Origin of the sequence: Ottowia sp. VDI28, assembly GCF_049532675.1 — a bacterium.
In the GTDB taxonomy this organism is placed as follows: domain Bacteria; phylum Pseudomonadota; class Gammaproteobacteria; order Burkholderiales; family Burkholderiaceae_C; genus Ottowia.
Map to the genome: position 1 here is coordinate 2,546,014 of NZ_CP149820.1, position 922,746 is coordinate 3,468,759.

The 922,746-nt window shown below is 62.4% G+C and carries 786 protein-coding genes, 3 tRNA genes, 1 other RNA gene, 54 pseudogenes and 3 riboswitches (1 of these 847 only partly in view); of the genes and pseudogenes, 462 read left to right on the forward strand and 382 right to left on the reverse strand.

Features of this window, described 5'->3' with window-relative positions; genetic code table 11:
• Positions 1-415 precede the first annotated feature (415 nt).
• Both WJU18_RS12195 and WJU18_RS12200 read right to left on the reverse strand, forming a co-directional pair.
• Positions 416-2,647, reverse strand: coding sequence for a hypothetical protein (locus WJU18_RS12195; protein ID WP_423460310.1), 2,232 nt, complete (start codon positions 2,645-2,647; stop codon positions 416-418).
• 1 nt (position 2,648) lies between these two features.
• Entirely contained in the window at positions 2,649-3,824 is a 1,176-nt protein-coding gene (locus tag WJU18_RS12200) for a hypothetical protein (protein WP_423460311.1), read from the reverse strand.
• A 540-nt stretch (positions 3,825-4,364) separates the two neighbouring features.
• On the opposite strand from WJU18_RS12200, the gene WJU18_RS12205 reads away from it, so the two are divergent.
• A complete protein-coding gene (locus tag WJU18_RS12205) occupies positions 4,365-5,504 on the forward strand; it encodes a zinc-binding dehydrogenase (RefSeq protein WP_423460312.1) in 1,140 nt (379 codons plus the stop codon).
• Positions 5,505-5,525: 21 nt separating this feature from the next.
• On the opposite strand, the gene WJU18_RS12210 is transcribed toward WJU18_RS12205, so the two are convergent.
• From WJU18_RS12210 to WJU18_RS12220, 3 genes are read right to left on the reverse strand one after another with little or no spacing between them, the layout of a single operon-like run.
• Complete coding sequence (locus WJU18_RS12210; protein WP_423460313.1) at positions 5,526-6,581, reverse strand: amidohydrolase family protein; 1,056 nt, start codon at positions 6,579-6,581, stop codon at positions 5,526-5,528.
• The gene (locus tag WJU18_RS12215; RefSeq protein ID WP_423460314.1) at positions 6,578-7,324 is read right to left on the reverse strand and encodes a TetR/AcrR family transcriptional regulator; all 747 of its coding nucleotides are present in this window, start codon (positions 7,322-7,324) and stop codon (positions 6,578-6,580) included. Before WJU18_RS12215 ends, WJU18_RS12210 begins: the two co-directional genes overlap by 4 nt.
• Positions 7,325-7,360: 36 nt before the next feature.
• Positions 7,361-9,472, reverse strand: a complete 2,112-nt coding sequence (locus tag WJU18_RS12220; protein WP_423460315.1) for an acetate--CoA ligase family protein — start codon at positions 9,470-9,472, stop codon at positions 7,361-7,363.
• Between the two features lie 148 nt (positions 9,473-9,620).
• Between WJU18_RS12220 and WJU18_RS12225 the strand changes: the two genes are divergently transcribed.
• From WJU18_RS12225 to WJU18_RS12260, 8 genes are all read left to right on the forward strand, one after another.
• On the forward strand, positions 9,621-10,805 hold the full coding sequence (locus WJU18_RS12225; RefSeq protein WP_423460316.1) for an acyl-CoA dehydrogenase family protein: 1,185 nt from the start codon (positions 9,621-9,623) through the stop codon (positions 10,803-10,805).
• 9 nt (positions 10,806-10,814) lie between these two features.
• Entirely contained in the window at positions 10,815-11,975 is a 1,161-nt protein-coding gene (locus WJU18_RS12230) for an acyl-CoA dehydrogenase family protein (protein ID WP_423460317.1), read from the forward strand.
• The gene (locus tag WJU18_RS12235; protein ID WP_423460318.1) at positions 11,972-13,642 is read left to right on the forward strand and encodes an AMP-binding protein; all 1,671 of its coding nucleotides are present in this window, start codon (positions 11,972-11,974) and stop codon (positions 13,640-13,642) included. The genes WJU18_RS12230 and WJU18_RS12235 overlap by 4 nt, the downstream gene beginning before the upstream one ends.
• Positions 13,643-13,906: 264 nt before the next feature.
• A complete protein-coding gene (locus WJU18_RS12240; protein WP_423460319.1) occupies positions 13,907-14,893 on the forward strand; it encodes a Bug family tripartite tricarboxylate transporter substrate binding protein in 987 nt (328 codons plus the stop codon).
• Between the two features lie 17 nt (positions 14,894-14,910).
• Positions 14,911-15,915, forward strand: coding sequence for a Bug family tripartite tricarboxylate transporter substrate binding protein (locus WJU18_RS12245; RefSeq protein ID WP_423460320.1), 1,005 nt, complete (start codon positions 14,911-14,913; stop codon positions 15,913-15,915).
• Positions 15,916-15,917: 2 nt separating this feature from the next.
• Entirely contained in the window at positions 15,918-16,673 is a 756-nt protein-coding gene (locus WJU18_RS12250; RefSeq protein ID WP_423460321.1) for an SDR family NAD(P)-dependent oxidoreductase, read from the forward strand.
• On the forward strand, positions 16,670-17,317 hold the full coding sequence (locus WJU18_RS12255) for an SDR family NAD(P)-dependent oxidoreductase (RefSeq protein ID WP_423460322.1): 648 nt from the start codon (positions 16,670-16,672) through the stop codon (positions 17,315-17,317). Before WJU18_RS12250 ends, WJU18_RS12255 begins: the two co-directional genes overlap by 4 nt.
• 32 nt (positions 17,318-17,349) lie before the next feature.
• Complete coding sequence (locus WJU18_RS12260; RefSeq protein WP_423460323.1) at positions 17,350-18,117, forward strand: enoyl-CoA hydratase/isomerase family protein; 768 nt, start codon at positions 17,350-17,352, stop codon at positions 18,115-18,117.
• A gap of 102 nt (positions 18,118-18,219) precedes the next feature.
• On the opposite strand, the gene WJU18_RS12265 is transcribed toward WJU18_RS12260, so the two are convergent.
• The 17 genes from WJU18_RS12265 to WJU18_RS12345 form a co-directional block, all read right to left on the reverse strand.
• Positions 18,220-19,023 carry an SDR family NAD(P)-dependent oxidoreductase gene (locus WJU18_RS12265; RefSeq protein ID WP_423460324.1) on the reverse strand — a complete coding sequence of 268 codons (804 nt, stop codon included), beginning with the start codon at positions 19,021-19,023 and terminating at the stop codon, positions 18,220-18,222.
• A gap of 23 nt (positions 19,024-19,046) precedes the next feature.
• Positions 19,047-19,820: an SDR family NAD(P)-dependent oxidoreductase gene (locus WJU18_RS12270; RefSeq protein ID WP_423460325.1), complete on the reverse strand. Its 774-nt coding sequence runs from the start codon at positions 19,818-19,820 to the stop codon at positions 19,047-19,049.
• A 16-nt stretch (positions 19,821-19,836) separates the two neighbouring features.
• Positions 19,837-20,796, reverse strand: a complete 960-nt coding sequence (locus WJU18_RS12275) for a branched-chain amino acid ABC transporter permease (protein WP_423460326.1) — start codon at positions 20,794-20,796, stop codon at positions 19,837-19,839.
• Between the two features lie 21 nt (positions 20,797-20,817).
• The gene (locus tag WJU18_RS12280; protein WP_423460327.1) at positions 20,818-21,702 is read right to left on the reverse strand and encodes a branched-chain amino acid ABC transporter permease; all 885 of its coding nucleotides are present in this window, start codon (positions 21,700-21,702) and stop codon (positions 20,818-20,820) included.
• A gap of 55 nt (positions 21,703-21,757) precedes the next feature.
• Positions 21,758-22,477, reverse strand: a complete 720-nt coding sequence (locus tag WJU18_RS12285; RefSeq protein WP_423460328.1) for an ABC transporter ATP-binding protein — start codon at positions 22,475-22,477, stop codon at positions 21,758-21,760.
• A complete protein-coding gene (locus WJU18_RS12290; RefSeq protein WP_423460329.1) occupies positions 22,470-23,234 on the reverse strand; it encodes an ABC transporter ATP-binding protein in 765 nt (254 codons plus the stop codon). The genes WJU18_RS12285 and WJU18_RS12290 overlap by 8 nt, the downstream gene beginning before the upstream one ends.
• On the reverse strand, positions 23,231-24,112 hold the full coding sequence (locus WJU18_RS12295; RefSeq protein ID WP_423460330.1) for an SMP-30/gluconolactonase/LRE family protein: 882 nt from the start codon (positions 24,110-24,112) through the stop codon (positions 23,231-23,233). The genes WJU18_RS12290 and WJU18_RS12295 overlap by 4 nt, the downstream gene beginning before the upstream one ends.
• On the reverse strand, positions 24,109-25,290 hold the full coding sequence (locus WJU18_RS12300; protein WP_423460331.1) for an NADH:flavin oxidoreductase/NADH oxidase: 1,182 nt from the start codon (positions 25,288-25,290) through the stop codon (positions 24,109-24,111). The genes WJU18_RS12295 and WJU18_RS12300 overlap by 4 nt, the downstream gene beginning before the upstream one ends.
• Before the next feature lie 27 nt (positions 25,291-25,317).
• Entirely contained in the window at positions 25,318-26,562 is a 1,245-nt protein-coding gene (locus WJU18_RS12305; RefSeq protein ID WP_423460332.1) for an ABC transporter substrate-binding protein, read from the reverse strand.
• Positions 26,563-26,639: 77 nt separating this feature from the next.
• Positions 26,640-28,976, reverse strand: coding sequence for an acyl-CoA dehydrogenase (locus WJU18_RS12310; RefSeq protein WP_423460333.1), 2,337 nt, complete (start codon positions 28,974-28,976; stop codon positions 26,640-26,642).
• Between the two features lie 63 nt (positions 28,977-29,039).
• Positions 29,040-30,686, reverse strand: a complete 1,647-nt coding sequence (locus WJU18_RS12315) for a 3-(methylthio)propionyl-CoA ligase (protein WP_423460334.1) — start codon at positions 30,684-30,686, stop codon at positions 29,040-29,042.
• 40 nt (positions 30,687-30,726) lie between these two features.
• Positions 30,727-31,500, reverse strand: a complete 774-nt coding sequence (locus WJU18_RS12320; RefSeq protein WP_423460335.1) for an SDR family NAD(P)-dependent oxidoreductase — start codon at positions 31,498-31,500, stop codon at positions 30,727-30,729.
• Between the two features lie 77 nt (positions 31,501-31,577).
• Complete coding sequence (locus tag WJU18_RS12325) at positions 31,578-32,549, reverse strand: tripartite tricarboxylate transporter substrate binding protein (protein WP_423460336.1); 972 nt, start codon at positions 32,547-32,549, stop codon at positions 31,578-31,580.
• A gap of 129 nt (positions 32,550-32,678) precedes the next feature.
• The gene (locus tag WJU18_RS12330; RefSeq protein ID WP_423460337.1) at positions 32,679-33,341 is read right to left on the reverse strand and encodes a TetR/AcrR family transcriptional regulator; all 663 of its coding nucleotides are present in this window, start codon (positions 33,339-33,341) and stop codon (positions 32,679-32,681) included.
• A gap of 116 nt (positions 33,342-33,457) precedes the next feature.
• Complete coding sequence (locus WJU18_RS12335; protein ID WP_423460338.1) at positions 33,458-34,231, reverse strand: enoyl-CoA hydratase/isomerase family protein; 774 nt, start codon at positions 34,229-34,231, stop codon at positions 33,458-33,460.
• A gap of 41 nt (positions 34,232-34,272) precedes the next feature.
• Positions 34,273-36,360 carry an acetate--CoA ligase family protein gene (locus WJU18_RS12340; RefSeq protein WP_423460339.1) on the reverse strand — a complete coding sequence of 696 codons (2,088 nt, stop codon included), beginning with the start codon at positions 36,358-36,360 and terminating at the stop codon, positions 34,273-34,275.
• A 14-nt stretch (positions 36,361-36,374) separates the two neighbouring features.
• Complete coding sequence (locus WJU18_RS12345; RefSeq protein WP_423460340.1) at positions 36,375-37,133, reverse strand: SDR family NAD(P)-dependent oxidoreductase; 759 nt, start codon at positions 37,131-37,133, stop codon at positions 36,375-36,377.
• A 99-nt stretch (positions 37,134-37,232) separates the two neighbouring features.
• Here WJU18_RS12345 and WJU18_RS12350 point away from each other — a divergent pair, with 99 nt between their 5' ends.
• Together WJU18_RS12350 and WJU18_RS12355 are read left to right on the forward strand one after the other, a co-directional pair.
• Positions 37,233-37,778, forward strand: a complete 546-nt coding sequence (locus WJU18_RS12350; protein ID WP_423460341.1) for a nuclear transport factor 2 family protein — start codon at positions 37,233-37,235, stop codon at positions 37,776-37,778.
• A gap of 28 nt (positions 37,779-37,806) precedes the next feature.
• Complete coding sequence (locus WJU18_RS12355; protein WP_423460342.1) at positions 37,807-38,583, forward strand: IclR family transcriptional regulator; 777 nt, start codon at positions 37,807-37,809, stop codon at positions 38,581-38,583.
• Between the two features lie 205 nt (positions 38,584-38,788).
• On the opposite strand, the gene WJU18_RS12360 is transcribed toward WJU18_RS12355, so the two are convergent.
• Both WJU18_RS12360 and WJU18_RS12365 read right to left on the reverse strand, forming a co-directional pair.
• On the reverse strand, positions 38,789-40,456 hold the full coding sequence (locus tag WJU18_RS12360) for a flavin-containing monooxygenase (protein WP_423460343.1): 1,668 nt from the start codon (positions 40,454-40,456) through the stop codon (positions 38,789-38,791).
• A gap of 149 nt (positions 40,457-40,605) precedes the next feature.
• The gene (locus WJU18_RS12365; RefSeq protein ID WP_423460344.1) at positions 40,606-40,920 is read right to left on the reverse strand and encodes a DUF2322 family protein; all 315 of its coding nucleotides are present in this window, start codon (positions 40,918-40,920) and stop codon (positions 40,606-40,608) included.
• Here WJU18_RS12365 and WJU18_RS12370 point away from each other — a divergent pair.
• The 7 genes from WJU18_RS12370 (at position 40,919) to WJU18_RS12400 (ending at position 48,853) form a co-directional block, all read left to right on the forward strand.
• Positions 40,919-41,068 carry a hypothetical protein gene (locus WJU18_RS12370; protein WP_423460345.1) on the forward strand — a complete coding sequence of 50 codons (150 nt, stop codon included), beginning with the start codon at positions 40,919-40,921 and terminating at the stop codon, positions 41,066-41,068. The two genes, WJU18_RS12365 and WJU18_RS12370, sit on opposite strands and share 2 nt — an antisense overlap.
• A gap of 10 nt (positions 41,069-41,078) precedes the next feature.
• The gene (locus tag WJU18_RS12375; protein ID WP_423460346.1) at positions 41,079-41,543 is read left to right on the forward strand and encodes a (2Fe-2S)-binding protein; all 465 of its coding nucleotides are present in this window, start codon (positions 41,079-41,081) and stop codon (positions 41,541-41,543) included.
• Between the two features lie 122 nt (positions 41,544-41,665).
• Positions 41,666-43,843 (forward strand): molybdopterin cofactor-binding domain-containing protein, encoded by a 2,178-nt coding sequence (locus tag WJU18_RS12380; RefSeq protein WP_423460347.1) that lies wholly within the window; start codon positions 41,666-41,668, stop codon positions 43,841-43,843.
• Positions 43,844-44,035: 192 nt separating this feature from the next.
• A complete protein-coding gene (locus WJU18_RS12385; RefSeq protein ID WP_423460348.1) occupies positions 44,036-44,629 on the forward strand; it encodes a TetR/AcrR family transcriptional regulator in 594 nt (197 codons plus the stop codon).
• On the forward strand, positions 44,626-46,299 hold the full coding sequence (locus WJU18_RS12390; RefSeq protein WP_423460349.1) for an MFS transporter: 1,674 nt from the start codon (positions 44,626-44,628) through the stop codon (positions 46,297-46,299). Before WJU18_RS12385 ends, WJU18_RS12390 begins: the two co-directional genes overlap by 4 nt.
• A complete protein-coding gene (locus WJU18_RS12395) occupies positions 46,296-47,426 on the forward strand; it encodes an HlyD family secretion protein (protein ID WP_423460350.1) in 1,131 nt (376 codons plus the stop codon). The genes WJU18_RS12390 and WJU18_RS12395 overlap by 4 nt, the downstream gene beginning before the upstream one ends.
• A 2-nt stretch (positions 47,427-47,428) precedes the next feature.
• Positions 47,429-48,853 (forward strand): efflux transporter outer membrane subunit, encoded by a 1,425-nt coding sequence (locus tag WJU18_RS12400; RefSeq protein ID WP_423460351.1) that lies wholly within the window; start codon positions 47,429-47,431, stop codon positions 48,851-48,853.
• Here WJU18_RS12400 and msbA read toward each other — a convergent pair.
• Positions 48,802-50,619 carry a lipid A export permease/ATP-binding protein MsbA gene (gene msbA / locus WJU18_RS12405; protein ID WP_423460352.1) on the reverse strand — a complete coding sequence of 606 codons (1,818 nt, stop codon included), beginning with the start codon at positions 50,617-50,619 and terminating at the stop codon, positions 48,802-48,804. The two genes, WJU18_RS12400 and msbA, sit on opposite strands and share 52 nt — an antisense overlap.
• Positions 50,620-50,823: 204 nt before the next feature.
• On the opposite strand from msbA, the gene tolB reads away from it, so the two are divergent.
• The 8 genes from tolB to dnaB all read left to right on the forward strand — a co-directional run bounded on the left by tolB (position 50,824) and on the right by dnaB (position 56,787).
• Positions 50,824-52,125: a Tol-Pal system beta propeller repeat protein TolB gene (tolB, locus tag WJU18_RS12410; RefSeq protein ID WP_423460353.1), complete on the forward strand. Its 1,302-nt coding sequence runs from the start codon at positions 50,824-50,826 to the stop codon at positions 52,123-52,125.
• A gap of 34 nt (positions 52,126-52,159) precedes the next feature.
• Positions 52,160-52,702, forward strand: coding sequence for a peptidoglycan-associated lipoprotein Pal (gene pal, locus WJU18_RS12415; protein WP_423460354.1), 543 nt, complete (start codon positions 52,160-52,162; stop codon positions 52,700-52,702).
• Positions 52,703-52,717: 15 nt separating this feature from the next.
• A complete protein-coding gene (ybgF, locus tag WJU18_RS12420) occupies positions 52,718-53,512 on the forward strand; it encodes a tol-pal system protein YbgF (protein ID WP_423460355.1) in 795 nt (264 codons plus the stop codon).
• 176 nt (positions 53,513-53,688) lie between these two features.
• The gene (rpsF, locus tag WJU18_RS12425; protein WP_423460356.1) at positions 53,689-54,054 is read left to right on the forward strand and encodes a 30S ribosomal protein S6; all 366 of its coding nucleotides are present in this window, start codon (positions 53,689-53,691) and stop codon (positions 54,052-54,054) included.
• A gap of 41 nt (positions 54,055-54,095) precedes the next feature.
• Positions 54,096-54,386, forward strand: a complete 291-nt coding sequence (priB, locus tag WJU18_RS12430) for a primosomal replication protein N (protein WP_423460357.1) — start codon at positions 54,096-54,098, stop codon at positions 54,384-54,386.
• A 10-nt stretch (positions 54,387-54,396) separates the two neighbouring features.
• Positions 54,397-54,678, forward strand: a complete 282-nt coding sequence (gene rpsR, locus WJU18_RS12435; RefSeq protein WP_423460358.1) for a 30S ribosomal protein S18 — start codon at positions 54,397-54,399, stop codon at positions 54,676-54,678.
• 14 nt (positions 54,679-54,692) lie between these two features.
• Complete coding sequence (gene rplI / locus WJU18_RS12440; RefSeq protein WP_423460359.1) at positions 54,693-55,145, forward strand: 50S ribosomal protein L9; 453 nt, start codon at positions 54,693-54,695, stop codon at positions 55,143-55,145.
• Between the two features lie 226 nt (positions 55,146-55,371).
• Positions 55,372-56,787 (forward strand): replicative DNA helicase, encoded by a 1,416-nt coding sequence (gene dnaB / locus WJU18_RS12445; RefSeq protein WP_423460360.1) that lies wholly within the window; start codon positions 55,372-55,374, stop codon positions 56,785-56,787.
• A gap of 170 nt (positions 56,788-56,957) precedes the next feature.
• On the opposite strand, the gene WJU18_RS12450 is transcribed toward dnaB, so the two are convergent.
• A complete protein-coding gene (locus WJU18_RS12450) occupies positions 56,958-57,824 on the reverse strand; it encodes an IPTL-CTERM sorting domain-containing protein (protein ID WP_423460361.1) in 867 nt (288 codons plus the stop codon).
• A gap of 503 nt (positions 57,825-58,327) precedes the next feature.
• On the opposite strand from WJU18_RS12450, the gene WJU18_RS12455 reads away from it, so the two are divergent.
• Positions 58,328-59,557, forward strand: a complete 1,230-nt coding sequence (locus tag WJU18_RS12455; RefSeq protein WP_423460362.1) for a DUF4382 domain-containing protein — start codon at positions 58,328-58,330, stop codon at positions 59,555-59,557.
• Between the two features lie 92 nt (positions 59,558-59,649).
• On the opposite strand, the gene WJU18_RS12460 is transcribed toward WJU18_RS12455, so the two are convergent.
• Positions 59,650-60,846, reverse strand: a complete 1,197-nt coding sequence (locus WJU18_RS12460) for an amino acid aminotransferase (RefSeq protein WP_423460363.1) — start codon at positions 60,844-60,846, stop codon at positions 59,650-59,652.
• A 128-nt stretch (positions 60,847-60,974) separates the two neighbouring features.
• On the opposite strand from WJU18_RS12460, the gene uvrB reads away from it, so the two are divergent.
• Positions 60,975-63,059 carry an excinuclease ABC subunit UvrB gene (gene uvrB / locus WJU18_RS12465; RefSeq protein WP_423460364.1) on the forward strand — a complete coding sequence of 695 codons (2,085 nt, stop codon included), beginning with the start codon at positions 60,975-60,977 and terminating at the stop codon, positions 63,057-63,059.
• Positions 63,060-63,085: 26 nt separating this feature from the next.
• On the opposite strand, the gene WJU18_RS12470 is transcribed toward uvrB, so the two are convergent.
• The 4 genes from WJU18_RS12470 to WJU18_RS12485 all read right to left on the reverse strand — a co-directional run bounded on the left by WJU18_RS12470 (position 63,086) and on the right by WJU18_RS12485 (position 67,050).
• Positions 63,086-63,952, reverse strand: coding sequence for a fumarylacetoacetate hydrolase family protein (locus tag WJU18_RS12470; protein ID WP_423460365.1), 867 nt, complete (start codon positions 63,950-63,952; stop codon positions 63,086-63,088).
• A 58-nt stretch (positions 63,953-64,010) separates the two neighbouring features.
• Positions 64,011-65,012 (reverse strand): Bug family tripartite tricarboxylate transporter substrate binding protein, encoded by a 1,002-nt coding sequence (locus tag WJU18_RS12475; protein ID WP_423460366.1) that lies wholly within the window; start codon positions 65,010-65,012, stop codon positions 64,011-64,013.
• A 32-nt stretch (positions 65,013-65,044) separates the two neighbouring features.
• A complete protein-coding gene (locus tag WJU18_RS12480; protein ID WP_423460367.1) occupies positions 65,045-65,935 on the reverse strand; it encodes a polysaccharide deacetylase family protein in 891 nt (296 codons plus the stop codon).
• Between the two features lie 188 nt (positions 65,936-66,123).
• A complete protein-coding gene (locus tag WJU18_RS12485; RefSeq protein WP_423460368.1) occupies positions 66,124-67,050 on the reverse strand; it encodes a LysR family transcriptional regulator in 927 nt (308 codons plus the stop codon).
• Positions 67,051-67,143: 93 nt separating this feature from the next.
• On the opposite strand from WJU18_RS12485, the gene WJU18_RS12490 reads away from it, so the two are divergent.
• The 5 genes from WJU18_RS12490 to WJU18_RS12510 are packed head-to-tail and all read left to right on the forward strand — an operon-like array spanning position 67,144 to position 71,019.
• Positions 67,144-67,533, forward strand: coding sequence for a RidA family protein (locus WJU18_RS12490; RefSeq protein WP_423460369.1), 390 nt, complete (start codon positions 67,144-67,146; stop codon positions 67,531-67,533).
• Positions 67,534-67,537: 4 nt separating this feature from the next.
• Positions 67,538-68,011 (forward strand): RidA family protein, encoded by a 474-nt coding sequence (locus tag WJU18_RS12495; protein ID WP_423460370.1) that lies wholly within the window; start codon positions 67,538-67,540, stop codon positions 68,009-68,011.
• A gap of 19 nt (positions 68,012-68,030) precedes the next feature.
• A complete protein-coding gene (locus WJU18_RS12500) occupies positions 68,031-69,002 on the forward strand; it encodes a Bug family tripartite tricarboxylate transporter substrate binding protein (protein ID WP_423460371.1) in 972 nt (323 codons plus the stop codon).
• A gap of 13 nt (positions 69,003-69,015) precedes the next feature.
• Entirely contained in the window at positions 69,016-69,789 is a 774-nt protein-coding gene (locus WJU18_RS12505; protein WP_423460372.1) for an SDR family NAD(P)-dependent oxidoreductase, read from the forward strand.
• 60 nt (positions 69,790-69,849) lie between these two features.
• Positions 69,850-71,019, forward strand: a complete 1,170-nt coding sequence (locus tag WJU18_RS12510) for an alpha-hydroxy acid oxidase (RefSeq protein WP_423460373.1) — start codon at positions 69,850-69,852, stop codon at positions 71,017-71,019.
• 76 nt (positions 71,020-71,095) lie between these two features.
• Here the strand turns inward: WJU18_RS12510 and WJU18_RS12515 are convergent, their stop codons facing one another.
• A complete protein-coding gene (locus WJU18_RS12515; protein ID WP_423460374.1) occupies positions 71,096-71,587 on the reverse strand; it encodes a BON domain-containing protein in 492 nt (163 codons plus the stop codon).
• Positions 71,588-71,905: 318 nt separating this feature from the next.
• Between WJU18_RS12515 and iscR the strand changes: the two genes are divergently transcribed.
• The 9 genes from iscR (at position 71,906) to WJU18_RS12560 (ending at position 78,340) form a co-directional block, all read left to right on the forward strand.
• On the forward strand, positions 71,906-72,442 hold the full coding sequence (iscR, locus tag WJU18_RS12520; protein ID WP_423460375.1) for a Fe-S cluster assembly transcriptional regulator IscR: 537 nt from the start codon (positions 71,906-71,908) through the stop codon (positions 72,440-72,442).
• 69 nt (positions 72,443-72,511) lie between these two features.
• Positions 72,512-73,732, forward strand: coding sequence for an IscS subfamily cysteine desulfurase (locus WJU18_RS12525; RefSeq protein WP_423460376.1), 1,221 nt, complete (start codon positions 72,512-72,514; stop codon positions 73,730-73,732).
• A 62-nt stretch (positions 73,733-73,794) separates the two neighbouring features.
• Positions 73,795-74,178, forward strand: a complete 384-nt coding sequence (gene iscU / locus WJU18_RS12530; RefSeq protein WP_423460377.1) for a Fe-S cluster assembly scaffold IscU — start codon at positions 73,795-73,797, stop codon at positions 74,176-74,178.
• Positions 74,179-74,181: 3 nt separating this feature from the next.
• Positions 74,182-74,505 carry an iron-sulfur cluster assembly protein IscA gene (iscA, locus tag WJU18_RS12535; protein ID WP_423460378.1) on the forward strand — a complete coding sequence of 108 codons (324 nt, stop codon included), beginning with the start codon at positions 74,182-74,184 and terminating at the stop codon, positions 74,503-74,505.
• Positions 74,506-74,699: 194 nt separating this feature from the next.
• Entirely contained in the window at positions 74,700-75,218 is a 519-nt protein-coding gene (hscB, locus tag WJU18_RS12540; RefSeq protein WP_423460379.1) for a Fe-S protein assembly co-chaperone HscB, read from the forward strand.
• Between the two features lie 42 nt (positions 75,219-75,260).
• Positions 75,261-77,123, forward strand: coding sequence for a Fe-S protein assembly chaperone HscA (gene hscA, locus WJU18_RS12545; protein ID WP_423460380.1), 1,863 nt, complete (start codon positions 75,261-75,263; stop codon positions 77,121-77,123).
• A gap of 14 nt (positions 77,124-77,137) precedes the next feature.
• On the forward strand, positions 77,138-77,476 hold the full coding sequence (gene fdx / locus WJU18_RS12550; protein WP_423460381.1) for an ISC system 2Fe-2S type ferredoxin: 339 nt from the start codon (positions 77,138-77,140) through the stop codon (positions 77,474-77,476).
• 8 nt (positions 77,477-77,484) lie between these two features.
• Positions 77,485-78,222 carry a DNA polymerase III subunit epsilon gene (dnaQ, locus tag WJU18_RS12555; RefSeq protein ID WP_423460382.1) on the forward strand — a complete coding sequence of 246 codons (738 nt, stop codon included), beginning with the start codon at positions 77,485-77,487 and terminating at the stop codon, positions 78,220-78,222.
• A 43-nt stretch (positions 78,223-78,265) separates the two neighbouring features.
• Positions 78,266-78,340 (forward strand) — tRNA-Val (locus tag WJU18_RS12560).
• Between the two features lie 126 nt (positions 78,341-78,466).
• Here WJU18_RS12560 and WJU18_RS12565 read toward each other — a convergent pair.
• The 23 genes from WJU18_RS12565 to WJU18_RS12675 all read right to left on the reverse strand — a co-directional run bounded on the left by WJU18_RS12565 (position 78,467) and on the right by WJU18_RS12675 (position 99,134).
• Positions 78,467-78,736, reverse strand: coding sequence for a head-tail connector protein (locus WJU18_RS12565; RefSeq protein ID WP_423460383.1), 270 nt, complete (start codon positions 78,734-78,736; stop codon positions 78,467-78,469).
• A 133-nt stretch (positions 78,737-78,869) separates the two neighbouring features.
• Entirely contained in the window at positions 78,870-80,384 is a 1,515-nt protein-coding gene (locus WJU18_RS12570; RefSeq protein WP_423460384.1) for a terminase large subunit, read from the reverse strand.
• Entirely contained in the window at positions 80,381-80,791 is a 411-nt protein-coding gene (locus WJU18_RS12575; protein ID WP_423460385.1) for a terminase, read from the reverse strand. The genes WJU18_RS12570 and WJU18_RS12575 overlap by 4 nt, the downstream gene beginning before the upstream one ends.
• A gap of 60 nt (positions 80,792-80,851) precedes the next feature.
• Complete coding sequence (locus tag WJU18_RS12580) at positions 80,852-81,316, reverse strand: HNH endonuclease (RefSeq protein WP_423460386.1); 465 nt, start codon at positions 81,314-81,316, stop codon at positions 80,852-80,854.
• 5 nt (positions 81,317-81,321) lie between these two features.
• Positions 81,322-82,530, reverse strand: coding sequence for a phage portal protein (locus WJU18_RS12585; RefSeq protein ID WP_423460387.1), 1,209 nt, complete (start codon positions 82,528-82,530; stop codon positions 81,322-81,324).
• Entirely contained in the window at positions 82,527-83,057 is a 531-nt protein-coding gene (locus WJU18_RS12590; RefSeq protein ID WP_423460388.1) for an HK97 family phage prohead protease, read from the reverse strand. Before WJU18_RS12590 ends, WJU18_RS12585 begins: the two co-directional genes overlap by 4 nt.
• Before the next feature lie 12 nt (positions 83,058-83,069).
• Complete coding sequence (locus tag WJU18_RS12595) at positions 83,070-84,296, reverse strand: phage major capsid protein (RefSeq protein ID WP_423460389.1); 1,227 nt, start codon at positions 84,294-84,296, stop codon at positions 83,070-83,072.
• Between the two features lie 158 nt (positions 84,297-84,454).
• A complete protein-coding gene (locus tag WJU18_RS12600) occupies positions 84,455-84,796 on the reverse strand; it encodes a hypothetical protein (protein ID WP_423460390.1) in 342 nt (113 codons plus the stop codon).
• Complete coding sequence (locus tag WJU18_RS12605; protein WP_423460391.1) at positions 84,793-86,334, reverse strand: YfjI family protein; 1,542 nt, start codon at positions 86,332-86,334, stop codon at positions 84,793-84,795. Before WJU18_RS12605 ends, WJU18_RS12600 begins: the two co-directional genes overlap by 4 nt.
• Complete coding sequence (locus WJU18_RS12610) at positions 86,328-86,735, reverse strand: hypothetical protein (protein WP_423460392.1); 408 nt, start codon at positions 86,733-86,735, stop codon at positions 86,328-86,330. The genes WJU18_RS12605 and WJU18_RS12610 overlap by 7 nt, the downstream gene beginning before the upstream one ends.
• A 10-nt stretch (positions 86,736-86,745) precedes the next feature.
• Positions 86,746-86,961 (reverse strand): helix-turn-helix transcriptional regulator, encoded by a 216-nt coding sequence (locus WJU18_RS12615; RefSeq protein ID WP_423460393.1) that lies wholly within the window; start codon positions 86,959-86,961, stop codon positions 86,746-86,748.
• A gap of 563 nt (positions 86,962-87,524) precedes the next feature.
• Entirely contained in the window at positions 87,525-87,917 is a 393-nt protein-coding gene (locus WJU18_RS12620) for a hypothetical protein (RefSeq protein ID WP_423460394.1), read from the reverse strand.
• 145 nt (positions 87,918-88,062) lie between these two features.
• Positions 88,063-89,232: a tyrosine-type recombinase/integrase gene (locus WJU18_RS12625; RefSeq protein WP_423460395.1), complete on the reverse strand. Its 1,170-nt coding sequence runs from the start codon at positions 89,230-89,232 to the stop codon at positions 88,063-88,065.
• A gap of 379 nt (positions 89,233-89,611) precedes the next feature.
• Entirely contained in the window at positions 89,612-90,178 is a 567-nt protein-coding gene (gene msuE, locus WJU18_RS12630) for an FMN reductase (RefSeq protein WP_423460396.1), read from the reverse strand.
• A 120-nt stretch (positions 90,179-90,298) separates the two neighbouring features.
• Positions 90,299-91,057, reverse strand: a complete 759-nt coding sequence (locus tag WJU18_RS12635; RefSeq protein ID WP_423460397.1) for a carboxymuconolactone decarboxylase family protein — start codon at positions 91,055-91,057, stop codon at positions 90,299-90,301.
• 11 nt (positions 91,058-91,068) lie between these two features.
• Positions 91,069-91,464 (reverse strand): hypothetical protein, encoded by a 396-nt coding sequence (locus WJU18_RS12640; protein ID WP_423460398.1) that lies wholly within the window; start codon positions 91,462-91,464, stop codon positions 91,069-91,071.
• Positions 91,465-91,468: 4 nt separating this feature from the next.
• Positions 91,469-92,272: an SDR family NAD(P)-dependent oxidoreductase gene (locus WJU18_RS12645; protein WP_423460399.1), complete on the reverse strand. Its 804-nt coding sequence runs from the start codon at positions 92,270-92,272 to the stop codon at positions 91,469-91,471.
• 23 nt (positions 92,273-92,295) lie between these two features.
• Positions 92,296-93,249, reverse strand: a complete 954-nt coding sequence (locus WJU18_RS12650) for a tripartite tricarboxylate transporter substrate binding protein (RefSeq protein WP_423460400.1) — start codon at positions 93,247-93,249, stop codon at positions 92,296-92,298.
• 9 nt (positions 93,250-93,258) lie between these two features.
• Positions 93,259-94,017 carry an SDR family NAD(P)-dependent oxidoreductase gene (locus tag WJU18_RS12655; protein WP_423460401.1) on the reverse strand — a complete coding sequence of 253 codons (759 nt, stop codon included), beginning with the start codon at positions 94,015-94,017 and terminating at the stop codon, positions 93,259-93,261.
• A gap of 14 nt (positions 94,018-94,031) precedes the next feature.
• Positions 94,032-95,003, reverse strand: a complete 972-nt coding sequence (locus WJU18_RS12660) for an acyl-CoA dehydrogenase family protein (protein ID WP_423460402.1) — start codon at positions 95,001-95,003, stop codon at positions 94,032-94,034.
• Position 95,004: 1 nt separating this feature from the next.
• Positions 95,005-96,207 carry an acyl-CoA dehydrogenase family protein gene (locus tag WJU18_RS12665; RefSeq protein ID WP_423460403.1) on the reverse strand — a complete coding sequence of 401 codons (1,203 nt, stop codon included), beginning with the start codon at positions 96,205-96,207 and terminating at the stop codon, positions 95,005-95,007.
• A 13-nt stretch (positions 96,208-96,220) separates the two neighbouring features.
• Entirely contained in the window at positions 96,221-98,359 is a 2,139-nt protein-coding gene (locus WJU18_RS12670) for an acetate--CoA ligase family protein (RefSeq protein ID WP_423460404.1), read from the reverse strand.
• 4 nt (positions 98,360-98,363) lie between these two features.
• Positions 98,364-99,134, reverse strand: a complete 771-nt coding sequence (locus WJU18_RS12675; protein ID WP_423460405.1) for an enoyl-CoA hydratase/isomerase family protein — start codon at positions 99,132-99,134, stop codon at positions 98,364-98,366.
• Positions 99,135-99,532: 398 nt separating this feature from the next.
• Here WJU18_RS12675 and WJU18_RS12680 point away from each other — a divergent pair, with 398 nt between their 5' ends.
• Positions 99,533-100,699 carry an SMP-30/gluconolactonase/LRE family protein gene (locus tag WJU18_RS12680; RefSeq protein WP_423460406.1) on the forward strand — a complete coding sequence of 389 codons (1,167 nt, stop codon included), beginning with the start codon at positions 99,533-99,535 and terminating at the stop codon, positions 100,697-100,699.
• On the opposite strand, the gene WJU18_RS12685 is transcribed toward WJU18_RS12680, so the two are convergent.
• Positions 100,581-101,537 carry a LysR family transcriptional regulator gene (locus tag WJU18_RS12685; protein WP_423460407.1) on the reverse strand — a complete coding sequence of 319 codons (957 nt, stop codon included), beginning with the start codon at positions 101,535-101,537 and terminating at the stop codon, positions 100,581-100,583. The two genes, WJU18_RS12680 and WJU18_RS12685, sit on opposite strands and share 119 nt — an antisense overlap.
• Before the next feature lie 110 nt (positions 101,538-101,647).
• Between WJU18_RS12685 and WJU18_RS12690 the strand changes: the two genes are divergently transcribed.
• The 7 genes from WJU18_RS12690 (at position 101,648) to WJU18_RS12720 (ending at position 108,135) form a co-directional block, all read left to right on the forward strand.
• Positions 101,648-102,727, forward strand: a complete 1,080-nt coding sequence (locus WJU18_RS12690) for an LLM class flavin-dependent oxidoreductase (protein WP_423460981.1) — start codon at positions 101,648-101,650, stop codon at positions 102,725-102,727.
• 70 nt (positions 102,728-102,797) lie between these two features.
• Positions 102,798-103,784 carry a Bug family tripartite tricarboxylate transporter substrate binding protein gene (locus WJU18_RS12695; protein WP_423460408.1) on the forward strand — a complete coding sequence of 329 codons (987 nt, stop codon included), beginning with the start codon at positions 102,798-102,800 and terminating at the stop codon, positions 103,782-103,784.
• A gap of 208 nt (positions 103,785-103,992) precedes the next feature.
• Positions 103,993-105,066: an LLM class flavin-dependent oxidoreductase gene (locus tag WJU18_RS12700; protein WP_423460409.1), complete on the forward strand. Its 1,074-nt coding sequence runs from the start codon at positions 103,993-103,995 to the stop codon at positions 105,064-105,066.
• 5 nt (positions 105,067-105,071) lie between these two features.
• Positions 105,072-105,854 (forward strand): SDR family NAD(P)-dependent oxidoreductase, encoded by a 783-nt coding sequence (locus WJU18_RS12705; RefSeq protein WP_423460410.1) that lies wholly within the window; start codon positions 105,072-105,074, stop codon positions 105,852-105,854.
• A gap of 3 nt (positions 105,855-105,857) precedes the next feature.
• Positions 105,858-106,241 (forward strand): VOC family protein, encoded by a 384-nt coding sequence (locus WJU18_RS12710; RefSeq protein ID WP_423460411.1) that lies wholly within the window; start codon positions 105,858-105,860, stop codon positions 106,239-106,241.
• Positions 106,238-107,206 (forward strand): flavin reductase, encoded by a 969-nt coding sequence (locus WJU18_RS12715; RefSeq protein ID WP_423460412.1) that lies wholly within the window; start codon positions 106,238-106,240, stop codon positions 107,204-107,206. The genes WJU18_RS12710 and WJU18_RS12715 overlap by 4 nt, the downstream gene beginning before the upstream one ends.
• 152 nt (positions 107,207-107,358) lie before the next feature.
• On the forward strand, positions 107,359-108,135 hold the full coding sequence (locus tag WJU18_RS12720) for an enoyl-CoA hydratase/isomerase family protein (protein WP_423460413.1): 777 nt from the start codon (positions 107,359-107,361) through the stop codon (positions 108,133-108,135).
• Positions 108,136-108,149: 14 nt separating this feature from the next.
• Here WJU18_RS12720 and WJU18_RS12725 read toward each other — a convergent pair whose 3' ends face one another.
• From WJU18_RS12725 to WJU18_RS12740, 4 genes are all read right to left on the reverse strand, one after another.
• Positions 108,150-108,728, reverse strand: coding sequence for a hypothetical protein (locus tag WJU18_RS12725; RefSeq protein WP_423460414.1), 579 nt, complete (start codon positions 108,726-108,728; stop codon positions 108,150-108,152).
• A gap of 200 nt (positions 108,729-108,928) precedes the next feature.
• Entirely contained in the window at positions 108,929-109,261 is a 333-nt protein-coding gene (locus tag WJU18_RS12730; RefSeq protein WP_423460415.1) for a four-helix bundle copper-binding protein, read from the reverse strand.
• 123 nt (positions 109,262-109,384) lie between these two features.
• A complete protein-coding gene (locus tag WJU18_RS12735; RefSeq protein WP_423460416.1) occupies positions 109,385-109,765 on the reverse strand; it encodes a low affinity iron permease family protein in 381 nt (126 codons plus the stop codon).
• 373 nt (positions 109,766-110,138) lie between these two features.
• Positions 110,139-110,582: a MarR family winged helix-turn-helix transcriptional regulator gene (locus WJU18_RS12740; RefSeq protein WP_423460417.1), complete on the reverse strand. Its 444-nt coding sequence runs from the start codon at positions 110,580-110,582 to the stop codon at positions 110,139-110,141.
• Positions 110,583-110,661: 79 nt separating this feature from the next.
• On the opposite strand from WJU18_RS12740, the gene WJU18_RS12745 reads away from it, so the two are divergent.
• Positions 110,662-111,489, forward strand: a complete 828-nt coding sequence (locus WJU18_RS12745; protein ID WP_423460418.1) for a phytanoyl-CoA dioxygenase family protein — start codon at positions 110,662-110,664, stop codon at positions 111,487-111,489.
• A 95-nt stretch (positions 111,490-111,584) separates the two neighbouring features.
• On the opposite strand, the gene WJU18_RS12750 is transcribed toward WJU18_RS12745, so the two are convergent.
• The 7 genes from WJU18_RS12750 to WJU18_RS12780 form a co-directional block, all read right to left on the reverse strand.
• Entirely contained in the window at positions 111,585-112,670 is a 1,086-nt protein-coding gene (locus tag WJU18_RS12750; RefSeq protein ID WP_423460419.1) for an IPTL-CTERM sorting domain-containing protein, read from the reverse strand.
• Between the two features lie 66 nt (positions 112,671-112,736).
• Positions 112,737-113,699: a Bug family tripartite tricarboxylate transporter substrate binding protein gene (locus tag WJU18_RS12755; protein ID WP_423460420.1), complete on the reverse strand. Its 963-nt coding sequence runs from the start codon at positions 113,697-113,699 to the stop codon at positions 112,737-112,739.
• A 63-nt stretch (positions 113,700-113,762) separates the two neighbouring features.
• Positions 113,763-115,250 carry a sulfatase-like hydrolase/transferase gene (locus WJU18_RS12760; protein WP_423460421.1) on the reverse strand — a complete coding sequence of 496 codons (1,488 nt, stop codon included), beginning with the start codon at positions 115,248-115,250 and terminating at the stop codon, positions 113,763-113,765.
• A 46-nt stretch (positions 115,251-115,296) separates the two neighbouring features.
• Positions 115,297-115,713, reverse strand: a complete 417-nt coding sequence (locus WJU18_RS12765) for an aconitase X swivel domain-containing protein (protein ID WP_423460422.1) — start codon at positions 115,711-115,713, stop codon at positions 115,297-115,299.
• On the reverse strand, positions 115,710-116,981 hold the full coding sequence (locus WJU18_RS12770) for an aconitase X (protein ID WP_423460423.1): 1,272 nt from the start codon (positions 116,979-116,981) through the stop codon (positions 115,710-115,712). The genes WJU18_RS12765 and WJU18_RS12770 overlap by 4 nt, the downstream gene beginning before the upstream one ends.
• A 3-nt stretch (positions 116,982-116,984) precedes the next feature.
• Entirely contained in the window at positions 116,985-117,443 is a 459-nt protein-coding gene (locus WJU18_RS12775; protein WP_423460424.1) for a MarR family winged helix-turn-helix transcriptional regulator, read from the reverse strand.
• Positions 117,443-118,402 carry a carbon-nitrogen hydrolase family protein gene (locus WJU18_RS12780; RefSeq protein ID WP_423460425.1) on the reverse strand — a complete coding sequence of 320 codons (960 nt, stop codon included), beginning with the start codon at positions 118,400-118,402 and terminating at the stop codon, positions 117,443-117,445. The genes WJU18_RS12775 and WJU18_RS12780 overlap by 1 nt, the downstream gene beginning before the upstream one ends.
• A gap of 339 nt (positions 118,403-118,741) precedes the next feature.
• On the opposite strand from WJU18_RS12780, the pseudogene WJU18_RS12785 reads away from it, so the two are divergent.
• Positions 118,742-119,115, forward strand: a pseudogene (locus WJU18_RS12785) (FAD-binding oxidoreductase); the annotation flags it as partial.
• Positions 119,116-119,190: 75 nt separating this feature from the next.
• Complete coding sequence (locus tag WJU18_RS12790; RefSeq protein WP_423460982.1) at positions 119,191-120,030, forward strand: FAD-binding oxidoreductase; 840 nt, start codon at positions 119,191-119,193, stop codon at positions 120,028-120,030.
• 37 nt (positions 120,031-120,067) lie between these two features.
• Here the strand turns inward: WJU18_RS12790 and WJU18_RS12795 are convergent, their stop codons facing one another.
• The 4 genes from WJU18_RS12795 to WJU18_RS12810 all read right to left on the reverse strand — a co-directional run bounded on the left by WJU18_RS12795 (position 120,068) and on the right by WJU18_RS12810 (position 124,712).
• Positions 120,068-120,700, reverse strand: coding sequence for a DUF4124 domain-containing protein (locus WJU18_RS12795; RefSeq protein ID WP_423460426.1), 633 nt, complete (start codon positions 120,698-120,700; stop codon positions 120,068-120,070).
• 92 nt (positions 120,701-120,792) lie between these two features.
• Positions 120,793-122,586, reverse strand: a complete 1,794-nt coding sequence (locus tag WJU18_RS12800) for a hypothetical protein (protein WP_423460427.1) — start codon at positions 122,584-122,586, stop codon at positions 120,793-120,795.
• 151 nt (positions 122,587-122,737) lie between these two features.
• Positions 122,738-123,703 carry a Bug family tripartite tricarboxylate transporter substrate binding protein gene (locus WJU18_RS12805; RefSeq protein ID WP_423460428.1) on the reverse strand — a complete coding sequence of 322 codons (966 nt, stop codon included), beginning with the start codon at positions 123,701-123,703 and terminating at the stop codon, positions 122,738-122,740.
• A 43-nt stretch (positions 123,704-123,746) separates the two neighbouring features.
• Positions 123,747-124,712 carry a Bug family tripartite tricarboxylate transporter substrate binding protein gene (locus WJU18_RS12810; protein WP_423460429.1) on the reverse strand — a complete coding sequence of 322 codons (966 nt, stop codon included), beginning with the start codon at positions 124,710-124,712 and terminating at the stop codon, positions 123,747-123,749.
• A 405-nt stretch (positions 124,713-125,117) separates the two neighbouring features.
• Here WJU18_RS12810 and WJU18_RS12815 point away from each other — a divergent pair, with 405 nt between their 5' ends.
• Positions 125,118-125,720, forward strand: coding sequence for an isochorismatase family protein (locus WJU18_RS12815; protein WP_423460430.1), 603 nt, complete (start codon positions 125,118-125,120; stop codon positions 125,718-125,720).
• A 138-nt stretch (positions 125,721-125,858) separates the two neighbouring features.
• Entirely contained in the window at positions 125,859-127,757 is a 1,899-nt protein-coding gene (locus WJU18_RS12820; protein ID WP_423460431.1) for a propionate--CoA ligase, read from the forward strand.
• Between the two features lie 93 nt (positions 127,758-127,850).
• Here the strand turns inward: WJU18_RS12820 and mdtI are convergent, their stop codons facing one another.
• On the reverse strand, positions 127,851-128,180 hold the full coding sequence (gene mdtI, locus WJU18_RS12825) for a multidrug/spermidine efflux SMR transporter subunit MdtI (RefSeq protein WP_423460432.1): 330 nt from the start codon (positions 128,178-128,180) through the stop codon (positions 127,851-127,853).
• A gap of 14 nt (positions 128,181-128,194) precedes the next feature.
• Complete coding sequence (locus WJU18_RS12830; protein ID WP_423460433.1) at positions 128,195-128,536, reverse strand: DMT family transporter; 342 nt, start codon at positions 128,534-128,536, stop codon at positions 128,195-128,197.
• Between the two features lie 253 nt (positions 128,537-128,789).
• Here WJU18_RS12830 and WJU18_RS12835 point away from each other — a divergent pair, with 253 nt between their 5' ends.
• The 5 genes and pseudogenes from WJU18_RS12835 (at position 128,790) to WJU18_RS12855 (ending at position 136,101) form a co-directional block, all read left to right on the forward strand.
• Positions 128,790-131,660, forward strand: coding sequence for a 2-oxoglutarate dehydrogenase E1 component (locus WJU18_RS12835; protein WP_423460434.1), 2,871 nt, complete (start codon positions 128,790-128,792; stop codon positions 131,658-131,660).
• A 95-nt stretch (positions 131,661-131,755) separates the two neighbouring features.
• Positions 131,756-133,017, forward strand: a pseudogene (gene odhB, locus WJU18_RS12840) (2-oxoglutarate dehydrogenase complex dihydrolipoyllysine-residue succinyltransferase).
• Positions 133,018-133,095: 78 nt separating this feature from the next.
• A complete protein-coding gene (gene lpdA / locus WJU18_RS12845) occupies positions 133,096-134,523 on the forward strand; it encodes a dihydrolipoyl dehydrogenase (protein ID WP_423460435.1) in 1,428 nt (475 codons plus the stop codon).
• 67 nt (positions 134,524-134,590) lie between these two features.
• A complete protein-coding gene (gene zapE, locus WJU18_RS12850; protein ID WP_423460436.1) occupies positions 134,591-135,691 on the forward strand; it encodes a cell division protein ZapE in 1,101 nt (366 codons plus the stop codon).
• Positions 135,688-136,101 (forward strand): hypothetical protein, encoded by a 414-nt coding sequence (locus WJU18_RS12855; RefSeq protein ID WP_423460437.1) that lies wholly within the window; start codon positions 135,688-135,690, stop codon positions 136,099-136,101. Before zapE ends, WJU18_RS12855 begins: the two co-directional genes overlap by 4 nt.
• A gap of 45 nt (positions 136,102-136,146) precedes the next feature.
• On the opposite strand, the gene WJU18_RS12860 is transcribed toward WJU18_RS12855, so the two are convergent.
• Complete coding sequence (locus WJU18_RS12860) at positions 136,147-136,923, reverse strand: PP2C family protein-serine/threonine phosphatase (RefSeq protein ID WP_423460438.1); 777 nt, start codon at positions 136,921-136,923, stop codon at positions 136,147-136,149.
• A gap of 334 nt (positions 136,924-137,257) precedes the next feature.
• On the opposite strand from WJU18_RS12860, the gene WJU18_RS12865 reads away from it, so the two are divergent.
• Both WJU18_RS12865 and WJU18_RS12870 read left to right on the forward strand, forming a co-directional pair.
• Positions 137,258-137,461, forward strand: coding sequence for a YdcH family protein (locus WJU18_RS12865; protein WP_423460439.1), 204 nt, complete (start codon positions 137,258-137,260; stop codon positions 137,459-137,461).
• Between the two features lie 194 nt (positions 137,462-137,655).
• Positions 137,656-139,598 (forward strand): annotated as a pseudogene (locus WJU18_RS12870) (ATP-dependent DNA helicase).
• Positions 139,599-139,695: 97 nt separating this feature from the next.
• On the opposite strand, the gene WJU18_RS12875 reads toward WJU18_RS12870, so the two are convergent.
• From WJU18_RS12875 to WJU18_RS12915, 9 genes are all read right to left on the reverse strand, one after another.
• On the reverse strand, positions 139,696-140,061 hold the full coding sequence (locus tag WJU18_RS12875) for a RidA family protein (protein ID WP_423460440.1): 366 nt from the start codon (positions 140,059-140,061) through the stop codon (positions 139,696-139,698).
• A 26-nt stretch (positions 140,062-140,087) separates the two neighbouring features.
• Entirely contained in the window at positions 140,088-141,533 is a 1,446-nt protein-coding gene (locus tag WJU18_RS12880; RefSeq protein WP_423460441.1) for an N-acyl-D-amino-acid deacylase family protein, read from the reverse strand.
• Between the two features lie 23 nt (positions 141,534-141,556).
• The gene (locus WJU18_RS12885) at positions 141,557-142,552 is read right to left on the reverse strand and encodes an ABC transporter ATP-binding protein (RefSeq protein WP_423460442.1); all 996 of its coding nucleotides are present in this window, start codon (positions 142,550-142,552) and stop codon (positions 141,557-141,559) included.
• On the reverse strand, positions 142,549-143,586 hold the full coding sequence (locus WJU18_RS12890; protein ID WP_423460443.1) for an ABC transporter ATP-binding protein: 1,038 nt from the start codon (positions 143,584-143,586) through the stop codon (positions 142,549-142,551). Before WJU18_RS12890 ends, WJU18_RS12885 begins: the two co-directional genes overlap by 4 nt.
• Before the next feature lie 20 nt (positions 143,587-143,606).
• A complete protein-coding gene (locus WJU18_RS12895) occupies positions 143,607-144,497 on the reverse strand; it encodes an ABC transporter permease (protein WP_423460444.1) in 891 nt (296 codons plus the stop codon).
• Between the two features lie 103 nt (positions 144,498-144,600).
• The gene (locus tag WJU18_RS12900; RefSeq protein ID WP_423460445.1) at positions 144,601-145,536 is read right to left on the reverse strand and encodes an ABC transporter permease; all 936 of its coding nucleotides are present in this window, start codon (positions 145,534-145,536) and stop codon (positions 144,601-144,603) included.
• Between the two features lie 28 nt (positions 145,537-145,564).
• Positions 145,565-147,151 (reverse strand): ABC transporter substrate-binding protein, encoded by a 1,587-nt coding sequence (locus tag WJU18_RS12905; RefSeq protein ID WP_423460446.1) that lies wholly within the window; start codon positions 147,149-147,151, stop codon positions 145,565-145,567.
• Positions 147,152-147,207: 56 nt separating this feature from the next.
• Positions 147,208-148,662 (reverse strand): M81 family metallopeptidase, encoded by a 1,455-nt coding sequence (locus tag WJU18_RS12910; protein ID WP_423460447.1) that lies wholly within the window; start codon positions 148,660-148,662, stop codon positions 147,208-147,210.
• 47 nt (positions 148,663-148,709) lie between these two features.
• The gene (locus WJU18_RS12915) at positions 148,710-149,858 is read right to left on the reverse strand and encodes an NAD(P)/FAD-dependent oxidoreductase (RefSeq protein WP_423460448.1); all 1,149 of its coding nucleotides are present in this window, start codon (positions 149,856-149,858) and stop codon (positions 148,710-148,712) included.
• Between the two features lie 212 nt (positions 149,859-150,070).
• Here WJU18_RS12915 and WJU18_RS12920 point away from each other — a divergent pair, with 212 nt between their 5' ends.
• Positions 150,071-150,739 (forward strand): helix-turn-helix domain-containing protein, encoded by a 669-nt coding sequence (locus tag WJU18_RS12920; protein ID WP_423460449.1) that lies wholly within the window; start codon positions 150,071-150,073, stop codon positions 150,737-150,739.
• Positions 150,740-150,792: 53 nt separating this feature from the next.
• Here WJU18_RS12920 and WJU18_RS12925 read toward each other — a convergent pair whose 3' ends face one another.
• Entirely contained in the window at positions 150,793-151,596 is an 804-nt protein-coding gene (locus tag WJU18_RS12925; RefSeq protein ID WP_423460450.1) for an outer membrane protein assembly factor BamD, read from the reverse strand.
• Between the two features lie 32 nt (positions 151,597-151,628).
• Here WJU18_RS12925 and WJU18_RS12930 point away from each other — a divergent pair, with 32 nt between their 5' ends.
• The 22 genes and pseudogenes from WJU18_RS12930 to hrpA all read left to right on the forward strand — a co-directional run bounded on the left by WJU18_RS12930 (position 151,629) and on the right by hrpA (position 179,262).
• On the forward strand, positions 151,629-152,642 hold the full coding sequence (locus WJU18_RS12930) for an RluA family pseudouridine synthase (protein WP_423460983.1): 1,014 nt from the start codon (positions 151,629-151,631) through the stop codon (positions 152,640-152,642).
• Between the two features lie 141 nt (positions 152,643-152,783).
• Positions 152,784-153,794: an SMC-Scp complex subunit ScpB gene (gene scpB / locus WJU18_RS12935; protein WP_423460451.1), complete on the forward strand. Its 1,011-nt coding sequence runs from the start codon at positions 152,784-152,786 to the stop codon at positions 153,792-153,794.
• On the forward strand, positions 153,770-155,113 hold the full coding sequence (locus tag WJU18_RS12940) for a pseudouridine synthase (protein WP_423460984.1): 1,344 nt from the start codon (positions 153,770-153,772) through the stop codon (positions 155,111-155,113). Before scpB ends, WJU18_RS12940 begins: the two co-directional genes overlap by 25 nt.
• Positions 155,114-155,240: 127 nt before the next feature.
• Positions 155,241-155,660, forward strand: coding sequence for a nucleoside-diphosphate kinase (gene ndk, locus WJU18_RS12945; RefSeq protein WP_423460452.1), 420 nt, complete (start codon positions 155,241-155,243; stop codon positions 155,658-155,660).
• Positions 155,661-155,860: 200 nt separating this feature from the next.
• Positions 155,861-157,066 carry a 23S rRNA (adenine(2503)-C(2))-methyltransferase RlmN gene (gene rlmN / locus WJU18_RS12950; RefSeq protein WP_423460453.1) on the forward strand — a complete coding sequence of 402 codons (1,206 nt, stop codon included), beginning with the start codon at positions 155,861-155,863 and terminating at the stop codon, positions 157,064-157,066.
• A gap of 85 nt (positions 157,067-157,151) precedes the next feature.
• On the forward strand, positions 157,152-157,901 hold the full coding sequence (pilW, locus tag WJU18_RS12955; RefSeq protein WP_423460985.1) for a type IV pilus biogenesis/stability protein PilW: 750 nt from the start codon (positions 157,152-157,154) through the stop codon (positions 157,899-157,901).
• Positions 157,894-158,814, forward strand: a complete 921-nt coding sequence (locus WJU18_RS12960; RefSeq protein WP_423460454.1) for a helix-turn-helix domain-containing protein — start codon at positions 157,894-157,896, stop codon at positions 158,812-158,814. Before pilW ends, WJU18_RS12960 begins: the two co-directional genes overlap by 8 nt.
• A gap of 9 nt (positions 158,815-158,823) precedes the next feature.
• Positions 158,824-160,122, forward strand: a complete 1,299-nt coding sequence (gene ispG, locus WJU18_RS12965) for a flavodoxin-dependent (E)-4-hydroxy-3-methylbut-2-enyl-diphosphate synthase (protein ID WP_423460455.1) — start codon at positions 158,824-158,826, stop codon at positions 160,120-160,122.
• Between the two features lie 95 nt (positions 160,123-160,217).
• The gene (gene hisS, locus WJU18_RS12970; protein WP_423460986.1) at positions 160,218-161,489 is read left to right on the forward strand and encodes a histidine--tRNA ligase; all 1,272 of its coding nucleotides are present in this window, start codon (positions 160,218-160,220) and stop codon (positions 161,487-161,489) included.
• Between the two features lie 16 nt (positions 161,490-161,505).
• Positions 161,506-162,177: a YfgM family protein gene (locus WJU18_RS12975; protein ID WP_423460456.1), complete on the forward strand. Its 672-nt coding sequence runs from the start codon at positions 161,506-161,508 to the stop codon at positions 162,175-162,177.
• Positions 162,177-163,319: an outer membrane protein assembly factor BamB gene (bamB, locus tag WJU18_RS12980; protein WP_423460987.1), complete on the forward strand. Its 1,143-nt coding sequence runs from the start codon at positions 162,177-162,179 to the stop codon at positions 163,317-163,319. The genes WJU18_RS12975 and bamB overlap by 1 nt, the downstream gene beginning before the upstream one ends.
• Positions 163,320-163,511: 192 nt before the next feature.
• Positions 163,512-164,852: a ribosome biogenesis GTPase Der gene (gene der, locus WJU18_RS12985; RefSeq protein WP_423460457.1), complete on the forward strand. Its 1,341-nt coding sequence runs from the start codon at positions 163,512-163,514 to the stop codon at positions 164,850-164,852.
• A 443-nt stretch (positions 164,853-165,295) separates the two neighbouring features.
• Positions 165,296-165,547 (forward strand): RNA chaperone Hfq, encoded by a 252-nt coding sequence (gene hfq, locus WJU18_RS12990; RefSeq protein WP_423460458.1) that lies wholly within the window; start codon positions 165,296-165,298, stop codon positions 165,545-165,547.
• A gap of 231 nt (positions 165,548-165,778) precedes the next feature.
• Positions 165,779-166,986: pseudogene (gene hflX, locus WJU18_RS12995) on the forward strand (GTPase HflX).
• A pseudogene (gene hflK / locus WJU18_RS13000) lies at positions 166,983-168,384 on the forward strand (FtsH protease activity modulator HflK). Before hflX ends, hflK begins: the two co-directional pseudogenes overlap by 4 nt.
• A gap of 9 nt (positions 168,385-168,393) precedes the next feature.
• A complete protein-coding gene (hflC, locus tag WJU18_RS13005; RefSeq protein ID WP_423460459.1) occupies positions 168,394-169,272 on the forward strand; it encodes a protease modulator HflC in 879 nt (292 codons plus the stop codon).
• 319 nt (positions 169,273-169,591) lie between these two features.
• Positions 169,592-170,779 (forward strand): ATP phosphoribosyltransferase regulatory subunit, encoded by a 1,188-nt coding sequence (locus WJU18_RS13010; protein ID WP_423460460.1) that lies wholly within the window; start codon positions 169,592-169,594, stop codon positions 170,777-170,779.
• A 69-nt stretch (positions 170,780-170,848) separates the two neighbouring features.
• Complete coding sequence (locus WJU18_RS13015; RefSeq protein ID WP_423460461.1) at positions 170,849-172,222, forward strand: adenylosuccinate synthase; 1,374 nt, start codon at positions 170,849-170,851, stop codon at positions 172,220-172,222.
• A 192-nt stretch (positions 172,223-172,414) separates the two neighbouring features.
• Complete coding sequence (locus WJU18_RS13020; RefSeq protein ID WP_423460462.1) at positions 172,415-172,939, forward strand: phosphoribosyltransferase; 525 nt, start codon at positions 172,415-172,417, stop codon at positions 172,937-172,939.
• A 119-nt stretch (positions 172,940-173,058) separates the two neighbouring features.
• A complete protein-coding gene (locus WJU18_RS13025) occupies positions 173,059-174,141 on the forward strand; it encodes a Dyp-type peroxidase (protein WP_423460463.1) in 1,083 nt (360 codons plus the stop codon).
• Between the two features lie 36 nt (positions 174,142-174,177).
• The gene (locus WJU18_RS13030; RefSeq protein WP_423460464.1) at positions 174,178-174,984 is read left to right on the forward strand and encodes a family 1 encapsulin nanocompartment shell protein; all 807 of its coding nucleotides are present in this window, start codon (positions 174,178-174,180) and stop codon (positions 174,982-174,984) included.
• A gap of 273 nt (positions 174,985-175,257) precedes the next feature.
• Entirely contained in the window at positions 175,258-179,262 is a 4,005-nt protein-coding gene (gene hrpA, locus WJU18_RS13035) for an ATP-dependent RNA helicase HrpA (protein WP_423460465.1), read from the forward strand.
• A 121-nt stretch (positions 179,263-179,383) separates the two neighbouring features.
• On the opposite strand, the gene WJU18_RS13040 is transcribed toward hrpA, so the two are convergent.
• The 6 genes from WJU18_RS13040 to WJU18_RS13065 form a co-directional block, all read right to left on the reverse strand.
• Positions 179,384-180,364, reverse strand: coding sequence for a Bug family tripartite tricarboxylate transporter substrate binding protein (locus WJU18_RS13040; protein ID WP_423460466.1), 981 nt, complete (start codon positions 180,362-180,364; stop codon positions 179,384-179,386).
• A gap of 35 nt (positions 180,365-180,399) precedes the next feature.
• Entirely contained in the window at positions 180,400-180,792 is a 393-nt protein-coding gene (locus tag WJU18_RS13045; RefSeq protein WP_423460467.1) for a VOC family protein, read from the reverse strand.
• 22 nt (positions 180,793-180,814) lie between these two features.
• Complete coding sequence (locus WJU18_RS13050; protein WP_423460468.1) at positions 180,815-181,804, reverse strand: fumarylacetoacetate hydrolase family protein; 990 nt, start codon at positions 181,802-181,804, stop codon at positions 180,815-180,817.
• 203 nt (positions 181,805-182,007) lie between these two features.
• Positions 182,008-183,276 carry an MFS transporter gene (locus WJU18_RS13055; protein WP_423460469.1) on the reverse strand — a complete coding sequence of 423 codons (1,269 nt, stop codon included), beginning with the start codon at positions 183,274-183,276 and terminating at the stop codon, positions 182,008-182,010.
• 10 nt (positions 183,277-183,286) lie between these two features.
• Entirely contained in the window at positions 183,287-183,766 is a 480-nt protein-coding gene (locus WJU18_RS13060; RefSeq protein WP_423460470.1) for a 2,4'-dihydroxyacetophenone dioxygenase family protein, read from the reverse strand.
• Between the two features lie 31 nt (positions 183,767-183,797).
• Complete coding sequence (locus WJU18_RS13065) at positions 183,798-186,113, reverse strand: sulfatase-like hydrolase/transferase (RefSeq protein ID WP_423460471.1); 2,316 nt, start codon at positions 186,111-186,113, stop codon at positions 183,798-183,800.
• Positions 186,114-186,253: 140 nt separating this feature from the next.
• Between WJU18_RS13065 and WJU18_RS13070 the strand changes: the two genes are divergently transcribed.
• Complete coding sequence (locus tag WJU18_RS13070; RefSeq protein ID WP_423460472.1) at positions 186,254-187,252, forward strand: AraC family transcriptional regulator ligand-binding domain-containing protein; 999 nt, start codon at positions 186,254-186,256, stop codon at positions 187,250-187,252.
• On the opposite strand, the gene WJU18_RS13075 is transcribed toward WJU18_RS13070, so the two are convergent.
• The 3 genes from WJU18_RS13075 to WJU18_RS13085 all read right to left on the reverse strand — a co-directional run bounded on the left by WJU18_RS13075 (position 187,249) and on the right by WJU18_RS13085 (position 191,023).
• Entirely contained in the window at positions 187,249-188,169 is a 921-nt protein-coding gene (locus WJU18_RS13075) for a LysR family transcriptional regulator (protein WP_423460473.1), read from the reverse strand. The two genes, WJU18_RS13070 and WJU18_RS13075, sit on opposite strands and share 4 nt — an antisense overlap.
• Positions 188,166-189,170: a fumarylacetoacetate hydrolase family protein gene (locus WJU18_RS13080; RefSeq protein ID WP_423460474.1), complete on the reverse strand. Its 1,005-nt coding sequence runs from the start codon at positions 189,168-189,170 to the stop codon at positions 188,166-188,168. The genes WJU18_RS13075 and WJU18_RS13080 overlap by 4 nt, the downstream gene beginning before the upstream one ends.
• Positions 189,171-189,355: 185 nt before the next feature.
• Positions 189,356-191,023 (reverse strand): FAD-dependent oxidoreductase, encoded by a 1,668-nt coding sequence (locus WJU18_RS13085; protein ID WP_423460475.1) that lies wholly within the window; start codon positions 191,021-191,023, stop codon positions 189,356-189,358.
• A gap of 441 nt (positions 191,024-191,464) precedes the next feature.
• Between WJU18_RS13085 and WJU18_RS13090 the strand changes: the two are divergent.
• Together WJU18_RS13090 and WJU18_RS13095 are read left to right on the forward strand one after the other, a co-directional pair.
• Positions 191,465-192,285 (forward strand): annotated as a pseudogene (locus WJU18_RS13090) (Bug family tripartite tricarboxylate transporter substrate binding protein).
• A 43-nt stretch (positions 192,286-192,328) separates the two neighbouring features.
• The gene (locus WJU18_RS13095) at positions 192,329-193,240 is read left to right on the forward strand and encodes a LysR family transcriptional regulator (protein ID WP_423460476.1); all 912 of its coding nucleotides are present in this window, start codon (positions 192,329-192,331) and stop codon (positions 193,238-193,240) included.
• 37 nt (positions 193,241-193,277) lie between these two features.
• Here the strand turns inward: WJU18_RS13095 and WJU18_RS13100 are convergent, their stop codons facing one another.
• Both WJU18_RS13100 and WJU18_RS13105 read right to left on the reverse strand, forming a co-directional pair.
• The gene (locus WJU18_RS13100; RefSeq protein WP_423460477.1) at positions 193,278-194,798 is read right to left on the reverse strand and encodes a tripartite tricarboxylate transporter permease; all 1,521 of its coding nucleotides are present in this window, start codon (positions 194,796-194,798) and stop codon (positions 193,278-193,280) included.
• A gap of 4 nt (positions 194,799-194,802) precedes the next feature.
• Positions 194,803-195,255 carry a tripartite tricarboxylate transporter TctB family protein gene (locus tag WJU18_RS13105; protein WP_423460478.1) on the reverse strand — a complete coding sequence of 151 codons (453 nt, stop codon included), beginning with the start codon at positions 195,253-195,255 and terminating at the stop codon, positions 194,803-194,805.
• 215 nt (positions 195,256-195,470) lie between these two features.
• Between WJU18_RS13105 and WJU18_RS13110 the strand changes: the two genes are divergently transcribed.
• Positions 195,471-195,890 carry a MarR family winged helix-turn-helix transcriptional regulator gene (locus WJU18_RS13110; RefSeq protein WP_423460479.1) on the forward strand — a complete coding sequence of 140 codons (420 nt, stop codon included), beginning with the start codon at positions 195,471-195,473 and terminating at the stop codon, positions 195,888-195,890.
• A 47-nt stretch (positions 195,891-195,937) separates the two neighbouring features.
• On the opposite strand, the gene WJU18_RS13115 is transcribed toward WJU18_RS13110, so the two are convergent.
• From WJU18_RS13115 to WJU18_RS13125, 3 genes are all read right to left on the reverse strand, one after another.
• Complete coding sequence (locus tag WJU18_RS13115) at positions 195,938-196,981, reverse strand: tripartite tricarboxylate transporter substrate binding protein (RefSeq protein ID WP_423460480.1); 1,044 nt, start codon at positions 196,979-196,981, stop codon at positions 195,938-195,940.
• 103 nt (positions 196,982-197,084) lie between these two features.
• Positions 197,085-197,774: a hypothetical protein gene (locus WJU18_RS13120; RefSeq protein WP_423460481.1), complete on the reverse strand. Its 690-nt coding sequence runs from the start codon at positions 197,772-197,774 to the stop codon at positions 197,085-197,087.
• Positions 197,775-197,905: 131 nt separating this feature from the next.
• Positions 197,906-198,286 (reverse strand): VOC family protein, encoded by a 381-nt coding sequence (locus WJU18_RS13125; RefSeq protein WP_423460482.1) that lies wholly within the window; start codon positions 198,284-198,286, stop codon positions 197,906-197,908.
• A gap of 187 nt (positions 198,287-198,473) precedes the next feature.
• On the opposite strand from WJU18_RS13125, the gene WJU18_RS13130 reads away from it, so the two are divergent.
• Entirely contained in the window at positions 198,474-198,647 is a 174-nt protein-coding gene (locus WJU18_RS13130) for a DUF1328 domain-containing protein (protein ID WP_423460483.1), read from the forward strand.
• Positions 198,648-198,721: 74 nt separating this feature from the next.
• Here the strand turns inward: WJU18_RS13130 and WJU18_RS13135 are convergent.
• The 3 genes from WJU18_RS13135 to WJU18_RS13145 all read right to left on the reverse strand — a co-directional run bounded on the left by WJU18_RS13135 (position 198,722) and on the right by WJU18_RS13145 (position 201,152).
• Positions 198,722-198,797: transfer RNA gene (locus WJU18_RS13135), tRNA-Ala, on the reverse strand.
• 58 nt (positions 198,798-198,855) lie between these two features.
• Complete coding sequence (locus tag WJU18_RS13140; RefSeq protein WP_423460484.1) at positions 198,856-199,425, reverse strand: hypothetical protein; 570 nt, start codon at positions 199,423-199,425, stop codon at positions 198,856-198,858.
• A 17-nt stretch (positions 199,426-199,442) separates the two neighbouring features.
• Positions 199,443-201,152, reverse strand: a complete 1,710-nt coding sequence (locus WJU18_RS13145; RefSeq protein ID WP_423460485.1) for an amidohydrolase — start codon at positions 201,150-201,152, stop codon at positions 199,443-199,445.
• A gap of 253 nt (positions 201,153-201,405) precedes the next feature.
• On the opposite strand from WJU18_RS13145, the gene WJU18_RS13150 reads away from it, so the two are divergent.
• The gene (locus WJU18_RS13150; protein ID WP_423460486.1) at positions 201,406-202,281 is read left to right on the forward strand and encodes an alpha/beta hydrolase; all 876 of its coding nucleotides are present in this window, start codon (positions 201,406-201,408) and stop codon (positions 202,279-202,281) included.
• Positions 202,282-202,358: 77 nt separating this feature from the next.
• Here WJU18_RS13150 and WJU18_RS13155 read toward each other — a convergent pair whose 3' ends face one another.
• From WJU18_RS13155 to WJU18_RS13195, 9 genes are all read right to left on the reverse strand, one after another.
• Positions 202,359-204,002, reverse strand: coding sequence for a GMC family oxidoreductase (locus WJU18_RS13155; RefSeq protein ID WP_423460487.1), 1,644 nt, complete (start codon positions 204,000-204,002; stop codon positions 202,359-202,361).
• 3 nt (positions 204,003-204,005) lie between these two features.
• The gene (locus WJU18_RS13160) at positions 204,006-204,344 is read right to left on the reverse strand and encodes an aldehyde dehydrogenase family protein (RefSeq protein WP_423460488.1); all 339 of its coding nucleotides are present in this window, start codon (positions 204,342-204,344) and stop codon (positions 204,006-204,008) included.
• Complete coding sequence (locus WJU18_RS13165; RefSeq protein ID WP_423460489.1) at positions 204,317-205,477, reverse strand: aldehyde dehydrogenase family protein; 1,161 nt, start codon at positions 205,475-205,477, stop codon at positions 204,317-204,319. Before WJU18_RS13165 ends, WJU18_RS13160 begins: the two co-directional genes overlap by 28 nt.
• A 124-nt stretch (positions 205,478-205,601) precedes the next feature.
• Positions 205,602-206,600: a TRAP transporter substrate-binding protein gene (locus WJU18_RS13170; RefSeq protein ID WP_423460490.1), complete on the reverse strand. Its 999-nt coding sequence runs from the start codon at positions 206,598-206,600 to the stop codon at positions 205,602-205,604.
• 36 nt (positions 206,601-206,636) lie between these two features.
• Complete coding sequence (locus tag WJU18_RS13175; protein WP_423460491.1) at positions 206,637-207,914, reverse strand: TRAP transporter large permease; 1,278 nt, start codon at positions 207,912-207,914, stop codon at positions 206,637-206,639.
• Positions 207,911-208,444: a TRAP transporter small permease gene (locus tag WJU18_RS13180; RefSeq protein WP_423460492.1), complete on the reverse strand. Its 534-nt coding sequence runs from the start codon at positions 208,442-208,444 to the stop codon at positions 207,911-207,913. The genes WJU18_RS13175 and WJU18_RS13180 overlap by 4 nt, the downstream gene beginning before the upstream one ends.
• 7 nt (positions 208,445-208,451) lie before the next feature.
• The gene (locus WJU18_RS13185; protein WP_423460493.1) at positions 208,452-208,739 is read right to left on the reverse strand and encodes a hypothetical protein; all 288 of its coding nucleotides are present in this window, start codon (positions 208,737-208,739) and stop codon (positions 208,452-208,454) included.
• Complete coding sequence (locus WJU18_RS13190; RefSeq protein ID WP_423460494.1) at positions 208,736-210,727, reverse strand: hydantoinase B/oxoprolinase family protein; 1,992 nt, start codon at positions 210,725-210,727, stop codon at positions 208,736-208,738. The genes WJU18_RS13185 and WJU18_RS13190 overlap by 4 nt, the downstream gene beginning before the upstream one ends.
• 18 nt (positions 210,728-210,745) lie before the next feature.
• A complete protein-coding gene (locus WJU18_RS13195) occupies positions 210,746-212,923 on the reverse strand; it encodes a hydantoinase/oxoprolinase family protein (protein ID WP_423460495.1) in 2,178 nt (725 codons plus the stop codon).
• Positions 212,924-213,062: 139 nt separating this feature from the next.
• Between WJU18_RS13195 and WJU18_RS13200 the strand changes: the two genes are divergently transcribed.
• Entirely contained in the window at positions 213,063-214,001 is a 939-nt protein-coding gene (locus WJU18_RS13200; protein WP_423460496.1) for a LysR family transcriptional regulator, read from the forward strand.
• A gap of 31 nt (positions 214,002-214,032) precedes the next feature.
• On the opposite strand, the gene WJU18_RS13205 is transcribed toward WJU18_RS13200, so the two are convergent.
• Complete coding sequence (locus tag WJU18_RS13205; protein ID WP_423460497.1) at positions 214,033-215,010, reverse strand: GMP reductase; 978 nt, start codon at positions 215,008-215,010, stop codon at positions 214,033-214,035.
• 157 nt (positions 215,011-215,167) lie between these two features.
• On the opposite strand from WJU18_RS13205, the gene WJU18_RS13210 reads away from it, so the two are divergent.
• Entirely contained in the window at positions 215,168-217,579 is a 2,412-nt protein-coding gene (locus tag WJU18_RS13210) for a UvrD-helicase domain-containing protein (RefSeq protein WP_423460498.1), read from the forward strand.
• Between the two features lie 194 nt (positions 217,580-217,773).
• A complete protein-coding gene (locus WJU18_RS13215) occupies positions 217,774-221,022 on the forward strand; it encodes a choice-of-anchor U domain-containing protein (RefSeq protein WP_423460499.1) in 3,249 nt (1,082 codons plus the stop codon).
• 74 nt (positions 221,023-221,096) lie between these two features.
• Here the strand turns inward: WJU18_RS13215 and WJU18_RS13220 are convergent, their stop codons facing one another.
• From WJU18_RS13220 to WJU18_RS13245, 6 genes are all read right to left on the reverse strand, one after another.
• The gene (locus WJU18_RS13220; RefSeq protein WP_423460988.1) at positions 221,097-222,110 is read right to left on the reverse strand and encodes a bifunctional metallophosphatase/5'-nucleotidase; all 1,014 of its coding nucleotides are present in this window, start codon (positions 222,108-222,110) and stop codon (positions 221,097-221,099) included.
• 220 nt (positions 222,111-222,330) lie between these two features.
• A complete protein-coding gene (locus tag WJU18_RS13225; RefSeq protein WP_423460500.1) occupies positions 222,331-223,011 on the reverse strand; it encodes a metallophosphoesterase in 681 nt (226 codons plus the stop codon).
• Between the two features lie 82 nt (positions 223,012-223,093).
• Positions 223,094-224,167: a PLP-dependent cysteine synthase family protein gene (locus WJU18_RS13230; RefSeq protein ID WP_423460501.1), complete on the reverse strand. Its 1,074-nt coding sequence runs from the start codon at positions 224,165-224,167 to the stop codon at positions 223,094-223,096.
• A gap of 5 nt (positions 224,168-224,172) precedes the next feature.
• Positions 224,173-224,952 (reverse strand): BPSS1780 family membrane protein, encoded by a 780-nt coding sequence (locus tag WJU18_RS13235; RefSeq protein ID WP_423460502.1) that lies wholly within the window; start codon positions 224,950-224,952, stop codon positions 224,173-224,175.
• On the reverse strand, positions 224,952-225,938 hold the full coding sequence (locus WJU18_RS13240; protein ID WP_423460503.1) for a homoserine kinase: 987 nt from the start codon (positions 225,936-225,938) through the stop codon (positions 224,952-224,954). Before WJU18_RS13240 ends, WJU18_RS13235 begins: the two co-directional genes overlap by 1 nt.
• Positions 225,939-225,944: 6 nt before the next feature.
• Positions 225,945-226,310, reverse strand: a complete 366-nt coding sequence (locus WJU18_RS13245) for a hypothetical protein (protein WP_423460504.1) — start codon at positions 226,308-226,310, stop codon at positions 225,945-225,947.
• A 67-nt stretch (positions 226,311-226,377) separates the two neighbouring features.
• Between WJU18_RS13245 and polA the strand changes: the two genes are divergently transcribed.
• Together polA and WJU18_RS13255 are read left to right on the forward strand one after the other, a co-directional pair.
• The gene (gene polA / locus WJU18_RS13250) at positions 226,378-229,197 is read left to right on the forward strand and encodes a DNA polymerase I (RefSeq protein WP_423460989.1); all 2,820 of its coding nucleotides are present in this window, start codon (positions 226,378-226,380) and stop codon (positions 229,195-229,197) included.
• The gene (locus WJU18_RS13255) at positions 229,197-229,640 is read left to right on the forward strand and encodes a PACE efflux transporter (protein ID WP_423460505.1); all 444 of its coding nucleotides are present in this window, start codon (positions 229,197-229,199) and stop codon (positions 229,638-229,640) included. Before polA ends, WJU18_RS13255 begins: the two co-directional genes overlap by 1 nt.
• Before the next feature lie 26 nt (positions 229,641-229,666).
• On the opposite strand, the gene WJU18_RS13260 is transcribed toward WJU18_RS13255, so the two are convergent.
• The 5 genes and pseudogenes from WJU18_RS13260 to WJU18_RS13280 form a co-directional block, all read right to left on the reverse strand.
• Positions 229,667-230,314, reverse strand: coding sequence for a GDSL-type esterase/lipase family protein (locus tag WJU18_RS13260; RefSeq protein WP_423460506.1), 648 nt, complete (start codon positions 230,312-230,314; stop codon positions 229,667-229,669).
• A 242-nt stretch (positions 230,315-230,556) separates the two neighbouring features.
• Positions 230,557-231,582, reverse strand: coding sequence for a class 1 fructose-bisphosphatase (locus WJU18_RS13265; RefSeq protein WP_423460507.1), 1,026 nt, complete (start codon positions 231,580-231,582; stop codon positions 230,557-230,559).
• 61 nt (positions 231,583-231,643) lie between these two features.
• A pseudogene (gene pepN, locus WJU18_RS13270) lies at positions 231,644-234,328 on the reverse strand (aminopeptidase N); the annotation flags it as partial.
• 32 nt (positions 234,329-234,360) lie between these two features.
• A protein-coding gene (prfB, locus tag WJU18_RS13275) for a peptide chain release factor 2 (RefSeq protein ID WP_423460508.1) occupies positions 234,361-235,465 on the reverse strand; the annotation gives its coding sequence in 2 pieces (ribosomal slippage) (positions 234,361-235,383 and positions 235,385-235,465; 1,104 coding nt in all).
• A gap of 55 nt (positions 235,466-235,520) precedes the next feature.
• The gene (locus WJU18_RS13280) at positions 235,521-236,504 is read right to left on the reverse strand and encodes a LysR family transcriptional regulator (RefSeq protein WP_423460509.1); all 984 of its coding nucleotides are present in this window, start codon (positions 236,502-236,504) and stop codon (positions 235,521-235,523) included.
• A 101-nt stretch (positions 236,505-236,605) separates the two neighbouring features.
• Here WJU18_RS13280 and ilvD point away from each other — a divergent pair, with 101 nt between their 5' ends.
• The 7 genes from ilvD to WJU18_RS13315 all read left to right on the forward strand — a co-directional run bounded on the left by ilvD (position 236,606) and on the right by WJU18_RS13315 (position 245,801).
• Entirely contained in the window at positions 236,606-238,462 is a 1,857-nt protein-coding gene (gene ilvD / locus WJU18_RS13285; protein WP_423460510.1) for a dihydroxy-acid dehydratase, read from the forward strand.
• Positions 238,463-238,481: 19 nt separating this feature from the next.
• Positions 238,482-239,255: a two-component system response regulator CreB gene (gene creB, locus WJU18_RS13290; RefSeq protein ID WP_423460511.1), complete on the forward strand. Its 774-nt coding sequence runs from the start codon at positions 238,482-238,484 to the stop codon at positions 239,253-239,255.
• 19 nt (positions 239,256-239,274) lie between these two features.
• Positions 239,275-240,744 carry a two-component system sensor histidine kinase CreC gene (creC, locus tag WJU18_RS13295; protein WP_423460512.1) on the forward strand — a complete coding sequence of 490 codons (1,470 nt, stop codon included), beginning with the start codon at positions 239,275-239,277 and terminating at the stop codon, positions 240,742-240,744.
• A gap of 265 nt (positions 240,745-241,009) precedes the next feature.
• Positions 241,010-243,025: a VIT and vWA domain-containing protein gene (locus tag WJU18_RS13300; RefSeq protein ID WP_423460990.1), complete on the forward strand. Its 2,016-nt coding sequence runs from the start codon at positions 241,010-241,012 to the stop codon at positions 243,023-243,025.
• A gap of 17 nt (positions 243,026-243,042) precedes the next feature.
• Positions 243,043-243,948 carry an exosortase Q gene (gene xrtQ, locus WJU18_RS13305; protein ID WP_423460513.1) on the forward strand — a complete coding sequence of 302 codons (906 nt, stop codon included), beginning with the start codon at positions 243,043-243,045 and terminating at the stop codon, positions 243,946-243,948.
• Positions 243,949-244,050: 102 nt separating this feature from the next.
• Complete coding sequence (locus tag WJU18_RS13310; protein ID WP_423460514.1) at positions 244,051-244,530, forward strand: hypothetical protein; 480 nt, start codon at positions 244,051-244,053, stop codon at positions 244,528-244,530.
• Positions 244,527-245,801 carry a biosynthetic peptidoglycan transglycosylase gene (locus tag WJU18_RS13315; RefSeq protein ID WP_423460515.1) on the forward strand — a complete coding sequence of 425 codons (1,275 nt, stop codon included), beginning with the start codon at positions 244,527-244,529 and terminating at the stop codon, positions 245,799-245,801. Before WJU18_RS13310 ends, WJU18_RS13315 begins: the two co-directional genes overlap by 4 nt.
• 2 nt (positions 245,802-245,803) lie before the next feature.
• Here the strand turns inward: WJU18_RS13315 and WJU18_RS13320 are convergent, their stop codons facing one another.
• The 8 genes from WJU18_RS13320 to WJU18_RS13355 form a co-directional block, all read right to left on the reverse strand.
• Positions 245,804-246,730 carry a catechol 2,3-dioxygenase gene (locus WJU18_RS13320; protein ID WP_423460516.1) on the reverse strand — a complete coding sequence of 309 codons (927 nt, stop codon included), beginning with the start codon at positions 246,728-246,730 and terminating at the stop codon, positions 245,804-245,806.
• 45 nt (positions 246,731-246,775) lie between these two features.
• Positions 246,776-247,132, reverse strand: coding sequence for a 2Fe-2S iron-sulfur cluster-binding protein (locus WJU18_RS13325; RefSeq protein ID WP_423460991.1), 357 nt, complete (start codon positions 247,130-247,132; stop codon positions 246,776-246,778).
• Between the two features lie 16 nt (positions 247,133-247,148).
• Positions 247,149-248,210 carry an NADH:ubiquinone reductase (Na(+)-transporting) subunit F gene (locus tag WJU18_RS13330; RefSeq protein ID WP_423460517.1) on the reverse strand — a complete coding sequence of 354 codons (1,062 nt, stop codon included), beginning with the start codon at positions 248,208-248,210 and terminating at the stop codon, positions 247,149-247,151.
• 40 nt (positions 248,211-248,250) lie between these two features.
• Positions 248,251-248,607, reverse strand: a complete 357-nt coding sequence (locus WJU18_RS13335) for a phenol hydroxylase subunit P4 (protein WP_423460518.1) — start codon at positions 248,605-248,607, stop codon at positions 248,251-248,253.
• A 41-nt stretch (positions 248,608-248,648) separates the two neighbouring features.
• A complete protein-coding gene (locus WJU18_RS13340) occupies positions 248,649-250,196 on the reverse strand; it encodes an aromatic/alkene/methane monooxygenase hydroxylase/oxygenase subunit alpha (protein ID WP_423460519.1) in 1,548 nt (515 codons plus the stop codon).
• Between the two features lie 29 nt (positions 250,197-250,225).
• Positions 250,226-250,495 carry an MmoB/DmpM family protein gene (locus tag WJU18_RS13345; RefSeq protein WP_423460520.1) on the reverse strand — a complete coding sequence of 90 codons (270 nt, stop codon included), beginning with the start codon at positions 250,493-250,495 and terminating at the stop codon, positions 250,226-250,228.
• 61 nt (positions 250,496-250,556) lie between these two features.
• Positions 250,557-251,555 carry an aromatic/alkene monooxygenase hydroxylase subunit beta gene (locus WJU18_RS13350; RefSeq protein WP_423460521.1) on the reverse strand — a complete coding sequence of 333 codons (999 nt, stop codon included), beginning with the start codon at positions 251,553-251,555 and terminating at the stop codon, positions 250,557-250,559.
• Positions 251,546-251,773, reverse strand: coding sequence for a phenol hydroxylase subunit (locus tag WJU18_RS13355; protein WP_423460522.1), 228 nt, complete (start codon positions 251,771-251,773; stop codon positions 251,546-251,548). The genes WJU18_RS13350 and WJU18_RS13355 overlap by 10 nt, the downstream gene beginning before the upstream one ends.
• A 265-nt stretch (positions 251,774-252,038) precedes the next feature.
• Here WJU18_RS13355 and WJU18_RS13360 point away from each other — a divergent pair, with 265 nt between their 5' ends.
• Positions 252,039-253,727 carry a sigma 54-interacting transcriptional regulator gene (locus WJU18_RS13360; protein WP_423460523.1) on the forward strand — a complete coding sequence of 563 codons (1,689 nt, stop codon included), beginning with the start codon at positions 252,039-252,041 and terminating at the stop codon, positions 253,725-253,727.
• Between the two features lie 68 nt (positions 253,728-253,795).
• Here the strand turns inward: WJU18_RS13360 and WJU18_RS13365 are convergent, their stop codons facing one another.
• The 8 genes from WJU18_RS13365 to WJU18_RS13400 all read right to left on the reverse strand — a co-directional run bounded on the left by WJU18_RS13365 (position 253,796) and on the right by WJU18_RS13400 (position 264,184).
• Positions 253,796-255,979 carry a molybdopterin-containing oxidoreductase family protein gene (locus tag WJU18_RS13365; protein WP_423460524.1) on the reverse strand — a complete coding sequence of 728 codons (2,184 nt, stop codon included), beginning with the start codon at positions 255,977-255,979 and terminating at the stop codon, positions 253,796-253,798.
• Positions 255,976-257,628 (reverse strand): FAD-dependent oxidoreductase, encoded by a 1,653-nt coding sequence (locus WJU18_RS13370; RefSeq protein WP_423460525.1) that lies wholly within the window; start codon positions 257,626-257,628, stop codon positions 255,976-255,978. The genes WJU18_RS13365 and WJU18_RS13370 overlap by 4 nt, the downstream gene beginning before the upstream one ends.
• A gap of 50 nt (positions 257,629-257,678) precedes the next feature.
• Positions 257,679-258,653 (reverse strand): Bug family tripartite tricarboxylate transporter substrate binding protein, encoded by a 975-nt coding sequence (locus WJU18_RS13375; RefSeq protein ID WP_423460526.1) that lies wholly within the window; start codon positions 258,651-258,653, stop codon positions 257,679-257,681.
• Between the two features lie 89 nt (positions 258,654-258,742).
• Positions 258,743-259,885, reverse strand: a complete 1,143-nt coding sequence (locus WJU18_RS13380; RefSeq protein WP_423460527.1) for an acyl-CoA dehydrogenase family protein — start codon at positions 259,883-259,885, stop codon at positions 258,743-258,745.
• A gap of 36 nt (positions 259,886-259,921) precedes the next feature.
• Positions 259,922-260,887 carry a tripartite tricarboxylate transporter substrate binding protein gene (locus WJU18_RS13385; RefSeq protein WP_423460528.1) on the reverse strand — a complete coding sequence of 322 codons (966 nt, stop codon included), beginning with the start codon at positions 260,885-260,887 and terminating at the stop codon, positions 259,922-259,924.
• Positions 260,884-262,092, reverse strand: coding sequence for a CaiB/BaiF CoA transferase family protein (locus WJU18_RS13390; RefSeq protein WP_423460529.1), 1,209 nt, complete (start codon positions 262,090-262,092; stop codon positions 260,884-260,886). Before WJU18_RS13390 ends, WJU18_RS13385 begins: the two co-directional genes overlap by 4 nt.
• Complete coding sequence (locus tag WJU18_RS13395; RefSeq protein ID WP_423460530.1) at positions 262,089-262,991, reverse strand: enoyl-CoA hydratase/isomerase family protein; 903 nt, start codon at positions 262,989-262,991, stop codon at positions 262,089-262,091. The genes WJU18_RS13390 and WJU18_RS13395 overlap by 4 nt, the downstream gene beginning before the upstream one ends.
• Positions 262,988-264,184: a CaiB/BaiF CoA transferase family protein gene (locus tag WJU18_RS13400; protein WP_423460531.1), complete on the reverse strand. Its 1,197-nt coding sequence runs from the start codon at positions 264,182-264,184 to the stop codon at positions 262,988-262,990. The genes WJU18_RS13395 and WJU18_RS13400 overlap by 4 nt, the downstream gene beginning before the upstream one ends.
• Before the next feature lie 36 nt (positions 264,185-264,220).
• Between WJU18_RS13400 and WJU18_RS13405 the strand changes: the two genes are divergently transcribed.
• Genes WJU18_RS13405 through WJU18_RS13415 form a run of 3 tightly spaced genes read left to right on the forward strand, consistent with a single transcriptional unit; the run spans position 264,221 to position 266,702 of the window.
• Positions 264,221-265,027, forward strand: a complete 807-nt coding sequence (locus WJU18_RS13405) for a FadR/GntR family transcriptional regulator (RefSeq protein WP_423460532.1) — start codon at positions 264,221-264,223, stop codon at positions 265,025-265,027.
• Positions 265,024-265,821: a CoA-transferase subunit beta gene (locus WJU18_RS13410; RefSeq protein WP_423460533.1), complete on the forward strand. Its 798-nt coding sequence runs from the start codon at positions 265,024-265,026 to the stop codon at positions 265,819-265,821. Before WJU18_RS13405 ends, WJU18_RS13410 begins: the two co-directional genes overlap by 4 nt.
• 11 nt (positions 265,822-265,832) lie before the next feature.
• Positions 265,833-266,702: a CoA transferase subunit A gene (locus tag WJU18_RS13415; protein ID WP_423460534.1), complete on the forward strand. Its 870-nt coding sequence runs from the start codon at positions 265,833-265,835 to the stop codon at positions 266,700-266,702.
• 88 nt (positions 266,703-266,790) lie between these two features.
• On the opposite strand, the gene WJU18_RS13420 is transcribed toward WJU18_RS13415, so the two are convergent.
• The 3 genes from WJU18_RS13420 to WJU18_RS13430 are packed head-to-tail and all read right to left on the reverse strand — an operon-like array spanning position 266,791 to position 271,631.
• Positions 266,791-268,461, reverse strand: a complete 1,671-nt coding sequence (locus WJU18_RS13420; protein ID WP_423460535.1) for an AMP-binding protein — start codon at positions 268,459-268,461, stop codon at positions 266,791-266,793.
• A 54-nt stretch (positions 268,462-268,515) separates the two neighbouring features.
• Entirely contained in the window at positions 268,516-270,666 is a 2,151-nt protein-coding gene (locus tag WJU18_RS13425; protein WP_423460536.1) for an acetate--CoA ligase family protein, read from the reverse strand.
• A complete protein-coding gene (locus WJU18_RS13430; protein WP_423460537.1) occupies positions 270,663-271,631 on the reverse strand; it encodes a Bug family tripartite tricarboxylate transporter substrate binding protein in 969 nt (322 codons plus the stop codon). The genes WJU18_RS13425 and WJU18_RS13430 overlap by 4 nt, the downstream gene beginning before the upstream one ends.
• A gap of 166 nt (positions 271,632-271,797) precedes the next feature.
• Between WJU18_RS13430 and WJU18_RS13435 the strand changes: the two genes are divergently transcribed.
• The 6 genes from WJU18_RS13435 (at position 271,798) to WJU18_RS13460 (ending at position 277,355) form a co-directional block, all read left to right on the forward strand.
• The gene (locus WJU18_RS13435) at positions 271,798-272,964 is read left to right on the forward strand and encodes a thiolase domain-containing protein (protein ID WP_423460538.1); all 1,167 of its coding nucleotides are present in this window, start codon (positions 271,798-271,800) and stop codon (positions 272,962-272,964) included.
• Between the two features lie 5 nt (positions 272,965-272,969).
• On the forward strand, positions 272,970-273,377 hold the full coding sequence (locus WJU18_RS13440; RefSeq protein ID WP_423460539.1) for a Zn-ribbon domain-containing OB-fold protein: 408 nt from the start codon (positions 272,970-272,972) through the stop codon (positions 273,375-273,377).
• The gene (locus WJU18_RS13445; RefSeq protein ID WP_423460540.1) at positions 273,374-274,549 is read left to right on the forward strand and encodes an acyl-CoA dehydrogenase family protein; all 1,176 of its coding nucleotides are present in this window, start codon (positions 273,374-273,376) and stop codon (positions 274,547-274,549) included. Before WJU18_RS13440 ends, WJU18_RS13445 begins: the two co-directional genes overlap by 4 nt.
• Complete coding sequence (locus tag WJU18_RS13450) at positions 274,546-275,706, forward strand: acyl-CoA dehydrogenase family protein (protein ID WP_423460541.1); 1,161 nt, start codon at positions 274,546-274,548, stop codon at positions 275,704-275,706. The genes WJU18_RS13445 and WJU18_RS13450 overlap by 4 nt, the downstream gene beginning before the upstream one ends.
• Complete coding sequence (locus tag WJU18_RS13455; RefSeq protein ID WP_423460542.1) at positions 275,663-276,517, forward strand: MaoC/PaaZ C-terminal domain-containing protein; 855 nt, start codon at positions 275,663-275,665, stop codon at positions 276,515-276,517. The genes WJU18_RS13450 and WJU18_RS13455 overlap by 44 nt, the downstream gene beginning before the upstream one ends.
• Before the next feature lie 64 nt (positions 276,518-276,581).
• On the forward strand, positions 276,582-277,355 hold the full coding sequence (locus WJU18_RS13460; protein ID WP_423460543.1) for an enoyl-CoA hydratase-related protein: 774 nt from the start codon (positions 276,582-276,584) through the stop codon (positions 277,353-277,355).
• 66 nt (positions 277,356-277,421) lie between these two features.
• Here WJU18_RS13460 and WJU18_RS13465 read toward each other — a convergent pair whose 3' ends face one another.
• The 8 genes and pseudogenes from WJU18_RS13465 to WJU18_RS13500 form a co-directional block, all read right to left on the reverse strand.
• The gene (locus WJU18_RS13465; protein ID WP_423460544.1) at positions 277,422-278,384 is read right to left on the reverse strand and encodes a Bug family tripartite tricarboxylate transporter substrate binding protein; all 963 of its coding nucleotides are present in this window, start codon (positions 278,382-278,384) and stop codon (positions 277,422-277,424) included.
• Positions 278,385-278,407: 23 nt separating this feature from the next.
• Positions 278,408-278,929 carry a hypothetical protein gene (locus WJU18_RS13470; RefSeq protein WP_423460545.1) on the reverse strand — a complete coding sequence of 174 codons (522 nt, stop codon included), beginning with the start codon at positions 278,927-278,929 and terminating at the stop codon, positions 278,408-278,410.
• Positions 278,929-280,134, reverse strand: coding sequence for a phosphotransferase family protein (locus WJU18_RS13475; RefSeq protein ID WP_423460546.1), 1,206 nt, complete (start codon positions 280,132-280,134; stop codon positions 278,929-278,931). Before WJU18_RS13475 ends, WJU18_RS13470 begins: the two co-directional genes overlap by 1 nt.
• Entirely contained in the window at positions 280,131-281,114 is a 984-nt protein-coding gene (locus WJU18_RS13480; RefSeq protein ID WP_423460547.1) for a DUF7064 domain-containing protein, read from the reverse strand. The genes WJU18_RS13475 and WJU18_RS13480 overlap by 4 nt, the downstream gene beginning before the upstream one ends.
• 16 nt (positions 281,115-281,130) lie before the next feature.
• Entirely contained in the window at positions 281,131-282,123 is a 993-nt protein-coding gene (locus WJU18_RS13485; RefSeq protein ID WP_423460548.1) for a Bug family tripartite tricarboxylate transporter substrate binding protein, read from the reverse strand.
• Positions 282,124-282,198: 75 nt separating this feature from the next.
• A complete protein-coding gene (locus WJU18_RS13490; RefSeq protein ID WP_423460549.1) occupies positions 282,199-284,367 on the reverse strand; it encodes an acetate--CoA ligase family protein in 2,169 nt (722 codons plus the stop codon).
• Positions 284,367-285,283, reverse strand: a pseudogene (locus WJU18_RS13495) (SDR family NAD(P)-dependent oxidoreductase). Before WJU18_RS13495 ends, WJU18_RS13490 begins: the two are co-directional and overlap by 1 nt.
• Before the next feature lie 143 nt (positions 285,284-285,426).
• Positions 285,427-286,224 carry a FadR/GntR family transcriptional regulator gene (locus WJU18_RS13500; RefSeq protein ID WP_423460550.1) on the reverse strand — a complete coding sequence of 266 codons (798 nt, stop codon included), beginning with the start codon at positions 286,222-286,224 and terminating at the stop codon, positions 285,427-285,429.
• Positions 286,225-286,389: 165 nt separating this feature from the next.
• Here WJU18_RS13500 and WJU18_RS13505 point away from each other — a divergent pair, with 165 nt between their 5' ends.
• Both WJU18_RS13505 and WJU18_RS13510 read left to right on the forward strand, forming a co-directional pair.
• A complete protein-coding gene (locus tag WJU18_RS13505; RefSeq protein ID WP_423460551.1) occupies positions 286,390-287,055 on the forward strand; it encodes a hypothetical protein in 666 nt (221 codons plus the stop codon).
• Positions 287,052-287,204 (forward strand): PaaX family transcriptional regulator C-terminal domain-containing protein, encoded by a 153-nt coding sequence (locus WJU18_RS13510; protein ID WP_423460552.1) that lies wholly within the window; start codon positions 287,052-287,054, stop codon positions 287,202-287,204. The genes WJU18_RS13505 and WJU18_RS13510 overlap by 4 nt, the downstream gene beginning before the upstream one ends.
• A 21-nt stretch (positions 287,205-287,225) precedes the next feature.
• On the opposite strand, the gene WJU18_RS13515 is transcribed toward WJU18_RS13510, so the two are convergent.
• Together WJU18_RS13515 and WJU18_RS13520 are read right to left on the reverse strand one after the other, a co-directional pair.
• Complete coding sequence (locus tag WJU18_RS13515; protein ID WP_423460553.1) at positions 287,226-288,812, reverse strand: class I adenylate-forming enzyme family protein; 1,587 nt, start codon at positions 288,810-288,812, stop codon at positions 287,226-287,228.
• A gap of 2 nt (positions 288,813-288,814) precedes the next feature.
• A complete protein-coding gene (locus WJU18_RS13520) occupies positions 288,815-290,047 on the reverse strand; it encodes a CaiB/BaiF CoA transferase family protein (protein ID WP_423460554.1) in 1,233 nt (410 codons plus the stop codon).
• Between the two features lie 79 nt (positions 290,048-290,126).
• On the opposite strand from WJU18_RS13520, the gene WJU18_RS13525 reads away from it, so the two are divergent.
• The 4 genes from WJU18_RS13525 to WJU18_RS13540 all read left to right on the forward strand — a co-directional run bounded on the left by WJU18_RS13525 (position 290,127) and on the right by WJU18_RS13540 (position 293,062).
• Positions 290,127-290,336, forward strand: coding sequence for an enoyl-CoA hydratase/isomerase family protein (locus WJU18_RS13525; protein ID WP_423460555.1), 210 nt, complete (start codon positions 290,127-290,129; stop codon positions 290,334-290,336).
• The gene (locus WJU18_RS13530; protein ID WP_423460556.1) at positions 290,333-290,992 is read left to right on the forward strand and encodes an enoyl-CoA hydratase/isomerase family protein; all 660 of its coding nucleotides are present in this window, start codon (positions 290,333-290,335) and stop codon (positions 290,990-290,992) included. The genes WJU18_RS13525 and WJU18_RS13530 overlap by 4 nt, the downstream gene beginning before the upstream one ends.
• 1 nt (position 290,993) lies before the next feature.
• On the forward strand, positions 290,994-291,848 hold the full coding sequence (locus WJU18_RS13535) for an enoyl-CoA hydratase-related protein (RefSeq protein ID WP_423460557.1): 855 nt from the start codon (positions 290,994-290,996) through the stop codon (positions 291,846-291,848).
• A 164-nt stretch (positions 291,849-292,012) separates the two neighbouring features.
• The gene (locus WJU18_RS13540; protein WP_423454084.1) at positions 292,013-293,062 is read left to right on the forward strand and encodes an IS110 family transposase; all 1,050 of its coding nucleotides are present in this window, start codon (positions 292,013-292,015) and stop codon (positions 293,060-293,062) included.
• 430 nt (positions 293,063-293,492) lie between these two features.
• On the opposite strand, the gene WJU18_RS13545 is transcribed toward WJU18_RS13540, so the two are convergent.
• Complete coding sequence (locus tag WJU18_RS13545; protein ID WP_423460558.1) at positions 293,493-294,434, reverse strand: alpha/beta fold hydrolase; 942 nt, start codon at positions 294,432-294,434, stop codon at positions 293,493-293,495.
• A gap of 98 nt (positions 294,435-294,532) precedes the next feature.
• On the opposite strand from WJU18_RS13545, the gene WJU18_RS13550 reads away from it, so the two are divergent.
• From WJU18_RS13550 to WJU18_RS13565, 4 genes and pseudogenes are all read left to right on the forward strand, one after another.
• Entirely contained in the window at positions 294,533-295,591 is a 1,059-nt protein-coding gene (locus WJU18_RS13550) for an aldo/keto reductase (protein WP_423460559.1), read from the forward strand.
• 6 nt (positions 295,592-295,597) lie between these two features.
• A pseudogene (locus WJU18_RS13555) lies at positions 295,598-296,088 on the forward strand (aminoacyl-tRNA deacylase).
• A gap of 64 nt (positions 296,089-296,152) precedes the next feature.
• Positions 296,153-296,785 carry a glycerol-3-phosphate 1-O-acyltransferase PlsY gene (gene plsY / locus WJU18_RS13560; protein ID WP_423460560.1) on the forward strand — a complete coding sequence of 211 codons (633 nt, stop codon included), beginning with the start codon at positions 296,153-296,155 and terminating at the stop codon, positions 296,783-296,785.
• A 29-nt stretch (positions 296,786-296,814) separates the two neighbouring features.
• On the forward strand, positions 296,815-297,144 hold the full coding sequence (locus WJU18_RS13565) for a RidA family protein (RefSeq protein WP_423460992.1): 330 nt from the start codon (positions 296,815-296,817) through the stop codon (positions 297,142-297,144).
• Between the two features lie 124 nt (positions 297,145-297,268).
• Here WJU18_RS13565 and WJU18_RS13570 read toward each other — a convergent pair whose 3' ends face one another.
• Entirely contained in the window at positions 297,269-297,844 is a 576-nt protein-coding gene (locus WJU18_RS13570; RefSeq protein WP_423460561.1) for a retropepsin-like aspartic protease family protein, read from the reverse strand.
• Positions 297,845-297,915: 71 nt separating this feature from the next.
• The gene (locus tag WJU18_RS13575; RefSeq protein WP_423460562.1) at positions 297,916-298,401 is read right to left on the reverse strand and encodes a YajQ family cyclic di-GMP-binding protein; all 486 of its coding nucleotides are present in this window, start codon (positions 298,399-298,401) and stop codon (positions 297,916-297,918) included.
• Between the two features lie 63 nt (positions 298,402-298,464).
• On the opposite strand from WJU18_RS13575, the pseudogene murB reads away from it, so the two are divergent.
• Positions 298,465-299,537, forward strand: a pseudogene (gene murB / locus WJU18_RS13580) (UDP-N-acetylmuramate dehydrogenase).
• A gap of 22 nt (positions 299,538-299,559) precedes the next feature.
• Here the strand turns inward: murB and WJU18_RS13585 are convergent.
• Positions 299,560-299,877 (reverse strand): pyrimidine/purine nucleoside phosphorylase, encoded by a 318-nt coding sequence (locus tag WJU18_RS13585; RefSeq protein WP_423460563.1) that lies wholly within the window; start codon positions 299,875-299,877, stop codon positions 299,560-299,562.
• Between the two features lie 78 nt (positions 299,878-299,955).
• Entirely contained in the window at positions 299,956-301,185 is a 1,230-nt protein-coding gene (locus WJU18_RS13590) for a hypothetical protein (protein ID WP_423460564.1), read from the reverse strand.
• A gap of 77 nt (positions 301,186-301,262) precedes the next feature.
• On the opposite strand from WJU18_RS13590, the gene WJU18_RS13595 reads away from it, so the two are divergent.
• The 14 genes from WJU18_RS13595 (at position 301,263) to cysE (ending at position 312,758) form a co-directional block, all read left to right on the forward strand.
• On the forward strand, positions 301,263-302,159 hold the full coding sequence (locus tag WJU18_RS13595) for a GntR family transcriptional regulator (protein ID WP_423460565.1): 897 nt from the start codon (positions 301,263-301,265) through the stop codon (positions 302,157-302,159).
• Positions 302,160-302,219: 60 nt separating this feature from the next.
• Entirely contained in the window at positions 302,220-303,386 is a 1,167-nt protein-coding gene (locus WJU18_RS13600) for an ABC transporter substrate-binding protein (RefSeq protein ID WP_423460566.1), read from the forward strand.
• A 52-nt stretch (positions 303,387-303,438) separates the two neighbouring features.
• A complete protein-coding gene (locus tag WJU18_RS13605; RefSeq protein ID WP_423460567.1) occupies positions 303,439-304,377 on the forward strand; it encodes a ferritin-like domain-containing protein in 939 nt (312 codons plus the stop codon).
• 30 nt (positions 304,378-304,407) lie between these two features.
• Positions 304,408-304,833, forward strand: coding sequence for a hypothetical protein (locus WJU18_RS13610; RefSeq protein WP_423460568.1), 426 nt, complete (start codon positions 304,408-304,410; stop codon positions 304,831-304,833).
• The gene (locus WJU18_RS13615) at positions 304,830-305,336 is read left to right on the forward strand and encodes a hypothetical protein (protein ID WP_423460569.1); all 507 of its coding nucleotides are present in this window, start codon (positions 304,830-304,832) and stop codon (positions 305,334-305,336) included. Before WJU18_RS13610 ends, WJU18_RS13615 begins: the two co-directional genes overlap by 4 nt.
• Before the next feature lie 5 nt (positions 305,337-305,341).
• Complete coding sequence (locus WJU18_RS13620) at positions 305,342-306,214, forward strand: branched-chain amino acid ABC transporter permease (RefSeq protein WP_423460570.1); 873 nt, start codon at positions 305,342-305,344, stop codon at positions 306,212-306,214.
• A 3-nt stretch (positions 306,215-306,217) separates the two neighbouring features.
• Complete coding sequence (locus WJU18_RS13625; RefSeq protein WP_423460571.1) at positions 306,218-307,276, forward strand: branched-chain amino acid ABC transporter permease; 1,059 nt, start codon at positions 306,218-306,220, stop codon at positions 307,274-307,276.
• On the forward strand, positions 307,257-308,027 hold the full coding sequence (locus WJU18_RS13630; protein WP_423460572.1) for an ABC transporter ATP-binding protein: 771 nt from the start codon (positions 307,257-307,259) through the stop codon (positions 308,025-308,027). Before WJU18_RS13625 ends, WJU18_RS13630 begins: the two co-directional genes overlap by 20 nt.
• On the forward strand, positions 308,020-308,733 hold the full coding sequence (locus WJU18_RS13635; protein ID WP_423460573.1) for an ABC transporter ATP-binding protein: 714 nt from the start codon (positions 308,020-308,022) through the stop codon (positions 308,731-308,733). Before WJU18_RS13630 ends, WJU18_RS13635 begins: the two co-directional genes overlap by 8 nt.
• Complete coding sequence (locus tag WJU18_RS13640) at positions 308,723-309,604, forward strand: alpha/beta hydrolase (RefSeq protein WP_423460574.1); 882 nt, start codon at positions 308,723-308,725, stop codon at positions 309,602-309,604. Before WJU18_RS13635 ends, WJU18_RS13640 begins: the two co-directional genes overlap by 11 nt.
• A gap of 45 nt (positions 309,605-309,649) precedes the next feature.
• Complete coding sequence (locus tag WJU18_RS13645) at positions 309,650-310,039, forward strand: RidA family protein (RefSeq protein ID WP_423460575.1); 390 nt, start codon at positions 309,650-309,652, stop codon at positions 310,037-310,039.
• Between the two features lie 4 nt (positions 310,040-310,043).
• Entirely contained in the window at positions 310,044-311,030 is a 987-nt protein-coding gene (locus WJU18_RS13650; protein WP_423460576.1) for an alpha/beta hydrolase, read from the forward strand.
• Between the two features lie 57 nt (positions 311,031-311,087).
• Complete coding sequence (locus WJU18_RS13655; protein ID WP_423460577.1) at positions 311,088-311,831, forward strand: RNA methyltransferase; 744 nt, start codon at positions 311,088-311,090, stop codon at positions 311,829-311,831.
• A 156-nt stretch (positions 311,832-311,987) separates the two neighbouring features.
• Positions 311,988-312,758 carry a serine O-acetyltransferase gene (cysE, locus tag WJU18_RS13660; protein WP_423460578.1) on the forward strand — a complete coding sequence of 257 codons (771 nt, stop codon included), beginning with the start codon at positions 311,988-311,990 and terminating at the stop codon, positions 312,756-312,758.
• A 23-nt stretch (positions 312,759-312,781) separates the two neighbouring features.
• Here cysE and mog read toward each other — a convergent pair whose 3' ends face one another.
• Together mog and yjgA are read right to left on the reverse strand one after the other, a co-directional pair.
• Positions 312,782-313,378 carry a molybdopterin adenylyltransferase gene (mog, locus tag WJU18_RS13665; RefSeq protein ID WP_423460579.1) on the reverse strand — a complete coding sequence of 199 codons (597 nt, stop codon included), beginning with the start codon at positions 313,376-313,378 and terminating at the stop codon, positions 312,782-312,784.
• A complete protein-coding gene (gene yjgA, locus WJU18_RS13670) occupies positions 313,375-314,061 on the reverse strand; it encodes a ribosome biogenesis factor YjgA (RefSeq protein ID WP_423460580.1) in 687 nt (228 codons plus the stop codon). Before yjgA ends, mog begins: the two co-directional genes overlap by 4 nt.
• An 81-nt stretch (positions 314,062-314,142) precedes the next feature.
• Between yjgA and pmbA the strand changes: the two genes are divergently transcribed.
• On the forward strand, positions 314,143-315,525 hold the full coding sequence (gene pmbA / locus WJU18_RS13675; protein ID WP_423460581.1) for a metalloprotease PmbA: 1,383 nt from the start codon (positions 314,143-314,145) through the stop codon (positions 315,523-315,525).
• A 97-nt stretch (positions 315,526-315,622) separates the two neighbouring features.
• Here the strand turns inward: pmbA and WJU18_RS13680 are convergent, their stop codons facing one another.
• From WJU18_RS13680 to WJU18_RS13730, 11 genes are all read right to left on the reverse strand, one after another.
• On the reverse strand, positions 315,623-317,590 hold the full coding sequence (locus WJU18_RS13680; protein ID WP_423460582.1) for a DUF6600 domain-containing protein: 1,968 nt from the start codon (positions 317,588-317,590) through the stop codon (positions 315,623-315,625).
• A gap of 320 nt (positions 317,591-317,910) precedes the next feature.
• On the reverse strand, positions 317,911-318,486 hold the full coding sequence (locus tag WJU18_RS13685; protein ID WP_423460583.1) for a TonB-dependent receptor domain-containing protein: 576 nt from the start codon (positions 318,484-318,486) through the stop codon (positions 317,911-317,913).
• On the reverse strand, positions 318,456-319,436 hold the full coding sequence (locus tag WJU18_RS13690; protein ID WP_423460584.1) for a hypothetical protein: 981 nt from the start codon (positions 319,434-319,436) through the stop codon (positions 318,456-318,458). Before WJU18_RS13690 ends, WJU18_RS13685 begins: the two co-directional genes overlap by 31 nt.
• Complete coding sequence (locus WJU18_RS13695) at positions 319,358-321,595, reverse strand: FecR domain-containing protein (protein ID WP_423460585.1); 2,238 nt, start codon at positions 321,593-321,595, stop codon at positions 319,358-319,360. The genes WJU18_RS13690 and WJU18_RS13695 overlap by 79 nt, the downstream gene beginning before the upstream one ends.
• A 7-nt stretch (positions 321,596-321,602) precedes the next feature.
• Positions 321,603-322,106 carry a sigma-70 family RNA polymerase sigma factor gene (locus WJU18_RS13700; protein WP_423460586.1) on the reverse strand — a complete coding sequence of 168 codons (504 nt, stop codon included), beginning with the start codon at positions 322,104-322,106 and terminating at the stop codon, positions 321,603-321,605.
• Between the two features lie 131 nt (positions 322,107-322,237).
• Entirely contained in the window at positions 322,238-322,684 is a 447-nt protein-coding gene (locus WJU18_RS13705; protein WP_423460587.1) for a GatB/YqeY domain-containing protein, read from the reverse strand.
• A gap of 92 nt (positions 322,685-322,776) precedes the next feature.
• Entirely contained in the window at positions 322,777-322,989 is a 213-nt protein-coding gene (rpsU, locus tag WJU18_RS13710) for a 30S ribosomal protein S21 (RefSeq protein ID WP_007833691.1), read from the reverse strand.
• Positions 322,990-323,157: 168 nt separating this feature from the next.
• The gene (locus WJU18_RS13715) at positions 323,158-324,435 is read right to left on the reverse strand and encodes an NAD(P)/FAD-dependent oxidoreductase (RefSeq protein ID WP_423460588.1); all 1,278 of its coding nucleotides are present in this window, start codon (positions 324,433-324,435) and stop codon (positions 323,158-323,160) included.
• Entirely contained in the window at positions 324,435-325,232 is a 798-nt protein-coding gene (gene cobA, locus WJU18_RS13720; RefSeq protein WP_423460589.1) for a uroporphyrinogen-III C-methyltransferase, read from the reverse strand. The genes WJU18_RS13715 and cobA overlap by 1 nt, the downstream gene beginning before the upstream one ends.
• 14 nt (positions 325,233-325,246) lie before the next feature.
• A complete protein-coding gene (ybiB, locus tag WJU18_RS13725) occupies positions 325,247-326,161 on the reverse strand; it encodes a DNA-binding protein YbiB (RefSeq protein ID WP_423460590.1) in 915 nt (304 codons plus the stop codon).
• A 48-nt stretch (positions 326,162-326,209) separates the two neighbouring features.
• Positions 326,210-326,542 (reverse strand): thioredoxin family protein, encoded by a 333-nt coding sequence (locus WJU18_RS13730; protein WP_423460591.1) that lies wholly within the window; start codon positions 326,540-326,542, stop codon positions 326,210-326,212.
• 163 nt (positions 326,543-326,705) lie between these two features.
• On the opposite strand from WJU18_RS13730, the gene WJU18_RS13735 reads away from it, so the two are divergent.
• Both WJU18_RS13735 and WJU18_RS13740 read left to right on the forward strand, forming a co-directional pair.
• On the forward strand, positions 326,706-327,137 hold the full coding sequence (locus WJU18_RS13735; RefSeq protein ID WP_423460592.1) for a tripartite tricarboxylate transporter TctB family protein: 432 nt from the start codon (positions 326,706-326,708) through the stop codon (positions 327,135-327,137).
• 69 nt (positions 327,138-327,206) lie between these two features.
• Positions 327,207-328,721: a tripartite tricarboxylate transporter permease gene (locus WJU18_RS13740; protein ID WP_423460593.1), complete on the forward strand. Its 1,515-nt coding sequence runs from the start codon at positions 327,207-327,209 to the stop codon at positions 328,719-328,721.
• Positions 328,722-328,862: 141 nt separating this feature from the next.
• Here WJU18_RS13740 and WJU18_RS13745 read toward each other — a convergent pair whose 3' ends face one another.
• From WJU18_RS13745 to WJU18_RS13755, 3 genes and pseudogenes are all read right to left on the reverse strand, one after another.
• Positions 328,863-330,245 (reverse strand): sensor histidine kinase, encoded by a 1,383-nt coding sequence (locus WJU18_RS13745; protein WP_423460594.1) that lies wholly within the window; start codon positions 330,243-330,245, stop codon positions 328,863-328,865.
• Positions 330,246-330,252: 7 nt separating this feature from the next.
• Complete coding sequence (locus WJU18_RS13750; RefSeq protein WP_423460595.1) at positions 330,253-330,921, reverse strand: response regulator; 669 nt, start codon at positions 330,919-330,921, stop codon at positions 330,253-330,255.
• A gap of 55 nt (positions 330,922-330,976) precedes the next feature.
• Positions 330,977-331,638 (reverse strand): annotated as a pseudogene (locus WJU18_RS13755) (substrate-binding domain-containing protein).
• A 134-nt stretch (positions 331,639-331,772) separates the two neighbouring features.
• Here WJU18_RS13755 and tsaD point away from each other — a divergent pair.
• Positions 331,773-332,819, forward strand: a complete 1,047-nt coding sequence (gene tsaD, locus WJU18_RS13760) for a tRNA (adenosine(37)-N6)-threonylcarbamoyltransferase complex transferase subunit TsaD (RefSeq protein ID WP_423460596.1) — start codon at positions 331,773-331,775, stop codon at positions 332,817-332,819.
• Positions 332,820-332,997: 178 nt separating this feature from the next.
• Here tsaD and WJU18_RS13765 read toward each other — a convergent pair whose 3' ends face one another.
• The 3 genes from WJU18_RS13765 to WJU18_RS13775 form a co-directional block, all read right to left on the reverse strand.
• Positions 332,998-333,402 carry a hypothetical protein gene (locus WJU18_RS13765; protein WP_423460597.1) on the reverse strand — a complete coding sequence of 135 codons (405 nt, stop codon included), beginning with the start codon at positions 333,400-333,402 and terminating at the stop codon, positions 332,998-333,000.
• A 33-nt stretch (positions 333,403-333,435) separates the two neighbouring features.
• Complete coding sequence (locus tag WJU18_RS13770) at positions 333,436-334,944, reverse strand: ATP-binding cassette domain-containing protein (protein WP_423460598.1); 1,509 nt, start codon at positions 334,942-334,944, stop codon at positions 333,436-333,438.
• Positions 334,945-335,210: 266 nt separating this feature from the next.
• The gene (locus WJU18_RS13775; protein WP_423460599.1) at positions 335,211-335,576 is read right to left on the reverse strand and encodes an Hsp20/alpha crystallin family protein; all 366 of its coding nucleotides are present in this window, start codon (positions 335,574-335,576) and stop codon (positions 335,211-335,213) included.
• A 264-nt stretch (positions 335,577-335,840) separates the two neighbouring features.
• Here WJU18_RS13775 and WJU18_RS13780 point away from each other — a divergent pair, with 264 nt between their 5' ends.
• From WJU18_RS13780 to WJU18_RS13805, 6 genes are all read left to right on the forward strand, one after another.
• Positions 335,841-336,614: a DUF2242 domain-containing protein gene (locus WJU18_RS13780; protein WP_423460600.1), complete on the forward strand. Its 774-nt coding sequence runs from the start codon at positions 335,841-335,843 to the stop codon at positions 336,612-336,614.
• A gap of 42 nt (positions 336,615-336,656) precedes the next feature.
• Positions 336,657-337,955, forward strand: coding sequence for a branched-chain amino acid ABC transporter substrate-binding protein (locus WJU18_RS13785; RefSeq protein ID WP_423460601.1), 1,299 nt, complete (start codon positions 336,657-336,659; stop codon positions 337,953-337,955).
• 181 nt (positions 337,956-338,136) lie between these two features.
• Positions 338,137-338,427 (forward strand): hypothetical protein, encoded by a 291-nt coding sequence (locus tag WJU18_RS13790; protein WP_423460602.1) that lies wholly within the window; start codon positions 338,137-338,139, stop codon positions 338,425-338,427.
• Between the two features lie 31 nt (positions 338,428-338,458).
• Positions 338,459-339,370: an intradiol ring-cleavage dioxygenase gene (locus WJU18_RS13795; RefSeq protein WP_423460603.1), complete on the forward strand. Its 912-nt coding sequence runs from the start codon at positions 338,459-338,461 to the stop codon at positions 339,368-339,370.
• A gap of 92 nt (positions 339,371-339,462) precedes the next feature.
• The gene (locus tag WJU18_RS13800; RefSeq protein ID WP_423460604.1) at positions 339,463-340,980 is read left to right on the forward strand and encodes an ATP-binding protein; all 1,518 of its coding nucleotides are present in this window, start codon (positions 339,463-339,465) and stop codon (positions 340,978-340,980) included.
• A complete protein-coding gene (locus WJU18_RS13805) occupies positions 340,977-341,660 on the forward strand; it encodes a response regulator (RefSeq protein WP_423460605.1) in 684 nt (227 codons plus the stop codon). Before WJU18_RS13800 ends, WJU18_RS13805 begins: the two co-directional genes overlap by 4 nt.
• On the opposite strand, the gene WJU18_RS13810 is transcribed toward WJU18_RS13805, so the two are convergent.
• From WJU18_RS13810 to WJU18_RS13835, 6 genes are all read right to left on the reverse strand, one after another.
• Positions 341,615-342,046 (reverse strand): Na+/H+ antiporter subunit G, encoded by a 432-nt coding sequence (locus WJU18_RS13810; protein WP_423460606.1) that lies wholly within the window; start codon positions 342,044-342,046, stop codon positions 341,615-341,617. The genes WJU18_RS13805 and WJU18_RS13810 overlap by 46 nt on opposite strands.
• Positions 342,047-342,153: 107 nt before the next feature.
• On the reverse strand, positions 342,154-342,432 hold the full coding sequence (locus WJU18_RS13815) for a K+/H+ antiporter subunit F (RefSeq protein WP_423460607.1): 279 nt from the start codon (positions 342,430-342,432) through the stop codon (positions 342,154-342,156).
• Positions 342,429-342,920, reverse strand: coding sequence for a Na+/H+ antiporter subunit E (locus WJU18_RS13820; RefSeq protein ID WP_423460608.1), 492 nt, complete (start codon positions 342,918-342,920; stop codon positions 342,429-342,431). Before WJU18_RS13820 ends, WJU18_RS13815 begins: the two co-directional genes overlap by 4 nt.
• Entirely contained in the window at positions 342,917-344,614 is a 1,698-nt protein-coding gene (locus WJU18_RS13825) for a monovalent cation/H+ antiporter subunit D (RefSeq protein ID WP_423460609.1), read from the reverse strand. Before WJU18_RS13825 ends, WJU18_RS13820 begins: the two co-directional genes overlap by 4 nt.
• Complete coding sequence (locus tag WJU18_RS13830) at positions 344,611-344,952, reverse strand: Na+/H+ antiporter subunit C (RefSeq protein WP_423460610.1); 342 nt, start codon at positions 344,950-344,952, stop codon at positions 344,611-344,613. The genes WJU18_RS13825 and WJU18_RS13830 overlap by 4 nt, the downstream gene beginning before the upstream one ends.
• The gene (locus WJU18_RS13835; RefSeq protein ID WP_423460611.1) at positions 344,952-347,846 is read right to left on the reverse strand and encodes a monovalent cation/H+ antiporter subunit A; all 2,895 of its coding nucleotides are present in this window, start codon (positions 347,844-347,846) and stop codon (positions 344,952-344,954) included. Before WJU18_RS13835 ends, WJU18_RS13830 begins: the two co-directional genes overlap by 1 nt.
• Before the next feature lie 77 nt (positions 347,847-347,923).
• On the opposite strand from WJU18_RS13835, the pseudogene WJU18_RS13840 reads away from it, so the two are divergent.
• The 4 genes and pseudogenes from WJU18_RS13840 to WJU18_RS13855 all read left to right on the forward strand — a co-directional run.
• Positions 347,924-348,574: pseudogene (locus WJU18_RS13840) on the forward strand (response regulator); the annotation flags it as partial.
• 369 nt (positions 348,575-348,943) lie between these two features.
• Positions 348,944-350,692 (forward strand): ABC transporter permease, encoded by a 1,749-nt coding sequence (locus WJU18_RS13845; RefSeq protein ID WP_423460612.1) that lies wholly within the window; start codon positions 348,944-348,946, stop codon positions 350,690-350,692.
• 22 nt (positions 350,693-350,714) lie between these two features.
• On the forward strand, positions 350,715-352,043 hold the full coding sequence (locus WJU18_RS13850; RefSeq protein WP_423460613.1) for an AAA-associated domain-containing protein: 1,329 nt from the start codon (positions 350,715-350,717) through the stop codon (positions 352,041-352,043).
• An 87-nt stretch (positions 352,044-352,130) separates the two neighbouring features.
• A complete protein-coding gene (locus WJU18_RS13855) occupies positions 352,131-353,519 on the forward strand; it encodes an ATP-binding protein (RefSeq protein ID WP_423460614.1) in 1,389 nt (462 codons plus the stop codon).
• Between the two features lie 8 nt (positions 353,520-353,527).
• On the opposite strand, the gene WJU18_RS13860 is transcribed toward WJU18_RS13855, so the two are convergent.
• Positions 353,528-354,439 (reverse strand): acyl-CoA thioesterase, encoded by a 912-nt coding sequence (locus tag WJU18_RS13860; protein WP_423460615.1) that lies wholly within the window; start codon positions 354,437-354,439, stop codon positions 353,528-353,530.
• 181 nt (positions 354,440-354,620) lie between these two features.
• Here WJU18_RS13860 and WJU18_RS13865 point away from each other — a divergent pair, with 181 nt between their 5' ends.
• From WJU18_RS13865 to WJU18_RS13990, 26 genes and pseudogenes are all read left to right on the forward strand, one after another.
• On the forward strand, positions 354,621-356,129 hold the full coding sequence (locus WJU18_RS13865; RefSeq protein WP_423460616.1) for a DegQ family serine endoprotease: 1,509 nt from the start codon (positions 354,621-354,623) through the stop codon (positions 356,127-356,129).
• Between the two features lie 72 nt (positions 356,130-356,201).
• Positions 356,202-358,688, forward strand: a complete 2,487-nt coding sequence (locus tag WJU18_RS13870) for a hypothetical protein (RefSeq protein WP_423460617.1) — start codon at positions 356,202-356,204, stop codon at positions 358,686-358,688.
• Positions 358,689-358,782: 94 nt separating this feature from the next.
• Positions 358,783-359,946, forward strand: coding sequence for a pyridoxal phosphate-dependent aminotransferase (locus WJU18_RS13875; protein WP_423460618.1), 1,164 nt, complete (start codon positions 358,783-358,785; stop codon positions 359,944-359,946).
• Between the two features lie 210 nt (positions 359,947-360,156).
• Complete coding sequence (gene rpsO, locus WJU18_RS13880) at positions 360,157-360,423, forward strand: 30S ribosomal protein S15 (protein WP_423460619.1); 267 nt, start codon at positions 360,157-360,159, stop codon at positions 360,421-360,423.
• Between the two features lie 204 nt (positions 360,424-360,627).
• Positions 360,628-362,875 (forward strand): annotated as a pseudogene (gene pnp / locus WJU18_RS13885) (polyribonucleotide nucleotidyltransferase).
• A 71-nt stretch (positions 362,876-362,946) separates the two neighbouring features.
• Complete coding sequence (locus tag WJU18_RS13890) at positions 362,947-363,963, forward strand: NAD(P)H-quinone oxidoreductase (RefSeq protein ID WP_423460620.1); 1,017 nt, start codon at positions 362,947-362,949, stop codon at positions 363,961-363,963.
• A gap of 28 nt (positions 363,964-363,991) precedes the next feature.
• Positions 363,992-364,738 carry a triose-phosphate isomerase gene (tpiA, locus tag WJU18_RS13895; RefSeq protein ID WP_423460621.1) on the forward strand — a complete coding sequence of 249 codons (747 nt, stop codon included), beginning with the start codon at positions 363,992-363,994 and terminating at the stop codon, positions 364,736-364,738.
• Positions 364,739-364,789: 51 nt separating this feature from the next.
• Positions 364,790-365,224 carry a preprotein translocase subunit SecG gene (gene secG, locus WJU18_RS13900; protein ID WP_423460622.1) on the forward strand — a complete coding sequence of 145 codons (435 nt, stop codon included), beginning with the start codon at positions 364,790-364,792 and terminating at the stop codon, positions 365,222-365,224.
• A gap of 125 nt (positions 365,225-365,349) precedes the next feature.
• Positions 365,350-365,434, forward strand: a tRNA-Leu gene (locus WJU18_RS13905).
• 59 nt (positions 365,435-365,493) lie between these two features.
• The gene (locus tag WJU18_RS13910; protein WP_423460623.1) at positions 365,494-365,853 is read left to right on the forward strand and encodes an NADH-quinone oxidoreductase subunit A; all 360 of its coding nucleotides are present in this window, start codon (positions 365,494-365,496) and stop codon (positions 365,851-365,853) included.
• A 58-nt stretch (positions 365,854-365,911) separates the two neighbouring features.
• On the forward strand, positions 365,912-366,391 hold the full coding sequence (locus WJU18_RS13915) for a NuoB/complex I 20 kDa subunit family protein (RefSeq protein ID WP_423460624.1): 480 nt from the start codon (positions 365,912-365,914) through the stop codon (positions 366,389-366,391).
• Between the two features lie 13 nt (positions 366,392-366,404).
• Positions 366,405-367,025 carry an NADH-quinone oxidoreductase subunit C gene (locus tag WJU18_RS13920; protein ID WP_423460625.1) on the forward strand — a complete coding sequence of 207 codons (621 nt, stop codon included), beginning with the start codon at positions 366,405-366,407 and terminating at the stop codon, positions 367,023-367,025.
• Positions 367,026-367,056: 31 nt separating this feature from the next.
• Positions 367,057-368,307 (forward strand): NADH-quinone oxidoreductase subunit D, encoded by a 1,251-nt coding sequence (locus WJU18_RS13925; RefSeq protein WP_423460626.1) that lies wholly within the window; start codon positions 367,057-367,059, stop codon positions 368,305-368,307.
• Complete coding sequence (nuoE, locus tag WJU18_RS13930; RefSeq protein ID WP_423460627.1) at positions 368,304-368,840, forward strand: NADH-quinone oxidoreductase subunit NuoE; 537 nt, start codon at positions 368,304-368,306, stop codon at positions 368,838-368,840. Before WJU18_RS13925 ends, nuoE begins: the two co-directional genes overlap by 4 nt.
• Positions 368,837-370,189: an NADH-quinone oxidoreductase subunit NuoF gene (gene nuoF, locus WJU18_RS13935; protein ID WP_423460628.1), complete on the forward strand. Its 1,353-nt coding sequence runs from the start codon at positions 368,837-368,839 to the stop codon at positions 370,187-370,189. The genes nuoE and nuoF overlap by 4 nt, the downstream gene beginning before the upstream one ends.
• Before the next feature lie 18 nt (positions 370,190-370,207).
• Positions 370,208-372,358: an NADH-quinone oxidoreductase subunit NuoG gene (gene nuoG / locus WJU18_RS13940; RefSeq protein ID WP_423460629.1), complete on the forward strand. Its 2,151-nt coding sequence runs from the start codon at positions 370,208-370,210 to the stop codon at positions 372,356-372,358.
• Complete coding sequence (gene nuoH, locus WJU18_RS13945; RefSeq protein ID WP_423460630.1) at positions 372,355-373,431, forward strand: NADH-quinone oxidoreductase subunit NuoH; 1,077 nt, start codon at positions 372,355-372,357, stop codon at positions 373,429-373,431. Before nuoG ends, nuoH begins: the two co-directional genes overlap by 4 nt.
• A gap of 17 nt (positions 373,432-373,448) precedes the next feature.
• A pseudogene (gene nuoI, locus WJU18_RS13950) lies at positions 373,449-373,957 on the forward strand (NADH-quinone oxidoreductase subunit NuoI).
• A 35-nt stretch (positions 373,958-373,992) separates the two neighbouring features.
• Complete coding sequence (locus tag WJU18_RS13955) at positions 373,993-374,667, forward strand: NADH-quinone oxidoreductase subunit J (RefSeq protein ID WP_423460631.1); 675 nt, start codon at positions 373,993-373,995, stop codon at positions 374,665-374,667.
• Positions 374,664-374,972 (forward strand): NADH-quinone oxidoreductase subunit NuoK, encoded by a 309-nt coding sequence (gene nuoK, locus WJU18_RS13960; protein ID WP_423460632.1) that lies wholly within the window; start codon positions 374,664-374,666, stop codon positions 374,970-374,972. Before WJU18_RS13955 ends, nuoK begins: the two co-directional genes overlap by 4 nt.
• A gap of 7 nt (positions 374,973-374,979) precedes the next feature.
• Positions 374,980-377,007, forward strand: a complete 2,028-nt coding sequence (gene nuoL / locus WJU18_RS13965; RefSeq protein WP_423460633.1) for an NADH-quinone oxidoreductase subunit L — start codon at positions 374,980-374,982, stop codon at positions 377,005-377,007.
• Positions 377,008-377,025: 18 nt separating this feature from the next.
• Positions 377,026-378,501, forward strand: coding sequence for an NADH-quinone oxidoreductase subunit M (locus WJU18_RS13970; protein ID WP_423460634.1), 1,476 nt, complete (start codon positions 377,026-377,028; stop codon positions 378,499-378,501).
• Positions 378,502-378,511: 10 nt separating this feature from the next.
• The gene (nuoN, locus tag WJU18_RS13975; protein ID WP_423460635.1) at positions 378,512-379,999 is read left to right on the forward strand and encodes an NADH-quinone oxidoreductase subunit NuoN; all 1,488 of its coding nucleotides are present in this window, start codon (positions 378,512-378,514) and stop codon (positions 379,997-379,999) included.
• Positions 380,000-380,024: 25 nt separating this feature from the next.
• Entirely contained in the window at positions 380,025-380,327 is a 303-nt protein-coding gene (locus WJU18_RS13980) for a DUF2818 family protein (RefSeq protein WP_423460636.1), read from the forward strand.
• Positions 380,328-380,407: 80 nt separating this feature from the next.
• Complete coding sequence (locus WJU18_RS13985) at positions 380,408-380,995, forward strand: NUDIX domain-containing protein (protein ID WP_423460637.1); 588 nt, start codon at positions 380,408-380,410, stop codon at positions 380,993-380,995.
• A 3-nt stretch (positions 380,996-380,998) separates the two neighbouring features.
• Positions 380,999-381,478, forward strand: a complete 480-nt coding sequence (locus WJU18_RS13990) for a DUF1178 family protein (protein ID WP_423460638.1) — start codon at positions 380,999-381,001, stop codon at positions 381,476-381,478.
• A 61-nt stretch (positions 381,479-381,539) separates the two neighbouring features.
• Here WJU18_RS13990 and fnr read toward each other — a convergent pair whose 3' ends face one another.
• Positions 381,540-382,250 (reverse strand): fumarate/nitrate reduction transcriptional regulator Fnr, encoded by a 711-nt coding sequence (fnr, locus tag WJU18_RS13995; RefSeq protein WP_423460639.1) that lies wholly within the window; start codon positions 382,248-382,250, stop codon positions 381,540-381,542.
• 210 nt (positions 382,251-382,460) lie between these two features.
• Here fnr and hemN point away from each other — a divergent pair.
• Both hemN and WJU18_RS14005 read left to right on the forward strand, forming a co-directional pair.
• Positions 382,461-383,842 (forward strand): annotated as a pseudogene (gene hemN, locus WJU18_RS14000) (oxygen-independent coproporphyrinogen III oxidase).
• Positions 383,843-383,904: 62 nt separating this feature from the next.
• On the forward strand, positions 383,905-384,510 hold the full coding sequence (locus tag WJU18_RS14005; RefSeq protein ID WP_423460640.1) for a sulfite exporter TauE/SafE family protein: 606 nt from the start codon (positions 383,905-383,907) through the stop codon (positions 384,508-384,510).
• A gap of 60 nt (positions 384,511-384,570) precedes the next feature.
• Here the strand turns inward: WJU18_RS14005 and WJU18_RS14010 are convergent, their stop codons facing one another.
• Together WJU18_RS14010 and ssrS are read right to left on the reverse strand one after the other, a co-directional pair.
• Positions 384,571-385,389, reverse strand: a complete 819-nt coding sequence (locus tag WJU18_RS14010; protein ID WP_423460641.1) for a sulfite exporter TauE/SafE family protein — start codon at positions 385,387-385,389, stop codon at positions 384,571-384,573.
• A 55-nt stretch (positions 385,390-385,444) separates the two neighbouring features.
• Positions 385,445-385,625: non-coding RNA, 6S RNA (ssrS, locus tag WJU18_RS14015), on the reverse strand.
• Between the two features lie 231 nt (positions 385,626-385,856).
• Between ssrS and WJU18_RS14020 the strand changes: the two genes are divergently transcribed.
• Entirely contained in the window at positions 385,857-386,906 is a 1,050-nt protein-coding gene (locus WJU18_RS14020) for an IS110 family transposase (RefSeq protein ID WP_423454084.1), read from the forward strand.
• A gap of 436 nt (positions 386,907-387,342) precedes the next feature.
• Here WJU18_RS14020 and WJU18_RS14025 read toward each other — a convergent pair whose 3' ends face one another.
• Both WJU18_RS14025 and WJU18_RS14030 read right to left on the reverse strand, forming a co-directional pair.
• Positions 387,343-387,672: a cell division protein ZapA gene (locus WJU18_RS14025; protein WP_423460642.1), complete on the reverse strand. Its 330-nt coding sequence runs from the start codon at positions 387,670-387,672 to the stop codon at positions 387,343-387,345.
• A complete protein-coding gene (locus WJU18_RS14030; protein WP_423460643.1) occupies positions 387,669-387,905 on the reverse strand; it encodes a DUF904 domain-containing protein in 237 nt (78 codons plus the stop codon). Before WJU18_RS14030 ends, WJU18_RS14025 begins: the two co-directional genes overlap by 4 nt.
• Before the next feature lie 62 nt (positions 387,906-387,967).
• A riboswitch (cobalamin riboswitch) is annotated at positions 387,968-388,219 on the forward strand.
• A gap of 87 nt (positions 388,220-388,306) precedes the next feature.
• Here WJU18_RS14030 and WJU18_RS14035 point away from each other — a divergent pair.
• From WJU18_RS14035 to WJU18_RS14085, 11 genes and pseudogenes are all read left to right on the forward strand, one after another.
• Positions 388,307-388,721 (forward strand): annotated as a pseudogene (locus tag WJU18_RS14035) (TonB-dependent receptor); the annotation flags it as partial.
• A 9-nt stretch (positions 388,722-388,730) separates the two neighbouring features.
• Complete coding sequence (locus WJU18_RS14040; RefSeq protein ID WP_423460993.1) at positions 388,731-390,137, forward strand: TonB-dependent receptor domain-containing protein; 1,407 nt, start codon at positions 388,731-388,733, stop codon at positions 390,135-390,137.
• Between the two features lie 51 nt (positions 390,138-390,188).
• Positions 390,189-390,767: a bifunctional adenosylcobinamide kinase/adenosylcobinamide-phosphate guanylyltransferase gene (locus WJU18_RS14045; protein WP_423460644.1), complete on the forward strand. Its 579-nt coding sequence runs from the start codon at positions 390,189-390,191 to the stop codon at positions 390,765-390,767.
• A 14-nt stretch (positions 390,768-390,781) separates the two neighbouring features.
• Positions 390,782-391,651, forward strand: a complete 870-nt coding sequence (locus tag WJU18_RS14050; protein ID WP_423460645.1) for an ABC transporter substrate-binding protein — start codon at positions 390,782-390,784, stop codon at positions 391,649-391,651.
• On the forward strand, positions 391,648-392,631 hold the full coding sequence (locus WJU18_RS14055) for a FecCD family ABC transporter permease (protein WP_423460646.1): 984 nt from the start codon (positions 391,648-391,650) through the stop codon (positions 392,629-392,631). Before WJU18_RS14050 ends, WJU18_RS14055 begins: the two co-directional genes overlap by 4 nt.
• Positions 392,628-393,419 carry an ABC transporter ATP-binding protein gene (locus tag WJU18_RS14060; protein WP_423460647.1) on the forward strand — a complete coding sequence of 264 codons (792 nt, stop codon included), beginning with the start codon at positions 392,628-392,630 and terminating at the stop codon, positions 393,417-393,419. Before WJU18_RS14055 ends, WJU18_RS14060 begins: the two co-directional genes overlap by 4 nt.
• 10 nt (positions 393,420-393,429) lie before the next feature.
• Positions 393,430-394,011: a cob(I)yrinic acid a,c-diamide adenosyltransferase gene (gene cobO, locus WJU18_RS14065; RefSeq protein WP_423460648.1), complete on the forward strand. Its 582-nt coding sequence runs from the start codon at positions 393,430-393,432 to the stop codon at positions 394,009-394,011.
• A 28-nt stretch (positions 394,012-394,039) separates the two neighbouring features.
• Positions 394,040-394,582, forward strand: coding sequence for a methylated-DNA--[protein]-cysteine S-methyltransferase (locus WJU18_RS14070; RefSeq protein ID WP_423460649.1), 543 nt, complete (start codon positions 394,040-394,042; stop codon positions 394,580-394,582).
• A 52-nt stretch (positions 394,583-394,634) separates the two neighbouring features.
• On the forward strand, positions 394,635-395,585 hold the full coding sequence (cbiB, locus tag WJU18_RS14075; RefSeq protein WP_423460994.1) for an adenosylcobinamide-phosphate synthase CbiB: 951 nt from the start codon (positions 394,635-394,637) through the stop codon (positions 395,583-395,585).
• Positions 395,582-396,613, forward strand: a complete 1,032-nt coding sequence (locus WJU18_RS14080) for an aminotransferase class I/II-fold pyridoxal phosphate-dependent enzyme (RefSeq protein ID WP_423460650.1) — start codon at positions 395,582-395,584, stop codon at positions 396,611-396,613. Before cbiB ends, WJU18_RS14080 begins: the two co-directional genes overlap by 4 nt.
• Complete coding sequence (locus tag WJU18_RS14085; RefSeq protein WP_423460651.1) at positions 396,610-398,136, forward strand: cobyric acid synthase; 1,527 nt, start codon at positions 396,610-396,612, stop codon at positions 398,134-398,136. Before WJU18_RS14080 ends, WJU18_RS14085 begins: the two co-directional genes overlap by 4 nt.
• Positions 398,137-398,279: 143 nt before the next feature.
• Here the strand turns inward: WJU18_RS14085 and WJU18_RS14090 are convergent, their stop codons facing one another.
• Positions 398,280-399,047, reverse strand: coding sequence for a methyltransferase domain-containing protein (locus WJU18_RS14090; protein WP_423460652.1), 768 nt, complete (start codon positions 399,045-399,047; stop codon positions 398,280-398,282).
• Between WJU18_RS14090 and cobT the strand changes: the two genes are divergently transcribed.
• From cobT to WJU18_RS14105, 3 genes are all read left to right on the forward strand, one after another.
• The gene (gene cobT / locus WJU18_RS14095) at positions 399,046-400,086 is read left to right on the forward strand and encodes a nicotinate-nucleotide--dimethylbenzimidazole phosphoribosyltransferase (RefSeq protein WP_423460653.1); all 1,041 of its coding nucleotides are present in this window, start codon (positions 399,046-399,048) and stop codon (positions 400,084-400,086) included. The genes WJU18_RS14090 and cobT overlap by 2 nt on opposite strands.
• On the forward strand, positions 400,083-400,904 hold the full coding sequence (locus WJU18_RS14100) for an adenosylcobinamide-GDP ribazoletransferase (RefSeq protein WP_423460654.1): 822 nt from the start codon (positions 400,083-400,085) through the stop codon (positions 400,902-400,904). The genes cobT and WJU18_RS14100 overlap by 4 nt, the downstream gene beginning before the upstream one ends.
• A 175-nt stretch (positions 400,905-401,079) precedes the next feature.
• The gene (locus WJU18_RS14105) at positions 401,080-401,661 is read left to right on the forward strand and encodes a histidine phosphatase family protein (RefSeq protein ID WP_423460655.1); all 582 of its coding nucleotides are present in this window, start codon (positions 401,080-401,082) and stop codon (positions 401,659-401,661) included.
• Here the strand turns inward: WJU18_RS14105 and WJU18_RS14110 are convergent.
• From WJU18_RS14110 to mutS, 3 genes are read right to left on the reverse strand one after another with little or no spacing between them, the layout of a single operon-like run.
• On the reverse strand, positions 401,658-402,464 hold the full coding sequence (locus WJU18_RS14110; protein WP_423460656.1) for an alpha/beta hydrolase: 807 nt from the start codon (positions 402,462-402,464) through the stop codon (positions 401,658-401,660). The genes WJU18_RS14105 and WJU18_RS14110 overlap by 4 nt on opposite strands.
• A gap of 33 nt (positions 402,465-402,497) precedes the next feature.
• Positions 402,498-403,325 carry a peptidase gene (locus WJU18_RS14115; RefSeq protein WP_423460657.1) on the reverse strand — a complete coding sequence of 276 codons (828 nt, stop codon included), beginning with the start codon at positions 403,323-403,325 and terminating at the stop codon, positions 402,498-402,500.
• Between the two features lie 8 nt (positions 403,326-403,333).
• Complete coding sequence (mutS, locus tag WJU18_RS14120) at positions 403,334-405,946, reverse strand: DNA mismatch repair protein MutS (RefSeq protein ID WP_423460658.1); 2,613 nt, start codon at positions 405,944-405,946, stop codon at positions 403,334-403,336.
• 190 nt (positions 405,947-406,136) lie between these two features.
• Between mutS and WJU18_RS14125 the strand changes: the two genes are divergently transcribed.
• From WJU18_RS14125 to WJU18_RS14155, 7 genes and pseudogenes are all read left to right on the forward strand, one after another.
• On the forward strand, positions 406,137-406,751 hold the full coding sequence (locus WJU18_RS14125; protein ID WP_423460659.1) for an IPTL-CTERM sorting domain-containing protein: 615 nt from the start codon (positions 406,137-406,139) through the stop codon (positions 406,749-406,751).
• A gap of 255 nt (positions 406,752-407,006) precedes the next feature.
• On the forward strand, positions 407,007-409,040 hold the full coding sequence (locus WJU18_RS14130; protein WP_423460995.1) for a TonB-dependent siderophore receptor: 2,034 nt from the start codon (positions 407,007-407,009) through the stop codon (positions 409,038-409,040).
• 23 nt (positions 409,041-409,063) lie between these two features.
• Positions 409,064-410,224 carry a PepSY-associated TM helix domain-containing protein gene (locus WJU18_RS14135; RefSeq protein WP_423460996.1) on the forward strand — a complete coding sequence of 387 codons (1,161 nt, stop codon included), beginning with the start codon at positions 409,064-409,066 and terminating at the stop codon, positions 410,222-410,224.
• Positions 410,221-410,406, forward strand: coding sequence for a hypothetical protein (locus WJU18_RS14140; RefSeq protein ID WP_423460660.1), 186 nt, complete (start codon positions 410,221-410,223; stop codon positions 410,404-410,406). The genes WJU18_RS14135 and WJU18_RS14140 overlap by 4 nt, the downstream gene beginning before the upstream one ends.
• Before the next feature lie 116 nt (positions 410,407-410,522).
• Complete coding sequence (otsB, locus tag WJU18_RS14145; protein ID WP_423460661.1) at positions 410,523-411,302, forward strand: trehalose-phosphatase; 780 nt, start codon at positions 410,523-410,525, stop codon at positions 411,300-411,302.
• Positions 411,299-413,101, forward strand: a complete 1,803-nt coding sequence (locus WJU18_RS14150) for a glycoside hydrolase family 15 protein (protein ID WP_423460662.1) — start codon at positions 411,299-411,301, stop codon at positions 413,099-413,101. Before otsB ends, WJU18_RS14150 begins: the two co-directional genes overlap by 4 nt.
• A pseudogene (locus WJU18_RS14155) lies at positions 413,098-414,479 on the forward strand (alpha,alpha-trehalose-phosphate synthase (UDP-forming)). Before WJU18_RS14150 ends, WJU18_RS14155 begins: the two are co-directional and overlap by 4 nt.
• Positions 414,480-414,505: 26 nt before the next feature.
• Here WJU18_RS14155 and WJU18_RS14160 read toward each other — a convergent pair.
• A complete protein-coding gene (locus WJU18_RS14160) occupies positions 414,506-415,453 on the reverse strand; it encodes an ROK family protein (RefSeq protein ID WP_423460997.1) in 948 nt (315 codons plus the stop codon).
• Between the two features lie 270 nt (positions 415,454-415,723).
• Here WJU18_RS14160 and WJU18_RS14165 point away from each other — a divergent pair, with 270 nt between their 5' ends.
• Positions 415,724-416,035 (forward strand): HU family DNA-binding protein, encoded by a 312-nt coding sequence (locus WJU18_RS14165; protein ID WP_423460663.1) that lies wholly within the window; start codon positions 415,724-415,726, stop codon positions 416,033-416,035.
• Positions 416,036-416,286: 251 nt separating this feature from the next.
• On the opposite strand, the gene WJU18_RS14170 is transcribed toward WJU18_RS14165, so the two are convergent.
• A complete protein-coding gene (locus WJU18_RS14170) occupies positions 416,287-417,879 on the reverse strand; it encodes an MFS transporter (protein ID WP_423460664.1) in 1,593 nt (530 codons plus the stop codon).
• A gap of 161 nt (positions 417,880-418,040) precedes the next feature.
• On the opposite strand from WJU18_RS14170, the gene WJU18_RS14175 reads away from it, so the two are divergent.
• From WJU18_RS14175 to WJU18_RS14210, 8 genes are read left to right on the forward strand one after another with little or no spacing between them, the layout of a single operon-like run.
• Complete coding sequence (locus WJU18_RS14175; protein ID WP_423460665.1) at positions 418,041-418,691, forward strand: TetR/AcrR family transcriptional regulator; 651 nt, start codon at positions 418,041-418,043, stop codon at positions 418,689-418,691.
• Positions 418,692-418,736: 45 nt separating this feature from the next.
• Positions 418,737-419,774, forward strand: a complete 1,038-nt coding sequence (locus WJU18_RS14180; RefSeq protein WP_423460666.1) for an ABC transporter substrate-binding protein — start codon at positions 418,737-418,739, stop codon at positions 419,772-419,774.
• A gap of 32 nt (positions 419,775-419,806) precedes the next feature.
• Positions 419,807-420,595, forward strand: coding sequence for an ABC transporter ATP-binding protein (locus tag WJU18_RS14185; protein WP_423460667.1), 789 nt, complete (start codon positions 419,807-419,809; stop codon positions 420,593-420,595).
• Entirely contained in the window at positions 420,592-421,422 is an 831-nt protein-coding gene (locus WJU18_RS14190; protein WP_423460668.1) for an ABC transporter permease, read from the forward strand. The genes WJU18_RS14185 and WJU18_RS14190 overlap by 4 nt, the downstream gene beginning before the upstream one ends.
• A gap of 26 nt (positions 421,423-421,448) precedes the next feature.
• A complete protein-coding gene (locus tag WJU18_RS14195) occupies positions 421,449-423,359 on the forward strand; it encodes an alkyl/aryl-sulfatase (RefSeq protein ID WP_423460669.1) in 1,911 nt (636 codons plus the stop codon).
• A 28-nt stretch (positions 423,360-423,387) separates the two neighbouring features.
• Positions 423,388-425,001, forward strand: a complete 1,614-nt coding sequence (locus WJU18_RS14200) for a GMC family oxidoreductase (protein WP_423460670.1) — start codon at positions 423,388-423,390, stop codon at positions 424,999-425,001.
• 11 nt (positions 425,002-425,012) lie between these two features.
• Positions 425,013-426,188 carry a sulfatase-like hydrolase/transferase gene (locus WJU18_RS14205; protein WP_423460671.1) on the forward strand — a complete coding sequence of 392 codons (1,176 nt, stop codon included), beginning with the start codon at positions 425,013-425,015 and terminating at the stop codon, positions 426,186-426,188.
• The gene (locus WJU18_RS14210) at positions 426,185-427,318 is read left to right on the forward strand and encodes a sulfatase/phosphatase domain-containing protein (RefSeq protein ID WP_423460998.1); all 1,134 of its coding nucleotides are present in this window, start codon (positions 426,185-426,187) and stop codon (positions 427,316-427,318) included. Before WJU18_RS14205 ends, WJU18_RS14210 begins: the two co-directional genes overlap by 4 nt.
• Here the strand turns inward: WJU18_RS14210 and WJU18_RS14215 are convergent.
• From WJU18_RS14215 to WJU18_RS14225, 3 genes and pseudogenes are all read right to left on the reverse strand, one after another.
• Positions 427,287-430,477 (reverse strand): annotated as a pseudogene (locus tag WJU18_RS14215) (efflux RND transporter permease subunit). The gene WJU18_RS14210 and the pseudogene WJU18_RS14215 sit on opposite strands and share 32 nt — an antisense overlap.
• 5 nt (positions 430,478-430,482) lie before the next feature.
• Entirely contained in the window at positions 430,483-431,835 is a 1,353-nt protein-coding gene (locus tag WJU18_RS14220; RefSeq protein ID WP_423460672.1) for an efflux RND transporter periplasmic adaptor subunit, read from the reverse strand.
• Positions 431,836-431,843: 8 nt separating this feature from the next.
• Complete coding sequence (locus WJU18_RS14225) at positions 431,844-433,154, reverse strand: TolC family protein (protein WP_423460673.1); 1,311 nt, start codon at positions 433,152-433,154, stop codon at positions 431,844-431,846.
• A gap of 127 nt (positions 433,155-433,281) precedes the next feature.
• On the opposite strand from WJU18_RS14225, the gene WJU18_RS14230 reads away from it, so the two are divergent.
• The 3 genes from WJU18_RS14230 to WJU18_RS14240 all read left to right on the forward strand — a co-directional run bounded on the left by WJU18_RS14230 (position 433,282) and on the right by WJU18_RS14240 (position 436,064).
• On the forward strand, positions 433,282-433,971 hold the full coding sequence (locus WJU18_RS14230; protein WP_423460674.1) for a heavy metal response regulator transcription factor: 690 nt from the start codon (positions 433,282-433,284) through the stop codon (positions 433,969-433,971).
• Positions 433,968-435,338 (forward strand): heavy metal sensor histidine kinase, encoded by a 1,371-nt coding sequence (locus WJU18_RS14235; RefSeq protein ID WP_423460675.1) that lies wholly within the window; start codon positions 433,968-433,970, stop codon positions 435,336-435,338. The genes WJU18_RS14230 and WJU18_RS14235 overlap by 4 nt, the downstream gene beginning before the upstream one ends.
• Positions 435,339-435,434: 96 nt before the next feature.
• Positions 435,435-436,064, forward strand: coding sequence for an acyltransferase (locus WJU18_RS14240; protein WP_423460676.1), 630 nt, complete (start codon positions 435,435-435,437; stop codon positions 436,062-436,064).
• Between the two features lie 450 nt (positions 436,065-436,514).
• Here the strand turns inward: WJU18_RS14240 and WJU18_RS14245 are convergent, their stop codons facing one another.
• The 4 genes and pseudogenes from WJU18_RS14245 to mutL all read right to left on the reverse strand — a co-directional run bounded on the left by WJU18_RS14245 (position 436,515) and on the right by mutL (position 442,640).
• The gene (locus tag WJU18_RS14245) at positions 436,515-438,770 is read right to left on the reverse strand and encodes an FUSC family membrane protein (RefSeq protein ID WP_423460677.1); all 2,256 of its coding nucleotides are present in this window, start codon (positions 438,768-438,770) and stop codon (positions 436,515-436,517) included.
• Positions 438,767-439,654, reverse strand: coding sequence for an inositol monophosphatase family protein (locus WJU18_RS14250; protein ID WP_423460678.1), 888 nt, complete (start codon positions 439,652-439,654; stop codon positions 438,767-438,769). Before WJU18_RS14250 ends, WJU18_RS14245 begins: the two co-directional genes overlap by 4 nt.
• Before the next feature lie 22 nt (positions 439,655-439,676).
• Positions 439,677-440,656 (reverse strand): annotated as a pseudogene (gene miaA, locus WJU18_RS14255) (tRNA (adenosine(37)-N6)-dimethylallyltransferase MiaA).
• Between the two features lie 25 nt (positions 440,657-440,681).
• Positions 440,682-442,640, reverse strand: coding sequence for a DNA mismatch repair endonuclease MutL (mutL, locus tag WJU18_RS14260; protein ID WP_423460679.1), 1,959 nt, complete (start codon positions 442,638-442,640; stop codon positions 440,682-440,684).
• Between the two features lie 66 nt (positions 442,641-442,706).
• Here mutL and WJU18_RS14265 point away from each other — a divergent pair, with 66 nt between their 5' ends.
• Positions 442,707-443,360, forward strand: a complete 654-nt coding sequence (locus WJU18_RS14265) for a DedA family protein (protein ID WP_423460680.1) — start codon at positions 442,707-442,709, stop codon at positions 443,358-443,360.
• On the opposite strand, the gene WJU18_RS14270 is transcribed toward WJU18_RS14265, so the two are convergent.
• From WJU18_RS14270 to tsaE, 3 genes are all read right to left on the reverse strand, one after another.
• On the reverse strand, positions 443,357-443,689 hold the full coding sequence (locus WJU18_RS14270) for a cupin domain-containing protein (RefSeq protein ID WP_423460681.1): 333 nt from the start codon (positions 443,687-443,689) through the stop codon (positions 443,357-443,359). The two genes, WJU18_RS14265 and WJU18_RS14270, sit on opposite strands and share 4 nt — an antisense overlap.
• A 217-nt stretch (positions 443,690-443,906) precedes the next feature.
• Positions 443,907-445,343 (reverse strand): N-acetylmuramoyl-L-alanine amidase, encoded by a 1,437-nt coding sequence (locus WJU18_RS14275; RefSeq protein WP_423460682.1) that lies wholly within the window; start codon positions 445,341-445,343, stop codon positions 443,907-443,909.
• Positions 445,340-445,849 carry a tRNA (adenosine(37)-N6)-threonylcarbamoyltransferase complex ATPase subunit type 1 TsaE gene (gene tsaE, locus WJU18_RS14280; RefSeq protein WP_423460999.1) on the reverse strand — a complete coding sequence of 170 codons (510 nt, stop codon included), beginning with the start codon at positions 445,847-445,849 and terminating at the stop codon, positions 445,340-445,342. Before tsaE ends, WJU18_RS14275 begins: the two co-directional genes overlap by 4 nt.
• Between tsaE and queG the strand changes: the two genes are divergently transcribed.
• Positions 445,850-446,926 carry a tRNA epoxyqueuosine(34) reductase QueG gene (queG, locus tag WJU18_RS14285; RefSeq protein WP_423461000.1) on the forward strand — a complete coding sequence of 359 codons (1,077 nt, stop codon included), beginning with the start codon at positions 445,850-445,852 and terminating at the stop codon, positions 446,924-446,926.
• A gap of 164 nt (positions 446,927-447,090) precedes the next feature.
• Here queG and WJU18_RS14290 read toward each other — a convergent pair whose 3' ends face one another.
• Entirely contained in the window at positions 447,091-447,996 is a 906-nt protein-coding gene (locus tag WJU18_RS14290) for an AEC family transporter (protein ID WP_423460683.1), read from the reverse strand.
• Between the two features lie 124 nt (positions 447,997-448,120).
• Between WJU18_RS14290 and WJU18_RS14295 the strand changes: the two genes are divergently transcribed.
• Positions 448,121-449,083: a tripartite tricarboxylate transporter substrate binding protein BugE gene (locus WJU18_RS14295; RefSeq protein WP_423460684.1), complete on the forward strand. Its 963-nt coding sequence runs from the start codon at positions 448,121-448,123 to the stop codon at positions 449,081-449,083.
• A gap of 428 nt (positions 449,084-449,511) precedes the next feature.
• On the opposite strand, the gene WJU18_RS14300 is transcribed toward WJU18_RS14295, so the two are convergent.
• A complete protein-coding gene (locus WJU18_RS14300; RefSeq protein ID WP_423454084.1) occupies positions 449,512-450,561 on the reverse strand; it encodes an IS110 family transposase in 1,050 nt (349 codons plus the stop codon).
• A 220-nt stretch (positions 450,562-450,781) separates the two neighbouring features.
• Here WJU18_RS14300 and WJU18_RS14305 point away from each other — a divergent pair, with 220 nt between their 5' ends.
• The 5 genes from WJU18_RS14305 to WJU18_RS14325 all read left to right on the forward strand — a co-directional run bounded on the left by WJU18_RS14305 (position 450,782) and on the right by WJU18_RS14325 (position 457,230).
• Positions 450,782-451,432, forward strand: a complete 651-nt coding sequence (locus WJU18_RS14305) for a DUF3348 family protein (protein WP_423460685.1) — start codon at positions 450,782-450,784, stop codon at positions 451,430-451,432.
• A gap of 8 nt (positions 451,433-451,440) precedes the next feature.
• Positions 451,441-454,083 (forward strand): DUF802 domain-containing protein, encoded by a 2,643-nt coding sequence (locus WJU18_RS14310; RefSeq protein ID WP_423460686.1) that lies wholly within the window; start codon positions 451,441-451,443, stop codon positions 454,081-454,083.
• A gap of 4 nt (positions 454,084-454,087) precedes the next feature.
• Positions 454,088-454,756 carry an OmpA family protein gene (locus tag WJU18_RS14315; RefSeq protein ID WP_423460687.1) on the forward strand — a complete coding sequence of 223 codons (669 nt, stop codon included), beginning with the start codon at positions 454,088-454,090 and terminating at the stop codon, positions 454,754-454,756.
• Between the two features lie 14 nt (positions 454,757-454,770).
• Positions 454,771-455,310, forward strand: a complete 540-nt coding sequence (locus tag WJU18_RS14320; protein WP_423460688.1) for a DUF2894 domain-containing protein — start codon at positions 454,771-454,773, stop codon at positions 455,308-455,310.
• A 171-nt stretch (positions 455,311-455,481) separates the two neighbouring features.
• On the forward strand, positions 455,482-457,230 hold the full coding sequence (locus tag WJU18_RS14325; protein ID WP_423460689.1) for an asparagine synthetase B family protein: 1,749 nt from the start codon (positions 455,482-455,484) through the stop codon (positions 457,228-457,230).
• Positions 457,231-457,353: 123 nt separating this feature from the next.
• Here the strand turns inward: WJU18_RS14325 and WJU18_RS14330 are convergent, their stop codons facing one another.
• The gene (locus tag WJU18_RS14330; protein WP_423460690.1) at positions 457,354-458,367 is read right to left on the reverse strand and encodes a Bug family tripartite tricarboxylate transporter substrate binding protein; all 1,014 of its coding nucleotides are present in this window, start codon (positions 458,365-458,367) and stop codon (positions 457,354-457,356) included.
• Between the two features lie 32 nt (positions 458,368-458,399).
• Positions 458,400-459,416 carry a ketopantoate reductase family protein gene (locus tag WJU18_RS14335; RefSeq protein ID WP_423460691.1) on the reverse strand — a complete coding sequence of 339 codons (1,017 nt, stop codon included), beginning with the start codon at positions 459,414-459,416 and terminating at the stop codon, positions 458,400-458,402.
• A gap of 86 nt (positions 459,417-459,502) precedes the next feature.
• Here WJU18_RS14335 and WJU18_RS14340 point away from each other — a divergent pair, with 86 nt between their 5' ends.
• The 3 genes and pseudogenes from WJU18_RS14340 (at position 459,503) to WJU18_RS14350 (ending at position 463,514) form a co-directional block, all read left to right on the forward strand.
• Complete coding sequence (locus WJU18_RS14340; protein ID WP_423460692.1) at positions 459,503-460,414, forward strand: LysR family transcriptional regulator; 912 nt, start codon at positions 459,503-459,505, stop codon at positions 460,412-460,414.
• 175 nt (positions 460,415-460,589) lie between these two features.
• Positions 460,590-462,133: pseudogene (locus WJU18_RS14345) on the forward strand (acetolactate synthase large subunit).
• Between the two features lie 100 nt (positions 462,134-462,233).
• Positions 462,234-463,514, forward strand: a complete 1,281-nt coding sequence (locus WJU18_RS14350) for a patatin-like phospholipase family protein (RefSeq protein ID WP_423461001.1) — start codon at positions 462,234-462,236, stop codon at positions 463,512-463,514.
• A gap of 51 nt (positions 463,515-463,565) precedes the next feature.
• Here the strand turns inward: WJU18_RS14350 and WJU18_RS14355 are convergent, their stop codons facing one another.
• Positions 463,566-463,874 carry a hypothetical protein gene (locus WJU18_RS14355; RefSeq protein ID WP_423460693.1) on the reverse strand — a complete coding sequence of 103 codons (309 nt, stop codon included), beginning with the start codon at positions 463,872-463,874 and terminating at the stop codon, positions 463,566-463,568.
• A 155-nt stretch (positions 463,875-464,029) separates the two neighbouring features.
• Between WJU18_RS14355 and xerD the strand changes: the two genes are divergently transcribed.
• Together xerD and WJU18_RS14365 are read left to right on the forward strand one after the other, a co-directional pair.
• A complete protein-coding gene (gene xerD / locus WJU18_RS14360) occupies positions 464,030-464,959 on the forward strand; it encodes a site-specific tyrosine recombinase XerD (protein ID WP_423460694.1) in 930 nt (309 codons plus the stop codon).
• A gap of 48 nt (positions 464,960-465,007) precedes the next feature.
• The gene (locus WJU18_RS14365) at positions 465,008-466,807 is read left to right on the forward strand and encodes a tetratricopeptide repeat protein (RefSeq protein ID WP_423460695.1); all 1,800 of its coding nucleotides are present in this window, start codon (positions 465,008-465,010) and stop codon (positions 466,805-466,807) included.
• Between the two features lie 51 nt (positions 466,808-466,858).
• Here the strand turns inward: WJU18_RS14365 and metE are convergent, their stop codons facing one another.
• A complete protein-coding gene (gene metE, locus WJU18_RS14370) occupies positions 466,859-469,150 on the reverse strand; it encodes a 5-methyltetrahydropteroyltriglutamate--homocysteine S-methyltransferase (RefSeq protein ID WP_423460696.1) in 2,292 nt (763 codons plus the stop codon).
• Between the two features lie 113 nt (positions 469,151-469,263).
• Here metE and WJU18_RS14375 point away from each other — a divergent pair.
• Positions 469,264-470,168 (forward strand): annotated as a pseudogene (locus tag WJU18_RS14375) (LysR family transcriptional regulator).
• A gap of 23 nt (positions 470,169-470,191) precedes the next feature.
• Here the strand turns inward: WJU18_RS14375 and WJU18_RS14380 are convergent.
• Complete coding sequence (locus tag WJU18_RS14380) at positions 470,192-471,607, reverse strand: short-chain fatty acyl-CoA regulator family protein (protein WP_423460697.1); 1,416 nt, start codon at positions 471,605-471,607, stop codon at positions 470,192-470,194.
• A 156-nt stretch (positions 471,608-471,763) separates the two neighbouring features.
• Between WJU18_RS14380 and prpC the strand changes: the two genes are divergently transcribed.
• The 5 genes and pseudogenes from prpC (at position 471,764) to WJU18_RS14405 (ending at position 479,016) form a co-directional block, all read left to right on the forward strand.
• Positions 471,764-472,930 (forward strand): bifunctional 2-methylcitrate synthase/citrate synthase, encoded by a 1,167-nt coding sequence (prpC, locus tag WJU18_RS14385; RefSeq protein ID WP_423460698.1) that lies wholly within the window; start codon positions 471,764-471,766, stop codon positions 472,928-472,930.
• Between the two features lie 124 nt (positions 472,931-473,054).
• Positions 473,055-475,711, forward strand: a pseudogene (gene acnD, locus WJU18_RS14390) (Fe/S-dependent 2-methylisocitrate dehydratase AcnD).
• Positions 475,712-475,719: 8 nt separating this feature from the next.
• Complete coding sequence (prpF, locus tag WJU18_RS14395; RefSeq protein ID WP_423460699.1) at positions 475,720-476,916, forward strand: 2-methylaconitate cis-trans isomerase PrpF; 1,197 nt, start codon at positions 475,720-475,722, stop codon at positions 476,914-476,916.
• Positions 476,917-476,927: 11 nt separating this feature from the next.
• A complete protein-coding gene (locus WJU18_RS14400) occupies positions 476,928-477,794 on the forward strand; it encodes an isocitrate lyase/PEP mutase family protein (protein WP_423460700.1) in 867 nt (288 codons plus the stop codon).
• A gap of 172 nt (positions 477,795-477,966) precedes the next feature.
• Positions 477,967-479,016 (forward strand): IS110 family transposase, encoded by a 1,050-nt coding sequence (locus WJU18_RS14405; protein ID WP_423454084.1) that lies wholly within the window; start codon positions 477,967-477,969, stop codon positions 479,014-479,016.
• A gap of 438 nt (positions 479,017-479,454) precedes the next feature.
• Here the strand turns inward: WJU18_RS14405 and WJU18_RS14410 are convergent, their stop codons facing one another.
• Positions 479,455-480,270: a ferritin-like domain-containing protein gene (locus WJU18_RS14410; protein WP_423460701.1), complete on the reverse strand. Its 816-nt coding sequence runs from the start codon at positions 480,268-480,270 to the stop codon at positions 479,455-479,457.
• 59 nt (positions 480,271-480,329) lie between these two features.
• Here WJU18_RS14410 and WJU18_RS14415 point away from each other — a divergent pair, with 59 nt between their 5' ends.
• The 12 genes and pseudogenes from WJU18_RS14415 to paaZ all read left to right on the forward strand — a co-directional run.
• On the forward strand, positions 480,330-480,854 hold the full coding sequence (locus WJU18_RS14415; protein WP_423460702.1) for a gamma carbonic anhydrase family protein: 525 nt from the start codon (positions 480,330-480,332) through the stop codon (positions 480,852-480,854).
• A 105-nt stretch (positions 480,855-480,959) separates the two neighbouring features.
• Positions 480,960-481,958: an Hsp33 family molecular chaperone HslO gene (locus WJU18_RS14420; RefSeq protein ID WP_423460703.1), complete on the forward strand. Its 999-nt coding sequence runs from the start codon at positions 480,960-480,962 to the stop codon at positions 481,956-481,958.
• Between the two features lie 18 nt (positions 481,959-481,976).
• On the forward strand, positions 481,977-482,744 hold the full coding sequence (trmD, locus tag WJU18_RS14425) for a tRNA (guanosine(37)-N1)-methyltransferase TrmD (RefSeq protein WP_423460704.1): 768 nt from the start codon (positions 481,977-481,979) through the stop codon (positions 482,742-482,744).
• Between the two features lie 170 nt (positions 482,745-482,914).
• Positions 482,915-483,298, forward strand: a complete 384-nt coding sequence (gene rplS, locus WJU18_RS14430) for a 50S ribosomal protein L19 (protein ID WP_423460705.1) — start codon at positions 482,915-482,917, stop codon at positions 483,296-483,298.
• A gap of 115 nt (positions 483,299-483,413) precedes the next feature.
• Positions 483,414-484,646, forward strand: a complete 1,233-nt coding sequence (locus WJU18_RS14435) for an MFS transporter (protein ID WP_423460706.1) — start codon at positions 483,414-483,416, stop codon at positions 484,644-484,646.
• 140 nt (positions 484,647-484,786) lie between these two features.
• On the forward strand, positions 484,787-485,524 hold the full coding sequence (locus WJU18_RS14440) for an NUDIX hydrolase (protein WP_423460707.1): 738 nt from the start codon (positions 484,787-484,789) through the stop codon (positions 485,522-485,524).
• A gap of 33 nt (positions 485,525-485,557) precedes the next feature.
• Entirely contained in the window at positions 485,558-486,544 is a 987-nt protein-coding gene (locus WJU18_RS14445) for a CobD/CbiB family protein (protein WP_423460708.1), read from the forward strand.
• Between the two features lie 259 nt (positions 486,545-486,803).
• Positions 486,804-487,901 carry an ABC transporter substrate-binding protein gene (locus tag WJU18_RS14450; RefSeq protein ID WP_423461002.1) on the forward strand — a complete coding sequence of 366 codons (1,098 nt, stop codon included), beginning with the start codon at positions 486,804-486,806 and terminating at the stop codon, positions 487,899-487,901.
• A gap of 245 nt (positions 487,902-488,146) precedes the next feature.
• Positions 488,147-489,175: a branched-chain amino acid ABC transporter permease gene (locus WJU18_RS14455; RefSeq protein WP_423460709.1), complete on the forward strand. Its 1,029-nt coding sequence runs from the start codon at positions 488,147-488,149 to the stop codon at positions 489,173-489,175.
• Positions 489,172-490,998 (forward strand): ABC transporter permease subunit, encoded by a 1,827-nt coding sequence (locus tag WJU18_RS14460; protein WP_423460710.1) that lies wholly within the window; start codon positions 489,172-489,174, stop codon positions 490,996-490,998. Before WJU18_RS14455 ends, WJU18_RS14460 begins: the two co-directional genes overlap by 4 nt.
• Positions 490,998-491,735 carry an ABC transporter ATP-binding protein gene (locus WJU18_RS14465; protein WP_423460711.1) on the forward strand — a complete coding sequence of 246 codons (738 nt, stop codon included), beginning with the start codon at positions 490,998-491,000 and terminating at the stop codon, positions 491,733-491,735. Before WJU18_RS14460 ends, WJU18_RS14465 begins: the two co-directional genes overlap by 1 nt.
• Before the next feature lie 91 nt (positions 491,736-491,826).
• A pseudogene (gene paaZ, locus WJU18_RS14470) lies at positions 491,827-493,380 on the forward strand (phenylacetic acid degradation bifunctional protein PaaZ); the annotation flags it as partial.
• A 155-nt stretch (positions 493,381-493,535) separates the two neighbouring features.
• On the opposite strand, the gene WJU18_RS14475 reads toward paaZ, so the two are convergent.
• The 3 genes from WJU18_RS14475 to WJU18_RS14485 form a co-directional block, all read right to left on the reverse strand.
• A complete protein-coding gene (locus tag WJU18_RS14475) occupies positions 493,536-494,474 on the reverse strand; it encodes an alpha/beta fold hydrolase (RefSeq protein ID WP_423460712.1) in 939 nt (312 codons plus the stop codon).
• Positions 494,411-495,022, reverse strand: coding sequence for a hypothetical protein (locus tag WJU18_RS14480; protein WP_423460713.1), 612 nt, complete (start codon positions 495,020-495,022; stop codon positions 494,411-494,413). The genes WJU18_RS14475 and WJU18_RS14480 overlap by 64 nt, the downstream gene beginning before the upstream one ends.
• A 108-nt stretch (positions 495,023-495,130) precedes the next feature.
• Complete coding sequence (locus WJU18_RS14485; protein ID WP_423460714.1) at positions 495,131-497,299, reverse strand: IPTL-CTERM sorting domain-containing protein; 2,169 nt, start codon at positions 497,297-497,299, stop codon at positions 495,131-495,133.
• Positions 497,300-497,740: 441 nt separating this feature from the next.
• Here WJU18_RS14485 and WJU18_RS14490 point away from each other — a divergent pair, with 441 nt between their 5' ends.
• From WJU18_RS14490 to WJU18_RS14525, 8 genes and pseudogenes are all read left to right on the forward strand, one after another.
• Positions 497,741-499,276, forward strand: a complete 1,536-nt coding sequence (locus WJU18_RS14490; protein WP_423460715.1) for a hypothetical protein — start codon at positions 497,741-497,743, stop codon at positions 499,274-499,276.
• Between the two features lie 68 nt (positions 499,277-499,344).
• On the forward strand, positions 499,345-500,136 hold the full coding sequence (locus tag WJU18_RS14495) for a hypothetical protein (protein WP_423460716.1): 792 nt from the start codon (positions 499,345-499,347) through the stop codon (positions 500,134-500,136).
• A 56-nt stretch (positions 500,137-500,192) separates the two neighbouring features.
• Positions 500,193-501,326, forward strand: a complete 1,134-nt coding sequence (locus WJU18_RS14500) for a hypothetical protein (protein WP_423460717.1) — start codon at positions 500,193-500,195, stop codon at positions 501,324-501,326.
• Positions 501,327-501,439: 113 nt separating this feature from the next.
• Positions 501,440-501,694, forward strand: a pseudogene (locus WJU18_RS14505) (glycosyltransferase); the annotation flags it as partial.
• 1,682 nt (positions 501,695-503,376) lie between these two features.
• Positions 503,377-503,868 carry a flavodoxin family protein gene (locus WJU18_RS14510; protein ID WP_423460718.1) on the forward strand — a complete coding sequence of 164 codons (492 nt, stop codon included), beginning with the start codon at positions 503,377-503,379 and terminating at the stop codon, positions 503,866-503,868.
• 42 nt (positions 503,869-503,910) lie between these two features.
• Positions 503,911-504,456: a DUF4256 domain-containing protein gene (locus WJU18_RS14515; RefSeq protein WP_423460719.1), complete on the forward strand. Its 546-nt coding sequence runs from the start codon at positions 503,911-503,913 to the stop codon at positions 504,454-504,456.
• Positions 504,457-505,140: 684 nt separating this feature from the next.
• Positions 505,141-505,470 (forward strand): hypothetical protein, encoded by a 330-nt coding sequence (locus tag WJU18_RS14520; protein ID WP_423460720.1) that lies wholly within the window; start codon positions 505,141-505,143, stop codon positions 505,468-505,470.
• A 35-nt stretch (positions 505,471-505,505) separates the two neighbouring features.
• On the forward strand, positions 505,506-506,300 hold the full coding sequence (locus tag WJU18_RS14525; protein WP_423460721.1) for a hypothetical protein: 795 nt from the start codon (positions 505,506-505,508) through the stop codon (positions 506,298-506,300).
• Here the strand turns inward: WJU18_RS14525 and WJU18_RS14530 are convergent.
• The gene (locus WJU18_RS14530; RefSeq protein ID WP_423460722.1) at positions 506,272-506,823 is read right to left on the reverse strand and encodes an Lrp/AsnC family transcriptional regulator; all 552 of its coding nucleotides are present in this window, start codon (positions 506,821-506,823) and stop codon (positions 506,272-506,274) included. The two genes, WJU18_RS14525 and WJU18_RS14530, sit on opposite strands and share 29 nt — an antisense overlap.
• Positions 506,824-506,975: 152 nt before the next feature.
• On the opposite strand from WJU18_RS14530, the pseudogene WJU18_RS14535 reads away from it, so the two are divergent.
• A pseudogene (locus WJU18_RS14535) lies at positions 506,976-510,571 on the forward strand (indolepyruvate ferredoxin oxidoreductase family protein).
• Between the two features lie 107 nt (positions 510,572-510,678).
• Here WJU18_RS14535 and sugE read toward each other — a convergent pair.
• The 4 genes and pseudogenes from sugE to dnaG all read right to left on the reverse strand — a co-directional run bounded on the left by sugE (position 510,679) and on the right by dnaG (position 516,916).
• Positions 510,679-510,993 (reverse strand): quaternary ammonium compound efflux SMR transporter SugE, encoded by a 315-nt coding sequence (sugE, locus tag WJU18_RS14540; protein ID WP_423460723.1) that lies wholly within the window; start codon positions 510,991-510,993, stop codon positions 510,679-510,681.
• Between the two features lie 201 nt (positions 510,994-511,194).
• Positions 511,195-512,408: pseudogene (locus WJU18_RS14545) on the reverse strand (multidrug effflux MFS transporter).
• A 123-nt stretch (positions 512,409-512,531) separates the two neighbouring features.
• On the reverse strand, positions 512,532-514,766 hold the full coding sequence (rpoD, locus tag WJU18_RS14550) for an RNA polymerase sigma factor RpoD (RefSeq protein WP_423460724.1): 2,235 nt from the start codon (positions 514,764-514,766) through the stop codon (positions 512,532-512,534).
• 314 nt (positions 514,767-515,080) lie between these two features.
• A complete protein-coding gene (gene dnaG, locus WJU18_RS14555) occupies positions 515,081-516,916 on the reverse strand; it encodes a DNA primase (protein ID WP_423460725.1) in 1,836 nt (611 codons plus the stop codon).
• A 165-nt stretch (positions 516,917-517,081) separates the two neighbouring features.
• Between dnaG and WJU18_RS14560 the strand changes: the two genes are divergently transcribed.
• The 5 genes from WJU18_RS14560 (at position 517,082) to WJU18_RS14580 (ending at position 523,014) form a co-directional block, all read left to right on the forward strand.
• Positions 517,082-518,725, forward strand: coding sequence for an acyl-CoA synthetase (locus WJU18_RS14560; protein ID WP_423460726.1), 1,644 nt, complete (start codon positions 517,082-517,084; stop codon positions 518,723-518,725).
• Positions 518,726-518,947: 222 nt separating this feature from the next.
• The gene (locus WJU18_RS14565; protein ID WP_423460727.1) at positions 518,948-520,234 is read left to right on the forward strand and encodes a mechanosensitive ion channel family protein; all 1,287 of its coding nucleotides are present in this window, start codon (positions 518,948-518,950) and stop codon (positions 520,232-520,234) included.
• A gap of 31 nt (positions 520,235-520,265) precedes the next feature.
• Positions 520,266-520,832 (forward strand): TetR/AcrR family transcriptional regulator, encoded by a 567-nt coding sequence (locus WJU18_RS14570; protein WP_423460728.1) that lies wholly within the window; start codon positions 520,266-520,268, stop codon positions 520,830-520,832.
• Between the two features lie 47 nt (positions 520,833-520,879).
• On the forward strand, positions 520,880-521,848 hold the full coding sequence (locus WJU18_RS14575) for a quinone oxidoreductase family protein (RefSeq protein ID WP_423460729.1): 969 nt from the start codon (positions 520,880-520,882) through the stop codon (positions 521,846-521,848).
• A 203-nt stretch (positions 521,849-522,051) separates the two neighbouring features.
• Positions 522,052-523,014 carry a glycerophosphodiester phosphodiesterase gene (locus tag WJU18_RS14580; RefSeq protein WP_423460730.1) on the forward strand — a complete coding sequence of 321 codons (963 nt, stop codon included), beginning with the start codon at positions 522,052-522,054 and terminating at the stop codon, positions 523,012-523,014.
• Here the strand turns inward: WJU18_RS14580 and WJU18_RS14585 are convergent, their stop codons facing one another.
• Together WJU18_RS14585 and WJU18_RS14590 are read right to left on the reverse strand one after the other, a co-directional pair.
• Positions 523,015-523,353, reverse strand: coding sequence for a P-II family nitrogen regulator (locus WJU18_RS14585; RefSeq protein ID WP_423460731.1), 339 nt, complete (start codon positions 523,351-523,353; stop codon positions 523,015-523,017).
• A 39-nt stretch (positions 523,354-523,392) separates the two neighbouring features.
• On the reverse strand, positions 523,393-525,057 hold the full coding sequence (locus WJU18_RS14590) for an NAD+ synthase (RefSeq protein ID WP_423460732.1): 1,665 nt from the start codon (positions 525,055-525,057) through the stop codon (positions 523,393-523,395).
• Positions 525,058-525,201: 144 nt separating this feature from the next.
• On the opposite strand from WJU18_RS14590, the gene WJU18_RS14595 reads away from it, so the two are divergent.
• The 8 genes from WJU18_RS14595 to WJU18_RS14630 all read left to right on the forward strand — a co-directional run bounded on the left by WJU18_RS14595 (position 525,202) and on the right by WJU18_RS14630 (position 534,893).
• Positions 525,202-526,410: a GNAT family N-acetyltransferase gene (locus tag WJU18_RS14595; protein ID WP_423460733.1), complete on the forward strand. Its 1,209-nt coding sequence runs from the start codon at positions 525,202-525,204 to the stop codon at positions 526,408-526,410.
• Between the two features lie 156 nt (positions 526,411-526,566).
• The gene (locus WJU18_RS14600; protein WP_423460734.1) at positions 526,567-527,394 is read left to right on the forward strand and encodes a formate dehydrogenase accessory sulfurtransferase FdhD; all 828 of its coding nucleotides are present in this window, start codon (positions 526,567-526,569) and stop codon (positions 527,392-527,394) included.
• A gap of 133 nt (positions 527,395-527,527) precedes the next feature.
• Complete coding sequence (locus WJU18_RS14605) at positions 527,528-528,643, forward strand: hypothetical protein (RefSeq protein WP_423460735.1); 1,116 nt, start codon at positions 527,528-527,530, stop codon at positions 528,641-528,643.
• Between the two features lie 110 nt (positions 528,644-528,753).
• On the forward strand, positions 528,754-531,279 hold the full coding sequence (locus WJU18_RS14610; protein WP_423460736.1) for an ABC transporter permease: 2,526 nt from the start codon (positions 528,754-528,756) through the stop codon (positions 531,277-531,279).
• 119 nt (positions 531,280-531,398) lie between these two features.
• A complete protein-coding gene (locus WJU18_RS14615; protein ID WP_423460737.1) occupies positions 531,399-532,022 on the forward strand; it encodes a glutathione S-transferase family protein in 624 nt (207 codons plus the stop codon).
• Between the two features lie 66 nt (positions 532,023-532,088).
• Positions 532,089-533,198, forward strand: coding sequence for a patatin-like phospholipase family protein (locus tag WJU18_RS14620; RefSeq protein ID WP_423460738.1), 1,110 nt, complete (start codon positions 532,089-532,091; stop codon positions 533,196-533,198).
• Between the two features lie 86 nt (positions 533,199-533,284).
• Positions 533,285-533,686, forward strand: coding sequence for a group II truncated hemoglobin (locus WJU18_RS14625; RefSeq protein ID WP_423460739.1), 402 nt, complete (start codon positions 533,285-533,287; stop codon positions 533,684-533,686).
• On the forward strand, positions 533,679-534,893 hold the full coding sequence (locus WJU18_RS14630; RefSeq protein ID WP_423460740.1) for an MFS transporter: 1,215 nt from the start codon (positions 533,679-533,681) through the stop codon (positions 534,891-534,893). Before WJU18_RS14625 ends, WJU18_RS14630 begins: the two co-directional genes overlap by 8 nt.
• 206 nt (positions 534,894-535,099) lie before the next feature.
• On the opposite strand, the gene WJU18_RS14635 is transcribed toward WJU18_RS14630, so the two are convergent.
• A complete protein-coding gene (locus WJU18_RS14635) occupies positions 535,100-535,744 on the reverse strand; it encodes a Smr/MutS family protein (protein ID WP_423460741.1) in 645 nt (214 codons plus the stop codon).
• A 170-nt stretch (positions 535,745-535,914) separates the two neighbouring features.
• The gene (gene radC, locus WJU18_RS14640) at positions 535,915-536,610 is read right to left on the reverse strand and encodes a RadC family protein (RefSeq protein WP_423461003.1); all 696 of its coding nucleotides are present in this window, start codon (positions 536,608-536,610) and stop codon (positions 535,915-535,917) included.
• 26 nt (positions 536,611-536,636) lie between these two features.
• Between radC and WJU18_RS14645 the strand changes: the two genes are divergently transcribed.
• Positions 536,637-537,083, forward strand: a complete 447-nt coding sequence (locus WJU18_RS14645; protein WP_423460742.1) for an FKBP-type peptidyl-prolyl cis-trans isomerase — start codon at positions 536,637-536,639, stop codon at positions 537,081-537,083.
• Positions 537,083-538,063 carry a 4-hydroxy-3-methylbut-2-enyl diphosphate reductase gene (ispH, locus tag WJU18_RS14650; RefSeq protein ID WP_423460743.1) on the forward strand — a complete coding sequence of 327 codons (981 nt, stop codon included), beginning with the start codon at positions 537,083-537,085 and terminating at the stop codon, positions 538,061-538,063. The genes WJU18_RS14645 and ispH overlap by 1 nt, the downstream gene beginning before the upstream one ends.
• On the opposite strand, the gene WJU18_RS14655 is transcribed toward ispH, so the two are convergent.
• Complete coding sequence (locus WJU18_RS14655) at positions 538,017-538,967, reverse strand: polysaccharide deacetylase family protein (RefSeq protein ID WP_423460744.1); 951 nt, start codon at positions 538,965-538,967, stop codon at positions 538,017-538,019. The two genes, ispH and WJU18_RS14655, sit on opposite strands and share 47 nt — an antisense overlap.
• 82 nt (positions 538,968-539,049) lie before the next feature.
• Here WJU18_RS14655 and WJU18_RS14660 point away from each other — a divergent pair, with 82 nt between their 5' ends.
• Positions 539,050-539,823, forward strand: a complete 774-nt coding sequence (locus tag WJU18_RS14660; RefSeq protein WP_423460745.1) for a fumarylacetoacetate hydrolase family protein — start codon at positions 539,050-539,052, stop codon at positions 539,821-539,823.
• Between the two features lie 9 nt (positions 539,824-539,832).
• Here the strand turns inward: WJU18_RS14660 and WJU18_RS14665 are convergent, their stop codons facing one another.
• The 5 genes from WJU18_RS14665 to hydA all read right to left on the reverse strand — a co-directional run bounded on the left by WJU18_RS14665 (position 539,833) and on the right by hydA (position 545,855).
• Positions 539,833-541,296, reverse strand: a complete 1,464-nt coding sequence (locus WJU18_RS14665; RefSeq protein ID WP_423460746.1) for an amidase — start codon at positions 541,294-541,296, stop codon at positions 539,833-539,835.
• On the reverse strand, positions 541,293-542,585 hold the full coding sequence (locus tag WJU18_RS14670; protein WP_423460747.1) for a TRAP transporter large permease: 1,293 nt from the start codon (positions 542,583-542,585) through the stop codon (positions 541,293-541,295). Before WJU18_RS14670 ends, WJU18_RS14665 begins: the two co-directional genes overlap by 4 nt.
• Positions 542,582-543,241 carry a TRAP transporter small permease subunit gene (locus WJU18_RS14675; RefSeq protein ID WP_423460748.1) on the reverse strand — a complete coding sequence of 220 codons (660 nt, stop codon included), beginning with the start codon at positions 543,239-543,241 and terminating at the stop codon, positions 542,582-542,584. Before WJU18_RS14675 ends, WJU18_RS14670 begins: the two co-directional genes overlap by 4 nt.
• A gap of 56 nt (positions 543,242-543,297) precedes the next feature.
• Complete coding sequence (locus tag WJU18_RS14680; RefSeq protein WP_423460749.1) at positions 543,298-544,359, reverse strand: TRAP transporter substrate-binding protein; 1,062 nt, start codon at positions 544,357-544,359, stop codon at positions 543,298-543,300.
• A 68-nt stretch (positions 544,360-544,427) separates the two neighbouring features.
• Positions 544,428-545,855 (reverse strand): dihydropyrimidinase, encoded by a 1,428-nt coding sequence (gene hydA, locus WJU18_RS14685; RefSeq protein ID WP_423460750.1) that lies wholly within the window; start codon positions 545,853-545,855, stop codon positions 544,428-544,430.
• Positions 545,856-546,090: 235 nt separating this feature from the next.
• On the opposite strand from hydA, the gene WJU18_RS14690 reads away from it, so the two are divergent.
• The 4 genes and pseudogenes from WJU18_RS14690 to serS all read left to right on the forward strand — a co-directional run bounded on the left by WJU18_RS14690 (position 546,091) and on the right by serS (position 549,574).
• Entirely contained in the window at positions 546,091-546,855 is a 765-nt protein-coding gene (locus WJU18_RS14690) for a maleate cis-trans isomerase family protein (protein ID WP_423460751.1), read from the forward strand.
• Positions 546,842-547,543 carry a GntR family transcriptional regulator gene (locus WJU18_RS14695; protein WP_423460752.1) on the forward strand — a complete coding sequence of 234 codons (702 nt, stop codon included), beginning with the start codon at positions 546,842-546,844 and terminating at the stop codon, positions 547,541-547,543. The genes WJU18_RS14690 and WJU18_RS14695 overlap by 14 nt, the downstream gene beginning before the upstream one ends.
• A 4-nt stretch (positions 547,544-547,547) precedes the next feature.
• The gene (locus WJU18_RS14700) at positions 547,548-548,201 is read left to right on the forward strand and encodes an aspartate/glutamate racemase family protein (RefSeq protein ID WP_423460753.1); all 654 of its coding nucleotides are present in this window, start codon (positions 547,548-547,550) and stop codon (positions 548,199-548,201) included.
• 63 nt (positions 548,202-548,264) lie between these two features.
• Positions 548,265-549,574, forward strand: a pseudogene (gene serS / locus WJU18_RS14705) (serine--tRNA ligase).
• 108 nt (positions 549,575-549,682) lie between these two features.
• Here the strand turns inward: serS and WJU18_RS14710 are convergent.
• Positions 549,683-550,540 (reverse strand): GntR family transcriptional regulator, encoded by an 858-nt coding sequence (locus WJU18_RS14710; protein WP_423460754.1) that lies wholly within the window; start codon positions 550,538-550,540, stop codon positions 549,683-549,685.
• Positions 550,541-550,730: 190 nt separating this feature from the next.
• Here WJU18_RS14710 and WJU18_RS14715 point away from each other — a divergent pair, with 190 nt between their 5' ends.
• The 8 genes from WJU18_RS14715 to WJU18_RS14750 all read left to right on the forward strand — a co-directional run bounded on the left by WJU18_RS14715 (position 550,731) and on the right by WJU18_RS14750 (position 560,372).
• Positions 550,731-551,735, forward strand: coding sequence for a Bug family tripartite tricarboxylate transporter substrate binding protein (locus WJU18_RS14715; RefSeq protein ID WP_423460755.1), 1,005 nt, complete (start codon positions 550,731-550,733; stop codon positions 551,733-551,735).
• Positions 551,736-551,759: 24 nt separating this feature from the next.
• On the forward strand, positions 551,760-552,227 hold the full coding sequence (locus WJU18_RS14720) for a hypothetical protein (protein WP_423460756.1): 468 nt from the start codon (positions 551,760-551,762) through the stop codon (positions 552,225-552,227).
• A 61-nt stretch (positions 552,228-552,288) separates the two neighbouring features.
• Complete coding sequence (locus WJU18_RS14725) at positions 552,289-553,887, forward strand: hypothetical protein (RefSeq protein WP_423460757.1); 1,599 nt, start codon at positions 552,289-552,291, stop codon at positions 553,885-553,887.
• A gap of 132 nt (positions 553,888-554,019) precedes the next feature.
• Positions 554,020-555,033 (forward strand): ABC transporter substrate-binding protein, encoded by a 1,014-nt coding sequence (locus WJU18_RS14730; RefSeq protein WP_423460758.1) that lies wholly within the window; start codon positions 554,020-554,022, stop codon positions 555,031-555,033.
• The gene (locus tag WJU18_RS14735) at positions 555,030-556,793 is read left to right on the forward strand and encodes an ABC transporter permease (RefSeq protein WP_423460759.1); all 1,764 of its coding nucleotides are present in this window, start codon (positions 555,030-555,032) and stop codon (positions 556,791-556,793) included. Before WJU18_RS14730 ends, WJU18_RS14735 begins: the two co-directional genes overlap by 4 nt.
• Entirely contained in the window at positions 556,790-557,857 is a 1,068-nt protein-coding gene (locus tag WJU18_RS14740) for an ABC transporter ATP-binding protein (protein ID WP_423460760.1), read from the forward strand. The genes WJU18_RS14735 and WJU18_RS14740 overlap by 4 nt, the downstream gene beginning before the upstream one ends.
• Before the next feature lie 13 nt (positions 557,858-557,870).
• Positions 557,871-558,950: a mandelate racemase/muconate lactonizing enzyme family protein gene (locus WJU18_RS14745; RefSeq protein WP_423460761.1), complete on the forward strand. Its 1,080-nt coding sequence runs from the start codon at positions 557,871-557,873 to the stop codon at positions 558,948-558,950.
• Positions 558,951-559,019: 69 nt separating this feature from the next.
• A complete protein-coding gene (locus WJU18_RS14750) occupies positions 559,020-560,372 on the forward strand; it encodes an MmgE/PrpD family protein (RefSeq protein WP_423460762.1) in 1,353 nt (450 codons plus the stop codon).
• Between the two features lie 73 nt (positions 560,373-560,445).
• On the opposite strand, the gene WJU18_RS14755 is transcribed toward WJU18_RS14750, so the two are convergent.
• On the reverse strand, positions 560,446-561,114 hold the full coding sequence (locus tag WJU18_RS14755) for a hypothetical protein (protein ID WP_423460763.1): 669 nt from the start codon (positions 561,112-561,114) through the stop codon (positions 560,446-560,448).
• A gap of 105 nt (positions 561,115-561,219) precedes the next feature.
• Positions 561,220-561,405: a hypothetical protein gene (locus WJU18_RS14760; RefSeq protein WP_423460764.1), complete on the reverse strand. Its 186-nt coding sequence runs from the start codon at positions 561,403-561,405 to the stop codon at positions 561,220-561,222.
• 210 nt (positions 561,406-561,615) lie between these two features.
• A riboswitch (TPP riboswitch) is annotated at positions 561,616-561,732 on the forward strand.
• Positions 561,733-561,836: 104 nt separating this feature from the next.
• On the opposite strand from WJU18_RS14760, the gene thiC reads away from it, so the two are divergent.
• The 10 genes and pseudogenes from thiC to WJU18_RS14810 all read left to right on the forward strand — a co-directional run bounded on the left by thiC (position 561,837) and on the right by WJU18_RS14810 (position 570,867).
• Positions 561,837-563,720, forward strand: coding sequence for a phosphomethylpyrimidine synthase ThiC (gene thiC / locus WJU18_RS14765; RefSeq protein WP_423460765.1), 1,884 nt, complete (start codon positions 561,837-561,839; stop codon positions 563,718-563,720).
• A gap of 25 nt (positions 563,721-563,745) precedes the next feature.
• A complete protein-coding gene (locus tag WJU18_RS14770; RefSeq protein WP_423460766.1) occupies positions 563,746-564,891 on the forward strand; it encodes an FAD-dependent oxidoreductase in 1,146 nt (381 codons plus the stop codon).
• A 31-nt stretch (positions 564,892-564,922) separates the two neighbouring features.
• The gene (gene thiS / locus WJU18_RS14775; RefSeq protein WP_423460767.1) at positions 564,923-565,156 is read left to right on the forward strand and encodes a sulfur carrier protein ThiS; all 234 of its coding nucleotides are present in this window, start codon (positions 564,923-564,925) and stop codon (positions 565,154-565,156) included.
• 38 nt (positions 565,157-565,194) lie between these two features.
• Entirely contained in the window at positions 565,195-565,998 is an 804-nt protein-coding gene (locus WJU18_RS14780) for a thiazole synthase (protein ID WP_423460768.1), read from the forward strand.
• Between the two features lies 1 nt (position 565,999).
• Positions 566,000-567,109 carry a bifunctional hydroxymethylpyrimidine kinase/phosphomethylpyrimidine kinase gene (gene thiD, locus WJU18_RS14785; RefSeq protein WP_423460769.1) on the forward strand — a complete coding sequence of 370 codons (1,110 nt, stop codon included), beginning with the start codon at positions 566,000-566,002 and terminating at the stop codon, positions 567,107-567,109.
• Complete coding sequence (locus WJU18_RS14790) at positions 567,082-567,714, forward strand: thiamine phosphate synthase (RefSeq protein ID WP_423460770.1); 633 nt, start codon at positions 567,082-567,084, stop codon at positions 567,712-567,714. The genes thiD (WJU18_RS14785) and WJU18_RS14790 overlap by 28 nt, the downstream gene beginning before the upstream one ends.
• 20 nt (positions 567,715-567,734) lie before the next feature.
• A complete protein-coding gene (thiD, locus tag WJU18_RS14795) occupies positions 567,735-568,697 on the forward strand; it encodes a bifunctional hydroxymethylpyrimidine kinase/phosphomethylpyrimidine kinase (protein WP_423460771.1) in 963 nt (320 codons plus the stop codon).
• Positions 568,698-568,827: 130 nt separating this feature from the next.
• Positions 568,828-569,271, forward strand: a complete 444-nt coding sequence (locus WJU18_RS14800; protein ID WP_423460772.1) for an Rrf2 family transcriptional regulator — start codon at positions 568,828-568,830, stop codon at positions 569,269-569,271.
• 2 nt (positions 569,272-569,273) lie between these two features.
• Positions 569,274-570,194, forward strand: a complete 921-nt coding sequence (locus tag WJU18_RS14805; RefSeq protein WP_423460773.1) for an NAD(P)/FAD-dependent oxidoreductase — start codon at positions 569,274-569,276, stop codon at positions 570,192-570,194.
• Positions 570,194-570,867, forward strand: a pseudogene (locus WJU18_RS14810) (class I SAM-dependent methyltransferase). Before WJU18_RS14805 ends, WJU18_RS14810 begins: the two are co-directional and overlap by 1 nt.
• A gap of 11 nt (positions 570,868-570,878) precedes the next feature.
• Here WJU18_RS14810 and WJU18_RS14815 read toward each other — a convergent pair.
• A complete protein-coding gene (locus tag WJU18_RS14815) occupies positions 570,879-571,412 on the reverse strand; it encodes a toxin (protein WP_423460774.1) in 534 nt (177 codons plus the stop codon).
• 171 nt (positions 571,413-571,583) lie between these two features.
• Here WJU18_RS14815 and WJU18_RS14820 point away from each other — a divergent pair, with 171 nt between their 5' ends.
• Complete coding sequence (locus WJU18_RS14820) at positions 571,584-572,693, forward strand: NAD(P)/FAD-dependent oxidoreductase (RefSeq protein WP_423460775.1); 1,110 nt, start codon at positions 571,584-571,586, stop codon at positions 572,691-572,693.
• Positions 572,694-572,720: 27 nt separating this feature from the next.
• Here WJU18_RS14820 and WJU18_RS14825 read toward each other — a convergent pair whose 3' ends face one another.
• Positions 572,721-573,584 (reverse strand): LysR substrate-binding domain-containing protein, encoded by an 864-nt coding sequence (locus WJU18_RS14825; protein ID WP_423460776.1) that lies wholly within the window; start codon positions 573,582-573,584, stop codon positions 572,721-572,723.
• Between the two features lie 183 nt (positions 573,585-573,767).
• Between WJU18_RS14825 and phnD the strand changes: the two genes are divergently transcribed.
• The 6 genes from phnD to phnY are packed head-to-tail and all read left to right on the forward strand — an operon-like array spanning position 573,768 to position 580,066.
• Positions 573,768-574,649 carry a phosphonate ABC transporter substrate-binding protein gene (gene phnD / locus WJU18_RS14830; protein ID WP_423460777.1) on the forward strand — a complete coding sequence of 294 codons (882 nt, stop codon included), beginning with the start codon at positions 573,768-573,770 and terminating at the stop codon, positions 574,647-574,649.
• On the forward strand, positions 574,646-575,458 hold the full coding sequence (gene phnC / locus WJU18_RS14835; RefSeq protein WP_423460778.1) for a phosphonate ABC transporter ATP-binding protein: 813 nt from the start codon (positions 574,646-574,648) through the stop codon (positions 575,456-575,458). Before phnD ends, phnC begins: the two co-directional genes overlap by 4 nt.
• Before the next feature lie 2 nt (positions 575,459-575,460).
• Positions 575,461-576,276: a phosphonate ABC transporter, permease protein PhnE gene (phnE, locus tag WJU18_RS14840; protein WP_423460779.1), complete on the forward strand. Its 816-nt coding sequence runs from the start codon at positions 575,461-575,463 to the stop codon at positions 576,274-576,276.
• Complete coding sequence (gene phnA / locus WJU18_RS14845; protein ID WP_423460780.1) at positions 576,276-577,517, forward strand: phosphonoacetate hydrolase; 1,242 nt, start codon at positions 576,276-576,278, stop codon at positions 577,515-577,517. Before phnE ends, phnA begins: the two co-directional genes overlap by 1 nt.
• Positions 577,518-577,526: 9 nt before the next feature.
• Positions 577,527-578,624, forward strand: coding sequence for an iron-containing alcohol dehydrogenase PsrA (gene psrA / locus WJU18_RS14850; RefSeq protein WP_423460781.1), 1,098 nt, complete (start codon positions 577,527-577,529; stop codon positions 578,622-578,624).
• Entirely contained in the window at positions 578,621-580,066 is a 1,446-nt protein-coding gene (gene phnY / locus WJU18_RS14855; protein WP_423460782.1) for a phosphonoacetaldehyde dehydrogenase, read from the forward strand. Before psrA ends, phnY begins: the two co-directional genes overlap by 4 nt.
• Positions 580,067-580,114: 48 nt before the next feature.
• On the opposite strand, the pseudogene WJU18_RS14860 reads toward phnY, so the two are convergent.
• The 4 genes and pseudogenes from WJU18_RS14860 to WJU18_RS14875 form a co-directional block, all read right to left on the reverse strand.
• Positions 580,115-582,606, reverse strand: a pseudogene (locus tag WJU18_RS14860) (TonB-dependent siderophore receptor).
• Positions 582,607-582,709: 103 nt separating this feature from the next.
• On the reverse strand, positions 582,710-583,663 hold the full coding sequence (locus tag WJU18_RS14865) for a FecR domain-containing protein (protein ID WP_423460783.1): 954 nt from the start codon (positions 583,661-583,663) through the stop codon (positions 582,710-582,712).
• A gap of 22 nt (positions 583,664-583,685) precedes the next feature.
• Positions 583,686-584,165 carry a sigma-70 family RNA polymerase sigma factor gene (locus WJU18_RS14870; protein WP_423461004.1) on the reverse strand — a complete coding sequence of 160 codons (480 nt, stop codon included), beginning with the start codon at positions 584,163-584,165 and terminating at the stop codon, positions 583,686-583,688.
• Positions 584,166-584,415: 250 nt separating this feature from the next.
• Positions 584,416-584,997, reverse strand: a complete 582-nt coding sequence (locus WJU18_RS14875; RefSeq protein WP_423461005.1) for a hypothetical protein — start codon at positions 584,995-584,997, stop codon at positions 584,416-584,418.
• Between the two features lie 270 nt (positions 584,998-585,267).
• Here WJU18_RS14875 and WJU18_RS14880 point away from each other — a divergent pair, with 270 nt between their 5' ends.
• Complete coding sequence (locus WJU18_RS14880) at positions 585,268-585,822, forward strand: dihydrofolate reductase family protein (protein WP_423460784.1); 555 nt, start codon at positions 585,268-585,270, stop codon at positions 585,820-585,822.
• Between the two features lie 15 nt (positions 585,823-585,837).
• On the opposite strand, the gene WJU18_RS14885 is transcribed toward WJU18_RS14880, so the two are convergent.
• Complete coding sequence (locus tag WJU18_RS14885; RefSeq protein ID WP_423460785.1) at positions 585,838-586,281, reverse strand: SRPBCC family protein; 444 nt, start codon at positions 586,279-586,281, stop codon at positions 585,838-585,840.
• Positions 586,282-586,337: 56 nt separating this feature from the next.
• Positions 586,338-587,498, reverse strand: a complete 1,161-nt coding sequence (locus WJU18_RS14890; RefSeq protein WP_423460786.1) for a DJ-1/PfpI family protein — start codon at positions 587,496-587,498, stop codon at positions 586,338-586,340.
• Positions 587,499-587,737: 239 nt separating this feature from the next.
• Between WJU18_RS14890 and WJU18_RS14895 the strand changes: the two genes are divergently transcribed.
• A complete protein-coding gene (locus tag WJU18_RS14895) occupies positions 587,738-588,724 on the forward strand; it encodes a GlxA family transcriptional regulator (RefSeq protein ID WP_423460787.1) in 987 nt (328 codons plus the stop codon).
• A gap of 41 nt (positions 588,725-588,765) precedes the next feature.
• Here the strand turns inward: WJU18_RS14895 and WJU18_RS14900 are convergent, their stop codons facing one another.
• Positions 588,766-589,929 carry an alpha-hydroxy acid oxidase gene (locus WJU18_RS14900; RefSeq protein WP_423460788.1) on the reverse strand — a complete coding sequence of 388 codons (1,164 nt, stop codon included), beginning with the start codon at positions 589,927-589,929 and terminating at the stop codon, positions 588,766-588,768.
• Between the two features lie 259 nt (positions 589,930-590,188).
• Here WJU18_RS14900 and WJU18_RS14905 point away from each other — a divergent pair, with 259 nt between their 5' ends.
• From WJU18_RS14905 to WJU18_RS14915, 3 genes and pseudogenes are all read left to right on the forward strand, one after another.
• Positions 590,189-590,743, forward strand: coding sequence for a DedA family protein (locus WJU18_RS14905; protein WP_423460789.1), 555 nt, complete (start codon positions 590,189-590,191; stop codon positions 590,741-590,743).
• Between the two features lie 89 nt (positions 590,744-590,832).
• Positions 590,833-591,932 (forward strand): annotated as a pseudogene (add, locus tag WJU18_RS14910) (adenosine deaminase).
• Between the two features lie 135 nt (positions 591,933-592,067).
• A pseudogene (locus WJU18_RS14915) lies at positions 592,068-592,964 on the forward strand (Bug family tripartite tricarboxylate transporter substrate binding protein).
• Between the two features lie 60 nt (positions 592,965-593,024).
• On the opposite strand, the gene gorA reads toward WJU18_RS14915, so the two are convergent.
• From gorA to WJU18_RS14965, 10 genes are all read right to left on the reverse strand, one after another.
• A complete protein-coding gene (gene gorA, locus WJU18_RS14920) occupies positions 593,025-594,410 on the reverse strand; it encodes a glutathione-disulfide reductase (RefSeq protein WP_423460790.1) in 1,386 nt (461 codons plus the stop codon).
• A gap of 140 nt (positions 594,411-594,550) precedes the next feature.
• Complete coding sequence (locus tag WJU18_RS14925) at positions 594,551-595,528, reverse strand: Bug family tripartite tricarboxylate transporter substrate binding protein (RefSeq protein ID WP_423460791.1); 978 nt, start codon at positions 595,526-595,528, stop codon at positions 594,551-594,553.
• A gap of 14 nt (positions 595,529-595,542) precedes the next feature.
• The gene (locus WJU18_RS14930; protein WP_423460792.1) at positions 595,543-596,283 is read right to left on the reverse strand and encodes an enoyl-CoA hydratase/isomerase family protein; all 741 of its coding nucleotides are present in this window, start codon (positions 596,281-596,283) and stop codon (positions 595,543-595,545) included.
• Positions 596,284-596,354: 71 nt separating this feature from the next.
• Complete coding sequence (locus WJU18_RS14935; RefSeq protein ID WP_423460793.1) at positions 596,355-598,454, reverse strand: acetate--CoA ligase family protein; 2,100 nt, start codon at positions 598,452-598,454, stop codon at positions 596,355-596,357.
• An 89-nt stretch (positions 598,455-598,543) separates the two neighbouring features.
• Positions 598,544-599,524, reverse strand: coding sequence for a Bug family tripartite tricarboxylate transporter substrate binding protein (locus tag WJU18_RS14940; RefSeq protein ID WP_423460794.1), 981 nt, complete (start codon positions 599,522-599,524; stop codon positions 598,544-598,546).
• 156 nt (positions 599,525-599,680) lie between these two features.
• Positions 599,681-600,448 carry an enoyl-CoA hydratase/isomerase family protein gene (locus WJU18_RS14945; RefSeq protein ID WP_423460795.1) on the reverse strand — a complete coding sequence of 256 codons (768 nt, stop codon included), beginning with the start codon at positions 600,446-600,448 and terminating at the stop codon, positions 599,681-599,683.
• Complete coding sequence (locus WJU18_RS14950; protein WP_423460796.1) at positions 600,445-601,107, reverse strand: cysteine dioxygenase; 663 nt, start codon at positions 601,105-601,107, stop codon at positions 600,445-600,447. Before WJU18_RS14950 ends, WJU18_RS14945 begins: the two co-directional genes overlap by 4 nt.
• 66 nt (positions 601,108-601,173) lie before the next feature.
• Positions 601,174-601,791 (reverse strand): molybdopterin dinucleotide binding domain-containing protein, encoded by a 618-nt coding sequence (locus WJU18_RS14955; protein WP_423460797.1) that lies wholly within the window; start codon positions 601,789-601,791, stop codon positions 601,174-601,176.
• A 2-nt stretch (positions 601,792-601,793) separates the two neighbouring features.
• The gene (locus tag WJU18_RS14960) at positions 601,794-602,243 is read right to left on the reverse strand and encodes a molybdopterin-dependent oxidoreductase (protein WP_423460798.1); all 450 of its coding nucleotides are present in this window, start codon (positions 602,241-602,243) and stop codon (positions 601,794-601,796) included.
• Positions 602,240-603,565: a molybdopterin-dependent oxidoreductase gene (locus WJU18_RS14965; RefSeq protein ID WP_423460799.1), complete on the reverse strand. Its 1,326-nt coding sequence runs from the start codon at positions 603,563-603,565 to the stop codon at positions 602,240-602,242. The genes WJU18_RS14960 and WJU18_RS14965 overlap by 4 nt, the downstream gene beginning before the upstream one ends.
• Before the next feature lie 117 nt (positions 603,566-603,682).
• On the opposite strand from WJU18_RS14965, the gene WJU18_RS14970 reads away from it, so the two are divergent.
• Positions 603,683-604,441 (forward strand): IclR family transcriptional regulator, encoded by a 759-nt coding sequence (locus WJU18_RS14970; protein WP_423460800.1) that lies wholly within the window; start codon positions 603,683-603,685, stop codon positions 604,439-604,441.
• A gap of 50 nt (positions 604,442-604,491) precedes the next feature.
• On the opposite strand, the gene pbpC is transcribed toward WJU18_RS14970, so the two are convergent.
• Positions 604,492-606,690 (reverse strand): penicillin-binding protein 1C, encoded by a 2,199-nt coding sequence (gene pbpC / locus WJU18_RS14975; RefSeq protein WP_423461006.1) that lies wholly within the window; start codon positions 606,688-606,690, stop codon positions 604,492-604,494.
• 115 nt (positions 606,691-606,805) lie between these two features.
• Here pbpC and WJU18_RS14980 point away from each other — a divergent pair, with 115 nt between their 5' ends.
• On the forward strand, positions 606,806-607,108 hold the full coding sequence (locus tag WJU18_RS14980) for a hypothetical protein (RefSeq protein ID WP_423460801.1): 303 nt from the start codon (positions 606,806-606,808) through the stop codon (positions 607,106-607,108).
• A gap of 17 nt (positions 607,109-607,125) precedes the next feature.
• Here the strand turns inward: WJU18_RS14980 and WJU18_RS14985 are convergent.
• Together WJU18_RS14985 and argH are read right to left on the reverse strand one after the other, a co-directional pair.
• Positions 607,126-613,148: pseudogene (locus WJU18_RS14985) on the reverse strand (alpha-2-macroglobulin family protein).
• Between the two features lie 177 nt (positions 613,149-613,325).
• A complete protein-coding gene (argH, locus tag WJU18_RS14990) occupies positions 613,326-614,774 on the reverse strand; it encodes an argininosuccinate lyase (RefSeq protein WP_423460802.1) in 1,449 nt (482 codons plus the stop codon).
• An 83-nt stretch (positions 614,775-614,857) separates the two neighbouring features.
• Between argH and WJU18_RS14995 the strand changes: the two genes are divergently transcribed.
• The 6 genes and pseudogenes from WJU18_RS14995 (at position 614,858) to WJU18_RS15020 (ending at position 621,015) form a co-directional block, all read left to right on the forward strand.
• Positions 614,858-615,910, forward strand: a complete 1,053-nt coding sequence (locus WJU18_RS14995; protein WP_423460803.1) for a sensor histidine kinase — start codon at positions 614,858-614,860, stop codon at positions 615,908-615,910.
• 127 nt (positions 615,911-616,037) lie between these two features.
• Positions 616,038-616,798, forward strand: a pseudogene (locus WJU18_RS15000) (LytR/AlgR family response regulator transcription factor).
• A gap of 54 nt (positions 616,799-616,852) precedes the next feature.
• On the forward strand, positions 616,853-617,779 hold the full coding sequence (hemC, locus tag WJU18_RS15005; protein WP_423460804.1) for a hydroxymethylbilane synthase: 927 nt from the start codon (positions 616,853-616,855) through the stop codon (positions 617,777-617,779).
• A 30-nt stretch (positions 617,780-617,809) separates the two neighbouring features.
• Positions 617,810-618,601 carry a uroporphyrinogen-III synthase gene (locus tag WJU18_RS15010; protein ID WP_423460805.1) on the forward strand — a complete coding sequence of 264 codons (792 nt, stop codon included), beginning with the start codon at positions 617,810-617,812 and terminating at the stop codon, positions 618,599-618,601.
• Positions 618,598-619,728, forward strand: a complete 1,131-nt coding sequence (locus tag WJU18_RS15015; RefSeq protein ID WP_423460806.1) for a uroporphyrinogen-III C-methyltransferase — start codon at positions 618,598-618,600, stop codon at positions 619,726-619,728. Before WJU18_RS15010 ends, WJU18_RS15015 begins: the two co-directional genes overlap by 4 nt.
• A gap of 6 nt (positions 619,729-619,734) precedes the next feature.
• On the forward strand, positions 619,735-621,015 hold the full coding sequence (locus WJU18_RS15020) for a heme biosynthesis HemY N-terminal domain-containing protein (RefSeq protein ID WP_423460807.1): 1,281 nt from the start codon (positions 619,735-619,737) through the stop codon (positions 621,013-621,015).
• Positions 621,016-621,057: 42 nt separating this feature from the next.
• On the opposite strand, the gene WJU18_RS15025 is transcribed toward WJU18_RS15020, so the two are convergent.
• The 4 genes from WJU18_RS15025 to WJU18_RS15040 form a co-directional block, all read right to left on the reverse strand.
• Positions 621,058-621,630 carry a TMEM165/GDT1 family protein gene (locus tag WJU18_RS15025; RefSeq protein ID WP_423460808.1) on the reverse strand — a complete coding sequence of 191 codons (573 nt, stop codon included), beginning with the start codon at positions 621,628-621,630 and terminating at the stop codon, positions 621,058-621,060.
• Positions 621,631-621,640: 10 nt separating this feature from the next.
• Positions 621,641-621,811, reverse strand: a riboswitch (yybP-ykoY riboswitch).
• Between the two features lie 35 nt (positions 621,812-621,846).
• Positions 621,847-622,311 carry an EAL domain-containing protein gene (locus tag WJU18_RS15030; RefSeq protein WP_423460809.1) on the reverse strand — a complete coding sequence of 155 codons (465 nt, stop codon included), beginning with the start codon at positions 622,309-622,311 and terminating at the stop codon, positions 621,847-621,849.
• Positions 622,311-624,053, reverse strand: coding sequence for a diguanylate cyclase domain-containing protein (locus WJU18_RS15035; RefSeq protein WP_423460810.1), 1,743 nt, complete (start codon positions 624,051-624,053; stop codon positions 622,311-622,313). The genes WJU18_RS15030 and WJU18_RS15035 overlap by 1 nt, the downstream gene beginning before the upstream one ends.
• 131 nt (positions 624,054-624,184) lie before the next feature.
• Complete coding sequence (locus tag WJU18_RS15040) at positions 624,185-626,647, reverse strand: EAL domain-containing protein (RefSeq protein ID WP_423460811.1); 2,463 nt, start codon at positions 626,645-626,647, stop codon at positions 624,185-624,187.
• Positions 626,648-627,089: 442 nt separating this feature from the next.
• On the opposite strand from WJU18_RS15040, the gene WJU18_RS15045 reads away from it, so the two are divergent.
• The 9 genes from WJU18_RS15045 (at position 627,090) to WJU18_RS15085 (ending at position 637,290) form a co-directional block, all read left to right on the forward strand.
• Entirely contained in the window at positions 627,090-627,455 is a 366-nt protein-coding gene (locus tag WJU18_RS15045) for an RNA-binding protein (RefSeq protein ID WP_423460812.1), read from the forward strand.
• A 130-nt stretch (positions 627,456-627,585) separates the two neighbouring features.
• Positions 627,586-629,103: a TolC family outer membrane protein gene (locus WJU18_RS15050; protein WP_423460813.1), complete on the forward strand. Its 1,518-nt coding sequence runs from the start codon at positions 627,586-627,588 to the stop codon at positions 629,101-629,103.
• Between the two features lie 52 nt (positions 629,104-629,155).
• Positions 629,156-629,404, forward strand: coding sequence for a hypothetical protein (locus tag WJU18_RS15055; protein WP_423460814.1), 249 nt, complete (start codon positions 629,156-629,158; stop codon positions 629,402-629,404).
• Between the two features lie 96 nt (positions 629,405-629,500).
• Positions 629,501-631,678 carry a type I secretion system permease/ATPase gene (locus WJU18_RS15060; RefSeq protein ID WP_423460815.1) on the forward strand — a complete coding sequence of 726 codons (2,178 nt, stop codon included), beginning with the start codon at positions 629,501-629,503 and terminating at the stop codon, positions 631,676-631,678.
• Positions 631,679-631,734: 56 nt separating this feature from the next.
• A complete protein-coding gene (locus WJU18_RS15065; RefSeq protein ID WP_423461007.1) occupies positions 631,735-633,048 on the forward strand; it encodes an HlyD family type I secretion periplasmic adaptor subunit in 1,314 nt (437 codons plus the stop codon).
• Positions 633,049-633,060: 12 nt separating this feature from the next.
• A complete protein-coding gene (locus tag WJU18_RS15070) occupies positions 633,061-633,711 on the forward strand; it encodes a helix-turn-helix transcriptional regulator (protein WP_423460816.1) in 651 nt (216 codons plus the stop codon).
• Between the two features lie 159 nt (positions 633,712-633,870).
• The gene (locus WJU18_RS15075) at positions 633,871-634,434 is read left to right on the forward strand and encodes a transglutaminase-like cysteine peptidase (protein ID WP_423460817.1); all 564 of its coding nucleotides are present in this window, start codon (positions 633,871-633,873) and stop codon (positions 634,432-634,434) included.
• Between the two features lie 24 nt (positions 634,435-634,458).
• Positions 634,459-636,447, forward strand: coding sequence for a LapD/MoxY N-terminal periplasmic domain-containing protein (locus WJU18_RS15080; protein WP_423460818.1), 1,989 nt, complete (start codon positions 634,459-634,461; stop codon positions 636,445-636,447).
• Positions 636,448-636,456: 9 nt separating this feature from the next.
• Complete coding sequence (locus WJU18_RS15085; protein ID WP_423460819.1) at positions 636,457-637,290, forward strand: 2OG-Fe(II) oxygenase; 834 nt, start codon at positions 636,457-636,459, stop codon at positions 637,288-637,290.
• A 678-nt stretch (positions 637,291-637,968) separates the two neighbouring features.
• On the opposite strand, the gene WJU18_RS15090 is transcribed toward WJU18_RS15085, so the two are convergent.
• Together WJU18_RS15090 and WJU18_RS15095 are read right to left on the reverse strand one after the other, a co-directional pair.
• A complete protein-coding gene (locus WJU18_RS15090) occupies positions 637,969-645,102 on the reverse strand; it encodes a retention module-containing protein (protein WP_423460820.1) in 7,134 nt (2,377 codons plus the stop codon).
• Positions 645,103-645,346: 244 nt separating this feature from the next.
• Positions 645,347-646,354 carry a LysR family transcriptional regulator gene (locus tag WJU18_RS15095; RefSeq protein WP_423460821.1) on the reverse strand — a complete coding sequence of 336 codons (1,008 nt, stop codon included), beginning with the start codon at positions 646,352-646,354 and terminating at the stop codon, positions 645,347-645,349.
• Between the two features lie 142 nt (positions 646,355-646,496).
• On the opposite strand from WJU18_RS15095, the gene WJU18_RS15100 reads away from it, so the two are divergent.
• Positions 646,497-646,748 carry a hypothetical protein gene (locus tag WJU18_RS15100; protein WP_423460822.1) on the forward strand — a complete coding sequence of 84 codons (252 nt, stop codon included), beginning with the start codon at positions 646,497-646,499 and terminating at the stop codon, positions 646,746-646,748.
• A 90-nt stretch (positions 646,749-646,838) separates the two neighbouring features.
• On the opposite strand, the gene ahpF is transcribed toward WJU18_RS15100, so the two are convergent.
• From ahpF to WJU18_RS15115, 3 genes are all read right to left on the reverse strand, one after another.
• Positions 646,839-648,446: an alkyl hydroperoxide reductase subunit F gene (gene ahpF / locus WJU18_RS15105; protein ID WP_423460823.1), complete on the reverse strand. Its 1,608-nt coding sequence runs from the start codon at positions 648,444-648,446 to the stop codon at positions 646,839-646,841.
• Between the two features lie 221 nt (positions 648,447-648,667).
• A complete protein-coding gene (ahpC, locus tag WJU18_RS15110; protein ID WP_423460824.1) occupies positions 648,668-649,237 on the reverse strand; it encodes an alkyl hydroperoxide reductase subunit C in 570 nt (189 codons plus the stop codon).
• A 292-nt stretch (positions 649,238-649,529) separates the two neighbouring features.
• Positions 649,530-650,492: a bifunctional helix-turn-helix transcriptional regulator/GNAT family N-acetyltransferase gene (locus tag WJU18_RS15115; RefSeq protein ID WP_423460825.1), complete on the reverse strand. Its 963-nt coding sequence runs from the start codon at positions 650,490-650,492 to the stop codon at positions 649,530-649,532.
• A gap of 103 nt (positions 650,493-650,595) precedes the next feature.
• Between WJU18_RS15115 and WJU18_RS15120 the strand changes: the two genes are divergently transcribed.
• A complete protein-coding gene (locus WJU18_RS15120; RefSeq protein ID WP_423460826.1) occupies positions 650,596-651,753 on the forward strand; it encodes a hypothetical protein in 1,158 nt (385 codons plus the stop codon).
• A gap of 109 nt (positions 651,754-651,862) precedes the next feature.
• On the opposite strand, the gene WJU18_RS15125 is transcribed toward WJU18_RS15120, so the two are convergent.
• Positions 651,863-654,793, reverse strand: coding sequence for an Rne/Rng family ribonuclease (locus WJU18_RS15125; RefSeq protein ID WP_423460827.1), 2,931 nt, complete (start codon positions 654,791-654,793; stop codon positions 651,863-651,865).
• 633 nt (positions 654,794-655,426) lie between these two features.
• Between WJU18_RS15125 and WJU18_RS15130 the strand changes: the two are divergent.
• The 5 genes and pseudogenes from WJU18_RS15130 to WJU18_RS15150 all read left to right on the forward strand — a co-directional run bounded on the left by WJU18_RS15130 (position 655,427) and on the right by WJU18_RS15150 (position 659,004).
• Positions 655,427-656,418 (forward strand): annotated as a pseudogene (locus WJU18_RS15130) (RluA family pseudouridine synthase).
• Positions 656,393-657,058: an HAD family hydrolase gene (locus WJU18_RS15135; protein WP_423460828.1), complete on the forward strand. Its 666-nt coding sequence runs from the start codon at positions 656,393-656,395 to the stop codon at positions 657,056-657,058. The pseudogene WJU18_RS15130 and the gene WJU18_RS15135 overlap by 26 nt, the downstream one beginning before the upstream one ends.
• Positions 657,051-657,425 carry a Rieske (2Fe-2S) protein gene (locus WJU18_RS15140; protein ID WP_423460829.1) on the forward strand — a complete coding sequence of 125 codons (375 nt, stop codon included), beginning with the start codon at positions 657,051-657,053 and terminating at the stop codon, positions 657,423-657,425. The genes WJU18_RS15135 and WJU18_RS15140 overlap by 8 nt, the downstream gene beginning before the upstream one ends.
• Position 657,426: 1 nt before the next feature.
• Entirely contained in the window at positions 657,427-658,392 is a 966-nt protein-coding gene (locus WJU18_RS15145; protein WP_423460830.1) for a S49 family peptidase, read from the forward strand.
• Between the two features lie 72 nt (positions 658,393-658,464).
• Positions 658,465-659,004 carry a hypothetical protein gene (locus WJU18_RS15150; RefSeq protein ID WP_423460831.1) on the forward strand — a complete coding sequence of 180 codons (540 nt, stop codon included), beginning with the start codon at positions 658,465-658,467 and terminating at the stop codon, positions 659,002-659,004.
• A 21-nt stretch (positions 659,005-659,025) separates the two neighbouring features.
• Here the strand turns inward: WJU18_RS15150 and WJU18_RS15155 are convergent, their stop codons facing one another.
• Positions 659,026-659,835, reverse strand: coding sequence for an SAM-dependent methyltransferase (locus WJU18_RS15155; RefSeq protein ID WP_423460832.1), 810 nt, complete (start codon positions 659,833-659,835; stop codon positions 659,026-659,028).
• Positions 659,832-660,446, reverse strand: coding sequence for a Maf family protein (locus WJU18_RS15160; RefSeq protein WP_423460833.1), 615 nt, complete (start codon positions 660,444-660,446; stop codon positions 659,832-659,834). The genes WJU18_RS15155 and WJU18_RS15160 overlap by 4 nt, the downstream gene beginning before the upstream one ends.
• Positions 660,447-660,473: 27 nt before the next feature.
• On the opposite strand from WJU18_RS15160, the gene WJU18_RS15165 reads away from it, so the two are divergent.
• The 22 genes and pseudogenes from WJU18_RS15165 to nagZ all read left to right on the forward strand — a co-directional run bounded on the left by WJU18_RS15165 (position 660,474) and on the right by nagZ (position 680,214).
• Positions 660,474-661,025: a YceD family protein gene (locus WJU18_RS15165; RefSeq protein WP_423460834.1), complete on the forward strand. Its 552-nt coding sequence runs from the start codon at positions 660,474-660,476 to the stop codon at positions 661,023-661,025.
• 207 nt (positions 661,026-661,232) lie between these two features.
• Positions 661,233-661,415, forward strand: a complete 183-nt coding sequence (gene rpmF, locus WJU18_RS15170; RefSeq protein WP_423460835.1) for a 50S ribosomal protein L32 — start codon at positions 661,233-661,235, stop codon at positions 661,413-661,415.
• 281 nt (positions 661,416-661,696) lie between these two features.
• The gene (gene plsX, locus WJU18_RS15175; RefSeq protein ID WP_423460836.1) at positions 661,697-662,740 is read left to right on the forward strand and encodes a phosphate acyltransferase PlsX; all 1,044 of its coding nucleotides are present in this window, start codon (positions 661,697-661,699) and stop codon (positions 662,738-662,740) included.
• Positions 662,741-662,831: 91 nt separating this feature from the next.
• Positions 662,832-663,812 carry a beta-ketoacyl-ACP synthase III gene (locus tag WJU18_RS15180; RefSeq protein ID WP_423460837.1) on the forward strand — a complete coding sequence of 327 codons (981 nt, stop codon included), beginning with the start codon at positions 662,832-662,834 and terminating at the stop codon, positions 663,810-663,812.
• Between the two features lie 127 nt (positions 663,813-663,939).
• Complete coding sequence (gene fabD, locus WJU18_RS15185; protein WP_423460838.1) at positions 663,940-664,905, forward strand: ACP S-malonyltransferase; 966 nt, start codon at positions 663,940-663,942, stop codon at positions 664,903-664,905.
• Positions 664,906-665,667, forward strand: coding sequence for a 3-oxoacyl-ACP reductase FabG (gene fabG / locus WJU18_RS15190; protein ID WP_423460839.1), 762 nt, complete (start codon positions 664,906-664,908; stop codon positions 665,665-665,667). It abuts the gene before it with no gap.
• Between the two features lie 152 nt (positions 665,668-665,819).
• Complete coding sequence (gene acpP, locus WJU18_RS15195; protein ID WP_028603046.1) at positions 665,820-666,056, forward strand: acyl carrier protein; 237 nt, start codon at positions 665,820-665,822, stop codon at positions 666,054-666,056.
• A gap of 6 nt (positions 666,057-666,062) precedes the next feature.
• A complete protein-coding gene (gene fabF, locus WJU18_RS15200; protein ID WP_423460840.1) occupies positions 666,063-667,307 on the forward strand; it encodes a beta-ketoacyl-ACP synthase II in 1,245 nt (414 codons plus the stop codon).
• A gap of 33 nt (positions 667,308-667,340) precedes the next feature.
• Positions 667,341-667,832, forward strand: coding sequence for a hypothetical protein (locus tag WJU18_RS15205; RefSeq protein WP_423460841.1), 492 nt, complete (start codon positions 667,341-667,343; stop codon positions 667,830-667,832).
• A gap of 28 nt (positions 667,833-667,860) precedes the next feature.
• A complete protein-coding gene (gene rpoE, locus WJU18_RS15210) occupies positions 667,861-668,493 on the forward strand; it encodes an RNA polymerase sigma factor RpoE (protein ID WP_423460842.1) in 633 nt (210 codons plus the stop codon).
• Between the two features lie 159 nt (positions 668,494-668,652).
• Positions 668,653-668,751, forward strand: a pseudogene (locus WJU18_RS15215) (RseA family anti-sigma factor); the annotation flags it as partial.
• A gap of 344 nt (positions 668,752-669,095) precedes the next feature.
• A complete protein-coding gene (locus tag WJU18_RS15220; RefSeq protein ID WP_423461145.1) occupies positions 669,096-669,218 on the forward strand; it encodes a hypothetical protein in 123 nt (40 codons plus the stop codon).
• Complete coding sequence (locus tag WJU18_RS15225) at positions 669,215-670,348, forward strand: MucB/RseB C-terminal domain-containing protein (RefSeq protein ID WP_423460843.1); 1,134 nt, start codon at positions 669,215-669,217, stop codon at positions 670,346-670,348. Before WJU18_RS15220 ends, WJU18_RS15225 begins: the two co-directional genes overlap by 4 nt.
• A gap of 90 nt (positions 670,349-670,438) precedes the next feature.
• A complete protein-coding gene (locus WJU18_RS15230) occupies positions 670,439-671,941 on the forward strand; it encodes a DegQ family serine endoprotease (RefSeq protein ID WP_423460844.1) in 1,503 nt (500 codons plus the stop codon).
• 495 nt (positions 671,942-672,436) lie between these two features.
• A complete protein-coding gene (gene lepA, locus WJU18_RS15235) occupies positions 672,437-674,245 on the forward strand; it encodes a translation elongation factor 4 (protein ID WP_423460845.1) in 1,809 nt (602 codons plus the stop codon).
• Entirely contained in the window at positions 674,245-675,210 is a 966-nt protein-coding gene (lepB, locus tag WJU18_RS15240) for a signal peptidase I (RefSeq protein WP_423461008.1), read from the forward strand. Before lepA ends, lepB begins: the two co-directional genes overlap by 1 nt.
• 47 nt (positions 675,211-675,257) lie before the next feature.
• A pseudogene (locus WJU18_RS15245) lies at positions 675,258-675,620 on the forward strand (DUF4845 domain-containing protein); the annotation flags it as partial.
• A gap of 45 nt (positions 675,621-675,665) precedes the next feature.
• A complete protein-coding gene (rnc, locus tag WJU18_RS15250; RefSeq protein WP_423461009.1) occupies positions 675,666-676,364 on the forward strand; it encodes a ribonuclease III in 699 nt (232 codons plus the stop codon).
• Between the two features lie 124 nt (positions 676,365-676,488).
• On the forward strand, positions 676,489-677,424 hold the full coding sequence (gene era / locus WJU18_RS15255; protein ID WP_423460846.1) for a GTPase Era: 936 nt from the start codon (positions 676,489-676,491) through the stop codon (positions 677,422-677,424).
• A 222-nt stretch (positions 677,425-677,646) separates the two neighbouring features.
• A pseudogene (gene recO / locus WJU18_RS15260) lies at positions 677,647-678,410 on the forward strand (DNA repair protein RecO).
• Positions 678,407-679,159: a pyridoxine 5'-phosphate synthase gene (locus WJU18_RS15265; protein ID WP_423460847.1), complete on the forward strand. Its 753-nt coding sequence runs from the start codon at positions 678,407-678,409 to the stop codon at positions 679,157-679,159. The pseudogene recO and the gene WJU18_RS15265 overlap by 4 nt, the downstream one beginning before the upstream one ends.
• Before the next feature lie 2 nt (positions 679,160-679,161).
• Positions 679,162-680,214, forward strand: a complete 1,053-nt coding sequence (nagZ, locus tag WJU18_RS15270) for a beta-N-acetylhexosaminidase (protein WP_423460848.1) — start codon at positions 679,162-679,164, stop codon at positions 680,212-680,214.
• Here the strand turns inward: nagZ and WJU18_RS15275 are convergent.
• Positions 680,206-681,189 (reverse strand): Bug family tripartite tricarboxylate transporter substrate binding protein, encoded by a 984-nt coding sequence (locus tag WJU18_RS15275; RefSeq protein WP_423460849.1) that lies wholly within the window; start codon positions 681,187-681,189, stop codon positions 680,206-680,208. The two genes, nagZ and WJU18_RS15275, sit on opposite strands and share 9 nt — an antisense overlap.
• Before the next feature lie 73 nt (positions 681,190-681,262).
• Here WJU18_RS15275 and WJU18_RS15280 point away from each other — a divergent pair, with 73 nt between their 5' ends.
• The 6 genes and pseudogenes from WJU18_RS15280 to WJU18_RS15305 all read left to right on the forward strand — a co-directional run bounded on the left by WJU18_RS15280 (position 681,263) and on the right by WJU18_RS15305 (position 684,517).
• Positions 681,263-681,466, forward strand: a complete 204-nt coding sequence (locus tag WJU18_RS15280) for a CoA transferase (RefSeq protein ID WP_423460850.1) — start codon at positions 681,263-681,265, stop codon at positions 681,464-681,466.
• The gene (locus WJU18_RS15285; protein ID WP_423460851.1) at positions 681,403-682,461 is read left to right on the forward strand and encodes a CaiB/BaiF CoA transferase family protein; all 1,059 of its coding nucleotides are present in this window, start codon (positions 681,403-681,405) and stop codon (positions 682,459-682,461) included. The genes WJU18_RS15280 and WJU18_RS15285 overlap by 64 nt, the downstream gene beginning before the upstream one ends.
• A gap of 48 nt (positions 682,462-682,509) precedes the next feature.
• Positions 682,510-682,683 (forward strand): annotated as a pseudogene (locus WJU18_RS15290) (GntR family transcriptional regulator); the annotation flags it as partial.
• A gap of 101 nt (positions 682,684-682,784) precedes the next feature.
• Positions 682,785-683,225, forward strand: a complete 441-nt coding sequence (locus WJU18_RS15295) for a UTRA domain-containing protein (protein WP_423460852.1) — start codon at positions 682,785-682,787, stop codon at positions 683,223-683,225.
• Between the two features lie 60 nt (positions 683,226-683,285).
• Positions 683,286-684,086: an enoyl-CoA hydratase/isomerase family protein gene (locus tag WJU18_RS15300; protein WP_423460853.1), complete on the forward strand. Its 801-nt coding sequence runs from the start codon at positions 683,286-683,288 to the stop codon at positions 684,084-684,086.
• 80 nt (positions 684,087-684,166) lie between these two features.
• A complete protein-coding gene (locus WJU18_RS15305) occupies positions 684,167-684,517 on the forward strand; it encodes a hypothetical protein (RefSeq protein ID WP_423460854.1) in 351 nt (116 codons plus the stop codon).
• A gap of 50 nt (positions 684,518-684,567) precedes the next feature.
• Here the strand turns inward: WJU18_RS15305 and lysS are convergent, their stop codons facing one another.
• The gene (gene lysS, locus WJU18_RS15310; RefSeq protein WP_423460855.1) at positions 684,568-686,118 is read right to left on the reverse strand and encodes a lysine--tRNA ligase; all 1,551 of its coding nucleotides are present in this window, start codon (positions 686,116-686,118) and stop codon (positions 684,568-684,570) included.
• 197 nt (positions 686,119-686,315) lie between these two features.
• Here lysS and WJU18_RS15315 point away from each other — a divergent pair, with 197 nt between their 5' ends.
• From WJU18_RS15315 to WJU18_RS15330, 4 genes are read left to right on the forward strand one after another with little or no spacing between them, the layout of a single operon-like run.
• Positions 686,316-687,644: a lipopolysaccharide biosynthesis protein gene (locus WJU18_RS15315; protein WP_423460856.1), complete on the forward strand. Its 1,329-nt coding sequence runs from the start codon at positions 686,316-686,318 to the stop codon at positions 687,642-687,644.
• On the forward strand, positions 687,641-688,243 hold the full coding sequence (locus tag WJU18_RS15320) for an acyltransferase (protein WP_423460857.1): 603 nt from the start codon (positions 687,641-687,643) through the stop codon (positions 688,241-688,243). Before WJU18_RS15315 ends, WJU18_RS15320 begins: the two co-directional genes overlap by 4 nt.
• Positions 688,240-689,295 carry a glycosyltransferase gene (locus WJU18_RS15325; protein WP_423460858.1) on the forward strand — a complete coding sequence of 352 codons (1,056 nt, stop codon included), beginning with the start codon at positions 688,240-688,242 and terminating at the stop codon, positions 689,293-689,295. The genes WJU18_RS15320 and WJU18_RS15325 overlap by 4 nt, the downstream gene beginning before the upstream one ends.
• Entirely contained in the window at positions 689,292-690,341 is a 1,050-nt protein-coding gene (locus tag WJU18_RS15330; RefSeq protein WP_423460859.1) for a glycosyltransferase family 2 protein, read from the forward strand. The genes WJU18_RS15325 and WJU18_RS15330 overlap by 4 nt, the downstream gene beginning before the upstream one ends.
• 194 nt (positions 690,342-690,535) lie before the next feature.
• On the opposite strand, the gene WJU18_RS15335 is transcribed toward WJU18_RS15330, so the two are convergent.
• The gene (locus tag WJU18_RS15335) at positions 690,536-690,976 is read right to left on the reverse strand and encodes a DoxX family protein (protein ID WP_423460860.1); all 441 of its coding nucleotides are present in this window, start codon (positions 690,974-690,976) and stop codon (positions 690,536-690,538) included.
• Between the two features lie 112 nt (positions 690,977-691,088).
• On the opposite strand from WJU18_RS15335, the gene WJU18_RS15340 reads away from it, so the two are divergent.
• The 3 genes from WJU18_RS15340 (at position 691,089) to WJU18_RS15350 (ending at position 694,936) form a co-directional block, all read left to right on the forward strand.
• The gene (locus WJU18_RS15340) at positions 691,089-692,249 is read left to right on the forward strand and encodes a DegT/DnrJ/EryC1/StrS family aminotransferase (RefSeq protein WP_423460861.1); all 1,161 of its coding nucleotides are present in this window, start codon (positions 691,089-691,091) and stop codon (positions 692,247-692,249) included.
• A 6-nt stretch (positions 692,250-692,255) separates the two neighbouring features.
• The gene (locus WJU18_RS15345; protein WP_423460862.1) at positions 692,256-692,867 is read left to right on the forward strand and encodes a sugar transferase; all 612 of its coding nucleotides are present in this window, start codon (positions 692,256-692,258) and stop codon (positions 692,865-692,867) included.
• A 146-nt stretch (positions 692,868-693,013) separates the two neighbouring features.
• The gene (locus WJU18_RS15350; RefSeq protein ID WP_423460863.1) at positions 693,014-694,936 is read left to right on the forward strand and encodes a polysaccharide biosynthesis protein; all 1,923 of its coding nucleotides are present in this window, start codon (positions 693,014-693,016) and stop codon (positions 694,934-694,936) included.
• Here the strand turns inward: WJU18_RS15350 and WJU18_RS15355 are convergent.
• Positions 694,854-695,486 (reverse strand): LON peptidase substrate-binding domain-containing protein, encoded by a 633-nt coding sequence (locus WJU18_RS15355; RefSeq protein ID WP_423460864.1) that lies wholly within the window; start codon positions 695,484-695,486, stop codon positions 694,854-694,856. The two genes, WJU18_RS15350 and WJU18_RS15355, sit on opposite strands and share 83 nt — an antisense overlap.
• Positions 695,487-695,551: 65 nt before the next feature.
• Between WJU18_RS15355 and WJU18_RS15360 the strand changes: the two genes are divergently transcribed.
• The 3 genes from WJU18_RS15360 to msrA all read left to right on the forward strand — a co-directional run bounded on the left by WJU18_RS15360 (position 695,552) and on the right by msrA (position 697,546).
• The gene (locus WJU18_RS15360) at positions 695,552-696,118 is read left to right on the forward strand and encodes a YggT family protein (RefSeq protein WP_423460865.1); all 567 of its coding nucleotides are present in this window, start codon (positions 695,552-695,554) and stop codon (positions 696,116-696,118) included.
• A gap of 170 nt (positions 696,119-696,288) precedes the next feature.
• The gene (gene msrB, locus WJU18_RS15365; protein WP_423460866.1) at positions 696,289-696,780 is read left to right on the forward strand and encodes a peptide-methionine (R)-S-oxide reductase MsrB; all 492 of its coding nucleotides are present in this window, start codon (positions 696,289-696,291) and stop codon (positions 696,778-696,780) included.
• A gap of 88 nt (positions 696,781-696,868) precedes the next feature.
• Positions 696,869-697,546 carry a peptide-methionine (S)-S-oxide reductase MsrA gene (gene msrA, locus WJU18_RS15370; protein WP_423460867.1) on the forward strand — a complete coding sequence of 226 codons (678 nt, stop codon included), beginning with the start codon at positions 696,869-696,871 and terminating at the stop codon, positions 697,544-697,546.
• Here the strand turns inward: msrA and accD are convergent.
• The 18 genes from accD to WJU18_RS15460 form a co-directional block, all read right to left on the reverse strand.
• Positions 697,543-698,415: an acetyl-CoA carboxylase, carboxyltransferase subunit beta gene (gene accD, locus WJU18_RS15375; RefSeq protein WP_423460868.1), complete on the reverse strand. Its 873-nt coding sequence runs from the start codon at positions 698,413-698,415 to the stop codon at positions 697,543-697,545. The two genes, msrA and accD, sit on opposite strands and share 4 nt — an antisense overlap.
• Positions 698,416-698,466: 51 nt before the next feature.
• Positions 698,467-699,276, reverse strand: coding sequence for a tryptophan synthase subunit alpha (gene trpA, locus WJU18_RS15380; protein WP_423460869.1), 810 nt, complete (start codon positions 699,274-699,276; stop codon positions 698,467-698,469).
• Complete coding sequence (gene trpB, locus WJU18_RS15385; RefSeq protein WP_423460870.1) at positions 699,273-700,556, reverse strand: tryptophan synthase subunit beta; 1,284 nt, start codon at positions 700,554-700,556, stop codon at positions 699,273-699,275. Before trpB ends, trpA begins: the two co-directional genes overlap by 4 nt.
• An 85-nt stretch (positions 700,557-700,641) precedes the next feature.
• A complete protein-coding gene (locus tag WJU18_RS15390) occupies positions 700,642-701,370 on the reverse strand; it encodes a phosphoribosylanthranilate isomerase (RefSeq protein ID WP_423460871.1) in 729 nt (242 codons plus the stop codon).
• Positions 701,367-702,149 carry a tRNA pseudouridine(38-40) synthase TruA gene (gene truA, locus WJU18_RS15395; protein ID WP_423460872.1) on the reverse strand — a complete coding sequence of 261 codons (783 nt, stop codon included), beginning with the start codon at positions 702,147-702,149 and terminating at the stop codon, positions 701,367-701,369. Before truA ends, WJU18_RS15390 begins: the two co-directional genes overlap by 4 nt.
• Entirely contained in the window at positions 702,146-704,335 is a 2,190-nt protein-coding gene (locus WJU18_RS15400; RefSeq protein WP_423460873.1) for a FimV/HubP family polar landmark protein, read from the reverse strand. The genes truA and WJU18_RS15400 overlap by 4 nt, the downstream gene beginning before the upstream one ends.
• A gap of 178 nt (positions 704,336-704,513) precedes the next feature.
• Complete coding sequence (locus tag WJU18_RS15405) at positions 704,514-704,822, reverse strand: type IV pilus assembly protein FimV (RefSeq protein ID WP_423460874.1); 309 nt, start codon at positions 704,820-704,822, stop codon at positions 704,514-704,516.
• Positions 704,823-705,077: 255 nt separating this feature from the next.
• Entirely contained in the window at positions 705,078-706,208 is a 1,131-nt protein-coding gene (gene asd, locus WJU18_RS15410; protein WP_423461010.1) for an aspartate-semialdehyde dehydrogenase, read from the reverse strand.
• Positions 706,209-706,482: 274 nt separating this feature from the next.
• Positions 706,483-707,193 carry a haloacid dehalogenase type II gene (locus WJU18_RS15415; protein WP_423460875.1) on the reverse strand — a complete coding sequence of 237 codons (711 nt, stop codon included), beginning with the start codon at positions 707,191-707,193 and terminating at the stop codon, positions 706,483-706,485.
• A gap of 8 nt (positions 707,194-707,201) precedes the next feature.
• Positions 707,202-709,010, reverse strand: a complete 1,809-nt coding sequence (ligD, locus tag WJU18_RS15420) for a DNA ligase D (RefSeq protein ID WP_423460876.1) — start codon at positions 709,008-709,010, stop codon at positions 707,202-707,204.
• Positions 709,007-709,780 carry a DNA polymerase ligase N-terminal domain-containing protein gene (locus WJU18_RS15425; RefSeq protein WP_423460877.1) on the reverse strand — a complete coding sequence of 258 codons (774 nt, stop codon included), beginning with the start codon at positions 709,778-709,780 and terminating at the stop codon, positions 709,007-709,009. Before WJU18_RS15425 ends, ligD begins: the two co-directional genes overlap by 4 nt.
• Entirely contained in the window at positions 709,722-710,624 is a 903-nt protein-coding gene (locus WJU18_RS15430) for a Ku protein (RefSeq protein WP_423460878.1), read from the reverse strand. Before WJU18_RS15430 ends, WJU18_RS15425 begins: the two co-directional genes overlap by 59 nt.
• A gap of 134 nt (positions 710,625-710,758) precedes the next feature.
• Complete coding sequence (leuB, locus tag WJU18_RS15435; RefSeq protein WP_423460879.1) at positions 710,759-711,829, reverse strand: 3-isopropylmalate dehydrogenase; 1,071 nt, start codon at positions 711,827-711,829, stop codon at positions 710,759-710,761.
• Positions 711,830-711,865: 36 nt separating this feature from the next.
• Positions 711,866-712,513 (reverse strand): 3-isopropylmalate dehydratase small subunit, encoded by a 648-nt coding sequence (gene leuD, locus WJU18_RS15440; protein WP_423460880.1) that lies wholly within the window; start codon positions 712,511-712,513, stop codon positions 711,866-711,868.
• Between the two features lie 162 nt (positions 712,514-712,675).
• Positions 712,676-712,864 (reverse strand): entericidin EcnAB, encoded by a 189-nt coding sequence (locus WJU18_RS15445; RefSeq protein WP_423460881.1) that lies wholly within the window; start codon positions 712,862-712,864, stop codon positions 712,676-712,678.
• Positions 712,865-712,933: 69 nt separating this feature from the next.
• On the reverse strand, positions 712,934-714,388 hold the full coding sequence (gene leuC, locus WJU18_RS15450) for a 3-isopropylmalate dehydratase large subunit (protein WP_423460882.1): 1,455 nt from the start codon (positions 714,386-714,388) through the stop codon (positions 712,934-712,936).
• A gap of 29 nt (positions 714,389-714,417) precedes the next feature.
• The gene (locus tag WJU18_RS15455) at positions 714,418-715,371 is read right to left on the reverse strand and encodes a LysR family transcriptional regulator (protein ID WP_423460883.1); all 954 of its coding nucleotides are present in this window, start codon (positions 715,369-715,371) and stop codon (positions 714,418-714,420) included.
• Positions 715,372-715,551: 180 nt separating this feature from the next.
• Entirely contained in the window at positions 715,552-716,412 is an 861-nt protein-coding gene (locus tag WJU18_RS15460; protein WP_423460884.1) for a helix-turn-helix domain-containing protein, read from the reverse strand.
• A gap of 348 nt (positions 716,413-716,760) precedes the next feature.
• Between WJU18_RS15460 and WJU18_RS15465 the strand changes: the two genes are divergently transcribed.
• The 3 genes from WJU18_RS15465 (at position 716,761) to WJU18_RS15475 (ending at position 719,516) form a co-directional block, all read left to right on the forward strand.
• Positions 716,761-718,155 carry an LssY C-terminal domain-containing protein gene (locus WJU18_RS15465; protein ID WP_423460885.1) on the forward strand — a complete coding sequence of 465 codons (1,395 nt, stop codon included), beginning with the start codon at positions 716,761-716,763 and terminating at the stop codon, positions 718,153-718,155.
• A 405-nt stretch (positions 718,156-718,560) separates the two neighbouring features.
• The gene (locus WJU18_RS15470; RefSeq protein ID WP_423460886.1) at positions 718,561-719,076 is read left to right on the forward strand and encodes a DUF3011 domain-containing protein; all 516 of its coding nucleotides are present in this window, start codon (positions 718,561-718,563) and stop codon (positions 719,074-719,076) included.
• On the forward strand, positions 719,076-719,516 hold the full coding sequence (locus WJU18_RS15475; protein ID WP_423460887.1) for a lysozyme inhibitor LprI family protein: 441 nt from the start codon (positions 719,076-719,078) through the stop codon (positions 719,514-719,516). The genes WJU18_RS15470 and WJU18_RS15475 overlap by 1 nt, the downstream gene beginning before the upstream one ends.
• 6 nt (positions 719,517-719,522) lie before the next feature.
• Here the strand turns inward: WJU18_RS15475 and WJU18_RS15480 are convergent, their stop codons facing one another.
• Together WJU18_RS15480 and WJU18_RS15485 are read right to left on the reverse strand one after the other, a co-directional pair.
• Positions 719,523-719,798, reverse strand: a complete 276-nt coding sequence (locus WJU18_RS15480) for a hypothetical protein (protein ID WP_423460888.1) — start codon at positions 719,796-719,798, stop codon at positions 719,523-719,525.
• A complete protein-coding gene (locus WJU18_RS15485) occupies positions 719,792-720,505 on the reverse strand; it encodes a 5'-methylthioadenosine/S-adenosylhomocysteine nucleosidase (RefSeq protein WP_423460889.1) in 714 nt (237 codons plus the stop codon). Before WJU18_RS15485 ends, WJU18_RS15480 begins: the two co-directional genes overlap by 7 nt.
• 102 nt (positions 720,506-720,607) lie before the next feature.
• Between WJU18_RS15485 and WJU18_RS15490 the strand changes: the two genes are divergently transcribed.
• Entirely contained in the window at positions 720,608-722,329 is a 1,722-nt protein-coding gene (locus tag WJU18_RS15490; RefSeq protein ID WP_423460890.1) for a ClcB-like voltage-gated chloride channel protein, read from the forward strand.
• Positions 722,330-722,551: 222 nt separating this feature from the next.
• On the opposite strand, the gene gltA is transcribed toward WJU18_RS15490, so the two are convergent.
• The 7 genes from gltA to WJU18_RS15525 all read right to left on the reverse strand — a co-directional run bounded on the left by gltA (position 722,552) and on the right by WJU18_RS15525 (position 728,591).
• The gene (gene gltA, locus WJU18_RS15495; RefSeq protein ID WP_423460891.1) at positions 722,552-723,847 is read right to left on the reverse strand and encodes a citrate synthase; all 1,296 of its coding nucleotides are present in this window, start codon (positions 723,845-723,847) and stop codon (positions 722,552-722,554) included.
• Between the two features lie 69 nt (positions 723,848-723,916).
• Complete coding sequence (locus WJU18_RS15500; protein WP_423460892.1) at positions 723,917-724,180, reverse strand: succinate dehydrogenase assembly factor 2; 264 nt, start codon at positions 724,178-724,180, stop codon at positions 723,917-723,919.
• A 13-nt stretch (positions 724,181-724,193) separates the two neighbouring features.
• Positions 724,194-724,898 (reverse strand): succinate dehydrogenase iron-sulfur subunit, encoded by a 705-nt coding sequence (locus WJU18_RS15505; RefSeq protein ID WP_423460893.1) that lies wholly within the window; start codon positions 724,896-724,898, stop codon positions 724,194-724,196.
• Positions 724,899-724,930: 32 nt separating this feature from the next.
• A complete protein-coding gene (gene sdhA / locus WJU18_RS15510; protein ID WP_423460894.1) occupies positions 724,931-726,736 on the reverse strand; it encodes a succinate dehydrogenase flavoprotein subunit in 1,806 nt (601 codons plus the stop codon).
• Between the two features lie 56 nt (positions 726,737-726,792).
• The gene (sdhD, locus tag WJU18_RS15515; protein WP_423460895.1) at positions 726,793-727,158 is read right to left on the reverse strand and encodes a succinate dehydrogenase, hydrophobic membrane anchor protein; all 366 of its coding nucleotides are present in this window, start codon (positions 727,156-727,158) and stop codon (positions 726,793-726,795) included.
• A 17-nt stretch (positions 727,159-727,175) separates the two neighbouring features.
• On the reverse strand, positions 727,176-727,607 hold the full coding sequence (sdhC, locus tag WJU18_RS15520; RefSeq protein WP_423460896.1) for a succinate dehydrogenase, cytochrome b556 subunit: 432 nt from the start codon (positions 727,605-727,607) through the stop codon (positions 727,176-727,178).
• Between the two features lie 174 nt (positions 727,608-727,781).
• The gene (locus WJU18_RS15525; protein WP_423460897.1) at positions 727,782-728,591 is read right to left on the reverse strand and encodes a GntR family transcriptional regulator; all 810 of its coding nucleotides are present in this window, start codon (positions 728,589-728,591) and stop codon (positions 727,782-727,784) included.
• A 185-nt stretch (positions 728,592-728,776) separates the two neighbouring features.
• Here WJU18_RS15525 and WJU18_RS15530 point away from each other — a divergent pair, with 185 nt between their 5' ends.
• The 16 genes and pseudogenes from WJU18_RS15530 to WJU18_RS15605 all read left to right on the forward strand — a co-directional run bounded on the left by WJU18_RS15530 (position 728,777) and on the right by WJU18_RS15605 (position 751,499).
• Positions 728,777-729,766 carry a malate dehydrogenase gene (locus WJU18_RS15530; protein WP_423460898.1) on the forward strand — a complete coding sequence of 330 codons (990 nt, stop codon included), beginning with the start codon at positions 728,777-728,779 and terminating at the stop codon, positions 729,764-729,766.
• A 102-nt stretch (positions 729,767-729,868) separates the two neighbouring features.
• Positions 729,869-730,840, forward strand: coding sequence for an HpcH/HpaI aldolase/citrate lyase family protein (locus WJU18_RS15535; protein ID WP_423460899.1), 972 nt, complete (start codon positions 729,869-729,871; stop codon positions 730,838-730,840).
• A 249-nt stretch (positions 730,841-731,089) separates the two neighbouring features.
• On the forward strand, positions 731,090-731,506 hold the full coding sequence (locus WJU18_RS15540; RefSeq protein WP_423460900.1) for a hypothetical protein: 417 nt from the start codon (positions 731,090-731,092) through the stop codon (positions 731,504-731,506).
• A 103-nt stretch (positions 731,507-731,609) separates the two neighbouring features.
• Entirely contained in the window at positions 731,610-734,201 is a 2,592-nt protein-coding gene (acnB, locus tag WJU18_RS15545; RefSeq protein ID WP_423460901.1) for a bifunctional aconitate hydratase 2/2-methylisocitrate dehydratase, read from the forward strand.
• Positions 734,202-734,507: 306 nt separating this feature from the next.
• Entirely contained in the window at positions 734,508-736,622 is a 2,115-nt protein-coding gene (locus WJU18_RS15550) for a 3-hydroxyacyl-CoA dehydrogenase NAD-binding domain-containing protein (RefSeq protein WP_423460902.1), read from the forward strand.
• 65 nt (positions 736,623-736,687) lie between these two features.
• A complete protein-coding gene (locus WJU18_RS15555) occupies positions 736,688-738,184 on the forward strand; it encodes a M20 family peptidase (RefSeq protein ID WP_423453679.1) in 1,497 nt (498 codons plus the stop codon).
• 50 nt (positions 738,185-738,234) lie between these two features.
• Positions 738,235-739,410, forward strand: a complete 1,176-nt coding sequence (locus tag WJU18_RS15560; RefSeq protein ID WP_423453680.1) for an acetyl-CoA C-acyltransferase — start codon at positions 738,235-738,237, stop codon at positions 739,408-739,410.
• An 18-nt stretch (positions 739,411-739,428) separates the two neighbouring features.
• Complete coding sequence (locus WJU18_RS15565; protein ID WP_423453682.1) at positions 739,429-741,264, forward strand: acyl-CoA dehydrogenase; 1,836 nt, start codon at positions 739,429-739,431, stop codon at positions 741,262-741,264.
• A 100-nt stretch (positions 741,265-741,364) separates the two neighbouring features.
• Positions 741,365-742,156, forward strand: coding sequence for an SDR family oxidoreductase (locus WJU18_RS15570; protein ID WP_423453683.1), 792 nt, complete (start codon positions 741,365-741,367; stop codon positions 742,154-742,156).
• Between the two features lie 11 nt (positions 742,157-742,167).
• Positions 742,168-742,599, forward strand: a complete 432-nt coding sequence (locus WJU18_RS15575) for a PaaI family thioesterase (RefSeq protein ID WP_423461011.1) — start codon at positions 742,168-742,170, stop codon at positions 742,597-742,599.
• Positions 742,600-742,631: 32 nt separating this feature from the next.
• Positions 742,632-743,648, forward strand: a complete 1,017-nt coding sequence (locus WJU18_RS15580) for an NADP-dependent oxidoreductase (RefSeq protein ID WP_423453684.1) — start codon at positions 742,632-742,634, stop codon at positions 743,646-743,648.
• Positions 743,649-743,690: 42 nt separating this feature from the next.
• A pseudogene (locus tag WJU18_RS15585) lies at positions 743,691-745,426 on the forward strand (acyl-CoA dehydrogenase family protein).
• A gap of 37 nt (positions 745,427-745,463) precedes the next feature.
• A complete protein-coding gene (locus WJU18_RS15590) occupies positions 745,464-746,363 on the forward strand; it encodes an SDR family oxidoreductase (protein ID WP_423453686.1) in 900 nt (299 codons plus the stop codon).
• A 113-nt stretch (positions 746,364-746,476) separates the two neighbouring features.
• Complete coding sequence (locus WJU18_RS15595; RefSeq protein ID WP_423453688.1) at positions 746,477-748,333, forward strand: ABC transporter ATP-binding protein; 1,857 nt, start codon at positions 746,477-746,479, stop codon at positions 748,331-748,333.
• Positions 748,334-748,447: 114 nt separating this feature from the next.
• On the forward strand, positions 748,448-750,832 hold the full coding sequence (locus WJU18_RS15600) for a Tex family protein (RefSeq protein WP_423453690.1): 2,385 nt from the start codon (positions 748,448-748,450) through the stop codon (positions 750,830-750,832).
• 7 nt (positions 750,833-750,839) lie between these two features.
• Positions 750,840-751,499 carry a glutathione S-transferase N-terminal domain-containing protein gene (locus tag WJU18_RS15605; RefSeq protein ID WP_423453692.1) on the forward strand — a complete coding sequence of 220 codons (660 nt, stop codon included), beginning with the start codon at positions 750,840-750,842 and terminating at the stop codon, positions 751,497-751,499.
• A 39-nt stretch (positions 751,500-751,538) separates the two neighbouring features.
• On the opposite strand, the pseudogene WJU18_RS15610 reads toward WJU18_RS15605, so the two are convergent.
• A pseudogene (locus WJU18_RS15610) lies at positions 751,539-753,625 on the reverse strand (heavy metal translocating P-type ATPase).
• 324 nt (positions 753,626-753,949) lie between these two features.
• On the opposite strand from WJU18_RS15610, the gene cadR reads away from it, so the two are divergent.
• Together cadR and WJU18_RS15620 are read left to right on the forward strand one after the other, a co-directional pair.
• Positions 753,950-754,438, forward strand: coding sequence for a Cd(II)/Pb(II)-responsive transcriptional regulator (gene cadR / locus WJU18_RS15615; protein ID WP_423453694.1), 489 nt, complete (start codon positions 753,950-753,952; stop codon positions 754,436-754,438).
• 2 nt (positions 754,439-754,440) lie between these two features.
• Complete coding sequence (locus WJU18_RS15620) at positions 754,441-755,598, forward strand: phospholipase (protein ID WP_423461012.1); 1,158 nt, start codon at positions 754,441-754,443, stop codon at positions 755,596-755,598.
• A 31-nt stretch (positions 755,599-755,629) separates the two neighbouring features.
• Here WJU18_RS15620 and WJU18_RS15625 read toward each other — a convergent pair whose 3' ends face one another.
• Entirely contained in the window at positions 755,630-756,766 is a 1,137-nt protein-coding gene (locus WJU18_RS15625) for an iron-containing alcohol dehydrogenase (RefSeq protein WP_423453696.1), read from the reverse strand.
• 155 nt (positions 756,767-756,921) lie between these two features.
• Here WJU18_RS15625 and WJU18_RS15630 point away from each other — a divergent pair, with 155 nt between their 5' ends.
• Complete coding sequence (locus WJU18_RS15630) at positions 756,922-757,845, forward strand: alpha/beta hydrolase (RefSeq protein ID WP_423461013.1); 924 nt, start codon at positions 756,922-756,924, stop codon at positions 757,843-757,845.
• A 44-nt stretch (positions 757,846-757,889) separates the two neighbouring features.
• The gene (locus WJU18_RS15635) at positions 757,890-758,753 is read left to right on the forward strand and encodes a YbgC/FadM family acyl-CoA thioesterase (protein ID WP_423453698.1); all 864 of its coding nucleotides are present in this window, start codon (positions 757,890-757,892) and stop codon (positions 758,751-758,753) included.
• A gap of 106 nt (positions 758,754-758,859) precedes the next feature.
• Here WJU18_RS15635 and WJU18_RS15640 read toward each other — a convergent pair whose 3' ends face one another.
• Positions 758,860-759,777, reverse strand: coding sequence for a YgfZ/GcvT domain-containing protein (locus tag WJU18_RS15640; RefSeq protein ID WP_423461014.1), 918 nt, complete (start codon positions 759,775-759,777; stop codon positions 758,860-758,862).
• Between the two features lie 54 nt (positions 759,778-759,831).
• On the opposite strand from WJU18_RS15640, the gene mltG reads away from it, so the two are divergent.
• The 6 genes and pseudogenes from mltG to WJU18_RS15670 all read left to right on the forward strand — a co-directional run bounded on the left by mltG (position 759,832) and on the right by WJU18_RS15670 (position 764,356).
• A complete protein-coding gene (gene mltG, locus WJU18_RS15645) occupies positions 759,832-760,842 on the forward strand; it encodes an endolytic transglycosylase MltG (protein WP_423453699.1) in 1,011 nt (336 codons plus the stop codon).
• On the forward strand, positions 760,842-761,486 hold the full coding sequence (gene tmk, locus WJU18_RS15650) for a dTMP kinase (RefSeq protein ID WP_423453701.1): 645 nt from the start codon (positions 760,842-760,844) through the stop codon (positions 761,484-761,486). Before mltG ends, tmk begins: the two co-directional genes overlap by 1 nt.
• Positions 761,483-762,489, forward strand: a pseudogene (locus WJU18_RS15655) (DNA polymerase III subunit delta'). The gene tmk and the pseudogene WJU18_RS15655 overlap by 4 nt, the downstream one beginning before the upstream one ends.
• 10 nt (positions 762,490-762,499) lie before the next feature.
• On the forward strand, positions 762,500-762,841 hold the full coding sequence (locus WJU18_RS15660; RefSeq protein WP_423453703.1) for a PilZ domain-containing protein: 342 nt from the start codon (positions 762,500-762,502) through the stop codon (positions 762,839-762,841).
• A 61-nt stretch (positions 762,842-762,902) separates the two neighbouring features.
• Positions 762,903-763,691, forward strand: a complete 789-nt coding sequence (locus tag WJU18_RS15665; protein ID WP_423453705.1) for a TatD family hydrolase — start codon at positions 762,903-762,905, stop codon at positions 763,689-763,691.
• The gene (locus WJU18_RS15670; RefSeq protein ID WP_423453706.1) at positions 763,688-764,356 is read left to right on the forward strand and encodes an ankyrin repeat domain-containing protein; all 669 of its coding nucleotides are present in this window, start codon (positions 763,688-763,690) and stop codon (positions 764,354-764,356) included. The genes WJU18_RS15665 and WJU18_RS15670 overlap by 4 nt, the downstream gene beginning before the upstream one ends.
• Positions 764,357-764,396: 40 nt before the next feature.
• Here WJU18_RS15670 and WJU18_RS15675 read toward each other — a convergent pair whose 3' ends face one another.
• From WJU18_RS15675 to WJU18_RS15685, 3 genes and pseudogenes are all read right to left on the reverse strand, one after another.
• A complete protein-coding gene (locus WJU18_RS15675; protein ID WP_423461015.1) occupies positions 764,397-764,840 on the reverse strand; it encodes a 4'-phosphopantetheinyl transferase family protein in 444 nt (147 codons plus the stop codon).
• Between the two features lie 17 nt (positions 764,841-764,857).
• Positions 764,858-765,262: pseudogene (locus tag WJU18_RS15680) on the reverse strand (4'-phosphopantetheinyl transferase family protein); the annotation flags it as partial.
• Positions 765,166-765,927, reverse strand: coding sequence for a metallophosphoesterase (locus WJU18_RS15685; RefSeq protein WP_423453708.1), 762 nt, complete (start codon positions 765,925-765,927; stop codon positions 765,166-765,168). The gene WJU18_RS15685 and the pseudogene WJU18_RS15680, both read right to left, overlap by 97 nt.
• Before the next feature lie 69 nt (positions 765,928-765,996).
• Here WJU18_RS15685 and WJU18_RS15690 point away from each other — a divergent pair, with 69 nt between their 5' ends.
• The gene (locus WJU18_RS15690) at positions 765,997-767,601 is read left to right on the forward strand and encodes an AMP-binding protein (RefSeq protein ID WP_423453710.1); all 1,605 of its coding nucleotides are present in this window, start codon (positions 765,997-765,999) and stop codon (positions 767,599-767,601) included.
• Positions 767,602-767,614: 13 nt separating this feature from the next.
• Here the strand turns inward: WJU18_RS15690 and WJU18_RS15695 are convergent, their stop codons facing one another.
• The 3 genes from WJU18_RS15695 to WJU18_RS15705 form a co-directional block, all read right to left on the reverse strand.
• Positions 767,615-769,099 (reverse strand): DHA2 family efflux MFS transporter permease subunit, encoded by a 1,485-nt coding sequence (locus WJU18_RS15695; protein ID WP_423453712.1) that lies wholly within the window; start codon positions 769,097-769,099, stop codon positions 767,615-767,617.
• A gap of 10 nt (positions 769,100-769,109) precedes the next feature.
• Positions 769,110-769,781 carry a TetR/AcrR family transcriptional regulator gene (locus WJU18_RS15700; RefSeq protein WP_423453714.1) on the reverse strand — a complete coding sequence of 224 codons (672 nt, stop codon included), beginning with the start codon at positions 769,779-769,781 and terminating at the stop codon, positions 769,110-769,112.
• A 241-nt stretch (positions 769,782-770,022) separates the two neighbouring features.
• Positions 770,023-770,982 (reverse strand): FHA domain-containing protein, encoded by a 960-nt coding sequence (locus tag WJU18_RS15705; protein ID WP_423453716.1) that lies wholly within the window; start codon positions 770,980-770,982, stop codon positions 770,023-770,025.
• 270 nt (positions 770,983-771,252) lie between these two features.
• Here WJU18_RS15705 and WJU18_RS15710 point away from each other — a divergent pair, with 270 nt between their 5' ends.
• The gene (locus WJU18_RS15710; RefSeq protein ID WP_423453718.1) at positions 771,253-771,597 is read left to right on the forward strand and encodes a hypothetical protein; all 345 of its coding nucleotides are present in this window, start codon (positions 771,253-771,255) and stop codon (positions 771,595-771,597) included.
• Between the two features lie 33 nt (positions 771,598-771,630).
• Here the strand turns inward: WJU18_RS15710 and WJU18_RS15715 are convergent, their stop codons facing one another.
• The 3 genes and pseudogenes from WJU18_RS15715 to WJU18_RS15725 all read right to left on the reverse strand — a co-directional run bounded on the left by WJU18_RS15715 (position 771,631) and on the right by WJU18_RS15725 (position 774,777).
• Positions 771,631-772,611 carry an LD-carboxypeptidase gene (locus tag WJU18_RS15715; protein ID WP_423453720.1) on the reverse strand — a complete coding sequence of 327 codons (981 nt, stop codon included), beginning with the start codon at positions 772,609-772,611 and terminating at the stop codon, positions 771,631-771,633.
• A gap of 110 nt (positions 772,612-772,721) precedes the next feature.
• Positions 772,722-774,119, reverse strand: a complete 1,398-nt coding sequence (gene tadA, locus WJU18_RS15720) for a tRNA adenosine(34) deaminase TadA (RefSeq protein WP_423453722.1) — start codon at positions 774,117-774,119, stop codon at positions 772,722-772,724.
• Positions 774,116-774,777 (reverse strand): annotated as a pseudogene (locus WJU18_RS15725) (FMN-binding negative transcriptional regulator). The gene tadA and the pseudogene WJU18_RS15725 overlap by 4 nt, the downstream one beginning before the upstream one ends.
• A 250-nt stretch (positions 774,778-775,027) precedes the next feature.
• On the opposite strand from WJU18_RS15725, the gene WJU18_RS15730 reads away from it, so the two are divergent.
• Entirely contained in the window at positions 775,028-775,942 is a 915-nt protein-coding gene (locus WJU18_RS15730; RefSeq protein WP_423453724.1) for a DUF72 domain-containing protein, read from the forward strand.
• A gap of 1 nt (position 775,943) precedes the next feature.
• Here the strand turns inward: WJU18_RS15730 and WJU18_RS15735 are convergent, their stop codons facing one another.
• Together WJU18_RS15735 and WJU18_RS15740 are read right to left on the reverse strand one after the other, a co-directional pair.
• Positions 775,944-776,540 carry a 2-hydroxychromene-2-carboxylate isomerase gene (locus WJU18_RS15735; RefSeq protein WP_423453726.1) on the reverse strand — a complete coding sequence of 199 codons (597 nt, stop codon included), beginning with the start codon at positions 776,538-776,540 and terminating at the stop codon, positions 775,944-775,946.
• Positions 776,541-776,598: 58 nt separating this feature from the next.
• Entirely contained in the window at positions 776,599-777,363 is a 765-nt protein-coding gene (locus WJU18_RS15740) for an SDR family oxidoreductase (RefSeq protein ID WP_423453727.1), read from the reverse strand.
• A gap of 84 nt (positions 777,364-777,447) precedes the next feature.
• Here WJU18_RS15740 and WJU18_RS15745 point away from each other — a divergent pair, with 84 nt between their 5' ends.
• Positions 777,448-778,512, forward strand: a complete 1,065-nt coding sequence (locus WJU18_RS15745) for a tellurite resistance/C4-dicarboxylate transporter family protein (protein ID WP_423453729.1) — start codon at positions 777,448-777,450, stop codon at positions 778,510-778,512.
• A gap of 12 nt (positions 778,513-778,524) precedes the next feature.
• On the opposite strand, the gene WJU18_RS15750 is transcribed toward WJU18_RS15745, so the two are convergent.
• Positions 778,525-779,388: a DMT family transporter gene (locus WJU18_RS15750; RefSeq protein WP_423453731.1), complete on the reverse strand. Its 864-nt coding sequence runs from the start codon at positions 779,386-779,388 to the stop codon at positions 778,525-778,527.
• A 181-nt stretch (positions 779,389-779,569) separates the two neighbouring features.
• Here WJU18_RS15750 and WJU18_RS15755 point away from each other — a divergent pair, with 181 nt between their 5' ends.
• Positions 779,570-781,297 carry a hypothetical protein gene (locus WJU18_RS15755; RefSeq protein WP_423453733.1) on the forward strand — a complete coding sequence of 576 codons (1,728 nt, stop codon included), beginning with the start codon at positions 779,570-779,572 and terminating at the stop codon, positions 781,295-781,297.
• Positions 781,298-781,320: 23 nt separating this feature from the next.
• Entirely contained in the window at positions 781,321-781,509 is a 189-nt protein-coding gene (locus WJU18_RS15760) for a hypothetical protein (protein WP_423453735.1), read from the forward strand.
• A 140-nt stretch (positions 781,510-781,649) separates the two neighbouring features.
• On the opposite strand, the pseudogene WJU18_RS15765 reads toward WJU18_RS15760, so the two are convergent.
• Positions 781,650-782,026 (reverse strand): annotated as a pseudogene (locus WJU18_RS15765) (carboxymuconolactone decarboxylase family protein).
• Positions 782,027-782,161: 135 nt separating this feature from the next.
• Between WJU18_RS15765 and WJU18_RS15770 the strand changes: the two are divergent.
• Both WJU18_RS15770 and WJU18_RS15775 read left to right on the forward strand, forming a co-directional pair.
• Complete coding sequence (locus WJU18_RS15770) at positions 782,162-782,518, forward strand: DUF1304 domain-containing protein (RefSeq protein WP_423453737.1); 357 nt, start codon at positions 782,162-782,164, stop codon at positions 782,516-782,518.
• 78 nt (positions 782,519-782,596) lie between these two features.
• Entirely contained in the window at positions 782,597-782,833 is a 237-nt protein-coding gene (locus WJU18_RS15775) for a hypothetical protein (protein WP_423453738.1), read from the forward strand.
• A gap of 48 nt (positions 782,834-782,881) precedes the next feature.
• Here the strand turns inward: WJU18_RS15775 and WJU18_RS15780 are convergent, their stop codons facing one another.
• The gene (locus WJU18_RS15780) at positions 782,882-783,676 is read right to left on the reverse strand and encodes an AraC family transcriptional regulator (RefSeq protein ID WP_423453740.1); all 795 of its coding nucleotides are present in this window, start codon (positions 783,674-783,676) and stop codon (positions 782,882-782,884) included.
• A 92-nt stretch (positions 783,677-783,768) separates the two neighbouring features.
• On the opposite strand from WJU18_RS15780, the gene WJU18_RS15785 reads away from it, so the two are divergent.
• The gene (locus WJU18_RS15785; protein WP_423453741.1) at positions 783,769-784,950 is read left to right on the forward strand and encodes an MFS transporter; all 1,182 of its coding nucleotides are present in this window, start codon (positions 783,769-783,771) and stop codon (positions 784,948-784,950) included.
• Between the two features lie 95 nt (positions 784,951-785,045).
• On the opposite strand, the gene WJU18_RS15790 is transcribed toward WJU18_RS15785, so the two are convergent.
• Positions 785,046-785,459: a DUF815 domain-containing protein gene (locus tag WJU18_RS15790; RefSeq protein WP_423453743.1), complete on the reverse strand. Its 414-nt coding sequence runs from the start codon at positions 785,457-785,459 to the stop codon at positions 785,046-785,048.
• Between WJU18_RS15790 and WJU18_RS15795 the strand changes: the two genes are divergently transcribed.
• From WJU18_RS15795 to WJU18_RS15805, 3 genes are all read left to right on the forward strand, one after another.
• The gene (locus tag WJU18_RS15795; RefSeq protein ID WP_423453745.1) at positions 785,458-785,679 is read left to right on the forward strand and encodes a helix-turn-helix domain-containing protein; all 222 of its coding nucleotides are present in this window, start codon (positions 785,458-785,460) and stop codon (positions 785,677-785,679) included. The genes WJU18_RS15790 and WJU18_RS15795 overlap by 2 nt on opposite strands.
• Before the next feature lie 13 nt (positions 785,680-785,692).
• Positions 785,693-786,526, forward strand: a complete 834-nt coding sequence (locus WJU18_RS15800; RefSeq protein ID WP_423453747.1) for a hypothetical protein — start codon at positions 785,693-785,695, stop codon at positions 786,524-786,526.
• A 66-nt stretch (positions 786,527-786,592) separates the two neighbouring features.
• Positions 786,593-787,354: a class II aldolase/adducin family protein gene (locus WJU18_RS15805; RefSeq protein ID WP_423453749.1), complete on the forward strand. Its 762-nt coding sequence runs from the start codon at positions 786,593-786,595 to the stop codon at positions 787,352-787,354.
• Positions 787,355-787,431: 77 nt separating this feature from the next.
• Here WJU18_RS15805 and WJU18_RS15810 read toward each other — a convergent pair whose 3' ends face one another.
• The 5 genes and pseudogenes from WJU18_RS15810 to WJU18_RS15830 all read right to left on the reverse strand — a co-directional run bounded on the left by WJU18_RS15810 (position 787,432) and on the right by WJU18_RS15830 (position 792,810).
• Positions 787,432-788,616 carry a PepSY-associated TM helix domain-containing protein gene (locus WJU18_RS15810; RefSeq protein ID WP_423453751.1) on the reverse strand — a complete coding sequence of 395 codons (1,185 nt, stop codon included), beginning with the start codon at positions 788,614-788,616 and terminating at the stop codon, positions 787,432-787,434.
• 11 nt (positions 788,617-788,627) lie between these two features.
• Positions 788,628-789,491 carry a TonB-dependent siderophore receptor gene (locus tag WJU18_RS15815; protein ID WP_423453753.1) on the reverse strand — a complete coding sequence of 288 codons (864 nt, stop codon included), beginning with the start codon at positions 789,489-789,491 and terminating at the stop codon, positions 788,628-788,630.
• A 901-nt stretch (positions 789,492-790,392) separates the two neighbouring features.
• Positions 790,393-791,175, reverse strand: a pseudogene (locus tag WJU18_RS15820) (TonB-dependent receptor plug domain-containing protein); the annotation flags it as partial.
• Positions 791,176-791,267: 92 nt separating this feature from the next.
• On the reverse strand, positions 791,268-792,293 hold the full coding sequence (locus tag WJU18_RS15825; RefSeq protein ID WP_423453755.1) for a FecR domain-containing protein: 1,026 nt from the start codon (positions 792,291-792,293) through the stop codon (positions 791,268-791,270).
• Positions 792,294-792,297: 4 nt separating this feature from the next.
• Positions 792,298-792,810 (reverse strand): sigma-70 family RNA polymerase sigma factor, encoded by a 513-nt coding sequence (locus tag WJU18_RS15830; RefSeq protein ID WP_423453757.1) that lies wholly within the window; start codon positions 792,808-792,810, stop codon positions 792,298-792,300.
• A 286-nt stretch (positions 792,811-793,096) separates the two neighbouring features.
• Between WJU18_RS15830 and WJU18_RS15835 the strand changes: the two genes are divergently transcribed.
• From WJU18_RS15835 to WJU18_RS15855, 5 genes are all read left to right on the forward strand, one after another.
• Positions 793,097-793,360, forward strand: coding sequence for a helix-turn-helix domain-containing protein (locus WJU18_RS15835; protein ID WP_423453759.1), 264 nt, complete (start codon positions 793,097-793,099; stop codon positions 793,358-793,360).
• Complete coding sequence (locus tag WJU18_RS15840; protein WP_423453761.1) at positions 793,357-794,706, forward strand: type II toxin-antitoxin system HipA family toxin; 1,350 nt, start codon at positions 793,357-793,359, stop codon at positions 794,704-794,706. Before WJU18_RS15835 ends, WJU18_RS15840 begins: the two co-directional genes overlap by 4 nt.
• 205 nt (positions 794,707-794,911) lie before the next feature.
• Positions 794,912-795,835, forward strand: coding sequence for a restriction endonuclease (locus WJU18_RS15845; protein ID WP_423453763.1), 924 nt, complete (start codon positions 794,912-794,914; stop codon positions 795,833-795,835).
• 27 nt (positions 795,836-795,862) lie between these two features.
• Entirely contained in the window at positions 795,863-797,470 is a 1,608-nt protein-coding gene (locus tag WJU18_RS15850; RefSeq protein WP_423453765.1) for a restriction endonuclease, read from the forward strand.
• Between the two features lie 62 nt (positions 797,471-797,532).
• Complete coding sequence (locus WJU18_RS15855) at positions 797,533-798,243, forward strand: hypothetical protein (protein ID WP_423453767.1); 711 nt, start codon at positions 797,533-797,535, stop codon at positions 798,241-798,243.
• Between the two features lie 199 nt (positions 798,244-798,442).
• Here WJU18_RS15855 and WJU18_RS15860 read toward each other — a convergent pair.
• From WJU18_RS15860 to guaB, 3 genes and pseudogenes are all read right to left on the reverse strand, one after another.
• Positions 798,443-799,167, reverse strand: a pseudogene (locus WJU18_RS15860) (tyrosine-type recombinase/integrase); the annotation flags it as partial.
• A gap of 301 nt (positions 799,168-799,468) precedes the next feature.
• Positions 799,469-801,085 carry a glutamine-hydrolyzing GMP synthase gene (gene guaA, locus WJU18_RS15865; protein ID WP_423453769.1) on the reverse strand — a complete coding sequence of 539 codons (1,617 nt, stop codon included), beginning with the start codon at positions 801,083-801,085 and terminating at the stop codon, positions 799,469-799,471.
• A gap of 25 nt (positions 801,086-801,110) precedes the next feature.
• Positions 801,111-802,580, reverse strand: coding sequence for an IMP dehydrogenase (guaB, locus tag WJU18_RS15870; RefSeq protein WP_423453771.1), 1,470 nt, complete (start codon positions 802,578-802,580; stop codon positions 801,111-801,113).
• Between the two features lie 84 nt (positions 802,581-802,664).
• Between guaB and WJU18_RS15875 the strand changes: the two genes are divergently transcribed.
• Complete coding sequence (locus WJU18_RS15875) at positions 802,665-803,183, forward strand: DUF4124 domain-containing protein (RefSeq protein WP_423453773.1); 519 nt, start codon at positions 802,665-802,667, stop codon at positions 803,181-803,183.
• Between the two features lie 33 nt (positions 803,184-803,216).
• Here WJU18_RS15875 and WJU18_RS15880 read toward each other — a convergent pair whose 3' ends face one another.
• Together WJU18_RS15880 and WJU18_RS15885 are read right to left on the reverse strand one after the other, a co-directional pair.
• Entirely contained in the window at positions 803,217-803,561 is a 345-nt protein-coding gene (locus WJU18_RS15880) for an RnfH family protein (protein ID WP_423453775.1), read from the reverse strand.
• Positions 803,562-803,569: 8 nt separating this feature from the next.
• Entirely contained in the window at positions 803,570-804,022 is a 453-nt protein-coding gene (locus tag WJU18_RS15885; RefSeq protein ID WP_423461016.1) for a type II toxin-antitoxin system RatA family toxin, read from the reverse strand.
• A gap of 133 nt (positions 804,023-804,155) precedes the next feature.
• Here WJU18_RS15885 and smpB point away from each other — a divergent pair, with 133 nt between their 5' ends.
• A complete protein-coding gene (gene smpB / locus WJU18_RS15890; protein ID WP_423453776.1) occupies positions 804,156-804,635 on the forward strand; it encodes an SsrA-binding protein SmpB in 480 nt (159 codons plus the stop codon).
• A gap of 107 nt (positions 804,636-804,742) precedes the next feature.
• Entirely contained in the window at positions 804,743-805,711 is a 969-nt protein-coding gene (locus WJU18_RS15895; RefSeq protein ID WP_423453778.1) for a hypothetical protein, read from the forward strand.
• On the opposite strand, the gene WJU18_RS15900 is transcribed toward WJU18_RS15895, so the two are convergent.
• The 3 genes and pseudogenes from WJU18_RS15900 to WJU18_RS15910 form a co-directional block, all read right to left on the reverse strand.
• The gene (locus WJU18_RS15900; RefSeq protein WP_423453780.1) at positions 805,701-806,702 is read right to left on the reverse strand and encodes a sterol desaturase family protein; all 1,002 of its coding nucleotides are present in this window, start codon (positions 806,700-806,702) and stop codon (positions 805,701-805,703) included. The genes WJU18_RS15895 and WJU18_RS15900 overlap by 11 nt on opposite strands.
• A 27-nt stretch (positions 806,703-806,729) precedes the next feature.
• Positions 806,730-807,544, reverse strand: a pseudogene (locus WJU18_RS15905) (polysaccharide deacetylase family protein).
• Positions 807,528-808,424 carry a YncE family protein gene (locus WJU18_RS15910; RefSeq protein ID WP_423461017.1) on the reverse strand — a complete coding sequence of 299 codons (897 nt, stop codon included), beginning with the start codon at positions 808,422-808,424 and terminating at the stop codon, positions 807,528-807,530. The pseudogene WJU18_RS15905 and the gene WJU18_RS15910 overlap by 17 nt, the downstream one beginning before the upstream one ends.
• 362 nt (positions 808,425-808,786) lie before the next feature.
• On the opposite strand from WJU18_RS15910, the gene WJU18_RS15915 reads away from it, so the two are divergent.
• A complete protein-coding gene (locus tag WJU18_RS15915) occupies positions 808,787-809,596 on the forward strand; it encodes an alpha/beta fold hydrolase (protein ID WP_423453781.1) in 810 nt (269 codons plus the stop codon).
• Positions 809,597-809,607: 11 nt separating this feature from the next.
• On the opposite strand, the gene WJU18_RS15920 is transcribed toward WJU18_RS15915, so the two are convergent.
• Genes WJU18_RS15920 through WJU18_RS15930 form a run of 3 tightly spaced genes read right to left on the reverse strand, consistent with a single transcriptional unit; the run spans position 809,608 to position 811,158 of the window.
• Positions 809,608-810,336: a pseudouridine synthase gene (locus tag WJU18_RS15920; RefSeq protein WP_423453783.1), complete on the reverse strand. Its 729-nt coding sequence runs from the start codon at positions 810,334-810,336 to the stop codon at positions 809,608-809,610.
• A gap of 19 nt (positions 810,337-810,355) precedes the next feature.
• Entirely contained in the window at positions 810,356-810,955 is a 600-nt protein-coding gene (orn, locus tag WJU18_RS15925; protein WP_423453785.1) for an oligoribonuclease, read from the reverse strand.
• Positions 810,956-811,014: 59 nt separating this feature from the next.
• Positions 811,015-811,158: a DUF333 domain-containing protein gene (locus WJU18_RS15930; protein WP_423461018.1), complete on the reverse strand. Its 144-nt coding sequence runs from the start codon at positions 811,156-811,158 to the stop codon at positions 811,015-811,017.
• A 239-nt stretch (positions 811,159-811,397) separates the two neighbouring features.
• Between WJU18_RS15930 and WJU18_RS15935 the strand changes: the two genes are divergently transcribed.
• Genes WJU18_RS15935 through rsgA form a run of 3 tightly spaced genes read left to right on the forward strand, consistent with a single transcriptional unit; the run spans position 811,398 to position 813,972 of the window.
• Positions 811,398-812,714 (forward strand): M48 family metallopeptidase, encoded by a 1,317-nt coding sequence (locus WJU18_RS15935; protein WP_423453786.1) that lies wholly within the window; start codon positions 811,398-811,400, stop codon positions 812,712-812,714.
• Positions 812,715-812,722: 8 nt separating this feature from the next.
• Positions 812,723-813,022: a 4a-hydroxytetrahydrobiopterin dehydratase gene (locus tag WJU18_RS15940; protein WP_423453788.1), complete on the forward strand. Its 300-nt coding sequence runs from the start codon at positions 812,723-812,725 to the stop codon at positions 813,020-813,022.
• Between the two features lie 38 nt (positions 813,023-813,060).
• On the forward strand, positions 813,061-813,972 hold the full coding sequence (gene rsgA, locus WJU18_RS15945) for a ribosome small subunit-dependent GTPase A (protein WP_423461019.1): 912 nt from the start codon (positions 813,061-813,063) through the stop codon (positions 813,970-813,972).
• An 18-nt stretch (positions 813,973-813,990) separates the two neighbouring features.
• Here rsgA and WJU18_RS15950 read toward each other — a convergent pair whose 3' ends face one another.
• The 3 genes from WJU18_RS15950 to WJU18_RS15960 are packed head-to-tail and all read right to left on the reverse strand — an operon-like array spanning position 813,991 to position 816,507.
• Positions 813,991-814,656 carry a hypothetical protein gene (locus WJU18_RS15950; protein WP_423453789.1) on the reverse strand — a complete coding sequence of 222 codons (666 nt, stop codon included), beginning with the start codon at positions 814,654-814,656 and terminating at the stop codon, positions 813,991-813,993.
• On the reverse strand, positions 814,653-815,699 hold the full coding sequence (locus tag WJU18_RS15955) for an MlaD family protein (protein WP_423453791.1): 1,047 nt from the start codon (positions 815,697-815,699) through the stop codon (positions 814,653-814,655). The genes WJU18_RS15950 and WJU18_RS15955 overlap by 4 nt, the downstream gene beginning before the upstream one ends.
• Positions 815,700-815,703: 4 nt before the next feature.
• Complete coding sequence (locus WJU18_RS15960) at positions 815,704-816,507, reverse strand: MlaE family ABC transporter permease (RefSeq protein WP_423453793.1); 804 nt, start codon at positions 816,505-816,507, stop codon at positions 815,704-815,706.
• Positions 816,508-816,756: 249 nt separating this feature from the next.
• Here WJU18_RS15960 and WJU18_RS15965 point away from each other — a divergent pair, with 249 nt between their 5' ends.
• Complete coding sequence (locus tag WJU18_RS15965) at positions 816,757-818,214, forward strand: polyhydroxyalkanoate depolymerase (protein WP_423453795.1); 1,458 nt, start codon at positions 816,757-816,759, stop codon at positions 818,212-818,214.
• Between the two features lie 7 nt (positions 818,215-818,221).
• Entirely contained in the window at positions 818,222-818,893 is a 672-nt protein-coding gene (gene rsxB, locus WJU18_RS15970; RefSeq protein WP_423453797.1) for an electron transport complex subunit RsxB, read from the forward strand.
• A gap of 119 nt (positions 818,894-819,012) precedes the next feature.
• On the opposite strand, the gene WJU18_RS15975 is transcribed toward rsxB, so the two are convergent.
• The 6 genes from WJU18_RS15975 to WJU18_RS16000 form a co-directional block, all read right to left on the reverse strand.
• On the reverse strand, positions 819,013-819,972 hold the full coding sequence (locus WJU18_RS15975; RefSeq protein ID WP_423453799.1) for an alpha-E domain-containing protein: 960 nt from the start codon (positions 819,970-819,972) through the stop codon (positions 819,013-819,015).
• A 19-nt stretch (positions 819,973-819,991) separates the two neighbouring features.
• Positions 819,992-821,464, reverse strand: a complete 1,473-nt coding sequence (locus tag WJU18_RS15980) for a circularly permuted type 2 ATP-grasp protein (RefSeq protein ID WP_423453801.1) — start codon at positions 821,462-821,464, stop codon at positions 819,992-819,994.
• Between the two features lie 93 nt (positions 821,465-821,557).
• Complete coding sequence (locus tag WJU18_RS15985; protein ID WP_423461020.1) at positions 821,558-823,660, reverse strand: TonB-dependent receptor; 2,103 nt, start codon at positions 823,658-823,660, stop codon at positions 821,558-821,560.
• A gap of 145 nt (positions 823,661-823,805) precedes the next feature.
• Positions 823,806-825,380 carry a PepSY domain-containing protein gene (locus WJU18_RS15990; protein ID WP_423453803.1) on the reverse strand — a complete coding sequence of 525 codons (1,575 nt, stop codon included), beginning with the start codon at positions 825,378-825,380 and terminating at the stop codon, positions 823,806-823,808.
• A gap of 303 nt (positions 825,381-825,683) precedes the next feature.
• The gene (locus tag WJU18_RS15995) at positions 825,684-826,046 is read right to left on the reverse strand and encodes a DUF2946 domain-containing protein (RefSeq protein ID WP_423453805.1); all 363 of its coding nucleotides are present in this window, start codon (positions 826,044-826,046) and stop codon (positions 825,684-825,686) included.
• Between the two features lie 90 nt (positions 826,047-826,136).
• Positions 826,137-828,599, reverse strand: a complete 2,463-nt coding sequence (locus tag WJU18_RS16000) for a DNA internalization-related competence protein ComEC/Rec2 (protein ID WP_423453807.1) — start codon at positions 828,597-828,599, stop codon at positions 826,137-826,139.
• A gap of 97 nt (positions 828,600-828,696) precedes the next feature.
• Here WJU18_RS16000 and WJU18_RS16005 point away from each other — a divergent pair, with 97 nt between their 5' ends.
• Genes WJU18_RS16005 through WJU18_RS16015 form a run of 3 tightly spaced genes read left to right on the forward strand, consistent with a single transcriptional unit; the run spans position 828,697 to position 832,753 of the window.
• A complete protein-coding gene (locus tag WJU18_RS16005; RefSeq protein ID WP_423453809.1) occupies positions 828,697-831,291 on the forward strand; it encodes a circularly permuted type 2 ATP-grasp protein in 2,595 nt (864 codons plus the stop codon).
• Between the two features lie 37 nt (positions 831,292-831,328).
• Positions 831,329-832,267 (forward strand): transglutaminase family protein, encoded by a 939-nt coding sequence (locus WJU18_RS16010; RefSeq protein ID WP_423453811.1) that lies wholly within the window; start codon positions 831,329-831,331, stop codon positions 832,265-832,267.
• A gap of 30 nt (positions 832,268-832,297) precedes the next feature.
• Positions 832,298-832,753: a RidA family protein gene (locus WJU18_RS16015; protein ID WP_423453813.1), complete on the forward strand. Its 456-nt coding sequence runs from the start codon at positions 832,298-832,300 to the stop codon at positions 832,751-832,753.
• Positions 832,754-832,759: 6 nt separating this feature from the next.
• On the opposite strand, the gene WJU18_RS16020 is transcribed toward WJU18_RS16015, so the two are convergent.
• The 8 genes from WJU18_RS16020 to WJU18_RS16055 all read right to left on the reverse strand — a co-directional run bounded on the left by WJU18_RS16020 (position 832,760) and on the right by WJU18_RS16055 (position 841,981).
• Positions 832,760-833,953, reverse strand: a complete 1,194-nt coding sequence (locus WJU18_RS16020; protein WP_423453814.1) for an MFS transporter — start codon at positions 833,951-833,953, stop codon at positions 832,760-832,762.
• On the reverse strand, positions 833,950-835,317 hold the full coding sequence (gene rmuC, locus WJU18_RS16025; protein WP_423453816.1) for a DNA recombination protein RmuC: 1,368 nt from the start codon (positions 835,315-835,317) through the stop codon (positions 833,950-833,952). Before rmuC ends, WJU18_RS16020 begins: the two co-directional genes overlap by 4 nt.
• 10 nt (positions 835,318-835,327) lie before the next feature.
• Positions 835,328-836,314, reverse strand: a complete 987-nt coding sequence (locus tag WJU18_RS16030) for a 2-hydroxyacid dehydrogenase (protein ID WP_423453817.1) — start codon at positions 836,312-836,314, stop codon at positions 835,328-835,330.
• Positions 836,315-836,328: 14 nt separating this feature from the next.
• Complete coding sequence (locus tag WJU18_RS16035) at positions 836,329-837,750, reverse strand: sodium:proton antiporter (RefSeq protein ID WP_423453819.1); 1,422 nt, start codon at positions 837,748-837,750, stop codon at positions 836,329-836,331.
• 93 nt (positions 837,751-837,843) lie between these two features.
• Complete coding sequence (pncB, locus tag WJU18_RS16040) at positions 837,844-839,034, reverse strand: nicotinate phosphoribosyltransferase (RefSeq protein ID WP_423453821.1); 1,191 nt, start codon at positions 839,032-839,034, stop codon at positions 837,844-837,846.
• A 149-nt stretch (positions 839,035-839,183) separates the two neighbouring features.
• Positions 839,184-840,005, reverse strand: coding sequence for an ABC transporter permease (locus WJU18_RS16045; protein ID WP_423453823.1), 822 nt, complete (start codon positions 840,003-840,005; stop codon positions 839,184-839,186).
• Between the two features lie 3 nt (positions 840,006-840,008).
• Positions 840,009-840,860: an ABC transporter permease gene (locus WJU18_RS16050; RefSeq protein WP_423453826.1), complete on the reverse strand. Its 852-nt coding sequence runs from the start codon at positions 840,858-840,860 to the stop codon at positions 840,009-840,011.
• 95 nt (positions 840,861-840,955) lie between these two features.
• On the reverse strand, positions 840,956-841,981 hold the full coding sequence (locus tag WJU18_RS16055; RefSeq protein ID WP_423453827.1) for an ABC transporter substrate-binding protein: 1,026 nt from the start codon (positions 841,979-841,981) through the stop codon (positions 840,956-840,958).
• 263 nt (positions 841,982-842,244) lie between these two features.
• Between WJU18_RS16055 and WJU18_RS16060 the strand changes: the two genes are divergently transcribed.
• The 5 genes and pseudogenes from WJU18_RS16060 (at position 842,245) to WJU18_RS16080 (ending at position 845,595) form a co-directional block, all read left to right on the forward strand.
• Positions 842,245-842,658: a RidA family protein gene (locus WJU18_RS16060; protein ID WP_423453829.1), complete on the forward strand. Its 414-nt coding sequence runs from the start codon at positions 842,245-842,247 to the stop codon at positions 842,656-842,658.
• 6 nt (positions 842,659-842,664) lie between these two features.
• Positions 842,665-843,335: pseudogene (locus WJU18_RS16065) on the forward strand (DUF1028 domain-containing protein).
• Between the two features lie 79 nt (positions 843,336-843,414).
• Positions 843,415-844,374 (forward strand): LysR substrate-binding domain-containing protein, encoded by a 960-nt coding sequence (locus WJU18_RS16070; RefSeq protein ID WP_423453831.1) that lies wholly within the window; start codon positions 843,415-843,417, stop codon positions 844,372-844,374.
• Between the two features lie 46 nt (positions 844,375-844,420).
• Positions 844,421-844,747 (forward strand): hypothetical protein, encoded by a 327-nt coding sequence (locus WJU18_RS16075; protein WP_423453833.1) that lies wholly within the window; start codon positions 844,421-844,423, stop codon positions 844,745-844,747.
• Positions 844,744-845,595, forward strand: a complete 852-nt coding sequence (locus tag WJU18_RS16080; RefSeq protein WP_423453835.1) for a M20/M25/M40 family metallo-hydrolase — start codon at positions 844,744-844,746, stop codon at positions 845,593-845,595. The genes WJU18_RS16075 and WJU18_RS16080 overlap by 4 nt, the downstream gene beginning before the upstream one ends.
• A gap of 72 nt (positions 845,596-845,667) precedes the next feature.
• Here WJU18_RS16080 and WJU18_RS16085 read toward each other — a convergent pair whose 3' ends face one another.
• On the reverse strand, positions 845,668-846,918 hold the full coding sequence (locus WJU18_RS16085) for a flavin-containing monooxygenase (protein ID WP_423453837.1): 1,251 nt from the start codon (positions 846,916-846,918) through the stop codon (positions 845,668-845,670).
• 213 nt (positions 846,919-847,131) lie between these two features.
• On the opposite strand from WJU18_RS16085, the gene WJU18_RS16090 reads away from it, so the two are divergent.
• The 5 genes and pseudogenes from WJU18_RS16090 to WJU18_RS16110 all read left to right on the forward strand — a co-directional run bounded on the left by WJU18_RS16090 (position 847,132) and on the right by WJU18_RS16110 (position 851,364).
• A complete protein-coding gene (locus WJU18_RS16090) occupies positions 847,132-848,283 on the forward strand; it encodes an ABC transporter ATP-binding protein (protein WP_423453839.1) in 1,152 nt (383 codons plus the stop codon).
• A 21-nt stretch (positions 848,284-848,304) separates the two neighbouring features.
• Positions 848,305-849,327 (forward strand): NAD(P)H-quinone oxidoreductase, encoded by a 1,023-nt coding sequence (locus tag WJU18_RS16095; RefSeq protein ID WP_423453841.1) that lies wholly within the window; start codon positions 848,305-848,307, stop codon positions 849,325-849,327.
• Positions 849,324-849,940, forward strand: a pseudogene (locus WJU18_RS16100) (glutathione S-transferase). The gene WJU18_RS16095 and the pseudogene WJU18_RS16100 overlap by 4 nt, the downstream one beginning before the upstream one ends.
• 5 nt (positions 849,941-849,945) lie before the next feature.
• Entirely contained in the window at positions 849,946-850,395 is a 450-nt protein-coding gene (locus tag WJU18_RS16105) for a type II 3-dehydroquinate dehydratase (protein ID WP_423453843.1), read from the forward strand.
• 12 nt (positions 850,396-850,407) lie between these two features.
• Complete coding sequence (locus WJU18_RS16110; RefSeq protein WP_423453845.1) at positions 850,408-851,364, forward strand: 2-hydroxyacid dehydrogenase; 957 nt, start codon at positions 850,408-850,410, stop codon at positions 851,362-851,364.
• A gap of 14 nt (positions 851,365-851,378) precedes the next feature.
• Here WJU18_RS16110 and WJU18_RS16115 read toward each other — a convergent pair whose 3' ends face one another.
• Positions 851,379-852,110, reverse strand: a complete 732-nt coding sequence (locus WJU18_RS16115; protein WP_423453847.1) for a nitroreductase — start codon at positions 852,108-852,110, stop codon at positions 851,379-851,381.
• Positions 852,086-852,550: an acyl-CoA thioesterase gene (locus WJU18_RS16120; protein ID WP_423453849.1), complete on the reverse strand. Its 465-nt coding sequence runs from the start codon at positions 852,548-852,550 to the stop codon at positions 852,086-852,088. The genes WJU18_RS16115 and WJU18_RS16120 overlap by 25 nt, the downstream gene beginning before the upstream one ends.
• Positions 852,551-852,770: 220 nt before the next feature.
• Here WJU18_RS16120 and WJU18_RS16125 point away from each other — a divergent pair, with 220 nt between their 5' ends.
• On the forward strand, positions 852,771-853,325 hold the full coding sequence (locus tag WJU18_RS16125; RefSeq protein WP_423453850.1) for a phasin family protein: 555 nt from the start codon (positions 852,771-852,773) through the stop codon (positions 853,323-853,325).
• A gap of 290 nt (positions 853,326-853,615) precedes the next feature.
• Here the strand turns inward: WJU18_RS16125 and WJU18_RS16130 are convergent, their stop codons facing one another.
• Positions 853,616-854,254: a TetR/AcrR family transcriptional regulator gene (locus tag WJU18_RS16130; protein WP_423453852.1), complete on the reverse strand. Its 639-nt coding sequence runs from the start codon at positions 854,252-854,254 to the stop codon at positions 853,616-853,618.
• Between the two features lie 86 nt (positions 854,255-854,340).
• Here WJU18_RS16130 and WJU18_RS16135 point away from each other — a divergent pair, with 86 nt between their 5' ends.
• From WJU18_RS16135 to WJU18_RS16145, 3 genes and pseudogenes are all read left to right on the forward strand, one after another.
• Entirely contained in the window at positions 854,341-855,564 is a 1,224-nt protein-coding gene (locus WJU18_RS16135) for an arabinose transporter (RefSeq protein ID WP_423453854.1), read from the forward strand.
• Positions 855,565-855,729: 165 nt separating this feature from the next.
• A pseudogene (locus tag WJU18_RS16140) lies at positions 855,730-856,778 on the forward strand (extracellular solute-binding protein).
• Between the two features lie 172 nt (positions 856,779-856,950).
• Complete coding sequence (locus WJU18_RS16145; protein ID WP_423453856.1) at positions 856,951-857,892, forward strand: pyridoxal-phosphate dependent enzyme; 942 nt, start codon at positions 856,951-856,953, stop codon at positions 857,890-857,892.
• Positions 857,893-857,911: 19 nt separating this feature from the next.
• On the opposite strand, the gene WJU18_RS16150 is transcribed toward WJU18_RS16145, so the two are convergent.
• The 3 genes from WJU18_RS16150 to WJU18_RS16160 all read right to left on the reverse strand — a co-directional run bounded on the left by WJU18_RS16150 (position 857,912) and on the right by WJU18_RS16160 (position 860,927).
• Positions 857,912-858,412 carry an HPP family protein gene (locus WJU18_RS16150; protein ID WP_423453858.1) on the reverse strand — a complete coding sequence of 167 codons (501 nt, stop codon included), beginning with the start codon at positions 858,410-858,412 and terminating at the stop codon, positions 857,912-857,914.
• A 122-nt stretch (positions 858,413-858,534) separates the two neighbouring features.
• Entirely contained in the window at positions 858,535-859,761 is a 1,227-nt protein-coding gene (locus WJU18_RS16155; protein ID WP_423453859.1) for an MFS transporter, read from the reverse strand.
• Positions 859,762-859,787: 26 nt separating this feature from the next.
• On the reverse strand, positions 859,788-860,927 hold the full coding sequence (locus tag WJU18_RS16160; protein ID WP_423453861.1) for a PQQ-dependent sugar dehydrogenase: 1,140 nt from the start codon (positions 860,925-860,927) through the stop codon (positions 859,788-859,790).
• A 283-nt stretch (positions 860,928-861,210) separates the two neighbouring features.
• Between WJU18_RS16160 and WJU18_RS16165 the strand changes: the two genes are divergently transcribed.
• The gene (locus WJU18_RS16165; RefSeq protein ID WP_423453863.1) at positions 861,211-861,831 is read left to right on the forward strand and encodes a C40 family peptidase; all 621 of its coding nucleotides are present in this window, start codon (positions 861,211-861,213) and stop codon (positions 861,829-861,831) included.
• A 38-nt stretch (positions 861,832-861,869) separates the two neighbouring features.
• Here WJU18_RS16165 and def read toward each other — a convergent pair whose 3' ends face one another.
• From def to WJU18_RS16195, 6 genes and pseudogenes are all read right to left on the reverse strand, one after another.
• Positions 861,870-862,406 (reverse strand): peptide deformylase, encoded by a 537-nt coding sequence (def, locus tag WJU18_RS16170; RefSeq protein WP_423453865.1) that lies wholly within the window; start codon positions 862,404-862,406, stop codon positions 861,870-861,872.
• Positions 862,407-862,439: 33 nt separating this feature from the next.
• Positions 862,440-862,793 (reverse strand): hypothetical protein, encoded by a 354-nt coding sequence (locus WJU18_RS16175; RefSeq protein ID WP_423453867.1) that lies wholly within the window; start codon positions 862,791-862,793, stop codon positions 862,440-862,442.
• 208 nt (positions 862,794-863,001) lie between these two features.
• Positions 863,002-865,089 (reverse strand): NAD-dependent DNA ligase LigA, encoded by a 2,088-nt coding sequence (gene ligA / locus WJU18_RS16180; protein ID WP_423453868.1) that lies wholly within the window; start codon positions 865,087-865,089, stop codon positions 863,002-863,004.
• Between the two features lie 108 nt (positions 865,090-865,197).
• Positions 865,198-866,270, reverse strand: a pseudogene (locus tag WJU18_RS16185) (cell division protein FtsZ).
• Positions 866,267-869,785, reverse strand: a complete 3,519-nt coding sequence (gene smc / locus WJU18_RS16190) for a chromosome segregation protein SMC (protein ID WP_423453869.1) — start codon at positions 869,783-869,785, stop codon at positions 866,267-866,269. Before smc ends, WJU18_RS16185 begins: the two are co-directional and overlap by 4 nt.
• A 250-nt stretch (positions 869,786-870,035) precedes the next feature.
• Entirely contained in the window at positions 870,036-870,899 is an 864-nt protein-coding gene (locus WJU18_RS16195; RefSeq protein WP_423453870.1) for a ferritin-like domain-containing protein, read from the reverse strand.
• Positions 870,900-871,017: 118 nt separating this feature from the next.
• Here WJU18_RS16195 and dapC point away from each other — a divergent pair, with 118 nt between their 5' ends.
• The 8 genes and pseudogenes from dapC to WJU18_RS16235 all read left to right on the forward strand — a co-directional run bounded on the left by dapC (position 871,018) and on the right by WJU18_RS16235 (position 879,993).
• Entirely contained in the window at positions 871,018-872,220 is a 1,203-nt protein-coding gene (gene dapC, locus WJU18_RS16200; RefSeq protein ID WP_423453872.1) for a succinyldiaminopimelate transaminase, read from the forward strand.
• Between the two features lie 15 nt (positions 872,221-872,235).
• Complete coding sequence (gene dapD / locus WJU18_RS16205) at positions 872,236-873,069, forward strand: 2,3,4,5-tetrahydropyridine-2,6-dicarboxylate N-succinyltransferase (protein ID WP_423453874.1); 834 nt, start codon at positions 872,236-872,238, stop codon at positions 873,067-873,069.
• Positions 873,070-873,297: 228 nt separating this feature from the next.
• Positions 873,298-874,494: a PilT/PilU family type 4a pilus ATPase gene (locus tag WJU18_RS16210; RefSeq protein WP_423453875.1), complete on the forward strand. Its 1,197-nt coding sequence runs from the start codon at positions 873,298-873,300 to the stop codon at positions 874,492-874,494.
• A 57-nt stretch (positions 874,495-874,551) separates the two neighbouring features.
• Positions 874,552-875,724: a succinyl-diaminopimelate desuccinylase gene (gene dapE, locus WJU18_RS16215; protein ID WP_423453876.1), complete on the forward strand. Its 1,173-nt coding sequence runs from the start codon at positions 874,552-874,554 to the stop codon at positions 875,722-875,724.
• 76 nt (positions 875,725-875,800) lie between these two features.
• Positions 875,801-876,669 (forward strand): annotated as a pseudogene (gene prmB, locus WJU18_RS16220) (50S ribosomal protein L3 N(5)-glutamine methyltransferase).
• Positions 876,670-876,780: 111 nt separating this feature from the next.
• Positions 876,781-878,934: an ATP-binding cassette domain-containing protein gene (locus WJU18_RS16225; protein ID WP_423453878.1), complete on the forward strand. Its 2,154-nt coding sequence runs from the start codon at positions 876,781-876,783 to the stop codon at positions 878,932-878,934.
• A gap of 183 nt (positions 878,935-879,117) precedes the next feature.
• Positions 879,118-879,366, forward strand: a complete 249-nt coding sequence (locus tag WJU18_RS16230; RefSeq protein ID WP_423453880.1) for a GlsB/YeaQ/YmgE family stress response membrane protein — start codon at positions 879,118-879,120, stop codon at positions 879,364-879,366.
• 36 nt (positions 879,367-879,402) lie between these two features.
• Positions 879,403-879,993: a hypothetical protein gene (locus WJU18_RS16235; protein WP_423453882.1), complete on the forward strand. Its 591-nt coding sequence runs from the start codon at positions 879,403-879,405 to the stop codon at positions 879,991-879,993.
• A 35-nt stretch (positions 879,994-880,028) separates the two neighbouring features.
• Here WJU18_RS16235 and WJU18_RS16240 read toward each other — a convergent pair whose 3' ends face one another.
• From WJU18_RS16240 to WJU18_RS16280, 9 genes and pseudogenes are all read right to left on the reverse strand, one after another.
• A complete protein-coding gene (locus WJU18_RS16240) occupies positions 880,029-881,255 on the reverse strand; it encodes a urate hydroxylase PuuD (protein WP_423453884.1) in 1,227 nt (408 codons plus the stop codon).
• A 253-nt stretch (positions 881,256-881,508) separates the two neighbouring features.
• Positions 881,509-882,663 (reverse strand): acyl-CoA dehydrogenase family protein, encoded by a 1,155-nt coding sequence (locus WJU18_RS16245; protein ID WP_423453886.1) that lies wholly within the window; start codon positions 882,661-882,663, stop codon positions 881,509-881,511.
• A 46-nt stretch (positions 882,664-882,709) separates the two neighbouring features.
• Positions 882,710-884,803 (reverse strand): acetate--CoA ligase family protein, encoded by a 2,094-nt coding sequence (locus WJU18_RS16250; protein WP_423453888.1) that lies wholly within the window; start codon positions 884,801-884,803, stop codon positions 882,710-882,712.
• Positions 884,800-886,644, reverse strand: coding sequence for an acyclic terpene utilization AtuA family protein (locus WJU18_RS16255; RefSeq protein ID WP_423453890.1), 1,845 nt, complete (start codon positions 886,642-886,644; stop codon positions 884,800-884,802). Before WJU18_RS16255 ends, WJU18_RS16250 begins: the two co-directional genes overlap by 4 nt.
• Positions 886,641-887,330 carry an enoyl-CoA hydratase/isomerase family protein gene (locus WJU18_RS16260; protein WP_423461021.1) on the reverse strand — a complete coding sequence of 230 codons (690 nt, stop codon included), beginning with the start codon at positions 887,328-887,330 and terminating at the stop codon, positions 886,641-886,643. Before WJU18_RS16260 ends, WJU18_RS16255 begins: the two co-directional genes overlap by 4 nt.
• A 146-nt stretch (positions 887,331-887,476) precedes the next feature.
• Positions 887,477-888,442: a Bug family tripartite tricarboxylate transporter substrate binding protein gene (locus WJU18_RS16265; protein ID WP_423453892.1), complete on the reverse strand. Its 966-nt coding sequence runs from the start codon at positions 888,440-888,442 to the stop codon at positions 887,477-887,479.
• A gap of 54 nt (positions 888,443-888,496) precedes the next feature.
• A complete protein-coding gene (locus WJU18_RS16270; RefSeq protein ID WP_423453893.1) occupies positions 888,497-890,497 on the reverse strand; it encodes an acetyl/propionyl/methylcrotonyl-CoA carboxylase subunit alpha in 2,001 nt (666 codons plus the stop codon).
• Between the two features lie 7 nt (positions 890,498-890,504).
• Positions 890,505-892,126 (reverse strand): annotated as a pseudogene (locus WJU18_RS16275) (acyl-CoA carboxylase subunit beta).
• 64 nt (positions 892,127-892,190) lie between these two features.
• A complete protein-coding gene (locus WJU18_RS16280) occupies positions 892,191-893,354 on the reverse strand; it encodes an acyl-CoA dehydrogenase family protein (protein ID WP_423453895.1) in 1,164 nt (387 codons plus the stop codon).
• Positions 893,355-893,590: 236 nt separating this feature from the next.
• On the opposite strand from WJU18_RS16280, the gene WJU18_RS16285 reads away from it, so the two are divergent.
• The gene (locus WJU18_RS16285; RefSeq protein ID WP_423453897.1) at positions 893,591-894,439 is read left to right on the forward strand and encodes a LysR family transcriptional regulator; all 849 of its coding nucleotides are present in this window, start codon (positions 893,591-893,593) and stop codon (positions 894,437-894,439) included.
• A 31-nt stretch (positions 894,440-894,470) separates the two neighbouring features.
• Here the strand turns inward: WJU18_RS16285 and WJU18_RS16290 are convergent, their stop codons facing one another.
• The 3 genes from WJU18_RS16290 to WJU18_RS16300 all read right to left on the reverse strand — a co-directional run bounded on the left by WJU18_RS16290 (position 894,471) and on the right by WJU18_RS16300 (position 897,893).
• The gene (locus WJU18_RS16290) at positions 894,471-895,448 is read right to left on the reverse strand and encodes a Bug family tripartite tricarboxylate transporter substrate binding protein (protein ID WP_423453899.1); all 978 of its coding nucleotides are present in this window, start codon (positions 895,446-895,448) and stop codon (positions 894,471-894,473) included.
• Positions 895,449-895,563: 115 nt separating this feature from the next.
• Positions 895,564-896,547: a Bug family tripartite tricarboxylate transporter substrate binding protein gene (locus WJU18_RS16295; protein ID WP_423453901.1), complete on the reverse strand. Its 984-nt coding sequence runs from the start codon at positions 896,545-896,547 to the stop codon at positions 895,564-895,566.
• 98 nt (positions 896,548-896,645) lie between these two features.
• Positions 896,646-897,893, reverse strand: coding sequence for a CaiB/BaiF CoA transferase family protein (locus tag WJU18_RS16300; protein WP_423453902.1), 1,248 nt, complete (start codon positions 897,891-897,893; stop codon positions 896,646-896,648).
• Between the two features lie 300 nt (positions 897,894-898,193).
• Between WJU18_RS16300 and WJU18_RS16305 the strand changes: the two genes are divergently transcribed.
• Entirely contained in the window at positions 898,194-898,352 is a 159-nt protein-coding gene (locus WJU18_RS16305; RefSeq protein WP_423453904.1) for a hypothetical protein, read from the forward strand.
• 176 nt (positions 898,353-898,528) lie between these two features.
• On the opposite strand, the gene xdhC is transcribed toward WJU18_RS16305, so the two are convergent.
• The gene (xdhC, locus tag WJU18_RS16310) at positions 898,529-899,353 is read right to left on the reverse strand and encodes a xanthine dehydrogenase accessory protein XdhC (RefSeq protein WP_423453905.1); all 825 of its coding nucleotides are present in this window, start codon (positions 899,351-899,353) and stop codon (positions 898,529-898,531) included.
• Positions 899,343-899,696, reverse strand: coding sequence for a hydroxyisourate hydrolase (gene uraH, locus WJU18_RS16315; protein WP_423453906.1), 354 nt, complete (start codon positions 899,694-899,696; stop codon positions 899,343-899,345). The genes xdhC and uraH overlap by 11 nt, the downstream gene beginning before the upstream one ends.
• Before the next feature lie 97 nt (positions 899,697-899,793).
• Here uraH and WJU18_RS16320 point away from each other — a divergent pair.
• From WJU18_RS16320 to WJU18_RS16340, 5 genes and pseudogenes are all read left to right on the forward strand, one after another.
• Positions 899,794-900,473: pseudogene (locus WJU18_RS16320) on the forward strand (GntR family transcriptional regulator).
• 21 nt (positions 900,474-900,494) lie between these two features.
• A complete protein-coding gene (puuE, locus tag WJU18_RS16325; RefSeq protein WP_423453907.1) occupies positions 900,495-901,451 on the forward strand; it encodes an allantoinase PuuE in 957 nt (318 codons plus the stop codon).
• 11 nt (positions 901,452-901,462) lie between these two features.
• The gene (gene uraD / locus WJU18_RS16330) at positions 901,463-903,238 is read left to right on the forward strand and encodes a 2-oxo-4-hydroxy-4-carboxy-5-ureidoimidazoline decarboxylase (protein ID WP_423453908.1); all 1,776 of its coding nucleotides are present in this window, start codon (positions 901,463-901,465) and stop codon (positions 903,236-903,238) included.
• A 36-nt stretch (positions 903,239-903,274) separates the two neighbouring features.
• Complete coding sequence (locus tag WJU18_RS16335) at positions 903,275-904,528, forward strand: M20 family metallopeptidase (RefSeq protein ID WP_423453909.1); 1,254 nt, start codon at positions 903,275-903,277, stop codon at positions 904,526-904,528.
• 59 nt (positions 904,529-904,587) lie between these two features.
• Positions 904,588-906,072 (forward strand): nucleobase:cation symporter-2 family protein, encoded by a 1,485-nt coding sequence (locus WJU18_RS16340; protein ID WP_423453911.1) that lies wholly within the window; start codon positions 904,588-904,590, stop codon positions 906,070-906,072.
• Between the two features lie 165 nt (positions 906,073-906,237).
• Here WJU18_RS16340 and WJU18_RS16345 read toward each other — a convergent pair whose 3' ends face one another.
• The 4 genes from WJU18_RS16345 to WJU18_RS16360 all read right to left on the reverse strand — a co-directional run bounded on the left by WJU18_RS16345 (position 906,238) and on the right by WJU18_RS16360 (position 911,089).
• The gene (locus WJU18_RS16345) at positions 906,238-907,038 is read right to left on the reverse strand and encodes a CsgG/HfaB family protein (protein WP_423453913.1); all 801 of its coding nucleotides are present in this window, start codon (positions 907,036-907,038) and stop codon (positions 906,238-906,240) included.
• Positions 907,039-907,078: 40 nt separating this feature from the next.
• The gene (locus WJU18_RS16350) at positions 907,079-908,341 is read right to left on the reverse strand and encodes a branched-chain amino acid ABC transporter permease (RefSeq protein ID WP_423453915.1); all 1,263 of its coding nucleotides are present in this window, start codon (positions 908,339-908,341) and stop codon (positions 907,079-907,081) included.
• A gap of 15 nt (positions 908,342-908,356) precedes the next feature.
• Complete coding sequence (locus tag WJU18_RS16355; RefSeq protein ID WP_423453917.1) at positions 908,357-909,391, reverse strand: branched-chain amino acid ABC transporter permease; 1,035 nt, start codon at positions 909,389-909,391, stop codon at positions 908,357-908,359.
• Positions 909,392-909,460: 69 nt separating this feature from the next.
• Positions 909,461-911,089 carry a 3-(methylthio)propionyl-CoA ligase gene (locus WJU18_RS16360; RefSeq protein ID WP_423453918.1) on the reverse strand — a complete coding sequence of 543 codons (1,629 nt, stop codon included), beginning with the start codon at positions 911,087-911,089 and terminating at the stop codon, positions 909,461-909,463.
• 146 nt (positions 911,090-911,235) lie between these two features.
• Here WJU18_RS16360 and WJU18_RS16365 point away from each other — a divergent pair, with 146 nt between their 5' ends.
• The 6 genes from WJU18_RS16365 (at position 911,236) to WJU18_RS16390 (ending at position 917,720) form a co-directional block, all read left to right on the forward strand.
• The gene (locus WJU18_RS16365) at positions 911,236-912,720 is read left to right on the forward strand and encodes a protein adenylyltransferase SelO (RefSeq protein WP_423461022.1); all 1,485 of its coding nucleotides are present in this window, start codon (positions 911,236-911,238) and stop codon (positions 912,718-912,720) included.
• Positions 912,717-913,124 (forward strand): peptide-methionine (R)-S-oxide reductase MsrB, encoded by a 408-nt coding sequence (gene msrB / locus WJU18_RS16370; protein WP_423453920.1) that lies wholly within the window; start codon positions 912,717-912,719, stop codon positions 913,122-913,124. The genes WJU18_RS16365 and msrB (WJU18_RS16370) overlap by 4 nt, the downstream gene beginning before the upstream one ends.
• A gap of 7 nt (positions 913,125-913,131) precedes the next feature.
• Positions 913,132-913,695, forward strand: coding sequence for a septation protein A (locus WJU18_RS16375; protein WP_423453921.1), 564 nt, complete (start codon positions 913,132-913,134; stop codon positions 913,693-913,695).
• The gene (locus WJU18_RS16380; protein WP_423453922.1) at positions 913,692-913,958 is read left to right on the forward strand and encodes a BolA family protein; all 267 of its coding nucleotides are present in this window, start codon (positions 913,692-913,694) and stop codon (positions 913,956-913,958) included. Before WJU18_RS16375 ends, WJU18_RS16380 begins: the two co-directional genes overlap by 4 nt.
• Positions 913,959-914,083: 125 nt before the next feature.
• On the forward strand, positions 914,084-914,902 hold the full coding sequence (locus WJU18_RS16385) for a peptidylprolyl isomerase (RefSeq protein WP_423453924.1): 819 nt from the start codon (positions 914,084-914,086) through the stop codon (positions 914,900-914,902).
• 19 nt (positions 914,903-914,921) lie between these two features.
• Positions 914,922-917,720, forward strand: a complete 2,799-nt coding sequence (locus WJU18_RS16390) for a glycosyltransferase (protein WP_423453925.1) — start codon at positions 914,922-914,924, stop codon at positions 917,718-917,720.
• Here the strand turns inward: WJU18_RS16390 and WJU18_RS16395 are convergent.
• The 3 genes from WJU18_RS16395 to WJU18_RS16405 all read right to left on the reverse strand — a co-directional run bounded on the left by WJU18_RS16395 (position 917,699) and on the right by WJU18_RS16405 (position 922,301).
• Positions 917,699-919,510: an alpha/beta fold hydrolase gene (locus tag WJU18_RS16395; RefSeq protein WP_423453927.1), complete on the reverse strand. Its 1,812-nt coding sequence runs from the start codon at positions 919,508-919,510 to the stop codon at positions 917,699-917,701. The two genes, WJU18_RS16390 and WJU18_RS16395, sit on opposite strands and share 22 nt — an antisense overlap.
• A 67-nt stretch (positions 919,511-919,577) precedes the next feature.
• Complete coding sequence (locus WJU18_RS16400) at positions 919,578-921,416, reverse strand: alpha/beta fold hydrolase (RefSeq protein ID WP_423453929.1); 1,839 nt, start codon at positions 921,414-921,416, stop codon at positions 919,578-919,580.
• A gap of 108 nt (positions 921,417-921,524) precedes the next feature.
• Positions 921,525-922,301: a DUF1624 domain-containing protein gene (locus WJU18_RS16405; RefSeq protein ID WP_423453930.1), complete on the reverse strand. Its 777-nt coding sequence runs from the start codon at positions 922,299-922,301 to the stop codon at positions 921,525-921,527.
• 91 nt (positions 922,302-922,392) lie between these two features.
• Between WJU18_RS16405 and WJU18_RS16410 the strand changes: the two genes are divergently transcribed.
• On the forward strand, positions 922,393-922,746 hold the 5' portion of the coding sequence (locus tag WJU18_RS16410; protein ID WP_423453932.1) for an AsmA family protein. Its footprint extends 1,782 nt past the window's final position; only the first 354 of its 2,136 coding nucleotides appear in the window; it begins with the start codon at positions 922,393-922,395; the stop codon falls past the right edge of the window.

A 922,746-nucleotide genomic window follows, 5' to 3' on the forward strand; every position in this document is an offset into this window, starting at 1 on the left:
CCCACTCCGATGACCGGAAGGAGCCCATCACCGGGCGTAGGACGAACGATGCCGATCGACAGAGAGCGCTGCAAAGCAGCCCTCGCGTTTTTAGGCCGATATCGGACATTCGATGTGGCCATCCTGCTGACTCAAAACGACCCTGAGCAGTCATTCGAATGGCAGATCAGCATAGCCCGATACCCATCGCTCAAGTGAGCGGGCCGTGTCTGTCACGGCAAAGCAGTTGTGTAGTGACTCTGGTGCCAATGATCGTCCACTCAGTCTTCGCAGAAAAGCGTGCTGTAGTAGTCACGTTCGAGTCGAATGAGCCCAAACCATTTCTATTCAAGGATTTGACAAGTGCTCGGCGGGACGAAAGTAGGCTCTATGCTGTCTATAGATATTCACTGCAACGCTAGTGCTCAGCCTAGCTTTAGTCAGTCTCGATTCTTCCAGCGAGCTGAACTAACCAAGCGGGCAGCCTGGCCGCACGCACGGCGTCAAGGAGCATCGGCATGTGAAATGCATGCAGCCGAAGCCGGTCGCAAGACATAGACATTAACCATTCTGGCAACGCGTTGCCTCGGCCGCTCGACCAACCAATGATTTCCGTCATGATTACATCGAGCACTTCTCGACTTATGTGTTCGTCGATCGAAAAGTCGAGCTCCTGCTTGAAAGCCATACGCAGGAATGCCGCGCGAAGAATCGAGTCGTTATAGTCACGCATGTTGCGCGCACAAAGCGTCGCAGGCGCGAGTACGACTTGGCCATACAGCGTCTGGTTCCACTGGACCTCTTCGCCGGAAGGCTTCGTATGCGACGGCGGTAAAGCGGCGTCGTTGCATCGAACCGATGCTAGCAGGTTACTCACAACGGCCAAGACGTCGGCTTGGCTGATCGCCGTCAGGTTCGTTTCAGTGTCCAAGTAAACGAAGTCGGCAGCAATCGCGAGATCGCCAGCCTTTCCAGGAAGTAAGAGGCCATCACTCTCGCAAGACATACTTTCCAATCGAGCGAGCCGCGTCGCGAGCTCCGGCTCCAGTGAGCCATCCGAAGCCATGCGCTGGAGCAACTCGACTTCTGCGTCCCACGCAGTCACTGGCTCGCGTTGCCAGGGCAACATCAAGTCGTAAGCGGACCGCACAATGAACGTCTCGCCGCCGTGTTGGCCATAGCTTAGGAACATTCTCAGGTCACCCAGGTTCCGGGGAGAATCCGCTAGCGTGATGACGCTCAAGTATGCGACGTTGCCCTGGGGGGCCTTCGTTCGCATCGTCGCGTTGATGCCTCGCATTCGCCCATGATCGTTCAGGCAACCCGCCAGAACCAGCATCGACCCGCGGTCGATCGGAGAGAGCGACTCGAGTTCCCCCCAGTCCGTGCGCAGCGCCTTGTCGAACTCATGGTGCATATCCGCAAGCTCAAATAGGCGTCGTGCCACGGTTTCATGAATATCAACGAGGACGATGACGTGCAACGGCGACGGTGTGAAGCGTCGCAGCAGCCTCACTACGGCTTGCGATACCTCTTCATCCTGCGTCAAGTGGTCGATGTCGAACTTGACGATATTCGCAGTCGCGTCAGCTGCGTATGGTTGGATCTGGATTTGTCTTGTCCGGGCGTGACGCTCAAAAAACGCGCGCGCGTCCTTCTTCTGAGATGCAGCGGACACGCGCAATCGCTTGATGGCGCGCTTTTCCAACAAGAACTGATCCCCCGCTAATTCAGCCAAGACGTCACCCCGTGCGCAGCTTGGGCAAGTCTCTGGAGGATAGCTTTCTATCGGTCGATATCCAAAGGTTCGGCTGGGCGCCGAAGTCAGATCACAAACGACTTTCCCCTGTTCGGGTGGTTTCAACGGATTTTTCAACAAAAAGAGCGTGACAACATTGTCTGCTGCAATGCCCATGTCGATCAATCGATCCGCAAGCGAGCCCGACGTCGAGGCGGAAACAAGCGCCAAGTCACCGTAGCCCATCGTCGGTGCCAGGTCGATTCCCCCATAGGAACTAAATGAGACGACCGGTTGGGAAAAATCCCATTGACCTAAGTTGTGAGCGATGCGTTGCATCGCTTGCGCTACCGCGACCAACGGCGCTGTGTCGACGAAGATGCGGCGGGGTTCCTCGGCTGGCAAGCGGGCCAATGTCGCCAAGCCAACAAAGCCGCAAGCTGCCGACGAAAGCAAGACGCTACTGGCGCGCAGGAAATGGCGTGCATGCTTGCCAGAACCCTTGCCGAAGTGGACACCCGCGGGCGCATCCACAAGAGCACGACTTTGATCAAACAGGTTGAACAACCAACCTTGGATCAACTCATCGTTAGCTGAACTTGAAGTGTAGACCTCGCCATCCACCTCATCGCGATAAAGGAATTGCAAAGTGAGTGGCTCGGCGGTCGCTGGGCGCCCAACGAGTACACCAATCTTGCCTGCAGCACGCTCGAAGGCGCTTCCCTGCAACGCTGCACGTATCACTGTCGCTTCGTCTAAGAAGGGGGCAACGACATAAATTTTCCAGGTATTGGGACGAGCGTTCAGGACATCTCGGACGTCACTGCTGACCATCGCCGCGCTGAGTTCCGTCTCGTCATAGACAAGGAGGCAGGCATCGCCTTCGAAAGCTCCTTCGCGGTATCGGGTAATGAGGGCGAGTGCTCGCATATCAAGCTAGCGGCACCACGATCCGAACAGCTGCGCCGATCACCCTGTCATTAACGGCGGGCCTTCGAGTTAGTCTATTTTGCACATCCAGCAAGACTGGCTTCGGGAGATTGATCCGAGCCCACGGCCCCGAAGGCGGACGCATCTGAGGCAGGAGTTCGCCCTCGAAGAAACTGCGATAGGCGAAAAGACGCCCCGTTCTGACCTCGATGCTGCCCTTGAGCTCCTGAAGGGCTCGCAGAACCTCGTACAAGCCCATGCCTCGTTGGCGCTGTCTATGGTCAGCTTGCTCTGGATCAAAGTGCCTAGAAAAGCACTTGTGCATAACTTTCCATTCCTCGTCGATCTCTGTCGAGGAATCCAGCGCCTGCTGGGTATACGATGCGTAAAAACCCAAGCCTGAGTCAAAGATCGACACCTCAAGGCCAGGCACCTCGCGAGCTGCAACGAACCGCCCCGATTTTTGGTGTGCAGGCAAGGTTACGTGAATGCGCTGGAATGTGAGGCCGCGCATCGCGTCGGGCCCTATGGGGGTGTTTGTCAAATCCAGTCGACCATGGAGGTGGGTATTCTCGAAAAGCTCTGCGACGATGACTGCTAGTGCGCCAGCCATCGCGAATTTCTGACCCATCGCCTCGGCGCTATTCAGCAGTGGAGAAAAGACGCCCAACACCGTAGTCTCGATGTCTTCGCGGCCCCTAAGCCCGTTGCTTGATCGATCGTACAAATCCAGTGGTCGACCGTGACCTCGGGTATCGACGCACAGCAGTATCTGGCTGTCGGTGAAGAAGTCACCGCGAAGCCTGTAGGTGAAAATTTGGCGTCTAGCGCGGGTTAGAAGATCGTTAACATCATCGGCGCCTATGTCTAAGGACTCGTGAGTTGCGCCGTGCAAGCAGGCAACAACAGCCAATAAGGGATATAACGAGGCCACTGTGGGCATGCGCTCAATCAGATTGGATGGCCACCAAACTTTGATTGGTGTCTTATTCCTGGCAAGGCTAAGCAGACGCTGAATTGCGAACACCTCTCCAGCGGAGCCTGACGATGAAGAAAGTTGCTCATAGTCCGCTGGAACTTCCAGCTCGACGCTTCCCTCGAGGGCGTCCTTCCACTGGCTTGGCTCAAAGTTAGCTAAGCCAATCGGAATTAGGATTTTCGTGACGTTGCTTTGCATGTATTGATGAACTGCTGTCTGAGTCTGGTTCACAGGATGTAACAGTTTCCGCGCAAGCTTACAGCAACCGCTGCGATGAAGCGAGATCGCTCCCTCTCCCGAGGCGTTTAGTTTGACAGGTGCTTGCGTGTAGCGGGATGCTTGAACATGGGTCAAATACGGCATCTCTGAAGCTATTGCAAAGGACTTCGAAGTCATTGATCGCATGTTCAGGCTCGGCTGTTGGTCACAAAGCAGTCATCAGCGAAGGGCGACTCTTGGCCGATAGAAGGCCCCGTGTTGGCAAGCTGATAGGCGCAACCGCTGCGACGCCGCCGGAGGCGAATGAGCTATTGCTTTGCAATGGGGGCTTTTCCACTAAAGACTCTGCCACTCCGTCCTACTGAAACACCTCGCAAGTTCACTGAAGATGCTTCCATCCACTATCAATGCCGTTTGATGAACAATAGGGGGTGTTAGTGGCAGAAACGCTTCACCAGTTTGGAGTGCTTTCCGCAAGATTTGCCGCCGTACGCGCGGCTCACTTTCCGAGAGACATTCATGAATCAGCCGATCCCCGCCACCGCACTCCAACTGCGTTCGCTTGTTCAAGCAGACGGCACCTTGCAGATCAGCCTGGAACCGACACCCGTCCCTGCTCCAGGGCCCGACGAGGTGTTGATCCAGATGCAGGCCACGCCAATCAACCCCTCGGACATCGGCCTGCTGCTCGGGCCGGCTGATCTGTCTACTGTGACGGTGGGTGGCAGCGCCGACCGGCCACTGGTCACGGCACGAATCCCTGAACGCGCGATGCCGAGCCTGGTGGCGCGTGTCGGCGAGAGCATGCCTGTGGGTAATGAGGGCGCTGGCCTGGTGGTCGCCGCCGGTTCTTCGCCGGCCGCTCAGGCGCTCCTGGGCCGTACGGTGGCGGCGATCGGCGGGGCCATGTATGCGCAGTACCGGGTCATGCCTGCTGCGCAATGCCTGCCGCTGCCGGCGGGCACCACGGCGGCAGAAGGCGCATCGTGCTTCGTTAACCCGCTGACCTCCCTGGGGATGGTCGAGACCATGAAGCGGGAAGGCCACACGGCGCTGGTGCACACGGCTGCCGCCAGCAACCTGGGGCAGATGCTCAACAGGATCTGCCAGAAAGACGGCATCGGCTTGGTCAACATCGTCCGCAAGCCTGAGCAAGCCACGCTGCTGCGCGAGCTTGGCGCCCAGTATGTCTGCGACAGCAGTGCGCCCGGTTTCTTGAGCGATCTGACCGGCGCATTGGCCGCCACGGGCGCCACGATCGCGTTCGATGCCACCGGCGGCGGAACGCTGGCCGGGCAGATCCTGCAGTGCATGGAAAGCGCCATCAACCGCAATGCGAAGGAGTACAGCCGCTACGGCTCGGCCGTGCACAAGCAGGTCTACGTATATGGAAGCCTGGACACCCGGCCCCTGGAGATTCAGCGCACTTTCGGCATGGCCTGGGGTGTGGGAGGGTGGCTGCTGTTCCCGTTCCTGCAGAAAATCGGAGAGCCTGCGGCGCAGGCGCTGCGTGCGCGTGTGGCTGCTGAACTGAAGACCACGTTTGCCAGCCACTACGCGCGCACGGTCTCGTTGGCCGAGGCGCTGAGTGCCGACGCCATTGCGTTCTATGGCCAGCGCAATACTGGCGCCAAGGTGTTGATCGATCCGTCTAGGTGACAGGACTGGGCAGAGCAGGGGTCAGGCAACGCCTTCAAGCCGGTAGACCTCTGCCGCTGTCCCGTGAAACAGCGCTGCTTGATCGGCAGCGCTGCTTCCTTGTGTGATGCGCTTGAAGGCATTCCATAGGACTGCATAGTTGCAGCCCACCTTGTCCACCGGGAAATTGCTTTCGAACATGCAGCGCTCGGGGCCGAAAGCCTCGATGCAGGTTTCGATCCATGGGGCCCAGGCCTTTGCCAGGACTTCGGAGCTGGCGGGGCGTTCGGTTCGTTCAAAGCCAAAACCGATGCGCGGCATGGTCAACCCGCCGAGCTTGAGGCGGACGTTCGGGAAGGCGGCCAGCGCCTTGATGCGGGCCCGCCAGGTGTCGAACACTTCATGGCGCTGCTCGGCGAAAGGGCCTATGCCCAGCGGGCCGCCGCAATGGTCTAGCACCAGCAGGGTTTGCGGGGAGCGCGCGGCCAGATGCTCCACGTCTTCCAACTGCGTGTGATAGACCCAGATGTCCAACGACAACCCCAGTTTTCCGGCGCAGGCTATGGCGCGCTGAACGTTGGCATCGCGGAGCACGCCTTCCTGCCCTTGGCCTGCGGGGTGCACCGTGGGGTCTCCGTGCCAGGTGGGCCGTGCGCGTATGCCGCGAAAGCGCCCTTGGCCTGCGTCGACATGCGCTTCCAGCACGGCCTGCACTTGGTCTCCGAGCGTCAGATCGGCCCAGCCGACGATGCCGGCGCATAGCTTGGAGGGGGTGGTGCCATCGGCGCCGCCGCTGGCCGCGGACTGCCCTGCGACAAAGCGGGTTTCGCCCACGGGGCGCAGGGCCAGGCGGCCTTCGGCATCGTAGTGGGAGTGGCATTCCACATATACCGTGGCCTGGATGCGGTGGCCCGTGGCCAAGTCCGCCATCAGTTCCTCGCGCAGATAGGTGGAGCCGGGCAGTTCCCACAGGTGATGGTGGGCGTCGATGATCGGCAGCTCGGGCTGTAGCGCATCTTCCGTATGGCCTGCCAGCCATTCCAGATTGGGCAGCGCGATGCCTTGGTGCGATGGCTGTGGCGGCGGCTTGGTGCTCATTTGCGGCTTGCCAGCGAGGTAGCGGCGGATTTGGCGCGGGAGCGGGCAGGGGTGCGCGCGGAGGGGCGCGCTGCGGTGGGGGCCTTTTGCGGCGCGCGCGTATTCATGCCCATGAGGGCCATGTCGACGAACTGGTCCATGACATCCTTGACGCTCAATCGGCCGTCAGGCGAATGCCAGCGCGTGACGTAGTTGAGTGCCGAGAGCAGGAAGCGCGTGGCCATGGCGGGATCCATGTCGCTGCGGAACTCGCCGCTGGCAATGCCTTCGCTCACGCAGCGGCGCAGCAGCTTCTCGTAGGTATCGCGCAGGTGCAGGGCCACGCCGCGGCGCTCGGTCTGGCCTGCTTCGCGGAAGGCGTGCGCGCCGGCCAGCCAATGTTCACGGTGATGATCGAGGAAGTTGGCCGACGAACGCATGAATGCCAGCACGCGCTCGGTGGGGGTGTTCGCGCGCGCCACGTCGGCGCTCACCATTTGCACCAGTGCGTCCAGCGACTGGATCACCACCTTTTCATACAGCTCATCTTTGTTCGGAAAATGGTAGTACAGCGCCGCCTTGGAGATCTTGGCTTCTTCTGCGATGTCACGCAGCGAAGTGGCGCGAAAGCCTCGTTTCGCGAACAGATGCCGCGCGATGTCCAGCAACTGTTCCTCGCGGTTGCCTGGCGCGGCGGCCAGATCGGCGTGCGGTTCGGCGTTCGGTTCGGCGTTCAGTTGGGGTGCGGGTGCACGGGGTGCCATGGAGGTGTTTTCTAGGGTAGCGGTAAACGTCATAGGTTAACTCGCCTCCAGGGGGATCTCTTCACGCAGTGTGATCAAGGCATCCAGGCACCAGCCGCCTTGCGCACGGACGACGAAGGGGTTGATGTCGATGCCCTGCAGTTGCTCCGCATGCGCCACGGCGAATTCTGATACGCGGCACAGGGTTTGCACCAGTGTGTTCATGTCTGCGGCCGGTGAGCCGCGCCAGCCGGAAAGAAGCGCGTTGGAGCGAACGGCTTTCACCATGCGCTCCGCGCGTTCCGGCGTCAGCGGCGCGGAGGCGAAGGCCACGTCCTTGAACAGCTCCACGGCCGTGCCGCCTAACCCGAACATCATCATGGGGCCGAAAACCGGGTCGCTGTGCACGCCGATGATGGTTTCTATGCCGTCGCGCACCATGGGCGCGATCAATACGCCGTCGATGCGGGCCCGCGACACATGCTCGGCCGCGCGTGCCAGCAGCAGCGCGTGGGCGTCGCGCACGGCGGCGGCGTCGGGCAGGCCCAGCAGCACGCCACCAATCTCGGTCTTGTGCGCGATATCGGCCGAGGCGATCTTGGCCACGACGGGGTAGCCCACGGCTTCGGCTGCCTGAACGGCTGCTTCAGGCGTGGTGCACAGGTGCTCGGGCGGCACGGGAATGCCGGCGGAAGCCAGCAAGGCCTTGGCTTCGTGTTCTCCGGCCACCGGGGCCAGGCGCGGGGTGCTGCCTTGGGCCTTCAGGCGGGGCACTTCGTGCAACTGGCGGCGCAGCTCGGCCATGCGGGCGGCCCCCGCTTGGGCGCGCAGGGCACGGCTGGGGTCTTCGAACACCACAATGCCGTCGCGCTCCAGGCCGCGCGCAAGCTCAGGTTGTGACAGCATCAGCGTCACGAAGCAGCACTCAGGATGGCGCTGCCGCAGCACGCGCAGTGCCTTGCCTACGGGTTCGAAGCGCTCGGGCGACATGCCCAGTGCCGACAGGTAGACGTACATGGTGCCGTAGCTGGAATCCTCCAGCATCGCTTCCATGGCGCGTGTGATGCCATCTTGCACCGCGGTGACCTGGGCGGTAGAGTCAAAAGGATTGGCGGGCGTGGCGAAGGGCAACAGTGCCTTGAGGCTGGCGGCCGCGCGCGGAGACACCGGTGGCAGCGGAAGGCCCAGATGCGTGGCTTCGTCGGCCATCAGCACGCCAATACCTCCGGAGGTGGTCATCACGGCGGCGGCATCGCTGGCGGGCAAGCCGCCCGCCACGGCGCAGAAATAGGCTACATCCAGCATTTCTTCGATGGTGCGGGCGCGGTAGGCGCCGCATTCGGCAAACACGGTGTCGAAGGCGGCGTCGTTCCCAGCGAGCGAGCCCGTATGCGTGGCCGCGGCTGCGGCGCCCAATTCGGTGGCGCCCACCTTCATCACGATCACGGGCTTGCCCGCGTGCGCGGCTTTCAGCAGAGCTTCGCGCAGGGCCTGGCCATCGCGGCAGCCCTCGATGCCGGCGCAGATGACACGGGTGTCCGGATCGCCGGCCATGTAGGCGATGCATTCGGCCACGTCGATGTCGGCCTCGTTGCCTGTGGCCACTACGCGGCTCAGACCCAGGCCGCGCAGTGTGGCCATGCCATAGGCGCAGGCACCGAAGGCGCCGCTCTGTGTCGCGACACCGATGGGGCCGGCCTTGGGCTGCATGCCCCAGAACACGGTGCCGAAGGTGGCATAGAGGCCAATGGAAGGGTTGAACAGGCCCAGTGAGTTGGGGCCCAGCATGCAGGCACCGGCTTCATGGCACATCGCCACCAGCTTGTCCTGCAAGGCGGCGCCCGCGGCGTCTACTTCGGCCAGGCCGGAGGTGAAGACCAGCAGGCTCTTCACGCCCTTGCTTAGACAGTCGCGCACGCTGGCTTCCAGCGCACCCACGGGGACCACGATGATGGCCTGATCCACTTCGCCGGGCACATCGAGGATGCTGCGGTACGCCTTGTACCCCTGGATTTCGGCGATGCCGCTCACGTTCACGGGGTAGAGCTCGCCCTTGAAGCCCGCGTCCACCATGTAGCGCAGAGGGCGTCCGCCAATGCGCTCGGGGTCGGACGAGGCGCCCACGATGGCGACGGAACGCGGGGTGAAGAGGGTGGCGAGATCGCGCATACGGATGTTTTTGTGGTTGGTTGTTCGGATTATGGGTTATATTACTTACCGACCGGCAAGTAAAAATTCTTGCCGAAATATAACACCGACAGGAGAGACAGCCTGTGAATGAACATCATTTGCTTGCCGATCGGCAGGTAATCAAAAAATGAGCATCGACAGCAGTGAAGAAGATCTGGCCTTCCGGCTGGAAGTGCGCCGCTTCTGCGCGCAGAACGTGCCCCAGTCCTTGCGTGAGCGGGTGCGGGCGGGCCTGAGACCCACACCGGAGGAATTCCGCCGCTGGCAGGACATCCTTTACAGGCAGGGCTGGGGAGCGCCCACTTGGCCGCGCGAATACGGTGGCACGGGGTGGTCGCCGGTGCAGTTCCATATCTTTGAGCAAGAGACGGCTGCCGCCGACGCGCCGCCGCAGTTTCACCAGGGGCTGGAGCTGATCGGCCCGATCATCTTTACCTACGGCACGGCGGAGCAGAAAGCGCGGTACCTGCCGCGCATCCTCTCGGGCGAAGATTGGTGGTGCCAGGGGTATTCCGAACCACAGGCGGGTTCCGATCTTGCCTCGCTGCGGACCCGCGCGGTGCGTGATGGCGATCACTACATCGTTAACGGGCAGAAACTGTGGACCAGCTATGCGTATGCGGCCAACCGCATGTTCTGCCTGGTGCGCACCAGCGATGAAACGCGCAAGCAAGACGGCATTTCGCTCCTGCTCATCGATATGAACACGCCCGGGATCACGGTGCGTCCGTTCCAGACCTTGGACGAGCAGGCCCATGTGACGGAGGTTTTCCTCGACAACGTGCGCGTGCCGGTGAGTCATCTGCTGGGCGAGGAGGGCCGCGGCTGGAGCTATGGAAAGGTGCTGCTGGACCGCGAGCGCGCGCTCACGGCCACATTGGGTGTACGTTTGACGCGGCAGTTGGGGTACGTTAGTGAGCGGGCCCGCGAGACGATCGAGGGCGACCGTGCGCTTTACCGGAACCCCGCGTTTCGCGCCAAGCTGGCGCAGTTGGAGATCGAAGTGCAGGCCATCGATCAGATGGGCCTGCGCATGCTGGCTGACAACGTCGCCGGGGTAGATACAGGGCCGCGCGGATCGATGATCAAGCTGCGCTGGTCCGAGCTGCTCCAGCGCACGACCGAGCTTTGGGTAGAGACGCTAGGTTACGACGCCATGCGTTTCAAGCCCGCGGGCAATGCGCCAGGTACCGTGGCCCAGGATCAATCAGGGCCGATGACGGCTTACCTGCACAGCCGGGTGACCAGCATCTACGGCGGCGCGAACGAAATCCAGCGCAACATCATCGCGCGCCGCGCACTCGGACTGTAGGAATACCGCATGCACACTCACTACACCCCCGAGCAGCAGATGCTCGCCGACGGCGTGGACCGCTTCGTGCGGGAGCATGGCCGCTTCGATCAATGGCGCAAACTGACGTCCGAGGGCGCGGCTTTCGACGAGGGCAACTGGCGCCGCATGGCGGACTTGGGTTGGCTTGCGCTGGCCATCCCTGAAGAAGATGGCGGCTTCGGCGCGACGACTGCCGAGACCATGATCGTGGCCGAGGGCTTGGGCCGCGGGTTATTGCGCGAGCCTTATGTGAGCACCTGCGTGCTGGCGGCGCGCATGCTGGCTCGCGGCGGCAATGCGGACCAGCGTGAGCTGCTGGCCGGCATCGCTGAAGGGCGCGTGCGCATTGCGACTGCCTTGGGCGAAGAGGGCGGACGTTTTCAGCTGAACCAGGTGCGGACTCGCGCGGAGCACACGGGCACGGGCTTTAGCCTCTCCGGTGCCAAATCCTGGGTGCCGGATGCCGACAGCGCGCAATGGATCATCGTGCCTGCCAGAACAAGAGGTACGGCGAACGCCTCGGACGGCATCTCGCTGTTTCTGGTTGCGGCCGACGCGCCTGGTTTGCGACGCACTGATTTTCGCAGCCCGGATCATCAGCACATCAGCCAGTTGCAATTGGAGGGCGTGGCGCTTCAGGAATCAGCGCTGCTCGGCTCTTTGCATGGCGGCTTGGAACTGCTGGAGTACGGCGTGGACCATGCCATCGCGGCGCGCCTGGCCGAGGCTTGCGGCGCGATGGAGACGGTAGCCGCCATGACGCTGGATTACCTCAAGGTTCGCAAACAGTTTGGCGCCACCATCGGCAGCTTCCAGGCGTTGCAGCATCGCATGGTGGACATGACCATTGCCTGCGAGGAGGCGCGCTCCATGCTGCAACTGGTGGCGGCCCATATGGACGCGGCACCCGCCGAGCGCCAGCGCGCGGTATCGGCCGCCAAGGCGCGCATTGGCCAGTGCGGCTATTACGTGGGCCATCAGGCTGTTCAATTGCATGGCGGCGTGGGGACCAGCGATGAGCTGGCCGTGAGCCACTATCTCAAGCGTCTGGCCATGATCGATATGTCTTTTGGCAATGCGGACTTCCACCGCGGCCGTTTCATCGCGTTGTCTGATGCAGTGATCGAAGAGGCGGAGGTGGCCGCATGAGCGCCGCCCGGCCGCCCGAAGGCGCTCGCTCCGGAGCCGTAGGCGAAGGTACACCACCCGACAGCGCTGTGCCCGGCTGGAACCTGGCCGATATCTTCGACGGCGTGGCCGCACGTGTGCCGTCCGAGCGGCCCGCCATTGTGCATGGCGGCACGGTGGTCACCTGGGGCGCGCTGGATGCGCGCAGCAACCGCGTGGCGCGCGCCTGGCTGGCGGCGGGGCACCTGCCGGGTGAACGCGTGGCTTTTCTCTCGCGCAATCATCCTGGCTACATCGAGGGCTTTGTCGCTTGCCTGAAAGCGCGCCTTATCCACGTGAACATCAACTACCGCTACACGGTGGATGAGGTGGCTGGCGTGTTTGAGGACGCTGGCGTCACCGCCGTGCTGTACCAAGAGGAGTTTGCCGGTCTGGTGTCTGCGCTGGCCATACGCTTTCCGGCGCTGCGCACGCGCATCTGCCTGGATGGCGAGGGGCAGGGCGAAGCCACCGCCGCTTTTCAGGCGCTGGCGGCCCAGGGCGATGGCAGTCCGCTGGCCATCGAGCGCTCCGAGCGCGATCCGCTGCTGCTCTATACGGGGGGCACCACCGGGCGGCCCAAGGGCGTGATCTGGCCAGGCAACCGTTATCGCGAGTGCCAACTGGAGTCTCCGCTGGTGCGGCAGCGGCCCGCCAATCTCCAGGAACATCTGGATCTGGTGGCCAACGCCGCGCCGGGCCGGGTGTTGCCGGCTTGCCCCCTGATGCATGGCGCCGGCATCAGCAGCACACTTGGTGAGCTGCTGAACGGCGGTACCGCGTTGCTGCTGGACGGGCGTAGTTTCGATGCCGGGGAGTTGTGGGCGTTGGCCGCGCGTGAACGCGCCACGCGCATTCTGATCGTGGGCGATGTCTTCGCACGGCCCATGCTCGAAGCGCTGGATGCGGATCCCGGGCGTTACGACCTCTCCGCGCTCAAAGTCATCAGCTCCGCTGGGCTGATGTGGAGCGAGGAAGTCAAAGCGAGTCTGCTGCGCCACATGCCGTGGCTGGTGCTGGCTGATATCTATGGGGCTTCGGAGGCTTCTGGCCTGGGCTATGCGATCACCACCTCGGAATCCAGCACGCCTACGGGCCGGTTCCAGCCCGGGCCCAAGACCGTGATGGTGGGCGAAGACGGCCGCATCGTACCGGCGGGCGTGGCGGGTGAGGGCTGGCTGGCGCGCGCCGAACCCCTGCCCGAGGGCTATTTCGGAGATCCGAAGAAGACCGCCGAGGTGTTTCGCATCATCGAAGGAGCGCGCTACGCCGTGCCGGGCGATTGGGTCCGGCGATACCCGGATGGCTCCATGCAACTGGTCGGCCGCGGCAGCCTGGTCATCAACTCCGGCGGCGAGAAGATCTACGTCGAGGAGGTAGAGGAAGCCCTGAAGCGCCTGCCCGGTGTGGCCGATACCCTGGTGGTGGGCGTGCCCGACGCGCGCTGGGGCAGTGCCATCACGGCGCTGGTGCGCATGCAGCCAGGGATTTTTCTCGACGAAGCGGCCGCGCGTGCCGGCCTGGCGCCCTATCTGGCGGGCTACAAGATTCCCAAGCACTTTTTCCTCGTGGAGCATCTACCGCGCGCTGACAGCGGCAAGGGCGACTACCGCGCCGCCCGCGCACAGGCCGAAAAGCTGTTGGCCTAGTGTGGGCAGAGGTTATGACGGTTTGTCCACGTCTCCTTCTTCGTCATTCCCGCGCAGGCGGGAGTCCAGGAACAGCCTCCAATGATGCGCAGTCACTGGATTCCCGCCTGCGCGGGAATGACGGAGGAAAAAGCAGCTGTTCATTGAGAACTTGTCGAAGCACCGCGCAAGGATTCGACAAGCTCAGCTCGACCGGATTTCATATCGCGTACCACTGACCAAGCGCGCCCTCTTTTTGCCTTTTCCCTTCTGAACGGAGACAACGTGAGACGAACATTCCTCAAAACCATTCCCGCAGCGGTTTACACCTCGGTCGCGGGTGGTGGACTCTTGTCGGCCCCGGTGGCGCGCGCCGAAGACAACTGGCCGAGCAAGCCTGTGCGCCTGATCATGCCGGCTGCGCCGGGCGGTGGCTCCGACACCGTGGGCCGCATCGTGGCGCAGGCGCTGAGCGACCGCATCGGCCAGCCCGTGGTGGTTGACAACCGTGCCGGTGCAGCCGGTACCCTGGGCGTGACGGTCGGCCTGCAGGCACCGGCTGACGGCTACACCTTCATCTGGTGCACCCCTTCGGCACAGATCACCACCCCGGGCAGCCTGCGGTACGACCCCGCCAAGGATCTGGCGCCTGTCAGCATGCTGGTGGCGGCCTCCTACATGCTGGTCGTCAACCCGCAATTGCCCTACCGCAACGTGCAGGAGTTGATCCAGGCGGCGCGCGCCAAGCCCGGCTCCTTCAACTACGCCACGGCGGGCACAGGCACCTTCGGCCATCTGATGGCCGCCTATTTTGGCCTTTCTACCCACACTGATCTGGTGCAGATCCCGTTCACCGGAGAAGGTCCGGCCATGGTGGCCATCATGGGGGGCGAAGTGCAGATGGGCTTCATCAGCGGGGCGGGTGCATTGCCGCATGTCAAGGCAGGTAAGGTGCGCGCGCTGGGGGTCTCGTCGGCCGCGCGGATGGAGGGCGTACCTGCCGAGATTCCGCTGGTCGCGCAAACCGTGCCGGGCTTCGACATGGTGGCGATCAACTACATGGCGGCGCGTGCCGGCACACCAAAGCCCATCGTCGACAAGATGAGCCAGGCCGTGCAGGCCGTACTGGCGATGCCCAGCGTGCGTGAGCGTATCGTGGCGCTGGGGGTTTCGCCTGTTTCCAGTTCGCCCCAGGAACTGGGGCGCCGCGTGGCGGCGGAGCGGGCCAAGGTGGTCGACGTCATGCAGCGCGCGAAGATCGTTCTTGAATGACTGGAGCAGGAGACAGCATGACGAAATCCCTGCTTCTTACCGGTGGCCTGCGCCGCCGCGATGCGCTGCTGGCCGCCGCTGGCGTGGCCGGTGCCGCCATCTTGCCCCGAGCCTCCTTGGCGGCCGAGAGCCATTGGCCGAACCGCCCGCTGCGGCTGGTGGTGCCGTTCCCGCCTGGCGGCGGTTCGGACACCGTGGCCCGTATCCTGTCGACGGTCATTTCGGAGCGCCTGGGCCAGCCTATCGTGGTGGACAACAAGCCCGGCGGCACGGGCACGGTGGGCGTGGCCTACGGGCTGCAGCAGCCCGCTGATGGCTACACCTTCATCTGGTGCACGCCTGCCGCGCAGTACCTGGCGCCCAAATCAGTGCGCTACGATCCTGTGAACGATCTCGCGCCCGTGAGCCTTACCGTGGCGGCGACCTACATCCTGCTGGTGGACCCCAAGCTGCCAATCCACACCGTGGCGGACCTCGTGGCGGCAGCGAAGGCCAAGCCCGGTACCATCAATTACGCCACGGCGGGAACAGGCGGGCAGGGCCATCTGATGGGGGCGTATTTCAACCTCGCGGCAGGTACTGACCTGACCATGGTGCCTTTCAGTGGTGAGAGTCCGGCCCTGGTCGGTGTGATGGGCGGGCAGGTGCACGCGGCCTTCATCAGCAGTGCCGTGGCGCTGCCGCAGGTCAAGGCGGGCAAGCTGCGCGCCATTGGCATGTCTTCCACAGACAGGCTGCCCGGCATTCCGGAGAACATTCCGCCGATTTCCGCCACGTTGCCGGGCTATGACGTCACGGCCATCAACTACATCGCCGCGCGCGCCGGCACGCCCAAGCCTATCGTGGAGCGCATGAGCAAGCTGATCAATGAAGCGCTTGCCACGCCCGCTGTACACGACAAGATCGCCGCCGTAGGCGTGGTGCCGGTGGGCAGCACCCCTGAGGAACTGGGCCGCCGCGTCACCGCCGAGCGGGTGAAGTGGGCGGAAGTCCTGAAGAAAGCCAACATCGTGCTCGAATGACCATGACCACCTCCACAAGCTCATCAACTCCGGTGCGGCATGCCGTCGTGACCGGCGCGGCGCGCGGCATCGGCCTGGCGATTGCGACCCAACTGGCCCGCGATGGTCTGCACGTGCTCGCCACGGACCGCGACGGCGACGTGGTGCAAGCCGAAGCCGCTCGCCTGTGCGAGCAAGGCCTGCAAGTGCGAGCCGCCACGCTCGATGTACAGGACCGTGCCGTTGTGGCCGCGCTGTTCGCGACCCTGCCCACCATTGACGTGGTGGTCAACAACGCGGGCATCGCCTCCGACATGCTGCCTTTCCGCGAACTGGATGCCGAGCGTTTGCGCACCATGATTGGCGTGAACACGCTGGGCAGTTTCATCGTGGCCCAGGAGGCCGTCCGCCGCATGCCCGAGGGCGGGCGTGTGGTGCAGATCGCCTCGCGCGGCTATCTCGGCGGTACCGGCGCCTCTCACTACGTGGCCAGCAAGGGTGCCGTGGTGGGCATGGTACGGGCCATGGCCATCGAGCTGCGCTGGCGCGGCATCACCGTCAACGCCGTGGCGCCGGGCATGGTCGACACCCGCATGCTGTCGGGCTACTCCCCGGAGATGCGCCGTGCGCTGGAAAAGCGCGAACCCGCTGGCGCCGCCGCCAATCCCCAGACCATTGCCGATGCCGTGTCCTTTCTGGCATCGCCGCGTGCTGCCTTCTGCAACGGCCAGGTGCTGTTCGTGGATGGCGGCAAGAGTGTAGGAATGCCGCCGCTATGAGCTCTTCTCATTCATCACCCCTGCCCACGCTGCTGCTGGTGGGCGCGCAATATCCCCTGGCTGCCGACGTGCTGGAACGCCTGAAGCAGGACGGTTATGAGGCGCACGCCATCGAGGGCGGCAGCGATGCCGCGTTGCAATCCGTGCTGGGCAAGCTGCCCAATATCGACGTGCTGGTGACGGTGACCCCCACCGCGCTCTCGCACAAGGAGTTTGAAGCCATTACCGACGACGATTTTGGCGCGGCGTTGGAGTCGCAACTGCTGGCCGTGGTGCGCACCGCGCAGGCGGTGCTGCCACAGTTGCGTGCCGGGGCGCGCATCGTGCACGTGAGCTCACGCGGCCATCAGGGCGCTTGGGGCGGTGTGCACCACATGGCGGCGGCCGCGGGGCTGGTTTCCATGACGCGCTCCATGGCGCTGGAGCTGGAGCCGGAGGGCATCTGCGTGAACATCGTCGGAGGAGAGTTCGAGCACGAGCGGCAGGACACACCGCGTAACCGCCAGGCCGTGGCCCATGCGGTCAGCAGCTTCGCGGCGGCGGGAGCGGGCATCACTGGCCAGTGCGTGGTGGTGGACGGGCTGACCTCGCTGCGCATGAACGAATCGCGCCGGCCGCGCCTGGCCCCGAGTTCAGCATCCTGAAATTTTTATCCCCTTCAATGACCGGAGAAATCATGCAATACGTGAAATTACAAGTCGAAAACTTCGTAGCCGTGGTCACCATGGATGCGCCGCCCGTCAACGCCGTATCCGCGGGCCTGATGGACGAGCTGATCGCGACGTTCGATCAGATGAGCGACCGCGATGATGTGCGCGTGGTCGTGCTGACCGGCGCGGGCAAGATCTTCTGTGCGGGCGCCGACATCAAGAGCCGGGCCGGCAAGACTTTCGAGCCCGGCGAACGCTGGACGCACTCCCGCCGGGCGCGCGAGTTGAGCTACTCGATCATCGAATGCAAGAAGCCCGTGATTGCCGCCATCAACGGGCCGGCCCTTGGCGCGGGCCTGGGTATCGCGGTGTCTTGCGACATTCTGATGTGCTCTGAAAATGCGTCGCTGGGCTTGCCCGAGATCGACGTGGGCCTGATGGGCGGCGGACGCCACGCCATGCGTGTCTGTGGCCACTCGCTGACCCGCCGCATGATGCTCACGGGCGACCGCATCACGGGGGCGGAGCTGTACCGCCGCGGGATCGTGGAAGCCTGTGTCCCGCTGGAGGAGCTGATGACCACGGCGATGGCCATGGCCACGCGCATCGCGGCCAAGAGCCCGGTGGCCAGCCGCACGGCCAAGCACGCCGCTGCCACGATCGAGAATATGACGCTGCGCGACGGCTACCGGTTCGAGCAGAACATGACGGCCGAGCTGGGGCAGAGCGAGGATTCACGCGAAGCCATGCGTGCCTTCGCTGAAAAGCGCCCGCCGGTGTTCACGGGCCGCTGATGTAGTAGCGCACCTTCCTTCCCCGTCATTCCCGCCTGCGCGGGGGCCGGCCATCCGGGAATGACGGGGAAAAATGCCCCAACGGCTGCTGGGAAAAGTCCTTCAGCGTTCTTGCCAGCCACCCATATTGAGGCTGCTCATCAGCCCATTGGAGAGCCCTCCATCCACGATCAGATCGGTGCCATTCACATACCCCGCATCCGGCCCCACCAGGAAAGACAGCGCATTGGCCATGTCTTCCGGCTGCGCGATGCGCCGTAGCGGCACGCGGGCTTCGCGCTGGGCGCGCGACTGAGGGTCCGCATAGACCGGCGCGGTGCCCGGCGTTTCAGTGATGCCGGGTGAGAGCGCATTGGCGCGGATACCATCTGGTCCCCATTCCAGGGCCATCTGGCGTACCAGCATCAAGGCGGCTGCCTTGCTGGGGCTATAAGCGGCCAACGGTGCCGTGGCGTTGCTGCCGGAGATGGACGTCGTGACCACGATGCTGCCGCGCGCGGCTTTCAGCAGCGGATGGGCCGCCTGCCCCAAAAGCCAGGCGGCACGCACATGTACGGCGAATACCGTGTCCCAGTCTTCCAGGCGCGCAGTGAGCAACGGGCTGGGTATGGCGAAACCGGCATTGCTGACCACGGCCTCCAATCCGCCGAAGGCTGCCGCGGCCTCCACCAGGCGCGCGGGTGCGGCGGGATCGGCCATGTCGGCCGTCAGCGCGATGACCTCGGCGCCTTCCGAGCGCAACTCGGCCGCTAATGTTTCAAGTTCGTCGCCGCGCAAATCGGCCAGCACCATGCGGGCGGGCGCGCCGTGGCGTTGGATCGAGTCGCGTGCCAGGCGCACGGCCATGGCGCGGCCGATGCCGTGCGCGGCGCCGGTCAGAAGGATGCGCATGCCTTGTGTGGTCATGGAGTGTTCCTTGCCAAGGGACTTCAGGTGGCCAGCACGCCGCCGTCGACGGGCAGGGTCACGCCATTGATGTAGCTGGCCATGGAAGAGGCCAGGAACACGGCGGGCGCGGCGATTTCATCGGGTTGGCCCACGCGGCCCAGCGGGGTACGCTTGAGGAAACCCTCCAGGCGCTTGGCATCGCCGCGCGTGGCCTCGGTCATGGGGGTATCGATCACGCCAGGGGCAATGGCATTGACGCGAATGCCATCGGGTGCCAGATCCACGGCCATGGTCTGCGTGAGCATCTTCACGGCGCCTTTGGAGCCGGAGTAGCCGATGCAGCCAGCCTGCGCGATGAAGGCCGCGCCCGAGGCGATATTGATCACGCAACCGTGTGTCTTGCGCAGCGCGGGCAGAAAGGCATGCAGCACGTTGAAGCCGCCCATGACGTTCACATCGAAGACCTTGCGGATCTTGCGATGCACTTCGGGCGTGTCGATGCCTTCACGGATCAGGATGCCCGCATTGTTGACCAGCGTATCCAGCGTGCCGATCTCGCGGCCCACACGTTCGGCCAGTGCGGCGCACGCGCCGATGTCGGTGATGTCGAGCGCGAAGGCCCAGGCCCTGCCGCCCGCAGAGGTGATTTCCTTCACGGTGGCGGCGCATTCTTCGGTCCTGAGATCAGTCAGGATGACCTGTGCGCCGGCCCGGGCGTATTGCAGCGCAATGGCCCGGCCGATGCCGGCGGCGGCGCCGGTCACCAGGGCCAGGCGGCCCTCGAGCAGTTTGGAGGGGAGGAGGTCTGGGGTCATATGAAAGTCTCCGGTATCAGCTTGTCTCGCGGGAGGCGCGGCGGGCAAGGTAGGCGTTGATTTCCCCCACGATGCCGCGGCGGAAAAGCATGACCACCACTACGAAGACCACGCCCTGTACGATCATTAGGGCCTCGGCGAAACTCGAGAGCGAGTTGGCCATGGTCACGACCACGAAGGCGCCCACCACCGGGCCCAGCATGGTCTGCAGGCCGCCCACGATGCCCATCAGCAGCGCTTCGCCGGACGTGGTCCAGCTAACGTCGGTGAGGGTCGCGATCTGAAACACGATGCTCTTCATGCCGCCGGCCAAGCCCGCGAGCGCGGCCGACAGCGTGAAGGCCAGAAGCTTGTAGCGGTTCACGCGGTAGCCCAGTGAAATGGCGCGCGGCTCGTTGTCGCGGATCGCGGTCAGCACCTGGCCGAAAGGTGAGTTCACGATGCGCCAGATCAGCCAGAACGCCACCACTACGACGACCATGATCACGTAGTACAGCGTCAGGTTGTCTTTCAGGTCGAGCAGGCCCAGCAGGTGGCCGCGCGGTACGTCCTGAATGCCATCTTCACCGCCCGTGAAGGGCGAGCGCAATGCGATGAAGTAGACCAGTTGCGCGCAAGCCAGGGTGATCATCGAGAAGGCGATACCGGCGCGCCGGATGGCGAGCAGGCCCGTGACGGCTCCGATCGCAGCCGCCACGGCAGCGCCAAAGAGCACGCCCAGCGCGGGATCGAAACCCCAGACCTTCACGGCATGCGCCGTGGCATAGGCGGCCGAGCCGAAGAACATTGCGTGCCCGAAGGACAGCAGGCCCACATACCCTATCATCAGGTTGAGCGAGGCGGCAAGCAGCGCGAAGCACATCAGCTTCATCAGGAAGATCGGGTACGCCATGAAGGGCGCGGCCAGCAATACGATGGCGCCAACGATCAACAGGGGGCGTTGATAGCGGGCCAGGCGAGTGGTGATGTCGGTCATGTCGCTCTATCCTTGTTCACTTCACTTCGTGCTGCCGAAAAGCCCGTTGGGCCGTACGGCCAGCGTGATGAGCATCAGCACGAACACCACCATGCCCGCGCCATCCGGATACACCACCTTGGTGATGCCCTCGATGACGCCCAAGGTGAAGCCGGCCACGATGGCGCCCACGATGGAGCCCATGCCGCCAATCACCACCACGGCGAACACCACGATGATCAGCTGTGATCCCATCAGCGGGTTGACCTGGTAGATGGGCGCGGCCATCACGCCGCTGAAGCCGGCCAGCGCCACGCCCAGGCCGTAGGTGAGCATCAGCATGCGCGGCACACGCACGCCGAAGGTGCGCACGAGGTTCGGGTTTTCGGTGGCGGCGCGCAGGTAGGAGCCGAGCTTGGTGCGCTCGATCACGAACCAGGTCGCGAGGCACATGGCCAACGACGCGGCGATCACCCACAGGCGGTACCAGGGGAAAAAGGCCATGGCCGTGTCGAGCCCGCCCGAGATCGGGTTGGGGTAGGGCTGGCCCGTGGCGCCGAACTTGTAGCGGAAGCTGCCTTCCATGATCAGCGCGAAGCCGAAAGTCAGCAGCAGCGCATAGACATGGTCCAGGTGGTAGAGCTTGCGCAGCAGCGTGCGCTCCAGTACCAGGCCGGTGAGGCCCACCACCAGAGGGGCGAACAGCAGCGCCCACCAATAGCTGAGGCCCAGGTATTCCAGCATGCCCCAGGCCACGAAGGCGCCCAGCATGTACTGCGCGCCGTGGGCGAAGTTCACCACGCGCAGCAGGCCGAAGATGATGGCTAGGCCCAGGCTCATGAGCGCGTACAGGGAGCCGTTGATCAAGCCCACCAGCACTTGGCCGACGATCGCGGCCATGGGAAATCCGAACAAGGTATCCGGCATCGGAAAAGTCTCCAGAGATTTTTGGTTCAGCGCGGAACGAGCGCGGGGTTGTGTACTAGACGCCCAGCAGGGTCTCGATGCGCGCGCGGTCGGCGCTGATGGCGGCCTGGTCAAAGGTTTCGACCACGCGGCCTTCCTCGATCACGTAGAAGCGGTCGCCCACGCCGGACGCGAAGCGGAAGTTCTGCTCCACCATGAGGATCGTGAAGCCACGCTGGCGCAGGGCCTGAATGGCCTCACCGATCTTGTCGATGATCACGGGTGCCAGGCCTTCAGTGCATTCGTCCAGCAGCAGCAGCTTGGCGCCGGTGCGCAAGATGCGCCCGATGGCCAGCATCTGCTGTTCACCGCCCGACAAACGCGTGCCCGGGCTCTTCCGGCGCAGCTTGAGGTTGGGAAACAGCGTGTAGATTTCCTCTACCGTCATGCCGCCGGGCATCAGCACCGGGGGCAGCAGCAGGTTTTCTTCCACATCGAGGCTGGCGAAGATGCCGCGTTCTTCCGGGCAATAGGCCACGCCCAGGCGAGCGATATCTTCCGGCACCATGCCCTGGGTGTTGCGGCCATAGACCGAAATCTGGCCCTGGCGCTTGGTGAGCAGCCCCACCACGGCGCGGAGCGTGGTCGTTTTCCCGGCGCCGTTGCGGCCCAGCAGGCAGACGACCTCGCCGGGACGGACCATGAAGTCGATACCGTGCAACGCCTGCGTTTCGCCGTAGTGGCCCGTGAGATTGCGCACGTCCAGCGCGAGGGTGTTCTGGTCTTTCTCAGGCATGCGCACCTCCTCCCACGTAGGCTTCACGCACCCGGGGATCGTTGGACACTTGTTCATAGCTGCCTTCGGCCAGCACTTCGCCTGACTGCAGCACGGTGATGCGGTCGCACAACTCGGCCACGACCTTCATGTTGTGTTCCACCATCAGCACGGTGCGCTGCTTGGCCACTTCTCCGATCAGGCGCGTGACCGGGCCGATGTCTTCGTGGCCCAGGCCCGCCATGGGCTCGTCCAGCAGAATCAGTTCGGGCTCAAGAGCCAGCGTGGTGGCCAGCTCCAGGGCGCGTTTCCGTCCGTAGGAGAGGTCGGCCGCCATGGTCTTTTCGTAGCGCTCCAGGTTCACCGCCGCCAGAAGCTCACGGGCGCGGGTGTTGTGACGGTCGAGCACCTTGTTGCTGCGCCAGAAGGCAAAGGTGCCGCCGGTATGGCGCTGCAGGGCCACGCGCACGTTGTCCAGCACGCTCATCTGGCCGAACACGGCCGAGATCTGGAACGAGCGCACCATGCCGCTGGTGGCGACGGTCGCGGGATCGCTCTTTGTAATGTCCCGGCCGTTGTACCAGATGCGTCCCCCGCTGGAGGGAATCGTGGTGGTGAGCAGGTTGAAGCAGGTGGTCTTGCCGGCGCCGTTGGGGCCGATCAGCGCGTGGATGCTGTGGCGCCGGATATTCAGCGTCACGTTGCGCACGGCGTGGAAGCCCAGGAACTGCTTGGACAAGCCTTCGGTGCGCAGAATGATGTCGTCGCCGGAGCTCATGCGAGGTTCCTGTCGTCGTAGAGCACTTCGGGCAGGCCGCGCACGCCCAGGCCATGGAAGGCGAAGATGGCGCCCGCATCGGGATGCTCGCTGCGCATCAGATTGCCGCTGTTGCTGATGCTGGTCACGTAGAGCACATCGAGGTTCTTGCCGCCAAAGCAGGGGCAGGTAGGAAAGGGGGCCGGCACATCCAGCAGCTGGAGCAGCGTGCCGTCTGGCTTGAAGCAACCTATCTTGGAGGCCTGTACCAGCGCTACCCACAGGTTGCCGTCGGCATCCACGGTGGTGCCGTCGGGCGCGGAGCCGTGGGGCCGGGTGTTGAACAGCGCGCGGCGCGGGCCGGCTGCGCCGGTGGCGGGGTCGTAGTCCACCGCGCTGATGGTGTCGCTGAAGCTGTCGGCGTGATAGAGCGTACGGCCGTCGGGGCTGAAGCAAGTGGCGTTCGCCAGGGCGATGCCATCGAAGAGTTGCGTGGCGCTGCCATTGGTGTCCAGGCGGTAGTAGGCGCCATCCGTGTCGTGGCGGCCCATCACCATGGAGCCCGCCACGAAGCGGCCTTGCCGGTCGGTGCGGCCGTCGTTCATGCGCATCGAGGGGCCTTTGTGCCGGATCTCGGCCAGCCGGCGCGTGGCGCCCGAATCAAGATCAAGCAAGTGGAAGCCGTCTTCCACGGACAGCACCAGCCGGCCGCGCTGCGTCAGCGCAATGGAGCCTACATCGCTGGGCGTGGCCCATTCGCGGTATTCACCGTCGCGAAGGCGGCGGACCAGGCGGGCCTTGGAGTCAATCCAGTACAGGGATTGATCGCGTGTGTCCCACAATGGGCATTCACCCAGACGATCGCGGGTAGTGCCAATGATCTCGGTTCTGATGCTCATGAAGAAGCCTCCGTGTATGGCGCGGCGGGGCGCGTGCTCTTGGTTGAATCAGCCTTGCGCAGCGCATCGGCGGCGGCGGCGCGGCGGATCAGGTACATGCGGTATTGCAGCGGCCAGGTGCCGTAGTTGTCGTTGGCGCCCAGCGCCACTTCGGCATGCACGGGCCAGTTGGGGTTGTAGAGGGCTTCGCGGCCCACGGCCACGAGGTCGGCTTGCCCGGCCTGGATGTAGTCCTCAGCAGTCTGTGGTTCCACCACCAGGCCTACACCCATGACCTGAAGGCCCGAGGCCTCGCGCAACCGGGCGGCCAGCTCGGCGCGGAACAGCAGGCTGTTGGAGACTGATTTGCCCTGCGTCGGATAACTGGAGATGCCACCGCCAGAGGAGCAATCGACGACGTCCACGCCGCGGTCCTTGAGGGCGCGCAGCAGGCCGGCCATTTCGTCGAATTCCAGGCCGCCATCGGCCACATCGGCCAGCGATACGCGCCAGAACAGCGGTTTGTCGTCCGGCCATTCCTTGCGGACGGCCTCGGCGACATCCAGCGCAAAGCGCCAGCGGTGTTGGCCATACCGGTCCGTGCGCTGGTTGGCGACGGGGGAGAGGAATTGATGGATCAGGTAGCCGTGGGCGCCATGGACTTCCAGCGCCTCGAAACCGGCCTCACGCGCCCGGCGGGCAGCTTCTCTCCAGCGCTGGATCAGTTGCTCGACATCGGCTGTTTCCAGTACTTGAGGTGTCGGCCAGCCTGGCCCCACTGGCAGCGGGCTGGGGCCTGCCACGGGCCAGGCGGGCTCTCCGCGTGCGGCATCGGCCTCCGTCAACGGACCGTGGCCGTTCCACCATTTCTGCAGGGCTGCCTTGCGGCCGGTGTGCCCCAATTGAATGGCGGCCACGGCGCCGTCGCGCCGAATCGCCTCCGCGATGCGCGCCAAGGGCGCGATCTGCTCGTCTTTCCACAGGCCCACGTCGCCGTGGGTGTTGCGTCCGCGCTCTTCCACTGCCGTGGATTCAACGAAGACGATGCCGGCCCCTCCCATCGCGAAACGCGCGAGATGGGCCAGGTGCCAATCCGTGGCCATGCCGTCCACGCCGGTGGACTGTTGCATGGGCGGTATGACCACGCGATTGCGCGCGCGCATGCCACGCAGTTGATACGGCGTGAAAAGCAGTGCCATGGACAAACCTTCCGCGTGCGCTTTGCTTTACTTCTTGATGAAGTCGCAGCCGCCTTCGGAGAGCGGACGGAAGATCTGCTCGGCGGGAATGGCCGCGCCGACCTTGTAGTAGTCGTACTTGTACTTGGACTCCGCGGCGGTTTTCACCTGCACGGGGTAGACCGCGCGCATGACCTGGCCGTCTTCGCGGATTGGCGCGTTTTTGGTCATGAAGTCATTGACGGGCGTGGCCTTCATCTTGGCCATCACAGCGGGGCCGGCGTCGGTATTGGTAGCCTTCACCGCCTTCAGGTAATGGGTGACGGCGCTGTAGACGCCTGCCTGGATGTAGGTGGGCACCACACCATTGTTACGTTCCATGAAGCGCTTGCTCCAGGCGCGCGTGGCCTCGTCCTGATCCCAATAGAAGGGCACGGTGATATGCAGGCCAGCCGCCGTATCCAGGCCCATGGCGGTGACGCTGTTGATGGTCATGCCGAAGACGCTGATGGCCTGGCCGCCGCGCGAGATGCGGAACTCGGCGGCCTGCTTGAGCGAGTTCGACAGGTCCAGGCCGGCGTTCAGGATCACGATGGCCTTGGCGCCGCTGGCTTGGGCTTGCAGCAGATAGGAAGAATAGTCCGTCGCGCCCAGAGGGTGGCGGACCGAGCCCACCACTTTGCCGCCAGCCGCCTTCACGAAGCGCGTGGCTTCAGTCTCCAGCGCGGTGCCGAAGGCATAGTCCACGGTGATGAAGAAGAAGTCCTTGATGCCCTTGTTGATCAGCAACTGCACACCAGCCTTGGGCAGCGAGTAGGTATCCACCAGGAACTGGATGCCCATGGGCGAGCAGGCCTTGCCCGTGAGGTCGGCCGACACGGTGCCGGCGATCAGGTAAGGTTTCTGCCTTTCCTTCATCAGCGTTTGCACGCCGAACGCGATCGAAGAAGCGGAGCCGCCCACGATGGTGTCGACCTTGTCCGTGTCCAGCCACTTGCGGGCGGCGTTCAGGCCCACGTCGGGTTTGTTCTGATCGTCCACCGACAGGATCTCGATCTTCTTGCCCGCCACGGTGTTGCCGAAATCCTCGACAGCCATGCGCGCGGCCAATACGGAGCCAGGGCCCCCGTTGCCGGAGTAGGGGCCGCTGATATCGGCCATGACGCCGATGCGAACCGCGTCATCGGAGATCTGCGCGTGTGCCTGGCCCGCGGCGAGCGTGAGCATGGATGCCGCGGCCACAGCCGTGAACGTGGCCCGCAAGCCGAAAGAAGAGTTTGCCTTGATCGTCATGTCTGTCTCCTGGATCATTGAAGGTTTGAGGGAAGGGAACACGGGGAAAAGCAGGGGGAAACTGGAAATTGGCGGAATCAGCTCCGGGGATTACCCGAGGGCAGCGCGAGGATCTGTTTGGCCAGGATGTTTCGCTGGATTTCGTTGGAGCCGCCGAAGATGGCGGGCATGCGGGAATCCAGGTACTGGTTCATCACATCGGACGCGATGCCGTTGACGACCACGTCATCCATCTGGCCGCCGTGATCACCGGCGAGCTGCACCAGCTCATCGGTGATGCGCTGGTAGGTCTCGGTACCCCACACCTTCAGGTAGGAGACCTCGGGGCCCAGTTCCTCGCCGCCGCGCAGGCGGCCCATGAACAACTCGAACGCCGATTTGAGATCGCGCACATCCAGCAGGAGCTGGGCGTAGCGGTCGCGGGCATCCGCATGGTCCAGCGCGCGCGTGGCTTCCGCCAGGCGGTCGAGCTGGGACAGCGCGTATTCGCACTGGCGCGGCGTGCCGAAGAAAATGCGTTCCTCGCGCAGGAAGGAGTTGGCGACGTTCCAGCCGTCATCGATCCGGCCGACCACGTTGGAAACAGGCACACGCACGTTGTCGAAGAACACCTCGCTGAACTCGCCTTCGCCCTTGAGGTTGACGATGGGGCGCACTTTCACCCCGGCGGTCTTGAGATCGATCAGCAGGAAGGTGATGCCGCGCTGCTTGGCGCCTTCTACCTTGCTGGTACGCACCAGGGCGAACATCCAGTCGGCGCCCGGGCCGAGCGTGGTCCAGATTTTCTGGCCGTTGACGATCAGGTCGTCACCGTCCCGGTCGGCGCGCGTGCGCAGGCTGGCCAGGTCGGAACCCGCGTTCGGCTCCGAGTAGCCCTGGCACCACATGATCTCGCCGCTCAGCACGCGGGGCAGGTGGTAGCCGATCTGTTCCGGCGTGCCATGCATGAGCAGCAGCTTGCCGATGGCCAGCCCGTGGTCAGGAATGCGCGCGCAGCCGTAGCGCGCGATTTCCTCGGCGTAGATCACCTGTTTGGTGGCCGACAGGCCCATGCCGCCAGCCTCTTTGGGCCATGAGGGCGCCAGCCAGCCTTTTTTGGACAGGGCCTGATACCAGTCGGAGATATCGGCGTAGTAGGCGCGCTTCTTCATGAAACGCTTCTCGGCCGGGTAGTTCGCCGCGATCCAGGTGGCGAGCACACGGCGGAATTCCTCGTCGGGCAACTCGGCCACGTCCACGTCGTCTGCCACCACCAGGGGCGCTGCATCGCCCTGGCGCACGCGCCCGGTCTTCAGCAGTTCCTGCAGGAACTGGCCGCGCTGCCACAAGGGGTTGCCCAGCCAGGCGGAAAGCGCCAGGCCGCGTTTGAGGAACAGGCCAATATCGGTTTCGTCGGCGATGCCCATGCCGCCATGCAGGTGGATGGCGGACTTTCCCACGAATTGCGCAGAGGCACCCGCCCGAGCGCGCGCGGCGCGAAGCGATTGGATGCGCGTGGTCTCATCAGCCGGGCGAGTCCAATCCAGCAGCGCGTTCTCGGCAGAGGCGCGAGCCAACTGGCAATGCATCCACATGTCGACCATGCGGTGCTGCAATACCTGAAAGGAGGCGATCGGTTTGCCGAACTGCACGCGCTGTGAGGTGTACGCCACGGTGGCTGCCAGCGCTCCCTCGGCAACTCCCGCGAGTTCAAACGCCGAAATCAGGCGGGCGAGTTCAATGGCTTGCGCGACGGCTTCGCGCACCTTGGGGCCTCGGGCCAGCAGCGCATCGGCCGGCAAGGTAACGCCATCAAAGGCCACATCACCGAAATTCAATCCGTCCACCGTGCGGTTGTTCCGCACGGACAGCCCAGGCAGGCCAGCCTTCACCCAGAACAGGGCCGGCGTGCCCGAGTCCTGCGCATAGGCCAGAAAACCATCGGCCGCGGCGGCCAGGGGAATGAAGCGCTTTTCCGCACCATGCAGCTTCCAGCCTTCGCCCTGCTTGCTGGCTTGTAGCTTGATATTTTCCAGATCCAGCGCGCCGGCCTCCTCTTGCCAGGCCACGGCCGCTACGGTCTCGCCGCTCACCACGTTTTCGAGCAGTTGCCGTACAGCGGTTGATTCCGTTGCCAGGGGAACCAGGGCCTGTACCACCAGTACGCCGCTCGCCACGAAAGGCTCGGGCGCCAGGCCTCGGCCCAACTCGCTGGCGATCAAGGCGGTTTCCGCCACGCCCAGGCCATGGCCGCCGAGATCTTCGGGCACCAGCACCCCGTGCCAGCCGGCTTCAGCCATCTCGCGCCAGATCGCGCGATCGAAGGGGACAGGGGTATCGCGCACACGGCGTACGCGGGCCGGGGCAGGGTGCCGTTCGTGAAATGCCTGCACGCTATCGCGCAGCATGGTCTGAGTTTCGTCGAGGGTCGTCATGAGGTCGTGAGTCAATGCATGCCGCCCGGCGGGCGGTATTGCTGGATAGGTGGAGGGGGCCGGTCAGCCCTTGTCGGTGGGCAGCGTGTAGCCGCGGAACTGCTCGCGCAGCTTGAGTTTTTGCAGCTTGCCGGTGGCGGTATGGGGCAGGGTGTCCACGAACACCACGTCATCGGGCATCCACCACTTGGCCACCTTGCCTTCCATGAAGGCCAGGATGTCCTCGCGCGTGGCTTTCTGGCCCGTCTTGAGCATGATCAGCAGCAGCGGGCGTTCCTGCCAGCGCGTATGAGCCACGCCAATCACGGCGGCCTCTTGCACGGCGGGATGGCCTACGGCCGCGTTCTCCAGATCGATGGAGGAGATCCATTCGCCGCCGGACTTGATCACGTCCTTGGAGCGGTCGGTGATCTGGACGAAGCCGTCCGCATCCAGCGTGGCCACGTCACCAGTGGCGAACCAACCGTCTGCGTCCAGGACTGAAGCGCCTTCGGCCCGGTAGTAGCCCGAGGCTACCCAGGGGCCGCGCGCCTTGAGGTCGCCGAAGGCCTTGCCGTCGTGAGGCAGGGGTTTGCCGTCTTCGCCGAAAATCTCGATGTCCACGCCATAGATGGCGCGGCCTTGCTTGGCCTGGATATCGAAGCGCTGCTGCAGGTCTATGCCCTGGTGCTTGTCCAGCAAGGTGCCGATGCTGGCCAGCGGACTGGTTTCCGACATGCCCCAGGCATGGATCACGTAGGCGCCGAACAGGGTCTCGAACTTCTCGATCATGGCGCGCGGGCAGGCCGAACCACCGACGACCAGGCGTTTGAGCGCGATCTCGGAAAGATCCAGCTTGTCGCGGTTGCGCTCGACATAGTCGAACAGGCCCAGCCACACGGTGGGCACCCCGAGTGAGAAGTTGCAGCGCTCCTCGCGCAGCAGGCGCCAGATGTTGTCACCCGCCAGGTTGGGGCCGGGCAGCACCAGTTTGGCGCCGCACATGGCGCCGGCGTAGGGGATGCCCCAGGCGTTGACATGGAACAGCGGTACCACCAGCAGCACGCTGTCCCGCGCCGACAAGCCCAGGCCATCGGTGGTGCAGGCCGTGAAGGAGTGCAGCACCGTGGAGCGGTGGCTGTAGAGAACGCCTTTCGGGTTGCCTGTGGTGCCGGAGGTGTAGCACAGGGAGGATGCCGTGTTTTCGTCGAAGCGCGGCCAGGTGTATTCGGGCGAGGCGGCTTCGAGCAAGTCTTCGTAGCACAGCAGGTTCGGCAGCGAGACCGCGGGCATCTGGTCGCGGCGGCACATGGCGACAAAGCCCTTGGCGTGCTGCAGTTGTGGCGCCAGGCCGGCGAGCAACTCGGCGAAGCTGGTGTCGAAGAAGATGTAGCCGTCTTCGGCGTGGTTCAGGATATAGACGATCTGTTCCGGGAACAGCCGCGGGTTCACGGTGTGCGTGATCGCGCCCATGCCCGAGACGCCGAAATACAGTTCCACGTGGCGGTGCGTATTCCAGGCCAATGTGGCCACGCGGTCACCGGGCTGAACACCCAGGGTGGTCAGCGCGTTGGCCAGGCGCTTGGCGCGCTGCTGCACTTCGCGCCAGTTGCTGCGGTGCGTGCTGCCGTCAACCAGGTGCGAGACGATCTCGCGTTCGCCGTGAAAGGCCGCCGCGTGATCGATGAGTCCGGAGAGCAGCAGTTGGTGTTGCTGCATCAAGCCTTGCATGGGGTACTCCTTGGAACCGTGAGAGATCAGTGATCAGTGGTCAGTGATAGCTACGGCCGCCGTCCACAGCGAGCACGATGCCTGTCACGAAAGATGATTCGGCGCTGCTGAGGTACAGCGCCGCCATGGCGATCTCCTGCGGCTCGCCGATGCGCTCCAGCGCGTAGCGTGGGCCTACCTGTGCGCGCAGCACCTCCGGCGTATAGCCGGCCCGCACCATGGGCGTGTCCACGGCGCCGGGGCAGATCGTGTTCACGCGTACCAGCGGTGCCCATTCCATGGCCATGCATTTGGAAAATGCAATCACGCCCGCTTTGGATGCGGCGTAGGCGCTGCGCTGCTTGAAGGGTTGCAGCCCTTGCCCGGAAGAGAGGTTCACGATGGTGCCGGTGCCGGCTGCACGCAGATGCGGCAGGGCAGCGCGGCAGACATTGAAGGTCCCCGTGAGATTGACGTCGATCACACGTTTCCAGTCTTCCAGCGAGATGGCGTCGGCCCAATCGGTGTTGGCGATGCCCGCCGCATTGACCACGCCATCCAATCCTCCGAAGCGGCTGACGGCTTGCTGCACGGCGCGTTCCACGGCCTCGGGGTCGGTGATGTCCGCCTCGCAGGCGATGGATTGGTCAGCGGTGCCCGCCAGTGCCTCGGGTTGCTTGCGGTCCAGCGCCGCCACTCGGGCGCCAGCACGCACGAAGAGCTCCGCGATGGCGCGGCCGATACCGGAGGCGGCGCCGGTGACGAGAATGCGGCGGCCGGCCAGGCGCTCGGCGATCTGGGCGTCTGTCGGGAGGAAGGGCGGGTGTGCGGTCATCGTGTCAGGCAGTCAGGTGAAATCGCGATGCGAATGAGGCAGACGGGGCAGGTGGGTTGAGCGGATGGGGCGGCCCCTCAATCCGGCCGGATGTTCTTCTCGCGGATGACGGGGCCCCACTTCTCGCCTTCGGCTTTGAGGTAGGCCGCGAACTCGGCTTGGGTCATGAGCGCGGGCTCGGTACCCGAGCGGTCGATGGCTTCCTGCATGGATTTGGTCTCCAGGATGGAGCGGATGTCCGTATACAGGCGGTTCTGGATCTCGCGCGGCGTGCCTTCGGGCACCAGCACGCCAAACCAGCTGCCGGTGGCGAACTTGCTGAGCGCGGGAACACCCGCTTGAGCGATCGGCGTGAGGTCGGGGGCTTGCGAGGATTTCTGCAGCGTGGCCACGCCGAGTGCCTTCAGGCGGCCTGCCTTGACATAGGACAACGAGGCCTTAGAGTCGAACATGGCCTGCACCTGGCCACCCAACAGATCGTTGATGCCTGGGCCGTTGCCGCGGTAGGGCACGTGCGTGATCGGCGTGCCCACCATGGACGCGAACAGCTCCGCCGCGATGTGGGGGCTTGAGCCATTACCGGAGGAGGCAATGGTCAATGGCGTTGGCGACGACTTCATGTAGTTCACCAACTCGGGAATGTTGTTGGCCGGCACAGAGGGGTGCACGAACAAGATGGAGGGCGCCACCGAAATCAGCGCCAGAGGTTCCAGGGCGCTTTGCTTGTAGGGCAGGTTGCGCACCATGAACTGATTCGTGGTGAAGCCGAAGCTGGTGACCAGCAGCGTATGGCCGTCGGCGGGCGCGCGGGCCGCGGCGGCGGTGCCGATGACGGTGCCGCCGCCTGCGCGGTTGTCGACCACCACGGGTTGGCCCCATTTCTCGGTCAGGCGTTGGCCTAGCGCGCGGGCCAGGTTGTCGGTCAACCCTCCGGCGGCGTAGGGCACGATCAGGGTGACCGGGCCACCTGGAAATGCAGCCGCCTTCGCTTGCGCCAGCGCCAGGGAAGGCGTCATCGTCATGGCGGCGGTGGCCAGCAAGGCTCCCATCAGGCCCCGCCGCAGCCTATTGGCAATAGGTGTTTTACCTGTCGACAAGTAAGTCGTAGAAGCCAAAGAAAAGGCGTTTGTCTCTTGCATAGGTGTTCTCTGGTGGTCTTCGGGAAGGTGCCGGCGGCCTCAGGCCGTGGCAGGCTTTCGTTTCCGGGCCGGCGGATGGGCAGCCGGACGGGCGGCGGAAGAAGAGGCCGCCGTGTCCTGCACCAGCCCGTTCATCAGGATGTCCAGGAACTGTTGCATGACCTCGGTGGCGCTGAGTCTGCCGCCGGGCTTGTGCCAACGGGGCATGTGGTTGAGGGCCGACAGCAAGAGGCGGCCGGTCATCGCTGGATCCACGGGGCGGAGCTCGCCGGAGGCCACGCCTTCGGTGATGCATTGGCGCAGCAGTTGCTCATAGCTGTCGCGCAGCTTGAGCGCCGCCAGCCGCTGGCCTTCCTTGGCACCCTGCCAGAAGGCGTTCGAGCCGGCAATCCAGCGGTCGCGGCCATGATCCTGCACATGGGCCGAAGCTTCCATGAAGGCGCGGATGCGCTCCGTGGGCGTTTGGGCCCGGGCGACGGCGGCCGAAGTCTCGTCGTAAAGCGACTGCAGCGATTCCAGCACCACGCGCTCGAACAAGGCGTCCTTGTTCGGAAAGTAGTAGTACAGCGCGGCTTTGGTGATCTTGGCCTCTTCCGCGATATCCCGCAGCGAAGTGCGGTCGTAGCCATGGCGCGCGAACAGTGTGCGGGCGATGGCCAGCAACTGGTTTTCGCGCGAATCAAGGGGATCGGGCGTTTCCATGGGGGCGGAAGAGGGGCTGCTGCCTTGCGCGTGGACATGGTCGTAGGTCTTCTGGTAGGTTAATTTTCAGTAGACCATCATAGAGAGGTAGCGGCTGAGGCTTCCGGGGCGGCGTTTCAGCGGCCTTTGTAGACAGGGGCGCGCTTTTCCAGGAAGGCCATCTGGGCCTCGCGCGCATCCTCCGTCTTGGACAGGGCCACCGTGTTGCCCTGCTCGTAGCGGTAGGCTTCGCGCTGGGGCATGGACAGGGTCATGCGGGCCGCTTCCTTGGCCAGCCGCAGGGCGACCGGGCTCTTGGAGGCGATTTCGCGTGCGATACCCATGGCATAGGGCATCAGCTCGTCAGGGGGCAGGCAGGCTTCCACCAGACCCAGGCGGTACAGCTCCTGTGCCGACACCTGCATGCCGGTGTAGAACATGCGGCGCGCGCGCGATTGGCTGAAGTACTTTTGCAGGTAGGTGACGCCGCCAGCCAGGCCCACATTGATTTCCGGCATGGAAACATAGGCGTTCTCGGAGGCGACCCAGATGTCGGCACCCATGACGAGGCCGAAACCCGCCCCTAGCGCAGGGCCGTTGATGGCCGCGATGATGGGTTTGGAGCACTCCACCATGGCGTAGTGGCACTCGCGCGTGAGGCGGTTGTGGCGGCCGTAGGCGCCCGGCTTCTCAGCCAGGTTGGGGCGCTCGCGGATGTCGGCGCCAGCCGAGAAAGTCTTGCCGGAACCCGTGATCACGATGCAGGCCACTTCGGCCATGTCGCTGAGCGTGTCGAAGCACTCGATCACGTCGGAGCGCAGTTCGGCATTTTGCGCATTGACGGGCGGGCGGTTCAGCGTCACGACGGCGATGCCGTCCGCGATCTGCACTTGGAGAGTCTTGAATTCCATGATGGTGGTCTTTCGGTTGGAAGGAGGATCGGTGCGTGGAGTCAGTGCGTGGAGATCAGGGCATCCAGGCACACGGCGCCTTTGATCTGCACGACGAAGGGATTGATGTCGATGCCGGTCAGGTGATCGGCGTGGCGCACCGCGAAGGCGGAGAGATGGCTCAGCGCCTCGGCCAGGGCCTGCACGTCATACTGCGGGCCGCCCCGCCAGCCTTTGAGCAGGGCGGACGCGCGCACCGAGTCGATCAGGGCCATGCCCTGCGCCGGGCTGATGGGCGCGGAGGCGAAGGCCACATCCTTGTACAGCTCCACTGCCGTGCCGCCCAGGCCGAACATGACCATGGGGCCGAAAACCGGATCCATGTGAATGCCAATGATGGTCTCCACCCCGCCGCGCACCATGGGCGCGACCAGCACGCCGTCGATGCGGGCTTGTGGCGCCCGCTCGGCGGCGCGGGCAAGCAGGGTTTCATAGGCCTCGGCCATTGCCGCGGCATCTTGCACGCCCACGATGACCCCGCCTACCTCGGTCTTGTGCGGAATGTCCGCCGAGACGATCTTGGCGACCACGGGGTAGCCCATCGCGTTGGCAGCGGCCACGGCATCGGCCGCGCTGGCGCAGGTTTTCTCAGGCAGCACCGGAATACCGGCCGCGCTCAGCAGCGTCTTGGCTTCTGTTTCAGTCGCGGCCGACAGCGGCGCATTCACCTTGCCGAGAGGCGCGGCCGTATTCAGGCTCATCTGGCGCCGCAAGCGTGCCATGCGCGCGGCACCGGCGACGGCGCGCACAGCGCGTGTGGGATCGGCGAACACGGCCACCCCGGCCGCTTCCAGGCGCTGCGTCACGGCGTCTTCGGACAGCATGACGATGACCAGCGTGCGATCCGGGTGGGCACGGTGGATTTCGATGAGACGATCTTCGGTGGATTGGAAGCGCACGGGCGAGAGGCCCACGTGCGCCAGATAGGCGAAGAGGCTCCCGTAGGGCGAGCCGGGAAGCAGCATGGCCTCGAGCGTGCGCGGCACGCCGTCGGGCACGGAGGTGACTTGCGCCGTGGTGTCGAACGGGTTGGCCGGCACGGCATAGGGCAGCAGCTCGCGCAGAGCGGCGGCGGCATTGTCCTTGAGAGCGGGGAGCTTCATGCCCAGCTCGGTGGCGTTGTCGGCCATCAAAATGCCGATGCCGCCGGAGCCGGTCATGATGCCGATATCCTCATTGGCGGGCAAGCTTCCGGTCACGGCGCACAGGTGCGCGATGTCCAGCATCTCTTCCACGGACTGCGCGCGGTGTGCGCCGCATTCGGCGAAAACGGCGTCGTAGACGGCGTCATTGCCGGCCAGAGAGCCGGTGTGCGTGGCAGCCGCGGCCGCGCCAACTTCGGTGCTCCCGATCTTCATGATCACCACGGGCTTGCCGGCAGCAGCGGCCTTGCACAGCGCGGCGCGCAGGCGCGCGCCATCCTTGCAGGCTTCCAGCGCGGCGCAGATGACACGGGTGTCCGCATCTTCGGCCAGGTAGTCGATGCACTCGGCGACATCCACATCGGCCTCATTGCCGGTGGCAATCACGCGCGACAGACCGATGCCGCGCAGCGTGGCCATGCCATAGGTGGCCGAGCCGAAGGCGCCGCTCTGGGTTGCCAGGCCAATCACACCGTGCTTGGGGCGTAGGCCGTTGAGCGCGGTGGAGAACGTGGCGAAGAAATTCTGGGAAGGGTTCAACAGGCCCAGCGAATTGGGGCCCACCATGCGCATGCCGGCCTCCCGGCAGATGCTGACCAGCCTTGCCTGCAGTTCGGCGCCGGCTGCATCGACCTCCGCGAAGCCCGCCGTGAGCACCTGCACCGCCTTGACTCCCTTGGCCGCACATTCCTTGAGCGCGGCCTCCACACCAGGAACAGGCACGGCAATGATGGCGTGATCCACCGGGCCGGGCACATCGGTGAGGCTCTTATAGGCGGGCAGGCCCTGGATCTCCGCCGCACCGCTGCGGTTGATGGGATACAGCTTGCCCGCGAAACCCGCTTCGAGCAGGAAGCGCAGCGGGCGTCCGCCAATGCGCTCAGGGTCTGAGGAGGCGCCGATCAGCGCCACCGCCGTCGGGAAGAAAAGAGGGTGCAGTGCGTGCATGGTGCGGGAAAAACTTACATGAAGGCGTGCGTCACGCCGCCGTCGACAAGCAGCGATTCGCCGGTGATGAAAGTGCTTTCGTCCGAAGCCAGGAAGGTCGCGGCGTTGGCGATGTCTTCGACCTCGCCGAGCCGGTCCATGGGCGTACGCGCGCGGCGCTTGGCTTCCATCTCGGCGTTGATGTTGATGCGCACGCCTTCGGTCAGCACAGTGCCTGGGCAGACGGCGTTGACACGGATCTTCTGTTTGCCAAGATCGGTCGCGGCGGAGCGTGTGAGACCCAACACGCCAGCCTTCACGCCGCAGTAGATCATGCCCTGCGTCGAGCCCAGAAAGGCAGCGGCAGACGCGATATTGACGATGGATCCGCCACCCGAGCGGGCCATGGCGGCCGAACCCACCTGAATGCCCCACACCACGGAATGGAAGCCCGTGGCCGTCATGCGCTGCAGGATCTCGGGTGTGATGGAGTCGATGGCGCCGTAACGCACCCAGATGGCATTGTTGACGAGGATGTCGAAGCGGCCGTAGGTTTTTTCCAGATCCGCTACGGCGGCCTCGAAGGTAGCGCGCTCGGCCACGTTGCCGGCATAGGCGTGGGCCTGGCCGCCTTTTTCGCGGAGCGCCTGTGCGGCGCTCTCGGCGTTCTCACCCTTGATGTCGAGCACGCCAACGGTGGCGCCTTCCGCGATGAATTGCTCACAGATCGCGCGTCCGATACCTTGCGCGCCACCTGTGACCAGGGCAACCTTGCCCTTCAAGCGTGTTCCCATTTCGGTCTCCTTAACTGTTGAAAAATTCTACCTGCCGGTTAGTAAAATGCAATAGGATAACGATGGATAGTGATCCAACAACTACCTAGGAGATACCCTATGTCGACGGAAGACTTCACCCGGCAGCTCGGGGAATTGATGGACCGCGAAGCGATTCGCGAATGCATGTTCCGCTACTGCCGCGGCATTGACCGCCAGGACGAAGAAGCGCTGCGCAGCGCTTACTGGCCAGACGCGACGGATCGGCACGGCCCCTATCAGGGGAGTGCGACCGGCTTCATCGACTGGGCGGTGAAGAAGCTCGCCGCCGATGGTGAGCGCTCCGTGCACAGCATCTCCAATATGTCCATCACGCTCGCGGGCGCGCAGGCCGCGGTGGAAACCTACTTCATGGCCTTGCAGCGCGACCGGGATCCGGAAGGTGTTTCGCGCGAGGTCTTTCTGGCGGGCCGCTATGTGGACCGCTTCGAGAAGCGGGACAATGAGTGGCGCATCGCGGCCCGTACCGTGGTGTATGACTGGCTGCGTCACATGGGTACGCCCGAGGGAACGGAGGCGGAGCGCTTTGGCATCCGCATGCCGGTAGGCTCCTTGAAGCGCAGCGATGATCCGGTCTATGCTCTGCTGGCTTCGCTGGGAAGCTAAGAACTGATCTTCAAGGGAGTGCGCCTGCATGAGCTCCGCCTCATCCACTGTGAAATCGGCGGCCCGCGCGCTGGAGCTGCTCGACTATTTCCGCTGCGAGCGCGCCCCGCGTTCGCTGGGGCAGATCGTGGCCGCGCTGGGTTATCCGCAGTCCAGCACCACGGCACTCCTGAAGAGCCTGACCACGCTGGGCTATGTGAACTACGACCGCGTGCGCCGCCTGTACTTTCCCACATTGCGGGTGGCCGCGCTGGGTGATTGGATCGGCCCTGCGCTGCTGGGCGGCAACGAGCAGTTGCTGGAGGCCATGCGGGATCTGCACAACGCCACAGGAGAGACGGTGTCGCTGGGGCTGCTGAATGATGTGTACCTGCAGTACATCCGCGTGATCCAGTCCACGCACCCGATGCGTTTCTACACGGAAGAGGGGATCATGCGGCCGTTCGTGCAATCGTCCCTGGGCTGGATGCTGGCGTCCACCCGCTCGCCTGAGCAGATCGAGCGGCTGGTGCGCAGGGCGAACATCGCTATCGCCAAACCCTCGGAGCGCGTGAACGTGCAGCAGACGGTGCGGAATATCGTGGCGCTCAAGGGAGAGCCTCGGGTCTATATCGAGGGCACGCCTTTTGCCGGCGGTGCCACCATGTGCTCGCTGGTTCCCGTAGCAATCAATGAGCAGCCCGTGGTACTCGGCTTGGGCGGCATCCTGGACCGGATGCGCTCTCACCGGGCACGCTACTCTGCCGCGCTGCGCCGCGCGGTGGCCTCGGTGCAGCGCCGAGGCCCCTTGCCCTGGGAGGCTTGATCTCAGGTAGCGGCGCTGCATTGCCTTCGGTTCTGGTTCTCTTACTCCCTCTCCCTCTGGGGGGTACGGCCATCCGGGAGGGCTGGGCGGGGCAGGCCATCCTGTGAGGGCTTTCACGGCGGCTAATTGAGGCAGTGCTTTTATTTGACCTTCTGCTCTTGATTGAAAGTCAAAGGCCGGGGTCGCCTCTCCCCGGCCTTGCCGCTCAGGCAGCCACTGCTTCCATTTGCGGTTCGAACTGAAAATCCCGATACCCATTGGCCGATGGCACGGCGCAGTACTCCCTGTATTTCAGGAAGCCGCCCGTGAACATCGTGAGGCCTTGTGGCTTGTCTTTCACGTTGGCGCCCACCCACCAGGTCTTGGCCTTGTTGATCAGCGAACGCTGGGCAATGCCCCTGACGATCTCCATCCAGGCGTCTTCGGCCTGCACTGTGGGCTCAATGGTGGCGAGGCCATTTTTCTTCAGGTGTGTGATCGCATCGGCAATCCAATCCACGTCATGCTCGCTGATGCGGATGATGTTGGCCAGCGCGGAAGGGCCGTTGGGACCGGTGGTCATGAAGAGGTTGGGGAAGCCCTCAAGCATCAGGCCGAAGGTGGAGCGCGGGCCGTCCTGCCACTTCTGGCGCACGGTGCGCCCGTCACGGCCAGTTACATCGAAGGCCATCATGGCACCTGTCAGGCCGTCGTAGCCGGTCGCCAGGATGAGGATGTCGAGTTCGGTCTCGCCCGACTCATTGCGCACGCCCTTTTCGGTGATTTCCACGATGGGGTCCGTGATGCAGTCCACCAGATGCACGTTGGGGAGGTTGTAGGTCTCGTAGTAGCTGGTGTCCAGGCAGGGGCGGCGCGCGAAGATCGGATACCCCTTGGGCTTGAGCGCCTCGGCGGTCTTGGGATCTTTCACGACTTCGCCGATCTTGCCGCGCACGAACTCGGCCACATGCTCGTTGGCCTCGGCGTTGACCATCAGGTCGGCGAAAGTGCCGAGCATGGACAGGCCGCCTTGCTTCCAGGCGTCTTCCAGCAGCACGCGGCGCTGGTTGGGCGTCACGCTGAAGAAAGCGCGCGTGGATTGCGGGCGCGAGCCGCCTACCGTGCTGGAGCGCGCGATCTCGCGGATACCAGCATAGTTGCGCTTGACCTCGTCTACATACTCGGGTGTGAGCGTCTCGTTGCGCATGGGCATGGTGAAGCTGGGCGTGCGTTGGAACACGAAGAGTTCACCGGCCTGCGGACCCACATCCTGCACCACCTGGATGCCGGTGGAACCCGTGCCGATCACACCCACGCGCTTGCCCGTGAAATCCACGGGCTCATGCGGCCAGCGCGCGGAATGCAGCAGGCGGCCCTTGAAACGCTTCACGCCGGGAATATCAGGCTCTTTCGGGATCGACAGCGGGCCCGTCGCCATGACGCAGTAGGGGGCCTCGTAGGTTTCGCCGCGGTCGGTTTTCACGACCCACAGTTGCCGGCTTTCGTCCCACGTCGCGCTGGTCACACGGGTGTTGAACTGGAAGTGCGGGCGCAGATCCAGCCGCTTGGCCACGAAGTCGATGTAGCGCAGTAACTCCGGCTGGGCAGCGAATTGCTCCGACCACGTCCACTCCTGCTCGATCTCAGGCGAAAAGGAGTAGCTGTAGTCAATGCTTGGCAGATCCACGCGCGCGCCGGGGTAACGGTTCCAGTACCACACCCCGCCCACATCGCCGCCCGCTTCGAAGGCCTGCAGCTGCAAACCCATTTCACGGAACTTGTAGACCGCGTACATGCCGCCGAAGCCTCCTCCGACGATGAGGATGTCGCGGCGCTGAGGGGAGGTGGAGGGGCTTTGCGGGGAAGACGAGGAAGGGGTGGACGCGAGCGCCATGTGTATCTCCTGAACTGTTGATGTACTTCGCCTCGAGGGGCTAGCTCAGGATGATGAAATGGCACTAGCCGGTCGGCAAGTAAAACGCGCTTATGTGCCCCAATATCACATACGTGGGTAAAGAGACAAAGGGATGAAACCGTGGGCGGTCAAGCCGCGATGGCTTTCACTGTATAGCTCTTGCCGCTGGCGATGACTTCCAGCAGCCGGTCGATATTGGGGTGGCTGCCGGGATGCTGGCGTGCGTCTTCCGTGTGCTCCGCGAACAGCTCCAGCCCTTCCTGCGCCGCGGCGGCATTGATGCTGCCATGTTTGGCCGCGAGCGCCGCGTACACGCTCAGGGATCCTGCTTTTCCGGGTTGATTGGGGATCTGGGCCACTACATGGCCTTTATCGTCGATCAGTTCAATCGCTGCCAGATGAGCGATGGATGGAAGTTGGCGCAGATTGTCGGCAAAAGCCATGGGAACTCCTGAAAGCAAATGGGAAAGGCCGCACCATACCTCAAGCGTGGTGGCGATCCCGGAAAGCAAAAAGAACGGTCGCCCGCCAACTGCCGGCAACACGAAAAAAGCGCACAATAAATTCGTGCAATCCCAAAAAGCCAAATAGGAAGCCTCCCATGCCTGTGCAGTTCACCCTCAACGGTAAGCCGACGTCTGTCGACGTCGATCCTTCAACTCCCATCCTCTGGACCCTGCGCGACACGCTCGGCATGACCGGCACCAAGTTCGGATGCGGCATGGCGCTCTGCGGCGCGTGCACCGTGCATCTGAATGGGCAAGCGATCCGCTCGTGCATCACCCCGGTTTCGGCAGCTGAGGGCCAGCAGATCAGCACCATCGAAGCGCAGGCCGCCGACAAGGTGGGCAAGGCTGTGGAAGCAGCCTGGGTCCGCCACGACGTGGCCCAATGCGGCTACTGCCAGAGCGGCCAGATCATGAGCGCCGCCGCGCTGCTCAAGAACAACCGCAAGCCGAGCGATGCGGATATCGATGCCGCCATGGCCGGCAACATCTGCCGTTGCGGCACCTACGCGCGCATTCGTGCGGCCATTCATGACGCCGCCAAGACGCTGGCCGCCTGAACGAGAGGGAGACCAATATGCATTTTCAAGCCTACCTTCCCGCTCATCCGTTTGATGATTCAGCCGATTTCCAGGGCACATCTGCAACCAACCCCGAGGGCTTTTCCAGGAGTACCGCGCCCATGGAGCGCCGCACATTTTTGAAGCTGGCCACGGCTTCCGGCTTTGCCTTGGGAGCGTTTCCCGCAGCCGTGCTGGCCCAGGACGGCGCTCAGGGGGCTGCCGCTGCGGGCGGTCTGAAACCCACGCAGCAGCCGGCCGCGTTCGTGAAAATCGATCGCGACGGCACGGTCACCATCACCATCAATCGCCTGGATTTCGGCCAAGGGGTGCAAACCGGTTTGCCCATGATCCTGGCTGAGGAACTGGATGCCGACTGGTCCAAGGTGCGCAGCACGCACGGCACCGCTGACCCTGCCTATGCCGACCCCGTGATGGGCTTCCATCTCACGGGCGGCTCCTCGGCAATCAAGAATTCCTACACGCAGTACCGCGAATTGGGCGCCCGTACCCGCGCCATGCTGGTGGCGGCAGCGGCCCAGCAGTGGGGTGTTCCGGCTGATTCGCTGCGTACGCAGGCGGGCCATGTGATCGGCCCTGGCGGCAAGAAGCTCGGCTACGGTGAACTCGCCGATGCGGCGATGAAGCTGCCGGTGCCGCAGCAGGTAGTGCTGAAGAACCCGAAGGATTTCCGCCTCATTGGCCATGCCACGGGGCGTATAGATGCGCAGGCCAAATCGAGCGGCGGGCAGTCCTACGGCATCGACACGAAGCTGCCAGGCATGCTCACGGCCGTGGTAGCGCATCCGCCCGTCTTCGGCAGCAAGATCCGCTCGGTGGACGATGGCCCGGCGAAGGCCGTGAAGGGGGTGCGTGCCGTGCTGCGAGTGCCTAGCGTGCATGGCGGCGAAGTCATCGCGGTGCTGGCTGAGGGTTACTGGGCCGCCAAGCAGGGGCGCGATGCGTTGAAGGTGGAATGGGATGCGTCGGCTGTTGGCAAGGTGGATTCCGCCCAGCAACTGGCCCAATACCGCGAACTTTCGAAGAAGACCGGGGCGCTCGCTTTCGACGCCGATGTGTCCAAGCTGGGCGCTGCGCCGCGCAAGATCAGCGCCGAGTATGTCTTTCCCTACCTCGCGCATACGCCCATGGAGCCGCTCAATTGCACCGTCCAACTCACGGGCTCGGGCGCTTCGGCCCGGGCTGAACTCTGGCTGGGCACGCAGGCTCCCGGATGGGAGGCCGCTGTCGCCTCGCGCATTCTGGGAGTGGCTCCGCAAAATGTGCGGGTCAATGTGCAGATGGCTGGCGGCGGTTTCGGACGCCGTGCCACACCAGCATGCGATTACGTGACCGAAGCCTGCCAGATCGTCAAGGCAGCGCACGCGGCAGGTATCGATGCACCTGTGCGCCAGATCTGGAGCCGCGAAGACGACGTGAAGGGTGGTTACTACCGTCCCATGCACGTGCATCGCGCGGAAATCGGGCTGGATGAGCAAGGCCAGGTGCTGGCCTGGGATCACGTCATCGTCGGCCAATCGATTGCCAAGGGCACGGCGTTCGAGGCGTTCATGATGAAGAAGGGGGTGGATAGCACCGCGGTCGAAGGCATGAAGGAGCCCTACGATCTGCCCATGCGCCTGTCCGTGCATCACCCGGAACTCAATGCGCCGGTGCTGTGGTGGCGCAGTGTGGGTTCCACCCACACGGCCTACGTGATGGAAACGCTCATCGACGAAATTGCCAAGGCCGCCAAGCAGGATCCGGTCGAATACCGCCTGCGCCAGTTCGGCAGCAAGCACCCGCGCCACAAGGCCGTGCTGGAGCTGGCGGTGGCGAAGTCCGGCTACGGCAAACGCAAACTCGCCGAGGGCCGCGCCTGGGGCGTGGCGGTGCACCAGTCCTTCAACTCCGTGGTGGCCTATGTGGTCGAAGCGTCTGTACAGGAAGGCAAGCCCAAGCTGCATGCTGTCACTGCGGGCGTGCATTGCAATCTGGCCGTGAATCCGCGCAGCGTGGAGGCCCAGGTGCAGGGCGGCGCGCTCATGGGGCTGGGCATGTGCCTCCCGGGTGCTGCCATCACGTTCAAGGACGGGGCAGTGGAGCAGAGCAACTTCCATGATTACAACGTCGCCCGCCTGCCCGACATGCCCGCGATTGCCGTGCACATCGTGCCCAGCGCCGATGCGCCCACCGGCATGGGCGAACCAGGCCTTCCGCCGCTCGCTCCCGCATTTGCCAATGCCATCGCGCAATTGACCGGCAAACCGCAGCGCGAGCTTCCGTTCAAGCTGGCTTGACGTACCCCCGGCGTCCAGCCGGTATTTGACACCTTCCCCCACGATGCCCAGGCGGCATTTGGCTCCCTCCCCTCCTGGGGGAGGGCTGGGGTGGGGGCTTCACAGCGGTAAAGCCCTTCACGGCTCTTTGTGCAGACCCGGGCAAGGAATTTTCTTTAAGCGTACAATTTTGTACGTTTAGAGAAGATTCCTATGCCACCCCGTCAACCTCGCGCCGATGCCCAAGCCAACCTCCAGCAGTTGCTGGACGCCGCGTTCGAGGTGTTCTCGGAGCACGGCGCCCAGGTGGCGCTGGATCTGGTCATAGAGCGCGCGGGTGTCAGCCGTGCCACGCTGTACCGCAACTTTGCCGACCGGCAAGCCCTCATGCGGGCCTTGCTGGTGCGCATGGTCGAGCAACTGCAGAGCGAGGCCGGAAGGCTCAGCCCCTTGGGGCCCGAGGCGCTGTTCCATTTCATGCCCTATTGGGCTCAAACCGTGGCCCGGACCACGCCGCTGCTTGACTTCTGGCGCACGCTCCCCGCCAAGGACCCCGCCTTGCTGGAGGCCCAGAAGCGGTTCCGCGTCATGCTCGGGCCATTGCTGGCCGAAGCCCAGCGGGCCAACCTGTGCCGTGCCGACCTGTCGGTCGAGGACCTGATCCTGGTCGGCGGCATGTTCGGAGCTGCCCGGCGTGGCCGTACCCGTGCCGAACAGCTTGCGCTGGGTAGGCGCGCATGGGAGCTTGTGGCCGACGGCTTGCGGCCGGCACCGATTTCCGAGGTGGCGGGAAAGGCCAAGCCATGAACGCACCGCGCTATGTCGTGCAGCCGCCCGCATGGGAGGAGCATGAACGCCCCACCATGCCGGGCTCGCCAGCCAAGCTGGCTCACTCCATGCCGCGGCGCGTGGCCTATTTCCTGGTCGCGCTCCTGATCGGCATCACGGGAGGCTTGGGCAACGGGCTCGTGGTGGCCAACCTGCAGGCCATTCAAGGGCAATTGGGATTGACGCCCGTCGAGGCCGCCTGGCTGCCGGCTGCGTATTACATGGTCAACATGACGGCGAATCTGCTGGTCTACAAGACCCGGCAGCAGTTTGGCCTGCGCGTGTTCGCTGAATGGGGCCTGGGGATTTATGCCGCGGTGACGGTGCTGCATCTGTTCATCCATACCTATGAGATGTCGCTGCTGGTGAGGGGGGTCAGCGGTATCGCGGCTGCGTCGGCTTCCTCGCTTGCCGTGCTGTACATGCTTCAGGCGTTTCCCCCTGCCAAGGTGCTCTCGGCCTTCATCGTCGGCATGAACCTGTCGTCCATCGCCGTGCCGCTGGCCTGGGTGCTGTCACCGTCCCTGGTGGATATTTCTCCCTGGCCTTCGCTGTATGCGTTCGAAGCCGGCCTGGCGTTGTGCAGCCTGGCGGCGGTGATCGTGCTCAAGCTGCCTTCAAGCGTGCAGATCCATGTGTTCGAATGGCTCGATTTCGTGACTTTCGCGTTGGTTACCCCGGCCATCGCGCTGCTGTGCGCCGTGCTTGTGCAGGGCGTGAATTCCTGGTGGTTCGATACGCCCTGGCTGGCCTGGGCGTTGGCGGCCTCCCTGGTGCTGTTCGCGGTGGCGGCGGTGCTGGAGTATTCGCGCACCACGCCGCTGCTGCACTTGCGCTGGCTGCTGCATCCCAGCACGCTGGCATTTGTGGCGGGCGCCATCCTGATGCGCTTCATGGTGGCGGAGCAGAGCTACGGTGTCGTGGGCCTGTTGCGGATGTTGGGCATGCAGCCCGCGCAACTGCAGCCGCTCTACGGGATCATCGCCATCGGGATGGTGCTGGGCACCATCACGGGGGCCCTCATTTTCAGTCCGCAGCGCGTGCTCTGGATGATCCTGGCCTCGATCGCCTTGATCGGCACGGGCGGCTACCTGGATTGGCATGCCACGAGCCAGGTGCGCCCGCATGATTTCTTTTTCAGCCAGTTTCTGATCTCATTTGCGGCCGCGCTGTTCATCGGGCCGATCATGATCTCCGGATTCATGCAGGTGCTCGCCAAGGGGCTGGATCACCTGATTACCTTTGTCGTGTTGTTTTCTGTCACCCAAAGCCTGGGCGGCATACTCGGTCCCGCCGTACTGGGGACATTCCAGGCGCAGCGCACGCAGCTCTACAGCCAGGCCATTCTTTCCCGAATGGAAGCCACCGATCCGCAGGTCGCCCAGCGCCTTTCAATTCAGCAGCAGGCTTTTGCCCGCACTGACACCGATCCCGCGCTGCGGGCCATCCAAGGCCGCACGCAGCTCATGCAGATCGTGCGGCGCGAGGCGGGCGTGCGCGCCTACAACGACGTATTCATGCTGATCGGCTTGCTGGCCTTCAGCTTCCTCGGCTACGCGATGCTGCGTTACGTCTATACCCGCTACCGCGAAGACGTACACCCGCGCATCACGGGCGCCGTGACCCAGAAACTCACTACAGAATCATGAACTCCCCAACTCCCGCTACGGCTCCATCTTCGGCCCAGCCTGCCGCAGCGCCTCCCAAACTGATCCGGCCATCCGCCAAGGCGGTCCTCTTTGCCATGCTGGTGGCGCTGGCCGGCGTGCTGGTGATCCTCTGGGCCTGGAAATTGCCTCCCTTTGATTCCAGCAAGGCCACGACGGACAATGCCTACGTTCGAGGGCAGATCACCGTACTGGCACCGCAAGTCAGCGGTTATGTGAGCGATGTGAAAGTCCGCGATTTCGATCACGTGGAGCGAGGCCAGGTGCTGCTCACCATCGATGACCGAATCTATCGCGACAAGGTGGCTCAGGCCCAGGCGCAACTCGACAATGCGCGTGCCCAGCTTGCCAACTCCGATCAAACCCAGGCGCAGAACCATGCCAACCTGGGTGCACGCCGCGCCAGCCTGGCCGCCGTGCGGGCGGAGGCGCGCCGTGCAAGCGCCGAACTGGAGCGCGTGGAGCAACTCGCCGCCAAGGGTTCGGTGTCCGTGCGCGAGCGTGATCAGGTGCGCGCCACAGCCGAGTTGGCGCAGGCCAACGTGCAGAAGGCGCAGGCCGATATCCACATCGGCGAACAAACAATCAAGTCCACCCATGTATCACGCGCCAGCCTGGAAGCGCAGGTCAAGGCGGCCGAGGCGCAGTTGGGCCTGGCGGAAATCGATTTGGCCAACACGGTGGTGCACGCCCCCCGGGACGGGCAAATCAGCGAAGCTTCGGTCCGTCTGGGCCAATATGTGACCGCAGGTACTCAACTTCTGTTTCTTGTGCCCAAGCAGCTTTGGGTGGTGGCGAACTTCAAGGAAACGCAGACGGCGCACATGCAGATCGGCCAACCTGCCACCTTCAAGGTGGACGCGCTGGAAGGCCAGGTCATTCACGGCCGTGTCGAGCAGATCTCTCCAGCCACCGGGTCGGAGTTCACCATCATCAAGACTGACAATGCCACCGGCAACTTCACGAAAATCGTGCAGCGCCTGCCTATCCGCATCAGCATCGATGAAAACCAGCCTCTTGCCGCGCGGTTGCGCCCTGGCATGTCGGTCGAGGTGAGCGTGGACACTGAGGCCCAACCAGGCCCGCCGGCGGCCAATGGAGGGAAATGAGCATGCGGGCGGCTATCACGATCGTGGCGGCAGCCACACTGCTGCTGAGCGCTTGCGCGCCGGCGCTGCGCACAATTCCTGCCGGCGCCCAGGTGCAGGCACCCTCCGCGTGGAGCGTCCAGGCCAGTTCCGCCACCATGCCGATGGCAGCACGCTGGTGGGAAGGTTTCGGCAATGCGGAACTGTCCCGCCATGTGGAAGCGGCGCTGGCATACAACGCCAATTTGCAGGTGGCAGGCGCTCGCGTGGCGGCGGCGCGTGCGCAATTGGCGCAGGCCGAAGGCGCGCTCCTGCCGGTCTTGAACGCGACTATGGTGGCCGACGCCAGCCATACCCTTACTGCGGCTGGCATTGGAACCAGCCGCATCATCGAGCCGCAGCTGCAGGCCAGCTGGGAGCCGGATCTCTGGGGACGCCTGTCCGACAAGAAGGGCGCGGTGGAGTGGCAACTGCGGGCCAGCCAGGCCGAGCGTGATGCCGTGGCCTTGAGCGTGGCGGCCTCCACTGCGCAGGCCTACATCGACCTGCTGGCGCGTGAAGCCCAGTTGATCCAGGCGCGCAAGACGGCGGATCTGCGGTTGCAATCCCTTGAACTGGTACGGGATCAGCAGGCGCATGGCTACATTTCCCGCCTGCAATTGACTCAGGCCGAGGCCGAGTACGAAAGTGTCCGCCAGCAGATTCCCGCCTTGCAGTTGGCAATCAGCCGCCAGCGCAATGCGCTTCAGCTTTTGACCGGCGAGCTGCCGTCCTCGGGCGCCGATCGCGATGCCGATGATGCTATTGGCGGGGCCGCGCTTGCCGGCCAGTTCAACGCGCTGACCTTGCCTGCGGTGCCGGGCATGCTGCCTTCCGAACTGTTGACCCGGCGCCCCGACCTGGCTCAGGCCGCAGCCCAACTGGCGGCCAGCGATGCCGCCTTGCGGGCGAGCAGGGCTGCTTTCCTGCCGTCGGTCCGGCTGAGCGCCAGCTTGGGCGGGCTCTATGCCAACGCGCTGCACTATGACCCGATCCGCATCTGGGACCTGGGAGGCAGCGTGCTCGCACCGCTATTCGATGGCCACCGGCTTGAGGCTGAATATGACGCCGCGACCGCCCAGCGCGACCAGGCGGCCTATGCCTACCGCGGCGCCGCGCTCAATGCCTTTACGGAAGTCGAAAACGCGCTGGTGGGTACGCTGCGCCTTCAGGAACAGCTGGATGGGGCGCAGCGCCGCAGCGAAGTCCTGACACGGTCGTTCGGTTATGCGCGCGATCGCTACGAGGCGGGTTACGCCTCCTATCTGGAGCAGTTGGACGCCCAGCGCAACCAGTTCCAGGCCGAGCTGGAGGTCATCAACCTGCGCCAGAGCCAGTTCCAGAACCTGATTGCCCTTTACAAGGCCCTGGGGGGCGGCTGGAGCGCGGCGTCAGCGCTCGAAGGGTGATTCTGCAGGCGCGCATACAAGCCGCCCGTGGCGAGCAGTTCCGCATGAGTGCCTTGCTCCACGATCTGCCCGCGCTCCATGACCACGATGCGGTCGGCGTGTTCGATGGTCGAGAGCCGGTGCGCGATCACCAGCGTGGTGCGCCCCGCCATCACACGAGCCATCGCCTGCTGCACCAGGCGTTCGCTTTCCGTATCCAGCGCTGAAGTGGCTTCATCGAGCAGCAGCACCGGGGCGTTCTTGTAGAGCGCCCGGGCAATGGCCAGCCGTTGCCGCTGGCCGCCGGACAACTCCGTGGCGTTGTGTCCCAAGACGGTGTCGATGCCGTTCGGCAGCGTGGCCACGTGTTCGGCCAGATTGGCGTCTGCCAGGCACGCCTGTACGCGGTCTCGGTCGATCTGCGTGGCACCCAGCGCCACGTTGGCCGCCACGCTTTCGTTGAGCATGGTGACGTCCTGGCTGACCAGGGCGAACTGTGCGCGAAGGGCTGCCAGCGGCCAGTCCGCGATCTCGGTGCCATCCAGCAGCACCTGTCCGGCGGCTGGGTGCACAAAGCGCGGCAGCAGATTCACCAGTGTGCTCTTGCCAGAGCCGGAGGGGCCCACCAGCGCCACCATTTCCCCGGCCTTTATCCGCAGGTTCACCCTGTTGAGGGCGGGCGCGGCATCGTCGCGGTAACGCACCTCCACGTCCCGAAGCTCGAGCTCGCCCTGGGCACGCGGGGGTACCGGAGCATCCTTGGCGGCGGCGTCGGGTTCCGGCAGCACGCTGTCCATCAGATCCAGGCCGCGCTCAAGCGCCGCCATGCCCCGCGTGATGGGGTTGACCACGTCGGCCAGCCGGCGTGTTGGCGCCACCAGCATGAGCATGGCCCCGATGAAGGCCACGAAGCCCCCCACGGTGACGGCGCGGCCGTCCGTACCCTGGCCTTGGGAAAGGGCAATGCCGATCATGGTCGAAAGCGCCACGGCGGCCACCATCTGTGTCAGGGGCGTCGTGGCGGCCGAGGCGCGTGTGGCCTTCAGGGCCAGATCGCGCAAGGTGCGGCTGAGCAGTTCGAATCGTTCCGATTGGGCTTCCTGGGCCCCATGAAGGCGCACCATGCGGTGGGCCAGCACGTTCTCTTCCACCACATAGGCCAATTCATCGGTCGCTACCTGGCTTTCGCGGGTGACCTTGTAGAGGCGCCGCGACATTACCTTGAGAATCCAGGCCACGCAGGGCACCAGCACCAGCACGATCAAGGTCAGAGACCAGTTCAGATAAAACAGGTAGGCCAGCAGGGCGATCACCGTGAAACTGTCGCGCGCGGCCGTGATCACGGCCTGCACCAGCTGCGAGGCTCCGTTCTGTACCTCGTAGACGATGGTGTTGGCGAGTTGGCTGGCCGATTGGCGGGAAAAAAGCGACAGATCGGCCGTGAGCAGGCGGTCGAACAGTTGGCGGCGCAGCACCAGCATGCCCTCGCCGGCAATGCGCGCCAGCGCGTACTGGCCCGCGAACTGTGTCAGCCCGCGAAGCAGAAACAGGCCGATGACCGTCACCGGCACGGTCCAGATTGGCAATTGCCCCTGTGTGAAGCCCTGGTCCAGCAGGGGCTGCAACAGGGCAGGAATGGCGGGTTCGGTAATGCCGGCGGCCACTGTGGAGAGGATGGCCAGCACCCACCCCGCGCGATATTTGCTGAAATAAGCCCAAAGGCGTCGAACGCGCTCCTTCATGGGGCGTAGGCTGGAGGGACTGGGCTGGGCGGCTGGAGAAGGCATGGTGGTGGAGTTTAGAGGGTGTTTCCCATGTCCTCGCGGGGCCGCTGCGTTTGAATTTTGGGGAACCTCCCCCTGTGCACTTGTGTCGTACGCGTGTCTTTTGCACGGATGCGCCCCTGTCCTACACAGTTTGTGACGAAGGGTCGCGCCGAGTGTGTAACATCCCATCTGTGCCTGGATTTGCCCAGTTCACCATTGCACCGCATGAAACCTGATTCCCGTGTCTGTCTTTCCCCTGGCTTGCGCCGCCGTGGCGTCGTAGCCGCTCTCGTGGCCACACCAGCCCTGCCAGCTCTGGCGCAATTTCGCGTCGAAGTCTCCGGTGTCGGCCTGACCCAGTTGCCTATCGCACTGGTGCCGTTTCGCGGCGAGGGCGCCTCACCGCAGAAAATCAGCGCCATCATCCGCGCCGATCTCGAACGCAGCGGCCGTTTCCGCGCAGTGGAGCCCGGCAGCGAGGCCATGGACGAAACCACGCGCCCCGATATGGGGGTGTGGCGCCAGCGCAGCGCGGATTCCCTGGCGGGCGGCAGTGTCACGCGCCTGCCTGACGGCCGCTTCGATGTGCGTTTCCGCCTCTGGGACGTGGTGCGCAACCAGGATCTTGGCGGTCTCGGCTATGTGGTGCCGCAGGCAGACCTGCGGCTGGCGGCGCACAAGATCGCCGACTACATCTACGAGAAGCTCACCGGCGAAAAGGGCGTGTTCTCTACCCGCCTGGCCTACGTCACGAAGGGCGGCAGCCGCTACACGCTCTGGGTGGCCGATTCGGATGGTGAAAACGCACAGGCCGCACTGGGCAGCCCCGAGCCGATCATTTCTCCCACATGGTCGCCCAATGGCACTCAACTGGCCTACGTATCGTTTGAATCCCGCAAGCCGGTGATCTACGTGCACGACGTGGCGACGGGCAAGCGCCGGCTGCTGGCCAACTTCCGCGGATCCAACAGCGCGCCGGCATGGTCGCCCGATGGCCGCAGCCTGGCAGTTACCCTCTCGCGCGATGGCGGCTCCCAGCTCTACCTGATCAGCGCCAGCGGCGGCGAGCCCAGGCGGCTCACGCAGTCGCAGAGTATCGATACCGAGCCGGTGTTTTCGCCCGACGGCAGCACTATTTATTTCGTGAGCGATCGGGGCGGCGCGCCGCAGATCTATCGCATGCCGGCCTCCGGTGGTTCCGCTCAGCGAATTACCTTCAGCGGCAATTACAGCGTGTCGCCGTCCATCAGCCCGGATGGCCGCTGGATGGCCTACATCTCCCGAAGTGGCGGCGCTTTCAAGCTCCAGGTCATGGAGTTGGCCTCGGGTAACGTGGCTGCGGTCACGGATACCACCGAAGACGAAAACCCCAGCTTCGCTCCCAACAGCAAGCTCATTGTCTATGCCACGCGGCAGGGCGGGCGCGATGCGCTCATGACCAGCACACTGGACGGCAAGATCAAGGCTCGTCTGGCGGGGCAGGGTGGAGATCTTCGCGAGCCCTCGTGGGGCCCGTTTCAGCGATAGTTTTTTCTCGGCGTATCTCGAAGGAGAATCATTCATGATCAAGCGTTATTTCATGCTGGCCGCCATTGCAGCGGCATTGGCTGGTTGCGGCACCAGTACCAAACTAGATCCTGCCATCCAGGATGGCTCCGCCACGTCCTCCACCGGCGCCGGGACAAGCGACGGTGCGCAAGGGCAGGGCGCGGGGCAAAGCTCCGTCGCTCCGGTGCAGGTTAACCCCGCCGACGGCGACAAGGCAGGGCCCGCAGGCATCGGCAAGGTCATTTACTTCGACTACGACAGCTTCTCCGTCAAGCCTGAATTTCAGTCGCTGGTAGACCAGCATGCGCGCTTCCTGCAGAGCAATCGTAGCCGCAGTGTGGTGCTTGAAGGCAATACCGACGAGCGCGGCAGCCGCGAGTACAACCTCGCGCTGGGCCAGAAACGTTCCGAAGCCGTGCGCCGCGCACTGACCCTGGTCGGCGCCAGCGATTCACAGATCGAAGCCGTGAGTTTCGGTGAGGAAAAGCCTGCAGCCGCCGGTTCCTCCGAAGATGCGTACGCGCAGAACCGCCGCGTCGAGCTGCGCTATCGTTAAGTTTTGAGAAGGTTCATGCCGATGCCCTATTTCCGTGCCACCGTGCTGGCGGCGGCCTGCTTGATGGCCCAAGGTGCCCAGGCGCAGCTCTTTGGTGACGATCAGGCCCGCCAGGCCATCCTGGAGTTGCGCCAGCGCCTGGATGCCACGGTGAATGCGCAGAACCGCCTGGTCGACGAAAACACGCAGCTGCGGCGTAGCATGCTCGATCTGCAACAGCAGCTCGAGACGCTTCGCGGCGACATGGCACGGTCACGCGGGCAGGACGAGCAGTTCGCGCGCGATCTGTCCGAATTGCAGAAGCGCCAGGCCAGTTCGCAGGATCTCGAGGAACGTTTGCGCAAGATCGAAAGCAGCGAGGCAGCGCGTGCGGCCTCTGCAGCCGCATCGGGCGCTTCGTCAGACGGCGGCACGGCGGGCGCCGCGCCCACCGGCGCAGGCGAGAAACAGGAATATGACGCCGCTCTGGCGGTTTTCCGCTCGGGTGATTTCACCGCTTCACAAACCGGCTTTGCCAACTTCATCAAGCGTTATCCGCGCAGCACGCTGGCGCCTTCTGCGCTGTTCTGGCTTGGCAATGCGCAATATGCCACGCGCAACTACAAGGAAGCCATCACCAACTTCCGCTCATTGCTGACAGCCGCACCCAATCACACACGGGCGGCAGAGGCCATGCTGTCCATTGCCAACTGCCAGATCGAGCTCAAGGACACGCGCGCGGCGCGGGCTACGCTGGAGTCGCTCACCAAGACCTACCCGCAATCCGAGGCGGCGCAGGCAGGGCGCGAGCGCCTGGCGAAGATGAAGTAATACGGCCTGCCTGGGCCTTCGATCAGAGAGGGTGGCAAACTGCCGCCCGACCGCGCTATAATCCTCAGTTCCCTTGCCGCATCCCATCTGACGCTGGGGCGGCTTTTTCAGGTTGCCGGGTGTTCATGAACCATTCATGAATCCGCCGGCGCCGTATTCATCCACAAGGAGTTTGAATGCGTCATTACGAGATCATTTTGTTGATCCATCCGGATCAGAGCGAACAGGTTCCGGCCATGCTGGAGCGCTACAAGGGCATGATCACCGCCGGCGGTGGTCAGGTTCATCGCGTGGAAGACTGGGGCCGCCGTCAACTGGCCTACCAGATCAACAAGCTGGCCAAGGCTCACTACCTGTGCGTCAACATCGAGGCCGATCAGGCCGTGATGAGCGAGCTGGAGCATGCTTTCCGCTTCAACGATGCCGTGCTGCGTCACCTGACCGTGCAGCGGCCCAAGGCAGAGACCGGCCCTTCGTCCATGATGAAGACGGTCGAGCGCGAAGAGGCACGCAAGGCTCAGCAGGCGGAAGCCAGCAACTAAGCCCAAGCCGGTAGGCAAGCCCCCATGGACACCCAGCGGGCGTGAACCGCACCGAACTCACGGCCTGTATCGCCGAATGCGGCGCTCTCAGGTACACACCAGCAGGATTGCCTGCACTGGATTTGCGGCTCGAACATGAGTCCAGTGTGGAAGAGGCTGGTGCCAAGAGGCAGGTGAAGGCGATGCTCAAAGCCCTCGCGGTTGGCGCGATGGCTGAGAGGCTAGGCAAGCAGGCAGTAGGGTCCCAATGGCGCTTTACCGGCTTTCTGGCAAGCCCCCGCAACGGCAAGTACGTCGTGCTCCATATCCAGGATTTTCAGCAAGATTTGTAAGGAGGCCCACATGGCCACGTTCAAGAAATTCAACAAGGACAAGCGCCCCAAGCGCAACACCCAGTCGCTGCTGTTCAAGCGCAAGCGTTTCTGCCGCTTCACCGTGGCTGGCGTCGAAGAAATCGACTACAAAGACGTTGACACCCTGCGCGACTTCATCGGCGAAAACGGCAAGATCATCCCCGCTCGTCTGACCGGCACGCGCGCTATCTATCAGCGCCAGCTCAACACCGCCATCAAGCGCGCGCGCTTCCTGGCGATGCTGCCCTACACCGACCAGCACCGCGTCTGAGGGAGAAAAGCACCATGCAAATCATTCTTCTCGACAAGATCGTCAACCTGGGCAACCTGGGTGAAATCGTCAAGGTCAAGGACGGCTACGCACGTAACTTCCTGATCCCTACCGGCCGTGCCCGCCGCGCGACCGAAGCCAACAAGGCTGAGTTCGAAGCCCGCCGTGCCGAGCTGGAAAAGCAAGCCGCTGACAAGCTGGCCGAAGCCAAGGCCCAAGGCGAGAAGCTCGCCGGCAAAACCATCAAGCTGACGCAGAAAGCCGGCGTTGACGGCCGTCTGTTCGGTTCCGTGACCAACCACGACATCGCCGACGAGCTGAAAAAGCAAGGCTTCGACGTGCACAAGTCGCAGGTTCGCATGCCCTCCGGCCCGATCAAGGTCGTGGGCGATTCCACCGTGGCCGTGTCTCTGCACACTGACGTGGTAGAAGAGATCACGGTGTCGGTGTACGGCGAAACGGCCTGATTACCAGCCAAGTGCTCGATCAGCCGCCAGCCCGTGAGGGCGGCGGCTTTTTTGTTTTTTGTGCACAGAGTTGTCCACAGGTGATGGGGCACTTTCCATCACTCTTTGCACTGCTCATGCACCGCTTGTCCCCAGGGTTGTCCAGTGACACCCAAGGCTGGCCAGCGTAGCATTCAGACTGCGCACTATCTCCCTGTTAACGCTCGCCGGGAAATTTTTTAGCCTCATGTCCTCAGTCTTCCCTCCCAGCTACCCAGATCTCGGCGACGATGCGCCACCAGACCGCCAGGTCGCGCAGCTGCGCATTCCTCCACACTCGATCGAGGCAGAGTCGAGCGTGCTTGGGGGCCTGTTGCTTGACAACAGTGCCTGGGACCGTATTGGCGATCTGCTGAGCGACTCTGATTTCTACCGCCATGAGCACAAGCTGGTCTTTGCGTCCTGCAGCAAGCTGATCAACGAAAGCAAGCCGGCAGACGTCATCACCGTATACGAAGAGCTGCAGCGCCTGGGCAAAGGCGATGAAATCGGCGGCCTGGCATACCTGAACTCGTTGGCTCAATACGTTCCCAGCGCTGCCAACATTCGCCGCTATGCTGAAATCGTGCGCGAGCGCTCGATTCTGCGCAAACTGGTCACCGCCAGCGACGAAATCGCCACCAACGCCTTCAACCCCCGTGGCCAGCCCGTGGCCAAGATCCTGGACGAGGCTGAATCCAAGATCTTCAAGATCGGTGAAGAAGGCTCCCGCATGAAGCAAGGCTTCCAGTCGATGGATTCGCTGGTGGTAGACCTGCTCGACCGTGTGCAGGAAATGGCTGATAACCCGGCTGACGTCACTGGCGTACCGACGGGCTTCTACGATCTCGACCGCATGACCTCAGGCCTGCAGGCGGGCGACATGGTCGTGTTGGCGGCCCGTCCTTCGATGGGCAAGACCGCTTTCGCCATCAACATCGCCGAGCACGTGGCGCTGAATGAGCAACTGCCGGTGGCGGTGTTCTCCATGGAAATGGGTGCCGCTCAATTGGCGGTGCGTATCGTCGGTTCCATCGGCCGCATCGACCAAGGCCACCTGCGTACAGGCAAGCTGACGGATGAAGAATGGCCCCGCCTGACGGAAGCCATTGAACGCCTGCGCACCATTTCCCTGCATATCGACGAAACGCCGGGTTTGACGCCCAGTGAACTCCGGGCCAACGCCAGGCGGCTGGCGCGTCAATGCGGCAAACTGGGCCTGATCGTGGTCGACTATTTGCAGCTGATGAGCGGCAGCGGTGGTGGTGAAGACAACCGTGCGACTGAATTGGGCGAGATTTCGCGGGGCTTGAAAATGCTGGCCAAGGAGCTGCAGTGCCCGGTGATTGCACTGTCCCAGCTCAACCGAAGCGTGGAGCAGCGCACCGACAAGCGCCCCATGATGAGCGATTTGCGTGAATCCGGCGCTATCGAACAGGATGCCGACATCATCATGTTCATCTACCGCGACGACTACTACAACAAGGAATCGCGCGATCCTGGTGTGGCCGAGATCATCATCGGCAAGCAGCGTAACGGCCCCACGGGTACGGTGCGGTTGGCCTTCATGAAGCAGCTCACGCGCTTCGAGAGCCTGGCGCCTGGCAGCCAGGAAGATTTCTAGAGACGATCTAGAGACGAGATAGGCGGCGGGCCTGGTGCAAAAAAACCGTCATACCGGCAAAAGCCAGTACCCAGCGGGGAGGCCTCGTCAACCACTGCCACTGGACTCCCGCTTGCGCGGAAATGACGGGGAAACCGAGCGATCTGTAGATAGATTGAGGAAGAGGCCTCTTAACCCTGGCGGCGACGGACGCGTGCCGCCGCGGCGCCCGCAAGCAGCAAGCCGGTAACTACCATGCCCCACTCAGACAGGGTAGGCACCGACGCCACGCCCTCAGGTGGCGGTGGACGTGTCGCTTCGAAGTTGGCGCTGACAGACGCAGCGCTGCCAGTGAGCAGAACGGTATCCGCGCCTGACACGAAATCACCATTCCAACCGCCTCTGCCAAAGCCGACTTCGACAGCACGCACGATAAGACCTTGCAACTCGGCGGCCTGTTTAGCAGCAGCGAATGTCATGGATTGGTTGTAAAACGGGCCACCTGACTTAAGCTGGATCACAGTACCACCAAGCACGTCGGCAGTTTGCCAAGCGGCGTCGGTCGCCGCATCGGTAACACCGTTGAGGCCGGAAGTCCAGACCAAGGTGGCGACATGGGTGTCTGTGCCGGGATTGAAAAGGAACAGACGCATCACCGGCGCGGGGTTGGCACTGGCTGAATCGCGCTTGTACTCGAACGACGCTGCGGTAATGCTGCTCAGGGGGCCGAAGCCAGTCAGGCCGGGCGGGTAATAAGCGACCCCACCTTTGCTGCTGGCGCCGCCGTTGGAGGCCAAACGCAGTGAGCCATTTCCATTTTGAGGGAAGTCTGCCGTAATGGCAGCGGTTCCGCTATCAAGCTGTTCGATCTGACCCCATTGATTATTGACGTCATCGCCTGTGTGATAGACGCCATCCCCTCCAGTCGACCAGTTGAACGTGGTTTCGGCGACCACCTGATCTGCATAGACCGTCGCAGCGTGAACCATGGGCGCTAACGCAAGTACACCTGCAGCCAGCGAGGCCTTCATTGAACCGATAACCAAACCCTTCTTCATGATTGCTCCTCTTCGAAAAAATTAACTACATCTTATGGTTACATTTGTGAGAATTGCAATCAATTTATGAGTGAAGAGATCTTTAAGCTAATTTAATTCATTTAACTTATTGATTTAATTGATATTTTTCTGGGTAAATTTGAAATTTTCCCAGCCAATTTCATGTTGTTTTGTTACAAAAATGGTGAGTAAAAAGGAATTCAGTAAAATTTTCAGTCCTCGGTTCAAGGCAGTCCAACCGGCTGCTAGATCAACCCCATCTGTTGAGATCCGTCCAAGTTCAAGTGTCAATTGAATGTGAAAATTTCACATTATTGTCAGTGGGCTAACGCGCGACAGCGTTCGGAGGACAGTGATGTCAGCTCGCCCATAGCGGGGGAGTGGAATCCGCCTGGGGCTGATTGGTCAAAGGATTGGCGCGAGATTGAGTCTACGAGTCGTAACATGATGCCCGCGCCAGGGCTCCTAGCATTGCGCTGTATTGACTGCAAAAGAGGTGTTTTATGAGCCAGGCATCAAGATTCAAGCCTGCCAAGACGCTATGCTGGGCTAGTTTCGGGTTGATAACAGCCGGTCTGGTGGCATGTGGTGGTGGCGGAGACAGTGGGAACTCTCAGCAAGGAACCCTCAAGCTGGCCATGACCGACGCGCCGGCCTGCGGCTATGACAACGTTTATGTCACGGTCACCAAGATCCGCGTGCACCAAAGCGCCACCGCGGGCGAAAACGAGGCCGGTTGGAGCGAACTGACCATTCCCCCTCAGCGGATCGACTTGCTGGGTTTGACCAATGGCGTGCTGCAGGAATTGGGCACCTTGCCTCTGCCAGCGGGCAACTACCAGCAAGTTCGCCTGGTGCTGGCCGACAACCCCGCGAATCCCTCGCCATCAAATCCCCTGGCCAATGCCTTGGTGCTGTCGGGATCCGCGGGTGAAGTGGCGCTGACCACGCCCAGTGGCCAGCAAAGCGGTTTCAAACTGAAGGCTAATTTCGACATCACAGGTGGCCAAGTGGCCGATATGGTGCTGGATTTCAATGCGTGCAAGTCGATCGTCCGGGCAGGCAATTCCGGTAAATACAATCTCAAGCCCGTGGTAGCAGTGATTCCGAGATTGACCACGGAGATCGTGGGTTACGTGGATCCTCTTCTGGCTTCGAGTGTGGTGGTGTCCACCCGCGATCCGCAGCACAACCTTCGCGCCACGGTACCGAACCCCACCACGGGTAAATTCGTATTGGCCTATCTGCCGGAAAACACCAGCTATACCGTGGTGGTTGCGGGCAGGGATTTGACCACTGCAGCGGTCACGAATGTTCCCGTGTCGATCGCGGCCGGCACGACTGCCCTGAACACTTCGGCAACACCCATTCCGTTGCTGGCATCTCCATCAGCGGCTGTCGCGGGGGTCGTGACGAATGCTTCCAATGTCCTTCTGCCGGAAGCCGCCGTGAATGCGCAGCAGGTGCTGAGTACCGGACAGACATTGGATGTGGCCCAGATGCTGGTCGATCCTGTCACGGCCGTCTACAGCTTGCCGCTGCCTCTGGCTGCTCCGGTTACAGCACCGTACATGGCCAATGGGCCATTGGTATTCACCGCGGATGCAGCGGCCGCAGGCAGCTACAACATCCTGGCCAGCGCGCCGGGCTACACCGTTCAAAACACGGCGCCGGCAGTCGTTCTGACGGTCGCCAATACCATCACCGCCAAGGATCTGGTGCTGGCTCCCTGAGCCGGGGCAAAGCCTGAATGCGGAAACGCCCTGCGCAAGGCAGGGCGTTTCCGGGGCAGCCTGAGCCAGACAGGCTGACTGGGAGGCAGTTGTCAGATCACTTTGGCGATCGACTGGCAGACGTAGTCGATGTTCTTGTCGTTCAGCGCGGCCACGCACATGCGGCCGGTGTCGGTGCCGTACACGCCGAACTCATTGCGCAGACGGACCATCTGGTCTTTGCTGAGGCCGGAGTAGCTGAACATGCCCACCTGGGTGGTGATGAAGCCCATGTCCTGCTTCACGCCGGCGGCTTTCAGGCCTTCGACCAGCTTCTGGCGCATGGCCTTGATGCGCACGCGCATGCCGGCCAGCTCTTCTTCCCATTGGGCGCGCAGCTTGGGGTCTTCCAGCACCATGGCCACCACCGCGCCGCCGTGGGTGGGCGGATTGCTGTAGTTGGTGCGGATCATGATCTTGAGCTGCGAGAGCACGCGATCGGCTTCCTCTTTGGTGTCGCAAAGCACGGAAAGGGCGCCCACGCGCTCGCCATACAAGCTGAAGCTCTTGGAGAAGGAGGTCGATACGCAGAAGCTCAGGCCCGCGGCCACGAACTTGCCCACTACCGCGCCGTCTTCGGCGATGCCATTGGCAAAACCCTGGTAAGCCATGTCCAGGAAGGGGGTGAGGCCACGGGTCTTCACCACGTCAATGACCTGATCCCACTGGGCGGGCGTGATGTCGTAGCCAGTCGGGTTATGGCAGCAGGCATGCAGTACCGCGATGGTGCCTGGGGCAGCGGCCTTCAGATCAGCCAGCATGCCTTCGAAGTTCAGGCTGCGGGTGGCGCTGTCGTAGTAGCGGTAGGTTTCCACCTCGAAGCCGGCCTGAGTGAACAGGGCGCGGTGGTTTTCCCAGCTGGGGTCGGAAATCAGCACCTTGGCACCGGGTTTGAGCTTTTTCAGGAAGTCGGCGCCGATTTTCAGCCCGCCGGTACCGCCCAGGCCTTGCACGGTCGCGATACGGCCAGCCTTGAAGACTTCCGAATCAGCACCGAAGACCAGTTTCTTCACGGCGGTGTCGTAGGCCGCAATGCCGTCGATCGGCAAATATCCGCGCGGCTTGGGCGCATCCATCAGCGCTTTCTCTGCCGTTTGCACGCACTGGAGCAGCGGCAGCTTGCCGTTCTCATCGAAGTACACACCCACGCCCAGGTTGACCTTGCTGGGGTTGGTGTCTGCGGCAAACTGTTCGTTGAGACCCAAGATGGGGTCGCGGGGAGCCATTTCGACGGCGGAAAAGAGAGACATGGCGGACAAATCCTGAGGAAAGGAAAAGCAACGAATCAGACGTAACCCAACACGGCCGAGCCACATGCGCTACGCTGGAGGGGGAAAACCCTTGAATTTTAGCGGTTCGCCCCGACCAAAACATCCATATGACCTCTACCGCTGTAGCTGAAGTGCCGAATGAGGGCCAATTCGTGTCCTTTCCCGACTCGCCTTTCCAACTTTTCCAGCCCTATCCGCCCGCAGGGGATCAGCCTGCGGCCATCGAGGCGCTGGTCGAGGGCGTGGAGGCCGGTGAATCCTTTCAGACTCTGCTGGGCGTGACTGGGTCGGGCAAGACCTTCACCATGGCCAACGTCATTGCCCGGCTGGGTCGGCCAGCCATTGTTTTCGCGCCCAACAAGACTCTGGCGGCGCAGCTCTACAGTGAATTCCGCGAGTTCTTTCCCAAGAACGCGGTCGAATATTTCGTCAGCTACTACGACTACTACCAGCCTGAAGCCTATGTGCCGCAGCGCGATCTTTTCATCGAGAAAGACAGCGCCATCAACGAGCACATCGAGCAGATGCGTTTGTCCGCGACCAAGAGCGTGCTTGAGCGGCGCGACGTGGTCATCGTGGGCACGGTGAGCGCCATCTACGGCATTGGCGCGCCTGACGACTATCTGCAGATGCGGTTGATTCTCAAGGTCGGCGGAAAGCAGCCCCAGCGCGAAACCATTGCCCAATTGGTGCGCATGCAATACCAGCGCAACGACACCGATTTCGCACGCGGCACCTTCCGCGTGCGCGGCGACACCATCGACGTGTTCCCCGCGGAACACAGCGAACTGGCGGTGCGCATCGAATTGTTCGACGACGAGACCGAGAGCATCCAACTGTTCGATCCGCTCACCGGCCGGGTTCAGCAGAAGGTGCCGCGCTTTGTGATCTACCCTTCGAGCCACTATGTCACCCCGCGCGAGAAAACGCTTGCCGCGGTGGAAACGATCAAGCTGGAGTTGGCCGAGCGCCTGAAGTTCTTCGTTCAGGAGGGCAAGCTCGTCGAGGCCCAGCGGCTCGAACAGCGCACGCGCTTTGATCTGGAGATGCTCACCGAGCTTGGCCATTGCAAGGGCATCGAGAACTACACCCGCCACCTTTCAGGGGCAGCGCCTGGGGATCCGCCTGCCACGTTGACCGACTATCTCCCGCGCGATTCGATCATGTTCCTGGACGAAAGCCACCAGATGATCGGCCAGCTCAACGCCATGTACAACGGCGACCGTGCCCGCAAGACCACTTTGGTCGAATATGGTTTCCGCTTGCCGAGCGCGCTGGACAACCGCCCGCTGAAGTTCGGTGAGTTCGAGCAGCGCATGCGGCAGGTGATTTTTGTGTCAGCCACGCCCGCTGACTACGAGAAGCAACATGCCGGCCAGGTCGTGGAGCAGGTGGTCCGCCCCACGGGCTTGATCGATCCCGAGGTAGAGGTGCGCCCAGCTACGCATCAGGTGGATGATGTACTGCAGGAAATCCGTATCCGGGCGGAGAAGCATGAGCGTGTATTGATCACCACGCTCACCAAGCGGATGGCCGAGCAGCTCACGGAGTATTTGACCGACAACGGCGTGAAGGTCCGCTATCTGCACAGCGATGTCGATACCGTGGAGCGCGTGGAAATCATCCGCGACCTGCGCCTGGGCACGTTCGATGTGCTCGTGGGGATCAACCTGCTGCGCGAAGGCCTGGATATTCCGGAAGTGTCGCTGGTGGCCATCCTGGATGCCGACAAGGAAGGCTTTCTCCGGGCAGAACGCTCTTTGATCCAGACCATCGGCCGGGCGGCGCGGAACGTCAATGGCAAGGCCATCCTGTACGCCGACAAAATGACCGAGTCGATGAAGAAGGCCATCGGCGAAACCGAGCGCAGGCGCAACAAGCAGATAGCCCACAACCTCGAGCACGGCATCAAGCCCCGAGGCATTGTCAAAGAAGTGCGCGACTTGATTGACGGCGTTTATAGCGAACGCAATGGGCGCGACGCCGAACGCGTGCGGGCGGGATCAGGCCCGGTGCAGGAGGAGGCGCTTTCCGAGAAGGATCTTGCCAAGGAAATCCGGCGCCTGGAAAAACTCATGCTGGAGCACGCGCGCAACCTGGAGTTCGAGCAGGCGGCCCGTGTGCGCGATCAACTGGCCGGACTCAAGAGCCGCGTGTTCGGCGCGGCAGGGGAGGGCAGCGCCGCTGCGTGAGCAACCTGACGGCCCTCTGAAGTGACTTAGCCTGCAAGTTCGGTGGCAATGCGGTTGCGCAGTACGCCGATCGCATCGACCTCGATCTCCACCAGGTCGCCGGGCCGCATGTAGACCGCGGGGTTCCGCTTGAAACCCACGCCGCCGGGTGTTCCCGTCACGATGACGTCGCCAGGCGAAAGTGGCGTGAAAGCCGAGATATAGGCGATAAGCGACGGAATGTCGTGGATCAGCAGTTCGGTGTTTGACCGCTGCATCTCCACACCGTTGAGGCGTGTCACCAGTGTCATTGGGCGCCCGGGCGGAATTTCATCGGAGGTCACCATCCAGGGGCCGAATGCGCCCGTGCGCCAGAAGTTCTTTCCGGCAGTCCATTGTGATGCGGCGCTTTGCCAGTCGCGAAGGGTGGCATCGTTGTAGCAGGCGTAGCCGCAGATGTAATCCCAAGCGTCGTCCTTGGAAATTCGGCGGCCGCCCTTGCCGATGATCACCGCGATCTCGCCCTCGAAGTCGAGCGCGGAAGACTCCGGTGGCAACGGGATATCCTGATCGTGACCCACTTGCGAAGCGGCAGTGCGCAAGAAAAGTGTGGGTGCGACGGGCGCCGCGGCGATATCACGGCCGGTTTCCTTGACATGATCGGCGTAATTCAGACCTACGCAGACAATCATCGCGGGATCGGGAATCACCGGGAGGAATTTCACCTCGCGCGGATCGAGCGTATCGGTGCTCGCGTCGGCCTGTTCACCCGCCTCATGCAGCAGACCTTGGGCGATCAAGGCGCGTAGTGAAGGCGCGCGCGCTCCTAGCCGGGTCCCCAGGTCCACAAGGCGGTCGCCACGAAACACACCATAGGTGTGGCGGCCCGCGTATTCAAAACTCGCGAATTTCAAAGGACGATTTCCTTCCGTTGCATGGTCATGGTTAAGATCGTGAACACGTTCTAAGGGCTCAGTTGAGGTCGAGACCCGCGGCCGCGATGGCTTTGCGCCAGTAAGTGAATTCGGCTTTCCAGAATGTGTCCATCGCGCTGGCGCCCATAGGAGCCGGTACGGCGCCTAGTTCGCGCAACCGCGTCACGGCCTCTGGTCGGGCACAGCCTTCGAGCACCCCCTTTTCCAGCGTGGCGAGCACATCGGGAGGCGTGCCGGCGCGTGCGAATACACCGAACCAACTGGAATTGGCGAAGCCGGGAATGCCCGCCTCAGCGAAGGTGGGCACGTCCGGCAGCGCGACGGAGCGCTGTTCCGTGGAGACACCGATGGCGCGTACGCTGCCAGAGCGGATGGCGCCCATCAAACCCGTGATGTTGTCGAGGACGGCCGCCAGATTGCCGCCCATCAGATCCTGTATGGCGGCGGCCGCACCTTTATAGGGCACATGAACCATGTCGAACTTGCCGTCGCGTTTGAGCAATTCACCAGTCAGGTGCATGACGCTGCCCGTGCCTCCTGTGCCATAGTTGGCGCGTTTGGGGTTCGCGCGCGTCCAGGCCACGAATTCCTGAAAATTGCGGGCTGGAATGTCCTTGTTGATGACCAGCACATTGGGTAGTTTGCACACCATGGCCACTGGCTGAAAGGCGCCGATAGGGTCATATGCAAGGTTCTTTCCCTGCGTGATGGGCATGATTACGGCCGACGTGACGATATTGGCGAGCAAGGTGTATCCGTCGGGTTGCGACCGCGCGACATCGGAGGCACCGATGGCGCCGGCAGCGCCACCCTTGTTGTCCACCACGACATTGCCGTGGATGGCGTCACCCAACTGCTTGGCTGCCAGGCGCGCGACGATGTCGGTCGAGCCTCCCGCGGGGTACGGCACCACGAGGCGGATCGGCCGAGCAGGGAAGCCCGCGGCGCGCGCGGATGGTGCGGCGAGCAGGGCTGCCAGCGCGCAACCGCCAGACAGCAAGCCGCGCCGAGTCAAGTCTGGGAGGGGCCGTTTTTCCATGGCTATTCCTTTTTGTGTCGTGAATGCGGAGATCAACCGGCAGCCTGTCCGAGCGTGGCCCGCAGATGGCGGATGCCATCGCATTGGCGGCCAATCCAGCCGTCATCCAGGGCGCGGGCGCGCTCGATCAGCGTCTCGAACACTCCGATGCCGCTCAGGCGGCCGAAAACGTGGCCGTGGATCGAAGGGTTGAGGCGCACAGCGCCTTGCTCGTGGCGGCGAACGTACTCGAGCCAGTCGTCAAACAGTTCCAACATCTGGCGCGGCGCATTGCCATAGCGGATCGCGTGGGGCGTGTCGTTCATTTCCATGCCGCCCGGAAAGGCGGCGATGTTGCGCCCGCCGAAGCTCACCAGGTAAGGCAGATCGTCGTTCATGGTGTCGCCGTGCCACTCGTAGCCTTCTTCGGCCAGCAGGCGCGCGGTACGCGGACTGGGCGTGGCCCGCGGGCTGATCCAGCCAATGGGCCGTACGCCGCAGGCATGCTCCAGCGCTTCGGTGGTGCGGCGTATATTGGCGCGCTCGGTTTCTTCATCGAGGTAAGCCGGGATCACGTCCATGCCCCACGAGTGCGCCACGATTTCGTGACCGGCATCGGCCACCCGGCGCAGCATGTCTGGATAGCGCTCGGCCAGCGCTCCGCAAACGAGCATGCTGCAGCGGATGTCCTGCCGCTCCAGCACCTCGAGCACACGGTAGATGCCCCGGCGCGCGCCATACTCGACCCAGCCCAGGGCGTTGAGGTCGGGCGTGCCGGGTTTGAGCGGGTTACCCATGGGGCCGAAGCTGGGCCAGGCGCCATCGGACCAGGCCTCCAGGGCCACGCGGAAGAAGATGCCCAGGCGCTTGCCTTCAGGCCAGCGGAAATCGGCTGGTGCAAGGGTTTCGGTCGCGCCCGCGTGGATATCGAGAAGATGCGTCATCGGAAGAAGCTCCGCAGGTTGGGTCACGTGCACGGCTTGGCCGTGAAAGAAAGTTCCGTATAGCTTAAGGAAGCGCTACCGCTGCGGCAAACGAAATTTCCTGAACACATCGTTGCCTGTTATGCAACGCTAATCTTGGACTGAACCGCACCAAAAAGGGGCTCTCTCAAAGGCGGGAGCAACGCTGCTCAGGCGTTCGCGTGTCCTGTGCGGATCAGGTGTTCGAGAAAAGCCGCGGCTGCGAGCGGCAGCTTGCGGTGGGTGAGGGTGCACACGTCGATGCCGCTCTGGCTGAGCAGAGAGTCATCCAGGGGAACGCCCACCAGTTGCCGTGTGACCAAGTCGTCGCGGATGGACATGCGGGACAGCATCGTGATGCCGCCGCCCGTGCGCGCGAAAGCACGCAGCACTGCCAGCGAATTGGCTTCGAGCGCCGGCGCGAGGCGTACCTTGGACATCTGGCTTTGCAAGTCTATGAGACGGCGCATGCCGAACGATGTGTCGGGCAGCGCCAGCCGCTGCGAGGCCAATTGCGAGAGCGTGAGGCTCTTGCGCCGCGCCAGCGGATGGCCTGGCGCCATCACCGCAAGCAGCGGCACATGCAAGTGCAGCACCGAATGCATGTCCTCGCTGGGCTGAAGATTGAATACGAGGCCGATGTCGGCTTCGCCGTTCGCGATGCCGCTGACCACTGCGCTGGCACCAGTGATGCGCAAGGCGAAGGTGATATTGGGGTAGTCGTCTTGAAACTGCGCGATCGAGGGCGCCAGGAAATCCGATGCATAGCCCTCGACCGACAGTATGGAGACGTGGCCGCGGTGCAGGTTCTGCAGCGCATCGAGCTCCGAGCGCATGCGTTCGATGCCGTTGAGGGAATCGCGCACGTGGTTGAGGTAGATCTTGCCGGCGGCGGTGAGCACCATCCCCCGGGCGCGCCGCTCGAACAACACCACGCCCAGATCGTCTTCGAGCTTTTGCAATTCACGGCTGAGCGCCGAGGGGGTCACGAACAGCCGCTCCGCGGCGGCGCGAATGGAGCCGCAGCGCGCGACTTCCTGGAAGCGCAGAAGGGAGGTTTGCAGGATCACGGCGCCATTGTAGAGCGAGCGGAGCATTGTGTTGCGCAATGAGCAACACAATGTTCGAAACTATTCGTTTGCTGAAGCGCTCCTGTCGAGGCACATTGAGGCACCAACAAAGGAGTTCGCATGACCAAGCAAGTGATCTATAGCCCGCGCGTGACCCGAACCAAGGCACCGCACGCGCATGCCGTCAAGACCGGCAACCTCGTTTTCGTCTCGGGTTGCCCAGCCTATTACGGTGAAATGCAACTGGCCAAGGGTGATTTCACCGCCCAGATGCGCCAATGCATGACGAACCTGCAAAACATCCTTGAAGACGCTGGTTCCTCGCTCGCCCAGGTAGTCAAGGTCAATGTCTTTCTTGATCGCCGGGCCGATTTCGATGAGATGAACGAGATCTACCGCGAGTTCTTCGGCAACGATCCGGCCACGTGGCCAGCCCGCACCACCGTTGAGGCACGTCTTCCTCGCAAGGATTTCCTGCTCGAAATCGAGTGCGTCGCCGAGTTGGGATGACCTCATGAGCGCGATCGAATCCCGCCTGCGCGAGCTGGGCATTGAGCTGCCTGACGCACCCGTCATCAAGGCCAATCCCGCACTGGTTCCTGGTGTCGCCGTGGGCAACCTGTTTTTCTGCCAAGGCGCCATCGGGCACACCAACGGTGTCTTTCCTTACCTAGGCAAGGTGGGGGACAAAGTGTCGGTGGACGAGGCCTATCAATCGGCACGCCTGTGCGCGATCAATCATTTTGCGCAGGCCAAGGCGGTGCTGGGTGACCTCGATCGGATCAAGCGCGTCGTGCAACTGCTTGTCTACGTCAACGGGGCGCCGGGCTTCGAGCGCGCGCCCTATGTCTCCAACGGCGCTTCCGATCTGTTCACCGAAGTTCTTGGGCCGGAGCGTGCCGCCATGGCTCGCGCGAGCCTGAGTGTGCCGGATCTGATCTACACGGCGCCGGTCGAGACGATCTGCACATTCGAAATCCATCCGTAACCCGGAAAGGCACACCACCATGCAAAGGCGCCATCTCATCCAGGCCATGGGCCTGGGCAGTTTGTTTTCATCCTGGCCGGCCCTGGCAGACGACTATCCCTCCAGGCCCATCACTTTGGTAAGCCCCTGGGCTGCGGGCGGAACAAATGATCTGTTGTGCCGCCTGCTCGCGAAGGAGGCCAGCCGCACGCTCGGGCAGCCCATGGTGGTGGACAACAAGGCCGGCGCCAGCGGTGTGATCGGTACGACGGCGGTGGCGCGCTCGCGCCCTGACGGCTATACGCTGACACTGGGGAGCACGCCCGGCTATGCCACCGCGCAAGCGCTTTATCCCAATTTGCCCTATGACCCCATGCGCGATTTCGTGCCGGTGATTGGCGTGGCGACCGTGCCCAATGTGTTGGTGGTCTCTCCTTCGCTGCCCGTGAATTCTGTGCGTGAACTGATCGCCTACCTGAAGGCGCATCCTGGCGAAATGAGCTACAGCTCGGTAGGGCCTGGTTCCACGCAGCATTTGTGCGCCCGGATGTTCGAGCGCATGACCGGTACCGAGATGATCCATGTGCCTTACAAGGGCACGGCGCCGGCGATGCAGGATCTGCTGGCCGGGCGTATCACGTTGTCCTTCGAGAATATGCCGCCGCTTCTTCCTCAGATCCGCAGTGGAGGACTCAAGGCCTTGGCAGTCACTTCGGCGCAGCGCGTAAGCCAGTTGCCCAATGTGCCTACCGTGGCTGAGTCAGGTTTGCCGGACTTCACGGCATCGGTATGGTATGCGGTGTTCGCACCCGCGGGTGTGTCCGCCTCTATCGTCGAGCGCCTGCAGAAGGCTTTCGAGGCCGCCTTGCGGCGACCCGAATCCATGGCGCAGTTGTCGAATCTCGGGCTGACCACATTGGCAACGGACGCAGCGGCTACTCGTGCCTTCATTCAGGCTGATGCTGCCAAGTGGGGTGGCATCATCCGCTCCGCTGGCATCAAACCTGAATGAATGGAGTGCTCCCATGACCGAATCTGTCTATCCCACCCAGAATCTCGCCGGCCGAGTTGCCCTGATTACTGGTGCGGGCAAAGGTTTGGGCCGTGCCATCGCCCTGGGGCTTGCCGAAGCCGGGGCCGATGTGGCGCTGCTCGCGCGCACGCGTGCCGACCTCGATGCCGTGGCCGGTCAGGTGCAGGCCTTGGGGCGGCGCGCGCTAGTGATGGTGGCCGACGCGACACGTAGCGACCAGGTCGATGCCGCCGTGGCCCAGGCGGTTGCGGAACTTGGATCCGTGCGCGTGCTGGTTCATGCCGCGGGCGGGAGCCTGCGCAAGCCCAGTGTCGATATCTCGGACGAAGAGTGGGACCAGGTCATCGCTGCCAACCTCTCATCGACCTTCAAGGTGTGCCGCGCCGTAGGCCGGCACATGCTGGCGCACGGCGGCGGCTCGATCATCAACATCGCGTCCACTGCTGGCGTGCGGGGCCGCGCGGGCAACGCGCCCTATTCAGCTGCCAAAGCCGCGGTCATCAACCTTTCGAGAGCGTTGGCGATGGAGTGGGCGCCGAGCGGAGTGCGCGTGAACGTGCTGGCGCCCGGCCGCTTCCTGACGCCGCTCACGCAGGCTGAAATGGATATCCCCGAAAAGTACGCCGCCTTCGTGCGCCAGGTACCGCTGGGGCGCATCGGCCGGCCTGAAGAGCTCAAGGACATCGCGGTCTGGTTGGCTTCGGACGCGTCATCCTACGTCACCGGCAGCACGATCACGCTCGACGGCGGACAAACGCTCGCCTGAGCTTCACTTTCTCTCTCGTTTTTCGTGGCGCGGGCCATTCGCGCCACCGTGGACACACACATGTCATCCAGGTTGTCGGGCGTGCTTGCGCTCAAGGATTTCGAGCCACTGGCGCAGCGAGCGTTGCCGCGTCCCATCCACGGCTATGTCGCCGGCGCGGCCGAGGACAATGCCTCGCTGCGAGCCAACCGAGCGGGTTTCGATGATTTCGCGCTAGTCCCCCGGACGCTGGTCAACGTATCGGGGCGTTCCCAGCGGCAGTCGCTGTTCGGCATCACCTACGAAAGCCCGTTCGGCATTGCTCCCATGGGCCTGGCAGCGCTGTCCGGCTATCGCGGTGACATCGCGCTGGCACAAGCGGCTCACGCCGCGGGTATTCCTGCCGTGCTCAGCGGCTCCTCGCTGATTCCCATGGAAGAGGTGGCTGCGGCTGCGCCGGGTACGTGGTTTCAAGCCTATTTGCCGGGTGATATCGAGCGTATCTTCGCGTTGCTTGGTCGTGTTCGAAGCTCGGGCTTCGAGACACTGGTCGTGACCGTCGACATTCCCGTCGGTGCTAACCGGGAGAACAACATCCGCACCGGCTTTTCAACCCCACTGCGTCCAAGTTTGCGCCTGGCCATGGATGGTTTGACCCATCCGCGCTGGCTGGCGGGCACTTTCGCTCGGACGCTGCTGCGCCACGGCATGCCTCACTTCGAAAATTCGTTCGCTGAACGCGGGGCTCCCATTCTTTCGCGCAATGTGCTGCGCGACTTCTCGGCTCGCGACCACTTCGACTGGGGCCATGTGGCGCGCATCCGTCAGGCCTGGCAGGGGCCGTTGGTGATCAAGGGGCTGTTGAGCGCGGCTGACGCCGCGCAGGCGGCCAGGCAGGGAGTAGATGGCGTGATTGTCTCCAATCATGGCGGCCGCCAGCTTGATGGCGCCGTGGCGCCCATGAGAGTACTCGAGCGCATTGTCGACGCCGCCGGATCGATGCCGGTCATGGTTGACAGCGGTTTTCGCCGAGGCACTGACGTTCTCAAGGCCTTGGCCCTGGGAGCACGCATGGTATTCGTGGGCCGTCCGTTCAATCATGCCTTGGCAGTGGCTGGCCGCGCCGGTGTAAGGCACGGCATCAAGCTGCTGCAGTCAGAAATCGACCGGAACATGGCGATGCTGGGGGTGGCATCCTGCGGCGACATCGACCGGACTTATCTTTTCAAGCAGTATCCGGCGCCGTCCTGAAACAGGACTGCCCGATTTCTTCCCGGCCGAAAGAGAAGTCATCCGGTTCCTGCCGCCGCTCTACTTCGAAGGAGGCTTATCCCTTCACTTCCAGGTTGTTGCGCACTTCCTTGACCCCTGTCACGCCCTTGGCGATGGTTTCAGCGCGTTCCTTGGCGGCGGAAGAGGGCGCCGGACCGCTCAGGGAGACGATTCCGTCCTTGGTACTCACATCAATCTTGATCGCGCTCAGATCCGGGTCTTTCAGCAGTCCGGCCGACACCGATGCCGTGATGGCCGCATCGCCGGCGCTGTCTGCCACGCGCGAAGCGGCGGCGCTGGCATCAGCGCTCATTTGAGCTGCGCCTTCCTTGAGCTGGTTACCCGCGCGGGCGGCGGCGTCCTTCGCTTCGTTGGCGGCTGCCGCTGCAGAAGCCTGTGCGTCGCGGGCGGCGTCCTCGGTTTTCGCAATCGCTGAGTCAAGCTTCTGGCCGGCTGTCTGCTCTTCGGTTTTGTTGCAGGCGGCCAGACCGGTGGTCAGTGCGGCCACGGCGGCCAGAAGCGTCAGGCGGTGAAGATGGCTTTTCATGTGAAATTTCCTTCCAGTATTCCCGGGGCTGATGTTCATATGCCCGGTGTACCCTGAATTTATGTCCATGTGTTCGCGCACTTTGTCAGCTACAGACGAAAGCTCTGTAGGAAAAGTTCTGCATGGTATGGGTGAGCGGCTAATGCGGCGCCCCCTCCCTGTCAATAGGGAAAAGAGTGTATACTTGAGAAAAACACTCGGAAATAGATTGGCGCAGCCCGCTGCATCAGTCGCTTACACCCGGTGGCTGGTATCCGGCTGCTGGCGGGGATGGTCCCCACGAGCCCAATTCAATCCCATACAGTCAAGGAGTTTGCCATGCGCCTTACAACCAAGGGTCGATTCGCGGTAACCGCCATGATCGATCTCGCGCTGCGCCAGGATAACGGCCCGGTGACGCTGGCGGCGATCAGCCAGCGGCAGCAGATCTCCCTATCGTACCTTGAACAGCTGTTCGGCAAGTTGCGCCGGCATGAACTGGTGGAGTCTACCCGCGGCCCGGGTGGCGGGTATTCGCTTGGACGCAAGGCGGCTGACATCACGGTCGCCGACATTATCGTTTCCGTGGATGAACCCATCGATGCCACCCACTGCGGCGGCAAGGAAAACTGCCATGGCGACGGCGGCCGCTGCATGACGCACGACTTGTGGACCTCCCTGAATGCCCGCATGGTCGAGTTTCTCGATTCCGTGACCCTGCAAAAGCTGGTGGACGACCAGATCGCCAAAGGCATCGAAGTCGAAGACAAGCCCGCCACCAAGCGTGCCATCTCCAGCGCGCCGGTGGTCAAACCTATCCGTGTGAACGCGCCCAATTCGGTCTTTGCGCTTGGCGGTATTGCCGTCAAGTCCTGAGGCGCATTTGAGCGCCTTGGCCGCGAGTTCTTCATTTCAATAACTAATTCATAGCCAGCAAAGCCAGCCATGAGCGAAACCCCACATTTCCCCATTTACATGGACTACGGCGCCACCACGCCGGTTGACCCCCGCGTGGTTGATGCCATGATCCCCTGGTTGCGCGAGCATTTCGGCAACGCCGCCAGCCGCAGCCATGCCTGGGGCTGGGAAGCCGAAGCAGCAGTCGAAAAAGCCCGCCAGCAGGTGGCCGACCTGATCGGTGCTGATCCGCGTGAAATCGTCTGGACGTCGGGCGCGACCGAATCCACCAACCTGGCCCTGAAGGGCGCCGCGAATTTCTACAAGGGCAAGGGCAAGCACCTTATTACCCTCAAGACCGAGCACAAGGCCACGCTGGACACCATGCGCGAGCTGGAGCGCCAGGGTTTCGAAGTCACCTACATGGATGTCCAGGAAGACGGCCTTCTCGATCTGGAAAAATTCAAGGCGGCCATCCGCCCCGACACCATTCTGGCCAGCGTGCTGTTCGTCAACAACGAAATTGGTGTCATCCAGGATATTGAAGCCATTGGCAACATCTGCCGCGAAAAGGGCGTGCTCCTGCACGTCGATAGCGCGCAGGCCACAGGCCGTGTCGAGATCGATCTGAAGACCCTCCCGGTCGATCTGATGAGCCTCACCGCGCACAAGACCTACGGCCCCAAAGGCATCGGCGCGCTGTACGTGCGCCGCAAGCCCCGCGTGCGGATCGAAGCACAGATGCATGGCGGCGGCCATGAGCGCGGCATGCGCTCCGGTACGCTCGCCACCCACCAGATCGTCGGCATGGGCGAAGCCTACCGTATCGCCAAGGAGCAGATGGCCGATGACAACGCCCATGCCGCACGCCTGCAAAAGCGGCTGCTCGACGGGCTGAAGGACATCGATCAGGTGTTCATCAACGGCACCATGGAGCGCCGTGTGCCGCAGAACCTGAACATGAGCTTCAACTTCGTCGAAGGCGAATCGCTGATCATGGGCATCAAGGGCCTGGCCGTCTCCAGCGGCTCGGCCTGCACCTCGGCGTCGCTCGAACCCAGCTATGTGCTGCGCGCACTGGGCCGCAGCGATGAGCTGGCGCACTCGAGCCTTCGCATGACCATCGGCCGCTTCACGACCGAGGAAGAAATCGACTACGCGGTGGAGACCATCCGCCAGAACGTTGCCAAGCTGCGTGAATTGAGCCCATTGTGGGAGATGCACCAGGAAGGTATCGACATCTCGACCATCCAGTGGGCCGCTCACTAACGATTAACTGAAATCGGCGCCGGAATGCCTGGTGCCGGATGTTCTACCTAGGAGATACAACCATGGCTTACTCAGACAAAGTCATCGACCATTACGAGAACCCCCGCAACGTCGGCAGCTTCGACAAGGGTGACGATTCGATCGGCACCGGCATGGTCGGCGCTCCCGCCTGCGGCGACGTGATGAAACTTCAGATCAAGGTCAACCCGGCTACCGGCGTGATCGAGGATGCCCGCTTCAAGACCTACGGCTGCGGCTCCGCCATTGCCAGCAGCTCGCTCGTCACCGAGTGGGTCAAGGGCAAGACGCTGGATCAAGCGGCTGAGCTGAAGAACAGCCAGATCGCCGAGGAACTGGCTTTGCCGCCGGTGAAGATCCACTGCTCGATCCTGGCCGAGGACGCCATCAAGGCCGCGGTCAACGATTACAAGCAAAAGCACGCCTGATCAATGTCGGTCTCCCTCACTGAAGCCGCAGCGCGGCACGTCAGCAAGTATCTCGCCAAGCGCGGCAGGGGCGTGGGGGTTCGGCTGGGTGTCAAGACCACCGGTTGCTCCGGCTTGGCCTACAAGCTCGAGTATGTGGACGAGGTCGCGCCCGAGGACGTTCTGTTCGAGGCGCACGGCATCAAGCTGATGATCGATCCCAAAAGCCTGGCCTATATCGATGGCACGGAGCTTGACTACGTGCGCGAAGGGCTGAACGAAGGTTTCCGGTTCAATAACCCCAACGAGCGAGACCGCTGCGGTTGCGGAGAGTCGTTCCGCGTTTGAGTTGATCGTATTTGAAGGCAGACCTCTTCCTTGCAGGAGCTGTCTCTGAATTTGCTCCCTCTTCCTATGGGAGAGGGTTGAGGTGAGGGCAAGCGGCGGCGCCAATAGGCAGACCGCTTGTTTTCACCTGTGTCCCTCCCCAAGCGAGGGGGATAAAAGAACAGCCAGCCTTTCAAGGCCTTGCATCCCGTCCCATGAACCTCCAGTCCACCGATTTCGAACTCTTCGGCGTGCCGCCGCGCTTTGCGCAGGATGCGGCTCAGCTGGACACCCGTTGGAAAGAGCTGCAGCGCCAGGTCCACCCTGACAAGTTCGCGACGCAGGGCGCGGCGGCACAGCGTGTGGCCATGCAATGGTCTGCCCGCATCAACGAGGCCTACCGCCGGCTGAAGGATCCTCTCAAGCGGGCGGCCTACCTGTCCGAGCTGAACGGCTCCCCCATCGGCGCCGAGAACAACACTGCCATGCCGGTGGAGTTTCTCATGCAGCAAATGGAGCTGCGTGAGCGCCTGGACGATGCCGCCACCGCCAGCGAATTGCATCAGATCGACGAACTGTCGGCATCCCTGTCGGACGAGATGCTGCGCAAGATCGCGCAGCAGGCTGATGACCTGGCCGACTGGCCGGGCGTGGCGCAATCCGTGCGGGCGCTGATGTTTTTGGACAAGCTGGCAGATGACATCGCGCGCAAGCGTGAGACACTGGCTGCTTGAAGTTTTTCAGCTTCGCTTTGCAAGATTTCTAGAAGTTATTCGATGGCGCTGCTCCAGATTTCCGAACCCGGCCAAACACCCGACCCGCATCAACGGCGCATTGCCGTGGGCATTGACCTGGGCACTACACATTCGCTGGTGGCCGCCGTTCGCCACGGCGTGGCCGAGTGCCTGCCGGACGACGATGCCCGTGTGCTGCTGCCCTCCGTGGTGCGCTACCTGGCAGGCGGCCGGCGCCAGATCGGCTATGCCGCGCTGACGGCTGGCGGACCGGAAGACGCCGAGAACACCATTCAGTCCGCCAAGCGTTTCATGGGCCGCGCATTGGCCGACATCGCGCATCCCGAGAAATATCCCTACCGGTTCATTGATCAGCCCGGCATGCTGGCCCTCCACACCGTGCACGGGCAGAAGTCTCCGGTCGAAGTCAGTGCCGAGATCCTGGCCACGCTGCGCCAGCGCGCCGAAGACACTTTCGACGACGATCTTTACGGCGCCGTGATCACGGTACCTGCCTACTTCGACGATGCGCAGCGCCAAGCCACCAAGGATGCCGCGCAACTGGCGGGCATCAATGTGCTGCGCCTGATCAACGAGCCCACTGCCGCTGCCATCGCCTATGGTCTGGACAACGCCAGCGAGGGCGTCTACGCCGTTTTTGATCTGGGCGGGGGTACCTTCGATATTTCCATCCTGCGCCTTACGCAAGGTGTCTTTGAAGTCATTGCCACGGGCGGTGATTCGGCTCTGGGCGGAGACGACTACGACCGTGCGCTGATCGACTGGGTCCTGGCCAAAACCGGCGCGGCCATGGCATCCGCCGACGCCAAGGCTGCCCTCAAGGCCGCAGCGCGCAGCGCGAAGGAGGCCCTGAGCGCTGCGCAGGAAACAGTGTTCCGAGCCGCATCCGGGGCTGAAAGCATTGAAACCACACTGACAAGGCAGGATTTCGAATCCGCCACCGCCGATCTCACCGCACGCTGCATGGCTGCTGTCCAACGCGCTCTGCGCGATGCCAAGCTGGCACCGAAAGACGTGCAGGGCGTGGTCATGGTGGGGGGCTCCACGCGCATGCCGCAAGTCCAGCGTGCGGTCGCCGAGCTGTTCGGCAAGCCGCCGCTCGTCAACCTCAATCCTGACGAAGTCGTGGCCTTGGGGGCTGCCGTGCAGGCCAATCAACTGGCAGGCAATGATGCCGCAGGAGACCTCCTGCTGCTCGATGTCATTCCGCTGTCGCTCGGTATCGAGACCATGGGCGGACTGGTCGAGCGCATCGTACCGCGCAACCAGACCATCCCTGTGGCGATGGCGCAGGATTTCACCACCTACAAGGACGGTCAGACGGCGCTTGCGCTGCACGTGGTGCAGGGCGAGCGTGATCTCGTGCAGGATTGCCGCAGCCTGGCCCGCTTCGAACTGCGTGGCATTCCGCCCATGGCCGCGGGCGCTGCCCGCATCCGGGTGACGTTCTCCATCGATGCCGATGGCCTGCTCAGTGTCGGCGCCAAGGAGCAATCCAGCGGCGTCGAAGCCAAGATCGACGTCAAGCCCAGCTACGGCTTGAGCGATGAGCAGATTGCCACCATGCTGCAGGAAAGCTTCACCACCGCCGAAGCTGACATCAAGGCGCGCGCGCTGGCTGAAGCCAAGGTCGAGGCCGACCGCATGCTCCTGGCCACGCAAAGCGCCCTGGATGCTGACGGCGCGCTGCTTGCGCCGGCAGAGCGTGCCAGCATCGACGCGCTGATGCTGGCGCTGCGCGGTATCGCCGCCAACAGCATTGACGCCCGGGCAATCGAAGAGGCTACTGAAGCTCTTGCCCACGGGACCGAGGCATTCGCGGCCGAGCGGATGAACCACAGTATTCAGCAAGCGCTCTCCGGCAAGCGGGTCGACACGCTTTAGAAAATTTCCAAGACATGCCCGTCATCAAGATTCTTCCCCACCCCGAATACGCTCCCCAAGGCGCTGAAATCCAGGCGACGCCTGGGCATTCGATCTGTGAAACCCTGCTCGAAAACGGCATTGAGATCGAGCATGCCTGCGACATGAGCTGTGCCTGTACCACATGCCACGTGATCGTTCGCCAAGGCTCTGAATCGCTGAACGAGGCAGAGGAAGAGGAAGAGGATCTGCTCGACCGGGCTTGGGGCCTGGAGCCGCAGTCGCGCCTGTCTTGCCAGGCCATCGTGGCGCAAAAGGATCTCACCGTGGAGATTCCGCGTTACTCGATCAACCACGCCAAAGAGAACCACTGAGGAGCGCCATGTCTCGCCAGATCGTCCTCGATACTGAAACCACGGGCCTTTCCGCCGAAGGCGGCGACCGCATCATTGAGATTGGCTGCGTGGAGCTGGTGGCGCGCAAGCTGACCGGCAACAACCTGCATTTCTACATCAATCCTGAGCGCGACAGCCATGAAGACGCGTTGAAAGTGCACGGCATCAGCAACGAGTTTCTGCGCGACAAGCCGAAATTCGCCGAAGTGGCCGATGAAATCCTGGCTTACCTGAAGGACGCCGAGCTCATCATCCACAATGCCGCGTTCGACGTGGGCTTTCTGAACAAGGAGCTGGAGCGGCTGCGCCTGCCCGGCATCGATTCCCATGTGGAGTCGGTGACCGACACGCTGGCCATGGCCAAGCAGCTCTACCCGGGAAAGCGCAACAGCCTTGATGCCCTGTGTGACCGCCTCGGCGTCGACAACTCAGGCCGTACCCTTCACGGCGCGCTGCTGGACGCCGAGTTGCTGGCGGATGTCTACATCAACCTCACACGCGGCCAGGACGCGCTCCTGATCGACGTCGGCAACGCCGACGACGAGAAAACCGTGGGCACCCAGCGCATCGACCTCACTGGCTACGTGCTCCCGGTCATTTCCGCCAATCCGCAGGAAATAACCGCGCACGAGGAGGTGCTCACGCAGCTCGACAAGTCGAGCGGTGGAAAAACTATGTGGCGCCAGATTGAATCTGCGCCAAATGCTGAAAAAAGTGTGGCATAATCCTATCTTTCAGCACTGAGACGAAAGTTTCAGTGGAGAAATCGGGTGATTAGCTCAGCGGTAGAGCACTGCCTTCACACGGCAGGGGTCACATGTTCGATCCATGTATCACCCACCAGATAAATAAACGCTCTGATGCTATCAAAATCAGAGCGTTTTTGTTTTGGTACGGCAAAAATACGGCAATCGTATTCCTATCAAGCTACCCGCTTGCACATCAACTGCAACTCCCGCTGGCCGCTTATCACGCCACCATCTGCCGATAAGGATCCAGCAGCCGAGTGAACAGCCTGTTCTCCACAATAGGCCGGTCTGTCTGGCTTTCGCGGTTCATGTACAGGCTGCCCACCAACATCAACACGGCGGCCTGCACTGGCGCGGCGTCGGGCAGTTCGTCCAGATTCAGATAGTCCAGCGCGGCAGTTTCAGCAGCATCGATCATTGCCAAGATAGCGGCGTCGTCTTCGTCGGTGTCAACGCGGATATGGTTTCTTGCTTCTTCCAGGGTCACCATGTCATTTCCTCAGTAGGGTGCCAGCCGCGCAGTGAAAGTCTGCCGCTGGCGGTCGGGGTTTCTTTGCTGAATGGCGCGACTCGCCGACTTAGGCGCCATCCGGGATTCACCTTGCGGTACCGCCCGGCCCGGTTTAAACAAACATGAACTGGCCATCGCTATAGCCCTCGCTCATCTCTTCGGCACTGGTGGCAATGCCAAAGGCCATAGCAAAGGCCTGCATGCCATCAATGCGGCCCGTGGTGCGGCTCTTGTCCAGCTTACGATTGCCCGCTGGGTCTTTCGTGGTGGTCGCGTTCGCCGCGCACATGGATAGCACCGGGTGCATGCCGTGGGCCACTTGCCCATTGAGCAAGGCACTTTCCAGCGCATCCAGTGCGGGGGCCATGCTCGCAAAGCCCTGCCCGAATGGCACCAGGGATAAATCAAGCCCCAGGCGATCCAGCTCCTTCTTGAGTACATCAATGCGCCAGCGGTCGAAGGCAATGGCCTGAAGGTTCTCCACGTCGCTCAGGATCTCGGCCATATCGGCGGCCACATGCTCATAGTCGATGGCTGCACCCGGCGTCGTGCGTAGAAAGCCCTGGCGGTGCCACACGTCATAGGGCACCCGGTCACGGCGTGCGCGGTCAAGCAAGCCAATCTCAGGCGTCCAGAAGTGCGGCTGCACTTGCCACACACCATCGTCATCCTGGCCGATCAGCACCAGGGCCGTCAGGTCGGTGCGGGCGGATAAGTCCAGGCCAGCGAATATCGGGCCGTCCACTGCGCCCAAATTTGCGCTCAGTCCGCAAGCCTTCCACACGTCCGGCGACACGAACGGGCTTTCTGTAGAAACCCTCTGGTTCAGCAGCAGGTTCCGAGCGCTGTTCTCCATGCTCGGCATGCGCTGGGCCTGCGTCATCTGCTCGCGTAGATCCGACTCCGAACGGAACAAGCCCAATGCCGGGTTGGCTGCTTTCCAGGCTTGTTCATCCAGCAGATCGCAGCCTTCCGGCGCGGCGTACAGGTGGCAAACAATCTTGGGATCACCCGATTTCAAGGCGTCGTCAATCTGCACACTGAGCCAATCGGCATCGGTGGCCGCTTGCGTGCTGATGACGATTTGCAGGGGATCGGCGTGGGCACCTTGCGAAGTCAGCAGCGCATCAATGAAGTCTGACTGCGGGCCTCTCACCTGGCCCCACTCATCGCCGATCACCAGCACCGGAGATAGGCCGTGGGCGGTCTTGCCATCAGCAGCCAATGCGCGGAACTCGGTGTTCATGGGTAGGCCGATCAGGCGCTTACCCGAAGGCACGATGCGCACAATGCCGGAGAGCTTGGGCGACTGCTGCACCATCTTGCAGGCCAGATTGAACACCAGGGCGGCTTGATCCCGGCTCATGGCACCAGACACAATCTGACTGTTCTGCTTGGCTTCAGGGCCTACCAGGTGCGCCAGCAGCAACCCGGCAATCAAGCCCGACTTGCCGTTCTTCCTGGCGATGGACAGGATCGCGCGGCGCGTGCCTGCCGGGTTGTCGTATACCTCGGTGATGAACCGCTTCTGGAAGTCAGCCAGCGCCAGCGGTTTACCCACATCCGCACCTTCGGGCGTCACACAGTAACGCTCGATGAACTCGATGATGCGGGCCGCTCGGCTCATACTGCGCGCAACCTCGGAATCAGGTCGTCATGCTCCTGGCGGGCTTCGCGTTCTGCCGTGGCCGCATTGACCATATCCGCAGCACGCCCTACAGTGGCAGTCGGATGAACCGCGACAGATCGAGCAAGAGCCATCGCCAGCCGGGTCAGCTTGGCATGCTCATCAGATCCGATTGCTACGGTTTCAATAGCATGCTGCACTCGCGCCAGATTCGCCGCCATCACCAGATCAGAGTCAGTCCACGTATCACGCGGGCGGCTGGTCACAATCGCATCCCAGAACGGTTTGCAGGCTTCGGGCAGGGTGACGTAGGCCGGGGGATCAATCGGGCCTTGTGCGGCGTTCTGCGCGGCCTGTACTGCTCCCTTGGCAGTGTCGGCGCGTTGGCGTTTGGGGGTGAGCTTCATGGTTGCCTATTTTTTAAGCAGTAAGCGTTAACGGAAGGGGTACAGGGCGGTCTAGCGCCATCAGCCCCCCGTGATTTCTGAGTCCTCGCGCGCGCGTGGATCAGGTCGCAGCAGCGCGGGCGTCTTGGCATTCCACGGGTGGCGCAGGTCGATTGGCCAGCCATCCAGGCCACACCCCAGGCTCACGCGCTTGCCCTGATCCATCGCGGTCTTGATCGAGTGACATCGATGGCACAGCGGGCACAAGTTATCCATGCTGTTGTCGCTCGGATCACCGCTGATATGGTCAACGTCAGTAGCTGGCTCGACCTGCCCACGCTGGGCGCATGCCCTGCACAGTGGCTCACCGGCCAGCACAGAAGCGCGCAGGCGCTGCCAGGCTGCGCCGTTAAGGGGTAAGGTGCGGCGCGGGTCTGCATCGCGTCCTGTGCGCTTGGAAAGGCGCAATGGCGGGGCCATCTTGATGCGGGTGTCTTCAATCATCTTGATGCGCGGCTGAAGCATCTTGAGCTTGGGGCGAGTCATGCGGCCTACTTCTGCTTGCTGGGGTACGGCTGGGGCGCTGGGGTGGAATCGGGTTCCACTGCCTTGGCATCGTCTATGCCCTCGATGGCGGGCAGGTTCTCCAGCTTCCTGGCCTCGCTCTTGAGCATCCAGCCGCTGGTAATGCCTGAGCTATAGAAGGCGGCGCGGTTTGTGGCATCGCCCCTCAACAGTCCTTCCACCTGATGCTCGGCAAAGTAGATCCGGCGTCCGGCCTCGGTCAGCAGCTTCTGTGCAATGCCCTGCTCCCACATGGTCAGGTGACGGCGCAGGCTCAGGGTCACGAACTGGCGGGCCAGCTCCACGCTGTTGCTGTAGTTGGCTGACTCCATGCTCTGCACGATGACAGGCGGTACGCGGAACAGGCGGCACACCTCCACCACTGAGAGCTTGCGGGCCTCTATCCACTCCGCATCCTCCAGCGTCATGGACACGGGCATGTAGTCCACGCCTTCTTCAAGGATAGCGGTACGGCCTGCATTGGTGCCCCCTGCATGCTGGCTAGACCAGGACTCACGGATGGAAGTGCGCTGCTCGGGCTTGAGCTTGCCGGGGAACTTCAGCACCCCCAGCAGCTTGGCACCGTTGCGGAAGGTGGAGACGCCATGCTCTTGCTCACTGATAGCCAGCTCGATCACACCCCGTGCAGCTTGAATCGGGCTGATGCCCATCACACCATCATCTCCCAGGCGGTGGCGCAGGTGCAGCACCTCATCAGCCAGCAGGCGGTGCAAGCGGCCTTCGGTGTCGGCGTACTCATAGCCCAGCTTGCTGTTTGTCAGCCTGAGTACGTTCATGCGATCCGGGCTGATGGGCCATAGCTCTCTCACCTGGCCGTCATAACCTCGAACAATCCGGGCATAGGCGTTGCCGCGAAGCAGGACAGCGGCCTGCATGTACTCGCGGAACTCCAGGGCGGTTTGCTCGGGGTTCGCCATGTCGTGCAGCACGCGATAGAGCGGATGGTCTGAGGCGCGTTCGCGGTCATCCTGGCTCCTGCGGTACAGGATCAAGGGTAAGGTGGCCGTGGTCTCGGCAATCGCCTGCACACAGGCATAGACGGCAGAGACGCCTTGCGCGGTCTGGTCGTTCACCGGGCCAGTGCGCAAGGCTTGGAAGTTGGCCCATGGATCATTCGGATTGGTGGCCCGGCGCTCCAGGCCCACCAGATTCAAGGCTCGGTCTATCAGGCTCACAGACAGGTCTCCAGCCACATGCGGCGCGGGTCAAGCACCGCCAGAACAATCGGGCGGCTTCTCAGGGCCACGGTGGTGTCGGTGTAGGCCGGATCACTGGTCAGAGTGATTTCGTGAAGATCCACGTTCAGCAGCTCGCGCACCAGTTGACCGCCTCTTTCCTCCCAGCGGTCGCCACCCTCGGCTACGCGAAAGCCGAAGGAGCAACCAGCCACATCACCACGATCGACCAGCACAGCCAGATCCCGGCCATGGGTGGTATCCGGTAGAGCCAACTCAAAAGCCAGTCCATGCGCATCCTCTTTGAGCTTCAGGCTGCCGCCTCGGGTGGTGCCCAGCAGGGCATCGCCTTGATGGTGATACAGGGCGCGAATATTGGAATCCGATTCCAGGGACTTGCGAAAGGCACCGTTGCGGATGACCTCAGAGAAACTCCCCAGGTTGGCTTCGCTGTTGAATATCGCGGCATACCCATGCAGCGTCTTGCCGTTGCTGCGAAGGTGACCAGTAGAGCGGACTTCCAACATTCGCAACTCTCCTTACAGGGCGATGTCGTCAGCCACCACAAACGCCTTGGGATGGCGCACTACGGCATCCATCGTGTGCAGGATGCGAAGCTGAACATCGCCTTTTTCGTAGTACCCGGCGGCGTAGGGGTTGGCCAAAATCTCGGTAGCTCCCCATTCACCAATCACCAACTGGCTGAAGTCACCAGCGATCAGGCGGCCCGTGTCGGGCGTGCCGGTCTTGGCGTCCAGTTGGTTGGTGACGTGGGCGGGAAGGTCAGCGACTCGGCCCCCTTGCATCAGGTACGCGGCACCAGCCACTGCATCCTTGAGCGTGGTTTGCAGCTTGGTCGACACCTTGGCATGCGTCACGATGGCATTGGGGGTGATGTTCTCCAGGCCCAGTTTTTCGAGCATGGCGACGATGGCATCCCAGTCCAGCGTTGCCAGTGATGCAGTTTGAATGCCTGCCACGTTCAAGATGCCCACGGGCTGCTTGGCGACTGCGGTGCCGTGCAGCAGGGCTTTGTCCACGGCCAACGAAACCACTGCGGCGAAGTCATCGCGCACCAGTTGTTCAATGGCCGGGTTGCTTTGCTGGATCAGTTGCCGAGACAGGGCAGTCAGTGCGCCTACGTGTTTCGGCTCCAGCTTCACGCTCGAATAGGTGGTGTTGCTTTCTGTGAGGCTGTCACCCTCGGCAACCCAGTACGCGGTCGATGCGCCGGTCTGCTTGGGCAGGACGGTATCACCGCGCAGGCCGGTCAGGACTCGGGCACCCAGGGATTTCACAATCAAGCTGTTGCGCAGCAGGCCAATGAACTGGTCTGCTTTGAAGTCGTCCGGCACGATGGCGGCGCTTGACGTAGTGGTCTGCGTGGCGCGTTTTTCGAAGATCGACGTAGGCACCAGAATGCCACCCTTGCTAGGCTCAATACCCATGCGCTTGGCTTCGGCTTGGAACTCAGCCAATGCACCCGTGGCGCTGCGGTTCTCGATCTGGCAGGCGATGGCGTCCAGCACGTTTACGCGGGACTCGGCATCCTGGCGGCTCTTGTCCACCGGAGTGCCCAGGGCGCGGCGCTCGGCATCCTCGATGAATTGGGCGCGGGCTTCGTCAGCTTCTAGGGCCACCACCTCAGATTTGAGTCGGTCGAAGGTGGTTTTCTGCTCGACAGTCAGTTCCTTGTGGGCTTCCACCAGGGCGCGCATCTCGGCAACTTTGAGGGCGCGTTGTTCGCGCAGGTCGTTGAGTTTCATGGGTTGTTTCTTTGCAAAGAAGTAAGAACAACCGATGATTTACATCACTTTAAAAACAATAGCAAGCTATCGAAAAGATAGTAAACGCGCTAGGACAGTGTTGGATTGAAAGCGTTGCTCGGACGTGAAAAAACCCGCACCGGGCGGGCTGGTTGTGGTTAATGCTTCGGGTACGTTCGCCGGAAGTAGTCCAGCAGTCCGGCGCGTTGATCGGGCGGAATTTCCAGGCATTCGATACGCATCTGTTCCCTGGCGGCTTCGCTGTCGTTGTAGTGGTTGCAGGCTCTCATGGCCGCTTCGATTAGTTCATCGGCAGATATGCAATTTTCAAAAAGGCCCGTCACCCCTACTGACGAAACTGACGAAACCCCCTTCGGAAATTCATAAATGCGCCCGGTTGGCACTGACGAAACTGACAAAACCTCCCTTTCGTCAGTTTCGTCAGTAGGGTTTGGGCGGTTTTCTGAAAAACGTGCTTTTGCAAGTGCAAGCCAACTCATGCCGTCCTCCGGGTGTGAGGGTTGATATAGAAGCGGGTGGTTGGCCTGCCGGTGGAGTTGTCTGTCTCCGCGCTGACGATCCAACCATGCTCTTCCAAAGTGGCGAGAGCACCTTCGACCTGCACGGCGGCGGTAGCGCCTGCCCATTGCTTTCTCACCACGTCACGCACGGTGAAGCCATCTTCGAGCTTGCCGTCTGCAATTCTTCGCCCTAAGGTGCGGGCGGTATTGACCTTGGCAGCCTCCACCAACCCATAAACTCGGCGGGCGTGATCGGCCAGATACTCGCACCAGGCGGCGGCGCGGATGGCGCTATCGGCCTGCACTGGTCCAATGCGTCCTTCGGCCAAGTGCAAGATCAAGGCGATGGCGCAGAACAGTTTCTCGAATTTCCCGAAGTGTTGGCGCATCATGGGATTCGACTCGCCGGGGATCAGCTTTGTGTTCAACTCGGTACACCACTCCACGAACACCGCCTGGGCGGCGTCATCGAAGTAAAAGTGGGGCAACTTCACGAAGTCGTCAGCAGGGGTTGCGCCGTCTTGAACCGGGTCGAAATGCGCCAGGCGGTCGAACAGATCGCGCACGGCCTCGCGGGCGCCCTTGACGGGGTAGCGGTCGCGCCATTCCCACTTCACCGACTCGGGAAACACCAGAACCTGAAAGCGTTGAATTCGCCCATCGTTATCGAGGCTACTCGCCATAGTCGCCAGGTAGCGTTCCAGCAGTTCAGGCTGAATGCCACCGAACACGCTCAAGCAAAGGTTCTTGATGTGCAAACTGCCGCGAGCGATCCGGTCAATGTTGAAGCTGCTAGTGCCGTTCCAGCCTTCCAGATAGAAAGCCCGATCACCCTCCCGGCCTTCCTTTTCCCAGCTTGCCAGCAGGCCGACAAGCTCATCGCGGAAAACCAGCATCCCTTGAGGATTACTTACCAGCATGTCGCCCAGCTTTTCGACGGTACTGTCGTTGGATTTGAAGCGGCGCTGGTGGGGTTCTTCCGGCGCTTCGATGGCCTGCATATCGGCAATAGCCAAAGCCATCTTGTCGCCATCACCCTTGCCCGTGGCGGCTTTCTTCATACTCGCCTTCACTGCGGCTTGGTGCGCTTCGTAAGCGGCCACCTCGGCTTCGTACACCTTTTGAGCTTGCTCCAAAAGCTCGGCCTCTTTAGCCTCCAACCGATCGAGAAACCGGGTCACTGTGCCCAGTGCCGGGGATTTCTTACTGCTGGGGTCTCCTACGATGCCACCGAAGAGGTTCGGCGTCACGATCCAATCATCGCGGCGCTTAGGTTTGATGGCGCAGCGGGCACCGATGACGGAACCAAGCGAGACGATAAGGGCGGCGGCGATGTAATCCGGCGCGCATGGCATTCGGTCTGCTTCGTCGAGTACGAACTCAGCGAGGGCCTTGGGTAGCATGGCCTCCGCGTCGAATTCCGGTGCATGGGGAAGGTCGGTCTTTATCTCGCGTGGCGTGGGCCACGTTTCGCTGATGGCCTCCCACACATTGGTTTCTTGAGCCTGAGTCAGCATCCCAACCTCCCTGCACTTGCGATACGTTGCTTGGCGATATCGGCGCGGGTCTTGTCCGCATCGCTCACAGGCATGCCCTTACGGCGGTCTGCGTTGACGATGAATATGATGCTGCGCTCGTGGTCGGTGGCTCTGCGCAATGCGCTGAAGCTCACTCCAGGGGCTGGCTTTGGCAATCCCCCGGTGCCGGGAAAAAAGTCAGCCACCGTCAGGCCAATGGCACTCACCACGGCCTCAAAGGTGCATCCGGCGTGGCAGTGCATCAGGATGCGGCCATCGTCGCCTTCGCGGATGCTCAGTGACGGGGATTTATCGGCGTGGGCGGGGCACCGGGCGATATGGCCGCGCCCAGCCTTGCGCACTGCCTCGAATCGAGACAGTAGGCTGTCATAAGCGATCATGGCGACCTCCTTACTTGGCGGCCAGGTCTTGAATCAACTTATTGATGTCGCTCTCGCGCCACGCAGCGGTGCGCGGGCCGAGCTTGATAGGGGCAGGAAATTTTCCGTCCTTGATGCCCTGATACCAGGCACTGCGGCTCACGGGAACACGAGACAGGACGGGGTTGATACGCAGGAGCTTTTCGCGAACTTGCGTTGCTTCGGTTGGAGAAGATGTTGCTGTCATAGGTCTAAACCTTTTTCAGTAAGGTGTAAAAAGACCTACGGGTAACCACGGACTAGCTCCAATGGGGCTAGTTCGGGTTAATATGCAAGGTACTCCGCCAAGAGTGCCATGCTTCCCGTAGGGTTGTGTGGCGGATCGGCCCGGTTGCCTGCAAGCTTCCGGGCCTTTCTTTTTGCTAGGCCACATTCATTGTGACAGCAAAAAACATCCAAATACGACCAAAAGGAGAATTCGATACGCTTTTGGACGATCGCCACGCGGCCACTATATATGGCGTTTCATTCATCTTCAAGCTACTACCTGTAGTGTATCTTTTACAAACTTGGCTATTCATTGGATATCAACAACTTATCCACGTTTTGCTGTGAATAACTAGCTCCTTATCCCATGGTTGTGCACAGCAGGCGAGAGGATATGAACAGCTGGTGTTGCATCCAGGTCACAGACTCCTATCCGTACAGGTCAAACACTTTTATCTTGTAGTAGTCGTGTGCCGTTTTTCTGGTTCAGAACGGTCGTGTGATCGTTGCCGTTCTGCATGTAGTCGAAGGGGATGTTGTAGATCAAGCCGGATGCTGGGCCTTGAACTTCTCCACACCGGCTTCGTGACCGTGGATGGCGATGCTGTCGAACACGTCGCTGCAAGTCTGATCCGGGGTCTGTCTGTCGAGCTTCCTGTTTTCACGGTTGGCAAAGTCTTCTTCTATTAGCTCGTTGACCTCGTCGGCGAGGTTCATGGCCAGGTACATCAAGTGCTGGCGCATGGTGTCATTCCATGGGAACTCTTCGTCTGCGACGACATGCTGGAGTGCAGCCAATTGCGGAACCACAATGTGCAACCGGTCAAAGGCGCTTGTGGTTGATCCGTTGCATCCGTTGATGTAGCCACGGCGGTACACCCAACGCCCATTCTCAAGCGCAACACTGGTTTGGTTTGCTACAGTCTCATTAGCCATTTTCAAAGTTCCTTTTTGAAGGTGGTTAGACGGCTCTCGGTGCTCTAACACCTTGAGCCGTCGCCTTTTGCCCTGCATGAACCGGCGCAGGGCTTGCCGGGGTTTCGTCAGTTTTGTCAGTACGGTTCTGGCAGTCTTATAAAAATCACAGTGCTACGCGCTCTAGTGCGGCGGCGGCAACTTCTTGCTGCAAGTGGTGGTAGTTGCGCTGGATCATCAGGATTGATGTTCCGCTGATCGAGGCGACGGTGGCCAGGTCGGTGCCCGCCGTCACCAGGTCAGTTATCAGGCTATGGCGCAGGGTATAAAGCGTGGCCTTGGCTGGAAGTCCGGCAGCGGTTACTGCATCTCGAGTGGGACATGTCCATTTATCCTTTACCCATTGGGCACCGTCGGCGCGGGTGAAAAGGCAGGCTCCTGGCAATTTGTCCTTGGCGGCGGCGGTGAACAATGCAGCGGTGGTGGCAGGTAGCTTGATGGTGCGTCCTTTACCTGCCTTGTCACTGCGGATCGTGAGCGTGTTCAGGCGCTTGTCGAAATCTGCTGCTGTGAGCGAAGCCATGGCACCAGGGCGAAGGGGGAGGGCGCACAAGGCGCGAACGAATAGCCCAATGTCGGGCGCAGCGGCGGCAATCAGGGCTTGGCGTTGTTGACGATCAAGGTATATATCGCGCCGGTTGTCCGCCCCCTCTATGGGTTTCAATTTCGACTCCCAAGCCTGCGCGGTGGTGACATGCCCATCTTCGAGCGCGAGATTCAAGGCGGCCCGAAAAGTCGTCATATCCCGGTTGATGGTGCTGGCGCTCCGGGGGCGGGTGGCCGCCTTCGTCTTATCTTGAGGTATGGCCTTGGTGTTGGTCAGCTTCGTTACCCAGCTAGAAATCGCTCCTTTGGTGAGCTTCAGCAATGACGTGTTAGCCAGCTTCTCATCAGAGAAAACCCAGCGATTGAATCGAGCTTCGGCATCGTCTGCCGTGCTGGTGCGCCCCTTGTCTCGCAGTGACTTGAGATAGTGGCGACAGGCGTCGGCTACCGTGACGATCCTCGTGCTTCCACCATGGCGAACATGCTCAAACCACGCTCTGGCGGCTTTTGCGGCGGCGTCGTAGCGGTCACTGGCCGGAAGGTCGCCGAAGTCGCCTAAGGCCTTGATGGTGCGCTCCCCGGTATCGGGGTTCCGGATTTTGGCAATCCACGTCCCAGCTCCGGTGGATAGGCATCTATAGCCCAGGTGCTGGCCAGCGGCTACGCGATCCCAATACGGCTCCCGTCGAGGGGGAAGGGATGAACGCGAAGCGACGGTGTTGATTTTCATACGGCAATTATGCGGCAAACATTGCCGTACTGTACCGCACTTTGATGGACTATAAAATCTGATATATAGAGGGAAAATCAGTTTTTTTTCGTCCAAGGAAATCCGTAAACGCTGCCTTCACACGGCAGTGGTCACATGTTCGATCCATGTATCACCCACCAGAATTCTTCAAAGTAATAAAGGGCCTAGGCATCGTCTAGGCCCTTTGTCTTTTGTCGGCGCGAAAAAGTCGTTTCGCGCGACTGGCAAGCGTGGAGTGCCCCTGTGGCTATGCATTCCTGCCTCTTTTTTGCTCCTGTTACCCCCTACGAAAAAACCCCGGACACTTGCGCGCCGGGGCTGTAAAGGCTCATGAAGGGCCAGGAGACAAAGGGTTGGATCAGGCAGCGCGCAGCAGCGGGCGGCGTTGGTTGGCGTCGAACAAAGGTACTGCGCGCTCGGCGGCCAGTTGTACGCGGGCTTTCAACGCGGGGCTGGTGACACGATAGTTGTCGAAATCGCTGTTGGCGCCATACACGCCGATCGGCAGCGTCAGCGACTGGAAGAAGCTGAACAGCGGGCGCAACTGGTGGTCCAGCATGAGCGCATGGCGGTCGCTGCCCCCGGTGGCCGCCAGCAGCACAGGCTTGTCGATGAGTGCATCCTGGCCGATCAGATCGAACAGGTGCTTGAAGTGGCCAGGATAGGAGCCACGGTACACCGGGGCCGCGGCAATCAGGAGGTCGGCCGCCTCGATGGCCTGCAGATGACCTTGGATGTCGGCCGGCAGCTCGTCGCGCGACAAGGCTTGTCCCAGGGCGCGCGCGAAATCGCCGACCTGCAGGATGCGCGTGCGCGCGACGAGGCGCTGCTCCAGCTCGGCGGCCAGCGCTTCGACCAAGGCGCGGGTACGTGAAGGCTGATAAGTGCTGCCGACAACGGCGACGATATCCAGGTGCTTGGTCATGGAAGGGCGCAATGAGTGCGAGAAAGGGCAGGAGAGCGTCACTCTAGGCGCGCCCAGAGCACCTACCAACGAACGAAAACCGATATGTATAGATGCTTTTTTCGCCGCGCCGCACAGAAACTATTTGGCCGCTAATTGCCGAAAGACATTGGCGCCAAGCGCAGTGCCATGCACAGCCAGATGGGCCCCGAGTTGAATGGCTTGCAACAACTCGGGAGAGGTCAGGCCTTGCGATAAGGCTGTGCCTATGATTTGGCGGATCGCACCGGGATTGAAGGCCGTGAAGCAGGCGTGCAAAGCCAGTTGTACCAGGCTGCGTTCCGCTTGGCTCAAACCATTGCCGGGTTGGCCTTCTTCTATGAAACCGAGCAGTGTTTCCACATACCCAGGGTCCAGCCGTGCCATGGCGGCCAGGGAAAGCGCATAAGGTGCACCGAGCCGGTCTATGCGGGATTGAAGTTTCCCCTCAATGGGCTCCGCCATGCTCAAGTCCGTCATTTCGGCCAGGATGTCCGCGGCTTGGCAGGTGTGGGCGATACCTTGAACTGCCACCAGATGCAGCACGTCAAAGATATCCGTTTGCGTGGCTCCCACTTCCAAGGCGCGCTTCATGTGGGTTTGCAAGCCAGCCTCGAACAGGTGGGACGATGAAGCGTCTAGCGCGACGTAGATGAGTTCGACCATGCGCGGCGTCAGCGGGCCCGTGCGTGCCGGATATCCGGCGTAGTGGGCGTACTGTTTGATGAAGCCTGGATTCGCCTCTAGCATGGTCTCAGTCCACGGGCGCCAGTAGCCCCGCTGCTCGATGAAGAACTCCTTGATCTGCGCGGGCGTCATATCGCCCATTTCGTTGCCCGTCTCGTCGCGTGTGTGGTCCATGGCGATGTCTCTCATTCGGCGCCGCACACCAGCGATTGGCCGGTCAGGAACTGGGCGGCGGGCCCGCAGACGAAGCGGAGCAGGGCATGCAGCGATGGAGGGGGCAGGTTCGGGGGAACTTCCAGCGCATTGATGCGAAGCGCACGGGCACCCCACTCACAGGCCAAGGTGGAGACCAGCATACGCGCGGCCGCGGTATCACCCGCGTCCTGCCAGGGGAGGGCTGTTTCGGCCGGCAGGAGTACCGTCAGGCTGGCCTTTTCGGCATGGGCGGCTGAAAACCGCGAGCCTGCCGCATGCACGGCCTGCAGGACATGCCCTGGCTTGCTGTACAACGGCGACAGATCAAGCGTGGCAGGGTAGTGCGGTTCGGCGGAGGGCCGAGGCGCTACGGCTTCCCAGGGCACAGCGTCACCTCCAAGCACCTCCAGTCCCGTTGGCAGATCCAGCGGGAGCGGCGCCAGCGTGGTGGGAGCAAAACGCTGGCTGCCACCGAAGATGGACGATCCGCCATTTACCGCCAGGATCTGCCCGCTCAAGGGCGCGCGCCCGCGCTGGCCAGGAAAAGATGCGCTTGCGCCATTTCAGGGGGCTCGCCATGCGGCCAAGCGGGATTTTGCTCACCGCATTGACCGGATCAAGCCGGCCGGCCTGGATAAGGCCGTCCAGAAGTTCCGTTCGTACGAAACCAGGCGCCAGCACAGTGACGCACCAGTCTGGCCTCGCTTGTGCCAAGGCCTTGGTCTGGGCGATGAGGCCGGCCTTGCTCGGGCTGTAGGCACCGCGCCATGGAATGGCATGCAGGCCGGCTCCGGACGCCACGTTCACAATCCGTGCGCCTCGCTTCAAGAGGGGAGCGCAGGCGTTGACCACGGCCGCCGGTGCCGCCAGGTTGAGGGCTAGAAGGCGCTCCAGTTGAGCGTAATCCTGCTCGGCCAGCGGCGTATTGGATGAGTCGGACATCCCCGCGTTGTTCAGGATGGCGTCCAGCGCCGGCGTGCCTTCACCCAGCGATGCAATCTGCTCCTGGCTGGTCAGGTCGATGGTGCGCAGCACGTGGACGGCTGAGGCCGGTGTAGGCAGGCTCCGCCCCAGTTGCTGCAGGGCCTCGGCGTTGCGGTCAACCAAAACGCATTGCCAGCCCGATTCGGCGAAAAGCTGCGCGGTATCGCGCCCTATGCCAGAGGCGGCGCCGGTGATGAGAACTGTCTGCATCTATGCAACCTGTGATGTCGTGATCAATACTTGATGTTGTAGGTATTGATCATGTTGCGCATGGCCACGAAGCCGTTGTCGATCAGTTTGGAGAATTCAGCGCTGCTGGCCGGGTAGCTCTTGATGCCGTATTCGTTCACAAGAAAATTCTTGTATTCGCTGCTCGAGACCACTTTGTGTGCCGCCGCTTCCAGGATCGCCTTGATCTCCGGGGGAGTGCCCTTGGGGGCGGCAATTCCGATGATGCCCGTGATACCGATGTCGTAGCCTTGTTCCTTGATGGTCGGCACGTTCGGGAACCACGGCAAGCGGAAATCGCTGGCGGATGAAATGAACTTGAGCTTGCCGGCCCTCACCAGTTCGGCATATTCCGAAGGGCCCTGCAAGGCGACATCGACGTGCTTGCCCATGACCGCGGTGATCGATTCGGCGGAGGACTTGTAGGTCACCTGATCGAACTTGCCGTCGGTCTTCTTCTGAAGCTGAAGGAACGGAAAATTATTGGGCGCACCCGTGACGCCATAAAAAACGCCCTTCGGTGTTTTCGCCTGGGCCACCAGATCCTTGATGTTGTTGATCGGGGAATCTGGAGCGGTCACGATGCCGTAGCTGAACTCCGCAACGCCTCCCAGCGGTTCGAAGTCATCCCGCTTATACGGCACCTTCATCAACTGAGAGGTAAAGGTGACAGTGCTGTAGGAGTAGAACCCGATCGTGTAGCCATCGGGTTTGGCTCTTGCGAGATTCCCGAGCTGGAGGGTCCCTGAGGCACCAGGCTGATTGACAATGATGACGGATTGCTTCAGTTCCGCTTCAAGCAGGTTGGCGAATTTTCTTGCGATACCGTCGGTCGAACCGCCCGCGCCGTAAGGAACGGTGATGGAAATGGTCCGCTGCGGATAGGCCAGGGTCTGCGCTTGGAGCCCGAAGCTTGTCAGAAGAAGCGAAGCGCCGCTCAGGAGAATCTTGGTGGTCATGTTCTGATTTCAGATGTTCGTCAGAGTGATGCCGCCATCAACGACCAGTGCCTGCGCCGTGATGAAGCCTGCTTCATCGCTTGCGAGAAAACAGATGCTCCGCGCAATGTCTTCCACGGTTCCAAGACGGCCAAGTGGGGTGCGGGCAATGCGGTTGGCATCTCGCTCCGCATTGCGGTTGCGTTGCGTGCCCTCGGTGGGAACGGCCGATGGGCAAACCGCATTGACGCGGATATTGCGCGCGCCGAGTTCCGCCGCGGCAGCGCGGGTAATGCCCAGCACGCCCGACTTGATGGCCGAATAGACCACGGAGTTGGCCGCCGAGCGGACAGCCGCGACCGACGCCACGTTCACGATGGAACCACCGCGCTCGGGGTCCATGACTTGCACCGCTTCCTGCAGGCTCCAGATGACCGACTTGAGGCCCACGTCGAGCATGCGGTCCACCGTCTCCGGCATGATTTCCGGGATCGACTGGTACCGCACCCAGGCGGCGTTGTTGACCAGAATATCCAGGCGCTTGCCCTGCTCGAATGCGCGTTGAATCGCTTCGCGGATACCCTCACGGCTGGCGATATTGACGGTAATGCCAAAGGCTTGGCCGCCCTGTACCTTGATCTCTTCCACGACGGGCGTGACCAGTTCCTCCTTGAGATCGTTCACGCAGACAATGGCGCCGCGCGCCGCCATCTGGCGAGCGGTTTCGCGGCCGATGCCCGCGCCGGCACCGGTAATGAGGGCCACGCGGCCGAGCAGATCCTGGTTCATGCGTATTCCTTGAATCAAACTGATTGGATGAAGTCCTGGCCTACCTGCTGAGCCAGTCCGCCCGAGCCGAAGGCGGCGTCGAATTTGCGTACTTCACGCAGGGCCCGATGCAAGGGCACCTCCCATGTGAAGCCCATGCCGCCATGCAGATGGATCGATTTCTCCAGCACGAAGGCCGCGCTGCTCAATGCGTTGGCCAGCACGGATTCCACCTGGCGTGCACGGCCGGATTCATCCGCTTCAAGTACCCGCTCAATACCCGCGTTGGCGGCTTCCTGCAGCAAGCGCATGCGTGCCAGCAGATGGCGGACGGCTTGCTTGGCCGACAGCGGGCGCCCGAACTGAACGCGGGCCGACAGGTACGTCGCCGTGGTGTTGAGCGCGTTTTCGGCCGCGCCGTTGACGAGACTGGCCACCAGGATATGCCCCTCGCGCTTCAGGGTTGCAAAGGCGGCGGCATCCAGCTCGGCCAATACTTTGGCTTTGTCCAGCACCAACCACGACTGGGGGTTCTCCGGGTCCAGCGCATCGTCGTGCTGGATTTCCACTGACGCGAGATCAAGCACGGCAGCACCCGACTCAACTCCTGCCCCTTTGGCAACCAATACCCAGTCGCTCTTTTCGGCATGGCGGGCTTGCCCGGCAAAGCTTTCCTGAAGGCTGCCCTGCAAGGCCCATGTCGCGATGCGCGCACCGCTGCACAGCTCGCTCGCCAGAGGAGAGTCGCCCAAGGCTCTGGCGATCAGAATGGTTTCGAGCAGTGGCCACTGCAGACCCAGCTTGCCTGCTTCCGCGACGATCGGCCGCGCAAACTCGATGCCTAAGCCAAGTCCGCCGGCCTTCTCGGACGCGCACACGCCGGAGAGCCCGGCATTGGCCAGAACTTCCGCCGCATCGCGGGGGCCGCGCTTTTGAGCATCGGAGACGGCCTCGCTCGCCGCCAGGGCGAATTCTTCAGGCTTGAGATCAATGTCTGTCGTGCCCATTTCACAGGTCCTTCGGCAAGTTCATGATGCGCTGCGCGATGATGTCCAGCTGCACTTCGGTGGTGCCGGCATAGATGGTTTCCGCACGGGCGTAGAGATAGGCTGTGGTGAAGGCCTGGCGAGCACGCTGGGCCAGGGGGCTGGAGCGCGGAGTCACGTGCGACACCAGGGACAGCGCCAGGCCCATGAATGCCTGATGGCATTCGGACCAGTACAGCTTGGTCAGTGAGCCGCGGGCGCCGATTTTCTCGCCGGCCATCATCTGATCGACTGTGCGCTCCACCAAACCCTTGAGCGCGTCGATTTCACCCACGATGTCGCCGATACGGCGCTGGTAGTAGCCGTCGTCCAGCAGCTTGGCCAGTTGCGGATCGGACTTGCAGGCCGCGATGAGCTGGCGCAATTCGCATTCGAAACGCCACGCCCGGTACATGCGGTTGGTGGCGCGTTCGATGGAAAGGACGCGGATGGCCGCGTTCCAGCCTTCGTCGGGTGCACCCAGGCGAGCGCTGTCGGGCACCACGACGTTGTCGAAGAATACTTCGGCGAACGATACTTTTCCATCGATCGACTTGATGGGCACCACCCGTATGCCGGGAGTGTCCATGGGTATCGCGAACATCAGCAGTCCCCGGTGCTTGTCGGCGACCGTGCCCGTGCGGGTCAGCAGCAGGCAGTATTGGGCCTTGGCCGCTCCACTGGTCCAGATTTTCTGGCCGTTGATACACCAGGTATCACCTGTTTGCACCGCCTTGGTACGCAGGCGCGCCAGATCGGAGCCCGCGTCGGGTTCAGAGAATCCCTGGCACCAGTAGTGGCGCATGGAGAGAATGCGCGGCAGGAAGAACTGCTTTTGCTCTTCGGTGCCGACCGTCTGGATGATCGGACCTGCGAGCTCCTTGCCGATCGAGCTCACGCTCTCGGGCATTGCCAGCGCCCCGATCTCCTTGTTGACCACCAGATGCTCGCGCAGCGTGAGGCCCAGGCCGCCGTAGGCCTTGGGCCAGGTCATGCCGGCGAGCCCGGCGTCATACATCGCCGCTTCCCAGTCGCGGCACTCGTCCAGCGTGGGCGTGCGGTATTGAAGGCTGTCCGAACGCATGTGCTCAGGCAGGTTGGCACGCAGCCACTCGCGCGCATAGCGGCGGTAAGCGGCCGAATCCGCCGCAGCGTCTGGTATGGCCGGGCTTGTTTTCATGTCCATGGATGTCTTCTTGCTAAGCAGGGGAGTGATCGGTGCTGGGGACCATCAGGGCATCCAGAACCAGGACGCCTTCGCCTTGCGGCCTCACGACAATGGGGTTCAGGTCGATCTCGGCCACGTCTGCGGCATGGCGGCACGCGAATTCCGAGAGCAGGGCGACCGTCCGGGCGGCGGCGGCCACATCGGCTTTGGCCTGGCCGCGAGCGCCGTCCAGCAGCGGAAACATCTTGAGGCCGCGCAGCATCTGCAAGGCCTCGTCTTCTGAAACAGGCGCGACTTGCACGGCCACGTCCTTGAGAATCTCCGCGTAGATGCCGCCCATTCCCACCATCACGACCGGGCCGAACACCGGATCGCGCGAAACACCGGCGATCAGTTCGACACCGCCACGGATCATGGGCGCCACCAGCACACCATCGAGGCGCGCCTCGGGGGCATGTTGGCGGGCATTGGCCATGAGGCGGGCATAGGCTTGCCGTACCGCTTCATCATCCTGCAGGTTCAAGGCCACTCCGCCGATTTCGGTCTTGTGGGCGATGTCTTCCGATGCAATCTTCAGCACCACCGGATACCCGATGGCGTGCGCGATCCGGGCCGCTTCGTCGGGAGTAGTCACGACCTCTTCACGAGGCACACTGATGCCTGCCGCCGCGAGTGCCCGTTTGGCATGAAATTCATTGCGGAATATGGCCGGATCGGGTTTGCCGACGGGGCCGTCATAGCCTTTGGGCGTCGCCAGCGCGGTGAGCTGGCCGAGCTTGACCAGCCCCGCGAGCCCGGTGGCGGCGGCGGGAATACTGGGAAACACGGGGATGCCGAGCGCGTTGATTTCGGCGACCGCATCTGGCGGCCCCTGGCTGATCAGCACCAGCAAGCGGTCCGGATGGCTTTCCCGGATTTTCGCGAGTGCTTCCAGGTAAACCCCGCGCAAGCGCGGGTTGTACAGGGACAAGGCGAGCAGCAGCACCAGCGTGCTGCCGTTCGTGTCGTTCTGCAAGGCCGTCAGCATTTTCAGCAGGATGTCGGGCCGTGCCGACATCTGAGCCGAGGCATCCACGGGGTTGTTGGTGCCGGCAGTGGGCACGGCTTCGCGAATGGCCGCCCTGGTGGAATCGTCCAGTTGAGGCAGTGTCATGCCGGCATCCACCATGGCATCCGCCATCATGATGCCGAAACCGCCTGAGGCTGCTACCAACGTGACCGCCTGCGTGGTGGGCAGACGCGCTGTACCCAGCAAGGCCGCTGCGTGACCTGCTTCGAGGAGTTCTTCGAAGGAACGCACGCGCAGCACGCCATAGCGGCGGAAGACGGCGTCGAACACCGCATCCGAGCCCATCAGCGCGCCGGTATGCGAAGCTGCCGCGGCCTGGCCTTGCTCGGTGGCGCCAATCTTGAGCACGATCACCGGTTTTTGCTGCTCGCGCGCCATGTTCAGCGCGGTGATCAGGCGGCCGGCGTTGCGGCAGGTTTCCATGCAGCAGAGGATGATGCGGGTGGTAGGGTCCATTGCCAGCGCGGCGATGCCATCCGCGACGTCCACATCCGCTTCATTGCCTGTCGCAATGAAGCAGCTGACGCCCAGGCCGCGATCGGCCATGTTGCGCATGGTGAAGCTGCCGATGTTGCCCGATTGCGAGACGATGCCCACCTGGCCGGCGGGTGGCATGCTCTGCTCCAGGGCAATGGAGAACGAGCCCACCAGCTTGTCCACGACATTCACGACCCCCAGGCAATTCGGCCCCAGCAGACGCATGCCGTGTTCACGTGCCGCGCGCACCATCTCGGCTTGCAGGGCCACGCCCTCCGGGCCCGCCTCGGCAAAGCCGGATGACAGCACGACCACGCCACGCACACCGCGGCTGGCGCAGTCACGAACCGCCTGCAGCGTGGCGCTCGCTGGAACGGCGAGGATGGCCAGATCGGGGGCTTGGGGCGTATCCAGGATCGACGCATAGGCCTGCAGGCCCTGGATGGTGCCCGCCTTGGGATTGATGGGGAAAATGTCTCCCGCATAACCGTACTTGCGCAGCAACTGGACCGGACGGCCCCCGATCTTGGTGATGTCGTCGGAGGCGCCGACCACGGCAATGCCTTTGGCCTGGAAGAAGGCGTCGAGTCCTGTTCCGGTCGCGATGTCCGCTTGAGTCATCATGTGCTCAGCGGCCTTTGAACACAGGAGGGCGCTTCTCGAGAAAAGCCATGCGCGCTTCGCGCGCGTCTTCGGTCTTCGAGAGAGCCACCGTGAACTCCTGCTCGAAGCGGTAGGCGTCGCGCTGGGGCATCAAGTCGACCATGTTGGCGGCCCGCTTGGCGTAGACCAGGGCCAGGGGCGCCTTGGAGGCGATCTCCCTGGCAAGCGCCATCGTCACCGGCAGCAGATCCTTCTCGGACAACACGTCTTCGATCACGTTGCGCTTGAGCAGCTCCTGCGCGGTCAGGCGTTGACCCGTGAAGAACATCCGGCGCAGGGTGGAGCGGCCGAACAAGGTCTTGAGCATCGAGGCTCCGCCCGCCAGGCCGACGTTGATTTCAGGCATGCCGACCGTGGCATTCTCGGACGCATACAGAATGTCGCAAGCGGCGGCGAGACCCAGTCCGGCGCCCAGCGCCGTGCCATTGATGGCGGCGATCACGGGCTTGCCGCATTCGCGGATGGAGTTGCCCGTTTCGCGGGTGATGCGGTTGTGATCGAGGAAATCGCCCGCGACCTCGCTATTGGGGCGGTCCTTCAAGTCGGCGCCGGCGCAGAACACATTGCCGGAGCCAGTCAGCACCGCGCAGCGGATGTCATCGCGGTCGGAGATGGCGTCAAAGGTTGCCACCAACTGACGGCGCATCTCGCGATTGAGCGCGTTGACCGGCTTGCGGTCCATGGCAACCAGGCCCACTCCATCGGAGACTTCCAGACGAACCCATTCATCGCTCATATATCCACCTTTAAGAAGCCGGCTTGCGGCGGCATAGATCAGAGAAGTAGCCACTTTCCAGGTAACCCGCCCGTTGCATCGGGGAGCGCCTTCACTTCAGCAGCCTCACTGGCGGCCGGTGATTGCCCTGGCGTCGATATGCTCGAAAGATTATAAAAATCGGCTACCAACTGATTACAAAATAAACTGAGAAAGTGTTCTGCGAAAAGTGCAGTAGTGGTCTATTGGTGGGGCAGGCAAGGGTTGCTAGTATTTGCCGGCCTTTTGTTGGTGCTTAATAAAAGGGTGGCTGATTTACTTGTGTTTCCGGGAGTGTTGGGGTTTATGGTTGGTTTCAGGTTTCCCGGAGTTAATTTATTGGATTGGTCCGGCATATGGTCAATAGCACGATCGAAAATATGAAAATCCAGCGCCTTGGCGATCTCAAAACAGCATTGGGCGAGTGCCCGGTCTGGCATGGCCAGCAACTCTGGCTGCTGGATTGCCGGCTTGGCCTGATACTGGCCCTTGATCCCGGCTCGGGCGAGATAACGGCGCGGCACGAAGCGCCAGCGCCCCTTGGCTCGTTTGCCTTCAATGGCGATCGCGGCGATTCCATCGTGCTGGCGCTCAAAGAAGAGGTGGCCAGTCTTGATCTGCGGACAGGCCAGCGGCGCACGCTGGCGCGGCTGGACGACAGCCATCCCCATTTGAGACTGAACGACGGAACGGCCCTGGCCGATGGCAGTTTCGTGGTGGGTTCGATGCACGTGTTTCGAGAGGCTGACGAGCCTCCGTTGGGCGGCTTTTACCGGCTGGATACGAACCTGGAATTCCGCAAGCTCGATACTGGCTTCGGCATCACCAACGGGCCCTGCGTCAACCCGGTCAATGGCCGCCTGCATGTGGCTGACAGCGCCGCGAGAGTGATCTATTCCTACGCCTATGGCGCTGATGGCTCGCTGGCCGACAAGCAGGTGTTCGCCCGGACCGATGCGTATGACACAGGTCCGGATGGCTGCACCTTCGACAGCGAGGGCGGGCTATGGACTGCGTTGGTGCGCGCGGGCGCGTTGGCGCGCTTCGATATGCAGGGTCACCTTACCCACAAGATCGAATTGCCCTTGGCTCATCCCAGTGCGCTGTGCTTCGGCGGGCCGGATATGTCGGACTTGTTCGTGACCAGTATCAGTGACAGCGGCCGGCTGAGCGCCTCTGGCCCGCTGGATGGCGCCGTGCTCAAGGTGACCGGCTTGGGCTTTCGTGGACACGCACGCCCCGTCTGTCGGATCCCCCCTGAGCCGCTTACGCGTCTTCCCCCCAAGGGGGACACACCCAACGGCCTGGCAAAGCCAGCTCCGCGGGTGCCCCGAGTGGCCTGCTCCGCGGCCTTTTGGGCTTTTTGCTCAATTTTTAGGGTGGGCAAGACACCCGGCGACCTAGCAGCTCCGCGGCCTTTTGGGTTTCTCAGGCCGAGGGCGGTGGATGAATGCCTGCGGCTTTGCCGTGGGCCTCGAAGCGTAGCTCGGGCCCGGCCACGCGGTCAGCCACGAAATCCAGGAACAGGCGGATCTTGGCTGGAATGATGGGGGTGTCGAGGATGGTGGCATACATGCCTTCCTCGAAGCCCTTGTTGGTGATGCAATAGTCAGTCAACACCCTGACGAGGCTTCCCTGGCGGATGTCGTTGTGCAAGGTGTAATCTTCCAGCAGCACCAGGCCTTCGCCCAGGCGCGCAAGCTCCAGCAGCGGGATGGCGTTATTGCAGAGATGGCGGGGCTTGAAGGCGATCTCCGTGAGCTGCTCCCCGCGCTTGAAGCGCCAGGTGTATTGCTCGCCAGGGAGTTGATAAGCCAGGCAATCATGCGCGAGGATGTCATCGGGCACGCGCAACTCCGGCCTGCCGGCCAGATAGGAAGGCGCGGCCACAAGGTGCCGCTCGCTTTGGAACAGCATGCGCCGTTTCACGCCGGCTTCCATGGGCGGAGAGATGCGGAAGTCGATGTCAAACTGGTTCTTCCGCAGATCCACCGCCGCTTCGGTCAGTGTGAGCTCCAGATGGATTTCGGGATAGAGCCTGCGGAACGCTGCGATCAAGGGCGGCAGCACACCCACGCCGAACATCACCCGTGAATGGACGCGCAGCAAACCCTGCGGCGCGGTGCTGATGGCCGTGATGTTGGTCTCGACCTCCTTGATGCGCCAAAGGATGTCCTCGAGCTGGCGAGCGTATTCCTGCCCCGATTCCGTCAGCGCGAGTTGGCGGGTGGAGCGCAGCAGGAGTTTGATCTTCAGCTCATCCTCGAGCTCGCTGATCATCCGTGACACCCCTGTGGCGGAGATGCCGAAGCGGCGCGCGGTTTCGGAGAAATTCTGAGTCTGGGAGATCGACAGAAACAGCTCCATGGCACGCAGTCTATCCATGAATCCTCCAGTTATTGCAGTTCAGAACTGCGGTTTCCGATGTGGCCGATCCGGTTTGTCTATCTAGAATTTGGAAATTCTTTCGGGTGCTACTTTTGTGGAGACGGTGCATGGAATTTGGCGTATTTATTCTGGCTCAGCAACGAGGCTATCACCAGACGTCGCAGCAGGTCATTAATAATTCAATTGAACAAACCATTGCGGCGGAACAGGCGGGATTTAATACCGCATGGTACGCGGAGCATCATTTCAATAATTATTCGCTTTCCCCATCTCCATTAATGATGGTGGCCCATATGGCCGGCCAGACGAAGCGCATTCGCCTGGGGACCGCAGTCTGCATCCTGCCACTCTACCAGCCGGCCCGGTTCCTGGCCGAAGTCGGGTTCGCCGACACCGTTTCTGGCGGCCGGCTCGATCTGGGCGTGGGGTCCGGATACCAGGAGTTCGAGTTCACCCGGTTTGGCGTGAAATTGGCCGAATCGGGCGCCATCTACAACGAATTCCTGGACATCCTGAACAAGGGTCTCACTCAAAAAGTCTTCGAGTACGACGGCCAGCACCTCAAGATGCCCCCCAGCTCCATCGCCGTGCGCTGCGTGCAGGACCCGATGCCGCCGGTATGGATCACCTCGGGGAATCCGGCTTCGCTGAGCCGCGGCGTGCAAGAGAACAAGAACCTGTTCGTGACCGCGCTGCTCAAAGGCAATGACGGCGTCCAGGATGTGCGCGACAAGCTGGTGAGGGTGGCAGAAGGCAACGACAAGGATCTGGACCGCGACATCAAGTTCGGCTTCCTGCGCTGCGGCTACGCGTCTGATAACCAATCGGAAATCGATGCCTACCTGGGCTGTGCGCTGTTTCAGCGGCGTATCTCCGAAAGCCTGAAGTTCCGGCGTGCCCAATCGGAAGACGGCTACATGATCAAAGAGGTGCCGTACGAGACGGATCCTACGCTGGAGCAGTTGCGCCAGAACCTGCCGGTGGGCTCGGTCAACCAGGTGATCGACAAGATGCTGGAGGAAATCAGCATCCTGCGTCCCAAGCACATCGCGCTGCAAACCCAACTGGGCGACTTCGATCAGAAGACCATGCTCAAGCAGATCGAGCTTTGGGGCGAAAAAATCATTCCGGCCATTCAGAAGGAACTCGGACGAAACGAGAAGAGCCCCGCGCCGGCGTCCGTCTAAGAGCATGTTCAAAGCAGCCAAGCCAGCGCAAGCACTCATCTTTCATACCGTTGAATAAAAGGAGACATGTATGACACACACGCCAATCAACCGGCGCACGGTATTGTTCGGCAGCATGCTGATGGGCACGGGGGTTCAAGCCTTTGCCAACACGGACAATTGGCCTTCCCGCCCCATCCGTATGGTGGTTGCGGGCTCGTCAGGCGCGGGGGGCGACGTATTCGCCCGCCTCATCTCTGACCCCTTGTCGAAGGTGCTGAAGCAGCCGATCGTGGTCGAGCCAAAGGCGGGGGCCAATGGTTTGATCGCATGCGATGCGGTGGCCAAGGCCCAGAACGACGGTTATACGCTGCTGTTCGCGCCGTCGTCCGCCATTCTCATCAACCCGGTGATTCACGCCAAGCTTCCGTATGACACGGAAAAAGACCTGACGCCCATCACGCAAGTCGGTGCGGCGGGCATTCTGCTGGTCGCGAATCCGAAAACGGGCTTCAAGAACTTGGCCGACATGGTGGCCTACGCCAAGGCCAATCCCGGCAAGCTGGCCTACGGTTCATGGGGCACCGGCTCGTCTGGCCACCTGGCCATGGAAGGTATCAAGGCGCACTATGGCCTGGACATGCCTCACGCGCCCTACAAGACGCTGGTCAGCGAAGTGACAGATCTGCTGGGCAACAACATCAGTGTCGGGTTCACCGACATCCAGTCGCCGATTCCGCACATGAAGGCTGGCCGCCTGGTCGGGCTGGGACAGACGGGTTCCCAGCGTTGGCCCGCCACACAGGATTTGCCCACTTTGTCGGAGCAGGGATACAAGTTCGAGGCCGATGGCTGGTACGGCGTTTTCGCGCCGGCCGGTACGCCGGTGGCCATCATCGACCGGTTGAACGAAGAGATCAACCGGCTGCAGAAAACGCCTGAAGTGCGCCAACGAATCGAAGGGCAGAACATGATCGTTCCCGTCGACCGCAATGCGGTCCAATTCGCAGCCTCGATCAAGAGGGATGCCGCGATCTGGCAGGGACTGGCGAAGGCGACAGACTTGAAAACCAAGTAAAGCGTGATTCGCTGCGACGTGCTCGTGTGCTGCGGGTGAGGGGCCTTCGGGCCCCTTTTCTTTGGCGTGGCCGGCGCGTTTCTTGAGTCATCTTCGCCATGAGTTCCGCATTTTCTGCAGGACTGAACCGCACTCTTTCTATATTCCGGATTGAGCCATCCCGCCGCAGAATTCTTTTCATCGCGTATAGCTTTCTGGAGAAGAAGACATGGAGTTCGGCGTATTTATTCTGGCTCAGCAACGTGGCTACCACCAGAGCTCGGAGCAGGTTATTCAAAACTCGATCGAGCAGACGGTGGTTGCAGAGCAAGCGGGTTTCAACACAGCCTGGTTTGCGGAGCATCACTTCAACAACTACTCGCTGTCGCCATCGCCGCTGATGATGATTGCGCACATGGCCGCCAAGACCAAGCGCATTCGCCTGGGCTCGGCTGTGTGCATTCTCCCGCTGTATCACCCCGCGCGCTTTCTGGCCGAAGTGGGCTTCGTGGACGTGGTCTCCAATGGCCGTCTCGAACTCGGTATCGGCTCTGGCTATCAGCAGTTTGAATTTGAGCGCTTTGGCGTGAAGATCGAAGAATCGGGCGCGATCTACAACGAATTCCTGGACATCATTCCGAAGGGTTTGATGCAGAAGATCGTTGAATACGATGGGAAATACATCAAGCTGCCTCCCAGCTCCATTGCCGTGCGCCCGGTCCAGAACCCGATGCCGCCGCTCTGGATTACTTCGGGCAATCCCGTCACCCTGGGCCGTGGCGTGCGTGAAGGCCACAATCTGTTCGTAACCGCGTTGCTCAATGGCAAGGAGGCCATTGTGTCCCTGCGCGAGCGGCTGGACAAAGTGGCGGAAGACAACAATGCGAATCTTGATGATGACGTCAAGTTCGGTTTCCTGCGCTGCGCTTACGCTTCCAACCATCAATCGGAAATCGATGCCTACCTGGGCTGTGCGCTGTTCCAGCGGCGTATCTCCGAAAGCCTGAAATTCCGGCGTGCCCAGTCGGAAGATGGCTACATGATCAAGGAGGTTCCGTACGAGACGGACCCCACGCTGGAGCAGTTGCGCCAGAACCTGCCGGTGGGCTCGGTCAATCAGGTGATCGACAAGATGCTGGAGGAAATCAGCATCCTGCGTCCCAAGCACATCGCCCTGCAAACCCAACTGGGCGACTTCGATCAGAAGACCATGCTCAAGCAGATCGAGCTCTGGGGCGAAAAAATCATTCCGGCCATCCGGAAGGAAGTTGAATCGATGAATGCGGCGGCGGTGGCTGCTTGATGCCCATGAGCGCAACCCCCGCTTTTGACAAGGACGCCTTGAGGGGCCGGGTGGCAGTCGTCACAGGTGCCTCGGGTGGCCTCGGGCTGGCGATCTGCCAGCGCCTTCGCTCGGCTGGCGCTCGAGTGGTGCAGGCTGATATCAGTTACCCGGCCGCTCCCGAGGATACCGATGATGGCCTGACCGTGCGCTGCGATATCGGAGACCCCGATTCGGTCACCGAGATGGCCCATCTCACACGCTCGCGTTTCGGGCGTTGTGATGTGCTGGTCAACAATGCAGCCATTTCTTCACCGCCGATCGGGCTGGAAGATATTCCGGTCGACACATGGGACAAGGTCTTTCGCGTCAACCTGCGAGGAGCCTTGCTGTGCGCGCAAGCAGTGGTGCCCATGATGTTCGGTGAACAAGCGGGCAGCATCATCAATGTGGCGTCCATCGCCGCGCGCTCGCCCACGCGCTTTGGCGCCTACGGTGCCACCAAGGCGGCCATCAGGGCGCTGACGCACCAGATGGCTGTGGAGTGGGGGCCGCGAGGCATCCGTGCCAACTCCGTCAGCCCAGGCATGATCCGCACGCCCCTCTCGGAAGTCCACTATCGCGACGAATCAACGCTGAAGAAGCGAACCTCCAGAATTCCGATGCGGCGGCTTGGCCTTCCCTTGGATATTGGCGATCTCGTGTGCTTTCTGGCCTCCGATGCGTCCACCTACATCAATGGCCAGGACATCGTGGTCGATGGCGGATTCCTGAAGGCCTCTCTCTCCAATCTCTATCAAAGCGAGTAGCCGATGAACCACTCAACCACGGAATCTCCGAAGCGCCTTCAAAATGTCTTCGTGGTGGCCGCGCAACCGGCTGCACTGCACGAGTTCTATCAAAACGCGCTGGGCCTGCAACTCAAGTTCCGCGACCAGGACCGTTGGATCCAGTACGGAGTGGGCAACACCAGTGTCGCGCTGGCTTGCCATGAGGAGGCCTTGCCTGCGACAAGCGGTGTCGTCATGGTGTTCGAGGTAGAGGGCTTCGAGCAAGCTGCGGAGCGCATTGCGGCATCCGGCGGTGAAGTACTCGGCATACGGGACATGGGCGCGCACGGGGCTGTGCTGTCATTGCGGGACCCTGAGGGCAATATCGTTCAATTATTCAAGCGCCAGGCGCTGCCGACATCGTGAGCCGTCCTGCATCGTGCGCCCAAACCATTGATCCCAAGCTGTTTCGGCAGCTATTGGGGTGCTTCCCAACCGGGGTGGCGATCATCACCGCCCGTGCTGCGGATGGCAAACCGGTCGGCCTGACGTGCAACTCGTTCAGTTCCGTTTCGCTGGAGCCGCCCCTTGTGCTGTTCAGCCTGCGCAAGGCCAGCAGCCTGCTCGGCGTTTTTGGCGAGGCCAGTACATTCGCCATCAATATCCTGTCTCAAGACCAGGACGCGCTCTCGAGCCGGTTTGCGTCGAGCAAGATCGCCGATAAATTCGAGGGTGTTTCATGGCGTTTCGGGCCGCTTGGCGCACCGCTGATAGATGACTGCCTCGTCAGTTTCGAGTGCAGCTTCCATGCGCGCCATGAGGCCGGGGATCATGACATTTTCATTGTCGAAGTGAAGGATATGAACACCAGCTCCGCCGGGAATGCGCTGGTGTTCTACAAGGGCGCGTACATGATGCTCGCCGAATCGCTTCGCAAGCTGGTGCTCGAAGGGCAGCTCGATACGCCGGATATCGACGAAGCTTATCGCGTGCTCTACGGTACGCTGCTCCGGTTGGCCTGCGATCGCGCCTCTGAGGAGGAGATTGACGCCATCGAAGCATCCGTCAACGAGATAGAACTGCATCAGGCCGTGGATGCGCTTCCCATGCGCATCGAAGCGACGGCAAGTTTCTTTTCATCGATTTCCGTGGCAGGCCACAACGAGGCGTTACGCCTGATGGCCCAGACCATGACCAAGGTGTTGCGCGAACGCATGACGCACGTCATCCCCATGCGGCCAAGACCTGACACCTTTCCGCTTCGCCGCCAGATCGTGCATCGCCTGCGGGCTCGGGACGCGGAAGGCGCCGAGCGCTCATTGCACGAAATGATCGATCTGCTGAGAAAAGGCGAGGAAGACGGCACCACGCCGGACGCCGCTGCAGCGTAGTGATTCGGTATTTTTGAACTTGAAATACCCGTTCGGGCTGAGCTTGTCGAAGCCTGTTCCGAGCCGCCCGAAGTGGTTCCGGGCGGCGCTTCGACAAGCTCAGCGTGAACGGTTTCCAGTGGGCTTATGCCGACTCAGTAAGAGGAGCTTCCATGACCGTCACTGTTGAGGTGAGCGACTTCATCGCGACCGTTACGCTGAACCGCCCTGAAGCGATGAACGCGATAGATCCGGAGTCTGCTTTTCAGCTTCGTGAGGCATGGCGTGAGATATCCCGCCGCGACGACGTCAGGGTGGGTGTTCTCACCGGTGCCGGCGATCGCGCATTTTGCGCTAGCGTGGATTTGAAGAAAACCATGCCTCCTGCTGAGACATTCGCCCAGCTCTACTTCGGCCCGGAACCATCCGATCCACCGATCTCCACGCTCCAGACGGTCAAACCCATGATCGCCGCCATCAATGGCTTTGCGCTGGGGGGAGGATTGGAGCTCGCGATGCTGTGCGATATCCGAGTGGCCGTGAGCACCGCCACCTTCGGCTTTCCCGAGGTGGGGGTGGGCAGTATCGCGGCGGGCGGCGGTACGCAGCGCGTCATACGTACCGTCGGTCAATCCGACGCCATGCTGATGCTGCTGACAGGCGATCGGATAGACGCACAGGAGGCCCTGCGCATCGGGCTGATCAGCCGGTTGGTCTCGCCTCAAGAGCTGCCGGGTGCGGCGCGCGCCATCGCCAGCCGTATTGCGGCCAACGCGCCATTGGCGGTGGTGGCCGCCAAGAGGTTGGCGCACCTCGGACGCGACCTGCCCCTCGCGCATGCGCTTGAACTGGAGCTGCAGATATTTGGCAATCTCCGTGATACCGAAGACCGGATCGAAGGCCGCCGCGCCTTTGCGGAAAAGCGCCGTCCGGTTTTTCGCGGCCGATGAGTTTTCAGCTTCCGTTACTTCGGAAAGTGCATTTTCGCTTCGTCCAGGCAAGCGTCTTTCTGTGCACCCGATAGAGCGTCACAACGCTGTTCGGCGGCCTTGAATTCGGCATCTCGGGCGTTCTGGGCCGCATCTTTGCGTGCGTTAGACACGTCGGCCGCCTTGCGGGCAGGCGAGGTAGCTGGAGTGGCTTCCGCGCGTTGCACCTTGGCCTCTCCCTTGGCTTTTTCATAGGCGGCTTTGGCGTCCTTTTTGCAGACGTCCTTGGCGTTGCCCGTTTGATCGTCGCAGCGCTCCTTGGCTACCTCATAAGCGGCTTCGGCCCGAGCCAGACGGGCTTTGTACTGCGTGACCTCATTGGGGTTCTGGCGCGCGGCCAGATCGGCCTTGGCAATATCCTCGTTGCCTTCGGCTTCCTTCTCGCAGACATCCTTGGCATTTCCTTTCATGGCTTTGCATTGAGCCATGGCGGATTTATATTGAGCGTCGATGCTCTGCTGCTGACTCTTGAATTCATCATTCGTCAAGGCATGGCCGGAAAGCGAAGCCAGCGAGATCATCACGGCACTGGCGATTTTGGGGTAGACGTTCATAGCTACTGCTCCTTGTCCTTCAGGACTTCATGACGGGAAAATTCAATGATGAAGTGTCCTGGGGAAAGGTGTATGTAGGATGAGGCCTACTTAAAATCAATATTGAATGGAATGCTGCTGGATTATGTAAGTCATATTGATGGAAGGAAATTTCCATTCCAAATTATTTCCATCGAAATAGGCAATAGGATTGATTTCAGTCAGTTGACCATTTCGAGGCATATTTTTGCGCAATCTCTGCATGCTTGTGCGCAACGCACACAATGATCATGGGTATGCTGGCTGCATTCATTGGCGCATGCCAAGCATACTTCGCTGCAGGTACGGCAAAAATGCTTCGCGAGCTCACTGTTTCGGGACATGGCGCCCGCCGCAAGACCGCACATGGCTGCGCAGTCGACATCAAGTGCGATGCAACGGGCCAGCATCTTGACATCATCCTCCTTCAGGCAAGCGTCCATGCACGTGTTGCAAGCAGTGGCACACGCATTGCAGGCATCGATGCAGGTTTGATATTGATTTGCCGAGAGCATTTGAATCTCCTTGTCATTGAATCGCAGGCCTCCAGTATTAGTGCCTCATTCCAAGGAGCGTTGTAGGCGATGGGGCCGCATACGTATGAATACAGAATTAAAGAATTGATTGATGCCGATGCGCTACGCGCTGTCCTCACCCCGGGCCTTTTCAGCGAGTTTGTCAAATTCACGCTTCAGTTCATTCAACTCATCTTCTTCCAGTTCTTCAAGCGAGAGCATGCGGTTGCGCGCGGGCTCAATGGCGCGAATCAGCTCGTCCAGCTTGATTTGAATGGCCTCGGTGTCACTATTCTGGGTGGACTGAATAAGGAAGACCATCAGGAAGGTGACTATTGTGGTGCCAGTATTGATGATCAGTTGCCACGTGTCATTGAATTTGAATATAGGACCGGTAATCGCCCAGACAATGATGACCGCACACGCCATGAAAAAGATAGTGGGATGTCCACTGAATCTGGCAATTTTTCGAGAGATTTGGGTATAGCCATGGTGCTTTCTCACTTCAGACTCCTTTCAAGGGCCGTGCTGGTGGCAGCCTGTGGAATGGAGTTCTACGTGGATCACAGTGCCTCGTCTGTCAGTGAAGATTGATGGTTTGTCCGTGTCACACAAAAAAGCGCTCCCAGCCACGGTTTGGAGCGCTTTTTTGCGGGAGAACTGAAAAAATGGTCCCCACTTCCCCGTTTCGCGTGGATTCGCTGCCCCCCGAGGGGACTTTTCGTCTCGAGAACGGCCTGGCGACGAAAAATGTCCGTTCTCAAGTCATTCACGGACAAGGGCGTGAAGGAGAAGGCGATATAGCGCGCAGGGTTTGAGAGGATTGCCGGGCAGAAAGTGTTCGGATCGTCCGAGTGTCAGGGGCAAGTGTCATGAGCTACTTCGATAGAAGCTCGGCACAGTTGGTCAGTACCGACGTCAATCGTTCCGCTTCGCGCTCTCCCACCGCCGAGATCACGACTGTCTCTACATCGAGAATGGCAGCATGCGCCTGCAACAGCGCCTTTCTTCCTCGTGCAGTAATGAGGCTACGAAGAATCCTTCCGTGATCGGGGTCTGACTCTCTAGTCAAGAGCCCATTTCGCTCCATGTTGGCAAGGATGCTTTGCATAGTTTGAGGCGTGACAAATGCCGCCCGTGCCAATGCAGCGTTGGACAAGCCCGGTTCTTGTTCCAACGCCGAGAGCACCGCGCATTGTGGTGTCGTCAAGCCAATGGGCCTTAACGCCTCATCCAGCCGTGTACGCAGGGCGTGCTGAGCCAACTTGAGCGCTCCACCAAAGCGGCGTGCGATGGGAATCTCTGAATCGAAAATGGACATATCAGGAGGCTTATATTAATATAAGTACCCTGATATTACCTTGCGGCGTGTTCGCTGCCAACCACCCAGAGCTCACACCATGGCTGTTTCCAGCAAGATCGACAGTCCAAAGTCGGCGCAGGCTTTGACTGAAACACAAGTCCAGCACTTCATCCGCGATGGCTTCGTGGAAGTCCGACATGCGTTCTCGCGAGAACTCGCGGAGGAGGCGCGTGCCATTTTCTGGAAAGACTTGCGCCCCCACGGTTGTCTGCCAGACGATCCTGGTACGTGGACGCATCCTGTGATTCGTCTGGGGATGTACACGCAAAAGCCTGTCCTCGCTGCGGCGAACACGCCGCTGCTTCATGCCGCCTTCGACCAACTCGCTGGCTCCGCGCGCTGGCGACCATGCATGAGTGTGGGAACCTTCCCCGTGCGCTTTCCCTCTCCGGATGATCCGGGAGATACCGGTTGGCATGTCGATGCCAGCTTCGGCTATGAGGAAGCTGATTTCATGGATTGGCGTGTCAATATTCATTCTCGTGGCCGTGCTCTGCTGATGCTGTTCCTGTTCTCCGATGTTGGCGAGCAAGACGCACCTACTCGTATCCGGGCAGGATCACACAGAGATATCGCCCGTGCCTTGGCGCCAGCGGGAGATTCCGGACTCAGGATGCGTGATCTGATCCCGCACATCGCCGACACCTCTGACAGACCCGAGGCGCTCGCTACCGGCCACGCGGGCACTGTGTATCTGTGCCATCCATTCCTGGTGCATTCCGCTCAGATGCATCGAGGCGCAGAGCCGCGATTCTTGGCGCAACCTCCACTACTGCCAAGCACAGAGCATTGGATGGAGAGGCCGGGGCAATCGGCTGGTCCGGTGGCGCGGGCGATCTTTCCTGCGCTTGAAGAAAGCACTTAGAGACGAATCGCCATGTCGGCTGCATCGAGGTGCCATTGATGGAGCCGGTCCGCGTTGGTTCGCTGCCCCCGAAAGCTTTTTTTAAAAAGGCTGACTCAGCCTACTCTGGAATTTCGGCGGCGTAGTTCCCTGGTGCCCAAGCCGGCGGCCAACAAAGCCAACCCTATGAGGGACCATTCCGTCAAACTGGGTACCGGAGTAGCCGCCATTGGAGGACTTGGGTTAGGCGCTGCGGCCAGCAATGTTGCCGTGGGTGTGGTGGTTCCTGCCCCACGAAGGAGAGCCCCGACACTGGTGACTCGGATTCTTCCGCTTGAACCAACTCCGCCTCCGCCCCAATAAGGTGAATTGGGAATTGAAGAGGCACCTCCAAGCCCGCCGACACTGCTGAGCAATCCGTTGTTGGTCACAGCCGGGGCTGACAGCACGATGGAGCCGCCCGAGCCTCCGCCCCCACCGCCGCAGTTGCCGGTTCCGTCGCTGCCTCCATTGCCCCCATTGACGTTGATATGGCCTCCTGGATTCACGGAAATACTGCTGCACGATGCGATCTGGACGGCACCTCCACCAGCACCGCCGCCCCCCGAGCCGCAGTCATAACCGCCCGAACCACCGCCCCCGCCAGAGCCGCCCAACAAGGTGATGATGTTGGCATCGCCATAGGATGGACCACCCAGACCTCCTGCCCCGCCGCTGCCACCACCCGCCTCGGCATACCCGGCGCCCCCGCCACCAGACCAACTGGAGCCTTCGGAGCCAGCGCCCGGACCGGTGCCGCCGCTTCCGTTCAATGGGCCGCCACCGCTTACGAAACTTCCGTTGCCGCCGTCGCTGCCGCCGGCAACGCCCAATCCGCCTGATCCTGCTTGGCTATAGGTGACTCCAGCAGTACCAGCGTTTCCCGTTGCAGAAATGACACCATTGATGGTGACAGCATTTTTCGCGTTGATGATCAGCGGTTGCCCACCAGTGACTGTCAGGGTGACGCCGGCGTCAACGGTGAAAGAGGTGTATTGGTAGATTCCGCCGGACAGTGACGTGTCTGCTGTGATGTGCATGGCGCCCTGGCTCCCGTCGCCGCAGGCGTACTGAGCCCATACAGATCCGGCTCCAGAGGCCGCGACCAATGCACAGAGAATATGGCGGCTGAAGCGCGCGTGAAAGCTTCTCCGTGTGGACATGGCGTGGACTCCCTGTTTCTAATTGCAATCAATGTAGCACGATGAGGGGGAGTTGCGTATGTCGGGTCAGCCCGCCCTGATGTTGAGCCGGCGGATGAGGTCTCCCGACAGGTCGTATTCGGCCTTGGTCAGTTGCCGGACCTTGTCCGCATCGCCTGTCAGGCGGTCGCAGCCCAGCTCGATGAGCTGATCGAGCGTCTTGGGCAAGGCCAGCGCCTTGTCGCTTGCGATGGCGAGTTGCTTGCAGATGGCGTCAGGGGTGCCGGCCGGGGCCATGAGCGCGCACCAGGCGCCGATGTTGACGCCAGGCACCACCTCCGGAACGGTTGGAACCTGCGGAAGGGCCGCCAGCCGGGTGGTGCCGCAGACCGCCAGCGGCTTCAGCTTGCCGGATTTGATCAGGCCGGCGGCGGGCGTGTAGGCCACGATGCCCATCGGGATCTGGCCTGATGCCAAGTCCTGAATCATTGCCGCGCCGCCCTTGTATGGAACATGGGTCAGGTTGCCCTTGCTGCGTTCGCGCAGCAACTCTCCGATCAAGTGCATGGGCGTTCCAGCGCCGGGTGTGCCGTAGTTCAGACCCTGCCGATGGCTGGCTTCCAGCACGCCCGCGAGCGTGCTCGTGGGTGCCGAGGGGCCAGCGACCACCACGAGGCCGATGTTGCAGAGCATGGCGATGGGAACGAAGGTGTCCAGCTGGATCCCGCTTTGTGGAATCAAGTGCGGATTGGTTCCGAGCATGGAACTGGTGGCGGTCAAGAGGGTGTAGCCGTCCGGTTTGGCTCTGGCTACCGTGTTGGCCGCAATGTTTCCGGCCGCGCCCTGGATGTTGTCCACGACGATGGGCTGCCCAAGAATCTGCCCCAGGCTCGGGGCCATGAGACGCGTGAGCACATCGGTGGTGCTGCCCGGCCCGAAGCCCCCATAGATGCGTATGGGCTGGCTTGGATAGCCGCTTGCGCGGGTGGCAAGTGAAAGAGGCCCGGCCGCTGCGGCGGTCAATGTCTGGATGAATGTTCTGCGTTGCATCTCTTGCTCCTTTGACGTGGGAAACCTTTTGGGTGCTGGTGGGGTGCTTGCGGGTGGCTGAACTCAAACCATCCGGTATTTCTCGTGCATGGGCGTGGGGCCGGGATTGCCTTTGGAAAGGGCTTTTTCTCGTCCTCCGAAGCGCGCCACCAGGTTGTTCTGGTCACGTTTGGCTCGGGCGTCCACGGCGGCGGGGTCCAGCATGAGGCGCAGTTGCGCTTCCATCTCGTGAAGCACCTGCGAATAGGCCGGGTCTGATGCCAGGTCGTGGAGTTCTTCAGCGTCTTCTTCCAGATGAAAGAGCTCAGAAGGATGGCCCACGTAGTGGTGTAGCTTGAAGCCTTCGCGCGTCAGCATGTAGGCGGCTGTCTCGCTGCCTACGGCGTGGTATTCACTGAACCCGATGCGGCGGGGGTCGTCGGCCTGGGTGGCCAGCGCGAGCAGAGAGCAACCCGGCAAGTCATGCTCCTCGGGCAAAGGCGGAACACCGCATGCGTCCAGCGCCGTGGGGTAGATATCGACGAGGTTGACGTTGGTGGTGCAGACGCGGGATTCCGGAACGCCTGGTCCGGAAACGATCATGGGGATCGAGGTTGACTCGCGGTACAGCGTGGACTTGTTCCAGAGCCCGCGCGCGCCCAGGTTGTCTCCATGGTCCGAGGTGTAGATGATGGTGGTGGTCTCGCGCAGGCCTTGGGCGTCCAGGGCGGCCAGGATGCGGCCTATCTGCGCGTCCATGAAGGACACCAGTCCGAAGTAGCAGGCGCGGGCCAACTGGCGCTGGCCGTCCCCATCCAGCATGGCATCGTGATCCCAATGTTCCTTGAGCCGTTCCACCCAGGGATGGCGAGGTGTGCCGGCAGGAAGTGACTTGTGCGGAGGGAGCTTGTCCGTAGGGTAGAGATCCAGCCATTCCTGGGGAACGACCAGCGGCATATGCGGCGCCACGAGGCCGACGAACAGCGCCCACGGCGCGGCGCTGGCGCTTTCGCTTTCCTGTCCTCGCTGCTGGAGCCAGTCGCACGCCAGATGGGTGACTCGGGTGTCGTAGCGGTTGTAGCTCGATTCACCAGCGCCCAGTTCGTCAAAGATGGGGGAGCGCCCCCGGGTCTTCGGCAACGGATCGCGGACCGAGCCCCAGACCAGGCCGACGCCGTCCAGGATGTGCACGGGCTCGTGCTGTGCCATGAAGCCTGTCGGGTCCTCCTGGCGCCGGTAGTGGAGCTTGCCGATCGATTCGACGCGCACGCCCGCATCAGCCAACCGATGATGCCAACTGGTCCAGCGGCCTTCATAGGCGATCGCGTTGTCCCAGTATCCATTGGTATGGGGCCAATGCCCTGTGGCCAGCGAGGCACGGGCGGGCACGCAGATGGGGCTGGGCGTGTAGGCGTTGGTGAAGCGCGTGCCTTGTGCCGCGAGCGCATCCAGGTTCGGTGTGCGCATCCAGGTGGCTCCCGAGCAACCCATGTATCTCGGGTCATGCTCGTCTGAAAGCAGAAACAGAAGGTTGCGCGGCTTGGGTGGTTTTTGTTGTGTTGACAACATCATGGTCAAGAGATGGGATGTGGTGCAGGGACTGGATTGGAAGAGGGGGCTAGAAAATCTCGATCAACCCCAGGCTGGGGTTCAATCGGATCCAGTCACCGGTCTGGATATGCTCGGCCGGGTCTTCTTCCAGGCGGTCCATGAGCGGTATGCCGGAAAGCACGGCGCCTTGGGCAACGACCGGGTTGGCGCGCCGGCAGATGAGCCCCAAGGGTGCGAGACCGCGGGTGCGCAAGTCGAGCAGGGCCCAGGAGGTGGCAATGCCTCCTTTGGGCGTCGAGAAAACGTAGATCTTTCCAGCGGGCGAGCGGCCGAAATGATCATGGTCAGGGCGAGAAAACACACCGCGCACGCGGTCGAGGTCATAGCGGGCGTTGAAGCCTTGCCGGGAAACGATGGCTTCGCCTTCGACGGCGAGCCCATAGCCGGGAGGGCCTTGAAGCTGGCGTTTGGCCACGCGGGTCATGGTGTGCCTCCCGCCGCATGTACACCGGCATGTACACCGGCATGCACGGCGGCTTCTACGCACTGCTCCACACTGCCCAGTGCAACCTCATACCCTGCGCCTCGCAGGATATTCAGCAGCTTGGTGGAGGGAGTCAGTACAGTGCGCGCGTTCAAGGCGAGCCGCACCACGGCCGGAGCCATCACATAGAAGCAGGTGCCGCACAGGATCTCCACGCCTGCGGCTTCCAGTGTCTGCAGCATGCCGGTGCGGGCCAGTTCCCCTTCTACCTGGGCATTGATGGTCACGATAACGCGCGTGCCTTGCCTGACCTGGCGCGTACCCATGAGCCGCATGATCAGCGCCACTTCATGGATCGACAGCTGCGGGGCGCTGAAGACCACCAGGTCAGGCTGCTCGCGGGCAGGAAGCGTTGGAAATGCGTGCGCCAGATCGTCGCGCGAAATGCGCTCGAGGCGTTCGGGCACCTTCCCGCCGCAAGCCTCCAGCAGGGTAGGGGCTTCGGGCGTGCAGCCGACCACGTGGAACATGGCAATCGAGCCAAAGCTCGCGGCAGCCGCCGCGAAGTGCTTGAGCTCATCAATGCCCGGATTGGCATCGGGAACCACCACGGCGGGTACGGTCCAGTAGTCGGCGATTTCCTTGCCGACCCAGGCTCCCAGGGCAGACCAGTCGGCCGTGCCGCGCATGAGGCCGCCCACTTCGAAGACCCGGGTGGCTCGCCGGTTTTCAGCCAGATGAAACCCGTAGGCCGGCACCATGCCCGTGAGGGCTGCCGCGATGGATGCCGGGCCGGCTTCGTAGTTGGAGCGCGCGCCGGCCACGCCATTGGCAAAGGCCACGGCGCCTGTGTCTCCCCAGGCCAGGTGCTGCCGGAACCGCGGCGGCGACACGGTCTGGTAGTTGATGCAGGTGGAGGTGTCGATGCACCCCATCTGGCGCAAGGCCTTGTGCAGCCGATGCTCCAGCGCCACCTGGGATGATGGAACGCCGTAGCCCTCAGAGCGCTGGAAGTCCACACTGCAGGCCGCGGTGATGGTCGGGATCTGAAAACGCGCGCCGGCTTCGGCCAGTTGCTCCACCAGCTCAACCCCCACTTCTCCCATGGTGCCGACTTCGGCACCCGCCTGGGCGGAATCCACCGCCACGAAGCGAGTGGCGCCAAAGAACTCAGCCACCTGGATCTGCTGATTCATGGCCCAACGCCAGGGCTCTCCCAGATCGCCTTGCAGCATGGCCTGCTGCTTTTCATCGAGAACCAGGGCCATGCGCTATTCCAGTCTTTCTGCCGCCTGTTGCAGACGGTCAAGCAGGGTTTTCAGGGTCTGATATTCCTGCGCAGTGAATTCGGCCTGCAACTGCTTCTGGCGCTGTTTGGAAATCCGGGACCCCCTGAGATGAACCTCCCGGCCTTGGTCAGTCAGGTTCAAGGTGAATTTGCGCTTGTCCATCGGGTCCGGCGTGGAGATCACCAGGCCCTCTTCCTGAAGCTTGACCAGGGACCGGCTGATCCAGCCTTTGTCGATTTCCAGGATCTGTACCAGCGAGCTGAATGAAATGTCGGGGCGGCTGCCGATCACTGAAATGAGCCGCCATTGGGGCACCGAAATGCCGACTTCCTTGGGAATGGCATTAGCGGCCGAACGGTTCAGCGTGCTCGTCAGCTGGATGATGCGAAACGAGAGGTTCTGGGTAACGTCTACTCCGTGGTGGGATGGCGTGCGCGGCATCACGGCGCTCCTTCGGGCGAAGCGGGCTGGCTCAATGAGGCGGGCCCCTGCAGGCGCACGACATCGGCGCGGGAAGAGTGGCCCGAGAGGTCGAAGGCCTTGCGCGCGTGCGCAGCGGCTTCGGGGTCGATCCGGGCATACAGCAGCCCTTCCTGAGTGGGTGGCAGCGGCGTGCACAGAGGATCGCCGTTGGGAGCGAAGATCTGCGCGTGGCCGCCTCCTGCCCGCAGGCGGGCGGCCTTGGCTGGCGTGTCGCACAGGCTGTCGGCGACTTCAGCCGGCAGCGGCGCGCAGGGCGCCAGGACGTAGCAGCACCCTTCAGTGGCATAGGTCCGGCTGATGGCCAGGAAAGTGTCTGGGCTCAGCATGTGAGAGGTGGCGGCCAGCGGATAGCTCGGCCAGGCTGCCACATGAAGCATTTCCTGCTGCACGTGCAGGGCGTGCTTGAGAAGCGGATGGCGGTGCTCCGCGCAGGCCAGGGCGCCCACGCGGCCAAGGCTCGTGTCTGCCACAGGCAAATCCTGATGGCCGCCCTCTGAAAACACCTTAAGTTCCAACGGCCCCGGCTTGAGTTTGCGGCGGCGCAGCAGCGTTTGGCCTGTTTCATCGGCCAGCCACTGAGAGATATACAGGCGATCGCCTGCGCGCTCAGCGGCTCCCATGAGAACCTGAATGCCATGCCGGGCGGCCGTGCCGGCGATGGCCTGGATTTCGGGGCCTTCGAAATCCATGGCTTGCTCGCGGTAACGCTGGCTGAAGCCCCGCTGGTCAGCCCAACCGATATCGTCCAGCCAGATCCACCAGGGGTACCCTGGCAGCCAGAGTTCTGGGAAAGCGATGAATTTCGCACCGGCTTCCGCGGCTTGGGCGATCAGGGACTGCGCCTTCTCGACGGACCGTGCCAGATCCAGATAGACGGGGGCTGCTTGAACCACGCAGGCCAGGAAGGGGGAGTGCATTGAGTCCGGTTAGTTTGTTGTGTTGACAACAAATAATAGAGATCTTTGATGCAATGAAACTTCGGGAAAACCCTGCATGACGGGAAGGGCGCCTGAATAGAACTCCGCTCCACAGAGGGTGGGCCGCAAGTTATAGATGCCGTCTATGAACAATATAAGCTGCGATGGTTGTGCAGGCGGGGCGGCCTCCCTAGCATGCCGAGGCTTGGGCCGCCCTTGCCGAGCCCTTGAACGAGGATCCGAACAATGAAGAGTCTTGAGACAGAACTGGGTGAACGCTTCGCCGCTAACGCGGTGTTCCTGGGTAGCGATATTCCAGAAAGGTATTTCAGTGACTGGATGACCACCGCGCCCGCTGGAACGGCTCGCGCTCTGGTGCGGCCATCATCTACCGAAGAAGTCAGCGCCTTGCTGAAAATCTGCCATGCGCACGGAGTTCCCGTGGTGCCTCAGGGGGGCGCACCGGTCTCGCAGGGGGCGCCCAACCTGTACAGGGGTGTGTGCTGATTTCGCTGGAGAAGATGGATCGCATCGAGGCGGTGGATGCCGCGTCGTCCACGATCAGCGTCGAATCCGGCGTTACCATGGGGCGGGTGCAAAGGATGGCCAAGGAACATGGCTTGTTCTATCCCCTGGATCTGGGTGGCCGCGACTCCTGCACAGTGGGGGGAAATTTATCGACGAATGCCGGAGGAAACCGGGTGCTGAGATACGGCATGGCCCGGGATCTTGTGCTGGGGCTGGAGGCGGTGCTGGCCGACGGCACGGTCTTGAGCCACATGAACCTGATGCTCAAGGACAACACGGGATATGACCTGAAGCAGTTGTTCGTGGGCAGTGAGGGTACCCTGGGGGTGATCACCAAGGTCGTGCTCAAGTTGTTCCCGGAGCCGCGCACCACGAATACGGCCTTGTGTGCCCTGAAGGACTATGACGGGGTGCTCAAGCTTCTCGGCCACGTGCGCCGGAACCTGGGCGCCAATCTCTCGGCGTTCGAGATGATGTGGCCCGACTTCTATGAGCGCATGACGTCCGGACTGGCCCACCTGACGACGCCTTTGCCGCACGGCCATGGCGCTTATGTCCTGATCGAGTCGCAAGGCACCTCGCCCGATACCGACAAGGATCATTTCGAGCGTGTGCTGGGCGCCGCATTGGAAGAGGGCGTGGTCGACGACGTCGTGGTCGCGCAATCCGAAACCGATGCCTTGCGCTTCTGGGCGGTCCGGGACTCGTCGGGAGAATTCCGCGCCGTGTTCTGGCCCCATGTGGGGTTCGACGTCAGCATACCGACCGGCGAAATAGGCAGATTCGTCGAATCGCTCAAGGAGACGCTGAAGGCGAAGTGGTCAGGCACCCAGACAGTGTTCTTCGGTCACGCGGGCGATTCCAATGTGCACATCGGTGTGAAGGTGACGGAGGGTGAACAGCCCGAAGAGGAGATCGAGCAGGTGGTCTACAAGGCTGTTTCCGAGTGGCGCGGTTCCGTTTCCGCGGAGCATGGCATCGGCACTCTCAAGCGCGCATTTCTGCATTACTCGCGGACACCGGCGGAAATCGCCACAATGAGGTTGCTCAAGTCTGCTCTTGATCCCAAAGGCATCCTGAACCCGGGAAAGGTGCTTTAGGCGCGGGCTTGGCCAACGTGTTTGTGCTCAGGCGGCGTCAGCGGCACTCAAGCGCGTTGCCCGTGCGGGTACAGGCCTGTCCGTCGGTCCGGAAAAGTGTCCGGCCGGTACCGTTGTAGCGGTTTCCCAGGGTATCCCAGCAGCCGCTCGTATCGCAAGTGGTGATCAAGCCGGGCCGGCGGCGTGCGGCGCGCTCGATGGCTTTCGAACGGCGGTTTTCGGCGTCGATTTCAGAGGCGGTCTTGCCAGGCCAGGGATTGAACCCGCATTCACGTATGGCCTCGGCCCGATCGTTGTCGATCTTGGCCGGCGTGGCGGTGCTGCTCTGCGTGTTCGCGTTGCGGATGGCCAGGCGGCACGCTGGCGAATCCCGGCGGGCATCGGCTTGCGCCGCGTTGGCTGCCTGCGCCGCATCCATCTGCTGCCCTTGCGCCTCCTGTTGACGCCCCTGAAGGTAGCGCTCGTTATGCTCCCGTTCCATGCGGGTATCGAGGCTGTTCTCCTGGAGCTTGATGGCACCGCCGCTTGATTGAGGGGCGCAAGGGGCGTCGCTGTACACAAGCTTGCCATCAGGCCCCGTGCACCTGTGAACCTGGGCGCCGGCCGTGCTGGCGCCTAGCATCAGGAGGGCGGCTGCTGCAGCCATGTTGGCAAGTCGGATCAAGCCCATAGCGGCCTCGTCATTCTGAGAAATTCATGCATTGCAATAAGCAAAACAGCACCCGAGGGTGCCGTGCTGCTGGGGTTTGTTCTGGACTCGCGTTACTTCTTGCCGAGCGCGTTCTGGCGAGTTTGCTCTGCGTTCTTGAACGCGGTGGTCACTGTATCAAGCAACTCGGTTCGGGGAGTGAGCTTGTCGACCTGGAGGTTGCCGCCTTTGCCTCCCCAGTTGTCCGTGTACACCTGAGCTGCAGTACGGTCGCCCAGGGCAATCGAGTAGAGGCCGAAGCCTTCCTCGTCCCAATATTTGTTCGGGAATGCGTTGGATGTGCGGATGCCTTCCTGCCGGTCATTCCGATTACCGTCCCCGGGCTGCTTCCACCACTCATCGCTCCATTCGAAATAGAACATGCCCGTCACGGAAGGATGCTCGAATGCCTTGGGGATCAGCTTGCCGACCGCAGCCGCGGTCAATTTGACGGTGGCATCATCGGAGTAGATCGAAAGCCAATCATTCGGGTTGCGATGGCCGGTGGCGGGCAAGCCGTACTCGGTCATCAGGATAGGGCGGGCAGCATCTGACTGCTTCGCTTTCAACCAAGGGTCCAGCGCCGTGGCAAGCTGCTCTGCCTGGAATACGTTAACGCCGTAGAAATCGACCGATTGAGCATATTGCTTACGGTATTCCACGGTGGATGCGGCGAAATCGGCATCATCATTGAAAGCCCAGCCGATCAGTTTGCCGGGCGCCATGGCCTTCGCACGGTCGGCGTATTTCTTCACTTGGCTCCAATAGTGAACGGGATAGGTCTGGAGCTGCTGCCAATAGAGCGCGAGATCCTCGGAGCCTTCGCACTTGCGCTCTTCCTTGGTCGTCGGCGCCGGGGGCACCGGATCCGCGTAGTGGCACCTGCCGCCGACCTCGTTGAAGATGGTGAAACCGATCACCGCGGGGTGATCTTTCATCTGCGCGATCGTCGCGGTGAAGTTGTTGTCCCAGAACTCGTTGCTCTTGGCATTGCCGGGCGCATCGAAGGCGGACTTGACGTAGATCGTGTCCGGCATGGGGATGCCGACGATCACGTAAATGGGGTTCACGCCATTGTTCCAGGCGGCATCCAGAAATTTCTTGTGCTGGCGAACCAGAAGCGACCCTTGTGCACTGACCTCCGCAGGCGTGGGGATCGAGCCATCGTTCTTGATGAAGTTGGAGATGAGCGAGTAGGTTCGTATGGAATTGAACCCGTGGCTCCGGATGTTCTCCATGTCACGTTTCCAGACAAGCTCGAAATCGAGGAAGCCTCCGGGGGTATCCCAGAAGACATCGCCGAAGCTGGGGCCGTCCTTGTTCGAGAAGCCGATAGGCGCAGGAGAGTAGGCTACACCTTTGGCCAGGAAGTCCTTGGCTGGAGCTCCTTCCACTGCCACCGTCAGTTTGGCGATGCCATTGTCATCCATGGAGGCCTGCCACTGGGTGGTAGAGGGGGCCGCTGCGGTAGGCAAGGGGCTGGACGAGCCGTTCGCGCCGCTCCAGGTGATGGCTTCGTCATCGGTGGCCAGCGCGTAGCCGCCATTGCGCAGGTAGTCGACCGATATCGACTTGGCGGTCAAGGGAACGTCCTTGATGGTGACCACGGGCATCGCAGTGACCTCGACCGGTCCGTACACCAGGGAGCCGCTGGCATCTTCGAACTTGACCTGCATGCTGTCCACACCGTCCGGCAGAACGCTGGAGGTATCCTTCTGCGGGGAACTGCTGGTGGCTCCCGCACGGGTGGAAATCGTGACGTCACCTTTGTCCGCAGGGGTGTCCGAGCCGCCACAGCTTGCCAGCACGAAGGCACCGGCAATCGCCGCGGCAAGCAGTGAGCGCGGGATTAATGGCTTGTATACCATGAGACTGTCTCCTCCAAATGCCAGGCCGGCACGTGCCTTTGCCCCGCATGGCCATGCGGGGAGTCTGGCGAATCATGTAACTTAATATAACAGTCTCTGGTGCCGCTGCCAACCTTTGTACTAAGGACGGAACTCTGCGTCGCCCGCGCTCCTAGTCCACCTTCGCGCCCGATCTCTTGACCACCGGTTCGTAGCGTGCGCGCTCACGCGCCATGAAAGCGCCGAACTCCTCCGGGGTGCTCGGCGCCGGTTCGGCCATGAGCAGCGCGAAGCGCTGCTGCGTCTCCGGGCTTTTCAGTGCGGCAGTGAAGGCGGCATTGAGCTTGTCAATGGCGTCCTTGGGTGTTCCGGCCGGAGCTACTAGGCCCCACCAGGTATCCACCTCGAAGCCCTTGACGGTTTCGCCGATGGTGGGAACTCCGGGCAGCAGCGCCGAGCGCTTGGCGGTGGTCACGGCCAGGGGCTTGAGCTTGCCGGCCTTGATGTTGCTGGCGGCCGTGGCCAGATTATCGATATTGAAATCCACTTGGCCCGAAAGCAGGGCGAGTTGCGCGGGATTGCCGCCGTTGTAGGGGATATGCACGGCGAAGATGCCGGCGCCCTGCTTGAACATTTCACCCGCCAGATGGCCGGCAGAACCGTTGCCGCCGGAGCCATAGTTGAGCTTGCCAGGGTTCTTCTTGGCGTATGCGATGAGATCCGCCAGCGTGTTGATCTTCAGGCGGGCTGCTGTGTCGGTGTTGATCACCAGCACATTGGGTACCCGCACCATCTGAGTGATGGGAGCGAAATCCTTGGCGGCATCGAAAGGCATCTTGCTGAACAGCCAGGGATTGATGGCGTGCGTAGCCACCGCCGCGATGCCGATCGTGGTGCCGTCAGGTGCCGCCTTGGCGATCAGATCGCTGCCGATGTTGCCGCCTCCGCCGGGCTTGTTTTCGATGATGACCGTGCCGAGCGACTCTTTGACGCGCTCGGCGAGGGCGCGCGCCGTGATATCGAGCGGGCCGCCAGGTGCGTACGGCACGATCAGCCGGATGGGCTTGCTGGTTTGAGCGGCCACCGAGGTGCAAGCGGCAAGTGCGAGGCTGGCGAGAAAGAGAGAGCGTCTTTGCATGGATTTTGAGAGGGAGGAAGTTTCCGGTACGTTCTTTTGGGGGCTATTCCGCCTTGAATCCTGATGCCTTGATAGGCTGCTCCCAGCGCTTCAGGTGAGCGACCTGCATGGAGGCCAGTTCGGCGGAGGAGGCGTGGTAGGGGACCAGTCCAAAGCTGTTGATCTTGTCTTGCACGGTCTGGTCCTTGAGGGCTTCGGCAACGGCGCGGTCGATCTTCGCGACGACGTCGGCGGGCATGCCGGGCGGGCCATAGAGCCCGAAGTAAGCGTCGGCGGCCATGTTGATGCCTTGCTCCTTGAGGGTGGCGACCTCGGGCAGGGCCTTCGAGCGTTGCTCGCCGGTGACGGCCAGGATACGAACTTTACCTGACTTGTGATGCTCCAGCGTCTCGGAGGCGGTGTCCACCATCAATGGGATCTGGCCGCCGATCAGGTCTTGCGCAGCGGGAGCGCCGCCCTTGTAAGCCACATGCGTCAGGGGCACGCCCGAGGCTTGTCCCAGCAACTGGCCCGCAAAATGCGGTACGGTGCCGGCGCCCGACGTTCCGTAGTTTGCTTTGCCTGGGTTGGCTTTCATCCAGGCGAGTACGGATTTCAGGTCGCCCGCCGGCGCGCCAGGTCCTGCCGTGACCGCGAAATCGAAGGTGGTCACACCAGATATGGGTGTGAAATCCTTGAGGGGGTCATATCCGATGTTGCTGTAGAGCCAAGGGGCGATCACCATGGCGCCGCTCGGCGAGAGCACCAGCGTCTGGCCATCCGGCGCGGCACGTTTCAATTCACCCAGCACCAGGCGCCCGGCGGCTCCAGGCTTGTTGTCGACGATCACATTCTGGCCGAGCGACACACGCATTTTGTCGGCCAGCAACCGCCCCACGACATCGACCGAGCCGCCTGGCGGAAAGCCGATCAGGATCTTGATGGTTTTTCCCTGGGCGTGGGCGAGGGGGCTGGCGAACGCGCTGACCAGAGCGCAGGCCGCGAGGGCGGCCAGGGTGCGGCGTTTCATGATGTCTCCATTGATATGAGTTGTTAGCATAGTATCCACTAGGGTGTGTCATCAATTAAATCCCCCACGCGTTGCCAAGCTATGGGGCGCCAGGCTAGGCGTGGAGAGCGCCGTGTACTCGTGTACACAAGCGAGCCACAACAACGCCTGGCGCCCCCTGGCTTGGCAACCCTGCGGGCTGGCTCGCCCTGCGGCGTCTACTTTGTCGGCAGGCTTGACCGTAGATCACTACGGCCTGCGCCTGCCTTCGCGTATCCATCCCCAGGGCGAGCCAGCGCGTGGGGGTTTTAATTGATGACACACCCTAGACCGCCCCGTCCCTGGAGCGCTGAAAATTCAAAGATACGAGCCGCTCGCCGCATGATTGCGTGACGGTGTTTGTGCTTTGGCCTTGGAGAATTTGTGATGTTGCTTGATGCTGATGATTGCCAACTTGTCCTGATCGACTACCAGGCGCGCCTGATGCCTGCCATAGAAGGGCGCGAATTCGTGCTCGCGAACGCGCTGCGTCTGGCGCGCATGGCCAGATTGCTGCAGGTGCCTGTGTGGGGCACTGAGCAGAATCCATCCAAGCTGGGCGGCCTGGACGAATCGCTGGCACCGCTTTGCGACCGCATCGTGCCGAAGATGGCGTTCAGCGGCGCCGAAGAACTGCTGCCGCTGCTGCGCCCGGCCCCAAAGGTTCAACAGCGCGGCAACGCGCGCAGCCTGCCCAAGCATCTTCAAAAACCGGCCGTCGAGGCGCCTGAGCGCAACACGGTCGTGGTGGCGGGCTGCGAGGCACACGTCTGCCTCATGCAGACGGCACTGATGCTGCTGGAAGAGGAGTGCGATGTCTGGGTGGTCACCGATGCCTGCGGCTCCCGTACCGAACGCAACCGCGATGCCGCCTATGACCGGCTGGCGGGGGCTGGCTGCGAGCTGGTGACCACCGAGATGGTGTGTTTCGAGTGGATTGGCACGGCCGAGCACCCCGAGTTCAAGGCTATGCAGGCGCTGATCAAATAAAAGATGGATTTTCACGGGGGCGCAGGGCGCGCCCCGACACATGCACTGTACTTCGGTCAGTTTTGCGAAAGTCTTTCGACCACAATCGTGAGAACCCGCTAGTAGACTGGCTGCAAAAAAAGCCAAGGAGACGTTTTCATGACGAGCTATGCCGATTTCTACCGCCGTTCTATCGATCATCGTGATGAATTCTGGGCTGAGCAGGCCCAACTGATCGATTGGCAGACACCCCCGCAAACCATCTGTGACTACAGCAAGCCCCCGTTTGCCAAATGGTTTGTGGGAGGCACCACCAATTTGTGCCACAACGCGGTGGACCGGCATCTCAAGGACCGGGCGGACCAGCCCGCGCTGATCTTCGTTTCCACGGAAACCGATCAGGAGAGGGTCTACAGCTTCCGTGAACTGCACGCCGAGGTGCAGCGCATGGCCGCCACGCTGAAGAGCCTGGGCGTCGGAAAAGGCGATCGCGTATTGATCTACATGCCCATGATCGCGGAGGCAGCTTTCGCCATGCTGGCCTGTGCCCGCATCGGGGCGCTGCACTCCGTGGTGTTCGGCGGTTTCGCATCGGGCTCCCTGGCTACCCGCATCGAGGATGCGGAGCCGAAAGTGGTCGTCAGCGCCGACGCCGGTTCCCGAGGCGGCAAGGCAGTAGCCTACAAGCCGCTGCTGGACGAAGCCCTCAGGCTCTCGAAGCACAAACCGGCTGCCGTCCTTTTGGTCGACCGCGGCATGGTGCCCATGAGCCTGGAGTCCCAGCGCGACCACCTCTGGGCTGCCGAGCGCGAAAAGCACCTGAACGCCGAAGTGCCCTGCGAATGGCTGGAAGCCACCCATCCGAGCTACACCCTCTACACCAGCGGCACGACAGGAAAACCCAAAGGCGTTCAGCGGGACACGGGCGGCTACGCGGTGGCGCTGGCCGCTTCGATGAAGCACATTTTTTGCGGCAAGCCGGGCGAGACCTATTTTTCCACCAGCGATATCGGCTGGGTGGTGGGGCACAGCTATATCGTGTATGGCCCGCTGATCGCCGGCATGGCCACCATCATGTACGAGGGCTTGCCCATCCGTCCGGATGGCGGCATCTGGTGGCAACTGGTCGAGAAGTACAAGGTCACGGTCATGTTCAGTGCGCCGACAGCCGTGCGCGTGTTGAAGAAGCAGGATCCCGCTTACCTCACCAAATACGACCTCTCCAGCCTGCGTGCGCTGTTCCTGGCCGGAGAGCCGCTCGATGAGCCCACCGCGCAATGGATCAGCGAAGGCTTGAAGGGCAAGCCCATCATTGACAACTACTGGCAGACCGAAACCGGCTGGCCGATCCTGACGGTTTGCAACGGTATCGAGCACATGGCCACCAAGTTCGGTTCGCCGGGCAAGGCTGTCTACGGCTACAACGTGAAGCTGCTGGACGACCAGACCGGAGCCGAGTTGACCGAGCCCAACCAGAAAGGCGTGGTCGCCATCGAGGGACCGCTGCCTCCGGGGTGCATGCAAACCGTATGGCGTGATGACGAACGCTTCGTGAACACCTATTGGTCCAGCGTGCCGGGCAAGCTGGTCTACAGCACTTTCGATTGGGGTATCCGGGATCAGGACGGCTACTACTTCATCCTGGGCCGCACCGATGACGTGATCAACGTTGCCGGCCACCGCCTGGGCACGCGTGAAATCGAGGAGGTGATTTCCAGCCATCCCAATATCGCCGAGGTGGCGGTGGTGGGGGTTGCGGACAGCCTCAAAGGCCAGGTGGCCATGGCTTTCGCCGTGCTCAAGGATGCAAGCCAGATCGATGATCAGGCCGCCATGATGAAGCTCGAGGGCGAGGTTATGAAGACGGTGGATTCTTCGCTGGGAGCGGTGGCCCGGCCTGCGCGGGTACGCTTTGTTGCTGCCTTGCCCAAAACCCGCAGCGGCAAGGTGTTGCGCCGCGCGGTGCAGGCGGTGTGCGAAGGGCGCGATCCTGGCGATCTGACCACGATGGAAGACCCCGCCGCGCTGCAGCAGATCAAGAGTCTGGTTGCGGTTTGAGCTTGCGTTTGCGTGGAATGGCGCCGAGCGTGCTATTCCCCATCAAGGATGTCTGGAGGGCTGAGTTGTCCGGCCGCCCAGGAAGGCTCGGGCTCAAGACAACTTGAGTGCCAGCATTCCGAGAGTGATCGCCACGACCCCCGACCAGCTTAGGTGATTGAGCCGTTGCTTGAAAAGCCACGAACCGGCAATGGCTGTCAGCAAAATTCCCGTACCGCCCCATAGCGCATAGGCAATGGACAAGTCGATGCCCTTGACCGCTTGAGACAGAGCGGTGAATGAGGCCAGGATCGACACGATGCCCAGCGCGCCAGCCGTGCGTTTGGTAAAGCCGTTTGAATATTTGATGAAAATGTTGGCGGCCACTTCCAGCAGCACGGCAACGGCCATGAAGAAGTAGTGGCTGATCTGAGCGTCTTGCATGTGCCGGGCGCCAGTCAACGTGCTGCCTTGCTGGACCCCATGTTGATCAGGACCACGCCGAGAAAAAGGAGCGCCATGCCGATCAGTTTCCGGGAGTTCAAATACTCTCCAAAAAACTGAAGTCCTGCCATGGTGATGAGGATAAGGCCGCAGGTTTCCCACGTCGCATAAGCCAAAGCCATTGGCAGGTGCTTGACGGATAGGGAGAAAAAGTAGAACGACAGGCCGATCATGGCGTACATGAAGAGAAACGGCCCGACGGAGCTTGTGTCGGACGCGAACTTCATGGCGATCAAGCCAATCGATTCCACCGCGACGGCAGCAGCGAGATAAAGCCAAGGACGGGTTGGCAGCATATATTTTTTTGCGAACTTTTGTATTATTTTAATGGATGGCGCGCTTTGGCTGCTGGAGATGAACTTTTACGCGCGCAGACAGATCTCTCTTGCCGGCTGTCACGCAGCCGAGACGTATCGGTGGCACAATCTCGGCTGCGAAGTATTCCGGCCCTTCCCAGCCAGTCGCGTCCGCCAACCGGTTCAGCCGTGACGCGGAAGGTCACTTAAACCAACCCATGTTCCCTGCAGGGGAGCGAAAGGTCTGCGCAGCATGAACGAGGCGAAAACCGTCTACGCCACTTACGATGGCAACTCCTATCTCTTTGGCGGTAATGCGCCTTACGTCGAAGAGATGTATGAAAGCTATCTTGCCAATCCTGGCAGCGTCCCTGATAGCTGGCGTGATTATTTTGATGCACTGCAGCACGTGCCTGCCGCGGACGGCAGCAATGCCCGAGACGTGCCGCACCTGCCCGTGGTCAATGCATTTGCCGAGCGTGCCAAGCAAGGCGGCACCCGTGTGGTGGAAGCCAGCGGCGCCGATTCCGAACTCGGCCGCAAGCGCACGGCTGTTCAGCAACTGATCGCTGCCTATCGCAACGTCGGTGCCCGCTGGGCCGACCTCGATCCGCTCAAGCGAGCCGAGCGCCCGGCCATTCCCGAGCTGGAGCCGTCCTTCTATGGCTTCTCCGACGCCGACATGGAAACGGTGTTCAACACCAGCAACACCTTCTTCGGCAAGGAGGCCATGTCGCTGCGCGATCTTCTGAACGCGCTGCGCGAAACATACTGCGGCACCATCGGCGCCGAGTACATGTACATGACCGACCAGACGAAAAAGCGCTGGTGGCAGGAAAAGCTGGAGAGCAAGCGTACCAACCCGCAGCTCAACGCGGAACAGAAAAAGCACGTGCTCGAGCGCCTGACCGCGGCCGAAGGCCTGGAGCGCTTCCTGCATACCAAGTACGTCGGCCAGAAGCGCTTCTCCCTGGAAGGCGGCGAAAGCTTCATCGTGTCGATGGACGAACTGATCAACCGCGCCGGCCTCGCTGGCGTGCAGGAGATCGTGATCGGCATGGCCCACCGTGGGCGCCTCAACGTGTTGGTGAACACCCTGGGCAAGATGCCTTCCATGCTGTTCGCCGAGTTCGACCACACCGCACCCGAAGACCTGACCAGCGGCGACGTGAAGTACCACCAGGGCTTCAGCTCCGACGTATCGACGGCGGGCGGCCCGGTGCACCTGTCCCTGGCTTTCAACCCTTCGCACCTGGAAATCGTGAATCCGGTGGTGGAAGGCAGCGTGCGTGCGCGCCTCGACCGCCGTGGCGATGCCGAGGGCGATCAGGTGCTGCCCGTGCTGGTGCACGGCGATGCCGCCTTTGCCGGCCAGGGCGTGGTCATGGAAACCCTGGCGCTGGCCGAAACGCGTGGCTACTACACCGGCGGCACGGTGCACATCGTGATCAACAACCAGATCGGCTTCACCACCAGTGACCCGCGCGACAGCCGCTCCACGCTGTATTGCACGGACGTGGTCAAGATGATCGAAGCTCCCGTACTCCACGTGAACGGCGACGATCCCGAAGCCGTGGTGCTGGCTACGCAACTGGCGCTCGAATACCGCCAGGAGTTCAACAAGGACGTGGTGGTCGACATCGTCTGCTTCCGCAAGCTCGGCCACAACGAGCAAGATACGCCCATGCTGACCCAGCCGCTCATGTACAAGCGGATCACGCAGCACCCCGGCACCCGCAAGCTCTACGCAGACAAACTGGCCGCGCAAGGCCTGGGCGACACGCTAGGCGACGACATGGTCAAGGCCTATCGCGCCGACATGGATGCGGGCAAGCTGACCGTGGATCCGGTGCTGACCAACTTCAAGAACAAGTACGCCGTCGACTGGTCGCCGTACCTGCACACCAAGTGGACCGACGCCGCTGAAACGGCGATCCCGCTGGCCGAGTGGAAACGCCTGGCCGAGCGCATCACCACCGTGCCCGAAGGCTTCACGGTGCATACGCTGGTCAAGAAGGTGCTGGAAGACCGCGCCGCCATGGGCCGCGGCGAGGTCAACGTGGACTGGGGCATGGGCGAGCACATGGCCTACGCCTCGCTGGTGGCTTCCGGCTATCCGGTGCGCCTGTCGGGTGAGGACTGCGGACGCGGCACGTTCACGCACCGCCATGCCGTGTTGCACGACCAGAAGCGCGAGAAATGGGATGTGGGCACCTATGTTCCGCTGGAACACGTGGCCGACAACCAGGCGCCTTTCGTCGTCATCGACTCCATCCTGTCCGAAGAGGCCGTGCTGGGCTTCGAATACGGCTACGCTTCGAACGACCCGAACACGCTGGTGCTGTGGGAGGCCCAGTTTGGTGATTTCGTCAACGGCGCTCAGGTGCTGATCGACCAGTTCATCGCCTCTGGCGAAGTGAAGTGGGGCCGCGTGAACGGCCTCACGCTGCTGCTGCCGCACGGTTACGAAGGGCAGGGGCCGGAGCACTCTTCCGCCCGCCTGGAGCGCTTCATGCAGCTCTCGGCCGACACCAACATGCAGGTGGTGCAGCCCACCACGGCCAGCCAGATCTTTCACGTGTTGCGCCGGCAGATGATCCGCCCGCTGCGCAAGCCGCTGATCATCATGACGCCCAAGAGCCTGCTGCGCAACAAGGACGCCACTTCGCCCGTCTCGGAGTTCACTAAGGGTGGCTTCCAGACCGTGATCAGCGACAAGGGCGATCTGAAGGCCGACAAGGTCAAGCGCATCGTGGCCTGCTCGGGCAAGGTGTACTACGACCTGGCGAAAAAGCGCGAGGAAAAAGGCGTCGACGACGTGGCCATCATCCGCGTGGAGCAGCTCTATCCGTTCCCCCACAAGGTTTTCAGCGCCGAGGTCAAGAAGTACCCCAACGCCACTGAAATCATCTGGTGCCAGGACGAACCCCAGAACCAGGGCGCCTGGTTCTTCGTGCAGCACTACATCCACGAGAACATGGCCGCGGGCCAGAAGCTCGGCTATGCGGGCCGTTCCGCTTCGGCTTCACCAGCTGCCGGCTACGCCCACCTGCACCAGGAGCAGCAGAAGGCGCTGGTGGATGCCGCTTTTGGCCGCATGAAGGGTTTTGTCCTGAGTAAATAAATCAAGGGCCAAGGGTGGACGCGAGGGGCGCAAAATATTGCCCCGCGCCAGGCCCTGACGCTGAACCGATTGAACAGAAAGTATTGGAAAGAATAATGGCTATCGTTGAAGTCAAGGTGCCGCAGCTGTCTGAGTCCGTGGCTGAGGCCACCATGCTGCAGTGGAAGAAAAAGCAGGCGAGGCAGTTGCCGCTGATGAGATCCTGATCGAAATCGAGACCGACAAGGTGGTGCTCGAGGTGCCTGCCCCTGCCGCGGGCGTGCTGACCGAAATCCTGCAAGGCGATGGCGCTACCGTGGTGGCAGACCAGCTGATTGCGCGCATTGACACCGAAGCCGTGGCAGGCGCCGCCGCCCCGGCTCCCGCTGCTGCTCCGGCAGCCGCCGCGCCCGCTCCGGCCGCCAGTGCAGCAGCCCCTGCGGGTGGCAGCAAGGCTGGCATCGCCATGCCCGCCGCGGCCAAGCTCATGGCGGACAACCAACTGGCCGCTGGTTCCGTGCCGGGTACCGGCAAGGATGGCCGCGTGACCAAGGGTGACGTGCTCGGCGCCGTGGCTTCCGGCGCGGCAGCCGCTCAGGCGCCAGCTCAGATTCCCACTGGCGTGCCGACCAAGTCGCTGCCGCAAGTGGCGCCGCCTCCTGCACCCAACCTGGGCGATCGTCCCGAGCAGCGCGTGCCCATGACGCGCCTGCGCGCCCGTGTGGCCGAGCGTTTGCTCCAGTCGCAGTCCACCAACGCCATTCTGACCACCTTCAACGAGGTCAACATGGCGCCAGTGATGGAAATGCGCAAGCGCTTCCAGGACAAGTTCGAGAAGGAGCATGGCGTCAAGATCGGCTTCATGAGCTTCTTTGTCAAGGCGGCCGTGCATGCCCTGAAGAAGTACCCGATCCTCAATGCCAGCGTCGACGGCAACGACATCGTCTACCACGGCTACTTCGACGTCGGTATTGCCGTGGGTAGCCCGCGTGGCCTGGTAGTGCCGATCCTGCGCAACGCTGACCAGATGAGCTTTGCCGACATCGAGAAGAAGATTGCCGAATTCGGCGCCAAGGCGCGCGACGGCAAGCTGGGCCTGGATGATCTGACCGGCGGCACGTTCTCCATCAGCAATGGCGGCGTTTTCGGCTCCATGATGTCCACCCCCATCATCAACCCGCCGCAATCGGCCATTCTGGGCGTGCACGCCACCAAGGACCGGGCTGTGGTTGAAAACGGGCAAATCGTTGTCCGCCCGATGAACTATCTGGCCATGAGCTATGACCACCGCATCATCGACGGCCGCGAAGCCGTGCTGGGTCTGGTGGCGATGAAGGAAGCGCTGGAAGATCCGGCGCGCCTGCTGTTCGACATCTGATCGCTGACATCCGATATGAGTCCGCGCGTCTTGAGAATGAAGGCGCGCGGGCCTGCCTGACAGGAAAACCCTAACACCATGTCCAAGAATTTTGACGTCATCGTCATCGGCGCCGGCCCTGGCGGCTATATCGCGGCTATCCGTGCCGCCCAACTGGGCTTCAATGTCGCCTGTATCGACGAGTGGAAGAACGCCGCTGGCGGCCCAGCGCCCGGTGGCACGTGCACCAACGTGGGCTGCATTCCTTCCAAGGCGCTGCTCCAGAGCTCCGAGCACTATGAGCACGCATCCAAGCATTTCGCCGAGCACGGTATCGCGGTGAGCGGCCTGAAAATGGATGCGGCCAAGATGATCGGCCGCAAGGATGCCGTGGTGAAGCAGAACAACGACGGCATTCTGTACCTGTTCAAGAAGAACAAGGTCACTTTCTTCCACGGCCGCGGTTCGTTCGTGAAAGCCGCCGAAGGGGGCTACGAAATTGCTGTCGCCGGCGCGCAGACCGAAACGCTCACGGCCAAGCAGGTGGTGATCGCCACCGGCTCCAATGCCCGAGCGTTGCCGGGTGTTCCGTTCGACGAGGAGAACGTGCTCTCCAACGATGGCGCGCTGCGTATCGGCGGTGTACCCAAGAAACTGGGCCTGATCGGCTCTGGCGTGATCGGCCTGGAGATGGGCAGCGTGTGGCGCCGCCTGGGCGCTGAGGTGACCGTGCTGGAAGCGCTGCCCGCCTTCCTGGGCGCGGTGGACGAGCAGATCGCCAAGGAGGCCAAGAAGGCTTTTGACAAGCAAGGCCTGAAAATCGAGCTGGGTGTGAAGGTCGGCGAGATCAAATCCACCAAGAAGGGCGTGAGCGTGGCCTATGCCAACGCCAAGGGTGAAGCACAGACCCTCGAAGTCGACAAGCTGATCGTTTCGATCGGCCGTGTGCCCAATACCACGGGCCTGAATGCCGAGTCCGTGGGCTTAAAGCTCGACGACCGTGGCGCCATTGTGGTCGATGAGGAATGCCGTACCAGCCTGCCAGGCGTCTGGGCCGTGGGCGATGTGGTGCGTGGTCCCATGCTGGCCCACAAGGCCGAGGAAGAGGGCGTGGCGGTGGCCGAGCGCATGGCCGGCCAGCACGGCCACGTGGATTTCAACCTGATTCCCTGGGTCATCTACACCAGCCCCGAAATCGCCTGGGTGGGCAAGACCGAGCAGCAGCTCAAGGCCGACGGCGTGAAATACAAGGCGGGCACCTTCCCCTTCCTGGCGAACGGCCGCGCGCGCGCGCTGGGCGACACGACCGGCATGGTGAAAATGCTGGCCGATGCCGCTACGGATGAGATCCTGGGCGTGCATATCGTCGGCCCCATGGCGAGCGAGCTGATCGCCGAAGCCTGCGTGGCCATGGCCTTCCGCGCCAGCAGCGAGGACATCGCGCGCATCTGCCATGCGCACCCCTCGCTCAGCGAATCCACGAAAGAAGCCGCGCTCGCCGTCGACAAGCGCACCCTCAACTTCTAAACGGAATCGCTGCGGGGCACGAGTGTGCCCCGCAGCGATTTTCTTTGCATGAATGGGTAGCTAGCGGATGAATGCTGTGCGGCAGGCCTACGAGGCCGAACTGAAAAGCCGGGGCTTCCAGAGTGATCCAGCGCAGTTGCGCGCCGTCGATGCGCTGCAACGCTGTGCGGACGAATGGGCAACCTACAAGGACAAGCGCTCCAACAAGCTCAAGAAGCTGTTCAATCATCCTGAGATCCCGCGGGGGGTCTACATGTATGGCGGGGTGGGGCGCGGCAAGAGCTTCCTGATGGATTGCTTCTTCAACGCCGTGCCGATCAAGCGCAAGACGCGTCTGCACTTTCACGAGTTCATGCGTGAAGTGCACCGTGAGCTGGCGGCCATACAAGGCACGGTGAACCCGCTCGACGAACTTGGCAGGCGCATGGCCGCACGGTTCAAGCTGATCTGCTTCGACGAATTCCACGTGGCGGACATTACCGACGCCATGATCCTGCACCGATTGCTGCAGGCGTTGTTCGACAACGGTGTGGGCTTCGTGACCACGAGCAACTTCAAGCCCGACGATCTCTATCCGGGTGGGTTGCACCGCGACCGGATTCTGCCCGCCATCGACCTGCTGAACGCCCGCATGGAGGTGTTGAACGTCGACAACGGAACGGATTATCGCCGGCGCACGCTGGAGCAGGTGAAGCTCTATCACACACCGCTTGGCGCGGAAGCCGATGCGGCCATGAGCGAAGCTTTTACGCGCCTGGCCGCTTCCGCCGACGAAGATCCTGTGCTGCACATCGAAGCCCGGGAGATCAAGGCACGCCGGCGAGCCGATGGCGTGGTCTGGTTTGACTTCAAGACGCTGTGCGGTGGCCCGCGCTCGCAGAACGATTACCTGGAGATCTCGGCCCAGTTCCATACGGTTTTGCTCTCGGATGTTCCGCAGATGTTCGTGCGCAACGCCTCCGAGGCGCGGCGCTTCACGTGGCTGGTGGACGTGCTGTACGACCGGCGCGTCAAATTCATTCTTTCAGCCGCCGTGCCACCCGAAGAGCTCTACACTGAAGGCCCGCTGGCACACGAGTTTCCACGCACGATCAGCCGTCTGAACGAGATGCAATCGGCCGAATATCTGGCGTTGGAGCACAGAACCGTGGACACTCACCTCACATGAAACGTTTGCGCCTGCTCCCCAGTCTTCTGATGTTGGCTCTGCTGAGCGCATGCGCTGTCGGCCCATCGCTCGACGAACGCATTGCGGCCCAGCGAGCCGGTGATGTGGAGGCCGCGCGCGCTCTGGCAGCCGAAGCCCCTTCGGGTGATGATCTGCCCCAATGGCTTGAAGCCCAGAGAGCGCGCATCACGGCAGGGCGGGCCGCCGCCGCGCAGCGTTTTGCTGATCAGGAAAAACTGTGCTGGAAGCGCTTTACCGTGAACGCCTGCATACGGGAAGCCAGCGACCAGCGCCGTGCCACACTCGACCGCCTGCGCCAGGAAGAATTGACGCTGAACGACCTGGAGCGTAAGCGCCGTACTGCGGGCAGGCTGCAGGATCTGGATCAGAAACAGCGCGGAAAAGAGTGACGTTTCAAGGGGGCAAGGCCTGGGAGTGCAGGGTAGAACACGCTCCTAGCCTGTCCGTTTGCTCACCGCCAATGGCTCCACGCGGACAATGGCCAATGAGAGGTTGTCGCCACCGCCCATGGCCCGCGAGCGGGCTTTGGTGACGAGGAATTCGCTGGCTTTGCGGGGTGTGAGCGCATGAAGCACTTCTCCCATCTCATCGGGCGTGAAGTAGTGCCACAGGCCGTCGGAGCAGGCGAGCAGGGAGTCACCGCTTTGCAGCCGGCCGATATGATGAGACTCCAGCCTGGGCTCCTCCTCGGTACCCAGGCAGCTCATCAGAACGTTCGAGTTCGGGTGCGCCATCGCTTCTTCGGACGTCAGTTTGCCCTGGTTGATCAGCGCCTGGACATAGGAGTGATCGAAGGTGCGCCTCAGCAGCGTTTTGCCACGAAAATGATAGAGGCGCGAGTCACCTGAATGCAACCAATGGCATTCGCCTCCCGGATTGATAAGAAAAGCCGCCATGGTGCTGTGCGGCTCCTGCTCGGCGGCGATGGCCGTGAGTTTGATGACCAGATGGGATTCTTCGCCGATCTGCCGCAACAGGGCCGTGGCGTCATCAGTATCCGGGTCGTAGCGCTCGAAAAGCTGATGCGCGGTAAGCAGCACCTGGTCAGAAGCTTTGCGCCCGCCTGTGCGCCCGCCCATGCCGTCAGCCACGATACCCAGCATGCACCCTGTTACGCGTGGATGGGTGAACAGCGCCACCTGGTCTTGCTGTTGCGAGCGATCCCCCTTGTGCAGCCCGGTTGCCGCACGGAGCCTGTAGCCATCTTTCATCGCCGGGCCGCTCCCAAGATGAAAAGAGACCCCCTCGGGGGGCAGCGGACCTCGCGAAGCGGGGAAGCGTGGGGGCCATTTTTCATCGCCGGGCCGCTCCCAAGATGAAAAGAGACCCCCTCGGGGGGCAGCGGACCTCGCGAAGCGGGGAAGCGTGGGGGCTATTGCTCATCGCCGGGCCGCTCCCAAGATGAAAAAGCATTCCCTTGGGGGACGCCCCGAGGAGGGGTAGCGGACCACGCGAAGCAAGGGAGCATTTTTCATGGTTGCACCAAGTTGGCAAGCTCGTATTATTGAACGAAGTGGCCGATTTGGCCGCACCGTACTATTTCACGTGAATTCCAACCTCCATTCCCCCGAACGCCGGCTCATAGAACTGCGCATGGAGCATGCCGATCTCGACGCCTCGATCGATCGGCTGTCCGAGCAATCGCCCACCGATCAACTGATGATGCAACGCCTCAAGAAGCGCCGCCTGGCGCTTCGTGACGCTATTGCGCAACTGGAGCTGGCCCTCGAGCCCAAGGAGCCTGCATGAGTCTCCAACCGGCCGATCCGAAGGAGGTTCGTACCGCAGCCCGGGAGACCGAAGGCCATCAATTGAGCCAGCTTGCCGGCGCGTCTGGTGATGCCGCGAGCGCCCTGCAGAATGCCGTAGGTGTGGTGTTTGGCGAGGAAGGCCCACTGGCCCGCGCCGCCGACACTTTCCGCCCGCGCGAAGGACAGACCCGCATGGCGCAAGCGGTCGCGCGCGTGGTGGGCGAGGGCGGCGTGCTGGTGGCCGAGGCTGCAACCGGCGTCGGAAAGACCTTTGCCTACCTGGTGCCTGCGTTGCTTTCCGGTGAGCGGGTGCTGCTTTCCACGGCTACCAAGACCCTGCAGGATCAGCTGTACGGGCGCGATCTGCCCGCGGTGGCCCGTGCGCTGGGTCTCCCGGTGCGCATGGCACTCCTCAAGGGGCGTGGCAGCTACCTGTGCCTGCATCGCCTTGAGTCTGCGCCCCAGGCATTGGGAAGCCATGAGAGGGGGCGCAGCATACATTGGCCAAAATAGAGCGTTGGGCCCAGTCCACACGCACGGGAGACTTGGCGGAGATGCCGGGGCTGCATGAAAACTCGCCGGTTATTCCGCTGGTGACTTCCACGCGTGAAAACTGCCTGGGCGCCGATTGTCCCAAGTGGCGCGCCTGCCACGTGAACCTGGCGCGGCGCGAAGCCATGGCGGCCGACGTGGTGGTGATCAACCACCATCTGTTCTTTGCCGATCTGGCGATCCGCGAGTCTGGCATGGCAGAGCTTCTACCCACCGTGCGCGTGGTGATTTTCGACGAAGCCCATCAGCTCAACGAAACGGGTATTCAGTTCCTGGGAATCCATCTAGGTACCGCTCAACTGCTGGACTTTTCCCGCGATTTGCTGGCCGTGGGCTTGCAGCAGGCGCGCGGGTTGGCCGATTGGTCGGTGCTGTCCAGCGGTGTGGAGATGGCTGCGAGAGATTTGCGTATGGTGTTCGGCCCCAGCCGGGCAAGTTCGCGCCTGCGCTGGGTAGAGGCGGTTCCAGAGGGACTGGATCCTGGCGAGTGGCAGCAGGCCCTGGTGCGCTTGGGCCAAGCGCTCGTGCAGGCGGCCGAAGCGCTTGATACCGTGAGCGAGATGGCCCCGGATTTCGTGCGCCTGCGCGAGCGGGCGATGCTGCTGGGTGAGCGGGTTGCCCGCTTCGCGGGTGACTGCGAACCTGGTTCCGTGCGTTGGGTGGATGTGGGCAGCCAACTGCGCTTGATCGAGTCGCCGCTCGATATTGCCGACGTCGTGCGCACGCGCCTGTTGGGAACGCCGGGCGAGCGCGAAGCGGCTGAAACTGCTGAAGCCGCACCCGAAGAAGCCGCGAATGCGCGCGCATGGGTATTCGTTTCCGCCACGCTGGGTGACGACGAACGGCTTTCCTGGTTCACTGGCCCCTGCGGCTTGGGTGACGCCGAGGTGCTGCGTGTGGGCAGCCCGTTCGATTACGAGCGCCAGGCCGCACTGTATGTGCCGCGCCAGATCGTGAAGCCGAACGATCCCGCGCACGGAGTACAGGTGGCGCGGCTGGCGGGCGAGGCGGCAGAGCGGTTGGGCGGGCGCACCATGATCCTGACCACCACGTTGCGCGCGCTGCGCACCATCGGAGATCAACTGGCGGAGCGCTTTGATGGCAGCGGCATCGAGGTGCTTGTGCAAGGGCAGTTGCCCAAGCGGGTGCTGATGGACCGCTTTCGCGCCGCCAACGAACCGGGGCAAGCTGGCGCTGTGCTGGTTGCTTCAGCGTCCTTCTGGGAGGGCGTGGATTTGCCCGGTGATACGCTGCAACTGGTGGTGATCGACAAGCTGCCGTTTCCACCGCCGGGTGATCCGCTGGTGGAAGCGCGTTGCCGGCGAATCGAGGGCGAGGGGCGCAGCGCCTTCTCCGACTATTCGATCCCGGAAGCCGCCGTGGCCCTCAAGCAGGGGGCCGGCCGGCTGATACGCCGCGAAACCGATACGGGGCTGCTGATGATCTGCGATACGCGCCTGACGTCCATGGGCTATGGCAAGCGCTTGCTGGCCGCACTGCCACCCATGCGGCGGCTGGCGAATGAGGCCGAATTCCAGGAAGCGCTACAAGATCTGGTTCAACCTGTAGATGGAATCTCGTAGGTTGGGCTGGGCGCAGCGGTGCCCAACAAGCGGCAGTGATACACGTCCCATGTTGAGGATCGCTGCACTCAGCCCAACCTACAAAGTTGCTCCGGGATCAGCCTACCCAGGCCTGTACTTCGATCTCGACTTTCGCGCCCTTGTAGAGCACGGCCTGCACGCATGAGCGGGAAGGCAGGCCCTCGGGGAAATGCTTGGCATATTCTTCGTTGAAGGCCGCGAAGTCCTCCAGATTCGCCAGCCAGATGGTGGCGCGTACCACCTGCGCCATGTCGGTTCCGCACTCTTTCAGGCTCAATGCAATGCGCTCCAGCACCGCGCGTGTCTGCACCTGAATGTCGCCCTCGATGATGCCGCCCTGGGCATCCATGGCCAGCACACCCGAAAGGAATAGGAAGCCGCCGGCCCGAACGGCTTTGGAGAACGGGACAGGAAGAGGAGAAGGGATGCGGTCTATGCTCATGGTTGGGTTTCCTTTCAGGAGTTCTCTCAGGGAGTTCTAAGAATGACTTGGCCGTTTCGGGCGCCGGTATGGGTGCCTTGCCGCCAGGTAATGCCGCCATTGACGATGACGGCTTCGATGCCTTCGGCGGGGCGCTTTGGGGATTCGTAGTCCGCGGCGTCCCGGATCGTGGCGGGGTCGAACACCACGATGTCGGCGTGGTGCCCGAGTTGCAGCGTGCCGCGCTCGGCCAAGCCGAAATTGCGTGCCGTGAGCCCGGTCATTTTCCAGACGGCGGTCTCCAGCGGGAACAAGCCTGTGTCGCGGCTATAGTGGCCTAGTACCCGGGGAAAGGTTCCCCACAGGCGGGGATGAGGTTTGTCGCCGAGCGGAATGCCGTCCGAGCCGATCATGGTCTCTTCAAAGGCAAGAATGCGCTGCACGTCGCTTTCATCCATCTGGAAGTAGATGGCGCTTCCAGGCTGAAGACGCCGTGCGGCTTCGGCCTTGTCCACGCCCCATTCACGCGCAATATCGTCCAGATCGCGGCCCGCGCACTCGGGGTGCGGCTCGCTGCCGGCAATCAGCACTCGGCACTCCAGCATCCCCCGATCTGTGCGGATCATGGTAGAGCCAGCGGTATAGGGGTAGCAATCCAGGCAGATCTGCTGCTTCTTCATGGCCTCGCGGATATGCGGCAGCGTCGTCTGCGACCTCCCGAAATTCTGGGTGCCCTGCACCTTGTGGTGCGACACGACGACGGGCACGTCCAGTTCGCGCCCGATGCGGAAGGTTTCGTCCAGGGACTGCATGACCAGATCCGCTTCATCGCGCATGTGGGTGACATAGATCGCCTTGCGCGCGCTCAAGGGGCGGCTCACCTCGATGATTTCCTCGGTCGTCGCCTTGGCGGCAGGCGGGTAGAAGGTGCCTGTGGAGAGACCGATAGCCCCTGCTTCCATGGCTTCTTCAACCAGCGCCTGCATGGCTGCGATTTCTTCCGGCGTGGCCTCGCGGTCGGTGGATGACATGGTGACCGCGCGCAAGGTCGAATGGCCCACCATTGCCGCTACGTTGACGGACGACGGCTGTGCCCGCAGTGCATCCAGATAAGCTCGGAAGGTGGTGAAGCGGTCTTCAGCGGGCGTGTCCAACAAGCTCAGCGGCATAGGCAGATCCATGCCGGCGCGCAGAGGGGCTGCGCTGATGCCGCAGTTGCCCGCAATCACGGTCGTCACCCCTTGCGAGACCTTGAACGGCATGTCCGCTTGAGACAGCACGGCCTGGTCGTCATGCGTGTGGGCATCGATGAAGCCTGGCGCCACGATGCGACCCCTGGCTTCGATGATGGTGGCGGCACCATGGCCGCTCAGATCTCCGATCGCGCTGATGCGCCCGTCGCGTATGGCGACGTCGGCGTCGAAGCGGGGAGCGCGCGTGCCGTCGATGACGGTGCCGCCGCGAATCAACAGATCGTGTTGGGTGGGTTCCATGAGGGCTCTTTTTGAAACTGTGGTCAACGAAAGTGGCAGGCCACCAGGTGTTCGCGCTGGCCCTCGGCTGCGGGGGAATCGGTGCGCGCCGAGAGCGGTGGCGCCTGTTCCTTGCAAACCGGCTGGGCCAGCGGGCAGCGTGTGTGAAAACGGCAACCTGAAGGCGGATTGGCCGGGCTGGGAGGATCTCCTTGCAGCAGCATGCGCTTGGACGGCGTGCGTGGATTGGGCACGGGCACCGCCGAGAGCAGAATTTGGGTGTAAGGATGGCGGGGCGTGGTGAACAGCGTGTCCCGGTCGGCCAATTCGACGATACGGCCGAGGTACATCACCGCGATACGATGGCTGATATGGCGGACCACGGAAAGATCGTGCGCCACGAACAGATAGGCGATGCAGAACTCGGCCTGCAGGTCCATGAGCAGGTTGACCACCTGGGCCTGCACCGAAACATCAAGCGCTGACACTGGCTCGTCGCAGATGATGAGCTTGGGCTGCATCGCGAGCGCCCGGGCGATTCCCAGGCGCTGGCGCTGCCCGCCCGAGAATTCATGGGGGTATTTGTCGACCGCTTCAGGCCGCAGGCCTACCTTGCTGAACAGCCACTGCACGCGTTCCCGGCGCTCGGCTGATGATTGGCGGCTGAAGTTGCGGAGCGGCTCGGCCACGATCTCGCCTGCTTTCAGCCTTGGGCTCAGTGAGGCGTAGGGGTCCTGGAAAATGATCTGCACGTCGCTTCGGCGCTGGCGCATCTGTTCAGGGTTGAGCTTGAGCAGGTCTTCGCCATCGAGCAGCACCGAACCGGACGTGGGCTCGATCAGGCGCATCACGGATTTGGCTGTGGTGGTCTTGCCGCAGCCGGACTCGCCCACCAGCGACAGCGTTTCGCCGCGGGCCACGGCGAAGGACACATCGTCGACGGCTTGAACCGGCGGGCGTGGACGAGCGAGCCAGCGCCGTGGGCTGCTGTAGTGTTTGCGCAGCCCTTCGACTCGCAGCAAAGTGTCTGTGGCATTCATGCGCTTGCAGGCTCCAGGGATGGTGACGTGTCCCGGCCTTCTTCAACCGCAAAGCAGGCAACGCCATGCGCCTGGCCGTGCAACGTCAGCTCGGGGATTTCGCTGGTGCAGCGTGCGTTGGCGAAGCTGCAGCGGGCGGCGAAGGCGCAGCCGCGGCGCGGCTCCAGGGGAGATGGCACGAGGCCGGGGATCTCGGTCAGGCGCGTGCTGCGCGTGTTCATGGAAGGCATGGATGCCATCAGCGCACGCGTATAGGGATGCAGCGGCCGGTCGAACAGCTCGGTCACGCCTGCTTCCTCCACCTTACGGCCTGCATACATCACGATCACGTGGTCGCAGCTTTCAGCTACTACGCCCAGGTCGTGCGTGATCATGACGACGCCCATACCCAGCTCCTGCTGCAGCCGCTTGATCAGATCGAGGATCTGCGCCTGAATGGTGACATCCAGGGCCGTGGTGGGCTCGTCGGCAATGAGCACCTCGGGGTTGCAGGCCAGGGCCAGGGCGATCATCACGCGCTGGCGCATGCCGCCCGAGAGTTGGTGCGGGTATTCCTTGGCGCGCCGTTCAGGCTCCGGAATCTGCACCAGGCGCAGCATTTCCACCGCGCGCACCATGGCCTTGGCACCGCTGAGCTTCTGATGCCGGTGAACAGTTTCGGCGATCTGCCGTCCTACCGTGAGCACCGGATTGAGCGAGGTCATCGGTTCCTGGAAGATCATGGAGATGCGGTTGCCGCGGACGGCCCGCATCTCGGCCTCGCTGAGCGAGAGCAGATTGGTTCCCCGCAGGCGGACGGCGCCATACAGCCGCGCCGGTGGTGTGGGCAGAAGCCGCATGATCGACATCGCCGTCACGCTTTTGCCGCAGCCCGATTCACCGACCACGCCCAGCGTCTGCCCGGCGCGGACGGTGTAGGAAACGCCGTTCACGGCGCGGGCAGGGCCGTCCAGGGTATTGAAGTGGGTATGGAGATTGTCGACTTCGAGCAGGATTTCGCCGTGGGTCGGTGTGCTGCGTGCGGGACTGTTCATCGGGTTAAGCTCCATTCGGGTCAGAGCTGGCGTGCAAGGCGAGGGTCGAGCGCGTCGCGCAAGCCGTCGCCAAGAAGATTGATGGCGAGTACCGTGGCCGCGAGCAATATGCCAGGGTAGAGAATGATGTGGAAGGCGACAGCGACGAAGTTGCGGCCCTCAGCCATCATGTTGCCCCAACTTGGCGTGGTTGGCGGAACGCCCACGCCAAGGAAAGAGAGCGCGGCCTCGAACAGCACAGCGGAAGCGGCGATGAAGGTTGCTTGAACCACGAGTGGCGCCACCATATTGGGCAGCACGTGGCGAAGCAGAATGGTCGGAAGCCTCGTGCCCACTGCATGGGCAGCTTCCACGAAAAGCTGTTCACGCAGCGTGAGCGCGAGGGAGCGCACCAGCCGGACCACCCGCGGCACTTCGGGCACGACGATGGCTACGATCACCGTGGTGAGGCTGGCGCGGGTGACGGCCATCAGGGCGATGGCGAGCAGAATGCCCGGGATGGCCATCAGACCATCCATGACACGCATGATGAAACCATCGGCACGGCGCACGAAGCCAGCCAACAGGCCCAGGACGATGCCGAACAGTGTGGAGATCACGGCCACACTGATTCCCACAATCAGGGAAACCTGGCCGCCCCACACAGTGCGGCTGAACACGTCGCGGCCAAGCGCATCAGTGCCAAACCAATGTTCGGAGGACGGGGGCTGCATGCGCGCCAGAGGGTCGATATCCTGAGGATCATGCGTGGCGACCCAGGGGGCGGCCAGCGCGATGATCGCGACGGCCAGAATCAGCACGGCACCAATGATCAAGGTGGGATGCTTGCGCGCCCAGCGCCAGCGAGGCGGCACGAACGCCGTCTCGTCGCTCGGCGGCGCGTTCTTGACAACTGATGGTACGGAATTCATTGTGTTTGGTTCCATCTCAATGACCGAGGCTCAGAAGGCTGCGGAGCAGGCCGCTGGGTGCGTCCCCTGAGGGGGAAGGCGCGTGAGCGACTCAGAGGGCATATCAATACTGGATACGAGGGTCGAAGAGCTTGTAGCTCAGGTCGATCAGCAGATTGATCACGACGTAGACGCCTGCGGAGAGCAGGAGAACACTCTGGATCACAGGGTAGTCATGGCGCTGCACCGAGTCCACGACCAAGCGGCCAATGCCCGGAAGGGCAAACACGGTTTCGGTCACCACCACACCACCAATGAGAAGCGCGATGCCCATGCCCACAGTCGTCGCGATAGGTACTGCTGCGTTGCGCAGTGCGTGAACCAATACAGGCAGCACACCCAGTCCCTTGGCTCGTGCCGTGCGGATGTAATCTTCGTGCAGGACTTCCAGCACGGTCGCGCGTGTCATGCGCGTGATCAGTGCGATGTAGACAAGCGCCAGGTTGATGCATGGCAGCACGATGTTGTGAAGCCACGGACCCACGCCCTCGCTGATTTTGACGTAGCCCTGTACGGGAAACCATGGAAGGCGAATGGCAAAACCATAGATCAGCAGATACCCCACCAGGAAGGCAGGCACCGAGAACGCCAGCACCGAGAAAATCATGATCACGCGGTCGATCCAGCTGCCCGCGCGATAGGCGGCCAGCGTACCCAGGGGAATGGCCAGAACGACGGTGATGAACATGGTCACCAGCGCAATGCTCAGCGTGGGCTCCAGCCGCTGCCCCAGCAGCGTGGTCACGGGCACCTGCGTGAAGATCGAAGTGCCTAGGTCGCCTGTCGCCAGTTTGCCGATCCAGATCATGAATTGTTGCCATATGGGCTGATTCAGCCCCAAGGCTTCTCGCAGGCGCAGAATGTCCTCTTCGGTGGCGAAATCGCCCGCGATCAGTGCCGCGGGGTCTCCCGGCGAGAGGTGAATCAGCAGGAAAACCACTATGGCCACCACCGCCATGACAGGGAGGGTGGCAACCAGGCGGCGAAGGAAATAACCCATGACCAGACGCTAATGGTGATTCGAGGGCTTACTTGTCCAGCATCCAGACCAGCGGAATACCACCCCAGAGCTTGTCCAGCCCTTTGATGTTGGTGCGCGCCGCATAGGCTGCGGAATACTGGCCGGCATTGATATAGGGCACTACCTCGAAAGCGCGGGCCTGGAAGGCGTCCAGGCGTTGCTTGCGCTCGGCAGGGTTGGCTGATTGGAGCCAAGCGGTGCGCAGCTCGTCGAGTTGCTTGTCGCAGGGCCAGCCAGGCATGGAGCTGCCGCAGGCCGGTGCGAGGAAGGCGTTGCTGATCGGAGAGTTGACATCGAATTCGCCGCCCACGGTGACAAACACGTTCCAGCCCCCAGCCGAAGGCGCATCACGCTTGACACGCCGGGCACTGACGGAGGCCCAATCCATCGACTGCGCATCCACGTTCATGCCGATGCTGCGCAAAGTTTGCCCGACCATCAGGGCGGAGGCATTGTGGTAAGTGATGTCGGTCGGCGTCAGGACGACCACTTTTTCGCCCTTGTAGCCCGACTCGGCGAGCAAAGCCTTGGCTTTCGCCAGATCAGGCTTGGCCCAGGCTTCGGAGCCCGCTGCCGTATCGTTGGGGCTGCCGCAGATGAAGAAGGTGTGACAGTATTTCACCCTCATGTCGGCCGGAAAGCCCATGGCCGCAAGGAACTTCTCCTGGCTCACTGCGGCCTGGAAGGCTTGGCGGGCCTTGACGTTGTTGAAGGGCGGATGCAGGTGGTTGACCATCAGGAAGGCTTGATAGCTTCCGCCGCTGCCTACCTTGATATCTTTGTTGGCTCGCAGTGGGGTGATGTAGTCGGGAGGAAGCAGTTCAATGTAGTCGACCTCGCCACGCTGCAAAGCGGCGACTGCACTGTTCGCATCAGGGAGGTAGAGCCATTCCACGCGATCGAATTTGCTCGCCTTGGAGCCGGCCAGCCCGTCGGGTGCCTCCGTCCTTGGCAGGTAATTCGGATTGCGCACGAACACGGCCTTGTTGCCGGGTACCCATTCGTCGCGCTTGAAGATGAAAGGGCCGGAGCCCAGTGACTCGGTGATCGGCGAAGTGGTGGGCAACTTGGCCAGTCGTTCCGGCAGGACGAAGGCAGGGTAGCCGGATGGCTTGGAGATGGCCTCCAGCACCATGCCGAAGGGCTGAGCCAGCGTCATGGTGAAGGTGCTCGGGTTGACCACTTTCCATTCGACACCCTTGGCCACCATGGCACCACCCATGCTGTCGCGGCTGGCCCAACGTTGCAGCGAGGCGATTGCGTCGGCCGAGGTGACTGCTGAGCCGTCAGAGAACTTCAGGCCGGGGCGCAGTGTGAAGGTCCACTGTTTGTGGTCGGCGGATTCGCTGTATTTTTCAACCATCTGGGGCAGAGGCTTGCCCTTGGTGTCCTGCGAAAACAGAGTGTCATACACCATGTAGCCGAAGTTGCGCGAGATGTAGGCCGTGGTGAAGGTCGGATCGATGATTTTCAGATCCGCATGCGCGACCATGCGAAGGGTCTTGGCAGGCGCTTGGGCCATCGCACCCGGGGAGAGCAGGCTGAGGGTGAGCGCGCTGGAAATGGCCAGGGCGGCAAATGTGCGTCGTTTCATCGTTGGAACTCCGGAAAGGTTCGTGGAAGGGGAGGTGCTACGAGTCAGGCTGCAAATCAGGTGGCGATGGCATCCAGGGGCCACTTGGGGCGTTGAATCTTCTGGTAGGGCAGGGTTTTGAGATCCAGTGCTACCGAGCCTGGAGCCGCGACGTAGATCACATGCTTGCCTACCTTGGAGAATGAGGCGTAGAAGTGCTGAGAGGACTTCACCACGACCAGCTGTTTGGTGGCTAGATCGCACCCGAGCTGTGTGAACAGATCGGTGCCCATGGCTTGGTTGCGCAGTGTGATGAGCACGATCTCGATGCCCGCGGTCTCCACCAGCGCGCTGTCGCCCATCAGGATGGGAGCCCCTGCCAGGCCCGTCATGATCATCTCGGACTTGAGTGCCTTGACGGTGCAGTCCAGATCCAGTGGCTGGCCGGAGAGCGGGCTGATCTTGCCGCCAATGCGCATCTGCAGACGGGCGCCTTCACCCGCATCGAATGCAATGCGCACCGCCATCGGATCCCATATGGGGCCGAGCGCGGCGTTGGTAATGCCGCGCTCGATCATGCGCTGAAGCACAAAGGTGGAGTCGCTTGCAGAGCCTCCGCCTGGGTTGTCGGCGCCGTCGGCCATGATCACCGGGCCGCCCTTGAAAGCCAGCGCTTCATCCAGCGCCTGGTCAATGGGAGGGTAGTTCACGGTGAACGCGTCTTTCATGCCGATCACCTCGTCGGCCAACTGGCGTGCCAGGGCTTTCGCCTGGCTGGGATTGCCGTCCGTATAGACCAGCACCTTTGTACCCATGCCGGGAGCATCGCCCCAAGGGAAGCCGTGGCAGAAGGAGATGGAAAGCACGCCGTCCTTGCCTTCCAGTGATTGCATGCGTTTCACGAAACCGGCCGCGGGTTCGCGTGAGGTATGGACCGTGAGAATCAAGCCGGTATCGACCAAGGCCGCGGCCGGGCGGATTTTCTTTTGCGCTGCGGCCACGCACAGATCGACCAGCTCCAGGCCGCGCTCAAGGATGTCGGTATGGGGGTACTCCTTGAAAGTGATGATCACGTCTGCGTTGTTCACCATTTCGTCGGTGAGGTGGCTGTGCAGATCAAGCTCTGCGCCGACGACCGTGTCCGGGCCGACCAGCGCACGGACGCGCTGCAGGAGATCCCCTTCGCAGTCGTCATAGCCCTCGGCCACCATCGCACCGTGCAGGCCCAGAACCACCACATCCACCGGCAGAGCGGCTTTCAGATCGCCGAGCAGCTCTTCGCGCAGGCTCTCATAGGCTTGGCGCGTGGTAATGCCGCTAGGCTGGGCTGCGGCCACCATGCCTTCGATCAAGGTCCAGCCGGCGTCTTTGCCGCGCAGGCGTGCGGCCATCAATGGGCCGGAGAACAACGTCAGCGCCTCGGGATGCTTCCCGGCGGGATAGTAGCCGCGATCCCGGAAAGACGCCACGCTGGTGGGCATGGGGCCAAAGGTGTTGGTTTCAGTGGCGAGGGAGGCGCTGAAGATACGCACGGTGGGGTACTCCTGTTGCGAGGTGAAAAAATCGAGCGGGATACGAATTACTTTTCGCGCAGACGGCGCGGACTCAGCATGTCGGCGGTCAGACCGAACGAAGCGGGGTGGGGTGGCACGGGCAAGCCTCTTGCCAGCGCGGCGCAGGTTTCACCCATCGCGGCGGAGGTCTGGATGCCGTACCCGCCTTGGGCGGCTACCCAGAAGAAGCCTTCCACTTGATCATCGAAGCCGCCCACCAGATCGCCATCGGCCACGAAGGAGCGCAATCCGGCCCAGGTGCGCGTGGGCCTCTGGATTTCCAGCGTGGTAGCCTCCTGAATGCGATGGATGGCTAGCGCGATATCCAGTTCTTCCGGCTGCACGTCCTGTGGATTGACAGGGTCCGCATTGGCAGGGGAGCCCAGCAGCATGCCCGCATCGGGTTTGATGTACCAATCTTCTCCGGCACCATGCACCATGGGCCAATGGGGATAGTCCTGATGGGCTGGGCCTGCGAATATGAACGCTGATCGGCGGCACGGCTGAAGGCCCAGGGGCTGGGCGCCCGCCAGTTTGCCGACCACGTCGCACCAGGCACCCGCGGCGTTGAGTACTACCGGCGCCTCATAGGATTTGCCGCCAGCGGTGACCTGCCAGCGTCCGTCCGCGCGCCGCATGGCGGACACCTCTGCATCGCACACCAGAGTGCCGCCCGCGTGCCGCATGCCGCGCAGGTAACCTTGGTGGATGGCGTGCACATCCATGTCGGCGGCTTCCGGCTCATGAACAGCCCCGGCCAGCAATTCAACCCGAAGCGCTGGCACGAGCGCACAAGCCTGCTCGGGCGTCAGGCGGCGAGCGGCAGGGGAGATGGTGCGCAGGACATCCCAATGCTCGTCCAACTCGGCCTGCTGCTCGGGCGTTGCCACCATCAGCGCGCCGCGGGGCGTAAGCAGAGGGTGATCGCTGAAGCCTGGCGGGGGAGATTCGAGAAATGCGCGGCTGGCCAGGGTGAGTGCACGTACTTGCGCGGTGCCGTAGCTCTCCATGAACAGCGCTGCGGAACGCCCTGTGGAGTGATATCCGGGCTGTGATTCGCGCTCAAGCACAATCGTGCGTCCATGGGGCGCAAGCCAGTGTGCAACGGATGCGCCAGCGATGCCCGCACCGATGATCAGAAAGTCGGCCTGGATGGCGGCGGTTTCGGGAGTCATGATTGAAAAAAGATAAATTTGATGTCAGGGAATGTTGAACCCTGACGGGGCGGAGTGTATCTAGAAATTTGCGGATATGAAAAAAATTGAAGCCTGTTTCAGGGTAAACACCCAATCTATTCTTTTCACGAAGTTGCGTATGCGCAATTTTCATTGATGCAAAATCCAGCTTGGTACAGCGCGCCGGCTGCAGGAGATCGAGGAATGAACAAATGAAGATTCGCGAGAGCGAGGAGCCACAGCACAAAGGCCAGGAAGGCCAACTGCTGGATCGCGAAACCTTTGGCCGCCGTTTGCGCAATGCCCGCAAGGGCTTGGGCTGGACGCTGCAGCAGTTATCGGAACTCTCTGGCGTTTCAGTTCCGACCATCTCACGCGCCGAGCGAGGCCAACTGGCGCTGGGCTATGAGAATTTCGCGGCCCTTGGGCACGCCTTGAAGATGGATATGAACGCCATGTTCGCCGGAGAGGGGGTGAAAACCACCGCCTTGCAGGCACCCGTCGTGACGCGGTCAGGGCAAGGGGTGGTGTACCGGGGGCTTTCGTTTGCCTACGAATTTCTCGGTACAACTGCGACCGGAAAGCTCATGAGTCCCGTGGTCGGCACGATTCACGCCCGCCGCATCGAAGGGCCGGAGGACTTTGCGCGACACGAGGGCGAAGAGTTCGTCTATGTACTCTCGGGCACCGTCGAGGTGCACTTTGACACGGGTGAGGTCGTGCGGCTGGGGCGTGGCGATTCAGTCTATTACGACAGCGGCATCGGCCATGCGTACATCAGCACCAGCCGCCAGCTCGCACGCATCGTGGGAGTGACTTCCACAGAGAGTCTTCTGATGCGCGCGGCCCGGGCAGGCAAGCGCAGAGGCGGCGCTGAATAGGGTCCTCGCGCGCCCCCTGGGCTCGGGGGCAACATGCGAGATAGCGCCTCAACTTACCAAAGCTGCCACCAGGACGAAGATTTCGGCTTGAACCCGTTTGCGATGTATTCGCTGTTCGGGTAGTTCTTTTCCAGTACGCGCTTGGTGTCATCGCGCAGCTGATCCATGCCGAGCTTGTCGTAGGACTGCATCACGATGTAGAGCCCTTCTTCCAGTGCGGGCGCATCGCGGTAATCCTTGATGGCTTGTTGCGCGCGGTTCACGGCGGCCACATAGGCACCGCGGTTGTAGTAGTAGCGGGCCACGTGCACTTCATACTGCGCCAAGGCGTTGACGGTGTAGACCATGCGTGCCCGCGCGTCGGGCGTGTAGCGTGAGTCGGGAAAGCGCGTGACCAATTCCTTGAATGACTCGAACGCCTCTTTGGCCGCGCGCTGATCACGCTCGGACAGATCCTGCCGCGAGAGGAAGGAGAACAGGCCCAGCTCGTCGTTGAAATTGATCACGCCCTTCATATAGAGTGCGTAATCCAGGGCGGGGCTGGCCGGATGCAGGCGGGCGAAGCGATCAAGCGTGGCAATGGCTTCAGCCTTGTCGCCGGCCTTGTATTGGGAGTAGGCTTTCTCGAGCTGCGCTTGCTGCGCCAGCGGGGTGCCGGCGGCTCGGCCTTCCAGGGTTTCCAGGAGCGGAACGGCCTTGTCGTAGCCGCCGGAATTCATTTCATCCTTGGCTTCGGCGTGGATCCGGTTGGGGCTCCAGTTGGCCGTCTGGTCAATGGGTTTGGACGAGCAGGCCGCGAGCAGCATGGCCAACGCAAGCGTTCCGCTTGCGGCGGCTGATAATCGGGCACGATGCATCACAGGCAATCCTCTTGATTCAGACTCCGCCAATTATATCGACCCCCCTCCCGGAAAAAGAGCCCCCTCCTGACAGACCCGAAGGAGAGGAAGACGACGCCGTGGATACAGGCCCCGAGGCCGAGCAGCGCCATTTCGAGGTGCCCTCGGCGCTGCATGGCGAGCGCCTGGACCGCGCGCTGGCCGCGCTGGTGGCTGAATTCTCGCGCAACTACCTGCGCCAATTGGTCGAAGATGGCGCGGCGCGGCTGAACGGCACGCCGGCGCGCAAGCCTGCCCAGCGGGTGAAGGCGGGCGAAAGGCTGGAGATCGAGCTGCGTCCGACGCCACAGACCCAGGCCTTCGTGCCCCAACCCATGGCGCTTGATGTGGTGTATGAGGACGAGCACTTGGCGGTCATCAACAAGCCGGCGGGGCTCGTGGTGCACCCGGCCCCTGGCAATTGGAGCGGTACTTTGCTCAACGGCCTGCTGGCGCGGGATGCCAAGGCGGGGCAACTGCCGCGCGCCGGCATCGTGCACCGGTTGGACAAGGACACCAGTGGCCTGATGGTCGTGGCGCGCAGCCGCACGGCCATGGATGCGCTGGTGGCGCGCATTGCGGCACGGGAAGTGCGGCGCGAGTATCTGGCCTTGGCGCACCGCCCCTGGAGCGGACCGGCCACGCGCACGGTGGATGCGCCCATCGGCCGAGATCCGCGCAACCGTTTGCGCATGGCCGTGGTGGATCTCAGCCTGAATGCCGGCAAGCCGGCGCAGACCGAGTGCGAGCTGCTGGAAAATGCGGAAAGCGGTTGCCTCGTGCGCTGCCGTCTGGTGACAGGCCGCACCCATCAGATTCGCGTGCACATGGCGAGCCTGGGGCACCCGCTGCTGGCTGACGCCCTCTATGGCGGCCAGCCAGCGGCCGGCATGGAGCGGCAGGCGCTGCATGCGGAGCGGCTGGCTTTCACGCATCCGGTCACCGGAGAATCGCTGCATTTTGTTTCGCCCCTCCCGGCTGATATGAACGCGGCTCTGGCAGCATGGGGGCTTGATTACAATTGAGGGCGGCATGGACGTATCCACGTCCATGGTGTTTCTCTTCCCCTCTCCCTCCGGGAGAAGGTCGGGGTAAGGGCAGTCAGCGCCGCTCCGCGGCGGCGTCATTCTTCATGGGCGTAGCAGCGCCCCACATTCGAAAGCTCCATGAACACCGTCGAGGCCAAGCGCATTCTGGAGACCGCGCTCATCTGCGCTCAGCAGCCGATGCCCTTGCGCGACCTGCGCGTGCTGTTTGCCGATCAGGTCGGAGCAGACTCCATCAAATCCATCCTGCTCGAGCTGCAGGACGACTGGACGCAGCGCGGAGTGGAACTGGTGCAGGTTGCCAGCGGCTGGCGCTTTCAGAGCCGGCCCGAGATGCGGGAATATCTCGATCGCCTGCATCCGGAAAAGCCGCCCAAGTACACCCGCGCCACACTGGAAACGCTGGCCATCATCGCCTACCGCCAGCCCGTGACGCGCGGTGACATCGAGGATATCCGCGGCGTCACCGTCAACTCGCAGTTGATCAAGCAACTGGAAGACCGGGGCTGGATCGAGACCATCGGCCATCGCGAGACTATCGGCCGGCCTGCGCTTTTCGCCACCACCCGGCAATTTCTCGATGATCTCGGCCTGGAATCGCTCGATCAACTGCCCTTGCTGGAATCCGTACCGGAGCAGATCGAGAACATGTTCGACGCCCTCCAGCCCGTCCCGGAAACCCCGGCAGGTGAGGCAGAATTAGGGGCTGGGGCCGTTGCCGATGCCGCCGAGGCCGATGCCGCCACTGCGGTGGAAGCAGGGGAAGGAGCCGAGGCGGCTGGTCTTGGTAGGCCTGTGGCCGAGGCTGCAGCGCCTGGCGCCGCCGAGCGGGAATCTATCCTGGCTTCCGGCACTGCCGACGGGATAGAAACCGTCGAGGAGGCTGAAATTGTTGCAACAATCGAAACAATTGGTGCGCCCGAGGCCGCTGAAATAACTGAGGCTGCGGAAATATCCCAGGCTGTGAACGCGGCCCAAGAGCCTGAAAATGCTGAAACGGCCGGCGCCCCACTCGATTTTCAGTCTGCCGAGCCTGACCAGCCCACGGAAGCACCCCTTCAGCCCGAACCCCAGGAGGCAGGCGATACCGCGCCGCCAGCCCCTTCATCCACCGACAAGGACACCCCATGAAACCCGACGAGCAGCCTGTACCTACCGAACCATCCGAGGAGTCTTCGGTGCCCGCTCTCGCGGCGGACGCACCGGCGGCACCTGAGAAGGTGAGCGAACAGGCAGAAACCGAGCAGGCCGTTGATTTCGAGGATGTTCTCTCCGGCCGGTTCGACGAAGAGCCCGAAGACCTTCCCGCACCGCCTGCCAAGCGCGTGCTGAGTCCGCAGGTGGAGCAGCCCAAGCTGCACAAGGTGCTGGCGCAGGCAGGCCTGGGTTCGCGGATGGAAATGGAGCAGATGATCCTGGAGGGGCGCATTTCGGTCAATAATCAGCCGGCGCATATCGGCCAGCGCATCCAGTACGGCGATCAGGTCAAGATCAACGGCAAACCGGTGCGCGTGACGCTGCGCACGCCTCCGGCGCGCGTGCTGGCCTACCATAAGCCCGTGGGTGAGGTCGTCACGCACGACGATCCGCAAAATCGCCCTACGGTGTTTCGCAAGCTGCCGCGCCTGCAGCAAGGCAAATGGCAATCGGTGGGGCGGCTGGATCTCAATACCGAGGGGCTGCTGCTCTTCACGAACTCTGGGGAGCTGGCCAACCGCCTGATGCACCCGCGCTTCGGTCTGGAGCGCGAATACGCGGTGCGTGTCCTGGGCCCCCTGACCGATGAAGAGCGGCAGCGCTTGCTCGATGGCGTCACCCTGGCTGACGGCCCGGCCCAATTCAAATCGATCCAGGCGGAGGGTGCCAGCGAGGGCGCGAACCAGTGGTACCGCGTCACGATCGCTGAAGGGCGCAACCGTGAGGTGCGCCGTATGTTCGAGGCCGTCGGCCACGCGGTCAGCCGGCTGATCCGTATCCGCTATGGCGCCATGCTGCTGCCCCGTGGTCTGCGGCGCGGCCAATGGATGGAGCTGCACGAGCGGGATATCCGCTCTCTCGGTGAGGTGGCAGGCGTTTCCAGCGCTACCCTGCGCGGATCGCCGGAAGGCGAGGGTCCGGGGCGCGGCAAGGATCCCCGCCGGGGCCGTGGCGACCGCGGCCGGGCCAGTGGCCCGCGTCCTAATCGTTCCAATGCCGGGTTCGGCGCCCCCGCCGATGCACGCCCCGGCCCCCCTGGAGCCCGGCGCCGTGGCCCCGGGGGAAATCCGGGCGGCAACGGCCAGCCCGATCCCATGAAAACCTCGCTGGGATACATCGGGGCCGATGCGCTCACGCGCCAGCGGCAGAATGCGCCCCGCTCAGGTGGCCCCTCGGGCGGCCAGCGCCGAGGACAGGGGTTTAGCGGCGGCGCGGGTGGCCGGCGCAGCGGAGGCGGCGGCGGCTCACGTTAATAAGGCTCTCAGAGTGCATTGGCACTCTGGTGCCGGTTAAAATCAAGAGCTTTGCCCATTTTCTGCCTGTATCGAGGCGGGAAGGGCGGGAATTTCTTTTAAAAAACCTTTGCAGGAAAGCACTTTCATGGCTATCGAACGCACTCTCTCCATCATCAAGCCTGACGCTGTCGCCAAGAACGTCATCGGCCAGATTTACGCCCGTTTCGAGGCCGCTGGCCTGAAAGTGGTTGCCGCCCGCATGGCACACCTCTCGCGCCGTGAAGCCGAGGCTTTCTATGGCGTGCACAAAGAGCGCCCCTTCTTCAAGGACCTGGTGGACTTCATGATCTCCGGCCCTGTGATGATCCAGGTGCTGGAAGGCGAAGGCGCCATCGTCAAGAACCGCGACCTGATGGGCGCCACCGACCCGAAGAAGGCAGCTCCCGGCACCATCCGCGCTGATTTCGCTGATTCGATCGACGCCAATGCGGTGCACGGCTCCGACGCTCCCGAAACGGCCGCCAACGAAATCGCTTTCTTTTTCCCTGGCGCTTCGATTTTCTAGGAGCACCCCTGAGTCGCTTCGCGCCTTCCCCCTCAGGGGGGACGCCTCCGGCGGCCTGGCAAAGCCAGCTCCGCGGAGGCCCGCGTGCGGCCTGCTTCGCGGCCTTTTGAGTTCGCCCAGAGGCGCCCTATTCATGAACCGCAGGTTGGTGCTGAGCGCAGCGATGCCCAACAAGCGGCCGTTTTGAAGGAGAGGAAAGCATGACTCCCAACGTCAATCTGCTCGACTTCGACCTGAATGGCCTCGCCGCCTATTGCGAGACGCTGGGCGAAAAGCGTTTCAGGGCTACTCAGCTCTTCCGCTGGATCCACCAGCGGGGCGCCTCCGATTTCGGGGCCATGAGTGATCTGGCCAAATCCCTGCGCGAGAAGCTCGCCGGGGTGGCCCATGTCACCGCACTGCCGGTGATCAGCCAGCACGAATCCAAGGACGGCACCATCAAATGGCTGTTCGACGTGGGTGGCGGCAATGCGGTAGAAGCGGTGTTCATCCCCGAATATGACGACGAGGCGTCGTCTTCCAACGGGACGCCCACGCTTGATCGCGGCACGCTGTGCGTGTCTTCTCAGGCGGGGTGTGCGGTGAACTGCCGTTTCTGCTCTACCGGGCACCAGGGTTTCAGCCGCAACCTGACCACGGGCGAAATCATTGCCCAGCTCTGGTTTGCCGAGCACTTTCTGCGCCGGCACCTGAAAACCGACCAACGCGTCATTTCCAATGTGGTGATGATGGGCATGGGCGAGCCGCTGCAGAACTACAACGCGCTGGTGCCCGCATTGCGCACCATGCTCGATGACCATGGCTACGGCCTGTCCCGCCGCCGCGTCACGGTTTCCACCTCGGGGGTGGTGCCCATGATCGACCGGCTCGCACGTGACTGCCCGGTGGCTTTGGCGGTATCGCTCCATGCGCCCGAGGACACCTTGCGTGATCATCTGGTGCCGCTCAATCGCAAATATCCGCTGGACGAGTTGCTGTCCACGTGCGTGCGCTACCTTGAGCACGCGCCGCGTGATTTCATTACTTTCGAATATTGCATGCTCGATGGCGTCAACGATACACCCGAGCATGCGCAGGCGCTGATTGATCTGGTGCGCAGGCACGCCGCACAGGGGCTGCGCTGCAAATTCAACCTGATTCCGTTCAATCCATTCCCCGAGTCGGGCCTTACTCGTTCGCCCGCGCCGCGCGTGCAGGCTTTCGGGAAAATGTTGAACGATGCTGGTATCGTCACCACTGTGCGCAAAACGCGTGGCGACGACATAGACGCTGCCTGCGGCCAACTGGCCGGCGACGTGAAGGACCGCACTCGTGTGCATGAGCGTGTCGCTCGTCAGCGCACCGTGGTGCTGCATCGTCTCGGCTCCGCCACCAGTGGTGCTGGAACTCACGGAAAGAACACCTGATGGCCCTGTTTTTTCGACGCCTTGATTTCGCTGTGGCCGCGGCGCGTGCGCTGAGCCTGCTGGCTCTGGTGGGCGCAGTAGGGGGCTGGCAGCGTGTGCCAGTTCAGGCGGCACTGGCGCCGAATCGTCTGGCGACAGTCAGGCCGCCTCCGACGACAACGGGATTGACCGCCGTGCGCGTACGCGCATGGCATTGGCCGTGGGCTATTTCGAGAACGGCCAGTATGCCATCGCGCTCGATGAATTCAAGAAAGTGGTGCAGATCGACCCAAACTTTGGCGATGCCCATAATCTCGGCGGCATGATCTACATGGCTCTGGGCGACAGGCAAGTCGCCGAAACCCAGTTCCAGCGTGCCATCAGCCTCAACCCGCGTGACGCCAATGCCTTGCACAACCTGGGCTGGCTGCAGTGCGAAGAGCGCCGCTACGCCGAGGCGGTGCAGTCGTTCGAGCGCGCCTTGGCCGTTCCTACCTATTCTGGCCGCGCACGCACGTTGATGACACAAGGTATCTGCGAGGTGCGCGCAGGTGACCGCACCAAGGCCGAGGCCACGCTGATGCGCTCCTACGAGATGGATGCGGGCAATCCGGTCACGGGCTACAACCTTTCGCAGCTTTTGTATCAGCGCGGCGACTATCCGCGCGCGCAGTTCTACATCCGGCGCCTGAACAACAGCGACAAGGCGAATGCCGAATCGCTGTGGCTTGGCATCAAGGTGGAGCGGCGAATGAACAACACCCAGGCCATGCAGCAGTTGGCCTCGCAACTCAGCCGGCGCTTTCCCCAGTCGCGTGAGTTGCAGTCCTACGAACGGGGATCTTTTGATGACTGAAAACGAATCCACGCCCGGCACTGCCGCTGATCATGAAGCACCCGCCGCTGCGGCAGGCGCAGCCTACCCCGAAGTATCTGCCGGCGCCATGCTCCGGCAGATGCGTGAGGCCGCAGGAGTCCATGCAGCTGTGCTGGCCAGCGTGCTCAAGGTGCCGCAGCAGAAGCTGGAGGCGCTCGAATCCGATCGCCTGGATGAGCTTCCGGACATCACCTTCGCGCGCGGGCTGGCCGCCGCCATTTGCCGTGCTTTCGGTGTGGATTCGGCGCCAGTGCTGGCCCGCATGCCGGTGGCCGGCCATCGCCTGCGTACGCAGGAATCCGAGCTCAACCAATCATTCCGTAGCGCGGGTGACCGTCCGCGCTCCATGCTGGCCAGCGGGCCGTCCAAGCCATTGATAATCGTCGTGGGCCTGCTGCTTGTCGGCGCGGCGCTGCTCTGGTTGCTGCCCACGCTGCCCATCCAGCTTGGCGCGCCTTCGCCTACGATCAATGCCGACGGCATCGTGAGTGAAAACGTAACCCCGGGGCCGCCCGTGGAAGCTGTGGAACCCACCGCGCCGCCGCCCGCCACCGCCGGATCAGGGGCTGCGGCAGAATCGCCTTTGGCGGCCGCGCCAGCCGGGCAGGCATCTGCCGCGGTACCGTCCGCACCGGCCTCCGCGGGTGAATCCGCGGATCAGCTTATGGTCATTACAGCCTCCGCCGAGACCTGGGTCACGGTGCGGGATGCTGCGGGCAAGCAGGTCATCAATCGTGCCCTCGCCGCCGGGGAAGTCGTGAGCGCCACCGGAATCTTGCCGCTGAGTGTCACCATTGGGCGCAAGGATGCCGTCACGGTGAAAGTGCGTGGAAAGCCTTTCGATCTGAAACCGATAAGTCGCTCCAATGTGGCACGCTTTCAAGTTCAATGAGGTGCGTTGATGGGTCACTCCGATTCATTGCCAAATTCGCTGCCACCAGGTTCTGAGCCGATCGAGCTGGCCAATCCGGCGCAGCGCCGTACGCGTCAGGCACGCGTGGCCTGGGGTAACCGCATCGTTACCGTGGGCGGTGGCGCGCCGGTGCGGGTGCAGTCCATGACCAACACAGACACCGTCGATGCCATCGGCACTGCCATCCAATGCAAGGAGCTTGCGCTGGCCGGCAGCGAGATGGTGCGCATCACCGTCAATACGCCTGAAGCGGCGAAGCAAGTGCCCTACATTCGCGAGCAGCTTGATCGCATGGGTGTTGACGTGCCGCTGATCGGCGATTTCCACTACAACGGCCACCGGCTGCTCACCGAGTATCCCGCCTGCGCCGACGCGCTCAGTAAATACCGGATCAACCCTGGCAACGTGGGCAAGGGCGCCAAGAAGGACCGCCAGTTCGGCCAGATGATCGAGGCTGCCCTCAAATGGAACAAGCCGGTGCGCATCGGCGTGAACTGGGGCAGCCTGGATCAGGAGTTGCTGGCCAGCCTGATGGACGCCAATAATCAGCGCGCCGCGCCTTGGGAGGCGCGGCAAGTGATGTATGAAGCGCTCATCACCTCCGCCATTGAATCGGCACGGGCCGCTGTTGATCTCGGCATGAGCCCGGACCAGGTCATTCTCAGCTGCAAGGTGAGCGGCGTGCAGGATCTGATCGCGGTATACCGCGAGTTGGCGCGCCGTTGCGACTACCCGCTGCACCTGGGCCTCACGGAAGCCGGCATGGGTACTCGCGGCACCGTCGCGTCGACTACCGCGCTGGCTATCCTGCTGCAGGAAGGCATTGGCGACACTATCCGTGTGAGCCTGACTCCCCAGCCCGGCGAGGCGCGTACCCAGGAGGTGGTGATCGCCTCCGAGATCCTGCAGGCGCTGGGCTTGCGCGTTTTCGTTCCCAGCGTGACCGCGTGTCCTGGCTGTGGGCGGACCACCAGCACCACCTTCCAGGAATTGGCCAAGCAGATCGACGACTATCTGCGCGCCCAGATGCCGGTATGGCGCAGCCAGTACCCCGGGGTAGAGAAACTCAAGGTGGCGGTGATGGGCTGTATCGTCAACGGTCCCGGCGAAAGCAAGCATGCCGATATCGGTATCAGCCTGCCGGGAACCGGTGAAGCGCCTGCGGCACCCGTGTTCATCGACGGCGAAAAGGCGATGACGCTGCGCGGCGAGAACATCGCCACCGAGTTTCATGCCATTGTCGAGCGCTACATTGCAGAGCGCTTTGGCGAGAAACTTCCCGTTTAACCTCCTCCAGTCAGATTTCAGTGTAGGAGCGGCTCCCGCCGCGAAAGGCTACTTTCTCCGTGTCAAAAGAAAAGAAGATCACCGCCGTCAAGGGCATGAACGACATCCTGCCGCCCGAGTCGGCCCGCTGGGAGTGGCTGGAGGAGATCGTGCGAGGGGTGATGGCGCGCAACGCCTATCGGAACATCCGCACACCGATCATGGAGCACACGCATCTTTTCACGCGCGGGCTGGGCGAAGTCACCGATATCGTCGAGAAGGAGATGTACTCCTTCCAGGATCGGGCCGACAAGCATGGCGATGCCGAGCACCTGACCCTCCGGCCCGAGTCCACGGCAGGCGTGGTGCGGGCGGTCAGCGAGCACAATTTTCTCTATGAAGGCGGCAAGCGGCTCTATTACATGGGACCCATGTTCCGCCGCGAGAGACCCCAGCGCGGCCGCTACCGGCAGTTTCACCAGATCGGGGCTGAGGCGCTGGGCTTCGGCGGGCCGGAGGTCGACGCCGAACTCATTCTGCTGGCCACCCAACTCTGGAGCGAACTGGGCATCAAGAACTGGCGCCTGGAGCTCAACAGCCTCGGCCAGCCGAATGAGCGCCGCGAGCACCGTGCGGCCCTGATCGCCTACTTCGAAGCCCATGCCGAGCAACTCGACGAGGACGCCCGCCGCCGCCTGCATACCAATCCGCTGCGCATTCTCGACACCAAGAACCCCGAAATGCAGACGCTGGTCGACAATGCGCCCAAGCTGATGGAATACCTGGGCGAAGCCTCGCTGAAGCACTTCGAAGCCGTGCAGGCCATCCTGCAGGCCAATGGTATCGGCTACAGCATCAATCCGCGGCTGGTGCGCGGTCTGGACTACTACAACCTCACGGTGTTTGAATTCGTGACTGAAAGCCTGGGCTCCCAGGGCACCATTTGCGGCGGCGGCCGCTATGACTACCTGATCGAGGAAATTGGCGGAAAGCCTGCGCCAGCGGTCGGTTGGGCACTGGGTGTCGAGCGCGTGCTCGAGCTGCTGAAAGAAGAGGGCGTGCAATCGCCCGAACCCGTGCCCGACGCCTATGCGATCATTCCCGACGTGGCCGCGCTTCCTGCTGCCATGCGGTGCCTGCAGGCGCTGCGGACCGCAGGCGTTGCCGTGCAGATGCACGCCGGCACAGGGGAAGGCATGGGCAGCATGAAAAGCCAGTTCAAAAAGGCCGATGCCAGTGGCGCGCGTTTCGCGCTGATCTTCGGCGCTGACGAGCTGGCCGCGGGCGAAGCCACCGTGAAATCCCTGCGCGACGGTGCCGGTACGCAGCAGCGCCAACCGCTTGCAGAGCCTGCTATCTGGGCGAACACCCTAAAATCCACCGCTTGAATCGGATTACGAACACATGGCCACACATCTCGACCTGGAAGAACAAGAGCAGATCGATGCGATCAAGCACTTCTGGCAGCAATGGGGCAACCTCATCACTTGGGTGTTGATTGCCATCCTCGGTGCCTATGCTGCCTACAACGGGTGGCAATATTGGCAGCGTTCACAAGCCTCGCAGGCTGCCCTGATGCACGACGAGCTGGAACGCTCGATCAATTCCGGCGATCCTGCCCGCATCGAACGCGCGTTGGCCGACATGAAGGAAAAGTTCGGCAGCACCACCTATGCCACCCAGGGCGCGCTGGAAGCTGCGAAGGCGCTGTCAGAGAAAGGCAAGCTGGCGGAAGCCAAGGCTGCGCTGGCCTGGGTGGCCGAGAAGGGCTCCGATGACGGCCTCAAGGCGGTCGCGCGCTTGCGCCTGGCTTCCATGCTGACCGGTGAGAAAGCCTATGACGAAGCGCTCAAGCAATTGACCGGCAGCTTCCCGTCTGAATTTGTGGCCCTGGCCGCAGACCGGCGCGGCGATGTGTTCCTGCTGCAGGGCAAGCGCGCCGAGGCGGCCGCCGAGTTCGGCAAGGCCTATCAGGGCCTCGAGAAAACCGGCGGCGAATACCGCCGTCTGGTCGGTATCAAACTCAATTCGCTGGGCATCGACCCAGAAGCAGGCAAGGCAAAAGGCGCTGCATGATGAATACCCCTCGTTTCCCGCGTACCCGGATGCTGCCCTTGGTGGGCTCGTTGTTGGTGGCCGCCGTTCTGGCTGGTTGCGCCGCGGGCTCGCCGAGGCCCAAGCCTGCTGAGCTGCCGGCCAACGTCGCCTTGATAGGTGTGCGTCAGGCTTGGTCGGCCAAGATGCCAGCGGTCAGTTTCCCTCTGCAGGTCAGCGTGCGTGGCAATCAGGTGGCGCTGGCAGGCGATGACGGTACCGTGCTCACACTCGATGCCGCGAGTGGGCGCGAGCTGTCCCGGGCCAGTGCTGGCGAACCTTTGGCAGCCGGCGTCGGCAGCGATGGCCGTGTCAGTGCCGTGGTCACGCGCACCAATCGCGTGGTGGCGTTTGAAGGCGGAAAAGAGCTGTGGCGCCACAAACTGGCTTCGCAAAGCTATACCGCGCCTCTGGTGGCAGGTGGCCGCGTTTTCGTGCTGGGGGCCGATCGGTCGCTGACCGCGCTCGATGGCCAAAGTGGGGCCTTGCTGTGGCGGGTGACACGCCCGGCTGAGCCTCTGGTGCTCCGGCAGGCCGGCGTGCTGCTTGCGGTGGGCGACACTCTGGTGGCCGGCCTGGCTGGCCGCATGGTGGGGATCGATCCTGATTCTGGCAGTGTGCGCTGGGAGGCCCCCGTGGCGGCTTCGCGCGGCACCAATGACGTCGAGCGGCTGATCGACCTGGTGGGCGTTGTCAACCGTCAGGGTACGGAGGTCTGCGCGCGCGCTTTCCAGACGGCCGTGGGTTGCGTCGACACCGCCAAGGGCAGCGTGCGCTGGACCAAGCCAGCCAATGGTGCCACTGGCGTGGCCGGCGATGACAACATGCTCTTCGGCGCCGAAGCCGATGGCAAGGTCATGGCGTGGCGTGTCGCCAGCGGCGAGCGCGCCTGGATCAACGAGCGGCTGCAGTGGCGTGTATTGACGGGTCCCCTCGTATTGGGCCGCTCGGTCATCGTGGGCGACAGCACTGGCTTGGTGCATATGCTTTCGCGCGAAAATGGCAGCCCGCTCAACCGTTTGAACACAGACTCCTCCGGTGTGGCCGCTACTCCGGTGGCCGCCGCCGACACGCTGGTTGTTGTGACCCACTCCGGCGGCGTATACGGTTTTGTGCCTGAATGAGCTCCCCCTGAGGCGCTTACGCGCCTTCCCCCCAGGGGGACGCACCCAGCGGCCTGACGGAGCCAGCTCCGCGGGTGCCCTGGTGTGGCCTGCTCCGCGGCCTTCTGTTTTTGACTCCCTCTCCCTCTGGGAGAGGGCTGGGGTGAGGGCAAGCGGCGTATCTTTGGTCACTGAAGTTCGAGAGCTATTCCCATGAAACCTGTTATTGCTATTGTGGGCCGGCCCAACGTCGGTAAATCCACACTCTTCAACCGGCTGACCAAGAGCCGCGATGCCATCGTGGCCGATTTCGCGGGGCTTACGCGTGATCGTCACTATGGCCAAGGCCGCCTTGGCAAGCATGAATACATCGTCATCGACACCGGAGGCTTCGAACCCGATGCCGAAACCGGCATCTTCAAGGAGATGGCCAAGCAGACCCGGCAGGCCGTCGCCGAAGCCGATGTCGTCGTCTTCGTCGTCGATGCCCGTGCCGGTCTGTCGGCGCAGGACCACGACATCGCCAACTACCTGCGCCGCCTGGGCAAGCCGTGCCTGCTGGTGGCCAACAAGGCAGAAGGCATGCGCGAGGGCGCGCAGTTGGCCGAGTTCTATGAATTGGGCCTCGGTGATGTGCTGCCGGTTTCCGCCGCCCATGGCCAAGGTGTCCGCAGCATGCTGGAGGCGGCGCTCGACACCCTGAACCTGCCCGAACCCGAGGAAGACGCCGAACCTGACGAAAACGCCCCTATCCGCCTGGCAGTGGCTGGCCGGCCCAATGTCGGTAAATCCACCCTCATCAACACGTGGCTGGGTGAGGAGCGCCTGGTCGCATTCGATATGCCGGGCACGACGCGCGATGCCATCACGGTGCCTTTCGAGCGGGGAGGAAAGCAGTTCGAGCTGATCGACACTGCCGGCCTGCGCCGTAAAGGCAAGGTATTCGAGGCGATCGAGAAGTTCTCGGTCGTCAAGACACTGCAGGCCATCGAATCTGCCAATGTAGTGCTGCTGCTCCTGGATGCCGAACAAGGCGTCACCGACCAGGATGCGCACATTGCAGGCTTCGTACTCGAAGCAGGCCGTGCCGTGGTGCTGGCCATCAACAAATGGGACGCGGTCGATGGCTATCAGCGCGAGCTTGTGCAGCGCTCCATCGAGTCTCGCCTGCCGTTCATGAAGTTCGCGGAACTGCATTTCATTTCGGCAAAGAAACGCCAGGGCATTGGCCCATTGTGGGGCTCCATTGCCAAGGCCTACCAGGCTGCCACGAGAAAGATGCCCACGCCGCAGCTGACGCGTCTGCTGTTGGAGGCTGTGCAATTCCAGGCGCCCAAACGCAGCGGCATGTTCCGTCCCAAGCTTCGCTATGCCCACCAGGGCGGCATGAACCCCCCAGTGATCGTCGTGCACGGGAACTCGCTCGAAGGCATCACAGATGCCTACAGGCGCTATCTGGAAGGCCGTTTCCGGAAGGCTTTTGACCTTACCGGCACGCCATTGCGGGTAGAAATGAAAACAGCGCGGAACCCTTACGCCGAAAAAGAGTCATAAGATGCATTCGCGGTCTTTTGTGGGCCGTTTGGCTCCCTCTTCCGCTCGCGGGAGAGGGTTGGGGTGAGGGTAAGCAGCCCTTGTGTCGTGCGGGGTGGCTATTGTTTAGCCACCTGTGCTTGAATAGAGGTTGAATGCCGAGATGTGCACTTGGCGCCATGCCAGCTTGGGCTCATGTTTTTCCTCTCGCGGAAAGGCAGGGCAGGGCGGCAGTTCCACCTCGCAAGCGCCGCTTACTCTCACCCCAGCCTTTCGCAAGAAGGGAGCCAGGCAGTCTTCAAGAAGCCTCGATGTTCCTATAGCCGTCCGTCTGACAAATTTGTAGGCCGGATTCGCCAATCGGCACGAATGTGTGCCAGTTACTCTCTTGTGATGGGTTTTACCGTCCCCATGTGGTAAGTTCCATCCCCTCTTCCAACACATTCTTGAACACGGAGAATATCGTGAGCAACAAAGGGCAACTTCTACAAGACCCCTTCCTCAATGCCCTGCGCCGCGAGCATGTGCCGGTGTCCATTTACCTGGTCAACGGTATCAAGCTTCAGGGTCAGATCGAATCTTTCGATCAATACGTCGTGCTGCTGCGCAATACGGTGACACAAATGGTCTACAAACATGCCATCTCGACCATTGTTCCTGGCCGCGCAGTGAACTTCTCGGTCAATGCCGACAACCCGGATTCGACCTCCAATTGAGATTGAACGCCGGATGGAGCGCCTCCGCGCGCTCCCTCGTTACACTGAGTACTTTTGAGTGCTCCCAGGGCCGGGTTGTACCCGGCCCGTTCTTCAAGGGCGGCAAGGAGGTCAAGGGTAACTTGGCGCCTTGTCCCGGGAACGAATACATTTCGCCCATTCCACAAGCCACCTTCAGACTGATTCCCGCTCGCTTTGGCAAACACTGATCAATCCGAACGTGCCGCCGCCGTGCTGGTGGGGGTGGATCTTGGTGCGCCGCATTTCGATGGGGAGCTGGAGGAACTCGGCTTGCTGGCCGAAACCGCTGGCTTGCAGCCGGTAGCCCGTCTGACCTGCCGGCGGAAGGCGCCTGATGCTGCCCTGTTCGTTGGCAGCGGCAAGGCCGAGGAAATCCGCGTGCTCGCCTCCGAGCAAGGAGCTGAGGAAGTAGTGTTTGACCAGGCCTTGAGCCCGGTGCAACAGCGCAATCTGGAGCGTGTCATAGGCCTGCCGGTCAACGACCGCACCCTGCTGATTCTCGAAATTTTCGCCCAGCGTGCACGCAGCCACGAAGGGAAGCTGCAAGTCGAGCTGGCACGCCTGCAGTATCTCAGCACGCGCTTGGTGCGTCGCTGGAGCCACTTGGAACGCCAGCGGGGCGGCATCGGTACCCGTGGCGGTCCCGGGGAAACACAGATCGAGCTGGATCGCCGCATGATCGGCGAAGCCATCAAGCGTACCAAGGATCGCCTCGTCAAGGTCAAGCGCCAGCGCCAGACCCAGCGGCGGCAGCGCGAGCGCCAGGGAGCCTTCAATATTTCCCTGGTGGGCTATACCAACGCTGGCAAATCGACCTTGTTCAATGCCTTGGTCAAGGCACGTGCCTATGCGGCTGACCAACTCTTCGCGACGCTCGACACCACCACCCGCCAGCTTTATCTGGGCGAGGCTGGCTGCTCGGTATCGCTTTCCGACACAGTCGGGTTCATTCGTGATCTGCCGCACGGGCTGATCGATGCATTCCAGGCCACTTTGCAGGAAGCGGTCGATGCCGATCTCCTGCTCCATGTGGTCGACTCATCCAATCCTGGCTACCACGAGCAGATGGCCGAAGTGCAGCGCGTGCTGCAGGAAATCGGCGCGGGGGATGTTCCCCAATTGCTGGTGTTCAACAAGCTGGATGCACTCGATAACGCGCGCCATCCGCTCGCCCTGCAAGACGTCATGGACGTTGGCGGGCGCCCCTTGGCGCGCGTGTTCGTCAGTGCAAAGTCGGGGAAGGGCTGCCGCTGCTGAGGGCCGAATTGGCTCGCAGGGCGTTGGCTTCGCGCGAAACCCAGGGTGATCGCCAAGAGGATGAAATCCCTGCTGAAACCGCCACTAAAGGCGGTTCTGGCGGAAGCTCTCTTGCGATTGGGCACAATTACACCATGCACAGCCGAGACGTCGACGAATGAAAGACCGCTACAGCTCCCTGCGCCCTGCCTCCTGGCCGGGGCGTTTGCAGGGCATGTTCAATTTGAATGACCAACGCTGGGGGCGAGACGAAGGCTCGTCCAACAGCCAGGATGGACAGCGCCCTCCGGAAGACGATTCCGGCCATGCGCCGCAACGCCCTCAGCAGCCGCCCCGCAGCGGCGGCGGAGGTGGCGGCAACGGAGGGGGGCGCGGCCCTAACCAGGGCCCACCCGATCTGGACGAGCTCTGGCGCGATTTCAATCGCAAGCTGGGCGGCCTTTTCGGCGGACGTGGCGGCCGCGGAAACGGCGGCAATGGTGGCGGCAACAACTATCAGCCCGACATGAAGAGTGCCGGCCTGGGCGTGGGGGTCATAGGTGGTATTGCGCTGCTGATCTGGCTGGGCACCGGCTTTTTCATCGTCCAGGAAGGTCAGCAAGCCGTCGTTACACAGTTCGGCAAGTACCATTCCACCGTCGGGGCCGGCTTCAACTGGCGCCTTCCATATCCCATTCAGCGCCACGAAACCGTACGCGTCACGCAGATCCGCTCGGTGGATGTCGGCCGCGACAGCATCATCAAGAGCACCGGCCTGCGTGAGTCGGCCATGCTGACCGAAGACGAGAACATCGTCGAGATCAAGTTCGCCGTGCAGTACCGCCTGAATGACGCGCGAGCCTACCTGTTCGAAAGCAAGAACCCGGATGATGCCGTGGTGCAGGCCGCCGAATCCGCCGTGCGCGAAGTCGTGGGCAAGATCAAGCTCGATTCGGCCCTGGCCGAAGAGCGCGACCAGATCGCTCCCCGTGTACGCCAGCTCATGCAGACCATCCTGGACCGGTACAAGGTCGGCGTCGAAGTGGTGGCCGTCAACATGCAGCAAGGGGGTGCGTCCCCCTGAGCAGGTGCAGGCGGCATTCGATGACGTGCTCAAGGCTGGCCAGGAGCGCGAACGCGTCAAGAACGAAGCTCAGGCTTACGCCAACGACGTGGTGCCGCGCGCCATCGGTACCGCTGCCCGCCTGAACCAGGAATCGGAGGCCTACAAGGCCCGTATCGTGGCGCAGGCGCAGGGTGATTCGCAGCGCTTTGCCTCGGTGCTGACTGAATACCAGAAGGCGCCGCAAGTCACGCGCAACCGCATGTACCTGGATGCCATGCAGCAGATCTACGGCGGCGTGAACAAGGTCCTGATCGACAGCCGCGGCGGTGGCAACCTGATGTACCTGCCTCTCGACAAGATCATGCAATCGGCTGGCGCTCCTGCCAGCGCCGAAACGGCGTCCAGCACGTCGCCGGCCAACAGTTCCTCGCCCGCACCCGCTGCGGCGAATCCCCCCGCTATCGACGCGCGCTCGCGCGATCCCGGCCGCAGCCGTGATCGTGAATCCAGATAAGGCCAGAAGATGAACAAGATCGGATTCATCGGCACCACCGTCATCATTTTGCTGGCATTGCTCAGCTCCACCCTGTTTGTGGTCGATCAGCGCCAATTCGGCGTGGTCTACGCGCTCGGGCAGATCAAGGAAGTCATCACGGAGCCGGGGCTCAATTTCAAGCTGCCGCCACCGTTCCAGAACGTTTCGTACATCGACAAGCGTTTGCTCACGCTCGACAGCGTCGACACCGAGCCGATGCTGACTGCTGAAAAGCAACGCGTCGTGATCGACTGGTACGTGCGCTGGCGCATCACGGATCCGGGGGCCTACATCCGTAACGTCGGTCTCGATGAAAACGCCGGTGCCATGCAGCTCAACCGGGTGGTACGCAACGCCTTCCAGGAGGAGATCAACCGCCGGACCGTGCGCGAGCTCATCTCCACCCGCCGCGAAACCCTGATGGCTGACGTCAAGCGCGAAGTGCTGGAGGCCGTCAAGGGCGAGAAGCCCTGGGGCGTGGACATCGTCGACGTGCGCATTACCCGCGCGGACTACGTGGAAGCCATCACGGAATCGGTGTACCGCCGCATGCAGGCTGAACGCCAACGCGTAGCCAACGAGCTGCGTTCCACCGGCGCCGCCGAAGGCGAAACCATCCGGGCCACGGCTGATCGCCAACGCGAAGTCACGGTGGCCAACGCTTATCGTGACGCCCAGAAGATCCGTGGTGAGGGCGATGCGGAAGCCAACCGTATCTATGCGGAATCCTTTGGCAAGGACCCCCAGTTCGCAGAGTTCTACCGCAGCCTGGACGCCTACAAGGCCAGCATTGGCAAGAAGGGTGACGTTCTGGTGATCGATCCGGCTTCTTCGGAGTTCTTTAACGCACTAAGAGGCTCCCCCTGAAGCGCTGACGCGCTTTCCCCCAGGGGGACGCAGCCAGCGGCCTGGCAAAGCCAGCTCCGCGGCTGCCCTCAAATGGCCTGCTCCGCGGCCTTCTGATCTGGCTCCCTCTCCCGTGGGCGGGAGAGGGCTGGGGTGAGGGTGAGGGCCTTTCCTCTTCAGCAGGCTTCCCGCGCCTTTAGGTATTGGCCCCTTCCCCCTCTGGGGGAAGGCTGGGATGGGGGCTTTCACAGCGCATCCTCCCGCACACATAGCCGGCCTTCAAGGCGCTCCCTCCAGCGCAACCCTGTAGAATCACGTTTTTAACAGCCTCCCAAAAGCCATGTCCGCCTGGCTCCTGCCGGATCACATCGCCGATGTTCTGCCTTCCGAGGCCCGGCACATCGAAGAACTACGCCGATTGCTGCTCGATACCGCCCGTGGCTATGGCTACGAGTTGGTTATTCCGCCATTGGTCGAGCATCTGGAGTCGCTGCTGACCGGGACCGGGGGTGCGCTGGGGCTGCAAACTTTCAAGCTGGTGGATCAGCTCTCGGGCCGGTCTCTGGGGGTGCGGGCCGACACCACGCCCCAGGTCGCTCGCATCGATGCGCACTTGCTTGGCCGCAAAGGCATTACGCGCCTCGCCTACTGCGGCCCCGTACTCCATACCCGCCCCGAGCGCCCGCACGATACGCGCGAACCGCTGCAGTTGGGGGCAGAGCTGTATGGCCACGCCGGGCGCGAGGCGGACCTCGAAATTCTCAGTTTGGCGCTGGATTGCCTGCACGCCGCACGCGTCGACAACCTGAGCATCGACATGGCCGATGCACGGATCGTACGAGGCCTGCTGGCCGGCGTTCCCGTCGACGGCACGGTGCTGGATGACGTTCATGCCGCCTTGGCTGCCAAGGACGCGAGCGAGCTCGCAAGGCTCACGCGCCACTTTCCCGAGGCCGCGCGCAACGGGTTGCTGACGCTCGTGCAGCTCTATGGCGATGAAAAAGTACTGCTCGAGGCTGAGAAAAGCCTGGGTTCAAGCACCTTGCTGCATGAAGCGATTTCCGATTTGAAATGGCTCGCTTCGCGGCTGGACGGCGTGAAGGTCACGTTCGATCTGGCCGATTTGCGCGGCTATTCGTATTACAGCGGCGCACGCTTCGCGGTCTATGCGCAAGGCGTGGGCGATGCCTTGCTGCGTGGCGGACGCTACGACGGCGTGGGCGCTGTCTTCGGCCATAAACTCGACCGCGACCGGCCGGCCGTGGGCTTCAGCATGGATCTCAAGCGCTTGGTGAGAGCCACGTCTCCACTGCCGCTGAAAACCGCCATTCGGGCGCCGTGGAGCGACGCACCGGGCTTGCGCGCGGCCGTGGCGGCCCTGCGCCAACGGGGCGAAACCGTAGTTTGCGCATTGCCCGGCGACGAAAGCGAGATCGACGAATTCCTTTGCGACCGCGAACTGCTCGAGGTGGGCGGCAAATGGGTAGTGCAGATGGCCGACGGCGTGACAGCCGCGCCTCAGCGATAACGGATCAAACAGCCAGGCCGGGCCGTTCGCCGTGGGCTGGCAGCAAATCTTGGTAAATTGGGACTTAAGATGAAAACCACTGGACGTAACGTTGTCGTCGTCGGCTCGCAATGGGGCGACGAAGGCAAAGGAAAACTGGTCGATTGGCTGACCGAAAGCGCGCAAGGCGTGGTCCGCTTCCAGGGTGGCCACAATGCCGGCCACACGCTGGTCATCAATGGCGTCAAGACCGCGCTGCATCTCATCCCGAGCGGCATCATGCGCCCCGGCGTAAAGTGCTACATCGGCAACGGCGTGGTGCTTTCGTGCGCCAAGCTGCTGGAAGAAATTGAAGGCCTCGAAAAAGCGGGTGTCCAGGTGCGCGACCGCCTGCGCATCAGCGATGCCTGCCCGCTGATCCTGCCTTTTCATGCCGTGCTCGACGTGGCCCGTGAAACGGCGCGCGCCACCGGTGGCGCCGAGAAAATCGGCACGACCGGCCGGGGCATCGGCCCTGCCTATGAAGACAAGATCGCTCGCCGCGCCCTGCGTGCCCAGGATCTGAAGCACCCCGACCGCTTTGCCGCCAAGCTGCGCGAATTGCTGGCGCTGCACAATCACGTGCTCACCACCTTCCTGGATTCCGCCAAGATGGAGTTCGGCGAAGCGCTGAAGCCCTACCTGAAAGATGGCGCGGTGCAGTTCGAGCCCGTGTACGAAGAGGCCATGCGCCATGCCGAGCAGATCCGCCTCATGCTGGCCGATGTCTCGCGCGAGCTGAATGACGCACACCTGCATGGCGCCAACTTGCTGTTCGAAGGCGCCCAGGGCACTCTGCTCGACGTCGACCACGGGACCTATCCGTACGTGACCTCGAGCAACACGGTGGCCGGCAACGCCGCGGCTGGATCGGGCGTGGGACCGGGCATGCTGCACTATGTGCTCGGTATCACCAAGGCCTATTGCACCCGTGTGGGCGGCGGTCCGTTCCCGACCGAGCTCGATTGGGAAACCCCCGGCACGCCCGGCTATCACATGAGCACGGTCGGCGCCGAAAAGGGTGTGACCACGGGCCGCAGCCGGCGTTGCGGCTGGTTCGATGCCGCGCTGCTCAAGCGCTCGGCCCAGGTGAACGGGTTAAGCGGCCTGTGTATCACCAAGCTCGATGTGCTCGACGGCCTCAAGGAGTTGCAGCTTTGCGTGGGCTACGACCTCGATGGTGAAACCATCGACATCCTCCCGATGGGAGCGGACGACATCGCCCGCTGCAAGCCGATCTATGAAACCATGGAAGGCTGGAGCGAGAGCACGGTGGGCGTGACCGACTACAAAAAACTGCCTGTCAATGCGCGCCTGTACCTGGAACGCATCGCGCACGCTACCGGCGTGCCGATCCACCTCATCTCCACCAGCCCGGACCGCGATCACACCATCATGATGCGGCATCCGTTTCTGGCGGGGTGAAGTGAGCCACCCCCTGAGTCGCCTTCGGCGCCTTCCCCTCTCTGCGGGAGGGGGACAACGCCAGTGGCCGGCGCAGGTCCGTCCACGGCATTCCCCGCCTGGCCTGCTCCGCGGCCGTTTGGCTCTTTCGTTTCTTGCGCAGTTGGTGATTTCTGGCACCATGCATAACCGATATTAACCAAGGACAACACGATGTTGACAGAGGACGGCAAGCATCTTTACGTCAGCTACGACGAGTATCACAACCTGGTCGAAAAGCTCGCTATCAAGGTGCATCAGTCGGGCTGGCAGTTCGACACTATCTTGTGCTTGGCGCGTGGCGGCATGCGGCCAGGAGACATCCTTTCGCGCATCTTCAATGTGCCTCTGGCCATCATGTCCACAAGCAGCTACCGGGCGGAAGCGGGCAAGGTGCAAGGCCATCTCGATATCGCACACTACATCACTACGCCCAAGGGCCAGATCGCCGGCCGCGTGCTGCTGGTCGACGACCTCGCTGATACCGGCGTGACGCTGCAGGCAGTGGTCGATAGGCTGAGAACCAACTACGAGCCCATCACGGAGTTGCGCACGGCGGTCATCTGGACCAAAGGCTCCTCCAGCTTCAAGGCCGACTACGCAGTAGAAGATCTGCCCACCAACCCTTGGATTCATCAGCCTTTCGAGACCTACGACAGCATGTCGCCGGAAAAACTGCTGGCCAAGTGGAAGGTCTGACAAAGAACGTGCTCGGTTTTTTTGCGTTTCTTTCTCCCTTCCGCTCTGTGAGCCGAGCAGGGGCGCCCGGCTGAAGGGTAAGGGCAAGCAGTGCCATCCCCTCAAAACTCCTTCTTCCCATGACCGATTCGAACTCCTCCTTGCCTGATCCTCAGCCAGTGACCGAATCGCCTGGAGTGGCGGCCTACTTCATCGTGCTCGATATCGCGGCAGGCGCGGCAGCCGAAGAAGCCGTGCGGGCCTTCCTGGGCAATGCCGCTGGATTGCGCCGCAGCGTGGGTCAGCGTCTGGCTGGGCGTGATCTGAAGCTTGTGGTGGGGATCGGCTCCGAGGCTTGGGACAGGCTGTTTGGTTCCCCGAGACCGGCGCACTTGCACCCATTCAAGGAATTGCGCGGCGACAAGCACCACGCTCCCTCCACCCCAGGCGACCTGCTGCTTCACATCCGCGCCCGCACGGAAGACATGTGCTTCGAGCTGGCCACTCAGATCATGCAAGCACTGGGCAGTGCCGTGCAACCTGTGGATGAGGTGCATGGCTTCCGCTACTTCGACGCCCGCAGCATGATCGGTTTCGTCGACGGCACCGAAAACCCGGAGGGCGGCGAAGCATTCGACGCCACCGTGATTGGCGAGGAAGATGCCGCGTTTGCCGGTGGCAGCTACGTCATCGTGCAGAAGTACCTGCACAACATGCAGGCTTGGAACAGTCTCTCCACCGAAGAGCAGGAGCGCGTCATCGGCCGCACCAAGCACGACGACATCGAGATGGCTGATGACGTCAAGCCAGCCAATTCGCATGTGGCGCTCAATGTGGTGGAAGATGCCGACGGCAACGAACTAGCCATCCTGCGTGCCAACATGCCATTCGCCAATCCTTCTCGCGGTGAATTTGGCACATACTTCATCGCTTACGCCAACGATCCGGCTGTCACCGAGCTCATGCTCACCAACATGTTCATCGGGCGGCCGCCGGGCAATTACGATCGCCTGCTGGATTTCAGCACCGCCATGACAGGCACACTGTTCTTCGTGCCTTCCCAAGCCATGCTCGAAGCGCTGGCCGATGGCAATCCTGTCGTGGCAGAACACGCAACGCCAGCCCCTGAAACCGTCCCATCCCGTGATGGCACCCTATCCATTGGCTCGCTCAAGGGGCAGCCGCAGTTGGAGTCTTTGCCCGCGCCGCCCCTCGAAGCCTGAAGCATCTACCTTTTTCACCACTGCTGGAGCCCCGAAATGAACAACCTGCACCGTGAACTAGCCCCCATCTCCGATAGCGCCTGGGCGCAGATCGAAGAGGAGGTGACCCGCACTTTCCGCCGCAACCTTGCTGGCCGCCGGGCCGTCGATGTAGTGGTGTCCGATGCAGGCGATAAATGCTCTGCGATCGGTACAGGCCATCTCGCGCCGCTCGCTTCACCACAGGAAGGCGTGATCGCGCGCCAGCGCATCGTCAAACCCATCGTGGAATTACGTGTGCCTTTTGAACTCTCGCGCGAAGCCATCGATGACGTCGATCGCGGCGCCGACGACTCCGATTGGCAGCCTGCCAAGAGCGCGGCAGAGCAACTCGCCTATGCGGAAGACCGTGCCATCTTCCTCGGTTACGCCGCTGCCGGTATCGAGGGCATCCGCGAAGGCACCTCCAATCCCGTGCTGCCCCTGCCGGGTCAGGCCAAAGAGTATCCGGATGTGATCGCCGCCGCGCTCAAGCAGCTCAAGCTGGCTGGCGTGGATGGCCCCTACATCGCCGTGCTGGGCGCCGACGTCTACACGGCCGTGCAGGAAGCCAGCGATCGCGGCTACCCCCTGCTCAACCATATTCAGCGCCTGATGGGCGGCAGCGAAAACCTCATCTGGGCACCTGCCATCGAAGGCGCCTATGTGCTGTCCACACGCGGCGGTGATTTTTCCCTGCACCTGGGCCGCGATCTTTCCATTGGCTACCTGAGCCACAACGAAGCGAACGTACGTCTGTACCTCGAAGAAACACTCACATTCCGCCTACTGACCGCCGAAGCCGCTATAGCAATACTTCCTTAAGGCAAGATTTCCGTCATTCCCGCGCAGGCGGGAATCCAGGGGATCACCACAAGGATGATGAGGTTGGGCAGGCTCCCTGGATTTCCGCCTGCGCGGGAATAACGAGGGTGAGGTCAACTGACCAACATTGACTCCTTTCGATGGCATCAGGGCGGGAATGCGGTAAGTACCTAAGATAATTCTGACCCCGATGACCGACCCCACCCCTTCCTTGAAGATCGAGTTCCCCCGAATCTCCCTGTTTCCGAGCGCCGTGCCGAGATAGAAGAGGCCTTGGCGCGGCACCAAGTCATCATTGTTTGCGGCGAAACCGGTTCAGGCAAGACCACGCAGCTGCCCAAGATGGCGCTGGCCATGGGTCGTGGCCGCATGAATGCCAAGCCCGGCGAGCGAGGCAGGCTGATCGGGCATACACAGCCGCGCCGTATTGCCGCCAGCAGCGTGGCCAAGCGTATCGCTGAAGAGCTCAAGACGCCGCTGGGCGAGGTCGTCGGCTACAAGGTGCGTTTTCAGGATCGCCTCTCGCAAGGGGCCTCGGTCAAGCTGATGACCGACGGTATCCTGCTGGCCGAAACACAGACCGATCCGCTGCTCAAGGCCTACGACACGCTCATCATCGACGAAGCTCATGAACGCAGCCTGAACATCGATTTCCTGCTCGGCTACTTGAGGCAGATCCTGCCCAGGCGGCCCGATCTTAAGGTGATCGTCACCTCGGCCACCATTGATGCGGACCGCTTCGCCAGGCATTTCGAAAACAGGAATGGCCCGGCCCCGGTGCTGATGGTGTCTGGCCGGACCTTCCCCGTGGAGCAACGTTACCGCCCTTACGAGGAAAGCCGTGAGTACGACCTGAACAATGCCATCGCCGACGCTGTGGACGAGCTCTGGACAGGCCGCCCCGCCGGTGACATCCTGGTTTTTCTGCCCGGCGAGCGCGAAATCCGCGAAGCAGCGGACCATTTGCGCAAGCATCTGGCCCACCACGCCGGCACCCGGAGCGCCGAGGTCTTGCCCCTGTTCGCACGCCTCTCGCAGGCCGAGCAGGATCGCGTATTCGACACTCACGGTGCTCCACGCATCGTACTGGCTACCAACGTGGCCGAAACTTCGCTCACGGTCCCTGGCATCCGTTATGTGGTGGATGCCGGCACCGCCAGGGTCAAGCGCTACAGCTATCGCAGCAAGGTGGAGCAATTGCTGGTGGAACCCATCAGCCAGGCGGCTGCCAACCAACGTGCCGGCCGCTGCGGCCGCGTGGCGGATGGCATCTGCATCCGCCTGTACGACGAAAAGGATTTTGCGGGCCGCCCGCGCTTTACCGATCCGGAAATCCTGCGCAGTTCTTTGGCCGGCGTCATTCTGCGCATGAAGAGCCTGCACCTGTTGGGCGACGGCGGCCGGGTGGAAGATTTTCCTTTCCTTGAAGCACCGTCCGGCCGTGCCATCGCCGATGGCTACCAGCTCCTGGGTGAGCTGGGGGCTGTAGACGACGCGGGTGAACTGACCGGCCTGGGGCGCGAGCTGTCGCGCCTGCCGCTGGATCCGCGCGTAGGCCGGATCATCATCGAAGGCCGGGAGCGCGGTGCGCTGAACGAGGTGCTCGTGATTGCGTCGGCCCTGAGTGTGCAGGACGTGCGTGACCGCCCATTGGAGGCGCAGGCACGGGCTGATCAGGCGCACGCCAAGTTCGATGACGAGAAAAGCGAGTTCAGCGGTTACCTGAGGCTTTGGAAGTGGCTGCAGGACGCCCGTGGCGGAAACGCCGCCGGCTCGCGGCGGGAAATGGCCGCACAGGAGGCCAGCGCTCCCCGCATGCCGGCCAACATCGCGGCGCTGCCGGTGGCGCAGCGCGCCGCATTGGCGATGGCGGCCGCGCGGCAAACCCTCGACGGCGGCGCTGCGGCCCCTCCAGCCCCAAGGGCAGGAAAGGCCGAAGAACCTTCCTCGCACAAGCTCAGCAACCGCCAATATGAGAATCTGCTGCGCCAGAACTTCATCAGCGTGCGCCGCTTGCGCGAATGGCGTGACATCCATACGCAACTGCACACGGTGGTCGCCGAGCACAAGTGGAAGGTGAACACGCAGGCTGCCGGCTACGAGGCCTTGCACAAATCTCTGCTCGCCGGCCTCCTCGGCAACATCGGCTGCAAGATGGAAGAAGAGGGCGGGGGGAATTCAGGCGAATATCTGGGTGCCCGCGGCATCAAGTTCTACCGGCATCCTGGCGCTCACCTGAGCAAGAAGCCGGGCCGTTGGCTCGTCTGCGCTGAACTGGTGGAAACCACGCGCCTTTTCGGGCGCGGCATTGCCAATATCGAGCCGCAATGGCTGGAAGAATTGGGCGGCCACCTGCTGAAGAAACAATTGCTCTCGCCGCACTGGGAAAAGAAGGCCCAGGACGTGATCGCGCTCGAACGCGCTACCCTGTATGGTTTGCCCGTATACACTGGCCGCCGCACCAGCTTCAGCAAAGTCGATCCACATGCGGCGCGCGAGATTTTCATCCGCGAAGCGCTGGTGGCGGGCGAGTGGCCCGAAGAATGGGCGCGCCGTCTGCCGTTCCTGCCTGCCAACGAGAAAACCATCGCCAAGGTCGAGGAGCTGGAGCACAAGAGCCGCCGCCAGGACGTGCTCGTCGACGATGAGCTGATCTACGCCTTCTACGACCAGCAAATTCCTCAGGGCATCAGCAATGGCCGCGACTTCGAAGCCTGGTGGCGCGAAGCCAGCAAGACCCAACCTGAACTGCTGCGCCTGACGCGCGAGGAGCTCATGCGGCACGACGCAGCTGGAATCACCACCAGCGCGTTTCCCAAGGTAGTCCGCATGGGCGGCGTGGATTGCGCTGCCAACTATTTGCATCAACCGGGCGATGCCAAGGACGGCCTGACCGTGACCGTGCCGCTTTTCGTGCTGAACCAGGTCAGCGAGGAGCGTGCCGAATGGCTGGTGCCGGGCATGCTAAAGGACAAGATCCAGGCGCTTCTGAAAAGCCTGCCGCAGAAACCGCGCAGCCGCTTCGTGCCGCTGCCCGAGAGTGCGGCGCGGTTGAATGAGATGCTGGGAACACCCGAGGCATTCGGCCATGGCAGCTTGACCGATGCCTTGCTCAAGCAGGTGCGGGACATCACGAGCCTCCAGGTATTGCGCACGGATTTCAAGCTCGACATGCTGCCCCCTCACCTGTTCATGAACTTCGTGGTGGTGGACGAACATGGGCGGCAGTTGGGCACTGGCCGAAACCTTGCCGCGCTGAAGGCAGAACTGGGTTCGCAGGCGCGCGGCGCTTTCCAGGCATTGGCGGCCTTGAAAGTCAGTGCGCCTGCTGCCGCGCCAGCCCGTGCCGCAGAGGAGCGCAAGCCAGCCGCACAGCGCAGCGAAACCCGCTCGGAGGCCCGAGAGGCGCTGGTAGACGAAAAAACGGCCAGCCAGCGCCACACCGCCTGGACCTTCGGCGAGTTGCCTGAGCTGATGGAGATTCGCCGCAAGGGGCAAACACTGATCGGTTTTCCCGCCTTGGTTGATGGCGGCGATGCCGTCACGATCGAAGTGTTCGATGAACCCGAGGTGTCTGCTGCCAAACACCGCGTCGGCTTGCGCCGGTTGATCGCGCTGCAGGTCAAGGAAGCGCTGAAGTATCTGGAAAAGAACATTCCCGATCTGCAAAAGATGGGTGTCGCTTACATGAGCCTGGGCACTCCAGAGGAGTTGCGCCAGCAGATCATCGACGTCGCGCTGGACCGTGCTTTCCTGCAAGATCCATTGCCGCAGGACGCCGGAAGCTTCGCCCGCCGAGTCGATGAGGGCCGGGGCCGGCTGACCTTGATTGCCAACGAAGTGGCCCGTCTGGCGGGCGGCATCTTGACCGAGTACGCCGCCGTGGCGCGGAAACTCAAGGACACCAAGAACGCGCCCGACGCCGTGGCGGATGCCCAGCAGCAATTGCAGCGCCTCATCGGCAAGCGTTTCTTGCACGACACGCCGTGGGCCGCCTTGCAGCACTTTCCGCGCTATCTCAAGGCGATTCAGATGCGCATGGACAAGCTCCGTGCCGACCCTGCGCGTGACACGCAGCGCATGGCCGAAGCTCGGGCACAGGAGCAAAAATTCTGGCGCCTGGTAGCGGAGCGCAAGGGCGTTCAGGATGCGCGCTTGCAGGAGCTGCGATGGCTGCTGGAAGAGTTGCGCGTGAGTTTCTTCGCCCAGGAACTGCGGACTCCCCAACCTGTGAGCGTGAAGAGGCTGGAGAAGGTCTGGGGACAGGTCAAAGGTTAGCGGCAGCGGTCCTCATGGAGGCCACAGGTAAGCAGCGTCGCTGCTCGCCTGGCCGGCGCCGTTACCTGGGCGATGAAGCCCTCATGCGGCTAGGAGTCGAGCGTTACTTTCGCAGAATCGATCACTTTTTTCCAGGTTTCGAAGTCGCGTTCGACGATCTTCGAGAACTCCCCGGCGGTTGTCGGGGCAGGGGGTATCCAATCGCGCTGATCCAACGTTCCCTGAGCTCCGGCGCCTTCAGGATCTGAACAATCTCGTGGTTCAATCGCTCCACGACGTCGGGGGGCATCTGGGCCGGCCCGAAAATGCCGTTCCAGGCTGGCGCCGAGAAAGGAACGCCCTGTTCCTCGATCGTGGGGACATCGTGCAGTGCTGGCGCGCGTACCGAGCTGGTCTGTGCGAGGCCCTTGAGCATTCCGGCGCGAACCTGCGCGGCGGCGGACGTGGTGTCCGTGAAGCCCACCATCACATGGCCGGCTACCAGGTCATTCGTCAAGGCCGTGGCGGACTTGTAGGGAATGTGAACCATCTTGATGCCTGTCAGCATCTGCAGATATTCCCCGGCCAGATGCGCCGTGGAGCCACTGCCGAATGAACCGTAGCTGATGGGCTTCGGCTGCTTCTTGGCATAGGCGATGAACTCCTTGAGATTGTTGGCCGGCAGGGCCGGGTTGGCCATCAGATTGACTCCGCCAGACATCACCTGCGTGATCGGTGTGAAGTCCTTGCGCGCATCGAACGGGAGCTTTTGGTTCAGCAGGGGGAAAATGACATTGGCCGATACGAATCCGACCAGGAGCGTATGGCCGTCAGGAGGTGCCTTTGCAGTCAAATTCAATGCAATGGAGCCCACTGCGCCCGGCTTGTTGTCGACGATGACGGGCACCTTCAAGGACGGAGCCAACCGCTCAGCCAGCATGCGCGCTACCGTGTCCGTGGGGCCTCCGCCTCCGCTAGGCGCGATGATGCGGATCGGTTTGCCCGAAATGGGAAACCCGGCAGCCGCGCGGGCCGCGGTCGGGTGCAGCCATGTACCTGCCATGCCCAAGGCACAGGCGGCGCGAAGAACGCGGCGCCTATCGTTGAAATTGTCTCGGTTCATTGGAGTATCTCCTGCCATCATGAGGCGAAAACTGCTTAAGACTGCTGGACTCCCACCAATTGCACGATGGCACCGGAGGGATCGGTCGTGTTCGCCAGCCAGCGTTCTGTGACAGCCACGTACTTCGGCTCGTTCTTGAATGGATAGCCGCGCTGGCTGAGTTCGGAATGGGCCGCGCGGATGTCCTTGCAGCGCAGCCCGATGTGCCGGATTCCCGGCGTGGCGATCCGGGTGCCATCGGGTTTGACGCATGGAATGAGTTCCAGCACCGGCTGCCGGCCTTCACCCGGGAACCGCAACTCGACCGCACCTCCCGCATGATCGGTTCTCCGCGTGACGCGAAAGCCCATACCTTCATAGAAGGCCGCACTGGCTTCCACGTCTTCAACGGCCATGTCGATATGGTCGATACCCTCGAATAGATCCATGGATAGGCTCCCTGCAGTCTGTTCAGACACGTGCGATCACATTGCTCAATGTCCCGAGGCCTGCTATTTCCACGTCCAGCTTTGAGCCCGGCATCTCGAACAGATTCACGGACCGGTTTCCCATGGGGAATTTCGGCGTGGAGGCGCCCGCCGTGCCGAAGTGGATGATGTCCCCAGCTTCCAGCGTCAGGAACCGGCTGGCTTCCGCAATGCAGCGCTGAATGGGGAACAGGTAGTTGGCTGTGTTGTCGTCCGTGTAGAGCTCGCCGTCTATCCAGCTGCGAACCGCCAGCTTGTTTGGATCGGGAACGTCCTTGGCGAGGGTTAACCAGGGCCCCATGGGGCTGAACGTGTCGGAAGATTTCGAGCGTGTGTGATAGGTGAAATAGAGATAGCCGTCCTCGGGGCCATGCTTTTCTCTCCACACGGTGTGATGGGGCCGCATCTTGTCCGCGCCAATATTCAGGGCGACCGAATCCATGGTGAACTTCACGCCACTGGCCGTGATGTCATTGGTCACCGTATAGCCGAAGACATGAGCAAGCGCCTGGTCTTCCGGAATGTTCTTCCCGCCTTTGGCGAGCACGGCACACAGTTCGGGTTCAGGAATGGTGTAGCCGTGATCGTCCATGATCTCGATGGGTTTGTTATGGCCTGTCAGCGAGCTCGACGATTTCATGAAGATCATCGGATGCGTGGGTACGCGAAAGGCCACCTTGTTGAGGTGCCGGTTGTTGACAGCGATCCCGAGGATCTTGCCGGCCCGAGGCTGCGGCGCGAGCCATTCGGCGCCGTCCAGGTTCACCAGGGGGAGCTTCTCTGCGCTGCTGGAGAGCGACGCCCTAAGTTTTTCCACTTCCGGGTCTCCCCGCTCGATCAGCGCCTGCATGCTGGTTGGCGGTGAGCTCAATTGCGCTTGCTTGTACAAATCGCTCATCAGGGCGGCGCCTCGTCCCGGTAGCTCGACGATCAGTTCAACATGTCCGTCGCGGCGAATACTTGCAATCTTCATGATGGTCCTCGTTTGTGAATGACCGCGCTGCCGTTTGCAAGTCCATTTCGATGCAATTCATTGGCAGCGCAACGAGACGATTACAGCCGCGTGCGCGCATTTCGTAAAACGAATAGTTCTCGCCGGTTGGTGAAGAACATTCACAAATCGGCGGCTCGGCCACCGCAGGAGGAGCGGCCGGCGGGTGGCGCTGCCTGGGAGGCTCAGTTGCCAGTTTGTGCCATGCGGCGGTGCGCCATACCGGCCCAGACAAACGTCCCAGCGGCCAGCAAGGCCGCTGTGGAAGCCAGGCCCAGGGCCCTATCAAGCCCCAGGGTGTCCGACAACATTCCGGTGCTGAGCGGCCCCAGGGCTTGACCGAACAGGTTTTGCGCCATGGCCACCAGCGCCAGTGCTGTGGCGCGTATGCCCGGGTGCGCCACCTCCATGACCACGGCCGGTACGGCCCCGATGGAGCACGTGGCGCAAAAACCCCCCACCATGAGGCAAACCCATTGCCATTGGCCGATTGGCATCAGGATGAAGCCTGTCATGAGGAATCCGCCGCACAGCGCGCAACCCAGTGCCACCATATGGAGACGGCGGCCAAAGTCGCCGCGTCCCCAGCGATCCACCGCATAGCCCCACGCCACTGATCCCAAGGCGCCCAACAGGATGATCGCTGCCGCATACGTGCCGGCCTTGCTGGCTGGCACGCCATAGCTGCGATGGAAGAAGCTGGGTAGCCAGGAATACAGCGACAGCACCACGAACAACTGCAAGGCGCCGCCGACGCAAGCCCAAAGGACGATCGGCTTCTTGAACAGGATAAACGCCCTTTTCAGCGCGCTCCAGAACGAGACAGTAGAGGCTTGCGCGGGCGTCTGCCCTGGATCACGCACCCACAGATAGCAAAGCGCCAGCACGATGCCCGGCACCGCTACCACGCCAAATGCGGCTTTCCAGCCGTAATTCGCCGCCAACCACCCGCCCAGCATGACGCCCAGAATGCCACCCAGTACCCCGGCAGCCTGGAATGCGCCGAATATGGCACTGTGCAAGCGTTTGGGGAAGATGCCTCCCAGGATCGCCGCGCCGGCCGGGCCGTAGCCTGCTTCGCCCAGACCCACGCTGGCGCGCGCCATCAACAGCATGCTGTAGCTGCTTGCGGCACCGCAGGCGAGCGTGGCGCCGCTCCACACCAAGGCCATGGCCACGATGGCCTTCACGCGCCCCCAACGGTCCGCCAGCACGGCGATCGGGAGAGTGCCCAGGGCGACCGTCAGCGCCACCACGGAAGTCAGGCCCCCCAGTTGTTTGTCAGACAGCTGCCATTCCGCCTGCAGATAGGGAAACATCGACGTCACGATCTGGCGGTCGATGAAGTCCAGCAGCATGAGCGCGAAGGTCAAGGCGAACACCATCCATGACCGGGCGCTGACGCGGGTGTCGTCGGACGCCGCGCGAGCGTCCGCTATTTCGTAGGCATGCATGGGGTGGCGGCTATTTTGCGTCGAAACTACTCACATCCACTGGGTCCACGCCGTTGGCTTGGCAATAGTCCAGGTACCGTTGCATCATGGATTTCCAGTTCTCGATCGCCAACACCTGGCCTTCGGGGCCGATCAGGTTCCAATCTCCCACGACGATGTTGAGAGTGCATACGTCGTCGTCGCCCACGCCGGCAGGCGTATGTTGCGAGCCCGCCGTTTCATAGACAAAGCTACCCGCGGTAGCGACCCAATCGTGCTCCAGGTATCTCCAGCTGCCGGAGATGGTGTAGACCATCACCGTGCCCGAATGGTGGTGCTTGGGAAGTTGCATGTACCCTGGAATCTTCAGAAGCGTAACCCATTCGCCGTTGACGGGATTCACCTTGATCAGCTTGAGGAACGCGTCGTCGGCATAGGGCGTGAATGGCATCCAGGGCAGGGTGTCCACGTCGATGAGAGCAGTGTCGATTTTTTCGAAGGCAAAGGCCATGATGTCTCCTTGGAAGGTTGAGGCGAGGGGATCAGGGGGAAGAGGGGTAGCTCACCTGCACGTCGTGAATCACGCCGTTGAAGGGAAAGGGCGCGCGGTCGAAGTAATCCAGCGCCACGGGGGAGCCCAGGTCCTTGCCCACGTTGAAGGTCTCCGTCGCGGTGAACAACATGGGCACGGTGTAGAAAAGAAGGGCTTCCGCCACTTTTTCTCCATCAATGTGCAGGCTGAGCCTGCCTGGCGTACCCAACTGTTTGGAGACCACCGTGGTGTGCACCTCGATGGTGTGGCGCCCAGGCTCCAGCGCTTTCGGCGCGCGCATCACAGTGCGCTTGAGCATCAGGGCGTTGTATTCATAGACCACGTGCCCGTCGGCGATATAGAGCGATACACCGCCAGCCACACCGCCCAGTGCGTACAGCACACCTTCCGCGGCCGCCCTGGTCTCGAGTTCCACGCGCACCACGCTGCTCCGGGCGCGCAGATTGGGTGCCATGATTTCAGGAACGCGTTGGTGATCGGCGCTGAAATGCTGAGTAGCGCCGCCAGGGCCTGGGCGATCTTCCGGATGCAGGAGCGTCCACAGGCCCGCGCCCAGAGGGTAGACATGGTTCTCTCGCGCGGCTGCATCGAAGCGCTGCTTCAGCTCTTCCAGGCGCTCAGGCTCTTGCGCTGCGAGGTCGTGGGCTTGCGAATAGTCCTTTTCAACGTGATAAAGCGCCCACGTATCGTCTCGCGGGTTCCAGCCTTTGTAGGGGTTGTTATCGGCCACCCAGGGCGTCCGCGGTCCCCAGACCGAAGCCATCCAGCCCTGGTGGAAGATCCCCCGGCTGCCCAGCACCTCGAAGTACTGGGTCTGCTTGATGCCGGGCGCGGTGGCGCTACCGAAGGTGTAGCGCATGCTCACGCCATCCAATGGCTCCTGCGCATGGCCGTACACCACCTCGGGAGCGGGCACGCCGATCACGTCATAGATGGTGGCGGCAATGTCGTTCACATGGTGGAACTGTGGGCGCACTTGCCGGTCGGGCGGGATCGCTTTGGGCCAGGAGACCGCCAATGGCACACGTGTGCCGCCAAAGTAGCCGGCGACCAGCTTGGTTCCCTGGAAAGGGGTCATGCCAGCCCAGCCCCAGGCTGCGTGATAGTGGTTGTCGAACTTCGCGCTGCCCAGCGCATCCAGGCCGCCCAGCTTGCCCAGCAGAGCCATGTGTTGCGCGGGCCGATTGGGGATGCCGTTTTGCGAATTGAGCTCGGCAAGCGTGCCGGTCATGCCCTCGGCCGAAGAGCCGTTGTCGGAGAACACGTAGAAGATCAGCGTGTTGTCGCGCAGGCCCTGGCGCTCCAGCTCGTCCACCAGCTTGCCGGCTTGTACGTCGGTATGCTCCAGAAAGCCGGCGAACACTTCCATCAGGCGCGCCTGGAACCGGCGTTCCTTCTCGTTCAAGGACTCCCAGGCAGGAAGACCGGAATGCCTCGGCGTGATGGCTGCATCCGCAGGGATGAAGCCCATGGCTTTCTGGCGGGCAAACACCTTTTCGCGGTAGGTGTCCCAGCCGTCGTCGAACTGGCCTTTGTATTTATCCGACCATTCCTTGAACACGTGGTGCGGCGCATGTACCGCGCCCGGCGTCCAATACAGGAAAAATGGATCATTGGGCGCATGCGTCTCTCGCTCGCGCAGCCAGCGGATGGCGTCCGCCGCCAAGTCTTCGGTTAAGTGGTAGGCGGGATCGTGCGGGGGTTCCACCGGCGTGGTGTTGCGATACAGGCGCGGCTCGTACTGCGAGGTTTCTCCGCCGATGAAACCATAGAAGTAGTCAAAGCCATGGCCCGTGGGCCAGCGATCGAACGGCCCCATCGAGGTGGTCGCGTCGACTGGCGTGTTGTGCCACTTGCCGAAAGCGGCCGTTCGATATCCGTGAGCCTGCAGCACTTCGGCGATGGTGGCGCAACTCTTGGGAATCTCGGCGGTATAGCCATCCCAATCGCTGGCAAACTCGGCAATGATTCCGTTGCCCACGCGGTGGTGGTTGCGTCCAGTCAGCAGCGAGGCGCGGGTGGCAGAACAAATGGCCGTGGTGTGAAAAGCGTTGTAGCGCACGCCGCTGTCGGCAATGCGTGTGAGCGTGGGTGTATGGATCGGGCCGCCTACCGTATCGGCCTGCGCGAAGCCCGCGTCGTCCAGCATGATGATGACGATGTTGGGCGCATCGGCCTTGCGGGCCATGGGCACCGGGCGCTTGTGGTAGCTGGATTCCTGCAGGCTCATGCCCACGCGGGCAGGGGATGCGGGGTGGGGCAGTGGCAGTACGCTTCCCAGCGGCCCGGATGAAGATGTCGTCATGGAATACCGCTCCTGTCTTATGAGAACCTGGACTGGATTTTTCAGCGGCGCGGCCTCTTGTGCTTAACTCTGCGTTGCATACACTTACCATTACGTCGCATGCTTGTGGAGGCCATTTGTTTTTCATTCGCGCAGCATCCGTGAGCCACTACCCCGAGGTGGCCCGCCGGCACGGACTGGATCCGCGGCGCATGCTCGTCCGGGCAGGGATTCCGCTGGAATGCCTCCATGACCCGGAACTGCTGATCCCCCTGGAGCGGGCATACCGCTTGCTTGAAGACTCGGTGCAAGCCAGTGGAGTGCGCAGTTTCGGGTTGGAAATGGGCGAAGCTAATCAGCTTTCCACGCTGGGACTTCTCGGGCTTATCCTGCGGCAGGAACCCACGCTGCGGGGGGCGCTGCAAACCTTGTTCCAATACCGCACGCTGCACAACGACTCTCTCGTGCTGCGGCTGGAAGAGGCGGGGGACAACGCCGTTCTGTACATGGAGTACGCGGCACCCGGGGTGGCGGGCATTCCGCAGGCGATCGAGCAGGGGCTGGCCATGCTGGTGCGTTCCCTGCGGAGTTTGATGCCTGAATGGCAGCCCAAGTGGCTGAACGTGATGCATGGGCAGCTAGGCCCGAGAGAGGTATATCAGCGGGTGCTGGCAGCGCCCGTGCGCTTTAATGCGGAATTCAACGGCGCCGTTTTCTCAGGCAGGGCCTTGGACCGGCCTTTGCAGTCCAGCGATCCTGCAATGGTCCGGCAAGCCCGTGCGCAACTGGACCATCTCTTGGCGGCGCGTGGCGCAGTTTCTACCCATGACCGCGTGCGAGAACTGATCACGGTGTTGCTGCCGTTGGGGCGTTGCTCGATTGAGCAAGTCGCCATGCACCTGGGGGTCCACCGAAGTACGCTGCACCGGCAGCTGATGAGCGAGGGCGTCGGATTCGGTGAGATTCTGGAGCAAGTCCGCAAGCACCTGGCAGCGCAACTCATCACGTCCTCACAGCGCAGCTTCATCCAGATTTCCGAGATGCTGGGGTTTTCGTCTCCCCCGCTTTTTCACGTTGGCACCGGCATGGTTTTGGCGAAACCCCGCAAGCACACCGAAAGCGCGGTGCCGCGCGTTGAGTCTGTGTCGAAAGCGGGTTAGAACGCTGGCGAAAACGGGATGCGCCCCTCTGCGAGGCCGGCGCGAAGGAAGCTCAGGAATTCAGTGGCCATGGGCGAGAGGGTGACACCGCGCCGGGTGATTACGTGGACGTCCCGGACGACCACCGGAGATACCAGCCGGCGCGAGACCAGTTGCGGGTATCTCAGCTGCGACATGAGCGACGACGGCAGAATGGCCACGCCCATGCCCTCTGCCGCAAAGGCCAGGGCTGTCATCAGGTGCATCAACTCGTGCGCGTAGCGAAGCCGCGCCCCGGATTCCGCCACCGCGCGGTCAATTGAATGGCGTATGCCATACCCTGGCTTCACGGTAATGACCGGTTGATCGTTGAGATCGGTCCAACGCACCACCTCGTTGCGTGCCAGGGGATCATTGGCGCGCATGACCGCGCACAGATACCCCTTGATCAAAGTCTCACATTCGAGTTCGGAGGTCAATTGCTCGGGCGTTCCGATCCCGAAGTCGACCTGGTCCGACAGGAGCCTGTTGGGGAACTCGTCTGGGTTGCAGTCCTCCACCACGATTTGCGCGCCAGGGCACTGCTCCTGGAAAAGCGCCACGGCCTTCGAGGCGACATTGACGGCAATGACCGGCGTGGCTGCGAAGGTCAGTTTGCCCTGGGCGCCCTTGGTGTAGCTGCTGAAATGTTCGTTGATCGAATGCAGTTCGCGCAGCATGCGCTCGGCAATCGGATAGAGGTCGAGCGCAGCGGCTGTCGGACGCAGGTTCCGGGTGGTCCGGTCGAAAAGTTTCTGTCCGATCTCCGATTCCAATTGGCGGATCAGCACGCTGACAGCCGAGTGGGTCAGAAACAGGCGCTCGGACGCGGTTCCGAACTTCCGCGTCTGGTAAACCGCAATGAAAGCCTTGAGCTGCTTCAGGTTGATGTTCATCATCGGCGGTGACCGAGTGTGTTTCTCAGAATGCCGATTTTCTCCACTTCCAGTTCCACGACGTCGCCTGCGCGCAGGAAACTGAGCGATTCATAGCCGCAGCCATTGCCCAATGTGCCCATGCCCAGGATTTCCCCGGGATACAGCGTTTCGGACCGGCTGACATGGCAAATGCATTTGGCGATGTCATGCTGCATGCCCCCAGACACCGTATCGACCAGCTCTTCCCCGTTGATCCGTACGCGCATGCGGAGCTTGTAAGGATCGCCGATTTCATCAGGAGTCACAATGCAAGGGCCAAAGGCGTTGCCTGTGTCGAAGTCCTTGCCTTTCGCTGGCCCCATGCGAAAGCTCGTTTCCCGTGACTGCATGTCGCGGGCGCTGAAGTCGTTGAAGATGGTGTAACCGAAGATGGCATCCATCGCTTCCTTGGGTGTTGCGTTCCGGAGGGGACGCCCGATAACCACAGCGAGCTCCAGCTCGTAGTCCATTTTCTCGGCGAAGTCGGGCCACTCTACCGTTTGGTCGTGCCCGATGCAACTGAAGCGGTTGCCCTTGTAGTAGAGCGGCATTTCGTACCACACGGGAGGCACATCCAGCAGACCAGCCTGGGCGTATCCGTCGAAGGCCGCTTGCGGATCGGCGGCGGCGCTCGCGCGCAGTTGCATGGCGGAGCGGATGGCCTGGCGCACGTGCAACTCGTAGTTGGCGAAATCCCGGATCGATTCCGGGATGGGCAATGGTGCCATCAGTTGCGTTGCTTGCCGGGAGCGCCGCGCGGTCTGAGGAGCTTCCTGTATAAGCCGCCGCACCAATCCCATCGCCGTGTCGCCACCTCGGATCAATGACAGCATGGACCAGAGCCGAGGGTCCGCGGAGCCTTGTACCTGTTCAGCCGCTGCTTGCAGGTCGAGTACGGAATCCGCATCCAGCAAAGCGCCAAGGCGGGTTTGCTGGGGCGCGGCATGCCCTGGGCGCTGGTGGACGAAGCTGACGAGTCGCATCTGGTGAGCCTGAAAAAAACATCGGGACGGTGAGAAACCGACGATAGCTTCTTATCAGGCAGCGTTTGGTGATAAATCTTGAAGAATCCTCGAAGAATTTTCAACGCTTCATCAACGATCAAGCAGGGTCGCTTGCTTCTGGCGTTCGGGTAGAGCCGAGACTGCCTGAAACCGTTGCCTCGGCTTCAGGCCGTACAGCAGCCGCGGATGCGATCGATGAGTGCCAGCGCGTCTTCCGGAATGCGATCGCCTCGCCATGCCACGTGCTGGTCCGGCCGCGAGAGAACGAACGCATGCTGGTAGAGGCGGGTGGCTTCCGGCGATTGCACATCCAGCACCGCAAGCGGCACGCCTCGATGTGCTGCGGCTTCCTGCAACGAGCTGGCGTCGGCCCTGGGGTCCAGGCGCAGCAGCGTGTACTCGGGGCCCATGGCGTCATAGAGTGAACGCCCGTCGTCGAGCCATAGGTGTGGGGTGCGGCAACCAGGCACCGTAGAAGGCGTGAACTGGTCCATGGCATATGAAGGAGCCGTTTCGCCGTCATACGCGATCAACGGCGAGGCGTCATAGAAATAGCCAAAGTTCAAGCCGGCACAGCAGTATTGCTTGACGTTCAAGTCATAGAGCGCGCGGCCTGCCGCCGCTCGGGCTTGCACGCCTTCCGGGCCGGAATCTTCTATGCCCGGAGGCACACCTTCGCGCTCTTTCTGAAGCGCCAGGGCATGGTTCATCGCAAACCTGGAGACTTGCTCTGTGATCGGCAGCCGCTCGGCCTCGTAGGCGGACAGCACTCCTTCTTCCCCCCAGCCATTGAGGCGGGCGGCCAGCAGCCAGGACAGATTCATCGCGTCGGCGATACCGGCGTTCATCCCATAGCCTGCCATGGGAATCCAGAGGTGTGATGCGTCGCCACAGATGAACACCCTGCGGTCACGGAATTTGTCAGCGACCAGCCGGCGCCCGATCCAGTCTTCCTTGGAGATGATCTCGTACTTGAAGTCAGGGCCGACACCGAGAATGGTGCGAAGAGCCCAGTCCCGGTCCACAGACTCGAAGTCTGTCTCATCGGCACGAAGATAGTTGTGCATCAGAAAGGTCTCGCGGCCATCGATCGCATAGACATTGCCACTGCGGCGCGGGTTCAGTGAGAAGGTGGCCCAGGCCGGGATGTTTCCCGTCCGGGAGAGCAGATCGGGTGCCCGGAAATAGGTGGATTGCACGCGGCCGACCACATCAGTGCCAGAGAGCTTCGCTCCGATGGCCTTGCGCACGGCCGATCTTCCGCCGTCGCAGCCAATCATGTATTCGCACTGGATGGTGATTTTTCCATCCGTATCCAGATTTACCCCCTCCGCCCGGACGCTGCCTTCGTTCTGCGTGAATTCGTCGATACGAGTGCGGCTCAGGATCTGGATGCCCGCGGTGGCCTCGGCATGGCCAAACAGAATCGGTTCCAGATAGATCTGGTTGATCCTGTGAGGAGGCTCCGGCGTAGGCCACCATCCGTCCGGCCCGGATTGATCTGTATACCGGTCTTGCCGGGCCGGGATATGAATGCGGGAGAGTTCTTCGCCGGTGAATGTGGTCCGGTACGACACGTCGTTCGCGTGGTTCGCGGGCAATCCGGCATCCCGAATCGCTTTTGCAACGCCCAGACGGCGGAAGATTTCCATCGTGCGGGCCGAGACATGGTTGCACTTCACGTTCGGCGGTTCCCCGCGGTGACGGATCTCCGCGATGACGACAGAGATGCCGCGTTGAGCCAGATCCGTAGCCAGGGTCAGGCCGACCGGCCCCGCGCCGACGATCAGGACTTGGGCTTGCAGAACTTGGGCTTGCGATCGAAGAGTCATGGTTTGCCAAGCTTGTGGGGCTTGTGTATGGGGAGTGCCCATGATTAGAGTCAAAACAGGATCAAATGAAAAATGAAACCTTGCAATTGATTCATAAAAAACATCTATCTCATTGAATACCTATAAGGGTTATTTATTAATTCAAAAAGAAGATTCATTCCCCAAACCAGGCGAGTTTGTGTTTAATCAAACCTTTCCTTATGCAGGTGCGGGCAGGGCGGTTTCTCCCGCGTGAAGCGGCCGAGTGCCGGACCACGTGCCTGCGGTTCCCAGGAGTTTGAGATGAATCGACGTGAGGCCATGATTCGGATGGCTGGGGTAACTGCACTGGGCTCGGCGCCTGCCGCGCTGATGGCGCAAGCGGACAAGCCTGTGACGATCGTGGTGCCCTATACCCCTGGTGGAACGACGGATCTGCTTGGGCGGATGCTCGCCAAGGAAATGGCGCCGCTGTTGGGCAAGACCATCATCGTGGACAACAAGCCTGGCGCGGGCAGTGGCCTTGGTGCCGCATTTGTCGCACGCGCACCGGCCGATGGGAACACCTTGCTGGTGGCGACCAGCACCACGCTGGCGATCAACCCCTGGCTGTACGACAACCTGTCCTACTCGCCCTTGAAGGACTTTTCCCCGTCGGCCTTATCGGCGCGGTACCTCTTCTGGTAGTGGTGCATCCTTCTGTTCCCGTGAAGAACATTGCCGAGCTCATTGCACTGTCGAAGGCACAGCCAAAGTCGCTCAGCTATGGATCCGCCGGTAACGGTAGTCCGCAGCATCTGGGCGTCGAGATGTTCAAGGCTGCCACGGGGGCGGATCTCACGCACGTACCGTATCGCGGCAGCGGGCCGGCAGTCACGGATCTTCTCGGCGGGCAGATCCAGGTGATGTTCAGTGATATCCCGCCTGTACTGCAGCAGGTGCGCGCGGGGCGTCTTCGTGCGTTGGCGGTGACATCGCTGAAGCGGCAGCCAGTAGCGCTGGAGCTTCCCGCCATTGCCGAGTCCGGCGCGCCTGGCACGAAGAATTTCGAAGCGGTAGCCTGGCAGAGCCTGGTGGCGCCCGCTGGAACGCCCAAGCAGGTGATCGAAGCCTACTCCGCAGCACTTGAGAAGGTGATGGGTAACCGGGAAGTGCGTGCGCGCTTGTCCGCTGACGGGTTTGAGCCTGGCACCATGAACCCAACCCAGCTGGCAGCCTACATCCGCAGCGAAACCGATCGCTGGGGAAATGTCGTGAAAGCGTCTCGCGCCAAGGTCGATTGAGGCGGCGTCCAACAGCGCCATCCTGGAGGAAAATAGCTCTCCGATGGCGATTCATAAACAATCCTTATCTTCGCTGCCGTCCATTCGGCAGCTTCGCGCGCTCGTGGCTGTGTACTACACAGGCAGCGTATCGGCCGCCGCCCAGCGGCTGTCTTTGACGCAGCCTGCGGTCACAGTTCTGATACGCGAGCTGGAGGAAAAGCTTGGGTTGAAGCTGTTCGACCGGAGCACCCGCGCACTGCGCCGGACGGATGCTGCGGTGCAAGCCATTGGCTATGCCGAACGCGCCCTGTCCGAGCTGGAGGCCTTGTCACGGAACATGGCCCATCTCGCCGGCGCCCAGGAGGGAAGAGTGCGCGTCGCGGCGACGGCCGTCATTGCCCAAACCCTGCTGCCCCCTGCCATGTATCAGTTTCAAGATTTGAGGCCTGGAGTTCGCGTGGAGGTCGTGGAGGTCGCCCCGGGCGACTTTGTCGAGGCGGTGGCGGCCGACCGTGTCGACTTCGGTGTAGGGACCGTGGAGACGCCGGTGGCGGGTTTGCAAGAAGAAATTCTTCGGCGTGAACCCTTGGTGGCCGCGGCCATCGAATCCAAGCAGTTCCCCGCGGGAGCACCCATGACGTGGAAGCAGCTCGGAATGTTTCCCCTGGTGACTGTTCGTTCTGGTTATGGCGTCAGGGGTAGGATAGAGGCCGCGGCAAGAGAGGCCGGTGTCGCGCTTCGAATCGAGCACGAAGTCTCCTTGCTTGGAACCGCTGTGGCGCTTGCGGCTCACGGCCTTGGTGTGGTGGTGGCACCAGCCTCGATCGTAGCCGCCGAGCCGCGATTGGTCGCCCGCCGGCTGACGCGCCCCAAGGTGGAGCGCACCATTGGAATCCTCACCAGGCGCGAACGGTCGCTGTCGCCGGTGGCTCAGGCATTTGCAGCCGTATTGAGGCGCATGACCGCGGAGTAGCCGATGATTGGCGATGCCGTCGCGTTTGTTGGCCTGCTTACCCTGCTTCTTCGACGAACGCCTCCTCGCGCTTGGAGCGTACAGACGGCGCCAGCACGATGACCAGCAACAGCGCGGCGCCAATCAACAGGCCCAGTGAGATGGGCCGCGTGAACAGCACGGACCATTCGCCGCGTGAGAGCAGCAGCGCCCGGCGCAGGTTCTCTTCCATCATTGGACCCAGGATCAAGCCCAGCAGCAGCGGCGCAGGTTCGCAACTCAATTTGAGGAAGGCATAGCCTACGACACCGAAGACAGCAATCAGCCAGATGTCGAACACGTTGTTATTGGTGGAATAAACGCCGATGGCGCAGAACAGCACGATCGCGGGAAACAACCAGCGGTAGGGAATGGTCAGCAGCTTCACCCAAACGCCGATCAGCGGCAGGTTCAGAATCACCAGCATCAGGTTACCGATCCACATCGAGGCGATCAGACCCCAGAACAGATCAGGATTGCTGGTCATCACCTGCGGGCCAGGCTGGATGTTGTGGATTGTCATGGCGCCCACCATCAGGGCCATCACCGCGTTGGGCGGGATGCCCAGGGTCAGCATCGGAATGAACGAAGCCTGTGCGCCTGCATTGTTGGCCGCCTCGGGTGCCGCCACGCCACGAATGTTGCCTTGACCGAAGGGTACTTCGCCGGGCTTGAGCTTGGATTTTTTCTCGATGGTGTAGGCAGCGAAAGCTGACAGCAATGCGCCACCGCCCGGCAAGATGCCCAGCCCGCAGCCCAATGCAGTGCCGCGCAGTACGGCTGGTGCCATGCGTTTGAAGTCTTCTTTGGTGGGAAACAGCCCCGATACCTTGGCGCTGAAAACTTCTCGTTGCTCGTCAGGCCGGGACAAATTGAAGATGATCTCGCCATAGCCGAAAATACCCATAGCCACCGCGATGATGTTCAAGCCGTCAGTCAGTTCAGGCACATCGAAAGAGTAGCGCGCCACGCCCGAGTTCACATCGGTTCCTACCAAGCCCATGAGCAGGCCCAGCAAGATCATGCAGATGGCCTTAAGCAGCGAACCCGAAGCCAGCACCACCGCGCCGATCAGGCCCAGAACCATCAGCGAAAAATATTCAGCGGGACCGAATTTGAAAGCCACCTCGGTCAACGGCGCGGCAAAGGCAGCCAGCATCATGGTGCCTACGCAGCCCGCGAAGAAAGAGCCTAGACCGGCAGCGGCCAAGGCCGGACCACCGCGCCCTTTCTTGGCCATCTGGTGTCCGTCGATGACCGTCACCACCGATGACGCCTCGCCAGGCAGATTGACCAGAATGGCCGTGGTGGAACCGCCATACTGCGAGCCGTAGTAAATGCCCGCCAGCATGATGAGCGCGGCTACCGGCGGCAGCGCGTAAGTAGCAGGCAAAAGCATGGCCACCGTGGCCGTCGGGCCAATACCGGGCAGCACACCAATCAACGTGCCCAGCAAGCATCCGATGAAGGCATACAGCAAATTGTGCAAGGTGAAGGCCGTTTCAAAGCCCAACGACAGGTTACTGATGAGCGTTTCCATGGGCTTAGCCTCCAATGAACGTTGGCCAAACCTGGAATTGAAGCTTCAGCCCGAGAATGAAGATCAGATAGCTGCCCACAGCCAGTATCGTGGCAAGCATCAACGCCGATTTCAGGCTAAAGGTGCTTCCAGCTTTGCAGGACATGACGACAAGCGCATACACCGCCACGATCAAACCCATGGCGGGTAGATCGATGCTGCGCAATCCTGCAAGCAGCACACCAAACATCAGGTTTGCGCCGATGACGAAACCCAGTGGTTTCCAGGCGATCTTGCCGACAGGGTCGCCATCGCCGCCTGGCCTGGCTCCGAGCGCCGATACAGTCACCGCCAAACCCAATACGGTCAGCAGCACACCCACCATCAACGGAAAGTATCCAGGCCCCATGCGTGCGGCACTTCCTACCGTGTATTCGAACGCGCCGATCGCGAACGCCGCGCCGACTGTGGCGAACATAAGGCCCGCTATGAAGTCCTTCTTGCTTTTGATCCGTAAATGCACTGACTCGTCTCCTTGGATTCTTACAGGTTTCTGACAGGAATAAATCATGTTATGAGGTTTTAATACATCACAGTGTGAGTAATTACCCTTGGCGTTTTGCCTATGCCATGGCGATGCCCTGCTACAGTTCATTCCTTGTTTTTGTCAGGTCTACCTGCCTGCCGCCAGCCATGTCTCTTCCTAGAAAGCTTGTTGACAAGCAGCGGCTCGAAGCCCTGTCAGACTTCAGATTCAGGCTTCGCCGTTTTCTCCGTTTCAGCGAGGAGGCGGCACGAGCGCACGGCATTACGGTGCTGCAATACCAGGCCCTGCTGCACACTCAGGGGTTTCCTGGGCGCGAGTGGGCCTCGATCAGTGAGATAGCGGAACGCTTGCAAGCGCAGCCACACGGCGTGGTGGCGCTGATTTCACGCTGCGAGGAGGCGGGTTTGGTTGAGCGCCGAACGAGCGCCGTTGATCGCAGGCAGGTAGAGGTGCACCTGCTGCCGGCGGGGCGTGAGAAGCTGGAGGCGTTGGCCAGCGAGTTGGCTGATCACATCGCTGAAGTTGCGGACGTGGTGGCCTTCGCGCGCTATCGGCGGGGCCCTTGAGGACGGGGTTGCCTTCACCACCAGGCAACCCCTCATATTTGTCTCGCTTAATCGAGCTTCAAACCTTCGTCCTTGACGACTTTCTGAAGCAATTCCGCATCCCGTTTCAGCGATTTGGCGAACATGGCCGGGTCTTCATAGTTCGGATAGAGCGCCGAGAGTTGCAGCTGCTTCTTCACCTCAGGCGCCTCAAGCACCTGGCGCACCGCGTCGGCCATGCGCTGAACGATGGGCTGGGGAGTACCTTTGGGTGCGAAGATGGCGAACCAGCTGAACGAAGTGCCGTCACCGAAGCCTTGTTCCTTGAGGGTCGGGATGTTCGGAAGCTCTGGATTGCGGACGCCGCTGGTGGTTGCCAGCCCCTTGAGGTCTCCGGCCTTCACGCGCGGTGCAGTGGCCGGGTCATACATCAGATCGATGCGGCCGCCCATCAGGTCGATGGTGGACTCGCTGGCTCCCTTGTAGGGAATGTGCGTGAGCTGCACGCCGGCCTCGCTGTGCAATTGCACGCCAGTCATGTGCACGATGGAGCCAACCCCATTGGTGGCGAACGTCAGTTTGTTGGGGTGTGCCTTGGCATAGGCGATCATCCCTTTGTAGTCGGAAAAAGGGGCGTCCTTGCGCGCTGTGATCAGGCCATAGGATGAGGCCAGCTTGGCCACGGGTTCAAAGCTCTGATAGGAGTATTTGACCGTTTTCAGCAAGTAGGGCGCCAATGCCACGGCAGCGGTCGGCGCGACCAGGAACGTATAACCGTCAGGTGCCTGGCGCGCGGCATAGTCGGTGCCCATGGTAGCGGCAGCCCCGGGCTTGTTCTCGATCACGACGGGCTGGCCCAGTACGCGCGACACTCCATCGCCGATGAAGCGGGTGATGACATCCGATGAGCCGCCTGGAGGGTAGGGCGTGACGAAATGAATAGGCTTGTTCGGCCATGCTGTAGAGCTTTGCGCCATGCCGGGAACGGCAGCGCCGGCCAGTATGGCCAATGCGGCTACTTGAATGAATCGGCGGTTGAAGATCATCGTTTGAAGGTCCTTGAAAATGGTGCACTGCAGCATCGCTGAGCACGCCGGAGATGGTTTCAGCATGCGTACTGTGTCTCCGTTTGCATATTATTTGCTTCCGCAAAATGAGACCAGCATTCCATATTTGAGAACGAAATAAATGGCTTCGTCGTGCAGAGGGTAGCTGCTAGGGCGGCGTGTCCGGAGCGGATGGTGCGCAGCGCGACTGCGCTACCGCCAGCACACGGCCGCGCGCATCGCTTACCCAGCCTACCACTCCCAGCCGGTCGGGTTGCGCGCCAGGAGGCACATTCATGGGGCGCCACAACTGGCCCATGTTGCCAGTTGCTCGGGCTGGAATGGGTTCAACCAGCAAATTCCGAACAAGCACGCGCGGCACCGGCGAGCCTTCGGTTCCCGCGGGTAGTCGCTCCACCAAGGCCAGCCAGCCAGTGAGGGGCTCAGCCAGCGAGGCGCGGCTGGTAAAGCGCAGCGATGCGCCTACATAGTCATTCAGCACCAGTCCATGTGCGACGCGCACCCGGTGGCGTCCGCCCTGTACCTTGCCGGATCGCGAGCTTTGCGTGTCTGGCACGCGTTCGCCAAGAAACTGTAGTCTTTGCAACGCCTCGCGCCGGGCCACGGCGGAAAGCGGCGCGTCATCACCCTGCTGCCCGGGCAGCACCCAGTCAAGCACGGCCGCAGTATGTGGCGGCAGGGGGTGTCGCCTTGCCAGCAATCGCTGCAGTCGGCATTGATGAAGCGTTCCGTCAGCGTCCGAGGTGCTGGCTGGCTGTCGCTGGCGCAGAGCGGCGACGATTGTGCCTGCGCCAGGGAACCGCTCAGCGCGAGGAGAGCGGCGGCGCAGACGATCCATGGGTGAGGCAGAGGCATGAGGTGCGGTCTCCTGCAATCACCCGCATGATTGCACATCCGGGCGAGATACCTGAGCGAGATACGCCGCTGTCGCTGCCAGGATGAAGCTGTCAGCGTGAGAGCTTGGCCTGCTCAGGCCTTGGGCGGCCGGTGCAGGCCGCAGATCTTGTTGCCGTCTGGATCGCGGAAGTAGCATAGGTACATGCCACTCGGGCCGCCGCGCCAGCCGGGCGCATCTTCGATCGCGACGCCACCGCTGGCGAGCGCAGCCGCATGAAACTCGTCTGCCTGCTCTGGTGAAGCCATGTTGAATCCGACGGTCCCGCCATTGGCGTGCGTGGCCGGCTGGCCATCGATAGGCTTGCTCACGCTGAACGTGCCGCTGCTGGTGCGCCAGAACACGCGATGGCGGTCCACGAACCCAGGCTTTACGCCCAGCGTGCCGAGCACGGCGTCGTAGAACTGTTTGGATTTTTCGAGATCGTTGGTGCCGATCATGATATGGCTGAACATAGGCTCCTCTTATGGTTAATGAAACGCGGGCCCATGCTAGCGGAAAAAATGCCTGATACCTTTCCTCGTGTGAATTCAGGCTTCACATGGCAGGACGACTCTTACAGAATGCGGGGTCCAAGCCTGACAAGGCGAGTGTGAGCGGTAGGGGACACTGAATGCACATCCACACTCAGGAGGTTGCACCATGCTCACATGGGCCATCATCTTCGCTGTCATATCCCTTGTCGCGGGCGTTTTTGGATTCACAGGTATTTCTGCCGGGGCTGCCGGCATTGCCAAGATCCTGTTTTTCATATTCGTCGTGATCGCGATCATTTTCATTGTTCTCGCGGTTCTTGGCGTTGGAGCTGTGGCCTAGAGGGCAGAGCCACATACCTCAAACAGGGCAGAAATGAAAAAAGCGCCCCGAAAGGCGCTTCATTGCTAGGTTTGTGGTGGAGAGGAGGAGGATCGAACTCCCGACCTCCGCATTGCGAACGCGGCGCTCTCCCAGCTGAGCTACCCCCCCACGTTGGCTCACATTCTAGTCTTTTTGCCAAAACAGGGAAGCTGTGAGGAGCGGGCTTTCAATGGCTGGCTTTATGCGGCACGGGCGCTGTTTTCCTGGCTGGGAGTTCGGGAATGGGCGTGCTGTCGACGAGCCGGTACAGCACGCTTTTCGTGTCATCCTCTACAAGCTCAAGCTTGCCTTGGACCACCAGGGTCTGTGACCGGCCGAGATGGCGCCACACGTCGAAAGGCTGAGCGAAGTTGATCTCCACAACGCCTTCCGGCTCCACGGGTTGCGCGCAGCCCCGGCAGAAAATCGGCTGCGAGCTCAGCAACAGCATCCGCTGAGGTTCGCGTTTTTCGTCGACAGCCGTCGCGAAGCCGTAGAGCGTGAGGCGCTGGCCGGCAAGGGCCCGCACCGGTGGCAGGAATTCACGCTCGAGCTTTCCCTGAGAGCGCTTCACACCCACCTTGGCCAAGGTCCCCCAGAGAACGGTGTTGGCCGGAGCACGGGTGAAGTCAAGCTCCGGGCCTTCCTCGTCGGAGTGTGCGTAGGCGGGGCCGCCCGAGAGATGGGCGGCGGCAAGGGCCACTCCGCAGAGAAGTACGCGGCGGCGGTTCTTGTGCGAGAAGATTGTTGTCAGCACGCGCCAACGTCCTTCGTTCAAGGTTTGAATTGGGGATCGTTGTAGGCAAGGTTCCCTCCGACATAGGTGGCCATCGCCTTGAGGTTCTGGACATCGGCCGCAGGAATGGTCATGTAGTCGGCCGACAGCACGGCGAAGTCCGCGAGCTTGCCTGCTTCGATCGAACCCTTGATGGATTCTTCGTCCGTGAGCTTGGCGTTGTTGATGGTCATCATGCGCAGGATCGCCTCGCGCGAGGCCACAGCCTGGTTGGCGCCGTAGATACCGTCGCTGATCGTGTCGCGCGTCAGGAAGTGGTACATCACCCAGAAAGGATTCATCGGCACCACCGGGGCGTCGGTGCCCAGTGCGAGCAGAAAGCCTTCGTCCATGTAGGTCTTCAGTGGCGTGACTTGCGAGGCGCGGTCCAGGCCCCAATAGCCCTTCAGCACGGGGGCGGCCAGGTACAGATGATCCTGCACCGACAGGCGCAGATTCAGCGCGCGCATGCGGGGATACTGGTCAGGGCGCGTGACGAACGCATGTTCGATGGCCCAGCCGGCCTTGGTCAGGTCTTTGTCCTTGTTGGCTTTCTCGTAGCCTCGCAGCACCTCGTCCACGGCGGCGTCACCCACCGCATGTACTCCAGCACGGAAACCCATCCGGTTGAGTTTGACCACGGTGTCGTCGAATGTGCTCTGCGGGACTACCTCGAGGCCGAAGTAGGTGCCGCCCTTGCCCAAGGGGTCGAGATAGGGCTTGGTCATGTGGCCGCCTTCAAAGCCGCCGTCGACCATGAGCTTGATTCCCCAGACTTTCACCCATTCGTCGCCCTCAAGCGGCTTGATGCCGGCATCGGCGATGGGCTGCAGGCCGTCCGGGTTGGTGATGCGGAACATGACGCTGTAGCGCACGGTGGCCTGCTTCTGGTCTCGCATCTGCTGCAACAAGCGGTAGGTGGAGATGGGAATGCCGGGCATGCGCACGCTGGTCAAGCCGTACGAGTTGATCACTTTCTGCTGCGCGATCAGGTAGTCGGCGGTCAGTGCGGGTCTGGGGGGCAGGGGCGCCAGTTTTTTGGCGGTGTCCGTGAGTTCGCCAGTGAGGTTTCCCTTGGCGTCCTTGGGAATGGCGCCGCCCGCAGGCACGGGAGTGGAGGCCGTGATGCCGTATTTGGCCAGCGCGGCGTTGTTCAGAAAATAGCTGTGCCCGCCCCGAACCAGAATGACGGGTACGCCTGGGGCGGCTTTTTCAAGCTCAGCGGCGGTCGGCAGGCGTTTTTCGGCCAACTGGGCTTCATGCCAGTCGCTGTTGGAAACCACGACGGCTCCCGTTGGAGCTTTCCGCGCGGCTTCGGTCACCTTGGCGAACAGTTCGGCCAGCGAGCGTGTCTTGGAAATATCGACGCCAGGCCCGCCTCCCGCGTCATGGAAGTGGCTGTCTGTAAGTCCTGGGATGATGGTACGGCCGCCTGCATCGACGACCTTGGTGTTCGGGCCAATCATGCCCGCGATCTCCTCGCGCGTTCCGATGCGTTGGAACTTGCCGTCCTTGACGGCCATTGCTTGGGCGATCGTGTTCTTGTTGTCGACGGTGATGATCTTCGCGTTGGTGACCACCAGGTCGGCTGAAGCCCGCGGACCTTGGGTGGCGCAGCCCGTCAGCACCATGCCAGCGATGCCAGCGATGCCAGCCCATCTCAAGTGCCCGGGGAAAGGGCGAAAAGGGCGGATCTTCACTGTCGTCATTCAATTCTCCTCGTTCGTTGGGACACTCGCTCCTCCGGGCGCCGTGGCGTTAGCCAGGGCGGCAAGAAGTAATTCTTGCTTAAACAAGCAAGGTGTCAAATATATTTAACCATATTGCGGCCTTTTGTTTTCTTTTTTGGATCTGTGACGGGTGCTCGGTTTGCCTATCGTGCAGGCGGCTTTGGAATTACGTGTTTTCCCGATCCTGAACCGGCCTCAGGGGTGGTTGCAGTTTGCGACAATACCCCTACTCATGTCACGCCTAGAAGACGACCACCGCTACGCCTCGCCCGATACACAGTGGCTCGAACGCATGTACAACAATCGCATGCGCGTGCCCGATCACGGAGAATATTTTGTTCGTTGGGCTGCGGAGTCGGCCTTGGTGCGCAAGCAATTGCCTTGTGAACTGGATGTACCCTACGGCTCTGGCCCGCGGGAAACGCTCGACGCATTCCATGCGCCCCGCAAGGGGGCTCCTTTGGTCGTTTTTGTGCACGGCGGCTACTGGAAAGCCATGGATAAATCCCAGCATAGCTTCATTGCGGGTGCACTCCATGATGCCGGCGCGGCGGTGGTGATGCCCACCTATGCGTTCTGCCCTCGGGTGACCATTCCCCAGATCACGCTCCAGGTGGCTCGCGCCGTGGCCTGGGCCTGGCGGAATGCCTCGAAGATCGGCGGCGATCCGCGGCGCATCACGGTCATCGGCCATTCGGCGGGCGGCCATATGGCGGCGATGATGCTCGCGTGCGCATGGAACGTGTTCGATGCGGATCTTCCCGCTGGTGTGGTCAGGAGCGCGCTGGGCATTTCAGGGCTCTACGATCTGCAACCGCTGATGAACACCCCGAGCTTTCAGGAGGTGCTGCGCATCACTCCTCAGCAGGTGCACACCGCCAGCCCCGCGCGGCTGCCCCGTCCGGCACGGGGGCGCTTCTATAGTGTGGTGGGCGGGCAGGAGAGCGGTGAGTACCTGCGCTTGAACCGCCTGATCCAGCAGGCCTGGGGGCGCGAGCGTGTTCCGGTGGCTGCCAGCCTGGCGGGCTTGAACCATTTCAGCATCCTCGATGCGCTGGTCAAACCTGGCCACCGGCTTAACACGATGGCGCACGAGCTGATCCGTTAATTTCAAGAAAGCACCGCACCCTACGGTTTCCGTGTGCCTTCCGGAAGAGTATAAGAGCCTCTTGAAAGCCTAGGAAATCAGGTTGAGCCCGCTATCAATTTCTTGCCTAGCAGATCGTCGGCCGCGCGCTCGGCCATCATGATGATGGGCGCGTTGGTCGGCCCGCGCGTCACCTGAGGCATGGCCGCGCCGTCAACCACGCGCAGGCCCTCGACGCCGCGCACTCGCATGCGCTGGTCGAGCACGCCCTGCGCTTGCCCGTCCGCGGCCATGCGGCAGGTGCCCACCGGGTGGTGCAAGGTGATGGCGGTGCTGCGGATGAAGGCGTCAATGGCTTCGTCGCTGGTGGCCGTGATGCCCGGCGCCAGTTCCTCGGCGATGAACGGCCGCAGCGGCGCCTGCGCGCCGATCTCGCGCATGCGCCGCACCATTTCACGCACGGCCCGTTGGTCTGCCTCGGTGGCCAGGAAGTTCTGGCGGATCAGCGCCGGCATGGCCGGGTCGGTGCTGGCCAGGCTCACGCTGCCACGGCTTTCCGGGGTGAGGAACACGCCCTTGATGCCGAAGGCGTCCACGTAGGGTTTCATGAAGGGGCTGAAGTGCGGCCCCGCCGTCATGGGGGCGGCGGCCAGCATCAGCAGCGCATCGGGCAGCGCGAGATCGGGCTGGCTGCGCACCAGCCCGACGGTGGCGGCCGGCACCTTGCTCGACAAGCCAGTGCCGAACATCCAGGTGCGCAGCAGATCGACCCCGATGCGGTCCAGCCGCAGCGTACGCCACAGCGGTCCGGGCGCGCCTGCGCGGCGCCAGCGAACGTCGCAGACGATGTGGTCCTGCAGGTTCTGGCCCACGCCGGGTAGTTCCACCAGCGTGTCGATACCATGGCGGCTCAACTGCTGCGGCTCGCCGATGCCCGAGAGCATCAGCAACTGAGGAGAGTTGATGACGCCGCCGCAGAGGATGACTTCGCGCCGCGCACGCACGGTCTCGAGTCTGCCCGCCGCAGACAGCTCGATGCCCACGGCGTGCGGCGCATCGCGCGGCCCCTCGAACAGCACGCGCCGTGCGAGCGCCCCCGTGTGTACTGTGACGTTGCCGCGAGCCACGGCCGGGCGCAGATAGGCGCTGGCCGTGCTCCAGCGCAGGCCCTTGCGGATGGTGGTTTGCATCGGGCCGAAGCCTTCGATGCTGTGGCCGTTGTAGTCGTCGTTGCGCGGATAGCCCGCCAGGTCGGACGCTTCCATGAAGGCGTCCAGCAGCGGATCCTCGTAGCGCAGCTTCGTCACTGCGAGCGGGCCGCTGCCGCCGCGTAGTTCGCTTTCGCCCGCTTCCCACGACTCGGCGCGCTTGAAGTAGGGCAGCACATCCTGGTAGGACCAGCCCGACAGGCCGAGGCCTTGCGCCCAATGATCGAAATCCTCGGGCGCGCCGCGCGCGTAGGCCATGCCGTTGATCGAGGTGCAACCACCCAGCACCTTGCCGCGCGCGCATTCGATACGGCGGTTGTCCATGCCCGGTTCGGGCTCGGTGAAATAGCCCCAGTCGTAGAGCCGGTGCTTGAGGATCAGTCCCCAGGTCAACGGGATCTTGATGATGGGCGAGCGGTCCGCGCCGCCTGCCTCCAGCACCAGGATCTTCAGCGACGGATCGGCGCCGAGGCGATAGGCCAGCGTACAGCCGGCCGAGCCCGCGCCGACGATGACATAGTCATACTCTTGCATCGCCTAACCCAGTTTTACGTTGACGTTCTTGGTCTGGGTGAACTCCAGCAGCTCGGCGAAGCACTCCTCGCGGCCTATGCCCGATTGCTTGATGCCGCCGAACGGCGCGCCCACGAAATGCTGGCTGACGTTGTTGATCCAGACGTAGCCCGTCTGGATGCGGCGTGCGGCGCGGTGGGCCGTGTTCAGGTCCCGCGTCCAGATCGAGCCCGTGAGGCCGAACGGCACGGCGTTGACGGTCTCGAACAGCGCCTGCTCGTCGGACCACTTGAAGACCGACATCACGGGGCCGAACACTTCCTCGCAGGCCAGCTTCATGTCGGGCCGCATGTCGGCGAACACCGTGGGCTCGTAGAAAAAGCCGCCCCCAGTGCGGGGTCTTCGGGCTGGCGCCCGCCCGTCACCAGCCGCGCGCCCTCGGCCAGCGCGGAAGCCACATAGCCCTGCACCTTCTGCAGCTGCGCGCGGCTCACCAGCGAACCCATGGTGGTCTTCGGATCGGTTGGAATGCCGGGGCGGTGGCGCCCGGGCAGCAACTGGGCCACTCTGGCCAACACGCGGTCGTGCATGCTCTCGTGCAGGAACACCCGGCTCGTGGAGCCGCAGCTCTGGCCCGACCAGGTGAAGTTCATGCCCGCGATGATGCCGTCGACCAGCCGGTCCTCGTCGGCGTCGGGATAAGCGATCAGTGCGTTCTTGCCACCCAGCTCCAGCAACACGGGCTTGAGGTCGTCGGCCGCCGCGCGCATCACCGCCTTGCCGGTGGGCACGCCGCCGACCAGCGTGATCTTGCGCACCAGCGGATGGCGGCCCAGCGCCTCGCCGCATTCACGGCCGCCACACAGAAAGCCGACCACGCCTGGCGGGAACAGGCCGCCGACCAGCTCCGCCAGCCGCAGCAGCGACAGCGGTGCCTGGTCCGGTGCCTTGATGATGACGGTGTTGCCGGCGGCCAGCGGTGCAGCCAGCCGGGCCGCGGCGAACATCAGTGGGTGGTTGTAGGCGACGACACGCGCCACTACGCCCATGGGCTCCTGCACGGTGTAGTTAAGGTGGCCGTTGCCCATGGGCAGCGTCTCGCCTTTGATCTCAGTCGCCAGGCCTGCGAAATAGTCCAGGCAGTCGGCAGCAAAGCCTGCGTCGTGCGCCAGCGCGGTGACCGGGTTGCCGTTGTTCAGCGCGTCGAGCAGGGCCAGCGGTTGCGCATGTTCACGCAGCACGGCCGCGGCGCGGCGCAGCAGCCGGCCGCGCTCGGCCGGCGGTGTGGCGGCCCAGGCCGGGAAGGCCGCATGCGCCGCGCGCACGGCGGCGTCTACGTCGTCGGCGTCCGCTACAGGCGCCGTGGTGATGGGCTCGTTGTAGGCGGGGTTGAAGGTCTGTGCGTAGCCGCCGGCGAGCGGTGCGTGCCAGGCGCCAGCGTAGTACAGGGCATTGTGGGCGGGCAGGGTGCCCTCGGGGATGTCGCAGGTGCGCATGGCAGTCTTTCGGCAAACAAAAGCCCTGCAGCGCGCCGGACAATTGGAAGGCGCGCCGTGCTCGGGCGGTCAAACAAAAAAAGCGGACCTCGGGTTTGGTCGGAGGCCCGCGCTCAGGTGCGGCTTAGGTACGGTACTGCGCGCCCACGCGGCGGATCAGCTCGTAGTCCTGCCGCGCCGCTGCCGTCAGCTCCTTCATCGCGACGGGAATCACGGTGTCCAGATAAACCTTGGCATCGGCGGGCGAGAATTGGATGAACTCGCCGCCGCCCTTTTCCCAGATGATCTTGGCCTCGTCGATGCGCGTCTTGGCGCGCGGGCCTGCCACGGCGGCGTCGGTCTGGCGCGCGGCTTCGCGCAACGCGGGCTCCAGCGCGCCCGTGGACTTCAGGAAGGCGGGGCTGACCAGCGCCACGGAGCAGATGAAGGTCGAAGGCAGCAGCGTCTGTGCCTTGGCGACGTCGTAGTACTTGAGGGCCGAGGGAATCGGGGTGCCCGAGTAGACGCCATCGAGCGTGCCGTTCTGGAAGGCCGGCAATACTTCGCTGAGCGACATGGCCACAGGGTTGGCGCCCAGTGCGCGCAGTTGCGCCATCAGCAGCGCAGAGCCGGGCACGCGGATCTTCTGTCCCTTGATGTCAGCCAATGTGCGGATGGGCTTGCGCGAGACGATGCTGCACTGCGAGTGCGCGAGCACGGTGAACAGCTCCACGCCCTTGCCTGCGGCGATGGTGGACAACTGCTTGCGCACTTGCGGGTCGGCCAGCACCTTGATGCCCTGGTCCATGCTGTCGAACAGCCCCGGCACGGCCAGCGCCGCGAAACGTGGGTCCAGCCCTTCGTACATACCCGAGGCGTTGAGCACCATCTCGACGGTGCCCATGCTCACGCCCTCCACTGTGCGCTGCGCGTTGCCGAGCTGGCTGGCCGGGTAGACCTGGCCCTTGACGCGGCCCTGGGTCGCGGCCTCGATGCGCTCCTTGTAGGCGTTGAGCCAGTCGATGCCCAGCTCCGCCTGGGTGGTGGCCGACAGCTTCATGGTGAAGCTCTGCGCGCGGGCCAGCGGCGCAAAGCCAAGGGCCGTGAGGCCGGCGAGCTGCAGCAGGTGTTGGCGACGATGCATGTGTTATCTCCGAAGAAATGATGTGGCAGGAATGAGTCAGTTCAGCAGCCAGCGGGCGCTGGCCAGCGAGATCTCGGGGATGTAGGTGATCAGTCCGAGAGCGACGAGATAGATCAGCAGGAAGGGCATGATTCCGCGGTAGATGGTCTCCAGCGGCAGCTTGAGCACGCTCTGCGCCACGAAGATGTTGATGCCGAAGGGTGGGTGGAACAGGCCGATGGAGAGGTTGACCGTGACGATGATCCCGAAGTGCACGGGATCGACGCCGATGGCCGTCACCAGCGGCACCAACAGCGGCGAAAGCAGCAGGATGGCCGACAGCGGATCCATGAAGCAGCCCACCACCAGCAACAGCACATTGATGCACAGCAGCAGGCTCCAGCTTGGCAGGTCCGGGCCTGTGAGCCAGGCCGTCATCGCGGCCGGCACCTGGTTGACCGTGAGCAGCCAGCCGAACACGCTGGCGCAGGCGACGATGATCAGGATCTGGCCCGTGAACACCGCCGTGGCCGCGGCGCTGGCCAGGATGTCGCGCCAGGACAGCTCGCGGTACACGTACTTGGCCACCGCGATCGCGTACACACAGGCCACGGCCGCGGCCTCAGTGGGCGAGAACACGCCGCCATAGATGCCGCCCAGGATGATGACCGGTGCGCCCAGAGCTCCCAGCCCGCGCACCGTGGCGGCCCAGAACGCGGCCAGCGAGAAGCGTTCGCCACCGCCGATGCCATTGCGCCGCGCATACCAGACCACGTAGGCGCATAGCATGCCTGCCAGCAGCAGGCCAGGCAGCACGCCGGCCGCGTACAGGCGCGGCACCGACTGCTGGGCCGCCAGGCAGTACATGATCATCGGGATGCTGGGCGGGATGATGATGTCGATGGCGCCCACCGCGGTCAGCAGGCCCGCGGAGAACTTGTCGGGGTAGCCGCCACGGCGCAGCGCGGGCAGCATGGCGCGGCCGATGGTCGCGACGGTCGCCGCGCTCACCCCCGAGATGGCGCCGAACAGTGCCGAGGAGCCCACTGTCGTCACCGCGAGGCTGCCTCGAACCGAGCCCACGCCGGCGTTGACAAAGCCCACCAGGCGCTCAGCCACGGAGCCGCGCCCCATCAGCTCGCCCGCGAATATGAAGAAGGGTACGGCCAGCAGTGCATAGGCATCCACCGCGCCGAACAGCGTCTGGTGCAGCGCTGGCAGCGGTATCTGCATGAAAAACATCAGCGCCGCGCTGACAGAAGCCAGCAGCACCAGGAAGATCGGAAAGCCCAGCAGCAGCAGGGCCACGGGCAGCAGGCCGAGGGCGAAGCTCATTGCACGCCCTCCGCCAGGGCGCTGCGCTCATCAAGGCGCGGCGCGCTGGCGCGCCTGAACAGTTGCGCGAGGCTCACGAGCGTCATGCAGGCGAAGGCCAGGCCGACCACGCCATGCGGAATCCACAGCGGGATATGCGCGTTCTCGCTGACGCTGCCGATCTGGTGCATGCGGATGGCGTAGCCCGTGGAAATCCAGCAGACGAAGCCGCACAGCACCACGGCGCCCACGGACTCCAGTCCGTCCAGCAGGCGCCGCATGGCGCCGGGGAAGTAGCGCGTGAGCACGTCCATCCGCAGATGCTGGCGGCGCGCCATCGCGACCACCGAGCCGAAGAAGGCCAGCGCCACCATCAGGTAGATCTGCAACTCATCCGCGCCCTCCAGCGAGCGGCCGAACACATAGCGCGCGACCACGTTGACGAAGTTCATGGCCACGGCTGCCAGCAGCGCGCAGGCCAGCACGGTCTCGAGCCAGCTCGCGCCGCGCTCCAGGACATTGGCGTCAGCGCCTGGGGAAGAGGATGTCATGTCGCCATCAACCCAGCAACTTCCAGCCCCGGCCGCCGGCTTCGTCCTGCGGCACGATCTCGGTCATCAGCAGGGCAAGGCATTTCGGGCATAACGTCTGGCGCAGCACGATGGGCCGGTCGGTGAAATGGCGGGGGTCGGCGTGGATGCCCGGTCCCGCGGCCTGCGACGGACGCTCGCGCACCAGCGCGCGCGCCAGCGGCGCCTCGCCCGCGCTGCCCAGCGGCTCGCCGCAATGGCCGCATTGGGTCGAATGCCCATCCTCGGCCAGCTTGATGTTGTCGTCTATGTTCATGCCAGTTCTCCAGATGAAGCAGGGGCCGGTTCGGCGCGCTGGCGGCGCAGGCGCTCGCGCGCGGCGCCCGTGGCCGATGTGTCCACGGTGCCATCGGCCAGCAGCACCACGCCGTAGATCTCGGCCGCTGCGCGCGGCGACACTTTGTGCGCGGCGATATCGCGCGCGACGAGGATGGGGTTGCGCAACAGGGGATCGCCATAACCGCCCCCGCCCTGCCAGTGGGTGAAGTACACGTCGCCAGCGTCCAGGTTCGTCTCCAGGTGCTGTTGCAGCACCTGGGCCGTGCCGCCGACCTCATCGAGTGAGGCCGGAATGTGCCCGCGCGCCAGCATGCTCCGGGCATCGGCCCCGCGCACGAGCACGTCGTGTTGCGTCGCGGCCGGGTAGCCGCCGCTCAGGCCCGTGGCCTGTGGCAGCGCCTTGCCCGTGGCCGAGACCACCAGATGCACGCCGCCGATCGGCGAGTCGTAGGGGATGAAGCAGCTCGATCCGCCTGCGCCGCCGCGGAAGCGCCCGGGGCCGCCCGAATCCATCTCCTCGCGGCGCCACAAGTACAGCATCGGGAAGCTGAACTCGTTGATCTCCACGTCGGCGACGCGGCCCATCGGAATGCAGTTCAAGCCGCCGGTGTCCACGCCGTCCTGGTCAACGCGAGCGCCGAGGCCGCCGGCCATGGAGTCGCAGACCATCGTGACGAATGGGTTGCCGCGCTGATCCAGTCCGGCCAGCAGCGCCAGGTCCCAGGTGCCGCAGCATACGCACATCAACGACTTGCGATGCTCCGGATGCACTGCCAACATGTTGCCCACGCATTCGGAGACCACGTTCTGCGTGGCCCAGGCCGAGGCGACGGAGGCCTTGCCTATGCCCGCGGGGAAGTTGCAGTTGTTGATCGTGCCGGGCTCGCTGACGATGTCGAAACACCGGTAGATGCCACCCGGCGCCCAGGGAATGTCACCGCACAGCATGGTCAGCACGATGGGCATGATGCCGCCGCGCAGCCCTGCCAGCGTGCAGTTGGCGAAGCCCTCGACCTCCTTGTCGGTGCCCGTGAAGTCGAAGGTCAGCCGCTCGCCGCGCTTGCTCATCTTCAGCGCGATTTTGTAGATGTTGCGGTCACCGCTGCGGAACGAATCCTGGTGCGCGACGCCGCTCCACTCGCCGTCGGGCAGCTCGCGCAGCTTGGCTTTCAGGCGCGATTCGGCATCGTTCATCATGCGCTTCATCACGGCCTTGATGGTCTTGGCGCCATACTTGGCGATCAGTTGTGTCAGGCGCTCTTGCGCGATGTTGTTGGCGCCGATCTTGGCGCGCAAGTCGAGCGCGATCAGCCGCGGCACGCGTGAGCGGCGCAGGTACATGTCCTCGATGTCGGCGCGGATCTCGCCGTTCTCGACGATCTTCACGGGCGGCACGGGCGTGGATTCCCAGAACACGTCGCGGCCCTCGACCGACCAGCTTCCAGGCGACACCCCACCCAGGTCCACCTGGTGACAGACTGCCGCGGTCCAGGCGAACAGTTCTCCGTCGTGGAACAGCGGGGCCATCACCGTGGCGTCGTTCTGGTGCAGCCCGCCGCCGACCCAGGGATCGTTGCAGAAGAACATGTCGCCTTCGCGGATGCCAGGCCGCGCTGCGCGGTTCTCCAGCGTCCACTTGGCGGCCATGTCCACGGACGCGGCCAGTTGCGTGTTGTACAGGCCCACGATGACGGAGTCGCCGCACTCGTCGAGAATGGTCGCGCCGAAGTCGTTGCAGTCCGTGACCACCACGGAGCCCGACATGCGCTTGAGCGCGTCGCCCATCTCCTCGGCAATGGCCGCGAGGCGGTGGCGCACGACCTCGTAGGTCAGAGGGTCCACCGCAGCCACGTCGGCGTCGCTGACAGCGTGAAGGCGCACGCCCGAGGCCAGTTCGCGCGTCTTTTCAGGCGGCTTGGGGCGGTACGCGAAGCGTTCCGAGCCGGCGATATTGATCAATGGCATGGCTTGTCTCCTGTGAACTTAGTCTGTGTAGCGAAGTACGAGATTGCCGAGGCGGTCGACTGTTCCCGAACATCCTTGCGGAATGGCCACCGTGGTGGTCGGCGCTTCCACGACCGACGGTCCCTGGATGCGCGCGCCGGCCTTGAGCGTGCGGTAGTCGTAGACCCGCGCCTGTTGCCAGCCGTGCTGCACGTCGAGGAATACCTGGCGGCTGCCGCTGGGCTGCGGCTCGCCTTGCGCCGCCTCAGCCTGCGGCAGATTCGCGCGGATGGGCAGGGCGCCCACGGCGCGCACGCGGTAGGTGATGGCCTGCAGGCCCGCGTCGGCAAAGCCCGAACCCTTGCCATAGAGCCGCTCGTACAGCGCCTCGAATCGACACCCGACCTCGCGCACGGCCTCGTCGTCGAGTTCGCCCTGCGGCACGGGCGTGGTCACCTCGGCCATCTGCATGGTGTAGCGCATCTCCACTTCGCGGTGCATCTGCACTTGGGCGAATTCCAGGTTCTGCGCACGCAGGCGCTCGCGCACTTCCGCTTCAAGCTTGGCGAAGACGGCATTGACCTCGGCCGCGGGAACCGGCCAGTTGGCGGGATCGGACGCCTCGGCGGTGAGCACGATGTCCGAAGACGCGAGCCCGTATGCGGAAAACACCGCGGCCGTGGCACCGAGCGGCACGATGACCTCGGAGGCTCCGATGTCGGCCGAATAGCTTGCCGCATGCACCGGCCCCGCTCCGCCATAGGAGTAGATGGCGAAATCCCGCGGATCGAAGCCGCTGTTGACGACAACCTTGCGGATGAGGTCGGCGGTCTGTGCATTCTGGATGGCGTAGATGGCCGCCGCGCTCTGCTCCACCGTCAGGCCCAGCGGCTCGGCGATCTTCGTGCGGATCGCCTCGGCGGCCAGTTCGCGCGAGAGCTTTTTACGCCCGCCCAGGAAGTTGTCGGGATTGATGATGCCGAGGATCAGGTCGGCATCGGTCACCGTGGGCTCAGTGCCGCCTTCGCCATAACAAGCGGGACCGGGCCGCGCGCCCGCGCTGCGTGGACCCACGCGCAGGTTGCCGCCCCCGTCGATCGACGCAATGGCCCCGCCGCCGGCACCGATGGTGTGCACGTCGACCATGGGCGTGTTGATCTGGTGCTGGTGCAGCACCGTGGTGGTGGTTGTGACCGGCTGGCCGTCGAGCACCAGGCCGACGAGAAAGGTCGTGCCTCCCATGTCGGTGGAGATGATGTTGCGGTGGCCCAGCGCCTCGGCCAGTTGCGTGCAGCCCACGATGCCGCCCGTCAGTACCGACCCCAGCGTGCTCACCGCGTGGCGCGGCGCATCCGCGGCCTGCACGCAGCCGCCCGAGCCTTGCATCACCAGCAGCGAGCCGCCGAAGCCGCGCCCGCGCAGCTCCGCCTCCAGCGGCCGCAGGTAGGCGGCCAGCTTCGGGCCCACCTGCGTGTTGATAATGGTGGTCGAGCTGCGCGCGTACTCGCGGATGCGCGGGCTCACCTCGTGCGATACGGCCACGTACAGCTCGGGCGCCACCTCGCGCACCAGCTCGCGCACGCGCAGCTCATGGGCGGGATTGCGGAAGGACCATAGCAGCGATACGGCGATCGATTCCACGCCCTGTGCGATGAGGCGCCCGATGGCCGCACGCGTGCCTGCCTCGTCGAACGGCGCGACGACCGCGCCCTTGTAGTCCACACGCTCGTTGATCTCCTCGATCAGATGGCGCGGCACCAGCGGCGCTGGTTTGTTGGTGCGCGAAATGTTCTGGATCTCGTCAGGGCCCAGGCCGGCGTAGCGGCCTTCCAGGTTCATCATCGAGATGGAGTCGGCATGCCCGCGCGTAGTGATGAAACCCACCTTCGCGACGTTGCCGGTGACCACTGCGTTCAGGGTCGACGTGGTGCCATGGATGATGTAGTTGGTCTGCTCCAGCAACTGCCGCGTCGCGATGCCAAGCTCTGCGGCCAGATCGTCCAGCACGTTGAGAAAGCCCTGGGAGAAGTCCGGCGGCGTGGACGGTGACTTGGCTGCCGCCAGGCGGCCGTCGTCGCTGGCGACGAAACCGTCCGTGAAGGTGCCACCGGTGTCGATGCCGATGATGTAGCTCATGTTGCTCCTTTCGTTGTCTGTCTTCCATGGCCCTGCGCGGGACACGGCGGCCCTGGTCACGCAGCGAGGCTGGCATGCCATGGATTCGGCGAATGGATTCTGGGTTGACGTCTTACCCCCGTCCAATTCAAAATCTCGCCCGAATTCATAGTCTTTTGGCTATGAAACGGCTCAAATAATCAGGGAAAACCATGAATTCCCCATTCACCTCACTTAGGCCATGCGCGGTTTCGATGCCCAACTGACGCTTCAGAAGCTGGAGGTCTTCTGCACCGTGGCCGAGCTGCAGAGCGTGACCCGCGCTGCCGCCCAGCTATGCGTTTCGCAGCCAGTGGTCACTGCACACATTCGCAATCTGGAGCAGCGGCTCGGCGTGCCGCTGCTCAAACGCGACGGCCGCGGCATCGTGCTGACCGAGGCCGGCGGCAGGGTGCTCAAGTGGGCACAGGGGGTGGTCACACGCACCCGCGAACTGGAGCGCGAACTCGCGGGCGCGCTGGCCGAAGGGCCAGGGCAGGCGCTGGTCGCCGCCTCCATGAGCGCGGGCTCCTACCTGCTGCCCGGCGTGGTCTGCGACTTCCACGCACTGCACCCGGAAGGCCGCGTGCAGATTTCCATTTCAACCCCTCAGGAGGTTCTGCAGGCCGTGCGGGCCGGGGGCGCCGATTTTGCGGTCAGCATGATCCTGCCCGAGCAGGACATGGACGGTCTCGTTGTGCAGTCGCTATGGAACGAGGCGCTGCTGCTGATGAGCGCCCCGGACAGCCGCTGGATCGGCGCTGCCGCGCAACGCGGCGAGTTGCAGCAGGCCCCCTTCATCAGTACCTACAGCAAGGTGATGCGGCAGTTGGAGGAGGGACAGGTGCGCGCCAATGGCATCGCGCCGCGCCGCATCGTCATGGAACTGGGCCATCCGGCGGCCCAGATGGAGGCCGTGCGGCGCGACGTCGGCGTCTGCTTCTTCCTTCAATCGTCCGTGCAGCGGGAGATCGATCGCGGCGAACTGCGCCACGTGCTTACGCCGGACGTGCACATGAGCATTCCCTTGTACCTGGTGCGGCGCAAGGATAAGGAACTGTCACCGTTCCAGCACAAGCTGTACCGCCATATCGAGGCCGCCCGCCCGCCTGGTGTGCAGGCGTTTTCCGGCCAAGCCTGAGAACGTGTTCTAGGCGGGCGTGGACACGTTCTTACATCAGCAAATGCTCGCCGGCGTTGTCGCCGCCGAGGATCACGTAGTTGACCTTGCGGATATCCAGGAGCTTCTTGCCGCCCGCGTAGCTGATGGAGCTTTGCACATCCTGCTCCATTTCAGTCAGCGTGTCGGCCAGTTTTCCCTTGATCGGTTCCAGGATGCGCTTGCCTTCCACGTGGCGGTATTCGCCCTTGTTGAAGTCGCTCGCGGAGCCGTAATACTCCTTGAACAGCTCGCCGTCCACTTCCACGGTACGGCCCGGCGATTCCTCGTGGCCGGCGAAGAGAGAGCCGATCATGATCATCGTGGCGCCGAAGCGGATACTTTTGGCCACATCGCCATGGCTGCGGATGCCGCCGTCGGCGATGATGGGCTTGGTGGCGACGCGGGCGCACCATTTGAGCGCTGAGAGCTGCCAGCCCCCGGTGCCGAAACCTGTTTTCAGCTTGGTAATGCAGACCTTGCCCGGCCCCACGCCTACTTTGGTGGCATCGGCACCCCAGTTTTCCAGGTCGATCACCGCTTCAGGAGTAGCCACGTTACCGGCAATCACGAATGATTCGGGCAACTTGCCCTTGATGTAGGCGATCATGTCGCGCACCGTGTCGGCGTGGCCGTGGGCGATGTCGATGGTGATGTATTCGGGCGTGAGCTTTTCCGCGGCCAGTTGGTCGACGGTAGCGTAGTCAGGGCTCTTGACACCCAGCGAAATTGAAGCGAACAGGTCTTGCTTCTTCATTTCACGCACGAAGGCCACGTTGTCCAGATCGAACCGGTGCATGACGTAGAAGTAGCCGTTTTTGGCGAGCCAGGCACAGACCTTCTCGTCCACCACCGTTTTCATGTTCGAGGGCACTACCGGCAGCTTGAAGCGCCGGCCGCCAAATTCAACGCTGGCATCGCATTCGCTGCGGCTTTCCACGCGGCATTTGCGCGGCAGCAGCAAAACGTGGTCGTAGTCAAAGATTTCCATGAATTCCAAGCTCCATTCTGTTTCGGGAAATGGGCGCTTGGCTTGGCCGGTACTTGTGGATGGCCCACAAAAAACCGGGCCAAGAAAACTTGGGCCCGGTGATTGATTGTACGTTGTCTTGAAAACAGTTGCAGGCCATGCTTTCTACAATGGGCACATGTCCTTGTTTGATTTTGAAGCGCCGTCCAGCGCCGCCGCCGAGTTGCCTTTGCTTGCCGGCCTTAACCCTGAACAAAAAGCTGCCGTTACTCTCCCGGCCGAGCACTCACTGATTCTGGCGGGCGCCGGCTCAGGCAAGACGCGCGTGCTCACCACTCGCATCGCCTGGCTTTTGCAGACAGGGCAGGTCTCGCCCGGTGGCATTCTGGCTGTTACATTTACGAACAAGGCGGCCAAGGAAATGCTGACCCGTCTGACGGCCATGCTGCCGCTGAACGTGCGCGGCATGTGGATCGGTACTTTTCACGGTCTTTGCAACCGCTTTCTGCGCGCGCACTACAAGCTGGCCAATCTGCCGCAATCGTTCCAGATTCTCGATTCGCAAGACCAGCTTTCCGCCATCAAGCGCCTGTGCAAGCAGTTCAACATCGATGAGGAGCGTTTTCCGCCCAAGCAACTGCAGTGGTTCATCTCCGGTTGCAAGGAAGATGGCGAGCGGCCGGCTGACGTGGTGGCGCGCGATGAAGAAATGCGCCGCAAGATCGAGATCTACCAGCTCTATGAAGACCAGTGCCAGCGCGAGGGCGTAGTTGATTTTGGTGAGTTGATGCTGCGCAGCTACGAGCTGCTGCGAGACAACGATCCGGTGCGAGAGCACTACCGGCGGCGTTTTCAGCATATCCTGATCGATGAGTTCCAGGACACGAACCGCCTGCAGTACGCATGGATCAAGATGATTGCGGGGATGCCCGCCGAAGGCGGCGGGGCGGTCATGGCGGTGGGCGATGACGATCAGAGCATCTACGCCTTCCGGGGCGCGCGCGTGGGCAACATGGCCGATTTCGTGCGCGAGTTCCAGGTGCAGCACCAGATCAAGCTGGAGGAAAACTACCGCAGCTACAGCAACATCCTGGATAGCGCCAACGAGTTGATCAGCCACAACAAGAAGCGCTTGGGCAAGCAGTTGCGCACATCACAGGGGCCGGGTGAGCCGGTGCGTGTGTACGAGGCGCCGAGCGATTTTGCCGAGGCCGAGTGGCTGGTGGAAGAGCTGCGCCAACTGGTGAAAGGCGATGGGTTCACGCGCAGCGAGGTGGCCGTGCTGTACCGCAGCAACGCGCAGAGCCGGGTGATTGAAACTCAGCTTTTCAATGCCGGCGTTCCCTATCGGGTGTACGGCGGCTTGCGCTTCTTCGAGCGGGCTGAAATCAAGCACGCGCTGGCTTACCTGCGCCTGCTGGAGAATCCTCGTGACGACACCAGTTTCCTGCGCGTGGTGAACTTTCCGCCGCGCGGCATTGGTGCGCGCACCACGGAGCAATTGCAGGATGCGGCACGTGCGGCGGGTTGCTCGCTCCATGATGCGGTCAGCGCGGTGCCCGGGAAAGCGGGCGCGAATCTGAGCGGATTCGTGGCCAAGGTAGATGTGCTGCGTGAGCAAACCGCCGGGCTGACCTTGCGCGAGATCATTGAAGCCGTGCTGGATGTCAGCGGCTTGATCGAGCATTACCGCGCCGAGAAGGAAGGCGCAGACCGCATCGAAAACTTGGAGGAACTGGTCAATGCGGCAGAGAGCTTCGTGACCCAGGAGGGCTTCGGCCGCGATGCGGTGGCGCTGCCGGTCGATGAGCACGGGCTTCCTTTGACGCAGAGCGCGGTCAGCCAGGGCCTTGATCCTGACGCAGCGATGCTCAATGAGCCGTTATCCGCTCCGGTGGATGAGGAAACCGGTGAAACCCTTTCGCCGCTCGCCGCTTTCCTGACCCACGCGGCTCTGGAGTCCGGAGACAACCAGGCCCAGGCCGGTCAGGATGCGGTGCAGTTGATGACCGTGCATGCCAGCAAGGGACTGGAGTTTGATGCCGTGTTCATCACCGGGCTGGAGGAGGGACTGTTCCCGCATGAAAACTCCATGAGCGACTACGAAGGCCTGGAGGAGGAGCGGCGCCTCATGTATGTCGCCATCACCCGCGCGCGCAAGCGCCTGTACCTCTGCCATGCGCAAACCCGCATGCTGCACGGCCAGACGCGTTACAACGTGCGCAGCCGGTTCCTGGAGGAGCTGCCTGAGAGCGCGTTGAAGTGGATCACTCCAAAGCGTTCTGGGTTTGGCTCGGGCATGGGCGCAGGATTTGGCGCCGCCGCGTCTTCAGGCGCCAGGATGCAGCCCGCTTGGGGTCGCAGCGGAATTGGAACGGAGACATTCGCCAGCCCGCCCGTACCGCCCCAGCGCGCTGCTCCAAGCCACGGAATCAAGGCCGGCCTGAAGGTGTTTCATACCAAATTCGGCGAAGGCAAGGTGCAGGCGGTGGAGGGTACGGGCGACGATGCGCGTGCCCAGGTCAATTTCCCGCGCCATGGGGTGAAGTGGCTGGCATTGTCCGTAGCCAAGCTGACGGTGGTGGAATAGTTCCGCTTTTCATCGGAATAAGGGGCATTCCGAACTGAGGGCGCCTATCGCACGATGGAGGAGCAGCGCACCGCTGTTGGGATGAGGGTGAGCGGGGAGATACGTACCGGCGGGAGGAGTTGTCACGCAGGCTTCATAAAAGAAACAAAAAATAAGAAGCGCCGTCAATTCCAGTACACGGCGTATTCCCCACCATGAAGAACTGTTCCCTCACTCTTGCCAAGCCATCATTCGCTCGCCTTGCACCCCTGACGTTGGCTCTGGCCGCCGCGGGCTTGAGCATCTCCGCCCAGGCGGCTCTGGTTATCACAGAAGTCATGCCGTCCGGCAGTTCATCCGACTGGTTTGAACTGACCAACACCGGCAATACCGTTGTCGATCTGACTGGCTTCAGGATGGACGACAGCTCTTTTGCATTCGCGAATTCCGTTCCCCTGACGGGGATCGCTCTGATCGCGCCGGGTGAGTCGGTGCTGTTCACCGAAGACACCACAACTACTGCTTTCATCGGCAGCTATGGCGTATGTTTGAACAATGTCCGCGTTGGAGTCTACTCCGGCTCGGGCGTGGGCCTGGGCGCAGGCGGAGACGGTGTTGTCGTCTACAGCAGCGGTGGCGTTGAACAGACAAGGCAAGCCTTCGGTGCCGCCACGAGCAAAACCTCGTTTTACTTCACGGCGAACAATAGTCAGGGTACCGTCAGTGCGAGCGGAGCCGGTGGCGCAGTGGCCTGCAGCAATACCGATATCGCCTCGCCCGGGAAATCGGACGGCACCGTCGCTCCTCCCGGCGCTCCTGTCGCTCCCGGCGCTATGGGAATTTCTTCCACCGGCTTCACGGCCACCTGGACAGCTCCGGCCACAGGGGGGACTCCAACAGGTTACATCGTGGAAGTGTCCGCGGACAGTTTCGCGACGGTGGCCAAGACAGCGGTTGTTGGCAACAGCACCAGCGTGTCCGTGACCGGCCTGAACCCCGGTACCTCTTACGCATACCGTGTGCGGGCCCTCAACACTGGCGGGCCGGGATTCAACGCCACCGCCTCATCTTTCAGCACCCTTGCGGGCCTTTCCACCACGCTGGACAACAACTCGGCTTATTCAAGCGTGATGGGCGATGTGAACGAACATGGGTTCACCTTCGCGCTGAACAATGCGGCTGGCGCCGTGACGCTCACGGCTGTGTCCAGCAACCAGGCCGTGGTGCCCGACGCCAACCTCCAGATCACGGGAGCCGGTCCCTATACGCTGAGCCTGACCCCCTTGGCAGTGGGCAAGGCCGATCTCACCGTGACGGCCAGCGACGGGGTGACGCAACTCACGCGTACCATCCATTACGCTGCTTCGGCCAACACCGGCGGTACCGCCGGGACGCGCTGGTACACGGGCCGCTCCGATGGATCTTCGGCCGTCGTGCTCGACTCCGCCAGCATGCTGGTGGCGGACGATGAGGCCCCAGGCCTGGGAAGCGAGGGCAATGCGGCACAAAGCGGTAGCGGCAATGCTTTCTCGGCCTATAGCCGTAGCGCTAGCGGTTTGCCGCTCAAGCCGCTAGCGCTGGATGGTGCTGCCTTGGGCCTGGGCACTGGCAAAAACGGCGTCGAATGTACTACTCCCAATCTCTACACGGGCATCGCCGACTGCGATGCTGATGCAGAGGTCGATAGCGAAGCCAGCTTCCAGACGGCAGCCGGCGGCCCCATTTTCTTGATCGGATCGCATTCGAACAGCAAGAAAGGCAAATCCAGGCCCGACCGCTGGCGTTTTATTCAACTGTCGGCGACCGGTGGCGGGAGCAGCACGAGCCTGAGCATGACCGGCTACTACAAGTGGCTGCGTGAAGACCTGCGAGCTTGGGATGCCGGCAACACGCACGGCTTGGGCGCCGACTATTTCGGCATTTCGGACAGCTCGGCCGGGGCCTCCGGTGGCGATGAAAGTTCACCCAAGGCTCCGGAAACCGCCACGCTCAGCGGCTTTTCCATCGAGGGCATGACCACCAGCCCGGACAATTCGGCGGCTTGGCTGGGTTTCCGTGCGCCGCTGGTGAGCGCGCCTGGCGGGCCGGCCGTGACCGCGGACAGCGTCACGGGCCGTACTCACGCGCTGATCGTTCAGGTCACGAATTACGGTGCCTTGCCAAATGTCAGTGGCGGTGCCAAGAGCACCGCCACGTTCGGCACGCCGATCCGCCTGGATCTGGGTGGGCGCGGCATCCGCGAAATCCGCAAGGGCGATGACGGCCAATACCTCATCATTGCGGGCACGGCGGGCGGCACGAGCCTGCCCTTTGCTCTCTACTCCTGGGACGGCAGCGTCAATACGGCCGGTTTGGCCGTCAACCTGCGCCTGCTCGATGCGAATCTGAGCGCCTTTACCAAGCCCGCCACCGAGTGCGCGGCTGAAGGCATTGTCAGCCAACCCGCGAACCTGGCGGCCGGTGGCGAAGCCGATTTGATCAGCGACTGCGGCGACCAGGATTTCTACGGCGATGGCACAGTGGCCAAGGACTTGCCCTACGCCGCCTGGAAGAAATTCCGTGCTGACGTTGTGACGCTGCCTGCGCTGCCCACAGTAGCTATTTCCAGCGGTGCGGCCACGACGACCACCCTGCCGTTCACGGCCACCCCGTCTGCCGCAGGTACGCTGTACGCCGTCGTGCTGCCCCAAGGGGCACCGGCGCCGAGCTGGGAACAGGTCGTGGCGGGCACGGACTCCACCGGAGCAGCGGCTGTCTACAGCAGTGGCGCCGTCACTGCCGCCGCTGTTCCTCAGAGTCTGACGGCCACGGGGCTGACCCCCAGCGCCAGCTACGATGTCTATGCCGTGGTGGTGACTGCAGGTAACTATGCTGGCGCGTTGAATAAGGGCGCTGGCTTCAGCACATCTACACCGGTCACCATCGGCACAACGCTGGACACAGGTGCCCCAACTGGCACCAGCGGCAGTGTGGCGGCCAATGGATGGGTGTTCGCTGACAATTCGGCGGGCTTCGCTTCACCGGCGGTCACACCTCCCAACGTTGATGGCTACACGTTCCCGTATGGCCAGTTCAGCTTCGTTCTGGTCAACGGCGAGGCAGGCTCGTCGGCCACTGTGAGCCTGAATCTGCCACGGCCTGCTCCTGCCGGCTCGGTGCTCTGGAAGTACGGACGTCAGGCGCCTGGCGGTGCACAGGCGTGGTACCAGATCACTCCGAGCTTCTCGGGAGACCGCAAGACGGTGAGTTTCACGGTAGCGGATGGGCCAGGAGACACGACCGGAGACGACGACCAGACGGTCAACAGAGTCATCGTCGATCCTGTGCTGCTCGCGGTGCCCTCTGCTGGCGGTGGCGGCACAGTGGCGGCTGTCCCCACGCTCTCGGAAGTGGGCCGCTGGCTGCTGGCACTGGCCCTGACGGGCTTGGCTGCGCTGAGGATGCGCTCGCGCCAACGTGGGTGAAAGGCTTGGGGCTTGACCCTTCCTGAATGAAAAAGCCCGCCAATTGGCGGGCTTTTTCTTGAGGCATCGCCCGATCAAGGCAGTGTGACGCCGCCCTTGGTGATCACGGCCTGGTGAGAGTATTCACTGGCTGCGGGGCGGCCGATGCTCCCTTTGGCGCGGATGTAGTCCACAAAAGTCTGTGTGTAGAGCAGATAGTTGTTGACGTAGTTGCCGCTGTCGTAGATTGGTTTGAAGCTGGTGTAGCCATCCTGCCCTTTGGCCACGAAGTCGTTGGTAGCCACGATGTACGTGTGCGCAGGATCGATGGCAGACCAGGCGCCCGTCTGACGGTTCTTGACTTCCAGCTGAGTGAACCGCTCGCCTTTGGTCTTGCTCATATCGAGATGCCAGCGCAGGCCTGCCGCGTAGGGATGGCCTCCTCCCGTGGTTTGGCCGGCGTCGAGATAGTTGGCAAGGGCATCTTCCAGGACCGCGGCCACCTGTTGGCCGGTCACGGGCAACTCGACCAGCACATTGGAGAAGGGCAGCACGGTGAAGGCGTCACCCATGGTCAGGGTGCCAGCCGGCAGCGGCACGCGCACGCCTCCCGCGTTCTGGATGGCGATGTCGGCGCGCAGGCTGGCTTCCAGGAAGGCCTGGGCGACTACTTGCGCGGCATCGCTGCCACGGGCGAGCTGGTTCGCGTTTTCGCAGCCGGCCACGCCAGCGCTGCGGTTGGTGCTTTCACCGGGCGTGCGTACCAGGCAGAGTGCTTCGGTCGTGGAGCCGATGGGCTCTTTCTTCATCACGTCGACCTGGCCGGAATAGGTTTTGAGCACCGAGGACGCATCGGCATCAGGGGCGATCATTTTCAAGCCCCTGTCGGCGGCCACGGCAGCGGCGATCTGCTGCTGGGTAGCATTGTCCACGGCAGCCCAGTTGCCATCGGTGCCCTTGCGTTTGAAGCTGTCGCCGATGATGAGCGAGGCTTGGCCAGTGCAGGATGTGATCTCACCCTGCTGATTGAAGACGATGTGCATCTCGCCCATCGCCTTGCTGTATTCCCAGGCCTGGCCGATACACACCGGTTTCCCGTCCTTGTTCATGGCTTGGGTAGGGTAGGGGCCGGAGGTCGCGTAGCCGCTGCCCTGCGCGCTGAAGTCGCCCAGCAAGGTGTGCGAATCGCCGCCGATGATGACGTCCACGTCGGTCAGTAGGGGGGCGAGCGCCTTGTCGGCGTCATAGCCCAGGTGCGTGAGCAGCACGATATGGCGGACGCCCTGGCTCTTGAGCTGATCAATGGTGCGCTGAGCGGCAGTGGCTTCGTCATCGAAGACCGTGGTGGCGAGCGGGCTGGAGGAGTTTTGCGTCTTGCTCTTGATGGTCAGCCCGATGATGCCGACCTGAACATCCTTGATGGTCTTGATGATGTAGGGCTTGAGGTAGTCGTTTTCTGCCTTGGGCGCCAGCGGCGTGCCCACTTGCGGGTGGATATTGGCCGCCAGTACGGGGGTTGCAGGAGCCGGCCTGCAGGTACTCGATGAAGCTCTTGAGTTGCGCATCGCCGTCATCGAACTCATGGTTGCCCACAGCCATGGCGTCGAAACAGATGGTGTTCATCATGTCAGCGTCGGCCTTGCCCTTGAAGAGCGTGTAGTACAGGGTGCCTGTATTGGCATCGCCAGCGTGGAGCTTGAGTACATCTTCACGGCCGGCATACTGCTTGAACACGTTGGTGACGCGCGCGAAACCGCCGAGTTCGACCTGCGTGTCGATGCCGCTAATCTGCATCGTCTGGTCAGCGATGGGATCCAGGTTGGAGTGATGATCGTTGATATGGGCGATCGTCAGATCGAGTGGGGCGACTTCTTCAGAAGCATCGTCGCTGCCGCCGCAAGCAGCCAGGGCCGTGGCCAGAGCAAGTGGCGCGAGCAGCAGAGGGGCGCGGCGGGGGCGAGGCAGGTGAAAGTTCATCTTGGCGAAGGAAGAGCGGTTGAAACGCTCCATGCTCCGCTGGCTTGATGAAGATATATTGACAGTGAGGTTGCGTTGCGGTGAGGGCTGGAAACGTGTTCAAAGTCTCTTAGGGTCAGACTGCAGGGGTGTCCCAACGACCATGCACGCAGGTACTCTTGAGTTGCTGCAACCAGGGCGCAATATCATGACCGTTGACCTGCAGCCATTCGTCGTTGTAGAGCGTATCCAGATACCGCTCACCACCGTCGCACGCAAGGGTGACGATGCTGCCCTTTTCGCCGCGCGCGTTCATTTCGCAGGCCAGGTGCAGAGCGCCATAGAAATCGGTGCCAGTGGAGCCGCCGAAGCGCTTGCCGACCAATTTCTCCAGGTGACGCGCGGCGGCAAATGAGGCGGCGGTAGGCACGCGCATCATGCGGTCGATCACACCGGGTATGAAGGACGGTTCCACGCGAGGGCGGCCAATGCCTTCGATGGCCGAGCCGCGGTCGCTGGTGAGAGCTGGGTTGCCGCTTTCGTAGTAGTCAAGAAACACCGAGTGCTCGGGATCCACCACGCAGAGCTGCGTGGCGTGGCCCTGGTAGCGCAGGTAGCGGCCAATGGTGGCAGAGGTGCCGCCGGTACCGGCACCCACCACGATCCAGCGTGGGATGGGGTGCGGCTCAGCCTTCATCTGCTGGAAGATGGATTGCGCGATGTTGTTGTTGCCCCGCCAGTCGGTAGCCCGCTCGGCGTAGGTGAACTGGTCCATGTAGTGGCCGTTGCATTCGCGCGCCAGGCGTTCGGCCTCTGCGTAGACTTCATCGCTTTTGCTGACGAAGTGGCTTTTGCCGCCATAGAAGGCGATCTGCGCTACTTTGGCTGCCGAAGTGCTCTTCGGCATGACGGCAATGAAGGGCAAGCCGAGCAGGCGGGCGAAATAGGCCTCGGAGACAGCGGTGCTGCCGGAGGACGATTCAATGACCGTCGTTCCCTCGTTGATCCAGCCATTGCACAGCGCATACAGGAACAGCGAGCGTGCCAGGCGGTGCTTCAGGCTTCCGGTCGGATGCGTGGATTCGTCCTTCAGATAGATCTGTATCCCGGAAAAGGCGGGAAGCTCGATCGGAAAGAGGTGGGTATCTGCCGAACGCTGAAAATCACGCTCGATGCGCCGGATGGCATCATGTATCCAGAGGGATGACATAGGCTTTAAAGTGGAGTCTCTTCTTCTGCGCTGAAGCTGTCGCGGAAGGTGAACCAGAGCGAACTGAAGAACATCGCTGCAATCATGATCGCGATCGGCATGAGGCCGAACGAGGCGATCGAGGCGCTGCCAGTGAACACGGAAAGCAGGAGCAGGACCAGTCCGGCCCCGAAGGAGATAGCCATCCACATCATGCCGTAGAGAAGAAAGGCCTTCGTATTGCGCAGCACGGCCACGATGCTGAAAAACAGGCTCTTGAGGGGCGGCACGCCATGCCAGTGCACCAGAGCCGGCGCATGCCAGAAGGCCAGCGACAAGGGCAGGTAAAGCAAAGTGGAGACCCACATGGCGGTGCGGAACGAGGGGTCGGTGACCATTTCGCGCGTGATGCCGCCGCCATTGACGTAAAGCTGGGCGAACTGCCCGCCGTCGATCAGCGCGGAGATACCCATCACGATCAGCACGCCGATGGCATAGAGCGCACCCAGCCACAGCATGGCGCGCACGCGCTGCGGCCCCTGGCGCAGAGCCACCGCCAGTATCAGTGGCATGGGAAAGCGCCCGGCTTCAGCTTCTCGCGTGGCCGCCATCAGCCCCACGGTGGCGGCCGGCACCAGTACCAATGCCGCCACGCCACCGATGAAGGGAATGATCGCCACCACCGAGATGCTGACGATGAACATGAAGAAAAGCCCGATGAGGGCCAGCGGCTGCTTGAAAAAAATGCGTACGCCATCGCGCACCCACTGAATGCCAGTGCGGGCGGGAACGATGTTGAGTTTCATCACGGTGAGAGCGGTTCGGCGATGCGTGCCCGGAGCACGCGCTCGAAATGACTGGGGTCGTGTGCCTTCAGTATGGCTGCTTCGCGGGGCAGGTGGAAGTCCCACAGGCGCGAGATCCAGAAGCGCAGCGCACCGGCCCGCAGCATGGCCGGCAGCAGGCGGCGCTCCGCCGAGGTGAGAGGGCGAACGGATTCGTAGGCCTGGAGCAGCGCCTGGGTGCGGGGCGCGTCGGCGCGCCCGCTGGGGAGATCGATGGCCCAGTCGTTCAAGGTCACACTGAGATCGAATACCCAAGTGTCGATGCCGGCAAAGTAGAAGTCAAAAAAACCGGAAAGCACGGGCTCTTCGCTGGTGCCCTCGAACATCACGTTGTCGCGGAACAGATCGGCGTGCACGGGGCCCCGGGGGAGCGCCGCGTAAGCGGAGCCGGCCGCGGTGTGGTTCTGAAAGGCCAGTTCGGCGCGAAGGAGGTTGGCCTGGGCCTCGTCGAGGTGGGGGAGCACCACGGGCACGGTCTCATTCCACCAGGGCAGGCCGCGCAGATTGGGCTGGCGGCCCTCGTAGTTGCGTCCTGCCAGGTGCATGCGTGCCAGCATGCCGCCCACGGCAGCGCAATGGGCGGGCGTGGGTGCAAGCTCACTCTTGCCGCGCAGCCGATTGACGACGGCGGTGGGCTTGCCCTTCAGGGTATGGAGCAGATCATCTTCCCCTGGTCCTACGCGCATCCCTTCGGGTTTGGCACATGGATCGGGTACGGGAATGCCATGCTGCGCCAGATGCTTCATCAGATGCAGGTAGAACGGCAATTGGGCATGGCTCAGGCGCTCGAACAGCGTCAGCACCCAACGGCCCTCGGAGGTCGTGGCGAAGTAGTTGGTGTTCTCGATGCCACCTTCGATACCGCGCAACTCGGTCAGGGCACCCAGGCCCAGCGATTGCAGCAGTTTGCCCGCCTCGTCTTCGGAGACTTCAGTAAAGACCGCCATGGAGTGTTAGAAATTCAGAACTTTCCAGACGCGCTGGCCGGCTGAACCCGGGCCGGATTCGCCGCTATTGATTCTGCTGTTGTCGGCGGGGCGCACTTCGTAGGCGGGAACGCTGGCCTTGGGCTGCACGGTAATGCTTTTGGTTTCGCCGCCGGAGCGGAGTTCGTCCACGCGGCTGCCGGCGTCTTCCACACGGATACGCTCGATGCGCTGATTCCTGCGGTCGTGCTGCAGAGGGTCCTGGCGCTCGATGACGCTGCCGGAGGCCGGTGCGGGTGAAGAGGGGGCGGCGGGTGCCTGAGCCAGCGCCGCGACGCCGCCGAGGCATGCGGCCGCCAGCAGGGCAGCCTTGAGGATGATCGTGGGTCGCATACAGCCATTGTAAGAGGCTGCATGCCCTGATGCTTGTGTGCATATGCACTGCATGCACAATCCTGTCATGACCGAAAACGCCACCGCGCCCGTTACCGCCCCCGACGCCTCGCCCATCAGCCCCTCCGTGCTGCTGGTCGATGGCTCCAGCTACCTGTACCGCGCCTTTCATGCCATGCCGGATCTGCGCGCCGACCCGAGCGACCGGGAGAGCCAGCCCACAGGTGCCATCCGGGGCATGATCAACATGCTCACGCTACTTCGAAAGCAGTACCCGCAAGCGCAATACGCCATTTGCGTGTTCGACGCTTCGGGCCCCACGTTCCGCGACGATATCTATCCTGAGTACAAGGCGCAGCGCGCGCCCATGCCGGATGATCTGCGCAGCCAGATCGCACCGATCCATGAGGTGGTTGATCTTCTTGGCTGGAAGGTGCTGGCCGTGCCGGGGGTGGAGGCCGACGACGTGATCGGCACGCTCGCCAGGGCGGCGGAGAGCCAAGGCATGGATGTCGTGATCAGCAGCGGCGACAAGGATCTTGCTCAACTGGTGACGGAGCGCATCGTCATCATCGACACCATGAGCGGCAAGCGGCGCGATCTGGCCGGCGTGCAGGCGGAATTTGGCGTGCCTGCGTCGCTCATGATTGATTATCAGGTTCTCCTGGGCGACTCGGTGGACAATGTTCCAGGCGTTGACAAGGTGGGCCCCAAAACCGCGGCCAAGTGGCTGGGCGAGTACGGCTCGCTGGATGCCATTGTGGCCAACGCGGACAAGATCAAGGGCGCGGCCGGCGAGAACCTGCGCAAGGCGCTGGAATGGCTGCCCACCGGCCGCCAACTGCTGACCATCCGGACCAATTGCGATCTCTCCGGCCATGTGGACGGTTTGCCTGCCATGGGCTCGATGGCCGTGCGGGACATGAACACGCCAGCCGTGGCCGAGTTCTATGCAAAGTACGGCTTCAAGACGCTTGCCAAGGCGTTGGAGGCCAGCCTGCCCAAGGCAGAGGCCAAGGCCGAAGCGCCCTCGAGCGCCATGGGCGATCTGTTCGCGGAGGCGCCGGTGGCTTCCAGCGCGGGCGATGAGAAGTACGACATCGTGCTCGATTGGCCCGCTTTCGACGCCTGGCTGAAGAAGATCGAGGCTGCCGGACTGACCGCGCTCGATACCGAAACCACTTCGCTGGATGAAATGCAAGCCCGCATCGTGGGTATTTCCTTCAGCGTGGCGCCGGGCGAGGCCGCGTACATTCCCCTGGCGCATACCGGTCCTGATGCGCCGGAGCAGTTGCCCATGGATGAGGTGCTTGACCGCCTGAAGCCTTGGCTGGAAAACCCCGAGAGGAAGAAGCTGGGCCAGCACATCAAGTACGACCGCCATGTTTTCGCCAACCACGGCATAGAAGTGCAAGGCTACGCGCACGACACCATGCTGGAAAGCTATGTGCTCGAGGCGCACAGGCCGCACGGGCTGGCCAGTCTGGCCGAGCGCCATGTGGGGCGCCAGGGCATCCAGTACGAGGATCTCTGCGGCAAGGGCGCGCACCAGATTCCCTTTGCGCAGGTGGCGGTCGAGAAGGCCGCGCAATATTCGTGCGAAGACTCCGACCAGACACTGGATGTGCATCTGGCCCTGTGGCCGCGCCTTGAGGAAAACGACAAGCTGCGCGCCATCTATGAGCTGGAAATCGAAAGCAGCGAGGTGCTTTACCGCATCGAGCGCAATGGCGTGCTGATCGACGCCGATACGCTGAAAGCCCAGAGCCACGAGATGGGCCAGCGCATTCTGGCGCTCGAGCAGGAGGCGCACGATCTGGCTGGCCAGCCTTTCAATCTGGGGTCGCCCAAGCAGATCGGCGAGATCTTCTTTGTCAAACTCGGCCTGCCGGTGGTGAAGAAAACCGCGACCGGCGCACCTAGCACCGATGAGGAAGTGCTGGAGAAGCTGGCGGAGGACTACCCGCTGCCGGCGCGCATTCTGGAACACCGGAGCCTTTCCAAGCTCAAGGGTACCTATACTGACAAGCTGCCTCTGATGGTGAACCCCGCCACAGGCCGGGTGCACACGCATTACGCACAGGCAGTGGCGGTGACGGGGCGGCTTTCAAGCAACGATCCGAACCTGCAGAACATCCCGGTTCGCACGGCAGAGGGCCGGCGCATACGCGAAGCCTTCGTGGCCGCGCCTGGCCATGTGATCGCCAGCGCCGACTACAGCCAGATTGAATTGCGCATCATGGCCCACATCAGCGGTGATGAGGCCCTGATGCGCGCTTTCACGGAAGGGTTGGACGTGCACCGGGCCACGGCGGCCGAAGTGTTCGGCGTGGCGCCGGACCAGGTGACGAGCGAGCAGCGCCGATACGCCAAGGTGATCAACTTTGGCCTGATCTATGGCATGAGCAGCTTCGGTTTGGCACGCAACCTGGGCATCGACAATACGGCGGCGCGCAACTACATCGCGAAGTATTTCGAGCGCTATCCGGGCGTGAAGAAATACATGGACGACACCCGCGAGATGGCCAAGGAAAACGGCTATGTGGAAACCGTCTTCGGCCGGCGCCTCTATCTGCCCGAGATCAAATCACCCAACGGCCCGCGCCGTGCGGGCGCCGAAAGGGCAGCTATCAATGCGCCCATGCAAGGCACGGCAGCCGATCTGATCAAGAAGAGCATGGTGCAGGTGCAGCAATCGCTGGATTCCGAGCAGCGCCAGACGAAAATGATCATGCAGGTGCACGATGAACTTGTGTTCGAAGTGCCCGAGGCAGAAGTCGATTGGGTGCGCTCGGAGATTCCGCGCCTGATGGCGGGTGTGGCGCAATTGAAGGTACCGTTGCTGACCGAGGTGGGCCTGGGGCCCAACTGGGAGAAGGCACACTGATGCAAGGGATCAAGCGCAAGATCGTCTATGTCAGCCTTTTCGAGGTCATTGCCATTGCCGCCACCACACTCGGGTTTTCCTACTTTTCAGGGCAAAGTGCCAGCCACTCCAGCCTGTTGGCAGTCGCTTCCTCCGCCATCGCAGTGGCCTGGAATCTGACTTACAACACTGTTTTCGAGATGTGGGAGGCGAAGCAGACAGTGCGCGGCCGGAATCTGAAGCGCCGAGTGGCGCATGCGCTGGGCTTCGAGGGCGGGCTGACCATCGTGCTGGTACCGCTCTTTGCCTGGTGGCTTGAAGTCTCTTTGTGGCAGGCCTTGGTGCTCGATATTGGTTTGATCGTCTTCTTCCTGATCTACGCCTTCATTTTCAACCTTGCCTTTGACCGCGTTTTCGGCCTGCCGGCTTCGGCGCAACCATTGCCGGAGCCGATGCCTCGGTGACCAGCGGCATGCTGGCAAGCTACACGTCAGGCCAGCAAGCCTGACGTGCGCAATTGCTCTGCCAATCCCTCGGCAAAGAGGCGATAGCCTTTGGCGTTGGCATGTACCTGATCGGAGCGCAGGCTGGCATCTGCGAGCACTTGGATCCAGCCATTCGCATGCAGGGGGAGCTTCAGCTCATCAGCCAATTCCGCATAAAGAGGATGGTCGGTGAGCTTCCCTGTGCTGGCCGCGAGCAGCGAGAACTGCGGCACGGACACGAGCATGGCCTGTGCGCCTGAAGCAGTGATGGCGCTGCAGATCTGCCGGATGTTCTCCTTGGCGCTGGCCGCGCTCATCTGACGCAGAAAATCATTGCCGCCAATGCTCACGATGACGAGCGCGGGTTGATGCTCCGACAGCAGCGCTGGCAGGCGCGCAAGGGCCTGGGAGCTGGTGTCTCCCGATACACCGCCATTGACCACTTCCCATCCCGTCAACTCGTGCAGCACGGAGGGATAGGCGGTGGCGGCGTCAGCCCCCACACCGGAGGTCAGTGAATCGCCCAAGGCCAGCACGGTGCTGCCTGAGGCCACCGCTTGAGTCTTGGGTGCACGTTGCTTGCTGCAAGCTGCGAGCAAGGCGGTGGCGGAGAGGAGTCCCAGGAGGTGACGGCGGGAAACAAGAGGGCTCATGCGATGGTTTCCAAGTGTGAAATAAAGACAGAGCAGAGACTATTTTGAATAATTTAATTCAAGAAAAATTGGAGAAATTGGGATCTGACCCCAATTTCTCGAAAAATAAGGATGAGCTCTAAATGCTTCACTTCCCGCCATTGACCGTCATCCCCGCGTAGGCGGGGATCCAGTGCGACTTACTTAAGCTCCCCGGATTCCCGCCTGCGAGGGAACGACGGAAGTTGGCGAATAGTGAGCCGTTATTGCGCGCGGCCTGCCGCCTGCTCCAGGTGGTAGGAGGTCACGCGCTCCACCTCGTTCTTGCTGCCCAGGATCACGCTCACGCGTTCGTGCAATTGCCCGGGCTGGATGTCGAGGATGCGTTCACGGCCATTGGTGGCCGCACCGCCAGCCTGTTCGACCAGCCAGCCCATGGGGTTGGCTTCGTACATCAGGCGCAGCTTGCCGGGCTTGTGGGGCTCCCGCTTGTCCCACGGGTACATGAAGACGCCGCCACGCGTCATGATGCGATGCACGTCAGCCACCATGCTGGCGATCCAGCGCATGTTGAAGTCCTTGCCGCGCGGGCCTTCCTGGCCTTGCAGGCACTCATCGATGTAGCGCTTGACCGGTTCGTCCCAGTGGCGCATGTTGCTCATGTTGATGGCGAATTCCTTCGTGTCCGCCGGAATGCGCACGTCGTCGCGGGTGAGCACGAAGGAGCCTTGCTCGCGGTCCAGTGTGAACATGGCCACGCCGTCGCCCACCGTCAGCACGAGGGTGGTTTGCGGGCCATACACGCAATAGCCGGCAGCGACCTGGCAGCGGCCGGGTTGCAGGAAATCGTGCTCTTCCACGCCGCGGTCGTCCTCGGGCATCTTCAGCACGCTGAAGATGGTGCCGATGCTCACGTTGACGTCGATATTGCTGGAGCCGTCGAGCGGATCGAACAGCAGCAGGTATTCGCCGCGCGGGTAGCGGTTGGGCACCAAGTGGATGGCTTCCATTTCCTCGCTGGCCATGGCGGCGAGATGGCCACCCCATTCGTTGGCTTCGATCAGCACCTCGTTGGCGATGATGTCGAGCTTTTTCTGCACTTCGCCCTGCACGTTTTCGCTGCCCGCGGAGCCCAGCACGTCGCCCAGAGCCCCTTTGTTCACGGAGTGGCTGATCTGTTTGCAGGCCCGCGCTACCACTTCTAGCAGCAGCCGCAGCTGTGACGGGATATGGCCGTCGACGCGCTGCTTCTCGACCAGGTAGCGGGTAAGGGAAATACGGCTCTTCATGACTGGGCTTCCTGCTCGGTGCCTGTGGTGGTGTCTGGGGGGTATCGGGGCGGGCGCTGGCGGCAAGCGTGCGGGTGATGACTTCGCGCACGTCGTTGCTCAGATCCGTTCTGGCGGCCACGCGCTCGATGGCCGCTCGGGCGGCGCTGCGATAGGGCTCTGCCAGCCGGGCCCATTGGTCCATGGCGCGCGCCAGGCGTGAAGCCACCTGCGGATTGAGCTTGTCGAGCTCGATCACGCTGTCCGCCCAGAAGGCGTAGCCCGCGCCATCGCGCCGGTGGAAGCCCGCCAGGTTGCCGTGGCAGTAGTTCGAGAGCACGCTGCGTGCCCTGTTCGGTGTACGCAGGCTGAAATCGGGGTGCTGCGTGAGCTTCTGGACGATCGGCAGGATATGGCCCGCCTGGTCGGGGGCCAGAACCTGCAGGGCAAACCATTTGTCGAGCGCCAGGGGCTCGGCGCGGAACAGCTCGTAATAACGTGCCAGTGCGCGTTGCGCGAGCTCGTGACCGCTGCTCAGCAAGGCGGTGAGGGCGTTCAGGCGGTCGGTCATGTTGCCGGCGTCCTTGAAGCGCTGGTAGGCCTTGCCGGGCCACACCGTTTCAGTGTCGCGGGCGGCAAGGCACAGCGCGCTCAGCGCGAGGCCGGCCAGCGCGCGGCGGCCGCTGGAGACAGGATCGGGCTGGTAGGCGCCGGTGTCCTTGCATTGCTCGTAGGCCCATTCCCAATCGGCCTGCAGCTCGGTGGCCAGTTGCCGCCTCATGGCTTCGCGCACGGCGTGGATGCGCTGGGGATCGAACTCGTCGAGCTGTTCGGCGATGTAATCGTCGTCGGGCAGGCTGAGCACCAGGGCCTTGAAAGCGGCATCCAGGTCAGGGTGGCGCAGCACGCCCCGCAAGGCGGCCAGGTAGGCATCGTCCAGCGGCCTGGCGGGGAGGGCGTCCGTGCTGGCCGAGACGAGATCGATCGCGATGCGCAGACCGAGCTGCTGGGCTGCTTCCCAGCGGTTGAACGGGTCGCTGTCCTGGGCGAGCAGGCGCATGAGCTGCTCGGAGGTGTAGTCGCAATCGAGTTTGACCGGGGCGCTGAAGCCGCGCAGCAAGGACGGCACGGGCTCGCTTTCCACATCCACGAAAGTGAGCGTGGCCCGCGGCTCGGTCAGCACGTAGGTCATGCTGCCTTGCTGAGCGCTCTGCTCATGTCCCTGCAGCCGCAGGGGCAGATCGCGGCCGTCTTCGGCCACCAGACCAAGACGGACAGGAATCACGAAGGGCTCTTTCGCCGGTTGCCCCGGCGTGGGCGGGCAACTCTGGGCGAGCTGGAGGGTGTAGGTGCGCGCGGCGGCATCGTAGCGGCCTTCGGCTTTCACCACGGGCGTGCCGGCCTGGCTGTACCAGCGCTTGAACTGGGGAAGCAGGCGGGCGAGGTCGCTGCCGGGGTTGGCATCGGCCATGGCCTGAGCGAAATCGTCGCAGGTGACGGCTTGGCCGTCATGGCGCTGGAAGTACAGGTCCATGCCCTTGCGGAAGCCATCGCGGCCCACGAGCGTCTGGTACATGCGCACCACCTCGGCGCCTTTTTCATAGACGGTGGCGGTGTAGAAGTTGCTGATTTCCAGGTACTCGTCAGGGCGCACCGGGTGCGCCATGGGGCCGGCGTCCTCGGGGAATTGCGAAGAGCGCAGGTCGATCACGTTCTCGATGCGCTTGACGGCCCGCGCGCTCGGCGTGCCGGCCAGGTCCATGCTGAACTCCTGGTCGCGGAAAACCGTGAGGCCCTCTTTCAGCGAGAGCTGGAACCAGTCGCGGCAGGTGATGCGGTTGCCCGTCCAGTTGTGGAAATACTCATGGCCGATCACGCTCTCCACGGCATCGAAATCGCTGTCGGTGGCGGTGGAGGCCTTGGCCAGCACATACTTCGTATTGAAGATGTTGAGGCCCTTGTTTTCCATCGCGCCGGCGTTGAAATCGCTGGTGGCGACGATCATGAAGCGCTCCAGGTCCAGCGAGAGGCCGAAACGGGCTTCGTCCCACAGCACGGAGTGAATCAGCGAATTCATGGCGTGCTCGGTCTGGTCGAGATCACCGGGGCGCACATAGACCTGCAGCAGGTGCTCGCGGCCCGAACGTGCCACGATGCGCTGCTCGCGCGCGACCAACTGGCCGGCCACCACGGCGAACAGATAGCAGGGTTTCTTGTGCGGATCCTGCCATTTGGCAAAGTGGCGCCCGCCTTCCAGCTCGCCTTCGTCCACCAGGTTGCCGTTGGACAGCAACACGGGGTATTTGGCCTTGTCGGCACGCAGCGTGACGCTGTAGCTGGCCATCACGTCCGGACGATCCAGGAAATAGGTGATACGGCGGAAGCCCTCGGCTTCGCACTGCGTGAAAAATGCACCGCCGCTCAGGAACAGGCCCATCAGCTTGGTGTTTTTCTCGGGGTTGCAGGTCGTGAAGATTTCCAGCTCGAAGGGGGCGTCGCCCTCGGGCAGGCTCTCCAGAACCAGCCGCTCGCCCTCCATGCGGAAGGACGTGCCCTGGCCATTCACCAGCACCCGTGCCAGATTCAGCTCATCGCCATCGAGCCGCAGGGGCTCGGCCGGTACATCCGGGTTGCGGCGCAGCGTCATCTTGTTCAGCACGCGCGTCTTGGTCGGGTCGAGATCGAACGTGAGATCCACGGTGTCGATCCAGAACGCTGGCGGGGCATAGTCCAACCGCTTCGTCACGGTGGTGTGTCCTTCACGCATGGGGATTCCTTCTTTACTTCGAATGGCAGAGCTTAGACGCCCTGTTTCAGGCTGGCTTCAATGAAGGCGTCGAGGTCGCCGTCCAGCACTTTCTGGGTGTTGCTGATTTCCACGTTGGTGCGCAGATCCTTGATGCGGCTGTTGTCCAGCACATACGAGCGGATCTGATGGCCCCAGCCGACGTCGGTCTTGCTGTCTTCGAGCTTTTGCTGCTCTTCCATGCGCTTGCGCATCTCGTGGTCATACAGGCGCGAGCGCAGGCGGCGCCAGGCGACGTCGCGGTTGGAGTGCTGGCTGCGGCTGTCCTGGCACTGCACAACGATACCGGTCGGGATGTGCGTGAGGCGCACGGCCGAATCGGTCTTGTTGATGTGCTGGCCACCCGCGCCGCTGGCACGGTAGGTATCGGTGCGCACGTCGGCGGGATTGATGTCGATCTCGATGGAGTCGTCGATCTCGGGGTAGACGAACACACTGGCAAAGCTGGTGTGGCGGCCGCCGGAGGAGTCGAACGGGCTCTTGCGCACCAGGCGGTGCACGCCGGTTTCAGTGCGCAGCAGGCCATAGGCGTATTCGCCCTCGATCTTGATCGTGGCGCCCTTGATACCGGCGGTTTCACCCGGTGTTTCGTCTTCGATATCGGTCTTGAAGCCCTTGCGCTCGGCGTACTTCAGGTACTGGCGCAGCAGCATGCTTGCCCAATCCTGGGCTTCGGTGCCGCCGGCGCCGGCCTGGATATCCAGGAAGGCATTGCTCGGGTCGGCCGGCTGGTTGAACATGCGGCGGAATTCGAGCTCTTCGACCAGCGCGGCGAGCTTGGCCGCTTCTGCCTCGATCGTCTTGATGCCGGTTTCATCGCCTTCTTCGCGGCTCATCTCGAACAGCTCGGAGTTGTCGGCGAGCTCTTGCGTGAGCGTGTCGATCACGCCGACCACGCCGTCGAGCGCTTTCTTTTCCTTGCCCAGCTCCTGGGCCTTCTTCGGGTCGTTCCAGACCGTGGGGTCTTCCAGCGATGCGTTTACCGTGCGCAGGCGTTCAGCTTTGGCATCGTAGTCAAAGATACCCCCGTAACGCAGCGGTGCGCTCAGTGAGGTCTTCGAGTTGCGCGCCGATCTGGTTAATGTGTTCTGCGTCCATGATGTGATCCTGATGTGGGGCCCCTGAATATATATAGGGCGAATCCGTCATTTTCTCATGGCTCCAGCAGGTTCGGGCCACCCCTGGGACCGCCGAGCTCCAGCTCGGCGCCCCCAAGGGGCGCTTCAGACTCCTGAACCACCTGCAGCCAGCGCTGCAGCACCGGCGGGTCGTGGCTGGTAGCCCACAGCACGCTGGTTTCGCAGGCGGGCAGGGCAGGGGTGCCGGGCGTTTCCTGCAACTCGCGGTACACCACGCCGGCACGCTGAAGCTGGCTGACGCTTTGCGGCACCCAGGCCACTCCCAGCTCCGCCGACACCAGGTTGACGATGGTCTGCATCTGGATGGCCTCCTGTGCCACGTTCAACGCGTGGCCGGCCGCGGCATAGCAGGCCTGCAAGCCGTCATGGATGGCCGGGAGAATGGCGCGGGGGAAAAGGACCAGCGGTTCGCGGCATACCTGCGCGAAGCGCAGCGGCCCTTCCCCGGTGAGCGGGTGCTGCTGGGGCAGGGCCAGCCACAGAGGTTCCTGGCCGATCATCTGACGTGCCATGCCGGGCGGCGCAGGCTCGTCGTGGGCATGGAGCACGATGCCGGCATCAATGCGCCCTTCGCGCAGCAGTTGCAGCTGTACGTCGCCGGTGGCCTCGGTGAGTTCCAGGCGCACGCCGGGATTCATGGCGCGAAATGTTCTTACCCACTGCGGCAAGCCGCCAAAACCCACGGTCGAGACAAAGGCCAGCCGCAGCAGCCCTACCTCGCCGCTGGCGGCCGCGCGCGCCTGCTCGGGCATGGCCAGCGCGCGGGCTACCAGATCCTGGGCCTGGGGGAGCAGGGCGGCGCCAGCCGCCGTGAGCTGCACGCTGCGCTTGTTGCGGTCGAACAGGCGCACGCCCAGCTGTCTTTCCAGGTTGGCAATGGCCTGGGTCAGCGGCGGTTGGGTGATGTGCAGGCGTTGCGCTGCTCGGCCGAAATGAAGTTCTTCCGCCACCATGGTGAACTGCCGCCAGGCGCGGATATCGATCAGGGGTAGACTCATATGTAAAACATATTAATTGAAGTCCTTAAAGGTATTGGATCAAATTAGCCGGAAGTTTCATACTAGGGCTGTTCTCTTCAATCCAATTCGATAAACCCACGATGCCCGTATACCGTTCCAAAACTTCCACCGCTGGCCGAAACATGGCCGGCGCCCGCTCGTTGTGGCGCGCCACTGGCATGAAAGACGAGGATTTCTCCAAGCCCATCATCGCGGTGGTCAACTCCTTCACCCAGTTCGTGCCTGGCCACGTGCACTTGAAGGATCTGGGCCAACTCGTGGCGCGCGAAATCGAAGCAGCCGGGGGCGTGGCCAAGGAGTTCAATACCATCGCGGTGGACGACGGCATTGCCATGGGGCACGACGGCATGCTGTACTCGCTGCCCAGCCGCGACATCATTGCCGACAGCGTGGAATACATGGTCAACGCCCATTGCGCCGACGCCATGGTCTGCATTTCCAACTGCGACAAGATCACGCCCGGCATGCTGATGGCCGCGATGCGGATCAACATTCCAGTGATTTTCGTGTCCGGGGGGCCCATGGAAGCAGGCAAGGTTCGCCTGGCCGTGCCTGGCACCCAAACCGTGCAATTCAAGAAGCTTGACCTGATCGACGCCATGGTGATGGCTGCCGACAGCAAGGTGAGCGATGCGGATCTGGCTGAAGTGGAGCGTTCTGCCTGCCCCACTTGCGGCTCCTGCTCGGGCATGTTTACCGCCAACTCCATGAATTGCCTGACCGAGGCGCTGGGCTTGTCACTGCCGGGCAACGGAACCGTCGTGGCCACACATGCTGACCGCGAGCAGCTTTTCAAGCGCGCCGGACACCGCATCGTGGAACTGGCACGTCAGTACTACGAAAAGGATGATGCCTCGGTGCTTCCTCGCGCGGTGGGCTTCAAGGCGTTCGAAAATGCGATGACGCTGGACATCGCCATGGGCGGCTCCACCAACACCATCCTGCACCTGTTGGCTATCGCGCAAGAGGCCGACATCGATTTCGGCATGACCGATATCGACCGCCTTTCCCGTACCGTGCCGCAGCTTTGCAAGGTGGCTCCCAACACCAACAAGTACCACATCGAGGACGTGCACCGCGCCGGTGGCATCATGGCCATCCTGGGCGAACTCGATCGGGCGGGCAAGCTGCACACCGACGTGCCCACCGTTCATGCCGAGACCATGCGCGAGGCGCTGGCGCAGTGGGATATCACCCGCACCAACGATGAGGCGGTGAAGACTTTCTACATGGCCGGCCCGGCTGGCATTCCCACGCAAGTGGCCTTCAGCCAGAACACGCGCTGGCCCAGCCTGGATCTGGACCGTGCCGAAGGCTGCATCCGTTCCTACGATCATGCCTTCAGCAAGGAGGGCGGCCTGGCGGTGCTCACTGGCAACATCGCCAAGGACGGCTGCGTGGTCAAGACCGCAGGCGTGGATGAATCCATCCTGGTGTTCGAGGGGCCGGCTCACGTGGTCGAATCTCAGGACGAGGCCGTGGAAAACATCCTGGCGGATCAGGTGAAGGCGGGCGATGTGGTCGTGGTGCGTTACGAAGGCCCGAAAGGCGGCCCCGGCATGCAGGAAATGCTCTACCCCACGAGCTACATCAAATCCAAGGGCCTGGGCAAGGCATGCGCGCTGCTGACCGATGGGCGTTTTTCGGGCGGTACTTCGGGCCTTTCGATCGGCCATTGCTCGCCCGAGGCGGCGGCAGGCGGCGCCATCGGCCTGGTGAAAAACGGCGACCGCATCCGCATTGACATCCCCAACCGCACGATCGACGTGCTGGTGAGCGATGAAGAGCTTGCCAAACGCCGCGCCGAGCAGGACGCCAAGGGCTGGAAGCCTGCCAAGGCACGTCCGCGCAAGGTATCGGCGGCGCTCAAGGCCTATGCCAAATTGGTAATGTCGGCCGACAAGGGCGCCGTGCGGGACCTATCCCTGCTGGATTGAGAGCGATTACTATCGAGGCATGCATGATGCATTGCCCCTGATCCTGGTCGTCGAAGATGAGCCCGGCATTGCCGAGACCATCCACTATGCGCTGGCGTCCGATGGTTTCGCGCCGGAGGTTTGCGCCAGTGCGCGCCAGGCCATCGAGCGCTTTGCCGACAGCCCTCCCGCGCTGGCCATTCTGGATGTCGGCCTGCCGGATATGAGCGGGTTCGAGTTGCTGCGCCGCCTGCAGGAGCTGCCTGGCGGCAAGGCGGTGCCGATGCTGTTTCTCACAGCGCGCGCGAGCGAGATCGACCGCGTGGTAGGGCTGGAGCTGGGAGCTGACGACTATGTCGCCAAACCTTTTTCTCCGCGCGAACTGGTGGCACGCGTGCGCACCATTCTGCGGCGCAGCCAGCGCATCCCGGCGGAGCCCGTCCAGGCTTCGGAGCCTCACCAGGCTTCACCAAGTGCAGCAAATGCCCAGACGGGCGGTGACGCAGAAGGCGGCGCATCTGCCTCTGATGGTTCTTTTCAACTGGATGAGGAGCGCCGCCTGATCCGGTATCACGGCCAGCCGCTGGCCCTGTCGCGTTACGAATACGGCCTGCTGGCGACCCTGATCCAGCGCCCTGGCCGCGTGTTCACCCGAAGCGAGCTGCTGGAGCGCGTGTGGGATGAGCCAGGGGAGAGTTTCGACCGCACCGTGGACGCTCACGTCAAAACCCTGCGCGCCAAGTTGCGGGCCGTGCGGGAAGACGAAGATCCGATCCGCACGCTGCGAGGCATCGGGTACGCGTTGAACCAATGACGGAGCGTAGAGTCTCCAGGTGAGCCGCCGCACCCGTATCTTCCTCGCGCTGGTGGCGGTTTATGTCATCGGCATGGCGACGCTGCTGTACCAGTTGCTGGGTGATCTCGATCCGCGGTACCGCGAATCCGCCGAAGAAGGGCTGGTGGAAACCGCGCAGCTGCTGGCTACGGTGATCGAGCAGGATGTGGACCAGGGGGCGCTGCCTCCCGACCGTATTGCCGCTATCTTTCGGGATTTGTACGCACGGCGTTTCTCGGCGCAGATCTACAGCCTGCACAAGACCCGGGTGGAGCTGCGCGCCTATGTCACCAACCGATACGGTACGGTGGTATACGACTCTACCGGGCGTGATCTCGGCAAGGACTATTCTGCATGGCGTGACGTGCGCAACACCCTGCGCGGAGAATACGGCTCCCGTACCACGCGCGACGTGCCGCAGGATCCGAAGAGCAGCGTGATGTATGTCGGCGCGCCCATCCGCTGGCAGGGCGAGATTGTCGGCGCCGTCAGCATCGGCAAGCCGGTGCAGAGCCTGGGGCAGTTCGTCTCCGCGGCGCGCGGCAACATCATCTCGGTGGGAATGGCGTCGGGCTTTTCGGTGGTGTTGCTGGCCTGTGTGCTGTCGTTCTGGCTGATCCGGCCGCTTGGCATCACCAGCGATTTGCTTTCCGCGCTTCGCACCGCCTGGTGGCGTGATGCCGAGGGCCGGCGCCATTTCAGTCCGCGCCGCGCCTGGCGTGCCGTGCGCGCGCAAATACGCGCCGCCGCGCAGGAGCTGCGCGACGCGATCGCCGGACGCAATTACGTGCAGGAGTATGTCGAGCAGCTCACGCACGAGCTGAAGAGCCCCATCTCCGCTATCCGCGGTGCCGCCGAGCTGTTGCAGGAGCCCAGCATGCCGGCCGAGCAGCAGCAGCGCTTCGCGGCCAGTATCGCGCGCGAAACCCGCCGGCTGCAAGAGGCCGTGGACCGCATGATGGAGCTCACCGCACTGGAGAGCCGCCGCATGCTGCAGGATCAGGAGTGTGTGGAGCTGCCGCCGCTGTTGCATGAGTTGGCCGCTGGCGCGCGTGCCCAGGTGCCAGGGTTGCGTGTCGATGTGCGTATCACGGCCGACCTGGCGGTGGAGGGCGATCCGTTCCTGCTTCGCCGCGCGATCGGCAACCTGCTGGACAACGCCGTCGGGTTTTCCACCCCGGCGGGAGGCGACAAGCCCGACATCGTGCTGAGGCTCGCGCGCGAGGGCCGCATGGCCCGTATCGAAATACGCGATCACGGCCCCGGCGTGCCTTCCTTTGCCGAGAACAAAGTGTTCGACAAGTTTTTCTCGCTCGCGCGCCCTGGTTCGACCAAGCGCAGCACAGGCCTGGGGCTCGCCTTCGTACGCGAGATCGCCACGCTGCACCAAGGCAGCATCACGCTCGGCAACGCAGGTGATCCCCCTGGCGCGCTGGCCGTTCTGCGCTTACCCCTGCTGAAAGCTTGACCGGTTCCCTGTAGGCTGGCGCTGCGCTCAGTGCCAACCAACGAAAGCCCAGTGCTCCTCTGGTGACTTCACACACACTTCACACAAAGCGCACATAGCGCGGGCGATTTTCCCAACGCCTTCTCGCACGCTTCTTCACCGCTTCGAAGGCGGATTGCACAGTGGCAGTCATGACATCGACCACTGAAAGGAAGACCCCATGCGTGCTGCCGTAATGATCATCAAAGCCGCTCCGGCCATCGTGGCCAAGCGCATCGCCTGGCACATGGCACTGGCCGCGCTGGTGCTGCTGGCACCACCCACCCGCGCCTTGGCGCAGGCGCCAGCCAAGGCGGAAAGCCCGTATTTCTTCGTCCAGGGTGCACAGCCAGGTGTGGATGCGCTGCCGCTCAAGCGCACCGACGTCAAGGTGAACATCAGCGGCGTGATCGCTGACGTCGTGGTCACTCAGCACTACAAGAACGAAGGCACCATGCCGATCGAGGCCAAGTATATTTTTCCGGGCTCTACAAAGGCCGCAGTCAACGGTCTTAACGTGCGCGTCGGCGAGCGCCTGGTAGCGGCGCAAATCCGTGAGAAACAGCAAGCCCGGGTAGAGTACGACGACGCCAAGCGCCAAGGCAAGACCGCCGCGCTGCTGGAGCAGCACCGGCCCAACGTGTTCCAGATGAATGTGGCCAACATTCTTCCTGGCGACGACGTACAGGTGGAGCTGCGCTACAACGAATTGCTGGTGCCTGAGGAAGGGCAATACCAATTCGTCTTTCCTACCGTCGTGGGGCCACGCTACGCGGGATCTGGCACGGCTGCCGAAGGTTTCCCGGCCCAGCCTGTGTTGCACGCCAACCAGCCGGGTCCCAGTGCCTTCAACCTCAAGCTTGAGCTGGCCAGCCCCATCGGCATCCAGGAGATCCGCTCTCCCAGCCACGCCATCGACACGGAGATGCAGGGGCAACGCGCCAGTGTGCAACTGGCGGCCAGTGCGTCGCGCGGCGCGAGCCAGAGCAATAACCGCGACTTCATCCTCGACTACCGCCTGGCCGGTGCGCAGATCCAATCGGGTGTGTTGCTGCAACGCGGCGAAAAGGAGAACTTCTTCCTTGCCATGGTGCAACCGCCCAAGGCCGTCCCGCCAGCGGCCATCACGCCACGTGAGTATGTCTTCGTGGTCGATATCTCCGGTTCCATGCACGGTTTTCCGCTCGATACAGCGAAGGCGCTGATGCGTGAGCTTCTCGGCAACCTGAAAGCCGGCGATACCTTCAACGTGCTGCTGTTCTCCGGCAGCAACCGCTTCCTGGCACCGCACTCGGTGCCGGCGACGCCCGCCAACGTCGACGCCGCCATCCGCACCATCGAGCAAATGGGCGGCAGCGGTTCGACGGAGTTGCTGCCGGCTTTGCGCCGCGTGTATGCGGAGCCCAAGCCGGCCGACCTGTCGCGTACCGTGGTGGTCGTGACGGATGGCTATGTCACCGTGGAAAGCGAGGCTTTCGCGTTGGTGCGCAAGCATTTGGGGCGGGCCAACGTGTTTGCCTTCGGTATCGGTTCGGCGGTCAATCGCCACCTGATGGAAGGGCTTGCGCGTGCTGGCATGGGCGAGCCGTTCGTCATCACCCAGCCGAACGAAGCCAAAGCCCAGGCCGAGCGCTTCCGCCGCATGATCGATTCTCCCGTGCTCACCAGCGTGACGGCGCGCTTCGAAGGGCTGGATGTTTATGACGTCGAACCCCCAGTGCTTCCCGACGTGCTGGCTGAACGTCCCGTCATCGTATTCGGCAAGTGGCGCGAGCCCAGCCAGGCGGGCAAACCGGGCGCCGAGCCGAAGCTGCTGATCGAAGGTCGCGCCGCCAGCGGTGAATACAGCCAGGCACTGCCTGTTGATCTGCGTGGCGTGGACGCCAGTTCCACCGCGCTGCGGTATCTCTGGGCACGCCATCGCATCGCGGCCTTGAGCGACGAAGAGGCTTTGACCGGCGGTGACGCGCAGAAGGCGGCGATCACGCGCCTGGGGCTGGATTACAACCTGCTGACCCAATACACCAGCTTCATCGCCGTGGACAAAGTAGTGCGAAACCCAGGTGGCCAGGGCGCGACGGCGAACCAGCCCAGCCCCCTGCCTGAAGGCGTCACCGACCGCGCGGTAGGCGAGGCCAGTGCGTTGGGGGCTTCCGTCAGCAGCACACCCGAGCCCGCCGCCTGGGCCGCCATGCTGGTGGTGCTGGCAGTGATCGCCGCGCAAGCCGCGCGCCGGCGCGAACGCCGGACCTTCACAGGCTGAACACGGGCGGAGCCATCATGATGTCATCTCTCCTGCGGCGTCACCCGCCCGTTCTGCGCGGCGCCATGCGCATCGACCGTGCCCCGGCCTGGCTGTGGATCGTACTGCAAACCGCCGCGCTCTGGCCCACCTGGCGATGGATGGCGGTGCGCGTGATGGATGGGTCTGACGACCCGCTGGGGCTGCTGGCACTGGCCGCCCTGGGCACGCTGTTGTGGTCGGTGCGCGGGCAACTGCGCTGCGCGCCGCGCTTGGCCTGGCTGGCCGCGGCTTTGGTTGGAACGTTGGCTGCGACGTCGATGCGAGGGACGGTGACGCCCCTCGTCACCAGCCTGCTGGCGGTCATCAGCTGGGCTTGCGGGCTGCTGGCATTCCTTCCTCAGGCGCGCCGTGGCGCCATGCAGGTGCGCGACGGCGTGCTCTGGCCTGCGCCACACCATGCGATCTCTGCCGTGCCGGTTCTGGGGCTGGCGGTATTGGCGCTGCCGCTGATAGCTTCGTTGCAGTTCTACGCGGGTTACCCGCTGCGAGTGCTCACCGCCGAAGCCAGCCGGTGGCTGTTGGCCGCAGGGTTTGCTGTGCAGCGCGAGGGCAGCAGCCTGCTGGTCAACGGTCAATTGATCATCGTGGACGCGCCTTGCTCTGGCGTCCAAATGGCTTGGATGGGGTATTTCACAGCCTGTGCGGTGGCCTTGTTCAAAGGGCTCGGCGATCGCGGCTTCGGATTGCGCCTCCCATGGGTGGGGCTCACGGTACTGGTCGGCAATGTGCTGCGCAACACCCTGCTGGTGGCACTGGAGGCTTCGGGGTATGCCCCATCGCCAGCCGTGCACGAAGGGATTGGTTTGTTGGTATTGGCTGCTGTTTGCGGGGCCATCGCGGTCCTGATGGGGCGACTGGCTGAGGGAGGCAGACATGGTTGAGAATTCATTTCAAAATCGCGCGCTCGGCAAGATCCTGTTTGGCGGCATCATGCTGATCTGCACATTGGCGGGCGCATTTTCAGGGGGCGTGAACCGGAGCCGGTGCACGGGATCCAGGCCAGCGAGCTGCCGTTGCATTGGCAGGGCACGGCGGTGCGCCCATTGGCACTGTCCGCGGTGGAGCAGCGCTTTGCCGACCGTTTCCCCGGGCGTATCTCCCGCTTGACCGATGGCCGCCAGATCATCGTGCTGCGCGATGTGGCCGCACCTACTCGCATGTTGCACCCCGCGGCAGATTGCTACCGCGCTCTGGGCTACCGCATCGAGGGGGAGCACCTCGAGAGCATCTCCTTGCATGCCGGGGCGATGGCGTCGGAGGGGGCTTTGGCCAATGATGTCCGGCGCTGCTTCATCGCCCGCAAGGAGGGGCTCGCGCTTCGGGTATGTGAACAGATCGAAGATGCGCGCGGCCAGCGCTTCGCCGACACCTCGGCCTGGTACTGGGCCGCCGCCATGGGGCAGTCCAGCGGCCCGTGGCGCGCCGTCACGGTTACGCAGGCTCTGGGTAGAGGCTCCGTATGATCCGCCGTTTGGCCATCATCCTGGGCTGGGCGTTGCTCGCGTTGGCCATACTGCTCGGCGCGTTGTGGGCCACGATATGTATTGCACTGGCGCCGCCCGCCGGTGAATGGGCGACCACGGTCGGCCGGGGCCCGTTCAGGTTGCAGGCCAGCGTGCCGCAGCTCGTGTGGCTGGCCACCACGCCGTCCGTCGGCCGCACGCTCGATGGCCTGCGGGTACCCAGCCGCATGGGGCCCGTCACTTTCGGGTGGGTGCCGGCTGGCTCGGAAGGCCCGGATCCGATCCTGACGCTGCACTGCGAGCCGTGCACGCTGCCTTTGCCAGCCAGTCTGGGGCAGGATTGGCTGACGGTGCCCGCCGCCCAGATCACCCTTTCACGCGGAGACCATGGCGCACACCGCCTGTACGGCACGCTGCTGCTGGGCGCCGTGTCCCCTCAAGGCGAACACGCGGTCATCACTGCGCAGTGGCAAGCCCGCCGCGAAGGCCCCGGTTGGGAGGTGGCCATGCGCTGGCCCGAGGCTCCTGCACGGCACTGGATGGCCTTGCTGGCGCCTGGCCTGCCGGAGTTGCGCACGGCGCGCATAGAAGGCAGCGTGGCGGCCGTCGCGCACCTGCAGCTGCCGGAGGGGAGGTTCGGGTTGACTCCCCAGGTGCAGGGCCTCACCGTCAGTGGCCTGGGTACCGAAAACTGGGCGCATGTGCAATCGTCCTGCGGGCCGCACCGTCTGTTCAAGCCGCGCGGTTGGCTGGCCCGCTCCGTGCTGGCGGCTGAAGATCAGCGTTTTTACGAGCACCCTGGCTACGATCTGGAGGAACTGATGGCATCGCTGGCCTCCAACGAACGGCAAGGCGCCATCCGACGCGGCGGCAGCACCCTGACACAACAGGTCGCCAAACTGATGGTGGCCGGAGACGAGCGCACATTGACGCGCAAACTGCGTGAGCTTCTCTACGCATCGGAGATGGAGCAAACCCTGGGCAAGGCGCGCATTCTGCAGCTCTACTTGAATCTGGCGCCGTGGGGCCGTACATCCGAGGGGCAACTCGTCTGCGGTGCTGGCGCCGCTGCACGGCATTACTTTGGCGTGCCGGTCGACCGGCTGAATGCACGCCAGGCTGTCGCCTTGGCGGCCATACTGCGCAATCCCGAGCGCGAGGCCAGCCCGGACCGCCTGCTCTGGGTAGCTGAACAGGTCCGCGGCGTGCCTGCGTCGCAACGGCGGGCGCTGGTCCAGGAACTCCGGCTGAGCCAGGAACGCCCGGCCTAGGCTCAAGTCACCACGCTCAGGAACGCATCATTGAGCTTGCGGTCGTGGTAGAAAATGCCGCGGCCCACTTCTTCCCAGCTCCAGGTGATGGGCGGGTTGTCGGGGTACCACTGGTAGCCGCCGGTGAAGGTTTCCAGGCGGTTGCCCGATGGATCGAAGAAGTAGATCGTCGTGCCTTGGGTAATGCCGTGGCGTGTGGGGCCGACATCAATGGAAACGCGGTGGCGGCTCATGATGTCGGCGGCGCGCAGAACCTGCTCCCAGCTCTCCATCATGAAGCTGACGTGGTGCAACCGGTCGTCTTCCGGGTGCCGGACCATGGCCAGATCATGCGCCTTCGTGCTGCACGTGAGCCAGGTGCCCAGATCGGTTTGGCCGTCCTCGAGCTTCACACGCTCCACCAGGCTGAAGCCCAGCACTTCGGAGAACAATTTGAAATTGCCGTCAATATCTCCGCCATAGATCAGCGCATGGTCCATGCGCACCGGGCGGATGCCCGGGCCGTCGATCACGTCCACTTCGGGGTCGTGGTAGCCGCAGATGCTGGCCATGCTCTTCTTCTCGGCGTACAGCTCGATCGTGTGCCCGGTAGGGATCTTGAAGCGCACGCGCTCGCCGGTTTCAAGCATTTCCCCAGCGGGTATGCGCTCGGTCTTGACGCCGGCTGCTTGCAGCTTCCTGTCGTACTCCTCCAGGACGGCCTTGCTTTGCACCTTGAAGCCGAAGAAATCCATGCCAGCGCGCTCGGCCTGGCGCAGCACGATGCTGTTGTGGTCGTGCTCCTGGCGGCACTTGAAGTACACCCGGCCCGACGGATCGCGCCCGGTTTCCACCAGCCCCATCACCGTTGTGTAGAACTCTACGGATTCGTCCATGTCCAGCACGCGAAGCTGCGCGTGGCCGGGACGCAAAACACCTGTCATTGCCATTTCAAGTCTCCTTGTATCTTCTTCAGGTTGGGGAAATCGTGGGAATCAAATCTGGGGCTGGGTGTCGTTGGGCAGCCCTGTGGTTCTGCTAACGTTCGTTCTGCAAACGTTCTTCTTCATCTTTCCGAGCACCGCGATACGCAGATCGCTGGCCGGTTTGATGCGGCAGGAGAGCACGCATCCTGCGGCCTCCTCGTCCGCGCTCACGTGTTCGCGGCTCATCACCCGCCGGGTGTATTCGCCTTCGATCACGTGCACCTTGCAAACACCGCAGCCGCCATTTCGGCACCCCACCGGAATGCCTTTTCTACCCAGCGCTTCCATGCCTTCCAGCACGGAGCGAAAGCTGGCGCAGCGGTAGCTTTCCCCGGTTTCATCCAGAGTGACGGTGTAGCTCATGATGCTCATCTCGTGGGACTCAGATGTTTCTGAACAGCGGGCTGCGCACCTGCTGCGCATCGGCTGCCGAGATGAACTTCTCGGTATAGATGTCGCGCTCGAACAAGCGCCCTTGCATAAGGGTGTTGATGCAGGCGTCGATCATCAGCGGCGGGCCGCAGAGATAGGCCTTGCGGCCGCGGAAGTCGTTGTGGAAGTGCGCCTTGGCCGCCTCGTGCACGAACCCCTTGGCGCCTTGCCAATCGGGCGCGTCTGATGAAACGGCCGCCACGTAAGTGAAGTTGGGGTGCTGCTCGGCGAGGGCCGTGAATTCTTCGTGGTGGTAGAGCTCATCAGGGCTGCGCGCCCCATTGACCAGCACGATGGGCTGGCCGCAGCCGCGCGCCAGCAGATCCAGGATCATGGAGCGAGGGCTGGAAAGGCCCGAGCCTCCGGCCAGGAACAGGTAACCCAGCTGGTCTTTCGCATGCGCTGATTCGCGCACGAAGAACCGCCCATAAGGCCCTGAGAGCTTCACAGCGTCGCCGCTGCGCAGGATCTGGTGCACCCAGCTCGTGCCCTTGCCCCCTGGCACCATGCGGATGTTGAGTTCGATCTCGCTGGCCTGCCCAGGGGCGCTGGCGATCGAGAAGGCGCGCGGTGCGCTTTCGCCGGGAATGTGCAGGTTGATGTACTGGCCAGCCTGAAAATCGATTGGCCTATCCAACTCGATCCACACGCCCTTGATGGTGGGCGTGAGATCCTCCATGCGCGATACCGTGCCCCGGTAATCCTGTACCGGCAGGATGCGGGCATCGGGATCCTCTTCGATATCAGCCTCTATCGTTACGTCCGACTGCAAGGTCGCGCAACAAGCCAGGCATTGCCCTTCGTCGCGCTCATAGTCCATGAGTGCGAAGGTGCTGGCTTCGCCGTGGTCGACTTCGCCGTCGGAGACGGTGATCTTGCAGGTGGCGCACAGGCCGTGGCAACACGCGTGGGGCAGGTAGATGCCGGCTCGCAGGGCTGCATCGAGGATGGTCTGGCCGTCCTCGACGTCGAGCACCTGGCCCAACGGTTCAATGGTGAGTTGATAGCTCAAGGCTGCCTCCCATTCTGAAGTTCGGGAAGATCAAGGCCGCTCAATGCGCGGTACCCTTGAGCCCCGTCAGGCCAGGCGTGCGAAAGCGGATCACGTCCTTGTGGCCCAGCCCGTTTTCCGCCAGGGTCTTGTCCATGTCCGGTTTCCACGGCTGCCCGGATTTGAACCACTCGGCCTGATTCCAGTCGATGCGGGCAAACTCCGGGTGGGCGCCGAAGATACCGGGAAACGCCCCGTGGCACATGTCTGCGAACTTCATTGTGGGCGGCAGCGGCACGGCGAAAGGGGCGCAGAACATCTTGTGGTCTTCCCAACCGAAGAACAGCAGGGGAGCGGGGAACTTGTCGACACCGTCCTTGGGGGCAAACTCGTACTTGCCGATGGATTTGACAGCCATTTGAGGTCTCCTTCGAATCAATTCAGCCAATCAATGGCCAATCAGTTGCCGGTAGCCTGCTTGCGCCACTGCTCGAAATTCTTCTTGTCGGGCGAGTCGGCGTAGTCGAGGTTGTCCTCTCCCCAAGTCATCTTGTACCAGCGCAGCACTTCTGCCAAGGGGTTGAAATCGGGGCTCGTTGGATCCGCATCGGGGCAGAAGCAATTGCCCTGGTAGATCTGCTGCACGGGCAGCCAGCTCTGGCTGTATTTCTCCGGCTCATGGTCAAAGATGTCCTTGCAGCCATCGGAGCAGAAGTGATACTTCTGGCCGCGCCAGTCGGATTCGCGGTAGGCGATCTTCGTGGGGTCATCCGGCTCGGTGAAGAACATCGGAATCTGGCAGGTCTGGCACAGCATGGGCAGTGTGGCGTTGTAGAAGCGCCGGCCTTCCTGCTGTTCCTTGGCGTAGTGTTCCCAGAGGGGGCGGTAGTGCTTGTTGAAGGTGTCCGGGTACTTCTCGCTCAGCCACTTCATCTCGTCTTCGCTCGGTGCCCAGGTGTGGAAGGGGGCAGCGGCGCCATAGTTGTAGAACACGTTCCAGGCTTGGTGGCTGAGGTGGTCCTTCTCCTTGCAAGCCTGCTCCCACCCCTTCGGCGGGCGCAAGCCATAGCGAGCCAGATCAGCGAACAAGGCGCCGCCGCTCTCTTCGGCGTAGACCTCCCAAGCTTCTTTCCAGCTCATGACACGCTTGGGCAGCATGTAGTCCATCATCATCGCCACCAGCGTCAGCACACGGTAGCCTCGCCAGAACCACTTGTCCATCCACGCCTGCACAATGGGGAGGTTGTCCGGATCCTGCTCCAGGATGAACTTGATCATCTCCAGGCCCAGCGTCATGTGGCGGGATTCATCGGATTGCGCCGAGAAGCCGAAAGCCATGGCACCCATGTCACCGTTGTAGGCCGCACCGCTGATGAAAGGCACGAACAGCAGGTTGGTGAGCACGTATTCGAACGCGAACCCGATGGCGATCATGAACTCGAACGGGCCCGAACTCACGGCATCGTCGAAGAACGATTTCGGCACGCTCAAATACCAGACGCGGTCGTGCTGGTGGCGCCAGTTCTGAAAGCCGTTGTAGTGCTTGTTGTAGTTGGAGAGCGAGTGGATCTGCGTCTGCGCGTGGCGCATCTCGTCCAGGCTCTGCATCAGGCAGGCCACGCGGGGGCCGGCGCCGGCAAGCTGGCGGCCGACATGCGCGAAGCCCCGGTGCGCCATGTATTCAAGCGGACTCACGCCCGTGAGGAACAGCTTGAGCGCATTGATGTAGCGCGCGTCCGTCACGCTCAGATGGCCGTTGTTCTGCGTGAACGCGTCCATGATGGCGTAGAGCTTGCGCTCTTTTTCCGCCTGGTATTTCCAGTACGCATCCATCGTCATGCGGAACGGGTCTTCAAACTTGTCCCAGTCATGAATCTTGATGCCCTCATACTCGATGTATGGGAAGACGTCCTGCACGGCCTGGTAGGTGGGGGTCCAGGCCAGATCTCGTGTCATCAGGTTGTAGCGGTCCTTCAGGCTCAGCTTCTTGTTGACTTTCATGTCCATGATGGTCTCCTTCTGTGCGGGTGTGTGGGTCACTTGCCCCAGCTGAGGGCGAATTCGTCGTCGGTTTCGTCGATGTGGCCGGAGAGGGTGATCAGGTTGACCTGCAACTCCTGCAGGTCGAACTCGCGGCCCAGCTCTTCCTCCACGGTGCTTTTCCTGATGACCAGCCGGCTGGGCACGTCGATCTTCACCATGGCGGGTTGCTCGTTGACGATGGCGGCGGGGTTGTCCGCCACGATGGCGCTGACAATGCCGCGCGTTTCCTCGTTGCGCTGAAAAGCAATGAATACGTTGGACATGGGGACTCCTGTTCAGTCGTTCTGAGAGGCGAGGGGGCTTTGAACACGCTCTAAAGGGCGGTCAGGCCGGAATCGCCAGACCGGCCTTGTTCATCCGGGCGTCGAGCGTGGCGGCCACGCGCTCCAGCGCAGCGATGGAGCCTTCTCCCAGGCCCAGCCTGGCGACGGGACCGAGCGCTTCCAGGGCGCGGGCACGCCACTGTGAATACCATTGCGACAGCAGCGCCTTGTTCTCTGCACTCTCGGCGGCCGCGGTCTTGATCACGGAATCGACCCATTTGCACGCATCCTGGAACCACTCGGCCTGAAAGCGCGTGAGCATGGCGACCGTGGGGCCTGCCTGGCTGGCCAGCGCGTTGTCCACTTCCTTGTAGGCCAGGCCGAAGAGCAGGCCGTCCAGCACGACGTTCTGTGCCACATAGAGTTCGAACCAGTCTTTCATGACCAGCGTGTCTTCCACCATGTGGCGCAGCTCCTGCCACGCGGGCGCTTCCATCCAGGCGTGCTTGCCTGCTTCCAGGTCTCCTTGCTGACCGAGCAGCAGTCCCAGGCGGGTAAGGTATTGGGCGATGCCGAGCTGGTCCATGGCCGCGTACAGGCACGGCTGGGTAAAGGCGGTCCCGTAACCGTAGGCGCATTGCGATGCACCATTCAGGTTGGCGCCCCAGGCCACGTGGCGCAGCGGCACATAGAAATCCAGCGCGGTGCGGCGGGCAGCGTCGTCATACTGATCGGCCAATCCGCGTGTTTCGACGAATTCGAAGTCAGCTTCCGCCGTTTCCTGCATGCGGGCGCGTGCTTGCGTGTAGGTGCCGTAGTACAACTGGCGCGGATCTTTCAGCGCGTACCAGTCTTTCATGATCACTTTGGTACGGGAGGGGTCGAAGAGCTCGTGCTCGGGGTCCCATGTCGGCCGGTAGTGGAAATTGGCGCTGGCCTGCACGTCCATCGTTCCCTCGATGTAGCGCGAGGCTGCCTTGTCGCTGCCCAGACGCTCGGCGATATGCGTATAGGTCTGCCTCAAAGGCGTGATGCTGACGGTTCTAAGATCTATTTGCATGGCGTGCAGTCTCCTGTTGTGGTCTCGGGCAGGGCTCCCACGGTCGGCGTGACCTGCTGGTCTTTGCAGAACTGCTCGAATTCCGCGCGGCGCATCAGCATCTCGACGAACAATCGTGGATCGCCCATGGCGAACTCGAACTCCACCAGCCCATCCGCACGCACATTCACGATACGGACAAACCGCTGCAGAGGATTGAAGGTGGAGGTCTCGGTCATATCGGCGTGATCCTTTGGCTTCAGGAGGTGCATGCGGCGTGCCATGCCGTCCTGAATTAGGATAAATATCGATAAATTTAGGGAAAACCATGACTAAATCAATGATTTCCGGTGCTTCATCCCATGGAAACTTGTAGTCTGGACGGTGTTTCTCCTCCTCGAATCTCATGATTTCATGCAAACACTTGACGGGATTTCATGATTTGATGAAATGCGGGGACTGATTTGCGCCTCCCAGACCTCAAAATAGAAAATATCGATAAAAATGCCCGATCCATCCATGCCCGGTGACCAGGATTTGCGCCGCCTGGTCCAGTTCTCGAGCAGCGACGGCCGCATCTGGCTGGCCGGGCAGCGCATGCTGCTGGTGCACGCGGCCGCGCTGAAATCGCTGCGACGGGAGTTAATCCACACGCTCGGCCCCAGCGCCACCCGGCGTCTGCTGCTGCGGGCCGGCTTCGCTGCCGGTGAGCAGGATGCCGCGCTGGCACGCCAGATCCGTGCGGGCCGGCCATTGCATGAGATGTTCGCGGTGGGGCCGCAATTGCACATGCTGGAAGGCGCGGTCCAAGTTACCCCTGAACTCATGGAGCTCGATCCAGCCGCAGGCACCTTTCACGGCATTTTTCGCTGGGATCATTCATGGGAGGTTGAAACCCATGTGCGCGATTTCGGCCCGCAGACTGAGCCTGTGTGCTGGATGCTGCTCGGATATGCCTCGGGCTATACGACCGGCTTCATGGGAAGGCCCGTGCTCTACAAGGAGGTGGCCTGCGCCGCCTGCGGCGCGGCGAGTTGCCGCATAGAAGGGCGCCCTGTAGCCGATTGGCCCGACGGCGAGCAACTGGCGCGCGACTACGACCCCGATTCCATGCTGCTCAAGCTGGAGAGCCTGGCCTCGCAAGTGGAGTCGCTGCGCAGCAGCTTGCAGGCGGCCGATGATCTGGGCCCCCTGGTGGGGCAGTCACGTCCGTTCGCTCAAGCGCTGGAGCTGTTGCGCAAGGCAGCCGGCACGAATGTGACCGTGCTGCTCACGGGCGAGACCGGTGTTGGCAAGGAGCGCTTCGCCCGAGGCCTGCATGCCATGAGCGCGCGCAAGGACAAGCCCTTCATCGCCGTCAATTGTGCTGCGCTACCGGGCGATCTCATCGAGTCTGAATTGTTCGGCGCCGAGAAAGGGGCCTATACCGGTTCGGCGGCCAGCCGGCCGGGGCGTTTCGAACGCGCCGATGGCGGCACCCTGTTCCTGGACGAGTTGGGCGAGCTGCCCCTGTCAGCGCAAGCGAAGCTGCTTCGCGTGCTGCAGGACGGCGCAGTGGAGCGGCTGGGCGCGACTCAGGCGCGCAAGGTGAACGTGCGCATCGTGGCGGCCACGAACGTCGACCTGGCCGCAGCGGTGAAAAGCGGGCGCTTCCGGCAGGATCTGATGTACCGGATCGACGTCTACCCGATCCATATACCGGCTTTGCGCGAACGCCCAGACGATGTCGAGCTTCTGGCCCGGCACCTGCTGCAGCGCTTCACCACCCTGCACGAAAAGGCGGTGGCCGGGTTCACCGACCGTGCCCTGGATGCGCTGCGGCACCACGATTGGCCCGGCAACGTGCGTGAGCTTGAAAACCTGGTGGAGCGTGGCGTGATCCTTGCAGGCACCGGTGAAATGGTGGATGAAGGTGATCTGTTCCCGTCGTCACCGCGCCGAGGTGAATTGACGGTGAATCAGGCAGGGCAACTGGAGCAGTGCCTCCATGGCCCCGCAGCGACCCTGGCCCAGAACGCGCTGGGCCAGGGCGTGCGCCTGGACGATCTCGAGTCTGCCCTTATCCAGGCTGCGGTCACAGCAAGCGAAGGCAACCTGTCAGCCGCCGCGCGCACGCTCGGGCTGACGCGGCCGCAGCTGAGCTACCGGTTGGATCGGATCAAGGCGAAAGAGGCTGGATCAGCACTGTCTTAGGAAGGTAGGCCCCTTCTCATTCGGCTTTTTTGCGGTGTGACTTGAATTGACCAAATTGATAGAACCCATCATCTTTCAGGCTCGGCGGGTGCTGAGAAGCCCATCCGCCTGATCGCTACGGGAACATTGGTCATTCGTGGCTGTCCCGTGAAGCGATCAAAGCTTTGGTCAGTGGCCACCAGCCGGTTGGGGCTCGACCCAAAGATGGCCGGGTCGGCCAACGGATCCTGGGGGGATCCGTGCCCGAAAGCGATCGAGACCGTTCTCCGCCGGAGGTGCGCATCGGGCGCCACGATGGCGCGGATCACACCGAGTGGTGACGAGATGGAAACTTCGTCGTGTTCGTCTACGCCTAGATCGAGCATGTCCTCGGGGTGAAGATAGGCCGGGTTGTACGCCAGTCCCTTGTTGGATGCCGCCTTCCGTGTGGAATTGTTGAAATGGTTCGCGCGGCGGCACAGCATCCGATAGGGGTAGCGAGGGTCTTCAGGCTCTGCTGACTCCTTGATCGCTTCGTTCAGCATCTTCATCATCTCCGGATGCCCGATATCCAGCCGGTCGGTATTGGCTGGATCGCCGGCCTCGACGACGATCAGATGGTTGTCAAAAATATGTCCCCCCGGATAGCGCTTGACCGTTTCAAGCGGGACACGGCTTCCGGCTGTAAACCGCGTCAGCAATTCCTCGGTCGTGGGTTTGGCATCGAAATGAATCTTGGGAGAGGAGGGCGGATGCCCCCATGGCCGGACATCCACTGGGTAGCCCATCCGCACCAGCAGCTCGTAGAAGATTTCCCACTCTTCCATCAGATCCGAGCCGGGCGGGCGCGGCACGACCGCGTCGGCGTACTGGGAGTGCGCCATGGCCTGGCCGTAGCCCGCACGCAGCGCGAGATGCTCTGTGCCGATCGATGATGCCGCTACCTCCAGCGGCAAGGGAGGAGGAAGTACGTAGTGTGCAAGGCTCGCGGATTGCGAATACCAGGGATCGATCTGAACGAAGAGTTCGAGCTTGCCCAGTGCCTCGACTACGCGGCGCTGATCGGGAAAGGCGATCGAGGGATTGCCGCCCCAACTGAACAGCACCCGTACCTGCCCTTCGCCTGGTGTGAGGATTTCCTCCGCCAGCGCCGCGACGGGCATGCCCGCGCGCGACTGTTTCAGCCCGCGCATTCGCATCCGGCCATCGAGCGCCCAATGGGCGTCGGGCGCGCGCGCCTGGGCCCGTGGACGCACGGGCGGTAGCAGCGAGGGCGAGGCCTTGATGGTGTCACCAGCGCGCATCCATCGGCCACAGAGAGTTTCAAGCACCTGCACGAAATACTCGACCAACGTGCCCTGGCCCGTCATGTGTGGGCCGGTCCCGGCCATGGCGTAACCACGGCGCGCGCGCGCATACGTGCGCGCGGCCTCGGCGATGTCTTCGGCACGCAGCCCCGCCGAGTTGGCTACGCCTTGCACGTCGATTGCCTGCAGCGTCTGTGTCAGCGATTCAAGGCCGTTGACATGTTGCGCGGCGAAATCCCGGTCGAAGAGCTTCTCCGCCAGGATGACCTTGATCATCGCGGCCAGGATCGGCACGTCGTGGCCTGCCGCTGCCTGAAGGTGAAGCGAAGCAAGCTCGGCGACCTCCGTCCGGCGCGGATCGATGACAATCAGCTTGCAACCGGCGGCGAGTTGATCGACAAGCCAGCGCCGGGGTGATCCGGCGGGAAGCCCTGTGTAGGTGTTCCAAGGGTTGATGCCTATCAGCAGGATGGCTTCGGGCGCATCGAATCCCTGCAGCGGCGCACCCCATGAACCGAGGAACGATGGCGCGACGTGCTTGCCGCCTTTGTCGATCGTGTTGGGGTCGAATCGCATGTTCGTGCCAATGGCATCGAAGAAGGCGTCGAAGAAGGGCGCGGAAACGGGGCGGCTACCGACGGCCGCCTGTGTGCCCCAATACGCGGCAACGGCGCGCGGGCCGTGCTCTGCAACGATCCGGCGGATCTTGGCGGCGATCTCGTCGAGTGCGGCGCCGCTGCTTATGCTTTCATGCGTTCCGTCAGGACGCCGGCGCAGCGGACGCAGCAATCGGGCCGGATCGGTGAGAGAGGAGCCCTGCGAGCGGCCTTTGACGCAGGTATACCCCTTGTATTGCGGATTGTCTGGATTGCCTTCCACCGAGCGGACCTTGCCGTCTTCGACGAGCACGTTGATCGAGCACTGATTGATGCAGCATCGGCAGATCGACGTCTTGAGTTCCATCATGGCGCCGGCTCCCCCGCGCCGATTCTTGCCATGTCGCCGCGATGCACCAGTTTCACGCGAGGGCGGCGAACCAGTTGTCCTTCCGCGCGCTCGTGCCGATCAATCGCACGCCAGTGCGCGAGTCCGCTGCTTCGTGCAATCGCCTGGCGCAGCCTGTCCGATGCAGGTCCGCGTTGATTCAGTTTGCCGGCCAGATGATCCTCGAGCAGCGCCGTGACTATCTCGCGCGCGCAGCTGCGGTTGCTGCCCATGGATCCCGAAGGCCCACGCCTGATCCATCCTGTGACAAAGAGACCGGGCAGCGCGCCATTGGTCGCCGGATCGGTCACTCGTCCGCCGACGTTCGGGACAGCACCTCGGCGCTCGTCGAAAGGCAGCCCGGAGATGGCTGCGCCGGCATAACCTACCGAGCGCAGGACGAACCCGGTATCAAGAATGTCTTGCTGACCGGACGCGGTGGCGACGATACGCCCGTCCGGTCCGCATTCGAGCCGGTTGTGAACCAGGCGGATGGCCGAAACGCGGTCTTCGCCGCAGATCTCGGCCGGAGAGCGCTGGAACAGCAGCCGCAGTGTCCTGCCTCCTTTCGGCGCCTTGCCCGCAAGCTTTTGAAGAATGTCCAGCTTGGTGGCACCGGCCCAATTGCGGGCGGTCGCGCCATCGCTGAGCGGTTCGACCTGGAGTGAGAAATCGCGGGACGCGGCCAGGCCAAGAAGTTCAGGGGTGGTGAATGCTGCTTCGGCAGGCCCCCGGCGGCCGAGCACGACGACTTCCTGCACACGGCTTGATGCCAGCACGTCGAGGGCATGGTCGGCGATGTCGGTTCGCCGCAGCGCATCGATATCCGAGGCGAGAACGCGCGCCACGTCGAGTGCGACATTTCCATTCCCGATCACGACCACGCGTTCAGTGTCGAAATCGAATGACCGATGCGCAAAATCAGGATGCCCGTTGTACCAGCTCGCGAACTCGGTGGCCGAATAGCTGCCTGCCAGATCCTCCCCCGGTATCCCGAGCCGGCGATCCGAAAGAGCACCCGTTGCAAAGATCACTGCGTCATAGGCGCTGGTCAGATCGCTCACGCTGATATCGCGGCCGACTTCGGTTTCCAGTACCAGCCGCAGACGCGGGTCATCAGGAAGGCGCTCGAAGATGTCGGTGATCTGCTTCGTCTTGGGATGATCCGGCGCGACGCCGAAACGCGTCAACCCCCAGGGCACTGGCAGGCGTTCGAACATGTCGACGGCGATGTCGACGCCTGCGTCGAGGAGATATTCAGCGGCGAAGGCTCCGGCTGGCCCTGAGCCCACAATCGCGACCAACAGCTTTTCCCGCCGGCCAGGATCGCCCGGCATCTGCCGGTCCGCCCGCCGCGGGATGTAGCGCGGCGCTTCCGCGCTTTGGAAAAAACGTGCGTTGAGTTCGCGGAATGCTTCGTCTTTTTCCGTCAGACTGTAATCGGCGACTATCGCCCCGACGGGGCAGATGTCAAGGCAGGCGCCGCAGTCGATGCAGACGCCGGGATCGATGAAAAGCATCTCTGCCGCCGCAAAGCCGGACTCAGACGGCCCTGGATGGATGCAGTTCACTGGACAGACATTCACGCAGGAAGCGTCGTTGCAGCATGACTGTGTGATGACGTGGGTCATTCTCAATATGCCAGGCAGTGCCGGCTGATGCGGGGGAGAAGTTGCGGTGCTTACTGCGGCTTGAGCTTGGCCACTTCGATCATCTTGCGCGCGGTGGCGACGTCGGCTTTGATCGAGGCTGCAAACTGCTGAGGGTTCTGCAGTTCCGGTGTGATCTGCGCGCGGGTCATCAAGTCGGTCACGCGCTTGTCGCTGCTGGCCTTGGCGATCGCGGCGTAGAGCTTTTCCACACGGTCTTGCGGCGTGCCCACCGGCACAAGAAAGCCATACCAGACCGAGGCTTCAAACTTCGGCTGCCCGATGGCTTCCGCCAGGGTGGGCACATCAGGCATGTCGGGCAGGCGCTTGGCGGAGCCGACAGCCAACGCCTTCAACGTACCCGCCTTGATGTATTGCAGCGCAGCCGGCACGGAGACGAGGCTGAGCTGGACCTGGCCACTCAGTGTGTCGGTCATGGCCTGCGCAGTACTTTTGTATGAAATTTCCTGCAGAGGCAGGCCCGTGTGCAGCTTGATCAGTTGCGTGAACAGTTGTCCAGGCGAACCCACGCCGGAGGCCGCGTAGTTCGCCTTGTCAGGATGGGCCTTGAAGTATGCCGCCATTTCCTGCCAGGTTTTGTAAGGCATGGCATTGGCAGCCACTGCCACCAGCGGCACCGAGCCCACTTTGGCGACGGGCGTGAAGCTGCTGATCGGATCGAACGGCTGCTCTTTCTGGAGAAGGGGTGAGATCGCGAATGGCGGATGGGCCGCGATCATCACCGTATAGCCGTCTGGCGTTGCCCGGGAGGCGTAGTTGGCACCGATGATGCCACCCGCGCCTTCGCGATTTTCCACCACTACAGGCTGGTTGAGCTGCGTGCGCAGCACTTCCGAGTATTCACGGCCCAACTGGTCGATTCCGTTGCCAGCGGCAAACGGAATGACGAGCTGCATCCGTTTGCTGGGAAAGGCCTCCTGTGCGAAGCCGGGAAGGGCAAAGGCAGCCGCTGCAACAGCCAGGGCGGCACGTCGGTTGATCTTCATGCTTGTCTCCAGGTTCTCTTAAAATCGCTACCATGTATTATGGGTGACCCAATTGATTGGGTCAAGATCCATACACTGTGATGAACAGATCAGGTGTTCAGAAGTTCGCGGGAAATCACCAACCTCTGGATTTGATTGGTGCCTTCGAAGATCTGTGTGAGCTTGGCATCCCGCATCCAGCGCTCGACGGGGTAGTCTCGCGTGTAACCATAGCCGCCGAACACTTGCACGGCATCGGTGGTGACTTTCATGGCCATGTCGCTCGCGAAGCATTTGGCGACGCTGGCCAGGTAGTTCAGGCGGCTCCAGTTACCTGAAACCGCGGCGTCGGCGCACTGATAGACCAGACCGCGTGCGGCCTCGATCTGTATCGCCATATCGGCCAGCATGAACTGAATTCCCTGAAAGTCCGAGATCTTGCGCTTGAACTGCTGGCGTTCGCGTGAATAGGCGACCGCCGCATCCAGCGCGCCCTGGGCCAGGCCCACGCACTGAGCTCCGATGGTGGGCCGGTTCATATCGAGTGCCCGCATGGAGGCCCGAAAGCCTTTTCCTTCTTCGCCAATCAGGTTTTCCGCCGGTACCTGCACGTCGTCCAGGAAGATGGGGGTGTTTGGAGCGCCGTGAAAACCCATCTTGCGCTCGTGCCTGCCGAAGGTGATGCCTTTCATGTTCTTGGGTTCGAGCAGGAACGCACTGATGCCGGCACCGCCTGGTTCGTCGCTGGTGCGAGCGTACAGCATGATGTAGTCGGCTTCGCAACCGTAGCTGCACCACTGCTTGCGTCCGTTGAGCACATAGTGATCGCCGCGGCGGACCGCCCGCGTGGCGATGGCGCTCACATCCGAGCCTGCCTGAGGTTCGGAGATGGCTGTCGCGGTCACGGTGCCCTGACGGGCCAGCAACGGAAGGAAACGCTGGCGCTGCGCTTCCGTTCCGAAGTGGAGGAGCGGCATGACCACCATGGTGTTCAATCCGGCCAGCGTGGCGCAAGCGGGCGATACGCGCGAGATCTCTTCCCGGGCGATGCACATCATGGTGAGGTCTCCGTTCGGGCCCTCGTACTCTTCAGGAATCAGCAGTTGCATGAGGCCCGCGTCGCCGAAAATCTGAACCAGCTCCCGCGGAAAGCGGTCGGTTTCATCAATTTCCGCAGCGATAGGCGCGATGTGGCGCTCCACGACGCGCCGCACGCTGTAGCGGAAGGCTTCCTGTTCTTCGGTAAATCTCATTCGGTTCTCTTGTGTTGGTTCTTCAGGGTACGGGCGCTATTCGGCCTTGATGCCTTGCTGCTTGATCAGCTTGTTCCAGCGGTCGGTGTCTTTCATGAGCAATTGATGCAGTTCTTCAGGAGGCGATCCCGCCACTTCAAAGCCTTGTTGGCTGAGCGCGGCGTCGCTTTCGCGCAAGGCCTCGCGCACAGCGGCATTCATCCGGTTGATCAGCTCGCTTGGCGTACCGCGCGGCGCGAACATGCCATACCAGATGTTTCCATCTATGCCGTCGAACCCCCGTTCCGAAAGGGCTGGCACCTCCGACAGGAGCGGCGAGCGCTTGTTGCCGGTCACGGCCAGGGGAACCAGTTTGCCTGTGCGGGTGTGCGTGGCGGTCACGATGGCGGTGAGGGGGGCCATGTCGATCTGGCCGCCAAGGACATCCGTCAGCTGCTGGGCGGAACCCCGGTACGGGATATGCATCAGATGCGTGTTTGTGCGGACTTTGAACAACTCGGCCGCCAGGTGGTTGGGTGTGCCGTTGCCCGGGCTGCCATAGGTGAGCTTGCCGGGCGACTTGCGGGCGGCCGCCACCAGTTCCTCGATGGTCTTGATGCCGCTGCCAGGGTGGGTCACGAAAACGAGCCGGTTCCAGCCCATGAGCATGACCGGCGCGAGATCGTTGATGGCGTTGAACGGCGGCTGGTTGGTCAGCACGCCATTCATGGCCAGGCTGCTGGCTGCGATCAGAAAGGTGCCTCCATTGGGCGCGGCGCGCACCACGGCTTCCGTGCCGATGTTGCCCGATGCGCCGGTGCGGTTTTCCACCACCACCGTGCGTCCCAACCGCGCCGAGAGCTTGGGGCTGATGGTGCGGGCCAGCAGATCTGGCGTGGAGCCGGGTGTGGTGGGCACGATCAACCGAAGAGTGCCGTCGGGAAAGTCCTGGGCAATGGCGTTGGAGACAGGAAGCTGCAAGGCTGCAGCCAGCAAGGTCAACGCATGGCGTCTTGAAATCATGAATGTCTCCTGTGATCTTGTGAATGGCAGATGGCGGCGCCCGAGCTCATCAATTGATGGACTTGCGTGTCGTCCAATCCGAGTTCGGTGCGCAGAATGTCGTCGGTGTCGGCCCCGAAGGCGGCGGCCGTCTGGCCCGTGGGCGGGCGTACGTTTCCGAAGGCAAAGGGCAGGCGCGTTGTCAGGAAGGATCCCGCGGCATCCTGCACGGTGGCAAAACTGTCCCTTTGCGTGAACTGGGGATCTTGCTGCACTTCGCGCAAGCTCCGGTACTTGGCGCACGGCACGCCATGGGCGGTCAAAATGCGCTCGCACTCGTCGGCATCGCGCTGGCGAGTCCAGTCCTCGATGCGGGCCATGAGCATGCCCCAATGCGCGAAGCGGACCCCTTCGTTGGCCAATTCCGGTTCGTCACGCCACTCGGGGTGGCCCAGGGCATCGCACAGGTTGAGGAAGTTGCGCTGATTGATCGGGGTGACCAGCACCCACCCGTCGCGGGCCTGCATCGGCCGGTAGACCGGCCGGTCCTGCTGCTTGGTTTGTTGCGCGTTCTGGAACTCATACGGCATCACGTTCAGCACGCTGTCCATGAGATTGACGTCGATCACGGTGCCTTCACCCGTGGCCTGCCTATGCAGGAGCGCGGTCTGTATGGACATGGCGGCAAACATGGCGGTCAGCATGTCGGCCAGCGGTATGGAGGCGCTCATCGGCCTACCGTTCGCGTCGCTGCCGAGCGCGAGGTCGAATCCGCTGGCGGCGTGCACCACCGGCGCATAGGCCGGCCTGTGCGACCAATCGCTGGCTTGCCCGAACCCGGAGATTGAGCAATACACCAGCCTCGGGTGCTTCGCGCGCAACTCGGCTGCTCCCAGACCCAGGCCCGCCATCACGCCAGGGCGAAACGCCTCCACGACGACATCGGCTTCGGCCACCAGGCGCCGCGCCAGGTCGAGCCCGGCGGCTTGCTTCAGGTTCAGCGCCATGCAACGCTTGCCGGCGTTCAGGTGGCCGAAGAAAGTGCTGCTGCCGTCACGCAGTGGCGGGCGGTGCCGCATGTGGTCGCCCTCAGGGGGTTCGACCTTGATGACGTCGGCGCCCAGGTCTGACAACCAGCGCGTGCAGTAGGGGCCGGCGATCATGGCGGAAAAATCCACCACGCGGATGCCTGTCAGCGCGCGGGCGGGGCTGCTGGCTTGCGTCATGCGGCGCTGCCAGCTTCTGGTTCACCCGCGTCTTTCCCGAAGCGCGATTCGCGCCCATGGGTCGCGGCCCGCACGCCTTTCTCGCGCCGCTGCTTCATGAAGTTGTATTCGTCCTCCTCGTAGCGGATGTTGGTCGAAAGGGCGTGCATGACGTAGCCATGCGTGAACTGGCTGGTCATGCCCAGGGAGTCCAGGGCCATGTGGGCGGCTGCCTTGCCGATGGCAATGGCATCGCGCGGCAGGCCGGTGATCCTGTCGGCCCATTCCTCTCCGGCGGCTTCGAGTTGGTCATCAGGAACCACCTTGTTGACCAATCCCATCTGAACGGCTTCCTGTGGCGCCAGCACATTGGCGATCAGCAGAAGCTCGCGGGCTTTCTTGGGGCCTGCTGCCATGATGTTCCAAGCCGTCATGTAGGCCGCTCCCGCCAGGCCTGCCTTCTGTTCCGGGTGGCCCATGCGCGCCGCTTCACTGGCAATGGCCAGATCGCAGGCTTCCACCACGTGCAGGCCCGCACCGACGCAGTAGCCGCGAACCAGGGCCAGCGTGGGCTTGCTGCAATACAGCAGATCACGGAATTGCTGCAGATGGCGGCGGTCAAAATTCAGCCGGGCGCGCTGGCTGGGGCGGCGGCCCTTGCCGCTGGGGTCGAATCCATACTCGCTGCCCACTTCCGCAAGGTCGTGGCCAGCACAGAAATGGCCGCCATCGCCCCGGAACACCACGACACGGATGTCATCGTCGCGTTCGGCGTCGGCCAGAAGATCCATCACCCTGTCGAACGCGGCATAGGTGAGCGCGTTTCGCTTGTCGGGGCGGTTGAAGGTGATGTAGGCCTTGCCATCCTTTTTCTCGTAGAGAACGGATTGCGTGGCGATGTCGTTGCTGGTGTCGGTCATGCTGGGCGGGTGGTAGTGGAAAGTTCGGCGCGAATGGCTTGGGCGTCCGCATCGGCCAGGGGAGGGGCAGAGGCGGGCGTCAGCATCGTTCCGTTGAAGCGGGCCGGATAGCGCGGTACACGCATGTCCATGCCTGCGGGCGAGGGAATCTCGTGATAGATGTGGTTGTGCGCCACCTGCGGGTCGGCCAGATGCTGGTCCAGCGACATCACGGGCGCGACAGGCACATCGTGCGGTTCAAAGACTTTCAGCCAGTGCGCCGTCGGCTGCGTGGAGAGAATGTCGTTGAGGTTTCTGTAGAAGAAATCGATCATCTCGCCGTGGTTCTTGATGGCGATCATCTGCTCTTTCAGCTCGGAACGGCCCACCGCCTTGAGCGTGCGGGAGAGCTGCCCTCCATTGACGGGGGTGACGATGAGGTGGCCGTCTGCCGTGCGCACGACGGGGTTGAACGGCGTTTTCCAAGGCGTTGTATCGCCCACGAAGGTACGGTGCTGCGCCATATCGCTGAAGTTGAAATACGCCGCCACATCCAGCATGGGCAGCGAGACGTGGCTGCCTTTTCCTGTGCGCCCCCGCTGCACCAGCGCGGCCAACACCGCCTGCGCCCCGTAGGCGGCCACTACTTTGTCGACCACCCAGTAGGCGGCGAGCGTGGGCGCTTCTCCTATGCGCTGCAGATCAGCAATGCCCGTATAGCCCTGAATGAGGGAGTCATATGCAGGCGCATGGGACATCGGGCCGCTCTCTCCGAAACCGGTGATCGACAGGTGCACCAGTTTCGGGTTCAGCGCGTCCAGCACGTCATGCCCCAGCCCGAGAGAAGCTGCCACATGGGGGCGCCAGTTTTCTACCAGCACATCGGCATCCGAGACGAGTTGCTTGAGCGTGCCGAGATCGGCGGGCTGCTTCAGATCCAACACGATGCTTCGCCGCCCGCGGTTGCAGACAGACCAGAGAGCGCTCCAACCGTTGACCTTGTGCCCGAAGCCCCGGAATCCGTCGCCTCCCGGAGGCTCTACCTTGATGACATCTGCGCCGAGATCCGCCAGGGTAGTGGCCGTGAGCGGTCCGGTCATGTAGCTGCTCAAGTCGACCACGCGAATTCCGGCCAATGGGCCGGAGTGGCGAGGGTCTTCAATCTTTGGGGTTTTTAAGTTTGTTGGGTGATCCATTGATGTATTATGGGTCATCCAAAAAAGAATCGTCAACCGGAAGATTGAAAATCCATGACAACCAACTCTTCTTCTCCTGGACGGCCGAAGCAGAAGAGCCGTGCCTCCAGCGCGGCCGAAAAAATCAGATTTCAGCCTGTTTCAGGCCATCAGCCAGCCAGCGAAATCATGGAGCAGGTGCGTGCGATGCTTCGATCGCAGAAGTTGCGCGCTGGCGACCGGTTACCCACTGAGCGGGAGTTGTCAGCTCAGTTTGAGGTCAGCCGCAACTCCGTGCGGCAGGCGCTGCGTTCACTGCAGGAGCAAGGCCTTCTGGAGACGCAACGGGGCCCCACGGGCGGGGCGGTGATCCGTGGCAACGGCGCGCTTTCGGTGGAAACCGTCTTGTCTGATCTTTTCTCGCTTGGCACCATTCGCCCGCAAGACCTGACTGAGGTTCGTATCCTGGTGGGTACCGAGGTCGTGCGCCTGGCATGCGCCCGGGCCAGTGACGCCGACTTTGCTCTTCTGGAATCGAACGTGGCTGCCGCTGAGGAGGCTGTCCGAGTAGGTGATCTGGCGCTTCGAACCGCGTTGAATCTGGATTTTCATAGGTTGCTCGCCCGTATGACGAGCAATGCGCTGCTGGTGGCCATGGCTGATGCGGTGACCGGCATCACCGGGCAGTTTGTCAGCGAGATCGAACGCACGCCGAACCGATACGTGATGCCGTTCCGGCGGCGATTGATACGCCAGCTGCGCGACCGCGACGCCGAAGCTGCCACACGCGAAATGAAGCGCCACCTGCAACAGCAGGAAGTGCTCTATCTCAAGGCCCATGCCCGCACGCAGGCCTCCCGACAAGCCAAGGAAAAATCATGAGTGATCCGCATTCTCCACCCAGTACCTCTGAACTGCTCGCTGTCTTGCTGGCGCGCGATCTTGCCGATGGAGAAAAGGCCATCGTCGGCACCAACTCCGATATTCAGGTGGCTGCTTGCAATCTGGCTCGGGCGACGCACGCGCCGCATCTCTGGTGGGTATCCGGGCCGGGAGGCATGGTCAATCCGGTTCAGGACAAGCTGCTGCCCACGGCGGGCTACGCCAATATCGCGCCGTCCGAAGCTTTGCTTGATCTCCCGGACATGATCGATTTCATCGACTGGAAGGTGCATTTCTTCGATTTCGCCATTCTCAGCGTGCTGCAGGTGGATCGCCATGGAAACATCAACACGGCCGTGGTGGGGCCGCAGCAGCGGCCCCGCTTGCGAGGCCCGGGAACCGTGGGGATCAGTGCCCTGTGCGGCCTGTCGCGCAGGTTCTATGTGGTCGTGCAAAGACATGACCGTCACACCTTCGTGCCACAAGTGGATTTCATTTGCGGGGCCGGTTTCCTGAGCGGCGGCACCTCTCGCGAAGAGGCCGGTTTGCCGCCGGGCGGACCACGCCTGGTGGTTTCTCCGCTCGGGGTGTTTGATTTCGAGCCCGCCAGCAAGGCCATGCGAGTGCGCTCGCTGCATCCTGGGGTGGCGTTGCAGCAAGTCCAGGACAACACCGGATTTGACGTGCTGTGCGAAGGGGTGCCCGCCGTGACGGAGATGCCGTCATCGGAAGAGCTGTCGCTGCTGCGGCAGAAAGTGGATCGTCATGGCGTGCTGCGGCCGTCTCAACGTTGAGGAGTACAAAAATGAAAAGCAAGATCATCTCCATGGAGCAAGCCGCCGAATGGGTGAAAGACGGCAGCAGCCTGGGCTTGGGCGGCTGGATTTTCAATAGCCAGCCCATGGCTCTGGTGCGGGCGCTCGTGCGCCACTGCGCGAAGGAGCTCACGTTGGTGCCTTCTCCCGGGTCCATGGCGCCGGATCTGCTGATCGGCGCGGGCCGGGTCAGGAAAACCTTCTGCGTATTCATCAGCTTCGAGCAATACGGCTTGGCGCCGCATTTCCGCCGCGCGGCGGAGAACGGGACGATCGAAGTGACGGATATCGACGGCCCGGGCTTTGCGGGCGGATTGCGCGCCAGCATGGGGGATCTGCCGTGGATTCCCATCCCCGATCTGGGCACTGACTTGCCCCGGCACGCGCCCGAACAATACCGGCCATTGCCAACGGGGCCTGGGGAAAGGCGGCTTATCGCCACCATGGCCATCAAGCCGGACGTCTGTTTTATCCACGCACAGCAGGCGGATGAACTGGGTAATGTGCAGTTTCTGGGCTCTCCGTTCTTTGACGTTATGCTGGCCCAGGCCTCGCGGAAGGTGGTGGTATCCGTTGACCGGATCGTTTCCACCGAGACCATCCGCAGGTCCAATCACCTGACCAAGCTGCCTTCAGCGTTGGTGGATGCCGTGGTTCATGTCCCCTTCGGCGCGCATCCCACCGCCTCGCACGGGGTATACGAGGCCGACGATGCGCAACTGCGCGCTTACGTCAAGGCCAGTACGAAGGCGGATGCTTTTGTGCGTTGGCTCGACAACTACGTTCATACACCCACATCGCACGCCGCGTATCTTGACTGCATGAGCGGCGCGGAAATGAGTGCTCTCGCTGTCAATTGATCCTCGGCGGTCCTACTCCCTCTCCCTCTGGGAGGGGGTTGGGGTGAGGGCTTTCACAGCGACTGATCCGAATGGCTTCCTACGGTGCTCAAGCCCGCTCCCGCTCCGGCTTCACAAAAGGCTGAGGCTCCAGCTTTCCATCCGCAATCAATTGCCGCAGCGCAAACTTCTGGATCTTTCCTGAGGTGGTGGTCGGAAACGCCTCCACGTAGTACCACCGCACAGGCGCTTTATAGCCGGCAAGGCGTTCACGGCAATACTGGAACAGCTCTGCCGCATCGGGTGCGGCTGCATCCGGGTGCAGCCGTATGACGGCAGCCACCACTTCGCCCCATTGGGCATCCGGTGCGCCAACCACATTCACCTCATGTACGGCGGGGTGTTTATGCAGAACGTCTTCGATCTCCCGGGGGTAGATGTTCTCGCCGCCGCGAATAATGCAATCCTTCAACCGGCCCGTGATGCGCAGGTAACCCTGCTCATCCATGGCCGCGATATCACCGGTGCGCAGCCAGCCGTCTTCAACCATGGCTGTGTCGGCGCCTTCGGGCAGGTTGTAGTAACCGTGCATGACCTGGTAGCCCCGTACCCAGATCTCGCCTGGCTCGCCAAGCGGGCGCACGGCGCCTGTGGCTGGATCAGCAATCTTCAACTCGGCGTGAGGGGAGGGCTGGCCAATGCTGCTGGTCTGCCGCTCCACGGAGTCGTCAGGCGAGGTTTGGCAGACCACGCCATTCAACTCGGTCTGGCCGTAGTTGATGGTGAACCTGCAACCCATTTCCTCGCGCGCGCGGCGCACCATCCATTCCGGCACCAAGGAGCCGCCGCTCATGACCGTGCGCAGCGAAGTCAAATCGCGCCGGGGCCGGTCCGGGTGCTCGAGCATCCGTATGACCATGGTCGGTACGCCGTGTATGTGCTGAACCCGCTCCTCCTCGACGATGCGCAACATGTCGCCTGCATCGAAAACCGGTTGAAGCACGAAGGTGCCGCGCGAACTCATGGCGCCATAGTGGCTGCCAGCGCTGCCTCCCACATGAAAGAGGGGCATGGCCGTCGCCCAGACCCCTCCGTCGGGAAAGGTGGCACGTTGGGCGGCGAAATGGGAGGTGTTGATCAGGCCCAGGTGGTGCAGCCGGGCGCCCTTGGGCTTTCCCGTGGTACCCGAGGTGAACTGAATCTGGATCACGTCCTGGGGGGATACCTGGGGCAATGGGATGGAAGGATCGCTGTCGGCGCTGAAGCTGTCCCACAGTGAGAGATCGAAGCTCATGCGCAACTCAGGCAGACTGGGGCGCAGCCCCGCCACCACTTCCGACATGTCAACCCCTCGGTAGGAAGGCGCATGAAAGATGCCTGCCGCCCCCGAGGTGGACAGCACATGGTGTACTTCCGCGCCCAGATAGGCGGGATTGACGGTCACCAGCACAAGACCTGCCAGGGCGGCGGCGTGCTGGAGCAGTACCCACTCCGCGCAACTGGGCGACCACACCGCTACCTTGTCGCCCGGTTGAAAGTGGCACAGCAGGGCACGGGCCGAGCGTTCGCCTGTCTGCAGCAACTGTGCGTAGGTCCAGCGGCGGGTGGGCTGCGGCGGCAGAGGTGCCTCCACGAAGCCGGTGCGGTCTGGCACTTCCGCTGCCAATTGACGCAGCAGATCGCCGAAGGAGATGTTCATCAGCGCTGCGGAGTGGTCGGCTTCCCAGTGAGAGCAAGTCAGTTTGACGTTGCGCGGCACGATGGTCGTTCCTTGGCTCATGTGATCTTCATTCTTATGGTGACTATCTTGAATTTTCTGCCGACCACGCTTGCGTCATACATCAGGAGAGCGCAGGGCAATCAGTGCGTCCACAGCGATGGTGCGGCCGTTGGAAATCACCAGTGGATTGACGTCAAGCTCATCGACGATGCCGGAATGATCCGCCAGAAACTCGCTGACACGCACTACTGTCTCGGCCACTTCCTCCAGATTGGCGGCTGGCGTGCCGCGGAAACCGTCAAGAAGAGCGCGTCCGCGCAGTTGATTCAGCATATCGTGGGCCTGAGCAAGCGTGACGGGCGCCAAGGCGACTACGCTGTCCTTGAGGAGCTCCACAAAGACGCCGCCCAGCCCCACCACGACAGTGGGGCCGAACTGGGGGTCGCGCCGCCCGCCCACAATCAATTCCAGGTCTCGCCGGATCATAGGTTGCACCAATACGCCATCAATGTGCGCATGGGGTGAGTGTGCGCGAACGCTGGTCATGATGGCATCGTACGCTTCACCTACAGCCTTGGCCGAGCGAAGATCCAGCTGAACCCCACCGGCTTCGGTCTTGTGCGGGACGTCAGGTGACTGGACCTTCAACACCACGGGATACCCGAAGTTTTCTGCAGCGTCGGCTGCGGCCTGCGCACTCTGTACAAGCCGTTCGGGCACTACAGGGACGCCATAGGCGTTCAGCACATGCTTGGAAACGCTTTCAGTCAACGTTCTGCCGGTATGAGCTTCCTGTGCGAGCGCTTGAGCCGCCGCAGGGTCGCTGAGACGAGTCTTTTGTTCTGCTTGACGAGACAGGCGTTGGCCATACAGGTGCCAGGCACGCAAAGCGGCCATGCAGCGGTCGAGGGAGCGAAAAAGCGCTAGATGAGGACTGGCTTCCACTTCCATGGCACCTGGTCCGTCCATCCACTGAGAAAGCCAGACACAGCAAATGGGCTTCCCGGTTTCGCGGCCGACGGATTCGAGTGCCAGCAGGCGTTGAGTACCTGGTGGATAGGCGTACGGGTGGGGAAGTACGAGCGCGCCGTAAGTATCGCTGTTCAGCATGGCCCGCGCGCATTCGGGCAGTGACTGCGGGTTGGTGAGAATCTGGGCCGTGACGTCGCAGGGGTTGCGCGAAGAGCCGAATTCAGGAATGTGCGAGCGAAGAAGGGCTTCGACCTCAGCGGAAGGCTGGGGAAGTGGGACTTGATGCAACTCCGCTTTGTCTGCCACCATGATGGCACCTCCACCGGAAGTCGAGAGGGCAGCGACACCTGTGCTGCGAGGTTGGCCTGCCTTGGCAAAGAAAGCTGCTGTTTCGATGAGTGCTTCGAAGTCGTCAACTTCGATGATTCCTGCGCTTTCGAATGCGGCCCGGTATACGGACGCCGATCCCGCCAGGGAGCCCGTGTGCGACATGGCCGCTTGCATGCCTTCCTCACCCGTGGCGATCTTGTGCACGATCACAGGTTTTCCAGCGCGTGCAGCCCGGCGGCCGGCCTCCAGCAGGCGTTGCGGATCGGCCATGCCTTCGAACAGGCACGCGATGACCTTGCAATCAGGGGCATCGGCGAGGTAAGCCACCTGGTCGGCTACATCCACGTCGCAGGAATTTCCGCCCGTGAGGACGTGAGAGAACGCGTAGCCGTGCCGGGCGGCTTGGGCCAGCGCCAGGCCCAGGCCGCCGGACTGGCTGACCAGCCCGATCGACGACGATCGAGATTGCGCAAGTTCTGGAGCCTCGGCAAAGGTTAATCGCAGGCGGCCGCTATCGGACAGAATTCCTATGCAATTCGGGCCGAGAATCCGCATGCCGCTTTGTCTCGATAGCTCCGTGAGCTGCTCCTGCAGGATCCGGTGTTCGGCTTGCCCGGTTTCCGCGTAGCCCGATGCATAGACGATCGCTCCGCGGACACCCTTGCGCGCGCATGCACTGGCGACTTCATGTACAGCATCTCGGGGTACCGCAATGACGGCGCAGTCCACGGCCTCGGGCAGAAGGTCAATGTGGGCCAGCACTGCAGGCGAACTGTCCGGGGCGGTTTTCGCTGCTAGCTTGGGATTGATCATCCAGACCTGAGCACCCGAGTCGAGCAGGTTTTGCGCGGTGCGTGCGCCAAAAGAGCCAGGCTTGGACGAAAAATCAACGATCGCGATACTGCGAGGTTGGATGAGCGGCCAGAGTTCGGCCGCGCCGTAAAGGCTGCGGCTGGAGGTCATTGGGGTTTGATTCCCAGGGTGTTTACCAGGTCAGACCAGGTTTTCATATCGGTGCGGATATCCTGTGAGAATTCCTTGGGGCCACGCCAATGCACGACCAGATCGCGGTCACCCCAATCGCGCTGGAAATCCGGGTCCTGAGTGATGGCGTGAGCGGCTTCGGACAGCCGATCCAAGATAGGCTGGGGGGTCTTCGCTGGCGCGAAAAATCCCAACCAGATCCCTGGCCATTTGTAACGGGTCAGCCCTTGCTCGGGCAGTGATTTGACTTCTGGAAGAGCGGGGATCTGCCCGGTGGAAAGCGAGCCGAGTGCCTTTACCTTGCCGCCCTTAACCTGCTGCTTGACGGTAGGGATGGAGAAAAACCCCCCTTGAATCTGGCCTCCAATGACGTCGGTCATTGCAGCGGACTCGCCTTTATAGGCCACAACGGGGAGATTGAGCCCATTGTCTTTCAGCAGAGATTGGCTGAAGACGTCTCCGGTGGACCCGGAGGCGTAGGTTCCAAGGGCCCAGTTCTTGGATTTCTTGGCTTCCGCGATGAACTCGTTCATGTTATTTGCCTTCACCGACGGATGAGCCACAAACACCAGTCCGGTCGTTCCGAGTTGGCCTACGGGGGCGAAATCACGCACGACGTCGTAGGGAATGGAAACCGAGAGGGCAGGTACCTGGACGTGCGTGCCGCTGGTGAACAGCAGGGTGTAGCCATCGGGTTCCGCCTTGGCTACCGTGTTGGCGCCTAGCTGGGTGTTGGCTCCCGGGCGGTTGTCAACCAGCACGGGTTGACCCAGTTTTGCCGAAAGACGGAGGGCAAAAGTCCTTGCCCAGACGTCGGTCCCGCCACCGGCAGCGAAGGGAACGACGATCTTGATCGGCTTGTCGGGGTAGGCGGCTTGGGCCCCCATGCTGAGGAGGGCGACAGCTAACAGGATACCGCGACGGGTGGTGGTGACGATGTTCATGGTAGTCTCCATATTCATTGGATCACCCATTCTTATTGGGATTGGATTCGATGTCAACAACTGGCCCATCAAACAGTCGGATATTCGCGGAAAAATTGTCTTAAGTGAGATGCGTACGCATAAAATGGGTCATCCAAAAAATGCATGACGCAACGAAAGGACTCACTTGAGCATCAACGGTAAGGCTTACCTCGTCGGCGCGTACGAGCACCCGACGCGTGAAGCGAAAGACAAATCGCTCGCGCAACTTCACGCAGAAGTTGCGAAGGGCGCACTGGAAGACGCGGGACTGAGCCACCGCGATGTCGATGGATTCTTCTGTGGTGTCGACTCTCCCGGGCTTGGGCCGATGTCGATGATCGACTATCTTGGCCTGCGGGTTCGGCACCTGGATTCCACGGATATCGGAGGGGCTTCCTACTTGTCGCATGTGAACCATGCTGCGCAGGCCATCGCTGCGGGCAAGTGCAATGTGGCGCTGGTCACACTGGCAGGCAAGCCGCGCTCCAGTGGATGGAGCGGAACGCAAGCGCGCACGTTCGGCGACGAAGCACCGGATGCCGCCTTCGAGTACGCCTATGGCATGGGGACCGCCAATGTATACGCCATGTCCGCCAAGCGGCACATGTACGAGTACGGTACGACAAGCGAGCAACTGGCATGGATCAAGGTGGCTGCTTCGCATCACGCCCAACACAACCCGAATGCCATGTTGCGGAAGGTGGTCACTGTCGAGGATGTGGTGAACTCGCCGCTAGTGGCAGACCCGCTTCACAAGCTGGATTGTTGTGTAGTCAGCGATGGCGGGGGCGCCGTGATTCTGGCGCGCCCGGAGATCGCCCGCTCCCTCAAGCGCCCGGCGGTCAAGCTGATCGGTGCGGCGGAGTCCCTCAAGGGGTTGGACGGTGGCGACGTCGATGTGACTTATTCCGGTGCGGCCTGGTCTGGGGCCAGAGCGTTCGAGGAGGCGAAAGTCACCCCATCCGACATCAAGTACGCATCCATTTATGACAGTTTCACCATCACGGTGCTGTTGCAACTGGAGGATCTGGGGTTTTGCAAGAAGGGCGAAGGCGGTAAGTTTGTGGCTGACGGAAACCTGATTTCCGGTGTGGGGCGCCTTCCCTTCAACACCGACGGAGGCGGGTTGTGCAACAACCATCCCCGCAACCGAGGTGGAATGACCAAGATCATCGAGGCGGTTCGTCAATTGCGCGGCGAAGCCCACCCCGCGGTTCAAGTGCCCAACTGCAACATCGCCCTGGCCCAGGGGCTGGGCGGCTTCCTGGCGGGACGGCACGGCAGTGCAACGCTGATCATGGAAAGGGAGTAAGAGAAATGACTACTATTGCACAGGATCGGGAGCTTCCTTCGCCAGCGATCACGCCCGAGAATCAGGCCTATTTCGACGGCACGGGCAAAGGCGTGCTGATGCTGAAATACTGCGACGCTTGCGAGCGCTTTCACTTCTATCCACGGGCTATTTGTCCGCACTGCTTCAGTGAGCGCACGCGTTGGGTTGAGGCCAGCGGCAAGGGGACCATCTATACCTTCAGCGTGCTGCGTCTCGGGACGCCCACTCCTTTCGCGCTGGCTTATGTTCAGTTGGATGAAGGTCCTCGCATGATGACCAACCTGGTCGATTGTGATCTGGATGCCCTTGAAATCGGCATGCCCGTGCGCCTGGTATGCAAACCATCTGCCAACGGCACGATGATTGCCATGTTCACTCCGGTGGCATCATGAGGGTAGAGAGCGAAGCATTGCAGGTTCTGCGCCAGGAAATCCGCACATTCCTGGACACCGAGCTGGATCAGGAGTTTCGTGCGCGTTTGCGCCGTGGGGAGTTTCCCAAACGGGACGATCTCGTGTCCTGGCAGCGAAAGCTGTCCGGGAGGGGTTGGGGGGCACCCAATTGGCCGAGGGAGTTCGGTGGCGCAGGCTGGAGCGATTTCGAACAGCTGGTCTTCCTGGAGGAGTGCTCTGCCGCTCCGGCGCCCGCACCGCATGTCTTCAACATCACCATGCTGGGGCCGGTGCTGATCAAGTTTGGATCGCAGGTGCAGCGCGAGCTGTGGTTGCCCAAGCTGCTTTCGGCCGAGGTGCTGTTCTGCCAGGGCTTCTCCGAGCCCGGCTCGGGTTCCGATCTTGCTTCGCTGCGTACAGCAGCGGTGCGCGAAGGCGATGAGTACGTTGTCAACGGACAGAAGATTTGGACCACTTCGGCTCACTATGCCGACTGGATCTTCTGCCTGGTGCGCACCAACCCTGATGCCAAGAAGCAACAGGGCATCTCCCTTCTGCTTATCGATATGAAGTCTCCCGGCGTGACCGTCCGGCCGATCATTTCGATCGATGGGCGCCACAGTCTCAACGAGGTTTTCTTCGACAACGTGAGGGTTCCGGCCGCCAACCTGGTGGGTGAAGAGAACCGGGGATGGGATTACGCCAGGTTTCTGCTGGGCAATGAACGAGCCAGCATTGCAGGGGTAGCGCGCACCCGCGAGCGGCTGGCTTATGCGCGGGAACTGGCTTCCCGTACGACCAGAAACGGCGGGCCGTTGTCCGATGACCCGGAGTTCCGATCGCGCTCCTTGCGGCTCGAGGCTGAACTGGAGGCGCTGGATCGGACGCAGTACCGTCTTTTGGGCGAACAGTCTGCGCCGGCTGAGCGGGTCGCGGGTGCTTCTGTCCTGAAGGTCAAGGGCACCGAATTGTTTCAGCGAACCATGGATCTTCTGACCGATGTGGCGGGTACGACTGGCTTGCGGCTGCCCGGCGAGGCCGGCTTTGATGAGGATCCCCGCGAACCTCTCGGCGTTTCTCACCTCTATTCGCGCGCGGCATCCATTTATGGCGGTGCCAACGAAGTCCAAAAGAATATTCTGGCGAAGCATGTCTTCGACACCACACCATGACGGAACTTTCTCGTGAAGACAGCGCATCGCTCGCCGAGGCGCTGCGCAAGGCGCTACAGGAACAGTATGCATTTGCAAGCGGGCGCAAGCTGGAGTTGGCAAACGGACCTGGGCAATCCCCTGCAGTTTCGGCGCTGCTGTCTGGGTTGGGTCTGAATGGATTGATGCTGCCTGAGATTCATGGGGGCTTCGGTGGTGGCGTGGCGGATCTGCAGCGCGTGCAGCGCGAACTTGGGCGCGCTTTGGTCGTGTCCCCCTGGTTCGATTCCATGTTGGCCGCACAGGCTGTTCTGCTGGCCGGCACGCCTGGGCAGCAGCGCGAGCTTTTGCCCGCGCTGGTAGAGGGAAACTTGTCCATTGCCCTTGCATTGGATACGGGAACGGCTTTGGATGGGGCTGGGCAGGTGGTCACGGCCGGGCAGGAGAATGCTGTGTGGCGTCTCAAGGGGACGCGGAGCAGCGTATTCCATGCAGGCTCTGTTGATCAGTTGCTGGTGCCTGCGACGGCATCAGATGGCAAAGTGGGCTGGTTCCTGGTGCCGGCGAAGCAGGCCGAAGTGCGCCAGCGTGCCCATCGTCTCGTCGATGGCAGTTGGACCGCGGAGCTGGCGTTCGACGGCGCTCAAGGGGAATACCTGGGTTCTCCGGAGATCGCGTCGCAGGCAACGGCGTCGCGCTTGATTCGTCTGTTGTCCATCGCGGGACGATGCGCAGAGGCATTGGGGGCTGCGGAGGCTGCATTGGAGATGACGGTGCAGTACCTTCGGACGCGCAAACAGTTTGGCCAGGCGCTGGGTGACTATCAAGCGCTGAGGCACCGCGTGGCCGAGATGTACATTGCCCTGGAACAAGCCCGTAGCGCGGTGGAGCTGGCCGCGGAGGCTGTTCAGGCGAAAGATCCAGGCGAAGCCAGCCGTCGTTCGGCCCAGGCTCAGTTGGTGGCCTCTGAGGCGGTGACCTGGGTGCTTCAGCAAGCCATTCAGTTGCATGGCGGCATGGGCATGACGGAAGAGCTGGCGGTCGGCCACTACTACCGGCGTATGCTGGTATTGAATGCCCTGACCGGTGGTGTTTCGGGTGCCTTGGCGAATCTTTTCAAGAGGAGGCATCCGCGTGACGATCGATCCAGATCGGCTGCGATCGCTTGTGCTGCCTGACGTCGAGCAGCACTACGATCAACGCGACGCCTTATTCCATGCCTTGAGCGTTGGTTTCAGTTCAGCGTCACCCGATCCTCGAGAGCTGGATTTCGTCTACGAGAAGCGCATGAGGGTCTCACCGTCACTGGCGCTCACATTGTGCTTCCGTTCCTTGTCCAGCATGGATATAGGAGTCGATTACAGCAAAGTAGTGCATGCGGCGCAGGCCCTTCATGTCCATGGTGCATTGCCTCCGTCGGGGACCATTGTCTGCAAGACGCGGATTGCGGAAGTATGGGATCTGGGCGCATCCAAAGGGGCTTTGCTGGAGCTGGATCGCGAACTGCACGAGAAATCCAGCGGCGTGTTGCTGGCAACTACTCGGATGTCCGCGCTGTGCCGTGGTGATGGCGGGTTTGGTGGAGAGGCAGCGCCTGTGCGCGAGGCTTGGAAGGCCGATGGCCCGGCGGATCATGTCTTCACATGGAAGACGCTACCCGAGCAGGCCGCGCTCTATCGTTTGCAGGGCGACATGAATCCCTTGCACATTGATCCGGAACGAGCGCGCGCCGTGGGATTCGAGCGCCCCATCCTGCATGGACTGGCTACTTTCGGCGGATGCGTACGCGCCCTCCTTGCCACCGCGTTGGACTACGAGCCGACGCAGCTTGAGTCATTGCAAGGCCGTTTTACCGCTCCTGTCTATCCGGGAGAGACATTGAGCGTAGAGATCTGGCGCCGAGGGCCAGGCTCACTCGCGTTCCAGGTACGTGTGCTGGAACGTCAATTGCTGGCCATCAAAGACGGAACAGCGTCAGTGCGGCTCTGATTTCAAGGGCCGCTGGTTTTGATCGTCAATACGTGGGCGGCATGTGGAGAGTTCAGAGGGATTCTTGAAACACTGTAAGGTCGACATTCATGGGGCATTGCTTGTGGTCACGATAGACCGCCCGCATGCCATGAATGCCTTACCGCCAGAAGGCAGTGCCGAGTTGGCGCGGGTATTCGATGCTTTTGCCGCAGATCCAGTTCAGCGCGTGGCCATTCTCACTGGTGCAGGTGATCGTTCGTTCTGCGCTGGCGCAGATTTGAAGAACCACGCGGAGGGGCGTGCAGTCGTGCTGCCGAGCAGCGGTTTCGGAGGCCTGACAGCCCGTACCGGTATGCACAAGCCAGTGATCGCAGCAGTCAATGGCGCAGCAGTCGGCGGAGGCTTTGAACTCGTGCTGGCGTGCGATCTGGTGGTAGCCGCTGCGCATGCCTGGTTCAGCCTGCCGGAAGTGCGCGTCGGCCAGGTCGCCAGAGGCGGTGGGCTCATTCGCTTGCCGCGTCAACTACCGCCGAAAACTGCTTTGTACATGGCGCTGACTGGCCGACGAATGCCTGCGGACGAGGCGCATAGGCTGGGTCTTGTCAATGAATTGGTGCCAGATGGTGGTGACGTGTTGGCTGTTGCACGGGCCTTGGCTAGCCGGGTGCTGGAGGGCGCGCCGCAAGCGGTTGAAGCCACGAAGAACATCGCGTCCCTGTCGATCAATGGCGCCGACACTGAGGCCCTGCTTCATGCCCAGGAGGAGTTGCCTTCCGTAAAAGCATGGAGAGCATCAGGTGAGCGGCTGGAGGGCGCCCGATCGTTCCTTGAAAAGCGCCCGCCGCATTGGGTATGAACGGATCGCGGCTGGGCATTTCTGCCTTGCGAGGTCCGGAGCGTGGGCGGCTCGGCGCCCCCACTCCTAATTGCTGACCTTGATGGCCTTCCGTGCGAATTCATAGTCCGCAGCCATCGAATGCTGGAACTCCGATGGCGCCTGAAGGCTGGGAATGATGCCTTGGTTGCGCAGGGAGGTTTGTACGGAGTCCAGTTTGAAGGCTGCGGAGATACCCTCGAAAAGACGATTGATCGTTGCGGGAGGTGTGGCTGCTGGAGCGAGGAACCCATACCAGACGCTGGCGTCGAATGTTTTGTCGCCGGTCAGTTCCGCAAGGGTGGGCACGTTCGGCAGAGAGTCGACGCGGGAGGTCGAACCCACGGCTAAGGCGCGCAGCTTGCCGCCTTCCACCAGGCCGCTGACGGCCGGCAGCGACGCGAAGGCCGAAAGCATGTGACCGGCGGCGACATCCGTCAGTGACTGCGGCGTGGATTTATACAGCACCTCTTCCATCTTCAGCCCCTTCAGCGATTGCAGCCGCTCCATGGCCAGGTATCCGGCGGATCCGGTACCAGGAGAGGCATAGTTGGCCTTGGCAGGGTTGCTTTTGGCGTAGGCGATGAACTGATCGAAGGTCTTGAGATCACTCTGCGCCGAGATCACCAGTACCATGGGGACGGTTCCTACCCTTGCAATGGGCTTGAAGTCCTTGACGGCATCGTAGAGCGGCGTGCTTTGGGTGAACGGAAAGGTGACGAAGGGCGGATTGGCATTGAGCAGTATCGTCGCGCCGTCAGGCTTGGCACGTGCCACGCTGACGGAACCAATGGCGCCATTGGCACCCACGCGGTTTTCCACTACGGCGTTGACTTCAAGCGTCTTCTGCAGACCTGGCCCGAAACTGCGTCCGACCGCATCTACACCGGTTCCCGCCGCATGAGGGACGACCAGAAGCAACTCCTTGGAAGCAGACGTTTGGGCGCTGGCGAGAAGAGGGGCGGTCAGGCTGAGCGACAAGGCAATGCCTGCCATTTTTCCGAACATCATGTTTGTCTCCTGAAGTTTTGTGGTCAGTGGGATGCCGGCAGAAACTCAGCCAGCGGCCGTACTTCATGCGGGTCTGGATCCAGTCCCAATGGCTGATACCAAGAGCGCTCAAAGGCGATGCGCTTCTTGCTGGCATGCAGGACGTGGTGCTCGATCTTGCTTCGGACGGATTCTTCCAGGCGGGTTGAATCGCGCAGCACCGCGCTGACCGCCGCCGAAAGGGCAGCCGTGGCTTGCCGCACCGTGGAGGTGCCGGGATCGCCCAGTTTCAGCACAGTTTCGCCGGCATCGATGGCCGCCTTGAGTTGCCGAGACGGATTCGCGCCCAGATCGGCATGCAGATCATGGGCCATCGCCAGATGGTGCGAGAGCTCGAAGCGCTCGCGCTGGTGAAGGTAGGGCAGTCTTTCCACCACAAAGGCCAAGTAATCGACAGTCAAGCGCAGTTGATCGCGGGCCTGAGCGTGCTCGGCCCCGACCACGGGTGCGACGACATCGGTCAACGCCCGCATGGCGGCCCGAAGGCCCACATCGGTATGGTCCATCAGAGCACCTCCTCGAGAAGTTCGGCGAGTTCGTGGGATCCCACGGGCGCGATCGCCTTCAGGCGCGCCAGCAGAATGTCCTGGTGCGATTTACCCAGCTTGGCCACGCGGTACATCGTCGCCATGGTGGTGGTGACGACCTGAAAGCAGTTCAACACCCTGTACCACTGCAAGCGCTTGAAATCGACCGAGAGCCCGGAGGCTTCCTGATAGCGGTCGTAGAACACTTCCAGAGGAATCAGACCGCAGACCAGGTAGGTTTTTCCGTCTTCCGCCAAATGGCCTTTTTCGCGTTGTGTCATCCAGGCGAGGTCCCGGTGGCGGTCGCCCAGATGGCCTCGTTCCCAATCCAGCCATGCCGTGATGCGTCCTTCGGCCTCATCGAACAGGAAGTTGCCGCTGCGATAGTCACCGTGCACCACGCTCACGCGATCAAGTGCGGGGAGTTCGCGTTCCAGCCAGTTGGCCGCCAGATCCATCAGGGGATAGTCTTCGCCGCGGTCTTCTTCCCAGACTCGGCGGGCCCGGTTCAGCTGCAGGCGCGCGCAATCCATAGTACCGGTGGACGGAATATCCATGGTGGTGAACTGCATGCCGCTGACGTCGGCCGTATGGATGGTGGCCAGATGCTGGAGGAACTGGGGGGCCAGTTGTTCGCGCAAGCGCGGTCCGAAGTTGGTACCCAGGCCCACGACCTGGCCCGCGCCGGTGCTTCTCGGTTTGGCGACGCCTTGCAGGAAGCTGTAGATGATGGCTGGCTCCGGAAACCAGCGCGCATCACGATCGAGCCAAAACACCTTAGGCACGGGCAGCTTGCCCTGGAACGCGGCCAGCAGTTCCACCTCACGGACGCGGCTGGTGGTGTTCGAGGCTTCGGAAGGGTCCATGCGGACGACCAGCCGGTCGCGCTGAGGGCCGCGGTCTGGCGCGTTCCAGCTGAGTTCGAAAGCGATCTGTACTTTCGAGGCGCCGCCGGTCAGCCAGCGCGGGTCATGGACCTGGAAGGGGCCCTCGATGCATTCCGCCAGCATGGCGTTCAGCCAAACCAGCATTTCGCCCAGGGAAACCTGCTGGTACGGTGGACCGGCACGCTTGTGCATTTTCCGGGTCAGCAGTTGATCGGTTTCCTGATCGGTCGGAAACCGCTCGCGAATGCCGTCGATGAAAGCCTCGGTGGGCTGGTCACGCAAATCCATGATGTTCATGCGTCAGTGCGCGCGAGACGTTGCGCGAGGTAGTTCAGTCCGAAGAGCTTGCCGTGGCCTCCATGGCCGGTGCGGCCTGCATACTGGTAGCGCATCAGCGAGACGAAGGCGGCGATCGATGGGTTGATCGATCCCATGGGCCTGGTTCCGATGGCCGAGCCGAAAAATTCGTGCCGACGGCCTTTGGCATCAATGGCCACGATGTGATCGCTGATGGCCAGCATATCTACCGTGGTGACCTCCACGGTGGCCTCCACCACCGGCGTGACCTCGCCGTGCTCCACGATGAAGCCGGAATTGACTTTCTCATACCGCACGTGGCCGTCGGGAGACACGTCCAGTGTGGTGGTCAGCCACATGGACATCGCTTCACCGCAGTTGACCGATATGTAGGCGGTGGCACGATCGGGTGTTTCGTTGCGCGGGCCCCAACTGCGGTCCATGCCTTCGAAACAGTTGACCTCATACTGCTGGCCGCGCAGCGTGAGGGTGCCGGTGATCTGGCCCTTCAGATCGAAGTGGCCGTGCGACCAGGCGTCTCCTACGCGGGGGTCTGCATGCAGGGCTTTCTCCGCGGCGGCGGGGTTCTCCCGAGGGTCCGTGGGATCGAACGGATGATGGAGTCCGCGAAGCGCCAGATCAAAGCTGCAGGCCCCGAGCTTGTGCGCATACTTGAAGCGCCAGTCCGTGAGCGAATGAGCCTTGACCGAGAGTCCGTTGACAAGCGAGAAATCCGAATAGGACGCAGGGCAGGGCAGATGGATCTGCGGGTCGCAGAAGTCCACCTCATGAGGACGCCGACGGACGCCGCGCGCGATCACGACGGAGGACATGGCGACACCCAGGTTGGGCCGGGCCAGAACGTACAGGGTGCCATGCAGTGCGGCCTCCGGTACGTTGAAGGCGACATAGGTGGTTTCCGTCCAGATACGATCGGCGGGATCGCGGGGATGGAAATCGGTATCAGAAGTTTGAATCATCTCTTGGCCCTCGCGCCTAGTCGAGCTGCAGGTTGCGCTCGCGCGCGAGCTTGGTCCAGGTCGCTTGCTCCTGGCGCAACTTGCGATTGAATTCATCGGGCTTCGTGCCGCTGGGATCGAAACCGAGCGCTGATGCCCGCTGGATCACTTCAGGATCCTGCATGATGGCGGCAGTGGCGCTGCCCAGCCGTTCCACGATGGGCTTGGGTGTTCCCGCGGGTGCGAGCAGGCCGATCCAGGCCGTGATGTCGAAGCCGGCGAAGCCCGCTTCTTCCACTGTCGGGACGTTCGGGAGCAAGGCAGAGCGCTTGTTGCCCGTCACGGCCAAGCCCCGCAGGGTGCCGACCTCCACCTGCTTGTACAGCGTGTAGACCGGGTCCGCCACCAACTGGATGTTCCCGGCCATCAGGGCACCCACCGCTTCGGCGCTGCCTTTGTAGGGTACGTGCAGCAACTCGATGTTGGTGAGCGATTTGATGTATTCGAAGATCATGAACGATGTCGTACCGGCTCCGTTGGTTCCGAATGAAAGATCCTTTGGCCGCTCGCGCGCGAACTTCACCATCTCCGGTATGGTCTTGAAAGGTTCGCGTGCCTGCGTCGCAATCAGGAAGGTGCTGCGCACCATTTCGCTGATAGGCGTGAGGTCACGCTCGATGTTGACGTCGAACTTCTTGTTCACCGCGGCTTGAATGGTCAAGGCGGAGCCGGTGAAGAGGAGCGTATAGCCGTCTTTCGGAGCGCGGATCACCGACTGCGTGCCAATCAGGCTGCCGGCGCCGGGGCGGTTGACCACAACCACGGGTTGCCCCAGCGTGTCTCTCAAGCGGTCTCCCAATAGCCTGGCCAACGCATCGCTAGCTCCCCCGGGCGGGTAGGGCACCACCATCGTGATGGGCTTGTTGGGGTAGGGCTGAGTTTGTGCGGCGGCAGGCATGGCCAGCCCCGAGGCAGCAGCGCCCGCCATGAACGTGCAGAGAATGCGGCGACGGCTTCGATTGATTCTCACGAGATGTCTCCTGTTGTTGTGAAAGGCACGCCAATCGGCTGCGTGGCCAGGCTGCCGATTGGCTGACGAGGTGGGTCAGTTGGCGCTCTCCGCTTGCAAAACGATCAATGCGTCCAGAGCCAAGGCCCGTCCGTTGGAAATGGCCAAAGGATTGACGTCGATCTCTTCGATCCGGTCGGCGTGCGCGGCGGCAAGATGGCTGACACGGCTGATCAGCGTGGTGAGTTCGTCGAGATCGGCCGCCGCGGCGCCTCTGAAGCCGGTGAGAAGCCTGTGGCCGCGCAGGCGGAAGAGCATGTCTCGCGCTTGCAAGGGTGTGACAGGTGCCAGATCGACCACGGTATCTTGCAGTACCTCGACAAAAATACCACCAAGACCCACCACGACGACAGGTCCAAACAGAGGGTCTTGCCGTGCACCAACGAACAATTCGAAGTCCTTGTCAGCCATGGGTTGCACAGAAACACCCAGAATGCGGGCGTCCGGCGCATAGCTTCGGGATCGCTCCTGAATCTGATCGAAAGCTGTGGCGACATCCTCATCTGTCCGCAAGTTAAGGCGTACCGCGCCCGCTTCCGTCTTGTGAGGAATATCCGGCGAATCGATTTTCAGGACGACTGGGTGTCCCAATTGCCGGGCGGCGTTGACTGCGGCTTGCTTGTCCGTCGCGTTGAAGCCAGGTGCTACCGGAACGCCGCAGGCCTGCAGAATCCGCTTGGATTCCGATTCGGAGAGGGTGACGCGGGTTCCAGCCTTCAGCAGTTCTGCGACATCCGCCATGGCTACAGCCCGGTTTGGGCTTTTCTCCGAGGCGGCTTTGGCCGTGCGCAGGCGATGGAACTCATGCCAGGCCTTAATCGTCTCCATGCAACGATCCATGGATCGGAACAGCGCGAGATGATCGTGCTGCTCGACTTCTCTGGCTCCTGGGCCATCCAACCATTGAGACAGCCAGACGCAACACACGACCTTGCCGGTTTCGCGGCCCACTTCGCCCAAGGACGTCAAGCGCGCAAGACCATACTCGGTCGCGGTCATGTGAGGCATGATGAGGGTGCTGAAATCAGGCTCCCTCAGCAGCGCGCGTGCGCACGCTGGCAGCGATTGCGGGTTGGCAAGGATCTGGGCGGTGACGTCGCAGGGGTTGCGGGCCGAGCCAAATTCCGGGATGTGCGAGCGCAGTTCCCGTGCAGTCTCTTCATTCGGCTGAGGCAGGCGGACGCCGAATTGCTCCCCCTTGTCCGCGATCATGATGGCGGCTCCACCGGAGGTAGCCAAGCCCGCCACGCCCGTGGAGGAGGAGGTCCCAGCCTTGGACAGGAAAGCGCATGTTTCCAGAATGGCTTCGAAGCTTTTTACCTCGATGAAGCCGTGCCGCGCGAACGCCGCGCGGTAGACCTCCGCGGATCCCGCCAGGCTGCCTGTGTGAGATTGCGCCGCGATGCGGCCTTCCTCGCCGGTGGCAAGCTTGAACACGACTACGGGCTTTCCTGCCCGCAGCGCACGGTCACCCGCTTCCATGAGCCGTCGAGGGTCGGCCATACCTTCAAGCACGCAGGCAATGACGTCGCAATCGGGTTGCTCGGCCAGGTACGCCACCTGGTCTGCCACATCCACGTCGCAAGCATTGCCCGTGGTGAGTACATGCGAGAACGCATAACCATGTACGGCTGCCTGGCCCAAGGCAAAGCCCAACCCGCCGGACTGGCTGACCAGGCCGATGCGAGCATGACGTACTTCTCCCAGATCTGGGGATTCGCCAAAGAACGTGAGCCGCTTGCGTCCTTGATCGGAGATGAAGCCCATGGTGTTGGGCCCAAGAATGCGCATGCCTGTGCGCTGAGCCAACTCGAAGAGCGCTTGCTGCAAGGCAATATCCTGCTCGCGGCCGGTTTCCGCGAAGCCCGATGCAAAGACCACTGCGCCCCGAATGCCTTTGGCGGCGCATTGCCGGGCGACGTCAAGCACTGCATCACGGGAAACAGCGATCACCGCGCAGTCGGGAACCGAGGGCAGTTCCTCGATACTGCGGTAGGTGGGGTGGCCATTGATTGGCTCTCCCTTGGGGTGCACCAGCAGGGTGGGCACCTTTCCTCGCTCCAGGTTCTGCAACGTTTGGTATCCGAAAGAGCCTGGCCGGGCGGAGGCGCCAACGATGACCACGCTTTGCGGATCGAGGAGAGGGCGGAGCGCGGAAGCTTCGTGCAGCGGGCGCATCGCCCGGGCTGTGCTGCTGCCTTGCATCAGACCGGATCCCAGGAGTAATGCTGTGCGCTGCTTTGAAGCGACATGAAGCTCGACTCCAGAGCGGGCATCGCATGCTCCGCGATCGTTTCCGGTGTCCACCCCTCTGAGCGGTGGATGCTGCGCAGCATGCGCGGTTGGCCCATCAGGTAGATCTCATTCAGGCGTATCGCGAAGATTTGCGCGTTGACGTGGCGTGCGGCATCAGAGGCCAGATAGACGGCCAGCGGGGCGTTCTTTTCTGGCGTCATTTTCTTGAGCTTTTCCACCAAGGCTCGTTTCTCGGGAGTGTCTTCCGGAATCGAGTTGGTCATCCTGCTCCACGCGATGGGGGCGATGCAGTTGGAGCGGACGTTATAACGAGACATGTCCAGCGCGATCACCTTGGATAGCGCGGTGATGCCCAGTTTAGCGGCCGAATAACTGGCTTGTCCCACCATGCCGATGAGGCCGGCGCCGCTGGTCATGTGAATGTAGGAGCCGCTCTCCTGCTTCCGGAAATGCTCGGCTGCAGCTCGGCTGACGTTGAAGGTGCCGTGCAGGTGCACATCAATTACGGCGCGCCAGTCTTGCGGATCCATCTTGTGAAAAATTGAATCGCGCAGAATGCCGGCGTTGTTGACCACGATGTCGATCCGGCCGAAGCTGTCAAGCGCAGTCTGGATGATCTTCTGGGCGCTGTCCCACTCGGCCACGCTGTCGGTGCTGATGGCCGCGCGGCCTCCTTCGGCTTCGATCAGGGCTTTTGTTTCTGCGGCTGGTGTAGATGAAAGGCCTGAGCCAGCAAGAGAGGTTCCCACATCGTTGATCACTACTGCCGCACCGGCACGTGCCATGGCAACGGCAATGGCTCGTCCTATGCCTCCCCCGACCCTGTGACGATGGCTACTTTTCCGGAAAGATCGATGGTTGGCACGCGTTGCTCCTTTTCAATTGATTGCGCTTTATTTCATTTGGGTGACCCATTTAAGTATGCAATAAAAAACCGCGAGGGTCAATCGCGGTTTAAAAGGAGCAGGTCGGGAAGTACCTGAAAAAAGAGCGCGGGGTACCGGGTGTTCAGTCGCGGGTTGTGGCCTGGTTGGTGGTTGCACGCTTGCGCGTCGCGACTTCCGCCAGGTAAATCTTCTGCAGCTTCAACAGGTGTTCGCTCATGCGTTCCGCCGCGGCTTCGACGTGGCGAGCCCGCAGGTCCGCCAGCAGCTTGCGGCGGAAAGGCATCACGGTGGTGTTGGACACAGGCATAAAGTCTTCAACGAAGCGAAGGGTGATGGCCATCACTGCATCGGTCACGATTTCCAGCAGCGGATTCTGGGTCATGCGGGCAAGGATCCGGTAGAACTCCAGGTTGATGGTGGTGCGGCGTGTGGTGTCACCCGCTTTCGCGGCTTCTTCCGCCGCTTCCATGTTGCGCTCAAGCACATCAAAGTCGTCGTTCGTTCCGCGCTCACAGGCCAGACGAACGACTTCAACGCCGATCAGCAAGCGGGTTTCGATCAGGTGGGCCGGTTGGATGCTGCCAAGGGAATACATGTCGACGAAGCTGGCTCGCACTGCGGCGGCACCGCCGTCACGGATGAAGGCGCCGCCGGTGGCGCCTTTCTTGACTTCGAGCAGGCCGCTGTCTGCCAGCGACCGGATGGCCTGACGGACCGAGTTTCGGCTGACGTTGAATTGTTCCGCCAATTCACGTTCTGTGGGCAATCGGTCACCCGTTTTCAGGCGATGCGAGGCTATGAGGGCCCGCACCTGGGCTTGAATCTCGTCGGCCGGCCGGGGGCCCACCACCGGTTTGAACGTGAGGCGCCGGGGCTTTGAAGGGGCCTTTGAGGGCGTGGCGCTGCTGGATTTGGTCATGCGGCGAATGTATGCGAAGACGCGCAAGCTGCGCAAAAGATCCCTATTGTTGTGGGTGCTACGATGAAAAAAAGAGTGTCTTTCGGCACGTATCATGTCGGCTTGTGGCCTGGATTGACACGATGAATACCCTAGACTCGCAACGTATGGAAAGAAGAGTAAACCATGAGCGTTGACGGTCCTGCAGCACCGTCCGCCAGCGCCCGTTCGCTGCTTCTTACTTTGCTGGGCGAGTTCATCTATCCGTCCACAGGGCCTGTCTGGACTTCAACTTTGGTGCGGGCTTTTGCCGCTGTCGGCATTGCAGAGAAGGCCGCACGGCAGACTTTGGCGAGAGCTGCGGCTGCGGGCTGGATCGAGGGAGGCAAGGAGGGGCGTCGCGCCTGGTGGGGCATGACGCCAGAGATCATTCGCCTGATTTCAGAAGGGTCGCAACGCGTCCGCGGTCTGCGGCATGCAGCCCAGGAATGGCCTGGGGAATGGCTGGTGCTGCATATCACGCTGCCCGAATCGCGGCGCGCCGATCGCCTGAAACTGTATAGGGTGCTGCAGTGGATGGGCTTTGGCTCTCCCACCCCAGGCCTGTGGATTTGTCCTCATCAGGACCGTGCTGCGGCAGTAGAGCAGCGCGTCAAGCAATTGGGGTTGGAAAACGATACGCTGGCGTTCGCTGCGCGCAGCCTGCCATTCGGTCTGCAGCAGCCCGCATTGGTGCAGCGTGCATGGGACGTCGAAGCCCTAGCAGCTTACTATCGACGACTGGAAGATCAGTTCGGCGCACTGCGTCCTCGTAGCGGCGAGGCTTTTTTATCGGCCATGTTCAACTGGTGAACGCGTTGCAGCGGTTGCCTGCGGTAGACCCAGGGTTGCCAGCGGCTCTGCTGCCGCGCCACTGGGATGGTGAACGGGTTTCGTGCCGTTTGGAAGAATTGCGCGCGCGATGGCACGATGCCGCTCACGCGTATTGGAAAACCCTATAACGGTCCCAGAAGAGACCGTATTCAGGGGCCCCTCCAGGGCGACTTGAGCTCCGCCTTGGCGATCTTGCCGGTCGCATTGGTGGGTAGAGCCTCACGCCTCAGCCACCATCTGGAGGGCACCTCGAATTTGGCAAGATGTGCTGCGGCGTGGCGTGTGAGTTCTTCCTCGGTGGCGGAGTGCCCATCGCGCAAGCGGATGACGGCGGCGACCTCTTCGCCCAGGTCCGCGTGCGGCAACGGCAGCACGGCGACTTCCTGCACCGCGGGGTGTTGCTGCAAACACTGCTCCACGTGGGCACAGGCGATGTTTTCACCGGCACGGATGATGATGTCCTTCGAGCGGCCGCTCAGGATCAGGTAGTCACCCTCCAGCCGTCCCAGATCTCCGGTGCCCACCCAGCCCTCGGCGTCGGTGACGGACGCGGATTCGCCCCAGTAGCCCAGCGTGGCCGTGGGAGTGCGCGCCTGGATCTCACCAACCCCTTGCGCATCGGGGCGCGCAATGCGCAACTCTACGACGGGCAGCGCCTTGCCTACGCAGCCTGGGCGTCCTTCAAGGTCGTTGGCTGAGCCGGCTGCCACGACACCGCCTGCTTCAGTGCAGCCGTACAGGCTGCCCACGCTTTTCTTGACGCCCGGAAGGAGGGCCTGGATCTTGGCGCGCAAGGCGGGAGGAATGGCCGCTCCCCCCATCGGGATGGATTTCACGCTGGACACGTCGAATTGTCCGAACTCGGGGTGTTCCAGCACCCGGGACACCATGGTCGGAATGCTGCCCCACACGCGTACGCGCTCCTGCTGGATCAGGGCCAGCACCGCGCCGGGGTCGAAACGGCCTTCCAGCAGGGCCAAACGGCCGCCCGAGAGCAGGGTGGAGATGCTGACCTGCACGCCTGCCAGGTGAAAGAGCGGCACGGTGAGCAGGCTGACGGTGCCGGGCGCATCGGGAGAGAGCTCGTTCGGTAGACGCCCGGTGAGCACGAGCAGATTTTGCAGATTGGCGATCACGCCGCGCTGCGACATCATCATGCCTTTGGGCTTCCCGGTAGTGCCGGAGGTGAACATGATGATGGCAAGATCGTCTTCGCCGATCTGGGGCAACGGCGGAAGCGCGATGACTGCGCCGGCTTCCTGCCATTGGCGGATGACGGCCATGTCCAGCGTGTCGGCACGGCCAGCCAGGCCTCGCTTGTCCAGTTGATCTGCCAATACCAGCGCCGGATCCACGTCCTGCAGGGCGACTTGCGTTTCCGCGGCGCTCCACCATGCATTGCACAGCACGGCAATGCCTCCGACCGCCTGCACGGCCCAGAAAGAGGTCAGCCATTCCACGCAGTTGTACGCGAGCAGCACGACGCGGCTGCCGGGCCCGACGCCGCGTGCGCTGAGTTGTGCGGATACGCGGGCCACGGCGGTTTCGAATTCGCCGAACGTGAAGCGGCGCTCACCGGCGACAAGATAGGTGCGCTCTTGCCAGCGGCGCGCATCGGCCAGCAGGGCCGCCATGGAGCGCGCCCGGTCGCGGTAGACCTTGCAGGGGAAGCCGCGCATGGTGGTGCTGGTGATTTCACGGCCCCAGATGGCGGTGGGGTCAGCAAGTTCGGTCATGGTCATTGCCCGGTGGGGTTGGTGGGCTGCAGGCGCTGGATTTCTTCCGGAGAGAAGCCCAGATCAGCCAATACCTGGGCGGTGTGCTCGCCCGTTTCCGGTGCGCGCGGCGCCTGGCCGCGGTGCACGAAGTCGAAGCGCAGTGGCGCATCGACGGATTTGTGGCCTTCAATTTCCACCCAGGCGCCGATCGCTTGCGCTTGCGCGTCGTCCATCACTTCTTCCGGCGTCTGAACAGGCGCCCACCAGACTTCGTGCTGATCCATGCGTTCGGCCCAATAGGCCATGGGCTGGCTGTTGAATGCGGCGTCGAATAAACCGATGAGTTCAGCGGCATGGGTGCCAATGCCGCGGGCGTCCTTGAAGCGCTCGTCGTTCACCAGATCCTCCCGGCCGATCGCGCGCAGCACGGAGGGCAAGTGGCGCCGGGCTTCCACTCCCACCAGGTAGAACCACCGGCCGTCGCCTGAACGGTAGGAGTTGTACATGGGCGTGCGCGAGAGCTCGCGGGGCTTGGGCGGCTTGGGGTGCCCGCCCAGTGCCTGCTGGCCTAGCTCGCCCCCCAACGCCCACATGCCTGTGCGCAGGAGCGAGGCTTCCACAAAGCGGCCGCGCCCGGTCTGCTGGCGCTCCATCAACGCAGCCAGGATGCCGCTGGCGGCGGTCATGGCCGTGAAGGCGTCGCCAATACCCTGCAGGAGGGCCGCAGGGGCCGTGCCAGCCGTGGTGATCTCATGGGCCACGCCTGTGCGGCCATAGAAGGCGGCAATGTCGTAGCCTGGGCGGTCTTGATCGGGGCCGCCCCAGCCGTAGGCGCTGACGGTGCAGTAGACCAGCCGGGGGTGGCGCTGGCGCACTTCCTCGGCTCCCAGGCCCAGGCGCTGCAGCGCATCGGGCCGCAGGTTGGTCAAAAGCACGTCCGATTGCGCCAGGATGCGTTCGAAGGCGGCACGCCCGGCTTCGTCCTTGATGTCGAGCTCGAGCGAGCGCTTGCCCCGGTTGGCCAGCGTGAACGCGGCATTGGGTGTGCCGGCGCGGGCGCCCATGCGGGCGAAGATCGTGCGCATGGCTTCGCCGCCGGGCGGTTCCACTTTCACGACGTCCGCGCCCCAGTCGGCCATCAGGCCGCCAGCCAGCGGCCCGGCCATCCAATGGGCAAATTCCACCACGCGCACGCCCTTCAAGGGTTGCACGGGGCCTTGCGCGAGTGGCGCTGTTTCAAGTGATTTGTTCATGGCAATATGCTACAACTCATAGACGAATCGGTCAATTAATGTATCATGATGGCATGAATTCCTTATGAGGTGCCTGGTGATGAATGACGCCGTTATCGTTGAGAGAGAGGGTCCGGTGGCCCGTTTGGTCCTGAACCGGCCTGAAAAGCACAATGCGCTGCGCTTCGACGACCTTGATCGGTTGGTGGAGGCTTTGCGCGACGCGGAGGACGACGACGATGTGAAGGTCATCGTTCTCAAGGGCAATGGCCCCTCTTTTGTGCCGGGCACGATTACAACGATGCCTTGAAGTCGTACGGCCTGGAGCCGGGGGCGGATGGCAGCAAGCTGCGCCGGCCCAGCCAGCGCTCGCGGCTATTGCGCGATCGCAAGCTGGGCATGAACTACATGGCCTTCCAGAACTCGCTCAAACCTGTGATCGCCCAGGTGCATGGCCATTGCACGGGCGTAGGCATGTATCTGGTGGAGCTGGTGGATCTGGCCATCGCGGCACACGACAGCCACTTCAGCCATGCGGAGCAGCGCCTGGGCCTGGCGGGCAACACCTGGCACATGAATAGCCAGATCCTGATGTATGGGGCCAAGAAATCCCGTGAACTCATGCTTTTGGGCAACTCTTTCGACGGGCCGACAGCCGAGCGCCTTGGGCTGGTCAATCTGTCCGTCGCCAAGGAAGATCTGGATGCCACCGTGGCCGATTGGGCGCGGCGCATTTCCATGCACCCGCGCGATGCGCTGGTGACGGGCAAGGCCATGCACCAGATGGCCATGGAAAATCTGGGCGCGGCCGAGCAGTTCGCGCGGGGCTATGTCGGCCATACCCTGGGAACGAACTTGCGCCTGGAGCCGGACGAATTCAATGTCGTGCGCGAGCGGGCCAAGGATGGCACGACCTCCACCTTCAAGCAGCGCGATGCCCGCTTCGATGGTTCCAAGGAGGAATGAAATGGAACTGAAGGTCACCCAATCCCTCGTGCAGGATGGCGTCGCGCTGGTGCGTCTTAGCCGCCCGGATCGCGGCAACTCATGGACTCATCGCATGAATGAGGAGTACCGCTGGCTGATGAAGGCACACGATGAGAACCCTGAAGTGCGCGTCATCGTGGTCACGGGGGACGGACGGCAATTCTGTGTGGGCGCTGATTTCAAGGCGCTCGATCATCACGGCGCTTCCGACAAGAATTATGTCGAATCCGCCAAGACGAAGACCGAGGAAATGGCCCAGCCGGGCTACGGTGTGAACGAAGAATTCGATCACGATCTGATCTGGCACTGGGGCTTGTCCAAGCCCGTGATCGCGGCGGTGAATGGCGCCTGCGCGGGTATTGCCGTGGCGCTGGCGGCGTTCTGCGATCTGCGCTACGCGGCGGCGGGTGCCAAGTTCACCACGTCAACGCCGCGTCTGGGCTTGCCTTCGGAGTACGGCCTTTCCTGGGTGTTGCCCCGGATCATTGGCTTGACGCAAGCCGCCGACGTGTTGTTGACAGGCCGCATCGTCAAGGCGGAGGAGATGAAGGAGCTGGGGTTTCTCAACGCGGTTTTTCCGGCCGAGGAATTCGAAGCGCGGGTGCTCGCCCTGGCGAAGGACATGGCAGCGAGCGTGTCTCCCATTGCCGTGAAGGCGGCGAAACGGCAACTTTATGCGGAGCAGATGGATCTCCGGCCCGGTCAATCGATCGAGCGGTCGAAGGTGCTCACCGGCCGGTTGCTCAAGCATCCGGATTTTCGAGAGGGGGCGGCGGCGGCTCAGCAGAAACGGGCGCCCACTTTCAATCCGCTGAGCGACTTCGACCTGAGCTGAGCGCTAGTGTCAGTCTTTGGAGGCGACTCGAGAAGGCGCCCCAAAAGCTCTCCTCCGTCATTCCCGCGAAGGCGAATACGAGGGGACTTCCCACTTACCAGGAACGGCGTCGAAGCGCCAAGATTGAGGTGCGAACGTCAATCTAAAGAGTAAGGAGAAGTCCCATGAGTGAGATTACACGAGTTGGAGTGGATCTGGCCAAGAACTTGATTCAAGTGCATGCGGTGGATGCTCAGGCAGGTGTGTTGGTGCGCCGAGCGCTAGCGCGGCGAGGTTTCCTGCCCTGGTGCGCGAAGTTGCCTGCCGGTTGTTTGGTGGTGATGGAGGCGTGTACTGGAGCGCATCACTGGGCACGCCGGCTCAGCCAGCTTGGTTTGCAGGTGCGCCTGATCGCGCCTCATCTAGTGGCGCCATACCGTTTGCAGGGCAAGAAAGGCAAGAATGACGCCAATGATGCTGCGGCGGTGTGCGAGGCTGCCAGCCGCCCGCAAATGCACTTTGTGCCGATCAAGACGACCGAGCAGCAAGCGATCCTGGGTGTACACACCCTGCGTCAAGGCTGGGAGAAAGACAGAACTGCGTGCATCAACCGTATTCGTGCACTGCTGGCCGAGTTTGGTCTGGTGTGTCCTGAAGGGGTGGGCAAGCTCAAGGAGCAGCTGACCCAGCTCAACGAGGATGCCAGCAACGAGATGCCCGCGCTGGTGAGATTAAGCATTGAGCGACTGCAAATGCAGTGGCGCCAGCTTGATCAGGACATTGGCTGGTGCGAGCAGCGCATTGCACAACACATCAAGCAAGACAGTCGAGCTCAGCAGGCTCAGCAGCTACTGGGTATTGGGCCTATAGGCGCTTCGGCGCTCGTGGCCAGCGTGGCCGACTTCAGTCAGTTCAAAACGGCTGCGCAGTTTGCTGCCTGGCTGGGGTTGACACCCTCGCAGCACTCCAGCGGTGGCAAGAGCCGCCTTGGCGGCATTACCAAGCAGGGAGATACGTATTTGCGGATGCTGCTGGTGCAGGGCGCCAAATCGGCCATTCACTGCAGCAAGCCACGCCAGGAGCGAGTGTGGCTGTGGGCGCAGCAGTTGCGTGAGCGCATGGGCTGGCAAAAGGCGGCTGTCGCGCTGGCAGCCAAGAACGCCCGCATTCTATGGGCGATGTTCACGCGAGGCCAGCCATTTGTGGCCAATCATGTGAGCGTCAAACCGACGTAGAAGTAGATCGACACATGTTTCGTTTATCAAAAAAATGATGTTTCAACAGGACGGCACTTCGCAGATCAATTGAACAGGTTAGACCGGCAGCGGATAAGCTCGATGGATTCCAGGTGGCCTGTTCAGGCCACGAAAGGCGAATGGGAGCCTCCGCTGAGCGGCTCGTATCTGGGTCCGACACCAAGCTCTTCGTAGCTCGTCAACAAGACCGTCAGTAGGTAGGCCGTCTTTCTTCGTTCAGTTCAGTGTCCTTGCAGTCAGCTCCGTAATAAACAACTAAACCATCAGAACCATCAGAAATAACAACCATATTCGCTTGACAACGTGGGATGCCCCAGTAGGGAATCCAGTGCCACCTCATCACCGCCGCCTGGATTCCCGCCTGCGCGGGAATGACGGGAGTCATGTTCAGGGATTTTGAGAACCCCTCTCAAGGCGCGCCCAGAAACTCCACCAGAAGATTGGCCAGCACCTGGGGCTGGTCATGGTGCAGCATATGGCCTGCGTCGTTGATCAGTTCCTGGCGCAGACGGGGGACCGACGCAATGCGCTCGTGGAACTCGGCTCGGGTGAAGCGGTCTTTCCACCAACCGTGAAAGCTGTCGTCGCTGGCTTCGATCATCAGCACAGGGGCGGTGATCTCCCGGTAGAGGGCCAGCATTTCTTCCACGCGGAAGAGCTGCGCGCTGGTAACGCGGTGGGCGGCCTCGCCCAGGATTTCCCACCGGGTGCCGCCATCGGGTTGCACGCGCGGCGCTGACCACTGGCGTGCCAGCCAGTCGGCCTTGTCTTGCTGCAGGCGATGATTGGTTTTCATCAGCCGTGCGGCGACGCCGCTTTCGTTCTCGTAGCTCTTGAGTCCGATCTGGCCGGTGTGCAGGGATTTGATCTCATCGATCCATCTGGCATAGCGCGCGGGGGCCTGTTCAGGACGGGTGGCGGGCATGCCGAAGCCTTCCAGGTTCACGAGCCGCCGGATGCGGGCCGGGCGCGTGCCCGAGTACATCATGGCAATGTTGCCGCCCATGCTATGGCCAACCAGATCGATCTGCCGTTCGCCCACATAGTGATCGAGCAGGAACTCCAGATCGCCCAGGTAGTCAGGGAAGCTGTAGTGGTCGGCCGCGGGACCGGTGGTGAGGCCAAAACCACGCCAATCGGGCGCGATGATCTGGCGGCCGGCTATGAAATCAGCCGGCAGGGCGTCGATCATGAACTGATAGGAAGCGGCCACATCCATCCAGCCATGCACCAGGACCAGCGGGGGCAGGGCGCTTTCCCCGGTAGATGGGACGCCCCAAGACAGGACGTGATAGCGGTGATGGCGAATGGAGACGAATTCGCTGCGGGCGGGGCGGAGAGCTTGATACATTGACTCCGATATTAAGGCAACACCAGGGCTCGGTTGAACTTGGAACGCGGTACGATCAGGCCAGTATTCGCGCTCTCTTTTTGTACTCTGTTTTTCTCATGCAAACCATCGGCCTCGGGCGCAGCGATCTGCGCGTCACTCCCATCTGTCTCGGCACCATGACTTTCGGCGAGCAAGTGGATGAGCCGGCAGCACATGCCATCATGGACCGCGCTATTGAGCGCGGCGTCAATTTCCTCGATACCGCCGAGATGTATCCGGTGCCGCCCAGTGCATCGACATATGGCCGCACCGAGACCTTTATCGGCAATTGGCTCAAGGCCCGTCCAGGCAGGCGGGAAAAGATCGTGCTGGCCAGCAAGGTCGCGGGCCCTTCGCGCGGAATGCCGTGGGTCCGTGAAGGCACCGGCATGACGGCGGCCGATATCGAGGCCTCGTGCAATGCCAGCCTGAAGCGTCTGCAAACGGACGTGATCGATCTTTATCAGATCCACTGGCCCGAGCGCCATGTTCCTTCCTTTGGCAGCCTCTATTACGAGCCGTCGAGGGAAAAATCTGCCACACCGATCAGCGAGCAATTGGAGGCATTTGCCAAGCTGGTGAAAAGCGGCAAGGTGCGTGCCATTGGCCTCTCGAACGAAACTCCCTACGGTGTGCATGAGTTCGTACGGCTGGCCGAACAGCACGGGCTGCCGCGCGTGGCCACGGTCCAGAACCCCTACTGCCTGACGTCCCGCAGCTATGACAACGGGCTCGACGAAACCTGCCACCGGCTGGACGTCGGCTTGCTGGCCTATTCGCCGCTCGGCTTTGGCTTGCTGACGGGCAAATACGATGCCACCGGCATCCATGCCGCCGACGCGCCCCGTGGCCGCATGAGCCTGTTCGAGCGCATGAAGAACCAGCGCTGGGGCCTGCCGGCCGCACTGGACGCCTCCCGGCGCTATAACCAACTGGCCCGCGATCATGGCCTGACACCGACGCAGATGGCGCTCGCTTTCTGCTATCGCTCATGGCGCGTCGCCAGTACTATCATTGGCGTGACCACGCTGGCGCAACTTGACGAGGACCTGGACGCCTGGGATACCCAACTCTCGCCCGAGGTGCTGGCTGCCATCAATGCCATCAGGCAGGAGCTGCGTGATCCGGCGCAGTAAGCACACATGAGCAAACGAGGCCACGTCAGCGAAACCCCCGCCACCGCGCTGCTGCGATCTCACAAGGTGGTGTTTACCGAACACCCGTATGAGTATCTGGAGCATGGCGGTGCCGAACACAGTGCCGAGGTGCTGGGGTTCGATCCGTTTACCGTGGTCAAGACGCTGGTCATGCAGGATCAGGATGCCAAGCCGCTCATCGTACTGATGCACGGCAACCGGAAGGTATCTACGAAGAACCTGGCGCGCCAGATTGGCGCCAAATCAGTGGAGCCCTGCCAGCCGGCAGTGGCCAACCGCCACAGTGGCTATCTGGTGGGGGGACTTCACCTTTCGGCACCCGGCGCGACATGCCGGTGTACATTGAGGAGAGCATTCTGGCGCTGCCGCGCATTGCCATCAATGGGGGGCGCCGGGGCTATCTCATCGGCATCGAGCCGCAGGTATGCGTGCAGGTGCTGGGCGCCAAGCCGGTGCAGTGCGCGATCGACCTGTAGCGGCATGGGTAGCCAAGCGTTTGCCGGCAGGTATTGAACTATAAATTCGGAGGCTTTCTAAATCGTGGAAACATTTTGGTCCTTGCTGGCAGTCGTGCTGGCCTATCTGATCGGCTCGCTCAGTTTTGCCGTCATCGTCAGCCGAGCCATGGGGCTGAAGGATCCCCGAAGCTATGGCAGCAAAAATCCTGGCGCCACGAATGTGCTGCGCTCGGGCTCCAAGGCGGCCGCCATCGTGACCTTGTTGCTGGACGCCGCCAAGGGATGGCTGCCGGTGATGCTGGTCAAATGGTTTGGCGCCGCCTATGGGCTGGGGGAGGGCACGCAGGCCCTGGTGGGCGTGGCGGCTTTTCTGGGGCATCTGTATCCAGTGTTCTTCGGCTTTGCCGGCGGCAAAGGCGTGGCTACCGCGGCGGGCGTATTGCTGGCCCTGGAACCCTGGCTGGGTGTGGCCACACTGGCTACCTGGCTCATCATCGCCTTCTTCTTTCGCTATTCCTCGCTCGCCGCGATCATTGCGGCGATATTCGCGCCGGCGTACTACCTGATCGGCGACGGCGTGGCCTGGAGCTCGGATGGAGCGAAGGCGCTGGCCATGGCGGTCATGGGCGTCCTGCTCATCTATCGCCATCGTGAAAACATCAACCGCCTCATGGCGGGCACTGAATCCAAGTTGGGCAAAAAGGGCAAGAAATGAGTGGGGTGAGCGAGCTGAAGCGCCATGGCATGGGCCCGCGCCTGTCAGAAGCGGCCATTTTCAATGGCGTGGTCTATCTGGCGGGCATGGTTCCCGAGAATGGGGCTCCCGATATCCGAGGCCAGACGGCCGATGTGCTCGCCCAGGTCGATCATCATCTGGCCGCCTGTGGCAGCAGCAAGGCGCGCATTCTTCGCACGCAGATTTTCCTGGCCGACATCAACGATATCGGTGCGATGAACGAGGTATGGGATACCTGGGTAGCGCCCGGCCATGCGCCGCCGCGCGCCACAGTGCAAGCCGCGCTGGCCGATCCCACCTGGAAGATCGAGATCATCGTAACCGCCGCACAGGATTAAAAACTCCAGATTGAGAACTCAAGAGGCCGCGGAGCAGGCCATACGCAAGCACCCGCGGAGCTGGCTTTGCCAGGCCGCCAGGTGCGTCCCCCTTGGGGGGATGGCGCGTAAGCGCCTCAGGGGGCTACCTTCTATTCAGCGTCAGCTGATCAGCGTCGCGCCGCATATTGAACCGGTTCAGGAAGCTGTTGCCCAGCAGCACGGCGGGCATGGGCATGGGGGTGACGACGGCGTCGACCTCGTATACCGTGACCTCTCCCAAGCGCACGGTGCGCAGCTTCAGGCGCCAGCCTTGGGCCGTACCGTTGGCAGTATTCATCAGCACGGGCCTGCCGGATTTGTAGTCGAGGCCAAGCCGGTCGGCCTCGGACTGGCCCAGCGCCACATCTGAAGCGCCCGTATCCACCAGAAACTGGACCGGCCGGTTGTTGATGCTGCCTTGGGTGAAGAAGTGCCCCCGGCTGTCGGCGCTGAGCACAATACGGTCGCCACCAGCGCTGGCGGGCGCGCCCCCTACGTTGGCAGGGGATTCGCCTATGTGCAAGGTGTGCCGCTGTCCATTCAGGCTGATCACGGCCTGATCGCCGCTGGTGGAGAGAACGCGGACGCCGCCCACGGACTCGCCCGGAGCCACGCTGCGCGGCGCACCACCATCGATGATGAGCAGGGCCCGGTTGCCCAGCATGCCCTGCAGGCTCACGGATTGACTCCAGGCTGCAGTGGCGTGACCCAGCAGAACCAGGCAGCAGGCTGTCAGGCCAACAGGCTTCATCAATCGCGGAAATTATCGAAAGACAGCGGCAGATCGACCATTTCCTTGCGCAGCAAGGCCATGGCGGCTTGCAGGTCGTCCCTTTTCGCCCCCGTGACACGTACCGCATCACCCTGAATGGCGGCTTGCACCTTCAGCTTGCTGTCCTTGATGAGTTTCTGGATTTTCTTGCCATCTTCGGTGGCGATGCCGTTTTTGACTTTGACGACCTGCTTGACCTTGTCGCCGCCGATCTTGGCAACCGGGCCCTTGTCCAGGAAGCGCACATCCACATTCCGCTTGGTGAGCTTGTTGCGCAGGATGTCTTCGACTTGCTGGAGTTGAAACTCGGCATCCCCCAGCAGGGTGATTTCCTTGTCTTTGAGCTCGATGGCGGCCGAGGTGCCTTTGAAATCGAAGCGTGTGCCGATTTCCTTGGCGGCGTTTTCCACCGCGTTCTTGACTTCCACCATATCTGGTTCACAGACGGTATCGAATGAGGGCATGCTGGATTCCTTTTGCTTGTGGCTTGTTGCCTGGGCGCATAAGCGCAGTGAGACAATTGTCCCATGTTAGTGGAGCAAAACGTCCCCCTTCAGCCGCTCAATAGCTTCGGCATCGCCGCGCGCGCCCTTTCCCTGGTGAGGGTGCGCAGCGTAGACGACGCACGCGCCGTGCTGGCCGATCCCGCTCTGGCCGCTCAACCCAAGTTCGTACTGGGCGGGGGCAGCAATATCGTCCTGACGGGCGATGTCAAACCCCTGGTGCTGAAAGTCGAGGTGCCGGGCCGCCGTGTGGTGCGTGAGACCGAGCGCCACACCATCGTAGAGGCCGGCGCCGGTGAGAATTGGCACGATTTCGTGACCTGGACCTTGGACCAGGGCCTGCCTGGCCTGGAGAACCTGGCGCTCATTCCAGGCACTGTGGGGGCATCGCCCGTGCAGAACATTGGCGCCTATGGGGTGGAACTGCAAGACCGCTTCGATTCGCTCGATGCCATGGATCTGGCCACCGGCGAGCTTTTCAGCCTGGATGCCGCCCAGTGCGGCTTTGGCTACCGTGATTCCGTGTTCAAGCATCCGCCTGCGGTGCCCAGCCAGGACGGGCGGGCGCCGCCGAGCATGGGGCTGGGCGGCCGCGCCCTGATCCTGCGCGTGCGCTTTGCGCTGCCGAAGGAGTGGAGGCCGGTGCTTGGTTACCTGGATCTGGAGCGGCGCATGCAAGAGGAGGGCGTTGCCAGGCCTACCGCCCGGCAGCTCTATGACTGGATCGTGGCCATCCGCCGTGCCAAGCTGCCTGACCCGGCGGTCATCGGCAATGCAGGGAGCTTCTTCAAGAATCCCACGGTGACGCCCGAGCAGTGCCAGGACATCATTGGCCGGGATCCCAAAGTGGTGCATTACCCGATGGCTGACGGCAGCATCAAGCTCGCGGCGGGGTGGCTGATCGATGCCTGCGGCTGGAAGGGCAAGCAGGTGGGCAATGCGGCCGTGTACGACAAGCAGGCGCTGGTGCTGGTCAATCGTGGGGGGCAGAGCACCCTGCCACCGGGGGCGAGGTGATGACCCTGGCCAAGGCCATCCAGACCAGTGTCTATGAACGCTTTGGTATCCGGCTGGAGCCGGAGCCGGTGGTGGTGTAGGGCTGCTGCCGGAATTTCCCGATCAAGCGTAGTGGCAGATGTAGTGATAGGACTCGGTGACCCGGATCTCGAAAGACGAGTTGGCTGGGATGCTGAATTTCTCGCCGGAGCCGGATTTTTTCCATTCGTCGGAGCCGGCCAGCTTGTACTCACAATGGCCACCTACGCATTCCATGATCTCGGCAGCCCCTGTATTGAACGTGAGCGTAGCCGGCAGTACAACACCCACGCTCTTTTTCGTGCCGTCATCGAGGGTGAAGCCATGGGAGACGCACTTGCCGTCGAAATAGACATTGGCTTGGGTGGTGAGCGTGACGTTGGCGATGGTTTGTGTGGTCATGTTGAAAGACATATATATCGAGACAGGAGCCGGATGTTATCCGGCGCCGGGACCTCCAGAGCCTGTGGTCCTGAAAAATCAACGCCGGGTTGGCGCCACGGCGGTCACTCCGGGTGTCCAGACCGCGTCCAGGAAATCGAAATTCCTGTCCTGGTAGGCCTCTTGCAGCGCGGTTCCGGTCAGCCACGGTATCGCGGGACATGCTGAACGCAAAGCGGCGGCTTTCTGGGTGAGGCTCCCGGCTGTGGCGCCGGCAATAAAAGCGACAGGGATGACTTCGCGGTTCAATTCATTGGCCCATGGCAGGGATTTCTCATGGAGGGCTCTGCGCAGATGTCCCTCGGAGGCGGCCTCGGCATCTCCGAGCAGTACCAGGACACACGCGTGGCCCATGTGTTCGAACATCAAGGTGTCGGGCGATCCGACCCCATACTGCACATAAGCCCCCAGGGCGTGAAGTACCTGGAGCGCGGCGTTGAGGACGCCGATGCGGTCACCTTGTTCGAGCTGGCCAAAGAAAGCGATATCGGCAATCTCCTTGAGCAGGGCAGCCTCCTGGGCTTGCAGCGTCCGGCGCTGCCGGGATGTTTCAGCGAGCTGCTGGCGCAAGGCCTGCTCGCGCTCGGTGACCACCGGGCGCGCGCCCACGGCGCCGGAAACGCGGGCGTCCAGCCGCAAGCGGGCACTGAGGTCATCCAGGGCGCCGACCACGGCGGCGATGTCCGCTGGGGAAGCAGTTTCCCGGATTTCCGGAATTACCAGAATCCGCCCAGGGTGGCGGTATTCGTAGACTGCGCAGATCCCTTTACCCTCGCCCACGGAGGCTATCGCCTGGGCATCACTTGGCGCGAAAGTGGCCCGGGCGACCAATTGCGTGCCGAAGGCATCGAAGAACTGGCGGAATGGCTCGCCGGCTTCGCATTGAACGGTGGATGCCTCGCACGCCTCATGGCGCAAGTCCCGGTAACCCGGAAGCGCTTCGATCACGTCAAACGGGACGATGTCTTGAACCGTGTGCAGCCCCATGGTGGTGAACCCGGGCGCCAGCATGACCAGGGTGCCGCCACGGCCCAGGAACTCCTCGAACTCGGCGCGCCAGTAGCGGGTGTGGCTGAACATCCGCTGTGAATCGCGCACCTCCAGTACCGGCTTGCCCTCGAAGACGATGTCTGTCGAATAGACCTCGGCGATAGCGGCAGGGCGCCAGACCACCAGATCGAAATCATCCAGGGAGGCGGGCTCCGCAAAACTGAGTGCACTGGCCGCTTGCACGGGCATATAGGGGAAATCGATAAGTGCAATGGGCATGAAGGCAACACCTTTTGGCGGAAATATCTGTTGACAGCAAATTGACTGCATATCATGATATCCGTACAAGCTGATGAATGAGCAAATTTTCTTTATCCGTTATGTCAGATCTTGAAAAATCCCAAAGTCTGGCGGGCCTGGCCCATGCCGACCAGCCTGTCCAGGAGCGCTCTCCAGGTGATTCGCTCTCCCTGGACCGTGATTCCGCGCTGCCGCTTTATGCGCAATTGAAGCGCCGGCTGCAAACCCTTATCCAGAGCGAAGCATTCCCCAACGGCCGCTTTTATTCCGACCAGGAGGTCGGCGCCATGTTCTGCGTGAGCCGCTTCACCGTGCGGCAGGCGATCCAGGAGCTTGTGACACAAGGGCTTTTGCGCCGGGTCCAAGGGCAGGGCACTTTCGTCAATACCGAAAAGTTCGATGAGATCTTCGGCCCGCAGATGGATTTCCAGCATCAGTGGGAAAAAGGCGGCCGGCCGCTGACTTTTCGCCTGCACCGTTTCGCCATTGAGCCTTGTCCGGAAAGCATCGCTTTTCATCTGGGCGTCAGTGCGGGACAGGATGTGCTTCACATTGAGCGCCACCGCAGCAGCAGCGAAGCCACGATCTCTTACGACTACCGCTACATCCATCCGGATCTGGCGGGCTCCATTACGGAGCAGGAGGCGCTGCAGTACTCACTGCTCGATCTTCTGTCCCGCCGGGTGACCTTGTCTCATGCCCAGAACAGCATCGAGGCCGTCACGGCAGGCAGCGAGCTTGGCCAACTGCTCGGGGTGCCTCCCGAATCGGCTGTGCTGGTCCGGAGGCTGGTGTATTTCTGCGATGAGGGCATGCCTGTCATGTGCGGGCGCTCCTATTCGCCGGGCAGCTCGGTGCGCCATACGTTCACGGTCGCCCTTGCGAGCGATCACTTCGCCATGCAACCCACCGGCAGCGCTGGCGGGCAGATATCCACCGAAATCAAGGATTGAACTGCCCTTGGGCATGGTTCCTGCTTTTCCCATTTCCTCAACCCTCAACTACCGTTCGCCATGAATACACACATCTCCAAACGTACGACATTCAAGCTGCTTGGTCTTTTGATGATGGGGCTGGCAGCTTCGGCGCAGGCTCAGAGCAACTACAAGGTCGGTTCCGTGTTGTCGGTGACCGGGCCGGCGGCTTTCCTCGGTGACGACATGAAGGCCGGTATGGAGCTGGCGCTGGAAGAGATCAACGCCAAGGGCGGCGTTAACGGCAAGAAGATCGAATGGGTCTTCTATGACGCGGAGAGCCAGACGCAGAAGGGACTGAGCGCGACCCGCCGCCTGCTGACCCAGGACAAGGTGGAGATGATCGTCGGCGGCGGCAACATGAGCGGCATGGCGATTGCCATGCTGCAGCAGACGGAAAAAGCAGGTGTTCCGTTCATCTCGACTGAAGGCAGCATGCAGATCGTGATGCCGGTGGCCGAGCGGCCTTGGACTTTCAAGTCCACCGTGGACGATGACCAGGCTGTTGAGCGCGTGGCTGATTATTTCGACAAGAACAAGATCAAGAAAGTGGGCATGCTCGCGGATTCCTCGGGCTTCGGGCAAAGCGCTGTCGAGCAATGGAAGAAAGTGGCACCCCAGCGTGGGCTCGACGTGGTCTATGAATCGTTCAATCCGAACGATACGGACATGACCCCGCAGATCAACAAGCTCAAGGCCGCCGGGGTGCAAGCCATCGTATGCTGGACGGTGACGCCCGCTGGCGTTGTGGCCATGAAGCAGGCAAAGACATTGGGCATGGGCAACATGCCGTTTATCCACAGCTATGGTTTCGTGGACAAGCGCTACATGGATCTGGCTGGAGACGCCGCCAAGGGCGTTTTGCTGGTCAGCGTGAAATTCCCGGTGGGCGAGGATTTGCCCGACAGCGATCCGGTCAAGCCCCGGATTCTCGCGCTCAACAAGGCGTTCGAAGCGCGCTTCAAGCGCCGCCCCAATCAGTTCGTCGCACAAACCTATGACGCGATGTATCTGGCCAAGATGGCCCTTGAAAAAGGCGGCACAGACAAGGCCAAGGTCCGCGACGCGCTCCAGGGCGTTCAAAACTACCACGGCGTCGGCGGCACGTTCAACTTTTCTGCCACCAGCCATTCGGGTCTCTCCAAGTCCGATCTGGTGATGCTGAAGTATGAGGACGGGCGCTTCAGGCTCGCCGACTACAAGTAAGCGTCAGCCGGCCAATCCTTTCGATGAGCAGACACCACTCAAGGATATGAACATGAGCGCAGCTATCGCTACCCCCGCCCCGACCATTCTGGATGCGCCCGAGAGCCGCTTCCCTCTGGAGTTGGATATTGCCGTTCCACGTGTAAGGAACCTGTTCCACTCGGCCACGAACAACCAGTGGAACCCCGCCACCGATATCGACTGGGCGCAACTCGACATCACGCCCTACACCGCGGAGCAGCTCTATGCCGCGCGCATGTACTGGAGCCGGCGCGCCTGGGGTGAGTATGGCGCGATCTCTGAATCGCCCGCATTGCAGATCCGCTTCTGCCAGGAAAACTGCCCCCCTGACATGCGGCTTTATTTCACCATCCGCACCCAGGAGGAATCACGCCACGCCGAGGTGTGCTTCCGCATGGCGGAGAAGCTGGGGGGCTATATTCAGCAGCCCGATCTGTCGGAGTTTCAAGGCGCGGTCGCCACGCACGGCGTTCGCAAGATGGCGCTCGATCCGAGTGTTCCGCTGGAAGGCGTTATCGCCGCGCTTGTCTGTGCCGCGGAGGAAATCGCTTTCGATGTCTTCCGCCACCTGATTGACATTACACCCAACCCGGTCGCGCGGCAGGTGCTCAAGAGCATCATGCGCGACGAAGTGCGCCACTGTGCCTTTGGCTGGGCCTTCATGGACAGCCGTATTCCCCATCTCTCCAAGGCACAGCTGAGCGCCGTCGAGGACGCGATCGTGCTGATGATCGAGAAAGTCGAGCTCAATGGCTACCACAGCGCCTGGCTCGCGACAGAGGGTGCCGCCAAGGCCGGCGAAGTGGAGACGGACCGCCTGACGTGGGAGGCTGGTTTGGGCGCCACAGTGGAAGAGTTGGAGAAACCGGTGTTCGTGGCTTCCGTGCAGAGGATCCGGCGCCAGATGGAAGAGTCCTGGGGCATTCGGCTCCCGATGTTCCGCCATCCCAAGATCGACGGGGAATTCTGATCAAGCGAGCAGCCAGCAGGAGAAGAACACATGACACAGGCACACATGCAGGGCACCACGCCGACCCCGATCTTGGTCGAACGCCGTTTTCCGCTGGACCTTCACCGGTCCATCCAGTCCATCCGCGAACTGTACGAGACGGGCAAGCAGCAGCGCTGGAGTCCCGGCAAGGATATTGACTGGGACAAGCTGGATCCTTCGGCCTATTCATCCGTCCAGCTGGAGGCGGCGCGCCAGGTCTGGAGCCGCAGGGCCTGGCTTGAATACACGGGCCTGGCTGAAACGCCTGCGCTGCTGATCCGTTTCTGCCTGGAATTGGACCGTGAATCGGATCCCAAGTATTTCCTCACGGTCCGGAATACCGAGGAGGCATGGCATATCGAATGTTTCCACCGCTATGCGAAGCTTCTGGGGGGTACCAGAGCAGGCCTTCCAATCCAGCCTGGGAGCCGGTGATCAATCGCACGCTGTACCGCGATGCGCTGAATGCCACGCAGTCGCTGGATGCCTATGTGGCCACGCAATGCGCCATGGCCGACGGCTTGGAGCTTGAGCTGTATCGCCTGTACGCCAGCAACGCGCGCGAGCCGATCGCGGCGGAAATTTTGAAGCACGCGGTGCAGGCGAAGGAGCGGCATGCCTCGTTCGGGTGGCTGTATCTCGAAGAGCGTGCCGCCCGCATGGATGCCGCGGCCAAGCAGATGGTCGCGGCGCAGATCACCGGATGGATCACGGACGTGGCTTTCTCGGGGTACCACATTCCCAGCCTGTCCACGACGATCGATGCCCAGGCCGAAGACGCTGCCTCCACGCTGGCGGCGGAGGCCGGCCTCGGCGCAGCCACACCGGAGAGCGAGCGGCTTGCGTTCAAGGCGTATCTGCAGAATGCCTTCAACCGCCTGGAGCAGTTGGGCTTTGCCGTGGCGCGGCCTGAGCACCCTGTGCTGGGCAAGGTTTGACATCCATGAGTGACACCATCCAACTGCTGTTCGCAGGCCTTGGTACCGGAAGCATCTATGCCATGGTGGCGCTGGGCTTCAACATCATCTTCAAGAGCACGGGCGCGCTGAATTTCGCGCAGGGCGAATGGGTGATGCTGGGCGGAATGGTGGCCGCTACCCTTTATGCGGCCAAGGTGCCGCTGGCGGTGGCGTTCGCCGTGGCCGTGATCGTGGCGATGGCGGTAGGGGCGCTGTCCGAGCGGCTGGTCGTGCGCAAGCTCAAGAAGCCGACACCCATGTCAATCACGATCCTGACGATCGCGATCGCCATCTGCACCAAGAGCATTGTCATGCTCACGCTTGGAAAGAGTCCCGCAGGCCTTCCTTCCTTCTCGGAAAGCGGCCCCATTTCCATGGCGGGCGCTGTATTGGAGACCCAGTCTCTCTGGATCATCGGCATCGCTGCCCTGGTGATGGCAGGCGCAGGCTATTTCTTCAACCAGACCGTGCTTGGCAAGGCCATGCGCGCCGCTGCTGCCCAGCCTGAGGCGGCGGCTCTGGTGGGCATCAGTCCCCGGCTCACGATGAGCTTGTCATTCATTCTGGCTGCGGCGGTGGGGGCGGTCGCGGGCGTGATCGTCACGCCCCTGACGCTCACCTCATTCGATCACGGCACCATTCTTGGCTTCAAGGCGTTTTGCGCCGCGATGCTCGGCGGTTTGGGCAGCTTGCCAGGCGCGATGCTTGGCGGCCTTTTCCTCGGGCTGGCGGAGAGCTTCGCCGGGGGCATGCTGTCATCCCACTTCAAGGATGCCGTGGCATTCGTCGTTCTACTGCTCGTCCTTGTGAAATGGCCCAATGGCCTGTTGGGCCGCGGGCAGGTTGAGAAGGTGTAATCCATGCCGACACAGCCTCATACCACCTCCTTTGCAGGGCATCGCCTTGACCGCCAACGCTGGACCTTGCTCGCCGTATGGGTGCTGGCGCTGGTCTGGCCTCTGGTCGCACCTAACGACTACGTGTTGAGCCTGGGTGTCTATTTTTTCATCAACCTGATCCTGATCGCGAGCCTCAACGTCATCATGGGCTGGACCGGCCAGGTCTCGCTGGCGCACGCGGCGTTCTATGGCCTGGGCGCCTACGTCAGCGGCGTGCTGAATACGCGCTGGGGTGTTTCGCCCTGGCTGGGGACCCTCGCTGCGATTGCCGCCGTGGGGGGCGTGGCCGGGTTCGTCGGTTGGGCGACTCTGCGTTTGCGCGGCCCCTATCTTTCCATGGGTACGCTGGGCTTCAGCGGCATCCTGTCCGTGTTGTTCGTTGAACTCGTGCCGCTGACCGGCGGCCCCAATGGGCTCGCGGGCATCGAGCCCTATGAAGTGTTCGGCTATGCCCTGGACACACCGGGACGCTTCTTCTGGTTCGCCTGGCTCATGGGCGCCCTGGTGATGTGGTGCCTCATCAACCTGTTCTGCAGTGTGCCCGGGCGTTCTTTGCGTGCCATAGAAGGCAGCGAGATCGGGGCCAATACGCTGGGTGTCAACACGTTCCGGGCGAAGGTGATCGCGTTCAGCCTTTCCGCCAGCATGGCTGGCCTGGCGGGAGCCATGTATGCGCACTTCAATCTGTTCGCGTCTCCCGAGACATTCGGCTTCTTCGCCTCGGTGCTCCTGGTTGTGATGGTGGCGCTGGGTGGTGTCGGGTCTCTATGGGGGCCGGTGTTCGGCGCGGCGGTGCTGACTTGCGTGCCCGAGCTGCTGCGGCGTTTTCAGGACGCCGAGCTGCTCATTTTCGGCCTCTGCATGATCGCCGTGCTTCTCTATCTCCCCGGAGGCATTTCCTCGCTGGGCCAGCGGTTCGGGCGTGCCCGGCAAAGAAAGCGCCTGGGCAAGGGGGCGGATTCAAGCAAGCCTTTGCGCAATCTCAAGATGGAGTCGCCCAATGGCACTGTTGGACATTGAAAACGTGCGCGTGAGCTTCGGCGGCCTGCATGCCGTCGATGGCCTGAGCCTGTCTGTGGAGGCTGGCCAGATCCAAGGCATCATCGGGCCAAACGGGGCGGGGAAAACCACCTTGTTCAACGCCATCGCGGGAATCCAGAAGCTGAGTGCCGGCACCATACGGCTGCAGGGGCGCGAGATCCAGTCGCTCCAGCCTTATCAGCGCGCGGCACTGGGCATTGCGCGGACCTTCCAGAATCTGCAGATATTTCCGGATCTCAGCCTCATCGAGAACGTGATGATTGGCTACCATCCGCGCGCGCGCACCGGCTTCCTGTCTGCATTGCTGGGGCTGCCCGGCGTGCGCCAGGAGGAGCGGAAGATCGAGGAAGTCGCCTATGAAAAACTGGGGTTGATGGGGCTCAGCGACCGTGCGATGCGGCTTGCCGGAGACTTGAGCTTCGGCGAATCGAAGCTGCTGGAAATTGCCCGTGCGCTGGCAGCGGAGCCTCATATCCTGATGCTGGACGAACCCATCGCAGGGGTTCCCGCCTCCGAGCAGGCTCCGGTCGTCGGAATGATCCGCGAAGTGAATGCCACGGGCGTGACCGTGGTGCTCGTCGAGCACAACATGCGCATGGTCATGGGGTTGTGCCATCAGATCCTGGTCATGCGCAGCGGCCGCTATCTGGCCGCCGGCACGCCCAAGGAGATCGCCTCCAACCCCGAGGTCATCAGTGCTTATCTCGGTGAGGAGGCGGCTCATGCTTGAAGTACGGGACCTGCATGCTTCCTATGGCCACGGCGATGTGTTGCACGGGCTGAATCTCCATATCGGGGAGGGTTCGGTCACGGCGCTTATCGGGGCCAATGGCGCGGGTAAGTCCACCGTGATGAGAACCATCAGCGGCCTCATGAAGCCCACCCGGGGTGCCGTGCTCCATATGGGGCAGGACATCTCCGGCCTGGGCGCTGAGCGGGTGGTGCGGAGAGGTCTGGCTCTCGTGCCTGAGGGGCGCAAGGTGTTTGCCCCGTTGACAGTCGCCGAGAACCTGGAAATGGGCGCGTTCCAATATCTGATCAAGCGCGATACCACCCGCTATCAGGCGCAACTGGCGTTCGTGCTCGAGCTGTTTCCCAAGCTGAAGGAGCGCATGGACCAAGCTGCCGGCACGCTTTCGGGCGGAGAACAGCAGATGCTGGCCATCGGACGTGCCTTGATGTCGGCGCCGAAGGTGTTGCTGCTGGACGAGCCTTCGATGGGACTGGCGCCGCTGATCGTCAAGCAGATTTTCGAAGCGCTGGTGGCACTGGCTTCGCAGAACTTGACCGTCTTCATCTGCGAACAGAACAGCGAGATCACCTTGCGGCATGCGGACTATGGCTATGTCATAGAAAGCGGCCGCCTCGTGCTCTCAGGGAAAGCGGAAGAACTTGTCGCCGATGCGCGAGTAAAGGAAGCCTATCTTGGAGGTTGACGCACACCGCATCGTTGAGTTGATGCAAAAGCAGGAGTACAACTACAGCCTGCGCCCCCGGCATCCGGAGCGGGAGTCGATCTACGCCGACTACCGCGTGCGCAGCGAGCGTTTTCGCTCGCAAGCCTTGAACTGGAAGAGCATTCCCTATGGGGAATCCGAGCGCTGCGTCATCGATTGGTTTCCGGCGCTGAAGACACCGGGTGCCAAAGCCGCGCAGGAGGCACCGCCGCTTCTGGTCTTCATTCACGGCGGGTTCTGGCGGGCGCTTGATCACCGGCTGTTCAGCTTCATTGCGGAACAGTATGTGATGCGCGGCATCGCGGTGGCGATGATGGGGTATCAATTGGCGCCGGCTGTCCGGGTCACGGACATCCTGGAACAGGTTTCGAGCGCCATGCGCCTCTTGAACGCGCAGGCAGGAGAGTTGGGTTTCGATCCGCGGCGCGTGTGCATCTCGGGCCATTCCGCGGGCGGCCAGCTCGCGGCGATGCTGAGCGGCATCCCGCCGGAGGAACTTGGCGGGCATCCTCTGGCCTCGGTGGTTCCCATCAGCGGCGTTTTTTCTCTTCCGCCGCTGCTGCTGACGACAGTGAACCACGACGTACGCATGACGCCCGATGAAGCGCTGCGCATGAGCCCCAGCACGCTTCCACGCTTTTATGCCAGGCAGTTTTTCGTGGCGGTCGGGGAGCGTGAGACGGAGGGCTTCATTCAGCAGAGCCGTGATTTTGTGGAGGTGGTGCAAGGCACCGGCGCATCCGCGGAGCTTCATATCGTGCCTGCCCGCACGCACTTCGACATTCTTGAAGAGCTGGCCAATCCCGGCTTCGAACTTTTCCAGCACGTGCAAGAACAGTTGCGCGCCTAGCGCATTCTGTTGTGCGCGGGTTTCATCAACTCCAAGGAGACCACTTTGACCGACTTTCGCAATCCTGCCGCCATCGCCCCTCCCGTGGGCGCCTACTCTCACGCTGTCCATGTGACCGGGCCGGGCCAATGGCTGCATATTGCCGGGCAGATCGGGGTCGACGCCCAGGGCACGCTGGCCTCGGGCGTTCAAAACCAGGCCGATGCCGCGTGGAAGAATCTGCTGGCCATCCTCGCGGATGCGGGCATGGGCGTACAGCATCTGGTCAAGATCACGACCTACCTGGTTGACTCCAAGGATTTGCCGGCCGTCAATGCGGTTCGCAAGGAATACCTTGGTGAATGCCGGCCTGCTGCCACCCTGGTCGTCGCGAAAGAGCTCGCACGCCCGGAATGGCTGTTTGAGATCGAGGCCACTGCATTCAAAGGAGACTGAGCCGGTGCTGAACGCTTGGACCGGGCAGCCTTACGCGCAGCGGCTGGACCCGGAACTGGCGCGATTGCTTGAACGCCAGAAGGCGGATGGACCGAAGGCCGACCGCTATGCGGTGCCGTTTCCAGAATCGCGCAGGCTGCTGGAAGAGGAGCGCAAACGCACGCATTTGAACCGCGTGCCCATGCACCGGATCGAAGACGAAGAGGTCACCGTGAATGAGCGCCTCGTGCATATGCGCTGGTACCACGCCAGCCAGGGGGACGCCCGGCGCACGCCGATCGTCTATCTGCATGGCGGCGGGTGGTGCGTGGGCTCAAACGTGACGCACGACACAGTGCTGCGTCACTTGGCGCGCGCTACACAGGCACCGGTGTGTGGTGTCGAGTATTCGTTGGCGCCGGAGTATCCGTTTCCGGCTGCGTCAGAAGACGTGAGCGCTGCCGTTGACCATGTTCTCCGGCAGCGGATGGGATCGGCCGCCCGGGCGCCTGGGCAGGTCATTCTGGCGGGCGACTCCGCAGGCGCCAACCTGGCACTGGTGGAGGCCATGCGCCGGAGGGATCAGGGCCAAGTATCCGATATCGCCGCATTACTTTTGTATTACGGTTGCTATGCGCCATGCCGTGACGATGGCTCGTTTGCGGCGTATGGCGATGGCCGCTTTGGCTTGAGCAGGCAGGCACAGGAGCGCTATCTGGGGGCTTACCTGCAGGTTGCTCCGCCGCACGACTGGCAAGTCTTTCCTCTCGGGGGAAATCTCTGCAGCTTGCCGCCGGCCTACATACTTTCGGCCGAACTCGATCCGCTGTATGACGATTCCATCGAGCTGCATCAAGCGCTTCTGGAGAGCGGCGTGCCCTCGCATCTCTCCGTCGCCAAGGCCATGCCTCACGGTTTTCTGAATCAAGCCAATGATCTTCCTGCCGCGGCAGGAGAAATCGATCGGTCGGCAGCCTTTGTGAATGAACTGGTGGCTCAGGGCGGCGGGTAATATCGCGGTGAGGATGGCTTGAATACTGGCAGGCCATCATGATTGTTTGCCCACACCATGAAGACCCGCTTTATCCTGATCGAAACCAGCCATGCCGGCAATGTGGGCGCCGTGGCCCGTGCAATGAAAGTGATGGGCTTCGATGACCTGGTGCTGGTGAATCCGCGCTGGCCTGACGTGCTCACGCGGGCCGAGGCGGTCGAGCGGGCCAGCGGGGCCACCGATATCCTGGAACGCGCGCGCATCGTGCCCACGCTGGATGAGGCGCTTGGCGGCATGACGCACCTGTGCGCCACGGCCATGACCCCGCGCGATTTCGGGCCGCCCACACGGAGCCCGAGGAAGCATTTCGAGGAACTCCTTGGGCAGAGCCAGGGCATGGAAGCACCGGAGGGTGTGGCGTTTCTGTTCGGTTCCGAGCGGTATGGCATGAAGAACGACGACGTCTATCGCTGCCACGTGGCGCTGTCGATTCCCACGAATCCAGATTACGGCTCGCTCAATCTGGCGGCTGCCGTCCAATTGATCGCCTATGACTGGCGGCAGGCGCTGGCCGCCCGCTTCGGCGAGGCCTGGCAGCCGCCCGTGAATACCGAGCCCAGGCATGCCGATGCCGCGCAGGTGGCCGGCATGCTGGCGCACTGGCAGCAGGCGCTCGTGGATATCGGCTTTCTGGACCCCGCCGCTCCCAAGAAGCTCATGCCGAGGCTGGCGCAGATGTTCAACCGGGCAGAACTGACGCAGGAGGAAATCCACATCCTGCGCGGGATAGCCAAGGCAGTGACACGTCCCGGGCCGTGACACCCGGGCCGTGACACTGAAAGTCTTCCGGAATATGCTTATTCCTACTATGGAAACGACGATGAAGTGTTTGCGCGCCACAAAGACGTATTTTCATGAGGGCAGCCCGCATGGGGTGTCCCTGGAGGAAGAACATCCCGGCTAGACTTCGCGACCATGTTCCACCGCATTCGCTCCTATTCCCGCGCCATTCTTGATCGCGATCCTGCCGCGCGCAGCGTGTGGGACGTCATTTTTTCCTATCCCGGCTTTCATGCGCTGGTGCTGCACCGGATTGCCCATCCCTTGTGGGGGCGTGGCTGGACGTGGCTGGCACGCTGGATTTCTCACTGGGGACGTTTCCTGACAGGCATCGAGATTCACCCGGGCGCCAAGATCGGGGAGCGCGTGTTCATCGACCATGGCATGGGTGTCGTGATTGGCGAAACAGCGGAAATCGGTGACGACTGCACGATCTACCAGGGCGTGACGCTGGGCGGCACCTCGCTCACCAAGGGCAGCAAACGCCATCCTACGCTGGGCAAGGGAGTGATCGTGGGCGCCAATTCGCAGGTGCTGGGAGGGTTCACGGTGGGAGACGGGGCCAAGATCGGCTCTTCCGCGGTAGTGACCAAGCCTGTGCCGGCAGGTGCTACGGCTGTTGGGAACCCGGCGCGCATCATTCATGCCGAAAGCGATGCCAAACGGGAGGAGGCCGCGGCCAAAATGGGCTTCTCGGCCTACGGCGTGACCCAAAGTGACGATCCGCTGAGCCAGGCGCTGCGGGGCTTGATCGACGGCACCGCCACGCACGATCATCAGATCACGCTGCTATGGCAAGCGGTGGAGAAGCTGGCCTGCAAGCTCGATCCCAATTGCGTGCCCGAGAGCGCGGCACGCGAGGAATCCTTCGAGGCTGACAAATACAACCAACTGGTAGGCAAATAACCAGTTGGTGCGGGGGCGGAGGCTCAGGAGGGCCGGGGGCGCTGGGCGTTCTTCGGCCTGAATGCCTTGCAGACCGCGTCATTCGTTTCCAGGTAGGGCCCGCCGATCAGATCGATGCAGTAGGGGACGGCCGCAAAGATGCCGTGCACCTGGGGCTTACCCTCACCATCCTTCAGGCCTTCCAGCGTTTCCGCGATCGCCTTGGGTTGGCCGGGCAGGTTGATGATGAGCGTTTGGCCGCGAATGACCGCCACTTGGCGCGAGAGGATCGCCGTGGGCACGAAGGCCAGGCTGATCTGGCGCATCTGCTCACCGAAACCGGGCATTTCCTTGTCGGCCACGGCCAGGGTGGCTTCGGGGGTCACGTCGCGCGGTGCGGGGCCGGTGCCACCAGTGGTGAGCACCAGGGAGCAGCCTGCATCGGTCAATTCGATCAAGGTCTGGCTGATACGGTCTTTCTCGTCAGGGATCAGGCGGGATTCGAAAGTGATCGGGTTCTGGACCGCCTTGGCCAGCCAGTCGCGCAAGGCGGGAAGGCCCAGGTCCTGATAAGTGCCGCTGGAGGCGCGGTCGCTGATGGAGACGACGCCGATGGTGATGGGATCCAGTGCGTTACTCATGGTGCAGGACTGTCGCCGGAGGTGTCAGGTGAATCAGCGGTTTCGCCGGAAGGGGCGTCTTCGGCGGCGCTCAGTTGATGGCGCACGAGCTGGAACAGCTCGCGCCACGCGCGGCCTTTGCGCGGTGCCAACCCTTTGGATTCGGCTGCGTTCGCTTCGGCCGGGGCGGGGGCGTCTTTGCGGGCCTGGCGCACCAGTGCGCGCAGCTGCTGCGAATCAGTTTCGGGGAACTGCGCAATCCAGGCCGCCACGGCGGTATCGTCATTCACCAGTCGTTCGCGCCAGTTTTCGGCGGTGTGCAGCAGAAGGGTTTCCTTGGCGGAACCTTTGCGCTGCTCCTCCAGGGCGGCGCGAATGGCGTCGACCGTGTCGTCCTCGAGCTTGCGCATCAGTTTGCCGACGAACTGGCTTTGCCGGCGCCGGCCTTCGAAGTTGTTGATGCGTTTGAGGTCCGCCAGTGCCTCGATCAGTTTGGCGGGCAGCTCCAGCGCCTCGAACAGATCGGTGCGCAGGCCGAGCAAATCCTCTCCCAGGCCCTGCAGTTCGCTGCTTTGGGCCTTCAGTTCGGTCTTGCTCGGCTCGTCCCCGCCTTTCAGTTCTCGTTTGAGTTCAAGGTCGAGTTCGCTGCCTTCAGCGACAAAATGGCCACGTACATAGTAGCCTTTCTTGGGTTTGCGGGACATGAAATAGGACCATGCGCGATGGTGCGCATGATGTCAATAGTAATTAGTGGGGAGTTGGCGGCAAGTATGATAGCCGCCACCATGAATCAAACTTCTTCAGGCACCGACCGGGGTGCCGAATCCGGTTTCAGTTATTCGCGCGCTTTCTTCGAGGATCTGGTCGATACCGCCATCGGGCACGCCAAGAAATTGGGTGCCACCAACGCGGGTGCCGAGGCCTCGGAGGGTGCGGGTCTTTCGGTCAGTGTGCGCAAGGGCGATCTGGAAAACGTGGAACGCAACCGGGACAAGTCGCTCGGGGTGACAGTTTACGTGGGCCAGCGGCGGGGCAATGCCAGTACTTCGGATTTCTCGCGCGCGGCGATCGAGCAGACGGTGCAGGCAGCCTACGATATTGCCCGCTTCACGGCGGAGGATCCGGTGGCCGGCCTGCCCGATGAGGCTGACATCGCCACCGAGCATCCAGATCTGGAGCTGTTCCACCCCTGGGCCGTGACCAGCGAGGAGGCCGCGCAGATCGCGCTGGCCTGCGAGCGCGCCGCCTTTGCCACCAGCAAGCGCATCACCAATAGCGAAGGCGCCGCCGTGTCGGCGCAGCAAAGCCACTTCTTCAGCGCCCATACACACGGTTTTCGCGGCGGCTATGCCAGTTCGCGCCATAGCATCTCAGTCGCTCCGATCGCTGGCAAGGGCGCTGGCATGCAGCGTGACTACTGGTACAGCTCCATGCGTGACGCACGCGATCTGGCCAGCCCGGAGGCCGTGGGCCGCTATGCGGCGGAGCGGGCGCTGAGCCGCCTGAACAGCCGGAAGATTCCCACTTGCGAGGTGCCCGTGTTGTTTGAGTCGCCGCTGGCGGCGGGGCTGCTGGGCAGTTTTGCGCAGGCGGTGAGTGGTGGCGCGCTGTACCGCAAGGCCACGTTCCTGGTGGATTCCCTGGGCAAGCGGATTTTTCCGAAGCACATCGATATTGCCGAGGACCCATTTGTCCGCGGCGGCAAGGGTTCGTCGCCGTTCGACGACGAAGGTGTGTGCGTGCGGGCGCGCAAGGTAGTGAATGCGGGCAAGGTGGAAGGCTACTTCCTGACGACGTATTCGGCCCGCAAGCTGGGCATGAAAACCACCGGCAATGCCGGCGGCTCGCACAACCTGAGCCTGACATCCCGGCTGACGCAGCCTGGGGATGATCTTGACGCCATGCTGAAAAAGCTCGGTACAGGCCTTTTCGTGATCGAGCTGATGGGGCAGGGCGTGAACTACGTGACGGGCGACTATTCGCGCGGGGCCAGCGGCTTCTGGGTGGAAAACGGCCGTATCGCGTTCCCGGTGCAGGAAATCACCATCGCCGGCAACCTGCGTGACATGTTCGCGGGCATCGCGGCAGTGGGGGCCGACGCCTATAACTACGGTGCCAAGACAGTGGGTTCGCTGCTGATCGACCGGATGAAGGTGGCTGGGAGCTAAGAACTAAGGGTTAAACGCCAGGAGCCGTTTAGCTCCCTCTCCCGCCTGGGAGAGAGGGCAGGGGTGAGGGAAAGCAGCGCTAGCTCACAACTGCCGCTCAGTTGAAACCTTCGTGGTACCTCGGGCCAAGCTGGCGTTGCTCGCGGCCGCGTTGTTCTTCACGCTGCATGGGCTGAGCGCGCTGCTGCTGTTGTTGGCGCTGTTGTTCGACCTGCTGCTGCCGCTGTTGCTGTTGTTGCTCGAACTGCTGCCGCTGCTGCATTTGTTGCTGCCGCCACTGGTTCTGCTGCTGGGCAGCTTGCTGCCGTTGTTGTTCCGCCCGTTGCTGTTGCTCACGGTGCTGCTGAGCCTGCTGCTCCCGCTGCACGGCGCGTTGCTGTTCCATCAATTGCTGCTGCTGGGCAGCCTGCCGTTGCTGCTGTTCCATTCTTTGCTGTTGGTCGCGGCGCTGCTGCTCCTGTTCGCGCTGCTGCTCCATCATCTGCTGCCGTTGAATCCGTTGCGGTTGCGTGGGTTGCCCCCATTCATCCCGCTGCTGCGCGTCCCGTTGCCGCTCATTCACCTGCGGCCGCTGAATCTGTTGGGACTGTGTGGGGTGACCCCACTCGTCCCGCCGTTGGGCGTCGCGTGGTTGCTCGTTCACTTGCGGCCGTTGATTCCGCTGAGGTTGGGCTGGCTGTCCCCACTCATCCCGCCGCTGTGCATCGCGTTGCTGGTCGATCAGCTGAGGCCGCTGATTCCGTTGAGGTTGCTCCAGATGCCCCCATTCATCACGCCGTTGAGCGTCGCGCTCTGGGAAGCGGCCTGATGGTGGCTGAATGGGCTGTTGGCCGCGCGGCGGGCTGCCGGCGTGATCGGCGCCGAGGAATGGGCGGTTGCCACCGGTGTTGCGGTCTGAGCCTGGCATGGGATTGGGGCGCGGGGGTGGCGGTACCACTCGCGTGCCCGCCCATTGGCTTGGAGGCAATTGGGTGCCATTGGTATAACGCGGGCGCCGGCCCTCCCCAGGACGGAATTGATCGCGCGACACGGCTGTGATGGCGCTGGGATGGCGTTGGAAGAAATACGACCTGTCCGGTCCCGGAGCGCGCGCGTTGGCCCATGGGTTCAGGGCATGCCGATAGCGTTGGCTGGCGCGATAGTGGGGCTCCCAGTATTCGCCGGGGGCAAGCGGGAACCATGCCGTGCCGGGGCCGCTCGAGCCCAGTGAAATACCCCAACTGGTCCCGCTGCCGGTACTGCCCACGAACCCGACCAGTGCGGGGGCATAGACCGGCCGCCGCACCACCGGGCCGGGCACCCAGGCCCAACGAGGGCCGATCTGCGCCCAGCGGCCGTAATGGAAAGGAGCAAAACCCCAGGGCGCGTCATCCACCCAGGTCCAGCCCCAAGGATCGACCCAGGTCCATTGGCCGTAGCGGTAAGGTGCCCAACTTTCCACGGCAACCCGGGGATACCAGACGGCGCCGTAGGTGGTGTCTTGTGACCAGTCGCCGTAGGCATCCAGTTGCTGGTAGCCAGGCGTGCCGGGGGAGACGTACCGTGCTGAAGCCGAGCGGTCGGCTTGCGCATCGCGCGAGGCGGCCCATTGGTCGAAGGCGTCTGGGTAGCCAGAGGCGCCCCTTGAGACGATGTTGAGCCCACGGCCGGAAAACACTGCTTGCTCACGCGCGCCCAAGGCCACAGACTGGCCGCCGTCGCCATAGACGGTCGCGCTGCCGCTGAGGACCGACACTCGGGTTGTATCGGCCCGCGGGTCAACGTCGAAGCGGTATTCACCCGGCTGGCTGGCCACGAGTGCGATGTTGGGCGTATCAATTTCGAAGCGTTCGCCTGGCTGGAGGTCGCGAACCCGGGTTGAAAGCGTGCCATCGGTCAGTGCCAGGCGGGTGCTGTCGTCGTCCAGCTCGGAGATTTCGAGATCGGATTTACCGGAGAGGCGGAAGGCGGACCAGCCGCTTTGCAATTCGGTTCGGGAGCCGGCTTCTGTCGCCAGGCGCGTTCCTGTGGTGACAGGCATGTTGAGAGGCGCGGGCGTCCAGCTGCCGCGGCCATCGGTGGCCATGACCGCGGTGCCTTCCTGTAGGCTGATATAGGCTACCCGGCCAGGGGGTCTATCTGCTGGGCTTGCTGTGCCCAGGCCCACAGGGGCCCGGCAAGCAGCAGCAAAGCCAGCCAATGGCGGAAGCTGAAACGGATGGCAGGGGCTTGCATGGCGTGAATAAGGGGGCAAGGGGAGGGCACCCACGCGCGTTCGCGCTTTCAGGCGGCTCTTGCCCAGTTTATTCAACGCGGCGGGATGCGAAAAGGTTTGCAGGGAATTCGTTTTCGCTGCAAAGCTTGGCCGTTATTTGAAACAAGATGCGAATGATCGCCGGCACATCGTCAGAAATCCATTGTGGCGGAAACGGTGAATGTGCGGGGGGCGGACAGCACGATGCCGCCCGAGCCGGCGCTGCCCTCCCAATAGCTGCGGTTGGCGACGTTCAGTATGTTCGCCCGAACCGTGACCGGGCGGCCGAACGCGCGCATCCGGTAACGGGCGCCAATATCCCAGCGCGCCCATCCCGGAAGCTGCTGTGTGTTCTGCGCATTCACATACTGCGATCCTGTCAGCAACGCGCGCGTGGTGAGTGTCAGCCCAGGCAGGAACGGCGTATTCCACTCAAAACCTGCGTTACCGATCCAGCGCGGCGCGACGGTGGCATCTTTTCCGTCGTTGTTGCCGTTTTGCGTGCGTACCTGCTTGCCTTGCATGTAGGTCAGGCCGCCGAGGACACGCAAGCCGTGTGCCACTTCGCCGGCTGCGCTGATTTCAATGCCTCGATTGCGCTGCTCTCCATCCATCACATAGCGGTTCCGGTCCGGCGAACTGCCGGGGATCGTGATCGCATTGGGTTGCCGCAGTTCGAAAAGCGCGACAGTCCCGACTACCTGTCCGAAATCCACCTTGAGGCCCACCTCTTTTTGCTTGGTCTTGACGGGGGAAAGGCCTGGCCTGCGTTTTCGGCGTCTGCTGGCGCGGTCATACCAGGGCTGAGCCCTTCTATGTAGTTGGCGTAGAGGGACACATTGGTCCACGGCTTCACAATCAGCCCTACGGCCGGGGAGTTGACGGTCTTTCCATAGCCAGACACCCATTCATTCACCGGCGCGGTGCCAGCATAGTTGTCGACCGTGATCTTTTGTCTTCTCAAGCCGACTGTGAGTTGAATGGCCCCATCGCGCCAGGACATGCTGTCGGAAATGCCCACCGATGACAGCTTGGTCTTGGAGGATTGGCGCGTATCCAGAAAGCCCGAGAAGGGCGCGCCCGTCTGGAAAGGGTTCGGGACGAAAACCGGGTGATACAGGTTCGACGCAAAACCAGCCCATTGCGCGTAAGCGTAGCCCGCGTCGATATCCATCGAGGAGGCTGCCAGATTCAGCTCGTGCACGGCATTCAATGCACCGAACTTCACGCGCGTGCCCAACAGGTAGGATTTTGACTTCGACGACTCGGGGTAGTTGACCGGCGAAGTGGTGGTATCGCCTGCCTGGTTCAGAATGCGAGATTCCGTACGGAAATTCGTGTGATGATGATCTCGGGCGCCAGCGGCGCCGTAGAGCGTCCAGGCGGGTGATACGTCATATTCGGCCTGTACGACGTGGTAATTGTCCTTGTAGGTCCTGCGCTCCCAGTCCTGAACAAATCTGTTTCCGGCTTCTGGCGGCGAAGGAAGCGCGGTCAATGTGGGGGCCAGGCGGTAGCCTACGGTGGCCGCCTTGGCGTCATCGGATTGATAGCCGATATCGAGCGACGCTCGCAGTTGGTCTCCTCGGTAGTCAAGGCCTAGGGCGCCTGCCAGCAGCTTGGCGTTCTGGCCTGACGTGGAGGTGTCGCCATTGCGGTAGATGCCATTGGCGCGCACGCCGAATTGATTTTTTCGCCCCAGCGCCGGCCCAGATCCAGATGGCCGCCCCACTGGGAGTCCGATGCGTAGCTGGCCGTGAAGCGGGTGAGGGGGGTCTCGGCCGCGCGCTTGGGCACCACGTTGATCGCGCCTCCCACGCCGCCGCTGGGCGCCATGCCACTCAGTAGGGCGCTGGGCCCTTTGAGCACTTCGACGCGTTCCACGGTTTCCAGGGAGAGCGTGCCATAGGGCAGGACACCGTAGAGCCCATTGAACGAGATGTCCCGATTGGCCAGGCCGAAGCCGCGCAGAAAGAAATTGTCGCCCCCTCCCACGCTGGTGTTGCGTCCCCGCGAACTCATGCGCACGGCGGGGTCGTTGTCCATTACATCGGCCAGAGTGGCGGCCTGCTGGTTCTCGATAAGGTCGCTGGTGTAGCTGGTGATGTTGAAGGGCGTGTCCATCACGTCCTTGTTGCCAAGCAGCCCGAGCCGTCCTCCCCGCGCGACTTGTCCGCCCGCGTAGGCTTGGGGAAGGTCGCCGGGAGACTCTCTGCGCGCGGTGACCGTGACGGCTTGCAGGCTCGGGGTCCCGGTTTCCTGTGCCGAGAGGGTGGCAGGTTCTTGTTTTGCCACTGACCTGCGCAAGACATACCCTCCGCCGATACTTCGGTGCACCTCCAGGCCTGAGCCGCCGAGCAGAGCCGCGAAGCCGTCTTGTATGCCGAAATGACCCGACAGCCCGCGGCTGGCCTTGCCTGCGGTCAGTGATCCGTCAATGGAGAGGACGATGCCGGCGGTGGATGCGAAGCTGTTCAGCGCCTGGTCGAGGGTGCCGGGAGGGATATCGTAGCGCGAGACACCCGCTTGATGCTGTGGTGCCTGACCCAGCGCTATCGAGGGCATCGTGAGCCCGCTGGCGCCGAAACAGGCGAGGAGCATGGCTTGCACCACCGGCAACGGTGTGCGGCGCCTGTAAAGAGGAGGGGAGCGACGGGCTCGGCGGGAATGCATCAGCTTTCCTTTTCGGTGGTGGTGGCAGCCTTCAAATTTGTGAAGGGTCTTGCCTTGTTTCCCGAACGAAAAAGAAAAAGTGCTACGGTTGCCGGATATTTTTTTCGATGTCTCTGAACTCGCGCGCGCACCCACGGTGACCCAGTAGCGAGTCACCTTCTTGATCCGAACCGGTAGAGCCTGCTCAAGCGTGGCCAAGGCCATATCCGTGTCGTCCACTGAGTAGACGCCTGAGACGATAAGGTCCTGGACCGCCGGATCGCATCGCAGCAAGCCGTTACGGTATCGCCCCAATTCGGCCAGAAAATCTGCCAGGCGCATGCGTTCGGCTATCAGCAGGCCGCGCGTCCAGGCTGTCTCCGCTGCCATAGAGGCCGCTGGCACTTGGACCGCGGTGCTGGAAAATCTGGCGCGCTGGCCAGCATTGAGCCGCGTAGCGCCGGCTGCAGGGTCTAGCGGACGTATCTCCACGGCGCCTTGTTCAACCGCGGTCATCGATTCGCCGCCGAGTTCACGAACAGTGAAGCGTGTCCCGATGGCATGAACAGCCCCTTCTGCCGTGTGTACGGTAAAGGGACGCGAAGTCAGATCTTGCCCGGCTTGAGGATCGGGCGCCGTGGCCACGAACACCTCCCCACTGCGCAGGAATATATTCCGGGCCTGGAGGCTGAATCGCACGTCCAGCGCGGTAGAGGTATTGAGGAGGAGGCGGCTTCCGTCGGGCAGCACGAGTTCGCGCCGCTCACCATGATCGGTTCGGTAATCTGCCATGATCGACTGCCATTGGGGACCTTGGCGTACGGCGTAAGCAGCGGCACCCGCGCCCGCGACAATGCCGATCACGCGCAGCATCGTACGGCGCGAGCTCGTTGCACGCGGTGAGGCGGTTGCGCGCAGGGCGGTACCGCTGCCGGGGCTGGACAGTGACTGCAGCTTGGCATTGGTCCGCTGCACTTTCTCCCAGGCGCCCGCGTGAGCCGGATTTCGTTCCACCCAGCGATCGAACTCTGCACGTTCGTGAGAGGTGATTTCGCCGGACCAGAATGTGACTTGCCACTCCAGCGCCTGTTGCAGGACCGGATCGGCTGCTGGCCCCAAGGGCACATCTGGCGGGCTGGGCGAGCTGGAAAGGCCGGGTCCGGCTGTCGTGGCTCTTTCGGTCATGGCGCTGTCATTTCTCCGCGAGCAACTGGAGCGATTGGGCAGCGCGCAGCATGTATTTGCGAACGGCGCCAAACGAGATGCCCATGCGCTGCGCAATTTCAGAATAGGTCAACCCATCGAGCTGGGAAAGAAGAAATACCTCTCGCACTTTCACAGGCAGAGCATGGAGTACGGCGTCGACCTGCAACAGGTCTTCAAATACCAGGGCGCGCTCTTCCGCCGAGGGGACCAGCGCAGAAGGAAACTGGGCCAGTGCATCCAGGTAGGCTGCTTCAAGCTGACGTCGACGGTGCAGATCAACGACCAGGCCTTTGGCGATCTGCGTGAGGTGCGCACGGGATTGCTCGGATTCGGGCGTGCGTCCGGACACCATCACGCGTAGAAAGGTGTCGTGCGCGAGGTCAGCGGCATCGAATGTATTGCCCAATCTCCGACGCAGCCAACCCTGCAGCCATCGATGGTGGTCGCTATACAACGTGTGTATGCTCAGAGTGGTGTCGCCTGACAGCATCGATATCATTGCCTGACGGGAGGCAATGCTGTTAATGAGAATCGTTCCCATTTTAGGCGACCAGTGAGCCCGTTGCGGAAAGGAGCCTGCCGCCTGGCTCCTTTCTCGTTCCTGAGGGCGCGCGCCGAGCGTTATGCCGCCAATGCTGCCTTCACAGCCGCGGAAACGGCACCCATGTCGGCTTTGCCAGCCAGCCGGGTCTTGACGGCGCCCATCACTTTGCCCATGTCGCCGGGGCCTGTGGCGCCGAGTTCAGCCACGATCGCCTTGACTTCCGCAGTGATTTCATCTGCTGACAGGCGTGCGGGCAGATAGGCCTGGAGCACCTGCATCTCGGCGGCTTCCTGGTCCACCAGATCCTGGCGGCCGGCCTTGGTGAAGGCTTCGATGCTGTCTTTGCGCTGCTTGACGAGCTTGTCGATGATCGAAACGATGGCGGCATCGTCCAGCGTGATGCGCTCGTCCACCTCTTTCTGCTTCATGGCAGCCTGCAGAAGGCGAATGGTGCCCAGGCGGCCGGAATCCTTGGCGCGCATGGCGGTTTTCATGTCTTCGGTGATCTGGTCTTTCAGGCTCATTTCTTTCCTCTTGTGTCTTTTTCGATCTTGCAAAGAACAAAGGCTCGCTGAGCGTCCTCAGCGAGCCTTTGTTCAGGAAGAGTGTGCTCGAATCAGTAGAGCTTCTTCGGCAGTTGCATGCTGCGCACGCGCTTGTAGTGGCGCTTCACGGCAGCTGCTTTCTTGCGCTTGCGCTCGGCAGTCGGCTTCTCGTAGAACTCACGGGCGCGCAGATCGGTCAGCAGGCCCAGTTTCTCAATGGTACGCTTGAAGCGGCGCAGTGCGACGTCAAACGGCTCGTTTTCCTTGACACGGATAGTGGTCATTCTTCAGAAATTTCCAGAAGGTGCGGTCAGAGGGTGAGAAGGAAGATCGGGCCTTCGCGCCATGCACCGCTGATATTGCCCCGCCTTTGACTAGTATTTGGCCGGCAGGGCTATTGCCAGCAAAGCCAAGCATTATAAATGGTTTTTGAGATGCGGGTAACAAGCGGCTCAGCTGACGGTTTTTGAGGGGTGTTCGGAGATGGCCAGGGCACAGGCGTGGGCACTGGCCCAGGCCCACTGGAAGTTGTAGCCTCCCAGCCAGCCCGTGACATCCACCACCTCGCCAATGAAGTAGAGGCCCGGCTGGTTTTTCGCCTCCATGGTTTGCGAGGAGAGATCGCGCGTATCCACGCCCCCCACGGTGACTTCTGCCTTGCGGTAACCCTCGGTGCCAGTCGGCAATACCGACCAGCGTGCCAATTGCTCGGCCAGTTGCAGCAGCGCCTTGTCTCCAGCCTCGTTGATGGGACGCTGCCAGGCTTCGTTCCTCTGAACCCAGGCATCGGCGAGGCGGGCGGGCAACCAGGCCGTCAGTTCGTTGGCGATCAGCTTGCGGGAGCCGCGCGCCTTGGCGGCCAGCAGCTCGGCGGCGAGATCTACCCCCGGCACCAGATCGATGACGATCGGCGTGTCGGATTGCCAATAGCTCGAGATTTGCAGCACGGCGGGGCCTGAGAGGCCGCGGTGCGTGAAAAGCAGGTCTTCGTGGAAGGTGGTGCGGCTTTTCTTTTCACCGGTGCTGATCGCCACCGGCAGAGCCACTCCGGCCAGCGAAGCGTAGGGCGCCCAGGCGTCACCATCGAAGGTGAGTGGCACGAGGCCTGGGCGCGGTTCCTCCACGCGCAGGCCGAACTGGCGCGCCAGCCGCCACCCGAAGTCCGTCGCGCCGATCTTGGGGATCGAGAGCCCGCCGGTGGCCAGCACCAGCGCGGGAGCGCAGGCCTGGCCGCGATCGGTGTCCACCCGATAGCTCCGGGTACCGGCATCGTGCTCCACACGGCTGACCCGGCAGGGTTGCCAACGGTCCACGAGGCCACCATGCGATGGCGCGTCCTCGCATTCAGTGAGCAGCATGTCGATCAGATCCTGCGCCGAACGGTCGCAAAAGAGTTGGCCTTTGTGCTTTTCATGAAAGCCAATGCCATGCTTTTGCATCAGCGCCGTGAAGTCCGAGGGCGTATAGCGCGCCAGGGCTGAGCGGCAAAAATGCGAGTTCCCGCTGAGAAAGTGTTTTTGCGGTGCGGCTGGATCGAGATCGCGGTTGGTGAAGTTGGCGCGCCCTCCGCCGGAGATGCGGATTTTTTCGGCCACGGTAGGAGCATGATCGATCAGCAGGACCTTCAGGCCGCGTTGGCCGGCCTGGGCCGCGCAGAACAAGCCTGCGGCGCCCGCGCCAAGGATGATGGCATCATGAAAAGATCCCTCTGGCAAAGGCGTGAGTCCCATCAGCGAACACGTTCCTGGTGAGGTATTCCGGCAGGCGCTTGCTCCAAGGCACGAACTCCGCGCACCACATCGCCCACCACCATGATGCCGGGGCTGCCGAGGCCGGACCGTTGAAGATCCGGCAGCAGATGGCCCAGGCTGGTGATGCACTGGCGCTGATTGGGCAGGGTGGCGCGTTCCACGATGGCGACCGGCGTTTCTCCTGGCAGCGCCGAGAGCAAGCCCGCCTGGATGCGCGAGGCGCTGCCTATCCCCATGTAGATCACCAGAGTCAGGCGAAGGTCGCGGGCTGAGGCGCCCAGGCGCTCCCAGTCGAGGCCGGGGCCATTTTTCTGCGGATGGCCGGTGACAAACACGACGCCTTGCGCATGTTCCCGGTGCGTGAGCGGTGCCCCCAGACCCGTGATGGCGGCCAGGCCCGCAGTGATCCCGTTGATGACCACCGGTTCAATGCCGGCCGCGCGCAGGCTTTCGACTTCCTCTCCTCCGCGGCCGAAGATGAAGGGGTCGCCGCCCTTGAGCCGGACCACGATTTCTCCGGCTTGAGCCGCTTCCAGCATCAATTGCTCGATCAGCACCTGTGAGGTGCTCTTGCAGCCGCCGCGCTTGCCGACATAGGTGACGCGGGCTTCCGGGCGGGCGTGGGCGAGCACGCCGTCGCTGACCAGATCGTCCACCAGAATCACGCTGGCCGCTTGAATGGCCTTCACCGCCTTGACGGTGAGCAACTCCGGATCGCCTGGGCCGGCGCCGACCAGGGTGACGCTGCCTGGATAGGGGCCTTGGTTGTTTTTCATCATTCGTGCCTTGACTAGCTGCCGAAGGGCAGTGTTTGACAGGCAAGCAGGATCTGCGCCACCTGCCGTGCGACAGGCTCGGGTACCGGCAGTCGGCCGTCAAGCACGCTCTGCGTATAGGCGGCGGTGCTGGCGGCATCGATGGCGGGCAGCTCGGGCAAATTGTTCAAGGAGCCGGTCTGGGCTTCCTGCACCTGCTGCATCTGGCCGCCCAGGAACAGGTCCATGCGGGGCACGCGGCGGGCGTCGGCCACGGGTTCACCTTCGGTGCCGCGGAGCAGCAGGGCTGAGGTGTTCATCAGCTTGAAGGTGGCTGCCATCGAAATGGCGTACTCGGGGTGGGTATAGCTTCCCACCACCAGGCTGGGGCCGGCGCAGGGGTTCATCAGCTTGACGAGGCTGTGCGCCGGATTGCGCAGCCCGATGGCGCGGCGGACGTCCAAAAGGCGCTTGAGGCCAGGCAACAGTCCTTCCGTGGGGATCCAATGCAGGGTGCCGCTGGCAATGGGCGCCGTGGCGGGCTGGGCGTGCATGCCCATGGCTTGCAGCACCGCCCAGGAGGGGACGCGGCTGCTTTCGGTGGCAGTGCCATGCAGCAGCACCGGTAAACCTTCGCGCGCCAGCAAAAGTCCCAGCAAAGGCGTGAGCACGGGCAGCTTGCGCGCGCCGTTGTAACTCGGAAGCACCACTATGGGGCGTTTGCCGGCTTGCACCTTGGTGGTGCGCGTGCCGATGGCGTCGAGAAAACCCGCCATTTCCTCAGGCGTCTCGCCTTTGAGGCGCATGGCGACGCAGAACGCCCCGATCTCGAAGTCACTGCATTGGCCGTCCAGTACCTGGCCGAGCATATCGCTCGCCTGGAGGCGCGTAAGGGGGCGGGCGCCCTGAGCGCCACGGCCGATTTCCCTGAGATAGGTGCTGATTCCCATGTAGTGATTGTGGTTCTGAAGGCTGTGGGGCGGGCCGGGCGCGTGAGGTCAAAGCCCCAGGCTGCGCAGCAAACGCCCGATCTGCGCAGGTTGAGGCAGGACTGGTCCAGCGAAGTGGACCTTGGATGCGTTGCCGATCAGCAGCGTGGGGAAGGTTTCGATATCGATATCACCCAACTCGTCGGCCTCGTTCTCTATGTCGACCCAGCGGAAGGCGATTTGTGGATGCTCCTGCGCAGCTTGCTCGAACCCGGGCTGGAATTCCCGGCAGGTGCCGCACCAGGCCGCGCACAGGCAGACCACGGCGGCATTGGCCGGTGTGGAGGCAAGGGTGCCGGAGAGCAGGGCGCGGAAATCGGCGTTGTCCATGGGTTTGAGCAAGGGTTGGATGCAGTCCGTATTGTGGCCCGGCCGGAGAAGCGGCGGGTGGCCGGGGTTGTAGAGCGTTCTTTCCTGTCTGGAAGCTGTCGTAAGTAGTTGCCGATGTAGTGATTCGCAACGGCGTCACGAACAATGAAAACGTCATTTTTTCCGACTTGAAGACATGAACGACCAAAACCTATTAAGGGGACTTCTGCTGGCAGCCATCGCAGCAGCGTTCGGCATCGGCGCGACGCGCTATCCGATCGGTGAATTTTCTCGTGCCGGGCCTGGCCTTTTTCCGCTGATGGTCAGCTGCTTTCTGATGGTGATCGCGCTGGCGGTCATTGTCCGTTCGCGTTTTGTCAAACGCATACCGATCGATTTCAGCATCAAGAACATCGTGCTCATCATCGTGGCCCTGTGCGGGTTCGCGGTGGTGTCCCAGTTCTTGAACATGGTGTTCGGGATCGCCTTCATGGTCTTTGTGGCCTCCATTGCCGGCAGGCCCTTCTCATGGGTGCGCAGCCTCAAGATCACGGTGGCCCTGGTCGCAGTGGCATACGCCTTCCAGTATTTCCTTGGGCTCAATCTGCCCATGCCTGGCCTGTATTGATCGACGTTCGCGAAGTCACTTGTGCCGTTTGACGGCCCGAGGTGCCCGCAACGCTATGGAAAATTAAACATGGACACACTGCATAACCTAGCTTTCGGCTTTGAGCATGCGCTGACATTGAGCAATCTGATGTACTGCGCGATCGGCTGCACGGTCGGTACGCTCATTGGCCTGCTGCCTGGCCTGGGGCCGCTGGCAACGATCAGCCTGCTTCTTCCGCTGACCTACTCGATTTCGACCACCGGCGCCCTGATCATGCTGGCGGGTATTTACTACGGCGCCCAGTACGGTGACAGCGTGAGCGCCATCACCATGAAGATGCCGCACGCCAGCAGTATCGTGGCCTGCATAGACGGCTATCAGATGACGCTCAATGGCAAAACGGGTCTCGCGCTGTTCACGGCGGGGGTGTCAAGCTTCATCGGCGGCACGGTGGCCATTGTGGTGCTGGCCTGGCTGGCGCCTACACTGGGCGAAGTGGCCTTCCTGTTCGGGCCGGCCGACTACTGCGCCCTCATGTTATTCGGCTTCATGTGCGTAAGCTTCGTGACCACCGGCAGCTTGCTGAACGGCCTGGCCATGTGCATGATCGGCGTTTTGCTGGGCCAGATTGGTACCGACGTGAACAGCGGCATGCAGCGCTACACTTTCGATCTTCCCATGCTGGCTGACGGCGTGAGTCTTGTCAGTATCGCGCTTGGTTGCTTCGGTATCGCCGAGATCACCAAGAACCTCGATGCCCATGAACAGCGTTCGCCTTTCAACGGGACCATCCATCTGATCCCGACGTGGCCCGAGTTCAAGCGCATCATTCCCAGTGCGCTGCGTGGCAGTCTGGTGGGTTCGTTCATCGGGATTCTGCCCGGTGGCGGCTCTGCCATTGCACAGTTCGCGGCTTACGCGGTGGACAAGAAGGTGAGCAAGTTCAAGGCGGAAATCGGCAAGGGCGCGATCGAGGGCGTGGCAGGCCAGGCCGCCGCTGACGAAGCCGCGGCGCGCACCAGCTTCATTCCGCTGATGAGTATCGGTATTCCCGAGAACGCTGTGATGGCGCTGATGATGGGCGCATTCATCATCAAGGGCATTCAGCCTGGTCCCAACATGATCGCAAGCCACCCCGAACTGTTCTGGGGTCTGGTGGCCAGCATGTGGGTGGGCAACGTGTTCCTGCTGGTGCTCAACGTGCCGCTGGTCCGGTACCTGCTTTCGATCTTCAAGATTCCGTACAACGTGTTGTTTCCGGCGATTCTGTTCTTCTGCTGCATTGGCACCTACAGTATCAACAACAACCTCGACGACATCTATGTCACGGCAGCCTTCGGGCTCGTGGGCTATCTCTTCATGCGCTTCGGCATGGATGCCGCTCCGTTGATGCTCGGCTTCATCCTGGGCCCGATGCTTGAAGAAAACTTCCGGCGCACGATGCTGCTGAGCAGGGGCTCCTTCGGCGTGTTCGTTGAGCGCCCCATCAGCGGTACGTTGCTGGGTTTGATCGCCTTGTTCATCATTTGGCAACTGGTGACTTTCTTCTACCAGTCCAGGGCCAGGCGGCGAGAGGCCGCGCTGGCTGCGCAGGCCAGCTAGCCTTCCAGGGCCTCGGCAGGGCTCTTCTGCGCGGGTCCTGAAATAAACGCCCCCTCCGTCATGCTGGCGAAAGCCGATATGACGGAGGGGGCGAATTCTTTGGGGCAAGCGTGAACGCACCCTAACCGGCACTAACCGGCACTAATCAGCGGGTGCTGGCGTCGGGAAGCTGATCCGCACGCAGAAACCTTTGGCGCCCGGCTGCTTGTCGATCTCCGCCGTGGCGCCATGCAGCCTGGCAATATCGGCCACGATGGGCAGGCCCAGGCCGCTGCCGGTTCCGCTGGCGCCGTCGCGGCGGCGGAAGCGCTGCCAGAGTTGCTCGTGCTCTGCTGCCGGCACGCCGGGGCCATCGTCCTCTACTGCCAACAAGGTCACGGGCCCCTCGGTTCGGGTGCGAACCGTGATCCGGGCTCCCTGGCCCGCGTGCACGATGGCGTTGTGCACCAGGTTGCCTATCAACTCGTCGAGCAGCACAGGATGGCCATGGACCTGCGCCGGCGCGAGGTCAAAGCCCAGATCCTGGCCGGCTTGCAGGGCGGGGTGCAGCCATTGATCGGCGCTGGCCGCTGCCAACTGGCGTAAATCGATCAGCTCTGCGGGCGGCCTGGCTTCCAGCGCCGTGCTTTCGGTGCGCGCGAGGGAGAGCAATTGCTGGGCGAGGCGGCTGCCGCGCTCTGCCGCGAGGTGCAGCCGTTCCAACGCGGGCTGCATGGGAGGCGGGTGCTCGCTGGCCAGCAACTCCGAAGCCTCAACGCGCACGATGGCCCAGGGAGTGCGCAGTTGGTGCGCGGCATTGGCCACGAAGGCGTGCTGCGCACCGGCAGCTTGCTGCAGCCGCGCCAGCAAGGCATTGAGCGCTTGCACGAATCCGGCCACTTCGCTGGGTACGCTGCCCGCGTCAATGGGAGTCAAATTCCGAACGCTCAGCCTTCCCATCTCATCCGCAGTGTGTTGCAACGGCCGCAGCACGCGATTGATGGCGAGCAGGGCCAGGGTTGCAAGCGGCAAGGCCAGTGCGAGGGCGCCCAGCAGCGCGCCCAGCAGGGCGGCGCGCACGGCCGCGTCACGTTTGCCCATGGTTTCAGCGACGAGAATGGTGCATATATCCCCATCGCTTCCGCAGGGATGGCCATAGGCGGCGATCCGCATCGGCTTGTCATGCAGCGTTCTTTCGAAGAACAGCCACTGGCCGGACGGCGTTGCAGGGGCCAGGGCTGCCAGTTCGGCGCTGCCGCCCAGCAACTGCCCCGCGGGACTGGTTACGGAAAACACGGTCTCATCTATCAGATCCGCCCTCAATGCCTGGGCGGTCTGTTCGCTGATCGGGAGTGAGACTTGCCCCTGGTTGTCTTCCAGGATGTAGGAGAGTGCGACCGTGGTGTCTGTCAGGGCCCGATCCAGCGAATCGAGTGCGGGGGTCAGCACGAGCCCGTAGATTCCGGCTGCCGCAAGCGGAACGAGGACTGCCAGCGAAAGCGCCAGCCAGAGGAGAAAGGTGCGCTTCAGGCTGCGGCGCGTCATGCTCTTTTCAGGCGGTGGGCTCAAGCAGATAACCAAGGCCGCGCACCGTTCTCAGACGCACGCCGGTCGGTTCGATCTTGGTGCGCAGCCGGGACATCAGCAACTCCATGGCATTGTCAGACGTGGAGGCATTCCATTCCGGAATGAGCGAAGCCAGTTGATCCCGGGCGACGATCGCGCCGATGTGCAGCAGCAGGTACTCGACGATGACGGATTCTCTTGCCGTCAGCGCAAGGGGTTGCTCGCCGTGGTAGGCGCGGCGTGAGCGGACGTCAAAGCGCAGTGCCGCCACTTCAAGCACGTTGTTGCGGCGGAACTCGTGGCGCCGGACCAAAGCCTGCAGGCGGGCCAGGAGCTCGGGCACCGCGAACGGCTTCACGAGGTAGTCGTCAGCGCCGCTGGCAAGGCCCAACACGCGGTCGTCGATGCTGTCGCGCGCGGTCAGCATAAGCACGGGCAGGTAGGAGCCCTGGGCGCGCACCCGCTCCAGGGTTTCAAGGCCGTCGATGCCCGGCAGCCCGATATCGAGCACCAAGGCGTCATAGTTGTCCTGCTGTACTGATTTGGGCACCGGCTCGCCCCGGTCACTGACATCTACACGCCAGCCCCGGGCGCGAATGGCTTGCGCAATGGATTGCGCCAGGGTTTCATCGTCTTCAACCAGAAGGATGTTCATGGGTGCCTGGATGAAGGAGGGCGGTTCGGCTCCGGGTTGCTCAATGTGGGCTGGCTCAAATAGGTTCCATGCCGTTTTCGCGCTTGAGCTGCGCTACGGACGCCGAGGCCATGAAAGCGAGTAGTTGGCGCACTGCATCGGGCTGGGCCGAGGCTGCCGCTACGCCTCCCGAAAAAACGGTGGCAATCTGAATGGCTTCCGGCAGGGGGCCTAGAACATCGATGCCCGGAAGGTGCATCAGTTCGCTCAGTTGCTGAAAACCCAGGGTGACTTCTCCACTGGCGATCAGCGAACCCACCGGTACGCCGGGAGGGGGGACGACTAGCTTGCTCTTGACCTGCTCCGAGATACCCCAGCGCTCGAACAGGGCAGCCAGTTGAACGCCGCTTGGGCCGGTGGAGTAGCCCAGGGTAGGCGCGGCCAGCACGGCTTGCTTGACGGCGGCTTCGCTGCTGATATCCGGGGCCTGGGCGCCGGCCTTGACGGCGATGGCTACGCCAGATCGCACCAGATCGGCTCGGCTTCCGGCGAGGGCGTGGCCGCTGGCGATGAGCTTGTCGATGGCATCGGAGGCCAGAATCACGGCATCGAAGGCTTCACCAGCCTGCACGCGTTTAGCGGCATCCACACCCCCACGGATTCGAGCTTGATGGAGGTCTCTGGATTTTGCTGCTCATAAAGAGCGGTCAGCTCGCCAAGCAGCTTCTTGGTGGCCATGGAAGAGATGATGTTCAGAGCCGATGGATTCATGGCGTGTTCTTCGTTTTCAGGAAAGCCCGGCATGCCTGCCGCATGGGCCGTATTTTTGCAGGTTACTCAAGAGATTCTCTACAGGCGGATAATTCAGCGCTATGGCAAGTTTGGTTCTGGGTATTGAATCCTCCTGTGACGAGACGGGGGTGGCGCTGGTCCGCAGCACGGGGCAGGCTGTGCCGCAACTGCTGGCCCATGCGCTGCACACGCAGATCGCGATGCATGCCGATTACGGCGGAGTAGTGCCCGAACTGGCCAGCCGGGATCACATCCGGCGGGTGCTGCCGCTCACGGAGCAGGTGCTGGCCCAGGCAAATCAGGCGCTGGACGCGGTGGACGTCGTGGCCTATACGCGCGGCCCGGGTCTTGCCGGAGCATTGCTGGTGGGCGCCGGGGTGGCTTGTGCCCTTGGAGCCGCCCTTGGCAAGCCAGTGCTCGGCGTACACCATCTTGAAGGGCATCTGCTTTCTCCGTTCCTGAGTGCTGACCCGCCTGAGTTTCCGTTCGTGGCATTGCTGGTGTCTGGCGGGCACACGCAACTGATGCGGGTGGATGGGGTAGGGCGTTATCGCCTGTTGGGGGAAACCATCGATGATGCCGCCGGCGAAGCATTCGACAAATCCGCCAAGCTGCTGGGCCTGGGTTACCCAGGCGGGCCGGCGCTGGCGCGCCTGGCTGATTTTGGCGATGCCACGGCTTACAAGCTTCCTCGCCCCCTGCTGCATAGCGGTGACCTTGATTTTTCCTTCGCCGGCCTGAAAACGGCCGTGCTCACGCAAGTGAAAAAACTGGAAGGCGCGCCTTGCGAGCAGATGCGCGCCGATCTGGCCGCCTCGACGCAAGAGGCCATCGTTGAAGTATTGCTGAAGAAATCGCTCAAGGCTCTGGAACAAACAGGCCTGAAGCGATTGGTGGTGGCGGGCGGTGTAGGCGCCAACGCGGCCCTGCGCGAGCAATTGAATGCGGCCTGCACCAAACGCGGCGTTCGCGTGCACTACCCTGAGCTGCATCTATGCACCGACAACGGCGCCATGATCGCCCTGGCCGCCGCCATGCGGATCCAAGCCGGCATCGAGGCACCCCAAGCACGCTACGCCTTCGACGTCAAACCGCGCTGGCCGCTGGACGCCTTGATGATGGCTTGAACGATCGGGTAAGACAAGACCGCACACAAGCGCCAGCAAGGAAGCCAGCCTTGGCGCGACAACTCCAAATCGAAAGGCCGCGGAGCAGGCCACACCAGGGCCACCGCGGAGCGGGCTTGGCCCGGCCGCCGGTGGCGTCCCCCTCAGGGGGAAGGCGCGCAAGCGCCTCAGGGGGAGCCTAAACAGCAGCTTCGATCTGCGGCATAGAGATGCGAGCCTTGGTCAGCACCATGCCCAGGTTGGCCGTGCGGCGGCAGACGAACACGGCAATGTAGTCAGACACTTTCTTGCCGCGAATGAAAACGTGGATCAGGTTGTCGCTGTTGACGATCAGTTCCTGGAAATAGTGATGCCCGTCGTCGGCCAAGCCTCGCGATTTCTTGAAAAGGCGCTCGATCATCGAGACATTGGGACCATTGAACAGGTCGCCTGTTGCAGCGGCCACCAAGTCAATGACTTCGCGCGGGTGCGAATCGGCGGTACGGATGCCAAGCAGCATTCCGGATACCGCATCCACGTAACCAATGGCTACACACTCGGGCACGGCCGCTTGGGCATCGGCCAATACTTTATCTAGGCTCACCTTCATTCTCCTCGTGGGTTGGGGATTCGTTGTTCAGCCCAGTTTCTGCAGCAGCGACGCTTCATAGTCATGCAGCAGGGCTTCCTGGGCTTCTGATTGCACATACTGTGCCTGGATGCTGCGTACGCGCCGAAGCGCTTCCTCAGCGGTCAATCCTTCGCGTACCAGCCAGGCCGCCAGAATGGTGCCGGTGCGCCCGAGGCCGGCCAGGCAGTGCACGGCCAGCACTTCGCCCTTGCGCAGCAGCACGGACATTCGGGCCAGCAGCATCTGCGTCTGGGCCACGGTGGGGGGCTCTCGGTCATAGATGGGCAGATGCAGATTGCTCAGCCCGTGCTGCCGCAGGGGTTCCTGAGGGAGATCCTGCTCCGTCAAGGTGATCAGCATCGTGACGCCGCAGCGGCGCAGTGCCTGAAGATCGGTCTCCATGGACTGGACCACGCCCGGCCATGGTGTGCCTCCCAGCCGGCCTGGGACCAGCCATGAAAATCCTGTGGGCCCCCGGCTGGCGGGAATGGCATCCGGGCTGGGTGCCAAGGGATTCCAGTCCAGCAGGACGGCATGGCTTGGGGCGCGGCGGAGCGGAGGCGGATTGGCCGGCTCCGCGGAAGAGGGCAAGGAGGGCGCCACGGGGGCCTGGGGAGTGGCGGCATCTGCATCAGGAGACGGAGCGGGTTCCGGTTCCGGCTCGGCAGGGAGGGGCCGGCTGCTCTCTTCCGCTGACACGAATTCGGCAATAGCGGCCAGAGCCGCTGCGGGCAAGGGCGGCGGCGGCTCCACGTCGTCCGCGAGTTCTTCCGGTTTCGCATTGGGAGAGGCCACCGCGCAGCTACCGGTCCGTACGAACTGGTGGCCGGCGGCGGTCAGTGGTGCATTCAGGAAGGCTTCCATGGGGCGGGCTTCGAGAATCCGCCCTCCGGCGAGCAGCAGCATATGGCCTGCCAGCGCCTGCGCGTGGCGCTGATGGTGCGTGGCCATGAGCACGGCGGACTGCTTGGAAACCTGCCGAAGCAGTTGGATCAGGACGTAGGCGTCGTAGGCTGGAAGCTCCGCCGTAGGCTCGTCGACCATCAGCAGTGCCGGCTTGGCCCATGCTTCCCGCAGGATGGCCACTGCCCTTTGCTGCGCAATGGGCAGTGTGTGGATGGGCTGCTCAAGCGCTTTTTCCAGTTCGGGAAGTTCGAATTCCCGGAGTTGCTGGATGCACCAGGCACGCAATTCGCCCACACCCAGATGCAGCGTGGGACGAACCACGTCGAGGAGGGCGTCGATCGTGCGGGAGTGCAGCATCCGCGCGTGCTGCTGGATAAGACGGGGGGCCTCCGCGCCCACATGGCGCACGCTTCCCCAGCGGCGAAAGCGTGGGTTGGGTGTATTGAGGCCTGCCAATGTGCGCAGGAGGGTGGATTTCCCGGAACCGGAGGGGCCCATCAAGGCCGTCACCCCTTGCGCTGGCATGGTGAACTCGACGTCTGCCAGTATCACTCGCGAACCGAATGAAACTCCCAACCCTTCCACCTCAATGCAGTACCCGGATTCCACACCCAGCTCCTCAATATCTTGTGGTCGCCTGCACGGGTATACCACCAAAGTAACAAGATGATACTTTATGTTTTCATTAAAGACGTTTGATGTTGCTTTGATAAGGTGGAGTTACTACGTTTTATTTCGCTCCTGTTTCGCGGATGCCACGCTTGTTTCCTGCTCGAAGCCGTTTTCCAAATAAAAACGCCCCCAAAGGGGCGTTTGGGGGCGTTTTTTCCACCGATGTCCGGCGGCAGTAACCCGCCTGGCCGGCTGGGTGCGCGTCAGTGAATTTCCAGCGCGACGGCCTTGCTGACAGGGGCAGGCTTGGCCAGCGTGAGCGTCAGCACACCGTTTTCCAGCTTGGCTGTGCTGGTGGCGGTATCGATGTGGCGCGGAAACTCGTAGGCCTTCTTGTACTGGCGCGGGGCGTCTTCCACGGTCTCGATCTTCACGCTCTGGCCTTCGATGGCGATGCTGAGTTGTTCCCGGCTCACACCCGGCAGATCGAGGACGAGCGTCCAGCTTTTGTCGTCTTCGGAAAATTGCGCGCCAGCGGCGCGGAAGGTGTCGTCCAGGAAGCGGTCGAGAGAGCGCAGAGCCGGTCCATAGACCGAACGGCGGGCAGCGGGGGCGGCAGTGATGAACATGGCGTTTCCTTTGTCTATCAAGTGTTGAACTCGGCCCGTGATTGCCACGCGGCCGTCGCTTGATGGATCAATTGCGCATCGGCGCCGGGTTTTCAAGGCCTGCGCGCTGCTAAATAAATTTGCAATACCGCCCTTGAAATCACGCCCGACGATCCCTACGAAAATAAGAGAAATTAAGTATCCGTACGCTCTGAGAGGATCCTGCGGAGGCAGGGGGCCGTGGGCGGTATCATTTGCGGCTTCCCGATGCTGTTGCCTGTTCGGATGCCATTTGACTCTCTATCGCGCCGCGCCACGTGCTGGCTGCTGGCTCCGGTGCTTGTGCTGGGGGGCTGTGCGGGGCTCTCCCGCAACCCCGCACCGCTGATCAACTACAAGCCCGAGACTTTCGGTGCTTCGACCTATTCACGCCGGTTTGCAGCCAATCCGGCGCAGACGTGCGAAGCCGCGCGGCGTGCGCTGCTCGGGCAGGGCTATATCGTCGTCTCTGCGGCGGCTGAGCAGGTGACGGCGCGCAAGTTTTTCCAGCCCAATCCCGATCACCATGTGCAGCTCGAATTCCGCGTGGTCTGCGCGGCCGAAGTCGGTGAAGGGGGCGACACCATCGCTTTCGCCAATGGTTTGCAGGACCAATACAACGTGCGCAAGGTCAAGGAGTCTGCGTCATTGGGCGTGGGTGGTTTCGGCTCCCTGTCGCTGCCCGTGGAAGGCGGGACGGATACGATGGTCAAGGTGGCCAGCGAAACTGTGACCGACGAGCGTCTCTACCAGAGCTTTTTCGATCTGCTGGCCGGCTATCTCGATAGTGTCATTCCTCCTGAGCCAGTCAAGCCGCCTGAGCCCGCCAAGCCATCTGAGCCAGCCAAGACGCCGGAGCCTTCCAAGACCCCTGAACCCGCCACGCCGCCTGAACCCACCACACCGCCTGAACAGGTACAGTCGGCTGGGCTGGCCAAGCCGTCTGAGCCGGACGTGCTGCTTGAATCGTCCAAACCACCAGAGCTGCCCGCCTCGACAGCCAGTCAAGCCGAACGGTAAGCCTGGGCTCTGAGCCTTGAATTCTTTCTCCACAGGTCTGCAATGCCAACTACATCTCGTCGCAACGTACTGCGGAAATCCGCCTTGCTTCCCTTGGCTCTTTTGGGGGCTACTTCGCTGACCTCCTTCGCCCAGTCAGGAAAGCCGTCCGGCGATCCCGTCAAACTGGCGTTGATTGAGTCCATGAGCGGGCCATTCGCCAATACCGGCGAGGCGGTTTACCGGAACATTGCCTGGGCCGTGGAGCGGGTGAATGCGCGAGGCGGTGTGCCTACAGCCACCGGGCCGCGGCCGCTGGCGGTGGAGCGATTTGACAACAAGGGGCAAGTGGAGGAGTCGCTCTCGGCTTTGCGTGCGGCTATTGACAGCGGCGCGCGGTTCATCTTGCAAGGCAATTCCTCGTCAGTGGCCGCGGCCTTGATCGATGCCGTGAACAAGCACAACCAACGGGATGCCGAGCTGCAGGTGCTGTTCCTCAACTATTCCGCGGTTGATCCGGCCTTTACCAACGAATCATGCAGCTACTGGCATTTCCGTTTCGATGCGCACTCCGACATGCGTATCGCGGCATTGATGCAGGTGCTGAAGGAGGATGCGGCGCTCAAGGGCATCTACCTGATCGGGCAGGACTACAGCTTCGGACACGCCGTGGTGCGCGAAGCCAAGCGCCAACTTGCGCAGCAGCGACCCGATGTGGCCGTGGTGGGGGAAGAGTTTCACCCCATTGGGCGCGTCAAGGATTTTCTGCCCTACGCCACGAAGATCAAGGCCAGTGGCGCGCAAGCGGTGCTCACGGGCAACTGGGGCAATGACCTTACCCTGCTGGTGAAGGCCGCGCGCGATGTCGGCTTTGAAGGGCGTTTCTATACTTTCTATGGCAACGCCCTGGGTGCGCCCGCCGCAATTGGCGATGCCGGCATTGGCAAAGTCGTGGCAGTGGCCGACTGGCTGCCCAACATGCCCACGGCGGAAAGCGCTGCATTCTACAAATCATTCCGTGAGCGTTTCCCGAAGCCTCAGGATGACTACGTGCATATGCGCATGCAACTCATGATCGAGGCGCTGGCGCAGGCGGTCGAGCGTGCCCGCAGCATCGAGCCGCGGGCCGTGGCGGCGCAATTGGAACGCGCGGATGTGACGTTTGCCGGTCAACGCGGGCAAATGCGCGCCATGGATCACCAGTTCCAGCAATCGCTGGTGGTGGGCGTGATGGAGCGCAAGGGCACGCAAGGTGTGCCTTTCGATGTGGAAGGTTCTGGCTACGGTTTTCGCGTGGTACGGCAGATCAGTGCGGAGCAGGCCGCGCTGCCGAGCACGTGCAAGATGGTACGGCCGGGCTGAGCACCCGATGTTCGGGTGCGCGGGTGCTGGAGGCTCGCGCACCAATTTCCTCCTAGATTGCCTCGCAGAATGAATCCGGGCTGCTGCTAGCAGGCGGCCTTTAGAGCGTCAACACGTTCTTGGAGGCGGAGCCTGCTCCGCCCGTATTCATGACCACTGCCTGGAATTTAGAGGAAATACCATGCCTTTGCCCACCAGACCGCGCCTGGCGTTCTTGCCCCCGATCCTGGCGCTGATGGTTGCTGCCTCGAGCGCGACCCCCAGTTTCGCGCAGATGCGCGGCCAACCGCCTTCACCTCCGCCGGAGGCTTATACCGCCTGCGAAGGCAAGGCTGAGGGGGCGAGTGTGACGCTCACCATGCCTGATGGCAAGACGTTGGCGGGCACTTGCCGCACGCTGGACGGCAAACTGGTCGCCATGCCCGCCAAAGGGCCTGGTGCCGGCGGCCCTCCGCCCATGCCCGCGAGCTGATCCGATCCACCCACTCAAGGAGATGCGCTTCATGAGCGAGCTTCACCACGAACATGACCTTGGGCTTGCACACGATCTGGAGGTCATGGCGCGCCGCGCCTATGAACGCCGCCGCGTGCTGGGCTTGATTGCTTCCGGCGCCGCGGTCTTTCTGGGGGCCTGCGGCGGCGGTGGCGGCGACGACGATGTCGGCTCCATTACAAGCAGCGATTCCGGTTCCAGCGATTCCAGTTCGAGCGGCTCCAGCGACTCGGGTAGTGTCTCGAGCCCCGCTTCCAATACCTGCATGGTCGATCCTACGGAAACGGAAGGCCCTTATCCGGGCGACGGCTCCAACAGGGTCAATGGCAGCCTGGTCAACGTATTGGCGCAGAGCGGTGTGGTCCGCAGCGACATTCGCAGCAGCTTCGGCAGCGCCTCCGGTACCGCCGAAGGGGTGCTGGTGACGCTGAAGATCACCGTGGTCAACGTCAACAACAGTTGCGCGCCGCTGTCAGGCTATGCCGTCTATTTGTGGCACTGCACCCGCGGTGGTGAATACTCGCTGTACGCCAGCAGCCTCTTGAACGAGAACTACCTGCGCGGCGTGCAAGCGACTGACGGCAACGGCGAATGCACCTTTGTGACCATCTTCCCCGGCTGTTATGACGGACGCTGGCCGCACATGCACTTCGAGATCTACCAGAGCGCAAACAGCGCCACCAGCTACAGCAACAAGCTGTTGACGTCGCAGATGGCCATGCCGAAGGAGACGGCCAGCGCTGTATACAGCAGTGTCAGCGGCTACAGCGCCAGCGTGTCCAATCTGGCGCGGGTGAGCTTGTCGAGCGACATGGTGTTCGGCGACAACACCAGTGAGCAGGTGGCGTGGCAAACGCCGGTTTTCAGCGGCGATACGGCCAGCGGCTATACCGCCACCATCACCATTGGCGTTTCGGCCTAAGCGCGGGCTTGGCTTTGGCTCCGGCGTGGCTACAAGCTATGCTGGAGCCTGACGGCCCAAGTGTTCCCTGGCCTTGTTTCACCATATTCACCATGCGCCGCCTGAAGCTCCAGAGCAAAGCATTCATCGCCTTGGCAGCGCTGCTCGCCGCACTGCTGGTGCTGTTCGTGGGCTTTTCGCGCCTCGGACTGCAGCGCGGGTTGGGGCCTTATATGGCCGAGGTCGAGCTGGCGGGGATGGATTGGCTGGCGGATCGCTTGACCCTCTACCATGGGCAACAGGGCGGGTGGGAGTTCCTGCGTGGTCAACATGGCCCCTGGCACGATCTTCTTCCTCCAGGCGGGGAGCCGCGAAACCGGCTTCACTCCAGTCCACCGGACCAGCCGCCTGCACCGCCTTCCGGCCATGACGAGCCTCCGCGCCGGGGACCACCCGAGGGGCGGCCACCGTTGGCGCCTCCTGACCGCCCTTTCGGCGGCCCCTTCGAACGCCTGGGGTTGATGGATGCCCAAGGGCATCTCGTCTATGGCCTGGCGCCACAGCCTGGCGCGGCGCGCCGGACCCTGCGCTCAACCGATGGGCAAGCCGTCGGCGAACTGGTGTTGTCTCCTGCGCAGAACCTGCAGAGCGAGACGGACCGGGCTTTTCTGGCTCAGCAAATGGGATTTGTCGCCTGGACAGGGCTGGCCGGGTTGGGATTGGCTCTATTGCTGTCGGCTTGGCTTGCACGGCGCTGGCTGGAGCCGCTGACCGCTTTCGTGGAAGGGCTGCGCGGCATCGCGGCGGGAAAGCTCGAGACCCGCGTCATGATCAAGGGCGATCAAGAGCTGGACCGCCTGGCGGATACCTTCAACGACATGGCCACGCAGTTGGCGGGTGTGGAGGCTTCCCGCCAACGCTGGTTGGCTGATGTGGCGCATGAACTGCGCACCCCGCTGACCACCATGCGGGCCGAAATGGAGGCGATCCAGGACGGCGTACACCCCCTCGATGAACGGACCGCGCTGCGACTGCACCGGCAAACCATGCGCCTGATCCGGCTGGTCGATGATCTGCGGGTCAGCCTGGACGGCCCGGATGCGTCGCGTTCGGCGAACCACGTGCCGGTGCATCCTCTGTCATTGCTGATCGAAGCTCTGCAGAGCGTGGCGCCGCGCTTCGCGCAAGCGAACATCAACCTCGCATATGCTGGTGTGAACGAGCTTGCCGCACGTGATCCTGCTCCGTTGGTGTCGGGCGATGCGCATCAATTGCATCAGCTGTTTTCCAACGTACTGGAAAATACTCTCCGCTATACCGAGGCGCCGGGGCGGCTCGAAGTGGCGGCCGTTCTGGATACATGGCAAGGCGGTGCGGCCTTGCAACTGATCTGGGACGACACAGCCCCTGGCGTGGCGCCGCAGCACTTGCCCCGGCTGTTCGACCGGCTCTATCGGGTAGACGCCTCGCGCGTGCGTGAGGGGGATGGCATGGGGGGCTCGGGCCTGGGGCTCGCGATCTGCAGTGCGATCGCGCAAGCTCATGGGGGCCGCATCGAAGCATCCGTTTCACCTCTCGGGGGGCTGCGCATCACGCTGTGGCTTCCATTACTGGAGAATTCGCCTCCATGAGTCCTGCCCATATCCTGGTGGTGGAAGACGAGACGGACATCGCGGCAATCATCCTCGACTATCTGCGCCACGCGGGTTACGAGGCCGAGCACATCCGCGACGGGCGTCTCGCATTGGAGAGCATCCTGCGGGCACCGCCGAGCTTGGTGCTGCTGGACATCATGCTGCCAGGCATGGATGGGCTCAGCGTGCTCCGTGAAACCCGGCGCCATACAGCATCCCCTGTGATCCTGCTGACAGCACGGGTCGAGGAAATGGATCGTCTGCTGGGGTTGGAGCTCGGTGCCGATGACTATATCTGCAAGCCTTTTGCGCCCCGCGAAGTGGTGGCCCGGGTCAAGGCCGTGCTGCGCCGGAGCCTGGTCCCCGTACGCGAGCAAAGCCTGGTCCTGTTTCCCGAGCAGGGGCGGGCTCTTCTATACGGCCAGGTGCTGCCACTGACGAAGCGCGAGCTGAGCTTGCTGCAGGTGTTGATGAAGCAGCCGGGCCGGGTGTTTTCCCGATCGCAGCTGCTGGATCTGGCCTGCGCCGATACCCTGGATGTGAACGACCGCGCCATCGACAGCCATATCAAGCATCTGCGCCGAAAAATCAAGGCCACAGGAGGCGGCGATCATGAATGGATCCGTTCTGTCTACGGCGTCGGGTTCGCTTTTGAGCCCGAGGGGCCAGCATCTTGAGATAGAGGCACGCCTGCGGCATCTTTGTGCGGTGGCGCGGCTTTGGGTTGCAGCGATGGGGGCAGGGTATGGTGAGGCGCTTGCCGGCCGCGAAACAGCGCCGCGCGGCCTAACAGCATTGCCGTGACTGGAACCGTGATCGACAGCAGGATGATGATCAGCCACACGTGCAGCACCAACTCGCCATTCAATACCGAAAAATAGACAATCGATGCCAGCGTGACACACCACGCGCTGCCCGTGGAAGCCAGCGCCGGCGGGTGCATGCGTTGAAAGAAGTTTTTCAGGCGTACCAGGCCCCAGGCTGCACTCAGGACAAACAGCCCACTGAGCACCAGCAAGGCGGCCACCACGATTTCAGCCCACAGAGGAATCGGATTGCTCATTCAGCGGCCTCCGATGCGATGTACATGTTCAGTCATTGTGGTGTCGGCCGCAATGATCGAATTCGCGTGGCCGATCCCCATCTTCGGTGGGGCCCCTCGTCCTTGGCTCATTCGATCACCTCTCCCCTCAGCAAGAATTTCGCCATGGCTGCAGAACTGACGAAGCCAAACAGGGCCATCAGCAGGGCGGCTTCAAAATAAGTGCTGCTGGCGTAGCGGATGCCCACGACGAGAATCACCAGCGTGCCGATGATGTAGATGAAATCCAGCGCCAGCACGCGGTCCTGGGCGGCGGGACCGCGAAGGACCCGCCATAAGGCCAGCAGCATGGCGACGCCGTAGGCGCACAGCGTGAAAACAATGGCGTAGGTCAGCAGAGGGCTCATGACTCGAAGATCTTTCGCAGGGGGGCCTCGTAGCGCTCCTTGTAGTGCGCGATGAAAGCTTCATCATCCGTGGCGTTCCAGGCATGGAGCATCACGGAGCTGGCATCCCGGGCCAACTCGCACCACACCGTGCCGGGCACCACGGTGGTAATCGTCGCGAGGGCAGCCAAGGCGCTGGGGTCCCGGAGATCCAATGGAATCACGATGAAGCGGCTCTCTGGAGGACGCCGCTTGGCGGTCAGCACGCCGCTCAACACCTCCAGATTGGAGAGCAGAACGTCATAGCCCACCACCAGGATCAGACGCGCCAGCACCAGCGGATGCCGGATCCTTGCACGCCCCGGGCGCAAAGGTTCGAACAGAACCGGCAGCAGGATGCCAAGCACCACCGCAAGAATGATCTGCCCAGCACTGACCGAGCGATTCAGCACCAGCCACATGACCACCAGCGCGGCGGAGAGCAGGGGAGCAGGGAATAGCTTGTTCATCGTCTCAAGCCTCCTTCTCCCGAGGCGGTGGGTGAGGGGACCGGCTTGGTTGAAATCACGGTTCCGATGTACTCCTTGGGATCATGCAGGCCGCGGGCCGTGGCATTGGTGTAGCGCAGCACCGCGTCGGCCTGCCATACCAGCACGGCCACGAGCAGTAGCAGGGCGCCGATGGGCAGCGTTTCAATGACACGCAGGCGAGGCACGGGCCGGCCTTGTGGCGCCCAGAAGTAGCGCACACCGGCGCGGGACAGCCCGATAGTGGTCAGCAGGCCGCCACCAATCAGCAAGCCCATCAGCACCCAGGCCGCCAAGGGCGGGCTGGCGTCCTGGCCCATACCCACAGGGTTGAGCAGTGCCGAAAGCATCACGAATTTGCCCACGAAGCCGGAAAGTGGCGGCAGGCCGGCCATGGTGAGTACGCAGGCGATGAAGGCCAGGCCCAGAAAAGCCATGGCGGCCGGGATGGCTTGGCCGATCAGGGCGGTTTCGTCGTCATCCAGGTTCACATCGCGCGTGGGCATCAGGTCGACCGGATAGGCAAAAGCCTCGTCCATCTCCAGTTCACTGATGTAGGAAGGCTTTTCATCCTCCTCCCGCGAACGCTCGATCAACTCGATGAGCAGGAAAAACGCGCTCACGGCCAGGGTGGAACCAAGGGCGTAGTAGAGCGCCCCCGTGACCTTCGGCTGCCCGAAGCCCAGCGCGGCCATCAGGGTGCCGGAAGACAGAATGACGCAAAACGCCGCCATTCGCCCCAGGCGCTGAGTGGCGATGACGCCAATGGCACCGAAGGCCAGTGTGGCCAGGCCGATCCAGATCAAAGCGGAGCCGCCGAACAATGCCGAAACTCCCGCATCCTGCGGGAATAGCAGAGTCCACACCCGAAGCACGGAGTACACCCCCAGCTTCGTCATGATGGCGAACAAGGCCGCGACGGGCGCCGATGCCGCCGAGTAGGCCGGCGCCAACCAGAAGTTGAGTGGCCAGGCGCCCGCTTTCACCAGAAAGGCGATCGCCAGAATGGCCGCGCCAGCATGCAGGAGCCCTCGGTCATTTTCGCCAATGGCCGGCACCATGATGGCCATGTCGGCCAGGTTCAGGGTACCGGTGACACCGTAGAGAATGGCCACGCCGATCAGGAACATGCTGGAAGCCAGCAGGTTCACCGCGATGTAATGCAGCCCGGAGCGCACGCGGGGCCATCCGGAGCCATGCAGCAACAGGCCGTAGGAGGCCGTCAGCATGATCTCGAAAAACACGAACAGATTGAACAGGTCAGCCGTCAGGAAGGCCCCGTTCAGGCCCATCAATTGCAATTGGAACAACGGATGGAAGTGCACCCCCGCCTTGTGCCAGCGGGCGACGGCGAACAGCAGCCCGCCGAGCCCGAGGATGGACGACAGCAGCAGCATCATGGCCGAGAGGCGGTCGGCTACCAGCACGATGCCATAGGGCACCGGCCAGTTCGAAGGCAGGTAGACGCCCACCGCCTGGGGCCCGCCCATCTTTTGCGCCCAGTACACCAACGCGATAGCGACGAACAGACCCAGCAGGCACGACACCACATTGACCACGGCCTTCAGTGGCCGGCGTGTATCGCCCAGCAGCAGCATCAGCACCGCGGTGCCCATAGGCAGCAGGATGGGCGCGATGATCAGGTGCGGCATCAACCGCTCGATCAGATGGCTCATTCGCGCTCCTCACCATCAACATGGTCGGTGTCGGAAAGGCCCCGGGAGGCCATCAGCACCACCAGAAAGAGCGCCGAGGTGGCAAAGCCAATGACGATCGCCGTCAGCACCAGCGACTGCGGCAATGGGTCGGTGTAGTTTTCCAGATTGGGTACCAGGCCGGGTGTGACGATGGGCTCCTTGTCGAGCAAAAGGCTGCCCATGGCGAAGATGAAGAGGTTGACCGCGTATGACAACAGGCTGAGACCCATCAGCACCTGAAAGGTTCGGGGGCGCAGCACCAGCCACACGCCAGAGCCCCCGAGGATGCCGATCACGATGGTCAGAATGATTTCCATTAGCCAGCCTCCCCAGGTTGTGCAGGCTTGCGGTGGCTACGCACCGATTGGTGAGCCAGCGCGGTCAGAATCAGCAGGGTGGAGCCGACCACCACCGCGAACACGCCCGCATCGAAGAACAACGCGCTGGATACATGGATTTCGCCCACCACGGGCAGCGTGAAGTGCGCCATGTGCGTGGTCAGGAACGGATAGCCGAAGTACAACGCGCCCAGCCCGGTGCACAAGGCCAGCAGCATGCCCACGGCGATCCAGCGGATCACCCGGAGTTGGAGGTGGGCCTCCACCCAATGGGTTCCGGCGACGATGTACTGCGTGAGAAAGGCGATGGACACGACCAGGCCGGCCACGAAGCCTCCGCCTGGCTCGTTGTGCCCGCGCATGAAAAGATAGGCTGCCACCATGCCGGCGATGGGCAGCAGCAGCCGCACCAGAACGGCGGGCACCATCATGTAGCCCAGCGCCGTATCCTCCGCGGTGCGGGGGTTGATGAGGTCGGTTTCCAGATCGGCCGGGATGGACCGCTGTTGCGGCGGTAGCTGGATAACCTCGCGTGGCGGACGGAAGCGCCGCAGCAGCGCATACACCGTGAGCGCCACGATGCCCAGCACGGTGATTTCCCCCATGGTGTCGAAACCGCGGAAATCCACCAACATGACGTTGACGACGTTGGTGCCGCCACCCTCCGGCAATGCACGGTCGATGAAGAAGGGAGAGATACTCTGCGGTGCGGGACGGGTCATCATGGCATAGGCCAACACGGCCATGCCGCTGCCGGCCACCACGGACACCACCAGATCGCGCAGGCGCCGCAGCCGGGTGCGGGTACTGAACGCCGCCTCGTCCGTCGGCAGGCGCTTGGGCAGCCAGCGCAACCCGAGCAGGAACAAAATGGTGGTCACTACTTCCACCGTCAACTGGGTCAGTGCCAAGTCAGGGGCGGAAAACCAGACAAAAGTCAGGCTCACTACCAAGCCTACGCCGCCCACCAGGATCAGCGCAGCCAACCGATGGAATTTGGCCTGGTTGGCAGCGGCCAGCGCACAGATGCAGCCAACCACCCACAGCAACGCGACCGAGATGGTGCCGGGTACGCGCGTGCGGTCGCCCCAGACCAGGCCATGGCGCAGCGATGCCCAAGCTGCCGCAATGGCGGCCAGCACCATCAGCAGCATCTGCGGCTGCAGGCGCGCGGTGGAGAGCAGCCTGAGCAACCCCCGGCTGGCCTTGTCGAGCGCCAGCAATGTGCTTTGGAATAAGTGCTGGCCATCGAGCCGGTGAATCAGCGGTGGCTCATTCAGGCGGCCGCTTTCGAGCTGGCGGCGCAGGAGCAGATACAACACGATGCCGCCAGCCAACGCCACCAGACTCATCACCAGCGGCCTATTGATGCCGTGCCATACGGCCAGGCTGTAGCTGGGCAAGTTGCCGCCCACCACCGGACGCGCGGCCAAGTCAAGCGCCGGGCCGATCGACCACTGGGGGAAGATACCCACAAGCAGGCAGAGCAGCACCAGCACCTCCACCGGCACGCGCATCCAGCGCACGGGTTCATGCGGCTCGCGAGGCAGGTTGGTGGAGGGTTTGCCGAAAAGAACGTCCCACGAAAAACGCAGCGAGTAGGTCACGGCGAAAATGCCCGCCACCGTGGCAGCGATCGGCAGGCCGTAGTCGAGCCAGGGCAGGGCGTGCAGATCGATCGTTTCCGCGAAGAACATCTCTTTCGAGAGAAAACCGTTCAGGAGCGGCACGCCGGCCATGGCCGCGCTGGCCACTAGCGCCAGGGTGCCGGTGATAGGCATGGCCTGGAAGAGCCCGTTGAGGCGGCGGATATCGCGGGTGCCGGTTTCATGGTCGATGATCCCCGCGGCCATGAAGAGCGATGCCTTGAACGTGGCATGGTTCATGATGTGGAACACGGCTGCCACGGCGGCCAGATCGCGGTTCAGGCCCAGCAGGAGGGTGATCAAGCCCAGGTGGCTGATGGTGGAATAAGCCAGCAGGCCTTTCAGGTCGTCCTGGAACATGGCGGCATAGGCGCCAAGCACCAGCGTGATGACCCCCGCGCCGCCCACGAGCCAGAACCACTCGTCGGTGCCCGAAAGCGCTGGCCACAGCCGTGCCAGGAGAAACACGCCGGCCTTCACCATGGTGGCCGAATGCAGGTAGGCCGATACTGGTGTGGGCGCAGCCATGGCCTTGGGCAGCCAGAACTGGAACGGAAACTGGGCGCTCTTGGTCAGCGCGCCAAGCAGCACCAGTACGAGCGTGGGTGTATAGAGCGCATGCGCGCGGATGCGATCTCCGGCTTCCAGCGTTCTTTCGAGATCGTAGCTGCCAACAATGTGGCCCAGCATCAGAACACCCGCCAGCAGGCACAGCCCGCCCGCGCCGGTGACGGTCAGCGCCATGCGGGCGCCGCGCCGCGCGTCCTTGCGGTGGTGCCAGTAGCCGATAAGCAGAAAGCTGAACAGGCTGGTCAGTTCCCAGAAGAACACCAATTGAATGGTATTGCCCGAGAGCACCACGCCCAGCATGGCACCCATGAAAGCCAGGAAGAACGAGAAAAAGCGCGGAACCGGATCTTCCTTGCTCATGTAATAGCGCGCATACAGCGCCACCAGCAGCCCGATCCCGGTCACCAGCGTGGCGAACATCCAGGCGAAGCCGTCCACGCGTAGCACGAGGTTGAGGCCCGCCGAGGGAATCCAGGCCACTTCCTGGCGCAATACCCCGCCATCGCGCAGCGCCGGAAACATCAGCGCCACCTTGAAGAGGGCCGCTCCTGCCGCCAAAGCCGACAAGGTGGCTGCCGTATTGCGCGCATGCGTGGGCAACAGGGCAGCCACCAGGGCGCCGGCGAAAGGCAGAAGAAGCAGGGTGAGTAAATCCATGTAGTCGTTAAGTCTAACGGCCTCCAGCGTTTTTTCCGGTTTAGGCACCTCTGAAAATTCGCGCCAAAATCTCACCCATGCGCATTTTGCTGGCTGAAGACGACACGATGATCGGCGAAGTGGTGCTTGATGCACTGCGTGCCGAAGGCTGGGCTGTTGATTGGGTCAAGGATGGCGGCATGGCCGAGACGGCGCTGGCCACGGCCCACTACGATCTGCTGCTGCTGGATCTGGGTTTGCCCCGCAAGGACGGCCTGGAGGTACTGCGCGCCTTGCGTGCGCGCAAGCAGCGCCTGCCGGTTCTCATAGCTACCGCGCGGGATGCCGTGGCCCAGCGTGTGGAGGGGCTGGATGCGGGGGCGGACGACTACATCGTCAAGCCCTACGACCTCGACGAACTGCTCGCCCGCATCCGGGCGCTTCTGCGCCGCGCCGACGGCCGCGCCGAACCGGTCTACGAATGGGGAGATGTGGCTATCAATCCTGCCACCCGGGAGGTCACGCTGGCCGGTCAGCCCGTCAGCCTGTCCGCACGCGAATGGGCTGTGCTGGAGCCGTTGCTGGCCCGGCCAGGCCGGGTGCTTTCGCGCGCGCAGTTGGAAGAAAAACTTTATTCCTGGCGGGACGATATCAGCAGCAACGCGGTGGAGGTCTATATCCACGGGGTGCGCAAGAAGCTGGGAGCGGGTTTGATCGAGAATCAGCGGGGACTTGGGTACAGGGTCCCCCCAAGATGTGACCCCCCTGAGGCGCTGGCGCGCCTTCCCCCAGGGGACGCAGCCAGCGGCCTGGCGGAGCCAGCTCCGCGGCTGCCCTGGTTTGGCCTGCTCCGCGGCCTTCTGATTTGACTCCTTCCCCCTTTGGGGGCGCCCGGCGTAGGGGAAGGTTGGGATGGGGGCTTTCACGGCGTTTGATCTGAATGGGCTTTTGCTGCAGTTAAGGCTCTCCTTTCCCCCGTTGGCGGGAAAGGAGCAGGGCGCTGCGACCAGGCACTAGGCGGCTTCCTCTAATTTTCAAAAAATTCACAGGTCAGACACAAATCGGCGTTTATTTGTCGTCTAATCTGCCGCGCGGCGCGAGTTGCCGCCCCCCAAGCGATGAACTTCAGTTTCGACCTCAAGCGCACGGCCATTGTGTCGGTGGCCCGGTTGCTGCCCAATCGCTGGGATTTGGTGGCTTTTGCGCTTGTGGTCGGCTTGTTGGCAATGATGGCCATCGGGTTCGAGGAAACCATGGCGCCCATGGCCACGCTGCAGGCGCATCCGGTGTCGCTCGATCCGGCCGCTTTGCCCGAATATGCGTTGCGCACCACGCTGCGCATGCTGGCGGCTATGGTGGTGTCGCTGGTGTTCACGCTGCTGTATGGCACTCTGGCAGCAAAGAACCGGCGTGCCGAGAAGCTGCTGATTCCCATGCTTGACATCCTGCAGTCCGTTCCGGTGTTGGGCTATATCTCATTCACCGTGACCTTCTTCCTGGCCTTGCTCCCGGGGCGGGTAATGGGGGCCGAGTTCGCGGCCATTTTCGCGATCTTCACCAGCCAGGCCTGGAACATGACTTTCAGCTTCTATCAGTCGCTGCGTACCGTGCCGCGCGATCTGCTGGAGGTCTCGCGCGGATTTCACCTCACGGGTTGGCAGAAGTTCTGGAAACTGGAAGTGCCCTTTGCCATGCCCGGGCTCATCTGGAACATGATGATGTCGATGTCCGGCGCATGGTTCTTCGTGGTGGCTTCGGAAGCCATCACGGTGGGGCGGACTACGCTGACCTTGCCTGGCATCGGCTCCTATCTGGCACTGGCCATCGCGGAGCGTGATCTCCAAGCCATTGGCTGGGTGATCCTGACCATGGTGCTGGTGATCGTGGCCTATGACCAGCTTCTGTTCCGTCCCCTCGTGGCCTGGGCCGACAAATTCCGCATGGAGAACACGGCCTCGGGCAACGCGCCGCAATCATGGCTGCTCGGCCTTGTGCGCCGTACACGTGTCGTGCACCGCTTGCTGGCCCCGGCAGGGGCGCTGCTGGGCTATGTGGCCCGCCTGCCACTGCGCCTGCGGTCATCGTCTGCCTCCGCACGTGCGGTGGAAGGAGCTGCTGCATCACGTGCGGCAGATTGGATATGGAGCGCCGTGTTGCTGCTGGCGCTGGGCTACGTGGCCTGGCGCGTGACGGCCTACGTGGCCACCGGTGTGGGTTGGGCGGAGGTCGGCAAGGTACTGGTGCTGGGTTTGATCACCCTGGTACGGGTGGCCGCACTGATCCTGATTGCATCGGTTATCTGGGTGCCACTCGGCGTGCTGATCGGACTGCGCCCCGCGCTGGCCGAACGCATCCAGCCGCTGGTGCAGTTTCTGGCGGCGTTCCCGGCCAACCTGCTGTTCCCGGTGTTCGTGATCGTGATCGTGCACTTCGGGCTCAACCCCGATATATGGCTTTCGCCGCTGATCGTGCTGGGCACGCAGTGGTACATCCTGTTCAATGTGATTGCCGGTGCCAGCGCCTATCCTAATGATTACCGGGAGGTGGCGGCTAACTTCCGCATCCGGGGCTGGCAATGGTGGCGCAAGCTGATGCTGCCGGGTATTTTCCCGTATTACGTCACAGGGGCCATCACAGCTTCCGGCGGTGCCTGGAACGCCAGCATCGTGGCCGAATACGTGCAGTGGGGCGAAACCAGGATCGCCGCGCACGGGTTGGGCGCCTACATCGCTCAAACCACGGCAAACGGCGATTTTCCCAAGATCATTCTAGGCATCGCGGTGATGGCCTTGTTTGTCACACTGTTCAACCGCCTGGTGTGGCGCCCGTTGTATGCCTACGCAGAATCACGGCTGCGGCTCGACTGAACCCTAGATTGGAAGCACACATATGTCCACTCAAGTCACAGTCACGCCTTCGCCAGCCCCGCGCGCGCTCGGTGCCGAGATCCTGCGCGTGCAGGACGTATGCCGCGGCTTCAAGAAGTCACAGGGTGACGTGCTGGTACTTGACGGCGTCAATCTCTCGCTGCGCGAAGGCGAAATCGTCGGTTTGCTGGGGCGCTCGGGCTCGGGCAAATCCACGCTGCTCCGCATCATCTGCGGCTTGATCGAGCCGAGTTCGGGTGGCGTCACCTACCGCGGCAAGGCTTTGCGCGGCGCCGCCGAAGGGGTGGCCATGGTGTTCCAGACCTTTGCCTTGTTCCCCTGGCTCACGGTGCTACAGAACGTGGAGGCCGGGCTGGAGGCGCAAGGCGTGCCCGCGGCAGAGCGCCGCCGACGGGCGTTGGCTGCCATTGACCTGATCGGTCTGGATGGTTTCGAAAATGCCTATCCGCGCGAGCTTTCAGGGGGTATGCGCCAGCGCGTCGGCTTCGCGCGTGCGCTGGTGGTCGATCCCACGCTGCTGCTGATGGACGAGCCCTTTTCCGCCCTTGACGTGCTGACAGCCGAAACCCTGCGCACCGATCTGCTCGATCTCTGGACGCAGGCGCGCATGCCGATCCGCTCGATCCTCATCGTGACCCACAACATCGAGGAAGCCGTGTTCATGTGCGATCGCATCCTGGTGCTCTCGTCCAACCCGGGGCGTGTGGCGGCCGAGATCAAGGTGCCGTTCGCCCATCCGCGCAATCGCCTTGATCCTGCGTTTCGCGCCCTGGTGGACGACATCTACGCCAAGATGACGGCGCGCGCCGGGGAGGGGGTCGTACGCAAGGGACTGGAGCTGGGCGCCTGGCTGCCGCCTGTGTCCACCAACCTCATCGCGGGCCTCATCGAAACCCTGGCGGCGGAGCCCTACCATGGCCGGGCCGATCTGCCCGAGATCGCGCGCACCCTGCAACTGGAAGTGGACGACCTGTTCCCGGTGGCCGAGATGCTGCAGCATCTGGGGCTGGCAGAGATGCGGGAGGGCGATATTTTCCTCTCCGCCGCGGGACACCGGTTCGCTGAAGAGGGCACGCAGGAGCGCAAGCAGCTTTTCGCGGAACTGCTGCTGCAGCAGGTGCCGCTGGCCGCGCGCATCCGCCAGGTGCTGGATGAACGCGCCGGCCATCGAGCGCCGCGTGTCCGTTTTGAGCAGGAACTGGAGGATTTCCTCAGCGATGGCGCCGCGGAAACCACGCTGGATGCAGTCATCGCCTGGGGGCGTTATGCTGAAATCTTTTCCTACAACGACCAGACCGAGTTTTTCAGCCTTGACGACGTAGAAGCCTGAGATCTCCGACAACTGCTGGGTTCTCCCTCCCGCGCTGACAGGGGCGAGTCGGGGGCGCAGGCAGCCTTCGCGCTCGGCCAATTCTTGATGAATCCTGAAGCACTTCTTCCGGCTAATTCTCTTCGCGCGCGCCTGACCAGCCTGCTGCTGCTGGCTGTCTTGCTCATCGCTTGCATCCAGGCTGTGGTGACCTGGCGCACGGCCAGCGCGGAGACAGAGGCCGTGTTTGACAGCCAGATGGAGCGCATTGCCCTTTCCCTGACGGGCGGCCTTGCGTCGGCCGTATTGGCAGACGATGCACTGGCCCCCGGTACGGGGGCTGACGATCTCATCATCCAAATCTGGCGTGCGGACGGTGCCATGCTGTATCGCTCGCGTTCGGCGCGCCTCTTGCCACAGCAGGCTGTACTGGGTTTCACCAGCGTGCGCGTGGGTGGAGCGGCCTATCGGGTCTATGCATTGCAAACTCCCTTGCAGGTGATCCAGATTGCCCAGGATCTGGGGTCGCGCCGCCAGGCCGCCGGCCGGCTTGCTCTGCGTGCGGTTCTGCCGGTGGTTGCGCTGGCACCACTGCTGATGCTGATCGTGTGGTGGGTGGTGGGCCGCGCATTGGCTCCGGTTGAGCGTGTGCGCCGCCAGGTGGCAGCGCGCCGCGCCCACGATTTGGCGCCCTTGTCCACCGAGGGGCTGCCGGCCGAGGTGCTGCCCCTGGTGACGGAAATGAACGGCCTGCTGGCGCGCCTGGCCGCTGCATGGAATGCGTTGCAGAATTTCACGGCGGATGCTGCGCACGAGCTGCGTTCGCCGTTGGCCGCGCTGCGCTTGCAGCTCCAGAGCCTGCAGCGCGCGGAAGAGCCTGAGGCGCGCCGCATTGCTTCCGAGCGGCTGCTGGGCGGCATTGACCGGAGTACGCGGCTGGTGGAGCAATTACTTGCCCTGGCCCGGCAGGAAGGCAGCAATGGCGACGCCACCCCACCGGTTGCCGTGAGCCTCGGGCGGCTGGTGCTGAGCGCTGCCCAGGAATTCTCCCGAGAGGCCGAGGCCCGCGGTGTGACACTGGTTGCGCCACCCATGGGATTGGCCGAGCCGCCTGGCGACGACGCCATCATCACAGGGCACCCGGCTGCCCTGGCCGTGCTGCTGCGCAACCTACTCGAAAATGCCCTTCGCTACACACCCGAAGGAGGGCGTGTGCAGGTGCGCGTGGTGAGAGAGCCTACGATCTCTGACCCCAGTGAGCGGCAGGTGCAACTCATCGTCGAGGACTCCGGCCCCGGTATCCCGCCTGAAGAGCGTCAGCGCGTGCTTGACCGCTTTTACCGTGTAGCCGGGGCGGCGGGCCACGGCAGCGGCCTGGGGCTGGCCATCGTCAAGGCCGTGGCCGACCGGCACGGGGCCCGAGTTCAGCTGGATGAGTCACCAGGCCTGGGGGGGCTGCGGGTGATGGTGGAGTTTCCTGCGGGAACCCTTTCGTAAACGTGTGCTCAGACGCGGTCTGATACCGCGCATTCTTGCGTCATGACCACCACTTCGTGTCCATCGCGAGTGCGGACGCGCGCCTCGGAGATTGCCCGCCCGTCACCCAGATCCATCCCGCGGGCATCGACATACAGCCATTCATCGGCCCGGCATGGGGCCAGAAACCACATGGTGTGGTTGACGCTGGCCACGTAGGCGCGGCGCTGCGGCAGTGCCGTCAGCCGGTGCGCCAGCGCGGGATACGTCAACCAGTAGTCGGAAAGATAGGCCAATGCCGCTGCATGCAGGGCCGGATCGCCAGAAAGCTGCTGGCTCGCCCGGATCCAATACCGCAAGCGAGACGATCCGCCCTGCGCCGGCAACAACTCACGTTCAGGATCGATGAGCCGGAAGTCGATGCTCCGCCGGCCTCCGAGCCGGAAATTGGTCACCGCCAGCCGGTCCAGCAGCGGTTGTGGCAACTGATGGTGGTCGCACAGCTCTTCAGGGGCAGGAATATCGAGCGCGCGATGGGGCGGGCGGGCTTCGGCGGCAGAGGCCGCTACGGCGGTCACCTGCGCACTGAACACGAAATCCGTGCCCTGGCGTCCCATGACGTGGCGGTTGGCATACCGGCGGCCATCCTGCAAGCGCTGAACATCGAATTCGATCGGTTGGTCGACGTGCGCGCCACGCAGAAACAGCAATTGCAGTGTGGCCACCCGCCGGTTGGGTTCCACACTGCGCATGGCCGCGGATACCGCCTGGCCAAGCAATTGGCCGCCAAACACGCGGCCGTTGGAGTTGATGTCGCTGGGAGAACTGGTCCGGCAGTTGTCTGCGCCGCCATTCGACGCCAGGGTGAGCAGTTGCTGGATATCGATGGGCTGGGCGGCTTGCTGACTATCCGGCCGCTGTAGGTCATTGTTCACGCTCATGCCAGATCATACCGTATGGTGGCATATTAAAATTCCGCTTGCGCTTCTGGATCGTGAACACGTTCTTGGGGCGCAAACACCTTCTTAAGCTTCATCTAAGTGTCCCCCTCCATATTCGACACGTCCGCCCTTTGAGCTGGTTCTCAGGCGGCGCGTTTTGACGAACGGAAAGGACACTGAAATGAACACGATCGAATTGAAATCGAAGAAACTCGTCGCGGCGCTTCTGGCCGCAGGCGTTCTGGGGGGAATGGGCGCAACGGCGGTGGATCATATGAACACCAACGCGTTTGCGCAGCCGGTGCCGGTGGCTGCCGCAGTGGCGCCGGCCACCCAAACCTTGCCCAGTTTCACGGCCATCACGTCTCGGAACGGCCCTGCCGTGGTCAACATCAGCACCAGCGGCATGCAAAGCGTGTCGGACGACGATGACGATGGCGCCGCTGCGCCGCAGGCCCGCCCGGGGCGCGGCCAGCAGAACCCCATGGATGAGTGGCTGCGCCAGTTCGGCTTTCCGCCCGGCGCGTTCGGGCAGATGCCGGGGCAACAAGGTTCCCAGCAAGTGCCTGTGCGCGGACAGGGGTCCGGCTTCATCATCAGCCCCGACGGTCTGATCATGACCAACGCCCACGTGGTGCGCGGGGCCAAGGATGTCACCGTCAAGCTCACGGATCGGCGCGAATTCAAGGCCAAGGTGCTGGGGGCTGATCCCAAGACCGATATTGCGGTTTTGAAAATCGATGCGCGTGGCCTGCCTACTGTGCCGCTGGGCAGCAGCAAGAACCTGCAACCCGGTGAATGGGTTCTGGCCATTGGCTCGCCGTTCGGTTTCGAAAATAGCGTCACGGCTGGCGTGGTGAGCGCCAAAGGCCGTTCGTTGCCGGACGACAGCGCCGTGCCCTTCATCCAGACCGATGTGGCCGTGAACCCCGGCAACTCCGGAGGCCCGCTGTTCAACTCGGCTGGCGAGGTGGTGGGCATCAACTCCCAGATCTACAGCCGCTCGGGGGGATATCAGGGGTTGTCGTTCTCCATTCCGATCGAGCTGGCGGTGCGGGTGAAAGACCAGATCGTCGCGACCGGCAAGGTGGAGCATGCGCGCCTTGGCGTGACAGTGCAGGAAATCAACCAGGCCTTCGCTGATTCGTTCAAGCTGCCCAAGCCCGAAGGCGCCCTGGTCGCCAATGTGGAAAAAGGCAGTGCCGCCGAAAAGGCCGGCTTGAAGACGGGTGACGTCATTCTGCGCGCCAATGGCCAGCCGATCGTGTCTTCCGGTGATCTGCCCGCGCAGATCGGCATGGTCAAACCGGGCGATACCGTGGCACTCGATGTCTGGCGCGGTGGACATGCCGAGCAACTGACCGCCAAGCTGAGCGGCGACAAAGGCAAGACCGAGCGCCTGGCCGATGCCGCCAACGTTCAGAAAGGTAAGCTTGGCCTGTCTCTCCGGCCCTTGAGCCCGCAGGAAAAGCAGCAGGCCCATGTCGAAGGCGGCCTGCTCATCGAGCAGACCGCTGGCCCCGCCGCCATGGCAGGTGTGCAACCGGGCGACGTACTGATGTCGATCAACGGCCAGCCGGTGAACAGCGCCGAGCAGGCAAGCAGTGTGATCGCCAAGTCGGACAAATCGGTGGCGCTTCTGATCCAGCGCGACGGCGAGCGGATCTTCGTGCCCGTGCGCATCGGTTAACGCGGGGTTTTATCCGGCATTTACTGCCGGTGGAACCCATTTCCTGATGCGGTTACCAAGCTCAGGAAAGACATGCGCATCACAGCTATTCCTACCAACTCCACTGCCCGCTCGTTGCCGCGGGCAGTCTCATCTTCAGGCGGCTCGCACACGGAGGCGTCCCCTTTGCAGGACAGGCCGTCAGCCGAGGAATGGCGGCGCGAGGTGGATCAAGCATTGGCCTCCGCCCGGCATACGCCGATGCAGCTACCCGCGGCTGCTACCACGCCCCTGAAAAACCGTCCGAATATCCGCGAATCATTCAATGCAGTGGCTGCTACCACGAAAGAGGCCCGTGCATTCAAGGACTGGTTCCATGGTTTCGCGAGCACCTTGAGCCTTCTGGCCAGCAGGGCTGCCAGCCAAGCCGATTTTGCGGTGTCGGCCAGAAGATATCAAAAGCTGCTCAAGGCGGAATTGATGCGTGGCCAATTGCAGGCCACATATGCGCGGGACGATGCCGATCGTTTGCAGCGTTCTCGCTCACCGCTCGTTCGCGAAGGTTATGGCCGCGCCGTGCGAACAGGCTTGTGGACGGCCGCCGCGGCCATCCGCACCGAACAGGTCCGGAATATGCTCAAGGCCACCATCAGCCAGATGGAAGATTTCGCGGTCTATCCGGTCAGCCGGGCCTTCGAATACAAGGGGCTCACACTCACGGAGCTCACGGAGCTCACGGGGCTATCTGGAGGTGGAACGGGTGAGGGCATGGCTCTAGTCGCAGCTCAGGATGAGGGCCTGTTCGATCTGACCAGCCTCGAGAGCGTCTACATCCCGTCTTTGCGTGTACAACTGGTTCTCAAGTCGAAAGTGGGCGCAGCCGAAATCGATGGGCATTTCGGCCGCCATGGCTTGCGCGCCTCGCCTAGTGAGTGTGCGGATATCTGTGCAGAAAGCATGCTCCGGAAGTTGGGGCAGGGCGATGTTTCCGGCGCGCTCAGATTGCTGGACATGGCTTTTCAAGGTGAGGCCGCCGAAGCTGTCAGGCAGGGGCTCGCCAAGACTGAGCTGATGCCCAATACCCTTGTCGTTCTGCCCGGCGCAGATCCGTTGACCACGAGCACATCGGAGCAATTGCTGCGGCTCAAGCAAGCTTATGAAACCTGCGCTGGCGCCGGACTGGAAAACCCGCCGTTCTATCTGAGCCAGAACATCCAATTGATGCGTTACCTGATCGGCGATATCACTGAATTTGTAAAGCCAGGAATGCCCGAGCCGGTCTGCGGCGATCTGACGGACGCATTGGAAACCGTGGCCCAACTGTGGTCGCAGGCGTCCTTCATGCGCGATCCATATGCCGACCCTCAGGCGTGGTCCTTGCATATGGAGCGCTTCTACCAGGCCATGCAGGAAATTCACCGAGTCATCCGCTTTCAATGGGACTGGGTGGATCGGCCATTCAGTCTCAGTGAAGCAGTCACCTCTTTGTTGCTGGGCCCGCCAAGGCAGGGCCGTGAGAGTCTGTCTCCCCAAAACGCGGATGAGTTGGGCCGCCATGCATCCGTTGAGCGTGCGCCCCACGCATTGGCAATGCTGGAGCAGATTCGTGCGTCGCTGCCGGCTCAAACCTCGGTGGCCTATCTGGCTGGCGGCTATTACGAGACTCCAGGGCTTTTCGATGAACCGTTGCGGTGCGATGCAGTCACGCATCAGGCTTTGCCAGAGCAGGATCTGATCATCATGGAGCCGCATCCGAACAACGCGGCCGAACTCCGCATTCAGGCGTACGACCCTGTAGCCTTGATTGACCATTTGTTCTCACACCGGCCGGATCACCCCCGCACGCTGGTGATGGATGTCACGCTGAACCATCTGGCGGAAGATCAGATAACGCAAGTCTTGCAGGTCGCCAGGCCGTACATCGAATCCGGCAAACTGAATCTCGTGTTGCTGCAAAGTGGCACCAAGTTCATCCAGAACGGCATGGATCTCGTCAATATCGGCATAGCAGCGATATTCAACAATCAGGCGCATTGGGGTAATTTTCGTGCCTGCATGGCGCGCAGTCGCATGCATATTCCGAGAGACGACGAAGGCTACATCACCCGTCTGCTTTCCAGGGAAAACGAGGCCTTGTCCATGGCGTATCTGAGCAAGGTTCGCGACAACACCGCCGCGATGCGTACTTTGCTGAACGCCGAAATTCCGTGGGGCCACCAGCGCGCAAGTGCCTATGAGGTGTGCATCAATACCGATGAACAGACCGTCTACATCGCCTTGAGGCTGACAGATGCCTACCTGGCCAGAAGGCTGAGGAGGGACTCCGAGGCCGAGATCCTCCCGGAGGAGCGGGCCGCGGAGAACAGGTGGCTATACAACAGCGGATTCCGTCTTGCATTCGATGATCTGGCGGCAGTAGACCGCTCCAGCTTTGGATTCAACCTGACCAATTTCGGTGAGTGCGGCGAAACTGTGCGCATCACGCTGGGCATCGAGGAGTCTGCCCTGCTGCAGGAATATGCGAAGCGAATTCTCCAACTCGGTGCCTCGCTCCATGCCAGCGCGTTTGACGTGCAATGATGCCTTCTCAAAGCGCGTAGCGCTACGGCTTTGGGCTACAGCATTGGGCTACGATAAGGCACGCCCGAAAACCTGAAGAATCCAACACCCCGCCATGCGCCAAGCCGTCCTGAACCTTGAGGAATCGAAGATTCGCGAAGTGGCCAATGCCGGCATGGGGCGAAGCGATGTACTGCCGTTCTGGTTCGGTGAAAGCGACGAAGTCACGCCCGAGGCGATCCGGCAGGCGGGCATCGCATCGCTGCAGGCCGGTGAAACCTTCTATTCGCACAACCTGGGTTTGCCGGCGCTTCGTGAAGCCGTGGCAGGTTACGTGAGCGGCCTCCATGGCTCGGTCAGCCCGGATCGGATCGCCATCACTTCCGGCGGCGTGAATGCACTGATCGTGGCTATGCAGGCCTTGATCGATGCTGGAGACGAGGTGGTTGCCGTTACACCGGTCTGGCCCAACCTGACTGCGCAGCCCGTCATTCTGGGCGCGCAGCTCCGCTGCGTGGCGCTCAAGCCTGGCGCTGACGGCGCATGGCGGCTCGATATGGCTGAATTGCTGGCCGCCGTGACCCCTCAAACGCGCCTGCTGGTTGTCAACTCTCCCAACAATCCTACGGGCTGGACGCTTTCCCGCACCGAGCAGCAGCAGATTCTCGACCATTGCCGCCGCACTGGTACCTGGGTCCTGGCGGACGAGGTCTATGAGCGCCTCTACTATCTGGCAGATACCCCCAATAGTGCGGCCCCCAGCTTTCTCGACGCCGCCACGCCTGACGACCGGCTGGTGATCGTGCAAAGCTTCTCCAAGAGCTTTTTGATGACTGGCTGGCGCCTGGGCTGGCTGGTCATGCCTCCTGCCATGACGCCGCACGTGAGCAAACTGCTCGAATTCAACACCTCTTGCGCTCCGGTGTTCGTCCAGCGCGCCGCGTTGGCCGCCATCGAGCAGCAAGAAGCGGTTACGCCTCGCATCGTGGCCCATCTGAAGGCATGCCGCGACACGCTGGTGCCTCTTTTGCAAGCGGTGCCTGGCGTGCAAACCAGCCATGCGCCGGGCGGCATGTACGCTTTTCTGCGCCTAGCAGGCCATGAAGATTCGCTGAATCTCGCCAAACGCCTGGTCGCCGAAGCGGGCTTGGGGCTGGCGCCGGGCGTAGCTTTCGCACCCGAATCCGAAGGCTGGCTGCGCTGGTGCTTCGCTAGCCGCGATCAAGGGCGGCTGCAAGAGGGCACCCAGCGGCTCGCGAAATGGCTGGCCGGGCGCTGATTGAAAGATGTGGCCTAGTCTTGCGACGCTGCCCGGACCCGGTTGTTTCCCCGGTGATTTCGCACCAAGGATCCGTTCTTGTGCGCGTAGAAAGAGGCGCCCAATCCGGTACGCGCTATAATTCTCCGGTTTTGCATCCCGCAAAGCGCACGTGGCGCGCAGTTCCGGCGCACCACGCAAGTCAAACCATTTGGAACGAAGGCAAGAGAAATGATCTCCAAAGAGAACAAGGCCGTTGTGGTCAAGGACAATGCACGCGCTGCCAATGACACTGGCAGCCCCGAAGTGCAAGTGGCCCTGCTGACCGCCCGCATCAACGAACTGACGCCCCATTTCAAGCAGCACGCCAAAGACCACCACGGTCGCCGCGGTCTGCTACGCATGGTGAGCCGCCGCCGCAAGCTGCTGGACTACCTGAAGTCCAAGGATGCAGACCGTTACCTGGCACTGATCGCCAAGCTCGGCCTGCGCAAGTAAGCGTTACCCTATGAAAAACGCCTGAAGCCTATGCTTGGCTCAGGCGTTTTTTGCTTTTTTTCCGGAGTTCGGCTTTAGAGCGAAGCTGTGTCATTCCATCAAACGCCTTGAATCCCGAGGCGCCTGCTGGAATGGCATCGTGTTCTGAATCGGGCTCCAGCCAAGGCGGTTCCTGTAAAAGCCGCCGTTCATCAAGGAGCAAATATGAGCATGTTCAACAAAGTCACCAAGACTTTCCAGTGGGGCGACAAGACGGTCGTCATGGAAACCGGCGAAATTGCCCGCCAGTCCACCGGCGCCGTGCTGGTGAACATCGACGGTACGGTGGTGCTGGCGACCGTGGTGGCCAGCAAGACCGCCAAGCCGGGCCAGGATTTTTCCCCTCACGGTCGATTACATCGAGAAAACCTACGCCGCCGGCAAGATCCCCGGCAGCTTCTTCAAGCGCGAAGCCAAGCCCAGTGAGCTGGAAACACTCACCAGCCGCCTGATCGACCGCCCCATCCGTCCGCTTTTCCCTGAAGGTTTCTTCAACGAAGTGCATGTGGTCATCCACACCGTTTCGCTGAACCCCGAGGTGGATGCCGACATCGCTGCCATGATTGCGGTCAGCGCTGCCCTGTCAATCAGCGGCATCCCTTTCAACGGCCCTATCGGTGCTGCCCGCGTAGGCTATATCAACGGCCAATACGCGCTCAACCCCGGCAAGACCGCCCGTGCCGACAGCCAGATGGATCTCGTGGTCGCCGGTACCGAGAGCGCTGTGCTGATGGTCGAATCCGAAGCACAGCAACTGTCCGAAGACATCATGCTCGGCGCCGTGGTGTTCGGCCATGAGCAGGGCCGGGTGGCCATCAATGCCATCCATGAGCTGGTGCGCGAAGCCGGCAAACCCCTGTGGACAGAAACCGGCGCCTGGGCTCCTGAAGCCAAGGACGAACCCTTCATCGAAAAAGTGGGCGCGCTGGCCGAAGGCAAGCTGCGCGAGGCCTATCAAATCCGCAGCAAGCAAGCTCGTACGCAAGCTGTGCGCGAGGCCTACGCTTCTGTCAAGGCGGCGCTGAAAGGCGAGGGCGCCGAGTTCGACGAAGTCAAGCTCGACAACCTGCTGTTCGAGCAGGAAGCCAAAATCGTCCGCGGCCAGATCCTGGCTGGCGAGCCTCGTATCGACGGCCGCGACACGCGTACCGTGCGCCCCATCGAAATTCGCAACAGCGTGCTGCCGCGTACCCACGGCTCGGCGCTCTTCACCCGCGGTGAGACACAGGCACTGGTGGTGACCACTCTCGGCACCGAGCGTGACGCGCAGCGCATCGATGCGCTCGCCGGCGAGTTCGAAGACCGCTTCCTGTTCCACTACAACATGCCTCCCTTCGCCACGGGCGAAGTCGGCCGCATGGGCTCCACCAAGCGCCGCGAAGTCGGCCACGGCCGCCTGGCCAAGCGCGCCCTGGTGGCCTGCCTGCCCAGCAAGGAAGAGTTCCCCTACACCGTGCGTGTGGTGAGCGAGATCACCGAATCGAACGGCTCTTCCTCGATGGCTTCCGTCTGTGGCGGCTGCCTCTCCATGATGGATGCCGGCGTGCCGATGAAGGCGCATGTGGCCGGTATCGCCATGGGCCTCATCAAGGAAGACAACAAGTTTGCCGTGCTGACCGACATCCTGGGTGATGAAGATCACCTGGGTGACATGGACTTCAAGGTGGCCGGAACCACGAATGGCATCACTGCCCTGCAGATGGACATCAAGATCCAGGGTATCACCAAGGAAATCATGCAGGTCGCGCTGGCTCAGGCCAAGGAAGCGCGCATGCACATCCTGGGCAAGATGCAGGAAGCCATGGGCGAAGCCAAGACGGAAGTCTCCACCTTCGCGCCCAAGCTCTTCACCATGAAGATCAACCCCGAGAAGATCCGCGACGTGATCGGCAAGGGCGGCGCCACCATCCGTGCCCTGACCGATGAAACCGGCTGCCAGATCAACATCGAGGAAGACGGCACCATCACCATCGCCAGCAGCGATTCCGCCAAGGCTGACGAAGCCAAGCGCCGCATCGAGGAAATCACGGCCGAAGCCGAAGTGGGTAAGGTCTATGAAGGCCCGGTGGTCAAGCTGCTCGATTTCGGCGCCCTGATCAACATCCTGCCCGGCAAGGATGGCCTGCTGCACATCAGCCAGATCGCCAACGAGCGCGTGGAAAAGGTCACCGATTACCTGCAAGAGGGTCAGGTCGTGCGCGTGAAAGTGCTCGAGACCGATGAAAAAGGCCGCATCAAGCTGTCGATGAAAGCCTTGCTTGATCGTCCTGCACGCGAAGAGCGCTCTGACCGTCCTCCGCGTGCCGAGCGTGAAAACCGCGGTCACCATGGTGGTGAGCGCGGCAATGACCGTGGCGGTGAGCGTTCCGACGATCGCGCCGCCGTTGAGCAACAGCAGCAACAGCAGCAGTAATCGCCGTGCCGGACGGCCCTCGCCGTCCGGTGCTCGCATTCAGTTTCAGTTGATTGAAGGGCGAATGGGCCATGAAGTGCATTGAAATCCGTGAGTACGGCGCTCCAGAGGTGCTGGTGCCCGCAGAGCGTCCGGCTCCCGCTGCAGGGCAGGGTGAGGTGCTGATCCGCGTCACGGCGTCCGGCGTCAACCGCCCGGATGTGCTGCAGCGTACCGGCAACTACCCGGTTCCCCCTGGGGCATCGGATCTGCCGGGACTCGAGGTGGCTGGCGTCATTGAATCCGGCGACGCCGAGGCCATGCGGGTGGCTGGGCTTGCTGTGGGCGATCGCGTATGCGCCCTGGTGGCCGGCGGCGGATATGCCGAGCAGTGTGTGGCGCCTGTGGCTCAATGCCTGCCGGTTCCCCGCGGCTTGACGGATATCGAGGCAGCTTCGTTGCCCGAGACCTTCTTTACCGTCTGGAGCAATGTCTTCGATCGCGGCCGCCTGCAGGCGGGTGAAACTCTGTTGATCCAGGGCGGCACCAGCGGCATTGGGGTCACGGCCATCCAGATGGGCAAGGCCGCGGGTGCCACCGTCATTGCGACGGCTGGCTCCGACGACAAGTGCGCCGCCATGCTCAAGCTGGGTGCGGACCACGCCATCAATTACAAGACAGCTGATTTCGCGGAAGAAGCCAAGAAGCTCACGGGCGGCAAGGGTGTTGACGTCATCCTCGATATGGTGGCTGGCGAATACGTCCGCCGCGAGGTCGAATGCATGGCCGAAGACGGCCGCTTGGTCATCATCGCCGTGCAAGGGGGTGTCAAGGCCGACTTCAATGCCGGCCTTGTCCTGCGCAAGCGTCTGCTCATCACGGGCTCCACGCTGCGCCCCCGCCCGGTCGCCTTCAAGGGCGCCATCGCGCGGGCTCTCAAGGAAAACGTCTGGCCCTGGCTGGAAAACGGAAGCATCAAGCCTGTGATCCACAGCGTGTTTCCTGCTCTCCAGGCGGAGGAGGGCATGCCCAGCGGCGCAGCACGCGCGCATGCGCTGATGCAGAGCAACCAGCATATTGGAAAGATCGTCCTCTCCTGGCAAGCATGACAGGACAGCGTGACAAGGAAAAGGTGGCATGAGTAGAAAACTGATCGCCGGCAACTGGAAAATGAACGGCAGCTTGGCTGCCAATGAGGCGCTGGTGCGCGAATTGCTCGCCGGCGTCGGCGAGCCTGCCTGTGACGTGGCGGTTTGCCCGCCCAGCATCTATCTGGCGCAGCTGCAGGGCTTGCTGGCTGGTTCGCCGGTCGGCCTGGGTGCGCAGAATGTGTCGATGCACGAAAGTGGAGCCTTCACGGGGGACGTGGCGGCCGAGATGCTGAAGGATTTCGGCGTTCGCTATGCCATCGTCGGCCATAGTGAGCGGCGGCAGTATCAGGCGGAAACCGATGTGCATGTGGCCATCAAGGCCAAGCGTGCGCTGGCTGCGGGCATCACGCCGATCGTCTGCGTGGGAGAAACGCTGCGCGAACGCGAAGCGGGCATGACCGAATTCATCGTAAAGCGCCAGTTGTCCGCGGTGATTCACCTGAATGGGCACTGCATCAGCGAGATTGTGGTGGCCTACGAGCCTGTATGGGCCATCGGCACGGGCCAGACGGCCACGCCTGAGCAGGCGCAAAGTGTCCACGCCGTCCTGCGCGCGCAGATCAAGGCGGCCACCGAGCATGCCGACCGTGTACGCATTCTCTATGGCGGAAGCATGAATGCTGCCAACGCGGCTGAATTGCTGGCGCAGCCCGACATCGATGGCGGGCTGATCGGCGGTGCGTCCCTCAAGGCGGCGGATTTCCTGAAGATTGTGGGCGCGGCCAAGGCCTAGCCCAGGCGTCTGCTGATGCCGATGCATTAAGAATTTTGGAGTAATTGAAGAATGAACATCATCTTGAACCTGTTGCTTGCGGCGCAGATTCTTTCGGCCCTGGCGATGATCGGCCTGATTCTCGTGCAGCACGGAAAAGGTGCCGACATGGGCGCGGCCTTTGGCAGCGGCAGTTCCGGCAGCTTGTTTGGGGCTAGCGGTAGCGCCAACTTCCTGTCGCGCGCCACGGCGGTATTGGCCACCGTGTTCTTTGCATGCACGTTAGCGCTGGCGTATTTTGGCGTTGCGCCCGCTTCGGCGCCGTCTGGTGGCAGCGTGTTGGAGCGTGCGTCCATTGCGGCACCTGCCGCTTCCGGAGCAGCCTCGGCTGCAGTCCCTTCATCCGGCGTGGAGAGCATCCCTGGCTCTTCTTCGTCTGCTCCCGCAGGGAGTGCCGCAGCACCTGCAACGGCTGCTTCCGGCGTGGGTGCCATCCCCGCCAAATGAGTTTTTGATGATTTACCGAAAAAACATTGCTCCTCTCCTGTAAGCAGTGGTTTTTCAGGGTAAACTCCTAGATTAATTCGGTGAGCAACAAATCCCTAGAGAGGAGTTCACTGAAACCGAAATCAGCCGTCGTGGTGAAATTGGTAGACACGCTATCTTGAGGGGGTAGTGGCGAAAGCTGTGCGAGTTCGAGTCTCGCCGACGGCACCATACAAAGCCAAAGGGCATGCCGAAAGGCATGCGCCTTCGGTCACGAGAGAGTAAACCCCATGAACCTGGCCCAATACCTGCCCGTCCTATTGTTTATCTTGGTCGGTCTGGCTGTAGGTGCCATGTGTCTTGGTCTGGGTTCTTTTCTTGGGCCTAACCGGCCCGATGCAGCCAAAAACTCTCCTTACGAGTGCGGCTTTGAGGCATTCGAGGATGCGCGCATGAAATTCGATGTGCGCTACTACCTCGTCGCCATTCTCTTCATCCTGTTCGATCTCGAAATCGCCTTTCTCTTCCCTTGGGCTGTCGCTCTCAAGGACGTGGGGCTTACCGGCTTTGTGGCCGTGGTGATTTTCCTGGCGATTCTCGTGGTCGGCTTCGTCTACGAGTGGAAGAAGGGCGCGCTGGATTGGGAATGATGGCGCAGGCGATGAACGCAACCCTACAACTTGCAAGATCACATCCAGGACCACGCCCATGATCGAAGGAATGATGGAAAAGGGCTACTTCACCACCGGTTTCGACTCGGTGATGAATTGGGCCAAGACCGGCTCGCTGTGGCCGGTGACGTTCGGTTTGGCATGCTGTGCGGTCGAGATGATGCACGCGGCTGCCGCGCGCTACGATATCGGCCGTTTCGGAGCTGAAGTGTTTCGTGCCAGTCCCCGTCAATCCGATCTGATGATCGTGGCCGGTACGCTGTGCAACAAGATGGCGCCCGCGCTGCGCAAGGTCTATGACCAGATGGCAGAGCCCCGTTGGGTGATTTCCATGGGCTCGTGCGCCAATGGCGGCGGCTACTACCACTACAGTTATTCAGTGGTGCGCGGCTGTGACCGCATCGTGCCGGTGGATGTCTACGTGCCTGGCTGCCCGCCTACTGCGGAAGCGCTTCTGTACGGCATCATTCAGCTGCAGCAGAAGGTGCGCCGCACCAATACCATTGCACGGGTTTAACGCGGGTATACGCATGGCTAATTCCGCAACTGAATATGCGATCTCACCCGAGGCGCTGAAAGAGAACATCGTGGCCGCTCTCGGCGAGCTGGCTCAGCACGTCAGCATTGCCCTGGATGAGGTCACGGTCACCGTCCATCCGGATCATTATCTGGCTGCCATGAAGGCGCTGCGCGACCACGAGGCGTGCCGCTTCGAGCAGCTCCTTGATCTGTGCGGCCTTGATTACTCCGCCTACGGCGATGGCCGTTGGGAAGGTCCTCGGTACGCCGCGGTGTCTCATCTGCTTTCCGTCAGCCTGAACCAGCGCGTGCGTGTGCGCGTGTTCTGCATGGACGACGAGTTTCCGGTGGTGGCTTCGGTCAACGATCTATGGAATTCGGCGAACTGGTTTGAGCGCGAGGCGTTCGACCTATACGGCATCATGTTCGAAGGTCACGCTGATCTGCGCCGCATCCTGACCGACTACGGTTTCATTGGTCATCCCTTCCGCAAGGATTTTCCGCTTTCGGGTCATGTCGAAATGCGCTATGACGCTGAACGACAGCGTGTGGTGTATGAGCCTGTCAGCATCGAGCCGCGCGAAGTCACTCCGCGTGTGATCCGGGAAGAAAACTACGGGGGGATGCACTGAAGGCGCCTTGCGCCTTTGGCTTATTTGACTCATGGCTGAGATCAAGAATTACACCCTGAACTTCGGGCCCCAACACCCGGCCGCCCACGGCGTGCTGCGTTTGGTGCTTGAGCTGGACGGCGAAGTCGTTCAGCGCGCCGATCCGCATATCGGTCTGCTGCATCGCGCCACTGAAAAGCTGGCTGAGCACAAGACATTCATCCAATCGCTGCCTTACATGGACCGTCTCGACTACGTGTCCATGATGTGCAACGAACATGCCTACTGCCTGGCGATCGAAAAGCTGCTCGGCATCGAGGTCCCCATCCGCGCGCAGTACATCCGCGTGATGTTCTCCGAGATCACGCGCCTGCTCAATCACCTGATGTGGCTCGGCTCGCACGGCAACGATTGCGGCTCTTCCACCATCCTCATCTACACCTTCCGTGAGCGTGAGGACCTGTTCGACATGTATGAGGCGGTTTCTGGCGCGCGCATGCATGCGGCCTATTTCCGTCCTGGCGGTGTTTACCGCGATCTGCCGGACACCATGCCGCAATACCGCAGCAAGATCCGCGGCACTCATGCGCTGGAACAGAAGAACGCCAGCCGCCAGGGCTCCCTGCTTGACTTCATTGACGATTTCACCCGGCGCTTCCCCAGGCTGGTGGATGAATACGAAACCCTGCTGACCGACAACCGCATCTGGAAGCAGCGCACGGTCGGTATCGGTGTCGTCACCCCTGAACGTGCTCTCAACCTCGGCATGACCGGGCCCATGTTGCGCGGTTCCGGCATTGCCTGGGATCTGCGCAAGAAGCAGCCCTACGAGGTCTATGACCGCGTTGATTTCAACATTCCGGTCGGCAAGACCGGCGACAGCTACGACCGTTATCTCGTTCGCGTGAACGAGATGCGTGAATCCAATCGCATCATCAAGCAATGCGTGGATTGGCTGCGTGCCAATCCTGGCCCGGTCATCATCGACAACCACAAGGTCGCCCCGCCGACACGTGTGGCGATGAAGACCAATATGGAAGAGCTGATCCACCACTTCAAGCTCTTCACCGAAGGCATGCACGTGCCCGCAGGTGAAGCCTATGCAGCGGTGGAGCATCCCAAGGGCGAATTCGGCATCTACCTGGTTGCCGATGGCGCCAACAAACCCTATCGATTGAAAATCCGCGCGCCCGGTTTCGCGCATCTGGCTGCGCTCGATGAGCTGGCCCGAGGCCACATGCTGGCCGATGCTGTGGCCATTATCGGCACGCTGGATATCGTGTTTGGAGAGATTGATCGATGATCTCTGATGTGTCTTCTCAGGTGAGCGCCACAGAGGCGTCGCCGTTTTCCGCTGCTACGCTGGCGCGTTTCGCGCGCGAAGTCTCCAAGTACCCGGACGAGCAGAAGCAGTCCGCCGTGATGGCCTGCCTCTCCATCATCCAGCAGGAGCAGGGCTGGGTAAGCCCCGAGAGCGAACAGGCGCTGGCCGCCTACCTCGGTATGGCGCCAATCGCCGTGCATGAGGTCACCAGCTTCTACAACATGTACAACCAGCGCCCGGTCGGCCGCTACAAGCTGAACGTGTGCACCAATCTGCCGTGTCAGCTGCGCGACGGCGCCACGGCGCTGGCACACCTGGAGAAAAAGCTGGGGATCACTGCCGGAGAGACCACGGCAGATGGCATGTTCACCCTGCAGCCTTCCGAATGCCTGGGCGCTTGCGCCGATTCGCCGGTCATGTTGGTCAACGACCGCACCATGTGCAGCTTCATGAGCGAAGAAAAGCTCGATCAGTTGATCGATGGCCTGACGAAAGCGGAGGCTGGACGATGAGAGCTGAACAAGTGTTGTCGCAGTTTGCCGCCACCGGTGTGCAGACCTGTTTCCATGGGCGTCACATCAACCCCTTGATCTACGCCGGGCTCGACGGCTCCAATTGGAGCTTGAAGGACTACGAAGCGCGTGGCGGCTATCAGGCGCTGCGCAAGATCCTCGGCCGTGATGGCGGCGAAGGCCTCACGCCCGATCAGGTCATCGCCACCGTCAAGGAGTCTTCCTTGCGCGGGCGCGGCGGTGCGGGTTTCCCCACCGGGCTGAAGTGGAGCTTCATGCCCCGGCAGTTCCCGGGCCAGAAATACCTCGTCTGCAACTCCGACGAAGGCGAACCGGGCACCTGCAAGGACCGCGACATCCTCATGCACAACCCGCATATCGTCATCGAAGGCATGGCCATCGCGGCCTATGCCATGGGGACGAGCGTGGGTTACAACTATATCCACGGCGAGATCTTCCAGGTTTACGAACGCTTCGAGGAAGCGCTGGCGGAAGCCCGCGCCGCCGGCTACCTGGGCGATGGCATTCTCGGCAGCAGTTTCAATTTCCAGCTGCATGCGCACCATGGTTTTGGCGCCTACATCTGCGGCGAGGAAACCGGCCTGCTGGAATCCCTCGAAGGCAAGAAGGGCCAGCCGCGCTTCAAACCGCCTTTCCCTGCGAGTTTTGGTGTCTACGGCAAGCCCACGACCATCAACAACACCGAAACCTTCGCCGCAGTCCCCTGGATCATCCGCAATGGTGGCCAAGCCTATCTCGAGTGCGGCAAACCCAACAACGGCGGCACCAAGATCTATTCGATCAGCGGTGATGTCGAACTCCCGGGGAACTACGAAATTCCCATGGGCACCCCATTTTCCAAGCTGCTCGAACTCGCGGGCGGTGTCCGCGGCGGGCGCAAGCTCAAGGCGGTGATTCCCGGTGGCTCATCGGCCCCTGTGCTGCCAGCCTCGATCATGATGGATTGCACGATGGACTACGACTCCATCGCCAAGGCCGGCTCCATGCTGGGTTCCGGTGCCGTCATCGTGATGGACGAAACGCGCTGCATGGTCAAGTCGCTGCAGCGCCTGTCGTACTTCTACATGCACGAATCGTGCGGGCAGTGCACGCCTTGCCGTGAAGGCACGGGCTGGCTCTGGCGTATGGTCGAGCGCATTGAAAGCGGCCAAGGCCGGCCGAGCGACATGGATCTGCTTGATTCTGTGGCTGGCAACATCATGGGCCGCACCATTTGCGCGCTGGGCGACGCGGCGGCCATGCCGGTGCGGGCCATGCTGAAGCATTTCCGCTCTGAGTTTGAATACCACGTCGAGCACAAGACCTGCATGGTCCCGGCTTACGTTTGATCCGGCAGAAGAAGCGCCATGGTTGAAATCGATATCGACGGTAAAAAGGTGGAGATAGTCGAAGGCAGCATGATCATGCATGCCGCCGACAAGGCTGGCACCTATATTCCGCATTTTTGCTATCACAAGAAACTGTCCATTGCCGCCAACTGCCGCATGTGCCTGGTGGACGTGGAAAAAGCTCCCAAGCCGATGCCGGCCTGCGCCACGCCTGTGACGCAAGGCATGATCGTGCGCACCAAGAGTGAGAAAGCCATCTCCGCGCAGAAGTCGGTGATGGAATTCCTGCTCATCAACCATCCGCTCGATTGCCCCATCTGCGATCAGGGGGGCGAATGCCAGCTGCAGGATTTGGCCGTGGGCTATGGTGGCTCCGGTTCGCGTTACGAAGAAGAAAAGCGCGTCGTGTTCCACAAGGATGTAGGCCCCCTCATCTCCATGGAAGAGATGACGCGCTGCATCCACTGCACACGCTGCGTGCGCTTTGGCCAGGAAATCGGCGGCATCATGGAATTGGGTATGTCTCACCGCGGTGAGCATTCCGAAATCGAAACCTTCGTCGGGCATTCGGTGGATTCCGAACTGTCGGGCAACATGATCGATCTGTGCCCCGTCGGCGCATTGACCAGCAAGCCTTTCCGCTACAGCGCCCGTACCTGGGAACTGTCTCGCCGCAAGTCCGTCAGCCCGCACGATTCCACGGGTGCCAACCTGATTGTCCAGGTCAAGAGCAACCGGGTGATGCGTGTCGTTCCGCTCGAGAATGAAGCGGTCAACGAGTGCTGGATTGCCGACCGCGACCGTTATTCCTACGAAGCGCTGAACGGCGCCGAACGCCTGACAGCACCCATGCTCAAGCAGGGCGGGGAGTGGAAAGAGGTCGATTGGCAAACCGCGCTTGAGTACGTGGCCAACGGCCTGAGCCAGATCAAATCCGAACACGGTGCCGGTAGCATTGGTGCATTGGTCAGCCCACACAGCACGCTGGAAGAGCTGTACCTGGCCGCCGCGTTCACGCGTGGCCTGGGAAGCGAAAACATCGACCACCGCCTGCGCCATGCAGAGTTCGCGCAGGCCGAAGGCGTGCGTTGGCTGGGCACCTCGATTGCATCCCTTTCCGATCTGCAGTCAGTTCTGGTGATCGGCTCCAATCTGCGCAAGGATCATCCGCTCTTTGCGCAGCGCATCCGGCAAGCCGTGCGCCGTGGCGGCGCCCTGGCGGCCATCACTTCCGAAGCGCTCCTGTCTGCACCCGATGCATGGGCCATGCCGATCAAGCACTGGATGGTGGGTGCGCCGAGCGAGTGGGTGCAAGCGCTCGCGGACGTGGCAGCGGCCATCGCGGCAGAGAAGGGCGTTGCCGTTCCAGCCTCGCCAGTGACCGGCCAGGCCAGCGAAGGCGCCAAGGCCATCGCCAAGACGCTGATTGCCGGTGAGCGCAAGGCTGTGCTGCTGGGCAATGCGGCCGCCCATCATGCCAATGCGTCCAGCTTGCTGGCCTTGGCCAACTGGATCGCGGCCCAAACCGGCGCCAACGTAGGCTATCTCACCGAGGCTGCCAATACCGTGGGTGCGCAGTGGGTCAACGCCGTGCCGGGGCAGGGCGGCCAGAACGCCGGCCAGATGCTTGCAGGCGGCTTGAAGGCCGCGCTGCTGTTCAATTGTGAGCCCGCATTCGATACCGCTGGCGGTGCAGCCGCCGCGCAAGCGCTGAATGCCAGCGAAATGATTGTCACCTTCAGCCCGTTCAAGGCCAACATGGACATCAGCGACGTGCTGCTGCCCATCGCGCCGTTCACTGAAACGTCGGGCACCTTCGTCAATGCCGAAGGCCGTGTGCAAAGCTTCCACGCCGTGGTCCGCCCGCAGGGGGATGCCCGCCCGGGTTGGAAGGTGCTGCGTGTGCTGGGCGATTTGCTCGGTGTGCCGAACATGGCGTTCGATTCGTCGCAGGAAGTCCTGGCGCGTGCGCTGGGTTCCGAATCCGTGGCGGCATTGCCCGCCGAGCGCCTGAGCAATGCCACCAGCGCCTCGGTACGTCCAGGTGGCGACGCCGCTTCAGTGCGGCCTGTCGGCATCTATGAACTCGACGGCATCGTGCGCCGCGCGCCTTCGCTGCAGTTGACAGCAGATGCCCGCCATGCTGCTGCGCAAGGAGCCACGGCATGATCGACGCTCTCTACAACGGCGGCATGCATCTTTTCGCCGTATCCTGGTGGGCCGAGTTGGTCTGGCCGGTGATCTGGAACTTGATCAAGATCGTCGTCATTCTGCTGCCATTGATGGGTGCGGTCGCCTATCTGACACTCTGGGAGCGCAAGCTCCTTGGCTGGATGCAAGTGCGCCACGGCCCGAACCGGGTTGGCCCGCTCGGGATGCTGCAGCCTATCGCGGATGCCGTCAAGCTGCTGACCAAGGAAATCATTCAACCCACGGCAGCCGCCAAGGGCTTGTTCCTGCTCGGCCCGCTGATGGCCATCATGCCGGCGCTCGCCGCATGGGCGGTGATTCCTTTCGGTCCTGACGTGGCTCTGGCCAATGTCAACGCGGGTCTGCTGCTGGTCATGGCCATCACCTCGATCGAGGTCTATGGCGTGATCATCGCCGGTTGGTCATCGAACTCCAAGTACGCCTTCCTGGGGGCGCTGCGCGCTTCGGCGCAGATGGTGAGCTATGAAATCGCCATGGGTTTTTGCTTCCTGGTGGTGCTCATGGTGTCGGGAAGCATGAACCTGACGGACATCGTCATGTCGCAAGGGCAGGGCATGGCCGCAGACAAGGGCTTGGGCCTGCTGTCATGGAACTGGCTGCCACTGCTGCCGATCTTCCTGGTCTACCTGATCTCCGGCGTAGCCGAGACCAACCGCCACCCGTTTGACGTCGTGGAAGGCGAAGCCGAGATCGTGGCCGGCCACATGGTCGAGTACTCTGGCATGGGCTTTGCCGTGTTCTTCCTGGCTGAATACGCCAGCATGTGGCTGGTGTCCATTCTGGCCGTCATCATGTTCCTGGGGGGCTGGCTGTCGCCGTTCGCGGCACTCGACTTCATTCCGGGCTGGATCTGGCTGGCGATCAAGACTTTCGCCGTCGTGTCCATGTTTATCTGGATTCGCGCGACCTTCCCGCGTTTCCGTTATGACCAGATCATGCGCCTGGGATGGAAGATCTTCATCCCGGTCACGCTGGTGTGGTTGCTTGTCGTCGGGGCGTGGATGCAAACGTCCTGGAATATTTGGCATTGAACACGGAGGATGTGACCATGGCTTCCGTAGCTGCTTCACCCTTTTCCATTCGCGATTTCTTCAAGAGCTTCATGCTCGTGGAGCTGTTCAAGGGCATGGCCCTGACCGGCCGCTACGCCTTCAGCCGCAAGGTGACGGTACAGTACCCTGAAGAAAAACTCCTATGTCGCCGCGCTTTCGCGGCCTGCACGCGCTGCGCCGCTACGAGAACGGCGAAGAGCGCTGCATCGCCTGCAAGCTGTGCGAGGCGGTCTGCCCCGCAGTGGCGATCACCATCGAGTCCGACGTTCGGGCCGATGGCTCGCGCCGCACCACGCGCTACGACATTGACCTGACCAAGTGCATCTTTTGTGGTTTCTGCGAAGAAAGCTGCCCGGTCGACTCGATCGTCGAAACGCACATCTTCGAATACCACGGTGAAAAGCGGGGCGACCTGTACTTCACCAAGGAGATGCTGCTGGCCGTCGGTGACCGGTACGAACCCGAAATCGCTGCCGCCAAGGCGGCTGATGCCAAGTACCGCTGATCCAGCCAGGCTCGCCTTACCGATAGACACGATCCATGGACGTCCAGACCGGCTTCTTCTACCTGTTCTCGCTAGTGCTGCTTTTCGCGGCCTTCCGAGTTGTCACCTCGCGCAACCCCGTGCACGCGGTGCTTTATCTCATGCTCGCCTTTTCACAGGCATCGGGCATCTGGCTGCTGCTCAAGGCGGAATTCCTGGCGATCGTGCTGGTGCTTGTGTACCTGGGCGCGGTGATGGTGCTGTTCCTCTTCGTCGTGATGATGCTCGACATCAACATTGACAGCCTGAGGCAAGGCTTCTGGCGCCATTTCCCGCTGGCGCTTGCTGTGGGCGCGCTCATTTCGCTTGAAATGGCCGTGGTACTGATCGGTGGTTTCCGCACGGGCCTGGCGCCGGCAATTCCCGAAACCGTCACCAACGCGGCAGGGCAGGTGGTTCAGTATTCGAACACCAAGGCGCTGGGTACGCTCCTGTACACCAAGTATCTCTATCCGCTGGAAATCGCCGCCGTCATTCTGCTGGTGGCCATGGTTGCCGCGATTGCCCTGACCCTGCGCCAGCGCAAGGACAGCAAGGCCATCAACCCTTCCATCCAGGTGAAGGTGCGGGCACGCGATCGCGTCGAGATGGTGTCCATGGCCTCCACGCGTGAAGCGCCGCCTCCTGCGCCTCCCGCTGAAGAGACGCCTGCCGAGGGAGCCAAGAAATGACTTTGACACTCGCTCACTTCCTGACCTTGGGCGCGATCCTGTTCGCGCTCTCCGTGGTCGGAATTTTCCTGAACCGCAAGAACCTCATCGTGCTGCTGATGGCCATCGAACTGATGCTGCTGTCGGTCAACATGAACTTCGTGGCTTTCTCGCACTATCTGGGCGACATGCACGGCCAGGTGTTCGTCTTCTTCATCCTGACGGTAGCGGCCGCTGAGTCGGCCATTGGCCTGGCGATCCTGGTGCTGCTGTTCCGGAACAAGTCGAGCATCAACGTGGACGAACTCAATTCGCTCAAGGGTTAATAACAAGATGAGTCAGACCCTTTCCGCTTCCATGCTGCTCGCGGTGCCTCTGGCTCCGCTGGCAGGTTCGGCGCTGGCGGGCATTCTCGGTACGGCTTTCGGCGGCAACCGCATCGGCCGTACCGCCTCGCATTCCGCCACCATCCTGGGCGTGCTCGTGGCCTTCATCATCTCGGCCATGACGCTGCAAAGCGTCATTTCCGATGGTGCGCATTTCAACCAGACCCTCTATGAGTGGATGGTCGTCGGCGGCTTGAAAATGGAGGTGGGCTTTCTCATCGATGGCCTGACGGCCATGATGATGTGCGTTGTGACCTTCGTGTCGCTCATGGTGCATATCTACACCATCGGCTACATGTCCGACGACGACGGCTACGACCGTTTCTTCTCCTACATCTCGCTCTTCACCTTCTCCATGCTGATGCTGGTGATGAGCAACAACTTCCTGCAGCTCTTCTTCGGCTGGGAAGCCGTGGGCCTGGTCTCTTATCTGCTGATCGGCTTCTGGTACAACCGTCCGACAGCGATTTTCGCCAACATGAAGGCCTTCCTGGTCAACCGCGTGGGTGACTTCGGCTTCATTCTCGGCATCGGCCTGATCGCCGCTTTTGCGGGTACCTTGAACTACAGCGAAACCTTCGCCAAGGCCGGCGAGTTGGGCAGTATGCAATTCCCCGGCATGGAATGGCAGTTGATCACCGTCATCTGCATCTGCCTGTTCATCGGTGCGATGGGTAAATCGGCGCAGTTTCCGCTGCACGTCTGGCTGCCCGACTCGATGGAAGGCCCGACACCGATTTCCGCGCTGATCCACGCCGCCACCATGGTGACGGCCGGCATCTTCATGGTGGCGCGTATGTCGCCCCTGTTCGAGCTCTCGGATACGGCCCTGAACTTCATCCTCGTCATCGGTTCGATCACGGCATTGTTCATGGGCTTTCTGGGCATCATCCAGAATGACATCAAGCGGGTCATCGCCTATTCGACGCTGTCGCAGCTTGGCTACATGACCGTGGCCCTGGGCGCGTCGGCCTACTCCGTGGCGGTGTTTCACCTTATGACGCACGCGTTCTTCAAGGCGCTGCTGTTCCTCGCGGCCGGCTCCGTCATCATGGGCTTGCACCACAACCAGGACATCCGCTGGATGGGGGCCGTGCGCAAGTACATGCCCATCACCTGGATCACTTTCCTGCTGGGCTCCCTGGCGCTGATCGGTACGCCGTTCTTCTCGGGCTTCTACTCGAAAGACGCCATCATCGAGGCGGTCCATGCCAGCCACTTGCCTGCAGCCGGTTTCGCCTACTTCGCCGTACTGGCGGGGGTGTTCATCACCGCGTTCTATTCGTTCCGCCTTTATTTCCTGGTCTTCCACGGTAAAGAGCGCTACGACCAGAATCCTGACGCGCACCATGATGATCACCATGCCCATGACGACCATCATGGCCATGACGAGAAGCCGCACGAAACGCCCTGGGTGGTCTGGCTGCCGCTGGTGCTGTTGGCCGTGCCCTCGGTCGTTATCGGTGCCATGACACTGATGCCGATGTTGTTCGGTGATTTCTTCAAGGGCGTGATCTTTGTCGATGGTACGCGCCATCACGCGATGGCCGAGCTGGCAGAGGAAATCCATGGCTGGGTGCCCATGGCGCTGCACGGCTTTACCGCGCTGCCGTTCTGGCTGGCACTGGCGGGTGTGGCGGTCTCGTACTACATGTACATGATCAATCCGGCCTTGCCGGCGCGTATCAAGCGCATGTTCCAGCCCATCTATACGCTGCTCGAGAACAAGTACTACATGGACTGGATCAACGAGAACGTGTTCGCCCGCGGCGCGCGCGTCATCGGTACCGGCCTCTGGAAAGGTGGCGACCAGGCGTTGATCGACGGCGCCGTCGTCAACGGCTCCTGGAAAATCGTGGGTTGGATCTCCAGCGTGGTGCGTCGCCTTCAGTCTGGCTATCTCTACCAGTACGCGCTGGTGATGATTCTGGGTATCTTCGTGCTGATGACGTACTTCGTCTGGCTCAACAAGTAAAAAAGGGACACCAAGAAAATGGGTTGGTTGAGCCTTGCCATCTGGACACCGATCGTATTCGGCGTCATATTGCTGGCGTTCGGCCGGGAGAGCCAAGCGCAGATGGTGCGCTGGTTGGCGCTCATCGGGTCGCTCGTCAGTTTCCTAGTCACGTTGCCGCTGTACTCGGGCTTCCAGCTCGGCACGGCGCAAATGCAGTTCGTCGAGAAAGCGCCGTGGATCACGCGCTTCAATGTCAATTACCACCTGGGCGTCGACGGCATCTCGCTGTGGTTCGTGTTGCTCACGGCCTTCATCACGATCATCGTGGTCATCGCCGGCTGGGAGGTCATCCAGCGCAAGGTCAACCAGTACATGGCGGCCTTCCTGATTCTCTCGGGCCTGATGATCGGCGTCTTCTCGGCACTCGACGGCGTGTTGTTCTACGTTTTCTTCGAAGCCACGCTGATCCCGATGTACCTCATCATCGGTATCTGGGGCGGTCCGAACAAGATCTACGCGGCCTTCAAGTTCTTCCTGTACACGCTGCTGGGTTCACTGCTGACGCTGGTGGCATTCATCTACCTGTACACCCGCTCGGGCGGCAGCTTCGATATTCTGGCTTGGCATGCGCTGCCGCTTTCCGAGACCGCGCAAACCCTGCTGTTCTTCGCGCTGTTCGCGGCTTTTGCCGTGAAGGTGCCGATGTGGCCGGTGCACACCTGGTTGCCCGACGTGCACGTGGAAGCGCCTACTGGTGGTTCTGCCGTGCTGGCGGCCATCATGCTGAAGCTCGGTGCCTACGGTTTCCTGCGCTTCTCGCTGCCCATCACGCCTGATGCTTCCCATAAATGGGCCGGGCTGATGATCACGTTGTCGCTCGTGGCCGTTATCTATGTCGGTCTGGTGGCACTGGTCCAGAAGGACATGAAGAAGCTCGTGGCCTACTCGTCGGTAGCGCACATGGGTTTCGTCACGCTGGGTTTTTTCATCTTCAATGACCTTGGCATCACGGGTGGCCTGGTACAGATGATCGCGCACGGTTTTGTCTCCGGTGCCATGTTCCTGTGTATCGGCGTGCTGTATGACCGGGTGCATTCACGCGAGATTGCAGCCTACGGTGGCGTGGTCAACACCATGCCGCGCTTCACAGCGTTCGCGCTGCTGTTCTTCATGGCCAATTGCGGCCTGCCGGGCACGGCGGGTTTCGTGGGCGAGTGGATGGTGATCCTGGGTGCCGTCAAGGCCAACTTCTGGATCGGCCTGCTCGCGGCGACAGCTCTGATCTCCGGTGCGGCCTATACCTTGTGGATGTTCAAGCGGGTCTATTTCGGCCCCGTGACGAATGACCACGTGCGCAAGCTTTCGGATATCAACGCGCGTGAATTCCTCATGCTGGGCTTGCTGGCACTGGCGGTATTGGCCATGGGCGTGAACCCCAAGCCTTTCACCGACGTGATGGACGCTTCGGTGGCAAACCTGCTGCAGCAGGTGGCGGTATCCAAACTGAATTGAGGACCAGGAGATGATTGACAGTTTCAGTTGGATATCCATTTACCCGGAGATCGTGCTGCTGGTAATGGCGTGCGTGATCGCCCTGGTGGATTTGCTGGACAAGGGCGTGCGCCGCACGGCTACGTACGTCCTGTCTGTCTTGACGCTGCTTGTGCTGGCGGTGCTGACTGGCCTCTATGCCCTCGAAGGGCAGACCGTCTACGGTTTCGGCGGTATGGTGGTGAGCGACTCCATGGCCAACTGGCTCAAGTGCTTTGCCTCGCTGGCCACTGCTGTGACGCTGGTCTATGGCCGGACCTACATGCGCGACCGCGGCGTGCTGCGCGGTGGCGAGTGGTTTACGCTGAGCCTGCTGTCGCTGGTGGGTATCTTCGTGATGATTTCCGGCAACAACTTCCTGCTCATCTATCTGGGCCTTGAGTTGTTGACCCTGTCCAGCTACGCCATGGTGGCCTTGCGCCGCGACCACACGGTGTCCGTGGAAGCCGCCATGAAGTATTTCGTGCTGGGCGCCATGGCCTCCGGCTTCCTGCTGTACGGCCTGTCCATGCTCTACGGTGCCACTGGCACGCTTGACATCGGCTCCGTCTTCAAGGCCGTGGCTTCAGGCCAGATCCGCCATCAGGTGTTGGTGTTCGGCCTGGTGTTCGTGGTGGCCGGCTTGGCGTTCAAGTTTGGCGTGGTGCCTTTCCATATGTGGATTCCTGATGTCTATCAGGGGGCTCCTACGGCGGTCACGCTGACCATCGGCTCCGCACCGAAGCTCGCGGCTTTCGCCATCGCTATCCGCCTTCTGGTCGAAGGGCTTCTGCCACTGGCCTTCGATTGGCAGCAGATGCTCGGTTTGCTGGCCGTCGCGTCGCTCCTGGTGGGTAACCTGGCAGCCATCGCGCAGACCAATTTGAAGCGCATGCTGGCTTATTCCACGATCGCTCAGATGGGCTTTGTGCTGCTGGGCCTGATGTCGGGCGTGGTCAATGGCAACGCGCTGTCAGCGGCTAACGCCTATAGCTCGGCCATGTTCTACATGGTGACCTATGTACTGACGACGCTGGCGAGCTTCGGGATCATTCTGCTGCTTTCCCGCGAGGGGTTCGAAAGCGAAGAGATCGTCGACCTCGCAGGTCTCAACCAGCGCAGCCCGCTGTATGCCGGCATCATGGCTATTTGCCTTTTCTCGCTCGCAGGCCTGCCGCCGCTGGTGGGCTTCCAGGCCAAGTTGTCCGTGCTGCAAGCGCTTATCAGCACCGGTCAGTCGCTTCATATCGGCTTGGCGGTGTTTGCCGTGCTGATCTCGCTGGTGGGGGCTTTCTACTACCTGCGCGTCATCAAGGTTATGTACTTTGATGAGCCGGTGAGCGCATCGCCTATTACGGCACCCGCCGACATGCGTGCCTTGCTGTCGATCAATGGTGCTTTGGTGCTGGTGCTTGGTATCGTTCCGGGCGCATTGATGACGTTGTGCGCCAAGGCCATCGTGCAAATGCTGGGAACGTAAGGCAGCCTCGCTGTCTCTCAACAGGATGTCCCAGAGCTTTGCCATTTGGCTATTGATCCTGCTGGCTTTTGTGGCTGCCAATCTGCCGTTTCTGAACCAGCGCCTGCTGTCTGTCTATCCGCTCCGTGGCGGCAAGTCGCTGGCTTGGCGCTTGGCTGAACTGGTATTTTGGTACTTCGTTATCGGCGGCATTGGTCTGGGGTTGGAGCAGAGCGCCGGCCAGATTTCGCCGCAGGGGTGGCAGTTTTACGCCATCACGGGAGCGCTGTTTCTGACTTTGGCGTTCCCGGGCTTTGTCTACCGCTACCTGCTTCGGCGGGGCCGGTAATCCTGCAAATCCTGCCAGACCGTGCAAATGGAATGGCAGCAGAATGCACCTGCCAGCATCGCTTCCAGGATAATCCCTCCATGAGCTCCGATCCCCATCTGCAAGAAACCCGCGTCAGTAGCGAAGAAGTGCTGCGTGGCGGCTTCCTGCAGGTTTTGCGGGACACGGTGCGCCTTCCCGATGGCGCGCAAACCTACCGCGAATACATTGTTCATCCGGGCGCGGTGATGATCATTCCGCTGATCGAAGCCGAGGACGGGAGCGTGCGCGTGTTGATGGAGCGCCAATACCGCTATCCGGTGGGGAATGTCATGATCGAGTTTCCCGCCGGCAAACTCGATGCAGGTGAAGCGCCGCTGGTATGTGCCCAGCGCGAGTTGCGGGAAGAGACCGGTTACACCGCTCGCCAATGGGCGCGTGCAGGGAGATTACATCCGGGTATTTCATATTCCACCGAGTTCATCGAAATCTGGTTTGCCCGCGGCCTCTCAGAGGGCAAGTCCCAGTTGGATGAGGGGGAGTTCCTGGAAGTTTTCAGCGCCACGCCGCAAGAAATTCTTGACTGGTGCCGCAACGGCCAGATCACGGATGGCAAGACCCTGACCGGCGCGCTGTGGCTGCAAAACGTCCTGGCTGGCGCCTGGACGCTCGAATGGCGGGAAGCTTAAGTCATGAAGGTATTGGATCTTCAGTGCCATCACGGACACGTTTTCGAGGGCTGGTTCGCTTCGGAAGACGATTTTCAGCAGCAGGTATCCAGTCAGTTACTGACGTGCCCCATGTGCGGCGATACCTCGGTGAGCAAGCTACCTAGCGCCCCGCGTTTGAACCTGGGCGCTTCCGGGGCGCCTGTGACCGCTGAACCCTCCCAAGCCTCGCCGGGTGGGGCAGGAGCGTCTGAACCGGTGGCTGCACTGCCGCCAGCTTCACTGCAGGCCGCCTGGATGCAGATGGTGCGCCGCGTGATGGCCAACACCGAAGACGTGGGCGAGCGCTTCGCGGAAGAAGCTCGCAAGATTCACTATGGGGAGTCGGACGAGCGGGGTATCCGAGGCCAAGCTACTCCAGAGGAAACCGAAGCCTTGCTGGATGAGGGCATTGCAGTCGTGCCGCTGCCCGTGCCTCCGGGATTCAAGGATACGTTGCAGTAAAGCCGGCTGACGAGACTAGAGGCCTATTGCGGCGGCGTTTTGCGACGGCCTACCGCCTGGCCTATTGCGGCGTGATCACTTCTCGCAGCGCCTGGGTGTTCAGAATACGCACATGCCGCTGCTTGACTTCCACCAGGCCGTCTTCGGCAAACTTGGAAAAAGCCCGGCTCACGGTTTCCAGCTTGAGGCCCAGGTAGCTCCCAATTTCCTCGCGGGTCATGCGGAGAATCAGTTCCGACTGCGAAAAGCCTCGTGCGTGTAGCCGCTGCACCAGATTCAGCAGAAAGGTGGCCAGGCGCTCTTCGGCCCGCATGCTGCCAAGCAGCAGCATCACACCGTGTTCGCGCACGATTTCGCGGCTCATGATCTTGTGCACATGGCTCTGCAGCGCTGGCACTTCGCGCGAGAGCTCTTCGATGCGGTCGAACGGCATCACGCAGACTTCAGCATCTTCCAGCGCAATGGCATCGCAGGTATGGTGATCGTCCACGATGCCATCGAGGCCGATGATCTCGCCGGCCATTTGAAAACCTGTGACCTGATCGCGGCCGTCTTCGGAAGCAATGCAGGTTTTGAAGAAGCCCGTGCGTATGGCGTAGAGCGCTGAAAAGGGTTCTCCATTGGAGAACAGGGAGGCGCCCCGCCGGATTTTGCGCCGAGTGGCTACGAGTTCGTCCAACCTGTCGAGATCACTGCCCGACAAGTCCATGGGCATGCACAACTCACGCAGGTTGCAGTTGGAGCAGGCTACTTTGATGGCTTGAGGAGTCATTGTGGTGTCGGCGTGCGCACTAGGGCGAACTAGGGCGAGATGGTGGGCGAAGTGGTCGGCGAGGTAGTAAAGCGATGACTCATTGTAGGCTGCCCAGCGAATTGATCCACCGCAAACCTTGCGGCAATGGCCTCCATCTCTTGATCGGGATCAAGGAAATTTCATCTTTCCTGCGCGACCATCGACTCTGCTATCGAGGATATCTCCTGAATGACTACTGTGACCCCAGAATTGCTCCAGCGTTTCGATGTGCCTGGCCCGCGCTACACATCCTACCCCACGGCGGACCGGTTCGTGGAGGCGTTTGGCCAGGCTGACTATGTGCAGGCCCTGGAGCAGCGGCGCCATGGCCCCGCGGCCATGACGCTGCCGCTTTCGCTCTATGTGCATATTCCGTTCTGTGAGTCGCTTTGTTATTACTGCGCCTGCAACAAGATCATTACCAGGCACCATGAGCGCAGCGCGCCTTATCTGAGTTATTTGAGCCGCGAAGTCGATCTGCACGTGCAGCGCATCGGCCACGGGGTCAACGTGAGCCAGTTGCATCTGGGCGGCGGCACGCCTACGTTCTTCAATGACGGCGAGCTGGGCGGGCTGATGGGCATGCTGCGGCAGAATTTCAATCTAGTGCCCGGGGGGAGTACTCGATCGAGATCGATCCCCGGACCATTGACGAGGAGCGCCTTCGCACCCTGGCGCGCCTGGGCTTCAACCGCTTGTCCTTCGGAGTGCAGGATTTTGATCCAGACGTGCAGAAGGCGGTGCACCGCATCCAGCCCGCGGAGCAAGTGTTTTCCCTGGTGGCGGCGGCCAGGCGTATCGGCTTTGAGTCGATCAACGTCGATCTGATCTACGGCTTGCCCAAGCAAACCCCCGAATCTTTCGATCGCACGCTGGCGCAAGTGGCCGAATTGCGGCCTGATCGCATCGCTCTTTACGGGTACGCTCACCTGCCGGAGCGCTTCAAACCTCAGCGGCGCATCATTGCGATCGATCTGCCGGGGGCCGGCAACAAAGTGGCGATGCTGGCACGCGCACTCGCCGCGTTCGAGGCGGCAGGGTATATCTATGTGGGCATGGACCACTTCGCGTTGCCGAACGATTCCCTGGCTGTCGCCAAGCGGCAGGGCCGGTTGCATCGGAATTTCCAGGGCTATAGCACTCAGCCTGACTGCGACCTGATCGGCCTGGGCGTATCAGCCATCGGCAAAATAGGCGCGGTCTACAGCCAGAACGCCAAGACACTGGAAGAGTATCAGGACGCGCTCGACCATGGGTTGCTGCCTGTGGCCCGGGGTCTAGCTGTCTCACGAGACGATCTGGTCCGGCGTTCGATCATCATGGCACTGATGTGCCAGGGACGCTTGCACTTCGAGGCTATCGAGATCGCGCACCTCATCGATTTCAAGCGCACCTTTGCCGCTGAGCTGGAAGTGCTGCGCGGCATGCAGGCGCAGGGGCTGGTAGAGTTGTCTGATTCCGGTATTGAGGTGACCCCCATGGGGTGGTTCTTCGTGCGGGGTGTGGCGATGGTGTTCGACAAATACCTGCAAGCCGATCGCACGCGGGCGCGTTTTTCGAAGATCATCTGACGAGCTCGTAGATACGTTTTAAACAGGTTCCGAGGAGTAGCACCCGGAATGTCGTCATTCATATGCTGACGTCACTTGCGCTCACAGCTTTCGGCATGGGACTGGCCGGCGGTCCGCATTGCATTGCCATGTGCGGGGCCGCTTGCGCCGGTATCGGCCAAACCGCCGGAGCGCGCAGCACTTCGGCGATGAGCCTGTTCCAGGCTGGGCGCATCATCGGGTATGCCACGCTCGGTGGCCTGGCCGCCGCTTCATTGCAAGGCATCGGCTGGCTGACCACACAGAGCGCCGCAATCCGTCCTGTGTGGACTCTGCTCCACGTGGCGGCCGTCGTGATTGGTCTGCTGCTGCTGGTGCAGGCCCGCCAGCCGGTATGGATCGAGCAGGGCGCGCGCCGGATCTGGGCGGCGGTTCGCGGCTTCCAGCAAAAGCGCGGGCGCAGCGCGCCATTGATAATCGGCGCGCTCTGGGCCTTCATGCCCTGCGGCCTGCTGTATTCCGCCTTGATGGTGGCCGCTTTGGCCGGCAGCGTAGCCGGTGGCGCCGTCACCATGGCGCTCTTCGCGCTCGGCAGCAGCGTGTCGCTGATGCTCGGCCCCTGGCTGCTGTTGCGGCTGCCCGCGAGTATCAGGGAGAGTGGGGCGTGCGCCTGGCTGGCTTGGCCCTGATGGCGGCTTCAGGCTGGGCGCTGTGGATGGGCCTGGTGCACGACCAGGCTCCCTGGTGCGTTACACCGACGTAATACCCTTGTAGAGCATGTATGCCCCCAGCAGGTACAGAATGCTGGCAAAGGCGCGCTTGAGCTTCTTGACCGGCAGTGCGTGCGCAGCGCGTGCGCCCTGCGGCGCCATCAGGACGCTGAAGCAGGCGATGACCACCAGCGCAGGTAGCCACAGGTAGCCGAAGGAGTAGGGCGGGAGTCCCTCGATATTCTGGCCGGAGACGATATAACCGATCACATTGGCCAAGGCAATCGGAAAACCGAGCGCGGCGCTGGTGGCCACCGCGTTGTGAATGGCCACGTTGCACCAGGTCATGAAGGGCACGCTGACGAAGCCGCCACCAGCGCCGACCAGCCCTGACAGAAGGCCGATCACGCCGCCCGCGCCCAGCAGTCCCGCGGTGCCGGGAATCTGCCGCGTAGGGGCCGGTTTCTTGTCGAGAAACATCTGCGTCGCGGAAAATCCCACAAAGGCCGCGAACACCAGCGCCAGTATGGAACCTTTGAGAATGGCGAAAATTCCGAGGCTGGCAATCATGGCGCCCAGTACGATGCCGGGTGCCAGCGCCTTCACGATGTCCCAGCGCACAGCACCTCGCCGGTGGTGCGCGCGCACGCTGCTGATGGAAGTGAAAATGATGGTGGCCATGGATGTGGCAATGGCCATCTTGACCGCCAGGCCCGGCGCCACGCCGCGCGAGCTGAGGATCGCCGAGATGAACGGCACCATGATCATGCCGCCGCCAATACCCAACAGCCCAGCCAGAAAACCGGTGCAGATGCCAAGCAGGGCAAGTTCTACGATCAGCAGCGGTTCGATAGGCATGGCGGGAAAATGAAAAAAGCCCTCACACTCCCTGAGAAGGCTTTTCAGCAAGAATAAGGTGTCTGCGAATGCCGCCGAACCGTCATCCTGAACGCAGGGTTCAGGTGGGCGAGGTCAGACTGATCTTGGGTTCATCTGACGCGAGATGATCACGCTGACCAGACAATGTTCCAAGCCCGTGCTCAATGAGCATTGGTTCAAGGAAATATAAAGTCCGGCGCGCATCGCAGACAAGAATATTCTACCCCCTGAGGCGCTTGCGCGCCTTCCCCCAGGGGACATCACCAGCGGCCTGGCAAAGCCAGCTCCGCGGTGATTCGGGCATGGCCTGCTCCGCGGCCTTCTGATGTTGTGTTTCCGTCATTCCCGCGCAGGCGAATACGAGGGGACTTCCCACTTACCAGGAACGGCGTCGAAGCGCCAAGATTGAGGTGCGAACGTCAATCTAAAGAGTAAGGAGAAGTCCCATGAGTGAGATTACACGAGTTGGAGTGGATCTGGCCAAGAACTTGATTCAAGTGCATGCGGTGGATGCTCAGGCAGGTGTGTTGGTGCGCCGAGCGCTAGCGCGGCGAGGTTTCCTGCCCTGGTGCGCGAAGTTGCCTGCCGGTTGTTTGGTGGTGATGGAGGCGTGTACTGGAGCGCATCACTGGGCACGCCGGCTCAGCCAGCTTGGTTTGCAGGTGCGCCTGATCGCGCCTCATCTAGTGGCGCCATACCGTTTGCAGGGCAAGAAAGGCAAGAATGACGCCAATGATGCTGCGGCGGTGTGCGAGGCTGCCAGCCGCCCGCAAATGCACTTTGTGCCGATCAAGACGACCGAGCAGCAAGCGATCCTGGGTGTACACACCCTGCGTCAAGGCTGGGAGAAAGACAGAACTGCGTGCATCAACCGTATTCGTGCACTGCTGGCCGAGTTTGGTCTGGTGTGTCCTGAAGGGGTGGGCAAGCTCAAGGAGCAGCTGACCCAGCTCAACGAGGATGCCAGCAACGAGATGCCCGCGCTGGTGAGATTAAGCATTGAGCGACTGCAAATGCAGTGGCGCCAGCTTGATCAGGACATTGGCTGGTGCGAGCAGCGCATTGCACAACACATCAAGCAAGACAGTCGAGCTCAGCAGGCTCAGCAGCTACTGGGTATTGGGCCTATAGGCGCTTCGGCGCTCGTGGCCAGCGTGGCCGACTTCAGTCAGTTCAAAACGGCTGCGCAGTTTGCTGCCTGGCTGGGGTTGACACCCTCGCAGCACTCCAGCGGTGGCAAGAGCCGCCTTGGCGGCATTACCAAGCAGGGAGATACGTATTTGCGGATGCTGCTGGTGCAGGGCGCCAAATCGGCCATTCACTGCAGCAAGCCACGCCAGGAGCGAGTGTGGCTGTGGGCGCAGCAGTTGCGTGAGCGCATGGGCTGGCAAAAGGCGGCTGTCGCGCTGGCAGCCAAGAACGCCCGCATTCTATGGGCGATGTTCACGCGAGGCCAGCCATTTGTGGCCAATCATGTGAGCGTCAAACCGACGTAGAAGTAGATCGACACATGTTTCGTTTATCAAAAAAATGATGTTTCAACAGGACGGCACTTCGCAGATCAATTGAACAGGTTAGACCGGCAGCGGATAAGCTCGATGGATTCCAGGTGGCCTGTTCAGGCCACGAAAGGCGAATGGGAGCCTCCGCTGAGCGGCTCGTATCTGGGTCCGACACCAAGCTCTTCGTAGCTCGTCAACAAGACCGTCAGTAGGTAGGCCGTCTTTCTTCGTTCAGTTCAGTGTCCTTGCAGTCAGCTCCGTAATAAACAACTAAACCATCAGAACCATCAGAAATAACAACCATATTCGCTTGACAACGTGGGATGCCCCAGTAGGAATCCAGGGGGCTGTGGAAAGCTGGCGCAGGAGCCCGCTTGCGCGAGGAGGGCGGAGGAAGGCTTTTGGCGCACTCTACAGAAGTGCTCCGCTCCTACAGCAGCCGGCCGTCTTCCCCAAGCGCCAGGTCCAACCGCTCCAGCAGGGCTCCCAAAGTCGCTTGCTCGGCCACGCTCATCCCGGGTTCCGCATCACTGCCCTCGGCCGTGGGTGCGGCTGGCGGCCTGGGCTCGCTCAGTTCGAATGCCAGGTTCAGTGCCGCCAGCACCGCGATCCGGTCGCGGGCCTTGATCTTGCCGGCATCGCGGATTTTGCTCATGGCGGCGTCTACCCGCTGCACAGCTTCCTGCAACTGGGCTTCACCGCCCTCCGGGCAGCCCAGCAGGTAGCCTTGGCCCAGGATCTTGACTTCGAGCTGTTTCATTTGCCTCCCTTGTCATCTGGCGGCAGCACGCTGGCCGCGGCTGGCAGGCGGTCGATCAATGAGTCCACGCGCGCTCGTGCGGCCATCAGGCGCGATTTCAGGCTGTCCCGCTCGTGTGTGAGCGATTCGACCTGCTGCGCGAGCAGTTCATTGGTTCGGCGCAGTTCCTCGTGGCGCACGAGCAGGCGCTCTACACGCTCGGCTATCTGTTCAATCAGGGGCGGATTCGTCATGGCGCGGCGGCAAGGGCAGAACGCTGATTGTAGGGTTCCATGGACCCTATGGTTTCCGGGCTCTTACAATTGGCGTTGTTGGTGCTCGCGTTTGTGGTTCACACGGCGCAGTTCAACGGGAAGCAGGAGGGCCTCGTGCGTCGCGCACGGCCGGTCTAACCTGCGCTGCCCCCGCAACGGTAAGCGAATGGGATGCCTCGCGCATCCCGGCTCATGCCTCACACAGCCACTGGATGCCTTGAACAAGCAACCGGGAAGGCGAAGCAGGAGCGACCTTCGCCAGCCCGGATACCGGCCAACGAGGAGGGAGGGCGCTTTTGCTCCTGAGCAGCGCGCGCTACCAGTTTGCCCCAGGCGCTGGCGGGGAAGCCGGCAGGGGTTTGCCATCTGTGTCATTTGTGATGAGAACAATTCCGTTCACGCTCAAGCCGGCGTTGCTGCCGCTTGCCTTGGTCTGCGCCTATTCCGCGCATGCCCAAACCCCCGCCCAGACCGCTTCCGCCTCGGCCGTCTCGCTGAGTGAAACCGTGGTGACCGCCGCCCGCGTGGAACAGCCTTTGACCGACGTGCTGGCAGACGTCACCTTGATCGACGAGAAGGAAATCCAGCGCAGCGGCGCGACCAGCGTGTCGGATCTGCTGGCCAGGCAAGCCGGCCTTGAGATCTCGCGCAATGGCGGTCCCGGTACGACCAGCAGCATCTACTTGCGTGGTGCCGAGAATCGTTTCACCGCTGTCTATATCGATGGCATACGCGTCGACACGCAATCCACGGGGGCCACCCTGGGAGGCCATCTCGCTGAGCCAGATCGAGCGGATCGAAATCGTGCGGGGCGCCGCCGCCGCCGTGTATGGCTCGGACGCGGTTGCTGGCGTGATCCAGATTTTCACGCGCAAGGGCCGGGGCCCTTTCACGCCCTATGTCGGCGTGGGTGTGGGTAACCATGGCCGCAAGACGGCAGAGGCCGGGTTTTCAGGCAAGAATGATGCCATCGACTATTCCTTGGGCGTGACACGCGACACCAGCGATGGCTTCGACAGCCGGCCGGGTTCCAACCCGGACAAGGATGGCTATCGCAGTACCAGCGCCAACGCGCGCCTGGGCTGGCAGATCAATCAGGCGCACCGGTTGGAATTGACGGGCACATACACCGACATGGACGCGCAATATGACGGCTTTACCGCCGATCTGGATGACCATGGCCTGAACCGCCTGGCCACTGGCGGTCTGACATGGTCCGCACAATGGACGCAGAACTACAGCACGCGCCTGTCCGTCAGTGAGTCGCGGCAGCGCTACGAAACCAAACCCAGCCCTTACAGCTCCGAAACCACGCTGCGCAACTATCTGTTCCAGAATGAGTGGCGCAGCGGCGGCCACCTGGTGACGGCAGCGCTGGAGCGGCTGGAAGACCGCCTGGCCAACGCCGACATCAACCGCAGCCGGCACAAGAACGGCATCGCCCTGGGCTACGGGTATACGGGCGGTCCGCATACGGTGCAGCTCAATGTGCGCCACGATGACGATAGCGAGTTCGGGGGCCAGACTACCGGCAGCGCGTCTTACGGCTACAGCTTCGCTCCCGGCTGGCGCGTGACGGCTGGCGCGGGGACGTCGTTCCGCGTGCCGACGCTGTATCAACGCTTTTCGCAGTATGGCCAGCCCGCGTTGCAGCCGGAAAAAGGCCGGAGCTTCGAGCTTGGCCTGCGCTGGGCGGAAGGCACGAGCAGCTTTGGCGTCACGGCATACCGCAATCGCGTACGCAACCTCATCACCTTCGGTGCCGCCGGCCCGTGCGGCGACGCGTATGGCTGCTACGAGAATACCGGGCGCGCAGAATACCAGGGCCTGACGATCACCGGCGCGCACAAGCTGGCCGGCGTCAACCTGAGCGGCTCGCTCGATCTGCAGGACCCGCGGGATCTGAACACCGACAAGCGTCTTGCACGCCGTGCGCAAACGCTGCTGAAGCTGGCGGCGGATACCGATGTGGCCGGCTGGACGCTGGGTACCGAGTTGCTCGCATCTTCCAAGCGCTATGACGATGCTGCCAACAGGAACGTGCTGGGCGGCTATGGTCTGGTGAACCTGTACGTCAGCAAGGTGATCGCGCGTGAATGGACGCTGCTGGCGCGCATCAATAATGTGGCCGACAAGGACTATCAGGTCGCGCGAGGCTATGCCACGCCAGGCCGGGAATTCTACGTAGGCCTGAAATGGTCTCCGCGCTGAGCGGAGCCCAAAGCTGACCGGTATTGACGATGCTTCAAACACGCACAAGCCATGAACGATTTGCACGTCGCGCGCAGTGAGCTGATTCTGGGCGGCCAGAAGAGCGGCAAGTCGCGCCGTGCCGAAAATCTGGCCGCGGCGTGGCTGCAGGCGTCGTCTTCCCACCGTGCGGTGCTGATCGCCACAGCCGAGGCGCACGATGATGAAATGCGCCAACGCATCGCACGCCACCAGCGTGAACGCGCCGAGAGGGTGCCTGGCCTGTTGACCTTGGAGGCGTCCTGCGATCTGCCGGCCGCCATCGGCGCTGCCGGTGGGGCGGAGACGCTTCGCGTGGTCGATTGCCTCACACTATGGCTCACAGGGCTCATGATGCCATTGGGGCGGGAAAATCAATCCGCGCAGGCGGTGCAGGGGGAAGTGGCGCTTCTTCTGGAAACAATTGAGAGCACCTCAGGCCCCATCATCCTGGTCGGCAATGAAATTGGTTTGGGGGTGATTCCCCTTGGCCGCGAGGTCCGCGCTTTCGTCGATGCCCTGGGGGTGCTTAATCAGCAGATGGCCCAGAGATGCGAGCGTGTGAGTTTGATGGCGGCGGGTCTGCCGTTGGTTTTGAAGGGAGAGGCATGAGCGTGCGGTTGATCATGAGGAAATTGGCCGCGTTGCTGATTCTGCCCATCGCATTGGCCGCTCACGCCTACGACATTACCGATGACCGGGGGGTGGTGGTCAATCTTCCAGAGCCGCCGAAACGCATTGTCAGTCTGTTGCCCTCCCTGACCGAAACGGTTTGCGAATTGGGTGCTTGCGAGCGGCTGGTGGGGGTTGATCGCTATTCCAACTGGCCAGCAGGTGTGCAGAAGCTGCCAAAGGTCGGTGGCGGGCTGGATCCGAATATCGAGGCCGTGGTCGCTCTCAAGCCTGATTTGGTGCTGGTGGCGACGTCTTCGCGTGCCAGCGAACGCCTGCGCGCGCTGGGCCTGAAAGTGGCTGCGCTGGAGCCCAAGACCGGTGCCGATGTGCGCCGTGTCATTGGCAAGCTGGGAGATATCCTCAAGGTGCATGGGGCCGAGCGCGTCGCGCGGGCCATTGATGACGGCGTGGCAGCGGCCGCCCGGACGGTGCCCGAGCAACTCCGCGGCCAGCGGGTGTACTTCGAGGCCAGCCCCGGCCCGCACGCCGCCGGGCCGAGCTCTTTCATCGGCGAGATGCTGGCTTCGTTGGGTCTGCGCAATATCGTCACTCCTGACCTGGGGCCATTTCCCAAAATCAACCCCGAGTACGTGCTGCGCGCCAATCCCGATCTGATCATGGCAGGTCAGCGCAGCGCCTCCGAGCTGAAAAAGCGGCCCGGCTGGCCGAATCTGCGCGCCATCCGGGACGAGCATATGTGCATTTTCGATTCCGAGCAGGTTGATATATTGGTCCGGCCTGGCCCGCGCATGGCGGAGGCCGCGCGCATCATGGCCCGCTGCGTGATCGAGAAGGGGCCGCCGCCTGGAGCCAAGCCGTGAATTCACGCGCCGCCTGGCTGGCGTTCGCGCTGCTGACGTTGTCGGTTCTCGCGCTGGCCGTGGGCGCAGGCGTTGGCAGCACAGGCTTCGAGAGCGTGTTGCGCGCGCGCCATGATCCTGTGGCCTGGCAGATCATCGGCGAAGTCCGCCTGCCGCGCACCCTGGGCGCGTGGCTGGCTGGTGCCTTGCTGGGTTTGGCGGGCGCCGTGGCGCAAGGCTTGTTCCGCAATCCATTGGCCGATCCGTTTCTGCTCGGCAGCGCCTCCGGCGCCATGCTGACGGTCGCGTTGGCTCTCGCGCTGATGGGAGGGGATGCCGCTGCGGCGTCGTGGGCTGGCAAGATTGGCTTGACCGGGGCAGCCTTCATCGGCGCGCTGGGTGGGGTGCTGCTGACTTTGCTTCTCGCGCAAGGGGTGCAGCATACCTTGCGCCTGCTGCTGGCTGGCGTGGTGGTTGGGTATGTGCTGGGCGCGGTCAAGGATCTGGTGACCCTCTCGGCCCCTGACGTGCTTTCTGCCATGGTGGGTTTCGTACTCGGCAATACCGGCTTCGTGGGTTGGAGCGCTTGTGTCGTCATGGCGGCTGTACTGCTGCCCTGCATGGGGCTGGCGTGGGTGATGGCCCGCGTCCTGGACGGCTTGAGCCTGGGCGAGGCGACCGCACAAAGCCTGGGCTTACCGCTGGCGCCGATGCGGGCGGCATTGATCGCCGTGCTGGCCTTGGCTACCGGAACCGCCGTGGCGCAGACGGGGCTCGTGGGCTTCGTCGGTCTGGCAGCGCCGCACCTGGTGCGGCCGCTCGCGCGGGTCACGCATGGGCCGCTGGTCCTGTTGGCGGCCATGATGGGTGGCGTGCTGCTCATGCTGGCCGATATTGCCGCTCGTGCCTTGATCTGGCCGCAGGAATTGCCCGTGGGGGTGCTCACGGCTGTGCTGGGCGGCAGCTACCTGCTGTGGCTGATGTACCGGAGAACCAGATGACTCGCTCTACGGCGGCTGTTTCCGGTTCGGCGGCTCTTTCGGTCAGCTCCACGAGCACGAGCATTGCCGGAAGGCCCATTCTGGGGCCCATCGATCTGGCGCTGCCGGCCCGGCGGTGGACGAGCATCGTCGGCCCTAACGGTGCTGGCAAATCAACGCTTTTGCGCGTGCTGGCCGGTTTGCTTCCTACGGCTGGGCCGGTGCGGCTACAGGGCCGCCCGCTGAGTCAATGGCATGCGCGCGAGCGGGCCCGGCAACTGGCCTGGTTGGGGCAGGGCGAAACAGGCGGGGAGGATCTGACTGCCTACGACGTGGCCCTGCTCGGTCGATTGCCGCATCGCGCCTGGCTGGCACCGCCATCGCCCGCCGATCACACTGCCGTTGCCCGCGCGCTCAATGCCACCCAGGTAGAGGCGCTGCGTGAACGGCGGCTGGGCGATCTCTCGGGAGGGGAGCGCCAGCGCGTGCTGCTGGCACGCGCGCTGGCCGTGGAAGCCCCGATTCTGTTGATGGACGAACCCCTGGCTCACCTTGATCCCCCGCATCAAGCTGATTGGCTTGAGATCGTGCGAAGCCTGATCGCTGGTGGCGGCACCGTGGTCAGCGTACTGCATGAGCTCTCGATGGCCTTGCAGGCCGACGATTTGCTGATCGTGCGGGACGGCAGCATTGTTCATCATGGGCCCTGCAGCGATCCTGCCACGCACGCGGCCCTGCAAGCCGCGTTCGATAACCGTATCGCCATCCACGCCCTGGAGGGCACCTGGGTGGCATTACCCCGTATTTAGAAAGATTTTCATGCAGATAGAAACTCCCCCAACCGAAAAGCGCTACGAGAAACCCGCAGGCGAGCGCCGCGGCCTGGTGATCGTGAATACCGGAGACGGCAAGGGCAAGAGTACGGCCGCCTTCGGCCTGGCCTTGCGCGCTTTCGGCCGCCAGCACATACACGGCAAGCAAGTGGTGATCTTTCAATTCATGAAGGTGCCCACGGCGCGTTTCGGGGAACACCGCATGTTCGAGCAAATCGGCCTGAAAATCGAAGGGCTGGGCGATGGTTTTTCCTGGAAGAGCAAAGACCTGGAACACTCGGCCCAGCTCGCGCGTGAAGGCTGGGAGAAAGCCAAGGCGGCTATCCTCGGTGGCGAGCACTTTCTGGTCGTGCTGGATGAGATCACCTACCCGCTGATTTACGGCTGGCTGCCTCTGGATGAAGTGCTGCAAACCCTGAAACAGCGCCCCTCAGACGTGCACGTATGCTTGACGGGCCGCCGGTGTCCGCAGGAGTTGGTCGATCTGGCCGATACTGTGACGGAAATGACCCTTGTCAAACATGCGTTCAAGGCCGGCATACCCGCTCAGCGTGGAATAGAGGATTAGGATTCCTGTACTACGATCAGGAGCCCGCATGCCCAACACGACCCTGCACATCTATCCCACCCCTGTCGGCGAGATGGTGGCCGTCTTCACCCCGCAAGGGCTGCGCATGCTCGAATTCATCGGGCAGCCACGCGTGGATCGGGAGATGGCGCAGGTGGACGCGGCGGCCGGCGGCGCTGCCGTGGAAGGGCAGAACGCCTTGACCAGGCAATTGGGCCGTGAACTTACCGAGTATTTCGCGGGTGAACGGCGTGTTTTCGACATCCCGCTCGATTTGCTGGGGACGCCATTTCAGCAAAAAGTGTGGCAGGCCTTGCTGGAAATTCCCTACGGTGAAACCTGGAGCTACGGACAAGAGGCGCACCACATTGGCCGCCCCACGGCGAGCCGCGCAGTCGCCGCCGCCAATGGGCAGAACAAGATTTCCATCGTCGTGCCTTGTCATCGTGTGATTGGCAGCAACGGCCAGCTCACCGGCTACGGTGGCGGGTTGCCGCGCAAGCAATTTCTGCTTGCTCTGGAAAAAGAGACTTCGCAACCGCAGGGCCAGCTCTGGCAACCGCCTGGATGATGCTTTTCCCCTGGGGTTGGTGGCCGGATGCGCTCGAGGCGTCCTCTTCCGCGTGGGAGGGGGCGCGCTGCTGGCCTGTGTGCCTGCGCTCGCCATCGTGATTGACCGCCTGCTCGGGGAGCCCCCGGCGCGCTGGCATCCGGTGGTATGGATGGGACGGTGGCTCGGCTGGGCAGGCCGCCGGTTGGCACCCGAGGCAGACCGGCCAGCAGCATGGTCCTCGCAACGCGTTTTCTGGTGGGCCGCCTGCGCTTGGTGTGCAGCGGCTATCGCCGTCTTTGCCGTGAGCTGGCTGATCCAGCGCTGGGTGCTGACGCAACCAGTGTGGTTGGCGGCTTTGGCATTGGGGCTGTTCCTGAAGCCGCTCCTTTCTTGGGCCATGTTGCACGATGAAGTCCTGGCTGTCGAGCAGGGGCTCATGCAATCGCTGGAGACTGGACGCGTTCAGCTGGCGCGCCTGGTGAGCCGCGATGTCAATAGTTTGACCGCGGGCGAAGTTCGCGAAAGCGCCATTGAATCGCTGGCGGAGAACCTCAATGATTCCGTGGTGGCCCCGCTGTTCTGGTTCCTATTGCTGGGTTTGCCTGGGGCGGCGCTATTCCGCTTTGCCAACACTGCGGATGCCATGTGGGGCTACCCGGGCGCGCGCGGCGGACGCGATTGGCAATGGGCTGGCAAGTGGGCCGCGCGGGCCGACGACGTGCTCTGCTGGCTGCCCGCGCGCATCACGGCAGGCCTGATCGGCATTCTGGGCGGGTTGCGTGGCTGGAGCCAGCTTCCGGACCAGGCTCGGCGCACACCGTCTCCCAACAGCGGATGGCCCATGGCAGCCATGGCATTGACGCTGGGCGTGCGTTTGCGCAAGCCGGATGTCTATACGCTGAACAGCCCTGGCCGAGTGCCTGAACCCACCGATACGCTCTGTGCTTGCGCCATAGGTTCCCGCACCGTCCTTGGGGCCACGCTGCTTGCTTGCGGCGCCTTGCTGGCGGTGCTGGCATGACTTTTCAAGACAAGCTTGCGGATACGGGCTCCGTTCACGGGGGGCCCGATATGTGGGGAGTGCCCGCGTACGATCTTTCCACCAACACCAATGCATGCGGCCCGCACCGCCCCACCGAGCAGGCTGTGCGGGAGGCCGATGCGCGTCACTATCCAGATCCTGCCTATACCGCGCTCACCATTCAGCTGGCGGCGTGGCACGGCGTGGCGCCAGCCCGGATCGTGCTGGGCGCGAGCGGCAGCGAACTGATTCAGCGGCTCAGTGCCGCGGTGGCCTTTCAGGCGCTGCCCGGCCGCCAAGAGGCGTCAGCCTGGTGGCCCATGCATGCCTATGGCGACTATGCCCGTGCCGCAAGGGCGGCAGTGTTGCGCCGCACCGAGCACGCTACGCAGGCTTCGTTGATCTGGGCGTGCGATCCTTCCAGCCCCATGGGGCAGCCCCATGATGGCCTTGCCGAGCAAGCTGCGGCCTTGAGAGACGATCAGACCCTGGTGCTCGATCAAGCCTATGAGCCCTTGCGGCTGAGCGGTGCGCTGGCTCTGGAAGCCGAGGCGCTTGATCGTGTCTGGCGTTTGATTACTCCCAACAAGGCTCTGGGGCTGACGGGCGTGCGCGCCGCCTATCTGGTGGCGCCGCGCAATGAGCCTGAGCTGCTGCCGCATATGCGGGCGCTCGCTCCATCGTGGCCACTGGGGGTGCATGGCGTGGCGCTGCTGCAAAGCTGGGCCACCGTGGATACTCACCAATGGCTGGCCCAGTGCCGCACAACCCTGCGAACCTGGAAAGCACGGCAACTTGATCTCTTGAGCGCCGCAGGTTGGCGAACGGAAACTGGCGTGGCGAATTTTTTTACAGCGGCTTGTGAAGACATCGATATGAAAAGCTCCCTTGATGCCCTGCGCCAGAAAGGGTTCAAACTGAGAGACTGCGCCAGCTTTGGTTTGCCGGGATCGGTACGCATGGCGGTGGTCATGCCTGCTGTTCAGGACATGCTGATGCAGGCGTTGCGCGAGGAGACCAGAGCATGAGCGCCGCTGCCCGTTGCGTCATGGTGCTGGGCACCAGCAGTGGGGCTGGCAAAAGCTGGATCACCACGGCCTTGTGCCGCCACTACGCCAATCAGGGCCTGAAGGTGGCACCATTCAAGGCGCAGAACATGAGTAACAACGCGCGGGTCGTTGCGTCGAGCGCAGGCGCTCCTGGGCAGTCGTCTGGCGAGATTGGCTCTGCTCAGTACTTCCAAGCTTTGGCTGCCCGGGCCGAGCCTGATGTACGCATGAATCCACTGCTGCTCAAACCTGAGGCCGATACGCACAGCCAGGTCGTGCTGCTGGGGCAGGTGAGCCGCGAACTAACCCAACTGCCATGGCGCGGCCGCAGCGAGCATGTGTGGCCCCAAATCGCCGCAGCGCTGGATGCGCTGCGCGCCGAGAACGACGTGGTGGTGATCGAGGGCGCCGGCTCTCCCGCCGAAATCAACCTGATGGCCAGCGATGTGGTCAATCTGCGCGTGGCCCGCCATGCCGATGCGCGCTGCCTGCTGGTGAGCGATATCGACCGCGGCGGTGCCTTCGCGCATCTCTACGGCACCTGGGCTCTTTTGCCGGAAGAAGACCGCGCCCGCATCAAAGGCTTCGTGCTCAACAAGTTTCGCGGAGACGCCACGCTGCTGGCGCCGGCGCCCGAACAACTGGAGCAGTTGACCGGTGTGCCCACCGTGGCCGTGGTGCCCATGCGTTTCGGGCATGGCTTGCCCGAGGAAGACGGGATGTTCGATGAGGCGCAATACCCAGGGCCAAACGAGGAGCAGGGAGGTGGCCCGGCATCCTATGCGAGGCATCCGGCGCTTAGACGCGTGGCCATCATTGCCTACCCACGGATCAGCAATCTTGACGAGTTTCAACCGCTGAAGAACGTCCCCGGCCTGCAGGTCACCTGGGCGCGTACACCTTCGCAGGTACAGGGCGCCGACACCATCATTCTGCCCGGCAGCAAGGCCACGGCATCCGATCTGGCCTGGTTGCGCGCGCAGGGGCTGGATGCCTCCATCGCCGAGCATGCGGCACAGGGCAGCCGGGTACTGGGTATCTGCGGCGGCCTGCAGATGCTGGGCGAGGCGCTGATCGATCTCCACGGTGTAGAGAGTCTCGCTAATGGACCAGGTCTAGGCCTCCTTCCGCTGGTAACTTCTTTCGAGCCCCAGAAGACCGTGCGCCGCGCGCAAGCCTGTTTCAATGATCTCATCGGTGCGTGGTCGGCGCTTTCAGGGGTTCGCGTCTCGGGCTATGAAATCCATAGCGGCCAGACTGCTCAGCACCCGGCCATGGCGGCCAAGGGAGATGTAGCACGCGAAGTCATGCCTGGCCTGGCGTGGCAGAACACGGCGGGCAATGTGCTCGGCGTGTACCTCCATGGCCTGTTCGAGGATGCGGAAGTGCTGCACGCGCTGTTCGGCGCAGCCGCGCCGTCGCTGGACGACGTATTCGAGCGGCTCGCCGCGGGTATTCAGGCTGACTTTCTCCCAGGCGCGCTGAGCGCCTTGATCGAATGAACCCGATTATGTGGCCGTCTTGGCTCCCTCTCCCTCTGGGGGGTACGGCCATCCGGGAGGGTTGGGGTGAGAGCTTTCACCGCGCTCCCAAGGGCAGAGCCTTTTTCGGCGAGCTACCTCGGATTTTCCTCGAGGGAGGGGAGCTACACCCTGCGGCAATAAAACGCCTGCGTCTGGTACGGAAACCGCACTACCTCACGCCCCCGCAGCGCAGGGTGCGTGGCGATCAGCGCCTCGATCCGCTCGCGCACCAGTGTTTGCTCCTCCGCTGGCAGCGAGGCAATGAAGCTGACCGAAAGGAACCGATCCACGATTACCTGCTCGGGCGGCCCCTCATGGAAATGCTCGATGCGCGTTTCCTCCAGGGGCCCGAAGGCGGGGTGCGGGAAGGCGTTTTTCCAATCGCCCTTGTAGAACCGGGGCGCGTCCCCCTCGTAAGGCGTGATGATGGCCGTCAGATCCGCCACCCAGTCTACCGATTCATCCCTGACATTCCACACCAGGCCCAGGCGTCCGCCGGGCTGCAGCACGCGGGCGAACTCATCCATGGCCTGGCGGTTGGCGAACCAGTGGAAGGCCTGGGCGCACACCACCGCGTCCAGCGAGGCGTCGGGCAGCGGAATGGCCTGTGCGGTGCCCGCCAGCGTGCGAACGCCGGGCTGCTTGACCGCGATTTTCTCCCGCATGGCATCTACGGGTTCTACGGCCACCACATCGGCCTTGGTCGCGGTCAGCAGCGGCGTGAACTTGCCGGTGCCCGCGCCCACATCGGCCACGCGCCGGCCAGGCCCGAGGTCCAGCGTGCCCGTCAGCCAATGTGCCAATTCAGCCGGGTATTCCGGCCGGCCGCGCGCGTAGGTGTCAGCCTCTTTTGTAAACCCTTCTTGCGCGGCGACGTGCACATCAGTCATGGTGCTTGAACTTCCTGAAATTGAAAACATTCATGATGCGGCATTGGCCGCCAGCCTGCAGGACAAAATTGATTACAAGACTAAACCACTGGGGGCTTTAGGCAAGCTGGAGGGGCTGGCGCACCGGCTGGGCATGATTCTTGGCAACGAGACACCCGCGCTGCAGGCTCCCCAGTTGCTGGTCTGCGCCGCCGATCACGGGATCGTTCTGCGTGGGGTGTCGGCGTATCCCAGCGATGTCACCTGGCAGATGGTGGGAAACTTCCTGGCGGGGGGCGCGGCTGTGAGCGTGCTGGCGCGCCAGCATGGCATTACCCAGACGGTGGTTGATTGCGGTGTGCGGCACGATTTTCAACCAGCTCCAGGCCTGATCATCAAGAAAATCGCTCCCGGCACACAAGACGCCAGCGCGGGCCCGGCCATGAGCATGGCGCAGTGCGAAGCCGCTATCAACAATGGCATGGAGGTGGTGCGCGAGTTACCTGGCAACGCGCTGCTGTTGGGGGAAATGGGGATCGGCAACACCTCCGCGGCGGCCCTGCTGCTGGCGCGCCTCGCCGGTATCGATGTGGCTGAATGCGCCGGAGCTGGCACAGGCCTGGATGAGGAGGGCGTTGCCCGCAAGACGGCTGTGTTGCGAGAGGCATTGGCGGCCAACGCGGACGCCTCCGGGTCATTGGCCGCATTGGCGGCCCTGGGCGGCTTCGAGATCGCCACGCTGACGGGCGCGGTACTTCGCGCTGCGCACGAGCGGCGCGTGATCGTGGTGGATGGATTCATCAGCACCAGCGCCGTGCTGGTGGCTGCACGGCTTGCGCCGGCTGTGCTGCAGCGCTGCGTGTTCGCACATCAATCGAGCGAAAATGGCCATGCCCGCATGCTGCTCGAATTGCAGGCCGAGCCTCTGTTGAATATGGGGCTGCGCCTGGGGGAGGGCAGTGGTGCCGTCCTGGCGTGGCCTTTGCTCGAATCGGCCTGTGCCATTCTGCGGGAAATGGCCAGCTTCGAGTCTGCCGGCGTCTCAGGAAAAACCGAATGACGGCACGTCCTGGCCCCCAGGTTTTGCAGGCGCTACGGCATTTCCTGCTGGCGCTCCAATTCTTCACGCGGATCCCCATTACCGGGTCATTGGCCGCGTGGGTCGGCTACAGCCCCGCCATGCTGCGGGCGAGCAGCGCCTATTTTCCTGCCGTGGGGTGGGTGGTGGGGTGCGTGGCGGCGGCCGCCATGGCCCTGGCTTTGGCAGTTTTGCCAGCCGGCCCGATGGCGGCATTGGCTGCCGCCTTTCTTTCCACCATCGCCACGGTATGGCTCACTGGTGCTTTCCACGAAGACGGCCTGGCCGATACCGCTGACGGCCTGGGCGGCGGAGTGACACGCGAGCGAGCGCTGGAAATCATGAAGGATTCGCGTATTGGCTCCTACGGCACTGCTGCGATGGGCCTCGCTTTGGGCCTGAAGGTAGTGTTGCTGGCACTGCTTGCTCAGCGCGGCGCCTGGGCTGTCGCGGCGGCGCTGCTCTCGGCGCATGCGCTCTCGCGTCTGGCACCCCTCGTGGTCATGCGCTCGCTGCCCTATGTCAGCGACGAGGGGCACGCCAAGTCCAAGCCGATCGCTGACGCCGCAACAGGCCAGGATTTTCGTATCGCCTGCCTGTGGTCGCTTCCGGCGTTGTTGCTCATTGGCCAGGCGCATGGCGCGGCGCATCTGGTGATGGCGCTCCTTCTGTGGGCGGCCGCGCTGGCCTTCACGTGGAGGCTGCTGCGCCGCCGCCTGCAAGGCTTTACGGGCGACACACTGGGGGCTGTTCAACAAGTGTGCGAGTTGGCGCTGTACCTCGGGTTGGCCCTCCGGTAGTGCACACATGAAAAATGGCCCCCACACTTTCCTTGCTTCGCACGGTTCGCTGCCCCTCGAGGGGGTGTCTTTCATCTTGGGAACGGCCCGGCGATGAAAAATGACCCCCACGCTCCCGCGCTTCGCGAGGTCCGCTGCCCCCCGGGGGCTTTTTCATCTTGGGAGCGGCCCGGCGATGAAAAAAGAACCCACGCTCTGGCTGGTGCGCCACGCCCCCGTGCTGGCTGAAAAGGGGTTGTGCTACGGGGTGAGCAATCTGCTCGCGGACGATGCCGCTACCTCTCAGACAGCCGAGGTGCTGGCGGCGAATGTGCCCGAAGGCGTGGCGGTGCATGTCTCACCGTTGCAGCGCTGCCAGCAACTGGCGTGGAGTTTGCAACTGCTCCGGCCCGATCTGCGTTTCAATGAGGATCCGCGCCTGCGCGAGATGGATTTTGGTGCCTGGGAGGGGCAGCCTTGGGCCAGCATCAAGCGAGCCGAGTTTGATGTCTGGCTGGCTGATTTTGCTCACGTGAGCCCGGGCGGTGGTGAATCAGTCGCGGCGCTCATGGCACGCGTGGCCCAGGCGTGGGATGAGTGGGCGGCTAGCGCGGCTGATGCCTTGTGGATCACTCATGCGGGAGTGATGCGCGCAGCGCTGCTGCTTTCGCGCGGCATACGCCTGCCGGCCACTGCGGCGGATTGGCCGAGCGCCAATGTGCCGTACGGTGAGGTGTTGATCCTGCAAGCACCTCAAGGCGGACAAAAAGCTGTCTAACCCATGGCCCGCAGGCTCGCCTCCACGGCCGCTGCGGTCGCGAGCGGTTTTTCCATGGGATACAGGTGAGTGCCCTCCATCATCATCACCCGTCCGCGAGTGATGCGCCGAGTGGTTTCCAGGCCGCCCACCTGCTTCATTTCGACTGATTGCAGGCCGCCAATGAAAGCGATCGGGCAGCGTAGAGGATGCGTGCGCAGCAGCGCCCCTATGTTGTGCGGCAAGGTGTCGTAGATCGCGGATTCGATCTCGCGGTCAAAGGCCAGTTGCCAGCGGCCGTCGGCATCGAGAGTGCCATGATCCACGTAGTCATGCAGCACTTGCGGATCCCACGAGGCAAAGATTTTCTTGCCGCGGAAATACTCGTACACGGCCTCCCGGTTGTCCCATTCATGCCGCCGCTTGCGGCTGACCACGCTGGGGGAAAGACGCTTCATCAGCGGCGTGCGTTTAGCCACGCCCAAGGCGCCTGCCCGCCAGCCGCCAAGCACGGGAGAATCAAGCAGAAGCACGCCGCGTGCCAGTTCAGGGTGCCGAGCGGCGCACATCAGGCTCAAAATACCGCCCAAGGAGTGGCCGACAAGCCATGGTGCCTGCCCGCCATCGGCCTTGCGCTGGCTGGTGGCGAAGTCGGCCAGTTGCTGAACCAGATGCGGCCAGTTGTCGGTGACGGGGTATTTGGGATCATGGCCGTACTTTTCGACGGCGCTGACAGTGAAACCCCGCGCACGCAGGCTGTCCAGCATGACCCGGTAGGTGCTGGCGGGAAAGCTGTTCCCGTGAGAGAAGACGATCGAGGGCATGCGAGAGGATGTCGAGAGATGTCTTCAACCCAGTCAGATCAGGCGTTCATCCGCGCTGCTGATTTTCTTGAGGGGCGGGTGGCGCTGCGAAGCGACCTTGAGCGGAACATTGGTGGGATGGCCGTTCCATTGAGGGTCTTCGATGCTGTCGAACACCTGGCGCAGGCGCTCCCCCCAGGAGGTATGCAGCATCTTGAAATAAGGATTGTCGTAGTCTATGCAGACCACGCGGTCAGTTTGCAATTGATCGACTTCGTACACCACCAGATCGAGCGGCAACCCGACGGACAGGTTCGACTTGAGTGTCGAATCCATCGAGACGAGCGCGCACTTGGCGGCCTCCTGGAGCGGCGTTTCCGGTGTGATGACGCGATCAAGCACCGGCTTGCCGTACTTTGACTCACCGATCTGGAAGTACGGCGTTTCAGGGGTGGCTTCAATGAAGTTGCCGGCCGAGTAGACCAGAAAGAGGCGCATGCTTTCACCTGCGATCTGGCCCCCCAGGATCATCGAGACATTGAAATCCAGCCCTTCCTGCCGCAGAGCCTCGCCATCGCGCTCGTTGATACGCCGGACCGCGCTGCCCAGCACACGGGCGGCATCGAACATGCTGCGGGCATTCCAGATCGAGATGCTGTCGCCGCTTTCGGCATCCTTGACCTGTTCGTTCTGAAGGATCTCACGTACGGATTGCGTGATGGAGAGGTTGCCCGCTGAAAGCATCACCATGAAGCGTTCACCGGGTTGCTCATAGATGAGCATCTTGCGAAAGGTGCTGATGGCGTCCAAGCCTGCGTTGGTACGCGAATCAGATAGAAAAACCAGTCCTGCGTTGGTCTTGATGGCGCAGCAGTAAGTCATGAAGGTGCCTAATCTGGTGAGGCCACGGAAAGCTTCTTCAAGCTGTAGAGGGCTTCCAGCGCCTCCCGGGGGGAGAGGGCGTCGGGATCGATCTTGCCCAGAGCGGATTCTATGGCGCTTGCCTGCGTGAGCGGCGGAGCGGGTGGTGGCGCGAAGAGGTCAATCTGGGCACGGGTTTCACTGGCGCCGGCTTCCAGCGCCGCGAGCGCGTGGCGCGCGTGGTTCAGCACTGGCGAGGGCACGCCGGCCAGACGCGCCACCTCCAGGCCATAGCTGCGGCTGGCCGGGCCGGGTTGAATTTCGTGCAGGAACACGATTTCCGCGCCGCTTTCGGCTGCGCTCACGTGAACGTTGACGGCCGCATGATGGTCGGCTGGGAAATCCGTCAGCTCGAAATAGTGCGTGGCGAACAAGGTGAAGGATTGCGTTCTATCGTGCAAGTGGGCGGCGATCCCGCTGGCCAGGGCCAAGCCGTCGAACGTGCTGGTGCCTCTGCCGATCTCGTCCATCAGTACCAGCGACGCGCGCGTGGCGGTGTGCAGAATCTGCGCCGCCTCGGTCATCTCCAGCATGAAGGTCGATTGCGCATTGGCCAGATCGTCGGCCGCGCCAATGCGGGTATGAATGGCATCGATAGGGCCCAGCCGGCAGCTTTGCGCCGGCACGTGGCTGCCCATCGAGGCGAGCAGCACGATCAGGGCCACCTGCCGCATATAGGTGCTCTTGCCGCCCATGTTGGGGCCGGTGATGATCTGCATGCGGCCTCTCAGCCCCAGCATGGTGTCGTTCGGGATGAACGGGCTGCCACTGGTCTCCTGCAGCCTGGCTTCGACGACCGGATGCCGGCCGCCGCGGATTTCTATGCAAGGCTCGCGCACGAATTGCGGCACGCACCAGCCCAAGGTGAGAGAGCGCTCGGCCAGCGCACACAGGGCGTCGAGGCTCGCAATCGCGCGGCCAAAGCGCGTGAGGCGCGGCACGTGCGGCTGCAACTCGGCCAGCAGGTGCTCGTAGAGCCACTTCTCGCGCGCCAGTGCGCGCTCCTGGGCCGAGAGCGCCTTGTCCTCGAAGCTCTTGAGCTCGGGCGTGATGAAGCGCTCGGCGTTTTTCAGCGTCTGCCTGCGCCGGTAGTCGGCTGGCACCTTGGATGCCTGGGCCTGCGTGACTTCGATGTAGAACCCATGCACTTTGTTGAACTGCACGCGCAGGTTCGGGATCCCCGTGCGCTGGCGCTCGCGTGCCTCCAGCTCGATCAGGAAGGCATCGCAATTGCTGGCGATGCCGCGCAATTCGTCCAGTTCATCATCCAGCCCCGGGGCGATCACACCACCGTCACGGATGAGGGCGGAGGGCTCATCCAGCAACGCCAATTGCAGCAACTGGGCAGCGTCGGTGGGCGGGGCGAGGTCCTGGGCCATCATGGCCACGAGAGGCTCAGGCACTTGTGGCAGCAAGGCCAGCAGATCTTCGTTCTGCAGGGCATTGCGCAGCGCGACCAGCTCACGCGGCCGCACCTGATTGAGCGCCAGCCGCGCCGTGATGCGTTCCACGTCGCTTGTTCCCTTCAGGCGGGCGCGCAGCTTCTGCCAGGAGCCGTCAGCCTGCAGTGCCGCGATGGCGCCATGACGGGCCATGGCCTGACTGCGATCACGCGCAGGGGAGAGGAGCCAGCTCTTCAGCAGGCGGCTGCCCATGCCGGTCATGCAGGTGTCTAGCATGGAGAAGAGGGTGGGCGCATCCTCTCCGCGCAGCGTCTGCACCAACTCGAGGTTGCGGCGGGTGGCCTGGGGCAGATCGATCAGCTCGTCCGGTTTTTCCACATGCAAGCCGCGCACGTGGGGGAGGGTGCGACCCTGCGTGTGTTCGGCATAGGCGAGGAGCGCCGAGGCGGCGGCGTGGGCTTGAGGCAGCTCCTCGGCATTCCAGGCCGCGAGGCTGGCGGCTTGAAGCTGCTCGACCAGTTTGCGGTGGCCCAGCTTGGAATCGAACTGCCAATCAGGCCGATGCGTGAATGCAGGGGGCCGTCCGCTAGCGGGGCGAAAGCTTTTCAGCCGCTGCTCGAAGGTCGGCGTGAGATCGCTGGCCGCGAGCAATTCGCTGGGCGAGATGCGATCCAACCAACCAAGCAGCTCATCTTGCGCACATTCGGCGAGATGCACCTCGCCCTGCGTTACCGCCAGCCAAGCCAGCCCGCAGCGGTTGCGTGGGCCGGGGTGCACAGCCAGCAAAAGGGATTCGCTTTTCTCGGGCAGCAGCTCGCTGTCGGTCAACGTGCCTGGCGTGACCACACGGACCACTTTGCGCTCAACGGGGCCTTTCGACGTTGCGGGGTCACCTATTTGCTCGCAAATGGCTACCGATTCACCGAGCTTGATCAACCGTGCCAGATAACCTTCAACCGAGTGAAACGGTACGCCCGCCATCGGGATTGGCTGGCCCGCCGACTGTCCGCGCTGGGTCAGCGTGATGTCCAGCAGCTCTGCCGCCCGCTCGGCGTCCGCATAGAACATCTCATAGAAATCGCCCATGCGGTAGAACAGCAGGGTATCGGGGTAGTCCGCTTTGAGCGTAAGGTATTGCGCCATCATGGGCGTATGCCCAGAGACATCTAACTTATTCATCTAGATCAACAGATTCCGTTGTTATCCGGCAGGAGCGCGGGTGTTGCCGCGAGGGAGGCTATAGGGGGATTTTCGCCTTGTTTCGGATGTCCTGGTGCGGGCGGCCAGCTTTTCGAGGTAGTTCGGAGGACTTAACGCCTGTATCTCCGGCCTGTAATATTCGCGTGTCGGTTCATCGAGGAGCGGAGCGATGTCATCAGGAAAAATGGTGCGGGGGCTTTGGGCTGCAACAGCCTTGATGGTAGGCGGCTATGCCCAGGCCGCGTACACCGCCTATATTTACCAGAGCGGGCCGAACGTCACGGCCACGGGCAGCGGCTCGATCAATCTGGCTGCCATGGCATATGAAGGCGACGACATGGTGCCGCCCGGTGTTCAGCCCGATCCTGACATCATTCTCCTGGGCGCAGAGGGAAATATCAGTGTCTATAGCGGGACGGTGAACGGTCCCGGAAGTATCGGTTCTGGGGGATCAGCGATTTTCGCAGACGCAGGAACCGGACCTCTGGCGGGTATCCAGGGGGCGTATGGTTTGATCGCGGTACCCTTGAGTTACGTCTCGGGCGCCTCCTTGGGCGCTTCAACGGCAACCTGGAATGGCACCACTATTGCCGGCCTCGGTCTGGTGCCCGGTACCTATACCTGGACCTGGGGCAGCGGATCCACTGCGGATTCGTTCACTCTGCGCATCGGAGTGGCTCCCTCAACGCCGACAGCCGTTCCGGCTCTTTCCGAATTGGCCTTGATCGGGCTGGCTGCCTTATTGAGCACGGTAGGGATGTCAAGAGTTCGGCGGCGCGGCTAGTCAACCGCCGACTGCCGCTGGCCTTCGACGTGGAAGCCGCCGAAAGCGGAGCTGCAGCATGAGTAAACAAGATCAGATTCCCTAGAGGCTGTACTGCTCGCATGGTGAATTTTGATCATCATAAAATAAAATGCGAATCATTCTCAATGTCATTCGCAAATGAAATTCAGCAGAACTCCACTGGCGCTTGTTTCCGGCCTGGTTTGCAGTCAAGCCTTTGCACAATCGTCGCCTGCCGAAGCTACCTTGAAAGAAGTGCAGGTGCAGGCGACCAGCGAAGCTGGCGCTCCGGGTTTGGACCTGGGCTTGCGCCGCTCCGTGAACAGTGGGGCTCTGGGACAGCGCAGTGCGCTTGAAACGCCGTTTTCCAGCACCAGCATCTCATCCGAAGCGATCGAGCAGGCCGCGCCCACCAAGCAGGCCGATCTGTTCTTCACTGATGCTTCGGTGCTGGCGACGGGTTCCACTTCAGGCGGCTGGGCCAGTTACACGCAGGTGCGCGGGCTGGAGCTGGATTGGCAGAATTCTTACCGCATCGACGGCCACCCGTTCAATAGTTATTCCACGGTGATGCCATTCGAGCAGTTCGATCAAGTGGATTTGCTCAAGGGGGCGACAGGTTTCCTCTATGGCTTCGGTAGCCCTGGCGGCTTGATCAACTACGTGACCAAAAAGCCACCCGCCGCAGGCAGCGAGCCTGTGCGTAATGTGAGTATCGGCTACGCGAGCGGCAGCGTGTGGCGTGGAAGCGCCGACGTGGGTGGGCGTTTCGGCGGCGATGAGCGCTTTGGCTACCGATTGAATGCGACGCATGAGGAGGGGAAGGCCGCAGACAAGAGCAGCCTGCGGCGAGACGCCATTTCCCTGGCGCTGGATGGCAGGATCACACCCGATCTGACCTGGGACATGCAGGCTATTTATCAGCGCCGCAAGAGTTGGGACATCACGCCCTCGTTGTATCTGGGCTCATACACCGGTAGCGTACTACCGGCCACCATACCCAACAACAACGGCTATCTGACCGGCCCGGGCACCGTGTCCGACAACGAATTCAAGTACGTGTCCACGGGCCTGAAATACCAGTTGGCACCTGACTGGCAACTCAGCGCCTCCTACAGCCACAGCGGCACGCGCACGCACCGGGCGGAATCAGTGTTGTGGCTGTCCGATCCTGCGGGTAACTACGACAACTACCGTTCAGACTACGGTGAGTCGTACCTGTTCAATCAGGTGGAGGCCATGCTGCAAGGCAAGGTGCAAACGGGCAGCATCGGCCACCAGATCGTCGCTGGCATTTCTCGGCAGGAGTCGCACAACGACTACACGCCGTACAACTATCCCTACGCTGGCCCGGGCAGCCTGTATCAGCCCAACCTCTACGCCAACCACAGCCCGTGGGGCCTGAGCGACATGCCGCTGTACAGGTCGGCCAGCGCCACGCAGCAAGCGCTGTTCGCCAGCGACACGCTTACTTTCTCGCCGCAGTGGTCGCTGCTCGCGGGCCTGCGCACCACGCGCTACGAGCAACTGCAGTTCGGAGAGTCGGGTGGCCAGACTTCGCGTTATTCAAAGTCAGGCGTTCTCACGCCAACGCTGGCGCTGATGTACAAGCTCGCGCCAGAAATCATGCTTTATGCCAGTTATGTGGAGGCGCTGGAGCCCGGCACCATCGTGGGCGATCCCACGCTCACCAACTATGGGCAGATGCTCAACCCGATCAAGTCGCGCCAGTATGAAGTGGGCGTGAAAACCCAACAGCGCGGCTGGGAGGCCGCGGCGGCACTGTTCCGTATCGAGAAAACCTCGGAGTATTCCAACGGCGAGACCATGCTGCAAAACGGCCGCTCCATCTACCAGGGGCTGGAGTTGTCTGCTGCCGCCCATCTTGGCAAGCAGTGGCGTATCGGGGGCAGTCTGATGGCGTTGGACGCTACCTACGGCCAGGGGGATTCGAGCATCAACGGCCATCGCATCGCCGGCACCGCTCGAATGATCGCGAGTGCACAAGTGGGTTACAGAGTGCCCCAGGTACCAGGATTGCAACTGTTCGCGGGCTTGAAGTACACGGGCAATACGATGCTTAACGCGCAGAACAGCATCCAGGTGCCGTCATACACTTTGATTGGTTTGGGCGCGAGCTATGACACCGTGGTGGCTGGCAATTCCACCACGCTGCGCGTGCAAGTGAACAATGCGGCCAACAAGCAGTACTGGGGCTACCAATACGCGGGCTACATCAAGCCTGGCGACTCACGCAGTATCAGCATGACTGCGACGATGCGGTTCTAGCTCCCGCGCGCGAGTTCCCGATGATGAACAGTCAAACCATCAAGACCTGGGCCTGGGTGCACAAATGGAGCAGCATCGTCTGCACCGTTTTCATGCTGCTGCTGTGCCTGACCGGCCTGCCGCTGATCTTCCATCACGAAATGGGCCACCTGTTGGGTACCGAAGTGGAAGCACCGAAGATGGCGCGCGATACGCCGCATGCCAGTCTGGACAAAGTGCTCTCGGTGGCGCGCGCCCAGCACCCTGACCGGGTGGTGCAATATGCCTCCAAGGATGAGGACGACGACAACCTCTGGTTCGTGACCATGACGCCCACGCCGGCGCCTACGGACGATTTCAGTTCCGTGGCCATTGATGCGCGCACCGCCCAGGTGCTGGCGCAACCGCGCTTCAACGAAGGCTTCATGTTCGTGATGCTCAGGTTGCATGTCGACCTGTTCGCGGGTCTGCCGGGCAAGCTCTTTCTCGGATTCATGGGCCTGCTGCTATTGGTGGCCATCGTCAGCGGGGTGGTGCTGTACGCGCCCTTCATGCGCAAGCTGGATTTCGGCACCGTGCGGCGCAACAGGCGCACGCGCCTGAAGTGGCTGGATCTGCACAACCTGCTGGGCGTGGTCACACTGGTGTGGCTCTTTGTGGTGGGTGCCACGGGCATGATCAACACCTGGGCCGACCTGGCCATCAAGTACTGGCAGTACGATCAACTCAGCTCATTGATGGTGCCCTATCAGGGGCAGCCCACCGTGCCCCTGGCTGAGCGTGGTTCGGTTCAGCGCTCTCTGGAGGCTGCGCAGGCGAGGGTGCCGGATACCAAACTGTCCTTCATTGCCTTTCCGGGCACGGCCTATTCCAGCCCGCACCACACGACCTTCTTTCTCAAGGGCAACGAGCCCTTCACGTCCAAGCTGCTGCAACCCGTGTTGGTAGACGCCAAGACCACCGAGATCACGGCGGCACCCAAGCTGCCGTGGTATCTCACGGCGCTGCTGGTGTCGCAACCGCTGCACTTCGGCGACTATGGCGGCAGGCCGATGCAGATCATCTGGGCGCTGCTCGATATCGCTACCATCATCGTGCTGGGCAGCGGACTGTATCTATGGTTGGGCAAGGGGCGGACTGCGCGTGAGCCTAAGGAGGAGGCCGGTGAGGAGAGGGCGCTCGCTGGGGCAGAGGGCACGCCATGAAGCCGCGCCATCCCTTCTGGAGCCTGTGGGGCTGGCCGATCGCCTTGGGCGTGTTTACCTGCGTCGGCCTGGTCTCGGCCCTGTTCAGCGACGGCGGATTTGGCGACGTATTGGCCGGGGTTGCGCTAGGCATCCCCACCACAGCGTGTCTATGGTTTGGCTGGCTGCGGCGTCAACGATGAGCGCATATACCGTCGCTTGGCATGTCGGTCTGGCGGTCGATCAAGGGGGTGAATTTGCCGGGTATGAGGCATTCACCTACAACGCCAGGGCTTGATCCTTGCTAAAGTGGGCCGAGATGTCTTTGCCCTTGCCCACACATCGGCACGCCTTGTTCCTCGATTTCGACGGTACTCTTGCCGATATTGCCGAGCACCCGCAAGCAGTGCGGGTGCAGCCGGCGATGGTCGTGGATCTGCGAGCGTTGCACGAGGCCCTGCAAGGTGCCTTGGCGATCGTCACCGGCCGGACCGCGGCGGATTTGGACCGCTTTCTGTTTCCGCTTCGCTTGCCTCTGGCTTGTGAACATGGTGCGCATTTCCGCCTGGGGAATGGTCATGACGAAGGCGATAGCAGTGGCAGGCTGGCGCTTGTTCTTCCTCTTGAGAATGTCATGGAGGCCTTGCGGCCTTTGGTGGAGCAGTACCCTGAGCTGATTCTGGAGCCCAAGAACACCGGTCTCGCGTTGCATTTTCGCCAAGCTCCCGAGTTGGAGGCGCTCTGCCTTCAGGCCTTGACCCAGACCTTGCATTACATACCACAAGCCGAACTGATGCGGGGCAAGTGCGTGCTGGAGGTCAAGGTCAAGGGGACCAGCAAAGGGCGTGCGATCGAGGCTTTCATGCGGCAACCGCCCTTCGCGGGCCGTACGCCCCTGTTCATTGGCGATGACGTGACGGACGAATCAGGCTTTGCCGCTGTACAGGCCTTGGGTGGCTTGGGCGTCAAGGTAGGCGATGGACCCACGCAGGCGCGCGCGCGCCTGGAGTCTCCGGCTGAAGTTCGTTCCTGGCTGCAGGATGCTGCCGAAGCACTCACCAGGCGGCCGCCGCCGCTTGCCGAGAAGGGAGATCCATGAATACACCCGCAAAGAGGGCAGAACCTTCACTCGCGCTGGGCATGGTTGGCAACTGCGCCATCAGCGCGCTGGTGGACGCGCGGGCCCGCATCGTCTGGTGCTGCATGCCGCGCTTCGATGGGGATCCGGTGTTCAATGCCTTGCTGCAACCCGGCACCGAGGGGAGCAGCTTTGCCATCGAGTTGGAAGATTTCGCGGCGAGCGAGCAATGGTATGAGCCCAACACGGCTGTGCTGCGCACGCGCTTGACTGATGTTCACGGCAACTGCTTGGAGGTGACTGATTTCGCGCCGCGCTTTCATGCTCGTTCGCGGTTTTTCCGGCCCGGCATGCTGGTGCGCCGCGTGCGGCCTGTCTGCGGCTCACCGCGTATGCGCGTGCAGCTTGACGTTCTCTACGAATGGGGAGAGTGCCGGCCCGCGATCACGCGTGGCAGCAACCATGTGCGCTACGTAGGCAGTGCGTTCGCACTGCGCTTGAACACGGATGCGCCGGTGACCTATGTACTCTCAGGTGAGCCTTTCACCGCGCACCGCGAATACAGCTTCCTGCTGGGGGCCGACGAGTCGTTGGCCGAGGGGATCGCCGACACGGCCCGCTATTTCGAGCAGGAGACCATCTCGTACTGGAAGCGCTGGACACAGCGCCTGCACTTGCCGTTGGAATGGCAAGAAGCCGTGATCCGCGCGGCCATTACGCTGAAGATGTCATTGTTTGAGGACACGGGCGCGATCGTCGCCGCCATGACCACGAGCATTCCCGAGTCGGCCAGCAGCGGCCGCAACTGGGACTACCGCTACTGCTGGCTGCGCGATGCGTTCTTCGTCGTCCGCGCGCTCAACAGCCTGTCGGAGGTCGGGACGATGGAAGATTATCTGCGCTGGCTTGGCAATGTGGTCGCCAAAGCCGCTGACGGACACATCCAGCCGCTTTATGGCATTGGGCTGGAGCAAGAGCTTCCTGAGGTTATCGTGCCGCACATGGCGGGCTACCGGGGCATGGGGCCGGTGCGAGTAGGTAACCAGGCGGCCGAACACTTCCAGCATGATGTCTACGGCAATATTGTGCTGGGGGCCGCGCAGTCGTTCCATGACAAGCGCCTGCTGCACCCTGGGGGCAACGCCGAGTTCGCGCGGCTGGAGCAAATTGGCACGATGGCTGTTCAGGTGTATGGGCAACCCGACGCGGGCATGTGGGAGCTGCGTACGCGTGCGCGCATCCATACCTCTTCTGCACTCATGAGCTGGGCTGCTTGCGATCGGCTGGCCAAGATCGCGAAGGTCCTGGGGCTGGCCGAGCGTGCCCAACACTGGCATGCTCATGCGCAACGGATGCGAGCCGAGATCCTCGAGCGGGCTTGGAGCCCGGCGCGCGGTGCATTCGCTGAAAGCTTTGGCGGCAGCGAGCTGGATGCGAGTGTGTTGCTGATGGCCGAGGTGGGCCTGGTCGCTCCGGCCGACCCGCGCTTCGTGAGCACGCTCGACGCCATGGAGCAGACCCTGTGCGATGGCCCTTACATGCGCCGGTATGAAGCCGCCGACGACTTTGGCAAGCCAGAGACCTCGTTCAACATCTGCACCTTCTGGCGCATCGACGCGCTCGCGCGCGTTGGCCGGACCGAACAGGCGCGCGGCATCTTCGAGGCCATGCTGGCTGTGCGAAACCCTTTGGGGCTGCTGTCGGAAGACACACACGCCACCACGGGTGAGATGTGGGGCAATTTTCCGCAGACCTATTCGATGGTCGGGGTCATCAATGCGGCGATGCGGCTTTCGGCGCCGTGGGATAGCGTGATATGAGCCGTCTCGTCGTGGCTTCCAACCGTCTGGCTGATCCGCGCAAGCCGGCTGCTGGCGGATTGGCCGTGGCGCTGGGCGAAGCGCTCGCGCGCACGGGGGGTTATGGTTCGGATGGAGCGGCGCTGTTGATGGCAGCATCTCTCCTGGCGCGGGCCGCTTGAAAACACGCACCGCGGGCAAGGTGACATTGGCCACCGTGGATCTGTGCGTTGAAGACCATGCCGCCTACTATCTGGGCTACTCGAACAGCGTGCTGTGGCCGGTATTCCACTACCGCCTGGACCTTGCTGATTTCAACCCAGCCTATCTGGCCGGCTACCGGCGCGTGAACCAGATGTTTGCGCGAGAGTTGCAGCCGCTCCTGCGGGAGGACGATGTGATCTGGGTGCACGACTATCACCTGATTCCCCTGGCCGCGGAACTGCGCGCCCTGGGCTGCAAGCAGCGTATCGGCTTCTTCATGCATATTCCCGTGCCGCCGCCGCTTATCCTGGCGGCGCTGCCGCAGCACCAAGGGCTGATGCGATCGTTCTTTGCCTACGATCTCGTGGGTCTGCAGAGCAAGGCGGATGTCGCTCATTTTACGCACTACATGGTCAACGAAATCGATGCGAAGGAGGTGGATGGCCAGCGTTTGCAGGCATCTGACGGCATCACCCGTATAGCGGCATTTCCCATCGGCATCGATGTGGAAGAGTTCCAGGCGCTGGCTTCCGCACCGGAGGCTATGCAAACCTATGAGGCGCTGTGCACCGAGTATTCCCGTCGCCAGCTGCTGTTGGGCATCGATCGGCTGGATTACTCCAAGGGGATCCCGCAGCGCGTGAGGGCTTTCCGCCATTTGCTCGAGCAATACCCGGAAAACCATCACAAGGCCACATTGATGCTCATTGCATCGCCCAGCCGTGACGACGTTCAGGCCTATGCTCACCTGCGCCACGAGTTGGAGGGACTGTGCGGTGCCATCAATGGTGATTTTGGTGATCTTGAATGGATGCCTCTGCGCTACATACACCGTACGGTGGCGCGCAAGCGTGTCCCGGGCCTTTGCCGGGCCGCCCGCGTGGGGTTGGTAACTCCGCTGCGGGATGGCATGAACCTCGTCGCCAAGGAGTTTGTGGTGGCGCAGGATCCTGAAGACCCCGGCGTCCTAGTCCTCTCGCGTTTCGCGGGCGCGGCTGAACAGCTTGAAGAGGCGCTGCTGGTCAATCCCTACGATACCCAAGGCATGGCGGACATCATTCAGGCTGCGCTGCACATGCCTTTGCCCGAGCGCCAGTCGCGCCACCAGAAGCTGCTGGAGCGCATTTGCCGCCACGACGTTCATTGGTGGCGGAGAAGTTTTTTAGGGGAACTTGAAACTGCGAATAGCCATTAAGCGCTTCTGGTGCTCATGCTTCAGAGTCAATCCAGCAGGGCCAGTGCGGCGTAGTCGCCCACGTCCTCACCCAGGCCCGCGGACACGAGTTCCACGCCCTCGGTCAACACCGGGAAATAGCGTGACAGTTCCACGCGCAGCAGGGGTAGCAGCAACTCCTCATGGTGCAGGAACACCGATCCGCCAAGACTGATGCGGCGAAGGTCGAGCATGGCCACCATGTTGTAGAGCAGCCGGCCCATGAGGGTGCACAACACATGTACCTGGGTTTTCGCGGTTGGATCGCCTTTCTGGGCGGCCTCGAGCAGTTCGGCGGCGGATTGGCCCAGGCGCCATGGAAGCGAGTTGCCTGCGACGAGCGATTCGACATCGCCCCGATTGCCACAGCCGCACAAAGGGGGCTCGCCCGGGATGTCGCCCACGAAAGAGTGTCCTGCGTGGCCGGCATTGCCATTCTTGCCGCCCAGTACCCGCCCGTCCACGCACAGACCCACACCGACGCCGGTGCTCCAGGTCACATAGGCGCAGTCTTGCTGCCCATGCAGCGCGCCCCAGCACCGCTCGGCATGCAGCGCGGCCACTGCGTCGTTGGCAATGCGCACACGATGCTGGCCAAGTGCGTGTGCCAGCGGAGCCTCCAGCGGTACGCGGGTCCAATCATTGCCGAGGCCGCGTGGCGCACCTGCCAAACCGCCGCAGATGTTGGGATTGGCGAGTTCAATCAAGCCGGCTTGCCGTACGAAGGGCCCGCAGGCTGCCACGCCCACGGCCGCCAGCTTATCCCGCGTGAGGCCTTGCCGGGCACAGGCCGCATCGAGCATGCTCAGCACCTGTTTGGCAAGCGCGCCGGGTTGGCCGGATTTCACCGTGGGTTCGCTCATGCGCACGAGCAGCGGCGGTGGGCCCGCCCCATCCGAGGGGGACGCCAGGCATACGGCCACCTTGGTGCCGCCGATGTCCACGCCAGCGCGCACATCAGATGGCAGGGGAAGTGATCGGGAGGGCTGAGGCATGCCCTACATGATGCCATTGAGCGCAATGAATGCCGTATGCATAAGGAATGCATTTGTGGAGGCGCTCTTTGTTGCTTTCAGCATAGGTTCATGATCTCGGCGCAAGGGGGTGAAAAGGAGACTTTGAGCACGCTTTCAAAGGTGCTGTAACGAACAATCAAGGCGTTCCTGAGGAAGGAGGATCGTTATCAGGTATAAACGGGCGGTCATTTATCCATTTGAAGCATCATCATGAATCGTGCTGAACTCGTTGAAATCCTGGCTACCAAGAACGAACTCTCCAAAACGGCTGCCAATGCCGTGCTCGACACCCTGATCGAGACCGTCCAGACCGCCGTGAAAAAGGGCGACGCAGTGCAGCTGGTGGGTTTCGGCACGTTCAAGTCCGCCAAGCGTGCGGCCCGCACGGGCAAGAACCCTGCTACGGGCGCGGCGCTCAAGATCCCTGCATCCACTGTGCCCAAGTTCGTGCCCGGCGCGAAATTCAAGGCCGTCGTGGATCCGAAGGCTGCCAAGCGCAAGGCTGAGAAGGCTGGCAAGTAAGCTGCCTGGCCTCAAGGCAAGCCGCCCAAGCTGATTGGCTCGGGCGGCTTTTTTGTTGCCGGGCCGCCCCAAAACAAAAAGCACCCCCTTGGGGGGCAGCGGACTACGCGAAGCGGGGAAGCGTGGGGGCCCTTTTTGTTGCCGGGCCGCCCCAAAACAAAAAGCACCCCCTTGGGGGGCAGCGGACTACGCGAAGCGGGGAAGCGTGGGGGCCCTTTTTGTTGCCGGGCCGCCCCAAAACAAAATAAGCCCTACTGCGCCAGCTCGGCCTGGATATCTTCCAATCTGCGCCCGCGTGTTTCAACGCCGCTGCGCATCAGCAGGACCGCCGCAATCGCCATGGGGGCAGCAATGGCCAGGGCAGACAGTGAAAGATGACCGAACAGGCCCAATACCCCGAGACCCGCACCCAGAATGCCACCAGCCTTTGAACTGGCGGCGATGACGCCTGAGCCCGTGCCCCGCAACTGCACCGGATAGATTTCAGCCGCGTACGGAATGAGCATGGCGATCACGCCGCTGGAGCTGATCAGCAGCAGGGCGGTCGCGGCCACCACGGCGGCGGCAGAGTTCACCCGCAGCGCGCCTAGGGCAGTGAAGAGCAGCAGGGCGGCAGCCGTGAGCACGATGAAGAGCACCAGCGCCTTGACGCTGCTCCAGCGGTGATAGAGCCAGATCACGGCCGCTGTGCCGGGTAGTGCCAGCAGGGCCGAGCGTGCCAGCAACCCATTGGCCGCTGCTGGATCCAGGCCCATTGCTCCCAGATTGGTTGGCAGCCACAGCACGAAACCGAAATTCACCAAACCCCAAGCCAGCCCTGCGACGATCAGGCCCCAGGTAATGCGGGCGTGCGGGCCGCGCAGCAGTGTGCTCAGCCGGGCTGGCGGCGCTTCAGGCTCCGCCACGACGGTAGCCGCGTCGGCTCCTGCCGTGTGGCCGCCCGAGAAACGCGCCAGCACGGTGCGTGCCGCATCGAAAAGCCCCGCGTTCGCCAGGAATCGCGGTGATTCGGGGATGTAGCGCCCGAGCAGGATGATCAGCAGGCCGGTGGGCAGCCCCAGCAGCCACAGCGCCCGCCAACTGTACAGCGGCACCAGCAGGTCGGCCGCGCCAGCGGCCAGCAGGTAACCGGCCGAAGTGCCCACGCCGCCGAGCGCCACCAGCAGCCAGCCTCGGTGCGCGGCCGGCACCGTTTCAGCCATGAGCGTAAAGGCGATGGGCAACAGCCCGCCGGCGGAGGCGCCCATCAGGAAGCACATTGCAAGGTTCCAGCCAAAGGCCGGCATGGCGCCGCAGATGGCGGTGCCGATGAACATGAGGGCTGACAACAGGATCGCGGAGCGCCGCCCGAACACATCCGCCAGCCGGCCCCAAACGATCGAGCCGACCGTGGTCCCGGTGAGCGCCACAAGGGCCAGGACGCCCGCGGTTTCCTTGCTGATGCCGTATTCGTGCGTCATGCCCGGCATCACGAAGCCGAGCGTGGCGGGCTTGAGCACATCCACCGCGAGCGCGATCACCAGGACCATCACCAGCTTCCAGTGCGCGCTGTTGAGCGGAACGCCGTCGGCCAGGTGAAACTGCAGCGGCTGAACGGGGTGCAGGCTGCGGCGCAGTTGCGTGATGCGCGGCAGCAGGCCGTATGCCGCGAGCAGCACGCCCAGCGGAATCATCGCCATGCCCACCAGCATGGGCGTGTCCATCTCCATGCCCACCATTTCGTAGCCGGTATAGCGGCCCATGAGAAACATCGGCGCATGCGCGAGCACGCCGCCGATGATCGCAATGCAACCGATCCAGAAGGCCAAGGGATGGTGCAGGGAGAAATCGCGGGAGGAAGACAAGATAGGGCGGCGCGTTGAAGGCTTGGCGTGATCTTAGTCTCTGTGCCGCACGCTTTCGGAACACGGCATCGCTTGCGGGTAAACCCCATTGGCGCATTGGGATGCAAGCTCTAAATTTATGAACATGAATTCATGTTCATGTTTAAAGAAGGCTCATGGCCATGGCTGAGGCCCAGCTGCAGCCGCCCCGGCATCTGGTGCATGCACCCCAGCAGCGGCGCGGGCACGAGCGGCAGGATGCGTTGATACGTGCCGGGCTGCACCTGACGGAGGCGCGCGACTGGGACGCGGTCAAGGTGGGGGACATCGCGGCGGAGATCGGGTGTTCGATCGGTACTTTCTACACACGCTTTCGTACGAAGGAGGCGTACTTCGATGTGCTGCTCGATCTGATGGTGCAAACCATGCTGCAGCGCACTGAAGTCTTTCACGGCGAGCCGGAGCGCCGTCGCGAAGCGCCTGCCCAATTCATCGCCTCATGGGTGCACCTGGGCGTGCATTCGTTCCGCATGCATCGCGGCCTGTATGCCACCGCGCTGCTCAATCTGCGCCGGCTGGAGCCCGAGGCCCGTTCCAGTTCGCCGCTGGTGCTCCTGCGTGACCGCAGCAGGGCTTCGTTGCTGGAGGCCATGGCGCGGTACCCGGGCTGGAGTGCACCCACGGCCCAGGCGCGATTGCTTTTTGCTCACCAGATGATGCAAGGGGTGCTGCTCAATGCCGTGTTGACCAATCCGGGACCGCTGCATCTGGACGATCCGGCTTTCGAAACCGAACTGACAGGCGCGTTGTGCGCCTACCTGGGCATGGCCTGATTTTTCGCTTCTCACGGCCTGACCATGAAACTCAAGGGGAACACCATGACCATCCGATCCCGTCTGACCCGGTGGCTGCCGGCTTTGGCCGTGGCTGCTTCCACAGCCTTGCCTGCGCAGGGCCGGGCGGCCGATGCGCCTCCCGTGGTGCGCTTTCAGGACTATCCCGGGCATGGGAATCTGCTGGTCCGCGTGGCGCGCAGCAAAGGGTGGTGCACTTCCGCGGGGATCACATGCGAACTCAAGCCCATTCCGGCGGCGCCGCTGGGCTTGCAGGCGCTGATCGGCAACTCGATCGATGTGGCGCTGGCCCCGATCGAAGTGGTAGCCTCAGCTGCATTGCGCGGTGCCAAGCTGCGTACCGTGGCGGGTTCGGCGGTATCCAACATTTTCCAGATCGATGCGGGCAGTTCGCTGAAGCTTCCGCATGAGACGCAGGGCTATCCCGCAGTGATGCAGGACTTCAAGGGGCGCAAGATTGGCGTGGTGGCGCGGGGCTCGGCCACCGAGTCCTTCTTTGCCTGGCTGATGCAGCAGGCGGGCCACCAAGCCACCGACGTGACCTATGTGGCGGTGGGTGCACCCAATACGGCGTTTGCCGCTCTGCGAGCCGGCCAGGTGGACGCCATCGTGAGCTGGGAGCCTTCGGGGATCATGTGTGAGTTGAGCAAGGCTTGCAAGGTTGTTTTCCGTGGTTCCAGCGCTGCCGAGCCGGCGTTGCTCAAGGCCATGTATGGCGCCGGTGCCGGCTTGGTGATGCGCGCTGACGATATTGCCGCGCGCCCGCAGATTGCCCAGGCCGTGCGCAAGATTTCGCAGCAGGCGGAGGCTTTCGTGAAGAATCCCGCCAACAAGGCCGAGGTACTGCGTATTTCTGCCTCTTACTTCCCCACGGACAGCATGCCCCAGGGTGATGTGATCGCACAGCGGACGCTGGAGCTGGGCCTGGAAACCAATACCTTCCAGGCCATGGTGCGGCGCAGCGCGGTGCAGGCCACCCTGCAGTACATGCAGCAGACCAAGCAATTGAGCAGCCTGCCCAAGGTGGAGGATCTGGTCTGGGACGGTGCGCCGAATGATTGAAACCTCTATCCACGCCACCAACGGGAGCCACGATGGCAGCCATCTCGATACGTGATCTGTGTGTTGACTTCGGCGGCGCGGTGCTGGCGGTGGACCATGTGAGCCTGGAGATCGAGTCCGGGCAATTCGTGGCCATTGTGGGGCCGAGCGGCTGCGGCAAGACCACCATCCTCAATCACCTGACAGGTTTGCTGCCGGTGCAACGGGGAGAAATCACGATTGGCGGTGAACCGCCGCGTGCCGGTAGTCCGCGTGTGACCTACACCATGGCGCGTGATTGCCTGTTCCCTTGGCGCACGGCCCTCGATAACGTGTGCTTTGGCATGGAATTGCGCGGTGTACCGCAGGCAGAACGCGTTGCCAGAGCCCGCAGAGAGCTGGAGCGCGTGGGATTGGGCAAGTTTGCCGACGCCTACCCGAAGGCGCTTTCGCATGGCATGCGCCAGCGCTGCGCGCTGGCCCGGGGCTTCTGTCTGGAATCCGAAGTGCTGCTGATGGACGAGCCCTTCGGTGCGCTTGATGCCCAGACCAAGATCCAACTTGAGGACCTGTTGCTCGAACTCTGGGGGCAGACCCGCCGCACCGTGGTGTTCATCACGCACGATCTGGCCGAAGCGGTGGCGTTGGCTGACCGCGTGGTGGTGATGAGCGCTCGGCCAGGCCGCATCGTGGCCGACATGGCCATCGATCTGCCGCGTCCGCGCCATGTGCGCGAGCTGCAGCGCGATCCGGCATTTCTCTCGTTGTACTCGCAGGTCTGGGAGCAGCTGGAGCGCGGCATCCAGCTCTCGCAGGCCGACGCCGAAGGAGCCATGGCATGAGTGCGTCCCTCAATACTGCAATGGCTGGGAGAGCCCAGCCCGCAGCCCCACGTACCACGGCTGCGTCGGCCCGGGCGCGCAGCGGCGCTGTGCTCGCGAGCCACGCGCTGTTCCTCATCGCGTTCTTCGGCCTGTGGGAGTGGGGCGCCCGCACCGGCTGGCTTGACCGCACCTTGTTCGGCCAGCCCACCCAGATCGTGCTGTACCTGTGGCACGGATTCGTGGTGGGTGGCGAGTTGTGGCGCGAGCTCGGCTACACGGTGGCGGGTACGTTGATCTCGTTCGTGCTCGGCAGCCTGGCGGCGATTGCGCTGGGCTTGGCGTTCACTCAATGGCCACCGCTGGAGCGTGCGCTGGATCCCTACCTCACGGTGATCAATGCGATGCCGCGTTTCGCGCTGGCACCGTTGTTTCTGCTCTGGTTCGGCCTGGGCCTCTCGTCCAAGATCGCGATGGGCACGAGCTTGAGCTTTTTCATCGTGCTGGCCAACACGGTGGCCGGCATCAGGGGCGTGCCGCAGGATTTCCTGACACTGAGCCGGTCCCTGGGTGCCAAACCCCTGCAGCTTTTCTTCAAGGTCACGCTGCCTTCGGCGGTGCCAGTGATCTTCTCCGGCTTGCGCCTGGGCCTCATCTTCTCCATGCTGGGGGTGGTGGGGGCCGAGATCATTGCCGCAGAACACGGCCTGGGGCAGACCTTGGCCTATCTGCAATCGAACTTCAACATGGACGGCGTCATGGCGCTGTTGTTCCTGCTGGCCTGCCTGGGCATGGTGGTGACCAAGGGCATGGCCCGGTTGGAGCGATGGTTGCTGCGCTGGCAATAAGCATGGCCACGGCAGAAAGATTCACAGTGAGCACAATACAAAACTGCGCCCATCCCGCCACGGCGGGCTTTCAGCGCCTGGTGGCGAGGCAGCAGCCACCGGAAGACCGCGAGGACGATGCGGATGCATGGCGGGGTTTCATGGGCAGCATGGACGATGCCGCCATCAAACGGGCAGACGGCGGTTCGGTCTGGAATCTGGCGGCCTATGGATTTCTGGCCGATGCCGAGGCACCGGACACCGTCAATCCGATCCTGTGGCGGCAGGCGCGTCTGAACCGGGCGCATGGATTATTCCAGGTGACCGAGCGCATTTTTCAGGTGCGTGGTTTCGATCTGGCCAACATCACGTTCATCGAGACAGATCACGGTGTGATGGCTTTCGATGCCCTGATGGTTCCCGAGACCGCGGCTGCCGCGCTGGCGCTGTACCGCAAGCACCGTGGTGACCGTCCGCTCCACACGGTGATCTACAGCCACAGCCATGTGGATCACTTTGGCGGTGTTACCGGCCTGGTGAGCCAGGATGACGTGGATGCCGGCCGGGTGCAGATCATCGCTCCCGCGGGTTTCATGCAAAGCGCGGTCGCCGAGAATGTGATGGCGGGCGTGGCCATGGCGCGGCGCGCGCAGTTCCAATTCGGCAACACGCTGCCGATCGGCCCGGCGGCTCAGGTGGATTCAGGCCTGGGCAAGAACATACCGCGTGGGCGCCCCGGCCTGCTGGCGCCCACGCGCGAGATCACCCAAAAGCATGAATGCATGGTCATCGATGGGCTGGAGGTGGAATTTCAGCTGACGCCTGAGACCGAGGCTCCGGCCGAGATGCATCTGTTCATTCCGTCGGAAAATGCGCTCAATCTGGCTGAGAATGCCACGCACACCTTGCACAACCTGTGCCCGCTGCGCGGCGCCAAGGTGCGCGATTCGCTGGCCTGGTCCAAGTATCTGAACGAGGCGTTGCACCGCTACGGCCCGCGTACCGAGGTGATCCTGGCGCAGCACCATTGGCCCACCTGGGGCCGCGAGCGCGCCGTGCGCTTTCTTGCCGAGCAGCGGGACATGTACCGTTTCCTGCACGATCAAACCGTGCGCCTGATGAACCATGGCTGCAAGCCCGCGGAGATCGCCGAGCGGCTGCAATGGCCTGATGGTCTGGCCGAGCGTTGGCATGCGCGGGGCTACTACGGCACGGTGTCGCACAACGTCAAGGCTATTTATCAGCACTACCTGAGTTGGTACGACGCGCATCCGGCCAACTTGAACAAACTGCCCCCAGTGGAGGGCGCGCGCAAATATGTAGCCTATATGGGAGGTGCACAGGCATTGTTGGGCAAGGCGCAAGCTGATTTCGAGCGCGGCGAGTTTCGCTGGGTGGCCGAAGTGATGGCGCACCTGGTGTACGCCGAGCCCGCCAATCAGCCCGCGCGCGAACTCGCCGCCGCGGCACTGGAGCAACTGGGTTTTCAGGCTGAGTCGGCGACATGGCGCAATGCGTACTTGCTTGGTGCTCAGGAGTACAGGGTAGGGCCGCCCCCTGCTTCCGGCCAGGCCGGGGCGGCCATGCTGGCAGCCCTACCCAATGAGCTTCTGTTCGATCTGTTGGCCATGCGCGTGGTCGCGGGGCGCGCGAAGGACCTGCGCTTTGACATCGGGTGGCATTTCCAGGAGAGCCATGAGCATTGGGTGTGCAGCCTGTCCAACGGCGCGCTCAGCAGCATCAGACTGGAGATCGCGCCAGTGGCGGATCTGACGGTCACCACCAGCCGTGCCACGCTGGATGCGCTGCTGGCACACCAGCTTCAACCTGCGCAGGCGCTGGCCAACGGCAGACTGATGCTGGACGGCCAAGTCCAGCTGCTGCCGTTGTTCTTCGGTTTGCTGGATCGTTTCTCAGGCAATTTCGCGGTGGTCGATGCGGCTGAGATGCCGCAGTAGCTTGGCAAGGATGGCACCAGGAAACGCCATGAGCGAAACAATGGAATTTGACTATGTGATCGTTGGGGGAGGCTCGGCGGGCTGTGTGTTGGCCAACCGCCTGAGCAGCCGGCCGGATGTACGCGTGGCGCTGGTGGAAGCTGGACCCGCCGGGCCGAGTAAATGGGTGAGCATCCCCGCCGGACTGATCGGCACCGTGCCTACGAAGAAGTTCAACTGGGCGTTCGAGACAGTGCCGCAGGATGGGTTCTATGGCCGACGCGGTTACCAGCCGCGGGGCAAGGTGCTGGGCGGCAGTTCGGCGATCAATGCCATGTGCTACATCCGCGGCCACGCCGCTGATTACGACGACTGGGCTGCGGCGGGCTGTAGTGGCTGGTCGTACCAGGAGGTGCTGCCTTACTTCCAGCGTGCTGAAGGCTGCCAGATCGAAGGCGCGGATCCGGGCTATCACGGCTTCGAGGGGCCGCTCAAGGTGTCGCGCCTGCGCTCGCCCAGCGATTTCAACCGGTTGGTACTGGAGGCTGCCGTTCAATGCGGGCACGCCCGCAATGATGACTTCAACGCGGCGGAGCAGGACGGCGTAGGCTTCTACCACGTCACGCAGGAGCGGGGCGTTCGTTCAGACACCGCCCGGGCCTACATCGATCCAGTGCGTGGGCGTTCCAATCTGCGGATTTTTGGCGATGCGCATGCCATGCGCGTGCTGTTGCAAGACGGCTGTGCGGTGGGCGTGCAGATCATGGAGGGTGGCGTGGAGCGGCGCTTGAACGCGCGCGCCGAGGTCATTTTGAGCGCAGGCAGTTTCGGCAGCCCGCAACTGCTGCTGCTTTCGGGCATTGGCCCGGGCATGGCGCTGCAGCGCCTGGGAATCGAGTGCGTGGCGGACCGGGCGCAAGTGGGGGCCAACCTCCAGGATCATCCCGATGCCATTCTCACGCGCCGCCTGCACGATGCTCGCCTTTTCGGCCTGAGCATCATGGCGCTGAGGAATCTGTGGAGCGCATGGGGCCAATACAAGCGGGATGCAGCAGGCATGCTGACCACCAACTATGCGGAAAGCGGCGGGTTCTTCCGCACGGAGTCTCATCTGGAGCGGCCCGACGCGCAGTGGCATTTCGTGATGGGCATGGTGCATGACCATGGCCGTCAGCGCCACTCGGGCCACGGCTTCAGCCTGCACGCATGTGTGCTGCGGCCCAAGTCCCGGGGCAGCGTCAGGCTGGCCTCGAAGGATCCGCGGGACGCACCGCTGATCGATCCGGCCTTTCTCACCCACCCGGATGACGTGGCTACGCTTACTCGGGCCTATCGCCGCACAGCGGAGCTGCTCAGGGCGCCCGCGCTCGCACCCTTCGCGCATACGCCGCTACTGCCGGAGCCCGATGCTAGTGATGATGCCGGCATCGAGCGCTTTCTGCGCGCCCACTGCGACACCATCTATCACCCCGTAGGCACGTGCCGCATGGGGGCAGATCTGGATGCGGTGGTGGACCCGATGCTGCGCGTGCGCGGAGTGCAGGGCTTGCGCGTGGTGGATGCCAGCGTCATGCCTTCACTGATTGGTGGTAACACCAATGCGCCCACGATCATGATTGCCGAACGGGCAGCCGACCTGATCACCGCTCAATCCCCTCGTTGAAAGGAAGGCGCATGTCCGCCATCGCAGAGAACCAAGAGAACGTGGCCCCCAAGGACCCCGCCAAGGCGCCATCCGCTCCCCATTGGCCAGTTCCTCTGAAGCGGCCCGCGGGAGCACCCAACATTCTGGTGGTGTTGTTCGATGATGTGGGTTTCTCGGATTTCGGCTGCTATGGCTCCAGCATCCGCACACCCACCATCGACGCATTGGCGGGGAGCGGTTTGCGCTATAGCGGGTTTCACACCACGGCTATGTGCTCGACCACGCGCGCGGCGTTGCTCACGGGGCGCAACCACCACGCGGTGGGAATGGGATGCCTGGCCAATTTCGACAGCGGATTCCCGGGCTATCGCGGCAAGATCAGCCCCGATGCCGGCACGCTGGCTGAAATGCTGCGCCCTCATGGATGGCGCAACTACATGGTGGGCAAATGGCATGTGGTGCCCCTGACGCAAAGCGGCCCCGCAGGCCCTTTCGACGGTTGGCCGCTGGGGCGAGGGTTTGACCGCTACTACGGCTTCATGGATGCCGAGACCGATCAGTTCGCGCCCGAGCTGGTGCGTGACAACACCCACATCGATCCGCCCGGCACCTTTGAAACTGGCTACCACCTGACCTCCGACCTGGTTGACCAGTCGATCCGCATGCTGGCCGAGCATCAGGCGGACGCGCCCGATGCGCCCTGGCTGATGTGGCTGGCACTGGGGGCCTGCCACGCCCCGCACCAGGCGCCGCAGGAGCTCATTCGCGCCTACGATGCGCAATTCGCCCAGGGCTGGGACGCGGAAAGAGCCCAGCGGCTGGAGCGCCAGAAGGCGCTGGGCCTGGTGCCACCGGACACCGAGCTGCCGCCGCGCAATGATGGGGTACCACCCTGGGACACGCTGGCCGAGCCCGAGCGGCGAGTGTTCACGCGCTTGCAAAGCGCCTACGCCGGCATGCTGGAACATGCCGACATCCAACTGGGGCGCCTGATGCAGTTCCTGGAGGCCAGCGGCATGCAGGACGATACGCTGGTGCTGGTGCTGTCAGACAACGGCGCCAGCCAGGAAGGGGCGTGGCTGGCTTCGTCAACGCCATGGGGCCATACAACATGCGCAAGGAGGACATGGCTGAAAAGCTCGCGCGCATCGACGACATCGGCGGGCCGGCTTCGCACTCCAATTTTCCGCATGGCTGGGCGATGACTTCGAACACGCCGCTCAAGCGCTACAAGCAAAATACGCACGGCGGCGGTATTCGCGATCCGCTCGTGATGGCCTGGCCAAGGGGCATTTCCGCGCGCGGCGAGTTGCGCCATGGTTTTTGCCATGCGCGAGATTTGCTGCCCACGCTGCTGGATCTATGTGGCGTCGCGCCACCGGACACCATCGCCGGCGTGGCGCAGCAGCCCGTGACCGGCCAGAGCTTGAAAGCCACGCTGACTGATCCGCAGGCGCCAGGACACACCAACCCGCAGATCTTCGAGATGTTCGGCCACCGCGGCATCTGGCACGAGGGATGGAAAGCCGTCGCCTGGCATGCGCCGGGCACGCCGTTCGCAGCGGACCGCTGGGAGCTGTATCACCTTGAAAAGGACTTTGCTGAAAACCGCGATCTGGCGGGCCAGGAGCCCGAGCGTCTGGCGAAGCTCCAGGCCTTGTGGTGGCGCGAGGCAGAATCCAGCCAGGTGCTGCCGCTGGACGACCGTTTCGGCGCGCGCTTTGCCGAGAACGCCCAGCGCGCACAAGGATCACGCACACGCTTCGTGTTTCACCAGGGCATGGGCCATTTGCCCAGCGATGTCGCGCCCGATCTGCGTTCGCGCAGCTACCACATGGAGGCGCAGGTCGTCATCCCTGCGGATGGCGCGGAGGGCGTGCTGATCGCACACGGCGATGCCACGAGCGGCTATAGCCTTTATGTTCAGGACGGCCATCTGGTGCATGATCTGAACATCGGTGGCGTGCACCAGATTCTTCGCTCCGACGCACCCATCGCGCCTGGGCACCGGCGTTTGGCGGTGCGCATGCAGCTCGGGCCACTGGTGCTGACCCCACCAGTACCGGGACATGGCCGCACCGTGGTGCCTTCGAGTCGCCTGGCCAGCCTGTGGATCGACGATGTCTGCGTGGCCGAAGGCGCCTGCCAATTCGGCTTTGCCACGCTGATTTCCTGGTCTGGCCTGGATATCGGCCGCGACAGGGGCAGCCCGGTATCGCACTATGCCGCGCCATTTGCCTTTACCGGCCAACTGCGCTGCGTGACCGTGGATCTGCAGCTGCAGCAGCCGCTGGATGGAGAGGCTATCGGACAAGCTGAGATGGCTCGCCAGTGATCGTCATTCCTGGATGGCCGGGCTCTGTTTCGTTTTCAGACAGATCGCGGCGGTGCACGAGCCGGTAGAGCAGCGGCAACACCAGCAGGGTCAGCACGGTGGAAGACAGAATGCCTCCGATGACGACCGTGGCCAGAGGGCGCTGCACTTCCGCGCCCGTGCCGGTGGCGATCGCCATGGGAACGAAGCCGAGTGACGCGACCAAGGCGGTCATGAGCACTGGGCGCAGCCGAGACAGTGCACCGGAGTGCACCGCCTCGGGCACGTTCTGGCCAGCCTCCCGGAGTGCGCGTATGGAGGAGATCATGACCAGCCCGTTGAGCACCGCGACGCCCGAGAGCGCGATGAAACCGATGGCCGCCGAGATGGACAGCGGAATGCCGCGCAGCCAGAGCGCCAGGATGCCGCCAGTGAGGGCGAACGGAATGCCCGTGAAGACGATGAGACCATCGCGTACATTGCCGAACATGGCAAAGAGCAGGGTGAACACCATCAAAAGCGCGACCGGAACGACGATCTGCAGCCGTTTCTGTGCCGATTGCATGTTCTCGAAGGTGCCGCCCCAGCGGGTCCAGTAGCCGCTCGGGAGCGGGATGGCATCCAGATCGCGCTGCGCCTGCTCCACGAATGAACCGATGTCGCGGCCGCGCACATTGGCGCTGACGACGATGCGGCGCTTGCCGTCTTCGCGGCTGACCTGGTTGGGGCCTGGCGAGAGGTCGAAGCTGGCCACGGCGGACAGGGGCACGAAGCCTTGCCGGCCGTCAGCCTGAGGGGCAGAGCGATCGGCAGGCGTTCCAGCGCGGCTAGGTCGCTGCGCACGGATTCCGGCAAGCGCACCTGGATATCGAAGCGCCGGTCGCCCTCGAACACAGTACCTGCTTCCTGCCCGCCAAGGGCGGTGGCCACGGTTTGCTGAACGTCACCCATGTTCAAGCCATGGCGGGAGGCCTTTTCACGGTCGACCTGCACGGTGAGCATGGGCAGGCCGGTGGTCTGCTCCACCTTGACCTCGGATGAGCCCGGCACCTTCTGCAGCATGGCCGCGATGGTCTGGGCCGTGCGTTCGAGCACCTGCATGTCATCGCCGAAGATCTTTACCGCCACGTCGCTGCGCACGCCGGAGATCAGCTCATTGAAGCGCAACTGGATTGGCTGGGAAAACTCGTAGTTGCTCCCGGGGATATCTTCCACGGTTTCCTGAACGGCCGCCAGCAGGTCATCGCGGCTGCGGTCCGGGTGAGGCCACTGGGCCCGGGGCTTGAGCATGATGTAGCCATCCGAGATATTGGGCGGCATGGGATCGGAGGCGATCTCGGCCGTGCCGGTGCGCGCGAAGACGCGCTCGATCTCCGGAAACTTCTCCTTGAGCGTGGCCTCCAGCTGCATCTGCATTTCAAGGGATTGCGTCAGGCTGGTGGCGGGCACGCGCAGGGCCTGTATGGCGAAGTCGCCTTCGTTCAGGTTGGGGGCAAACTCGCTGCCCATGCGCGATGCGAGCAACAGGCTCAGCGCCACGGCCACCGCCGCGCCCGAAAGCACCACGAGGGGAATGCGCATGACGGCCGAGAGTAGGGGCTCATACGCCTCGCGTGCCCAGGTCATCAAGCGGTTTTCCTTCTCGGCAACGCGCTTGCCAATGAAAAGAGCAATGGCGGCTGGAATGAAGGTGATAGAGAGGATCATGGCGCCTATCAGCGCGAGCACGACGGTGAAGGCCATGGGGTGGAACATTTTTCCTTCCACGCCGGTGAGGGCGAAGATGGGCAGGTATACGACCATGATGATCAACTGGCCGAACAGCAAGGGACGGCGTGATTCCTTGGCGGCAGCGAACACCTCATGGAAGCGTTCGCTGCGGGTGAGCAGCCTGCCCCTGTGCTCTTGCGCATGTGCCAGGCGGCGCACGCAGTTCTCGACAATGACCACGGCCCCGTCGATGATGATGCCGAAATCCAGCGCGCCCAGGCTCATGAGGTTGGCGCTGATCCGGTACTGCACCATCCCCGTGAAGGTGAACAGCATCGAGAGCGGAATGATGAGTGCGGTGACCAGCGCCGCGCGGATATTGCCAAGAAAGAGAAAGAGGATCACCACTACCAGGGCAGCGCCTTCGAGCAGGTTCTTCTTGACGGTGGCAATCGCTTTTTCGACCAGCGTGGTGCGGTCGTAGACGGTCACGATCTTGACGCCCTCGGGCAGATTGCGCCGGATGGACTGCATGCGCTCGTCCACTGCCTTGGAGACGACGCGGCTGTTTTCGCCGATCAGCATGAAGACGGTGCCCAGCACGACTTCGCGGCCGTTGTCGGTGGCCGCGCCGGTGCGCAACTCACGGCCAAGCTCGACATCGGCGAGATCACGGATGCGGATCGGCTGCCCTTGCGCGGTGCCGACGATAACCTCTTTGAGGTCTTCGATGCCTCGTACCTGGCCGGGCGCGCGGATGAGATACTGCTCGCCCTGGCGCTCGATGTAACCCGCTCCCACGTTGGTATTGTTGTTCTGCAGCGCAGTGACGATCTTGTCTATGGAGATGCCGTAGGCAGCGAGCTTCTCCGGACGGGGCGCGATCAGGTACTCCTTGGAGAAGCCGCCAATGGAGTTGATCTCGGTCACACCGGGAACATTGCGCAGCTGGGGCTTGATCACCCAATCCTGGATCTCGCGCAGATCCATGGGGGTATAGGCCGTGCCGTCGGCCTTCTTCGCGCCTTCCTCGGCTTCCACGGTCCAGAGGTAGATTTCTCCCAGACCGGTGGAAATGGGCCCCATGGAGGGCGTGATATTGGCCGGCAGCTGCTCCTTGGCCTCCTGAATGCGCTCGTTGACGAGCTGGCGCGCGAAGTAGATGTCGGTGCCGTCCTTGAAGATGACCGTGACCTGGGACAGACCGTACCTTGAAAGCGAGCGGGTCTGCTCCAGATGGGGCAGGCCGGCCATGACGGTTTCGATCGGGTAGGTGATGCGCTGCTCGGTTTCCAGCGGCGAGTACCCCGGGACCTGGGTATTGATCTGGACTTGTACGTTCGTGATGTCCGGGACCGCGTCGATGGCGAGCTTCTGATAGCTGAACACGCCCAGGGCGGCCATGGCCGCGACGGCCACAAGCACGAGCCAGCGCTGCTCGATGGCAAAGCGGATGATGCGTTCAAACATGGTACTTAGTGGGTATGTTCTGCGGAGGCTTTGCCGAGCTCGGCCTTGAGCATGAAACTGCCCTCCTTGACGTACGCTTGGCCGGCCTGGAGACCTTTGGCGATCTCGGTATGGCGTCCGTCGGATCTGCCCAGCTCCACCGCCTGCGCTTTGTAGCCGCCCTCTGCAGGGACGAAGACGACACTTTCCTTGCCTTCCAGGCGCTGGATGGCTTTTGCATCCACCGCCACGGGCACCTGGCTCTCTTCCGCCAGCACGGTCACATCGACGAACAGGCCGGGGCGCCATACTCCCTGCGGATTGGCGAGCGCCACGCGGGCGGGGGCGGTGCGGGTCTGCTCACCAATCAGCGCGCCCACATAGGCCACATTGCCTTTCGCGGCCGAATCGAAGGCCGTGGCCCGCACCGATACGGGTGCGCCGACGCGTACGTAAGGCAGCTGAGGCGCGGAGACATTCATCTCGGCCCAGACGGCGCCGAGATCGGAGACCGTGAACGAGGCCGTGCTGTCGGTGACGGATTCCCCTGTGGTGAGATGCTTTTCAACCACAATGCCGGAGAGCGGGGCACGCAGCTCATAGCGGCTGGAGCCGCCGTTGGCAGATGACCCTGCGCCCACTCCGATGGCGGAGAGCTTCTGCGAGGCGTTGGACACCGCAATCTCGGCTTCCTGAAGGGATTGCCGCGCTTGCAGATAGTCCTGTTCGGCGGAGATCTTTTCCTCCCATAGCTGCTTTTCGCGCGCATAGGTGGTGCGGGCGAGGGCAAGGCGCTTCTGCGCGGTCTGCAGTTCGCTGCGCTGATCGGACACCGCGGCGCTTTGGATCACGGCCAGCAACTGGCCTTTGCTGACAAGCTGGCCCAACTGGGCATGCACGGAGGCCACGACGCCAGCGGCACGCGGGACTACATGGGCAGTGCGGTCCTCATCAAAGCGGATTTCTCCTGGCAGCACGATCTCTCTGCGGATGGCTGCGGGCGCGGCCTGGGCGAGAGATATCCCGATTGCCTTCGATTGAGACTCCTTGAGCTTGACGACGCTTTTTTCTTTCTCTTCGTGGCCATGTCCATCGCTGTCGCCATGGGCTTCGCTCTTGCCCTCAGCTTTGGTGGATGTGTTTTCGTGGTGTTCGGCATCGTGGTGGTTCTCGGCCTCCTCGTGGTCCTTGCCGGCCTCCTCGCCGTGGTGCTCCTTGTCGCCATGCGAGGCGGCGTCGCTGTGTCCGGCGGGGGCGGAGGCCCCTGGCGTTCGCAGGATCAGGGCGCCGCCGATCATGCCGCCAGCGAGAATGGCTGCCACGGCGATCCACTGCCTGGGTTTGGAGAGAGCGTTGTCGAAGCTGGTTGTCTCGGGCATGGCGGTATTCAAGAGATGGAAAGGGCGCTGAGCGCAGTACCCAGGATGCGATCGATCTCCGCACTGGCTTTGTGTGAAGCCATGAGTTGATCGAGCAACTGGCGCTGGCTTTCGAAGAGCGTGCGCTGGGCGTCCAGCACGTCAAGGAAGCTGAATTTGCCCAGGGCGAATCCGCGCGCAGCGGTGTCGTAAGCGGATTGCGCGGCGGGAATCACCAGGGTTTGCAGTTGGGATGCTTGCTGGTTGCTGCTGATCAATTGCTGGCGGGCTGAGAGCAGTTGGGCTCTCAGTTGCAGGCGCTGCTCCTGCAGGCTCCATTCGGCTTGTTCGGCCTTGCGCAGGGCTTGGAGCTGGTTGCCGGCGTTGTTGTCGAAAAGAGGCAGCGGGATGCTGATGCCGAACACGAGCTGATTGCGTCCCAGATCCTGCCCGCGCTTGACGCCCAGGCTGAGCGTGGGATCCTGCACGCGGCGGGCGCGCTCCAGATCTGAGGCGGCCCGGCTTTGAGCCAGGGCGTGACGGGCGCTCAGCATCGCCGGAGCTTGCTCAAGCACAGCATCGATATGCTCCGCCGTGGGAGGCGCGGCCGTACGCACGAAATCTCCGGCCACCTGGCCTACTTCTTCCGGAGAGCCGCCCCAGAGCGCCGCCAGGCGCTGCTGGGCCACCAGGATGGCAGAGCGGGCCTGATCCAGCTCCAGAAGGGCATTGGCCTGTGCCACCTGGGCTCGAGTGGCTTCCAGCGGCGGGATCTTGCCCGCGGTGACGCGCTTTTGCGCCGCATCATGGGCGCGGGCGGCCAGCTCATGAATCTGGCGCGCGTACTCTGCACGCTGCTGAGCCGCCAGCAGCTCATTGAAGCCCGTCACGAGCTGGTAGCGCAGATTGGCCCTGGCTTCGAAAGCGGTAGCCTGAGCGCCGGCCTGCTCGCTTTCGGCCATGCGCACGCGGGCTTCCCGCTTGCCGCCCAGCTCGATGCGCTGATTGATCTGCAGCGTGCTGGTCCGGGTTTCGGAGCGGGTGTCCTCCTGGTTGTAGGATATTTCCGGATTGGGGAGGGCCTTGCTTTGCAGCACGGCTCCTTCGGTGGCGGCCGCGCCCGATTCTGCGGCCCTCAGGCCGGGATTGGCGGCGAGCGCTTTTTCCCAGGCCGTGGCGAGGGTCATCCAAGCTTGGTTCTCGGCTGGGGTGGGGCTGCCTTGCGCTGCCGCGCCAGCGGAAAGGGCCCAGGCGGCGGCCAGAATGAAAGGCGCCAAGGTCCGAGCGCGGATCGGTGTTCTGCCGGCGCGCGTGTCGGGGCGAGGACGGTGGAGAGCCATTTGAGCATTTCCTGGGAGTCTGCGTACTGCGCCCGCACTGTACGAACCCCATCCCGACGCTTTATCGTCAGCTTGATGACAAATTTGTAATCATCCGATCAGGCGCAAATCCATGAAAATGAATTGCATGAGACTGCTGCTGATCGAAGACGAGGCCCGGCTGGCCGAATACCTGCGCAAGGGCTTGTCGGAGGAAGGCTATACCGTGGATGTGGCGGGCGACGGGATAGATGGGCTGCACCTGGCGATGGAGCTGGACTACGATCTGATCATCCTGGACGCCATGCTGCCCGGAATCGATGGCTTCGCGGTGCTGGCGGCCTTGCGGCAATCCAAGAGCACGCCGGTGCTGATGCTGACGGCCCGTTCCGATGTGGAAGATCGGGTCCGGGGGCTTCAGAGCGGCGCGGACGACTACATGATCAAGCCGTTCGCGTTCTCGGAGATCGTGGCGCGGATCCAGGTGCAGCTGCGCAGGGTATCCGCCCATCAGACGGCGCCAGAGCCCACGGTACTCAAAGCAGCGGACCTGGAGGTCGATCTGATCCGCCGCAAGGCCGTGCGGGCTGGCGTGCGGCTGGATCTCACGGTGAAGGAGTTCAATCTGCTGGCTCTCCTGCTGCGCAGGCAGGGCGAAGTGCTGTCGCGCACCGAGCTGGCATCGAAGGTGTGGGACATGAACTTCGACAGCGAGACCAACGTGGTGGAGGTGGCGGTGCGCCGCCTGCGAATGAAGGTCGACCAACCTTTTCCTCTCCCGCTGATCCACACGGTGCGGGGCATCGGCTATGTGCTGGAGGAACGGTTGCCATCATGAGTGCCGCGCCGGTGGCTCCTCATCTGGGGAGGCGTCTTTCACGCTGGCTCGCGGTGCTGTCGATGCTGGGCTTGGGCGGAGTGAGTCTGGCGGTGTACTTCGTGTTCGACACCACTCTGGCGGCACGCCAGAAGGACATGCTGGACCACAAGCAGCAGGCGCTTATTCACGTGCTGACGGATGTCAGCGTGGAGCACCGGAACAAATCACTGGATCACATGCTCGCGGATTTTCTGGCCGGGCACGACGATTATTCGATCCGGATCGAAGGGGTTGGAGGCGTGGTGCTCTATGACAGCCTCAAGTTTGCCCAGGGTGACCAGCGCACGCTGCAGCGCACGTTCGATGTCACGCTGGCTTTCCCCTCCAGCGGCGAGCCGATGGCCGCCAAGGCCACTCTGATCATGGATAGAAGACCTGACGACGCACTGCTGCGGGCGCTGGCATGGACGCTCCTGTCGGCCATGGTGGCGGGCACGCTGGTGTTGTCTCTGGCGGGCATGTTTTTGATCCGTAGAGGCCTGCGGCCGATCAGCTCGCTGGTGACCCAGATCGGTGAACTTTCCCCCAGGGATCTGACACGCCGCCTGGATGCCGGCGCGCTGCCGCAGGAGTTGCAGCCCTTGGTCACGCAGTTCAATGCGCTGCTGGACCGGCTCGCGGACGCCTATCGTCAACTGGAGGCTTTCAATGCCGATGTGGCGCATGAAATGAACACGCCGCTGGCCACCCTGATCAATAGCTCCGAGGTGGTGTTGCGCAAGCCGCGCTCGGTGGAAGAGATGCGCGAGGTGCTGGAATCCAACCTGGAGGACTTGCAGCGGCTGGCCGGCATCGTGGGGGACATGCTGTTCCTCTCACGTGCGGACAGGGGCGCCGGCACCCGGGAAACCACCGTCCGGAGCCTGGCCGAGGTGGCCCGCGAGGTCGCCGAGTTCTATGAAGCGGTCGCCCTGGAGGCTGGCTTGACCCTGGAAGTGCGGGGCGATGCCATGGCCCGTATCGATGCTCCGCTCATGCGCCGTGCGCTATCCAACCTGCTCGGCAATGCCACGCGCTACGCCGACGCTGGATCCAGTGTGATCATCCGGATCGAGACCCGGGCGGTCGGCAGGCATTCCGAGATTGTGGTGGCCATTTCCAACATGGGGCCGGAAGTCGAGCCGCAGCACCTGCGGCATTTGTTCGACCGTTTCTACCGGGCAGATGCCTCGCGCCGCAATGCGGACCGGAACCATGGGCTCGGGCTTGCCATCGTGAAGGCCATTGCCCATATGCATGAGGGGTCGGTGTTCGCCCGCTCGGAGAGCAGGGTCACCACCATCGGCATGGTGCTGCCGGGATTGCTTGCCCAAGAGTACCCTTGACTTTGAGATGCAAGAGATGCAGCAATGTGTTCCGTGCGGCTTTTCCCGGCCGTATTGGCTTTATGGTTTGTGTGGCAAGGCAACGGCAATCCTGCCATGGCCACCACTCAGATTGGAACAATGCAAATCAACGGATCGGACGCATGCGTCGAGTACGCGGACAAGGCATCGGTAAAGTTCCGAGGTAATGGCCTCACGCTCAACATCAGCGGAACGGGAAACCGGATTACCGTGGGAAGGAATGTGTTTTTCAGCGGGTTGACGATCAACATCCAGTCCAATGACAACCATATTCATATCGGCGACGGTTGCCACTTGGCCGGCACTTTCATCATGAAAATCGTCGACGCCAACAGAATCAACATAGGAAAAGGTACCACTATCGGGGGCGCCAACATCATTTGCGGCGAAGGGCGCTCAGTCACCTTCGGTGAGGACTGCATGCTGGCATGGGGCATCGAGATCAGGACCACTGATTCTCATGCGCTGTTCGATGTAGGCACCGATGCTCGCATCAATCATGCGGCGGATGTCGTGATCGGCGATCATGTCTGGATCGCGGCCCACTCCATCATCCTGAAAGGCTCGCAAATAGGCTCGGGGAGCGTGATCGCCTTGCGAAGCGTGGTCTCGGGAAAATTTCCGGAAGAGAATACCGTCATTGGCGGGCTTCCGGCCAAGATCATCAAGCAAGGCGTCCGCTGGGAGCGGCCCTTGCTTGGGTAAGAACTGGAAACTGGATGCGGCTACTGCGCCGGAGCGGAACCATCCGCCGCAGGAGGAGGAGCCATACCGCCCGGAGCTGCAACGCCATTGGCTGCAGGGGGAGATCCCGCCTCGGGTGTGGCAGTTTTTTCGCAGGCCGCAAGTGCCAAGGTACCAGTGAGCAAAACAACAGCGGTCAACAACTTCATAAAAGACTTCCTTGAATAGATACAGGCCCATCGTAGCCTGGGCTTTTTGCCGCTGAAGCGCGAAAGTTGCAGTATCAATATCCGGTTGCATGCAGATGCAAGTCGGCGGAGCCAGCCATATAGCGAGGGATTTTTGCAATCTCTGATGCCTTGGCAACACATGCTGGAGGGCTGGTGGCGCTGCTGGAGGATGAAACCGTAAAAGCCCTCAAAAAATGTAATTGTGGCTTTTGGGTGACCACGAACCTTGAGCGCGGAGCGCTTATTTGATCTGCTCCAGCACTTGGTCAGCTTCGCTGCGCATCTTGCCGGACAGATCCAGCGCGAGCGATAGGCGCCGCAGCAGCCAGGGGCTGATGTCGTTCTCGAAAGGATCAGGTAGTGCCTCGATCGGTACGGAAGCGTTCGCGATGGCTGGCGGCAGGCTGGCGGCGGCGCTGCCGGGTTCGGCCGTGAGCGTGTGCTCGATGCGGCTCGCAGCTTCGGCCAGCGGCGCTTCGATTTCATCAAGGCGCAGCTGGTCGCGGCGAAGCAGCAGCATCGATTTGGCGGCGCTGAGCTGGGCGAGGAGCTGGTAGCCGTGGGCTTGAAGATGTTCCAGCAATCTGACCGGCGGCTGTACCGCGCGGGGTTCCGCCAGTGAGCGCTCGGTGGCCAGCACAAGGGCTGAGAGGCTGTCATAGGCTTCGCGCCGCGCCAGCCGCCAGGCCAGCTCGGGCTGGGTGTCGATGTCGTGCAGGCTGGCGAGGCCGACGGCCATGCGCGCGTGCCGAGCCTGTGCGGTCATGGTGCGGCGTACGAGGCCCGCCAGTTGGCCGCGCTCCCACGAGGGCAGCACATAGCAGAACACCCAGGCGATGGCGGTACCCAGGAGGGTATCGCCCACACGCTCCAGGAAAGCGAAGGTAGGGCTGCTGCCCGCAAACAACAGGTGCGACTGAACCAAACCCAAAATCGAGGCCGCCACCGCGGTGATCAGGTAACGGCGCAGCGCAAAGCCATGCGCAACGCCCTGTGCCACCGTCACGGTGAGCAGCAGCACGAATGCCGGCGGATGTATGGCGAGCAGCCCCACGGCCAGCAGGCTGCCGAGAATGGTGCCGGCCACGCGCGCATCACGGCGTTCCAGGGTCTGGGCCAGGCTGCCGCGCAGAACGACCACGATGGTCAGCAGCACCCAGTATTCGTGCGATCCCCAAGGCAGCAATGTGGCGATGGTGTAGCCGACTCCCACGGCCAGTGCCGCGCGGATGGCATGGCGCAGCGCCGGGGCGCGCCAGGTCCAGAGGCTGAAGAAGGGCCGCCAGGACCAGTCGGTCGGGCTGACAAAAAGGCGCCAGTTGTTGCGTACTACGGTCAGGTCGGGCATGGTCTCACCACGTGCCAGACCTGCCAGTTCCTTAACGGCGTCGTTCAGGTGAATGAGCCGGTAGGCCACTCCGCGCAGCAGTCCTGAAGGTCCATTGTCTGGTTGGCCGGCGCTGTCGGCTTGCGCTTCCAGACGAAGGGCGGCCAGGCGGGTGCCATGGTCGGTCGCGGAGGGCGGTGTACGCCCGGTGAGCATGGCGTCCGCCATTTGCTCCAGTTCGGCGGCTATTTGCAGAAGGATCTGCCGTACGTCGTTCAGTGCGGAGCGATGGCCGGCGTGCGTGCGCACCTGATCGAGATCGAGTTCACTCGCCACCAACTGATCACGCATTTCCAGCACCGTGACCAGCATGCCGGCCAGGCGTTGCCGGCGTGGTGTGCGGGGTGATTCGAGCACGACATCCCGCGTGTTCTGCAACTGATCGGCGAGTGCGGCCTGGCGGCGCAGCAACTCACCCAGTTCGCTTTCCTGTGGGGCTGCGATTTCTGCCACTTTCACCCTCTCCGCCTCGGTATCCGTTTCCTGCGGCGCGAAGCGGCGCGCCTGGGTGCGGATGAGCGCGGCCACCGTGAACAGCAGGTCCGCGATCAACTGCGTACGGTAGCGCGCATTGCACAACGCGTTCGCCGCAACCGAGTAGACCACGTACATTGCTGAACCGAGGGCGAAGTAGGTGGTGCGCAGCAAAGCTTCGTTCATATCGACCGCGGCGGGCGTCGACATCGAGAAGATCGTGGTGAAGACCACCGCAATGGCAACCGGTGCGCCGCGCTTGCCCCAGGCCATCCCCAGGAAGCTCAGGAAGGTGGCGGGTACCAGCAGCAGGCCAAGCTCCACCGGGTGAGGGCGCAGCAACTGCACGGCGAGAAACAATGGCAAGCCGATCAGCGGGGCCATCGCCATGTGCGATGTCTTGCCTCGCACTGGTGCGGCCATGTCGGGCGGGATGGTCACGATCACCCCCACCACCGCGGCGGCCGCCGCCGCATGGCCGAACATGGCCTGGATCAGCGTGGAAATCAGAAACAAGCCCAGCGCGCACACCGCGCCGTTGAGCACGTAGTGGCTGAGCAATACGCGCAGCGCCGTGCGGCCGCGCTGCTGCCAATGAGCCGGATCAAGCCAGCGCTTGGCGGCGGTGATGTTCATGGGGCGGGAGGCGCCTCTGCGCCGGTGTCGTGGAGCGGGTCAAGGGATGGGCTTGTGTTGTCGGGCACCGGGCCGGTGAACTTGGAATATTTGCGCAGCAGGCCGACCAAGTGGCCATAGATGCGGGGATTGGCGGCCAGGCACTCCTGTTGTTCGATGAACTCGGCCTCGCCGGTGAAATTGCCGATCAGCCCGCCCGCCTCGGTCACCAGCAGGGAGCCCGCGGCCACATCCCAGGGCTTCAGACCGGTCTCGAAATAGCCATCGGTATAGCCTGCGGCCACATAGGCGAGATCGAGCGCAGCCGCGCCCGGGCGGCGCAGTCCGGCGGTGCGCTGCATGACATCGGACATCATCTTCAGGTAGGTGGGGAAATCATCGCCCTTGCGGAAGGGAAAGCCGGTGGCGATCAGGCTCTGGTTGAGCTGGGTGCGTTTGCTCACGCGGATGCGCCGTTCATTGAGGTAGGCGCCGCGTCCGCGGGTGGCGGTGAACAGATCATTGCGAGTGGGATCGTAGACCACGGCCTGCTCGATACGCCCGCGCACGGAAAGGGCGATGCTGACGCAATAGACGGGAAAGCCGTGGATGAAGTTGGTGGTGCCATCGAGGGGATCGATGATCCAGATGTGATCGGAGGTCTGGTTGCCATGGGTGCGCCCGGACTCCTCGGCATGGATGGCATGCTGCGGGTAGGCGGTCAGCAGGGTCTCGATGATGGCAGCTTCGCTGGCGTGATCGACCTCGGTGACGAAGTCATTGACCTGTTTCTGGGAGATGCGCACGGCTTCGACATCGAGCGCGGCGCGGTTGATGATGGCGCCAGCGGCGCGTGCGGCCCGGATGGCCACATTGAGCATGGGGTGCAGGGTGGAGGAGGACATCGCTTGCAAGTATGGAGGGGTTTCAATGCGAGGGCCAGAGCCGGTTGATCATCTGCAGGGCTTGCGCCAGTACGTCAGGGCCATCCGCCTGCAGCACATGGCGCTCGGGCATGCCACGCAGCCAGGTCAGCTGGCGCTTGGCAAGCTGGCGTGTGGCGGCAACGCCGCGCTCACGCAACTCCGCGAGCGGAAACTCGCCGTCCAGCGCTTCCCACGCTTGCCGGTAGCCCACGCAGCGCATCGAGGGCAGGCTGGTCGAGAGATCATCCCGTGCGCGAAGGGCGGCCATCTCGTCCAGAAAACCCTCGTTCAGCATGGCGTCGAAGCGCCGGGCAATGCGCTCATGCAGCCAGGCGCGGTTCTCCGGCTCCAGTGAAATCAGCGGCATGGAGTCGCGCGCTTCTGAAGCCTGGACTGAATCTTGCTCGGCTGATGTGGCGGCATGCAGGTCCGAGAGCGGCTTGCCCGTGAGCTGCCAGACTTCCAGCGCGCGCTGAATACGCTGGCTGTCGCCAGGCGGCAGGCGGGCGGCGGTGACAGGGTCCACGCGAGCCAGTTCCTCATGCATGGCGGGCCATCCGCGCTCGGCGGCCTGCTGCTCGATCTGACGGCGAACCTCGGGGTCGGCCGGGGGAGGGCATCGAGCCCGCCTTGCAGCAGGGCCTTGAAATACAGCATGGTGCCGCCTGCCAGCAAGGGTACTCGCCCGCGCGCCAGAATGTCCGTGATCAAGGTCTCGGCATCGGCCACGAATTCGGCCACGCTGTAGGCCTGGCTCGGGTCGCGGATATCGATCAGGTGGTGCGGTACGGCGGCGCGCTCCGCCGGCGTGGGTTTGGCCGTGCCGATGTCCATGCCGCGATAGACCAGCGCCGAATCCACGCTGATGATTTCTCCGCCCAAACGCTCCGCCAAGGCCAGTGCGAGGGCGCTTTTGCCGCTGGCGGTGGGGCCTGCAAGGCAGATGGCCCGGATGGCGGGGGTGTTGCTCGGGTCCGCCATGGCGAATGCGGGCGTGGTCATTTTTTCAGCGGCCGCGCATGAACAGTCCGTCAAGCTCGCGCATCGTGAGCTGGCGCCAGGTAGGGCGGCCATGGTTGCACTGGTCGGACCGGTCGGTAGCTTCCATCTGGCGCAGCAGGGCGTTCATTTCCTCGTGGGTAAGGCGCCGGTTGGCGCGCACCGCGCCATGGCAGGCCATGGTACCCAGCAGTTCATGCTGAGCCCGCTCCACCACGGTGCTGGCTTCGTGCTGAGACAGCTCCGCCAGCACGCTGCGCGCCAGCTCCACCGCATCGCCAGCCGCCAGCGTGGTGGGTACGGCCCGCACGGCCAAGGTCTTGGGTGAGAAAGGCGCAATATCCAGGCCCAGGCGCCCCAGCACCTCGGCGCAGGCTTCAGCCGTGGCCACTTCATGCGGCGTGGCGGCAAAGGTCGCTGGAATCAATAGGGGTTGGCTGGCAATGCGGGCGCCATCGAGTTGCTGCTTCAGGCGCTCATAGACGATGCGCTCATGCGCGGCGTGCATATCGACGACGATGAGCCCCGTGTGGTTTTCGGCCAGGATGTAGACACCATGCAATTGCGCAACGGCTCGCCCCAGCGGCCATTCATGCGATTCAGCCGGCTCGCCTGGCTGGGCAGGGAGACTGGGTGGCGCCTCCGCGCCGGCAGTTGGCGTGAGCGCGGCTGGAGCTGATCGCTCAGGCGATTCCGTGTCTGGCGCGCCAATGTTCCGGGGCGCCCATAGCATTCGGAGCTCTTCCACCGCATGGCGGCTGGAGCCGCCCAAATCCATGGCGGCTTGCCTGGGCCTGAAGGATTCGAAGGTCCGGAAAGGACTGGGCGCGGGGGATTCACTGCGATCCGGCGCAGGGTTGGCCATCATGCCCGTGTTCGGGCTGGCTGGCGCCGGGGTCAAGGCGATCGTGCTCACGGGCAGGCCCGTCTGGCCGGCACGTGGTGCTGCCAGTGCATTTTCCACCGCGTGCCGCACTGCCTGGTGCACTTCGCGGCTGTCGCGAAAGCGCACCTCGATCTTGGTAGGGTGCACGTTCACGTCCACGCGCGCAGGCTCCACATCCACATAAAGCACATACACCGGCTGGCGCTGGCCGTGCAGCACATCCTCATAGGCGCTGCGCGCGGCATGCGTGATGACTTTATCGCGCACGAAGCGGCCGTTGACGTAGGCAAACTGGTGGTCCGAGCGCGAGCGCGCGATATCGGGTATGCCAGCGCGCCCGGTCACGTGCATAGGCCCTGCCTGGTAGTCGACCGGCACCGAGTTCTCAAGAAAGTCTTCGCCCAACACATCGGAGAGGCGCTGCGCGAGTCCCTCAGGGCCGGGGTGGCTGCGCCATTGCTCGATCAGCTTGTTGTCGTGCCAGACCGTGAAGGCCACGTCGGGCCGTGCCAAGGCATGGCGGCGTACGGCTTCAAGGCAATGCGCGAGTTCCGTGGCATCGGTCTTGAGAAACTTGCGCCTGGCTGGCACGCTGAAGAAAAGCTCCTTGACCTCCACCGTGGTGCCCATGCCGCGTGCGCCGGGCCGCAGCTCACCCGTGCGTCCGTCGAGGAAAAAGGCATTCGGCTGATCCGCTGTACGGGAGAGCAGGGTAGTTTCGGCAATCGAGTTGATGGCAGCCAGCGCTTCTCCGCGAAAGCCCATGGTACCCACCGACTCCAGCTCCACCAGGTTGGAAATCTTGCTGGTGGCGTGGCGCTTGAGCGCCGTGGGCAGCTCTTCCGGTGCGATGCCAGCGCCATCGTCTTCGATCGAAATCAGGCGTACGCCGCCAGCCGCCAGCCGCACGGTGATATGCCGGGCGCCGGCATCGAGCGCGTTGTCCAGCAACTCCCGCACCACCGAGGCTGGCCGCTCCACCACCTCGCCGGCAGCGATCTGGCTGATCAGCTCGTCGGGCAGTTCAAGAATAGGGCGGCGCGCTGGGGCAGGGGGGCGGAAGTGGTGTGCACCGCTCAATTCTAGGGTGTGTATTTTTTCTAGTTCGCAGCTTACTGAAACTTACGGAAGGGATAATGCGCGCCTATGGATATATTGATGCACTTGGTCGATTTCATTTTGCACGTGGACAAGCACCTGGGCGCTTTCGTAGCCCACTATGGTCCCTGGGTCTACGCGCTGCTTTTCATCATTGTCTTCGTTGAAACCGGCGTGGTCGTGATGCCCTTCCTGCCCGGCGATTCACTGCTCTTCGTGGTGGGAGCCCTGGCCGGCGCAGGGCTGCTCAGCTTGCCGGTGGCCTGCGGTGTGCTGCTGGCCGCGGCCATTCTGGGAGACCAGTGCAACTATTCCCTGGGGCGGTATTTCGGGCCCAAGGTATTCAAGTGGGAGAACTCGCGTTTCTTCAATCGCAAGGCGTTCGACAAAGCGCACGCGTTCTACGAGCGTTTTGGCGGTGTGACGGTGATTCTGGCGCGCTTCATGCCGTTCATCCGCACGTTCGTGCCTTTCGTGGCCGGCGTCGCTGAAATGAGCCGCGGCAAGTTCACCTTCTTCAATGTCGCCGGCGCGCTGATCTGGGTGCTGGGTTTGTGTGTGGCAGGCTACCTTTTCGGCAATCTGCCTTGGGTGCAGGCCAACCTCAGCAAGATTATCTGGGCGTTGATCCTCGTACCAGGGTTGATCGCTATCTATGGCGGCTGGCGAGCCGGACGGGCTGAAAAGAAGGCCGCGGCTTAGCCCGGTAAGAGGCAGATCGTCACCAGCAAGGAGGCGTCTTCCCGTGCCGTGAGCGCATGCGGCACGCCGCCATCGAGGTGCAGGAAGTCACCGGCGCGCATCAGGTGCATCTCGGTGCCCGCGCGGAATTCGGCCACGCCTTCCAGGCACTGAACGGTGATCTCCCCCTGAACCTGGTGCTCAGGCATGCTTTTACCGGCCATCAGCACCACTCGAATAACTTCGAGCTGAGCGGCCTTCAGCAGGGCATAGGAAGGGGTTTTGGTGAGGCTGGAACCCAGCGGCAACACGCTGCCGATCTGGCCGGATTGAAGATGGGGCTGGGCCATGGTCTGTTCACTCCTTGACTCCACTTTAAGGAAGTCTGGCTTGAATGCAAAGCCCATAAACGAGCACTTAAACCCGAATGCCCAAAGAAAAAGCGGAAATCCTTTTTGCTGGAAAGGATTTCCGCTGAACCATTGGAGAGTGAGAACAACTTTATCTGCTTTGCCGCGAAAGCGCTGTAGGACAGCGCAGATACTTGATGACGCACATTTTTGATGCTCAGACGGTCCGGTTGCGCGCCAAGGGCGGGTTGGCGGCAAAGTACTTCTGAATACCGGCGATCAGCGCGTTGGCCAACTCGTTCTGGTAGGCGTCCGAGCGCAGCTTGGCTTCTTCCTTGGGGTTGCTGATGAAAGCCGTCTCCACCAGCACGCTGGGGATATCAGGCGCTTTCAGAACCGCAAAGCCGGCCCGCTCCACCCTGGGTTTGTGCAGGCGGTTGATGCCGCCGATTTCGCGGAGCATGGCACTGCCGAGCTTGAGGCTGTCATTGATCTGCGCCGTGGTGCTCATGTCCAGCAAGGCACGTTGCACGTGGGCATCCTTGACGTTCACGTTGATCCCGCCAATCCGGTCGGAGTCGTTTTCCTTGTTGGCCAGCCAGCGCGCCGCCGCGCTGGAGGCGCCTCCTTGGCTCAGCGCGTAGACACTGGCGCCGTTCGCATCAGGGTTGACGAAAGCGTCGGCGTGGATGCTCACGAACAGATCCGCGCCCACGCGGCGCGCTTTCTCCACCCGCGTGTGCAAAGGCACAAAGAAGTCGGCATCGCGCGTCAGGAAGGCGCGCATGGGGTTGCCGCCTACCGTGGAGTTGTTGATCCGGTCACGCAGCTTGAATGCCACCTTCAGCACGATGTCTTTCTCGCGCGTGCCATTGGGGCCTATGGCACCAGGATCTTCGCCGCCGTGACCTGGGTCGAGGGCGATGATGATCAGGCGATCGGTGTCGGATGACGCAGATGCGGGCGCTGGCGGCGGGCGGGAAGCCACGGCAGGAGCCTCGGGTTTGGGCGCCGGGGAGGGCGTCCGGGCCGGTGGGCTGTCGGGGCCTTTGGCGAGTGTGTTGGCGCGCTCGATCTGCTTGGCGATCAGGTCGCCCAGCGAATCCTTGGCGTCAGGCCGCGTTGCCGCGCCGGGCATGGCAGGTTCGCCCAATGCCGCCGTGACCGGAGCGCTGGGCGAACTCGGCGAGTTGCCCAGCTCTTTCATGCGCTGGGCGATCAGCATATCGAGCGGATCTGGCGGGTTTTTCGGGTAAAGATCGAACACCAGCCGGTGCTTGTATGCGGCCACCGGCGTGAGGGTGAACACCTGAGGGTTGATGGGTTGCTTCAGATCAACCACCAGCCGCACGACGCGCGGCGCGTTTTGGCCGACGCGGATGCCCGCGATGTTGGGGTCGTCGGCACGGACCTTGGCCACCAGCTCGCGCAGCGAAGGGTTGAGATCCAGCCCGTCAATATCCACCGCCAGCCGCGGGGGCGAACCGATCATCGTGTGAGTGGCCTTGAGCTCGGTGTCGGATTCGATGGTGACGCGTGAATAGTCTTCCGCCGGCCAGATCCGCACCGCGACAATGCCCGCACCGCGGGCGATCTGGTGCGAGCCGATCAGCAGTACAAGGGCTCCCGAATGCAGCAAATCGCGGCGTTTCATGGTTGAAGTCCCTCCATCAGATCGCGGCCGAGCGGTGTGGATGCGCGCAGGCCGACATGGCGCGCTTCGCCAGACTGCACTTCGAGCGTGAGCGCCAGATCGGGCGGCGGCAGCAGCGCGGCGGCTTTTTCCGGCCACTCGGCCAGCTTCAGGCCGCTGGCGGCAAACAGATCGCGAAAGCCGGCATCTTCCCATTCACGGGGATCGTTGAAACGGTAGAAATCAAAGTGCCAGATTGAAAGCCCATCAGGCGTTTCGTGCGGCTCGACCACCGCGTACGTGGGGCTCTTGATGCGGCCAGCCACTCCCAGCGCGCGCAGCAGATGGCGCACAAAGGTGGTCTTGCCGGCGCCCAGGTCTCCGTGCAGCTCGATATATGCGTTGCGCAGCGCGGGCAGCCCAGCCAGACGGCGGGCAAAGGCGTCGGTATCGCCTTCGGTGCGCCACAGAAGTTGGGCGTCAGGCGCGTTTCCTACAATCGGCGGGTGACTCGGCAAGGCTGTCAGATCGATCCTCTTTTGTTGTTGGCGCGTGTTCGCGCGTGGGCCAGCGAGCTGGGATTTTCCCAAATCGGTGTGGCCGGTATTGACTTGGCCAGCGCAGAAGCGGGTCTGCAAGCCTGGCTGGATAACGGCTTTCATGGCGAGATGGACTACATGGCTGCGCACGGTTTGAAACGCGCCCGCCCGGCCGAGCTGGTGCCCGGCACGGTGAGCGTGATCACCGCACGCATGGATTACCTGCCGCGCACCACCCCGGAGGGCTGGCAGGCCATTGAGTTCGCGCGCCAGGCGCAGGCTGGCGAGGGCATTGTTTCCCTTTATGCGAGGGGGCGCGACTACCACAAGGTATTGCGTGGGCGCCTGCAAAAGCTTCAGGCGCGCATCGCAGAAGCCGTGGGGCCCTTCGGCCATCGCGTTTTCACGGATTCGGCGCCCGTGCTGGAGGCGGAGCTTGCTTCTCGCAGCGGGCAGGGATGGCGCGGCAAGCACACGCTGGTGCTGTCGCGCGAAGCCGGCTCGATGTTCTTTCTGGGCGAAATCTACGTCGACTTGGCGCTGCCGCCCACGGAACCCGTCAGCGGCCATTGCGGCAGTTGTCAGGCATGTATCGATGTTTGCCCCACGCAAGCGATCGTGGCGCCCTTGCGCCTGGATGCACGCCGCTGCATTTCGTACGTGACCATCGAGCACCCTGGGGCTATCGATGAAGAGCTGCGTCCGCTCATGGGGAATCGCATCTACGGCTGCGACGATTGTCAGCTTATCTGCCCGTGGAACAAGTACGCCCGGCGCAGCGAATTGCCGGACTTCGATGCCCGGGAGGGGTTGGCAGGCGAATCCTTGGCACGGCTTTTTGCCTGGAGCGAGGAAGAGTTTCTGCGCCGAACCGAGGGCGGCCCGATCCGGCGCATCGGCCATGCGCGGTGGCTGCGCAATATCGCCGTGGCGCTGGGCAATGCCCTGGCTGCCATGCCCCGCACGGACCCGCGCCGCGCACCCCTGCTGGCCGCGCTTGCCGAGCGTGCGGAACACGCTGACACCCTTGTGCGCGAGCACGTGCAATGGGCGCTTGAACGATAAAAAAACGGCGTCTGCGGGCATTTTGGGAAGCCTGGCGCCCAAAATGCAGCGCCGATGCTGCCGTTTTTATAGCGAATGGCCTCTCACGTCAACCATTGAAAGGAAAAAAATTCGCGGCAGGATATAGACTTGTGCCGTATTTCTCATCTGGATTTGAGTTCACCTCACGCCAATATGCCTAAGGCCAGCCAAAGGCTCGCCACCCCCAACACGGTCGAGAGTGTGACCAGACCCGCCACGAAAGGGCCGTCGTAGCCCATCCGCGCCGCGAGCACGTAGCAGCTCGACGCGGTTGGCAGCGCTGAAAAAGCCAGCAATACCAGGGTTTCCGGTGTTCCCAGGCCGAAGGCACGTGCCAGGGCCCAGGCGATCAGCGGCATCAACAGGTGGCGGATCGTGAGCAGACTCACGGTCAGGGTCTTGGCGCGCGCGAGGCTGCTGAACTGCATGCCGGCGCCCGCCACCATCAGGCCCAGCGCGATGGAAGATGCGCCAATGCGGTTGACCGAGGGGGCCAGCCACTGCGGGATCGAAAAGCCCAGCAGATTCACCGTGAGCCCGGCCGCCGTGGCGATGATGAGCGGATTGCGCACCAATTCTCCTGCGATGCCGCGCCCGGCGTGGCGAGCCATGGGCCAAACGGCGGCAATATTGCACAGAGGCACGCACACGCCGATCAGCACCGCGATAAGCTGCAACCCCTGGGCGCCCGCGAGGCGCTCGGCCAATGCCAGGCCGATGAAGGAGTTGAAGCGGAATGCCACCTGGGCACTGGCTGCATGGGCGCGAGGCTCGATGTACCGCCTCAGCAGGGGGAGTCTGGGCAGGCTTGCGGCCAGGACAATGCCGCTCAGAATCAGCGTCAGGCCTGCGCCCATCAGCCCGGAGGCGGCGCGCAGATCCAGTGGCGTACGCACGATGGACTGAAACAGCAGCACAGGAAAGAGAAAGAAGTACACCAGCGCCTCGGCTGCCTGCCAGACAGGCCGGTTGAGGGCGGTGTAGCGGCAGAGCAGGTAGCCGACGAGAATCAGCGAAAAATCCGGGATGAGTAGTTGGGCATAGTTCACCAACGGAAGAATAACTCGCCAAACATAGGGAAATCCTGCACTCCGTGGCCGGTGCGCGGCAGGGGTGACGCGGTTAGGATTTGCTCACTTCCATTTTTTCGGCTTTTATCCAGGAGATCGCCTGATGCATCGTCGTTCCTTGATCGCATTTGCCGCTGCCACGGTGGCCTGCGGCACCGCTTTCGCTCAAGCCTACCCCAACAAGCCCATCCGGCTGATCGTGCCTTTTGCTCCGGGTGGTACCACCGACATCATCGCCCGGGTGATCTCCGAGCCATTGGGCAAGGCCCTGGGGCAGACCGTGGTGGTCGACAACAAGGGCGGCGCGGGCGGCGCCATCGGGGCGCTGGAGGCGGCTCGCGCGGCGCCGGACGGTTACACATTGAGTGTGGCCACGGTGTCCACCACCGCGGCCAACCCGGCCATCAACAAGAAGATCGGCTACGACCCAGTGAACGATTTCGTGCCGATCATCAATATCGCCGCCACGCCCAACATCATCGCCGTCAACCCCAAGTTTCCGGCGCACGATTACAAGAGCTTCATGGCTCTGATCAAGAAAGAGCCGGGCAAGCACTCCTATGCTTCTTCGGGCACCGGCGGCATCGGCCACCTGCAGACGGAGCTTTTCAAGAGCCTGACCGGCGTTTTCATCACGCACATTCCCTACCGCGGCGCAGGCCCGGCGCTGAATGACGTGGTGGCCGGGCAGGTGCCGATCATGTTCGACAACCTGCCTTCGGCACTACCCTTCATCCAGCAGAAGCGCCTGATCCCCATCGTGGTGGCCGCGCCGCAACGCGTGGCAGCTTTGCCCAATACGCCCACTTTCAAGGAAGTGGGCTTGGAGGCGGTCAACCGGATGGCCTACTACGGTCTCCTGGCGCCCAAGGGCACTCCCAAGGAGATTGTTGACAAGGTGAATGCCGGGGTGAAAAAGGCGCTGGAAGACCCGGCGGTGAAAAAGCGCATCGAGGAAACAGGTTCCCTCATCGTCGGTAATACGCCCGAGCAGTTCGCAGATCAGATCAAGGCGGAGTACGAGATCTACAAGCAAGTCGTGGACAAGCAGAAGTTGTCGCTGTAGAGGGCGTTGTAAAAGTTCTGAATACGACTCTCGTCATTCCCGCGTAGGCGGGAATCCAGGCAGCGGTGGATAGGTGGCACTGGATTCCTACTGGGGCATCCCACGTTGTCAAGCGAATATGGTTGTTATTTCTGATGGTTCTGATGGTTTAGTTGTTTATTACGGAGCTGACTGCAAGGACACTGAACTGAACGAAGAAAGACGGCCTACCTACTGACGGTCTTGTTGACGAGCTACGAAGAGCTTGGTGTCGGACCCAGATACGAGCCGCTCAGCGGAGGCTCCCATTCGCCTTTCGTGGCCTGAACAGGCCACCTGGAATCCATCGAGCTTATCCGCTGCCGGTCTAACCTGTTCAATTGATCTGCGAAGTGCCGTCCTGTTGAAACATCATTTTTTTGATAAACGAAACATGTGTCGATCTACTTCTACGTCGGTTTGACGCTCACATGATTGGCCACAAATGGCTGGCCTCGCGTGAACATCGCCCATAGAATGCGGGCGTTCTTGGCTGCCAGCGCGACAGCCGCCTTTTGCCAGCCCATGCGCTCACGCAACTGCTGCGCCCACAGCCACACTCGCTCCTGGCGTGGCTTGCTGCAGTGAATGGCCGATTTGGCGCCCTGCACCAGCAGCATCCGCAAATACGTATCTCCCTGCTTGGTAATGCCGCCAAGGCGGCTCTTGCCACCGCTGGAGTGCTGCGAGGGTGTCAACCCCAGCCAGGCAGCAAACTGCGCAGCCGTTTTGAACTGACTGAAGTCGGCCACGCTGGCCACGAGCGCCGAAGCGCCTATAGGCCCAATACCCAGTAGCTGCTGAGCCTGCTGAGCTCGACTGTCTTGCTTGATGTGTTGTGCAATGCGCTGCTCGCACCAGCCAATGTCCTGATCAAGCTGGCGCCACTGCATTTGCAGTCGCTCAATGCTTAATCTCACCAGCGCGGGCATCTCGTTGCTGGCATCCTCGTTGAGCTGGGTCAGCTGCTCCTTGAGCTTGCCCACCCCTTCAGGACACACCAGACCAAACTCGGCCAGCAGTGCACGAATACGGTTGATGCACGCAGTTCTGTCTTTCTCCCAGCCTTGACGCAGGGTGTGTACACCCAGGATCGCTTGCTGCTCGGTCGTCTTGATCGGCACAAAGTGCATTTGCGGGCGGCTGGCAGCCTCGCACACCGCCGCAGCATCATTGGCGTCATTCTTGCCTTTCTTGCCCTGCAAACGGTATGGCGCCACTAGATGAGGCGCGATCAGGCGCACCTGCAAACCAAGCTGGCTGAGCCGGCGTGCCCAGTGATGCGCTCCAGTACACGCCTCCATCACCACCAAACAACCGGCAGGCAACTTCGCGCACCAGGGCAGGAAACCTCGCCGCGCTAGCGCTCGGCGCACCAACACACCTGCCTGAGCATCCACCGCATGCACTTGAATCAAGTTCTTGGCCAGATCCACTCCAACTCGTGTAATCTCACTCATGGGACTTCTCCTTACTCTTTAGATTGACGTTCGCACCTCAATCTTGGCGCTTCGACGCCGTTCCTGGTAAGTGGGAAGTCCCCTCGTATTCGCCTACGCGGGAATGACGGAGGGGGCGGCATCCTTTGTAGTTATTTCCATGCCCTCTTTCCGGCTTGCGGGCGTCCGACAGAGGAGGAGGCTGCCCGCATCGGGTTAGACTGCTAGGTTTTAACCTGATATGGCTCAGCAAGAAGCAGTGCGAACCAGTCTTACGGGCGCGGCGCTGGTGCGCCTGCTTGACGCACTGGCCGATTCGCGTACGCGGGTACGGGATGCGCGCGCCAGCTTTGCCGACGGGCTGGTGCAATGGGTGGGGTGGGCTGATGCCATCGCGCTGTCCGCAGCCCTGGAGCGGCCACCGGTGGCTGTCAACCCAGAGGGGCCCACCTTCGACGCACGTGCCGAATGCGACCGTATCCGGGCTCATCTGGCTAAATCCATGGCCCGCGAGGCCGCTGCCACGGACGCCGACATGGTTTACACCCTGTTTCGCAGGCGCTATGTGGCGCAGCAGCAGTCTATGGAAGACTCCATCACCGCGCTGCGCGACCGTGTGCGCACGGCAGTGGCTGCTCGTTCGCCGGCGCTTTCGAGGCTGGCAGCGGTGGATCTCGTGATGGCCCAGGCGCTTGGCGTTCAGGAGCGGCGTCTGTTGGGCACCGTTCCGGGCAAGCTGGAGAAGTATTGCAGGCGCTTGCGCAAGGAATACGAGGACAGCGACGACTGGGTAAGTTTGTTCCGCCACGACATGCAGGCCGTCCTGCTGGCCGAGCTGGATCTTCGGATGCAACCGGTGGAAGGGCTCATTGAAGCCCTGAATGAAGACTGAAAAGACTGATGACGAATTTGATTTTTGGCGCTGCTTTCGCGGCAGGCTTGGCGACCATCGGCTGGATAGGAGCCGGTTATCTGAGCGGGCATGTGTTGGCCCTCGCCGTCACGCTGCTGATTGCGGTTTTCTATCTGGCGGGCGCGTGGGAGCTGGTCCGCTTTCACCGGTCTACCAGGGCTTTGGGAGGGGCGCTGCAGGCGTTGAATACGGCCCCCGCCAGCCTGGATGACTGGCTACAGACCTTGCCGGCTGGTTTGCGCATAGCCGTGCGCCAGCGCGTGGAGGGCTTGCGTGCTGGCCTGCCGGGGCCTGCGCTGGCTCCGTATCTCACGGGCTCGCTGGTGCTGCTCGGCATGCTGGGTACCTTTCTGGGTATGGTGGTCACTTTGCAGGGTACGGGCACGGCGTTGCTGGGGGCAGAGGGCCTTCAGGCCATCCGCGATGCGCTGGCGGCACCCGTGCGCGGGCTGGGGCTGGCATTCGGCACTTCGGTGGCGGGCGTAGGGGCCTCCGCGGCCTTGGGCTTGATGGCGGCATTGGCGCGGCGGGAGCGCCTGCAAACGGCGCAGCGGCTGGATACCGCCATGGCGGCCACTCTGCGGTCCTTCACACCCCAGCATCAGCGCGAGGCATCGCTGCGCCTCATGGAGCAGCAGGCGGGACTGATGCCCGAACTGGTGGAGCGCATCGGTGCCTGCATGACCGCGCTGGAAAGCCAGCAAGCCGCGCTGGCCGAGCGCATGGCTGCTGAACAAGCACGCTTTCATGCCGGAACTGAAACCGCCTACACCGCCTTGGCAGCATCCGTGGAACGCACCTTGACGGCCAGCGCCACCGAAAGCGCACGCCATGCGGGCGAAGCCATTCAACCCGCGGTGCAGGCTGCGCTGGCAGGGCTGGCCCGCGAAAGCGCCCGGTTGCAGGCGGCTCAGGCCGAGCAGGTGCGCGCGCAGTTGGATGGCATTGCCTCCCGCTTTGGCGAAGCTACCGCCAGCGTCGCTACGCAATGGACCAGCGCACTGGCTACCCATCGGCAGGCCAGCGAAACCACCACCAGCGCACTGAAAGAGGCGCTGGACGGATTCACTCACACCTTCGATGCCCGCAGCACCGCACTGGCGGCTGGCCTGACCGAGCGCCTGGAGCAGCAGGCTGAAACGCTTTCCACGCGCTGGGGCGAGGCCTTGTCCCAGCAGGCGCGGCACGGCGAGCAACTGGCCGCGCAGCATGAGCTGGCGCTGAAGGCTGCCGCGCAAGGCATGAACGAGGCGCACATCGCATTGCAAAGCCGCTTCGCTGAGCAGGAAGAGGCCCGTCAGGCCGCATGGACGGCGTCGTTGCACACCGTGGCCACCGCGCTGCAGAGCGAATGGCAGCAGGTGGGCGAGCGGAGCGTCGCGCAATGGCAAGGCCTGGGCAATACGCTGGCCAGTACGGCCGAAGGCATTACCCGTCAAATCGAAACCCAGGCCCAAAGCACGCTCCGTGAGATCAGCGGGTTGATACAGGTCGCCGCCGAGGCGCCCCGCGCTGCGGCGCAGGTGGTCGGCGATCTGCATCAGAAACTGGCCGATTTCGGCGAGGCCACCGTAGGTGCTACCACTCAGTGGACCAACGCACTGGCTTCTCATCAGCAGGCCAGCGAAGCCTCCACGAACGCGTTGCGCGAGGCGTTGGATGGTTTCACCCACGCCTTCGACACCCGCAGCACGCAATTGGCCGATGGCCTGGCTCAGCGCCTGGAGCAGCAGGCACACGCGCTTTCCAGCCGTTGGGGCGAGGTCCTGGCCTTGCAGATGCAAAATGGCGAGCAACTGGCCGCGCGGAACGAACAGGTCTTGCAAGCGGCCGCCCAAGGCATGGAGCAAGCCCACACCGCGCTGCAAAGCCGTATTGCCGAGCAGGAAGAGGCCAGGCAGGCTGCTTGGACGGCTTCCTTGCATACCCTGGCGGCCACGCTGCAAAGCGAATGGCAGCAAGCGGGGGAGCGAAGCGCTGCGCAATGGCAGGGCCTGGGCGACACACTGACGCGCACGTCGGAAAGCATCACTCGCCAGCTCGAAACGCAAGCGCAAAGCACACTTGGCGAGATCGGTGCGCTGATGCAAGCTGCATCCGAAGCACCGCGGGCCGCCGCCGAGGTGATTGGCGAGCTGCGCCAGAAGTTGACCGACAGCATGGCGCGCGACAACGCCATGCTTGAAGAGCGCAGCCGCATCCTGGAAACCCTGTCCACGCTGCTGGAGGCCGTGAATCACGCCTCGGCAGAGCAACGCGGCGCCATCGATGCCTTGGTCGCTACCACTTCCGGCCTGATGGAAAGCGCCAGCAGCCGTTTCACCGAAACGCTGGACGCTCAAACCGGCCGCATCGACACCGTGGCCGCGCAGCTGACCGGCAGTGCCGAGGAAGTGGCGAGCCTGGGCGAAGCCTTTGGTGCGGGCGTGCAGCATTTTGGCGAGGCCAACGAACAACTCGTCGCGCAATTGCAACGCATCGAGGCTGCGCTCACGAAATCCCTGGCGCGCAGCGACGAGCAGCTTGACTATTATGTGGCGCAGGCACGCGAGGTGATCGAACTCAGCACCGGTGCGCAAAAGCAGATCATCGACGAGTTGCGGCAGTTGTCGGCCGAGCGCGAGGCTTGAGCCGATGATGGGCCCTGATCTCATGCATGGCGACGAACTTTCCGCTGAGGCGGGTGAGTCCTCCGTGCCCGCCTGGGCGGCGTTCGGCGATCTCATGGCCGGCGCGTTGGGTGCCTTCGTGCTCATCCTGGTGGCGGCACTGGGCATGCAGATGGAGTTGTCCGAGCGCCTGAAGGCCGAACATCGCAAGAGCGAAGCCCAAACCCAACGTCTGCAGACGCTGGAACAGGCTTTGGCCGCGCCCCTGGCGGCTGGCCGTGTCACCTTGACCGATGGGCGCATCGGCATCAGCGGTAGTGTGCTCTTTGCCTTCAACTCTGATGAACTCCAGCCTGAAGGCCTGCAGTTGTTGCAAAGCATGGCGGCGCCACTGGCCAAGTACCTGGGCGAGCGTGGAGAAATCCTCATGGTGAGCGGCTTTACCGACGACAGGGGCATGCGGCCGTCGCGTGGCGAGGGCGCAGCCCGGTTTGCAGACAACTGGGAGCTTTCGGCTCAGCGTGCGCTCACCGTGACGCGGGCACTGATTGCCGCAGGCGTGCCCTCATCCGAGGTGTTCGCCGCTGCCTTTGGTTCTGAGCAGGCCGTAGCCTCCAATGCCGATGCAGAAGGCCGGGCCCGCAACCGCCGTGTGGAAATGGCCCCGATGCCGCGTGCCCAGCGCGGCAACTAGTGTTCGCACCAGCCATGAGTTTGCCAGTCCGCGAAGCCTTCATCGCCGCCCTGACACGCCGTGCCGAGCGGCATCAGGGTGCCGCGCGTGAAGTGCTGGAGGCCAAACTCGCCGCACTGGCGGGGAAAGGCACGGCCGGCGAGCCCAGCTTGCCTGCACCCGCCAGCCCACAAGCCGCCAGAGGCGCGTTGGGCCAGTTGGCTGATGGATTGGCCGCGCGCCATGTAGATTCCGAGCAGTTGACGGATGAGGTGGGCGCCGCTGCCGCTCCGCGCGAACTGGCCACGCTGCGCCAGTTTCGCGCCACATGGTCGCGTTTGTCCGCGGAGCAGCGCGTGCGCCAAACCATGGCCCAGGTGCCGGCCCAGGCCGGGCCGCTCAATTCACACCATCTGGTGCATCGCGCGCTGGCGACAATGCAGGAGGTGTCTCCGGCCTACTTGCAGCGCTTCGTGACCCATGTGGAAGCGTTGCTGTGGATAGAGCGGCAGCAAGCATCTGTCAGCCTCGCCGCTGGGCGGCTGGACAAACCTCGCAAGGGAGGCAAACGGTAGCTTCAGGGCATCAGTCCACTGAACCCCGGGTATGTGCATTTCCGGGAGGGCATAATGGCCAAACTGCGTTGTTTGCTCGGACTTCCTCGTGACCACGACCTCTGGAACCATTGCGTGAAGCACTTCCAAGTACAAGTCACTCCTGTGACGGTGTAGTCGGTACGGCACGCCATGGATGGCATCTTCGGCGTTCTGGGGCATGATCTGGGCGAGGGCCCACTGAGTGACACGGCCCGCGTCATGGGCTGCGTGCCGAAGTTCACGCTGCACGATCCGGTCTTCGCGCTTGCTGCGTGCGCCGGCGGGCGGCAGGCTACCGGAGCGGCATCGTGGGCGACGAGCGCCGACGGGCAACTGCTTGTCGCCGTGATCGGCGCGATCGAAGAAGCCGCGCCGGGCCGTGTCGCCCAGGTTGCGCTGGAATATTACGAAGGTCACGGGCCGGGCTTCGTACAACACCTGCACGGCTTCTTCGCGATCGTGGTGTGGAACGCACGGGAACGCAGACTCCTGCTGTGCGCTGACCGCTGCACCGGAGTTAGCGGGGTGTATTACCACGAGGGCACTGACAGACTGAGCTTCGGCACCGCTGCAAAGGCTGTGGTTGCATTGCCCGGTGTGCCGCGCAAGATCGACCGGTGCGCGCTCGAAGACATGCTCGTGCTGGCGCACCCTGTGCCCCCGGCCACGCTGTTTGCCGGCGTCAAGCAGGTGCCGGCCGGCTGCGTGTTGGAGGCGGTCGCCGGCCGGCCGCCGCGTCTGATGCGCTACTGGCAACGCAAGCCCGGCGTCGTTGGGCGCAGCGGCATGGCAGAGGTGGCGAACGACTATATGGCCGCGCTCGCTACAGCGGTGGCTCGCGCATCGGCGAGCCACAGTCCGCCTGCGGTGTTGCTCAGCGGGGGCGTCGATTCCGCCGCAATCGTGGCGCTGCTGCGGGCCGTTGGCCATGAACGCATCGTCACCTACACCCTCGACGCGGACGAAAACGACACCAGCGACCGAGATACCGCAGCACGCGTCGCGGCGCTGTACGGCACCGAGCATCGCGTGGTCCCTCTGGGCGGAGCGTCCAGTGTCGATGCGCTGTCGGCCATTGTGTGGCACCTGGAGATGCCGGCGCCGCAAGCTCATCCTTTCTTCCGCCTGTGCGCTGAGGTGAGCCGGGAACACGACGTGGTTCTGGGCGGATATGGCAACGATCTGGTGTGGGGCGTTGCCTGGGCGCATTCGCAACGCGCGCCACAAACGCTGGCCGGACGTGCGGCTCGTTACCTCGCAGCGCGGCGCATGCTCGACCGCCCCTCGGTGGCGCGACTGCTGCCTGGGGCGGCAGCGACGGATGCCGAATTGGCGGTGCGTATCGCCGGTGCCGTGCCGAACAACTGCACGGACTTGAGCGAGGACGCCATCGCGCTCGACGAAGGCCTGTTTGGCGATCAACGCGTGATGCGTGAAATCGGCGCCATCGCGACCGCTGCGCATGGCTTATGGATCAACTCGCCCTACAACGCCGCCAATGTCGTTGCCGCGGCCGAACGCGTGCCCCTCAATGCCAGAGTAGGAGCTACCCTGAGCGGCAAGCTCGAGTTGAAGGCATTTTTCAAAGCCGTGGCCAACGGCCAGCGCTTGCTGCCCCTCGATGTCATCTATCGTCGTAAGCAGTGGGTACGGTCCTCGCTGGGGGCGTGGCTGCGGGGCGATTTGGGCGCCAGAATCGAGCAATTGATTCTTCAAGGACCTGCCAGAGACCGGGCGCTTTTCGATCTGGCGGTCGTGCAGCAACTGATGGATGCTCACCGCTCCGGCCGCGCGGACCATGGCGAACTGCTGACGATGCTCGCGGGCGTCGAACTGTGGCAGCGGCTGTTTGTCGACCCGTCAAACCTCGTGCCGCCCGATCACAACATCGCGATCTGACCTCCCGAGCTCCGATCGTCCGCTGAGATGGAACCGAATCGGGGCAACTCCATGCCGAGTTGCTTGATTCATACAGAAGGTGCTGGATTCAAGCGATAGTGACGAGAGGGAGTGCGGTTGCTATCAATCAATCTTGATGCCGGTGGATGCAACCAGCTTGCGCCATTTCTCGGTATCCGCGGTCACGATGGCGCTGAACTCGGCAGATGGCCTGAACACGACGTCATTCCCCGCGTCTTCCAATCGCTGACGCAAAGCTGGATCCCCCAAAGCCAAGCGAATTGATTCACTCATCCGTTGAATGATGGTCTTTTCCGTTTGAGAGGGGGCAAACAATCCACCCCAAATCGGAACCGACGCATCCTTGACTCCCTGTTCCTGGGCTGTCGGTACGTCAGGCAAAAGTGGTGCGCGCTGGCTGTCCAGAATGCCTAGTGCTTTGACTTTACCCGATTTGATATACGTGGCCGCTGTAGGCACGGTCAACAAGGACAGCGGTACCTGCCCGGCGATCAAATCGTTGATCGCCAAAGACCCGCCGCGATACGGCACGTGCGTCATCTTGATGCCTAGCCGGGAGGCCAATAACTCCATGCTGAGATGCTGAACCGAGCCGGTGCCGTTGGTTGCATAGTCCAAGCTCTTGCGGCGAGCCAAGCTCGCAAGAGCCTGAAGACTATCTGCTTCGACTGAAGGGTGCGCCAGTACGATCATGGGAAGCGACACCGCTTGTGCGACAGGGGTCAGATCTCTTAGTGCGTTGAAGCGTAGATGGCGTGTGACTGCGGGCGCTACCGTCAAACCGCCGGGTTCGCCGAACAGAAAAGTGTAGCCATCGGGTTGGGCTTTCGCGACTGCTTCGGCTGCGATGGTTCCTGCCGCACCAGGGCGGTTTTCCACGATGACAGGCTGTGCCAACTGATCTGACAGCTTTTGCGCCAGCGCTCGGCTGACGAAATCGGTGGCGGCGCCTGGCGTGAAGGGGGCAATCAGGCGGATAGTGCGGTCAGGCCATCCATTAGCCCAAGCTGGCGCCGCAGCCGCGGTTGCGGCCGATGCGCAGACCATCTGGATGAGTTTTCGCCGGTCCATGTGAGGGCCATGGGCCATGACTTCTAAAGCATTGATTGGGGTCATTTCGTTTTCAGAGTTGAGCAGGGGGCGGCATTTCAGGGACCTACCTTGGACTCAAGCATCGTGAGGATTGGCAGACCAGGTTTGATCTGGTTTGCTTCCAGGGCGCGAACAAGCCGCAGCACCTCCGTGTTGAGCGGGGCCTGCCATTGCAGGCGGCGAGCTTTCTCCACGATCTTTCCTGTAATCTCGCCAACTTCCGTGCGGCCACGGGCTTCGAAATCCGCCACCATTGAAAGTCTTCTTGTGCCAAGAGATCTTCCATGCAGCAAAAGGCATTCATGCAACTGTTCCGAGCCAACTGAATTTGGTAAGAGCCACGTTTCGGCGGAATGGCTCAGCAATGGTTCCAGTTGAACTCCTTCCTTGACGGCAATACCTATAATTTCCGATGCCAACGCAATAATCAAGCGCCGTGCGGCAGGCCGGTCATGAAGGCGTTCACCGTCAAGGCCGCTGAGCAGGAGCAGCGGATTGCCGGTAGCATTGAGTACGAGCTTCATCCAGCGATAGCCGAGCAAGTTGGCTGTGGTGGAAACCCTGCCGCAAACACTCATCGTCTGGGCCAGAGCAACAATGCGGGGCGAGATTTCGCCGCTGAACTCGCCCAGGCGCAAAGTGTCCGCGCCGTCCAGAACGGAGACCACACCAGGGGCGATGAGCTTCGCACCAAATATCATGGAGCATCCGGCAGTTCGGTGTGGGCCGAATGCTGCCGCTATTTCCTCTTCATTCAGTCCGTTCTGGCACGATACAACGAAGCCTTCTGGCGCCAATAAGCGTTTGACGAGGGGTAGCGCCGCGATGGTTGCGTCGCTGCGCACGGCCAGCAGAATAATGTCGAACTGCTTATCGGGCGGTGCGGCATAGTTGAATGCCTGAACCGGAAAGCGCGCTTCCCGGTCGTGGCGCCTGATGCGAAGGCCGTTCTGGTTGAGCGCGGCAACATGCTCGGTCCAGCCATCCAGCAGCGCGCACGATACCCCGCTTTGCAAGAGGTGAGCGGCCATGCGACTGCCAATAGCCCCTGCTCCAACGATTGCGATGTTCAACGAAGTACCTCATGTCTATCTGAAGGAGAAAGACACTATGGTAGAAGCGTGACGCGGCAGCTGCTGCATGAAATAGAGATGGGGGTATGCCGTCATGGCATGCTGAAAAAATGGAGCTTAGACAATTACGTTACCTGCGCGAAGTCGGGCTGGCTGGCAGTATCAGCCGAGCAGCGGAGAACTTGTGTATTGCGCAATCGGCAGTGAGTCGGCAGATTGCCGATCTGGAGGCTGAACTCAACACCACGCTACTACGAAGAGAGCGTGGTGGGGGCGCCCTAACTGAAGCTGGCCAGCGCTTCGTGGATGGCGCGACGGAAATTCTCGCGTCACTGGATGCTCTGCGCGCATCGGTCTCCGCGACACCGGCTGAGCCGCAGATGCTTCGCGTGGGACTTCCTCCTACAGTCAGTCCGATACTGCTTGATCTGATGACCCGAAGCTTGCCTGACTCCGAACTCCCTGTGCGTCCTAGTGTAGTCGAGGCATCGAGCTACTGGCTGCGCCATCGCCTCGATAACAACGATCTCGATTGTGCGATTTTGACCAACCCCAAAAAGTCGCGATCTCTGCATGTGGAGCCGCTATGGCAGGAGAGTTTGTTTCTGGTAGGAAAGCGCTCAGCTCCTGTGATGTCAAGATCCGCAATGACGCTGCGCGATCTGCCCGCGTTGCCGTTGACGCTCACGCCTCGCGGAGACCCGAGCCGGGAAGCGATCGAAAATGCGTTTTCAGCGCAAGGCTTGGTTTTGAGTGTGGCATATGAACACGAGGCGCTCACACTTTTACGAGGGTTGCTGGCCAAGGGAGAGAGCTACTCCATCCTTTCACGTACCGTGGCGTCCACACTCTTGGAGGCGGATGGATTGGCAGCTGTGCCGATATCCGGTCTCAGCATCAATCGCAGCTTGGTCGTTAGAAAAGGGGCGTTGCCGAGGGATCTTGTCGAGCGACTGGCTTTTCGTATCAGGGCAGCGGGTGTCAAGTTCTTTGCTTAGCAGATGAGGGTTTCCGGGGCTTGCGAGCAACCGAAATTGCCCAGTAAAGAAAATTTCAAACGCATGCTGTTTTAATAACAAGAGATACCGTGTCTCTAGTCTGCGAGGTGGCGAATGCAAATGCGGAACAACGCGAAGTGGAGACGCGGCTAGATTATTACAAGGAGTGAGAACCATGAACGGCGCCAAGAGTCTGGTCAAAACCCTGCTGGCGGCAGGTGTGGACACCTGTTTCGCCAATCCCGGTACCAGCGAGATGCACTTCGTGGCCGCGCTGGATCAAGTGCCCGGCATGAAATGCGTGCTCGGCTTGCAGGAGAACGTCGTGACCGGCATGGCCGATGGCTACTATCGCCTGGCGCGCAAGCCGGCCTGCACCCTGTTGCACTGCGGCCCCGGGCTGGCCAACGGCATGGCCAATCTGCACAACGCACGGCGGGCGCGCAGCGGCATCGTCAACATCGTCGGTGACCAGGCCATCTACCATCGCCCCTTTGATGCTCCGCTGACCGCCGACACCGTCGGCATGGCGCAGACTGTCTCGGCCTGGGTGCGCACCAGCGCCCGCACATCCGAGCTGGGGCGGGATGCCGCCGAAGCCGTACGCGCAGCCAACACCTTCCCGGGCCAGATTGCCACCCTGATCCTGCCTGCCGACGTTTCATGGTCTGAAGGCGGCGAACCCGGCGCGCCGTTCGGCGCGACGCCGCCCCCTGCGATTGACGGCACGGCCATTGACACCGCTGCGCGCATCCTGCGTGACCACCAGGGCGACGTGCTCATATTGCTGGCGGGGCCGGCCGTTCTGGCTGACTCACAGCGCCTGGTCTGGCGTATTGCCAGCGCCACCGGCGCCATGGTCATGGCCGATCACGTCAATGGCCATCTGGCACGCGGACGCGGCCGCATGCAGATCGAACGTGTGCCCTATGTCATGGAAGTGGCCCTCAAGGCCCTGTCACGGTATAAGCACATCATCCTGGTCAATGCCCGCCCGCCGGTCGGCTTCTTCGGTTATCCGGGCATGCCTTCGGTTCAGCACGCGCCTGATGCGCAACTGCATGTGCTTTCCCGGCCTGATCAGGATCCGCTGGAAGCGCTGCAAGGGTTGGCCGACGCCTTGAATGCGCCTGATGTGCCCATGACGGATCCCGGACCCAGGCCGGAGGCCGTGAGTGGCGCGCCCACGCCTGAAGGTTTGGCCCAGACCCTGGCCGCTCTGATGCCTGAGCACGCCATCGTCTCCGACGAAAGTGTTTCGTATGGCCGTGGCTTCTACAAGTTCACTCATGCCGCCCCCCGCATGATTGGTTGCACCTGGCCGGTGGCGCCATTGGCGACGGCATGCCCGTGGCAACGGGTGCCGCGCTGGGCGCAAGGAAGGAGCGGCGCGTGATCAACCTGCAGGCTGATGGTTCGGCCATGTATTCGCTGCAATCGCTGTGGACGCAGGCCCGCGAGCGGTTGCCGGTGACCACGATCATCCTGAACAACAGCAAGTACAACATCCTGATCGGTGAATACAAGAACGTGGGCGCGGTGCCGGGTGAAACCGCCATGAGCATGCTGGATCTGGGCAATCCTTCGCTCAACTGGGTCCAACTGGCGAACGGCATGGGCGTGGAGGGCGCTCGCGCGACCACGCTGGACGGCGTGGCCGATCTGATGCGTTCCAGCTTTGCAAGGAGCACGCCCTTCCTCATCGAACTCTTGATCTGAACTTCCTCCTCTTCTGAGGCTCTGAAAAGCATAGGCAAGGCATTGCCTCTTGCTTCTCGGGAAGGAGCGGGTCATGCAAGTATCGGAGCTCGATCCGCAGATGATCTCTGCGCCAGCGCCATTGGCTATGAGCCCAAAGGGCGGCCCCATCGGTTTGCTGTTGACCGGAGGCGGCGCGCGCGCAGCCTATCAGGCCGGCGTACTGGAGGGCGTTGCAGAGGTGCGCCGGACGGCGGGTGTCCGGGAGGTGGGCAGCCCGTTTGCGATTGTCACCGGCACCTCCGCGGGGGCGATCAATGCGGCGGCGATTGCATCGCATGCAGATGACTTCGATCATGCCACGCGTTGCCTGGCCGGTATCTGGCGCCGCGTGAGGCCTGAAGAGGTCTATCGGGCCGGCGCTTTGCCGCTTTCAGAAAACGGGGGCGGCTGGCGTACAGCCTTCAGCGTGGCGAGATGGCTTCGCCATTGGCGCAAGCGGCAGCCTCGCTCATTGCTGGACAACTCGCCTCTGGCGGAATCACTGCGGCGCGACGTGCCGTTGGAGCGGCTCCCGATGCTCATGGCTGCAGGTTATCTGCAGGCCTTGGCCATCAGCGCTTCAAACTATAGTTCAGGGGAACACTACACTTTCTACCAATCATCACGGCGCACTTCGCCCTGGCAGCGAACTCAGCGGGTCGCCGTGCCCACACGCATCACGCATGAACACCTGTTGGCCTCTTCCGCCATTCCGTTCGTGTTTCCGGCCTCCGGTATTGCCATGCCCGACGGCCATGTCGAATACTTTGGCGATGGCTCGATGCGCCAGACAGTTCCTTTGGCGGACGCCGTCCATCTGGGCAGTGAGCGGATTCTCGCCATAGGTTCCCACCGCATGACGGAGCCGCAGGGTGCGCTGAATCCCAATGCATTGGCGGGCTATCCTACGCTGGCCCAGGTTGCGGGCCATGTGATGTCGAGCGTCTTCCTGGATGCCCTGTCATCGGATGTGGAGCGCATGCAGCACATCAATCATGCATTGGCGCACGTGCCTCCAGCCATTCTGGCGGAGATGGATATCCGGCCGGTGAAGTTGCTGGTGATCAGTCCCTCGGAGCGTGTGGATGTCATTGCCTCGCGGCATACCTCGGCATTGCCCAGCGCGCTGCAGCGTATGCTGGGGTGTTCGCATGAAAGCACAAAGCGTGAAACCGCCCAGGCGTCCGCGCTGGCCAGTTATCTGCTGTTCGATAGCGGTTTCACGCAGGAGCTGATGGCATTAGGCCGCGCGGACGCCCTGCGCCAGCGCGATGCCATTCAAGCCTTCTTTGGATGGGGGCGGGATGTGCCGATCCCGTCATCCCGTGAGATGGAGCCGGGGCGGGCGGCTGGAGGGTAAGGGGCAGGCGGCACGCGCTGGGCGTACAGCCGATGCAAAGCGTTGCAAATTTCAGTCGTCGTGGTCGTGGTGCCACCGGCGACGCTGCTCTTTGCGCCATCTTTTCTCGTGCTTTCTCCAGCGCTTCTCGTCGCGGTAGCTCCATCCTGGCGCATATGCAGGCGGTGGAACAACCATCACGGGGCGTGGCGCATAGACGGGCTGCGGCGCCACGTAAACAGGTGGGGGCGCATAGACGGGAGCAGGCTGCACTATGACAGGGGCAGGGATCCCTATGCCAATGTTCACATCGACGCCAGCGGAAGCGCCAGTGGCCGCAATGGCCAGCAGGCCTGTGAGTGCGATTTTGTAGTAATTCATGCTGATCTCTTCGGCGAAGGCAAGCCACCGCCATGGTTCGTTTGGAATCTAACGAGGTATGAGACCGCAGAGTTGACTGAAGGGTGTAACTGAAACCAACATCGTTTCAGAGGTGACCCAGCCGCGCCCGGATACACCGCATAATCAGTTCAGTTATGGAATCTGTCCAGCCGTTGCCATCTCTTCCCGCGCCCGATGCATCCATCGACAGCTTCATAGATGCCTTGTGGCTGGAAGATGGCCTGTCGCCCAACACGCTGGCTGCTTACCGGCGCGATCTGACTCTCTACGCGCAGTGGTTGCAGGCCGACCAGGGGCTGAAGCTTCCGCAGACCGAAGAGCATCACCTGCAGCGCTACTTCGCGGTCCGTGCGAGGGGCAAGGCCACGTCCGCCAACCGGCGCTTGACGGTATTCAAGCGCTACTTCCGCTGGGGTTTGCGTGAGCATTTGATTTCGCGCGATCCCACGTTGAAGCTGCTCACCGCCAAACAGCCCCTGCGTGTCCCCAAGACCATGAGCGAAGCCCAGGTCGAGGCGCTGTTGTCCGCGCCCGACACCGACACCCCGCTGGGGCTGCGCGATCGCGCCATGCTGGAACTGATGTACGCCAGCGGCCTGAGGGTGAGCGAACTGGTATCGCTCAAGACGCTCAATGTTGGCCTGAACGAAAGCGTGTTGCGCGTGTTGGGCAAGGGGAGCAAGGAGCGCCTGGTTCCTTTCGGTGAAGTGGCGGGCGATTGGCTGCAGCGCTACATGTCGGACAGCAGGCCGGCCCTCCTGGGGCCGCGCCAGACGGAGGATCTCTTCGTGACCAGCGCGGGCCGCCAGCCTGGTACGGCGATGTCGCGCGTGATGTTCTGGGGGCTGGTCAAACGCTACGCCATGCAGGCGGGTATCGCCGCCCCGCCTTCGCCGCATACCTTGCGGCACGCCTTTGCCACGCACCTGCTCAACCACGGCGCGGATCTGCGTGCCGTGCAGATGCTGCTGGGGCACGCCGATATTTCCACCACCACCATCTATACGCATGTGGCGCGCGAACGCCTGAAAACACTCCATGCTCAGCATCATCCAAGGGGTTGATCTTTTTGGCCTCTACGCCTCTTCTGTACAGATAGCCCCGTGAGTTCCATGTCCTCCCCATCTTCGCCCCCTGGTTGGGAAGCTACGTTCGCTGAAGCTGTCCGCCTGCAACGCGAGAACCGCTGGGAGCAGGCGCTTGCATTGCTGATGCCGCTGGCCGAGAAAATGCCTCAGGCTTCGGCGGTGCAGAACCTGACGGCCGTGCTGCTGGCGCAGCATGGCCGGTTGGCCGAAGCGGTGGTCCTGTGGCAGCGGATTCTGGCTGCCGAGCCAGACAATGTTGGCCTGCTGGCCAATCTGGGGCGTGCCTGCCAGATGCTGGAGCGCAAGCTGGAGGCGCTGGAATATTTCACCCGAGCCGTGCAACTGCAGCCACGGGATCCGCTGGCCATGCTCAACATCGGCGCCATCCACCAGATGGAGGGGCGCCCGGATGAGGCATTGGATTGGTACGCCCGGGTCCTTGCCATCGACCCCAGGCACGTGCAGGCCTTGTTCAATTCTGCCCTGATTCATGCCGAAGCCGGGCAATTCGGGCTCGCGCACGAGCTTTATCGGCGCGTACTCTCCATCGACCCGACGCACGTCATCGCTCAGGCGCAGTTCATTTTCACGCAGCACTACCTGGAGGATCCCAATCCTGCCCAATTGGCTGCGCTGGCCCGCCGGCTGGGCGCGCAGTATGCGGCGCTTCATCCACGGTTCTCGAGTTGGCTGGTGTCAGGCGATACCGACCGGCCGCTGCGTATAGGGCTTCTGTCCGCAGATCTGCACGATCATCCGGTGGGGTACTTCATTGAAGGCCTGCTGACCCATTCTGCGAGCGAGGGGGTGACGTGGATAGCCTACGCCAATCAGACCAAGCGTACCGTATTGACAGAGCGTATTGCGCCCGCGTTTTCAGCCTGGCACGAAGTGTCGCATTGGTCCGATGACCAACTGGCTGGACGCATACGCGACGACCGGATCGACGTCCTGCTTGATCTTTCGGGCATGACCAGTGGCCACCGCCTGGGGGTGTTGGCGCGCAGGCCGGCGCCGGTGCAGGTGACGTGGCTGGGTTACTTTGGCACCACCGGCTTGCCTGGCGTGCAGGCGGTTATCGCCGATCCGGTGTGCGTGCCACCCTCCGAAGAACAGTGGTTCAGCGAGCGCGTCTGGCGCATGCCCCGCACGCGGTATTGCTTCACGCCGCCACAGAATGCACCCGCGGTGGCTGAACTGCCCGCGCTTCACCGGGGCGAAATCACCTTCGGGTGCTTCCAGGCGCTACCCAAGATCAATGACAAGGTCGTCCATGCCTGGGTGCGCATTGCCGAGCGTACCGCACGGGCGCGTTGGCGTATTCGGTGTGGCTTGAACCACAGCGAAGACGAACGGCAGCTCCTCAGGCAACGGCTCATTGCGGCGGGCCTGCCTGCTGAACGATTCCAGGTCGAACCTTCCCTGAAGCGCACACAGTATCTGGCCAGCTACGCCGAGATTGATGTGGCACTGGATACCTTTCCGTATCCGGGCGGCACCACCACCGCCGAGGCACTATGGATGGGCGTGCCGACTCTGGTCCTTTCGACGCCAGGCATGCTGGGCAGGCAAGGGGAGCAGATCGTGGCCGCGGCGGGCTTGCCCGCCGAGTGGATCTGCCTCGATGAAGACACTTATATCGATCGTGCGGTGGCGCTCGCTGAACCACAGGCGTGGCCAGCTTTGGCCCGGTTGCGGAAAGGTTTGAGAGAACAAGTGGCGGGCAGCGCGCTGTTTGACAATCGCCGGTTCGCGCGGGATTGGCATCACCTGATCCGCGAGATCTGGCGTGATGCGTGTACCCGGAAGGATGCGGGGGATTGAGTCGCGGAGAATTGAGTCAAATGGGAATCTGACCCCGATTTTTTCCGTTGATCAAGCCTCCGCCCGCAACTCCTTGGCTGCCTCCACCATTTGCGCGAGGGCCGGAATGACCTCGCCCCAGCGGCGGGTCTTCAACCCGCAATCAGGATTCACCCACAAGCGCTCGGCCGGAATACGCCGAGCGGCCTTCTTCATCAACTGAACCATGTGCTGCCGCGTCGGGATATTGGGCGAGTGGATGTCATACACCCCAGGGCCGATCTCGTTCGGGTAGTTGAAATGGTCGAAGGCGTCGAGTAGCTCCATGTCCGAGCGCGAGGTCTCGATGGTGATCACATCAGCGTCCATGCCTGCGATCGATGAAATGATGTCATTGAACTCCGAATAGCACATGTGGGTATGGATCTGCGTTTCGTCGCGCACGCCGTTGGCAGCGATCCGGAAAGACTCCACGGCCCAATCCAGATACTCTTTCCACTGGGATTGGCGCAGCGGCAGGCCCTCGCGCAGGGCCGCTTCGTCGATCTGGATCACGCGCACGCCGGCCTTCTCAAGATCCAGCACTTCCTCGCGGATCGCCAGAGCGAGCTGCCTGCATGAGGCCGAGCGGGGCTGGTCGTCGCGCACGAAAGACCAGTTCAGGATGGTCACCGGTCCCGTCAGCATGCCCTTCATGGGCTTGCTCGTGAGCGATTGCGCATAGGCGATCCATTCGACCGTCATGGCCTTCGGGCGGCTGATGTCTCCAAACAGAATCGGCGGCTTCACGCAGCGCGAGCCATAGGATTGGACCCAGCCGAACTGGCTGAAGGCATAGCCTTCAAGCTGCTCGCCGAAATACTCGACCATGTCGTTGCGCTCGGCCTCGCCATGCACCAGCACATCCAGACCCAGTGCTTCCTGCTCACGCACGCTGCGCTCGATTTCCTTCTTCATCTCGGCCCGGTAGCGGGCTTCGTCCAGGCGTCCGGCCTTGTATTCGCTGCGGGCATGGCGGATCTCGATTGTCTGCGGAAAGGAGCCGATGGTGGTGGTGGGATAGAGCGGCAGGTTCAGCAAGGCGGATTGCTTGGGGTGGCGCTTGGCATAGCTGTTCTCGCGCAAGCCGAGGTGAGGCGCGATCTTGGCCACGGCTGCCTGTACGGCCGGGTTATGCACGCGCGGTGAGCCGCGGCGTGCGGCCAGCGCCTGCGCATTGGCGGCCAACTCGGCTTTCACTGCCTCGCGGCCCTCCCGCAAGGCCTTGCCCAGCACACGCAGTTCATCCAGCTTCTGCAGCGCAAAGGCCAGCCAGGACTTCACCTCTTCATCCAGCTTTTGCTCCTGAGCCAGATCCACTGGCACATGCAGCAGCGAGCATGAGGGGGCGATCCACAGCCTGTCGCCCAGGCGCTCCGCCAGCGGCTCAAGCCAATCCAGCTCAGCGGTGAGATCGGTCTTCCAGATGTTGCGGCCGTTGATGACCCCCAGGGACAGTACCTTGTGCCCTGGCAGCAACCCCAACAGCGGAAGAATATCGTCGCGTCCGTTGATAGCGTCCACATGCAGGCCCGCCACCGGCAAGTTCGCCGCCAGGTACTTGTTTTCCTGCAGCGGGCCGAAGTAGGTGGCCAGCAACAGCTTGAGGCGGCTGATCTTCAGATGGTGGTAGGCTGTATTGAACGCGTGTTGCCAGTCCGCGCCCAGCTCCGTCACCAGAATGGGTTCGTCGATCTGTACCCATTCCACGCCCTGGCCGGCCAGCACGTCCAGGAGCTCCGAGTACACAGGCAGCAGACGGGAGAGCAAGGCCAGCTTGTCGGAGTCGTCCTTCGCTTTGCCAATGGAAAGATAGGTGACGGGGCCGATGATCACGGGCTTGGCGTTGATCCCTTGTGCCTTGGCCTGCGCCAGTTGCGCCAGCAAGCGCGAGGTGTCCAGCTTGAATTCTGTGGCCGCGGTGAACTCGGGCACGATGTAGTGGTAGTTGGTGTCGAACCACTTCGTCATTTCGCCCGCCGCCACGCCGCCGCAGCAAGCCGCGTGCTCTTCGGCGGAGGCGGCTGAACGCCCGCGGGCCACACGGAAATAGTTGTCCAGTGTGTCGCCATGAAAGCCTTGCACGCGCTCAGGCAGATTGCCCAGGGCGAAGCTCATGTCCAGCACCTGATCGTAGAACGAGAAATCGCCCACAGGCACCAGGTCGAGGCCTTGCTGGTCTTGCCAGTGGCGCTGGCGGAGTGCGGCGCCGGTGGCCTCAAGCTCATCGCGCGAAGAGGCGCCGTTCCAATACGACTCCAGCGCGAACTTCAATTCACGCCGTGCGCCGATGCGGGGAAATCCGAGGTTGTGGATGGTGGTCATGTGCTGCTCCGTGCGGGTACTACAAGAAGGGACGGATGCTAGACAAGATATTCAATGAAGTAAAATGGTCTTATCTCACGTATTCATGAGCTGAATTCATAGAAAAACTCGTCATGCTGGAACGAATACATCTGGCCGTGGTGCAGGAGGTTGAAAAGCAAGGCTCGCTGACCGCAGCTGCCGATGTGCTCTGCGTGACGCAGTCAGCCCTGAGCCACAGCATGAAAAAGCTGGAGCAACAGCTGGGCACCGACATCTGGCTGCGCGAAGGCCGCAGCTTGCGCCTGACCCAGGCGGGCCAGTACCTGCTGGCGGTGGCCAACCGGGTGCTGCCGCAACTCAGCCTGGCCGAGGACAAGCTCCGCCAGTTCGCGCAAGGGGAGCGGGGCACGCTGCGCATCGGCATGGAGTGCCATCCTTGCTACCAGTGGCTGCTCAAGGTGGTGTCGCCTTATCTGGCCACATGGCCCCATGTCGATGTCGACGTCAAGCAGAAATTCCAGTTCGGCGGCATCGGTGCGCTCTTCGGCTACGAGATCGATCTGCTGGTCACGCCCGACCCTCTCTACAAGCCCGGCCTGCATTTCGAGCCGGTATTCGACTACGAGCAGGTATTGGTGGTGGCCAGCGAGCACCCCTGGCGAAGGCGAGGTATGTGAAGCCCGCGCAACTGACGAAAGAGGTGCTGATCACCTATCCCGTGGAAACCGACCGACTTGACGTATACAACCAATTTCTTTTGCCAGCCGGCGTCTCACCCCGGCATCACAAGACCATCGAGACCACCGACATCATGCTGCAGATGGTGGCCAGCGGACGCGGCGTGGCGGCGCTGCCGCGCTGGCTGGTGCAGGAGTATGCGGACAAGCTGGACGTGGTGCCCGTGCGTTTGGGGCAAAGCGGAATCGCCAAGCAGATTCACCTGGGTGTGCGTGAGGCGGATATGGACATCGACTACCTGCGCGCCTTCATCGAGCAGGCGAGGGCGCTCTCCGAAACCGTGGGTGTCGGTGTCTGAGAGCGTGAATACGTTCTGACCATCTACTTTCGCCCAAACCCGTAGGGCGCCAGGCGGCTCTGGTTCTCGTCCACATCCAATGTCCGGCCGATGAAAGGGAACGCGCGCTGCGGACAGACCTCCCGCTCACACACCTTGCATCCCATGCCGATAGGCGTGGCCGCATCAGGATCGCTCAGATCCAGCCCCTTGGCATAGACCAGCCGGTGCGCATGCCGCACATCGCATCCCAGGCCTATGGAAAACACCTTGCGCGGCATACCCCAGCCGCGCGCGCCGCTGGAGACTGTGCGGGCAATCCAGAGGTACGTGCGGCCATCCGGCATGCGCGACAGCTGCGGCAGGATGCGTCCCGGTTGGCCGAAAGCCTCATACACATTCCACAGAGGGCAGGTGCCTCCCGTACGGCTGAAGTGAAAGTGGGTGGCGGATTGGCGCTTGCTGATGTTGCCCGCCCGGTCCACTCGCACGAAAAAGAAGGGCACCCCTGGGGCGCCAGGGCGCTGTAGGGTGGAAAGGCGGTGGCACACGGTCTCGAATCCCACGCCAAAGCGCTGGCCCAGCCGGTCTATATCGTGCCGCAGTGCCTCGGCGGTCTGCAGGAATTCTCCGTAGGGCAGCAGCAGCGCGCCGGCAAAGTAATTTGCCAGGCCCACTCGCGCCAGGCGATGCGCGTCCACATCCGTGGTGAAGGGGGGCACACTGATCAGGTCGTCGATGGCCTCGCTGTGTTCCAGCAGGGCGAGTTGGGTGGCGAGCTGAAATGCCAGTTGTCCTGGGGCCAGGGCGTCGGACACCACCAGCGACCGCGCGGCGGGGTCGAACCGGCGCTTGCTGGCATCAGTGTCCTGGGTGTGGAGCACGCGCACGCCATGGCGCTTCTGCAGGCGCTCGGCCAGCCAGTCGGCCAGGTGCGCGCCCCGCGCCTGGGCCTCGCTGGCGAGGTCTTCCGCCGACCGGTCGAGGATGTCGAAATGATTCTGCTGCGAGAAGAAAAAATCACGTACCGCTTCGAAGGCCATGGCGCGTGGCAGGGCGGCGTCGGCGCGGTCGTCACCCAATCTCAGAGCCACTGATTCAGCGCGTTCCAGGGCCTCCAGGCTGCGCCGGTGCAGGGCGAGGACGGCCTGCGCCAGCGCGGGCATCTGCGCGGCGACCTCCTTGAGTTCCGGCAGCGTAATGGACTGCGGGGCATCGGCCAGCGCTTCCTGCAAAGCCGCCACCATGCGAGCCTCTTCGTCCTCGGAAAACTGCTGTACATCCACACCCAAGATATGGCTGATCTTGAGCAGCACCGCCACGGTCAGCGGGCGCTGGTTCTGCTCCAACTGATTCAGGTAACTGGGAGAGAGCCCCAGGGCTTGCGCCAGGGCGATCTGGGACATGCCTCGCTCGGCGCGCAGGCGGCGCAGCTTGACGCCCATGAAGGTCTTCTTCATGCCGTTCTTCTTTGATGGCGATTCGCAAAATTCGCAAATCTGGAGGAATTCATTCGCACTTATTCGCCTTTTTAGCCCTTCATGGGTGTGCGTATTTTGCGTAAATTGCGAATTATGACAACCCCTAATGCACCCGGTCCAACAGGAGTCCCGTTCATGAGTACCCCCGCCGAAGCTGTGACGACTGGCTCGTTCAAACCCAAGAAATCGGTTGCGCTTTCCGGTGTGACCGCAGGCAATACCGCCCTCTGCACCGTCGGCCGTACCGGCAACGATCTGCACTATCGCGGCTATGACATTCTCGACATCGCCGAAGTCTGCGAGTTCGAGGAAATCGCGCACCTGCTGGTGCACGGCAAGCTGCCTTCCCGTGCGGAACTGAAGGCGTACAAGGCCAAGCTCAAGGCCATGCGCGGCTTGCCCGCCAGCGTGAAGGAGGCGCTGGAAGCACTGCCCGCCGGTGCGCACCCGATGGACGTGATGCGCACCGGCGTCTCGGCCCTCGGCTGCGTGCTGCCCGAGAAAGACGACCACAACCTGCCCGGTGCGCGCGACATTGCCGACCGGCTCATGGCCAGCCTGGGCTCCATGCTGCTCTACTGGTACCACTGGAGCACGCAGGGCAAGCGCATTGGCGTGGAAACCGATGACGATTCCATCGGCGGCCACTTCCTGCATTTGCTGCATGGGCACAAGCCCAGCGAAGCCTGGGGGCGTGCGATGCACACCTCGCTTAATCTGTACGCAGAGCATGAGTTCAATGCGTCCACTTTTACTGCGCGCGTGATAGCCGGCACCGGCAGCGACATGTATTCGAGCATCGCCGGTGCCATTGGCGCGCTGCGTGGCCCCAAACACGGGGGCGCCAACGAAGTGGCTTTCGAAGTGCAGAAGCGCTATGACGGCCCTGACGAGGCCGAGGCGGATATTCGCCGCCGCGTGGAAGCCAAGGAGGTCGTGATCGGCTTCGGCCATCCGGTGTACACCGTGAGCGATCCGCGCAACATCATCATCAAGGGCGTGGCCAGGAGGCTCTCGGAAGAGGCAGGCTCCACCAAGATGTTCAATATTGCAGAGCGGCTGGAGAGCGTGATGTGGGAAGCCAAGAAGATGTTTCCCAATCTCGATTGGTTCAGCGCCGTGAGCTATCACATGATGGGGGTACCCACGGCCATGTTCACGCCACTGTTCGTGATCGCGCGAACCAGCGGCTGGGCCGCGCACGTGATCGAGCAGCGGGTGGACAACAAGATCATCCGGCCCAGCGCCCATTACACGGGGCCTGAGGATCTTAAGTTCGTGCCGATCGAAGCGCGCGCCTGACGTTCTTGACAAAGTCTCCAAATCACTCCGTCATACCGGCGAAAGCCGGTATCCACTGACAGCGCCTCGTCCGCGGCTGCCGATGGATATCCGCTTCCGCCAGTGTGATGAGCTTTCCCTCACAATGAACACTGCCCACCGCAAACCCCTCCCAGGCACCGCGCTTGACTATTTTGATGCCCGCGCCGCCGTGGAGGCTCTTCAACCTGGCGCCTGGGATGAGTTGCCCTACACCGCCCGCGTCCACGCTGAGAATCTGGTGCGCCGCGCTGAACCGGCGCAGTTGAGCGCTTACCTGCGCCAGCTCATCGGGCGCAAGCGCGATATTGATTTCCCATGGTTTCCCGTGCGCGTGGTGTGCCATGACATCCTCGGCCAGACGGCGCTGGTGGATCTGGCCGGCCTGCGCGACGCCATCGCCAAAGAGGGCGGCGACCCGGCAGCTGTCAACCCTGTGGTGCCCGTGCAGCTCATCGTCGATCACTCGCTGGCTGTGGAGTGCGGAGGCTTCGAGCCCGATGCCTTCGCCAGGAACCGGGCCATCGAAGACCGCCGCAATGAAGACCGCTTCCACTTCATCGAGTGGACGAAAAAGGCGTTCGCCAATGTCGATGTGATCCCCGCCGGCAACGGCATCATGCATCAGATCAACCTGGAAAAAATGTCCCCCGTGGTCTATGTGCAAGACGGGGTGGCATTTCCTGACACCTGCGTGGGCACCGACAGCCACACCCCCCACGTCGACGCCCTGGGGGTGATCGCCGTGGGCGTGGGCGGCCTGGAGGCCGAGAACGTCATGCTGGGCCGCGCTTCATGGATGCGCCTGCCCGATATCGTGGGCGTACGGCTCGCGGGCCGCCGCCAGCCGGGGATCACGGCCACCGACGTCGTGTTGGCCATGACCGAATTCCTGCGCAAGGAAAAAGTGGTTGGCGCCTATCTGGAGTTTTTCGGTGACGGCGCGCGCAGCCTCACCATTGGCGACAGGGCGACCATCTCCAACATGTGCCCCGAATACGGGGCCACCGCGGCACTCTTCGCGATCGACGAGCAAACGCTGGAGTATCTGCGTCTCACAGGGCGCGAAGAAAAACAGATTGAACTGGTCGAGGCCTACGCCAGGGCTGCGGGCTTCTGGGCCGAGACGCTGCGGAACGCGAAGTACGAGCGCGTACTGGAGTTCGATCTCTCCAGTGTGGTGCGCAACATGGCCGGTCCCTCCAACCCCCATCGCCGCTTGCCGACCTCGGCGTTGGTGGATCGCGGCATTGCCGGAGCCATCAAGCTGGAAATGGCACAAGCCGAGGAGGCCGAAGGCCTGTTGCCGGATGGCGCTGTCATCATCGCCGCCATCACCAGTTGCACCAACACCAGCAATCCGCGCAATGTGATCGCTGCCGCGCTGCTGGCGCGCAATGCCAACCGCTTGGGACTGGTGCGCAAACCCTGGGTGAAGTCGTCACTGGCGCCCGGTTCCAGGGCCGTGGAGTTGTATTTGAAGGAAGCCGGCTTGCTCGGCGATCTGGAAAAACTGGGCTTTGGTATCGTGGCTTTCGCCTGTACCACCTGCAATGGCATGAGTGGTGCGCTGGATCCCAAGATCCAGCAGGAAATCGTGGGCCGCAACCTCTACACGACGGCCGTGCTTTCGGGTAACCGCAACTTCGACGGGCGCATCCACCCTTACGCCAAGCAGGCCTTCCTGGCTTCACCCCGCTGGTGGTTGCCTATGCCATCGCGGGCACGGTGCGTTTCGACATCGAAAACGACGTGTTGGCCGTGGTCAACGGCAAGGACATCCGGCTCAAGGACATCTGGCCCAGCGACGAGGAAATCGACGCCGTGGTGCAGGCAGCCGTCAAGCCGGCGCAGTACCGTGCCGTGTACGAACCCATGTTCGCCATCCGCCGGGACGACGGTGAAAAGGCTGCCCCCCAGTACGCCTGGCGAGCGCAATCCACCTATATCCGTTGCCCGCCGTATTGGGATACCGAAGGCGTTGGGGCTTTGGCCGCGAACCCGCGCACGCTCAAGGGCATGCGCCCGCTGGCATTGCTGCCTGACAACATCACCACCGACCACCTTTCCCCCTCCAACGCCATCCTTCCGGATTCCGCCGCGGGCGAATACCTCGCCAGGATGGGGTTGCCCGAGGAGGACTTCAATTCCTACGCCACCCACCGGGGCGACCACCTGACGGCGATGCGCGCCACTTTCGCCAACCCCACGTTGAGGAATGAAATGGTGCGGGATGCTTCCGGCTGCGTGCAGCCCGGCTCGCTCGCCCGCGTGGAGCCGGAAGGCAAGGTGGTGCGCATGTGGGAGGCCATCGAAACCTACCTCAACCGCCGCCAGCCGTTGATCATCGTCGCAGGCGCAGACTACGGCCAGGGCTCCAGCCGCGATTGGGCCGCCAAAGGCGTACGCCTGGCGGGCGTGGAAACCGTGCTGGCAGAGGGGTTCGAGCGCATCCATCGCACCAACCTCATCGGCATGGGGGTATTGCCGCTGGAATTCAAGGCCGGCACCAGCAGAATGACGCTGGGCCTGGATGGCACGGAGACCTACGACGTCGTGGGCGAACGCACACCGCTCGCAGAGCTCACGCTGCTGATTCATCGCCCGGGCGGCCAAACCGAGCAGGTGCCCGTGACCTGCCGTCTCGACACCGCGGAGGAAGTCTCGGTCTACGAGGCCGGCGGTGTGCTGCAGCGCTTCGCACAGGATTTTCTGGCGTCTAATCAAGGATCGACACAGGAGTCGATACAGGAATCGATATAGGGATCGATATGACCTCACATTTGCCTCAAATCAAAATACCCGCCACCTATATGCGCGGCGGCACCAGCAAGGGCGTGTTCTTCCGTCTGCAGGATCTGCCCGAAGCGGCGCGGCTGCCGGGCGCCGCGCGGGATGCCTTGCTCATGCGCGTGATCGGCAGCCCCGACCCCTACGGAAAGCAGATCGATGGCATGGGCGGCGCGACATCATCCACCTCCAAGACAGTGATTCTTTCGGCATCGAGCCGGCCCGGGCACGACGTGGATTACCTGTTCGGCCAGGTGTCCATAGACAGCAACTTCGTCGACTGGAGCGGCAACTGCGGCAACCTCTCGGCGGCCGTCGGGCCGTTCGCCATCGCCAGCGGCTTGATTTCCAGAGAGCGCATTCCCGAGAGCGGCATCTGTACCGTGCGCATCTGGCAGGCCAACATCGGCAAAACCATCATCGCGCACGTGCCTGTCACCAACGGGCAGGTGCAGGAGACAGGAGATTTCGAACTGGACGGCGTGACTTTTCCTGCGGCCGAGGTGCCGCTGGAATTCCTGGACCCCGCGGATGAAGGAGAAGGCGATGGTGGTGGTGCCATGTTCCCGACGGGCCGCCTGATCGATGACTTGGAAGTGCCTGGCGCTGGCACGTTCAAAGCCACGCTGATCAACGCCGGCATTCCCACCATCTTCCTGAACGCCGGCGAACTTGGGCTGACAGGTGCCGAATTGCAAGGTGCCATCAATGGCGATGCGCAGGCGCTGGCCCGCTTCGAAGCTATCCGGGCCTGGGGCGCGGTGAAGATGGGGCTGATCCGCGATATCGCCGAAGCTGCTACGCGGCAGCATACCCCCAAGGTCGCTTTCGTCGCCCCGCCTGCCGATTACGTGGCTTCCAGCGGCAAGTCCGTGAAGGCCGCTGAGGTCGATCTGCTGGTGCGCGCGCTTTCCATGGGCAAGCTGCACCACGCCATGATGGGCACCGCAGCGGTGGCCATCGGCACGGCTGCCGCCGTTCCCGGCACGCTGGTCAACCTGGCAGCGGGTGGCGGCGAGCGCCGTTCGGTGCGCTTTGGGCACCCCTCGGGCACCCTGCGCGTAGGCGCCGAGGCGATGGAAGAAGGCGGCCAATGGAAAGTCACCAAGGCCCTGATGAGCCGCAGCGCCCGGGTACTGATGGAAGGCTGGGTCCGAGTACCTGGCGATAGTTTCTGAACGAGGAAGATATGTCTGCATCTACCCGCAAACAACTCAAGCAATTGGCCGAAGCACGCCGCGGCGTGCTGGTGCCCGGCGCCTTCAACGCGCTTTCCGCCAAAGTGATCGAAGACCTCGGCTTCGAGGCTATCTACATCACAGGCGCAGGGGTGACCAACATGTGGTTCGGCTTGCCTGATCAGGGCTTCATGGGCCTGGCCGACATCGCGGACCATACGGCCCGCATCCGTGATGCGGTGAGCGTGCCGCTTCTCGTCGATGCCGATACGGGCTTTGGCAACGCGCTCAACGTCTATCACACGGTGCGCACCTTGGAGCGCGCGGGCGCTGACTGCATTCAGCTCGAAGACCAGGTGGCCCCCAAGCGCTGTGGCCATTTTTCGGGCAAGGAAGTCATCGATACCGAAGAAGCCGTCAGCAAGATCAAAGCCGCGGTGGATGCCCGCCGAGATCCTGATCTGCTCATCATGGCCCGCACCGACGCCGCTGCCACGCATGGCTTCGAGGCCGCCGTGGAGCGCGCGCAGAAGTTCGCCGAGGCGGGCGCCGACATTCTGTTCGTCGAGGCCGTGACCAAGCCTGAAGAAGTGCGTGCGTTGCCGCAGCGCCTATCCAAGCCTCAGTTGATGAACATGGTGATCGGCGGCAAGACTCCCATCTTCAATGCCACCCAATTGGCCGAGCTGGGCTTCGGTATCGTGCTCTATGCCAACGCGGCCTTGCAAGGTGCCGTGATGGGCATGCAGAAGACGCTGACCGTGCTGCGTGACGAGAAGGAAGTGCAGGAGTCCAGCGGCCTTGTCGCGCCATTCGCCGAACGCCAGCGGCTGGTGGACAAGCCGCATTGGGATGCGCTGGAAAAGCAATACACCTGAGGCTGCAAATCAGAATCTGACCCCAATTTCTTCGGAATCTGACCCCAATTTCTTGCTTTTTCTCGTCATTCCCGCGAAGGCGAATACGAGGGGACTTCCCACTTACCAGGAACGGCGTCGAAGCGCCAAGATTGAGGTGCGAACGTCAATCTAAAGAGTAAGGAGAAGTCCCATGAGTGAGATTACACGAGTTGGAGTGGATCTGGCCAAGAACTTGATTCAAGTGCATGCGGTGGATGCTCAGGCAGGTGTGTTGGTGCGCCGAGCGCTAGCGCGGCGAGGTTTCCTGCCCTGGTGCGCGAAGTTGCCTGCCGGTTGTTTGGTGGTGATGGAGGCGTGTACTGGAGCGCATCACTGGGCACGCCGGCTCAGCCAGCTTGGTTTGCAGGTGCGCCTGATCGCGCCTCATCTAGTGGCGCCATACCGTTTGCAGGGCAAGAAAGGCAAGAATGACGCCAATGATGCTGCGGCGGTGTGCGAGGCTGCCAGCCGCCCGCAAATGCACTTTGTGCCGATCAAGACGACCGAGCAGCAAGCGATCCTGGGTGTACACACCCTGCGTCAAGGCTGGGAGAAAGACAGAACTGCGTGCATCAACCGTATTCGTGCACTGCTGGCCGAGTTTGGTCTGGTGTGTCCTGAAGGGGTGGGCAAGCTCAAGGAGCAGCTGACCCAGCTCAACGAGGATGCCAGCAACGAGATGCCCGCGCTGGTGAGATTAAGCATTGAGCGACTGCAAATGCAGTGGCGCCAGCTTGATCAGGACATTGGCTGGTGCGAGCAGCGCATTGCACAACACATCAAGCAAGACAGTCGAGCTCAGCAGGCTCAGCAGCTACTGGGTATTGGGCCTATAGGCGCTTCGGCGCTCGTGGCCAGCGTGGCCGACTTCAGTCAGTTCAAAACGGCTGCGCAGTTTGCTGCCTGGCTGGGGTTGACACCCTCGCAGCACTCCAGCGGTGGCAAGAGCCGCCTTGGCGGCATTACCAAGCAGGGAGATACGTATTTGCGGATGCTGCTGGTGCAGGGCGCCAAATCGGCCATTCACTGCAGCAAGCCACGCCAGGAGCGAGTGTGGCTGTGGGCGCAGCAGTTGCGTGAGCGCATGGGCTGGCAAAAGGCGGCTGTCGCGCTGGCAGCCAAGAACGCCCGCATTCTATGGGCGATGTTCACGCGAGGCCAGCCATTTGTGGCCAATCATGTGAGCGTCAAACCGACGTAGAAGTAGATCGACACATGTTTCGTTTATCAAAAAAATGATGTTTCAACAGGACGGCACTTCGCAGATCAATTGAACAGGTTAGACCGGCAGCGGATAAGCTCGATGGATTCCAGGTGGCCTGTTCAGGCCACGAAAGGCGAATGGGAGCCTCCGCTGAGCGGCTCGTATCTGGGTCCGACACCAAGCTCTTCGTAGCTCGTCAACAAGACCGTCAGTAGGTAGGCCGTCTTTCTTCGTTCAGTTCAGTGTCCTTGCAGTCAGCTCCGTAATAAACAACTAAACCATCAGAACCATCAGAAATAACAACCATATTCGCTTGACAACGTGGGATGCCCCAGTAGGGAATCCAGGGGGCTGTGAGATGGCACTGGAGTCCCGCTTGTAGGAGAGCGACGAACGAAGGCTTCAATACGGCCATCGTCGGCCGCGAAGGCCGTTTCAGGTTTCCTCGCCGGATGGCTTTGCCAGTGCGGCCAGCTCGGCTTCCATGAACCCAGCCCGCAGCCGTGCGGCGGTATTGAATGGGCCTCTCAACCTTGGCGCCTGGTATTGCCGCGCCACCAGCTTGTAGTGCGCGACGGGCTCCAGCCCCTGGCGTTCGCAAAGCCAGCGGTACCAGTGATTGCCTATAGCCACATGGCCGATCTCATCGCGCAGGATGATGTCGAGGATGCCGCAAGCGGCCACTGCATCGGGCGTGCCCACTGCCCGCAGCTTGTTCTGGATGAGAGGCGTGGCGTCGAGCCCCCGCGCCTCCAGGGTGCGAGGCACCAGAGCCATGCGGGCCGTGATGTCATCCTTGGTCTTTTCGCACATGCTCCACAGCCCATCATGCGCCGGAAAATCGCCATAACGGTGGCCCAGTTGCGTTTGAAGGTGCTCGTGCAGGAGGCTGAAGTGATAGGCTTCCTCAGTGGCCACGCGAAGCCAGTCGCGATAGAACTCGTCTGGCATGCCGGCGAAGCGCCATAGGGCATCGAGCGCCAGATTGATGGCGTTGAACTCGATGTGGCAGATGGCGTGAATGAGTGCTGCCCGGCCCTCGGGCGTGTGCACGCTCCGTTGAGGCACTTTTCCGGGCGCGATCAGTTCGGGGCGGGCAGGGCGCCCAGGCAGCAGGACGGGCTCTTCCAGGCGCTGTCCAGCTTCTACCGAAAGGCTGTCCCCCTGGCTGGAAATGGTGGCCACCAAAGCCAGTTTTCGTTCAAGATCGGATTCGCAAAGGGCCTCAAGGGCCAAAGGACGCAGCAGCATCCCTAAAATTGTAGGGACTACCACGTCATACCCCACGAATTGAACAGGAGGCACGATCAATGGCCGTATACGAACTCGATGGAACATCACCGCAAGTGGCGCCGAGCGCCTGGATCGCCGATTCGGCAGAAGTCATCGGCAATGTGACGCTCGGCCCCGATGCCAGTGTCTGGTTCGGCTGCGTGCTGCGCGGCGATACCGAGAGCATGTCGGTCGGGGAGGGCAGCAACATCCAGGATCTGACCGTGATGCACGCGGACCATGGCAAGCCGCTCACGGTGGGCAAGTATGTGACCGTGGGACATAAAGTGATGCTTCATGGCTGTACGATTGGCGATGAATCGCTGATCGGTATCGGCGCCGTGGTGCTCAACGGGGCCAAGATCGGCAAGAATTGCCTGGTGGGGGCCGGTTCCCTCGTGACGGAGGGCAAGGAATTTCCGGACGGCAGCATGATCATGGGCGTGCCAGCCCGGGTGGTGCGCCAGCTCACGCCCGAGCAGATAGAGGGGCTGCGCAACAGCGCGCGGCACTATATTGAAAACGCGCGAAAGTTCCGTGCCACGTTGAAACGCTTGCCTTGATAGTACCCCGTGTCATTCCCGCGCAAGCGGGAATGACGGAAGCGGTCATGCTGATCATCTCAACCCATGCCTTGGATTTGCCCATAAAGCCCTGATCTACGCTGAATGTCTTCTGAACTCCACAAATTCCTCTTCGACGGCCTGCCAGTGCGCGGTCAGCTGGTGCGGCTGACCGATGCATGGCAGGAGATCCTGCGCCGCCGCGCCTCCAACACCCAAACCGGCGCTTATCCCCCGCCGGTGAGCGAGTTGCTGGGTGAAATGGTGGCCGCCAGTGTGCTGATGCAGGGCAACATCAAGTTCGATGGGGCGCTGGTGATGCAGATTTTTGGCGATGGGCCCGTGAAAGTAGCTGTGGTGGAGGTGCAGACCGACCTGCGCTTGCGCGCCACTGCCTCGGTGGTGGGCAGTGTCGAAGCTGGCGCGCGGCTGCCGGAGATGGTCAATGCCCAAGGCAAGGGCCGGTGCGCCATTACGCTTGATCCGTCGGACCGGCGTGCGGGGCGCCAGCCTTACCAAGGTGTGGTGCCTCTGCAGGACGCAGACGGCCGCAAGCTTCAGACCGTGTCGGAAATGATCGAGCACTACATGCGCCAATCAGAGCAGCTCGACACCACGCTGGTGCTCGCGGCAGACGAAAAAGTGGCCTGTGGCCTGCTGATTCAGCGCTTGCCGGTGCAGGGTGAATCCAATCTGTCGCAAAGCAGTGTGGCGCGCGAGGACGAATCGGGCCAGGGCGAGGCCGTGGAAGACGATTACGAGCGCATCGCACTGCTGGCGCGCAGTCTCAAGCGCGAGGAACTGCTGGAGCTGGATGCCGATACCATCCTGAGGCGCCTGTTCTGGGAGGAAAACCTGCTGCGCTTTCCCTCGATCGAGGGCGAGCAGGGTCCGCGCTTTGCCTGTTCATGCAGCCGCGAGCGGGTCTCTGCGATGCTGCGCGGCCTGGGCAAGGAGGAGGCCGACTCGATCCTCGCCGAGCAGGGCCGGATCGAGGTAGGGTGCGATTTCTGCGGAAAGCAGGAGCACTTCGACGCCGTGGACGTCGGGCGTATCTTTACGCCGGCACAGGATCTGCCTCCGGCCACACCCGCTATTCAATGACCGTACGCTCCTGCCGCCATGCGTTTTGACGTCATCACGCTATTTCCGGAGCTGTTCGCCCCGTTTCTTGAGGCCGGCATCACCAGGCGCGCGTTCGCCAGCGGCCAAGTGGAGCTGAAGCTCTGGAATCCGCGCGATTTCGCCGAGGGCAACTACCGCCGTGTCGATGACCGGCCTTTCGGCGGCGGCCCCGGCATGGTGATGATGGCCGAGCCTCTGCTGCGCTGCCTGCAAGCCGTGCGTGCCAGCCGGGGCGAGGCCGAGGATTCGGCCGCGCCGGTGGTGCTGTTTTCGCCCATTGGCGAGGTGCTCTGCCATTCGGCTGTCGAGCGTTGGTCTCAAAGCAGCGGGGCCATTCTGGTCTGCGGGCGCTATGAGGGCATCGACCAGCGTTTCATCGACGCTCACGTCGATATGCAGATCAGCCTGGGGGATTTTGTGCTCTCGGGCGGTGAAATCGCCGCGCTGGCACTGCTCGATGCTGTGGCTCGTTTGCAGCCAGGGGTGCTCAACGACGAGGGCAGCTATCAGTTGGACAGCTTCAATCCGGCCCTCGACGGCCTGCTGGATTGCCCGCACTACACTCGGCCGGAAGTCTGGTGCGAGCAGGCTGTGCCGCCCGCGCTGCTCTCCGGCCATCACGCGCAGATCGAGCGCTGGCGGCGTGACCGGAGCATTGAGCTGACGGCGCTTCACCGCCCTGATCTGATCGTTGCCGCGAGGGCCAGGGGGCACTTGAGCACGGCGGACGAGGCGGTACTTACCGCATCCGGCAAACGTGTTTGAGCTATTGGCCGCATCCAGGCTATAATCAAAAGCTTTTCGATCCTCTGCCGGCCGCGGCGCCATGGGGTTTCGCATGAAAACTTGTATGAGAATTCTTGCGAAAACGCCCATCGAACCTGAAAAGGGCCGCCTTTTGTGTAGCGCGCGCATGATCGAGAATAGGAAAACCAATGAACCTGATTGAAACCCTCGAAAAAGAGGAAATCGAGCGCCTCGGCAAGAAAATTCCCGAGTTCGCTCCTGGCGACACCGTGATCGTGAGCGTCAACGTGGTCGAAGGTACGCGCAAGCGCGTGCAGGCCTACGAAGGTGTCGTGATCGCCAAGCGTAACCGTGGCCTCAACAGCGGCTTCACCGTTCGCAAGATCTCCAGCGGCGAAGGCGTTGAGCGTACGTTCCAGACCTACAGCCCGCTGATCGCTGGCATCGAAGTCAAGCGCCGTGGTGACGTGCGTCGTGCCAAGCTGTACTACCTGCGCGAGCGCAGCGGCAAGTCGGCCCGCATCAAGGAAAAGCTGCCCAGCCGTGTCAAGGCGGCCAGCGCCGAGGCCTGATCTCCAGAAGCCTTTTGAAAAACCGCCTGCGGCATCCGCCCAGGCGGTTTTTTGTTTTTATTCAGCGCCTATTCCTGATTGAAGAAGGAAGAAGAGGGCGCCGGTATCGAATCTCATGGATAGCCTAGTTAATCAAGAGCCAACTCAAGGCTCCACGCCACCATCATCAGCCGCTGCCGGCTCCGGTCATTCGTTCCTCAAGGCCTTGCTCGCACTGGGTATGGGCGGTTTCAGCATCGGCACCGGCGAGTTTGTCATCATGGGCTTGCTGCCCGATGCCGCCGATGACTTGGCAGTCTCCATTCCCACCGCTGGCCATCTGATCAGCGCTTACGCGCTGGGCGTGGTGGTGGGGGCTCCGATTCTGGCCGTACTCAGCGCCAAAATGCAGCGCGGTACGCTGTTGATGGCGCTCATGCTCTTCTACGCGCTGGGCAATTTCGCGAGCGCCATTGCCCCTGGCTATGAGTCCATGGTGCTGATGCGTCTGCTGAGCGGCTTGCCGCACGGCACGTATTTTGGTGTCGCGGCGCTGGTGGCCGCGCATCTGGCGCCTCCGGGCAGGCGCGCGCAGGCGGTAGGCTACGTGATGCTTGGGTTGACGGGCGCCACCCTGGTGGGGGTGCCTCTGGCAGCTGGTCTGGGGCAGTGGCTTGGCTGGCGGGCCGCATTCGCGCTGGTGGGCGTGATCGCCTTGCTGTGCGTGGGCCTGGTGTGGCGCTGGATTCCTCCGCTGCCGGCGGGTGCCGGTGCCAGCCCGTGGCGTGAATTGGGTGCGCTGCGGAGCAAGCAAGTGTGGCTGACGCTGGGCATCGCCGCGATCGGCTTTGGCGGCATGTTCGCGGTATTCAGCTATATCAAGCCCACGCTCATGAACCTCGCGGGATTGCCAGTGCAGTGGGTGCCCTTGGTTCTGGCGCTCTTTGGCGCTGGCATGGTGCTCGGCAACCTCGTGGGCTCCCGCCTGGCTGACAAGGCGCTCATGCCAACGATAGGCGGGCTGCTAGTGTGGTCGGGGATTGTCCTGGCGCTTTTCTGCTTCACGGCCTATCACCTCTGGTTGGGGGCATTCAACGTCCTGTTGATCGGCACTGTTGTGGCCATCGGGCCGGCGCTTCAGATCCGCCTCATGGATGTGGCGGGTGATGCCCAGACCCTGGCGGCGGCCCTCAACCATTCGGCTTTCAACATGGCCAATGCGCTGGGGGCGTGGTTGGGCGGCATCACGATCGCCAAGGGCTTCGGCTGGGCCTCCACCGGCTGGGTGGGGCTGCTGCTGGCACTGGGCGGCCTGGCCATATTTGGCATCGCGTATGCGGATATGCGCCGCGAAGCCCCTGCGCAGTAGCTTGCCCCTCTGGGACCGCCAAGCTCCAGCTTGGCAAGCGGCGCCTTCACGTGACGCAGTTGCCAAGCTGGAGCTTGGCGGTCCCAGGGGGCAGAACCCTCTGCCGAAACGCCCTATGGCTTGCAGCACTACACTAGCTCATGGCCCTCACGCCTCTATCCAAATTACCGAACTTCGATCCGAAACGGATCCCCGCCACCGCCACCGATGAGCACCTGCCCGCCGTGCCGCCTGAACGGCTCACGCCGGCAGGTTTGCGTGCGCGTTTCCGTGCGCCCCCTGTCTGGCAGCCGGAGGTGCGTATGGAACCCAAATTTGAAGACCGCACCCCTGCGCCAGCCGCTGTGCTGGTGCCGCTGGTCGAGCGCTCCTCGGGCTTGTCAGTCCTGCTGACCGAGCGCACCGCGCATCTGTCCACGCACTCAGGCCAGGTCGCCTTTCCAGGCGGAAAGGTCGATCCGGGAGATGCCGACGTCGTGGCCGCGGCGCTTCGTGAAACGGACGAGGAGGTCGGCCTGGCGCGCAGCTTCATCGAAGTGATCGGGCAACTGCCGATCTATACCACTGGCACGCAGTTCAGCGTGACACCCGTAGTGGCGTTGGTGCGTGAGGGCTTCGTGCTGCATCCCAATGCCGATGAGGTCGCCCATGCTTTTGAAGTCCCGCTCGCATTCCTGATGAATCCGGCGCATCACCGGCGTCACCGCTTTGAGTGGGATGGTGTCTCCCGCGAGTGGTTCTCCATGCCCTATGCGGAAACCCTGGTGGACTCCGCTTCAGGGGAGTCGCCGCCGTCGTCCACACGCACGGTCGAGCGTTTCATCTGGGGCGCCACTGCAGGGATGTTGCGTAACTTCTACAGATTTCTGTCCGCCTGAAGGCGGCTGCACGACACGCTCTATCATCGGCCCATGGCCCTTTTCGCGATCGTCATAGCGCTGCTTCTGGAACAGGTGCGCCCGCTGGGGCCAGGAAACCCCGCGGCAGCAGGACTGCGCCATTGGGTGCGCTGGGTTGGCCGCAGCGTCGATGCGGGGGGAATGCATCACGGATGGCTGGCCTGGGTGCTGGCCGTGGGGATGCCCACCGTCGTCGCGTTGGCCGTCCATTGGGCGTTGCTGTGGCTGGGTGGTTGGCCGGTGGCGCTGATCTGGAGCGTGATGGTGCTGTATCTCACGCTGGGCTTCCGGCAGTTCAGCCACCACTTCACGGGCATTCGCGATGCATTGGAAGCCGGCAACGAAGACCGTGCCCGCGAATTGCTGGCGCGCTGGCAGCAGGTGGATGCGAGCCAGTTGCCTCGTGCCGAGATCGTGCGCCATGTGATCGAGTATTCCGTACTGGCGGCGCATCGCCACGTGTTTGGTGTGGTGGCCTGGTTTTGCATTCTGGCCATGCTGGGGCTCGGGCCGGCAGGCGCCGTGTTCTACCGCAACGCCGAATTCGCGGCCCGCTACTGGCGCCGCAAGGCGCAGGCCGCGGACCATCCTGCCAGTCCGGCGCTCCGAGCGGTGGCCGATGCCGCCTGGCATGCCATCGATTGGCTGCCCGCACGCATGACTGCCGTGGGCTTTGCCATCGTCGGCAGCTTCGAGGATGCCATCGACGCCTGGCGCAACTATGCCAGCCGCTTTGCCGACAGTAACGACGGCGTCATTCTCGCAGCCACTGCGGGGGCCATTGGCGTGCGCCTGGGTGGTGCGGCACTGCGGCCGGTGACCAATGGTCTGTCCGCCCAGCCGGCAGGCGTGCATGAATCCGTGGCTAGCACGGATGGTCTGCCGGGCCAGGAACCCCAATCCGCGCATCTTGCGCAGGTCGTAGGGCTGGTGTGGCGCATGGTGGCCTTGTGGTTGCTGCTGCTGGTTCTGCTCACCCTGGCGCATGTCATCGGTTAGGGTATCCCTCGCCGTATAAACCCGGGCTAGGGGATGTATACGGCTGCGCTTACATTATTTAAGAGGCGCCTGAGGGTATTCACTGAGAATTCAGCTTCGTTCCGGGGGCAACCGCTTATTACAATTGTCGACCGTTTGGTCGGTTAATTCCTGAGCCTTGGGCGAAGGGGGCCGAAACACCTGTTTCATTTGTTTTAAGGAGTGTGTGGCTGTGAACATCAAGAAGACTGTTCTGTCTGTTCTGGTTGCCTGTCTGCCCATGGTGGCGGCGGCGGACGTGACGGTGGGGGTCACCGTCTCTGCTACCGGCCCTGCGGCCTCGCTGGGCATCCCCGAGAAAAATACCTTTTCCATCCTGCCCAAGACACTGGGCGGCCAGCCCGTGAACTATGTGGTGCTTGATGACGCCTCCGACACCACAGCTGCCGTCACCAATGCGCGCAAACTGATCTCCGAGCGCAAGGTCGACGTGATCATCGGCTCTTCTACCACGCCGGCCTCTCTGGCCATGATCGACGTGATCGCCGAAGCCCAGACGCCCATGATCACCTTGGGGGCCTCGGCCGCCATCATCGAGCCGATGGACGCCAAGAAGCGCTGGGTATTCAAGACGCCCCAGAACGACATCATGATGGCACTGGCCATTGCCGAGCACATGGCCAAGGAAGGCGTCAAGACGGTCGGCTTCATCGGCTTCTCCGATGCCTATGGCGAAGGCTGGTACCGCGAGACCGTCAAAGCGCTCGACATCAAGAAAATCAAGCTGGTAGGCAACGAACGCTATGCGCGTACCGACACCGCCGTCACCGGCCAGGTCTTGAAGCTGATGGGCGCCAAGCCCGATGCCATCCTGATCGCTGGTTCCGGCACGCCGGCCGCACTGCCGCAGAAAACGCTCAAGGAGCGCGGCTACGCCGGCAAGATTTACCAGACGCACGGTATCGCCAATGCTGACTTCCTGCGCGTAGGCGGCAAGGACGTGGAAGGCACGTTGCTGCCCGCCGGCCCCGTGCTGGTGGCTGAGCAACTGCCTGCCAGCAACCCGGTCCGTAAATCCGCATTGGCCTATATCCAGGCCTATGAAGGTGCCTATGGCAAGGGCAGCGTTTCCACCTTCGGCGGCCACGCATGGGATGCCGGCCAGATCCTGTCTGCCGCGGTTCCCGTGGCGCTCAAGAAAGGCCAGCCAGGCACGCCCGAATTCCGCGCCGCACTGCGTGACGCGATGGAAGGCGTGAAAGAGGTGGCAGGGGCCCACGGCATTTTCAACATGTCGGCCAACGATCACCTCGGTCTTGATCAGCGCGCGCGCGTCATGGTGAAAATCCAGGGCGGCAAATGGGTGTACCAGCCCTGATCAACCTATAGGCGAGATGGTCTGGCTGGTCAGCATCCGCAGATGATGACCAGCCATTGATCATGGAAAGCCCGTATCTCCTGCGCTTGCATATGAAATATACTGCGCATTGCCAGGAGGCACTTTATTTCACATTTTCTTTGGCAGATCGGACCAGGCTTCCATAGGCTTGGCCCGATCTTTCGTGCTGTGCATACGGCGGTCCAGGGCCATGTCCCGGATCGCCGCTTAACCAAGATGATTTGATGGATTTGCAAATCGCCCTGATGCTGGCGCAGGATGGCGTGGTCAACGGCGCGATCTATGCGCTGATGGCGCTCGCGCTGGTTCTTGTGTTTTCAGTCACGCGTGTCATTTTCATCCCACAAGGTGAATTCGTGACCTTTGCGGCGCTTTCCATGGCTGCGCTGCAGGCTGGCAAAGCGCCCGCCGTGATCTGGATGCTTGTCGCGCTGGCAGTTCTTACCCTGGCTGTGGAAGCTTGGCGCCACATGCGAGGCGTCCGGGTCGACTGGATGGCCACCGCCTTCTGGGCAGTCGGCATGCCGGTGGTGGCGTGCGCGCTCATATGCGGGCTCAAGCCCACGTCCCAGATCGGGCAGACGCTGGCGGTGCTGGCGCTGATCATCCCCATGGGGCCCTTGCTTTACCGCCTGGCTTTCCGCCCGCTGGCGCATGCCACGGTGCTGATTCTGTTGATTGTCTCAGTGGCCTTGCACGGTGTGCTTACCGGGCTGGGGCTCTACTTCTTTGGTGCCGAGGGTTCGCGCACCAGCGCCTATTCCGAGGCCCGCTGGGATCTCGGCGGCATCCCCGTGACCGGCCAATCATTGGTGGTGGTAGCCGCGGTGGTGATTCTGGTGGCCGTGATGTTCCTTTTCTTTGAGAAGTCGATCATCGGCAAGGCGCTGCGGGCTACAGCCATGAACCGGGTCGGCGCGCGGCTGATGGGCATCCCCACCGAGCTATCGGGTGATCTGAGCTTTGCCCTGGCAGCGCTGATCGGCGCGGTGTGCGGCATCTTGATCGCCCCGATCACCACCATCTATTACGACACCGGATTCATCATTGGCCTGAAGGGCTTCGTGGCCGCGATCGTGGGCGGGCTTTCGAGCTATCCGCTGGCGGTGGTGGGCGCCTTGTTGGTAGGGCAACTTGAATCCTTTTCTTCATTCTGGGCCAGCGCATTCAAGGAGGTATTGGTGTTCACCCTCATCATTCCCGTGTTGTGGTGGCGTTCGCTGAACACGCACCACGTGGAGGACGAGGAATGACTTCGCGCCGTCTTACGCTCATTGCCATCGTCCTGCTGGCGTTGGTCTGGTCTTTCCTGCCGCCGTTCACGGTCACGCTGCTGAACTACATTGGCCTGTATTCCATGGTCGCCGTCGGCCTGGTGCTGATCACCGGCGTCGGGGGCATGACTTCGTTCGGCCAGGCGGCCTTCGTCGGTCTGGGCGCTTATGCCACGGCCTGGATCTGCACTTCCCCGCAGGCGCAGCAGGCATTGGCCGCGCTGCCTCCCGGCCTGCTGCCCTGGCTGGGCCTGTTGCTCGGACTGGTGGTGACGGCACTGGTGGCCTGGGGCCTGGGGGCTGTCACGCTGCGCCTGTCGGGCCACTATCTGCCGCTGGGCACCATTGCCTGGGGCTTGAGTCTCTATTACATCTTCGGCAACCTCGAGGTATTGGGCGGGTTCACGGGTATCACCGGCGTGCCGGCGCTCTCGATCTTCGGGCTGGATCTGGCTTCGCCGCGCGTGCTGGGCATTCTGATCTGGGCTGTGCTGCTGCTGGGTATCTGGAGCTTGCACAACCTGCTCGACTCCCGTGAAGGCCGCGCCATCCGTTCCTTGAAAACCGGCCGCGTGATGGCGGAATCCATGGGGGTGGACACGGCCAAGCAGCGCATCAAGCTGTTCGTGCTGGCCGCACTGCTCGCGTCCGTCTCGGGATGGCTCTATGCCCACCTGCAGCGCTTCATCAACCCGACCCCGTTCAACATCAATATCGGCATTGAATACCTGTTCATGGCGGTGGTGGGTGGCTCCGGCCACTTATGGGGTGCTGTGCTGGGTGCCACGTTGATCACGTTGCTGAAAGAGCAGTTGCAGGATCTGCTGCCCAAGCTTCTGGGCGCCAGCGGCAACTTCGAAGTGATCGTATTTGGTCTTTTGATGCTGTTGGTATTGCAGCGCGCCGCCGACGGCCTCTGGCCTCTGCTGGCGGGCTGGACACGGCGTTTCATGAAGCCAGAGCCTGCACGCAGGAATGCCGTGGCGCCCGCCCAACTCGCGCAGCGCACCTTGCCCCAGCCGGGCGAGATAGTGCTGGCGGCGGACGACGTCACCAAGCGCTTCTCGGGCCTCATCGCCAACAACGCCGTCAATCTCACGGTCAAGAGCGGCGAAGTGCACGCCCTGATCGGGCCCAACGGTGCAGGCAAGAGTACCTTCTTCAACATGATCTCGGGGGTGGACGATCCCACCTCAGGCAGCGTCAAGCTCATGGGGCAGCCCATGAACGGCAAGCCTTCGCGCGCCTTTGCCGCGCTGGGCCTGGGCCGCACCTTCCAGCACGTGCGCCTGCTGGGCCAGCGCAGCGTGCTGGAGAACGTCGCCCTGGGAGCCCACTTGCGGGGCCATCGCGGTTGGGTCTCGGCCATGCTGCGCCTCGACCGCCATGAGGAAGCTGCTTTGCTCGCCGAGGCGCGCCGCCAGATCGAGCGCTGTGGATTGCTTGAATACATCGACACGCCGGCTGCGTCGTTGCCGCTGGGCCAACAGCGGATTGTGGAAATCGCCCGCGCATTGGCAGGCCAACCGGCCGTGCTGCTGCTCGACGAACCCGCGGCGGGCCTGCGTCACCTGGAAAAGCAATCACTGGCCGCGCTGCTCGCGCAGTTGCGTGCCGAAGGTTTGGCCATCCTGGTGGTTGAACACGATATGGAATTCGTCATGAACCTGGCAGACCGCGTTACCGTGCTTGAATTCGGTACGGTCATTTCCACCGGCACTCCGGTGCAAGTGCAGGCCGATCCGCGTGTGATGGCTGCCTATCTGGGTGGCGACATCCCGGAAGCAGGGGAGAGCGCCTGATGAGCAAGCCTTTGTTGGAACTGGAAGGGTTCTCGGTCTGCTACGGTCCGGTGGAGGCCGTGCATCAGATCTCGTTGACGGTGGGCGACGGTGAGATCGTTACCGTGATCGGCCCCAATGGCGCAGGCAAATCCACCTTGCTCAATGCCACCATGGGTCTGCTGCGGTCCAGCGGTTCGCTCACCTTGTCCGGCAAGCGCATGACGCACCCCTCGGTGGAGGCCATGGTGGCGGCCGGCGTCGGGCTGGTGCCGGAAAAGCGTGAGCTTTTCGGCGAGATGTCCGTCGAAGACAACTTGCTGCTAGGGGGCTTCGCCCGCTGGCGGCGCGGCCAGCGCGACCAGAAGGCCCGCATGGGTGAAGTGTTCGAGATGTTTCCGCGCCTCTCCGAGCGGCGCGCGCAGATGTCGTCGACGCTTTCCGGCGGTGAGCGGCAGATGCTAGCCATCGGCCGTGCGCTCATGGCGCGCCCCAAGCTGCTGATGCTCGACGAGCCGTCCCTTGGCCTGGCGCCGCTGATCGTGCGCGAGGTCCTCAACATCGTGGCCTCCCTTCGAAGCCTGGGCGTTTCGGTGCTGCTGGTGGAGCAGAACGCCCGCGCCGCGCTGCAGGTGGCTGATCGAGGCTATGTGCTCGAAATGGGTGCCGTCGCCTTGGAAGGGGCGGCGAGCGATCTCCTGCATGACCGCCGCGTCATCGAAACCTACCTGGGTGTGGGCGGCCAGAAAGCTGCCTGATCACACCCCCGTTGCCCGAGTCAGGTGATGGCTTGGGCAGTACAGTCCAGGGCAAGGGCCCTAGCTTCCTGCAACTTTTAGGAAATACCTTATGACCACGCCACAACTTCAAAGTTATATCGCCGGTCGCTGGGTCGGAGCCCAGCCCGCGCAGGCACTGCACAGCGCCATCGACAACCAGGTGATTGCGCATACCCATGCCGAGGCCATCGATTTCGGTGAAGCACTTGAGCATGCCCGCAAGGTTGGCTTGCCGGCCATGATGGCCATGGATTTCCAGCAGCGTGCCGCGGCGCTGAAGGCGCTGGCCAAATACCTGGGCGAGCGCAAGGAAGAGATGTACGAGCTCTCCTTCCACACTGGCGCCACGCGCACCGATGGCTGGGTGGATATCGAAGGCGGCACCGGCACGTTGTTCGCATACGCCAGCATGGCCAGGGAACTGCCCAAGAGCGGCAACCTCTGGCATGAAGGTCCGCAAATGCCCCTGGGCAAGACAGGTGCCTTTGCCGGCACCCACGTGCTGGTGCCGCGCGGTGGCGTGGCGGTGCACATCAACGCCTTCAACTTCCCGGTGTGGGGCCTGCTCGAGAAATTCGCGCCTACCTTCCTGGCCGGCATGCCCAGCATTGGCAAGCCCGCCACCGCCACCAGCTTCCTCACGGAAAAACTGGTGCGCCTGATCAATGAGTCCGGCATCCTGCCTGAAGGCGCGCTGCAATTGGTGATCGGCGGCACGGGCGATCTGCTCGACCGGCTCGATGTGTCCGATGTGGTGACCTTCACCGGCTCCGCCGACACCGCGGCCAAGTTGCGTGTGTCTCCCAACATTGTCAAGAACAGCATCCCGTTCAACGCTGAAGCTGATTCCCTCAACTGCGCGATTCTGGCGCCAGACGTAACCCCTGATGATGAGGAGTTCGATCTCTTCGTGAAGGAAGTCGCGCGCGAGATGACTCAGAAGGCCGGCCAGAAATGCACGGCCATCCGCCGCGCCATCGTGCCTGCTCAACACGTCGATGCCGTGGCTGCCAAGCTGAGAGAGCGGCTGGCCAAGACCACGGTGGGCGATCCTCGCCTTGAGAACGTGCGCATGGGCGCGCTGGCTTCGAAATCGCAGCAGAAAGACGTGGGCGACCGCGTGGCCACGCTGCGCCAAGGCGCCGAAGTGGTGTTCGGCGGCGGCGAAGGTTTCGCACCGGTAGGCGAGGGCACCGGGAACGGCGCGTTCTTCCAGCCCACGCTGTTGCTGGCCCGCGATCCCCAGAACCATGCTGCCCACGATGTCGAAGCCTTCGGCCCGGTAAGCACCCTGATGCCCTACGGCGCAGGTATTGAAGAAGCCGTTGCGCTGGCCGCCAAAGGCAAGGGCAGCCTGGCTGGTACGCTGGTCACCAAGAGCGCCGAAGTCGCCGCCAAGGCCATCCCGCAAATGGCCATGCTGCACGGCCGCCTGCAGATTCTCGACCGCGCTGCCGCGCCGGAATCAACCGGCCACGGTTCCGCGCTGCCTTTCCTCAAGCACGGTGGCCCCGGCCGCGCGGGCGGCGGCGAAGAGCTGGGCGGCCTGCGTGCCGTGAAGCACATGATGCAGCGTTCTGCTTTGCAAGGCTCTCCTGCCATGCTGGCCGCCATCACGGGCGAAGCTACTTAAGGAATGTATTTACGGCCTCCTCACGGGGGCCTTGATTAGCTCTTCAATACGTTCTTACCCCAGCCCATCGTCATACCGGCTTTCGTCCGGGGCAGGCCATCCGGGTATGACGGGGGAAAACCTGCAAAGAGATTGTGAACACATTCTTATGCAGTATGGGCACGCAGCCAGGCAACGACGTCGGATGTGACCTGATCGCGATTGGTCTCATTCAGGATTTCATGGCGAGCGGCCGGGTACAGCTTGACGGTCACATCGGAAATGCCCGCATCCCGATAGCGCTGACCCAAGAGCTGAACCAACGCACCGCCGCCCGCGAGAGGGTCTGCATCACCAGAGGCGATCAGGATAGGCAGGTTGCTACGGATGCCTGCCAGCAGGGCCGGGTCGGCCAACCGAGGCGCGGGCGCAAATAGAGAAGGGATGACCGTGTCCGGGACATCCCATCCGCACCAGGGATCGGCGACATAAGCATCCACCTCCGCGTTATCCCGCGAAAGCCATTCATACCCGGTGCGGTGTTCAAATCCCGCGTTGAAGGCTTCCAGTCCGGCAGGCGCATCCGCAGGGGCATTGGCCAGGCCGGCGGCAAGCACGTCAATCGCGGTCGACCCCGACAGCACCACTCCCGACCAGGTTGAGGCGTGATCGAGGATCCCCGCCTGCGCCGCAAAGGAACCCATCGAATGCCCGAACAAGAACAGTGGCAGGTTGCCTTGCTGTGCGCGCAGAGCCGCTCCGAACTGGGCCACATCGGCAATCAGTCCTCCGAAACCAGCGTCGCCGAAATCACCCAATCGCCCGTCGGCCGTTCGTCCGTGCCCGCGGTGATCGACCGCATGGACCAGGAATCCGGCCGCATTCAGCGCCTTCGCAAACCGGTCGTAGCGCTCACCATGTTCGGCGAGTCCATGGGCGATTTGCACCGCGCCAACAGGGCTTCCTTTGACATCAATCCAAGCGTACGTCGCTACCTTGGTGCCATCGGCGTTGGAGAGAAAGAAGGAGGTCGAGGTGTTCATCATTTCATTTTGGCACGCAATAACATCGCTCGCTCCGCTGGCGTCATGGCCGGAACCATCCACCGCATGATCTGCTGGCTTTCCTCTGGCGGCAGAGAGGCCGCGATGCGTCCTTCCAGCGCACGTAGTTCATCGTCGCTGAAGGACGCCCAGAGAACGCGGTTATGTTCCGTTTCCTCGACGTACATATGGGTGAAGTTCTCTCCCACGAAAAGCGCCAACTCACGGTATAGCGCATGTGCCGCTTTTTCCCGTTCGGGACCGGTTGTGCAAATGCGCAGCGAGGCTGCTGCATCGCACAGGTTTGCCAATGCGGCCAGATGATGGGTATGCTCGGTGGCTATACGGGCGCTGGAGCCCATGCGGGTGGCCTCCAGCAGGGGATGAATGAATTCATTCTCGTGCTCCAGATGGGTGGCGCATGTGTCGGCCAGCTCCAGCACGCCTTCGTACACGGCATGCAGTTCGCTGGCGTCATGAACGTCGGCGCAGCCCGTGGCGCGCAGGGTTTCCATCATCATCGCGCGCAAGGCTTTGTGAATGCCGGCGTAGATATCAAAACGCGGCGCGGTGTCCGCAGCGGTAAATTCTTCCTGGGATAAACGCTTCATGGTCAGCATCTTTTGTGGTCCGTCATTCCCGGACAGCCGGCTCCAGACCGGGCGGGAATGACGGGGAGAGAGCGAAGACTGAGTAGGGCTTTGATCAGGCTTTCGGGCTTACCCGCGCCAGGGGCGCACGCCTATGCCTGCCAGAAGCATCAACGCAGCCAGCAACGCGAGGCTCCACTCGGAGAGCGTCGGTACCGGCGTGAGCGAACCTGGCACCGCGGTGACGGTCACGGTAGACACGGCGCTCGACGGCAAGAACCCTTCGGGCGGGCTGCCGGGGTACGTCGCGGTCAATTGCTGCTCACCTGCTCTGGTAAAGCGCAGGTTGCACTGGCCGTGGGCGGTGCTGTCCAGGTTGGCGATGCACGAGGCGCCGCCGCCGCTGATGGTGATCATGCCGCTGGAGATCACCGAGTCATCATCGGCGCTGACAGTGACGCGTACGGTGACTTGATCCCCCACGCGCGGGGCCGGTGGTTCCACGCTCACGAACTGCGTGGTGGTTTCGTGGGCAGGGGCGAAGTTCAGCGTGACCGTGCAGTTTTCCGTGATGGGGGCTGTTGTGGCCGTATTGCCGGAAACGGTGGCCCCGCCGCAACCGCTTGCGCTGGACAGCATGTAGCCGGCGTCGGGGGTGGCTCCTACTGTGGCACGAGTGCCATTGGCGACGCTTTGCGACCCCGGGTTGACCGTGCCATGCACGTCACCGGTGACCGCGGTCACGATCCAGCTTGGTCCGGCCTTCTGCGCCGAGCATTGCGCCGTGACCCCGCTGCCCGTTCCTGCGCAGGACCATGTCCATGGCCCGGAACCGGCCACTGCGCTGGCTGTGCCGGCGCTGCAGAGGTTTGTGGGCGCCTCGCTCAGGATCTTGCCGTCATCACTGCCGCAAACGCCATCGTCAGGGGAGGACGCGTCTCGAACGAACACCACGGGGACAGAGCAGTTTGCGGTCACCGGGCCGGCGGTGAACACATTGCCGTTGCGGCTTCCTGGGCATGAGGCGCCGATTGGTGTGCGCAGGCGGTAGCCAGGGGCGGGTGTCATGGTGAACTGCGCTGAACCGCCTGCTGGCAGGATCTGCACCGTGCTTGGCGAGATCGTGCCAGTACTGCCGTCGGTGATGGGCTCACCGCTGTTCGCATCGCGCACGGAGGGCGTGACATCCCAACTGCCGGTGCAGCCGTTGGCCCAGGGCATGCTTCCGGTGACGATGTTGTCCCATGCCAGGTTGATGGCCGCATCGGTGCTGTTGCGCAGCGGGTTGGGGCAGGGTACGGCTGCCATCGTCTGATTGGGCGGCAGAGGGGGAGAGCCGACCAATTGGTTGTTCTGTATCCAGAGCGCCCTTAGCTTGGTGAGCCCGTCCAGTGAGGGGATCTGGCCCGTCAACTGGTTGTCTCTGACGTAAAAATTCTCGATATTGACCAGATCGGTCAACGGCGGAATAGGGCCGCTCAACTGGTTGTATTCCACGTAGAAACTTCGCAGCTTGCCCAGGCCCAGCAGCGACGGAATGGAACCGCTCAGTTGGTTCGACGACGCGACGAAGCTGTCGAGATTGCCGAGGCCCGCCAGCGAGGTGATCGAGGTCAGTTTGTTGTTCGATGCCGAGAACGTTTTCAGCGCGGTGAGGCCGCTCATGTCGGGGATCGGCCCGGTCAATTGATTGGTGTTGACATTGAACTCCTGAAGTGCCGTCGCGCCGGCCAACGCGCCGATCTGCCCGTTCAATTTATTGCCGCTGACGTTGAAGATTTGGAGGTGGGTCAGGGCCGTGAGTGCCGGGGTTGATCCGGTCAATTGACCGCCCTGAATCCTGAATTCCATCAGGTCGGCGAGGCCGGTCAAGGGGGGAATCTCTCCGCTTAATTGATTGCTGCCCAGGTCGAGTGAGACCAGCTTGGTCAGTCCCGACAGGTCAGGGATAGCGCCAGTCAACGCGTTCTGCCGCAGATTGAGCGAAGTCAGTTCGGTCAGCGTTCCCAGTGAGGCGGGCAGGGTGCCTGTCAGATTGTTGAAATTCAGTTTGAGCGCGGTCACATGCGTTTTGCCTGAATCGCATGTGACGCCATTCCAAGCGCATTCCGTACCCGCCAATCCCAACCATTGGTTCTTGTTCGACCAGTTGGCGCCGCCGGCGCTGTTGTACAGGTCAACCAGAACCTGCCTCTCCTCCGGGGAAATATCCGCGTGGGCGGACATGCTGCCCAGCGTGGCAGCGAGAGCCAGTCCCGCCAGCTTCAAATACCGATGTGAAATCCGTTGCAACGGCATGCGTCTTACTCCTCCAAGAAACAAAAATGAGCGAGGGCTGATTCTTGGAATTGGCGCGTTGTCCGTCTATCGGTCACCTAACCGATACGAGGTGAAAAATTGCGGAGAAGGAGGCAGGCAACCGGAGCCATTGCCAAGGCTCGAAACGTCATGCGGCAAGGAGGGCGGTGATGTGAGGCGAATGAAATATAGGGTTTTCCCTAGTCACCAATGTGAGGAAAAAAACGTTACATTTCTCACACTTTTTTAAAAACAAACAAGTTTTTGCTAAATCTTCGGGATGCATCAGATGTGCGGCGATCAACCGAAGGCTTCAATCAGCGGTGAGCAAAAGGCCCGGAGCTTCATAACCATGGAACACACGGCTTGTTGGATTCAACCGCTCTCCACACCCTTCCGACCCGCATTTATCCCGCACAGGGCCCTGTTCTTGGGCTTGTCATGACAAAAAAAACAACGATCCCCGGCAGTATCTGCCCGCTTGCCATTGCGGCCGCCCTGCTGTTTGGCGGCACCCTGGCGCACGCCCAAGTCTCGCTGTCAGGAGCCAACGGCGTGGCTGTGAAAAAGCCGTCGGGCGAAGTCATCACTGGCTTTTCCAATGACGGCTCAGTCAGCATCCCTGCATTGGGACCGGCCGGCGGCTATGTGATCGCCAATCCTGATGGCAAGCTCTCTGTTGGCGCAGGGCCGACAGGGCCTGTGGGACCCACCGGGGCGACTGGTATGGATGGACCCACAGGAGCTGTCGGCGCCACAGGCGCTACAGGGGCGATGGGTCTGCAGGGACCGACTGGCTCAGTGGGCCCCACGGGGGCTACAGGCTTGCAAGGGCCTACGGGGGCAGCGGGCCCCACTGGCGCGCAAGGGGCCACGGGCGCCATAGGCGCGACTGGACTTCAAGGGCTTATAGGCCCCACAGGCGCTATAGGCCCGCAAGGGATTGCTGGTCCGACGGGGGCGGTCGGCGTGCAAGGCACCATTGGCCCAACGGGGCCCATGGGCTCGCAGGGTCTTGTGGGGCCCACCGGTCCCGCAGGCCTGCAGGGACCCACGGGGCCGGCAGGTGCGCCGGGCGCGGGTGGGATTGCGAGCGTCTATGGAGATGGTTCCGATGGCGCAATGAGTGTCACTACCAGTGCGAACTGGGTTTCGGCCCCTCCGGCAGGCACCTTGCAGTTCACCAACTTCTCGGTCGGATCCAGTGCCACGCTGACCATTCCCAGCGGTACGATCATTCGTGCAACCGGGACGGTTACCATTGCAGGCACCGTCACGGTGGCTGCCAGCTCATCCGAGGACAAGGGAATCGCCGCGACCGCAGCCACCATGGACTTCAATGGGAACGGCAAGGTTCAGCCAGGCGGGAAATCCGGAATCAGTACCTTGCTTGCACGTACGCTGGTCAATCCTGGCGCAATTGGCGGCGGGGTCGGCCTCTACAACAGCTCCACCTCGACTTCGGCAAATGTCGGTGGAGGCGGCACGGTGGTCATCGTTGCCAGCGGTGCGATCACAGTCACGGGCGCGGTTCAGGCCAACGGCCGCAATGGCCCCGCGGTCGTGTCGGGGACGAGTATCGGCGGCGGCGGTAGCGGCGGCGGCATCATCGTGATGGCCTCCAAAACTTCGATCAGCATTTCAGGCACGCTTTCGGCTACCGGCGGCAAGGGTGCTGATGCGGTGAGCGGCCCGAATGGAGGGTCTGCCTCCGGTGGTGGAGGCGGCGGTCTCGTCAACCTGCTGGCACCCAACGTGGCGCAAGCAGGCTCCATCCTGGTCGCTGGCGGCGCGGCAGGAGCGGGCCTCAACCCCAATTTCGGTTATGGCGCGGGTGGCGGAGGCTCTGCCGGCAACGGCGGTGACTCCGGTGGCGGCTCGACGCCGGCCACGGCGGGGTCCAGCGGCCTCTCCCTGAAGACCACCACTGTCGCGGATCCGTCGAGCCTGTTCATCGGCGCGGCTCATCTGCATTGAGCCGGACAAACAACGGCATCGTCTATCGATCTTTTGTACCCAAGAACTTCCCAGGGAGTGCTGGCCGCATGCAAGACAAACCAATCAAAGACCCGCAGGGGCCCAGAAAACTGTCATGGCGAGGGCCACAGGTTGCTGGCGCCTTGTGCGTGATCGCCGGCCTGGCAGGTACTCCGCTGGCGCACTCTGCCGGCATTACCATTGAACCGGCGGATGGCCCGGTCAGCATGGCGGGACTGACCGCTGATCTTGACTGTGACGATCTTGTCGTCAACGGTACCCTTGACGCCAGCGGCGCTACTTTTCAGAGAGTGGGCAACGTCATCATCGGCGCTGGAGGTTCGCTCACGGCGACCAATGCCAGCATCGAGGTGACTCAAAGCTGGCAGAACAACGGCAGCTTCAGTGGCGCCGGCAGTACCCTCACGGCGAGCAATGCCTGCGCCAATACGGGCACGGCTTTCTCTGGCAATACCACCTTCTATAACTTCAGCGCCACCTCGCCTGGCTTGGTGCTGAGCTTCGCCACTGGCAGCGAGCAGAAGGTGGGCGGTCTGCTGACCCTGCACGATGTCACGCTGCAGGCTCAAGGGGGCTGGGCCTACCTGACCTTGTCGCAAGGGGGTACCCAAAACATTAGCACCGTGGGCGTCAATAGCGTGGATGCTTCACGTGGCCAGCGTCTGGCGCCTACTCAGACCAATCAGATCGGTGGCCGGGCGCCCAATTGGTTCAGCAATCGGTCGAGCTTCGATGTGTCGCCCGTACCTACCAATGGCCCCCTGGGCTTGACGCTGCTGGGGCTGCTGTTGAGTGCCGCCATGTTCCTGCGCCGCCAGGTCACGTCCAGGCGTTCTTGAGCTCAGGCGTTTCCATTCTGCTTAGATCCCCGTACAGATTCAGGAGAGTTCTCATCATGATCCGACAGATTACTCCCGCTGGCAGTATCAGCCCGCTGGCCTTGGCCGCCGCCTTGTTGATGGGCGGCGCTGCAGCGCACGCGCAAGTGTCGCTGTCAGGCGCCAACGGTGTGGCGGTCAAGACTCCCGCGCCGGCCAATTCCACGATCACTCTCTTTGCAAACGACGGATCGGTGACGATTCCGGCGTTGGGGCCGACAGGTGGCTATGTCTTCAGTGATGCCACCGGCAAACTGTCGGTTGGTGCCGGGCCCACCGGACCCGCAGGGGAGACTGGCGCTACAGGGGCGCAGGGCCCCACGGGTGCAGCGGGTGCCACCGGGGCGCAAGGCGCCACGGGAGCGACTGGTGCCATTGGCGCCACCGGGGCCACGGGTGCACAAGGTCCGACAGGCGCTACCGGCTTGACGGGCTTGCAAGGTCCAACGGGACCGACAGGGGCGCAAGGCGTCACGGGACCGACAGGGGCGCAGGGCGCCGTGGGCCAAACCGGCGCGCAAGGCGCGTTGGGGCCCACAGGCCCGACGGGTGCCGTGGGGGCGACTGGGGCCGTGGGTCCCTCGGGGTCGCAGGGCTCAGCCGGGCCGACAGGGCCGCAAGGAATTCAAGGGATTCAAGGCACGCCAGGCGCGCAGGGCGCTCCAGGCGCCGTGGGCCCTACAGGTCCTAGCGGGTCAACGGGCGGTCTTGGCCCGACGGGACCGACCGGACCCCAAGGGCCGACGGGGACGGGAGGCGCCACCGTGATGCTGTTTGGCAATGCCGGAGGCTCCGTGAGTGCCAGCCAGACCCGGTTTATCGGCATATCGGGCAGTGCAAATCCCGTGAATATCGGCCTTGGTTTCGCGATGCCAACTGCGGGAACGATCAATATTCTGCGTGTGGTACTGAACAGCACACCAGATAGCGGTGCTGGCACTCAGACGTATACGTTCACGGTATACAAGAACGCGACAACCACGGGACTATTTTGCGCTATTCAAGAACTCAATACCACATGTACTGCATCCGGCTCGGTGGCTTTCCTTGCTGGTGATGTGCTCACGCTCCAAAGTGTTCCTTCCAGCACCGGTAGCGGAAATCCAGCCGCTGTTTCTCCTGCATGGTCGTTGAAAATAACGCCGAATTGACGGATCGAGCAACGGCCCTATAGTTCTCTTTGACGCTCTCATCTGAAGCGGGGGCTGGCAACGGCCCTCGCTTTTTTCGTTCCATGACGTCTCAACTCCGTATTTGCCTGAACATGATCGTCAAGGATGAAGCCGGCGTCATTGAGCGCTGCCTCGCCTCGGTCAAGCCTTTCATTCATCACTGGGTCATCGTGGATACGGGCTCCACCGATGGCACCCAGGAGATCATTCGCCGCTACATGTCGGACATGCCGGGCGAACTGCATGAGCGCCCGTGGCGCAACTTTGGCCACAACCGCAGCGAGGCCATGGCGCTGGCTCGAGGCCGGGGCGATTACGTGCTGATCATGGATGCGGACAACAGCTTTCACGCACCGCATGGATGGTCGTGGCCTGCGCTGACGGAACCCGCCTATCATCTTCAGGTGGCGAGCAGCGGCACGCGCTACCAGCAATGCCTGCTGGTCTCCAATGCGCTGGCCTGGCGCTGGGTCGGTGTGCTTCACGAATACTTGGCCACCGATGCGCCGCATCATGTCGCCTCGCTGGACGGCCCCTGGGTGGAGCGGCGGCACGAGGGGGCGCGCAGCCGTGACCCGCTCACCTTCCGCAAGGACGCGGCTCTGCTGGAAGAGGCGTTGCGGGAAGAGCCCGGCAATGCGCGCTATGTGTTCTATCTGGCGCAAAGCTGGCGGGATGCGGGGGAACCCGAGAGAGCCCGGCAGGTTTACCTGGAGCGCTCGCGCATGGGTGGTTGGGCAGAGGAGGTGTGGTATTCGCTCTATCAAGCCGCGGTACTCGCCGAACGCCTGCAACTTCCCGACGCCGAGGTGTTGGGGGCCTACCTTGCGGCCTATCAGAACCGCCCGTCGCGTATAGAGCCTCTGGTGGCGTTGGCCCGCCGCCATGGCCACCGGCAGGAGTGGGCCATGGCACAGCTCTACGCACGCGCGGGAATGGCCCTGCCCATGCCCTCTGACCTGCTCTTCATGGATGAAGGCATGTACCGCTGGGGCGCCATGGACGAATCGGCGATCTCGGCCTACTGGCTTGGTGATCATCAGGAGTGTTTCCGGCTTTCCATGCGTCTGCTTGACGGCGACCTGCTGCCCGAGTCCGAGCGGCCGCGCGTAGAGGCCAATCGTGATTTCGCGGCGCTGGCGGTGGCCGGGCGTACCCGGCAATACCCGCGGGCGGTCGTGCAGCAACTCATGCAGCGAACCGGTAACGCCGAGGCCGATGTGACCTTGACGGTGACCACCTGCAAGCGGCTCGATCTGTTCGAGCGCACGATGAACTCGTTTCTGAATTGTTGCCAGGATCTGCACCGCATTCAGCGCTTCGTATGCGCGGACGACAACTCCAGTCCACAGGATCGCGAGCGCATGCGGGAACTTTATCCGTTCTTTGAATTCATCCTCAAGGATCCGCAGGACAAAGGGCACGCACGCAGCATGAATCTGCTGCGCGCCGAGGTGAAAACGCCTTATTGGCTGCACATGGAGGACGACTGGGAGTTCCTGGTGGAGATCCCCTATGTGGGGCGTGCCGTGGAGGTTTTGCAGGCCGAACCTGAGGTGGCCCAGGTGCTGTTCAATCGCAACTATGCGGAAACGCTAGCCGATCGCACTCTGGTGGGCGGGCAGCAACGCAAGCATGCCAGCACGGGCCAGCGCTATGTGCTGCACCAGCATGTGCTCTCCGATAGACAGGCCGAATTCTTTGCCCGGTACCCTGAGGGCTCGCGCAGCAATATGTGGTGGCCCCATTTTTCGCTGCAGCCCTCATTGATGGATGCGCGCAAGCTGCTGTCATTGGGCGCGTTTGACGAGACGGGCGGGCACTTCGAGCAGGAGTTTGCCCGCCGTTTCATGGCGTCAGGCCATGGCACGGCGTTCTTTGATCTGGTCGTGTGCCAGCATATCGGACGCCTTATTGCACAGAGGGGCTCCGGCATACCCAACGCATACGACCTGAACGGCGAGCGCCAGTTTTGAGCACAAAGGTAGGTAAGGTATTGTCAAGGCTGCACGTGCTACCCTGACGCTGAATGAAAACCCTGCTCATCGTCTATCACAGTCTCACGGGCGGTACGCGTCAGATGGCCGAGGCGGCCGCGGACGCGGCGCGCCACCAGGAGGGTGTGGCTGTGCGTTTGTTGCGGGCCCAGAATGCTGGGCCCGCTGACATGCTGGCAGCCGATGGCTATCTGTTTGCCACGCCTGAAAACCTGGCGGCCATCGCGGGGTTGATGAAAGATTTCTTCGACCGTTGTTACTACCCTGTGCTCGAACAGATCAACGGCAGACCCTATGCGGTGATGATCTGCGCCGGCAGTGATGGGCAGAATGCACTGCGCCAGATCGATCGGATCGCTACCGGCTGGCGGCTCAAGGCAGTGGCTCCGGGTTTGATCGTCTGCACCCATGCGCAGACGCCGGAACATATTCTGGCGCCCAAGATCATCGGCAAGGAGGATTTGGCTCGCTGTGCCGAGTTAGGTGAGGGGCTGGCGGCAGGGTTGGGGGCAGGGGTGTTCTAGAACACGCTCCTTGGGCGAACTGAAAGTGAAAGGCAGGTAGCTATGAACGTTCAAGCGCACGAGAATTTGCTTCAACTGCTGAAGGGCCGCTTCGAGAAGCACAAACACCGCCACAAAGGCATTGCGTGGCCGGATGTTCTTGCCCAGCTTGAGGGCAAGCAGAATGCGCTTCGGGCATTGAATGCCATGGAAGCGACGGGAGGGGAGCCGGATGTCATCGGCATGGCTCAGGACGGCAAAGGTCTTGTCTTTTGCGACTGTTCGCCAGAAAGCCCTGCCGGCCGCAGAAGCACATGCTACGACGCCGAGGCACGCATGGCCAGGAAGGAGCACCGGCCTGAAAGCAGCGCGGTCGAGATGGCTTCTGGGATCGGTATCGATCTTTTGACCGAAGAGCAGTACCGCGCCTTGCAGGCATTGGGCGAATTTGACCTCAAGACTTCAAGCTGGATTGCCACACCGCCCGATGTGAGGGCGCTTGGCGGGGCACTCTTCTGCGATCGGCGGTACGGGCAGGTATTTGTGTATCACAACGGCGTGCAGTCGTACTACGCCGCCAGGGGCTTTCGCGGCTCGCTCGTGGTGTAAGACCGTATCGCGCAGACCAGAAAGTCTCTGCATGAGATAGGCGGAAGCCGGCACCAGAAATCTTTGTTTCGTACCAAGCCCCTTGGATCGATTGATTCAAGGGGCTTTTTACGTGCCCATATGCCCGGAATGGGAAAAGGATTTTTCAAAATTTATTCAACTTCATGGTAACCAATAGGTGTTACAAAAATTTCTTGCTTTCAATTTTCAAGGATTATTTGAAGTAGTAAAAAATAATTAAATATATTGATTGTGATAGAGGTGGATTCAGGCATCGATTGTTTTATTAACGGAAGAAATTTAATTAAATCAAAGGGATGTGAATTTTTTACATTAATAAAATAAGAATTTATTACTAATTTTTGAACAAAAAGGGTATTTGTTCTTATGTATGGATTTACATAATGGTTTCCCCTAGTTTCAAAACTCACAATTTCACACGTTGATACATATAATCGCCCGCCGAAGCTTGATGTTTTGAAACTTTCAGTAAAGGTTAAATAAATCCATGCAAACCAACTGTCCAGCGGCCTCAAGCCTGCCCGGGTGGGGAAGGTGGAGGCCACGAGCTGCCGCAGCGCTATGCGTGGCTGGCATGGCTTGGGCCGGTGTAGCGCATGCCGACGGCTATACCGTTCCGGCGGGGGAAACCTACGAACTGAGCGATATGACCATGGATCTGGCGTGCGGAGATCTGGTCGTGGATGGCACGCTCAACGTAAGCGCCACCACGTTCCAGAACATCAACCGCATCATCGTCAGCAGCGGGGGGTACTGGCCGCCACAGGCTCCAGCTTCGACGTGGCCCGAGCCAATCTGCAGATCAGTGGCCGCTTCACGGGGCGTTCCATCACCACGACCTACAGCTGCAACGGCGGAGGCACCAATCCTCCCGCCCAAATGGCACCGATTCCCACCAACGGGCCGCTGGGCTTGGCGCTGATGAGCCTGCTGCTGGGCGCGGCTTTGCCGGCGCGCCGCTGGTTGAACAAACGGCGGCAATCCGCACGCTGACATCCCCTCATTGAATCTACGCAGAAAGCATAGTCATGCAAAAGCACATTTCCTCCCGCTTCGCTCTCAGCCCCTTGTTGGCCGTCTCATTGCTGGCGCTGGGTGCCGCCGTTCACGCCGCGCCTGCAGTCATGTCGGGCACGGATGGCGTGGACATCAAGCAAGGCACCACCACCATCACTCAGTTCAGAACCGGTGGCGTGTCGATCCCATCGCTGTCGGCTGGGGGGTTCGTGAGGGCTGACGGCACTGGAACGCTGTCGGCTGATCCGAACGGCCCTGTCGGGCCTCAGGGGGATCAGGGCCCGGTCGGGCCGATAGGTCCGCAGGGGCCTCAGGGTGATATAGGGCCGGTGGGCCCGGCTGGCCCGCAGGGTCCGGTAGGGCCACAGGGTATCCAGGGCGAGGTCGGGCCAGTGGGACCCAGCAATGTGCCGATCCTTGGCAGTTCTGGTGGCGGCGTGATTCCTGGTGGCGGCCTTGCTGGTGCCTGGACGCGGTATATTGGGACCGCAAGCGTAAGTACACCAGGGGGCTCGGAAAGCGGTCAGAGCGTGGCGTTTCCGGTGGCCGGAACTTTGAAGAATCTTCGGGTCAGAACAAGTGACAATCCTGGCAACTTTACGGGCAACCAGACCTATACGTTCACTGTGATGGTGAATGGCAATGCCACCGGCATTACCTGTACTGAGTCTGTCAGCGCCACCTCTTGCTCTGACACTACCAACACCGCGTCGATCGCTGCCGGGGATACCATCAGTCTCAGGGCGAGATCGTCTGCTTGGGCAGCTTCTGCTTCCGTTACCTGGTCGCTCCTGCTCCAGCCTTGAGCGCACGGCCCCCGCGAGTGTCTTTGGCGGGGGCGCTTCGAGGTGCGCCGGCGCTCACGGGCAGCCGTACCTCGGCCTTGATTTCCTTCAGCACGATCGATGAGCGCATGTGGGTAACCCCCGGCAGCTTGAACAGCTCCGCATGTAGAAACTGCTCATACTCGGCGATGCCGGGCACCAGCACGGTGAGAATGTAGTCGGCTTGGCCTGTGGTTGACAGGCAGCGCACGATCTGCGGCGTGGCTGCCACGGCGCGTTCGAACTGGCGCACCAGTTCTTCGGTGTGCTGGCTCAGGTTGGCCTCCACCACCACCATCAGATCCAGGCCCACCTTGGCACGGTCGACCAAGGCCGTATAGCCGCTGATCACCCCCGCGGCCTCCATTTCCTTGATTCGTTTCCAGCAGGGCGTAGGCGAGAGGCCTACGCTCTCGGCGATCTGCTGCACGGTCTGGCGTGAATCGCGTTGCAGCTCCTGCAGGATGAGCAAACTGTGGTGGTCGAGATCAATTTTCTCGTTCATGGCATTTTTTGAGAATGAATTCCTCCAAATATAGCCATATTGGCGACGAATAAGAATCCTTTTTGCGCCAGAAAGCCTATGCTTTGGTTCCATGGCGGGCTGCACGAGAGCGTGAACACGCTCCAGGATCCGCCCTACAGAAGAGACCCACCATGACTGAAAGCGCGACTCCTATCCGGCACTCCAACTACCGCCTGTCAGACAGCCTCTGGGCGCGCGAAGGCCAGGTCTTCATGACCGGCACACAGGCCCTGGTGCGCCTGCTGGTGATGCAGCGCCAGCACGATGAAGCCGCGGGGCTGAACACCGAGGGCTTCGTCTCGGGCTACCGGGGATCTCCCTGGGCATGCTCGATCAGCAAATATGGAAGGCCGGCAAGCGGTTCAGCGAAGCTGGTATCCGCTTTGTTCCCGCGATCAACGAGGAACTGGGCGCCACGCAGGTGCTGGGCACCCAGCGGGTGGAGAGCGACCCTGAGCGCACTTGCGAGGGCGTGTTTGCCATGTGGTACGGCAAGGGCCCCGGAGTGGACCGCGCGGGCGACGCGATCAAGCACGGCAACGCCTATGGTTCTTCGCCGCACGGCGGTGTGCTGGTGGTGGCGGGCGACGACCATGGTTGCGTCTCTTCATCCATGCCGCACCAGAGCGACCAATTGCTGCAGGCATTTCATATGCCTGTCGTCTCGCCAGCCAACGTGGCTGAATACCTGGAGTTTGGCCTGTACGGCTGGCAGCTTTCACGCTTCAGTGGCAACTGGGTGGGCATGACGGCGCTTTCGGAAGTGGTCGAAAGCGGCGCCACCGTGGATCTGGATCTCATCAATGCCCGCGTGGCCGCCTGGCAGGATGCCGAGGCCGTGCGCGCGGCCTCGGGCCATACCGCTCCCGCAGGCGGCTTGCATTACCGCTGGCCCGATCTGCCTTCGCTTCAGATCGAGGAGCGGCTGGCGCAGAAGTTGAACGCCGTCGCAGCTTTCTCGGCGGTGAACTCGATCGATCGGCACGTGATCGAATCGCCGCACGCCACGGTCGGGATCGTGACCTGCGGCAAAGCCCACTATGACTTCATGGAAGTGTTGCGCCGCCTGGAAATTACACGCGACATGCTTTCGGCAGCAGGCGTGCGCCTTTACAAGGTCGGTCTTTCTTTTCCGGTGGAAACCACGCGCATGAAGGAGTTTGCGCAAGGGCTGAAGGAAATCCTGGTCATCGAGGAAAAAGGCGCGGTGGTCGAGACGCAACTGCGCGATCTTTTCTACAACGCGCCAGTGCGCCCCCTCATTCTGGGCAAGAGCGATGCGCAGGGCAGTCCGCTGGTTTCCTCACTGGGCGAGTTGCGCCCCTCGCGCCTGATCGAACTCACCGCAGATTGGTTGATACGCCATTTCCCCGAGTTTGCCGATCGCCGCGCGCACGTGCGCGATTTCACGCTGCCAGAGTTGCTTTCCAATGATTCGGACAGCGTCAAGCGCCTGCCTTATTTTTGTGCCGGGTGCCCGCACAACACTTCCACCGTGGTGCCCGAGGGGTCGACGGCGCGCGCCGGGATCGGCTGCCATTTCATGGCCAACTGGATGGACCGCGACACCGCGGGGCTGATCCAGATGGGCGGCGAGGGGGTTGATTGGGTGTCGCACGCCATGTTCACCAAGGTGCCGCATGTTTTCCAGAACCTGGGCGATGGCACCTACTACCACTCCGGCTATCTGGCCATCCGGCAGGCAGTGGCCGCCAAGGCCCGCATCACCTACAAGATCCTGTTCAACGACGCGGTGGCCATGACGGGCGGGCAGCCGGTGGATGGCATCATCAGTGTCGATGCGATCGCGCGGCAGGTGGAAAGCGAAGGCGTGAAGCTGGTGGTGGTGCTCTCCGACGACATCGGCAAATACGATGCCATCAAGGATCGCTTTCCCACCGGCACCGAGTTCCATGACCGGGCCGAGCTGGATGCCGTGCAGCGCCGCTTGCGCGAGATCGAAGGCGTGACGGTGCTCATCTACGAACAGACCTGCGCGGCCGAGAAACGGCGCCGGCGCAAGAAGGGCGAGATGGCTGATCCCGACAAGCGCCTGTTCATCAATGAAGCGGTCTGCGAAGGCTGCGGTGATTGCAGCGTGCAAAGCAACTGTGTGGCGGTGCTGCCGCACGAGACCAGCCTGGGCCGCAAGCGCAAGATCGATCAGACGGCTTGCAACAAGGATTATTCCTGCGCCAAGGGCTTTTGCCCGAGCTTCGTGAGCGTGCGCGGCGGCAAGATGCGCAAGAAGGTGGGCGCGCTGGCGGCCGCTTCTTCGGGGCAGGGCGGGGCAAGCGCGCTTTCGCAGCTGGTGGACAGCCTGCCGCTGCCCGAGGCGCACCGCTGGACAGGACCTTATGATCTGCTCGTGACCGGTGTGGGCGGGACGGGTGTGGTCACCGTGGGGGCCGTGATTGCCATGGCCGCCCATCTGGAGGGCAAGAGCGCGTCGGTGCTGGATTTCATGGGCTTTGCCCAGAAGGGCGGGGCAGTGCTGAGCTTCGTGCGCCTGGCCGATGTGCCCGAGCGCCTGAACCAGGTGCGCATCGATACCCAGCAGGCTGATGCCATTCTGGCTTGCGACACCGTGGTGGCGGCGCAGCCCGAGGCTCTGGGCACGGTGCGCCATGGCCGCACGCGCATTCTTGCCAACGTGCACGAAACCCCGGTAGCTGAATCCCTGAAGAACCCGGATGCCAGCCTGAAGACCGCCGGGCTGCTGGCCAAGCTGCGCTTTGCCGCTGGCGCCGATCGGGTGGAGACTTTCGACGCGCAGGCGATGGCGGAAGAGTTCCTGGGCGATACAGTGACGGCCAATATCTTGGCGATGGGTTTTGCTTGGCAGCGGGGCCTGGTGCCCGTCAGCCTGGCCGCGGTACACCGTGCGATCGAACTCAATGGCGTGGCCGTGCCGTCCAACCAACTGGCCTTTTCACTGGGCCGGCTGGCTGCGGCCGATCCGGACGCTTGCAAGGCGCTGTTGGGCCAGAGCACGCAGCCGTCCGTTGGCGGATCGGCCAGCGTTGAAACGCTCGATGGTTTGATGGCCCGTGGCAAGGACATGCTGACGGTCTATCAGAACGCGGCCTATGCGGAGCGCTACGCTGCCACCGTGCGTGAAGTGCGCGCGCGTGAACAGCAGGTGGAGCCGGGCAGTGAGCGTCTGACCCGCGCGGTGGCCAAGAGCCTGCTCAAGCTCATGGCCTATAAGGACGAGTATGAGGTGGCGCGTCTCTACACCGACCCCGCATTTCGCAAATCCTTGACGCAGCAGTTCGAGGGAGACCTCAAGCTCAGCTTCTACATGGCACCGCCTACTCTCAGCAAGCCCAAGAATGGGGAATCTCCGCGCAAGATCGAACTTGGCGGCTGGATGCTCCCCGCCATGAAGCTTCTGGCCAAGGGCAAGGCGCTCCGGGGCGGCTTGCTGGACATCTTCGGCCGGACGGGCGAGCGCCGCATGGAGCGCGAATTGATCGCCAGTTACGAAGCCCGCGTGCGCGAACTGCTGCCACAATTGACGGCCGGCAACCTGCCGCTGGCCGCAGAGGTCGCCGCCGTCCCGCTCACCATGCGCGGGTTCGGCCATGTCAAGCAAGCCAACGTGGTGCTGGCGAGGGTGCGTGAGGCGGAGCTGTTGCACCGTTTCAATCCCGAGCGTTATGCCGTGCCTGAACGCAAGGCAAAAGCGGGGCAACTGCGGGGAATCGCGGTGGTGGCTCAATAAAGAGCGTTTGCTCGTGTGTTTCTGGGACCGCCAAGCTCCAGCTTGGCATCCGCGTCACGTGGAGGCGCTGCCTGCCAAGCTGGAGCTTGGCGGTCCCAGGAGGGGCTTCAACTGGTCAGCTTCAGCCCCAGAATGCCCACCACGATCAGCGCGACGCAGATGAGGCGCGGCGCATTGGCAGGGTCCCCAAAGAGCACGATGCCGAGGATCACGGTGCCCACGGCACCGATGCCTGTCCACACGGCGTAGGCGGTGCCCACGGGAAGTGAGCGCATGGCCAGTCCGAGCAGCGCCACGCTGGCCACCATCGCAGTCACGGTGCCCACGGTCGGCCACAGGCGCGAGAACCCGTGGGTGTATTTCAGGCCGATGGCCCAGCCGATTTCAAACAGACCGGCAATGAAAAGCAGAATCCAAGGCATAGTTTTCTCAAAGGGGTAGGGTGCAGGGTCGTCCCCGGTAAGAGCGGCGCGCCGGGTCGTCCCGGCGGTGATCAGCGAGGCCTTCGAAGCTTTCAAGGCTGCTGCGTTGATGGGTGAATTTTATGGATTCGGTGCCATTGCGGTGAGTGTGGTTTGCCAACCACCCATGGGCCGCAGGGGAAAGCGCAGGTTGAGGCGAGGTTAGCCGATTTCCGGCCAGCGCTTTCGCAGCCACAGCCAGGCCACGAGCCCGACCGCCAGAAACGCCGATGACATCAACGCCAGCCCCATGGCCGAATGCATCACCAGCGGAGCCACTATGCCGGCGACGATGCCGTTGGCGGTAGAGCCCACCACGGCTTGCAAAGAGGAGGCCATGCCTCGCCGTTCGGGGTGCAGATCGAGCACCAGTAGCGTGACGACAGGCACCATCAGGGCCCAGCCGAACGCGAACACGGTAATGGGCCACAGTGACCAGAGGGGGTGCGGCGTGAACAAGGCGTTCGCGGCGATGTTCAAGACTGACACCGCCAGCATGATCCGAAAGCCCTGCATGATCTGGTTCTTGGGCGCGACCTTGCCTGCCTTTCGGCCTGACAGCCACGAGCCCGCCATGATGCCGGCGATGCTCATGATGAAGAACCAAAAGAATTGCGTAGGCCTGAGGTGCAGGATGTCGCCCAGGAAGGCCGGTGCCGAGAGCACGTAGAGAAACATGCCGTTGAAAGGCACGCCGGATGCCAGGGCCAGCAGCAGAAAGCGCACGTCGGTCAACAATAGCCAGTACCCGCGCATCAGGTTGCCGAACTGCAGGGGCTGGCGGTCATTCTGGTGCAGCGTTTCGGGCAGCATCCGCCAGTTGAGAGCCCACAAGGCCACGCCAACGCCAACGAGAAACCAGAACACCGCGTGCCAGCTCACGGCTTCTGCGAGCACACCGCCCACGACGGGCGCCAGTGCCGGGGCGACCCCGAAAAAGATGGTCACCTGGCTCATCACCCGCTGCGCTTCGCTAGGGGGTACATGTCGCGGATGACCGCGCGGGACACCACGATGCCGGCGCCAGTGGAAAGCCCCTGGAGCGCGCGGAAGAAAATAAGCTGCCCCACGCTTTGCGAGAGCGCGCAGCCGAGGGAAGCCAGTGTAAAAACAGCCAGCCCCCACAGGATCACAGGGCGCCGTCCGAAACTGTCAGACAGCGCGCCATGAAACAGGTTCATGAAGGCAAAGCCGAACAGATAGGCCGAGAGCGTCTGCTGCATCTCGATCGGCGTGGCGTTCAGCGATTTGGCAATGGCCGAGAACGCCGGGATGTAGGTGTCGATGGAGAACGGCCCGAGCATGCCCAGCACCGCCAGCAGGACGGCCATGGCCCATCGGGGGCCTTTCCATAGGTGGGTAGCGTCGGGGTTCATGCGAAATTCTTATGGAAAAAAGAAGCTGGCCGAGGTAGACATGGGCCAGCTTTGGAGTGTCAGCGCTTATGAACGTCATCCCCACGCAGACGGGGATGACGAAAAAGTGCGGGCGTCAGAAGATTACAGCGAATCGATGAAGCTGCGCAGCTTGTCGGAACGGCTGGGGTGCTTGAGCTTGCGCAGCGCCTTGGCTTCTATTTGGCGGATGCGCTCGCGCGTGACATCGAACTGCTTGCCCACTTCTTCCAGCGTGTGGTCGGTGCTCATCTCGATACCGAAGCGCATGCGCAGCACCTTGGCTTCGCGAGGCGTCAGGCTGTCGAGGATGTCCTTCACCACGTCGCGCAGGCCCGCCTGCATGGCGGCGTCCACGGGCGCGGTATTGTTCTGGTCTTCGATGAAATCGCCCAGGTGGCTGTCGTCGTCGTCTCCGATCGGCGTTTCCATGGAGATCGGCTCCTTGGCGATCTTCATGATCTTGCGGATCTTGTCTTCCGGGATTTCCATCTTCTCGGCCAGGATGCCGGCATCCGGCTCGAAGCCGAATTCCTGCAAGTGCTGGCGCGATATGCGGTTCATCTTGTTGATGGTCTCGATCATGTGCACCGGAATGCGGATGGTGCGTGCCTGGTCGGCGATCGAGCGCGTGATGGCCTGGCGGATCCACCACGTGGCGTAGGTCGAGAACTTGTAGCCGCGGCGGTATTCGAACTTGTCGACCGCCTTCATCAGGCCGATGTTGCCTTCCTGGATGAGGTCCAGGAACTGCAGGCCGCGGTTGGTGTACTTCTTCGCGATCGAGATTACCAGGCGCAGGTTGGCCTCGATCATCTCTTTCTTGGCATCACGGCTGGCGGCTTCGCCTTCGTTCATGCGCTTGTTGATGTCTTTCAGCTCGTCGAGCGGCACCACCACGCGCGATTGCAGATCCATCAGCTTTTGCTGCAGATCCTGGATCGGCGGAATGTTGCGTTCCATCACCGCGCTCCAGGGCTTGCCGGCGGTGGATTGCTTCTCGACCCATTTCAGGTCCAGCAAGTGTGAAGGCGCCTTGTTGCCGGCACGGTCGCGGCCTGAGAAATCGGCGATGAAGAGTTCTTGCGGGTAGCCGCACTTGTCAACGATGATGCGGCGCAGCTCGCGCTCTTTTTTGCGCACATCGTCCACTTGCGTGCGCACCATGTCGCACAGCTTCTCGATGGTCTTGGCCGTGAAGCGGATCGTCATCAGCTCGGCAGACAGAGCCTGCTGGGCCTTGTGATAGGTGGGGGAGCCCCAGCCTTCCTTGTCGTAGATGCGGTGCACCTTCTCGAACAGGTCGGCGATGCGGTCGAAGCGCTCCAGGGCCTGGTTCTTCAGCTCTTCCAGTTTCTTGGTGAGTGCCTTGGAGCCGCCCTTGCCGTCGTCGTCGTCCTCTTCGTCGTATTCGTCGAAGTCTTCCTCGGCGACGTAATCGTCGTTTTCGTTCAGGTCGGAGAAGCCGTCGACGATGGTGGAGATGACGACCTTGCCTTCGCGGATCTCGCCCGCCATCAGCAGGATTTCGGCGATCGTGGCCGGGCTGGCGCTGATGGCTTCCATCATGTCCATCAGGCCGCCTTCGATGCGCTTGGCGATCTCGATCTCACCCTCACGGGTGAGCAGTTCCACGGTGCCCATTTCACGCATGTACATGCGCACCGGGTCGGTGGTGCGGCCGAATTCGCTGTCCACGGTGGACAGGGCGGCTTCGGCGGCTTCTTCCGCTTCTTCCTCGCTGGAGCCGGTGGGCGCGTTGTCGGTGATGATCAGCGTTTCGGCATCCGGCGTCTGCTCGTACACGGCCACACCCAGATCGTTCAGGGTGGCAATGACGGCTTCGAGCGTTTCGGCGTCGAAGAGCTTGTCGGGCAGGTGGTCGGAGATTTCGACGTGCGTCAGGTAGCCACGCGTCTTGCCCAGTTTCAGCAGCGTTTTCAGGTTGGAGCGCCGCTTGAGCATTTCCTCTTCGGTGAGGACGGTTTCGTCCAGGCCGAATTCCTTCATCAAGGCGCGTTCCTTCGCCTTGCTGATCTTCATGCGAAGGGGCTTGACCTTCTCGACCGCGGCAGCCGCTTCCTGCTCGGGTTCACCCTCGAGATCGGATTCGATGTCTGAGAGATCCTCGTCTTCGCTCATCCCCTTGGCGGCGGATGCGCTCGGGCGGCCGCGCTTGCCCGCGGCTGCTTTGCCGCTGGCAGCCGGGCGGCCGGGTTTCTTGGGCGTCAGTTTCTCGTCTTCAAGAGAGGCGTCTTTGGCTTTGGCAGCCTTGGCGGCCTTGGCTGGCGCGGATTTGGCGGCGGCAGCGGATTTTGCGGTCGTTTTTTGAGCGGACATGAGCGTACCTCGTGGGGCAATGCATCGAATCAAAAGCAGAAAGCGTGCGGTGACAGGCACTTTTGCCTGGGGCCGTACCAGCCAAGCCAGCTTGCGCGTGCAGCGCCAGCCAGGCCATTTCTGCCGGGGCAAGATAGAGGGGCGATCATTTGGTATGCAGCCCTTGCGGTATATTGGCCGCCCCTTACGCGAGGGGTGCGCTTCATAAGCGCTTTGGCCGGGCCGGAGGTGCTGCTGTCGCTCTTGCCGTCAGGTAAGCTCTTAATTATAGCGGTAATCGCCAATTGCAAGGGCCACGTGACTGTATTTACGTTCTAAGACGGGTTTTCGTCGGTTTCACGGCTGTTCATGCGCAGCAGCCGCAGCGCTTCGATATCGCCAGCCTCGGCAGCACGCTGCATGGCCGCCGCGTGCTGGGCCTTTCGTTCCAGACTCAGAATATTGCGCAGCTCCGCCGGATCGCTTTCGATTTCCGGCGGTACCTTGTCGATTTCCGTCACGGCGGCCGTTTCGTGCTCGTGGCCTCGAAGGGCTTCGCGCAGCGCGCTCCAGGGCTGGGGGCCGTAGTTGTGGAACTGGCCGTCGAGCCAGGCAAAAAGCGTTCCGTGAGGCTCAGGCAGGTCGCACAGCAGTTGATGGTCGGCGGCGCTCAAGGCTTCCCAAGCGGCAGGTTCCGTCAAGACGATCTGCAGCGCCCGGCTGGCCCGGCTTGCAGGCAGGGTGCGGCGGCCTCCGCTCATGGGGGCGGGCGAGCGGAAGGTTTTCTGCTGCCGGCTGTAGCCTGAGGAGCGCTGATGGCCTTGATTTTCCTTGTCATAGTGCTTGGGCGCGGCAGCCCGGGGGGCGGCCTGGCGGATGCCCCAGAGCCCCTGGAGCTCGTGGGTACCCAACTGCACCTGAGCCGCTATGTCGGCCAGGATCTGCTGGGCCAGCGCGCCCGCGGGCAGCAATTGCCACAGCGGCTTGGCCTTGGCCGCAAAATGCGCCCGGCCTTCGGCAGTCGCCTGATCGACCTCCTCGGCGGCGGCGTCGAGCAGAAAGCGCGAGAGTGGCACCGATTGCTTCACGGCTTCGGCGAAGGCCTCCGGGCCTTCCGCGCGGATGAAGCTGTCTGGATCGTGCTCAGGCGGCAGGAACAGAAACTTGACGCTGCGCACGTCGGTGGCAAAGGGCAGGGCGGCTTCCAGCGCCTTGTGGGCGGCGCGCCGGCCCGCGGCATCGCCATCGAAACTGAACACGACGCTGTCCGTGAAGCGGAAGAGCTTCTGCACGTGATCCGGCGTGCAGGCGGTGCCCAGTGTGGCCACAGCATTGGCAAAGCCGAGCTGGGCAAGCGCCACCACGTCCATGTAGCCTTCGGTGACCAGCGCGTAACCGTGCTCGCGCAGGGCCTGCCGAGCCTCGAACAGGCCATAGAGCTCGCGGCCCTTGTGAAATACCGGTGTTTCGGGTGAATTGAGGTATTTGGGCTTCTCGTCCCCCAGTACGCGGCCGCCAAAACCGATCACCTCGCCCTTGACGCTGCGAATCGGGAACATGATCCGGTCGCGAAAGCGGTCGTAGCGCTTGCCTTCGTCCTCTTCGGACACAATGACAAGACCGGACTCCTGCAACTGCGGATCGGTGTAGTCAGGAAAGACGCTGGCTAGCGCGCGCCACCCTTCGGGCGCGTAGCCCAGGCCGAAATCGCGTGCCACCTGGCCCGAAAGGCCGCGATTTTTCAAATATCCGATGGCGCGCTGGGATTGCTTCAGATGGCCCCGGTAGGCTTCGGCCGCCTTGGCCAGCACATCGCTCAGTGTGGCGCGCTTTTCTGATTCTTCGGCGGCGCGCGCGCGCTCTGCCGGGCTGCGCTCGTCTTCTGGCACCTGCATGCCATATTGCTGCGCCAGATCGTGCACCGTCTCGACGAAGCCTGCGCCGGTGTGATCCATCAGAAAGCCGATGGCGTTGCCGTTTTTGCCGCAGCCGAAGCAGTGGTAGAACTGTTTGGAAGGGCTGACGGTGAAAGAGGGCGATTTCTCGCTGTGAAACGGGCACAGACCGGAGAAATTGGCCCCTGTTTTCTTCAATTGCACGTAGCGCCCGACGATCTCGACCACGTCTGCGCGAGCCAAAAGCTCCTGGATGAAATGCTGGGGAATTGCCACCCGCCTATTGTGACATCCGGCTGCAGAGAAGCTCTTTCGCGCGAGTTTTGATCGCTGTCAGCCTCGTGTGAGAGGCGCTGAGTATGATGAGCCAGGAGTCTCTCGGCCGCTTGGCCTCTCTATCCCGTAGTTCCTTTCCCTTGCCACATCATCCAGGAGACCGGCATGCCCAGCATCTTCGACACCGATTTGCCGCGCAACGAAGCCAATTTCGCACCCCTTACGCCGATTTCCTTCATACAGCGCACGGCAGAGGTGTATCCGGACAGGCTGGCCATCATTCATGGTGACCTGCGCCGCACCTGGGCCGAAACCTATGCGCGCTCCCGCCAGTTGGCCAGTGCCCTGCGGCAGGCGGGTGTCGGCAAGAACGATACCGTGGCGGTGATGCTGCCGAACACGCCGCCCATGGTGGAGGCCCATTTCGGCGTTCCCATGGCCGGTGCGGTGCTCAATGCGCTCAACACGCGGCTTGATCCGGAAGCCGTGGCTTTCATGCTGGACCATGGCGAGGCCAAAGTGCTGATCGTCGATCCCGAATTCGCGGCCATCGTGAAGAAAGCGTTGGCGCTGCGTGAGTCCAACGCACCTTTGCTGGTGATTGACGTAGAGGATGTGCTCTATGGCGCGGCAGAGAAGGTGGGCAGCGTGACCTACGACATTTTCGTGGCCCAGGGCGATGCCGCTTTCGAGTGGGAATACCCTGGCGACGAGTGGGATGCCATTGCGCTCAACTACACGAGCGGCACCACCGGAAACCCCAAGGGGGTGGTTTATCACCACCGCGGCGCAGCCACCAATGCCATCAGCAATATCCTCGAGTGGGACATGCCCAAGCACGCGGTGTACCTGTGGACGCTGCCCATGTTCCACTGCAACGGATGGTGCTTTCCGTGGACAGTGGCCGCGCGTGCGGCGGTGAACGTGTGCCTGCGCCGGGTAGAGCCCAGGGCGATCTTCGATGCCATCCGCAACCATGGCGTGACACACTATTGTGGCGCTCCCATCGTGCACGGCCTGTTGGTCAACGCGCCTGACGACATGAAGGCCGGGGTGCCGAGCGGCGTCAAGGCCATGGTGGCGGGCGCGGCACCGCCCGCTTCCATGATCGAAGGCATGGAAAAAATGGGCTTCGATCTGACCCACGTTTATGGCTTGACCGAGGTCTACGGCCCGGCCACCGTGTGTGCCAAGCACGAAGAGTGGAATGAGCTGGACATCGGCGAGCGCGCGCGGCTGAACGCGCGCCAGGGCGTACGCTATCACCTGCAGCGGGATGCCCGGGTGATCGATGCGGCCACCATGCAGCCCGTTCCCATGGACGGCGAGACCATGGGTGAGATCATGTTCCGCGGCAACATTGCCATGAAAGGCTATCTGAAGAACCCCAAGGCCACCGAGGAGGCCTTTGCCGGCGGCTGGTTTCATTCGGGTGACCTGGCGGTCCAGTACCCAGACGGCTACATCAAGATCAAGGACCGCAGCAAGGACATCATCATCTCCGGGGGCGAGAACATTTCTTCCATCGAGGTGGAAGACGTGCTGTACCGGCATCCGGCCGTACTGGCCGCTGCCGTGGTGGCCAAGCCCGATCCCAAGTGGGGTGAAACCCCTTGTGCCTTCATCGAGCTGAAGGCCGGCGCCGAAGTGACCGAGGCCGATATTGTGGCGCATTGCAAGGCGCATCTTGCCGGGTTCAAGGTGCCGCGTGCCATTGTGTTTGGCGAGCTCCCCAAGACCAGCACCGGCAAGATCCAGAAGTTCGAGCTGCGCAAGAAGGCTGGTTCCGCGGCGGCCATTGATGTTTAGGGTTTAAAGTCAGGCGGCTTCGCCCTCCGCAGGAATGATGGGAGCGCGCGAGGATAGTTGAGCGGAACCTATCGCGTCAGGCGCAGTCTGTCATTCAGTGGCATCCATGCCGGATGCACTGTTTTTTGTCATATCCCGGCCCCGTCGTGGCCGGGTCTCCACGCCTCGGCCGAACTCTCGGCCTTTCTGGGCGACCGGAGCCATTGCCTAGGAGATTCAACATTGAACTGGCAGGAGCTTTCCTTTTCCGATCCCTGGATGCAGACGCTGGCAGGCGTTTTCGCATTGTTGCTGGCTTGCCTGGTGGCGCACTGGTTGGCGCGGCACGTGATCGGGCGTGCACTTGGCGGGCTGCACCGTGCAGCGCGTACGGGGCCGCTGGCCGTGCTCCTGCATCGGGATGTGCTGGCGCGCATGGCGCAGGTCGTGCCCGCGCTCGTCCTGATGCTGGGCGTGGGCAGCGTTCCTCATCTGCCCGCGAGGCTGGTCACGGTGGTGGAGAACGTGAGTGCCGCGCTGGTGGTGCTTTTCGTGGCGCGCGCGCTTTTCAAGGCCCTGGATGCGACGTTGCAGGCCTACGGTGAGCGCGCTGCCGAACAGCCGGAGCTGCGCTCGCGCTCGATCAAGTCCTATGTGCAGCTTGGCCAGATCCTCGTGGGGGTGACAGCAGTGGTGGTCATGATTGCCGCCCTGGCGGATAAGTCTCCGTTCATCGTGCTCTCGGGTTTTGGTGCGATGTCGGCGGTGTTGATGCTGATTTTCCAGGACACCATCAAGTCTTTCACGGCCGGCATGCAGATTGAGGGCAACGACATGCTGCGCGTGGGCGATTGGATCGAGATGCCGCAAGCCGGTGCGGATGGCGACGTGATCGACATCGCGCTCAACACCGTCAAGGTGCAGAACTGGGACAAGACCATTGTCACTATCCCCACCTGGAAGCTGATGAGCGAGAGCTTCAGGAATTGGCGCGGCATGAGCGAGGCGGGCGGGCGCCGCATCAAGCGCACGCTGATGCTGGACGCGGGTTCGATTCATTTCTTGACGGATGATCAGATCGAGCGCCTTGGCGAGATCGAGTTGATCGCCGACTACATTCAGGAAAAGGCCAGCGCGGTCAAGATTTCGCGCGGCATGAAGGCGCGGGAGCTGGGCGAAGCCCTGGCCCGCGTGCCGGCGAACCAGAGGCGGTTGACCAACATTGGCACCTTCCGTATGTACGTGCAGGCCTACCTGAAAGCCAACCCGGACATCCGGCAGGACATGACGGTGATGGTGCGCCTGATGCAACCGACCTCGGAAGGTATTCCGCTGGAGCTGTATTGCTTCACCAATACCACCGCGTGGGTGGCGTACGAGGCCATTCAGGGCAACATTTTTGATCACTTGCTGGCCATCCTGCCGGAATTTGGCTTGCGCAGCTTCCAATCACCGGGCGGGGCCGACGTGCGGGCGTTGCTGCAAGGGAGGAACGGACAGCGTTCGGTCAGCGCTTCGATGAATTATTGACTGATCGTTCCAATATGATTATGATCGCCCTATGGCCAGAGCAAAAGAGTTTGATGTCGATCATGCGCTGGACGCCGCTGTAGGTGTGTTTCGCGAGCATGGCTATGCGGGCGCATCCGCCGGCATGTTGACCAGCGCGATGGGCATCGGGCGGCAAAGCCTGTACGACACGTTCGGAGACAAGTGGGCGTTGTATTGCGCGGCTGTGCGCCGCTATGGCGATTTCGAATGCCGCGCTCACCTGTATGCGCTTGGGCGTGGGCCCAAGGCGATCGATGGCCTGAGGGCCATGGTGGAGCGCGTGGTGGCCGAGGCCCGCACGCCTTGTCTCGGCGTCTATTCGGTGACCGAGTTCGGCGGATCGAGCGATGAGCTGGTCAGCTTGCGTGAAGGTTTGGGAGAGGTTCTGGCTGAGGCCGTCGGCGAAAAAATCCGGCAGGCGCAGGCCCAGGGTGACGTGGATCCTCTATTGGATGCGGCGCAGGCCGCCGCTTTTCTGGTGGCGAATATTGCGGCTATACGCATAGCCGCAAGAGGTGGTGCAGATGATGCGCAACTGCAGGCGCTAGGGCAAATGGTCCTGCGGGTGCTTCGCTGATTTTTTTGTCTTTTTTTGAATGATCGTTCCATAATGAGGATATGCAAATGAAAGCAGTCGTGATGAATGAAGTTGGCGATACCAACGTGCTTGAATATGTCAAGCGTCCGGACCCTGTGCCAGGGCCTGGTGAGGTGCGGGTGGCGGTGGCTGCGGCGGGCGTCAACTTCATGGATATTGGCATTCGGCAGGGCATGGCATGGACCGAGATGCCCAACCCCAAGGTCCTGGGTGCTGAAGGAGCCGGTCGGGTGGAGATGGTCGGCGAGGGGGTGCACGGTTTTGCCGTGAGCGATCGTGTGGCGTGGGTCTACGCGCCTGGCAGTTATGCCGAAAAAGTGGTCGTGCCAGCGGACTCGCTGGTGCAACTGCCCGACGATATTGGCTTTTCCACAGCTTCATCCTTGATGATGAATGGCCTGACCGCGAGCCACTTTGCCACGGAATTCCATCAGGTGCGCGAGGGCGAGATCGCATTGGTTCACGCGGCCGCCGGCGGCGTGGGATCGCTGCTGACGCAGATCATCAAACTGCGGGGAGGGAGGGTGATTGCGCGCGTGTCGTCCGAGGGCAAGGTGGCTGTGGCGAAGGCGGCCGGTGCCGATCATGTCGTGGTGGACCGTGATGGCAACTTCGCCGAGGCCGTCTTGCGTTTGACGGAGGGGCGTGGCGTGGACGTGGTCTATGACGGCTCAGGCATGGCAACTTTCCAGGCTTCCCTGGACGTGCTGGCCTACGGGGGAACCTTCTGCTGGTACGGCCCGGTGCTGGAAGCCACGAAGGTGATCGACATTTACAGCCTGCCCAGGAGCATCAAGATAGGCTATGCCACGTTTGCGCACCATGTCCGCACGCCGGAACTGCTGCGTGCGCGATCGGCGGCGTTGTTCGACTGGGTGCGCCAGGGCAAGCTCAAGGTGTTCCCCGGTGGAGAGTATCCGCTGGCCGATGCGGCGAAGGCGCATGCGGATCTGTGGAGCAGAAAGACGTCAGGGAAGCTCTTGCTCGTGCCTTGATTCGCCACGAAGGCGCGAGTGCCTTTAAGGCAACGCTGAATAAATTCTCATGCACGTCGCATCCCTGGACTCGGGCGGTCTGCGGGGTTGAAAATGCTCGCGATATCGCCCGATATCCCTGCGCTTTTCGCCCCCGCATCCCATCCCGATCCAGGGCGCGCCGCACACGACAACTTATTCAGCGTTGCCTTAATATCTTCGGCATGAAGTGCTTTATCTTGCTTTCCATGCTGACGGTTTCGTTGGCCGCTCACGCTTTCGACCTGGAAGGCCACCGTGGCGCACGGGGCCTCGCGCCAGAGAATACGCTGGCTGCTTTCGAGAAGGCCATGGCGATCGGCGTGACCACGCTGGAGCTCGATATCGGGTTGACGTCCGACGGTATTCCCGTGGTTTCGCACGATCCATTCCTGGCGCACGACATGGCGCGTAATGCCAGCGGCGAATGGCTGGGCAACGCAACGCCGTTGATCCGAAGCCTTTCGTTGGCGGAATTGCAGACCTACGACCTCGGCCGCGCGCGCGAGGGCAGTGCGACCACGCGCAATTTTCCTGATCAGCAACCGCGTGACGGTGAGCGCGTGCCGACGCTGGCTGCGCTGTTCGAACGCGTCAAAACCTTGGGGGCTGAACAGGTGCGTTTCAACATCGAGACCAAGTTGAGCCCCGCAAAACCGGACGAAACAGCCACGCCGGAAGGGATGGTCAAAGCCTTGCTGGCGGTGATTCAGCAGGCGGGCATGGCTGGGCGCGTCACCATCCAGAGTTTTGATTGGCGCACGCTCAAGCTGGTGCAGCAAGAGGCGCCGTCGATTCCGACTGCCTACCTGACCATGAAGACCCGGAACGCCAACAATGCGGCCGACCCGGCATGGACCGGCGGACTGCGGCTGGGCGATTACCCGTCGGTGGCGCACATGGTCAAGGCGGCCGGCGGCTCCGTGTGGTCGCCCAATTTCGCTGCGCTGGATGAGGCCACCGTCAAGTCTGCGCAGGCTATCGGCCTGAAAGTGATTCCTTGGACGGTGAATCAGCCCGCCGACATGCAGCGTCTGATCGGCTGGGGCGTGGATGGGATCATTTCAGACTATCCGGATCGCCTGCGCGCTGCCATGCAGGCTGCTGGCATAGCGCTGCCGATCCCGGTTCAGCGTCGTTCTGACTAGTTACACGGCGGCGTCGTCTTCCTCGCCCGTGCGGATGCGCACCACGCGATCAACCTGCGTCACGAAAATCTTGCCGTCGCCAATCTTGCCCGTGCGCGCGGCCTTGATGACGGCGTCTACACAGCGGTCGACATCGCCGTCAGGTACGACGACCTCGATCTTGACCTTCGGCAGAAAGTCGACCACGTATTCGGCGCCCCGATAAAGCTCGGTGTGGCCTTTCTGGCGGCCGAAGCCCTTGACTTCGGTCACGGTGAGACCGGTCACGCCTACATCGGCCAGGGCTTCACGTACTTCTTCGAGCTTGAAAGGTTTGATGACGGCGGTGATCTGTTTCATGGTGATTCCAGCAAGCAGAGGACTAGGGGGAGCAGGGCGTCAGGCCCTGAACTTGTTGGTTATAGGATAACGCCAATCCTTGCCAAATCCGCGGTGGGTTACACGGGTGCCTTCGGCAGCCTGGCGCCGCTTGTATTCATTGATCTTGATTAGCCGCGTGACTTTCTCCACGTCCTCGGGTTTGAAGCCTTCAGCGATCAGTTCGGCTACGCCCATGTCGTTTTCCATGTAGCGCTCGATGATGGCGTCCAGCACCTCGTAGGGCGGCAGGTTGTCCTGGTCGGTCTGGTCGGGGCGCAGTTCGGCGCTGGGCGGACGGGTGATGATGCGCTCTGGGATCGGATTGGCGCCGGTGCGGTACGGGTCGTGCGCATTGCGCCAGCGGGCCATCTCGAATACTTTGGTCTTCACGACATCCTTGATGGGCGCGAAGCCGCCGCACATGTCGCCGTACAGGGTGCAGTAGCCGGTGGCATATTCGCTCTTGTTGCCGGTGGTCAGCACCAGGTGGCCGTGCTTGTTGGAAAGCGCCATCAGCATCACACCGCGGATACGGGCCTGGATGTTTTCCTCGGTCGAGTCTTCTGGCTTCCCGCCGAAAAGCGGCCCGAGTGATGCTTTGAATTGCTCGAATTCCGGCCGGATGGAGATCTCGTCGTACTGTACGTCCAGCCGCTTCGCCATTTCCCTGGCATCGTCTAGGCTGATGCCGGCGGTGTAAGGGCTCGGCATCATGACGGCGTGCACTTGCTCCTTGCCCAGGGCGTCGACCGCGATCGCCAGTACCAGCGCGGAGTCGATGCCACCGGAAAGCCCGAGAATGACGCTTTTGAACCCGTTCTTGCCCACGTAGTCGCGCAGGCCCAGCACCAGGGCGTCCCACAGATCGCTTTCAGGCGCCCGGGCGGGGGCTGTCTCTGCCTTCAGGGCCAAGGCGTCGCCATTGCGGCTGACATCGACGTAGAAGAGCTTTTCTTCGAAGCTGGGCGCACGCCCAACCAGCGTGCCGTCGGCGCCGATGGCGAACGACTGGCCTTCGAACACCACCTCGTCCTGACCGCCCACCAAATGGGTGTACACCAGCGGCAAGCCGGATGAGCGCACGCGCCCGGTCATCATGACTTCGCGTTCGTAGCCCTTGCCCAGGTGGAACGGCGAGGCGTTGATCACGGCCAGCAGTTCGGCGCCAGCCTCCGTGGCCAGCTCGGCGGGCTCGTCGAACCAGGCGTCTTCGCAGATCAACAGGCCGATGCTGATGTCTCCAGCCTGGAAGACGCAGGTGCCTTGCCCGGGAACGAAGTAGCGGCGCTCGTCGAACACCTGGTAGTTCGGCAGCAGGCGCTTGGAGTAATTTTCGACCACGCGGCCGTTTTTCAGCACGCTGGCGGAGTTGGTTCGCTCGGACACGGTCATGCTTTTTCCGCGCTGGTCACGCCCGACCGGGTGGCCGACGACGATCGCCAAGTCGGTCAGATCCGCGGTCTCCCGGGCGACCGTTTTCACGGCTTCGTTGCAGGCGGCGATGAATGAGGGACGCAGGAAGAGGTCTTCGGCGATGTAGCCGCAGATCGATAGCTCAGGCGTCAGCAACAGCCTGGCTCCTTGCGCATGGGCGGCCTTCGCTGCCTCGATGATCTTCTGCGCATTGCCCGGCATGTCGCCGACAGTGAGGTTGAGCTGCGCCACGCAGATTCTTAAAGTCATACCAGTGCTCTTGAAACGAAGCAAGCATGGTAGCAGCCGGAGCCGCGGCCTCGCTCCAAAAGGGCCTTCGCCCACCGAGATAATCGGGTTGGCGTTACCCTCGGGATTCCTTGGCCGCTACAAACCCTTTCTTCGGTTTTTGTCTTGTCTACACCCTTGCGTTTTCGTACCCAACTCGTCGACTCCCCCGCTGGCGTCAGCAGTTCCGACTGGGATACCCTGTTGGCGAGGCAGGCAGTACCGACCCCGTTCATGCAGCATGCCTATCTGAGCGCATTGCATGAAAGCGGCAGCGCCGAACCCCGCACGGGCTGGGCGCCACGCTTCATGCTCCTCTGGGACGGCGATGAGCTGGCCGCCGGGTGCCCGCTTTATGCCAAGGCGCATTCCTATGGCGAATACGTGTTTGATTGGGCCTGGGCCAATGCTTATGCGGAGCACGGCCTGAACTATTACCCCAAGGCGCTGGTGGCTGTGCCTTTCACGCCGGTGCCGGGTTCGCGTTTGCTGGCGCGTGATGCGGCCGCGCGCGAGGCGCTGGTGCGGGCACTGATCAATTGGTGCGAAGCGCAAAAGCTGTCTTCCCTGCACGTGCTGTTCGGCGACGAGGCTGATCAAGCCGCATGCGAGGCGGCCGGGTTGCTGCAGCGGCAGCAGGTGCAGTTTCACTGGAACAACGTGGCGCCTGAGCCGTCTGCGCAAGAGATGCGCCCGTTTGCGGATTTCGACGATTTTCTGGCCAGCCTTACGCAGGAAAAGCGCAAGAAAATCCGCCAGGAAAGGCGCAAAGTGCGCGAAGCTGGCATCCAATTCCGCTGGGCGCGCGGCGGGGATATCTCCGAGGAAGACTGGACGTTTTTCTACCGTTGCTACGAACGCACCTATTTGGAGCACGGCAATCCGCCTTACCTGACTCCGGAGTTTTTTGCGGCCATGTTCCAGGTCATGGCGGAGCACTGGGTGATGTTCATTGCCGAGCACCACGGCCAACCCGTCGCGTCAAGCTTGGTCGCCGTCAGTGCGGAGGGTACTCTCGCCGGGAAAGCGGGTGGGGTGGCTTACGGGCGTTATTGGGGGGCGCTGGCCCGGGTCGACAGCCTGCATTTCGAGGCTTGCTACTATCAGCCGATCGAATGGTGTATTGCCCATGGCGTAGGGCGCTTCGAGGGCGGGGCGCAAGGTGAGCACAAGATGGCCCGAGCGCTGATGCCGGCGCGCACCCACAGCGCGCACTGGCTGGCGCACCCGGCGTTCTCGGATGCCGTGGAGCGCTTCCTGGAGCGCGAGGGGGCAGGGATTGAAAACTACCTGGAGCACCTGGAGGCGCGCTCGCCGTTCCGGCGTGCCGGATGAGTCCCCGGCGCCTGGGACCGCCGAGCTCCAGCTCGGCAACTTCAGCGTATGAAGAGGTTGCCAATGCCGAGCTGGAGCTTGGCGGTCCCAGCGGCCGGGGCGATGATGCACCCATAATGCACCGGTCATGAAGACACTCCCCCACCGCCCTTTACCGTGCCCCTGCCGCGTTTGACGTCGGCCCAAGCCCCTCTGGCCGAGGAAGTCGACGCCATCAACGAGCATGGCGAGCTGCTACAGGTGGCCATACCCGCCGAGCGAGCGCTGACCGTGTATGTGGACAAACGCGAACTCGTGACCCTGATGACCTTGGGAGCGCATCCCGAGTGGTTGGTGTTGGGCTATCTGCGCAACCAGCGGTTGGTGGCGGATGTCGGCGAGGTCGAATCGGTCACGGTGGATTGGGAAGTGGGCGCCGCCGCGGTGAAAACCCGCCGGGGCATCGCGAACCTGGCCGAGCGCACGGCCAAGCGCGTGGTGACCACCGGTTGCGGCCAGGGCAGCGTGTTCGGCGACCTGATGGCGGATGTCGACAGCATCCGCCTGGGAGAGGCCACGCTGAGGCAGCAGGCGCTCTACGGCGTCGTCAACGTCATCAGGCTTCAGGAAACTACCTACAAATCGGCGGGATCGGTGCACGGCTGCGCCCTGTTTCAGGGCGAAGAGATGCTGCTCTTCGTGGAAGACGTGGGCCGGCACAATGCCATCGACACGATCGCGGGCTGGATGTGGCTGCAGGAAGCCGCCGTGCAGCAAGGCCGCGACAAGCTTTTCTACACCACGGGGCGCCTTACCAGCGAGATGGTCATCAAATCCGCGCAGATGGGCGTGCCGATCGTCGTCTCGCGCAGCGGCATCACGCAGATGGGGCGGCAGATCGCCAAGCAGCTTGGTTTGTGCGCCATTGGCCGCGCGATCAATCAGCGCTTTCTTTGCTACAGCGCTCCCGAGCGGCTGGTTTTCACGGCCAACCCTGACGGTTGAGTCGAGGCGAAGAGTATTTTCAATGGGTTTTTGATAAAACCAAAAACTGCTGTTTGCATCAGTTTGTACACTGAATTTTTCCCCGGGGAGGAATATCACAATGTTTGTTGCAGACAGGATAGTTTCCCGAAACTTGCCGCAGCGTGGCGTTATTTTCTCGGCTGTGCTTGGCGCGATGACGTGGGCTTCCGGCTCCGCGGCTTCGGCGCAGACCGTGAACTACACCACGCCCGGTGTTTATAGCTACACCGTGCCGGCGGGTGTGCAGGCCCTGGATGTGGATTTGGCCGGGGGCGGAGGCGGCAGTGGCACCGGGGTGAACATCCAGATTGGGATCCAGGGGTTCGATGGCTTGTTTCCTGGCGGAAGCGGGGGAGATGGGGCCAGGTTGACTGCCAGAGTGGCGGTTGTGCCGGGCAATGTTATCTCCATTACCGTTGCGGCGGGAGGGGGTGGCGGCGAAGACGATCAGAATGCCGCAACTCCCTTGAACGGCGGAGCAGGCGGCGCGGGCGCCGGCAGTGGCGGCCGGAGCGCCGATGGCACCAAACGGGATGAGCCCGAGCCCATCACCTCTGTCTACACCGCAGGCGGTGGCGGCGGGGCATCCGCCGTGCAGATGGCTGGCAATTTCTATTTACGGGCGGGTGGTGGAGGCGGAGGGAGTAGTGCCACCTATGGCCAATCTTCGCGTGATCTGGGTATTTCCGGCCAGAGCGCGCCACTTGCCATGGCCAATACACCAGACTGCGGCACACCAGCCAATGGCGGTGATGGCTTGGCTCCGACGGATGTTTATACGGGAGGCGGAAGCACGATTGGCACAGGCGCGGGCGGCGGCGGCGGATACTTGAACAACGCCGGAGCTGGCGGTGCCTCGGCTGCCGGGACGGTTCCGGATGGCACCAATTGGTGGACGGTCAATGCCACGCCGCCAACTAGCGCCACGGGTGGCGGATCATGCTATTACACCGCGTCCGTGGCGTATGCGATCAGCAACCCGCTCGTCGCCGTGGGCGCGCCTGGGGCCATAGTCGATCCGGGGACGCTGCCCTTGTCTCCGGGCACCGACGGACCCCTTGTTGCATTGAATGGCGCCGATGGCTGGGTTCGCATTACGCCGGTCCAGGGCTCCGTCACACCTGCAGTGACTTCGGTTCCCACCATGGGCACGGGTAGTCTGGCACTGCTGACCTTGGCTCTGGCGGGCGTGGGGGCGCTGAGCTCGAGAGCCAAGCGGCGCCGTTAGGTGCTGATGCTGGAATAGCTGACGCTTTTTTTCGCCGATTGTCTGGAGCGATCAGGCATTTCGGAGAGATTCGGCAAGAACGCACCGAGTTTTGCGCTAAGGTGCTGCGGATGACGAAATCTTCAGCTTCAGCTCTGGGTTGGCGCACCCTTTGGCGCGATCTCCGTTCAGGCGAACTGCGCTTGCTCATGGTGGCCGTGACCTTGGCTGTCGCAGCGTTGACTGCCGTGGGGTTCTTCTCCGATCGGCTGCAATCCGGCCTGCAACGGGATGCCCGCCAATTGTTGGGCGGCGATGCCGTAGTGGTCACAGACACTCCACCTGCGGCCGAATGGCGGCAGCAAGCCGATGCGCAGGGGCTGCAAAGCGTGCTGACGCTCAGTTTCCCTACCATGGGCCGCGCGGCCGACGGTCAGGGCGGTGCTACCCGTCTGGTGGCGCTGAAGGCAGTGGGGCCGGGCTATCCCTTGCGCGGGAGCCTGCGCTTGACACAGACGCTGGAAGACACTACGGGCGCTGCCACGCGGGAAATTCCCGCGCGCGGCGAGGCCTGGGTGGAGCCGCCGCTGCTCGAAGCATTGGGCTTGCGCGTGGGCGATACCCTTTTGCTGGGCGATGGCAGCCTGCGCATTGCGCACCTCATCAGCTTCGAGCCCGATCGTGGCAGCGGCTTCATGAGTTTCGCGCCGCGCGTGATGATCAACGAAGCGGATCTGCCCGCCACGAATCTGGTGCAGCCCGCCAGCCGTATCACTTACCGGCTGGCACTGGCGGGGGATGGCGCTGCTGTCAAGCGCTTTCAGAATTGGGCCGATGCCGAGTTGAAGAAACCCAGCACGTACGGCGTGCGGCTGGAAACGCTGGAAAGCGGCCGGCCTGAAATGCGGCAGACGCTGGACAGGGCCGAGAAATTCCTGAATCTCGTGGCGCTGCTGGCGGCCTTGCTTTCGAGTGTGGCGGTGGCCTTGGCTGCCCGCGGATTCGCGGCCCGGCACCTTGACGATTGCGCCATGCTGCGCGTGCTGGGTTTGCCGCAGCGGACCATTGCCGGGGCCTACACGATCGAATTCCTGCTCGCGGGGCTGGCTTCCAGCGTGGTGGGCGTGGTGCTGGGCTTCGCGGTCCACTATATCTTCGTGGCCATGCTGTCGGGCCTGGTGGACAGTGCATTGCCGGCCGCGAGCTTCTGGCCGGTCGCTTTTGGGCTGGGTATCGGGCTGACCTTGCTGGCGGCTTTCGGCTTGCCTCCCGTGCTGCAGTTGGCGCAGGTGCCGCCGCTGCGCGTGATCCGGCGCGACGTGGGCGCGCTCCGGCCTGCTTCGTTGGCCGTGCTTGGCTTGGGAGTGGCTGGCTTCGCCGCGCTGTTGCTGGCCGTCAGTTCCGATCTGAAGCTGGGGCTGATCGCGGTTGGCGGTTTTGCGGGCGCGGTGGCCTTGTTTGCCGCTCTGTCATGGGGCGCGGTCAAGTTGCTGCGCCGCGTGGTCAATGAGGCCACGGCGCCGCGCTGGCTGGTGTTGGCCACGCGGCAGATTTCGGCGCGTCCGGCCTACGCCATGGTGCAGGTCAGCAGCCTGGCGGTGGGTTTGCTCGCCCTGGTGCTGCTGGTGCTGCTGCGCACCGATCTCGTCAACAGTTGGCGCCAGGCCACCCCGGCAGACGCGCCCAACCGCTTCGTCATCAACATCATGCCGGAGCAGGGCGATGATTTTCGTGCCGCGCTGAAGGGCGCGGGCGTGGAGAAACTTGACTGGTACCCCATGTTCCGCGGCCGCCTGATCGCCATCAACGGCAGAGATGTGTCGCCTGACAGCTATACCGAAGACCGCGCCAAGCGTCTGGTCGACCGCGAGTTCAATCTCTCCAATGCGCTGGAGCGGCCATCACACAACGAGATCACCGCCGGACGGTGGGAAGAGGATGAGGCCGGCGCCATCAGCGTCGAGGAAGGCATCGCCGAGACGCTGGGCTTGAAGATGGGCGATAGCCTGAGCTTTGATGTGGGCGGCATGCCGGTGGAGGCGCGCATCACTTCCTTGCGCAAGGTGGACTGGACTTCCATGCATGCGAACTTCTTCGTCATGTTCCCCGTGGCGCAGATGCAGGACGTTCCCGTGACCTATCTGGCGGCCTACCGCGCGCCTTCGCAGACCGGTTTCGACAATGCGCTCGTGCGCCAGTTTCCGAACATCACGAACGTGGACATGAGCGCCACCCTGGCCCAGGTCCAGCGGGTGCTTGACCAGGTGATCCGCGCCGTGGAGTTTCTGTTCGGCTTCACGCTGGCGGCGGGGTTGATCGTGCTGTTTGCCGCGGTCAGCGCTACGCGGGAGGAGCGCGCCCGGGAGTTCGCCATCATGCGCGCCGTAGGCGCCAGCGGCCAATTGCTGCAGGGTGTGCAGCGCGCCGAACTGGTCGGCGTGGGACTGTTGGCAGGCTTTCTGGCCAGCGGCGTGGCCGTTCTCGTCGGCTGGGCGATGGCGCGTTATGCTTTTGACTTTCAATGGACCGCATCACCCTGGGTGCCGCTGGCTGGCGCCCTGGCTGGTGCCGTGCTGGCTTTGGCGGCCGGGTGGTGGGGTCTGCGCGAAGTCCTGCGCAGACCGGTCGTTGAAACACTGCGCCAGGCGGCAGAATAGATTCAAACCAATCCATTGCAAAATCGCCCCCACGCTTCCCCATTTCGTGTGGTCCGCTGCCCCCCGTGGGGGTGCTTTTTATCTTGGGAGCGGCCCAGCGATAAAAAAGGACACATCGCATGACGACATCTCCCTTGACGCTGTACTACGCACCAGGCACTTGCGCGCAATCCGTGCTGATCGCGCTGTACGAAGCTGGTGCGGATTTTGAGCTCAAGACGCTGAATTTCGCCGAGAACGAGCAACGCAGCCCCGCTTATCTGGCTATCAATCCGAAGGGCCGTGTACCTGCGCTGGTGACCCCGCGGGGCGCATTGACCGAAGCTCCCGCGCTGCTGCTGTATGTGGCCCAAACCTATCCGCAGGCGCAACTGGCACCGTTGAATGATCCGTTCGCGCTGGCGCAGATGCAGGAATTCAATGCGTACCTGGCCTCCACTGTGCACATTTCGCATGCGCACAGGCCGCGTGCCGCTCGCTGGGCCGATGACGAAGCCGCTCAAGCCTCCATGCGCGCGAAAGTGCCGCAAAACATGCGCGAAGCGTTTGATGTGATTGAAAACCATTACCTGGGCGACAAGACCTGGGTCATGGGCGATCAATACACCGTGGCCGACGGTTATCTCTATACCGTCGCAGGGTGGCTTGAGGGCGACGGCGTGAGTATTTCCGAATTCCCCCGGGTGGCCGCCCACACCGCGCGCGTGCGTGAGCGGGCTGCGGTGAAGAAATTGGCTGCCTGAAATCGGCCGGAAAAGTTAGGGATCAAGCCCTAATTTTTGAGCCCGGCTTGTGGTTCACTGGCGCCCATGGAAAATCAGAAGCAGATCAATCTGGCCCTTCAAGGCGGGGGCGCTCATGGCGCATTTACCTGGGGCGTGCTCGATGCTTTGCTGGCCGATGGGCGCCTAACCATCGACGGTATCAGCGGCACCAGCGCCGGTGCGGTCAACGCCGTGGCGCTCGCGCATGGCTGGGCCAGCGCACAGGCGTCAGGCACCGATCCGGCGGAAGGGGCGCGCGCCTCGCTGGCCAATGTGTGGAGCAAGGTCGTGGTCATGGGGGAACTCAGCGAAGGCCCTGGCCGGCTGGCGCGCCTGATGATGGGTGCGATGCCGGGTGCCCTCGGCCGGATGTCGCCCTACCAATCGAATCCGCTGGACTACAACCCGCTGCGCAAGCTGATCGAGTCGGAGATTGATTTCGATCAGCTGGCGCGCCTCAAGTCACCCAAGGTTTTCGTGGGTGCGACCGAGGTTGAAACGGGCCGGGCCGAGATTTTCACGGGCAAGCGCCTGACAGCCCAGGCCGTCATGGCCTCGGCCTGCCTTCCCATGCTGTTTCAGGCGCCGGAAATTGACGGCAAGCAATATTGGGACGGTGGCTACTCGGGCAACCCGGCCTTCGCGCCGCTGATCGAGCAATGCGACACCAACGATGTGCTGCTGGTGCAGATCAACCCGCTGCGCCACCCGGGCACTCCCAAGACGGCCTCGGAAATCATCGACCGTGTGAACGACCTGACTTTCAACGCCAGCCTGATTTCGCAGATGCGTACCATCGCCCTGATCAATGACATGGTCGAGAGAGGCGTGGCGCCCGAGGGGCTCAAGCAGATCCACTTGCATCGCATCGATGGCGGCAAGGCCATGCTGGCGTTTCCTGCGTCGACCAAGGCCACGCCCCAGCGGGCAACCATGGACAAGCTATTCGCGCTGGGGGGTGAATCCGCGCAGCGCTGGCTCAAACGCCACCTGGATGCTGTAGGCCAGAAAAGCAGCATCAATGTCCGGCGCGACTATGGCAACCCCTTACGCCTGGATTTTGGGGTGGATGAGGAGATGGAGGCCGCACAGAGCGCCGCGTCCGGGGATGACGAGGGCAGTGGCAATGATCAGGGTTTTACGGCAGCCTCATGAGCGGCATCCACTGCGTTACATAGAATCCGCTTTGGTGATCTTGTCTAAGGCTCGCCGCAAGATGTTGAGACCGGTAGGAGCCGCATTTGACTGAAACTTCCTCATCCGAATCCACGCCGTTCGAGCGCATTGGCGGCGAAGCCGCGGTGCGCCGCCTGGTGGATCGTTTCTATGACCTGATGGATCTGGAGCCAGCCTATACAGCGCTGCGCGCTGTGCATGGCAATACGCTTGACAGCGCCCGCCTGAAGCTGTTTTTGTTCCTGTGCGGGTGGCTTGGCGGCCCCGCGTACTACGAGGAGCGCTATGGCCACCCGCGCCTTCGCATGCGCCATTTCCCGTATGCCATTGGTATCCGGGAGCGTGACGAGTGGTTGGCCTGCATGAACCAGGCCATGACTGAGACAGGCGTAGATGAGGCTTTGCGCACCCGGCTTGCACAAAGCTTCCACCAGACGGCAGACTGGATGCGCAATACGCATGGCTGAGGGGAGCGCGCCTTCCGCCACGGCTCCTGGCCCCTGGACCAGCCTCGCGGTGACCACCGCCATCCAGGTGATGACCTCGATGGCTTTGCTCACGTTGCCGGTGATGGCGCCCGAGGTGGCCAAGGCGCTGGGGGTGTCCTCCGCATTGGTGGGCGGGTATATTGCGCTGGCCTACGCAGCGGCCATGGCCGGCAGCCTGGTGGGGGGCACGCTGGTGCGGCGTATGGGCGCCATACGCGTCAGCCAGATGGGACTGGTTTCCTGTGCCGCCGGATTGGCGTTGTGTTCGCTGCCATCCCTGCCGGCCATTGTGGTGGGCGCGCTGGCGATTGGCATCGGCTACGGGCCGATTACACCCGCCAGCTCGCATCTTCTGGCGCTCACCACGCCGGCACACCGCATGTCGCTGGTTTTTTCCATCAAGCAGACGGGCGTGCCCGCGGGCGGCATGTTGGCCGGCGCGATCGTCCCAGGGGCGCTGCTGATCGTGGGCTGGCAAGCCACGTTGCTGCTGGTAGCCGCGGTTTGCCTGGTTTGGGCCGTTTTGGCGCAGCCCTTGCGCGCGCCGCTGGACGCCGACCGCCAGCCCAACCAACCGTTGGCCCTGGGTGTGCTGTTGAAGCCTCTGCGCATGGTGTTAGGGCATCGTACACTGGCCGCGCTGGCGCTTTGCTCGTTTCTGTTTTCCGCGGTCCAGGTGTCGCTGACCACCTACCTGGTCACTTATCTGCACGATTCCCTCAGCATGACCTTGGTGGCTGCCGGGGTGGCCTTGTCGGTTTCGCAACTGGCCGGCGTGGTGGGGCGTATCATCTGGGGCAGCGTGGCTGATCGCTGGCTTGGTGCCCGCCGTACGCTCGTCGGTTTGAGCATTTGCATGGTGATCGGGGCCTTGTTCACGGCCATGCTGCAGCCCGACACACCGGTGGCGGTGCTATGGCTGGTGGTCGGGATTTTCGGCGCCTCGGGTATCGGCTGGAATGGCGTCTACCTGGCCGAAGTGGCACGCCAGGCGCCCCAGGGCCAGGCCAGCGCGGCCACGGGCGGCACGCTGCTGTTCACCTTCTTGGGCGTTGTCTGCGGCGCGCCGGCCCTGGGGGCCTTGTCGAGCGCGGCGGGCAGCTACAGGGTGGGGTTTGCCGCCTTGGCTGTGCCCGCGCTTGCAGCTTTGGTGCTTTTGCTGTGGCGGGCCCGTCACAGCCCCTAGCGGGGGCTAGGAGCGTGGGCGGCTCGGCGCCCCCGGCAGAAGGAACGTCGGCTGCAATGAGCGAGAAAACGGTCCATCGCGGTATTACCTCCGGCACCCATAGCTCGGCTATGGGCTTGTCGGTATTACCACGCTGTCATCGTTTTTCGCCCATTTCGCTTCGACGCCTTCTGCCGGGGGCGCCGAGCCGCCCACGCTCCTAGAGACTAGCTACCGCGTCCGGCCGCCAGCAGCACCAGCAGGGCACCCGCGCCGCCTTCCAGGGGTTTGGCCTGCACGAAAGCAAGTACTTCTTTTTTCTGCACCAGCCAGCTGTGTACCTTGCCCTTGAGCACGGGCTGCCGGCCGGGCGAGCCGAGGCCTTTGCCGTGCACCACGCGCACGCACCGAAGTCCGGCGCGGTGGGCCTCGCGCAGGAAGCCTGAAAGCTTTTCACGCGCTTCTTCCACTCGCAGACCATGCAAATCGACTTCACGTTGCACGGCCCAGTGGCCGCGCCGCAAGCGTGCGGTGACATCAGGGCCGAGCCCTGGCCGCATGTAGCTTAAGTGATCATCCACGAGCAGCAGGGTGGACGCGTCGAACTCGTCAGAAAGCGCCTCTTTCAGCACCGACTGTTCATCGCGCTGGCGCTGAAGAGGCACCGGAGCGACGGGCTCCGGCTTGTGGTGTACCCGCCCGTGTTGGCGCAGAGGTTGTGTGGCGCCGATGGCGCGCGCAAACAGATCCTGATCCTGCCGCGTCCTGGATTCGGCCAGGCGGCGCGCAGCTTCCTCTGCCGCAGCCTGGGCTTGGCGCTCAGCCAACTGCTGGCGCAACTTCTTCAGATCTTGCAGCGAATTGCTTTTCATGGGCCGAGTTTTACATGTTATTTAGCGCATTCCTGCATCCCGAGCAGGGGAAACATTTCAAAGATTCGAAAGGCTGCGGAGCAAGCCACCCGGGGCCGGCGCGGAGCGGGCTTGGCCCGGTGGCTGGCGGCGTCCCCTCGGGGGAAAGGCGCGTCAGCGCCTCAGGGGGATCAAATCCCGCCTTCCTCGGCCATCGAGAGCGCACGGCCTGGGGCCACGATCACATGATCGAGCACACGCACATCCACCAAGGCCAAGGCTGCTTTCAAACTCTGCGTCAATGCCTGATCGGCCCTGCTGGGCTGCACATTGCCGCTGGGGTGATTGTGGGCCAGCACCACGGCCGCGGCATGGTGGTGCAGGGCGCGCACCACCACCTCGCGCGGGTAGACGCTGGCCTGCGTGAGCGTGCCGCGAAACAGCTCCTCCAGCGCGATGAGGCGGTTCTGCGCGTTCAGAAAGAGCACGGCGAAGACTTCATGCGCGCGGTTGGCCAGAAGCAGCTGCAAATAGTCCTTGACGGCACCCGGTGATTCAAACGCGGGTTGCTCGGCCATTTGTTGCGTGAGCGCGCGGCGTGCCAGCTCGAGCACCGCGATCAGCTCAGCCCGCTTGGCCGGTCCGCCCAGTCCCTTGATGCGCTTCAGATCGTCGGCATTGGTGTTTAGCAGCCCGGCGATGCCGCCGAAGGTATCCAGCAGCTCTTGCGCCAGGTGCAGCACGCTTTTTCCGGCCAGGCCGGTGCGCAGCAGCAGCGCCAGCAGCTCCACGTCGCTCAGGGCGCCGGCACCGCGAGCCAGCAGTTTTTCGCGCGGGCGCGCCTCAAGTGGAAGGTTTTTCAAAGGGACAGGCGTATTTTCTAAAATGGGGGCAATAGTTTATGGAAAATTGCATGACCGCCACCATTGAACCGGGCTCTTTTCTCACGCTCCACTACCGCCTGGCCGGGCCGCAGGGGGATGTGATCAACACTTTCACGGGCAAACCCGCGACGCTTTCCCTGGGTAACAGCGAGCTTTCGCCCGCGATGGAGGAGCGTCTGATCGGTCTGGAGGAGGGCGTCCGCGCTACTTTCGAGATTCCGGCGGGCGAGGCGTTCGGCGAACGCAACCCAGACATGATCCAATGGTTGGCGCGCCGTGAATTGAACGCCATGGGCGACCCGCTGGAGCAATACACCATTGGAGAAGTAGTGCAACTGCCCACCCCGGACGGCCAGGGCCAGTTTGCGGCCGTGGTGCGGGCGGTGCGCGATGACGGTGCTCTTCAGCTCGATTTCAACCACCCCCTTGCAGGGCAGGCGGTGACTTTCGAAGTCCATGTGATCGGAGTGCTGTGATGACACATCCCAACCCTGATGCCGAAGTCCTGCTGGCTGCTCCACGGGGTTTTTGCGCCGGAGTGGACCGCGCCATTGAAATCGTTGAGCGCGCGATTGCCAAGTTCGGCAGGCCGATCTACGTGCGCCACGAGATCGTGCACAACACCTATGTGGTCAACGATCTCAAGGCCAAGGGCGCGATCTTCATCGAGGATCTGGCCGAGGTGCCGCCAGGCGCCACACTGGTGTTCAGTGCGCATGGAGTGCCCAAATCGGTCGAGCAGGAAGCCGAAGCGCGGGGCTTCAACGTGTTCGATGCCACCTGCCCGCTGGTCAGCAAGGTCCATGTGGAAGTCGCCAAGCTGCACAAGGAAGGCTACGAATTCATCATGATCGGCCACAAGGGGCACCCCGAGGTCGAAGGCACCATGGGTCAACTGGACAGTGGCATCCATCTGGTGGAAGACGTCGCTGATGTCGCCCGAATTCAGCCCGGGCAGACCAGCAAGCTGGCGGTGGTCACGCAGACCACGCTCAGCGTCGATGATGCCGCTGAAATTTCCGCTGCGGTGAAGGCGCGTTTCCCCCATGTGCGGGAGCCGAAGCAGCAGGATATCTGCTATGCCACCCAGAACCGGCAGGACGCCGTGAAGCTGTTAAGCCCTCAGGTGGATCTGGTGATCGTCGTGGGCAGCCCCACTAGCAGCAACTCCAACCGCCTGCGCGAGGTGGCCCGCAAGCTGGGCACCGAAAGCTACATGATCGACAGCGCTGACGAGCTCAAGCCCGAGTGGCTGGCCGGAAAGGCGCGCATCGGCTTGACGGCGGGCGCTTCGGCGCCAGACATTCTGGTGCGCCAGGTGATTGAGCGCTTGCGCGAACTGGGCGCGGTTTCAGTCCGCACGCTGGATGGAATGGAGGAAACCGTGAAGTTTCCTCTGCCCAAAGGCCTCAAGCTGGGCGATGCGGCCGAGGTGAATCTGGCGCACTTGCGTTAGGAGCCTGCTTGAGCCAATGCCGCGCGATGGCTTCACGCGTGGCAATCCAGGCAGGCTGGCCTTCCTGCGCTTTCTTCCGCAGGTGGCTCAGGATGGCGTCCAGTGCGCCAATACGCGCGGGGCGCCCCAGAATGCGTGAATGCAGGCCAATCGTCAACAGGCGCGGCGCAGACTCGGCCTCCTGAAGCAGGGCGTCGATCGCCGTGATGGTGTAGCGTGCAAAGTCATCGGCCTGCACGAATTCACTCTTGCCGAAAAAGCGCATGTCGTTGGTGTCGAAGGCATAGGGCAGCACCACGTAGGGGCGCTTGGAGGTCGTTTCGGCCATGTAGGGCACTTCGCCGCCATAGTCGTTGCTGTCGTACAGAAAACCCATTTCCTGGAGCAGGCCGCGCGTATGCACGGAGGCCGACGATTTGCAGTGCCAACCCGTGGGCGGACGGCCCGAGTGCTGGGTGATGGCGGCCACGGTGCGCTCGATGCTGGCGCGCTCCTGTTCTCTGCTCATGTGCACGGGTGATTCCCACAGCCAGCCGTGGCCGCACAACTCCCAGCCATAGGCCGCGGCATCTTGGGCGACCCATGGGGTGCACTCCAGCGCCCGTCCGCAGACATTCAGGGTGATGGGTAGCCCTGCGTCGGCAAAGCGCTGGGCAATGCGAGGGTAACCCGCACGTGCGCCATACTCGAAATGGGTTTCCATGCAGAAATCCGGCGACCCCGCGATTTCATGGTTGACCTCGTGGACGCCTTCATTGCGTGTGTCGCCCGCGCTCAGGGTGGTTTCGGCGCCTTCTTCCACGTTCAGGACAAAAGATACCGCGAGGCCGGAAGCATCGGGCCAGCGAATCGATGACTCCCTGGTTTGTGGCGTGAATCGGCGATGAGGGAAGAGGGGCGTCATGGAGGTCGCGAGTAGTGAGTGGGTGGTGGCTTGTGGCATGCAAGTTGCTTGAAATGGCGGTCAACCACAAGGAATTGATTCAATGAACGATAAAAGCCAAGCCGTGGCGCAAGCGCTGATCCTTGCGCGGAGCAGCCGGCAGCCCTGCGATGCGCTCCAGGCCCATCTGCAGCTCAAGGACATGGACGAGGCCTATGCCGTGCAATCGAGCATGGGCCGTGCGCTGAAATGGTGGGGCGCCAGCGGTCCCCGTTTCTGGAAAACAGGCGGCGCGGGGCCGCACGCTGTGCAGAACAGCGCGCCGCTGCCGGAGGAGGGCGTGTGGCAGGGGCCGGGACCACACGATGCCACGGCCTGGCCCATGCACAGCCGGGGCGTGGAATCCGAGATCGCGCTGCGCCTGCGGACGGCCGTGACACTGGACATGGCCCGCGATATTGGAGTGGATGACGCGCGCGGACTGCTCGACGCCATGGCGGTCGCCATCGAACTGGTGGATTTCCGTTGGACCCAAGGCGTGCAGGCGGACGAACTCCTCAAGCTGGCGGACTTGCAGTCGCACAGTGCTTTGGTCCTGGGCGAATGGCAGCCTTTTACCCACATGGATTGGAGCCGGCAAGTCTGCCGCACGCGGATTGGCGACCAGCTTGAGATCGTGCGCCAGGGGAGTCATCCTTTCGGCGATCCCACACAGGTGCTGCCGGGCTGGTTGCGCCATGCAACCGCACGGTTCGGCACCTTGCCCGCAGGAACCGTGGTCACCACCGGCTCCTGGATCGGCTTGCCTTATGCGCAGGCCGGGGATCTGGTGCAGGCGGGGTTCGAAGGCCTCGGGCAGGTGTGCGTGCAGCTTTGATCCGGTGCATCATTTCCTCAGCACCGGCCTGCGCTGATCGAACAACTGCCTTGCTTGCAGCAGGCGGGAAAGCTCCAGCAGCATCGTCTCGGCCCCATGCCTTGCGATCAATTGCAGGCCGATCGGCAGGCCATTGATGTCGGGCTGCACAGGGACGGAAATGGCTGGAAGCCCGGCCGCGTTCACCCAGCCTGTGAAAACCGCATGCCCGCGCGGGCCGACGGGCTGCCCGTTGATGAATGGCGGGTAGGCCTGCTGCGCGGGCCATGGCTGAGCCGCTGTGCATGGCATGGCGATGACGTCCCAATGCTCAAAGAGGCCGGCACACAGGCGGCGCAACTCAGCGATGAGATCGAGCACCTGCCATAGCCTTTCGGCTGGAATCTCACGTCCCTGGGCCGCCATGGCCTGGTATTTTTCTGAAGCGCTTGCTTCCCAATCAGGGTGCCTGGCGAACAGCGCCGCCAGCCCGATCTGGCCGATTTGCGGCCACGCTGCATTGATGGCCTGGAGATTCAGCGGCAGCTTGCCTTTGCAGAGCAGGGCGTCGCGGTCCTTGGCGAGTTCCTCGATGCCTTTCTCGCATGCGAGCGCGATGGCGCTGTCTACCGGCGCATCATCCAGCGTGGGCACATAGAGGATGCGCAGCCCTTGGTGGGGCGTGCGGGCGTTTTCCAACCGCGCACCATGCGCCGCCAGAGAGGCCCAATCCGAGGCATCGGGTCCGCCGACCACACCCAAAAGCGCCTGGACGTCCTCCGTGGTGCGCGCCAACAATCCCACAACCTCGAAATCCAGCAGCAAGGTGGGCAGGGCGTGCTGGCGGGCCACCGTGCCTATCGTGGGCTTCAGGCCTACCAGCCCGCAATGCGCGGCGGGCCTGCGCGTGGAGCCGCCACCGTCGGTGCCCAGTGCGATGGGCGTGCAGCCGGCCGCCACGCTGGCAGCCGCTCCGCCGCTGGAGCCTCCTGGCGTCAGCTCGGTATTCCACGGATTGCGTGTGGCGCCGAAAAGCGGGTTGTGGGTATAGCCCTCCAGGGTGAACTCGGGCACATTGGTTTTGCCGACGATGATCGCGCCGGCACGGCGCACCCGTTGCACGGCCAGCTCATCGTGCTCGCTGAAATAGTGCGCAAGCCCGCGGCTTCCCCAGGTGGTGGGCATGTCGCGGGTCAGGAGGTTGTCCTTGATCGAGATGGGCACGCCATCGAGTTCGGAAAGCGTCTCGGCCCTCTGGTAGCGCAGGGTGCTGGCCTTCGCTTCTTCCAACGCCTGAGGGGCGCGCAAGGCGGCGAATGCATTGAGATCGGCTTGAACCTCCTCGATGCGGGCCAGGCAACTGCGCGTGGCCTGCTCCGGCGTGGCCGATCCGCCGAGGAAAGCCGAACGCAACTCGCACGCGCTGTATTGCCACAAGGGCCTGCGCATGTGGGAGGCAGTGCCGGCAGAAGTGCTCGCGTGCGGCGCGTTCACTTCAGCTTCTCCGGCAACCAGGTGATGATCTCGGGGAACTGGATCAGCAGAACCGTGAACACCAGAAGAATGGTGACATAAGGCAGCGCGCCGACAATGGCGTCACGGATGGACCCCTTGTCCGGGCGAATGCCATGCACCACGAAAAGGTTCATGCCCACGGGGGGAGTGATCAGGCCGAGCTCGCACATCAGCACAATGAAAATCCCGAACCAGACCGGATCCACGCCCAGCGCGTGCACGATCGGGAAGGTGATTGGGATGGTGGCCACCATCATGCTCATCACATCCATGAACATGCCGAGGATCAGGTAGAAGAGCACCAGAATCAGCAGCATTTGGGTGGCCGACAGGCCGAACGAGGTGACCCACTCGGTCATCGCTTCTGCCACACCCGTAAGGCCGATGGCGAGATTCAGGATGAACGCCGCGCTCATGATCAGAAGAATCATGCCGCTGGTGCGCGCGGTTTGCACGAAGCAGTTGACCAGCAGAGGCCAGCTCAGCTTGCCGCTGCGCCAGGTGAAGAACAAGGCGGTCATCAGCCCGAGCGCCGCAGATTCGGTGGTGGTGGCCACGCCGGTGTACAGGCTGCCCATGACGACAAAGAACACCACACCAGGGGCGATCAGTTCCTTGAGCAGGGCGAGGCGCTGAGCCAGCGGGATGCTTTCTTCGCGGCGGTTGTCGCCCGTGAGGATCGCGTGCGCGGCAATCCAGAGCATGAAGATACCGGTCAGCAGAAGGCCCGGGATGATCCCCGCGATGAACAACTGGCCAATGGAGGTGTCGGTGAGCGAACCATACACGATCATGTTGACCGAAGGCGGAATCAAAATGCCCAGCGTGCCGCCAGCAGCAATGGAGCCGAGCGACATGCTCATGGAGTAGCCGCGGTTGTGCAGCGAGGGCAGCGCCACGGTGCCAACCGTCGCGGCCGTGGCCACCGAAGAGCCAGAGGTCGCGGCGAACAAGGCGCTGCATCCGATGTTGGTGTGCAGCAGGCCGCCAGGCAGGCGGCCCAGCCATGCGGCCATGGCGCCGAACATGCGGTCGGCGATGCCGGATCGCAGCAACAGCTCACCCATCAGCACGAACAGTGGAATCGAGGTCAACAGGTTGTCGTTATGCACCCCCCAGACCACAGGCGCGATGGAGTTCATGAACGGCATGCCATAGGCAGCGATACCGCCCAGGATACCCACCGCGGCCATGGAGACGGCAATAGGGAGACCGGCCAGCATCATGCCCAGCATGCCAATAAAACCGATAGCAACCGCTGCAATCATTGAAATTCTCCTTGCATGCTTCTGACGGGGGCCACGGGCGAAGGAGTGGATACAGAGGTTGTGGTGAGGGCTGTTGCAGGGGCCGGCGCGGCGATGTTGCTGCGTGCCTGCAGATCCTGCAGTTCTTCCTCGACTTCGTCCTGCGTGGATTTGGGCGCCAGCATGGCGTCGATGCGGCTGTATTGGCGCCGCAGCAGCCAGACGGTGGCGAGCAGGGCTTGCACGAGTGCCAGCACCGCGAAGATGCCGAGTGCGATCATCCACAGCGCCTGCGGATACACCAGAGGGGTGGCCCAGGGTGTTTGCGACACGCTTTGGTAGCTATTCGAATCCAGCAGGGTGAGGCAGGCCAGAACGGCCATCAGCACCGCGAAGCCCATCAGCAATACGGACGACAGCCAATTCAGCCAAGTCTGAAGGCGTTTGGGAAAGCGCACCAGAAACACGTCAACGCGGACATGCGCGCGCCCGATCAGCGCCACCGTGAACGCCAGCGTGGCCCCGAGGGCCAAAGCGTAGCCGCCCAGTTCATCCGCGCCCTGCATGGACATGTTGAAGAGTTTTCGCATGATGGTCTCGACGGACACCACCACGGAGAGGCCCAGGAAGATCAACCCGAAGGTGATGCCGAGAATGCGTTCAAGTCGTTCATTCATGGTGAAGAAGCCCTGCCGTAAAAATTGCCGGAGGCGGCAAAACCCCCGGCATAGGGTTATTGAATGCCGATGACTTTGCCGACGGTCGCTTTCCAGTCGGCGCTGCAGGTCTTGTTGGCCTTGTCGCAGATTTCAGCCCACGTCGGCACAGAGATGCGCGCTACCGCATCGGTCAAAGCCTTCTTGTCAGCTTCCTGCAAAGGCGAATCCACCAGCTTGAATTTCTTGTTCAGCTTGCAGGGCTCCTTGCCCGCGTTACAGTTCATGGCGTCGGCGGTGAGTTCTTGCGAATAGGCCCAGATGTCGTCATTGAGCTTGGTGAAAGCGGCCTGCAGCTTGGCCTGCTCCTCGGGCTTGAGCTTGTTCCATTGCTTGAGGCCAATGGCATAGGCGTTGACCGCCATTTGCACGCCCAGGGCGTATTGGTGCGTGGTCACTTCAGGCCAGCCGGAGCTGTTGGCCGAGCTGGGGCCGGTGATGGCGCAGTCCACCACCCCCAGCGACAGCGATTGATGCACTTCGGTGAATGCCAGAGGCACGGGCGTGGCGCCTACTGTTTCCATGAACTTGGAGAGATTCTGATCGTAGGTGCGTACCTTCAGCCCCTTGAGATCGGCCAGGGAGGCGACGGGTTTCTTGCAGAAGAGAATCTGCGGGCCGAAGGGCCAGGCACCCAGCAGCTTGACTTGAAAACTCTTCTGAAGCCGTTTGTCCAAGGTGTCGCGGTAGGCGTCGTAGACCTTGCGGGCAGTCGCGTAGTCCGGCGCGGCACCCACCAGGTCGAGACCTAGCAGCGTGGGCTCGTCACGCGAGTTCTGCGACACGCGCAGCGAGACGATGTCGAACAAGCCCGCTTTCATCACGCGCAGCTGTTCCGTGTCCTTGATGCCCAGTTGGTCGACCGGTTTGTAGTCGGCCTTGATGTTCAGACCTGTGCGTGCCGCGAAGTCATCGAAGAAAGGCTTTTCGTAGTTCTTCTGAACCAGGCCCGTCGCGGCGGGTTGACCGATGACTTTGAAGGTGATGGGGGTCTGCGCGTGCGCGAACGCCGCGGCGAAGAGGGTGCTTGCGGTCAGTACCGTGCGGGTGAGGCGAGGGAGGCGGGCGGAACGGAACATGGCGGATTTCCTTTTTGGGGTGATGAAGAGGAGGACGAGGGCGAATGAGCGAAGGTGAATGGGCAGGATCAGGGGCAACGCGCTTGCGCGGCGGGAAGCAGTGAAGGCCGGCCGCAGGCCAGCAGCTGGCCGTGCCCGGGGCGGGCATGGAATTGACCGTCCCAGATCACCTCACCTCTGGAGAGCGTGAGCGCGGGCCAGGCATGCAGGGTCTTGCCTTCGTAGGGCGTGTAGTCCACGTTGTGGTGCAGATCGGCATTGCGCAACACGCGCTCGCCTTCCTGCCAGATCACGAGATCGGCATCACTGCCAATGGCGATCGTGCCCTTGCGCGGATGCAGTCCATAAGCCTTGGCGGGGCCGGTAGCAGTCAGCTCCACAAAGCGCTCGAGCGTGATGCGGCCCTTGAGCACCCCTTCGGAATACAGCAGGGGCATGCGCGTTTCAATGCCCGGAATCCCGTTGGGAATGTGGTCGAACGACACTTCGCAGCCTTCAGGGCGTTTGCCTTGCATGCCATCCATGCGGAACGGGGCATGGTCGGAGGAAAACACCGAGAACAATCCGTCGGCAAGGCCGTTCCAGACGACTTCCTGATTGGCGCGATCGCGAGGGGGAGGGCTGCACACGCAGCGCGCGCCGTGGTAGCTGTCGTCAAGGCCCAGGTCCTCAGCGGTGAGGAAGAGGTACTGAGGGCATGTTTCGGCGAATACCTTCAGGCCCAGCGCGCGCGCCCAGCGGATCTGCTCGATAGCCTCGCGCCCAGAGACATGCACGATGAGGATCGGCGTGTCTACCAACTCGGCCAGCGCGATGGCGCGGTGCGTGGCCTCACGCTCCACCAGCATCGGGCGCGATTGGGCATGAAACCTCGGCGCGGTCTGGCCCGCGTCCAGCAGGCGGCGCGTGAGCCATTGGATGCAGTCGGCGTTTTCCGCGTGCAGCATGGCCAAGGCGCCGTGTTGCCGGGCGACCGACAATACATCCAGGATCTGGCCATCGCCGAGTTTCATGTCGTCGTAGGTCATGTAAATCTTGAACGACGTGAAACCCTCCGCGATCAGCGCTGGCAGCTCGTGGCTCAACACATCCGGAGTCGGATCGGTCACGATCAGGTGGAAGGCATAGTCCACATGGGCTTTGTGGGCCGCGCGCGCCCGATAGGCGTTGACCGCTTCGGCGAGCGAATGGCCGCGTAGCTGCGCTGCAAACGGAATCATGGTGGTCGTCCCGCCGCAGGCCGCCGCGCGGCTGCCGGTGTCGAAATCATCGGCCATGCGCACCGGGCCGGAGGTGATTTCATCCAGGTGGCAATGCGCATCCACGCCCCCGGGTGTGACCACACGGCCCAGCGCGTCGATTTCGCGCTGGCCGGCGGGCAATTGCTTGCCCAATTGGGTGATGCGCCCACCCACGATCCCAATATCGGCATCGAAGCAGTCGCTGGCCGTTGCCACGCGGGCATTTCTGACAACCAGATCGAAAAGCGCGTTCATGGTGCGCTCCCTGCTTCTTCGGTGCGCGCTTGCACTGAAAAAGTGTCTACGTTGATGTCAACAATAGATGGAGGCGTCGTCCAGTGGATGCTTGTGTACATGAGCGGACACCTTGCAAGAGCTATGCCAACTTTCTTGCACAGGCACCTTCTCAAGTGTCTCCTGATCGCTGGCATCTTTAATGCTTGAGCGATGTAGACAACTTCAACATCTCTTTGTCTACACGAGCTGCAACATGAAAGCTGAACCCGAACTGGAACTCATGAAAAAGCCCGCGCCGAAACCTATACGCTTGGGCGTTCTGACCCCGTCATCGAACACCGCGCTGGAGCCGCTGACCTGCGCCATCGTGGCCACGGCACCGGGGCTCAGTGCGCATTTCTCGCGTTTCAAGGTCACCGAGATCGCGCTCTCGCCAGGCGCGCTGGGCCAGTTCGACGACGGGAACATCCTGGCCGCGGCAGAGCTCCTGGCCGACGCGAAGGTCGATGTCATTGGTTGGAGCGGCACCGCGGCCGGCTGGCTGGGGTTCGACAAGGACGAGTTGCTGGTGCAGCGGATTCAGGAGCGCACGGGCATCGTGGCCACCACGGCGGTGCTCGCGCTCAATGAGTTGATGGCGCTGCGCCAGATCCGCAAGCTGGGCATCGTCTCGCCCTACACCGCGGATGTCCAGCAGCGCATCGTCGCGAACTACCAGCAAGCCGGCATCGAAGTGGTGGCGCACACGCATGAGGGTATCAGCGTCAATCACGACTTCGCCGGCGTTTCGCCCGAATTGCTGTGGCTGCGCATGGATGAAGTGCGCAGGGCGGCCCCCGAGGCCATCGTGACCTACTGCACGAATCTGCGCGCCGCCCACCTGGCTGAGCGGGCGGAGCAGACTTGGGGCATACCTTTGCTCGACACCGTGAGCACCACGGTTTGGGGCATGATGCGAGCCGCCGGGGCTGATCCGGCGGATGTTCAAGGATGGGGAAGCCTCTATGAATGGGCGTGACACTTTGACGCAAGCACGGCCGGCGGCGGCCAGCACGGATGAGATCCATACGCGGCTGCAAAGCGCCATACTGGAGCATCGCCTGCCTCCCGGCACCAAACTGGGGGAAGACCGGCTCGCGGAGATATTCAGCGTCAGCCGCGCCCGGGTGCGGCAGGTGCTCGCCAGGCTGCACAACGAGCAGCTCGTGGACATCTTCCCGCAGCGCGGCGCGTTCGTGGCCTGTCCCTCGCCCGAGCAGGCCCGCGATGTGTTCGAAGCGCGCCGCGTGATCGAACCGGCTGTTGTCAGCCGCCTGATCGGGGAGCTCACGCCCGCCAAGCTCAAGCAGCTTCGGCAGCATCTGGCAAAAGAGGTGGAGGCGCGCCGCGCGGCGGATGCCCGCGCGATGATCCGGCTTTCGGGCGAGTTTCATTGCCTGGTGGCAGAGCTTGCGGGGAACGCCCAAATGCTGCGCACCATGCGCGAACTCTGCGCGGTCACTTGCCTCATCATCTCGCTGTACAACGCGCCGACCGCGGAGAGCTGCCGCGAAGACGAGCATGAAACCCTGGTCGACGCGATCAAAAACAGGAACGTGGCGTTGGCCCACAAGCTGATGCTCGAGCATCTCACGCACATCGAGGGCAGCCTTGTGCTTCACGACGCCGAAGAGGCCGTCGATCTCGAGCGCATTCTGAAAGGCTGAGCGCATGCGTTTGTTGCTGCTGAACCCCAACCGTTCCGCATGGATTACCGAGCGTGTGGCCGCGCCTGCGCGCAGCCTGTTGCGCGCGGGCGAAGTGCTGGATACGGTCACCTCTGCCACGGGGCCTGATGCGGTGACCTCTGCGGATCAACTGGCCGCCGCGGCGCTTGAAGTCCAAACGCTCGCAGCCCGCCACGGCAGGGGCTATGACGCCATCATCCTCGGCATCTCATTGGACTGCGGCCTGCACGAGACGCGTGCCGCCCGGTACCCGCAACCGGTGATAGGCATGACGGAAGCCGCTTGCCTGGCCGCAAGCCTGGCGGGGCCGAAGTTCGGCTTGTTGACGATCGGTTCCGGCATGGCGGCGTCTTTTCAGGCGCACATCCGCCTGCTGGGCCTTCAGGACCGGTTCGTGGGGGTGGCCGCGCCGGATTGTCCAGAAGCCTTCAATGCCGGGTCTGCGCAGTTCAGCCCCGGTCTGATCCAACGGCTGGATGATGGCGTGCAGGCGCTGGTGGCTCGCGGCGCCCATTCCGTCGTGCTGGCGGGCGCAGTTCTTTGCGGCTGCGGCCCCTTGTTGCGGGCCAGGACCGGCGTGCCGGTGTGGGAGGGACCCGCGTGCGCCCTGGGCATGGCTCGTACCTTGCTGGCTTAGGGCGTGTCCTCTATTAAAACGCGCGTGCGGGAGCTTGAGGCAGGCGCCCTCTACAATTCACCCATGCTCGATCCGCTTCTCCTTCGCAAAGACCTGGACGGCGTGGTGGCACGCTTGGCCACCCGCAAGAATCCGCAACCCTTTCTTGACGTTGCCGCTTTCTCTGCGCTCGAATCCGAGCGCAAGACTCTGCAGACCCGCACCGAGGAGTTGCAGGCGCAGCGCAACGCCGCCAGCAAACTGATCGGCCAGCGCAAAGCCAAGGGCGAGAGCGCGGACGACGCCATGGCCCAGGTGGCCGCCATCAAGGACGAACTCGAAGCCTCCGCCGCCCGGCTGGACGTTCTGCAGGGCGACATGCAGGCGCTGCTGCTGGCCGTGCCTAATTTGCCGCACGAAAGCGTGCCGGTGGGTGAAGATGAATCCGCCAACGTCGAGATCCGCCGCTGGGCGCCTCATGGCCTGGCACCCCGCGCTTTCGATTTCGAGGTGCGCGATCATGTGGCGCTCGGCGAGCCGCTGGGCCTGGATTTCGATACCGGCGTCAAGCTGGCGGGTTCGCGCTTTACCTTCATGCGCGGCCCCATTGCACGCCTGCACCGGGCGCTCGCGCAGTTCATGCTGGATCTGCAGACTGGCGAACACGGTTATACCGAGTGCTACACGCCCTATATCGTCAACGCCGACACCCTGCGAGGCACCGGCCAACTGCCCAAGTTCGAAGCCGATCTGTTCGCTGCCAAAAAGGAGGGCAGGAAGGCGAAGGTGAAGCGCTCTACATGATCCCCACCTCGGAAGTCACCCTCACCAACACGGTGCGCGGAGAAATTGTTCCCGAGGCCGATCTTCCGGTGCGCCTGACCGCACACACGCCGTGCTTCCGCTCCGAGGCCGGCAGTGCAGGGCGCGACACACGCGGCATGATCCGCCAGCACCAGTTCGACAAGGTCGAGATGGTGCAGGTCACCCACCCGGAGAAGAGCTACGAAGCCCTCGAGCAGATGGTTGGCCACGCCGAAGCCGTGCTGCAGAAGCTGGAATTGCCCTACCGCGTGGTGCTGCTCTCCACCGGCGACATGGGTTTTGGCGCCACCAAGACCTATGACCTTGAGGTGTGGGTGCCGGCGCAGAACACCTACCGGGAAATCTCGTCGGTCAGCAACTGCGAGGCTTTCCAGGCCCGGCGCATGCAGGCGCGCTTCAAGAACGCGCAGGGCAAGAACGAGTTGGTGCATACCCTGAACGGCTCCGGCCTGGCGGTAGGGCGCGCGCTGGTGGCGTTGCTCGAGAATGGCCAGAATGCCGACGGCTCCATCACGCTGCCGAAGGCGCTGCAGCCGTACATGGGCGGCTTGGAAGTGTTGGTGCCCTGAGCGGGCTCACGCTGGCGGCCCACCCTCTCCGTCATTCCCGCCTTCCCGTGGTTTTACTCCCTCTCCCTCTGGGAGAGGGTTGGGGGGCCGGCCATCCGGTGAGGGTTTTCACGGCGCTTGATCCATTCGCTGCTTCATTGGGTGCCGCCCTCGTTCCTTCGCGGATACCTTTCCCTCTTTCCTACCCCATCCCCCCTCCCATTTGGTGGCACTCAGGGCTTTCTTCGGCCCCGTGGCCTTGGCCCGCTCAGCGGCCACCACAGCCGCTCCGCCATCTGGAAATTCGACGCCAGCTTGAATGAGCAGGCGCTTGTTGTCACGGCTGCGGCGGGCATGCTCGCGCAACAACGCCTCGGCGCGCGCGCCTTCGCGTGCCTCGATGGCATTGAGAATGTCCTCGTGATCGGCCTGCGCACGCGTGAGAAACGCAAGCTCCAGCGCAGGCTGCATACCGCCAAGCGCTACTGCCCCCGGCGCGGCCAGCGGTGTCTTGGCCACGTGAGCCAGTGTGGCGGCCAGCACTGGGTTGTTGGCCGATAGAACCAGGGCGCGATGAAAGCGGATGTTCATCGCGACCCAATTCTCCGAATGGAGAGAGTGTCCCGCGGAGGCCGCATCGACCAGGGTGCGGCCTTCTGTGACGCAGGCGCGCAACTCTCGCAGCAACGCCTCGGAAATGCCCGATTCAGCCGCCGTGCGCGCCGCCAGGCCCTCCAAGGTGCCGCGCACGTCAATGGCTTGCGCGACTTCCTCCAACGTGACACGGCGCACGCGGAAACCGCGTTTGGGCAGGCGCTCGAACAGGCCTTCGCGCTCGAGCTCAGTGAAGGCAAGGCGCAACGGCGTTCGTGAAACGTTCAGGCGCGCGGCCAGATCCAGTTCCACGACCCGTTCGTCCGGGGCTAGTTCGCCAGCCAACACCAGGCGCCGAAGTTCGGCCGCAACACTTTCGATCAATGAACTCATGGCGAGGCGACGTCATGTCGGAGAGGGCGGGATACGGATACATGAGGCATGTCGGTGCATGGTAACTGCTCTGGGTAGACACTAATTCCAGCCTTGATTGCATGCAATCGTGGTAAATACTAGCTAAATTTTCCATGACAAAGGTGAAATTGCATGCAATACTCGCCGCCATTCTTTCCAAGGAATAGCCATGAGCACCTTTTCTCCGCGCGCCCGGTCTGCCGGCCGGCGAACTCTTCTGGGGCTGGCCGCGGCCAGTCTGGTCCTGTTGGGCGGCACGGCCATGGCGGCGGAGGCTTATCCGGCCAAGCCGGTGAAAGTCATTGTTCCGTTTCCGGCTGGAGGTGGCGGCGATACGCTCGCCCGGTTGATGCTGAGCCGGGTATCGCAGGAGTTGGGGCAGCCCTTCGTGTTCGAAAATCTGGCGGGCGCGGGTGGCAATATCGGCTCACAGGCGGCTACCCGCGCAGCGGCCGATGGCTATACGCTCCTCTATGGCACCAATGGCACGTTCGCCATCAACCACACGCTCTACAAGAACTCCGGCTTTGATCCTCTGAAGGATTTCGCGCCGGTGAGCCAGCTCAGCCGCATCGCGGCCGTGGTGGTGGTGCGCAGCGCGCTTCCGGCCAAGACCATGCCCGAGCTGCTCAAGCTCATCCGCAGCGAACCGGGGAAAATGACTTTCGCTTCGGCCGGCAACGGCACTACATCTCATCTGGCTGGCGAGATCCTGAAATCGTCCGCCCAACTGGACATGGTGCATGTGCCTTACCGCGGCGGTGCGCCGGCCATGAATGACCTTCTCGCCGGTCAAGTGGACATGATGATCGAGGTCATGCCCAACGCTGCGCCGCAGCTCAAAAGTGGCCGCGTGCGCGGACTGGCCGTGAGCACCGCGAACCGTGTGGCCTCTTTGCCGGAGTTGCCCACGATTGCGGAATCCGGCGTTGCCGGGTTCGACGTCAGCGCCTGGGATGCGCTGGTCGCACCGGCCGGCACACCAGCGCCCGTGGTGGCGCGCTTGAATGCGGCGGTGCAGAAGGCGCTCGCGGACCCTGAATTGCGCCGGCAACTGCAAGAACGCGGCGCTGAAGCCGCACCGGGAACCCCAGAAGCGCTTTCTGCCTTCATGCGTGCAGAACTCAAGCGCTGGGGCGATGCCGTTCGGCGCTCAGGCGCACAGGTTGACTAGAAATCAGGCATCAGGGGAGCAGGGATGCGTGTGCTGTGGTGGGTGAGCGCGGTGCTGGCGGCCACGTTGGATGCCACCCGCGACCAAGCCTTGCTGTTCCTGTCCCGCTGCGCCTCCGGTCCGCTGCTGGAGACAGCCATGAGCGCTATGGATTGGCAACATGTAGAAGCCTTTCCCTGGAGCAGTGCCTGGATGGTGATCGCCTGTGTGCTGGGGCACTCCGCCGCCGTTTCTTCTTCCGGCCTCGGTGCGTGGCTGCGCCGTTTGTTCTTTGGCTTGCTGGCCATGGTTGCGGCCATGCCCCTGGCCTGCATGGCGGGCGGTTTCGTGGTGTCGTTGTTGCCGTCGGCCTGGCCTTCCGCATTGCATGCAGCGGCCTGGAGCTTGTCCATGCTGGGCGCCTGTGCCGTATTCATGCGGATCGCTCACGGCGTTTCTTCCAGTTTTTCCGCCCCGCGCCATGCGGCGCCGCATTCTTCGCCCATTCATTAGTTTCATTGGTTCTGTAAGGAGCTCTCATGCTGAAAAAACTTCATCCACTGCTGCCGCGGGCTTGTCTTCGATTCCCGAAGGGTTGCCTGTTCACGGCACGCCTCCGCTGGTGGGCTCGCGTCCGCCACGCTGCCCGCCTTTTGTGGAAGTGACCAATTCCGATCAGTTGCTGCCGTACCTGGAGCATGTGGCTCGCCGCCCCTACAACCACGGTCTGAACGCCTGCTGGGATCTGAAGGAAGGCGAGCGCGTGCTGCTGCGCGTGGACAACTGGCACAGCGAGCTGACCATTCAAGCCTGCCAGAAGATTCTCGAAAAATACAAAGTCAAATACGAGATCCAGAAGATCGATCGCGGCCCGATCCCGCAGTGGGTGGGCTCCGACGAAGTCGATTACTACCTCTTCCGCACCAAGGAGCTCGCCGAGTGGATGGACATGTGGGAAGAAGAGGAAAAGAAACAGAAATACGACAAGATCCTCATGGGCTACGGTGGCCCGGTGCTGGCCGAGCGCTTCATCAAGATCCAGCGCATGCCTTTCATCACGCCGGAAATCCTGGCTTCTCCTGCGCACGCGATGCCGATCGAGGTGATCAACGCCATGGACCGCTGGGTGTGGGACCGCATCCGCTCCGCTCGCCGCGTGCGCATCACCGATCCGGAGGGCACGGATCTCTCGTTCACCAACCATGACGAGTACTGGGATTCGAAGCGCGAGTTCTACAACCCGGAGCTCACGGCAGCCACCTGGCGCGGCAACGAGCATTTCGGCAAGACCTATCTGCCGGGGCACATCACGGGCAGGCCGTGGATGTTCCATCCTTTCAAGGAAGATGGCTGCGGAGTGATCGCCGGCACCACCAACCACATCGCGCCATGCGACTGGACCAAGCTGGAGGTCGAGAACTCGCGCATCACCAAGATCCACGCCGGCGGCGAGTTCGGCGACAAGCTGCGCGACGTGATGGAGCGCACCAAGGATCTGCAATACCCGACCTTCCCGGGCAAGGGGATCATGCACTGGTGGGAAGCCTCGATCGGCACCAACCCGCACGTTCACCGCCCGCGCAAGGACTTTCCCTCGGGCTTCGTGAACTGCCTCTACGAGCGCGTGCGCTCCGGCGTGATCCACATGGGTTTTGGCACCATCATTTCATCGATGGCCGAGCGCGAGGCCGCCCGCATGGGGCATCTGGTGGGCCACTGGCACCTGCACTTGTATTTCCCCACCTACCACACCGAACGCTCGGGAGACAATGAGAACATCATCGAAAACGGCCGCCTGATGGCGCTCGATGATCCGGCGATCCGCAAGCTCTGCGCCAAATACGGCGATCCGGAACTGTGGCTCGACGAAAGCTGGAATCCCGCGGTGCCTGGCATCAACATGCAGGGCAACTACTGGGACCACTACGCTAAAGACCCGCTGCATTGGGTCAAGACCGAGCTGGAAGTTTGCCGCAACTACCACCCCATGTTCATGCGCATGGTGGGCGCCGACGACAAATACTGCTCCGGCGAGGGCGCCAAATGGTGGAAGGGCGGTTGCTGCGAGCACAGCGGTGTGAGCGCGCCGGTGCTGCCGGGTAACTGCTGCGGCGAGGAAAGCGTGGCATCTGATCCGGCACCGGCATCAGGCGGGTCTTGCTGCGGCTCCTGAGAGCCGCGCAGGCCCATTTTTCCCTGTAGGAGCGGCTTCAGCCGCGAAAGACCATCGTTCGCGGCTGAAGCCGCTCTTACGGGCCAGAACATTGAGCAAGCAGCATTGCACTGAAGATTGAAGGAGACACTCATGAAAAAACTCATTGCCGCCACTTTCGGCTTGGCATTCGCGCTCGCACCTCTGGTGTCCGCGCACGCCCAGAGCCTTGCGGAACTCGCCAAGACCGCCGAGGGCAAGCCCACCGTCACCTGGTATGAAAGCTCGCCCTCCGAGCAGATCGACAAGGTGCTGGCGGCGTTTCACCGCAAGTACCCGTCCGTCAAGGTGCGCCATACGCGCCTGGTGGGCGGCAATGAGTTGGCCGTGCGTGGCGTGCAGGAAATGCAGGCCAGGGGCTATACCGGCGATCTGCTGACGGGCGGGGCCGACCATATCAGCCAGCTCAAGGGGCGCGGTTACATGGAGGCCGTGAATTGGGCGCAACTGGGGGTGCCCAAGGCTTACACCCCTAACCCGGAAATGGTGGCCACTACCGCCTCGGTCTATGTGGCGTTGTGGAATTCACGCAAAGTGAGCGACGCGGAATCGCCCAAGACCTGGGAGGATGTGCTCAATCCGAAGTGGACGAACCGGGTGGGCTCGTGGGTGCGCGCTGCCGCGTTCGCGCAGTTGGCTGCCACCGAGGGGCCTGATTCCGCGAAGCGCTCTCTGGAGCGCTTCATCAAGCTCAAGCCCATGCTCTTCAAATCCACCTTCCCTCTGGCGCAGGCCGTGGGCTCTGGTGAGGTCGATATGGGCATCGGCTTCTATCACTCGACGCTGCCGCCGATGAATGCCGGTGCGCCGATCAAGATGCGCGCTCTCGACATCGTGCCCATGCACATCATCTACTCGGGCGTCAGCAAGAATGCGCGCAATCCGGAGGGCGCGAAGCTGCTCATGGCATGGTTGTCCACCGATGAAGGGGCTTTGGCCTACGAGAACGCCACAGGCCGGGGCAATCCGCAGGCCGCCAAAACCAAGACCGCGCAATTCATTGCGGGCAAGAAAACTTCGGAGTGGCCGCCCGAGAAAGCGGATGAACTGGGCGCGCTCAACGAGTACTACAACAAAATGCTTGAGGCGGTTGGATCGGCACGATGAGCGCCGTGGAAGGGACTGCTTTCTCACCGCCCATGTCCAAGCCGGGCATGCGGGCGGGCTTCATGGGGCGCCTGCCAGGATGGGCCTTGCTTGCGCTGCTGGCATACATGGTCGTGGTGCCGCTGGGTCTGTTGCTGGTGGCAAGCTTCAAGCCGACGGGCCTGCCCTATGACCCTGGCTTCAGCTTCGAGCAATACCGCATCGTCTATGGCGATCCGGGCTTTTACAAGCTGGTCTGGCAGACGGCCATCTTTGCCGTGGGGTGCACCGTGTGCGCGCTTTTCGTGGGTGGCTTGCTCGCGTGGATCGTGGAACGTACCGATCTGCCCATGAAGGGCGCGGCGCGCGTCATGATCGCGCTGCCCATGGTGCTGCCGCCATTCTTGCTGGCCATGGGGTGGGCGCTGCTGGCCAGTTCTCGCACCGGCGTGCTCAACAGAATGTTCATGGAGGTTTTGGGCCTCGAATCGGCGCCGTTCAACATCTATTCCATGGGCGGCATGATCTTCGTCGAGACACTGGCGCTGGTGCCTTCCGTGTACCTGATCCTGTGCAGCGCTTTCCGCAACATGGATCCATCGCTTGAAGAGGCGGCCATGACCAGCGGCGCGCGCTGGCCCCAGATGATCTGGCGCATTTTCATTCCGCTTTTGTCCCCTGCGATTCTGGCGGCGGCAGCCTATTTGCTGATCGTGGGTTTTCTCGTGTTCGACGTGCCGGGCACCCTGGGCATGCCGGTGGGCCTGTTCGTCGTGTCTTCGCGCATCGTCTATCTGGCGACCGATCAATCCGGCGGCACATCGGCCTATGGGCAGATCGCGGCTATCGCGGTGAGTTTTCTGATCCTGTTGCTGGCGCTGGCCTGGGGCTACAGAAGGCTTACGCGCCAAGCCAACCGCTTTATTACCGTGACGGGCAAGGGCTTTCGGCCACGGGAGCTGAAGCTCGGCTCCCTCAAGCCGTTGGCGATCCTGTTCGTGGCGGTCTACTTTGCGCTGGCCGTGGTGCTGCCGCTGGCGATCCTGATCTGGACCAGCCTCACTCCTTATCTGGCGCCCGTGAGCCGGGAAATGCTCGAGCAGCTCACGCTTTCTCAGCATCGAGCCGTATTCACCAACAGCCGCGTAGGGGCGGCGGCGTGGACTTCTACCTGGGTGTCCTTGCTCAGTGCCACGCTCGTGACGGGGCTCGCGCTGCTCGTGGCCTGGACCGTATTGCGCAACCGCGCGCTGGCCGAGCGTACACGCGGTGTGATCGACACACTGGCCTTCATGCCGCTCGCCATACCGGGCACGATGATCGGTATGGCGCTGGTCTATGTGTACCTGACACTGGCTTTCCTGCAGGTGTATGGCACAGCATGGATTCTGGTCATCGCCTACATCACGGTGTATCTCTCGTTTGCCTCCCGAGCGGCCTCCGCTTCGCTGATCCAGGTGCATCCCGAGCTCGAAGAGGCTGCGCGGACCTGCGGAGCGTCCACGGGTACCACGCTGCGGCGCATTGTGCTGCCTCTGCTGCTGCCAGGCCTCGCGGGCGCCTGGGTGTGGGTGGTGGCGCATGTGATGCGGGAGCTTTCCACGGCCTTGCTGTTGCAGGGCGATGGCAATGCCACGGTGGCCGTGCAGCTATGGAGTTACTGGTCGGGTGGTGAGCCAGGCAAGGCCGCCGCGGTGGGGGTATGGCTCGTGCTGGCGATGACGGTCATCACGGTGATCTGGCAGCGTCTTGCCGCGCGCCGGGAGGAGACAGGAAAATGATCGAGTGCAAGGATTTGTGGTTGACCTACCCGGGGGCATCGCAGCCCTCGGTGTGCGGGGTGTCGCTGGCGTTGGCGCCGGGTGAATTCGTGACTCTGCTCGGCCCCAGCGGCTGCGGCAAGACGTCTACCTTGCGCAGCGTCGCGGGGTTGGAAACGCCTTCCGCGGGCTCGATCCGCATCGGCCAGAACATGGTGTTCGATGGTGCGCGCGGGCAGCAGACGCCGACGCATGCGCGGGACATTTCCATGGTGTTTCAGTCTTATGCGATCTGGCCGCACATGAGCGTGCAGCAGAACGTCGCGTTCCCGTTGGAGATTGCCCGTACGCCGCGCGATCAGGTCCGTGCCCGGGTGGAGGAAGCATTGCGCATGGTCGGCCTGGGTGCCTTGGCCGAACGCAGCGCGACACAGCTCTCCGGCGGCCAGCAGCAGCGGGTGGCTATCGCGCGTGCCCTGGTGCGCCGTGCCAGCGTCATGCTGCTCGATGAGCCGCTTTCCAACCTCGATGCCAAGCTGCGCGAGCAGATGCGGCTTGAGTTGCGGGAGCTCATCAAAACCGTGGGCCTGACAGCGCTGTATGTCACGCACGATCAGGAAGAGGCGCTCATGTTGTCCGACCGCATCGCACTGATGAGCGCAGGGCGGATCGTGGAGGAGGGCGCTCCGCAGGAGCTGTATCTGCGGCCCCGTACGCGCTTCGGAGCGACTTTCCTGGGTGCGGCTGAAGTCTTCGACGTGTCGGGCGCCGATGGGCGAGAGGTGCGCACACCTCACGGGCCGCTGGAGCTCCAGCAGGCGGCGGGGGGCATTACCCATGTGGCCATCCGGCCAGAGGCGATCGTGGCCACGCAGTCCGGCTACTCACCGGGCGCCAACCGCTGGAGCGGCAAACTGATCAGCGCCATATTTTCGGGGCGGCAGCAGCAGTTGGTGGTGGAGCTGGCGGGAGGCCGGCGCATCAATGTGCTCGCGCCCCCTACCACGGCGTTCCGAACTGAAGAGCCCGTGGTACTCGACTTCCCGGCCGAGCGCCTGATGCCTCTGGCCACCGAATCATCTTGAACAGGACAGCAGCATGACAAGCAAGACCGTCATTGAAGTCAAACCCTACCGCCTCGCGCTCCAGACCCCTTACCGATGGTCCAAGGGCACCCAGCACCATCGCATGGGGGCTATCCTCAGGCTGCAGGCGCCAGACGGCCTGGTGGGCTGGGGTGAAGCGGCGCTGCCGCCGCATGTGGACTATCCGCCCGAGGCGTTTGCCGACGAGATCCGCGCGCTGATGGCCGGGCTGGACCCCTTGGCACCTGATTTTCTGAGTGAGCTTTCCCTGCGCGAATGCCCGGCACGCATTCGCTGCGGCATCTCCACCGCGGTTCTGACGCTTCGGGCGGCGCAGGCCGGCCAGACGCTCGCAGGCTATCTGCTGGGCGATGAGCGCAGCGTCCCCAAGCGGGTGCCCGTCAACGATCTGATCGGCGACGCGGAGCCCGAGATGTGCGCCCAGCGTGCCCGCGACGCCGCCGCGCGGGGGCAGGACACCGTCAAGGTCAAGTGCACTTCTGAACGGGAGTTGGATCTGGCGCGCATCCAGGCCATTCGCGAGGCAGAGCCCCACATCAAGATCCGCTTGGATCCGAACGAAAGCTGGCCCGTCGAATGGGCTGGCGAGCAGCTTCGGGCCATGGAAAAATTCACCATCGAGTATTGCGAAGAGCCTCTCCCGCGCGGCACACCTCTTTCGGTCTACGGGCAATTGCGCCGCGAGACCAAAGTACCCATTGCCCTGGACGACAGCATCCGCACCGTGCGCGATGTGGAACTGGCCGCCATTCAAAAAGCGGCTGATGTTTTCATTCTCAAGGCGCAGCGTGTAGGCGGGCCGGACCGTCTGCTGGAAGTGGTGCGCGCCGCCGTGCAGCACGGCATTGCGTGCACGGTCACTTCGAGCCTGGAAACCTCGCTGGGCCTTTACCTGGGCATCCACTGCACGGCGCTGACACCGGCACCGATGGCGGCCGCCGGCATTGGCACGGCGCGCTTCTATGCGGAAAACGTATGCGAGCCGCCGCCTATCGTGGATGGCTACATGGCCGTGCCCAGCACGCCTGGTCTGGGGTTTGATCCGCAGCCGTGGTGGGATGCCGCGCGCTGATCCGCAGGCGAGAGTGATGGGGGGTTACCGCCAGGACGGAGATGATTCGATCGGGTAGGATCTTTCCCCATGAGCAGTGATCCCGCCGCAACCCTGGCCGCGCATGTCCAGCGCACGCGCTTCGTCGACCTTCCTCCCCACACGGTCCTCGCTACCAAACGCGACATGCTGGATACCTTTGGCTGCCTGCTTGGCGGCACGGGACAACCTGGTATCCCGGAGCTGAAAGCCCTGGCCTTGCGCTGGGGCGGCGCGGAAGAAAGCCGTGTCGTCCTCCTCGACCGGCGCCTGCCAGCCCCCCAGGCAGCCCTGTTGCACGGCAGCATGGCCCATGCGCTTGACTTTGACGACACGCTCGACCATGGCGGCTCGATCCATCCTGGGGCCCCGGTGCTTTCGGCCGCGCTTGCGGCGGCGGATTTGAACCCCGCGGCGACGGGGCGCGATCTTGTCCTTGCCCACGCGCTCGGACTCGATGTCGCCTGCCGCGTCGCCTTGGCTTCGACAGTGGATCGCGGCTGGCACCGCACCGCGGTCATGGGCGTATTCGGCGCCACGGTCGCCGCTGCAAAACTTCTTGGATTAGATGAAGGCCAGACGCTGAATGCCCTCGGCATCGCCTACAGCCAGGCGGCTGGCAATCGGCAAAGCATCCTGGATGGCGCGCTGACCAAGCGCTTGCAATCAGGCCAGGCTGCGGCAGCCGGGGTTCAATCGGCGATCCTGGCGCAGACTGGCTTTACCGGTGCTCACGACATTTTTACCGGACAGTACGGTTTCTTTGAGCTCTACCAACCGGGCGGCTGCGAGGTGGGCGCGCTGACGGACCAACTCGGTACGGCTTTTCGCGGTGATGAGTTGAGTTTCAAGCCCCATGCCTGCGGCCGTCCGTTTCACGGCGCGCTGGATGCCGCCCTCGCGCTGCGCCGTGAACTCGGCCTGGATCACGACAAGCCCGCCGCCGTCACCGTAAGGACCGGGGCAGGCCGTTGGCAGGAGCAATTCGCCGCCGGCAAGAGCCGCCCCACACAAATCGTCGAGGCGCAGTTCTCGCCGCTCTACCTCATTGCCGTGGCCCTCTTGAAGGGGCAGGTTGGCATCAGGGACGTCGCTGGATTTGAAGACACCACCGTGCTGGATCTTGCGGCGCGCATCGCTGCGGAGGTCGACCCCTCCTGGCCGCACAACAAACTGCAAATCACCATTCGCACTGAAAGCGGCCGAAGCGCGACGATGGAGGCGACAGCGCCGTTGGGCTCGCCTGAACGGCCGCTCAGCGATGCGCAGCTTGCGGACAAGTTCCGTGATTGCGCCGCCAGCGCGAGCCGTCCCATCGCGGCAGCGTCGGTGGAAGACGCGATCGCGGCCATCCTCGATCTTGAAAACAGGCGCTCTGCCGAGCTTGTCAGTCTCATCGTATAGGCGGAATGGCGCGCGCAGGTAGCCTCATACCGGTGCGAGACGTGTGGTTGATCAGCGGCGAGGTGGTGTCGCTCTATGACACCTCCGGCCCCTGCACCGATCCGCAAGCAGTGATCGACGTGCGGCGCGGTTCGTTGATTCGAAATGCCGCCAACTGCGCCGCATAGCCGTCCAGCAAGTCACCCTCTTGTGCCAGGGGCAGCCCCAACAGGGCTGCGAAGCGTTCCGGAGGAATGGAGCCTTGGGCCAGCAGCTCATCGACCATGCTCAGCAGCTGATCCCGGTGCCGGGCCAGCAAGGTGGAGACCCGGGCCATCTGCTCTGCCAGCAGTGCCTCGATGGGCGCATTGGTGGCGTGCACATCGGTATTGAGGTGCTCGTTTGGCTCATGCGCCACGTCCGTGCGCGCCAGCCGACCGGCGAAACCCAGGTGGCGAACGAAGCGCGCCGCCTGTCGTATAGCGCTGCGCAGATCGGCCTCGGCGCCGCTGCTGCACAGGGCTTCTCCGAAGACCAGCAGTTCTGCCGCTCGGCCAGCCAGCACGACACCGATGTCATCGAGCATGTTGCGGCGTGACCAGGCTTTGCGCTCGGCGTAGCTGTTGTAGCCTCCCTCGAAGGAAACCACATTGATCTTGATTTCCAGCGGTGCGCGCTGAAACAGCAGCGCATAGACCAGACCATGGCCTGCTTCATGCACTGCCAGCAAGGCGCGGAAGTCACCGCTGGCCCGCTGGCGCACGTGGCCGCCGCCATGTTCAGATGGGCCGTGCGCTCATCCAGTTGGCGGCGCAGAGCAGTGGCGTCCGGCAACGGGTGTTGCAACTCGTTCTTCATTTCTTGCTCCTCACTCCATCATTCCGATGCAGTTGACGATGCGCAGCAGCGCCATGCGGTCAGCGCGGTGTTGCGCACCCTGGCTGCGTACATGCCGGCTGGCACCCGAAGCGCGCGTGCCCAAGGCACGAGCGACAGGGTTGCGCGGCGGCGCGGCATGCAAGAGCCACTGTGTGTCCGCGTTGCAGCAGGCCAACGCTTTGGTGCCCAGTCCTGTGGCTCAGGGTCGGTTTATCGGCCCCGGCGTGCCGCCGCCGCCCGTGGATCCCGTTCTTCCTGCGGCGGTCCCCAGCCTCCAGATGTGGGCACTGCTGCTATTGGCAGCCGGGCTGGGCGGGTTGGCGCTACGGCGTTTGCGGGGGCTGCAGACAGACAGAGCCCGCTCATTCTCCATTCGCGTTATCATGAGTGCACTCCGGGGTGCCGGCTGCTCGTTTGGGGCTGCTGGCTGAGATGGTAGATACCGAACCCGCCGAACTTGATCCGGTTAATACCGGCGTAAGGACGAGATGCATCATTGCCCATTACCAATAGCGTTGCCAACAGAGGCGCCAGTCATGGCGGCCGCGAGGCTGGCCGCTGGGGGGCGAACACCGGAGTGCTCTTCAATCCCGCAGGAGACCTTCGATGAACGCACCCGACAAATTCCAGCAACTGCTCACGCTCACCCGAGAGCCATTTCCAGCTTCCAGCAAATCCTTCATTGAAGGCTCCCGAGCGGACATCCGCGTGCCCGTACGGGATGTGCGGCTGACCAATGGCGAGGTGGTGTCGCTCTACGACACTTCTGGCCCCTACACGGACCCGCAAGCCGTGATAGACGTGCGGCGCGGCTTGCCCACGGCCGCCCGCGAAGGCTGGATTGCCGAGCGTGGCGATACCGAGGCCTACACTGGCCGTGAGCGCGTGGCGCTGGACGACGGCGGCAAGCATGAAGACCGTGATGCCGAGCGCATCGCCCAACTGCGCCAGGAAGCCGCAGGCCTGCAGCGCCAACCGCGCCGCGCCAGGAGCGGCGCCAACGTGACCCAGATGCACTACGCCAGGAAAGGCATCGTGACGCCCGAAATGGAGTATGTGGCGGTGCGCGAGAACGGCCGCCGCGAATGGATGGCCGAATACCTGCGCAACGCCGGGCGCGAAGCGCGCCTCGCGGGCGACAGCCTGGGTGCGGCCATCCCGAAGATCATCACCCCCGAATTCGTGCGCGACGAGGTGGCGCGGGGCCGCGCCATCATCCCGGCCAATATCAACCATGCGGAACTCGAGCCCATGGCCATCGGCCGGAATTTCCTGGTCAAGATCAATGCCAACATCGGCAACAGCGCGGTGACCAGCAGCATCGAGGAAGAGGTCGAGAAGCTGGTGTGGTCCATCCGCTGGGGTGGTGACACGGTGATGGATCTTTCCACCGGCAAGAACATTCACACCACGCGCGATTGGATCGTGCGCAATTCACCGGTGCCTATCGGCACCGTGCCCATCTACCAGGCGCTGGAGAAAGTGGGCGGCGTGGCGGAAGACCTGACCTGGGAAATCTTCCGCGACACGCTCATCGAGCAGGCGGAGCAGGGCGTGGATTACTTCACCATCCATGCGGGCCTGCGCCTGCCTTTCATTCATCTCACGGCCAACCGCATGACCGGCATCGTCAGCCGTGGCGGCTCGATCATGGCCAAGTGGTGCATCGCGCACCACAAGGAGAGCTTCCTCTATACCCATTTCGAGGATATCTGCGACATCATGAAAGCCTACGATGTCTCTTTCAGCCTGGGGGATGGCCTTCGCCCAGGCAGCGGGGCCGACGCCAACGACGAGGCCCAGTTCGCCGAGCTGCGCACGCTGGGTGAGCTGACGCAGATCGCCTGGAAGCACGACGTGCAGACCATGATCGAAGGCCCTGGCCATGTGCCCATGCACATGATCCAGGCCAACATGACCGAGCAGCTCAAACACTGCCACGAAGCGCCTTTCTACACCTTGGGCCCGCTGACCATCGATATCGCGCCGGGCTACGACCACATCGCCAGCGCCATCGGTGCTGCCATGATCGGCTGGATGGGCACTGCCATGCTGTGCTACGTGACGCCCAAGGAGCATCTGGGCCTGCCTGACCGGGACGATGTGAAGCAGGGCATCATTGCCTACAAGATCGCCGCACATGCGGCCGACGTGGCCAAGGGCCACCCGGGCTCGCGCGCCCGCGATGACGCCCTCAGCAAGGCGCGTTTCGAATTCCGCTGGCATGATCAGTTCAACCTGAGCCTCGATCCCGACACCGCCAAGGACTATCACGACGAGACACTGCCCAAGGATTCCTCCAAGGAGGCTCATTTCTGCTCGATGTGCGGTCCCAAGTTCTGTTCCATGAAGATCACGCAGGAAGTGCGAGAATTCGCCGCCGCCAAGGGTTTGAGCGAGCAGGACGCGCTCAAGGCCGGCATGGATGAGAAATCAGCCGAATTCCAGGCTCGGGGCGGCGAGTTTTACGTACCCATCCATAAGGCGTGATCGCTGGTTTTGAATGACTGAAGCAATGCACATTGGTATCGCTGGCGGGGGCTTGTTGGGCCGCTTGCTGGCCTGGCAGTTGACTCGGGCCGGGCATCGCGTGTCGGTGTTCGAGTCCGCCGCCAGCCCGGCGCCGGTGCCGCGCAGCCAGGCAGGGGAGCCCTATATTCCCACGGCGGCCGGCTTCACGGCCGCCGGCATGCTCAGCCCCTTGGCGGAGCTGGACAATGCCGAACCGGCCGTGGCGGCGCTCGGCTGGCGTTCGCTGACTTTGTGGCAGCAGATCGCGGCGGCGCTGGGGCGACCTGAACTGGTACAGGTGCAAGGCAGTCTTCTGGTGGCGCATCGCCCGGATCTGGGGGCCGCCAGGCGCGTGCTGGATCGCATGCAAGCGGCTACCTCCACGCAGGAGTGGCGGTCAGCCAGCCCGGCCGAGCACGTACAGCCGCTCGACATGACCGCGTTGCATGAGCTGGAGCCTTCCGTGCAAGGCCCCGCGCATGCCTGGCTGTTGCCGGGTGAGGGTTTCATCGACACCGTCGCGGCCATGACGGCCATGCAGGCAGCCGCCAGCAGTGCGGATTGGCATTGGGGCCAGCGTGTGCTGGCGGTGGAAGCGGGCGAGGGCGGCGGGTCGCTGCGCCTGCAAGACGGAAAAGTGCTGGCTTTTGATCTGGTGATCGACGTGCGAGGGACCGGTGCCAAGGCAGCTTCTGCTCAGCACCAGGATGGCGCGGGCGCCATACGCGGCGTGCGCGGCGAAGTCGTCTGGCTGGATTGCCCCGATCATGGCCTAAGGCGCCCCGTGCGCCTGCTGCACCCACGCCATCGTGTCTATATCGTTCCGCGCTCGGCGCGCGACGTGCTGGTGGGCGCCAGCGAGATCGAAAGCGAAGACCGCTCACCGGTCAGCTTGCGCAGCGCCACGGAGCTCATGGCGGCGGCCCACAGCGTGGTGCCTGCGCTGGCCGAAGCGCGCATTCTCAAGCTGGATGTCAATTTACGCCCTGCGATGCCCGACAATAACCCGTTTATCGAATGGACGGGGCGCCGCCTGGTCATCAATGGCCTGTTTCGGCACGGCTGGCTGCTGGCGCCGGCGCTCGTCGAGAAAGCGTTCGCCGCCGATGGCGCGCGCAAGACGGGCCTGGCGCTCGACGCTACATACTGAGTACTGAGGCCGTAAGGCAATGAAAGATATCTTGATTCCTGACACGTCCGCGGAGCACACGCCGGCCGTGACCATTCACCTCGACGGCCAGCCCCGCAAAGTGGCCCAAGGCAGCACGCTGGCCCAACTGGTGCAGGCGCTCGGCCATGAGGAAAAGGCGGTCAGCACGGCCGTCAACGGTGCGTTTGTCGCCCGCACGGCCCGCGGCCGGGTACTCGCCGAGGGCGATGCTGTCCTGCTGTTCCAGCCTATCGTGGGTGGCTGAAGTGGGCGGCTGAACCGCGCTTTTAAAGGAAACTGACCATGCTTCAATCCGACCGCTGGGCGGTAGGCGATATCACTCTCACCAGCCGCTTCTTGCTGGGCACCGCCGGATACCCTTCGCCCAAAGTGCTGGGTGAGGCCATCGCGGCGTCTGGCTCCCAGATCATCACCGTGGGCCTCAAGCGCCAATTGGCGGCGGCGGGAGACAACGGCTTCGTGGAAATGATCCGCGCGGCCATGGCACAGCACGGCGCACGCCTGCTGCCTAATACCGCCGGTTGCACCACGGCTCGCGAAGCCATTCAACTAGCCCACATGGCGCGCGAGCTGTACGACACGCCCTGGGTCAAGCTCGAGGTGGTGGGAGACGAATACACGTTGCAGCCTGATCCGCTGGAGCTCGTGGAGGCGGCGCGCCAGTTGTCCAAGGACGGTTTCACCGTGTTTCCCTACTGCACCGACGATCTGGTCACGGCCAAGCGCCTGCTGGATGCCGGTTGCTCGCTGTTGATGCCCTGGGGAGCGCCTATCGGATCGGGGCAAGGCCTTCTCAACCCATTTGCGCTGCGCACACTGCGCGAGCGCCTGCCGGGCGTGGTGCTGATCGTCGATGCCGGTATCGGCGCACCCAGCCATGCCGCGCAAGCCATGGAAATGGGTTTTGACGCCGTGCTGCTCAACTCCGCCGTCAGCCAGGCCAGCGATCCGCCGCGCATGGCGGCCGCTTTCGGCCAGGCGATCGCCGCTGGGCGCACGGCCTATCTGGCTGGTGTGATGGCACGGCAGGATTTCGCCGTGGCGACCACGCCGGTGGCAGGCAATCCGTTTCTGATCGGGAATTGACGTGCCTGGGATTCAATCAACGGTTCCCATCGTCTGGAGCATCGCCGGCAATGACAGCGGCGGCGGCGCGGGCTTGTCCGCCGACCAGCGCGCGGCGGCGGCCTTCGGAGTTCATCTGTGCCCCGTGGTAGCGGCCATTACGGCGCAAAACTCGGTGGGGGTGGCGCGCGTCGATCCCGTACCGCCCGAGGTGCTGGAGGCCCAGTTGGCCGCACTCGCCGGCGACATGCCGCCCGCCGTCATCAAGACCGGCATGCTGGGCAGCGCCGAGAACGTCATGGCCGTGGCGCGTTGGGTGGATCGGCTGCGCGGGCGCGGGCCTGTGGCGCTGGTGATTGATCCGGTGCTGGGGTCCACCACGGGGGCATCGTTCGCGAGTGAGGCAGTGTTGAACGCCTACCGTGAATGGTTGTTGCCCCGCGCGACGCTGATTACGCCCAACGAAAACGAGGCGCGCAGGTTGGCTTCGGTGAAAGAGGATACGCCGCAGGCCCTCACCCCAGCCCTCTCCCCCGAGGGGAGAGGGAGTCATACCGATGGCACACAGGCTTCAACTGCGGCGGACTTGCCCCCTCTCCCCTCAGGGGAGAGGGCCGGGGTGAGGGCCTGCAGCGCCACCACCCCAACCAGCCCATCTATCCCAGAGCTCGCCCGCATCTTGAGGGCCGCCGGCCCCGAAGCCATTGCCATCACCTGCGGCGACAGCACTTCCCATCAGGGCGATTCGCTCGACTGGATCGAAACCCCTCATGCCAACGGCTGGTTGGCCCTCCCACGCATCGATACACCTCATACCCACGGCACCGGCTGCACCTTCGCCACCAGCGCTGCGGCTGCGCTGGCATTGGGCTTCGTGACCGCTGATGCCTTGGTGCTGGCCAAGATGGCGACCGCCTATGCGCTGCGCCATGGCTATCCGGCCGGGCAAGGCGCAGGGCCTGTAGCAGCCAGAGCCGGATTTGCGACGGAGCCCTCGCTCATGCCCAGGATGAGCTGGGGGAGGGCATTGGGTTTGCGGCAGCACCGCTCCCCGGCGCCGATTCCGCGCTCGATCTGTATGCCATCGTCGACACATCCGACCGCGTGGCCAAAGTGGTGGCCGCGGGCGTGAAAACGGTGCAGTTGCGCATCAAGACGCCGCCAGTGCCTGATGCCGCGTGGCGGATGGCATTGCGAGAGGCGATTGCACAGTCCGTCGCGATTTGCCGTGCGGCGGATGCCCTGCTGATCGTCAACGACCATTGGCAACTGGCGCATGAACTCGGCGCGCAGGCTGTGCATCTCGGGCAGGAAGACTTGCTGGCGCTGAGTGAAACCGGCCGCGCCGCCCTGGCCGCTACCGGCTTGCGGGTGGGCATCAGCAGCCACAGCCTCTGGGAGCTGGCCCGCGCCCGTGGAATAAATCCCGTTTACGTGGCTTGCGGCCCTGTGTGGCCGACCCTCACCAAGGCCATGCCCTGGTACGCGCAAGGCCTGGACAACCTGGCCTGGTGGGTGCATATGGCTGGTGTCCCGGTGGTGGCCATCGGCGGCATTCTGGAGCATGGCCAGTTGGCGCAGGCCGCGCAAAGCGGCGCCAGCGGCGTATGCGTGGTGCGTGGCCTGGGCGATGAGCCGGCCGCCACGATCCCCGCTTGGCAGAAGGCGCTGACCCAAGGGCGCGCGGCGTCTCCGCTACCGGTACCTTCGATGCCGCATCCCTCCCTCGAACAATGAACACTACGCACGGTCGTGAAATGAAAGAGCCGAAAGGCCGCGAAGCAGGCCATGCGCGGAATGCTGTGGCCGGACCTGCGCCGGCCACTGGCGTTGTCCCCCTCCGAAGAGAGGGGGAAGGCGCCGAAGGCGACTCAGGGGGTGCTTCCTTGCAATACATCCGGGTACTCACTATTGCCGGTTCGGACTCGGGCGGCGGCGCGGGCATTCAGGCAGATCTGAAGACCATGGCCGCGCTGGGCTGCTACGGCATGAGCGCCATCACGGCCCTGACGGCCCAAAACACACGGGGCGTCACGGCGATCCATACGGCGCCGGCTGAATTCCTGACGGCGCAGATCGATGCCGTGGTGGGCGATATCGGTGCGCAGGCGGTCAAGATCGGCATGCTCCACAGCGCGGAGATCGTGCGCGTTGTGGCCGAGGCGATTGATCGCCACGGCTTGTCCCGCATCGTGCTGGATCCGGTCATGGTGTCTGCCACCGGTGCGCAACTGATAGAGCAACCGGCCGTGGACGCCTTGGTGCGCGAGCTTTTCACGCGCTGCGACATCGTCACACCCAATGCCGACGAAGCCGCGCTGCTGCTCGGCAAGCCTATCGGGAGCATGGTCGACATGGTGCCTGCCGCCCGAGCGCTGCTCGGTCTTGGCGCACGGGCCGTGCTGCTCAAGGGCGGACATCTGCCAGGCGACGAAGTGCACGATCTGCTTGCCGTGGCAGGAGAAGAGGGCGAGCCGCTATTGCACGATATGCGCGCCACGAGAATTCAGACGCGAAATCTCCACGGCGCCGGCTGCACGCTTTCCTCGGCCATTGCATCGCACATGGCACTCGGCATGCCCCTGATCCAGGCCGTCGAAGCCGCTCGAACCTACGTGCACCAGGCCTTGCTTGCGGGCGCTGGCGTGAAAACAGGCGAGGGCGTGGGGCCGCTCAATCACGGATTCGCACCTTTAGCTGCCTGTAAGCAAGCTATTTGAAGAAAGAGCGAGGCGGTCTTTTTCCCTGCGAAAGTGAGGCCAGTCAGGGAACTGACAGTTCCAAGGTTCGAGATGTGTTCATCGCAGCCCTGTCTTGACAGATGGCTTTAAATGGAACATCATTAGTTACATGAAACGCGACAGCCGCCTCTCGTCTGTCCTGCATGCGCTGCTGCACATGGCCGAGCAGGATGGACCGATGACCTCCGAAACCTTGGCCCAGTGTCTGGGCACCAATCCCGTCGTCGTTCGGCGCACCATGGGGTATCTGCGAGAGGCCGGCATCGTGACTTCGGACCGAGGCCACGCGGGTGGATGGCGCATCCATGCCGACCTCGGCTCCGTCACCCTCCGCCAGTTGCATGAAGCGCTGGGCGAGCCGGCCATGTTTGCCGTCGGCAACCGCAACGAGACACCGGAGTGCCTGGTTGAGCAGGCGGTGAACGCCGCGCTCGAAGATACCCTTGCCGAAGCCGAGGCGCTGCTGTTGAAGCGATTCTCGGAAATCACCCTCGCCGATCTGGCCGCTGACTTTGCGCGCCGGCATGCGGCAGTGCGACACAAAAGGAGTTGATCATGGACTATGACGTCATCATCATCGGAGGGAGCTATGCAGGGATGGCTGCGGCTCTGCAACTGGTGCGGGCACGGCGGGCCGTGCTGGTGATCGATGGGGGCGAGCGGCGCAACCGCTTCACCAGCCATTCGCACGGATTTCTCGGTCAGGATGGCGTGCCCCCCGGCGAAATCGCATCGAACGCGCGCCGCCAGCTCGAAGCGTACCCGACGCTCTCTTGGCTGGAGAGTCGAGCCGAAGCCGTTGCAGGGCAGGTGGATGAATTCACCGTCACGACATCCGACGGAGGGTCGTACCGAGGCCGCCGGATCCTGCTTGCCACAGGCGTGGCCGATCAGTTGCCTGCCGTCAAGGGCCTCGCCGAGCGTTGGGGCAAGGCGATCTTCCACTGCCCCTACTGCCATGGCTACGAGCTCGGGCAGGGCCGCATCGGCATCGTCGGCGCTAGCCAGATGTCCCTCCACCAAGCTGAATTACTCACTGATTGGGGCGAGGTGACCTTGCTCGTCAACGGTGCGATCGAACTGAGGCAAGAGGACAGACATTCCTTGGAGCGGCGGAGCGTGACGATCGAGGAGGTACCCATCGACAGAATAGAGGGACATGCCGACGTGATAATGGCCGACGGGCGCCTGCTTCGGTTTGCAGGCCTCTTCACGGCGACGCGCACTTCTCCTTCCAACTCTCTGGCGGAAGCGATGGGCTGCGCGCAGGAAGAGACACCCATGGGCATCCAGGTTCGCACCGATGCCGAGAGCAAGACCTCGGTGACTGGTGTATTTGCCTGCGGTGACGTCGCGCGGGCACCTCATTCGGTGTCGCTGGCCGTGGGCAGCGGTGCCATGGCAGGAGCCCAGGTTCACCGCTCTCTGCTTTGGCCCGAGACTATTCCCGCCTTGCAAGCGGAGGGCAGTGTCTGATGAGTCCGTTTTCCGGTCCGATGGCTGTATCAGGCTATGCCGAGAGGGCGGCGAAGATCGTACCGGGCCTTCGGGACCTGCACCGGATGGCGGGCGTGCTCCTGGCCGAACGCGCGCCTGCCGACGCGCGCGTCCTGGTACTGGGCGCCGGTGGTGGGCTGGAGCTGAAAGCTTTCGCCGGAATGCAACCCGGCTGGCACTTCGACGGTGTAGACCCTTCCAAAGAGATGCTCGACTTGGCCCGCACGACCCTCGGGCCCATGGCGCCTCGCGTGCGCCTGCACGAAGGCTATATCGACAGTGCGCCCAGTGGCCCTTTCGATGGTGCGGCCTGTCTTTTGACGCTGCACTTTATGTCGCCTGCCGAACGCCTCGAAACTTTGAAGGAAATCCACTGGCGGCTCAAGCCCGGTGCATCCATTGTCGTCGCGCATCACAGCTTTCCCAGCGAAGATCCTGTCGGGGACAGATGGCTCGCGCGCAATGCAGCATTCGCGGTTGCTTCTGGCGTGCCTGTGGCGCAGGCCGAAGGCAGCATCACGGCCATCAAAGAACGGCTGCCGGTGCTTTCCCCCAGCAGGATGCTGATCTGCTCGGCGAGGCCGGCTTTGCGGACAGAGAGCTTTTCTATAGTGCGTTCACCTTCAAGGGCTGGGTTGCTCGCAGGCCATGACAGCATTGGGATTAAGGGGCTTTATCCGCCACAGCCTGAAGAAAGTGCGAGGCTTCGGTTGGCGTGCGAAGCTCGTGCCATTGCAGGTGATCGAACGCGCCACTTTCGCGGACAGCGCGGTATTTGAGCTGGTTCTTCCGATAGGTGGAGAACGACCAGAGGATGATCGAATCCTTGGTGAAGAATGAGCGTACGAACGACTCTCTGTTGCCGTGCCAAAGGATTTCTCTGCGAAGGGAGCGGCGCAGTGTTCTTCGGAACACCCGGGAGAAGACTACCAGGCGGCTGAAGTTCAGCCACACCACATGCGTGGCACGAGGCCAGACGATGTCGCGCACCACGGCGTAGTTACCATCCACCACCCATGTATTTCCCTCGGTATTGGAGGCCACTGCCTCGGCAAATTCGCTATCAGGGCGTTCAGTCCAGTGGGGCGCCCAGTGCAACCGGTCCAGCTCGATGTACTGGCCTCTTATCGCTTCAGCGAGTGACCTGGAAAAGGTGGATTTACCAGAGCCGCTCGTTCCTATGACGACATAACGCATCCGCTGAGCATAACTGGGTTAAACCTGGAAACGGCAGTTGACTGCTTGCGATCTTCATAAAGGCGCCATGAATACCGGCATTGGCTACTTCGGCAGCGCTCACCGATCACAGCACTGGCAAGCGCGTTCAACTGCCGTTTCTAGGTTAAATTGCCAGAAAAGAGGTGCTTGATGGACCAGGTGGATACAGTTGTCGTGGGAGCTGGCGTGGTGGGGCTTGCCGTAGCGCGCGCGTTGGCGAAAAGTGGCCGGGAAGTGCTGATCCTGGAGGCGGCCGGTGCCATCGGTACGGGTACGAGTTCCCGCAACAGCGAGGTGATCCATGCCGGCATCTATTACGAGCCCGGCTCCTTGAAGGCGGGGCTCTGTGTGCGAGGCAAGGAGTTGCTCTATGCCTATTGCGAAGAGCGTGGTGTCGCGCTCCGCCGCTGCGGCAAGCTGATCGTGGCGACCAGCGAGGCCGAGCGGCCCTCGCTGCAACTCATCCGTGAGCGTGCCGCTGCCAACGGCGTGCATGATCTGGCGCTGCTGACGCGTGACGAGGCGCGCGCCATGGAGCCTGCGCTCGAGTGCGTGGCAGCCTTGCATTCACCTTCTACCGGCATCGTGGACAGTCACGCGCTTATGCTGAGTCTGCTAGGCGATGCCGAGCAAGCCGGCGGTCTGCTCGCGCTTCACTCTGAGCTGTCTGAAGTCCGGCTTGGCGCTGCGGCGGGCCGTGATGCCATGGTCCTGACCATGGCGGACGGCACAGAACTGGCCGCGCACCACCTTGTCAACGCGGCAGGGCTGGAGGCTCCGGCGCTGGCACGGCGCTTCGCGGGGCTCGATGCGCGCCATGTGCCTAAGCCCTGGTTCGCCAAGGGCAACTATTTCACCTTGGGAGGTAAGGCGCCATTCTCGCGGCTGATTTATCCCGTGCCCGAGGCGGGAGGCCTGGGCGTGCATCTCACGCTCGATCTTGGCGGGCAGGCCAAGTTCGGCCCTGATGTGCAATGGGTGGAAGCAGCGGACGATCTGCAGGTGGACCCCGCGCGGGGCGAAGCCTTTTACGCCGAAGTGCGCAAATACTGGCCGGGCCTGGCCGACGGTGCGCTGCAGGCTGGCTATGCGGGCATGCGCCCCAAGATCAGCGGCCCTGGCGAGCCGGTGGCTGATTTCGTGATCCAGGGCCCTGGCGAGCATGGCGTGCCTGGGCTGGTCAACCTTTTCGGCATCGAATCGCCAGGGCTCACGAGTAGCCTGGCGATCGGGGAGAGTGTGGCAGCGATCCTTTGCTAAACCAGCTAAGGCCCGCAAGGCAGGGCGCTACGATTCTTTTCCCACGACCTCGAAAAACGCCCTGACCATGCGCGTATCGCGACGCTCGGCGAGGCAGACCATGTGCGCATACGTGCGCACCGGTGCATTGTCCAGCCGCACAGCCCGTAGGCCAGGCCCGGGAACATATTCCACTTCGGAGACGGCAGCCACGCCGACGTTCAGGGCGACCGCCTCCCGGATGATTTCACGGCTGCCGACTTCCATAACCACTTCGGGCGTGACCTTGGCTGCCTTCAAGGCGGACTCGATGGCCTTGCGCGTGGTCGAGCCGACCTCTCGAAGAATGAGTTTCTCGCCCTCGAGTTCCGAGATGCTGATGCTGCGCCGCCGCGCGAACCGATGCTCGGCGGAGCAGAAGATGATCACTGGGTGATCGCTGTAGGGCACGGACACAAAGCGCTTGTCGCGCGCTACCTGTGCCATGACCCCCACATCGGCGCTGTAGTCCAGCAGCCGGTCCAGGACGTCCTGCGAATTGCCTGTGCTCACGGAGACCTTGATGCCCGGGTACCGCTGATGGAAGGCCGAGAGCATTTTCGTCACATGTGAAGGCCCCACCGCCGCTACGCGCAAGTGGCCCGTGCGGAGCTCACCCGATTCGCGCAGCAATTGCAACGCCTCCGCCTCCAGGCTGAAGATCTGCCGTGAAAGGTGCAGCAGGCGCTCCCCCATTTCAGTGGCGCGCACACGACGGCCGGTGCGGTGAAAGAGCTCCACTTTGTAAAGCTCCTCCAGTTGGCCGACCTGCGTGGTCACCGTGGGTTGGCTCACGTGCAGGCTCTGCGCGGCGCCAGTGAAGCTGCCCGTGGTGGCCACGGCGTGGAAGGATCGCAATTGTGTCAAGCGCATGAAACCGGCCTTGAAATGTTCTTAGTGTTATCCCGGTCAAACTATAGATTTTTTCAATGCTTGGGTCAAAAAACTTGTATTGGCTAAATGTGGCTGCAGAGACGAAAGTCCACCTACGCGCCACGGACCTTCATGTGGCGCGAAAGAAGTGACGGTTCCTTAGTTCCGCAATTGGAGACCCCCATGAATCTCTCGCGTCGTTCCCTTCTTGCCTACGCATCCGCTGCGATAGGCGCCCCGATGGCCGGTCTGGGCAGCACGTCCGCGCATGCCGCGAACGTGCTCTCGGTCGGTTTGATTCCCTCTGAAGACTCCCGCGCCATGATCGCCAACAGCCAGGCGATGATGGACATGCTGTCGAAGTCGCTGGGCATGCCCGTCAAACCCTTCGTCGCTGCCGATTACAACGGGGTGATCGAAGCGCTGCGCTCCAAGCGCCTCGACGTGGCCTACCTGGGCCCGTTCTCATACGTGATGGGCGCCACGGTCGCTCCCATCGAGGCCTTTGCCGTGGCCGAGACCAAGAAGGCCGGCCGCACTTTCTACCATTCGCTCGTGGTGGCCCACAAGGACAGCGGCATCAAGACCGTTGCCGACCTGAAGGGCAAGACATTCGCTTTCGTCGATCCCACCTCCACGTCCGGCCACCTTTTCCCCAAGGCCGGTCTGATCAAGGCTGGTTTCAATCCGGACAAGGATTTTGGCCGTGTCATCTTCTCCGGCTCGCATGACTCGAATGCCGTGGCGGTACAGAACAAAAAGGTGGATGCGGTGACGATCGCCGACCGCATCCTTGATGCCGCCATCGCCAAAGGGCTGGCCAAGCGCGAGGACCTGGTCGTGGTCTGGAAGTCAGACCCGATTCCGGAGTCGCCCACGGTGTGGCGCAAGGACCTCGATCCTGAACTCAAGAAACGCGTGCAGGCGGCCTTCATGGATGTGAAAGACATCCCCTGGTCTGACCAGGGCATGCTCAACGGCTTTCATCCTACCAATGACAAAGCCTACGACGTGATCCGTGAAACGGCCACGATTCTGAAGCTCGACCTGAAGGCGATGAAGTGATCAAGATCCGTGGCCTGACCAAGCGCTACGGCGCATTCGATGCGCTCAAGGGCATCGATCTGGATGTGAAGCAGGGCGAGTTCCTGGTGGTACTGGGGCCCTCGGGCGCTGGTAAGTCCACGCTGCTTCGTTGTCTCAACCGGCTCGCCGAGCCGACCAGCGGTGAAGTCCATATCGATGGCCAACTGGCCCGATCCGATGCCGCCAGCTTACGCAAGCTGCGCTGCCAGGTCGCGATGATTTTCCAGCACTACAACGTGGTGCCTCGCCTGTCGGTGCAGAAGAACGTGCTTACGGGCCGCATGGGCTCCATGCCCTCGGTGCTCTCATGGTTGCAGATTTTCCCTAACAAGGATATCGAGATCGCCAGGGAGTGTTTGCGGCGCGTCGAGTTGGAGCACAAGGCCGAGCTGCGGACCGATACCCTCTCCGGCGGCCAGAAGCAGCGCGTGGGCATCGCCCGCGCGCTGGCTCAGCAGCCCAAGATCATCCTGGCCGACGAACCCGTGGCCAGCCTCGATCCGAAGACCTCGCGCACCGTGCTGAACTACCTCAAGCAGGCCAGCCGCGAGCTCGGCATCACGGTGGTGTGCAACCTGCACCAGATCGACTATGCCCGGGAGTTCGGTGAGCGCATCGTCGGTGTTTCGGGCGGGCAGATTGTTTTTGAAGGAGGGCCGGATCAACTGACCGACCACGCATTGCACCGGATCTATCCGGGGCTTGACGAGGGCCGGCCGCGCAATGCCTCACCCGTAGCCACGGCTCCGGCGCCCGTGCTGCGCCACCTTGAGCTGGAGGAGGCTTGACCATGAACGCTGGTTCCTACACGCTGCTGCTCGCCAAGCCGAGCGGGAACTTCGGCTGGTGGCCTCGCATCGCCATCGGAGCGGCCATTCTGGCGCTTTTCTGGTGGGCTGCCGCTGGCGCTCAAGTCAGTTTCGGCGAACTGGCCAAGGGCTTGCCGTGGATCGGTGACTTCCTTTCGCGGATGATGCCGCCCAACTGGGCCTTCATCAACAAACTGGTGACGCCGGCCATAGAGACGGTGCAGATCGCCCTGTGGGGGACCTTGCTGGCAGTGATCCTGGCGGTGCCTGTCTGCTTCTTTGCAGCGCGCAACCTGACCCCCAACATGGTGGTCTACCAGTTCACGCGGCAGGTGTTCAACGTGACGCGCGGCATCAACGAGATCATTCTGGCGCTGGTGTTCGTGGCGGCGGTCGGTCTCGGTCCGTTCCCGGGTGTGCTGGCTCTGGCCGTGCACGGCGCCGGCATGCTGGGCAAGTTCTTCTCCGAATCCATCGAGGAGATTGACCAGGGGCCGATCGAAGCACTGCGCTCCACCGGGGCCGGCCCGATCCAGACCGTCATATTCGGCGTGCTGCCGCAGGTGATCACCGCCTGGATCGCCGTGGTGCTCTACCGCTTTGAAACCAATTTGCGCCAGGCCACTGTGCTCGGCATGGTGGGCGCCGGCGGCATCGGCTTTGAGCTGGTGGGCAGCATGAAGCTCTTCCAGTACCAGGACACCGCCACTTGCATTCTCGTGATCATCGTGATGGTGATGATCGCCGACTACGTATCGACCCGGCTGCGTGCCTGGATTCAAAAAGGAGCTCGTTGATGATTTCCCAAGCCGAAACCGTTCAGGCCAATGGACGGCACTATGCCAAACCCCGGGCGCCGGTGGTGGTGGTATGCGTTGATGGCTGTGAGCCAGACTACATCACCCAGGCCATCGAGGCTGGCGCGGCGCCGTATCTGAAGCGCATGCTGGCGCAAGGTAGCTCGCTCATGGGGGATTGCGTGGTGCCCAGTTTCACGAACCCCAACAACGTGTCGATCGTGACCGGCGTGCCTCCTTCCGTGCACGGCATCTGCGGCAACTACTTCTACGATGTGGCCGCCGACCGGGAGGTCATGATGAACGACCCGGAGTTCCTGCGCGCGCCCACGCTGCTGGCGGCTTTCGGGCAAGAGGGTGCTCTGGTGGCCGCCGTGACGGCCAAGGACAAGCTGCGCACCATGCTCGGGCATGGCCTGCGGGGCATCTGCTTCTCTGCCGAGAAGGCCGACAAGGCCACCGTGGCCGAGTGCGGAATCGACAAGGTGCTGGAGCTGGTGGGCAAGCCGGTACCCTCCGTCTACAGCGCCGATCTCAGCGAGTTCGTCTTCGCGGCGGGTGTCCGCCTGCTAGAGACGCGGCGCCCGGATCTGATGTACCTGTCCACCACCGACTACGTGCAGCACAAGTGCGCCCCCGGCACACCGGAAGCCAATGCCTTCTACACGATGATGGACGGCTACCTGGCCCGGCTCGATGCGTTGGGCGCGGTCATCGGGCTGACGGCCGACCATGGCATGAGCCCGAAGACCGATGCGGCCGGCAACCCGCGCGTGCTGTATCTGCAGCAGGTACTGGACGCCCAGTTTGGGGAGGGAAGTACCCGCGTGATCCTGCCGATCACCGATCCTTATGTGGTCCATCACGGCGCATTGGGGTCCTTTGCCACCATTTATGTGAACAGCGTGCCGCGCGAGCAGGTCAACCAGGTGCTGGGTGCATTGCCCGGTGTTGAGCTGGTCGTGACGCGAGAAGAGGCCGCTCGCCGTTTCGAGCTGGCGCCAGACCGCATCGGAGACCTGATCGTGGTCGCCGACCATTTGACGGTGCTGGGCACCAGCGCGTCCAGGCACGACTTGAGCGGCCTGACGGTTCCCCTGCGCTCGCACGGCGGCATTTCCGAGCAAAAGGTGCCCTTGCTGTTCAACCGCCCCTTGCAAGGGGTCGATCCAGGCCGCCGGTTACGCAATTTCGACGTCTTCGATCTGGCGCTGAACCACGCCACCGCTGCAGCAAGTTAGAGGTTCCACATGTCTCACGAATACTTCAATCCCGTACGCAGTGTTTACGGGGCAGGGGCCTTGTCGTCTTTGCCAGGGCTGCTGAATGGCCGAAGGGCCGTGGTGGTGACGTTCCCTGAAGCGCGCCAGCTGGGCTTGGTGGGCAAGGTCGAGCAGTTGCTGGGTGGTCTCCTGGCCGGCGTGATCGATGACGTGCGGCCGAACCCTGACGTGGCCGAGCTCCGTGGGCTCTACGAGAGCTTCTGGCGAACGCCTGAGGGCCCGGAAGCCCTCATTGCCATCGGCGGCGGCAGCGCCATCGATACGGCGAAAGCGCTCATGGTGGGCACGGAATCCGGAAGCTTTGGCGAACTGGTTTCAGCGCTGGCGGCGGGCCGCGCTTTCCGGCCTGCACAGGTCAAATCATTGATTGCCGTGCCCACGACCGCGGGCACGGGCAGCGAAGTGACCCCGTGGGCCACGATCTGGGACCGAGAGGCCCAGAAGAAATATTCGCTCCATTTGCCTGAAACCTGGCCGGAGGTGGCTCTCCTGGATCCGGAGCTGATGCTTTCATTGCCAGCCTCGGTCACGTTGCAGAGCGGGTTGGACGCGTTGTCGCACGCACTGGAGTCCATCTGGAATGTGAACGCCAATCCGGTGTCAGACACGTTCGCGGTGGCGGCGGTGCACGACATCCTGGACACCTTGCCCCGCCTGATGGAGAAGCTGGACGACGTGGCGTTGCGGGGCCGGATGGCGCTGGCTGCGCTCAAGGCTGGCATGGCGTTTTCCAATACCCGCACGGCCCTGGCTCATTCCATCTCGTATGAGATGACACTGCGCTACGGCTTGCCGCACGGTATTGCATGCTCCTTTCCCTTGCCCATGGTGCTGGAGCGCGCCATCGGCCGCAACGCTCGGCGCGATGCGGTGCTGGCACAAGCCTTGGGGCCGTTGGCCGGGGCGCCCGAGCGTTTGGCGGCATTCATCGAGCGCCTGGGAGTGAAGACCCGCTTTGTCGATTACGGGGTGACGGACGAACAGGCCGAACAGATGGTCGCGTTCGCGCTCACGGGCGCAAGAGGAAGGAATTTCATCGGCACCGCACTGAAGGAGGCAGCATGAGCACCGTTCTGGAATGCATCGAGTTCCGCGCCGAAGCCCTGCGCATCGGCCGGGAGAAACTGCGTACGGCGCGCGCCATCGACGTGCGCAACCCCTATACAGGGGAGCGTGTCGGCACGGCTCCTGTGGCCAGCCTGGACGATGTCCGCCGTGCCTTCGATATTGCTCAGGCCTACGTGCCCAAGCTCTCGCGCTATGAACGCTCGGCCATCCTCAATCGCGCCGCAGCCTTGCTGCGCGAGCGCACCGAAGAGGCTTCGACGCTCATCACCAGCGAGTCCGGCCTGTCAAAGAAGGACAGCATCTATGAAATCGGCCGTGTCGCCGATGTGTTGAACTTCGGCGCCAACGAGGCCTTGCGCGACGACGGCCAGGTTTTCTCTTGCGATCTCACGCCGCATGGCAAGAGCCGCAAGGTGATCACCACGCGCGAGCCGTTGTTGGGCGTCATTACCGCCATCACGCCCTTCAACCACCCCATGAACCAGGTGGCGCACAAAGTGGTCCCGGCCGTGGCCACCAACAACCGCATGGTGCTCAAGCCCTCCGAGAAGGTGCCGCTGTCGGCTTATTACTTCGCGGACCTGCTGTACGAAGCGGGCCTGCCGCCGGAGATGCTGCAGGTGGTGACCGGAGACCCTCGCGAGATCGCCGACGAATTGCTCACGAACCGGCATGTCGATTTGATCACCTTCACCGGTGGTGTGCCTATCGGCAAGTACATCGCTTCCAAGGCGGGCTACCGGCGCATTGTGCTGGAGCTCGGGGGCAATGATCCGCTGATCGTGATGGACGATGCAGATCTGAACAAGGCCAGCGATCTTGCCGTTCAAGGCTCATACAAGAATTCCGGCCAGCGCTGCACGGCCGTCAAGCGGATGCTGGTGCATCAGAAAGTCGCCGCCGAGTTCACGGAACTCGTGGTCGCCAAAACCAAGGCGTGGAAATACGGCGATCCGATGGACAAAAACAATGACATGGGCACGGTGATCGATGAAGCGGCGGCGCGCCGCTTTCAGGAGATCGTGAACGAGGCTGTGGCGCAAGGGGCCAGATTGCTGGTGGGCAACCAGCGCGAGGGGGCGCTCTATTCGCCCACGGTGCTGGATGGCGTTCGGCACGAAATGACCGTGGTGCGCGAAGAAACCTTCGGCCCGATCTCTCCTATCCTGACGTTCGGAAGTATCGACGAGGCCATTGCCATTTCCAATGGCACGGCCTTCGGTCTTTCTTCGGGCATTTGCACCAACCGGCTGGAAGATGCCACGCGCTTCGCCCGTGAACTCAAGGTGGGCACGGTCAACGTATGGGAGGTGCCGGGCTACCGGATCGAGCTGACGCCTTTCGGTGGTATCAAGGACTCAGGGTTGGGCTACAAGGAGGGCGTGCAGGAGGCCATCAAGTCCTTCACCAATTGCAAGACGTTCACGCTGCCTTGGTAGGTTCCCGCACGTTGTCGTGCTCGGCCGGCCGGTTGGCCGAGCACGGTGTTACCAAGTATGGATGTAGCTGATTCGCAGCATCGCGCCTGCTGCGGGTAGGCGGCTGGTATTGTTGTTGCTTCGAAGCAGTTGGCTATAGAGCGGGAAATAGTGGCGGTTGAACAGGTTTTCGATCCCCAGCGAGACCTTGTTCTTGGCATCGATCTTCCATTGGCTGATCAGATCCACGGTGGTGTAGCCCTTGGTGTCGTAGCGGCCAAAGCCCGTCTTGCCATCCAGACGATAGTCCTTGGAAGCATAGGACGTCACCTGAACCCGGTGGCTCCAGCGGGCGTCGGGCCGGTATTCCACATAGGCGGTCAGCTTGAGCGGCGGAATGCGAAAGCCCGTCATGTCCTGGTAGCTGCTGCTTCCCTGCGGCTGCTCACGCCCCTTCATCCAGGTGAAGCTGCCGCCCGCGCTCCAGTGGTCATCGGGGCTGAAATAATCAAGGCCGCCTTCAATCCCATGGATTTTTTCCTTGGTGCGCAAAAGGCTGAGCCCGTTGTTCAAGCTCTGTACCGCACCCAGATCGGACTGCGACTGAAAGGCGCTCACGTTGGCGATGACGTTGGAGAATTTCCCGCGCCAGCCGATTTCAATGGTGTTGGTCTTGACCGCTTGCAGGTTCGAGTTGCCGAGATTGAAACCTGATGTCGCGTTGCGCACGACCACGCCGATATCCGGCAGCTCGAAGCCCTGGCTGTAGGACGCGTAGAGCTCCTGTCCCTTGATTGGCGAGAAAACCGCGCCCAGGTTGTAGGTGGGCGAACCGTACTTGATCGTGCCTCCCGCCACGGACTGCGGATTGGCCATCCTGGATTGCGAGAGCGGCGTGAAATCGCTGAAGCTGGCCTCGGCCCGATCGTAGCGCGCGCCGCCTTCCACGGACCACTGGTCATTGAATTTGTGCTGCAACTGGGCAAAAGCGCCGATGCTGCGGGTCGTGACCTGTGGCATGTAGGTCAGGCGGCCAATCTTGTTGAATACGAGGCCTCCGCTCGCGTCATAGGCTGCCGGATCGAAAATATCGATAGGCATGTCGGTGCGCTCCTGATTGAAGTCCGTACCCCAGATGAGCAAGGTTTTCTTGTCTTGTCCCAAGGGCGTTTTGACGGTCACGCGCCCCCCGAACACCTTGGAGTTTTGCATGGCCTGATCCACGTTCGCTCCGCGGACCGCGACAGCGCGCGCATCAAAAGGGGCGAAGCGCGTATAGAAATCGCGGTAGTAAAGCTGTGCAGCGAGCTGGCTGCCACCGATATCTCGGTTTTCATAATCCAGCCCCAGCATGGTGTTCTTGATCTGGTTCTGATCGGCCAGCACCAGGCCCTTGAGGGCCTTGCCGCGGCAGTGCCTGCCGGTAGCTTGCCCACGGATGGATCGGATGCATAGTCCGTGTCCTGGCTGGCGTTGTAGTGGCTGGCGGAGAGCTGCAGGCGCTGGTTCGCATCCAGCTTGAACCCGACCTTGGCCGAAGCGTTATAGATATCGGAGTCGAACAGGTCTCCCTGGCTGGGCTCCGGTGCGATCCGGTTTCCCTTGGCATCAAACGAACCACCGGCGTGCTTGCCGCCGAGGCTGACCGAGTAGTCGATCACCTCGCCGCCGCCAGAGAGATAGTGCTGCACCTCGCCGCCGAGCCCCGCTCCCGTGAGCTTGGACAGCGGTGCGGAGCCTGTGACCGTGGTTTCGGCCTTGGTTTCTCCCGAGGGGCGCTTGGTGCGAATGGAGATGATGCCGCCAGCCGCTCCGCTGCCGTAGATGGCGCTGCTGCCGCGCAGGACTTCGATTTGCTCTATGTCTGCTGGATTGATATTGGCCAGATTCCTGGAGGAATCGCGGTTGGTGTTCAGGGGGATGCCATCGACCAGCACCAGCATGTTCCGGCCGCGCAAGGTCTGCCCGTAGTCCGTGATGGTGTGGCTGGAATCGGCCATCCCCGGAACCACCTTGCTGAGCATGGTGGCGACGCTGTCCGAGCCTTGCCGGAGCTGCTGGACTTCTTCTCCCTCAAGAATGCTGACTTGGCGTGAGGGCGCGACGAGGTTGTTTTGCGTGCGCCCGATGACGGTGACTGTTGCCAGCTCCGGAGCCTCCTGCTGCTCAACTGGTGCGAGCGCGGCGGGCCTGGGCTCTGTGAGCTGCGGAATTGCCGGCACTTTCTCCAGCGCATAGTTGCCGGTACCCGCGCTGCGAACCCTGAACCCGGACCCGTCGAGCAAGCGCGCGAAGCCATTGTCGATGGAATGCGCGCCAGACAGGCCGGAAGTATTCAGGCCTTTGAGCGCGGTGAGATCCACGCTGAGATTGACGCCGGCCTGCGCGGCGAAAGCCATCAACGCGGGGCCGAGCGGACCTGCGGGAATCTGAAAGGTGTTTCGTGCGGTGGCCGTGGCGGGGTCCGCGGCCTGAGCGGGCTGTGCATGCAGCAACACGGACAAGGCGGTCGTGGCGGTGGCCGCCGCCAAGGCCGTCACGCGGGAAGGGGTGATGCGCATGTGGTTCGCTCCTCGTAGCAGTCAAATGAGTGGTCTTCACAACCCATGACAGGCGAGCGAGGAAAACAGGACAGGGCCGGCAAAATTTTTTTGAAATGTGTTTTCAGCGCGGCGCCACGGTCACCCAGTACCGCGTACGCCGCGATACCTGTACGGGCAAAGTTTGGGCCAATAGCGCCAGAATCCGGTCGGTGTCGCGTAACTGGTAAGTGCCCGACACACGCTGATCGGCCACGCCGGGATCGCAGTGCAAAATGCCCTCACGGTACCGTCCCAGTTCCGCCAGGAAGTCCTGCAGGCGCATGTTTTCCGCATAGAGAATGCCCCGTGCCCAGGCATCCGCTTGCGGCGCCGCGGGTATGACCGGCTCCCGGTCATGGCCATTGAACCGCATCTGCTCTCCCGCGCGGATGACGGCTGAACCCCCGGAACCCGCTGTCGTGACCTTGACCGCACCTTCCAGCACTGTCAGCAAGGTGCTCCCATCGAATTTCCGGACGATGAACCGTGTTCCCAGCGCCTGCATCTGGCCATCGTCTGTCTCCACGATAAAGGGCAGGGCGGCATAGGCCGCTGCGTGCGATGTTTCGATCAGGGTTTCTCCCGCGAGCTGGCGGATCCGTCGGGCTTCGTGATCTATCCACACCTTGAGGGCTGTTGCGGTGTTGAGCCGTACCAGGCTGCCGTCGGCCAGCGTGACCGTCCGGAACTCTCCCTTGGCTGTCCGGTAGTCGGCAGTCCAGCTTTGCCAAGGCAATTGCCGATAGGCGAACCAGCCGAGGCTGGGTGTTGCCAGCGCCCATGCCACGGCGCGCAACACCTGGCGGCGTGATCTGGCTGGGCGAGGGCGCTCCAGCACGGCTTTGCCGATTACCCGAGGAACCGAGTTCAGCTGGCCTCTCAATTGCTCTGCGCGCTGCCAGACATGCTCGTGCTGGGCGCTTCGGTTGCGCCAGCGCGCCAGTTCGCGCTGTTCGTCCTCGCTGAAATCCGAGGCATGCGCACGCGCGAGCCAATGAGCGGCTTCATCCAGGAGGTTGGTATCAGTGGCCTGCACGGGTCAGAACGTGTTTACGATCTCAGGTGTGCAACATCATGCCCAGGCACTGCCGGAAGCCTTGGGCCATGTAGCGGGTCACCGTGCGCACGCTCAACTGCATGTGAGCCGCGATGTCTTCATACGACATGCCGTCCAGTTGGGACATCAGGAATGCCGTGCGGACTTTGGCGGGCAACGCATTCAGAAGGGCATCCAGTTCCTGGAGTGTTTCGAGCAATATGGCCCGAGCTTCCACCGACAGCTCGCAAGCTTCGGGCAGGAGCTGCAGGGAAGCCAGATAGGCCGACTCCAGTGAGCGGCGCTCAAGATGGTTGATCACCAGCCGTTTGGCGACTGTGGTGAGATAGGCCCTGGGCTCGCGGATGTCCTCGATAGCCTGGGTTTTCGCGCTGACCCAGATGCGGGTGAAGGTGTCCTGCGCGAGATCGGCCGCGTCGCTGCTATTGCCCAGCTTGCGCTGAAGCCATGCGACCAGCCAATGATTGTGTTGCGCGTACATGCTCCCTAGTGCATGGCTTGCCGCGCGGTCGGTGAGGGACGACACAGGCTTTTTCTCTATGCATCGAAAATACGCTGTATTTTATACAATTGATATGCATTCTCATTTGCATCTGTGTTCGGAGAGTGTCTATGCACGAACCTGTTTCTGGATCGCTGCGATCTGGCATATTCGCCGCGCAGGTTAGTTGCAGCGAGTTTTCCGGCGCTCCCCGAAATGACGGGGAGCACGAAGAACATCAAAGACGGCTTTATTTTTGGCCGAACTTCAGCTTTGCATCTGCCACGCACTTGTCTTTGGCTGCACCGGAAAGCGTGTCACAACGTTCGGCCGCAGCTTTGTAGTTCGCTTCGCTTTTTTCAGCGTTGGCATCTTTCCTGGCTTCGGCCACGTTGGCCTGGTGGCCGGCTGCGGAATTGGCCGGCTGTTCGACTGCTTTTGCTACCTTGGCGTTTTCCTTGGCAGTCACGTGCGCTGCTTTGGCGTCCTTTTTGCACACGTCCTTGGCGTTACCGGTCTGGTCGTCGCATTTTTCCTTTGCGATATCGTAGTCGGCGTCAGCCTTGGCAAGGCGGGCCTTGTAGTGATTGCGCTCCGAGGGATCCTTTTTCGCTTCCAGCTCGGCTTTTGCAACCTTTTCAGCACCGTCGGCTTCCTTCTTGCACACGTCCTTGGCGTTGTCCTTGAGCGAATCGCACTGTGCCTTGGCGGCTTTGTAATCGGCGGCGATGCGGTCTTTGTCGGCCTTGTACTCGGCATTGGTCATTGCGAAACTGTTTCCAGCCAACGTGCCGGCCACGATCAAGGCGAGGAGGGAGGGGGAAAATTTCATACTGCATCCTTTGCTATTGCTCGGTTGGATCACCGTGAAGCAAACTTTAGTGTCGCCGTTGCAGGCACACGGTAGGTAGGTGGCAACATGCCTCGTCGGGAAAAGGCCTACAGCGATGAAATCCTGAGGCTCCTCGCGATGAGGTCGTGAACATGGATTCAAAATGCAGGCGCTGAACTTGCCCGGGCTTTTCCAGCTTGAGCGTTTTGTACTATTTGTCAGCCCTCTCGTTGAGTGGCAGAGCCGGGGCCGGTCCGTTACCATTGCTGAATGAAAACCCAATACTTCACGGCCACCAGTCTCGATGGTTTTCTTGCCACGGAAGACGATTCCCTGGAGTGGCTTTTCCCGCTGGGCGATCTAAACGAATCGAGCTACCCCGCCTTCATTGCTGAAGTGGGGGCACTGGCGATGGGATCCGCCACCTATGAGTGGATGCTGCGCAATGCAGCGAAGGTGGCCGAATCAACGGGAACAGCATGGCCTTATAGCCAACCGGTGTGGGTGTTTTCAAGCCGCTCCTTGCCAAGCATAGAGGGGGCGGACATCCGATTCGTCAGCGGTGATGTGCGCCGCATCCATTCAGACATGCAGGCCGCGGCGGGCGGCCGTAACATCTGGATCGTCGGTGGCGGCGATCTCGCAGGCCAGTTCCACGATGCAGGTTTGCTGGATGAACTGATCCTTCAGATCGGTTCAGTCACGCTCGGCCGGGGAAAGCCGCTTTTCCCGCGCAGGGTCCTGAGCCCTGCGTTGCGCCTGATGTCAGTGCGCCAGATGGGGGAGGGCATGGCCGAGATGCGTTACGAGGTTCGAACGGCGTGAGCCAGGCTGAGAGTTCTACTGGTTGATTTCGGGCTCGACCAATTTCGCGAGCTTGCGCAAGGATTCCTGCCAGCCAAGATAGCAGGCTTCGGCGGGAACCACATCGGGCACGCCCTGCTGTTCGATATGGACCTCCGTGCCGACCGAGACGGCTTTGAGATCCACGGTCACCTTCATTTCGCCCGGCAGTGCGGGATCATCGAAGCTGTCTGTATAGACGAGGCGTTTGCCGGGAACAAGCTCCAGATAGGTGCCGCCAAAGGAGTGGCTGCCGCCCGTAGTGAAATTACGGAAGGACATCTTGTGCTTGCCGCCGACCTTGGCATCCAGTTCGTGAACGGTACAAAGGTAGCCATAGGGAGGAAGCCAACTGGCAACCGCATCCGGTTCGATGAAGGCGCGGTAGAGCTTCTCGGGCTTGGTGGCAATGACACGGTGAAGACGGATGGTGCTGGGCATGAGGTTCTCCTTACTAGGCTTCATGAAGCGGGCTTGCCCCTCCGGGATGGAGGAGATCAAGGGTATATTGCCTTGCTCGGCTTTCCTGGATATTCGAGTTGCATAGCGACCACGTTGGCAGTGCGTTCTCCGTAACGCGCTGTGACAGCGCTGAGTGTCTGGTCGAGTGCATCGGCTGGCTTTTGCAAGGCTGTGAAGGGCACGCGCTGATCTGCAGGCCAGTTCGTGCCTGACCTGTCCGGAATGATTCGAACGCCATGGCGGCTCTTCACGGCGTCCGACGAGTGTGCGAATGTGGTCACGCTGGAGCGGTAGGTACGGGACCAGCCATCAGCCGCCAAGGCAAGAGATACTTCATCCAGATCCGGCTCCAGAGGGATGCCGAGTTTCTCCTTGCCCCAGAAATTCATTCGGTTGGCAAGCACGGTCGTGGCGAAGGAGCGAGTCAGTTGGAAGGCATCGCTGGCATGCCGTGCATCCCATCGGTCGACGCCAATGTCGTTTGCAACCGCTTGCGCCTTGGATCTACCGGCAATGGCTTCGATGAGCGTGAGCGCGAGCGGCATGGAGGCGCTGATGCCGGTTGTGGTGGTTACGCCAGCATCGGAGACCATTCTCCGGTCCGCAGCGTATTCGATGGTCGGATGGCGCTTCAGCAATTCGTTCAGATAGTACCAATGCGTGGTGGCGCGCTTGCCATCCAGCAGGCCGGCCGCCCCCACGACCTTCGCGCCGGCGCAGACACCGATAATCATCGCGCCTCGCGCTGCTTGGCCGTTGAGCCAAGCCATGACTGCCGGATCGTCGTCGCGGCTCATGGCAGGCACGATCACGTAGTCTGCGCCCTCGGGATGTGCGGCGTCAAATGCCGCCACCGTGGCATCCGGCACGACTTTGAGCGCGGGGTAGAGCTGCACCGGGCCCGAGTTGGTCGCCAGCAGCATGACATCCGCCACGCCGGCTCTGCGCAGGATGCCTGTGGGCATGAGGTAGTCTGTGGTTTCGGTGGCATCGTTGATGCCGATCACCGCGATCAGCGGGCGTTGGCGTTTGCCCGGTTTGAGCGCGGTCAGCAGGGCATCGGCTTCGCTTTGCGGAATGGGCGGTGCCATGGCGGCTGTCGTGTTTCCTGGCAGGCTCAACATCCAGCCGCCGAAACCCAGCGTGAACAAAATGATGAGGGCGATGCCGCCCCAAATGAGCTTGGACTTCAGCATGTCAATGTTCCCAGTAACCTAGAGCGTGTTCAACGTCTCCTCGCGGGTCCGTTGCGCCCAAAAAACCGCGTCAGCGGCGTTGAAAATCCTCGCGATACCATCAGGTATCCCTGCGGTTTTCGCCTTGCATCCACGATTTTTTGAACACAACAGCCCTCGCGCCGAGACGTTGAACACGCTCTTAAAGCATAAAACGTGCGGAATTGGCATGAATGACAAAGATGTGGTAATTACTGCCAATGCATCACGTCGTCTTCGTCGTATACCCCGGCTTCGAGTTGCTCGACATGTCCGGGCCTGCATCGGTGTTCAACGGCGCCAATCGCGCCTTGGGGCAGCAGGGCAGGCCCGCCCTCTATGAAATCGCCCTGACCTCATCCTCTGGCGGATGCGTCGAGAGCAGTTGCGGTGTGGTGCTGCAGACCCAGCCTATCACTGATTTACAGGTGGTTGAAGCACAAACCGTGTTGGTGGCAGGGGCTGAGCGCGAGCATTTGCTGACCGCTGTGACGGACTCGGTCATGCAGGCGGAGCTTCCGCGTTTGGCCAGGAGGGTAGAGCGGTTCGGCTCGGTTTGCTCCGGCGGTTTCGTTCTCGCCGCGCTCGGGCTGCTTGACGGCTATCGCGTTGCCACGCACTGGGATGCCTGCGGGCCATTGGCACAAGCTTTTCCTAAAGTTACGGTAGACCCTGATGCACTCTACGTGGTCGATGATCAGGTCTGGACATCGGCGGGGGTGACCACGGGCATCGACATGGCACTGGCGATGGTCGCGCAAGACCTGGATGCCTCGATCGCAGGCGAGATCGCGAAAAGGCTGATCCTCTATGCACGGCGGCCTGGCTCCCAGTCGCAATTCAGCCCGCTTCTCCAGGCACAGGTGAAGGGCGACAGCCCCTTCGCTGAGCTGATCGGGTGGATGCAGGAGAACCTGAGCGCACCGCTGGATGTGTCATCGCTGGCAGATCGCGCAGGCATGACCGAGCGGACTTTTCACCGCAAGTTCGTGGCGGCAACTGGCGAGACACCCGCCCGTTTCGTCGAGATCGCGAGACTGGATGCGGCGAGGATGCTTTTGTCGCGCGGGCTGTCTTTGAAGGCTGTGGCCGCGCAGGTAGGGCTTTTTCCGCCAGCCAGGTTGACGGAGGTGTTTCAGCGCCGCTTTGGGGTGGCGCCTCGCTTGTTCCGCGACATGCACGCGGAAATGACCTTGACACGTTCTTAACGCCCGACAAGCGCTGGTCCCGAGGGGCGTGCCGTGCAAATTCAGGCCATGGGGTATGTGCCCGGCCGGAAGATGCTTTTATCTACCGTTCCTATTTGCGTGTGGCCGCAAAAGGCCATGGTCAGGTCGAGTTCCTTGTGGATGATTTCCAGCGCCTTGGTCACGCCGGCTTCGCCTGCCGCACCGAGGCCATAGAGGAATGAGCGGCCGATATAAGTGCCGCGGGCCCCCAGCGCCCAGGCTTTCAGCACGTCCTGCCCGCTGCGGATGCCGGAATCGAGGTGCACTTCGATCTGCGAGCCCACCGCGTCGACGATGGCGGGGAGGGCGGCAATGGTCGAGGGCGCGCCATCCAACTGGCGGCCGCCGTGGTTGCTGACAATGAGGGCATCGGCCCCGCTGTCGACCGCCAGGCGGGCGTCTTCCGGCTCCATGATGCCCTTGATGATGATCTTGCCGCCCCAGCGCTTCTTGATCCATTCCACGTCGCCCCAGTTCAGGCGCGGATCGAATTGGCCGGCGGTCCAGGCGCCCAGGTTGGCCATGTCGTCGACGCCCTTCACGTGGCCGTGAATATTGCCGAATTGGCGCCTTGACGTCCCCAGCATGCCCAGGCACCAGCGCGGCTTGGTGGCCAGGTTCAGCAAGTTCGCCAATGTGGGCCTGGGCGGGGTCGACAGGCCGTTCTTGATGTCCTTGTGGCGCTGGCCCATGATCTGCAGATCCAGCGTGATCACCAGCGCGCCGCAGCCCGCGGCCTTGGCACGGTCGATCAGGCGTTCGATGAAGTCGCGGTCGCGCATCACGTACAGCTGAAACCAGAAACCGGGCCCCGCATGTTCAGCCACGTCTTCGATGGAGCAGATGCTCATGGTCGAGAGCGTGAAGGGCACGCCGAATTTTCTGGCAGCCCGGGCGGCGGCAATCTCGCCGTCAGCGTGCTGCATGCCTGTGAGGCCGGTGGGCGCAAGGGCGACCGGCATCGCAATAGGCTGGCCGATCATTGTGGTGACGGTGGACCGGCCCTCCATGTTGATGGCCACCCGCTGGCGCAGCAGGATGCTCTGGAAATCGGATTCGTTGGCGCGGTAGGTGCCTTCGGTCCAGCTGCCGGAATCGGCGTATTCATAGAACATGCGCGGCACGCGGCGGCGGGCCATCTGGCGCAGGTCTTCAATGCAGGTGATTTTGCTCAGATCAGTCATATCGGTCTCCTCAGGCCGCATCACGCGAGGATGTTCGGCCCACGCGAGTCTATCCAATATATGTCCTGCTCCCCCTAGGAGCGTGGGCGGCAGAAAGAACGTCGGCTGCAATGAGCGAGAAAACGGTCCATCGCGGTATTACCTCCGGCACCCATAGCTCGGCTATGGGCTTGTCGGTACTACCACGCTGTCCTCGTTTTTCGCTCATTTCGCTTCGACGCCTTCTGCCGCCCACGCTCCTAGCCTCTAATATCTTGGCATGGATGTTTCCCAGATCATTTCAAGCTATGGCTATTGGGCGGTGGCTGCGGGTTGCCTGCTGGAGGGGGAAACGGTGCTGCTGCTGGCGGGGTTTGCCGCGCATCGGGGCTACCTGAGTTTCGCCGGGGTGTTGGGGACCGCGGCGCTGGCGGGGTTCCTGGGTGACCTGTTCTTCTTTTTCATGGGCCGGCGACATGGCCCGGCGTTGCTGGCCCGCTGGCCTTCACTCGCGAAGCGGCAGAACACCGTGGACGGCTGGATCGCGCGGTATCGCGCGGCGGTCATCCTGGGGGTACGGTTCACCTACGGCTTTCGCGTGGCCGGGCCGGTGCTGATCGGGATGTCGAGCACACCGGTCGCTACGTTCGTGTTGTTCAATGCAGCGGGGGCATGCCTCTGGGCTGGGTTGATCGCCGGCCTGGGCTGGTTTTTCGGGGAAGCTGCCCAGCGTATGCTGGGGCATATCCATCACATGGAAAAGTGGCTGGCGCTGAGTTTGCTGCTCCTGAGCCTGGGTTGCGCCGCTTACGGCTGGTGGCGCCGGCGCCGATAATCAAGCCCCAGGAGGCTGCAGGATCCTGAACACGTTCTGAGATCAGCACGCTCTGACGGGTAGCCGCAACCCGCTTTTTGATCTGGCCTATGACCGATACCTTTCCCCCCGCCGCCGATGCCGTTGCCCACGGGCCGGCCCTGCATGCTTTTTGCCACGCTTTGCCCAAAGCCGAGCTGCATTGCCATTTGCTTGGGGCCATACGTCCTGCCACCTTTCACGAGCTCGCACGGCGCTCGGGTGGTATCAGCGCGGAGCAGATCGATGGTCTCTTTGCGCATGGTGAAAAGCGTCAAGGCGCGATTCCGGGCTTGCGCGCGCTGGAAAACCACGTGCTGCGCCATCCGGACGATCTGTACCGGCTCACGCGCGAGTATCTTGAAGATGCCCGTGCCCACAATGTGCTCTATGCGGAGTTTTTCTGGAATCCAACTGGCGTGGTGCAGCACTCGGGCCTTTCGTACGCCGCGCTTCAGGACGCGATTGTCCAGGCGGTGCGGGATGCCGAACGGGATCTGGGTATCACGGGCCGTCTGATACCCGCGATTGATCGCGAGGCGCCGCCGGCCGCGGCGGTCGAGATGGTGGCCTGGATGGCCGTCGCGCGCCGCGAGGAGGTCCCAGGCATCGGCATCGATTACCGCGAAGCGCTGGGCCCCCCGAATGGTTTGAGCAGGCCTATGCCGATGCACGCCGCGCTGGCCTCAAGACGACCGCGCATGCAGGAGAGTTCGGCCTGCCGTGGACCAATGTCAAGACCGCGCTTGACATTCTGGGTGTGGACCGCCTCGACCATGGCTACACGGTGATCGACAATCCGGAGCTCGCCGAGCGTTGCCTGGAGCGCGGCATGGTCTTTACCGTGGTGCCTGCCAATTCATATTACCTGCGCACGCTGCCGCCTGATCGCTGGGCGCTGGATCATCCGATCCGCCGCATGCTGGCACTCGGCCTGAAGATTCACCCGAACAGCGACGATCCTACATTGCACAACGTCACGCCCACGCAAGCATGGGCGATGATGGTGGAGCAGTTCGGGTGCACGCCTGCCGGCTTGCGGACGCTCATGCACAATGGCCTGGACGGCGCCTGGGTCGATGATGAGCGCCGTGAGGCTTGGCGAGCAGACTGGGACGCACGCTTCACACAGCTGCTGCAGGCGCATTTCCCTGGTTCCCCGGCGGCTTGACCGGAGCGCCTTAAGACACCCTCATTCGACCATTATTTCTGGAGCCTCATCATGCCCAATACTTTCCGCCGAGCATTTCTTGCCGCCGCTCTCGGCCTGGCCGCAACCGGAAGCCATGCCCAGCCTGCATGGCCCATGGCCAAGCCCATTACCTTGATCGTGCCTTTTACCGCGGGTGGCGGTGTGGACGGTATCGCGCGCCTGTTCGCGCAGAAACTGGGCGAGCAGATCGGCCAGTCAGTGGTGATCGATAACGTCGGGGGTGGCGGCGGCATCATCGGCACGCAAAAGGCCGCGAACGCCGCCCCGGACGGCTACACCATCCTGATGGCTGTCGACAGCCCCGCCGCCATTGCCCAATATGTGAATCCGCAGGCCGTGAAGTACAGCACCCAGCGTGACTTCGCACCGGTGGGCATGCTGGCCATCCAGCCGCTGGTCATCGTGGGGCGTCCAGGCTTGAACGCCTCATCGCTCAAGGAGGTGATCGCACAGGCCAAGGCCAATCCCGGCAAGATCAGCTATGCCACCTCCGGTATCGGCACGGTGCTTCATCTGGCCATGGAGCGCTATTAGCAGCAGGCTGGCATCAAGCTGCTGCATGTGCCTTACAGGGGCGGTGCGCAGGCGATCGCCGATTTGATTGGCAACCAGGTGGATTTGGCTATCTTGACATCGGGTTCGGCCATACCGCAGATCACCAGCAAGAAAGTGAAACCGCTGGCCGTGTCAGATGCCCACCGGCTTGCCGGGATCCCCGAGGTGCCTTCCATCACCGAATTGCCTGGCTTCAAGAACCTGGCGATGAATTCGTGGATCGGTATTTTCGCGCCCGCCAAAGCACCGGCGGCTGTGATCGAGAAGCTGAACCAGGAAATGAACAAGGTGTTGCAGCAGCCTGATCTGCGGGCCAAGTTCGCCGAGCTGGCCATCGTGCCGGGCAATGGCACTGCGGCCCAATTCGGCTCGTTCGTGAAGAATGAGCAGGCCCGTTACGAGAAAATCGTACGCGACGCCGATATCCACGAGTAACGAGACGCTTCCCAGGCGGGGCGGAGGGTGGCTTCACCTTGCCCTGCACGCCGCTTCTGTTCACGTCCGCGCGATTTCCCGCAGGGTTACGAATTCCTCGGCGCTGGTGGGATGGATGCCGATGGTGGCGTCGAACTGCGCCTTGGTGGCACCACATTTCAGGGCCACGGCAAAGCCTTGCACGATCTCGCCCGCGTCGGCGCCGACCATGTGCAGGCCCACCACACGGTCGCTCGCGCCATCGACCACCAGCTTGACCATGGTGCGTTCGCTGCTGCCCGAGAGGGTGTGCTTGAGCGGTTTGAAATCGCTGCGGAACACCCGGATGGCGCCGAACTTCTCGTGCGCCTTTTCCTCTGAAAGCCCCACGGTGCCGATGGGCGGGTGGGTGAAGACGGCGGTAGGGATGAGGTCGTAATCCATGGCGCGTGCCGCTTTGCCCGGCAAGGGGCCGAACAGGTGGTCCACCAGGGCCATGGCTTCAGCCAGTGCCACCGGCGTGAGTTCCATGCGGCCGACCACGTCGCCCAGCGCGAATACGCCAGGCACGCTGGTGGCGAAATGCTCGCCTACCCAGATGGTGCCGTCCTTCTCCTGGCGGACACCGAGTGCGTCCAGGCCAAGGCCATCCGTGCGGGGCTTGCGTCCGGTAGCGTAAAGCACTGTATCCGCATCCAGAACATGGCCATCCTGCAAATGCACCTTGCGCGCGCTGCCGTTTGCCTCGATGCGGGCCACGTCGCTGCGTACGCGGATGTCGACACCAGCCTTGCGCATTTCGCTGGCTGTGAAAGCGCGCACTTCATCATCAAAGCCGCGCAGGACTTCTTCGCCCCGGTACAGCAGCGTGACCTCGGCGCCCAGCCCATGGAAAATGCTCGCCATCTCGCAGGCGATGTAGCCGCCGCCGACCACCACCAGGCGCTTGGGAAACTGAGGCAGATCGAACATGTCATCGGAGGTCACGGCCAGCTCGCGCCCGGCCACTTCGGGGACGTAGGGCGTGCCGCCGGTGGCGATCAGGATGTGCCGGCAGGTGTGGCGGCTCGTCTGGCCGTCCGCATGAGCGACTTCCACTGTGTGGGCATCCGCCAGCCGTCCGTGGCCCTGCAGGCGGAGCACCTTGGCGCCGGTCATGAGGCCTTCGTAGATGCCGTTCAGGCGCGTGATTTCCTTGGCGCGGTTGGCTTTGAGGGTTTCCCAATCGAGGGTAGGGGCGCCTGGAAGCTGCCAGCCGAAGCCGCGCGACTCCTCGAATGCTTCGTGATAGTAGGCGGCGTAGCTGTAGAGCTTCTTCGGGATGCAGCCCACGTTGACGCAGGTGCCGCCCATGGGGCCGCTTTCGGCCATGCCCACCTTGGCGCCACGCTGGGCTGCCATGCGCGCCGCGCGCACGCCACCGGATCCGCCGCCGATGACGAAGAGGTCAAAATCAAACTCCGCCATGGCGGCCCTTCAAGATGCTGAACACACAGGGAGTGTAGGCATTTGAGGAAAGGCGAGTGCGGATGCGGCTTATTCCAAGAGGGCAGGGTGCTGCAGGGTGCGCACTTCGTGCACACCCTACGTGACTGGTGAGGCCTTCGTCAGTCGGCCTTGATGCCTTCCTTCTGGATCACTTCCTTCAGGTAGGCCGCATCATTGCGGACGCGCTTGGTGAAATCGGCCGAGCCTTCGAAATCAGGGTACATGGCTGACAGCAGGAGTTGTTCGCGCACCCCGGGTTGGGCCAGGGCCTTGCGGGTTTCTTCGGCCATGCGTGCCACGATCGGCGCTGGCGTGCCCTTGGGCGCGAAAAGACCGAACCAGCTCGGCACGTTGACTTCAAAGCCTTGCTCTTTCAGCGTGGGGACGTTGGGCAGATCCGGGTTCCGCTGGTCGCTCAGGGTGGCCAGGCCCTTGAGATCGCCCGCCTTCACGCGCGGGGCCGTCACGGGGTCATACATCACGTCGATACGCCCGCCGATCATGTCGGTCATCGATTCGACAGCGCCCTTGTAGGGAATGTGCGTGACCTCGATGCCGGTTTGCTTGTGCAACAGCACGCCGCTCAGGTGCACGATGGAGCCCACGCCGTTGGAGGCGAAGTTGAACTTGTTCGGATTCGCCTTGGCCGCCGCGACGAACTCCTTGTAGTTGGAGAAGGGTGCGTCTTTCCGGGCCGAGACCAGGCCATACGACGAGCTCAGCTTGGCGACCGGAATGAAGCTTTCCCAGGTGTAGCTGGTCTTGCGCAGGTAGGGTGCCACCGCGACGGTAGCGGTGGGACCGACGAAGAACGTGTAGCCGTCCGGGGTAGCCCGGGAAGCGTACTCCGTGCCAAGAATGGCGCCGGCGCCTGGTTTGTTCTCCACGATCACGGGTTGACCCAGTGCCTTGGAGACACGGTCACCAATGAAGCGCGTGATGATGTCGGAAGAGCCGCCGGGCGGGTAAGGCGTGATGAAGCGGATCGGCTTGTCGGGCCAGCTCGGTTGAGCCAGGGCGGGCGTGAAAGCCGGCAGCAGGACGGCGGGCACGGTGGCCAGCGCCGCCATGCCGAGAAGGCGTTTTGTTCTGATCATGAATTTCTCTGGTATCAACGGCCGGTGAATTTCGCCGGACGCTTTTCCTTGAAGGAGGCCACGCCTTCCTTGATGTCGTCGCTTTGGGCGATGCGGTCGAGCATCACGCGCTGCGGATAGTGCTGTGCGGTCGACGACACGGGCAAGGTGCTGAGCGCGATCGATTTCATGGCCTGCACCACCAGCGGCGCGTTGCGGGCGATCTTGGTGGCGAGTTCCATGGCCACGGCCATGCCTTGGCCCTTGGGCGCGACCCGGTTGACCAGGCCAACCTCATACGCGCGCTGCGCGGTCATGGGGTCGCCGGTCATCAGCCATTCGAGGCCCGCCTTGTACTGCATGCGGGGAGGAAAGCCCGCCATGATGCCTGCGAATGCGCCGATCTTGGCTTCCGGGTAGATGAACTGCGCTTGCTCTTCCGCCACGGCCATGTCGGCCAGCATGACCATGGTGGCGCCAGCCCCCACGGCGAAACCGTTCACCGCGCAGATGATCGGCTTGTCGCAAGGCACGGAGAGGTTGGGCATGCAGGTCCACACATCGCGGGGCATGTCTTTCAGGTCGGCACCGGCGGAGAAGGCCTGCTCGCCAGCCGCGCCCAGAACGGCTACCCGGTCTTCGCTGCTTTCGGCAAAGCGCCGCCAGGCCGCGTGCAGGCCTTGCACCACGGCGTTGTTGATCGAGTTGCGGACCTCGGGACGATTGATGGTGATGCGGGCGACGCCGTCTACGCTTTCGTATGTGATTTCAGACATGAAAAAAGTCTCCTTGAAATGATGGACAGATAAAGACTGGGAGCGTCCAGGGAACCTGGAAGGCGATTTGGTCAGACTAGCGTAGCCCGGGCATCCGCCGCGACGATGCGGTTGCCGGCCACGAAGAGCGGGTTGATGTCGAGTTCGCTGACGCGGCCCTTCGAAGCCGCTGCCAGCGAACCCAGGCGAACCAGCACGTCGGCGATGGCGTTGAGATCGGCTGGTGGGCGGCCGCGGAAGCCGGTGAGCAGGGCGCGGCTGCGCAGCCTGCCCAGCATGGCGAGGGCCATGTCCTGCGAAAGCGGTGCGGGCCAGAGCTGCACGTCTTTCATCAACTCCACCAGCACGCCGCCCGCGCCCACCATGACCAGCGGGCCGAATTCCGGATCGTTCTGAATGCCCAGGATCAGCTCGGCGTCAGCCCGCCACATTTCGGTCACGAGGTAGCCATCCAGCGCTTTCACGCCTGCGGCGCTGGCTGCTTCGGCAATGGCCTTGCAGGCCGCGCGGACGTCGTCGTCGCCTTGGACGCCCAGGCGTACGCCGCCCACATCGCTCTTGTGCACGATCGCCGCGCTGACGGCCTTGATGGCCACCGCACCGCCAATGTCCCGGGCTGCACGCACGGCGGCCTCGGCGTCGGCGGCGAACGACCAGCGCGTGGTGGGAATGCCGTTGGCTTCCAGCAGGCGGCGCGCATCGGGTTCGGTGAGAAAGCCGTTCGGCAGATCTTGAGGCACGCCGCATCCGGGCAGAGGGGCCACGGCCGGCTGAGGTTCCGTGCGGTGGGCCAACGCCGCGAGCGTCTTGAGCGCATCGTGCGTGCTGTCGAAGTAACCATGGCCGGCTTCGCGCATCATGCGGCGGGCCACTTCGCCGTGGTTGCCCGCACCTTGCACGAAAGCCAGGGGCTTGCCGCTGCGGTTGGCCGCGGAAATGGCTGCCTTCACCACATGTTCCTGGCCCGGCTGAGTGGTCAGCAGCAGAAGGCCGGCGCCTACAGCCGGATCGGCCATGGCGCGGTCGAGCGCGATGCCGATGGAGCCGCCTTCCACTTCAGGGTCAGGCGGCGCCATGTGGTTCAGCATGCCGAAATCGAAGGGCAATTGCCTGTGCGTGGCCGGCAGCACAGGCGAGACGGACTGCACAGTGGCTTCGGACAGCAAGGGCAGGGTGAGGCCGTGCGCTTCCAGCCCGTCGACCAGCAGCGCGCCGCCGCCGCCGGAGCCGGAGAACACCGCTACGCTGTCGGAGGTGGGCCGCTTGCCGCGTTGCAGCAGCAGGGCGCCTTGCAGCAGATCGTAGATGGTCTCGAACAGATAGACCCCCCAGCGCCGGCAGGTGGCCTCGAAGGAGGGCCATGCGCCCGCGAGGCTGGCCGTATGGGAGGCCGCGGCACGGGCTCCGGCTTCGCTGCGGCCGGATTTGGCCACGCAGACGGGCTTTCCAGCAGTTGCGGCGCGCTCCAGCAGGGCGGTGAACCGCTTGGGGTCCTTGATCCCTTCGATGTAGAGGGTGATGACCTCGGTCATCGGGTCATCGATCAGGTATTCGAAGAAGTCATTCAGATCGAGATCGGCCTGGTTGCCCACCGAGACCGTGGAGGAAAAGCCCGCTCCGATATCCACGCCGCGCGAGATCATCGCACCCATCAGCGCGCCGCTCTGGCTGGCCATGCCGATGCCGCCCTTGGGCAGTTGCGCCACTGTGCCCATGACCACGCCGGTGGTGGCGCACAGGTTGTGGTGTGCGTTCATCAGGCCCATGCAGTTGGGTCCGATCAGGCGCACGCCGCCCGCGCGGGCGATGGCCACCAGTTCTTCCTCGTCGGCGCGGCCCTGGGGGCCCGTCTCGGCGAAGCCGGCGGTAATGCACAGCGCGCAGCCCACCTTCTTGGCCACGCAGTCTTCGACGGCGGCGCGAATGTGCTGGCGAGGCACCAGCAGGATGGCCAGATCCACGGGGCCGGGGCAATCCTTGAGAGACTGGTAGGCCGGCAGGCCCATCAATTCGGTGGCCTTGGCGTTGATGGGGTAGAGCGGGCCATTGTGCCGGTGGCGCAACATGTAGGCCAGCAGGCGGCCACCCCATTTTTCGATGCTGTCGGAGGCGCCGACGATGGCGACGCTCGTGGGGTGCAGGATCTCGCGGACGGTCTGGTTCGGTTTCACGGTGAAAGGAGGCGATCGGGAAGGGGGAGAAAGGCATCGTCATGCCGGCTTGCGCCGGAATGACGATGGCGCGCAGGAAGAGAAGCAGATCAGTTGCCGCGGACCCCGATGGCGGGCAGCAGTTCCGCGAACATCTTCTGGTCTTCGAGGACGGACTTCCTGAATTCCTCCGTGGGCATCCAGGCTGCGATGGTGTTGGCGCGCGCCAGGGCGTCCTGCACCTCCTTGGCTTCGAGCGTCTTGTGCAGCGCATCGGCCAGGCGGGTGATGATGGCCTTGGGGGTGCCTTTGGGGGCTACCAGGCCCCAGCCAGGGCTTTTCGCCTGGGTGATCTCGAAGCCGGTTTCCTTGAGCGTGGGCACGTTCGGCAGGTCGGGGTGGCGGCGCTTGTAGAACACCGAGAGCGGCTGGATCCGGTCGGCCTTGACCATGGGCGTCGCGGCGCCGTCGATGATGAAGTCAATCTCGCCGGCCACCAGCCCGTTGACGGCTGCCACCGAACCCTTATAGGGCACGTGCAGTACCTTGATGCCGGTGTCGCGTGCCAGCGTGAGCCCGAACACGTGGCCTGCGGAGGCCTCGCCCGCGGAACCGAAGCTGAGCTTGCCCGGATTCGCCTTGGCGTAGGCGATGAACTCCTTCATGTCTTTGATGGGCAGTGTCTTACGCACGGCCATCACCGCGATGTAGTCGGCCACACCGCCAGCCCATTCAAAGCTGTCCAGGTTGTAGTTCAGCTTGCGCAGGTGGGGCAATTGGGTGAAGCTGGTCATCGCGGCCATCAGCAGCGTATTGCCGTCAGGCGCTGCGTTGGCAGCGTATTCAGTGCCCACCTGCGTGGTACCGCCGGGCTTGTTGTCGATGAAGATGGTGGCGCCCAGGAGCTTGGCCATGTGGTCGGACACCAACCGGGTGAGAATGTCCGAGGAGCCGCCAGGCGGAAAAGGCACCACCATGCGGATCGGCGTGGAAGGCCAGGCGGCCTGCGCGGCGGCTTTCGTGCTGGTGAGCAGCGAAGGGAACATGACGGCCAGCGGGGCCAGCAGGCGTAGGCGTTCAGGTTTTTTCATGGTGTCTCCTTGGGCTAGAAAATGAAAGCTCGGAATAGCTAAAGCTCAAATAGCGGTCGGTTTTTTCACCGTCATTCCCGCGCAGGCGGGAATCCAGCGGCAGCGCCCGCGGGAGGCACTGGATTCCCGCCTGCGCGGGAATGACGGATGCGAGTGTTACTTGCGTGGCTTGCTGCTGTTCTTGTATTTCTCCAGCCGGTCAGCCAGGCCCGGCAGGGCGGCGGAGCCCACTAAAGCCGCCAGATCAGCCTGGTTGAAGTCAGGACGAGTAGCGGCCTTGAGTTGCGCGTAGGTGGAGCGGTCCACGGCCAGCAAGGGCAGGTGTTCGCGCCATTGGATGGGGTCTTCCAGCAACCCGGTGGCGAACCCGGCGCTCATGGCATTCGTGGCATCGATGCGTCGACCGTGCGCTACCCAGTCCATGGCGCGTCCCTGACCAACCAGGCTGGCCAGCCGCCGAGTGCCCAGCACCAGTCCGAAGCCCGCGCCAGGAAAGCGCCATTCGGTTTGCGCGGTGGCGTAGCGCAGATCACAGGCTGCAAACAGATCGGCACCGGCTCCCCAGGTGCGGCCTTGCGCGATGGCTACCGTGCGCAGGGGTGCATTCCACAAGAGAGACAGAAGGTGCTCGATGCGTGCAAAGCGCCACAGCAGCGGCCCGTCCGTGGCGGCGAGGCTCCGGGTGCCTTCGGCTTGGCTCTCCGGTGCAACTTGTGGAGGGGGTGGCTGGGTGCCGAGATCGAAGCCCGTGCAGAAATGCGAGCCGGTCGAGTTGAGCACCAGCGTGTGGGTGGAGCCATCGGCGATGCATTCGGAGATCCGGGCAATCAAGTCCTCGACCATGGACTCTGACAGTGCATTGCCGCGCGCGGGCTGCGCGAGCGTGGCCACCGCGATCTGGTCGGCGCGTGCGAACTCGATCACGCCGCTTCCTTTTGAAGACCGGCGCGTACGATGTGCGACACGTCCCACAGGTTGGGCATGCTGGGCGACGAGTAGCCCGAAACGAAATTCTTGACCGCGCCGCTGTGGGGATCGAACACATGGCGGGCCACGGCGCCGATGTTGCCGCCGTACACATGGATGCTGATGGACGTGCGGTTGTCGTAGAGGTTGGACACCTGATGGATATCCACGGTGTTCGGCGACACCATCTCGATATCGCCAGGAGACAGCGTGACGGGCTCGCCCACAGTCACGAGCGTGCCATCGGCCTCCCGCTTGTAGCTTTGGCCTGTCTCCGCACCGCGCAGCATGCCGATCAGGCCCCACACCATGTGATCGTGCACCGGCGTGCGCTGGCCGGGGCCCCAGACGAAGCTGACCACGCTGAAGCGTTCCAGTGGGTCGCAGTGCAGCAGATACTGCTGGTAGTGCTCAGGGTGAGGCTGCGCCGCGGACTCCGGCAGCCAGGTGTCGTTGGCAATCAGCTTGGCCAGGGCGGCGCGCACGGCTTCCACGCGCTCGTGCTCGGGCTGTTCCTGTTCAACGATGCGGGTGGTGGTGGCCAGGAATTCGCGCAGGGGAGCCAGTGATCTGGCTTGCTGGACGGGGTCGGCCGAAAGATCTGTCGCGTTACTCATTTTTCAATTTTTCGTGGGCTGGGCGTTGTCTCGGGGGCAAACCGTGAGCACATTCCTTGAACGCGCTCAGGTTTCAAACTGCGGAAGAATCCATGGCGTGGCAGGCGGTGGCGGGCTTGTCAGCTTCTCGATCTGCACCAGGCAGGTCTGTGCAATGCAGCCTTGCGAAAGGCTGGACGCGCCGATATCGAGCGTCAACACATTGGGGTTGCCGTGCTTTTCCACATTGCCGGCACCAGCGGATTTCCATTCCTGGGGGTCGAACCAAGCCCCTGTCGAGAGCTTGACCACGCCCGGCCGGATGTCGTCAGACAGACGCACCGCGCAAATGCAGGCGCCGCGATCGTTGAACACGCGTACGATCTCGCCATCCGCCAGGCCGCGTGCTCGCGCGTCGGCAGGCGACAGCGTGATGGGTTCCCGTCCGGCGATCTTGTTGTCGCGGCTGTAGGCGGAATGATCAAGCTGGCTATGGAGCTTGGTGAAGGGCTGATCGCTCAGCAAGTGCAATGGGTGGCGCTTCGCTTTCTCGCTGCCCAGCCATTCGATGGGCTCCAGCCAGACGGCCTGGCCGGGGCAGTCGGCATGGCCGAAACTGGCGATGCGCTCGCTGAACAGCTCTATGCGGCCGCTGGGTGTGCGCAGGGGGTGCGCGGCAGGATCGGCGCGGAAATCGCCGAGCATGTTCACTTCAGCCTCCGGCTGCGCCAGATCCAGCAGTTCACGCTCCCAGAATTCCTCAAACGGCGGCAGGGACGCCCCCCGCGAGAGGCGCGTGGACGGGATTCTTCATACATCCAGGACAGCCACTGGGCGCTGGTACGCCCTTCAGTGAAGGTGTCTGTTGCGCCCAGGCGTTCGGCAAGGGCGGCGAAGATGTCGTAGTCGTCGCGGGCCTGGCCTACCGGCTCGAGGACCTTCTTCATGGCGATCATGAAGCGCTCGCGCGACGCATAGCCTATGTCCTCGCGCTCCAGTGAGGTGGTGGCGGGCAGCACAATATCCGCCAGTTTGGCCGTGGGGGTCCAGTATTGCTCGTTGACCACGATGGTCTCAGGCTTGGACTGCCAGGCGGCCAGCAGGCGGTTGAGGTCCTGGTGGTGGTGGAAAGGGTTGCCGCCAGCCCAATGGATCAAGCGGATATCTGGATAGGTGTGGCTGGCGCCGTTGTAATGGAACTGCCCCCTGGGTTCTCCAGCATATCGGTCAGGCGGGCCACCGGAATGAACGAACGGACGGCATTGCTGCCCTGCGGGAGGGTGGGGCCGCTGAATTTGGCGTTGTCGTTGCCCAGGGCGTTGGTGGTGCCGTAACCCACGCCGAATCCGCCACCCGGCAGGCCCACTTGTCCCAGCATCGCCGCGACGGTGACCATGGCCCAGAAGGGCTGCTCGCCATGGTGCGAGCGCTGCAGCGACCACGCCACGTTGAGCATGGTGCGCGTGGCCGCCATTTCACGCGCCAGGGCGATGATGCGTTCCGCGGGAACTTCGGTAATGCCTGCGGCCCAGGCTGCGTCTTTCGGCTGCCCATCAGTTTGCCCCAGGAGATACGGTGCCACGCGTTCAAATCCCACGCAGTGGCTTGCCAGGAAAGCGGGGTCATGCAGACCCTCCTGTAGCAGCGTGTGAGCCACTGCGAGCAAAAGGGCCGTGTCGGTGCCCGGGCGGATGGGAATCCACTCCACGTCGCCCCCTGTGTCGATGTCATCGCGCACAGGGCTGATATTGATGAAGCGTACGCCGGCTTCCGCCATGCTGCGCAGCCCGCTGGGCACCAGGTGCTCGGTCGCGCCGCCTGAGGCCACTTGCGCGTTCTTGGCGGGCACGCCGCCGAAGGTCACGAAGAGGCGGGTGTGCTCTGCCATGACGCGCCAACTGGTATGCAGGCCGAACAACTCCTCCATCGACGCGACGATGTGCGGCATCAGCACACGCGCCGCGCCCAGGCTGTAGGAGTCGGCATGGCGCACATAGCCGCCAACGGAGTTGTAGAACCGGTGTACCTGGCTTTGGGCGTGATGAAAACGCCCCGCGCTGGACCAGCCGTAGGAGCCTGCGAAAATCGCGCTGTTGCCATGCGCGGTGCGCACGCGCTCGATTTCCGCCGCGATGAGATCGAGCGCCTCGTTCCATTCCACCTCGACGAACGGCTCCTGGCCACGCAGATCGCGCCGCGTCTCGGGGGCATCGCCGCGCCGGCTGGCCAGCCAGCTCCGGCGCACGGCCGGACGGCGGACCCGCACAGGACCCCGCGCGGCCTCCAGCATCGACAGGCCGATGGGAGAGGGGGAAGGATCGCGTGAGAAGGCCTGCAAACGCATGGCACTGCCGCTGCCGACGGCTTCATAGACGCCCCAGTGCGTCGCGGTGTAGCGCAGAGGGGAAGAGGAGCAGGATGAGGCGTTCAACTGCTCGGCTTGGGATGTCTCGGAGTCCCGGGAAGATTGATGTTGCATGATGTACGCGATATGCTATCCCGTTCTATATTACAAATCCAATTTTCTATATTCTGGAACGAGTATGAACTTCTGGTGTGATTTAGCCGTGGGAAAAGCGGTGTGCGAGGAGGCGGCATGAACAACACGCTGGTCAAGGGTTTGCGGGTGCTGGAGCTGCTGACCGCCCGCGATGGTGCCATGGGGGTCAGTGAATTGGCGGCCGAACTGAACGTGGGGCGCAGCAACGTTCATCGCTTGCTGCAAGCTCTCGTGGAGATGGGCTATGCGGTGAATGAAGGCGGGCGCGGCAACTACCGGGCGTCGCTCAAGGTCTGGGAGCTGGGTGCGCAAGCGCTGCATAAGCTCGATTTCCGGGAGGCTGCCGCGCCGGCCATGCGTGAATTGTTGAGCAAGAGCAACGAGACGGTGCACCTGTCCGTATTGAGTGGCGACGAGGTGGTTTACATAGACAAGCTCGATAGCCCTGAACCTGTGCGGGCTTATTCGGTGGTGGGCGGGCGGGCACCGGCCTATTGCGTGGCCACCGGCAAGGTGCTGCTGGCATGGCGGGAAGCCCAGCCGACGGATCTGCTGACGGTGCGCAAGCTTCAGGTTTTCACATCCAGCACCATTGGCGACACCGCCCAATTGGCCAACGAACTGGCGCGTGTGCGGCAGCAGGGTTATGCCATCAACCGGGGCGAGTGGCGCAGCAGTGTCTGGGGTATCGCCGCGCCGGTCATGATCGCCAGCGGCCGTGTGGTGGCGGCAGTCGGCATCTCAGGGCCGGCTGCACGCATTCGGGCGCGCGGGTTGCGGCGCCTTACCTCCCTGGTGGCCGAAGCCGCGAAACAGGCATCGCAGACGCTGGCACAGCGCGATGCGCCTGGGTAGCTGGATTTCGGCTGAACCTGTAGGTTGGGCTGAGCGAAGCGATGCCCAACCTACTTCCGTTCGGTGAGTCCCTTCACCCCCGCGCCGCGCACTTCCAGCCGCCGCTCATCTCGTACGGCACCTCCCTTGTCACGCAATTGAACGGTGTGGCGTCCTGGCCAGGGGAGCCATTGGGCTTGCGGCCCTTTTCCTATTTCCCGCTTTCCGATCACCCAACGCAGATCGGCCGGGTTGGCGCTGCCGGCGTCGGCGGTCAGTGTGAGGCGCTGGCGCGCCGGCGGAATGTCCGGGTCCAGAGCCAGGATGGTGCCGTCCTGTGGGCTCAGAATGCGCGGCGGCACTGCGGGGGCCTCAGAGTCTTTAGCGCGGGCCGCCTGCTTGGAGGATGACAGCGAGGGCGCCGTATGGACCGCGAAAAGCGGCTGCTGAGTACCGGCCAGAAACCATTCGCTGCGGGTCGCTTCGAGCTGGTCGCCAAAATTGACGGCCGTTTTCAACACGCCCGGAGGAGGGCGTGGCGCCTGCGAGGGTGTGCGGGCATGCAGCTCTCGCATCAAGGCAGCCCATATGGGGGCGGCTCCGCTGGTGCCGCTGACGTCCCACATGGGTTTGCCGCTGGCATTGCCCACCCACACGCCGACTGTATAGCGCTGGCTGTAGCCCACGGCCCAGTTGTCACGCATGTCCTTGCTGGTGCCGGTTTTCACGGCCGTCCAGAAACGTGTAGCGAGAATGGAGTCGGTCCCAAAGGTCCGGGCGCGCGCGTTCGGGTCGCTCAGGATGTCGGTCACGATGAAGGCCGCACGAGGGTCCAGCGCGGGCGTGAACGCCGGCGTAGATGCAGGTGAAGGGACCGAGGGCTTGAAGGTGGCCGGGCTGAAGCGTCCTCCGTTGGCCAGGGCGCGATAGGCGTTCGTGAGCTGCAGCAGGGAGACTTCAGCGCTGCCCAGTGCCAGGCTGTAGCCATAGTAGTCTCCGTTTTCTTTCAAGGCGATTCCGAGGGCGCGCAACTGCCGGGCAAACGGCTCCGGAGACACCATGACCAGGGTGCGCACTGCCGGCACATTGAGCGAGGAAGCCAGCGCCGTGCGCGCCGATACCCAGCCCTTGAACTGCCGGTCGTAGTTCTGGGGGATATACAGCCCGCTGGCGGTTGGCAGGTAGGCCGGCGAGTCGTCGAGCAGGGAGGCGGCCGTCAACCGCTGCTCGGCAAAAGCCTGGGCGTAGAGAAAAGGCTTCAGTGTGCTGCCCGGTTGGCGTTGCGCCAGTACGCCATCGACCTCGGCCGCGGCGCTCAAGGCGCCTGTGGAACCTACCCAGGCCAGAACCTCACCACTGGCGTTATCGAGCACGATCACGGCGCCGTCTTCCACATGGCGTCCGCGCAATTCCTTCACGTGCTGCTGAAGGCTCTGAAGCGCCAGGCGCTGCAGGCGGGCATCGAGCGTGCTGCGCACCTGGGCTTCTCCTTCCCGTGAAGAGGCCAAGAGGCGGCGGGCCAAGTGGGGCGCAATGCCTTCGCTGGCGGTAAATGCGCGGCGAGACAGGGCAATTTCCGCCTGCATGTCGAGCACCAGGCAATCCGTGGGCACCTTGGGGCCACGCATTTCCTTGAGCACGCCGCATGCGCGTTTGGCCACCGCGGCAGGCTGGGCGTTGGGCGAGCGCACCAGCGCCGCCGCCAGCGCGGCTTCGCTCTCGTTCAGTCCATGGGGGGCTTTGTCAAATAAGGTGCGCGAAAGGGCATCGATGCCGACCAGTTCGCCGCGAAAAGGCACTAGGTTGAGATAGGCCTCCAGGATCTGATCCTTGCGCCAACTGGATTCCAGGCGGGTGGCTGTCACGGCCTGGCCGATTTTCTGCTGAAGATTCCGCCCACCGTTCCCCAGGCGCAGATCATCGTCCAGCAGGCCCGCCAACTGCATCGTGAGCGTGGAGGCGCCGCGTGTGCGCTTGTTCCAGAGGTTGGCCCAGGCCGCGGCCGAGACGGCGCGCCAGTCGACGCCGGAGTGTTCATAGAAGCGCTTGTCCTCGGAGAGCACCATCGCCATGCGCAAGGCCGGTGAGATACCGTCCAGAGGTACCCAAGGCCCGCGCCGTACCGTCATATCCGTACGCACGCGTTGCAGTGTCTCACCATGGCGGTCGAGCACGAGTGTTTCGGATGGCCGATACGCTTGCCGGATTTCTTCGAAACCGATGGCGTGGCTGACCGCGGCTGCCCCCATGGCGAGGGCGGCGAGCACCATGCGGACCAGGGTGTGGACGGCTCGAACACGCTCTGACGTGCTTGTCCTACAGCCATCGCGATACATGAGGCGTAGCCTTTTCTTGGGGAGATTGCTCAGCCTAGGAGAAATCATCATGACCAAGCAGGATAATAAATTGGCGGAAACGCTGGAAACGCATCATGCCTATTGGCGTGAGAAATACGAAAGCGAACCATACTACCGAGAGGGGTACACCTACGAAGACTACGGCCCCGCATACGCCGCGGGGCTCGATGCGGCCGCCAAGCACCCAGATCGCAACTACGAGGATCATGAGAGCGCCCTGGCGCATGAGTGGCATATCTACCGCGGCGACTCACGCCTTGACTGGAAGGAAGCCAACGCTGCGGTTCGTGCAGCCTGGGAGCGCATGAAGCTGCACCATATGGATGGGTAGGGATGGGTGGAGCGCCCCTACGGCGCCTGCACGCTCACTTTCCCATTCGGCGCTTCGCCAAACACTTCGGGGGCATACAGCGCTTCCACCCGGCTCGGCGGCAGGCTGAAGACGCCGCTGTTGTTCAACCGGAGGGTGTATTCGACCTTCACCGTGCCTTTGGGCAGGTACTCATAGTAGCTGCGGAAAGACTCGAAGCTGCGCTCTTCGAAGGCCGGCCATCCCCGGCCGCCGCGCTCCTCACCTTGCGTGGCGATCTGGGAGTCGCGTCCCAAGCCGCTGCCGAGAATCGTGGAGCCAGCCGGCACGGGGTCGGTCACCGCCACCCAGGTCATGTCGCTGCTGCCCGTGACTTCCAGTGCCACACGAAGGATGTCGCCCCGCGTATATTGCCCCGCGGGCAACGCCTTGTTGGCCTGCTCGACGGGCGTCACGATCTTCTTGATCTGGTAGCCGGAGGCGAACGGCGCCTTCAACTCCACCGCTGCCAGCGACTGCAGGGTCAGCCAGGGCTTGCCACTGCCGGTATGGGTGACCGTCAGTGCTTGCTTGGCGCCCGGCTGGGCATCCCCCCAAGGGAGCAGGGCGGTGTTGTTCGTCAACTGGCCGGGCGTGGAAGGCGCGCCGAATACGCTGGATTGGTGCGCGGCGCCCTGGCTGTCGCCGCTCTTGACGCGGGAGACCTTGGCCCAATCGATCACCGCACTGGCGGCACCGAGCGCGGCCTGAGTCTGGCCGGCCACGGGCACCGATTCATGCTGCCTTGAAAACTCTTCCAGCGCCAATCCTCCCCACAGGTTGGCGGTCGTGGTGTTCCATGCACCTCCTTGCTGGCGGGCGATGAAGCCGCTGACCAGGCGGCCCAGATCGTCCTTCCAGGCGGGATCGTCCATCACTGTGAGCAGCAGGCGCGCGCTGTTGACATCGCCACTGGTCATCAGCCACCACCAGTAATCATCCTGCTCGGTACTGAAAGCGAGCCGGGTGCCTTGGGTGGAGAGGCGCGCACGCAGGATCTGCTGGGCCGTTTCCATCTGGGCAGCCTTGTTGGGTACCGAAGGCAACCGTTTGAGGATGCTGATCCAGTCGATCACGGCGCTGGTCGGCCATTGGTTGGGGGCGATCGTCAAGCTCCCCAGCATGGACGGCTTGGCGGCGCCGTAGCGCGACAGCGCTTCGATGGCCGCAAGTTTGCGTACGTCCAGGTCATTGCGAGGCGACCAGAATTTACGCTCGATCTTGCCCTCGACGAACTGTGTGAGGCCGTTGATCATTTGCGCGCGCGGCCCGTCCGGCAGGGCGAAGGCTGGATTGAGCTGGCTGGCCTCATGCGTGGCAGCGAGCAGCCAGGCGGTCAGCACATCGCTGCCGCGATCGGCACTGCCACTTTGCGGCGGGAAGTAGTTGGCCAGACCGTCCTTGTCCAGATAGGCCGGCAATTGCGCTGCCGTCTGCTCCCACAGCTTGGCGTCGCGCAAGCCGATCGACTTGCTGGTCTTTTGCTCCAGGCAGGCATAGGGGTAGCGCGCGAACCAGTCGAGCACGCCTGGCATGCCCTCCGCCAGGCTGGGCTGCAAAGCCACCTGAATCCCGCCGCGCTTCTCGCCGGAGGCGGGCAGGGCGTCGGCGGGGGCCACATCAAGTGTGTAGGGGCCTTCAAGCTGTACCAGGGTGGCTTGCTGCACCTTGAGCGGCACGGCAGGGATGATCCGCTGGCTCACCTTGAGCGCATCCCGCGCGGAGCCGGCGCTGTCCTTGGCTTCGATCTCCCAGATCAAAGCCTGGGCACGCGTAGCGGCCAACTGCTGCGGTGCGGTCACGTCCCATTGCAACTCGCGCGATTCACCCGCGGGGATCTGGATGGTCTGGGCTTGAAGTTCCAGCAGCGTGGCGCGCGGCGCCACTTCAACCTTCATTTCCTTCTGTGTGGTGTTGCGCAAGGTCAGCATGGCCTTGAACTGATCGCCCTCGCGTACAAGCGGGGGCAAACCGCTGATGATCTGCAGATCCTGCGTGGCCTTGATCGCGGTCTTGCCCGTGCCGAAAAGGCCCGTGCCGGCATCGGCCACGGCGACCACTTGGAAGGTGGTGAGCGCATCGTTCAGCGGCACTTCCACGACGGCCTGGCCCTGGGCGTCCAGTTGCACACGCGGATTCCACAGCAGCAGCGTGTCGAGCAATTCCCGCGTGGGGTTCCGCCCGCCGCCGTCACCGCCGGTGGGTACGGCCTTGCGGCCATAGTGGCGGCGGCCGATGATCTCCATCTGCGCCGTGGCGGTTTCCACGCCCCAGGAGCGGCGCTGCAGCATGGCTTCCAGCAGATTCCAGCTGTTGTTGGGCGCCAATTCCAGCAGAGCCTGATCCACCGCGGCCAGCGCCACTTCGGCGTTGGCCGCCGGCTGGCCGTTCGGCAGCTTGGCCGTGATCGTGACCTGGGCCTTGCCGCGCACCGGGTAGCTTTCCTTGTCGGCTTTCACCGCGACTTCGATCCGGTTGGCACTGGTGCCAACCCGGATCTCGGCCATTCCCAAGCGGAATGCCGGCTTGCTGAGATCCACCATCGCGGTGGGGGCCACATAGTCTTTGCTTTCGTGCCAGAAGGCCTGCCACCATTCGCGCGGCGCCTTGTAGCCCCAGGTGAAGAAGCTGTACCACGGCACATCGCGCAGGCGGCCGCGCAATGCCAGCACGCTGACATACACGTTCGGACCCCAGCCTTCCTCGATTTTCAGGTTCACCGTCGGATCGTCGCCGCGCAGATGCACGAGCTGGGTTTTCACGATGCCCTCGCGCTCCACGGCCACCAGCGCCGTCGCATAGCGGAAGGGCATGCGTACCTGAAAGCGCGCTGTGTCGCCGGGCTGGTAGAACTTCTTCTCGGGCACCACGTCCATCCGGTCGTGGTTTTCGCCGCCGAACCACAGCTCTCCCTGTTTGGTTACCCAGACGGAGCTGGCCGCTTCGATGGCACGGCCCTTGTCGTCGTGCGCGGTGGCCACCAGCTCGATCTCACCGGGCTGGGTCATTTTCACGTCACAGGTCAGCAGGCCGCGCGCATCGCTTTTACCAGTGCAGACGGTGCCAAGATCCTTGGTTTCCGTGCGGTTGTCGTAGGTATAGAAACCGCCCACCATGCGCTTGCGGCTGGTGGTGGTGATCCGGGCGATGGCTTTCACATCGAGCGGCACGCCAGCCTTGGGCTTGCCGGTCAGATCGAGCGCCAGCGCCTGCAATTGGACTGATTGGCTGGCCGATACCCAGCCCTCTGTCTTGATGCCCGCCACCACACCGGCCGGCCAGAGCGTGCCGTTGCCGCGCAGAGTCTGGATTTCGCCATTGGGGTCGGCGTAAGTGGCTTCGATGAGCAGATCCTGCGGGCGGGTAGGGGTGGCCAGTTTCTCGATCGTGACCTGGCCGCTGCCGTTGCGGTCGAGCGTGACCGCCAGCTTGTCAGCGACCACACGCTGGTCTTCGCGAGAAGCGGATTCTTCTTCGCCCTCGCTGCCGCTTTCCTGGCTGCTTCCTTGACTGCCGCGCGGGCGGGGCGCATCGAAGCGGAACTCATCGTAGTCAGTGAATTGCAGGTTCTTGGCGCGTGTGAGCGCTGAGACGCGCACGGGCAGGTTGCCCGCGGCGCCGCCAGCCACATAGCTCACCTGCACGTTCACGGGCACGCTGGGCGTGGCGATCAGCGGTTCCTGGCTCGCGGGACTTACGCGGCCCTGCAGCACCGGCAGGCGGAACTCTTCTACACGGAACTGGCCGGTGTCGAAGCTGCGGCCGCCTTCGCCGCCGTTGTTCTTGTCAGATGCCTGCCGCAGCGACACCTGATAGACACCGAGCTTGGCCGCTTGAGGAATGGCGAAGCTGCTTTCCGCGCTGCGCCCGCCGGTTTTGGTAGTACGCCAGGCCAGCGGTTGGGTATATTCCTGTCCGCTGCCGACGTGGGTAATCACCAGCGTGTCTGGGTTGTCCTTGGGCAAGCCGAAACCTTCGCCGGTTTCCGTGCGCAGCAGATGCTTCATCGACACCGTTTCACCGGCGCGCAGCAGAGTGCGGTCCAGCACGCTGTGCGCCCGCACGTCAGGCTTGTCGTCGCGGCTCGTGGGCACATTGAAGCGCCACGGCTCGATCCCTTTCTGCCAGGAGGACCAGGTAAACGCCAGGTCTTCAACGCCTTCTTGCGTGGCACGGGCGCTGACGAAGTAGCCTTGGCTGAAATAGTCGCTGTAGCCCTTGCCTTCGGTCTGGCAGGAGGGGGCATCGGGCGGCAGATCCTTGAAGCGCGCAATGCCTTCCTGATCAGTCGTGCCCTTGGCCAGTTCGCGGCCATTGCAGTCAGAGACCCGTACCGTGGCACCGGCCACCGGCAGCCCTTTGTCGAGCGAGGTGACCCAGGCCAGGGCATTCTCCCGCCCCAGCTTGAAGTGCACGCCCAGATTGGTGACCAGGGCCGAGCTGCGGACATACATGGTGCGGGCTTCGCCGTATTTGGCATCCAGCAGCGACTGGCCCAGGCTCTTTGAGGCGACTTCCACCACATGGAACCCTGGTTTGAGGGGAATGCCCACCACTTCGAAGGGGCGCATGGCTTGCCCGTCCTTGGAGGCCTCTTTCGTGGGGGGCACCTGCAACGCCTGCACGTCCTTCGCGCCCGCCAGCAGCGAAAGCATGCGCGGCTGCACCATGCCTTTGCTCTCATTGTCCACCGGGGTGGGAGCGGGCGGCCCAGGTCTTTGGCGGCCAGCGCGCGCGAAACCCAGAATTCATCGTAGCGTTGCACACGCCGGTACCAGGTGATGATGTCGGCATCGCTCCTGGGCTGCATGCTGCTGATCTCAAGCGCGCTGGCCTTCAGATCAGCTTCGACGTGGCGCACGGTAATGGGGAGCAGAGGCTGGCTGTCCGGCCCCTCTGCAAAGCGCTCCACGATGCCGAACGGCGCCGCGGCAAACTTGGCCAGGGGCGGCATCGGGCCGACGGCGACCTCGAGCGGGAAACTGGCTGCATTGCTCAAAGGCCTGCCGCTGGCGTCCTTGAGGCTGGAGGGCAGGGCCAGCGTGAGGGCCGTGCGCTCAGGCAGTGGGGCTGGAAACTCGACACGCTCGATGAGCGCATCGGCGTCGCTGCTGTCAAGGTTGGGCTTGTATTCGTTCTTGTCGGAACGCAAGCGCACCGATTCCAGCAATTGGCGAGGCACCGGCGCGCTGAAGTTCAGGCTGATCGGCCGGATCGGCATGCAGTCGGCCTGCGCGTTTTCCCGCTCGCAACTGATGCTGGCGGTAAAGGGCTCCCGTACCTTGTAGGTAAAGCGGCGCTCATGCGTGTTGGCGATGCCGCTGGGCGTGGCAACGCCCGCGCCGTACACCAATTGAACTTGCGTGGCCGGCGTGAGCCGCCGGTTGCATGTCAGCGCATGGAAACGCTGGGGATCCTTGGCCGCTTCCTGTTCGCTGCCAATCGCCTTGAGCAGGGCGGTGCGCGCATTCCCCTCGATCAGGCGCACCGGTACGCGCTCGCCCACGCCATCGATGGCACACCATACATTGCTGCGCACGCTGTCGGGTGTGGCGGCGCCATTCAGGCGCAGTATGAAAGCCTGCTCTTCCTCGATGGGCTGGTAGGTGGAGGGGCTGATGCGCTGAACGAAAGGGCCGCCGGTATTGAACTTGAAGCTGGCGGTGCCCGTGAGAGGGGTGCCCGCGCCTGATTTGAAGTCAGGAACTGCATCGGCGCGGCAGCTCACGCCAGGCGGCAGATCGCTTGCGAACTCATATACCCATTCCCGCGCGCTGTTCCACCGTCCCTGGCCGCGCGAGGCCGCGGCGTTGTCACAACTGAGCTTGAGAGGGGGCGGCGCCTTGGGATCGCCAAAATTGACCGCGTTCTCGTTGAACTTGGCGACCAGTTGCCTGACCTGGGCCACTTCGCCCTGTGGGGTCACGCTGGTGATGGTGAGTGCCTGCGCGCCGAAGGCCACAAAGGCAGCCGACAGCGCGAGCGCACGAGCGCCATGGCGAGAATTGAGACGAGTGGACATGCGGGACTCCGGAGGCGTTCGCCCGTAGATTAGCAAATACCGATGACTGCGGAACTGCAGGTTGGGTTGAGCGCAGCGAAGCCGAGCACGGCCAAGCCCAACAGGCGGCCATTGTGTTTCAGTGCCCGGCGCTGGGCTATGTCAAGGCGCCGGTGAGAGACCGGAAATCCGGTGCAATCAGGTGCCGGAGGCCGACTGAAGCCTGGCCTGGTGCCGTGCGATCTGCGCGCGCACCTGCACCGGCGCCGTGCCGCCCAGGGTATTGCGGGCGTTCAGGCTGCCGCGCAGCGAAAGCACGTCATAGACATCTTTCTCGATGCTGGGGTGGAACCCCTGAAGTGCCGAGAGCGGCAGTTCGGAAAGATCGCAGTTGTGCGATTGCGCGGCCTTGACGGCATGCGCCACGGTTTCGTGGGCATCGCGGAAGGGCAGGCCCTTTTTCACCAGGTAGTCCGCCAGATCCGTCGCCGTGGCGTAGCCTTTCAGCGCTGCCTGTTCCATGGCCTCCGCATTGACCGTGATGCCGCCCTGCCGTGTACCGGTTTGCGCGTCAAGCTGGCCGGCGATCATCTCCACGAAGATGCGCAGCGTGTCGCGCAGCGTATCCACGGTGTCGAACAGGGGTTCCTTGTCCTCCTGGTTGTCCTTGTTATAGGCCAGGGGCTGGCCTTTCATGAGGGTGATCAGGCCCATGAGATGGCCGACCACGCGCCCCGTCTTGCCGCGTGCGAGTTCGGGCACGTCCGGGTTCTTCTTCTGCGGCATGATGGACGAGCCGGTGGTGAAGCGGTCAGCGATCCTGATGAAACCGAAGTTCTGGCTCATCCACAGGATCAGCTCTTCAGAGAGGCGGCTCACGTGCACCATGACCAGCGCGGCGGCGGCGGAGAATTCGATGGCGAAATCACGGTCGCTCACGGCGTCCAGGCTGTTCTGGCAGACGCCTTCCATGCCCAGGGTGCGGGCCACGCGCTCGCGGTCCAGCGGGTAGGTGGTGCCGGCCAGGGCGGCCGAGCCAAGCGGCAGCTGGTTCACGCGCCGGCGCACGTCGGCCATGCGGGCCTCATCACGCGAGAACATTTCCACATAGGCCAGCAGGTGGTGCGCGAAGCTGACGGGCTGAGCCACCTGCAGGTGGGTGAAGCCGGGCAGGATCACGTCGATGTTCTTCTCAGCGACCTCGATCAGCGCCCCTTGGAGCTCACGCAGCAGGCTGGAGATGAGGTCGATCTCGCCGCGCAGCCACAAACGGATGTCGGTGGCGACCTGGTCGTTCCGGCTGCGGCCGGTATGCAGGCGCTTGCCGGCGTCGCCGATCAGCTGCGTGAGGCGGGCTTCGATGTTCAGGTGCACATCTTCCAGCGCCAGCTTCCACTCGAAACCGCCGGATTCGATTTCCTGGGTGATTTGCGTCATGCCGCGCTCGATTTCGGCGCGGTCTTGCTCGGTAATCACGCCCTGGGCGGCCAGCATTTCGGCGTGAGCCAGGCTGCCCGTGATGTCTGCGCGCCACAGGCGCTGGTCAAAATCCACGCTGGCGGTATAGCGTTGTACGAGCTCGCTCATGGGCTCTGAGAACAGCGCGGACCAAGCCTGGGATTTCTTGTCGAATTGATTGGTGGACATAGGGGGTGTGAGCTAAAGCGAGGCGGCGCTGTGACGGAGTGTGTAAACAAGGGCAAAGGGCCTGTAGGATTGTCGTCCGCGCCATGAAAGATCCGCAAATTCTATCGACCTTCGACGCCGGCAGCCCGCGCCGCAAGGCTGTGCCGGCTGCCCGGCCGCTGGTTTTTGATGTCTGCCAGGTCAGTGTGATCCTGCGTGCCGTGCTTTATGTGGAGGCGGTGTTGGCCGTGGCGCTGATGTATCCCGCGAGCGATTTCTCCGACTGGCTGGCTCGTGTGGCCTTGATCACAGGCGGGGCGCTTCCCGCCACGCTGCTGTGGCTGGTGGTGGGCTGTATGGCCAAGCGGCAGATCGCCAGGCTGCCGCTGGCGGGCCAGTATGCGGCTGGCGTGGCGCTCGGTATGGTGGCGGGGCTTTATGCCTGCGGCATGCTGGCGCTCCTGGGGCTGTTCGAGCAGCCCAACTGGCTGGCCAGCGCGTGCACGGGGGCACTGCTGGCGGCCGGGCTGGTGGCGGCGTTGGCCTGGCGTGTGCGCAGCCGGTTGCCGGCGGCCACCGCGGCGCGGCTGGCTCAGCTGCAATCCAGCATTCGGCCGCATTTTCTGTTCAATACGCTGAATACGGCTATTGCGTTGGTGCGAGAGGAGCCCGCCAAGGCGGAAATGGTTCTGGAGGATCTATCAGAGCTTTTCCATCACGCCCTGATTGAACATCAAGGAAGCTCGACGCTCGATCAGGAACTCACGCTGGCACGCCGCTACCTGGAGATCGAACAAGTGCGCTTTGGCGATCGCCTGCGCATCGAGTGGGTGCTGGATGAACGGGCGCATCTGGCCCGACTGCCGCCGCTCATTCTGCAGCCGTTGGTGGAGAACGCGGTCAAGCATGGGGTGGAGCCCAGCGCCACGGGCGCGCAGCTGCGGGTGTCTACCGAGCTGCGGGGGCAGATGGCGGTGATCAAGGTGGCTAATACGGTGCCGGCGGGGCAGGGTCGGCCGGGCCATGGGATTGCATTGGCTAATGTGCGGGATCGGTTGAAGCTGTTGCACGATATGGAAGGGGGGTTTCGTACGGCGATGGTGGGGCAGGTTTATCAGGCGCGGATTGAGGTGCCTGTGCCAGGGGGTGTAGATTGATTGGCAGGCTGCGTTTTTTAATGACCAGCTGTCATTTCCCGAAGGTCGGAGGCCGGGATTGCTCCCGGCGGCGCGGCTCGGGCCATCGCTGCGCTCGGCCCGCGAATCAAATGAAAGAAGCCAACCCGTGACTCTGCGAGTATTGATCGTTGACGACGAGGCACTTGCCCGTTCGCGCCTGCGCACGCTGCTGGGCGATTGCCGCCAGCCCCAAGCATTGGCGGCAGGGGAGGCCGCCAATGCCGCCCAGGCGCTGGAATGGGTGCAGCGTCAGCGTTTCGATCTGGTTTTGCTGGATATCCATATGCCCGGTGCTGACGGCATTCAGTTGGCCGGCGCTTTGCGGCAACTCCCTGAACCGCCGCTGGTGATTTTCGTGACGGCTCATGCGGAATACGCCGTGAATGCTTTTGAGCTTGAGGCAGTGGACTATCTGACCAAACCCGTGCGCCTGGAGCGGCTGCAGGCCGCCTTGCAGAAGGCCGAGCGCATGGCGAACCTGTTGCGCCCCCGCAAGGGGATGAGGCACCTGAACCAGAGTCTGAATGGCTGCTGATCGCCGAGCGCGGCAGCACGATCCGGGTACCGCTGCCGGAGGTGCTTTACCTGAAGGCGGAGCTCAAATATGTCACGGTGCGCACCGCCAAGGCGAGCCACCTGCTCGATGGCAGCCTGAGCCAGTTGGAAGAAAAGCACCCAGGCCGCTTTCTGCGCATCCACCGCAATGCGCTGGTCGCCCGCCACGCCATCCGGGCCCTCGTGCGCCACCATGCGGACGATGAAAGCGAGGAGAGCGAAAGCTGGGCCGTGCGCCTGGCGGGCATCGACGAGCCGCTTCTCGTTTCTCGGCGCCAACTGCCTGCAGTGCGTGAGGCGCTAGGGGAGTAACCCGGCGCGCGTGCATGCGATAGCATCGTCACTTTCCCCGATCGTTTCGTTTCTATGTCTGCAGCCTTACCTATCACCATTGCTACCCGTGAAAGCCGCCTGGCCCTATGGCAGGCCGAGCACGTCAAGGCGTTGCTGGAAGAGCGCGGTCATGCAGTGACTCTGCTGGGCATGACCACGCGGGGCGATCAGATCCTTGACCGTACCCTGAGCAAGGTGGGCGGTAAGGGCCTGTTCGTGAAGGAGCTCGAAACCGCTCTCGAAGAAGGCAGAGCCGATATCGCCGTGCATTCGCTGAAAGACGTGCCCATGGACCTGCCGGACGGGTTCGAACTAGCTTGCGTGATGGAGCGCGAAGATCCGCGCGATGCCTGGGTGTCAGCCGGCTGTGCAACGCCTGCGGATCTACCCCCGAATGCGGTGGTGGGCACTTCCAGCCTGCGGCGTACCGTGCTGCTGCGCGCCATGCTGTCAAAAATGGGCCGGACCGATGTGCGGATTGAACCCCTGCGCGGCAACCTGGATACGCGGCTGCGCAAGCTGGATGAAGGCCAGTATGCGGCCGTCGTGCTGGCCGCCGCGGGCTTGAAGCGATTGGGGCTCGCGCAGCGGATCCGCCATGCCTTCAGCACGGAGGAAATGCTGCCTGCCGCCGGACAGGGCGCGTTGGGCATCGAGATCAAGGCCGCCCGCCCCGATGTCGCGCAAGCGCTGGCGCCCCTGGCCGATGAAACCACCTGGCTCGCGGTAGCCGCCGAGCGGGCCGTGAGCCGTGCCATGGGCGGAAGCTGCTCCATGCCGCTGGCGGCGCACGCCACGCTGAAGGGTGGGCAGATCCATTTGCGCGCGGCCTGGGGCGATCCTGAAGGAACGCCGGTACTGGTCACCGCGCAGGGCACTGCGGAGGCCGCAGATATCGCAGCCGCGGCAGCCCTGGGCGAACGCGTGGCCGCTGAACTTCGGTCAGGCGGTGCGAGTTAGGGCGCGTCATCCAGAGTGCCCTGGACATCTATGCGCGTTTTAGTCACTCGCCCGGCACGAGAGGCTGTCCACTGGGTGCAAGGCTTGGCCGCGCTCGGATTCGATGTGCAGGCGCTCCCTTTGATCGATATTGCACCTCCTCCTGAGGTGGCTCCCTTGGCGGTGGCTCGGCAGGGGCTTGGCAGCTATGCGGCGGTGATGTTTGTCAGCGGCAATGCTGTGCGAGGGCTTCTTGGTGCATCGGCGGGGCTCAAGGCCATGGAGCCCGCCGATGTGGTCCGAACGATTGCCAGGGCCAGGGCTTGGTCGCCAGGCCCTGGCACCACAGGGGTGCTGGAGCAGGCAGGCTGGCCGGTCTGGGCTATCGATGCGCCTGCGCACGACGCGCCGCAGTTTGACTCAGAGGCGCTGTGGTCCCAGGTAGAGCCGCAGGCGAAGGAAGGGCAGCGCGTGCTGATTGTGCGTGGTGCCGATGTGCAAGGACGGGTCGCAGGACGCGATTGGCTGGCCGCGAAATTGCGGGCCGCCGGGGTCATGGTGGAGGAGGTGGCGGCCTACTGTCGCGCATTACCAACACTGGATCCAGTTCAGCACCATCTGGCTGAAAGCGCCACGGCGGACGGCAGCGTGTGGCTGTTCAGCAGCTCCGAGGCCATCGCCAATCTACAGCGGCTGCTGCCAGCGCGGGATTGGTCGGCCGCGCGCGCCATTGCCACGCACGAGCGGATTGATCAGGCCGCACGGAAAGCGGGCTTCGGGCAGGTCATGCAGGCGAGGCCGACGCTGGAAGCCGTGGCCGCGTCGATAGAATCACTTTCATGAACGACGAATCGCCGTCTGCTTTGCCGCCTCCCGCACCAGCCGCATCCGTGACCGCCTCAGTGGGCTCGCCCGTGCACCCTCCGGCGCCTCCCATCGCGGCGCCAGCTGCGGTGGCGCGCAGCAGTGCCGCTTCGGTGCCCACGGGCATGGTGGTGGCCTGGGTGCTGGCTGCGGTGGCGCTTGGCGTCAGTGCATCGCTGTGGCAAAAGCTTTCCGGCATGCAGGAGCAATTGGCGCGGCAGAGCGCCGAGGCAGGTTCCCGCGCGGTGGAGGCTCGCACGCTGGCCCGGCAGGCCGAGGAAACTGTGCGCAATACAGCGGCCAAGGTCGCCATTCTCGACACCCGCATCGGCGATCTCTCGGCTTACCGGGCACAGCTCGATGACATGATCCAGAGCGTGGCCCGCACGCGTGATGAAAATCTGGCGGTCGATCTGGAGGCCGCAGTCAACGTGGCACAAGACCAGACGCAGCTCACAGGCCGTATCGAGCCCTTGCTGGCGGCATTGCGCACCGCCGAGCGGCGGGTGGCGCGCTCGGGCGATCCGCGACTGGCCCCTGTCGGGCGAGCGGTGGCGCGCGACCTGGAGCGTGTCAGGGCGGCCAACATCCCCGATACCGCCGGCTTGCTGGCCAAGATAGACCAGTTGCTGCGGCAGATAGACGAGTTGCCGGCTGGCAACGACGTTGGCCGCGGGCGGGGCGAGAAGCCCTCCCGGGACGCCGCCAGGGAACCTGCCAGCGGTTGGTGGGCCAAATGGGGCTTGGTCGTGTCCGACGAGGCCCGCAAGTTGCTGCGCGTGAGCCGCATCGAGCGGCCCGAGGCCAGCATGATGAGCCCCGAACAGGTGTTCTTCCTGCGGGAGAACCTGAAGCTGCGCTTGCAGGGGGCGCGTCTGGCCATATTGGCCCGCCAATATGAAGCTGCGCGGGCAGACCTCACGGCGGCGCAGATCGCCATGGGCTCGTATTTCGATCCTGCCTCGCGCCGCACCCAATCAGCAGCTACCTTGCTGCAGCAGATCCAGGCTTCGACCAAATCAGCCGATCTGCCCAGGGTGGATGAAACACTGATGGCCCTGAGTGCGGCTGCTTCGGCGGCCAATACCCCGTCCGGAGAGAAGTAGAACGCCATGCGCGCCGTACTCTGGTTGGTTGGATTGTTCGCGATGGCCGTGGCCTTGGCCTTGTTCGCGGGCGACAACGAAGGCACTGTCACCATCTTCTGGCCGCCGCATCGGGTGGATCTGTCTGCTAATCTGGTGCTGCTGGTGTTGGCATTGCTTTTCGTGTTGCTCTATGCGGCTTTGCGCACACTGGCCGCCGTGCTCGAATTGCCGCGCCAGGCGCGCCGCTGGCGGGCTCAGCAGCGTGAGCGCGCCGCCCATGCGCAGTTGCTCGACGGCATGGTCCAGCTTTCCGCCGGACGCTATCTCAGGGGGCGCAAGGCCGCAGAAGACGCGCTCGCGCGGGAGCAATCCATGGCGGCTTCCGGTGAAACGCTGCCCCAGGCGCCCACCTTGCGCGCGCTGGCCCACCTGACGGCCGCTGCCAGTGCCCATTCGCTACAGGACAATGCGCTGCGCGATACGCACTTGCAGCAAGCGCTGGACGCCGCGGCCGGCAGCTCGGCGCCGCAGGAATTGCGCGAAGGCCTGCACATGCGCGCGGCGCGCTGGGCGCTTGACGATCATGATCCTTCAGCCTCGCTGGCTTGGCTCGACCGGCTGCCGCAAGGGGCCAGCCGGCGTACGCTGGCCCTGCGCATCAAGCTGAAGGCGGCGCGGCAAGCACGTCAAAGCGCTGCCGCCCTGGAAACGGCGCGCTTGCTGGCCAAGCACCGGGCTTTCTCGTCCGAAGCCGCGCGCAGCCTGTTGCGCAGCCTGGCGAGCGAGCTGATCGATACCGCGCACGATCCGGCCCAGTTGCAATCCATCTGGGCCTCGCTGGACGCGAATGAACGTGCCATGCCCGAGTTGGCTCTGCGCGCGGCTCAACGCATGATGGCTCTCGGCGGGGAGGGCGAGCTCGTGCGCGACTGGCTCCGTCCCGTATGGGAGCAGATGCTGACGCTGCCCGATGCCTTTGCCGATGCGCATGGGGTTCGCCTGGTGCGCGTGCTTGAGGCGGGCATGGCCCAGTCCGACGAGTTGGGCGACCGCGATTGGCTCGCACGCATTGAAGCCGCTCAGCAAGCCAACCCGCGTGACGCTACCCTGCAATATCTGGCCGGCATGGCCTGTCTGCATCGGCAGCTATGGGGCAAGGCACAGCTGCTGCTGTCACAAGCCGTGCGCCATCTGAGGGACGGCAGCCTTCGCCGCAGCGCTTGGCGCGCGCTTGCGGAACTGGCCGAACAGCGGGGTGACGTGGCGGCCGCGGCGCAAGCCTGGAAAAAAGCGGCCCAGGAGTAACCCCCGAGCCACAGAGGGACGTGTTAGATCGTGAACACGTTCTTAGAACAAATTTCCCACATTGAGCAACGTCAACACCCCAAGAACGCCAAAAATGGCGGCGGCCACCGTATGAACGAGTTTCATTGATACCTTCTTGGCGATCTTGTCGCCGAGAAAGACAGCCGGTGCGTCCGCCAGCATCATGCCCAGCGTCGTTCCCATGACCACCTGCACCACGTCCGGGTAGCGCGCGGCCAAGGCCACGGTCGCGATCTGGGTTTTGTCGCCCATTTCTGCCAGGAAGAAGGTCAGCACCGTCGTGCCGAAGGCGCCGAAGGTATGCTTGGTTTTTGCCGCGTCGTCATCGATCTTGTCGGGAATCATCATCCATGCGGCCATGGCAAGAAAGGAGATGCCGATCGCCCAGCGAAGAATATCCGGCCCCAGGGCTTGAGCGACCCAGCCGCCCACAGCGCCTGCAGCCGCGTGATTGACGACAGTGGCCGTGAAAATGCCGGCGACGATCTGCCAGGGCTTTCGGAACGTGGCGGCAAGAATGATCGCCAGCAATTGGGTCTTGTCGCCCATTTCACCGAACAGGACAACGCCGGTGGATACGAGAAATGCTTCCATGATGTGGGATTTTTTTGGGCCGGACATACAAAGACCACACGACATCCCCGGCCCGATCCGGAGGCAGTGTGGTCAATGGTCTTGCCAGGCTATAAAGCTGCGCGCGCCATGGCCTGTGGGCCAAGTGTGTTGACGCGAGCCCCTGCATTGCGCAGGTCAGCTACTCCCCAATGACGAGTTCGTGAATTATAAGGCTTGCCAGGAAGGGAGCTGGCTTCAAAGCCCAAACAGCCAGTCCCGTTCGAACTCTGCAGCAGGCAGGGCTTTGGCAAACAGATAACCCTGGGCTTCGTCACAACGCAGGCCGCGCAGCTTTTCCAACTGCTCTGGTGTTTCCACGCCTTCCGCCACGGTCCGCAATTTCAGCGCGCGGGCCATCTTGATCACGGCGGTGACCACTGCGAGGCTGCGCGGCAGGGTGAGCATGCCACGCACGAAGGACATGTCGATCTTGAGCTTGGAGACCGGCAAGTCGTGCAGCCGGGCCAAAGAGGAGTAGCCTGCGCCGAAGTCATCGATGGCAAGCGAAAAGCCCAGATCCACCAGGCGCGAAGCCACGCGCTGCGCTTTGTCGTAGTCCAGCATCAACGCCGATTCGGTGATTTCCAGCTCGATCACTCCCGGCTCCACGCCATGCATGCGCACCAGCTCCAGGGTGCGCTCGGCGAAGTTGTCGTTCATCAACTGAATGACCGATACATTGACCGAAATGGGGGAGGATTCTCCACGCCTGCATCGTGCCAGACGCGCCACTGGCGCGCGGCCTCTTCCAGGCTCCATTCGCCCAGCGCGGTGATCAACCTGCGCTCCTCGGCGGCGGGGATGAATTCTGTCGGATCGACCCAGCCCCATTCGGGGTCGTGCCAGCGCGCCAGAGCCTCCACGCCGCGCAACTGGCCCGTGGTGATATCCACCTTGGGCTGGAAATGCAATTCCAGCGACGATGAATACAGTGCCGTGGCCAGCCGCGCTCCCAGTTCGACGCGCCGCTGCACCTGCAGGCCCATTTCCTCGTTGTAAATCAGGCAACCGCTGCCTTGCTTCTTGGCCCGGTACATGGCGGTGTCGGCGCACCGGAGCAAATCGTCCAGGCGCTTGCCGTGATCCGGGTACAGGGCGACGCCGATGCTGGCGCCCAACTCAAACTCGAGACCTCCGACCCAAAGGGGCTGTTTCAGGGTTTTATGTACCCGCTCTGCCACGGCCATGGCACCGTGCTGGTCAGTCAGAGGGACGGCCACCATGAATTCGTCACCGCCCAGGCGGGCCAGCACTCCGCGCCCGGCCAAGGCACGTTTGCCATACCGCGCCGCGGAGGCCAGTACGCGGTCGCCTATGGCGTGGCCATGGGTGTCATTGATTTCCTTGAACTTATCGAGATCTATGAACAGGATGGCCGCTTGCTGGCCGCACTCGGTGGCGTCATCCAGCAGGCGCTGCGCCAGTGCCAAACCATACACCCGGTTGGGCAGGCCGGTCAGCGCATCGTAGGAGGCCAACTGCTCCATCCTCGCCAGGGATTGCTGGCGTTCGCCCGTGTCCCGGTTGATGCGATTGGCGCGGACGTACTGTCCCCGCTGCAGCCCCTTTGAGCGCAGCGCCAGAACGCGCTCGCGCAGATCCGTGACACTCAGCAGCAACAGCGGGGCTTCGCTGTCCGCGTGCCGCAATGGCTGCGCGATGATGATCGCCGGGATCGGCAGCGCGGGTTCAACCGGAAGCAGTTGAACCCCCCGGCGGATGGGGTGTTCGCTCAGCGCGTGTTCCGCAAGGGTGGTCAGGTCCGATCCCTCCATGAGGGTGGCCAGCGAACGGCCCTCCAGCGCGCTTGGGGTGCTGCCCATGAGTTGCGCGAAGGCCTTGTTGCAGAAGACCACCTGCAGATCCCTATTGATCACCAGAGTGCCGTATGGCAGAAGGGGCAGGACTGCGCTGTAATCGCGAAGCGCCACCGTCTGTGCATGGCCGTGCACACCACCGTCGCCATCTGCCGCTAGACGGATGTCCAGGAAAATCACTTTCATGAGCGCCTGGAGCGCGGTAGCCTGTTCCTGCCTGCCGAGCGGCATCTCATGGAGCCGTTGAAGCAGCTCGATCGCATAGTGGCTGTAGACGTCGAGGTACCTGTTTGGCCGAGGGCTGAGGGGTGGATCCGCATTCATGCGGGTTTCCGCGCGGGCTTCACCATAGGCGCCGTTTGCCAGTGCATCGAGAAAGCTGGCGTGCACCTCCCTGAGCTGCTCCAGCATTTTCCCGTCGGCAACCAGTTCTCGCATCCCGGGGCGCTGCATCCAATGGCGGTAGAGGTCATCCACAAACGTGGAAGAGCCTTCGCGCAGGACAGCGTGCAGGCTTTGCAGGGTATGTTCCTCCTGCGAAGTCAGTGAGAGGAAAACCTTCGGTGCCGGTTGACTCTGATTCATTGCCAAATCCCTTTCCACTGCGCTGGGCAGAGACGGGGAGACATGCGAGATTCAGGATACAGGTTGTTTGTGTTTGTATTAAATGTATCTCAGGGTGAATCGAGACATACTGCACAGAAACGAGTCAGGCGTCAGCCATGCGCGAAGGGTTTAGCATGGACGAAGGTCTCCAACTCTTCCACCGGCAAGGGTTTTGCCAGCAGAAAGCCTTGAAGCATGTCGCATCCGCTGTCGATCAGGAACCGGCATTGAGCCTCGGTTTCGACCCCCTCGGCAAGAACCGGCAGCTTCAGGTTGTGCGCCAGTTCGATAACGGCGCGGGCGATGGCCGCATCGCTGGGATTGGTCAGGAGGTCGGCCACGAAGGATTGGTCTATCTTCAACTGATCCAGAGGCAGCCGCTTGAGGTAGGACAGCGAAGAATAGCCCGTGCCAAAATCGTCCAGGGAAAAGCTCACGCCCCTTTGTTTGAGCAAGCTCATCCGTGAAAGCGTGTTGTCCAGCCGGTCCATCAGCAAGCTCTCAGTCAGCTCCAGTTGCAGCAAGCCCGGCTGTACTCCATGGCGGGAAAGAGTAGCCATCACCTGATCGGCAAAATCGGGATGGTGGAATTGCCGCACGCTGACGTTGACAGCGATGCAGAGGTGCGCTGTTTCCGGCTGGCGCGCCCAGGCGGCCAATTGAGCGCAGGCTTGGTTCAGTACCCAGAGACCCAGAGGATGGATCAGGCCTGTTTTCTCGGCGGTGGGAATGAATTCGGCTGGACTGACCGTGCCTCGTTCCGGGTGGTTCCACCGCAGCAGGGCTTCCGCGCCAATGATGCGGCGCGAGCGGTCGAACTGCGGCTGGTAGTGAACGGAAAATTGGCCGCCCGCCTGCACGGCTGCGCGCAGGTCGGCGCCGAGGGCCGCGCTGGCGTTGAGGGCGGCCTGCATGGAGGGGTTGAAGAAAGCTATGGCGCTGCCCTCCATGTCGCCGGCATGGTATCTGGCCAAGCCCGCCTGCATGAGCAGCTCACTGACCCCTCCGGGCGCGGTGCCGAAGCGCGCTACTCCAACACTGACGGTGCTGTAGTGCAGATAGTCTCCCAGCTCGAAAGGCTCTGCCAATCGCGTGCGCACCTTTTCCGCCACCGCCTGCGCCTTTTGCCTGGCTGACGCCGGATCGGGGCCCAGGTTTTGCAGCACCACCGCGAACTCGTCACCGCCAAAGCGCGCCACGATGTCCGCCTCGCGCAGATTCTGCGTCAGGCGCTCGGTGACCTGCTGCAGCAGTAGATCACCATGGGAATGGCCCATGGTGTTATTGAGTGTCCTGATGTTGCCCAGGTTGATGAATATCAAGGCGCCTTCCTGTTCGGTGAGCGCGCTGTCCGCCATGGCGCCTTCCAGGCGCTCCACCAGCGATTGGCGGTTGGGCAAGCCGGTGAGCGGATCAAAGAAGGCCAGTCGATGGATTTTTTCATCGGCGAGCTTGCGTTCCGTGACATCCCGCCCCACGGCCACCCAATGCGTGAGCCGTCCTCGGTCATCGCGCACGGGCACGGGCACGACATCGAGGTCCATCCAGTAGGTGGAGCCATCGCGGCGCTGCAGCAAGGCTTCCTGCCGCAACTGGGTCGTGAGGGCTCTTGGCTTGATGGCTCCGCGCGCAAGCAAGCTCACGATATCGATGCCCGTGACGTGCCGCAGGATATCCGGCGGTTGCCCGACCACTTCCTTGCGTGAGAAACCGGTTTGCCGCTCGAATGCTTCGTTGACGAAGAGAATGTGCGCATCGTCGGTATCGCCGACCTGGGCGATGACGACGATATCGTTGATGCGTTCGATGCCCGTGCGCAGCAGCATCAGCCTGTGCTGGGACTGGCGGCGCTCCGACACGTCGTGCAGATACAGTGCGAGGCCTTCGGCGTAGGGGTGGGCGCGAATTTCGATCCATTTATCCAGCTCGGGATAGAAATCCTCGAATTCCAATGGCTGGTTGCCGGCCAGCGCTTGCTTGATCTGAGCGCGCAACAGCCCTTTCTTGCGGCCGTGCAGCAACTCGACGATGGGCCGGCCCAGCAACGCGTTGGCAGGCTGTGCCATCAAGCGCGTGCTTTCTGCATTGACATACATGACGCTGGCATGATGGTCGAGCGTCATGAAGGCCTCCGTGATGCTGGCCAACGTGGTGGTCAGGCGCATGGCCAGGAGCAGCGTTTCTTCCCGCACCCGCCTGTGCGCGCTGATATCGTGGACCGCACCGCGGATTTCGCTGGCCTGACCCGGGGCGCAGGGCAGTGGAGCGCCAACGAAGCGTACCCAGCGCGGCCTGGCGTCGGAAACCGCCAGCCGGACTTCGACATCAATCGGGGTGCCAGAGCCTGCGCAAGCGGCGAAGGCTTCCTGCAGCAACTGGCTTGACTCCTGGGCCAGGTGCGGCAGCAACTCGTCCAGGCTGGCGGGCGAGGGGCTGGCCAGTCCCAATATCTCGGCCGCATCCGCGCCCAGCGTCAGCTTCCGGCCTTCCATCTGACAACTCCAGCTACCCATGCCAAGCGCGCGCATGGCGCCGCGCGAGAGGACGCACGAATCGCTGAAAGCAGATGACATGGTCATGTTTCCTGTGCTCCGAAGCGAAGCTCGTGCACACCGGTTGTAAGGCATGACAGGAGCTTTGCAGCAGGATTCCTCGCTTACTTCATAAGTAACGGCGAATATTTGGTAAGTCGAAGATCCACTTTAAGTGGACTCATTGTGAACTAATTAACGCTATCGCGATGCGTTCTTCGAAGAATTTTGCACCGGGCATCGTTTAGTGTTTCAATTCGCTTCATATGTGAAAAAAACACATGCGTCATTCGTCATGACTATCTGCACCGTGATTGAGATTCGGCTTGAGGCGAAGGGGTGGACGATGCCCCGCCGCCGGCGCAGGCGGATTGCGGGTTGACCGAGCGGGCTTTGGCGTGCGGCGGGCATAGGCCGCATGCGGAGTCTAGAGGCGTGGCAGCCTCCTCTGCCGCAATTTCCTGGACAGCTGAGCGGGTTGACGATGAAAACATTGGGTGATCTGAGGCACTGTGCCGACGCTTCCGCATTGAGAAAGGCGGTGCTGGGCATCTGCGCGGATTTCGGCACGGTCAAGCGGCTCGAGATCCTGACGGCAGAACAGGACGGTGTTCCTCAAGCCATTTGTTTCCTCAGCCTGGACAACCCCGATCATGAACTGGCGCTCATGCGCGCGCTGGGACTCGGCCGTTTTGGCGGCGAGATTGTATTCGTGGTGAATTTGGCGCGGGCGCTCTATGGGGAGGGCGCCGTCCCGGAATGGGCCTGGGCCATTCCACCGGTCGACGCCGATGTGAATCGGAAGAGGGGCCGAACCGTCGAACAGGCCCACGATCCACCCGACCCCTAGCTCATGTTCAAACGGGTGTTTCCTAGGTGATCTCCGCCAGCGTGGAGATAGCGGCAACGCAGTGAACGAGATGTCCAGGCCAGTCGCACTTGCCCACATCAAAAGTTTCAACAACCCACAGGAGCCTGAAATGAGACTACATGAAACCGCATGCCGGGTCGTGATGATCGGCACCTCGTCGCTGGTCGCCACCGCTGCCTGGGCGCAGTCGCCAGCGCAATCCCAAGCGCCAGCGCCAGAGCCGGAGCAACCCCCTCCCGCCATGGCCAGTGCGAACCCGGTCCCGGGCCAAGGCGCCAGCTTGTTGCAGGTCGTTGAGAAGGCGGTCGAATCCCACCCGGAGATACAGGCCCGCTACCACGATTTCACCTCATCCCTGGAAGGCCAGAACATAGCGAGCGCCGGCTGGCGCCCGCACATCACTGCCCAAGGGTGGATCGGCAAGGAGTGGCGCACCAACGTGCCCGACGAGCCTTCGTACAACTGGACCCGCCCAGGCTGGAGCCTGACCTTGCGTCAAATGCTCTACGACGGTCTTGGCACGTCCAACAGCGTCAAGCAACTGGGTTACGAGAAGCTCTCCAAATACTACGATCTCGTGGCCACTACCGACAGCCTGAGCAACGATGTGGCGGCGGCCTACCTCGACGTGCAGCGTTTCCGGGAGACCGAACGGCTGGCGAAGGAGAACTTCACGCTGCACGAAGGCACGCTGAAGCTGTTGTCGGAACGCCAGCAGGCAGGGGTCGGTCGCGGCGTGGATTTGGAGCAGGCTGTGGGCCGGCTGGCCCTGGCGCAAACCAATTTGCTGACCGAAAGCAACAATCTGAACGCCGTGACACAGCGCTATCGGCGAGTGGCCGGAAGCATGCCCCCGCAAACGCTCGATCCTGTGCCTGACATCAGCAGCAAGTTACCCGCTCCTGGCAGCCTTCAGAACTTCGACGAATCGGTGCGCCAGAACGCGACGGTACTTTCCAAGCAGGCATTGGTGCAGGCTGCCGAGGCGAGCGTGCAGGTGGCCAAGGCGGCCCATCAGCCGAGGCTGGATCTGATTGTGTCCACGGGGCGCGACCGGACGCAGCCTTTCGCACCCTACAGGGACGTGCAAAGCACCAGTGTCCAGCTTCTGCTGACCTACGACCTGTATCGCGGCGGCGCGGACGAGTCCCGCGTTCGCCAGACCGCGGCGCAGTCCTATGCCGCCCGTGACGTGCGTGACTACACCTGCCGCAATGTGTTGCAGGAGTTGTCCGTCAGCTGGAGCAACATCCTGCGCCTGCGCGAGCAAATGCCGTTCCTGCGTGACCATGTGCTGTCCACCGCCAAGGTGCGCCTGGCCTATCAGCAGCAGTTCCGGATCGGGCAACGCACGCTGCTGGATCTGCTGAACACGGAAAACGAACTCTTCGATGCCCGCCGGGCGCTCGTCAATGCGCTGTATGACCTGAAGAAGAGCGAGTTCCAGTGGCTGATGCACTCAGGACAGGTGCTGACTGCCCTGGGCGTGGCCCAGCCACGGGCGGGTGAGTTGCCGCAGGAGCAATCGTCCCTGGCTTTACCCGAGGACGCGGTGCGTGACTGCCAGAACGCGTCTCTTCCCGACACCAGCAACCTGGTGCCGATGATCAAGGCATCAGCCCGCTGACGTCTCGCAGATCTGAACAGGGTTCGCACTGATCCGCTCAACAGGGAACACCATGACTGGCCAACAGGATCCATCTCCCGAAAGCAGGCCTTCTCCCCTTGCGCTGGAGCAGGAGCTGTCTTCGCTGGACGCGGAGTTCATCCGCGTGCTGGAGGACTTGATCGACGCCTTGCTGGCCAAGGGCACGCTGCTGGTGACGGATCTGCCGCCCGAGGCGCTGGAGAAACTCCAGCAACGCAAACACGCGCGTCAGCGCCTTAAAAACGCGCTTGATCTCATCGACGACGCGCCGCTCATCTAGTCCGTTCTCTAGTCCGTTCGGTAGCTTTACCTTGATTGGTTCGCGTTTATGTTGTACACCGAATCCAGCATCAGGCCACAACCTCAGGCACCCGGTATGCCTCTGCCAGAGGCGGCCCCCGATGCGGCGGCATGGCGTTTGCCGCCCCATGCCACGCATGACGACCCATTGCTGGCCTGTCTGGTCGAGCTGACACGCCTGCTCGGCCGGCCCATGACGGCGCAAGCGCTCGGCAACGGCCTGCCGCTGGTCAATCAGAGGCTCACGCCGTCCCTGCTGGCGCGTGCCGCAGCCCGCGCGCAATGCACCACGCGCATCGTGCGCCGGAGTCTGCAGCGGCTGCCGCACGGGTTGCTGCCCGTCATCGTGCTGCTCAAGGGCAATCGCGCCTGCCTGATGCTGCAAGAACTAGCGGATGGGGAGTTCCTGGTGCAGTACCCGGAAGCGGGCAGCCCTGTGCAGGTGCCGAGCGAACAACTGAAGGCGCAATACACCGGTTTGCTGTGCTTTGTTCGTCCGCAGTTCCAGTTCGAGCGGAATCTGGATCCGGTGGCGCCGGCGCCCAAGGGGCACTGGTTCTGGAGCGCCATATTCGACAACTGGCGCCTGTACCGGGATGCCTTGCTCGCGGCCGTGCTCATCAACGTGTTTGCCCTGGTAGCCCCGCTGTTCAACATGAACGTGTACGACCGGGTGGTGCCCAACAACGCCATTGAAACGCTGTGGGTGTTGTCCGTGGGCATGCTGCTGGTGCTTGTTTTCAACTATGTACTCACCACGGCGCGCGCCTACGTGGTGGACACGGCCAGCAAGCGCATCGATGTGCGGCTGTCCGCACAGATCATGGAACGGGTGCTCGATCTGCGCATGGAAGGGCGTCCGGCCACGGTAGGGGCGTTCGCGGCCAACCTGCGCTCGTTCGAATCCGTGCGGGACTTCATCGCCTCCGCCAGCTTGACCGCGCTCGTCGATCTGCCCTTCGTGCTGCTGTTTCTTGCTGTGTTGGCATGGATCTCACCCTGGATGCTGATTCCCGCGGTCGGCGCCATCGTTCTGGTTCTGGTCGTCTCCTTGGTGGCCCAGGCCAAGCTCCGGCGCCTGACGCTTCAAACCTTTCAGGCGTCGGCCCAGCGCAATGCCTTGCTGGTCGAGTGCTTGACCAACCTGGAAGCGGTGAAGACCCTCAACGCCCAGGGCAGCATGCAGCGCCGCTGGGAGGAATCCACCCAGTACCTTGCTTACGTGGGCAGCAAGATGAAGTTCATCTCCTCGGCCACGGTCAACTTCGTGCTGACCGTGCAGCAACTGACCACCGTGTGCGTCGTGGTCATCGGCGTCTACGGTGTCCAGGAGCAGGCTTTGTCCCTGGGGGGCATCATCGCGGCGTCCATGATCGCCAGCCGGTGCATGGCGCCGCTGGGGCAGGTCGCGGGGCTGATGATGCAGTTCCACAACACCCGTATCTCGCTGAGTGCGATCGACAACTACATGGCGATGGCCGTCGAGCACAAGAGCGACCAGGAATATGTTTCCCGGCCTCGCCTGGATGGTGCCATCGAATTCCGCGACGTTGTCTTCAGCTATCCGGGCCGCACGCAACCCGCGCTCAGCGGTATTTCCTTTACGGCCAGGGCAGGGGAGCGGATCGGCATCATTGGCCGCATCGGCTCCGGAAAGAGTACGCTCGAAAAACTGGTGCTTGGCCTGTATCAACCGACGGAAGGCGCCATTCTCATCGATGGCGTGGACACGCGGCAGATCGACCCCGCCGATTTGCGCCGTGCCATTGGCCACGTGCCGCAGGATCCGCTGCTGTTCTACGGCAACCTCAAGCACAACCTGCTGATCGGTGCGCCCCACGCGACGGAGCAAGACATGCTGTTCGCGGCTCGTATCGCCGGCGTGGACGAATTCGCAGCCCAGCATCCGCAGGGGTACGACATGCCGATCGGCGAGCGTGGCGAATCTCTTTCGGGCGGCCAGCGGCAGTCCATTGCCGTGGCCCGCGCTCTGATCAATGATCCGCCCATCCTGCTGCTCGACGAGCCCAGCAGCAACCTCGACAACCAGAGCGAAGCTCAGCTCAAGCGCCACCTCATGCAGGCCAGTGCGGGCAAGACCATGCTGTTGGTCACGCACCGTACGGCGCTGCTTGATCTGGTGGAGCGGATCATCGTCATTGACGGTGGCTGCGTGGTCGCTGACGGCCCCAGGGATCAGATCATCCTGGCGCTGCGGCAAGGGCAGATCGGAAGTGTGAAAGGCCGCACATGACGAGTTTCTTCCACAACCCCCAGCCGATCCATCACCTGCCGCAGCCAAGGCGTTCCATGGACGGTATGCATGACCCTGCGGATCTGGCCGCTGACGCGCAATGGGCGGTCGGCCAGCAGCAGGCGCGCGGCTCACGCCTGCTGCTGTGGACATCGTTTTTCGCGGTGGCGGCACTCCTCGTCTGGGCCAGTCTCGGCCATATCGATGAGGTCGTACGCGGCCAGGGCCAGGTGGTGCCTTCACGCCAGGTTCAAGTCGTGCAAAGCCTGGACGGTGGCATCGTGGAGGAGATTCTTGTACGGCCCGGCGAGACGGTGAACGCCGGCCAAGTGCTGTTGCGCATCGACCCCACACGCTACAGTGCCTCGCTGGGGGAAAACAAGGCCGAATCCCTGGCGCTGCAAGCGAAGGCCGCTCGCCTGGAGGCGCTGGCCACGGGACGGCCTTTCCTCGTGCCCGACGAATTGGCCCGTGCCGTGCCTGACGCGGTGAGCATGGAGCGCCGGACGTGGGAGTCGCGCACCCAGGAGCTCAACACCGCCGTCAACATCGCCCGCGACCAGCTCGGACAACGGCAGCAGGAGTTGAGGGCCACCCAGGCCCAGCAGGAGCAGGCCACCGGAAGCTGCCGCCTGACCACCGATGAGCTCAACGTGACCCGCCCGCTGCTGAAAAGCGGTGCGGTGTCCGAAGTGGAGCTGCTGCGCTTGCAGCGGGATGTGGTGCGCTTTTGCGGCGAAGCGGAGACGGCCCGCGCGCAATTGGGGCGCATTCAGGCCGCGATCTCGGAGGCAGAGCGAAAAATCCGCGAATCCGAGCTCACCATCCGTAATCAGGCCAGCGCCGAGCTCTCGGAAACGCGCACCAAGCTTTCCACATTGGCGCAAGGCCAGAGGGCGCTGGCGGATCGTGTCAAGCTGGCGGAGGTGCGGGCGCCTGTACGCGGCACCATCAACAATATGCTGGTGAACACGGTAGGCGGCGTTGTGCAACCGGGCAAGGAAATTCTCGACATCGTTCCCAGCGACGACACGCTGCTGCTCGAAGTGCAGGTCAGTCCGCGTGATATTGGATTCCTGCACTTCGGCCAGGACGCCGAGGTCAAGTTCACCGCCTATGATTTTTCCATCTATGGCGGCCTGGCGGGGAAGGTGGAGCAGATTGGCGCCAACACCGTCACCGACGAGCGTGGCAACACTTTCTACGTGGTCAAAGTGCGCACTGACCGCTCCCATGTCGGCGACGACACCCGTCCCGTGATTCCGGGCATGCAGGCTGAAGTCCACATTCTTACCGGCCGCCGCACGCTCATGCACTACCTGCTCAAACCGATTCTGCGTGCGAAGTCCAACGCGCTTGTCGAGCGCTGAATGACCACGTCCATGGAACGAGAACGATTCGAGCATCATGCAAGCACACTCAATCCTGATGGTGACGCGCAACGACGCCCTTTGGCTGCATTGGCGGCAGATCGACGGTGCGCACTGGTTGCCGGCGAGGGGCAAGGCTTGCCGGACATGCAGCGCTGGGCTGCGCAATCCCGGGAGTTCGTGGTGCTCGACGCGGCTCTGCCTCACCTGCCTCGCTGGGATTCGGCCGAGTGGGCTACCTATTTCAGGAGCCTCAAGGTTCTCGTGCTGAATACGCACCCGAGTGACGCGGAAGCGCACCAAGTCCTGTCGGGTGGGGCCAGCGGGTACGCACATGCCCTCACGCCCGTTCCCTCCCTGAACACCATCCTTTTGAGCATCCAGGAAGACAGCGTGTGGCTGGGCCGCAGCCTTATGCAGCGCCTGCTGCAGGACGTTGGCAGCCGGCTGCCGCCACTTGGCCCGCAAGAATGGATGCAAGGCCTCAGCCCGCGTGAGCAGGAGGTGGCTCAGATGGCGTCCATGGGAAGTGGCAACCAGCAAATCGCGGAACGTCTCGGTATTACCGAGCGCACCGTGCGAGCCCATCTCTCGGCTGTTTTCGAAAAACTCCAGGTCAGCGATCGTCTCATGCTGGCCCTCAAGGTTCATGGCATAGCTTAGAGCGTGTGGTCATCCGATTCAACCTTCAGGCGACGAGATATCCGAGGCCTGGTGTTGCTTGCGCGTGGGGCGCTGGGATTTGCTTTTTTTGTGGCGTTTCTGTTTCCCGCACCCGGGCGCAGCGCTCTCGAATTCGACGAGGCTCGATTGGAGAAAACCATGTTGTCCCGCTACGGCCCGCAGGGCGTTCGCATGTTGAGCGACTGGCTGAATGTGTTGCAGGAGCAGATGGGCCGTTCCCAGGAGCAGCAGCTGGAAAAAATAAATGCCTTCTGGAACCAGGCCGTGCTCAACGCGGACGACCTCACTGTCTGGGGCGAAACAGACTACTGGGCGACCCCATTGGAGAGCCTGGGCAAGCGAGCAGGCGACTGCGAGGATTTCGTCATCGGCAAGTACTTCTCGCTTGTGCGCCTGGGCGTGCCTGTGGAGAGGCTGCGGCTCATTTACGTGCGTGCGCGTATGGGGGGCGCGGGCAGCAGCCAGAGTATCGCGCACATGGTGCTCGGCTACTACGCGACACCAGATGCCGATCCCCTGGTGCTGGACAGCCTGCTCGGCGACATCCTGCCCGCCAGCCAGCGCAGCGATCTGACGCCCGTGTTCAGCTTCAACGGACAAGGCATCTATATCACCACTGGAGGCCTGACGGCACCAGCGGAGCGCATCGGCCGTTGGCGTGGGTTGCTGGCACGCATGCAACAGGAAGGATTCACGCCATGAACACGCTCTAAAGAGGAGGCGGTTATGTCTTTGTTAAAACGGCTTCTGCTCAGCGTCACGGCAGCGATGCTGATTATCCTGGCGGGCACCCTGGCTTTCAGCATCGGCGCAGCGCGCCAATACCTGGACAGTCAACTGCGATCCGAAAGCGAGAACATGGTCTCGTCGCTGGCCCTGTCGCTATCCCAACCCGCCAACCAGGACCCGGTGACGCGCGAGTTGTTGATGACGGCCTTGTTCGACAGCGGCCAGCTCCACGAGATCCGTCTGACAGCCTCCGATGGGGCAGAACTGTTCGCGCGCCAGCAAAGCGATGAGGAGCTGGCGGGGCAGGAGGCTCCGCAATGGTTCTCATGGTTGCTGCCACTGACCCAACCGCGGGCCGAGCGGGTCATCAGTGACGGCTGGCGCCAGGTCGGCCAGATTTCACTGGTGGTGGGCAATGGTTCCGCCAGCTACGCTCTTTGGCAAGGCAGCCTGCGCATGACTGTCCTGATTTTGGCCGCAGGTGTGGCGTGGGCTCTGTTCGTGGCCACATTGCTCAAGTGGTTCCGGCGCGTGCTGAACGAAGAAATATCGGCGCAGGTGCGCACCATTGGCACTCAGGCCAGGCGGAGGCTTCCTGCCCATTCGCGCATGGCGGAGTTGAGTTCACTGGTCAGCGTCATTGACGATACCCGTGAACGAGCGCGCGTTCGCCAGAAGGAGCAGACCCAGCGAATCGAGTCGCTGGAACTGGAGATCAATCGTGATCCCGTCACTCAATTGCCCAATCGGCGCTACTTCATCAATGAATTGCGCAAGGCCCTTGAGGGCGGTGCGGGAAAGGCATCGCACGGCCACGTGCTGCTGTTCCGCCAGCGCGATCTGCAAGCGTTGAATGCCAGCATGACACGCGCTCAGGTCGATGCCTGGCTGGTCAATGTCGGCCGGCGGGTTGGCGATGTGCTGGCCGCTCAAGCCGCCGCGGGCGAGTACCCGCAAGACAGCGGGTTTCTGGCGCGACTCAACGGCTCGGACTTCGCGGTGCTCATGCCAGGCCTGCAAGGGCCGCGGGTCACACGCCTGGTCCAGCAGATCCGGCAGGTGTTGCAATCCTTGCGTGTTCCCATGGGAGGGGTGCCCTGGTGCCGGTGGGCCTATGCGCTGACCGATTACGCCTCCTCCAGTTCGACGGGCGAGGTATTTGCGCGTCTCGACCATGCGCTGATGCGCACGGAAAGCGCTGGCCACGCCGAAGTGGAATACGTGGTTCATAGCGCCCGTGAAGCAGAGCGCAGCTCCGCGGGCGAAAGCGAATGGCAGCATACGCTGGCTGCCGCGTTGGCGGAGCCGCAGCGGCTGAGCCTGGACGTCCATGAACAGACCTATCTGGGGCCGCAAGGCAGGGTTGAACATCACGAGGCCTGGCTGCAGCTTCACGAGAACACGCGAGACGGAGAGAGCCAGGCCATGGCGGGCTCGCTATTTCTCCCCGTGGCCGTGCGCCTGGGACTATCGGCCGAGTTCGACTTGAGCGCCGTGGCCTTGGGCCTGCATTGGTTGACCGAGCAGCGCAGTGGGCAACTTATCGTGCGCATTTCGTTGCCTTCGCTGGCACAGGCCGATTTTCTGGCGGATCTGAACGCATTGCTGGACGGGTGGGAACGGAAGGACACGGCCAACACGCTGTCCCGATTGATCCTGGAGCTGGATGCCCATGGTGCCGTGGCTTACCCAGACGAGTTGCTTGCTCTTTGCGCCCAAGTCAGAGACCGGGGTGTCCGCACGGGTCTGCGCCGTCTGGATCAGGCGCCCGGAGCGCTTCTTCACCTGCATGCATTGCCCTTGGCCTATGTCAAGCTGGGAGGTGATTTCGTGATTCAATCGCACCAAAACCCAGGTACCCGCCATCTGATGATGGCCATGGTGTCGACCGCGCGCGAACTTGGAGCGAGTGTCTACGTCACGGGTTTCCTCGACATGAAAATCGCCGAATGGCTGGTTCAGCATGGTGCAAGCGTACCGGCGTAGGAGAGCATCATGACCCAGGCGCTTATCGGCAAGCATGGTGAGCAGTGGCACGAATGGGTGCTGAGCAATCTGTCGCGGCAATGCACGCCGCATAGCCTGTTCGAGCGCATGGTGGCCCGGGTCTGGTCCCAAGACGACGCCGCTGCCGCGATTGATGAGGGCTTGGCTGCGTTGGGGCGGCCAAGCGACTGGCGGGTCCCCTTGCCACGCATCCGTGTTCAGGGCGAGGCCCAGAGCATGGTTACCGTTCTGGGCCGGCTGCAGCGTCCTCAGGCCGTGCTGCTGGACAACCTGCTCAGCCAGCAGGAATGCCAGGCTCTGACTGACTATGCGCTCCATAAGGGGCTTACGGCTTCTGGTGTCGTGGATTGGGCCACTGGCCAAAGCGTTTCGCACGAGGCCAGAACCAGTTCCAGTGTCTTTTTCAACCGCGCTGAGACACCGCTCATCGGCGCTGTGGAAGACCGGCTTGCCGCGGTGACTGGATGGCCGGTCTCTCATGGGGAAGGGCTGCAGGTGTTGCGCTATGCGCCTGGGCAGGAATACAAACCGCATCATGACTGGTTCGATCCGGCCAGATCCGGCAGCGCCACGCATCTGCGGCGCGGCGGCCAGCGGGTGAGCACCACGGTCATCTACCTGGCAGCGGCCCGTGCGGGCGGCGGTACTTGTTTCCCCAACGCGGGCCTGGAGCTCACCCCTCGTACCGGCGGCGCTGTTTTCTTCACGAATCTCACCATGGATGGCAAGCCCGACGAAATGTCCCTGCACGCTGGCACACCCGTAATCGAGGGCACCAAGATTGTGATGACCTATTGGCAGCGCGAAGGGCCGTTTGTCTGAGCGCGCGTTCGAAGTCTTAGCGCGAAGGCCCAACGGAGTATGCTCATGCGGGGTTTTTCTCCCTCTCCCGCTTGCGGGAGAGGGTTGGGGGGCCGGCCATCCGGTGAGGGTCAGCGGCGGTTGTTCGTTCGCAGTGCTTTCTAATGACCTTCTGCTGTTTAATTTGATGTCGGAGGCCGGGATTGCCCCCGGCGGTGCAGTCACCTTCTTTTGCGTCGCCAAAAGAAGGTAACCCAAGAAAAGGCGACCCCACTGCCCGCGTCCCTGCGCTGCGCTCCGGGCAGCCTGCGATGCTCGGTCAAGGGGCGGTGCTGCAGAACTCGCTACGATCGCTTCGCTCACTGCGCTCAAACAGCTGCAGCAAGCTAGAGCACGAAGCAAGGGCATCTTGCAGTGCCCTTGCCCGCCCCTTGCCCTGCGCTTCTCAGCGCGGGCAGAGGGGACCCGCGGCTCGGGCCATCGCTGCGCTCGGCCCCGGCATCAATGGGCTTCGCTGTCTTTACGCCTTCCCCCTCTGGGGGAAGGTTGGGATGGGGGCTTTCACAGCGCCACTTCTCCGCGGCTGTTCTTTTCCAGCGCTCGACAATCATCCAGAAATAACGGCACGTCAGCATTCAGACCCAGCAACGCAGGACCCTATCCCAAGACCTTGAACACGTCCTCAGCGATAGCCTCCCATTACAGATGCTGCTGGTTCTGGTGGCCTTGTTCCACCATGGATTTGGCCAGTTCCTCCGCCTCCGCAGGCACGGGCGTAGGCTCGTGTGCTGAAGCTGGCGCAGCTGCGAGAGCACCCGCGGTGGATTCGCCGTTCGCGGCAGGCGCTGGCGTTGTCGTGGGGGAGGGTGGCAACAATGTGTCGATGCTACCGCTCCCGCTGTCCTCCAGGATGTGCTCAGGAATGGGGGGAGGCGCCTCGGAAGTGCCAGAACCTGGGCTTGTGCTGGTACTTGTGTGGTTTCCCGTTTCCTCTGTTTCCGCGGCCGAGGTGGCGGGCATCGGCACCGTGTCGCCATCCACCAGCGCGACGTGCTCGGGCTCGCTGCTTGGCTGAGGCGCGGTGGATGAGCTCTCGGTTTTGCCGGAATCCACGGACGCCGTCAGTGCCATGGCTTCCGGTGCTGTGTTGGTTGAGTCGGCCGTCAGGGGCTCCGCGAAGGCTGAAACCTGAGAGTTCATCAACCCCGAAGATCCGGTCGTGACGTGAATATCTAGGGTTTGAGCGGTGGTGACATCCCCGTCATGGTCTTGCGCAGTGATGTTGAATTGATAGCTGTAGTCGGGAGGAAGAATCAGCTTTCCGACCGAAACCGCTTGCAGCCGGATGCTGCCGTCGGTGCCTGTGATGGACACAAGATTGAAGTCAATCGTTGGATCAATCACCAGATGCCCATCCACCACCGTCGCTGTACCCGACTGGGTCTGGTTGGTCAGGGAATTCGTGGCAGTCCAGGAGACCGACCCTCCTGAGCCTGAGGCATCGAAGTCGAGTTTACCCACGAATTGCGGATCGGTTGTCGCGGGGGTGTTGCCTGGCGAGCCCACGGAGTGGAATTCCATGGTGAAGTTTTCACCCGCACTGATGAACTGGTTGCCTACCCCAAAACCTTGCGTTGAGGAGTTGACTCCGCTGCCGGATCCCGTGAACTCGATCAAGCCATCGGAGGTTTCAATCCAGGGTGTCGGGCCACCCGAAGCCAATGTGGTCAGAGATTGGGTGACTGCGATTTCCGGCTGAGGATCCAGCAGGTCGAAGTGATAGGTTCCGTCAGGCTTCACGGCCAGTGAGAAGACGGGGTCGCCGCCCTGGGTCTGCGCGTGCAGTGTGGTGGTGCCGTCAGGCGCTACCGTCTGTGTATAGCTGATGCCGGTAATGGTCGGGCCACTGATGAAGAAGCGGTCGATGCCATCGGCTCCAGGGCTCAGCGTGAAGGTGCCGTCCACAGATCCTATGGTGTTGGGGAGAGTCCCAGGGAGGAAGGCTCCTAATGTCGGCACGTCGTCAATGATATTGACCGCCAGGGTGCCATTGCCCGAGTCTCCATCGGTGTCCGTCACGACGACCGGCAGATTCTCAAACAGGCTGTTGTTGCCATTGCCTGTGGGGTGCGCTTCGTTGGCGTTCAGCGTGTAGCTGTAGCTGATCTCCCCGGTGGCCGAGTTGTAGTTCGTCACCGTGAAGGTGTTGCCCAGGGTGGTGGTGAAGCTCGAATTGGCGGGAACCAGGGCGCCATTCTGGACGACCACCACGCCGCCAATGGTCACGGTGTTGACGCCGTCTGGCGCGGAGATCTTGAACGTGCCTGTGGAGGCTTCATTGGGGCTGGAGGGATTCGAGCCGATGCTGAGGGCGGCTTCATAGACCACTGCATCGCCGCCACTGGCCGCTGGGGTCAGGTCGGTGATGGTGACTCCATGGTCGCCAAGGGTTAGCGTCAGGGTGGCTGTGACCGCATCGCCATCGCCGTCGGTCAACGTGTAGGTGAAGACTTCCGAAGCCTGCAGCGCGCCCGAACCGCTTCGGGTATAGACATAGCTGCCGTTGGCTTGCATGACCAGCGTGCCGTATTGGCCAGTGATGGTGATCACGCCGGCGGCAATCACCGGAAGGTTGCCTGGGGCATTATTGCTGGCCACGGTCGTGACGGTGGCGCCATCGGCGCCTTGCACGTCGGCACCGGCAGCGCCGCCGGTAGTGCCGGCGCCCGTGATGACATTGCCCGCAGCTTGAGAAGTGGCATTGTCGACCACGTCGCTGTCATTTCTGGCCAAGGGTACGTCATCGACGATCTCGATGGTCAGCGGAGCACTGGCCGGATCGCCATCGCTGTCGGTGACGGTGACGGTGAAGGAGTCGGTCTCTGCTACCGCAGGCACATCCGTTGTGGTGCCTGTCAGGGTGTAGCTGTAGCTGTAAACACCACCCGATAGAGAAATGGTCAACGTACCGTGGGCGCCATTGACGGTACCGCCGCTGGTGACATTGATGCCATTGATGACTACGGATGCCAGAGTGTCATTGCCGGTGGTGATGTCAAGTGTGCCGGTGGTGATCTTGCTGTCACCGGGATCGGAGCCTGAGGGCAGGCCAGCCTCGTGGACCAGGCTGGCGCCGTTGGGTGTGATATCAACGGTGGGCGTGGAATCGCTCAACAGCGTGATGGTCACCGTGGCTGTGGAAGGATCGCCATCGGCATCGGTGATTGTGTACTGGAAGGTGACAGTGCCCGTTTCACCAGCCCCAGGTGCATAGGTGAAGGTGCCGTCATTGTGATAGGTCAGCGTCCCTGTGGCGGCATTGGCTCCGTTCATTGGCGAGGTGTGGCTGACCCCTGTGGTCAGATTGACGCCATCGGCACCGCGAGTGTCATTGGCCAGTGCGTTGACGATGATGGAAGCATTTTCCGTGGCCTGAGTGGCGCTGTCATTTCTGGCTGTGGGCACGTCATCGACCATCTCGATGGTCAAGGGCGCACTGGCCGGATCGCCGTCACTGTCGGTGACGGTGACGGTGAAGGCGTCGGTCTCTGCTACCGCAGGCACATCCGTTGTGGTGCCCGTCAGGGTGTAGCTGTAGCTATAGACACCGCCTGACAAGGAGATCGTGAGTGTGCCGTGGGCGCCATTGACTGTGCCGCCGCTGGTCACATCAACGCCATTGATAAACACGGAAGCCAGGGTATCGCCGCCGGTCGTGATATCGAGTGTGCCCGTGGTAGTCTTGCTGCTGCCTGGATCGGAACCTGTGGGCAGGCCGGCTTCGTGGACCAGGCTGGCGCCGTTGGGTGTGATATCAACGGTGGGTGTGGAGTCGCTCAGCAACGTGATGGTCACTGTGGCTGTGGAAGGATCGCCATCGGCGTCAGTGATGGTGTATTGGAAGGTGACGGTACCCGTCTCACCCGCACCCGGTGCATAGGTGAACGTGCCATCGTTGTGATAGGTGAGCGTACCGGTGGCGGCATTCGCGCCATTCATCGGCGAGGTGTGGCTGACCCCTGTGGTCAGATTGACGCCATCGGCACCGCGAGTGTCATTGGCCAGCGCGTTGACAGTGACGGAAGCATTTTCTGTGGCCTGAGCGGTACTGTCATTTCTGGCCGTGGGCACATCGTCGACGATTTCGATGGTCAAGGAAGCGCTGGCCGGATCGCCATCACTGTCAGTCACGGTGACCGTGAAGGGATCGGTTTCCGGGACAGCAGGGGCATCCGTTGTGGTGCCCGTCAGGGTGTAGCTGTAGCTATAGATACCACCTGACAAAGAGACCGTGAGCGTGCCATGCAAGCCGTCGACGGTACCACCGCCGGTGACGTCCACCCCATTGATGACCACGGAGGCCAGAGTGTCGCCGCCGGTGGTGATATGAAGTGTGCCGGTAGTGATCTTGCTGTCGCTTGGATCAGAGCCTGACGGCAGCCCGGCTTCATGGACCAGTCCGGTACCGGGTGCGGCTTGCGGATCGCTCGGTGTGATATCAACGGTAGGTGTGGAGTCACCCAGTAAGGTGATCATGACCGTGGCCGTGGAGGGGTCGCCATCGGCATCGGTGATGGTGTACTGGAACGTGACAGTGCCTGTTTCTCCTGCACCCGGTGCATAGGTGAAGGTGCCGTCATTGTGGTAGGTCAGCGTCCCTGTGGCGGCATTGGCACCGTTCATTGGCGAGGTGTGGCTGACTCCCGTGACCAGGTCAACGCCATCGGCACCGCGAGTGTCGTTGGCCAGTGCGTTGACGGTGACGGAAGCATTTTCCGTGGCCTGAGTGGCACCGTCATTTCTGGCTGTGGGTACGTCATCGACAATCTCGATAGTGAGCGGAGCGCTGGCGGGGTCGCCATCGCTGTCCGTGACAGTGACGGTGAATGGATCAGTTTCTGCTACCGCAGGCGTATCCGTTGTGGGGCTTGTGAGGGTGTAGCTGTAGCTGTAAACCCCGCCAGACAGAGATACCGTGAGGGTGCCATGCAACCCGGTGACGGTGCCGCCGGTGGTGACATCGATGCCATTGATAAACACGGAAGCCAGGGTGTCGCCGCCAGTCGTGATGCCGAGTGTGCCGGTGGTGATCTTGCTGTCACCGGGATCGGAGCCTGAGGGCAGGCCAGCCTCGTGGACCAGGCTGGCACCGTTGGGTGTGATATCAACGGTGGGTGTGGAATCGCTCAGCAACGTGATGGTCACTGTGGCTGTGGAAGGATCGCCATCGGCATCGGTGATGGTGTACTGGAAGGTGACAGTGCCCGTTTCACCAGCTCCAGGTGCATAGGTAAAGGTACCGTCATCGTGGTAGGTCAACGTCCCTGTGGCCGCATTGGCACCGTTCATCGGCGAGGTGTGGCTGACTCCTGTGACCAGGTCAACGCCATCGGCACCACGGGTATCATTGGCCAGCGCGTTGACGGTGATGGAAGCATTTTCCGTGGCCTGAGTGGCACTGTCATTTCTGGCTGTGGGCACGTCATCGACGATCTCGATGGTCAGCGGAGCGCTGGCGGGGTCACCGTCGCTGTCCGTGACGGTGATGGTGAACGGGTCGGTCTCCGCAACGCTTGGCGCATCCGTCGTGGTGGCCGTCAGGGTGTAGCTATAGCTATAGACGCCTTCTGACAGAGAGACGGTGAGTGTGCCGTGCAAGCCATTGACGGTACCGCCGCTGGTGACATCGACGCCATTGATGACTACGGAGGTCAGGGTGTCACCGCCGGTCGTGATATGAAGTGTGCCCGTGGTGGTCTTGCTGTCACCGGGGTCGGAACCTGAAGGCAATCCGGCCTCATGAACCAAGCCTGTGCCGGGGGCGGTTTCCGGATCGCTCGGTGTGACGTCGACGGTAGGCGTGGAATCATCCAGCAAGGTGATGGTCACCGTGGCTGTCGAGGGATCGCCATCGGCATCGGTGATCGTGTACTGGAAGGTGACAGTGCCCGTTTCACCGGCCCCTGGCGCATAGGTGAAAGTGCCGTCATCGTGATAGGTCAGCGTGCCGGCAGTGGCATTCGCCCCGTTCATGGGTGGGGTGTAGGTGACCCCCGTGACCACGTTGACCCCATCAGCGCCACGGGTGTCATTCGCGAGCGCATCAATGGTGATGGATGCATTTTCCGTGGCCTGAGTGGAGCTGTCGTTCACGGCCGAAGGCACGTCATCGACGATCTCGATGGTCAGAGAAGCGCTGGCGGGATCGCCATCACTGTCAGTCACGGTGACGGTGAAAGGATCGGTCTCTGCGACAGCGGGGGCATCCGTCGTGGTGGCCGTCAGGGTGTAGCTATAGCTATAGACGCCTTCTGACAGAGAGACGGTGAGTGTGCCGTGCAATCCAGTGACGGTGCCGCCACCGGTGACATCGACACCATTGATGACTACCGAGGCCAGAGTGTCGCCGCCGGTGGTGATATGAAGTGTGCCGGTGGTGGTTCTGCTGTCGCCAGGGTCGGAGCCCGAGGGCAGCCCAGACTCATGGACCAAGCCTGTGCCGGGCGAGGCTTCCGGGTCGCTCGGTGTGATCTCGACGGTAGGCGCAGAGTCATCCAGCAAGGTGATGGTCACCGTGGCCGTGGAAGGATCGCCATCAGCATCGGTGATGGTGTACTGGAAGGTCACAGTCCCCGTTTCGCCGGCCCCTGGCGCATAGGTGAAAGTGCCATCGTCGTGATAGGTGAGCGTGCCGGTAGCGGCATTGGCGCCATTCATCGGCGCGGTGTGACTCACTCCCGTGGCCAGATTGACGCCGTCAGCGCCGCGGGTGTCGTTGGTCAGCACATCAATGATGACGGAGGCATTCTCCGTGGCCTGCGCAGCACTGTCGTTCACCGCTGAGGGCACGTCGTCGATGATCGCGATGTTGACATGATTGCCCGATACCGTAGCGCTGCCATTCGTGATGGAGTAAACAAAGCTCTCGATCTCCGCCGCTCCGTCGGCGTCGGTGGTCGGGCTGGTGAGTGTGAAGGTGTAGTGGCCTTGCGCATTGATGGTGTATTCACCATGAGGCGTGGTACCCGAGGCAGGCACCACCACCCAACCGGCAGGTACGGACACTTGGCCGCTGACGGAGTTGCTCTCGTCACCCGCGCTCGATCCTCCAGGCAAACCGGCTTCGTTGGCGTGGTTTTCGGTCGTGGTCGGGCTCGGTGGAGGAGGAGGGGGCGGTGGCGGCACGGGCACTGGAACAGGCACTGGAACCGGAACCGGAACGGGCTCTGGTACCGGCACGGGCACAGGCTCTGGCACTGGCACTGGCAATGGCACCGGCACCGGCACCGGCACCGGAACGGGTACTGGCACGGGGATGGGCTCAGGGATCGGAGCCGGCTCGGGCGCTGGCGTCGGCTCCACCATCGCCGTGCCCAGCTCCGCTGGGTCAATGGAAGGTCTGCCAATGTCAGGGTAGGTCAGGCTCAGTGGCGTTGTGCTTTCCAGGATACTGCTCAGACGCACGAACGTTCCACCTCCGCCACTACCACCGACGAGCCCTGCGGCGGTTGGATCCAGTTGACTGAGCGGATCCTGTCCGGCAATGATGGCGCTGATCAAAGCATCCGTCGCCCCGGCCGACTGCCGTGCGATGGCCGCTTCGTTGGGCTCCGGCGGATGAATGAGCTCAGGGGTCAGCGCCAGGCTCTGGCTTTCGCCAATGATCAGCGGAGGCATGCCATCGGCCTGCAACTGCACGGAACTGCCCGAGGCCGTCACGATGTTCGCGTCGGCGGCGATGCGCATGCCCTCGTGCAGCGCGGTGAGCGAGCCGTCCGCGTGGCGGATCCAGGCTTGGCCGGTGAGCTTGGTGACGAGTACCGTGTTTGCCATGATCGTATGACTCCGGTTGAGCTGCAGAGAAAAGGGCCTTGCGCGGCGCGCAGATTCCTTGACGCTGAGTCATCGTAGGCAGGCTAACCATGTGCGCCTATTGGCGGCGGCGCCAATAGGAAGATGTGTTTAGGCAACATTCCCAAGGCTCTTCCGTTTCCCGAAGCCCTTGCCCGCTGAGATGAATAGGCGCAGATCTACTTCGAAAAAGTAACTCCAGCCCGTGAAAGCAATAGATCCAGGCCTATGGGTATGGGGTGTTAGGTGTTAGAGGTGGAAAATCGGCGCGACCCCATTCGGCTTCATTTGGCAGCCGCTCCAAGGATGGGTGCCCGGGTAGCGTCTCCAGCAGGTAGTCGACAAAGGCCCGGACCTTGGTGGGTACATATTTCCGATCACGGAAGCAGGCAAAAAAATCCAGCGTATCGTCTTCGAACGCCAGTTGGCCTTTATGCCTTTTTCGTGGAGGCTTGAGTATCAGCGGCACCAGCCGACCTTCCTGTATGTGGTGGCGCGCGACGAAAGTGCCGACCCACGTGATGCCGCCACCAGACACGGCGAACTCTGTCACCGTATCTATGTCGGTACCGATGGCTGCGATTCTCAGCGGTGGATCCACACGTTGGCCGTCGCGAGTGAATGGCCAACGCATGAAGCGGCCATCCCGCTCGCGCCGATACAGAAGGCAAGCGTGCTGCAGCAGATCCTCGGCTACTTGGGGATAGCCATGTCGCCTCAGATATTCAGGCGACGCGCATAGTATGCGCGGTACTGCCGCCAGTGGCCGCACCGACATGCCGGGCTCCAGCACGTCGCGGTAGCAGATGCTGATGTCTACGTCTTCCTTGAGCACGTGCACGTGGCGGTCCGTGACAAGCAATTCCAGGTTCACTTGCGGGTGGCGGTGGGCGAAAGCCGGCAACAGCGGTGCAAGAATATGGCGGCCAAAGGCCGCCATGCATGCGACGCGCAGGCGCCCATGCAGTTCCCCATGAACCTGGGACGCATCGGATTGGGCTTTTTCCAGTTCATCGAGCACAGGCGCCACTCGGGATAGATAGCGCTCACCGGCTTCGGTGAGCGCCATGGAGCGCGTCGTGCGGGTGATCAGCCGTGTCCCCAGTTCGCGCTCAAGACGAGAAATGTTCTGGCTGGCAGCGGCGGGTGAGATCCCCAACTGGCGCGCGGCGGAGGCGATCGAACCGCCTTCCAGGGCTTTGACAAAGGTTTCGATGGCGCGCAGGTTCGGCATGGATATGAATATATTGCCAAACCTATTCGTAAGTCTGGCTTATGACTCCGACAAGCCTGGGCCATCTACTGCGTATGCGCTGGGCTGCGTACAGTTGAACGCGATGCCAAGGGCCGCGGGTGCCCTGGCTTGATTGACTTGGGTGGACGCTATGCAGAATGTGATCGAGGCGGTAACGCCGAAGGGCGATGTGGTTTTTCGCGCTCCAGACGGAAGCTATATCGTGGCGCAGCAGATCGACGCAAAGCCTTTGAGGCAAGCGCAGGTTCTCGAAGGTACTTTGGACAACATAGGCATTGAGAGCGCACGGGATCCGGCCACGGGGACGATTTACGAGCTCTTCATTGCCGCCTATGGCCTTTCCCGTGAAGGGGCGCTTGGGGCGCTTGAGTGAGGGGGCGGACTGGCGCAACCCAGGTAGCCATCCCGCGCCCAAGAAAAAAGCCCGCTACTCGAGCGGGCTGGGACAAGGGCTGAACCGAAGTCAGGCGACCGCGGCTTCCTGGCTTTCAGTCTGGGCGCTTTCAGAGGGCGCAGGTGTGCGGATCAGGTAGTCAAAAGCGCTCAATGCGGCGGTGGAACCAGCGCCGGCCGCCACGACGATCTGCTTGTAAGGCACCGTGGTGCAATCGCCGGCAGCGAACACGCCAGGCACGTTGGTCGCGCCACGGGCATCGACCACGATCTCGCCGAACTTGCTGCGCTCCACCGTGGTGCCCAGCCATTCGGTGTTGGGCACCAGACCGATCTGCACGAATACGCCCTCCAGATTCACGCTGGCATCCGTACCGTCGGCGCGGTGCTTGAACTTCAAGCCGTTGACCTTGCCGTCAGAGCCGGTGATTTCCGTGGTCTGCGCATTGGTGTGGATCGTCACGTTGGGCAGGCTCTTGAGCTTTTTGACCAACACGGCGTCTGCCTTCATCTCGGGCATGAACTCGACCACCGTGACGTGCTTGACCAGGCCAGCCAGATCAATGGCAGCTTCCACGCCGGAGTTTCCTCCGCCGATGACCGCCACGTCCTTGCCTTTGAACAGGGGGCCGTCGCAGTGCGGGCAATAGGCCACGCCCTTGGTCTTGTACTCCTGCTCGCCTGGCACGTTCACGTTGCGCCAGCGCGCGCCGGTAGCCAGGATCACGGTGCGGCTCTTCAGCGTGCCGCCATTGTCCAGCGTCACCGTGATCAAGCCGCCCGTTTCCGCGGCAGGGGTCAGTCCCGCCACGCGCTGCGTGTTCATGATGTCCACTTCATAGTTGCGCACGTGCTGTTCCAACGCGGCGGCATAGGCCGGGCCATTCGTCTCGGGAATTCCAGGGTAGTTGGCGATTTCCATCGTGTCGTTGACCTGGCCGCCAAAGCGCTCGCTCACCACGCCGGTGCGAATGCCTTTGCGCGAGGCATAGATGGCCGCTGCGGCGCCGGCAGGACCGCCGCCGATGATCAGCACTTCGAACGGGGCTTTCGCGCTCAGTTTCTCGGCATCGCGCTTAGCGGCGCCGGTGTCCACTTTTTGCACGATCTCTTCCACGCTCATACGGCCGTTGGCAAAGAATTCGCCGTTCAGGAAGACGGTCGGAACGCCCATGATCTCGCGCGCTTCGATCTCGTTCTGGTACAGGCCGCCGTCAATGATCGTCACATCGATGCGCGGGTTGTAGATGGCCATGAGCGAGAGCGCCTGCACCACGTCAGGGCAGTTGTGGCAAGACAGGCTCATGTAGATTTCAAAGGAAAGATCGGCATCCAGGGCCTTGATCTGTTCTAGCGTGTCCGCCTCGACTTTCGGCGGGTGGCCGCCGGTCCACAGCAGGGCCAGGATCAGCGAAGTGAACTCGTGGCCCATGGGAATGGCAGCAAAGCGCAGCTTGGTGCTGGTGCCTTTGCGCTGCAAGGTGAACGAGGGCTTGCGGGCATCGTTGCCGTCCGTGCGCAGGCTGATCATGTCGGGGCGTGCCGCCACGATCTCTTCCAGCAATTCGCGCATTTCAGCTGATTTTTCGCCGTCGTTCAGGGAGGCCACCACCTCGAACGGTTCCTTCACGCGCTCGAGGTAGGCGGTCAGTTGTTGTTTGATGTCGTCGTCCAACATGGTGGTGCTCCTTGTTCGTCAACCAACAATACCCAATCGGATACTGCCGGTAAATGTGTTCAATCAATATCGGTGTCCCCAAGGCTTCCCCTGAAGGGATGCTTTTTATATTGGGGCGGCCCGGCAATAAAAAACCGAACGGCAGGGCAAGCGAGCCCTGTCGCGTTCGGCTGTCATGCGCCAGCCCGAAAGCCGGCGCGAGGGGAGATGGTTAACTCCGCTTAGATCTTGCCGACCAGATCGATGGAGGGCTTCAGCGTTTTTTCGCCTTCCTTCCACTTGGCGGGGCACACTTCACCGGGGTGAGCGGCGGTGTACTGAGCAGCCTTCAGCTTGCGCAGGGTTTCCTTCACGTCGCGGGCGATTTCGTTGGAGTGCACTTCCATGGTCTTGATCGTGCCGCTCGGGTCGATCACGAAGGTGCCGCGCAGAGCCAGGCCTTCTTCAGGAATGTGCACGCCGAAGTTGTTGGTCAGTTGGTGCGTAGGATCGCCCACCAGGAAGAACTTCGCCTTGCCCACGGCATCGCTGGTTTCGTGCCACACCTTGTGCGAGAAGTGCGTGTCGGTGGTAACGATGTACACCTCGGTGTTGGCTTTCTGGAATTCAGCGTAGTTGTCAGCCGCGTCTTCGATCTCGGTGGGGCAGTTGAACGTGAAGGCCGCAGGCATGAAGATCACGACAGACCAGTTTTTGCCGTTCGAGAAGTTTTTCTCGGTCACTACCTCGAACTGGCCGTTGTGGAAAGCCTCGGTTTTGAAAGGCAGAACCTTGGTATTGATCAGGGACATGTTTTCTCCTTGAGTTAGTGAAAGGTGACAGAAAAAATTCGCGATGAATGAATTATAGGTTCAGGCTATTGAATTTCTGATTCATTTTGCCTAATCTATTTTTAGCCTATGACTATGGGCGCAGAAGGCAGGTTCCTATCGGCCCGGAGCATTGGCGGCCGGCAGCACATTCACCTGCTTATTCGCTGGCAAATAGCGGTGGCAAATAGCCGCGCCTGGAAAACATTCAGACGCCTTCGTCAGCTTACACCAGAACAGAGGGCATGCGCGTGACGGGGGGGTGATCTCTGCGTCAGGAGGCGTGTTGCAACGCGTGCGCAGGGCGAGGCCGCATGAAGCGCTGCTCCAGGACTTCCTTGCCCCATTGCGTGCCCGGCCATTCTTCCGCCAGCGCGAAGCCATTCGCCTCGTAGAGATGGCGGGCCGCATGCAGCCCCGAGAAGGTCCAGAGGTGCGTCTCGGCGAAACCGTTCTGGTCCGCAAAGGCGAGGGCCTCGGCCAGCAGTTTCTTGCCGGCGCCCCCGCCACGCACGCTGTCATTGAGGATGAACCAGCGCAGGTGTGCCTTTCCAGGGCCCATATCCTCGCCATCAAGGGCTACCGAACCGACGATTTCGCCGTCTTGTTGGGCTGTCCAGATACGGCTGCGAGTGTTTTCAAGGCGGTTGCAGAAGTCAGCCAGACTGCTCGCCACCACTGATTCGAAGCGCTGGCCCAGGCCCCATTCCCGCGCGTAGTAGAGCGCATGCATTTCGGTGATGCGGGCAATGAGGCCGGGTTGATATCCCTGAACCACCTGAACGGCCGAAGAGGCCGTACCGGCCAGGTCGGCGCCGAGGGCGCGGGTGTAAAGCCGCAACCCCTCCAGGACACGACGAGCCTGCCCTGGCTTCAAGCGGCTCAGCGCTTCGGTGACCTGGACGCGGGCGAAAGCATGGATTTCCGCCACCCGCTTTCTGCCGCCTGTGGTCAGGGAAAGCATCTTGAGCCGGCCGTCATGGGTGCTGGCTTGCTCCTCGACATCGCCGGAGCCCACCAGCTTGCGCAGCATTCTGCTGACGCTGGATTTTTCCAGGCGAAGGCGGGTGCCTAGATCACGTGCCGTGACGCCGCCGTGCTCAATCTCGATCAATGCATGGACGGCGGAGGGGGAAAGCTCGGTTCCGGCGAAATCCCCGCCCATGAATCCAAACTCTCTCACCATGGCCCGTGAAGCCGAGCGGAGGTCTTCAACCAAAGAAGGATCTGTGTTCATCTCTGGATTGCTTCCAGCATTTCATCATTAAAGTTGTACGATACAACCAATTGAAAAAACAATCAAGAAGGCATATCTTTTGACTGCTTTATAAACGGAGGATATGAGCCATCTTCAACAGATTCATCGGATCTCTGCGGCCCTGATGGGCAGCCTGCTGCTGGCGGCTATGCCAGCCACTGTCCAGGCCGCGGCTTCGGGCGTGAGTACTGGCGATTGCGCAGTGCTTGCGTCAGGCATATTGCGCAGCAGCGACTACCGCTTCTCATACTCCGGCAAGTGTCCCAATGGCGTGGCCGAAGGACAGGGGCGGGCGCAGTGGAATCTGACCCACGCGCCCGATGCAGCCCCCGTGGTCTGGCAGGGGCGTTTCTCACAAGGTGTTTTCCTGGCCGAGCCCGAAGCCAAGAGAGCCACGCGTGTGGACAATACGCGCGCGCTGCTCGATATGGGAATGGTGAAAGGCGAGGGGAGCGGCAAAGCGGCGCTCTGGGTAGAAAGCCGCGTCGACGGCAAACTGCCGGCCTCGGTGTGCCGCCCCTTGAGCCTGCGGCTCCTCTTGAACGGAGCGGATCTTAGCGACGATCGCCTTGCCAGGCAGTGGCTGAGCGCTGCACATCAGCATTGGCGCAAAGCGTGCGATGCGGCCAGCCTCGCGGCGCTCAAGGGGCGCAATGTACAAGTAGGCATCCATCAGGGAGGAGACATTGCTCCAGACGGCTATGGCAATCTGCCCGCCCCTGATGTGGCCTCGTCCGGGATGCTGGACGGTTCGTCCTATGAGCCCCGGCAATACAGCAACAAGGCCGCTCAGGCCGTGGCCAATGCGCAAAGGGATACTGAGCGGCGCCAGGCGCTGGACGCCAATATGCAGCGCCTGAAGGATTTTGCGAACGAGGTCGGTGCGAAACGCTACGTGGATCTCAATCAGCTGGAGCAGAACCCCTTCCGCTTTGGCGACCAGGTGCTGCTTGTCGCCGTGCGGCCTGTGCGCGTCGAAACACCTACGGAGGCCATGATCCGCCCCGCACGCCGTGCGGGTTACGGCGGTGCCAATGCCCTGGCCAAGGGAGCGCAGGTAGCCCAGTGGGATGCACAGAGCCGCATACTCGCCGTGCGCGTCATCGACCGCTCGAAGGAGCCGGAAAGCCAGGGGTTACTGCGCTTGGTTGTGATCGGAAGCAAGGTATGCCAGATTGAGAATTGCGAAGATTTTGTCTACGTGACAGGAAACCGATGGCTGGCGGACGAGGCGTTGTAGAGGAGCCGTAGGCCTCCGGCGAAAATCAAAAAAGCGAAAAGTAAAAAACAAAAAGCCGGGCGCATGGCCCGGCTTTTTGCTTTTTCAGTCACTGCTTTGCAGCAAGACCTCAGTGCGTCTGCTGCTCGAAGGGCAGTTTCATCTCACGCAAGTCCTTGCGCGTTTCTACCAGCACCAGCGGACCTTCGTCGATCTGGATCAGCGGCGGGCGCTCGCGCGGCACGTGGATGGGGCGTGGTTCGGCCGCGATGGCAGCTTGCACGGCAGCCACTTTGTCGGTATCCGAATTCACCCATTGCAACCCTGCGGCGCTGGCCAGCTGTGCCAGCTCAGGCAGCGGGAGGGAGAACGGCTGCACCTTGGGCAGACCACTCGATGCCGGAGCCACCACCGGAGCCGGCGCAGGTGCAGGAGCCGGAGCCGGAGCCCTTACAGGCTCAATGGCAACGGGTGCTGACGCGACTGCGGCGGGTGCTACTACTGAGATGGCCGGTGCTGGCTCAGCGGCGGGGGCTGCCACTTCTGCCGGAGCCGGCGTGTCTGCGGCAGAGCCCGCATTCGCACGGTCGAAATACGAACGTCCGGCCGGGTAGGCTGCCGCCGTTTCGGGCTGCTCACCCGCCGGGACTGCCTCGGCTTCGTTGCCGGGCTCTGCGCGGTCAGCGCGCTCGGCGTTGTGACGTTCGCCACGTTCCTTGCGATCGCGGCCATAGCGGTCGCGCGAGCGGCGCTCACGGCGCTCCTCGCTTGGCGCTCCATTGGCGTTGTCTTGCGCTTCCGTAGCGTCAACGGCTACGGCCCTGGCTTCTGCGGCATCGGCTGCCTGCTCGGCACGGGGCTCGGCAGCACGATCGCCGCGTTCGCGGCGGCCGCCTTCGCCACGCTCGCCGCCACGGCCGCGACGGCCTTCACCGCGCTCGCCGCGTGGTTGCTGCGCTGCATTGTCCTGCGAGGCGCCGGCTTCAGCAGCCGTGCTGACATTCGTGCCGGTGTCGGCGGAAGGCATCAGGTCGCGCTTTTCACGCTGGCCTTGCCGTTCTCCGCGTTCCCCACGCTCTCCGCGTTCGTTGCGCTCGCCACTGCGGCGTCCGCGGTTTTCTCCCTGGTTTTCACCACGGGCTTCGCCTCGGCTCTCATTGCGTCGGCCTTCGCCGTTGCCGGAACGGTTTTCACCATTGCCGGAGCGCCCTTCGCTGCGGCCACGGCCGCCCCGGTTGCCTCGGCGGTCACCATCCCGGCCTCCACGGGCCTCGCGCTTTTCTTCGGCCGCTTGCGGAGCCGGTGCGGTCGCCGCGACAGGTGCGGGCGGTGGTGCCACGCCGAACAGGTTTTTCAGCCAACCCAGCAGGCCAGCCGGGGCCGGCGCGGGTGTGAGGGCTGCCGGAGCAGGCGTGGCGGCAGCCACGGGTTCGGGCTTGTGCACCGGCTGCGGTGCCGGCGCATCCGGCAGGACACCTTTGATGACAGGCGTCTGGCGGTTCGTCGGCTCCTGGCTGCGGCGAGTGACCGTGGTTGGGTCCTCGAATTCTTCCGCCATCTTGTAGCTGGCATCCACGTCGTCCAGGCGAGGGTCGTCGTGCTTCAGGCGCTCGAGCTTGTAGTGGGGTGTTTCCAGTGTCTTGTTCGGCACCAGAGTCACGTTCACACGCTGCTTGAGCTCGATCTTGGCGATCTCGGGGCGCTTCTCGTTCAGCAGGAAACTGGCCACTTCCACCGGTACCTGCACGTTCACGGCAGCGGTGTTGTCCTTCATCGATTCTTCTTGAATGATGCGCAGGATCTGCAGCGCGCTGCTTTCCGTATCGCGCACGTGGCCGGAGCCGCCGCAGCGAGGGCAGGGGATGGAGGCCCCTTCGGAGAGGGCGGGTTTCAGGCGCTGGCGGCTCATTTCGAGCAGGCCGAACTTGCTGATGCTGCCGAACTGGACGCGGGCACGGTCCTGCCTCAGCGCATCGCGCAGGCGGTTCTCTACCTCACGGCGGTTCTTGGCCTCTTCCATGTCGATGAAGTCGATCACGATCAGGCCGCCCAGATCGCGCAGGCGCATCTGGCGTGCCACTTCGTCGGCGGCTTCCAGATTGGTGCGGGTAGCGGTTTCCTCGATGTCGCCGCCTTTGATGGCGCGCGCCGAGTTGACATCAATGGCGACCAGCGCTTCCGCGTGGTCGATCACGATGGCACCGCCGGAAGGCAATTGCACCGTGCGGCTGTAGGCCGATTCGATCTGGTGTTCGATCTGGAAGCGCGAGAACAGCGGGGCATTGTCGCGGTAGCGCTTCACGCGGGCCGCGTGCTCGGGCATCACGTGGCTCATGAACTGGTGGGCCTGCTCGTACACGTCGTCGGTGTCGATCAGGATGTCGCCGATATCGCTGTTGAAGTAATCACGAATGGCGCGGATGACCAGGTTGCTTTCCTGGTAAATCAGGAAGGCGCCCTTGCCGGCCTTGGAGGCACCGTCAATGGCGTCCCACAGTTTCAGCAGGTAGTTCAAGTCCCATTGCAGCTCAGGCGCACTGCGCCCGATACCGGCAGTACGGGCGATGATGCTCATGCCCTTGGGGTATTCGAGCTGGTCCATCGCCTCTTTCAGCTCGGCGCGGTCGTCGCCCTCGATGCGGCGGCTCACGCCACCGCCGCGGGGGTTGTTGGGCATCAGCACCACGTAGCGGCCGGCAAGGCTGACGAAGGTGGTCAGCGCGGCGCCTTTGTTGCCGCGCTCTTCCTTTTCCACCTGGACCAGCAGCTCCTGGCCTTCCTTGATGACGTCGTTGATGCGCGCCTGGCTGACCGAAACACCTTCGGCAAAGTATTGGCGGGAGATTTCCTTGAACGGCAGGAAGCCGTGGCGTTCTTCGCCGTAGTCGACAAAGCAGGCCTCCAGGGAGGGCTCCACCCGTGTTACCACGGCCTTGTAGATATTGCCCTTGCGCTGCTCGCGCCCTTCAATTTCGATTTCGTAGTCGAGCAGCTTCTGCCCGTCGACGATGGCCAACCGGCGCTCTTCAGCCTGGGTGGCGTTGATCAGCATCCGCTTCATGATGCATTCCTTTTCGTTGTCAATCACGTTCATGTGCCCCTTGCGGGACACAAAGATGCCAGGGCATTCGCGTTGAAACGAAGGGAATTGCCGGGTGCGCCCGAGCCGCCGCGTGAAAGCTGTCTTTCAGCGCTGTAGTGGCGGATTGTCGGGCGGGGGCGCGTGGAAGAAAGCGGTGGCAGAAAGCCGTGGTGCTAGCTGTTGCATAGCTGAATGCCCATGCTTCACGCCAGCAAGCATGTTGCTTGCCTTGCGATGCGTGAAAGATAGCCCGCACCATTCGAGGTAGGCGGGTGGCGGCATTTTCGGCACGACGTAGGTCTCGCTTCGATCCGGCAGTGCAGAAAACTCACTCAGATGGAGCAGTCTGCACGCCTTGGGTATTCCGTGTTCAGTGTTTCATCGCGTCGGCCCGTCCTGCGCTTTTCTTGGCGTGGCTGCCGGGCTGTTTGACCATGGGGTCAGTGCGGGGCAGGGCGCTTTCTTGTGCAGGGTCGGCATCGACCTGTACTGGCTTGGGCTGGGGGGCTTTAAACTCCCCGCTTGGGAATTCGTTTCCAGGAATCTACTTCCATTTCAAATTCAACCACTTACAGCCGGTTGCCAGTGAATCGAATTATAAGTGTCAAAGACATGGCAACCGTGCCCCGGGGAAAACCCGAAGTCGGCTGGCTGACGGTGGACGCCGAAAGTGCCGGCCAGCGGCTGGACAACTTCCTGATCCGGCACCTCAAGGGGGTACCCAAGACTCATGTCTACCGCATCATCCGCTCCGGCGAGGTGCGGGTGAACAAGGGGCGGGCCACCGCAGATACGCGGGTGCAAGAGGGTGATGCGGTGCGGGTGCCGCCGGTACGCGTCGCCGAGCGCGCGCCTGACCGGCCCGGACCGGCGCGGGAGTTTCCTCTTTGCTGGAAGACGAGCACCTGATCGCCATAGACAAACCTGCTGGCGTGGCGGTGCATGGCGGCTCGGGCGTAAGTTCCGGCGTCATCGAGCAGCTGCGCAGCGCCCGGAAATATGGCCAGGCCGGCGGGGCGCGTTTCCTGGAATTGGTGCATCGGCTCGACCGCGAAACCAGCGGCATTCTGCTGATCGCCAAGAAGCGCAGCGCCTTGAAACACCTGCAGGAGCAATTCCGCGAACGCGAAACAGGCAAGACCTACCTGGCGCTGGTACTGGGCGACTGGCCGGCCAACCGCAAGGTGATCGATGCGCCGCTCCATAAATACCTGGTCGACGGCGGGCAGGGTGACGGCGAACGCCGCGTCAGGGTGGTCTCCAAGGACGATCCTGACGGCATGCGCGCTATTACCCTGGTAAAAGTGCGCGAACGGCTGGCGGGCTTCACGCTGCTCGAAGTGACCATCAAGACAGGCCGCACCCATCAGATCCGGGTGCATTTGCAGTCAGCCGGCCATCCCATCGCCGGCGACGACAAGTATGGCGATTTCGAGCGCAACAAGGCGCTGCAAAAACAAGGCCTCAAGCGAATGTTTCTGCACGCCTGGCGTTTACAGTTCACACATCCGGCGAACGGCGAGCGTGTTGAGTTGCTCGCCTCCTTGCCGCCGGAGCTTCAAAATTTCATCGCTTCTTATGACAAGCCGTCCTCGCCAGTTTGACCTCATTGCCTTCGATTGGGATGGAACACTTTTTGATTCCACAGCCATCATTACCCGCTGCATCCAGCAGGCTGCGGTGGATGTGGGAGGCGCCCGGCCTAGCGATGAGGCCGCTGCCTACGTGATCGGCATGGCGCTTGCGCCAGCGCTCGCGCATGCAGCGCCCGATGTGCCCCCGGAAAAATACCCCGAGCTGGGTGCCCGCTACCGGCACTACTACCTTGCGCACCAGAACGACATCACTCTGTTCGAAGGGGTGCTGCCGATGCTGGCCGAGCTCAAAGCCCGGCACCACTGGTTGACGGTGGCGACCGGCAAGAGCCGAAGAGGCCTGGACGACGTTCTGCGTTCGCGCCAGCTGGAGGGCGTGTTCGACGGTTCCCGCACCGCTGACGAAACCGCTGGCAAGCCCGATCCGCGCATGCTGCATGAGCTGATGCGCGAGTTCGGCACCGAGCCCGAGCGCACCTTGATGATTGGCGACACCACGCACGACCTGCAGATGGCGTTGAATGCCGGCTGTGTCAGCGTAGGCGTGAGCTATGGCGCCCACGAAACAAGTGATTTCCATGCGCTTGGCCCGCGGCTCATTGCCCATTCTGTGGCTGAACTGCGCCAATGGCTGGCTGAAAATGCCTGAAACCCCCGGCGCCATCCCCCTCTGCAACAGCGCCGATCTGCAGGAAGGCGGTCTGGCCGTGCCTTTTGATGTCGTTCATGGCGGCCAGACCTGCCGCGCCTTCGCCATCCGCTTCGAAGGGCAGGTGCACGCCTATCTGAATCGTTGCACGCATGTGGCCATGGAAATGGACTATCAGGAGGGGAAGTTCTTCGACGATTCCGGGCAATGGCTGCTGTGTTCCACACATGGCGCTGCCTATTCGCCGGACACCGGTGAATGCGCTGGCGGCCCCTGCCGAGGCGGGTTGGTGAAAATCGAATTGTCGGAGAGAGACGGCGTGGTCCACTGGCATACTTCCTACCTGCTCAAACCGCTTGAGTTCTGAAATGGAAAACGAAGTAACGGTGAAATCCGGCCAATCCCAATCCTCCTGGGAGCGCGAGGCTATCGAGAAACTCCTGCTCGCCGACACGCGCGAGCGCCGGGCTGTCCGCCGCTGGCGCATGTTCAAGAGCCTGGTCTGGATGCTGCTGTTCGCGGGGCTGATCTGGGTGCTGGCCTCCGACCGCCTGACCACCAACACACCGAGCGGCCCTCATACGGCCCTGGTCAGCATTGAGGGCGAGATCGCGAGCAAGGGAGACGCCAGCGCTGAGTATGTGCTGCCTGCCATGCGCAGCGCGCTGGAAGACCCGGGTTCGAAAGCCCTGGTGCTCCTGATCAATTCGCCCGGCGGTAGTCCTGTGCAGGCCGGTTTGATCAACGACGAGATCAGGCGCCTGCGCAAGCTCCACAACAAGCCGATCTATGCCGTGGTGGAGGAGACCTGCGCCTCGGCTGCCTACTACATCGCCGCAGCTGCTGACCGCATCTACGTGGACAAGGCCAGCGTCGTCGGCAGCATCGGCGTATTGATGGATGGTTTCGGTTTCGTCGGCACCATGGACAAGCTCGGCGTGGAGCGCCGGTTGCTAACAGCAGGTGAGAACAAAGGTTTTCTCGATCCCTTCAGCCCTCAATCCGAAGAGCAGAAAAAGTACGCGCAACTCATGCTGGACCGGATCCACCAGCAGTTCATCGCCGTCGTCAAGAAAGGGCGTGGTGATCGCCTGAAGGAAACGCCGGAGACTTTCAGCGGCTTGTTCTGGACAGGGGAGCAGGCGGTCGAGATGGGCTTGGCCGATGACCTGGGTAGTCTTGACTCCGTGGCGCGGGACGTCGTGAAAGTCGAGAAGTTGATCGATTACTCCAACAAGGAAAATATCGCCGAACGCCTTGCCAAGCGCTTCGGAGCGGCAGCAGGGCAGGGAGCGGTTTCGGCGTTGCGGGCATCGCTGCCGAGCTTGCGTTGAACGTAGTCATACCGGTGTGGTCTTCACCTGCTACACCACCAAAAATCAAAAAACTCTCGAAAGGTATCAGGCATGCGCCTAGGTTCATGGAAAGCGGCCCTGCCGCTGGCGATCATTGCTGCGGCCGCGCCAGCCGTCGCCCAAGCGCAAAGCGAAGGCGGCGGCGCGTCGGCCTTATCCGGCTGGACGTTCAGCGCGTCTCCTTATACCTATCACTTCAATAGGGCGGAGAAAGAGAACGACTTCGAGCCAGACGACATCAAGCACTCCTATGTCTGGCTGGTGGGGGCTGAAAAGCGGCTCAGCGACCGGAATTTTGCGGGCTTCGTGTGGTTCAGCAACTCGTTCGGCCAGCCGACCCAGTACCTGTACTACGGTTGGCGCTTCGAGCCCATCTCGTCCCTGCCGAACCTGTTCCTCAAGGTGAGCGCCGGTGTGATTCACGGCTACAAAGAGCCGTACCACAAGAAAATCCCCTTCAACTCGAAAAATGGCTGGGGTGTCACGGCCATTCCTGCAGTGGGTTGGAAGTTTTCACCTGAGTGGTCCGCTCAGGTCGATCTGCTGGGCACAGCCGCGGTGATGTTCCAGTTGAACTATACGTTCAAATAAGAACCCTGCTGGCCCCTGCGATCAGGCGCCAACTCCAAAAACGCAGGGCAGCTTCATTGCCTCATCCGCACTCCACCCTGAGGTCCCGTTTCGTTTCCACTGGCTCACGGCCATCATGCGGATCGCGGCGCTTGGCAGCGTCAGACCGCAGGCCAGGGTCAGTCGGGTGTCTTCTCGCAGCGTTTCCAGCAGAGCTTGAAACAGGGCGCGGTTGCGGTAAGGCGTTTCAATGAACAGCTGTGTTTGCCCGGTTTTGCGCGACAGCGCATCCAGCTCACGAATCCGCTGGGCGCGCGCAGCCGGATCCTGCGGCAGATAGCCCACGAAAGCGAAATTCTGGCCGTTCAGGCCGCTGGCGGCCAATGCCAGCAGAATCGATACAGGCCCCACCAATGGCACGACCTCGATCCCAAGCTCATGCGCTGCCCGCACGATGGAACTGCCAGGGTCGGCCACCCCAGGCATGCCCGCTTCACTGGCAAGGCCGACGTCCTGTCCTTCCAGCGCGGGTGCAAGCAGCGGCCGTGCATCGAACTGAGCCTTTCCGGCCCCTGCATGATCGCCTTTCTTGTGGACCTCACGCGGCAGCTCCGCGATCTGAAGAGATTGAATCGGCTGTGCCAGCGGTACGAGTGCGTCCACCCGTTTCAGGAAAGCCCGGGTGGATTTGGCGTTCTCACTGATCCAATGGAGGAGGCTGGCCGCCCGTTTGAGCGTGCCCAGGGGTAATACATCGTCTGCCGGCGTTTGTTGCTCGCAGCCGTGATCGAGCGGTACGGGTACCAGATACAGCTTGCCTTTCGATGCGGGCACGGGAGTTGATGCGCTCATGGTACGGCCTGTCCGGCAGCACGGAGAAGATTGGCCGTGCGGATCAGCGGCAGGCCGACCAGCGCTGTGGGGTCGTCGCTGACAATCGCATCCAGCAGCGCAATGCCCAGCCCTTCGCTCTTGGCGCTGCCGGCGCAGTCATAGGGCTGCTCCGCACGCAGATAACGCTCTATTTCATCATCATGAAGCGCGCGAAAGCGTACTTCCACGGTGGCCACATCGGCGCATTCGAACCCCGTTTCCATGCACACCACCGCCAGGGCGGTCTGGAAGATCACGGTCTGGCCGCTCATGCGCTGCAGCTGTTCCACGGCGCGCTCATGCGTTCCGGGCTTGCCCAGCGGTACGCCATGCAGGTCAGCCACCTGATCGGAGCCGATCACGATGGCATTCGGATAGCGCGCGGCCACATCGCACGCTTTCGCCAGTGCCAGGCGTTCGGCGAGGTCGCGAGGGACTTCTCCGGCACGGGGAGTCTCATCCACGTCCGGCGCGGCGACTTCGAAAGGCAGGCCCAGGCGCGCCAGCAACTCCCGCCGGTAGCGCGAGGTGGAGCCCAGGATGATCGGCCGGGTGGGTTCTGTAGTTTGGGGTGGGGTGATCAAAGCCATGGGTATTGATTCTCTTACACTGAGACAATGAGCAGAACCTTTACTCCAGAGCGGCTCGATGTCGCTGAATTTTCACAAGCGAAAGCGCAGCTGTCCGGCCACGATTCGCTTCAAAAATACGGGCGATTGGAGAAAGAGTTGCGGGCCTCACCGGCAGATCTTTCCATCGATTGGCAAGCCGAGGGCGAACGCCTTCGCGCCGCCGATGGTGCCATGCGCCCGGCGCTTCATCTGCATGCACGGGCGGATCTTCCTCTGACCTGTCAGCTGTGTATGGGTGAAACCATGGAGCCGGTGGAGATAGATCGCTATTTCGTTTTTGTGGCCGACGAAGAAGCTGCCGCAGCGCTGGACGATATCTCGGAAGATGATGTATTGGTACTTTCTTCTGAATTCAATCTGCGGGCGCTGATCGAAGATGAGTTGCTGATGGCGCTACCCTTGGTGCCCCGCCATGACGAATGCCCCGAGGCCCCTCCCTTATCCGCCCAGGACGCCGATTTCGACGCCGCAATGGAGGACAAACCCAACCCGTTTGCCGCGCTGGCATCGCTCAAGACAGGCAAGAAACAGAGCTGATTTCACAAATCAGCCATAACTGCCTGATGTCATTGGCAAAATCAGACTATAATCATGGGCTGTGCGCTGCATCAGCGCTTGTATGGGCTTCCTATATGAGTGGTTTGTGCTCAGCGCCTTCAATCGCTATTTCAACCCGGTCCTGGCTGTTTGATCCACTGTGTGGTCAAGGTGTCAGAGCCCGTATCTGACTTCTAAGGAGCCACCATGGCCGTTCAGCAAAACAAAAAATCGCCTTCCAAGCGCGGCATGCACCGTTCGCACAACGCTCTGTCCGCACCGGGCACTGCAGTGGAGCCTACCACGGGCGAAATCCACCTGCGCCACCATATCAGCCCCAACGGCTTCTACCGTGGCCGCCAGGTCATCAAATCCAAGGCTGAGGCCTGATCCCAACTTCTGCTCGAAGGTCTTCTAGTCTGAAGCCTGAGAGTCGCCACTAGAAGTCATGCTGCTTTGCCGGCTTGATTTCAGTGCATATACTTGCCGGGCCCGCGGCTACGCAAATACGTAGCTTCGGGCCCGTGCCGTTTCTGGCGGAAGGTTTCAGCTGGCGGTCAGCACATCGCATTGATGTGTCTTGCAAGAAAGCATGAAGCACGGTTAACAGACGGCGTTTATCATTTCAAAAGACCCGGCGCATTTTGAATATCGGGCTTCATGGGGATTGCATGATCGTTCTGGCAGTTGATTGCATGGGTGGTGACCACGGCCCCAAGGTCACGCTACCGGCCTGCCAACAGTTTCTCGAAAAGCATCCAGACGCCGAATTGCTGCTCGTTGGCCAGCCAGAGGCGCTTGCGGCGTTCAGCCATCCGCGCGCCCGCGTGGTTCCTGCCAGTGAGGTCGTCAACATGGACGACGGCGTTGAAGTGGCACTGCGCAAGAAAAAAGATTCGTCCATGCGTGTGGCGATCCAGCAGGTCAAGGACGGCGCTGCCCAGGTCGCGGTGTCGGCAGGCAACACAGGTGCGTTGATGGCTATCGCGCGCTACCTTCTCAAAACCCTCGATGGCATCGAGCGGCCCGCCATTGCCACCCAGATGCCGAATGCGAAAGGCGGTGCTACCACCGTGCTCGACTTGGGGGCTAATGTGGACTGCACTGCCGAGCATTTGCTCCAGTTCGCCGTCATGGGGTCAGCGCTGGTTTCGGTGCTGAAAAACGATGCCCATCCCACGGTGGGTCTTCTGAATATCGGCGAAGAAGTGATCAAAGGCAGCGACGAGATCAAAAAGGCTGGTGATCTGCTGCGATCAGCCAGTAAATCCGGGGATCTGAATTTCGTTGGGAATGTCGAAGGCAACGATATTTTCAAAGGTGCCGTCGATATCGTGGTGTGCGATGGCTTTGTAGGCAACGTGGCGCTCAAGACCAGCGAAGGGCTTGCGGGAATGATCGTCGGATTTCTCAAGGAAGAGTTTTCGCGCAACATTTTCACCAAAATTGCCGCCATCTTTGCCTATCCGGTGCTAAAAGCGTTGCAAAGCCGCATGGATCACCGCCGCTACAACGGCGCGGCGCTGCTGGGCTTGCGTGGCCTGGTTTTCAAGAGTCACGGGTCGGCGGATGCCGTGGCTTTCGAACAGGCCCTGACGCGCGCGTATGATGCCGCCAGCCACCAGCTGCTGGGCCGCGTGCAAACACGTATCGTTCATGCGGCGCCTTTGCTGGGGGCGCCCGCCGCGAACACCCAGGTGCCCGAGGCGGCCTAAAGGACAAACAGGGCCTCATGCCTCTCGCTTTGGTGATGGGGCGGCCCGGTAAAAGAAGCGGTTCCGCTTCATTTGAGAATTACAAGCAGAAATGACCAGTCGCTATTCCCGCATTACTGGCACCGGCAGCTACCTGCCGCCGCGCCGCGTCAGCAACGAAGAGCTGGTGGCTGAACTGGCTCAGCGCGGCGTTGAAAGTTCGGATCAATGGATCATCGAGCGTACCGGCATCAAGGCGCGCCATTTCGTGGCGCCCGATGTGATGTGCAGCGACCTGGCCGTGCCGGCGGCCCAGGCGGCCATGCAGGCAGCAGGCGTGCAGCCGGCCGATATCGATCTCATCATCGTCGCAACCTCCACGCCTGACATGGTTTTCCCTGCCACGGCGGCGATCGTGCAGCACAAGCTCGGTATTGCTGGTTGCCCGGTGTTTGATGTCCAGGCCGTGTGCAGCGGCTTTGTCTATGCGCTGGCAGTGGCGGACGCCATGATCGCCAACGGGACGGCCAATCGCGCCCTGGTCATCGGGGCCGAAGTGTTTTCCCGTCTTCTGGATTTCGACGATCGCACGACCTGCGTACTGTTTGGCGACGGCGCCGGGGCCGTGGTGCTCGAGGCCAGTCCCACGCCGGGTATCCTGGCTACCGACCTGCATGCCGACGGCAAGCACGTGGGCATCCTGTGCGTGCCTGGCCATGTGGCCGGCGGCAAAGTCACGGGCAGTCCTTTGCTCACCATGGACGGGCAGGCCGTCTTCAAGCTGGCTGTGGGCGTGCTCGACAAAGCCGCGCGCGCGGTGCTTGAGAAGGCGGGCAAGACGGAGGCCGATATCGATTGGCTGATCCCGCATCAGGCTAATATCCGGATCATGCAGGGCACGGCCAAGAAGCTGCACCTGCCGCTGGAGAAGGTGATCGTGACCGTGCACGAGCATGGCAACACGTCCGCGGCCTCCATCCCGCTGGCACTGGACCATGGGGTGCGCTCCGGACAGATCACCAAGGGACAGACGCTGCTGCTCGAGGGGGTGGGCGGAGGCTTTACCTGGGGCGCGGTGCTTCTGGATTTCTAATGTAAAAATTCAGGCTTCCGCCGTTCCTGCCTGCGCGGGCGTGGCGGCGGCTCAAGAAGAAAAACGCCGTCACGGTTCTCGCGAATCTCCCTATTTTCAGAAGATCCAACATAGGATCCTTGCTTCCATGAAACCTGTTGCTTTTGTTTTTCCGGGCCAAGGCTCGCAAGCCGTCGGCATGCTCGACGCCTGGGGTGATCATCCCGCTGTGGCTGAAACCCTGGCCGAAGCGTCCGACGCCCTGGGTGAAGACGTCGCGGCACTCATCCACCAAGGTCCCAAGGAGGCTCTGGCCCTGACCACCAACACACAGCCCGTCATGCTGGTGGCTGGTGTGGCCGCCTGGCGTGCATGGCGGGTCGAGGGCGGCGATCTGCCCGCGGCCGTGGCCGGCCACTCGCTCGGCGAGTATTCGGCGTTGGTGGCTGCCGAGGTGCTGACGCTCGCGCAAGCCGCGCCATTGGTGCGTTTCCGCGCAGCGGCCATGCAGGAGGCTGTGCCTGTGGGGGAGGGGGCCATGGCTGCCGTTCTCGGACTCGATGCCGAGAAAGTCATCGCCGGTTGTGCCGAGGCGACGCAGGCCATGGGCAGCAGCACCGAGGTGGTGGAAGCCGTGAACTTCAACGATCCAGCCCAGACGGTCATCGCCGGCAGCAAGGCGGCGGTCGAGAAGGCCTGCGAGGTACTCAAGGGCATGGGTGCCCGGCGCGCATTGCCGCTGCCGGTCTCGGCGCCTTTCCATTCGAGCCTGATGAAGCCCGCCGCTGAAAAACTGCGTGAGAAGCTTGCCGGGATTTCGCTGGCCACGCCGCGCATCCCCGTGGTCAACAACATCGACGTCGCGCTCGAAGACGAGGCCTCCCGTATCCGCGATGCTTTGTACCGCCAGGCTTTCGGGCCAGTCCGCTGGGTGGAGTGTGTGCGCAAGATCAAGGCCATGGGTATCAGCCACGTGGTGGAGTGCGGCCCTGGTAAAGTATTGGCTGGTATGACAAAACGCATTGATGCAGCCATGGAAGGCTCCGCGCTGTACGATCCAGCCACGCTGGCAGAAGCCAAGGCGCTGGTAGCGGGCTTGGCTGGGAGAGACTGAATGTCGGAGGGTAAATCAGAGAGCCCGTTCGCGGGCCAGGTGGCTTTGGTGACGGGCGCATCGCGCGGTATCGGCGCGGCCATTGCCCAGGAACTGGCCGCGCGCGGCCTGAAAGTGGTGGGCACCGCCACTACTGTCGAAGGGGCTGCCAGGATCAGTGCGGCGCTCGCTGCGTATCCCGGCTGCAGCGGTGCCCGGCTGGATGTCAATGACGCGCCAGCCCTTGAGGCGCTGATCGACTCCATCCTCAAGGAGCACGGTGCGTTGCACGTGCTTGTCAACAACGCCGGCATCACCCGCGACATGCTTGCCATGCGACTGAAGGACGACGATTGGGATGCCGTGCTGGACACCAACCTGAAGGCTGTTTTCCGCATGAGCCGCGCCGTGATGCGGCCGATGATGAAACAGCGTTACGGGCGCATCGTCAACATCACCAGTGTGGTGGGGGCCGCGGGCAATCCGGGTCAGGCCAACTACGCGGCCGCCAAGGCCGGTGTGGCCGGTATGACGCGCGCACTGGCGCGCGAACTGGGCAGCCGGGGCATTACCGTCAACTGTGTGGCACCGGGCTTCATCGCGACCGATATGACCGCAGCCCTGTCGGAAGAGCAGCATAAGGCGCTTCAGGGCCAGATCCCGTTGGGCAGGCTGGGCCAGCCCTCCGACATCGCGCGCGCCGTGGCCTATCTGGCAAGCCCGGATGCGGGTTATGTCACAGGGCACGAGTTGCACGTCAATGGCGGCATGTTCATGAATTGAGCCAGGGTAGCCGGTGTCACATCCGGCATCATGGCTATGGCTGCAACGCCTTTTTTAAACCTATACACTATTTTGATCCCACGCCTTGTAGGTAAATAACCTCTATAAGCGCGGGTAAAATCCCTGTTTTTCACAACCCTCAGAGGGAACCCATGAGCGATATCGAAGCACGTGTCAAGAAAATCATCGCCGAACAACTCGGCGTGGAGGAGTCACAAGTCACCAATGAAAAAGCCTTCGTGGCTGATCTGGGTGCTGACTCCCTGGACACTGTGGAGCTGGTGATGGCGCTGGAGGATGAGTTCGGCATCGAAATCCCCGACGAAGACGCTGAAAAAATCACTACTGTGCAAGCGGCGATCGATTACGCCACTTCGAAGAAAGCCTGAGTACCGATGAGCCGGCGCCGCGTTGTCATTACAGGTTTGGGTTGTGTGAGTCCCGTGGGTAACACGGTGGCTGAAAGCTGGGCCAATCTGCTCGCGGGCCGCTCAGGTATCGACTTCATCACTCAGTTCGATGCCAGCGCGTTCGCGTGCCGGTTCGCAGGTGAAGTCAAGGGATTCAGCGTCAGCGATTACATGCCCGAAAAAGAAGCGCGCCACATGGACCGCTTCATTCATCTCGGCATTGCCGCCGCTACTCAGGCGGTACGCGACGCAGGGTTGCCGACAGGCGATGCCCTCACGCCAGAGCTGGCCGAACGTATCGGCTGCAACATCGGCTCGGGTATCGGCGGGCTGCCCATGATCGAGGCGACCCATACCGAGCTGGTCAACCGTGGCCCGCGCCGGGTGTCGCCATTCTTCGTGCCCGCATCGATCATCAACATGATCTCGGGACACGTGTCGATCCAGAACGGCTTCAAAGGCCCCAATATTTCCGTGGTCACGGCTTGTACGACCGGCTTGCACGCCATTGGCGTGTCGGCGCGCCTGATCGAGGCTGGAGACGCTGACGTCATGGTGGCGGGCGGCGCCGAGTCCACAGTATCGCCGCTGGGCGTAGGCGGATTCGCGGCCGCGAGAGCGCTTTCCACCCGCAACGACGATCCCAAGACGGCTTCGCGCCCCTGGGACAAGGATCGCGATGGCTTCGTGCTGGGCGAGGGCGGGGGTGTGATGGTGCTCGAGGAGTACGAGCATGCCAAGAAACGTGGCGCCAAGATCTATGCCGAGCTGATCGGCTTTGGCATGAGCGGCGATGCTTTCCATATTACGGCGCCGGACGTCGATGGCCCCAAGCGGTCGATGCTGGCTGCCCTGCGCAATGCGGGCGTCAATACCGATGCGGTGGATTACATCAATGCGCACGGCACTTCCACGCCGCTCGGTGATTTGAACGAAACCAATGCTATCAAGGCGTCGCTGGGCGATCATGCCAAGCGCGTGGTCGTCAACTCCACCAAGAGCATGACCGGCCATCTGCTGGGTGGCGCTGGCGGTATCGAAAGCGTGTTCACCGTCCTGGCGGTGCATCACCAGAAGAGCCCGCCCACCATCAATATCTTCGAGCAGGATCCCGAGTGCGACCTCGATTACTGTGCGAATACTGCTCGTGACATGAAAGTCGACATAGCGGTGAAGAATAACTTCGGTTTTGGTGGCACCAACGGTACTTTGGTATTCAAGCGGATTTGATCTGTCCGCTTTTGAGGCACCCAGGGTGCGGCTATGAACGAGGTTCCTTCAGTGATGTACCCCGTTGGCCGCTCTCCGCGCTTGGGCGTTATTTTGCTTGGGTTGTGGCTGGCAGGCGCCGTGACTGTACTGTCATGGTGGGCCGATCAAGCGTCGGACCGGTCCGGGCTGGCATGGCGTTTGGGGCTTCTGCTGTCGGTTCTGGCTCTGACTGGATGGGCGCTTCATTCTTTCTGGCGCACTCAAATCAAGCGCCAGCTGGCTTTCGACGGCGACCGGTGGCATTTGAGCCATCCGAGTGGCGCGGAGGCTTTTCCGCTGCTCACGGAGCAAGCCCAAGTGGCTGTTCTGTGGGATGCTCAGCGGTGCATGCTCCTGCGCTGGCCGTCGGCGGGGCAGGGCGCCCGGCGGGCGGCATGGCTATGGGCGGAGGCCTCCAGCGATCCGCTGCGCTGGCATTTGCTGCGGTGTGCGCTATATTCGCCCGCCAACCGGCCCGCTATTGGGCCGGATCCTGAATTCTGAAACTACTGCAGCGCAGGCCATTTCTCTCTTGTCTTCAACTTCCGACACTGCCGTTTCCGCCTCTGACAGCGACGCGCTGCTGGTCGAGCGCGCCGCCGCGGGCGATCAACGGGCCTACGAATTGCTGGTCATCAAGTACCAGCGGCGTATCGAGCGCCTGATCGGCCGTATGGTGCGGGACGTAGATGTGGTCCAGGATATTGCGCAGGAAACCTTTATCCGGGCCTGGCGTGCACTGCACCAGTTTCGTGGTGATGCGCAGTTTTATACCTGGCTTTATCGTATCGCGGTCAATACGGCCAAGAAAACACTGCTCGAAATGAAGCGGGATCCCCTCGTTACCGAGGCGGCCTTGCAATCAGCGGACAGCGAAGATGAAACTTCCCGCCCGCAAAACGAACTAACCACCGAAAGCACCCCTGAATCTGAATTGGCTGCGCGCGAAATTGCTGCGGCAGTCAATGCGGCCATGGAGGCTTTGCCTGAGGATTTACGGCAGGCTGTGACGTTACGGGAAATCGAAGGCTTGAGTTACGAAGAAATTGCGGAAGCCATGAATTGTCCGATCGGCACCGTGCGATCCCGGATTTTCCGGGCACGCGAGGCGATTTCAGCCAAGGTCAAACCTTTGCTGAGCCACCAGGCAGGCAAACGCTGGTAATTGTAGGTATACGATCGGTGAACATGAGCTCGTGAGGCGGGAACCAAGGCGCTAAAGATGTTCGATATGAAAACGCAGGACGAAACTCAACTGGATCAACTGGAACAGGTGTCCGCGCTGATGGACGGGCGCTTGAGCGGTGCCGAATTCGACACCGCGATGCAAAGCGTGGGTTCCGGTGAACTGCGGGATAGCTGGCACCTCTACCACGTGATTGGCGATGTGCTGCGCTCTTCCGAGCTCGCCGCATGCCAGCACGATGCCCGTTTCGTATCCAGGCTCAGCGAGCAGTTGAAACTGGAGGCTGCCCGTCCGGCTCGGATCGAGCCGCTGGCGGCGGTCATTCCCATCGCCGCGGGCGCGCATGCCGACCGGCCGGCGGCCAACGACGGCGTGTTCCGCTGGAAGCTGGTCGCTGGGTTGGCCTCGTTTGCGGCGGTGGCTGCGATCGGGTGGGGTGCCCTGGGCAGCCTGGGTCCGCAGCCTGTGGGTTCTCAAATGGCCCAGAACGCTGTGCCCGCTGCCGGCCGAACCGAACTGGCTGATGCCCGTACCCTGGTGGCGTTGCCCTCATCGGCGGGGAAGGCGAGGCGCCACAGGTCATGCTGCGCGATCCGCGCCTGGACGAAATGCTGGCCGCGCACTTGCAGGCCTCGGGCGCATCGGCTCTGCGGGACGCATCCGGCTTCCTGCGCAATGCCACATTCGAAGGATCAGGGCGTTGACCGGCGGCGTGTTGTTGGCGCCGCACGGCTCTGTGCGCCTTGGGTTGGCGCGGCTGCCTCTAGGAAGGCGAGCCGGTTCATGGGCACGCAAAGCGCTGCGTACCATGGTGGGAGCGGTGGTGGCGCTGGGCGCCGGCAGCGTGGTCGGCCTGGCTTGTGCTCAGGCTCAGGGTATCGGCCAGTTCGGCCCAGGGGGCGATGTAGGGCCGCCTGAGCGCAGCGTGGCTGAATGGCTGGTGCGCCTGCAGCAGGCTTCCCGCTGGCCGGCCTATGCAGGCACTTTCGTGGTTTCCTCTTCGTCAGGGGCGTTGTCGAGCGCGCGCATCTGGCATGTGTGCGAAGGCGACACCCAGATCGAGCGGGTTGAATCCCTCACTGGTACACCACGCTTGACCTACCGGCGCAACGAATCCGTTGTCACGTTCTTCCCCCAGGCTCGCCTTGTGCGCAACGAACGCCGGGAGTCCGGCGGTGTGTTTCCCACCTTGCTTCAAACAAGCGAAGAGTTCGAGACAGCAGATTTTTATACTGCTCGCCAGTTGGGGCAGGGGCGGGTAGCAGGTTTCGATGCGGACATCGTGCTGCTTTCCCCGCGTGATGGTATGCGTTTCGGCTACCGCATCTGGAGCGAGAAACGCACCGGGCTGGTAGTGAAAACGCAAACCCTGGATGCCAATGGCCGCGTGTTGGAGCAGGCTGCGTTTTCCGAGCTGCAGCTCGAGGCGCCGGTGAAGATCGACAAGCTCAAGCAGATGATGGGCAATACCGAAGGGTATCGCGTCGAGAAGACCGCCAAGGTCAAGACCACCGCCGACGCCGAGGGGTGGCAGATGAAATCCCCGGTATCCGGGTTCACGCCCATGAGTTGCTACAAGCATCCGCCCTCGGCCCCCTCGAAGATGGTGCAGTGGATCTTCTCCGATGGTTTGGCTACGGTGTCGCTTTTCATGGAGCCTTTCAGCCGGGAGCGCCATGTGCGTGAGGGCCAGTGGGCCATGGGTGCCACGCACACGCTCACTCGCCGTCTGGCCGACAAAGACAAAAACGGCGAGTGGTGGGTCACCGCGGTGGGGGAAGTCCCGGAGCAAACCCTCAAGGCGTTTGCTGACAGCCTCGAGCGCAAGAAATAGTTTTACATTGGCTGCATGCAGAGGGCGGCGGCTTCGTTTGCCCGCAAATGCGGCATGTGTTTAGATTCGTTTGAAGAAAGCGTCGTGGATATGATGAACTTGAATATCAAGCGGGTGGCCGTGGCTGCATGGGCCGCGCCACTGCTGACGATGGGAGGGCTCGCCGGATTGCCCGCGCAGGTATCGGCGCAGCAGCAACCTCCGGTGGCGGCTTCCGTGCGCGGCTTGCCTGATTTCACGGATCTGGTGGAGCAGGTGGGCCCCGCGGTGGTCAACATCCGGACCATGGAGCGCGTGCGCGCAGGCAACGGCGCCAACGGCCAGATGGATGAGGAGATGCAGGAATTTTTCCGGCGCTTCTTCGGCATGCCCATGCCTCCCAACGGGCAGCGCCAGCCCCAGCCGCAACGCCCCAACAAGCCGGCCCCTCAGCCGGAGCAAGAGCAGCCTCGCGGGGTCGGCTCCGGCTTCATTCTGTCGGCTGACGGTTATGTCATGACCAACGCACACGTGGTCGATGGCGCGGATGAAGTCATCGTCACGCTGCCCGACAAGCGCGAGTTCAAAGCCAAGATCATCGGTGTCGACAAGCGCACCGACGTGGCCGTGGTGAAAATCGAAGCCGCGGGCTTGCCTACCGTGAAGATCGGCGACGTCAACCGCATGCGCGTCGGTGAATGGGTGCTGGCCATCGGTTCTCCCTTCGGCTTGGAGAACTCGGTCACCGCTGGTATCGTGAGCGCCAAGCAGCGGGACACGGGCGACTACCTGCCTCTCATCCAGACCGACGTGGCGGTCAACCCGGGCAACTCCGGCGGCCCGCTGATCAATATGCGCGGCGAGGTGGTGGGTATCAACAGCCAGATCTATTCGCGCTCGGGCGGTTACATGGGTATCTCGTTCGCGATTCCCATCGATGAGGCCATGCGTGTCAGCGAGCAGTTGCGCGCGACCGGCAAGGTCACGCGCGGACGCATTGGCGTGCAGATCGATCAGGTCACCAAGGACGTGGCCGAATCCATCGGTCTCGGCAAGCCGCAGGGCGCGCTGGTGCGCAGTGTGGAGAGCGGCTCTCCGGCTGAAAAGGCTGGCATTGAGGCGGGCGATATCATCACCCGGTTCGAGGGCAAGCAAATTGAGAAAGCGTCGGATCTGCCACGCGTGGTCGGAGCCATCAAACCGGGTACCCGCAGCTCGATCACGGTCTTCCGCCGGGGCGCGAGCCGCGATCTGAGCATTACGGTAGCAGAGCTTGAGCCTGATAAGAGTGCGCGCCGCGCGCCAGAGCGCAACGAAGCGCCGAAGGCCGCCGCCGCGGGCCAAGGGCTTGGTTTGACCGTGACAGACCTGACCGATGCGCAGCGCAAGGAGTTGAAGGTCAAGCGTGGCGTGCGGGTGGAATCCGCCGCCGAAGGCGCTGCGCGGGCCGGCTTGCGAGAGGGCGACGTGGTGCTCTCGGTGGGCAACACTGAAATCAACAATGTGCGCGAATTCGAGGCTGCCGTCGGTAAGGCGGACCGCAGCAAGCCGGTTACCGTGCTGGTCCTGCGTGGCGATCTGGTCCAGTACGTGATCGTGAAGCCGGCGCGCTGAATCCCGGTTTGTGACCTCCTCTTAACAACCCCAAAAGCCCCAACCCACAGTCGGGATTGGGGCTTTTTTGCGACGTCCGGTTCGGCCTCGAGTGGGCTCCGAGGGGATTGTTTCCACAGGAATCGCCGCTGGCTTACATATTGTTTTAGATAGAATCACGCACTGATTAGCCGAAATACCTGCATATGGAAGGTCGTCAAAACCACCATGCGGAAATCGGCGCAAGCACTTCACATGCATTCCACAAAAAGACCACAGCTTGTCCCAAGGAAATCCCAAGCGATCTGTGGATAAGCTGTTAATAAATTTCCGTTGCGGCGCCACAACGACCAACGATTCGCGATCAAGGACTTCGAAAAAGGCTCTTTTTGCCTACAATGAAGCTCCAACTATCGCAGTTGCCATAGATTGTTGGTTGAGGGCGCGTCACATTCCTGGCGCGCCCTTTTTTCATGCGCACCGCTTGTCAATTCAAATACTTGGCTCGACTCCTTGATGGACCACATCAGAAACTTTTCGATCATTGCGCACATTGATCATGGCAAATCAACGCTCGCGGACCGCTTGATCCAGCGTTGCGGAGGTCTCGCTGACCGCGAGATGCAAGCCCAGGTGCTGGACTCGATGGACATCGAGAAAGAGCGGGGGATAACCATCAAGGCGCAGACCGCTGCGCTGCAATACAAGGCGCGCGATGGACAGGTCTACAACCTCAACCTGATCGATACACCGGGCCATGTGGACTTCTCATATGAGGTCTCTCGCTCGCTTTCCGCATGCGAAGGTGCATTGCTCGTGGTCGATGCATCGCAAGGTGTCGAAGCGCAGACAGTTGCCAACTGCTACACCGCGCTTGATCTCGGTGTGGAGGTGCTGCCTGTCCTCAACAAGATGGATTTGCCGCAGGCTGATCCTGAAACCGCCAAGGCCGAGATCGAAGACGTGATCGGCATCGATGCAGGTGAAGCGATTGCCATTTCTGCCAAGACCGGCATGGGCATCGATGATGTGTTGGAGCAGATCGTGGCCAAGGTGCCGCCGCCGCGCGGAGTACCCAACGCACCGCTGCGGGCCATGATCATCGACAGTTGGTTCGATGCCTATGTCGGCGTAGTGATGCTCGTGCGCGTGGTCGATGGCCGTCTGCAAAAGGGCGAACGCTTCAAGATGATGGCGAGCGGCGCTTCCTACGAAGCCAACAACCTGGGTGTGTTTACACCCGCGCAGCAGACGCGCGATTCGTTGGAAGCTGGCGAGGTGGGCTACATCATCGCCGGAATCAAGGAACTGAAGGTCGCCAAGGTGGGCGACACCGTGACGCTGGACAAGAAGCTGCCTGGAAATCTCGGCCCTGCCGAGAAGGCGCTGCCGGGTTTCAAGGAGATCCAGCCCCAGGTGTTCGCCGGTCTCTATCCGACAGAAGCCAATCAGTACGATGCCTTGCGCGACAGCCTGGAGAAACTCCAACTGAACGATGCGTCGCTGCATTTCGAACCCGAGGTATCGCAAGCGCTGGGCTTTGGCTTCCGCTGCGGTTTTCTGGGCTTGCTGCACATGGAGATCGTCCAGGAGCGGCTTGAGCGCGAGTTCGACCAGGATCTGATCACTACCGCGCCTAGCGTGGTGTATGAGGTGGAACGCGCCGACGGCGAAGTCCTGATGGTCGAGAACCCCTCGAAGATGCCCGACCAAGGCAAGATCAACGAGATTCGCGAGCCCATCGTGACCGTGCATCTCTACATGCCGCAGGAGTACGTGGGGCCCGTGATGACGCTGGCCAACCAGAAACGCGGTGTGCAGCTCAACATGGCCTATCACGGCCGGCAGGTCATGCTTACCTACGAGTTGCCGTTGGGCGAGATCGTGCTTGATTTCTTCGACAAGCTGAAAAGCGTGAGCCGCGGCTACGCCAGCATGGATTACGAATTCAAGGAGTACCGCGCATCGGACGTGGTCAAGGTGGACATCCTGCTGAACGGCGAGAAAGTCGATGCCTTGTCCATCATCGTGCACCGCAGCCAGTCGCAATACCGCGGGCGGGCTGTGGCTGCCAAGATGCGGGAAATCATCAGCCGCCAGCAGTTCGACGTGGCCATTCAAGCGGCTATCGGCGCCAACATCATCGCGCGCGAAAACATCAAGGCACTGCGCAAGAACGTGCTGGCAAAATGCTACGGGGGCGACATCACGCGCAAGCGCAAGCTCCTTGAAAAGCAGAAAGCGGGCAAGAAGAGAATGAAGCAGATCGGTTCGGTCGAGGTGCCTCAAGAGGCGTTCCTGGCAATCTTGCAGGTGGAGGAATGATGCAGTTCCTTACCGCAATCATCCTGGCTGGTTTTGTGGGGTACGGCGGCGCCTGGTACCTCGGCATGATCGAGGGCAACTTTGCGTTGCTGTTGTTCCTGGCCACTCTGGTCACGGGCCTGTATTGGCTCGCCGACCGGTTCGTCTTCCTGCCGCGCCGCCGCGCGGCGGCCGAGAACCTGCAAACGGAGGATGACCGCCGCCGTGCCGGTCTGGCCGCGCAAGGCATCAAGCAGGTCGATGGCGATGTGTCCGTGGCGCGCGAGCGCATACTGGCGCAGCCTTGGTGGCTCGACTGGACGGCGGGCCTGTTCCCCGTCATTCTGGTGGTCTTTCTGCTGCGCTCGTTTGTCTTCGAGCCGTTCAAGATTCCTTCCGGCTCGATGATCCCGACACTACTCATCGGCGATCTGATCCTCGTCAACAAATACACCTATGGCTTGAAGTTGCCCGTGCTCAACACCCGCGTGACCGAAGGCAATCCAGTCCGGCGGGGCGATGTGGTGGTGTTCCGCTACCCACCCAAGCCCAGCGTCGATTACATCAAGCGCGTTGTCGGTGTACCGGGCGACGAGGTCTCTTATCTGAACAAGAAGCTCACGGTCAATGGCCAACCGGTGCCGCAAACGGCCCAGTCGGATTTCTTCGACGAATCGACCATGGAGTATTTCAAGCAGTTCGAGGAGCAGGTCGGAGACCGGAAACACAGGATCATCGTCGACGACCGCAGGCCCAGCTTCATTCCCGGGGTTGATGAGTTCAAGTACAAGGAAAATTGCCGCTACAGTGTCGAAGGCGTGACCTGCAAGGTCCCCGAAGGGCATTACTTCATGATGGGCGACAATCGGGACAACTCGCTCGACTCGCGTTACTGGGGCTTTGTGCCCGATGCCAATGTGGTCGGCAAGGCATTTTTCGTGTGGATGAACTTCGGTAACCTGAAGCGCATCGGCTCGTTCGATTAACAAGACGATCAACAGACCATAAAGAAACTGCAATGGAAAGCAGGCGTATGAACAGGCATGCAAACGGGTACCAGGGTGCCAGGGGAGTGGCAGGAACGGCATCTTCACAACGAGGAATTTCGTTTCTCGGCCTGCTGTTTCTGGGCGTGATCATTGCCTTCCTGGCGATCGTCGGCGCCAAGGTCGTGCCCACCGTCACCGAGTACATGGCCATTCAGAAAGCCGTCAAGAAGGCTGCGGCAGATGGCACCACCGTGCCGGCCGTGCGCGCCGCATTCGATCGCACCGCGTCCGTGGACTACATCAGCTCCATCGCCGGCAAGGATCTTGACATCACCAAGGACGGCGACAAGGTCGTGGTCGAATTCGCCTACGACAAGGAAATCGCCCTGTTTGGGCCCGCCTATCTGCTCATCAAATACCGTGGCTCCTCGGCGGGGGTACAACTGAGCGCCGTGCAGACCGCGCTTGATACCCTGCAGGAGCGCCTGCAGCACCGTTTCGCGGCGCCAGCCCTGCTGGCGAGGGCTCTTACGCACCGCAGCTTTTCGGCAGACCACAACGAGCGCCTGGAGTTTCTGGGCGATTCGGTGCTCAACCTTTGCGTGGCGCACCTGCTTTATGAGGCCTTGGCTGATCTGCCCGAGGGCGATCTTTCCCGGGTGCGCGCCAATCTGGTCAAGCAAGATACCCTGCACCGGCTGGCGCTGGATCTGGGCCTGCCTGAGATGCTTCGCCTGGGCGAGGGTGAGTTGCGCTCTGGCGGTCAGCGGCGGCCTTCGATCCTCGCCGACGCACTGGAGGCACTGATCGGCGCCGTCTACCTGGATGCCGGCTTCGCGGCGGCCCAGGCATTGGTGCGCCGGCTGTTCGACAGGGTGGAGATCAACCCCGGCATGCAGGCCGCAGCCAAAGACCCCAAAACCGCCTTGCAGGAATGGCTACAGGGGCGCAAGATGCACCTGCCGCAATACAGCGTGGTTGACATTCACGGGGCGGCCCACCGGCAGACCTTCGAGGTGCAATGCACCATTTCAGAATTGAACCTTCAGCAGACAGGCAGCGGCGCCTCGCGCCGCGCGGGCGAGCAAGCGGCCGCCGCTGCCATGCTGAAGTTGCTCCAGCAAACCAAACATGACAAAAACAGAAAATGACCCCCACGCTTCCTTGCTTTGCATGGGTGCGCTGCCCCCCGAGGGGAGCTTTTCATCTTGGGGACGGCCCGGCGATGAAAAAAAATTAGCTGACAGCGCTGAGGCTTCCAGTGCTGAGGACTCCATGGAGCCCGACGGCGGCAGCGGAGCTACTCAGCGTTGCGGCCTGATTGCCATCGTGGGTAAGCCCAATGTCGGCAAATCCACGCTGCTCAACGCCCTGGTGGGCCAGAAAATCAGCATCACCAGCCGGAAGGCGCAAACCACGCGCCACCGCATCACTGGTATCCGCACGCTCACCAACGAGGAGGGCGGCGGTACGCAGTTCGTGTTTGTCGATACACCGGGCTTCCAGACCCGGCACAGCACAGCCCTGAACAAGTCTCTCAACAAGACAGTGCTGGGCGCCATCGATGGCGTTGACCTGGTGCTTTTCGTGGTCGAGGCCGGCAGCTTCACGCTGGGCGATGCCAAGGTGCTGGCCTTGCTCCGGGAGGGCACGCCCACGCTCCTGGTGGCCAACAAGCTGGATACCGTGCACCGCCGCGCCGAAATCGCGCCGTGGCTGAAAGACATGCAGGAGCGTCACCCGTTCGCCGAGTTCGTGCCCATGTCCGCCAAGAACCCGAAGGACATCGCACGGCTGCTTTCCATCTGCGAGCGCTACCTGCCTGAGCAGCCCTGGTGGTATGCCGAAGATGAGCTGACCGACAAGAGCGAAAAGTTTCTGGCCAGCGAAGTCGTGCGCGAGAAGCTGTTCCGCCTTACGGGCGATGAGCTGCCCTATACCTCCACGGTGGTCATCGACAAGTTCGAAGAGGAAAAAAGCAAGGCCCACGGGCGCATGGTGCGCATTGCCGCCACCATTGTGGTCGAGCGCGATGGCCACAAGGCCATGGTGATCGGCGAGAAGGGCGAACGCCTCAAACGTATCGGCACCGAAGCCCGGCAGGAACTCGAGAAGCTCATGGACTGCAAGGTATTCCTGGAACTGTGGGTGAAGGTCCGGTCTGGCTGGGCCGATGATGAAGCCCGGGTGCGTAGCTTCGGGTATGAATAGGCTCCCCCTGAGGCGCTGACGCGCCTTCCCCCGAAAAGTAGGCCCCCACGCTCCCTCGCTGCGCGTAGTGCGCTGCCCCCCGAGGGGGCCGCTTTTCATCTTGGGAGCGGCCCGGCGATGAAAAGAGGGACGCACCCAGCGGCCTGGCACAGCCAGCTCCGCGGCCGCTCTTGCACGGCTTGCTCCGCAGCCTCTGGTTTTTAAAACCTTGGTTTCTGTGTAGTGAAACGCGTCAACCACGAGCCGGGCTACGTGCTGCACCGTTATGACTGGAGCGAATCCAGTGTCATCGTGGAGGTGTTCACCCGCGCTCATGGCCGCATGGCCTTGGTGGCCAAAGGCGCCAAACGGCCATCTTCCAATTTCCGTCCCGTCCTGTTGCCGCTGCAGCCCCTTGTGCTCAGTTGGGGGGAGATGCTGAAATCCGGACCCTGAAAAGCGCGGAGTGGGGTGGAGGCCATGTCATGCCCACGGGGGAGGCGCTGCTTTCGGGCTATTACGCCAACGAGTTGCTCATGCGCCTGATGGCGCGGGAAGATGCCCACACACGCCTGTTTGATGCCTATGCCGCGCTGGTGCATGTGCTGGCCGCCGAAAAGGGCGAAACCCTGCACGCAGCTGCGCTGCGCACATTCGAGCTGCTGCTGCTTCGCGAAACCGGCCATCTTCCCGCTCTGGACGCCCAAACCCTGACCTTCGCGCCCCTGGAGCCCGATGAGTCCTACAGCCTGGTGGCTGAAGGCGGCTTGCGCAGCGCGCGTGAGGGGCCGGGTGCCTGGCTGCCCGGCCGCGGCTGGCTGGCCCTGGCAGAGGCCTTGGACGACGAAGCCCCATTCACCACGGTTCTCGGCGTCTGCGCCAGCCTGCCTGGCGAGCAGCGCGCCAGCTTGCGCCAGCAACTACGCGAGATGCTGCACTACCATTGCGGTGGCGGCATCCTGCGTACCCGCCAGATGATGATCGACCTGCAATCCTTGCCATCGTGAAAACCAGTCTTTCCGTCAACGTCAACAAAGTCGCCTTGGTGCGCAACACGCGCCATCTGGGTATTCCCAGCGTCACCCGCGCTGCCGAGCAGTGCCTGCGCGCGGGCGCACATGGCATCACCGTGCACCCGCGCCCCGATGAACGTCATGTCCGCGGACAAGACGTCCATGACTTGGCGGAACTGATGAAACAGTGGCCTGGCCGTGAGTACAACATCGAAGGCAACCCCACGCAGAACCTGATGGGCTTCATCCGTGCGGTGAAGCCGCAGCAATGCACGTTCGTGCCCGACAGCGAAGACCAATTCACCAGTGACCACGGTTGGAACCTCGACGATCCAGCCACCTGCGAGCGTCTTGCGCCGTTGATCAGCCAGGCGAAGGCCCTTGGTGTGAGGGTCAGCCTGTTCATGGACCCGCTGCCCGGGCAGATGGCTGCCGCGCGCGCCCTGGGCGCTGATCGCGTCGAGCTCTACACCGAGCCCTATGCGGCCGCCTGGGCCACCGGAAACGATACCCAGCGGCGCGAGCAACTGCAGCGCTACGCCGCCGCTGCCCAGGCCGCGCTGGATGTCGGTCTGGGCGTGAATGCCGGACACGACCTGAACAGGGAGAACCTGGCGCCTTTCCTGGCCGAAGTGCCTGGTGTCGCAGAAGTTTCGATCGGCCATGCTTTCATCGCCGATGCGCTGGAACTTGGGTACACCGCCACAGTCGGCGAATATTTGCGGTGCATCAAATCCGCCTGACCATGCAACACGCCCCACTCATCATCGACATTGCCGGCATCGCCCTGACCGAGGACGACCGCCGCAGGCTGGCCCACCCGTTGGTGGGCGGCATGATTCTCTTCAGCCGCAATTGGGAAAGCCGTGAACAGCTCACGCAGCTGACCTCCAGCATCAAGCGCCTGCGCCCCGATCTGCTGATCTGCGTAGACCACGAAGGCGGCCGTGTGCAGCGTTTCCGCTCCGGCGGTTTCACACATCTACCCTCCATGCGCACCTTGGGCGAGCTCTGGATGCAGGACGCCATGCGGGCCCAAGACGCGGCCACTGCCTGCGGCTACGTACTGGCAGCAGAGCTTCGCGCCTGCGGAGTGGATCTTTCATTCACGCCCGTGCTGGATCTGGACTGGGGCCCTTCAGGCGTGATCGGTGACCGGGCCTTCCATGCGGACCCGCGCGTGGTCACCATGCTGGGCAAAAGCCTCATGCACGGCCTGCTGCGGGCAGGCATGGGCAACTGCGGCAAGCATTTTCCGGGGCATGGCTTCGTCGCCGCCGACTCGCACACGGATCTACCCCGAGACACCCGCAGCCTCAAAGCCATCCTGGCGGCGGATGCGGCTCCCTATGGCTGGCTCGGTACCTCCATGGATGCCGTCATGATGGCGCACGTGGTGTATTCCAAGGTGGATGCCCTGCCTGCGGGGTACTCGGCGCGTTGGCTGCAGGCCGTGCTGCGCGGGCGCCTGGGCTTTGGCGGTGCAGTCTTTACGGACGATCTGAGCATGGAGGCCGCCCGCCATATCCAGGGCCGCACGGTAACGCCTGTCGAGGCCATTTTGTCAGCGCTGGGCGCCGGTTGTGATCTGGCGCTGCTGTGCAACCAGTCACTGGACGGGGGCAGGGTGCTCGATGACACTATCGACGGCATAGCCCAGGCACAGCTTGCCGGGCATTGGCTACCGTCCGCTGCCAGCGAATCGCGTCGGCTGGCGTTGCTTCCTGCAGCCGCATCCCCTGATTGGGACGCACTGATGCGTTCACCTGCGTACTTGCACGCGTTGGCACTACTCTGACTTGTACAGCCCCAGCCGCTTGGCGGTGTCCGCCCACATCAGGGTTTCGCGGCGGATCATGCTTTCGAACTGGGCGCTGGTGAGTTCGGGCGCACGCTCCAGGTTGAGTGTCTTCAGGCGAGCTTCGACGTCCGGGCGCTTCATGGTCGAGGTGAAATCGGCATAGAGCTGGGCGAGGATGGCTGGATCTGTTCGTGCCGGTGCCATCAGGCCGTACCAGCCGCCAGCAGGAACGCCCTGGATACCCAGCGACTCGAGCGTGGGAACCCCGGGAAGGAACTTGGACTCGGTGCTTCCCGTGATGGCCAGCGCCTGCGCCCGCCCGCCGCGTACATGAGGGAGTGCGCTGGGCAGGCCATCTATCATGATCTGCACGTGGCCGCCTACCAGATCAGCCAATGCCGGCGCACTGCCTTTATAGGGAACGTGGACGACGTCAATACCTGTTGCCTGCTTGAAGGCCTCCATGCACATGTGGCTGGTGGAACCTGAGCCAATGCTGGCGTAGCTCAGCTTGCCGGGATTGGCCTTGGCATAGGCGAGCAGCTCCGGCACCGTCTTGAAGGGCTGCTGCAGGTTCGCGACCAATGCCAGCGGGGTGGTCGAAAGCAGCGTCACGGGGCGGAAATCCCGTGACACGTCGTACTTGAGGTTCTTGTACAGAACCGGGTTGACGACGATGGGGGAATTGGATGTCAGCAGCAGTGTGTGCCCGTCGGCCGCAGCCGCGGCCAGTTCCTGAGCGGCCAGCGCCCCGTTGGCGCCAGCCTTGTTTTCCACCAGGACCGGTTGATGCCACTGGGCGCCCAACTGCTCGCCAAGCGCGCGCGCCAGGATGTCGGAACCCTGTCCCGGTGCAAAGGGGATCAGAACTCGAACGGGCTTGTTCGGGTATGTGCCGGAGTTGGCGTGTGCGATGCCCGTGGCGAAGGGGGCAAGCATTGAACTGGCGAGGAGGAAACTGCGGCGCTTCATGCTTTCCTTTGTCTGTCTCAACAACTATTTTTAAATATAATATCATTATATCTTTTGAAAAAAGCGAGCTGACATGTCATTGTTGGAAGGCGTGCGGATCCTGTCCGTGGAGCAGTACGGGGCCGGTCCATTTGGTACCGCGTATCTGGCTGCCATGGGCGCAGAGGTCATCAAGATTGAGCAGCCGGAGGAGGGGGAGATGTCGCGCGTCACGTGGGGCCCTACTTCGACCGCCAGTTGCCGGACAGCAATCAGAGTTTTTTCTTCCATAGCCTGAACGCCGGCAAGAAAAGCGTGGGCTTGAACCTGCGCGAGCCGCGAGGCCGGGAAGTGTTGCGCCGCCTCGCCGCGCACAGCGATGCCTTGCTCAACAACATGCGTGGGGACGTACCGGAAAAACTGGGCCTGACCTACGCGCAACTCGCGGAGGTGAATCCGCGTCTCGTCTGTGCGCACTTGAGTGGCTATGGGCGGCAGGGTGAGCGTGCGCATTGGCCCGGCTACGACTACCTCATGCAGGCCGAAGCGGGGTATTTCAGCCTGACCGGTGAGCCGGACGGACCCCCTTCACGCATGGGGCTCTCCATGATCGATTACATGACGGGTGTCGTCATGGCGCTGGCCCTGGTCAGCGGTGTCATGGATGCGCGCCGCACAGGCCAAGGCAGCGACGTTGATGTGTCGTTGTTCGATGTGGCTCTGCACAACCTGAACTACCTGGGATCCTGGTATCTCAATGCGGGTGCGCAAGCCCGGCGGGAACCGCGCTCAGCGCATCCCTCGCTCGTGCCATGCCAGCTTTACCGGACGGCGGATGGCTGGATCTATCTCATGTGCAACAAGGAAAAATTCTGGGGAGAGTTATGCAAGTGCATAGGGCGGCCGGAATGGGCCTCCGATCCTCGCTATGCGCGCTTCGACAACCGGTTGCAGCACAGGGACGAGCTCACGGTGCTGCTGGACGGTGAGTTGAGCACCCGCACGACCGCTGAATGGATGGTGGATTTCGGTGGTAAGGTGCCTGCTTCTCCTGTACTGTCCATGCAGCAGGCTCTGGATAGCGAATTCGCACAAGGTGACGGCCGTATCGAAACGCTCCGCGACGGGAGCGGCCACGGCGTCCGCCTGTTGCGCAACCCCGTTCGCTCGTCAAAGCCCTGTGCCGCGCCCGGCATGGCTCCGCGCTATGGGGAGCACACCGATGGAGTATTGGCCGCATGCGGCTTCAACGCCGAAGAAATTTCGGCCTTGCGGGCGGACGGCATCGTCTGATCGTTTAACCTAGATTACATGGCTCAACGTGGAAGTGGGTCGCAATATATGCGGCTCGCGGAGCATCTGCTCCAGCAAATCAAGGACGGTACCTACCAACCCGGGGATCTCCTGCCTTCGGAAGCGGCCCTGTGCCAGCAATTCGAGATCAGCCGGATCACCGCCCGAGGTGCGCTGAAAGAGCTCGAGATACGCGGCATGGTGTCGCGCCGCCCCGGCGTTGGCACGCAGGTTCTCGCAGCGCAAGCACAAGCGCCTGTTTTCGCGCACGCGGGGGGAGCGTCGATGATGTCCTGCAATTCACGCGCGGCGTTCCGTTCAAGTTGCAGTCCATCGAAGAGATCACGGTGTCGCGCGAGCTATCGCTGTCGTTGGATCTGCCGGAGGGGCAGCGTTTCGCGCGCTTGCATGCGCTGCGGCAGATGCCTGATGGGCAGCGTCTGGTGGCGGGTGATCACTATGTGCCCGCCTTGCTTCTGCCTCCACGCGCCACGCTAGACAGTCTGGACAGCTCCCTGGCCCAATGTGTGGCGGATTTCAACGGCGATTCGATTCTGACCATCCGCCAGCAGATCGGCGCCTGCCTGCTGAGCGGCGAAGACGCGCGAGAGCTGGACCTGGAGCCTCGTTCGGCGGCCGTCTGCTCCCGCCGTTGGTACGCCGGCCGTGGCGACAGGCTTTTGCTGTTGTCCGTCAGCCTGTTTCCCGCTGACCGGTACACGTTCAATTCAGTACTCGTGCGGCACGAGGGGCACTCTCCTTGAACTGGCGCACATGAATCCCGGCGTTTTCTGGCACTGCGATCTCATCCTTCAAAACTTCCTATGAGCAACTTCCCTTCCTACGAGACCCTCGAACCTCAGCCGCATGGCGCGCACATCGTGCAGATCACGCTGAACCGCCCGGCGGCATTGAATGCGCTGAATACGCAGATGGCTCGCGATCTGCTCGATGTGGTCACACGCATCACAGTGGATCCCGGGGCTGTGCGCTGCGTGGTACTGACCGGCGCCGGCGGCAAGGCATTTTGTTCGGGTGGCGATCTCAAGGAGCGCGACGGCATGACCCGTGCCCAGTGGGAGGCTCAGCATGAGCTGTTCGAGCGAACGTTCATCGCGATGATGGAGTGCCCTACGCCCATCATTGCCGCAGTGAACGGGCATGCCTACGGCGGAGGGCTGGAAATGGCTCTATGCTGCGACTTCATCTATGCCGCGCGCGGCGCCCGGTTCGCGCTCTCGGAAGTCCGGCTGGGCATCATGCCGGGCGGCTGCGGCACCCAGAATCTGGCGCGGGCCGTGGGGGAGCGGCGGGCCAAGGAGCTGATTCTCTCGGCCAAGGCATTTTCTGCCGACGAAGGCCTGCTCTGGGGGGCTTTCAACGAGGCCTGCGAGGCCGGAACCACACTGGCCGCCGCTGTGGCCACCGCACAGACCATTGCCGGCAACGCGCCGCTGTCAGTTCGCCAAGCCAAGAAATCCATCCACTATGGCCTGCAGGCGGATCTGCTCACCGGGTACCGCTTCGAGATCGAGGCCTATAACCGGCTGGTTGATACAGAGGACCGGCGGGAAGGCGTTCGGGCCTTCAACGAGAAACGCGCACCTGTGTTTCAAGGGCGTTGAAAGGTTGGGGTAGTCCGATTATTCCATTAGTATTCATTTGAACTTCGGGCCATTGACCCTATCTATACTGTATGAACGAGATGCCTTTCCGACAGTTACCTCCGCCTTACGCCCGTGGTTCCAGCGGTACGCTGGAGCGGATCGTTGCGCGCGTGATTGGCGTGGCGATATGGGCCATGCTGGCGCTCATGGGGCTGGTGTTTGCCATCAGCCTATTTATCTGGCTGGTGGTGGCCGTGGTGGCCAGCCTGTTTACCGGACGGCCGGCCACGGTGACGTTGCTGTGGCGCCGCTACCGGGATATGACACGCCAGCGCTGGCCTGGCCGCCAGCAGGCTGCCAGCAACACGCCCCGTGCCGATGCCGCCAGCGCTACGGGTGAATCGGCTCCTGTGCCCGTGCAGGACGTTTCCTGGCGCGATATTCCCTGAACTCCCGAGAACAGCGTGCCCACGATTTCATCGTGAGCACGTTCTGAGGATCAGACCTCGCGCCGAAGGGCCGGGAAGAGGATCACGTCGCGGATGCTGGGGGAGTTTGTCAGCAGCATCATCAGGCGGTCGATACCGACCCCGCAACCACCTGTGGGCGGCATGCCGTATTCGAGCGCCCGCACGAAATCCGCGTCGTAGTACATCGCCTCGTCATCACCTGAATCCTTCGAGGCGACCTGGGCCTGCAGGCGGGCCGCCTGGTCCTCGGCATCATTCAATTCGCTGAAGCCGTTGGCCATTTCGCGGCCGGTGATGTAGAGCTCGAAGCGCTCGGTTACCTCGGGCCGGGCATCGTTGGCGCGCGCCAGCGGGCTGATCTCGGTGGGATGCTCCATGATGAAGGTCGGCTCCCAGAGCTTGTCTTCCACGGATTCCTCGAAGTACAGCACCTGCAGCGCGGGCAGGCTGCGGCTGGAAAGCCTGTCTTTTTCCTCGCTGAGGCCGAGCTTTTTCAGGCGGGAGGTCAGTTCCGCAGGGTCATCCACGCCAGCGCCAATATCGGTATGGGCAAGAATCGCCTCGCGGATGGTCATGCGCTTGAAAGGCTGGCTCAAGTCGACTGCGCGGCCCTGATACTCCAATTGGAGGGTGCCGGCGGCTTTCTGGGCGGTGTCGCGGAGCAGGCTCTCCGTAAAATCCATCAGGTCAAGGTAGTTCCAGTACGCGGCATAGAACTCCATCATGGTGAATTCAGGGTTGTGCCGTACGCTGATGCCTTCGTTGCGGAAGGACCGGTTGATCTCGAACACGCGCTCGAAACCGCCGACGATCAGGCGTTTCAGATACAGCTCGGGCGCGATGCGCAGGTACATGTCCTGCTCCAGCGCATTGTGGTGCGTGATGAATGGCCGGGCGTTGGCACCGCCGGGAATGGGGTGCAGCATGGGGGTTTCGACCTCCATGAAGCCATTGCCGCTCATGAAGGAGCGCATGGCCGACAGCGTCTGGCTGCGGGCAACGAAGCGGCTGCGGGCGGCCTCGTCCATGATGAGGTCGACGTAGCGCTGGCGGTACTTCAGTTCCTGATCCTGCATGCCGTGGAACTTGTCCGGCAGCGGACGCAGGCTCTTGGTGAGCAGGCGGAGGCTGGTGGCATGAATGGAGAGTTCGCCTGTCTTGGTCTTGAACACGTGGCCCTCGGCCGCGACGATGTCGCCCAGATCCCAGTGCTTGAAGGCGGTATAGGCATCCAGGCCCACGTCATCGCGGACGATGTAGATCTGGATGCGGCCGGTGGCATCTTGGAGCGTGGCAAAGCTGGCCTTGCCCATCACGCGCTTGAGCATCATTCGGCCGGAAACGCTGGCCGTGACTTTCTGGCCTTCTGCAATGGCAGCCTCGAAGGCCTCTTTTTCAATGGCCCCATGGGCCTCATGCAGCTGCGCCGCCCGATCCTTGGGTTTGAAATCGTTGGGGAAGGCGACCGCGCCACCTTGTGCTTGTACCTCGCGCAGGGCCTTCAGCTTTTCGCGGCGCTCGGCGATGAGTTTGTTTTCGTCTTGTTCGGGAGCGGTGGCGGATACGGTGGGTTCGGACATGGTCTGAGAATTGGGTAAGCGCGCGCGGGATAATCGCCCGCAGGTAAACCCCCAATTTTAGGCGCCGTCCGCCATTCCATGTTTTTGGCTTTACGTACTCCGTGTTTCTGGCCACGCCGCAGGCCCTCGCTCCAACCCTCTCCTACCCATGGGAGAGGGGGCCGAACGCTTGGAAATCGCATGGGGGAGGCCGCTGCATGACAGGGCGCCCGCCCACGCTTTTGCGGGCCATTCTCACGCTGCTGACGGGCGGCGCGCTGGCTCAGCTTTTGCCGCTGTTGCTGGGGCCGCTCATCGCCCGGCTGTTCACGCCGGAGGCCATGGGTGTTTTTACGCAATTCAGCACCGTGGCTGCCACGCTCGCTGTAGCGGCCTGCCTGCGCTACGACTGGGCGCTGCCCATGGCCCGGCGCGACGAGGAAGCGCGCGCGTTGCTGGCGTTGGCGTTGCGGATTGCCTTGGTCATGGCGCTGCTGTGCATCCCGGTGGCATGGGCCCTGCACGCATGGGGTTTGTTGCCCTTGCCCGTGCTTTTGCCGCTGGCCGTGGTGTTCTCCGGCCTGCTGCAGTTGCTGATGATGTGGGCCAATCGCGCCCAGCGCTTTCACGCGCTGGCCATCAGCCGGGTACTCCAATGGGGAGGTGCTGCAGTGGCGCAACTGGCATTGGGGTATTGGCTCTGGCTTGGCGCCAAAGGCGAAGCACTGGGCAGCGATGCGGCATGGGCATTGGCCGTGGCGCCACTGGCGGCCCAGGCGCTGGCGGCGCTGTGGCTGTTACGCCCGTCGCCCTTGGGCGGATGGCGGAATGTGCTGCTGCCGGCTACCCGCGAGTTGCGAGGCGCCATGCGTGCCGCGGCGCAGCAGCACCGCGATTTCGCGCTCGTGAATACGCCGCATGCTTTTCTGGGCACGCTGCAGGATGCTCTGGCGGTGGCATTGCTGGTGGCCTGGACGGGCGAGGCGGCGGCTGGCTTCTGGGGGTTGGCGCTGCGCTATCTGAAAGCGCCGGCCACACTGGTGGGCGCCGCGGTGTCGCAGGCGCTCTACCCGCGCCTGGTAGCCGCGGCGCCGGCCGAGGCGCGCCGCATGGTCCGGCAAACGATGATGTTGCTGGGGCTGCTCGGGTTGGCGCTCATGGTCTTGCTGATGGTGGCTGGCCCGTGGCTGTTCGCTCTGGTGTTCGGCCCGGCCTGGCGCGAAGCGGGCGAGTTGGCGCGTGCGCTTTCTCCCTACATTGCCGCGCATTTCGTTGCGGCCCCCCTGGCCGTGGTTACCATGGCCTGGCAGGCGCAGCGTTGGGCATTCCGTTGGGCGCTGGTGGGGCAGGCTGCCTTTGTCCTGGCGCTGGCGTTCGGCTTGCGCGGCGGTGGCTTGCAGGGAGGCGCCTGGGCTGTTTCCGGCGTGATGATCCCGTATTTCGGGTGGTACTTCTATCGGCTGGCACGCTGGCCGCGTATTCCAGAGCCGGTAACGGGCCACGATGCAGCTCAAGGAAATCTTGAGCGGGGAGGTGATCTTTCATGACTGGGGTTCGCGCATGGCTGAATCGCTGCCGCAGGTGGCTATGGCACAAGCTTTTCTTTCGCATTCTGTTTGGTGAACGCAGCCATGGCCAGGCGTTGCCGGACACCCGCATATCGCCCAGCACCTGCATAGAGCACGAGGCCTCCCTGGAACTCGGGGATGACGTATTCATCGGCCACTTTAATTTCATCGAGGCCAGCGCGGGGGTGCGTATCGGCCGCGGCACGCAGTTGACGAACTTCATCAGTATCGTGACGCACAGCACGCACCGCAGCGTGCGTGTGGCGGCGCAGCTTTCAGGCCAGGATCTCGCGGAGGGGGGCACCGCGGTGGTCCGTGCGCCCATTGTCTTGGGGGAGCGCTGTTTCATAGGCCCGCACAGCACGCTTGAAGCAGGCACTGCGCTTGGTCACGGCACCCTGGTGGCGGCGCACAGCCGGGTGCGCGGGGTGTTTCCTGATTTTGCAGTCTTGGCCGGCTCTCCTGCCCAAGTGGTGGGCGATACCCGCGACGCCGATGCCCGCTGGCTGGCTGGCCATCCGTCCCTGCAGCAGGCCTATGACCGCTGGCGCGCCACTCTGGAGACACAAGGGTCATGAAGCCTCATCTGTGCCTGTTGGGCGATGCGAACAGCGTGCACGTGCAGCGCTGGGCCAAGGAGATGCTCGCGCGCGGGTGGCGGGTGTCGGTGGTCACGGCCCGCCCGCAGCCGATCGAAGGGGTTGAGCAGATGGTGCTGCCGCCGGTGGGCCGCTCAAGGGATTGGCTATGGCGCGTTGCCGCCGCACGCCGGGCTGTGGCTGAATTGAAACCCGACATCGTGCATGCCCACTATGTGACGTCTTACGGTTATCTGGCTGCCCGTTGCGGCAGGCAGCCAATGGCGATCACCGCGTGGGGAACCGACCTGCTGGTCACGCCTCGGCGCAACGCACTGCTGCGCTGGCTGACCGGTTGGAGCCTGCGCCGCGCGAGCTTGGTGACGGGCGATTCGCCTGGTTTGCTGGCCGTGTCGAAAGCGCTGGCGCCGCAGGTGCCTACGCTGCTGGTGCATTGGGGGGTGGAGCGCAACCGCTTCGCGCCCGTGCCCTGGGGAGCAAAGCCTGCTGCCGAGGCCGTGAGCCTGCGCAGTTGGGAGCCCAACTACCAAATTGACCTGATCTTGCGGGCCTTTGCCAAGGTGCATGCCGGCCGTGCGGATGCCCGGTTGCACCTGCTGGGCGGTGGCAGCCAGGAAGCGGCCCTGCGCGCGCTGGCCGCAGAACTCGCGCTGGGGGACGCGGTGCAGTTTCACGGCCGGCTGGATGATGCCGGCATGGCTGCTGTACTGGCGCGCTGCAAACTGTCGATCAGCGTACCTGAGAGCGATGCGACCTCGGTCTCGGTGCTGGAAAGCATGGCCTGCGGGCTGGTCGTGATTGCCAGCGACTTGCCTGCCAACCGTGATTGGATTGCCCATGAAGCCTTGGTGCCGGCCGGTGATGCAGAAGCGTTGGCCGCGTGCTGGAGTGCGCTGTTGAAGAGCGATGGACGTGCCGCCGAGTTGGGCGCGACCAATGCCGGACGCATCGCCCGCGATGGTGACCGGCGCGTGCAGATGGACGTCATGGATGCGGCTTACCGCAAATTGTTGAGTGACTTTCGCAAATGAATGAGATATCGGCGTGCTCTTCGGACACAGGTGAAGCCCGCCTGATCAGCGCGATGGCCCCGTGCCGCAACGAGGTGGCCGCCATCGATGCCTTCTGCGCCTCGGTGCAAGCGCAGGAGTTGCCTCCAGGTTGGCATCTGGAATTGTTGGTGGCCGATGGCATGAGTGACGACGGCACGAGCCTCAAACTGGCTGAATGGGCGGAACGCGTGCCATGGCTGCGTCTGATAGACAACCCAGGCCGCATCGTTTCCACTGGCCTCAATGCGGCTCTGGCGCAGGCGCGGGGGGAAGTCATCGTGCGCCTGGATATCCATACCGAATTCGCGCCTGACTACGTGGCCGAGTGCCTGGCCGCCTTGCGGCGCAGTGGCGCCGACAACGTGGGCGGCCCCTGGGTGGCGCGAGGAAAGGGCGCGACGGGCCGGGCTATCGCGGCGGCGTTTCAGAGCCGCTGGGTGGTGGGCGGCGCCCGTTCGCGTGACAAAGCGTACGAAGGCGAGGTCGATACGGTCTACCTGGGGTGCTGGCCGCGTGCCAGCTTCGGCCGTTTTGGCGGTTTCGATGAAAACCTGGTACGTAACCAGGACGATGAGCACAATCTGCGCATTCGTCTCAAGGGAGGGCGGATCTGGCAGAGCGGGCGTATCCGCTCCGCCTATCAGCCGCGCGATTCTCTGGCGGCGCTGTTCCAGCAGCAGCGGCAGTACGGTTACTGGCGCCCCTTTGTCATGCGAAAACACGGGCAGCCGGGCTCTCTGCGCCAACTGGTGCCCATGGCTTTCGTGGCCGCTTGCCTAGTGTCCGTAGTGGCGCTTCCCTGGACTTGGGGGCCTTTCGCGGTATTGGCGCTGATGTATGGGCTGTATTTGGCCGGCGCATCCGGGCAGGCGGCGCAGCAGGCGGGCGATCGAGGCCTGCTGGCGCGTTTGCCGGCAGTGATCGCGGCCTACCAGGTGGGCTACGGTGTAGGCACCTGGCAAGGGTTGTGGGATTTGATGTGGGGCCGCCGTGCGGGTGCATCGCACACCCGTTTGACGAGATGAGCGTGCCAGCGGGCTCTTTCCCGGAGAGGTCTTAGAGCGTGTTCATAGTCTCCTCGCGGGTCCGTTGCGCCCGAAAAACCGCGTCTGCCGCGTTGAAAATACTCGCGATACCACGAGGTATCCCTGCGTTTTTCGCCTTGCATCCACGATTTTTCGAACACAACGCCCCTCGCGCCGAGACTTTGAACACGCTCTTAGAACTCCCGCTTCAACTGGCGATCGACGGAGAACGCACCGCCGCCGCGCACGAACAGCAGGAAAGTCATGGCAGCCCAGAGGATGGATTTTTCCGAGCCTCCCAAACCCTGCGACTGCACGATCCAATGGAAATACACCGTGACCAGCAGCACGATGGTCGCGGCCAGCGCGGCCGGGCGCGTCAGCAACCCCAGTACGAGAAGAATTCCGCCGATGAATTCCGTGGCAGCCAGCAACACAGCCCATAGCGGACCGGGCGCGAAGCCCAGGCCTTCGACCATGCCCACCAGCTTCATCGGATCCTGGATCTTGGGCCAACCATGCATGGCCAGCAGTCCGCCGGAAACGATGCGCAGCAACGCGTAAGCCACGCCGTCAAGGGCGCCATAGAGTTTGCCCAGCGGTGGAACGATCAAGGAAGAAGAGGAATGAGACACGTTGTAATTGCCTAGGATTGAATAAAGACGCCTGCATTGACCGCCTCTTCGGCACAAAGTTCATGAAGCTTTGTTCAATACAGATTTTCTTAAGAAGCGACAATCCAGCGTTATGACGCAAGTTTCTCCTTTCATTCCCTTTGCCCGGCCGGATATCGGCGATGCCGAGATCGACGCCGTTGCCCGCGCCATGCGGTCGGGTTGGGTCACCACCGGCCCTGAAACACGCGCTTTCGAGCAGGAGTTTGCGGCGTATCTCGGAGGCGGAGTCCAGGCGATCGCTGTCAATTCGGCCACAGCGGGCCTGCATTTGGCCCTGGAAGCTCTGGGGATCGGCCCAGGAGACGAAGTGATCGCGCCCTCGCTGACCTTCACCGCCACTGTGGAGGTGGCCCGCTACCTGGGGGCGGATGCGGTGCTGGTGGATAGCGATCCGGTGACTTTGAACATCGATCCGGCCAAGATGGAAGCCGCCATCACGCCCAAGACAAAGGCCATCCTGCCCGTACATTACGGCGGGCTGGCCTGCGATATGGCCGCCATCCATGAAATCGCGGGCAAGCGCGGCATACATGTCGTGGAGGATGCGGCCCATGCGTTGCCGGCCACGCACCAGGGCACACTCATCGGCCAGTTGCCGAGTTCGGCCACCGTATTCAGCTTCTACGCCAACAAGACGATGACCACCGGCGAGGGTGGTATCGTGGTGACGAAGGATGAGGCGCTGGCTGCCCGGATGAAGGTGATGCGCCTGCACGGCATCAGCCGGGACGCGTTCGATCGTTTCACCAGCAAAACGCCCGCCTGGTATTACGAGATCGTGGCGCCCGGCTTCAAGTACAACATGACGGACATGGCCGGCGCCCTCGGGCGCGTGCAGTTGGCGCGCCTGCCGTCTTTTGTGCAACGGCGCAGGCTGTTGGCTGACCGCTACCTGACTGAATTGCGGGACCTGCCGCTGATACTGCCCGCCGATGCGCCTGCGGGGGAAACCCATGCCTGGCATCTTTTCGTGCTGCGTTTGTCAGAGGCCGCCCAAGTCACGCGCGACGAGGTGATCGAGCGCCTCAGCGGGATTGGTATCGCGACCAGCGTGCACTATGTGCCGCTGCACCGCCAGCCGTACTGGCGCGACCGGTACGGGCTGAAGCCAGAGATGTTTCCCGAAGCCGAATTGGCTTACCAGCGCATGTTCAGTATTCCTCTCTTCACCGCCATGAGCGACGACGAGCAGGCACGTGTGATTGCCGCACTCAAGGAAGTGGTGCGCTGAACCGGCATGGCCTCCACTGGTTCCGCCATTGTCAAGCGCGCCCTGGATCTGGGGCTTGTGCTGGCCGTGCTGCCGTTGGCGTTGCCTTTGATGGCTGTGATTGCACTATGGGTACGCCTGGATTCGCCCGGTCCCGCGCTGTTTCGGCAGGAGCGTGTGGGGCAGGGCGGGCGTCTGTTTCGTATCCATAAGTTTCGCACCATGCAGGCACGGAGCGGCCCGGGGCCGGAGGTCACAGCCGCGGGCGATGCGCGCATCACCCGGGCAGGCCGCTATCTGCGGCGCACCAAGCTGGACGAGTTGCCGCAACTGATCGATGTACTAAAGGGCGACATGAGCCTGGTAGGGCCGCGGCCCGAGGTGCCGCGCTACATGGCGATGTACCCGCAAGAGGCGCGTCAGCGCATCCTGTCGGTGCGGCCGGGCATCACCGACCGCGCGGCCATTGAGTTCAGGGATGAAGAAGGTTTGCTGGCGGGCAGCGATGACCCGGAAGCGGCCTACGTGCAGCGTGTCATGCCCGTCAAACAAGCTTACTACCTGGATTACGTCGCGCGGCATAGTGTGGCGGGGGACGTGCGTATCTTGTTCGATACGCTGAAAGTGCTGCTGAAATGAAGCCCCCTGAGTCGCTGACGCGCCTTCCCCCGGGGGGACGCACCCAGCGGCCTGGCAGAGCCAGCTCCGCGGGTGCCCGCGTATGGCCTGCTCCGCGGCCTTTCGAATTTTTGTGTTCCTGCAAAAACGGCATCAACGTTGACCTCATGCTAACCAAGCTACGTCGCACCCTCATCAGCAAAAGCTGGCTGCCGGATCTGGTGCTTATTGCGCTGGCCTGGTGGGCCGCGTTCTGGTTGCGCTTCAATCTCCGGCTGCCGGCGGCCTACATCGAAGATGCTGTGCTGACCACTCCCATTGCACTGGCCTGCATGGCTTGCGGGCTGGTGGCGATGCGCGTGCCGCGCCAGTCGTGGCGCTATGTCAGCCTGGCCGACCTGCGCCGGCTGGCCATTGGCGTGGCTCTGGGGGCGCTGTTGACCACCGCCGCGGTCATGGGGCTGCGGGTGACCGGTTTTCCCCGTTCCGTATTTCTCATCAGCGCGTTGTTGTCCCTCGTGTTCCTTGCGGGCGCGCGCGCTACCTGGCGCACCCTGATGGAGCTGACCCACATCTCTACAGCCGGTGCGCCGGGCGCACAGCCGTTGCTGGTGGTCGGCACGTTGGAAGAGGCCGATCAGGCCCTGCGGACCCTTAAGGGGGCAGCCGGCTGGCAGGTTTGCGGCGTGGTATCGCCAGACGCTCAGGATGCGGGCCGTACCCTGCAAGGGGTACCCGTGCATGTGGGAATCGGGCAGCTTGCCGAAGTGGCACAAGCCGAGAAAGCGGGTACGGTACTGCTGGCCAGTCCACCGGGGGCCGAATTGCGTCGTGAGGTGCTGCTGCGCTGGTCCGGCTCGGGGCTGGCGCTGCTCACGCTGCCCAGTGCGGATGAATGGCTCAGCCCTGGCGCCACCGCACTGCGCAAGGTGCGGCTGGAGGATTTATTGGGCCGTGCACCGGTGCAGCTGGATACGCACGGTTTGTCGGCTTTGCTTTCCGGTCAAACGGTCATGGTGACCGGTGCAGCGGGGTCCATCGGCTCCGAACTGTGCCGGCAGGTGGCGCGCTTCGGCGTGGCCCGGCTGGTATGCGTAGACCAATCCGAATATGCCGTGTACCGGCTGGAGCAGGAGTTGCGCCGGAGCTTCCCGAACATGCAAGGCGTGTACCTGACTGCCAGTGTGCGGGAGCCGGAGCGCCTGTTGGCGATTGCCATGCATTTCAGGCCTGTCGTGGTATTGCACGCCGCGGCGTACAAGCACGTCCCGCTGATGGAGCAGGGCAATGAGGTGGAAGCGCTGCACACCAACGTGCTGGGGACGCTGCACGCCGCGCGCGTGGCCGCTCAGGCGGGGGCTCAGCGCTTCGTGCTGGTGTCCACGGACAAGGCCGTGAACCCCACCAATGTCATGGGTGCCAGCAAGCGTCTGGCGGAACAGGTGGTGCAGGCGGTGGCGGCGCAGTTCACCGGTACGCAATTCGTTTCGGTGCGCTTTGGAAACGTACTGGGCTCCAGCGGCTCGGTAGTGCCGCTTTTCACGGCGCAGATCGAGCAAGGCGGGCCGGTAACGGTGACGCACCCGGAAATCGTGCGCTACTTCATGACCATTCCCGAGGCCGCCCAATTGGTGCTGCAGGCGGGCTTGATGGGGCGCTCGGGCCAGATCTTCGTGCTCGACATGGGGGAGGCGGTGAAGATCGCCGAATTGGCACGCATGCTCATCCGCCTTTCAGGAAAATCGGAGGCTCAGGTTCCTATCGTGTACACAGGCCTGCGCCCTGGTGAGAAGCTCTATGAGGAACTGCTGGCCGACGATGAGACCACGGAACCCACACCACACCCCAAGCTGAGGGTAGCCAAATCAGGCGTTCAGGGCGTGATCAGCCTGGCGGAGATCGAGGCTGGCATTGCGGGTATCGGCGTGGCGCCCCAGGCGGCCGAAGTGCGGAAAATGCTGAGCCAATTCGTGGCCGAGTACCGGCCCGGGCGATCCGACACGGAGGTTACATTCCCGTCCGCGTCAGAATATCCGCCACCAGCTCCAGGCGCAAAAGAGGGTTGTCCAACGCCATCAGGCGTTGCTTGAGCTCATTTTTCAGAGGCAGCAGCTCGCACCAGCGGTTGGCGACCCAACCGCAGTCCTGGTAGGTGCCTGGGCCGTCAGTACCGCTGTCCGCGCTGATGGCGCCACGCTCGCGCAGCGAGGTGCGCACCTTCCGCAGCGCCTCCGCCGTGTGCTTGAGATCGTCCGGAATGGGTACGGCCGAGTCGTCTGACAGCAGGGTGACATCGGCCACCCAGAGCCCATGCTTGAGCCGCTCCTGCCTTTCGATGCGAAAGCGCTGGCTGCCCTTACACTGCACGATAAACAGACCGGCCTGCGGACGCTCCAGCGTGGTGATGTGCGCCAGCGTGCCGATGGCATCCAGTTGCTCATGCGGTGCACCCGCCACCTGCACTTCGTTGCCTTGCTGCAGATTCACGACGCCAAACGGGGCGTCAGCCCTGTGGCATTTGTCGATCAGGTCCAGGTAGCGAACCTCGAAAACGCGCAAAGGCAACTCTCCGCCCGGAAACAGGACGGTGCCCAAGGGGAACAGCGGCAGGGAGTTCAGTGTGAGCGGTTGGTCGGGCATGATTGGCATATTCTGATTTTGGTCCATCTGTATCGCTATGATCGTGCAGATAACCTTATTGGCTGATGTTCTACCAAATCATTTCTTTTCTGCTGGAAGTGGCCGCCACCTTGATAGGCGGCGCCTGCATATTGCGCATGTACATGGGGTGGCGCCGCATGTCCATGGCCAACCCGGTGGGGCGCTTCGTGCTCGCGCTCACCGACTGGCTCGTGCTGCCCCTGCGCCGTATCGTGCCTCCGCGCGGGCAGCTGGATGCGGCCAGCCTGTTGGGGGCGTGGCTGCTCAAGCTGGTGCAGTACACCATGATTCTGCTGTTGCTGGGCGGCCATGCGTGGGGCGTGCTGCCTGTGCTGGCCTTGCTGGGGGTGGCCAAGCTGGCTGTTTCGGTGGCCACCGCGGTGGTCTTGGTGTCCGTCATTCTGTCGTGGGCACCCAACCGAAGCCTGATCAGCGATGTATTCGAGCGCTTGAGCGAACCTTTGCTGGCTCCGCTGCGCCGCATCATTCCGTTGATTGGCGGACTCGATCTTTCGCCGCTGGCGCTGCTGGTGGTGCTTCAGGTCGTGAGCATCATTCTGGGAAGCGCCCAGGCGAGCCTGCTGGGTGGAACCATGGTCGGCGTGGCCTAAGAACGTGTTTACGATCGAAGCGCGGCGCTTGCTTGCGGCGGTGGCCTGCGGCCAGAGTTATCACAATAATTTGAATTCTCCGTGAGGACTGCGGGATCAGGCATGCCTATGCTTGTCCTTGGAGCACGCTCTTATGGCCCCACCCAGGTCACCGTGCTCAAGGAGATTTCATGTCCACTCGCCGCCATGTTTTGTTTTCCGCGGGCGCCGGTCTGACGGCACTCTTTGCCGGCCTGGCCTCGCGCCGTACGGCCGCTGCAGGCACTACCGAGGCCTTCGAAATCCGCTACAGCGACGCCGAATGGCGCGCCCGGCTCACGCCGCAACAGTACGCGATCCTGCGTCAGGAGGGCACCGAGCGGCCCGGCAGCAGCCCCTTGAACAAGGAGCACCGGCCAGGTATGTTTGCCTGCGCGGGCTGCTCCCAGCCTTTGTTTTCCTCGAAGACCAAGTTCGATAGCGGGACCGGCTGGCCAAGCTTCTGGCAACCGCTGGACAAGGCGGTTGGCACGCGTACGGACCGAACCTTTGGCATGGCGCGTACGGAAGTCCATTGCGGACGCTGCGGCGGTCATCTGGGCCATGTATTCGACGACGGACCACCGCCGACCGGCTTGCGTTACTGCATGAACGGCCTGTCATTGGTTTTTAAAGCTGCCTAAGATCGTAAACACGTTCTGAGGGGAAACTGTGATGAGAACGCCCACCCGTACTTCCAACTCCGTCTTTCGCCGCCATGCATTGGCGCTCATGGCCGGCAGCGCGGTGCTGCTCGGCACCGGCTTTGCTTGGTGGAATACCGCGCGGGCCGCCGAAGCGGCCGTGAAGATTCCGCCGCCCGCGCAGGACATGCCGCTTGCTGAGCAGGGGCCTCAAAAAGCTGTGTTTGCCGGTGGCTGCTTCTGGGGTGTGCAGGGCGTCTTTCAGCACGTCAAAGGCGTGCAGCGTGCTGTATCGGGTTATGCTGGAGGGGCTGCGCCGGCCACCTATGAAATGGTCAGCCGCGGCAATACGGGCCATGCGGAATCGGTGGAAATCACCTACGATCCCGCGCAGATCAGCTATGGCACGCTGCTGCAGATATTCTTTTCGGTCGCGCATGATCCGACCCAGTTGAACCGGCAGGGGCCGGACACCGGTACGCAGTACCGGTCAGCCATTCTTCCCGCCAATGCGGCGCAATCGAAAGTGGCCCAGGCCTATATCACCCAGCTCAACACCACGAAGTTGTTTGGCAAGCCCATCGCGACGCGGATTGAGGAGAAGGCGAGCTTCTATCCGGCAGAGGCTTATCACCAGGACTACCTGACCGAGAATCCGCGCAACCCTTATATCGTGATCAACGATCTACCGAAGGTGGAAAACCTCCAGCGGTTGTTTCCAGATCGCTACCGGAGTGAGCCGGTGCTGGTGAAGTCTCGGGGTTAACTCACCGCATCAGCGGGTTGGCGCTGCAGCATGGCGAGCACCTTCGCGATTTTTTCTCGCAGTTCCCGGCGGTCGCAAATGAAATCGACCGCGCCTTTGGTTTGCAGGAACTCGGCGCGCTGAAAACCTTCGGGCAGCTTCACCCGCACCGTGTTCTCGATCACGCGGGGCCCGGCAAAGCCGATCAATGCCTTGGGCTCGGCGATCACCACATCGCCCACGAAGGCGAAGCTGGCCGAAACACCGCCGGTTGTGGGGTCCGTCAGTACGCTGACAAAAGGCAGGCCTTTCTTGGCCAGCCGGGTGAGGGCCGCGTTGGTCTTGGCCATCTGCATTAGGGACAGCAGACCTTCCTGCATGCGCGCTCCGCCGGTAGCTGTAAAGCAGATGAAAGGCACTTTCTGTTCGATAGCGGTTTCAACCCCGCGCACGAAACGCTCGCCCACCACCGACCCCATTGAGCCGGCCATGAAATCGAATTCGAAAGCGGCGGCCACCACGCTGATCGAGTGGATCGCTCCGCCCATGACGACCAGCGCATCGGTTTCGCCGGTGTTTTCCATGGCTTCCTTGATGCGCTCGGTGTATTTGCGGCTGTCCTTGAACTTGAGCGCATCCACCGGCACCACTTCCTGCCCGATCTCGTAGCGGCCCTCATTGTCCAGGAAGACATTCAGCCGCTCGCGCGCGCCAATGCGGTGGTGGTGGCCGCAATGGGGGCAGACATTCTGGTTTTGTTCCAGATCGGTCTTGTAGAGCACCGTTTCGCACTCAGGACACTTGATCCAGAGGCCCTCGGGCATCTGCCGGCGCTCAGCGGCGTCGGATTTCTGGATTTTCGGAGGAAGAAGTTTTTCAAGCCAGCTCATGGAGATTCCTTGCGTGCAAGAACGTATTCACGATCTTCTGAAGTAGGGGGATTATGCGTCCAGCGCCGTCCGGATACCGCGCAGGAAGTCTGCGGCCACGGCGGCCACCCGCTCGTGGGGCTGGTCTTCTATGAGCTGGATCAGGCGGGTGCCGATGACCACGGCGTCGGCGATGCGCCCGATGGTCTTGGCGGTGTCCGCATCGCGGATGCCAAAACCCACGCCCACCGGCACATGCACGTGCTGGCGGATGCGCGGCAGCATGCTTTCCACTTCCGCCGTGTTCAGCGCTCCAGAGCCGGTCACGCCTTTCAGCGACACGTAGTAGACATAGCCGCTCGCCACCTGCGCGACCTCTTTCATGCGCTGCTCGGTCGAGGTGGGTGCCAGCAGGAAGATGAGATCGATGTGATTGGCTTTGAGCTTCTGGGCGAACTCCACGCACTCTTCAGGCGGGTAGTCCACCACCAGCACGCCATCGACGCCCGCCGCGGCGGCGTCCTTGATGAAGGCATCGGCTCCGTGTTTCTGGTCGTAGCGCTCGATGGGATTGGCATAACCCATCAGCACGACCGGGGTGGTGGCATCCTTGTCGCGGAAAGTCCTGACCATGGCCAGGACCTGCTTGAGGCCGATGCCGAGCGACAGCGCACGGTCGCCCGCTTTCTGGATCACGGGGCCGTCCGCGCTGGGATCGGAAAAGGGCACGCCCAACTCGATCACGTTGGCGCCCGCCGCCACCATGCCGTGCATCAGTGCGGGCGTGATGTCGGCGTAGGGGAAACCGGCCGTTACATAGGGGATCAACGCCTTGCGGTTGTCCTTCTTCAGCTTCTCGAAGGTGACCTCAATGCGGCTCATGCTTTACCTCCCTTCGCGGAGGGAATCCCCTTGACGACATGGCCGCGCATGGACGGCCGGTCATAGAATTCGGCGCCGTCAAGGTCGGCCACGGTGCCGATATCCTTGTCGCCACGGCCTGAAAGATTGACCAGGATCGATTGATCCGGCCGCATGGTGGGGGCAAGCTTCATGGCGTAGGCGAAGGCGTGGCTGGATTCCAGCGCGGGGATGATGCCTTCCGCGCGGCAAAGGTGGTGGAAGGCGGCCAGCGCCTCGGCATCCGTTGCGCCCACGTACTCGGCGCGGCCGATATCCTTCAGCCAGGCGTGCTCGGGACCGACGCCAGGGTAATCGAGCCCGGCGCTGACGCTATGGGTTTCGGTGATCTGGCCGTTGTCGTCCTGAAGGATGTAGGTACGGTTGCCGTGCAGCACGCCGCTGGAGCCGCGCTGCAGGCTGGCCGAGTGCTTGCCGCTGTCCAGCCCTTCGCCGGCGGCCTCCACGCCGATCAGGCGCGTGTTTTCATAGGGAATGTAAGGGTGGAAGATGCCCATGGCGTTGCTGCCGCCGCCCACGCAGGCGATCACGGCATCGGGTTGCTGGGCGGCAATTTTCTGTGCGGCCAGCATCTCGGGCATCTGGGTCAGGCATTCCTGGCCGATCACGCTCTGGAAATCACGCACCATGGTGGGGTAGGGGTGCGGGCCAGCCACAGTACCGATGATGTAGAAAGTGTTGTCCACGTTGGCCACCCAGTCGCGCATGGCTTCGTTGAGCGCGTCCTTGAGGGTCTTGCTACCGGATTCAACAGGCACCACGGTGGCGCCCAGCAGCTTCATGCGGTAGACGTTCGGGCTTTGGCGCTTGACGTCTTCGCTGCCCATGTACACCACGCATTCCAGCCCGTAGCGGGCGCAGATGGTGGCGGAGGCCACGCCGTGCTGGCCGGCGCCGGTTTCGGCAATGATGCGCGGTTTGCCCATGCGTTTGGCGAGCATGGCTTGGCCGATGACGTTGTTGATCTTGTGCGCGCCGGTGTGGTTGAGGTCTTCGCGTTTCAGGTAGATCTGCGCGCCGCCGAGCTCGCGGCTGGTGCGCGCGGCGTGATAGATGGGCGAGGGGCGGCCTACGTAATGGGCCAGTTCATACTGGAATTCGGCCAGAAACTCAGGATCGTTCTGATACTTGGCGTAAGCATCCCGCAACTCGTTGATCGCGTAAGTCAGCGTTTCGCTGACGAAGCTGCCGCCATAGGGACCGAAGTGGCCGGAGGCATCGGGTTGATGATAGGTAGACATGGGAAGTATTCTTTGAATGGTGGCAAATGAAGGTGGCCTAAGCGGCAGTCTCTTGGGCCGTCTCTTGATTTGCTGCTGAACCGGATTATTCGTGGTGGGCGTCTGCTGCCTGCACGGCGGCGACGAACTGCCGGATCTTGCCGGCATCCTTGATACCCTTGAGCGGCTTGCCGTCGGGGCCATCGGCTTCGACGGCGGAGCTGACGTCAACCGCGAGCGAAAACCCGCATCCGCGCAGCGCGCGAATGCCGCCGCCCACGTTTGCAGGTGTGAGCCCACCAGACAAGACGAGGTGAGCATTGACGCTTGGTGGCAGAAGTGACCACTGAAATGCCTTGCCGCCTCCGCCGTACCCCTCGACTTCGGCGTCGAGCAGGATGGCTTGGGCGAGATGAAAGTCCTGAGCGAATTCTACCAAGTTGAAACTGCTCGCCCCAGGCGGCGGGTTCAGGGGGATTCGCGCCGCGCGCAGCCAGGGGCGGCCGCAGGCGCGGGCAATGGCTTCGCAGTGCGCTGGGGTCTCGTCGCCGTGAAGCTGCAGGGTAGTAGGTGCCGCCATGGCGCAATCGGCTGCGATCTGCTTGGCGCTCTCATTCACGTAGAGGAGCACGGAACTCACGAAAGGGGGAAGCCGGCGGATCAGCTCGGCTGCCCGTTCGGCGCTCACATGACGAGGGCTTTTCGCGTAGCGTACGAAGCCAATCGCGTCCGCGCCGGCGGCAACCGCGGCGTCGACGTCTTCCTCACGGGTGAGGCCGCAGATCTTGATGCGCGTCCGTGAAGCTGGTTTCGGTGGTGTCTGGCTCTGGCTCATGGAAGCCAATCATACGCAGCTGTTCGCTCCGGCAGCCCCCATTTTGAATCATAGAGAGGGCCGAGGAAATAAAGGCCGTCGGGAGCGAACGTGGGGGCTGCTGCATCCCGGTCGCGCGCCTGCAGCACCTCATGCATCCACCCGGGGGGCCTTGAACCCTGGCCGACAGCGATCAGGCAGCCCATGATGTTGCGGATCATGTGGTGCAGAAAGGCATTGGCCTCGAAGTCGAAGCGCCAGTAGGCGCCGCGCCGCGAGATGCCGATGTGCTGCATATGCTTGATGGGCGACAGCGCCTGGCAGGCTGAAGCCCGGAACGAGGTGAAATCATGCTCGCCAATCAGCAGCGCCGCTGCCCTGCGCATGGCGTCGCCATCGAGCGGACGGAACACCCAGCCGGCACGGCCGGTGTCCAGGCTGGGGCGTACGGGGGACTCCAGCAGGATGTAGGCATAACGGCGGGCGAGGGCGCTGGCGCGGGCGTGAAACTCCGGTGGTACTTCACGGGCCCACTGGACCGCGATGTCCTGCGGTAAAAAGCGATTGGTGCCGCGCACCCAGGAAAACTCTTCGCGGTTCAAGCCGGTATCGAAGTGCACTACCTGCATCAGGCCATGCACCCCGGCATCTGTGCGGCCCGCGCACAACGTGGCTACGGGCCCGGTGGTGAAAGCCGCCAGCGCGGCTTCCAGTTTGTCCTGTACCGTGAGTCCGCTTGGCTGGCTTTGCCAGCCCTGGTAGGCGCGCCCGTCGTAGCTGACGCCGAGCGCAAGCCTCAACTCAGCTCGCTCAGGAAACGCTCGGCTCGCGCCTTGAGCGGGCCAGTGGCCTCGGCCACGACTTCCTTGATCAGGCTGAGCGCACCCTCAGTATCTCCGATGGCATGGAATTCCTGCGCCAGCGCCAGCTTGGTGCTGAGTGGATCATCGTCAGCGTCATCAGGCTGCTTGGTGTTGCGGTCGCTGGAGCGCAACGTGGGATCAACTGACAGGGCCTCCAGATCGAACTCGATCATGCCGGAGTCTGCCGCGGCCTTGCTGGGTTCAGGTGTCGCCGGCAACACCGCTGGAGTTATGGCTGGCGCATCGAGGTCAAAATCCAGCGACGGCATGTCAGGAGGCAGCATGGGCGCTGGCTCCGCGACCGGGGAGCGGGGTGTTTGGCGTGCTGCGGCGGCAGCTCCAATGGCACTCCCTGCGACACCGGCGGCCGCAGCCGCCGCGCCAAGACTGGCAGGGAGGCTGACGGCTGGCGTGACAGGCGCAGAGGTGGCAGGCTTGGCCGGAGGGCTGGCTTTCAGCAGCGCGTTTTCAAGATCCAGGTCCAGTGACGCGAGATCGGGTGGAAGGTCTTTCTCGTCGAGCAAGCGGGCCGGCATCGGCGCGGTGTCGGGGCCTGGGTCGCGTGCTGCTGCACCAGGTTTGTCTGGCGTGAAGATGTTCCCGGTCGCGTACAGCGCGTTGGCTGGGTCCAGTGACTTGCCGAGATCGCGGATATGGCTCCAGTCGGGGCCGGCACCGTTAGTAATCACGCGGGCTTCGGTGGCCATGGCTTCGAGCGCCCTGGCATCACGTCGCTTGGCGTAGATTTCCGCCAATTTCCGATAGATGGAGATGCGGCCAGGATGAGTGCGCAGGGCTTCCTTGAGGATTTCTTCGGCTTGCATGTCGCGGCCGTAGGCCAGGTACACATCGGCCTCGGCCACTGGATCGACGTCGCCAGCCGTATCAATCTGGCTTGGCGAGTAGATCATCGACGACTGATTGCTGCCCCGCGAGGCGCCGCGCTGATGGGTGTCCACATGTTGGCCGCCACTGGCCCCGAAGAAAGAGTCGCCGCCTGGGCTTTCTTCCAGGGTGCTGTCGAGTGCGCTCTCCGCATTCTTTTTCTGGCGGGAACGATAGAAGCCATATCCCAGGAGCAGCGCCAGCAAGCCCGCGCCAGCCACCGGCAGTAGCGGGTTCTCGGTGAGCGAATCAAGAAACGAAGGCTCGGGTACAGGAGCAGGCGCTGGTTTCTTCGCGGCGGGTTTGGCCTTGGCTGGGGCGGCGCTGGCAGCAGCCACCGTGGCGGAGGCGGCTTCCTGGGCTGCCGAGGCGGCGGCTCCGGCAGAGGAGGCTGCAGCCACCGTGGCGCTCGCCGCCGATGCTGCAGTGGGGGCGGCCGCCACGGCCACGTCAGCGCTGGCGGCCGGTGCGGCACCCACAGGTACATTGACGGATGGCGCCGGAGAGGCTGCGGCGCTCGTGGCTGAGCCCGTGGCCGCACTGGCTGCGGCAGAAGCACCGGGCGCTCCTTGCAGGCGTGACAGTTCGGCGATGTTTCTGTTCAATTCGGCGATGCGGTCGCCCTGTTCCTGCGCTTGCCGCGACTGCGCCATACCCGATTCCGAAGCATTAGCCGCCGACGCGGTGCTGGCAGCTCCTTTTGACAGAGTCAGCCGATCGGGGCTGGACGGAGCGGAGGAGCCCTCTTGAACGCGAGCGGCCACGCGGCCTGAGGCACTGCGTGTGGCGGCTTCCACCTGTGTTTGCGGAGTATTCTGTGCCAGCCCCCTGCGGTAAGACTGGAAATCACGGCTGTTCGCTACCACGGCGCGGCGTGCAGCGGACCGCGACAGGGCGCTGGCCTGCTCGGCGCTGGGCATCTCCAGGACAGCACCCGCCTTCATGAGGTTGACGTTGTTGCGGATGAACGCGTTCGGATTGGCGCGCAGCATCGCGATCAGCATTTGGTCAAGCGACACGCCTTCAGGCAAGTGGCCGCTGGCAATCCGGTAGGCGGTATCCCCACGCTGCACCAAGACCTGCTCTCCGCCACCCGAAGCGGCGCGGGATTGGGCAGGGTCGGCGGAGCGCCGACCCTGAGCGCGGGAGGGCGTGCTGGGCGTGGTCTGTTCGGCGACCGGCGGTCTTACGACGGGCCGGGAGGGTGATGGCCTGACAGGCTCGATGTTGGGTTGCACCTGGGGCGTTGGGGCTGCCGCAACGGCGCGCCCAGGGGATCCACCAGCATGGTGTAGTCGCGCACCATGCGGCCGGTGGCCCAGTTGGCCTCGATCACCACGCCCAGGAGCGGTTCGTTGATCGGGCGGTCGGTCTGCAGCCGCAGGTAGGCTTGGCCGTTGGGGCGGCGCTCCAGCGTCAGGCGGGAGCCCGCCAGGGCGGGGTGTACTCGACGCCCGCCGCGCGGAAGGCTTGCGGAGAAGCCAGGCTGGCCTTGAACGAGGACGCTTCTTCAGACGAGATCTGCGGCACCTCGATCTCGGCGCGCAGAGGCTCGCCGAGGGCCGATCGCACCGTGATGGCGCCAAGCGCCAGCGCCTGAGCATCCAGGCTGGCACCCATGGCCACCAGCGCCGCAGCCGAGGCCAGAATGGCTTTCTTCCAGTTCGGGGCCATCGTTCCCGCCACCTCCGCTCCGCAGTGGACTGCGCCAGTGTTTTTCTTCATAGATCAATAGACATGCCAAGCCCCGCGACAAGGAGGCGCTAAATCGACATTAACATCAACGAATTAGCCTGACAAGCTAGAGAGCCTGTTTATGAAGGGCAGGCCGGTGGCGAGCGGGCTTGTGTACTTTGGATAACTGGCTGCAGCGCGAGCCTTATCGACGAAAACACCCCTGGGAGCGGGCTCGCAGGGGTGTTTTCATCGAATGCCGGATGTTGCCTGGCCGCAACGAGTGAATTCGCTGCGGCGGAGGCGTCAAGCATCCAGCAGAATCCGCAGCATGCGGCGCAGGGGCTCGGCCGCGCCCCACAGGAGCTGGTCGCCGATGGTGAACGCGCCGACATACTCCGGGCCCATGGTCAGCTTGCGGATACGTCCGACCGGGATGGTCATGGTGCCTGTTACCGCCACGGGGGTCAGGTCGGCCAGGGTGGCTTCCTTGTTGTTGGGCACTACTTTCACCCAGTCGTTGTCGGCGGCGATCATGGCTTCGATATCGGCCACCGGCACATCTTTCTTCAGCTTGAAGGTCAGCGCCTGGCTGTGGCAGCGCATGGCGCCCACGCGCACGCAAAAGCCGTCGATCGGGACAGACGGCGTGCCGAAGCCTTCGCCCATGCCCATGATCTTGTTGGTTTCAGCCATGCCTTTCCACTCTTCGCGGGAATAGCCATCGCCCAGATCCTTGTCGATCCAGGGAATGAGCGAGCCACCCAGAGGAACCAGGAAATTGGCGGTTTCATCCGCGCTGAGGTTCCGCTGGCGGGCGATCACCTGGCGGTCGATCTCGAGGATGGCGCTCTTGGGGTCATCCAGCAGGGGCTTCACTTCGGAGTAGAGCGTGCCGTACTGCGTGAGCAACTCGCGCATATGCTGCGCGCCGCCGCCGCTGGCAGCCTGGTAGGTCTGTGTGCTCATCCACTCCACGAGGCCGGCCTTGTAGAGTGCGCCCACACCCATCAGCATGCAGCTGACGGTGCAGTTGCCGCCGATCCAGTCGGTGCCGCCCTTGGCCAATGCGTCCTTGATCACGGGCATGTTCACGGGATCCAGCACGATGACGGCATCGTCTTTCATGCGCAGCGTACTGGCGGCATCGATCCAGTGGCCTTTCCAGCCCTCGGCGCGCAGCTTGGGGAACACCTCGGACGTGTAGTCGCCGCCCTGGCAGGTAATGATGATGTCGCACTTCTTCAGCGCTGCGATATCGTGCGCGTTCTTGAGTGTCTTCTCATTCTTGGCCATGGCCGGAGCGGGGCCGCCGGCATTGCTGGTGGAGAAAAAGATGGGTTCGATCAGTTCGAAGTCTTTTTCGGCCTGCATGCGGTCTATGAGGACCGAGCCGACCATGCCGCGCCAGCCGACCAGGCCGACAGTGTTTCCGATTTTCATTTTCTTTCGCGCCTTTCAAACAAGATGATCTGTCTGACCTGCCCGGCTCGTCTGGCTCCGGGAGGGGGCGCACGACGAACCAGAGCTGGGTCAGCCCTTAATGGTGGTCGTGGTAATGGAGGATGCAATGAACGTGCACGCGTTCGGCGTAGAAGCCGAAGCGGTGAGATCGAGGCGATCATGCGCGTTCATGGTTCGCTCATTATATAGGACTTCCGCAAAATCCCATTGACGGCCCAGGAAAGGCGCTTAGAGCGTGTTCGCGCTCTTATTCCGAGAGTTGCCGGGCCAGATCCAGGAAATCGCGAGCGTGCAAGGTGTTGGCCGGATCGGGCGAAACGTCCTTTGGCTTTCTGGCGCCGAACTCGAGCGGCCGCTCGACATAAGCGGTCTGCAGCCCGCAAGCGCGTGCTGCTGCCAGATCGTCGTGGTGGGCGGCCACCAGCATGACATCGGAGGGGGCCAGATCGAACACTTCGGCCGCGCCGCGATACACCGCCGGATCGGGTTTGTAGGCGCGGAACACTTCGGCGGACAGGATGCAATCCCAAGGCAGGCCTGCGTGTTTGGCCATGTCCGTCAAAAGGCCGATATTGCCGTTGGAGAGCGTGCAGATAGTGTGGCGGCGCTTGAGCAGCATGAGGCCCTCCACGGCATCCGGCCAGGGGGCCAGACGGTGCCAGACGCGATTGAGTTCACGGCGTTCGATCTGAGGCATGTCCTGAAGGCCGAAACAGGGCAGGATATCGTCAAGAATCAGGCGGTGCAGATCGTCGATCTTCGTCCACCCCAACTCGCCGGACATCACCCGTGCCATGGCCGGCCGGTAACCCTCGCGCCAGGCGGTTGCGAAGGCATCGCCGTCCACGTCGGGGAAAAGGTGCGCCATTTCGGCAACAATGGAGCCGTGCCAGTCAACGACGGTACCGAAGACATCGAAGACGAGGACGCTGGGCGGGTTGGTGAGCAAGGCGGGCATGATGCCCGCTATTTTGCGGCATTCAGCTGGCGCCTGGCCGATCCAATAGGTTGCGCGGCCTTCGCGTAGTCCTTCCATGGCGTGTTGCCCACACGCAGGCGCGACTCGATGTTGCCCAGATGCCAATGCGCGCCACTGGTGACTTCTTCCAGCTCGCTCCATGCGATAGGCACGGAAACTCCCATGCCAGGCCGGGCACGAGCCGACCAGGCTGATACCGTGGTCGCGCCACGGCCATTGCGCAGGTAGTCGACATAGATTTTGCCGATGCGGTTCTTCGGGCCGGACAATGCCACGAAGCGATCCGGAATAAGCCGCGCCAAGTGTTCGGTCAGCATCTTGCTGAACGCCTTGACCGTATCCCAGCCGTACAGCCGCTTGATCGGCACGACCACATGCAGCCCTTTGCCGCCGCTGGTCTTCAGAAACGGCACCAATCCCAATTCTGTGAGCAGGGTATGGACGAGTTGAGCCGCTTCCTGCACTTGAGGCCATGCCACCCCCTTGCCCGGGTCGAGATCGAGCGTGAACCGGTCGGGCCGTTCAATCTTGTCGCGGGTAGCGTTCCAGGTGTGAAACTCCAGGCTGTTCATCTGCACGGCGCCTAGCAACCCGCTGGCATGACTGATTTCGAGCAGGCCGGCATGACCGGGATCAAGCCGCATATCCAGTGTCTTGACACCTGGCAGTTGAATGCTTTCCATGTGCTTCTGGAAGAAGGTCTCTTTTCCAATGCCTTCCGGTGCACGCAACAGCGCCACAGGCCGCCAGGCCAAGTGCGGCAGGATCAGCGGTGCGACGGTGGCGTAGTAGCGCGCCACATCGAGTTTGGTGACCCCTGTACTGGCATCGACCACGCGTTCAGGGTGGGTGATGTTCTGGCCGGCGACCGCCGGAACGGCCTTGGCGGGGGTGGGGGGCGTTTTTTGATTCATGGCGGCTCCTGTCGCAGGCACCTCCGGAAGTGTGATCTCCGAAGGGGGCTTGTCCTCGCGCAAACCCAGATACACCGGCTGCCTCAAGCGGCCTTGGGGTGTGACGCCCGCGTGAGCGATCTGGACCGCCAGTTCAGGGTTGACCCAGTGCACCAGGCCCGCTACGTGTTCATCCTGAGCAAGCGGACTGCGGTCGATACGCAAGGGCATGAGGCGCTTTTTCAGCATGGCGAGCACGGTACTGCTGAAACCCGAGCCGACGTTGCCCGCATGGCGCAAGGCGCCATGGGCGTCATGCCCCGCCAGGACCAGCGCCCCGATATCTCCGCTTGCCGACCGAGCGCCCTGACCTGGCGTGAAACCCGCAATCAGCAATTCATCACTTTGGCGCGTTTTCAGCTTGATCCAGGCATTTGAGCGTCCGCTGTGATAAGGCGCCTGCCGTTGTTTGCCGATGATCCCTTCCATGCCCATCCGGGCCGCGCTTTTCAGCAGGCTGCGCGGATCGGCATCGAACGACTGGGACAGGCGCAGCATGGGGCTGGAAATATCTGCCAGCAGTTCGCTCAGCCGTGCGCGCCTTAGCGCAAGGGGTTCGCTGCGCCAGTCGACGCCGTCCAGATAAAGGAGATCGAAGAGATACAGCACCAACGCGTCCGCCCTGTGGCTATCGAAGGAGGCTTGTAGTGCCGCGAAGTCCGGCAGGCCATTGGCGTCAGGGTGGACCACCTCGCCGTCGAGCCAGGCGTTTTTCAGTGGCAGGGCAGAGAGCGTGCGGGCAAGCGCCGGCATGCGCGCCGTCCAGTCAAGGCCGCTGCGTGTGAAAAGCTGAGCGCGGCCGTCAGCAATCCGCGGCAGCAGGCGATAGCCATCGAATTTCAACTCCCACAGCCAATCACCGGGGCTTGCAGGCAGGGCGTCGGCGAGGGTAGCGAGTTGCGGGGCGATGAGCTCGGGCTGTGGTTTGCTTTTGCGCAGGGACGACGGAGGAAGAGGCGCAGGGGGGCTTCAAGGGGCAGTCCGGCGCTGACGGAGTCAGGAAGTGCCTCGGTCACGCTGAATTCGCCCACCGGGCGTGCAGCATCATCCTTCTCCTTGATCAGAAGCCAATGGGCCTTGGCTTGCGTGCCTTTCAGCCGTACCAAAGCCCAGTTTCCCCGCAGCTTGAGGCCGTGCAGCTGGAACTTGAAATTCCCGGCCTTCAGGCCTTTGCGAGGTTCATGTCCGGGCAAGGGCGACCAGATGCCCCGGTCCCAGATGATGACTCGCCCGCCACCATACTGGCCCGCCGGAATCTGCCCTTCGAAATCGTTGTACTCGACAGGATGATCCTCCACCTCTACCGCCAATCGCTTGTCGCGTGGATCCAGACTGGGGCCTTTGGGAACAGCCCAGCTCTTCATGGTGCCATCCACTTCCAGCCGAAAATCGTAGTGAAGGCGGCTTGCCCAGTGCTTCTGGACAACATAGCGATACTGGGAGATGGGGCCGTGGCCCTTGCCGGAAGGCTCCGGAGTCCGAGTGAAGTCGCGCCTGGCCTGATAGCGGGACAGCGCGGAGGCGTGTTTCTGTTTCTGAGTGCGCGGGGCAGCTTCAGGCGCGTTTGCGGGGGCGTGTCTTGCCGCGGGCTGGCTTGGCCGCCTTGTCGCCATCGTGATCTCCCGCGCCTTGCAGGCTGCGTTTGAGTAATTCGGTCAAATCGATGATTTCCGCACCAGTTGTTGTCTTGGTGCGGGGCTCCAGTTTTTCGACGCTTTCCACCTCGCCTGCAGTGGCTTTCTGGTGCACGAGGCGCATGATCTCGTCTTTGAAGGAGTCGCGAAAGGCATCGGCTTTCCAAGGCGCGGACATTTCCTCGATCAGCTTCTCGGCCATCTTCAGTTCCCCCTCCTTGATGCCCGCGGCTTTCACCCCTGCCGGCGGCAATTTGAGTTCTTCCCAGGATCTGATCTCCGATCCCCAACGCAGCAGGTTCAAGACAAGCGCTTGTCCGGAGGGCACCAGGACGGCCAGATGCTGCTTTGAAGAAATCACGACCCGCGCGACACCTACGCGCCCGGTTCTCAGCAAGGCCTCACGCAGGAGCGCATAGACTTTTTCGCCGCGGTTGATGGGGGCGACGTAGTAGGGCCGCTCCAGATAGACGAACGGGATCTCGCTGGCTTCTATGAACGACTCTATCTCGACCGTTTGAGTGGCTTTCGGAAATGCTGCCTTGATCTCCTCGGGTGTCAGCACCACGTAGTGCCCGTCTTCGATTTCGACACCCTTGACAATGTCCGAGGCTGCAATTTCCTTGCCTGTTTTCTTGTTGATGCGCTTGTAGCCCACCGGCTCCATGGTGCGGCGGTCAAGCCAGTCGAAATCGACCCCCTGGCTGGAGGTGGCGGTATAGAGTGCAACCGGAATGTGCACCAAACCGAAGCTGATGGCGCCTTTCCACAGTACCCGGGCGCTGGTTCGGGCAGGTTGTTCCTCGGGCGTGTCGTCGGCCATGGCGGCTCCTGGCGATTGCTTGACACAACCTAGGATAGGCGCGAATCAGCGCCTTGGCTGTAGGACAGCACGCATCGGGCGTGAGGGTAGGGCAAGGCCGGTTTCAAACCTGCCCTTGCCCCCTTGGGCAGACGTCAGCCGAGCGCCTTCACCACCGCGTCGCCCATCTCGCGCGTACCGACCTTGGTCGTACCTTCACTGTAGATGTCGGCTGTGCGGAGACCTTGTGCCAGCACTTTCTTGACGGCGGCTTCGATACGATCCGCCGCTTCGGGCTGGTTGAGGGAAAAACGCAGCATCATGGCGGCACTGAGAATAGTCGCTAGCGGGTTGGCCACGCCTTTGCCCGCGATATCGGGGGCGCTGCCGTGGCTGGGCTCGTACAGGCCCTGCTTCTTGTCGTTCAGGCTGGCCGAGGGCAGCATGCCGATCGAACCGGTGAGCATGGACGCCTCGTCGCTCAGGATATCGCCGAACATGTTGCCGGTGACCACCACGTCGAACCGCTTCGGTTCCTTGACGAGTTGCATGGCGGCGTTGTCGACATACATGTGATCGAGCGCCACGTCGGTGTAGTCCTTGTGGACTTCGGTCACCACGTCTTTCCACAGCTGGAAGGTTTCCAGCACGTTGGCCTTGTCAACGCTGGTCACGCGCTTGTTCCGCTTGCGTGCGGCTTCGAATGCCACACGTGCAATGCGCTCGATTTCAGGCCGGGTGTAGCGCATGGTGTCGAAAGCTTCTTCGGCGCCAGGGAAGTGCCCATCAGGGGCCGTGCGGCGTCCGCGCGGCTGGCCGAAGTAGATATCGCCCGTCAGCTCGCGGATGATGAGGATGTCCAGGCCGGCCACGAGCTCGGGCTTGAGGCTGCTGGCGTGCGTGAGCTGTTCGTAGCAGATCGCGGGACGGAAGTTGGCGAACAAGCCCAGGTGCTTGCGCAGTCCCAGAATGGCTTGCTCGGGCCGCAGCGGGCGATCCAGCTTGTCGTATTTCCAGTCGCCTACGGCGCCGAACAAAATAGCGTCCGCCTGTGTCGCCAGCTTGAGCGTGCTCTCCGGCAGCGGGTGGCCGTGCGCGTCGTAGGCAGCGCCACCCACGGGGGCCTCTTCCATCTCGAATTTCAGGTCGAGGTTCTTGAGGACCTTGACGGCTTCGGTCACGATCTCTGTACCGATGCCATCACCGGGAAGAATTGCAATTTTCATGGTTGTTGAGTGAGTTTCAAGTCGGCGCGGATTTTCTTATGCCACAGCCTTGGCCAGCCAGGGCTTGGTGGCCAGCCGCTCAGCTTCGAAAGACTTGATCTTGTCTTGCTGGCGCAGTGTGAGACCGATGTCGTCCAGGCCGTTGAGCAGGCAGTACTTGCGGAAGGGCTGCACATCGAAAGCGAGCGCGCTGCCGTCGGGTTTGATGACTGCCTGGGATTCCAGGTCGATGGTCAGTTCGTAGCCCGGGAAGGCCATGACTTCGTCGAACAGGGTGGACACGACGTTCTCTGGCAACACGATCGGCAGCAGGCCGTTCTTGAAGCAGTTGTTGAAAAAGATGTCGGCAAAACTCGGCGCGATGACGCTGCGGAACCCGTATTGCTCCAGGGCCCAGGGAGCATGTTCACGGCTGGAGCCGCAGCCGAAGTTCTTGCGTGCCAGCAGAACGCTTGCGCCCTGGTAGCGCGGCTGGTTCAACACGAAATCAGGGTTGGGCTTGCGCACGGCCGGATCCTGGCCGGGCTCGCCTTTATCCAGGTAACGCCATTCATCGAAGAGGTTGGGGCCGAAGCCGGTTTTCTTGATGGATTTGAGAAACTGCTTGGGAATGATGGCGTCGGTATCGACGTTCTCGCGGTCCATCGGGGCGGCCAAGCCCTTGTGTACGGTAAATTTTTCCACGGTAGAGTAGGGTAAGAAGTTAGGAGATAGTGCGTATCGGTCGATAGCCCAGAAACCGCGAGAGAGAAGGTGCCTGATCTCCCTCGAAAATCCTCGGCGGGTGACCGAGAGCTTTTCGAGGCAGGTGCGCTGGTCATGCAACCAGCATCAAGAGGGCGGCGTTTACTGGCCGACTTTCTTGACCTTCTCGCCCGCGGTATTCAAGCCTTCACCTGCTTTGTCCAGGCCAGTGCCTACGGCATGCGTCACGGTACCGCCGACTTCCTTGGCATCCTGCTTGGCACCACTCCAGGTGTTGCAACCGGCCAGGGCGAAGGCTGCGATAAGGGCTAGAGCGAGAGTCTGTTTCATGGAAAGCTCCTTTCAGTCGAATCGATAAGTAGGGACGACTAGCTTAGCAAGTTGTTGGCGTATGTAACGTCAGGAAAAACGCCGAACATCCACAAAGTGCCCGTGCACCGCGGCCGCGGCGGCCATGGCCGGGCTGACCAGGTGGGTACGGCCGCCGGCGCCTTGCCGGCCTTCGAAGTTCCGGTTGCTGGTGCTGGCGCAGCGCTCGCCTGGCTCGAGCCGGTCGGCATTCATGGCCAGGCACATGCTGCAACCCGGTTCGCGCCACTCGAAGCCCGCGGCGATGAATATCTTGTCCAGGCCTTCGGCCTCGGCTTGCGCCTTCACCAGCCCCGAGCCCGGCACCACCAGAGCCTGTTTCACGTTGCGGGCCACTTTCTGGCCGAGCCGCTTGACGACAGCAGCGGCTTCGCGCATGTCCTCGATCCGGCTATTCGTGCACGAGCCGATGAAGACCTTGTCGATATGGATGTCTTCCATCGCCTTGTTGGGCTCCAGGCCCATGTAGGTGAGCGCGCGTTCGATCGCGCCGCGCTTGCCGGAGTCTTTTTCCTTCTCGGGATCCGGCACGCGGGCATCGACTCCCAGCACCATCTCAGGGCTGGTACCCCAGGTCACCTGCGGCACGATGGCGGAGGCGTCGAGTTCCACCACGGTATCGAAGTGTGCGCCAGGGTCGGAGTGCAGCGTTTTCCAGTAAGCCACGGCTTGGTCCCACTCGGGGCCGCCGACGAATTTGCCGGTGACCGAATCAGTACCGGGCGCCAGCAGGCGGCCTTTGACGTATTCGATGGTTTTCTCGTCCACGGCAACCATGCCGGCGCGGGCGCCGGCTTCGATCGCCATGTTGCACAAGGTCATGCGGCCTTCCATGGTCAGGGCGCGGATGGCGCTGCCGCCGAACTCGATGGTGTAGCCGGTGCCGCCAGCGGTACCGATCTTGCCGATGATGGCCAGCGCGATGTCCTTGGCGGTCACGCCGGGTTTCAGCGTTCCTTCCACCTTCACCAGCATGTTCTTGGCCTTCTTGGCCAGCAGCGTTTGCGTGGCCAGCACGTGCTCGACTTCGCTGGTGCCAATACCGTGCGCCAGTGCGCCGAACGCGCCGTGCGTGCTGGTATGGCTGTCGCCGCAGACCACGGTCATGCCGGGCAGCGTAGCGCCGTTCTCCGGGCCGATCACGTGCACGATGCCCTGGCGCTGATTCAGGAACGGGAAGTACGCCGCCGCACCGAAGGCCTTGATGTTGGCATCCAGCGTAGTGATCTGCTCCTTGCTGATGGGATCCTCGATACCATCGTAGCCGCGCTCCCAGCCCGTGGTGGGCGTGTTGTGGTCGGCCGTGGCCACGACAGAGCTGACGCGCCAGACCTTGCGGCCGGCCTGGCGCAGGCCTTCGAATGCCTGCGGACTGGTGACTTCGTGCACCAGGTGGCGGTCAATGTAGAGGATGGCAGTGCCATCTTCTTCGGTATGGACGGTGTGTTCGTCCCAGAGTTTGTCGTAGAGGGTGCGAGCAGTCATTTGGAGAGTTCTCGTGGGGAAATTGAATTTTATGCAGCTATGGCGGCAAGCGCAGGGGAGTCAGGGGTGCTGGAAAGGTGATCCACCAGCACCCGCGCGGTGATCGGCAGGCTGTCGAAATCACGTGCCACCAGATGGATCTGGCGCCTGGCCCAGTCATTGGTCAACGGCACGCTTCGCAGGTCGTCTGCACCATGTATGAGGCCGAAAGCCCTTTCGGGCATCACGCCCACGCCCAGGCCGTTGTGGATCATGCGGCACATGGCATCGAGGCTGGTCACGCGTATGCGCAGCCGGATGGAACGCCCGGCGTCGCCGGCGGCCTGGTGCATGGCCAGGTAAAGCGATGAATTGGCGTGCAAGCCGACGTGATCGAAATCCAGCGTTTCCATGAAGTCGATGCTTTCCCGCCCGGACAGCGGATGCCCGTTCGGAACGATCAGAGCCAGATGGTCTTCGCGGTACGGGCGCGTCTGCAGAACACCGCCATTTGGGTTGAGCATGCTGGCATTGCATATGCCCAGATCAGCGGCGCCTTCCTGTACCGCGCGCACGACCTCGCTGGAGAGATGCTCCTCCAGATCGATCTTGACCTGCGGATGCAGACGGGAAAACGCCCCCAGGTCTTCGGGCAGAAACTGTACGATGGCTGAAATACTGGCGTGCATCCGGACGTGGCCGCGTACGCCATCGGCGTATTCGGAAAGCTCACCTTGCATTTTTTCCAGGCTGAACAGCACGCTGCGCGCATGGTGGAGCAGGTTTTCTCCGGCCGGAGTGAGATCAACGCCGCGTGTATGGCGATAAAGCAGGGTAGTGCCGAGCGCTTCTTCCAGATCGGCCAGCCGCTTGCTGATGGCCGATGCGGCGATGAATTCGCGTTCCGCCGCGCGCCCGATGCTGCCCAGTTCGCACACAGCCACGAAAAGCTGGAGCGAGGTAAGGTCAATGCGGCGGACGAAGCTGCGTTCGGTGGGTTTCATACTGATAGTCTTCTCGTCTGGAGATGACTTTAGGGTATTTTCCCACCTATCGATGGGGCTGGCCATCGTCGTTGGAGATGTATGTCTTGTCGGACTGCGGGCAGGTAGAAGAGGTCGGCACGCCCAGAAGTAGGGCAAAACCAGACGGAACCCGCGGTCCAGCTGAGCTGCATGCCGTACCTAAAGCGATTTCCTTGACGCTTTTCTCAACTGTGAAGGGGTGGCGCCCCACACCCTTTTTATTGATGTGGCCATATGGGCGTTGCTCGCAAATCCGGCAGTCTTCGCAATTTCATTGAGCGGCGCGTCCGTTTGAGAGATGAGATCTCTGGCGGCGGAAAGCCTTGCCTTCAGGATATATTGATGCGGTGTATCCCCAGACTTTTCTCTGAAAGCCCTCAGGAAGTGGCTTGGAGATAGCAAGGTAATTTCAGCCAATTTCTCAATGGTTAGTTTTTGGCCAAGATGAGCATGGATGTAATCACTGATCATCGACCATGCATGAGGAGATAGGCCACCTCCTTTAATTTTACTGGGCTTCTTTTTTAGGCTGGAATGAGATCTCAGCACATGAAGTCCAAACAGCGTCAATAAAGCATCCAGTCCTTCTCCGTATCCGATTTCTTGATGAAGAAGTTCTTCTTTCATCTGTTGAGCCAGAAGCAGAGCTTTTTTGTCTACTACGCCAATTTTCAATTGATGCAGCTCAAAAAGATCATTTTCGTGCTCAAGCTTTGCAATGGCTGCTAATCGGGTTGACGAGAGCCCAATTATCAAGGTTTCCTTTGTGCTTGACCAACTCGAAAAAAGATCTGAATTCTGAGGAAATATCTCGAAAGAACCTGCCGGAGAAAAGTTTGTGTGTCTTTGATCTGAGTTCAGGGCTCGCGTTCGATGGGGCAGGGCGGAGAAAAAAGCGAGAAAATAATGAGCATTGGTGACGCAGTTTATGGAGTTCGGCCCAGTGTGGGTGTGTGCCGCTCCGGCACCAGGAGCCTCATGCTTTTCTCCCCAATTTTCCGGTATCCAAGATAGCATCATTGTTGCAATTTATTTTATTTATCAAAAGATGATACAAAATAACGAAATTCAATTGATAGATGAGGTTAAGCGGTTTGTAATTTTCAAGAGAAAAAATCAAAAAAGCAAATGATCAAAAAAATGATTGCTATTTGAAAATAAGCAAGATTTTGCAAGTTGTCCATGACATGATATAGCCTGCATATTACTGGTTTTGTAGTAGCAGGGATGATCGCCGAGCTCCATTCCGAAGCATACGTAGGTCTCTGGTTTTAATGCATGATGGAGCAAGGTGTTGCCGTGGCTGCGCTCCGCCACAGAGACCGCGCTGGCCGCTGCACAAGTCATCTCCTAATAACCCTCTTGTCCATGAGTCAGTTGATCGTTCCCGGTGTCCGCTTTGCCTCCTGCCTGGCAAGAGGTATAACCGCTTCGCGTCCTGTGCAAGCCACATTCCTTGCTTTACTCGCTGCCTTGCTTTCGGCCTGCGCTGGACTGAACGGGCGTCCGGCAGGCGCATCGGCCGCACCTTCCATGGATCGGGGCCAGGCGGAAAGCAGCTATCTGGACCGGGCGGGCCGGCAGGCGATGACACGCAGCCAGGTGACCGTCAGCGTCGCGGCCCTGCGCGATGAAGAAAGCGCCGCCAGCTTCGGGCTTCCCATGGCCGAACATGGCGTCCAGCCGGTCTGGATCAAGATCGAGAACCGCACCATGCATCCATATTGGTTCATGCCTGCATTCATGGACCGTGATTTCTATTCTGCCCGCGAAGCCGCATACCTCTTTCACTCGGGTTCCGGCAGCTCGTCGGCGGAGCAGATCGAGCGCCAGTTGACTGAGCGGCAGGTTAAAGTGCATGTGGCGCCGGGACAAACCGTGAGCGGCTTCGTCTACACCAACCTGACGCGTGGCATCAAGCTGATCAATGTTGAGCTTCTGGGCGGACGCCATGTGCTGCGATTCGACTTTGCCAGAGAGCAGCCCAGCGGCGGTTTTGACTACCAAACGGTCGACGCGGAGAAGCTTTATCCGCTGCAACGCCGTGTCCAGGTCGGGTTGAATTCACTTGGATCCGAACTTCTGAAACTCCCTTGCTGCACCACCAACGCGCAAGGCAGTGAGCAGGGCGATCCACTCAATCTGGTGATGGTCGGCTCAGAACACGATGTGCTGGTGGCGCTGGTCCGGGCAGGGTGGGATTTCACTGAAACGATCAATGCATCCAGTGTCAGCCGGATGATCAGCGCGTTCACCTTTGGCGGCACCTACAGGAACTCGCCGGTCAGTGCCCTGCATTTCGACGGACGACCGCAGGATTTCGCCATGCAGCGGGCGCGGGCGAGCATTTCGCAGCGCAACCATCTGCGCCTTTGGCTGACACCGCTTCAAGTGAACAGCGCTCCTGTATGGATAGGGCAGATCAGCCGCGATATCGGCGTGAAAGTCACTACCCGTTCTCCAACGTTTACTACGCATGTGATTGATCCCGACGTGGACGAATCGCGCGACTACCTTCTGCAGGACATGCTGATGACCAGCAATGTAGCGCGCTGGGGCTACGGTGCTGGTGTAGGCGAGGCCAGCCAAGACAAGCCGCGGGTCAATCTGGCCGATGACCCCTATTTCACCGATGGCCGGCGATTGGTGATTTTTGTGGCGCAAAGTCCTCGTGCCATGCAGGATGCCGAGTTCTTTCAATGGTATCCGGATGGCTGCGATTCAGCCAATTCTCTTGATACTCAACCCCATTGTCCAAAATGAGGAATGAGCAGGTTTTGCCATTCAAATTCTATTGGTTTTGATCGTAAATAAAATATCCGGAGGTATTTTAATGTTGTTGACTAAATCAAGATATTTTGCTCTTTTAATGAGTGTGCTATCTGTCTGCACACTTATTTCAGGGTGCAGTTCGCTTGATCAGATGGAGGCTGAAAATTATCGCAACAAGTGCGAATCGCTGGGAATCAAGAGCGGTAGTCCATCATTCGATAGTTGCATTCTCCAGCAGCAAGCCTTGGAAGAGCAAAGTATCCAACGTTCGATGGATCGGGCTGCGCGCGCGAAGCATTAAAAAATAATCATCAATCCATAAATTCCCTGGGACTTCTTGGGGTTTCTTGAATTGTGAATGAACCAGAAAATATTTTTCAATAGAAAGAGGAGTTTATGCGAGCCGTCATCGTCGCCACGACATGGATGATCGGATCAGCCGGATTGATTCCGGCTGCTTCAGCGCAAGAGGTTATCGAGTGCCGCTCGACAAATTACCAGTACAATGAGTGTTATGCGGGCGGTTTGTCTCGCCCGCAGCTGATCCATCAGATTTCCAGCAGCTCTTGTATTCTCAACCGGACTTGGGGTTATAACTCCCGAACCGGATATATCTGGGTAGGAGAGGGCTGCGCCGGCACTTTCGCTGACGTGGGGGGCTACCACCACGGCCGCGGCGATACGTACGATTCTGGCGCACGTCACTATGACAGCCGGGGCCATGATGCGGGTCTTGTCGTTGGCGGGGCCGTGCTGGGTGCGGTGCTCGGTGCTGTGTTTTCGGGTGGCGACAGCGAAGAGCGAAAATCTCGTCCCAGCAGCTACGATGGTTGCCACGGCAGCGGCTGTCTGGTCACAGATCCCGATGATGGTCCGCCGGAGCCTGCCAATGGTCAATCGGAGTTCAACTGATGCGTCGCTATTGTTTCAAGCTTTTGTTGACTGTGCTGTCTGCCTCATTGCCTTGGGCTGTACTGGCGGCCGACGATCCTTGCTTCGAAAAGGCGCAGACCCAGGCGCAGTTGAACGAATGTGCTTTCAACTCCTGGAAACGGGCAGATGTCGAGCTGAATCACCTCTACCAACAAATGGGCGATCGTTTGCATAGCGACCAGAAGGCCCGCCAGTTGCTGGTAGATACCCAGCGGAAGTGGCTCAGCTTCCGGGACGCGGAGTGTGCTTTTCAGACCATGCGTTCTGCGGGAGGCAGTATTCAGCCGATGCTCGAGCGCAGTTGCTTGGCGGATCTCACCCGGGTCCGTATCACGGATTTCCAGAACCAGTTGGCCTGTGCCAAGGCGGCAGGTGAGCAGGGCGCCAGCGATTGCGCCATACCGCCAGGTAGCAAGTAGGCCGGGTTAGCGCCAGCGTTCCAGAAAAGCCATCAGCACGCGCGCTGAGTTTTCGGCGGCGATATTCAGGAAGGTGTTCATCTCGTTGGCGCCTGGTCCGCCGCCCGCCAGATCACTGACAGAGCGAAATGCCAGAAAGGGCACTCGGTTGGCCTGCGCGACCATGGCACAGGCGGCACTTTCCATGTCGACCACGTTTGCCTGGAACACTTCAGCCAAGTGTTTGCGGTATTGCGCGTTGTCGACGAACGCGGTACCCGACAGGCCTGTGCCGCCTACCACCAAGCGCGGCTGCTCGCGCAGGCAGACCTTGTCCTGGTCGCAGGGTTGCAGGGTGACATCCTGCACCCCCGGGCCAACGCCAGCAACCCAGGGTCTGCCGGGAACCAGAATTGCGGTTCCGGCCGGGAACGGACTTCTGACACTACCCGCACCGCGCGATGGAGCAGCATCCCGAAACCGGGCACCTGCATGGTTTCCTTGTCGGCAGGCCTCTCGTAAGTGCCTGGCGCGGTTTCACGGGCCATCAGGACCTCAAGATGTTGCCCCCAGCGTTCGGGCACGTTGACATCGCCAATGCGCAATTCGGGGTTCACGCCGCCCGCGATGCCGCTGAATAGGATGTGCGAAACATTGAACCGATCCAGCGCCAATTGGGTGTTCATCGTGGCATTGACCATGCTGATGCCGCTAAGAAACAAAAGCACCGGATGCCCTTGCAAACTGCCGGTAGTGAAAGTGACGCCATTCACCTGATATTGGCGTGGCTCACGCACGGCTTTGTGCAGAAGAACCAGTTCGGGCGCAAAAGCCGAGATGACTGCAATGCGGGGAGTGGACTCCAGCCGCATGCCGGAAGGTGAACTGGCCGAAGGCGCTTCGGGAACCGCCGGCTCCGCTTGCGCGGTAAGTCCTAACACCAGTCCAGTCAAGCCAAGCATCCATACACCTAGCGTGCCCCGCAAGCCGCGTGCCCACACTGCCTTCATGATGATCCCTTCCTTATTCTTCTGGAAACGAGAACCATAATCGCATAAAAAGCTGCCAGAGCGTGACGTCCAGCGAGCGAAGCTGGTATCTTTGCTGGTGCCATGACTGCCCTCGTCATACGACTGCGCGAACTGCTGCAGCGCTTTTTCCATCTGTCCGACTGGCAAGCCACTTTGTTCTGGGCCGCCGTCGTGGGAGTGGTGGGTGCCCTGGCCACCGAAGCGTTCCGATGGACGCTGCATGCGGTGGAAACCTTCCTCTTTGGCCATGGCGGGGGTCTTGTCGCCATTGCCCGCGGCTTGCCCTGGTACTGGCGCATTGCGGTTCCCACCATGGGCGGGCTCATCGCCGGCGGCTTGCTGGTACTGGCCCAGAGGGTCTCGGTGAAGAAGGCGACTTCCGACTACATGGAAGCCATCGTGGTAGGCGACGGCCGTATTCCAATGGCGCAGACCCTGGCTCGCAGCGGCTCCTCGCTGGTGAGCATCGCCAGCGGCGCCTCCATAGGCCGCGAGGGATCGATGGTGCAGCTTGCAGCGCTGGGGGCTTCGATCGTGGGCCGGTTACTGCGCTTTCCGGTCGAGCGGTTGCGCCTACTGGTCGCCTGCGGTGCCGCAGCGGGTATCACCGCTGCTTACAACGCGCCAATCGCGGGGGCTTTCTTCGTGGCAGAGATCGTGCTGGGTTCCATTGCCATGGAGATCGTGGGGCCGTTGCTGCTGTCAGCGGTGGTGGCCAACATCGTCATGCGTGAGTTTCCCGGTTACCAGCCAGTCTACGAGATGCCGCCGTTTCCGCCCATTTTCGGTGTGGAGGTGGTGTTGTTCGCGCTCATGGGCATCCTGATCGGGCTTGCTGCCGCTTTCTTCCTGCGCGGGCTCCAGGCCAGCCGCAACCTTTTCACCCGGGTACCGGTGGCGCTGCCGCTGCGCCTGGCATTAGGCGGATTGGTCGTGGGTGTGATTTCTACCATGGTGCCCGAGGTCTGGGGTAACGGCTATAGCGTGGTGAACGGCAACTTGCGCGATACCGGGCCTTGGCTGGTGTTGCTGGGCCTGCTGGCGGCCAAAGGCGTGGCCACGCTGGCGACGGTGGGGTCGGGTGCAGTCGGTGGAGTGTTCACGCCGGCGCTTTTCTTCGGCTGCATGATCGGGGCGCTTTTCGGCACCGGAATGCAGTCACTGTGGCCGCTGGGCACTTCGGCTCCGTTCGCCTACGCTATCGTCGGCATGGGCTCCTTTCTTGCAGCCATGACACAAGCGCCGCTCATGGCCATTCTGATGATCTTCGAGATGACGCTGAGCTACCAGGTCATGCTGCCGTTGATGGCCGCCTGCGTGACGGCTTACTTTGTTGTCCGCTCAGCCGACGTTGGCGCGATGTATGAGATCAGCGTGCGCCGCCGCAAGGAGAGTGACGCCCGCTTGCAACTGCGCAAGCTGCAGCTGCGCACCCTGGTGGAGCCGGCGATGACCACCGTGGGATTGGATGCAGAGCGCCCCGAGATGATGGATCTGTTCCACCGCTTTCCAGTCAAATACCTCTATGTGGTCGACAGCAGTAGCCACTACCTGGGTGTCGTATCGCTCAAGTCCTTGAGCGGGGGCAGTCTTGAAAGCACAGATGCTCGGCACGCGGCGGACTTCCTTTCACAGGAAGTCAGTCCTGTCACCTCCGGCATGGACTTGGCGGAGGCACTCCGGCGTTTCATGGAGCATCGCGGCGAACGCTTGCCGCTGGTCGAAAGCACCATCGATCCGGTGCTCCTGGGCGTGGTGAGCAAAAGTGCACTGCTTCAAACGTACTTCAAACTGAGCGCTTGAATTTGCTGCGGGATTTGGTTGAGGCTATTGATGCCTCCTGACTTATACCCACGCCCTGTGGGCGGAGTTGTGGAAAATGATTGGAATAACTCCTGCAGCCCGCACGGGGCCTGGTTTTGGACAAAACGCTTAAGTTTTAAGCAAAGTGTTTGAACAGTTCGCATCCACATGCCTCGCGCCAAAAAAAACCGCCCGAAGGCGGTTTTTCTGTGTGCAGCCTGATCAGGCCACGTCGCGGCGGGCAGAGCCCGTGTAGAGTTGGCGGGGACGGCCGATCTTGTAGTCGGCGTCGCTGATCATCTCGTTGAGCTGTGCAATCCAGCCCACGGTGCGGGCCAGGGCAAAAATGCCGGTGAACAGTTTGACGGGGATGCCGATGGCGCGCTGAACGATGCCTGAGTAGAAGTCGACGTTCGGGTAGAGCTTGCGCTGCACGAAATAATCGTCTTCCAGTGCGATCTTCTCCAGCGACTTGGCGAGTGCGAACAGAGGATCGTTTTCCAGGCCCAGCTCGCTCAGGACTTCGTTGCAGGTTTCCTGCATCAGCTTGGCGCGCGGATCGTAGTTCTTGTACACGCGATGGCCGAAGCCCATCAGCTTGACGCCGGAGTTCTTGTCCTTGACCTTGGACACGAACTCACCCACCTTGGCCACGCCACCCATTTTCTGGATGTCTTCCAGCATGTTCAAGGCTGCTTCGTTGGCGCCGCCGTGGGCCGGGCCCCACAGGCAAGCCACGCCAGCGGCAATGGCTGCGAAGGGGTTGGTGCCCGAGCTGCCGCACAGACGGACCGTCGAAGTGGAGGCATTCTGCTCGTGGTCGGCATGCAGGATGAAAATGCGGTCCAGCGCTTTTTCCAGCACGGGGTTGACCTTGTACTCAGCGCAGGGCGTGCCGAACATCATGCGCAGGAAGTTGCCCGCGTAGGAGAGGTCGTTCTGCGGATACATGTAAGGCTGGCCCACGCCGTACTTGTACGCCATGGCGACCATGGTCGGCATTTTGGCGATCAGGCGGATCGCGGAAATGTCGCGGTGCTCAGGGTTATGGATGTCGGTGCTGTCGTGATAGAAGGCCGACATCGCACCCACCAGGCCCGTCAAGACGGCCATGGGGTGTGCATCGCGGCGGAAGCCGCGCAGGAAGAACTGCATCTGCTCGTGGACCATGGTGTGGTCCAGCACGAGCTTGTGGAAGTCATCGCGCTGGGAGGCATCCGGCAGTTCCCCCTTGAGCAGCAGGTAACAGGTGTCGAGATAGTCGCACTTCTCGGCCAGTTGCTCGATAGGGTAGCCGCGATAAAGCAGTTCACCCTTGTCGCCATCGATGTAGGTGATGGTCGATTCGCAAGCCGACGTGGACATGAAGCCCGGGTCGTAGGTGAACATGCCGGTCTGGGCATACAGCTTGCGGATGTCAACGACGTCGGGTCCGATAGTACCCTGGTAAACCGGAAGTTCTACTCCGGGGCTGCCGTTTGAGAACGACAGGGTGGCTTTGTTGTCGGCAAGTTTCATCGATCAATTCCTGATGAGTTGGCGGTTGAAATCCATTGGAAGCGCAGCAGTTCGGGCCTGGGCCCTGATTCAGTGCCGCATCAGTTGCAGCATTTCGCGCACTTCCGGCGTATCGAGGTCGTCTTTGGGCTCGGTGCGGCGCAGCAGAAGATCTAGTAGATCGTTATCAGATAGATCCATCAGCTGCGTCAGGCCGCGCGCCTGTGCAGGTGTTACGCATGACTGGTGGCGTTCGAAGAACTTCTCGATGAAGAGGTCGTTCTCCAGCAAACCACGGCGGCAGCGCCAGCGCAGCTTGCTCAGCGCGCGTTCATCGATGCACTCGGCACTCATCCTCAGGCGGGCCTCAAGCGGCGCGACGAACCATCAATTCCTTGATCTTACCAATGGCCTTGGTCGGGTTCAGCCCTTTGGGGCAAACGTCAACACAGTTCATGATGGTATGGCAACGGAACAGACGGTAGGGGTCGTCGAGGTTGTCAAGGCGTTCGTTGGTGGCGTTGTCGCGGCTGTCGGCAATGAACCGATAGGCTTGGAGCAGGCCGGCCGGGCCAACGAACTTGTCGGGGTTCCACCAGAAGCTGGGGCAGGAAGTGGAGCAGCTGGCGCACAGAATGCACTCGTAGAGGCCGTTCAGTTCTTCGCGCTCTTCAGGCGACTGCAGGCGCTCTTTTTCGGGAGCGATCGAGTCGTTGATGAGGTAGGGTTTGATCGAATCGTACTGCTTGAAGAACTGCGTCATGTCTACGATCAGATCGCGCACCACGGGCAAGCCGGGCAGGGGCTTCAGCACGATCGGGTCTTTCAGCGTGCGCAGGTTGGTCAGGCAGGCCAGGCCGTTCTTGCCATTGATGTTCATCGCATCCGAACCGCACACGCCTTCACGGCAGGAGCGGCGGAAAGCCAGCGAAGGATCCTGCTCCTTGAGCTTGATCAGGGCATCCAGCAGCATGCGCTCATGGCCTTCGAGTTCGATCTCGATGGTCTGCATGTAGGGCTTGGCGTCCTTGTCGGGATCGTAGCGGTAGATCTTGAAAGTGCGTTTTTGCATCGTGTTGTCCTTGTGATCTTCGCTTTTATTACTTAGAACGTGCGCACCTTGGGCGGCACCGATTCCACCGTGAGTGGCTGCATGCGCACGGGCTTGTAGGTCAGGCTGTTGTCGGCCGAGTGCCACAGCGTGTGCTTCATCCAGTTGGCATCGTCACGGCCGAGCGGGGCAGTGGGGTGGTCGGCCGGGTGTTCGTAGTCGAGTACCGTGTGGGCGCCGCGGCATTCCTTGCGCGCGGCAGCCGACACCATGGTGGCCTGAGCGACTTCGATCAGGTTTTCGACTTCCAGCGCTTCGATGCGGGCAGTATTGAATACCTTGGAGGTGTCTTTCAGGCCGACATTCTTCGCGCGCTCGCGCAGAGCGCCGATCTTGGCCACACCTTCATCCATGCTCGCCTGGGTACGGAATACGCCGGCGTGCGCCTGCATGGCGCTGCGGATGTCGTTGGCTACGCTCTGGGCATATTCGCCATTGGGTGAACTGTCGAGGCGGTTGAGGCGTTCGAGCGAGGCTTCGGCAGTGTCCGCAGGCAGCGGCTTGTGCGAAGTGGTCTTGCTGAATTCGATGATGTGGTTGCCGGCAGCCTTGCCGAACACCAGAAGATCGAGCAAAGAGTTGGTGCCCAAGCGGTTGGCGCCGTGCACGCTCACGCAGGAGCATTCGCCTACGGCGTAGAGGCCTTGCACCGGCACGTTGTGGTCGCTGCCGTTGGGCACGACTACCTGGCCGTTGATGTTGGTCGGAATACCGCCCATTTGGTAGTGGATGGTGGGCACCACCGGGATCGGCTCCTTGGTGATGTCGACGTTGGCGAAGTTAACGCCGATCTCATACACCGAGGGCAGGCGCTTGTGGATGGTTTCCGCGCCGAGGTGATCCAGCTTGAGCAGGATGTAGTCCTTGTTCGGACCGCAACCGCGGCCTTCCTTGATTTCCTGGTCCATCGAGCGGGACACGAAATCCCGCGGTGCCAGATCCTTCAGCGTAGGCGCGTAGCGCTCCATGAAGCGCTCACCATTGCTGTTCAGCAGAATGGCGCCTTCGCCCCGGCAGCCTTCGGTCAGCAGCACGCCCGCACCCGCCACGCCGGTAGGGTGGAACTGCCAGAATTCCATGTCTTGCAGGGGAATGCCCGAACGGGCCGCCATGCCCAGGCCGTCGCCGGTGTTGATGAAGGCGTTGGTGCTGGCGCCGAAAATCCGGCCGGCACCGCCAGTGGCCAGCATGACCGTCTTGGCGTGCAGCACATACAGCTCGCCCGTTTCCATCTCGAGAGCGGTCACGCCCACCACGTCGCCTTCGGCGTCGCGGACCAGGTCGAGCGCCATCCACTCGACGAAGAAGGTGGTCTTCGCTTGCACGTTCTGCTGGTAGAGCGTGTGCAGCATGGCGTGGCCTGTACGGTCGGCGGCGGCGCAGGCGCGCTGCACCGGCTTCTCGCCGTAGTTCGCGGTGTGGCCGCCGAAGGGGCGTTGGTAGATGGTGCCGTCAGGGTTACGGTCGAACGGCATGCCCATGTGCTCGAGGTCGTAGACGACTTTCGGTGCTTCGCGGCACATGAATTCGATGGCGTCCTGGTCACCGAGCCAGTCACTGCCCTTGATGGTGTCGTAGAAGTGATAGTGCCAGTTGTCTTCGCTCATGTTGCCGAGCGAGGCACCGACGCCACCCTGTGCGGCGACGGTGTGCGAGCGGGTCGGAAAGACCTTGGACAGTACGGCAACGTTCAGGCCGGCGCGCGCCAATTGCAGCGAGGCACGCATGCCGGAGCCGCCGGCGCCGACGATCACCACGTCGAACTTGCGAACGGTGATTTGGTCTTTGGTGTAACTCATGATCGTGGATTCAATTCTTGTGGGGTTTCAAGTGGTGCAGCGGTTGAGTGGATGGATCAGAGGCGCCACAGCACCTGCACAGCCCAGCCCGCGCAGCCCACCAGCCAGATGAGCGAAAGAGTGTCCAGCACCAGCTTCACGCCGACTGGCTTGACGTAATCCATCCAGATGTTGCGGATGCCCACCCAGGCGTGCCAGGCCAGCGCCACGATGACGGAGAACGTGAGAACCTTCATCCATTGGGATGCGAAGATGCCGGCCCATTTCTCGTAGCCCATGGGGCCTTTGTTGACCAGGACCTGGATCAGGACGATCAAAGTGAAGACGGCCATCAGCGCGCCCGTGAAGCGCTGGCTCAGCCAATCGCGCAAACCGTAATGAGCGCCCACCACGAGGCGCTTGGAACCGTAGTTCACAGCCATTTTCTGTTCCCTTCTTCTTAATACAAACCAAACAGCTTGGCACCCAGGATCACTGTGAGCGCGATGCTCAACACCAGGGTGGTGACCGCGGTGCTACGGCCGAATTCCTTGCTCAGCTTGTGCGTGGCATCCATGTAGAGGTGGCGCAGGCCGGCGATCAGGTGGTGCAGGTATGCCCAGATGAGCGCCAGTGCCACCAGTTTGATGAACCAGCCGGGAAAGATCCACAGCCCGGCGGTGAAGGCCGAGCTGAACTGGCCGAAGGAGATTTCCGATGACACTGACTTGTCGAACAACCAGATGATGAACGGCAGCAAGATGAACATCAGCGCACCACTGACCCGATGGAGGATCGACACGATGGCCGCGAGCGGCATTCGGTAGGTGGAGACATCCTGGAAGATGTTGATGTTGCGGAACTCGGGCCGCTTCTTGGCTACTTCGCTCATGGCAGTGCTTTCTTAAAATGTGTAACGACCAGGGTCGTTGTTCGCGGGCAATTCTGGGCAAACTCGTAAATTCTATTGCAACGCAGCAAGCGTGCGTCGAGATGGTGCGGTATTGTCTACAGAGGCGTTCAACTATGGTGCGCCAGGCAGGACGTGCCGCTGAGCAGCCCGAGTTCAGTTCAGCTTGTTCCTGTAGTGATGCGTATCGGTGCGATAAAGGCCGCGGCGCAATTCCATGGGCGCGTCGTTGTAGGTGTACGCGATGCGTTCCACGCTCAGCAGAGGCGTGCTTGGCGTGATGCCGAGTAGGGCGGCTTGCTCGGCATCAGGCAGCACGGCGCGGATTTTCTCGTCCGCGCGCACCATGCGCACGCCGAATTCGGCTTCGAACAGGGCGTACATCGGGCCGTGGTAATCGGCCAGGCGCTCCGCCGTCAGCCCTTTGAAGGGGCCGCCGGGCAGCCAAAGATCCTCGCAAATGGTGGGCACTCCCGAAAAACTGAGCACACGCCGCGCCTGCAGAACCGGGTCTCCGGTGCGCAGCGCCAGCGCCCGCGCGATCTCGGCGCTGGCGCGCAGCCGGCGGCATTCGACGATGTTGCGCTGGGCCGGCCCTTCGCTGTCGGTGGTGCCGTTGTCAGGCTCCAGGCGAAGAAAACGGTACTGCACGTGCTGCTCGGCATGTGTGGCCACGAAGGTGCCTCGGCCCTGGCGGCGGACCAGCAGGTTCTCGGCGGCGAGTTCGTCCACGGCTTTTCGCACCGTGCCTTGGCTGACCCGAAAACGGGCGGCCAGATCGAATTCGCTGGGAATGACTTCGCCCGGCCTCCATTCACCCTGCTGCAGGCTGCGCAGGATCAGGCTTTTGATCTGCTGATACAGCGGGCTGAAGGCTGGCGTGCCATTGCCCGCCAGCGCGTCGGAGGGGGGCGTTTGCTCGAAATCTGCGAGAGACGAGGAGATCGAAGGGGCGGTAGTAGCCATGAGAGGCAATCATATCTTATATAAGACACAAGACAAATTGACCTCTGAGGGTTTTCGAGGATACACTTGGGGGTTTCTTGCCATGCGCTGTCACGCCTAGCCCGCTCTGGTTCTCGCAGGTTTTCGCTTGTGCGAGGCGCATGGTCAACAGCTGTTTTCTCATCACCATCAACTGGAGTTTTTCCATGAGCAAGAAGCCTGTTCGTGTCGCCGTCACCGGCGCCGCCGGTCAAATTGGTTACGCCCTGCTGTTTCGCATCGCCTCCGGCGAAATGCTGGGCAAGGACCAACCGGTGATCCTGCAACTGCTCGAAATTCCCGACGAAAAAGCGCAGAAGGCCCTGAAGGGCGTCATGATGGAATTGGAAGACTGCGCCTTCCCGCTGCTGGCCGGCATGGAAGCGCACAGCGATCCGATGACCGCATTCAAGGACACCGACTACGCTCTGCTGGTCGGCGCCCGTCCCCGCGGCCCCGGCATGGAGCGCGCAGACCTGCTGGCTGCCAACGCGCAGATCTTCACCGCTCAAGGCAAGGCCCTCGATAAAGTGGCCAGCCGCAACGTCAAGGTGCTGGTAGTGGGCAACCCGGCCAACACCAATGCCTATATCGCCATGAAATCGGCTCCCAGCCTGCCGGCGAAGAACTTCACCGCCATGCTGCGCTTGGACCACAACCGCGCGCTGAGCCAAGTGGCTGCCAAGACCGGCAAACCTGTGGCCAGCATCAAGAAGCTGACCGTATGGGGCAACCACTCGCCCAGCATGTACGCCGACTACCGCTTCGCCACCATCGACGGCCAGAGCGTGAAAGACATGATCAATGACCAGGAATGGAACGCCAACGTGTTCCTGCCCACGGTGGGCAAGCGCGGTGCCGCCATCATTGACGCCCGCGGCCTGTCTTCCGCAGCTTCAGCCGCCAACGCCGCCATCGACCACATGCACGATTGGGCCCTGGGCACCAACGGCGAGTGGGTGACCATGGGTATTCCTTCGCAGGGCTGGTATGGCATTCCGCAAGATGTCATGTTCGGTTTCCCCGTGACTTGCGAGAACGGCGAATACAAGGTGGTCGAAGGCTTGCCGATCGACGCGTTCAGTCAAGAACGCATCAACCTCACGCTGGCCGAAATTGAAGGCGAGAAAGACGGCGTCAAGCACCTGCTCGGGTAAATCCTGGCGGTGACCTGACCGTTCCGCGTGGAATTCGCCAAGAACTCCACGCGGAGCTCCGCAAAGTAAAGTAAAGCAAAGCCGAAAGCTCAGCCATCCTCCATGCATCCTCGCGACATCCTTCTTGGTGCCCAGGCCGCCGCCAGCATGCTGCCGGTATGTGACCATTACAGCGGCGTCGAGTCGCGTATGCGCAAGAGCCTGCAGTTGCAGGCCGAGATGAGCGAGGAATTCAGTACCTGCGTGTTTGATGTCACGCTCGATTGCGAAGACGGCGCCCCGGTAGGCGGCGAGACTGAGCACGCCGCGCTGGTCACGGAGCTGGCGCTGTCGGCGCCTCCCGGTGCGCGCGTCGGTGTCCGCGTGCACCCGGTGGATCATCCCGCTTTCGCGGCCGATGTGGCGCAGATCGCCGGCAAGGCGGGCGCGCGGCTTTCGCACATCATGATTCCCAAGGTGGAGTCCGTGGATGATGTCGCCCTGGCTGAAAAAGCGCTTCTGTCAGCGCACCCGGCAGGCCTGCCATTGCATGTGTTGATCGAATCGCCGGCTGCCGTGCAGCGCGCTTTCGACATCGCGGCGCATCCGCGCGTGCAGTCTCTCAGCTTCGGTTTGATGGATTTCGTTTCAGCCCACGCCGGTGCGATTCCTGCCGAGGGGATGGGCATCAACGGCCAGTTCTCGCACCCATTGGTTTTACGTGCCAAGCTTGAGATTGCCTCCGCGGCTCATGCATTCGGCAAGGTTCCATCGCACTGCGTGGTGACCGAATTCAACGACACGGAGGCCATGCGAATGGCTGCCGGGCGCGCTGCCCGTGAGTTCGGCTACACCCGCATGTGGAGTATTCATCCCAGCCAGATCCGGCCCATTCTCGCGGCTTTCGCACCGGACGAGGCTCAAATCGAAACGGCTGCCGCGATCCTGCTGGCTGCTGCCCAGGCCGACTGGGCGCCCATCAGCTTCGCCAACGCCTTGCACGACCGAGCCAGCTACCGGCATTTCTGGTATGTGCTGGAGCGTGCCCATGCTACCGGCCGGGCGCTTCCTTCAGAAGTGGCGCGCTGGTTTTGAATGCGTTTTTTGACATGCGGATACGTCTCAATGCCATGTCATCATCGCGTTCTTTCTTTTTCCTGACGAAAGAGGCTTTCCCATGAAGTTGATCGCACTTGCCAGTCTCGCCCTTGCCTTGGCGTGGCCGCTAGGCGCCGCTCAGGCGCAAACCACCGACAAGAAGCCGGCAGCCGCGAAGAAGGCTCCCGCCAAGGCGTCTACGGCAAAGAAGGCCACTACTCAGAAAAAGCCGTTGCCAAGAAAAAGGTGCCGGCAAAGACGGCCAAGGCTGTGGAGGCCAATACACCGGTCACGCCGATCAGCAACTATCTGAGCGCGGCTGAGTTGGCTATCGCCGACCGCATCCAGACCGGAAAGATCCAATGCGAGTTGGGTGCCGACGTCACAGTGAAGGCTGACGAACAGAACCGCGGCTTTTTCCACATCAGCACGGGCAAGCGCCGTTATTACATGTACCCCGTGGAAAGCCGCACAGGAGCCATACGTCTGGAGGACGGCAAGGCGGGCGCCATGTGGCTGCAGCTTGGTAACAAGTCCATGCTGATGGACCAGAAGGCGGGCCAACGCGTAGCCGACGAGTGCGCGACCGCCGAGCAACGCCTGGTGGCGGACAAGATGAAAGCCGACAAGACCCCAGGTCTGTTGGATGACTTGAAAAAGTAAGTGTTGAAAGAGGTGGCCTTTGAGCACGCTCTTAGAGGCTGCCGCCCGCTCATTGGCATATTCCCACGTGTTTTGAATTCGTTAGTTTCAGGAGAAAGAAAAAATGTTGAAAGCCTATCGTGACCACGCCGCTGAGCGGGCTGCCCTGGGTATTCCGCCGCTGCCGCTGGATGCGACGCAAACCGCCGAATTGATCGAGCTGATCAAGAATCCGCCTGCTGGCGAAGATGCGTTCCTGCTCGATCTGCTGACGCACCGCGTGCCTCCGGGTGTCGACGATGCCGCCAAGGTCAAGGCCAGCTTCCTGGCTGCCGTCGCGCACGGGGATCTCAAGGTCAACCTGATCTCCAAAGCCAAGGCGACCGAGCTTCTGGGCACCATGGTCGGCGGCTACAACGTGCACCCGATGATCGAGCTGCTGGACGACGCCGAAGTTGCTGGCATTGCTGCCGAGGGCCTGAAGAAGACCCTGCTGATGTTCGATTACTTCAATGACGTGGCCACCAAGGCCAAGGCCGGCAATGCCAAAGCCAAGGAAGTGATGCAGAGCTGGGCCGACGCCGAGTGGTTCACCTCACGCCCTGAAGTCGAGAAGAAAATCACCGTCACCGTGTTCAAGGTGCCCGGCGAAACCAATACCGACGACCTGTCTCCCGCGCCTGACGCCTGGAGCCGTCCGGACATTCCGTTGCACTACCTGGCGATGCTGAAGAACACCCGTCCCGACGCGGCCTTCAAGCCCGAGGAAGATGGCAAGCGCGGCCCGATGCAGTTTATCGAGGACCTGAAGAAAAAAGGTCATCTGGTTGCCTACGTGGGCGACGTGGTGGGTACCGGCTCTTCGCGCAAGTCCGCCACGAACAGCGTGATCTGGGCTACGGGCGCGGACATCCCCTTCGTGCCGAACAAGCGTTTCGGCGGCGTGACGCTGGGCGGCAAGATCGCTCCGATCTTCTTCAACACGCAGGAAGATTCCGGCTCGCTGCCGATCGAAGTGGATGTTGCCAAGATGGAGATGGGCGACGTGCTCGACATCTTCCCCTACGAAGGCAAGATCGAGAAGAGCGGCGAGAAAGTGGCCGACTTCCAGCTCAAGAGCGATGTGCTGCTCGACGAAGTGCGTGCTGGCGGCCGTATCAACCTGATCATCGGCCGCTCGCTCACCGCCAAGGCCCGTGAAGCACTGGGCCTTCCGGCTTCGAGCGCTTTCCGCTTGCCCCAGGCGCCTGCCGAGTCCAAGGCTGGCTTCACGCTGGCGCAGAAGATGGTCGGCCGTGCTTGCGGCTTGCCTGAAGGGCAGGGCATTCGTCCGGGTACCTATTGCGAGCCGCGCATGACCACTGTGGGCAGCCAGGATACCACCGGCCCCATGACACGCGACGAGCTGAAGGATCTGGCTTGCCTGGGCTTCTCCGCCGACATGGTGATGCAGTCCTTCTGCCACACCGCGGCCTACCCGAAACCCGTGGACGTGAAAACCCACCGCGAGCTGCCTGCCTTCATCAGCAACCGCGGCGGCGTGGCCCTGCGTCCTGGCGATGGCGTGATCCACTCCTGGCTCAACCGCCTGCTGCTGCCTGACACCGTGGGCACGGGCGGCGATTCGCACACGCGCTTCCCGATCGGTATTTCCTTCCCCGCAGGCTCAGGCCTTGTGGCTTTCGGTGCCGCCACCGGCGTGATGCCTCTGGACATGCCTGAGTCGGTGCTGGTGCGCTTCAAGGGCGACCTGCAACCTGGCGTGACCCTGCGCGATCTCGTGCACGCTATTCCGCTGTACGCTATCAAGCAAGGCCTGCTCACCGTGGCCAAGGCTGGCAAGAAGAACATCTTCTCAGGCCGTGTCCTTGAGATCGAAGGCTTGCCCGATTTGAAAGTGGAGCAAGCGTTTGAACTCTCCGATGCTTCGGCCGAGCGCTCGGCCGCTGGATGCACCATCAAGCTCAACAAAGAGCCGATCGCTGAATACCTGAAGTCGAACGTCGTTCTGATGAAGAACATGATCGCAGACGGTTACGCCGACGCGAAGACGTTGGCCCGCCGCATCGAGAAAGTGGAGGCATGGCTTGCCAAGCCCGACCTGCTCGAAGCCGACAAGGACGCCGAATACGCTGCCGTGATCGAGATCGATCTGGCTGACATCAAGGAGCCTATCGTCTGCTGCCCCAATGATCCGGACGATGCCAAGTTCCTCTCCGAAGTCGCCGGCACCAAGATCGACGAAGCCTTCATCGGTTCCTGCATGACCAACATCGGCCATTTCCGCGCGGCAGCCAAACTGCTCGGCGGCCAGCGTGATATTCCTGTCAAGCTGTGGGTGGCACCGCCCACCAAGATGGATCAGAACGAGCTGATCAAGGAAGGCCACTACGCGGCTTTCGGCACGGCCGGGGCGCGCACCGAGATGCCCGGCTGCTCGCTGTGCATGGGTAACCAGGCGCAGGTGCGCGAAGGCGCGACGGTGATCTCCACCAGCACCCGCAACTTCCCCAACCGCCTGGGCAAAAACACCAACGTGTTCCTCGGCTCGGCCGAACTGGCTGCCATCGCTTCGCGCATGGGCAAGCTGCCCACCAAGGAGGAGTACCTCAAGGAAATGGGCGTCATCGATGCAGACAAGGCGAGCGTCTACCGCTACATGAACTTCGACCAGATCGAGGAGTATGCGGACGCAGCCAAGGAAGTGGCTGTTTAAGCGCTTCTGACCCTGCTCAAAAGCGGCCTTCGGGCCGCTTTTTTTATTTTTGGCGCGGTTCGGGTTCCAGAATCGGCTCTCTCCGCCTTTACCGGTGGGGGCGTTGAGCTTCGCTGTGTTTGGTGCTTCGGTTGACGGGCAGAGGGCAGGCGGGTTTTCACTCCTTTTTGCACGTCCGGCGGAGGCTACCATCAGGCTTGTTCTCAACTATATCTGTCGCAGTTGGGACAAGCCCTATTGCGCTGCAACATCCAGCTTCTACAATGAAAGAGAACGATCGTTCTTTTTACTTTTTTGAGGGACAGCATGACCGCTGAATACAAGCTCCAAGGTGACATCGCCGTCATTACCCTGAACAACCCGCCGGTGAACGGCCTTGGTCTTTCAACCCGTCAAGGCATTGCTGCCAGCCTGGAAAAAGCCAATGCCGATCCGGCCGTGAAGGCCATTGTGCTGACGGGCGCCGGCAAGGCGTTTTCGGGCGGAGCAGATATCCGCGAATTCAATTCCCCCAAGGCCGTGCAGGAGCCGAACCTGCTGAGTGTGATCCGCGCGGTGGAAAATTCCGTCAAGCCCGTGGTGGCGGCGGTTCACAGCGTGGTGATGGGCGGCGGACTGGAGCTGGCCCTGGGCGCGCACTACCGCATTGCGGCGCCAGGCACCAAGGTCGCGTTGCCTGAAGTCAAGCTGGGCCTGATCCCCGGTGCCGGCGGCACACAGCGGCTGCCGCGCGTGCTGGGTGTGGAAACCGCGCTGAACATGATCGTCAAGGGCGATCCGGTCAACAGCGAAATGCTGGCCGGCCTGCCTGGGCAGAAACTGTTCGATCAGCTTGCCGCCACGCCCGAGTCGTTGGCGGAAGAAGCGCTGGCTCTGGCGCGCAAGGTGGCGGCACAGCACGCCGATGGTTCCCCGCTGCCGCTGGTGCGTAATCTGCCGTGCAAGCATCCGCAGGGCGACGCCTACTTCCAGTTCGCGCGCAACATGGTAAAGGGCATGGCGAAGAATTTCCCCGCACCCGCCAAGTGTGTGGATGCCGTGGAAGCCGCCACCAAGCGCAGGTTTGAAGACGGCATGGTATTCGAGCGCGAGATATTCACCGCGCTCATGCAAACCCCGGAATGCAAGGCGCTGCGCCACATTTTCCAGGCAGAGCGCGCCGCCTCGAAGATTCCCGATGTGGGCTCCGACATCGTTCCGCGCGAGATCAAGAGCGTGGCCGTGATTGGCGCCGGCACCATGGGTGGCGGCATCACCATGAACTTCCTGAATGCCGGCATCCCCGTCAAGATGCTGGAAATGAAGCAGGAAGCGCTTGATCGCGGTCTTGCCACCATGCGCAAGAACTACGAGGCGCAGGTCAAGAAAGGCAAGCTCAAGCAAGACAAGTACGAGCAGCGCATGAGCCTGCTGACCACCACGTTGAGCTATGACGACATCAAGGACGCCGATCTCGTGATCGAAGCGGTGTTCGAGGAGATGGGCGTCAAGGAGGCCGTCTTCAAGAAACTCGACGAAGTGATGAAGCAGGGCGCCATTTTGGCCTCCAATACGTCCACGCTCGATGTCGACAAGATCGCTGCTTTCACCAAGCGTCCGCAAGACGTCGTGGGCATGCACTTCTTCAGCCCGGCGAACGTGATGAAGTTGCTGGAAGTCGTGCGTGGCGCGAAAACCGCCAAGGACGTGCTGGCCACCGTGATGGCGATCGCCAAGAAGATCCGCAAGACAGCCGTGGTTTCCGGCGTATGCGACGGCTTCATCGGCAACCGCATGATCGAGCAGTACAGCCGCCAGGCAGGTTTCCTGTTGGAAGAGGGCGCTACGCCCCAGCAGGTCGACAAGGCGATCGAACGCTTCGGCTTTGCCATGGGCCCGTTCCGCATGGGTGATCTGGCCGGTAACGATATCGGCTGGGCTATCCGCAAGCGCCGCTATCAGGAAAAGCCCGACATGAAATACAGCAAGACGGCTGACTTGCTGTGCGAGATGGGCCGCTATGGCCAGAAAACCGGCGCCGGCTGGTACGACTACAAACCCGGCAAGCGCGATGCCATTCCCTCGAAACTGGTCGAGGACATGATCGAGAAGCATCGCAAGGACCTGGGCCTCACCCCGCGCAAGATCAGCGACGACGAGATCGTCCAACGCCTGGTGTATTCGCTCGTGAACGAGGGCGCGCGCATCCTGGAAGACGGCATTTCCAGCAAGGCCAGCGATATCGACATGGTGTATCTCACGGGCTATGGCTTCCCGGTCTGGCGCGGCGGCCCGATGCAGTACGCCGATCAGGTGGGCCTGTTCAACGTGGCCGAGAGCATGAAGCGCTTTGCCCGCAACCCCAACGACGATGCGACGTTCTGGCAACCCGCTTCGCTGTTGCAGAAGCTGGTTGAAGAAGGCAAGAGTTTCAACGGCTGATCGTCGTCGTTCCCCGCCGTCATTCCAGCGAAGACAGGAATGACGGCATAGTCTTTGCCTCCACCATGCTCAAGAAAGCACTACTAGCCGTCATTCTGCTCATCGCCGCGCTGGTAGTGGCGGTGGCGGTCAATACCTGGCGCCAAGGTTCGCGCCAGATCAATGTGCAACCGGCACCGCCGCTGGCCGTGGACGCCGACGCCGCGGCCCGCAGGTTGTCGCAGGCTATCCGTTTCAAAACCGTTTCCAGCCTGGACGATGCCGGCCTCAATGCCGATCAGTTCAAGGCACTGCATGCGCACCTGCAGGCCAGTTACCCGCGCGCGCATGCTGCCCTCAAGCGCGAAATGGTCGGCGATCTCACGCTGCTCTACACCTGGCCGGGCACTGACGCCTCGGCAAAGCCGATCCTGCTGCTCGCGCACCAGGACGTGGTGCCCATTGCCCCTGGCACCGAAGCCAAATGGCAGGCAGAGCCTTTTGCGGGCGAGATCAAGGAAGGCTTTGTCTGGGGCAGGGGTGCCTGGGATAACAAGGCCAACCTGATGGGCCAGATGGAAGCCATCGAAATGCTGCTGGCGGAAGGCTTCAAGCCGCGACAGACCATCTACATTGCCATGGGTGCGGACGAGGAAGTAGGGGGCCTGCGTGGTGCCAAGAAGGTGGCTGAGCTGCTGGCCTCGCGCGGTATCAAGCTCGATTTCGTGCTGGACGAAGGCTTGCTGATCACCGATGGCATTCTCAAAGGTCTCGACAAGCCTGCCGCTCTGATCGGTATCGCCGAGAAAGGCTACCTTTCTGTGGAGATGCACGCGCATGGCACGCCTGGTCATTCCTCCATGCCGCCGCCAGCTGGTACGGGCGCCATTGGCATTCTGAGCGGAGCGCTGGCCCGCCTGGAGGACAAACAGATGCCGGCCCACATCCGTGGCGTAGCCAAGGAAATGTTCGACACCATCGGGCCTGAGATGAGCGGCTTCGGCCGTGTGGCGCTTTCCAACCTGTGGCTGTTCGGCCCGTTGGTGCAGCGCCAGCTGGAGGCAGGAGGCAGCACGAATGCCATGCTTCGCACGACGACGGCTCCTACTATTTTTGAAGCCGGCAACAAGGACAATGTGATTCCGGGCGAGGCCAAGGCCACGGTCAATTTCCGGCTGCTGCCCGGCGACACTCAGGAAAGCGTGCTGAAACATGTGAAGGAGGCTGTCGGCGAGCAGCCTGAAGGGCGTTTCGAGCTGAAGACGCTCGCGGGTGCCTCGGAGCCTTCCCCCGTTTCGCCGACCGCTTCGGCTTCATACCAGTTGATGAACCGTACGCTGCGCTCGCTTTTTCCGGACGTGCTGGTGGCGCCGAGCCTGATGATTGCCGCCACGGACTCACGCCATTTCACCGGCGTCAGTGATCACATCTACCGCTTTTCACCCGTGCGTGCCAAGACCGAAGACCTGGCGCGCTTCCATGGGACCAATGAGCGCGTGAGTGTGGCCAATTTCGGCGAGCTGATCCGCTTTTACGTGCAGTTGCTGCGTAATACCTCCGTGCCTGCCGGCACGGCTTCCTAGTTTTTTCTGGTTTCCCCGGTTTTTTCGTTTTCACAAGAAAGGTCGTCACAATGAGCCAAGCCGTCATCGTCTCCACTGCCCGCACCCCGCTCGCCAAGAGCTGGAAAGGCGGCTTCAACATGACTCATGGCGCCACCCTGGGCGGCCACGCGGTGCAGCACGCCATTGCCCGCGCCGGTATCGACGCCGCCGAGATCGAGGACGTGATCATGGGCTGTGCTAACCCCGAAGGCGCCACGGGGGCGAACATCGCCCGCCAGATTGCGCTCATGGCGGGTTGTCCTGTCTCGGTTTCCGGCATGACCGTGAACCGTTTCTGCTCTTCCGGCCTGCAGACCATCGCTCTCGCGGCACAGCGCATCATCGCGGGCGAAGGCTCTGCCTATGTGGCTGGCGGGGTGGAAAGCATCTCGTGCGTACAGCAGGAGATGAACCAGCACATGCTGCGGGATCCGGCGCTCGACCGCATCAAGCCCGAGATTTATTGGAGCATGCTGCAAACCGCCGAGCAAGTGGCCAAGCGCTACAACATCAGCCGCGACGCCATGGACGAATACGGCGCTGGCAGCCAGCAGAAAGCCTGCGCTGCCCAGGCGGCCGGCAAGTTCGACGACGAGATTGCCCCCATCACCGTGACGGCCGGTGTGGCCGATCCCGTCATGGGCCTGCGCACCAAGGAAATCACGGTCTCCAAGGACGAGGGCACCCGCGAAGGCACCACCAAGGAAGGCATCAGCGGCATCAAGCCGGCGCTGCCTGGCGGTCTGATCACGGCAGGCAATGCCAGCCAGTTCTCCGATGGCGCCGGCGCTTGCGTGGTCATGCACGAAGAGATGGCCAGCAAGAAAGGCCTCAAGCCGCTGGGGCGTTTCCTCGGTTTCGCCGTGGCAGGCTGCGAGCCTGACGAAATGGGCATTGGCCCCGTCTTCGCCGTGCCCAAAGTCCTGAGCCGCCTGGGCCTGAAGGTGAGCGACATCGACTTGTGGGAGCTGAACGAAGCGTTCGCGGTGCAGGTGCTCTATTGCCGCGACAAGCTGGGCATTCCCGCTGACCGTCTGAACGTGAACGGCGGCGCTATTGCGCTCGGCCACCCCTATGGCGTGAGCGGCCAGCGCCTGACCGGCCACGCGCTCATCGAGGGCAAGCGCCGTGGCGCCAAGAAGGTGTGCGTGACCATGTGCATCGGTGGCGGCATGGGCGCTGCGGGCATCTTCGAGGTGCTCTGACTCTGATCCCGAACGCTCATGAGCCTGCGCAACACACTTGATTTTCTGCTGTACAGCTGGCTTGACGCGCCAGCGCTCACGCAGCGCCCGCGATTTGCCGAACACTCGCGCGAAACTTTCGATGCGGTGATGGACACCTGCGAGCGCATTGCGAACGAGAAGTACGCGCCTTTCAACCGCGTCGTCGATGTGGAGGAACCACGCACCGAGCAGGAGCCCGATGGCAGCCTGCGCGTGGTGTTGCCCAGGGCCACCCTCGATGCACGGCTGGCTTATGCGGAAAGCGGCATGTTGGCCGCTGCGCAGGACTACGAGCACGGCGGCATGCAATTGCCTTATCTGGTGGAAGCGGCTGCCAATGCATTCTTCGGCAAAGCCTCCATCAGCATCGGTGCCAACCTGCTGACTGTCGGCAATGCCAACCTACTGATGGCGCACGGCACGCCCGCGCAGCAGCAGGTGTTCGCCGCCAACGAGTTCAACGGCCGCTGGACGGGCACTATGTGCCTGAGCGAACCCCAGGCAGGCTCCAGCCTGAGCGACATCGCCACCCGCGCCGAGCTGGAAGACGAGGGCGATGCTCTTGGCCCGCGCTACCGCCTGCGCGGCAATAAGATGTGGATTTCCGGTGGCGAGCATGAATTGGCCGAGAACATCGTGCACCTGGTTCTGGCCAAGATCCCGGGGCCTGATGGCAAGCTGGTGCCGGGGGTCAAGGGCATCTCACTGTTCATCGTGCCGAAAAAACTGGTCGATATGAACGGCCAGTTGACCGGCATACGCAACGATGTCGCGTTGGCCGGCCTCAACCACAAACTGGGGTGGCGTGGAACCACGAACACGCTGCTCAACTTCGGCGAAGGCAAGTTTCCGGTGGACGGCAAGGCCGGCGCCGTAGGCTACCTGGTGGGCAAGCCGGGCGAAGGCCTGCGGTGCATGTTCCACATGATGAATGAAGCGCGAATCGCTATCGGCATGGCTGCGACCATGCTGGGCCTGGCGGGTTACGAGGCTTCATTGGAGTATGCCCGCACGCGCACGCAGGGCAGGCCGGTAGGAGCAGGGGGCAAGGACGCCACCCAGGCGCCCGTTCGCCTGATCGAGCATGCCGACATCAAACGCATGCTGATGATCCAGAAAGCGTACTGCGAAGGGGCGTTGGCGTTGCTGCTCTACAGCGCCCAGTTGGTGGATGAGCAACATACGGGCGACGCTGCAGCCGCGGATGACGCGCGCCTGCTGCTTGAAGTGCTCACGCCCATTGCCAAGAGCTGGCCGAGCGAAAATTGCCTGGAAGCCAATTCGCTGGCCATCCAGATTCACGGCGGCTATGGCTATACGCGCGATTTCCCGGTGGAGCAGTACTGGCGCGACAACCGCCTGAATATGATCCACGAGGGTACGCACGGTATCCAGGCGATGGATCTGCTGGGCCGCAAGGTCTTGATGGAGGGCGGGCGCGGATTGAAGCTGCTGGCCGGGCGCATCAACGCGACCATCGAAAAAGCCCTGCAGGAGCCTCAACTGGCGATTCACGCCAATGCGCTCGCCCAGGCGCTGGCGCGCGTAGGTGCCGCCACCAAGGCCGCATGGGCAACAGCCCAGCCGTCCGAGGCGTTGGCCAACGCGGTGCCCTATATGCAGGCGTTCGGGCACATGGTGCTGGCCTGGATATGGCTTGACCTGGCGCATGCAGCGCTGAAAGGCGGCACTGCAGGCCATGAGTCCGTCCGCGGATACGTTTCGACAATGACCTACTTCTACCACTACGAACTGCCCAAGATCGATGCCTGGCTGCGCGTGGTGGAGTCACGCGATATGACTTGCGCAGAAATGCCTGAAGAGGCGTTTTGAAGGCTTGATCATCAATCAATAACGCCCAAGGCAAACACGTTCTAATGGCCGAGGATTCGGCTTCGAGCTTCCTCCGACTTTTCAATCTGAGAGACAAACCATGACTCGCAACGTTCAGCAACTTTTTGATCTCAAGGGCAAGACCGCCCTCGTCACCGGTGCATCGCGCGGTCTGGGACTGCAAATGGCCCATGCCCTGGGCGAGGCCGGTGCGCGCCTGATGCTGAGTTCGCGCAAGGCCAGCGACCTCGAGGAAGCCGTGGCTGAGTTGCAAAAGTCCGGCATCGATGCCCGCTGGGTCGCCGCCAACTGCGCCGACGAGGCCGACATTACCCGCTTGGTGGACGAGACGCTCCAGCGCATGGGCGACATCGACATCCTGGTCAACAACGCGGGCGCTGCCTGGGGCGCGCCGGCGGAGGACCATCCCATCGATGCCTGGGACAAGGTGATGGACCTGAACGTGCGCGGCTATTTCATCCTGAGCCAGCAAGTGGCCAAGCGCAGCATGATCGCGCGCAAGCAAGGGCGCATCATCAATATCGCCAGCATCGCCGGCTTGGGTGGCAACCCTCGCGATATGAAGACTATTGCCTACAACACCAGCAAGGGGGCGGTCGTCAACTTCACGCGCGCGCTGGCTTGCGAGTGGGGCCCTTACGGCATTACCGTGAACGCCATCTGCCCGGGCTTTTTCCCCAGCAAGATGACCCGCGGCACACTGGAAGCGATGGGTGAGCAGAAACTCGCCGATCACGCTCCCCTGGGCCGCCTGGGTGACGACGAAGACCTGAAAGGCATCACGCTCCTGTATGCCAGCGATGCCGGCAAGCACATTACCGGGCAATGGCTCGCGGTGGACGGCGGGGTCAGCGTGATCACGGGCGGATAAGCGCTGTGAGCCTGGATTACGGAACCACGATTCCGTTCATCGATCTCCTCGGCATTACATTGGAGCGTTTTGAAGGGGGTGAATCCGTCCTGCATTTCGCGCCCGGGCCTGAGCACTGCAACTCCTTCAATGTGGCGCACGGCGGCTCGTTGATGACCTTGCTGGACGCCACCATGGCCATTGCGGCGCGCAGCGTCGACAAGGACAGCGGTGTGATCACCATCGAAATGAAGACCAGCTTCATGCGGCCGGCGCCCGTGGCGAAAGACGGCGAGCATCTGGTCGGCAAAGGCAAGCTGCTGCACCGTACGGGCAGTATGGCCTTCGTGGAAGGCATGATCTACGACCCGGCCGGCCAGTTGTGCGTCATGGCCACCGGCACTTTCAAATACGTGCCTCGCGCTGCGCGGCCGGATGGCGGCGAAGTGCTGTCAACAGACTGATATTCCTGCATCACACCAACCAAGGGACTGCCATGCCAACCAATCGCCAGATTTTGCTCGACAACCGCCCGGAAGCCGAAGCCGTCGCCAGCAACTTCAAACTGGTCACCACGGAAACGCCTCCATTGCAAGATGGACAGGTGCTGGTGCGCCACCATTACCTGAGCCTCGATCCCTATATGCGCGGCCGCATGAGTGACTCCAAGAGCTACGCCGAACCGCAGCCGCTGGGTAAAGTGATGATCGGCGGCACGGTGGGCGAAGTGGTCGAATCCAGGCACCCGAAGTTCGCTGCTGGCGATCAGGTGGCAGGCATGGGCGGCTGGCAGGAATTCAGCGTGGTGGACGCTACCCAACCCGGCATGCTGCGCAAGGTAGACACCACGCATGTGCCGCTCTCTCATTATCTCGGTGCCGTGGGCATGCCTGGGGTGACGGCCTGGTATGGCCTGACGCAGATCATTGCGCCCAAGGCAGGGGAAACCGTGGTGGTCAGTGCCGCGACTGGCGCGGTGGGCAGTGCGTACGCCGCCTTGGCCAAAGCGCGCGGCTGCCGCGTGGTGGGCATCGCGGGTGGGCCCGAGAAGTGCGAGTACGCGGTGAATGAGCTGCATTTCGATGTGTGCATCGACTACCGCCAACACCCCGATGTGAAAACCATGTCGAAGGCGCTGAAAGAGGCTTGCCCCAATGGCATCGACGGCTACTTCGAGAACGTGGGCGGCTACATCCTCGATGCGGTGCTTCTGCGCACCAACGCATTTGCCCGCGTCGCCGTCTGCGGAATGATTGCAGGCTACGATGGTCAACCACTGCCGCTGCAGAACCCGGCCTTGATTCTCATCAACCGCCTGCGGATTGAAGGTTTTATCGTCAGCGAACACATGGAAGTGTGGCCCCGGGCCTTGCAGGAGCTGGGCACGCTGGTCGCGCAAGGCAAGCTGAAGCCTCGTGAAACCATCGCTCAGGGCATCGAGTCGGCACCCGAGGCCTTCCTGGGGCTGCTCAAAGGGAAAAACTTCGGAAAGCAGTTGGTCAAACTAATCTGACAAATTGATCTGCCGAATTTCATCGGCAACGAAAGGTACGCCATGCCAGCAACGCACCAGGTATTCAACCAAGCCGCACCATTGGCTGATGTCAACCTGTTCGAGGGCAATCAACCCTTGCGCGATGCTTTGCGGTTCAATGCACCGGATTTCGACGCGGCGTCGTTGACTTCCCTGGGCGCCCTGGTGGGCAGCGCCACCATGCAGCAGCACGCGAGGCTGGCCAACGTGCACACGCCGGAGCTGCACACGCATGACCGCTTTGGGCATCGTGTGGATGAGGTGGAGTTTCATCCCAGTTATCACGCGCTGATGTCGGCTTCCACTGGCGCTGGCCTGCATGGCACCCCTTGGGCTGAAAAGGTGCCCCCACGCTCCCCTGCTGCGCAAGGTGCGCTGCCCCCCGAGGGGCCGCTTTTTCATCTTGGGAGCGGCCCGGCGATGAAAAAACTTCTTCGCCGCACGTCCAGCGCGCCGCGGGCTTCATGCTGTTCACCGAGCTCGAGCCCTCCACGCTGTGCCCGATTTCGATGTCCTACGCTGTCACGCCCGCGCTGCGCGACAACCCGGCCATCTACCGCGACTGGGCGCCCAAGCTCACCAGCCGTGCGTACGATCCCGTGCTCAAGCGCTGGAGCGACAAGGCCGGTGTGACCATGGGCATGGGCATGACCGAGAAGCAGGGCGGCTCTGACGTACGCGCCAACACCACGCGCGCCGTGCACGATGGCACGGACGAATGGGGCGAGCGCTACCGCCTGACCGGCCACAAATGGTTCATGTCGGCCCCGATGTGCGATGCCTTCCTGGTACTGGCTTACGTGGAAGGCATGGGGGAAGGGGGCCTTTCCTGTTTCTTCATGCCGCGTGTACTGCCCGATGGTTCACGCAACACGCTGCATATCCAGCGCCTGAAGGACAAGCTCGGTAACAAGGCCAACGCGAGTTCGGAGGTGGAGTTCGACGACACCATGGCCTGGCTGGTGGGCGAGCCAGGCCGTGGGGTACCTCAAATTCTTGCCATGGGCACCATGACGCGGCTCGACTGCGCCTTGGGCACGAGCGGGCTCATGCGGCAGGCGCTTTCCATCGCTTTGCACCACACCAGCCAGCGGCAAGCTTTCGGCAAGCGTCTGGTGGAGCAATCGCTTATGCAGAACGTGCTCGCCGATCTCGCGCTGGAAAGCGAAGCGGCCACGGCATTGTCGATGCGGCTGGCGCGCGCTTTCGATCGGCAGGACAGTGAAGCCGAGCGCCTGTTGGCGCGGGTGCTTACCCCGATCTCCAAGTTCTGGATCTGCAAACGCGGCAGCCTGTTCGCACAGGAAGCCATGGAGTGCCTTGGCGGGAATGGTTACGTCGAGGAAGAGGGTGAGGGGATTCCTGCGCGCATCTACCGCGAGATGCCGGTCAACAGCATCTGGGAGGGCGCGGGCAACATCATGGCGCTTGATCTGCTGCGTGCCCTGCGCAAAGGCGATGTGGCTGCAGCGCTCTCGCAGGAGCTGGCTCCCGCGCGCGGCCAGCATGCGGCCCTCGACCGCATGATCGACGCCATGCCCACCCTGATCGAGAGCCGTGCCACGGAAGCCGCTGCCCGCCAGCTGGCAAGAGATGTGGCGCTCACGGTGCAAGCAGCCCTTTTGGTGCAGACCGCGCCGTCAGCGGTGTTTGGCGCCTTCTGCGACTCGCGGCTGGCCACGCGCCACGATATCTTCGGCACGCTGCCTGGCGGTGCCGATTGCAATGCCATCATCCGCCGCGCGATGCCTGCGTAATCAGACGCGGTGAACTGCCCATAAGGAGACAAGGAACGTGATCAAGCAATTCGAAGGCAAGACAGCGGTGCTCACCGGCGCAGGATCGGGCTTCGGGCTCGAATGCGCGCGCATCGCCGCGCGCAAGGGCATGAACGTGGTCTTGCTGGACATCCAGCAGGATGCGCTCAATGCGGCAGACGCCGAGATCAAGGCCCTGGGTGCGCGCACGCTGGCGCGCCGCGTGGATGTCAGCAAATCGCAGGAAGTGGAGTCGCTGGCGCAGCAAGTACGGGAAGAATTCGGCGCGCCGCACTTCGTATTCAACAACGCCGGTGTCGGCGCAGGCGGGCTGATTTGGGAAAACTCTCTCAAGGATTGGGAGTGGGTGCTTGGGGTCAACCTGTGGGGTGTGATCAACGGCGTGCACTGCTTTACCCCGATGATGCTGGAGGCCGCCAAACAAGACCCCGCCTATGAGGGCCATATCGTCAATACTGCCAGCATGGCCGGCTTGCTGACGCCCCCGAACATGGGTGTCTACAACGTCAGCAAGCATGCCGTGGTGGCCTTGACTGAAACGCTTTATCAGGATCTGAAGCTGGTTACGGATCAGGTGTCAGCTAGCGTACTATGCCCGTATTTCGTGCCTACCGGTATCAACCGGAGCGAGCGCAACCGCTCCGCGGACGAACAGGCTGAGCTCACTGCCAGCCAGCGCATCGGCCAGGCCATGATGGACAAAGCCGTGAGCAGCGGCAAAGTGACGGCGGCAGAGGTGGCGCAGAAAGTGTTTGACGCCATCGCGAATGACCAGTTCTACGTCTTCAGCCACCCCAAGGCGCTTGGGAATGTCTCATCCCGCATGGAAGCCATTGTGGGTATCCAGAATCCGCCTGATCCTTTCGCCGAGAGGCCGGAGGTCGGGGTGAGCCTGAAGGCTGCGCTGAGAAATTGACCTTCTAAAAATAAGGCTTTCTCTGTGAAGGAGTAGGTGGCGAATGCGAAGATGAAAAGGAAAACATCCTGTAGACTGTTTTCCCCCTTCGATCTTTGCACCTGCTTCTCGCCTTGCTCTTTTCTTTCTTCGAAAACCGCGTTCCGCCTTATCCCGGTGGTGAATCAGCACCGCCGCCCAAAGGCTTTTTCCCTTTTGTGTGGGCATGCACGCAAGGCATGCGCGGCTGGATTCTGCTGCTCACCTGCACCTCGGCGCTACTGGCCCTGTACGAGGCCGTGCTGTTCGCCATCATGGGGCGGGTGGTGGACTGGCTGGCTTCGGTGCCACCGGCCGGGTTTTGGGAGGCGCAACGCGGAACGGTCTTTGGCATTGGGCTGATACTGCTGTCCAGCGTTCTGCTGCTGGCGCTCCATACGCAAGTCATGCACCAGGTGCTGGCCATCAATTTTCCGATGCGGCTGCGCTGGGTTTTTCACCGGCTTATGCTGGGGCAGAGCATGTCGTTCTACGCCGACGAGTTTGCCGGGCGCATTACCACCAAGATCATGCAAACCGCGCTTTCCGTGCGCGAAGTGGTTTTTCTGGTGGTTGATGTGCTGGTGGGCGTGAGCGTCTACATGATCGGCATCCTGGCCTTGGCCGCCAGCTTCGAGTGGCGGCTGGTCGTGCCTTTCGCGCTGTGGCTGCTGGCCTACGTGGCGGCGTGCCTCTATTTTGTGCCACGCCTGGGCCGCATCGGCAAGGAGCAGGCAGACGCCCGCTCCATGATGACCGGCCGCGTGACCGATGCCTACACCAACATTGCCACTGTCAAGCTGTTCGCGCACACACGGCGCGAGGCCGAGTATGCGCGCAGCGCCATGGATGCTTTCAAGGCCACGGGTTACGCCCAAATGCGCATGGTGAGCCAGTTCGAGATCGTCAACCACTTGATGATCACTCTGCTGCTCCTGGGCAGCACGGGCACGGCGCTCTGGCTTTGGTCGCATGGCCAGGCCACGGCGGGCGTCGTGGCAGCCGTGATCGCCATGGCGTTGCGCGTCATGGGCTATTCGCATTGGGTGATGTGGCAAATGACGGGCCTGTTCGAGAACGTGGGCACCATCCAGGATGGTATTGCCACGCTCGCCAAGCCGCGCAGCATCGTGGATGCGCCCGACGCAAAGCCGCTCGAGGTCTCGCGTGGCGAGATCGCCTTCGAGGACGTGCGCTTCGCCTACAAAGATGGCAGCACCCCTGTCATCGATGGTCTCACGCTCACTGTGCGGGCGGGCGAACGCATCGGGCTCATTGGCCGCTCGGGCGCAGGCAAATCTACCTTGGTAAACCTGTTGCTGCGTTTTCACGAACCGCAGGCCGGGCGGATCACCATTGACGGGCAGGATATCCAGACCGTGACTCAGGACAGCCTGCGCGGTGCCATCGGCATGGTCACGCAGGATACTTCGCTGCTCCACCGTTCGATGCGCGACAACATCCTCTACGGCCGCCCCAACGCCAGCGAGGAGGAAATGCGTGCCGCCACTGCCCGCGCGGAGGCGGCGGAATTCATTGGTCAACTGACCGATCTGAAGGGCCGCAGCGGCTACGACGCCCAGGTGGGCGAGCGCGGCGTGAAGCTCTCGGGTGGCCAGCGCCAGCGCGTGGCAATCGCGCGCGTGATGCTCAAGGACGCCCCCATCCTGTTGCTCGACGAGGCGACCAGCGCGCTCGACAGCGAGGTGGAGGCAGCCATCCAGCAGAGCCTGGACACCCTGATGCAAGGCAAGACGGTGATCGCCATTGCCCACCGCCTGTCCACTATCGCGGCCCTGGATCGGCTCGTGGTGCTGGATGCCGGGCGCATCGTGGAGCAGGGCACCCATGCCGAGCTGCTGACGCAAGGCGGCATCTACGCCCGGCTCTGGACGCGCCAGAGCGGGGGATTCCTGGGAGAGACCCAGGAGGAGGACGAAGCGCTGGTGTAGTTTTACACGGAAGCGGGTGTTCAAAGGCGTAACGAAAACCATCCGCGGAGGGGCGGTGCCGATGCCTGTGGCAAACTTGCCCGCTTCGTTCCCCGAGACTCGTTCGTTAGGTACATGCAGCAAATCGTTCGGCAACTGGCCGCAGAAATCAAGATCAACGAAACCCAGGTGCGCGCCGCCGTAGGGCTGCTCGATGAGGGGTCCACAGTGCCATTCATCGCGCGCTACCGCAAGGAAGCCACCGGCGGCCTGGACGATGTTCAGCTGCGTGAACTGGAGGCACGCCTTTCCTACCTGCGGGAACTGGAAGAGCGCCGCGGCGCGGTTCTGAAAGCCATCGACGAGCAGGGCAAACTGACGGATGCGCTGCGCGCCGCCATCGCCGCTGCCCCTACGAAGCAGGAACTGGAAGACATCTACCTGCCGTTCAAGCAGAAGCGCCGCACCAAAGGGCAGATCGCCCGCGAGTTCGGCATCGAGCCTCTGGCCGACAAGCTCCTCGCGGATCCGAGCCTGGACCCTCACGAAGAAGCCAAGGCGTTCTGCCAACCCGCCACCACCCTGGACGACGGCAAGCCTGGCCCCGATTTCTCCACCACCCTGGCTGTACTCGACGGCGTGCGCGACATTCTTTCCGAGCGTTGGGCTGAAGACGCGCAACTGGTGCAGTCCCTGCGCGAATGGCTCTGGACCGATGGCCTCCTGCGCAGCAAGAAAGTCGAGGCCAAGAACGAAAACGACCCTGAAGTCGCCAAGTTTCGCGACTATTTCGACTACGACGAACCCATTGGCCGCGTTCCTTCGCACAGGGCGTTGGCCGTATTTCGCGGCAGAGCACTGGAAATCCTGGATGCCAAGCTGGTACAGCCGCAGGAGCCGGAGCCGGGCCTGCCGAGCCTGGCGGAAGGCCGCATTGCGCTGCACCTGGGCTGGAGCCACCAAGGCCGCAAGTCAGACGATCTGCTGCGCAAATGCGTGGCTTGGACATGGCGCGTGAAGCTGGGCCTGTCCACCGAACGCGATCTGTTCTCCCGCCTGCGGGAGGACGCCGAGAAGACCGCCATCAAGGTCTTCGCCGACAACCTGCGCGATCTGCTCCTGGCCGCGCCCGCAGGCCAGAAATCCGTGATGGGTCTGGATCCGGGCATCCGCACTGGCGTGAAGGTGGCCGTGGTGGATGCCACGGGCAAACTGGTGGAAACCGCCACGGTTTATCCCCACGAGCCGCGAAAGGACTGGGAAGGCAGCCTGCACACGCTGACCCGCCTGGTGGACAAGCATGGTGTGCAGCTCATCGCCATCGGCAACGGTACCGCCAGCCGTGAAACAGACAAGCTGGCGGGCGATCTCATCAAGCTTTGCGCCAAGCTGGCCGGTCCTGAGGCTGGCGCGCAAGCCATCCAGAAGATCGTCATCAGCGAGGCCGGCGCCTCGGTCTATTCCGCCAGCGAGTTTGCCAGCCAGGAGCTGCCCGATGTGGATGTCAGCCTGCGCGGCGCCGCCAGCATCGCGCGGCGCCTGCAGGATCCGTTGGCCGAACTGGTCAAGATCGACCCCAAATCCATCGGGGTGGGACAGTATCAGCACGACGTCAACCAGAGCGAGCTGGCGCGTGCGCTCGATGCCGTGGTGGAAGACTGCGTGAACGGCGTGGGCGTCGATCTGAATACGGCCAGCGCGCCGTTGCTGGCACGCGTTTCCGGCCTTTCCGGGGCGGTCGCCAAATCGGTCGTGCGCTGGCGCGAGGCCAACGGTGCCTTCACTGACCGGCAGCAACTGCTCAAGGTCAGCGGCCTGGGCGCCAAGACATTCGAGCAAAGTGCGGGCTTCCTGCGCATTCGTGGCGGAGAGAATCCGCTCGACATGACCGGTGTGCACCCTGAAACCTATCCGGTGGTCGAGCAGATCATCGTGAAAACCGGCAAGCCCATCGATCAACTGATGGGGCGCAGCGAGTTGCTCAAACCCCTGAAGCCAGAACAATTCGAGACCGAGCAATTCGGTGCCATTACGGTCAAGGACATCCTGGCGGAGCTGGAAAAACCAGGCCGTGATCCGCGGCCCGATTTCACGGTGGCCCGCTTCAACGAGGGCGTGGACGATATCGCCGATCTGCGCGAGGGCATGGTGCTCGAAGGTACCGTGAGCAACGTGGCCCAGTTTGGCGCCTTCGTGGATCTGGGCGTACACCAGGACGGCCTGGTGCACGTCAGCCAGTTGGCCAACAAGTTCGTGCAAGATGCGCGCGAGGTCGTGAAGACCGGGCAGATCGTGAAGGTGAAGGTGCTCGAGGTCGATGTGGCCCGCAAGCGCATCAGCCTGACGATGAAGCTCGATGCCCCCGCACGGCGCGATGGGCCGCGGGACAATCGCTTCGAGGCTGCCGGGCGCAGTGCACCGCGTGGCGGCTTCTCGGGCGGTCAGGGCAGGGCCAGCGCGCCCCAGTCCACCGCCATGGCTTCGGCTTTCGAGAAGCTCAAGGGTTTGCAGACGAAGTAAGGCCACCGTGCCGGCTACGCTCTACACCTTCCGCCGCTGTCCCTACGCCATGCGCGCCCGCTGGGCGATCCTGGTGGCAGGTGTCGCGGTGGAGCAGCGGGAAGTGGCCTTGCGCCACAAGCCCGCGGCCATGCTGGAGGCGTCACCCAAGGGCACGGTTCCCGTGCTTGTGCTGCCTGATGGGCGGGTGATCGATCAGAGCCTGGACATCATGCGATGGGCACTGGCGCAGCACGATCCTGAACATTGGTTGGCGCCAGGCCAGGGGACCATGGACAGCATGCTGATGCTGATCGCAGCCTGCGAACGCGAGTTCAAGCCTCATCTGGACCGCTACAAATACCCCAGCCGCTACCGAGGTGAGTGGGGAACGCCAGACGGTGAGCCCACCAGGCAGGAGAGCGCTTTTTCAGCTGAACATTTCAACAAGGCCCGGCAGTTTCTGACGCAACTTGGAGATCGTTTGGCGGCAAGGGCAGGGCTAGTGGGGCAGGCGCCCGCCTTGGCCGACATCGCCATCGTGCCTTTCGTCCGGCAGATGGCTCGGCATGAGCGAACACGTTTCGAGCAAGCAGTTCCTGGATCGGTTTTGCAGTGGATGGATGGTTTGCTCGCACGCCCTGATTTTCAGCTTGTGATGCAAAAACAGAGCGAAAAGCAAGCCTGAAACGCAGTTTGGCTCATTGAGAATAGCGAAGGATGCGCGTCATGCTTTCCAGCGCAGCAGCCGCAGCCCATTGCCCACCACCAGCAGGCTCGCACCCATATCGGCGAACACCGCCATCCACATCGTGGCGCTGCCCGCTAGGGCCAGTACCAGAAACACGGCCTTGATTCCGAGCGCCAGGGTGATGTTTTGCCACAGAATGGCGTGCGCGCGGCGCGAGAGGCGAATCGTTTCAGGCACGCGGCGCAAATCGTCATTCATGATCACCACATCCGCCGCCTCTGTGGCGATATGGGTGCCCGCCTGTCCCATGGCAAAGCCCAGGTGGGCCGCGGCGAGCGCAGGCGCATCGTTGATGCCGTCACCCACCATGCCGATGGCGCCGGGCTCCTTGCTCGCCAGTCCGGTGATCGCTTCCAGTTTCTGTTGCGGCAACAGGCCTGCCCGGATTTCCTCGATGCCCACTTCAGCGGCAATGGCCTTCGCGGTGGTCGGGTTGTCGCCGGTCAGTATGAAGGGGGTCACGCCAATGGCCTTCAGTTCACGCACAGCGGCTTGCGAAGTGGGTTTGACGGTGTCGGCCACCGCGAACAGTGCCAGCACCCCTTCGTCGTCAGCCAACAGGGTCACCGTGCGCCCTTGCTGCTCATGAAGATTCATCAGCGCCTGCAATTCGGCCGACGACTGGCCGCGTTCCTCGATCCAGCGGTGGTTGCCCAGGACTAGCGCCTGGCCCTCGATATTCCCGCGCGTACCACGGCCGGCTTCGGCGGCAAAGCCATCCACCTGTAGCAGGGTAGCTGATCCCGCCAACCCCTGCCAAATGGCCTTGGACACAGGGTGATCCGAGCGCGAGGCCACGCTGGCGGCCATTTGCCGCACGCGCATCTCATTCTGACCTTGGCGAACGAGCTCCTGTGCCACCAAGCGTGGACGGCCTTCCGTCAAGGTGCCCGTCTTGTCGAGCGCCATGCGTTTGAGCTTGCGTGCTTCCTCAAGATAGGCGCCGCCCTTGATGAGAATGCCGCGCCGCGCTGCCGCGGCCAGGCCGCTTACCACCGTCACCGGTGTGGAAATCACCAGTGCGCACGGGCAGGCGATCACCAGCAATACCAAGGCCTTGTAGATGGCCGTCAACCAGTCCCATCCGGCCAGGAAAGGCCCCAATACCGCCACGGCAATGGCAATGACGAACACGGCAGGTGTGTAGACCGCCGCGAACCGGTCGACGAAACGCTGTGTGGGCGCACGCGAGCCTTGCGCCTGTTCTACCGCCTGGATGATGCGGGCCAGCACCGTGTCGCTCGCCGGGGAGGTGACTTCAAACTCCAGCGCGCCGTTCTGGTTGATCGTGCCGGCGAACACTTCGTCGCCTGGCCCTTTTCCACCGGCACGCTCTCGCCGGTGACGGGCGCCTGGTCGATGGCGCTGTGGCCTTCCTGTATGCGGCCGTCGAGCGCCAGCCGCTCACCGGGCTTCACCCGAACCACAGCGCCCAAGGCGATCTCCGCGGCCGGCAAGCTGCGCCAGGTGCCATCGGGCTGGCGTACTTCCGCTGTCGCCGGGGCCAGTTCCAGCAAACCCTTGATGGCGTTGCGCGCGCGATCCACCGCGCGCCCCTCGATCAATTCAGCCAGCGAATACAGCGCCATGACCATGGCGGCTTCAGCCCATTGGCCGATCAGGAAGGCTCCGGTCACGGCAACCGTCATCAGCGCAGTAATACCAAGCTGCCCACGCAACAGCGAAGTCAAACCCTTGCGGTACACGCCAAGACCGGAGAGCGCAATCGCCACACCTGCGACACCCATGCTCAACCATCGCCACGGCCGCGTGTCAGGGGCCAGAAAATGGATCAATTCGGCACCCAGGGCCAGCAACAGCGCAGCGGCCAACTGCACCATCTCAAGGCGCTGGCGGCTTCGTGTGTCGGCAGCTGAAACGGCCTCGCTCAGGCGCTCCGTTTTCAGGCCCGTGGCATCAATGGTTTTCTGGATCGCGCTCCAGGATTCCTGTGGGGCCTCCACGCCCAGCGTGCGGGCTCCCAGATCAAAGCGCAGAGTCTTGATGCCTGCATGTTCCTCCAGTGCGCGGCGGACCTGGCTTTCTTCCGCCGCGCAATCCATGGCCGGAATGTGCAGCAGCAACTCACCAGGCCGGGCTGCCGCCGGGGCCTGTGTGGGGGCCGGAGCCGAGGACGCGCAGCAACCAGCGGACTCTTTCACCTCATGAGGATGGAGGCCGTGGTCGTGCGCATGATCATGATCCTGGTCGTGGTCATGTGTGTGAGGGCTCTTGTGGCCATGCGCGTGGTCGTGTTCGTGCCGGGCGTGAGGCTGGTGTAAAGGCGTGGAGTTCATGCCGGTTTCCTGAATATGGGTATATTTGAAACCTTGAAGCCACTCCAGAGTCAAGCACTGGCTGATGGAGGGGTTTTTCAGGAGTGCATCATGAAAATAGGCGATCTGGCTACGGCTTCCGGTACACCTACGGACACCATCCGGTATTACGAGCGGGAAGGCCTGCTGCCCGCGGCTGCCCGCACGGAGTCCAACTACCGTCAGTATGAGAACACGCACCTGGAGCAGTTGCTGTTCATCCGCCACTGCCGCAACCTCGACATGTCCCTGGACGAAGTACGTGAATTGCTGGCGGTGCGCGATGCGCCGGGCGCAGGCTGCGAAGCCGCCAACCGCGTGCTGGATGAACACATCAGCCATGTCAGCCACCGTATCCGCGAGTTGAGGGCATTGGAGCGTCAGCTCAAGGAGTTGCGGGCTCGCTGCGGCACGGCGAAGAGAGCCGACGAGTGCGGCATCCTGGCGGGGCTGGCGGAATCAGCCGCCACCTCCGAAACGGCCTCCCTGACGGCAGCGCGCACCAGCACGCGCCACTTGAGCGATGTACACGGCGCCGTTCGAGGCGCTTTTCGTTCATGACCGTGCGCGCACTCCAGCTGTATGCGGGCCCGGCCGCGCGCCGGCATGTTGAACAGCACGGTCTTCAGGCCGCCGACGTGGGCGTGGTGCCGGCCGCCGCGGGCGGCCCCAAAGGGCTGATCCTGGGGCCGCTCGACCGCTTCATCTTTGGCGATTGGCTGGCTCGCTCCACTCAGGCTGTGGATCTGGTGGGCGCCTCGATCGGCGCATGGCGCATGGCCACCGCTTGCATGGAGCAGCCTGTGGCAGGCTTCGAGATGCTGGAGGAAGGCTATATCCATGGTGATATGAAGGCGCCCCCCGGCCGCAAGCTGCCACCGCCAAGCCAGGTGAGCGCCACGTTCGCAGCCAACCTCCGAACCATGTTCGAAGGCCGCATTCCGGCCATCCTGGCGCATCCGCGTTACCGGTTGCACGTGGTGACCTCACGCGGGCGCCATGTGCTGGCACGTGAAGGCCGCTGGCGGACAGCCGCAGGCTATCTGGGGGCAGCGCTCACCAACGCAGCCAGCCGCCGCGCCATGGGGGCATGGCTCGAACGGGTGGTGTTTTCAGTTCCTGGCACGCCTGTTGCCCCCGGAGCCGGTCACGGGCAGCCCTCACCCCTGCCATTTGACACGCGCGACTACCGTACCCGTCATGCGCTGCTGTCACAGGACAATTTCTATGATGTCTTGCAAGCCAGCGGCTCGATTCCCTTCATGCTCAAGGCCGTGCACGACATTTCTGGCGCGCCGCGCGGTGCCTATTGGGATGGCGGCATCACGGACTACCATCTGCACCTCGCTTACAAAGGCGGTGCCTCGTTGAGCTCGGAGGGCAATGGCGTCGATGATGCCAATGGTGGGAGCAGGGCAGGGGCCTTGGTTCTGTACCCGCACTTCCAGAAAGAAGTCGTGCCCGGTTGGCTCGACAAGCCCTGGAAGCGCCGCCATGGCGCCAGCTCCGCCCTGGACAACATGCTGCTGCTGGCTCCCAACCCGGAATGGATTGCCAGCCTGCCGAATGCCAAGCTCCCCGATCGCAAGGATTTCCAGACCCTCACGCATCCCGAGCGCGTGAAAGCCTGGAGTGTTTCCGTGTCCGCCGCCAGGCAGATGGCAGACGAGTTCGCGCGCTGGTTGGAAAAGCCCGATCCGGACGGGCTAAAGGCGCTATAGGTAGCGAGAGACGAGGAAAGGGGCTCTCGATTTACATCGACTCGGCCAGCATGCGCCGGTAGTCGTCACGGCTGGCCAGGCGCGGGTTGGTCTTGTGGCAATGATCGAGCAAGGCCCGGTCGATGATGGTTTCGAACTGGTCTTCGCTCACGCCCATCTCGCGCAGGCCGCTGGGCAAGCCCAGGCGTTGATTCAAGGCCTGGATGGCGTCAGGGATGTCTGCGCCGCTGGCCAGCCCCATGGCGTGCGCCATGCGGTCCAGCCGCTTTTCGTTCTTCACCGACTCACAACCCGCATTGAAGCGCACCACCGCAGGCAGGAACACGGCGTTCAGGGTCCCATGGTGCAGGCGCGGATCAATGCCGCCCAAGCTGTGGCTGAGCGAATGGACGCAGCCCAGTCCCTTCTGAAAAGCCATCGCGCCTTGCATGCTGGCACTCATCAGGTTCAGCCGGGCATCTCGGTCGCCGCCGTCCTTGGTGGCACGCTCGATGTGTGACCATCCTCGCGCAAGGCCATCCAGCGCAATACCGTCGGCGGGCGGGTTGAAGGCGGCCGACATGAAGGTTTCCATGCAATGCGCAATGGCGTCCATGCCCGTGGCGGCCGTCAGCCTGGAAGGCAGGCCCATGGTCAGTTCAGGGTCGCAGATGGCGGCCTTGGGCATGAGGTTCCAGGAGTGAAAACCCAGCTTGCGGCCATCGTCCACGATGATGATGGCGCCGCGGGCCACTTCACTGCCGGTGCCCGAGGTCGTCGGCACGGCAATGAGCGGCGCCACCGAGGGTGTGATCCGGGGCGAGCCGCCTTCAATGGTGGCATAGGTCGTCAGCGGGCCTTCATGCGTGGCCGCAATGGCCACGCCCTTGGCGCAATCAATGGCGCTCCCGCCGCCCACGGCGATCAAACCGTCGCATCCGGCTTGCCTGTAGAGCCCGGCTGCGGCACGTACCGCGGCCTCGGTCGGGTTGGATGGGGTGGCGTCGAACACTTCTGCCCGCATCCCGCCAAGCGCATCGAGCACCTTTTTCAAGATGCCTGCGTCGCGCACGCCCGCATCCGTGACCACCAGCGGCCGTGCAATGCCTACACGCTCACATTCGCCTGGCAGGAGCCGAAGAGCGCCAAAATCAAATTCAATCTGAGTCAGGTATTGGATGAGTGCCATAGTGCGAGTCTCCGGGCTGGCAGAGGCCAGCAAGTCATTAAGTCAGTAAATAGTAGGATCGGCAGGTCGATATTAATTGGAGCCGGGTCTTGGCTGCGCCATCCCCTCATTTTCCCGCCTACGGTCCCGCTATCCATGCCCGGCTCACACCCGCCATGAGGCAATTGGTCGAGCGCATGGCGCGCGCGCCTTATCCGCCGTTGCATACGCTGAGTGCTGCCGAAGCCAAATCAGCATACGCCAAATCGGCTGGCGTGCTCGATGTGTCCAAGCCTGCGCTGCCGCGCGTGCTTGATTTCACCATTCCCGCCAGGGACGGTTATCAACTGCCCGCACGCCTTTATGCGCCAAGTACTGAAGCGGCGCTGCCCGCACTGATGTATGTGCACGGTGGCGGTTTCACCATCGGCAATATTGAGTCGCACGATACGCTTTGCCGCAGTCTCGCCAAGGGAAGCGGCGCCGCCGTGATCTCGCTCGACTACCGCCTGGCGCCCGAGCACCGGTTCCCAACGGCCGTGAACGATGCCTGGGACGCGCTGCAATGGCTGGCACGCGAAGGCGCTTCGCTTGGCCTGGACGCCGCACGCCTGGCCGTGGGCGGCGACTCCGCAGGCGGCACACTGGCCGCCGTCAGCGCGATCCAGGCGCGCGATGCCGGGCTGCCGCTGGCGCTGCAGCTCTTGATCTACCCTGGCACCACCGACCACCAGGACACTGATTCGCATGCGCTTTTCGAGCACGGCCCCGTGCTCGACAAAGCACTGATCGACTGGTTTTTCCAGCAATACATCGACACGGCCGATCGCGGTGACTGGCGTTTTGCTCCGCTGCGCGCCGACGATGTGGATGGCGTCGCCCCTGCCTGGATCGGGCTGGCGGAGTGTGATCCTCTGGTAGATGAAGGCGTGGCGTATGCTGACAAACTGCGCGCGGCAGGTGTTGCGGTGGATCTGGAGATCTATCGCGGCGTGGTCCATGGCTTCATTACCATGGGGCGGGCCATCGCGGAAGCGCGGCAGCTTCATGCGGATGCGGCAGCCGCGCTGCGCCGTGCCTTTGCCATCCCCGCCAACTGAGACCGTGAGCGTGTTCCGGATCTCCATTTTTTCTACGGATCGACATGAATCGCCAAGATTTCCGTTTCTTTGAGCCCCTGCGCGTACGCTGGTCTGAAGTGGATCTGCAGAAGATCGTCTTCAACGCTCACTACCTGACCTATTTCGACATCGCCATTACAGGCTACTGGCGTGCGCTGGCGATGCCCTACGCCAAGGCCATGGAACAGCTTGAGGGCGATCTGTACATGCGCAAGGCAGGCGTGGAGTTCCACGCCTCCGCGCGCTGGGACGACCGGCTGGAGGTGGGCATGCGCTGCGCCCGCATCGGCAACTCGTCGATCACCATGGCTGGCGCCATTTTCCGCGGCGATCAACTGCTGATCACCAGCGAACTGGTTTATGTTTTTGCCGACCCGAACACCCAGACCTCCCGTCCGGTGCCTGCGCCTTTGCGGGACATGCTGCAAGGTTTCGAGGCAGGCGAGGCCATGCTCGATGTCCGCACCGGCGATTGGGCCGCTCTGGGCGAGGCGGCCGCCAGCGTGCGCACTGAAGTATTCGTGGAGGAGCAGGGCATCGCCCAGGAGGATGAGTGGGACGAAGCCGATGCAACGGCTGTACATGCCCTGGTCCGCAACCGCCTGGGCCAACCCGTTGGCACCGGCCGTCTGCTGCAGGATTCGGCGGGTGTGGCACGCATCGGCCGCATGGCGGCGCTTCACCCTCTGCGCGGCGCGGGTATTGGCCAGGCTGTCATGGCTGCTCTGGAGCAGGCCGCGCGCGACCGGGGTGATACCCAAGTGGTGCTGAGTGCCCAGCGCAGCGCCGAGGACTTCTACCGGCGCCTGGGCTACGCCCCCAACGGCGAGCCATACGAAGAAGTCGGTATCGCGCACATTCCGATGGCGCGTTCGCTGGTGGTCTAAATGGCTTGATCTCCGTCATTCCTGCGCAGGCGGGAATCCAGTGCAGCCTCTCAAACCCCCTGGACTCCCGCCTGCGCGGGAATGACGGTGCTTTTCGCGCCGTTTTTTAGATATCCGCCAGCAACGGATACGGTACTTGCCATCCCGTCAGCGGGGGCCCCTCAGCAGCGCCCACTGCAAGCTCGTCAACCCGCTCCAGCGCCGCTGTTTGCAGCGACACGATGACCGCGGTGCCACCGCCAGGGGAGGGCGCGGCCAGCGCAATCGTGCCGCATGGCTGTTCAGGATCGGCAGGGGAAAACACTTCCTGCCCGGCCTGGGCAGCACCGTCTACCTGAGCCACGAAGGCCCGGCGCTTGATCGCCCCCCGGAACTGGCTGCGGGCCACCACTTCCTGGCCGGGATAGCAGCCCTTCTTGAAGTTCACGCCACCGGCGGATTCGTAATTGAGCATCTGCGGTACAAAGGTCTCCACCACAGGCTGCGTGACCATGGCCACGCCGCTACGGATATCAGCCCACCGCCATAGCGCGGGATCGAGCGAGGAAGCCGCCGGCGGAGGCGCGTCCGCTTCAGCCACCCGCAACGCGCGTGGCGCGCCGTCGGCCGGCGCCAGCGGGCAGAGATTTACCCCCTGCACGATGCTTTCGCCCTGAACGGCGGCCTCGCCGATCAACCCGTGCAAGGTGAATTGCGCCGAGGCGTCGCTCAGCTTGGCCTTGGCGCGCATCACGAACATCGAAAGGCGTTTGAGCGCAGCCGCCAGCACATCCTGGCTGCAGATCAGCAAAATCTCGTCTTCAGCCCGCTTGAGCGCTATAAAGCTCGCCAGCATGCGTCCCTTGGGATTGCAGAATGCGGCCAGATGCGCGTGGCCCGGCTTCAGCAACACGACGTCCTGGGTCAGTTGGCCCTGCAGGAACTTGGCGGCCTCATCTCCCACCGCGCGGATGACTCCCCACTCGGTCAGGGGGGCTGCGCCATTCAGTGTGGCTGCTGTGGCAAGAAGTGCTGGATCAGGCATGTTCATGCGCTGAATTATCATGGCCGGTTGATTGTGTTGTCTCTCGAAGGGTTTGTGCGTCGAATTTTCCAATTCCTGTTACTTTTGGTGGTGTTGGCCCTGGCCGGCATCGGCGCGTTCTGGTGGTGGTCCGACCAGCCGCTTTCCCTTACCGCCGAGAAAGTGGAAATGGCCGTACCGCCAGGCGCTTCGCTGCGTACGGCCGCGCGCAAGGCCGTGGATGGCGGGGTACGCGCGCCGGCTGACCTGCTCTATGCCTACTTTCGTATCGCCAACAGCCTGGCCAATGACCAGACCCGCACCATCAAGCCGGGCGACTATGAAGTCACGCGCGGCATGACACCTCGGGCCTTGCTCGACAAGCTCAACCGCGGTGATCGCATCGTGCTGGCGTTGACTCTCGTGGAGGGTTGGAACTTCAGGCAGGTGCGAGATGCGCTGGCCAAGGCGGACTACCTTCGGCCAGATACCCGTGACATGTCGCCGGACGACATCATGAAAGCATTGGGCAAACCCGGGGTGCATCCTGAAGGACGTTTTTTCCCCGACACCTACAACTACGCCAAGAACTCGAGCGATCTCGCCGTGCTGCGCCAATCCATGCAATTGATGGACAAGCGCCTGGAAGCGGCCTGGGAGGCGCGCGCCCCCGGCCTGCCGCTCAAGTCCGCCGATGAGGCGCTCGTCCTGGCCAGCATCGTCGAAAAGGAAACAGGGCAGGCCGCCGACCGGCCCGAGATCGCGGGGGTTTTCATCAACCGGTTGAAAATCGGCATGCGGCTGCAGACCGATCCTTCCGTCATCTACGGGTTGGGCGAGAAATTCGACGGCAACCTGCGCCGTGCCGATCTGACCACCGACACGCCATGGAACACCTACACCAGAGTCGGCCTGCCACCCACGCCGATCTCCATGCCAGGCCGCGCGTCATTGATTGCGGCGGTACAGCCGGCGGCCACCCGGTCGCTTTATTTCGTCGCGCGAGGCGATGGCTCCAGCCATTTCAGCGGTTCCTTGGATGAGCACAACCGCGCGGTCAACAAATACCAGCGAGGGAGCAAGTGATGGCGGGGCAGGGACTGTTCCTCAGCTTCGAGGGCATTGACGGCGCCGGCAAATCGACCCATGTCGAAGCCCTGGCCGAACGCCTCAAGGCGGCGGGCCGGGCGGTGGTGCTGACGCGCGAGCCCGGCGGCACGCCATTGGCGGAGAAAATCCGCGCATTGGCCCTGCACGAATCCATGGACCCTCTCACCGAAGCGCTGCTGATGTTTGCAGCCAGGCGCGACCACCTTCAGCAGGTGATCGAGCCGGCGCTGGCGAGGGGCGACGCCGTGTTGTGCGACCGGTTCACCGACGCCACTTTCGCCTATCAGGGCGGAGGACGCGGCTTCGATTGGCAGACGCTGTCCGCGCTCGAGCGGATGGTGCAACACCTTCCGGCCGCGCCCAGCCAATTGCGCCAACCCGATCTGACCTTGTGGTTTGATCTCCCGCCCGCCACGGCGGCCATCCGGTTGGCTGGTGCGCGGCTGCCGGACCGCTTCGAATCACAGCCCACCGCATTCTTCGAGGCGGTACGGGCAGGCTATGCGCGCCGTGCAGCCGAAGATCCAGCCCGTTTCGTGCGGATCAATGCCGACCAACCTCGGGAAAATGTGTGGCAAGCAGTCACACAAGCATTGCGCGGCAAGGGGTGGCTTTCATGAGCACTCAGGCACCCTGGATCGCGCATCAACTGGAAAGCCTTCTGGCCCAACGCGGGCATGCCTGGCTGCTGCAAGGCCCTTCCGGCCTGGGGCAGTTCGAGCTGGCCGAGGCCCTGGTGCGCGCTTGGCTGTGCGATGCGCCCACGCCCCAAGGCGCATGCGGCAAGTGCGCCAGTTGCCATGGTATTGATGTGCACACCCATGCCGATCTGGCGGTGCTCATGCCTGAGACCGGCATGATCGAGCAGGGCTGGCCCTTGCCCGAGAAGGCGCAGGCCGAAATCGACGATAAGAAGCGGAAGCCCAGCCGCGAGATCCGCATAGATGGCATGCGAAGCACTATCGAGTTCTCCCAACGCACCAGCAGCCGGGGGCGAGGCAAGGCCGTGCTCGTATATCCCGCCGAGCGCATGAATCAGGTGACGGCCAACGCGCTGCTGAAAACGCTGGAGGAGCCCCTGGGGACGTGCGCTTCGTGCTGGCCAGCGACGCGGCGCACCTCCTTTTGCCCACCATCCGCAGCCGCTGCCTGACGCATGTCATGACTTGGCCCGAGCCGGGCGAGGCCATGGCCTGGCTGGCGGGGCAGGGCGTGCCCGAGCCCGAAGCCGAGGCCTTGCTGCACGCCGCCGGCGGCCGGCCGGCCGCCGCGTTGGCCGCTGCCCAGGGCAAGCTGAGCGCGAAGGCGTGGCAGTTGTTGCCCCGCGCCATGGCCAAGGGCGACGTTTCTGCGTTGGCCGATGTACCGCTGCCTGAGGCCGTGGCCCGGCTGCAAAAGCTTTGCCACGATCTCATGGCCGTGCAATTGGGCGCCAAACCCCGGTTTTTCGCCGCGGCAGATCTTCCCGCCAAGGCGCCTCCCACAGCCGCGCTGACCCGCTGGTGGGGCCAACTGACACAATCCGCACGGAGTGCCGAGCACCCCCTGAACGCAGGCCTTGCAACAGAATATCTCGTCAGCACGGCCCGGGAAGCTCTAAACTCCGGAAAGTCCAAGCACTGACTATTGAGCTATGGCACGTCCCAGCGTCATCCAACTCGCCATCAAGGAAAAAGCCGCCCTGTACGTGGCCTATATTCCGCTGTTCGCAGAAGGTGGCATCTTCATTCCCAGCACGCGTGAGCACCGCCTGGGGGAGGAAGTCTACGTCCTGCTTTCCCTGCCGGGCGATACGCAGCGCTACCCCGTGGCGGGCAAGGTGGCCTGGATTACCCCTGCCGATGCCGCGGGTAATCGGCCGCAAGGTGTAGGCGTTCGTTTCCCGAAAGATGAGAAATCCGCCCAGCTCAAGGCCAAGATAGAGGACATCCTGGGGGCCACGTTGAGTTCCGACCGGCCAACCCAAACTGTTTAAGACTCCAATCGTCTGAACCTGAAGCACGGGCTATGCCTGGGGTTTTTCAGTTCAGTTTTGCATGTTCACCGATTCACACTGCCATCTCAATTTCCCCGAACTCGCCGCTGATCTCCCCGCCATAAGGGCAGCCATGGCCGAGGCAAAGGTCACCCGCGCGCTCTGCATCAGCACCACCATGGAAGAGTTTCCACAGGTGAAGGCGCTTGCCGAGACCTACGACAACTTCTGGGCCACCGTCGGCGTACATCCGGACAGCGAAGACGTGCACGAACCCAGCGAGGATGAGCTGGTACAGGCCGGTGCGCTGGACAGGGTCGTCGCCATCGGCGAAACCGGGCTCGACTACTACCAGATGGAAGAACGCAAAGGCGGCCGCAGCATTGCCGACATGGAATGGCAGCGCCAGCGCTTTCGCACGCACATCCGCGCCGCGCGCCGGGCCAGCTTGCCGCTGGTGATCCATACGCGCGCTGCGTCAGATGACACCTTGGCCATCCTGAAAGAGGAGGGCGGCGGCACAGGCGTTTTCCACTGCTTCGCCGAAACGCGTGAAGTTGCCCAGGCTGCGCTCGACATGGGCTTCTACATCTCTCTGTCGGGCATCGTGACATTCAAGAACGCACGCGAGCTGCACGAAGTGGCCCGCATCGTGCCGGATGACCGCCTGCTCATTGAAACCGACTCCCCCTATCTAGCCCCCGTGCCTTTCCGCGGCAAGACCAACACCCCTGCCTATGTGCCCTATGTAGCGGCCCGCCTGGCTGAGTTGCGCGAAACCAGCGTGGAACACATCGCGGAATGCACAAGTGCCAATTTCAACCGACTTTTCCCCAAAATCGCCCCATGACGAATCTCATTTCCCGTTTTCTGCTGGCTCTGTGGCTGACTTTGCTGGCCCCGCTGGCCATGGCCAACGACGCTGATTCTTTCGTCCGTGCCGTCATGCAAGACAACGACATTGCCATGCGGAACCTGCTGGCCAATGGCGTTGATCCCAATACCAAGAACGAACGCGGGGTCCCGGGCCTTTACTTGGCCTTGCAAGAGGGCTCTTTGAAAGTGGCGCGCCTGCTGATCGATTCGCCTCGGCTCAAGCCGGAATCGCGCAACGCCACAGACGAAAGCCCGCTCATGATGGCGTCTTTCAAGGGGTATCTGGATCTGGCTCAGCGCCTGATCGCAAAGGGCGCCGACGTCAACAAGCCCGGCTGGACACCCTTGCACTACGCGGCCACCAACGGCCAGCTGAAGCTGATGGAGCTGCTGCTTGAAGAGCATGCCTTCATCGATGCCGAATCGCCCAATGGAACCACGCCCCTCATGATGGCCGCCTCCTATGGCGCGCCGGCTGCAGTCAAGCTCCTGATCGATGCCGGAGCCGACCTTCGCATGCGCAACCAGAAAGGCATGACCGCCCTCGATTTCGCCCAGAAAGCCGAGCGCCCCGACGCCGTGGAACTGCTCACCACCGCTCTGCGCGCCACCTCAAGCACGACCAAAGGAAAGTGGTAGCCCGCGGGGTGGGCATTCATGCCTATGCACGCGGCCACCCCTACGCCGCCGACATCTTCGTCACCAGTGGCGTCACGCTGTCGAACCCATCCAGCGCCTTCATTCGCCGCAGGCTCAAACCCGGCACCTGTCCGGGAAGCCGCTCTGCACAGACGGCCATCAAGTACTGGCCCGGCAATTCCAGTTGCCAGAAACGCCAACGCTCGGCATCGTCGTTCTGCGATGCATCCACGCTCAGACGCGGCGTTTCCTCCGTGGGAAACTCAAAACTGAAGCTGTCGAGCGGAATCGACAGCCCCATGCCACGTGCCTTGATATAGGACTCCTTGAAGGTCCAGTAGTCAAAGAACCTGCGTGGCTGCCGCTCTGGCGGTAAAGAGGCCAGTTCAGCCGCTTCACGGGGGAAAAGAAGCGATCCGCCACTTCCAGATTGGCCCTGCGCTCCAGTTGCTCCACATCCACGCCCAAGGCGTGTTCCTGGCAGATGCCCAGCACGATCAGGCCAGTCGTGTGGGAGAGATTGAAGCGCAGCGCGCTTGCTTCCGTGTGCACGGGTGAGATGCCCGGGCGGCCATAGGCATTGGTGTCAAACACCCAATCGGCCGGTGCCACGCTGGCGTAGCGCGAGAGCACGGTGCGGACCATGGCGCGCGTCACGAGGTAGCGCAGGCGGTCGCCGGCAAAATGAAAGCGCGCCTGCTGCTGGCGCTCGGCAGTGTTGAGAAGGCCGAGCAGGTGAGGGGAGTCGGCCTCGAACTCGTCGTAATAGGCCAGCCAGAGATCGATGCTCGCCTGCGTCGTTGTGGTCATCAGACTTCCTCGATGCAAAGCAGTTGTTTGGCGGTGATCCTGCTTTCCTGCGGATAGCCGAAAGCGTTGTTGATGTAGCGGATACCGTCCAGCCATACGGACTGATTGATATGGCTGTGGCCATACACATGAGTCTTGGGGTTGATTTTCCTCAGTTGACCCTCCAGGCGTGTACTGCCGAGCACCGGATCCAGGATGCGGTGGCGGCTGGACACGAAAGACGGAATCAGGTCGATCCGCGGCAAGAAATGTGAAACCGTGATCCGCATGTGGGTGCCCTCCGTGGGCGGCACCGTGTTGAGGTTGTCGAAATGCGCCGCCACTTCCGCCGCTCCATAGCCGGCTGGCCAACGGCAGGCCCGATAGTCCGTCCAGGCATTGAGGAGCGTTTTCTGGGGTTGGCCGAAGGAATAGTCATACCAGCCGAGCAGCGGCACCACGAGCAACCCGCCAAGGCGGATTGTTTCCATGGTGGCCCCGCAACTCGAAGCTATTTTCCTAACTACGGCAAACTTTTCCAGCGAATCCATCTCCGGCGTTTCGCCCGCCACCCATAGATCATGGTTGCCGGGCACGAACAGCACGTGGCGGAACCGCCGCGTCAACGCGCTCAGACACGTGTCGAGCAACTGCCGCTTGTGGCTGATATCTCCCGCCAGAATCAGCAGGTCATCCACATAATCGAACCGAGACAACTCCTGGACCCACGCCATGTTCGGTTCATAGTCGACGTGGATATCCGATAAGGCGAATATTCGCATGGCATGATTGTGGCGCCTCCTGAGAACATGAGGAAAACCACCGGAGACAAGCCGATGAAGACTGTGGACATGACTTCACCAGAAATGCCTTTGCACGAGCACTTGCGCCGTCATGCGCGGGCCCAGCCCGAGCAGACCGCGCTGATCTGGTACGGGGCCACGCTCAGTTGGGCCGAGCTTGACCGCGCAAGCGATGCCTTCGGTGCGCGCCTGCAGGCGCTGGGCGTAGGCAAGGGCGACCCGGTCGTCCTGTTCCTGAACAATTGCCCGCAATACTTCATTGCGCACTACGGCATTCAGAAAATCGGCGCCATCGTTTGCCCCAGCGGACCGCTGAACAAGGAGCATGAACTCGGCTATCAGGTGAACGATCTGAAGGCGAAGGTGATTGTCGCCGCGGCGGATTTGATGCCCATCGTCGAAAAAGTGCGCGCCAGCAGCACGATCGAGCATGTGTTCACGGTGCATTACGGCGATCTCCTGCCCGAATCGCCAGCGTTTGACCTTCCTGCCGAACTACAGGCCGCCTGGCAGACGCCGCGAATCATCGCGCCGCATTGCGAGGATTTCATCACCGCGATGCGTGCCAATGCCTGCCCGCAGCCGGTCGAGCTGGCCATGAGCGATGTGGCGCTGATGACCTACACCTCGGGCACCACGGGCCTGCCCAAGGGCGCGATGCTCAGCTACGGTAATGCGCTTTTCAAGACGACCGTGACCGCGCAACTCGCGGGTCTCGGCACGGGCGATGTCTGCTTGTCGGTGGCTCCGCTCTATCACATCGCAGGGATGCTGATGGGCGTCAACGTGCCGATCCTGACCGGGTGCGCGCAAGCGCTGCTCTTTCGCTTCGATCCTCTGGCGGTTCTGCAAGCTATCGATCGCTGCAAGGTGACCTTCTGGTATTCCATCGCACCAATGAACGTCGCTTGCATGCAGGTGCCTGGCGCCGAGCGGTTCGATCTCAAGAGCCTCAGGAGGAACTCGGTGACCAGCTTCGGCATCAGCTTCACGGAGCCGTTGGCACAGGCATGGCAATCCTTCACGCAAGGGCCTTGCATCAGTTGCGAGGCCGCCTACGGTTTGTCGGAAACCCACACCATGGATACCGGCATGCCTTTCGATGCCATTCGCTGGGGCACGCATGGAAAGCCCATGCCCGGCGTCACCATCCGCATCATGGATCCCGATACCGGCGCCGAATTACCTGCTGGCGAAATGGGCGAGATCACTGTGCGGTCGCCCGGCAATTTCAAAGGTTACTGGAACAAGCCTGAAGCCACCACCAAAACCTTGAAGGAAGCCTGGGTCTGGACCGGAGACATGGGCAAGATGGATGCCGAAGGCTATCTGACCTTCATCGGGCGAACCAAGGAAATGATCAAGGTCTCGGGCTACAGCGTGTTCCCAGAAGAGGTGGAAATCATCCTGATCAAACATCCCGCCGTGGCGCAAGCGGCTGTGATCGCACAGCCCGATCCCGAAAAAGGCGAGGTGGTCAAGGCTTTCATTGTCAGGAAAGCGGGTGCCGACATCACCGCGGATGAACTCATCGCCTGGTCCCGCCAGAACATGGCGAGCTACAAGGCCCCACGTCATGTGAGCTTTATAGAGGCCTTGCCCGCCACTGGTTCGGGCAAAGTCCTGCGGCGCTTGCTCAAGGAGCAGGCCTGAATGCGCTCCCAGATCAGCTTTTGCGCCGTCCGCTGATGAACAGTACGAGGGCCGCCAACAGCCCGAGAATGCCTGCAGCGGCCGCCGCACGGGAGAATCCCTGTGCAAAGGCGGTATGCAGCAGATGTCTTGACTGAGACGCGAGCGGCAGAGCCTCCGGAATCTCTCTTCGCTGAGCCGCTGCAACGGCCAGTCCGATCGCATCCTGCGAGCCCGCTTTGGCAAAGCTTTGAGCCAGCGATGCCACTGCGCCTGTATTCATGATGCTGCCCAGCAGCGCAATGCCAATGGCCATCCCGCCCTGGCGCAGAGCGTTCATCGTGGCAGACGCGGCGCCCGACCGCTCGCGTGGCGCGCTGGCCATGACCGCGGCACCCGTTGCCGGCACGGCCAGGCCCAAGGCAATACCCAGCAATGCGAAGCACGCAGCTACGGCGCCGTAAGGCGTGGCGGGAGTAAACTGTTCCATCGACAGCATCGCCAACCCCAGCAGCAGGTATCCGGTGCTCAAGAGCGCCCGCATTCCGTAGCGCGCGGCCAACCTGCCGAACAAGGGCGACACCATGAGCATCGCCAAGAACACCGGCGCCATCCGCCAACCGGCTTGCGTGGCGCTCCAGCCCTGCGCGTTCTGCAGGAACAGGGAGAAGAGGAACAAGCTGGTGTATCCGGTGAATCCCAGGACGAACGAAGCGAAGTTGTACACCGTGAAATCATTGCCTCCGAACAGGTCCAGCGGCAATACAGGCCGGGCCACGCGCCGCTCGACCACGATGAACAGCATTAAAGCCACGGCAGCCACCACCAGGGCCAGCACTGTCGGCGCCGCCCCCCAGCCGTCCTGGCCCGCCTTGATCAGTCCATAGGTCAGCGCCCCCAGGAATACGATGGACAGCACCTGCCCAACGGGGTCGAGCGCAGCGTGCTCCGGGTTCGCGCTTTCTTCCACCGACCACAGACCGAGCAGGACGGTGATGACGCCCAAGGGCAGATTCACCAGAAAGATGCTGGGCCAACCCACCTGATCCACCAGGTAGCCGCCCAGAAGCGGTCCCAGGATCAGGGAAATCGCGTTGAAGGAGGCCCATCCTCCAATGACGTGTGCGCGTTCCGCCGGATCGGGGAAAGCCTGAGTCAGGATGGACAGTGCGCCAGGGATGACCAAGGCACCGGCCATGCCCTGCAGCGCGCAGCCAATAATCAGGACGGGCAGTGACGACGCCACGGCGCAGACCACCGAGGTCAAGGTGAAGAGCACGACGCCACCTAACCAGATCCTCTTGCGCCCATAGCGGTCCGCCAGCGGCCCGGCGGAAAGCATGAATGCTGACAGGCACAGCGCGTAGGCTCCCACAATCCACTGCAGGCCTGCCAGGCTGGCGTGCAGGTCCGCCTGGATCGCTGGCAGCGCCACGCTGACGATGCTGATCGCCAACGATGCCATGAAAGTACCGAGATATACCGTGGCGACAGCAAAGGGACGGCGGGACGAGATCATGAAGAGCGGCTCATCTGAGTGGGGAGGAGGGGAGTGATGGAGGTACAGCCAGCGCACGGCTGAACGTCTCGATCAGCAGGCGCAGCAGCGGCGCGCGAGAGCCTGCCGTGCCGTACGCCACGGCGTCATCGGCGAGGCCGTGCATGGAATAGAACATCATGACGGACAGTCCATGCGCATCAGATACCCGCCATACCCCCGCCTGGGCGCCCGCGCCCAGCAGCTCCGCGAGTTGATCGATCACCGGGTTGCGCATCATGAGTCCTCGGTCATCAGGGCGCACGTCATGGAACAGCATGTCATGCAAGGCGACCTGTTCCAGCAAACCATCCAGCGAGGTCTTGCACCAGATTCGAAGGCGCGCATCCCAGTCCCCTGGCCGGCAGCGTGCCATCGCGCGCTCGATGCGTTCGCAGTACGCCAGCATGAAGCGCTGTTGCAAGGCATCGAGCATGGCGTCGCGGGAAGCAAAGTACAGGTAGAACGTTCCCTTGGCAACCTGGGCTGCATTGGCGATCTCTTCCACGCTGGTGGCTGTCACGCCCTTGCTCAGGAACAAGGCTTCGGCCGCATCCATCAGCGCGGCGCGCCGGGTTTGCGGCGCTCGCGTGCGGCGGCGCTGCGGCGCACGCCTGTCCGCCGGGCTGCCGGGGCTTGCCTTGATATCTGCTGGCTTTGTCACGGCGCCAAGCCTCGCTGATTGAGAAAGATCGTGTGAGCCATGTGGCGCTGATATTAATGACTGCTGGTCAGTATACGGATGAAGTACCTCATCAAGCGGAGCAGCCATGCTTCGATCTGGGATTCAATAATTACTTCATACGATGTGTATTATGTTAATAATAGGATAAAGCAAGCAACATCAACTGGTCACCCTCTGCCATCCACGTCAATTCAAACCCTGTTGACGAGTGCTGACAAGATCAGCCTGCGCGCACCTGAAAACTGAGCACGGGCGCGCTCGCGTCTGAGAACGGGACGCCCAGTGCCATCTCTCCGCCGGAATGCAGGATGCATTGGCTGCGGCGCAACTGCACCTCCGAGGCCGACTTGCCTGTAAAGCGGATCCAGGTGCCATAGGTGCTCTGATCAGCCAGCACGAAGGCGCCGTTGATCCACTCTATGGTCGAGTGCTTGCGCGAGACTCTTGGATCGCTGATCACAAAGTGGCAGTCTGGCACTCTGCCTATCTGAATGGGCAGTTCGCTGCTGACAAATACCTTGTTATTGCCTTCCCATCCAAGCTCGATATGGCTTTCGACCTTCTCGGTGTCTGGAAGCTCCGGTTCCTGCAGAACCCCGCGTATGGTGATCAGGTCTGTGGGAATTTCGTCGTTCCACTCGATCTGAAATACCGGATGGGGTTGCACGATCCCCTTGATTCTGATCATGCCCAGGGAACGGTACCGGATGTTCTCCAGCACTTCTCCGCGGTTCGAAATCCTGTGCCTGCGGTTGGTTCTCAGCTGATTGATCACCGATTCGGTGGCCCAGATGGCGTTGGAGCCACTCATGTCCGACAGGCGCGAAGCAAAGTTCACCGGATCCCCGTACGCATCGTTGCCCATGCGGACCACTGCACCTGACGCCAGTCCGATTTTCAAGCCCATATGCAGGGGCTCAGGCCAGCGCCGGATGCGTTTCGTGTGCTGCTGCTGGAGAAAGACGGCGGCCGTGACTGCATCGACACTATTGCCGAACTCGGCCATCACACCGTCACCCAGGAACTTGAGTATCCGGCCATCGTGAGCCTCACAGACACGACCTATCCACTGCGTTACCTTGGAGATAACGCCAGCCACTTCTTCACTGCCCATAGCTTGATAGGCAGCGGTGCTGTCAGCAAGATCGATGAAGGCAATGGTTTGCAGCGGGCTGTGCATGTAAGCGGATATTCTTAAGGAGTGGTGACTTCGGTCCTTAATGTCGCATTTCCAGCTGAAATCGCCTCACCGTTAAGGATATTTATAGGTGGCTCGCGGCCTCTTTTAACGTCATCGTCGCACCGCAGCAACGTTTTGTTTTGACGGGTGTCAAACTTTCGCCCAAAACATTTGGTAACTCATGTAGCATTCACGTAAAAAATAGATGTAACCATCTTCAATCATTGCATGGGCTGGAGCACTTCTCACATTTTTGCTGGGCTGCTTGGAATGTGGAACGGCGGAAAAACAGGTTCCAGGAGGGCACGCGCCCAAAAACAGACCAAACTGCATACGGACCGGCTGGTCGATATCCGCCTGGCGATGCTTGACATGCTGGGCAGCGAGGGCATCAGCCAGTATCCCAGCGTGGCGCGCCGCATTCACCTCAGCAGCGACGCTCAGTCGCTTTGGTATGCGCGTGCCGACCTGATGGCCGCGCTGGCTGGACTGCATGGTGAGCAGGTGGCACACACCCGCATGATCAGCCTGTCGGTGCTGTTCGATGGCATGCTGCCCAGAGGAATGATGTCCCGCCCTACTACGCTACGTCCGGATCAGCACAGCACGTTCTAGGAACAGGAACAAGCGCCGTCTATGCCGCACGTATCAGTGGTGGTTATGGTGGATATGACCCCAAAGCAGCAGAGCCTCACGTCCCTCCACCAGCAGGTCGATTTTCATGCCCACAGGCAGCAGTACCTTGGTCGGCACATGGCCGAATGGCAGGCCAGTCAACACAGGGACTTTCGTGTGCGCGCGCAGCCACTCGATCACCTTGGCCAGCGTGAATCCCTTGTCGTGCGTTGCTGACAGCGTGTAATTGGTAAATGCACCCAGCACGATCGCCTTTTGCCGCGCCAGCACACCGGCATGCAAGAGTTGCGTCAACGAGCGCTCGATCCGGTAAGGGTGCTCTCCTACGTCTTCCAGGAACAGCACGCCCTGCTTGATCTCAGGAAAATAAGGAGTTCCCAGAAGAGAAAGGAGCACGGTCAGGTTGCCTCCCCAAAGCGTGGACTGCCGTGCCAGCAACCCTTCGGAGACAAGTTTTGCCGACGCAGCGGGCAGGCGCCAGCCGGTCCCCTCCCCCGCTCCGTCGACCAGATCACCAAAGCACGCAAGCATGATTTCGTCGGGCTCTCCTTGCCCCAGCTTGCCGTTGTGGCCATCGGCACCGTCCGCGACATCGCTGGCGCCAAAGCCCTCGCATAGCGCAGGGCCGGCCCATGTCGTGGCACCGGTTTTGGCCAGCAATGCCAATTGCAGCGCGGTGAAATCGCTGAAACCCACAAAGCGGGTACCTTTGGAGATGGCGTTGGCGATCTTGCGATACGGGAGATCAGGCAGCAGGCGCGTAATGCCATAGCCGCCCCTGGAAATCAGGGCAATGTCGGCGCCGCTTGCGGCCGCACGGGTGATGGCCGCCAGACGGGTGGCGTCATCTCCGGCAAATCGTTGCCAAGTCTGAAGCGCAGCCGGGTCTACCTCGACCTCATGGCCCAGCGCTTGCAGGCGTTTGACGCCGAGCTTGAACGCCGCTCGGTCGCGCACCGCGCCCGCGGGAGAGTAGACATAAATATGAGCCATGGTTGGTGTTCTTGCTGGGGTAAGCTTGATTCGAGCTGCCGGGGAATATATCAGCAGCTACGAAAACGATAGAAGACTTGGGCACCTGCATAAGCTGGTCGAACGCGCATTCAACCTCTTGCGAAATGGATGAGCGCGCGCTCGGCAATGGGCTGCCCGTGCTCCTGTACGAAATGCCCGGCTTCTTCGATGATCCACGGATCAGGACAGCCGTGAATGTCCTTGTGCAATGCCTGCATGGTGGGAGGGCCCAGCACAGGGTCCTGGGCACCCACGACCATCAGGCTGCGCCCTGCCCAATCGTCGCGCCAGAACCTGCGGGCGGCTCGGGACACGGCGGCGCCGTCATCCTTAGGCGACTCAGGCACCATGCGGGGAAAGACTCGTGTGGCCGCGCGGTGGCCTGTGTCAGGAAATGGCGCCTCATAGGCGGCGCACTCGGCGGCTGACAGCTGCGGGTTTCCTCGGCTGAACAGGCGCCCAATATCGAAGGCAGGCTTTTTGGCGCACATCTGGCGCCAATCGAGAAAGCCTGGCGACAGTGGCTCCTCGGCGCTGGCCAGCATGGTATTCATGACCAGGAGGCCGGCATACCGCTCAGGAGCAGCCATGGGCAGCGTGAGGCCCAGCAGGCCCCCCCAATCCTGCACGACCAGCACGATATTCCGCAGATCCAGCCTTTCCACGAATTCCAGCAGGACTTGCCGGTGCCAGGAAAAGGTATGTACGGCCTCGCGCTTGGGCTTGTCGCTTCTGCCGAAGCCAGGCATGTCCGGCGCGGCCACCCGGTCCCCAGCAGCCTCGAAAACGGGGATCATGTGGCGGTACAGATAGCTCCAGGCTGGGTTGCCATGAAGGCATAGCCAGGTGCGTGATGCGCTTGCGTTGCCCTGGTCCAGGTAATGCATCCGCAGGCCAGCCAGGCTCGGCAGATCACTGATGTAGCGAGGCGCCCACGGGTAACCTGGGAGATGGGAGAACGCGGTATCGGGTGTTCGCAGCGCATCTTCGCGAAGCGGGTTGGGGTTGCCACGGCGTTGCTGGAAGAATTCGCGCAACAGGGCGCCGCATTCATCCGAGAGCACGCCGCCGGTCAGGCCAGTCTGGTGATTGAGCTCTCGCTGGCTGAACAGATTGAGCACGGAGCCTGCCGCTCCGGTCCGTGGCTCTGGCGCACCGAACACTACCCGCTTCAGCCGGGCATGCAGCATGGCTCCAGCGCACATGGCGCAGGGTTCCAAGGTGACATACAGCTCGCAATCCTCAAGCCTGTAATTGCCTTGCGTCCGCGCCGCGGCGCGCAGTGCGGCAATCTCGGCGTGTGCTGTGGGATCGTGGCCTTCAATTGGGGCATTGCCACCGGTGGCAATCAATTCGCCACGGCATACCACGACCGCACCGACCGGGACTTCGCCACGCTTACCTGCGGCTTGGGCGGCGGCAAGTGCCTGCCGCATCCAATAGGTATCGATATCGGTATCGTCCTGAGGTGCTGCCGGATCGCTCATGTCGTCTGTGAAGGTTGGGCCGTATCGGGATGGGCTGCGGCCTCACCGCCCATGCCCAGGGTTTGCATCCACTCGGCCAAGGCCCGCTCCTGAGGTGAGCCGGCCGCGTACATCGCCTGCAAGGCCTCGTGCGACTCCTTGCGATGCTGGTTGAGCTTGAGTTTGCATTGCCAATCGACCACCTGCAGCTCGAAGGCGGTGATGCCCGCCAGCATCTTGTGGGCGAACTCCTCTCCCAGCGAACGCCACTGCTCGGCATAGGGGGGCTCGTGGTCGGAGATCAATTTCTTGAGCAATTGATCCTTGGCCTGCGGATCGTCGAGCAACCGGGCCTGCACGGTGCAATGCACCGCCAGATAGTTCCAGCTGGGCACGCGCGCAAGATCCGGATAGACCTTGGGGGACAGGTAGGCGTGCGGCCCGACGAAGGTGACCAAGGCCTTGGGCCTCGCGGCCAGGTATCGCCAATGGGGTTGGGCTTGGCCACGTGGCCCAGCAGCGTGAAATTCTCCCCGTCCTGTTGCAGGTGAAGCGGCAGGTGGGTGACGAACGGAAACCCTTCGTCATCGGTGGAGACCAGGCTGGCGAAAGGGTGTTCGCGCATCAGCCGCGCGGCAATAAGGGGGTCGCGGCTGGCAAACTGAGGGGGTTTGTACATGAGAGCGTCCTGTAACCCATATCATCGTAGCGCAAGATTTTCTCCCATCATGTCTCAGCCACCCGATCAACCCTCTCTTTTCGGCGGTGACAAGCCTCCGGAGCGCAAGGAGGAGAACACCCCGAGCGCAAAAACTTCAGGATCAACTGAGGAGCCTCCTCGCCCGCGTTCGAGAGCAAAGGGCGTACAGCCCGCACCACCGTCATCAGATCAGGAGGCGCTATCGGTTCGCTTGCCCGTGCAGCTGTGGATGGGCACCTCTTCCTGGCATTTTCCTGGTTGGGCGGGCTTGGTCTGGGATGGTGACTATGGGGAAAGCAAGCTGTCGAAAGAAGGCCTGCAGGCCTATTCCAGGCATCCTCTTTTGCGTACAGTCAGTCTTGACCGGGCGTTCTACCGGCCCTTGAGCGTGAGCCAGTACGCGGGCTATGCGGCGCAGGTTCCGGAGGGTTTCCGTTTCGTCGTCAAAGCCCCCGCGCTGGTGGCGGATGCCCAGGTACGCGCCGAAAACGGGCGTGGCATGGCACCTAATCCGGCCTTTCTCGACCCTGAACTGGCGGTGCGCGAGTTCATCGAGCCTGCGCTCGAAGGGTTGGGCAGCAAGGTGGGCGCACTGGTGTTTCAGATCAGTCCCCTGCCCCATCACCTCCTTGCGCGTCTGCCGGAGGTCATCGAGCGGATAGGCGTCATGCTCGCGGCCTTGCCGCCCTTGCGTCCTACCGCCCCTGACGGGGTCGTTGGCATTGAAGTGCGCGATGCCGGATTTCTCAGTGCGGCGAATGCGCCGCTGCTGGCGCGGATGCTGCGCGAAGCCCGCGCCACCAATCCCACGACCTATTGCCTGGGGTTGCATGCCAAGATGCCTCCGATCGAGGATCAGCTTCCTTTGCTTCGCGCCTTGTGGCCAGGGCCTCTGGTATGCCGCTGGAACCTGCATCGCCGCCATGGCGCATACGGATATGAAACCGCCAAGCAGACCTATGAGCCGTTCAACCAGATGGTGGATCCTGATCCTGAAACGCGCGCCGCATTGGCCCGTGTGATCGCCGGTACCACTGGCGCGGGGCAACCGGCGTATGTGACGATCAACAACAAGGCAGAAGGATCGGCTCCACTATCGGTGGCGGCGCTGGCGCAGGCGATGCTTCCCGGTTTCGATAGTTAGGCTAACCGGCTTTCAGGGCTTCCCTCACCCATTCCAGGCGATCTTGCCCGAAGAACATGTCGCTCTTCACGAACATCGTGGGTGCACCGAAAACCCCACGTTGCACGGCTTCCTCTGTCGTTTCCTTCAAACGTGCCTTGACATCGGCATCGCCCACCCAGCCGGCAATCAATTCAGGGGGGAAACCCGCCTTGTACAGCGCGACGGATGCGACTGCCAGATCGTTCATGTTGAGCTCTTCAATCCAGATGGCCCTGAATATGGCATCGGTCAAGGCAAGAAGGCGTTCAGGCGCGCGCATTTGCGCGCCGGTGATGGCTCGCATCAAGGTCAGGGTGTTGATCGGAAAGTGGGGATTCCTGCGCAGCGGGACGCCGTACCGGCGGGCATGGCGATCGAAATCGGCGAAGATGTACTTGCCTTTGGCCGGTACGGCAGCAGGCGAGGCGTTGCCCGTGGCCTGGAACACACCGCCCAGGAGCATGGGCTTGAGTTGCAGCTCGGCGTCAGCTTCGGCGCACAGGGTGGGCAGTTGCGTCCAGGCCAGATAGGACGCGGGGCTACCGACGTCGAAGAAGAATTCGACTTGCTTGCTCATGGAGTGTCTCCGGGTTTGAACTTGTGTGAAGAACGTGTAGGGATGGGATGAAGATGCCCTACCATTTTTCCATGTAGGGCCGCAGATCCAGCTCGAACGTCCAGGCATCGCGCGGCTGCTGGTGCAGGTGCCAATAGTTTTCGGCGATGTGGTCAGGGTTGAGTATGCCGTCCTGCTCTTTCAAGGCGTACCGCTCCGGAAACTGTGTGCGGATGAATTCAGTGTCGATCGCTCCATCGACAATGACGTGCGCCACGTGGAGACCACGCGGCCCCAGTTCGCGCGCCATGCTTTGAGCCAGCGCGCGCAAGGCATGCTTGGCTCCCGCGAAGGCCGCAAACCCCGCCGCCCCGCGTGTGCCTGCCGTGGCACCGGTGAACAAGATGGTGCCGCGTCCGCGCGTGACCATGCGTTTGGCCACCTCACGCGCGTTCAGAAAGCCGCTGAAGCAGGCCATTTCCCTGATCTTGAAGTACTTGCGGGCGGTTTCCTCAAGAATGCTGCAAGGCACATTGGCGCCGATGTTGAACACCAGCACCTCGATCGGCCCGCGCTCCGCTTCGATCTGCGCGATCAACGCAACCACCTCCTCCTCTTTTCGCGCATCGCTGCCGTAGCCGAACGCATGGCCACCGGCGGCTTCGATGTCGGCGATCAGCGGCTGCAGCTTTTCCGCGGAGCGCCTGGTCACGCACGCAATGTAGCCTTCGCGCGCAAAGCGCTTGGCAATGGCGCCGCCGGTCGAATCTCCGGCGCCGACAATGAGGGCAACCGGTGAGCTTGCCGGGCTTGGATGAAGCGCCTGGGCATCGGAAGCGGACATAGGCAGGACTCCGTAGGTGCATTGAGGATGCTCACTTTAGCAATCCCTGCGGGTTGCTGACGAGCGGCTCATAATCTCCCTCCGATGTCCGCCCCGATTCTCAGCCCATCCTCTCGTGGCCTGCCCTTGCCGCCCTTGGCCGCTTTGACACCCGCCATCTTCGGCATCGTGATGGCCACGGGCATCGTCTCGCTGGCGAGCCGGCAGAACGGCTTCACAGAGCTCGCCAGAGGACTGTTCGCGCTGAATATTGTTTTCTACCTCGCGATCTGGGCCCTGGTGATACTGCGCGCCGTACGCCATCCATCGAGGGTGCTTGGCGATTTGACTGACCACGCGCGTGCGCCAGGCTACTTTTCGGCCGTGGCGGGCACCGCTGTTCTTGGCCTGCAATTCATTGACCTTGGTGGCAGAGAAGATATTGGCCTGGTGCTTTGGTGGTTCGCGCTCGGTCTCTGGCTAGTGCTGGGGTACGGCATCTTTGCCGCCCTGACCGTCAAAGAGGAGAAGCCCGCGCTTGACCGAGGCATGCACGGCGGTTGGCTGCTCGCGGTGGTAGCGACACAGTCGATCGCGGTTCTCGGGGTCGCGCTTATCGGCACGTTTCCTCCAGAGTGGCGGCCTCTGCTCGAATTTGCCTGCCTGGCCTGGTGGCTCTGGGGCGGGATGCTCTACATCCTGCTGATGGCATTGATCTTCTACCGTTGCCTTTTTCTGCGGCTTTCACCGGAAGATCTTTCTCCGCCCTACTGGATCAACATGGGGGCCATGGCGATCTCCACCTTGGCCGGCGCTCGGCTGACTTTGGCCGCGGGCTCGCTTCCTATCCTTGCGCAATTCCTGCCGTTCCTGAAAGGCTTCTCGGTTTTCTACTGGGCTTCAGGTTCCTGGTGGATTCCATTGCTGTTGGTGCTGGGCGTCTGGCGCCACCTGCTGCGGCGTTTCCCGCTACGGTATGACCCGCTGTATTGGAGCGCGGTGTTCCCCTTGGGTATGTATGCGGCGGCCACGCACGACTTGTCGCGTGCCCTGGGAGTCTCTTTTCTGGGGTGGCTGCCGCCCATTTTCCTGGGAGCGGCATGGCTGGCCTGGTCGCTGGCATTGGCGGGTTTGCTTCTGGCGGCCGCCAGGCTATCGGGCAAGCGATAGAAATCAATCGGCTTAACCAGCGAATTTCTTTGCGCCAGCCACACAGGCCACGGCCCCCAGCGTGACCAGCAGCATGGCGGGGCTCACCTGCTCTTGAAGCAGCAGGGCCGCGAGGCCCAGCCCCATGAACGGCTGGAGCAGTTGAAGCTGTCCCACGGCGGCAATGCCACCCCTCGCCAAGCCGTGGTACCAGAAGACAAAGCCAATCAACATGCTGAAGAGAGAGACATAGGCCAGGCCCAGCCACGCCGGCGTACCGACATGCGCGAACGACGAGGGCATGGTCAGCAAAGTGATGGGAAGCATGACCGGCAGCGAAATCACCAGCGCCCAACTGATGACTTGCCAGCCGCCAAGCGAGCGGGAGAGGCGCGCGCCTTCCGCATAACCCAGGCCGCACGCCAGGATGGCCGCCAGCATCAGCAGATCGCCCTGCAAGGAGGCCTGCATGCCGCCCTTTGCCGAATACCCGGCCACGAAGGCTGCGCCCAGCACGGAAAAAAGCCAGAAAAGAGGCCGGGGGCGCTCCCCTCCCCTCAAGACCGCGAAGATCGCGGTGCAAAGAGGTAGCAAGCCCACAAAAACAATGGAATGCGCCGATGTGACGTGTTGAAGCGCAAGCGCGGTCAGCAATGGAAAACCGACGACCACCCCCAGGGCTGTCAGGGCCAGCGACGGGATGTCTGCTCCCCTGGGTTTCGGCTGCCTGAGCGCCAGAAGCAATGCAAGCCCGAGCAGCGCAGCCACCGTGGCGCGCGCCGCGGTCAGAAAAATCGGATCGAAATCGGCCACAGCCACGCGTGTGGCCGGCAGCGATCCGGCAAAGATCGCTACGCCAATGAACCCGCTTACCCAGCCGCTTGTGGTCTTTCCCATCAGATATACCTTTGATTCCAGGCGCTTAGTACACACCGATGAGCCAGCCTAGGCCACGCACAGTGCAGAACAATTCAAAAAAACTGTACTGTTATTTTTTCCCATACAGTCATGACGAAGAAGACCATTTCAAACAAAAATCCTTAAAAGTAACATTTTGTGTTCAACGAAAATTTGTGATTTGTCTTCAAAAATCATTTCATGGTTAATACTAATACTCACTTTTGTTGACCATGCAATACTGAAATTGTTCAACGATTTCAGCAACAACGATGAGAGGAGCCTGTTCATGAGAAAGGTCTATGGAGTAATTGCCACCTGTGCCTCCGCAACGATACTTGCGTCGTGTGGAGGGGGTGGCGACGATGACAGCGGGGCCAAGCTGGCGTGTACGTGGGATAAAGATGTGCCGTTGAGCTTTGAGGAGCGGCGGCTGGAAACGCCACTTCCTTTCTCCGGGCAGAACGTAGTCGGTCAGGATCAGACTCCTTTCGCGACACGGATCGTGACAGCCGCAGGTTTTCAGAGCTTTGCGCCTGAATTTGCCGAGAGCCTGTGCAATGACGAAGGCCAGACCCAATTGTCCAACTACGACGAAGCGCTTGCCAGCGTCACTGAAAGCGGGAAAGCGCTTTGGCGGGCGGCGGTCGACAGGGTTCAGGGCAAGCGAGCCGTGCAGGCATCAGAGACTCTGCCCCGCAGTGACGATCGCATGCTTTACTGGAGCCGGGTCCAGATGACCAAGGTCCTTCGGCAATGGAAGCCGGAGTGGGATATCTCCGCCGAGCAAAAAGAGCAGTTGCAGTGGGAATTCGAGAAGGCTTCGCGGGGGCAGACCGACATTGATTTCCCGACTGGCCAGACCGCGGGCGGAAAGCCCTACCGCAGGATGCTCGTGAGCGGTTTCGATGTATTTACCCTGGGGAAACCCGGGACGCCCAATACGGGCCTTCGCAACGGAAACCCCTCCGGAGCCACCGCACTGGCCTTGGATGGAAAGGAGATCCAGCTTTCCGATGGATCGGTCATGCACGTACAGACTTACGTTTTGCCCGTGAGCTATGACCCGTTCAACAAAGGCATGCAGGAAGACACCCTGGGGCCTTGGTTCAAGGCCGGCCCCAAGCGCGTGGATGCTTCAATCAGTATGAGCCAAGGCGGCCGGGATATCTTCTGGCTCGAGCAGTGGAATGGCCGGTTTCATGGTTCCTCCGCCGGTAATGACGGCATCATTTACTGCCCGGTAGGGACTCGTCTGCCCGCTGTCGTGCTGCCGCTTGGCCAAATCACGGCGGAAGGTGCGGATCCGATCACGCTGGGTGGCTCAGGCTGCAACACAGTGGTGCAACCGCGCTGGTATGGCTCTGACACCATCTCGCAGTGGAAGAAGGACGCTCCACCACAGTTCACGACAGCATCGCTACCAGTTGAAAAGATGCTGCTCGCCAATACACAAGCAGGTATTGCGAGGCCGCCTGGCGCCAAAAGCGAAGGCCAGGATGGGTTCGATGTTACATGGCATACCAATTACAGCTACTTCGCCGATTGCAATAGCACGACCACCGCGACACAACCATGGCATAGCGTGGTCAACAAGATGCCCGATCCTGCGGATGTCAAGGCTCCGGAAGCGTCCTGGTGCGCACGCACGGGCGGTGGTGGTGACTATCTCTCCAACGAAAGTGCCTACCGCAATACCCTGTTGAGGGATACGATGGGGTTGGACATTCCTGCCGGTCACATCCATATTCCAGTCATGAACTATTTCCACGACGGCGTGGAGGCCAACGGTGGGGGCGTGCGCGATGACAACTCTTACACCGACGCGAGGTTTGAGGCGTACCGGAATGCTATCGTTGCCCAAGGCGAGAAGCTGCTGACGGCGGTGGGTGAAAGCCTGGTTCCCTAATTTTTGAACACAAAGGTATTGACATGAAGAAAGCTCTTCTCATCGCAGGCTTGGCACTTTCCCTTGGTGTTCTGGCACAGCCTAGCATGTACTACTGGTGGGTGAACGCCAAAACAGGGGAAAAGGTATGCGAGCCCGAGACGCCGGGCAAGGACTGGAAAAAGGCCAGCGAAACGGTCTATCAAGACTTCGAATGCAAGAATCCGCTTTGACGGGCGCCAGCCTTCGCCCGCTGGGCCTTCCTGGCCTGCCGGGTGTGAGCGTTGAATAAGGCGAACCAAAGGCACCTCCGGGTGCCTTTGGTTCGTTGGTCCTAAGAACTCCCTGTCGCGATGTCCTGTGCGGCAGAGGTTCAGATGCCCATTTCCTTGAACACCTGGCGGGCTATCTTGAAGCAACCAAGGCCGGCAGGCATGCCGACGTACACGGCTACCTGCAGGAAGCATTCCTTGATCTCGTCCTTGGTCACGCCGTTGGTGATGGCTCCCCTGATGTGGGTGGCCAGTTCCTCAGGCCGGTTCAACGCGGCGATCATGCCCAGATTGAGGATGCTGCGGCTGCGGCGGTCCAGGCCCGGGCGTGTCCAGACCTCCCCCAGCAGAATTCCGTGACCAGCTCCTGCATGGGCATGCTGAATTCGTCGGCATTCCCGAGCGCGGCGTCGACATAGGCGTCACCGACCACCGCGCGCCGCATTGCAAGTCCTTTATCGAACAATTCCTGGTTCATGGCTTTCCTGGCTCCTGGTAAGAACGCGTTCGCGATCTATGTTGAATAAACAGGTATTCTGCTTCGCGCGGTGCGTTGGATGCGCGGCGCGACCTTCCAAAGTTTCAGCGGAACACTTTTGATTGGAGACATTGAATGACTGTCGTTGGCAACATCATCACGGCGCTCGTCGCCTTGCTGCACGTTTACTTTCTTGTTCTTGAGATGTTCCTTTGGGACAAACCTGCTGGTATGAAAGCCTTTGGGCAAAGCCTTGAGCGAGCACAGGCCACGAAGGTGCTGGCGGCCAATCAGGGGCTGTACAACGGCTTTCTCGCGGCCGGCCTGGTGTGGGGCCTGGTGCTCGGCGCGAACGACCATGGCATCAAGGCGTTCTTTCTCGGCTGCGTCATCGTGGCCGGTGTCTTCGGCGCCAGGACCGCAAGCCGCAAGATCCTCTTCGTTCAGGCGCTGCCGGCCGCGGTAGCGCTTGCGTTGCTGCTGCTCGCGTGATGCGGCGGGTTCCGGCTTGCCCTCAAGCTGCGTATTTTCACGAATGAGAGGCAAAAATGCTCCAGGGATAATGCGCCCATGCCCTCCCCTATCCCGCCATCCCAGCGCAAGCAAGATTCCGAACTGCTGTTCAAGGGCGCCATTTGCGCGCTCATTGGTGCCATTGTCCTGCTCGGTCCCTACGTGGCCCGGTCGCCAGACATGCGCGAAATCATGCGGCAGGCCTACCTGGCAGGCTGGTTTGCGCTGGTCTTGGGCTGCGCCTTCCTGGTGCGCTACGGTCTCAACCGCTGGCGGAGCCAGGGGCGGCGCTGATATACATGGCTCCGAGGGCGCTCTCGCAAGGGAAACGCCAACCGGCCTTTATTGAAGTGAGGCGAAATACTGCGCTGGCGGTTGTCCCAGCGCTTTCTTGAACATGGTGATGAACGCCGTGACCGAGTCATAACCGAGATCGCCTGCAGCTTGCTGCACGGTGGCACCACCTGCAAGCTGCTGCAGGGCAACGATCAGGTGCCATTGCTGGCGCCAGCGGCCAAAGGTCAGCCCGGTTTCCCTCTGCACCAACCGCGCCAGCGACCTCTCGCTCGTCGCCAGCATCTGCGCCCACTCGGCAAGCGTTCGGCGGTCTGAGGGATCAGCGGCCAGGGAGTCGGCGATACGGCGGATGCGCGGATGATCCGGCACCGGCAGATGCAACTGCTCGACGGGAGCCAGGGCCAACTGTTCAAGCAGCACCGCTGCCACACGTGCTGACGGGCCCTCGCGCGGATAGTCTGGCCCCTGGTCCGCGAGGTATTGGATCAGCTCGCGCACCATCGGCTTGATCACCAGTGTGCAGCATTTGTCCGGCAGCGGCGCCGTGCCGGGCTCCACAAACAGGAAGCCGATGCGGGCGTTATTCGTCACGCGGTTGCTGTGCGGCATACCGCCTGGAATCCATACCCCGTGCTGAGGCGGAACCATCCACAGCGCCCCCGGCACCTCGCACATCACGCCCCCGCGAAGTGCCATCACCAGTTGCCCCTTGCGGTGCTGGTGTATGGGCTGCTCCACATCGTTCTGCTCAACTTCCACGCGCAAAGCCAACGCGGGCCGGTCGTTCACGTCCGGGTCGTATCGGCCGAGTGATTCGGTAAGTGAACCGCTGGTTGTCATTATTTAGCGATTATTTGTCTTTATTTCTATATTCAATCATAAGCTTCATCTTTAGATTGGGGTATTCCCTAGAAACGTGAAAGAAGCGAGTAGTGAACACCTTGACGCATCGAAGATCAGCCGGCTCGACGGCTCTGTTGTTCGGTATCATTTTGATCGCCGCAAACCTGCGCGCCCCCTTTACCGGACTGCCTCCTCTGCTCGGTGCTGTTCAGGTGGATTTCGGCCTGAGCACCACGGCAATCGGTGCGCTGACCACTCTGCCATTGCTGGCCTTTGCTCTGGTGTCGCCCTACAGCGCCCGGCTCGCTCGTGAGTACGGACTGGAACGAACCTTGTTCGGCGCGCTCGCGGCTATTGCGTTGGGGATCGCTCTGCGTTCCAGCGGTGCGCTATGGAGCCTGTATGTAGGTACGGGGATCATCGGCGTGGGCATAGCCATCGGCAATGTCCTGCTGCCCAGCGTGGTCAAGCGCGATTTTCCTCACAATGTCGCGTCGCTGACGGGGGCCTACGCGTTGGCGATGGGCGTAGCTGCAGCGCTCGGCTCGGCCATGATCGTGCCCATGGCCCATGCCGCTGGTTGGAAAAGTGCGCTGGCGGTGTTCCTGGTCCTGCCGCTGGTGGCGATGGCGGTCTGGACGCCCCAACTGAGCGTCCGCACGAAATCAGTTTCCAGTACGGCTGGGCCCGCGCGTGAGGGCAAGATCTGGCACTCAGCGCTGGCTTGGCAGGTCACGCTTTTCCTGGGGCTGAATTCGACGATCTACTACGCAGCCGTCGGTTGGTTGCCGGCTATCCTGACCGACGCCGGAATGCCCGCTGATCACGCTGGTTCGCTGCACGGCGTCCTGCAACTGGCGACCGCTGTGCCGGGAGTCCTGATCGGACCGATTCTGAGCCGCCTGCGCGACCAGCGCTTGCTGGCTGCGGTGGTGGCGGGCTTTTCGGCCGTCGCCCTGCTGGGTTTGATGGCCCTGCCACAGTTCGCCCTGGCTTGGTCGATTCTCTTTGGCATCGGCACTGGCGCGGGAATTATTCTGGGGTTGAGCTTCATCGGCTTGCGTACCCACAACGCGCATCAGGCTGCCGCGTTGTCGGGAATGTCGCAATGCATCGGCTACCTCCTGGCGGCGGCGGGGCCGATGGCGATGGGCATGTTGCGCGATGCGCTGGGCAGTTGGCGCGTGCCGTTAGGCCTGTGCGCCATCTTGGCGCTCGCCGCCGTGTTCATGGGGTTCCTGGCTGGGCGTGAGCGCCATGTCGACGCGTGAGTCCACGCCCCTGTTCTTTGTGAACACCATCATCTATCAGGGCTTGCGGCATCATCGGAATGACCATGGGCACCGAACGCCACGCCAATTCATGCTCACCCAATGGCTTTTTCCTCGGTCATTTTCCTGCCTGCATAGTTCCGCGCAAACTGCCATGCAGCACGTCCTGAGCGGGTGCCGCGCTGCGTGGCCCACTGAAGTGATTCGGCTCTGATCTCTTCGTCGGCGTGCAGGCCTAGTCCAAAGTGGCTCAGCCAATGCGTCACGGCCTGCAAATACTCGTCCTGGCTGAACGAGTAGAAATGAAGGTGGAGCCCAAACCGGTCCGACAAGGAGATTTTTTCCTCGATCGAGTCACCGGGGTGAATTCTCCCCTGGTCGTCGTTTCTCCGCTCAAGGTTGTCGCTCATGCGTTCGCTGACCATGTGCCTCCGACTGGAGGTGGCATAGATCAATACGTTGGGCGACGACCCGGCCACGGCCGCCGATTGGGCCAAGCGCCTGGCCATGAGCACAAAGACATTCCATCGCCAATTCAAGAGTCATACAGGCATTACATTCGGGCAGTGGCGCCAATTGGCTCGCTTGCTGCTGTCACTCGAAAGCCTGGCCGAAGGTACGCCCATCGTGCAGGTCGCGCTGGAGCATGGCTACAGCAGCCAGAGCGCCTATACCGTCATGTTCAAGCGCTATTTCGGTATCCCGCCATCCGCTTTCTACCGCGGATGAGAGTCAGGAGGAAATGATGCGAAATCCGGTACGCAAAGCCCTTGCCGCCCTCCTCTTCTGCGGGCTGGGCGCGCTTCTGGTGTGGGCCGCGACCGGAAGCGAAGAGACGGGCGTGATGCGAGCCTCGGGCGTTTTGGGTGCCCTGCTGCTTCTGTTCTGCTCGATTCCTGCAATACAAGCCCTAAGCAGTTGGTTCGGTACGGCAAGACTGATGCGCGGCGAAAACGTCGTGGCACGCTGGCAGGTAAACCCCCAGGATTGGAAGCGGTTTCTCGCTTTCGACAAGGCACGGGGCGCGCGTAATTGGCAGCGGCTCACGAATGTCATGTCGCAATCATGGCGGCCAGATTGCCCGCCGCAAGGGATCGAAGTCATCGTCGGACGAAAATCCGTCCTGATTGACGGCAGCTATTGCACCGTGCGTTCGATATTCCTTGTCCAATGGATCGGAACCGAAAGTGTGGAACTTGATTGCCTGGAGTTCCACCTTCCTCGCTCCAATTTCAGAGGGCCTGCTTGGCACCCGAAGCTCCGCATCCCTGTCCCTGGCCAGGCCAAGGCGCAAGCCACCCTCGCCTATCAGTGGCATAGCACCCGCGTTGTACCCGAAGGCGTGGCGTTTGGCCCCCGGGCACGTGCCTACAAGGTGGCGCTCATGTTGGGCCTGGCAGGTGGCGTGCTCGCCATGATGGGGGCTTGGTGGGCATCGGCAGCGAGCCAACCCGCTGATGTGGACGATTTCGGTTCGATGGTGCCTTGGCTGCTTATCGCCATTGGCGGCGCCGGGGTCGTGCTTTGTCCGATTCTGGCCTGCGTGGCATTTTTCGCGGGCAAGCAAGAAGATTGATACCTCTTCAAGATAATGCGTAGTGGCGCACCAAGTCTCATCATCTGCTCAAGGAGAACTCTTCCCATGAACAACATGGCCTCGCTCAAGGACAAGGTTTCACCCGAAGAATGGCAACTGCGCACCGACCTCGCCGCCTGCTACCGGCTGGTGGCCATGTACGGTTGGAGTGACCTGATCTTCACCCACATCAGCGCGCGCATTCCGGGCCCCGAGCATCACTTTCTGATCAACCCCTATGGGCTGATGTTCGACGAGATCACCGCATCCAGCCTGATCAAGGTGGACCAGGACTGCAACAAGCTCAATGACTCGCCTTTCCCGGTCAATCCGGCCGGCTTCGTGATCCACAGCGCGGTGCACGCCGTGCGAGAAGACGTTCAGTGCGTGCTGCATACCCACACCCGTGCCGGCGTGGCGGTGAGCGCGCAGAAGAATGGCGTACTGCCCATCAGCCAGCAATCGACCTTCGTGCTGGCTTCGCTGGCCTATCACGATTACGAGGGCGTGGCTTTCCGAGACGAGGAGAAGCCTCGTCTGCAAGCCGATCTGGGACAGGCTGACTCCCTCATGCTGCGCAACCATGGGCTGCTTACCTGCGGCAAGACCATTGCCGACGCCTTTCTCTCGATGTATGTTTTTGAGAGTACCTGCCAGATTCAGATCGCCGCGCAATCGGGTGGCCACGAACTCACGCAGGTGGATCCGCGCATCGTGCAAGGCGTCGCGCAGGCCATGAAGGTGCAGACTGGGGGCATGGGCGGGCAGTTCGCCTGGCCCGCGCTGCTGCGCAAACTCGACCGGATCGACACCAGTTACCGTGAATAAGGGGCTGGAGTACTTGTCTCAAACTTGATTGCCCAGCCTGTCATGTAGGCTGCGATGACGAGCGTCATTTGCGAGCGTCATTTGTTTGCCACCCGGGCTCGGCGCTTGCGCGCCCATATCACGAGGCCTGTCACGCTCAGCGCGGCGACGAAGATCCCCATGAACGACATCAGTATGCGCCCCGGCGTGCCTAGCAGCCGGCCGGAGTGAAGCGGTAGTTGGGCTTGCATGAAGATATCGCCCGCAGTGCCCTGGCCCGGCACATGGTCACCGACGAGTGCACCCGTGTCCCCGTCCAGGTAGAGAACCTCGTTGCCCATGCCGTTGTCATCCCTGTCGTTTTCCGGCGTGAAGAACGCCACGCCATAGATGCCGAAGCGCTGGGCATAGAAGATGGACCCGGCCGGAGAGGTCCAGCCGCGGCGGCGGCCCTCGGCCTCTGCCACCGCGATGGCCTGCTCCCGGTTCAGCAATGGGTCAGCCACCTCCCGCTCGCGGCTGCCCTGGCGCACCTGGAATGGCGAGGGCGTGAGCTGTGAAAACACTGACACCAACGGCCGCATCACCTGAGTTCCCAGGTTCAAAGACACGGAAGTCACGGCCAGCATCAGCAGCAAGCCCCATACCCACACGCCACCGGACCGATGGAGATCGAAGTTGAGCTTGGCGCTGCCCTGGCGCAGCCGGAAGCTGAATGACTTGCGCCAGGCGCGCGCGCTGGGAAACGAGATCCAGAGTGCAAGAAAACAGTCGGCGATCCATACCGCGGACACCACCCCCATCAGCCATACCCCGAAATCAATGCCCCAGCCCTTGGGAATGTGCATCGTGTAGTGCAGCTTATAGAGAAAAGGCAGCAGGTTTTCGCGCGACAGCGATATGCGCCCCCACTGCCGCTGGCCCTGCGACAGGCCGGTGGCCGGATCCATCGCCAGTTGATTGAAGCCAAGAAGGTAGGGTGCGCCGGTGGCGGGATCGATGCGCGCGGCGACGCCCAGCATCGCTGTGTGACCGGGCTCCAGAGCCAGCGGCAGGAAGCTGACCCGCAGGCGCGGATCGGCCGCTTCGGCCCGGCGCGCCAGTTCCAGGGGTGGAAGCGAAATATCCGCCGCACCGGAGGCAGCCTGGAACAACCGGGGATTGACCCACTCGTCGAGTTCATGGTCCCAGGCAATCACCGCGCCGGTCAAACCGGCGATGAACAGGAAACCGGCCATGAACAAGCCGCACCATCGGTGCAGCATCACCAGCACACCACGCATATTGCTGAGCTTTAGAACTGGTAACGTGCCGACAGCATCACATTGCGCGGCTCACCATAGACGTTGCTGGGGAAACCAGTGCTGCCGGATAACGCGTTGTAGTACTTCTTGTCGAATACGTTGTTGATGTTGAGCCGTACGTCCAGATTTTTGGTGGCCTGCCAGCCGATCACCAAGTCGGCCACGGTGTAAGCGCTTTGCGTGATGTTGAAGGGGACGCCGCTCGTGGTGCCCTTGTTGTAGATGGCGCCTTGGCGATAGACTGAACCACCGATGCGCCAGCCCTGGAGGGCGCCGGGCAGCCGGTACATGGTCGACAGCTTGAACAAGTGCCGTGGCGTGTCGGTATCAAAGAGCTCGCCCACATTGCTGGCAGTCGCATCCTTGCGGAAGCGCGCGATGGCCACCGTGTAGCCCGCGCCTATTTGCCAATTGGGCGTAATGGCACCTTGCACCTCAAGCTCCACGCCTTTGCTGCGAACCTCGCCCGCAGCGGAATAGCAGGTGACGGCCGGGTAGTTCGCGCACTGGGTCTGGTCGGTGCTGCGGAAGGCACGGTTTTTCTGGTCCATGAGGAACACAGCCGCGGAGGCATTCAGCGCGCCATTGAAGTATTCGCCCTTGATGCCGATTTCGTAGTTCTGGCCGATCACGGGAGCCAACAACTTGCTGTCGGCATCCAGGTAGTTCTGGGGCTTGAAGGTATCGGTATAGCTTGCGTAGATGGCATGCTGATCGTTCAGGTCATAGACCAGGCCGGCGTACTTCGTCAGGTGGCTGTTGACTTTGTAGCTGTTGTGGGCGCTGACGGAGGGGGTGTTGGAGGTGAAGTTCGGGTAGGTGTTGACGGTGTCGTCGTAGTCGTACCAGTCCACCCTCCCCCAATATCAGCTTCAGCCTGTCGGCCACATTCAGGCGCGTGGTGGCATACACGCTTTGCTGGCTGATCTTCGCATTCATCCAGTCGCGCAAAGGGATGTTGGGATTGGCGACCGCGCTGGGGTCGAAGTTGTACAGGTCAAGGCTGCTGTTGAGTTCCAAGCCCTGGCGGCTGTCGCCGTCGAAATCGATGTTGCGGTAGCTGGCGCCCAGCACCAGCTCATGCTTGCGGCCCAACAGCTCGAAGGGGCCGTTGGCATACAGATTGACGCTGCTTTGCTTTTCCTGGTGGGCATTGCGCGCAGCTAGTTGCCTGTAGTTACCGGTGGTGGCGCTGTAATTGAGGTAATGGCCCTGCATGTCGACCTCGGCCTGGGCGTAATAGGCCGAAAGGTGCATACGCCAGCCGTTGTCGAATCGGTGGTCCAGCCCCAGGAACGCGGAGTTGGTGGTCTTGTTCCAATGCTCCCAGTCATTGGCGTAAGACGTGGACCGGGGCAATCCCAGATCGCTGCCGTCGGCGGCCACGGGAAGACCCGTGAAGCCGTTGCCGTGCAGCCGGCTCTCCTGGTGCAACGCGCTGAACGTGAGCGTGGTGGAGGCACCCAGATCCTTCTCCAGGATGCCGTAGAGCGTCTGGCCGTCGCTGCTTTCGCCGCGTTTGTAGCTTCCATAGTCCTGCGTGGCGATCACCGCGCGGCCGCGCAGACTGCCGTCTTCCGACAATGGGCCAGAGGCGTCCAGCTCTGCCCTGTAGCGGTCCCAATTGCCAGCGCTCAGGCCAACGGACACTTGCGGCACCTTGGTCGGCCGCTTGCGCACCAGGTTGATCGCGGCTGACGGGTTGCCCGCGCCCTGTGCCAGGCCGGTGGCCCCACGCACAATCTCCACGCGGTCGTAGATGGCCATATCGGTGGCCAGCAGATCCTGTGACAGGTTGGAGCTGTCCAGGCTCACGGGCAGGCCGTCGTACATGATGTTGTCCACGTACATGCCGCGCGAATAGAAGGAAGCGCGCTCCGGCCCGAAACGCCGAAAGGTCAGGCCGGGGGCGGTTTGTACGACATCGTTGACGGTTGCCAGGCCTTGGTCCTGGATGCGCTCACTGGTGATGACGGTGACGGCCTGTGGCGTCTCGCGCATGGACAGGTTGAGCCGGGTGGCTGTGCTCATGCTGCCCGTGGTGTATGAATGCGTGCCCTCGGTGGTGCTGTCGGCAGCCGTCTTTCCGGTCACGGTCACCACAGGCAGCGTGCCGGCCGCGGTCGCTTCGGCGGCCGAGGCTGGCGGCAAAGCTGCGGGTGTGTTGTCAGCCCGCAATACGAAGGCACCGTTGTCCAGTTGTACGGCATGAAGGCCGGTCCCGGCCAGCAGCAAGCCCAAGGCGCCAACGACGGGGTGCCGGCCATTCACGCCGGCCGTGCGCTTGCCTTCGCTCTGCTCCGCCGTGAAGCTCAACATGATGTTGGCCGTGCTTGCCAATTGGCGTAAGGCCGGTGCCAACGGCCCGGAGGGAATGTGAAACTCGGCAACGGTCGTGCTGGAAGCCTGCTCAGTACCCTGTGCCCTCGCGGGGGACGGCGCGCCTGCTGTCAAGCCCAGGGCCAGCGCCAGGACGGCCAGTGCGACGGGAGATGGTTGTGGCCCTGCCGATGGGCGGAAGCGTTGCAAATTCGACATGTCGTTCCTCGTGATTGGATCGCCGGAAATTCCGGCCCTTCATGAGGTAGGTGCCGCGAGATCGCTGATCAGGCAGTCAACGAGCAAAAAATTCAGCGCGCCTGATCCGCAGGTACCACTGTCGCCCAGAAACGAGTACGCCACTGCACGCGTACCGGCAGCACGCTGGGCAGTGTGGCCAGGATGCGGTCGGTGTCCGCCAGGGGGAAGACGCCTGACAGGCGCAAACCCGCGATCTGCGGATCGGCGCGCAGCATGCCCGGGCGGTACCGACCCAACTCGGCCAGGAATTCGTCGAGGCGCTGCTCGTCAGCTAGAAGTTGCCCCCGGGTCCACGCGTCCGTCTGTTCATCGATCGCGCGGGGTGTCTCGATCGTCTCCGGGTTGAACTGCGTCTGCTCGCCAGCGTGGAGCACGCGTGTAGAACCCAATGCGCTCCGGGAAGAGATCTCCACGGCACTCTCCAGAACCGCCACGCTGGTGCGCCCGGAGCGCTGCCGTACGGTGAAGCGGGTGCCCAGCGAGCGGATGCTGCCTTCAGCGGTCTCCACCAGCAGCGGCCGAGGATCGGCGGCCAAACCCGGCGCATGGCGAGTGGCCACCATGATTTCGCCTTCCACTAGCAGGATGCGACGCTCGCTCGCATCGAATCGCAGATTCACTGCGCTGCCCGTGTTGAGCATGATCTGTGTGCCGTCTTCGAGTGCGAAGCTGCGCTGTTCACCGGTCGCGCTCCGGCAGTCCGCCATCCTGGCTTGCCAGGGGCCGGTACGAGAAGCGAGAAGCCCAGCTCCGGTAGCCAGTCCAGCCCACACGAGCACCTGCGTCGTCCTTCGGCGAGCTGCGGACGGCGGCCGGCCGCTCGCGCCATAAGACGACAGTGCTGTGTAAGCCGGACCGGGCCCGAATGATTTCATCCGCCCCACGATGGACTCGATGTGCTGCCAAGCTGCTTCATGGTCGGCATGCGCCTGGCGCCACTGGCTCCATTGTCTTTGCTGCTCCTCCACAGCTTCGCCGGACATCAACAGGGTAAGCCAATCTGCGGCCGCATCCGCAGTGGCCCGGCTGATTACCCGGCCGCTGGGCAAAGTCAACGTGTCGCTGCAGGTGGCCATGGCATCAGAGTGTCATTGCGAACAGGCATTCGCGGTTGGCCCTGGACAGATATTGCTTGACCGAGCTGGCCGAGACCTTCAACCGCTCGGCGATCTCCGCGTAGCTTAGTTCGGCCAGGTGTGCCAACAGAAAAGCCTCCCGTACCTTGGGAGGCAAGCCATCAAGCACCCTGTCGATCTCTCGCAAGCTTTGGACCGCTATAAGCTGCGTCTCCGGCGAAGGAGCCCCTTCTTCGGGCAGGCACGCGATGGCTTCGAAATAGGCGTTTTCGAGCAATTGCCGGCGATGCCGGTGCGCAAGCAGCCGATTGGCAATGGTTGCCAGGAATGGCCGGGGCTCGCGGATCTCGCCGGTTGCGGTTTGACGGTCCAGCAGGCTTAGAAAAGTGTCCTGCGTGACCTCGGCTGCCGTGAATGTGTCGCCGATGCGCCTGCGCAGCCAGCCCTGAAGCCACGTGCTGTGCTCCACATACAGGCCGGCCAAATCATCAGCCAGTGGTAGATCCGGAGCGGGCATCAGAACGGAAATGGAATGAGTGTTAAATGAGAATTAATCTCATTTTAGATGTTCAAACACGAATCCACAAGGAACTGGGCTAAAGCCACAAAAATGCCCGCGGGGACGCGGGCTTAGGTGAGCTTACGCAGGTCAACCGTCGCGCTATCTCAACTGCGGTATCGCAAATTTCCATCGCCGGGGCTGATGTCCATGCCCCTCTCACCTGAGTCAGCAGGTTTTTTAAAATATATCCCTTGGGCTACAATTTCAGCCAATAACCCTTTTTTTGAATCCCAAGGGATACATGACTACGCTACTCGACGTCGCCGAAATGCTGAAAGACGCCCGCAAGAAGGCAGGTCTCAGCCAAGGCGAACTCGCCCAGCGTGCGGGTGTCTCGCGCACGACCGTCGCCCGCATGGAGACCGTGGCCAAAGGGGACATGAGCGTGTCTGCCCTGGTTCGGCTGCTTGAAGCCGCAGGGTACGACCTGAAGGCTGTGAAGCTGGGCCATGTGCGCACGGTCGAGGACATCCTCGCCGAGCAGCGGCAGGATGACACGCCGTGAGGCTCGACGTCCAGGTCTGCGGCCGACTCGTCGCGCAGCTCTACCGCGAGCGCGATGAGTACGTGCTGAAGTACCTGCCAGGCACCGCCGAGGCGGACTTCGTCAGCTTGGCCATGCCCGTGCGCGAGGCGCCCTGGCGCTGGCCGCGCGACCTGCACCCGTTCTTTCGCCAGAACCTGCCCGAGGGCTATCTGCTGAGCATCATCCGCGAGGAGTTCGGCCCCCAGCTCGATGGCACTGACCTGTCGCTCTTGGCCGTGGTCGGCGGCAGCGGGATCGGCCGTGTCACGATCACGCCCGAGGGCGTCACGCCTGGCCAGGATCTGGCGCCGCTGGACATCGCGCAACTGCTCAAGGGAGAAAACTCCACCGAGCACTTCGCTGGCCTGGTGCGCCGCTACGCCCGTGCGTCGATCTCCGGCATGGTGCCCAAGTTTCTCGCGCCCGAGGCCACTGATGGCGCGCAGCGCGAGTCGATCGGCAAGCCCACGCTGCGCACCAGCCGGCACATCGTCAAGGGCTCGGACGAGAACACACCTTACCTGGGCTTCAACGAGTTCTACAGCATGCGTGTGCTGGAACGGCTGAACGTGGCGCCGGTTGCCAGAACGCAGATGTCCGACGATGGTCGCGTCCTGATCGTCGAGCGCTTCGACGTCGATGCCAGCGGCGTGCCCACCCACGGGCTCGAGGATGCCTGCAGCCTGTTGGGCCTGCCGCCTCATGAGAAGTACGCCACAACCACGGAGAAGGTTCTGAATGCCACGCGCGCCTATCTTCCACCGGCGCGCGTGCGAGCGCAACTTGAACACCTGGGCTGGCACTTGCTGACGAACTACGTGGTGCGCAACGCCGACTGCCACGCGAAGAACATTTCTCTGTACTACACCTCGCTCACCGATGTCGGCTACACGCCGGTCTATGACATCGTGACCACGCAGGCCTACCCGCGCTATGCCGCAAATCCACCGGGGCTTTCGATCGACGGCCGCCAGACCTGGGCCGCCGGGAAGGCGCTCGAGCGATTCTTCAACACGCGCCTTGGCATCGCGCCACGCCGTTATGCCGAGATGGTCGAGCAACTGTGTGAATCGGCGGTGGAGGTCGGCAGGGAAGTGATCGTCGCAGGCAAGAACGAGCCACGCTGGCGCGAGACAGCCAAGCAGATGGTGCACGCCTGGAACGATGGGATGTCATCGCTGCGCAGTTCCAAGAAGGCAGCCCCGTTCAAGGGGCTCAACCAAGCAATCGCCGAGGCAGGCTTCTCGGCCCCCGAGACGGCCAAGCCGCAGCGGGAGGTCATTGGACGTTCCGAACTGCTGGCCCCGCGCGGACGCAAGCGATAACCAGCCAAGGCTCTCAAGCATCGCCGTGTGCGGTTCGACGACCTTATGACATTCAAAGCCCAGCGCGACAAGACACGCAAGCAGATCACAAAGAGATTGACAACGCATTAAATAAAGGCACTACCGTCGTCACCAGCAAACACTTTGAAAAAGTGTTGCAGAATGTTAGCTCATCTGTAGATCGGCGATTTCAAAAAGGAAATTGATGACGAGACGGCGTAGATCCAGCGCGGCCGAGGACCTCATGGACTTGGTAGCCTTGCTGCCCTGGTGGGCAGGTGTGGGGTTGGCCCTGATCAGCTACTGGCTGCTGCATGCCGTTGCCACGCGTCCTCTGCCTGCTGTGCAGTCCGCTCAGCAAATCGGCCAGATGGCTACGACGGCGATTTGGCAAGGCCTCGCCATGGGAGGCCAGTACCTATTGCCGATGATCTGCCTCTTCGGGGCCGTGATATCAGCGGTACGTCGCCGACAGCGGCGCGCCCTGTTCGATAGCACCTCGGCGAGCAGCAGCGCCGATGCACTGCACGGCATGTCCTGGCAGCAGTTCGAACTGCTGGTTGGTGAAGGATTCCGGCGCCGGGGCTATGTGGTCAAAGAGGTTGGCGGTGGCGGCGCCGATGGCGGAGTGGACTTGGTGCTCACCAAGGCTGGTGAGAAGACTTTCGTGCAGTGCAAGCAGTGGAAGGCCTTCAAGGTGGGCGTCTCCACCGTGCGGGAACTGTATGGCGTGATGGCTGCGCATGGTGCTGCGGGCGGCTTCGTCGTGACCTCCGGGCGCTTTACGCAAGAGGCTTCGGCATTCGCCGACGGCCGCAACATCCAGCTGATCGATGGCTCTGCCCTCATGAATCTGCTGCGCGAAGCGCGAAACAAGGATGGGGACCGCCCATCGGCTTCCAATTTGAGAGTCCCGCAAGCCGTGATGCCGCTCGACAGGCATACACAGACAACGGGGATGACCAAAGTCATGGAGCTGGCAGCGTCTGCGGAACCGCCCTGCCCTCGATGCGGGAAGCCGATGGTGCGGCGCGTGGCGAAGCGAGGAGCCGCAGCCGGCAAAGTCTTCTGGGGATGTTCAGCGTTTTCTGAAGGATGCCGAGGCACGCGTGAGACCCAGAGCGTTTGATGGCGATACCGAGAAGAAGGAGAAGAGATGGGGCGAAGAAGCGGATTTGAGGGATTCCTGCGTGCCACGGCGCGGGCAGTGGCAGCCGCGGAGCGTGAGCGCCAACGAGGCATCCGCGCGCAGTTGACCCAGGCACGGCAAATCGAACGCCACCAGCGCATGGCGCTGGCGCAGCAAAGCCGCGACGAGCGTGCCGCGCAAAAACTCGCCAAGGCGCAATATCTGGCTGATCGGCAGGGCGAAGTGGATGATTTGAATGCAGAACTGCAGGATCGGCTCGAAGAACTGCAAGGCATCCTGGCGCATACGTTGTCAGTGGATGACCGGATCGACTTTGATGCACTTCGGCCAGCGGCGGATTTCGAAGCGTTCAAGCCGCCACCGGAACTCGCACCGGGCAGCGCCCCACGCGCGCCACAAGTGCCCTCACCCTCTGGCCTGCGTAAATTGATTCCCGGCGCCGCGAAGAAGCATGCGGCTGCACTGGCCAAGGCGGCCAGCGACCATCGGTCGGAAGTCTCGCGCTACAACCAAGCCGAGGCCACCAAGCGCGAGCAGTTTGCCAAGCTCAAGGCGGACTACGACCAGCGCAAGAATCAGTTTGAGATGGAGAACAAGCGCCGCAACGCAGAGGTTGATGAGTTCCAGACGGCTTACCGCGTGAAGGAGCCGGATGCTGTAGTGGCCTACAACGAAATGGTGCTGGCCCGGTCGGAGTACCCCACGGAAGGGTTTCCGCAGAAATTTCGCATTGCCTACAGCCCTGATTCGTCGGAACTGATCGTGGAATACGACCTGCCGGAAGTGCAGGCAATCCCGAAGGACGCAGAGTACCGTTACGTCAAGACCAAGGATGCCATCGAGTCCAAGGCCAGGAAGCCTGCGGAGATCAAGCAGCTCTACCAGGACATCGTCGCCTCGATCACGCTGCGCACCTTGCACGAACTGTTCGAGGCCGATCAGGCTGATGCGCTCGCGCTGGTGACGTTCAATGGCATGGTGGACACCCACGATCCGGCCAGTGGGCGCGAAGTGCGCGTACCGGTCGTGTCGGTGCGAGCGCCGAAGATGGAATTCTTGGGTTTGCGACTGGACAAGGTCGACAAGGTGGCCTGCCTGCGAAATCTCGGCGCCCAGGTATCCAACCGCCCGGACGAGTTGCAAGCGGTCAAGCCAATCATCGGATTCGACATGGTCGACAAGCGCTTCATCGAGCAAGGGGATGCCTTGTCAGGGCTCGAAACGCGCCCGAATCTGATGGACCTGACGCCGGCAGACTTCGAGGTACTCGTCTCCAATCTCTTCAGCAAGATGGGGCTTGATACCAAGCTCACGCGTAGTTCACGGGATGGCGGCGTGGATGCTGTTGCCTTCGACACCCGCCCAGTGCTCGGCGGTAAGGTAGTGATCCAAGCCAAGCGCTATCGCGACACGGTGGGAGTGAGTGCCGTGCGGGATCTGTACGGAACCATGCTCAATGAAGGGGCCAACAAGGGCATCCTGGTCTGCACCAGCGGCTATGGCCCCGATGCGTACAACTTTTCCAAAGACAAGCCCATTGAACTGATTGATGGCGGCGGGCTGCTGTATCTCTTGCGTGAGCATGCGGGGACTAACGCGCGGATCGCTATTTGACTGTTCAAACAGGTCAGAGAGACGAAGGCCATACAAGCGGATAGTGGAGGCAGGAAATGGTTATGGAGGCGGACATCGCTGCGGCAACGCATATTCGTTTGCCAACAAGATTTGCGTATCAGAACCGAAACGGCGTGGTAGACGCTTCATGCATTGCGCAGGCGAGTAAGGTTCATGATGCCACAATCACGTCGTATCGAACTCGTGGCCCCAATTTCAAGCGGCTCAAAGCGACCACAACCGACGGTGTGACTTATGTTGTGGACTTAGTCAGCAACAGTTTCGACTTCACAGATCTGGCTCCAACAGGCGTGATACGTGGAACAGGTAGCGCAGTCGTCGAAGGTGTATTGGAGGTAGAAAACGCCCGCTTCAGCGAAATCGAGGCACGCATAGAGGAAGGCAATCGCCTCAAGACAGAAGCCCACGCCTCGTGGCGGAATGGAATCAACTACGTCTCAGAGCTCGAAGCTGTCGAGGGCCAGCCCACGATACGCCGGGCGAATACGTCGATGACGAAGGCCACGTACATAGTGCTTCTCAGGACAGTAGCACTGGAAGGCCCACCCCGTGTTCACGGTGTAGCCCTCGATGCCATAGTCCCCTGGAGAGGCATGCATCTGCTGATAGCACTCAGCCTGGTATTTGCGCTTGAAGACCTGTTGGCAGAGTCCCTCCCAGGTGGAGCCGTTGAATGGCCCGAACTTGGTGGTAAACATCAGACATTCCCCGAGAGTCCAACCATGTGGGGTGATGCACACCCTGTCAGGTAGATCGAATGCGCACGGTCCCTTCCATTTAGTTCTCTCTCTGCAATTTCCATCGGACGAATTTTCTCAGCCATGCGGCCATGCCCCCCAAGAAGACGGCTCTGAGCTTGACGTTGCTCGAGCTTGAATTTACTGTTATTTTATTGTTCGATACATTTTGTAATTTGTAAATAAATTATGTAAATACATTACAAGTGGCCTAGATCAGTTCGCTCTTGCGCACCAGGGTCAGCAGGATCATGCGCAGCGCCAGCCGGATGGATAGGTCGCCACCGATTCCATCTGCCACGCCATCAGCCGGATCTCCAGCGGCGACAGGGCACGATCCTTCGGAACGAAGGTCGCAATCGACGCGGCGCCCACGTCCTCAGCGGGGTTGTCCACCTTCTCGCCGTGCAGGATGGCGAAGGCATAGGCCTGCTTCACGATGTCGCGGACATGCACCGCCGTGGCAGGCGCACCGCGCGCCTTCACCTTGTTGCACAAGGCCCGCAGGTCATCGGCGGCAATCTCGTTGAGCAGGCGGTTCTGGAAGGCCAGTAGGATGTCGCGATCGACCACGTGCTTGCGCATCGCACGCGTGCTGTCAGCCATCCGGGCGTCCGCCAGCCATTTGACGGCGACCTTGCCAAAGTTCTTGGCCGCGGTCAGCCGGCGCTTCTCGCGCTGCTTTTCCAGTGCTGGGGAACGGCCCATAGCGACGACCTTCTTGGCGTCGAGCAGCTTTTCGCGGGCCAGCGCCAGCGAGATGCCGCCAGGGCCATAGCGGCCGATGGTCAAGGTCTCGCGGCGCCCGTGGAGACGGTAATCGTAGCGGAAGGTGACGGTACCGGCGGTCGATACCGTCACGTACATCCCATCCCGGTCAGAAGTCTTATAAGTCAACGACTTAGGCTTCAAATTGAGCAGTGCTGTGTCGGTAAGCATCGAGGTTTTTCTCCTGTTTCGTGACGGCTTTTACCGTCAGGGGTCAGAAGACCTGCTGATGCTCGGAAAGCCGCATGAAACAAGCTTTCCAGGGGAGTGTTTTACCGTCAAAGACCGGTTTGGTCTCAATAGTAAACGGGAGGGTCTTAATCAGACCTCCGGTTCTTACCGTCAGCTCTACCGTCAACCCGTTGTGCTGGCCGGCGATAGCCACCGATAGCTGCCGTGACGTATTTCCTTTTAAATCAACACGTTACGGCATTTTTTCGATAGCTGGCGATAGTCCCCGAAGGATCCGATTTCACTCCCACTCGATCGTCGCGGGCGGTTTGCTGCTGACGTCGTAGGTGACTCGGTTGATACCACGCACCTCGTTGATGATGCGGCTGCTGACCTTTTTGAGCAGGCTGTAAGGAAGCTCTGCCCAATCGGCGGTCATGAAGTCGCTGGTCTGCACTGCACGCAGGGCCACGACGTAGTCGTAGGTGCGGCCATCGCCCATGACGCCCACGCTCTTGACCGGCAGGAAGACGGTGAAGGCCTGGCTGGTGAGGTCATACCAGCTGCGGCCGCTGTTCTTGTCGATGCTGGAGCGGAGTTCTTCGATGAAGATCGCGTCGGCCTGGCGGAGCAGATCGGCATATTCCTTCTTGACTTCGCCAAGAATGCGCACGCCAAGGCCGGGGCCCGGGAATGGGTGGCGGTAGACCATGTCGTGCGGCAGGCCGAGGGCCACGCCCAGCTCACGCACTTCATCCTTGAAGAGGTCGCGCAGAGGCTCCAGCAGTTTCAGGCCGAGCTGCTCTGGCAGGCCACCCACGTTGTGGTGGCTCTTGATGGTGACGGCCTTCTTGCTTTTGGCGCCACCGGATTCGATGACGTCGGGGTAGATGGTGCCCTGTGCAAGGAAGGTGGCGCCCTTGTGGCCCTGGCCGCTGGCTTTGAGTTTTTCAGCCTCGGCCTTGAAGACGTCGACGAACAGGCGGCCGATGATCTTGCGTTTTTGCTCTGGATCCGTCTCGCCCGCCAGTTCGCCCAGGAAGAGCTCGCTGGCGTCCACGCGGACTACCTTGGCGTGCAGTTTGCCGGCGAACATGTCCATGACCGCGTCGCCTTCGTTAAGGCGCAGCAAGCCGTGATCCACGAACACGCAGGTCAACTGGTCGCCAATGGCGCGATGGATCAGGGCTGCTGCAACGGAGGAATCGACCCCGCCGGAAAGGCCAAGGATCACTTCCTCGTTGCCGACCTGCTGGCGGATGGATTCGACGGCTTCGGCGATGTGATCGCGCATGACCCAATCAGGCCGCGCCGCGCAGATATCCAGCACGAAACGGTCCAGCAGCGCCTTGCCCTGCACAGTATGGGTGACTTCGGGGTGGAACTGCACGCCGTAGAAGCGCCGCTCCTCGTCCGCCATGCCGGCGATGGGGCATGAATCAGTGCTGGCCATGAGTTTGAAGCCAGCCGGCAACTCGGTGACCTTATCGCCGTGGCTCATCCACACCTTGAGCATGCCGTGGCCTTCGGGGGTGTGGAAGTCCTCGATGCCTTTGAGCAGCGCCGTGTGGCCGCGTGCGCGCACCTCTGCATAGCCGAATTCGCGCTTGTGACCGCCTTCGACCTTGCCGCCCAACTGCTGCGCCATGGTCTGCATGCCGTAGCAGATGCCCAGCACCGGTACGCCCAGGGCGAACACGGCATCGGGAGCGCGGTCGTCGACCTCGTACACGCTGGCATGGCTGCCTGAGAGGATGACGCCTTTCAGGTTGCCATCGGCCGCATAAGCGCGCACCCAGTCGTCGTTGACGTCGCAGGGGTGCACCTCGCAGTACACGTGGGCCTCGCGCACACGGCGGGCAATGAGCTGGGTGACCTGGGAACCGAAGTCCAGGATCAGGATTTTTTCGTGTTGCATGGGTGCCGCTGCTTGAGTCTGCCGTTCAGTCTGCCCGGTAGTTCGGTGCTTCTTTCGTGATCTGCACGTCGTGCACGTGCGATTCCCGAATGCCCGCTGCCGTGATCTGCACGAACTCTGCCTTGGTACGCATGTCTTCGATCGTGGCGCAGCCGCAGTAACCCATGCTGGCGCGCAGGCCGCCAGCCATCTGGAACATGATGGCGACGACGCTGCCCTTGTAGGGCACGCGGCCTTCGATGCCTTCCGGCACCAGCTTGTCAGCGTTAGGATTGCCTGAGCTGCTTTCCTGGAAATAACGGTCGGCACTGCCCTGCTGCATGGCGCCGATGCTGCCCATGCCGCGATAGCTCTTGTAGCTGCGACCTTGGAAAAGCACGATCTCGCCGGGCGCTTCTTCCGTGCCGGCGAACATGCCGCCCATCATCACGGTGCTGGCGCCAGCGGCGATGGCCTTGGCGATATCGCCGGAATAACGCACGCCGCCATCGGCGATGAGCGGCACGCCGGTGCCCTCAAGCGCCGTGGACACGTTGTCGATGGCGGTAATCTGGGGGACCCCCACGCCGGCCACGATGCGGGTGGTGCAAATGCTGCCAGGGCCGATGCCGACCTTGACGCCGTCGGCGCCAGCCTCGACCAATGCGCGAGCGGCGGCGCCGGTGGCGATGTTGCCGCCGATGACCTGCACATCGGGGTAGTTCTTCTTGACCCAGCGGACACGCTCGATCACGCCCTGGCTGTGGCCGTGGGCGGTATCGACCACCAAGGCGTCCACCCCGGCCTTGACCAGGGCGTCCACGCGTTCTTCAGTGCCCTCGCCCACACCCACGGCGGCGCCGACCCGCAAACGGCCATTGGCATCGCGCGCGGCATTGGGGAAGGTGGTTTGCTTGGTGATGTCCTTGACGGTGATCAGGCCCTTGAGGCGGTCCTGGCTGTCAATCATGAGCAGGCGTTCGAGCTTGTGCTTGTTGAGCAGGCGCTTGGCTTCCTCGTGGCTCGTGCCTTCCTGGACCGTGATGAGGCGCTCGCGCGGGGTCATGATGTCGCGCACGGGGACGTCGTAGCGGGTTTCGAAGCGCAGATCGCGCCCCGTCACGATGCCAACCACGCGGCCTTGGTCGATGACCGGGAAGCCGCTGATGTCCAGCTCATCAGAGAGCTGCATAACCTGCAGCACCGTGTGCTCGGGCGTGATGACGACCGGATCCCGCAGCACGCCGCTTTCGTAGCGCTTCACTTTCGAGACCTGTACGGCTTGTTCCTGGGCCGTGAGGTTCTTGTGAACGATACCGATACCGCCCTCTTGCGCGATGGCGATGGCCAGGCGCGCCTCGGTGACGGTATCCATGGCAGCGGACACCAGAGGCAAGTTCAGGCGGATGTTGCGAGTGAACTGGGCGGAGAGATTGACGTCCTTGGGCAGGACTTGGGAGAACGCAGGGACGAGCAGAACGTCGTCGAAGGTCAGCGCATTACCGAGCAGGCGCATGTGAAAGCTCCAAAAAAGAATTGTACCCGCGTGCAACGGGATGCGCTTGAGCGGCGCTACACTGCCCCCACAAATGAATGCCCAATGAACACTCTTCGCTTTTTCATCGCCTGCGCCGCGCTTGCAGTCTGCGGGGTCGCATCTGCTCAGTACCAATGGGTGGACAAGGATGGCCGCAAGATCTATAGCGACCGCCCTCCTCCGGCCGATGTCCCGCAGAAGAACATCCTGAAGCAGCCGCGTGGCGCCAGTGTGACGGCGCGCCGGGCCGCAGCGGCGGCGTCTGTGCCCGGCGCTCAGGAGGCGTCTTCCGCGCCAGCAGCGGCCAGGGCCGCTTCCGCCACAGGAACCGACAAAACCTTGGAAGAAAAGAAGAAGCAGGCTGAAGCCGCTGAAGCGGCGAAAAAGAAAGAAGAAGAGCAGAAGATCGCGGCTCAGCGCGCCGAGAGTTGCAAACGCGCTCAAGCCGCTAAAGTGGGCTTGGATTCCGGCATTCGCATGGCGCGGATGAACGACAGGGGCGAGAGAGAGATCCTGGATGACGCGGCCCGTGCCGCCGAGCTGGAACGCACGCAGGCCATTATCCAGTCTGATTGCAAGTAAAAAAACGACGCTCCGCCCAGCGCCTGGCGCGGTTCAATACCCTTGCTTCGCGCCTGATCTGCGCTGCGCAAACAACCCGGCGGAGCGCGCCCCCTGCTTGTTGAAGCGCTCGCGCCGTGCCACCTTGGGGTCCACGACCAGAGCTCGCCAGATCTCCACCCTGTCTTGATCGCGCAACGCTTGGTCCAGCGGCACCTTGCGGCCCCAGATGCCGATGCTGCCGGCCTCAAGCGGGAAGCCAGGAAACCGCTCAGGCAGGCCGCTGGCCTTCAAGGCGTCGTGAACCGTGCTGCCGGAGGGGACTTCCAGGGCTACTGCGCACACCTGCCGGGGTGCTGGCGCATACACCACCGTGACTGAAAGCGGACCCGCTTTCACTTCCGCTCTCACTTCGAGGCCTGCCCGTATACCTGGTCGGCGCGCTGCACAAAGGCATCGACCATGCTGGAGGCGATTTTGTCGAACACTGGGCCGACCAATTTAGCCAGCAGGCTGTTGGAAAAGCCGTATTTCATCGAGAGTTCGATCTTGCAGGCACGCTGGCTTCCATCGCCCACGGGGCTGAAATGCCAGACGCCCTCCAGGTTGGAAAATGGCCCTTTCACCAGCTGCATACGGACTTCCCGCCCGGCCACATGCTCGTTGCGGGTGGTGAAGCTTTGCTTGATGCCCTTGAAGGCGATGCCGATTTCGGCTTCCATGCCGGCGTCATCTTGCGCCAGCACTTTCGTGTGGTCGCACCAGGGAAGGAACTCGGGATAACGTGCCACATCGGTCACCAAGGCGAACATTTCCTCGGGGGTGTACCAGATGAGCACTGATTTGCTGACGGTTTTCATAGAATGCACGTTTCGCCTCCAATTCTAAGAGGCACCACCACCGGGCGGATAGGAACGTGTTCACGATCCTATTTTTCCGGCTGAATGCTCATATCCCTTGCGACGGATGGGCATCGCCCTCATCTGTTTGCCCATGGCCACCAAATCTTCCGCATCCAAGTCTCCCGTCATCGCCGATAACAAGAAGGCCTCGTTCAATTATTCCTTCGAAGAGCGCTTCGAGGCCGGAATGGTTCTTGAAGGCTGGGAAGTCAAGGCCTTGCGCGCCGGCAAGGTGCAATTGACGGATGGCTACGTCGTGATCCGCGATGGTGAGTTGTTCGTCATCGGGTGCCAGATCAACCCGCTGGGCACAGCTTCAACCCACGTTCGCCCGGACGCTGTACGCACGAAGAAACTGCTCCTGAAGAAGGACGAAATTCGGCGCCTGATTGGCAAGGTGGAGCAAAAAGGCTACACCCTGGTGCCGCTCAACCTGCACTGGAAAAACGGACGTGTGAAGTGCGAGATTGCCCTTGCCAAAGGCAAGGCCGAGCACGACAAGCGTGACACCATCAAGGAACGCGAAGGCAAGCGGGAAGTGGAGCGCGCCATGAAGAGCATGCACCGATAGCAGCCGGCTTCCTTGGAGCGTGTTCACGATGGAACTTGTAATTCTAAAGTGTTACGAACGATATTCCTCACGAAAGATGAGCCTTTTTCAGGCTCAAGGAGTATCGAATGCCCGGCCCCGCTACCGCCCCCTCCCCGATCAATTCGTCTCGACCTCTTGATCCAGGGATCGATCGAGCTCAGCTCACCGCGGAAGCAGAGCAGGAATGCAACGACGAACTGGCACGCCTATTCGATAGCGTTGCACCGTGGTTTTGCGAGACAAAACGCGAGACGGCGAATGCCTTGATGCAAGAGCTGCATGCCAGGAGCGGTTCGATCTCGAATTTCGATTTGATCGAGAAGTTCTACGCCTTGAAAAATCTGGCGGGGGCGGATTACCAGGGGCGTTTTCAGCGCTCGAATATTCATGACCGCTTTGCCTATTCCATTGCACTGGATGACGCGGAAAGTAAGATTTTCCACTTTGAGGTTGAGCTCAAATCAACCCCGCCAATAAGCTCCAGCTCCCTGAAGATGTACCTTGCTGCCGGCTCGGTGGTAGCAGGCCTTGGCGCGGTATCCTATTTCCGGCCAGACTTGAGCGTAGCGGGCATTGGTCTTTTATCCAGAGCGGCATCTGCCGCCCTGAAAGACGCCTATGGAAGCGCGCTTGAGTGGAAAGATTTTGCACTGAGCATCAGTTACCCCCAAAAGGCGGCAAGCGTACTGAATCTCGCGGCGGCTAGATTGTCAAATGGAGCGGAATCATTGAAAGCCGGCGCCAACTGTATTCAGGATTCAGCTTGCGCCTATAACGTGGCAGCCAATGGCTGCACTTATGCCAAAAACAAGGCCATCGAAGTGTTCTGGGGGCAAATGACTTTCAAGGTGGTCGGCGTGGTCTGGGGAAAGCTCAGTTCATTGCTATTGCCGCCTCCATCAGCCCCCGCCGCAGCCGCGGCTCAACCAGCGCCACAAAGCACGGCCCTGTGGCTGGTCAATATGCTTGGGTTTACCTACACCTATTCCGGGGTGTTCTATGTCTATGAGTTCTTCAAGGAAGCGCTCAGTGAGCCGGCGCCGGTTACTGGTTAGACCGCACTTGACCAACTCTCCGGGATAGGCCCGCATCGCGCTTGAACAAGCGTGCGATGCCCAGGCCTTGCTGAGCCCAGAACCCCCGCCCATAGTCCCGGCCTGATTGGACCTGGTCGTCTATTCCTGTGGCTTTGTAGCCGCCCTGCCAGTCGGCGCTTCGAAAAAGGATGTCCCAGACGGAAAACAGGATGCCGAAATTGGCGCCATAAGGGTGGGCTTGGGTATGGCCGGGCTCGTGTCCTAGTGCGACCTCATGGTGACGGCGATGAAAGCGTGGACTGACCGCCATCCGCTCCGCCCAGCGGGGCCATGGCCAGCGCAGATTGGCGTGTTGCAGGCTTTCGAACAACTGCGAAAGCGCCACCAAGGCGACGAACTGGGACGGCCCTACCCCAATGAGCAGCGCCGCGGCTACGAAAACCAGGTCCACCAGCACTGAATCGAGCAGATGATTGCGGTTGTCTGTCCACATGGTCATCTGGCGCTGGCTGTGGTGCACAGCATGCAACTGCCACCACCAGTGAAAGCGATGCTGGAAGCGGTGTACCCAGTAGCCCAGCGCATCAAAGACCACAAGGTAAAGCAGAAAGCTCACCCACGCCACATCCGATACACCGGGCCAGATCTGATCAATCTGCAGCGTTGGCAGGCCGTGCGCACGCAAAACGCCAAATAGCTGGAGCGCCCATTCCTCGAATGTGAAGAACATCATCAGCTTGAAAATACCCAAGCGATGCAGCAGGGTGTACAGCACATCCACTCGGATCGCGTGGCGGTCTGTGACTTTTTCGACGGGCCAAAGGCGCTGCGCCGTGCCGAAAACCAGGACCATGACGGCGATCTGCAGCAGGCCCACCACGAGCCAGCCGGTAGCCGCATACCCATCTTCCAGCAGATTGCCTGCTCCCAGGGCAAATGCAACCGGCTGAATGAAACTCTCAAACAGCCATTGCTGCACGGCGGCAAAGATGCTGGAAAACCAATTCATAAGGGTCTGTTTGCTCAGATCACGCTCTTAGCCGCCGTGGGCGGTGATCCAGGCCTTGAAATCCGGGTGCTCCCGCAGGGTAGCGAAACAAAAGCCCTTCTGTTTCAGGCCCACGATCAAGGGTTCCAGCACCGCCGGTGCCCAGGGGTCTTGGCGCGACCAGATCCCCAAGTGCGCCAGCAAGATATCACCCGGCCGTATATCTGCGAGTGCCTTCTTCAAGAGTGCTGCATTTGGATAGGCGCCGCTTGGCAACTCATCGCCCAGAAACCCGGCAGGCGACCAGCCTACGTATTTGTAGCCGCAGCTTTCGGCAGCGGCCAGCAGCGCGGGTGAGGTCTTGCCACCGGGCGCGCGAAAGAGCGGGAGCGTTTTCTTGCCGGTGACGGAGGTCAGGCGTGCCGCGGCACGCGTGATGCTCTCGCAATACTGGGCGGTACTCCATTGAAGACGGCGGCCGGCGTCCTCGCCGGCGGAGGGTTTGATCTGGAACTTCGGGGGCTGGCCCGGCAAGTCACGCTGCCAGTAGTCGTGGCCCCAGGTATGCGATGCAAATTCATGCCCTTCCGCCGCACGGGCCTTCCACCAGGGCGCCCAATGCTCGCCCAGGCTGCCATCGCCCTCCTTGGTGCGCTCGTTGGCAGCAAAGAAAGTGACTTTGACGTTCTGCCGCTTGAGCACGTCGGCAATCAGGGGGCAACCCCCATGTGGCCGGTATCAAAAGTGAGGTAAACGGGTTTGCAGCCGGCTTCGGCGGGCTGTGCGGCGGTGCTGGAGAGAGCGCCGCACGCTGCCGCGCAGGCCACGGCTATGGTGATGAATCTTCTACTGGCGCGCCACATGGTCCAATGTCCAGACGCCATGGGGTGACTTGCCGACGTTCACCTGGCGCAGTATTTTTTGCGAAGCGATGTCGATCACGGTGAGCTTTCTGGCCCAGCGCGAGCCGACCATGATGAGCTTGCCATCGGCCGAGATATCCATGCAATCGGGGCCGGAGGGCGCGGGGAACGTGGCATCGACCGCCAGTGTCCGGTAGTTGATGCGGCTGATGGTATTGGCCACACGGTTGCTCACGTAAACGTGCTGGCCATCGCCGGCTGACCGGAAGGCATGAGCGCCCTTGCCTGTGAGGATCTTGCTCAGCAGCACGGGCTCCTTGCCGCCCGCCACGTCGTAGACCTCAACCCCGTCGCCGCCTGTCAGGCCCAGCAGCAGGGTTTTGTCGTCTGGCGTCACAAAGACGTCGGCCGGCATAGCGCCCGTCTTGACACGGTATTTCAATGTTTGCGTCGCCAGATCGATCACGACCAGCTCATCGCTGTCCTGCATGCTTGACCAGATGGTGGTGCTTTTGCTGTCGATCCAGAGGTGGCTGGGCGTGCGGCCGGTGGCAATGCGCTTGACCAGCGTGGGGGTGGTGCCGTCCCAGCTGTAGATGTCGATGTGGTTGAGCCGGTTGGCGGCGGTCACGAACCACTTCATATCAGGCGAGAAGCGCAGATGGTAGGGATCGAGGATCCCACGCAATGTGCGTTGCTCTTCGGCTGTCCGTGGATCGATGAAAGTCAGCGAATCAGCCCCAGCGTTGGCGACGATCACGGATTTCTCGTCGGGCGTGAGATACAGGTGATGTGGCTCCCTGCCAGTGGGAATGCGCTTGATTTCGAGCCAGGTAATGGGATCGATGATGCTGACATTGCCGTCGAGCGAGTTGAGCACGAAAACCGGGGCGCCTTTGCGGTTCGCGGTGACGGGCCCCGTGCTGGGAGCGCTTGGCCGTGCCTCGGGGGACGGCTCCACCGCCTGAGGGGAAATGGTTGCCACCTGATTGACCTTTGCCTCGGCTGGTGCGGCTGGTGCGCTGGCTGGGGGTAACACGGGTGACGCGGCGCGCGCTTGCTGGCCACGTGAATCGTCCAGGCAGGCCGCCAATGCGCAAGCCAGCAGGACGCAAGGCAAAAGACGGGAAATTGTGGTCACGGGAGGGGTTTTCGGGTGGGCATGGAAGTGTATGCCGCGTTGCTGACGTTTTGATTTTTGACGTTCTAATGCATGGCGACCCTTCCATTAACATTCGAGACATGAATCAGGTGGACATCGACGGCGTTTTTCTTGAGTTGGATCGCATTTCTGCGCCTCCTGGCGCCAGCGAAGACTTGGCCCCATTGGTTTTTCTGCACGAAGGTTTGGGCTCCGTCAGCATGTGGCGCGATTGGCCTGCGGCGCTTTGCGCGGTGACCGGCCGTACAGGATGGGTGTATTCAAGGCAGGGGTACGGAAAATCCAGCCCAGTGCAGGATGTGCGCGGAGAGCCGCGCCAGCACGCGAACGGCCAGCGCAGCGGCCGGCTGAAGCCCGACTACATGCATCGCGAAGCAATGGAAATTCTGCCCAAGCTGCTGGCCAAGCTGGGCATTGAGCGCCCAGTCCTGGTGGGGCACTCGGACGGCGCGACGATCGCCCTGCTCCATGCCACCCGGCATCCGGTGGCGGCTTGTGTGGTCATGGCGCCGCATGTGATCGTCGAGGATGTGAGCGTGAAGTCGATCGAAGAAGCGCGTACCGCCTACCAAACGACTCCGTTGCGCGAGCGCCTGGGCAAATACCACGACGATGTGGATGTGGCTTTCTGGCAGTGGAACGATATCTGGCTGTCCAAGGAATTCCGTGATTTCGATATCCGCGAGGAATGCCGGGCGATCAAGGCGCCGCTACTGGCCATCCAAGGGGTCGATGATGCCTACGGCACCATGGCCCAGATCGACGGGCTTGTGCATGCGGTACCTCATGCGCAGCGGCTGGAGCTGCCCCATTGCGGGCACTCACCTCATCGTGATCAACCCGAGGCGGTGAATGCGGCGATCAAGGATTTCCTGGCGGGAATGCCGTAGAAGCTGCGGGCTCAAGAGGCGAGCAGTGCCAGATCTGCCTCGCTGAGCCAGCGCCACTGCCCTGGCGCCATATCCGCCGGCAGCACCAATCCGCCGATCTGCGACCTGTGCAACCCCTCTACCCTGTTGCCCACGGCAGCCACCATGCGTTTGACCTGGTGGTATTTGCCTTCCGTGAGCGTCAACCGCAAGTGCGTAGGGGCCACGATTTCACATGCAGCGGCGCGCACGGGACGGGGGTCGTCGTCCAGCACCACGCCCGCGAGCAAACGGTCTCGCTGCTTGTCGTCCAGAGGATGCTTCGCGGTGACATCGTAGACCTTTGGAACATGCCGCTTGGGTGAATTCATGCGGTGGATGAAGGCGCCGTCGTCAGACAGCAGCAGCAGGCCCGTGGTGTCTTGATCCAACCGGCCGACAGCCTGCACACCCTGCACTTTTCCCGGCGTCGGGCGTTGGCGCAGCGCCGCCGGCAGAAGGCTGTAGACACTGGGCCATGCGCCCGGCCGGTGCGAGCACTCGGTGCCGATCGGCTTGTGCAGCATCAGGTAGGCCTTGGCATGGTAGACCCACGGCTGGTCTTGCACGCTGAACGGCAAGCCGGGCTCATCGGTATTGCATTCGGTAGCCGGATCAGTACATACCGTGCCCCGCACCGAGACCAGCCCACGCTCGATCAGGCCCGCGCAAAGACGCCGGGTACCGAACCCCTGGGAAAACAACAATTCATCAAGCCGCATGTCGACTATTCCCCTGGAATCAGCTTTCCATCCGGATGAAATGCGTGCGATAGTGCTCCAACTCATCGATGGATTCATGCACGTCGGCGAGCGCGGTATGCGCTTGCTGCTTCTTGAACGCATCGCATACTTCCGGCCGCCAGCGGCGCGCGAGCTCCTTCAGCGTGCTGACATCGATGTTGCGGTAGTGGAAGTACGCCTCCAGCCGCGGCATGTACTTGACCAGGAAGCGCCGGTCCTGGCTGATGGTGTTGCCGCACAGCGGCGAGGCGCCTTTGCCCACGTAGCGCGAGAGAAAGGCGATGATCTGTTTCTCGGCTTCTTCTTCGGTCAGCGTGGAAGCCTTCACTTTTTCAGTCAGGCCGCTGCGCCCATGAGTGCCCTTGTTCCAGGCGTCCATCTGGTTGAGCTGGGCATCGCTCTGGTGAATCACCAGCACGGGCCCTTCCACGCGGGGCGTGAGATTCGGGCCCGTGACCACCACGGCAATTTCAAGGATGCGCTCTTTTTCGGGATCGAGCCCGGTCATCTCGCAATCGAGCCACACGAGGTTCTGGTTGGACTTGGGAAGATCGGCGGCTATGGCGGGGATTGGCGCTGTATTTTCAAGGTCAGTCATGGCTGGCATTGTCTCCGAGCCGGGGATGACTTCCGAAAATGCATGCGATGTACGCGGCTTTACCGGGTAGGCGGGTTGTCTCGCTTGAAGAGCGCCCATTCTTCCATCTGCGTGCCGTCAGGAAGGTGGCACATGCCAAACTGATTGCCGTCCCTGTCTTTCTGGATGACGACTTTGCCCCCTTCTTGATACAGTAGGCAGATGCGGGGTTGGGCATTCCCACCGCTGGCGGTTGGCTTGGTTTTCGCGGTTCGTGATCATGCATGCTGGAGGCACACCCGGATAGGAACAGGCTGGAGGCAGCCAGAAGTAACGCCCAAGAAAGGCGTGTTGTTTGAAAAGTCATGGCCGTCATGGTTTTCTCAGTGTAAACACGTTCTAAGTGCCGTTCAGCAAAAATGCCCATACACTCATTTGCCGCAGAAGTTAATCGAGACCAGCCTTGACTGAAACCGCCTTTTTCCTGTCTCCAGCCGCGCTGACCAGCCTGGTGTTTGGCCTTGCCTTGCTCGCCAACGTAGGGGTGAAGCTGTGGCTGGCCACCCGGCAGATTCGCGCCGTGGCGCGAAACCGCGCCGCTGTGCCGGCAGAGTTCTCGCAGACCATTGCCCTGGATTCCCATCAGCGCGCCGCCGACTACACGGTGACGAAGCTGCGCTTTGGCTTGCTGGAGTTGGCGCTCAGCGCAGCGGTGCTGCTGGGCTGGACGCTGCTGGGCGGTCTGGATGCGCTGAATGCCGCCCTGCTCTCGGTTTTCGGGCCTGGCTACCCGCTTTTGCAGCCGCTGGCATTGCTGGCAGCCTTTGCCCTCATCAATGGGTTGATCGATTTGCCGCTCGCGCTGTACCAGACCTTCGTGATCGAAGAGCGCTTTGGTTTCAACAAGATGACGCTCAAGCTCTGGCTGGCGGATCTCGTGAAATCCACGGTGGTGGGTTGTGTGATCGGCCTGCCGCTGGCCGCCTTGGCGCTGTGGCTGATGCAAGCCACGGGCAGCCTCTGGTGGCTGTGGACATGGGGTGCCTGGATGGCTTTCAGCCTCCTGATGATGGTGATCTACCCCACGGTGATCGCCCCGCTGTTCAACAAATTCCAGCCGCTGCAGGATGAGTTGCTCCAGGAGCGTGTCACGCAGCTCATGGCTCGCTGCGGGTTCGCGGCCAAGGGGCTGTTCGTGATGGACGGAAGCCGCCGCAGCGCCCATGCCAATGCGTATTTCACCGGCTTCGGCGCCGCCAAGCGCGTGGTGTTCTTCGACACCCTGCTGGCGCAGCTCACACCGCCGGAAGTCGAAGCGGTTCTGGCGCATGAACTGGGCCATTTCAAGCACAAGCACATTCTCAAGCGCATTGTGGGCCTGTTCGCCTTCAGTCTGGCGGGCTTGGCCTTGTTGGGCTGGCTTTCGAACCAGCCATGGTTCTATGCCGGCCTGGGCGTCACACCGAACCTGCCGCCGCAGATGGGAGGCGTTGTTCCCAATCATGCGCTGGCGCTGTTGCTGTTTGCGCTGGTGGTGCCGGTGTTCACCTTCTTCCTTTCGCCCCTGATGGCCCAGCTTTCGCGCAAGCATGAGTTTGAAGCGGACGCCTACGCCGCCTCCCAAGCGAACGCGCAGGATCTTTCGAATGCGCTGGTCAAACTGTACAAGGACAACGCTTCCACCCTGACGCCCGATCCGCTTTACGTCCGCTTTTACTATTCACACCCGCCCGCTTCAGAGCGCATCGCGCGCATGGGCGGGAAAATAGTGCCCGCGTGAGCCCACGCATGACTTCGAACGACTTGAACGCCGCCTTGACCGGTCTGCACGGCTGGCAGCGCGTGAAGCACGATGGCAAGGCCGCCATCCGGAGAAGCTGGCGATTTGCGGACTTTCACCAGACCATGGCCTTCGTCAATGCCGTGGCAGCTGTGGCACACGCCATGGACCACCACCCCGACCTGCATGTGAGCTACAACCGATGCATCGTGCTCTACACCACGCATGATGCGGGCGGGTTGACGCAGCGCGATATCGATGCAGCCACACGCGTGGATGCCCTGCCTGAAGGCCGGGCCACCGCGTGAGCAAGCAACGCCCTCCCCGCCCCGCCGCCGCCTCGGCCATGCCGCTGCGTGAAGGCCTGATCGTGGCCAGCCACGGCCGCCACTGTGTGGTGGAAACGCCTGAGGGCGAGCGCGTGATCTGCCACCCTCGCGGCAAGAAGCTGGCAGTGGTGGTCGGCGACCGTGTGCGGTGGCAGCCCTCGCAGGATGAAGGCACGATCGAGCAGATCACGCCTCGCCGCAACCTGTTTTTCCGGCAGGATGAGGTGCGCACCAAATCCTTTGCGGCCAACCTTGATCAGGTGCTGATTCTGGTGGCCGCTGAGCCTGAGTTCTCGGAGCACCAGTTGGCCCGGGCCTTGATTGCCGCGGAGGCCGAACATATCGAGCCGCTGATCGTGCTCAACAAGGCCGATCTGGCCTCTCCCTTCGCAAACGCCTGGCAGCGGCTCGAACCGTACCGTGCCATGGGGTATGCGGTGCTGCCCCTGGCGGCAAAATCCAGGGTGCTTGCTGAATCGGCAACCGCCGAAAGCGATGGCATCGGCGCGCTCATGGACCGGCTGGAAGGCCGCACCACGCTGATTCTCGGCCCTTCAGGCGCGGGCAAGAGCACGCTGATCAACCGGCTGGTTCCGGGCGCCAGCGCGCAGACACAAGAGATCTCGCAAGCGCTCAACTCGGGCAAGCACACCACGACCAGCACCAGTTGGTACTGGATGGATGAGGCGCACCGCACCGCCTTGATCGATTCACCAGGCTTTCAGGAGTTCGGCCTCCGCCATATCGATCCGATGCAACTGGCGGCGTACATGCCAGATATCAAGCCTCATGTGGCGGAATGCAGGTTCTACAACTGCACGCATATGCATGAGCCGGGTTGCGGCGTGATTGCGGCGTCGAAGAACAAGATCAGCCCTGCGCGCTACAGGATCTATATGGCGCTCTTTGAAGAGTTGAGCACGCTCTAGGCGCGTGCTCAAAGTCCGCTACTTGGCCGTCACCAGATCCATGCGGCGGCGGATGCGTGCGGCTTCATCGATGTTGCCGCGCTCTTCAGCCAGCCGCGCCTGAACACCCAGCCAAGCCAACAGAGGGCGCCGCCATCCTTGCCGTGAGGCGGTATCGACCGCGGCAGCCACGGTATCCGGCGTGGCCGCGGTGCGGCGCATCAATACACCGGCAGCGACCAGCCGGGAAAATGGGTCTTCGATGCTTGCCAAATCTGCGGCGGCGAGCGCGCGGTGCTGCGGTGGCAACAGTGCGGCTTCATGTCCGTTGACCTGTCCGGCCAAGTAGTTCGCATAGGCGCGCTCGGCCTCAGAGGCGTCGGTGCGCAAGGCTTCAAAGCCTTCACATGGCTCGAACACCAGGCTGGCAACGCGGGCTGCGCAGCGGTTCAATTCGATGCGCGCCACCAGGTCAGGCCGGCCGGTACGAGCGGTTTCAGCGCGGGCAAGATCGAATTCGCGCATTTCCACACGGCTGTCGCCTTTCAGATAGGCCTCCGTGAAGCGTTCCACATGCCCTACCGCATTGATGCTCCAATCCGGCACCTTCGGGCCGCTGCTGCAGGCACTGAGCGTAGCGGACAGGCCAAGCGCCAGGATTGCCAGGACCGCCGGGCGCTCAGAGAGAAACCAGGGGCTCTTCACGGCAGTTTGACCTCTTTTTCCTTGGGTGCGAACGGCCATTTGCGGTTGATCTCCGTGATCAGGCTGTCGATCTTGCGCAGGCTGCCCTCGACGTCGGCGCGCAGATCTCCCAGATCGGCGGTGGCTTCACGAGCGTTGCCGGCCACGGCCTGTACATCCTTGAGCGTGGCGTCTACCTTGACCATGGTTTGCCGCGCGTCTTGCAGCAGCGCGTTCAGTTGCCGCACGGCAGACTGCGCGTCGGTGATCAACCCATCCTGGCCCAGGACCTGTTGATCGGCTTTCTTGATCACCCCGTTGACTTGAACGGCCACACTGTCGAGGTTCTTCACCAGTTGAGTGGTCCGGTCCAGCAATTCGGTCACACGCCGGGCGTCGGCATCGCTTCCGGTCACCGCCGCGAGCAGGCCGCCTTTTTCACTGTTCAGGCGCGTGGTAAAGGTGCGCAGATCCGCCAGCGTACCCGCCAGTGAGGATTCAGCAGCGGTCAAGCGGTTGAGGTTTTGCAGTACATCGCGCGCATCGGCCACCATCTTGGGGATTTCAGCCGAGACGTCTCCGCGCAGCACCGTGCGTTCGGCATCGGGCGGCAAAGGGGCGTCATCCGGCACGCCGGTGAAGGCGCGAAGGCGCGCCGCGCCGACAAGGCCTTTTTCCAGGGTGAAAACACTGGATTGGCGCAGCCAATGGGCATCCGCCACAGGCACGTCAACCAGGATGCGGACGATACCGCCCGCCCCTAGCTCGATCCGGCTGACCCTGCCGATGGGAAAGCCGGAAAAGGTCATGTCCATGCCTACGGAGACGCCCTCTGAGTCATCCGTGGTGAGCACCAGTTTCTGTGTTTCCTGGAAAGCACCGCGAGCCCACATCAGATACAGCACGGCGCCGCCGATCAGCAAGGCCATGAAAACAAGCAACAAGGCGGCGCGGAACTCCAGGCGGCGTGCCGCCAGCGTGTTGGCCGGCGGCACGGCGGAATTCGGCTCGCGCGGTTCAGGCAAGCCGGTCTCGCCGGCGGACTTGGACGTGGGAGTCACCATGAAATCAATAATAGTTGCCAACCAGCGATGCGATCTCGATCACCAGCATCAGCACGAACAACTGTACCAACCCTTGCAGCTCGACACTGGTGCGCGAGGCCCGGCGCGGGAAATCCCGCAGCGCGTTGCCCACGGGCAGCAACGCCACCGCGATCGCGAAAAGGAGCGTTTTCATGCAGAAAATCAACGACACCACGGGGTTGAATATCTGCCCCACAGCGTGGTTGTACGAAGGCACGCCAGCCAGTGTGAAACCGTGCACGGCGATGTAAGCCAGTATGAGCGAGATCGAGCAACTGACCACCGCCAGCAGCAGCACCGCGAAGATGCCTGCCAGCACGCGGGGCAGCACTTCATGGCTGAGTGGATCGGTCCCATGCGCGCGCATGGTCTCGAAATCGCCGGCGCGGCGCCGTTTGTACAGATCCGATCCGCTGGGAATGGTGTATTCCACCGCCACGAAGAGCGCCGCGGCGAGAGGAATGAGTTCCAGCACCAGCACCCTCACCACGGCGTCCAGGGCGTATTGCGTCAACCCATAGGCGAATGCCGTGACGACGACGATGCGGATCACCACCACATTGAAAAGCGCCATCAGCACGGTAAAGCCGGGCAGCCCCGGCCCTGCCGCGAAATACATGTGCCGCAGCACCAGGCCGCGCGACTCGCGCCGGTAGCTTGAGGGGGAAAACGCCAGCACCATCAGCTGCGCCCCCACAAACGCCACCGACCACCAGCCGGCCAGCCAGCGCAATACTCCTCGCCCTACGTCGAGCAGCCAGCTATACAGCAAGAAGCCGAAGGTCATGGTGGGGATGATACTTGCAGGCGGAGCATTGTCCTTTTCATAGGCTCAGAGCGACGTCTTGTAGAAAAACGGAATAAAATTCAAGAATTATTTTTCACCATGCGATAGACGAAGTGGGCATGTGGCATCCACAGAGTGTTGTGCGCTTGCCATAGACATGCGAAGTTGGTCTCACTCAGTAGAACTCCCCACGCGCTGGTCAGCCCACGCTGCTATATTGCACTGCAGCATTCCCAGATCCGAACTCGTATGCTCTACCAACTCTACGAAGCCCAGCGTTCGCTGATCGAACCTTTTGCCGACTTGGCAGAGGCCGCCGCCAAACTCTACGGCAATCCGCACTCCATGGCGGGGCAACTGCCCATGGCGCATCGGGTGTCTGCCGCCTATGCCCTGATGCACCGGCTGGGCAAAGATTACGAAAAGCCCGAATTCGGCATCCGCAAGATCGACGTCGAAGGCGTTGAGGTGGCGATCGACGAGCGCGTTGAACTCGACAAACCGTTTTGCGAGCTCCGCCGTTTCAAGCGATTTTCAGACGATCCGGCGACACTGGACAAGCTCAAGGGCCAGCCCGCGGTGCTGATCGTGGCGCCGCTGTCGGGCCACTATGCCACCCTGCTGCGCGATACCGTGCGCACCATGCTGGAAGGCCACAAGGTCTACATCACCGACTGGAAAAACGCACGCATGGTGCCGCTGTCGGAAGGTGAATTCCACCTGGACGACTACGTCAATTACGTGCAGGAATTCATCCGCTACGTGCAGAAGACTTATGGCAACTGCCATATTGTCAGCGTGTGCCAGCCTACCGTCCCGGTGTTGGCGGCGATTTCGCTCATGGCCAGCCGGGGCGAGAAGACACCCCTGACCATGACCATGATGGGCGGCCCCATCGATGCGCGCAAATCACCCACGGCGGTGAACAATCTGGCCACGACCAAGAGCCTGGAGTGGTTCCAGAACAATGTGATTTTCCGCGTGCCGCCCAACTACCCTGGTGCCGGGCGCCGTGTTTACCCCGGTTTCCTGCAACACACCGGTTTCATCGCCATGAACCCGGACCGGCACGCCAAGAGCCACTACGACTTCTTCAAGGATCTGGTCAAAGGCGACGAGTCCAACGCCGAATCGCACCGCAAGTTCTATGACGAGTACAACGCCGTGCTCGACATGGATGCCGATTACTACCTGGAAACCATCCAGGCGGTGTTCCAGGAGTTCGAGCTGGTGAAGGGCACCATGGAAATGCGCTCACCCTCGGGCAAGCTGGAACCCGTGCGCCCGCAGGACATCACCGCTTCCGCGCTGCTCACCATCGAAGGTGAGCTGGACGATATTTCGGGGTCCGGCCAGACCAAGGCTGCCCACGATCTGTGTACTGGCATCGATGGTCGCGAGCAACGCCATCTGGAAGTCAAGGGTGCCGGGCACTACGGCATTTTCAGTGGCCGCCGCTGGCGTGAAGTGGTCTATCCGCAGGTCAAGGCGTTCATTGCTCAGCATCAGGATGCCGAGGAAAAGAACGGACAGCCTGCACCTGTGGCCGCCAGCAACGGCAAGCCGGCGGCCGTGGCGGAAAACGCAGCCCCCGCAAGGGTGGCACGCGCCAAAAGGGCCACCAGAACCGCACCGGCAAAGAGCGTACAACCGGCGAAGTCCGCAGCGCCAGCCAAGACTGTGGCCACGCGCCGTAAAGCAGCTTGATACCTGATTGACCATTCCGCCTCCGTCTTTGGCAGAGCGTCTGCTGGACGCCCTGCCGCAAACGCAGTGCACGCGCTGCGGCTATCCGGACTGCGCCAGCTATGCGCAGGCGATTGCCACCGATCACGCCCCGATCAACCAGTGCCCTCCAGGGGGCGCTGAAGGTATTCGCCGCCTGGCGGCGCTGACGGGGCTTGCCGAGGAGCCGCTCAATCCTGCCAATGGCATTGAAGGTCCGCGCAGTGTGGCCTGGATCGATGAAGCATGGTGCATAGGTTGCACGCTGTGCATCAAGGCATGCCCCGTGGATTGCATTGTGGGGGGCAACAAGCGCATGCATACGGTGATTGAAAGCCAGTGCACGGGCTGCGAGCTGTGTGTGCCGGCGTGCCCGGTGGACTGCATCGCGCTGGAAAACGTGACCGGCAGCCGCACGGGCTGGGATGCTTGGTCTGCCCATGATGCAGGGGCTGCCCGCGCACGCTACGATTTCACCAAAACCCGGCGCCAGCGCGACGCTGAAGCCCACTCGGCGGTGCTTGAGAAGAAGGCTGAAGAGAAGCTGGCGCACCTGCCCGAGTTGACCAAAGGGGCCTCTGGTGAAGAGTTGGAGCGCAAGCGCTCGGTGATCGAGGCGGCGCTGGCCAGGGCTCGGGCCAAAAGGCAGCCACCGGGGTAATGGCGGAGAGAGCAGGTTTGAAACCTGCCCCTACGGGCTGCCGACGAACTCAGACCTACGGAGCACGGGCGGTAGGAGCAAGTTTCAAACCCGCCCGCCCCTCCAGCAGCATCTTCTGTCTACGCCGGCGCAGGCATGAGGAAGTTCCGGCTGATATGCGCGCCCAATTGGTTCACACGGTCCAGGAACTGCGTCAGGAAAGCATGCAACCCGGTTGCCAGGATGTCGTCTATATGGCCGTAGCGTAGATCAGCGCGCAGCTTGCCGGCCCGTGACAAGGTTTCGTCCTTCGGGTTGGCGCTGACATGGCGCAGGTTGCCGACGACTTCGCTCATGCAGTGGTGCAGCGAGCGAGGCATGTCCTCGCGCAGCATCAGAAGCTCAGCCACCCGCTCGGGCTTGATGACGTCCCGATATACCTTGCGGTAGACCTCGAAGCCGCTCACGCTGCGCAGGATGGCCGACCAGTGGTAGAAGTCGTACTCCTGATCGCGCTCGCTGGCGGCACCGAAGAAATCGCTCTGGACGGCATGAAACTTGACATCCAGCAAGCGCGCGGTGTTGTCCGCCCGCTCCAGAAAGGTGCCCATGCGCAGGAAGTGAAAGGCCTCGTCCTGCAGCATGGTGCCCAATGTGACGCCGCGCGAAAGATGCGAGCGGAACTTGACCCACTCGAAGAATTCGCCCGGGTCCTTGTCGAAAGCGCCGCGTTTCAGCATGCGGGTGCACTCAAGCCAGGTCTGGTTGAGGGTTTCCCATACTTCGGTGGTCAGGGTGCCCCGCACGGCACGGGCATTTTCTCGTGCGGCCTTCAGGCAAGTGATGATCGAAGAGGGGTTGTTCTCGTCCTTGACCATGAAATCCATGACTCCCTGCGGCGTGATTTCGCCGTGGAGCCTCGAATAGGCTGGAAGCAGCTCGCTGATCGAGAGCACCCCCTGCCATCCGTATTGGCTCACCGCGGCCGATTGCGGCAGCAGCGAGGTCTCATGGTGCACGTTGAGCATGCGCGCGGTATTTTCGGCACGCTCGGTGTAGCGGGACATCCAGAAAAGATGATCAGCAGTACGGGAAAGCATATGGCGGCTCCTTTGGATTTCAGTCTTCCAGCACCCAGGTGTCCTTGGTGCCGCCGCCTTGCGACGAGTTGACGACCAGTGAACCTTCCTTGAGCGCCACCCGTGTCAGGCCGCCGCACACGAGCTGCACTTCCTTGCCGCTCAGGACGAAGGGACGCAGATCAATATGGCGGGGCGCCACGCCGCTGTCGACGTGCGTGGGGCAACTGGAAAGGCTGAGCGTGGGCTGGGCGATGTAGCCTTCGGGATGGGCTTCGATGGCCTTACGGAAATCCTCGATCTCGGCTTTGGTCGAGGTGGGGCCGATCAGCATGCCGTAACCGCCTGCGCCATGAACCTCCTTGACCACGAGGTCCTTCAGGTTGGCCATGACATAGGCCAGATCATTGGGATTGTGGCACATGTAGGTGGGCACGTTGTGCAGGATGGGTGCTTCACCGAGGTAGAACTGGATCATCTTCGGCACATAGGGGTAGATCGACTTGTCGTCGGCCACTCCCGTGCCCACGGCATTGCAGATCGTGACGCGGCCCTCCTGGAAGGACTGGAGCAGGCCCGGGCAGCCCAAGGTGGAACTCGGGCGGAACACCAGCGGATCAAGGAAATCGTCGTCGATCCTGCGGTAGATCACATCCACGCGCTGGGGGCCGCGCGTGGTCCGCATGAAAACAAAACCGTCCTTGACGAACAGGTCCTGGCCTTCGACCAGTTCCACTCCCATTTGCTGGGCCAGGAATGCGTGCTCGAAGTAGGCGCTGTTGTACATGCCCGGGGTCATGACGACCACGGTGGGGTCATCCGCGGTGGAGGGGCTGCTCGCACGCAAGGTTTCCAGCAGCAGATCAGGGTAATGGGCCACGGGCGCCACCCTGTGGCTGAAGAACAGGTGCGGGAAAAGCCGCATCATCATCTTGCGGTTTTCAAGCATGTAGCTGACACCGCTGGGCACGCGCAAATTGTCTTCCAGCACGAAATACTCGCCTTCGCCTGCTGCGTTGCCTGCTCTGACGATGTCGATACCTGAAATATGCGAGTAGATCTGTCCCGGCAGATCCACGCCTTTCATGATGGACCGGTACTGTTTGTTGTTCAGGACCTGCCCCGCGGGTACCACGCCGGCCTTGAGAATCTCCTGGTCGTGGTAGATGTCGTGCAGGAAGCGATTGAGCGCCGTCACGCGCTGCACCAGCCCGCGCTCGAGCATGGCCCACTCCGCGGCCGGAATGACGCGGGGAATGAGATCGAACGGAATCAGGCGTTCGGTGCCCGTGCCCTCCTCGTCCTTGTCGCCGTAGACAGCGAACGTGATGCCCACGCGGCGGAAGATCACTTCGGCCTCTTCCTTGCGCGAGCGCATCAGTTCCGCGCTCTGCTGATTCAGCCAGTTGGCATAGGCGCGGTAGTGCGGGCGCACGGGGCGTCCGGTGTCATAGGCGTCAGCGCGGGTGGAAGACTGCCCCGTGGATTCGTACATTTCGTCGAAGGGGTGCATGGCGCTTAGCTCCTATCTCCAATGCAGTTCACGTACATCAGCATAGCAATATTCGGGCCAGGAGGACACAGGACCACCGGAAAGCGCGGAAACTTAGAAGCGATGGTTCAGAGTCAGCTCCACGCGCCGCCGTTCGCCAACGAACCATTGCGTGGCGGTGTAATAGGCCGTCGTGTAGTAGCGTTTGTCGGCCAGATTGAAGACGCGGAGCGTGACCCCCGTCTTGGGCGTCGGCTGCCAGCGCAAGGCGGCGTCAAAGACGCTGTAGGCCGGCAGTTTCAGCGTGTTGGCATTGTCCGCGTAGCGTTTGCCGACATAGCGCACGCCGCCCGACAAGGTCCATTCAGGCAGGAACCGGTAACTGGCCCAGAGGTTGGCCACGCGCTCCGGCACGTCGGTCGGCACATTGCCGTTGCGCGAGACAGCCACACCCCCGACCGACTCGGTGAAGTCGTCGAAACGCGCCCGCAGCAGCGCGACGTTGGCGTCCAACTGCACGTGACGGCTCACGGCGAGGGACAGCGTGCTCTCGATGCCGCGGGAAGAGCGCTGGCCAACCTGCACGCTCCGGGAAGGGTTGCTCACATCACGGGTGACCAGGTTGTTTTTCTGGACGGCATACGCTGCGAGAGTCCATTCCCCGCGCTGGTCCCAGAAGCTCTGCTTGATGCCGACTTCAATCTGCTTGCCCGTGGCCATATTGAAGGCGCTGTTGGCCGGCGAGAGCAGGAGCAGTGAACTGACCGGATCGGCGGCGCGGGAGAATTGGGCGTACACCACTGTTTCGGGGCGGACCTGATAGACCGCGCCGATGCGCCACCCTGTGGAGCGGTAGCCACGATCGAATGCCTGGGCGTTGGCCACCAGGTCATCCCGGGACAGATCCGTGTGGTCGCTGCGCACGCCCAGCACCAGGGAAAGCTTTTCGCTCAACTCCAGCCGGTCTTCGGCAAACAGCGCGTACTGGGTGGCTTTGTTCTGGTAGCGCGGAATGAAGGGGATGTCGCTGGCGTAAGACCCTGGGGCTGGATCGTAGAGATCGACCGGGCCTGAGCTGCCCACATAGGTGTTGTTGGTGTGCCGGAAAGTGCTGCGGTTGATATCGAAACCCGCCGAGACCTGATTCTTGCGCCCCCACAAGGTAGAGGTGACGCTCACGTCCGTGGTGTTGCCTGTTTGCTCTTGATCGTGCGCAATCTCGGTGTTGCCCGACCGGTCCACCAGCCCGGTCGCACGGTTGTAGACATACCCCTCCGCATTGCGCCAATAGCGGTGGCTGACAATGTGATACAGCTTGCTTCGCACGACGACGCTGTCGCTCGGCACCCACTGGGCTGAAAGCTCGGTCCAGCGGTCGCGAAAGTCGATGCGGCTGTCGGCCACGTTGTAGTTTCGCCCGCTGATAGCCTCCAGCGCCTCACCGTTGACCAGCGGCGCACCAAAATAGCGCATGGGGTTCTGCCGGCCCTGGGAATGCGTCAACTTCACCTGAAGATCCGCATGAGGGTTCCACTGGAGTGCTCCATTGAAGGTGAGATCCTTGGAATCCCCCCTATCCACCCAGCCATCGGAGCGGTTGCCGCTGATATCCACGCGGTAAGACCATTCCTTGCTGATGGCTCCCCCGCTGCCGAACGCCAGGCCTTGGCGGCCGCGGCTGCCCAAGGTGGTCTGCACTTCGCTCTCGATGGCGCCCCGTGTGGGCTTCTTCGGGATGACATTGACGACACCGCCGATGGCGCCGTCACCGTAAATGACCGAAGCAGGCCCACGCAATACTTCGATCCGGTTCACCGACCAGGTGTCGAAGGGAAAACTCAAGCCCACCCCGCCATATTGCCGCGTACCGTCATACAGGCGCATGACCGAGGACGCATCGGTGAAGCCGCGCGCAGACAGCGAACTGTTGCTGTTACCCGGATGGGCCAGGCTGGTAATGCCGGTGGAACGGGTGATGGCGTTGACCAGGGAGGCATCGCCCCTCTCCTCCAACTGCCCGCGGTGGATGACTTCCACGCTGGCCGGGGTTTCCATGGGGGTGAGGTCCAGGTTCGAACCCGTGGAGGCTGGCCGGCTCAGGCGCGCGGCCGCTTCCCCGGAGATGGTGACCGTCGGGAGGGTGCCGATCTGCTGGGCATGGGCCGCGCCCAGCAGGCTGGCACTCCAGCAAACCGAGGCAACCGCACGGGCAAGCATGCTGAATGGATGGGGCGTGGCCGGCAACCGGCCGCTAACTTGGCCGCCAACTTGGCCGCAAAACGGGTGGCACGCCTTGTACTTGAGGTTGTTCATGGGAATGGGTCGAAACAAATGAGGAGACGAAGAGGCCTGCTGGAGTGGTTCAGGCGGATGGGCTGGGGTTGGAGGAGCGGAGGCGTGGCTTGGCGTGCGCCGCACCCCACTTGCGGCCCAGGCGCCGCCATCCAATGACCATGCTGGTCAGGCTCAGGATCACGCCACCGGTACTGAGCAGGAGCAACAGCGCATCCCAGAGCGGCCGGCGCTGCAGCAGAGGTAGCCAGTCCCAGCTATGCAGCATCGAAAAAAGCCAACGACTGGCACGGCTACCCCGGTCGAGCCGGCCGAGAACCACCCCCGTGGTGGCATCGATATGCACCCAGGTGGCATGCGGGTCGTCAAATACCACGCGCAGAATGGGCAGCGGCTTCTCCGCTCCCCCGGTCATCGTGTGTTCGGCACGGGCGTAGTAGAAGAAATCGTAGTCCCGCAGAGTTTCGATTCGAACCACCGGCGCTGTGAGCAAACGGCTGGCCGCTTGTTTCAACCGGGTTGCCTCCAGAATCCGCGGCTGCGCGGTCTGGCTGTCCAGCATGATCGGGGTGCCTGCGGCCTTGTAGGCCGCCACGGCATTGCTTCCCATGGAACGTGCCCAGCGGAGTTCCCGAACCGGTCCAGCCGCTTGGCTCAGCAATACCGCAGGTGAGGCGTCTTCCGGCGTCAGGATGAGGCGGCCGCCCTGCATCGCCTCGATCTGCAGCGGCTTCGCCCCCGTGTCGAAGATCTTCCAGGGGTTCATGGACATCAGGCCGCTGAAGATCCAGGTAATGGTCGTCAAGGCAAACAGCAGGCCGACGATGTGATGCCAACGCATCATGCCCGGCAGATAAGGCGTGCGCGCACCGCTTCGATAAGGGTGATGGAACCGCCAGCGCAGAAGGCCGACCGCCGCGCCGGTCACGGCCGCCACCGTACAGGCGATGGAGATCCAATCGACGATGTCCGCCCAGTAGCGATCGAAGACATTTCCCCGGAACGGATAGAGCCAGTGAATCCACGCACCCGCAAAATTCCAGATGCGCTCGGTCCGCGTGACGTCTGTCAAAACCTCGCCGGTCGCACTGGAGATGTACAACTGCGTGCCCCCTTCATCACCTAGCGCCACGAGATGCAGCGGACGATGAGGTCCGAAGCTCCGGGCATGGCTGAAGGCGTCTTCCTGCACCATGCCGAGGTAGCCCAGACCGGCATCTGTCCCTGCAAACGCAGCGGCAGTGGCCATCGCCCTGCTGCGGTCGGCGCCTGCCAAGCGCTGCCCGGTGATGGCATCGATGACAGTCTGGCCAGCGATGTGTCCTCCGTGCATGGAGGGCGAATCACCTTGTGGTGCAGCAGGCGTCGCCAGATAGACCGCGCGGCCGCCGCTGGCGGCTGCCAGCCGCAAGTCCTGCAGGGCGCCACCAATGCCGGCAGCTTTCAGGGCGGCCTCTGGCGCCAGGTAAGCGGCCTCCCGCTCCAGAGGTGGAAGATGCGCCAAACGCTCAGCCGCCGTGAGTTTGGGATAGCCCACGTACATCATGACGATGCCGGAGACGAACCACATCGCGAAAAAGACACAGGCGGCGATTCCCAACCAACGGTGTACCAGGTAGAGCCCCCGCTTGATGCTGGTGCTCATCGCTCGCCCTGGGGGAGATTGGGCTCCGCCGGTGCGGCAAGCCTGTGGGGGTGAGCGCTATTCAGGAAAAACAACACACCGCGCGCTCGCGCGGCAGCGCGAGCCGGGATAAGGAAGGGCTGCATGGATGACTCCGTTCATGACCAGAGGGCAGCGGACCAATGCGCTGCATGGAGGTCGGCTGCGAGCTGCTTTGCGTTGTCGGCACGGAAAACGGCGGACAGACGAAGCGTCAGCTGTGGCGAGCGAGCACGAACGCGCTTTGGTGGCGCGCCATGACTCACTTGCGTGCAGTCGAGAGGATCAGGAAAGGAACGGGGGGCCGCGAGGAGGCAGCGGCGCGCCTACCAGCGACGCGATCTGGGCAGCGACCAGAGGCTGGAGCGCGCGCGCCAGCGGTTGAGGTTGAGTGAACTCGGCTACACGCGCTGGCGGCGGCGGGGTGACAGGCAAGCAGAGCGAGCAGTCAAGCACCGTATGTGCACCGGAGGTGCTGCCTTCGCCATCGTCGCCCGAGACCTTGAGCTGCACACCGCTCGTGGCCGAACAGACAAGCTCGAAAGTCTTGGGATGGACGATGGGCGAGATGAAGGAAACGAAAACAGTCATCACGAACAGCGCCAGCACAAGGCGCCTCAGTGATCCATGATTCCGTAACCGTTGCATGGCGCGCATTATGGCCTCAGCACCAGAATTAATGAGATAGTACTCTCAAAAAACCTGAGTCAGGCCGCCCAAAAGGCGCTGAAGACGTTCCTAGTGCTTGTGCCAGTATCTTCCGCGCTCCTCCCTTTCGCATCGGAGAAGATCGGGCTTGGCACTCATCCAGTGCATGGCACCGCATTGGGGCGAATCGAACAGGCGCACGCCGCGCTCGGCATAACGTTCCACCACTTGCGGGGCCGGGTGGCCGAAGCGGTTACGGTAGCCCGCTTGCACCAGTCCGATGCGCGGTTGCACGGCATCCAGAAACGGTGCGGAGGAAGAGGTCTTGCTGCCGTGGTGAGGCACAAGCAGCACGTCGGCCTGAAGATCTTCCTCCCTGTCGACCAAAGCCAACTCTTCGCGTGCCTCGATATCGCCTACCAGCAAGGCCGTGGCGCCCGGCGTGCTCACGCGGAGCACACAGCTCATGTTGTTCGATTTTTGGGGTGAGTGATAGCTCTCCGCCAGCGGATGAAGGATTTCAAACTTCACACCGTCCCACTCCCAGCGTTGGCCGGCCTGGCAACGCTCGGAGGGCCGTACGCTCTGCAATGCATGCTCGTCCTCGATCGAGGAAACCAGCGCGGCGCCTGGGTGCATGGCCAGGACCGCGCGCGCGCCGCCTGTGTGATCGATATCGCGATGGCTGAGCAGCAGGATATCGACGCGGTCGCCCAGCGCCCGCAGCAGCGGCACCAGCACGCGGTCACCCGCATCGCTCTCCAACGAGAAGCGCGGGCCGGTGTCATAGACCAGCGTATGGGTGGCGGTGCGCACGAGCACGGCGTTGCCCTGCCCTATGTCGGCCGCCAGCAGTTCGAAAACGCCATGCGTGGGGCGTGGCGCTTGCCACAGCAGCAAGGGAAGCACCAAGGGCAGGCCTGCGAGACGCAGCGCCCAAGGCCACCGGAGCGCCAGCAGAACGCCTCCCGCTACAGCCACCGACCCCACCCACACGGGCACCGCCACCATCGAAATGCTGGCGAATGGCCATGAGTTGAACCAGGCCAACAACCACGAGAACGGCGCCAGCGCCCAGGCCGCGGCCTGCCACAACGGCGCCCAGAAGACACCAGCGAGTGCCAGAGGGGTGATGACCAGCGTGACCCATGGGATGGCGATCAGATTGGCCGGCAGCCCCACCACCGAGACCTGGCCAAATATCAACAGGCTCAAAGGTGTCAAAGCCAACGTCACCACGCCCTGCTCGCGCAGCAGCTTCACCAGGAAGGCGCGGGCGCCCTTGCCGCTCGCGGCATCGCCTACCGGATTGGCGGCGAACAGGACCCCCACGGCCACGAAACTCAGCCAGAACCCCGCTTGCAGCAATGCCCAGGGATCGAACGCCAACACCACCGCGCAGGCCAACAGCCAGGTCATCCACCATGGCCAGCTCACGCCCAGTAGTCTCAAGCCCCCGAATGCGCTGAGCATGAGGATCGTGCGCTGGGCCGGCACACCCCAGCCGGAAAAGAGCGCATACAAGGCAGCCAGCACGATACCGCCGAGCAATGCGGCCGTGGGCGCGGGTACCCACAAGCACCAGCGCCACCCCCAACGGGCCGTGCGACGCCAGAAGCGGCCGATCAATCCGGAGGCCATCCAGGCGAACATGGTGATATGAAGGCCCGAGATGCTCATCAGATGCGCCACGCCCGTGGCGCGGAAGATGTCCCAGTCGGCGCGCTCGATCACGTTCTGATCGCCGGTGACCAGCGCGGCGATGATGCCGGCGTAGCGGCGCGCTTCTGGCGAGCGCTCGGCGCCGCTTCTTGTGCCCACGCGCGCCAGGATCTGTCCGCGCACCGATTGGCGGGCGCGCTCTATCCAATGCCCGGTGCTGGCTTGCAAGCGGAGCGGCGCCGCATCATGGCGGCCTGCTCGGATATAGCCCGTTGCCCGAACGCCCTGCTCCCACAGCCACAGTTCGTAGTCAAAACCATGCGGGTTGAGCGTGCCGTGGGGCGCCTTGAGCCGCACGGTGAATTGCCAGCGCTCGCCAGCCCACAACTCGGTCGTCCCCGACTGGGGCTTGTCCGTCTCCTGCGTGGTGCTGACAAAGCCATACCAGCCCAATTGCAGAAGAGGCGGCAACCGGACAGCCTCTCCATCCATCGTGGCCGATTCGACTTCGAGGCGAAAGCGCTGACCGGCGTCATTTTTCTGCGGCATGCCGTCGATGACGCCGGTCACGACGATGTCGCGGCCCTCCAGCGCGGGATCGAGGGCCTGAGCCTGCATCCCGGTGGCACGCAGGCCTATGGTGCCGAAAGCCGCAAGCGCACAGGCCGCAAGCAGCACCAGCGCCCCCGCTTGACGCGCCCGCAGCGGCGTTGCCAGCACCATGGCGCCTCCCAGCAGCGCTCCGAACAAGGCCAGCTTGTAGTGCGCGAGCGGCCAAAGCGCCGCCTGGCGGATCTGCAGCGCTGTCCCCAGGATCCAGCCCATCAACAGTGCGGCCAGCACACGGCTGGCCGCACTGGCGTGAAAGTTCGGAAGGAATTGCTGGCTCATTGAAAAATAAGAAAAAAGTACCCATAAGATACCCGATGTCAAAATGCGGCCTTGATCACTGCTGCAATCCCAGTTTTCTTTGAGCAACGCACCGTCTATGCCCTCGTCGGCCGCATCCCCTCTGGCCGCTGGCGCTGTTTTCCCGGCTGCAGAAGCAGGCCATTACGACGAACTCCATGGGTGCATGGCGGCGCCGGGAACAGAGCAAGCGGCAGGTAGCGTTGCGCTCGCGCCGGCATGGGCGGAGTTCTTCCACCAGCTCGGCGATGATGGCTGGCAAACGCTGAACCGGCGTTCGGCGTTGCTCAAGCGGCAGTTGCGGGACAACGGCGTGACCCACAACGTGCATGCCGATCAAGCCGAGGTGCAGCGCCCCTGGCCGCTGGATCTGTTTCCGCTGCTGCTCTCCTCCGAAGACTGGCGCCATATCGAGGCCGGCGTGCTGCAGCGCGTGCGCCTGCTCGATGCCGTAATGGCTGACGTCTACGGCGAGCGCAGACTACTGAAAGAAGGTCTGCTACCCGCCGCGCTGGTTCAAGGCCACCCGGACTACCTGCGCTCGATGCATGGCGCTCGTCCCGTGAGCGGCACCTTTCTGCATATCGCGGCGTTCGATCTGGCACGTGGGCCGGACAACCATTGGTGGGTGGTTTCCCAACGCACGCAGGCCCCCTCTGGCCTCGGCTATCTGCTGGAGAACCGGTTGGTCGTGAGCAGCCAGTTCCCGCACGCGTTCCAGGCCATGAACGTGCGGCGCCTGGCGTCTACCTACCGTGCGCTGATCGAGGGCTTGAAGCGTATGGCGCCGGGTGGCGCCGATTCACACATCGCCATGCTGACGCCCGGCCCGGATCACGAAACCTATTTCGAGCAATCGTATCTGGCGCGCTACCTGGGCATCACTCTGGTCGAGGGCAGCGATTTGACCGTGCGCCATGAGCACCTTTATCTCAAGACGCTCCACGGCCTGCAGCCAGTTCACGGCCTGATCAAGCGCGTGGATGATGCCTTCGTCGACCCTCTGGAGATGCGGCCTGATTCGCGCATGGGCGTACCTGGCTTGCTGCAAGCCGTACGCGCCGGCCACGTGCTGATGGCCAATGCGCCTGGAGCGGGGTTTCTCGAATCGAGCGCGCTGCTCGGCTTTCTGCCCGCGCTGTCCCGCCATCTCCTGGGTGAGGAACTGCAGTTGCCGGCGCTTCATACCTGGTGGTGTGGAGAGCCCGCCGCCTTGACTGAAGTGCTCCCAAAACTTGACCGCTGCGTGATCAAGCCTACCTACCCTTGGTCGCTTTCGCGCGGAACCTTCAGGGCTGGCGTGGGCCCCTTGATGAACGCCGAGGTGCTGCAATCATGGGCCGAGAGTATCCAGCGTACGCCGGATGAACACACGGTGCAGGCGTATCTCCCGCCTTCTCAGATGCCGACCTGGCATGCAGACCATCACTCCCCGGGCATCGTGCCGCGCTCGGCCATCCTGCGCGTGTTCGTGGTCAGCGATGGCGAGCAATCATGGCAGGTGCTTCCGGGCGGCATGACCCGCCTGGTCAGCACGAGCGCGGGCCTGACCAGCATGGCACTGGGCGGCAGCAGCGCCGATACCTGGGTGCTGCACGACGAACCTCTGTCCGAGGATTTGCTGGCTTCCTCTTCTGTAGCCGCTTCTATGGCCTCTCCTTCGGTGGCGGCCCTGGCGCAAAGGGAACGCCTGATCACAAGCCGGGCTGCCGAGAACCTGTTCTGGCTCGGACGCTACACGGAACGCGCGGAGAACAGCGCCCGCCTGGTTCAAATCATTCTCCAAGCGCTCAGCGGCGACGAAGAGCCCTCCTATTCCGTGCTGATGTGGCTCGGCCAATTGGCGGAATCCGCCGGATTGATGCCCGAGCACGCGCCCGCGCTCCTGGAAGACCGTCACGGCTTCGAAAACGCCCTGATCCGCTCACTGGGCGACGCCGCGGTTCCCAGCGTGGGTTACACACTGCACAGCCTGCGCCAGACGGGCGTGGCGCTGCGCGAGCGCCTTTCGCCGGAGCACTGGAGCTTTGTCAAGGAAGCGGAAGAGAATTTTCTGGCCGATTGCGGTGAATGGGCGGCCCGTCTATCTTCCAGCGCCGACGCGTTGCGGGCCCTGGCCCGTCTGAGCCGCGCGCTGGCGGGCATTACCGGCGCCCAGAACGACCGCATGTGGCGGGATGATGGCTGGCGGTTGCTGGCCGCTGGCCGGCAGATCGAGCGCTTGACCCATCTGGCCGATGCGCTTTCACGGGGTTTTTATACCAACGCGGTGCATGACGCGGCGGGCTACGGCGTGGTACTGGATTTGTTTGATTCCGGTATTTCCTTCCGTGCCCGTTATCAGCGCAGCCGTGCCATAGATGCCCTGATCGAGCATGTGGTGATCAATCACCAGAATCCACGCTCGCTCGGCTGGGTTACGCAGACGCTCAGCACCCGCTTGAATCATCTGCACAGGCACGACCCTGCGAACATGGAAGACCTTTCGCTACGCCTGCACCCTCTCGCGCTTGAGGATCTTCCCAGGCTGTGCCAGGCCAACGAAATTGGCGATTTCACTCATCTGCAGGAATACCTGGCGCTTTGCATCGAGACGGGCAGCGAGCTTTCCAAGGAGATTGGCTTGCGGCACTTCACCCATACAGGGGAAGTCAGGCGGAGCGTAGGCGCGTGACAGATTCGGCCCGAGACCCTTTCGACGGAGGCACGGCATGCAACTGCGCATAACGCACGATACGCGCTACCGCTATTGGCCGGCCACCGGAAGGGCGCTGCACATGGTGCATCTCAAGCCGCCGAGTACGCGCTGCCAACAACGCATCGACTACCAATTGAACATCAGCCCCCATCCGGTGGTGCTCCAAGAAACCCTGGATGTGTTTGGCAACACGCGGGGGTTCTTCGAAATTGACCAGTCGCATGAGTTTCTGCTGGTACGGGCCTCCAGCCTGGTGCATACCCAGGCGCCGAGTCCGGTGCAGAGCCAGATGAGCTGGGAGGCGGCAAGGGACGCGTTCGTCTATCACGCCGATATCGAATGGCATCCCGCGGCCGAGTACGTCTATCCGTCGATCTACGTCCACCCTGGCGCCGCATTCGCGGAATACGCCCTGCCCTCCTTCACCGCAGGACGGCCCCTGATCGATGCGGCGCGCGATCTGATGCACCGCATCTACACTGAGTTCACCTACGACGCAAATGGCACCGAGATCAGTACGCCACCGGCCGAAGCGTTGAAAAACCGGCATGGCGTGTGCCAGGATTTCTCGCAGGTCATGCTGGCCTGCCTGCGCTCCCTGGGATTGCCTGCCCGCTATGTCAGCGGGTATTTGCTGACGCAGCCGCCTCCCGGCATGCCACGCCTGGTGGGCAGCGATGCCTCGCATGCGTGGGTATCTGTCTTTCTGCCCGATGTGGCCGCGCAGAATGGCGGCGACGGCTGGTACGACCTGTGCCCGACCAACCATCGGGATGGCTGGGGCACGCCAGGGGACGACTATGTACGGCTGGCCGTGGGCCGCGACTACTCCGACATTTCACCCATGCGCGGGGTCATACACGGCTCGGGCCATCATGAGCTGAGCGTGGGCGTTACAGTGGAACCCTTCGACGGATCGTCCTTGGCCGATACTTCAATAGTTCACCCTTAATAGTTCATCCTTGATTGAACGGATTTCCTCATGAGCATTCAGCAAAAACTTCAGCAGCTCGGCATCACCCTGCCCCCCGTTTCCGCGCCTGCCGCCGCTTATGTTCCCTTCGTGCAAACGGGCAATCTGGTGTTCCTTTCGGGCCATCTTGCCCGCAAGGACGGCAAGCCATGGGTGGGCCAGCTCGGCAAGGACCTGACGACCGAGCAAGGCCGAGAAGCGGCCCGAGCCATTGCCATCGACCTGATGGGCACCTTGCAAGCCGCCGTGGGCGACCTGAGCAAGATCAAGCGCATTGTCAAGGTCATGAGCCTGGTCAACTCCACGCCTGACTTCACCGAGCAGCACCTGGTGACCAATGGCTGCTCGGAGCTGCTGGGTGAAGTGTTCGGCGATGCCGGCAAGCATGCACGCAGCGCTTTTGGTGTGGCGCAGATTCCGCTGGGCGCTTGCGTGGAAATCGAGCTGGTGGCCGAGGTCGGGTAGATCAGCTTAGGGTGGATGATGGTCAGCCGGCGCCCCATCCACCTTCAACCCCCGGCTTGAGCGCACTCCCAGCGCCAGCATGCCGCCGACAAGCCAGAACAGCCCCCCCACGCCGATCACGGCGCCAAGCGAGCCGAACAGCATCGGCATCAGGAAGCTTGAGAAATTGAGGGTCATCACCCGCAGTGCCATCGCTTCACCCTGGCGGCTGGAAGGCGTGATCTGATGTAGCACGCTCATGATCATCGGTTGCACCGCGCCCAGCGCAAATCCCAGGATCACGGAGCAGGCACCCATGGTCACGGCGCCGGGCGCGAAGGGATAGAGCAGCAAGGCGCATGCCGCCACTACCGTCGACCACATCACCACCACCCACTCGGGTACCCGTTCGGCCAACATGGGCAGCACGACGCGCACAGCCGCCGCCGCAGCGGCGAACGCACCCAGCAAAAAGCCGATGGTGGAGGCCGACATGCCTCGCTCGTGTCCCAGAATAGGCACCACGAAGGTATGCACATCCCAGGCGGCGGCCTGCATCCAGTTCACGAAAAGCAGCAGCCGCAGTTGGGGCACGGACAGAAGATCCCACACCGAGCGCTGCTCGGTCGTCTCCTCCATCGGTTCCAGCGGTACATCGTGCGCACCGCGAAGCAGCCACAAACTGATCAACGGCAGCACGGCCAGGAACCCGAACGCCGCGCGGAAGCCCCATTCACTCGCAGGCTCGGGCCCGGCGTGGTCGATCAGCATGCCGGCGATCAGCGGTCCCAGGAAATTCGCCAGCGCGGGCGCAATGGCCATCCAGCTGAACACGGTTTTCAGCTCGCTGGTATTCTTGGCCGCGCGCCCCACATGGCGCTGCATGGCAATCTGTGTGGTCGCGCCCGCCGCGCCAGACAACAGCGCCGCCACGCACAGCACGGTAAAAACGGGCCATATGGCCGCCAGCAAGGCCGCCAGGGTAGCCGCTCCGATCGCCAGCCGCATCGGCAGGTGGAGGCCATGCCGGTCGGCCAACCTGCCGGCAGGCAGCGCCAGGAAGACCGGCGAAAGCGCGAACAAGGCCAGCATCACGCCAACCTGCACGGGTCTGTAGCCGATCTGAAGCGCGAGCAGCGGCGCCGCCAACCGCGTACCGGTCATGACGCTGTGCACGCACACTTGCGCCACCACCATGCGCAGCAATTCACGGCCTGTCATGGCGGGCTGTTCTCCGGATCGAGGGGTAGCAGATTCTGGGCTTCCTGATCTGGAAGCGCTTCAACCTGACGCAAGGCGCGGTTCATGACGTTGCTGCGCGTTTGCGCCTTGTCCAGCGTGTTGAGCACGGTCTGGGTCTGCTCTTTCACCCGCGAAAGAACGTCGCCAAATTTGCCGAACTCGGTTTTGACAGCGCCAAGCACCTGCCAGACTTCGCTGCTGCGCTGTTCCAACGCCAGGGTCCGGAAACCCATTTGCAGGGAATTGAGCATGGCCAGCAAGGTGGTCGGGCCCGCAAGCGTGACACGATGATCGCGCTGCAGCGCCTCCATCAGGCCTGGCCGGCGCAGCACCTCGGCATACAGGCCTTCGGTCGGCAGAAAAAGAATGGCGAAATCGGTGGTGTGCGGCGGCTGGACATATTTTTCCGCCATACCTCGGGCTTCCAGCCGAATGCGTGTTTCCAGGGCCTTGCCCGCCGCTTCGGCGCCGAGCGCATCGGCTCGCTGCTGGGCATCGAGCAGGCGTTCGTAGTCCTCGTTGGGAAATTTGGCATCGATGGGCAGCCACACGGGCGCACCGTCTTCCCCCCGGCCTGGTAGACGGATCGCGAAGTCGACCGGATTTTTGGTTCCTGGCCGGGTGATCTGTTGCGCCGCGTATTGTTCTGGCGCGAACACCTGCTCCAAAAGCGCGGCCAGTTGAGCCTCGCCAAACATGCCCCGCGTTTTCACGTTGGTCAGCAGGTGCTTCAGATCCCCCACGCCCTGTGCCAGCGTATGCATCTCGCCCAGCCCCTTGTGGACCTGCTCGAGTCGGTCGGCCACCTGCCTGAAGCTCTCGCCCAGGCGGGTTTCCAGGGTGGCCTGAAGCTTCTCATCGACGGTGCGGCGCATTTCATCGAGCTTGGCGGCGTTGCCATCCTGCATGCTCTTCAGCTGCGATTCCAGCGTGGCGCGCACTTCGCCAAGCCGACGCATGTTGCCCTCACCCATGGACTGAAGCTGCATGGCCAAGGTGTCCACCAGCGTCTTCTGCAGCAGTGTCAACTGCTGGCCGAAGGCATCGATCTGCGAGTTCTGAGTACGCGTGGCTTCGGCATTTTGCTGCGTAAGTGCTTGCTGGAATGTGCCTAGCGTCTGGATCAGCTCCTGCCGCCCGTCCCGGGAGGAGGTGCCGATCTCATGGCGCAACTGGCGCTCCAGCCGTTCCGAAGACTGGCCAATGGTCTGCAGCAACTCGCCGCGCGTAGGGACGTCATCCGGCCGGCGCGGGCGGCGCAGCAGCAACAGCACGAGCAGCAGGCCATTCAGCAGCAGAACCGCCAGGGCGATCAGCGCAATAACAGGGGTATCGAACGGCATCAAAGGAGCGTCATGCCTTGGCGATCACCTCTGGATTGAGCGGTGTGAGCGGTTTTCCATGGACGAGAAAGCCGATCAGGTTGTCTGCCGCCAGATTGGCCATGGCCATGCGGGTGGGAATGGAGGCGCTGGCGATGTGTGGGGTCAGGACGACATTCGGCACGGTCAGCAAGGCAGGATTGACCTGAGGCTCGCCCTCGAAGACATCGAGCCCCGCCGCGGCAATGCGCTTGTCCCGCAGGGCCTGCGCCAGAGCTGCGTCATCCACGATACCGCCGCGCGCGATATTGACCAACGTCGCCGTGGGCTTCATCAGCGCCAGCTCAGCCGCGCCGATGGTGTGGTGCGATTGTGGCGAGTACGGCACCACCAGCACGACATGGTCCGCGGTGCGCAGCAACTCTTCCTTGCTGACATAGCGCGCCTTGCATTCGGCCTCGGTGGCGGCATCCAGTTGGGTGCGGTTGTGATAGATCACCCGCATGCCGAAACCGTGTGCCCCGCGCTTGGCGATGCCTCGGCCGATACGGCCCATGCCGATGATGCCCAGCGTACTGCCGTGTACATCAGGGCTGGCGAACAGATCGTAGCGCCAGCGGTCCCATTTCCCGGCACGAAGCCAATGTTCGCTCTCGCTGATCCGGCGTGCGGTCGCCATGAGCAGCGCGAAGCCGAAATCCGCCGTCGTTTCGTCCAGCACCCCTGGGGCATTCGTGCCCAGCACACCTGCTGCCGTCATGGCGGCCACGTCGAAGTTGTTGAAGCCGACCGCCATGTTGGCGCAAATCTTCAGGCCAGGGCAAGCTGCCAGCAGCGCGGCGTCTACACGCTCGCTGCCGGTGGTGAATACGCCCTGCTTGCCCGCCAGATGTTTTGCGAATTCCGCGGGCGACCAGGCCTCATCGGCCTGGTTGGTTTCGACGTCGAAGTGTGCTGCCAGTTTCTCGATGATTTCAGGGAATATGGCGCGCGGGATCAAAATGCGCGGCTTGCTCATGCCGGAAGTCCTTGTCAATGGATGAAGATGAAAGTCACGAGGAGGAAGAGCGGCACCAAGATGCCGCAGCTCCACACCATATAGCCGAAGAAACTGGGCATGCGCACGCCCCTGTCTTCCGCGATGGCCTTGACCATCAGGTTCGGCGCGTTGCCGATATAGGTGTTGGCCCCCATGAACACCGCGCCAGCACTGATGGCCGCGAGCGTGGGCGCCAGCGTAGTCATCAGCATCTGCGCATCGCCGCCAGCGGTGTTGAAGAACACCAGATAAGTCGGTGCGTTATCGAGGAAAGACGACAGCAGCCCGGTGGCCCAGAAATACATGGCTGGGTTAGGAGAGCCGTCGGCATTGGTCACGGCGCGCACCACCGCGCCGAAGGGGCCGTTGGTGCCCGCTTGCAGCATGGCAATGACCGGGATGATCGTGAGAAAGATACCCGCGAACAGCTTGGCGACTTCCTGCATGGGGCCCCAGCCGAACTGATTGTCGGCATGCACCTTGGCGGGCGTGATAGCCAGCGAGACCAAGGTGACGGCAACCAGGCCGACGTCGCGGACGATACCGGGCAGGCCTACGTGAGTACCCAGAATATCGAACTCGACGCCGGGCGACCAGATGCCACTCATCAGGACCAGCGCCACGATGACGGCGAGCAGCCAGAAATTGACCGCGCCGTCAAAGCCGAAGCTGTGTGTATCAGGCGTGGGGTCGGCCCGGGTCACCCCTTCCTTGCGGTAAAGCCAGCTGTCCAGCAGGAAGAAGATGACCAGCAGCGCGCCGACCAGGAACAAGGTGTCGTACCAGATGTGGCCCACCGTCCAGAAGAACGTCACGCCCTTCAGAAAGCCCAGAAACAGCGGAGGATCCCCCAGCGGCGTGAGCGAGCCGCCAATGTTGCTCACGATGAAAATGAAGAAGATCACCACGTGCGCGCAGCTTTTGCGGTTGTCGTTCGCCCGGATCAGCGGACGAATCAGCAGCATGGAGGCGCCCGTGGTTCCCATGAAGCTCGCCAGTACTGCACCAATGGCCAGAATGCCCGTATTGAGCAGTGGTGCGCCGTGCAGATTGCCCCGGATGTAGACCCCACCCGAGACCACGAACAGCGCAGTCAGCAGCAGAATGAAGGGCACATATTCGGCCAGAAGCGCATGGACGAAACCCGACGCGGCCACGCCGGGGCCGAACACCACCGCAAACGGGATGAAGAAAGCCAGTCCCCAGGCAGCCGCCACCTTGCCGAAATGATGGTGCCAGAACGCGGGTGCCAGCAGAGGCATGAGCGCGATGGACAAGAGAATGCCGGCAAACGGCACGCCCCAGAGGGGCGAAAGCGCTGCTCCGTCGAGCGTGGCAGCCTCTGCGGGGGCTGCGGCCAGGAGAGCCAGGGCGAAAACGAAAGCGCTGCGGCGCAAGAAGTGCAAAAGGGTCATTCTTTTATCTCGGGACTGGCGCCAAGGTGTCTCGTCGCGCCTGGATGCCGGCCAGGAAAATGCGCCAGGTACGCATGGTACGTGCGCAGAATACTATGGCGCATCGATCTCGAACACTTGGCGTAAATAGCTCAGATAGCCCTCGTCATCCACCATGGTCTTGCCCGGCGTATCGGAGATTTTCGCCACGGGCTGGCCATTGCACTGCACCATTTTCAGCACGATCTGCAGCGCGTCGGGCCCAAGGTCGTTGGTCAGGTTGGTACCGACACCGAAGGCCACCTGGATACGGCCGAAAAAGCGCTCGAACAACTCAATGCAGCGGGGGATGGTCAGGCCGTCGCTGAAAATCAGGACTTTGGTACGCGGATCGCACCGGTTGGCCTGATAGTGCTCGATCATGCGTTCACCCCAGTTGAAGGGGTCTCCGGAGTCGTGCCGGGCGCCGTCGAACAACTTGCAGAAGTACATATCGAAGTCGCGCAGGAAGGCGTTCATCCCGTAGACATCGGATAGCGCGATGCCGAGATCGCCCCGGTATTCCTGGGCCCATTTCTCGAAGCCGAACACCTGGGTGTCGCGCAGCCTGGGGCCGAGGGCCTGGCACGCCTGAAGATATTCGTGCGCCATGGTGCCCATGGGGCGCAAGCCGAGCTCCTTGGCGAAGAGCACGCTGCTGGTGCCGGTGAGTTGCGCCTGTGGCGTGTTGGCGCCCAGCTTGTCTTTCAGGGTTTCCAGCACCTCGCGTTGCCATTCGCGCGAAAAACGCCTGCGGGTACCGTAGTCGGCAATTCTCAGCTCCTCCAGGCCAGGGGTGCCCAGCTTGGCGATCTTCTCGTTCAACCTGCGCCGGCCTTCCGCGAGGTCCAGGTTGGGATGGCTGTTGCGGAAATAGACCTCGCTGACGATGGCCAGCACGGGAATTTCGAACATGATGGTGTGCAGCCAGGGGCCGCGCACACGAATGTCGATCTCGCCGTTGTCCAGGGGGGTGAGCGTGATGTACTTCTCGTTCAGCTTGAACAGGCCCAGGAAATCGACGAAATCGCTCTTGATGAAGCGCATGGAGCGCATGTACGCCAGCTCATCCTCGGTGAAGCGAAGTTGGCAGAGCTGCCGGATCTCCTCGCGGATCTCGTCGATATAGGGCGCCAACTGCACGTTCGGGGAACGGCATTTGAATTTGTATTCGACCTGCGCACCAGGAAACTGATGCAGCACCGCCTGCATCATGGTGAACTTGTATAGATCGGTATCGAGAAGACTCTGGATGATGCCGGGCATGAATGTCTCTTATGCCGCGCCAACGCCGGGCGGCCTATTCATGCCAGTGTAGCGGGATCGGCTGAAGAAGGTGGCGCAAAAGCCCCTCCTCGTCATTCCCGCGGAGGCGGGAATGACGAGGAGGAGTAGCAAGGGCTATTAGCTACTACCTAGTGGTTGTCTTCGATATTGAGTATCTTCCCCAAACCCAGGAAGTAATTGGCGAACGCGAGTACGCAGGCTGTGACGGCGATGTAGACCACCGAGAGCGCGGCCAGCGTGGGGTCGGCGAACTCGCGCACATAGTTGTACATGGACACCGGCAAGGTTTGCGTTTCCTGCGTGGTCACGAAGAGCGACGCCGTGAACTCGCTGAAAGACATGATGGCGGCAAAGAGCCAACCACCGAAGAGGCCAGGTGCCAGCAGCGGAATCGTGATCGTGAACAGCACCTTCAGCGGAGGCGCCCCGAGGCTGGCCGCGGCCTGCTCCAGGCGCTCGTCCAGGTTCTCCATCGAGACGTACACGCTCCGGAGGACGAAGGGCAAAACCAGCATCACATGGCACAGAATGACAATGCCATAGTTGCGGTGCATGGAAACCTGCGACACCAGGATCAGCAGGCCCAACCCCAAGGTGAAATGCGGCACCACGAGCGGTGAATGGAGAATGGCCAGCAGCGTTTCCTTGCCTTTGAATTCGAGCCGTTTGACCGCGATCGACAAGCAGGTGCCGACCACCAGGGCCACGACGGAAGACCACCCGGTGATGATCAGGCTAGCCCGAAAGCCGTCCCGGAAATCCGGATAGCTGAAGACCCGGGCAAACCATTTCACCGAGTAGGACTCAGGCGGAAAGGTGATGATGGCTTTTTCGTTGAAAGAAGCCAGGGTAACCACCACCACTGGCAGCAGCACGAAGGCCAGCAGCAAGGCGATCAGCACGGGGCCGCCCACACGCAGCGGCCAAGGTAGGGAATTTCTGATTTTCATGACTCAATGCCCGCCGATGGTCTTCAAGCGCTTGGTAAATAGCCCCAGAGCGAGCAATGCCGCGGCCGTCAGCATCAGGCCCATCACGCTCAGGCTGGCAGCCAGTGGGAAATTCATCGAGGAGAAGCCGAGCTGGTAGACCAGCGTCGAGACGGTCGGCACGCGGCCTCCACCGATCATCTGTGGCGTGGCAAAGGCGCTGAAAGTCCAGGCGAAAGCGGTGGTGATGCTGGCCAGGATACCCGGCATCGACAGTGGCAAGGTCACCGTGAGAAACGTTCGGACAGGACCCGCGCCCAGGCTCTGGGCCGCCTTTTCGTAGTCCCGGTTGATGTGGGAGATCGCGGTGGCGAGCATGAGCACCACGACGGGAATGGTCACGTGCACCAGCGCCACCAGCACGCCGAGGTGGGTGAACATGAGTTCCAGGGGCCATTCGATCAGGCCGAGCTTGCGGAGCGCGCCGTTGATGAAGCCGTTGCTGCCCAGCACGGCAATCCACGAATAGGTGCGGACGATCTCGCCCAGAAACAGCGGCGTGATCGAAACGACCAGAATGAAGGACTTGAGCGCGCGATTTTTCACCCGCACCAGCGCGTAGGCCAGCGGATAGGCCGCCAGCAGCGAGAGGACCGTCGTTTCCACGCTCAGCAACAAGGTATTGGCGAAAGCATCCAGATAGATCGATTTGCCGAGGCCCTTGAAGTTGTCCCAGGTGAATCCGCCCACATCCAGCGAGCCGGGGATGAAGGCCCGAAGGCTGAATTGCAGCACCGCCAGCAGCGATACCGCGATGCACACCGCGACAATGACCGCTGGCGAGACCAGCCAGACCCGTGGATCGGAACGACGCATTCCCAAACCTTGCTCTCTACCTGTTGGAAGGAAGGGCCCCGCTGCAGAGTGCCGCGAAACCCTCTCTTGAATGACCCTGAATGGCTAAACCAGCGTCAGTTCATGATGTTTTCAGTGAACCATTTGCGCCATTCGGCGGTCTTCTCGGCACGCAGTTTGTCATCGATCACGATGGTCTGCGTGGCCCACTGCTCCTTGGTGGTGAACACGCCCGGCAATTTGGCATCTTCCGCCGAAACCACGGCGTTGTCGATAACCGGGCTGGCCTTCTTGGAGGCCACGATCTTCGACTGCACCTCGGGCGACAGCGCAATGTTCATGAACTTATAGGCCAGATCGGCCTTGGTCGAGCCTTTCATGATGCCCATGGTGTCGACCCCCAGCACGGCGCCTTCCTTAGGCATGGTCACCTTGATCGGCACGCCTTGGCTGACCATGTGATAGGCGTTGATCGAGAGAATGACTTCCACCGGGGTTTCACCCGTGGCGATCAGTTGCTGCGCGTTGGCGTCGTTGGTGTAGAAGGCCTTGAAGTTGGGTTTGAGCGCCTTGAGCTTCTGCTGGCCTTTTTCCCACGACTTGGCGTCACCACCCGACAGCATGGCCGACACCGCGATGATGTGGCTCGGATCAAAATCGGGCGCGCTGAGCTTGCCCTTCAGGGCGGGGTTCCACAGATCGTTCCAGCTTTCGAACTTCATGCTGGGCGGCACCAGGTCCGCACGGTAGCCGATGGAGTAGATATAGGCCCAACTGCCGATGTGGTACGGACTGATCTTGGCACGATCGACCAGATGGCTGTAATTCGGGATTTTGGAGGTATCCAACGTTTCGAACAGGTTGCTGCCCGCATACAGCCAGCCCACGTGCGAGGTGGTGAATGTGATGTCGCTTTCAGGCTTGGAGGCCAGCTTGGCCTTGTTCAGGCGGTCGATCGTGCCGCCAGTCACGTATTTTACGGGCACGCCCGTCTGCTTGGTGAATTCCTTGCCGATGTTCTCGTCGATGAGATCACGGAAACTTCCGCCCCAGGTGCTGACCACCAGGGCATCCTGGGCCCAAGCCGCTGTACCACTCAGAGTGGCAGACAACGCACACAGTGTCAAAAGCTTGCGAATCATGGATAGTCCTCAATCGAAAAGTTAAACAAGGGTTGATTCAAGTCACGACATGGATGATGAGGAAAGATGTATCTGCCAGCCAAGTCGCCTTTTACATATAGGTGCCTCAAATTTCCTGATGGCCGTCCGCCTGTCTAGGGGTCTACCCGAAGTCGGAAATTCCTAAATGACCGGCCGGAAAAAACAAATGGCGCCGGCGGGCAGTCAGGGCGAGGATGCCTCCCTCAGCTCTTTCTTCTGCTCTTTTCCTGGCGCGACCCAACATGAAGCACACCCGTATTCGTACCTTCAACACCAAAGACACCTATCCAGAGCAAAAGCTCGACAACGATCTGTGCCAGGCAGTGGTCGCCCGAGGCAGCACGGTTTTCCTGCGGGGTCAGATTGGCCAGAACCTCGACACTTCGGAAAGCGTTTGCATCGGAGATGTCGCCGGGCAAGCCGAACAAGCCATGGCCAATATCGCCATGCTGCTGAAAGAAGCCGGCGGCGAGCTGGAGCATATCTGCAAAATCACGATCTACATCATTGATCCGCGCTATCGCGAGGCGGTCTACCGGGTGGTCGGCCGCTGGCTCAAGGGTGTGTTCCCGGTCTCGACGGGCATTGTGGTTTCTGCCCTCGCCCGTCCGGAGTGGTTGGTGGAAATCGATGCCACTGCCGTCATCCCTGACTGATCCGCCATGACTTTTTCCATCATCGCGCGCTGCCCCGCCACCGGTCAGTTCGGTGCCGCGGTAGCCTCATCTTCTCCGGCCGTGGCCTCGCGCTGCATCCGCGGGCGCAAGGGGTGGGTTCCGCCGCCAGCCAGAACATCACGGATCCGGATCTGGGTCCGCTCGCCCTCGATTTGATGGCAGGCGGCGCCACGCCTGAGCAGGCGCTGGCCGAGCTGCGAAAGCGCCCATTCATTGACTACCGGCAGTTGATGCTCATCGACGCACACAACCCGCCTGTGGTGTTCACCGGTGCCCAGGCTTTGGGTACCCTGGCCAGTGTGGTGGGCGCCCATGCGGCCTGCGCCGGCAACATGCTGCGCACGCGCAGCGTGCCACAGGCCATGCTCACGGCTTTCGAGCAGGCGGAGGGCTCTCTCGCCGAGCGGCTGATGCAGGCGATGCTCGCCGGCCAGGCCGCAGGCGGCGAAGAAGGCCCGGTGCACTCGGCCGGCTTGCTGGTCTATGGCGAGCAGAACTGGCCTGTCGTGGATCTGCGGCTGGACTGGGTGGAGCATGATCCGGTGCAGGCGCTTTATGCCACCTGGAAGGTCTATGAGCCTCAACTGAAGGACTACATCACCCGGGCCTTGGACCCTCGCGCGGCGCCGAGCTTTGGTGTGCCGGGTAATCTCTAGTCGAGCCTGAGACCATCTTCACAAAGGGGGCCGGTACACTGAGCGGTTGGCCTGCAGCCCTCTTTTTTGACCTTCCTACATGCTCAACCGCATCTCCCTGCGACAGATGGAGTATTTTGTCGCCACGGCCAAACACGGCAGCATCGCCACGGCCTCGGCACAGATCCATATTTCCTCGCCTTCGATTTCCGCGGCCATTGCCCACATCGAGGCTGAGCTGAGCGTGCAGTTGTTTGTGCGCCATCCGTCCAAGGGGCTCGGCCTCACGGCGATTGGCACGCTGGTACTGCAGCAATGCGAAGACGTGCTGAGCCAGTCCTCACGCCTTTATGAAATCGCTGCCGAATCAAGCGCAGCCATTCAGGGCTCCCTGCGCGTGGGAAGTTTTCAGTCTTTGACAGCCATGATTGCGCCGGAAGTCATCTTCGGGTTTTCCCGGGCGTTCGACCGGGTGGAGCTCCAGATGGTGGAAGGCGATCAGGAAGTCCTGATGAACAAGCTGCGCGCTTTGGAAATCGATCTGGCCATCACGTATGACCTGCATCAGGGCGACGACATCGAGTTTGAGTGCCTGGCGACACTGCCGCCTTACGTGCTGGTAGGCGAGGTGCATCCAATGGCACAGTTGCGGACCATCACCCTGGAAGAGCTGGCGCCACAACCCCTTGTCCTCCTTGATCTGCCCATGAGCCGGGACTACTTCACCTCGCTCTTTGCCAAGGCAGGTTTGACACCCAACATCGTGGCGCGTTCGAGCTCCACGGAAGTGGTGCGCTCCATGGTGGCCAACGGAATTGGCTATGCCCTGTTCAACATCAGGCCCAAGTCCAATCTGTCGCTTGATGGTAAGCGCACGGTACGCGTTCGCCTGGCCGGCGAAAATCGGCCGATGCTGCTGGGCCTGGCCACCTACAAGGCAATGAAACAATCGCGGCTGACGCGCGTCTTCATGGAACGCTGCCGCGCCTATATCTCCGACCAATATATCCCCGGGATGAGCTCGTCGGCATTCTTCGATCGCTATGTCTCGGGCTCCTGAATACGTCCAACTGCCGCTTTCAACCGGTTTTCAGAGTTCGACCACCATGAAAAAATCACCCTCCTCCGACAGCATCGCCCTGCTTGAGACGCTGGTTTCCTATCCTTCTGTATCGCTCAAGCCCAATGTGGGACTGATTGAAAAGGTCCAGGAGATCCTGGCGGAAGCCGGCATTGAATCCTTCCAGGCACCGGATCCGGAAGACCCGACCCGGACCAATCTTTTCGCTAGCGTGGGCCCTCAAGGCATCCCGGGGGTGCTGCTTTCCGGCCATACGGATGTGGTACCTGTCGAAGGCCAGCCCTGGACGTCGCCCCCTTCGAGGCCACGCACAAGAACGGCCGGCTCTACGGGCGCGGCACCGCCGACATGAAAGGATTCGTCGCCTGTGCGGTCACCGCCATGGTGGCGGCCGCTCGCCAGCCGCTCAAGCGCCCCTTGCAATTGGCACTTTCCTTTGATGAGGAGATCGGCTGCGTGGGCGTGCGCCATCTGCTGCGCCGCCTGGAAGGCACCCTGCCCGCCCCCTATCTTTGCATCGTGGGCGAGCCGACCCTCATGCGCATAGGGGTCGGGCACAAAGGCAAGGCAGCTTATCGTGCCGTCTGCTGCGGCCAGGCGGGCCATTCCGGCCTGGCACCGCGGTTCATCAACGCCGTGCACATGGCGAGCGATCTTGTCGCTTCCTTGCGCGACGTTCAGCGCGAACTCGCTGAAACCGGACCCCGCGAGGAAGGCTACGGCGTGCCCTACACCACGGTACACGTCGGCACCATCCGCGGCGGGCGGGCCTTGAACATCGTGCCCGACGAATGCGAACTGGGTTTCGAGATCCGCAACGTATCGCAGGACCAGCCCGAGCAGATCCTGGCCCGGATCCTGTCCAGGCTGGCAGAGCGCACCAAGCAGGATGCCGTGCACCCCGAGGCGCCCGCGCCGGACATCCAGATGGTCAACAGCTATCCCAGCCTGAACACGGCCGAAGATGCTCCCGCCGTGGGGCTGCTGGCTTCGCTGCTGCCGCCGGGCACGCCTCGCACCAAGGTCGATTACGGCAGCGAGGGCGGCCTTTTCAAGCAAAGCTGGAACGAGACACCGGTGCTGATCTGCGGGCCCGGCAGCATCGAAGTGGCGCACAAGGCCGACGAATACGTCGAACTCTCCCAGATCGATGCCTGCGACCGGATGTTGCAGGGCCTTGTCGACTTCCTCTGCCAGTAAGTCCAGAACAGGCTCTCGTCATTCCCGCCTGCGCGGGGGCCGGCCATGCGGGAATGACGGGGAGAGCTTCATTTACGGCTTGGTATAGGACATGTATCCGTTCTGGAGCACGATGTGGTCAGCGATGTACTTGGCGTCGTGCCAAACGCCATAAATGAAGGAAGACGCCCTGTTGACCAGATTCGGCAAACCCAGGAAATAGATGCCGCTTTCCGCTGAAATGCCGCGTTTGTGGAAAGGATCGCCCTTTTCATTGAACGCATTTACCTTCAACCAGCTGTAATCAAACTTGAAGCCGGTCGCCCACAAGATGGTGGTGACGCCAGCCGCTGCGAGGTCGAGGCTCAGAATCGGCTCTTTGAGGCAGTCGGGGTCCGGGAGCAGTTCCCAGGCATCGGGTTCAGGCGGCAAAGGCAAGCCGTTCTGCTCGATATAAGCATCGGCTTCGCGCAGCACGTCGAAGTAGGCCTGGTCTCCGTCGGCGATATTGCGGGCCAAGCCCTCCTCGAAATCGAGGACACCGTTGCGATACGCCTTGGTCAGCCCCACCAGGGTGATGCCCATGTGGGCCAGTCGGCGGAAATCGACCGTCTTGCCTCCCTCGTAGCCGCTCACCGCGAAAGCCACATGCTCTTTCTTGGGACGGATCTTGACTTCGTCCCACAGCCCGAGCGCACCCAACCACCAGCAGTAGTCACGGTCGCGGTAGGAGCGCGGGGGCCGATAGTGCTCGCCGACCGACAAATACACCGTCTTGCCGGCTTTGCGGAGCTCCTCCGCAATCTGCGATCCGGACGCGCCCGCGCCCACCACCAGCACCGCGCCTTCCGCCAGTTGCCCCGGGTTCTTGTAGGTCGATGAGTGCAGTTGCTGGATGCCGCTGTTCTCGGGCACGATTTTTGGATAAGCGGGGATCTGGAAAGGCCCGGTCGCCGCCACCACGTTGTCTGCCTCGATCACGCCAGCCGATGTAGTCACCTTGAATCCTGGGCGGCCTTGGTGGCGTTCCACCTGACTGACTTCCACACCCGTGCGCACGGGCGCCTTGATCATGCCAGCGTAGTCCTCGAAGTATTGGGCCACGCGTTCTTTCGCCGGGAATACCTCTGGCGAAATGCCCTCGAACTTCTGCCCCGGGAACCGGTCATGCCAGGCCGGCCCGTTGGCGACCAGAGAATCCCAGCGCTCCGAGCGCCAGCGCTCCGCGATCCGATGGCGTTCGAGCACGATATGCGGCACGCCCATCTGAGAAAGATGCTCGCTCATCGCTATTCCAGCTTGGCCAGCACCGACCACGAGGGTATTGATTTTTTCAACTGACATAGGGCTTTCCTGAAGGTAATCGGGACCGGAACGGAGCACGCAGGCATCCGTTGTCGATATCAGGGAGTGTGGTCAAGCGCACCCGGTTTGGAAATCACGCTTTTCGAACTCAGGGCTTAGGAAAAAGCAAAGCGCGGGCATTTCGTTTTTTTTGAAGGGTCGGATCAATTTCGGCAAAGACCCCATGACGGCGGTTTGCCTTATCGTTCTGCCATGAAAGTAGCCAACGCGCCCGCATCGCCAAGCAGCCCACGCCTCCCGTCAGAAGCCGACATCGCCGTCAGCCTGCAAGATGTGGTGAAAAAATACGGAGAGCACACCGTGCTGCATCAGCTCTCCTTGGATATCGGCCGGGGAGAGTTCCTTACGCTGCTGGGTCCTTCGGGCTGCGGCAAGACCACGCTGCTCAACCTCATCGCGGGCTTCGCGGGGGCCGACGAGGGAGAGATTTTCATCGACGGCCAGCCGGTCACCAGCGAGCCTCCACACCAGCGGCAGATCGGCATCGTCTTCCAGAACTACGCGCTGTTTCCGCACATGACGGTCGAGCGCAACATCGGCTATGGCTTGCGCATGCGGGGCGTCGCCAAGGACGAGGTAGCCCGGCGTGTGAAAGACGCCATGGCCATGGTGAAGCTTGACGGCTTGGGCCAACGCAAGCCGCGCGAGCTCTCAGGCGGACAACAGCAGCGCGTGGCCCTGGCTCGGGCCCTCATCATTCAGCCCAAGGTGCTCCTGCTCGACGAGCCCTTTTCGGCCCTTGACAAGAGTCTGCGCGGCTCCATGCAGGTGGAGATCCGTGAAATCCAGCGCCGGCTGGGGCTCACCACGGTGTTCGTGACCCACGACCAGGGCGAGGCCCTGGCCATGTCCGATCGCATCGCGGTGATGTCCGCAGGCGCCATTCGCCAGATAGCCCCGCCTGCCGAGCTCTACCAGAACCCTCGAGACCCCTTTGTCGCCTCGTTCCTGGGCGATGTGAACATTCTGCCTGCCCATCACCACGGAAGGACCGCCTCGGAGATACAGCTGCGCCTGGGCGCCGGGCTGCTCAGCTTGCCGCAGGAGCGCCTGGTGGGTGCGTCGCACGAAGGCCAAAGACTGGACTTGTACGTGCGCCCGGAACACATCACCCTGGAGAACCTGCACCCCGGTTCGGTGTTGAGCGGCACGGTCATCAACCATGTCTTCCAGGGAGATCACATAGACACCTTCGTCGACGTCGCCATCCCCCCGATGACGGTTCGCCAGGTGGTCACAGTACGTAGTGCCGGTCCGGGGGCGTTGCATCAGTGGCCCGTAGGTTCGGTCGCGGGCCTGGCCCTGCCGAATGAAGGCGTCAGCGTCTTCGCTTCTTCGAAGTAAACCTCAAGACAAAGCGACCCCATGCCCTCCATGCCCTCCCTCCCCTCCTCCATGCAAGCGGTCATCGCACGTGAGCCTGGCAATGCCAGCGTGCTGGCATTGGCCGACCGCCCAGTACCCGAACCTGGAGCCGGGGAAGTCCTGTTGCGGGTGCTGGGTGCCGGCGTCAACAGGCCGGACATCATGCAGCGCCAGGGCATTTCCAAGCCCGCGCCTGGCGTGACTGATGTGTTGGGCCTGGAAGTATGCGGCGAAGTGGTCGCCTGCGGTCCTGGCGTAGATGGCGCCTTGGCCGGCCGGCGGCTCATGAGCCTGGTTCCCGGCGGCGGCTATGCACCTTGGTGCGTCGCCGCGGTGGATCATTCCTTCGCCGTGCCTGAGCGCCTGTCTGACGCTGAAGCCGCGGCACTGCCGGAAGGATTGTTCACCGTGTGGCACAACCTTTTCGAGCTGGGCCGGCTGCGCATGGGCGACACTCTGCTGGTCCACGGCGGAGCCGGCGGTATCGGCACCCTGGCGATCCAGATGGCCCGCGCAGCAGGAGCCACCGTCATCATGACGGCCAGCGATGAAACGCGCTTCGAGGAGCTCAAGGCCCTGGGGGCCGACGCCACGATCTGCTGGCGCACCACTGATTTTGTGCAAGCCTGCCTGGAGCGCACCGAGGGCCGAGGGGTGGATGTCGTGCTGGATGTGGTCGGCGGTGACTATGTTCACCGCAACCTGCAGGCCATGGCCTTTGGCGGCCGCCACGTCAGCTTGTCCTTCATGCAGGGCTCGGCGGTTCAGATCGAGATGCTGCAGCTCATGCAAAAGCAGCTCAGTCTGCACTCATCCACCATGCGCCCTCAAAGCCGCAGCGAAAAGGCGCGCATGGCCCAAGGCATTGGGCGGCATGTCATGCCCTTGGTTCAAAGCGGCCGGATCGGGCCGCGCATTCACCACACCTTTGCATTGAAAGATGCGGCGGCTTCCCACGAGATGCTCGAAAGCGGTCAGGTTTTCGGCAAGCTGGTGCTGATTCCCGAGGCAGCAAACCCATGAAACTTCTATTCGCACCTACCTCGCCTTTCGTCCGCAAGGTGATGGTCTGCGCCCATCTGACGGGCCAGGCCGCCGACATTGAATGGCTTGACAGCGCCGCCCATCCGGTTCGGCGAGACGCCAGAATCGCCGCCCATAACCCGTTGGCCAAAGTGCCGACACTGATCCTGGACAACGGCCAGGCGCTCTACGACAGCCGCGTGATCTGCGAATATCTGGCCAGCCGCGCGGGCGCCAGCTACCTCTTTCCAGCCGCTGGCGACGAGCGGTGGACGGCGCTGACGCGGCAAGCGCTGGGAGACGGAGTGCTCGATGCCGCTTTGCTCGCGCGCTACGAACACACGGCGCGCCCCCTGAATTCCAATGGCCCACCTGGCGGGAAGCCTTGCTGACCAAGGTCGCGGCCGGCCTTGATTCGATCGAGGCCATCGCGCCCACGCTGGCCCTGGAACAACCCAGCATCGGTGAGATCACGATCGGCAGTGCCTTGGGGTATCTCGATTTCCGGTTCCCTGAATTCGATTGGCGCGCGCAGCATGAACGCGCGGCCCGTTGGAACGAAGCGTTTCAGAAGCTGCCGGCCATGCAGGCCACCCGACCCTACGAAAGCTGACCACCATGAGCGACATCACGATCTGGTTCCTGAATGGCCCCAACGCCAATCTCTATGGCCTGGATGCCAACAAGACCTACGGAACCGACAGCTTCCCTGTCCTCCAGGCGCGCTGCGAAAAGAAAGCCGCCTCACTGAATGCCTCATTCAGGTTCCTCCAATCGAACTATGAAGGCCAGTTGATCGACTGGATCCAGGAGGCGCGCGGGGTGGCGGATGGCATCATCATCAACGCCGCCGGGCTGACCTACACTTCAATCCCCATTCTCGATGCGCTGATGTCCTTTCCCGGCAAGATCATCGAAACCCACATGAGCAACATCTGGAAGCGGGAGTCCTTCCGCCACCATTCCTACATCTCCAAGGTGGCCGATGGCATCGTGGCCGGCCTGGGCGGCGATGGGTACGAGCTGGCCATCCAGGCCATCGCGGATCTGGTGCGCAAGAACAAATAGAGGCAAGACCTGATGAGCATGTCCGAAGCCGCGCCTTCCGGTGCGCTGGCCTTTCACAGCGACTTCGATGATTTCGAAACCTGGAAGCGTGCCATCCAGGCCCAGTTGCCCGATCTGAAGATCGTGCACGCCAGTGCGATCGAAGACCCGCGGGACATCCACTACGCGCTGGTCTGGAAGCCGCCCGAGCGCTTTTTCGACCGCATGGACAACCTGCGGCTCATCATCAACCTGGGCGCCGGGGTGGATTCACTGGTGCGCCGGGACGACTTGCCCGCGGGTATCCCGATCACCCGGATCAACGACCCGCAGATGGCGCGGATGATGGCTGGCTATGTACTTTTTTCGGTGCTGCGGCATGCACGGGATATTCCCTTCTTCGAGCAAGCCCAGCGGCAAGGGAAATGGGCCTACCGGCATCCCCGCTCGCCTGAAGAAGTCACTGTGAGCGTACTAGGGCTGGGGCAATTGGGTGCCAAGGCCGCTTACGAGCTTCAGCGCCAAGGCTTCAAGGTGATCGGCTGGTCGCGCAGCCCGGCGCAGGTGGAGGGTGTGGAGTGCCTGGCCGGCATGGATACCCTGGACGCGGTGATCGGGCGAGCGGACATCCTCGTGCTGATGCTGCCACTCACGCCGCAGACGGCCAGGCTGTTCAATCGCGAACGGCTCGAAAAGATGCGGCCCGGCAGCGCCTTCATCAATGTGGCCCGGGGGGCTTTGGTCGATCAGGCCGCTTTGACCGATCTGCTCCGCAGCGGGCATATCGGCGGGGCCACGCTCGACGTCTTTGAGCGCGAGCCGTTGCCGGCTGACGATCCCTTGTGGAGCATGCCCAACGTGCTGATCACTCCGCACCTGGCCTCGGTGGCGATCCCGTCATCTTCCGCCACGCAAATCGCGGCCAACATCAGGCTCGTATCAGCGGGCAAGGCACCGGACAATGTCATCGACCCCTCACGGGGATACTGACCGCGCTCTTGGCTTTAGCTCAGCCAGTGCGTGAATGATTCCACGGGCTCGCGTGGCGTGCTGTAGGTATTGACCTTGGCGCTGGTATCGGCATGGCCCAGCGACAGGCCGCACACCAGCATCTCTTCGGCGCTGGCGCCAATGTGCGGCAGCACGATGTGGGCATAGTTGTTCCATGCCGCTTGCGGACAGGTATGCAGGCCGCGGGCACGGGCAGCCACCATGATGTTCTGCAGAAACATGCCATAGTCGACCAGGCTCCCCTGCCCCATGACACGGTCCAGTGTGAACATCATGCCGACTGGCGCATCGAAGAACCGGTAATTGCGCTGATGCTGCGCGTGCATCCTGTCCCCGTCGCCCTTGGCGATACCCAGCAAGCCATACAGGCCCCAGCCGCACTGGCGCCTGCGGGCCAGATAGGGCTCAACCCAGTGCCTGGGGTAGTAATCGTAGTCGGGGCGAAACCTGGCCTCCAGTTCGGTGTGCTCGCGCAAGGCATCGTGCGCGGCGCACACTTTCTCGCTCAGCCCTGCCTTGGCATCCCCCTGCAGCACATAGACTTTCCAGGGTTGGGCATTGGAGCCAGACGGCGCGCGGGTAGCCACGCGCAGGATGTCCTGGATCATCTCGCGCGGCACCGGGGTGGGCAGGAAGGCGCGGACGCAGAACCTGTTTTCTATGGCCGCATCAACGCTGGCCTGATCGGCAATGGGTGCATTCAGTTGGGAGGTATCGGAGGACATAGGAGTTGCTCCAGAACAGCTTTGAGCTTCGGTGGAAGAGCGGCGGGGCGCCGCGTTTCGCGGTCCACGTAAACATGGACAAAATGGCCCTTGGCGGCGGTTTTTTCCTCGCCCTGGGCAAACAGCCCGACTTCATAGCGCACGCTGGAAGAACCGATGTGCGCCACGCGAATGCCGGCTTCCACCGTCTGGGGAAATGACAGCGGCGCGAAGTACTGGCACTGCGTTTCGATGACGAAGCCGATGGTGCTGCCCTTTTCGGTGTCCAGCGCGCCTTGCTCTATGAGGTGCGCATTGACGGCCGTATCGAACCAGCTGTAGTAGATCACGTTGTTCACGTGGCCGTATTGGTCGTTGTCCATCCAGCGCGTGGTGATGGAGCGGAAGGCGCGATAGCTGCCGCGGAGTTCGGGTTGCGGGCGAGTGGAAGGCGAGTTCATGGCTTCATTCTGCCAGCGCCCGCCAGCCCCTCTCACCGCCATGCCCTGGCTGAGACTTGAGGTTTTAGAAAGGCCTGTCTAAAAGTGCTGCAATGCACCAAAGCACTATTGCAATACTTTTTCAGGTCCCTAAAATTCAACCCATGCTGCACTGCAACAAAGAAGTAGCGGTTCAGGCGGCAAACGAAACCCCTTTTGAAACCATCTTTTGGAGAGACATATGCTGACCCCTGAACAACTCGTTGCGTCCCAGAAAGCCAACATGGAAACCCTGCACGGCCTGACCACCAAAGCCTTCGAAGGCGTTGAAAAACTGGTCGAACTGAACCTGACCGCCACCAAGGCTGCCCTGTCCGAGTCCGCCAGCCACACCCAGGCTCTGCTGAACGTCAAGGACGCTCAGGAACTGCTGGCTCTGCAAGCCAACCTGTTCCAGCCGCTGGCTGAAAAAGCTGCTGCCTACAGCCGTCATCTGTATGACATCGCTTCCGGCACCAGCGCTGAATTCAGCAAGGCCTTCGAAGGCAAGCTGGCCGAAGGCCAAGCCCAATTCGCCGCTCTGGTGGACAACGCTGCCAAGAATGCTCCCGCCGGCTCCGAAACCGCCGTTGCCGTGATGAAGAGCGCCGTGGCTGCCGCCAACAACGCATTCGAATCCGTGCAGAAAGCTGTCAAGCAGGCTTCCGACGTCGCCGAAGCCAACTTCAACGCCGTGGCTACCAGCGCCACGAACGCTGCGAAGACAGCTACCGCTGCTGCCAAAAAAGCTCGTTAATTCAAGCTTGTTGATTCGAGCACACTAACTGACAAGGTCAGTCATACCTGTCAGCAAGTGCAACTTCCGGCCGATTCTTCGGACCGGAAGACCTAGCTCCTCCGCTGATGTAGGGGAGCCTCCAGTGGAAAGGAATGCATGCCGGCATTCTTTTCCACTGGAGCCTAGGGCAAGGTTTCTGCAAGTTGTCTCCTCGGATCTTTTCGAAACCATAGGGTTCAGGGATCCCTTCAAGGGCTGATCGCAAGATCGGCCCTTTTTTTAGCCCCCTTTTCCTTTCCCTTTTTTCTTTATTCGCGTAGCAGGGCGCCGCCTTGTCTGCCGTACAAGTAGCCAGCGAGCATCTCCACGATGGCCTGTTCGATGGCATCGACCGGGTGACCCGGTGACGGCGCAATGACGGCAGCATGGATCAAGGACTCCATGGTCTGGAGCACGATCCAGGTGGCCAGATCAAGGTCCTCGGGTACTACCTCCGCGCGATGATCTTCCAGCAGCTGGCGGATCCGGCGGAAGATGCCCTGGTCGGCGGGACTCTGGTCCGACGGCGCATCAAAGAACGGGAATTCCTTTTCCAGCACCCGATGCAGCTCGGGTGAAACCTCGTGGGCTGCCAGCCATGCATGCACCAGCGCAGCAAGGTGTCCGTGCAGGCTTCGGTCCCGCGCTGCCTCCAGTACGGTTTCCATGGCGGTTTGCATTTCGGCCGCGTGCCGCTCGTGCAGCGCGGCGAGCAAGGAGTCCTTGTTGGGAAAGTACTGATACACGGAGCCCACGCTGACACCTGCGCGTTCAGCGACCAGATTGGTGTTGGTGCCTGCATAACCCTTTTCGGTCAAAACGCGAGCCGTGGCTTCCAGAATGGCTTCCACCAGAGCCCTTGAACGGGCTTGGCGCGGGATGCGCCGTGGTTGAGGCAAGGTTTGCATGAGGCAATCGAAACACGAGTTTTCAATACGAGTAATCCCTCATATTATTCCAAATATCGAGCAAATACTCATATTTTGAATAATTCATGTCTTATCGTTCTCAAGCACCATCTGCCGCTGGGGTACAAGCACCGCCCGCGGCCAACGTTTTTTCAAAGCTGCTGCCCATTACATTGGCAGTGTTCGTCGGTTTCCTTGCCATTGGCTTGCCGTTGCCGGTCCTGCCACTGCACATGCACGACGGACTGGGCGTGAGCACCCTGGTGGTAGGTGCCGTCATCGGGGCACAATTCGCCGCCGCCCTGCTCTCCCGCGCCTGGGCCGGCAACCTCGCTGACACCCGTGGAGCCAAGCGAGCCGTAGTCACGGGGTTTCTCATCTCCGCTTGCTCGGGGGCGGCTTATCTCGCGTCGCTGGCGTTCCTGGCCTCACCCAGCGCGTCGGTATGGGCGCTGCTGCTGGGACGCGTATTGCTGGGTTGCGGTGAAAGCCTGATCGTGACCGGGGCCTTGAGCTGGGGTGTTGGCCTGGCCGGGCCGCAGAACGCGGGAAAGGTCATGGCCTGGGTCGGCATCGCGATGTATGGCGCCTATGCCGCCGGCGCTCCTGCAGGGGTCGCCATCCATGCGGCCAAGGGCTTTGCCGGTATTGCCGTTGCGGCCGCTCTTCTTCCTCTGCTGGGTTTGGCCATGGTGGCCAACGTAGGTGCCATGGCGCCTACCGCGGCTCGGCGCATACCGTTCTACAAGGTGCTGGGAGCCGTTTGGGGCGCCGGCATGGGTTTGGCGCTTTCCAGCGTGGGCTTTGGCGCCATCACCGCCTTCATCGCCTTGCTGTTCGCTGCGCGCAACTGGGGCAATGCTTCCCTGGCATTTACTGCCTTCGGCCTGGCATTCATTGGCGCCCGCCTCTTCTTCGGCCACCTGCCCGACAAGTTGGGCGGTGCCCGCGTCGCCCTTTTCTGCGTACTAATCGAGGCCGTGGGACAACTGTTGATCTGGAGAGCCGATACCGCCCTCGTGGCATACGCCGGGGCCGCGCTGACAGGGTTCGGATATTCCCTGGCGTTCCCTGGCTTCGGCGTAGAAGCCGTACGCCGGGCTCCGCCACAAAGCCGAGGCGCGGCCATGGGCGCCTATGTGGCCTTCCTGGACATTTCACTGGGAATCACCGGGCCAGTTCTTGGCGCCGTGGCAGGCTCCTGGGGCATTGAAACCGTCTATCTGATCGGCGCGATCGCCGTCGCTTCGTCACTACTGGTTGCGGCGCGCCTGCTGATGGCAACGCCTGAAAGGAAACAGCCCGTCTGAGGCCCTTCGGGCACTACATAATGCCTGCGTGACCCGGGCTTGCGGAAGGCTCCTGCCGTCAGGAAGATGACAAGCATGTGGCCAAGATTTTTCACTGAGAACGATTCTTGTTTCCGCTATCATGCGAAGCACATCTTGTCTTTATCCTTGAAGGAACTCATCAGCATGAAAAAACGATTGGCGCTCATGACCGTTGCGGCCGTGGCGGTTCTGTGGACCGGTGCCGCTCAGGCACAGGAACAGGCCATCAATCTGTACTCGGCACGCCACTACTCATCTGATGAGAAGCTGTACGCCGACTTCACCAAGGCCACCGGCATCAAGATCAACCGCGTGGACGCCGACGACGCCGGGATCATCGCCCGTCTGAAGGCCGAGGGCGCAGCCTCCCCTGCCGACGTGATCCTGCTGGTGGATGCCGCCAGGCTGTGGCGCGGTGAGCAGGATGGACTGTTCCTGCCGGTGAAATCCGCCGCCCTGGACGCCGCCATTCCCGCTTCCCTCCGCGCCACGCCCGTGGCCGACGGCACGCCCTGGTTTGGTTTTTCCACACGCGCACGCGTGATCGTGTATGACAAGACCAAGGTCAAGCGTGAAGACGTGGACAGCTACGAAAAATTGGCAGACCCCGTCAACAAAGGCCGTCTGTGCATCCGCTCAGGCTCGCACCCCTACAACCTGAGCCTGTTCGGCGCCGTGCTGGAGCACATGGGCCCCGAGAAAACCGAAAACTGGCTCAAGGGCATGGTTGCCAACATGGCACGTGCTCCGAAGGGGGCGATACGGACCAGATCAAGGGCGTCGCTTCGGGCGAATGCGGTGTGGCCGTGACCAACAGTTATTACCTTGCGCGCCTGATGAGATCGGGTTCACCTGAAGACCGAGCCGTGACGGAGCGCGTGGGCGTAGTGTTCCCCAACCAGTCCAGCTGGGGTACCCATGTGAACGTGGCTGGGGGCGCAGTGGCGCGTCATTCGAAGAACGTGCCCGGTGCCGTGAAATTCCTGGAATACCTTGCCAGCCCGGATGCTCAAAACCATTTTGCCAACGGCAACAATGAATGGCCCGTGGCCGTCGGCGTGAAATTTGACAACCCGGCGCTCAAGGCAATGACTGCCGGCAAGCCGTTCAAGAGCGAGACCATTCCGATCAGCGCCGTGGGGGCCAATCAGGTCAAGGTCCAGCAAATGCTGGATCGGGTCGGATTCAAGTAAGCCGTTTTTCTTGACCTATTCCGCCACTTTTGAAACGGGTGGTGCAAAAAGCAGGCGCCATTTCCATGGCCCTGCTTTTTTTCGGGCATACGCTCGCCGCACCGTTGCTCCCTTGCTCCCAACAAGCTTTTGGGCCAAGCTACCTCATTGCGCATCCTTGCCGACCAATCGCATGCCCCTGCATATCGAAACTCCTCTCATTGAGTCCGAACCACTGAGCCAGGCTACCGGCCGCCGAATCTGGCTCAAGCTGGAGGCCCTGCAACCCCCAGGTTCCTTCAAGATCCGGGGCATTGGCCTGGCTTGTGAATTCCATGTTCGCCAAGGCAAGCGCCGCTTCATTTCATCGTCTGGCGGCAATGCCGGAATTGCGGCAGCGTATGCGGGCCGCCATCTCTCCGTCCCCGTCGTGGTAGTGGTCCCCGAGAGCACGACGGAGCGGGCACGCGGGCTGATTCGCCAACAAGGCGCCGAACTCGTCGTGCATGGCGCGACATGGAATGAGGCCAATGCGCTGGCCCAATCGATGCTGGGCGATGAGGATGCCTTCGTGCACCCCTTCGACGATCCGCTGCTCTGGCAAGGCCATGCCTCATTGATTGATGAGGTCGCCAGCACAGGCGCCAAGCCGGATGCCGTGGTGCTGTCCGTGGGTGGCGGCGGCCTGTTCTGTGGCGTGGCCGAAGGCCTGCGCCGCAATGGCTGGAACGATATGCCGGTCATCACGGCGGAAACAGTGGGGGCCGATGCCTTCGCCCGTTCCATCGCCGCCAATGGGCGCATGACGCTTGATGCCATCACCAGCATTGCCACCTCGTTGGGCGCCAAACAGGTTTGCGAACAGGCTTTCCTGTTGGCCGGCCAGCGCCCAGTGCACCCAGTGGTCGTCAGCGACCTGGCCGCTGTGCAGGCCTGCGAGCGCTTTCTGGATGATCATCGCATCCTGGTGGAGCCGGCGTGCGGCGCCAGCCTGGCACTGGCCTACGACAAGGCAGAGGCCTTGCAGGGTTTTGACAATGTGCTGATGGTCGTATGCGGCGGCGTCACTGCAAGCGTGGATCTGCTGCGGCAGTGGAAAGCGAATATGGCGGAGCCGTTGAACACGCTTTCATAGCGTGTTTTTCATCGCGTGTTCAGATCCAATAATGAGGATAGCTGCGAGGGCTGCGCAAATTGTTGACGACCCATGCGGTGAAAACGATCACCAGCGATCCGGCCAGAACGGGGGAAACCAGATAACTCACGGGGGCATGGGCAGCCATCACGATCAGCGGGTTGCCCCCAGCCGGCGCGTGAACGGTCCGGGTAATCTGCATCACGCCCAATGCCAGCGCCACAGCGAATGCGCACGCGAGCCAACTGGCGCCAAACAGGGTCACCATGACCAAACCGATCGCGGTGGCAATGAGATGCCCGCCCACAATGGCCCGCGGTTGCGCCAATGGCGAATCGGGCACTCCAAATGCCAGCACGCAGCTTGCCCCAAAAGGCGCCATCAACCAGGGGATCTCCGACACAACGCTCAACCACCCGGTGATCGCAATGGCAATCAAAGCACCCAAGGACGACAGCAAAACGAATTTAAACGGTGGCGCAGGCGGAGCATCGGAAACCAGTAAACGGCGAATCGGCACGAACTATCCTCTTGGCATGGCATGGATCACAAAGGCCGGGCAGTATACCGGCCTTTGCCGCAAGCTCCTTCTGTGCCGGCCGCCTTGAAGCAATGACGCGGAAATAGCCCCGCTCCTCCCCTTTACTTTTCGCCAGGGCCCGCCTGAAGCATTGGGTGATTGGAACGCCGGCCGCCGCCGCGCAAGCCCACCATGCCCAGAAGAATGCCGGCGGCCGCCAAGCAGACTGCCGCCGCGACGATGCCAAGCCATCCCGTATGCGAGTAAAGGAAAGCCGCCAATAGCGAACCGCCAGCACCTCCCAGAAAATAGCAGGTCATGTAGCCGGCGTTGAGGCGGTTGCGCGCCTGCGGGCGCAGCGCATAGATGGCGTTCTGGTTGCTCACATGCACCAGTTGCACGGCCAGATCGAGCAGCAGAACGCCGATCAGCAGCGCTACCAGCGAAGTCTGGGCAAAGCCCAGCGGCAGCCAGGACAGGAGCAACCCCGCCAGCCCCATCCAGGTGCCGGTGACGCCCTTGCCTTTGTCGGCCAGGCGCCCCGCCCAGGTGGCAGCCAATGCGCCTGCCGCACCCGCCAGGCCGAAAAGGCCGATCACCGCATCCGAGTATCCGTAGGGAGGTGCCGACAGCAGAAATGCCAGAGGCGTCCAGAACAGGCTGAACAAAGCAAAAGAAATGACACCAAGCGATGCCCGAACGCGCAATACCGGCTCTTCCACGAACAACTCGATGACTGACTTCAGCAAGGCGCCATACCGCAGCCCGGCATCCTCTCGGTAGCGAGGCAACGAGTATCCCAAGGCCAAAGCGCAGGCCACCATCGCGACGGCGGCCACCGCGTACACCGCGCGCCAATCGAACAAGGAGGAAATCCCCCCGGCCACGGTACGCGCCAGGAGAATGCCCAGCAGCAAACCGCTCATGACCGTTCCTACCGCACGGCCACGCTGCTCTGGTGCCGCCAACGTGGCGGCGAACGGCACCAATACCTGGGCGACGACCGAGCAGAAGCCGGTGATGGCGGTTCCCGCCAGCAGCAGTGGCAATGTGGACGCCGTGGCGCTCAGCGCCAGGCCAGCGGCGGCCAGCAGCATGAGGACCACGATGAGGCTTTTCCGCTCGCGCAAGTCGGCGATGGGGACGAGCAGGAGCAACCCCGCACCGTAGCTCAACTGCGCGGTGGTCACGATGTTGGCTGCCGCGGTCTCGGAAGTTCCGAATGCCGCCGCGATGGTGGGCAGCAATGGCTGCGCGTAGTAGTTACCCGAGACCGCAAGGCCTGTGGCGATGGCCATCAGCCAGAGCAAGGGAACAGAAAGATGGTGAGTTGAATGCGATGAGGACATTTTTTCTGGAGATCGTCAACACGCTCTCAGAACGGAAGCACCCTCATCAGCTTTCCTCTTGAGTTATCGGTCACGATGTAAAGCAGGCCATCGGGCCCCTGGCGCACATCGCGGACGCGCTGGCCTGCCTCCTTGAGCAGTTGCTGTTCGGCCGCCACCTTACCGTCCTTCAGCGCGATGCGGTCGAGGTATTGGAATTTCAGGGATCCCACGAAGAGGCTGCCCTTCCATTCCGGGCCATAGCGGTCGCTGGTCAGGAAAGCCATGCCGGAGGGCGCAATCGAAGGCGTCCAATGATGCAGCGGCTGCTCCATGCCGGCTTTCTCGGTCAGCCCCTCACCAATCGGCCCGCCGCCGTAATTCTCGCCATAGGTGATCACTGGCCAGCCATAGTTCTTGCCGGGTTGCGGCAGATTGATTTCATCACCTCCCTGGGGACCGTGCTCGATCATCCAGAACGCTCCGTCGGGCGCCAGCGCAGCGCCTTGGCTGTTCCGGTGTCCATAGCTCCAGATTTCCGGTTGTGCGCCGTGGCGGCCAATGAATGGATTGTCCTGGGGTATCGCGCCATCCTTGCCTACGCGCACGATTTTCCCGAGATGGTTGTCCAGTTTCTGCGCCTCTTCCTTTTGAGAGAAACGCTCACCCAGAGTCAGGAATAGAGTGCCATCAGGCTTGCCATCTACCTGCCGCTCCACGATACGGCAGCCAAAATGTAACTTGCTGCTGATCTTGGGTTTTTGCCTGAAGATGATTTTCAGATCTTTCAAATGCTTATGGTCATTTGTAAGCTGTGCCCTGGCCAATGCCGTGCTGTTGGTATTGCCTGGGCCTGGTTCTGAAAAGCAAAAGTAAATGGTGCGGTTCTTCACAAAATCAGAATCGGCCACCACATCCAGCAAGCCGCCCTGCCCGCCCGCGGCGATGTCTGGCAAGCCATGCACCGGCGCTTGCAACTGCCCATTGGCTTCAACCACGCGCAAACGGCCAGGCCGCTCGGTCACCAGAAAACGCCCTTCTGGCAGGAAAGCCACCGCCCAGGGATTTTCCAATCCCTCGGCCACGGTTTCCACTTTCACGCTGCCCTGCGCACATGCACCAAAAGAGGCGGCCAGGAGCGCCGCACATACATAAAACGACAAATTAACTGACAAATAAGTTCGCATATAAGGAAAATTACACGGGAAGTTGTCCTACACTACGCGGGCTGCTCGCCACCGGGCACAAAAGTGGTTTCGAAGTGTTGCGCGGCGGCTTCCTTGGGCCCAAGCATCGGAAGCCGTTGTTTCATCCAACGACATAACGGGATTTTCAGGCAGTCGCGCTGCCGGTGATCCCGTCGCAAAGATTCTCATACGCATGAGCAAGAGCACGCTATTTGCCGCTATTGTCCTCCTCGCTGGGATGGGCGCCGCCCACGCCGCCCCGGGACAAGATGAAATAGACAAATTGCTGCTCCAGAAGGGCCTGATCTCGAAGCTCGGCGACACCATTCAGCAAGCCACCGACCGCGCTGCGGATCTGGTGGTCAATGCCATGGATTCACTGGGGGTTCCATACCGCAGGGGCGGTAACTCCGCTGAAACGGGTTTTGACTGCAGCGGCTTCGTGCGCGCCATGTATCAGGAAACCATGGGCCTGATTCTCCCCCGCCGCGCTGAAGAGCAAGCTGCCGCCACCACCCGGATCGACAAGACCGAACTGCAGCCTGGTGATCTGGTGTTTTTCAATACCATGCGTCGCGCATACAGCCATGTGGGCATTTACCTGGGCGACGGCAAATTCATTCATGCACCGCGCACCGGTTCTCATGTGCGGGTCGAAAGCATGCAGATCAGTTACTGGCAAAAGCGCTTCAACGGCGCCCGGCGCGTGCTGATGGAAAACGGATCCGAGCAGACAACCAAAACAGCCCATAACCCTGGCACAACCAACACTACCAGTAGTTCGAGCAGCGTGACCACGCGCGACTCCCTGGCTCCGCGAAGCGTGCGTCTGGGCGGAAGCCTTTCGCAGCCTTCCGCTCCAGCGCCCATCGATTCAGTGCCAGGTATGGGCAGCGGAATCTAAGAACACGCTCCGAGATCTGCTCAAAGTCTCAGGTTCGATCAGTCGTCGGCCACATCCAATCCTGGAAACAGCACCTCGGTGAAGCCGAACCGGCTGAAATCCCGTACGCGCATGGGATAAAGCTTGCCAATCAGGTGGTCACACTCATGCTGGACCACGCGGGCATGAAAATCCTCAGCTATGCGCTCGATCGGATCGCCGTACGGATCGAACCCGGTGTACCGGATTTTTCGCCATCTGGGCACCACGCCCCTGAAACCAGGAACCGAGAGGCATCCCTCCCAACCGTCTTCCTCTTCCGCTGAGAGCGGTTCGATGACGGGATTGCACAGCACCGTCCGGGGAACCGGAGGGGCTTCTGGATAGCGAGGGTTGACGATGTCGGTGCCAAAAATCACGAGTTGCAAATCGACACCGATCTGCGGCGCCGCAAGACCAGCGCCATCGGCGGCATGCATGGTCTCGAACATGTCGCGCACCAGCAGGTGCAACTCGTCGCTATCGAAATTTTCGACCGGTTTGGCGATGCGCAGAAGGCGCGGATCGCCCATTTTCAGGATGGGGTGAATAGCCATACCCCCGATCATCCTAGAAACCGATGGCCTCTGTCATCTTCGGCCGCCGCCGTGCCCCCAGGCGCCACCCCAGGCCCGTCCGCCGCCGGGGCGCGGGCCGCCATGATGCCCGCCGCCCCTATGGCCGCCGCCGTGCCAACGGTGCCCACCGCCGAAATTACCCCAGATGCCGATCGAAACCGGCGGAGTCACATACACCGGCGCCGGCGCATAGTACGGAGCACCGTACGACTGGTAATAACCGGCTGGGTAGGCCACTGGAGTGCCCACGTAATAGGGATCGGCCGGCACCACCGCGCAGCCGGCGAGGAACATGGTGCCGCCAGCGACCGCCAAGGCAGCCAGCCGCCGCCATTGCATCCATTTGGGAGGAATATGGATGGTCATGAAAAAGCTCCTTCCAATGTTTCATTGAGAGCCCGCTGCCTCACGCGCTCCATCTGAGTCCAAGAACGTGTTCTAAACTAAAAACGCGCCAGTCCGTGACGCCGGCGACCACTAACGTGTCACCGGCATGTAAAGATGGGCGCGGTGAACGGGCCACCCGGGCGCTGCACGTATCTCCGTGCAGCGCAATAGGTTTTAGAGCCTGTTCTTAGGGCTGATTGTCCAGCAGCGCCAACATGCCCGCTTCGTCCAGGATATTCAGGCCCAGTTCCCGGGCCTTGTCCAGCTTGCTGCCTGCTTCCGCGCCAGCCACGACATAGTGGGTTTTCTTGCTCACGCTACCCGCCACCTTGGCGCCCGCGGCTTCCAGCATTTCCTTGGCTTGCTCGCGGCTCAGCGTGGGGAATGTGCCAGTGAGCACGAAGGTCTTGCCCGCCAATGGCAGCAGCGCAGCAGGTGAAGGCTCGCCTTCCTTCCATTCGATCCCTGCCGCGCGCAATTGTTCCACCACCTCGCGGTTGTGAGGCTGATCGAAGAAGGTGCGGAGGCTCTGCGCTACTACGGGGCCCACGTCGGGCACTTGCAGCAAATGCTCGGCGCTCGCGCCCATGATGGCATCCAGATTGCCGAAATGGCGCGCCAGATCCTTCGCGGTCGTTTCTCCCACGTGGCGGATTCCCAGGGCAAACAGAAAGCGGGCGAGCGTGGTTTGCCTGGACTTATTCAGCGCATCCACGACGTTCTGCGCTGATTTCTGAGCCATCCGGTCCAACGCGACGAGCGACGAGAGGCCCAGCTTGTACAGATCAGGCAGGGTCTTGACGACGCCGGAATCCACCAGTTGCTCGACCAGTTTGTCGCCCAGGCCTTCGACATCCATGGCGCGGCGGCTGGCAAAGTGCAGCATGGCCTCCTTGCGCTGCGCAGCACAGAAAAGCCCTCCCGTACACCGGTGGTCGGCCTCGCCCTCTTCTCGCACCACATCGCTTCCGCATACCGGGCAAGTGGCGGGCATGGTGAACTCGCCGGCGCCGGGCACGCGCTTTTCGGGCAATACCGCCACGATCTCCGGGATCACATCGCCCGCACGGCGCACGATTACCGTGTCACCCACACGCACATCCTTGCGGCGCGCCTCCAGTTCGTTGTGCAGGGTGGCATTAGTGACCGTCACGCCACCCACGAATACCGGCGCCAGCTTGGCCACCGGCGTGAGCTTTCCGGTGCGGCCTACCTGCACATCAATCGTTTGCACGGTGGTGAGCTGCTCCTGAGCCGGATACTTGTGCGCCACGGCCCAGCGCGGCTCGCGGCTGACAAAGCCCAGCCGCCGCTGCAACTCAAGGCTGTCCACCTTGTAAACCACGCCATCGATGTCAAAAGGCAGGTTGTCGCGCTCCGCGGCGATCTTCTGGTGATAGGCGACGAGTTCTTCCGCTCCTTGCGCTTGCGCGACCAGACTGGAAACGGGAAAGCCCCAGGCGCCAAGGGCTTGCAGCATCTGCCAATGGGTGGCGAAGTCCGGGCCGCCCTCTTCGGCCGGCGTGATCTCGCCGAGGCCATAAGCGAAAAAGCTCAAAGGGCGTTGCCTGGTGATGGCGGAATCGAGCTGGCGCACGGCACCCGCGGCCGTGTTGCGCGGGTTGATATAGGTTTTGGCGCTCTTGTCGCCTGCGGCCATTTTCTCGCGCTGGCGGTCGTTCAGCGCTTCGAAATCGTCGCGGCGCATATAGACCTCGCCGCGTACTTCGAGGACGGGAGGAATGGAAAAACCACCGCCTTCCCCGGTTTCGGAATCCGTGGCGCGCAACCGCAGGGGAATCTGCCCGATGGTGCGGATGTTCTGGGTGACATCTTCACCCATTTCGCCGTCGCCGCGCGTGGCGGCCTGCACCAGCACGCCCTGCTCATAACGCAGGTTGATAGCCAGGCCGTCGAACTTGGGTTCGGCCACGTAGGCCACGGGCGGCTCCTCTTGAGCCAGCTTCAGCTCCCGGCGGATGCGTGCATCGAAGGCTTGCGCGCCACCTGCGGTAGTGTCGGTTTCCGTACGGATGCTGAGCATGGGCACGCGGTGGCGGACGGGCGTGAAGCCCGCCAGTACGGTGCCGCCCACGCGTTGCGTGGGTGAATCAGGTGTGATCAGTTCGGGATGCTCGGCCTCGATCGCCTGGAGCCGCTGGAACAGCTTGTCATACTCCGCATCGGGAATTTCCGGCGCGTCCAGGGTGTAATACTGATGAGCGGCATGATTCAGCGCAGCGCGCAGATGTTCCGCCTCGGTTTGTGGGTTCATGACACCTTAAAAAATAAAAGCCAGGCCGGGTGTGCGCGCAACGCGTGCAACCCCGCGTGCGCACTTCGTGCACACCCTACGTGCATGCCCTGCGGAGACGGCTTATTCTCAGCTGAACAGGCGCCGCGCCTGCGGGGATCCTGCGGCCAGATCGTGTGCGTCGAGCGTATCGTAGAGTTGCTGCAGATCGTTGCCAATGGTCTCGATCATTTCGGGACGCAGAGGATAGCCTGCATCGTCGGTGATGACGCCATCCATCGCCTCGGCAAGAGCAAAGGCAGCATCACGCAGACGCACGAAAGGTTGCTCGTTGCGGTGCACCTGCGGCACATCCAGGCTGAGCGCGACCTCCTTGACCGCCGACTGCGTAGGATCTTCCGAAAGTGCTGCCTGCGGATCGAAGCTCAAGCCCAACACGGAAGGAAGCCCCGGCTCACCTGAGGGCAGCACCATGCGCCCTGGGATGACGCCAGCCACGAAGCCCAGCTTGGCTGCCTGCTGCTGCACGAAGCCCGGGCTCCAGGCCGCGCCGCGCGCGCGCAGCATGAAACCCAGTTGGGCGTCATGCCCGCCCGCGAACTGATCCAGCTCGCGGCCGCGCGCCACCTCATGCAGCATCTCGGGAAAATCAGGCGCGCCGCCCACGGCGTCAGCAAAAGCCTGCGCCTTCATGACGTACTCCGAGTACTCGATCTCGTTAAGCGCTCCGGTACGGTTGGCCAATTGCACACCAGCCTGCAGGGCGGTGTAACGCTGGCCAGCGACGGGAAACTCCCATTCACGGCTTTGCTCGTTCTGGCCTTCCACCGCGAAAGGCTTGCTGCCCACGCGGCGTGTATGCGGCAGCGCGGCCAGCGCGGCGTCTCCCGAGACCACCCGCCCGTCGAGCGCGATGGGGGTGATCACATCGATCAGCGCGTCCAGGCGGGGGCGCTTCTCCGGCGTAGGCAAGGGCCCGAGCGGGGGAGCGCGCCGCTGGGATCGAAGGCAGGTTCCACGCGCTCAGGCACGGCCATGCTCGGCTCGCCGCCAGGCTCGGTCCGTTCTTCGTCAGCCAATGGCCGGGCTTCCGGCAGCGCTTGCCGCGGTGTGTTGCGGCGTGACGTCCAGGTGTTGTAGGCAATGACGCCACCAAGAATCAGGCCTCCGGTCACGGCCAAGCCCACTTGCAACGCACTCATACGGCCTCCGCCATGCCCATGGCACTTTCCATATCCACTGCCACGATCCGCGAAACGCCCTGCTCCTGCATGGTCACGCCGATGAGCTGCTCCGCCATTTCCATGGCGATCTTGTTGTGGCTGATGAACAGGAACTGCGTGCCCTGCCCGCTCATCTTTGAAACCAGCTTGGCATAACGCTCGGTGTTGGCGTCATCCAACGGCGCATCCACCTCGTCCAGCAGGCAGAACGGCGCAGGGTTGAGCTGGAAGATGGCGAACACCAGCGCAATGGCCGTCAGCGCCTTTTCACCGCCCGAGAGCAAGTGAATGGTCTGGTTTTTCTTGCCCGGCGGCTGCGCCATGACCTGCACCCCCGAGTCGAGGATCTCCTCGCCCGTCATGATCAGTTTGGCATTGCCGCCGCCGAACAGCTCGGGGAACATGCGCCCGAAATGCTCGTTCACGGTGTTGAAGGTATTGCCCAGCAGATCCCGTGTTTCGCCGTCGATCTTCCGGATGGCGTCTTCGAGCGTGGTCATGGCGTCGGTCAGGTCGGCCGACTGGGCATCAAGGAATTGCTTACGCTCGCGCGCGGTGGTCAGCTCTTCAAGCGCGGCCAGGTTCACGGCACCCAGAGCCTGGATTTCGCGGTGCAGGCGATCGATTTCGCTCTGCAGGCCGCTGAGTTTCACATTGCCTTCCTTGATGGACTGCTCCACGGCAGCCAGATCAGCCTGGGCATCGGCCAGAAGCTGGGTGTACTGCTCCGTACCCAGGCGGGCCGCCTGCTCTTTCAGTTGCAGGTCAGTGATGCGCTGGCGCAGCGGATCCAGTTCGCGCTCCAGGGTCAGGCGGCGCTCGTCGCTCGCCCGCAGCTTGGCAGTCAAATCGTCGTAGGTACTGCGTTTGGTGCCCAGAGCCTGCTCTCGCTCCATCTTCAACGAGAGGGCTGCTTGCAGGCCTGCCTGGGCGGAAGCGTCTGTCAGGCGAGTGAGTTCCTCCTGGGCACGGCTTTGCTCGGCATCAATGGCGGCGGCCTGGCTGGTGGCGGTATCGATGGCCCGGGCCAGTTCGCCGCGGCGCGCTTCCAGGCTGCGCTGGGCGAAGGTTGATTCCTGGGCCTGCCGCTCGAGGCTGCGCTGCTGCTCGCGCGCTTCGCTCAAGCGGCGTTCCGCCTCCATCACACGCTCGTCAAGCTGCGCATGGCGCTCCTGGCTGTCCGCCAGTTGCATATCCAGCTCTTCAAAACGGGCCTCCGCGGTCACGCGGCGCTCTTGCACCTCTTCCAGCTGGGCGTCGATTTCGGCCAGGTCGCCGGCGATCTGATCGCTGCGTGCGCGGGTCTGTTCGGCCAATTGCGAGAGGCGAAGAGTCTCCACCTGCAGCTCGTGCGCGCGCTGCTGAGCTTCGGCCGCTTCGCGCCGGGTGGTGGCCAGGCGCTGTGAGGCATCGCTGTAGGCCGCCTCGGCCTTGATGAGCGCGTTTCGCGCGTCTTCGCTGATGAAAGCCTGGGCACGCTGCTGCTTCTCCAGGTTTTCGATTTCCTGCGCCCGGGCCAGCAGGCCGGCCTGCTCGGAATCCGGTGCGTAGAAATTCACCCCATGCGCACTGACGGCATGGCCAGACTGCACGTAGATCATTTCGCCGGCCTGCAATTGGCCACGCGAAGCCAGGGCATCTTCGAGGTTGTCCGCCGTGTAGCAGCCGGCCAGCCAGTCAGCCAGCAGCGCCTGGAGCCCCGCGTCGTTGAGGCGCAGCAGGTTCGCCAGGCGTGGAAGCGGGCTGGCTTTTTCCGGCAGGGACGCCTGGGGAGGGCTGTAGAAAGCCAGTTTCGCGGGCGGCGCATCGCCGGCAAAGGCCCGCACCATGTCGAGCCGGCTGACTTCGAGCGCGGCCATGCGCTCGCGCAATGCGGCTTCCAGTGCGTTTTCCCAGCCGGTTTCAATGTGGATGCGGCTCCAGAGGCCCGCGAGTCCATCGAGCCCGTGCTTGGCGAGCCAGGGTTTGAGTTTGCCGTCGGTACGGACTTTCTCCTGCAGCGCCTTGAGCGCTTCCAGCCGAGCCGACAGATCGGCCTGTTTGGCACTTTCGGCATTCACGGCCTGCTGGCGGGTACGCCGGTCGTCGTCGAGCTGCGGCACGCTTTCCTGCAACTCATGCAGGCGCGCCTCGGTGATTTCAGCGGCCTCCTGAGCGCTTGCAAGCTGTGTCTGCAGGTTGAGCAGCCGTTGTTCATCGGGCGCCGCCAGCGCATTGCGATCGGCGGCCAGGCGCTCGCGCCGCGTCTGGAGCTGACGTGACTGCTCTTCGATGTGGCGCTGATCGGCGGCCAGCACCTGGATCTGTTGCTGCACTTGCCCCACGGCGCTGCGCTGCTCGGTGGCTTTGCCTTGAGCCTGGCGCAGCGCGTCTTCGAGATCGGGCAGCGCCTGCTGCTGCTCTTCCACCTGGGCGGCCAGGGTGATGGCCTTGTCCTCGGCCTCCACGGCCTGCTCAGCCAGCGTTTCGATCTCGGCCTCGGCCTCGGCCTTGCGGGTGAACCATTGGCCCACCTGCTCCTTCAGTTGCACGAGGCGGGTTTCGGCGCGCTGGCGCCCCTCGACCACGAAACGGATCTCGGCCTCCAGTCGGCCCACCTCGGCACTGGCCTCGTACAGCAGGCCCTGGGCCTGGTTCACATGGTCGCCGGCGGCATAGTGCGCCTGGCGGATGGTTTCGAGATCGGCCTCGACGTGGCGCAGGTCCGCCACGCGGGATTCGAGATCGTTGACGGCTTTTTCGGTGTCGGCTTTCAGCCGGGCCTGGCCGTCGTCGGCCTCGCTGCGCTTGAGAAACCAGAGCTGATTCTGCTTGAGCGCCGCGGCGGCCTGCAGGCCTTGGTACTGCTTGGCCACCTCGGCCTGCTTTTCCAGCCGCTCCAGGTTGTTGTTGAGCTCGCGCAGGATGTCTTCCACCCGCGTGAGGTTTTCGCGCGTGTCGGACAGGCGGTTCTCGGTTTCGCGCCGGCGTTCCTTGTATTTGCTGACGCCGGCGGCCTCTTCCAGGAACAAGCGCAGCTCTTCCGGGCGCGATTCGATGATGCGGCTGATGGTGCCCTGGCCGATGATGGCGTAGGCGCGCGGGCCGAGGCCGGTGCCGAGGAAAACGTCCTGCACGTCGCGGCGGCGCACGGACTGGTTATTGATGAAATAGCTGCTGTTGCCGTCGCGGGTAAGCACGCGCTTGACCGCAATCTCCGTGAACTGAGACCACTGGCCACCCGCGCGGTGATCGGAGTTGTCAAAAACCAGCTCCACCGACGACCGGCTGGCCTGCTTGCGGGTGGTGGTGCCGTTGAAGATAACGTCCTGCATCGACTCACCGCGCAGTTCGCTGGCCTTGGATTCGCCCAGCACCCAGCGCACGGCATCCATGATGTTGGATTTGCCGCAGCCGTTGGGACCGACCACACCGACCAGCTGGCCGGGCAGCATGAAATTGGTGGGTTCGGCGAAAGATTTAAAGCCGGAAAGCTTGATCGAGTTGAGACGCACGGAAAGCCGATTCTCTGATAAGGCGTATCAGTGCCGAATCTGGCGGATCGTGCCCAATACGAGCGCAATGCCATGACCGGCGCGAAACTACCAATTATGGTGCCTTATCCGGCCCGTCCGAGGGACCACAGCGTACTCAATGCGTTTGAAGTCGGCCTGAAAGTGCGGAAATTTGCACACCTTGGATTTACTTTAGGGCGTATTCACAGTTTCGAGCGCAACGGACCCGCGAGGAGGCTGTGAATACGCTCTAAGGGCCCATGACCCTTAATGCCAGCTTTGAAAGCGGTTTTTGCACGATTCTTTCCAGGTGGTGCGGCAGCGACATGGGCTTGAGCAGCATGCGAATGGCTTGGTCGGCCGGTAAACGTGTGCTGACCAATCTATACATTCTCTTGCTGATTTCATCGAAATCACACGCGCCCTCGGGAAACATCCGGCCCCGGAACGCCCAGACATGGCGCAAAGCCACATCGGAATCACTGTCGCGCAACTCCTGCAAACGGGCATAGAGCACACGGGCGATGCTCGCCCGGCTGACGGGATGCTCCCCGTGCAACTGCCTGAAATAGCCCAGGAAATGCTTGTAATGCTGCACCTCGTCGGTGCGGATACGCTCCAGCAGATCACGCAGTACGGGCTCGCGCGCGAGCTCGCCCAGCGTCTGGTAATACGCAGTAGTGCCCGTTTCCACCACGCAGCGAGCCACCATCTCCAGGCGCCGGTCGGGCTGCAGCTCCTCTACCTGGCATAAACGCCCGTATTCTTCGAAGAAATTCGCGTACGCGGGCTCCCAATCGAAGGCCGGCCACACGGTCTGAACGTAGCGCTTGAGCGCGGCGCCGTGCTGCAGTTCTTCCGGCTCCCAATGGTGGGCCAGCCATTCAGCCACCTCGGGGTAGCCGGCATAGTGCGCCACCAGATTGCGTGTGTATGTGTCGGAGCCGGTTTCTATGAAAGAAGCCCCAACCAGCAGGTAAAACAAATTTTCGTCGTCTCGCACCTGATCGTGGTCGATGCTGGCGTAATCGATCTCCTGAACGCGCCAGCGCAGGGAATGCTCGGCCAATTCGACAGGTGCAGCGTGCCCTCTGGAAACAGAAACGTTCTGCATGCAAACCATTCTATGGACTTCCCTGAAAAATTGCAGGACACGCAAGCGCATGGCCGACACAAGGAGCAAAGGAACGCGCGCGGCCAAAGATACCGTCAAGGGGACCGATAATCACCCTATGAACCCCCTGCTCTCCAAGCTCCAGCCCTACCCCTTCGAGCGGTTGCGCCTGCTGTTTGCCGGCGTCACGCCCAACGCCGCCTACCGCCCCATCAGCCTCGGCATCGGCGAGCCCCGCCATGCCACGCCGGATTTCATCAAGCAAGCACTGGCGGCCTCGCTCGACACAGGTCTTGCCGGATATCCGCCCACCGCGGGCGACCCTCAGCTGAGAGAAGCCTGCGCGGGATGGCTGTCGCGGCGCTATGGCGTGACGGTGGATCCGGCCACCCAGGTACTGCCCGTGCTGGGTTCGCGGGAGGCCTTGTTTGCCATGGCGCAAACGGTGGTCGACGCATCCCGCCCTGGCGCCGTGGTGGTCTGCCCTAATCCGTTCTATCAGATATATGAAGGCGCAGCGCTCCTGGCTGGCGCCACGCCGCACTATGTGGCCAGCGATCCGGCACGCAACTTCGCGCCGCGCTGGGATCAGGTGCCCGAAGAAGTATGGGCCCGCACGCAACTGGTGTTCGTGTGCTCTCCCGGCAATCCCACTGGCGCGGTCATGCCCCTGGAAGAGTGGAAGGCGCTGTTCGAGCTTTCCGACCGGTATGGTTTCGTGATCGCATCGGATGAGTGCTATAGCGAGATCTACTTCCGCGAAGAAGCTCCGCTGGGTGGCTTGGAAGCGGCGCAAAAGCTGGGACGCCGCGATTTCAAGAACCTGATTCTGCTCACGAGCCTGTCCAAGCGCAGCAACGTGCCGGGCATGCGCTCGGGATTCGTGGCGGGCGATGCCGCCCTGATCAAGCCCTTCCTGCTCTACCGCACCTACCACGGCAGCGCCATGAGCCCGGTGGTGCAGACCGCCAGCATCGCGGCGTGGAACGATGAGGCACACGTGGTGGAGAACCGGCGCCTGTACCAGGAGAAATTTGCCCTCGCCACCCCCATCCTTGAAAAGGTCATGGACGTGCGCCTGCCCGACGCCGGCTTCTATCTCTGGGCAGGCGTGCCGCCGGCCTGGGAAGACGACGCTCGTTTCGCCAGCGAGCTGTTGGCTCAATACAATGTGACTGTTCTGCCCGGAAGCTACCTGGCTCGCGAGGCAGACGGCATCAACCCCGGCCGCGGGCGCGTTCGCATGGCCCTCGTGGCCGAAACGGCCGAATGCGTCGAGGCAGCGGAGCGCATCGCCAAGTTCATCACTTCCAATACCTGAAAAGCCTGAAAAATCATGAGCGAACAATTGCAGAAGATCATCGAAGACGCATGGGAAAACCGTGCCAACCTGTCTCCCGCCGCCTGCCCCAAGGAAGTGTCCGATGCCGTCGAGCATGTGATCGCAGACCTGAACGGCGGCCGTGTGCGCGTGGCCACGCGCCAGGGCGTGGGCCAATGGACGGTGCACCAATGGCTCAAGAAAGCCGTGCTGCTGTCCTTCCGCCTATACGACAACGAAATCATGAAGGCCGGTGAACTGGGCTTCTTCGACAAGGTGAAAACCAAGTTCTCCCACCTTGACGGCGAAGAGATGAAAGCCGCCGGCGTGCGCGTGGTGCCCCCAGCGGTGGCACGGCGCGGCAGCTTCGTGGCCCCTGGCGCCATCCTGATGCCGAGCTACGTCAACATCGGCGCCTATGTGGGCGAAGGCACCATGGTGGACACCTGGGCCACCGTGGGCTCGTGCGCCCAAGTGGGCAAGAACGTGCACCTCTCCGGCGGCGTGGGCCTTGGCGGCGTGCTGGAGCCGCTGCAAGCCAACCCGACCATCATCGAGGACAACTGCTTCATCGGCGCCCGCTCGGAAGTGGTTGAAGGCGTGATCGTCGAAGAGAACTCGGTGCTGGGCATGGGCGTGTACCTGGGCCAGAGCACCCCGATCTTCAACCGCGAAACCGGCGAGATCAGCTATGGCCGCGTGCCCGCAGGCAGCGTGGTCATCAGCGGCAACCTGCCCAAGAAAACCGCCAACGGCACCGCCTACAGCTCTTACGCCGCCATCATCGTCAAGACTGTGGATGCGCAAACGCGCTCGAAGACGAGCTTGAACGACCTTCTTCGCGATTAAGCTCGCGAGGCAACGCTAGTAGCAGGAGCAGTTTTAGGGGGTGCCGTGAAACCTTGGTCGTTTCTCTCGTCATTCCCGCGCAGGCGGGAATCCAGGGGGCGGTGGAAAGGCTGCACTGGATTCCCGCCCGCGCGGGAATGACAGAGGAAACGTTCGCGCACCTTTTAATGCCGCTACTACCGCCTGAAGTAGATACGTCGACAAATCAATTTACAAAGGATGCCTCTCATGCAGCCGTCTCAGCCCGCCACGATGATGGAACGCATTCTTCATCTGATGGCCGAGAAGAAAGCATCCGATGTCTATCTATCGGCGCACGCGCCGGCCACGATCAAGATCAATGGTGAGCATCTGCCCATCAACAACCGGGTGCTGCCGCCCGAAGCGGTGATGAACCTGCTGATGGACGTGGTGCCGCCCAACCGCATCGAGGAGTTGAAGGAAACGGGCGAGCTCAACATGGCCATTCCCATTCATGGCCTGGGCAACTTCCGGCTTTCGGCGATGCGCCAGCGCGGCACCTACGCGGCGGTCGTGCGCTTCATCAGCCCGGAGATTCCAGCGCTGGATTCTCTCCATCTGCCGGGCATCCTGAGCCAGTTGGTCATGGAAAAGCGCGGCCTCATCCTCATGGTGGGTGCTACTGGCGCGGGCAAGTCGACCACCCTGGCCTCCATGCTGGACCATCGCAACCAGAACGCCAGCGGCCATATCCTGACCATCGAGGATCCGGTGGAATTCGTGTTTTCCAACCACAAATCGCTGATCAACCAGCGCGAGGTGGGCAGCGACACGGCAGCCTTGCATGTGGCGCTGAAAAACGCGCTGCGCCAGGCCCCCGATGTGATCATGATCGGCGAGATCCGCGACCGCGAGACCATGTCCGCGGCCATCGCCTACGCGCAATCCGGTCATCTGTGCCTGGCGACCTTGCACGCCAACAACAGCTATCAGGCACTTAACCGGGTGCTCAGTTTCTACCCCGTCGAGGTGCGGCCCACGCTGCTGGGCGATCTGGCGGCGGCGCTCAAATCGATTGTGTCCCAGCGGCTGATCCGCACAGTGGAAGGCGCCCGGGTTCCGGCGGTGGAAATTCTGCTCAACACCAAGCTGGTGGCCGACCTGATCGAGAAAGGCGATTTCTCCGGTGTGAAAGAGGCCATGATCAACTCCATGGCCGAAGGCTCCCAGACCTTCGAGCAGGATCTGGCACGCCTGATTCTCGAAGGCCGTATCGACCGCAAGGAAGGCCTGGCCCACGCTGATTCGCCCACGAACCTCATGTGGCGGCTGCAGAACGACACCACCCGTTCGGTGGGCAAGACGCAGGAGCATGAGCGCCCGAGCGACGAACCCACGTTCACCGACATCACGCTGGACGTGCATCCTGTCGCGCGCCCGACGTCCCAGTTCGGATCGTTGTAGGCGGTGTAGCCGCTTTTCGAGAATCAGGGCGCGCATCGCCAACAAATATCCAAATTCATGTCTCATACCCCTACCCGCGCACTGGCCGAAACGCTGATTGCCCGCCCGTCCGTCACACCGCTGGACTCCGGCTGCATCGATCTTCTGAGCGAGCGGCTGGTGCCTCTGGGCTTTGCGTGCGAGGTGATCGACAGCGGGCCTGCCGAGTTTCGGGTCCGCAACCTCTGGGCCAAAAGGCTTCCGGCCAGCACCAGCCCCTCAGCTTCATCCATGCGGACCCTCGTTTTCGCAGGACACACCGACGTGGTGCCCACCGGCCCGCTGAATGAGTGGTCAAGCGATCCTTTCGTGCCGACCGAGCGCGACGGCAAGCTCTACGGCCGTGGCGCGAGCGACATGAAAACCTCGATTGCCGCGTTTGTCGTGGCGGTGGAAGAGTTCATTGCGGCCCAGCCCGATACGCCCTTGGCCATCGGCCTGCTGCTCACGAGTGACGAGGAAGGCCCTGCACTCGACGGCACCACCGTGGTGGTTGAGCAGTTGCGCGCGCGCGGCGAAGGCTTCGACTGGTGCATCGTGGGAGAGCCCACGTCGGTCACGCAGACCGGAGACATGATCAAGAACGGCCGCCGCGGCACCATGAGCGGCAAGCTGACTGTAAAAGGCATCCAGGGCCACATTGCCTATCCGCACCTGGCTCGCAACCCCATCCATCAACTGGCTCCGGCGCTCGACGAGCTAGTGGCCATTGAGTGGGATCGCGGCAATGCCTATTTTCCGCCGACCAGCTGGCAAGTGAGCAATATCCACGGCGGAACTGGCGCCAGCAACATCATCCCAGGCACTGTGGTGGTGGACTTCAACTTCCGCTTCTGCACGGAATCCACGCCTGAATCGCTGCAAACCCGCCTTGAAGCCGTCTTGAAAAAGCACGGCCTCGACTATGATCTCGCTTGGACGCTTGGCGGCCGGCCGTTTCTCACGCAGCCCGGGCCACTGGTAGAGGCGGTTCAAGCGGCCATTCGTGCTGAAACCGGCCTGGAGACCGAGCTTTCCACCACCGGTGGCACCAGCGACGGCCGTTTCATCGCCACGCTTTGCCCCGAAGTCATTGAACTGGGTCCGCCCAACGCCAGCATCCACAAGATCGACGAGCATATCCAGCTCTCCGATATCGAACCGCTGAAGAATATCTACCGCCGCGTGCTCGAAAACCTTTCAAGGTCTTGAGCCACACTTGCCACGGCTTCTTTCTCGTCATTCCCGCGCAGGCGGGAATGACGGTGAGGAGGCACGGATAAGCCCCATGAATCTTGCTGAACTCATTCAGGATACCGAACGCCAGCTGACCGAGGCTGGCGTGCATTTCGGCCACGGTACCACCAATGCCCACGATGAAGCCACGTGGCTGGTGCTGCATGCGCTTGGCTTGCCGCTCGATACCGAGCTGGATGGTACCCCGACGGCTGCGCAACTTGTCGCCGCCGGACAGCAAGCCCGTGTGGCCGAACTTTTGCAGGCGCGCATCAGCACACGCCAACCCCTGGCCTATCTCACCCGCGAAGCCTGGCTGTATGGAGTGCCTTTCTATATAGATGAGCGCGCCATCGTCCCGCGAAGCCTGATCGCCGAAGCCATCGCGGATGGCAGCATCGATCCGTGGCTCTCTGAGCGTACCCATCGTGTACTGGATTTGTGCACCGGCAACGGCAGCCTGGCCGTGCTGGCCGCGCTGGCGTGGCCGGACATTACCGTGGATGCGGCCGACATCAGCACTGATGCCCTCGCCGTGGCCCGTATCAATGTCGACAAGCACGGGCTTTCGGAACGCATACGCCTCATTGAGAGCGACGGACTGGTGAGTTGCCAGGGGCCGTATGACCTAATGCTGTGCAACCCGCCCTATGTCAATTCAGCGAGCATGGACGCGCTGCCAGCCGAATACCGCGCGGAGCCTGCGCTGGCCTTGGCAGGCGGGACGGATGGAATGGACTTCATCCGGGCTCTGCTGGCTGCTGCGCCCCCCGCCTCAGCCCATCGGGCGTGCTGGTGCTGGAAATTGGCTACGAGCGCGACCATTTCGAGGCCGCCTTTCCCCAGTTGACGCCTGTTTGGCTGGACACCAGTGCGGGCGGCGACCAAGTGCTGCTGATCCCTCGCGACGCCTTGCTTTAATTATTTGCATCTCTCCTTTCCCGTCACACCGGCCGAAAGCCGGAGCGGCAGGGGAAAATCCGGCTGGCAAGAGCACCCTCAACGCCAAGCCACTGAAAGTTTCACGTTCTGATGATTTCCCTGAATTCCATCACCCTGCGCCGTGGCGCCAAGGTGCTGCTCGATGGTGCTAGCGCGACCATTCATCCCGGCGAAAAAGTCGCCTTGGTGGGCCGCAACGGCGCCGGTAAATCCACGTTGTTCGCGCTGTTCAACGGCACCCTGCACGAAGACGGGGGCGATTTCGCCATGCCCGCGAGCTGGCGGCTTGCCCAGGTCGCGCAGAACATGCCCGAAACCACGGAAACTGCCACGGAATTCGTGCTCGCGGGCGACACACGCCTGGCGGAGCTACAACAGCAGTTGTCCAAGGCCGAGCAGATGGCCGCCGAAAACCCGCTCGATGCCGATATCGGCATGGCCATCGCCCAGGCTCACAGCGACCTGCACGACGCAGGCGCGCACGACGCCTCGCCTCGGGCGCAAGCCCTGATCCTGGGGCTTGGCTTCAAGGTGCATGAGCTGGACCGGCCCGTGAACAGCTTTTCCGGCGGCTGGCGCATGCGGCTGCAACTGGCCCGCGCGCTGATGGCGCCCAGCGACCTGCTGTTGCTCGACGAACCCACCAACCACCTGGATCTGGATGCTCTGGTGTGGCTGGAATCCTGGCTGGCGCGCTACCCGGGCACGATGATCGTGATCAGCCATGATCGCGAGTTTCTGGATGCGGTGACCAACGTCACGCTGCATATCGAGCACGCGCGCCTCACCCGCTATGGCGGCAATTACAGCACCTTCGAAGAGCTGCGTGCGCAGCAGCTGTCCTTGCAGCAGGCCGCATTTGCCAAGCAGCAGGAAAAGATCGCGCACCTGCAGAAATTCATCGACCGCTTCAAGGCCAAAGCCACCAAGGCCCGCCAGGCGCAAAGCCGTGTGAAAGCGCTGGAGCGCATGGAAAAGATCGCACCAGTGCTGGCCGATGCCGAGTTCCAGTTCGAGTTCAAGGAGCCCGCGAATCTGCCCAACCCCATGCTGGCGATCCGCGACGCGGCGTTCGGCTACCGCGCCGCCGATGTATCCGCCTACGACGCGGCACCCCTCCAGGAAAGGGGCTTGCCCGACTACGCGACCACCCAATCCCTGCATGCCGAACTGGCCGCTCGGGGAGAGTTGCCGCCCGAGCCCGGCCCGGGCGACCGAGTCATCGTGACAGATGTCTCGCGCACCGTACTGGCAGGGCAGCGCATTGGCATTCTGGGTGCCAACGGGCAAGGCAAATCCACCGTAGTCAAGACCATTGCCCGCACCATGCTGCCGCTGGGCGGCACCCTGACCGAGGGCAAAGGCCTCACGATCGGCTATTTTGCCCAGCAGGAGCTGGATGTGCTGCGCCCGCAGGACACCCCGCTCGAACACATGGTCCGGCTGGCCCGCGAAACCGGACAGGCCAACACGGAGGCCGCCCGCGAGCAGCAGTTGCGCAACTTCCTGGGCACTTTCAGCTTTCCGGGTGAAATGGTCCTGCAACCCGTTGGGCAATTCAGTGGCGGAGAAAAAGCGCGCCTGGTGCTGGCGATGATCGTCTGGCAGCGCCCCAACCTGCTGCTGCTTGACGAGCCCACCAACCACCTGGATCTCGCCACGCGCGAGGCGCTGGCCGTGGCGCTGAATGAATTCGAGGGCACGGTGATGCTGGTCAGCCACGACCGGGCTCTGCTGCGCAGCGTGTGCGATGAGTTCTGGCTGGTGGCGCGTGGCGGTGTCGCGCCCTTCGACGGTGATCTGGACGACTACCAGCGCTATCTGCTGGACGAAGCCAAGCGCCTGAGAGAAGCGGCCCGCGAACAAGCCGCTGCCCAGGCCGCCTCCGATGCGCCCGCGCAGAGCCCTGAGCCCTCCGTGGCCGCCGAGAAAGCACCTGAATCCGCAAGCACCTCGCCCGGAGGCGCCGAACGCCGCAAGCAGGCCGCCCAGCGCCGGCAGGCATTGACTGCGCAATTGCGCCCTCACAGGAAAGCTCAAACCGACGCGGAAGCGCGTATGAGCAGCCTGCAGAAGGAGAAAGACGAATTGCAGGAACGGCTGGCAAGTCCCCTTCCGCCGCCTGAGCTGGCCGCCGCGGGGCGCCGCCTCAAATCGATTGACGAGGAACTGGCGACGGCAGAGGAAGCCTGGCTTGCGGCGGGGCAAGCCATTGAGCAGATCGAGGCGGAGGCTGCCGAGTAGACACGGTGAGTAGTTTCTACCCCCGTTGGGCGCAAACGACACCCCTGTGAACACTTAACATCCCTTGTGCCGCTCTTCCCAAAATTTGTAACATCGCCCTAGTCTGACAAACAGCCTTTACGTCACGAGGTTACAGTGCCCTCACCACGGCCAGCACGTGGCATAACCAAGAAGGGAAAACACATGGGTATCATCGTCACCATCATCGTAGGCTTCGTCGTGGGCCTGATTGCGCGCGCCATCATGCCGGGCAACCAGAGCATGGGCATCATCATGACGACCATTCTGGGCGTCGTCGGCTCCCTGGTAGCCAGCTATGGTGGCGCGGCGCTGGGCCTGTACCAGGCGGGCACGCCCGTGGGCTGGATCGCCTCGATCATCGGCGCCCTCATCGTCCTGTTCGTCTACGGATTGGTCACTAAGAAAAGCTGACACCGCTTCTCAGAACGTGTTTAGGCTCGGCAAAGCATGAAGATATTGCCCACCCGCAAACCCAAGGAACCTGACGCGCTGCAATTGGCAGAAGGCAACCCCGCACTGGAACAAGCCGTGCTGCGTAGCCGCCAACTGCTGCGAAAGCGCGCCATCGTGGCGGGTGTGGCTGGCGCGATACCGTTGCCGGGCCTCGATTGGGCGGTGGACGCGGCCATGCTGGCGCGCTTGCTGCCCAAGGTCAACGCCGAGTTCGGCCTGACCCCAGGGCAAATCGACAAGCTCGATTCCAAGGAGAAGGAGCGTGTGCAAAAGGCCGTCGCCATGGCCGGCTCGGTCATCATCGGCCGGGTGGTCACGCGCGATCTGATCCTGCGCTTCGCACGCGCCGTCGGGCTGCGCCTGACGACCGCCCAGGCCAGCAAGTATGTCCCCTTCGCAGGGCAGCTGGTTTCTGGAGCCCTTGGCTACGCGGCGCTGCGCTACCTCGGTGAGCAGCACATTCGTGATTGCGTGAAAGTGGTGAAAGCAGCGCCTTTGGCCTTGCCAGCGCCTAACCGGCGCGTGGCTCTGTCCTACAGCAGAACGCAGGCCGCTCCAGTCGCGCCGGACGGTTCAGCTATTTGAATCGCCGCCAGGCTCGTCAATGGAGGGCTGGTGCATCACTTATTGCCCTTGTTGGCCCCTTGCCCTTCAAACCAGCGCCCGATCAGCGCGCGCTCCACGTCGGTCATCTGCGTGGCGTTGCTGAGCGGCATCAGCTTGTTCACCACCACCTGTTGGTAGATTTGCTGCGCGTGGGTTTCAACCTGCTGCTGTGAATCGAAGCGCAGGTTCTTCATCTGCACTGCCTCTCCATGGCACTGATAGCAGCGTTGCTCCAGCACCGGGCGGACGGCGGCGTAGCTCACGGTTTCGGGTAGCGCTGCGGCGGCAGGCTGCGCAGCGGGCCGAAGCCAGACAATCACAGCCGCCAGCAGAACCACGCCGGCCGCCGCATACGGCCATGGATTGGCGGCGCGGCCCAGGTGCCAACCATGGCGCTGCACGAAGAACTGACGAATCAAGGCGCCAGCCAGCATCATCAACACCAGCACCAGCCAGCGCTGGGGATGGCTGTAGACGAAGCTGTAGTGGTTGCTGAGCATCGCGAAGATGACCGGCAGCGTGAAATAGGTGTTGTGCACGCTGCGCTGCTTGCCCCGCTGGCCGTGAATGGCCAGCGCACTGGCGTCATAGGCCTTGCCGCCGGTCATGGCCGCCACGACCTTGCGCTGCCCGGGAATGATCCAGAAGAACACGTTGGCGCTCATCGTCGTGGCCAGCATGGCGCCGACGATCAGAAAGGCTGCGCGCCCGGCAAACAGCTGGCAGGCCAGCCACGCGGCAAAGCACACCACGATGAAAAGCAGAGCGCCCACGATGCGCTCGCCGTCCGGCCGGAAGCCGAACACACGGCAGATGGCGTCGTAGATGAACCAGAAGACGGCCAGAAAGCCCACCGCGGCCGCGCCGGCCGCCACGGGCGACCAGTCCATGACCTGCTTGTCGATCAGGAAAGCATTGGCGTTCCATAGGTATAGCACGACAAACAGCGCAAAACCCGACAGCCAGGTGCTATAGCTTTCCCAATAGAACCAGTGCAGCTTGCTGTCGATGATGCCGCCTTGCGGCGCCACCATGTACTTTTGCGGGTTGTAGAAACCGCCGCCGTGCACGGCCCACATGGCGCCGTCAACACCCTTTTTCTTCAGGTCGTCGGCGGTGGGCGCCAGCAGGTTGTTGTCCAGGAAGACGAAGTAAAACGAAGAGCCGATCCAGGCAATGGCCACGATCACGTGCAGCCAGCGCAGCAGCAGGTTGGCCCAGTCAAGCAGGTATGCGTCCATGGTTTCATCCTTGTGTTCGGCCTGCCACTGCGGGCGCTGCAAGCCGTTTCAATCAACCACGAGATCGCGCATCGGGAGCCTGCAAAAGTACAGGCCCGCTGGGCACCGCTGCGATCCGGCACAAAGTGTATACAAAACAACGCGCCAACTCCAGCGCAGCGTGGCAATCGCGCATCTCCGGGAAACACGCAAGGCGCTGAATGGAGTTTTGCAGGAACAAACGCAGACGCCCTGCCCCATCGCCCCGTGAACTTCAGTGGCCCTTTGGCAGGATGCCCATGTACTTCGAGATGATGGTCAGCATGATTTCATCGGCGCCACCTCCGATTGAAGCCAGCCGCGTGTCCCGAAACATTCTCGAAATAGGTGTTTCGTTCATGAATCCCATGCCGCCATAGTATTGGAGGCAGTTGTCCGCTACCTGGCGCACCAGCCGGCCTGCCTTGAGCTTGGCCATGGAAGCGAGCCGTGTCACGTCCTCGCCATTGATGACCAGGCTGACTGCCCTGTAGACCATCGAGCGGAGCGCCTCCACCTCGGATTGCAGTTCAGCCAGCTTGAAGTGGATAACTTGGTTATCCAGCAGCGACTTGCCGAACGCCTTGCGCTCCCGGGTGTAGTTGATCGTCTCTTCGATGGCGCACTCCATTGCGCGGATCTGCTTGGCTGCGGCGTACAGGCGCTCGTACTGGAACTGCCCCATCTGATACATGAATCCCATCCCCTCCTCGCCAATGCAGTAGCGCTTCGGCACGCGGACGTTCTCGAAAAAGATCTGGGCGGTATCCGAAGACCGCATGCCCAGCTTGTCCAGCGTCCTTGCCACGGTGACGCCCTTGGTTTTCATGGGCACCACGATCAAGGACTTGTTCTTGTGGACAGGCCCTTCACTGGTATTGGCCAGCATGCACATGAAATCAGCCTGGGAGCCGTTGGTGATCCACATCTTGCTGCCGTTGATGACATAGTCTCCGCCGTCCGTGCGAGCGGTCGTGCGCAGGGAAGCCACATCCGAGCCGGAGCCTTCCTCGGAGACGCCAATGCATGCCACATAGTCCCCAGCGATCGCGGGAGCCAGGAACTCCTTGCGCAATTCGTCAGAACCATGTTCGGCCAATGCGGGGGTGGACATATCGGTCTGCACACCCGTTGCCATGGGAATCCCGCCGCACGCGGCTTCTCCCATGGCCTCGGCATACATGAGGTTGTAGCTCCAATCCAGCCCAAGGCCACCATATTCCGTCGGTTTCGTGATGCCCAGGAAACCGAGATTGCCCATCTTCTTGAACAATTCATGCGCGGGAAACTTGCCAGCTTTCTCCCACTCATCGACGTGGGGGTTTATTTCGTTGGCAATGAATTTCTTGACGGCATTGAAGATCTTGTGATGCTCTTCGGTGAATTGCATGATTTTTCCTTCTATAGAAACTGTTGAAACTGATGAAACTGACACATCAGGACTTGGGAATGATCAGGGCGTCCAGGGCCACGGCACCATTTGGAAGCAAGAGAAATGGATTGACATCCACAGACGCCAGCTTGCCAGCGTTCTCTGCCGCGAAAAAAGACAAGCGCGACAGCGCCGAGGCCAGTGCATCGACATCGGAGGCCGCCGCGCCGCGTACGCCGTCCAGTACGGCACGGCCCTGGATTTCATCGATCATGCGGCGAGCCTCCTTCTCATCGAAGGGTGCCAACCGGAAAGTGACGTCGTGAAGCACCTCGACCAGGATGCCTCCCAGGCCGAACATAACGGCCGGACCGAACGTGGGGTCGTTCATCACACCCAGGACGGTTTCAATACCTCCCTTGATCATGGGGGTGACCAGCACGGCCACGTTGCTCACGTCAGGGTAGGCCGTCCGCACGCGCTGCATCAGCGTGTCGTAGGCCTGCGCCGCTGCGTCCGCGGATGAGACGTTCAGGATGACGCCACCCATCTCGGTCTTGTGCAGAATCTCCGCCGCCACGATTTTCATGGCCACGGCCCCATTGATCCCCGACCAGGCCGCCGAAGCTTCCGCCCGGGAGCGCACCAGGCGATCCTCTGCCACCGGAATGCCCCAGCTTGCGAGGATTTTCTTTGCTTGATATTCGTCTATCGGAGCAGAGGGGAGATCGAGCGCACCTGCCGGCCGCTGGCGTTCTTGTGAAGGCAGCTTGCGCTCGAATGCCTCCCCAAAATGGCTGAGGGCGCCCATGGCCCGCACCGCGAGCGACGGATCCTCGAAACACGGCATTCCAAGCCTTTCGTAGTAGGCTTTGTCCTCCGGCGTTGCCATGATGAGGCTCAGCATCAGTGATTGCTGTCCGTGCTTCTGGCGCACCCGCTCATAGACAGCCGCCACGGCATCCCTGGTCAACGGCGACGACGCGACCGATGCCATGTAGATCACATAGCTGTCGTAGTTCCCGCTGCCAATAGCCAGATCCGAGATTTCCTCGATCAACGCGGGCTCGGCCAACGCCTTGCCTGTGAAGTCAACCGGATTGCGGGTACCGGCAAACGGAATCAGCTGCGAAATCCGCTGCTGCACTGGCTCGGGCAATGCCGGCAACTGCAACCCTGCCGCTTCGGCGGCATCGGACATCAACACACCAACTCCACCGGAGATGCTTTGCAGGCAAACCCGCCGGCCCTTGGGAAACTCGCCGAACTGGCAGGCATATGCCACATCGAGGATCTCTTCGGTGGTACTGGCACGATAAACGCCGTACTGCGCGAACAACGCGCCATAGAGCGCATCCGCCCCTGCCAGTGAGGCCGTATGCGAGGCAGCCGCGGCGGCGCCCACGGTCGACTGCCCTACCTTCATGAAAATGACTGGCTTGCGGGCGGAATGGGCCGCCGCCAGGGCCCTCTTCATGGCGGCCATGTCACGCACCCCCTCCGCATAGGCCGCGATGACCTTGATTTCCGGCCTGCCAGCGTAATACTCGATGACCTCCGCGACATCGACGTCGGCTTCGTTGCCGGTGGTGACCCAATGGGACACTCCCAGCCCGCGAGACTGCGCCACCATATAGAGGTGTGAGCCATAGGCGCCGGATTGACTGATGATGCCAAGGCTTCCGGAGCGCATCAGCTTCATCGCCGGATAGCTCGCGAAGGTTCCATACCATTGCTTGCCAGGCACTGCTACGCCGAGGCAGTTGGGGCCGACGATGCGCATGCCCGCATCACGCGCGATCGTGGCGATCAGCCTCTGGGTCTCCGCGCCCTGCTCCCCCATCTCGGCCAGACCCGAGGTAAACACCACCGCCGAACGCACGCCAGCGCCAGCGCATGCGCGCATGGTCTCCACCAGGTCAATTGCGGGAACAGCCACAATGGCGCAGTCCACTGGTCCGGGGATGTCCGCGATATTGCGAAACGCGGGCAATCCCTGCACTTCGGCATACTTCGGATTGACTGGATAGATGTGCCCTTGGAAGCCGGCCGCGATCAGGTTGTGGATCGGCCGCCCGCCGATGCGTGCCGGTACATTGGATGCACCGATGATCGCCACCGAGCGAGGGTTGAGCAAGGCATCGAGCGATGCGTTCATTGCACAGCCACCTTCGGAGGTATCTTCCGAGCATGTGCCAGCATGGACTCAGGTATCCTGACTGGCATGGCAAGCAATTGCTGGGCATACGTCTTGCCTTGTGAATCCAGGTGCAATGATGACGTTCCGCCGCCATCGAGGGCATTGGCCAAAACGAAGTTGAAAGCCAGCAAGCCAGGCATCTCGTAGCGCTCCGTTCCTCCCCGCTGAACGTGTGCAAACCACTGGCCAACACGCTCGGCGGTCAACGCCTGCTTCAACCAGGGCAGCAACTCGGCATGGCGGGCGATGACTCCGACGTTGGCGTTGTCGCCTTTATCGCCGCTGCGAGCTACCGCGAGTTCGATGAGCGGCACTTCCACTTCGCCGCCCGCCGCAGCACCATCAGGCACTGGAATTCGCATGTCATGCATTTGCGACGGATCGAAAAACGAATGAGGCATGGCCGGTGTGAAAGCGATCTGCTTGCCATCGACATGCACGTCGATCTGCACCTTGCCGCGATCCACGAGGAAGGCAAACTGGGCGATTACCGGAGTGACTTTCGGTCTGCCGGCACCACCAGAGCAGCGGCCCGTGGTCATGGACAAGCCCACTCCGGTCACCTCCTTGGAAAATAACTCCAGCGCGTCACGTTTGGCATGGCGCACATCAATGCGCACCATGACTTCGCGGCTCGCGCGTACCTCAGGCCGGGCATGGGCGCCCAAAAGCGTTTCCGCCCCGATCAGGTGTACCGCGACATGATTCAATGCTTCGAGCCCGCGTTCCTTCAACATGCGATTGACACGTTCGAGCAGCGCGGAGCTGTAAGCCTCCGCCTTCTCGATCACGTCAAATCCCGCGATGACCGTACTCGACGACGCGCGATACCCATCGTGCCAGGTGGCTGAAACCTTGAGGCTCTTCGGGGGTGGATAACCCCGCGCGCCCTCGACGCGCACGCGATCGCGGCCGCATTCGGTTACGCTGACGCCGCGAAAATCGCAGGTGACATCCGGCATCAGGTAAGCGCCGGGATCCCCCAACTCATAAACGATCTGCTCCGACACCGACAGGCGCGACACCAGTCCTCCGGTGTCTTCGGGCTTGGTGATCACAAAGCCGCCTGAAGATTCACATTCGGCGATCGGATACCCCATGTCTGGCCAGCCGGCGACCACGTCACGCCAGTCGGTGAAATTGCCCCCTGTGCCTTGGGCACCGCATTCCAGAATATGGCCGGCCAGGGTACCGGCGGCCAGCCGGTCGTGGTCCTCGGGCCGCCATCCGAACTCATGGATCAGTGCTCCGAGCGTGGTGGCGCTATCGACGCAGCGCCCTGTGATGACGATGTCCGCACCGCTATCGAGTGCCGCTGCGATCGGGAAGGCTCCCAGATAGGCATTGGCACTGATGAGCCTGCCGGGCATGGACTTGCCGGTGGTCATGTCCCGGACGTCCTCGCCACGCAGTTCCTCCACACGGCCCATCAGATCGTCGCCCGCCACAGTGGCAATGCGCAACTTGAGGCCGGCCTCGTCAGCCACCTTGGCCAAGGCCTCCGCGCACGCAGCGATGTTCACACCGCCAGCGTTGGCGATGACCCGGATGCCGCGCCGATGGATCTCCGGCAGCAGCGGCTTCATCACCAGATCCACGAAATCCCGCGCATATCCAGCCTCAGGCGTCTTGGCGCGGGCTCGCACCAATATGGACATCGTCACTTCCGCGAGGTAATCGAAGACGAGGTAGTTGATATTCCCCTTCAACACGAGTTGCCTGGCGGCCTCCGCGCTATCGCCCCAATAGCCTGATGCGCCCCCGATGCGCACCACCCGATTCATTCCGGCTTCGCTCATGGTCTTGCTCCCCACGCTGGAGCCCGCTTCTCCGCAAAGGCGGACTGCCCTTCGCGCGCTTCGGGGCCACCGTTCAACAGTCCGAATTCATGAGCGGCGAGGTCGATCAACTCGACTTCACGGCCCTTATCGACCGCATCCATGATGCGTTTGGTGGCGGCGCACGCCAGCGGCCCGCAGGACTGCACCTTGGCCACTACGTTCTCGAGCATCTTGTCGGCCTCGCCGTCATTGCACAGATACTGGCCAACACCGTAGCCGTAGGCAGTTTCGCCATCGAAGCGCTCAGCGGTCAGCGCCAACTGACGCGCCCGCGGCAGCCCGACCCGCCGCACCACCCATTGGGCAATCTGCGCAGGTGCCACGCCAATCTGGGTTTCGGGCATGCCCATGCGGGCGCCGCGCGTCAGAATCGTGATATCAGTGAGGCATGCATAGCCAAAGCCACCGCCAAAGGCGGAGCCTTCGATCAGAGAGATGGTGGTCTGGGGCAACCTGACGAACCGCAGGAACATGTGCCCTGCATCACGGTTGCGCTTCTCAATGGCCTCCACCCCTCCTGTATCGTCAGCCATGGATCGGCGCTCCTTGATATCGCCTCCGGCACAGAAGTGCCCCCCGCGCCGCGCACAGTCACCACACGGATGGCCGGCTCGGCCGCCAGGAAATCGACCAGTTCGGAGAATTCGCGCGCCATGACCGAGTTGATGGCGTTGCGTTGTTCCGGGCGGTTGAACAGGACGTCCAGCCGCGTGCCTTCCTGGCGCAGGACGAGTGTCTCAAAAGCAGGTAATACCTTCACCGAAAGCTCCTTTTCATATGCTGTTCCGTTCTACTTGGCGTTGGTCAGGTTGCCGAATTCGCGAATGGATTCCTTCCATTCGGCCAGTTCCGCCGAAAGATCCTGAGAGGCTTTCTCTGGTGTGGAAGTCGCTGGCGTCACTCCCAAGGCTTTGGTGGCTTCGGCCGATTTCGGGTCCTTGATGGCGAGCGCGAAATCCGCGGAAAGGCGTTGAATCAGTTCAGGTGGCGTTCCCTTGCGGACGAAGTACTTGGCACCGGTCATCCGGTCCATCTTGGAAAGCCCCAGTTCCCGGAAAGTGGGCACTTGCGGGAAGGCCGGCCACCGGCTGGTACCGGTCACGGCAACGAGCCAGGCTGAACCGGAATCAAGGGCTTTCTTGGCCCCCGATGCGCTCATGAAGGCCGTCGTCACATGGCCCCCGATCAGATTGGTCACCATCTGGCTTTCGCCCGCCATCGGCACGTGGATCAAAGGCACCTTGGCTTCGATCTTGAGGCGCTCCCCGATGTATTGCGTGCTGCTGCCGTAGCCATGTGACGCGAAGCTGAAATTGCCCGCCTTGCGCGCTTCTTCAAAAAAATCCCGCGCGTTACGCGCCGAAGTGCCTCCGCTTGCGACGAGCACTACCGGCGAAGCGAATGCGTCGGTGAAGGCCACGAAATCCTCCGCTGACCGGTAGCCTGCGTTGTCGCGCAGCAACTCCGCGGAAATCATGACGGCCGGCGATTGCATCAGGATCGTGTGCCCGTCCGCCGGTTGGCGAAGCACATATCCCGTACCGATCGTGCCACCGGCACCCACGCGGTTTTCCACGATCACCGGTTTGCCCCAGCGTTCGGCCAGCCGCTCGGCCACGACACGCGACTGGACGTCAGTGACACCGCCTGCGGGAAAAGGAACAACGATCACGACTTGCTTGTCCGGGAAGGCTTGTGCCAGGTGGGCGGACGTCCCGAGCACGAGACCGAACAAAATCTTCTTGAGAGAGCGCATCTTCTTGTCTCCTGATAGTTTTAGATGGGTTCAAGCTTCAGTCATCAACAGCACTCAGGCGGCCACCTCCGGGCTCTCCGTGGCGGCGACTTTGAAGAGCAAGGCTCCTGAGGCCACCTGTTTTCCTTTTTCACACAGGATTTCGGATATCTCACCGGCCTGAGCCGCTACGATGTCGTGCTGCATCTTCATGGCCTCCAGCACCGCGAGCCGAGTACCTTTCTCCACTTTCTGCCCGGCGCTCACGAAAAGATCCAGAATGACGCCGTGCATCGGCGCAGGCACATTCCCGCCCGAGGCGGCATCCGTGCCCAACCGTTCGCCAGCCAACTTGTCCTTCAGATGGTGTCCGTGCCCGTCGTGGCTGATGTAGATCTGGTTGTGATCAGCGCACACATGCAGCACCGAACGATCGATACCATTCAGGCTCAGACTGGCCTTGAAGCCCTCGCGCCTGACACGCGCTATTTGAAAGAGCGTTTTCTCGCCGAGAACGATTTCGTATGCCTGGACACCCGCTGGCCGCACGACGATGTCCCGGCCTGCGAGGTTGAAGCGGCTGTACTTGATGCCATCGCTCGACCAGTCGAGCAGTTCGGGGGGCACGCCAATGCACTTTTCCAGCCAGCGGTCGCGCCGATGCAAATACAGCAGCATTCCAGCCATGGCCAACGCATGATCCGAAACCTCGGCTGGCTGCCACTTCGATTGCGGGAACTCCTCGGCGATGAAAGCTGTCGTCGCCCCACCGTTCACGAACGTGCTCTTCTCCAGCGTATCGATGAGGAAGTCGCGGTTGCTGTGCGGGCCGATGATGATGGAGGCTTTCAGGGCTTCGATCAGCCGCGCCCGTGCCACATCCCTGGTCGGCCCCGATGCGATGATCTTGGCCAGCATGGGGTCGTAGTAGGGAGAAACCACCATCCCTTGTTCGATACCGTCGTCACAGCGGATCCCTGGCCCTGATGGCCGCTGCCAGCATTCGATCTGGCCAGTGGAGGGCAGAAACCCCGCCGCCACGTCTTCGGCGTAAAGGCGCGCCTCGATGGCATGGCCAGTCAGGTTCACATCTTCCTGAGTGAGTCCCAATCCCAGGCCTTCCGCGGCCTGGATCTGCAGTTGCACGAGATCGATTCCCGTCACGGCTTCCGTCACCGGATGCTCCACCTGGATGCGGGTGTTCATCTCGAGGAAATAGTAGTTGTTCTCCTGATCGAGAAGAAACTCCACGGTACCCGCGCCGACGTAATCGATGGCGCGCGCGGCAGCCACTGCCGCGGCCCCCATGCGCGCCCGCAGCTCAGGTGTCATTACAGGGCATGGCGACTCCTCAATCACCTTCTGATGCCGGCGCTGAACGGAACAATCGCGCTCTCCCATGTGGACCACGTTGCCCAGGCTGTCGCCAAATACCTGGATCTCCACGTGGCGAGGCCTCTGTACGGCCCGCTCCAGGATCAGCGCACCGGAGCCGAATGCGTTCTGTGCTTCGGCCCGGGCCGATTTCAAAGCATGAGGCACCTCCTCCAACTGGTTGACCAGACGCATGCCGCGTCCGCCACCACCTGCGGCGGCCTTGACCATCAAAGGCATGCCGATGCGGCCAGCCTCCTTGAGCAACGTTGCTTCGGACTGATCCTCGCCATCGTAGCCAGGCACGCAGGGCACGCCCGCTTCCGCCATCCTGCGGCGCGCGCCGGCCTTGTCACCCATCCAGCGAATGGCGTTAGGCGATGGTCCGATAAAAACCAGGCCGTTGTCAGCGCAAGCTTGCGCAAACCGCGCGTTTTCTGACAGGAACCCGTAGCCCGGGTGGACTGCTTGCGCCCCACTTGCTTTTGCCGCACCGATAAGGCGTTCAATATTCAGGTATGAGGCACTGGGTGCAGCCTCTCCGATCGCCACCGCGGTGTCGGCATAACCGACGTGCGGTGCGGCTGCATCGGGATCTGAATACACGGCCACCGTGCGATAGCCCAACGCCCGTGCAGCACGCATCACCCGGATGGCGATCTCGCCACGATTGGCAATCAAAATGGTTTCGAATTTCCTCATGTCTCGCTCACATTCTTGCGACGCCGAAGCTGTTGGGTTGCACGGCCCGGTGCCGGGCTTCGGCACAGGTCTGCAGCGCGAAGCCCAGCACGCGGCGGCTGTCCCGCGGATCGATGACGCCCATGTCGAGCATCTGCCCTGAGGTGAAAAAGGCGTCTTCCTGCGCTTCGTAGTGCGCTATCAGGTCCGCCTTCTGCTTGGCCAGGAGCTGCTCGTCCACCGCCTCGCCCCGCCTTTCGGCAGACTGCCGCGTGACTTGGTCCATGGTGATGGCAGCCTGTTCGCCGCCCATGACGCCAGTGCGCGCGTTGGGCCAGGCAAACAGGAAATCAGGGTCATAGCCCAGGCCGGCCATGCCGTAATTGCCGGCACCGAAACTGGCACCGATGTAGAGGGTGATCTTGGGCACCCGGATGTTGGCTACCGCCTGGATCATCTTGGCGCCATGCTTGACCATGCCCGCCTGCTCATAGTCGCGGCCGACCATGTAGCCTGTGATGTTGTTGAGAAAAATCACCGGTATTTGCCCCTGGTCGCACAGTTGCAGGAACTGCGCCGCCTTGGTCGCGCCATTGGGATCGATGGGCCCGTTGTTGCCGATGATCCCGCACGCATGGCCCATGATCTTCGCGTGGCTGCAGACCACGGTGACACCGTAGCGCGACTTGAATTCGCTGAAACCCGAGTCGTCTGTCAGCCGCGCCAGCACTTCGCGCACATCGTAGGCCTTGCGGTAGTCCACGGGAACGACGCCAGCCAGCTCATCCGTGTTGTAGCGCGGCGGCTTGTAGGTATCCGGCGGAGGAGGTGTGCAGTGCTTGTTCCAATCGAGCTTGGCGACCAGTTCTCTCAAGGTGGCGATAGCGTGCGCATCGTCATCGGCAAGGTATTCGACCAAGCCCGAAACCTCGGCATGCATGACAGCGCCAGCCAACTCTTCCTCGTCTGCAATTTCACCCGTGGCCGCCCGCACCAGGGCCGCGCCACCAAGCGAGGCTCGCCCGCGGCCGCGCACGGCGATGACATAGTCGCTCAATCCAGGGTAGTAGGCCCCCCCGCCGTGGAAGGCCCATGGAGAATCGTGAGCACGGGCACGCCAGCGGCGCTCAATTGGGCCAGGCGCCGGAAACCACCACCGCCCCAGGCCCAGCCAGAGACGTTGTATTTCATGAGATTGGCACCGGCGCTTTCCACCAACTGCAGGAAAGGCAATTTCAAAAGGCGCGCGATGTCCAGGCACCTTCTGAGCTTCTCCCCGCTCTTGGCCGTGCTGGCACCGGCGTTGATCCCGCTGTCGTAGGCGTAGACCATGCAGCGCACGCCAGACACGAATCCGATGCCTGCCAAGGTACTGGCGCCTGGAACACTCTTGTCGCGATCCGGCTGATCGACAAGGTAGTTGGCCAGTCCAAACAACTCCAGAAAAGGCAAGCCTGGGTCCAGTAGCCGTGCGATGCGTTCGCGTGGCAGCAACTGCCCGCGCTTTTCGAAGACATCCCGCCGGCGCTCGGATAAAAGGCGCGCGCGGTCGCGCAACTGATGCAACCGATCGACGAGCGCCAGCATGTCGGTGCGGTTCTTCGCATACTCCTCGGATTGCGCGTTGATAAGAGAGTTAAAAGCGTCCATGAGTCAATACACTTTCTCGCACTTGAGAGTTCAATATTCGGTGGCGGCACCGATCCACGGCTGATCAGTACGACTTGGGCAGGCCCAGCACCTTCTCGGCGATGAAGCACAGGATGAGCTGAGGACTCACCGGCGCCAGACGCGGAATCCAGGATTCGCGCAGATAGCGCTCGACGTGGAATTCCCGCGCATAGCCCATGCCGCCATGGGTGAAGATGGCGCGTTCGCAGGCGCGGTAGCTGGCCTCCGCCGCCAGGAACTTGGCGCTGTTGGCCTCGGCCCCGCAGGGTTTGCCCTGGTCATACAGCCAGGCTGCCTTCTGCACCATCAGGTGCGCGGCCTCCAACTCCATCCATGACTCCGCCAAAGGATGCTGGATAGCCTGGTTCTTTCCGATAGGACGGCCAAACACCTCGCGCTCATTCGCGTAGTCCGCCGCGCGAGCCAGCGCCGCGCGGCCCAGGCCGACCGCCTCGGCAGCAATCAAGATGCGCTCTGGGTTCATGCCGTGCAGGATGTACTCGAACCCTCGGCCCTCTTCGCCAATGCGATCCTCCACCGGCACACGCAAGCCGTCGATGAACAGCTGATTGGTGTCGACGCACTTGCGGCCCATCTTGTCGATCTCGCGCACTTCTATCCTGCTGCGATCGAAATCGGTGTAGAACAGCGACAAGCCTTCAGTGCCCTTGCATTCCTCCACCGGCTTGGTGCGCGCCAGGAGCAGCATCTTGCTTGCCTCTTGCGCGGTCGAGATGAACACTTTCTGGCCGTGCACCACATAGTGTCCGCCCTCCCGCTTGGCGAGACTCCTGAGCTTGAGTGTATTGAGGCCGGTGTTGGGTTCGGTGACGGCAAAGCAGGCCTTGTCCCTGCCGGAGATGAGCGGAGGCAACATGCGCTGCTTCTGCTCGTGCGTGCCGAACACCACGACCGGATGCAGGCCAAAGATGTTCATGTGCACAGCCGAAGCACCCGAAAGGCCCGCGCCGGTGGCCGAGATCGTGTGCATCATCAGTGCGGCCTCGCTGATTCCCAGCCCGGCGCCTCCAAACTCCTCCGGCATGGCTATCCCCAGCCAGCCTGACTCGGCCAATGCGCGATGAAAGTCCTCGGGAAAGCCGCCGTCACGGTCCTTGCGCAGCCAGTAGTCCGCGTCAAATGGGGCGCACACACGTTCGATGGCATCGCGAATCTGTTCCTGCTCGGAGGTAAGGGCAAAGTCCATGGTCGTACTTCTTCGAATCAGCGGAATTGACAGCCTCGCTGAACAAGGCATGTTCTGTTTGCAAAGGCATGATTGCACAGCAAGGCCTTCACCTCCATCAACAAATATGCGCTCGACACTTAAGAGATCCTTATGGAATACTCGCGGCACGCCCGAAACTGAGGCAGCAGGTGTCAGTTATTTCGTGAAAATTTATGATTCAAGGCGTATAGCCCTGGAGAGGCAAAGAGGTGTTGATGAAAATACGCGATCTGGACTCCACTCTCCTTCGAACGTTCGTGGCAGCGGCAGAGCGCGAAAACTTTGCCCAAGCGGCAGAAAAGGTGTTTCGCACCCAGGCCGCGGTCTCCCAGCAGATGCAGCGGCTGGAGGCTGTTGTGGGATGCGACCTGTTCGTGCGCGTGGGCCGCAAGAAAAAGCTCACGGAGCAAGGCGCGCGTCTGCTCGAATACGCCCGGCGCATCGTCACGCTGAACGACGAAGCCTATCGTGCGATCACACAGGAGGTGTTCGAGCATCCCGTGAAGATCGCTGCGTGTGTGGATGCGGTAGACACACTGTTGCCCGAATACCTGGCGATGTGCGCGGGCGCCTACCCCGGTCTGCGGATCGACATTCAGGTGGGACGCAGCCGCTGGCTGACTTCGGCGCTGCGGCGCGGCGAAGTGGACCTCATGCTGGATGTCGCGCAGCACGAGGAATTCCACCACGTGGTGCTGCGCACCTCGCCCGTCGTGTGGATCGCAGGCGCGCGGTTTCGCGCGCAGCCGAACGCCCCCTTGCCACTGGTGCTGGTGGATTCGAGCTGCCTGTTCCGAGGCATGGCCGTCGATGCGCTCACGCGGGCCAAGCGGCCCTGGAAAGCCGCGTTCCAGACGTCCACACTGACAGGCGTGCGCGCGGCGCTACGGGCCGGCCTGGGCATCACGCCTCGTACCAGCGAAATGCTCACGCCGGATCTCAAGGTAGTAGACCAGGAGTTGGGGTTGCCCCGGCTGCCGCCGATCAGCTATCGGCTGTTCCTGCGGGCTGATGACTGCAGCGATAGCGCCCGGAAGGTCAGTGAATTGATTTCGCCGAGCTGAGGTCTCCTCGGGTGGAGCGAAGATCGAAGATCTACTGCTGCATACCTGTTTCGCGGATGATCTTGCCCCAGATCTCGGTATCACGGCGCTGCAGCGTTGCCAGCGCAGTCGGGCCGCTTGCCGCGGGCAACAGGCCCTTGCCCAGAACGAACTCGCGCCCTTCCGTTGAATCCAGCGCCGCGCTGGCCCATTGCGCCATGCGAGCCGATACCTGAGGCGGCGTGGAGGCCACGGCGCTCCACATGGCGATCCACGAAGCAATATCGAAATCGGGAAATCCTGATTCGGCCAAGGTTGGCACTTCCGGCAAGGAAGCCAGCCGCTCGCGGACCGAAACGGCCAAGGCGATCGCCTTGCCCGCCTTCACCTGAGGCAGCGCCGTTGCGACATCACAGAAATAGAAGTCGAACTGGGCGCCCAGCAAATCGGTCATGGCCTGGCTGCTGGTACGGTACTGGACGTTGACCGCCTTGAGGTTCGCCACCTGCCGGAAGCGCTCGCCTGCCACACGGTTCCCGACGCTGGTACTGGCAAACGACAGATCCCGGCCGCCACCCGCGCGCGCCCAGTCCAGGAATTCCTTGAAACTGCGCTGGTGAATCCGCTGGGGATTCACCAGCAGAATGAAAGGCGCGTTGGCCAGGGTAGACATCGGGGTGAAATCCGACTCTGGATCAAAGGGCAGCTTCTTGTAGATGGCGGCATTGGCCGCGTGTGTAGAGGACCCCGAAACCAATAAGGTGTACATGTCTTGCGAAGCGCGCACCGCGGCCTCCGCGGCGATGTTCCCGTCGGCACCGGGCTTGTTTTCCACAATCGCGGGCCGGCCGCCAAGCTTGGAAATCCGATCTGCAAGGAAGCGCGCCAGGGTATCCGTCGCACTGCCTGCGCCGTAGGCCACGATCAGTCGCACCGGTTTGTCCAGCGCCTGCGCAAAACCCGAGGCAGGCCAACCAGTTGCTGCTGCCGCGCCAACCGTGGCCAACCACTCTCTTCTTCGAATCATCATGTCTAGTCTCCTTGGTTATGAAATGATCCAGCCACGTCTAGCCTCAGGCGACGAACGAGCAACACCCGGCACTCGCGGTGCCGGTGGCCGAGTGCATCAGGCTGCGCGGGCGTATTCAGCTCGATGCCAATTTGAGGCTGCGGATAAAAGGTACCCAACGTTCTCTTTCGCGGCGGCCGAATGCATCGGCCTGGGCGGGGGTACTGGGCGCCAGGACTTCGGAGCCGAACTCATGGATCAACCGGTCGCGCAGCTTCGGCAGGGCGAGCGCCTGATTGAGTGCGCCATTGAGCCGCTCCATCGCTTCAGTGGGCGTTTGCACCGGTGCGAACAGGCAATTCCACGTGTAGGCCTCGTAGCCTCGCAAACCCTGCTCTGCGAAAGTTGCCAAATCCGGAGCAGCAGAGTTGCGGCGTGAACCCGACATCGCGATCAAATTGACGCGCCCTTGCCGGGCCAGAGGCTGCGACGAGGAAAGAGCATCAAACACCATGTCAACATGCCCGCCAGCCAGATCGGCCATGGCTAGGCTATTGCCCTTGTACGGTACGTGATTGATCCTGATATCGGCTGCCTTGGCGAACGCCTCGCCCACGATATGGCTGATCGAGCCCATGCCAGCCGAGCCGTAGTTCAACTGGCCGGGCCTCGCCTTGGCTTCCGCGATCAACGCTTTGAGCGTTTTGGGCCCACTCGCCTTGCCTGCCAGCACCATACCCCTGCTGCGTACCAAGCCGATCAGACGAAGATCCTTGTCGACATCGAAGGGCAAAGTCCTGTAGACGCCGACATTCATGACCAGTTGCGAACTGGTCCCCAGACCGATGGTCAAGCCATCAGGGGCTGCGCGGGCTACAGCCTCCGTGCCGAGGGATCCGCCCGCCCCTGGCTTATTCTCGACAATCACGGGCTGGTTCAATATCTCCGCCATATAGCGAGCCAGATCACGCGCAGTCAAGTCATTGCCGCTGCCGGCGGCAAAGGCCACGACGATGCGGACAGGTTTGGAATTGCCCTGGGCGCGAACACCGGCAGCCAGCATGGTTGAGGCCACCATGACGGCCCGGCGGCTTACACGAAGCGGTAAAGAATGACTCATGAAGTTGTCTCCTTGGCTATGTGAAGTGAGCGACTGAAGGCGAATACCTTGGCCTGCTCCTGCAAGGCAGCCACCCCTCGCTGCCAGCCACAGTCTGGCTAGCATTCCTCCGGTGCGGCGGCACCGGCATGGACTGCGCGATTGGCCAGAAGCAATTCGATCTCCGCGGGAGAGAAACCGGCTTCAGCCAGCACTTGCACCGTGTGTTCGCCCAGCGAGGGTGCTGGCATCCGTCGCCCCGGCGGCGTGCCGGACCACTCGCTGGGCACTGCGGTTTCGCGGATCTTCCCGACCACGGGATGTTCGGTTTCCTGAAAGAAGCCCGTGCTGGCCAAATGCTCATCTTCCAGCAGGGTCTCGAACGTGTGCATGGGAAAGATCGGAATCTCATTCTGGGGCAGGAGTTGGCGCCACTCTTCGGTGCTGCGCTGCGCCAGTTCGTCCGAGACGAACTGATACAGCTCATCGATGGCCTGCGTACGCGTGCGGATATCGCGCAAACGTGGATCGGTCTTCATCAAATCACCCTTGCCCAGCGCGTCCAGAAACAACGTCCACTGGCGGTCGTGGTAGATCAGGCAGCACACGTAGCCGTCCTTGGTCTTGTAGGGCCTGCGGTGCCGCGTCATCAGGCGCGGATAGCCAAAGCCGGCCTTCTCAGGCACGAAGGTATGGCCGTAGAGATGATCGCCCAGCACGTAAGGGATCATGGTTTCGAACATGGGGATATCCACGCTCTGGCCCACACCCGTTTGGTTGCGCGCATGCAGCGCCGCGCAGATCACCCCGAAGGCATAGAGGCCAACCGAACGGTCGGCGATTGTGACGGGCAGGTAGCGCGGAGCATCCCCCGTGCTTTCCGCCACTATGGCCGGCAGGCCGGTGGCCGCCTGGATCATGTCGTCATACGCCGCTTTGCCGGCGTAAGGTCCGCGCTGCGAAAAGCCCACCATGCTGGCGTAGATGAGCCGAGGATTGATGGCCGACAACTGCTCATAGCCTACTCCCAGACGGCGCATGGCGGCGGGGCGTATGTTGGTGGCGAACACGTCCGCGTCCTGAGCCAGGCGCATGAGCGCAGCCACGCCTTCCGGCTTTTTCAGATCCATGACGACACTTCGCTTGTTCCGGTTCAACCCGAGGAACAGCGGTCCCAAGCCCTTATCCCCATAGGGGCCGATCGCGCGAACAGAATCGCCTCTGGGCGCCTCGATCTTGATGACATCCGCGCCCAGATCCGCGAGAAGCTGGGTGCAGGAAGGCCCCATGAAAACGGTGGTGAGGTCCAGGACTCGAACTCCTTCAAGCGGGCCGGAAGAAGCGGTGCCGGAAGAGGGATTCGTCATTGAGGGAAAGTCCTTTCGTCGCTTATGAATTCAGTGCGCCCGCCAGCCCGCATGTATTCCGGTGGGCCGAACCTGTCTGCTTGCGAGGCCATGATGGCACGGTGACGCGGCTGCTTCCATCAACAAATATGAGCCGGACTCTTAAGGGATTCTTATGTGTGGGGCCTCCTTTGAGCTCCTTCACCGGGCTCCGCAACTCCTCGGCGAGGCCGTCGAAATCCGCCTCTGGATAACAACCCTGACAATCGGCGACAATATGGGGTTTTGATCCACCCACCCCTCATTTCAAAGGAAGCAATCATGGGCAACAAGATCGTCACCGAAGCCGACCGCAAGGCTACTCCTCCCCTGCCCGGCGCGACGGTTCGCACGCAAGACATCGGCCAGCGCAAGAGCCAGGAGCGTGGCTCGCACACCCGCAGCAAGAAGAACCCTGGCAAGCGTCCGCACCAAGGCTGAAGCAACTTGCCGCAATAAAAATGGCGTCCATGGGGCGCCATTTTTTTTGGCATACCGCAGGAAGGGCTTATTCACGATCCAGGAGCGCGCGGAAACATTCGAAAGGTCTATTTGCACGCTCAAAGCGAAGTGCTACGGTGCAAACCCATCGCCTCGCCAGGCCAGACTCTTACCGATCAAGCTGGTGGAACTGGATGTCGCGAAAACACCTGCAACAGCTGCGCGGCGATAGCCACGGCGACCACCGCCGGCGCCTTGCCCTCGATCCCAGGTAAACCAATGGGGCAAACCACCCCTGACAACTCATCAGCGGTGAATCCTCGCTCGGCCAGCCGGTGCTGGAACACGGCCCACTTGGTCTTGCTGCCGATCAGGCCGATGTAGGGTAAATCGCCGTGAATACGCTGGCGCGCCAGACATGCGGCCACGATGTTGAGATCCTCGGCATGACTGAAGCTCATGATGAGTACGCCGCTACCCGGCGCCAGATCTCCTACCGCGGCCTCAACGGGATCTGAATGATCGCAGCGCACGTTGTCTGGCAGCTCCGCCGGGAAAATCTCGTCCCGGCTGTCAATCCAGCTGATATCGAAAGGCAGATCGCCAAGCAGCCTGATCAAGGCCTTGCCCACGTGGCCGCCGCCAAACAAGGCGATGGGAACACTCTCTCGGGCCAGTTTGACGCCGAGCGCCTGCCGGCTCGCAGCATCAATCAGCTCAAAGCGCAGATGCACCACACCGCCGCAACATTGGCCCAGGCTGGGCCCCAGTGGATAGCGCCGCACCCGCTCAGGCGCGGATTCACCGAGCGCAAGCATTTCTCGCGCTTCGGCAATGGCCTGCCATTCGAGGTGGCCGCCTCCCACGCTGCCCATGACGATTCCTGGAAAAACACCCATCCATGCCCCGACTTCACGCGGCCCCGAGCCTTGCACCGCATGCACCGTGACAAGAACGCCGCGCTGGTACGCCAGCCGGCTCAGCAGGTCTTCAAGATCCACGGTAAGTGGAGTAGCTCCACGGACTGGTCAGGAGCGGTACATGGTAGTGCGCGCTGGTGTCGGCCACGCCGAAATCGAGATGCACCTGATCGAGAAACGGGGGCTCGGGCAAGGCCACGCCACGGGCGCGGAAATACGCCGCCACGTCGAAACTGAGGCGATAGGTCGCGGCACGCAGGCTGGCGTTGTCCAGTAGCGGGCCGTCCGGGTTGCGGCCATCCTGGTTCAACGTGAACCGCTTGATCAGGGTGGCCGCGCCGCCGTGCGTCTCGTAAAGCGCCACCTGCATGCCCGAGGCCGGCTGGCCGTGCATGGTGTCCAGAACGTGTGTACTCAAGCCCATGTCGCTCACCTCAAAAAATGTCCTAGATCCTGCTTCCAGGATGATTGTGCACAGAAAGTGTATACACTTTTAGAGAATCTATCTATGATCTCCGCTCATGGAGCCCACCACCACCGCCATGATCGTCGATGTGCTGACCAAAGCCATCGCCCGGCATCGTCTGCGGCCGGGGGCCAAGCTGGCGGAGCAGAAGCTGGCCGATCACTTTGGCGTGTCCCGCACGCTGGTGCGGCAGGCGCTTTTCCAGCTTTCCCAGAACAGGCTCGTCACGCTCTCGCCCGCGCGGGGGCGTTCGTTTCCAGCCCGTCGGCAGAAGAAGCCCGGCATGTCTTCACGGTGCGCGGCATGCTTGAAATCGAGATGACTCGGGCCTTTGTGCGCACCGCCACCCCAGCGCACATTCGGGCACTGCGCGAGCATGTGGCCAGCGAACAGGCAGCCGCCAGCGGCACCGATGTGGCAGGCCGCACGGAACTGCTGGGAGATTTCCATGTACAGATGGCCGAACTGATGGGCAACCCGGTGCTGGCACAGGTCTTGCGTGAACTGATCTCCCGCTGCGCCCTTGCCACGATCATGTACCAGAGCCACGATGCCGCTCTCGATTCTGCTGCCGAACACCTGGAACTGGTGGAAGCCTTCGAGCAAGGCAACGTCACGCAGGCGGTCAAGCTGATGCGCGAGCACCTTGAAAATGTCGAAAGCAGTCTGGATCTCGATCGCCCTCCTCCGTCCAGCGATCTCACCTTGGCTCTGCGCGACGCCTTGGCGGACTAGGCTCCTTTTTTGAGAACTGATATGTCCACTCCTACCTACGACAGCACAGCCGCTTACCCGCGGGATCTGGCGGGCTACGGCCGCGATGTACCACACGCCCGCTGGCCGGGCGGCGCCCGCATTGCCGTCCAGTTCGTGCTCAACTACGAGGAAGGCGGCGAGAACTGCGTGCTGCACGGCGATCCGGCGAGCGAGCAGTTTCTGAGCGAGATGTTCAACCCGGCGGCCTACCCCGAGCGGCATATGTCGATGGAAGGCATCTACGAGTATGGCTCGCGCGCCGGTGTATGGCGTATCCTGCGTGAATTCGATGCCAGGCGCCTGCCTCTTACCGTGTTCGGCGTGGCCACCGCGCTGGCACGCTCCCCGGACGTGGCGGCGGCGTTCAAGCAGCGCGGTGACGAGATCGCATGCCACGGCCTCAAATGGATTCACTACCAGGGAGTCGACGAAGCCATCGAACGGGCGCACATGGCCGAGGCACTGGACATCATCGACAAGCTGACGGGTGAACGCCCCCTGGGCTGGTACACCGGCCGCGACAGCCCGAACACGCGCCGCCTGGCAGTTGATGATGGCCGCCTGGCTTACGACAGCGACTACTACGGCGACGACCTCCCCTTCTGGATGAAGGTGCGCCGCACCGATGGCACCACCGTGCCTCACCTCGTGGTGCCCTACACGCTCGACTGCAACGACATGCGCTTCGCCTTGCCCCAGGGCTACAGCCACGCCGATCCGTTCTTTCAGTACATGAAGGACACGTTCGATGCGCTTTACGCGGAAGGCGACCCCAATGGCCTTGACCGGCCCAAGATGATGAGCATCGGAATGCACTGCCGTTTACTTGGCCGGCCAGGCCGCATCACCGCTTTGCAGCGTTTCCTGGATCATCTGGCGCGGCATGAGGACGTATGGGTGTGCCGCCGCATCGACATCGCCCGGCATTGGCAAGCCGTGCACCCTTTCAAAGAGTGAACCTGAAAACCATGGCCTACACCCTGGAACAACTCAACGCCGCTTCGCCCGCCGAGGCTGCAGCCATGCTCGACGGGCTGTACGAACACACGCCCTGGATCGCGGCAAAGGCGCTGGAGCAACGCCCCTTCCAATCGCTGGCGCATCTGAAGCATCTCATGGCGCAGGCACTGTCCCAATCGAGCCAGGAGGCGCAGCTCGCGCTCATCCGCGCCCACCCCGAGTTGGCGGGCAAGGCGATGGTCAGCCAGTCGCTCACGGCTGAATCCACGCACGAGCAAGGCAAGGCGGGGCTGACCGACTGCTCTCCCGAAGAATTCGCACGCATCCAGCAACTCAACGCCGACTACAACGCGAAATTCGGTTTTCCCTTCATCCTGGCCGTGCGCGGGCCACGCGGCGCGGGCCTGAACCGCGCGCAGATCATCGAAACCTTCGCACGGCGGCTGGACAATCACCCCGATTTCGAGCGGGCGGAAGCGCTCCGCAATATCCATCGCATTGCCGAGATCCGCCTGGCCGACAAATTTGGAGCTGAACCCGTGGTCGGCAACCAGGTATGGGATTGGCACGAGCGGCTGGCCCAGCACAGCGATCCCGGTTACGCGGAACAGGGCCAGTTGACAGTAACCTACCTCACCGACGCGCACCGTGCATGCGCCGTGCGCATCAGCCAGACCATGCGTGACGCGGGCTTTGATGAGGTCGCGCTGGACGCGGTGGGCAACGTGGTGGGCCGCTATCGCGCTGCGCCCACCGCGCAGAACCCGAAAACCCTCATGACAGGTAGCCACTATGACACCGTGCGCAATGGCGGTAAATATGACGGCCGCCTGGGAATCTTCGTGCCGGTCGCCTGTGTACAGGCTTTGCACCAAGCGGACCGCCGCCTGCCTTTCGATATTGAAGTGATCGCTTTCGCGGAAGAGGAAGGCCAGCGCTACAAGGCCACCTTCCTCGGATCGGGTGCCCTGATCGGCGACTTCCACGCCGAATGGCTGGATCAGACCGATGCGGACGACGTGACCTTGCGGGCAGCCATGCAGCATGCCGGCCTGTGCATTGACGACATTCCCAAGCTCAAGCGCGACCCCTCGCGCTACTTGGGTTTCGTCGAGGTGCATATCGAGCAGGGGCCAGTGCTGAACGAGCTGAACCTGCCGCTCGGCGTGGTCACCTCGATCAACGGCAGCATCCGGTATGTGGGTGAATTCATCGGCCAGGCGAGCCACGCCGGCACCACGCCCATGGACAGGCGCCGCGATGCTGCCTGCGCCGCGGCCGAACTGGCGCTCTACCTGGAAGAGCGTGCGGCGCAAGACGGTGACTCCGTGGCCACCATGGGGCTGCTGCAGGTGCCCAGCGGCTCCATCAATGTGGTGCCAGGCCGTTGCACGTTCAGTCTCGATCTGCGGGCGCCCCATGATTCACAGCGCGACGCGCTGGCCGGTGATGTGCTCGGCAAGCTGGGGCAGATCGCCCGCCAGCGCGGTGTGGCATACAAGCTGGAAGAAACCATGCGCGCCAGCGCCGCGCCCAGCGACGCTTCATGGCAAACACGCTGGGAAAACGCGGTGCAATCGCTTGGCCTGCCGGCGTTCCGCATGCCCAGCGGCGCCGGCCACGACGCGATGAAGCTGCACGAGGTCATGCCGCAAGCCATGCTGTTCGTGCGCGGCGAGAACGCCGGCATCAGCCACAACCCGCTTGAATCCACCAACGCCGACGATATGGAACTGGCCGTACGCGCCATGCAACGCCTGCTGGAGGATCTGGCCACTTCCTAGCCTCCTGGCCTTCTAAAAAACCAACTTCCATCAGACATGACTTCTCCGTACAGCCAACTCGATGCCTGGATCGACCAGCATTTCGATGAACAGGTGCGCTTTGTGCAAGCGCTGGTCCGCGTACCCACTGATACGCCTCCGGGCAACAACGCGCCGCACGCCGAAAGAGCGGCGGAGCTGCTCACCGGCTTCGGCTTTGAGGCGGAGCGGCATCCGGTGCCCGAAGATCTGCTGCAGGCCTATGGCATGCAATCCATCACGAACCTGATCGTGCGGCGCCAGTATGGCCAGGGCGGCTGCACCATCGCCCTGAACGCGCACGGCGACGTCGTCCCCCCTGGCGAGGGCTGGAAGCATGATCCCTACGGCGGCGACATCGAGAACGGAAAGATGTTTGGCCGGGCCACCGCCGTCAGCAAAGGCGACTTCGGCACCTTCACCTTTGCCGTGCGGGCGTTGGAAGCCGTGGCCCGGCCTTCGCGCGGCGCCATTGAGTTGCACTTCACCTACGACGAGGAGTTTGGCGGTGAATACGGCCCCGGATGGCTGCTTTCCAAGGGCCTCACCAAGCCTGACCTGATGATCGCCGCCGGCTTCAGCTATGAGGTGGTCACCGCGCACAACGGGTGCCTTCAGATGGAGGTCACAGTCAACGGCAAGATGGCGCATGCGGCGGTACCGGATACAGGCATCGACGCCCTGCAAGGCGCCGTGGCGGTCATGAATGCGCTCTATGCCGAGAACCGGCGCTACCGCGGCATCACTTCGCGCGTGGCGGGCATCAAGCACCCCTATCTGAACATCGGCCGCATCGAAGGCGGCACCAACACCAACGTGATCCCGGGCAAGGTCGTCTTCAAGCTCGACCGCCGAATGATTCCGGAGGAAAACCCGGCCGACGTGGAAGCGCTCATCCGCCAAGTCATCGCGGACGCTACCGACGGCTTCAATGCCGGGCGGACCGATGAAGGGATCTCGGTGGACATCAAGCGGATCCTGCTGGCCAATGCCATGACACCCCTGCCAGGCAACGCACCGCTGGTCGACGCCATTCAGAGGCACGGCGAAGCTGTTTTCGGCGAGAAACCATCCGCCGTGGGCACGCCGCTCTACACCGATGTGCGTCTGTATGTGGAACGCGGCATTCCGGGTGTCATCTACGGCGCCGGCCCGCGCACCGTGCTGGAAAGCCATGCCAAGCGGGCCGACGAGCGGCTCGACCTGGAAGACCTGCGCCGCGCGACCAAGGTGGTGGCGCGCTCGCTGCTCGATCTGCTGCCCGCGTCATAACCATCCACCGCCCCTCCCCTGCTCATTCGAATCAAAAATCAATCCAAGGAGACAACATCATGAGCACCGCCCCAGACGCCGTAGACGAACGGCTGCCTTCCGGCAAACTGGCCGCGCTCGGCCTGCAACACGTGTTGGTGATGTACGCCGGCGCCATCGCCGTGCCGCTGATCGTGGGCCGGGCGCTCAAGCTCGGACCGCAGGAGGTGGCCCTGCTCATCTCGGCCGATCTTTTCTGCTGCGGCCTGGCCACGCTGATCCAATCCATGGGCGCCACGCAATGGTTCGGCATCCGCTTGCCGGTGATGATGGGCGTGACCTTTGCCGCCGTCGGCCCCATGGTGGCCATTGCCAACAGCAACCCTGGCACGGATGGCGCGCGCCTGCTCTTTGGCGCGGTGATCGGGGCAGGTGTCATATCCATCCTGATTGCCCCGCTGATCAGCCGGATGCTGCGCTTCTTTCCTCCAGTGGTCACCGGCACCATCATTGCCGTGATCGGGATCAACCTGATGCGCGTAGGCATCAACTGGATTTTCGGCAACCCCGTGGGCCCGACCGCTCCGCTGACCGTGCCATCAGAGCATACGGAATGGCTGAGCCAGGTACGTAGCGCCGCGGCCACCGGCACGCCTGGTTTTCCTGCCGTACCCCAGGGCGTGACATTGGCGCCGACGGTTCCCAACCCCAACTATGCCCCGCTCGCCGGCATGGGTATCTCGGCCATCGTGCTGGTGTCGATTCTGCTGGTCGCCAAATTCGCCAAGGGCTTTCTGGCCAACATCTCCGTGCTGCTCGGCATCGTGGTGGGCGCCGTCGCTTCCGGGCTCATGGGCATGATGAATTTCGACAAGGTGGCCAAGGCCCCTTGGTTCGACATCGTGCTGCCGTTTCACTTCGGCATGCCCATTTTCGATCCGGTCCTGATCCTGACCATGGTGCTGGTGATGATCGTGGTGATGATCGAATCCACCGGCATGTTCCTGGCCCTGGGCGAGATGACGGGCCGCCATATCGATCAGCCGGCCCTCGCGCGCGGCCTGCGCACCGACGGCCTGGGAACCTTGATCGGCGGGATTTTCAACACATTCCCCTATACGAGCTTCTCGCAGAACGTGGGTCTGGTGGCCGTCACTGGCGTGAAAAGCCGGTTCGTCTGCGTGGCGGCCGGCTTGATCCTGATCGTGCTCGGCCTGCTGCCCAAGATGGGAGCGCTGGTGGAGTCGCTGCCCACCGTGGTGCTAGGTGGCGCCGGCATGGTGATGTTCGGCATGGTGGCCACCACCGGCATCCGCATCCTTGCCGGCGTGGACTATGCGAACAACCGCAACAACGCCTTGATCGTGGCCATCTCCATCGGTTTCGGCATGATCCCGCTGGTGGCCCCCCGCTACCTGCAATGGATGCCGCACGCCATCCACCCGCTGATTGAATCAGGCATTTTGCTGGCTTCCCTGGCTGCGGTGCTGCTGAACCTGTACTTCAACGGCGCCCGCCACGACGAACGGGCCGCCATTCATGCGGCTCGTCAGGCAGAGGCTTAAGGCAGCGCTGAATAAGTTTTCATGCACGTCGCCTCCCTGAACTCGGGCGGTCTGCGGCGTTGAAAATGCTCTCGATATCGCCGGATATCGCTGCGCTTTTCGCCCCCGCATCCCATCCCGATCCAGGGCGCGCCGCACACGACAACTTATTCAGCGTTGCCTTAATCATCCGCCTCGCGTAGGCACGGCCGGCGGCAGTTCCTTGGCCTGCAAGGCCCGCACCTGAGCCACCAACTGGTTGTGCGCATCCAGGAAGGCTGCGGCGATCACCTTGCCTTCGTTGGTGTTGCTCCAGCCGGCGCCAGCGCCGCCGCCGAGGCGGCCGATCATCACCCCGCCTATGCCTAGATCGGTGGTGCGCACGGAGCCCGTGGCGGCGGCCACCTGCTCGGTGGTTTCGTTGTCCGAGAGCAGCAGTGCCGTCTGTGCTTCCTTGAACTTGACCTGCTCGGCGATACCCGCCAGCCCGGCAATGTCACGCAACACGGGAATCATGGCGATCATGCCTGCCAATCCGCGGCCGGCGTCCTGCTCGCTGAAGGTGAGGCTGGGCGTCAGGGTGTATTGGGCTTCATAGCCCTTGCCCTTGGCCACGGTCGACTTCTGCCGCAACACGCCCTCCTCCTTCAACTCCTGCTCCCGTATCGTGCCGCGCAAACCCGCGCCTCTGTCCACGATGCGAAAGCATCCGCTTTGCTGGGCCAGCAGCTTGATCAAGGGTACAGGCGATGCCGGGAGGTTGTAACCCGATCCCATGACATAGCCGGAAGGGTTTTCAGCCAGCGCCAACGTAGCTACGGGCGCATCACAGCGCTGCAATTCGCGCGCCGCGTTCTGCGCCCCCTGCGGGCCGGCTGAACCTGTGACCACGGAACCGCCCTGGCCCAATTCGGTTTTCTTCTCGCCGCATGCAGCGAGCAAGAGCAGACACACAAGGCCCACGGCTATTCGCAAATTTGCAGGCATCCTTCACTCCTTACGGAAAACTCGATCTTGATCGCCCCTTCTACGAGCGCTCCTGCTTGGGTGCGTATTCTAGGTCGGCCTGAATACGGCCCCAGTGCGCTGCGAAGCGGCGCCGCACGGCCTCGAAGCACACGCCCCCGAGCAGCATGACCGCCGAGGCCGCCGCCCAGTGCCATGGGTTGTGCGTGTTCCAGCCTACCCCTAGAAAGCGCAGCTCACTGCCGCTCACGCCATCCAGTTGCGTGTGGTAGGCCATCTCGATCAGCGCGGACGCTCCGGCGAACATCACTAAGATCGAAGCCAGCATGGCCGCGTAGCGCGGAAGCAGTTCACGCAGTCGGCCAAATGAAGCCACGCGCACATTCATCATGATCAGGCTGGCAATGCCCCCCGGCGCATAGATCACCATGAAGACGAAGATCAAACCCAGGTACAGAAGCCATGCCTTGGTCAGCCCGCTGAACAGCGTGATGGCCAGCACCATCAGCACGGCGCCGATGATCGGGCCGATGAAAAATGTGGTGCCACCCACGAACGTGAACAACAGATAGGCCCCCGAGCGCGTGCTGCTCATCACCTCGGCAGTGACGATTTCGAAGTTCAGCGCCGCCAAGCCGCCCGAGATACCGGCAAAGAACCCGGCGATGATGAATGCCAGGTAGCGCACGCGCCGCGCGTCGTAGCCCACGAACTCCACCCGCTCGGCGTTGTCGCGCACGGCGTTCAGCATGCGCCCCAGCGGCGTGCGTGTGAAGGCATACATGGCCCAGACCGACACGAAGGTGTAGGCTGCAATCAGGTAGTACACCTGCCGCTGCGGGCCAAACGTGACCCCCAGAAACGGCTCGCCCACCACCCGGTTGCCCGAGATCCCGCGTTCGCCGCCAAAGAATTCGGGAAACATGAGCGACATCGCGAACACCAGCTCCCCTACACCCAGGGTGATCATGGCAAAGGTAGTCCCGGATTTCTTCGTACTGACATAACCCAGCAGCACGGCGAAAAGCAAGCCTGTCAGCCCGCCCACCAGGGGAATCAGGGAAACAGGAATGGACAATTTCCCGGTGCTTGCCAGATTGAGCGCATGAATGGCCAGAAATGAGCCCAGCCCGGAGTACACGGCATGCCCGAAACTCAGCATGCCGCCCTGCCCCAGCAGCACGTTGTAAGACAGGCAGGCAATGATCGCAATGCCGATCTGGCACAGGATGGCGATCGAGAAACTGCTCGAAAGCGCCATCGGCGCCGCGAGCAGCATCAGCGCAAACACCCCCCAGACCATCCGTTGGCTAACGCGAGCCATCTTGCGCGCCATCTTTCAACCCTCCCGGGAGCCAAGCAAGCCCCTGGGGCGGAAAATCAGCATCAGTACCAGAAGCATATAGGGCAGGATCGGCGCCATTTGCGAGATCGTCAGCCTAATGAACGAATTACTCTGTGCTTCAGGGCTCAGGGAAAAGCCCATCTGCATCAACATGGAGCCCAGCGATTGATCCAGGGTGACCGCGAAGACCTGCATCACGCCAATCAGCAGTGATGCCAGAAATGCCCCGGCCAGCGATCCCAGCCCGCCCACCACCACCACCACGAAGATCACCGGTCCGACCGCGGCTGCCATGATGGGCTCGGTGAGGAAAGTGCTGCCGCCGATCACCCCGGCCAGGCCCGCCAAGGCGGAGCCAGCACCGAACACCAGCATGAACACGCGCGGCACGTTGTGCCCCAGAGCCTGCGCCATGCCCGGGTGAGTCAGTGCCGCTTGAATGACCAGTCCGATCCGCGTGCGCGTGAGCAACAGCCACACACACAGAAGCATCACCAGAGCGGTCACCATCATGAAGCCGCGTGTCGCGGGAAACGGGGAGCAGACAATCCGCACGGCCGCATCGGCGGCGCTGCACAGGCCCGCAGGCGCCTGGCCCCACACCACACGCAGGCCTTCCACGGAATGATTGACCAGCGTGAACGCCGGGCCCTGCAAGGCCGGCGGCGGCGTGAAATCCAGCGCCATGCGGCCCCAGATCAGTTGCACCAGCTCAAGGATCACGTAAGAAAGGCCGAAAGTAATCAGCAGCTCGGGAACATGCCCATGCTTGTAGACCTTGCGCAGCGCGAAGCGCTCGAACAGCGCCCCCAGCACACCAGTGGCCAAAGGGGCCAACACCAGCGCCGGCCAGAACCCCGTGAAGCGCGAGATGGTGTAGCCCAGGTAGGCACCCAGCATATAGAAGCTGGCATGGGCGAAGTTCAGCACCCCCATCATGCTGAAGATCAGCGTCAGGCCGGAGCTGAGCATGAACAGAATCAGGCCATAGCTCAGGCCGTTGAGCATCGAGACGACGAAAAACTCCATGGGATGCGATTGTCTCGCAGCCGGACAGGAAAAAAGGCGGGTTTCAAACCCGCCCGCGGCCCCAGGGGCTCAGAGCCCAGGCAGCTTGTAATCCTTGAGCTGCTCGCGCAGCTTGGTTTTCAGCATCTTGCCAGTGGCGCCGAGCGGAATGGCATCGACGAACACCACGTCATCGGGTTTCTGCCACTTGGCCACTTTGCCCTCATAGAAGGCCAGCAGTTCGTCGCGCGTGACCTCAGCGCCCGGCTTCTTCACCACCGCCACGATCGGGCGCTCGTCCCATTTGGGATGGGGCATGCCCACGCACGCCGCCATGGCGATCGCCGGGTGAGCCATGGCCACGTTCTCGATATCGATAGAGCTGATCCACTCGCCGCCGGACTTGATGACGTCCTTGCTGCGATCGGTGATCTGCATGAAGCCATCGGGATCGATGGTGGCCACATCGCCAGTGGGGAACCAGCCGTCGATGAGCGGATTGCCGCCTTCGTTCTTGTAGTAGGTTTCAAGAATCCATGGGCCCTTGACGTACAGATCGCCATACGTCTTGCCGTCCCAAGGCAGTTCCTGGCCATCGTCGCCGACGATTTTCATGTCGACGCCGTAGATCGCGCGGCCCTGCTTGAGGCGGATCTGCATCTTGCCCTCATCGGACAAGCCGCGGTGCTTCTCCTTGAGCGTGCACACGGTGCCCAGAGGGCTCATTTCGGTCATGCCCCAGGCGTGGAGTACATCCACACCGTAATTCTTGTTGAAAGACTCGATCATGGCCGGCGGGCAGGCGGAGCCTCCAATGACCGTGCGCGTCAAGGTCGAAAAACGCAGATCGTTGGTGCTCATATAGCCCAGGAGCATCTGCCACACAGTGGGAACGCCCGCGGCAAACGTGACTTTTTCGGCCTCCATCAGCTCATAGACGGATTTCCCGTCCAGTGCCGGCCCCGGGAAAACCAGCTTGGCCCCCACCATGGCGGCCGAATAAGGCATGCCCCAGGCGTTCACGTGGAACATGGGCACCACCGGTAGCGCCGAATCGCTGGCCGACAGGTTCATGCCGTCCGGCAATGCGGCGCCGTAGGCGTGCAGCACCGTGGAGCGGTGGCTGTACAGCGCCGCCTTCGGATGTCCGGTGGTGCCACTGGTGTAGCACATGCTGGAGGCCGTGTTCTCGTCGAACACCGGCCAGGTGTAAGTGCTCGATTGAGCGCCGATCCAGGCCTCGTAGCTGAGCAGGTTGGGAATTCCGGAATCCTGCGGGAGCTTGTCGGTATCGCACAGGGCAATCCAGTGGGTCACCTGAGGGCAATGCGCATGGATGCCCTGGATGATCGGCAGAAAGCTCATGTCGAAGCACATGATCCGGTCTTCGGCATGATTGACGATCCAGGCGATCTGCTCAGGCAGCAGGCGCGGGTTGACGGTATGCAGCACGCGGCCCGAGCCGCTCACGCCGAAATACAGCTCCAGGTGCCGGTAGCCGTTCCAGGCCAGCGTGCCCACGCGGTCGCTGGCTTTCAGGCCCAGCTCGTCCAGCCCGTTGGCCACCTGCTTGGCGCGCTTTTGCACATCGGCCCAGGTATAGCGATGGATATCGCCTTCTACGCGCCGCGACACCACTTCCCCATCGCCGTGGTGCCTGGCGGCATGGTCGATGAGAGTTGAAATCAGCAGCGGGTGGTTCTGCATCTGGCCGAGCATCGGGAAATCTCCTGAAAAATACGTTGTCAATCGCGACATTGTGTACCAGCCTTAGCCCTGAATCTGGCTGCCCGGAGGTAGTGATTACACCAGGGTCTCCCATGCAAGCTTCCTGCAGGACGAGCAGGGTCGGCGACAATGCGGGCATGCAAGAAGAGGCGCAACTCGCGAATCAGGCCTTTGATACGGGCCTGCCCTGGCACAACCGGTTTGCCGGCTTGGGGCCGGCGTTTTACACGCGGCTCCAGCCTGTGGCCGTGCGCGAGCCTTATTGGGTGGCGCGCAGCCAATCCATGGCCCGCGAACTGGGGCTGGAGGAAGACTGGTGGCGCACCCAGGAGGCGCTGGAGGCTTTCTCGGGCAACCGGCCGCTCGCCGGCAGCCAGCCACTCGCCAGCGTCTACAGCGGCCACCAGTTCGGTGTCTGGGCGGGCCAGCTCGGCGATGGGCGTGCCGTGCTGCTGGGTGAAGTGACACCGCCGCAGGGTCCGTCGCTCGAACTCCAGTTCAAGGGCAGCGGCATGACGCCCTACTCCCGCATGGGCGACGGCCGGGCGGTGCTGCGCTCCTCGATCCGCGAGTTCCTGTGCAGCGAAGCCATGCACGCGCTTCGCATTCCCACCACCCGGGCCTTGTGCGTGACTGGTTCCGATCAACCCGTGCGCCGTGAAACCATTGAAACGGCCGCCGTGGTCACCCGTGCGGCGCCCAGTTTCATCCGCTTCGGCCATTTCGAGCATTTCAGCCATACCGGGCAGCATGAAGAGCTGAAGAAACTGACCGGCTACGTGATCGACAACTTCTACCCCGCCTGCCGCGATGCCGCCAACCCGCCCGCCGCGCTGCTGGCGGAGGTCACGAGCCGCACCGCCTCGTTGATGGCGGCCTGGCAGGCGATCGGCTTTTGCCATGGGGTGATGAATACCGACAACATGAGCATATTGGGCCTGACCATTGACTACGGCCCCTTCCAGTTCATGGATGGCTTCGATCCTAACCACATATCGAACCACTCCGACACCAGCGGCCGCTACGCCTACAAGCAGCAGCCCCAGGTGGCCTATTGGAATCTCTTTGCCCTGGCACAGGCACTGCTGCCCTTGATCGGCGAGCCGGACGATGCCATGGCTGCTCTGGAGCCCTACAAAGCCCTGTTCCCCGCCGAGCTGGACCGCCGCATGGCCGCCAAGCTGGGCTTTGCCCAGGCCAGCGACGGCACCCGAGCACTGACCGCGGACATTCTGGCGCTGATGGCCGGCGAACGTACCGATTACCCCATTTTCTGGCGCCGCTGGGCAGAGCATCTGGCTGGGGCGTCTGCCGATACACTGCGCGATCTCTTCGTGGACCGGGCTGCCGCGGACCGTTGGCTGCAGCGGTTTCAGGAGCATTCGGCGCAGGGCGGACCCCAGCCGGAAGCTGGCCTCGCGCTCGAGAACAACCCCTCGGTCGTGCTTCGGAACCATTTGGCTGAACAAGCCATCGCGCTGGCGAACCAAAAGGACTTTTCCATGGTCGAACAGCTTTTGGCTGTGCTTGAAAATCCGTTCAAGGACCATCCTGAACACGCTGCCTGGGCTGGCTTCCCGCCGGACTGGGCTTCCTCCATCCAGATCAGTTGCTCATCATGACCCATCCTGTAGAAAAAACCGATGCTGAATGGCGCGAACTGCTCGACGCCAAGGGCGCCGAGCCGGCCGCCTATCAGGTCACGCGCCATGCCGCCACCGAGCGCCCTTTCACCGGCAAATATGAACAGCACTGGGCCGACGGCAGCTACCACTGCGTATGCTGCGGCGCCAAGCTGTTCGACTCGGACACCAAATTCGATGCTGGTTGCGGCTGGCCCAGTTTTTCACTGGCCATCCCCGGCGCCATTGAGGAGCGGCGCGACACCAGCCACGGCATGGTGCGGGTGGAAACCGTGTGCGCCAACTGCGGTGCTCATCTGGGCCATGTATTCCCGGACGGCCCAGCCCCCACCGGCCTGCGCTATTGCATGAACTCCGCCTCGCTGGATTTCACTGCGGAATAATTCCTTTATGAAAATATTGCTCGATTTCGTCCCTCTTGTACTGTTTTTCATTGCGTACAAGCTGTACGGCATCTATGCGGGTACCGCCGTGCTGATGGGCGCCACCGTGGTGCAGATGGCGATCATCTACTTCATGGACAAGAAACTCAGCGCCATGCACAAGGCCACGCTGGCGCTGATCCTCATCTTCGGCGCCCTCACGCTGATCCTGAAGGATGATCGTTTCATCAAGTGGAAACCCACGGTGCTCTATGCCGCGATGGCGGTAGCGCTGGCGGTGGCGCTTTGGGGCTTTGGCAAGAATTTCCTGAAGATGATGCTGGGCAACCAGATCACCCTGCCGGAAAACGTCTGGGTGCGGCTGAACACGATCTGGGTGGTCTATTGCCTATTCATGGCCGCGATCAACGGCTATGTGGCCGCCTATTACTCCACAGATGCCTGGGCCAGCTTCAAGCTCTGGGGCTATGTGTTCCCGCTGGCCTTCATCATTGGCCAGGGCTTCTACGTCGCCCGCCACATCGTGGACGACACCGACAAGCCCGCCGAGCCGCCCGGAGACGTCCAATGAGCACCTCTTCACTGGCCGATCAAATGGCCGCACGCCTGCAGGCCGTTCTCCAACCGACCGAACTCGAAGTACTGGACGAGAGCTGGCAGCACGCGGGCCATGCGGGCGCCAACGGCACCGGTTTTGGCACACACTTCAGGGTGCGCATTGCCGCGCCGCAGTTCGCCGGCAAGACGCGCGTGGCCCGGCACCGGCTTGTGTATGATGCATTGCAAATTTTCATTGATCAAGGCGTACACGCCCTCGCGATAGAAACCCGCTGAAACGCCGCAAAAATGCATTGGAAACACGCTGAAACGGGTTGAATCAAGAACTTCCCCCGCGTGCCCTAATCTCATTGCTTTCTCACATGCTCGCCCCGCAGGGGTTTTCCAAGGTACACAGACTCATGAAAAAACAACTCCTGGCCGCCACCGCAGCCGCCCTGTTCGCGGGCGCCCTGGCACTGCCCGCTGCGGCACAGAACGTCGCTATAGTAAATGGCAAGCCGGTGCCCACAGCCCGTCTGAAGGCCCTGGAAGAGCAAGTGGCGCTGCAAGCGCAGCGTACGGGCCGCCCGGTACCTCCTGAAGTTCAGAACCAGTTGAAGGATGAAGTCATCGCGCGCGAAATCTTCATGCAGGAGGCCCAACGGAAAGGGGTTGAAGGTTCACCGGAATACAAGAGCCAGATGGAAATGGCCCGCCAGAGCGTGATGATCAACGCGCTGTTTGAAGACTACAAGAAAAAGCACCCGGTGACCGACGAAGAGGCCAAGGCCGAGTACGACCGCATCGTGGGCGCCCAAACGCCGCCGGCAGGCGCCAAGGAATACAAGGCGCGCCACATCCTGGTCGAGAAGGAAGACGAAGCCAAGGCCATCATCGCCCAGCTCAAGAAGGGCGGCAAGTTCGAAGACATCGCCAAGAAGCAATCCAAGGATCCGGGATCCGGCGCCAATGGCGGCGATCTGGGCTGGGCCAACCCTGCAGGCTACGTGCCTGAGTTCGCCGATGCGCTGAAGAAACTGGACAAGGGCCAAACGAGCGAAGCGCCTGTCAAGTCGCAGTTCGGCTATCACATCATCCGTGTGGACGACGTGCGTGACGCCAAGGCACCCGAAGCGCCCAAGTTCGAAGATGTCAAGCCGCAGATCGCACAGCAGATGCAGCAGCAGAAGCTGGCGAAGTACCAGGAAGAGCTGCGCTCGAAGGCCAAAGTCGAGTAAGCAGCGGCGACGGCAACAGGTGGAAACACTGCAGCAACAGGCCGAGACATGGCGGCAGTCCGCTGCAGAAGCTCAACAGGCCTGCTTGCATGCTGAAAACCAGGCCCGCCACTGGGAGAGCGCAGCCAAGGATCTGACGCGAGAGCGGGATGCCTTGATGCAAAGCCTGTACGACTTGCAGGCAGATTTGACCGCGCACCAGCAGCGGCAGCAGCACCAGACTCGCCTCTACGATCAGATGCTGATGGACCTGCTGCACCGGCACGCCGAAGAAGTCGATTTCGCGGCTTCGCCACCACATGTGCGGCGCGCATCAGCCATTCCGCGCCTGCTTGCCTGGTGCCGCAGGCAGATGCCGGTCAGCCTGCCGCCTGCGCTTCAATTCGTACGTCCGCAGTTGCACAAGCTGCTGATAGGGATCAACCCGGTGGCCAAGGTGGTGGCGCGTTCCACCTTCTTCGACAGCGATTGGTACCGGACCCAGTACCCGGAGGCGGCCGCGCTGGGAGCCCATCCGGCCTATCACTACACGGTGATCGGCGCCCAAGCCGGCCATGATCCCGGCCCTTGGTTCTCCACCCGCCGCTACCTGGCCCTTCATCCTGAGTTGGCCGGCAAGGGCGTCAACGCGCTCTACCACTTCGAGATGGAGGGGCGCAGATCCGGACGTTCCTTTGGCGCGAACAACGGCATGACGGCAACCCAGGCGCGCCATCAGGCAAGAGCGCCAGCGCTACCGGCACAAGAGAAAACGCGGCATATCGAGCAGGCCCAGAGCCAGTTGAGGGCGTTCCTGGCCGGCGCGGACAACCGGCTGGTGTTTCCGCCCCACCCCGACCCTGCGGTGTCGATCGTGGTAGTGCTATTCAACAATGCCGCCCTGACGCTGCAATGCCTGATGTCGGTCCACCAGCACCTGGCGCTTCCGCTCGAAGTGATCGTGGTGGACAATGCCTCCACCGACGAAACCTCCCAGTTGCTGGAGCGCTTGCAGGGCTGCACCGTTTTGCGCCAACAGGAAAACCTGCACTTTCTGCGCGCGGCCAATCTCGGTGCGCGGGCCGCACGCGGCCGCAATCTGCTGTTTCTCAACAACGACACCACCCTGCGCAGCCAGGCACTCTCCGCGGCATGCGAAATCCTGGATGACGAGCCGAGCGTAGGCGCAGTTGGCGGACAGATTCTGCTGCTGGATGGCAGCCTGCAGGAAGCTGGCTCGATCCTCTGGCAGGACGGCAGCACCTCGGGCTACGGCCGCGGCGCCGACCCCATGGATACGCTCTACCAGTTCCAAAGAGATGTGGACTACTGCTCCGGCGCGTTTTTGATGGTCAAGCGAGCGGTGTTCGATCAACTGGGTGGCTTCGACCCCTTGTTCGCGCCTGCCTATTACGAGGACGTGGACCTGTGCGTCCGGATCAGCGAGGCCGGATGGCGCGTGGTCTACAGCCCGCGTATCCAGATCGATCATGTGGAGTCGGCCAGCTATGGCGCCGACGGTAACACCAACAAGCACATCGTCAACAACCGGGAGCGCTTCAAGCGCCGCCACGCCGCCAGGCTGCAGCGGGCCTGCGCGCACCTGACCACCGATGAGCTGTACGCCCGCCTGACCCCGGGCCGCTACCCTGCCCGCCTGCTGTTCGTCGACGATTGTTGGCCCCTGGCGAGCCTGGGCAGCGGCTTTCCCCGAGCCTATGAGTTTCTGGCCTCACTGTGCGAGACTGGGGTCTTTGTCACTCATTACGCCACCAGTCCGGGCAACACCGGCCTCATGGCCTCTCATGACACACTGACGGCAGGTGTGGAGCGTGCCGGCGGCGGCCAAGGCCAGCTCATATCGTTTCTGCAGGATCGCAAGGGCTACTACGACTGCCTCGTCGTGAGCCGGCCCCACAATATGCGGGCCGTGAGCGCATGGCTTGAGCAGCATCCGGATGAAGCTGCCAGACTGCACATCATCTACGACGCTGAAGCGATCGCATCGCTGCGCGAGTTGCTGCGCAGCCAGGCCCGCCCAGGGTCCCCGGCGCCATCCATGAGCTTGCAGGATGAGATGTCGCTGACGCGGAAGGCCGACACCATCATTGCCGTCAACGAGGCCGAGGCCAACATGTTCCGCGGTGCCGGGCGCGCCGATGTGCGGGTGCTCGGGCATTGTGTCGACCTCCACCTGAGTCCGGCTCCGTTCGAAGCGCGTGCCCATCTGCTGTTTGTCGGCCGCTTGGCCGAGATGGATTCACCCAATGTGGACGCCATCGAATGGTTCATCGAGGAGATCATGCCCTTGCTCGACCGTCAGCTCGGCAGTGGCTATGGCGTGGACCTGGTGGGCTTGTGCGCCGACGAACTGCGCCAGCGCTATGCCCATCATGCGCGCGTGCGCTTTCACGGACGAATCGACGATCTGGAGCCGTTCTACAACCAAGCGCGGGTCTTCATTGCGCCGGCCCGCTTTGCCGCCGGCGTACCGCTCAAGGTGTACGAGGCGGCCGCGCACGGTGTGCCCGTCGTCGCTTCATCCTTGCTTGGAAGGCAATTGAGCTGGTTTGACGGCGAGGACATGATGCTGGCCGACAGCCCGCAGGAGTTTGCCGACGCCTGCGCTGCGCTGTACCACAACGCCTCACGCTGGTCTGCGATCCGCGAGGCTGCAGCGGAGCGTGTGCAGCGCGAATGCGGCCGCCAGGAGTTCGGGCGCCGGGTACAGGGCTTGCTGGCCGGACTCCTCACCGAAGCGCCTGCAGCCTCCCTGTACGCTGGCGAATCAGCTCCGGACCAGCCTGGGTCCGGAATTCAGCTGCCGCTTTCAGGTTGAATCAACCCCTGCTTGAATTCGTCAATTAGCTTGCCGGCTTCCTCCGGATCGTTATAGACCGGAACAGCGCCCCCCGCCCCGCTCTGCGTGCTTTTCGCGCCTGCGCTGGAATTTTCGGCGTCCTGCGGCATGGGTTTGGCCTGGCAAATGGCTTCTCGCGACGGCACCGGCTTGCCCAGCAAATAGCTGGTCACGAGCGGATCCACACAGGCATCTTGGTATGGAAACACGCCATGCTGATAGTCCCCAGGCACATACACCCGGTGAGCGCCGGGCAATTGGGCAAAAAAGGCGTTCGCCCCTCCGGTGTACGTGGCTGAATCGAACTCGGACTGCAGGAACAGTATGTCGAGCGGCTTCATGGGCGCGAAGTCCGGCTTTTTCACGCTGGGGCCGCCCCACAGGCCACAAACTCTTTGGTCCAGCAGCGTCGAGAAAAACAAGGGCGCGCGTTGGGCGGCATCCCGGATCACCCCGCTCCACGCGGTCCAATCGGTGCTCCAAGGGGTATCGTTGCAGCGGACGGCTTGGCCCCCTGCCGGGTTCAAGGCCACGCTGGAGAATGCCGGGTTCAGCCACAGATGCTCATAGATGGCATAGAGGGTGGCACCGGCATATTCACGCAGCTCCTCATCGCGCACCGCGGAGACTGGATCGAAGACATATTCATCCAACCCTTTCTCGACCGCGTCCTCGTCCGCGGGATCCGGCACATTTTTCAAGACGGCGTCCAGCCCCTTGCCTGCTGCGACGGCATTCAGGTAACTGTCGGCGTCCTTCCGGAAGTACCCCAGACCACTCAGCGGGCGGCCAAGAACAGCCTGCATTTTTTCGCTCAGGCTCGGGAAAATGGCCTGCACCTGAGCCTGGTTTTCACCCAGGTGGAAGTAGTCGGCATGGCGCACCGCATAGGCCGATAGCAACTCATCGAACAAGCGCTGGCGAGCTACAGGCTGAGGAGTGAGTGCCGCCGCCTCGAAGGTGGTGCTGAAATCGGCCGCACTGTCGAGCACCATGCGGCCGACCTTCTCGGGGAACAGGCTTGCATACCAGGCCCCCAGCCACGTGCCGTACGAATAGCCGACGTAGTTGAGCTTTTCGTCGCCCAGCAAACCGCGCATCAGATCCATGTCGCGCGCCGTTGCGTCCGTATTGATGTACGGCGTTACCGGATTCTTGCGGCAAGCCTCGGCAAGCTTCCCATTGTTGTATTCAATGTTTTCCAGAGACTCTGGCGTATTCCAGCCGCTGGGGGTTTCGTCCACGAAACGTGTCAATTCGTTGGTCGCGCAATCAAGCCGTGTGCTGGCGCCGACGCCGCGAGGCGAAAATCCGACCATGTCGTATTCGTCAAGCAAGCGGAGTTGCTCGGCGCCTTGCGGGCTTTCCGGATTGCTTTTCGCGAAGGCGGCGAACAGCCGCAATGAGAGGGACAAGCCATCAGTCCCGGGCCCACCGGGGTTGAACACCAGCGCACCGCGCCGATTCTCGGGCTTGGCGGCGGCCAGACGCATGACCGCGATCGAAACATCACCGCGTTCGGCGTTGGCCCAGTCCAGCGGCGCGCGGATATAGCCGCAGCGCAAGCGATCCGAGCCTTTCAATTCGTCGAACGTCGTATTGGCCATGCCCAGAATGGTGGCGTCACACTCTGTCCATTGAACAGTCTGCTCCCGGTACGGCTGCAGGGGATCTGACCCGTCACTTCCACCGCAGGCAACAAGGCCGGAAATCACCACTGCGGACAACAGCCATTCGCCCATGCGCCAGGGTTTTCTTGTAGATACCATTTTTTGATCGAGAAGTGGAGGTGTCTTCATGCTGCTTGTGCCCCCGCAGTACTTGGCAGCAGCAGACTCACTGACGCAGGTTGGGTGGAATCAGCCCTCGTTTGAACTCATCGATCAACTCGGACGCCTCTTTCGGATCCTTGTAGACCGGAGGTACGCTGCCAGCCGGCTCCGCGGCGCTAGCGGCCTTCCGCTCTGAACTGGCTGCCTGGCCTCCGCTTGGTGCGTCCTGCGCCAACGGATGAGTTGGGCAGATCGCTTCGCGCTCGCTGAGGGTGTCTCCCAGCAAGTAGTTGGTGACCAGCGGGTCCACGCAAGAGTCCGTGTAAGGATAGACGCCGTGCTGGTACTCCCCCTGCACATAGACGCGGCGCGCGCCGGGCAACTGGGCGAAGAATGCGTTGGCTCCATCGGTGTTGGTGGCGGCGTCGTATTGCGATTGCACGAAGAGGATATCGAGCGGCTTCATGGAGGCCAGATCGGGCTTGCTGACCTTGGGGCCACCCCAGAAAGCGCAGGTGTGCACACCGAGCAGCCCCGAGAAGAACATGGGCGCGCGCTGCGCCAAACCGCGCACCAGGCTGGCCCAGGCTGTCAAATCCGTTGTCGCGGCGGAGTCGTTGCAATGGATGGCCGTCAATACCGCACTCGAGGAGTCCAAGGCAATGCTTGTTGGCTGCGGATTGATCCAGTTGGCTGCGTAGCTTCGCTGGAGGTTTTCCGCTGCCGCGCGGATGTCCGTGTTCCGCTTCTGGTTCGAGGGGTCGAACACATACCCGTCCAGCGCCTTGTCGACGGCGTCCATGTCGGCAGGATCGGCCGCCGCTTTCAGCACGGCATCCATCCCGCGCGCAGCAGCGATCGCTTCAAGGTATTTGTCGGCGCCCGTGCGCTGATAGCTGTACGAGGAGATGGGGCCGCTCAATACCTGTTGCACGCGAGGGCTCAAGCCCGGCATGATGGACTGCACCTCTGCCGCCGTGGTGCCAAGCTGGAAATAGTCGGCGTGCCGGACCGCGTAAGGCACGATCACGTCGTCGAGCAGGCGCTGGCGGGCGGGCGGTTGGGCAGCGAGAACCGTTTGCTCGAGCGTGGTGGAGAAATCGGTCGAGCTGTCCAGCACCATGCGGCCCACTTTCTCGGGGAACAGGCTTGCATACCATGCGCCCAGCCAGGTACCGTAAGAGTAGCCCAGGTAGTTCAGCTTGTCGTCTCCCAGCAGGCCACGTATCAGGTCCATGTCGCGCGCCGTGGCATCGCTATTGATGTAGGGCGTGATCGGGTTCTTCAGGCAGGCTTCGGCTGTCTTGCGGCCGTTGTAATTGGCGTTGGCGATGTTTTCAGGCGTATCCCACTCCGCCGCGCTGGTCAGCACAGCGCGCTCTACTTCATTGGTGCCGCACTGCAGTTGCGTGCTGGCGCCGGTACCGCGGGGAGAGAATCCCACCATGTCGTACTCATCCAGCAGGCGCAGTTGCCTCGCGCCTTGCGGGCTCTCTGGGTTGCTCTTGTAGAAAGCACCGAATAGTGCGAAGGTCGTGCTGAGACCGTCCGCGCCAGGGCCGCCGGGGTTGAACAGCAAAGCCCCGCGCCGCTGCCCGGGCTTGCCGGCAGCCAAGCGCATGACGCTCACCACGATGTCGCCCCGCTCGGTATTCGACCAATCCAGCGGAGCACGCACAAAGCCGCAGCGCAGCCGGTCGCCGGCTGCTGTGGTCAATTCATGGAGGGCCGCGCTGCTGGAGCCGAAAATGGTCGAATCGCACTCAGTCCATTGAACGGTCTGTTCCCGATATTTTTGCAGAGGATCGGGATCGCCATCTCCGCCGCACGCACCAAGGGCGGCAACAATGGTGGTGCAAGCTAGCGCCTTGCAAGCCTTGGCGGAAAGGCGGCTGAAATTCATCCGGGGAAATCCTTGAGAGTCTGTGAGTCTTGTTTTCAAATGCTACAAGACATGACTTCTCCCGGGTATCCCTGAAATCCGGTAATCTTTCAGAATGTGTTCACGTTCTCAGGCGATATGGCGCAGAGCCGCCAATGAGATGAACAGGCCCACCAGTATGGGCTGGTGCAGCATGTAATAGCTGAGGCTCCACCGCCCGAGCTTTGCCAGGCCATCGGCCCCTGATGTTCCGGCCAGCGCTGCGGGGTGCCTTGCCAGCAGCCATTGAGCGAATGAGGCGCCCCACCACATGATCCCCAGCCATGGCAGCAAAGGCACGTAGTCTTCGGTCAACGGTTTGTGCGTGATCAAACCAAGCCAGTTGAGCCATCGGCTGTTCAGCAGATCAGTCAACCACAACGGCGCGCTGTGGGCCAGTGCCTGTGGCAGCAGAAAAGCCAGCACGATCAGCGCAGCCCCCCAGACGATTCCCCTGCCCTTGCGCATCCAGCCGCGTAGCAGCAACCAGCGCGTCATGAGCAGCATGACCGCCATGCCGTGCAGTACCCCAAAGTAGATGAAGCGCTCATGAAACATCCACCACGAACCGAGCGATACCAGCAGCGCGCATCCTGCCACCTGCGCCCAGCGGCGCCAGAAGCGCGGCCAGGTCTGCCCCTGCCGCACCGCAACCGCCTGCCCCATGCCCGCGGCTAGCAGGAACAGGCTGACGATGGCCGTGCGCTGCAAGGTCCAGCGTGGATCGTCATAGAAGTTCTGGTGGATGTATCCGAAGTGATTGAGATCGAAGCTGAAGTGGTAGAGCGTCATCCACACCATGGCGATACCGCGGAACGCGTCGAGGCGGTCTAAGCGCTGGGGACGGGCAACCGTTTGGAAAGGCATGGAAAGCAGATTCGGATTCGGGCGTAGGACAAAGGCGCGCGCGCCCATATTAGCCTCACGGGCGGGCCATTCGTCATTACTATTCGAATAGATGACTAAGAGCCGGATTTTTCGAATCACGCTCAGGGTCGTGTGGGCCCTGGCATTGACCTTGGTGTTGCTCGTGGCCGGAGCGCTGGCCTTTGTTTACCTGTACGACTGGAACAAGAGCCGCCCCTGGGTCAATCAACAGGTTTCGCAGGCACTGGGCCGGGATTTTGCCGTGCAAGGTGATCTCGCAGTCCATTGGCAGTGGCCACAACCCGCAGAGCCAGGCTGGCAACGCTGGATCCCTGGCCCGCTGGTGCAGGCACACGACGTGTTCATCGGTAACCCGGCCGGGTTTGCCGCGGGCCTTGCGCCGGGCCAGGAAGAAAAATTTGCCCGTATCGGCCAGGCGGGCATC

Coding starts and splice junctions, on each gene's coding strand:
- def (WP_423453865.1), bottom strand. CDS start 862,406: ATGGCTATTCACCCCATCCTGAAAATGGGCGATCCGCGCCTTCTGCGC.
- WJU18_RS16255 (WP_423453890.1), bottom strand. CDS start 886,644: ATGAGCGAAGCCGGAATGAATCGGGTGGTGCGCATCGGGGGCGCATCA.
- WJU18_RS15570 (WP_423453683.1), top strand. CDS start 741,365: ATGACTCGCAACGTTCAGCAACTTTTTGATCTCAAGGGCAAGACCGCC.
- WJU18_RS15565 (WP_423453682.1), top strand. CDS start 739,429: ATGAGCCTGCGCAACACACTTGATTTTCTGCTGTACAGCTGGCTTGAC.
- WJU18_RS15080 (WP_423460818.1), top strand. CDS start 634,459: ATGTCTTTGTTAAAACGGCTTCTGCTCAGCGTCACGGCAGCGATGCTG.
- WJU18_RS16105 (WP_423453843.1), top strand. CDS start 849,946: ATGAGCGACATCACGATCTGGTTCCTGAATGGCCCCAACGCCAATCTC.
- WJU18_RS16240 (WP_423453884.1), bottom strand. CDS start 881,255: ATGGACGCATACCTGCTTGACTGGGCCAACCTGCTGCTGCGCTGGCTG.
- WJU18_RS12645 (WP_423460399.1), bottom strand. CDS start 92,272: ATGCAGACAGTTCTCATCACCGGCGCCGCCTCTGGCATAGGGCGCGAT.
- leuB (WP_423460879.1), bottom strand. CDS start 711,829: ATGAAAATTGCAATTCTTCCCGGTGATGGCATCGGTACAGAGATCGTG.
- WJU18_RS12325 (WP_423460336.1), bottom strand. CDS start 32,549: ATGGGAGCCTTGCTGGCCACCGCCGCCATGACGATGACGCCTTCCCTG.
- WJU18_RS12360 (WP_423460343.1), bottom strand. CDS start 40,456: ATGGCGCTCGCGTCCACCCCTTCCTCGTCTTCCCCGCAAAGCCCCTCC.
- WJU18_RS14995 (WP_423460803.1), top strand. CDS start 614,858: ATGAAAGATCCGCAAATTCTATCGACCTTCGACGCCGGCAGCCCGCGC.
- WJU18_RS12215 (WP_423460314.1), bottom strand. CDS start 7,324: ATGGCACCCCGTGCACCCGCACCCCAACTGAACGCCGAACCGAACGCC.
- WJU18_RS14880 (WP_423460784.1), top strand. CDS start 585,268: ATGAAAACCCAATACTTCACGGCCACCAGTCTCGATGGTTTTCTTGCC.
- WJU18_RS15460 (WP_423460884.1), bottom strand. CDS start 716,412: ATGATGCTATCTTGGATACCGGAAAATTGGGGAGAAAAGCATGAGGCT.
- phnE (WP_423460779.1), top strand. CDS start 575,461: ATGAACGCTGGTTCCTACACGCTGCTGCTCGCCAAGCCGAGCGGGAAC.
- WJU18_RS13115 (WP_423460480.1), bottom strand. CDS start 196,981: ATGCTGAAACCATCTCCGGCGTGCTCAGCGATGCTGCAGTGCACCATT.
- WJU18_RS15095 (WP_423460821.1), bottom strand. CDS start 646,354: ATGCCGAACCTGCGCGCCATCGAAACCTTTGTCAAAGCCCTGGAAGGC.
- WJU18_RS14165 (WP_423460663.1), top strand. CDS start 415,724: ATGAATCGTGCTGAACTCGTTGAAATCCTGGCTACCAAGAACGAACTC.
- WJU18_RS12705 (WP_423460410.1), top strand. CDS start 105,072: ATGAGCGCAACCCCCGCTTTTGACAAGGACGCCTTGAGGGGCCGGGTG.
- WJU18_RS13450 (WP_423460541.1), top strand. CDS start 274,546: ATGACGGAACTTTCTCGTGAAGACAGCGCATCGCTCGCCGAGGCGCTG.
- WJU18_RS15965 (WP_423453795.1), top strand. CDS start 816,757: ATGCTCTACCAACTCTACGAAGCCCAGCGTTCGCTGATCGAACCTTTT.
- WJU18_RS15040 (WP_423460811.1), bottom strand. CDS start 626,647: ATGTCATCTGCTTTCAGCGATTCGTGCGTCCTCTCGCGCGGCGCCATG.
- WJU18_RS13870 (WP_423460617.1), top strand. CDS start 356,202: ATGCGCATCACAGCTATTCCTACCAACTCCACTGCCCGCTCGTTGCCG.
- WJU18_RS14560 (WP_423460726.1), top strand. CDS start 517,082: ATGCCCAGCATCTTCGACACCGATTTGCCGCGCAACGAAGCCAATTTC.
- WJU18_RS14420 (WP_423460703.1), top strand. CDS start 480,960: ATGTCTTCTGAACTCCACAAATTCCTCTTCGACGGCCTGCCAGTGCGC.
- WJU18_RS13780 (WP_423460600.1), top strand. CDS start 335,841: ATGCCATTTGACTCTCTATCGCGCCGCGCCACGTGCTGGCTGCTGGCT.
- WJU18_RS12900 (WP_423460445.1), bottom strand. CDS start 145,536: ATGGGTTATTTCCTTCGCCGCCTGGTTGCCACCCTCCCTGTCATGGCG.
- WJU18_RS15305 (WP_423460854.1), top strand. CDS start 684,167: ATGCCTTTCCGACAGTTACCTCCGCCTTACGCCCGTGGTTCCAGCGGT.
- nuoE (WP_423460627.1), top strand. CDS start 368,304: ATGATCTCTGATGTGTCTTCTCAGGTGAGCGCCACAGAGGCGTCGCCG.
- WJU18_RS15150 (WP_423460831.1), top strand. CDS start 658,465: ATGCGCCTAGGTTCATGGAAAGCGGCCCTGCCGCTGGCGATCATTGCT.
- WJU18_RS13085 (WP_423460475.1), bottom strand. CDS start 191,023: ATGACTCTTCGATCGCAAGCCCAAGTTCTGCAAGCCCAAGTCCTGATC.
- WJU18_RS14110 (WP_423460656.1), bottom strand. CDS start 402,464: ATGCCCTCGATCGTCTTCTCTCACGGGAACAGCTTTCCCGCCAGCACC.
- WJU18_RS16400 (WP_423453929.1), bottom strand. CDS start 921,416: ATGAATTTCAGCCGCCTTTCCGCCAAGGCTTGCAAGGCGCTAGCTTGC.
- WJU18_RS15355 (WP_423460864.1), bottom strand. CDS start 695,486: ATGCCCGACCAACCGCTCACACTGAACTCCCTGCCGCTGTTCCCCTTG.
- lepB (WP_423461008.1), top strand. CDS start 674,245: ATGCAGTTCCTTACCGCAATCATCCTGGCTGGTTTTGTGGGGTACGGC.
- WJU18_RS14635 (WP_423460741.1), bottom strand. CDS start 535,744: ATGAAAAGCAATTCGCTGCAAGATCTGAAGAAGTTGCGCCAGCAGTTG.
- WJU18_RS13795 (WP_423460603.1), top strand. CDS start 338,459: ATGAGCGAGCTTCACCACGAACATGACCTTGGGCTTGCACACGATCTG.
- WJU18_RS15405 (WP_423460874.1), bottom strand. CDS start 704,822: ATGAAGAAAAACACTGGCGCAGTCCACTGCGGAGCGGAGGTGGCGGGA.
- WJU18_RS16365 (WP_423461022.1), top strand. CDS start 911,236: ATGCAAGAAGAGGCGCAACTCGCGAATCAGGCCTTTGATACGGGCCTG.
- WJU18_RS13185 (WP_423460493.1), bottom strand. CDS start 208,739: ATGAACATAGACGACAACATCAAGCTGGCCGAGGATGGGCATTCGACC.
- WJU18_RS12390 (WP_423460349.1), top strand. CDS start 44,626: ATGAACGCACCGCGCTATGTCGTGCAGCCGCCCGCATGGGAGGAGCAT.
- WJU18_RS14180 (WP_423460666.1), top strand. CDS start 418,737: ATGACCATCCGATCCCGTCTGACCCGGTGGCTGCCGGCTTTGGCCGTG.
- WJU18_RS14200 (WP_423460670.1), top strand. CDS start 423,388: ATGAGCGAAACAATGGAATTTGACTATGTGATCGTTGGGGGAGGCTCG.
- WJU18_RS16210 (WP_423453875.1), top strand. CDS start 873,298: ATGCAGCCGTCTCAGCCCGCCACGATGATGGAACGCATTCTTCATCTG.
- WJU18_RS13120 (WP_423460481.1), bottom strand. CDS start 197,774: ATGGATCGTCTGCGCCGCCGCTCTCCTCGCGCTGAGCGGTTCCCTGGC.
- WJU18_RS14315 (WP_423460687.1), top strand. CDS start 454,088: ATGATGGGCCCTGATCTCATGCATGGCGACGAACTTTCCGCTGAGGCG.
- WJU18_RS16050 (WP_423453826.1), bottom strand. CDS start 840,860: ATGCGTCGTTCCGATCCACGGGTCTGGCTGGTCTCGCCAGCGGTCATT.
- secG (WP_423460622.1), top strand. CDS start 364,790: ATGAACATCATCTTGAACCTGTTGCTTGCGGCGCAGATTCTTTCGGCC.
- WJU18_RS13925 (WP_423460626.1), top strand. CDS start 367,057: ATGGCTGAGATCAAGAATTACACCCTGAACTTCGGGCCCCAACACCCG.
- WJU18_RS13970 (WP_423460634.1), top strand. CDS start 377,026: ATGGGTTGGTTGAGCCTTGCCATCTGGACACCGATCGTATTCGGCGTC.
- WJU18_RS13195 (WP_423460495.1), bottom strand. CDS start 212,923: ATGGCATGCCAGCCTCGCTGCGTGACCAGGGCCGCCGTGTCCCGCGCA.
- WJU18_RS13785 (WP_423460601.1), top strand. CDS start 336,657: ATGCCAACTACATCTCGTCGCAACGTACTGCGGAAATCCGCCTTGCTT.
- WJU18_RS14380 (WP_423460697.1), bottom strand. CDS start 471,607: ATGAAGAAGACCTTCATGGGCGTCAAGCTGCGCCGCCTGCGCGCCGAG.
- tadA (WP_423453722.1), bottom strand. CDS start 774,119: ATGAGCGATCCGGCAGCACCTCAGGACGATACCGATATCGATACCTAT.
- WJU18_RS15030 (WP_423460809.1), bottom strand. CDS start 622,311: ATGAACGACAACTTCGCCGAGCGCACCCTGGAGCTGGTGCGCATGCAT.
- hscB (WP_423460379.1), top strand. CDS start 74,700: ATGAACCTCCAGTCCACCGATTTCGAACTCTTCGGCGTGCCGCCGCGC.
- lysS (WP_423460855.1), bottom strand. CDS start 686,118: ATGTCCGAACCCACCGTATCCGCCACCGCTCCCGAACAAGACGAAAAC.
- WJU18_RS15325 (WP_423460858.1), top strand. CDS start 688,240: ATGAAGCCTCATCTGTGCCTGTTGGGCGATGCGAACAGCGTGCACGTG.
- WJU18_RS13805 (WP_423460605.1), top strand. CDS start 340,977: ATGAGTCCTGCCCATATCCTGGTGGTGGAAGACGAGACGGACATCGCG.
- WJU18_RS12485 (WP_423460368.1), bottom strand. CDS start 67,050: ATGCTCCGCTCGCTCTACAATGGCGCCGTGATCCTGCAAACCTCCCTT.
- WJU18_RS12460 (WP_423460363.1), bottom strand. CDS start 60,846: ATGTCTCTCTTTTCCGCCGTCGAAATGGCTCCCCGCGACCCCATCTTG.
- WJU18_RS14815 (WP_423460774.1), bottom strand. CDS start 571,412: ATGCGTTATGTCGTCATAGGAACGAGCGGCTCTGGTAAATCCACCTTT.
- WJU18_RS13215 (WP_423460499.1), top strand. CDS start 217,774: ATGAAGAACTGTTCCCTCACTCTTGCCAAGCCATCATTCGCTCGCCTT.
- WJU18_RS12455 (WP_423460362.1), top strand. CDS start 58,328: ATGAGCCAGGCATCAAGATTCAAGCCTGCCAAGACGCTATGCTGGGCT.
- prpC (WP_423460698.1), top strand. CDS start 471,764: ATGAGTACCCCCGCCGAAGCTGTGACGACTGGCTCGTTCAAACCCAAG.
- WJU18_RS16305 (WP_423453904.1), top strand. CDS start 898,194: ATGGGCAACAAGATCGTCACCGAAGCCGACCGCAAGGCTACTCCTCCC.
- sdhA (WP_423460894.1), bottom strand. CDS start 726,736: ATGAGTTACACCAAAGACCAAATCACCGTTCGCAAGTTCGACGTGGTG.
- WJU18_RS14030 (WP_423460643.1), bottom strand. CDS start 387,905: ATGACGAATCCGCCCCTGATTGAACAGATAGCCGAGCGTGTAGAGCGC.
- WJU18_RS15090 (WP_423460820.1), bottom strand. CDS start 645,102: ATGGCAAACACGGTACTCGTCACCAAGCTCACCGGCCAAGCCTGGATC.
- WJU18_RS13585 (WP_423460563.1), bottom strand. CDS start 299,877: ATGACCACACAAACCATCGCCAACGTCACGCTCACCACCCAAGCCAAT.
- WJU18_RS15430 (WP_423460878.1), bottom strand. CDS start 710,624: ATGGCCGACGACACGCCCGAGGAACAACCTGCCCGAACCAGCGCCCGG.
- WJU18_RS14730 (WP_423460758.1), top strand. CDS start 554,020: ATGAAAAAACTCATTGCCGCCACTTTCGGCTTGGCATTCGCGCTCGCA.
- WJU18_RS13605 (WP_423460567.1), top strand. CDS start 303,439: ATGAGCGCAGCTATCGCTACCCCCGCCCCGACCATTCTGGATGCGCCC.
- WJU18_RS14485 (WP_423460714.1), bottom strand. CDS start 497,299: ATGCCGTTGCAACGGATTTCACATCGGTATTTGAAGCTGGCGGGACTG.
- WJU18_RS15745 (WP_423453729.1), top strand. CDS start 777,448: ATGTCCGCCCCGATTCTCAGCCCATCCTCTCGTGGCCTGCCCTTGCCG.
- WJU18_RS16175 (WP_423453867.1), bottom strand. CDS start 862,793: ATGACCATCCATATTCCTCCCAAATGGATGCAATGGCGGCGGCTGGCT.
- WJU18_RS13825 (WP_423460609.1), bottom strand. CDS start 344,614: ATGAGCCATCTGATCGAGCGGTTGATGCCGCACCTGATCATCGCGCCC.
- WJU18_RS12265 (WP_423460324.1), bottom strand. CDS start 19,023: ATGACCACACAAGGCATGCGCATCCTTCTGACCGGCGCCGCGCACGGC.
- WJU18_RS15635 (WP_423453698.1), top strand. CDS start 757,890: ATGAATCGCCAAGATTTCCGTTTCTTTGAGCCCCTGCGCGTACGCTGG.
- WJU18_RS13050 (WP_423460468.1), bottom strand. CDS start 181,804: ATGAAGATTGCAAGTATTCGCCGCGACGGACATGTTGAACTGATCGTC.
- WJU18_RS15740 (WP_423453727.1), bottom strand. CDS start 777,363: ATGTCCGCTTCCGATGCCCAGGCGCTTCATCCAAGCCCGGCAAGCTCA.
- WJU18_RS12855 (WP_423460437.1), top strand. CDS start 135,688: ATGAAACGTTTGCGCCTGCTCCCCAGTCTTCTGATGTTGGCTCTGCTG.
- WJU18_RS15315 (WP_423460856.1), top strand. CDS start 686,316: ATGACAGGGCGCCCGCCCACGCTTTTGCGGGCCATTCTCACGCTGCTG.
- fabG (WP_423460839.1), top strand. CDS start 664,906: ATGTCGGAGGGTAAATCAGAGAGCCCGTTCGCGGGCCAGGTGGCTTTG.
- WJU18_RS13355 (WP_423460522.1), bottom strand. CDS start 251,773: ATGACCGAGACCTCCACCTTCAATCCTCTGCAGCGGTTTGTCCGTATC.
- WJU18_RS12625 (WP_423460395.1), bottom strand. CDS start 89,232: ATGAAAATCAACACCGTCGCTTCGCGTTCATCCCTTCCCCCTCGACGG.
- WJU18_RS13245 (WP_423460504.1), bottom strand. CDS start 226,310: ATGCGACCCACGATCATCCTCAAGGCTGCCCTGCTGGCGGCCGCATGC.
- WJU18_RS13775 (WP_423460599.1), bottom strand. CDS start 335,576: ATGTTCATCACTGCCGCCCCCGCTGCCCGCCGTTCGGTCTATGGACCG.
- WJU18_RS15390 (WP_423460871.1), bottom strand. CDS start 701,370: ATGAGCCAGAGCCAGACACCACCGAAACCAGCTTCACGGACGCGCATC.
- puuE (WP_423453907.1), top strand. CDS start 900,495: ATGTCCACTCCTACCTACGACAGCACAGCCGCTTACCCGCGGGATCTG.
- WJU18_RS13735 (WP_423460592.1), top strand. CDS start 326,706: ATGAACGACCAAAACCTATTAAGGGGACTTCTGCTGGCAGCCATCGCA.
- WJU18_RS14115 (WP_423460657.1), bottom strand. CDS start 403,325: ATGACTTACTGCTGCGCCATCAAGACCAACGCAGGACTGGTTTTTCTA.
- tpiA (WP_423460621.1), top strand. CDS start 363,992: ATGAGTAGAAAACTGATCGCCGGCAACTGGAAAATGAACGGCAGCTTG.
- WJU18_RS13025 (WP_423460463.1), top strand. CDS start 173,059: ATGACCGATTCGAACTCCTCCTTGCCTGATCCTCAGCCAGTGACCGAA.
- WJU18_RS15135 (WP_423460828.1), top strand. CDS start 656,393: ATGACAAGCCGTCCTCGCCAGTTTGACCTCATTGCCTTCGATTGGGAT.
- WJU18_RS16385 (WP_423453924.1), top strand. CDS start 914,084: ATGAAAAAACAACTCCTGGCCGCCACCGCAGCCGCCCTGTTCGCGGGC.
- WJU18_RS14435 (WP_423460706.1), top strand. CDS start 483,414: ATGGATAGCCTAGTTAATCAAGAGCCAACTCAAGGCTCCACGCCACCA.
- sugE (WP_423460723.1), bottom strand. CDS start 510,993: ATGCCTTGGATTCTGCTTTTCATTGCCGGTCTGTTTGAAATCGGCTGG.
- WJU18_RS13915 (WP_423460624.1), top strand. CDS start 365,912: ATGATCGAAGGAATGATGGAAAAGGGCTACTTCACCACCGGTTTCGAC.
- WJU18_RS15445 (WP_423460881.1), bottom strand. CDS start 712,864: ATGAAACAGACTCTCGCTCTAGCCCTTATCGCAGCCTTCGCCCTGGCC.
- WJU18_RS14495 (WP_423460716.1), top strand. CDS start 499,345: ATGCAAGACAAACCAATCAAAGACCCGCAGGGGCCCAGAAAACTGTCA.
- WJU18_RS13475 (WP_423460546.1), bottom strand. CDS start 280,134: ATGAACATCATGGATTTGCGTGACCAGCCCACCGAGGCTTTCATCGAC.
- WJU18_RS13490 (WP_423460549.1), bottom strand. CDS start 284,367: ATGCAAGGCAGCAGCACAGCCCGGGCGATGCGCCCGCTGCACGAAGCT.
- hscA (WP_423460380.1), top strand. CDS start 75,261: ATGGCGCTGCTCCAGATTTCCGAACCCGGCCAAACACCCGACCCGCAT.
- WJU18_RS14310 (WP_423460686.1), top strand. CDS start 451,441: ATGACGAATTTGATTTTTGGCGCTGCTTTCGCGGCAGGCTTGGCGACC.
- WJU18_RS14490 (WP_423460715.1), top strand. CDS start 497,741: ATGACAAAAAAAACAACGATCCCCGGCAGTATCTGCCCGCTTGCCATT.
- iscU (WP_423460377.1), top strand. CDS start 73,795: ATGGCTTACTCAGACAAAGTCATCGACCATTACGAGAACCCCCGCAAC.
- WJU18_RS16055 (WP_423453827.1), bottom strand. CDS start 841,981: ATGATTCGCAAGCTTTTGACACTGTGTGCGTTGTCTGCCACTCTGAGT.
- WJU18_RS16335 (WP_423453909.1), top strand. CDS start 903,275: ATGACTTCTCCGTACAGCCAACTCGATGCCTGGATCGACCAGCATTTC.
- WJU18_RS14150 (WP_423460662.1), top strand. CDS start 411,299: ATGAATACACCCGCAAAGAGGGCAGAACCTTCACTCGCGCTGGGCATG.
- WJU18_RS13350 (WP_423460521.1), bottom strand. CDS start 251,555: ATGCAAATAGATCTTAGAACCGTCAGCATCACGCCTTTGAGGCAGACC.
- lepA (WP_423460845.1), top strand. CDS start 672,437: ATGGACCACATCAGAAACTTTTCGATCATTGCGCACATTGATCATGGC.
- dnaQ (WP_423460382.1), top strand. CDS start 77,485: ATGTCTCGCCAGATCGTCCTCGATACTGAAACCACGGGCCTTTCCGCC.
- WJU18_RS15735 (WP_423453726.1), bottom strand. CDS start 776,540: ATGAGCAAGCAAGTCGAATTCTTCTTCGACGTCGGTAGCCCCGCGTCC.
- WJU18_RS13345 (WP_423460520.1), bottom strand. CDS start 250,495: ATGTCCAACGTATTCATTGCTTTTCAGCGCAACGAGGAAACGCGCGGC.
- WJU18_RS15140 (WP_423460829.1), top strand. CDS start 657,051: ATGCCTGAAACCCCCGGCGCCATCCCCCTCTGCAACAGCGCCGATCTG.
- WJU18_RS13365 (WP_423460524.1), bottom strand. CDS start 255,979: ATGATGGAACTCAAGACGTCGATCTGCCGATGCTGCATCAATCAGTGC.
- psrA (WP_423460781.1), top strand. CDS start 577,527: ATGTCTCACGAATACTTCAATCCCGTACGCAGTGTTTACGGGGCAGGG.
- WJU18_RS14295 (WP_423460684.1), top strand. CDS start 448,121: ATGCATCGTCGTTCCTTGATCGCATTTGCCGCTGCCACGGTGGCCTGC.
- WJU18_RS15465 (WP_423460885.1), top strand. CDS start 716,761: ATGAGTCAGTTGATCGTTCCCGGTGTCCGCTTTGCCTCCTGCCTGGCA.
- WJU18_RS15975 (WP_423453799.1), bottom strand. CDS start 819,972: ATGCTTTCCCGTACTGCTGATCATCTTTTCTGGATGTCCCGCTACACC.
- mutS (WP_423460658.1), bottom strand. CDS start 405,946: ATGAATAAGTTAGATGTCTCTGGGCATACGCCCATGATGGCGCAATAC.
- WJU18_RS12245 (WP_423460320.1), top strand. CDS start 14,911: ATGACGAAATCCCTGCTTCTTACCGGTGGCCTGCGCCGCCGCGATGCG.
- WJU18_RS16080 (WP_423453835.1), top strand. CDS start 844,744: ATGAAAGGATTCGTCGCCTGTGCGGTCACCGCCATGGTGGCGGCCGCT.
- WJU18_RS12340 (WP_423460339.1), bottom strand. CDS start 36,360: ATGCACGCACTGCACCCTCTTTTCTTCCCGACGGCGGTGGCGCTGATC.
- WJU18_RS15015 (WP_423460806.1), top strand. CDS start 618,598: ATGAACGACGAATCGCCGTCTGCTTTGCCGCCTCCCGCACCAGCCGCA.
- WJU18_RS14330 (WP_423460690.1), bottom strand. CDS start 458,367: ATGACCCCAATCAATGCTTTAGAAGTCATGGCCCATGGCCCTCACATG.
- hydA (WP_423460750.1), bottom strand. CDS start 545,855: ATGAACGCGCTTTTCGATCTGGTTGTCAGAAATGCCCGCGTGGCAACG.
- WJU18_RS16350 (WP_423453915.1), bottom strand. CDS start 908,341: ATGGCTCGCGTTAGCCAACGGATGGTCTGGGGGGTGTTTGCGCTGATG.
- WJU18_RS15855 (WP_423453767.1), top strand. CDS start 797,533: ATGGAGGCGGACATCGCTGCGGCAACGCATATTCGTTTGCCAACAAGA.
- WJU18_RS12620 (WP_423460394.1), bottom strand. CDS start 87,917: ATGGCTAATGAGACTGTAGCAAACCAAACCAGTGTTGCGCTTGAGAAT.
- msbA (WP_423460352.1), bottom strand. CDS start 50,619: ATGCCTTCTCCAGCCGCCCAGCCCAGTCCCTCCAGCCTACGCCCCATG.
- WJU18_RS13445 (WP_423460540.1), top strand. CDS start 273,374: ATGAGGGTAGAGAGCGAAGCATTGCAGGTTCTGCGCCAGGAAATCCGC.
- WJU18_RS12700 (WP_423460409.1), top strand. CDS start 103,993: ATGGAGTTCGGCGTATTTATTCTGGCTCAGCAACGTGGCTACCACCAG.
- WJU18_RS13335 (WP_423460518.1), bottom strand. CDS start 248,607: ATGGCTGTCAAATCCATCGGCAAGTACGAGTTTGCCCCCAAGGACGGT.
- dapD (WP_423453874.1), top strand. CDS start 872,236: ATGAGCGAACAATTGCAGAAGATCATCGAAGACGCATGGGAAAACCGT.
- WJU18_RS16085 (WP_423453837.1), bottom strand. CDS start 846,918: ATGTCAGTTGAAAAAATCAATACCCTCGTGGTCGGTGCTGGCCAAGCT.
- WJU18_RS14220 (WP_423460672.1), bottom strand. CDS start 431,835: ATGCCCGAGACAACCAGCTTCGACAACGCTCTCTCCAAACCCAGGCAG.
- WJU18_RS13180 (WP_423460492.1), bottom strand. CDS start 208,444: ATGACATCCTCTTCCCCAGGCGCTGACGCCAATGTCCTGGAGCGCGGC.
- WJU18_RS14210 (WP_423460998.1), top strand. CDS start 426,185: ATGACTTCGAACACGCCGCTCAAGCGCTACAAGCAAAATACGCACGGC.
- WJU18_RS15665 (WP_423453705.1), top strand. CDS start 762,903: ATGTTCACCGATTCACACTGCCATCTCAATTTCCCCGAACTCGCCGCT.
- WJU18_RS12815 (WP_423460430.1), top strand. CDS start 125,118: ATGTTGCTTGATGCTGATGATTGCCAACTTGTCCTGATCGACTACCAG.
- WJU18_RS12765 (WP_423460422.1), bottom strand. CDS start 115,713: ATGACCCGCGTGGCCAAACGCCAGCTTCAAGGCCCTCCCGGCTATGGG.
- WJU18_RS13590 (WP_423460564.1), bottom strand. CDS start 301,185: ATGCCCATTGCACTTATCGATTTCCCCTATATGCCCGTGCAAGCGGCC.
- WJU18_RS14825 (WP_423460776.1), bottom strand. CDS start 573,584: ATGCGCTTGACACAATTGCGATCCTTCCACGCCGTGGCCACCACGGGC.
- WJU18_RS13260 (WP_423460506.1), bottom strand. CDS start 230,314: ATGAGCCCTCTTGTTTCCCGCCGTCACCTCCTGGGACTCCTCTCCGCC.
- WJU18_RS15920 (WP_423453783.1), bottom strand. CDS start 810,336: ATGCGGCTTGATGAATTGTTGTTTTCCCAGGGGTTCGGTACCCGGCGT.
- WJU18_RS15025 (WP_423460808.1), bottom strand. CDS start 621,630: ATGGAAGCATTTCTCGTATCCACCGGCGTTGTCCTGTTCGGTGAAATG.
- WJU18_RS13020 (WP_423460462.1), top strand. CDS start 172,415: ATGTTGACAGAGGACGGCAAGCATCTTTACGTCAGCTACGACGAGTAT.
- WJU18_RS12475 (WP_423460366.1), bottom strand. CDS start 65,012: ATGGAAAAACGGCCCCTCCCAGACTTGACTCGGCGCGGCTTGCTGTCT.
- WJU18_RS12925 (WP_423460450.1), bottom strand. CDS start 151,596: ATGCATCGTGCCCGATTATCAGCCGCCGCAAGCGGAACGCTTGCGTTG.
- iscR (WP_423460375.1), top strand. CDS start 71,906: ATGCGCCTTACAACCAAGGGTCGATTCGCGGTAACCGCCATGATCGAT.
- WJU18_RS13225 (WP_423460500.1), bottom strand. CDS start 223,011: ATGGAGCGTTTCAACCGCTCTTCCTTCGCCAAGATGAACTTTCACCTG.
- WJU18_RS12895 (WP_423460444.1), bottom strand. CDS start 144,497: ATGAATTCCGTACCATCAGTTGTCAAGAACGCGCCGCCGAGCGACGAG.
- WJU18_RS15070 (WP_423460816.1), top strand. CDS start 633,061: ATGGAACGAGAACGATTCGAGCATCATGCAAGCACACTCAATCCTGAT.
- WJU18_RS14175 (WP_423460665.1), top strand. CDS start 418,041: ATGGCTGAGGCCCAGCTGCAGCCGCCCCGGCATCTGGTGCATGCACCC.
- WJU18_RS13015 (WP_423460461.1), top strand. CDS start 170,849: ATGAAAACCACTGGACGTAACGTTGTCGTCGTCGGCTCGCAATGGGGC.
- WJU18_RS13820 (WP_423460608.1), bottom strand. CDS start 342,920: ATGAACAAGCTATTCCCTGCTCCCCTGCTCTCCGCCGCGCTGGTGGTC.
- WJU18_RS13155 (WP_423460487.1), bottom strand. CDS start 204,002: ATGCAAGAGTATGACTATGTCATCGTCGGCGCGGGCTCGGCCGGCTGT.
- WJU18_RS16145 (WP_423453856.1), top strand. CDS start 856,951: ATGCCCCTGCATATCGAAACTCCTCTCATTGAGTCCGAACCACTGAGC.
- WJU18_RS13985 (WP_423460637.1), top strand. CDS start 380,408: ATGAGCTCCGATCCCCATCTGCAAGAAACCCGCGTCAGTAGCGAAGAA.
- WJU18_RS14895 (WP_423460787.1), top strand. CDS start 587,738: ATGCATCACGTCGTCTTCGTCGTATACCCCGGCTTCGAGTTGCTCGAC.
- WJU18_RS15280 (WP_423460850.1), top strand. CDS start 681,263: ATGTCATTGTTGGAAGGCGTGCGGATCCTGTCCGTGGAGCAGTACGGG.
- ahpC (WP_423460824.1), bottom strand. CDS start 649,237: ATGTCCCTGATCAATACCAAGGTTCTGCCTTTCAAAACCGAGGCTTTC.
- hisS (WP_423460986.1), top strand. CDS start 160,218: ATGAACGACATCCTGCCGCCCGAGTCGGCCCGCTGGGAGTGGCTGGAG.
- WJU18_RS15580 (WP_423453684.1), top strand. CDS start 742,632: ATGCCAACCAATCGCCAGATTTTGCTCGACAACCGCCCGGAAGCCGAA.
- WJU18_RS15300 (WP_423460853.1), top strand. CDS start 683,286: ATGAGCAACTTCCCTTCCTACGAGACCCTCGAACCTCAGCCGCATGGC.
- WJU18_RS16295 (WP_423453901.1), bottom strand. CDS start 896,547: ATGAGTCATTCTTTACCGCTTCGTGTAAGCCGCCGGGCCGTCATGGTG.
- WJU18_RS14405 (WP_423454084.1), top strand. CDS start 477,967: ATGAGTGAGATTACACGAGTTGGAGTGGATCTGGCCAAGAACTTGATT.
- WJU18_RS15485 (WP_423460889.1), bottom strand. CDS start 720,505: ATGAAGGCAGTGTGGGCACGCGGCTTGCGGGGCACGCTAGGTGTATGG.
- rsgA (WP_423461019.1), top strand. CDS start 813,061: ATGCCGCTGCGTGAAGGCCTGATCGTGGCCAGCCACGGCCGCCACTGT.
- WJU18_RS13695 (WP_423460585.1), bottom strand. CDS start 321,595: ATGACCGAAAGAGCCACGACAGCCGGACCCGGCCTTTCCAGCTCGCCC.
- WJU18_RS14740 (WP_423460760.1), top strand. CDS start 556,790: ATGATCGAGTGCAAGGATTTGTGGTTGACCTACCCGGGGGCATCGCAG.
- WJU18_RS13620 (WP_423460570.1), top strand. CDS start 305,342: ATGAGTGACACCATCCAACTGCTGTTCGCAGGCCTTGGTACCGGAAGC.
- acpP (WP_028603046.1), top strand. CDS start 665,820: ATGAGCGATATCGAAGCACGTGTCAAGAAAATCATCGCCGAACAACTC.
- rplI (WP_423460359.1), top strand. CDS start 54,693: ATGCAAATCATTCTTCTCGACAAGATCGTCAACCTGGGCAACCTGGGT.
- prpF (WP_423460699.1), top strand. CDS start 475,720: ATGACCTCACATTTGCCTCAAATCAAAATACCCGCCACCTATATGCGC.
- WJU18_RS16095 (WP_423453841.1), top strand. CDS start 848,305: ATGCCCTCCATGCCCTCCCTCCCCTCCTCCATGCAAGCGGTCATCGCA.
- thiD (WP_423460771.1), top strand. CDS start 567,735: ATGAAAGAGCCGAAAGGCCGCGAAGCAGGCCATGCGCGGAATGCTGTG.
- WJU18_RS13700 (WP_423460586.1), bottom strand. CDS start 322,106: ATGCTGTCAGGCGACACCACTCTGAGCATACACACGTTGTATAGCGAC.
- WJU18_RS15560 (WP_423453680.1), top strand. CDS start 738,235: ATGAGCCAAGCCGTCATCGTCTCCACTGCCCGCACCCCGCTCGCCAAG.
- WJU18_RS15220 (WP_423461145.1), top strand. CDS start 669,096: ATGCTGCGCGATCCGCGCCTGGACGAAATGCTGGCCGCGCACTTGCAG.
- WJU18_RS13575 (WP_423460562.1), bottom strand. CDS start 298,401: ATGCCCTCATTCGATACCGTCTGTGAACCAGATATGGTGGAAGTCAAG.
- WJU18_RS12515 (WP_423460374.1), bottom strand. CDS start 71,587: ATGAAAAGCCATCTTCACCGCCTGACGCTTCTGGCCGCCGTGGCCGCA.
- WJU18_RS12310 (WP_423460333.1), bottom strand. CDS start 28,976: ATGACGACCCTCGACGAAACTCAGACCATGCTGCGCGATAGCGTGCAG.
- WJU18_RS12345 (WP_423460340.1), bottom strand. CDS start 37,133: ATGGGAACACGCTTGAAGGGCAAGGTTGCCCTGGTCACAGGTGGCGCG.
- otsB (WP_423460661.1), top strand. CDS start 410,523: ATGTCTTTGCCCTTGCCCACACATCGGCACGCCTTGTTCCTCGATTTC.
- WJU18_RS13110 (WP_423460479.1), top strand. CDS start 195,471: ATGTCTCTTCCTAGAAAGCTTGTTGACAAGCAGCGGCTCGAAGCCCTG.
- WJU18_RS12385 (WP_423460348.1), top strand. CDS start 44,036: ATGCCACCCCGTCAACCTCGCGCCGATGCCCAAGCCAACCTCCAGCAG.
- ybiB (WP_423460590.1), bottom strand. CDS start 326,161: ATGGGAATCAGCACCTATCTCAGGGAAATCGGCCGTGGCGCTCAGGGC.
- WJU18_RS15760 (WP_423453735.1), top strand. CDS start 781,321: ATGAAGAAAGCTCTTCTCATCGCAGGCTTGGCACTTTCCCTTGGTGTT.
- dapE (WP_423453876.1), top strand. CDS start 874,552: ATGTCTCATACCCCTACCCGCGCACTGGCCGAAACGCTGATTGCCCGC.
- WJU18_RS14905 (WP_423460789.1), top strand. CDS start 590,189: ATGGATGTTTCCCAGATCATTTCAAGCTATGGCTATTGGGCGGTGGCT.
- WJU18_RS15850 (WP_423453765.1), top strand. CDS start 795,863: ATGGGGCGAAGAAGCGGATTTGAGGGATTCCTGCGTGCCACGGCGCGG.
- WJU18_RS13030 (WP_423460464.1), top strand. CDS start 174,178: ATGAACAACCTGCACCGTGAACTAGCCCCCATCTCCGATAGCGCCTGG.
- WJU18_RS15455 (WP_423460883.1), bottom strand. CDS start 715,371: ATGAAACCCACCGAACGCAGCTTCGTCCGCCGCATTGACCTTACCTCG.
- WJU18_RS13395 (WP_423460530.1), bottom strand. CDS start 262,991: ATGACCGACACCAGCAACGACATCGCCACGCAATCCGTTCTCTACGAG.
- WJU18_RS16115 (WP_423453847.1), bottom strand. CDS start 852,110: ATGTCCTCCGATACCTCCCAACTGAATGCACCCATTGCCGATCAGGCC.
- WJU18_RS13235 (WP_423460502.1), bottom strand. CDS start 224,952: ATGAAACTCAACATCGTTCCCGCCCGCACTGGCATTCAGTGGGTGCGC.
- WJU18_RS12200 (WP_423460311.1), bottom strand. CDS start 3,824: ATGCAAAGCAACGTCACGAAAATCCTAATTCCGATTGGCTTAGCTAAC.
- WJU18_RS12660 (WP_423460402.1), bottom strand. CDS start 95,003: ATGGGCACGACAGACATTGATCTCAAGCCTGAAGAATTCGCCCTGGCG.
- WJU18_RS13835 (WP_423460611.1), bottom strand. CDS start 347,846: ATGGATTTACTCACCCTGCTTCTTCTGCCTTTCGCCGGCGCCCTGGTG.
- WJU18_RS16130 (WP_423453852.1), bottom strand. CDS start 854,254: ATGCAAACCTTGCCTCAACCACGGCGCATCCCGCGCCAAGCCCGTTCA.
- ahpF (WP_423460823.1), bottom strand. CDS start 648,446: ATGTTGGACGACGACATCAAACAACAACTGACCGCCTACCTCGAGCGC.
- WJU18_RS15695 (WP_423453712.1), bottom strand. CDS start 769,099: ATGATCTCGTCCCGCCGTCCCTTTGCTGTCGCCACGGTATATCTCGGT.
- WJU18_RS13550 (WP_423460559.1), top strand. CDS start 294,533: ATGCAAACCATCGGCCTCGGGCGCAGCGATCTGCGCGTCACTCCCATC.
- WJU18_RS15075 (WP_423460817.1), top strand. CDS start 633,871: ATGTTGTCCCGCTACGGCCCGCAGGGCGTTCGCATGTTGAGCGACTGG.
- uraH (WP_423453906.1), bottom strand. CDS start 899,696: ATGGGCTTGAGTACACACGTTCTGGACACCATGCACGGCCAGCCGGCC.
- WJU18_RS13480 (WP_423460547.1), bottom strand. CDS start 281,114: ATGATTCAAACTTCTGATACCGATTTCCATCCCCGCGATCCCGCCGAT.
- WJU18_RS12890 (WP_423460443.1), bottom strand. CDS start 143,586: ATGAACAGTCCCGCACGCAGCACACCGACCCACGGCGAAATCCTGCTC.
- WJU18_RS16070 (WP_423453831.1), top strand. CDS start 843,415: ATGCTCAACCGCATCTCCCTGCGACAGATGGAGTATTTTGTCGCCACG.
- WJU18_RS13100 (WP_423460477.1), bottom strand. CDS start 194,798: ATGGAAACGCTCATCAGTAACCTGTCGTTGGGCTTTGAAACGGCCTTC.
- WJU18_RS16355 (WP_423453917.1), bottom strand. CDS start 909,391: ATGGAGTTTTTCGTCGTCTCGATGCTCAACGGCCTGAGCTATGGCCTG.
- WJU18_RS13430 (WP_423460537.1), bottom strand. CDS start 271,631: ATGAACATCGTCACCACCACCCGTCGCGGTATCCTGTTAGCTGTCGCC.
- sdhC (WP_423460896.1), bottom strand. CDS start 727,607: ATGAGCGAAGTAGCCAAGAAGCGGCCCGAGTTCCGCAACATCAACATC.
- WJU18_RS14675 (WP_423460748.1), bottom strand. CDS start 543,241: ATGAATGAACGACTTGAACGCATTCTCGGCATCACCTTCGGGTTGATC.
- sdhD (WP_423460895.1), bottom strand. CDS start 727,158: ATGGCTGTGAACTACGGTTCCAAGCGCCTCGTGGTGGGCGCTCATTAC.
- WJU18_RS14265 (WP_423460680.1), top strand. CDS start 442,707: ATGGATATATTGATGCACTTGGTCGATTTCATTTTGCACGTGGACAAG.
- WJU18_RS13300 (WP_423460990.1), top strand. CDS start 241,010: ATGGCACTGGCCGCGCTGGTGCTGCTGGCACCACCCACCCGCGCCTTG.
- fnr (WP_423460639.1), bottom strand. CDS start 382,250: ATGACTCCTCAAGCCATCAAAGTAGCCTGCTCCAACTGCAACCTGCGT.
- WJU18_RS15490 (WP_423460890.1), top strand. CDS start 720,608: ATGACTGCCCTCGTCATACGACTGCGCGAACTGCTGCAGCGCTTTTTC.
- WJU18_RS15960 (WP_423453793.1), bottom strand. CDS start 816,507: ATGACCTTCGGCTTCTTGCTGTATAGCTGGCTGCTCGACGTAGGGCGA.
- WJU18_RS12730 (WP_423460415.1), bottom strand. CDS start 109,261: ATGCTCTCGGCAAATCAATATCAAACCTGCATCGATGCCTGCAATGCG.
- WJU18_RS14745 (WP_423460761.1), top strand. CDS start 557,871: ATGACAAGCAAGACCGTCATTGAAGTCAAACCCTACCGCCTCGCGCTC.
- WJU18_RS13535 (WP_423460557.1), top strand. CDS start 290,994: ATGGAACTGAAGGTCACCCAATCCCTCGTGCAGGATGGCGTCGCGCTG.
- WJU18_RS15425 (WP_423460877.1), bottom strand. CDS start 709,780: ATGGCGACAAGGCGGCCAAGCCAGCCCGCGGCAAGACACGCCCCCGCA.
- WJU18_RS15330 (WP_423460859.1), top strand. CDS start 689,292: ATGAATGAGATATCGGCGTGCTCTTCGGACACAGGTGAAGCCCGCCTG.
- WJU18_RS15835 (WP_423453759.1), top strand. CDS start 793,097: ATGACTACGCTACTCGACGTCGCCGAAATGCTGAAAGACGCCCGCAAG.
- WJU18_RS12225 (WP_423460316.1), top strand. CDS start 9,621: ATGAGCATCGACAGCAGTGAAGAAGATCTGGCCTTCCGGCTGGAAGTG.
- WJU18_RS15830 (WP_423453757.1), bottom strand. CDS start 792,810: ATGCCCGCTCCGGATCTACCACTGGCTGATGATTTGGCCGGCCTGTAT.
- WJU18_RS14480 (WP_423460713.1), bottom strand. CDS start 495,022: ATGAAGCGTTTATCCCAGGAAGAATTTACCGCTGCGGACACCGCGCCG.
- uvrB (WP_423460364.1), top strand. CDS start 60,975: ATGACCTCTACCGCTGTAGCTGAAGTGCCGAATGAGGGCCAATTCGTG.
- WJU18_RS15035 (WP_423460810.1), bottom strand. CDS start 624,053: ATGAATCAGAGTCAACCGGCACCGAAGGTTTTCCTCTCACTGACTTCG.
- WJU18_RS12290 (WP_423460329.1), bottom strand. CDS start 23,234: ATGAGCTCCGGCGACGACATCATTCTGCGCACCGAAGGCTTGTCCAAG.
- WJU18_RS12575 (WP_423460385.1), bottom strand. CDS start 80,791: ATGAAGCTCACCCCCAAACGCCAACGCGCCGACACTGCCAAGGGAGCA.
- WJU18_RS13470 (WP_423460545.1), bottom strand. CDS start 278,929: ATGGACCATACCGATGTGGGCCTTCGGGCCGCCATGCGGGCGTTGACC.
- WJU18_RS14455 (WP_423460709.1), top strand. CDS start 488,147: ATGGATTTGCAAATCGCCCTGATGCTGGCGCAGGATGGCGTGGTCAAC.
- WJU18_RS14525 (WP_423460721.1), top strand. CDS start 505,506: ATGCAAAAGCACATTTCCTCCCGCTTCGCTCTCAGCCCCTTGTTGGCC.
- WJU18_RS14695 (WP_423460752.1), top strand. CDS start 546,842: ATGAATGGGCGTGACACTTTGACGCAAGCACGGCCGGCGGCGGCCAGC.
- WJU18_RS14580 (WP_423460730.1), top strand. CDS start 522,052: ATGAAGTGCTTTATCTTGCTTTCCATGCTGACGGTTTCGTTGGCCGCT.
- WJU18_RS16290 (WP_423453899.1), bottom strand. CDS start 895,448: ATGATGATTCGAAGAAGAGAGTGGTTGGCCACGGTTGGCGCGGCAGCA.
- WJU18_RS15065 (WP_423461007.1), top strand. CDS start 631,735: ATGGACGGTATGCATGACCCTGCGGATCTGGCCGCTGACGCGCAATGG.
- WJU18_RS15350 (WP_423460863.1), top strand. CDS start 693,014: ATGCTAACCAAGCTACGTCGCACCCTCATCAGCAAAAGCTGGCTGCCG.
- WJU18_RS14800 (WP_423460772.1), top strand. CDS start 568,828: ATGAAACGCGACAGCCGCCTCTCGTCTGTCCTGCATGCGCTGCTGCAC.
- trpA (WP_423460869.1), bottom strand. CDS start 699,276: ATGAGCCGCATTGAGGTCACCTTCGAGAAGCTGAAGAAGGACAACCGC.
- WJU18_RS12695 (WP_423460408.1), top strand. CDS start 102,798: ATGACACACACGCCAATCAACCGGCGCACGGTATTGTTCGGCAGCATG.
- WJU18_RS16360 (WP_423453918.1), bottom strand. CDS start 911,089: ATGCTCGGCCAGATGCAGAACCACCCGCTGCTGATTTCAACTCTCATC.
- WJU18_RS12605 (WP_423460391.1), bottom strand. CDS start 86,334: ATGCTGACTCAGGCTCAAGAAACCAATGTGTGGGAGGCCATCAGCGAA.
- WJU18_RS16265 (WP_423453892.1), bottom strand. CDS start 888,442: ATGCGCTCTCTCAAGAAGATTTTGTTCGGTCTCGTGCTCGGGACGTCC.
- WJU18_RS12480 (WP_423460367.1), bottom strand. CDS start 65,935: ATGACGCATCTTCTCGATATCCACGCGGGCGCGACCGAAACCCTTGCA.
- WJU18_RS14085 (WP_423460651.1), top strand. CDS start 396,610: ATGAGCGCCGCTGCCCGTTGCGTCATGGTGCTGGGCACCAGCAGTGGG.
- cobT (WP_423460653.1), top strand. CDS start 399,046: ATGGTGCTTGAACTTCCTGAAATTGAAAACATTCATGATGCGGCATTG.
- cobA (WP_423460589.1), bottom strand. CDS start 325,232: ATGAAAAACAACCAAGGCCCCTATCCAGGCAGCGTCACCCTGGTCGGC.
- WJU18_RS13080 (WP_423460474.1), bottom strand. CDS start 189,170: ATGCGACTCGTCAGCTTCGTCCACCAGCGCCCAGGGCATGCCGCGCCC.
- WJU18_RS15020 (WP_423460807.1), top strand. CDS start 619,735: ATGCGCGCCGTACTCTGGTTGGTTGGATTGTTCGCGATGGCCGTGGCC.
- msrA (WP_423460867.1), top strand. CDS start 696,869: ATGGCCGGCAGCGCGGTGCTGCTCGGCACCGGCTTTGCTTGGTGGAAT.
- pncB (WP_423453821.1), bottom strand. CDS start 839,034: ATGCCCGGCATCATCCAGAGTCTTCTCGATACCGATCTATACAAGTTC.
- uraD (WP_423453908.1), top strand. CDS start 901,463: ATGGCCTACACCCTGGAACAACTCAACGCCGCTTCGCCCGCCGAGGCT.
- WJU18_RS14185 (WP_423460667.1), top strand. CDS start 419,807: ATGGCAGCCATCTCGATACGTGATCTGTGTGTTGACTTCGGCGGCGCG.
- WJU18_RS16280 (WP_423453895.1), bottom strand. CDS start 893,354: ATGGACTTTGCCCTTACCTCCGAGCAGGAACAGATTCGCGATGCCATC.
- iscA (WP_423460378.1), top strand. CDS start 74,182: ATGTCGGTCTCCCTCACTGAAGCCGCAGCGCGGCACGTCAGCAAGTAT.
- rpsO (WP_423460619.1), top strand. CDS start 360,157: ATGATCTCCAAAGAGAACAAGGCCGTTGTGGTCAAGGACAATGCACGC.
- WJU18_RS12820 (WP_423460431.1), top strand. CDS start 125,859: ATGACGAGCTATGCCGATTTCTACCGCCGTTCTATCGATCATCGTGAT.
- trpB (WP_423460870.1), bottom strand. CDS start 700,556: ATGTCTACCTATCATCAACCCGATGCCTCCGGCCACTTCGGTCCCTAT.
- WJU18_RS12350 (WP_423460341.1), top strand. CDS start 37,233: ATGTCGACGGAAGACTTCACCCGGCAGCTCGGGGAATTGATGGACCGC.
- WJU18_RS13875 (WP_423460618.1), top strand. CDS start 358,783: ATGCGCCAAGCCGTCCTGAACCTTGAGGAATCGAAGATTCGCGAAGTG.
- WJU18_RS12960 (WP_423460454.1), top strand. CDS start 157,894: ATGACTGAAAACGAATCCACGCCCGGCACTGCCGCTGATCATGAAGCA.
- WJU18_RS15940 (WP_423453788.1), top strand. CDS start 812,723: ATGACTTCGAACGACTTGAACGCCGCCTTGACCGGTCTGCACGGCTGG.
- WJU18_RS15160 (WP_423460833.1), bottom strand. CDS start 660,446: ATGGCTTTGATCACCCCACCCCAAACTACAGAACCCACCCGGCCGATC.
- WJU18_RS15505 (WP_423460893.1), bottom strand. CDS start 724,898: ATGCAAAAACGCACTTTCAAGATCTACCGCTACGATCCCGACAAGGAC.
- yjgA (WP_423460580.1), bottom strand. CDS start 314,061: ATGTCCCGCAAACCCAAGAAAGGCTACTATGTACGTGGCCATTTTGTC.
- WJU18_RS16005 (WP_423453809.1), top strand. CDS start 828,697: ATGCCCTCGTCGGCCGCATCCCCTCTGGCCGCTGGCGCTGTTTTCCCG.
- rmuC (WP_423453816.1), bottom strand. CDS start 835,317: ATGCCGTTCGATACCCCTGTTATTGCGCTGATCGCCCTGGCGGTTCTG.
- WJU18_RS15660 (WP_423453703.1), top strand. CDS start 762,500: ATGGCACGTCCCAGCGTCATCCAACTCGCCATCAAGGAAAAAGCCGCC.
- WJU18_RS13360 (WP_423460523.1), top strand. CDS start 252,039: ATGCCCGATCCATCCATGCCCGGTGACCAGGATTTGCGCCGCCTGGTC.
- WJU18_RS13320 (WP_423460516.1), bottom strand. CDS start 246,730: ATGGCAATGACAGGTGTTTTGCGTCCCGGCCACGCGCAGCTTCGCGTG.
- WJU18_RS16230 (WP_423453880.1), top strand. CDS start 879,118: ATGGGTATCATCGTCACCATCATCGTAGGCTTCGTCGTGGGCCTGATT.
- WJU18_RS16030 (WP_423453817.1), bottom strand. CDS start 836,314: ATGAGCAAGCCGCGCATTTTGATCCCGCGCGCCATATTCCCTGAAATC.
- WJU18_RS12830 (WP_423460433.1), bottom strand. CDS start 128,536: ATGCTGCCAACCCGTCCTTGGCTTTATCTCGCTGCTGCCGTCGCGGTG.
- WJU18_RS13890 (WP_423460620.1), top strand. CDS start 362,947: ATGAAGTGCATTGAAATCCGTGAGTACGGCGCTCCAGAGGTGCTGGTG.
- rpsF (WP_423460356.1), top strand. CDS start 53,689: ATGCGTCATTACGAGATCATTTTGTTGATCCATCCGGATCAGAGCGAA.
- WJU18_RS12495 (WP_423460370.1), top strand. CDS start 67,538: ATGAGCGCGATCGAATCCCGCCTGCGCGAGCTGGGCATTGAGCTGCCT.
- WJU18_RS13040 (WP_423460466.1), bottom strand. CDS start 180,364: ATGAACCGAGACAATTTCAACGATAGGCGCCGCGTTCTTCGCGCCGCC.
- WJU18_RS14630 (WP_423460740.1), top strand. CDS start 533,679: ATGGCTGAGGGGAGCGCGCCTTCCGCCACGGCTCCTGGCCCCTGGACC.
- WJU18_RS12740 (WP_423460417.1), bottom strand. CDS start 110,582: ATGTCCATTTTCGATTCAGAGATTCCCATCGCACGCCGCTTTGGTGGA.
- WJU18_RS12920 (WP_423460449.1), top strand. CDS start 150,071: ATGAAGATTCGCGAGAGCGAGGAGCCACAGCACAAAGGCCAGGAAGGC.
- WJU18_RS12355 (WP_423460342.1), top strand. CDS start 37,807: ATGAGCTCCGCCTCATCCACTGTGAAATCGGCGGCCCGCGCGCTGGAG.
- WJU18_RS13860 (WP_423460615.1), bottom strand. CDS start 354,439: ATGAGCGTGAACAATGACCTACAGCGGCCGGATAGTCAGCAAGCCGCC.
- leuC (WP_423460882.1), bottom strand. CDS start 714,388: ATGACTGCTCGCACCCTCTACGACAAACTCTGGGACGAACACACCGTC.
- WJU18_RS15800 (WP_423453747.1), top strand. CDS start 785,693: ATGATGCGAAATCCGGTACGCAAAGCCCTTGCCGCCCTCCTCTTCTGC.
- WJU18_RS16405 (WP_423453930.1), bottom strand. CDS start 922,301: ATGCCTTTCCAAACGGTTGCCCGTCCCCAGCGCTTAGACCGCCTCGAC.
- WJU18_RS13200 (WP_423460496.1), top strand. CDS start 213,063: ATGCGCGGTTTCGATGCCCAACTGACGCTTCAGAAGCTGGAGGTCTTC.
- WJU18_RS14135 (WP_423460996.1), top strand. CDS start 409,064: ATGAACAGTCAAACCATCAAGACCTGGGCCTGGGTGCACAAATGGAGC.
- nuoG (WP_423460629.1), top strand. CDS start 370,208: ATGGTTGAAATCGATATCGACGGTAAAAAGGTGGAGATAGTCGAAGGC.
- WJU18_RS14025 (WP_423460642.1), bottom strand. CDS start 387,672: ATGAAACAGCTCGAAGTCAAGATCCTGGGCCAAGGCTACCTGCTGGGC.
- hemC (WP_423460804.1), top strand. CDS start 616,853: ATGTCTGCAGCCTTACCTATCACCATTGCTACCCGTGAAAGCCGCCTG.
- WJU18_RS15715 (WP_423453720.1), bottom strand. CDS start 772,611: ATGGCTCATATTTATGTCTACTCTCCCGCGGGCGCGGTGCGCGACCGA.
- ilvD (WP_423460510.1), top strand. CDS start 236,606: ATGCCCGTATACCGTTCCAAAACTTCCACCGCTGGCCGAAACATGGCC.
- WJU18_RS15685 (WP_423453708.1), bottom strand. CDS start 765,927: ATGCGAATATTCGCCTTATCGGATATCCACGTCGACTATGAACCGAAC.
- WJU18_RS16160 (WP_423453861.1), bottom strand. CDS start 860,927: ATGCGAACTTATTTGTCAGTTAATTTGTCGTTTTATGTATGTGCGGCG.
- WJU18_RS16340 (WP_423453911.1), top strand. CDS start 904,588: ATGAGCACCGCCCCAGACGCCGTAGACGAACGGCTGCCTTCCGGCAAA.
- WJU18_RS15990 (WP_423453803.1), bottom strand. CDS start 825,380: ATGAGCACCAGCATCAAGCGGGGGCTCTACCTGGTACACCGTTGGTTG.
- WJU18_RS14670 (WP_423460747.1), bottom strand. CDS start 542,585: ATGATTGCAGCGGTTGCTATCGGTTTTATTGGCATGCTGGGCATGATG.
- xrtQ (WP_423460513.1), top strand. CDS start 243,043: ATGATGTCATCTCTCCTGCGGCGTCACCCGCCCGTTCTGCGCGGCGCC.
- WJU18_RS14780 (WP_423460768.1), top strand. CDS start 565,195: ATGCTTCAATCCGACCGCTGGGCGGTAGGCGATATCACTCTCACCAGC.
- WJU18_RS14275 (WP_423460682.1), bottom strand. CDS start 445,343: ATGAAACGCCGCGATTTGCTGCATTCGGGAGCCCTTGTACTGCTGATC.
- WJU18_RS13175 (WP_423460491.1), bottom strand. CDS start 207,914: ATGAGCTTCGCCCTCGGCCTGCTGCCCGTGGCCCTGCTGCTGCTGGGC.
- WJU18_RS12680 (WP_423460406.1), top strand. CDS start 99,533: ATGAAAATCCAGCGCCTTGGCGATCTCAAAACAGCATTGGGCGAGTGC.
- WJU18_RS14500 (WP_423460717.1), top strand. CDS start 500,193: ATGATCCGACAGATTACTCCCGCTGGCAGTATCAGCCCGCTGGCCTTG.
- WJU18_RS12595 (WP_423460389.1), bottom strand. CDS start 84,296: ATGAAACTCAACGACCTGCGCGAACAACGCGCCCTCAAAGTTGCCGAG.
- WJU18_RS12810 (WP_423460429.1), bottom strand. CDS start 124,712: ATGAAACGCCGCACCCTGGCCGCCCTCGCGGCCTGCGCTCTGGTCAGC.
- phnD (WP_423460777.1), top strand. CDS start 573,768: ATGAATCTCTCGCGTCGTTCCCTTCTTGCCTACGCATCCGCTGCGATA.
- WJU18_RS13380 (WP_423460527.1), bottom strand. CDS start 259,885: ATGAGATTTACCGAAGAACAGGAAGCCTTCCGCTACAGCGTGCGGCGC.
- WJU18_RS15805 (WP_423453749.1), top strand. CDS start 786,593: ATGAACAACATGGCCTCGCTCAAGGACAAGGTTTCACCCGAAGAATGG.
- WJU18_RS13790 (WP_423460602.1), top strand. CDS start 338,137: ATGCCTTTGCCCACCAGACCGCGCCTGGCGTTCTTGCCCCCGATCCTG.
- creB (WP_423460511.1), top strand. CDS start 238,482: ATGCATGATGCATTGCCCCTGATCCTGGTCGTCGAAGATGAGCCCGGC.
- WJU18_RS14890 (WP_423460786.1), bottom strand. CDS start 587,498: ATGCTGAAGTCCAAGCTCATTTGGGGCGGCATCGCCCTCATCATTTTG.
- WJU18_RS14190 (WP_423460668.1), top strand. CDS start 420,592: ATGAGTGCGTCCCTCAATACTGCAATGGCTGGGAGAGCCCAGCCCGCA.
- WJU18_RS14325 (WP_423460689.1), top strand. CDS start 455,482: ATGGATGGCATCTTCGGCGTTCTGGGGCATGATCTGGGCGAGGGCCCA.
- WJU18_RS16285 (WP_423453897.1), top strand. CDS start 893,591: ATGAAAATACGCGATCTGGACTCCACTCTCCTTCGAACGTTCGTGGCA.
- WJU18_RS13125 (WP_423460482.1), bottom strand. CDS start 198,286: ATGTTCAGCCATATCATGATCGGCACCAACGATCTCGAAAAATCCAAA.
- WJU18_RS16395 (WP_423453927.1), bottom strand. CDS start 919,510: ATGGTATCTACAAGAAAACCCTGGCGCATGGGCGAATGGCTGTTGTCC.
- WJU18_RS14690 (WP_423460751.1), top strand. CDS start 546,091: ATGAAAGCTGAACCCGAACTGGAACTCATGAAAAAGCCCGCGCCGAAA.
- WJU18_RS12880 (WP_423460441.1), bottom strand. CDS start 141,533: ATGGAACCCACCCAACACGATCTGTTGATTCGCGGCGGCACCGTCATC.
- WJU18_RS12635 (WP_423460397.1), bottom strand. CDS start 91,057: ATGGACCACACACGCGACGAGACGGGCAACGAAATGGGCGATATGACG.
- WJU18_RS15060 (WP_423460815.1), top strand. CDS start 629,501: ATGCCTCTGCCAGAGGCGGCCCCCGATGCGGCGGCATGGCGTTTGCCG.
- WJU18_RS16060 (WP_423453829.1), top strand. CDS start 842,245: ATGAAGCACACCCGTATTCGTACCTTCAACACCAAAGACACCTATCCA.
- WJU18_RS16125 (WP_423453850.1), top strand. CDS start 852,771: ATGCTGACCCCTGAACAACTCGTTGCGTCCCAGAAAGCCAACATGGAA.
- WJU18_RS14140 (WP_423460660.1), top strand. CDS start 410,221: ATGAAGCCGCGCCATCCCTTCTGGAGCCTGTGGGGCTGGCCGATCGCC.
- WJU18_RS14570 (WP_423460728.1), top strand. CDS start 520,266: ATGGCCAGAGCAAAAGAGTTTGATGTCGATCATGCGCTGGACGCCGCT.
- tmk (WP_423453701.1), top strand. CDS start 760,842: ATGGCGGGGCAGGGACTGTTCCTCAGCTTCGAGGGCATTGACGGCGCC.
- WJU18_RS14440 (WP_423460707.1), top strand. CDS start 484,787: ATGGCCCTCACGCCTCTATCCAAATTACCGAACTTCGATCCGAAACGG.
- WJU18_RS12330 (WP_423460337.1), bottom strand. CDS start 33,341: ATGGAAACGCCCGATCCCCTTGATTCGCGCGAAAACCAGTTGCTGGCC.
- WJU18_RS14940 (WP_423460794.1), bottom strand. CDS start 599,524: ATGAAAAAACCTGAACGCCTACGCCTGCTGGCCCCGCTGGCCGTCATG.
- WJU18_RS13420 (WP_423460535.1), bottom strand. CDS start 268,461: ATGAGCCAAGGAACGACCATCGTGCCGCGCAACGTCAAACTGACTTGC.
- WJU18_RS15670 (WP_423453706.1), top strand. CDS start 763,688: ATGACGAATCTCATTTCCCGTTTTCTGCTGGCTCTGTGGCTGACTTTG.
- mog (WP_423460579.1), bottom strand. CDS start 313,378: ATGAGTAACGCACTGGATCCCATCACCATCGGCGTCGTCTCCATCAGC.
- nuoN (WP_423460635.1), top strand. CDS start 378,512: ATGATTGACAGTTTCAGTTGGATATCCATTTACCCGGAGATCGTGCTG.
- WJU18_RS13800 (WP_423460604.1), top strand. CDS start 339,463: ATGCGCCGCCTGAAGCTCCAGAGCAAAGCATTCATCGCCTTGGCAGCG.
- WJU18_RS12400 (WP_423460351.1), top strand. CDS start 47,429: ATGCGGGCGGCTATCACGATCGTGGCGGCAGCCACACTGCTGCTGAGC.
- pal (WP_423460354.1), top strand. CDS start 52,160: ATGATCAAGCGTTATTTCATGCTGGCCGCCATTGCAGCGGCATTGGCT.
- WJU18_RS13515 (WP_423460553.1), bottom strand. CDS start 288,812: ATGACCGAACTTGCTGACCCCACCGCCATCTGGGGCCGTGAAATCACC.
- WJU18_RS15790 (WP_423453743.1), bottom strand. CDS start 785,459: ATGGCCAGGCGCTTGGCCCAATCGGCGGCCGTGGCCGGGTCGTCGCCC.
- WJU18_RS13830 (WP_423460610.1), bottom strand. CDS start 344,952: ATGGAAATCATTCTGACCATCGTGATCGGCATCCTCGGGGGCTCTGGC.
- WJU18_RS15275 (WP_423460849.1), bottom strand. CDS start 681,189: ATGAAGCGCCGCAGTTTCCTCCTCGCCAGTTCAATGCTTGCCCCCTTC.
- xerD (WP_423460694.1), top strand. CDS start 464,030: ATGGAATCTGTCCAGCCGTTGCCATCTCTTCCCGCGCCCGATGCATCC.
- WJU18_RS15640 (WP_423461014.1), bottom strand. CDS start 759,777: ATGCCTGATCCAGCACTTCTTGCCACAGCAGCCACACTGAATGGCGCA.
- orn (WP_423453785.1), bottom strand. CDS start 810,955: ATGACTGACCTTGAAAATACAGCGCCAATCCCCGCCATAGCCGCCGAT.
- WJU18_RS16075 (WP_423453833.1), top strand. CDS start 844,421: ATGAAAAAATCACCCTCCTCCGACAGCATCGCCCTGCTTGAGACGCTG.
- WJU18_RS16035 (WP_423453819.1), bottom strand. CDS start 837,750: ATGACCCTTTTGCACTTCTTGCGCCGCAGCGCTTTCGTTTTCGCCCTG.
- WJU18_RS13265 (WP_423460507.1), bottom strand. CDS start 231,582: ATGAAGAGCCGTATTTCCCTTACCCGCTACCTGGTCGAGAAGCAGCGC.
- WJU18_RS15530 (WP_423460898.1), top strand. CDS start 728,777: ATGAGCAAGAAGCCTGTTCGTGTCGCCGTCACCGGCGCCGCCGGTCAA.
- WJU18_RS12905 (WP_423460446.1), bottom strand. CDS start 147,151: ATGAAACGACGCACATTTGCCGCCCTGGCCATTTCCAGCGCGCTCACC.
- WJU18_RS14400 (WP_423460700.1), top strand. CDS start 476,928: ATGTCTGCATCTACCCGCAAACAACTCAAGCAATTGGCCGAAGCACGC.
- thiC (WP_423460765.1), top strand. CDS start 561,837: ATGAACGCACCCGACAAATTCCAGCAACTGCTCACGCTCACCCGAGAG.
- WJU18_RS12615 (WP_423460393.1), bottom strand. CDS start 86,961: ATGACAGCAACATCTTCTCCAACCGAAGCAACGCAAGTTCGCGAAAAG.
- WJU18_RS16245 (WP_423453886.1), bottom strand. CDS start 882,663: ATGCAATTCACCGAAGAGCATCACAAGATCTTCAATGCCGTCAAGAAA.
- WJU18_RS15500 (WP_423460892.1), bottom strand. CDS start 724,180: ATGAGTGCCGAGTGCATCGATGAACGCGCGCTGAGCAAGCTGCGCTGG.
- WJU18_RS15995 (WP_423453805.1), bottom strand. CDS start 826,046: ATGCAACGGTTACGGAATCATGGATCACTGAGGCGCCTTGTGCTGGCG.
- WJU18_RS12885 (WP_423460442.1), bottom strand. CDS start 142,552: ATGAATGCCACAGACACTTTGCTGCGAGTCGAAGGGCTGCGCAAACAC.
- WJU18_RS14125 (WP_423460659.1), top strand. CDS start 406,137: ATGTCATCAGGAAAAATGGTGCGGGGGCTTTGGGCTGCAACAGCCTTG.
- WJU18_RS14105 (WP_423460655.1), top strand. CDS start 401,080: ATGAAAAAAGAACCCACGCTCTGGCTGGTGCGCCACGCCCCCGTGCTG.
- WJU18_RS13165 (WP_423460489.1), bottom strand. CDS start 205,477: ATGCGCACCTGCGACATCCCCGAGGGCACCCTGCCCGCCCACAATGCC.
- WJU18_RS13150 (WP_423460486.1), top strand. CDS start 201,406: ATGTCACGCCTAGAAGACGACCACCGCTACGCCTCGCCCGATACACAG.
- WJU18_RS13315 (WP_423460515.1), top strand. CDS start 244,527: ATGATCCGCCGTTTGGCCATCATCCTGGGCTGGGCGTTGCTCGCGTTG.
- WJU18_RS14320 (WP_423460688.1), top strand. CDS start 454,771: ATGAGTTTGCCAGTCCGCGAAGCCTTCATCGCCGCCCTGACACGCCGT.
- WJU18_RS15775 (WP_423453738.1), top strand. CDS start 782,597: ATGCCCTCCCCTATCCCGCCATCCCAGCGCAAGCAAGATTCCGAACTG.
- WJU18_RS14445 (WP_423460708.1), top strand. CDS start 485,558: ATGGCCCTTTTCGCGATCGTCATAGCGCTGCTTCTGGAACAGGTGCGC.
- WJU18_RS14870 (WP_423461004.1), bottom strand. CDS start 584,165: ATGTACGCGCAACACAATCATTGGCTGGTCGCATGGCTTCAGCGCAAG.
- WJU18_RS15875 (WP_423453773.1), top strand. CDS start 802,665: ATGAACACTCTTCGCTTTTTCATCGCCTGCGCCGCGCTTGCAGTCTGC.
- WJU18_RS13635 (WP_423460573.1), top strand. CDS start 308,020: ATGCTTGAAGTACGGGACCTGCATGCTTCCTATGGCCACGGCGATGTG.
- WJU18_RS13810 (WP_423460606.1), bottom strand. CDS start 342,046: ATGAGCAATCCGATTCCTCTGTGGGCTGAAATCGTGGTGGCCGCCTTG.
- zapE (WP_423460436.1), top strand. CDS start 134,591: ATGAATGCTGTGCGGCAGGCCTACGAGGCCGAACTGAAAAGCCGGGGC.
- WJU18_RS15155 (WP_423460832.1), bottom strand. CDS start 659,835: ATGAGCGCATCAACTCCCGTGCCCGCATCGAAAGGCAAGCTGTATCTG.
- WJU18_RS14955 (WP_423460797.1), bottom strand. CDS start 601,791: ATGCTCGGCGATTTCCGCGCCGATCCTGCCGCGCACCCCCTGCGCACA.
- argH (WP_423460802.1), bottom strand. CDS start 614,774: ATGTCCACCAATCAATTCGACAAGAAATCCCAGGCTTGGTCCGCGCTG.
- WJU18_RS12275 (WP_423460326.1), bottom strand. CDS start 20,796: ATGACCGACATCACCACTCGCCTGGCCCGCTATCAACGCCCCCTGTTG.
- WJU18_RS14620 (WP_423460738.1), top strand. CDS start 532,089: ATGGAAAATCAGAAGCAGATCAATCTGGCCCTTCAAGGCGGGGGCGCT.
- WJU18_RS16155 (WP_423453859.1), bottom strand. CDS start 859,761: ATGTCCTCATCGCATTCAACTCACCATCTTTCTGTTCCCTTGCTCTGG.
- WJU18_RS12220 (WP_423460315.1), bottom strand. CDS start 9,472: ATGCGCGATCTCGCCACCCTCTTCACCCCGCGTTCCGTCGCCATCGTG.
- WJU18_RS15845 (WP_423453763.1), top strand. CDS start 794,912: ATGACGAGACGGCGTAGATCCAGCGCGGCCGAGGACCTCATGGACTTG.
- WJU18_RS12750 (WP_423460419.1), bottom strand. CDS start 112,670: ATGTCCACACGGAGAAGCTTTCACGCGCGCTTCAGCCGCCATATTCTC.
- WJU18_RS13415 (WP_423460534.1), top strand. CDS start 265,833: ATGAAAAGCAAGATCATCTCCATGGAGCAAGCCGCCGAATGGGTGAAA.
- WJU18_RS13540 (WP_423454084.1), top strand. CDS start 292,013: ATGAGTGAGATTACACGAGTTGGAGTGGATCTGGCCAAGAACTTGATT.
- WJU18_RS16300 (WP_423453902.1), bottom strand. CDS start 897,893: ATGACGAATCCCTCTTCCGGCACCGCTTCTTCCGGCCCGCTTGAAGGA.
- WJU18_RS12710 (WP_423460411.1), top strand. CDS start 105,858: ATGAACCACTCAACCACGGAATCTCCGAAGCGCCTTCAAAATGTCTTC.
- WJU18_RS13385 (WP_423460528.1), bottom strand. CDS start 260,887: ATGATTTCAAGACGCCATGCGTTGACCTTGCTGGCTGCAGCCTTGCAG.
- guaB (WP_423453771.1), bottom strand. CDS start 802,580: ATGCGCCTGCTCGGTAATGCGCTGACCTTCGACGACGTTCTGCTCGTC.
- WJU18_RS15810 (WP_423453751.1), bottom strand. CDS start 788,616: ATGCGTGGTGTGCTGGTGATGCTGCACCGATGGTGCGGCTTGTTCATG.
- WJU18_RS14060 (WP_423460647.1), top strand. CDS start 392,628: ATGACTCGCTCTACGGCGGCTGTTTCCGGTTCGGCGGCTCTTTCGGTC.
- WJU18_RS15690 (WP_423453710.1), top strand. CDS start 765,997: ATGACTTCACCAGAAATGCCTTTGCACGAGCACTTGCGCCGTCATGCG.
- plsX (WP_423460836.1), top strand. CDS start 661,697: ATGATCGTTCTGGCAGTTGATTGCATGGGTGGTGACCACGGCCCCAAG.
- WJU18_RS12975 (WP_423460456.1), top strand. CDS start 161,506: ATGGCCACACATCTCGACCTGGAAGAACAAGAGCAGATCGATGCGATC.
- WJU18_RS13505 (WP_423460551.1), top strand. CDS start 286,390: ATGAGCGTTGACGGTCCTGCAGCACCGTCCGCCAGCGCCCGTTCGCTG.
- rpoD (WP_423460724.1), bottom strand. CDS start 514,766: ATGTCCGCTCAAAAAACGACCGCAAAATCCGCTGCCGCCGCCAAATCC.
- WJU18_RS12235 (WP_423460318.1), top strand. CDS start 11,972: ATGAGCGCCGCCCGGCCGCCCGAAGGCGCTCGCTCCGGAGCCGTAGGC.
- WJU18_RS14530 (WP_423460722.1), bottom strand. CDS start 506,823: ATGAACGAGAAAATTGATCTCGACCACCACAGTTTGCTCATCCTGCAG.
- WJU18_RS13745 (WP_423460594.1), bottom strand. CDS start 330,245: ATGACGCGCCGCAGCCTGAAGCGCACCTTTCTCCTCTGGCTGGCGCTT.
- WJU18_RS13210 (WP_423460498.1), top strand. CDS start 215,168: ATGTCCTTGTTTGATTTTGAAGCGCCGTCCAGCGCCGCCGCCGAGTTG.
- WJU18_RS14050 (WP_423460645.1), top strand. CDS start 390,782: ATGAGGAAATTGGCCGCGTTGCTGATTCTGCCCATCGCATTGGCCGCT.
- WJU18_RS15345 (WP_423460862.1), top strand. CDS start 692,256: ATGGCCTCCACTGGTTCCGCCATTGTCAAGCGCGCCCTGGATCTGGGG.
- WJU18_RS14515 (WP_423460719.1), top strand. CDS start 503,911: ATGAACGTTCAAGCGCACGAGAATTTGCTTCAACTGCTGAAGGGCCGC.
- WJU18_RS13045 (WP_423460467.1), bottom strand. CDS start 180,792: ATGGATCTATTCGAGGGTATCGACCATATCGACATGGCCGTTGAAGAC.
- WJU18_RS15415 (WP_423460875.1), bottom strand. CDS start 707,193: ATGCCCGCCTTGCTCACCAACCCGCCCAGCGTCCTCGTCTTCGATGTC.
- WJU18_RS12295 (WP_423460330.1), bottom strand. CDS start 24,112: ATGAGCATCAGAACCGAGATCATTGGCACTACCCGCGATCGTCTGGGT.
- WJU18_RS12755 (WP_423460420.1), bottom strand. CDS start 113,699: ATGCAACGCAGAACATTCATCCAGACATTGACCGCCGCAGCGGCCGGG.
- WJU18_RS14575 (WP_423460729.1), top strand. CDS start 520,880: ATGAAAGCAGTCGTGATGAATGAAGTTGGCGATACCAACGTGCTTGAA.
- phnY (WP_423460782.1), top strand. CDS start 578,621: ATGAGCACCGTTCTGGAATGCATCGAGTTCCGCGCCGAAGCCCTGCGC.
- WJU18_RS12260 (WP_423460323.1), top strand. CDS start 17,350: ATGCAATACGTGAAATTACAAGTCGAAAACTTCGTAGCCGTGGTCACC.
- WJU18_RS13845 (WP_423460612.1), top strand. CDS start 348,944: ATGAACTTCAGTTTCGACCTCAAGCGCACGGCCATTGTGTCGGTGGCC.
- WJU18_RS12770 (WP_423460423.1), bottom strand. CDS start 116,981: ATGGCCCTGGTTCTCGATGAAAAGCAGCAGGCCATGCTGCAAGGCGAT.
- fabD (WP_423460838.1), top strand. CDS start 663,940: ATGAAACCTGTTGCTTTTGTTTTTCCGGGCCAAGGCTCGCAAGCCGTC.
- rpmF (WP_423460835.1), top strand. CDS start 661,233: ATGGCCGTTCAGCAAAACAAAAAATCGCCTTCCAAGCGCGGCATGCAC.
- WJU18_RS15795 (WP_423453745.1), top strand. CDS start 785,458: ATGAGCACAAAGACATTCCATCGCCAATTCAAGAGTCATACAGGCATT.
- ndk (WP_423460452.1), top strand. CDS start 155,241: ATGGCTATCGAACGCACTCTCTCCATCATCAAGCCTGACGCTGTCGCC.
- WJU18_RS12610 (WP_423460392.1), bottom strand. CDS start 86,735: ATGATCGCTTATGACAGCCTACTGTCTCGATTCGAGGCAGTGCGCAAG.
- WJU18_RS15825 (WP_423453755.1), bottom strand. CDS start 792,293: ATGGCCACCTGCAGCGACACGTTGACTTTGCCCAGCGGCCGGGTAATC.
- WJU18_RS15705 (WP_423453716.1), bottom strand. CDS start 770,982: ATGCACAGCCCGCTGCAAACCATTGCCTTCATCGATCTTGCTGACAGC.
- WJU18_RS12590 (WP_423460388.1), bottom strand. CDS start 83,057: ATGTTGGAAGTCCGCTCTACTGGTCACCTTCGCAGCAACGGCAAGACG.
- msrB (WP_423453920.1), top strand. CDS start 912,717: ATGACCCATCCTGTAGAAAAAACCGATGCTGAATGGCGCGAACTGCTC.
- WJU18_RS14460 (WP_423460710.1), top strand. CDS start 489,172: ATGACTTCGCGCCGTCTTACGCTCATTGCCATCGTCCTGCTGGCGTTG.
- WJU18_RS13405 (WP_423460532.1), top strand. CDS start 264,221: ATGACAACCAACTCTTCTTCTCCTGGACGGCCGAAGCAGAAGAGCCGT.
- WJU18_RS16195 (WP_423453870.1), bottom strand. CDS start 870,899: ATGCAGAACGTTTCTGTTTCCAGAGGGCACGCTGCACCTGTCGAATTG.
- WJU18_RS12860 (WP_423460438.1), bottom strand. CDS start 136,923: ATGAAAGATGGCTACAGGCTCCGTGCGGCAACCGGGCTGCACAAGGGG.
- WJU18_RS14770 (WP_423460766.1), top strand. CDS start 563,746: ATGCACATTGGTATCGCTGGCGGGGGCTTGTTGGGCCGCTTGCTGGCC.
- WJU18_RS12670 (WP_423460404.1), bottom strand. CDS start 98,359: ATGATGACTCAAGCGGACATCGCGACCGGAACAGGACTCGACGCCTTC.
- msrB (WP_423460866.1), top strand. CDS start 696,289: ATGTCCACTCGCCGCCATGTTTTGTTTTCCGCGGGCGCCGGTCTGACG.
- WJU18_RS14240 (WP_423460676.1), top strand. CDS start 435,435: ATGGCCACCACTCAGATTGGAACAATGCAAATCAACGGATCGGACGCA.
- rplS (WP_423460705.1), top strand. CDS start 482,915: ATGAACCTGATTGAAACCCTCGAAAAAGAGGAAATCGAGCGCCTCGGC.
- WJU18_RS15050 (WP_423460813.1), top strand. CDS start 627,586: ATGAGACTACATGAAACCGCATGCCGGGTCGTGATGATCGGCACCTCG.
- lpdA (WP_423460435.1), top strand. CDS start 133,096: ATGTCCAAGAATTTTGACGTCATCGTCATCGGCGCCGGCCCTGGCGGC.
- WJU18_RS13815 (WP_423460607.1), bottom strand. CDS start 342,432: ATGAGCCCTCTGCTGACCTACGCCATTGTTTTCACGCTGTGCGCCTAC.
- WJU18_RS15780 (WP_423453740.1), bottom strand. CDS start 783,676: ATGACAACCAGCGGTTCACTTACCGAATCACTCGGCCGATACGACCCG.
- WJU18_RS13075 (WP_423460473.1), bottom strand. CDS start 188,169: ATGATGAACATCAACCTGAAGCAGCTCAAGGCTTTCATTGCGGTTTAC.
- accD (WP_423460868.1), bottom strand. CDS start 698,415: ATGAGCTGGCTTGAAAAACTTCTTCCTCCGAAAATCCAGAAATCCGAC.
- WJU18_RS12285 (WP_423460328.1), bottom strand. CDS start 22,477: ATGCCTGAGAAAGACCAGAACACCCTCGCGCTGGACGTGCGCAATCTC.
- WJU18_RS13190 (WP_423460494.1), bottom strand. CDS start 210,727: ATGCCATTGATCAATATCGCCGGCTCGGAACGCTTCGCGTACCGCCCC.
- WJU18_RS14820 (WP_423460775.1), top strand. CDS start 571,584: ATGGACCAGGTGGATACAGTTGTCGTGGGAGCTGGCGTGGTGGGGCTT.
- WJU18_RS12790 (WP_423460982.1), top strand. CDS start 119,191: ATGCTCAAGGACAACACGGGATATGACCTGAAGCAGTTGTTCGTGGGC.
- WJU18_RS16020 (WP_423453814.1), bottom strand. CDS start 833,953: ATGACAGGCCGTGAATTGCTGCGCATGGTGGTGGCGCAAGTGTGCGTG.
- WJU18_RS13910 (WP_423460623.1), top strand. CDS start 365,494: ATGAACCTGGCCCAATACCTGCCCGTCCTATTGTTTATCTTGGTCGGT.
- WJU18_RS15895 (WP_423453778.1), top strand. CDS start 804,743: ATGCCCGGCCCCGCTACCGCCCCCTCCCCGATCAATTCGTCTCGACCT.
- WJU18_RS16090 (WP_423453839.1), top strand. CDS start 847,132: ATGAAAGTAGCCAACGCGCCCGCATCGCCAAGCAGCCCACGCCTCCCG.
- WJU18_RS14590 (WP_423460732.1), bottom strand. CDS start 525,057: ATGACTTTAAGAATCTGCGTGGCGCAGCTCAACCTCACTGTCGGCGAC.
- WJU18_RS14340 (WP_423460692.1), top strand. CDS start 459,503: ATGCCGTCATGGCATGCTGAAAAAATGGAGCTTAGACAATTACGTTAC.
- ispG (WP_423460455.1), top strand. CDS start 158,824: ATGGGTCACTCCGATTCATTGCCAAATTCGCTGCCACCAGGTTCTGAG.
- WJU18_RS14930 (WP_423460792.1), bottom strand. CDS start 596,283: ATGTCTGAAATCACATACGAAAGCGTAGACGGCGTCGCCCGCATCACC.
- WJU18_RS14950 (WP_423460796.1), bottom strand. CDS start 601,107: ATGAGTAACGCGACAGATCTTTCGGCCGACCCCGTCCAGCAAGCCAGA.
- WJU18_RS15770 (WP_423453737.1), top strand. CDS start 782,162: ATGACTGTCGTTGGCAACATCATCACGGCGCTCGTCGCCTTGCTGCAC.
- WJU18_RS12395 (WP_423460350.1), top strand. CDS start 46,296: ATGAACTCCCCAACTCCCGCTACGGCTCCATCTTCGGCCCAGCCTGCC.
- WJU18_RS13465 (WP_423460544.1), bottom strand. CDS start 278,384: ATGATGTTCGGAAAAATGGCAGGCATTGCCTTGTCGCTCAGCCTGACC.
- WJU18_RS13065 (WP_423460471.1), bottom strand. CDS start 186,113: ATGACGACATCTTCATCCGGGCCGCTGGGAAGCGTACTGCCACTGCCC.
- WJU18_RS16120 (WP_423453849.1), bottom strand. CDS start 852,550: ATGAACTCGCCTTCCACTCGCCCGCAACCCGAACTCCGCGGCAGCTAT.
- cysE (WP_423460578.1), top strand. CDS start 311,988: ATGTTCCACCGCATTCGCTCCTATTCCCGCGCCATTCTTGATCGCGAT.
- WJU18_RS15230 (WP_423460844.1), top strand. CDS start 670,439: ATGATGAACTTGAATATCAAGCGGGTGGCCGTGGCTGCATGGGCCGCG.
- nuoL (WP_423460633.1), top strand. CDS start 374,980: ATGAGTCAGACCCTTTCCGCTTCCATGCTGCTCGCGGTGCCTCTGGCT.
- WJU18_RS13610 (WP_423460568.1), top strand. CDS start 304,408: ATGACACAGGCACACATGCAGGGCACCACGCCGACCCCGATCTTGGTC.
- gltA (WP_423460891.1), bottom strand. CDS start 723,847: ATGAAACTTGCCGACAACAAAGCCACCCTGTCGTTCTCAAACGGCAGC.
- WJU18_RS15470 (WP_423460886.1), top strand. CDS start 718,561: ATGCGAGCCGTCATCGTCGCCACGACATGGATGATCGGATCAGCCGGA.
- WJU18_RS12255 (WP_423460322.1), top strand. CDS start 16,670: ATGAGCTCTTCTCATTCATCACCCCTGCCCACGCTGCTGCTGGTGGGC.
- WJU18_RS12835 (WP_423460434.1), top strand. CDS start 128,790: ATGAACGAGGCGAAAACCGTCTACGCCACTTACGATGGCAACTCCTAT.
- WJU18_RS15625 (WP_423453696.1), bottom strand. CDS start 756,766: ATGGCACTCATCCAATACCTGACTCAGATTGAATTTGATTTTGGCGCT.
- acnB (WP_423460901.1), top strand. CDS start 731,610: ATGTTGAAAGCCTATCGTGACCACGCCGCTGAGCGGGCTGCCCTGGGT.
- WJU18_RS14645 (WP_423460742.1), top strand. CDS start 536,637: ATGACCGCCACCATTGAACCGGGCTCTTTTCTCACGCTCCACTACCGC.
- WJU18_RS13625 (WP_423460571.1), top strand. CDS start 306,218: ATGCCGACACAGCCTCATACCACCTCCTTTGCAGGGCATCGCCTTGAC.
- WJU18_RS15555 (WP_423453679.1), top strand. CDS start 736,688: ATGCTCAAGAAAGCACTACTAGCCGTCATTCTGCTCATCGCCGCGCTG.
- trmD (WP_423460704.1), top strand. CDS start 481,977: ATGCGTTTTGACGTCATCACGCTATTTCCGGAGCTGTTCGCCCCGTTT.
- WJU18_RS14350 (WP_423461001.1), top strand. CDS start 462,234: ATGATCTCTGCGCCAGCGCCATTGGCTATGAGCCCAAAGGGCGGCCCC.
- WJU18_RS13990 (WP_423460638.1), top strand. CDS start 380,999: ATGAAGGTATTGGATCTTCAGTGCCATCACGGACACGTTTTCGAGGGC.
- rlmN (WP_423460453.1), top strand. CDS start 155,861: ATGACTCCCAACGTCAATCTGCTCGACTTCGACCTGAATGGCCTCGCC.
- WJU18_RS12490 (WP_423460369.1), top strand. CDS start 67,144: ATGACCAAGCAAGTGATCTATAGCCCGCGCGTGACCCGAACCAAGGCA.
- WJU18_RS15165 (WP_423460834.1), top strand. CDS start 660,474: ATGAGCAGAACCTTTACTCCAGAGCGGCTCGATGTCGCTGAATTTTCA.
- WJU18_RS15955 (WP_423453791.1), bottom strand. CDS start 815,699: ATGGTGACTCCCACGTCCAAGTCCGCCGGCGAGACCGGCTTGCCTGAA.
- WJU18_RS13105 (WP_423460478.1), bottom strand. CDS start 195,255: ATGTTCGCCACAGTCGGCGCGGCGTTCGCGATCGGCGCGTTCGAATAC.
- WJU18_RS16345 (WP_423453913.1), bottom strand. CDS start 907,038: ATGCCTGCAAATTTGCGAATAGCCGTGGGCCTTGTGTGTCTGCTCTTG.
- WJU18_RS15010 (WP_423460805.1), top strand. CDS start 617,810: ATGCGCGTTTTAGTCACTCGCCCGGCACGAGAGGCTGTCCACTGGGTG.
- WJU18_RS12775 (WP_423460424.1), bottom strand. CDS start 117,443: ATGCCGCGCACGCCATCCCACCACGGAGTAGACGTTACCCAGAACCTC.
- dnaB (WP_423460360.1), top strand. CDS start 55,372: ATGTCCTCAGTCTTCCCTCCCAGCTACCCAGATCTCGGCGACGATGCG.
- WJU18_RS14900 (WP_423460788.1), bottom strand. CDS start 589,929: ATGACTGATCTGAGCAAAATCACCTGCATTGAAGACCTGCGCCAGATG.
- WJU18_RS12915 (WP_423460448.1), bottom strand. CDS start 149,858: ATGACTCCCGAAACCGCCGCCATCCAGGCCGACTTTCTGATCATCGGT.
- WJU18_RS13855 (WP_423460614.1), top strand. CDS start 352,131: ATGAATCCTGAAGCACTTCTTCCGGCTAATTCTCTTCGCGCGCGCCTG.
- WJU18_RS13850 (WP_423460613.1), top strand. CDS start 350,715: ATGTCCACTCAAGTCACAGTCACGCCTTCGCCAGCCCCGCGCGCGCTC.
- WJU18_RS14365 (WP_423460695.1), top strand. CDS start 465,008: ATGTCCTCCCCATCTTCGCCCCCTGGTTGGGAAGCTACGTTCGCTGAA.
- WJU18_RS12315 (WP_423460334.1), bottom strand. CDS start 30,686: ATGCAAGGCTTGATGCAGCAACACCAACTGCTGCTCTCCGGACTCATC.
- pbpC (WP_423461006.1), bottom strand. CDS start 606,690: ATGGTGCTCGCCGCCCTCGCCATGGGGGCAGCCGCGGTCAGCCACGCC.
- WJU18_RS12675 (WP_423460405.1), bottom strand. CDS start 99,134: ATGAGCGATGAATGGGTTCGTCTGGAAGTCTCCGATGGAGTGGGCCTG.
- WJU18_RS15600 (WP_423453690.1), top strand. CDS start 748,448: ATGCAGCAAATCGTTCGGCAACTGGCCGCAGAAATCAAGATCAACGAA.
- WJU18_RS12375 (WP_423460346.1), top strand. CDS start 41,079: ATGCCTGTGCAGTTCACCCTCAACGGTAAGCCGACGTCTGTCGACGTC.
- WJU18_RS12450 (WP_423460361.1), bottom strand. CDS start 57,824: ATGAAGAAGGGTTTGGTTATCGGTTCAATGAAGGCCTCGCTGGCTGCA.
- WJU18_RS12720 (WP_423460413.1), top strand. CDS start 107,359: ATGACCGTCACTGTTGAGGTGAGCGACTTCATCGCGACCGTTACGCTG.
- WJU18_RS14245 (WP_423460677.1), bottom strand. CDS start 438,770: ATGAACATCACCGCCGCCAAGCGCTGGCTTGATCCGGCTCATTGGCAG.
- WJU18_RS12800 (WP_423460427.1), bottom strand. CDS start 122,586: ATGGTATACAAGCCATTAATCCCGCGCTCACTGCTTGCCGCGGCGATT.
- WJU18_RS13715 (WP_423460588.1), bottom strand. CDS start 324,435: ATGGGACTCACGCCTTTGCCAGAGGGATCTTTTCATGATGCCATCATC.
- polA (WP_423460989.1), top strand. CDS start 226,378: ATGACCGAAAACGCCACCGCGCCCGTTACCGCCCCCGACGCCTCGCCC.
- WJU18_RS14270 (WP_423460681.1), bottom strand. CDS start 443,689: ATGGCCCAGCCCCATCTTCAATCCGGCCAGATCGGCAGCGTGTTGCCG.
- WJU18_RS16225 (WP_423453878.1), top strand. CDS start 876,781: ATGATTTCCCTGAATTCCATCACCCTGCGCCGTGGCGCCAAGGTGCTG.
- WJU18_RS14615 (WP_423460737.1), top strand. CDS start 531,399: ATGACGACATCTCCCTTGACGCTGTACTACGCACCAGGCACTTGCGCG.
- dapC (WP_423453872.1), top strand. CDS start 871,018: ATGAACCCCCTGCTCTCCAAGCTCCAGCCCTACCCCTTCGAGCGGTTG.
- WJU18_RS14250 (WP_423460678.1), bottom strand. CDS start 439,654: ATGTCCTCCTCCACCCTGCACCCCATGCTCAATGTGGCCATCCGGGCC.
- WJU18_RS14700 (WP_423460753.1), top strand. CDS start 547,548: ATGCGTTTGTTGCTGCTGAACCCCAACCGTTCCGCATGGATTACCGAG.
- WJU18_RS12280 (WP_423460327.1), bottom strand. CDS start 21,702: ATGCCGGATACCTTGTTCGGATTTCCCATGGCCGCGATCGTCGGCCAA.
- WJU18_RS13010 (WP_423460460.1), top strand. CDS start 169,592: ATGTCCGCCTGGCTCCTGCCGGATCACATCGCCGATGTTCTGCCTTCC.
- WJU18_RS16000 (WP_423453807.1), bottom strand. CDS start 828,599: ATGAGCCAGCAATTCCTTCCGAACTTTCACGCCAGTGCGGCCAGCCGT.
- WJU18_RS12875 (WP_423460440.1), bottom strand. CDS start 140,061: ATGAGCATAGACCGCATCCCTTCTCCTCTTCCTGTCCCGTTCTCCAAA.
- WJU18_RS13525 (WP_423460555.1), top strand. CDS start 290,127: ATGAATGACGCCGTTATCGTTGAGAGAGAGGGTCCGGTGGCCCGTTTG.
- WJU18_RS13600 (WP_423460566.1), top strand. CDS start 302,220: ATGAATACACACATCTCCAAACGTACGACATTCAAGCTGCTTGGTCTT.
- WJU18_RS14305 (WP_423460685.1), top strand. CDS start 450,782: ATGGCTCAGCAAGAAGCAGTGCGAACCAGTCTTACGGGCGCGGCGCTG.
- WJU18_RS12230 (WP_423460317.1), top strand. CDS start 10,815: ATGCACACTCACTACACCCCCGAGCAGCAGATGCTCGCCGACGGCGTG.
- WJU18_RS15525 (WP_423460897.1), bottom strand. CDS start 728,591: ATGGCTACTACCGCCCCTTCGATCTCCTCGTCTCTCGCAGATTTCGAG.
- WJU18_RS15320 (WP_423460857.1), top strand. CDS start 687,641: ATGACTGGGGTTCGCGCATGGCTGAATCGCTGCCGCAGGTGGCTATGG.
- WJU18_RS15985 (WP_423461020.1), bottom strand. CDS start 823,660: ATGCTTGCCCGTGCGGTTGCCTCGGTTTGCTGGAGTGCCAGCCTGCTG.
- cadR (WP_423453694.1), top strand. CDS start 753,950: ATGAAAATAGGCGATCTGGCTACGGCTTCCGGTACACCTACGGACACC.
- WJU18_RS13390 (WP_423460529.1), bottom strand. CDS start 262,092: ATGACGCAAGCCAGCAGCCCCGCCCGCGCGCTGACAGGCATCCGCGTG.
- WJU18_RS14750 (WP_423460762.1), top strand. CDS start 559,020: ATGAGCAGTGATCCCGCCGCAACCCTGGCCGCGCATGTCCAGCGCACG.
- fabF (WP_423460840.1), top strand. CDS start 666,063: ATGAGCCGGCGCCGCGTTGTCATTACAGGTTTGGGTTGTGTGAGTCCC.
- WJU18_RS12500 (WP_423460371.1), top strand. CDS start 68,031: ATGCAAAGGCGCCATCTCATCCAGGCCATGGGCCTGGGCAGTTTGTTT.
- WJU18_RS15340 (WP_423460861.1), top strand. CDS start 691,089: ATGACGCAAGTTTCTCCTTTCATTCCCTTTGCCCGGCCGGATATCGGC.
- WJU18_RS14100 (WP_423460654.1), top strand. CDS start 400,083: ATGACGGCACGTCCTGGCCCCCAGGTTTTGCAGGCGCTACGGCATTTC.
- WJU18_RS13920 (WP_423460625.1), top strand. CDS start 366,405: ATGGCTAATTCCGCAACTGAATATGCGATCTCACCCGAGGCGCTGAAA.
- pmbA (WP_423460581.1), top strand. CDS start 314,143: ATGAATCAAACTTCTTCAGGCACCGACCGGGGTGCCGAATCCGGTTTC.
- WJU18_RS15045 (WP_423460812.1), top strand. CDS start 627,090: ATGAAAACATTGGGTGATCTGAGGCACTGTGCCGACGCTTCCGCATTG.
- WJU18_RS12760 (WP_423460421.1), bottom strand. CDS start 115,250: ATGATGTTGTCAACACAACAAAAACCACCCAAGCCGCGCAACCTTCTG.
- WJU18_RS16380 (WP_423453922.1), top strand. CDS start 913,692: ATGAGCACCTCTTCACTGGCCGATCAAATGGCCGCACGCCTGCAGGCC.
- msuE (WP_423460396.1), bottom strand. CDS start 90,178: ATGACCAAGCACCTGGATATCGTCGCCGTTGTCGGCAGCACTTATCAG.
- WJU18_RS13340 (WP_423460519.1), bottom strand. CDS start 250,196: ATGGACATGAAAGTCAACAAGAAGCTGAGCCTGAAGGACCGCTACAAC.
- WJU18_RS12805 (WP_423460428.1), bottom strand. CDS start 123,703: ATGCAAAGACGCTCTCTCTTTCTCGCCAGCCTCGCACTTGCCGCTTGC.
- WJU18_RS12250 (WP_423460321.1), top strand. CDS start 15,918: ATGACCACCTCCACAAGCTCATCAACTCCGGTGCGGCATGCCGTCGTG.
- WJU18_RS12725 (WP_423460414.1), bottom strand. CDS start 108,728: ATGAACGTCTACCCCAAAATCGCCAGTGCCGTGATGATCTCGCTGGCT.
- WJU18_RS16235 (WP_423453882.1), top strand. CDS start 879,403: ATGAAGATATTGCCCACCCGCAAACCCAAGGAACCTGACGCGCTGCAA.
- WJU18_RS12380 (WP_423460347.1), top strand. CDS start 41,666: ATGGAGCGCCGCACATTTTTGAAGCTGGCCACGGCTTCCGGCTTTGCC.
- phnA (WP_423460780.1), top strand. CDS start 576,276: ATGATTTCCCAAGCCGAAACCGTTCAGGCCAATGGACGGCACTATGCC.
- WJU18_RS13375 (WP_423460526.1), bottom strand. CDS start 258,653: ATGAAGATCAACCGACGTGCCGCCCTGGCTGTTGCAGCGGCTGCCTTT.
- WJU18_RS12370 (WP_423460345.1), top strand. CDS start 40,919: ATGGGAACTCCTGAAAGCAAATGGGAAAGGCCGCACCATACCTCAAGC.
- WJU18_RS13425 (WP_423460536.1), bottom strand. CDS start 270,666: ATGACCTCCAGCCGCAGCCTTTACGGCGCGGCCGAACTCTGGCCGCTC.
- WJU18_RS13220 (WP_423460988.1), bottom strand. CDS start 222,110: ATGAACAAGGACGGGAAACCGGTGTGTATCGGCCAGGCCTGGGAATAC.
- WJU18_RS15085 (WP_423460819.1), top strand. CDS start 636,457: ATGACCCAGGCGCTTATCGGCAAGCATGGTGAGCAGTGGCACGAATGG.
- WJU18_RS14090 (WP_423460652.1), bottom strand. CDS start 399,047: ATGACTGATGTGCACGTCGCCGCGCAAGAAGGGTTTACAAAAGAGGCT.
- WJU18_RS13240 (WP_423460503.1), bottom strand. CDS start 225,938: ATGGCGGTCTTTACTGAAGTCTCCGAAGACGAGGCGGGCAAACTGCTG.
- WJU18_RS12305 (WP_423460332.1), bottom strand. CDS start 26,562: ATGACGATCAAGGCAAACTCTTCTTTCGGCTTGCGGGCCACGTTCACG.
- WJU18_RS12210 (WP_423460313.1), bottom strand. CDS start 6,581: ATGAGCACCAAGCCGCCGCCACAGCCATCGCACCAAGGCATCGCGCTG.
- WJU18_RS13370 (WP_423460525.1), bottom strand. CDS start 257,628: ATGACCCACGTCATCACACAGTCATGCTGCAACGACGCTTCCTGCGTG.
- WJU18_RS12525 (WP_423460376.1), top strand. CDS start 72,512: ATGAGCGAAACCCCACATTTCCCCATTTACATGGACTACGGCGCCACC.
- WJU18_RS15205 (WP_423460841.1), top strand. CDS start 667,341: ATGAACGAGGTTCCTTCAGTGATGTACCCCGTTGGCCGCTCTCCGCGC.
- WJU18_RS14235 (WP_423460675.1), top strand. CDS start 433,968: ATGAGTGCCGCGCCGGTGGCTCCTCATCTGGGGAGGCGTCTTTCACGC.
- WJU18_RS15730 (WP_423453724.1), top strand. CDS start 775,028: ATGGGCACCTCTTCCTGGCATTTTCCTGGTTGGGCGGGCTTGGTCTGG.
- WJU18_RS13595 (WP_423460565.1), top strand. CDS start 301,263: ATGAGCAAATTTTCTTTATCCGTTATGTCAGATCTTGAAAAATCCCAA.
- WJU18_RS14680 (WP_423460749.1), bottom strand. CDS start 544,359: ATGTTCCGTTCCGCCCGCCTCCCTCGCCTCACCCGCACGGTACTGACC.
- WJU18_RS14415 (WP_423460702.1), top strand. CDS start 480,330: ATGGCCGTATACGAACTCGATGGAACATCACCGCAAGTGGCGCCGAGC.
- WJU18_RS15710 (WP_423453718.1), top strand. CDS start 771,253: ATGTGGAACGGCGGAAAAACAGGTTCCAGGAGGGCACGCGCCCAAAAA.
- nagZ (WP_423460848.1), top strand. CDS start 679,162: ATGCAACACGCCCCACTCATCATCGACATTGCCGGCATCGCCCTGACC.
- WJU18_RS15475 (WP_423460887.1), top strand. CDS start 719,076: ATGCGTCGCTATTGTTTCAAGCTTTTGTTGACTGTGCTGTCTGCCTCA.
- hflC (WP_423460459.1), top strand. CDS start 168,394: ATGAACAAGATCGGATTCATCGGCACCACCGTCATCATTTTGCTGGCA.
- ligA (WP_423453868.1), bottom strand. CDS start 865,089: ATGAACCCACAAACCGAGGCGGAACATCTGCGCGCTGCGCTGAATCAT.
- WJU18_RS16135 (WP_423453854.1), top strand. CDS start 854,341: ATGTCTTATCGTTCTCAAGCACCATCTGCCGCTGGGGTACAAGCACCG.
- WJU18_RS12795 (WP_423460426.1), bottom strand. CDS start 120,700: ATGGGCTTGATCCGACTTGCCAACATGGCTGCAGCAGCCGCCCTCCTG.
- WJU18_RS15180 (WP_423460837.1), top strand. CDS start 662,832: ATGACCAGTCGCTATTCCCGCATTACTGGCACCGGCAGCTACCTGCCG.
- WJU18_RS16015 (WP_423453813.1), top strand. CDS start 832,298: ATGAGCATTCAGCAAAAACTTCAGCAGCTCGGCATCACCCTGCCCCCC.
- WJU18_RS13130 (WP_423460483.1), top strand. CDS start 198,474: ATGCTCACATGGGCCATCATCTTCGCTGTCATATCCCTTGTCGCGGGC.
- WJU18_RS14510 (WP_423460718.1), top strand. CDS start 503,377: ATGAAAACCCTGCTCATCGTCTATCACAGTCTCACGGGCGGTACGCGT.
- WJU18_RS12650 (WP_423460400.1), bottom strand. CDS start 93,249: ATGACCACCAAGATTCTCCTGAGCGGCGCTTCGCTTCTTCTGACAAGC.
- ispH (WP_423460743.1), top strand. CDS start 537,083: ATGACACATCCCAACCCTGATGCCGAAGTCCTGCTGGCTGCTCCACGG.
- WJU18_RS13095 (WP_423460476.1), top strand. CDS start 192,329: ATGGCGATTCATAAACAATCCTTATCTTCGCTGCCGTCCATTCGGCAG.
- WJU18_RS14805 (WP_423460773.1), top strand. CDS start 569,274: ATGGACTATGACGTCATCATCATCGGAGGGAGCTATGCAGGGATGGCT.
- WJU18_RS15115 (WP_423460825.1), bottom strand. CDS start 650,492: ATGAACACAGATCCTTCTTTGGTTGAAGACCTCCGCTCGGCTTCACGG.
- WJU18_RS14875 (WP_423461005.1), bottom strand. CDS start 584,997: ATGAAATTTTCCCCCTCCCTCCTCGCCTTGATCGTGGCCGGCACGTTG.
- WJU18_RS13680 (WP_423460582.1), bottom strand. CDS start 317,590: ATGGCCACCGATGGCCGCGGCAGCTGGACGCCCGCGCCTCTCAACATG.
- WJU18_RS13655 (WP_423460577.1), top strand. CDS start 311,088: ATGAAGACCCGCTTTATCCTGATCGAAACCAGCCATGCCGGCAATGTG.
- WJU18_RS13255 (WP_423460505.1), top strand. CDS start 229,197: ATGCAAGGGATCAAGCGCAAGATCGTCTATGTCAGCCTTTTCGAGGTC.
- WJU18_RS15055 (WP_423460814.1), top strand. CDS start 629,156: ATGACTGGCCAACAGGATCCATCTCCCGAAAGCAGGCCTTCTCCCCTT.
- era (WP_423460846.1), top strand. CDS start 676,489: ATGGAGCCCGACGGCGGCAGCGGAGCTACTCAGCGTTGCGGCCTGATT.
- WJU18_RS12195 (WP_423460310.1), bottom strand. CDS start 2,647: ATGCGAGCACTCGCCCTCATTACCCGATACCGCGAAGGAGCTTTCGAA.
- WJU18_RS16250 (WP_423453888.1), bottom strand. CDS start 884,803: ATGAACGCATCGCTCGATGCCTTGCTCAACCCTCGCTCGGTGGCGATC.
- WJU18_RS13055 (WP_423460469.1), bottom strand. CDS start 183,276: ATGCATGCCTACGAAATAGCGGACGCTCGCGCGGCGTCCGACGACACC.
- WJU18_RS16110 (WP_423453845.1), top strand. CDS start 850,408: ATGAGCATGTCCGAAGCCGCGCCTTCCGGTGCGCTGGCCTTTCACAGC.
- WJU18_RS14710 (WP_423460754.1), bottom strand. CDS start 550,540: ATGAGTTCATTGATCGAAAGTGTTGCGGCCGAACTTCGGCGCCTGGTG.
- WJU18_RS13865 (WP_423460616.1), top strand. CDS start 354,621: ATGAACACGATCGAATTGAAATCGAAGAAACTCGTCGCGGCGCTTCTG.
- WJU18_RS14080 (WP_423460650.1), top strand. CDS start 395,582: ATGACTTTTCAAGACAAGCTTGCGGATACGGGCTCCGTTCACGGGGGG.
- WJU18_RS15915 (WP_423453781.1), top strand. CDS start 808,787: ATGAATCAGGTGGACATCGACGGCGTTTTTCTTGAGTTGGATCGCATT.
- WJU18_RS14980 (WP_423460801.1), top strand. CDS start 606,806: ATGACCAAGCAGGATAATAAATTGGCGGAAACGCTGGAAACGCATCAT.
- bamB (WP_423460987.1), top strand. CDS start 162,177: ATGAATACCCCTCGTTTCCCGCGTACCCGGATGCTGCCCTTGGTGGGC.
- WJU18_RS15535 (WP_423460899.1), top strand. CDS start 729,869: ATGCATCCTCGCGACATCCTTCTTGGTGCCCAGGCCGCCGCCAGCATG.
- WJU18_RS14735 (WP_423460759.1), top strand. CDS start 555,030: ATGAGCGCCGTGGAAGGGACTGCTTTCTCACCGCCCATGTCCAAGCCG.
- smpB (WP_423453776.1), top strand. CDS start 804,156: ATGGCCACCAAATCTTCCGCATCCAAGTCTCCCGTCATCGCCGATAAC.
- WJU18_RS14300 (WP_423454084.1), bottom strand. CDS start 450,561: ATGAGTGAGATTACACGAGTTGGAGTGGATCTGGCCAAGAACTTGATT.
- WJU18_RS16270 (WP_423453893.1), bottom strand. CDS start 890,497: ATGAGGAAATTCGAAACCATTTTGATTGCCAATCGTGGCGAGATCGCC.
- WJU18_RS12600 (WP_423460390.1), bottom strand. CDS start 84,796: ATGAGTTGGCTTGCACTTGCAAAAGCACGTTTTTCAGAAAACCGCCCA.
- WJU18_RS13205 (WP_423460497.1), bottom strand. CDS start 215,010: ATGGAAATCTTTGACTACGACCACGTTTTGCTGCTGCCGCGCAAATGC.
- gorA (WP_423460790.1), bottom strand. CDS start 594,410: ATGGCGGAGTTTGATTTTGACCTCTTCGTCATCGGCGGCGGATCCGGT.
- WJU18_RS14610 (WP_423460736.1), top strand. CDS start 528,754: ATGACGAAATCTTCAGCTTCAGCTCTGGGTTGGCGCACCCTTTGGCGC.
- WJU18_RS12320 (WP_423460335.1), bottom strand. CDS start 31,500: ATGACCGCACACCCGCCCTTCCTCCCGACAGACGCCCAGATCGCCGAG.
- WJU18_RS14070 (WP_423460649.1), top strand. CDS start 394,040: ATGCCCAACACGACCCTGCACATCTATCCCACCCCTGTCGGCGAGATG.
- WJU18_RS13750 (WP_423460595.1), bottom strand. CDS start 330,921: ATGAACATCCTTCTGGTTGAAGACGATGAAACCCTGGCGCAATCCATT.
- WJU18_RS12365 (WP_423460344.1), bottom strand. CDS start 40,920: ATGGCTTTTGCCGACAATCTGCGCCAACTTCCATCCATCGCTCATCTG.
- WJU18_RS14010 (WP_423460641.1), bottom strand. CDS start 385,389: ATGCCTATCGAACCGCTGCTGATCGTAGAACTTGCCCTGCTTGGCATC.
- WJU18_RS12690 (WP_423460981.1), top strand. CDS start 101,648: ATGGAATTTGGCGTATTTATTCTGGCTCAGCAACGAGGCTATCACCAG.
- WJU18_RS14715 (WP_423460755.1), top strand. CDS start 550,731: ATGAGCACCTTTTCTCCGCGCGCCCGGTCTGCCGGCCGGCGAACTCTT.
- WJU18_RS13565 (WP_423460992.1), top strand. CDS start 296,815: ATGGGCCCGCGCCTGTCAGAAGCGGCCATTTTCAATGGCGTGGTCTAT.
- WJU18_RS14655 (WP_423460744.1), bottom strand. CDS start 538,967: ATGACGCCCCTCTTCCCTCATCGCCGATTCACGCCACAAACCAGGGAG.
- mdtI (WP_423460432.1), bottom strand. CDS start 128,180: ATGCAAGACGCTCAGATCAGCCACTACTTCTTCATGGCCGTTGCCGTG.
- WJU18_RS12745 (WP_423460418.1), top strand. CDS start 110,662: ATGGCTGTTTCCAGCAAGATCGACAGTCCAAAGTCGGCGCAGGCTTTG.
- WJU18_RS14355 (WP_423460693.1), bottom strand. CDS start 463,874: ATGAATTACTACAAAATCGCACTCACAGGCCTGCTGGCCATTGCGGCC.
- WJU18_RS12780 (WP_423460425.1), bottom strand. CDS start 118,402: ATGCACTCCCCCTTCCTGGCCTGCGTGGTTCAAGCAGCCCCCGTCTAT.
- WJU18_RS14925 (WP_423460791.1), bottom strand. CDS start 595,528: ATGATCAGAACAAAACGCCTTCTCGGCATGGCGGCGCTGGCCACCGTG.
- ybgF (WP_423460355.1), top strand. CDS start 52,718: ATGCCGATGCCCTATTTCCGTGCCACCGTGCTGGCGGCGGCCTGCTTG.
- WJU18_RS14885 (WP_423460785.1), bottom strand. CDS start 586,281: ATGCCCAGCACCATCCGTCTTCACCGTGTCATTGCCACCAAGCCCGAG.
- WJU18_RS13980 (WP_423460636.1), top strand. CDS start 380,025: ATGTCCCAGAGCTTTGCCATTTGGCTATTGATCCTGCTGGCTTTTGTG.
- guaA (WP_423453769.1), bottom strand. CDS start 801,085: ATGCAACACGAAAAAATCCTGATCCTGGACTTCGGTTCCCAGGTCACC.
- WJU18_RS15125 (WP_423460827.1), bottom strand. CDS start 654,793: ATGAAGCGGATGCTGATCAACGCCACCCAGGCTGAAGAGCGCCGGTTG.
- nuoH (WP_423460630.1), top strand. CDS start 372,355: ATGATCGACGCTCTCTACAACGGCGGCATGCATCTTTTCGCCGTATCC.
- WJU18_RS13230 (WP_423460501.1), bottom strand. CDS start 224,167: ATGTCATCCCTCTGGATACATGATGCCATCCGGCGCATCGAGCGTGAT.
- WJU18_RS15360 (WP_423460865.1), top strand. CDS start 695,552: ATGTTCTACCAAATCATTTCTTTTCTGCTGGAAGTGGCCGCCACCTTG.
- scpB (WP_423460451.1), top strand. CDS start 152,784: ATGAACACCGTCGAGGCCAAGCGCATTCTGGAGACCGCGCTCATCTGC.
- WJU18_RS14020 (WP_423454084.1), top strand. CDS start 385,857: ATGAGTGAGATTACACGAGTTGGAGTGGATCTGGCCAAGAACTTGATT.
- WJU18_RS12270 (WP_423460325.1), bottom strand. CDS start 19,820: ATGACCCCAGACCTCCTCCCCTCCAAACTGCTCGAGGGCCGCCTGGCC.
- WJU18_RS15900 (WP_423453780.1), bottom strand. CDS start 806,702: ATGAATTGGTTTTCCAGCATCTTTGCCGCCGTGCAGCAATGGCTGTTT.
- WJU18_RS13170 (WP_423460490.1), bottom strand. CDS start 206,600: ATGCATCGTCGCCAACACCTGCTGCAGCTCGCCGGCCTCACGGCCCTT.
- WJU18_RS14465 (WP_423460711.1), top strand. CDS start 490,998: ATGAGCAAGCCTTTGTTGGAACTGGAAGGGTTCTCGGTCTGCTACGGT.
- WJU18_RS14970 (WP_423460800.1), top strand. CDS start 603,683: ATGAACAACACGCTGGTCAAGGGTTTGCGGGTGCTGGAGCTGCTGACC.
- WJU18_RS13740 (WP_423460593.1), top strand. CDS start 327,207: ATGGACACACTGCATAACCTAGCTTTCGGCTTTGAGCATGCGCTGACA.
- WJU18_RS16375 (WP_423453921.1), top strand. CDS start 913,132: ATGAAAATATTGCTCGATTTCGTCCCTCTTGTACTGTTTTTCATTGCG.
- rpsR (WP_423460358.1), top strand. CDS start 54,397: ATGGCCACGTTCAAGAAATTCAACAAGGACAAGCGCCCCAAGCGCAAC.
- WJU18_RS13280 (WP_423460509.1), bottom strand. CDS start 236,504: ATGAGTCTACCCCTGATCGATATCCGCGCCTGGCGGCAGTTCACCATG.
- WJU18_RS12685 (WP_423460407.1), bottom strand. CDS start 101,537: ATGGATAGACTGCGTGCCATGGAGCTGTTTCTGTCGATCTCCCAGACT.
- WJU18_RS14230 (WP_423460674.1), top strand. CDS start 433,282: ATGAGACTGCTGCTGATCGAAGACGAGGCCCGGCTGGCCGAATACCTG.
- fdx (WP_423460381.1), top strand. CDS start 77,138: ATGCCCGTCATCAAGATTCTTCCCCACCCCGAATACGCTCCCCAAGGC.
- WJU18_RS13145 (WP_423460485.1), bottom strand. CDS start 201,152: ATGACGACAGTGAAGATCCGCCCTTTTCGCCCTTTCCCCGGGCACTTG.
- WJU18_RS14045 (WP_423460644.1), top strand. CDS start 390,189: ATGAACGATTTGCACGTCGCGCGCAGTGAGCTGATTCTGGGCGGCCAG.
- metE (WP_423460696.1), bottom strand. CDS start 469,150: ATGACCACCATCCACAACCTCGGATTTCCCCGCATCGGCGCACGGCGT.
- WJU18_RS12570 (WP_423460384.1), bottom strand. CDS start 80,384: ATGAGCCGAGCGGCCCGCATCATCGAGTTCATCGAGCGTTACTGTGTG.
- WJU18_RS15550 (WP_423460902.1), top strand. CDS start 734,508: ATGACCGCTGAATACAAGCTCCAAGGTGACATCGCCGTCATTACCCTG.
- WJU18_RS14720 (WP_423460756.1), top strand. CDS start 551,760: ATGCGTGTGCTGTGGTGGGTGAGCGCGGTGCTGGCGGCCACGTTGGAT.
- WJU18_RS13440 (WP_423460539.1), top strand. CDS start 272,970: ATGACTACTATTGCACAGGATCGGGAGCTTCCTTCGCCAGCGATCACG.
- WJU18_RS13400 (WP_423460531.1), bottom strand. CDS start 264,184: ATGACCCATAATACATCAATGGATCACCCAACAAACTTAAAAACCCCA.
- WJU18_RS12335 (WP_423460338.1), bottom strand. CDS start 34,231: ATGGAATTCAAGACTCTCCAAGTGCAGATCGCGGACGGCATCGCCGTC.
- WJU18_RS15120 (WP_423460826.1), top strand. CDS start 650,596: ATGAGCCATCTTCAACAGATTCATCGGATCTCTGCGGCCCTGATGGGC.
- nuoK (WP_423460632.1), top strand. CDS start 374,664: ATGACTTTGACACTCGCTCACTTCCTGACCTTGGGCGCGATCCTGTTC.
- WJU18_RS13500 (WP_423460550.1), bottom strand. CDS start 286,224: ATGACCAAATCCAGCAGCGCCACGCCCTCAAAGGCCCCTTCAAAGCCC.
- WJU18_RS13060 (WP_423460470.1), bottom strand. CDS start 183,766: ATGGCCTTTGCCTTCGAAAAAATCGACACTGCTCTCATCGACGTGGAC.
- WJU18_RS15980 (WP_423453801.1), bottom strand. CDS start 821,464: ATGCACCCCTTCGACGAAATGTACGAATCCACGGGGCAGTCTTCCACC.
- WJU18_RS12300 (WP_423460331.1), bottom strand. CDS start 25,290: ATGGCACTGCTTTTCACGCCGTATCAACTGCGTGGCATGCGCGCGCGC.
- WJU18_RS14225 (WP_423460673.1), bottom strand. CDS start 433,154: ATGGCTCTCCACCGTCCTCGCCCCGACACGCGCGCCGGCAGAACACCG.
- WJU18_RS12510 (WP_423460373.1), top strand. CDS start 69,850: ATGTCATCCAGGTTGTCGGGCGTGCTTGCGCTCAAGGATTTCGAGCCA.
- WJU18_RS13410 (WP_423460533.1), top strand. CDS start 265,024: ATGAGTGATCCGCATTCTCCACCCAGTACCTCTGAACTGCTCGCTGTC.
- WJU18_RS14005 (WP_423460640.1), top strand. CDS start 383,905: ATGCTGACGTCACTTGCGCTCACAGCTTTCGGCATGGGACTGGCCGGC.
- WJU18_RS14965 (WP_423460799.1), bottom strand. CDS start 603,565: ATGCAACATCAATCTTCCCGGGACTCCGAGACATCCCAAGCCGAGCAG.
- WJU18_RS15630 (WP_423461013.1), top strand. CDS start 756,922: ATGAGGCAATTGGTCGAGCGCATGGCGCGCGCGCCTTATCCGCCGTTG.
- tsaD (WP_423460596.1), top strand. CDS start 331,773: ATGGCAAGTTTGGTTCTGGGTATTGAATCCTCCTGTGACGAGACGGGG.
- WJU18_RS12580 (WP_423460386.1), bottom strand. CDS start 81,316: ATGACTCGCCCCAAGCTCAAGATGCTTCAGCCGCGCATCAAGATGATT.
- WJU18_RS12565 (WP_423460383.1), bottom strand. CDS start 78,736: ATGGTGACCCTGGAAGAAGCAAGAAACCATATCCGCGTTGACACCGAC.
- WJU18_RS13630 (WP_423460572.1), top strand. CDS start 307,257: ATGGCACTGTTGGACATTGAAAACGTGCGCGTGAGCTTCGGCGGCCTG.
- rpsU (WP_007833691.1), bottom strand. CDS start 322,989: ATGACCACTATCCGTGTCAAGGAAAACGAGCCGTTTGACGTCGCACTG.
- WJU18_RS15750 (WP_423453731.1), bottom strand. CDS start 779,388: ATGGGAAAGACCACAAGCGGCTGGGTAAGCGGGTTCATTGGCGTAGCG.
- WJU18_RS14660 (WP_423460745.1), top strand. CDS start 539,050: ATGAACGATAAAAGCCAAGCCGTGGCGCAAGCGCTGATCCTTGCGCGG.
- WJU18_RS16010 (WP_423453811.1), top strand. CDS start 831,329: ATGCAACTGCGCATAACGCACGATACGCGCTACCGCTATTGGCCGGCC.
- WJU18_RS14205 (WP_423460671.1), top strand. CDS start 425,013: ATGTCCGCCATCGCAGAGAACCAAGAGAACGTGGCCCCCAAGGACCCC.
- WJU18_RS13545 (WP_423460558.1), bottom strand. CDS start 294,434: ATGTATCAAGCTCTCCGCCCCGCCCGCAGCGAATTCGTCTCCATTCGC.
- WJU18_RS12655 (WP_423460401.1), bottom strand. CDS start 94,017: ATGAACCAGGATCTGCTCGGCCGCGTGGCCCTCATTACCGGTGCCGGC.
- nuoF (WP_423460628.1), top strand. CDS start 368,837: ATGAGAGCTGAACAAGTGTTGTCGCAGTTTGCCGCCACCGGTGTGCAG.
- WJU18_RS14410 (WP_423460701.1), bottom strand. CDS start 480,270: ATGCTGCTGCGTCCTTTGGCCCTTGAGGCCCTTTGCGAATCCGATCTT.
- WJU18_RS16045 (WP_423453823.1), bottom strand. CDS start 840,005: ATGAAAATCAGAAATTCCCTACCTTGGCCGCTGCGTGTGGGCGGCCCC.
- WJU18_RS13520 (WP_423460554.1), bottom strand. CDS start 290,047: ATGAACAAATCACTTGAAACAGCGCCACTCGCGCAAGGCCCCGTGCAA.
- WJU18_RS12665 (WP_423460403.1), bottom strand. CDS start 96,207: ATGGACATGAAAACAAGCCCGGCCATACCAGACGCTGCGGCGGATTCG.
- WJU18_RS14450 (WP_423461002.1), top strand. CDS start 486,804: ATGGTGGCGGCGGCGGACGTGACGGTGGGGGTCACCGTCTCTGCTACC.
- WJU18_RS15885 (WP_423461016.1), bottom strand. CDS start 804,022: ATGAAAACCGTCAGCAAATCAGTGCTCATCTGGTACACCCCCGAGGAA.
- WJU18_RS12205 (WP_423460312.1), top strand. CDS start 4,365: ATGAATCAGCCGATCCCCGCCACCGCACTCCAACTGCGTTCGCTTGTT.
- WJU18_RS13705 (WP_423460587.1), bottom strand. CDS start 322,684: ATGAGCCTGAAAGACCAGATCACCGAAGACATGAAAACCGCCATGCGC.
- WJU18_RS15145 (WP_423460830.1), top strand. CDS start 657,427: ATGGAAAACGAAGTAACGGTGAAATCCGGCCAATCCCAATCCTCCTGG.
- WJU18_RS13955 (WP_423460631.1), top strand. CDS start 373,993: ATGGACGTCCAGACCGGCTTCTTCTACCTGTTCTCGCTAGTGCTGCTT.
- der (WP_423460457.1), top strand. CDS start 163,512: ATGAAACCTGTTATTGCTATTGTGGGCCGGCCCAACGTCGGTAAATCC.
- WJU18_RS12505 (WP_423460372.1), top strand. CDS start 69,016: ATGACCGAATCTGTCTATCCCACCCAGAATCTCGCCGGCCGAGTTGCC.
- WJU18_RS14585 (WP_423460731.1), bottom strand. CDS start 523,353: ATGAAACAGATCACCGCCGTCATCAAACCTTTCAAGCTCGAAGAAGTA.
- cobO (WP_423460648.1), top strand. CDS start 393,430: ATGCAGATAGAAACTCCCCCAACCGAAAAGCGCTACGAGAAACCCGCA.
- tolB (WP_423460353.1), top strand. CDS start 50,824: ATGAAACCTGATTCCCGTGTCTGTCTTTCCCCTGGCTTGCGCCGCCGT.